The organism is Parvularcula bermudensis HTCC2503 (assembly GCF_000152825.2).
Taxonomy (GTDB): domain Bacteria; phylum Pseudomonadota; class Alphaproteobacteria; order Caulobacterales; family Parvularculaceae; genus Parvularcula; species Parvularcula bermudensis.
In genome coordinates, this window is record NC_014414.1 from 457,019 (window position 1) to 1,364,329 (window position 907,311).

The 907,311-nt window shown below is 60.3% G+C and carries 839 protein-coding genes, 10 tRNA genes, 2 other RNA genes, 8 pseudogenes and 2 riboswitches (2 of these 861 only partly in view); of the genes and pseudogenes, 441 read left to right on the plus strand and 418 right to left on the minus strand.

Going from position 1 to position 907,311, the window contains the following annotated elements; translation table 11 throughout:
• The 3 genes in view from mtgA to PB2503_RS02175 are tightly spaced (at most 3 nt apart) and all read right to left on the minus strand, a layout consistent with a single transcriptional unit that may run on beyond the window.
• Positions 1-552: the 5' portion of a monofunctional biosynthetic peptidoglycan transglycosylase gene (gene mtgA, locus PB2503_RS02165; protein ID WP_013299577.1), read on the minus strand. The gene continues 162 nt to the left of window position 1, outside the view; 552 of the gene's 714 nt are visible here — the first part of the coding sequence; the start codon lies at positions 550-552; the stop codon falls past the left edge of the window.
• Between the two features lie 3 nt (positions 553-555).
• Positions 556-1,461 (minus strand): glycine--tRNA ligase subunit alpha, encoded by a 906-nt coding sequence (locus PB2503_RS02170; RefSeq protein ID WP_013299578.1) that lies wholly within the window; start codon positions 1,459-1,461, stop codon positions 556-558.
• Positions 1,419-2,108 (minus strand): hypothetical protein, encoded by a 690-nt coding sequence (locus PB2503_RS02175; RefSeq protein WP_148235161.1) that lies wholly within the window; start codon positions 2,106-2,108, stop codon positions 1,419-1,421. Before PB2503_RS02175 ends, PB2503_RS02170 begins: the two co-directional genes overlap by 43 nt.
• 217 nt (positions 2,109-2,325) lie before the next feature.
• Here PB2503_RS02175 and PB2503_RS02180 point away from each other — a divergent pair, with 217 nt between their 5' ends.
• The 6 genes from PB2503_RS02180 to ybgC are packed head-to-tail and all read left to right on the plus strand — an operon-like array spanning position 2,326 to position 6,763.
• Positions 2,326-3,186, plus strand: coding sequence for a TIGR01459 family HAD-type hydrolase (locus tag PB2503_RS02180; RefSeq protein ID WP_013299580.1), 861 nt, complete (start codon positions 2,326-2,328; stop codon positions 3,184-3,186).
• 19 nt (positions 3,187-3,205) lie between these two features.
• A complete protein-coding gene (locus tag PB2503_RS02185) occupies positions 3,206-4,150 on the plus strand; it encodes a bifunctional riboflavin kinase/FAD synthetase (RefSeq protein WP_013299581.1) in 945 nt (314 codons plus the stop codon).
• A 51-nt stretch (positions 4,151-4,201) separates the two neighbouring features.
• Positions 4,202-4,714, plus strand: a complete 513-nt coding sequence (gene ruvC, locus PB2503_RS02190) for a crossover junction endodeoxyribonuclease RuvC (RefSeq protein ID WP_013299582.1) — start codon at positions 4,202-4,204, stop codon at positions 4,712-4,714.
• The gene (gene ruvA, locus PB2503_RS02195) at positions 4,711-5,319 is read left to right on the plus strand and encodes a Holliday junction branch migration protein RuvA (protein ID WP_013299583.1); all 609 of its coding nucleotides are present in this window, start codon (positions 4,711-4,713) and stop codon (positions 5,317-5,319) included. The genes ruvC and ruvA overlap by 4 nt, the downstream gene beginning before the upstream one ends.
• Positions 5,316-6,338 (plus strand): Holliday junction branch migration DNA helicase RuvB, encoded by a 1,023-nt coding sequence (ruvB, locus tag PB2503_RS02200; RefSeq protein WP_013299584.1) that lies wholly within the window; start codon positions 5,316-5,318, stop codon positions 6,336-6,338. The genes ruvA and ruvB overlap by 4 nt, the downstream gene beginning before the upstream one ends.
• On the plus strand, positions 6,335-6,763 hold the full coding sequence (gene ybgC / locus PB2503_RS02205; RefSeq protein ID WP_013299585.1) for a tol-pal system-associated acyl-CoA thioesterase: 429 nt from the start codon (positions 6,335-6,337) through the stop codon (positions 6,761-6,763). Before ruvB ends, ybgC begins: the two co-directional genes overlap by 4 nt.
• Here the strand turns inward: ybgC and folE are convergent.
• The 14 genes from folE to tkt form a co-directional block, all read right to left on the minus strand.
• Entirely contained in the window at positions 6,749-7,327 is a 579-nt protein-coding gene (folE, locus tag PB2503_RS02210) for a GTP cyclohydrolase I FolE (protein WP_013299586.1), read from the minus strand. The genes ybgC and folE overlap by 15 nt on opposite strands.
• Positions 7,314-7,802, minus strand: coding sequence for a 6,7-dimethyl-8-ribityllumazine synthase (ribH, locus tag PB2503_RS02215; protein WP_013299587.1), 489 nt, complete (start codon positions 7,800-7,802; stop codon positions 7,314-7,316). Before ribH ends, folE begins: the two co-directional genes overlap by 14 nt.
• Positions 7,802-8,431: a 3,4-dihydroxy-2-butanone-4-phosphate synthase gene (ribB, locus tag PB2503_RS02220; protein WP_013299588.1), complete on the minus strand. Its 630-nt coding sequence runs from the start codon at positions 8,429-8,431 to the stop codon at positions 7,802-7,804. Before ribB ends, ribH begins: the two co-directional genes overlap by 1 nt.
• Positions 8,432-8,433: 2 nt before the next feature.
• Positions 8,434-9,027: a riboflavin synthase gene (gene ribE / locus PB2503_RS02225; RefSeq protein WP_013299589.1), complete on the minus strand. Its 594-nt coding sequence runs from the start codon at positions 9,025-9,027 to the stop codon at positions 8,434-8,436.
• Positions 9,027-10,127, minus strand: coding sequence for a bifunctional diaminohydroxyphosphoribosylaminopyrimidine deaminase/5-amino-6-(5-phosphoribosylamino)uracil reductase RibD (gene ribD, locus PB2503_RS02230; RefSeq protein WP_013299590.1), 1,101 nt, complete (start codon positions 10,125-10,127; stop codon positions 9,027-9,029). Before ribD ends, ribE begins: the two co-directional genes overlap by 1 nt.
• A 112-nt stretch (positions 10,128-10,239) precedes the next feature.
• Positions 10,240-10,384: riboswitch (FMN riboswitch) on the minus strand.
• 52 nt (positions 10,385-10,436) lie between these two features.
• Complete coding sequence (locus PB2503_RS02235; protein WP_013299591.1) at positions 10,437-10,991, minus strand: DUF3035 domain-containing protein; 555 nt, start codon at positions 10,989-10,991, stop codon at positions 10,437-10,439.
• Position 10,992: 1 nt separating this feature from the next.
• Complete coding sequence (gene lspA / locus PB2503_RS02240; RefSeq protein WP_013299592.1) at positions 10,993-11,649, minus strand: signal peptidase II; 657 nt, start codon at positions 11,647-11,649, stop codon at positions 10,993-10,995.
• A complete protein-coding gene (ileS, locus tag PB2503_RS02245) occupies positions 11,616-14,504 on the minus strand; it encodes an isoleucine--tRNA ligase (protein WP_013299593.1) in 2,889 nt (962 codons plus the stop codon). Before ileS ends, lspA begins: the two co-directional genes overlap by 34 nt.
• 170 nt (positions 14,505-14,674) lie before the next feature.
• Positions 14,675-15,910, minus strand: coding sequence for a tetratricopeptide repeat protein (locus tag PB2503_RS02250; RefSeq protein ID WP_013299594.1), 1,236 nt, complete (start codon positions 15,908-15,910; stop codon positions 14,675-14,677).
• Positions 15,911-15,969: 59 nt separating this feature from the next.
• Complete coding sequence (gene thiE, locus PB2503_RS02255; RefSeq protein ID WP_013299595.1) at positions 15,970-16,611, minus strand: thiamine phosphate synthase; 642 nt, start codon at positions 16,609-16,611, stop codon at positions 15,970-15,972.
• 79 nt (positions 16,612-16,690) lie between these two features.
• The gene (locus PB2503_RS02260; protein WP_013299596.1) at positions 16,691-17,584 is read right to left on the minus strand and encodes a fructose bisphosphate aldolase; all 894 of its coding nucleotides are present in this window, start codon (positions 17,582-17,584) and stop codon (positions 16,691-16,693) included.
• Between the two features lie 22 nt (positions 17,585-17,606).
• Entirely contained in the window at positions 17,607-18,818 is a 1,212-nt protein-coding gene (locus PB2503_RS02265) for a phosphoglycerate kinase (RefSeq protein WP_013299597.1), read from the minus strand.
• A 71-nt stretch (positions 18,819-18,889) separates the two neighbouring features.
• Positions 18,890-19,897, minus strand: coding sequence for a type I glyceraldehyde-3-phosphate dehydrogenase (gap, locus tag PB2503_RS02270; protein WP_013299598.1), 1,008 nt, complete (start codon positions 19,895-19,897; stop codon positions 18,890-18,892).
• Positions 19,894-21,861 (minus strand): transketolase, encoded by a 1,968-nt coding sequence (tkt, locus tag PB2503_RS02275; RefSeq protein WP_013299599.1) that lies wholly within the window; start codon positions 21,859-21,861, stop codon positions 19,894-19,896. The genes gap and tkt overlap by 4 nt, the downstream gene beginning before the upstream one ends.
• Before the next feature lie 170 nt (positions 21,862-22,031).
• Here tkt and PB2503_RS02280 point away from each other — a divergent pair, with 170 nt between their 5' ends.
• From PB2503_RS02280 to PB2503_RS14235, 4 genes are all read left to right on the plus strand, one after another.
• Entirely contained in the window at positions 22,032-22,271 is a 240-nt protein-coding gene (locus PB2503_RS02280; RefSeq protein ID WP_013299600.1) for a hypothetical protein, read from the plus strand.
• Positions 22,264-22,569, plus strand: a complete 306-nt coding sequence (locus PB2503_RS02285; protein ID WP_013299601.1) for a cell division protein ZapA — start codon at positions 22,264-22,266, stop codon at positions 22,567-22,569. Before PB2503_RS02280 ends, PB2503_RS02285 begins: the two co-directional genes overlap by 8 nt.
• A gap of 79 nt (positions 22,570-22,648) precedes the next feature.
• A non-coding RNA gene (ssrS, locus tag PB2503_RS14230) (6S RNA) lies at positions 22,649-22,805 on the plus strand.
• Between the two features lie 119 nt (positions 22,806-22,924).
• Positions 22,925-23,506 (plus strand): 5-formyltetrahydrofolate cyclo-ligase, encoded by a 582-nt coding sequence (locus tag PB2503_RS14235; RefSeq protein WP_238525815.1) that lies wholly within the window; start codon positions 22,925-22,927, stop codon positions 23,504-23,506.
• On the opposite strand, the gene PB2503_RS02300 is transcribed toward PB2503_RS14235, so the two are convergent.
• Both PB2503_RS02300 and PB2503_RS02305 read right to left on the minus strand, forming a co-directional pair.
• On the minus strand, positions 23,412-25,319 hold the full coding sequence (locus PB2503_RS02300; protein ID WP_041534862.1) for a DUF885 family protein: 1,908 nt from the start codon (positions 25,317-25,319) through the stop codon (positions 23,412-23,414). The two genes, PB2503_RS14235 and PB2503_RS02300, sit on opposite strands and share 95 nt — an antisense overlap.
• Positions 25,320-25,405: 86 nt before the next feature.
• On the minus strand, positions 25,406-25,693 hold the full coding sequence (locus PB2503_RS02305) for a hypothetical protein (RefSeq protein ID WP_013299605.1): 288 nt from the start codon (positions 25,691-25,693) through the stop codon (positions 25,406-25,408).
• A gap of 224 nt (positions 25,694-25,917) precedes the next feature.
• Between PB2503_RS02305 and radA the strand changes: the two genes are divergently transcribed.
• The 5 genes from radA (at position 25,918) to PB2503_RS13690 (ending at position 31,773) form a co-directional block, all read left to right on the plus strand.
• Complete coding sequence (gene radA / locus PB2503_RS02310; RefSeq protein WP_013299606.1) at positions 25,918-27,279, plus strand: DNA repair protein RadA; 1,362 nt, start codon at positions 25,918-25,920, stop codon at positions 27,277-27,279.
• A 71-nt stretch (positions 27,280-27,350) separates the two neighbouring features.
• Complete coding sequence (locus PB2503_RS02315; RefSeq protein ID WP_013299607.1) at positions 27,351-27,851, plus strand: CvpA family protein; 501 nt, start codon at positions 27,351-27,353, stop codon at positions 27,849-27,851.
• Between the two features lie 42 nt (positions 27,852-27,893).
• Positions 27,894-29,429, plus strand: coding sequence for an amidophosphoribosyltransferase (gene purF / locus PB2503_RS02320; protein WP_013299608.1), 1,536 nt, complete (start codon positions 27,894-27,896; stop codon positions 29,427-29,429).
• 85 nt (positions 29,430-29,514) lie between these two features.
• Entirely contained in the window at positions 29,515-30,099 is a 585-nt protein-coding gene (locus PB2503_RS02325; protein ID WP_013299609.1) for a YdcF family protein, read from the plus strand.
• Positions 30,100-30,108: 9 nt separating this feature from the next.
• Entirely contained in the window at positions 30,109-31,773 is a 1,665-nt protein-coding gene (locus PB2503_RS13690) for a DUF2125 domain-containing protein (protein ID WP_013299610.1), read from the plus strand.
• Between the two features lie 16 nt (positions 31,774-31,789).
• Here the strand turns inward: PB2503_RS13690 and PB2503_RS02335 are convergent, their stop codons facing one another.
• Together PB2503_RS02335 and PB2503_RS02340 are read right to left on the minus strand one after the other, a co-directional pair.
• Positions 31,790-32,902, minus strand: a complete 1,113-nt coding sequence (locus PB2503_RS02335; protein WP_013299611.1) for a pyridoxal phosphate-dependent aminotransferase — start codon at positions 32,900-32,902, stop codon at positions 31,790-31,792.
• A gap of 33 nt (positions 32,903-32,935) precedes the next feature.
• On the minus strand, positions 32,936-33,709 hold the full coding sequence (locus PB2503_RS02340; RefSeq protein WP_013299612.1) for a class I SAM-dependent methyltransferase: 774 nt from the start codon (positions 33,707-33,709) through the stop codon (positions 32,936-32,938).
• 45 nt (positions 33,710-33,754) lie between these two features.
• On the opposite strand from PB2503_RS02340, the gene gloB reads away from it, so the two are divergent.
• Both gloB and PB2503_RS13695 read left to right on the plus strand, forming a co-directional pair.
• The gene (gene gloB / locus PB2503_RS02345; RefSeq protein WP_013299613.1) at positions 33,755-34,537 is read left to right on the plus strand and encodes a hydroxyacylglutathione hydrolase; all 783 of its coding nucleotides are present in this window, start codon (positions 33,755-33,757) and stop codon (positions 34,535-34,537) included.
• A 151-nt stretch (positions 34,538-34,688) separates the two neighbouring features.
• Positions 34,689-35,156, plus strand: coding sequence for a DUF3429 domain-containing protein (locus PB2503_RS13695; RefSeq protein ID WP_013299614.1), 468 nt, complete (start codon positions 34,689-34,691; stop codon positions 35,154-35,156).
• On the opposite strand, the gene pdeM is transcribed toward PB2503_RS13695, so the two are convergent.
• The 5 genes from pdeM to ykgO form a co-directional block, all read right to left on the minus strand.
• Entirely contained in the window at positions 35,134-35,874 is a 741-nt protein-coding gene (gene pdeM, locus PB2503_RS02355) for a ligase-associated DNA damage response endonuclease PdeM (RefSeq protein WP_013299615.1), read from the minus strand. The genes PB2503_RS13695 and pdeM overlap by 23 nt on opposite strands.
• Before the next feature lie 60 nt (positions 35,875-35,934).
• Positions 35,935-37,041: a 2'-deoxycytidine 5'-triphosphate deaminase gene (locus tag PB2503_RS02360; protein WP_013299616.1), complete on the minus strand. Its 1,107-nt coding sequence runs from the start codon at positions 37,039-37,041 to the stop codon at positions 35,935-35,937.
• A gap of 25 nt (positions 37,042-37,066) precedes the next feature.
• Positions 37,067-37,564, minus strand: coding sequence for a TerB family tellurite resistance protein (locus tag PB2503_RS02365; RefSeq protein WP_013299617.1), 498 nt, complete (start codon positions 37,562-37,564; stop codon positions 37,067-37,069).
• A complete protein-coding gene (locus PB2503_RS02370) occupies positions 37,564-38,061 on the minus strand; it encodes a tetratricopeptide repeat protein (RefSeq protein ID WP_041534863.1) in 498 nt (165 codons plus the stop codon). The genes PB2503_RS02365 and PB2503_RS02370 overlap by 1 nt, the downstream gene beginning before the upstream one ends.
• A 126-nt stretch (positions 38,062-38,187) precedes the next feature.
• Positions 38,188-38,313: a type B 50S ribosomal protein L36 gene (ykgO, locus tag PB2503_RS02375; RefSeq protein ID WP_013299619.1), complete on the minus strand. Its 126-nt coding sequence runs from the start codon at positions 38,311-38,313 to the stop codon at positions 38,188-38,190.
• A gap of 301 nt (positions 38,314-38,614) precedes the next feature.
• Here ykgO and PB2503_RS02380 point away from each other — a divergent pair, with 301 nt between their 5' ends.
• Together PB2503_RS02380 and PB2503_RS02385 are read left to right on the plus strand one after the other, a co-directional pair.
• A complete protein-coding gene (locus tag PB2503_RS02380) occupies positions 38,615-39,430 on the plus strand; it encodes a hypothetical protein (protein ID WP_013299620.1) in 816 nt (271 codons plus the stop codon).
• Between the two features lie 198 nt (positions 39,431-39,628).
• Positions 39,629-41,404, plus strand: a complete 1,776-nt coding sequence (locus PB2503_RS02385) for an acyl-CoA dehydrogenase family protein (RefSeq protein WP_013299621.1) — start codon at positions 39,629-39,631, stop codon at positions 41,402-41,404.
• A gap of 117 nt (positions 41,405-41,521) precedes the next feature.
• On the opposite strand, the gene xseA is transcribed toward PB2503_RS02385, so the two are convergent.
• The 3 genes from xseA to mutS are packed head-to-tail and all read right to left on the minus strand — an operon-like array spanning position 41,522 to position 48,431.
• Complete coding sequence (gene xseA, locus PB2503_RS02390) at positions 41,522-43,174, minus strand: exodeoxyribonuclease VII large subunit (RefSeq protein ID WP_013299622.1); 1,653 nt, start codon at positions 43,172-43,174, stop codon at positions 41,522-41,524.
• A gap of 20 nt (positions 43,175-43,194) precedes the next feature.
• The gene (locus PB2503_RS02395; RefSeq protein WP_013299623.1) at positions 43,195-45,813 is read right to left on the minus strand and encodes a [protein-PII] uridylyltransferase family protein; all 2,619 of its coding nucleotides are present in this window, start codon (positions 45,811-45,813) and stop codon (positions 43,195-43,197) included.
• Complete coding sequence (mutS, locus tag PB2503_RS02400; RefSeq protein ID WP_013299624.1) at positions 45,810-48,431, minus strand: DNA mismatch repair protein MutS; 2,622 nt, start codon at positions 48,429-48,431, stop codon at positions 45,810-45,812. The genes PB2503_RS02395 and mutS overlap by 4 nt, the downstream gene beginning before the upstream one ends.
• A 169-nt stretch (positions 48,432-48,600) precedes the next feature.
• On the opposite strand from mutS, the gene PB2503_RS13700 reads away from it, so the two are divergent.
• Positions 48,601-49,362, plus strand: a complete 762-nt coding sequence (locus PB2503_RS13700) for a M48 family metallopeptidase (RefSeq protein WP_013299625.1) — start codon at positions 48,601-48,603, stop codon at positions 49,360-49,362.
• Here the strand turns inward: PB2503_RS13700 and PB2503_RS02410 are convergent.
• Positions 49,337-51,172 (minus strand): transglycosylase domain-containing protein, encoded by a 1,836-nt coding sequence (locus tag PB2503_RS02410; protein ID WP_158305814.1) that lies wholly within the window; start codon positions 51,170-51,172, stop codon positions 49,337-49,339. The two genes, PB2503_RS13700 and PB2503_RS02410, sit on opposite strands and share 26 nt — an antisense overlap.
• Before the next feature lie 31 nt (positions 51,173-51,203).
• Here PB2503_RS02410 and PB2503_RS14645 point away from each other — a divergent pair, with 31 nt between their 5' ends.
• The gene (locus tag PB2503_RS14645; protein WP_013299627.1) at positions 51,204-51,491 is read left to right on the plus strand and encodes a hypothetical protein; all 288 of its coding nucleotides are present in this window, start codon (positions 51,204-51,206) and stop codon (positions 51,489-51,491) included.
• A 249-nt stretch (positions 51,492-51,740) separates the two neighbouring features.
• Here PB2503_RS14645 and PB2503_RS02420 read toward each other — a convergent pair whose 3' ends face one another.
• Both PB2503_RS02420 and PB2503_RS02425 read right to left on the minus strand, forming a co-directional pair.
• The gene (locus PB2503_RS02420; RefSeq protein ID WP_013299628.1) at positions 51,741-52,934 is read right to left on the minus strand and encodes an OmpA family protein; all 1,194 of its coding nucleotides are present in this window, start codon (positions 52,932-52,934) and stop codon (positions 51,741-51,743) included.
• A gap of 301 nt (positions 52,935-53,235) precedes the next feature.
• Positions 53,236-54,087, minus strand: a complete 852-nt coding sequence (locus PB2503_RS02425) for an RNA polymerase factor sigma-32 (RefSeq protein WP_013299630.1) — start codon at positions 54,085-54,087, stop codon at positions 53,236-53,238.
• Positions 54,088-54,304: 217 nt separating this feature from the next.
• Here PB2503_RS02425 and PB2503_RS02430 point away from each other — a divergent pair, with 217 nt between their 5' ends.
• The 7 genes from PB2503_RS02430 to PB2503_RS02460 all read left to right on the plus strand — a co-directional run bounded on the left by PB2503_RS02430 (position 54,305) and on the right by PB2503_RS02460 (position 63,508).
• Positions 54,305-54,925, plus strand: a complete 621-nt coding sequence (locus PB2503_RS02430; protein ID WP_148235165.1) for a hypothetical protein — start codon at positions 54,305-54,307, stop codon at positions 54,923-54,925.
• Between the two features lie 337 nt (positions 54,926-55,262).
• Positions 55,263-55,937, plus strand: coding sequence for a ribulose-phosphate 3-epimerase (gene rpe / locus PB2503_RS02435; RefSeq protein ID WP_041535169.1), 675 nt, complete (start codon positions 55,263-55,265; stop codon positions 55,935-55,937).
• A complete protein-coding gene (locus PB2503_RS02440) occupies positions 55,930-57,405 on the plus strand; it encodes a heparinase II/III domain-containing protein (protein ID WP_041534865.1) in 1,476 nt (491 codons plus the stop codon). Before rpe ends, PB2503_RS02440 begins: the two co-directional genes overlap by 8 nt.
• A 39-nt stretch (positions 57,406-57,444) precedes the next feature.
• Entirely contained in the window at positions 57,445-59,091 is a 1,647-nt protein-coding gene (gene purH / locus PB2503_RS02445; RefSeq protein ID WP_013299634.1) for a bifunctional phosphoribosylaminoimidazolecarboxamide formyltransferase/IMP cyclohydrolase, read from the plus strand.
• 132 nt (positions 59,092-59,223) lie between these two features.
• A complete protein-coding gene (locus tag PB2503_RS02450) occupies positions 59,224-60,645 on the plus strand; it encodes a Glu/Leu/Phe/Val family dehydrogenase (protein ID WP_013299635.1) in 1,422 nt (473 codons plus the stop codon).
• A 255-nt stretch (positions 60,646-60,900) separates the two neighbouring features.
• Positions 60,901-62,619, plus strand: coding sequence for a L,D-transpeptidase family protein (locus tag PB2503_RS02455; RefSeq protein ID WP_013299636.1), 1,719 nt, complete (start codon positions 60,901-60,903; stop codon positions 62,617-62,619).
• Positions 62,620-62,695: 76 nt separating this feature from the next.
• Positions 62,696-63,508, plus strand: a complete 813-nt coding sequence (locus PB2503_RS02460; RefSeq protein ID WP_202944398.1) for a D-Ala-D-Ala carboxypeptidase family metallohydrolase — start codon at positions 62,696-62,698, stop codon at positions 63,506-63,508.
• 29 nt (positions 63,509-63,537) lie between these two features.
• Here PB2503_RS02460 and PB2503_RS13705 read toward each other — a convergent pair whose 3' ends face one another.
• Positions 63,538-64,917, minus strand: a complete 1,380-nt coding sequence (locus tag PB2503_RS13705) for a penicillin-binding protein activator (RefSeq protein WP_083810946.1) — start codon at positions 64,915-64,917, stop codon at positions 63,538-63,540.
• A 195-nt stretch (positions 64,918-65,112) separates the two neighbouring features.
• Here PB2503_RS13705 and rsmI point away from each other — a divergent pair, with 195 nt between their 5' ends.
• From rsmI to PB2503_RS02495, 5 genes are all read left to right on the plus strand, one after another.
• The gene (gene rsmI / locus PB2503_RS02475; protein ID WP_013299639.1) at positions 65,113-65,991 is read left to right on the plus strand and encodes a 16S rRNA (cytidine(1402)-2'-O)-methyltransferase; all 879 of its coding nucleotides are present in this window, start codon (positions 65,113-65,115) and stop codon (positions 65,989-65,991) included.
• Positions 65,988-66,413: a YraN family protein gene (locus tag PB2503_RS02480; protein WP_083810947.1), complete on the plus strand. Its 426-nt coding sequence runs from the start codon at positions 65,988-65,990 to the stop codon at positions 66,411-66,413. Before rsmI ends, PB2503_RS02480 begins: the two co-directional genes overlap by 4 nt.
• 92 nt (positions 66,414-66,505) lie before the next feature.
• Positions 66,506-67,057, plus strand: coding sequence for a BON domain-containing protein (locus PB2503_RS02485; RefSeq protein WP_013299641.1), 552 nt, complete (start codon positions 66,506-66,508; stop codon positions 67,055-67,057).
• 83 nt (positions 67,058-67,140) lie between these two features.
• Complete coding sequence (locus tag PB2503_RS02490; protein ID WP_013299642.1) at positions 67,141-68,700, plus strand: YifB family Mg chelatase-like AAA ATPase; 1,560 nt, start codon at positions 67,141-67,143, stop codon at positions 68,698-68,700.
• Positions 68,701-68,796: 96 nt separating this feature from the next.
• Complete coding sequence (locus PB2503_RS02495; protein WP_013299643.1) at positions 68,797-70,752, plus strand: response regulator; 1,956 nt, start codon at positions 68,797-68,799, stop codon at positions 70,750-70,752.
• Here PB2503_RS02495 and hemW read toward each other — a convergent pair.
• Complete coding sequence (gene hemW / locus PB2503_RS02500) at positions 70,747-71,877, minus strand: radical SAM family heme chaperone HemW (protein ID WP_013299644.1); 1,131 nt, start codon at positions 71,875-71,877, stop codon at positions 70,747-70,749. The two genes, PB2503_RS02495 and hemW, sit on opposite strands and share 6 nt — an antisense overlap.
• Complete coding sequence (gene rdgB, locus PB2503_RS02505) at positions 71,874-72,494, minus strand: RdgB/HAM1 family non-canonical purine NTP pyrophosphatase (RefSeq protein WP_013299645.1); 621 nt, start codon at positions 72,492-72,494, stop codon at positions 71,874-71,876. Before rdgB ends, hemW begins: the two co-directional genes overlap by 4 nt.
• Positions 72,495-72,644: 150 nt before the next feature.
• Here rdgB and rlmN point away from each other — a divergent pair, with 150 nt between their 5' ends.
• The 3 genes from rlmN (at position 72,645) to PB2503_RS02520 (ending at position 75,295) form a co-directional block, all read left to right on the plus strand.
• A complete protein-coding gene (rlmN, locus tag PB2503_RS02510) occupies positions 72,645-73,793 on the plus strand; it encodes a dual-specificity RNA methyltransferase RlmN (RefSeq protein WP_013299646.1) in 1,149 nt (382 codons plus the stop codon).
• A gap of 111 nt (positions 73,794-73,904) precedes the next feature.
• Positions 73,905-74,291 (plus strand): hypothetical protein, encoded by a 387-nt coding sequence (locus PB2503_RS02515; protein WP_013299647.1) that lies wholly within the window; start codon positions 73,905-73,907, stop codon positions 74,289-74,291.
• A gap of 287 nt (positions 74,292-74,578) precedes the next feature.
• The gene (locus tag PB2503_RS02520) at positions 74,579-75,295 is read left to right on the plus strand and encodes a hypothetical protein (protein WP_148235167.1); all 717 of its coding nucleotides are present in this window, start codon (positions 74,579-74,581) and stop codon (positions 75,293-75,295) included.
• A 32-nt stretch (positions 75,296-75,327) separates the two neighbouring features.
• On the opposite strand, the pseudogene PB2503_RS14240 reads toward PB2503_RS02520, so the two are convergent.
• The 3 genes and pseudogenes from PB2503_RS14240 to tsaD all read right to left on the minus strand — a co-directional run bounded on the left by PB2503_RS14240 (position 75,328) and on the right by tsaD (position 78,417).
• Positions 75,328-76,224 (minus strand): annotated as a pseudogene (locus PB2503_RS14240) (IS1595 family transposase).
• 49 nt (positions 76,225-76,273) lie between these two features.
• Positions 76,274-77,308, minus strand: coding sequence for an NAD(P)H-dependent glycerol-3-phosphate dehydrogenase (locus PB2503_RS02535; RefSeq protein ID WP_013299651.1), 1,035 nt, complete (start codon positions 77,306-77,308; stop codon positions 76,274-76,276).
• Positions 77,305-78,417, minus strand: a complete 1,113-nt coding sequence (tsaD, locus tag PB2503_RS02540; protein ID WP_013299652.1) for a tRNA (adenosine(37)-N6)-threonylcarbamoyltransferase complex transferase subunit TsaD — start codon at positions 78,415-78,417, stop codon at positions 77,305-77,307. Before tsaD ends, PB2503_RS02535 begins: the two co-directional genes overlap by 4 nt.
• Positions 78,418-78,442: 25 nt before the next feature.
• Between tsaD and hemC the strand changes: the two genes are divergently transcribed.
• The 4 genes from hemC to PB2503_RS13715 all read left to right on the plus strand — a co-directional run bounded on the left by hemC (position 78,443) and on the right by PB2503_RS13715 (position 83,655).
• The gene (gene hemC / locus PB2503_RS02545; protein WP_013299653.1) at positions 78,443-79,417 is read left to right on the plus strand and encodes a hydroxymethylbilane synthase; all 975 of its coding nucleotides are present in this window, start codon (positions 78,443-78,445) and stop codon (positions 79,415-79,417) included.
• The gene (locus tag PB2503_RS02550; RefSeq protein ID WP_013299654.1) at positions 79,414-80,127 is read left to right on the plus strand and encodes a uroporphyrinogen-III synthase; all 714 of its coding nucleotides are present in this window, start codon (positions 79,414-79,416) and stop codon (positions 80,125-80,127) included. The genes hemC and PB2503_RS02550 overlap by 4 nt, the downstream gene beginning before the upstream one ends.
• A 72-nt stretch (positions 80,128-80,199) precedes the next feature.
• Positions 80,200-82,068, plus strand: a complete 1,869-nt coding sequence (locus tag PB2503_RS13710; protein WP_013299655.1) for a COG4223 family protein — start codon at positions 80,200-80,202, stop codon at positions 82,066-82,068.
• Between the two features lie 48 nt (positions 82,069-82,116).
• On the plus strand, positions 82,117-83,655 hold the full coding sequence (locus PB2503_RS13715) for a heme biosynthesis protein HemY (RefSeq protein WP_013299656.1): 1,539 nt from the start codon (positions 82,117-82,119) through the stop codon (positions 83,653-83,655).
• A 287-nt stretch (positions 83,656-83,942) separates the two neighbouring features.
• Here the strand turns inward: PB2503_RS13715 and trxA are convergent, their stop codons facing one another.
• The 6 genes from trxA to tsaE all read right to left on the minus strand — a co-directional run bounded on the left by trxA (position 83,943) and on the right by tsaE (position 93,107).
• A complete protein-coding gene (gene trxA, locus PB2503_RS02565; RefSeq protein WP_013299657.1) occupies positions 83,943-84,272 on the minus strand; it encodes a thioredoxin in 330 nt (109 codons plus the stop codon).
• Between the two features lie 89 nt (positions 84,273-84,361).
• Positions 84,362-87,820 carry a double-strand break repair helicase AddA gene (addA, locus tag PB2503_RS02570; RefSeq protein WP_158305815.1) on the minus strand — a complete coding sequence of 1,153 codons (3,459 nt, stop codon included), beginning with the start codon at positions 87,818-87,820 and terminating at the stop codon, positions 84,362-84,364.
• Positions 87,817-90,864 (minus strand): double-strand break repair protein AddB, encoded by a 3,048-nt coding sequence (addB, locus tag PB2503_RS02575; protein WP_013299659.1) that lies wholly within the window; start codon positions 90,862-90,864, stop codon positions 87,817-87,819. Before addB ends, addA begins: the two co-directional genes overlap by 4 nt.
• Entirely contained in the window at positions 90,861-91,568 is a 708-nt protein-coding gene (locus PB2503_RS02580; RefSeq protein WP_013299660.1) for a nucleotidyltransferase family protein, read from the minus strand. The genes addB and PB2503_RS02580 overlap by 4 nt, the downstream gene beginning before the upstream one ends.
• Positions 91,565-92,656: an aminoglycoside phosphotransferase family protein gene (locus tag PB2503_RS02585; RefSeq protein WP_013299661.1), complete on the minus strand. Its 1,092-nt coding sequence runs from the start codon at positions 92,654-92,656 to the stop codon at positions 91,565-91,567. Before PB2503_RS02585 ends, PB2503_RS02580 begins: the two co-directional genes overlap by 4 nt.
• Positions 92,640-93,107: a tRNA (adenosine(37)-N6)-threonylcarbamoyltransferase complex ATPase subunit type 1 TsaE gene (gene tsaE, locus PB2503_RS02590; protein WP_013299662.1), complete on the minus strand. Its 468-nt coding sequence runs from the start codon at positions 93,105-93,107 to the stop codon at positions 92,640-92,642. The genes PB2503_RS02585 and tsaE overlap by 17 nt, the downstream gene beginning before the upstream one ends.
• A 107-nt stretch (positions 93,108-93,214) precedes the next feature.
• Here tsaE and PB2503_RS02595 point away from each other — a divergent pair, with 107 nt between their 5' ends.
• Positions 93,215-93,535, plus strand: coding sequence for a 2Fe-2S iron-sulfur cluster-binding protein (locus PB2503_RS02595; RefSeq protein WP_041535185.1), 321 nt, complete (start codon positions 93,215-93,217; stop codon positions 93,533-93,535).
• 50 nt (positions 93,536-93,585) lie between these two features.
• The gene (locus PB2503_RS02600; RefSeq protein ID WP_238525801.1) at positions 93,586-94,116 is read left to right on the plus strand and encodes an MmcB family DNA repair protein; all 531 of its coding nucleotides are present in this window, start codon (positions 93,586-93,588) and stop codon (positions 94,114-94,116) included.
• A gap of 240 nt (positions 94,117-94,356) precedes the next feature.
• Here PB2503_RS02600 and PB2503_RS02605 read toward each other — a convergent pair whose 3' ends face one another.
• Positions 94,357-95,052 carry an HAD family hydrolase gene (locus PB2503_RS02605; protein WP_013299665.1) on the minus strand — a complete coding sequence of 232 codons (696 nt, stop codon included), beginning with the start codon at positions 95,050-95,052 and terminating at the stop codon, positions 94,357-94,359.
• Positions 95,053-95,181: 129 nt separating this feature from the next.
• Positions 95,182-97,899 (minus strand): TonB-dependent receptor plug domain-containing protein, encoded by a 2,718-nt coding sequence (locus tag PB2503_RS02610; RefSeq protein WP_013299666.1) that lies wholly within the window; start codon positions 97,897-97,899, stop codon positions 95,182-95,184.
• Positions 97,900-98,310: 411 nt separating this feature from the next.
• Here PB2503_RS02610 and PB2503_RS02615 point away from each other — a divergent pair, with 411 nt between their 5' ends.
• Positions 98,311-98,904 (plus strand): EipA family protein, encoded by a 594-nt coding sequence (locus PB2503_RS02615; RefSeq protein WP_013299667.1) that lies wholly within the window; start codon positions 98,311-98,313, stop codon positions 98,902-98,904.
• Positions 98,905-98,978: 74 nt separating this feature from the next.
• Here the strand turns inward: PB2503_RS02615 and ppa are convergent, their stop codons facing one another.
• Complete coding sequence (gene ppa / locus PB2503_RS02620; RefSeq protein WP_013299668.1) at positions 98,979-99,509, minus strand: inorganic diphosphatase; 531 nt, start codon at positions 99,507-99,509, stop codon at positions 98,979-98,981.
• Between the two features lie 64 nt (positions 99,510-99,573).
• Between ppa and PB2503_RS02625 the strand changes: the two genes are divergently transcribed.
• The gene (locus PB2503_RS02625) at positions 99,574-101,217 is read left to right on the plus strand and encodes an alpha-amylase family glycosyl hydrolase (RefSeq protein WP_202944399.1); all 1,644 of its coding nucleotides are present in this window, start codon (positions 99,574-99,576) and stop codon (positions 101,215-101,217) included.
• Here the strand turns inward: PB2503_RS02625 and PB2503_RS02630 are convergent.
• The 5 genes from PB2503_RS02630 to PB2503_RS02650 form a co-directional block, all read right to left on the minus strand.
• Positions 101,208-102,344, minus strand: a complete 1,137-nt coding sequence (locus tag PB2503_RS02630; protein WP_013299670.1) for a patatin-like phospholipase family protein — start codon at positions 102,342-102,344, stop codon at positions 101,208-101,210. The genes PB2503_RS02625 and PB2503_RS02630 overlap by 10 nt on opposite strands.
• 64 nt (positions 102,345-102,408) lie before the next feature.
• Positions 102,409-103,320 (minus strand): methylisocitrate lyase, encoded by a 912-nt coding sequence (gene prpB / locus PB2503_RS02635; protein ID WP_013299671.1) that lies wholly within the window; start codon positions 103,318-103,320, stop codon positions 102,409-102,411.
• Positions 103,321-103,502: 182 nt separating this feature from the next.
• Positions 103,503-105,044 (minus strand): MmgE/PrpD family protein, encoded by a 1,542-nt coding sequence (locus PB2503_RS02640; RefSeq protein WP_013299672.1) that lies wholly within the window; start codon positions 105,042-105,044, stop codon positions 103,503-103,505.
• A gap of 188 nt (positions 105,045-105,232) precedes the next feature.
• Complete coding sequence (locus tag PB2503_RS02645) at positions 105,233-108,457, minus strand: efflux RND transporter permease subunit (RefSeq protein ID WP_013299673.1); 3,225 nt, start codon at positions 108,455-108,457, stop codon at positions 105,233-105,235.
• Positions 108,454-109,767: an efflux RND transporter periplasmic adaptor subunit gene (locus PB2503_RS02650; RefSeq protein ID WP_013299674.1), complete on the minus strand. Its 1,314-nt coding sequence runs from the start codon at positions 109,765-109,767 to the stop codon at positions 108,454-108,456. The genes PB2503_RS02645 and PB2503_RS02650 overlap by 4 nt, the downstream gene beginning before the upstream one ends.
• 66 nt (positions 109,768-109,833) lie before the next feature.
• Between PB2503_RS02650 and PB2503_RS02655 the strand changes: the two genes are divergently transcribed.
• Positions 109,834-111,051 (plus strand): TolC family protein, encoded by a 1,218-nt coding sequence (locus PB2503_RS02655; protein ID WP_013299675.1) that lies wholly within the window; start codon positions 109,834-109,836, stop codon positions 111,049-111,051.
• Positions 111,048-111,239, plus strand: coding sequence for a hypothetical protein (locus PB2503_RS02660; RefSeq protein ID WP_148235168.1), 192 nt, complete (start codon positions 111,048-111,050; stop codon positions 111,237-111,239). The genes PB2503_RS02655 and PB2503_RS02660 overlap by 4 nt, the downstream gene beginning before the upstream one ends.
• 141 nt (positions 111,240-111,380) lie before the next feature.
• Here PB2503_RS02660 and PB2503_RS02665 read toward each other — a convergent pair whose 3' ends face one another.
• Complete coding sequence (locus PB2503_RS02665) at positions 111,381-112,133, minus strand: EF-hand domain-containing protein (RefSeq protein ID WP_013299677.1); 753 nt, start codon at positions 112,131-112,133, stop codon at positions 111,381-111,383.
• 248 nt (positions 112,134-112,381) lie between these two features.
• Between PB2503_RS02665 and PB2503_RS02670 the strand changes: the two genes are divergently transcribed.
• The 4 genes from PB2503_RS02670 (at position 112,382) to PB2503_RS02685 (ending at position 115,705) form a co-directional block, all read left to right on the plus strand.
• Positions 112,382-112,458 (plus strand) — tRNA-Met (locus PB2503_RS02670).
• A gap of 152 nt (positions 112,459-112,610) precedes the next feature.
• Positions 112,611-113,306, plus strand: a complete 696-nt coding sequence (locus PB2503_RS02675; RefSeq protein WP_013299678.1) for an NAD(P)-dependent oxidoreductase — start codon at positions 112,611-112,613, stop codon at positions 113,304-113,306.
• A gap of 106 nt (positions 113,307-113,412) precedes the next feature.
• Entirely contained in the window at positions 113,413-115,260 is a 1,848-nt protein-coding gene (locus tag PB2503_RS02680; protein ID WP_013299679.1) for an ABCB family ABC transporter ATP-binding protein/permease, read from the plus strand.
• 31 nt (positions 115,261-115,291) lie between these two features.
• Entirely contained in the window at positions 115,292-115,705 is a 414-nt protein-coding gene (locus PB2503_RS02685) for a SufE family protein (protein WP_013299680.1), read from the plus strand.
• A 90-nt stretch (positions 115,706-115,795) separates the two neighbouring features.
• On the opposite strand, the gene PB2503_RS02690 is transcribed toward PB2503_RS02685, so the two are convergent.
• The 5 genes from PB2503_RS02690 to PB2503_RS13720 all read right to left on the minus strand — a co-directional run bounded on the left by PB2503_RS02690 (position 115,796) and on the right by PB2503_RS13720 (position 120,393).
• Positions 115,796-116,380, minus strand: coding sequence for a cytochrome c oxidase assembly protein (locus PB2503_RS02690; protein WP_013299681.1), 585 nt, complete (start codon positions 116,378-116,380; stop codon positions 115,796-115,798).
• The gene (locus PB2503_RS02695) at positions 116,377-116,577 is read right to left on the minus strand and encodes a hypothetical protein (protein ID WP_013299682.1); all 201 of its coding nucleotides are present in this window, start codon (positions 116,575-116,577) and stop codon (positions 116,377-116,379) included. Before PB2503_RS02695 ends, PB2503_RS02690 begins: the two co-directional genes overlap by 4 nt.
• Positions 116,570-117,439 carry a heme o synthase gene (locus PB2503_RS02700; protein ID WP_049782025.1) on the minus strand — a complete coding sequence of 290 codons (870 nt, stop codon included), beginning with the start codon at positions 117,437-117,439 and terminating at the stop codon, positions 116,570-116,572. The genes PB2503_RS02695 and PB2503_RS02700 overlap by 8 nt, the downstream gene beginning before the upstream one ends.
• Before the next feature lie 89 nt (positions 117,440-117,528).
• Entirely contained in the window at positions 117,529-119,205 is a 1,677-nt protein-coding gene (ctaD, locus tag PB2503_RS02705) for a cytochrome c oxidase subunit I (protein ID WP_013299684.1), read from the minus strand.
• A gap of 9 nt (positions 119,206-119,214) precedes the next feature.
• Positions 119,215-120,393: a cytochrome c oxidase subunit II gene (locus tag PB2503_RS13720; RefSeq protein WP_013299685.1), complete on the minus strand. Its 1,179-nt coding sequence runs from the start codon at positions 120,391-120,393 to the stop codon at positions 119,215-119,217.
• A gap of 231 nt (positions 120,394-120,624) precedes the next feature.
• Between PB2503_RS13720 and tldD the strand changes: the two genes are divergently transcribed.
• On the plus strand, positions 120,625-122,040 hold the full coding sequence (gene tldD / locus PB2503_RS02720) for a metalloprotease TldD (protein ID WP_013299686.1): 1,416 nt from the start codon (positions 120,625-120,627) through the stop codon (positions 122,038-122,040).
• Positions 122,041-122,054: 14 nt separating this feature from the next.
• Here the strand turns inward: tldD and PB2503_RS02725 are convergent, their stop codons facing one another.
• Positions 122,055-122,528 (minus strand): J domain-containing protein, encoded by a 474-nt coding sequence (locus PB2503_RS02725; protein WP_013299687.1) that lies wholly within the window; start codon positions 122,526-122,528, stop codon positions 122,055-122,057.
• A gap of 48 nt (positions 122,529-122,576) precedes the next feature.
• On the opposite strand from PB2503_RS02725, the gene gluQRS reads away from it, so the two are divergent.
• Positions 122,577-123,557, plus strand: coding sequence for a tRNA glutamyl-Q(34) synthetase GluQRS (gene gluQRS / locus PB2503_RS02730; RefSeq protein ID WP_202944401.1), 981 nt, complete (start codon positions 122,577-122,579; stop codon positions 123,555-123,557).
• Here gluQRS and PB2503_RS02735 read toward each other — a convergent pair.
• The 12 genes from PB2503_RS02735 to PB2503_RS02790 all read right to left on the minus strand — a co-directional run bounded on the left by PB2503_RS02735 (position 123,533) and on the right by PB2503_RS02790 (position 133,733).
• On the minus strand, positions 123,533-123,934 hold the full coding sequence (locus tag PB2503_RS02735) for a helix-turn-helix domain-containing protein (protein WP_013299689.1): 402 nt from the start codon (positions 123,932-123,934) through the stop codon (positions 123,533-123,535). The genes gluQRS and PB2503_RS02735 overlap by 25 nt on opposite strands.
• Before the next feature lie 157 nt (positions 123,935-124,091).
• Positions 124,092-125,855, minus strand: coding sequence for a Na(+)/H(+) antiporter subunit D (locus PB2503_RS02740; RefSeq protein WP_013299690.1), 1,764 nt, complete (start codon positions 125,853-125,855; stop codon positions 124,092-124,094).
• Positions 125,852-126,223, minus strand: coding sequence for a hypothetical protein (locus tag PB2503_RS02745; RefSeq protein WP_013299691.1), 372 nt, complete (start codon positions 126,221-126,223; stop codon positions 125,852-125,854). The genes PB2503_RS02740 and PB2503_RS02745 overlap by 4 nt, the downstream gene beginning before the upstream one ends.
• On the minus strand, positions 126,220-127,707 hold the full coding sequence (locus PB2503_RS02750; protein ID WP_013299692.1) for a proton-conducting transporter transmembrane domain-containing protein: 1,488 nt from the start codon (positions 127,705-127,707) through the stop codon (positions 126,220-126,222). Before PB2503_RS02750 ends, PB2503_RS02745 begins: the two co-directional genes overlap by 4 nt.
• Complete coding sequence (locus tag PB2503_RS02755; RefSeq protein ID WP_013299693.1) at positions 127,704-129,209, minus strand: monovalent cation/H+ antiporter subunit D family protein; 1,506 nt, start codon at positions 129,207-129,209, stop codon at positions 127,704-127,706. The genes PB2503_RS02750 and PB2503_RS02755 overlap by 4 nt, the downstream gene beginning before the upstream one ends.
• Positions 129,206-130,018 (minus strand): sodium:proton antiporter, encoded by an 813-nt coding sequence (locus tag PB2503_RS14245; RefSeq protein ID WP_013299694.1) that lies wholly within the window; start codon positions 130,016-130,018, stop codon positions 129,206-129,208. Before PB2503_RS14245 ends, PB2503_RS02755 begins: the two co-directional genes overlap by 4 nt.
• Before the next feature lie 3 nt (positions 130,019-130,021).
• Positions 130,022-130,462, minus strand: a complete 441-nt coding sequence (locus PB2503_RS02765) for a Na(+)/H(+) antiporter subunit B (protein WP_013299695.1) — start codon at positions 130,460-130,462, stop codon at positions 130,022-130,024.
• Positions 130,463-131,140, minus strand: a complete 678-nt coding sequence (locus PB2503_RS02770) for a DUF4040 domain-containing protein (protein WP_013299696.1) — start codon at positions 131,138-131,140, stop codon at positions 130,463-130,465. It lies immediately after the preceding gene.
• The gene (gene mnhG / locus PB2503_RS02775; protein WP_013299697.1) at positions 131,137-131,505 is read right to left on the minus strand and encodes a monovalent cation/H(+) antiporter subunit G; all 369 of its coding nucleotides are present in this window, start codon (positions 131,503-131,505) and stop codon (positions 131,137-131,139) included. Before mnhG ends, PB2503_RS02770 begins: the two co-directional genes overlap by 4 nt.
• Positions 131,502-131,828 carry an MrpF/PhaF family protein gene (locus tag PB2503_RS02780; protein WP_013299698.1) on the minus strand — a complete coding sequence of 109 codons (327 nt, stop codon included), beginning with the start codon at positions 131,826-131,828 and terminating at the stop codon, positions 131,502-131,504. The genes mnhG and PB2503_RS02780 overlap by 4 nt, the downstream gene beginning before the upstream one ends.
• Position 131,829: 1 nt before the next feature.
• Positions 131,830-132,384, minus strand: a complete 555-nt coding sequence (locus tag PB2503_RS02785; RefSeq protein WP_013299699.1) for a Na+/H+ antiporter subunit E — start codon at positions 132,382-132,384, stop codon at positions 131,830-131,832.
• A 188-nt stretch (positions 132,385-132,572) separates the two neighbouring features.
• Positions 132,573-133,733 carry a DUF2336 domain-containing protein gene (locus tag PB2503_RS02790; RefSeq protein WP_013299700.1) on the minus strand — a complete coding sequence of 387 codons (1,161 nt, stop codon included), beginning with the start codon at positions 133,731-133,733 and terminating at the stop codon, positions 132,573-132,575.
• A gap of 98 nt (positions 133,734-133,831) precedes the next feature.
• Here PB2503_RS02790 and PB2503_RS02795 point away from each other — a divergent pair, with 98 nt between their 5' ends.
• Positions 133,832-134,128 (plus strand): hypothetical protein, encoded by a 297-nt coding sequence (locus PB2503_RS02795; protein WP_013299701.1) that lies wholly within the window; start codon positions 133,832-133,834, stop codon positions 134,126-134,128.
• A gap of 218 nt (positions 134,129-134,346) precedes the next feature.
• On the opposite strand, the gene rpmF is transcribed toward PB2503_RS02795, so the two are convergent.
• Complete coding sequence (rpmF, locus tag PB2503_RS02800) at positions 134,347-134,529, minus strand: 50S ribosomal protein L32 (protein ID WP_013301840.1); 183 nt, start codon at positions 134,527-134,529, stop codon at positions 134,347-134,349.
• A 263-nt stretch (positions 134,530-134,792) separates the two neighbouring features.
• Between rpmF and PB2503_RS14480 the strand changes: the two genes are divergently transcribed.
• Entirely contained in the window at positions 134,793-135,167 is a 375-nt protein-coding gene (locus tag PB2503_RS14480) for a hypothetical protein (protein ID WP_148235169.1), read from the plus strand.
• 125 nt (positions 135,168-135,292) lie between these two features.
• On the opposite strand, the gene PB2503_RS02815 is transcribed toward PB2503_RS14480, so the two are convergent.
• Positions 135,293-136,372, minus strand: a complete 1,080-nt coding sequence (locus PB2503_RS02815) for a 5-(carboxyamino)imidazole ribonucleotide synthase (protein ID WP_013299704.1) — start codon at positions 136,370-136,372, stop codon at positions 135,293-135,295.
• Complete coding sequence (gene purE, locus PB2503_RS02820; RefSeq protein WP_013299705.1) at positions 136,369-136,884, minus strand: 5-(carboxyamino)imidazole ribonucleotide mutase; 516 nt, start codon at positions 136,882-136,884, stop codon at positions 136,369-136,371. Before purE ends, PB2503_RS02815 begins: the two co-directional genes overlap by 4 nt.
• A gap of 209 nt (positions 136,885-137,093) precedes the next feature.
• On the opposite strand from purE, the gene PB2503_RS02825 reads away from it, so the two are divergent.
• Complete coding sequence (locus PB2503_RS02825; protein ID WP_013299706.1) at positions 137,094-137,663, plus strand: hypothetical protein; 570 nt, start codon at positions 137,094-137,096, stop codon at positions 137,661-137,663.
• Here the strand turns inward: PB2503_RS02825 and pgi are convergent.
• From pgi to PB2503_RS02845, 4 genes are read right to left on the minus strand one after another with little or no spacing between them, the layout of a single operon-like run.
• A complete protein-coding gene (gene pgi / locus PB2503_RS02830) occupies positions 137,660-139,321 on the minus strand; it encodes a glucose-6-phosphate isomerase (protein WP_013299707.1) in 1,662 nt (553 codons plus the stop codon). The two genes, PB2503_RS02825 and pgi, sit on opposite strands and share 4 nt — an antisense overlap.
• On the minus strand, positions 139,311-139,904 hold the full coding sequence (locus PB2503_RS02835) for a redoxin domain-containing protein (RefSeq protein ID WP_013299708.1): 594 nt from the start codon (positions 139,902-139,904) through the stop codon (positions 139,311-139,313). The genes pgi and PB2503_RS02835 overlap by 11 nt, the downstream gene beginning before the upstream one ends.
• 21 nt (positions 139,905-139,925) lie before the next feature.
• Positions 139,926-142,145, minus strand: a complete 2,220-nt coding sequence (locus PB2503_RS02840; RefSeq protein ID WP_013299709.1) for a protein-disulfide reductase DsbD family protein — start codon at positions 142,143-142,145, stop codon at positions 139,926-139,928.
• A gap of 47 nt (positions 142,146-142,192) precedes the next feature.
• Positions 142,193-143,206 (minus strand): SDH family Clp fold serine proteinase, encoded by a 1,014-nt coding sequence (locus tag PB2503_RS02845; protein WP_083811101.1) that lies wholly within the window; start codon positions 143,204-143,206, stop codon positions 142,193-142,195.
• 121 nt (positions 143,207-143,327) lie between these two features.
• Between PB2503_RS02845 and PB2503_RS02850 the strand changes: the two genes are divergently transcribed.
• The 5 genes from PB2503_RS02850 (at position 143,328) to PB2503_RS02870 (ending at position 146,612) form a co-directional block, all read left to right on the plus strand.
• Positions 143,328-144,458: a M14 family metallopeptidase gene (locus tag PB2503_RS02850; RefSeq protein WP_013299711.1), complete on the plus strand. Its 1,131-nt coding sequence runs from the start codon at positions 143,328-143,330 to the stop codon at positions 144,456-144,458.
• Between the two features lie 56 nt (positions 144,459-144,514).
• The gene (map, locus tag PB2503_RS02855; RefSeq protein ID WP_013299712.1) at positions 144,515-145,372 is read left to right on the plus strand and encodes a type I methionyl aminopeptidase; all 858 of its coding nucleotides are present in this window, start codon (positions 144,515-144,517) and stop codon (positions 145,370-145,372) included.
• A complete protein-coding gene (gene radC, locus PB2503_RS02860) occupies positions 145,359-146,096 on the plus strand; it encodes a RadC family protein (RefSeq protein ID WP_013299713.1) in 738 nt (245 codons plus the stop codon). Before map ends, radC begins: the two co-directional genes overlap by 14 nt.
• A gap of 73 nt (positions 146,097-146,169) precedes the next feature.
• Positions 146,170-146,391, plus strand: coding sequence for a hypothetical protein (locus PB2503_RS02865; RefSeq protein WP_013299714.1), 222 nt, complete (start codon positions 146,170-146,172; stop codon positions 146,389-146,391).
• Positions 146,373-146,612 carry a ribbon-helix-helix domain-containing protein gene (locus tag PB2503_RS02870; RefSeq protein WP_013299715.1) on the plus strand — a complete coding sequence of 80 codons (240 nt, stop codon included), beginning with the start codon at positions 146,373-146,375 and terminating at the stop codon, positions 146,610-146,612. Before PB2503_RS02865 ends, PB2503_RS02870 begins: the two co-directional genes overlap by 19 nt.
• A 122-nt stretch (positions 146,613-146,734) precedes the next feature.
• On the opposite strand, the gene pal is transcribed toward PB2503_RS02870, so the two are convergent.
• The 5 genes from pal to tolQ form a co-directional block, all read right to left on the minus strand.
• Entirely contained in the window at positions 146,735-147,262 is a 528-nt protein-coding gene (pal, locus tag PB2503_RS02875; protein ID WP_013299716.1) for a peptidoglycan-associated lipoprotein Pal, read from the minus strand.
• Between the two features lie 162 nt (positions 147,263-147,424).
• On the minus strand, positions 147,425-148,753 hold the full coding sequence (gene tolB, locus PB2503_RS02880) for a Tol-Pal system beta propeller repeat protein TolB (protein WP_013299717.1): 1,329 nt from the start codon (positions 148,751-148,753) through the stop codon (positions 147,425-147,427).
• A gap of 109 nt (positions 148,754-148,862) precedes the next feature.
• Entirely contained in the window at positions 148,863-149,747 is an 885-nt protein-coding gene (locus PB2503_RS14820) for a hypothetical protein (RefSeq protein ID WP_013299718.1), read from the minus strand.
• A 13-nt stretch (positions 149,748-149,760) separates the two neighbouring features.
• Positions 149,761-150,174 (minus strand): protein TolR, encoded by a 414-nt coding sequence (tolR, locus tag PB2503_RS02890; RefSeq protein ID WP_013299719.1) that lies wholly within the window; start codon positions 150,172-150,174, stop codon positions 149,761-149,763.
• Positions 150,175-150,177: 3 nt separating this feature from the next.
• The gene (gene tolQ, locus PB2503_RS02895; RefSeq protein ID WP_013299720.1) at positions 150,178-150,873 is read right to left on the minus strand and encodes a protein TolQ; all 696 of its coding nucleotides are present in this window, start codon (positions 150,871-150,873) and stop codon (positions 150,178-150,180) included.
• A gap of 228 nt (positions 150,874-151,101) precedes the next feature.
• On the opposite strand from tolQ, the gene PB2503_RS02900 reads away from it, so the two are divergent.
• From PB2503_RS02900 to rarD, 5 genes are all read left to right on the plus strand, one after another.
• Positions 151,102-152,133 carry an aspartate-semialdehyde dehydrogenase gene (locus PB2503_RS02900; RefSeq protein ID WP_041534867.1) on the plus strand — a complete coding sequence of 344 codons (1,032 nt, stop codon included), beginning with the start codon at positions 151,102-151,104 and terminating at the stop codon, positions 152,131-152,133.
• Positions 152,134-152,163: 30 nt separating this feature from the next.
• Positions 152,164-152,727 (plus strand): hypoxanthine phosphoribosyltransferase, encoded by a 564-nt coding sequence (gene hpt, locus PB2503_RS02905; RefSeq protein ID WP_041535202.1) that lies wholly within the window; start codon positions 152,164-152,166, stop codon positions 152,725-152,727.
• A gap of 70 nt (positions 152,728-152,797) precedes the next feature.
• A complete protein-coding gene (locus tag PB2503_RS14255) occupies positions 152,798-152,956 on the plus strand; it encodes a YqaE/Pmp3 family membrane protein (protein ID WP_013299723.1) in 159 nt (52 codons plus the stop codon).
• Between the two features lie 17 nt (positions 152,957-152,973).
• A complete protein-coding gene (locus PB2503_RS02915) occupies positions 152,974-153,417 on the plus strand; it encodes a DUF4112 domain-containing protein (RefSeq protein ID WP_013299724.1) in 444 nt (147 codons plus the stop codon).
• Between the two features lie 126 nt (positions 153,418-153,543).
• Positions 153,544-154,485: an EamA family transporter RarD gene (gene rarD, locus PB2503_RS02920; protein ID WP_013299725.1), complete on the plus strand. Its 942-nt coding sequence runs from the start codon at positions 153,544-153,546 to the stop codon at positions 154,483-154,485.
• Here rarD and PB2503_RS02925 read toward each other — a convergent pair.
• Entirely contained in the window at positions 154,428-154,811 is a 384-nt protein-coding gene (locus PB2503_RS02925) for a hypothetical protein (RefSeq protein ID WP_013299726.1), read from the minus strand. The genes rarD and PB2503_RS02925 overlap by 58 nt on opposite strands.
• Positions 154,812-154,857: 46 nt before the next feature.
• On the opposite strand from PB2503_RS02925, the gene PB2503_RS02930 reads away from it, so the two are divergent.
• Both PB2503_RS02930 and rpoH read left to right on the plus strand, forming a co-directional pair.
• A complete protein-coding gene (locus PB2503_RS02930) occupies positions 154,858-155,874 on the plus strand; it encodes an RluA family pseudouridine synthase (RefSeq protein ID WP_013299727.1) in 1,017 nt (338 codons plus the stop codon).
• A gap of 231 nt (positions 155,875-156,105) precedes the next feature.
• On the plus strand, positions 156,106-157,020 hold the full coding sequence (gene rpoH / locus PB2503_RS02935; RefSeq protein ID WP_013299728.1) for an RNA polymerase sigma factor RpoH: 915 nt from the start codon (positions 156,106-156,108) through the stop codon (positions 157,018-157,020).
• 78 nt (positions 157,021-157,098) lie between these two features.
• Here the strand turns inward: rpoH and PB2503_RS02940 are convergent, their stop codons facing one another.
• The 10 genes from PB2503_RS02940 to PB2503_RS02985 form a co-directional block, all read right to left on the minus strand.
• Positions 157,099-157,554 carry a protein tyrosine phosphatase family protein gene (locus PB2503_RS02940; protein ID WP_013299729.1) on the minus strand — a complete coding sequence of 152 codons (456 nt, stop codon included), beginning with the start codon at positions 157,552-157,554 and terminating at the stop codon, positions 157,099-157,101.
• Between the two features lie 275 nt (positions 157,555-157,829).
• A complete protein-coding gene (locus PB2503_RS02945; RefSeq protein WP_013299730.1) occupies positions 157,830-159,599 on the minus strand; it encodes a SulP family inorganic anion transporter in 1,770 nt (589 codons plus the stop codon).
• Positions 159,600-159,624: 25 nt separating this feature from the next.
• Positions 159,625-160,542: an MBL fold metallo-hydrolase gene (locus PB2503_RS02950; RefSeq protein WP_013299731.1), complete on the minus strand. Its 918-nt coding sequence runs from the start codon at positions 160,540-160,542 to the stop codon at positions 159,625-159,627.
• A 44-nt stretch (positions 160,543-160,586) separates the two neighbouring features.
• Positions 160,587-160,976 carry an ArsR/SmtB family transcription factor gene (locus tag PB2503_RS02955; protein ID WP_148235171.1) on the minus strand — a complete coding sequence of 130 codons (390 nt, stop codon included), beginning with the start codon at positions 160,974-160,976 and terminating at the stop codon, positions 160,587-160,589.
• The gene (locus PB2503_RS02960) at positions 160,973-161,626 is read right to left on the minus strand and encodes a peroxiredoxin (protein ID WP_013299733.1); all 654 of its coding nucleotides are present in this window, start codon (positions 161,624-161,626) and stop codon (positions 160,973-160,975) included. The genes PB2503_RS02955 and PB2503_RS02960 overlap by 4 nt, the downstream gene beginning before the upstream one ends.
• A gap of 344 nt (positions 161,627-161,970) precedes the next feature.
• Positions 161,971-164,067 carry a TonB-dependent receptor domain-containing protein gene (locus tag PB2503_RS02965; protein WP_013299734.1) on the minus strand — a complete coding sequence of 699 codons (2,097 nt, stop codon included), beginning with the start codon at positions 164,065-164,067 and terminating at the stop codon, positions 161,971-161,973.
• An 87-nt stretch (positions 164,068-164,154) separates the two neighbouring features.
• Positions 164,155-164,553, minus strand: a complete 399-nt coding sequence (locus tag PB2503_RS02970; RefSeq protein ID WP_013299735.1) for a DUF2946 domain-containing protein — start codon at positions 164,551-164,553, stop codon at positions 164,155-164,157.
• 466 nt (positions 164,554-165,019) lie between these two features.
• Positions 165,020-165,586 (minus strand): hypothetical protein, encoded by a 567-nt coding sequence (locus tag PB2503_RS14485; protein ID WP_148235172.1) that lies wholly within the window; start codon positions 165,584-165,586, stop codon positions 165,020-165,022.
• Positions 165,587-165,884: 298 nt separating this feature from the next.
• The gene (locus PB2503_RS02980) at positions 165,885-166,283 is read right to left on the minus strand and encodes an MAPEG family protein (RefSeq protein WP_013299737.1); all 399 of its coding nucleotides are present in this window, start codon (positions 166,281-166,283) and stop codon (positions 165,885-165,887) included.
• A 15-nt stretch (positions 166,284-166,298) separates the two neighbouring features.
• Positions 166,299-166,649: a nuclear transport factor 2 family protein gene (locus tag PB2503_RS02985; RefSeq protein ID WP_013299738.1), complete on the minus strand. Its 351-nt coding sequence runs from the start codon at positions 166,647-166,649 to the stop codon at positions 166,299-166,301.
• Between the two features lie 103 nt (positions 166,650-166,752).
• Between PB2503_RS02985 and PB2503_RS02990 the strand changes: the two genes are divergently transcribed.
• The 3 genes from PB2503_RS02990 (at position 166,753) to PB2503_RS03000 (ending at position 168,921) form a co-directional block, all read left to right on the plus strand.
• Positions 166,753-167,196 (plus strand): winged helix-turn-helix transcriptional regulator, encoded by a 444-nt coding sequence (locus PB2503_RS02990; protein WP_013299739.1) that lies wholly within the window; start codon positions 166,753-166,755, stop codon positions 167,194-167,196.
• Between the two features lie 130 nt (positions 167,197-167,326).
• A complete protein-coding gene (locus PB2503_RS02995; protein WP_013299740.1) occupies positions 167,327-167,674 on the plus strand; it encodes a YciI family protein in 348 nt (115 codons plus the stop codon).
• Positions 167,671-168,921, plus strand: coding sequence for an RNA polymerase sigma factor (locus tag PB2503_RS03000; RefSeq protein ID WP_013299741.1), 1,251 nt, complete (start codon positions 167,671-167,673; stop codon positions 168,919-168,921). The genes PB2503_RS02995 and PB2503_RS03000 overlap by 4 nt, the downstream gene beginning before the upstream one ends.
• Positions 168,922-169,219: 298 nt before the next feature.
• On the opposite strand, the gene PB2503_RS03005 is transcribed toward PB2503_RS03000, so the two are convergent.
• Together PB2503_RS03005 and PB2503_RS03010 are read right to left on the minus strand one after the other, a co-directional pair.
• Positions 169,220-171,091, minus strand: coding sequence for a DEAD/DEAH box helicase (locus PB2503_RS03005; protein WP_013299742.1), 1,872 nt, complete (start codon positions 171,089-171,091; stop codon positions 169,220-169,222).
• Positions 171,092-171,504: 413 nt separating this feature from the next.
• Entirely contained in the window at positions 171,505-171,762 is a 258-nt protein-coding gene (locus PB2503_RS03010) for a hypothetical protein (RefSeq protein WP_041534868.1), read from the minus strand.
• A gap of 533 nt (positions 171,763-172,295) precedes the next feature.
• Here PB2503_RS03010 and PB2503_RS14490 point away from each other — a divergent pair.
• The 6 genes from PB2503_RS14490 (at position 172,296) to PB2503_RS14495 (ending at position 176,729) form a co-directional block, all read left to right on the plus strand.
• Positions 172,296-172,718, plus strand: a complete 423-nt coding sequence (locus PB2503_RS14490) for a hypothetical protein (RefSeq protein WP_148235173.1) — start codon at positions 172,296-172,298, stop codon at positions 172,716-172,718.
• Positions 172,715-173,206 carry a PIN domain-containing protein gene (locus PB2503_RS03020; RefSeq protein ID WP_013299744.1) on the plus strand — a complete coding sequence of 164 codons (492 nt, stop codon included), beginning with the start codon at positions 172,715-172,717 and terminating at the stop codon, positions 173,204-173,206. The genes PB2503_RS14490 and PB2503_RS03020 overlap by 4 nt, the downstream gene beginning before the upstream one ends.
• A gap of 1 nt (position 173,207) precedes the next feature.
• Complete coding sequence (locus PB2503_RS14260; protein ID WP_083810953.1) at positions 173,208-174,215, plus strand: CBASS cGAMP-activated phospholipase; 1,008 nt, start codon at positions 173,208-173,210, stop codon at positions 174,213-174,215.
• Positions 174,216-174,289: 74 nt separating this feature from the next.
• On the plus strand, positions 174,290-175,003 hold the full coding sequence (locus tag PB2503_RS03030; protein ID WP_013299746.1) for a hypothetical protein: 714 nt from the start codon (positions 174,290-174,292) through the stop codon (positions 175,001-175,003).
• A 267-nt stretch (positions 175,004-175,270) separates the two neighbouring features.
• Positions 175,271-176,026, plus strand: coding sequence for a hypothetical protein (locus tag PB2503_RS03035; RefSeq protein ID WP_148235174.1), 756 nt, complete (start codon positions 175,271-175,273; stop codon positions 176,024-176,026).
• A complete protein-coding gene (locus PB2503_RS14495) occupies positions 176,016-176,729 on the plus strand; it encodes a hypothetical protein (protein WP_148235175.1) in 714 nt (237 codons plus the stop codon). Before PB2503_RS03035 ends, PB2503_RS14495 begins: the two co-directional genes overlap by 11 nt.
• Before the next feature lie 77 nt (positions 176,730-176,806).
• Here PB2503_RS14495 and PB2503_RS14650 read toward each other — a convergent pair whose 3' ends face one another.
• Together PB2503_RS14650 and PB2503_RS03045 are read right to left on the minus strand one after the other, a co-directional pair.
• Complete coding sequence (locus PB2503_RS14650) at positions 176,807-177,061, minus strand: hypothetical protein (RefSeq protein WP_013299748.1); 255 nt, start codon at positions 177,059-177,061, stop codon at positions 176,807-176,809.
• Positions 177,058-178,314, minus strand: a complete 1,257-nt coding sequence (locus PB2503_RS03045) for a Y-family DNA polymerase (protein ID WP_013299749.1) — start codon at positions 178,312-178,314, stop codon at positions 177,058-177,060. Before PB2503_RS03045 ends, PB2503_RS14650 begins: the two co-directional genes overlap by 4 nt.
• 158 nt (positions 178,315-178,472) lie before the next feature.
• Here PB2503_RS03045 and PB2503_RS15080 point away from each other — a divergent pair.
• Positions 178,473-179,129: pseudogene (locus tag PB2503_RS15080) on the plus strand (SOS response-associated peptidase).
• Here PB2503_RS15080 and PB2503_RS03055 read toward each other — a convergent pair.
• Positions 179,126-180,226 carry a hypothetical protein gene (locus PB2503_RS03055; protein WP_148235178.1) on the minus strand — a complete coding sequence of 367 codons (1,101 nt, stop codon included), beginning with the start codon at positions 180,224-180,226 and terminating at the stop codon, positions 179,126-179,128. The pseudogene PB2503_RS15080 and the gene PB2503_RS03055 sit on opposite strands and share 4 nt — an antisense overlap.
• A gap of 341 nt (positions 180,227-180,567) precedes the next feature.
• Between PB2503_RS03055 and PB2503_RS03060 the strand changes: the two genes are divergently transcribed.
• On the plus strand, positions 180,568-180,942 hold the full coding sequence (locus tag PB2503_RS03060; protein WP_013299753.1) for a hypothetical protein: 375 nt from the start codon (positions 180,568-180,570) through the stop codon (positions 180,940-180,942).
• A gap of 361 nt (positions 180,943-181,303) precedes the next feature.
• Here PB2503_RS03060 and PB2503_RS03065 read toward each other — a convergent pair whose 3' ends face one another.
• The 18 genes from PB2503_RS03065 to PB2503_RS03155 form a co-directional block, all read right to left on the minus strand.
• On the minus strand, positions 181,304-182,734 hold the full coding sequence (locus PB2503_RS03065; RefSeq protein ID WP_013299754.1) for an argonaute/piwi family protein: 1,431 nt from the start codon (positions 182,732-182,734) through the stop codon (positions 181,304-181,306).
• Positions 182,731-184,515 (minus strand): SIR2 family NAD-dependent protein deacylase, encoded by a 1,785-nt coding sequence (locus PB2503_RS03070; protein WP_013299755.1) that lies wholly within the window; start codon positions 184,513-184,515, stop codon positions 182,731-182,733. The genes PB2503_RS03065 and PB2503_RS03070 overlap by 4 nt, the downstream gene beginning before the upstream one ends.
• Positions 184,502-185,224, minus strand: coding sequence for an Abi family protein (locus PB2503_RS03075; RefSeq protein ID WP_013299756.1), 723 nt, complete (start codon positions 185,222-185,224; stop codon positions 184,502-184,504). Before PB2503_RS03075 ends, PB2503_RS03070 begins: the two co-directional genes overlap by 14 nt.
• Positions 185,225-185,302: 78 nt before the next feature.
• Complete coding sequence (locus tag PB2503_RS03080) at positions 185,303-185,839, minus strand: helix-turn-helix domain-containing protein (protein WP_013299757.1); 537 nt, start codon at positions 185,837-185,839, stop codon at positions 185,303-185,305.
• Between the two features lie 267 nt (positions 185,840-186,106).
• Positions 186,107-187,177: a hypothetical protein gene (locus PB2503_RS03085; RefSeq protein WP_013299758.1), complete on the minus strand. Its 1,071-nt coding sequence runs from the start codon at positions 187,175-187,177 to the stop codon at positions 186,107-186,109.
• A 405-nt stretch (positions 187,178-187,582) separates the two neighbouring features.
• Positions 187,583-187,900: a DUF736 domain-containing protein gene (locus tag PB2503_RS03095; RefSeq protein ID WP_013299760.1), complete on the minus strand. Its 318-nt coding sequence runs from the start codon at positions 187,898-187,900 to the stop codon at positions 187,583-187,585.
• Between the two features lie 17 nt (positions 187,901-187,917).
• Entirely contained in the window at positions 187,918-188,163 is a 246-nt protein-coding gene (locus PB2503_RS03100) for a DUF2274 domain-containing protein (RefSeq protein WP_013299761.1), read from the minus strand.
• A 4-nt stretch (positions 188,164-188,167) separates the two neighbouring features.
• Positions 188,168-189,382 (minus strand): TraB/TrbI/VirB10 family type IV secretion system protein, encoded by a 1,215-nt coding sequence (locus PB2503_RS03105; protein WP_013299762.1) that lies wholly within the window; start codon positions 189,380-189,382, stop codon positions 188,168-188,170.
• Positions 189,379-190,377 carry a P-type conjugative transfer protein TrbG gene (gene trbG, locus PB2503_RS03110; RefSeq protein ID WP_013299763.1) on the minus strand — a complete coding sequence of 333 codons (999 nt, stop codon included), beginning with the start codon at positions 190,375-190,377 and terminating at the stop codon, positions 189,379-189,381. The genes PB2503_RS03105 and trbG (PB2503_RS03110) overlap by 4 nt, the downstream gene beginning before the upstream one ends.
• Positions 190,374-191,072: a conjugal transfer protein TrbF gene (gene trbF / locus PB2503_RS03115; protein ID WP_013299764.1), complete on the minus strand. Its 699-nt coding sequence runs from the start codon at positions 191,070-191,072 to the stop codon at positions 190,374-190,376. Before trbF (PB2503_RS03115) ends, trbG (PB2503_RS03110) begins: the two co-directional genes overlap by 4 nt.
• A 3-nt stretch (positions 191,073-191,075) precedes the next feature.
• Positions 191,076-192,413 (minus strand): P-type conjugative transfer protein TrbL, encoded by a 1,338-nt coding sequence (gene trbL, locus PB2503_RS03120; protein ID WP_013299765.1) that lies wholly within the window; start codon positions 192,411-192,413, stop codon positions 191,076-191,078.
• A gap of 12 nt (positions 192,414-192,425) precedes the next feature.
• Complete coding sequence (trbJ, locus tag PB2503_RS03125; RefSeq protein WP_013299766.1) at positions 192,426-193,145, minus strand: P-type conjugative transfer protein TrbJ; 720 nt, start codon at positions 193,143-193,145, stop codon at positions 192,426-192,428.
• Positions 193,130-195,568, minus strand: a complete 2,439-nt coding sequence (gene trbE, locus PB2503_RS03130) for a conjugal transfer protein TrbE (protein ID WP_013299767.1) — start codon at positions 195,566-195,568, stop codon at positions 193,130-193,132. The genes trbJ (PB2503_RS03125) and trbE (PB2503_RS03130) overlap by 16 nt, the downstream gene beginning before the upstream one ends.
• Positions 195,565-195,816, minus strand: coding sequence for a VirB3 family type IV secretion system protein (locus PB2503_RS03135; RefSeq protein ID WP_013299768.1), 252 nt, complete (start codon positions 195,814-195,816; stop codon positions 195,565-195,567). The genes trbE (PB2503_RS03130) and PB2503_RS03135 overlap by 4 nt, the downstream gene beginning before the upstream one ends.
• Positions 195,816-196,133 carry a TrbC/VirB2 family type IV secretion system protein gene (locus PB2503_RS03140; RefSeq protein WP_013299769.1) on the minus strand — a complete coding sequence of 106 codons (318 nt, stop codon included), beginning with the start codon at positions 196,131-196,133 and terminating at the stop codon, positions 195,816-195,818. The genes PB2503_RS03135 and PB2503_RS03140 overlap by 1 nt, the downstream gene beginning before the upstream one ends.
• Complete coding sequence (gene trbB, locus PB2503_RS03145; protein WP_013299770.1) at positions 196,130-197,128, minus strand: P-type conjugative transfer ATPase TrbB; 999 nt, start codon at positions 197,126-197,128, stop codon at positions 196,130-196,132. The genes PB2503_RS03140 and trbB (PB2503_RS03145) overlap by 4 nt, the downstream gene beginning before the upstream one ends.
• Complete coding sequence (locus PB2503_RS03150; protein ID WP_013299771.1) at positions 197,115-197,606, minus strand: hypothetical protein; 492 nt, start codon at positions 197,604-197,606, stop codon at positions 197,115-197,117. Before PB2503_RS03150 ends, trbB (PB2503_RS03145) begins: the two co-directional genes overlap by 14 nt.
• 3 nt (positions 197,607-197,609) lie before the next feature.
• Positions 197,610-199,637, minus strand: a complete 2,028-nt coding sequence (locus PB2503_RS03155) for a conjugal transfer protein TraG (RefSeq protein ID WP_041534869.1) — start codon at positions 199,635-199,637, stop codon at positions 197,610-197,612.
• Positions 199,638-200,193: 556 nt separating this feature from the next.
• Here PB2503_RS03155 and PB2503_RS03160 point away from each other — a divergent pair.
• Positions 200,194-201,279 (plus strand): ATP-binding protein, encoded by a 1,086-nt coding sequence (locus PB2503_RS03160; protein WP_202944404.1) that lies wholly within the window; start codon positions 200,194-200,196, stop codon positions 201,277-201,279.
• 31 nt (positions 201,280-201,310) lie between these two features.
• Here PB2503_RS03160 and PB2503_RS03165 read toward each other — a convergent pair whose 3' ends face one another.
• The 7 genes from PB2503_RS03165 to PB2503_RS03195 all read right to left on the minus strand — a co-directional run bounded on the left by PB2503_RS03165 (position 201,311) and on the right by PB2503_RS03195 (position 206,734).
• Positions 201,311-203,227, minus strand: a complete 1,917-nt coding sequence (locus tag PB2503_RS03165; RefSeq protein WP_013299774.1) for a DUF3363 domain-containing protein — start codon at positions 203,225-203,227, stop codon at positions 201,311-201,313.
• Positions 203,228-203,408: 181 nt separating this feature from the next.
• Positions 203,409-203,972 carry a S26 family signal peptidase gene (locus PB2503_RS03170; RefSeq protein ID WP_013299775.1) on the minus strand — a complete coding sequence of 188 codons (564 nt, stop codon included), beginning with the start codon at positions 203,970-203,972 and terminating at the stop codon, positions 203,409-203,411.
• On the minus strand, positions 203,957-204,412 hold the full coding sequence (locus PB2503_RS03175; protein WP_013299776.1) for a DUF2840 domain-containing protein: 456 nt from the start codon (positions 204,410-204,412) through the stop codon (positions 203,957-203,959). The genes PB2503_RS03170 and PB2503_RS03175 overlap by 16 nt, the downstream gene beginning before the upstream one ends.
• Positions 204,399-204,653 (minus strand): helix-turn-helix domain-containing protein, encoded by a 255-nt coding sequence (locus PB2503_RS03180; protein ID WP_013299777.1) that lies wholly within the window; start codon positions 204,651-204,653, stop codon positions 204,399-204,401. The genes PB2503_RS03175 and PB2503_RS03180 overlap by 14 nt, the downstream gene beginning before the upstream one ends.
• A gap of 138 nt (positions 204,654-204,791) precedes the next feature.
• A complete protein-coding gene (locus PB2503_RS03185; RefSeq protein WP_013299778.1) occupies positions 204,792-205,643 on the minus strand; it encodes a DNA -binding domain-containing protein in 852 nt (283 codons plus the stop codon).
• 131 nt (positions 205,644-205,774) lie between these two features.
• Positions 205,775-206,113: a DUF736 domain-containing protein gene (locus PB2503_RS03190; RefSeq protein WP_013299779.1), complete on the minus strand. Its 339-nt coding sequence runs from the start codon at positions 206,111-206,113 to the stop codon at positions 205,775-205,777.
• 381 nt (positions 206,114-206,494) lie between these two features.
• The gene (locus PB2503_RS03195; RefSeq protein ID WP_013299780.1) at positions 206,495-206,734 is read right to left on the minus strand and encodes a helix-turn-helix domain-containing protein; all 240 of its coding nucleotides are present in this window, start codon (positions 206,732-206,734) and stop codon (positions 206,495-206,497) included.
• A gap of 98 nt (positions 206,735-206,832) precedes the next feature.
• Here PB2503_RS03195 and PB2503_RS03200 point away from each other — a divergent pair, with 98 nt between their 5' ends.
• On the plus strand, positions 206,833-207,117 hold the full coding sequence (locus tag PB2503_RS03200) for a hypothetical protein (RefSeq protein WP_013299781.1): 285 nt from the start codon (positions 206,833-206,835) through the stop codon (positions 207,115-207,117).
• Positions 207,118-207,120: 3 nt separating this feature from the next.
• Here the strand turns inward: PB2503_RS03200 and PB2503_RS03205 are convergent, their stop codons facing one another.
• The 3 genes from PB2503_RS03205 to PB2503_RS03220 form a co-directional block, all read right to left on the minus strand.
• Positions 207,121-208,848 (minus strand): ParB/RepB/Spo0J family partition protein, encoded by a 1,728-nt coding sequence (locus PB2503_RS03205; protein WP_013299782.1) that lies wholly within the window; start codon positions 208,846-208,848, stop codon positions 207,121-207,123.
• Between the two features lie 38 nt (positions 208,849-208,886).
• Positions 208,887-209,366, minus strand: coding sequence for a hypothetical protein (locus tag PB2503_RS03210; protein ID WP_013299783.1), 480 nt, complete (start codon positions 209,364-209,366; stop codon positions 208,887-208,889).
• Positions 209,367-209,572: 206 nt separating this feature from the next.
• Positions 209,573-210,151: an antirestriction protein ArdA gene (locus PB2503_RS03220; protein ID WP_013299785.1), complete on the minus strand. Its 579-nt coding sequence runs from the start codon at positions 210,149-210,151 to the stop codon at positions 209,573-209,575.
• 421 nt (positions 210,152-210,572) lie between these two features.
• Between PB2503_RS03220 and PB2503_RS03225 the strand changes: the two genes are divergently transcribed.
• The gene (locus PB2503_RS03225) at positions 210,573-211,409 is read left to right on the plus strand and encodes a pPIWI-associating nuclease domain-containing protein (RefSeq protein ID WP_148235179.1); all 837 of its coding nucleotides are present in this window, start codon (positions 210,573-210,575) and stop codon (positions 211,407-211,409) included.
• Between the two features lie 234 nt (positions 211,410-211,643).
• Here the strand turns inward: PB2503_RS03225 and PB2503_RS03230 are convergent, their stop codons facing one another.
• Positions 211,644-212,210, minus strand: a complete 567-nt coding sequence (locus PB2503_RS03230; RefSeq protein ID WP_013299789.1) for a DUF1993 domain-containing protein — start codon at positions 212,208-212,210, stop codon at positions 211,644-211,646.
• 172 nt (positions 212,211-212,382) lie between these two features.
• Positions 212,383-212,832: a hypothetical protein gene (locus PB2503_RS14505; RefSeq protein WP_148235180.1), complete on the minus strand. Its 450-nt coding sequence runs from the start codon at positions 212,830-212,832 to the stop codon at positions 212,383-212,385.
• A gap of 374 nt (positions 212,833-213,206) precedes the next feature.
• Between PB2503_RS14505 and PB2503_RS03235 the strand changes: the two genes are divergently transcribed.
• From PB2503_RS03235 to PB2503_RS03255, 5 genes are all read left to right on the plus strand, one after another.
• Positions 213,207-213,668, plus strand: coding sequence for an RrF2 family transcriptional regulator (locus PB2503_RS03235; protein WP_041535214.1), 462 nt, complete (start codon positions 213,207-213,209; stop codon positions 213,666-213,668).
• A gap of 75 nt (positions 213,669-213,743) precedes the next feature.
• Positions 213,744-215,477: an SLC13 family permease gene (locus tag PB2503_RS03240; RefSeq protein WP_013299792.1), complete on the plus strand. Its 1,734-nt coding sequence runs from the start codon at positions 213,744-213,746 to the stop codon at positions 215,475-215,477.
• A gap of 141 nt (positions 215,478-215,618) precedes the next feature.
• On the plus strand, positions 215,619-215,810 hold the full coding sequence (locus tag PB2503_RS03245) for a YezD family protein (RefSeq protein ID WP_013299793.1): 192 nt from the start codon (positions 215,619-215,621) through the stop codon (positions 215,808-215,810).
• Between the two features lie 74 nt (positions 215,811-215,884).
• Positions 215,885-218,236, plus strand: coding sequence for a TonB-dependent receptor (locus PB2503_RS03250; protein ID WP_013299794.1), 2,352 nt, complete (start codon positions 215,885-215,887; stop codon positions 218,234-218,236).
• 161 nt (positions 218,237-218,397) lie between these two features.
• Positions 218,398-220,218 carry an SLC13 family permease gene (locus PB2503_RS03255; RefSeq protein WP_174558023.1) on the plus strand — a complete coding sequence of 607 codons (1,821 nt, stop codon included), beginning with the start codon at positions 218,398-218,400 and terminating at the stop codon, positions 220,216-220,218.
• A gap of 102 nt (positions 220,219-220,320) precedes the next feature.
• Here the strand turns inward: PB2503_RS03255 and PB2503_RS03260 are convergent, their stop codons facing one another.
• Positions 220,321-221,718: an integrase gene (locus tag PB2503_RS03260; RefSeq protein ID WP_013299796.1), complete on the minus strand. Its 1,398-nt coding sequence runs from the start codon at positions 221,716-221,718 to the stop codon at positions 220,321-220,323.
• 125 nt (positions 221,719-221,843) lie between these two features.
• Positions 221,844-221,918 (minus strand) — tRNA-Gly (locus tag PB2503_RS03265).
• 198 nt (positions 221,919-222,116) lie between these two features.
• On the opposite strand from PB2503_RS03265, the gene PB2503_RS03270 reads away from it, so the two are divergent.
• The 7 genes from PB2503_RS03270 to fabB all read left to right on the plus strand — a co-directional run bounded on the left by PB2503_RS03270 (position 222,117) and on the right by fabB (position 227,171).
• Complete coding sequence (locus PB2503_RS03270) at positions 222,117-222,623, plus strand: prolyl-tRNA synthetase associated domain-containing protein (protein ID WP_013299797.1); 507 nt, start codon at positions 222,117-222,119, stop codon at positions 222,621-222,623.
• Between the two features lie 51 nt (positions 222,624-222,674).
• Positions 222,675-223,616, plus strand: a complete 942-nt coding sequence (locus tag PB2503_RS03275; RefSeq protein ID WP_013299798.1) for a tetratricopeptide repeat protein — start codon at positions 222,675-222,677, stop codon at positions 223,614-223,616.
• Positions 223,617-223,671: 55 nt separating this feature from the next.
• Complete coding sequence (locus PB2503_RS03280) at positions 223,672-224,331, plus strand: LON peptidase substrate-binding domain-containing protein (RefSeq protein ID WP_013299799.1); 660 nt, start codon at positions 223,672-223,674, stop codon at positions 224,329-224,331.
• Positions 224,328-224,519 (plus strand): Trm112 family protein, encoded by a 192-nt coding sequence (locus PB2503_RS03285; protein ID WP_013299800.1) that lies wholly within the window; start codon positions 224,328-224,330, stop codon positions 224,517-224,519. Before PB2503_RS03280 ends, PB2503_RS03285 begins: the two co-directional genes overlap by 4 nt.
• A gap of 87 nt (positions 224,520-224,606) precedes the next feature.
• Positions 224,607-225,146 carry an SH3 domain-containing protein gene (locus PB2503_RS03290; protein WP_013299801.1) on the plus strand — a complete coding sequence of 180 codons (540 nt, stop codon included), beginning with the start codon at positions 224,607-224,609 and terminating at the stop codon, positions 225,144-225,146.
• Between the two features lie 174 nt (positions 225,147-225,320).
• Entirely contained in the window at positions 225,321-225,869 is a 549-nt protein-coding gene (gene fabA, locus PB2503_RS03295; RefSeq protein WP_013299802.1) for a bifunctional 3-hydroxydecanoyl-ACP dehydratase/trans-2-decenoyl-ACP isomerase, read from the plus strand.
• A gap of 81 nt (positions 225,870-225,950) precedes the next feature.
• On the plus strand, positions 225,951-227,171 hold the full coding sequence (gene fabB, locus PB2503_RS03300; RefSeq protein WP_013299803.1) for a beta-ketoacyl-ACP synthase I: 1,221 nt from the start codon (positions 225,951-225,953) through the stop codon (positions 227,169-227,171).
• A 153-nt stretch (positions 227,172-227,324) separates the two neighbouring features.
• Here the strand turns inward: fabB and PB2503_RS03305 are convergent, their stop codons facing one another.
• A complete protein-coding gene (locus PB2503_RS03305) occupies positions 227,325-228,515 on the minus strand; it encodes an FAD-dependent oxidoreductase (protein WP_202944406.1) in 1,191 nt (396 codons plus the stop codon).
• Positions 228,516-228,661: 146 nt separating this feature from the next.
• Here PB2503_RS03305 and PB2503_RS03310 point away from each other — a divergent pair, with 146 nt between their 5' ends.
• From PB2503_RS03310 to PB2503_RS03320, 3 genes are all read left to right on the plus strand, one after another.
• On the plus strand, positions 228,662-229,483 hold the full coding sequence (locus PB2503_RS03310) for an enoyl-ACP reductase FabI (protein WP_013299805.1): 822 nt from the start codon (positions 228,662-228,664) through the stop codon (positions 229,481-229,483).
• A 189-nt stretch (positions 229,484-229,672) separates the two neighbouring features.
• Positions 229,673-230,380: an outer membrane beta-barrel protein gene (locus PB2503_RS03315; RefSeq protein WP_013299806.1), complete on the plus strand. Its 708-nt coding sequence runs from the start codon at positions 229,673-229,675 to the stop codon at positions 230,378-230,380.
• 135 nt (positions 230,381-230,515) lie between these two features.
• Positions 230,516-231,721, plus strand: coding sequence for a dipeptidase (locus PB2503_RS03320; protein ID WP_013299807.1), 1,206 nt, complete (start codon positions 230,516-230,518; stop codon positions 231,719-231,721).
• 8 nt (positions 231,722-231,729) lie between these two features.
• Here the strand turns inward: PB2503_RS03320 and PB2503_RS03325 are convergent, their stop codons facing one another.
• The 4 genes from PB2503_RS03325 to proB form a co-directional block, all read right to left on the minus strand.
• Positions 231,730-232,497: an SDR family NAD(P)-dependent oxidoreductase gene (locus PB2503_RS03325; protein WP_013299808.1), complete on the minus strand. Its 768-nt coding sequence runs from the start codon at positions 232,495-232,497 to the stop codon at positions 231,730-231,732.
• Positions 232,498-232,576: 79 nt separating this feature from the next.
• Positions 232,577-232,999 carry an EVE domain-containing protein gene (locus PB2503_RS03330; RefSeq protein ID WP_013299809.1) on the minus strand — a complete coding sequence of 141 codons (423 nt, stop codon included), beginning with the start codon at positions 232,997-232,999 and terminating at the stop codon, positions 232,577-232,579.
• Between the two features lie 66 nt (positions 233,000-233,065).
• Complete coding sequence (locus PB2503_RS03335) at positions 233,066-234,340, minus strand: glutamate-5-semialdehyde dehydrogenase (RefSeq protein WP_013299810.1); 1,275 nt, start codon at positions 234,338-234,340, stop codon at positions 233,066-233,068.
• Positions 234,321-235,409, minus strand: a complete 1,089-nt coding sequence (gene proB, locus PB2503_RS03340; protein WP_013299811.1) for a glutamate 5-kinase — start codon at positions 235,407-235,409, stop codon at positions 234,321-234,323. Before proB ends, PB2503_RS03335 begins: the two co-directional genes overlap by 20 nt.
• A 172-nt stretch (positions 235,410-235,581) precedes the next feature.
• On the opposite strand from proB, the gene PB2503_RS03345 reads away from it, so the two are divergent.
• Positions 235,582-236,259: an SDR family oxidoreductase gene (locus PB2503_RS03345; RefSeq protein ID WP_041534870.1), complete on the plus strand. Its 678-nt coding sequence runs from the start codon at positions 235,582-235,584 to the stop codon at positions 236,257-236,259.
• Positions 236,256-236,570 (plus strand): GFA family protein, encoded by a 315-nt coding sequence (locus PB2503_RS03350; RefSeq protein WP_013299813.1) that lies wholly within the window; start codon positions 236,256-236,258, stop codon positions 236,568-236,570. Before PB2503_RS03345 ends, PB2503_RS03350 begins: the two co-directional genes overlap by 4 nt.
• An 8-nt stretch (positions 236,571-236,578) precedes the next feature.
• Here PB2503_RS03350 and PB2503_RS03355 read toward each other — a convergent pair whose 3' ends face one another.
• A complete protein-coding gene (locus PB2503_RS03355; RefSeq protein ID WP_013299814.1) occupies positions 236,579-237,682 on the minus strand; it encodes a PAS domain-containing protein in 1,104 nt (367 codons plus the stop codon).
• 213 nt (positions 237,683-237,895) lie between these two features.
• On the opposite strand from PB2503_RS03355, the gene recR reads away from it, so the two are divergent.
• The 10 genes from recR to PB2503_RS03405 all read left to right on the plus strand — a co-directional run bounded on the left by recR (position 237,896) and on the right by PB2503_RS03405 (position 245,163).
• Positions 237,896-238,504: a recombination mediator RecR gene (gene recR, locus PB2503_RS03360; protein ID WP_013299815.1), complete on the plus strand. Its 609-nt coding sequence runs from the start codon at positions 237,896-237,898 to the stop codon at positions 238,502-238,504.
• A gap of 71 nt (positions 238,505-238,575) precedes the next feature.
• Positions 238,576-239,682: an S-(hydroxymethyl)glutathione dehydrogenase/class III alcohol dehydrogenase gene (locus PB2503_RS03365; protein ID WP_013299816.1), complete on the plus strand. Its 1,107-nt coding sequence runs from the start codon at positions 238,576-238,578 to the stop codon at positions 239,680-239,682.
• Positions 239,683-239,705: 23 nt separating this feature from the next.
• A complete protein-coding gene (locus PB2503_RS03370; protein ID WP_013299817.1) occupies positions 239,706-240,095 on the plus strand; it encodes a VOC family protein in 390 nt (129 codons plus the stop codon).
• 3 nt (positions 240,096-240,098) lie between these two features.
• A complete protein-coding gene (gene fghA / locus PB2503_RS03375; protein WP_013299818.1) occupies positions 240,099-240,929 on the plus strand; it encodes an S-formylglutathione hydrolase in 831 nt (276 codons plus the stop codon).
• Between the two features lie 48 nt (positions 240,930-240,977).
• Positions 240,978-241,205 carry a FitA-like ribbon-helix-helix domain-containing protein gene (locus PB2503_RS03380; protein WP_013299819.1) on the plus strand — a complete coding sequence of 76 codons (228 nt, stop codon included), beginning with the start codon at positions 240,978-240,980 and terminating at the stop codon, positions 241,203-241,205.
• A complete protein-coding gene (locus tag PB2503_RS03385; protein ID WP_013299820.1) occupies positions 241,202-241,693 on the plus strand; it encodes a type II toxin-antitoxin system VapC family toxin in 492 nt (163 codons plus the stop codon). Before PB2503_RS03380 ends, PB2503_RS03385 begins: the two co-directional genes overlap by 4 nt.
• Positions 241,694-241,853: 160 nt before the next feature.
• Positions 241,854-242,438, plus strand: a complete 585-nt coding sequence (locus PB2503_RS03390; protein WP_013299821.1) for a DUF3011 domain-containing protein — start codon at positions 241,854-241,856, stop codon at positions 242,436-242,438.
• A 49-nt stretch (positions 242,439-242,487) separates the two neighbouring features.
• Entirely contained in the window at positions 242,488-244,311 is a 1,824-nt protein-coding gene (locus PB2503_RS03395) for a DNA polymerase III subunit gamma/tau (RefSeq protein WP_013299822.1), read from the plus strand.
• Complete coding sequence (locus tag PB2503_RS03400; RefSeq protein ID WP_013299823.1) at positions 244,308-244,823, plus strand: DinB family protein; 516 nt, start codon at positions 244,308-244,310, stop codon at positions 244,821-244,823. Before PB2503_RS03395 ends, PB2503_RS03400 begins: the two co-directional genes overlap by 4 nt.
• A 16-nt stretch (positions 244,824-244,839) precedes the next feature.
• On the plus strand, positions 244,840-245,163 hold the full coding sequence (locus PB2503_RS03405) for a YbaB/EbfC family nucleoid-associated protein (protein WP_041535226.1): 324 nt from the start codon (positions 244,840-244,842) through the stop codon (positions 245,161-245,163).
• Positions 245,164-245,193: 30 nt separating this feature from the next.
• Here PB2503_RS03405 and PB2503_RS03410 read toward each other — a convergent pair whose 3' ends face one another.
• Positions 245,194-247,410, minus strand: coding sequence for a primosomal protein N' (locus PB2503_RS03410; protein ID WP_013299825.1), 2,217 nt, complete (start codon positions 247,408-247,410; stop codon positions 245,194-245,196).
• Positions 247,411-247,503: 93 nt separating this feature from the next.
• Here PB2503_RS03410 and PB2503_RS03415 point away from each other — a divergent pair, with 93 nt between their 5' ends.
• The 6 genes from PB2503_RS03415 (at position 247,504) to PB2503_RS13750 (ending at position 255,577) form a co-directional block, all read left to right on the plus strand.
• The gene (locus PB2503_RS03415; RefSeq protein ID WP_013299826.1) at positions 247,504-247,986 is read left to right on the plus strand and encodes a low molecular weight protein-tyrosine-phosphatase; all 483 of its coding nucleotides are present in this window, start codon (positions 247,504-247,506) and stop codon (positions 247,984-247,986) included.
• A complete protein-coding gene (locus PB2503_RS03420; RefSeq protein ID WP_013299827.1) occupies positions 247,979-248,854 on the plus strand; it encodes an NAD-dependent epimerase/dehydratase family protein in 876 nt (291 codons plus the stop codon). The genes PB2503_RS03415 and PB2503_RS03420 overlap by 8 nt, the downstream gene beginning before the upstream one ends.
• 140 nt (positions 248,855-248,994) lie before the next feature.
• Positions 248,995-250,773 carry an ATP-binding protein gene (locus PB2503_RS03425; protein ID WP_083810956.1) on the plus strand — a complete coding sequence of 593 codons (1,779 nt, stop codon included), beginning with the start codon at positions 248,995-248,997 and terminating at the stop codon, positions 250,771-250,773.
• 68 nt (positions 250,774-250,841) lie between these two features.
• Complete coding sequence (gene ahcY / locus PB2503_RS03430; RefSeq protein ID WP_013299829.1) at positions 250,842-252,242, plus strand: adenosylhomocysteinase; 1,401 nt, start codon at positions 250,842-250,844, stop codon at positions 252,240-252,242.
• Positions 252,243-252,366: 124 nt separating this feature from the next.
• Positions 252,367-253,443 (plus strand): glycosyltransferase family 4 protein, encoded by a 1,077-nt coding sequence (locus PB2503_RS13745; RefSeq protein ID WP_013299830.1) that lies wholly within the window; start codon positions 252,367-252,369, stop codon positions 253,441-253,443.
• Positions 253,444-253,570: 127 nt separating this feature from the next.
• Complete coding sequence (locus PB2503_RS13750) at positions 253,571-255,577, plus strand: potassium/proton antiporter (RefSeq protein WP_013299831.1); 2,007 nt, start codon at positions 253,571-253,573, stop codon at positions 255,575-255,577.
• A 7-nt stretch (positions 255,578-255,584) separates the two neighbouring features.
• On the opposite strand, the gene ffs is transcribed toward PB2503_RS13750, so the two are convergent.
• An RNA gene (gene ffs / locus PB2503_RS14270) (signal recognition particle sRNA small type) lies at positions 255,585-255,680 on the minus strand.
• Positions 255,681-255,849: 169 nt separating this feature from the next.
• Between ffs and PB2503_RS03445 the strand changes: the two genes are divergently transcribed.
• Both PB2503_RS03445 and nudC read left to right on the plus strand, forming a co-directional pair.
• Entirely contained in the window at positions 255,850-256,425 is a 576-nt protein-coding gene (locus tag PB2503_RS03445; protein ID WP_013299832.1) for a lipocalin family protein, read from the plus strand.
• Between the two features lie 112 nt (positions 256,426-256,537).
• Positions 256,538-257,446: an NAD(+) diphosphatase gene (gene nudC / locus PB2503_RS03450; protein ID WP_013299833.1), complete on the plus strand. Its 909-nt coding sequence runs from the start codon at positions 256,538-256,540 to the stop codon at positions 257,444-257,446.
• On the opposite strand, the gene PB2503_RS03455 is transcribed toward nudC, so the two are convergent.
• Positions 257,416-258,273: a prephenate dehydratase gene (locus tag PB2503_RS03455; protein WP_013299834.1), complete on the minus strand. Its 858-nt coding sequence runs from the start codon at positions 258,271-258,273 to the stop codon at positions 257,416-257,418. The genes nudC and PB2503_RS03455 overlap by 31 nt on opposite strands.
• Before the next feature lie 121 nt (positions 258,274-258,394).
• On the opposite strand from PB2503_RS03455, the gene PB2503_RS03460 reads away from it, so the two are divergent.
• The gene (locus PB2503_RS03460) at positions 258,395-259,078 is read left to right on the plus strand and encodes a c-type cytochrome (protein ID WP_013299835.1); all 684 of its coding nucleotides are present in this window, start codon (positions 258,395-258,397) and stop codon (positions 259,076-259,078) included.
• 21 nt (positions 259,079-259,099) lie between these two features.
• Positions 259,100-259,336, plus strand: coding sequence for a DUF4169 family protein (locus tag PB2503_RS03465; protein WP_013299836.1), 237 nt, complete (start codon positions 259,100-259,102; stop codon positions 259,334-259,336).
• Here PB2503_RS03465 and PB2503_RS03470 read toward each other — a convergent pair.
• The 6 genes from PB2503_RS03470 to PB2503_RS03495 form a co-directional block, all read right to left on the minus strand.
• Complete coding sequence (locus PB2503_RS03470) at positions 259,325-260,101, minus strand: C40 family peptidase (protein WP_013299837.1); 777 nt, start codon at positions 260,099-260,101, stop codon at positions 259,325-259,327. The two genes, PB2503_RS03465 and PB2503_RS03470, sit on opposite strands and share 12 nt — an antisense overlap.
• A complete protein-coding gene (locus PB2503_RS03475) occupies positions 260,098-261,030 on the minus strand; it encodes an LD-carboxypeptidase (protein WP_013299838.1) in 933 nt (310 codons plus the stop codon). Before PB2503_RS03475 ends, PB2503_RS03470 begins: the two co-directional genes overlap by 4 nt.
• Entirely contained in the window at positions 261,023-261,376 is a 354-nt protein-coding gene (locus PB2503_RS03480) for a MarR family winged helix-turn-helix transcriptional regulator (RefSeq protein WP_013299839.1), read from the minus strand. Before PB2503_RS03480 ends, PB2503_RS03475 begins: the two co-directional genes overlap by 8 nt.
• 66 nt (positions 261,377-261,442) lie before the next feature.
• Positions 261,443-262,279, minus strand: a complete 837-nt coding sequence (dapD, locus tag PB2503_RS03485) for a 2,3,4,5-tetrahydropyridine-2,6-dicarboxylate N-succinyltransferase (RefSeq protein WP_013299840.1) — start codon at positions 262,277-262,279, stop codon at positions 261,443-261,445.
• The gene (locus tag PB2503_RS03490; protein WP_013299841.1) at positions 262,279-263,001 is read right to left on the minus strand and encodes a pyrimidine 5'-nucleotidase; all 723 of its coding nucleotides are present in this window, start codon (positions 262,999-263,001) and stop codon (positions 262,279-262,281) included. The genes dapD and PB2503_RS03490 overlap by 1 nt, the downstream gene beginning before the upstream one ends.
• A gap of 11 nt (positions 263,002-263,012) precedes the next feature.
• Positions 263,013-264,089: a DUF1036 domain-containing protein gene (locus tag PB2503_RS03495; RefSeq protein WP_013299842.1), complete on the minus strand. Its 1,077-nt coding sequence runs from the start codon at positions 264,087-264,089 to the stop codon at positions 263,013-263,015.
• A gap of 98 nt (positions 264,090-264,187) precedes the next feature.
• Between PB2503_RS03495 and PB2503_RS03500 the strand changes: the two genes are divergently transcribed.
• The 9 genes from PB2503_RS03500 to PB2503_RS13760 all read left to right on the plus strand — a co-directional run bounded on the left by PB2503_RS03500 (position 264,188) and on the right by PB2503_RS13760 (position 270,091).
• Positions 264,188-264,907, plus strand: coding sequence for an NAD-dependent deacylase (locus PB2503_RS03500; RefSeq protein ID WP_013299843.1), 720 nt, complete (start codon positions 264,188-264,190; stop codon positions 264,905-264,907).
• 3 nt (positions 264,908-264,910) lie between these two features.
• Complete coding sequence (locus tag PB2503_RS03505; RefSeq protein ID WP_013299844.1) at positions 264,911-265,198, plus strand: 4a-hydroxytetrahydrobiopterin dehydratase; 288 nt, start codon at positions 264,911-264,913, stop codon at positions 265,196-265,198.
• Between the two features lie 162 nt (positions 265,199-265,360).
• On the plus strand, positions 265,361-266,059 hold the full coding sequence (locus tag PB2503_RS03510; protein WP_013299845.1) for a response regulator transcription factor: 699 nt from the start codon (positions 265,361-265,363) through the stop codon (positions 266,057-266,059).
• A 19-nt stretch (positions 266,060-266,078) separates the two neighbouring features.
• Entirely contained in the window at positions 266,079-267,836 is a 1,758-nt protein-coding gene (locus tag PB2503_RS03515) for an ATP-binding protein (protein ID WP_013299846.1), read from the plus strand.
• On the plus strand, positions 267,833-268,321 hold the full coding sequence (locus tag PB2503_RS13755) for an HPr kinase/phosphorylase (RefSeq protein ID WP_158305816.1): 489 nt from the start codon (positions 267,833-267,835) through the stop codon (positions 268,319-268,321). The genes PB2503_RS03515 and PB2503_RS13755 overlap by 4 nt, the downstream gene beginning before the upstream one ends.
• 27 nt (positions 268,322-268,348) lie before the next feature.
• Positions 268,349-268,768 (plus strand): PTS sugar transporter subunit IIA, encoded by a 420-nt coding sequence (locus tag PB2503_RS03525; RefSeq protein ID WP_013299848.1) that lies wholly within the window; start codon positions 268,349-268,351, stop codon positions 268,766-268,768.
• Positions 268,765-269,043 carry an HPr family phosphocarrier protein gene (locus tag PB2503_RS03530; RefSeq protein ID WP_013299849.1) on the plus strand — a complete coding sequence of 93 codons (279 nt, stop codon included), beginning with the start codon at positions 268,765-268,767 and terminating at the stop codon, positions 269,041-269,043. Before PB2503_RS03525 ends, PB2503_RS03530 begins: the two co-directional genes overlap by 4 nt.
• Entirely contained in the window at positions 269,040-269,519 is a 480-nt protein-coding gene (locus PB2503_RS03535) for an acyl-CoA thioesterase (protein WP_013299850.1), read from the plus strand. The genes PB2503_RS03530 and PB2503_RS03535 overlap by 4 nt, the downstream gene beginning before the upstream one ends.
• Before the next feature lie 140 nt (positions 269,520-269,659).
• Positions 269,660-270,091: a TadE/TadG family type IV pilus assembly protein gene (locus tag PB2503_RS13760; protein WP_013299851.1), complete on the plus strand. Its 432-nt coding sequence runs from the start codon at positions 269,660-269,662 to the stop codon at positions 270,089-270,091.
• 57 nt (positions 270,092-270,148) lie between these two features.
• On the opposite strand, the gene PB2503_RS03545 is transcribed toward PB2503_RS13760, so the two are convergent.
• Both PB2503_RS03545 and lepA read right to left on the minus strand, forming a co-directional pair.
• Entirely contained in the window at positions 270,149-272,179 is a 2,031-nt protein-coding gene (locus PB2503_RS03545; RefSeq protein WP_013299852.1) for a M36 family metallopeptidase, read from the minus strand.
• Positions 272,180-272,444: 265 nt separating this feature from the next.
• On the minus strand, positions 272,445-274,244 hold the full coding sequence (gene lepA, locus PB2503_RS03550) for a translation elongation factor 4 (protein ID WP_013299853.1): 1,800 nt from the start codon (positions 274,242-274,244) through the stop codon (positions 272,445-272,447).
• Positions 274,245-274,396: 152 nt separating this feature from the next.
• Here lepA and PB2503_RS03555 point away from each other — a divergent pair, with 152 nt between their 5' ends.
• A complete protein-coding gene (locus PB2503_RS03555; protein WP_013299854.1) occupies positions 274,397-275,104 on the plus strand; it encodes a hypothetical protein in 708 nt (235 codons plus the stop codon).
• Positions 275,105-275,518: 414 nt separating this feature from the next.
• Here PB2503_RS03555 and acnA read toward each other — a convergent pair whose 3' ends face one another.
• Positions 275,519-278,206, minus strand: coding sequence for an aconitate hydratase AcnA (gene acnA / locus PB2503_RS03560; protein WP_013299855.1), 2,688 nt, complete (start codon positions 278,204-278,206; stop codon positions 275,519-275,521).
• A gap of 190 nt (positions 278,207-278,396) precedes the next feature.
• Here acnA and ccmA point away from each other — a divergent pair, with 190 nt between their 5' ends.
• The 10 genes from ccmA (at position 278,397) to ftsY (ending at position 287,275) form a co-directional block, all read left to right on the plus strand.
• The gene (gene ccmA / locus PB2503_RS03565; protein WP_013299856.1) at positions 278,397-279,053 is read left to right on the plus strand and encodes a heme ABC exporter ATP-binding protein CcmA; all 657 of its coding nucleotides are present in this window, start codon (positions 278,397-278,399) and stop codon (positions 279,051-279,053) included.
• Entirely contained in the window at positions 279,050-279,694 is a 645-nt protein-coding gene (locus PB2503_RS03570; protein ID WP_013299857.1) for a heme exporter protein CcmB, read from the plus strand. The genes ccmA and PB2503_RS03570 overlap by 4 nt, the downstream gene beginning before the upstream one ends.
• Positions 279,695-279,771: 77 nt before the next feature.
• Positions 279,772-280,260 (plus strand): invasion associated locus B family protein, encoded by a 489-nt coding sequence (locus tag PB2503_RS03575; RefSeq protein ID WP_041534873.1) that lies wholly within the window; start codon positions 279,772-279,774, stop codon positions 280,258-280,260.
• A 136-nt stretch (positions 280,261-280,396) separates the two neighbouring features.
• Complete coding sequence (locus tag PB2503_RS03580; RefSeq protein WP_013299859.1) at positions 280,397-281,161, plus strand: hypothetical protein; 765 nt, start codon at positions 280,397-280,399, stop codon at positions 281,159-281,161.
• Entirely contained in the window at positions 281,158-281,289 is a 132-nt protein-coding gene (locus tag PB2503_RS15025; protein ID WP_274377716.1) for a hypothetical protein, read from the plus strand. The genes PB2503_RS03580 and PB2503_RS15025 overlap by 4 nt, the downstream gene beginning before the upstream one ends.
• Positions 281,286-282,809: a glycosyltransferase family 2 protein gene (locus tag PB2503_RS03585; RefSeq protein ID WP_049781976.1), complete on the plus strand. Its 1,524-nt coding sequence runs from the start codon at positions 281,286-281,288 to the stop codon at positions 282,807-282,809. The genes PB2503_RS15025 and PB2503_RS03585 overlap by 4 nt, the downstream gene beginning before the upstream one ends.
• On the plus strand, positions 282,785-283,759 hold the full coding sequence (locus tag PB2503_RS03590; protein ID WP_148235184.1) for a hypothetical protein: 975 nt from the start codon (positions 282,785-282,787) through the stop codon (positions 283,757-283,759). The genes PB2503_RS03585 and PB2503_RS03590 overlap by 25 nt, the downstream gene beginning before the upstream one ends.
• Before the next feature lie 10 nt (positions 283,760-283,769).
• A complete protein-coding gene (gene dapF, locus PB2503_RS03595; protein ID WP_013299862.1) occupies positions 283,770-284,618 on the plus strand; it encodes a diaminopimelate epimerase in 849 nt (282 codons plus the stop codon).
• Between the two features lie 61 nt (positions 284,619-284,679).
• Positions 284,680-285,903 carry a MiaB/RimO family radical SAM methylthiotransferase gene (locus PB2503_RS03600; protein ID WP_041534874.1) on the plus strand — a complete coding sequence of 408 codons (1,224 nt, stop codon included), beginning with the start codon at positions 284,680-284,682 and terminating at the stop codon, positions 285,901-285,903.
• Entirely contained in the window at positions 285,896-287,275 is a 1,380-nt protein-coding gene (ftsY, locus tag PB2503_RS03605; protein ID WP_013299864.1) for a signal recognition particle-docking protein FtsY, read from the plus strand. The genes PB2503_RS03600 and ftsY overlap by 8 nt, the downstream gene beginning before the upstream one ends.
• Here ftsY and PB2503_RS03610 read toward each other — a convergent pair.
• Complete coding sequence (locus PB2503_RS03610) at positions 287,229-287,507, minus strand: CBU_0592 family membrane protein (RefSeq protein ID WP_013299865.1); 279 nt, start codon at positions 287,505-287,507, stop codon at positions 287,229-287,231. The genes ftsY and PB2503_RS03610 overlap by 47 nt on opposite strands.
• Before the next feature lie 85 nt (positions 287,508-287,592).
• Between PB2503_RS03610 and PB2503_RS13765 the strand changes: the two genes are divergently transcribed.
• Complete coding sequence (locus tag PB2503_RS13765) at positions 287,593-288,288, plus strand: inner membrane-spanning protein YciB (protein WP_013299866.1); 696 nt, start codon at positions 287,593-287,595, stop codon at positions 288,286-288,288.
• Between the two features lie 48 nt (positions 288,289-288,336).
• Here PB2503_RS13765 and PB2503_RS03620 read toward each other — a convergent pair whose 3' ends face one another.
• Positions 288,337-288,876, minus strand: a complete 540-nt coding sequence (locus tag PB2503_RS03620; RefSeq protein WP_013299867.1) for an NUDIX hydrolase — start codon at positions 288,874-288,876, stop codon at positions 288,337-288,339.
• Between the two features lie 244 nt (positions 288,877-289,120).
• Here PB2503_RS03620 and PB2503_RS03625 point away from each other — a divergent pair, with 244 nt between their 5' ends.
• The gene (locus PB2503_RS03625; protein ID WP_013299868.1) at positions 289,121-289,729 is read left to right on the plus strand and encodes a MarR family winged helix-turn-helix transcriptional regulator; all 609 of its coding nucleotides are present in this window, start codon (positions 289,121-289,123) and stop codon (positions 289,727-289,729) included.
• A gap of 95 nt (positions 289,730-289,824) precedes the next feature.
• On the opposite strand, the gene xth is transcribed toward PB2503_RS03625, so the two are convergent.
• Both xth and PB2503_RS03635 read right to left on the minus strand, forming a co-directional pair.
• Entirely contained in the window at positions 289,825-290,619 is a 795-nt protein-coding gene (gene xth, locus PB2503_RS03630; protein ID WP_013299869.1) for an exodeoxyribonuclease III, read from the minus strand.
• A gap of 180 nt (positions 290,620-290,799) precedes the next feature.
• Positions 290,800-291,975, minus strand: a complete 1,176-nt coding sequence (locus tag PB2503_RS03635) for a hypothetical protein (RefSeq protein WP_148235185.1) — start codon at positions 291,973-291,975, stop codon at positions 290,800-290,802.
• A gap of 155 nt (positions 291,976-292,130) precedes the next feature.
• On the opposite strand from PB2503_RS03635, the gene PB2503_RS03640 reads away from it, so the two are divergent.
• The gene (locus PB2503_RS03640; RefSeq protein WP_013299871.1) at positions 292,131-292,892 is read left to right on the plus strand and encodes a sulfite exporter TauE/SafE family protein; all 762 of its coding nucleotides are present in this window, start codon (positions 292,131-292,133) and stop codon (positions 292,890-292,892) included.
• Here the strand turns inward: PB2503_RS03640 and PB2503_RS03645 are convergent, their stop codons facing one another.
• Together PB2503_RS03645 and PB2503_RS13770 are read right to left on the minus strand one after the other, a co-directional pair.
• Entirely contained in the window at positions 292,893-293,513 is a 621-nt protein-coding gene (locus PB2503_RS03645) for a hypothetical protein (protein WP_013299872.1), read from the minus strand.
• A 189-nt stretch (positions 293,514-293,702) separates the two neighbouring features.
• Entirely contained in the window at positions 293,703-294,557 is an 855-nt protein-coding gene (locus PB2503_RS13770) for a LolA family protein (protein ID WP_013299873.1), read from the minus strand.
• 197 nt (positions 294,558-294,754) lie between these two features.
• Here PB2503_RS13770 and PB2503_RS03655 point away from each other — a divergent pair, with 197 nt between their 5' ends.
• Positions 294,755-295,063, plus strand: coding sequence for a hypothetical protein (locus tag PB2503_RS03655; protein ID WP_013299874.1), 309 nt, complete (start codon positions 294,755-294,757; stop codon positions 295,061-295,063).
• Between the two features lie 28 nt (positions 295,064-295,091).
• On the opposite strand, the gene PB2503_RS03660 is transcribed toward PB2503_RS03655, so the two are convergent.
• Complete coding sequence (locus tag PB2503_RS03660) at positions 295,092-297,578, minus strand: FtsK/SpoIIIE family DNA translocase (protein WP_013299875.1); 2,487 nt, start codon at positions 297,576-297,578, stop codon at positions 295,092-295,094.
• A 103-nt stretch (positions 297,579-297,681) separates the two neighbouring features.
• Positions 297,682-298,008: a hypothetical protein gene (locus tag PB2503_RS03665; protein ID WP_013299876.1), complete on the minus strand. Its 327-nt coding sequence runs from the start codon at positions 298,006-298,008 to the stop codon at positions 297,682-297,684.
• Positions 298,009-298,162: 154 nt separating this feature from the next.
• On the opposite strand from PB2503_RS03665, the gene PB2503_RS03670 reads away from it, so the two are divergent.
• On the plus strand, positions 298,163-299,407 hold the full coding sequence (locus PB2503_RS03670; RefSeq protein ID WP_041534875.1) for an FAD-dependent monooxygenase: 1,245 nt from the start codon (positions 298,163-298,165) through the stop codon (positions 299,405-299,407).
• A 98-nt stretch (positions 299,408-299,505) separates the two neighbouring features.
• On the opposite strand, the gene PB2503_RS03675 is transcribed toward PB2503_RS03670, so the two are convergent.
• From PB2503_RS03675 to dnaK, 4 genes are all read right to left on the minus strand, one after another.
• On the minus strand, positions 299,506-300,030 hold the full coding sequence (locus PB2503_RS03675; RefSeq protein WP_013299878.1) for a retropepsin-like aspartic protease family protein: 525 nt from the start codon (positions 300,028-300,030) through the stop codon (positions 299,506-299,508).
• Positions 300,030-300,740: a 4-hydroxy-tetrahydrodipicolinate reductase gene (gene dapB, locus PB2503_RS03680; RefSeq protein ID WP_013299879.1), complete on the minus strand. Its 711-nt coding sequence runs from the start codon at positions 300,738-300,740 to the stop codon at positions 300,030-300,032. The genes PB2503_RS03675 and dapB overlap by 1 nt, the downstream gene beginning before the upstream one ends.
• Before the next feature lie 60 nt (positions 300,741-300,800).
• Positions 300,801-301,958, minus strand: coding sequence for a molecular chaperone DnaJ (gene dnaJ / locus PB2503_RS03685; protein ID WP_013299880.1), 1,158 nt, complete (start codon positions 301,956-301,958; stop codon positions 300,801-300,803).
• Between the two features lie 374 nt (positions 301,959-302,332).
• Positions 302,333-304,255: a molecular chaperone DnaK gene (gene dnaK, locus PB2503_RS03690; RefSeq protein ID WP_013299881.1), complete on the minus strand. Its 1,923-nt coding sequence runs from the start codon at positions 304,253-304,255 to the stop codon at positions 302,333-302,335.
• A 242-nt stretch (positions 304,256-304,497) separates the two neighbouring features.
• Between dnaK and PB2503_RS14510 the strand changes: the two genes are divergently transcribed.
• The gene (locus tag PB2503_RS14510; protein WP_013299882.1) at positions 304,498-306,045 is read left to right on the plus strand and encodes a transferrin-binding protein-like solute binding protein; all 1,548 of its coding nucleotides are present in this window, start codon (positions 304,498-304,500) and stop codon (positions 306,043-306,045) included.
• A 55-nt stretch (positions 306,046-306,100) separates the two neighbouring features.
• Here PB2503_RS14510 and PB2503_RS03700 read toward each other — a convergent pair whose 3' ends face one another.
• Positions 306,101-307,543, minus strand: coding sequence for a surface lipoprotein assembly modifier (locus PB2503_RS03700; protein WP_148235187.1), 1,443 nt, complete (start codon positions 307,541-307,543; stop codon positions 306,101-306,103).
• 21 nt (positions 307,544-307,564) lie between these two features.
• Positions 307,565-308,194: a nucleotide exchange factor GrpE gene (locus PB2503_RS03705; protein ID WP_013299884.1), complete on the minus strand. Its 630-nt coding sequence runs from the start codon at positions 308,192-308,194 to the stop codon at positions 307,565-307,567.
• Positions 308,195-308,245: 51 nt separating this feature from the next.
• Between PB2503_RS03705 and cutA the strand changes: the two genes are divergently transcribed.
• The gene (cutA, locus tag PB2503_RS03710) at positions 308,246-308,599 is read left to right on the plus strand and encodes a divalent-cation tolerance protein CutA (protein WP_013299885.1); all 354 of its coding nucleotides are present in this window, start codon (positions 308,246-308,248) and stop codon (positions 308,597-308,599) included.
• 54 nt (positions 308,600-308,653) lie between these two features.
• On the opposite strand, the gene hrcA is transcribed toward cutA, so the two are convergent.
• Positions 308,654-309,700: a heat-inducible transcriptional repressor HrcA gene (hrcA, locus tag PB2503_RS03715; RefSeq protein ID WP_013299886.1), complete on the minus strand. Its 1,047-nt coding sequence runs from the start codon at positions 309,698-309,700 to the stop codon at positions 308,654-308,656.
• Positions 309,701-309,796: 96 nt separating this feature from the next.
• Here hrcA and rph point away from each other — a divergent pair, with 96 nt between their 5' ends.
• Together rph and PB2503_RS03725 are read left to right on the plus strand one after the other, a co-directional pair.
• On the plus strand, positions 309,797-310,501 hold the full coding sequence (gene rph, locus PB2503_RS03720) for a ribonuclease PH (RefSeq protein ID WP_013299887.1): 705 nt from the start codon (positions 309,797-309,799) through the stop codon (positions 310,499-310,501).
• A gap of 3 nt (positions 310,502-310,504) precedes the next feature.
• Positions 310,505-311,530, plus strand: a complete 1,026-nt coding sequence (locus PB2503_RS03725) for a lysophospholipid acyltransferase family protein (RefSeq protein ID WP_013299888.1) — start codon at positions 310,505-310,507, stop codon at positions 311,528-311,530.
• Positions 311,531-311,533: 3 nt separating this feature from the next.
• On the opposite strand, the gene PB2503_RS03730 is transcribed toward PB2503_RS03725, so the two are convergent.
• The 8 genes from PB2503_RS03730 to PB2503_RS03765 all read right to left on the minus strand — a co-directional run bounded on the left by PB2503_RS03730 (position 311,534) and on the right by PB2503_RS03765 (position 318,919).
• The gene (locus PB2503_RS03730) at positions 311,534-311,839 is read right to left on the minus strand and encodes a hypothetical protein (RefSeq protein WP_013299889.1); all 306 of its coding nucleotides are present in this window, start codon (positions 311,837-311,839) and stop codon (positions 311,534-311,536) included.
• Positions 311,833-312,036, minus strand: a complete 204-nt coding sequence (locus tag PB2503_RS03735) for a hypothetical protein (protein WP_013299890.1) — start codon at positions 312,034-312,036, stop codon at positions 311,833-311,835. Before PB2503_RS03735 ends, PB2503_RS03730 begins: the two co-directional genes overlap by 7 nt.
• Entirely contained in the window at positions 312,033-314,648 is a 2,616-nt protein-coding gene (locus PB2503_RS03740) for a M1 family metallopeptidase (RefSeq protein WP_013299891.1), read from the minus strand. The genes PB2503_RS03735 and PB2503_RS03740 overlap by 4 nt, the downstream gene beginning before the upstream one ends.
• A 173-nt stretch (positions 314,649-314,821) precedes the next feature.
• Positions 314,822-315,511 (minus strand): orotidine-5'-phosphate decarboxylase, encoded by a 690-nt coding sequence (pyrF, locus tag PB2503_RS03745; RefSeq protein ID WP_013299892.1) that lies wholly within the window; start codon positions 315,509-315,511, stop codon positions 314,822-314,824.
• Positions 315,508-316,173, minus strand: coding sequence for an endonuclease III (gene nth, locus PB2503_RS03750; RefSeq protein WP_013299893.1), 666 nt, complete (start codon positions 316,171-316,173; stop codon positions 315,508-315,510). Before nth ends, pyrF begins: the two co-directional genes overlap by 4 nt.
• A 36-nt stretch (positions 316,174-316,209) precedes the next feature.
• Positions 316,210-316,548, minus strand: coding sequence for a DUF2853 family protein (locus tag PB2503_RS03755; protein ID WP_013299894.1), 339 nt, complete (start codon positions 316,546-316,548; stop codon positions 316,210-316,212).
• Positions 316,549-316,623: 75 nt separating this feature from the next.
• Complete coding sequence (locus PB2503_RS13775) at positions 316,624-317,283, minus strand: histidine phosphatase family protein (protein WP_013299895.1); 660 nt, start codon at positions 317,281-317,283, stop codon at positions 316,624-316,626.
• Positions 317,284-317,347: 64 nt separating this feature from the next.
• Entirely contained in the window at positions 317,348-318,919 is a 1,572-nt protein-coding gene (locus PB2503_RS03765; protein WP_013299896.1) for a mechanosensitive ion channel family protein, read from the minus strand.
• A gap of 133 nt (positions 318,920-319,052) precedes the next feature.
• On the opposite strand from PB2503_RS03765, the gene miaB reads away from it, so the two are divergent.
• The 8 genes from miaB (at position 319,053) to trmB (ending at position 326,967) form a co-directional block, all read left to right on the plus strand.
• On the plus strand, positions 319,053-320,411 hold the full coding sequence (gene miaB / locus PB2503_RS03770) for a tRNA (N6-isopentenyl adenosine(37)-C2)-methylthiotransferase MiaB (protein WP_041534878.1): 1,359 nt from the start codon (positions 319,053-319,055) through the stop codon (positions 320,409-320,411).
• Positions 320,408-321,400 (plus strand): PhoH family protein, encoded by a 993-nt coding sequence (locus PB2503_RS03775; RefSeq protein WP_013299898.1) that lies wholly within the window; start codon positions 320,408-320,410, stop codon positions 321,398-321,400. Before miaB ends, PB2503_RS03775 begins: the two co-directional genes overlap by 4 nt.
• Positions 321,397-321,873: an rRNA maturation RNase YbeY gene (gene ybeY, locus PB2503_RS03780; RefSeq protein ID WP_013299899.1), complete on the plus strand. Its 477-nt coding sequence runs from the start codon at positions 321,397-321,399 to the stop codon at positions 321,871-321,873. The genes PB2503_RS03775 and ybeY overlap by 4 nt, the downstream gene beginning before the upstream one ends.
• A gap of 11 nt (positions 321,874-321,884) precedes the next feature.
• On the plus strand, positions 321,885-322,862 hold the full coding sequence (locus PB2503_RS03785; protein ID WP_013299900.1) for a hemolysin family protein: 978 nt from the start codon (positions 321,885-321,887) through the stop codon (positions 322,860-322,862).
• 33 nt (positions 322,863-322,895) lie between these two features.
• A complete protein-coding gene (gene lnt / locus PB2503_RS03790) occupies positions 322,896-324,494 on the plus strand; it encodes an apolipoprotein N-acyltransferase (protein ID WP_013299901.1) in 1,599 nt (532 codons plus the stop codon).
• A gap of 140 nt (positions 324,495-324,634) precedes the next feature.
• Positions 324,635-325,003, plus strand: a complete 369-nt coding sequence (locus PB2503_RS03795) for a helix-turn-helix domain-containing protein (RefSeq protein WP_013299902.1) — start codon at positions 324,635-324,637, stop codon at positions 325,001-325,003.
• 73 nt (positions 325,004-325,076) lie between these two features.
• Positions 325,077-326,243, plus strand: coding sequence for a methionine adenosyltransferase (metK, locus tag PB2503_RS03800; protein WP_013299903.1), 1,167 nt, complete (start codon positions 325,077-325,079; stop codon positions 326,241-326,243).
• Entirely contained in the window at positions 326,236-326,967 is a 732-nt protein-coding gene (trmB, locus tag PB2503_RS03805) for a tRNA (guanosine(46)-N7)-methyltransferase TrmB (RefSeq protein WP_041534880.1), read from the plus strand. Before metK ends, trmB begins: the two co-directional genes overlap by 8 nt.
• On the opposite strand, the gene PB2503_RS03810 is transcribed toward trmB, so the two are convergent.
• Positions 326,930-327,826, minus strand: a complete 897-nt coding sequence (locus PB2503_RS03810) for a sulfotransferase (protein WP_013299905.1) — start codon at positions 327,824-327,826, stop codon at positions 326,930-326,932. The genes trmB and PB2503_RS03810 overlap by 38 nt on opposite strands.
• A 69-nt stretch (positions 327,827-327,895) precedes the next feature.
• The gene (locus PB2503_RS03815) at positions 327,896-328,573 is read right to left on the minus strand and encodes a DJ-1/PfpI family protein (RefSeq protein WP_013299906.1); all 678 of its coding nucleotides are present in this window, start codon (positions 328,571-328,573) and stop codon (positions 327,896-327,898) included.
• Positions 328,574-328,753: 180 nt separating this feature from the next.
• Here PB2503_RS03815 and rimP point away from each other — a divergent pair, with 180 nt between their 5' ends.
• From rimP to infB, 4 genes are all read left to right on the plus strand, one after another.
• Positions 328,754-329,278: a ribosome maturation factor RimP gene (gene rimP, locus PB2503_RS03820; RefSeq protein ID WP_013299907.1), complete on the plus strand. Its 525-nt coding sequence runs from the start codon at positions 328,754-328,756 to the stop codon at positions 329,276-329,278.
• Positions 329,279-329,341: 63 nt separating this feature from the next.
• Positions 329,342-330,919 (plus strand): transcription termination factor NusA, encoded by a 1,578-nt coding sequence (gene nusA / locus PB2503_RS03825; RefSeq protein WP_013299908.1) that lies wholly within the window; start codon positions 329,342-329,344, stop codon positions 330,917-330,919.
• A gap of 14 nt (positions 330,920-330,933) precedes the next feature.
• Entirely contained in the window at positions 330,934-331,554 is a 621-nt protein-coding gene (locus tag PB2503_RS03830; RefSeq protein WP_013299909.1) for a DUF448 domain-containing protein, read from the plus strand.
• A 167-nt stretch (positions 331,555-331,721) separates the two neighbouring features.
• The gene (gene infB, locus PB2503_RS03835) at positions 331,722-334,349 is read left to right on the plus strand and encodes a translation initiation factor IF-2 (protein ID WP_013299910.1); all 2,628 of its coding nucleotides are present in this window, start codon (positions 331,722-331,724) and stop codon (positions 334,347-334,349) included.
• 130 nt (positions 334,350-334,479) lie between these two features.
• Here infB and PB2503_RS14655 read toward each other — a convergent pair whose 3' ends face one another.
• Entirely contained in the window at positions 334,480-334,620 is a 141-nt protein-coding gene (locus tag PB2503_RS14655; RefSeq protein ID WP_158305817.1) for a hypothetical protein, read from the minus strand.
• Positions 334,621-334,626: 6 nt separating this feature from the next.
• On the opposite strand from PB2503_RS14655, the gene PB2503_RS03840 reads away from it, so the two are divergent.
• From PB2503_RS03840 to PB2503_RS03850, 3 genes are all read left to right on the plus strand, one after another.
• Positions 334,627-334,702 (plus strand) — tRNA-Thr (locus tag PB2503_RS03840).
• Between the two features lie 212 nt (positions 334,703-334,914).
• A complete protein-coding gene (locus PB2503_RS03845) occupies positions 334,915-335,412 on the plus strand; it encodes a DUF4760 domain-containing protein (protein WP_013299911.1) in 498 nt (165 codons plus the stop codon).
• A gap of 42 nt (positions 335,413-335,454) precedes the next feature.
• The gene (locus PB2503_RS03850) at positions 335,455-336,543 is read left to right on the plus strand and encodes a zinc-binding metallopeptidase family protein (protein WP_013299912.1); all 1,089 of its coding nucleotides are present in this window, start codon (positions 335,455-335,457) and stop codon (positions 336,541-336,543) included.
• Between the two features lie 15 nt (positions 336,544-336,558).
• Here the strand turns inward: PB2503_RS03850 and PB2503_RS03855 are convergent, their stop codons facing one another.
• The gene (locus PB2503_RS03855; protein ID WP_041534882.1) at positions 336,559-337,128 is read right to left on the minus strand and encodes an ActR/PrrA/RegA family redox response regulator transcription factor; all 570 of its coding nucleotides are present in this window, start codon (positions 337,126-337,128) and stop codon (positions 336,559-336,561) included.
• Positions 337,125-338,501 carry an ActS/PrrB/RegB family redox-sensitive histidine kinase gene (locus PB2503_RS03860; RefSeq protein WP_158305818.1) on the minus strand — a complete coding sequence of 459 codons (1,377 nt, stop codon included), beginning with the start codon at positions 338,499-338,501 and terminating at the stop codon, positions 337,125-337,127. Before PB2503_RS03860 ends, PB2503_RS03855 begins: the two co-directional genes overlap by 4 nt.
• Between PB2503_RS03860 and PB2503_RS03865 the strand changes: the two genes are divergently transcribed.
• The 4 genes from PB2503_RS03865 (at position 338,500) to PB2503_RS13780 (ending at position 344,103) form a co-directional block, all read left to right on the plus strand.
• The gene (locus PB2503_RS03865; RefSeq protein WP_013299915.1) at positions 338,500-339,081 is read left to right on the plus strand and encodes an SCO family protein; all 582 of its coding nucleotides are present in this window, start codon (positions 338,500-338,502) and stop codon (positions 339,079-339,081) included. The two genes, PB2503_RS03860 and PB2503_RS03865, sit on opposite strands and share 2 nt — an antisense overlap.
• 81 nt (positions 339,082-339,162) lie before the next feature.
• On the plus strand, positions 339,163-340,464 hold the full coding sequence (locus PB2503_RS03870) for a polyhydroxyalkanoate depolymerase (RefSeq protein WP_013299916.1): 1,302 nt from the start codon (positions 339,163-339,165) through the stop codon (positions 340,462-340,464).
• A 77-nt stretch (positions 340,465-340,541) separates the two neighbouring features.
• Positions 340,542-343,364, plus strand: coding sequence for a DNA polymerase I (gene polA / locus PB2503_RS03875; protein ID WP_013299917.1), 2,823 nt, complete (start codon positions 340,542-340,544; stop codon positions 343,362-343,364).
• Between the two features lie 127 nt (positions 343,365-343,491).
• A complete protein-coding gene (locus tag PB2503_RS13780; protein ID WP_013299918.1) occupies positions 343,492-344,103 on the plus strand; it encodes a DUF4282 domain-containing protein in 612 nt (203 codons plus the stop codon).
• Between the two features lie 45 nt (positions 344,104-344,148).
• Here PB2503_RS13780 and htpX read toward each other — a convergent pair whose 3' ends face one another.
• Positions 344,149-345,075, minus strand: a complete 927-nt coding sequence (htpX, locus tag PB2503_RS03885; protein WP_013299919.1) for a zinc metalloprotease HtpX — start codon at positions 345,073-345,075, stop codon at positions 344,149-344,151.
• Positions 345,076-345,139: 64 nt separating this feature from the next.
• On the opposite strand from htpX, the gene PB2503_RS03890 reads away from it, so the two are divergent.
• Together PB2503_RS03890 and PB2503_RS03895 are read left to right on the plus strand one after the other, a co-directional pair.
• Entirely contained in the window at positions 345,140-345,400 is a 261-nt protein-coding gene (locus PB2503_RS03890; protein ID WP_013299920.1) for a DUF1674 domain-containing protein, read from the plus strand.
• Entirely contained in the window at positions 345,400-347,598 is a 2,199-nt protein-coding gene (locus PB2503_RS03895) for a tetratricopeptide repeat protein (protein WP_013299921.1), read from the plus strand. Before PB2503_RS03890 ends, PB2503_RS03895 begins: the two co-directional genes overlap by 1 nt.
• Here the strand turns inward: PB2503_RS03895 and dnaQ are convergent.
• The 5 genes from dnaQ to PB2503_RS03920 are packed head-to-tail and all read right to left on the minus strand — an operon-like array spanning position 347,573 to position 351,201.
• Positions 347,573-348,310, minus strand: coding sequence for a DNA polymerase III subunit epsilon (gene dnaQ, locus PB2503_RS03900; protein ID WP_013299922.1), 738 nt, complete (start codon positions 348,308-348,310; stop codon positions 347,573-347,575). The genes PB2503_RS03895 and dnaQ overlap by 26 nt on opposite strands.
• An 8-nt stretch (positions 348,311-348,318) precedes the next feature.
• Positions 348,319-348,930: a dephospho-CoA kinase gene (coaE, locus tag PB2503_RS03905; protein ID WP_013299923.1), complete on the minus strand. Its 612-nt coding sequence runs from the start codon at positions 348,928-348,930 to the stop codon at positions 348,319-348,321.
• Entirely contained in the window at positions 348,927-349,748 is an 822-nt protein-coding gene (locus PB2503_RS03910; RefSeq protein WP_013299924.1) for a shikimate dehydrogenase family protein, read from the minus strand. The genes coaE and PB2503_RS03910 overlap by 4 nt, the downstream gene beginning before the upstream one ends.
• On the minus strand, positions 349,742-350,335 hold the full coding sequence (locus tag PB2503_RS03915) for a Maf family protein (RefSeq protein ID WP_013299925.1): 594 nt from the start codon (positions 350,333-350,335) through the stop codon (positions 349,742-349,744). Before PB2503_RS03915 ends, PB2503_RS03910 begins: the two co-directional genes overlap by 7 nt.
• Positions 350,332-351,201, minus strand: coding sequence for a pyruvate, water dikinase regulatory protein (locus PB2503_RS03920; protein WP_013299926.1), 870 nt, complete (start codon positions 351,199-351,201; stop codon positions 350,332-350,334). Before PB2503_RS03920 ends, PB2503_RS03915 begins: the two co-directional genes overlap by 4 nt.
• A 352-nt stretch (positions 351,202-351,553) precedes the next feature.
• On the opposite strand from PB2503_RS03920, the gene hemE reads away from it, so the two are divergent.
• The 4 genes from hemE to PB2503_RS03940 all read left to right on the plus strand — a co-directional run bounded on the left by hemE (position 351,554) and on the right by PB2503_RS03940 (position 356,035).
• A complete protein-coding gene (gene hemE, locus PB2503_RS03925; RefSeq protein ID WP_013299927.1) occupies positions 351,554-352,576 on the plus strand; it encodes a uroporphyrinogen decarboxylase in 1,023 nt (340 codons plus the stop codon).
• A 9-nt stretch (positions 352,577-352,585) separates the two neighbouring features.
• Complete coding sequence (hemJ, locus tag PB2503_RS03930; protein ID WP_013299928.1) at positions 352,586-353,026, plus strand: protoporphyrinogen oxidase HemJ; 441 nt, start codon at positions 352,586-352,588, stop codon at positions 353,024-353,026.
• A 154-nt stretch (positions 353,027-353,180) separates the two neighbouring features.
• The gene (gene rho, locus PB2503_RS03935) at positions 353,181-354,500 is read left to right on the plus strand and encodes a transcription termination factor Rho (RefSeq protein WP_013299929.1); all 1,320 of its coding nucleotides are present in this window, start codon (positions 353,181-353,183) and stop codon (positions 354,498-354,500) included.
• A gap of 224 nt (positions 354,501-354,724) precedes the next feature.
• Positions 354,725-356,035 (plus strand): DUF1254 domain-containing protein, encoded by a 1,311-nt coding sequence (locus PB2503_RS03940; RefSeq protein ID WP_158305819.1) that lies wholly within the window; start codon positions 354,725-354,727, stop codon positions 356,033-356,035.
• A 116-nt stretch (positions 356,036-356,151) separates the two neighbouring features.
• On the opposite strand, the gene PB2503_RS13785 is transcribed toward PB2503_RS03940, so the two are convergent.
• A complete protein-coding gene (locus tag PB2503_RS13785; RefSeq protein ID WP_083810963.1) occupies positions 356,152-356,796 on the minus strand; it encodes a TetR family transcriptional regulator in 645 nt (214 codons plus the stop codon).
• 11 nt (positions 356,797-356,807) lie between these two features.
• Positions 356,808-357,755: a glycerophosphodiester phosphodiesterase family protein gene (locus PB2503_RS03950; RefSeq protein ID WP_013299932.1), complete on the minus strand. Its 948-nt coding sequence runs from the start codon at positions 357,753-357,755 to the stop codon at positions 356,808-356,810.
• Positions 357,756-357,806: 51 nt separating this feature from the next.
• Between PB2503_RS03950 and PB2503_RS03955 the strand changes: the two genes are divergently transcribed.
• Genes PB2503_RS03955 through PB2503_RS03985 form a run of 7 tightly spaced genes read left to right on the plus strand, consistent with a single transcriptional unit; the run spans position 357,807 to position 364,672 of the window.
• The gene (locus tag PB2503_RS03955; protein ID WP_013299933.1) at positions 357,807-358,067 is read left to right on the plus strand and encodes a DUF6489 family protein; all 261 of its coding nucleotides are present in this window, start codon (positions 357,807-357,809) and stop codon (positions 358,065-358,067) included.
• Positions 358,064-359,362, plus strand: a complete 1,299-nt coding sequence (gene mnmE / locus PB2503_RS03960; protein WP_041534883.1) for a tRNA uridine-5-carboxymethylaminomethyl(34) synthesis GTPase MnmE — start codon at positions 358,064-358,066, stop codon at positions 359,360-359,362. The genes PB2503_RS03955 and mnmE overlap by 4 nt, the downstream gene beginning before the upstream one ends.
• 52 nt (positions 359,363-359,414) lie before the next feature.
• Entirely contained in the window at positions 359,415-361,286 is a 1,872-nt protein-coding gene (gene mnmG / locus PB2503_RS03965; protein ID WP_013299935.1) for a tRNA uridine-5-carboxymethylaminomethyl(34) synthesis enzyme MnmG, read from the plus strand.
• Positions 361,279-361,926 carry a 16S rRNA (guanine(527)-N(7))-methyltransferase RsmG gene (gene rsmG / locus PB2503_RS03970; protein WP_013299936.1) on the plus strand — a complete coding sequence of 216 codons (648 nt, stop codon included), beginning with the start codon at positions 361,279-361,281 and terminating at the stop codon, positions 361,924-361,926. Before mnmG ends, rsmG begins: the two co-directional genes overlap by 8 nt.
• Positions 361,923-362,714: a ParA family protein gene (locus tag PB2503_RS03975; protein ID WP_041534884.1), complete on the plus strand. Its 792-nt coding sequence runs from the start codon at positions 361,923-361,925 to the stop codon at positions 362,712-362,714. The genes rsmG and PB2503_RS03975 overlap by 4 nt, the downstream gene beginning before the upstream one ends.
• Positions 362,714-363,613: a ParB/RepB/Spo0J family partition protein gene (locus PB2503_RS03980; RefSeq protein WP_013299938.1), complete on the plus strand. Its 900-nt coding sequence runs from the start codon at positions 362,714-362,716 to the stop codon at positions 363,611-363,613. The genes PB2503_RS03975 and PB2503_RS03980 overlap by 1 nt, the downstream gene beginning before the upstream one ends.
• Before the next feature lie 6 nt (positions 363,614-363,619).
• A complete protein-coding gene (locus PB2503_RS03985; protein WP_013299939.1) occupies positions 363,620-364,672 on the plus strand; it encodes a threonine aldolase family protein in 1,053 nt (350 codons plus the stop codon).
• Here PB2503_RS03985 and PB2503_RS03990 read toward each other — a convergent pair.
• Positions 364,669-365,568 (minus strand): histone deacetylase family protein, encoded by a 900-nt coding sequence (locus PB2503_RS03990; protein WP_013299940.1) that lies wholly within the window; start codon positions 365,566-365,568, stop codon positions 364,669-364,671. The two genes, PB2503_RS03985 and PB2503_RS03990, sit on opposite strands and share 4 nt — an antisense overlap.
• 1 nt (position 365,569) lies before the next feature.
• Complete coding sequence (gene hemH / locus PB2503_RS03995) at positions 365,570-366,610, minus strand: ferrochelatase (RefSeq protein ID WP_041534885.1); 1,041 nt, start codon at positions 366,608-366,610, stop codon at positions 365,570-365,572.
• Between the two features lie 103 nt (positions 366,611-366,713).
• On the opposite strand from hemH, the gene PB2503_RS04000 reads away from it, so the two are divergent.
• The 9 genes from PB2503_RS04000 (at position 366,714) to PB2503_RS04040 (ending at position 374,682) form a co-directional block, all read left to right on the plus strand.
• Positions 366,714-367,250, plus strand: coding sequence for a CC0125/CC1285 family lipoprotein (locus PB2503_RS04000; RefSeq protein WP_041535261.1), 537 nt, complete (start codon positions 366,714-366,716; stop codon positions 367,248-367,250).
• Positions 367,247-369,397, plus strand: a complete 2,151-nt coding sequence (locus PB2503_RS04005; RefSeq protein ID WP_013299943.1) for a prolyl oligopeptidase family serine peptidase — start codon at positions 367,247-367,249, stop codon at positions 369,395-369,397. The genes PB2503_RS04000 and PB2503_RS04005 overlap by 4 nt, the downstream gene beginning before the upstream one ends.
• A gap of 23 nt (positions 369,398-369,420) precedes the next feature.
• Complete coding sequence (locus tag PB2503_RS04010; RefSeq protein ID WP_013299944.1) at positions 369,421-370,818, plus strand: dicarboxylate/amino acid:cation symporter; 1,398 nt, start codon at positions 369,421-369,423, stop codon at positions 370,816-370,818.
• Positions 370,819-370,893: 75 nt separating this feature from the next.
• On the plus strand, positions 370,894-371,355 hold the full coding sequence (locus PB2503_RS04015; protein WP_013299945.1) for a methyltransferase family protein: 462 nt from the start codon (positions 370,894-370,896) through the stop codon (positions 371,353-371,355).
• A gap of 205 nt (positions 371,356-371,560) precedes the next feature.
• Positions 371,561-373,051, plus strand: a complete 1,491-nt coding sequence (gene ffh, locus PB2503_RS04020) for a signal recognition particle protein (RefSeq protein WP_013299946.1) — start codon at positions 371,561-371,563, stop codon at positions 373,049-373,051.
• Complete coding sequence (locus PB2503_RS04025; RefSeq protein ID WP_013299947.1) at positions 373,048-373,473, plus strand: hypothetical protein; 426 nt, start codon at positions 373,048-373,050, stop codon at positions 373,471-373,473. The genes ffh and PB2503_RS04025 overlap by 4 nt, the downstream gene beginning before the upstream one ends.
• Before the next feature lie 10 nt (positions 373,474-373,483).
• Positions 373,484-373,903: a 30S ribosomal protein S16 gene (rpsP, locus tag PB2503_RS15120; protein ID WP_013299948.1), complete on the plus strand. Its 420-nt coding sequence runs from the start codon at positions 373,484-373,486 to the stop codon at positions 373,901-373,903.
• Between the two features lie 15 nt (positions 373,904-373,918).
• Positions 373,919-374,482: a ribosome maturation factor RimM gene (gene rimM, locus PB2503_RS04035; protein WP_013299949.1), complete on the plus strand. Its 564-nt coding sequence runs from the start codon at positions 373,919-373,921 to the stop codon at positions 374,480-374,482.
• Positions 374,482-374,682, plus strand: coding sequence for a hypothetical protein (locus PB2503_RS04040; protein ID WP_013299950.1), 201 nt, complete (start codon positions 374,482-374,484; stop codon positions 374,680-374,682). Before rimM ends, PB2503_RS04040 begins: the two co-directional genes overlap by 1 nt.
• A 15-nt stretch (positions 374,683-374,697) precedes the next feature.
• On the opposite strand, the gene pheT is transcribed toward PB2503_RS04040, so the two are convergent.
• From pheT to PB2503_RS13790, 8 genes are all read right to left on the minus strand, one after another.
• Positions 374,698-377,073 carry a phenylalanine--tRNA ligase subunit beta gene (gene pheT, locus PB2503_RS04045; RefSeq protein ID WP_013299951.1) on the minus strand — a complete coding sequence of 792 codons (2,376 nt, stop codon included), beginning with the start codon at positions 377,071-377,073 and terminating at the stop codon, positions 374,698-374,700.
• A gap of 9 nt (positions 377,074-377,082) precedes the next feature.
• Complete coding sequence (pheS, locus tag PB2503_RS04050; RefSeq protein WP_013299952.1) at positions 377,083-378,150, minus strand: phenylalanine--tRNA ligase subunit alpha; 1,068 nt, start codon at positions 378,148-378,150, stop codon at positions 377,083-377,085.
• 165 nt (positions 378,151-378,315) lie between these two features.
• Positions 378,316-378,675, minus strand: coding sequence for a 50S ribosomal protein L20 (gene rplT, locus PB2503_RS04055; protein WP_013299953.1), 360 nt, complete (start codon positions 378,673-378,675; stop codon positions 378,316-378,318).
• A gap of 19 nt (positions 378,676-378,694) precedes the next feature.
• A complete protein-coding gene (rpmI, locus tag PB2503_RS04060) occupies positions 378,695-378,895 on the minus strand; it encodes a 50S ribosomal protein L35 (RefSeq protein ID WP_013299954.1) in 201 nt (66 codons plus the stop codon).
• Positions 378,896-379,023: 128 nt separating this feature from the next.
• Complete coding sequence (locus PB2503_RS04065) at positions 379,024-380,415, minus strand: hypothetical protein (protein WP_013299955.1); 1,392 nt, start codon at positions 380,413-380,415, stop codon at positions 379,024-379,026.
• Positions 380,416-380,450: 35 nt separating this feature from the next.
• Entirely contained in the window at positions 380,451-381,068 is a 618-nt protein-coding gene (locus PB2503_RS04070; RefSeq protein ID WP_013299956.1) for a Smr/MutS family protein, read from the minus strand.
• Positions 381,052-382,311: a murein transglycosylase A gene (mltA, locus tag PB2503_RS04075; RefSeq protein WP_013299957.1), complete on the minus strand. Its 1,260-nt coding sequence runs from the start codon at positions 382,309-382,311 to the stop codon at positions 381,052-381,054. Before mltA ends, PB2503_RS04070 begins: the two co-directional genes overlap by 17 nt.
• Positions 382,312-382,365: 54 nt before the next feature.
• Positions 382,366-383,034 (minus strand): Tim44/TimA family putative adaptor protein, encoded by a 669-nt coding sequence (locus PB2503_RS13790; RefSeq protein WP_013299958.1) that lies wholly within the window; start codon positions 383,032-383,034, stop codon positions 382,366-382,368.
• A 137-nt stretch (positions 383,035-383,171) separates the two neighbouring features.
• Between PB2503_RS13790 and PB2503_RS04085 the strand changes: the two genes are divergently transcribed.
• The 3 genes from PB2503_RS04085 (at position 383,172) to PB2503_RS04095 (ending at position 385,029) form a co-directional block, all read left to right on the plus strand.
• The gene (locus PB2503_RS04085) at positions 383,172-383,564 is read left to right on the plus strand and encodes an FxsA family protein (protein ID WP_013299959.1); all 393 of its coding nucleotides are present in this window, start codon (positions 383,172-383,174) and stop codon (positions 383,562-383,564) included.
• 68 nt (positions 383,565-383,632) lie between these two features.
• Positions 383,633-384,130: a protein-export chaperone SecB gene (gene secB, locus PB2503_RS04090; protein ID WP_013299960.1), complete on the plus strand. Its 498-nt coding sequence runs from the start codon at positions 383,633-383,635 to the stop codon at positions 384,128-384,130.
• Positions 384,131-384,234: 104 nt separating this feature from the next.
• The gene (locus tag PB2503_RS04095; RefSeq protein ID WP_013299961.1) at positions 384,235-385,029 is read left to right on the plus strand and encodes a response regulator; all 795 of its coding nucleotides are present in this window, start codon (positions 384,235-384,237) and stop codon (positions 385,027-385,029) included.
• Between the two features lie 2 nt (positions 385,030-385,031).
• On the opposite strand, the gene PB2503_RS04100 is transcribed toward PB2503_RS04095, so the two are convergent.
• The 10 genes from PB2503_RS04100 to PB2503_RS04145 all read right to left on the minus strand — a co-directional run bounded on the left by PB2503_RS04100 (position 385,032) and on the right by PB2503_RS04145 (position 392,400).
• Complete coding sequence (locus PB2503_RS04100; protein ID WP_013299962.1) at positions 385,032-385,790, minus strand: HesA/MoeB/ThiF family protein; 759 nt, start codon at positions 385,788-385,790, stop codon at positions 385,032-385,034.
• Positions 385,787-386,248 carry a dUTP diphosphatase gene (dut, locus tag PB2503_RS04105; protein ID WP_013299963.1) on the minus strand — a complete coding sequence of 154 codons (462 nt, stop codon included), beginning with the start codon at positions 386,246-386,248 and terminating at the stop codon, positions 385,787-385,789. Before dut ends, PB2503_RS04100 begins: the two co-directional genes overlap by 4 nt.
• A complete protein-coding gene (locus tag PB2503_RS04110; protein WP_013299964.1) occupies positions 386,245-387,576 on the minus strand; it encodes a bifunctional folylpolyglutamate synthase/dihydrofolate synthase in 1,332 nt (443 codons plus the stop codon). Before PB2503_RS04110 ends, dut begins: the two co-directional genes overlap by 4 nt.
• A complete protein-coding gene (accD, locus tag PB2503_RS04115; RefSeq protein WP_013299965.1) occupies positions 387,576-388,556 on the minus strand; it encodes an acetyl-CoA carboxylase, carboxyltransferase subunit beta in 981 nt (326 codons plus the stop codon). Before accD ends, PB2503_RS04110 begins: the two co-directional genes overlap by 1 nt.
• Positions 388,553-389,380: a tryptophan synthase subunit alpha gene (trpA, locus tag PB2503_RS04120; RefSeq protein WP_013299966.1), complete on the minus strand. Its 828-nt coding sequence runs from the start codon at positions 389,378-389,380 to the stop codon at positions 388,553-388,555. The genes accD and trpA overlap by 4 nt, the downstream gene beginning before the upstream one ends.
• A gap of 50 nt (positions 389,381-389,430) precedes the next feature.
• Entirely contained in the window at positions 389,431-389,610 is a 180-nt protein-coding gene (locus PB2503_RS04125; RefSeq protein WP_013299967.1) for a hypothetical protein, read from the minus strand.
• Positions 389,611-389,744: 134 nt separating this feature from the next.
• Positions 389,745-391,007, minus strand: coding sequence for a tryptophan synthase subunit beta (gene trpB / locus PB2503_RS04130; RefSeq protein WP_013299968.1), 1,263 nt, complete (start codon positions 391,005-391,007; stop codon positions 389,745-389,747).
• 15 nt (positions 391,008-391,022) lie between these two features.
• On the minus strand, positions 391,023-391,739 hold the full coding sequence (locus tag PB2503_RS04135) for a phosphoribosylanthranilate isomerase (protein WP_013299969.1): 717 nt from the start codon (positions 391,737-391,739) through the stop codon (positions 391,023-391,025).
• Positions 391,708-392,049 carry a LapA family protein gene (locus tag PB2503_RS04140; RefSeq protein WP_013299970.1) on the minus strand — a complete coding sequence of 114 codons (342 nt, stop codon included), beginning with the start codon at positions 392,047-392,049 and terminating at the stop codon, positions 391,708-391,710. The genes PB2503_RS04135 and PB2503_RS04140 overlap by 32 nt, the downstream gene beginning before the upstream one ends.
• A 9-nt stretch (positions 392,050-392,058) precedes the next feature.
• Positions 392,059-392,400 carry an integration host factor subunit beta gene (locus PB2503_RS04145; RefSeq protein WP_013299971.1) on the minus strand — a complete coding sequence of 114 codons (342 nt, stop codon included), beginning with the start codon at positions 392,398-392,400 and terminating at the stop codon, positions 392,059-392,061.
• Positions 392,401-392,587: 187 nt separating this feature from the next.
• Here PB2503_RS04145 and PB2503_RS04150 point away from each other — a divergent pair, with 187 nt between their 5' ends.
• Genes PB2503_RS04150 through PB2503_RS04160 form a run of 3 tightly spaced genes read left to right on the plus strand, consistent with a single transcriptional unit; the run spans position 392,588 to position 396,163 of the window.
• Positions 392,588-393,370 (plus strand): class I SAM-dependent methyltransferase, encoded by a 783-nt coding sequence (locus PB2503_RS04150; protein ID WP_013299972.1) that lies wholly within the window; start codon positions 392,588-392,590, stop codon positions 393,368-393,370.
• Between the two features lie 28 nt (positions 393,371-393,398).
• Positions 393,399-394,892, plus strand: a complete 1,494-nt coding sequence (gene ubiB, locus PB2503_RS04155; protein ID WP_148235188.1) for a 2-polyprenylphenol 6-hydroxylase — start codon at positions 393,399-393,401, stop codon at positions 394,890-394,892.
• The gene (locus PB2503_RS04160) at positions 394,889-396,163 is read left to right on the plus strand and encodes a bifunctional phosphopantothenoylcysteine decarboxylase/phosphopantothenate synthase (protein WP_013299974.1); all 1,275 of its coding nucleotides are present in this window, start codon (positions 394,889-394,891) and stop codon (positions 396,161-396,163) included. Before ubiB ends, PB2503_RS04160 begins: the two co-directional genes overlap by 4 nt.
• 104 nt (positions 396,164-396,267) lie before the next feature.
• On the opposite strand, the gene PB2503_RS04165 is transcribed toward PB2503_RS04160, so the two are convergent.
• The gene (locus PB2503_RS04165) at positions 396,268-397,188 is read right to left on the minus strand and encodes a TraB/GumN family protein (RefSeq protein ID WP_013299975.1); all 921 of its coding nucleotides are present in this window, start codon (positions 397,186-397,188) and stop codon (positions 396,268-396,270) included.
• Between the two features lie 113 nt (positions 397,189-397,301).
• On the minus strand, positions 397,302-398,288 hold the full coding sequence (locus tag PB2503_RS04170; protein WP_013299976.1) for an ABC transporter ATP-binding protein: 987 nt from the start codon (positions 398,286-398,288) through the stop codon (positions 397,302-397,304).
• A gap of 305 nt (positions 398,289-398,593) precedes the next feature.
• Between PB2503_RS04170 and PB2503_RS14515 the strand changes: the two genes are divergently transcribed.
• Together PB2503_RS14515 and PB2503_RS14280 are read left to right on the plus strand one after the other, a co-directional pair.
• Positions 398,594-398,818: a hypothetical protein gene (locus PB2503_RS14515; protein WP_148235189.1), complete on the plus strand. Its 225-nt coding sequence runs from the start codon at positions 398,594-398,596 to the stop codon at positions 398,816-398,818.
• Between the two features lie 81 nt (positions 398,819-398,899).
• Positions 398,900-399,250: a zinc-finger domain-containing protein gene (locus tag PB2503_RS14280; protein WP_013299978.1), complete on the plus strand. Its 351-nt coding sequence runs from the start codon at positions 398,900-398,902 to the stop codon at positions 399,248-399,250.
• On the opposite strand, the gene PB2503_RS14520 is transcribed toward PB2503_RS14280, so the two are convergent.
• The 7 genes from PB2503_RS14520 to trmD all read right to left on the minus strand — a co-directional run bounded on the left by PB2503_RS14520 (position 399,156) and on the right by trmD (position 405,116).
• The gene (locus PB2503_RS14520; RefSeq protein WP_013299979.1) at positions 399,156-399,725 is read right to left on the minus strand and encodes a hypothetical protein; all 570 of its coding nucleotides are present in this window, start codon (positions 399,723-399,725) and stop codon (positions 399,156-399,158) included. The two genes, PB2503_RS14280 and PB2503_RS14520, sit on opposite strands and share 95 nt — an antisense overlap.
• A gap of 42 nt (positions 399,726-399,767) precedes the next feature.
• Positions 399,768-400,316 (minus strand): DUF2244 domain-containing protein, encoded by a 549-nt coding sequence (locus PB2503_RS04185; protein ID WP_013299980.1) that lies wholly within the window; start codon positions 400,314-400,316, stop codon positions 399,768-399,770.
• Positions 400,317-400,373: 57 nt separating this feature from the next.
• Positions 400,374-402,062, minus strand: a complete 1,689-nt coding sequence (locus tag PB2503_RS04190; protein ID WP_049781984.1) for an ArnT family glycosyltransferase — start codon at positions 402,060-402,062, stop codon at positions 400,374-400,376.
• A gap of 4 nt (positions 402,063-402,066) precedes the next feature.
• Entirely contained in the window at positions 402,067-402,843 is a 777-nt protein-coding gene (locus PB2503_RS04195; protein WP_013299982.1) for a glycosyltransferase family 2 protein, read from the minus strand.
• A 36-nt stretch (positions 402,844-402,879) separates the two neighbouring features.
• Positions 402,880-403,851: a prephenate/arogenate dehydrogenase family protein gene (locus PB2503_RS04200; protein WP_013299983.1), complete on the minus strand. Its 972-nt coding sequence runs from the start codon at positions 403,849-403,851 to the stop codon at positions 402,880-402,882.
• Positions 403,852-403,982: 131 nt separating this feature from the next.
• Positions 403,983-404,399: a 50S ribosomal protein L19 gene (gene rplS / locus PB2503_RS04205; RefSeq protein WP_013299984.1), complete on the minus strand. Its 417-nt coding sequence runs from the start codon at positions 404,397-404,399 to the stop codon at positions 403,983-403,985.
• A gap of 6 nt (positions 404,400-404,405) precedes the next feature.
• The gene (trmD, locus tag PB2503_RS04210) at positions 404,406-405,116 is read right to left on the minus strand and encodes a tRNA (guanosine(37)-N1)-methyltransferase TrmD (protein WP_013299985.1); all 711 of its coding nucleotides are present in this window, start codon (positions 405,114-405,116) and stop codon (positions 404,406-404,408) included.
• Positions 405,117-405,268: 152 nt separating this feature from the next.
• Between trmD and PB2503_RS04215 the strand changes: the two genes are divergently transcribed.
• Entirely contained in the window at positions 405,269-408,196 is a 2,928-nt protein-coding gene (locus PB2503_RS04215) for a M16 family metallopeptidase (RefSeq protein ID WP_013299986.1), read from the plus strand.
• 98 nt (positions 408,197-408,294) lie between these two features.
• Here the strand turns inward: PB2503_RS04215 and holA are convergent, their stop codons facing one another.
• From holA to leuS, 3 genes are read right to left on the minus strand one after another with little or no spacing between them, the layout of a single operon-like run.
• The gene (holA, locus tag PB2503_RS04220) at positions 408,295-409,350 is read right to left on the minus strand and encodes a DNA polymerase III subunit delta (RefSeq protein ID WP_013299987.1); all 1,056 of its coding nucleotides are present in this window, start codon (positions 409,348-409,350) and stop codon (positions 408,295-408,297) included.
• Entirely contained in the window at positions 409,350-409,952 is a 603-nt protein-coding gene (gene lptE, locus PB2503_RS04225; RefSeq protein ID WP_013299988.1) for an LPS assembly lipoprotein LptE, read from the minus strand. The genes holA and lptE overlap by 1 nt, the downstream gene beginning before the upstream one ends.
• The gene (gene leuS / locus PB2503_RS04230) at positions 409,949-412,543 is read right to left on the minus strand and encodes a leucine--tRNA ligase (RefSeq protein WP_013299989.1); all 2,595 of its coding nucleotides are present in this window, start codon (positions 412,541-412,543) and stop codon (positions 409,949-409,951) included. Before leuS ends, lptE begins: the two co-directional genes overlap by 4 nt.
• Positions 412,544-412,644: 101 nt before the next feature.
• Between leuS and pxpA the strand changes: the two genes are divergently transcribed.
• From pxpA to PB2503_RS04245, 3 genes are read left to right on the plus strand one after another with little or no spacing between them, the layout of a single operon-like run.
• Positions 412,645-413,391 carry a 5-oxoprolinase subunit PxpA gene (gene pxpA, locus PB2503_RS04235; protein WP_041535280.1) on the plus strand — a complete coding sequence of 249 codons (747 nt, stop codon included), beginning with the start codon at positions 412,645-412,647 and terminating at the stop codon, positions 413,389-413,391.
• Entirely contained in the window at positions 413,385-414,005 is a 621-nt protein-coding gene (locus PB2503_RS04240; RefSeq protein WP_013299991.1) for a 5-oxoprolinase subunit B family protein, read from the plus strand. The genes pxpA and PB2503_RS04240 overlap by 7 nt, the downstream gene beginning before the upstream one ends.
• Positions 414,002-414,946, plus strand: a complete 945-nt coding sequence (locus PB2503_RS04245) for a 5-oxoprolinase subunit C family protein (protein WP_013299992.1) — start codon at positions 414,002-414,004, stop codon at positions 414,944-414,946. Before PB2503_RS04240 ends, PB2503_RS04245 begins: the two co-directional genes overlap by 4 nt.
• A gap of 39 nt (positions 414,947-414,985) precedes the next feature.
• Here PB2503_RS04245 and PB2503_RS04250 read toward each other — a convergent pair whose 3' ends face one another.
• The gene (locus PB2503_RS04250; protein WP_013299993.1) at positions 414,986-415,444 is read right to left on the minus strand and encodes a DUF3576 domain-containing protein; all 459 of its coding nucleotides are present in this window, start codon (positions 415,442-415,444) and stop codon (positions 414,986-414,988) included.
• 199 nt (positions 415,445-415,643) lie between these two features.
• Between PB2503_RS04250 and PB2503_RS04255 the strand changes: the two genes are divergently transcribed.
• Complete coding sequence (locus PB2503_RS04255) at positions 415,644-416,891, plus strand: porin (RefSeq protein ID WP_013299994.1); 1,248 nt, start codon at positions 415,644-415,646, stop codon at positions 416,889-416,891.
• Here PB2503_RS04255 and PB2503_RS13795 read toward each other — a convergent pair.
• The gene (locus tag PB2503_RS13795; protein WP_013299995.1) at positions 416,853-417,512 is read right to left on the minus strand and encodes a thiamine phosphate synthase; all 660 of its coding nucleotides are present in this window, start codon (positions 417,510-417,512) and stop codon (positions 416,853-416,855) included. The two genes, PB2503_RS04255 and PB2503_RS13795, sit on opposite strands and share 39 nt — an antisense overlap.
• A 9-nt stretch (positions 417,513-417,521) precedes the next feature.
• Here PB2503_RS13795 and PB2503_RS04265 point away from each other — a divergent pair, with 9 nt between their 5' ends.
• Positions 417,522-418,202: a YggS family pyridoxal phosphate-dependent enzyme gene (locus PB2503_RS04265; protein ID WP_013299996.1), complete on the plus strand. Its 681-nt coding sequence runs from the start codon at positions 417,522-417,524 to the stop codon at positions 418,200-418,202.
• The gene (locus PB2503_RS04270; RefSeq protein WP_013299997.1) at positions 418,199-418,903 is read left to right on the plus strand and encodes a winged helix-turn-helix transcriptional regulator; all 705 of its coding nucleotides are present in this window, start codon (positions 418,199-418,201) and stop codon (positions 418,901-418,903) included. The genes PB2503_RS04265 and PB2503_RS04270 overlap by 4 nt, the downstream gene beginning before the upstream one ends.
• Before the next feature lie 4 nt (positions 418,904-418,907).
• Here the strand turns inward: PB2503_RS04270 and PB2503_RS04275 are convergent, their stop codons facing one another.
• Positions 418,908-420,164: an alkaline phosphatase D family protein gene (locus PB2503_RS04275; protein WP_013299998.1), complete on the minus strand. Its 1,257-nt coding sequence runs from the start codon at positions 420,162-420,164 to the stop codon at positions 418,908-418,910.
• Between the two features lie 47 nt (positions 420,165-420,211).
• Positions 420,212-421,366, minus strand: a complete 1,155-nt coding sequence (locus PB2503_RS04280; protein WP_013299999.1) for a glycosyltransferase family 4 protein — start codon at positions 421,364-421,366, stop codon at positions 420,212-420,214.
• A gap of 422 nt (positions 421,367-421,788) precedes the next feature.
• On the opposite strand from PB2503_RS04280, the gene PB2503_RS04285 reads away from it, so the two are divergent.
• On the plus strand, positions 421,789-423,171 hold the full coding sequence (locus PB2503_RS04285) for an NAD-dependent succinate-semialdehyde dehydrogenase (RefSeq protein WP_013300000.1): 1,383 nt from the start codon (positions 421,789-421,791) through the stop codon (positions 423,169-423,171).
• 46 nt (positions 423,172-423,217) lie between these two features.
• On the opposite strand, the gene PB2503_RS04290 is transcribed toward PB2503_RS04285, so the two are convergent.
• Positions 423,218-424,831, minus strand: a complete 1,614-nt coding sequence (locus PB2503_RS04290) for an alanine/glycine:cation symporter family protein (protein ID WP_202944407.1) — start codon at positions 424,829-424,831, stop codon at positions 423,218-423,220.
• A 249-nt stretch (positions 424,832-425,080) separates the two neighbouring features.
• Here PB2503_RS04290 and PB2503_RS04295 point away from each other — a divergent pair, with 249 nt between their 5' ends.
• Positions 425,081-426,505 carry a dihydrolipoyl dehydrogenase gene (locus PB2503_RS04295; protein WP_041535287.1) on the plus strand — a complete coding sequence of 475 codons (1,425 nt, stop codon included), beginning with the start codon at positions 425,081-425,083 and terminating at the stop codon, positions 426,503-426,505.
• Between the two features lie 86 nt (positions 426,506-426,591).
• Entirely contained in the window at positions 426,592-429,681 is a 3,090-nt protein-coding gene (gene putA / locus PB2503_RS04300; RefSeq protein WP_049781985.1) for a bifunctional proline dehydrogenase/L-glutamate gamma-semialdehyde dehydrogenase PutA, read from the plus strand.
• Positions 429,682-429,703: 22 nt separating this feature from the next.
• On the opposite strand, the gene zapE is transcribed toward putA, so the two are convergent.
• Positions 429,704-430,828, minus strand: a complete 1,125-nt coding sequence (zapE, locus tag PB2503_RS04305; RefSeq protein WP_013300004.1) for a cell division protein ZapE — start codon at positions 430,826-430,828, stop codon at positions 429,704-429,706.
• Positions 430,829-430,869: 41 nt separating this feature from the next.
• On the opposite strand from zapE, the gene PB2503_RS04310 reads away from it, so the two are divergent.
• Entirely contained in the window at positions 430,870-431,856 is a 987-nt protein-coding gene (locus tag PB2503_RS04310) for a threonine ammonia-lyase (protein ID WP_013300005.1), read from the plus strand.
• A 106-nt stretch (positions 431,857-431,962) separates the two neighbouring features.
• Here the strand turns inward: PB2503_RS04310 and PB2503_RS04315 are convergent, their stop codons facing one another.
• The 4 genes from PB2503_RS04315 to PB2503_RS04330 form a co-directional block, all read right to left on the minus strand.
• A complete protein-coding gene (locus PB2503_RS04315) occupies positions 431,963-432,640 on the minus strand; it encodes an aquaporin (protein WP_013300006.1) in 678 nt (225 codons plus the stop codon).
• 87 nt (positions 432,641-432,727) lie between these two features.
• On the minus strand, positions 432,728-433,072 hold the full coding sequence (locus PB2503_RS14285) for an ArsR/SmtB family transcription factor (RefSeq protein ID WP_041534886.1): 345 nt from the start codon (positions 433,070-433,072) through the stop codon (positions 432,728-432,730).
• Positions 433,073-433,174: 102 nt separating this feature from the next.
• The gene (locus PB2503_RS04325) at positions 433,175-434,299 is read right to left on the minus strand and encodes a hypothetical protein (RefSeq protein WP_013300008.1); all 1,125 of its coding nucleotides are present in this window, start codon (positions 434,297-434,299) and stop codon (positions 433,175-433,177) included.
• 39 nt (positions 434,300-434,338) lie between these two features.
• Complete coding sequence (locus PB2503_RS04330) at positions 434,339-435,136, minus strand: succinate dehydrogenase iron-sulfur subunit (RefSeq protein ID WP_013300009.1); 798 nt, start codon at positions 435,134-435,136, stop codon at positions 434,339-434,341.
• 293 nt (positions 435,137-435,429) lie between these two features.
• On the opposite strand from PB2503_RS04330, the gene PB2503_RS04335 reads away from it, so the two are divergent.
• The gene (locus PB2503_RS04335) at positions 435,430-437,328 is read left to right on the plus strand and encodes a PhoX family protein (RefSeq protein WP_013300011.1); all 1,899 of its coding nucleotides are present in this window, start codon (positions 435,430-435,432) and stop codon (positions 437,326-437,328) included.
• A gap of 171 nt (positions 437,329-437,499) precedes the next feature.
• On the opposite strand, the gene sdhA is transcribed toward PB2503_RS04335, so the two are convergent.
• Genes sdhA through sdhC form a run of 3 tightly spaced genes read right to left on the minus strand, consistent with a single transcriptional unit; the run spans position 437,500 to position 440,082 of the window.
• On the minus strand, positions 437,500-439,302 hold the full coding sequence (sdhA, locus tag PB2503_RS04340; RefSeq protein WP_041534887.1) for a succinate dehydrogenase flavoprotein subunit: 1,803 nt from the start codon (positions 439,300-439,302) through the stop codon (positions 437,500-437,502).
• Between the two features lie 9 nt (positions 439,303-439,311).
• Entirely contained in the window at positions 439,312-439,650 is a 339-nt protein-coding gene (gene sdhD / locus PB2503_RS04345) for a succinate dehydrogenase, hydrophobic membrane anchor protein (protein ID WP_013300013.1), read from the minus strand.
• A gap of 3 nt (positions 439,651-439,653) precedes the next feature.
• Entirely contained in the window at positions 439,654-440,082 is a 429-nt protein-coding gene (sdhC, locus tag PB2503_RS04350; protein WP_013300014.1) for a succinate dehydrogenase, cytochrome b556 subunit, read from the minus strand.
• A gap of 145 nt (positions 440,083-440,227) precedes the next feature.
• Here sdhC and PB2503_RS04355 point away from each other — a divergent pair, with 145 nt between their 5' ends.
• From PB2503_RS04355 to ypfJ, 3 genes are all read left to right on the plus strand, one after another.
• Positions 440,228-440,737, plus strand: coding sequence for a YbjN domain-containing protein (locus PB2503_RS04355; RefSeq protein WP_013300015.1), 510 nt, complete (start codon positions 440,228-440,230; stop codon positions 440,735-440,737).
• Between the two features lie 156 nt (positions 440,738-440,893).
• A complete protein-coding gene (locus tag PB2503_RS04360) occupies positions 440,894-441,352 on the plus strand; it encodes a DUF2852 domain-containing protein (RefSeq protein ID WP_274377717.1) in 459 nt (152 codons plus the stop codon).
• 468 nt (positions 441,353-441,820) lie between these two features.
• Positions 441,821-442,696 carry a KPN_02809 family neutral zinc metallopeptidase gene (gene ypfJ / locus PB2503_RS04370; RefSeq protein ID WP_013300018.1) on the plus strand — a complete coding sequence of 292 codons (876 nt, stop codon included), beginning with the start codon at positions 441,821-441,823 and terminating at the stop codon, positions 442,694-442,696.
• 98 nt (positions 442,697-442,794) lie between these two features.
• Here the strand turns inward: ypfJ and PB2503_RS04375 are convergent, their stop codons facing one another.
• Both PB2503_RS04375 and PB2503_RS13800 read right to left on the minus strand, forming a co-directional pair.
• Positions 442,795-445,146, minus strand: coding sequence for an NADP-dependent malic enzyme (locus tag PB2503_RS04375; protein ID WP_013300019.1), 2,352 nt, complete (start codon positions 445,144-445,146; stop codon positions 442,795-442,797).
• 227 nt (positions 445,147-445,373) lie between these two features.
• Positions 445,374-447,491 (minus strand): alpha/beta hydrolase, encoded by a 2,118-nt coding sequence (locus tag PB2503_RS13800; protein WP_013300020.1) that lies wholly within the window; start codon positions 447,489-447,491, stop codon positions 445,374-445,376.
• A gap of 449 nt (positions 447,492-447,940) precedes the next feature.
• Between PB2503_RS13800 and PB2503_RS15085 the strand changes: the two genes are divergently transcribed.
• The 5 genes from PB2503_RS15085 to PB2503_RS04405 are packed head-to-tail and all read left to right on the plus strand — an operon-like array spanning position 447,941 to position 450,758.
• A complete protein-coding gene (locus PB2503_RS15085) occupies positions 447,941-448,519 on the plus strand; it encodes a NifU N-terminal domain-containing protein (RefSeq protein WP_041534889.1) in 579 nt (192 codons plus the stop codon).
• Between the two features lie 30 nt (positions 448,520-448,549).
• A complete protein-coding gene (tsaB, locus tag PB2503_RS13805; protein ID WP_083810965.1) occupies positions 448,550-449,185 on the plus strand; it encodes a tRNA (adenosine(37)-N6)-threonylcarbamoyltransferase complex dimerization subunit type 1 TsaB in 636 nt (211 codons plus the stop codon).
• Entirely contained in the window at positions 449,182-449,640 is a 459-nt protein-coding gene (locus PB2503_RS04395) for a GNAT family N-acetyltransferase (RefSeq protein ID WP_013300023.1), read from the plus strand. The genes tsaB and PB2503_RS04395 overlap by 4 nt, the downstream gene beginning before the upstream one ends.
• Positions 449,641-449,656: 16 nt before the next feature.
• Positions 449,657-450,085, plus strand: coding sequence for a Fur family transcriptional regulator (locus tag PB2503_RS04400; protein ID WP_013300024.1), 429 nt, complete (start codon positions 449,657-449,659; stop codon positions 450,083-450,085).
• Between the two features lie 40 nt (positions 450,086-450,125).
• Positions 450,126-450,758: a 2OG-Fe(II) oxygenase gene (locus tag PB2503_RS04405; RefSeq protein ID WP_013300025.1), complete on the plus strand. Its 633-nt coding sequence runs from the start codon at positions 450,126-450,128 to the stop codon at positions 450,756-450,758.
• 54 nt (positions 450,759-450,812) lie between these two features.
• Here PB2503_RS04405 and PB2503_RS04410 read toward each other — a convergent pair whose 3' ends face one another.
• The 3 genes from PB2503_RS04410 to PB2503_RS04420 form a co-directional block, all read right to left on the minus strand.
• On the minus strand, positions 450,813-451,658 hold the full coding sequence (locus PB2503_RS04410) for a carbon-nitrogen hydrolase (protein WP_013300026.1): 846 nt from the start codon (positions 451,656-451,658) through the stop codon (positions 450,813-450,815).
• Between the two features lie 7 nt (positions 451,659-451,665).
• Entirely contained in the window at positions 451,666-452,661 is a 996-nt protein-coding gene (locus tag PB2503_RS04415) for an agmatine deiminase family protein (protein ID WP_013300027.1), read from the minus strand.
• A 97-nt stretch (positions 452,662-452,758) separates the two neighbouring features.
• Entirely contained in the window at positions 452,759-454,147 is a 1,389-nt protein-coding gene (locus PB2503_RS04420; protein WP_013300028.1) for a helix-turn-helix domain-containing protein, read from the minus strand.
• Between the two features lie 212 nt (positions 454,148-454,359).
• Here PB2503_RS04420 and PB2503_RS04425 point away from each other — a divergent pair, with 212 nt between their 5' ends.
• Positions 454,360-455,961 carry an isocitrate lyase gene (locus PB2503_RS04425; RefSeq protein ID WP_013300029.1) on the plus strand — a complete coding sequence of 534 codons (1,602 nt, stop codon included), beginning with the start codon at positions 454,360-454,362 and terminating at the stop codon, positions 455,959-455,961.
• Positions 455,962-456,102: 141 nt separating this feature from the next.
• Positions 456,103-456,399: a hypothetical protein gene (locus PB2503_RS04430; RefSeq protein WP_013300030.1), complete on the plus strand. Its 297-nt coding sequence runs from the start codon at positions 456,103-456,105 to the stop codon at positions 456,397-456,399.
• Positions 456,400-456,523: 124 nt separating this feature from the next.
• Here the strand turns inward: PB2503_RS04430 and mdoH are convergent, their stop codons facing one another.
• The gene (gene mdoH, locus PB2503_RS04435; RefSeq protein WP_013300031.1) at positions 456,524-458,605 is read right to left on the minus strand and encodes a glucans biosynthesis glucosyltransferase MdoH; all 2,082 of its coding nucleotides are present in this window, start codon (positions 458,603-458,605) and stop codon (positions 456,524-456,526) included.
• Positions 458,606-458,607: 2 nt separating this feature from the next.
• Positions 458,608-460,287: a glucan biosynthesis protein G gene (locus tag PB2503_RS04440; protein ID WP_013300032.1), complete on the minus strand. Its 1,680-nt coding sequence runs from the start codon at positions 460,285-460,287 to the stop codon at positions 458,608-458,610.
• A gap of 61 nt (positions 460,288-460,348) precedes the next feature.
• Here PB2503_RS04440 and PB2503_RS04445 point away from each other — a divergent pair, with 61 nt between their 5' ends.
• Positions 460,349-460,936, plus strand: coding sequence for a hemerythrin domain-containing protein (locus tag PB2503_RS04445; RefSeq protein ID WP_013300033.1), 588 nt, complete (start codon positions 460,349-460,351; stop codon positions 460,934-460,936).
• A 194-nt stretch (positions 460,937-461,130) separates the two neighbouring features.
• Positions 461,131-461,442, plus strand: a complete 312-nt coding sequence (locus PB2503_RS04450) for a hypothetical protein (protein ID WP_013300034.1) — start codon at positions 461,131-461,133, stop codon at positions 461,440-461,442.
• Positions 461,443-461,493: 51 nt separating this feature from the next.
• Here the strand turns inward: PB2503_RS04450 and PB2503_RS04455 are convergent, their stop codons facing one another.
• A complete protein-coding gene (locus PB2503_RS04455; RefSeq protein WP_013300035.1) occupies positions 461,494-461,922 on the minus strand; it encodes an OsmC family protein in 429 nt (142 codons plus the stop codon).
• Between the two features lie 100 nt (positions 461,923-462,022).
• Here PB2503_RS04455 and PB2503_RS04460 point away from each other — a divergent pair, with 100 nt between their 5' ends.
• From PB2503_RS04460 to arsC, 4 genes are all read left to right on the plus strand, one after another.
• Positions 462,023-464,305, plus strand: a complete 2,283-nt coding sequence (locus tag PB2503_RS04460) for a S9 family peptidase (protein ID WP_202944408.1) — start codon at positions 462,023-462,025, stop codon at positions 464,303-464,305.
• A gap of 67 nt (positions 464,306-464,372) precedes the next feature.
• Positions 464,373-465,533, plus strand: coding sequence for a PQQ-dependent sugar dehydrogenase (locus PB2503_RS04465; RefSeq protein ID WP_013300037.1), 1,161 nt, complete (start codon positions 464,373-464,375; stop codon positions 465,531-465,533).
• Positions 465,534-465,549: 16 nt separating this feature from the next.
• Positions 465,550-466,056 (plus strand): CreA family protein, encoded by a 507-nt coding sequence (locus PB2503_RS04470; RefSeq protein ID WP_013300038.1) that lies wholly within the window; start codon positions 465,550-465,552, stop codon positions 466,054-466,056.
• Between the two features lie 21 nt (positions 466,057-466,077).
• Positions 466,078-466,503, plus strand: a complete 426-nt coding sequence (gene arsC, locus PB2503_RS04475; protein WP_013300039.1) for an arsenate reductase (glutaredoxin) — start codon at positions 466,078-466,080, stop codon at positions 466,501-466,503.
• A gap of 3 nt (positions 466,504-466,506) precedes the next feature.
• Here arsC and gcvA read toward each other — a convergent pair whose 3' ends face one another.
• Positions 466,507-467,397: a transcriptional regulator GcvA gene (gene gcvA, locus PB2503_RS04480; RefSeq protein ID WP_013300040.1), complete on the minus strand. Its 891-nt coding sequence runs from the start codon at positions 467,395-467,397 to the stop codon at positions 466,507-466,509.
• Between the two features lie 120 nt (positions 467,398-467,517).
• On the opposite strand from gcvA, the gene cysG reads away from it, so the two are divergent.
• The 8 genes from cysG to truB all read left to right on the plus strand — a co-directional run bounded on the left by cysG (position 467,518) and on the right by truB (position 474,188).
• Positions 467,518-468,924, plus strand: a complete 1,407-nt coding sequence (gene cysG / locus PB2503_RS04485) for a siroheme synthase CysG (RefSeq protein ID WP_013300041.1) — start codon at positions 467,518-467,520, stop codon at positions 468,922-468,924.
• Positions 468,925-468,972: 48 nt separating this feature from the next.
• Positions 468,973-469,350, plus strand: coding sequence for a DUF2849 domain-containing protein (locus tag PB2503_RS04490; RefSeq protein WP_013300042.1), 378 nt, complete (start codon positions 468,973-468,975; stop codon positions 469,348-469,350).
• Entirely contained in the window at positions 469,350-471,020 is a 1,671-nt protein-coding gene (locus PB2503_RS04495) for a nitrite/sulfite reductase (RefSeq protein WP_013300043.1), read from the plus strand. Before PB2503_RS04490 ends, PB2503_RS04495 begins: the two co-directional genes overlap by 1 nt.
• Positions 471,007-471,399 (plus strand): DUF934 domain-containing protein, encoded by a 393-nt coding sequence (locus tag PB2503_RS13810; protein ID WP_013300044.1) that lies wholly within the window; start codon positions 471,007-471,009, stop codon positions 471,397-471,399. Before PB2503_RS04495 ends, PB2503_RS13810 begins: the two co-directional genes overlap by 14 nt.
• Positions 471,400-471,413: 14 nt before the next feature.
• Complete coding sequence (locus tag PB2503_RS04505) at positions 471,414-472,130, plus strand: phosphoadenylyl-sulfate reductase (protein WP_013300045.1); 717 nt, start codon at positions 471,414-471,416, stop codon at positions 472,128-472,130.
• Between the two features lie 38 nt (positions 472,131-472,168).
• On the plus strand, positions 472,169-472,552 hold the full coding sequence (gene rbfA / locus PB2503_RS04510; protein WP_041534890.1) for a 30S ribosome-binding factor RbfA: 384 nt from the start codon (positions 472,169-472,171) through the stop codon (positions 472,550-472,552).
• A gap of 75 nt (positions 472,553-472,627) precedes the next feature.
• Positions 472,628-473,110: a hypothetical protein gene (locus PB2503_RS04515; protein WP_013300047.1), complete on the plus strand. Its 483-nt coding sequence runs from the start codon at positions 472,628-472,630 to the stop codon at positions 473,108-473,110.
• Positions 473,111-473,225: 115 nt separating this feature from the next.
• Complete coding sequence (gene truB / locus PB2503_RS04520; protein ID WP_013300048.1) at positions 473,226-474,188, plus strand: tRNA pseudouridine(55) synthase TruB; 963 nt, start codon at positions 473,226-473,228, stop codon at positions 474,186-474,188.
• Between the two features lie 7 nt (positions 474,189-474,195).
• Here truB and PB2503_RS14660 read toward each other — a convergent pair whose 3' ends face one another.
• The gene (locus PB2503_RS14660; RefSeq protein ID WP_013300049.1) at positions 474,196-474,360 is read right to left on the minus strand and encodes a hypothetical protein; all 165 of its coding nucleotides are present in this window, start codon (positions 474,358-474,360) and stop codon (positions 474,196-474,198) included.
• Positions 474,361-474,576: 216 nt separating this feature from the next.
• Between PB2503_RS14660 and PB2503_RS04525 the strand changes: the two genes are divergently transcribed.
• Positions 474,577-475,029 carry a hypothetical protein gene (locus PB2503_RS04525; RefSeq protein WP_013300050.1) on the plus strand — a complete coding sequence of 151 codons (453 nt, stop codon included), beginning with the start codon at positions 474,577-474,579 and terminating at the stop codon, positions 475,027-475,029.
• Here PB2503_RS04525 and truA read toward each other — a convergent pair.
• Genes truA through def form a run of 3 tightly spaced genes read right to left on the minus strand, consistent with a single transcriptional unit; the run spans position 475,022 to position 477,254 of the window.
• Positions 475,022-475,783 carry a tRNA pseudouridine(38-40) synthase TruA gene (gene truA, locus PB2503_RS04530; RefSeq protein WP_013300051.1) on the minus strand — a complete coding sequence of 254 codons (762 nt, stop codon included), beginning with the start codon at positions 475,781-475,783 and terminating at the stop codon, positions 475,022-475,024. The genes PB2503_RS04525 and truA overlap by 8 nt on opposite strands.
• Positions 475,780-476,739 carry a methionyl-tRNA formyltransferase gene (gene fmt / locus PB2503_RS04535; RefSeq protein WP_013300052.1) on the minus strand — a complete coding sequence of 320 codons (960 nt, stop codon included), beginning with the start codon at positions 476,737-476,739 and terminating at the stop codon, positions 475,780-475,782. The genes truA and fmt overlap by 4 nt, the downstream gene beginning before the upstream one ends.
• Before the next feature lie 2 nt (positions 476,740-476,741).
• On the minus strand, positions 476,742-477,254 hold the full coding sequence (gene def, locus PB2503_RS04540; protein ID WP_013300053.1) for a peptide deformylase: 513 nt from the start codon (positions 477,252-477,254) through the stop codon (positions 476,742-476,744).
• 213 nt (positions 477,255-477,467) lie between these two features.
• Here def and rmuC point away from each other — a divergent pair, with 213 nt between their 5' ends.
• From rmuC to PB2503_RS04570, 6 genes are all read left to right on the plus strand, one after another.
• A complete protein-coding gene (rmuC, locus tag PB2503_RS04545) occupies positions 477,468-479,699 on the plus strand; it encodes a DNA recombination protein RmuC (RefSeq protein WP_158305821.1) in 2,232 nt (743 codons plus the stop codon).
• Positions 479,700-479,916: 217 nt separating this feature from the next.
• Positions 479,917-481,185, plus strand: a complete 1,269-nt coding sequence (gene hemA, locus PB2503_RS04550; RefSeq protein ID WP_013300055.1) for a 5-aminolevulinate synthase — start codon at positions 479,917-479,919, stop codon at positions 481,183-481,185.
• A 257-nt stretch (positions 481,186-481,442) separates the two neighbouring features.
• Positions 481,443-483,203 (plus strand): AMP-binding protein, encoded by a 1,761-nt coding sequence (locus PB2503_RS04555; RefSeq protein WP_013300056.1) that lies wholly within the window; start codon positions 481,443-481,445, stop codon positions 483,201-483,203.
• Between the two features lie 229 nt (positions 483,204-483,432).
• Positions 483,433-484,587 carry an efflux RND transporter periplasmic adaptor subunit gene (locus PB2503_RS04560; RefSeq protein ID WP_148235191.1) on the plus strand — a complete coding sequence of 385 codons (1,155 nt, stop codon included), beginning with the start codon at positions 483,433-483,435 and terminating at the stop codon, positions 484,585-484,587.
• Positions 484,584-487,688: an efflux RND transporter permease subunit gene (locus tag PB2503_RS04565; RefSeq protein ID WP_013300058.1), complete on the plus strand. Its 3,105-nt coding sequence runs from the start codon at positions 484,584-484,586 to the stop codon at positions 487,686-487,688. The genes PB2503_RS04560 and PB2503_RS04565 overlap by 4 nt, the downstream gene beginning before the upstream one ends.
• Positions 487,675-488,937, plus strand: a complete 1,263-nt coding sequence (locus PB2503_RS04570; protein WP_148235192.1) for a TolC family protein — start codon at positions 487,675-487,677, stop codon at positions 488,935-488,937. The genes PB2503_RS04565 and PB2503_RS04570 overlap by 14 nt, the downstream gene beginning before the upstream one ends.
• Before the next feature lie 40 nt (positions 488,938-488,977).
• Here the strand turns inward: PB2503_RS04570 and PB2503_RS13815 are convergent, their stop codons facing one another.
• Entirely contained in the window at positions 488,978-489,724 is a 747-nt protein-coding gene (locus tag PB2503_RS13815; RefSeq protein ID WP_013300060.1) for a methyltransferase, read from the minus strand.
• A gap of 192 nt (positions 489,725-489,916) precedes the next feature.
• On the opposite strand from PB2503_RS13815, the gene PB2503_RS04580 reads away from it, so the two are divergent.
• Positions 489,917-491,329, plus strand: a complete 1,413-nt coding sequence (locus tag PB2503_RS04580; protein WP_013300061.1) for an aminotransferase class I/II-fold pyridoxal phosphate-dependent enzyme — start codon at positions 489,917-489,919, stop codon at positions 491,327-491,329.
• 330 nt (positions 491,330-491,659) lie between these two features.
• Here PB2503_RS04580 and PB2503_RS04585 read toward each other — a convergent pair whose 3' ends face one another.
• From PB2503_RS04585 to PB2503_RS04595, 3 genes are all read right to left on the minus strand, one after another.
• The gene (locus tag PB2503_RS04585; protein WP_083810967.1) at positions 491,660-492,193 is read right to left on the minus strand and encodes a YfiR family protein; all 534 of its coding nucleotides are present in this window, start codon (positions 492,191-492,193) and stop codon (positions 491,660-491,662) included.
• 11 nt (positions 492,194-492,204) lie between these two features.
• Entirely contained in the window at positions 492,205-494,256 is a 2,052-nt protein-coding gene (locus tag PB2503_RS04590; RefSeq protein ID WP_013300063.1) for a TonB-dependent receptor plug domain-containing protein, read from the minus strand.
• A gap of 423 nt (positions 494,257-494,679) precedes the next feature.
• A tRNA-Ser gene (locus PB2503_RS04595) sits at positions 494,680-494,769 on the minus strand.
• A 114-nt stretch (positions 494,770-494,883) separates the two neighbouring features.
• On the opposite strand from PB2503_RS04595, the gene PB2503_RS04600 reads away from it, so the two are divergent.
• The gene (locus PB2503_RS04600) at positions 494,884-495,150 is read left to right on the plus strand and encodes a hypothetical protein (protein WP_013300064.1); all 267 of its coding nucleotides are present in this window, start codon (positions 494,884-494,886) and stop codon (positions 495,148-495,150) included.
• 33 nt (positions 495,151-495,183) lie between these two features.
• On the opposite strand, the gene PB2503_RS04605 is transcribed toward PB2503_RS04600, so the two are convergent.
• Positions 495,184-496,893 (minus strand): AMP-binding protein, encoded by a 1,710-nt coding sequence (locus PB2503_RS04605; protein ID WP_013300065.1) that lies wholly within the window; start codon positions 496,891-496,893, stop codon positions 495,184-495,186.
• Positions 496,894-497,024: 131 nt separating this feature from the next.
• Between PB2503_RS04605 and PB2503_RS13820 the strand changes: the two genes are divergently transcribed.
• Entirely contained in the window at positions 497,025-498,191 is a 1,167-nt protein-coding gene (locus tag PB2503_RS13820; RefSeq protein WP_013300066.1) for a divergent polysaccharide deacetylase family protein, read from the plus strand.
• On the plus strand, positions 498,188-498,712 hold the full coding sequence (locus PB2503_RS04615; RefSeq protein WP_013300067.1) for an RNA pyrophosphohydrolase: 525 nt from the start codon (positions 498,188-498,190) through the stop codon (positions 498,710-498,712). The genes PB2503_RS13820 and PB2503_RS04615 overlap by 4 nt, the downstream gene beginning before the upstream one ends.
• Here PB2503_RS04615 and PB2503_RS04620 read toward each other — a convergent pair whose 3' ends face one another.
• On the minus strand, positions 498,713-500,416 hold the full coding sequence (locus tag PB2503_RS04620) for a hypothetical protein (protein ID WP_013300068.1): 1,704 nt from the start codon (positions 500,414-500,416) through the stop codon (positions 498,713-498,715).
• Positions 500,417-500,500: 84 nt separating this feature from the next.
• A complete protein-coding gene (locus PB2503_RS04625) occupies positions 500,501-501,037 on the minus strand; it encodes a hypothetical protein (RefSeq protein ID WP_013300069.1) in 537 nt (178 codons plus the stop codon).
• Between the two features lie 219 nt (positions 501,038-501,256).
• Between PB2503_RS04625 and lysA the strand changes: the two genes are divergently transcribed.
• Complete coding sequence (gene lysA, locus PB2503_RS04630; RefSeq protein WP_013300070.1) at positions 501,257-502,516, plus strand: diaminopimelate decarboxylase; 1,260 nt, start codon at positions 501,257-501,259, stop codon at positions 502,514-502,516.
• A gap of 215 nt (positions 502,517-502,731) precedes the next feature.
• Positions 502,732-503,679 (plus strand): calcium-binding protein, encoded by a 948-nt coding sequence (locus PB2503_RS04635; RefSeq protein ID WP_013300071.1) that lies wholly within the window; start codon positions 502,732-502,734, stop codon positions 503,677-503,679.
• A gap of 127 nt (positions 503,680-503,806) precedes the next feature.
• On the opposite strand, the gene PB2503_RS04640 is transcribed toward PB2503_RS04635, so the two are convergent.
• Positions 503,807-504,508 carry a YceI family protein gene (locus PB2503_RS04640; protein WP_013300072.1) on the minus strand — a complete coding sequence of 234 codons (702 nt, stop codon included), beginning with the start codon at positions 504,506-504,508 and terminating at the stop codon, positions 503,807-503,809.
• 154 nt (positions 504,509-504,662) lie between these two features.
• On the opposite strand from PB2503_RS04640, the gene PB2503_RS04645 reads away from it, so the two are divergent.
• Both PB2503_RS04645 and folD read left to right on the plus strand, forming a co-directional pair.
• Positions 504,663-504,965, plus strand: a complete 303-nt coding sequence (locus PB2503_RS04645; protein WP_013300073.1) for a YggT family protein — start codon at positions 504,663-504,665, stop codon at positions 504,963-504,965.
• A 2-nt stretch (positions 504,966-504,967) separates the two neighbouring features.
• Positions 504,968-505,855 (plus strand): bifunctional methylenetetrahydrofolate dehydrogenase/methenyltetrahydrofolate cyclohydrolase FolD, encoded by an 888-nt coding sequence (folD, locus tag PB2503_RS04650; protein ID WP_013300074.1) that lies wholly within the window; start codon positions 504,968-504,970, stop codon positions 505,853-505,855.
• 121 nt (positions 505,856-505,976) lie between these two features.
• On the opposite strand, the gene egtD is transcribed toward folD, so the two are convergent.
• Together egtD and egtB are read right to left on the minus strand one after the other, a co-directional pair.
• On the minus strand, positions 505,977-506,897 hold the full coding sequence (gene egtD, locus PB2503_RS04655) for an L-histidine N(alpha)-methyltransferase (protein WP_013300075.1): 921 nt from the start codon (positions 506,895-506,897) through the stop codon (positions 505,977-505,979).
• A 10-nt stretch (positions 506,898-506,907) separates the two neighbouring features.
• Positions 506,908-508,167: an ergothioneine biosynthesis protein EgtB gene (egtB, locus tag PB2503_RS04660; protein WP_013300076.1), complete on the minus strand. Its 1,260-nt coding sequence runs from the start codon at positions 508,165-508,167 to the stop codon at positions 506,908-506,910.
• Between the two features lie 195 nt (positions 508,168-508,362).
• Here egtB and PB2503_RS04665 point away from each other — a divergent pair, with 195 nt between their 5' ends.
• From PB2503_RS04665 to PB2503_RS04685, 5 genes are all read left to right on the plus strand, one after another.
• Positions 508,363-508,995 (plus strand): nicotinate-nucleotide adenylyltransferase, encoded by a 633-nt coding sequence (locus PB2503_RS04665; protein ID WP_013300077.1) that lies wholly within the window; start codon positions 508,363-508,365, stop codon positions 508,993-508,995.
• A 159-nt stretch (positions 508,996-509,154) separates the two neighbouring features.
• Positions 509,155-509,544: a ribosome silencing factor gene (gene rsfS / locus PB2503_RS13825; RefSeq protein WP_169310303.1), complete on the plus strand. Its 390-nt coding sequence runs from the start codon at positions 509,155-509,157 to the stop codon at positions 509,542-509,544.
• Between the two features lie 9 nt (positions 509,545-509,553).
• The gene (locus PB2503_RS04675; protein ID WP_013300079.1) at positions 509,554-510,051 is read left to right on the plus strand and encodes a 23S rRNA (pseudouridine(1915)-N(3))-methyltransferase RlmH; all 498 of its coding nucleotides are present in this window, start codon (positions 509,554-509,556) and stop codon (positions 510,049-510,051) included.
• Between the two features lie 19 nt (positions 510,052-510,070).
• Positions 510,071-511,279: a murein hydrolase activator EnvC family protein gene (locus tag PB2503_RS04680; RefSeq protein ID WP_013300080.1), complete on the plus strand. Its 1,209-nt coding sequence runs from the start codon at positions 510,071-510,073 to the stop codon at positions 511,277-511,279.
• A gap of 236 nt (positions 511,280-511,515) precedes the next feature.
• Positions 511,516-512,871, plus strand: a complete 1,356-nt coding sequence (locus tag PB2503_RS04685; RefSeq protein WP_013300081.1) for a S41 family peptidase — start codon at positions 511,516-511,518, stop codon at positions 512,869-512,871.
• 85 nt (positions 512,872-512,956) lie between these two features.
• Here the strand turns inward: PB2503_RS04685 and PB2503_RS04690 are convergent, their stop codons facing one another.
• Entirely contained in the window at positions 512,957-513,838 is an 882-nt protein-coding gene (locus PB2503_RS04690; RefSeq protein WP_013300082.1) for a TerC family protein, read from the minus strand.
• Between the two features lie 183 nt (positions 513,839-514,021).
• Between PB2503_RS04690 and PB2503_RS04695 the strand changes: the two genes are divergently transcribed.
• Positions 514,022-515,800, plus strand: coding sequence for a hypothetical protein (locus PB2503_RS04695; RefSeq protein WP_013300083.1), 1,779 nt, complete (start codon positions 514,022-514,024; stop codon positions 515,798-515,800).
• Positions 515,801-515,871: 71 nt separating this feature from the next.
• Here the strand turns inward: PB2503_RS04695 and PB2503_RS04700 are convergent, their stop codons facing one another.
• Positions 515,872-518,139 carry a hypothetical protein gene (locus PB2503_RS04700; RefSeq protein ID WP_148235193.1) on the minus strand — a complete coding sequence of 756 codons (2,268 nt, stop codon included), beginning with the start codon at positions 518,137-518,139 and terminating at the stop codon, positions 515,872-515,874.
• Between the two features lie 606 nt (positions 518,140-518,745).
• Here PB2503_RS04700 and PB2503_RS04705 point away from each other — a divergent pair.
• The 9 genes from PB2503_RS04705 to PB2503_RS04745 all read left to right on the plus strand — a co-directional run bounded on the left by PB2503_RS04705 (position 518,746) and on the right by PB2503_RS04745 (position 526,704).
• Positions 518,746-519,294, plus strand: a complete 549-nt coding sequence (locus PB2503_RS04705) for a F0F1 ATP synthase subunit delta (protein WP_013300086.1) — start codon at positions 518,746-518,748, stop codon at positions 519,292-519,294.
• Between the two features lie 2 nt (positions 519,295-519,296).
• The gene (gene atpA, locus PB2503_RS04710) at positions 519,297-520,829 is read left to right on the plus strand and encodes a F0F1 ATP synthase subunit alpha (RefSeq protein ID WP_013300087.1); all 1,533 of its coding nucleotides are present in this window, start codon (positions 519,297-519,299) and stop codon (positions 520,827-520,829) included.
• A gap of 237 nt (positions 520,830-521,066) precedes the next feature.
• Complete coding sequence (locus PB2503_RS04715) at positions 521,067-521,915, plus strand: hypothetical protein (protein ID WP_013300088.1); 849 nt, start codon at positions 521,067-521,069, stop codon at positions 521,913-521,915.
• Between the two features lie 75 nt (positions 521,916-521,990).
• Positions 521,991-522,869 carry a F0F1 ATP synthase subunit gamma gene (locus tag PB2503_RS04720; protein WP_013300089.1) on the plus strand — a complete coding sequence of 293 codons (879 nt, stop codon included), beginning with the start codon at positions 521,991-521,993 and terminating at the stop codon, positions 522,867-522,869.
• Positions 522,870-522,931: 62 nt separating this feature from the next.
• Positions 522,932-524,356, plus strand: coding sequence for a F0F1 ATP synthase subunit beta (gene atpD / locus PB2503_RS04725; protein ID WP_013300090.1), 1,425 nt, complete (start codon positions 522,932-522,934; stop codon positions 524,354-524,356).
• A 212-nt stretch (positions 524,357-524,568) separates the two neighbouring features.
• Entirely contained in the window at positions 524,569-525,462 is an 894-nt protein-coding gene (locus tag PB2503_RS04730) for an alpha/beta hydrolase (RefSeq protein WP_013300091.1), read from the plus strand.
• 31 nt (positions 525,463-525,493) lie between these two features.
• The gene (locus PB2503_RS04735; RefSeq protein WP_013300092.1) at positions 525,494-525,703 is read left to right on the plus strand and encodes a hypothetical protein; all 210 of its coding nucleotides are present in this window, start codon (positions 525,494-525,496) and stop codon (positions 525,701-525,703) included.
• The gene (locus tag PB2503_RS04740; protein WP_013300093.1) at positions 525,703-526,293 is read left to right on the plus strand and encodes a GNAT family N-acetyltransferase; all 591 of its coding nucleotides are present in this window, start codon (positions 525,703-525,705) and stop codon (positions 526,291-526,293) included. The genes PB2503_RS04735 and PB2503_RS04740 overlap by 1 nt, the downstream gene beginning before the upstream one ends.
• A gap of 30 nt (positions 526,294-526,323) precedes the next feature.
• Positions 526,324-526,704 carry an ATP synthase F1 subunit epsilon gene (locus PB2503_RS04745; RefSeq protein WP_013300094.1) on the plus strand — a complete coding sequence of 127 codons (381 nt, stop codon included), beginning with the start codon at positions 526,324-526,326 and terminating at the stop codon, positions 526,702-526,704.
• Here the strand turns inward: PB2503_RS04745 and ccmI are convergent.
• The gene (gene ccmI, locus PB2503_RS04750; protein ID WP_013300095.1) at positions 526,698-527,630 is read right to left on the minus strand and encodes a c-type cytochrome biogenesis protein CcmI; all 933 of its coding nucleotides are present in this window, start codon (positions 527,628-527,630) and stop codon (positions 526,698-526,700) included. The genes PB2503_RS04745 and ccmI overlap by 7 nt on opposite strands.
• A gap of 141 nt (positions 527,631-527,771) precedes the next feature.
• Here ccmI and PB2503_RS04755 point away from each other — a divergent pair, with 141 nt between their 5' ends.
• Together PB2503_RS04755 and PB2503_RS04760 are read left to right on the plus strand one after the other, a co-directional pair.
• Positions 527,772-529,784, plus strand: coding sequence for a heme lyase CcmF/NrfE family subunit (locus PB2503_RS04755; protein WP_013300096.1), 2,013 nt, complete (start codon positions 527,772-527,774; stop codon positions 529,782-529,784).
• Positions 529,781-530,287: a cytochrome c-type biogenesis protein gene (locus tag PB2503_RS04760; protein ID WP_013300097.1), complete on the plus strand. Its 507-nt coding sequence runs from the start codon at positions 529,781-529,783 to the stop codon at positions 530,285-530,287. The genes PB2503_RS04755 and PB2503_RS04760 overlap by 4 nt, the downstream gene beginning before the upstream one ends.
• Before the next feature lie 40 nt (positions 530,288-530,327).
• On the opposite strand, the gene PB2503_RS04765 is transcribed toward PB2503_RS04760, so the two are convergent.
• Positions 530,328-531,206 carry a 3-hydroxybutyryl-CoA dehydrogenase gene (locus PB2503_RS04765; RefSeq protein WP_013300098.1) on the minus strand — a complete coding sequence of 293 codons (879 nt, stop codon included), beginning with the start codon at positions 531,204-531,206 and terminating at the stop codon, positions 530,328-530,330.
• A 115-nt stretch (positions 531,207-531,321) separates the two neighbouring features.
• Here PB2503_RS04765 and PB2503_RS04770 point away from each other — a divergent pair, with 115 nt between their 5' ends.
• On the plus strand, positions 531,322-532,941 hold the full coding sequence (locus PB2503_RS04770) for an MFS transporter (protein ID WP_013300099.1): 1,620 nt from the start codon (positions 531,322-531,324) through the stop codon (positions 532,939-532,941).
• A gap of 23 nt (positions 532,942-532,964) precedes the next feature.
• On the opposite strand, the gene PB2503_RS04775 is transcribed toward PB2503_RS04770, so the two are convergent.
• The gene (locus tag PB2503_RS04775; RefSeq protein WP_083810968.1) at positions 532,965-533,903 is read right to left on the minus strand and encodes an AEC family transporter; all 939 of its coding nucleotides are present in this window, start codon (positions 533,901-533,903) and stop codon (positions 532,965-532,967) included.
• A 263-nt stretch (positions 533,904-534,166) separates the two neighbouring features.
• On the opposite strand from PB2503_RS04775, the gene PB2503_RS04780 reads away from it, so the two are divergent.
• Entirely contained in the window at positions 534,167-535,222 is a 1,056-nt protein-coding gene (locus PB2503_RS04780) for a bifunctional transcriptional activator/DNA repair enzyme AdaA (RefSeq protein WP_013300101.1), read from the plus strand.
• A 45-nt stretch (positions 535,223-535,267) separates the two neighbouring features.
• A complete protein-coding gene (locus PB2503_RS04785) occupies positions 535,268-535,600 on the plus strand; it encodes a DUF2794 domain-containing protein (protein ID WP_013300102.1) in 333 nt (110 codons plus the stop codon).
• A 107-nt stretch (positions 535,601-535,707) separates the two neighbouring features.
• Here PB2503_RS04785 and PB2503_RS04790 read toward each other — a convergent pair whose 3' ends face one another.
• The 3 genes from PB2503_RS04790 to PB2503_RS04800 form a co-directional block, all read right to left on the minus strand.
• Positions 535,708-536,427 carry a Bax inhibitor-1/YccA family protein gene (locus tag PB2503_RS04790; RefSeq protein ID WP_013300103.1) on the minus strand — a complete coding sequence of 240 codons (720 nt, stop codon included), beginning with the start codon at positions 536,425-536,427 and terminating at the stop codon, positions 535,708-535,710.
• A gap of 293 nt (positions 536,428-536,720) precedes the next feature.
• Entirely contained in the window at positions 536,721-540,119 is a 3,399-nt protein-coding gene (locus PB2503_RS04795) for an autotransporter family protein (RefSeq protein ID WP_013300104.1), read from the minus strand.
• Positions 540,120-540,255: 136 nt separating this feature from the next.
• Positions 540,256-540,732, minus strand: coding sequence for a CC0125/CC1285 family lipoprotein (locus tag PB2503_RS04800; protein WP_013300105.1), 477 nt, complete (start codon positions 540,730-540,732; stop codon positions 540,256-540,258).
• 195 nt (positions 540,733-540,927) lie between these two features.
• Between PB2503_RS04800 and PB2503_RS04805 the strand changes: the two genes are divergently transcribed.
• Positions 540,928-541,017 (plus strand) — tRNA-Ser (locus PB2503_RS04805).
• Between the two features lie 153 nt (positions 541,018-541,170).
• On the opposite strand, the gene PB2503_RS04810 is transcribed toward PB2503_RS04805, so the two are convergent.
• Together PB2503_RS04810 and PB2503_RS15125 are read right to left on the minus strand one after the other, a co-directional pair.
• Positions 541,171-542,124 carry a hypothetical protein gene (locus PB2503_RS04810; protein WP_158305822.1) on the minus strand — a complete coding sequence of 318 codons (954 nt, stop codon included), beginning with the start codon at positions 542,122-542,124 and terminating at the stop codon, positions 541,171-541,173.
• Entirely contained in the window at positions 542,094-542,225 is a 132-nt protein-coding gene (locus tag PB2503_RS15125) for a DUF6471 domain-containing protein (RefSeq protein WP_013300107.1), read from the minus strand. The genes PB2503_RS04810 and PB2503_RS15125 overlap by 31 nt, the downstream gene beginning before the upstream one ends.
• A 229-nt stretch (positions 542,226-542,454) precedes the next feature.
• Here PB2503_RS15125 and PB2503_RS04815 point away from each other — a divergent pair, with 229 nt between their 5' ends.
• Both PB2503_RS04815 and PB2503_RS13830 read left to right on the plus strand, forming a co-directional pair.
• A complete protein-coding gene (locus PB2503_RS04815; RefSeq protein WP_013300108.1) occupies positions 542,455-543,471 on the plus strand; it encodes a lipid A deacylase LpxR family protein in 1,017 nt (338 codons plus the stop codon).
• Between the two features lie 117 nt (positions 543,472-543,588).
• A complete protein-coding gene (locus PB2503_RS13830; protein WP_013300109.1) occupies positions 543,589-548,004 on the plus strand; it encodes an ExeM/NucH family extracellular endonuclease in 4,416 nt (1,471 codons plus the stop codon).
• Positions 548,005-548,202: 198 nt separating this feature from the next.
• Here PB2503_RS13830 and PB2503_RS04825 read toward each other — a convergent pair whose 3' ends face one another.
• On the minus strand, positions 548,203-548,622 hold the full coding sequence (locus PB2503_RS04825; protein WP_013300110.1) for a hypothetical protein: 420 nt from the start codon (positions 548,620-548,622) through the stop codon (positions 548,203-548,205).
• Between the two features lie 277 nt (positions 548,623-548,899).
• Here PB2503_RS04825 and rplU point away from each other — a divergent pair, with 277 nt between their 5' ends.
• The 4 genes from rplU to obgE all read left to right on the plus strand — a co-directional run bounded on the left by rplU (position 548,900) and on the right by obgE (position 551,296).
• Positions 548,900-549,361: a 50S ribosomal protein L21 gene (gene rplU, locus PB2503_RS04830; RefSeq protein ID WP_083811106.1), complete on the plus strand. Its 462-nt coding sequence runs from the start codon at positions 548,900-548,902 to the stop codon at positions 549,359-549,361.
• A gap of 2 nt (positions 549,362-549,363) precedes the next feature.
• Complete coding sequence (gene rpmA, locus PB2503_RS04835) at positions 549,364-549,630, plus strand: 50S ribosomal protein L27 (protein ID WP_013300112.1); 267 nt, start codon at positions 549,364-549,366, stop codon at positions 549,628-549,630.
• An 80-nt stretch (positions 549,631-549,710) separates the two neighbouring features.
• Positions 549,711-550,241, plus strand: a complete 531-nt coding sequence (locus PB2503_RS04840) for a GNAT family N-acetyltransferase (protein ID WP_013300113.1) — start codon at positions 549,711-549,713, stop codon at positions 550,239-550,241.
• Entirely contained in the window at positions 550,238-551,296 is a 1,059-nt protein-coding gene (obgE, locus tag PB2503_RS04845) for a GTPase ObgE (protein WP_013300114.1), read from the plus strand. The genes PB2503_RS04840 and obgE overlap by 4 nt, the downstream gene beginning before the upstream one ends.
• A gap of 21 nt (positions 551,297-551,317) precedes the next feature.
• On the opposite strand, the gene PB2503_RS04850 is transcribed toward obgE, so the two are convergent.
• Positions 551,318-552,292 carry a complex I NDUFA9 subunit family protein gene (locus tag PB2503_RS04850; protein ID WP_013300115.1) on the minus strand — a complete coding sequence of 325 codons (975 nt, stop codon included), beginning with the start codon at positions 552,290-552,292 and terminating at the stop codon, positions 551,318-551,320.
• A 271-nt stretch (positions 552,293-552,563) separates the two neighbouring features.
• Here PB2503_RS04850 and PB2503_RS04855 point away from each other — a divergent pair, with 271 nt between their 5' ends.
• Complete coding sequence (locus PB2503_RS04855; RefSeq protein ID WP_013300116.1) at positions 552,564-553,736, plus strand: acyl-CoA synthetase family protein; 1,173 nt, start codon at positions 552,564-552,566, stop codon at positions 553,734-553,736.
• 107 nt (positions 553,737-553,843) lie between these two features.
• Here the strand turns inward: PB2503_RS04855 and PB2503_RS04860 are convergent, their stop codons facing one another.
• The gene (locus PB2503_RS04860) at positions 553,844-554,380 is read right to left on the minus strand and encodes a pilus assembly protein N-terminal domain-containing protein (RefSeq protein WP_013300117.1); all 537 of its coding nucleotides are present in this window, start codon (positions 554,378-554,380) and stop codon (positions 553,844-553,846) included.
• A gap of 142 nt (positions 554,381-554,522) precedes the next feature.
• On the opposite strand from PB2503_RS04860, the gene PB2503_RS04865 reads away from it, so the two are divergent.
• From PB2503_RS04865 to PB2503_RS04910, 10 genes are all read left to right on the plus strand, one after another.
• Positions 554,523-555,239, plus strand: a complete 717-nt coding sequence (locus tag PB2503_RS04865) for a Crp/Fnr family transcriptional regulator (RefSeq protein ID WP_013300118.1) — start codon at positions 554,523-554,525, stop codon at positions 555,237-555,239.
• A 130-nt stretch (positions 555,240-555,369) separates the two neighbouring features.
• On the plus strand, positions 555,370-555,552 hold the full coding sequence (locus PB2503_RS04870) for a Flp family type IVb pilin (protein ID WP_013300119.1): 183 nt from the start codon (positions 555,370-555,372) through the stop codon (positions 555,550-555,552).
• Between the two features lie 212 nt (positions 555,553-555,764).
• Complete coding sequence (locus PB2503_RS04875) at positions 555,765-556,259, plus strand: A24 family peptidase (RefSeq protein ID WP_013300120.1); 495 nt, start codon at positions 555,765-555,767, stop codon at positions 556,257-556,259.
• Positions 556,260-556,354: 95 nt separating this feature from the next.
• Complete coding sequence (gene cpaB, locus PB2503_RS13835) at positions 556,355-557,116, plus strand: Flp pilus assembly protein CpaB (RefSeq protein WP_013300121.1); 762 nt, start codon at positions 556,355-556,357, stop codon at positions 557,114-557,116.
• A gap of 8 nt (positions 557,117-557,124) precedes the next feature.
• Complete coding sequence (locus PB2503_RS04885; protein WP_041535323.1) at positions 557,125-558,597, plus strand: type II and III secretion system protein family protein; 1,473 nt, start codon at positions 557,125-557,127, stop codon at positions 558,595-558,597.
• Between the two features lie 22 nt (positions 558,598-558,619).
• A complete protein-coding gene (locus PB2503_RS04890; RefSeq protein WP_013300123.1) occupies positions 558,620-559,258 on the plus strand; it encodes a CpaD family pilus assembly protein in 639 nt (212 codons plus the stop codon).
• Positions 559,259-559,303: 45 nt separating this feature from the next.
• Entirely contained in the window at positions 559,304-560,965 is a 1,662-nt protein-coding gene (locus PB2503_RS04895) for a CpaE/TadZ family protein (RefSeq protein ID WP_013300124.1), read from the plus strand.
• 9 nt (positions 560,966-560,974) lie between these two features.
• Entirely contained in the window at positions 560,975-562,438 is a 1,464-nt protein-coding gene (locus PB2503_RS04900; RefSeq protein WP_013300125.1) for a TadA family conjugal transfer-associated ATPase, read from the plus strand.
• Positions 562,439-562,449: 11 nt separating this feature from the next.
• Positions 562,450-563,442: a type II secretion system F family protein gene (locus tag PB2503_RS04905; protein WP_013300126.1), complete on the plus strand. Its 993-nt coding sequence runs from the start codon at positions 562,450-562,452 to the stop codon at positions 563,440-563,442.
• A 4-nt stretch (positions 563,443-563,446) separates the two neighbouring features.
• Complete coding sequence (locus tag PB2503_RS04910) at positions 563,447-564,463, plus strand: type II secretion system F family protein (protein WP_013300127.1); 1,017 nt, start codon at positions 563,447-563,449, stop codon at positions 564,461-564,463.
• Between the two features lie 206 nt (positions 564,464-564,669).
• Here the strand turns inward: PB2503_RS04910 and PB2503_RS13840 are convergent, their stop codons facing one another.
• On the minus strand, positions 564,670-565,791 hold the full coding sequence (locus tag PB2503_RS13840) for a tetratricopeptide repeat protein (RefSeq protein WP_013300128.1): 1,122 nt from the start codon (positions 565,789-565,791) through the stop codon (positions 564,670-564,672).
• Between the two features lie 93 nt (positions 565,792-565,884).
• Here PB2503_RS13840 and PB2503_RS04920 point away from each other — a divergent pair, with 93 nt between their 5' ends.
• The 3 genes from PB2503_RS04920 to PB2503_RS04930 all read left to right on the plus strand — a co-directional run bounded on the left by PB2503_RS04920 (position 565,885) and on the right by PB2503_RS04930 (position 570,965).
• Positions 565,885-567,273, plus strand: a complete 1,389-nt coding sequence (locus PB2503_RS04920) for a leucyl aminopeptidase family protein (RefSeq protein ID WP_013300129.1) — start codon at positions 565,885-565,887, stop codon at positions 567,271-567,273.
• Positions 567,274-567,515: 242 nt separating this feature from the next.
• Positions 567,516-570,212 (plus strand): sensor histidine kinase, encoded by a 2,697-nt coding sequence (locus tag PB2503_RS04925; protein WP_158305823.1) that lies wholly within the window; start codon positions 567,516-567,518, stop codon positions 570,210-570,212.
• Positions 570,213-570,329: 117 nt separating this feature from the next.
• Positions 570,330-570,965 (plus strand): tetratricopeptide repeat protein, encoded by a 636-nt coding sequence (locus tag PB2503_RS04930; RefSeq protein ID WP_013300131.1) that lies wholly within the window; start codon positions 570,330-570,332, stop codon positions 570,963-570,965.
• Positions 570,966-570,984: 19 nt separating this feature from the next.
• Here the strand turns inward: PB2503_RS04930 and PB2503_RS04935 are convergent, their stop codons facing one another.
• Positions 570,985-571,443 carry a GcrA family cell cycle regulator gene (locus tag PB2503_RS04935; RefSeq protein WP_013300132.1) on the minus strand — a complete coding sequence of 153 codons (459 nt, stop codon included), beginning with the start codon at positions 571,441-571,443 and terminating at the stop codon, positions 570,985-570,987.
• A gap of 290 nt (positions 571,444-571,733) precedes the next feature.
• Between PB2503_RS04935 and PB2503_RS04940 the strand changes: the two genes are divergently transcribed.
• Entirely contained in the window at positions 571,734-572,576 is an 843-nt protein-coding gene (locus PB2503_RS04940; RefSeq protein ID WP_013300133.1) for an ABC transporter permease, read from the plus strand.
• Between the two features lie 6 nt (positions 572,577-572,582).
• Positions 572,583-573,545 carry an Hsp33 family molecular chaperone gene (locus tag PB2503_RS04945; protein WP_013300134.1) on the plus strand — a complete coding sequence of 321 codons (963 nt, stop codon included), beginning with the start codon at positions 572,583-572,585 and terminating at the stop codon, positions 573,543-573,545.
• Between the two features lie 56 nt (positions 573,546-573,601).
• On the opposite strand, the gene PB2503_RS04950 is transcribed toward PB2503_RS04945, so the two are convergent.
• From PB2503_RS04950 to pnp, 5 genes are all read right to left on the minus strand, one after another.
• Positions 573,602-574,189, minus strand: a complete 588-nt coding sequence (locus tag PB2503_RS04950; protein WP_013300135.1) for a GNAT family N-acetyltransferase — start codon at positions 574,187-574,189, stop codon at positions 573,602-573,604.
• Between the two features lie 109 nt (positions 574,190-574,298).
• Entirely contained in the window at positions 574,299-575,780 is a 1,482-nt protein-coding gene (locus PB2503_RS13845; protein ID WP_013300136.1) for a sulfotransferase, read from the minus strand.
• Between the two features lie 4 nt (positions 575,781-575,784).
• The gene (locus PB2503_RS04960) at positions 575,785-576,003 is read right to left on the minus strand and encodes a hypothetical protein (RefSeq protein ID WP_013300137.1); all 219 of its coding nucleotides are present in this window, start codon (positions 576,001-576,003) and stop codon (positions 575,785-575,787) included.
• Positions 576,000-577,412, minus strand: coding sequence for an arylsulfotransferase family protein (locus tag PB2503_RS04965; protein WP_013300138.1), 1,413 nt, complete (start codon positions 577,410-577,412; stop codon positions 576,000-576,002). Before PB2503_RS04965 ends, PB2503_RS04960 begins: the two co-directional genes overlap by 4 nt.
• A 221-nt stretch (positions 577,413-577,633) precedes the next feature.
• On the minus strand, positions 577,634-579,760 hold the full coding sequence (pnp, locus tag PB2503_RS04970; protein WP_013300139.1) for a polyribonucleotide nucleotidyltransferase: 2,127 nt from the start codon (positions 579,758-579,760) through the stop codon (positions 577,634-577,636).
• Between the two features lie 277 nt (positions 579,761-580,037).
• Between pnp and PB2503_RS13850 the strand changes: the two genes are divergently transcribed.
• Positions 580,038-580,760, plus strand: coding sequence for an O-methyltransferase (locus tag PB2503_RS13850; RefSeq protein ID WP_013300140.1), 723 nt, complete (start codon positions 580,038-580,040; stop codon positions 580,758-580,760).
• A gap of 80 nt (positions 580,761-580,840) precedes the next feature.
• Positions 580,841-581,536 carry a PAQR family membrane homeostasis protein TrhA gene (trhA, locus tag PB2503_RS04980; RefSeq protein WP_013300141.1) on the plus strand — a complete coding sequence of 232 codons (696 nt, stop codon included), beginning with the start codon at positions 580,841-580,843 and terminating at the stop codon, positions 581,534-581,536.
• Between the two features lie 55 nt (positions 581,537-581,591).
• Here trhA and PB2503_RS04985 read toward each other — a convergent pair whose 3' ends face one another.
• Entirely contained in the window at positions 581,592-583,196 is a 1,605-nt protein-coding gene (locus PB2503_RS04985) for a glutathione synthetase (RefSeq protein WP_013300142.1), read from the minus strand.
• Between the two features lie 68 nt (positions 583,197-583,264).
• Between PB2503_RS04985 and gshB the strand changes: the two genes are divergently transcribed.
• Complete coding sequence (gene gshB, locus PB2503_RS04990; protein ID WP_013300143.1) at positions 583,265-584,218, plus strand: glutathione synthase; 954 nt, start codon at positions 583,265-583,267, stop codon at positions 584,216-584,218.
• Here gshB and PB2503_RS04995 read toward each other — a convergent pair whose 3' ends face one another.
• The 5 genes from PB2503_RS04995 to PB2503_RS05015 all read right to left on the minus strand — a co-directional run bounded on the left by PB2503_RS04995 (position 584,219) and on the right by PB2503_RS05015 (position 587,447).
• Entirely contained in the window at positions 584,219-584,548 is a 330-nt protein-coding gene (locus tag PB2503_RS04995; RefSeq protein WP_013300144.1) for a phosphoribosyl-ATP diphosphatase, read from the minus strand.
• Positions 584,545-585,309, minus strand: a complete 765-nt coding sequence (gene hisF / locus PB2503_RS05000) for an imidazole glycerol phosphate synthase subunit HisF (protein WP_013300145.1) — start codon at positions 585,307-585,309, stop codon at positions 584,545-584,547. Before hisF ends, PB2503_RS04995 begins: the two co-directional genes overlap by 4 nt.
• A complete protein-coding gene (hisA, locus tag PB2503_RS05005; protein WP_041534895.1) occupies positions 585,306-586,043 on the minus strand; it encodes a 1-(5-phosphoribosyl)-5-[(5-phosphoribosylamino)methylideneamino]imidazole-4-carboxamide isomerase in 738 nt (245 codons plus the stop codon). The genes hisF and hisA overlap by 4 nt, the downstream gene beginning before the upstream one ends.
• Complete coding sequence (gene hisH, locus PB2503_RS05010; protein ID WP_013300146.1) at positions 586,040-586,672, minus strand: imidazole glycerol phosphate synthase subunit HisH; 633 nt, start codon at positions 586,670-586,672, stop codon at positions 586,040-586,042. Before hisH ends, hisA begins: the two co-directional genes overlap by 4 nt.
• 76 nt (positions 586,673-586,748) lie before the next feature.
• Complete coding sequence (locus tag PB2503_RS05015) at positions 586,749-587,447, minus strand: ZIP family metal transporter (protein ID WP_013300147.1); 699 nt, start codon at positions 587,445-587,447, stop codon at positions 586,749-586,751.
• 396 nt (positions 587,448-587,843) lie between these two features.
• On the opposite strand from PB2503_RS05015, the gene PB2503_RS05020 reads away from it, so the two are divergent.
• From PB2503_RS05020 to PB2503_RS15135, 3 genes and pseudogenes are all read left to right on the plus strand, one after another.
• A complete protein-coding gene (locus tag PB2503_RS05020; protein WP_013300148.1) occupies positions 587,844-589,421 on the plus strand; it encodes a flavin monoamine oxidase family protein in 1,578 nt (525 codons plus the stop codon).
• A gap of 218 nt (positions 589,422-589,639) precedes the next feature.
• Positions 589,640-589,921: pseudogene (locus PB2503_RS15130) on the plus strand (c-type cytochrome); the annotation flags it as partial.
• A gap of 378 nt (positions 589,922-590,299) precedes the next feature.
• Positions 590,300-590,761: a RidA family protein gene (locus PB2503_RS15135; RefSeq protein WP_041535333.1), complete on the plus strand. Its 462-nt coding sequence runs from the start codon at positions 590,300-590,302 to the stop codon at positions 590,759-590,761.
• 315 nt (positions 590,762-591,076) lie between these two features.
• On the opposite strand, the gene hisB is transcribed toward PB2503_RS15135, so the two are convergent.
• Positions 591,077-591,694: an imidazoleglycerol-phosphate dehydratase HisB gene (gene hisB / locus PB2503_RS05030; protein WP_013300150.1), complete on the minus strand. Its 618-nt coding sequence runs from the start codon at positions 591,692-591,694 to the stop codon at positions 591,077-591,079.
• 83 nt (positions 591,695-591,777) lie between these two features.
• On the opposite strand from hisB, the gene PB2503_RS05035 reads away from it, so the two are divergent.
• The 4 genes from PB2503_RS05035 to hslU are packed head-to-tail and all read left to right on the plus strand — an operon-like array spanning position 591,778 to position 594,618.
• Positions 591,778-592,116, plus strand: coding sequence for a hypothetical protein (locus PB2503_RS05035; protein ID WP_013300151.1), 339 nt, complete (start codon positions 591,778-591,780; stop codon positions 592,114-592,116).
• On the plus strand, positions 592,103-592,699 hold the full coding sequence (locus PB2503_RS05040) for a YiiX/YebB-like N1pC/P60 family cysteine hydrolase (RefSeq protein WP_013300152.1): 597 nt from the start codon (positions 592,103-592,105) through the stop codon (positions 592,697-592,699). Before PB2503_RS05035 ends, PB2503_RS05040 begins: the two co-directional genes overlap by 14 nt.
• A gap of 56 nt (positions 592,700-592,755) precedes the next feature.
• Complete coding sequence (gene hslV / locus PB2503_RS05045) at positions 592,756-593,298, plus strand: ATP-dependent protease subunit HslV (RefSeq protein WP_013300153.1); 543 nt, start codon at positions 592,756-592,758, stop codon at positions 593,296-593,298.
• Between the two features lie 12 nt (positions 593,299-593,310).
• Positions 593,311-594,618, plus strand: a complete 1,308-nt coding sequence (hslU, locus tag PB2503_RS05050) for an ATP-dependent protease ATPase subunit HslU (protein ID WP_013300154.1) — start codon at positions 593,311-593,313, stop codon at positions 594,616-594,618.
• A 21-nt stretch (positions 594,619-594,639) separates the two neighbouring features.
• Here the strand turns inward: hslU and PB2503_RS05055 are convergent, their stop codons facing one another.
• Positions 594,640-595,638, minus strand: coding sequence for an adenosine kinase (locus PB2503_RS05055; protein WP_013300155.1), 999 nt, complete (start codon positions 595,636-595,638; stop codon positions 594,640-594,642).
• 118 nt (positions 595,639-595,756) lie between these two features.
• Between PB2503_RS05055 and PB2503_RS05060 the strand changes: the two genes are divergently transcribed.
• Positions 595,757-596,113, plus strand: coding sequence for a hypothetical protein (locus PB2503_RS05060; protein WP_013300156.1), 357 nt, complete (start codon positions 595,757-595,759; stop codon positions 596,111-596,113).
• Positions 596,114-596,211: 98 nt separating this feature from the next.
• Here PB2503_RS05060 and PB2503_RS05065 read toward each other — a convergent pair whose 3' ends face one another.
• Together PB2503_RS05065 and rpsO are read right to left on the minus strand one after the other, a co-directional pair.
• Entirely contained in the window at positions 596,212-597,561 is a 1,350-nt protein-coding gene (locus PB2503_RS05065; protein ID WP_013300157.1) for an AmpG family muropeptide MFS transporter, read from the minus strand.
• 67 nt (positions 597,562-597,628) lie between these two features.
• A complete protein-coding gene (rpsO, locus tag PB2503_RS05070) occupies positions 597,629-597,898 on the minus strand; it encodes a 30S ribosomal protein S15 (protein ID WP_013300158.1) in 270 nt (89 codons plus the stop codon).
• Between the two features lie 125 nt (positions 597,899-598,023).
• Between rpsO and PB2503_RS05075 the strand changes: the two genes are divergently transcribed.
• Together PB2503_RS05075 and PB2503_RS05080 are read left to right on the plus strand one after the other, a co-directional pair.
• Positions 598,024-599,583 (plus strand): sensor histidine kinase, encoded by a 1,560-nt coding sequence (locus tag PB2503_RS05075; RefSeq protein ID WP_013300159.1) that lies wholly within the window; start codon positions 598,024-598,026, stop codon positions 599,581-599,583.
• A 55-nt stretch (positions 599,584-599,638) separates the two neighbouring features.
• Positions 599,639-600,058 (plus strand): response regulator, encoded by a 420-nt coding sequence (locus PB2503_RS05080; protein WP_013300160.1) that lies wholly within the window; start codon positions 599,639-599,641, stop codon positions 600,056-600,058.
• Here the strand turns inward: PB2503_RS05080 and PB2503_RS05085 are convergent.
• Positions 600,042-601,391 carry an RsmB/NOP family class I SAM-dependent RNA methyltransferase gene (locus PB2503_RS05085; RefSeq protein WP_049781988.1) on the minus strand — a complete coding sequence of 450 codons (1,350 nt, stop codon included), beginning with the start codon at positions 601,389-601,391 and terminating at the stop codon, positions 600,042-600,044. The genes PB2503_RS05080 and PB2503_RS05085 overlap by 17 nt on opposite strands.
• A 129-nt stretch (positions 601,392-601,520) precedes the next feature.
• Between PB2503_RS05085 and PB2503_RS05090 the strand changes: the two genes are divergently transcribed.
• The 11 genes from PB2503_RS05090 (at position 601,521) to PB2503_RS05150 (ending at position 611,506) form a co-directional block, all read left to right on the plus strand.
• Positions 601,521-602,255, plus strand: coding sequence for a type III secretion system chaperone family protein (locus PB2503_RS05090; RefSeq protein WP_158305824.1), 735 nt, complete (start codon positions 601,521-601,523; stop codon positions 602,253-602,255).
• A gap of 527 nt (positions 602,256-602,782) precedes the next feature.
• Positions 602,783-602,859, plus strand: a tRNA-Arg gene (locus PB2503_RS05095).
• Positions 602,860-603,714: 855 nt separating this feature from the next.
• Positions 603,715-604,281 carry an antirestriction protein ArdA gene (locus PB2503_RS05105; protein WP_083810975.1) on the plus strand — a complete coding sequence of 189 codons (567 nt, stop codon included), beginning with the start codon at positions 603,715-603,717 and terminating at the stop codon, positions 604,279-604,281.
• Between the two features lie 14 nt (positions 604,282-604,295).
• On the plus strand, positions 604,296-604,508 hold the full coding sequence (locus PB2503_RS05110; protein WP_013300165.1) for a hypothetical protein: 213 nt from the start codon (positions 604,296-604,298) through the stop codon (positions 604,506-604,508).
• A complete protein-coding gene (locus PB2503_RS05115) occupies positions 604,505-604,981 on the plus strand; it encodes a hypothetical protein (protein ID WP_013300166.1) in 477 nt (158 codons plus the stop codon). The genes PB2503_RS05110 and PB2503_RS05115 overlap by 4 nt, the downstream gene beginning before the upstream one ends.
• A 48-nt stretch (positions 604,982-605,029) precedes the next feature.
• Complete coding sequence (locus tag PB2503_RS05120; protein WP_013300167.1) at positions 605,030-606,802, plus strand: ParB/RepB/Spo0J family partition protein; 1,773 nt, start codon at positions 605,030-605,032, stop codon at positions 606,800-606,802.
• Between the two features lie 453 nt (positions 606,803-607,255).
• Positions 607,256-607,579: a DUF736 domain-containing protein gene (locus tag PB2503_RS05130; protein WP_013300169.1), complete on the plus strand. Its 324-nt coding sequence runs from the start codon at positions 607,256-607,258 to the stop codon at positions 607,577-607,579.
• Positions 607,580-607,727: 148 nt separating this feature from the next.
• Positions 607,728-608,567 (plus strand): DUF2285 domain-containing protein, encoded by an 840-nt coding sequence (locus PB2503_RS05135; protein ID WP_148235198.1) that lies wholly within the window; start codon positions 607,728-607,730, stop codon positions 608,565-608,567.
• Positions 608,568-608,641: 74 nt separating this feature from the next.
• A complete protein-coding gene (locus PB2503_RS05140; protein ID WP_013300171.1) occupies positions 608,642-608,869 on the plus strand; it encodes a helix-turn-helix transcriptional regulator in 228 nt (75 codons plus the stop codon).
• A complete protein-coding gene (locus tag PB2503_RS05145; protein WP_013300172.1) occupies positions 608,866-609,366 on the plus strand; it encodes a S26 family signal peptidase in 501 nt (166 codons plus the stop codon). Before PB2503_RS05140 ends, PB2503_RS05145 begins: the two co-directional genes overlap by 4 nt.
• 208 nt (positions 609,367-609,574) lie before the next feature.
• Positions 609,575-611,506 carry a DUF3363 domain-containing protein gene (locus tag PB2503_RS05150; protein WP_013300173.1) on the plus strand — a complete coding sequence of 644 codons (1,932 nt, stop codon included), beginning with the start codon at positions 609,575-609,577 and terminating at the stop codon, positions 611,504-611,506.
• 33 nt (positions 611,507-611,539) lie between these two features.
• Here the strand turns inward: PB2503_RS05150 and brxL are convergent, their stop codons facing one another.
• The 7 genes from brxL to PB2503_RS05185 are packed head-to-tail and all read right to left on the minus strand — an operon-like array spanning position 611,540 to position 625,236.
• The gene (gene brxL, locus PB2503_RS05155) at positions 611,540-613,633 is read right to left on the minus strand and encodes a BREX system Lon protease-like protein BrxL (protein WP_013300174.1); all 2,094 of its coding nucleotides are present in this window, start codon (positions 613,631-613,633) and stop codon (positions 611,540-611,542) included.
• An 11-nt stretch (positions 613,634-613,644) separates the two neighbouring features.
• The gene (pglZ, locus tag PB2503_RS05160; protein WP_013300175.1) at positions 613,645-616,143 is read right to left on the minus strand and encodes a BREX-1 system phosphatase PglZ type A; all 2,499 of its coding nucleotides are present in this window, start codon (positions 616,141-616,143) and stop codon (positions 613,645-613,647) included.
• Positions 616,143-619,637 (minus strand): BREX-1 system adenine-specific DNA-methyltransferase PglX, encoded by a 3,495-nt coding sequence (pglX, locus tag PB2503_RS05165; protein WP_013300176.1) that lies wholly within the window; start codon positions 619,635-619,637, stop codon positions 616,143-616,145. The genes pglZ and pglX overlap by 1 nt, the downstream gene beginning before the upstream one ends.
• A complete protein-coding gene (gene brxC / locus PB2503_RS05170; RefSeq protein WP_013300177.1) occupies positions 619,637-623,152 on the minus strand; it encodes a BREX system P-loop protein BrxC in 3,516 nt (1,171 codons plus the stop codon). The genes pglX and brxC overlap by 1 nt, the downstream gene beginning before the upstream one ends.
• A gap of 4 nt (positions 623,153-623,156) precedes the next feature.
• On the minus strand, positions 623,157-623,759 hold the full coding sequence (locus tag PB2503_RS05175; protein WP_013300178.1) for a DUF1788 domain-containing protein: 603 nt from the start codon (positions 623,757-623,759) through the stop codon (positions 623,157-623,159).
• On the minus strand, positions 623,756-624,373 hold the full coding sequence (locus PB2503_RS05180; protein WP_013300179.1) for a DUF1819 family protein: 618 nt from the start codon (positions 624,371-624,373) through the stop codon (positions 623,756-623,758). Before PB2503_RS05180 ends, PB2503_RS05175 begins: the two co-directional genes overlap by 4 nt.
• Positions 624,370-625,236, minus strand: coding sequence for a helix-turn-helix transcriptional regulator (locus PB2503_RS05185; protein ID WP_013300180.1), 867 nt, complete (start codon positions 625,234-625,236; stop codon positions 624,370-624,372). Before PB2503_RS05185 ends, PB2503_RS05180 begins: the two co-directional genes overlap by 4 nt.
• Before the next feature lie 231 nt (positions 625,237-625,467).
• On the opposite strand from PB2503_RS05185, the gene PB2503_RS05190 reads away from it, so the two are divergent.
• The 15 genes from PB2503_RS05190 (at position 625,468) to PB2503_RS05265 (ending at position 641,850) form a co-directional block, all read left to right on the plus strand.
• Positions 625,468-627,429: a conjugal transfer protein TraG gene (locus PB2503_RS05190; RefSeq protein ID WP_013300181.1), complete on the plus strand. Its 1,962-nt coding sequence runs from the start codon at positions 625,468-625,470 to the stop codon at positions 627,427-627,429.
• A 3-nt stretch (positions 627,430-627,432) separates the two neighbouring features.
• Positions 627,433-627,849, plus strand: coding sequence for a ribbon-helix-helix domain-containing protein (locus PB2503_RS05195; protein WP_013300182.1), 417 nt, complete (start codon positions 627,433-627,435; stop codon positions 627,847-627,849).
• An 83-nt stretch (positions 627,850-627,932) separates the two neighbouring features.
• A complete protein-coding gene (locus PB2503_RS05200) occupies positions 627,933-630,644 on the plus strand; it encodes an ATP-binding domain-containing protein (protein ID WP_013300183.1) in 2,712 nt (903 codons plus the stop codon).
• A 325-nt stretch (positions 630,645-630,969) separates the two neighbouring features.
• A protein-coding gene (locus PB2503_RS05210) for an IS3 family transposase (protein WP_148235142.1) occupies positions 630,970-632,111 on the plus strand; the annotation gives its coding sequence in 2 pieces (ribosomal slippage) (positions 630,970-631,234 and positions 631,234-632,111; 1,143 coding nt in all).
• Between the two features lie 100 nt (positions 632,112-632,211).
• Entirely contained in the window at positions 632,212-633,207 is a 996-nt protein-coding gene (trbB, locus tag PB2503_RS05215; protein WP_013300185.1) for a P-type conjugative transfer ATPase TrbB, read from the plus strand.
• Positions 633,204-633,539 carry a TrbC/VirB2 family type IV secretion system protein gene (locus PB2503_RS05220; RefSeq protein WP_013300186.1) on the plus strand — a complete coding sequence of 112 codons (336 nt, stop codon included), beginning with the start codon at positions 633,204-633,206 and terminating at the stop codon, positions 633,537-633,539. The genes trbB (PB2503_RS05215) and PB2503_RS05220 overlap by 4 nt, the downstream gene beginning before the upstream one ends.
• On the plus strand, positions 633,539-633,793 hold the full coding sequence (locus PB2503_RS05225; protein WP_013300187.1) for a VirB3 family type IV secretion system protein: 255 nt from the start codon (positions 633,539-633,541) through the stop codon (positions 633,791-633,793). The genes PB2503_RS05220 and PB2503_RS05225 overlap by 1 nt, the downstream gene beginning before the upstream one ends.
• A complete protein-coding gene (trbE, locus tag PB2503_RS05230) occupies positions 633,787-636,258 on the plus strand; it encodes a conjugal transfer protein TrbE (RefSeq protein WP_013300188.1) in 2,472 nt (823 codons plus the stop codon). The genes PB2503_RS05225 and trbE (PB2503_RS05230) overlap by 7 nt, the downstream gene beginning before the upstream one ends.
• Positions 636,259-636,267: 9 nt before the next feature.
• Positions 636,268-636,966: a P-type conjugative transfer protein TrbJ gene (gene trbJ / locus PB2503_RS05235; protein WP_013300189.1), complete on the plus strand. Its 699-nt coding sequence runs from the start codon at positions 636,268-636,270 to the stop codon at positions 636,964-636,966.
• Between the two features lie 6 nt (positions 636,967-636,972).
• Entirely contained in the window at positions 636,973-638,289 is a 1,317-nt protein-coding gene (gene trbL, locus PB2503_RS05240) for a P-type conjugative transfer protein TrbL (RefSeq protein ID WP_013300190.1), read from the plus strand.
• A gap of 3 nt (positions 638,290-638,292) precedes the next feature.
• Positions 638,293-638,985 (plus strand): conjugal transfer protein TrbF, encoded by a 693-nt coding sequence (gene trbF / locus PB2503_RS05245; protein WP_013300191.1) that lies wholly within the window; start codon positions 638,293-638,295, stop codon positions 638,983-638,985.
• A 5-nt stretch (positions 638,986-638,990) separates the two neighbouring features.
• Entirely contained in the window at positions 638,991-640,028 is a 1,038-nt protein-coding gene (trbG, locus tag PB2503_RS05250) for a P-type conjugative transfer protein TrbG (RefSeq protein ID WP_013300192.1), read from the plus strand.
• A 4-nt stretch (positions 640,029-640,032) separates the two neighbouring features.
• Complete coding sequence (locus tag PB2503_RS05255; RefSeq protein WP_013300193.1) at positions 640,033-641,310, plus strand: TraB/TrbI/VirB10 family type IV secretion system protein; 1,278 nt, start codon at positions 640,033-640,035, stop codon at positions 641,308-641,310.
• On the plus strand, positions 641,307-641,543 hold the full coding sequence (locus PB2503_RS05260; RefSeq protein WP_013300194.1) for a DUF2274 domain-containing protein: 237 nt from the start codon (positions 641,307-641,309) through the stop codon (positions 641,541-641,543). The genes PB2503_RS05255 and PB2503_RS05260 overlap by 4 nt, the downstream gene beginning before the upstream one ends.
• Positions 641,544-641,547: 4 nt before the next feature.
• Positions 641,548-641,850, plus strand: coding sequence for a DUF736 domain-containing protein (locus PB2503_RS05265; RefSeq protein ID WP_013300195.1), 303 nt, complete (start codon positions 641,548-641,550; stop codon positions 641,848-641,850).
• Positions 641,851-641,852: 2 nt separating this feature from the next.
• On the opposite strand, the gene PB2503_RS13855 is transcribed toward PB2503_RS05265, so the two are convergent.
• The 5 genes from PB2503_RS13855 to PB2503_RS05290 form a co-directional block, all read right to left on the minus strand.
• A complete protein-coding gene (locus PB2503_RS13855) occupies positions 641,853-643,016 on the minus strand; it encodes a PD-(D/E)XK nuclease domain-containing protein (RefSeq protein WP_013300196.1) in 1,164 nt (387 codons plus the stop codon).
• Complete coding sequence (locus PB2503_RS05275; RefSeq protein ID WP_013300197.1) at positions 643,016-645,316, minus strand: argonaute/piwi family protein; 2,301 nt, start codon at positions 645,314-645,316, stop codon at positions 643,016-643,018. Before PB2503_RS05275 ends, PB2503_RS13855 begins: the two co-directional genes overlap by 1 nt.
• Before the next feature lie 212 nt (positions 645,317-645,528).
• A complete protein-coding gene (locus tag PB2503_RS05280) occupies positions 645,529-646,443 on the minus strand; it encodes a nucleotidyl transferase AbiEii/AbiGii toxin family protein (RefSeq protein ID WP_013300198.1) in 915 nt (304 codons plus the stop codon).
• A complete protein-coding gene (locus PB2503_RS05285) occupies positions 646,433-647,368 on the minus strand; it encodes a type IV toxin-antitoxin system AbiEi family antitoxin domain-containing protein (protein ID WP_013300199.1) in 936 nt (311 codons plus the stop codon). Before PB2503_RS05285 ends, PB2503_RS05280 begins: the two co-directional genes overlap by 11 nt.
• The gene (locus tag PB2503_RS05290) at positions 647,368-648,633 is read right to left on the minus strand and encodes a site-specific integrase (protein ID WP_013300200.1); all 1,266 of its coding nucleotides are present in this window, start codon (positions 648,631-648,633) and stop codon (positions 647,368-647,370) included. The genes PB2503_RS05285 and PB2503_RS05290 overlap by 1 nt, the downstream gene beginning before the upstream one ends.
• Positions 648,634-649,065: 432 nt before the next feature.
• On the opposite strand from PB2503_RS05290, the gene PB2503_RS05295 reads away from it, so the two are divergent.
• A tRNA-Arg gene (locus PB2503_RS05295) sits at positions 649,066-649,142 on the plus strand.
• Positions 649,143-649,635: 493 nt separating this feature from the next.
• Here PB2503_RS05295 and PB2503_RS14930 read toward each other — a convergent pair.
• From PB2503_RS14930 to PB2503_RS05325, 5 genes and pseudogenes are all read right to left on the minus strand, one after another.
• A pseudogene (locus PB2503_RS14930) lies at positions 649,636-650,679 on the minus strand (recombinase family protein); the annotation flags it as partial.
• Positions 650,676-651,056, minus strand: a complete 381-nt coding sequence (locus PB2503_RS05310) for a hypothetical protein (RefSeq protein WP_013300201.1) — start codon at positions 651,054-651,056, stop codon at positions 650,676-650,678. The gene PB2503_RS05310 and the pseudogene PB2503_RS14930, both read right to left, overlap by 4 nt.
• 142 nt (positions 651,057-651,198) lie before the next feature.
• Entirely contained in the window at positions 651,199-651,534 is a 336-nt protein-coding gene (locus PB2503_RS13860; RefSeq protein ID WP_013300202.1) for a hypothetical protein, read from the minus strand.
• A gap of 487 nt (positions 651,535-652,021) precedes the next feature.
• Positions 652,022-652,288, minus strand: a complete 267-nt coding sequence (locus tag PB2503_RS05320; RefSeq protein WP_013300203.1) for a hypothetical protein — start codon at positions 652,286-652,288, stop codon at positions 652,022-652,024.
• 30 nt (positions 652,289-652,318) lie between these two features.
• On the minus strand, positions 652,319-654,157 hold the full coding sequence (locus PB2503_RS05325; protein ID WP_013300204.1) for a type IV secretory system conjugative DNA transfer family protein: 1,839 nt from the start codon (positions 654,155-654,157) through the stop codon (positions 652,319-652,321).
• A 170-nt stretch (positions 654,158-654,327) separates the two neighbouring features.
• Here PB2503_RS05325 and PB2503_RS05330 point away from each other — a divergent pair, with 170 nt between their 5' ends.
• Together PB2503_RS05330 and PB2503_RS05335 are read left to right on the plus strand one after the other, a co-directional pair.
• Positions 654,328-655,476 carry a hypothetical protein gene (locus PB2503_RS05330; protein WP_148235200.1) on the plus strand — a complete coding sequence of 383 codons (1,149 nt, stop codon included), beginning with the start codon at positions 654,328-654,330 and terminating at the stop codon, positions 655,474-655,476.
• A complete protein-coding gene (locus tag PB2503_RS05335) occupies positions 655,476-655,856 on the plus strand; it encodes a hypothetical protein (protein ID WP_148235201.1) in 381 nt (126 codons plus the stop codon). Before PB2503_RS05330 ends, PB2503_RS05335 begins: the two co-directional genes overlap by 1 nt.
• Before the next feature lie 513 nt (positions 655,857-656,369).
• Here PB2503_RS05335 and PB2503_RS05340 read toward each other — a convergent pair.
• The 8 genes from PB2503_RS05340 to PB2503_RS05380 all read right to left on the minus strand — a co-directional run bounded on the left by PB2503_RS05340 (position 656,370) and on the right by PB2503_RS05380 (position 666,699).
• A complete protein-coding gene (locus PB2503_RS05340) occupies positions 656,370-657,095 on the minus strand; it encodes a M48 family metallopeptidase (RefSeq protein WP_013300207.1) in 726 nt (241 codons plus the stop codon).
• Entirely contained in the window at positions 657,095-660,370 is a 3,276-nt protein-coding gene (locus tag PB2503_RS05345; protein ID WP_041534901.1) for a type I restriction endonuclease subunit R, read from the minus strand. Before PB2503_RS05345 ends, PB2503_RS05340 begins: the two co-directional genes overlap by 1 nt.
• A complete protein-coding gene (locus tag PB2503_RS05350; protein WP_013300208.1) occupies positions 660,367-661,203 on the minus strand; it encodes an HAD family hydrolase in 837 nt (278 codons plus the stop codon). The genes PB2503_RS05345 and PB2503_RS05350 overlap by 4 nt, the downstream gene beginning before the upstream one ends.
• A complete protein-coding gene (locus tag PB2503_RS05355; RefSeq protein ID WP_013300209.1) occupies positions 661,200-662,873 on the minus strand; it encodes a TIGR04141 family sporadically distributed protein in 1,674 nt (557 codons plus the stop codon). The genes PB2503_RS05350 and PB2503_RS05355 overlap by 4 nt, the downstream gene beginning before the upstream one ends.
• The gene (locus PB2503_RS13865; RefSeq protein ID WP_013300210.1) at positions 662,870-664,069 is read right to left on the minus strand and encodes a restriction endonuclease subunit S; all 1,200 of its coding nucleotides are present in this window, start codon (positions 664,067-664,069) and stop codon (positions 662,870-662,872) included. Before PB2503_RS13865 ends, PB2503_RS05355 begins: the two co-directional genes overlap by 4 nt.
• Positions 664,059-665,573, minus strand: coding sequence for a type I restriction-modification system subunit M (locus tag PB2503_RS05370; RefSeq protein ID WP_013300211.1), 1,515 nt, complete (start codon positions 665,571-665,573; stop codon positions 664,059-664,061). The genes PB2503_RS13865 and PB2503_RS05370 overlap by 11 nt, the downstream gene beginning before the upstream one ends.
• Positions 665,570-666,184 carry a restriction endonuclease subunit S gene (locus tag PB2503_RS05375; protein ID WP_013300212.1) on the minus strand — a complete coding sequence of 205 codons (615 nt, stop codon included), beginning with the start codon at positions 666,182-666,184 and terminating at the stop codon, positions 665,570-665,572. Before PB2503_RS05375 ends, PB2503_RS05370 begins: the two co-directional genes overlap by 4 nt.
• 104 nt (positions 666,185-666,288) lie before the next feature.
• The gene (locus PB2503_RS05380) at positions 666,289-666,699 is read right to left on the minus strand and encodes a hypothetical protein (RefSeq protein WP_013300213.1); all 411 of its coding nucleotides are present in this window, start codon (positions 666,697-666,699) and stop codon (positions 666,289-666,291) included.
• 319 nt (positions 666,700-667,018) lie between these two features.
• Here PB2503_RS05380 and PB2503_RS05385 point away from each other — a divergent pair, with 319 nt between their 5' ends.
• From PB2503_RS05385 to PB2503_RS14670, 3 genes are read left to right on the plus strand one after another with little or no spacing between them, the layout of a single operon-like run.
• Positions 667,019-667,537, plus strand: coding sequence for an antirestriction protein ArdA (locus PB2503_RS05385; protein WP_013300214.1), 519 nt, complete (start codon positions 667,019-667,021; stop codon positions 667,535-667,537).
• 3 nt (positions 667,538-667,540) lie between these two features.
• Positions 667,541-667,699 carry a hypothetical protein gene (locus tag PB2503_RS14665; RefSeq protein WP_013300215.1) on the plus strand — a complete coding sequence of 53 codons (159 nt, stop codon included), beginning with the start codon at positions 667,541-667,543 and terminating at the stop codon, positions 667,697-667,699.
• 36 nt (positions 667,700-667,735) lie between these two features.
• Positions 667,736-667,873, plus strand: a complete 138-nt coding sequence (locus PB2503_RS14670; protein WP_013300216.1) for a hypothetical protein — start codon at positions 667,736-667,738, stop codon at positions 667,871-667,873.
• 123 nt (positions 667,874-667,996) lie between these two features.
• Here the strand turns inward: PB2503_RS14670 and PB2503_RS05390 are convergent, their stop codons facing one another.
• The 3 genes from PB2503_RS05390 to PB2503_RS05400 form a co-directional block, all read right to left on the minus strand.
• Complete coding sequence (locus PB2503_RS05390) at positions 667,997-669,298, minus strand: relaxase/mobilization nuclease domain-containing protein (RefSeq protein WP_013300217.1); 1,302 nt, start codon at positions 669,296-669,298, stop codon at positions 667,997-667,999.
• Positions 669,295-669,735: a MobC domain-containing protein gene (locus PB2503_RS05395; RefSeq protein WP_013300218.1), complete on the minus strand. Its 441-nt coding sequence runs from the start codon at positions 669,733-669,735 to the stop codon at positions 669,295-669,297. The genes PB2503_RS05390 and PB2503_RS05395 overlap by 4 nt, the downstream gene beginning before the upstream one ends.
• Positions 669,736-669,959: 224 nt before the next feature.
• Positions 669,960-670,871 carry a LysR family transcriptional regulator gene (locus tag PB2503_RS05400; protein WP_041534902.1) on the minus strand — a complete coding sequence of 304 codons (912 nt, stop codon included), beginning with the start codon at positions 670,869-670,871 and terminating at the stop codon, positions 669,960-669,962.
• A 144-nt stretch (positions 670,872-671,015) separates the two neighbouring features.
• Here PB2503_RS05400 and PB2503_RS05405 point away from each other — a divergent pair, with 144 nt between their 5' ends.
• Positions 671,016-671,930, plus strand: coding sequence for a DMT family transporter (locus tag PB2503_RS05405; protein WP_013300221.1), 915 nt, complete (start codon positions 671,016-671,018; stop codon positions 671,928-671,930).
• A 47-nt stretch (positions 671,931-671,977) separates the two neighbouring features.
• Positions 671,978-672,940 (plus strand): LysR family transcriptional regulator, encoded by a 963-nt coding sequence (locus PB2503_RS15140; RefSeq protein WP_420798261.1) that lies wholly within the window; start codon positions 671,978-671,980, stop codon positions 672,938-672,940.
• Here PB2503_RS15140 and PB2503_RS05410 read toward each other — a convergent pair.
• The 4 genes and pseudogenes from PB2503_RS05410 to PB2503_RS05425 form a co-directional block, all read right to left on the minus strand.
• Positions 672,882-673,139: a DUF2274 domain-containing protein gene (locus PB2503_RS05410; protein ID WP_013300222.1), complete on the minus strand. Its 258-nt coding sequence runs from the start codon at positions 673,137-673,139 to the stop codon at positions 672,882-672,884. The two genes, PB2503_RS15140 and PB2503_RS05410, sit on opposite strands and share 59 nt — an antisense overlap.
• 3 nt (positions 673,140-673,142) lie before the next feature.
• A pseudogene (locus PB2503_RS05415) lies at positions 673,143-673,799 on the minus strand (TraB/TrbI/VirB10 family type IV secretion system protein); the annotation flags it as partial.
• Entirely contained in the window at positions 673,757-675,733 is a 1,977-nt protein-coding gene (locus PB2503_RS05420; RefSeq protein ID WP_013300224.1) for a ParB/RepB/Spo0J family partition protein, read from the minus strand. The gene PB2503_RS05420 and the pseudogene PB2503_RS05415, both read right to left, overlap by 43 nt.
• A 125-nt stretch (positions 675,734-675,858) precedes the next feature.
• Positions 675,859-677,055: a hypothetical protein gene (locus PB2503_RS05425; RefSeq protein ID WP_013300225.1), complete on the minus strand. Its 1,197-nt coding sequence runs from the start codon at positions 677,053-677,055 to the stop codon at positions 675,859-675,861.
• Positions 677,056-677,538: 483 nt separating this feature from the next.
• Here PB2503_RS05425 and PB2503_RS05430 point away from each other — a divergent pair, with 483 nt between their 5' ends.
• From PB2503_RS05430 to PB2503_RS05445, 4 genes are all read left to right on the plus strand, one after another.
• A complete protein-coding gene (locus PB2503_RS05430) occupies positions 677,539-678,192 on the plus strand; it encodes a DUF6088 family protein (RefSeq protein WP_013300226.1) in 654 nt (217 codons plus the stop codon).
• Positions 678,192-679,286, plus strand: coding sequence for a nucleotidyl transferase AbiEii/AbiGii toxin family protein (locus PB2503_RS05435; protein WP_041535344.1), 1,095 nt, complete (start codon positions 678,192-678,194; stop codon positions 679,284-679,286). Before PB2503_RS05430 ends, PB2503_RS05435 begins: the two co-directional genes overlap by 1 nt.
• Positions 679,267-683,217, plus strand: a complete 3,951-nt coding sequence (locus PB2503_RS05440; RefSeq protein ID WP_238525811.1) for a hypothetical protein — start codon at positions 679,267-679,269, stop codon at positions 683,215-683,217. Before PB2503_RS05435 ends, PB2503_RS05440 begins: the two co-directional genes overlap by 20 nt.
• 121 nt (positions 683,218-683,338) lie before the next feature.
• Complete coding sequence (locus tag PB2503_RS05445; protein WP_013300229.1) at positions 683,339-687,583, plus strand: NACHT domain-containing protein; 4,245 nt, start codon at positions 683,339-683,341, stop codon at positions 687,581-687,583.
• Between the two features lie 121 nt (positions 687,584-687,704).
• Here the strand turns inward: PB2503_RS05445 and PB2503_RS05450 are convergent, their stop codons facing one another.
• The 10 genes from PB2503_RS05450 to PB2503_RS05485 form a co-directional block, all read right to left on the minus strand.
• A complete protein-coding gene (locus PB2503_RS05450) occupies positions 687,705-689,027 on the minus strand; it encodes a tyrosine-type recombinase/integrase (protein ID WP_013300230.1) in 1,323 nt (440 codons plus the stop codon).
• Positions 689,028-689,154: 127 nt separating this feature from the next.
• Positions 689,155-690,780 carry a recombinase family protein gene (locus tag PB2503_RS05455; RefSeq protein ID WP_013300231.1) on the minus strand — a complete coding sequence of 542 codons (1,626 nt, stop codon included), beginning with the start codon at positions 690,778-690,780 and terminating at the stop codon, positions 689,155-689,157.
• Positions 690,777-691,037: a hypothetical protein gene (locus PB2503_RS05460; protein ID WP_041534904.1), complete on the minus strand. Its 261-nt coding sequence runs from the start codon at positions 691,035-691,037 to the stop codon at positions 690,777-690,779. The genes PB2503_RS05455 and PB2503_RS05460 overlap by 4 nt, the downstream gene beginning before the upstream one ends.
• 530 nt (positions 691,038-691,567) lie before the next feature.
• Positions 691,568-691,903, minus strand: coding sequence for a hypothetical protein (locus PB2503_RS13870; protein WP_013300233.1), 336 nt, complete (start codon positions 691,901-691,903; stop codon positions 691,568-691,570).
• Between the two features lie 10 nt (positions 691,904-691,913).
• Positions 691,914-693,521 (minus strand): type IV secretory system conjugative DNA transfer family protein, encoded by a 1,608-nt coding sequence (locus tag PB2503_RS05470; RefSeq protein ID WP_013300234.1) that lies wholly within the window; start codon positions 693,519-693,521, stop codon positions 691,914-691,916.
• Between the two features lie 2 nt (positions 693,522-693,523).
• Positions 693,524-693,808, minus strand: a complete 285-nt coding sequence (locus PB2503_RS05475) for a hypothetical protein (protein ID WP_013300235.1) — start codon at positions 693,806-693,808, stop codon at positions 693,524-693,526.
• Positions 693,809-693,826: 18 nt separating this feature from the next.
• Positions 693,827-693,961: a hypothetical protein gene (locus PB2503_RS15030; protein WP_013300236.1), complete on the minus strand. Its 135-nt coding sequence runs from the start codon at positions 693,959-693,961 to the stop codon at positions 693,827-693,829.
• Positions 693,962-694,026: 65 nt separating this feature from the next.
• The gene (locus PB2503_RS15035; protein WP_013300237.1) at positions 694,027-694,149 is read right to left on the minus strand and encodes a hypothetical protein; all 123 of its coding nucleotides are present in this window, start codon (positions 694,147-694,149) and stop codon (positions 694,027-694,029) included.
• Positions 694,150-694,169: 20 nt separating this feature from the next.
• Entirely contained in the window at positions 694,170-694,457 is a 288-nt protein-coding gene (locus tag PB2503_RS05480) for a hypothetical protein (RefSeq protein ID WP_148235203.1), read from the minus strand.
• A 124-nt stretch (positions 694,458-694,581) separates the two neighbouring features.
• Positions 694,582-695,022 carry a hypothetical protein gene (locus PB2503_RS05485; RefSeq protein ID WP_013300239.1) on the minus strand — a complete coding sequence of 147 codons (441 nt, stop codon included), beginning with the start codon at positions 695,020-695,022 and terminating at the stop codon, positions 694,582-694,584.
• Positions 695,023-695,141: 119 nt separating this feature from the next.
• Between PB2503_RS05485 and PB2503_RS05490 the strand changes: the two genes are divergently transcribed.
• Complete coding sequence (locus tag PB2503_RS05490) at positions 695,142-696,278, plus strand: hypothetical protein (protein ID WP_013300240.1); 1,137 nt, start codon at positions 695,142-695,144, stop codon at positions 696,276-696,278.
• Positions 696,279-696,291: 13 nt separating this feature from the next.
• Positions 696,292-696,624 (plus strand): ankyrin repeat domain-containing protein, encoded by a 333-nt coding sequence (locus PB2503_RS15145; RefSeq protein WP_013300241.1) that lies wholly within the window; start codon positions 696,292-696,294, stop codon positions 696,622-696,624.
• Positions 696,625-697,169: 545 nt separating this feature from the next.
• On the opposite strand, the gene PB2503_RS05500 is transcribed toward PB2503_RS15145, so the two are convergent.
• From PB2503_RS05500 to PB2503_RS05520, 5 genes are all read right to left on the minus strand, one after another.
• Complete coding sequence (locus PB2503_RS05500) at positions 697,170-700,478, minus strand: DUF499 domain-containing protein (protein WP_041534905.1); 3,309 nt, start codon at positions 700,476-700,478, stop codon at positions 697,170-697,172.
• A 10-nt stretch (positions 700,479-700,488) separates the two neighbouring features.
• Positions 700,489-703,338, minus strand: coding sequence for a DUF1156 domain-containing protein (locus PB2503_RS05505; protein WP_041534906.1), 2,850 nt, complete (start codon positions 703,336-703,338; stop codon positions 700,489-700,491).
• Complete coding sequence (locus PB2503_RS05510) at positions 703,322-707,578, minus strand: sacsin N-terminal ATP-binding-like domain-containing protein (protein WP_013300244.1); 4,257 nt, start codon at positions 707,576-707,578, stop codon at positions 703,322-703,324. Before PB2503_RS05510 ends, PB2503_RS05505 begins: the two co-directional genes overlap by 17 nt.
• A complete protein-coding gene (locus PB2503_RS05515; RefSeq protein WP_013300245.1) occupies positions 707,575-711,096 on the minus strand; it encodes a protein NO VEIN domain-containing protein in 3,522 nt (1,173 codons plus the stop codon). The genes PB2503_RS05510 and PB2503_RS05515 overlap by 4 nt, the downstream gene beginning before the upstream one ends.
• 125 nt (positions 711,097-711,221) lie before the next feature.
• Positions 711,222-712,148, minus strand: a complete 927-nt coding sequence (locus tag PB2503_RS05520; RefSeq protein WP_049782034.1) for a BrxR family helix-turn-helix transcriptional regulator — start codon at positions 712,146-712,148, stop codon at positions 711,222-711,224.
• Between the two features lie 110 nt (positions 712,149-712,258).
• Between PB2503_RS05520 and PB2503_RS15150 the strand changes: the two genes are divergently transcribed.
• The 5 genes from PB2503_RS15150 to PB2503_RS05540 all read left to right on the plus strand — a co-directional run bounded on the left by PB2503_RS15150 (position 712,259) and on the right by PB2503_RS05540 (position 718,138).
• Positions 712,259-712,495, plus strand: a complete 237-nt coding sequence (locus PB2503_RS15150; RefSeq protein WP_083810980.1) for a DUF2188 domain-containing protein — start codon at positions 712,259-712,261, stop codon at positions 712,493-712,495.
• A 125-nt stretch (positions 712,496-712,620) separates the two neighbouring features.
• Positions 712,621-714,069 carry an SMEK domain-containing protein gene (locus PB2503_RS05525; RefSeq protein WP_041534907.1) on the plus strand — a complete coding sequence of 483 codons (1,449 nt, stop codon included), beginning with the start codon at positions 712,621-712,623 and terminating at the stop codon, positions 714,067-714,069.
• Positions 714,066-715,484 (plus strand): argonaute/piwi family protein, encoded by a 1,419-nt coding sequence (locus PB2503_RS05530; protein WP_013300248.1) that lies wholly within the window; start codon positions 714,066-714,068, stop codon positions 715,482-715,484. The genes PB2503_RS05525 and PB2503_RS05530 overlap by 4 nt, the downstream gene beginning before the upstream one ends.
• 5 nt (positions 715,485-715,489) lie before the next feature.
• A complete protein-coding gene (locus tag PB2503_RS05535; RefSeq protein ID WP_013300249.1) occupies positions 715,490-716,905 on the plus strand; it encodes a DUF2779 domain-containing protein in 1,416 nt (471 codons plus the stop codon).
• A 333-nt stretch (positions 716,906-717,238) separates the two neighbouring features.
• Positions 717,239-718,138, plus strand: a complete 900-nt coding sequence (locus PB2503_RS05540) for an ArdC family protein (RefSeq protein WP_013300250.1) — start codon at positions 717,239-717,241, stop codon at positions 718,136-718,138.
• 50 nt (positions 718,139-718,188) lie between these two features.
• Here the strand turns inward: PB2503_RS05540 and PB2503_RS05545 are convergent, their stop codons facing one another.
• On the minus strand, positions 718,189-718,368 hold the full coding sequence (locus PB2503_RS05545; RefSeq protein WP_008891788.1) for a hypothetical protein: 180 nt from the start codon (positions 718,366-718,368) through the stop codon (positions 718,189-718,191).
• A 370-nt stretch (positions 718,369-718,738) separates the two neighbouring features.
• On the opposite strand from PB2503_RS05545, the gene PB2503_RS05550 reads away from it, so the two are divergent.
• Both PB2503_RS05550 and PB2503_RS05555 read left to right on the plus strand, forming a co-directional pair.
• Entirely contained in the window at positions 718,739-718,987 is a 249-nt protein-coding gene (locus tag PB2503_RS05550; protein WP_013300252.1) for a hypothetical protein, read from the plus strand.
• The gene (locus PB2503_RS05555; protein WP_013300253.1) at positions 718,984-719,271 is read left to right on the plus strand and encodes a hypothetical protein; all 288 of its coding nucleotides are present in this window, start codon (positions 718,984-718,986) and stop codon (positions 719,269-719,271) included. The genes PB2503_RS05550 and PB2503_RS05555 overlap by 4 nt, the downstream gene beginning before the upstream one ends.
• 6 nt (positions 719,272-719,277) lie before the next feature.
• Here PB2503_RS05555 and PB2503_RS05560 read toward each other — a convergent pair whose 3' ends face one another.
• From PB2503_RS05560 to PB2503_RS05575, 4 genes are all read right to left on the minus strand, one after another.
• Positions 719,278-720,705: a relaxase/mobilization nuclease domain-containing protein gene (locus tag PB2503_RS05560; RefSeq protein ID WP_013300254.1), complete on the minus strand. Its 1,428-nt coding sequence runs from the start codon at positions 720,703-720,705 to the stop codon at positions 719,278-719,280.
• The gene (gene mobC, locus PB2503_RS05565; RefSeq protein ID WP_041534908.1) at positions 720,702-721,085 is read right to left on the minus strand and encodes a plasmid mobilization relaxosome protein MobC; all 384 of its coding nucleotides are present in this window, start codon (positions 721,083-721,085) and stop codon (positions 720,702-720,704) included. The genes PB2503_RS05560 and mobC overlap by 4 nt, the downstream gene beginning before the upstream one ends.
• Before the next feature lie 303 nt (positions 721,086-721,388).
• The gene (locus tag PB2503_RS13875) at positions 721,389-722,252 is read right to left on the minus strand and encodes an alpha/beta fold hydrolase (protein ID WP_013300256.1); all 864 of its coding nucleotides are present in this window, start codon (positions 722,250-722,252) and stop codon (positions 721,389-721,391) included.
• A 25-nt stretch (positions 722,253-722,277) separates the two neighbouring features.
• A complete protein-coding gene (locus PB2503_RS05575) occupies positions 722,278-723,105 on the minus strand; it encodes an alpha/beta fold hydrolase (RefSeq protein WP_013300257.1) in 828 nt (275 codons plus the stop codon).
• 107 nt (positions 723,106-723,212) lie between these two features.
• On the opposite strand from PB2503_RS05575, the gene PB2503_RS05580 reads away from it, so the two are divergent.
• Positions 723,213-724,115 (plus strand): LysR family transcriptional regulator, encoded by a 903-nt coding sequence (locus tag PB2503_RS05580; protein WP_013300258.1) that lies wholly within the window; start codon positions 723,213-723,215, stop codon positions 724,113-724,115.
• Positions 724,116-724,305: 190 nt separating this feature from the next.
• On the opposite strand, the gene PB2503_RS05585 is transcribed toward PB2503_RS05580, so the two are convergent.
• Both PB2503_RS05585 and PB2503_RS05590 read right to left on the minus strand, forming a co-directional pair.
• The gene (locus PB2503_RS05585) at positions 724,306-724,767 is read right to left on the minus strand and encodes an NUDIX hydrolase (protein ID WP_013300259.1); all 462 of its coding nucleotides are present in this window, start codon (positions 724,765-724,767) and stop codon (positions 724,306-724,308) included.
• 169 nt (positions 724,768-724,936) lie between these two features.
• Entirely contained in the window at positions 724,937-725,725 is a 789-nt protein-coding gene (locus PB2503_RS05590) for a crotonase/enoyl-CoA hydratase family protein (RefSeq protein WP_013300260.1), read from the minus strand.
• Between the two features lie 370 nt (positions 725,726-726,095).
• Between PB2503_RS05590 and PB2503_RS15230 the strand changes: the two are divergent.
• The 4 genes and pseudogenes from PB2503_RS15230 (at position 726,096) to PB2503_RS05605 (ending at position 729,600) form a co-directional block, all read left to right on the plus strand.
• A pseudogene (locus PB2503_RS15230) lies at positions 726,096-726,509 on the plus strand (GFA family protein).
• Positions 726,506-727,426, plus strand: a complete 921-nt coding sequence (locus tag PB2503_RS05595; protein WP_013300261.1) for an alpha/beta hydrolase family protein — start codon at positions 726,506-726,508, stop codon at positions 727,424-727,426. The pseudogene PB2503_RS15230 and the gene PB2503_RS05595 overlap by 4 nt, the downstream one beginning before the upstream one ends.
• 360 nt (positions 727,427-727,786) lie before the next feature.
• Positions 727,787-728,710, plus strand: a complete 924-nt coding sequence (locus tag PB2503_RS05600) for a LysR substrate-binding domain-containing protein (protein ID WP_013300262.1) — start codon at positions 727,787-727,789, stop codon at positions 728,708-728,710.
• A gap of 293 nt (positions 728,711-729,003) precedes the next feature.
• The gene (locus PB2503_RS05605; RefSeq protein ID WP_013300263.1) at positions 729,004-729,600 is read left to right on the plus strand and encodes a LysE/ArgO family amino acid transporter; all 597 of its coding nucleotides are present in this window, start codon (positions 729,004-729,006) and stop codon (positions 729,598-729,600) included.
• Positions 729,601-729,606: 6 nt separating this feature from the next.
• On the opposite strand, the gene PB2503_RS05610 is transcribed toward PB2503_RS05605, so the two are convergent.
• Positions 729,607-730,748, minus strand: a protein-coding gene (locus PB2503_RS05610) for an IS3 family transposase (protein ID WP_148235142.1) whose coding sequence is annotated in 2 segments (ribosomal slippage) — positions 729,607-730,484 and positions 730,484-730,748 — 1,143 coding nt in all. Because the reading frame shifts where the segments join, the coding sequence is not laid out codon by codon here.
• A gap of 321 nt (positions 730,749-731,069) precedes the next feature.
• Here PB2503_RS05610 and PB2503_RS14525 point away from each other — a divergent pair.
• From PB2503_RS14525 to PB2503_RS05640, 4 genes and pseudogenes are all read left to right on the plus strand, one after another.
• On the plus strand, positions 731,070-731,285 hold the full coding sequence (locus tag PB2503_RS14525) for a hypothetical protein (protein ID WP_148235206.1): 216 nt from the start codon (positions 731,070-731,072) through the stop codon (positions 731,283-731,285).
• Between the two features lie 942 nt (positions 731,286-732,227).
• On the plus strand, positions 732,228-733,031 hold the full coding sequence (locus PB2503_RS05625; protein ID WP_013300266.1) for a PD-(D/E)XK nuclease family protein: 804 nt from the start codon (positions 732,228-732,230) through the stop codon (positions 733,029-733,031).
• An 89-nt stretch (positions 733,032-733,120) separates the two neighbouring features.
• On the plus strand, positions 733,121-733,267 hold the full coding sequence (locus PB2503_RS14675) for a hypothetical protein (protein ID WP_013300267.1): 147 nt from the start codon (positions 733,121-733,123) through the stop codon (positions 733,265-733,267).
• A 449-nt stretch (positions 733,268-733,716) separates the two neighbouring features.
• Positions 733,717-734,857: pseudogene (locus PB2503_RS05640) on the plus strand (IS3 family transposase).
• A gap of 121 nt (positions 734,858-734,978) precedes the next feature.
• Here the strand turns inward: PB2503_RS05640 and PB2503_RS05645 are convergent.
• The 3 genes from PB2503_RS05645 to PB2503_RS05655 all read right to left on the minus strand — a co-directional run bounded on the left by PB2503_RS05645 (position 734,979) and on the right by PB2503_RS05655 (position 736,741).
• Positions 734,979-735,788: an MBL fold metallo-hydrolase gene (locus PB2503_RS05645; RefSeq protein WP_013300269.1), complete on the minus strand. Its 810-nt coding sequence runs from the start codon at positions 735,786-735,788 to the stop codon at positions 734,979-734,981.
• A 69-nt stretch (positions 735,789-735,857) separates the two neighbouring features.
• Entirely contained in the window at positions 735,858-736,340 is a 483-nt protein-coding gene (locus PB2503_RS05650) for a MarR family winged helix-turn-helix transcriptional regulator (protein WP_013300270.1), read from the minus strand.
• A 62-nt stretch (positions 736,341-736,402) separates the two neighbouring features.
• Positions 736,403-736,741 carry a cupin domain-containing protein gene (locus tag PB2503_RS05655; protein WP_013300271.1) on the minus strand — a complete coding sequence of 113 codons (339 nt, stop codon included), beginning with the start codon at positions 736,739-736,741 and terminating at the stop codon, positions 736,403-736,405.
• A 63-nt stretch (positions 736,742-736,804) separates the two neighbouring features.
• Here PB2503_RS05655 and PB2503_RS05660 point away from each other — a divergent pair, with 63 nt between their 5' ends.
• Complete coding sequence (locus tag PB2503_RS05660) at positions 736,805-737,281, plus strand: MarR family winged helix-turn-helix transcriptional regulator (protein ID WP_013300273.1); 477 nt, start codon at positions 736,805-736,807, stop codon at positions 737,279-737,281.
• A 175-nt stretch (positions 737,282-737,456) separates the two neighbouring features.
• Here the strand turns inward: PB2503_RS05660 and PB2503_RS05665 are convergent, their stop codons facing one another.
• Positions 737,457-737,876 (minus strand): hypothetical protein, encoded by a 420-nt coding sequence (locus PB2503_RS05665; protein ID WP_013300274.1) that lies wholly within the window; start codon positions 737,874-737,876, stop codon positions 737,457-737,459.
• Positions 737,877-737,973: 97 nt separating this feature from the next.
• Here PB2503_RS05665 and PB2503_RS05670 point away from each other — a divergent pair, with 97 nt between their 5' ends.
• The gene (locus tag PB2503_RS05670) at positions 737,974-738,804 is read left to right on the plus strand and encodes a LysR family transcriptional regulator (protein ID WP_013300275.1); all 831 of its coding nucleotides are present in this window, start codon (positions 737,974-737,976) and stop codon (positions 738,802-738,804) included.
• Between the two features lie 247 nt (positions 738,805-739,051).
• On the opposite strand, the gene PB2503_RS14535 is transcribed toward PB2503_RS05670, so the two are convergent.
• A complete protein-coding gene (locus PB2503_RS14535; RefSeq protein ID WP_148235208.1) occupies positions 739,052-740,047 on the minus strand; it encodes an esterase/lipase family protein in 996 nt (331 codons plus the stop codon).
• Between the two features lie 469 nt (positions 740,048-740,516).
• Here PB2503_RS14535 and PB2503_RS05675 point away from each other — a divergent pair, with 469 nt between their 5' ends.
• Entirely contained in the window at positions 740,517-741,143 is a 627-nt protein-coding gene (locus tag PB2503_RS05675; RefSeq protein ID WP_013300277.1) for a tyrosine-type recombinase/integrase, read from the plus strand.
• 422 nt (positions 741,144-741,565) lie between these two features.
• Here PB2503_RS05675 and PB2503_RS14680 read toward each other — a convergent pair whose 3' ends face one another.
• Complete coding sequence (locus PB2503_RS14680) at positions 741,566-742,210, minus strand: hypothetical protein (RefSeq protein ID WP_013300278.1); 645 nt, start codon at positions 742,208-742,210, stop codon at positions 741,566-741,568.
• 155 nt (positions 742,211-742,365) lie between these two features.
• The gene (locus tag PB2503_RS05685; RefSeq protein ID WP_013300279.1) at positions 742,366-743,070 is read right to left on the minus strand and encodes an IS6 family transposase; all 705 of its coding nucleotides are present in this window, start codon (positions 743,068-743,070) and stop codon (positions 742,366-742,368) included.
• A gap of 265 nt (positions 743,071-743,335) precedes the next feature.
• Here PB2503_RS05685 and PB2503_RS05690 point away from each other — a divergent pair, with 265 nt between their 5' ends.
• Positions 743,336-744,610, plus strand: a complete 1,275-nt coding sequence (locus PB2503_RS05690) for a SulP family inorganic anion transporter (RefSeq protein WP_013300280.1) — start codon at positions 743,336-743,338, stop codon at positions 744,608-744,610.
• Positions 744,611-745,008: 398 nt separating this feature from the next.
• Positions 745,009-746,016: a UDP-glucose 4-epimerase GalE gene (gene galE / locus PB2503_RS05695; RefSeq protein WP_041534910.1), complete on the plus strand. Its 1,008-nt coding sequence runs from the start codon at positions 745,009-745,011 to the stop codon at positions 746,014-746,016.
• 60 nt (positions 746,017-746,076) lie between these two features.
• Here the strand turns inward: galE and PB2503_RS05700 are convergent, their stop codons facing one another.
• From PB2503_RS05700 to PB2503_RS05725, 6 genes are all read right to left on the minus strand, one after another.
• The gene (locus PB2503_RS05700) at positions 746,077-747,159 is read right to left on the minus strand and encodes a FliG C-terminal domain-containing protein (protein ID WP_013300282.1); all 1,083 of its coding nucleotides are present in this window, start codon (positions 747,157-747,159) and stop codon (positions 746,077-746,079) included.
• A gap of 134 nt (positions 747,160-747,293) precedes the next feature.
• Positions 747,294-748,952, minus strand: coding sequence for a pentapeptide repeat-containing protein (locus PB2503_RS05705; protein WP_013300283.1), 1,659 nt, complete (start codon positions 748,950-748,952; stop codon positions 747,294-747,296).
• A gap of 63 nt (positions 748,953-749,015) precedes the next feature.
• A complete protein-coding gene (locus PB2503_RS05710) occupies positions 749,016-749,684 on the minus strand; it encodes an alpha-ketoglutarate-dependent dioxygenase AlkB (protein ID WP_013300284.1) in 669 nt (222 codons plus the stop codon).
• A gap of 3 nt (positions 749,685-749,687) precedes the next feature.
• Positions 749,688-751,340 carry an acetolactate synthase large subunit gene (locus PB2503_RS05715; protein ID WP_013300285.1) on the minus strand — a complete coding sequence of 551 codons (1,653 nt, stop codon included), beginning with the start codon at positions 751,338-751,340 and terminating at the stop codon, positions 749,688-749,690.
• An 81-nt stretch (positions 751,341-751,421) separates the two neighbouring features.
• Positions 751,422-752,240, minus strand: a complete 819-nt coding sequence (locus PB2503_RS05720) for an inositol monophosphatase family protein (RefSeq protein WP_013300286.1) — start codon at positions 752,238-752,240, stop codon at positions 751,422-751,424.
• Positions 752,241-752,284: 44 nt separating this feature from the next.
• On the minus strand, positions 752,285-752,548 hold the full coding sequence (locus PB2503_RS05725; protein WP_013300287.1) for a hypothetical protein: 264 nt from the start codon (positions 752,546-752,548) through the stop codon (positions 752,285-752,287).
• Positions 752,549-752,712: 164 nt separating this feature from the next.
• Between PB2503_RS05725 and PB2503_RS05730 the strand changes: the two genes are divergently transcribed.
• Positions 752,713-754,431, plus strand: a complete 1,719-nt coding sequence (locus PB2503_RS05730; protein ID WP_158305826.1) for a class I adenylate-forming enzyme family protein — start codon at positions 752,713-752,715, stop codon at positions 754,429-754,431.
• Positions 754,432-754,463: 32 nt separating this feature from the next.
• Here PB2503_RS05730 and murJ read toward each other — a convergent pair whose 3' ends face one another.
• The gene (gene murJ / locus PB2503_RS05735; protein ID WP_013300289.1) at positions 754,464-756,062 is read right to left on the minus strand and encodes a murein biosynthesis integral membrane protein MurJ; all 1,599 of its coding nucleotides are present in this window, start codon (positions 756,060-756,062) and stop codon (positions 754,464-754,466) included.
• A gap of 125 nt (positions 756,063-756,187) precedes the next feature.
• Here murJ and PB2503_RS05740 point away from each other — a divergent pair, with 125 nt between their 5' ends.
• Complete coding sequence (locus PB2503_RS05740) at positions 756,188-757,450, plus strand: O-antigen ligase family protein (RefSeq protein ID WP_013300290.1); 1,263 nt, start codon at positions 756,188-756,190, stop codon at positions 757,448-757,450.
• A 40-nt stretch (positions 757,451-757,490) separates the two neighbouring features.
• Here PB2503_RS05740 and ahpD read toward each other — a convergent pair whose 3' ends face one another.
• Positions 757,491-758,021: an alkylhydroperoxidase, AhpD family gene (gene ahpD, locus PB2503_RS05745; RefSeq protein ID WP_013300291.1), complete on the minus strand. Its 531-nt coding sequence runs from the start codon at positions 758,019-758,021 to the stop codon at positions 757,491-757,493.
• Positions 758,022-758,195: 174 nt separating this feature from the next.
• On the minus strand, positions 758,196-758,741 hold the full coding sequence (locus PB2503_RS05750) for a peroxiredoxin (RefSeq protein ID WP_013300292.1): 546 nt from the start codon (positions 758,739-758,741) through the stop codon (positions 758,196-758,198).
• Positions 758,742-758,871: 130 nt separating this feature from the next.
• Here PB2503_RS05750 and PB2503_RS05755 point away from each other — a divergent pair, with 130 nt between their 5' ends.
• Positions 758,872-759,780 (plus strand): hydrogen peroxide-inducible genes activator, encoded by a 909-nt coding sequence (locus PB2503_RS05755; RefSeq protein ID WP_013300293.1) that lies wholly within the window; start codon positions 758,872-758,874, stop codon positions 759,778-759,780.
• On the opposite strand, the gene PB2503_RS13880 is transcribed toward PB2503_RS05755, so the two are convergent.
• On the minus strand, positions 759,777-760,964 hold the full coding sequence (locus tag PB2503_RS13880) for an AI-2E family transporter (protein WP_013300294.1): 1,188 nt from the start codon (positions 760,962-760,964) through the stop codon (positions 759,777-759,779). The genes PB2503_RS05755 and PB2503_RS13880 overlap by 4 nt on opposite strands.
• A 270-nt stretch (positions 760,965-761,234) precedes the next feature.
• On the opposite strand from PB2503_RS13880, the gene PB2503_RS05770 reads away from it, so the two are divergent.
• From PB2503_RS05770 to PB2503_RS05780, 3 genes are all read left to right on the plus strand, one after another.
• Positions 761,235-761,321: transfer RNA gene (locus PB2503_RS05770), tRNA-Leu, on the plus strand.
• A gap of 450 nt (positions 761,322-761,771) precedes the next feature.
• Entirely contained in the window at positions 761,772-762,869 is a 1,098-nt protein-coding gene (locus tag PB2503_RS05775) for an aminotransferase class I/II-fold pyridoxal phosphate-dependent enzyme (protein WP_049782035.1), read from the plus strand.
• A 125-nt stretch (positions 762,870-762,994) separates the two neighbouring features.
• Positions 762,995-763,924: an SMP-30/gluconolactonase/LRE family protein gene (locus PB2503_RS05780; protein WP_041534912.1), complete on the plus strand. Its 930-nt coding sequence runs from the start codon at positions 762,995-762,997 to the stop codon at positions 763,922-763,924.
• 76 nt (positions 763,925-764,000) lie between these two features.
• On the opposite strand, the gene leuB is transcribed toward PB2503_RS05780, so the two are convergent.
• The 9 genes from leuB to ilvD form a co-directional block, all read right to left on the minus strand.
• Positions 764,001-765,062, minus strand: coding sequence for a 3-isopropylmalate dehydrogenase (leuB, locus tag PB2503_RS05785; RefSeq protein WP_013300298.1), 1,062 nt, complete (start codon positions 765,060-765,062; stop codon positions 764,001-764,003).
• Positions 765,059-765,637, minus strand: coding sequence for a 3-isopropylmalate dehydratase small subunit (gene leuD / locus PB2503_RS05790; protein ID WP_013300299.1), 579 nt, complete (start codon positions 765,635-765,637; stop codon positions 765,059-765,061). Before leuD ends, leuB begins: the two co-directional genes overlap by 4 nt.
• Positions 765,634-767,037, minus strand: a complete 1,404-nt coding sequence (gene leuC, locus PB2503_RS05795; RefSeq protein ID WP_013300300.1) for a 3-isopropylmalate dehydratase large subunit — start codon at positions 767,035-767,037, stop codon at positions 765,634-765,636. Before leuC ends, leuD begins: the two co-directional genes overlap by 4 nt.
• Positions 767,034-768,218, minus strand: coding sequence for a 2-isopropylmalate synthase (locus PB2503_RS05800; RefSeq protein ID WP_013300301.1), 1,185 nt, complete (start codon positions 768,216-768,218; stop codon positions 767,034-767,036). The genes leuC and PB2503_RS05800 overlap by 4 nt, the downstream gene beginning before the upstream one ends.
• A 123-nt stretch (positions 768,219-768,341) precedes the next feature.
• The gene (locus tag PB2503_RS05805) at positions 768,342-769,628 is read right to left on the minus strand and encodes a threonine ammonia-lyase (RefSeq protein WP_013300302.1); all 1,287 of its coding nucleotides are present in this window, start codon (positions 769,626-769,628) and stop codon (positions 768,342-768,344) included.
• Entirely contained in the window at positions 769,612-769,926 is a 315-nt protein-coding gene (locus PB2503_RS05810) for an ACT domain-containing protein (RefSeq protein ID WP_013300303.1), read from the minus strand. The genes PB2503_RS05805 and PB2503_RS05810 overlap by 17 nt, the downstream gene beginning before the upstream one ends.
• Positions 769,927-771,630 carry an acetolactate synthase 2 catalytic subunit gene (gene ilvG, locus PB2503_RS05815; protein ID WP_013300304.1) on the minus strand — a complete coding sequence of 568 codons (1,704 nt, stop codon included), beginning with the start codon at positions 771,628-771,630 and terminating at the stop codon, positions 769,927-769,929.
• 18 nt (positions 771,631-771,648) lie between these two features.
• Positions 771,649-772,671: a ketol-acid reductoisomerase gene (gene ilvC / locus PB2503_RS05820; RefSeq protein ID WP_013300305.1), complete on the minus strand. Its 1,023-nt coding sequence runs from the start codon at positions 772,669-772,671 to the stop codon at positions 771,649-771,651.
• A 6-nt stretch (positions 772,672-772,677) separates the two neighbouring features.
• On the minus strand, positions 772,678-774,339 hold the full coding sequence (ilvD, locus tag PB2503_RS05825; protein WP_013300306.1) for a dihydroxy-acid dehydratase: 1,662 nt from the start codon (positions 774,337-774,339) through the stop codon (positions 772,678-772,680).
• Between the two features lie 460 nt (positions 774,340-774,799).
• On the opposite strand from ilvD, the gene PB2503_RS05830 reads away from it, so the two are divergent.
• The 8 genes from PB2503_RS05830 to PB2503_RS05865 all read left to right on the plus strand — a co-directional run bounded on the left by PB2503_RS05830 (position 774,800) and on the right by PB2503_RS05865 (position 780,909).
• Positions 774,800-775,258 carry a response regulator gene (locus PB2503_RS05830; protein ID WP_013300307.1) on the plus strand — a complete coding sequence of 153 codons (459 nt, stop codon included), beginning with the start codon at positions 774,800-774,802 and terminating at the stop codon, positions 775,256-775,258.
• A 107-nt stretch (positions 775,259-775,365) separates the two neighbouring features.
• Positions 775,366-775,980: a ribonuclease D gene (locus tag PB2503_RS05835; protein WP_013300308.1), complete on the plus strand. Its 615-nt coding sequence runs from the start codon at positions 775,366-775,368 to the stop codon at positions 775,978-775,980.
• Positions 775,981-776,077: 97 nt separating this feature from the next.
• Positions 776,078-776,797, plus strand: a complete 720-nt coding sequence (lptC, locus tag PB2503_RS05840) for an LPS export ABC transporter periplasmic protein LptC (protein ID WP_013300309.1) — start codon at positions 776,078-776,080, stop codon at positions 776,795-776,797.
• A 43-nt stretch (positions 776,798-776,840) separates the two neighbouring features.
• Positions 776,841-777,320: an LptA/OstA family protein gene (locus tag PB2503_RS05845; RefSeq protein ID WP_013300310.1), complete on the plus strand. Its 480-nt coding sequence runs from the start codon at positions 776,841-776,843 to the stop codon at positions 777,318-777,320.
• Positions 777,320-778,105, plus strand: coding sequence for an LPS export ABC transporter ATP-binding protein (gene lptB / locus PB2503_RS05850; RefSeq protein ID WP_013300311.1), 786 nt, complete (start codon positions 777,320-777,322; stop codon positions 778,103-778,105). Before PB2503_RS05845 ends, lptB begins: the two co-directional genes overlap by 1 nt.
• A gap of 57 nt (positions 778,106-778,162) precedes the next feature.
• Positions 778,163-779,608 (plus strand): RNA polymerase factor sigma-54, encoded by a 1,446-nt coding sequence (gene rpoN / locus PB2503_RS05855; protein WP_013300312.1) that lies wholly within the window; start codon positions 778,163-778,165, stop codon positions 779,606-779,608.
• 108 nt (positions 779,609-779,716) lie between these two features.
• Positions 779,717-780,310, plus strand: coding sequence for a ribosome hibernation-promoting factor, HPF/YfiA family (hpf, locus tag PB2503_RS05860; protein ID WP_013300313.1), 594 nt, complete (start codon positions 779,717-779,719; stop codon positions 780,308-780,310).
• Between the two features lie 131 nt (positions 780,311-780,441).
• The gene (locus PB2503_RS05865) at positions 780,442-780,909 is read left to right on the plus strand and encodes a PTS sugar transporter subunit IIA (protein WP_013300314.1); all 468 of its coding nucleotides are present in this window, start codon (positions 780,442-780,444) and stop codon (positions 780,907-780,909) included.
• A gap of 109 nt (positions 780,910-781,018) precedes the next feature.
• Here PB2503_RS05865 and PB2503_RS05870 read toward each other — a convergent pair whose 3' ends face one another.
• Both PB2503_RS05870 and PB2503_RS05875 read right to left on the minus strand, forming a co-directional pair.
• A complete protein-coding gene (locus tag PB2503_RS05870; RefSeq protein ID WP_013300315.1) occupies positions 781,019-781,264 on the minus strand; it encodes a DUF1150 domain-containing protein in 246 nt (81 codons plus the stop codon).
• A gap of 212 nt (positions 781,265-781,476) precedes the next feature.
• Positions 781,477-782,271 carry an undecaprenyl-diphosphate phosphatase gene (locus tag PB2503_RS05875; RefSeq protein WP_013300316.1) on the minus strand — a complete coding sequence of 265 codons (795 nt, stop codon included), beginning with the start codon at positions 782,269-782,271 and terminating at the stop codon, positions 781,477-781,479.
• Positions 782,272-782,461: 190 nt separating this feature from the next.
• Between PB2503_RS05875 and PB2503_RS05880 the strand changes: the two genes are divergently transcribed.
• The 9 genes from PB2503_RS05880 (at position 782,462) to phoB (ending at position 792,303) form a co-directional block, all read left to right on the plus strand.
• Positions 782,462-783,034 (plus strand): polysaccharide biosynthesis/export family protein, encoded by a 573-nt coding sequence (locus PB2503_RS05880; protein WP_013300317.1) that lies wholly within the window; start codon positions 782,462-782,464, stop codon positions 783,032-783,034.
• Between the two features lie 150 nt (positions 783,035-783,184).
• On the plus strand, positions 783,185-784,567 hold the full coding sequence (locus tag PB2503_RS05885) for an outer membrane beta-barrel protein (protein ID WP_013300318.1): 1,383 nt from the start codon (positions 783,185-783,187) through the stop codon (positions 784,565-784,567).
• 94 nt (positions 784,568-784,661) lie between these two features.
• Positions 784,662-786,869 carry a GumC family protein gene (locus tag PB2503_RS05890; RefSeq protein ID WP_013300319.1) on the plus strand — a complete coding sequence of 736 codons (2,208 nt, stop codon included), beginning with the start codon at positions 784,662-784,664 and terminating at the stop codon, positions 786,867-786,869.
• Positions 786,870-786,891: 22 nt separating this feature from the next.
• Entirely contained in the window at positions 786,892-787,320 is a 429-nt protein-coding gene (locus PB2503_RS05895; protein WP_013300320.1) for a M23 family metallopeptidase, read from the plus strand.
• A 56-nt stretch (positions 787,321-787,376) separates the two neighbouring features.
• Entirely contained in the window at positions 787,377-788,300 is a 924-nt protein-coding gene (locus PB2503_RS05900; RefSeq protein WP_013300321.1) for an alpha/beta hydrolase, read from the plus strand.
• On the plus strand, positions 788,297-789,310 hold the full coding sequence (gene trpS / locus PB2503_RS05905; RefSeq protein WP_041534914.1) for a tryptophan--tRNA ligase: 1,014 nt from the start codon (positions 788,297-788,299) through the stop codon (positions 789,308-789,310). The genes PB2503_RS05900 and trpS overlap by 4 nt, the downstream gene beginning before the upstream one ends.
• 63 nt (positions 789,311-789,373) lie before the next feature.
• Positions 789,374-790,777, plus strand: coding sequence for an ATP-binding protein (locus PB2503_RS05910; protein WP_013300323.1), 1,404 nt, complete (start codon positions 789,374-789,376; stop codon positions 790,775-790,777).
• 75 nt (positions 790,778-790,852) lie between these two features.
• A complete protein-coding gene (gene phoU, locus PB2503_RS05915; RefSeq protein ID WP_013300324.1) occupies positions 790,853-791,596 on the plus strand; it encodes a phosphate signaling complex protein PhoU in 744 nt (247 codons plus the stop codon).
• Between the two features lie 14 nt (positions 791,597-791,610).
• On the plus strand, positions 791,611-792,303 hold the full coding sequence (gene phoB / locus PB2503_RS05920; RefSeq protein ID WP_013300325.1) for a phosphate regulon transcriptional regulator PhoB: 693 nt from the start codon (positions 791,611-791,613) through the stop codon (positions 792,301-792,303).
• Positions 792,304-792,414: 111 nt separating this feature from the next.
• Here the strand turns inward: phoB and PB2503_RS05925 are convergent, their stop codons facing one another.
• The 5 genes from PB2503_RS05925 to PB2503_RS05945 form a co-directional block, all read right to left on the minus strand.
• Positions 792,415-793,878, minus strand: a complete 1,464-nt coding sequence (locus tag PB2503_RS05925; protein WP_013300326.1) for a TrkH family potassium uptake protein — start codon at positions 793,876-793,878, stop codon at positions 792,415-792,417.
• 57 nt (positions 793,879-793,935) lie between these two features.
• Positions 793,936-794,349: a Co2+/Mg2+ efflux protein ApaG gene (apaG, locus tag PB2503_RS05930; RefSeq protein ID WP_013300327.1), complete on the minus strand. Its 414-nt coding sequence runs from the start codon at positions 794,347-794,349 to the stop codon at positions 793,936-793,938.
• Positions 794,350-794,515: 166 nt separating this feature from the next.
• Positions 794,516-795,409: an MBL fold metallo-hydrolase gene (locus tag PB2503_RS05935; protein WP_013300328.1), complete on the minus strand. Its 894-nt coding sequence runs from the start codon at positions 795,407-795,409 to the stop codon at positions 794,516-794,518.
• Positions 795,409-795,885, minus strand: coding sequence for a protein tyrosine phosphatase family protein (locus tag PB2503_RS14315; RefSeq protein WP_013300329.1), 477 nt, complete (start codon positions 795,883-795,885; stop codon positions 795,409-795,411). The genes PB2503_RS05935 and PB2503_RS14315 overlap by 1 nt, the downstream gene beginning before the upstream one ends.
• Before the next feature lie 18 nt (positions 795,886-795,903).
• Positions 795,904-795,980, minus strand: a tRNA-Pro gene (locus PB2503_RS05945).
• Between the two features lie 211 nt (positions 795,981-796,191).
• Here PB2503_RS05945 and PB2503_RS05950 point away from each other — a divergent pair.
• From PB2503_RS05950 to PB2503_RS05985, 8 genes are all read left to right on the plus strand, one after another.
• A tRNA-Gln gene (locus PB2503_RS05950) sits at positions 796,192-796,266 on the plus strand.
• A gap of 390 nt (positions 796,267-796,656) precedes the next feature.
• Positions 796,657-797,520 (plus strand): DUF3450 domain-containing protein, encoded by an 864-nt coding sequence (locus PB2503_RS05955; protein WP_013300330.1) that lies wholly within the window; start codon positions 796,657-796,659, stop codon positions 797,518-797,520.
• 27 nt (positions 797,521-797,547) lie between these two features.
• Positions 797,548-798,927: a MotA/TolQ/ExbB proton channel family protein gene (locus PB2503_RS05960; protein ID WP_013300331.1), complete on the plus strand. Its 1,380-nt coding sequence runs from the start codon at positions 797,548-797,550 to the stop codon at positions 798,925-798,927.
• Positions 798,928-798,954: 27 nt separating this feature from the next.
• On the plus strand, positions 798,955-799,491 hold the full coding sequence (locus tag PB2503_RS05965) for a MotA/TolQ/ExbB proton channel family protein (protein ID WP_013300332.1): 537 nt from the start codon (positions 798,955-798,957) through the stop codon (positions 799,489-799,491).
• Between the two features lie 3 nt (positions 799,492-799,494).
• Positions 799,495-799,923 (plus strand): ExbD/TolR family protein, encoded by a 429-nt coding sequence (locus tag PB2503_RS05970; RefSeq protein WP_013300333.1) that lies wholly within the window; start codon positions 799,495-799,497, stop codon positions 799,921-799,923.
• An 85-nt stretch (positions 799,924-800,008) separates the two neighbouring features.
• Positions 800,009-800,416, plus strand: coding sequence for an ExbD/TolR family protein (locus tag PB2503_RS05975; RefSeq protein ID WP_013300334.1), 408 nt, complete (start codon positions 800,009-800,011; stop codon positions 800,414-800,416).
• 20 nt (positions 800,417-800,436) lie between these two features.
• Positions 800,437-801,045 carry an energy transducer TonB gene (locus tag PB2503_RS05980; protein ID WP_013300335.1) on the plus strand — a complete coding sequence of 203 codons (609 nt, stop codon included), beginning with the start codon at positions 800,437-800,439 and terminating at the stop codon, positions 801,043-801,045.
• Positions 801,046-801,139: 94 nt separating this feature from the next.
• Complete coding sequence (locus tag PB2503_RS05985; RefSeq protein ID WP_158305827.1) at positions 801,140-802,774, plus strand: tetratricopeptide repeat protein; 1,635 nt, start codon at positions 801,140-801,142, stop codon at positions 802,772-802,774.
• Between the two features lie 76 nt (positions 802,775-802,850).
• Here PB2503_RS05985 and mnmC2 read toward each other — a convergent pair whose 3' ends face one another.
• Both mnmC2 and PB2503_RS05995 read right to left on the minus strand, forming a co-directional pair.
• Complete coding sequence (mnmC2, locus tag PB2503_RS05990) at positions 802,851-804,686, minus strand: tRNA (5-methylaminomethyl-2-thiouridine)(34)-methyltransferase MnmC2 (RefSeq protein ID WP_013300337.1); 1,836 nt, start codon at positions 804,684-804,686, stop codon at positions 802,851-802,853.
• On the minus strand, positions 804,686-805,900 hold the full coding sequence (locus PB2503_RS05995) for a lytic murein transglycosylase (RefSeq protein WP_148235212.1): 1,215 nt from the start codon (positions 805,898-805,900) through the stop codon (positions 804,686-804,688). Before PB2503_RS05995 ends, mnmC2 begins: the two co-directional genes overlap by 1 nt.
• A gap of 104 nt (positions 805,901-806,004) precedes the next feature.
• Between PB2503_RS05995 and PB2503_RS13885 the strand changes: the two genes are divergently transcribed.
• Entirely contained in the window at positions 806,005-806,769 is a 765-nt protein-coding gene (locus tag PB2503_RS13885; protein WP_013300339.1) for a glycosyltransferase, read from the plus strand.
• Here the strand turns inward: PB2503_RS13885 and PB2503_RS06005 are convergent.
• From PB2503_RS06005 to PB2503_RS06015, 3 genes are read right to left on the minus strand one after another with little or no spacing between them, the layout of a single operon-like run.
• Positions 806,766-807,470, minus strand: a complete 705-nt coding sequence (locus PB2503_RS06005) for a hypothetical protein (protein ID WP_013300340.1) — start codon at positions 807,468-807,470, stop codon at positions 806,766-806,768. The two genes, PB2503_RS13885 and PB2503_RS06005, sit on opposite strands and share 4 nt — an antisense overlap.
• On the minus strand, positions 807,467-808,582 hold the full coding sequence (locus PB2503_RS06010) for a serine hydrolase domain-containing protein (protein ID WP_013300341.1): 1,116 nt from the start codon (positions 808,580-808,582) through the stop codon (positions 807,467-807,469). The genes PB2503_RS06005 and PB2503_RS06010 overlap by 4 nt, the downstream gene beginning before the upstream one ends.
• The gene (locus tag PB2503_RS06015; protein ID WP_013300342.1) at positions 808,579-808,887 is read right to left on the minus strand and encodes a hypothetical protein; all 309 of its coding nucleotides are present in this window, start codon (positions 808,885-808,887) and stop codon (positions 808,579-808,581) included. The genes PB2503_RS06010 and PB2503_RS06015 overlap by 4 nt, the downstream gene beginning before the upstream one ends.
• Positions 808,888-809,141: 254 nt before the next feature.
• Between PB2503_RS06015 and PB2503_RS06020 the strand changes: the two genes are divergently transcribed.
• Both PB2503_RS06020 and PB2503_RS06025 read left to right on the plus strand, forming a co-directional pair.
• On the plus strand, positions 809,142-809,654 hold the full coding sequence (locus PB2503_RS06020) for a methanogen output domain 1-containing protein (protein ID WP_013300343.1): 513 nt from the start codon (positions 809,142-809,144) through the stop codon (positions 809,652-809,654).
• On the plus strand, positions 809,632-810,864 hold the full coding sequence (locus PB2503_RS06025) for a sensor histidine kinase (RefSeq protein ID WP_013300344.1): 1,233 nt from the start codon (positions 809,632-809,634) through the stop codon (positions 810,862-810,864). The genes PB2503_RS06020 and PB2503_RS06025 overlap by 23 nt, the downstream gene beginning before the upstream one ends.
• A gap of 9 nt (positions 810,865-810,873) precedes the next feature.
• Here PB2503_RS06025 and PB2503_RS06030 read toward each other — a convergent pair whose 3' ends face one another.
• Positions 810,874-811,092, minus strand: a complete 219-nt coding sequence (locus PB2503_RS06030) for a hypothetical protein (RefSeq protein WP_041534916.1) — start codon at positions 811,090-811,092, stop codon at positions 810,874-810,876.
• A gap of 178 nt (positions 811,093-811,270) precedes the next feature.
• Here PB2503_RS06030 and PB2503_RS06035 point away from each other — a divergent pair, with 178 nt between their 5' ends.
• Entirely contained in the window at positions 811,271-813,259 is a 1,989-nt protein-coding gene (locus PB2503_RS06035) for a hypothetical protein (protein ID WP_041534917.1), read from the plus strand.
• 31 nt (positions 813,260-813,290) lie between these two features.
• On the opposite strand, the pseudogene PB2503_RS06040 reads toward PB2503_RS06035, so the two are convergent.
• A pseudogene (locus PB2503_RS06040) lies at positions 813,291-814,337 on the minus strand (homocysteine S-methyltransferase family protein); the annotation flags it as partial.
• A 153-nt stretch (positions 814,338-814,490) separates the two neighbouring features.
• Between PB2503_RS06040 and PB2503_RS06045 the strand changes: the two are divergent.
• Positions 814,491-814,796: a hypothetical protein gene (locus PB2503_RS06045; protein WP_013300348.1), complete on the plus strand. Its 306-nt coding sequence runs from the start codon at positions 814,491-814,493 to the stop codon at positions 814,794-814,796.
• 90 nt (positions 814,797-814,886) lie between these two features.
• The gene (locus PB2503_RS06050) at positions 814,887-815,495 is read left to right on the plus strand and encodes a superoxide dismutase (protein ID WP_013300349.1); all 609 of its coding nucleotides are present in this window, start codon (positions 814,887-814,889) and stop codon (positions 815,493-815,495) included.
• Positions 815,496-815,556: 61 nt separating this feature from the next.
• Here the strand turns inward: PB2503_RS06050 and PB2503_RS06055 are convergent, their stop codons facing one another.
• The 4 genes from PB2503_RS06055 to PB2503_RS14850 form a co-directional block, all read right to left on the minus strand.
• Positions 815,557-816,309, minus strand: coding sequence for an enoyl-CoA hydratase/isomerase family protein (locus tag PB2503_RS06055; protein WP_013300350.1), 753 nt, complete (start codon positions 816,307-816,309; stop codon positions 815,557-815,559).
• Between the two features lie 89 nt (positions 816,310-816,398).
• A complete protein-coding gene (locus tag PB2503_RS06060) occupies positions 816,399-817,442 on the minus strand; it encodes an alpha/beta hydrolase (RefSeq protein ID WP_013300351.1) in 1,044 nt (347 codons plus the stop codon).
• Positions 817,439-818,551 (minus strand): alpha/beta hydrolase, encoded by a 1,113-nt coding sequence (locus PB2503_RS06065; protein ID WP_013300352.1) that lies wholly within the window; start codon positions 818,549-818,551, stop codon positions 817,439-817,441. Before PB2503_RS06065 ends, PB2503_RS06060 begins: the two co-directional genes overlap by 4 nt.
• Before the next feature lie 162 nt (positions 818,552-818,713).
• The gene (locus PB2503_RS14850) at positions 818,714-819,814 is read right to left on the minus strand and encodes a BamJ family beta-barrel-assembly machinery protein (RefSeq protein WP_013300353.1); all 1,101 of its coding nucleotides are present in this window, start codon (positions 819,812-819,814) and stop codon (positions 818,714-818,716) included.
• A 292-nt stretch (positions 819,815-820,106) separates the two neighbouring features.
• On the opposite strand from PB2503_RS14850, the gene PB2503_RS06075 reads away from it, so the two are divergent.
• Positions 820,107-821,951 carry a ribonucleoside-diphosphate reductase subunit alpha gene (locus tag PB2503_RS06075; RefSeq protein WP_049782037.1) on the plus strand — a complete coding sequence of 615 codons (1,845 nt, stop codon included), beginning with the start codon at positions 820,107-820,109 and terminating at the stop codon, positions 821,949-821,951.
• 34 nt (positions 821,952-821,985) lie between these two features.
• On the opposite strand, the gene PB2503_RS06080 is transcribed toward PB2503_RS06075, so the two are convergent.
• The 3 genes from PB2503_RS06080 to ftsE form a co-directional block, all read right to left on the minus strand.
• The gene (locus PB2503_RS06080; RefSeq protein ID WP_013300355.1) at positions 821,986-822,942 is read right to left on the minus strand and encodes a YihY/virulence factor BrkB family protein; all 957 of its coding nucleotides are present in this window, start codon (positions 822,940-822,942) and stop codon (positions 821,986-821,988) included.
• Between the two features lie 109 nt (positions 822,943-823,051).
• Positions 823,052-823,996: a cell division protein FtsX gene (locus tag PB2503_RS06085; protein ID WP_013300356.1), complete on the minus strand. Its 945-nt coding sequence runs from the start codon at positions 823,994-823,996 to the stop codon at positions 823,052-823,054.
• Complete coding sequence (gene ftsE, locus PB2503_RS06090; protein WP_013300357.1) at positions 823,993-824,715, minus strand: cell division ATP-binding protein FtsE; 723 nt, start codon at positions 824,713-824,715, stop codon at positions 823,993-823,995. Before ftsE ends, PB2503_RS06085 begins: the two co-directional genes overlap by 4 nt.
• Before the next feature lie 38 nt (positions 824,716-824,753).
• On the opposite strand from ftsE, the gene PB2503_RS06095 reads away from it, so the two are divergent.
• Entirely contained in the window at positions 824,754-825,974 is a 1,221-nt protein-coding gene (locus tag PB2503_RS06095) for a zinc-ribbon domain-containing protein (RefSeq protein ID WP_013300358.1), read from the plus strand.
• A 107-nt stretch (positions 825,975-826,081) separates the two neighbouring features.
• Here PB2503_RS06095 and PB2503_RS06100 read toward each other — a convergent pair whose 3' ends face one another.
• From PB2503_RS06100 to PB2503_RS06120, 5 genes are all read right to left on the minus strand, one after another.
• The gene (locus PB2503_RS06100) at positions 826,082-828,580 is read right to left on the minus strand and encodes a DUF4175 domain-containing protein (protein WP_013300359.1); all 2,499 of its coding nucleotides are present in this window, start codon (positions 828,578-828,580) and stop codon (positions 826,082-826,084) included.
• A 54-nt stretch (positions 828,581-828,634) separates the two neighbouring features.
• A complete protein-coding gene (locus PB2503_RS06105; RefSeq protein ID WP_158305828.1) occupies positions 828,635-830,029 on the minus strand; it encodes a DNA recombination protein RmuC in 1,395 nt (464 codons plus the stop codon).
• An 88-nt stretch (positions 830,030-830,117) separates the two neighbouring features.
• Positions 830,118-830,912, minus strand: coding sequence for a glutaminyl-peptide cyclotransferase (locus PB2503_RS06110; RefSeq protein ID WP_013300361.1), 795 nt, complete (start codon positions 830,910-830,912; stop codon positions 830,118-830,120).
• Positions 830,913-830,946: 34 nt separating this feature from the next.
• On the minus strand, positions 830,947-832,068 hold the full coding sequence (locus tag PB2503_RS06115) for a Rieske 2Fe-2S domain-containing protein (RefSeq protein WP_013300362.1): 1,122 nt from the start codon (positions 832,066-832,068) through the stop codon (positions 830,947-830,949).
• Positions 832,065-832,874, minus strand: coding sequence for an alpha/beta hydrolase (locus PB2503_RS06120; RefSeq protein WP_049781992.1), 810 nt, complete (start codon positions 832,872-832,874; stop codon positions 832,065-832,067). Before PB2503_RS06120 ends, PB2503_RS06115 begins: the two co-directional genes overlap by 4 nt.
• A 43-nt stretch (positions 832,875-832,917) precedes the next feature.
• Here PB2503_RS06120 and PB2503_RS06125 point away from each other — a divergent pair, with 43 nt between their 5' ends.
• The 3 genes from PB2503_RS06125 (at position 832,918) to infC (ending at position 835,790) form a co-directional block, all read left to right on the plus strand.
• Complete coding sequence (locus tag PB2503_RS06125; RefSeq protein ID WP_013300364.1) at positions 832,918-834,075, plus strand: glycosyltransferase family 4 protein; 1,158 nt, start codon at positions 832,918-832,920, stop codon at positions 834,073-834,075.
• An 8-nt stretch (positions 834,076-834,083) separates the two neighbouring features.
• Complete coding sequence (locus PB2503_RS06130) at positions 834,084-835,103, plus strand: glycosyltransferase family 9 protein (RefSeq protein ID WP_013300365.1); 1,020 nt, start codon at positions 834,084-834,086, stop codon at positions 835,101-835,103.
• A gap of 162 nt (positions 835,104-835,265) precedes the next feature.
• Positions 835,266-835,790, plus strand: a complete 525-nt coding sequence (gene infC / locus PB2503_RS06135) for a translation initiation factor IF-3 (RefSeq protein ID WP_013300366.1) — start codon at positions 835,266-835,268, stop codon at positions 835,788-835,790.
• 221 nt (positions 835,791-836,011) lie between these two features.
• Here the strand turns inward: infC and PB2503_RS13895 are convergent, their stop codons facing one another.
• From PB2503_RS13895 to cysQ, 3 genes are read right to left on the minus strand one after another with little or no spacing between them, the layout of a single operon-like run.
• Positions 836,012-836,443, minus strand: coding sequence for a gamma-glutamylcyclotransferase family protein (locus tag PB2503_RS13895; RefSeq protein WP_013300367.1), 432 nt, complete (start codon positions 836,441-836,443; stop codon positions 836,012-836,014).
• A gap of 12 nt (positions 836,444-836,455) precedes the next feature.
• On the minus strand, positions 836,456-837,649 hold the full coding sequence (gene queG, locus PB2503_RS06145; RefSeq protein ID WP_013300368.1) for a tRNA epoxyqueuosine(34) reductase QueG: 1,194 nt from the start codon (positions 837,647-837,649) through the stop codon (positions 836,456-836,458).
• Complete coding sequence (gene cysQ, locus PB2503_RS06150) at positions 837,594-838,439, minus strand: 3'(2'),5'-bisphosphate nucleotidase CysQ (RefSeq protein WP_013300369.1); 846 nt, start codon at positions 838,437-838,439, stop codon at positions 837,594-837,596. Before cysQ ends, queG begins: the two co-directional genes overlap by 56 nt.
• A gap of 221 nt (positions 838,440-838,660) precedes the next feature.
• Here cysQ and PB2503_RS06155 point away from each other — a divergent pair, with 221 nt between their 5' ends.
• Positions 838,661-839,845, plus strand: coding sequence for an NAD-dependent epimerase/dehydratase family protein (locus PB2503_RS06155; protein WP_041534918.1), 1,185 nt, complete (start codon positions 838,661-838,663; stop codon positions 839,843-839,845).
• 55 nt (positions 839,846-839,900) lie between these two features.
• Here PB2503_RS06155 and PB2503_RS06160 read toward each other — a convergent pair whose 3' ends face one another.
• The 6 genes from PB2503_RS06160 to PB2503_RS06185 all read right to left on the minus strand — a co-directional run bounded on the left by PB2503_RS06160 (position 839,901) and on the right by PB2503_RS06185 (position 844,900).
• The gene (locus tag PB2503_RS06160) at positions 839,901-841,250 is read right to left on the minus strand and encodes an MFS transporter (RefSeq protein WP_013300371.1); all 1,350 of its coding nucleotides are present in this window, start codon (positions 841,248-841,250) and stop codon (positions 839,901-839,903) included.
• A gap of 58 nt (positions 841,251-841,308) precedes the next feature.
• A complete protein-coding gene (gene ccmE / locus PB2503_RS06165; RefSeq protein WP_013300372.1) occupies positions 841,309-841,785 on the minus strand; it encodes a cytochrome c maturation protein CcmE in 477 nt (158 codons plus the stop codon).
• A gap of 112 nt (positions 841,786-841,897) precedes the next feature.
• Positions 841,898-842,650 carry a heme ABC transporter permease gene (locus tag PB2503_RS06170; protein ID WP_013300374.1) on the minus strand — a complete coding sequence of 251 codons (753 nt, stop codon included), beginning with the start codon at positions 842,648-842,650 and terminating at the stop codon, positions 841,898-841,900.
• A 74-nt stretch (positions 842,651-842,724) separates the two neighbouring features.
• Entirely contained in the window at positions 842,725-843,048 is a 324-nt protein-coding gene (locus PB2503_RS06175; RefSeq protein ID WP_148235214.1) for a hypothetical protein, read from the minus strand.
• Between the two features lie 14 nt (positions 843,049-843,062).
• Positions 843,063-844,463 carry an MATE family efflux transporter gene (locus tag PB2503_RS06180; protein ID WP_013300376.1) on the minus strand — a complete coding sequence of 467 codons (1,401 nt, stop codon included), beginning with the start codon at positions 844,461-844,463 and terminating at the stop codon, positions 843,063-843,065.
• Complete coding sequence (locus PB2503_RS06185; protein ID WP_013300377.1) at positions 844,460-844,900, minus strand: ABA4-like family protein; 441 nt, start codon at positions 844,898-844,900, stop codon at positions 844,460-844,462. The genes PB2503_RS06180 and PB2503_RS06185 overlap by 4 nt, the downstream gene beginning before the upstream one ends.
• 130 nt (positions 844,901-845,030) lie before the next feature.
• Here PB2503_RS06185 and PB2503_RS06190 point away from each other — a divergent pair, with 130 nt between their 5' ends.
• Positions 845,031-845,648, plus strand: a complete 618-nt coding sequence (locus tag PB2503_RS06190) for a TetR/AcrR family transcriptional regulator (protein WP_013300378.1) — start codon at positions 845,031-845,033, stop codon at positions 845,646-845,648.
• A gap of 139 nt (positions 845,649-845,787) precedes the next feature.
• Here PB2503_RS06190 and rpmE read toward each other — a convergent pair whose 3' ends face one another.
• The gene (gene rpmE, locus PB2503_RS06195) at positions 845,788-846,006 is read right to left on the minus strand and encodes a 50S ribosomal protein L31 (RefSeq protein ID WP_013300379.1); all 219 of its coding nucleotides are present in this window, start codon (positions 846,004-846,006) and stop codon (positions 845,788-845,790) included.
• 187 nt (positions 846,007-846,193) lie between these two features.
• Between rpmE and PB2503_RS06200 the strand changes: the two genes are divergently transcribed.
• The 3 genes from PB2503_RS06200 to PB2503_RS13900 all read left to right on the plus strand — a co-directional run bounded on the left by PB2503_RS06200 (position 846,194) and on the right by PB2503_RS13900 (position 851,262).
• Positions 846,194-847,240 (plus strand): SMP-30/gluconolactonase/LRE family protein, encoded by a 1,047-nt coding sequence (locus tag PB2503_RS06200; protein ID WP_158305829.1) that lies wholly within the window; start codon positions 846,194-846,196, stop codon positions 847,238-847,240.
• Complete coding sequence (gene thrC, locus PB2503_RS06205; protein ID WP_013300381.1) at positions 847,233-848,624, plus strand: threonine synthase; 1,392 nt, start codon at positions 847,233-847,235, stop codon at positions 848,622-848,624. Before PB2503_RS06200 ends, thrC begins: the two co-directional genes overlap by 8 nt.
• Positions 848,625-848,724: 100 nt before the next feature.
• A complete protein-coding gene (locus tag PB2503_RS13900) occupies positions 848,725-851,262 on the plus strand; it encodes an EAL domain-containing protein (protein ID WP_013300382.1) in 2,538 nt (845 codons plus the stop codon).
• Between the two features lie 181 nt (positions 851,263-851,443).
• Here the strand turns inward: PB2503_RS13900 and PB2503_RS06215 are convergent, their stop codons facing one another.
• A complete protein-coding gene (locus PB2503_RS06215) occupies positions 851,444-852,067 on the minus strand; it encodes a YqgE/AlgH family protein (protein WP_013300383.1) in 624 nt (207 codons plus the stop codon).
• A gap of 165 nt (positions 852,068-852,232) precedes the next feature.
• Between PB2503_RS06215 and PB2503_RS06220 the strand changes: the two genes are divergently transcribed.
• On the plus strand, positions 852,233-852,457 hold the full coding sequence (locus PB2503_RS06220; RefSeq protein ID WP_013300384.1) for a hypothetical protein: 225 nt from the start codon (positions 852,233-852,235) through the stop codon (positions 852,455-852,457).
• A 217-nt stretch (positions 852,458-852,674) separates the two neighbouring features.
• Here PB2503_RS06220 and PB2503_RS06225 read toward each other — a convergent pair whose 3' ends face one another.
• A complete protein-coding gene (locus PB2503_RS06225) occupies positions 852,675-852,926 on the minus strand; it encodes a DUF4170 domain-containing protein (RefSeq protein ID WP_013300385.1) in 252 nt (83 codons plus the stop codon).
• 55 nt (positions 852,927-852,981) lie between these two features.
• Positions 852,982-854,322 (minus strand): TldD/PmbA family protein, encoded by a 1,341-nt coding sequence (locus tag PB2503_RS06230; protein ID WP_013300386.1) that lies wholly within the window; start codon positions 854,320-854,322, stop codon positions 852,982-852,984.
• An 81-nt stretch (positions 854,323-854,403) separates the two neighbouring features.
• Positions 854,404-854,507, plus strand: a riboswitch (glycine riboswitch).
• A gap of 151 nt (positions 854,508-854,658) precedes the next feature.
• Between PB2503_RS06230 and gcvT the strand changes: the two genes are divergently transcribed.
• Genes gcvT through gcvPB form a run of 4 tightly spaced genes read left to right on the plus strand, consistent with a single transcriptional unit; the run spans position 854,659 to position 859,156 of the window.
• The gene (gcvT, locus tag PB2503_RS06235) at positions 854,659-855,822 is read left to right on the plus strand and encodes a glycine cleavage system aminomethyltransferase GcvT (RefSeq protein WP_013300387.1); all 1,164 of its coding nucleotides are present in this window, start codon (positions 854,659-854,661) and stop codon (positions 855,820-855,822) included.
• A 3-nt stretch (positions 855,823-855,825) separates the two neighbouring features.
• Positions 855,826-856,197: a glycine cleavage system protein GcvH gene (gene gcvH, locus PB2503_RS06240; protein ID WP_041534919.1), complete on the plus strand. Its 372-nt coding sequence runs from the start codon at positions 855,826-855,828 to the stop codon at positions 856,195-856,197.
• Between the two features lie 32 nt (positions 856,198-856,229).
• Positions 856,230-857,585: an aminomethyl-transferring glycine dehydrogenase subunit GcvPA gene (gcvPA, locus tag PB2503_RS06245; RefSeq protein ID WP_013300389.1), complete on the plus strand. Its 1,356-nt coding sequence runs from the start codon at positions 856,230-856,232 to the stop codon at positions 857,583-857,585.
• Positions 857,579-859,156 carry an aminomethyl-transferring glycine dehydrogenase subunit GcvPB gene (gene gcvPB, locus PB2503_RS06250; protein WP_013300390.1) on the plus strand — a complete coding sequence of 526 codons (1,578 nt, stop codon included), beginning with the start codon at positions 857,579-857,581 and terminating at the stop codon, positions 859,154-859,156. Before gcvPA ends, gcvPB begins: the two co-directional genes overlap by 7 nt.
• Before the next feature lie 94 nt (positions 859,157-859,250).
• Here gcvPB and PB2503_RS06255 read toward each other — a convergent pair whose 3' ends face one another.
• Positions 859,251-860,330, minus strand: coding sequence for an acyltransferase family protein (locus PB2503_RS06255; RefSeq protein WP_013300391.1), 1,080 nt, complete (start codon positions 860,328-860,330; stop codon positions 859,251-859,253).
• Between the two features lie 187 nt (positions 860,331-860,517).
• Here PB2503_RS06255 and PB2503_RS06260 point away from each other — a divergent pair, with 187 nt between their 5' ends.
• The 10 genes from PB2503_RS06260 (at position 860,518) to PB2503_RS06305 (ending at position 876,869) form a co-directional block, all read left to right on the plus strand.
• Positions 860,518-861,690, plus strand: a complete 1,173-nt coding sequence (locus PB2503_RS06260; RefSeq protein WP_013300392.1) for a glycosyltransferase family 4 protein — start codon at positions 860,518-860,520, stop codon at positions 861,688-861,690.
• Positions 861,691-862,229: 539 nt separating this feature from the next.
• Positions 862,230-864,164 carry a heparin lyase I family protein gene (locus PB2503_RS06265; protein WP_013300393.1) on the plus strand — a complete coding sequence of 645 codons (1,935 nt, stop codon included), beginning with the start codon at positions 862,230-862,232 and terminating at the stop codon, positions 864,162-864,164.
• A gap of 861 nt (positions 864,165-865,025) precedes the next feature.
• Entirely contained in the window at positions 865,026-868,310 is a 3,285-nt protein-coding gene (locus tag PB2503_RS06270; protein WP_158305830.1) for a glycoside hydrolase family 113, read from the plus strand.
• Positions 868,311-868,620: 310 nt separating this feature from the next.
• Complete coding sequence (locus PB2503_RS06275; RefSeq protein ID WP_013300395.1) at positions 868,621-869,730, plus strand: glycosyltransferase family 4 protein; 1,110 nt, start codon at positions 868,621-868,623, stop codon at positions 869,728-869,730.
• 87 nt (positions 869,731-869,817) lie between these two features.
• A complete protein-coding gene (locus PB2503_RS06280; RefSeq protein ID WP_013300396.1) occupies positions 869,818-870,963 on the plus strand; it encodes an acyltransferase family protein in 1,146 nt (381 codons plus the stop codon).
• Positions 870,960-872,333: an O-antigen ligase family protein gene (locus PB2503_RS06285; RefSeq protein ID WP_013300397.1), complete on the plus strand. Its 1,374-nt coding sequence runs from the start codon at positions 870,960-870,962 to the stop codon at positions 872,331-872,333. Before PB2503_RS06280 ends, PB2503_RS06285 begins: the two co-directional genes overlap by 4 nt.
• The gene (locus PB2503_RS06290; protein ID WP_013300398.1) at positions 872,326-873,660 is read left to right on the plus strand and encodes an MATE family efflux transporter; all 1,335 of its coding nucleotides are present in this window, start codon (positions 872,326-872,328) and stop codon (positions 873,658-873,660) included. Before PB2503_RS06285 ends, PB2503_RS06290 begins: the two co-directional genes overlap by 8 nt.
• 7 nt (positions 873,661-873,667) lie before the next feature.
• Entirely contained in the window at positions 873,668-874,660 is a 993-nt protein-coding gene (locus PB2503_RS06295; protein WP_013300399.1) for a glycosyltransferase family 2 protein, read from the plus strand.
• 151 nt (positions 874,661-874,811) lie between these two features.
• Positions 874,812-875,780: a sulfotransferase family protein gene (locus tag PB2503_RS06300; protein ID WP_013300400.1), complete on the plus strand. Its 969-nt coding sequence runs from the start codon at positions 874,812-874,814 to the stop codon at positions 875,778-875,780.
• A 75-nt stretch (positions 875,781-875,855) separates the two neighbouring features.
• Entirely contained in the window at positions 875,856-876,869 is a 1,014-nt protein-coding gene (locus PB2503_RS06305) for an acyltransferase (RefSeq protein WP_013300401.1), read from the plus strand.
• 16 nt (positions 876,870-876,885) lie between these two features.
• On the opposite strand, the gene PB2503_RS06310 is transcribed toward PB2503_RS06305, so the two are convergent.
• The 4 genes from PB2503_RS06310 to PB2503_RS06325 all read right to left on the minus strand — a co-directional run bounded on the left by PB2503_RS06310 (position 876,886) and on the right by PB2503_RS06325 (position 882,852).
• The gene (locus tag PB2503_RS06310) at positions 876,886-877,809 is read right to left on the minus strand and encodes a glycosyltransferase family 2 protein (protein WP_013300402.1); all 924 of its coding nucleotides are present in this window, start codon (positions 877,807-877,809) and stop codon (positions 876,886-876,888) included.
• Positions 877,810-877,839: 30 nt separating this feature from the next.
• Entirely contained in the window at positions 877,840-879,216 is a 1,377-nt protein-coding gene (locus PB2503_RS06315; protein WP_013300403.1) for an O-antigen ligase family protein, read from the minus strand.
• A 231-nt stretch (positions 879,217-879,447) separates the two neighbouring features.
• Entirely contained in the window at positions 879,448-880,548 is a 1,101-nt protein-coding gene (locus PB2503_RS06320; protein ID WP_013300404.1) for a hypothetical protein, read from the minus strand.
• A gap of 111 nt (positions 880,549-880,659) precedes the next feature.
• A complete protein-coding gene (locus PB2503_RS06325; RefSeq protein ID WP_013300405.1) occupies positions 880,660-882,852 on the minus strand; it encodes a GumC family protein in 2,193 nt (730 codons plus the stop codon).
• Positions 882,853-883,453: 601 nt separating this feature from the next.
• Between PB2503_RS06325 and PB2503_RS06335 the strand changes: the two genes are divergently transcribed.
• From PB2503_RS06335 to PB2503_RS06365, 6 genes are all read left to right on the plus strand, one after another.
• Positions 883,454-884,179 (plus strand): sugar transferase, encoded by a 726-nt coding sequence (locus tag PB2503_RS06335; RefSeq protein WP_148235216.1) that lies wholly within the window; start codon positions 883,454-883,456, stop codon positions 884,177-884,179.
• A 356-nt stretch (positions 884,180-884,535) separates the two neighbouring features.
• Positions 884,536-885,096 (plus strand): polysaccharide biosynthesis/export family protein, encoded by a 561-nt coding sequence (locus PB2503_RS06340; RefSeq protein ID WP_013300408.1) that lies wholly within the window; start codon positions 884,536-884,538, stop codon positions 885,094-885,096.
• 402 nt (positions 885,097-885,498) lie between these two features.
• Entirely contained in the window at positions 885,499-886,794 is a 1,296-nt protein-coding gene (locus tag PB2503_RS06350; RefSeq protein ID WP_083810995.1) for an outer membrane beta-barrel protein, read from the plus strand.
• Positions 886,795-886,832: 38 nt separating this feature from the next.
• Positions 886,833-889,121, plus strand: a complete 2,289-nt coding sequence (locus PB2503_RS06355) for a GumC family protein (protein WP_013300411.1) — start codon at positions 886,833-886,835, stop codon at positions 889,119-889,121.
• Positions 889,122-889,136: 15 nt separating this feature from the next.
• Complete coding sequence (locus PB2503_RS06360; protein WP_013300412.1) at positions 889,137-889,607, plus strand: glycosyltransferase family protein; 471 nt, start codon at positions 889,137-889,139, stop codon at positions 889,605-889,607.
• A complete protein-coding gene (locus PB2503_RS06365) occupies positions 889,604-890,083 on the plus strand; it encodes a glycosyltransferase (RefSeq protein ID WP_013300413.1) in 480 nt (159 codons plus the stop codon). Before PB2503_RS06360 ends, PB2503_RS06365 begins: the two co-directional genes overlap by 4 nt.
• 134 nt (positions 890,084-890,217) lie before the next feature.
• Here PB2503_RS06365 and PB2503_RS06370 read toward each other — a convergent pair whose 3' ends face one another.
• The gene (locus PB2503_RS06370) at positions 890,218-890,859 is read right to left on the minus strand and encodes a hypothetical protein (RefSeq protein WP_013300414.1); all 642 of its coding nucleotides are present in this window, start codon (positions 890,857-890,859) and stop codon (positions 890,218-890,220) included.
• 239 nt (positions 890,860-891,098) lie between these two features.
• On the opposite strand from PB2503_RS06370, the gene PB2503_RS06375 reads away from it, so the two are divergent.
• Positions 891,099-891,707, plus strand: a complete 609-nt coding sequence (locus PB2503_RS06375) for a hypothetical protein (RefSeq protein ID WP_041534920.1) — start codon at positions 891,099-891,101, stop codon at positions 891,705-891,707.
• Between the two features lie 69 nt (positions 891,708-891,776).
• Here PB2503_RS06375 and PB2503_RS06380 read toward each other — a convergent pair whose 3' ends face one another.
• From PB2503_RS06380 to PB2503_RS06395, 4 genes are all read right to left on the minus strand, one after another.
• Positions 891,777-892,622 carry an AAA family ATPase gene (locus PB2503_RS06380; protein WP_013300416.1) on the minus strand — a complete coding sequence of 282 codons (846 nt, stop codon included), beginning with the start codon at positions 892,620-892,622 and terminating at the stop codon, positions 891,777-891,779.
• A 174-nt stretch (positions 892,623-892,796) separates the two neighbouring features.
• The gene (locus PB2503_RS06385; protein ID WP_013300417.1) at positions 892,797-893,399 is read right to left on the minus strand and encodes an SDR family oxidoreductase; all 603 of its coding nucleotides are present in this window, start codon (positions 893,397-893,399) and stop codon (positions 892,797-892,799) included.
• Positions 893,400-893,455: 56 nt separating this feature from the next.
• Complete coding sequence (locus tag PB2503_RS06390) at positions 893,456-895,072, minus strand: carbon-nitrogen hydrolase family protein (protein ID WP_013300418.1); 1,617 nt, start codon at positions 895,070-895,072, stop codon at positions 893,456-893,458.
• Between the two features lie 60 nt (positions 895,073-895,132).
• Positions 895,133-896,035: an isopenicillin N synthase family dioxygenase gene (locus tag PB2503_RS06395; protein WP_013300419.1), complete on the minus strand. Its 903-nt coding sequence runs from the start codon at positions 896,033-896,035 to the stop codon at positions 895,133-895,135.
• A gap of 296 nt (positions 896,036-896,331) precedes the next feature.
• Here PB2503_RS06395 and PB2503_RS13905 point away from each other — a divergent pair, with 296 nt between their 5' ends.
• The gene (locus tag PB2503_RS13905) at positions 896,332-897,174 is read left to right on the plus strand and encodes a calcium-binding protein (RefSeq protein WP_013300420.1); all 843 of its coding nucleotides are present in this window, start codon (positions 896,332-896,334) and stop codon (positions 897,172-897,174) included.
• 137 nt (positions 897,175-897,311) lie between these two features.
• Here the strand turns inward: PB2503_RS13905 and PB2503_RS06405 are convergent, their stop codons facing one another.
• Entirely contained in the window at positions 897,312-898,148 is an 837-nt protein-coding gene (locus tag PB2503_RS06405; RefSeq protein WP_013300421.1) for an aldo/keto reductase, read from the minus strand.
• 93 nt (positions 898,149-898,241) lie between these two features.
• Positions 898,242-899,162, minus strand: a complete 921-nt coding sequence (locus tag PB2503_RS06410; protein WP_013300422.1) for a haloalkane dehalogenase — start codon at positions 899,160-899,162, stop codon at positions 898,242-898,244.
• 187 nt (positions 899,163-899,349) lie between these two features.
• On the opposite strand from PB2503_RS06410, the gene gabT reads away from it, so the two are divergent.
• The 3 genes from gabT to PB2503_RS06425 all read left to right on the plus strand — a co-directional run bounded on the left by gabT (position 899,350) and on the right by PB2503_RS06425 (position 902,289).
• Positions 899,350-900,675: a 4-aminobutyrate--2-oxoglutarate transaminase gene (gabT, locus tag PB2503_RS06415; RefSeq protein ID WP_013300423.1), complete on the plus strand. Its 1,326-nt coding sequence runs from the start codon at positions 899,350-899,352 to the stop codon at positions 900,673-900,675.
• Positions 900,676-900,809: 134 nt separating this feature from the next.
• Positions 900,810-901,433, plus strand: coding sequence for a tetratricopeptide repeat protein (locus tag PB2503_RS13910; protein WP_013300424.1), 624 nt, complete (start codon positions 900,810-900,812; stop codon positions 901,431-901,433).
• Between the two features lie 154 nt (positions 901,434-901,587).
• Positions 901,588-902,289, plus strand: a complete 702-nt coding sequence (locus tag PB2503_RS06425; RefSeq protein ID WP_013300425.1) for a fumarylacetoacetate hydrolase family protein — start codon at positions 901,588-901,590, stop codon at positions 902,287-902,289.
• Here the strand turns inward: PB2503_RS06425 and PB2503_RS13915 are convergent.
• Entirely contained in the window at positions 902,270-902,917 is a 648-nt protein-coding gene (locus PB2503_RS13915) for a PH domain-containing protein (protein ID WP_013300426.1), read from the minus strand. The genes PB2503_RS06425 and PB2503_RS13915 overlap by 20 nt on opposite strands.
• 134 nt (positions 902,918-903,051) lie before the next feature.
• Here PB2503_RS13915 and PB2503_RS06435 point away from each other — a divergent pair, with 134 nt between their 5' ends.
• The 4 genes from PB2503_RS06435 (at position 903,052) to ettA (ending at position 906,815) form a co-directional block, all read left to right on the plus strand.
• A complete protein-coding gene (locus PB2503_RS06435) occupies positions 903,052-903,495 on the plus strand; it encodes a VOC family protein (protein WP_013300427.1) in 444 nt (147 codons plus the stop codon).
• Between the two features lie 70 nt (positions 903,496-903,565).
• Entirely contained in the window at positions 903,566-904,498 is a 933-nt protein-coding gene (locus PB2503_RS06440) for a hypothetical protein (protein ID WP_013300428.1), read from the plus strand.
• A gap of 56 nt (positions 904,499-904,554) precedes the next feature.
• A complete protein-coding gene (locus tag PB2503_RS06445) occupies positions 904,555-905,037 on the plus strand; it encodes a GAF domain-containing protein (RefSeq protein ID WP_013300429.1) in 483 nt (160 codons plus the stop codon).
• A 113-nt stretch (positions 905,038-905,150) separates the two neighbouring features.
• On the plus strand, positions 905,151-906,815 hold the full coding sequence (gene ettA, locus PB2503_RS06450) for an energy-dependent translational throttle protein EttA (RefSeq protein WP_013300430.1): 1,665 nt from the start codon (positions 905,151-905,153) through the stop codon (positions 906,813-906,815).
• A gap of 55 nt (positions 906,816-906,870) precedes the next feature.
• On the opposite strand, the gene PB2503_RS06455 is transcribed toward ettA, so the two are convergent.
• Positions 906,871-907,311, minus strand: the 3' portion of a protein-coding gene (locus PB2503_RS06455; protein WP_013300431.1) for a DUF4760 domain-containing protein. The gene runs 186 nt beyond the window's last position; only the last 441 of its 627 coding nucleotides appear in the window; the start codon falls outside the window, past its right edge; the stop codon is at positions 906,871-906,873.

The following is a 907,311-nucleotide window of genomic DNA, read 5'->3' on the forward strand; positions in this document are numbered from 1 at the left end:
CCTCCTTGTCAGATCACGGGCGGATTTACCGAAGCGTGCCTGCGCCGCAGCTTCCGCACCGAACAGACCGTCGCCCCATTCGGCGACATTCAGATAGGCGGTCAGGATGCGGTCTTTTGGCCAGAGAAATTCGATCAGGACGGTGAAATAGGCCTCCGCTCCCTTCCTTACCCAGTCCCGCCCAGCCCACAGAAAAACATTCTTGGCCGTCTGCTGACTGATCGTCGAGGCGCCCCTTAACCCCTTCCCCTCACGAGCGTCGGCGAGGGCCTGGCGGAGTTGCTCGACATCAAAACCATGGTGGGTACAGAACTTCGTATCTTCCGCGGCGATCACCGCAAGAACGAGTTGGTCTGACACCGCCGATAACGGCACAGTGGCTTGCCGGATCTCCTCGCCACTCAGCGATCGCCAGCTCATCAAAAAACTGTGGGAGGGGATGACCACGCGGAAAAACCCCACCCAGATCACCGTCACGGCCACGAAAACGAGGCCGAGGCGCAGAACCGCGATCATCAATTTGCCGAGTTTCCCCCGATCCCGTCGTGCCATGCCTCAGACCTTTTCGACGAGACCCGCTCCCTCGGTCCGCCCCTGGGGGCTCGCCAGCCAGGCTTCGCAGCAGGCTTTCGCCAAACGGCGGACACGGAGGATATAGGATTGACGCTCCGTCACAGAAATCACCCCGCGGGCATCCAGCAAATTAAACAGATGGCTGGCCTTGATGCATTGGTCATAGGCCGGGAGCGCCAGCCCCTTGTCGAGAATAGCCGAACAGGCCGCCTCTGCTTCGCGGAATTGGTCGAACAGGACCTCGGTATTCGCCAACTCGAAATTATAGGCGGAGAACTCCCGTTCCTGCTGGTGGAAGACATCGCCATAGGTGACCCCAGCGCCGTTGAAATCGAGGTCATAGCCATTGTCGACGCCCTGAACATACATCGCCAGTCGTTCAAGGCCGTAGGTCAACTCGCCGGTAACGGGCCGGCAATCGACACCGCCGACCTGTTGGAAATAGGTGAATTGGGTCACCTCCATCCCGTCACACCAGACCTCCCAGCCAAGGCCCCAGGCCCCCAGGGTGGGACTTTCCCAATCATCCTCAACAAAGCGGATGTCGTGCTTTGCCGCGTCGATCCCCATGGCCTTGAGGGACCCCAGATAGAGCTCTTGAATGTCGGTCGGGGAGGGTTTGAGCACGACCTGGAATTGGTAATAATGTTGGAACCTGTTGGGATTGGCGCCATAGCGGCCATCGCCGGGGCGGCGGCACGGTTGGACATAGGCGGCCCGCCATGGTTTTGGCCCCAGAGCCCGCAGGGTCGTTGCCGGATGGAAGGTCCCCGCCCCCATTTCAAGGTCATAAGGTTGCAGGAGAACGCATCCTCGTTCCGCCCAATAGGTCTGGAGGATGAGGATCAGGTCCTGAAAGGACGGCGGCGCGCTGTCGGTTTTCTGCATCCTCCGCCGATAGACCGGGGACGCGAACTTGGCAACGCGCCAAGCCGACGGGCGCGGGTTCGGCCGATCACCGCCTTGACCGCCGCAAAGGTCAGCGGCCTGTCGGAGGGCAAATCATGCGGCGTCTCGACGCGGCGGGGGGCGCAATCGGTTCTGACCGGCAGGCGACCCACCGTCCAGGCTTCTTCGGCCAGACGCCGATCCGCCGCTTCACAGCTCAGATCCCGTTGGGCGGTCGCCAGTAATACACGACGCTTGGCGCGCTTCATTCCTGAGAGATCTCTTTCGATCGCCGTGAGGGAATCCGTATTCGCCGGGGCTTCGGCGGTTTCAAAGTCAAAACACAGTTTATCTGACCCGCACCTTGTGACGACGACCCCGCGGGGGGCCCGTGTCAAGTCGACGGACATCACACTGCCCCGACGCTCCATTGCAAAGGTAACCTGGCGGACAATGGCGCTCGCATCGCTGGTCGGCACGACAAAATCCGCCGCTACACCGGTCAGGAAAAAACGGGTGTCACCGTAGAGCTCGGCACCGCACGTCCCGCCGCAGGTCACGACAAGCCGCGCCTCGCTCTGCACATCACCGACCTCGAGGTCGGCTAGGGGCGTGAGCGCCAGAGCAATGAGAGCAGGAACGAACAAGACAAAGCACCGAAGAATAAAACGATGCCAAATAGAACACATATTTATGAGAAAACTGGAAATACATGATTTCGAAAAGATTAAGAGTTTCTTTGGTTTCGTAATAGATTTATCAACCTTTACTTTGCTTGACGATTAGCTAACGGGATAGGGCTCGCCATTGGAGGGGCGCGTCGTATAGGGCAAGACTGCGTATCCGCCGCCGAGGAACATCGTCATGCCATCCCCCCGCCTCTTGTCTGGACTTTCCGAGATCGCCAGCCAGTATGATGCCCTTCTGTGCGATGCCTGGGGGGTGATCCACAATGGGCGCGAAGTATTCGACGGGGTGGCTGAAGCGCTGATCCGGTTTCGCCAAGAGCGTGGCCCCGTCATCATTCTGACCAATGCCCCGCGCCTGTCTTCGGTGATCCCAGCACAGCTCGATCGACTGGGCCTGCCGCGAGAGGCCTATGACGGTGTTGTTACCTCCGGCGACGCCACCCGGCAGTCCGTGATCGATCACGGACATCTCGATTTCTATAAAATCGGGCCCGCCAAGGATGATACGTTCTTTCAGTCAACGGATGTTCGGCTGGTGCCCTTTGCCGAGGCGGGCGCCATCCTGTGTACGGGGCCCGAGGATGACGAGAGAGAAACCCCCGAGGATTACCGAGGATTGCTGGAGGAGGCCGCAGCACGTGAATTGCCGATGATCTGCGCCAATCCCGACAAGGTCGTCCGGTTCGGAGACCGCCTGATTTATTGCGCCGGGGCGATCGCCGATCTCTACGAAACCCTTGGGGGGCAAGTGGTCATGTCAGGCAAGCCCCACCCGCCCATCTATGCCGTGGCCCGCGACGCCTTGCGGCAGGCTGCGGGCAGAGAGGCCGCCCGCCTGCTGGCGGTTGGCGATGGACTTCACACCGATATTCTCGGTGCCAATCGGGAGGGGATCGATGTGATCTTCAATGTCGGCGGCGTCTCCCTCGAAGAGGGGCGCGGACCGACGGGGGATCTCGATGCTGGACGACTTCGCAGACGCCTCGACGAAGAAGGGCTTGTTGCGCAATATGCCACGGATAGCCTGAAATGGTAGCGAAGGCCGGCCCCGCCCTATGACGATAGCAGAGGTACTGCACGCGCCCCTCGAATGCGATGTGGCCGCTCCCTATCGCGGGGCCGTCTCGGTCATCGGGAATCTCGACGGCGTTCATCGCGGGCACCAAGCCCTCATCGGGAGGGCGAAAGAGCGGGCCGAGGCGGCAAGTCGCCCTCTCGCCGTAACGGTATTTGATCCCCACCCGCGGCGGGTATTCTCGCCCGAGGGACCGCCCTTTCTCCTCACCAAATTAGAGACCAAGGCCGAGATCCTGGGATCGCTGGGGGTCGATTACGTCTTCGTTCTCCCCTTTAACGACTATCTGCGGACCCAAACGCCCGAGACCTTCGTTCGCCACACTCTCGCAGAGCGCCTTGGCCTTCATACGATCATCACAGGGACGGATTTCCGCTTTGGGGCCGGTCGGTCGGGGGATTGTACCGCTTTGGCGCGGCATGCGGCGGCAAGCGGCATGCAGGCTGAGGCGATTTCTCCCGTCCTGGCGCCGGGAACGGAGAAATACTCCTCCTCCGGGATTAGAGCCGCCCTCCAGGCGGGGGATCCGCAAAAGGCGGCGCGATGGCTGGGGCGTCCCTGGTCGATCTTGGGAACGGTGGAGCAAGGGCGACAATTGGCAAGGACCCTTGATTTTCCCACCGCGAATATATCCCTTGGACCCTATGTCCGTCCCAAATTCGGCGTCTATGCGACCAGCACGCTGATCGACGGGGAGCGAGTGCCCGGGGTTGCCAATATCGGCGTCCGGCCCACCGTGGATGGGACGGCCGAATGGCTGGAGGTTCACCTCTTTGATGTCGCGGCCGATCTCTATGGGCGCGCCTTGGACACCCAGTTCCTCGCTTTCTTGCGGCCAGAGCAGAAATTTGACGGGATCGACGCCCTTAAGGCGCAGATTGCCACGGACGGCGCCTTGGCCCGCAATATCCACGCCCAATCTTAAGCCACCGTTCGGGTCTTGTTCACCCTGTCCGGCTCATCCTAAAGATCGATCATGGAGCGATGCGTCAGAATCATCGGGATCGATCCCGGTCTCCGCGCCACCGGCTGGGGCGTGATCGAGACGGAGGGAACCCGCCTGCGCTTCGTCGCGAGCGGGTTCATTCGGCCCGCGACAAAGACGGATTTGGCGCAACGCCTGTACCGATTAAGTTGTGAATTGGCCGCCGTTCTGGATAGCCACCGGCCGGATGAAGCCGCGGTCGAAGAGACCTTTGTGAACGCCGATCCACGATCCGCCCTCAAGCTCGGCCAGGCCCGGGGCATCTGCCTTGCAGGTCCAGCGGCCCTTGGTTGTCCGGTGGCGGAATATGCGCCGAACACCATAAAAAAGGCCGTGGTCGGGGTCGGGCATGCTGACAAGCGGCAGGTGGCCGCCATGGTCGCCCGTCTGTTGCCAAAGGCGGGCACCCCGGCGAACGATGAGGCCGACGCCCTGGCGATCGCGATATGCCATGCAAGCCACCGGGGCAGCTTCCAGGGCTGTGGCCAGCGGGTTGCCGTATGATCGCCGCTCTTCACGGTACGGTCAGCGTCTTGAGCGGCGAGAACGCCATCATCGATGTCAACGGTGTCGGCTATGAGGTGGCAGCGACCCCTCGGCTTCTCTCCTCCCTCGCCCAGGGACAGGAAGTGCGCTTGATCACCGAAACGCTTGTGGCCGAGACCTATATCCGACTGGTGGCCTTCCAAACGATTGAGGAGCGCCTCACCTTCCGCTTGCTGCAAACGGTTCAGGGCGTCGGCGCCAAGGCCGCCCTGGCGATCCTCTCCGCGCTGACCCCTGCTGATCTATTCGATGCGGTGGAGGCCGGGGACAAAGCCATGGTGGCGAGAGCCCAAGGGGTGGGCCCCAAACTCGCCCTACGGATCGTCACGGAACTAAAAGGGAAATGCGGCGGCATTGTCGGCGCCTTTCCCGCCGTCGCCTCACCAAGGGCGACGAGCGCGGCCGCCGTCGACAGTCCGGCAGAGGATGCCGTGGCCGCTCTTGTCGCCCTCGGTTTCGACCACGGCGCCGCGCGGCGAACCATCTCGACCCTTCCTGATCTCGAAACGTCCCGCACCGAGGATCTCATCACCGCCGGGCTGAAAACCCTTGCCGCCTCATGACGGAAGCCCGCTTAACCGACCCACAGCCGCAAGAGGACGACCAGGACCGCGCCCTGCGCCCGACGCGGCTCGCCGATTTTCAAGGGCAAGCACAGGTCAAGGCCAACCTGTCGATCTTCGTCAATGCTGCGCGTCAGCGGGGGGAGGCGATGGATCACGTCCTTCTCCACGGGCCGCCTGGCCTTGGAAAGACAACCCTTGCCCGCATCGTTGCCGAGGAATTGGGGGTCGGTTTTCGATCGACATCGGGGCCGGTCATTTCAAAGGCCGGCGATTTGGCGGCGATCCTGACCGGTCTTGACCCTCATGATGTCCTCTTTATCGACGAGATTCATCGATTGACCCCGACGGTTGAGGAAATTCTGTACCCGGCGATGGAAGATTTCCGGCTCGACATTTTGATCGGTGAAGGCCCCTCTGCACGATCGGTCACGATCGATCTGCCGCCCTTCACCCTGATTGGCGCCACCACCCGTTCCGGCCTGTTGGCAAAGCCGCTTCTCGATCGTTTCGGTATTCCTTTACGTCTTCAATTCTACACGGAAGAAGAATTGAAGGGCATTATTTTAAGGGGAGCCGATCGGCTCTCCACCCCCCTAACGACAGAGGGCGCGGGCGAGATCGCGCGACGATCACGCGGCACCCCGCGCGTCGCAGGCCGTCTTTTACGCCGTGTACGGGATGTTGCCACGGTGGAAGGGACGCTTCCCATCACTGAGGAGGTGGCAACTAAGGCGCTTCGTCGTCTCGATGTCGATCAGCTTGGCCTTGAAATGCTTGACCGACGCTATCTGGAAATCATCGTGACGCATTTCGGCGGCGGGCCGGTCGGGGTCGACACCCTTGCCGCCAGCCTTGCCGAAGCGCGAGACGCCGTTGAGGATGTGATCGAGCCCTTCCTTCTCCAGCAAGGGCTGATACAACGAACACCCCGCGGCCGAAAGGTGACCGACCGAGCCTATCGCCATCTTGGGCTCCCCCCACCCAGCGCCAAGGAGACGGACCCCGTCCTGATATGACCGATACCGGCAACAATTCGCTCAGTATTCGCATTTATTATGAGGACACCGATGCCGGCGGCATCGTCTATCACGCGAATTACCTGAAGTATTTCGAGCGCGGGCGCACTGAGGCTTTGCGCCGCGTTCACGGTGATATTTCCAATTTGGCCAGCGACCCCGCTTCGCCGATCCTGTTCGTCGTGGCGTCGATACAGGTTGACTTTAAGCGCCCTGGTCATCTCGATGATATAATCAGGATAAAAACCGATCTCGTCCACGCGAAAGGGGCTCGCTTGATCTTTGACCAGCGGGCCTATCGCGGGGATACCCTGCTGGTTCGCGCTGACGTCGTGGTCGCCGCCACCGACGGGACGGGGCGACCCTGTCGCCTCCCCGCCTCCCTCGCCGCTGCACTCCTGCCCAATGGATCAGCCGCCAATTAGGCGATAGAAGCGATCCTCCATCCGTGGGTCGGCCTTAAAGTCGCCGGTAAAGCTCCGCGTCACGCAGGAAATGTCATCCTTGTGAATTCCGCGGGTACTGATGCATTGATGTTCGGCATCAATAATCACCGCAACGCCCCTCGGCTGGAGGACACGATCAAGAGCGCCGGCAATCTGATTCGTCAACGTCTCCTGGCTTTGAAGACGCTTGCTATAGGCATCGACCACGCGCGCAATCTTTGACAGGCCAACAACCCGGTCACTAGGCAGATATCCAACATGGGCAGTGCCGATGATCGGTGCGACATGGTGCTCGCAATGGCTCTCCACCCGAATATTTCGTAAAAGGACAATGTCGTCATAGCCTTCGACTTCCTCGAACGTACGGGACAGAAACTCCTCGGGATCCTCACTGTAGCCTTTGAACCAATCGTCATAGGCGCCGATGAAACGCTTGGGCGTGTCGATCAATCCCTCTCGCTGCGGGTCCTCTCCGATATAGGAAAGAATGGTGCGCACAGCTTCTTCAGCATCGGCGCGGCTTGGTCGGTTAGCTTTCGTCACGGCGCATTCCTTTCAGTGCGGCAAGGGTGCCGATCATCTCAATGGCAACGCTGGCCGCCTCTGCCCCTTTATTGCCAAGTTTCGTTCCTGCCCGTTCGATGGCCTGGTCAATCGTATCGGTCGTCAGGACACCGAACGCGACGGGCACCCCCGTATCGGCCATCACGGACGCCACTCCCTTTGCGGCTTCGCCGGCGACAAACTCAAAATGCGGCGTCGCGCCTCTAATCACACAGCCCAAAGCGACAATGGCGTCGACGGCGCCGGTCTCGGCTAATTGCCGTACGGCGATGGGAAGTTCAAAAGCCCCAGGGACGGTGACGTGCAGGATATGATCATCGGCCACCCCTTGACGCTTCAAGGTCTCAATGGCGCCTTCCGTCAAATTACGGACAATGAAATCGTTCCAGGCCGTATCGACGATCGCGACGCGTCGATCCGTGCCCGTTGCGAGGGGATGAATACGCTTCACCATCACGCTGCCTCCACTTTCTTTGCCTTGCGATACGCCTTGATCGCTTCGACCGTCACCATGGGAATATCGTGCTTCGCGGCCACCTTCATCAAATCGTCGCGGCGCGCCATGGTACCGTCCTCGTTCATGACCTCGCAGATCACGCCGGCGGGGCGGCACCCGGCGATACGCGCCAGATCGACGCTCGCCTCTGTTTGACCGCCCCGGCCTAGCGTACCTTCAGGATGGGCGCGCAGGGGGAACATATGACCGGGACTGACGAGATCCTCAGGCGTAGATTTAGGGTCGCACAAAACCTCAATCGTCCGTGCACGGTCGGCAGCGGAAATGCCGGTCGTCACCCCTTCTCTCGCCTCCACCGACACGGTGAAAGCAGTGCCAAAGCCAGAGCGATTGTCCTTTTGCGGCACCATTAATTGAAGACCTAGACGATCGGCTATCGCCGGCTCGACGGCACAACAGATGAGACCCCGGCCGTGAATCGTACAGAAATTCACCGCATCGGCGTCGGCAAATTCGGCCGCGATCATCAGATCCCCTTCGTTTTCCCGTCCTTCATCGTCGCAGATGATGACGAAACGACCGGCCGCAACGGCCTTGGCAGCTTCTTCAACGGAGACAAAGCTCATGGTTATTTTCCTCCTTGCAGGAATTTTTCGGCATATTTTCCAAGAATATCCGTCTCGAGATTTACCGGATCGCCTTCACGCTTTTTGCCCAAGGTAACGAGGGGCTGGGTATGCGCGATCAGGGTCAGGGTGAAGCCGGCATCATCGACATCGATCACCGTCAGACTGGTGCCATCGACGGCAATATATCCTTTCGGTACGATATATTTGAGAAGCTCGGGGCCGCAGTCGATACGGATGAGAAGCGCGTCGCCGTCGGCCTTGACCGTGTGGATGCGCCCCGTCCCATCCACATGTCCTTGGACGTAGTGTCCCCCCATGCGCGAAACAGGCGTGAGCGATCGTTCAAGATTGAGCGGCGCCCCGAACGACAGCGCGCCCAGCGTCGTGCGCGAGAGGGTTTCCGGTGCAAGCCCAACCGTAAATTGACTTGGCGTAAAGGACGTAACGGACAGACACACCCCTTCGACGGCAATGGAGTCACCAAAGGCAACGCCCTCAAGGACTTTTGCCGCCTCAATGGTCAAGGTGGCGCCGCCCTCCGTCATCGATCTGTCGAGCAGCGTCCCCATTTCTTCGATCAGTCCCGTGAACATCAGCTTTCGCTCCCTCTCGGCACTCGGCCACGAATCAGAAAATCGGGTCCGGCCATCTCGATACTGACATCGGTCAGCGCCATCGCCTCGCCGATCCTGGAAGGCCCGTGGCCATCGACAGCGCATTGCCCACCCCCGAGAATTTTTGGCGCAAGAAAAGCCCACACTTCGTCAATCAGACCCGCATCTGCAAAGCTGCCTAGGAGGCGCCCCCCGCCCTCAACCATGATCGACAAGCAGCCAAAATCAGCGCGCAAGCAATGAAGGGCACTTCGGAGACACAGACCCTCATTTTCCCTCTGCACACTGATGATATGTGCGCCGCTTTCCTTTAGTGCAGACTTTGCCGCCCCCGGCGCGTCCTCCGCCGTGATCAATAAAACCGGACCGGGAGAGCTGAGACATGCCGCATGGGGAGGGGTTCGAGCCTGACTGTCGAAAATAACCTTGAGTGTCTCGGCAGCCGCTCGTCCCTCAGGTCGGGGGTTCAGGGCTGGATTATCCGCCAATACGGTTCCCACTCCAACGACAATGGCCCCGCTTCTCTGGCGCAGATCATGACTTCGTGCCCGCGCGGCGGGCCCGGTGATCCATTGACTGTCCCCGCCCCTGGTCGCCACCCGCCCGTCAAGGGTCGCGGCGAATTTCGCCGCCACCCAAGGGCGATCGGCGGTCAGGCTAAAGCGCCAGGCATCGGTCAGGCGGCTTGCCGCCAAGGTGGGATGGGCGCGGACAGCTATGCCGGCGGCTTGCAGCGTTTCCCGCCCGCCGGACGCGAGGGGGTTTGGGTCAGCAACGGCGTAGACGACCTCGGCCACCCCCGCCTCGATAAGGGCTTTGGTGCAGGGGGGGGTCGCGCCATAATGGTTGCAGGGCTCTAACGTGACATAGGCGACCGCCCCGCGGGCCTCGGCGCCGGCCGCCTTGAGCGCGGCAATTTCGGCATGATCTGCGCCGGGGCGCGGATGGTATCCCTCGCCCACGATCTGACCGCCTTTGACGAGAACACACCCGACCATCGGATTGGGCGCCGTAAAGCCGGCCCCCAATTCACCGAGGGCGGCAGCCCGGTCCATGCATATATCGTCCGTGAGCGTCATCAAGGTCCCGTACCATCAAGCCGACAGAGATCCCCCGGGACAAAGGGATGGCAATAGGGTCAGCGTACCGCCACGGGCACGCCCCCGCCCGCTCGTCAATGAGCGAGACCAATCACGCTTTCTCTCATCCGGACTATCACCGTCGGCTCTGGACTCTCACCAGATCATGCCGCCCCCTAAAGAAGGAAGCCGCTCGCGGGCTCAGGCCAAGGGCCAATACCGCCGGTGGGGACTTTCACCCCGCCCCGAAAGCTCTGTTGAAAACTATCTAAGGTGAGGGAGGCAGGCTGGCAAGCGCCCCCCCGTCCTTCAGCGAACGCCGGGCAGGTTGAGGATCCGGCGGTCCCGCGAAATGACGACGGGGTCGCCGCCGGTCACGGACTCAATCGCTTCTGCCCGCTCCTGCTTCCAGGCCTCGGCATCCTCGACCCGCAACGGCGCATCGGTATCGTCGATCTCGCCCCCGGCAAAGTCCCAAAAAATAAGCTGATTGGCCAGGCTGGCATTCTTCTCAGCCCGCCCGCCATTCTCGGCGTCCAAAATCTCCCGGATATTGGAGTCCGCCTCGACCGCGCCAGCACTCTCCAAAAGCGCCAGTTCACCATTCGATGGCGGGGCCGCATTTACATCGCCGATCAACAATTGCCGTGTCCGTTCGGAGGTGGAGAGGGCCTCAGGCCGGGTTTCGCCCGGTTTCGGGGGGCGCAGGGCGAAATCAGGCGGCACCGTCAACGGGGCCTTGGTGACGATCGCAAACTCGTCCGGAGAGGATTTCCCTCCCCCCAACACCCCCCGATTGCTGCCGCAGGCGGCAAGGGCGAGGGCGGCCCCCGATAAGAGGACGAGGTGAGACAAGCGTACCATATTAGCGATCCTCAGCAGTCTGCGCATGGTCATCATCAGGCTGTTTAGGGAGATGATCCTCCCCAGGAAACCCTGTTTGAACTTTCCGTTCGGTAGGGTTTGGAGCAGCCGTCCTGTCCCGGTTCGGGACAATGAAGAAGGCATCATAGGCAAGCGCCGCCACACCCAAATTGATCGACGTATCGGCGATATTGAATTTCCACGGAAATCCAATAGCCGAGAAATCGAGAAAATCGACCACATAGCCGTAGAAGGTTCGATCGATCGCATTTCCGACGGCCCCGCCGACAATCAGCCCCGCGCCGAGGGCGGCGATCCGCCGGTCAAGGCGCCCCGCCCAATGAACAAACCCCGCGGCCACGCCGAGGGCCAGGACGGTCAGTAAAATGCGAGACGTCATCCCCCCTGCGAAAAACCCGAAACTCACCCCTCGGTTCTCCACATAGGTCAGATCGAAAAAGGGCGTCAGATCGAGATGCCCAAAGCGCCGCCCCGGCAAATCGATGAGGTGCAGGATGGCCATTTTGGTCATCTGATCGAGCAGGATCGTCACCGCGGCCACCCCGCAGGTCAGGGCGAAAACCGGATTCCCCCGCGCCGCCGTGAGCCATTCCTTGATCGCCGTCATGCCGAGACCACGGCGGCGCAGCGGCGACACAGGCCGGTTTCATCGGCAACCTCGTCGAGGACACGCCAGCAGCGTGCGCATTTCTTCCCGGACGCCAGGTCCACGACGACCGCGACGCCAGGAATTTCAGGGAGACGGTAAGCTGCGTCCGGCGCCGCCCCCTCGGCCAATTCAGCGCTCGAGGTAATTGCGACTTCCGCCCAATCGACATCCGCCACGGCCCCCCGGAGATCGGGATCCTCAATGAAGACGAGCGGTTTTGCCTCAAGCGACGCCCCAAGCCGATCATCGCGTCGCGCCGCTTCGATACTCCCCGTAATAACCCGGCGGACTCTCCTGATCTTCGCCCACCGGTCGAGTAGCGGCATGTCCGCCCATTGCGCGTCAGGCTCGGTGAACATGCCCAAATGGATCGATCCATCAACCGCAGGATACCGGCTGTGGAAAGCCTCCTCCGTGGTGAAGGGCATGATCGGCGCCATCCATTTGAGAAGATAGTCGAGCACGATCGACATGACGGTCCGAACACCGCGCCGTTTCACAAGGCTTGGGTCGTCGCAGTAAAGACAATCTTTGCGGATATCGAAATAGAAAGCCGAGAGGTCCATACTGGCGAATTCGGTCACAGCCCGCCATGCGGCATTGAAGTCGAACGCCGAATAGCCCGCGACGACCTCGGCATGAACTTCGCTGACCCGCGCCAGAATATAACGCTCCAGCTCATCTAAGTCAGCATAAGGTGTTTTCTCAGCGGCTTCGAAACCCTTAAGGGCCGCAAGAGCGTAGCGGAGGGTGTTACGTAGCTTCCGATAGGCATCGACGGCGGACCCGATAATCTCGTCACCAATTCGCACATCCTCGCTGTAGTCGGAACTGGCCACCCAGATACGGAGAATATCGGCCCCATACTTCTTGACGATATCTTCAGGCGCCACCGTATTCCCAAGCGACTTTGACATCTTATAGCCCTTGGCATCGAGGACAAAGCCATGGGTAAGAATGCCGTCGAAGGGCGCGCGCTCCCTCAACCCGCACCCGATCAACAGGCTGGATTGAAACCACCCCCGATGTTGATCTGAGCCTTCGAGATAGAGATCCGCCGGCCAGCGGAGGTCTTCCCGCGCCTCGAGCACTGTTGCATGGGTCGACCCTGAATCGAACCAGACATCGAGAATATCCGTGACCTTCTCAAAATCCTCAGGACGATAGTCTGTCCCCAAAAAGGTCTCGTCCGGGGTATCGAACCACGCATCGGCCCCGCGCTCACGGATAGCGGAAAGGATCCGTTCGTTCACGGCCTTATCGACCAGCGGTTCCCCAGTCTCCTTGTGAACATAAAGTGTAAGAGGATTGCCCCAGTTGCGCTGGCGGGAAATCAGCCAATCGGGACGCCCACGAACCATCGCGCCGATCCGGCGCCGACCCGCTTCGGGGTAGAAGGCCGTCTCCTCGATCGCCTTCAAGGCGAGGTCACGGAGTCCCCCCTCGCCTTCGCCCCCCATCCTGATGAACCATTGCGGGGTATTCCGATAAATCACCGGCGCTTTGGACCGCCAGCTATGGGGATAGGAGTGCTGGAGGCGCGCACGGCCAAACAGCTTTCCATGCTCCATGAGCGCCGAAATGACCTTGGCATTGGCGCCGCCATCCTTCCCCTTTTTCTTTCCCTCGGTCACCAGGACTTTTTCGCCCTCAAAACCCGGCGCCTCATTCGTGTAGGCACCGTCGGGACCAACCGTGTAGGGAATATCGTCAAGGGAATAACCGTGGCCGAGCCAGGCGAAATAATCCTCTTGGCCATGTCCCGGCGCCGTGTGGACAAACCCCGTGCCTGCCTCATCGGTCACATGATCCCCCGACAGGAGCGGCACGTCGAACGAATAGCCGCCCGCATAACCGTCGAGGGGGTGGCGCAAAAACCGTCCCTCAAGGCTCTTAGAGGGAATATCTGCGATCCGTGTCCATTGCTCGATAAACCCGGCATCGCGCACCGTCTCGGACAGATTGTCCGCAAGGCAATAAACCTCGCCCGCCTTGGTCCACGGGGTAAAGTCGAGATCGTCGCGAACCTTATCGACGCGATAGGCGCCATAGGACAGCGATGGACCATAGCAGACCGCGCGGTTCGCCGGGATCGTCCAGGGGGTGGTTGTCCAGATCAGAACCGATGCGTCCTCAAGCCCTTCGGGCGCCTGACCGGGCTTGAACGAAAACCGCACCCAAATCATCGTAGATTGATGATCGTGATATTCGATCTCGGCCTCGGCAAGCGCCGTCTGCTCAACAGGAGACCACATCACCGGTTTTGAGCCCCGATAGACGAGCCCCCGCTCCACGAAGTCGAGGAACTGCGAAATCGTTCCCGCCTCGGTCGCGTAATTCATGGTGAGATAAGGATCGTCCCAATCACCCTCAATCCCGAGGCGCCGGAACTCAGCCCGCTGAACGCTTAGCCATCGCTCGGCAAAAGCGCGACAGGCCTTACGAAACTCTGTTGGCGGAACGTCTTTCTTTTTTCGGCCCTTGGCGGCGAAATCTTCTTCGACCTTCCATTCGATCGGAAGGCCATGACAGTCCCATCCCGGAACATAATTAGCGTCATAGCCCAACATCTGGCGGGATCGAACGACAAAGTCCTTCAGCACCTTGTTGAAGGCCGTTCCCATATGGATATGGCCATTCGCATAAGGGGGACCGTCATGCAGGACAAAGGGTGGACGGCCAGCCGACTCCTGACGGATCTGCCGGTAGAGATCCTTTACCGCCCAATCCTCGATGGTTTTCGGCTCACGCTTCGGCAAGCCCGCCCGCATGGGAAAGTCCGTTTCCGGCAGGAAAAGTGTCGATCGGTAATCCGGGCCGTCAGGGGCCTTGTCATCTGCCATGATATCGGTCGCGTCTCATTGCAAAGGAAGGGAACCCCGCCCACCGGCCAGCCCCCTGCTCATCATCGTCCCCCAAGCGCCCGAACGGCGTCGATCTCGTTCGCTTGGATGACGCGCTTAGCCCGCAGGCCCCCTCGACGGCAAGCGTTGCCGCCGCTCTGCCCCATCGCTCAAAATCGGAGGCCGCGCTTGGGTTCTTCGGCGGGGGGCGTCGGGTCGGGGGTCGGCGTAGAGACAGGGCGCTGGCCGGGGCGATAGGGCACCGGGCTTGGCGTCCCTCCCCGGTCGTTTGAGGCAAGAACCGGCGGCTTGGGCACTTGTCGTTGGGGACGGGCCGGCGGCGTCACACCGGGACGCCAGGGCACGACGACCGATCGGTTCGCCATTACCGCCTGGCGGCGGCGCTCCTCGACGGCTTCGGTCTCCGCGATGACCTTGCGCAGCGTATCCCGTAAAGCCACCCGCTCGATCTGGGCCTGCCGCGGCTCATCGGTCGATGCCTCGACGGCGCGGGTGGCCCAGCGGAGCGCCTCATCGAGCTGAGGGTCACCCGCCAGCCCTTCGGTCAGCCCCACCGCGTAGAGAAACATCCCCTCAGGACTCCCCTCATTGGCGGACTCACGAAACCATTTCAGCGCCTCTTGGTCGGAGCGCTCCATGCCGCGACCGTTAAAGGCGAGAAGCCCCATGGAGACCTTGGCCGGCAGGACCCCCGCCTCGGCGGCGCGGCGCATCCAAACCACCGCCTCGGACAGATCAGCCCCGCCAACGCGCCCCGACTCCAATAGGAGGGCATAATTATACATGCTTTCGGCGTCGCCCTGATCCGCCGCCGCCCTGAACCATTTCGCCGCCAGTCGGTAGTTCGTGGGCAGCCCTTCACCCTCAAGGTAAAGACGCCCCAAGCGGAACTGCGCCGTAGGGTTCCCCTCCTCCGCTGCGGCCTCAAGCAATTGTGCGGCACGCTGCGGATCCTGCGGCACCGAGAGCCCCTCGGCATACATGATCCCCAGTCGGGTCTTGGCGAGCGTATGCCCCGCCGACGCGGCAAGATTGAACCATTCGGCGGCACGGGTCAGGTCTTTCTCAACCCCCTGGCCGTCGAAGGCGAGATCGCCGAGAGCGTATTGGGCATTGACCTGACCATTCGACGCCGCCCGCACATAAAGGCCGATGCCTTTTTGCAGATCCTGCGCGACCCCTTGGCCGTTAGTATAAAGAGCGCCCAGAATATAGTCGATCTCAGGAATACCCCGCTCAGCGAGCGGGGAGGCAGCGGCGTAAGCGGCCGCATATTGCTCCTGACGAAAAGCCGAGACCGCCTGCGCCAGGAGGTCCTCCTCGGCCTGCACAGCGGCAAGCGCCGTCGGCACGGCCCCGCCGCCGGTCAGTAGGCTGAATGCCACTACAATGCTAGACAACGGACGACGCAACGGCATCTCCACCCTATATTCTTTTAGCCGCCTTACGCGTGACCGAAAAGCGGCGCAAATTTCCGTATGCCCGCCGCCGCGCCTTCGGGATGCGCAAAAACTGCGCCACAAACAGCGAGGTAATCGGCCCCCGCCGCCAGAACCGGTGCACTATTTTCAGCCGTAAGACCGCCGATCGCCACACAGGGCATGGTGGTCATCAACGTCCAATCCTCAACCAATGAGAGCTCAGCCCGATATTGGCTATCCTTCGTTTCGCTGGGATAGAACGCCCCGAATGCCACATAATCGGCGCCCTCCTCCGCGGCGATCATCGCCAGGTGTCGGCTCGCATGGCAAGTGACACCGATGTCAGCTTCCTCCCCTAAAAGGCGCCGAGCCTCACCGATATCGCCGTCCTGCTGGCCAAGATGCACCCCATCCGCGCTAAGGCGCGCGGCCAGATCGGCGCGGTCATTGACGAGAAACGCCACCCCATGGGCCGCCGTGACCTCGCGCACCGCGGTGGCGGCCGCGAGGATGACCTCATCGGACTTCTCTTTGAGCCGCAATTGCACGCAGGCAACGGGAATATCGTCCTTCGCGGCGGCCCTCAGGGCGGCATCCAGCTCGGAACAAAACGCCGCGCTGTCACTGAAATTCGGCGTAATGAGGTAAAGCGCGCGATCGGCCATAACGCCTTTCTATCGAAGCGGTTTCGCCGACCCAAGGGAAAGAATGAGGCGCCAATAAGGAGCGCCTCATCTGACTGACTTATCCAGCTTTCGACGCCTCGTAGATGCTGTCGATCGTCTTCGCCAGGGTCGCGTCGAACGCCGCATCGTCCTGCTGGGCCGAGAGCCCCTCGGTCAGCGCCCGGGAGAAGCTCGCGATCACGCCTGTGTTCTCCGCCAGTTTCGCATTCGCTTCTTCGCGAGAATAGCCGCCGGAAAGGGCGACGACCCGTAGGACCAAAGGATGATCGACAAGCGACTTATAGTGATTGGCCTTGCTGGGCAGGGAGAGTTTCAGCATCACCTGCTGACCCTTTTCCAACGTGTCGAGATGCTTGGTGATCGCTTTGAGAAGGAGGTCTTCAGCCGCCGCTTTATCGGCGATGGTGATCGTCACTTCAGGCTCGATGATCGGCATCAGACCATGGCCGAGGATTTGTTTCGCCACCTCAAATTGCTGAGCAACGATCGCTTCGATCCCGGTCTCGTCCGCCGCATCGATCACAGACCGCATTTTGGTGCCGAAAATCCCCTTCGCCACAGCCCGCTCCAGCAGGGCGTCGAGGTCAGGCATCGGCTTCATCAGCTTCACGCCATTTTCCGGCTCGGCCAATCCTTTATCGACCTTGAGGAACGGAACGACACCGCGGCTCTTCCACAGATATTCCGCTGTTGGCGTCCCATCGATCTCGCCATCCATCGTGCGCTCGAACAGGATGGCCCCCATCACCTTGTCGCCATTGAAGGCGGGAGATTTGATAATCCGGGCCCGCATCTCATGGATGAGGCCGAACATCTCCTCATCATTGGCGTAGGCCCCCTCATCGATCCCGTAGAGCTTCAGCGCCTTGGGTGTCGAACCGCCGGATTGGTCGAGGGCGGCGATGAAACCATCCTTTTCAGCGGCCTGGGTTTTCATTTCGGTGTCAGTCATAGCAATAAATCCCCTCAATCGGTCATGCCGATGATGCCGCGCTCGTTTCGAGAGCGGCAACGCCCGGCAATGTCTTACCTTCGATAAATTCAAGGAACGCGCCGCCCGCCGTCGACACATAGGTAAAATCTTCAGCCGCCTGCGCCACATTGAGGGCCGCCACAGTGTCCCCGCCGCCGGCAATCGACGTCAAGGCGCCCGCAACGCTCAGCTTGGCACCGAATTTCGCGAGCTCCACCGTCGCCGTGTGGAAAGGCGGTGTTTCGAACGCCCCCAAGGGCCCATTCCAGAGGAGCGTGGCGCAGCCTTCGAGCTCGGCGGCGTACTGATCCACACTCTCCGGCCCGACATCGAGGATCATTTCATCCGCCGCCACATCGTCCGGTGCGCAGACCCGAGTGTCGGGATTGGGGGCGAATTCCTTCGCCACCACCACATCCTTTGGCAGCAGGAGGGCACATCCCTGCGCCGCCGCCTTGTCGGCGATCGACCGGGCCGTCGCCGCAAGATCCGGCTCGGCCAAGGATTTGCCAATGTCCATCCCCTTGGCGAGCAGAAAGGTGTTCGCCATCCCGCCGCCGACCACCAGCTTGTCGGCTTTCTCGATCAAGTTTTCGAGGACATCGAGTTTGGTCGAGACTTTTGCCCCGCCGACCACAGCCATGACAGGGCGTTTGGGCGCGGCAAGGGCCAAAGCGAGATAGTCGAGTTCGCGCTGCATGGACCGCCCCGCCGCGCTGGGCAGGCGTTGGGCGATGCCCTCAGTCGACGCGTGAGCGCGGTGCGCCGCAGAAAAGGCATCATTCACGTAAAAATCGCCGAGCTTGGCCAGATCGTCAGCGTAATCGGCCGCGTTCTTTTCTTCGCCCGCTTCAAATCGCGTATTTTCAAGCAAGAGGACATCGCCATCGGCGAGCCCCGCCACCGCCCGTTCGGCAATTTCTCCGCGGCTCTCCTCCACAAAGCTCACCGGACGCCCCAGCACCCCGGCGAAAGCGTCGGCGACGGGACGCAGGCTCATCTCAGGCACCCGCGCGCCCTTCGGCCGTCCAAAATGCGACAGCAGGATCACCCGCGCCTTGCGATCAACAAGCTCCCGGACGGTCGGCACGGCCCGCTCCAGCCGTGTCGTATCGCTGACCCGATCTCCATCCATAGGGACATTGAAATCGACGCGCACCAGAACGCGTTTTCCGCCGACATCGAGATCATCCAAGGTCTTGAACGCCGCCATGCGCCCTCCTTACCGCCACTAATCCGCAAGCTTGAGACATAGAAACGGGGGCCGCAGCCCCCGTAGTCAGTTTAGATGAATTTCGCCATGGCGAGAGCGGTGTCGGCCATGCGGGTGGAGAAGCCCCACTCATTGTCGTACCAGCTCAGCACCGAGACCAATGAGCCGTCCATGACCTTGGTCTGATCCATGTGGAAGATCGACGAATGACTGTCATGGTTGAAGTCGGTGGAGACATTCTTGACCAAGGTATATCCAAGAATGCCCTTCATCGGCCCGTCAGCCGCCTCACGAATGGCGGCGTTGATTTCCTCCACCGAGGTGTCGCGCGCGGCGATGAATTTAAGGTCGACCACAGACACATTGGGCGTCGGCACCCGCATCGCAAAGCCATCGAGCTTGCCGTTCAGTTCCGGCAGCACGAGCCCCACCGCCTTGGCCGCGCCGGTCGAGGTGGGGATCATCGACATCGCCGCCGCCCGGGCCCGATAAAGATCCTTGTGCATCGTATCGAGCGTCGGCTGATCGCCGGTGTAGGAGTGGATGGTGGTCATCATCCCCTTTTCGATCCCGATCGCATCATTAAGCACCTTGGCAACCGGCGACAGACAATTGGTGGTGCAGGACGCGTTGGAGACGACATGGTCGTCGGCGGTCAGGACATCGTGGTTAACGCCGTACACGATGGTCTTGTCGGCATCCTTGCCCGGCGCAGAGATCAGGACCCGTTTCGCCCCGGCCGCCAAATGCTGCGCCGCTTTGTCGCGATCGGTGAAAATGCCCGTGCATTCCATCACCACGTCGACCCCGTGATCCCCCCAAGGCAACGCCTTGGGATCACGCTCGGCGAATACCGCGATGGACTTCCCGTCGACGGTGAGTTTGCCGTCGCCGGTGGACACCGTCATCGGCAACCGCCCATGAACACTGTCATATTGAAGGAGGTGCGCGTTCGTCTCGACAGGACCGAGATCGTTGATCGCCACGACTTCGATATCTGTGCGTCCGTGCTCCAACATCGACCGGAGCGCCAAGCGTCCGATCCTACCGAAACCATTGATACCGACTTTTACCGTCATGCGTCTTCCCTCTTCACAAGGGCGCGGACCGTTTCCGCCACCCGTTCGGCCGTCAGGCCGAAATGTTGATACAAGTCCTTATAGGGGCCACTGGCCCCAAAGCTATCCATCCCCACAAACGCCCCCCGGCCACCAAAGGCGAAGAGCCAGCGATCCCAGCCCTGGGCAACGCCCGCCTCCACCGCGACGCGGGGCGCCGTCCCGAGGACCTGCTGCTGATAAGTTTCATCTTGCGATGCAAAAAGGTCAACGGACGGCATGGAGACTATGCGAATGGCGTGCCCCTCCGCCTCAAGCTGCTTGGCGGCGTCGACGGCGATCTCAACTTCGGAACCGGTGGCGATGATCGTCGCTGCGGCGCCCGCCGCCTCGGCCAGCACATATCCACCCCTGGCCGTGCGGTTCTCGCCCCCCGCCTCCCCACGCAGGAGCGGCAAATTCTGCCGGGTCAGCGCAAGCGCCGTGGGCCCCGTTCGGTGACCAAGCGCCACGGCCCACGCCTCGGCGGTTTCCACCGCATCGGCGGGCCGCAGGACCGTCATATTCGGCATCGCCCGGAGACTCGCCAGATGCTCGACGGGCTGGTGGGTCGGGCCGTCTTCCCCAAGGCCAATGGAATCGTGAGTCAGGACATAAATGACCTGGATCCCCATCAAGGCCGACAGCCGCATGGCCCCGCGCATATAATCGGAAAAGACCAGAAAGGTGCCGCCATAGGGGAGGACCCCGCCATGCAGCGCCATGCCGTTCATGGCGGCGGCCATGGCGTGCTCTCGAATGCCATAATGCAGGTATCGGCCCGCCGGACTATCGGCGGTGAAAGGCGAGGTCGCCCCGGTCTTTGTGTTGTTCGACCCGGTCAGGTCGGCCGAGCCGCCCATGGTGAGGGTGGTCGTCTCATTGATCACCTCAAGGACGTTTTGGGAGGCCTTACGGGTCGCCACGGGCTTTGCGTCTTCCGTCGTCAACCGAGCGGCGTAGTCGAGAACCGCGGCCTGGGCCGATGACGTGTCGCCGGAAAACAGCGCCGTCAGCGCCTCTTTCTGTCCATTCGCCTCGAGCCGCGCTTCCCATTCGCTACGGGCCGCCCGCCCCTTCGTACCCGCCGCGCGCCAGGCCCCGACAATATCGTCCGGCACCACAAAAGGATCGTCCTCCCAAGAGAGCGCCTTGCGCAGCCCCGCCAACTCATCCGCCCCCAGAGGAGCGCCGTGGATCCCGGCGGTCCCAGCTTTTTGTGGGGCCCCGCGACCGATGGTCGTCTTACACGCAATCAACACGGGGGCGTCGAGGCTCTTGGCCTCGGTCAGGGCCGCATCGATCGCGTCCGGGTCATGACCGTCACAGGACAGGGTCGCCCAGCCCGATGCCTTGAACCGCGCCAATTGATCGGTGCGATCGGCCACCGAGACTTTCCCATCGATCGTGATCCCATTGTCGTCCCATAGAACGATCAGCTTGTTGAGCCGCAAATGCCCCGCAAGGCTCAACGCTTCCTGAGAGATCCCTTCCATCAAGCAGCCATCGCCGGCAATAACATACGTATAATGATTGACCAGATCGGCGCCGAAGCGGGCCGCCAGATGCGCCTCGGCAATCGCCATGCCGACGGCATTGGCAAGCCCCTGGCCAAGCGGGCCCGTGGTGGTTTCGATGCCCTTGGCGTGACCATATTCAGGGTGACCGGCGGTCTTGGCCCCGATCTGACGGAACTGCTTTATCTCTTCGAGGGTCATGTCCTCATAGCCAAGCAGATGGAGCAGCCCGTAAAGCAGCATCGATCCGTGACCGGCCGAGAGGACAAATCTGTCCCGGTCCGGCCAATCCGGCGCGCCGGCATCGAAGACCATATGTTTTGTGAATAACACCGTCGCCACGTCGGCCATACCCATCGGCATGCCGGGGTGACCGGACTTTGCCGCCTCGACCGCGTCGGCGGCAAGCACCGACAAGGCCGCCGCCATGCGATCATGGGACACCGATGAAGGGGAATGGGACACGCGCACCTACCCGGGCTAAGCCGTCAAGATTGCGGGCGTGTCTGCCCTTAGTATCGGGGAAGATCAAGACGCTCGCCCGATCCGGCTGCCGTCCGTTCTGGACAGAGCGGAAAAACTTCCCTTAGGCTCCCCTCATGTCATCATTGATCGAGCTGCGCCGTGCGTCCTCCCGCTTGGACCGTGCCCTCGTTCGTTTGGACAGCTCTCTTAAGCAATCGAGCGCCTCGCGCCTCAAAGAGGTCAGCTTACACCTTGAATTACGGCGGATCGAAGACTGGCTGGCGGAAGTCGAAACAGCCTTGAGCGCGGTGATTTCTCCCGAAGAATCAGGCACGGTCGATCCGCCTCCGAAAGAGGGAAGCGACCGTGCCTGACGTTCGAATCACAATCAACGGCCAGGGATATACCCTTGGCTGCGGACCAGGTGAGGAAGAGCGCGTCAGAGCGCTCGCGGCCTATTTCAACGACCATGTTGAAGTCTTAGCGAAAGAGATTGGGCGCACGGCGGAAAAACGCCTCCTCATTCTCGCCGGGCTGCGCGTGTGCGAAGAATTATTCGACCGGCGCGATGAAAAAACCGAGGCGGCGATTACCGAAGCGGTGGCGGTGCTGGATCGCGCCGCCGACGAAATCGAGGCGTTGGCGGCGACCCTGGATCTCCCCGACCCCTAAAATCTCGGCCTGTTCCCCTCACCTCCACGGAAGGGGCGACCCCTCGCCTCTTGCGCTCCCCTCCGAGCACTCTACCTTTGAAAAGCTGCCCGGCCCGTTAGGATCACGTCCCCGGGGCCTTACATTCAAGTTCGGGAACTGCCTCTGGCGGAGATCGTGGTCTCCATCACGCGGTGCCCACCTGGTCCTTCGGGTCCAGGGCGACAATACCGTCCGACGGCCGGTGCGGCGATTTTGGGGGAAGAGCCTGCCCCCCCGGGGGACACCCCTCGATGAGGGGCCCCAACGAGGCATGAGAAACGAGGCATGAGAGTCGGAGGACCGGTCCCTGGACGCTGAAACCGCCATTGTATCGATTGATTGGAAGGGGCTTTTCCGCAAACGCGCCCTTAAGGCCCGTCACGAGGCGGCCCAAAGCGCGTCCTCCTCAGCCCCCGACGCGGCGGCCTCTCATTTCATGAAGGATTTCGCACCGGACCAGCCCTCGGCCATCGCTCTTTACGCCCCCAAGGGACAGGAACTCGACACCGCCCCCCTTGCCAAACGGCTCTCCGAACGCGGTCACGCCATTCTCTTGCCGGTGGTGACGGCGCAGGACGCGCCGCTTGAGTTTCGCTTGTGGGAGATCGACCGCCCGCTGGTCGAGGGCCGTTTCGGTATCCCCGTGCCGCCAGCGGACAGCCCCAAACGCTTGCCGCAAATTATCGTCACGCCCCTCTTGGCGGTCCGCCCCGACGGGGCCCGCCTTGGCCATGGGGGGGGCTATTACGACCGCACATTGTCGGCCCTCAGAACTGAGGGGCCGGGGGCGCTGGCCATTGGCTATGGATATGAGGGACAGGTCATGGACCGGTTTCCAGTCGAGACCCACGACCAATTCCTCGACGGGTTTGCCAGCGAGGTTCAGAGTCGGATATTTCCTCAGCGTCCGGCGTAAATGGCCGGTCCGGCCTCGCTTCTGGAATGGGCGGCCTGCCGCCCTCAAGACGCCAGGCCGTAAGGGCACGAGACAGCACCGACATCGGTAGAGGACCCAGCGCAAAGATCTGCTGATGAAAAGCCGCCTCATCGAAGGCCGGCCCCAAGGCCGCCGCCGCCGCCGCGCGTTCCTCGCGCAGCCGCCGGGCGCCCAACACAGGGGCCGCCGCACGTCCGGGACGGGCGACAATATCGGCCACCATCGCCATCGCCCTTTCGCGGGAAAGGCCGTTGACATCCATCAGATAGTCGCGGGCGCGGTCGGGGGTCCATCCATCGATGTGGAGACCCAGATCCACCACCATTTGCGAGACCAGCAGTAACTCATGGCTGACGCTACTGATCTGTGTGCGTCCAGCGTTGTCGAGGTCAAAGGCCGCCCCGAGCCCTGTGGCATAGAGCCCCCAGCCCTCAAAAAAGGCCGGCTGGTCGACGATAAAGCTTTGGCCGCCGTGCCCGGCGAGAACCGCGGTGTAGGCGAAGTGCTGACCCGGAGCGGCATTATGGAAAATCAGGGCGGGAATATCCTCTCGCACCCATGGCTGATCATTATTCGCCGCCAGCCAAAGAACTGCCGGCCGTCTCCCATCCGGCGAAGCAGGGCTGTAGACGGCGAGCCGCCCCGCCGCCGGAACCCCCGGCGCCATCGGCCCAATACCGAGACGCGCCTCCGGCAGGGCAAGGAACTCGCGGCTGAGGGCGGGCGTGATGGCGGAGAGAAGGGCGATCGCCGAGTCGAGCGGAAAGCCATCCGCCGCCAAACGATCCCGACCGGCCTGATAGGCCGGCAGGCTCCCATAGCCAAGCGGCAGGACCCGGGCCGTAAGGTCGGCACGCAGATCGCCGATCCGCGCAAGTCCCCAGCCATAAGCCTCCGCCGGAGAGATGGGCGCCCCATAGGCGTCACCGAGGCGCCCCTGATAGGCGGCAAGATCGAGGCCCGCCAGCCGCAGATCCTCCCCCGGCTGACAGGTCGGCGTGATCGTGGTTTCGACATAGCGACGAAATTCGGCCAGGGCGGGGCCGACATCCTGCGCGATAATCGCGGCGGCCTCCGCCCGTAATTGCGCGGCCTGCCGTTCACCGAGGGCCGGTGCGGGCGGCGTAAATGGACGCATAAGGATGGTTTCGATTTGCTCAAGCTCGCTGAACGTCGCAAGCCTGGCCTCGACCCCATAGAGCGACAGACAGGGCTGGGCGGTCACCGCCTGGCGACGGGCGTCCAGACGACCCTGGGCCTCCCGCAGAAAGCGAGGCGTGTCGCGAAGCAAGGCAAAATAGACCCGATAGTCTGCCGCACTGGTAAACGGCAACAGGTCCGGCAATTGAGTCACGACCAGATCCGGGCCGCTCGTTGGGCCTAATATCAAAAAAGAAGGGGTTGTGAGGAGGCGATCGCCCCGACGATCGAGTTCGACGAGCAAAGCTTCGCGCTTCCACTGCGCCTCTTTGGTTAAAAGCGGCGGCGGAAGATCGCGGATCTGTCCCCGAAGGCGTGCCAGGCGTTCTGACCGACGGGTCAGGGCGTTATCATCGAGGGCCGGCAGGCGCGGCGAATAAGGAAGAGGGGCGGCGATTGAAAACGGATCGGTTTCCGCCACGAGTCGCCGAAATTCGAGGACCAGCGGATCGATCTCGCCGGACACCCCAGGGGCGGAAGGTCGGTCCCCCGCAGGAAGCGAGGTCGGTTGCGTTTCGCGCGGCGGCGTAGAGCAGGCCGAAACCAGACCTACCGCGCAAACAATCATCGATAATAGATGGGAGATCTTCACCGCACAGCCCTCCCCCCCTTAACGGGCGGTTGAGGTTGGGGCTTAGACCAGACCGGCCGGATTGACCATAAACCGGCCGCCGCGTCTTAGGCGGCGGTCATTGCCGCACGACGGGAAGCGAGCCATTCGCGCGCTTTACGCTGCGCTTCGGCAATTTGGCGGCCGGACATTTCCAGGGTCAATTGCTGACGGTATTCCTTCGCCACCTGATTGCCGGACATGGCCGCCAGGTTGAACCATTTATGCGCCGTCACAAGATCGGTCTGGCGATCTTCGCCGGGGGTCGAGGCCGCAATGCCAAGACGATACATTTCCTCGGGTGACACGATCTTTTCAGCGTCGCCGATCATTCCATGATCAAACTCAACAGACATTATTTACATCCCTTACCAGTAAATTGACACGGCAAACGCCGATTAACCTTCGGTCGACATCACCATTTCCCTATAAATATCAGGTAAAAGGCAATTTATTCTGTTGTTTACTATGATCTCCACGATCTTCACTTTTGAGCGCGGTAAAGACAGGGTCGCGGCGCCATGGGGGGGCTTCGCGCCGCGGCGAAACAGCGCCATGAAGAGGCGGTGAGGAGACGATGATGGCGCGCTCGACAGAATCTTATGTCTGCCAATCCTGCGGGGCGGTTTATGCCAAATGGGCAGGCCGTTGCGATGCCTGCGGATCATGGAACACGATTGACATCGAACTCAGCGATGCCCCTCCGGGAAGTGTGGGGGCCAAGAGCGGAGGGACAAAAGGCCGTGCCCTGACGGTTGAGGGCATGATCGGCGAGGCCGCCCCCCTCCCCCGGCTCTCGACAAAGAACGCCGAATTCGACCGGGCGGTCGGGGGCGGGCTGGTCCCCGGGGCCGCATTGCTTATCGGGGGCGACCCCGGCGTCGGGAAGTCCACGCTCCTGTTGCAATTGGCGGCCGGGCTCGCAGCGCAGGGCACCGACACCCTCTACATCTCCGGCGAAGAGGCATCAGGACAAATCCGTATGCGGGCAGAACGCCTCGGCCTTCAACAGACCGCAGCACGCCTCGCCACCGGCACGGCCCTCAGAGACATCCTCCAAACCCTGAAGGATGAAACCCCCGGCGCCGTCATTATCGATTCCATACAGACGCTATGGACAGACACCCTGCCCGCGGCGCCGGGTACCGTTACGCAGGTGAGAGCCTGTGCCCAGGAACTCGTCCGCCACGCCAAGCAGCGGAACATGATCCTGATCCTTGTGGGACACGTGACCAAGGACGGCCAGCTCGCCGGTCCCCGAGTGGTCGAACATCTTGTCGACACGGTTCTTTATTTCGAAGCCGAGAAAGGCCGTGCCTTTCGTTTGGTGCGCGCTGTGAAGAACCGTTTCGGCGCGGCGCACGAGATTGGCGTTTTCGAAATGACCGCCCGCGGCCTCGAAGAGGTCTCGAACCCCTCGGCCTTGTTTCTTGGTGAGGGCGGGGACCCGGTCGCAGGGTCCGTTGTGTTTGCGGGAATAGAAGGGACCCGGCCGCTTCTTTGTGAAGTGCAGGCCCTGGTCAGCCCCTCAAGTCTAGGCGCCCCCCGTCGTGCCGTTGTGGGATGGGAGGCGAGCCGCCTGTCGATGATCCTTGCCGTTCTCGATACCCGCGCCGGTCTCGATTTCGCCCGCCATGACGTCTTTTTGAATGTCGCCGGAGGGTTGCGGATCAGCGAACCTGCGGCGGATCTCGCGGCGGCCACCGCCCTTCTGTCCTCTCGCCTCGATATTGCCCTTCCCCCCCAAATGGTTGCCTTTGGGGAGATCGGGCTGTCCGGCGCGATCCGCTCCGTGCCGCAAGCCGAAACCCGTATCGGCGAGGCTGAAAAGCTCGGCTTCACCGCCGCCCTCGTTCCCCAGGGCCTCGACCTTAAAACCACTCTGACCCTGGAGGAGGTGGGGGACGTCACAGCCCTGCTCACGGCGATGAAAAAGCACTAGGACTTGCGCCGAGATGGTTGTCGGTCGCCCCGTCAGACTCTACACGCCAAGGAAAAGAGGACATCCGCTCCATGACCTTGTTCGATCTTGCGATTATTCTGGTCATCGGGTTGTCCACCCTGTTTGCCTATTTGCGCGGCCTCTTGCGGGAATTCATCACCCTCATTGCCTTGGGGGTGGGAACGCTGTGCACCCTTTATTTTGGCGATACGCTGGCGCGCCTGTTCGGCGAGGGGACCCTCGCGCTGCTTCTCGGCTATGGGCTATCGGGGCTGATCGGCTTTATCGCCGCGACCATCGGGCTGGAAATTCTCATCGCCCGTCTATCGGGCACGACCCCGCACAAATGGGATCAGGTAGGGGGCGCTATCTTCGGCATTTTGCGCGGCTGGGTCTTGATGGGACTCGTATATTTTTCGGTGATCAATTACATACCAGAGGATAATCCGCCGCGCTGGGTTGCAAATTCTGCCCTTCGCGGCATCGCGGCCAGCGCCGCCGGGGTGTTGGAAAGCTTGGGGCTCGACGCGGAATTGACCTCCCCCGCTCGCACCGATGGCGATACGGCCTGATCATCCGTCTCGGGATCGCCCGCTGAGACGAGAGGAGTGACGATGTCTTCGCACCGAGGTGCCGACCCTCGTACGGCCGCCGCCCTCCGCTTCGCTCGACGCGCGGCGAGCGGCCCTCGCGCCCCCCTCCCCCGCGCCCTCAACGAAGAATGCGGCGTTTTCGGGCTGATCGGAAATGATGGGCCTGCGGCCTCCCGGGTCGCCATGGGGCTACACGCCCTACAGCACCGTGGACAGGAAGCCGCCGGAATCTGCACCTTCGATGGCGAGCAATTCTACGCCGAGCGCAATTTAGGCCTCGTCATCCCGCACTTTACCCAAGCCCATGTTCTTGAGCAGCTCGAAGGCCAGGCCGGCATCGGGCACACGCGCTATTCCACCACGGGCGCCCCCAATCGCCGCAACGTGCAACCGTTCTATGCCGACCTCGATATTGGCGGGGTCGCCCTTGCGCATAATGGCAATCTCACCAATGCGCGGGTCCTGCGCCAACGGCTGATCCAACAGGGACGGATCTTTCACACAACCTCCGACTCTGAGCTGTTCTTGAAATTGATCGCCCAAAGCCGCGCGCCGCAAATCACTGATCGGGTGAGAGAGGCGCTCGGCGTGGTCGAAGGGGCCTATGGTCTCTTGGTGCTCAGCCAGGATTGTCTGATCGGTGTCCGAGATCCCGTGGGCATCCGCCCCCTTGTCCTTGGCCGCCTCAACGGCGCCCCGGTCCTCGCATCGGAAACCTGCGCCTTCGACTTGATCGGCGCTGAGTTCGAGCGCGACATCGAGCCGGGGGAGATGGTGATTTGCTCTGCCGATGGGACGGTGAAAAGCGTGAGGATTTTTCCCGCACCGGCGCATCCCCGCCCGTGTATTTTCGAGCTGATCTATTTCGCTCGCCCCAATAGCTTTATTGATGGCCAGAGCGTCTATGCCCTCCGCAAGCGATTGGGCCAGCGTCTGGCCATGGAGTCCCCGGTGGAGGCGGATCTGGTCGCCCCAATCCCCGATTCAGGGATTGCCGCGGCCATCGGCTATGCCGCCCAGGCGCGGCTTGATTACGATATGGCGCTGATCCGCGGCCATTATGCCGGGCGGACCTTTATCGAACCCACCCAAGAGATGCGGGAATTAGGGGTTGCTCGTAAATTGTCGGCGAATAAGGGGGTCGTTGACGGCAAGCGGATAACGCTGATCGACGACAGCTTGGTGCGCGGTACCACCTCCAAGAAAATCACCGCCATGTTGCGCGAAGCGGGCGCACGGGAGGTTCATTTCCGTATCGCCTGCCCCCCGATTGTCTGGCCTGACTATTACGGTATCGACACCCCCGACCGCGACGAATTGATGGCCGCCACCCACACAATCGATCAAATGCGGGACGCCATCGGCGCCGATAGTCTCGCCTTTTTGTCTCTGGACGGCATTTATGATGCCCTGGACAAAGGCCCCCGCGGCGAGGCGCCGGCTTTTACCGACCATTGCTTCACCGGCGACTACCCCACCTCCCTCGCCGACCAGGATAGTGGGGCGGATTGCCGACCTTCCGGTACGCTCAGCTATCTGAAGGAACGGACTGCGTGATCGCAGCAGGATCGATCGTCTTTGGGCGCCATTGCCATCGCGCGCCGGCAAGGATCCGCTGTGGGAACAAAGATGACGGGACGTCATGCGGTTTGTTCTGAAGATTGCGGCGTTGATGGGCCTATTATGTGCCGCAGGGTTTTTTGTGTTCGTTGCCGCCTTGCCGCGGTCGTCAAATGAGCAGGCCGCCCTACGAAGCCTATCGGCCGATGCCCGCACGGGCATGGTTATCCTGACCGGGGGGGCGGGACGCCGGATCCAGCACGGCCTCGATCTCTTCGCCCAGGGCTATGGGGATCGCGTCCTGATCTCCGGCACCCATCCCCTTGTCGATAAGGAGGACCTCGAAGGGCTGGGGGTCCGTGACAGTCTTCACTGCTGTGTCGATTTGGGCCCGCGCGCCCGGACGACCATCGGCAACGCCTTGGAGGCCAGAGACTGGGCCCGCCGACGCGGCTACGACACGATCCTGCTTGTCACCTCGGATTTCCATTTGCCGAGGGCGCTTCTAGAATTGGAAGCGGTCGCCCCGGAATTGACGGTGATCGGTATTGCCGTCGACACGCGCTCTGCGCCCTCCGCCAATTGGATGCGGTCCCCGTCGGCCTGGCGGGTGCTGGCCGAGGAATACATCAAGTATATTCTGGCCTGGACGCGACACCGGGCTTAGGGGCCTCAAATGGCCTATCTACGCGGACTGTTCTTCACCTTATTCATGATTGTCGTGACTCTTGTCATGGGGATCATCTTCCTACCGGCCTTGGTTCGGCCATCCTGGACCTGGGCGATCGCGAAATTGTGGGCGCGCACGCTGCTGGCCGGTCTCCACGGGATTTGCGGCATCGGCGATCGGATATCGGGCAAGGACAGACTGATCGCCCCCGCCATCGTCGCAGCCAACCATCAGTCCATGTGGGAAACCCTCCGCCTCACGCTTTTGCTGCCCCGGCCGGTTTTCGTCCTGAAAAAAGAGCTGCGATCGATCCCCATTTTCGGTCAATGGACGGCGTCGCTGGGGTTCATCTTCATCGATCGCGCCGCCGGCGCGAATGCGCTGCGCCAAATGCTGGCTGACGCCGTCACCGCGATTGAGAAGGGGGCGAGCCACATCGTCATTTTCCCCGAGGGGACCCGCGCCGCGCCGGGGGAGGATGTGCCCTTTCAGCCGGGGGTCGCGGCCCTGGCGCGTCAGCTCGACCTGCCGGTGATCCCCATGGTCCATAATTCCGGTCATTATTGGCTGACCCCTGGCCCGCGTAAGGAGCCGGGCCACATCCACCTTTCTATTCTTCCGTTGCTCTCCGCCGAGCTGAAACGTGCCGAGTTGCAGCGGCGCTTGAAGACCACGATCAGCACCGAAAAGGAGCGCCTCTTCGCCATGACCAAGAGCCCCCCCTCGTCCGAGGCCGCGCCGCGGGCGCAGCGCCGTTTTCTGATTATACCGCTCATCGTCGCGGGGCTGTTGCTGGGGGGGTATTCGTTCCTCTGGTTCCGCGGGGCGGAAATGATGAAGCGGGAACTCGCCTCCTTTGTTGCCACCCAACAGGCCATGGGCAGAGAGATCACCTATGACGACCTGTCCATCAGGGGCTTCCCCCTCTCCCTCAGGGCTCAGGTGGATCGGTTTTCCTGGCGCGCGCCGGAGGCGTGGCGGTGGTCGGGGGACCGCCTGCACACCATCGCCATGCCCTGGGAACTCGACCGTCTCATCCTTGCCCCTCGGGGCCTGCAGACGATCGAATATCGAGGGGTCAAAGCGCAGGTCACACCGGGCACCCTTCGGCTCGGGATCGCGGCCCACGCGTTCAGCGCCGAAGCGCGGGATCTGTCCGCCGCCCTCCCCGAGGGCACGCTCAAGGTGGAGCAAGTCAGCACGAATGCTCAAACGACGGAGGATCACAGAACCGTCCTTGTCGTGACGGCCGCCGGCCTTCGCTTTACCGATCCGACCGGCGCCAGCGCGATCCTCAATGGGCTCAATATCGCCGCCGAGATCACCCCCTCCGGCGGGGTGATGCTTGACCTTGGCGAAATGGCCATTGCGGGCACCGCAGATAAGGGCGGCGTTACCTATCTGCGTCTGGAGGGCGAGGTGACGAGCCTAGATCCCGCCACCGCGTCGGGACGCCTCACCCTCACCTATCGTGACCCGCGCGCCCTCATCGACACTCTTCGGCGGTTCGATCTTGCACCCGACGAGACTCTCAATCAGGCAGAGGTGGCCCTCAACACCTTCCGCGCCGGCCAAACCCAGGCGAGCGTCCCGCTACGGCTTGAGGAGGGCGTGGTCTTTCTCGACATACTCGACGGCCTGCCGCTCCTGCGCCTCCCCCCCAACAGGTAAGGCGAGCTGCGCGCCCTCACCTGGTGGCGGCAGCCATCGCGGCAAGGAAATCATCATTGGCCTCGGCCGGGCCGATCGTCACCCTGAGATAGCCGATCAGCCCGCTCGATTTGGGGCTCCGAACAAGAACGCCCTCGGTCTCCAGGTGATCGATCAGTCTTTGGGCTTCGCGATCGCGGTCTTCTTGGGTGGCGCCCGGCGCCTCGAACAGGACGAAATTGGTGGCGGTCTCCCGCACCTTATAGCCAAGAGCGCCAAGTCCCTTGGCCACCCGGCGACGCTCTTTATCCGTAAACGCCTTATTTTCAGCAACGAAGGCTTGGTCCCGCACCGCCGCTTCTGCGGCCTTCAGGGAAGGTCCACCGACATTGAAGGGCGGCCGAAGTCGATTGAGCGTATCGGTCGCCGATAGGGGAGCATAGGCCCACCCGACGCGCAAACCGCCAAGGCCATAGATCTTGGAGAATGTCCTGATCATGATGACATTATCCGCACCCGCCGCCTCTGCTTCCGTCACAAGATCGGCGCCGTCCGAGTATGCATGGTCATCTATATATTCCGCATAGGCGCCATCGAGAACGAGCATAACATCGGATCTGAGGCCCGACCGTAATCGCCGAACCTCCACCGATGAGAGCCACGTCCCTGTGGGATTATTGGGGTTGGCGATGAACACGACCTTCACCGCAGGATCATTCGCCGCCTCGATCATGGCCTCGACATCGATCGTCAGATCGGCTTCCCGCGCATCGAGCCGCCCCACCAGCGCCGCCGCCGCCGCCACTGGATAGTAGGAAAATCCGTGACGGCTATAGAGGACCTTATCTGTCCCATCCGCATACGCCCTGATGATCAGGCTGATCAATTCGTCTGATCCTGATCCGATTGTCAGCCTGTCTTTGCGTAAGCCATGCACCTCGGCAATTGCCGCCTTCAGGTCAGCAGCATCCCCGTCAGGGTAGAGATGGATTGACTTGGCCGCATCGATGAACGCCGCCGCCGCCAGGGGGCTGGCGCCGAGGGCACTTTCATTGGCCGACAGCTTCCAGACGCCCTTATGCGTGCTTCCTTTACCGGGAACATAGGGGGCGATCTCTGCGATTCCGGGGAGAGGGCGAGGCGTTTTCATAAAGGGGTGATTGCGCGTCGCGTCACGTTCCGGTCAAGAACCATCTTCGTCGCGACGCGCCACAGCGCCGCTGGGATCCAATCGGCCGCCAGGCGCAAACAACCCCGGCCGGAGAACCTCCGCCCGGGCGCTACCGATGGGCAGGGAGGTGGTCTTGCGCGCCTCGACCAAATTGACCCCCGCTATATTCGGCAACAGGCGACCGATCGACAGCGCATCCAGACTATCCCCCAGCCGATCCCAAAGGGGGGCCAGCCGCAACAAGCCGCGATTGGGGATCGGCGGAAAGTGCAGCGCGGCGGCATAGGCGGTGGGGGCAAACATCGCTGCCTTGAGGGCGAGATCCAATTGCCGCCGGGAGAAAGGGCGCCCCGCCGCGAAGGGACTCGTTTCCACAAGGCTCCAGGGACCCCGTCGGTTTGCCACCGCAAAAATCACCAGACCGTCATCGGTCAAGACCCGCCAGACCTCGCGCAATAATCGCCGCGTGTCTGTCGCCTCTTCAAGGCCGTGAACGATCAAGAGCCGGTCGATGGAGGCATCGGGCAGCGGCCAGGCATAATCATCGACCAGGACGGCCGGCACAGGCCCGCCCGCCCGCACCCCGGACCCCGCCGGACAAAGGGCGGCCAGCCGCTCGGCTTTGGTGAATAGACGCAAATAGGGCTGGGCATAGCCGTAACCGGCAATGCGCAGCCGGTCGCCCTGCCCCCAGGCCTCATAGAACTTTGCGGTTAAACTCCGCTCAACCGCCGGCCCCAGGGGCCCTGCGTAAAACCGTTCAAGCTCAGAAACGGCTAACCGCATCGTTCCTCCATTGTATATTTGGGAAAGATATCACACCTTCCGGTTATGGAATGCCGATTTTCGTCCCTGATCGTCGATCAATTTCCCTGCCTTTCGGATAATTACGGGTTCTTGCTCCACGATACCCGAACCGGGCTGACCGCCACGGTCGATACCCCGCAACACACCGCTATTACCGAGCGCTTGACCGAGCGCGGATGGTCCCTCGACATCATTCTCAACACCCACTGGCATTTCGACCATACGGGCGGCAATCTCGCGCTCAAAAAGCACTTCGGGTGTGAGATTATCGGGCCTGAGGCAGAAGGGGACCGCATCCCTGGGCGCGATCGAGCCATCAAGGATGGCGACCGCTTGACGTTTGGAGAAAGCCCGGTGGAGGTGATCGGCACCCCTGGGCACACCAAGGGGCATGTGATCTTCTATTTCCCCGAAGAAGGGATCGCCTTTGTCGGCGACACCCTTTTCAGTCTTGGCTGTGGGCGCCTTTTCGAAGGCGATCCTGCCCAGATGTGGCAATCCCTCAGCCGCTTGCGGGCATTGCCGGAGGACACGGTTCTGTTCTGCGCCCACGAATATTCAGCGGCGAATGCCCGGTTCGCCCTGTCCCTTGGCTTGGACAATTCCGCCCTTACCGCTCGGGCGGCGGCCATTTTCGCCGCACGGGACCGTGACGAGCCGACCGTGCCCATCAAGCTGGGGGACGAGAAAGCCGCCAATCCCTTCCTTCGGGCGGATGACCCCGCCCTCGCCGCGGCAATCGGGTGCCCGAACGCGGCCCCCGCGGAGGTGTTCGGCGAGGTGAGAGCCCGCAAGGACCGCTTCTAAAGCCTATCCCCTCTCCCCCCCCCTCTCCCCATCGACTTTCTCGTAAACAAGCCCCCCAAAACCTGCCCCAGCGCCCGTCAATGGCCCTCGCCAGTTAGCGGTTTGCCGCTATACTCGGATGAGAAAAGAACGATGGCTGGGGAGATGACCGATGGATGACGATGATCTGACCGCCGCCAAGACCGTGCGGTTTGCCACGTTTCTTGGCGCGCTTGGGGTCATCTCCTTCGCGGTGGGTGCCCTCGCCGCTTGGGTTCCTCTTTTTGGGGAAGCCAGCGGCGCACTCCTCTCCTGGATATTGGTCTACGGCGCCGTCATTCTGTCGTTCATGGCAGGTACCATATGGGGCGTCGCGATTAAGGAAAGTCGCGCCGGGCGCCTGGTCTGGGCTGTGATCCCGGCATTGGTCGGCTGGGCGGCAACCCTCCCCCCCTATCTTCTGCCTGGAGACGGCGGCTCGGATGTCTGGCGCTTGGCGACACTTATCGTCGCCTTTGGCGCCCTTTTGATCAGTGAATTGATCGATCGGGACTGGGACAGTTGGTACCTGACATTGCGCGTGCGCCTGTCGCTCGCCGTGATGACATTCCTCTTGATTACGATGCTGAGGCTCGTCTGAGCTGCGCGGTCGGCGCCTGACGAATATCGGAGCGTAAAGCATGGGGCGGCACCCGATAGGTTCGGTCCCGACTGCAAAGCACCGTGGCCATGTCCACGGGAAAGACCGACCTCACGGCGGGGGAGAGGACGTTCAGCCCACCGGCGAACGCGCCCATGGCGGGCAGGATCATCCGCTCCCCATCGTGCACGAAGCATGGCCGACGCACCCGCCGCCCCTCACGTTCCACCACGGCACAAGGATGCAGGTGCCCCGCGACACTCCCCGGCCTTGGGTCCGGCTCGTGCACGAAATGCAAGGGCCCCACAGTGACCTCGTCATGGGCGGCGCCTTTAAACAGGGCCGGCGGCAAAGGATCGTGATTGCCCAGCACGAACACCCACTCACATCCTTCGCACAGGGAGCGGAGGGAGGCGACATCCTCAGCCAACATTCGATGTTCCGCCTGCGGATCGTGAAACAGGTCGCCGAGGGAAAGGATCGTTGCCGGACCATAGGTCGAAACGACCGCCGCCACGCGCCGCAACGTCTTGGCCGTATCATAGGGGGGGAGAAATTGCCCCCGCGCCGCGAAATGAGAGCCCTTTTCGAGATGCAGGTCGGACACCACCACCAGGCTTTCGCCGGGAACGACCAAAGCCCCCGCGGGATCGAGCCAGACCTCGACCCCGCAAAGGGTCAGGCGGGTGACACCGGCAGGGGGAGAGAGAAGACGCATAAGACGGCTTTATGCGAGAACGCGCCGAGGCTGAAGGGTGAATTATCCCCGCCCCGCTGATCAGGGTGCGGCGAAATGCTTCGACAGGCGCAACCCCTGGCCATGGTAGTGGGACTTCAGTGCTTCGCCATAGCGCCGCGAGACCGGGCGGGTCAGCCGCTCGAAGGTGAGGCGGGCCATGGTCTGCCCATGACGGATCAAAAAAGGCGCGTCATAGCCCCGGACCTCCAGCACCGCCCGGCTGGGCGCCTCAAGGCCGAAGCCTGGGTCGAAAAAGCCCGCATAGTGGACGCGAAATGCGCCGAGATCAGCATCGATCGGCGCCATTTCCGCCGCCAGATCATCGGGAAGTCGTAACTCCTCCTGACTCGCCAAAATATAAAACTCCCCCGGGTCGAGGATCAGAAATTGATCCTGCATGACAGGAAGGGGGTCGAAATAGGCCTCAGGGCGCAGGGCGGCCACGCGGTCCACATCGATCAGACCGGTGTGCTTCTTGGCGCGCCATGCCGCCACCGGACCGAGATCGCCCGAGAGGTCGACTGACACGCAGAGCCCCTGATGAATGTGCCCATGATGGCGGGGACCTGTGAGATCTTCACGCCGGGCCCGCTCGCCCAGGGCCTCATCGGACAGGCGCGTCTCCCCATGGCGTATCCGAAGCTGGTTCAGGCTCGACCCTGGCCTTACGACGATCGAAAAAGTGCGGGGACTGACCTCAGCATAGAGCGGGCCGGTATAGCCGGCCGGCACCTCATCATAGGCGGTGCCATCGTCAGTCACGAGGCGGACGAAAACATCAATCCGGCCCGTCGAGCTTTTCGGGTTGGCCCGAGCCGAGAGAGTGGGAGGCAGCGCCAGCCCCTCTCGCAATTCCACGAGATAGACACACCCCGTCTCCAACACCGCCCCATCCGTGAGGTCGAGCACATGCAGCCCAAGCCCCTCGTCAAGACACGACTTCACCGAGCGCGCGGGGCCGGGGAGAAAAGCCGCCCGAATGCGCCAGGCACGCTGTCCCAACGTCAGATCGAAACTCGCCGGTTGGATCTGGCACTCACCGCATTGCGCAGAAAGCGTAATCGTCTCCGCCGCGACGAGGGCAGCCAGGTCGTCTTCGGCAAAAACACCTAAGGGATGGGGCGTGTCCAGCGATCGTCTCCTCACAGCGTACCCTTGGCGGGAACGAGCCTTATGGCCCTTCGACCACCACGCTGTCGAGGTGGAGGCGCTTACGGGTCTTGGTAATCAGAGTCTGGGCCGTTTCGTCCCGCTCCGCCTCTTCGCCCGCCACATCCTCCATCATTTGGACCAGGTCCTTCATCTCCTCGAGGGTGAGCCGCCCCTGTATCGGTTTGAGAAGACGGGGGACCGACCCTTCGATGTCGTCGATTTGACTGACCGCCATGCGGCCGAAGGAATAAAGGCCCTCCGCCTCATCATCAGTAATGGCGAAGTTTGTCGTCATTAACGCCTCGATGGTGTGTTTTTGCTCGACCGTGACCTGCCCGTCTTCACCGGCGGCGACCTTCACGAGCAATATCGCCGCGGCCTCCCGCGGGTCGCTCAAGGTCTCAACCAAGCGTCCGGGCCTACGGGCGGTCCCTTGCCTGTGGCGGTACATCCGGCCCCATTCCCAAAACGCAAAAAGGATAGCCGCGAGACCGAGGAGGACAGCGAAGAGGACCATCAGATCTCCCGACCGTAGGCATCTCGCTCAATATCGTCGAGGCGCGCTTTCAGGCCGGGGAGATAGGGATGGATCCGCAAAGCATCTTGGAAGTGCCCGAGCGCCTCGGTGGTCTGGCCCTGGCTGCGCGCCAACTCCCCCAATTTGACCATCGCGCGATAATCCCGCGGCTCGGCCCTGAGCGCCTGCGTGAACGCCGTCCGCGCCGGACCGAAATGACCTTGCCGTTGCAGGACATCGCCGTAGAGCACCCACCCCTCATTAAAGGACGGGGCCAATTGCGTCACATTCGCCAATAGGACGGCCGCAAGATCGAACCGCTCCTGATCAATCGCGGCCACAGCGCGATTCTTCAGAATATCGATCCCAGTTTCATCAGCCGTACGCCAGGCGTCTTCGATCTCACTCTGCGCCTCCGCCGCACTGGCGGGATCGTGGTGAAGCGCGGCAAACGCCTGTTCGAGCGACGGTCTTGGGGCGAACGCGCATAGGAGCATCGCCAATAACGAGAAACAGATGAGCCTCATCCGCTCAGGGTAACGCGGCTTTCCTGTCACGCCAAGGACACAATTGGCCCAGCGCGGGAAAGGGCGGACACCAGAGATGGTCGAACGACCAGGGGCTTAGCCCTGCCGCGCTTTGAACCGCCGTTGGGTCTTGTTGATGACATAGACCCGGCCTTTACGGCGAACGACCTGGCAATCCGCGTGGCGTTTCTTCAGCGATTTGAGTGAGCTGCGGACTTTCATGTCACGATCCCAAGCGAATGAATGAAAAGAAAGCGGCGCATTACAGAGCTGAGGCAGCACGGTCAAGTGACGCCTGTCCCAACGGCGGTGCGCCCTGCGAAATCACCGATGCAGGGGATGGGGGGGTAGGCGCGACCGGCACGAGCAACAGCGATGGCCATAGGCGCTCTCCGTGGTGAGAGCGAGGAGGTGGGCCTTCTAAAGCCAAAATTTTTCTGGCATCCACAGTGCCGGTCTTGCACCGGGCTGGGTGAGAAATTCAGCCGGCGCTAAAGATCAGTGGGTTTTTCTTGGAGGCTCGATGTTCATTTCTGATCGCCTTGTGTTTATCGAGTTGCACAAGACCGGCTGTACCCACATCCGCAAGGTCCTCAGTGAGGTGATCGAGGGGGTAATTTCCGGCAAGCATAATCAGGCAACGCCGGACCTTTTTACCGAAGGTCGCCTATTCGTCGGATCGATACGTAACCCTTGGGATTGGTATGTTTCGCTGTGGGGCTTTGGCTGCGACGGCAATGGCGGGCTCAGACAAAGAGTAGCAATGCCGTCCTCCGGCATTCGCGGCCTCAAATGGCGCACCGCTCCTGCAAGTTCACTGATCCGGGTACTGAAGCGCCCTAAGAATGAGCGAGCGTGGCAGTCGGTCTATCGCAATTCTGACGATCCCGGTGCTTTTCGTGATTGGCTCCATATGATGCACGACCAAGCCTACATAGGGGATATCGGCGAGGGGTATAGCGACTGCGCCCTACGGCACGTCGCGGGATTGTTGACCTATCGCTATCTCAAACTTTTCTCGACAAGGGGGGGCGAAGAGGAGCGGCTGAACGATCTCTCGACAAAGCCGCAGATCGACGAGTGGGATGCTGCGCAAACTTTCGTTGAGGCCTTTATCCGAATGGAGAGCCTTGAGGCGGATATGTTCCGTATACTCGACGATCATGCCTTTGATTTCACAGAAGAGCATCAATCACGCATCAGATCTCTCCCGAAAACGAACGCCTCGTCTCGACAGCGAAAATTGAGCCATTACTACGATCCGGACACGGTCGCATTGGTCGCTGAAAGAGAGCAGCTGATCATCAATAAATTCAGCTATACTCCCCCGGATCTTTAAGGCGATCAAATGAGTCGCGACGCCCGATACAGATGACCTCAAGCCGTGACTATCAGCAATTGATCATGCGCCAGCCAGACCGCCAAAGCACTTTTTAGGAGAAGCAACCGCTGCTTCGCTTTGCATGCCGTTATGCCTTAGACAAAGGATCTACCGACCGGCAAAATCCGCGCAAAGCGACCGCAAGAGGAGCAGTCTATGTATGATCGTCAGGATCTGACCTTTCAATTATTCGACGTTGCGAAACTGGACCATCTCCTTGCCCATCCGCGCTTTGACGCCCTCGATCGAAGCGCCATTGAAGGGTTTTTGGACGCGGCGGATCATATCGCCGAGACCGCCGAGCCCCTGGCCGCGCGCCTCGACGAAACGCCGCCCACCTATCGCGATGGAAAGGTCGATATGCTGCCGGAGGCGCAATCAGCCTTTGACGCCCTGCGCGAGGCGGGGTTGATCGGCGGTCCCCTTCCCGAAACCTATGGGGGGCTTGGGCTGCCGGAAACCGTGCACCAGGCCCTCGCCTTTGTGCTGTCGGCGGCGAATATCGGGCTGACCGCCCATGGGATGCTGACCCTGGGGGCCGCGCGGCTGATCGAGAGCTTCGGCACCACCGCGCAAAAGGAGAAATACCTCCCGCCCCTGGCCGAGGGCCGCTTTACAGGAACGATGTGCCTGTCCGAGCCCCATGCCGGCTCCTCCCTCGCCGATATTACCACCAAGGCCATTCCGCAGGAGGATGGATCGTACAAGATCATTGGGCGGAAGATGTGGATATCCGGCGGCGATCACGAATTATCGGAGAATATCATCCACCTTTTATTGGCGAAAATCCCCGGCGGGCCTGAAGGCATCAAGGGGATTTCCCTATTCATCGTCCCCAAAAAGCGCGTCGATGACGAGGGGGGTGTCGGTGAGCGAAACGATGTCGCGCTGGCCGGGCTCAATCATAAGATGGGCTATAAGGGCATCACCAATTGCGCCCTCAATTTCGGTGAGAACGAGGCGTGTATTGGCGAATTGGTGGGAGAGCCCCATAACGGCCTGCGTTATATGTTCCAGATGATGAACGAGGCGCGCGTCGCGGTTGGCCTCGGCGCCGCCGCCTTGGGACAGTCGGGATATCAAGCCTCCCTCGCCTACGCCAAGGAACGGCCGCAGGGTCGTCATCCCGACGAAAAAACCCCCGGAAGCGGACAGATCCCGATTATTGAGCATGCCGACATTCGCCGCCTTCTCCTTGCGCAAAAGGCGGCGGTCGAACCGGCGCTTGCCCTTGGCCTGTTCTGCGCGATACTGCTTGACCGGATCGAACTGGGCGAAGAGACGGCGGAAACCGATGCCCTATTGCTCGATTTTCTGACCCCCATCGCCAAATCCTGGCCCTCTGAATTTTGTCTTGAGGCGAACAAACATGCCATTCAGGTCCTGGGCGGGGCGGGATACACCAAAGATTATCCCGTCGAAAGACTGTACCGCGACAATCGCCTCAACCCTATTCACGAGGGCACGCACGGTATTCAAGGGCAAGACCTTTTAGGGCGTAAGGTGACGATAAAGGGCGGCGCTGCGGCCCAGGCCTTTGTAGCGGCCGTTACCGCGGATCTAAAGCGCCCTACGGACGATAAGGATATCGCGGCATTTCAAGAAAGTCTCAAGCAGGCCCTGGACCGCTTTGGCCAAACCACAATGGCGATCCTCGGAAAGACGCAAGAGGTCGGGGTCCGCCGCATGCTGTCCAATGCCACGCTTTATCTCGATTTCACCGGCCATCTCGTCATGGCCTGGATGTGGTTGCGCATCTGTCTGGCAGCCGAAGAGGTGCGCCGGAATGAGGGGGATAGCGATTTTCTGAAGGGTAAGGTTCAGGCCGCTCGCTATTTCTTCAATCGAGAATTGCCGCGAACAAAGGGGTGGGCCGAAACCCTCTCCAGCCTCGAGGATAGTGCTTTCGCCATGCAGGCCGACTGGTTCTGAGAGGGAAGACCAAGCTCCCTAAAGCCTCTTCAGGCGAAGCAAGACCCGGTTCGCATAAAGACAATACGACAAACAAAGACCTGGATACATTTCACGCCTCAAGTTGCCGACACGGCTCTAGGTCTCATCGCCGAACAGGCTGGCTTGCGGCGGCAATGATCCGCCGTCAGAGGAGGAAGGCTCGCCCCTTTGCGAGCCGTCGGATTTGCGGGATGTCTTGGCCTGGGGCGTCTTTCTCGCAGCTGACGACGCTGCCGCAGGTCCCTTCGTCTCCCCTTCGATCAGATGACGGACAGGCACCTCTCCCTCCGCAAATCGCAGATGGTATGTTTCCCCGGCCCTCATCTGGCGAGGCGACCGGATCACCCCTTGGCTCTCATCGAGGACGAGGGCAAAGCCCCGCGCCAGGACCCCCTGATAGGATAGCGAGTGCAAAAGTCGCGCTTGATCGTCGAGGCGCGCTGATTTGCGATCAACATTTTCGCGGGTCAGGCGCCCTAAGCGGCCGCCGATTTTTTTGACCTCCTCCCCCCCTCTGTCGAGGGAGCGCCGCACCAGGTGAGGCGAGAGGCGTGCACTGATCACCTTCGACCGTGCCTGCTCCCAGCGTCTTGGCGGCGCTGTTATCAGACGTTGGCTCATTCCCTTCAGGGTCTCTGCCTTCATCGCCACCGCCGCCGTCACCAGGGCCGCGCTGAGCCCCCCCGCCGCACGTTCCATCCGTTGGGTTGCCCTCTCTACCCGTACCTTCAGCGACTGGGTAAGGTGCGAGACCGCCCTATCGAAGCGCTGTTCGGCCGGCTCGATCAGGCTTTCCTTACGGCCAAGCCCCCGCGCCGCGGACTGCAGGGCAAGAGATTGGGCCTCGAGATGATGGCCAATCCGTTGGGTGAGCCGCACATTCAATGCATCGAGGCGACCGCTCAAGTCCATTCGTACAGGAACGGCCATCTCGGCCGCCGCGGTGGGCGTCGGCGCACGACGATCGGCCACATAATCGATAAGGGTGACGTCCGTCTCATGCCCGATCGCGGAGATGACCGGAATTGACGACGCCGCGACCGCTCGCGCCACGGCTTCGTCATTGAACCCCCACAAATCCTCGAGGGACCCTCCCCCCCGTGCGACGATCAGGACATCCGGCCGCGGAACGGGGCCGTCAGTGGGGAGAGCATTAAACCCCTCTACGCCTGCGACGACGGATTTCGGACATTGCTCCCCCTGCACGACAGCTGGCCAGACAAGGACATGTACGGGAAACCGGTCCCTCAACCGGTGCAGGATATCGCGGATGACGGCCCCGGTCGGCGAGGTCACGACTCCGATCACTTGGGGCATGGGCGGCAGGGGCCGTTTGCGCTCCGCAGCGAACAATCCCTCCGCCTCCAGCGCTTTCTTGCGGGCCTCGAACAGCGCCATGAGGGCACCCGCTCCAGCGGGCTCCAAGGTATCGATGACAAGCTGATAGCGACTTTGCCCGGCAAAGGTCGTCATGCGGCCGGTGGCGATGACCTCCATCCCCTGCTCTGGCTTGACCTTGAGCCGCGACCAGCCCCCCTTCCAGATCACGGACGACAGAACGGCCCGCTCATCCTTGAGGTCGAGATAGCAATGACCATTACCCGATCGAGAGACCCGACCCAATTCTCCCCGTACCCGGACATAGCCGAAGCCGTCCTCGATCGTTCGTTTAACGGCGCCGGAGAGTTCGCTGACGCTGTATTCTTTCAGATTGCCCGATCCGCCGTCGGCTGGTTCCGCGGTCGCCATGGATCCCTCCCACTCCGTCGCTAATCGTCAAGGGCGCGAAGCAATCCGCGCTTGATCGCCTCGATGCGCCGGGGGTCCTCGATTTTGTAGCCCGGGGCGTCCTGGAGGTAAAAGGTGTCGACCGCACGGTGGCCATAGGTCGCCACCAACGCAAATTCGATGTCGACACCGATCTCGGCGAGGCTTACCGCCAGAAGATGCAGCAAACCGGGGCGGTCTCGGGTCTCCACCTCGACCACCAACGCCTTGCTGGAGGCGGTGTCATCGATACGGACCTGCGTTTCCACGTCGAAGACATGACGACGATCATCGATAGACGGCGAGGGCAAGGCGATGTCGGGGCAGCGATCTTCGGCAATAGCGGAGAACAATTCCTCGATCCTTGCCTTTTCCTCTGGCCCCGGCACAAATTCCAGGGAAAGATTCCCTACCCGTTGAAGCTGAAGAAGAATGACGGCCACGCGTCGCCCTGCAAGGTCGACCGAGAACCCGCATGCCGAAAAGACAGATCCACCGATCACAGACGCGGCCCCCGTGCACTCGGCAAAGAGAGTGGGTCGGTCGGTAGAGACGACCACAATATCGAGCAGCCCCTCCGTCCCCGGATCGATGTGAAGCCCCACATGCTCTTTTCCTGAAATGATCCCTGCAAAAAGAGTTGCAAGGTCGGCAATCGCCGGCACATCGGCATAGACCCAGAGGCTAGCCCCCACAGCCTCAATGAGGTGATCGAGCGCGGCGGCACCATCCGCATCGATCAATCGCTGCACTCGACCTCTTAGCTTTTCCGAGTAGCGATTGAGATAGCGCTCAACCTCTCCCTCTCCCCCTTCGATCTGAAGTCGGACAAGGTCGATGAGGACACCGATGTCTCGACGCGCAAAATCCTCCCACGACCCCAACCCGACCACACGTTGCCGACAAAACGTCACTAGACTGAGGATCATCAGGCGCTGTAGAGTACCGACCTGGTGAGAGAGGCGTTCGATCACCTCGATATCCATGATATTCCGGCGGCGCGCAGATCGGATCAGCATCATCCGATTGACGACGCAAAAGGCAACATCCTCGCCGGTTTGCGAATCGTGGGTAAAGAGCCCAACACGGCGGGTAAGACGTTGACGCAACGCCTCGACCCCCAGGCCCGGCATCGCCGCCTCTGCCTCTTGAAGCAAGAGCGCCATACATATCTCAACCCGAAGTTCACGGGCTTTGTCCGCAAACGGCATGGTTTCGACGCCCTTCAGGGTCCCCTCGATCAATTCGTCCAGGGCATAAATCGATCGAAGCACGTGGTCGTCGAGCGTAAAACGGCGATAAAGGCCGTACTCGACCTTACCGATCACACCCCCGAACCCCGGCATCATCAACCCCAACAGACCGCACTCCGCCATTTGGGACAATAGAGGACCGAGGCGCTTTGCCGATCTGATAATGGCCACGAAACGGTCCGCGAGGGTTTCCTCCACGGTTTCTGCGAAAGTAATCGATCTGACCGTTCGGGAAAGGAGTTGGAGCGCCCGCGGATGGATCGTGCAGCCGGTTTCGGCCGCCAGTGCAAACAGCAACAGGCCGTCCGCAACACTCGGCACGGTTCCCTCCGCGAAGTCGAGCCGCTTATGGCTCCAGACGATCGGCTCTGGAACGGTCCGTCTTGGTCTGATCGGCCGGCGACGGCGGTCCACGGTTTCTGCCAGACGGTCAATCGCATAGCCCGTCAATGAGGCCACCGCCCGCGTCGCCAAAAAATAGCTCCGCATAAAGCGTTCTGTCGCCAGCAACTCGGTACGTGCCGTAAATCCCAATCGGTCGGCGATGAGGGGTTGATGGGAAAAAGTCAGCCGATCATCCGCTCGCCGACAGATTTGATGAAGGTGAACCCGCACGGACCACAAAAAGCGATCAGCCCGATCGAGCCGTGCTTGTTCCTTATCATCGAATAGCTCCGCCAAACATGCTTCCCGATCCAGCGCCTTGCAGAACCATCGCAGGGTATCGAGGTCGCGCAACCCGCCTCTCCCCTGCTTGATATCCGGCTCGACAGTATAAAGAGAGCTGTTATTAGCTGCATACCGCTCATCTCGTTCCTGCATCTTCGCCGCGATCAAGGCGCGGCTACGACGGCGGGTTTGGGCCTTGAGTTTGTCCAGAAACTGCGCAGCCAGCTTATTCGCCGGGCTAAGGGGCCGGGCATCGAGGAGCGCTGTGTGAAAGACGGGGTCCTCTTTCAGGCTCTCGATAGCACTCCTCACCGTGTGGACACTTTGAGAAATCGTCAGTCCACTGTCCCAAAGGGGATAGAGAAGCTGGGAAATGGAGACGTCGTCAGACCCGGTGATGATCAACAGATCAATATCCGAATGGGGCGCCAGCCGACCTCGGCCATATCCCCCGACGGCGAAGACGGCACAATCGGTCACGGCCGCGGCCTCGATCATCGCCTGAAGAATCCAGTCCGTACCTGCACTGATCGAACGGGCGATATCGACCCCATCGCCGCCCCCGGCGAAAGCCGTGTCCACGATCCGTCGACGCTCATTCGCCAGATAGCGGCCAAGCTCGGAGGAGGAGGCGCCGTCGGCGATGGTCCGCCGCAATTCGTCCGCAAGACGAAGTTGGATATCGGCGCCGTCCATCATCCCCATCGCTCCTTCAACTCATAGAGCCGCTCCAAGGCCTGTTTTGGCGTTAAACTATCGGGATCGAGCTGTGAAAGCGTATCTTGGAACTCGGCTATCTCAGACCCCTCCCTTTCATTGGTGTCCGATTGCGCAAAGAGCGGCAGATCCTCGATCGTGGGGATCGGCCCCCGGCCCTCTTCAAGCTGAGCGAGGAGGCTTTCGGCCCGCCGCACCACCCGCCGCGGCAGGCCGGCCAATTTTGCCACCGCCAAGCCGTAGGATCGATCGGCCGCGCCCTCTCGCACCTCGTGCAAGAACACAACTTCCCCCTTCCACTCTTTGACCGCCATCGACAAGTTGCGCATTCGGCCGAGCTTGTCAGAAAGCGCCGTCAATTCGTGATAATGGGTCGCGAACAGCGCTCGGCACCCGATCCCGTCATGCAGTTCTTCGAGGGTGGCCCACGCAATCGCCATACCGTCATAGGTGGCGGTCCCCCGCCCCACTTCATCGAGAATCACCAGACTGCGGACCGTGGCTTGGTTCAGGATGGCGGCCGTTTCCAACATTTCCACCATGAACGTCGACCGCCCCTGAGCCAGATTGTCAGAGGCGCCGACCCTGGAGAACAACCGGTCCACGATCCCTATTTTCACCCGCGCGGCGGGCACAAAGGAGCCGCATTGGGCAAGGATGGCGATCAGGGCGTTCTGGCGCAAAAAGGTCGATTTCCCCGCCATATTGGGGCCTGTCACAACGGCCAATGACGGCGCCTCCCCCTCGGACAAAAGACAAGGATTGGGCACGAAACCGCTGGCCCCGGCCGGCAGCGCGGCCTCGACCACTGGATGTCGGCCCGCCTCGACCTGAAAGCCCAAGCCGTCATCGATCTGGGGACGGACATATCGGCGATCATCGGCCAGGTCGGCGAGGGCCGTGAAGACGTCAATTTCCGCAAGTGCGGACGCCGTCGACTGGATGGCACCATGGGCCGCGAGGATCTCGGCCCGCCTCTCTTCGAATAGCGCCGTCTCTCGCATCAGCGTCGTTTCACCGGCCGCGGCGATCTGCCCATCGAGGTGATCGAGGGTCTCGGTGGAAAACCGGACCGCATTCGCCAAGGTTTGACGGTGCCGAAAGGGATCATCGACCTCCAACGATCGCAAATGATCGGCATTGGCTGCCGTCACTTCGATAAAATAGCCCAGAATCCGCGAATGCTTGATCTTGAGGGAGCGCACCCCGGTCACCTCTCGATACCGCCCCTCCCACTCGGCAATGACTTGACGACTGTCTTTGGTCAGTCGCCGTGCCGCATCCAGCTCGGCATCGATACCGTCGACGAAGATGCCGCCATCCCGCACCAGGTGCGGTGGGTCCTCAACGAGCGCCGCCGCCAAAGGCTCAGCCAGCGGCGCCCAAACCGCCGCGCGCTCCTTAAGGGTCGACAGGAGATCGCGCAGCAATGGGGGCAGCGCAAAGCGCGACGGGGCGTCCTCCATCACCGCCATGATGGCGCGCGCGGAGATGAGCCCCGTGGCGATGGCTTTAAGATCCCGTGGGCCGCCGCGCCCCACCCCCAACCGCGTCAGGGCCCGTGACAGGTCGGGGACGCCCTTGAGAAGATCGCGCATTCCCTCCCGCCTCTGACGATCGTCGACGAACGCCGCCACCGCATCGAGGCGATCGCCAATCGCCCGAGGGTCGGTGAGGGGGGCTGTCAAAAGCGCTTCGAGCCGCCGGGCGCCCGGCCCTGTGAGGGTCCGGTCAATTGTCGCAAGCAGCGATCCTTCCCGCTGCCCATCGGCGGTGCGCGTTACTTCGAGGCTCCGCCGAGTGGCGGCATCGATGGACAGATACGCCGAAGAAATCGCGCGTTTAGGGGGGGATAGCGGCGGCAAGTGCCCTTTCTGGGTAAGGTCGAGATAGGCGAGAAGCGCCCCGAGGGCCCCCGCTTCAAGCTCAGTCAACTCCCCAAAGGCATCGAGGGACTGCACCCCAAAGATCGTCTGTGCCCATTCCCGACCGACCACTGAGCGGAAATCTCGGGCGGGATGACGCGTCGGCGCCGGGAGATCAACGGGCAGTGGCGGCAATGCCTGGCGGTCAGAGAGCAGCCATTCGGCCGGCGACAGGGCGCTCAGCCGATCGCCCAAGCTCTCCCCCTTCCCCGCCTCAAGACCGATTTCCCCGGTCGAAAGATCCACGGTCGCCAGTCCAAATTCTGTGTCATCCAGCGCCACGGCCACCAACCGATTGGCCGCGCGCGGCGACAGCAAAGCCTCCTCGGTCAAAGTCCCAGGCGTGACGATGCGGACGATTTCCCGGGCAACGACGGCTTTGCTGCCGCGTTTCTTGGCCTCTTTGGGGTCCTCGGTCTGCTCGCATATGGCGACGCGGAAGCCCTTTCGGATCAGCCGGGCCAGATAGGTTTCGGCAGCGTGGACCGGCACACCGCACATCGGTATCGCCTCGCCCTCCTGCTTTCCCCGGTGCGTGAGCGTGATATCGAGGGCCGCCGAGGCCTTGATGGCATCGTCGAAGAACAATTCGTAGAAGTCGCCCATGCGATAGAAGAGAAGAGCCTCACCTGCGTCTTCCCGAATCGCGTGATATTGCGCCATCATGGGCGTCATGACGTGACCTGCGTTGTCAATTGAAGGGATGGTCCCACGGGACCTATCCAGAAGCCCTTGAGTTGCCACACATATTTCACGCGAAGTGGAGACAGGATCATGTCCATTGTGGTACCATCATGACTCATATCAACAGGAGTGGTCATCTGCGGATTGAGCGACAATAAGCATGGCCAGGGTCTTCGACATCTCGCCCTTGAAAATCAACGGCCAGACCGTGCCTATGGCGGTCCGCGTCGACGCGCGGGCAAAACGCCTGATCTTGCGGATGGACAATCACGGCAAGTTGACCGTCACCTGTCCCGGTGATCGCTATGTCGATGCGGCGATCCAAATGGCCCGGTCCCGGACTGGGTGGATCGCCGACCGCTTAGCCGAATTGCCTGAGCCCGCCCATCTTCGCCCCGGCGTTGCGGTGCCCGTTCTTGGCAAAGAGCGGATGATCACCTTTAGCCCCTCTATTCAGACAGGTGTCGTGACACCCGATTCCGTGTCCGTCCCGGCCGCCGTCGACAATGTCGGCGATGTTGTGGTCAGCACCCTGGCCAAGGAACTGAAGAGATATTGCCGCAATTGCGCCGATCATTGGCAGGACAGCCTCGGGGTTCAATATTCCCGGGTCAGAGTGCGAGATATGAAGACGCGCTGGGGGTCCTGCACGGCCAGGGGCGACCTCACCTTTAATACGCGCCTCGTCTTCGCGCCGCCGCAAGTGCTTGATTACGTGATCTTGCACGAAATGTGTCACTTGCGATTTCTCGACCATTCGCCCGAGTTCTGGTCACTGGTAGAAAATCATTGCCAAGATTATCTAGTTCAAGAGGCATGGCTGAAGTCAGAGGGCCGGTCTCTCTTTCGTTATGGCGCCGTTGGAGACGTTTCCTTGCCGCCCAAAAGAACCTCCGTTACCGAGCTTCCTCCGCCCGGTTAATCAGTGCACTGATGCCATCCCGTCGGCGGGGCAGATCCTCCTCCCGACCGGCAAGAATCCGTGTCAGATGATCAAAAAGCCGCATGCCATCGGTTTCCGGGACCCATGGTGTCGGCTGACGCGGGGGCACCCCCCGAAGGGCGGCGGTCATCATTTCCCCCCATAGCTTAGCCGGCGGCCCCCCGCCGGTCAGCGCCCGCCCTCCGCCCCGAACGGGGCGGTCATCGTCTCGCCCGATCCAGACCACCCCGACCCGGCCACTGGCATAGCCGGCAAACCACCCATCGCGATTGTCTTGGCTGGTCCCCGTCTTCCCCGCCGCATAATGACCTGGAACAGCCGCCGCGCGTCCGGTCCCCCGCTCGACAACCGCTCGCATCATATGGTCGAAGGCGACGAGATCATCCTTATCGACCACCGCCGCCATGGGGCGCGGCGGACGACGGCGATAGATGAGCTGATCCTCCGCCCCCGTTGCTTTCGTCACCATGAAGGGGACCGCCCGCTGCCCTCCCGCCGAAAGGGGGAGATAGGCCGAGGCAATATCGAGCGGGGCCGCCTGAAGGGTGCCAAGGGCCAGTGAGGGGCCGACATCCCGGGCGGGAAGGCCGAGCCGCTGGGCAGTCTCGACAACCCTTTCGCGGCCGATCTGCTCCTGCAACCGGACCGTTGCCACATTGAGAGAGCGACGCATCGCCTCTTCAATCGTGACGATCCCGGAATAGCGCCGGGAATAGTTCGTCGGCGCATATCCGTCGACGGTGAACGGCGTATCGGCGATCTTGTCGTCCGGTCGCCAACCCTGTTCGAGCGCCGTAAGATAAACGACCGGCTTGAAAACCGACCCTGGCTGTCGATTGGCACGGGTGGCCCTGTTATAGGCCGAAGACCGATAGCTCCGCCCCCCGATCATCACGCGAATGGCGCCGTTCTCGTCGAGGATGAGCGCCGCCAGTTCCACATCATCGGTCAACAGCGAATCCGTCGCCCAGAGCCGCTCCTGCGCAGCGGCAGTACGGCGGGAAAGCTCACTGTCGATCGTAGTGTGGATCGTCAGGTCCCGTCCTTTTGCCTCGTCGACCAGACCGTATAGCTCGGCAATGGCGGCATCGGCGGCCCATGCCGTGGGTGAGTCGGCTTGCTCGATCGACGCGACCCCCTCGAACGAGTAGGTCGCGGCGTCGTCGGAATCGATCGCGCCGGTCTCCACCATGGCATTGATGACGACCTTGGCCCGCTGGATTGCGCGATCCTTGTCTGCGGTCGGTGCGTAGCGCGAAGGCGCCTTGAGAAGTCCCGCCAGCAGCGCCGCCTCCGGCACGCTCAACGATGCGGGGGCCTTTTGGAAATAGCGCCGCGCGGCGGCTTCGATACCGTAGGCGCCATTCCCGAAATAAACCGCATTGAGATAAAATGAGAGGATCTCGTCCTTGGTGTAGGCAGCCTCAATACGCAGGGCCAGGATCATCTCCTGGACCTTTCGTTTCATACTGCGCTCTGGGGTCAGCAACAGGTTCTTGACCAATTGCTGGGTGATGGTCGACCCCCCCTGCTGCACCGTCCCAGCGCGCATATTGACAACAATGGCGCGCGTGATCGCCACCGGGTTAATGCCAATATGGTGGTAGAAATTACGGTCCTCGGTGGCCAAAAAGGCTGCCTTTACATGATCGGGCAGCGTCGCGGCATCAATTGGTTCACCACGATCCTGCCCCCTGATCCCGATGACGTCCCCCCGACGATCGAGCACCACGATCCGCGGCTGCTTTCGCGCAGTTTCGAGGCCATCGATGGGCGGCAACTCTCCCAAGAAGATGACGCTCGCCCCTAATAGGACCGCGATGAGCGGGAGCAGAAGACTCGACGCCCGGAGGGCCATTCGCCTGAAGGGTCGGCTTGAGGGCGAGGACCGTTTGCCCCTGCGGCGCGGTGTGCGCGCCGCGGATTTCGGACTGCGTCGACCTGACGTCCCCGCAGCGGTTTTTTTTGTCGCCGGTTTCTTCGGGGAGGAGATCACGCGCTTTGAGGCAGCCCTTCGGGTTGAGCCGCTCCGCCCCTTTTTACGCCGCGCTGAGGATGGCGATGATCCGCCTTTGGCCGATGCCATGCTATCGTCCGTGCCCGGTTAAGGGTGAAGGGCCCGTTAATATCGAGGGGCAGAGGAAGTGGAAAGTTCGCTTCGCAAGCGTCACGGAGAATTTAGAATAGACGAAGAGGGAGGGCCGGAAAACGCCAATACGCACCCGCCTTGCGGCATCCCCCCTCAAGCACAATGAGAGGTGGAGCGAGCAGAGCGCGGCGATCGCCGTCACCGCGCCGCGAGCACAAAAAAACGGGCGCCCGAGGGACGCCCGTTTTCTCATTTCGTTGAGCTCAGCTTAGAAGCCGAAGGTCACTTCGGTCCGACGGTTCAGCGGCTCACGCACGCCGTCGCCGGTCGGTTTCGCTGGGTTCGATTCGCCGAGAGCCTCGACGGTGATCGCACTTTGGTCGACCCCATTGGCCACGAGCGCATCGCTGACCACTTTCGCACGACGGGCCGACAGAGCTTGGTTGTAGGACGCCGAACCGGCGGTGTCCGTGTTCCCTTGCACCGTCACGCTGGCAACATCGGCGTCGATCGCTTCTTCGGCCCGCGCCGCGATGAGGGTGTTCGCCGCATCGGTCAGGTTGGACTTGTCGTAGTCGAAGTAGACGACCAGCGGCTCAAGCTCGGTCACTTCCGGTGCGGTGTCAACCGGACGCGGCGGGCAGGTCTGCGTCACCGGAATACGGCTGCCGTCAAAGCAGGTTTTATACTGGACCGGAGCCGGAGCAGCCGGCGCCGCCGCGACGGGCGCAAAGTCCCAACGCAGACCAGCGGTGATTTCGTGCGCGTCGTATTCGTAAGCGAGGGCGGCACCGCCATCGTTCACAAAGCCGTCGAATTCCCCTTCACTCAACCACAGATAGCGGTAGCGAAGGTCGACATTGAGCTGCTCGGTAAAGGCCAGGGTCAGACCGGCGAGACCTTGCACTGCGGGGACATAATCTTCGTCATCCACGGAAACGCTGTTCGGCTCGGACGGCACGGCCGGCAGGGAACCGATTGTGTTCTCGATGTTGGCTTCCACATAGGCAGCACCGACACCGACACCGACGAACGGACGAAGGCGACCCGCGGCATCAATCGGGAAATCCTTGTACAGGTTCGCCATCAGCGTGGTCACGGTGATGTCGCCGAGATCGTCGCCCGAATTCGGGAAGCCCGCAAAGACACCCGCTTGGCCGGGGACCAGAGCAACATCCTGGGTGCGGGTCGAGAGCTCGAGCTCACCACGGAAGGCATAGGGGAAGTATTTGCCGATCGCGCCGTAAATATTCACGGCATCTTCGATCTCAGCATCCGTTTCGAATTCGAACGGGGTCAAACCAGCGCGGACGGCGCCATCGGTGGAGACCGTTGTCTCTTCGTTTTCGAACGTATAACCAGCGCCGAGAGCCCCGTAATAACCGGTCTCTTCTTGCGCGAAAGCCGCGATGTTGAGCGCCGCTGCGCCCGTGGCGGCCAACATAGCCAATTTGAGTTTCATCAACCCCTCCTAAAGGTACGAATTCGATACCAGCGAGGAGACGTTCCCCGCCAGCATAACACCCCTGCAGGCCTCATAGCGTCCAGCAAGAAGCTTGGAAACAGCTACTTAAGCGATTTTTCACGTTAATACTGAGTTTCACAAAAATCACACACGACCAACAGGCTTTGTTCACTTATCTGGTTGAGCAAATTTAGGTCCAGATTGCGGCAAAGTTAGTATTGAAACGCCGTAATTCGAAAAATGTGCCTATCTTTGGCGAAAAGATCGGCGAACGTTACCAAAAGGCAACACACACCCATCAAATTGCTTCTTCCGACGCTTCAGCGGCCAGGCACGCTTTCAGCTTGCCCATAGCCTGCTTCTCGATTTGACGGACCCGTTCCTTGGAGAGACTGAGATCGTCGCCGAGGCGGGACAAGGTCATTTTCTCCTCGGTGAAAAAACGGTGTTCGATGATCATGCGCTCGCGATTGGACAAGGTCTTGAGCGCCTTGCCGATCCAGCTCTTGCGGCGGGCCTGGTCCAATGTTCCTTCGGCCAATGAGTCCGGCCCCTCCCGCTCATCGGGGATCAGGTCTTGGCGCTCGATGTCGCCATCGTCGGTCAGCATCGCATTGAGTGACTGATCCCGGCGCCCCAGGCGAGAGGTCATAAATTCAATGTCGGATTCCGACACATTGAAGCGCTCGGCCGCTTTGATCCGGGCGGTCCGTGGGGCCGTGTCGGCGTCCTCGATCATCGATCTAATTCGCGAGAGGTTGAAGAAGATCGTCTTATGGGCACTTTTCGACCCCACTCGAACAATCGACCAGTTCCGCAGGATATAATCTTGCATCGACGCGCGGATCCACCAGCCGGCATAGGTGCAGAACCGCACCTCGCGATCCGGGTCAAAGCGCTTGGCCGCCTCGAGGAGACCGATCGCGCCTTCTTGGATGAGATCCGCGAGCGGCAGGCCATAGCCGCGGAATTTGATGGCCGTCGACACCGCCATCCGCATATGCGCGCGAGTCAGCTTTCCGAGGGCGCGTTCGTCTTGATCATCGACCCAACGCCGCATCAAGGAACGCTCTTCCTCGATGGACAGGAGCGGGGCAGACATGGCTTGGCGGATCGTCGCTTTGAGATACTCGTCGTTATCAATGACCATTTCGGATTTCCTCGAGGCTCATGCGAGCGCCCCAGATCGGGCCACCCACTCACTCGCCACAACAGGGTAATGGTCAGTTAAGTTCCCTTAAGAGACGCCATTCCTCATGTACAAAATGTCGCAGGGGGAGGATCCGAAGGCGATGATGGGCGTTGATCCGCGCGTCCCTAGCCCCCATTTTCATCGATATACCTTCGTTACAATAAAGGTGGGCGCGATGACAGGGCGGACAAAGAAACTCTTCGGCGGTGCAGGCATCAGCCTTGTGGCGTTGACGGCCGCCATGGCCTTGTCCGATCGATCAGACGCGACGATGACCACGGCCCCCACCCTGGACCGTGGGGAAGTGATTGTGGTGGATCCGCAAGCCACCGCGTCGGTCATGACCCCCGCTGCCATCGATGAGCTGAGCGCCCCCGCCCTTACCGACCGCCCCGCCCTTCTTCCCTCTGACCGCCATATGAGGTGGGCACTGGGCGCCGCCTTCGGCGCCCTTCTCGGCACCGCTTTCGCCGCCTTTGGCGCCCACCGTTTATTGCGGTGGATAACAGAAGGTCGCCAGACGGTTGGACAGCTGACCCAAACCGCCGCCCGGCACTCTCGGGCCATTGCGAAATCAGCGTCTCAAACCCTCGGCCGCAGCCTCAAAACCCCGGCCCGTCGGCTCGCCAAAGGGTCAGGGTATCTCACCCTTGCCGCGGTCACCCTGCTATTGCTCGACCTATCGTGGAAGGCGAGCCTTACCGTGGGGATCGGCACCCTCGGCGTCGCGGCGATCGACCGGTGGTCACTGCAACATCGAAAGCGCGTTCATGGAAAAGAAACTGGAGCGACCTAAACCTTAAAGAGAAGGTTCATCATCTCCAGAAAATCAGTGCTATTTGTTTAACTGTGTTTCAGAAAAATTGATGAAAATACGGCACTTGCCACATTTCCGTCTATTTCTGTATTTATTGAGCTCTCAAGTGAGAGGAAAACACCTTTCGCGAACCTCGCCTGTATAATTGCACTCTGACACTTGCCCCCTTCGCCGCCCTCGCGGAGGGGGCAAGGTCATTCTGGGCGCCACCCAGCGGTCGCAAGAACTGTGGCCGCAAAAGGGGCAGCGCCCCTTGAGGGGGAAAGGGGAAGAAGAGGGCGTTGTTCTTCGTCGCTCGGCGCCCTATTCGATGGACATGCCTACGCCACTCATCTCCCCCTCGATCCTGTCCGCCGATTTCGCGCAGCTCGGTCAAGAGGTCCGCGCCATCACCGAAGCGGGGGCCGATATGATCCACGTCGATGTGATGGACGGTCACTTTGTGCCGAATATCACCATCGGGCCTAGCGTCGTCAAAGCCTTGCGGCCGCATTCATCCCTGCCCTTTGACGTGCATCTGATGATTGCGCCGGTCGACCCGTATCTTGAAGCCTTCGCCAAAGCGGGCGCATCGATATTATCGATCCACCCTGAAGCGGGACCGCATCTTCACAGGAGTCTGCAAACCATTCGGCAGCTCGGCGTTAAACCAGGGCTCGCCCTCAACCCCGCCACCCCTCTCGAAACGGTGACCCCGGTCCTCGACGAGATCGACTTGATCTTGGTGATGAGCGTCAATCCAGGCTTTGGCGGCCAGAAATTCATCGACGGTCAACTGGCCCGGATTGAACGGCTGCGCCGGATGGTGGACGCGACCGGGCGGGATATCACGATCGAGGTCGATGGCGGCATCACGCCGGAAACCGCCCGCCGCGTCCTGGATGCAGGGGCGACGGCGCTGGTTGCGGGGACCGCTGTCTTCAAAGATGGGCCGGACAGCTATCGCGCGAACATCGCCGCCCTGAAAGCGGCAGGGGACGTCCTTGCCTAACCTTCCCCCACAGCCAAAGCGCAGTGGACGAGCCCGCTTCTACCACGAAGTTCAACTAAGAGGCCCTGTCCCGCAATCCCTTCTGTTCTCCCCATCGGCCCACACCGGCCCCTATCCCGCCCTGGCCGGTGAAGCGGCGAAATGGGCGGCGTCCGGCAGTGCAATCCCCCCCGCCGAGGATTCAGTCACGCTGCTGCACGGGTTTGACTGGCTTGGGCCGTTGGTCACGGCGGCCAAGGCGGGGGAAGATCACCTGGCGGCGACGGTGGGACAATGGTTTCATTATTACGGCACCTATGAGCAGACCGCCTGGCACCCCTATCTGGTGGCGCGACGGTCTATCGCCCTGTTGCGCCATATAGAGGATCTGTTCGTCCGCATGGACAATCCGGGCCGTGCAGCGGTGCTCGATCATCTGGCGCGGTCGGCGCGCCACCTCGCCAGACGCACAGGCTATGCGCGCGGCCGACGGCGCAATGTCACGATTGCCTCTGCCCGGACACTGCTCAGCCTCTGCCTTCCCCCCGAGCGGCTAATCGGCCAGCCCGGAGAGACCGGTTTGGCCGAAGCCCTCAAGCCCCTCACTGAGGGAACGCTGCCCTTTGGCTGGCGGTCCCATACGTCCCTGCTCGACACCGGCTACACATTGCTGACGGTAAAGGAGAGCTTCAGAGGTCGACGACTAAGCCCTCCCGGCGCCCTCGACGATAGCCTCAAAACCATTCGATTGCTCGCCGGGGCCCTCCTCGAAACCACAGGAGGCCTGCGACTTCCGGGGCAAAGCGCCCCCTCTCCCTCGCTGCTCTCCGCCCTGTCTCCCTCCGATCACAGCGCGGCGGACCGACTCCTGACGGATCTGGGCATGGGGCGGGTGACGGCGGGAACGGTGAAAGTCCTGCTCGACGGCGGCAACCACGAGGATGAGGAAACGGCGATTCCCGGCGCCTTATCGATCAGCGCCGACGGCCAACCGCTGATTGTCAATTGCGGCGCGCCGAGCCCCATTGCGGCCGCCTTTGCCCGGCGCCTGCGCCCTTGGCGGGAGGCGCTTCTCGCCCAGGCCGCGGGCTCGACCCTGTCGGACCTGCCGATCGAGGGCACCCCCAGCCTGATCCGTCCAGACCCCCTGACCCTGCTCTTCGACCATAAGGGGCGGACGGCTCGCCACGCCCGACGGATCGTTCTGTCCCCAGACGGCCATGACATTTCAGGGGATGACGCCATCGAAGCCCCCGCCTCCGGGACCTTGCGCTTTCACCTTGCCCCCGAAGCGCGGGTCGACCGCGAAGAAGACAGCCTCCTCATTCGGATCGGCCGCGAACGATGGCGCTTTTCGGGACCGTCAACGATCGAAATCGAGGAGAGCGTTTCTGCCTGGATCGATGGGACCATCGTCGACAGCAAGCAAATCGTGGTGCCCCTGTTTCCCGGCCATCCCGTGCAATGGACGCTGGGCAGGGATCGGTAGGCGGGATCGAGAACTGGCGCGCGTCGAGGCTTGCACTCCATGACCGCCCGCCCGATACACGCGTTCCTTTTGCCGGAGATTGCCCCCGTGACTGCCCCCCATGATCGTCGTCCCTTTACCCGGGCCCTGATCTCAGTATCCGATAAAACCGGGCTGGTGCCCATCGCCGAAAAACTCGTGGCCGCCGGGATCGCCCTCCTCTCCACTGGCGGGACCGCCCGTGCCCTGCGCGAGGCAGGCCTTGACGTCACCGATGTGGCGGAGGTCACCGGTTTCCCGGAGATTATGGGGGGCCGGGTCAAAACCCTCCATCCGCGTATTCACGGGGGGTTGCTCGGTGACCGCGCGATCCCCTCCCACCGTGAGGCGATGGACGCCCACGGCATAGCGGATATCGACCTGCTGATCGTCAATCTCTACCCCTTCGAAGCGGCCCTTGAGGCCGGCAAGGAGCCGGATGCCCTTGTCGAAGAGATCGATATTGGCGGCCCCGCGATGATTCGCGCCGCCTCGAAGAACCATGCCCATCTGACGGTCATTACCGACACGGAGGATTATGTCCTCCTTGAGAAAGCCCTCACGGCTGGCGGCACAACGCTTGCGGAGCGTCGATCCCTCGCCGCCACGGCCTTTGCCCGGACCGCCGCCTATGACGCGGCGATTGCCGGCTGGCTTGAGGGGGAGGCCCATCCCGCCGACGCGGCGCCCCTGCCGCGCCGTGTCTCCGTCGCGGGGACCCAGATCCTGCCCCTCAGATATGGGGAGAACCCCCACCAACGCGCCGCCCTCTATCGCACCGCCCCGCCCCATAGGCCGGGGATCGTCACGGCCCGGCAGCATCAGGGCAAAGCCCTCAGTTACAATAATATCAATGACGGCGATGCGGCGATCGAACTCGTCGCCGAATTCGAGGAACCGGCGGTCGCGATCATCAAACACGCCAATCCCTGCGGCGTGGCCACGGGACCCAGTGTGACCGCGGCCTATGAGCGCGCGCTCGCCTGTGATCCGGTTTCTGCCTTTGGCGGGATCGTTGCGCTCAACCGCCCACTGGATCGCCCAACGGCGGAACGGATCACGGAGATCTTCACCGAGATCGTCATCGCCCCCGGTCTTGAGGAGGGGGTGGAAGCCGTCTTTGCCAAAAAGAAGAACCTTCGGCTTCTAACCCTCGATGCCATGCCCGACCCTACCGCGCCGCGCTTCCTCATGAAGCCTGTGGCCGGCGGCTTTCTCTTCGGTGATGCCGATCTTCGCCGTGAAGATCCCGCGCTAATCAGGACGGTTACGGAGAAATCCCCTAGCCCCCAGGAGATGCGGGACCTGCTCTTTGCCTTCACCGTTGCCAAGCATGTGAAATCGAACGCGATTGTCTATGCCAAAGGGGGGGCGAGCGTCGCTATCGGCGCAGGCCAGATGAGCCGGCTGGATTCGACCCGAATCGCGGTGCGAAAATCTCAGGACGCCGCCGAAGCCATGGGCGCCAGCACCCCACTGGTCGAGGGCAGCGTGGTTGCCTCCGATGCTTTCTTCCCCTTTGCCGACGGACTGATCGCCGCCGCCGAAGCGGGGGCGACGGCTGTCATTCAGCCCGGGGGCTCAATCAGAGATGAAGAGGTCATCGCGGCCGCCAATGCGCGGGGGCTCGCAATGGTTTTCACAGGACAACGGCATTTCCGTCACTGATCGAAGATCTTGCCCCTCTCTCAGGACCGCAGAGCCCGCCGTCTCGGGAATTAACCAAATCTGTCACCTTCGCCGGTAGATCCACATCGTCGCCAAGACTAATCGACCGATAACAAAGCGGAGGACAGCGCGATGACCGAAGAAATGACCCGTGAACTGACCTTCCGACAGAACGTCAACATGATGTTCGATCGAGCCACCACCTATCTCGATATAGACGAGGGGCTCAAACACAAGATCAAGATCTGTAATTCGGTCTATACGGTGCGATTCGGCGTCAAACTCCGCGGCTCGATCCACACCTTCACAGGCTATCGCGCCGTCCATTCCGAACACATGGAACCGGTGAAGGGGGGCATCCGCTACGCCCTCAGCGTCAATCAGGACGAAGTCGAAGCCCTGGCCGCCCTGATGACCTATAAATGCGCCCTCGTGCGCGTCCCCTTTGGGGGCTCGAAGGGGGGGCTATGCATCGATCCCACCCAGTGGGATGCGGACGAGTTAGAGCGGATCACCCGTCGCTTCACCTATGAACTTGCAAAGCGCGACCTCATTCATCCCTCCCAAAACGTTCCCGCGCCTGACATGGGGACCGGCGAGCGCGAAATGGCGTGGATGGCGGATGCCTATAAACGCATGCACCCCACCGACATCGATGCCATGGCCTGCGTGACGGGCAAGCCGCCCCATGCGGGCGGGATCCGCGGGCGGGTCGAAGCGACCGGACGGGGCTGTCAGTATGCCCTGCAATCCTTTTTCTCCTTTCCCGAGGACGTGGCGGCCTGTGGTCTGGACGGCGGCATTGAGGGCAAGCGGGTCATCGTCCAAGGCCTCGGCAATGTCGGCTATCATGCGGCGAAATTCCTCTCCGAAGAGGATGGGGCAAAGATCGTCGGGGTCATCGAACGCGACGGCGCCATACTGCATGATGACGGCATCGATATTGAGGAGATCAAGCATTTCCTGACCCGAAACGGCGGGATCAAAGGCTATCCCCATGGCAAATATATCGAGGATGGGCTCTCGGCCCTGACGGCCGACTGCGACATTCTGGTTCCGGCGGCCATTGAAGGGGTCATCAACGGCGCCAATGCGGCGGATATCAAAGCACGGATCATCCTCGAGGCGGCAAATGGTCCCGTTACGGCGAATGCCGACACCATCTTGCGGGAAAAACGGGTGGAGGTGATCCCCGACCTTTATACCAATGCCGGCGGGGTGACCGTGTCCTATTTCGAATGGGTCAAGAACCTATCCCATATGCGGTTCGGCCGGATGCAACGCCGGGCCGAGGAAAAGCGGGCCATGGCGCTTATCACCGAGCTGGAGCGGGCGACAGGTCAGCCCTTGAATGATCAGTTCAAAGCGCGGTTCGCCCAAGGGGATCAAGAGATCGATCTCGTCAGGTCCGGGCTCGACGATACGATGCGTACGGCCTATGCCCGGATGCGCCAAACCCGGGTCACCACCAAGGGCATCGAAGATATGCGGACCGCGGCCTATGCGACAGCCCTGACCGATATCGCCAAGAGTTATGAGAGCCTCGGCCTCTAGGCCATTTCAGGTCAATCGGAGACGTAAGCCGTCTCCGGGTCATTGTTTCATGGCATTTCTTCACGCGGCCCCGTTTCCCTTCGCGTGGAAATGCCCTTGTCCTCTCGCCCCTTATGCGCCGGGCGCCCCGCGATACGATCTTTCGCAAGGGGCGTCAGCGCCATGGTGGCTGAAGGCAATTTGTTCCCAAGCTTTTGCGCGGAACGGGTAAGGAGGCGTGACGTTATCACTGGCAGACAACGAAAAGAATTTGCCGTGATTACTCGCTATCTCCTTTCTGCTGCCCTTTTGTGCTACCCCGCCGCGCAGGCGGAGGAAGCCATCCAACGCTCTTCGACAGGCGTCGTCTTGCCCGCGGCTGTTTCAGCACAAGCCACGCTTGCGACGGAAAACGCGCTGGCCGGCGCCATTGAGACCATCGTTACCGATGACACATTTCGCCAGGCCCTTGACGATGCGTGGGAAGCCGGGGCGGGAGAAGCCGTGGGGCTTGCCTATGCGGAACAACTCTATCGTCCCATCTGGACCCCCTCAGGCGCCCGCCAATTCGAAGCGATGTTCGACGACATGGCGAGCCACGGCATCGCCGCCCGCGCCAGCGATCGCCGCGATCTCCAACAATTGGTTGAACAGCGGTTTTCCGGTACCAGCCCGAAAAGGCAGGCAATTGCGGATGTCGATCTGACCATCGCCTGGGTCGATTTGTTAAGCCATGTCAGTGCGGGCTTGGGAGATGAGGGGCAAATGGCCTCCTCGGCAACCGATCGCCCTGTCCATTCGCAATTAGTGAAATCCGTCCGTGACGCGGGACAAGGCAAAATCGAGCGGAGCATTTCTCCCTTTATTCCGTCTAACCCGCAATATGAGCGCCTTCAAGAGACGCTGAAGACCTATCGCCAGATCGAAGAAGACGGCGGCTGGGAAGCCCTCGATGTCGGCCCCATCGTCAAGCCGGGAGATCGCCATGCCGTCATTTCCCCCTTGCGGACGAGACTTGCAAAAGAGGGGTTTCTCGATCGTCAGCATGACAATGGATCGCCGCTCCTCGACAGGCCGTTACGGTCGGCCTTGATCGCCGCCCAGGCACAGCATGGCATCGATGAAGACGGTGTCTTCGGTCCTGAGACGGCACGCGCCCTGAATGAGCCTGTCGAAAGCAAGATCGCGCGCCTTGCCGACAGCCTTTATCGCTGGCGTGAACTGGGGGATTTGGGCGACAAATATGTATGGGCGAACATCCCGTCTTTCCGCGCCGAGGGATGGAAGAACAGACGAAAAGAAATCAGCATGAGGGCGATAATGGGTCAGCCCGATCGTCCGACCCCGACTTTTAGCGACAAAGTCGATTACATTGTGGCCAATCCAAAATGGTATGTGCCCAGTAGTATCATGCAGCGTGACAAGTTGCCGAAATTGCAACGCGACCCAGGCTATGCCGCCCGCGGTGAATACACTGTTATCGACAAAACGACTGGCGAAGCGGTATCTCCTTACGAGGTCGATTGGTTCGCCGATGATGTCACGGCGCGTTATCGACTGGTTCAGGGGGCCGGTAAGGGGAATGCTCTTGGGCGCATCAAGATCATCTTTCCCAATCAATATTCCGTCTATCTACACGACACCCCCACCAAGAGCTTGTTCGATCACGCGACGCGCGCCTTCAGTTCAGGGTGCGTCCGTCTCGAACACCCCCAGGAGATGGCGGAGTGGATCGCGAGAACCAATGGCCAGGAAAAGGTCGACCAGATCGAAATGGCCTTGCGCGACAAAGAGACTGAGCGCGTTGAGTTGAGCGCCGAATTGCCTGTCCATATCACCTATATGACCGTCACCGTTGACGAGGCGGGGACGCCCACCTTCTGGCGTGATATTTATAATAAAGGCCAGGACGAACAACTTGTCGCCATGGAGGCACCGTTTTTTGAGCTTTCCACAGGAAAGGTGGCAAAAATCTCGACACAGAAAAAGGGGTGAGGGATACACGATCGATATGCTCAGTATGGTTTTGCCCTCACTATTGATTCTCATTGGAGCCACCGGGAGAACCGATATGACCACCGTTGGCCCTTTGACCATTGACGGTGATGTCATCCCCTATGAAACTTGGCACCATACGGCCATGCCCGGCGAACGGGTTGCCATCGGCGGTACACATACGGTAATCAATATGGACGGAGAACGCGTTGCCTCCTCCTTTGACGCGCCGACCACGCCGGGACATTATGCCGTCACGATTTCGCGCGCCGACGCCCCCCCTGTCGACCTCTCCTTGTTCGTCCTTCAGCCCACCGACAATATGGATTCGCGGCAATTCCTCAATGGGTATCGCATCGGCACCTATCCCCAGACCCCACCCGAAGGCTTTATTGAGGTGTCTGCTGAGGATTACGACATCGCCGTGTCCCCGCGATTCAAGTTGGGTCAGTTTCTATGCAAACAGCAGCCGGAGCATTTTCCGAAATATGTTCTGCTCAGTCAGCCAAACCTCGTTCGGCTAGAAACGTTGCTGACCGCATTGCAAGAAGATGGTCTGACCGACACCGAGAGCTTTGTGGTCATGAGTGGGTTCCGTACGCCGTTTTACAACACCGCCATCGGATCGGCGCGGCTCAGCCGCCATATGTATGGTGATGCGAGTGACATCTATATCGATGTGGCGCCGGCCGATGGGGTGATGGATGACCTCAATCGCGACGGCCAATTGACAAAGGCCGATGCGAATTTCCTCTATGATTATGCGGCCGATCTATTCGCGAACAGCAACGTCGATGCCGGAGGGATTGGCGCCTATGGCACGAACGCGGTGCACGGCCCTTTCGTCCATATTGACGGTCGTGGCCGCCCCGCCCGCTGGGGCAGATAAATCACCCCCTGGCGGAATATGCCCCCCGATCAGTAGCCGACAGGCGAGGTCATCACAAAGCTTTGCGGCGCATCGTCGATGACGATAATGCCGGAGGGGCGAATTTCCAGCACGGCAAGACCGCGCTCGACCATTCCATCGGGACGTAAGCGGAACAATCCGTCTGCCCCCAGATATCCATTGGGATTAGCGATCGTCTCCACCGTAAACCGCTCCTCCACCGGCAAAACCGACAAGCGGGACGTCAGAAGCGCGGCATCATAGGCAAGCGAGGCAAGCCGCGGCGGTTGTTCGCCATAGGCTCGCTCATAACGGCGCTTGAACCCCTCGGCGAGCGCCGGATCGGGCGCGGCGAACCAGCCGCCATTTAAGGCCGGCTCCCGCGTCAGGAGGGGGTTGTTCCACCCGCTGACGCCCAGCAGCTTCACCTCACGGATGTTCACATTGTAATAGGGAAAGAGCGGCGCCAGCGCGCGCAGCAATCGTCCCTGCTCCGGCAGGAGGACCGCCTGGTACTGCCCCCCACTGCCCCCAGAAACGATCGGCGCCATCCCGGTGCTGGGCTCATTGAGCTGACCCCGCATCATCGATTCGGCACCGGAGACGAAACGCGCTTGCCCCGTCACTGCCCGCGGTTCGGGATAGCTGGGGACGAAATTCTTTGCGGCATATTGCGCCATGCGCTTCGCTGGCGCGATCATCGCATCGGCGGACCGCTCATAGCGCTCCGTATGCACAATATCTCCGCCAAGCGCATAGACATCTGCGGAGAAGGCCTTTGCGACCCGATCACCGAATTCTGAATAGGGGGCCATCAAGCCAAAGCGCGCATAGCCCTTGGACATGGCATAACTGGCAACACGGTCAATCTCCGCTTCGGGCGGGAAGCTCAGTAAGTATACCCCCTGCCCGGCAACCTCACTGTCGGAGGAAAAGGCAATGACCGGCACGCCCGCCGGGCGCGCAATGTCGGCGGTGGCCGCAACGCTCTCGGAGAAAAGCGGCCCAAGGATGATATCCGCCCCGGCAGCGATCGCCTCTTCGGTCATTTCCGCCGCGCCCGCAGCGGTGCCGCGGGTATCCTTTGGGATCAGGACATAGCGATCATCGTCACTCTCAAAGGCCACCATCTGAGCGGCCTTCAGCATCGCAGCCGCGATCGTCTCGATATTTTGAGACTCATTCGAAAAGGGCAGAAGCACGGCCACGCGCACCAAATCGTCCTGGGGCGCCTCGGGCAGGCTGATCTCCGCCTCGGGCTCGGGAACAGGCTGCGGCATCGGTGGCGGCGTCCGGTCAGGAGACGGCCTCGGCATTGTCGGCGGCGGCGTTTCGCATCCGGTCACCAGCAGTCCCGCGACAGCCCATAATAAGACCTGCCTACGGAAAATTGAGAACAACGAAGGCATGGCCGTCCCTCCACCGTGATATTGGGCTCGTTCAACTCCCCCCTCTAAGGGAGGCCGGGGGCGGCCACAATGACGAGTTTGCGGCAGTTGTGTGACGCGAAGCCTTGCCGCTAATGATCAGCGGTCGCTCATCGGCGCGGGATGATCGCCGCCCCCGGTGCCGGAATGGACGCAAGTGGAAAGGTCCTGTCGCGAATGGCTTCCTCCCCCCCGGATCGACCGCCCCCCCGCGCCGCGACCGCGCGCCTCCTCGCCCCGGGCCTTTATGTTGCCGCCACCCCTATCGGTCATTTAGGCGATATTTCCCAGCGCCTGCGCGAGACCCTGGCGTCGGCGGATCTCATCTTGTGCGAGGACACACGGGTCGCCGGCCGCCTGCTCCAGGCCATGGCGATCGATGGCGTCCCCTTGCGGCGATACGATGATCACACCGGCGAGCAGGTCCGGCCCCTCGTGCTGTCCCGGTTGGCGGCGGGGGAAGCCTTGGTATTGATCAGTGATGCGGGCACGCCCTTAATTTCCGATCCAGGCTACAAATTGGTCCGCGCGGCCCGCGACGCGGGGGCGGCGGTGATGACCGTGCCCGGGCCCTGTGCCGCCATCGCCGCCCTGTCGATTGCCGGTGTGCCGACGGATAGTTTCACCTTTCGCGGCTTCCCGCCGGCCAAGGCAGGTGCGCGCCAGCGCTTGATCGACCGGCTGGCTGCGACGGAGGAAACCCAAATCTTCTATGAGACGGGGCCGAGACTGGCTGGATTTCTCACAGAAATCGCCGCGCGGCTTGGGGATGATTGCCCGGTGGTCATCGCCCGCGAACTGACCAAACGCTACGAAGAGGTCGTCGACGGGGCCGCCGCCGCCCTTGCCAAACGCTATGCCGACGCGCCCCCCAAGGGCGAAATCGTCGTTATCCTTCCGCCGCAGCCCCCGATCGAGATCACGGAGGAAGAGGTCGAGGCGCGAATGGCGAAGGCCCTCCAATCCCTTTCCCTTAAGGATGCCGCCGCAGAAGTCGCCGCCGCCACCGGGCGCAAACGCCGTGACCTTTACCAGGCGTGGCGGGATCGGACGTGAGCGCCCGCCAATCAGCCAAGCGCCAATCAGCCGAGTACCTGGCAGCCGAGCGCCTGGGACGGCGGGCCGAACGCAGGGCCGCCCTCTTTCTCCAGCTCAAAGGCTATGCGATCCGTGACCGGCGCGTCCGCACCCCCCGCGGCGAAATCGATCTGATCGTCACAAAAGGGTCGACCCTCGCCTTTATCGAGGTCAAGGCACGAACTAGCGCCGATGCCCTTCAGGACCCGGCGACCCTCGTCCCGCCACAGAATTGGGCGCGCATCGCGGCGGCATCGGCGATCTGGCGCGCGCGGGCATCGCTCATGCCGAAAATCGTCCGGTTCGACCTCATCCTGGTTCGCCGCGGCATTCCTTGTCATGTGAAGGACGCCTATCGGCCCGACGCGCCGACCGGTCGCGATGGCGCCGGCCTTTTCTGACAACTGCCGCGCTTTCCTATTCCGTCTGCCGGCGACCCAGTCTATCCCATCCTCGGACTTCCCGCCCTGACTGTTCGAAGGAGACCGTCCCGATGCCGACCCGCTTGTTGATCCTTGTCGCCCTCCTCTCGGCCCTCGTCGCCGGCTGTGAAACGAACCGGACCCTGGGGACCAGCATCGACGACACCGGTATCGATCTCCAGCTGAAGCGCGCCCTTCTTGCGGACCGCACCTATGACACCTCGGATATCGACATCTCCGTGTTTGAGGGGCGGGTCATGCTGACCGGGACCGTCAGAACCGCTGAGGCGCGGCGGGAATTGGGGCTCAAGACGCGCTCCCTGCCCGGCGTGATCGAAGTCCTGAACGAGGTTCGGGTCGGCGCCCCGACCACGGCGGGCCAAGGGCTAAGAGATGCAGTGATGGACGAAAAACTCGGGGCCGCCATGCGGGCCGATAACGCGATTTACCGCACAAATTATCAAATCGCCGTCAGTCAGGGCACGATCTATCTTCTCGGTGTTGCCCAGGGGCCGGTGGAACTCGAACGGGTGACGGGCCACGCCCAAACGATCGACGGCGCCAATGAGATTATCAGCCATGTGATCTTTGTGGGGGATCCGAGACGGCCCGGTGTTCGCTAAGGCGGCCTGGCGTGTGCCTGCTTTTTGTTCTTGAATTGTTCTGATTGTCGGCGCACTCTCTCCCTGAACGGGGAGAGAGCGATATGGTCACGGAAGTCACAAGCTTTGCCTTTGACGGCATCGAGGCGCGCCCAGTCACCGTGCAGGCCCAGATCACCGGCGGCAATCCAAAATTCTTCATCGTCGGCATGGCCGAAAAATCCGTGTCCGAGGCGCGGGAACGCATTTGGGCCGCTTTTTCCGCTATTGGCCTTGGGGTGCCGCCCAAACGGATCACGATCAATCTGGCGCCGGCCGATCTCCGCAAGGAGGGCAGCCATTTCGACCTGCCGATCGCCCTCGCCCTCATGGCGGAGATGGGGGCCATTGCCCGGGACGCGCTGGTCGGCTGGGCGGTGACGGGGGAGTTAGGGCTCGATGGCAGCCTTGCGCCGATAACCGGGGCCCTTCCCGCCGCCATGGCCGCCAATGCGCGTGAGTTGGGGTTGATCTGCCCGGCCGCCTCCGGTGCCGAAGCGGCCTGGGCCGGCGAAGAAACGGGGATCCTCGCGCCCGCGACCCTGTTGGAGCTCGCCAATCACTTCAAAGGGACAGCTGTCCTTGATCGGCCGCGCCCCGGCGCCTTGCGGGAGCCTGAGGACGCGCCGGACCTTAAGGACGTGAAAGGGCAGGAAACGGGCAAGCGCGCCCTCGAAATCGCCGCGGCGGGGGGACATAATCTCTTGATGGTGGGCCCACCGGGTTCGGGAAAATCGATGCTGGCCGCCCGCCTCCCAGGCATCTTACCGCCCCTGTCGGCACGAGAGATGCTGGATATTTCCATGATCCACTCGGTCGCGGGCATGATCGAGAACGGGACCTTAACGCGGGAACGGCCCTTCAGGGCGCCTCATCATTCCGCCTCGATGGCGGCCATGGTGGGGGGCGGGACCCGGGCCAAACCGGGGGAGGCGTCCCTCGCCCATCACGGGGTTCTGTTTCTCGACGAACTGCCCGAATTTTCAGCCCCTGTCCTCGATAGCCTTCGCCAGCCCCTCGAAACCGGCGATGTGCGGATTGCCAGGGCAAATGCCCATGTTCGCTATCCCGCCGCATTCCAGCTGGTGGCCGCGATGAACCCCTGTCGATGCGGTTATGGTCGGGCGAGCGGCCGGGCCTGTGGCCGCGGGCCCCATTGCGAAACGACCTATCAGGCCCGCATTTCCGGCCCTTTTCTCGATCGGATGGATTTGACGATCGAAACCCAGCCGGTATCGGCCCTTGATCTGACCCGTCCTGGGGATGGCGACCCGAGTGCCGTTGTCGCGCAGCGGGTGGCGGCGGCTCGCGCCGCTCAGGCGGCGCGTCAGCCGGAGGGCCCCTTCCTCCTCAATGCCCGGTTGTCGCCAGCGGCGCTCGACCGTGTCGCCACCCCAGATGCGGCAGGTCAGGCCCTTTTGACCCGCGCCTGTGAAAGCCTTGGATTATCGGCGCGGGCCTATGGCCGTTTGTTACGGGTCGCCCGCACGCTGGCCGACCTTGACGGCAAGGAGGCGGTGAGCCGGCCTCATATCGCCGAGGCGTTAAGCCTGCGAGGCCGCCAGGCCATGCAGGCCATGGGACCGCCCCCCCTGCGAGAGGCTGTGTCCCACCAGGAATCGTGAGAGAGGAGGTCGGGAGAAAGGTTTCATCCACCATTTCTTCAGCGTTTCGCTGGAAACAGCGAGGAGGCTGTCACAGTTGTCCGGAGCGTCGCTTTCATGCGGTCTGCCTTAGCCGTCCTCGATCGGATCACGCTCTTTGCGGTCCTCACCGACCGGAACGGCGTTATTCGTTTTCGCAACAAGGTCAGCGCCGGGATCGGGGGCTTACGCACCGGACAAATCTTCACCGAAGAGCAATTGCCCCCCACCATCAGATGCATTCGAACGACCGATCAGGACCGGTTCACCACATCCGTCATCGTCAATAACGATAACCGGCTGATTGAGTGGAACCCCTCACGCTTCACCGATGGCGAGACCCTCTATCTGGGCACCGATGTCACGCGCGACCGGAAGAATTATGCCGTGATGAGAGAGCTCGCCCGGACCGCGCGGGCCGTCAGCGAAGAAAAAATGCGCTATCTGGCGACCATGAGCCACGAAATGCGGACCCCCTTGAACGGGATACTCGGCATGAACGGCTTGCTGCTGGACAGTCCCCTCGACGTCAATCAACGCGCCTATGCCGAAGCGGTGCAGCAGGCTGGAACCGCGCTCCTCACGCTTATCAACGATGTCCTCGATTATTCGAAGATCCAGGCCGGCCATCTCGACCTTGAGGAAAAGCCGTTCTCCCCCGGCGCCCTCCTCAAGGAGGTCGCTGAGATCCTGGCCATCCGCGCCGATGAGAAGGGGATCGACATCGCCCTCCTTCTCCACCCCGACATTCCCGAGGAATTGGTGGGTGATCCCGCAAGGCTGCGCCAGGTGCTGGTGAATTTGGCCACCAATGGCGTGAAATTCACGACCGAGGGCGGGGTCAGCCTCGAAATCCTGCCCGGTACGGGATCCACCGATGATGACCTCATCGACCACCGCCGTTATTCCTTCCGCGTACGCGACACCGGCAAAGGCATCGCAGCGGACAATCTCGACCGTCTATTCGAAGAGTTCGATCAGGGCTCAGATCCATCCGCCGAAGAAGGGACGGGCCTTGGACTGACAATTGCGCGCCAATTGGTGAACGCCATGGGGGGCAATATCGATGTCACGAGCGCCCTTGGAAAAGGGTCCACCTTCGAATTCGATATCGCGCTCAAAGGTCAGGCACCAACAGCCGTCCAGATTGTCGAGAACCCTGCAAGAACCGTCGTCGTGGCCAGCCCTTCCGCTTTCCTCCGTGCCGCCCTGACAACGACCCTTCAATATTTGGGGATCAACCGCCTCCACACCGCCCAGGACGAGCGGGAGGCGATTTCTCTTCTGTCCGATCACCCCGATGCGATCCTGCTCTGTGACCTGCCCCTGGCGGAAAGCTCAGGATCGATCCTGACCAAAGGCACCCAGCACGCCATCGTCCTGCTGTCACAGAGGACTCGCGGACGGTTCGATAGCTTCGCGAAAAACGGGTTTGCGGATTTTCTCGTCAAGCCCGTATTCCCCGCCCAGCTCCGTCGGCGTCTTGAGACCATAGGCCGGCCGGCGATATCGGCGGCGGAGGAGCCCGTGGCCTCGGCATCGGCATCTGGGGAAGGGGTCAATGGGGACGACCAGCCCCCCAGCGAGGCCGCTCCCTCTTCTGCGCCGGCGAGCTCTGCCTCCCAAAAGCCTCTCAATATTCTGCTGGCGGAGGATAATTCCATCAATGCCGTTCTGGCCGAAACGATCCTCCGCCGCGATGGACATCAGGTGGATCTTGTCCGTAACGGGAAAGAGGCGGTCGAGGCAGTTGACTTGTCCGTCTACGATTTGATTTTGATGGACATGCGTATGCCGGTGATGGACGGAATCGAAGCAACGGTTCGCATTCGTCAAATGCCGACCGGCGAAGTCTTGCCGATCATCGCCCTTACGGCGAATGCGACCACCGCGGACCGCCAGGCCTGCCTTGAGGCAGGCATGAACGATTTTCTCTCAAAGCCTTTTGAGCCCAAAAGCCTGAGCGATATTGTTAATCGCTGGCGGTCGCCACCGCCCTCCCCTTCAAAGACCGCGACGGCGGGCCGGTCATAAATCCTCCATCGCGTCGCATAGCCGCGCGATGAGACCATCGGCGAGGATCCAATGAGTCCGGGGAATGGTCATGCGATCTGCCCTGGGGATCAGCCATCCCTCCCGCAGGAAGTCCTCAAGCCGTTCGGGCGGAAGGAAAGAAAGGTCGGATGTCGCCACCCCGTCAAGGGTCCTGAGGCCGCCGGCGAGCCGTTCAACACGCATTTCCGACGGCGTCAGGGGGGCCCGTTCGACCCTGTCGGCGGGGGGGGTCGAGCAATAAGCACGAATAGGGACCCTTGGGGCGGTGGCGATCCGTTGTCCTTGATGGGTTATCCGACCATGCGCGCCAGGCCCGATCCCAATCCAGTCCCCCTCCATCCAGTAAAGGCGATTGTGCACGGCCTCATGGCCGGGTCTGGCATGGCTCGAAATCTCGTAAGCGGGCATCCCGGCCGCCATGGTTTCCTCCAGGGTCGCCTGATAAAGATCCGCCGCCATGGCGTCGGAGGCCGGGGTCCACCGCCCTTTATCGACCTGGAGCCCAAAGGCCGTCCCCTGCTCAATCGTCAATTGATACAGCGACAGATGCGAGACCGGCAAAGACAGGATCGCCCTAAGGCGGCGCGTCCAGTCCTCAATTGTTTCTCCGGGCAAGGCATAGATGAAATCCGCCGTCACCCGATCGAACAGCGCGGCGGCCTGGTCGATCACCCCGCGGGCCGTCCCCCCATCGTGATTACGCCCAAGGAACCGAAGATGTTCATCGTCGAAACTCTGTACACCAATCGACACACGATTGATACCAAGCGCGCGATAGGCCCGCAGACGTTGCGCCTCAAGGGCGGTCGGATTGACCTCGATCGTGACTTCCGCGCTGGAAGCTAAATCGTACCGGTCGGCAATCCCCCCAAGCAACCGGTTGAGGCCATGCGGCGACAAGAGCGAAGGGGTCCCGCCGCCGAAATAGACGCTCACGATCTGACGGCGTCCCCATCGGGCGGCGCTGTCGTCAAGATCTGCGAGAAAGGCCGAGATCCAGGCCTTTTCATCGACATCCCGTCCTCGGGCGACCACGAAATCACAATACGGACAAATTCGATCGCAAAAGGGCCAGTGAAGATATAGGCCGGTCGGTGGGGTCACGGCGCCGGCACATTGATCACCTGCGCAAGGTTCGTCATGGCGCGGGCCCTATGGGAGAACTGCGCTTTCTCCGCCATCGTCATTTCAGCAAAAGTCCGCGCCTCCCCCTCCGGCCTGAAGATGGGGTCATAGCCAAATCCCGCCGCCCCTCTGGGCGACGCCGTCAGGGTGCCCTCGACCTGACCTTCGGCGACCAGGGGCGTGTCCCCCGGTAAGGTCAAAACCAGGACGCAGACAAAGGCCGCCGCGGCGCCCTCCATCGCTTGGGCACCGCCCAATTCGGCGGCGATCCGGTCAAAGGCCCGCTGATAATCGCGGTCCGGCCCCGCCCATCGAGCGGAATAGAGCCCGGGCGCGCCGCCAAGGGCCGCGACGGCGAGCCCTGAATCGTCGGCGAGGGCAGGCAGCCCCGTCGCCGCCATGGCCGCTTCGGCTTTGAGAGTCGCATTGCCGAGAAAATCGGTTGCTGTCTCCTCAGGTTCTGGAAGGTCGTGGTCGGCGGCCGATGATATCGAAATGGCATAGGGGGCCAGCCAAGCCGAAAACTCGCGCACCTTTCCTTGATTATGGGTCGCAAGGAGGAGGCCGCGCGCGCGGAGGACATTAATAACCGTCATCACAGCGCTCTACCACGGTCTCGCAATGGTGAGGAGGGAGGCGCGCCCGCCACCCATTCTGAGGAGAGAGCCCTTAAGATTGAGCGGCCCCCGACTTTCGCTTGTCACCCCTTTTCTGTAGGGGCAGCGATCGCGATAATTGATGTTAACATGACAACCCTGATTTCCACTCTTCCCGAGGCGGCCGCCCCTCAACGGCGTCGCTTGTTCGGCCTTTCCCGCGCGGCGCTGCAATCGCTGTTTGCGGCCGACCTCGGCCTTGCGCCGAAGGCGGCCAAGATGCGGGCGAGCCAGGTTTGGCAATGGATCTATTCCCACGGCGTCCGAGAGTTCGATCAGATGACGAATATCGGGAAGGCGCTAAGGGCGCAGATGGACGCGCTTTACGACCTCTCCCGCCCAGAAGTCGCCGAACGCCAGGTCTCCCAAGACGGGACCCGTAAATATCTCATCCGGTTTGCCCCGGGCATTGAGGCCGAAGCGGTATTCATTCCCGGTGTGGGGCGGGCCGGAGCCCTTTGTGTTTCAAGCCAGGTGGGGTGCACGCTGAATTGTACCTTTTGCCATACCGGCACCCAGGCCCTTGTCCGCAATCTGACAGCCGAAGAGATCATCGCCCAAATCATTGTCTGCAAGGACGATCTCGGGGAATGGCCGAGCAGCCGCGATGACCGCCAGCTCTCCAACATCGTGTTTATGGGCATGGGGGAGCCGTTATATAATCTCGATGCGGTGGCCCAGGCGATCGATATTATTGCCGATGGCGAAGGGATCTCCATTTCCCGTCGGCGGATCACCGTCTCGACATCGGGGGTGGTCAGCCAGATGCGCGCCCTTGGTGAGCGCACAGAGGCGATGCTGGCCATTTCCCTCCACGCGACCCATGACGCCTTGCGCAACGAATTGGTGCCGATCAACAAGAAATGGCCCCTCGATGCGCTTTTAGCGGCGTGTCGAGACTATCCAGGGACCTCGAACGCCAAGCGGATCACCTTTGAATATGTCATGCTCAAGGGGATCAATGACAGCGATGCCGAAGCGCGGGAATTGGTGCGTCTCCTCCGCGGTATCCCGGCAAAGATCAATCTGATCCCTTTCAATCCCTGGCCAGACAGCCCCTATGAATGCTCATCCTGGGATCGCATTGAACGCTTTGCCGATATTGTGAACCAGGCAGGCTATGCCTCACCGATCCGCACGCCTCGGGGTCGGGATATCTCGGCGGCGTGCGGCCAGTTAAAATCCGAAAGCGTGAAAGAAAGGGCCAGCGCCCGGCGGCGGACCGAAACGGTGTCCTAAGCCGCCTGACGACAGCGGACGACTGCCCCCATAGGGGCGAGAGTTCCCTGCTTACCACGTGGACATTCGGCGCCGTTGCGATAAGGTAAAGGGGCAAAAGGGGTGGCGGCTATGATGGGTCGGACGGAAAGCGTTTTCGCCGTTTTCTTTATTTTGGTTGTGGGCGCCCTCGTCGCCGTCGCCTTGGTTCGAAACGGCGATGCGCGGGAGATGGCCAGCTACCGCCCGCTGGGGGCGGACACAGCCACGACGACTTTCGGCACGGGGGGGATCCAATTCTCCGGCAATGTCGAGCGGGATTTGTGCACCTGTTACCGCCAAGCCTACGCCTATGGGTCGGCCTATCAAGGCAGCAAGGGGCTCGAACGGATCGAATATCAGGGGGGCTTCCGCTATTGCAGCACCGAACTCGGGGCTGAGGGCGGTGAGTTTTGGAGCCAGGGCTGGTTCAAAGGTGTCAGCGGCGAACGTCCAGACCGTAGCTGCCGCTCCCTGTAGATCCGCGGCCCACAGGCGCGGCCCACATGGGCGGCCCAAAGGATCGACTTGTCCCGCTCCCTCTCATGTAGCACTCGACCCTAGAGCCCTATGATCAACCGGATTTGCGGTAAGTCTCTAAGTCTTTGTTTTATATCACTATTTCACGCGAGCCGGGGTCCACTTCGGTTGAAAATGCTCTAGGTTGGACATTATCCCCTTAAAACATGTATCGCGATTGGCGCAGCCCTTTTCAATGATTGCTAAAGCCGCGACGTGAATCAGTGGCTATATGGCGGGATGTCAAAGTGCCGCGCGACTATCCTATGAAGTTCTCTCCGCTAAGGATCGGGATAGCTATATTTGGTGCGGTAGCTTTTTTCGCGATGGAAAATGATCCGCAAGAGGTGAGTTCCAACCTCTGTAAATGGACCATAGAGCTTGCAGCTGTGGAGCAATGCCCTGCGTGGATGAACAACCCGGACTGGTTGCTCCTATTCAGGTGTGCGTTGGGCATCGTCGGACTGTGCCTGATCTGGCCACTGATACCTCGTGGGCTTGCGCAACTATACGATGCGTGGCTTTTTCTTACGAGGGGACTTTTCGCCATTCGAAAGGGAGCACGACGAGTGGTCGTGGCTACTATGGAGAAGATTAAAGATGAGCCCGTCTTGGTAGATGAAAATCGAGCGGTGAAAATAATAGAGAGAAGTCAATGGGCTCGCTACAGAAATGACATGGGTAAGAAGCCAAAGTCAGTTGCAGATTTCTTTGCAGATGAGTACGCGTTCAGCCGCGTAGACAACCCGAGGTCGAATGCTGAGCACAGTATATTTTGGAGTTGGTGCGAGAGGGTGCTCAAAGAGAGCTTCACCCGTGCCGCCACTGACGAACATGATGATAATTACCGCGGTGGGATGGTAACAACTGATGAAGGCGAAAAGCTGTTTTCCGAGCGCATATTATTAAAGTGGCTGGACGACAAATGGACGGCAGAGATGCTTGACAGATTCGGAAAGATATGAAAATGGTTCTAAATTCGACCGCTTACTGAAGGTTAGGCTGTCCGGCAAACCGGCGCAGCAAGCCCTTGCACCAGGCTCTCGAAAAGAGATGCGGGCCGTTTCCGCAGGTTCCAACTATACTCAAACTTGCCAAAGTATAGGGGAAGACACTTCCTCGACACATGGACATACATACGTACCCCGGTAAGCGGCCTTGAACAGGTTCCAGAACCCTTCAAGCTCGTTCGTAGTCGCGCCACACTTGGCGACATATTCGCCGCCAGAATGGTTCACTGACTTGTGGATGTAGTTGGGATTGTCGCGGAGCGCGATATAAGCGCGAAGCTCGTCCGTATGGATCGTAGAGCCGGTTTTGATTTTGTCTTCGATGGCATCAAAGAGCTTGTCCTGTTTGCGATCTTCCAAGACGCGAGTGACCACGTTGCCGCCTTTTTCTGCCATGACCATGACAACTGTTTTGCATTTACCGCCGGGCGCGCTGCGCTTTTAGCCGCCCACGAAGGTTTCATCGACCTGCACAGACTTCCCGTCACCACCGATTGAATCGTCACCGTCCACTGCGGTCATATAGGCAAGAATGAGCTTACACATGCACCATGCTGTCTTGTAGGTCACGCCAATCTGCCTCTCGACTTCCTTGGCGCTCACGCCGTTCCGTGAAGCGGAGAACAGGTGCATAACAAAAAAAACTAGTCTTGAAGGTTGGTCCGGGTGTTTTCGAATGGTATTCCGGCCATTGGATAGACCTGAAAGCCGCAATGCTCACACTCGTATGAGCGGCGCTTCTTGATCCGGTAATAGCGCGCATATTTTCCGCACAACTGGAACTCGTGGCGGTCGCCATATCGTGTGCGAATCAGGTGTTCGAGACACGCCGCGTCATCGGGAAAGCGTCGGTAGAACTGACAGACTGTCTGTTGTTTTGCCATAAACAGAACATAGCAAATCAATCTACATGCTTCAGGGGGATAATGTCGTCTAGGTTTTGTCGCGCAGAAGGGGCGATTCAGGTCGCAACGGCCGACTGAGCAGGGAATCCACGACATCATCAACCTCAATGTCGCCGGCAACCAAGGCCGCTACGGCCTCGGCGACGGGCATCTCGACTCCATGCTCCCTGGCCAGGGCGGTCAGGACCGGCGCGGTCTTGGCCCCCTCCGCCACGGTATGTCGCTTGCTGAGGATGTCGGCCGCCGTCTCCCCCTGACCGAGGGCGACGCCTAGGCTGTAATTACGGGATTGGGGCGACACACAGGTCAGGATCATATCGCCGAGCCCCGACAGCCCCCTCAGGGTCTCGACCTTCGCGCCCAGCGCCACCGCAAAGCGTGCCGCTTCGGCAAAGCCGCGGGCCATCAGGGCGGCGCGGGCGCTCTCCCCCAATCCTTGCCCCTCGACGACTCCGCAGGCCACGGCCAGGACGTTTTTGACGGCCCCGCCAATGGCGACACCGGTCAAATCCGCCGACCAATAGGGCCGGAAGGTCAGCGTCCCGAGGGTGGCCAGCCAGCGCTCCCCCCGGTCTCTGTCCGCATCGGCGAGGGTGACCGCCGTCGGCAACCCCTTGGCGACATCGGCGGCAAAGCTGGGGCCAGATAACATGGCCGGCGCCGCCTCGGGCCAAGCCGCCTTCAGAACCTCTGGCATCAGGCGTCGGGTCTCCGCCTCAATCCCCTTCGAGCACAGCGCCACCGGCAGCGCCGCCGCGCCGCTCGCTTCACGCAGGGCCGCGAGTTCGCCGCCCGCGAATTGAGCGGGCACGACGGACAGGACGGCATCACACCCCGCGATGGCGCCGCGATCGGCGGTGATCGTCAGGGCGGGCGGCAGGGAAACGCCGGGCAGATAGCGCTGATTTTCCCGATCGCCGCGCATCGCCGCCGCATGGTCTTCTCGCCGCGTCCAAAGAACGACCTCAGCGCCGGTCTGAAGCCCGAGCAGGGCAAGGGCCGTCCCCCAAGAGCCCGCCCCTTGCACGAAAAGGCGGCGAAACGGATCTGCGTTGGTCATCATACTTTCCGTCCTCGTTTGCCCGTTCCCACCACAGGCCCGGTGGCGGCCATATCGAGGGGCCAGCGGGATCGGGGCACGCTGGTCAGCGTGTCGTCGATCATCCCCGCGCCGACCGCCTCCAGCTGATACGCCCCGGCAAGGGCGATCATCGCAGCATTGTCAGTGCAATAGCGTAGACTGGGCACGACGAGCGTCCAGCCCTCTTGCTCAGCCACCCCCTCCAAGGCGCGGCGCAGCGCTTGGTTTGCCGCGACCCCGCCCGCCGCCACGAGATGGGTGACCTCAGGCGCGAGCGCCCGCGCCGCCAGGAGCCCCCGGTGGGTCCGCTTGGTCAAGTGGCCGACCGCCGCCGCCTGGAACGCCGCGGCAAGGTCCGCCCGCTGGGTCTCCGTCAACTCTCCGGCCGCCACCACGCATTGGCGAATGGCCGTCTTCAGACCCGAAAACGAAAAATCGCAGCCCGGTCGCCCGGCGAGGGGCTGGGGCAGCGCATAGGCCCCAGGATCGCCGCCCCGCGCCGCCGCCTCGACGGCGGGCCCGCCCATCCCCGGCAGGCCGAGCAATTTGGCGGTTTTGTCAAAGGCTTCTCCGGCGGCGTCGTCGATCGTGGTCCCAAGGCGCAGAAAATCCGCCGCCCCCCGCACCAGCAGGATTTGGCTGTGCCCCCCCGACACAAGCAGCAGCAAATAAGGGAACGCGATGGGGTGTTCGAGGGCGACCGAGACCGCATGGCCCGCCAGATGATTGACCGGGACCAGCGGAACCCCAGTGGCCAGCGCCAGCCCCTTGGCAAAGGTCAGGCCGGAGACCACCCCGCCGATCAATCCCGGCCCGGCGGTCGCCGCGATGAGGTCGAGCTCGCCCAGCTCCACCCGCGCCTCCCGAAGGGCGGTCGCCACCACTGAGGGCAGCTTGGCGGCATGGGCTCGGGCGGCGATTTCCGGCACCACACCGCCATAGGGGGCATGAGCCTTTTCCTGGCCGACGACGATCGAAGAGAGGATCTCGACCTGCCCCGGCGGACCCGCCCGCACCACCGCAGCGGCCGTGTCGTCGCAACTGCTTTCGATTCCGAGGACGAGCGGCCCCGATGCCGCTTGCATGGTCATATTAGGGGCATTAGGGCCGCATCCCATGTCCTTCAAGCCATTGCGGATCGCCTCCCGACGCTCCCCCCTTGCGGTGGCCCAGGCGCTGTGGGTGCGGGATCGCCTAGCCGAGGCGCTCGGCATTGACGAGGTCGACCGCGACGCGGCCTTTCCCCACGAGACCTTTGTGACCACGGGCGACAGAATGCTCAATCCGACCCTGGCCGATATCGGCGGCAAGGGCCTCTTCACGAAGGAAATCGAGATCGCGCTCCTCGACGGGCAAGCGGATATCGCGGTTCATTCGATGAAGGACATGCCCGCGCAGATGCCGCCGGGCCTGGTCTTGGCGGCGGTGCCGGTGCGGGAGGATCCGCGCGACGCCTTTGTGACCCTCGATGGGCGCCCCCTCGACCAGATGCCGGCCGGGGCCCGGATTGGGACCAGTTCGACCCGGCGCCGCGCGCAATTGGCCCGATTGCGGCCAGACCTCGCGCTGGTCCCCATGCGCGGCAATGTCGGCACCCGACTGCAAAAGCTCGCAGCCGGCGAAGCCGAAGGGACCTTTCTCGCCGAAGCGGGGCTCCGACGCCTCGGCATGACCGATGTCAAGCGCGAAGCCCTCTCCCCCGCCCGCATGTTGCCCGCCCTCGGCCAGGGTGCCTTGTGCGTTCAGGCCCGATCGGGGGACCACGAGACGCTGTCGGCCTGTGCCCACATCAATAACCGCCCCACCGCCCTGGCGGCCGCGGCGGAACGGGCGCTGATCTCGGGGCTCGACGGATCGTGCAAGACCCCGATCGGCGGTCTCGCCCGGCAAACCGGCGACAGTCTGATCCTTGAGGGTCAGATCCTCACCCCCGATGGGCGGCGCGTGCTGCGCGGTGAGCGGACCGTCGCCATTGGCGGGATGACATGGGAAGCGGTGCTCGACAGCGCCCGGGCGGCGGGGGCGGATCTTGCCGCTTATATGCGGGCCGAAGCGGGGGCGGATTTGGCGGCTATGCTCGGCGACCAATGACTGTCTTCGTCACTCGACCCGAGCCCGATGCCACACGAACCGTTGCGGCCCTCGCGTCGGCGGAGCTCAAGGCGATCCCCACCCCCCTTCTCGATATCGTCATCGCGGATGCCGCCGCCCCGCCGCTCGCCAAGGGCGAAGCCCTGGTCTTCACGTCGCGCAATGGGGTCCGCGCCTGGTCGGCTACCGGCGGCGCTCTGACAGCGCCGGCCTACGCCGTGGGGACCGCAACCGCTGAGGCCGCTTCTGAGATCGGTCTGACGGTGGCCGATATCGGCGGCGGCGATGTCGACACCCTTCTCCCCGTCCTTATGGCGGCGCCCGCCACAGGATTTTTGCACATTCGCGGCCGTCACAGCCGGGGACAGCTTGTCGAGCGATTAGCGGCCACCGGCCGCCCGGCGCGCGGCATCCCCCTCTACGAGGCGAAGGCCGCAACGGTCCTCCCCGCCCCGCTTCTCGACGCCTTGCGCGCCGGTGAGACGCCCCACGGCCCTTGCCGCATCGCGCTTTTCTCCCCCCGAACGGCGACCATTCTTCTCCGCCTTCTCGACGACTGCCTTGGACGGATTTCGGTGCCCGCCCAAATCTTTTGCCTCAGTCCAGCTGTCGCCGCCGCATTGGATAAGGATCGTTTCGCCCAAGTCGTCATCGCGTCTGAACCAACGCTACCTGCTTTCATTGACAGCCTTCGCAGCGGGAGCACATAGGGAGGCAAGTGTGCTTAACCCGCTCGCTGGCTCCCGCGAGCCGTCCATGCCGTCGCATCTGTGAGAAAGTAAATGTCCTCGACCAATCCGCCTTCTGACAATAACGATCCCAATAAGCCGGAAGAGCCTAAGAAACCGGAAGAGAGTGTCGACGCATCGTCCGCCGAGACCCCGAAGACCGACGAGGCGATTGATGCGGAAATCGTCGACGAAACTGCACGAGTAGAAGAGCGCGCATCGGGCGAGGCAACGACTGAAGAAGCAGAAGTTCTCGACGATGGAGAAGCCGCAGGCGAGACGAGTGCCGAGGCGCCGGTCGAGGACGGCACGAGCCGCGCGGGCACCTTTGGCATCCTTGTCGGGGCCATCGTCGTGGTGGCGGGCCTTGTCTATTTCTTGAACCGCGATGGCGGCGGCACACCGACCCAAGCTGAGGGGGAGCAGACCCTGTTCGCCGAAGGCGCGGGCGAGATCGCCAGCCCCATTGTCCGTGACCCTGTGGGCCGCGACAATGTCGGCGACGAGAACGATGCCGAATCCGCCGCCCCTGAAACGGCGATGACCGAGGCGGAAAACACCGCTGACACCGCGCCCGCCCCAGAGCAAGACGCGGCCGAAGAAACGGCGAGCGCGGCTGAGGAAGCGCCGTCCGAGGACCCAGCGGCCGCTTCGGCGACGGAATCTGAGGCAACCACCGAGGACGAAGGGGCGGAAGCGGTTACGGCTGAGGCCGATAGCGGCGCTGACGAGACCCCCACCGAGACGGACGCGGTGGCGGACGACCAGGACATGGCACAACAGACGCCCGCGGAGGAAGAAAGCCCCGCCGCCGCCGCCCCCGAGGGTGACGATGCGCGTCAGAGCAGCCTTGTCGCCTTGGCGGCGGAGCGCAATCGCGCCCGCCGGGAGGCCATGGAAGAGGAGGCTGGCGCCGAGGATGAGGCCCCTGCCACCGAAATGGCGGCGGCTGAAGACGAAGCCGCCGAAATGGCGGCGACCGAGGACGCAGCAACCGACGCGGCGGCTGAGGCCGCAGCCGAAGCTGACGCTGACGCTGACCAGGCCGAGCCGTCAGCCGAGACAGAAGCGCAATCCGTTCAGGCGCCCGCAACCGAGGCACCGAGCGCCGAGAATACGGCACAGGAGACGACCCAGGAGATGGCGGCTGAGGATCAGTCGACCAATCAGCCGCAATCCGCGGCGCCGACTGAGGCTCCTGCCCAACCGCAACTCGCCGAACGGGCCCCCGGCGGCCCCAATCTCGAAGACATCAAATCCGATGTTCTGGCCCAAACCGAACAGGTCATCGATCGCAAACTGGCGCGGACCGAGCAGGAAGTCCGTCAGCTTCGGGAAGAGCAACAGCAGTCGAACGAACGGCTCGCGGAGCTGAACGACCGGATCGAGACGATCACCTCCACCGATCTCACCGCCGCGCGTCAAAGCACGCTCCTGCTCGCGCTGTCGGACCTCGATGACGGGATCAATAGCGGCGAGACCTTTGTCCGCCAGTTAGAGACGATCAACCAGATCGCGCCGGACATGAATTTCCCGCGTGAACTGTCGGATTTCGCCGCCACCGGTCTGCCGACACAAGCCGAGCTGATGGCCAGCTATCAGTTGGCCGCTCGTCAGGCCCTGTCCGGCGTCAAGCGAGAAGAAGCCGACGGGCCCATCGCCCGGTTCAGCGCGAACCTGTCGAGCCTGTTCACGGTGCGTAAGGTCGGCGATATCCCCGGCGACACGCCCTCAGCGATCATCGCCCGCGCCGAATCCCGCCTTGAGGCCAATGATCTGGACGCCGCGATCGATGAACTGGACGCCCTTGAGGGCGAAGCCGCTGAGGCATTCGACTCATGGATCGACGCCGCTGAGGCGAAGGCCGCCGCCCGTCAGGAAATCCGCGCTATGCAGCAACGAATCGCGTCGCAGGCCGGCTGAGGAAACGGTGCTGTTGCACCCTTTCCCCAGTCGGGGCAGTGATCACCTATGATCAGAATCCTCGTCTTCCTCACCATTATCGCCGTGCTGGCTGCGGCGATCACCGGCCTTGCCTCCGTCGAGGGGTTCGCCGTCATCCGTTTCGGCGATACCAATATCACCGCCCGCTCTTCGGTGCTGTTCGGCGCGGCGTTGATCGGCGCCGTTCTGCTGATCTGCGCGACCCTCATCCTGTCAGGGATCGTCAGGCTTCCCAGTTCGATCCGCCGACAACGGGCCGAGCGGCGGCGGGAGCGGGGGCTGATTGCCCTCACCCGCGGTCTGGAAGCTGTGGCGGCAGGGGACGCCAGCGATGCCCAACGGCTCGCGCGGACGGCGCAGAAACAATTGGGCCAGCAAGGCAACGAAGCTGGCCTGAGCCGTCTGCTGACGGCCCAGGCGGCCCAATTGGCCGGGGACGAAGAGACGGCGCAGCAAAGTTTTGCCGCCATGCTGCAAGCGCCGGAAACGGAATTTCTCGGCCTACGCGGCCTCTACCTTCAGGCCATGGCCTCCGGCGACCGGAAAGAAGCCCGGCAATATGCCGAGCGCGCATTCAAATTGCGGCCAGGCGCCAGTTGGGCTTTTCAGTCCGTCTATGCCCTGCAATTGGAGCGAGGCGCCTGGGGCGAGGCCCGCGATGCCCTGCTCAAGGCACAACAGCACGGGCTTGAAAAAGGAGAGCCGTCCCGTCGTCGCGAGGCCGCTCTCCTTACAGCGATGGCCTATGGTGCCGAAGCGGCGGAGGATACGGATACCGCGATCAAAGAGGCCGAAGAAGCGCTTCGCAAGGCGCCGGGCTTTGCCCCCGCCGCCGTGCTCGCCGCCGAGCTGGAAACCAAAGCCGGTCGCCGCTCCCGCGCCGGGAAACTGCTCGACGAGGCCTGGGCCATCAGCCCCCATCCGGCCCTCGCCAAGACCATGGACGAGATCTATGCCAAGGAGAAACTCGAGCGCCGCACCGATCGCTTGATCGCCCTCGCCAATAAGCGGCCGGAAGCAGACGAAAGCCAATTGCTGATCGCTGAACAGGAAAACCGGCTGGGTAAGTTTACTGAGGCAAAGGCCCGCCTCGAACCCCTCCTGACCCGAAATCCGCGCGCCCGCACGTTTTCTGCCATGGCGGCAGCGGTTCGAGGGCTCTACGGGTCCGAGGCCGCACAGATATGGCTCGATCGCGCGGCCAATGCCCCCCTCGATCCTGTCCCCGGCGCAGATGGCAGCTTCGTCTTCACCACCGATGGCTGGCAGCGGCTGATCCGGGAATTCGGCGACCATGGGCGTCTCGCGCCGCCGCCCCTGGATGTCATCCGCACGAGCCTGACCCTCGAAGAGGTCAAGCTCCTTTCCGCCCCGGCCTCGCTCGATACCGTGCAAGAGGTCGCGGCCGACGAGACGGCGACCTCGGCCCCCAGCACGCCCGCGACGGGTGAAGGCCTGATGGACCAATTGTCGAAGGATAAAGGCCTGGCGCCGGAGGGACAGCCCGAAGAGCCGAGCAATGACAAGCCGGGTCAGCGCAAGACAGACGATCCGGCCAAGGCTTGAGCGATCGGTGCATGCTAGGGCCTTTTAAAGGCGAAGCGGGCGCCGGTTTGCGTCAAGAGAACACGGCAAAACAACGACCTAGAGACGTTCTACCACTCAAGTTTACTTAAGACGGCTCTAGCGCGCCTTGCGCTGTCGGCCATGCCGCCCGTCCCCCCATCCGGCAAGGCACAATATAATAGGGGGCGCGCCCCCCTGGCCGCGCCCCCTTCATTAAGGTTTGTGGGGGGCGCGGCCTCGGCCCTGCCCCCTGCATAGAGAGCCCCCTCATGATCGGGGGCGCAAGATTAGGCCGCGCTCGCGGTTTCCTTGACCCAAGCCAGAATGGCCCCCTTCGCATCGGCCCCCACTTTGGTGGAGACGAGCTGGCCTTCCTTGAACAACATCAATGTCGGCACCCCCCGAACGCCATATTGCATCATGGTCGTCGGGTTTTCATCGATATCGAGCTTAGCGACGGTGAGGTCATCCCCCATCTCATCGGCAATTTCTTCGAGGGCCGGGGCAATTTGCCGGCAGGGGCCACACCAGGTCGCCCAGAAATCGACCAGCACAAGGCCGGTGCCTTTCAGGACATCCTGCTCGAAGCTGGCATCGGTGACGGTTTTCGTCGCCATGGCATTCTTCCTTACATTGTAACGGCCCCAAGGAGCCATTCTCTAACTCGACCCCATCTAAGGGTTCGCCGACGCATCGCAAGCGGACCTTAGAGCGCCTTTTCTAATGCCGACAAGAGAACCGCTTCGGGCAACGGCATCAGCTGCGCGGTGTAAGTCCAGAGGAGGGCCCCAGTGACGCGGCGACCTGGAAAGCGTTGCCGCAAGAGCATGTGGTAAAGCGCCATCTGACTGAGGGTCGCGGACTCAACATCCTCCACCCGGCGAGGGGGGGGACGATGGGTTTTGAAGTCAACGAAAACGACCTCCTCCTCGCGAAGAACGAGACGATCAATCTGCCCACTGATGCGCCTATTTCCGAGGCGCCCGGCGATCGCCATTTCTGTTTTCGCCGCCGGCGAAAAGACCTCGGCGAAGGCCTCATTCTCCAAGATCCCCAGGACCTCCTCCAGCCAGCGCGCCCTTTCCTCCGCGGGGATATCGCCGCCATGGCAGGCCAGATAGCGGGCGCCGAGGGGGCGGCGCTGGGCCGGCGCGAGGGGGGGCAGACGTTCGAATAGTCCGTGTAGCAAGATGCCGCGCCGCCGCGCCCCCTGCCCCTCCACCATCGCCAAGGGACCGATTGTGGAGATCGATCGCCCCTGGTCCTGGTCCACCGCATGGGAGGGGGCGAGCGTTCGCTCCTCCACCTCTCGATCGGCGGCGCGGAAGAGCCAGTTAGGTATTGCCGACGCTGCCGATTGGCGGGCCTTGTCCGGCTGAACGCGCCGGTCCCGCGATGAAGCCACCGACAAGACGCGCAAGGGGGCCTCCCCCGGGGACGATTGTCTCTCAACCCGCTCACCAAGCCGCGTCATGGCCTGGGCCACAAGACCGTACCAACTCGCCTCTGCGGGGGGCTTTGCCTCCGCCACGGCTTCAGGGTCGTCCTTGCTCGTTCCAGCCGTCCCTGTAATGACCAATCGCTGTTCGGCACGGGTCATACCGACATAGAGGCGCCGCCGATATTCTTCCCGCTCCCGCGCTTTTGCCTTTTCCTTGGCCAGATCAAGCAAGGGATGGCTGACGCCGCTCGGCGGACAGATCAATTTTCCGCCGTCCCCTTTGATAAAGTCCGCCTTGAGCTCGGAGGGTTTATTCGCATCGATCAAATAGACCGTATGGGCCTCCCGCCCCTTCGCCCCGTGGACCGTCATGACCCGCACGACATCCTCGGTGTCTTCTGAATCTCGTTTGATGATCCGCCCATCTGAGAGACTGCGTTCGAGATAGTGCACAAAGCCGACCAGGGATCGGGGCTCGGCTTGTTCAAAGGCAATGGCGTCGGTCAATAATTCCTCAAGCGCCAGATCCACGCCGAGCCCTAAGCGTCGGTGGAATCTCAGCCACCCCGAGGGCTGTCCCCCATCGAGATAGGACGACAACAGAGCGAATGGGCCCGATGCGTGACCTGTGCCCTCAGCCTCCTCAATCATCGCGACCGCCGCCGCCAGGCGATCATCCGATCCGGCCGCCTCCCGAACCCGGGACCAGAGTGTCACGCCTTGATCCCGACCATGGGCCAAAGCGAATAGAAGGTCGTCGTCGATCCCGACCAACGGTGATTTCAGCAGTTCCGCGAGACTGAGATCATCCTCATGATTGACGGCAAATCGTAAGGCCGACAATAGATCGCGTACGGCAATATCTTCCATCAAAGGCAAGCGATCCGCCCCAGCGGTGGGGATCGCCGCCTCGCTGAGAGCGCGCAAGACCTCGTGGAATATCGGCCCCCTTGTCTGACAGAGAAGCAAAATATCGCGATAGGCGAGCGGACGCTTGTCGCCGTTTTTGAGGATACAATCATCACGCCCCACGCGCTTTTTGATATCGGCGGCAAGGCGTTTGGCCAGTTTCCGTGTCGGATGCTCAGGCCGCACCGCATCCACCGGTGCGCTCCACGGATCCTCCGTCAGCGTTTCATCGCGTCGCTCAAGGGGCCATAACTCGACCTTTCCCGGCAAATCGGGCTTGGCGGCAACATGGCGAATGGGCGCGTCGTCCGATAGCCCGCGCCGGGCCTCCTCAGGGGTGAAGCTCTCATCGACGACATCGAGTATTGCCTGCGACGATCGGAAGGAGAGAAATAATTGCCGACTGACGAAGTGATCGCGCGACGCGAGTGTCTCCGTCTCCGCCCGCTCCCTCTCGAACAAATCAGCATCCGCCCCTTGGAAGGCGTATATCGATTGCTTCCGGTCCCCAACGAAGAAGACCGTTTTCGGCACCTCCCCATTATGCGCCAACAGCGCCTGGCGAAGGGGGTTGAGAACGGACCATTGAGATGGCCCCGTATCCTGGGTTTCGTCGACCAACAGATGATGCAGACCATGGGAGAGCTTGAACTGAAGCCATGCATGATCGGTCCGGGTCAGGAGCGATGCCGCCGAAGCGACCAAATCGTCGTAATCGAGCAGACCGCGCCGGGCTTTCTCCGCTCGACAAAAATCGGTCGTACGGCGAAGCAGGCGCTCGGTCGCCGCGTGGGTTCTGATGATCGCGCATGCCGTGATCCGGTGACGCGCCGCCTCCAAAGCCGTGGCGAGTTCGGCCCACTCTGCCGCGACGGAAGGAAGGATGCCGCGGATATCCTTATTCCCTGCCATCGTCTTGTCAGCGGGTCGCTGGCCGTCGGCTTTTAAAAAAGCGCTACAAAGATGGTCGAAAGCCGACGGGTCATCCGCCTCCCACGCGGACAAGGCTTCACGGGCACGGAATGTTCTTTCCTTTGCCCCCTTTGCGATATCTGGAGCGATACGGGAAAATTGCCTGACAAACTCACGATCGAGGGTCTGAAGGCAATGCCGTTTGATGTCATCGACATCGCTGTCGCCCCCTTCGCCCAGCTGTTCAATCAGGTCCTCCGTGGGCATAAGATCCGAGGCCTCAATGCCGGCAAGAGCCTTCATGACAGCCGATTCCTGGCTAAATTTTTCCTGGACCGTCAAATGATCACCGGCAAACCCCTCCGCCTGGAGAGCGCGCAGCGCCTGCCATCGGCAGCGATGGATAAGCGCGGCATATTCGGCGTCATCAAGGACGGAAAAACCGGGCATCACCCCCGCTTCAAGCGGGAATTGCCGCAGCAAGGACTCACAAAAGGCGTGGATCGTCTGGACACGAAGCCCCCCGGGGGTATCAAGCGCCCGCGCGAACAAACGCCGGGTTCGCATCAATGACGGGGCGGCGGGGGATCGACCGAAACGCGTCGTGAGAGCGTCGGATAGGGCTTCGTCCGAGAGCAATGACCATTCGCCGAGAATGTCGAACAAACGGTTCTTCATCTCCGCCGCCGCCGCATTCGTGAAGGTGAGGCAGAGGATCGAAGAGGGATCAATCTCCCGCCCCCCATCGGCCAAATCCGTCAATAGGCGGATGACCCGACCGATCAATACATGGGTTTTACCGGATCCCGCATTCGCCGACAACCAAGCCGATCGCCGCGGATCGGAGACGGTCTGTTGGATGGCGGTGGTTTCGGCGAGGGGGTCGAGGGCGCTGTTTGTCATGCCTCCCCCCCGCCATCCGCCGACCCATCCATCCCGGCCCATTCGCGTCGGCGGGCGAGGTGATCGTAATCACCTTCGCTATTGGACTTGAAAGGACGTAATTGAGAATGAAAGACGAACTGTCCCGAAACAAACTCTGTCATCATCCTATTCAAATTTTGCGCTGTCTCGAGAAGGTGTGCCTTGAGGTCTTCTCCCGCCACCATCCACGGCACCTTTTCTTCGGTAAACGGAACAGACCATGCCTCCTTTCGGAGCATGGGCGTATAGGCAAGGCGCCGAACCTGTCCACGCCGCAGATCCTTAAATCCGCCAGCCGCCGCCATCATCGCCAGAACCGATAATTGAGGTTCAAAAGACGCATCCTGTTTGAAGGTCGGCGCGCTGCCCCCCTTATAATCAATAATCGTGTAGGTCCCATCCGGATAAAGATCGATACGGTCGGCACGTCCGTAGAGATCGATAGACCGCCCCCCCGCCATCACGGTCAATTCCCCTTCTATTTCCGCGAAGGTCGCCGTGGCCCCGTCACGGCGCTGGGTTTGACTGATCACCGAAAAGGCCTTCCCCGCCCGTTGCCCCATCATCGCGTAAAGGTCGTGGCATTCAGACGGATAAAGACAGTCGTCGATTGTCTCAGCGAGGGCGTGGGCGAACACCTCCTGCGTGACCCGATCGGGGGCGACCTTTGCCAGCCGCTCATAAACCGCATGAAAAAGCGTTCCGCGCTCCCGCTCCGCCGGCTCTTGGGCCAGCGGATCAAGGGGGAAGAGCCGGAGAAGGCGCCGGGCATAAACGCTGTAGGGGTCGCGAATGAGCTGGCCGATATCCGAAACGGACAGACGCGCGGGCAGAAGCGCCGCTGCGGGTCTTGGCATTGGGGGCAAGGCCGGATCAACGCTGGCCGGATGGCGCAGCGCCCCTACCCACCCTCTAAGGCGCCCGGTGATGTCCGTCGCTTCAGTCTGCTTCGCCGCCTCGATCAGGTTATAAAGCCGGGTCAGCCACCGTGAAGGAAGGGCGGGTCCGCGGTCGGATTTTTCCGACCGTATAAGGATGACCTCCTCCCCCAACGCATGGTCGACAAAGTCGAGGGCCGACCGACCGACTTCGGCATCATGGGTCGGCAGACCGAGGGCAAGACGAACATTATGGGGAAGAAAGGGATCGGCTGTCGTCAATTTCGGCCAGGTCCCTTCCGTCAACCCTGCGAGGATGACCCGGTCGGCGGATTGCAGGCGGGCCTCGACCAGTCCCAGAACGGTCAGACGGGGATGGGTGCCATAGGTACGAATGACAGCGCTCCCCAATAGGGCCTCAAACAGGGAGGCAAAGGCCGCCGGGGGACAGTCGGGGAGGAAGGCCGTCTGCATCATCGCCGATAGCTGCGCGGCAAGGGCTTCGCCGTCTTGATCCTGCCACAGCAATTGATCGCCGTCGGCGGAGCGAGCGAACCGGTCAGCGATCTCGATAAGGGCTCTCAATCGCTCATGCTGGGTTGTCGCCGCCTGAAATGCCCGCAGCGCCGCGTCTAGGTCCTGCAACAATTCCGTCTCAAGAGGAGACGGCCCCTCCCCCGCCAGGCGCCGTTGGGTGTCTTGCCAGTCCCGCGGCCGCATGCCGCGCAATCGGCGATCCACCCGCCGGGCCAGTCGCTCTTTGTCACTGCGGGTGAGCCCCCTTAGAAAAAGGCCGTGGGCGACCAATGCCGCCAGGGCAACAGGATCATCCGGGGCACCAAGCCAATGCGCCCACTGACGAATATAGGTCCCTCGATAAGCCCCATAGAGCGGCGTCCCCCCCGAATCGTCGAGGCGAATATCCCATTGACGCAATTTCGCACATACCCGGCGCGCCAAATCGCGGTCCGGCGTGACGAGCAACGCGGTTTTGCCCTCTGTCTCCAGAACTTCACGGAGGAGGAGGGCGACGAAATCCGCCTCCTCATTCGGCGTCCCGGCCGTGGCGAAGGAAAGGGGCGCCAACGCCTCATCGAGGGAATAGGCGTCACGAAAGTCGGCAAATCGCCGGTGCCAGTCACCGGTTTCTTCGGCCGGCGTCAGCGCCAGGGATAAGAAGGCCCGGGTCGCCTGTTTCCGGTCCGTCATCCGCTCGTCCCATGGGGAAAGGTCAACGCTCGCCCCTCCTCCAACCCGCCGAAGCCAGCGTTGAAAGGCCGCCTGCGGATGAGAAGGCGGCAGCAGGGTCGATTGATCCGCCGCCATCGGCATCGCCCCGGGGAGGATGACGGCGCCGCGCGGACTTTTGGCCACACTCTCCATCAGATGGGCGGTCGCTTCAGTCGCGCCGAGAGCCCCGGCGATGAGGATCGGCGGCCCGTCCGGCGTGGCCGATAGGTGGTCGGCAAGCGCCGTCATCAGTCGTGTTTGGCGATCCGATAGCTCTATACATCCTTGCTTAGACAAAATCGCCGGCCAGGCTTCCGCCAAGATGGAAAGAAAGCGCAGATGCTCGTGCCAATGATCCGCCGCACGTCCGGCCAGGTCTTCGGGCGTCATCGACAAGAGTGCCGAGAGGGGCAGCGCTTCGCGATGAAAGCTATCGAGCACCGAGGCCAACGCATCGGCCCCGGCAAGGAGACTTGGCCAATCCGGCGATGCCGCCGCCGACATCCGTGCCGGGGCCGCAGTATCGCCTTCCGCAGCTTTACGCTGGGCTAGCAGGTGAGCGAGGATCAGACGACGATCCATGGGATCGACAGCAAGCGGGACCTCCTCATCCGCAACCATATCGGGCGCGGAGAACATCAAATCATCCTCGGTGATATCACCGAGGACCCGCAATTGGGGCAAAATGACCGTCCCCGTTGGCGCCGAGGCGGCAAGGTGATCGATCAACCGCCGAGCCGCCCGCCGGTTCGGCAGATATATCGTAAGATCCGCTAAGCCAGCAGGATCGCCTTCGAATGCCCGCATTAATGGCGCGACGAGCGCTTCGAGGAAAGGCACCCCTTGGGGAATTGTGAAGATTGCCGGATCGGCACGCAGCCTGTGGGTGAGCCAAGTGTCCGACTTGGCGGTCACGCGGCGTGTCCCTCTAATTCCTCCACCGCCCTATCGAAGCCGGGGCGGTCGCCGATATGCATCCAGCGGCCGTCATAGACGAGACCACAAAGGCGGCCGGCCGCCATCGCCTGGTTCCAGAAGACGGTCGTCGACTGCGCCTCGGGCCGCAGGCCGGACCAAAGACGCGGATGAATGATCTGGAGCCCCGAATAGACAAACCGCTCTCCCGGCCCTGACCAGGAAAGCCGTCCATCAGTATCCAGCGTAAAATCGCCAGATCCCTTATAGCCGGAGGTTTGCCCAAGGGGGATCAATAATAAGAGCGCATCCATGCGCTCGTCATGCCAGGCGGATCGCAGAGCCTCGACCGGCCTCCCCCCCTCGAAGGGCATGATGGCATCCGTATTCGTACAAAAGACCGGCCCCTCGCCCAACAGGGGGGTCGCCTTCATCAATCCCCCGCCCGTCTCCATCAAGGCGGTCGTCTCGTCGGAGATGTCCACCTTCGGAACCTCAATGCCCTGCAAATGGGCGCGCATCATCTCCGGTTGATAATGGATATTCACCACCGCCCGTTTGACCCCGCCATCGTCGAGCATTGCCAAGACCCAATCGAGCAATGGCCGTCCCGCCACCGGCACCAGCGGTTTGGGCCGGTCCCCCGCCACTTCGCGGAAACGAGTCCCAAGGCCGGCGGCAAGAACCATGGCGGTATCGATCATGTCTCTGCTCCCGAAGGCGTCAACAGGGCGGGCATATAGATTTCAGCCCAACGCCGTAAGGGGGCGACGGCATCCCGCCTCAGATCTTTGGCAAAGTGCGCCTCGACCCGCGGGAAAAATTGACGATACTGAGCCTTTCCATCACGGCGGATGAGCCGTGCGAAAATGCCCAAGATCTTTGCATTCCGTTGAGTGGTCAAAATAGCGTAGTCGGACAAAAAGACGTCCGGCGTCTCGATATGTCGCGCCTCTTCGGCGAGGAGTTCTGCCCCAAGACCTGGGTCAAGGTCGCGCCGGGCGTCTTCGATTAAGGAGGCCACATCGTAGGCCGCGTGACCGATCAAGGCATCCTGGAAATCGATCACCGCCAGGCGACCATCCTCAGGCACCAAGACATTCTCTGCATGAAAATCTCGCAGCACCAATTTCTTCGGAGGGCTGAGCCCCGCGAGAAGATCCGCAATCGCCTCATCCCATGCGGCGAGCGCGTCACGGGAGAGTTCCACCCCACGATAGTCTGCATACCACTCAGGAAGCAACCGCGCTTCGGTCGCCATCGCCAAGGCGTCATAGGTCTGAAGCGGCCAAGTCCCGACCTGACAGGGGGCAAGGTCGACCTGCCGCAGGGGCCGCAGCGTCGATAAGGCCGCCCGATAGAGGCGCGCCTCGGCAACCGAATCGGTGGCGGCATGAACAAGCAGCGTATCGCCGAAATCTTCGACGATGGCCGCGCCCAGATCGGGGTCGGCGGCAAACACTTGCGGCGCCCGAACCCCGTGAGCGTTGAGATAGGCCGCAATTGATGTGAAGGCCTCAAGTCGGGGTCCAGCGAGCCGTGCAAGGGCATTATACCCAAGGGCCCGTCGGTCCGCCTCACTCGCTGAGGGGGGGCAAGCGGGCGCCTCCGCCCTTGGCGGCGCATCCATCAACAAGGCCGGCGCGGCCCCGCCGGTCAGGCGAATGTACCGACGGGTCGACGCATCGGCCCTGAGGGGAGCGGTGACATCTCCCTGCCAGCCGGCGCCTTCGACAAAGGCCGCCAATTGGGCGGACCGATCAATGCCGGTCTCTTTACGAACAAGGCTCATCGATACCTCTTCCGGTCAAACGTTCTTGCCACTCTCTGTCCCCTGACAGAGCGATCATCCGCCCCTCCGGCACGAGGTGAATGCCGACCTCGAGATATCCCGGCGGCAGAAATGCAGCCCCCTTCTCCGCCCATTCGACGAGCACGATTGCCGCGTCGTCGTCGAACAAGCCCAATTCCAATATCTCGTCAGGTTCGGCCAGACGGTAAAGGTCGGCGTGCTTGACGGGGGGGGAGCCGGGATAGTCATGAATGATGGTGAAAGTAGGGCTTGAGACGTCAATATCCTCTCCCATCAGGGAGCGGACGACCCCCGCGGCCAGAACCGTTTTGCCCGCCCCCATCTCTGCGGCCAGCGACACCACATCGCCCGGTCTCAGCACCTGGCCCAATCTGCGTCCAAAAGTCTCCGTCGCTTTGGGGCAGGAAGACAGGAAGGAAAGAAACGCCATATGCTTGTCTAGCGAGAAGTAGACCAAACGGGGAGTCGCTGCGGTCTTGTCTTTTTCCCAGAGACACGCTTAGGCGACACTCTTTCGAAAGAGCGATGGCGAAGCACATGGTCAAAGTCACCTATATTGAACACGACGGTAAAGAACACGAAATCGACGGAGATGATGGGCTCACCGTGATGGAGGTCGCCGTGAAGAACTCCGTTCCGGGCATCGATGCCGATTGTGGCGGCGCCTGCGCCTGCGCCACCTGTCATGTTTATGTGGACCCGTCCTTCAGTGAAAAAGTTGGCGCCCCCAATGACATGGAAGATTCGATGCTGGATTTTGCGTCGGACCGTCGCGAAAATTCCCGTCTAAGTTGTCAAATCAAGCTCGACGCCGAGCTCGAAGGCCTCGTCGTTCGCCTGCCGAAGTTTCAAGGCTAAAGGGTCTCGACAGCGGCGCCTCTATTGAGGGGTGAACGCCAGGGCACGACTTGACAGCGCCGAGATGTTTCGGTTTTGTTCTCGTCATGGTTGCCGCCCCTTCTCCTACCGCGCCGTCCTGCCCCGAAGACGAGGGGGGCTCTCCGCTGGCCGCTTTACGGCCACAGGTGACCGAAGATGTCACCCGCGGGGCCGCCCGGGTGATGATGGAGGGCGGGTACGCCATTCTGACCGAGATGCGCCTGCCCAATGGCTTACGTGCGGACCTGATGGCGATCGGGCCACGGGGAGAGATCGCGATCATTGAGGTCAAATCCTGCCAAGCCGATTTCGATGCCGACAGTAAATGGCAGGGATATCGGGACTATGCCGACCTGTTCTATTTCGCTGTGCCTGAAGACTTCCCGCAAGACCTCCTCTTGCCGTCGGCGGAAGGGCTTATCGTGGCGGACCGGTTTGGCGGGGCGATTCTGCGCCCGCCGATCAAGCGAAAGCTTGCCGCCGCCCGACGCAAGGCGTTGACCCTTTCCTTTGCGCGGCGCGCCGCCCTTCGCCAATGGCCGGATGTCCCGTCCCCTTGAGGGCAGTGGTGTTCAGATCCATTTTGAGACGCGAGGGGGAGTTTTGGACCATGAAGGTCGGAAAGCACGTCACACTCTGGATACTGAACACCACTGAGCCGAACCTGGAGGTCGGCCGGTAGAAAGGCTGGGCAAATTCTTTCTACCTCCGGGGATGATGGGCATCTCCCCTTAAGGTTGCAGTACCCAATTCGCTTACACGTCGTAAGAACTAGTTTTCCACAAAAACGATTAGTCGGCTCAGGAAAGCTCTCTTAGTTGCGTCGCCAGATCATCGTGGTCGGCGACAATCCGGCTGGCGCCGCTTTCGGTGAGCTGTTGTGCATGGTCCGCCGCGCAATGCCCGCCGCCGACAAAGCCCCAGACCTCAGCGCCTGCGCGCCGTGCTGCCAGCACACCGTTCACACTGTCCTCGATAATCAGCGTCGTCGCGGGGGCTACACCCAGCGCCGCTGCGGCATGCAGGAAAATATCGGGATAGGGCTTCCCCCTTTCGACATCGTCGGCCGAATAAATATGGGGCCCGAAATGACCGGCCAGACCAAAACGGGACATTTTATCCGCAAGCTGTGCTTTGCCCGAGGATGAGGCCACGGCGATGCGACCGGCAAAGACCTCTCCTGCGGTCCTCACGGCCATCGTCGCCCCCGCGACCAGCGTCATGGTGTGGAGCTGCGCCCGCCGGGTTTCCAGCAATCCTGAGACCAGATCGGCCAGTTCGGCCTCATCCGGCGATCGGCCGAGAATAGCGGCATAGCTCTCCCGCAGATTGGCGACGAACAGATCCGACCGCATGCCGGTGAAGCGGGTGATCACCTCTTGGGCGCTCCAGGAGAAGCCGCGGGACTGCAAGAACATTGCCGCGTCGGCGAGACCAACGATTTCGGAATCGACGAGAACGCCATCGCAGTCGAATAAAAGGGCCGATAACGGCATTGGCGATACGGCGTCCTTGGCGCCATTGCCCAAAGACCCTACGCCCCCGCTGGGAAGAAGTCGCCCTCTTGCCCAAGAAAAAGGCGGCCCCGATGGCCCGCCTAACCCCTCTATCCTAACCTTTGAGGATTAGAATTCATGGTCGACGGCGAGATACAGCATCCGCCCCCGTGGATCATGCACCTTGCTGTCATACCCGCCATTGGTGAACACTTGAGGCGGCTCCTCGTCCAACAGGTTGCGCACACCAGCGGTAAAGCGGGTCATCTTCGCGCGCTCCATCAGCTCACCGAGTTGCAGGCTGTACTGAATATCGACCCGCGTCTGGGAGTCGATATCGCGCAAGACCGGCGTATCGGCGAATTCATCTTCGTCATCGACATACTCATCGATATACCGCGCAAAGACATTCGCCGCATGGGGACCGCTTTCCCACAATAATCCGGCATTGAACCGAATCTCCGGCGCCGAAGTGCCGAAATTGTTGAAATTGCGGCGACCGGCACCGTCAATAGTGCCGCTTCCCCCCGGCAATGTCGGATCTTCAAGCTCATATTCGAGAAGATAGGTCCCGGTAAAAGTGGGGGTCAGCGTGCCCTCGCGGATATCGATCGGATAACTCGCCGATACATCGACGCCCGATGTCTTGAGCGAGGAGGCATTCACAAAATCCGTGAAGATCTGCTGCACATTCCCGCCGGGTCCGCGAATGATCGCTGGATCCAATGGGTCGTTCAGCAGTAGAGATTGCGGATTTTCCTGCACGATGACGTCAGTAAAGTCGAAATTGAAATAGTCGACATCGAGCTCGAGCCCCGAAGCTGGCCTGAGCGAGAAGCCGATATTGAACGCATCGGACTCCTCGGGCTTGAGGTCTTCATTGCCGAGGGTGCGGACTGCGGCAAAGGCCGTCGCGCCCCCATTGGCGGGATCGCTGACCTGCTCAAGACTGGTGGACTGACCTTGCAACTGGAACGTCGACGGTGCCCGGAACGAGGTCGAGTAGGACGCCCTTAAGGACAGCCAATCATTGGGCCGGAACAGCGCCGCCACCTTGGGGTCCGTCGTCGATCCGATATCCTCATAATCCTCGAACCGCAGCGCGAATTGCAGGTCCAGCATATCGGTTACGGGGACGGACAATTCCCCAAAAACGGCGAGGATGTTCTGCGTGCCGCTATAAGGTTGCTCCCCGATCAAGAAGCCGAACCCGTCATTCAGGCTGATCTCGTCGAAATTGCCTTCCAACTCCTCTTTCCGATACTGGGTGCCGATGGCGATCGAGACTGGCCCCGCCGCCAATTCCGCCAGATCAGTCGACACCAGCGCATTGATGACGTTCAGCTCCGACTTGGTTTCGCGCACCTGAGTGCCGATCAGGAAATCGACCAACTCGTCGCTATTGGGCGCGACGGTAAAGCTTGTGGCGAAGGGGTTGAAGGTCTCCCCCGCCACCCCGGCCGCCGCCGCATCCGTCGCCACGGCCCCACAGGAAGTGATGCCGTAAAGCGCAGCTGTCGTCGCATCAAATCCGAACAAAGAACACTGGAACCGGTCGGCAATGACATCGGGGGTCATCAGGACATGTTCGTTCTGCCCATAGACATAGGACATCTCCCAATAGCCGTTGCGGAAAGCATCACCGGTCAAGGTCAGTGAGGTCCTGAAGGTTTCGCTATCGAACCCATTCGTCGCCGCCTCGCCGCCATTACCGAGGACCCGACCAATGAAAACCGCGTCTTGCGCGAAGACATTGAACGGATTGGAAGCCGGCACGATCGGCGTCAACAGATAGGGGAAGGTCGGCGAATTATTCCGTGTCGCTTCATTGTCGGCATAGCCGACTTCTGCCTGGAAATGGATGGTGTCGGTAACGTCGAATTCCGCCTTGCCGAAGAAGAGCAGCTTTTCTTCCTCAGGGACGAGAGAATAATAATCACCGAAGTCGAAACCGCAAAAGCCGATCCCGGAAGACGGCGGCGGCGCTGTCGGGCTCGCCGGGAGCGGCACGCCGCCAACTTCCGCACAGCCCGTCGGATCGATCACGGGCGCCCCCGCCGGCGCAGCCCCCAGAGGATCGGTGGGGGGCGCGGCCAGGAACGCACCGGGATTACCGATGACGGACACATCGTCCATGCCCACGCGGCTCAACCGCCGCTCTTCGGTCGTCAACGCGTTGCGACGCGTATAGCTCACCGCGCCCAGCACAGAGGCGGTGTCGAAGGTCTTGCCGAAGAGCCCCTGCACCAGGGTTTCGTCGTAGCTGCCGCCTTGCGGATGGGCGAGATAGTTCACCGACCCGAGGACGCCGTCATAGTTTTCGCGCGTGATGAAATTGACCACGCCGGCCACAGCGTCCGAGCCGTAAAGGGCAGAAGCACCATCCTTGAGGATCTCAATGCGCTCAATTGCAATGAGCGGCACCAGGGAAGCGGTGTCGACAAAGCTCACCCCATCATTGCTTTGGGCGGCGGTCGTGACCTGGCGATGACCGTCGAGCAGAACGAGGGTCGAGGCGAGTCCGAGCCCGCGCAAATTGATGCTCGACGTGCCGGTGGTCTGGTTCTGGGTAAAGGCGTCCGGATTATTTTCGGCGCCGGTATTGATCGTCAGGGTTTCGGTGATGTCCGAAACATTGACGGCGCCGACATCTTCGATATCGCCGGCGCCCACGCTCTCCAACGGGGAGGGAAGGTTTGATTGGTCCTGGCGGCGAATGAAGGTCCCGGTGACCACGACCACGTCATCGGCCTGTTGGGCGACCGCAATCGCATTCGGCGACGCGCCCAAACCGGAAGCGAGGCAAGCCGTCAATACTGTCGAGGCTCTCCGTTTACTGAAAATCATTATTCCTCCTAGCGGCATTCGCGTAATATTATGTTTTGCAAATAATAGAGACTTTCTCACGAAAATAAAATCCAGAACCTCAACAGACCCTTAAAAAATAAGGATTATATCGAACGATAGATTGTTTATTTGCACCGCCTAGTGCGGGGAGCTTTTTGCTCCGCTCAATGACGCAACGCACAATGACAAAAGCGACGGGGGCGGCAAGTCACTGCTTCTCCGGGCCAATCGGCCAGTGTGCACTGCACGCCAGTCACCGTTTCTGCGCCCCTCAGATGCACAAAAAAGGTGTTCGGCGCTGACGGCCAGCCCAAAAAGGAGAAACCGGAGAGGCGATTTTGGACTGCGACAAAATGGAACCTTCGCGGCGGAAGGGGGTTATAGTCTCGTTGTTTTCTAAGGATTTTGGTGATGCTTCCTCGTCTCCTCCTCGCGGCGGTTGCCCCGCTCGCTCTCGTCGCCTGCCAGACAGCGCCCACCAATGATGTTGAGCGCGTCGAAACCAAGCGGGATCTGCAATATCCGACCTATGCGCGCGGGACGGTCGTGTCAGAGGCGGAGAATTTCTTCGGACAAAGCTCTGCGGAATTGGCCGAACTCCTTGCCGATATTTTCGAAGATGAGGGTCAACCTCAAGCGTATATCGCCGGAGAAGAGATCGGCGGCGCCGTGGGGGTTGGGGTTACTTATGGCCGGGGTCAACTCTACCGACCGGGCCAGCCGCCCCTCCCCATCTATTGGCGCGGCCCAAGCCTTGGGTTCGATCTGGGGGCTGATGCCTCAAAAGTATTCACCTTGGTCTATGACCTCGGTCCCACGGCCAATTTGTTCCAGCGGTTTCCCGGCGGTGAGGGCGCAGCCTATTTCATCGGGGGAATCGGGGCCGAGGCCCTGACCGATGGGACGACCACCATCGTCCCGATCCGTACCGGGATCGGCGCCCGTACCGGCGTCAATATCGGCTATATGCACTTCTCGAACAAACGAAGCTGGATCCCGCTCTAAGAGCGGCCCTTCCCCGTGGCGCGGCGGCGCCACGGGATTTTCCCGGCCAGAGGGGGGAGGGAGAGCGTCTACGCTCAGCCCTTTTTCGCGTTTTCGAGCCCCTGGGAGATAAGCTGCTCCGCCATCTCCTTGGATTGCCATTCGCGCACTTTCACGAATTTGTTCGGCTCCAAATCTTTGTAATGCTCGAAGAAGTGCCAGATGCGCTCAAGCAGGATCGGCTGCACATCTTCGTAGGTTTCGATATTGTCGTAAAACCGCGTAAGTTTTTGATGCGGCGCCGCCAGGATCTTCTCATCGACCCCCGCCTCATCTTCCATCAGGAGCACCCCGATGGGGCGCGCCCGCAGGACAGCACCGGGCACCAGGGGACGCTGGCCAAGGCACATCACGTCGACGGGATCGCCATCGCCCGACAAAGTGTGCGGCACGAAGCCGTAATTACAAGGGTAACGCATCGAGGTGTAGAGGAAACGGTCGACCATCATGGCCCCAGAATCCTTGTCGATCTCATATTTGATCGGCTCGCCCCCCAGGGGCACCTCGATAATGACGTTGATATCTTTCGGCACGTCTTTTCCGGCGGCAATTTTCGTGATGTCCATAACGACCCCATTGCTATGAGAGGCATCTAGCCCTCAACGGCAGTGACCAGCAAGATAGAGGCCGATGGGAGGGACGCTTATGGCAGCGGTGGCGGAAAATTGGTGGCGCGGGGGGGTCATCTACCACATCTACCCCCGCAGTTTCCTCGATACGAATGGCGATGGCATCGGCGATCTTCCCGGGATCCTCCGCCGTCTCGACTATGTCGCGAGCCTCGGCGTCGATGCCGTCTGGCTATCGCCGTTCTTCACCTCCCCCATGCGTGATTTTGGCTACGACGTCTCGAACTATCGGGATGTCGACCCAATGTTCGGGACGCTTGAGGATTTCATCGCCCTGCTCGAGGCGGCCCATGAGCGGGACCTCAAAATCATCATCGATCAGGTATATTCCCACACCTCGGAAGATCATCCCTGGTTTCGCGAGAGCCGCGTCAATCGCGTCAATCCGAGAGCGGACTGGTATGTGTGGGCCGATGCCAAGCCCGACGGGACGCCGCCCACCAATTGGCAGTCCGTGTTCGGCGGCCCGTCTTGGCAATGGGAAGGCCGCCGCAAACAATACTACATGCACAATTTTCTTTCCTCGCAGCCGGACCTCAATCTGCACAATCCGGAGGTGCAGGATGCCCTGTTGGAGGTCGCACGGTTCTGGCTCGAGCTGGGGGTCGATGGCTTTCGCCTCGACGCCATCAATTTCGCGATGCACGACCTGGAGCTGAAGGACAATCCGCCATCGGAATGGCCCCCTGAATGGGTGACTCGCCCTTTTGACATGCAGATCCACCGCTATAATCGATCGGATGCGGCCATTCCGCAATTTCTGGAACGGTTGAGATCGGTACTCGACGCGTATGACGCCCGCTTTTCGGTCGCCGAAGTTTTCGGCCCGACCCCACTCGTCGAGATGCAAACCTTCACGAGCCCGGGCCGAATCCATTCGGCCTATAATTTTGATTTTCTCTATGCGGAAAAACTGACCGGAGACCATGTTCGGCAGTGCATCGAAGCGTGGGCGGGCGACCAGGTCGAAAGCTGGCCGTCCTGGGCATTTTCCAACCACGACGCCCCACGATCCGCCAGCCGATGGGCCCGGAGTGCCGAGCCCGCCGACCTTAAACGTCAAGCAAAGCTCAATCTCCTGCTGCTTTTGGCGTTAAGGGGCAGCCTTTTTCTCTATCAGGGGGAGGAGCTGGGCCTGCCGCAATCGGATGTTCCCTTCGAGGCGTTGCAAGACCCCGAAGCCATCGCCAATTGGCCCCATACCCTTGGCCGGGATGGCGCACGAACCCCTTTTCCCTGGACGGAAGATAGAGATGCGGGCTTCTCCACCGTCCCGCCCTGGCTGCCCGTCGATCACCGCCACCCGCAACTCTCCGTCACCTCCCAGGAGACCGACCCAAAGAGCGTCCTGAATTTCCTTCGCCGCGCATTGGCCCTAAGGCGCGCCATGCCGGCTCTACAGGATGGGGGGATGACGTTCATCGAGGGCGCGGCCGATGAAGACCTGCTCGTTTTTCTCCGCGGCACAGCGCCCGATGAAACTCTGTGCACCTATAATTTTGGAGACCATGCCATCACGTGGCAGCCTGAGGACCCAGAAGCCTGGGAAATCGTCCTCGCCACGGGAAGCCGAGCCCATGGCCCCCCAGGGTCGACGATCCCTCCACGGAGTGGCTATTGGGCGGTTCGGCGCCGCTATATTTGAGACGCCGGGCACGCCACCTCTCCAAGAAGAAGCTCCTTATTGAGAGCCCGGTAACCGTCAGCCTCCCCCAAATCCATCAGGGTTTGGATGTAGCCCGGCTCGAAGAGTAGATAGCTGGGGAGAATATAGGGTGCCTTCAAGCCCCCAATCGTACGCAACATCAGGCGGGCGGAGCCAGGCATTTCATGGAGAAAGTCCCCCGCGATCGGACGAATATCGATGCTTGGATCGATGGGAAGAATATCGATAGGGCGGATAGAGGATTGGGCCTTACGATGCGCCGGCAATGACCTGTAAGATCTATTGAAGCGTTCCGCGATTTCGACATCCGCCTCCAGATTATCGTTGAACAGGATGTCGAGCATTTGGCCGGCGAGATATCCTACCGAAGGCTCGGTCATCGCCCCTTCCTCGGCGTCGGTCTTTTTGTCTCGGGCGCCGATCACGACCAAGCGATCCGCCCCAAGACGAATGGCGGGGGAAAGCGGAAAGCTGTTGCGTAAGGCACCGTCACCGAAATACCGCTCCCCCACAGCGACTGAGGGAAAGATCAGCGGCAATGCGGCAGAGGCCAGGACGTGTTCAGGGCCAAAGCGGGTCCTGACCCCCATGCGACGGGCCCGAGACCAGTCGGCATAGGAAGGGCGGCCGGCGAAAAAGGTCACCGCCCGACCCGAACGATAGGAGGACGCCGTGACCGCCAGGGCATCGAGCCCCCCCTCCCCCGCGCCAATCTCGTTGATCGTGTCGAAATCGGCGTGACGCCGTACCAGATCCCATAATGGCGAGTTATCGAGGAGCGACGCGGGCGCCGTCGCCTTTCCGATACCCGGCAATGCCGCACGCATCCATTCAAAGATGCGTCCACGAACAAGTGAATTGTCGGTGACGAAGACATCGTCGGAGTGGAGCTGACGCCAAACGCTCTCCAACCGGGCGACGCCCTCACGAAAATCATGGGGGGCACTTCCCAACATCACCGCCGCGAGCGCCCCAACCGACACACCGCTGATCACCGAAAAGGGCATCGTCCCCTTCGGCACAGCACTCGCCAACGCCTTGAGGACGCCCACCTGATAGGCGCCCCGTGCGCCGCCCCCCGACAGGATCAGCGCGGTTTTGGTCATCGCATACCGGCCTTTCTAGAGCCCGCAAAGAACGCGTTGACCAGGAGGGTGAGGCGTGCCCCGATCATTTGGTGGGCGTGTCACCGACCTCGAAATTGAACAAATCCTGATCAAAACGATTATACTCTTCATACCGAAGATATTGATACAAAACCTTACGGTGCTGCATCCGATCGAGGATCTCCGATTGATCACCAGCGGCCAAAATATGGTCGAGCCCCCGTTCCACCTCGCCCATTGCCAGACGGAATGTCGTGACGGGATAGATGACGATATTGAAGCCGAGATCCTCAAGCTCCTTACGGGTAAGCAACCGTGATTTTCCGAACTCGGTCATATTGGCGAGGATCGGCACATCGATTGCCTTGCGTACGGCTTCGAACTCGGCCTCGTCCTTCATCGCCTCGGGAAAGATCATATCCGCCCCGGCATCGACATAGGCCTTCATGCGGTCAATCGCCTTATCCAGACCTTCAATAGCACGGGAATCGGACCGCGCGATGACGCAGAAATTGGGATCCCGCTTGGCATCGACCGCGGCGCGAACCCGCTGGATCATCACCTCCGTATCGACGATCTCTTTGCCGTCCAGATGGCCGCATCTTTTCGGCATGACCTGATCTTCGATATGGCAGCCGGCGAGCCCCTTTTCTTCGAGCATACGGACGGTTCTGGCCGCACTCATCGGTTCACCGAACCCGGTATCGACATCGATAAAGGCAGGAAGGTCCGTCACCCGCGCGATCTGCTCACCGCGATCGGCAAACTCCGACAAGGTCGCAAGACCGATATCCGGCAAACACAGATCGGCGGTCAGCATGGCCCCGCCGATATAAACCGCCTCATAGCCCTTATCTTCGATCATCCTCGCCACATAGGGAGAGAACGCCCCCGGCACTTGATGCAATTTGCCGTCATCCAACATGTGACGGAAGGCCAGGCGCTTTTGTTGAGGGGTTTTCGATGTGAACAGCATGGGGGCGCCTCCTGTTGAATGGGCTATCGGTCAGATCGCTATCATCTAGCGAAAAGTTTACCGGCTCCCAAACGGCGGCAACATGACCGTGAAACGACAAAGGGCGCCCCATCAAGAGCGCCCTTTGGGCTTTGGCCCCGCACCGCATGTGGCGCAGGGCAGGTTTTACGGCACGACGCGCCTTAGAAAATGCCGGTGGCGAGATTTTCTTCAAGATACCCGGCCGGGGCCACGGGGTTCAGAGCCAGGATCTCTTCCGGTCCCAGTTCGGGCAGACGCTGCACAAGATCGAGGAAGCGTGCCGATTCCGCCGCATCCAGAATATCGCCGGTCAAGGTTTTGAATTTCTGGATATAGTGCTCGCGCTTGAACGGCCGTTCCCCCAGCGGGTGCGCGTTCGCGACGGCCTTCTCATCCTCGAGCACCGTGCCGTCCTCCATCGTCACCACCACGCGGGCACCGAAGGCTTTTTCGCTCGGATCGTGGCTGTGATAGCGGCGGGTCCACTCGGGATCCTCCGTCGTCGAAATTTTGTGCCACAGGCGCACCGTATCCTCACGCTGGGCCCGCTCGGGCGCATAGGAGCGAACATGGTGCCATTCCCCGTCCTGCAAGGCGACGGCGAAGATATACATGATCGAGTGGTCCAGCGTCTCGCGCGAGGCCTTGGGGTCCATCTTTTGCGGATCGCCCGACCCGGTCCCAATGACATAATGGGTATGGTGAGAGGTATGCAGAACGATGGACTTCACCTTGTCGAAACCGCCCTTGGCTTCGATTTCGCGGCCCATTTTGAAGGCCAGGTCGATCAAGGCCTGGGACTGATATTCGGCTGAATGTTCTTTCGTATACGTGTCCAGAATCGCGCGCTTGGCCTCCCCCGCTCCGGGGAGCGGGACCACATAGGTCGGCTCATAGGGGCTCTTGCCCTGGTCGCGGGCCGTCCGCCCGTTGAGGATGAAGGAGATCACCGAATCTTCGCCCTCATAAATCGGTGAGGGCGCCCCTTCGCCACGCATACAGCGATCCACCGCCTCAATGGCGGTCTTGCCCGCATAGGCGGGGGCGAACGCCTTCCACGAGGAGATCTCGCCCTTGCGGGATTGCCGTGTGGTGACAGTACAGTGAAGCCCTTGCTGGATCGACTGGTAGATCGTTTCCTTATCGAGCTCGAGAAGGGTCCCGATCGCTGCCGAGGCCGAGGGGCCGATATGGGCGATGTGGTCGATTTTGTGTTCGTGCAGGCAGATCCCCTTCACAAGATTGACCTGGATTTCATAGCCAGTGGCAATACCGCGAATGAGGTCTTTTCCGCCCCGGCCGGTTTGCTGGGCCACGGCCAGAACAGGCGGAATATTATCCCCGGGGTGGGAGTAATCGGCGGCCAGGAACGTATCGTGGAAATCGAGTTCCCGAACGGCGGTGCCATTCGCCCACGCCGCCCATTCGGCGCCGACGCGCAGATCGCCGCCGACCCCAAAGAGGGTCGCGCCCCCACTCAGCCGATGGGCCACGGCCTGGGCCCGGGCGGTTTTGATGGGACCGCGATTGAGGGAGGCAATTGCCACGGAGGCATTGTCGATGATCCTGTTGATGATCATCTCGGTGACTTCTTCTTCGACCTCCACCGGGTCTGCTGCAACCTCCGCCATTTTCCAGGCGAGTTGCTTCTCGCGGGGCAAGTCATCTTTGGACGGATGAGCGTGAACTGAATGGTCTATCATTCCTAATCCTCATTCTATTGCGGTCGGCCGACGGCGATCGTCGGCGAGAAGTCGTGACCGAAAAGCGCGTATCGTCGCCCCCAGGCGAGGGGGCGCAGGAGCGACGGCAACGGCGCATCAGCCGATCGGAAAGGGGTTCGAGGATGGGCGCCAATCCGTCAAGTGGGCGTCGTCGCGCGGCTGCCCGGCTACCGTAAACGAGACAGATCCGTCTTCTCTTTCCCCCGCACCTTATGGACGGTCCGCCTTACCGCCTCTCCCCCCTTCGTCTTGAGCCACCGCGCATTATCGTGGGCAATGCCGTGGAGGCTGGCGGCGGCGGGCACCACCAACATCAGGATGAAGGTCCCAAACAGGATCCCAAAGCCCAGGGATACCGCGGTGGGGACAAGGAAAGCGGCCTGGACGCTTTGCTCGCTGATAATCGGGGTGACACCGAGAAAAGTGGTCACGGAGGTCAAAATAATCGGGCGGAACCGGCCAACAGCCGAGTCGACGATGGCCTTGCCCCGCTCCACCCCTTTTTCGAGCGCCTCATTGATATAATCGACCATCAGCAGCGCATCGTTGATGATCACCCCCGACAGGCCGATAATCCCGAATAGCGAGAGAAGAGTGAGGTTGATTCCCAATAGCGCATGCCCCCACAACGCGCCGATCAAGCCGAAGGGGATCAGCACCAGCACGATTAATGGCTGGGTGTAGGAGCCGAAACTTAAGGCCAAAAGGGTATAAATCGCGAACATCGCAATCAAGAAGTTCCGCCCCAGGGCGGACATGCTGCGCGCCTCTTCCTCTTGGTCCCCGCCATATCCGATGGACACATTGGGATAGTCTTCCTGGATTTCGGGCCAAATGCGCTGAAAGACGGCACTGGTGATCGCCCCGCCGGTCGAAATGTTGAGATCGACATCGGCGCGCAGCGTATAAACCCGGGCCCCGTTTTCGCGATTGATGACCGATGGCGCCTCGCCGACTTCGACAGTGGCCACCTGGCTCAACGGGACATAGCCATCCGCCACGCGAATGCGTTGATTGCGGATGGTTTCGACAGTTTGACGCTCCGCCTCACTATAGCGGACCCGCACCTCCACCTCTTCGCGATCGCGCTGAACCCTTACCGCTTCGGCCCCGAAATAGGCCGCCCGAACCTGGCTTGCGACATCGGCATTGGTGAGACCGAGGGAGCGACCTGTGGGCAAGAGCCGGATCTGGAATTCCTCGGTCGTGCGGAATCGGTCATCTCGCACCGCATAGGTACCGGGGAGTTTCACCACCTCCTCCCGCAACCGACCGAGGGCTGCACGGACGTTTTCTTCGTTGGGGCCTGTCAGTTCCAAGGTCACATCGGCCCCGCCGCCAACGAGGTCGGAAGAGAATGTCAGCTCCTGCGCCCCCGGCAGATCCCCCGTGGCCTCCCGCCAGGCCTGCTCGAAATCAACCGCCTTGAATTTCCGAACAGCGGCATCCTGAATTTTGACGATCGCATAGCCCGCATTGGCGGCCGGACCGCCCGAAGCGGCGACAGCCCCCGGGGCCTCGTCGCCAACGGCCTGTCCGATGCTCCACAACGTCCCCTCGACAATATCCTCCGGGTCCGTCTTGAGCGGCCCCGCGATCTTTTCACTGGCCGCCGCCACAGCATCGACGATCTGGCGTGTCGCGCGCCGGGTTTCGGCATCGGACGCACTTTCCGCCAGTACCACGGTGGCGGTCACGTAATTTCCCTCAACCTCAGGGAAGAAATCGAATTTCACGATACTGGTCGACATCAAGGTAAAGGTTGCGAACAAGGCACCGAAGGCAATCATCAGTGTCGTGAGGGGAAATTTGACGCACCAGGTAATGGCTGGGCCCAGGCGTTCGGTACTGAAACGGTCCAGGCGTTTGGTCGTCCAATCCTTAAGCGGATCGGTAAAGCGGCGCACCGAGATGCGCGGCGGCGGCGATCCATCGATATGCGAAACATGCTGCGGCAAGATGAAGAAACTCTCCGTCAGCGAGAGCAGCAGAACGAAGATCACCACCGCAGCAATGGCCCCGAGAAACTGGCCGAATTGTCCGGGCAAGAACAATAGAGGCAGAAACGCGCAGATCGTGGTTGAGATGGCAAACAGGACCGGGCGCGCCACCCGATACGCCCCGACCAGTGCAGCGCGGGCGCCTTTATGCTCCCCTTCTTCGAGGGTCGTATAGATATTCTCCCCCACGACAATGGCATCATCCACCACGATGCCGATGGCGAGAATAAACCCAAACAGGGTGAGCTGGTTGATGGAAATGCCGAATAGCGCCATCAAGATCAACGAGCCGGCGAAACTGATCCCCACACCGACCGCCACCCAAAAAGCGATGCGGACATCCAGGAACAAAAGCAGGATCGCGGTGACAAGGATCAGCCCGATGATCGCATTACGGACCAAAAGGTCGATCCGGCTTTGCAGGTCAAGGCTCTGATCCCGCCAGATGACCGTCTCGACGGCGGGGGGCAGGTCGGGCTGTAGCCGCTCGACTTCCTCTCGAACCGCTTCGATGAGGGAGAACACCTTTTCCGCCCCGACGCGATAGACATTGACCACCACAGCCGGTCGTTCGTCGTAATTGGTCTCTAAGGGCGAATCGGCAAGACCGTCATTGATGTCGGCGATGGCGCCAAGACGGATAGGACTGCCCGCCGCCGTGCTCGCCACAACGACCTCGCGAAACTCCTCGCCGATCTCGTTTTCCCCAAGGGTCCGCACGAGCGTTCGTCGATTAAGCCCTTCGATTTCACCGCCGGATAGGTCGAGGCTCTCTCTACCGATAGTATCGGCAAGTTGCGGGAGAGACAGACCAAGGGCCTGCATTCGCGGTTCACTGACTTCGATCTCAATAAGGTATTCGGGCACGCCCACGACATCGACCCGGCTGACCCCTTCGCGGCCGGCAATACGGTTACGGAGCGTTTGGGCTGTTTTCTTCAAGGTCACGGTATCGACCGGACCGCTGAGCACGACCTGGGCAATCAACTCCGACGATTCGAGCTCGCCTATCTGCGGCTCCTCGGCTTCCTCGGGGAACACCGTTATCTGACTGACCTCGGTTCGGATATCGTTGGTCAGTTCATTGACGTCTTCACTCTCGTAAAGCTCGACAACGATATTCGCGACGTTCTCCGCCGCGACGGCGCTATATTTTCGAACCCCTTCAAGGCCCGAAATCCGTTCTTCGATCGGTTCGACGATCGCTTCTTCCACCTCCTCGGGCGTCGCACCGGGATAGGGCACCGTGATATTGACCGAATACAGATTGATATCCGGAAACAAACGCACCACCAGCGTTGTACTGGCGAAATAGCCCACCAAGACCAGAAAGATCGCCAGCATGTTCGCGGCGACCCGATTGTTGATGAAAAAGGCAATGAGGCTCCTCACGGACGCACCGCCTCACCGGGTCCCATTCTCACCCCACGCTCGCTCGGCACTATTTCGGCGACGCGATAAGCCTCGCCGGTGGGGCGTTGATTGAGCCACGCCGTGGGATCCCCGCCTTGCGGCGCCTCATTCTTGATCCGCACCTCCATCCCTTCGGCCTCCTCGGTCAGGGCGGTCGTCAGCACAGGAACGCCTCCAAGATTTTCGTCCGACGCAAAGATCACCCGGTCCGCAGCGATGGAGACAGGTCGAACGGCCACCCGGTGCAGGCGTTGGTCATCATTGATCCGCCAAATGTAACTCTGCCGCCTCAGGGCGGCACTCGGCGCCGAATAGAGCGGGTCAGGAGAGCGGGCGGGCAAGGCCACGGCGACAAAGTCCCGCGCGAAGACTTGCCCCTGCCGAGCGGCGGAAAAGGCATCCGGCACCATGACCACGACATCGACGGTTCGGGTTTGCGGATCGATCGACGTGCCGACTTCCAGCACCCGCCCCGTCAAACGATCTTGCAGGGCGCTTCCCTGCGCCGGCTGAACCCTCGCTTCAAGGCGCCCCCCGCTATGGGTATAGGCGCGAGCCACCGCTGCGGCATCGTCGGGAGAGATCCCGACGAGAATTTCAGCCTCTCCACTGCTGATCAATTGGGCGAGCACCGTTTGCGGCGACACATATTGGCCAATTGAGACCTGTTCCCGGGAGACCACCGCATCGAAGGGAGCCCTCAACTCAGTATCCGCCAGGTTTTCCCGCGCCACCCGCAGGCCTGCGCGCGCCTGGCTGACTGCCGCCTCAGCGGAAAGGGCGCTGGCCCTGACCTGTTCGAGTTGGGCCTGGGCGGAGGCCCCGATGCTCGACAATTCCTTTTGCCGGGTCAGCTCGGCCGTCGCCTGTGCCGCATTCGCCCGGGCACTGGCCAGATTCGCCTCCGCCCGTTCGACCTCTGCGGCGTAGATTTCATCCTGAATCCGCAGCAATACCTCGCCCTCGGCAAAGCGGCCGCCCACGGCGAGCTTCTCGCTGACATAGACGATCTTGCCGGAGACCTCGGCTACCAGATCGACTTCCATCGCCGGCTGTAGGAATCCTTCCTCCGTCACCGTGAAGGTCCGGTCCTCCGCCTCGGCCCGGACGACCTCGACCAAGGGCGGCGGAGGCGTTTCCCCCGCCGTTTCGTCGCGGCCCAATAGAGCGGGAACAACGGATACCGAGAGATAGCCAACGGCAAGAACGGCGACGCCAATGAGAAAAATCCGCCAGCGAATAGGGGCGCCGGGATTTTTGGACTCGGCTGTAAGAACTTCTTGGTTCATGACAGATACTAACCCCGTTACAATGTCACTAGCGGAAGGGCCCTCGTTAATTAGGTGTTAACACACATGAAGAAACTCGGCGCGATCATTTTTCTGTTCCTCCCGGCATGCGCGAGCGTCGGACCCGACCTGTCCACCGCCCCCGCCGAGAGCTGGCAGGGTGAATTCTACTACGGCGATGATTCCGCCTATACATCCGACGCACCAGCAAAGATCGCGCCATGGTGGCAGGCGGCTTTCGACGACGATCGTCTTAATCGTCTTGTGGTGCTCGCCGATAATAATAACCGGGATATCGGCGCCGCCCTTTACCGCGTCGAAGAGGCGGAGGCTCGGCTGAGCCGGGCCCGGCGGGCACTCCTCCCCCAAGGGAGCGGCTCTGAATCCTATTCTCGCACGAATGAGTTCATGCAAGGGCAGGGCGGCCAACGCCAGGAAACGGACGTCTATACCCTGAGTGCCGACTTGCAGTGGGAGCTCGATGTCTTTGGCCGGATCCGCCGTCAGCGGGATATCGCCAGGGCTGGAGCCGCCGAGCGATTGGCCCTCTATGAAGATGTCATGCGCGTTGTGCATGCCGGTACCGCGCAGGCTTATTTCAACTGGCTGGAGGCGGATCGCCGTCGGGCCGTGGCGCAACAAAATCTCGGTCTTCAGGAGGAGGCGCTGCGCCTGACGCAGGAACTCGTCAATCTGGGGGCGAGCCCGCGCTTCGACTATGACCGACAATTGACCCAAGCGCGACTGACCGAGGCCGCGCTTGTCCAATTGACCGCCGCCCGGGCCGACGCCCTCTCTGCCCTGGCGCTGCTCTGCGGCGTCACAGTACCTGAATTGGTCGGGCTATTCCCTGAATTCTCCGGTGACTCCGGCACTATTGATGTGCCCGACATGACCCCGACCCTCGGCATCCCCAATCCTGCCGTCGTCATTCGCCAGCGGCCCGACATCGCCAGCGCAGAGGCGCAATACGCCCAAGCGCTCTACCAGATCGGCGTGGCCCAAGCCGAGTTGTTCCCGCAACTGACCTTCAGCGGCAGCGTCAGCCAGACCGCCTTTGAGCCCGAGGCCCTTTATGACCAAGAGAGCTTTGGCTTTAGCTATGGTCCCCGGCTGAACTGGAATGTCTTTTCCTTCCCGCAATTGCTCGCCGAGGTCGATGCCACCGGCAAGGCGGCGGGCGCGGCGAAAATGGCGTATGAAAACACCGTTCTGAACGCCCTTACCGAAACCGATTCCGCCCTTGCCCAATTGCTGCCGCCCTCAAACGGGAGGCTGTGTTGAGCGAAGCCGAGGAGGCCGCCAATCGCAGCCTCTCCCTCGCCGAGGCGCGCTATCGCGCGGGGGCGGACAGCCTGCTCAGCTTTATCGACAGTCAGCGCACCGCCCTCGACACGGCGGACCAGGCCGTCTCAGCCCAACTGGCCGCGCGCCGGGCGCGGGTCGATGTCCACCGCGCCCTCGCGCAATAGGTGTCATCCCCCCAAAGTCCCATGCGCCGCCTCCACTCATGCGTCCTCGCTCAAGCGGCGTTGAGGGGAGGCGATAAGAAAAGGGCGGCCCTTACTTAAAAGGGACCGCCCAACCATCGTTTACAAGAAGGACCTCAGCCCTCAGCCACGGCGCTGCATAGAGGCGGCGCGACGCTCATCGGGGGAGATCACGCCATCGCTATTCGCGTCATGGCGATCGAACCGTTCAAGGCCAGTGGTTTTGAACTCCTCAAGGGAAATCCGGCCATCTCCATCAGTATCGCCCTGGTCAAACGCGTCCTCGGCGCGGTCGACCATCATGTCGCGACGGGCGGCCATTTGCTCCTTTGTAGCGGCCCGCGCCTCCGTCAGCTCGGCTTCCGTCAAGGTCCCGTTCTGGTCGGCATCGAGGGTCTGAAATCGCGCTTCGGCTAGGGCGACGACATCCTCACGGCTGGCCCCGTCGGCCATGGCCGCCTGCCCGCGCTGCATCCCGCCTTTTTGCGGACGCTCCTCCTCATCGATGACGCCGTTCCCGTTCCGGTCCAGACGATCGAAGGAGGCAAGCGCCGGCGCCGCGAATTCAGTCGGTGTGACGACCTGATTGTCGTTGGTATCGAGGGCCTCGAAACTCATCGCCTCGCGGCCTTTGGCCATTCTCTTTTTCATCCCGGCATACCGGTCCCGCGCGGGGGCCGCCGCTTCGCTGGCTTCGAGGTAACCGTCGCTGTTCTGATCCAGATCGGCGAACCGTTCTTCGAGGCGGGTTTCGACATCGGCGCGCGCCATCGGCGCCATGCCGCCTCGCTCCATAGGCGGTTGAGCACTGGCGAAGGCGGCGGCGAAGGCCGTGACAGCAATCGTCCCGGCAAGGGAAACTTTCAACGTGGTCATGATCCTATCCTTTCATTGGCCGCGAACGGGACGCCGTCAGGGAAGACAGGGGGGGGTGGCGCCCCGTCGCGACATTGATGACGTAGGATCCTCATGTCGCTACGCTATGGCCTCCGCGTCGTGTTATGTCTCGGAATGTAACGCGAGAGAGGCCTTTCAATGGCCCCTCCCCCGGTGCCTCTGAGCGCCTCTGGGCCCTTGACGACGATTGACAGAGGGGCCCTCTATTCGGCATGAGCGGCGGCTGTGGCGGAGTAGCTCAGTTGGTGAGAGCGCAGGATTCATAACCCTGAGGTCGGCGGTTCAAATCCGCCCTCCGCTACCATCCCCCCCCTCTGCCCCCCCTCTGTGCCTCGCCAAGGGATCAATGGGTCGCCCCGGCCCGGCAATTCCAGCCCTCTTATCCCCATGGCCGCTCGACGCCCCCCTTCCCGAGCCCATATTAAAAGAACGAGTGTGAAGCGGAGAGCGGACCCTATGACCACGATCACGGTTTTCGGCGCCGCCGGCGCCACCGGCACCCAAGTCGTCAAAGAAGCGGTCACGCGGGGCTATACCGTCCGCGCGGTGGAGCGGGCGTGGCCTGCCCGCGCGCCGTCATTGACCGGCGTCACCACTTTTACCGCCGACGTTCTTTCAGACCCCCTCGACCCCGCCATTGACGGCAGTGACGCGATCATCTCCTGCCTTGGCCTCGCTTTCAGCCCACAGACGGCCATCGCGCCTCCCCCCCTCTATACAGAGGGGACATTGCGGATCATCGAAGCCATGAGGCAGCGGGAACAGCGGCGGCTGGTGGTCATCAGCGCCGCCTTTGTCGATCCGCATACCGAGATGCCGACCTGGTTCCGGCACTCGGCCTATCGCGCGCTGCGCCCCATCTTTTCGCAAATGGCCGATATGGAACGGGTGCTGAGAGCAAGTGAGGGGATCGACTGGTGTGCCGTTCGTCCCGGCTGGCTGCTCAATGAGCCGGCAACGGGGGATTTCCGGGTCTTTGACAAGGCACTGCCCAAGGGGGTTTTCCGCACCCGCCATGCCGATTTGGCCGCGTTCCTCATCGACAATGCCCTCAACGATCGGTGGTTGCGGTCGACCCCGGCCATCGGCCGCAAGGAAAGCGTCCGTTTCACAACGCCTCCCGCCCTGCTAAAAGAAGTCTTGAAGCTGTAGAGAGTGGGGCCGCCCGCAATAAGACTTTGCCGTCCGGCAAAGGGCCGTCGCGATGATCGCCGCAGCGTATCGAAACGGTGTTTTCGCTCCCGCCTAGGTCGTTCCTATGTCCCCACGTTTGAGTAATAGCGCCGAGGCGCCCCACGCTGAGTCCAGTCTGCGGGAGCAATTAGGGTCCATCGCGACCTTGTTTCCCTATCTGTGGCGAAAGGACCGGCCCGGTTTCCGCCCCCGCATTATTGGCGCCGTGATCGTCATTTTGACGGGACAGATGATCACAGTGGCCGCGCCTCTCTTGCTCGCCATGGGGATCAACCGTCTGGCCGAACAAGACGAAGCCTTAGGGCTGACAGCGGCCATAGGCGGCTTTATTCTCGGCTATGGGATCTTTCGCCTGCTGTCGGCGGCCTTGCCGCAAATGCGGGAATTCCTTTTCTCGGTTGTCAGCCAAACCGCCCAGCGTGAAGTGGCGGTCACGGTCTTCGATCACCTCCACTCGCTGTCCTTACGCTTCCACCTTGAGCGCCGTACCGGCGGATTGAGCCGGGTGATCGAGCGGGGCATCCGATCGATCGATTTCCTGTTCCGATTTCTTCTCTTCAATATCGGCCCCACCCTTGTTCAATTGCTGATCGTCAGTATCGCCTTCGGCCTTCGCTATAGCTGGTCCTTGGTGATCATCGTGGTGGTGACCGTCGTCCTTTATTTCTATTTTACGGCAACCTCCACCGAATGGCGTCTCAAATTCCGTCGTCAGATGAACGAAAAGGATCAGCTGGCCAACACCCGCGCCGTCGACGCTCTCCTGAATTACGAGACCGTGAAGTACTTCACCGCCGAGCGGTATGAGAGCGGTCGGTACGATGAGGCGCTGACGGATTATCAGGATGCGGCCGTCAAATCACAGAATTCTCTGGCTGTGGTGAATATCGGTCAGGCACTGATCATCAATCTGGGGCTTGTCTCGGCGGTTTTCGTCATCGCGCGCGGCGTTGCCAACGGAATCTACGGCATTGGGGAAATCACGGGTGTCAGCCTGATCATGATGCAGCTGTATCAACCGCTGAACATCCTCGGCTTTGCCTATCGGGAGATCAAACAAGCCCTGATCGATATGGAGCGCATGTTCGGCCTCCTCAAACTGCGCCCTGAAATCGATGACGCCCCGACCGCCCAGCCCCTCGTCGTGACGGGCGGGACATTGGTCTTCGACAATGTCCACTTCGCCTATGATCGCGAGAGGGAGGTCCTCAAAGGCGTCGATCTGACAGTAGAGGCAGGCAAGAAGGTTGCGGTTGTTGGTCCGTCAGGGGCGGGAAAATCGACGCTCGCGCGGCTCCTTTATCGCTTCTATGAGGCAACAGATGGCGAGATCAGGATCGACGACCAGCCCATTACGATGGTGACGCAAACCTCGCTGCGGCACTCCATCGGTGTCGTTCCGCAAGATACGGTCTTATTTAATGATACGATCGGATATAATATCGCCTACGGACGACCGAACGCCAGCCACGAAGATATCGAGGAAGCCGCCCGCCTGGCGCAAATCCACGACTTCATCATCGGGCTGCCCAAGGGGTACCAAACCATGGTGGGGGAGCGGGGCCTCAAACTCTCCGGTGGTGAAAAGCAGCGCGTCGCGATCGCGCGGACAATCCTGAAGAACCCGCCTATCCTCATTCTCGATGAGGCCACCTCCGCCCTCGATTCAGCAACGGAGCAGAGTATTCTCGGGGCCTTGAAGCGGATCGAACACAATCGGACCACCCTGGTCATCGCCCATCGCTTGTCGACCATTATCGACGCCGACCTGATCGTCGTGCTGAAAGAGGGGGCGATCGTCGAGACGGGAACCCATGACAGCCTGCTTGAACAGGCAGGCCTTTATGCGGAGCTGTGGCAGCGGCAACTCGACGGGTACACGGCGGGCGCCGACATCCAAGCTGCCCAGTAGCGAGACAGCAAAAAGGGCTTACGTCAGTAGCATGTCAGACTTACCGGATTTCGAGGCGATCAAAGATGACATGGCGTTCCTTGAGGATTGGGACGAGCGCTATCGCTACATCATCGATCTTGGTCGACAATTGCCCCCGCTGGCCGAGGAGGAGCGGTCGGAAGACACGCGCGTTCGCGGTTGTGCCAGCCAAGTATGGCTGGTCTTCGATACCGGAGAAGCGGGCCACCTGCGCATCCGGGGGGACAGTGATGCAGCCATTGTCAAAGGGCTGATCGCCATCCTTTTGAGCCTTTATAAGGGAAAGAGCGCGGCGGACATCGCAGCGATCGACCCAAAAGCCGCCCTGGGTGAACTGGACCTCGAGGCCCATATTACCTCGCAAAGGTCCAATGGCCTTGCCAGCATGATCGCTCGTATCAGAACGGTCGCATCGGCGGGCTGACTCGGCGGCCAGACATCGGTCGATCAGACATCGCCCCTAGGTGATACGGAGAGAGCAACTCTCTCACTGCCGATCAGACGAGGCTCTCCCTCAATAGACGGCGGCGGTCTCTGACGGTGCTGTGGCTTGGGTCATTTTCTCTTCGGCCCGTTCATTCCGATAAAAGATATAACTCAGCGTGATCTCGCGCACATCGTCCATGCTCGGATCGTCCGCTATCGACGGATCTACGAAAAAGGTCACCGGCATTTTGACCGTCTCATGGGGCTGAAGGAGCTGCTCGGTGAAGCAGAAGCAAGCGACTTTCATGAAATAGGGGCCAGCCTTTGCAGGCTGAACATTATAGCTCGCGGTCCCAATGACGGGATAATCCGCTGTGTTGGCGGCCTCATAATAGGCAAGACCGGTCTCTCCGACATGCAGCGTCTGAGGCCCTTGCGCAGGGGTAAAGCGCCATGGCAGGCCTTTGGCCGTCGTGGCGTCGAACCGAATGGTGATGGTGCGGTCCAGCACTTCGCCCGCCGCCGTATCGGCCCGCTGTGTGGTGCCCCCCCAGCCTGTCACCTGGCAAAAAGTCCGGTAAAGCTGTGGAGAGACCGCCACCAGCGTGGTCATCGCGCCGATCGCCCCCAGCGTTATCATCACGGTCCGGCGTTTCGGGTCAGTCATCATCATACGCCCCCTGTATTTTGCGCCAAGCGGAGAACCGTCGTAGCGAAAACGATTACGATGAAGGCCACGACGCCGAACGCGATCGATTTATTCCGTCGCGACCGCGCTACGGCCTCCTCTTCACTCAGCGGCTGCAGCTCCCCCGTGGGAACCCCCTCTCGGGCTTCGATCTCCGGGGCCTGTTGCGGATGGTCAGACATTAGTAGCCCCCCCTCCTTCGATGATCAGGGCAAGGAATAAGGCAAAGAGGTAGAAAATCGAAAAACCGAAGAGCCGCCAGGCAGGCTTCGCGCGCTCATCCCGTTGGATGTTTACCGCCAGCGCAACAAAGACAACTCCTCCCAAGACCGCCACACTGCCGTAAAGCCAGCCCGCCATCTCAAAGGCCACCGGCAAAACCCCCAAGGGCGCAAGCAGGACGGAATACCATAGGATCAACCGTCTAGTATGCGCATCGCCCCGGACATTCGGCATCATCGGGATCGCCGCGGCCCTGTAATCGTCCTGCTTCACAAGCGCGAGGGCCCAGAAATGCGGCGGCGTCCAGACAAAGATAATGGAGAACAATACCCAAGCGGCCAGGGGCGCATCACCGGTAATCGCGGCCCAGCCAACAACCGGCGGCAGCGCACCGGCAGCCCCGCCGATGACGATATTCTGTGGGGTGCGCCGCTTAAGGATCATAGAATAGACGAGCACGTAGAAAAGGATGGTCCCGGCCAAGAGAGCCGCGGCGAGATAGGTGCCGCTCAAGGCTAAGAGCCATACGGCCAAAAGCGATAGCAGCCCACCGAAGATCAGCGCCTCATCACGCGGCACAGCGCCGCGGGGAATAGGGCGGTCTTTCGTCCGTTGCATGACGGCATCGATATCCGCATCCCACCACATGTTGAGCGCGCCTGAGGCCCCCGCGCCGAGCGCGATCGCCAGGAGGGAAATCAAAGCGAGGGGCCAATTCGTCACCTCGCCCGGCGCCGCGATCATCCCCGCAAAGGCGGTAAAGATCGACAGGCTCATCACCCGCGGTTTCAGGAGTTGCAAATAATCTCGCGGACCGGACAGACGAGAATTCGGCTGCCCCGAAGCGGGTCCGCCGCCCCGATGGGGCGGCGGATCGGCCAATTGGCTAGGATGAGGGTCGACCACACTCGTCACTTAATCACCGGCAGCTCATTGAACTGGTGATAAGGTGGCGGCGAGGGCAGCGTCCATTCGAGCGTCGTTGCGCCTTCTCCCCACGGATTGTCACGGGCGACACGGCTCGATTTTTTCCGCATGAGGAACGCTTCGATCTCGACCACAACCCAAATCAACATGGCAACCAGGGTAATGGCATATCCAATCGATGAGACCTTATTCCAAAGGGCAAACCCCTCAGGATAGTCGATATAGCGGCGCGGCATCCCCTGCATTCCAAGGAAGTGTTGCGGGAAGAAGATCAAGTTCACACCGACGAACATCACGAAAAAGTGCAGATTGCCCAACAGTTCGTTATACCGCACACCGAACATCTTCTCGTGCCAGTAATACCAGGCCGCAAAGATCCCGAACACAGCGCCGAGCGACAACACATAGTGGAAGTGCGCCACGACATAATACGTATCGTGCATGTAGGTATCGATACCGGCATTTGCGAGGAGAACCCCCGTCACCCCACCGACGGTGAACAGGAAGATGAACCCAATCGCCCAGATCATAGGCGTCTTGAACTCGATCGACCCTCCCCACATGGTCGCGATCCAGCTGAAGATCTTGATACCCGTCGGCACCGCAATAATCATCGTGGCGGCCACGAAGTAAGCCTTCATGTTCACCGACAGGCCCACCGTATACATATGGTGAGCCCACACGATAAATCCGACAAAGCCGATCGACACCATCGCATAGGCCATGCCGAGATACCCGAAAATCGGCTTTTTCGAGAAGGTCGAGACAATGTGGCTGATGATCCCGAAAGCAGGGAGGATGAGGATATACACCTCTGGGTGTCCGAAGAACCAGAAGAGGTGCTGATAGAGCACCGGATCCCCGCCTCGTGCCGCATCGAAAAACGCGGTGTCGAACAGGCGATCGGTCAGAAGCATAGTGATCGCCCCGGCGAGCACCGGCAGGGACAGCACCAGCAAGAACGCCGTGACGAGGACCCCCCAGGCGAAGAGCGGCATCTTATGCAGCGTCATCCCCGGCGCCCGCATGTTGAAGATCGTGGTGATGAAGTTAATGGCGCCAAGGATCGAACTGACCCCCGCCAAGTGGAGGGACACGATCAACAAATCCATCGCCGGACCGGAGGTTGACGTGGAGAGCGGAGGATAGAGCACCCACCCGCCGCCATAGCCAAGCTCGGCACCATAACTGGGCGCGAAAAGCGAGAGGGTCAGGAGGACCCCCGACGCGCAATAGAGCCAGAAGGAGATGTTATTCATGCGCGGGAACGCCATGTCGGGAGAGCCGATCATGATGGGAATGAAATAGTTCCCGAACCCCCCAATCAGGGCCGGCATGACCAGGAAGAAGATCATGATCAGGCCGTGATAGGTAATCAGGACGTTGTAGAAGTTCTTGGCCGAGGTTTCCTGCTCAGCCAGCGTCTTCGCATCCGAGGTGAATTGGGTCAGCACTTGAATGCCGGGCTCGGCAAGCTCCCACCGGATCAGGCCGGACATGGCGCCGCCGACAATCCCCGCTCCGATCGCGAAGATCAGATAAAGAATGCCAATATCTTTGTGGTTCGTCGAAAAGAACCACCGCACGAAGAAGGAAGGCTTGTGGTCATGATCGGCGCCGTGATGGGCGTCGCCTGACTGGACGGCTGTCTGTTCTGTCATCACACCCTCTTAATTGGCCGCGGCCGGTGCCGGCGCTGCGGCAAGTTGTTCATTGGGCAAGTCGAAAAACGGGTCGAGGCCATTGAGTTCGGCCTGTTCGTTCACCCAGGCCTCGAACTCAGGGCGAGAAACAACGCGTACCGAAATCGGCATGAAGGCGTGGTCGAGGCCGCACATTTCGGAACATTGTCCATAATAGGTGCCTTCATTTTCGGTGTAGAACCACGTTTCGTTATAGCGGCCAGGGATCGCATCGATTTTGATTCCAAAGGCGGGCATCGCCCAGGAATGGATCACGTCACGCCCAACCGTCGCGATCCGAATGGTCTCCCCGGCCGGGACCACCACATCGTTGGTTGTCGCCAGGCGGTAGAGGTTCGAAGGGACACTATCCTTAGGCGCCATCAGAGCGTCGAATTCAAAATCACCGAAATCGGGATAGACATAGGACCACCCCCACTGGAACCCGATCGCCTTGATGGTCACTGACGGCGCCGGAATCACTTGCGACTCGTCCTCACCAAAGAGGCCCAAAAACGGCTTCCGCCCCGCCCGGCTGCGCCCACCGGTCACCCGCAACAATTGCCCATTGGGGACGGGATCGGCGAGCGCGATAACCAGCTCTTCCTCGCCATAGCCTTGAACGTCGTATTGCTCAGGCGAGAGGAGCTGTTTTTGGCGAGAGCGTTTGTCCACCAACGCAACCTCCAAGTGCCGCTCTTGGGTCACGCGGCGACTTGCCACCTCGGCATTCGGGATGCGGGCCCGCTGGGTCCCCTCATCATATTCATAGACCTGCGCATCCGGCACGCGATCCTGAAGATAGAGGAGATCGAAGGAGAACAGCGCGATGAACACCAGTATGAGGACGGGCACGACTGTCCACACCACCTCGACCAGCGTGTTGTGGCTGAAGGTATTAGGGACCGGGTTCGCTTTCGCATTGTAGCGAAGCACCACCCAGATCAGGAGCGCCAGAACGAACAGGGAGATCCCCACCATCACCGGCAGAATAACAAAATCGTGAAAGAAGTGGATTTCTTCGGCGACCGGGGTCGCCGCCTCTCGCAACGCGATCACGGAATTATGCGGGACATCTTCGAAGCCGGGCTCCCCCAAGGACTGCGCGGCGACGGCCATCGGCGCGAGGGCGAGGGAGGATAAGAATGCCGGAAGGGCGAGTTTCATGGGCCAATCACTCACGGACGAATTTTTCTAATAGGGTGCTTATGACCAAACCGCCCCCGCCATTCAAGCGCGCGGTTAGCCGCACGCCCCCTTTTCCTCTCACGCCGGTTCGGCTCGACAGCATGACCGCTGTTCATCTTGCCCTTAGGGGCCGAGGCGGCGAGGGCTTTGAGGGAAAAGACGCGGATCGCGCCTAGGATCCCCGGCAAAGTCCTCTTATCTTACCCTCCTATGACATTCTCATTCTTCGACCGGACCGACCTCCACCAAGATCGCACCCAACGCCTCCTCGACGACACGCTGACAGGATGTGACGATGGCGAGCTTTTCTTGCAGTTCAGCCAATCTGAAGCGTTCGTTTATGATGATGGGCACTTAAAGACAGCCAGTTATGACACGGCCCAGGGGTATGGGCTGCGGGCGGTGCTCGATGAGACCACCGCGTATGCGCACAGCTCCGACTTCTCCGAGGAAGGCCTGAAGCGCGCGGCCCAATCGGTGTCGGCCATCAAATCCGGCCATGGCGGCAGCATTGCGGACGGTCCCGTGCGCACCAATCGGCACCTTTACAGCGACGAGAGCCCGCTGGCCGGTCTTGCCTTCGATCGCAAGGTTGGGCTCCTCTCCGAAATCGATGCTTATGCCCGAGCAAAGGATCCACGGGTCCGACAGGTCTCGGCTTCCCTGACCGGCGAGTGGCGCGTCGTCGAAATCGTCCGGCCCGGCGGCCATATCGTGCGCGATATCCGACCATTGGTCCGCCTGAACGTCAGTGTCACGGCCGGCGAGGGGGATCGCCAGGAAAGCGGCTCCACGGGGGCCGGTGGCCGCGAGGGCTACAGCCGATTGATCGCGCCCGATTTCTGGCAATCCCAGGTCGACGAAGCGCTCCGCCGCGCCCTCGTTAACCTCGAAGCGGTCCCCGCCCCTGCCGGGGAAATGCCGGTTGTCCTTGGCCCGGGGTGGACCGGCGTCCTGCTGCACGAGGCGGTGGGCCACGGGCTTGAGGGCGATTTCAATCGAAAGAAAACCTCCGCTTTCGCAGGTCTTTTGGGCGAAAGGGTCGCAGCGCCGGGAGTTACCGTCATCGATGATGGCACCCTTGAGGGGCGGCGGGGCTCTCTGACCGTCGATGATGAAGGCACGCCCACCGAAAAAACCGTGCTGATCGAGGACGGTATTCTCAAAGGCTTCATGCAGGATCGCCTGAATGCCCGCCTCAGCGGCGTGGCCCCCACCGGGAACGGTCGTCGAGAGAGTTTCGAATATGCACCGATGCCGCGGATGACCAACACCTATATGCTCGGGGGCGCCTATGATCAGGGCGACCTGATCGAGAGCGTCAAGGACGGTATTTTCGCCGTGAATTTTTCCGGCGGCCAGGTCGACATCACATCGGGTAAGTTCGTCTTTAACTGCACCGAAGCCTATAAGATCGAGAACGGCCGCCTTGGCGCGCCACTCAAGAATGTCGCCCTGATCGGGGATGGCCCCACCGTGATGCGCCAGGCATCGATGATTGGGAACGATTTCTCGCTCGACCCTGGGGTCGGGGTCTGCGGCAAGGCGGGTCAGGGCGTGCCGGTGGGGGTCGGCCAGCCCAGCCTGAAGATCGATCGTTTGACCGTCGGGGGCGCCGCCGCTTAAGGCCCGATCGCCGATTAAGCCGCGCTGGCGCGCAGTTTCCGTTCGGCCATCACCTCGTCATAGGCGGCATTGATCCGCGCACTTACGACCCTTGCGGCGGCGATAATCTCCTTGTCGAGATCGAGAGACGCCAAGCGATCAGGATGGGACGCCTTGAGACGTTTCATCCAAGCGGCCCGCAATTCTTCATCACTTGCGGAGGGATCGACGCGGAGCAGCGTGTAGGGGTCGGTCTTGGGGGTTCCCGTACCACTGGACTCCGCGTCGTCCGCATGGGCCGGGACGACGGCGGCGATTTGCCCCTTCGCCACGACTTCCACGCCTGCATGGGTTTCGATGGGGACAAATTGGCGCGTATCGTTCAAGAGATCGGAGATGCGCTCTCCACCGGCGACGAACAACGCGCCTTCGATCGTCCGGCCAGAGGCCAGCGTGATAATGACCGGAACTTCGGTCCGTTTCCGTCGAATTTCTGTTTTCTCGAACATATCCGCCTTCCCGCAGGGCCGATGCACGAAAAAGAGGCTGCAAGGAGAATGCCAGAGCCGGGTGACGCCCCTAGGGTGAGCCCTGCCCAGCTTGAGGCCTCGACATCGCAGCCCAAGGGCGAAAAAACCGTCACGAAGATGAGAACACGCTTTGCCCCTTCGCCCACTGGATATCTCCACTTGGGCCATGCCTTTTCCGCCCTGTTGGCCCATCGGACGGCATTGTCCCTCGGCGGGACCTGTCTTTTGCGAATCGAAGACATCGACCACACACGCTGTCGTCCCGTCTTTGAAAGCGCCATTTTCGAGGACCTGGCCTGGCTGGGGATGACCTGGCCCCAACCGGTGGTGCGCCAATCCTCAAGGCTTGCCCACTATGACGAGGCCCTCGCAGGGCTCCTCGACCGGGGGCTCGTCTATCGCTGCTTTCGCTCTCGCGCCGATCTTGCCGAGGCCGCGTCGGCTCCCCACGGGCCCATCGGCCCGGTTCTGAGGGCCGGCCCCCTCCCCCCGCGACAGGAGCGGGCGCTTCTGGACGCGAAGGAGCCTTTTGCCTGGCGGCTCTGGAGCGATGAGGTGCGCGCCTATCTTGGGGCTGAGCTCTCGCATCTCAGCGCGACGGCGTGGACTCCTGCAGGCATGCACCATATCCCCGTCGACCTCGCGGCCGTCGGCGATGTCGTCCTGGGCCGGAAAGATCTGGGCACAAGCTATCACCTCGCCTCAGTCATCGACGATATCGACCAGACCGTGAGCCATGTGATCCGGGGGGAGGACCTGGCACCGATCGCCGGCCTCCATCGGCTTCTCTATCGCCTGTTCGAGGCGGCGGCACCCGTCTATTACCACCATCCCCTCATCCTAGGACCTCAGGGCAAAAGGCTGGCGAAACGAGATCAGGCCGAAACCCTGCGGGCCTATCGTGAGCGTGGCGTTACCCCAGACCGGCTTAAGGCCCGGCTGGGCCTCGACACGACCGTCCTGCCCTTCTCGAACGGCCTATCTCAGACCCGCCCACAGGACCGTTGATCGATAAGGACAGCGAGGCAACCGCATCGATCGACCTTGCGACCGATCCGTAGACGGTTCAACTGGTCGAGCCTTTCTTCTAGCTTGGTGATGCGTGCGTCGAACGCGTAATCATCCCGCCTGTCCTCGACCACCGCACAGGCATGGGCAACGGTCGTCCGTTCCCGGCCGAACGCCTCCGCAACTTCATTGTATGTGAGCTGATAGACAACATGGGCTAGATACATCGCCACCTGCCGCGCAAAGGCGATAGGGGCCTTTGCCCTACTCGCGCCCATCATCTCATCCTCAGATACTCCAAACTCTCCCGCGACGAGCCGACGCGCCGTAAAGGCGTGCCAGTTCACTTCGTCGCCTGTCGCACTGCCCTGCGTCATGGCCGACTCCTAGTGTCTGCAAAAGCCGAACAAATCTCCGGCTGCATGAATATAGTCTACACAACCGAGGCGAGGATAAGTTTAAGAGCAAATATTTTTCTTGGGGCGAATTGTCTTCATTCGGTTAAAGACTTCGACAACTAATCTTTCGATTTCGTCAGCGCGCAAAGTAAACCGAGAAGAGCACGACACCGAGGACTATTGCCGTCGTCAAGGCAGTGTACCCCACCGGCCAGGTTCGTGCCATGCGACCTTCAGGGCCGTGGGAATAATAAAGGCGGGATACCATCGCTTGGACCCCCTGGCTGATCACGCCCCAAACCGCATGCCATAGAGATGCTGTCACGCTGACACTCAGCAAGAGGAGCGACTTCCCCGGAACTCGCCAGAGCCAATCGACATCGACCACTGGCGTGCGACGCGCCACCGGATAGACACCCAGTCGATAGAGAACCGCAAAGGTCAGGACGGCGCCGAGAACGAGCTGTAATTGAGCGGTCACATGTCCCCAGCTGAAGGCGTGATAGTCAGTCTCGTAGGGGAGTATCGCCTCCAGCAGATCGGGACGGACACCGATCAAAATCGACAGCCCCGCGGCCATCCCCATGGCGATCATCATCGGCGCGGGCGCCTCCTCAGGGCGCCGCTGACCGGTGCGGGAAGGCGCAAAGCGGTCGGTGGCGAAAAAGGCAAAGAAAGGCACGCGGATCCCTGAATTCTCCACAACCCCCGCACTGGCGATCAACAAAAGGGTATAGACCCAGATAAGATGCGCCTCCGAGGCGGCCCCGGTAATCATGCTCTTGGTGATAAAGCCCGAGAAGAGCGGCACCGCCGACGTCGCAAAGGCCGCCACCAGGCAAAAACCCGCCGTCCAGGGCATCGATTTGTGCAGCCCCCCAAGCTCACTCGCTCGGGTCGTCCCCGTACGAAGTAATACGGCTCCCATGCTCATAAAGAGAAGCGCCTTGTAAAGGATATGGATGAAGGCATGGGCAGCGGCGCCATTGATCGCGAGCGGCGTCCCGATTCCCACCGCGCAAACCAAAAAGCCAAGTTGGACATTGAGGGCATGGGCCAGAACCTTCCGCAGATCATCCTCGAGTAAGGCAAAGAGGAGCGGGAAAAGCGCCATGGCAACGCCTATTCCGATCAGGAGGTCGAGTCCGGCGAAACTGCGCGCCAGGGCATAGATCGCCAATTTCGTCGTGAAGGCGGAGAGGATAACGGCGCCAACGGCCGATGCCTTGGGATAGGTGTCCGGTAGCCATGTATGGACAAGGGGGAAGGCCGCCTTGATCGCGAAGCTGGCAAGGATCAGCAGCGCGGCGAGATTGAGGGCCCCGGCCTCATCCCAGAGCGACAAGGCGCCGAAGGTGAGATCTCCGCCCTGCCCCCAGACAAGCACCACCCCTGTGAGCAGAAGAAGGCCGGAGAAAACATGCAAGACCAGGTAACGGACCCCGGCAAAGGTCGCCTCCTTGGTGCCCGCCTGCCAGATGATGAAAACAGACGATAGCGCCGCCGCTTCCCAAAAGAAGAAGAGGGTCAAGAGGTCGCCGGCAAGGGCGCCACCAATCGCTGACCCCGCATAGATCAGCCCCGTTGAGGCCTCCACACGCGTGGCATGGCGCCAGCCGTAAATGACGTTCAGGAACCCGGCAATCGTAAAAATCAGGGCAAAGACGAAGCTGAGGCGGTCCACCCTGACCGTGGTCATCTCAAAGTCGAGGATCGACCATGCGCCGTAAAGTCTCTGCCCCCCGATCTCCGGCACGCCATAGGCCAAGAGATGGAGGAGACCTGCGCCCATGGCGACAAGGCCGATGAGGTTCCGTCCCGCTCTGGGGAGGAAAAGGGCCAATAGCCCAAGGGCCATAACAATCGCCGCCGGAGACCAATCGAGGGGGAAGGGAGTCATGCGCGCCCTCCCCTGTCGCCTTCGTCCGACACCGCTTTATCCGCCTTAGGGCCATAAGGCTCAGAGGCGCCCGAGAGGAGGGGGGCCAGCACACGGCCGACCGCAACGAGAAGAAGGAAGCCAAGGATCCCCAGACTGGCGTAGAACGCCGGAAAGTGATCCGCCGCGGCGCCAAGAAGCCCGGCAAAGCCGGTCTTGCCGTCGAAATGCGGCTTATAGACCATAAGCCCATTCATGCCGAGAATGACGCCGGCCCCAAGGGTCAAAATGAAGCCGCCGACAAGCCCCCCCCCTACCAGTCGCCGGGTGAAGGGGCGGTCCAAGAGCGATTGCTCATCGGATGGCAGGCTGGGTTGGCGATCGCTCATTGTCCACCTCCTCCAACAAGGGGGGCAAGATAATCGAGAAGACCGTCCATCGCGAAGAAGAGGACGATCGTCCCCACCCCAGTGAGTGTCAGAGGGATAAGACAAAAGATCGGCGCCTCCCGAACCCCTGGCTTCATCCCTGGGGGCGGCGGGTCGGTGAACGCTCTGATCGCCGGGGTCAACAGATAGACGATATTCATCAATGAAGAGAGGATCAGTACCGCAAAGACCAATTGGTGCCCCGCATCCATCGCACCGACCATCAGCAGAAATTTCGGCCACGTCCCGGCCAGCGGCGGCAAGCCAATGATTGAGCAGGCGCCGACAATATACATCGTCCAAGTCAACGGCATGGCGCGGCCCGTGCCCCGCATATCCGAGATCAAAGACAGATGCGCCGCCGTGTAGATCGCCCCAGCGCACATGAAGAGGGTCATCTTACCGAGCGCATGGGCCGCAATCTGGCTGGCGCCGCCCAAAACCCCGTATTGCGTCGCGAGCAATGCCCCAAGGGTGACATAGGAGAGCTGGCTGACCGTGGAATACGCAAGGCGTGCCTTGAGATTGTCCTGGGTCATGGCGATGGCCGAGGCGGCGAGAATCGAAAACGCCGCAATCACGATAAAAATATCGGTAAGGTCAGCCTCTCTCAGGACATCCATGCCGAAGACATAAAGAGCAATCTTCAGGACACCGAACACCCCCGCCTTCACGACCGCAACGGCGTGAAGAAACGCCGACACCGGGGTCGGGGCCACCATGGCGTTGGGCAGCCAAGGATGGACGGGCATGAGGGCAGCCTTACCGATCCCGAAAAGATAAAGCCCCAACAGCACAGCCGGCAGCAATCCCCTGAAATCCGGGCTCCCCGCCAAAACGCCGCCGGGCACGAAATCGGTTGTCCCGGTCAATACCCATGTCCAGATGATCGCGGGCAATAACAGGCCGATCGACGTGCCGATCAAAATGCCAAGATAGATGGCCCCGCCGCGCTTGGCCGCCTGGTTCTCCTTGTGCGTCACAAGGGGAAAGGTCGAGAGGGTCAGGATCTCGTAAAAGGTAAAGAAGGTCAGGAGATTGCCGGCAAAGGCAATACCGATAGCCGCGGCGATCGCGATGGCGAAGCAGCCGTAAAAGCGTGTTTGGTGCGCCTCCCCGTTTCCTCGCATATAGCCGATAGAGTAAAGCGAGTTGACGATATAAAGCCCCGAGGCAATCACCGCGAACATTGCGCCCAAGGGCTCCGCCTGAAAGCTCAGGGACAGGCCGGGCAGGATTTCGAACAGGGTCACCGTTGGACGCGCGCCCTGACCGACGGCGCCGGCAACATTCAGCACAAAGAGAAACGTAACCGCCGCGAAGCCCAAAATGACGGTTTCCCGCAGGTTCGGCGCGCGATCGGCCAGAAGGATACCGAAAAAAGAGATCAGGGGCAGGAACAATGCATAAAGAATGCTGTGCTCGGGCGTAATGGGAAGGATCATCGGCCAAGCCCCTCCCGTGTAAGAATGTCCGCTGCGTGATCAGCCAGTGCGATCAACCCTTCGGCATCAAACCCGACATAGAGATTGGCGAAGGTCATCAACCCCATGGGGATCAACATGCCAAGGGGCACGGAGGATCTGATCTTCACCTGATTTTCAGGTGGGGGATCGAGCAGGATCGCATAGGCCACCCGCCCGACATAGGCGACGGCGATCAGCGACGATACGACCACAAATCCCACCAGCAGAAGTGAGGGGACCGGCAAGGTTGCCGCCAAGGCCGCCTCGATCAGGACATATTTTGAGACGAACCCAGCCGTGAACGGCACGCCGATCAGGCTTAGCCCCGCCGAGATAAAACAGCAGGCGGTGAATGGCATCGTCTTGAAGAGGCCCCGATAGGCGGCGATCCTGTGCGACCCCACGGCATAGAACACCGCCCCCACCGCCATGAACAGCGCCGCCTTCATCAGGGCATGATTGAAAACGTGCACAATGGACGCCGAAACGCCATCACTGGTGGCAATGGAAATGCCAAGCAGCATGTAGCCGACCTGGGCAACCGAACTGAACGCCAGGATTTGCTTCACATCGTCCCGGAACACCGCAATCAACGAGGCGATCACCATCCCCGCAAGACCGAAAGCCATCAGAAGGAAGAGGGCGGTTTCGAGAAACGGGAAAGTAAAGCCGAATACGGTGAACAAGAATCGCATCAGCGCGTAAATCGCCGCCTTGGTCGAGGTCGCGGCCAGGATCGCCGTGACGACGGACGGCGCGAAGGTATAGGCGTCGGGCAACCAACGGTGCATGGGGAACATGGCAAGCTTGAGGGCCAGCCCCGTCACGACAAAAGCGAACCCGGCACGGACGACCCGATCGTCCTGCCCGCTCAAGCGCTCATGAAGGTCAATCATATTAAGGGTGCCGGTCGCCTGATAGAGAAGGCCGATCCCGATGACGAAGAATGTCGCGCCGATGGTGCCGAGCACCAGATAGGTGAAGGCCGCGGTCAAGGCGCGCCGGTCCTGACGCGCCCCCATCGCCACCAGCGTATAGGTAGAGAGCGAGCTGATTTCGAGGAAAACGAACAGGTTGAAGGCATCCCCCGTCGCAACAACCCCAAGAAGCCCCGCCACGGAGACCAAAATCATCCCATAAATATGAGAGGATTGGACAGCCGATGTCTCCCGCGCCAAGCTCTGCCGCGCGAAGGGAAGAACCGCCGCCGCAATCCCGCTGATCAGGGCCATGACCAAAGCCCCGAGGACATCGATACGATAGACGATGCCCAGGGGGGCGGGCCAACCGCCCAGGGCATAGTCGACGACATCGACCGAGCGCACCTGCACCAGGAGCGCCGCCGCCGCCCAAAAGGAGAGCCAGGCGATCAACGTGGCGAAGGCCCAGGGGAGATTGCCCCGGGGCAACAGCACGCAAATCGGCGCCGCCAGAAGCGGCAGGAGCACGGGAAGGACGGCAAGATGGTCGGCCAAGGTCACGCCGTTCCCCCTTCGCCGAAGGGCGACCCCGTCGCCGCTTCGTTATCCATACGCTCCAACTCGTCCTCTTCGATCGTGCCGTAGGCCTCACGGATCCTCACCGCCAAGGCGAGCCCCACCGCTGTCGTTGCCACCCCAACGACGATCGCGGTCAGGATCAGCACATGCGGCAGAGGATTGGAATAGACCGCATCAAGACTTTCCGCGGGGATCGGCGAAGGATCAAGGGCGGGAACGGTGGCGGGAACGGTGGCGGCGCTGTCGGCACCATGGGCAAGGGTCGCCTCCCCCGGGTGCTCCCCAACGGACAGGACAATCTCCTCCCCCCCCGATGGCGGAGACAAGCGACCAGGTCTAAGCTCCGCCGATAAGGCGTTACTCGGCAGATCGGGCGCATCGTGGAGGCTGTCCCCCAGGACGGCCGAGCCTGCGCCCTCTGGCTGATCCGCCGCCCCCAGACTGTTGACCCGCGCACCACTCGCATAGGCCGCGGCCTCGTCCTGGCTCAAGGCCGGGACGCCGCCATGGTCACTGTCTCCGTGCTGTCCCTCACCCATGGGGGCGTGATGGGGCTCATCATAGGGGGCGCCATGCCCGTTCGACTTCTCCTTTGAGGAGACCAAAATAGGCGCTGTCCCGCCGAACACCTTTCCTATCGTAATGTAAAAGATGAAAACCGAGGTCTGGAACACATTCAAGCCAATGACCGTCTTCACCAAATTTCCCCGGGCGAAGACGATATAAAGGCCCGTCATCATCAATATAATGACGATCCAATAATTATAACGCGCAAGGATAAACTCAACCATGCCCTACCACTCTTCGTCCCGCGGCTCGGGCTCCCGCCCTGAGAACGCGTAAAAAATTTGCAGCATGGTGGCGGCCACGGCCAGCCCCACGCCAAGCTCGACGAAGAAGATCCCCATATGCTGTCCGGCATGGTGATGGCTGTCAGGCTGCAAAACGTCGTAGTCGAGATAGTTTCCGCCGAGGAGCAAGGTGAGAACACCCGTTCCGCCGTAAAGAAGAACCCCCATCGCCATCGCCCAGGGCAAGAGCGCAGGCGGCACGACCTTCTTGGTTGCCACAAGGCCGAAGCCCAAAGCGTGGAGAATGAACGCCACAGCGAGGACGACCCCCGCCTGGAAACCGCCGCCCGGCCCATAGTCGCCGTGGAATTGGACATAAAAGGCAAAAAGGATTATCGGCGCGAACAATAATTTAATGGTGATGCGGAGGATTAGGTGGCCCATCTACCGTTCCTCCTTCACGCCGGTCTCTTCAACGACCATCTGCAACGGCTCGCCCTCGGGCGCTGCCAGATGCTGGGGCCGCTGGTCCGAGACATTCCGCCCCCCGCGCATCGACCCTGGGCCCAATAGCATCAAGCAGGCAAGCCCCGCCGTAAAGACGACCACCACCTCGCCAAAGGTATCGAACCCCCGATAACTCGCAAGAATCGCCGTGACGATGTTCGGCACGTCGATATCCTGTGGACTGTTTTCGAGATAAAGCCGCCCGACATGGGCGTTGGCCGGACTATTGGGGTCGCCGAAATGCGGCATATCAATGGTCGAATAGACGAGCCCCACCCCGACCACCCCCACAATAAGGAGGGGGAGGAACGCTCTTGTCCTCGACACTTTCTTCTCACGCCGCGATGCCAGCATCATGCCCGAAAGGACGAGCACAGTGGAGACCCCCGCCCCGACCGCCGCCTCGGTAAAGGCCACGTCGACGGCGTCCATCAGCACGAAAAAGACAGCCGACAAAAGCGAGTAAATGCCAGACAGCATCGCCACGGCGAACAGCCGCCTTTGCACCACCATGGCAAAGGCGCACACCACCAATAAGGAGAGCAAAAAGACGTCGAGAGCGACAGTGGGGGAGAGCGGCGTATCAAAACCGCTTTCGATCGGCGTCGGCATCATGCCTCCCTCTCTTCATCAATGGCTTCCATGGCATGATGGCTCTGGGCCGGTATCAATTTCGGCCCAAGCAAGGCGCGCTGTCCGCCAACGAAGGCGGCATGGGCGGCGGCGTGGGTGGACACCGGACTTGTCAGCACCAGGAAGACAAAAATCATGAAGAGTTTAATGGCGGTAATTAAATCCGGCGCCTGAAGCGCCATGGCCAGGAGGACCAGATCCGCGCCGAACGTGTCGGTAATCCCGGCGGCGTGAAGCCGTGTGTAGAAATCGGGGAAGCGCAAAATCCCCAATGAGCCGATGATGACCAGGGCGCCGCCGGCCAGCAACAGGACCCAGGAAAGGATGTCGAGCACGATCTCGATCATGGCTCGGCCTTCTCCTCGGCGCTTTCGTCCATGGGAAAGCGGGCCATACCGCGCCCCCCCGACATCGCCGGCGTCAAATTCTGGTAGCTGAAAAATTTCAGAACGGCGATCGTCGTGACGAAGTTCAGGAGGGCATAAAGAAGAGCGATATCGAGAAAGGCCGGACGATTAGTCAAAAAACCGATGACCCCCAACAACAAAACCGTCTTGGTACCGACACTATTCACCGCCAGCACCCGGTCGTACAGGGTCGGCCCGGCAATCGCGCGGATCATCACGAGGCAAAGGGCAACGGCAATGGCGGCGGCAATGGCGACAAACATTTCAGCTCCGCTCCTCCGCTAGCGCCCGTTGCGCGGCCCATTCGCGCCCCTCAGGCCCATCGAAGGCGCAGACACGCGCGCCCATATCCTCGATCGCGCCCAAATCCTCAGCGAAATCGTCACTGAGCGCATGGACCAAGACCTCACCGGTTGAGGTCAGATCGACCGTCACTGTCCCGGGGGTGAGCGTAATGGAATTGCCGAATATCGTCTTGCCAAGGTCGCTGGTCTGATGCGCTTTCACCCGGATCATCCGCGGTGAGAGGCGCATTTTGGGGCGCACCACCTCACGCGCAACGGCCAGGTTGGCCTTACCGATTTCCAGGGTCAGCCATAGCATATAGCTGACGATGCCGGGAAACACCCGGGTCGGCACCCCTTCGCCGTCCATCACGCCGGAGCGTAAGCAGAGCCAGACCGTAATCAGAACGCTGAACGCCCCCAGCATCACAAGGGTCGCTTTGTCGAAATATCCCGACAGGGCGAACCAGAGAAGGAAAAGGGCGCCGAGAAGCGCAAAAATCCGTCCGGCGATGCCTGTTAGGAACGACAGCATGCAACCCTCACAGATCCCCGGGTCGGGACCAGTACCAGCTTACCCTCGGCAGCCCTTGCGGTGCCAGCGGGCAAGATCGCAACATTTTGCCGAAACGCAAGGGAGCACGCGCGACTTTCCGCGTGATGAGCTGGTTATGTCGCTATCTACCGCGGCGACATATGCCCCCTCCCCCTCGGGATTACGGCCTAAGGGGCGACATCCTCGCGCGTGATCCGCATGCGCCAATCCCAATAGCGGAGGATGGTACGCGCATAGTCACGGGCCATGGAGTCGAACACGGCCACAGACTCTTCGATGCTTAGATCGGTGATGCTCGCCCTGCTCCCATCGGTCGATTGAGCCAATTGCGCCTTCTCTAAAATCTGTCGGAAGGCGCCCCGGCTCACCCCAACCGATTTTGCCATAACGGCAAAGGGTTCGGGGCCTTCGTCCATCATCACCCGGTGGGCCGTGGTGGCCTCGACGCCGGCAAGCAGGCCCGTCGCCTGGACCAACTCGGGGCGCGGATGGGCACGGGCCCGAACCAGCATCTTCTCGACGACGTCGATCGAGACCGCCTCCCCATTCTTCCCGCGCGGGCGATGGCGGCGGTCACACAAGACCAGGATCCGCTTGACGACCAGATCCGGCTCAGGATCCGGAAAAACCTCGCAGAACAATTTCTTCAAGGCGTCCTGGACGACGGTCCGTTCGATGGAAAAACGGGCGAGAATCTTCTGCCGATCCTCACTGCATAACCACCAGAACATCGTAAAGCCGTGCCGCGGCTGTAATTCCAGTCGCTGCATAAGCGGGCCGCAAATGGCCGGTTCGCTCATCGAGCGAGACACAAGTTCGTCGATCCGATATTCGGCGATCACCAATTCCTCACGCTGGAGCAGCTGGACAACCAGCGACACATCGCCCTCTTCGAAGATAACATCCGCCACCACATCGGAAATCGAGATCCGCTGGGCGATGGCCCTTCGATGGGCCTCGCTCCGCCGGGCAGCCTCGATCAGCATGCCCTCCGGAATGGAGCGATACGCTTTGAGGAGGGGGCCTGCCACTTCGATCGGTTCAAGGAGAAGGCGCCGTAATAGCATGGCCGGCGGCGGCAGTACCTGGGCCAGCCGTTCGGCCACTTCGACACGGATCGCCAAGGTCACATCATGCAGCAGCTCATTGAGCATGTCGGCGGTGAAAGCCCGCTCATGGTCATTTACCTGCCCCGAAGGCAGCGCAAGAACGTCGGTCAGGCGCCGTGCCAATTCGGTCCGCTGCGCAATATTGCCTGCGCCGCCGGACGCTTGGCCCGGCGCCTCCGGGGCGGAGGGCTGCAAATTATAAGCAGGTGCGGTGGTCATCACCCCTTAGCTCTAGAAGCCAAGGCTTAAGAGCGCGTTTCCTCTGGCCAGGGCGGCAGGACCAAGCTACGCAAGGCAAACAGGAAAGGGGTCAGCTTATGCGCCGCGCACTATTGATCGCGATGGGAGGCGGATTGGCCCTGGCCGGATGCATGTCGACGCCGGTCGATACGGACGGCCCTTTCTATCCCTCAGGATTTTCTGATGGGTGCCGAACGGCCCAAGCGATCGATTCGAGTTTTGCGGTCGAGGATTATCGCGATAAAACCCTATTTGACAGCGAACCGAGCTACCGGACGGGCTATCGGGCCGGACTGGTTCAATGCGGTGACGCGACCGCCCCCGGATCCTTCCGGAATTTGGACGGCGATTTGGGCAATTGGAATAGTCTCTGATCCCCGTCATCCGCGCCGATGAGGTGGGGGCCTCGCGCCCTCGTTTTGCGCGGTGGTCTTCGCAGCTTTTTTTGAGAAAATTTTTCGCCTGGGCGGGCCGCATTAACCCCGCCGCCTTAACCCCATTGCGCGGCACCCCCTTACCGCTGCCCTGACCCCCGCGCCAGTCAAGGGCGCCAGGGCCCGGCCGGCATCGGCGGGGCGCTCTCGCGAGGGCCTTAGTCGTCCTGGGGCGGCAGGACCTGGCGGCCGCGATAGGTGCCGGCCTTCAGGTCGATATGGTGGTTGCGGCGCAGATTGCCGCTCTCCCGGTCCTCAATGAAGGACGGGGCGCCCAGCGCATCATGGGCCCGGCGCATGCCGCGTTTGGCGCGGGTGACCTTACTCTTGGGGACAGCCATGGCGAGGCTCCTTCTCCTGGGTTCTGACCGAGGACGACCGACGCGGCGCCGCCGCCCCAGCCATCGGGGGTCGAAAAGACGCTGCCAATACGCGCCGCCCCGACAAAAGACAAGGCCCCGATGCGGCGGGCCCCTCCCCCCTCATCCCCCCTCATCAGCGTAAAGAAAGACCCCGTTAAGCTTACTGAAAACCGATAAAAGACAATCCCTTAAAGTGACGGCTTTGAGACATCTGAAAGGGTAATCCTTGGGCAAGTTTCAAGGTGCTCTCATGTCCCTTCGCGTTGCGTTCCCCCTCGCCGCTTTCCGCCGCCCTTTCCTGCTTGGGGGGCTCATCATCGCCGGAATGCTCGCCATCGCCCCCCCCCAAGGCCAGCGCCGCCGAGCCCATCGCCACGGTGCAGGACCTCGCCCGCGCCTCCTGGCCGATCCTGTCCCCGGCCCAGAAACGGCTCGTCGACCTCCTCGCCGAGGCCGCCTTCGAAGAAGAGCTCTCCCCCACCCAGCGGGCGCGCATCGGCGGCACCCCCAGCGCCCGCTTCACCAGCCTGCCCGAATGGCGCAAAACCGCCTTCCGCGGCATGGCCATCAAACAATTGGGGTTCGCCGCCCCAGACGCCCTCAGACAAGCCATCTAGCGGCATTCTCTCGCGAAACAGGAACCGGTTCCTGCAAAGAAATGACGACAAAACAAGGCCCTAGAGACGCTTCACGACCAAGGGTGACCCGAAATAGCTCTAAGGGTTGACGCCGCAGTGACGCGCTATCCGCGCTTCGGCGACAGGCGGACCGTATGCCCCATTTTGCGCCCTGGCCGCTGGTCCGCCTTGCCGTACAGCGTCACCGCCAGACCGGGCGTACCAGCTAGGCGCGCCCAGTCGTCGACCTCTGCGCCGAGGATATTTTCCATCACCGCATCGCTATGACGATCCGTCAGCCCCAAAGGCCACCCCGCGACCGCCCGAATATGCTGTTCGAATTGCGAGGTGAGACAGGCCTCGTGGGTCCAATGCCCTGAATTGTGGACCCGCGGCGCCATTTCGTTGGCGATCAAGCCCGTTTCTTCCCCCCAAAAAAATTCAACCGCGAGAACGCCCACATAATCGAGGCTCATGAGGCAATTGCGCACCGCCGCTTGGGCAGCCGCCAGTGGCGCCGGCGGCAAGGATGCGGGCACGGTGGATCGCCGCAAAATCCCTCCCGCATGATCGTTCCGGGAGGGCTCGTAGAAGGCGACATCCCCCGCCTCCCCTCGCGCCCCGATCACGGAAAATTCGGCGGTGAAGGGCACCTTTTGTTCAAGCACGCACGGTTGGGTCAGCAGGTCGTCCACCGCGCCGAGCGGGGTGTCGGCCGACAACCGCTTCTGCCCTTTCCCGTCATAACCGAAGCGACGGGTCTTCAGGATCGCGTCAGGCCCAAGGCGCGCCAGGGCGGCCTCAAGATCCGATCGGCCGTCGACCTGTGCATGGGGCGCGGGCACGATCCCTTGCGCCTCAAGAAAGGCTTTTTCGGCGAGCCGGTCCTGACAGACCGCAAGGACTTTATCGTCTGGCCGCACCGGAACCCCGCGGTCGCGAAGAAAACTGACGGTTTGGGGGGGGATGTTTTCGAACTCGAAGGTCGCCGCATCGACCCCTTCCGCAAAAGCCGCCAGGGCATCTTCGTCATCATAGGCAGCGGGAACATGGTGAGCTGCCACCTGCGCCGCGGGCGGGGACGTTTCGGGCGAAAAGGTGTGCACTCGGAAGCCAAGACGCGCAGCAGCGGTCGCCAACATGCGGCCCAGCTGGCCCGCCCCCAAAATGCCGATTGTCGCCCCGGGGCTGAGCGCGCCGTTCATGGGTGCAATGGCTCCTGCGGCGGCATGTCGACAACACTCTCGGTCTGCGCCGCGCGCCAAGCCCCAAGACGGGCCGCAAGATCGGCATCCCCCAAGGCGAGGATTTGCGCCGCCAGGAGACCCGCGTTCTTCGCGCCCGCCGCCCCGATGGCGAGGGTACCGACCGGAACGCCGCCGGGCATTTGCACGATGGAAAGGAGGCTATCGAGGCCGGACAGCGAGGAACTTTTCACCGGCACACCCAACACCGGCAAAGGCGTCAGGGCCGCAACCATTCCTGGCAAATGGGCCGCGCCGCCGGCACCGGCGATAATCACCTTCGTGCCGCGTGACGCCGCCTCTTTTGCAAAGCCGAAGAGACGATCGGGCGTACGATGGGCGGAAACGATGAGGTCGTCGTGAGCAACGGCAAGGTCATCGAGGATGGCCGCAGCTTCGCCCATTGTCGGCCAATCGCTCGTTGAGCCCATGACGATGGCCACAGGGGCGGCATCGGGGGAAGAGACGACCATCCGTAAAATCCTTGGTCCACGCGCGAAAAACGGGGTCTATACCGAGAGCCGTCGACCTTGTGGAGAGGCAATCTCAGCCGGACAGGATCGGCAAGGCGGCGATCCCCGGGAATTCGTAAGATTTGAGCTAAATCGCCATCGCGCGCCCAACCGCGGCGCAAGGTCTTTATGGCAGATCACCGCCTGACTACGCACGAGGAGGCGAGGCCATGAACGAGCACATGATCGCAGCGATCCGTCGACAATTCCCAGCGACCGAAACGGCGAGCTCTTCTCTCGACAAGCTCCTCACCGAACGCCGCCCCGTCGGTCAGGAGTCCCTCATCGAGAAATTGGCGCGGCTTGAGCAAGAACGCCTACGCATTCAGGGCGCCGAGGGGCTGCCCCGTCTGCGGATACTCGGCAAGGAGCCTTTTTTGCGCCTCATGGCGGGGTTGAGCGGAACGCCGCGGGCCAATGGGTGCCTCGCCCGCATCGAACTGACCGGCCTTGCCCCGATAAGTGCGGCGCATGGCGACGAGGCCGCGGCGGAATTGACCGATTTCCTCGGTCAATGGATGCGTGCCTATTTGCGGGAAAGCGATGTGCTGGGCCGGATCGGCCCTCAGAGCTATGCGGCCTTTCTCCCCCAGGCCAGAAAGGGGGGCACAGAAACAAAGCTCGCCCAGCTCGCCTGGCGGCTTGGGCGTACCCCCTGCACACAGGGTCTTGGCAACCTGGGCCTTGACCTCGTCTCACAGGTGGTGCCGGTCGGGCCCCATGCCCAACTGACCCTCTAAGCCACGCCTCCCTCACGCCGGAGGCGCTTAATCCGCCTTATCAGGTCCGCCGTAGACGGATCGTGCGACGCGACATCGACTTCCCCCTCAAGCTCAGCCAGGATTGTCTTGGCCAATCCCTTACCGAGTTCGACCCCCCATTGATCGAAGGCGTTGATATCCCAGAGGATCGACTGAACGAAAATTCGGTGCTCGTAGAGCGCAAGGAGCGCCCCCAGCGCCTCAGGCGTGAGCCTTTCAACCAATAGGCTGATTGTGGGCCGATCCCCCGGAAAGCTTCGATGGATCGCCAGACGATCTGCCGTCTCCGGATTTTTTCCCGTGGCCAAGGCCTCCGACCTCGCTGCCTCGACCGAACGCCCCGCCATCAACGCTTCGGGTTGGGCCAGGAAATTAGCAAGCAGCTTCTCGTGGTGGTCGCCGACCTCGACCTGACCGCAGGCCGCAGCAATAAAATCGCAAGGGATGACATCCGTTCCCTGATGCAACAATTGATAAAATGCGTGCTGACCATTCGTGCCTGGCTCACCGAAGACAATGGCACCTGTCGGATAATCGACGACCTGGCCAGACCGGTCGATTCGCTTTCCGAGGCTCTCCATATCCGCCTGCTGAAGATAGGCGGGGAGGCGGGCAAGACTTTGATCGTAAGGGAGAACGGCGCGCGCCGAATAGCCAAGGAATGACCGGTGCCATACATCGATCAAAGCCAGGCTTGCCGGCAAATTTCCTTCGAGAGGCATCGTTTCGAAATGACGGTCCATCCCCCGTGCCCCGGAGAGAAGATCTTCAAAACCGGACCAACCGATCTGAAGCGCAATGGAAAGGCCGATTGCGGACCATAGGGAATAGCGCCCGCCGACCCAGTCCCAAAAGGCAAACATATTCTCTGGATCAATGCCAAAATCGGTAACCGCCGCTTCATTCGTCGAGAGGGCGACGAAATGCTTGGCGATCGCCGCTTCGTTACCGCCGCTGGACAAGAACCAGTTCCGCGCCGTTTCGGCATTCGTCATCGTTTCCTGGGTGGTAAAGGTCTTGGACGCAATGAGAAACAATGTCCGCTCAGGATCGATCTGCCGCAGGACCGAGGCAATGTCCGCCCCATCGACATTCGACACATAAAAAGTTCGTCGCCCGTCAACAGTGTACGGATCGAGAGCCCGCGAAACCATGGCGGGACCCAAATCCGATCCGCCGATCCCGATATTTACCACAGTATCGAGAGGCGCACCGCCATAGCCGTCATGGCGACCGTCATGAACCTTCTCGACGAAGGCCTTCATACGGTCCTTTACCGCATGGATGTCGGTTGTCACATTCTGTCCGTCGACCGTGTAAATCCGGTCAGAGGTATCGCGAAGCGCGACGTGCAGCACCGCCCGCTCCTCGGTTTCGTTGATCCGCTGCCCCCCAAACATCGCGTCGCGCCGTGCCTCGAAATCGCAGGCCCTTGCCAAGCCATAAAGGGCATCGAGAATGGTCTGGTTGACAGGCGTTTTGGAGTAGTCCGCATACACCCCTGCCGCCTCAAGGGAGAAATGCGCGACACGCCCCGGATTGTGATCGAACAAATCAGACAGAGGAGGGGGCCCCTCCGCCGCGAGAGCTGTGAGCTTCTTCCAGGAAAAGGCGCGGGCCGAGGGATCAGTCACCATATTTCACCGAACATCCGTAGGGTTTGGTTTGGGGGACGACGATCTGGCGATCGTTATCGAGACTGCGCATGGCCTGCTCGACGTAATTATCCGCCCGGGCCAGGTCGTTCTTGTCCGCCGACGGAATGCTATCGATCGCCCCTGCATAGCGAAGGGCTTGCTGCTCACCGGCGGCGATGACGAACATATGCGGCGTTGTCTTCGCTTCATAGAGGCGGCCGATATCGCCCTCGGAATCGAGGATGACATAGCTCGGATTTGCGCCGCGACTTTTGGTCAAAGCGTTCGCCTCCTCAGCGGTGACAAAGCCTTGTTTCCCTGGTGCCGAAGAAACAACCGTGATCCACACCGTGTCGTCGGCCCGCGACCGTTTTTGTAAGGTCTGCATATTGCCGCTCGAATAATGTTTCTGGACGAACGGACACAGATGATTTGACCATTCGAGGATCACGCGTTTGTCGCTGAGATCGGACAGGGTAATGGTTTCGCCAGTGGTCGTACGGGCGGTGAAATCCGGGGCCGTCTCTCCGATCCGCGGCCCGGCCAGAAGGGCAAGAGCGCTAAGAGCAAAAGCTGTGAGCATAGAGGTAACCTCCAAAAAGGGTCAGGTGCCCGGGGCCGCCACCGTGGCGACAACGAGATCGACGGAAAGGATCTGAGGCAGCATCCGGCTCTCCCCCCGCTGATCGTAATATAGATAAACCGGGATCCCACCGAGACCCAATCGCTCCAATTCCGCTGTGATTTGCGGATCGGCCCGGGTCCAATCGGCAACGACATAGGCCACATTCGCCGCTGCAAAGGCTGATTTCACCCGCGCCGTATCGAGCACCGTGAGCTTGTTCACTTGGCAGGTAATGCACCATGCGGCGGTAAAGTCGACAAACACCGGTCGGCCTTCGGCGATGAGGCCCGCGACGGTGTCAGGGGACCAAGGGATGGCCGTCATCGTCTCCGCCCCCCCCGATGCGGGGGCGGCACTGACCGCAGGGATCCGCGCGAGGGGCACGACAGCCAGAAGGGCACTGAAAGCGGCAAGGGCGCGCCATCTCGACCCTGCATGCGTCTGGGACTGGGACAGCCCGAAGAGATAGGCCGCAAGACCGCTTGCCAACAGCGCAAGACCGAGCAGCAAGACCCCGGTGGGCCCGGTCTGCACGCTCAACAGCCAGATCAGCCAAACCAATGCCGCAAAGAGTGCAAAGGAGAAGAGCTGGCGCAGAATGACCATCCAGGGGCCCGGTCGTGGCAAGACCCGCACCGCTTTGGGGACAAAGCTCAACCCGAGATAGGGAAGCGCCAGACCAAGACCGATGCTGAGGAAGATCACAAGACCGATAACCGGATCGGCGGCCAAGGCCAGGCCCGTCGCCCCGCCGAGAAAAGGGCCGATACAGGGCGCGGCCACCGCGACCGCCAGAACCCCCGTGAAGAACGCACCGGCCGCCCCCGGCTTCTTCGTCAATTGGTCCCCTGTGCCTTGGACCGAGGTCCCCATCTCGTAGACACCGAGCAGATTGAGCGCCACGAGGAACAGGATGACGGCGAAAATCCCCACCGCAAGGGGGGATTGCAAGTGAAAGCCCCAGCCAAGGCCCTCCCCTGCGGCGCGAAGACCGAACAGCAGCGCCGCCAGCCCGCCAAACGTGGTCAGCACCCCTGCGGTATAAAGAAGCCCGTGGCGCCTGATCGTCGGGCGCTCCTCCCGCGATAGCGCCGCAAAGCCGAGGGCTTTGAGAAAAACGATAGGGAACACGCACGGCATCAAATTCAGCACCACCCCGCCGAGCAGTCCGAGCACCATGCCGGCCAGAAGGCTCGGTCGACCGGGCGCATCGGCCAGCGACGGCGCTGCGGAAACCATCTGGTCAGACGTGTCTCCCGCCTGTCCCCCTTCCGAAAGGGTGGTGTGCGGCGGGGTCAGCCGTGGCGGATCTTCGGGGGGGGCCAGTTGCGTGGCGCTGATGCGGTAACCGCGGCGCCCGTTTTCCCCCTCGATCACGACCACCCCGCTCAAGCTTTCCGGCAGCCGCGCGCGATAGGCAAAGCCCGCCTCGAAACCGTAATAGTCTCGACCGTTCCGGCTGGCGCGATAGACCTCCCCGGCGGGCTCGATCAGCGACGGGGCATAGGGGAAAAAGGTCGCTTGCCCCATGGGCGCCCCCTCCATCACCAAGACCGGCCCCCGGTCGCCATCATAATAGGCGGCGTCGAAGGGCGCAGGCTGCGGCAATGCGCGACGGGCCCGCTCGATCGTCACCGCCGCCTCGACGCCCCCCGTCGACATCGCGGCGATGGGCAGCGGCAGGGTCAGGGTCGCGGTTTCCGGGACGCATTGGATCTTACAGATCAAAAAGTCCGCTTTCACGGTGATATCAACCGTCGTCCCGGGGATCGCCGCTTCAGGGATACGAAACGGAATGAGAAAGACGACCCGGCCCTCATGGCCATAATTGACCAAAGGCGGCACAGGGAGGCGTTGGGGAAGGGGATAGGCGGGCTCGCCCGCAACGAACCCGTCGGGCACCTGCCAGGTCAGCCGCAGGGGCAAGCCGGAATCACCGGGATTACGCCAATAGACGTGCCAATGCGCGTCGAGATCCTGGATCAGGGCGAGGGTCATGGTCTCCCCCGGCACCCCCGCCGTCTGCCCCGCCACGAGGCGGGAGGCGGCATGACCCGACCTCACCGTCTCTGAGCTCTGGGCGAGCGCCCCACTCGCAAGACCCGCCCAAAGAAAAATCAGGCCGACCGCCCCCAACAAACGGCGGAGGATCAGGACGGGCACCAACGGGAAAAGGGCGGAAAGGTGGAGGGTGAACATAGGCTCATCAGCGGCTCTGCCTTCCCTAAGCCTCCGATGAGGTCCGATCAACGGCGCCCGTCTTGCCGCGGGGCGGAGGGCCGAACCTCTCCCCGCCCGGGACCGAGATTGAGATCCCGAGGGTTCCACGGGCCATAGGAGAAGCTGCGCGCCCCGGGGCCGGGGGCAAATCCGTGGAAGGGGATGCGCATGCCTTCGGGGGCCGGAGGGGGCGGCAACGCCTGGGGGGGGCGACGCCGACCGAATAGGCGGGTCAGCAAGGTGGGCTCCTGGGTATAACTCACCGATTGCTTGGACAGCTTGTCGGGGAACAATTCCATCAACGCGGCGATCTCCTCGGGCATCTCGGTGGAGGTGTGAAGGCCGATCTCCCGTGCCTCGGCGGCGTCAATGGGATAATCATGGGTCCAGCGGCCGCTCGACAATTCCTCGGCAATGGCATGGGCCGCATTGGGGGAGACCGTCCCCGACAAGAGATCCTTCGCCGCGCGCTCTAATTGCTGCTGCGCTTTACGGGCGACATCGGCCAGGACCCAGGTGAAATCCTCAATGGTGTCAGGGCTTTTCGTCTCGGTCACATGGGCGATCGACGCCGCCGGAAGCCCGCCGATCTGCGGATCGATCGGCCCCAGAACCGCATGGTCATTGAGGATGATATTGTCCGCGGCAAGGGCGATCAATGTGCCGCCCGACATGGCGTAATGCGGCACGAACACCGTTTTTGGCCCTGCATGCGCCTTGATGGCCCTGGCGATCTGAAGCGCCGGAAGGACCAACCCGCCAGGCGTATGCAGAATGATTTCGAGGGGCGTTCCGGCGGGGGTGGACCGGATGGCATTCAACACATCCTCGGCATCGTTGAGATCGATATAGCGAAGCTGCGGAATGCCAAGGAGGCCCATAGGTTCCTGCCGATGGACGATGGCGATGATCCGACTTTTCCGCGCCCGCTGGGTGCGTGCGAAAACGGTTTCGATGGCCGCCCGGCGCTGTCGCCGCGCCAAGATCGGCAGGACGAACAGGACAACAAAGAACAAGCCCCAGATGAAAATGCTTTCCATGTCCTCCCCCGGATACCCCGCTTTCCCACCGCAAGCTTCCCCCAAGACCATCGGTCTGGCGAGTCAAAAGCACCCCGCAAGGGGCCTTTTCCCGACCTCGTAGCCGGATTAGACCCCGAATGTGACCGATCTCATGATTACCGCCCCCGCCGACAGCGGCAATATCGCCGTCCTCGATGCCAAAAACCCCAAGGCCGTTCGTCTGGCGATCGTCCCCGATGGAAAGGCAGCCTTCCACCAATGGTTCTATTTCCGTGTCGCGGGCGGTGAAGGGGTCCCCGTCACCTACCATATCGAGAATGCGGGGCAGGCCTCCTACGCCTTTGGGTGGCCGGACTACCGGGTATGCGTGTCCACCGATCTTGAGGAATGGACCCGGATCGATACACAGTACAAAGATGGCTGTCTGAGCTTTTCCCATAGAGCCGAGCAGAATGCCGTCTACTTCGCCTATTTCGCCGCCTATCCCCTAGAGCGATATCGGCAACTCGCCGCAGAACTCGTCGCGGCGGCGGTCCCCTGCGACCCGCTTGGCCCCTCAGTCGACGGTGAGCCGATTGATGTGTTTCGGTTCGGCGACCCCGGCAAAGATAAAAAACCGCTTTGGGTCATCGCCCGCCAGCACCCCGGAGAGAGCATGGGGTCCTGGTGGATGGAGGGCTTTCTTGAGCGCCTGACCGACCCCGGCGACGCCACGGCGAGAGCGCTCAGGGATCGGGTGACACTCTATGTTGTGCCGCTGGTGAATGTCGACGGCGTTCGCCGCGGCCATCTGCGCACCAATGCGGCGGGAACCGATCTCAACCGCGCCTGGGCGGACCCTTCTGAGGACACCTCTCCCGAAGTCTTCTCCATCCGTCAGCGGATGGATGAAACGGGGTGCGATTTCTTTCTCGACGTGCATGGCGATGAAGCGATCGCCAATAATTTCATTGCCGGCGCAGAAGGCGTGCCGGGGTGGACCCCCCGTCAGCAGGACCGCCTCGATGGATTTCGGGACGCCCTCAGCGCCCTCTCCCCCGCCTTTCAGACCGTCGAAGGCTATCCCGTCGATCCGCCGGGGCGCGCCAATCTCAGCATTGCCGCGAACCAGATTGCCCATCGCTTCGACTGTTTGTCCATGACACTGGAAATGCCGTTCAAGGACGCCAAGGTCCTGCCGGACCCGGAGGTGGGCTGGTCGCCAGAGCGGTGTCGGGCGTTGGGGCGCACCTGTTTGAGCGCGCTTTGGACAACGCTTCCTCTCCTCTAACGCTGCGTCGGACTTTTCTGCCTGTCCCAAGAGCGTAATTCCTCTATGTTGGTGCTATGAGCCGTCTGTCGCCCTCACCGCAAACGCCGCCCTGGCCCCTCCATAATGAGGAGGATTTCGAGGGGATGCGTCGGGCCGGGCAATTGGCCGCGTCCTGCCTCGACATGTTGACGAGAGAAGTCGTGCCCGGGGTCGACACCCTCACCCTGGACCGACTGGCACGGGAATTTGTGCTCGACCATGGCGCGGTATCGGCCACGATCGGCTATCGCGGCTATCGCCATGCCCTGTGCATTTCCCCCAACCACGTCATTTGTCACGGTATTCCGGGGCAAAAACCGATCAACGGCAAGCCGCTGCGTGAGGGGGATATTGCCAATATCGATGTCACCGTCGTATTGGACGGCTGGCACGGTGACACCAGTCGTATGTATACGCTCGATCCGATCAGCGTGAAGGCGCAGCGATTGGTCGACGTCACCTTTGAATGCCTGTGGAAGGGCATCGACACGGTTCGGCCCGGGGCCACCTTGCGCGATATCGGCCAGGCTATTCAGTCCCATGCAGAATCCGCCGGCTTCTCTGTGGTGCGGGATTTTTGCGGCCACGGACTGGGACGCGCGTTTCATAATGCGCCGAATGTCGTGCACTATGGGGAGGTCAAGGACCATTTAGGCCGGACCCAGACCACCCCCGACACCCCGTTGACCGAAGGCATGTTCTTCACCATTGAGCCAATGATCAATGCGGGCAAACCCGATGTGCGTATGCTGAAGGACGGGTGGACGGCGGTCACGCGCGATCGGTCGCTGACCGCCCAGTTCGAACATTCCCTTGGCGTCACGGCCGATGGCGTTGACGTCTTCACCCGCTCCCCCGAAGGCCTCGACCGGCCCCCCTATGGCGCCTCCTGATCGGTCTTCACCGACATCGGTGGCCGCTCCCGGGCCAACCGGGCACCGCCAGCGGCTGAAAAGTCGGTTTCGTCAGGCCGGCGTCGACGGCATTCATGACTATGAATTACTTGAGCTCATCCTGTTTGCCGCTATCCCGCGGAAAGATGTCAAGCCGCTGGCAAAGGCCCTTCTGTCTCGGTTTGGGACGGTGGCGGATGTGCTGTCCGCCCCGCGGACCCGCCTCCTTGAGGTTAAAGTTGATCTTGGCAGCGGGAAAACTTTGGCGATGACCGATGCCTCGGTGGACCAATTCCATCTGATCAAGGCTGCAGCCCTCCGTCTCTCCCAACAAAATCTGCTTGAGCGACCGGTCCTCTCATCCTGGGACAAATTACTCGCCTATGTCAGGGCGCAGATTGCGTACGAAACGGTGGAGCAGTTTCGAGTTCTTTATTTGAACGCCAAGAATGTTCTGATCGCCGACGAAGTGCACGGCTCGGGGACCGTCAATCAAACCCCGGTTTATCCAAGGGAAGTGGTCAAGCGGGCGCTGCATCTCGACGCCAGTGCCCTGATCTTGATCCACAATCATCCCTCGGGCGATCCCACCCCCTCCACAGCCGATATAAAGGTCACCGCCCAATTGGTGGCCGCCGCCGCCACTGTTGGGGTGACCGTTCATGATCACCTTGTGATTGGGCGAGAGGGGCATGCCAGCTTTAAATCATTAGGCTTATTGTGAGTGATAGGCACGGGGCTTGCAGGCTCGTGCGGGGAACAACCCATAACATGTTCAGGGATGAGGAGAGCCGACCATGAGCGAGAAACTGACCGACAGCCGCATGCGTATTCAGCTAGCGCAGTTCTGCTTTGCCAATTCGATTGCCGTTGATGAGCTTTACGCGGCTCTTGGCGTCGATATGAGCACCGCCGATGCCGAGGTCTTGGCCCATATGGCGGGGATTATTGACGGGATGACCGTGGCCGCCAATCGCATTCGGCAGCACGGCCTCGATAATTGGGCGTCGCAGAACTGATCAAGCGATCGGTCACCCTCCGCGGTCACCGGACCTCGGTCGCCCTGGAGGCGGCCTTTTGGGCGGCGCTCGACGAATGGGCGGTCCGACGGGGTGTTCCCGTCGCCCAGCTCATCCTCGACGCCGATTTGAAACGCGGATCGCAGGGGCTTGCCTCAACTCTCCGGGTGGAGCTGCTGGCCGCCGCCCGTCGTGGCGAGCTTTCCCCTCACAAGCCTTGAAGACCCAAGCACGGCCCCCTCTTTAGGGTCATCGGTGCCCCCCTGGCGGGGTCAAGAAAAACCCCTCGAACCACAGGGGCCGAGGGGGATCATTCTTACCAACCGATCGGTCGGCCAGGCTTTTACGAGCCGACAGTCGTCAACAGGACCGTTGTCGCGTTACGGTTCCGTGCCCAGGCCTCAGGCGTGGACCGCGGATCGATGGGCCGCTCCTTGCCGTAGGACACAGTGGTAATCCGCGACGGATCGATACCCAGATCCACGAGATAGGACTTCGCCGCGCTGGCCCGGCGGGCGCCCAAAGCGAGGTTATATTCACGGGTGCCGCGCTCGTCGGCATGGCCTTCGAGGCGGATGCGCGCTTCGGGATATTCCTTCATCCACGCCGCCTGACGCCGCAGGGTCGCAATCGATTCCTGGCCGAGGGCATATTCGTTGTACTCGAAGAACACCCGGTTACCGACATTCTGTTCAAGGTCGGCGGCCGATCCCGGAATGGGTCCCTCAGGCGCCTGATCGACCCGTGCACTGCGCTCCGGGACAACGGCATCCACCGGCGCCGATGCCTCCGGCTCGGGGGTCGACGCACAGGCGGCCAAGGTCGCCAAGGCGATGAGGGCCGTTCCACGACCATAAAAACTATTCAACATAATCACCCCTAATGATTCGCCCCCTCAAATAAGCCGGCCGCAACCGAACTCTCTCCGGGCAATGTCTGTTCCGAACCCGTCGACGGTGCGCATTGCACAATCCGCCACATATTAACTCTACGGGTGCTTTGCGACACTTTCAACAAATCCCGCACAGCTTCACTAATCGAGCAAAGGCGACCACGCAGGATCGGACGCTTCGGTCGAGGTCTCGACCCGGCGGAGGTTTCTGCCGGTCAAATCAATGGAGTAGAGATTAACCGGGCCCCCCGGACGATTTTCGCGGAAGAACATGATGACCCGACCATTCGGCGACCAGGTCGGCCCCTCGTCCAGATAACTTTCTGTTAACAAACGCTCGCCCGTCCCATCCGGCTTGACGACACCGATATAGAATCGTCCCCGATAGAGGCGCGTAAAGGCAATCAGATCTCCACGGGGCGACCAGACCGGTGTCCCATAGGTGCCGTTGCCGAAGGTAATGCGTCGCTGATCGGATCCGTCCGCATTCATCACATAAATCTGCTGGCTGCCGCCGCGATCGCTGGCAAAGGTAATGTGCCGGCCATCGGGAGACATTGAGGGCGAGGTATCGATGGCCGGATTCCGCGTCAGCCGTTCGATCCGACGGGTAATCAGATCCATGCGGGCAATATCCGTGTTCCCGGCCTCCTCGATGGACAAGAGGACGCCGCGCCCATCGGTGCTGAACCGCGGGGCGAAGGTCATGCCGCGCCACGAGCCCAAGGCCTCCATCTCGGTGGTCTCGATGTCATAAAGATAGACTTGGCTTGGCCGGTCATCGAACATGGCGAGGAAAATGATCTGCTGTTGGGTCGGTGAGAACCGCGGGGTCAGGGCATCGAAATTCAGCCCATCGGTGAGGATTGAGGGATTGGCACCGTCTTGGTCCATGATCATCAGCCGCTTGCGGCGATCCGTTTTCGGGCCGGACTCAGCGACATAAACGATCTTGGTGTCGAAATAGCCCGGCTCACCGGTCAATTGCTCATACACGAAATCAGCGATTTCATGCCCCGCCTTCCGAACATTGGTCGCCGGGGTTTTGAAGGCGATCGTGCCCAATTGTTTCGAGGCCCCGACATCCCAGAGCCGGGCAGCGACCTGAATGCGTCCGCCGGAGAGAGCCGTCACCTCGCCAACCAACAGCACCCTCGCGTCGATCGCCCGCCAATCGGCAAACCGCGGCGGGGTGTTCACGGACTGAAGCTGTTGGATGAACGCCGCCGGATCAATGGGCGCGAACAAGCTTGAGCTTGCCAGATCGTCTCGGATCACCTCGCTCAGATCGGCGCTGACCCGCTCGGCCCCCTCGCCCGTCGCAATGAAGGCCGGCAGAGCCACGGGCATCGGATCGGTCCGACCGCCCACAATATCGATCAGCGGCTCATCCTGCGCCACAGCCCCAAGGGGCAGGGCCAGCGTAAAGGCGACAAACAGAGCGCTCAGAACGCGAACGATCAGGACCATGCAAGTTCCTCGTGACATTGGCTCATTCCTCAATGGTCTAGCGGCGTCGCCCCCGGAACACGAGGCCTTTGCGATAACTTCACTTAAGGCGCCCGACGGCTTTGCCGCCTCAAGACGTCCCCGGCCGGAACCGGAAATTGATCACGCGCCATTGCTGATATCGGGCCGGGTCGAGGGCGTCGAGGGGAAGGCAGGCCCTTACCGCCGCCACCGCATTTCTCGCCGCCGCCTGATAAGCGGGGTTGCCGGAACGGTTGATCGCAGCCTGGTTGGTGATCTCGATCGGCGCCGCCAGCGTTTGGTCGATATTGAGGACGATCCGCAACTCGACCACGAATTGATCGGCGTCCCGCGCGGAGAGGTCGATCACTCTATTGGCGCGGACACAGGCCTGGAGCGCGGCCTCCTCGGTGATACTCAATTGACCGCCCGGACCGATTTGCGGCTGGTCGCGTTCCCCTCCCTCTCCGGTGTCCCCCACAACCCGCGGCGCAGTACGCGGGCGATCCGGCGTGAGATCGACCAATCCGTCGCTCAGCGAGTCAAAATCGAGGTCCTCCACGGGATCGGGCTCGGGCGCAGATGTCGGCGGCGCAGGCTCTGGGTCGGGCTCAGGCAATTGAGGCTCAGGCTCAGCTTCCGGTTGAGGCTCAGGCTCGGGGGCAGGTTCCGGCGCCGGTTGAGGCTCGGGCTCAGGCTCGGGCGCAGGTTCAGGCTCAGGTTCTGGCTCTGGCGTCGGATCGGGCTCAGGCTGGGGCGCGGGTTCAGGCGCCGGCTCGGGAAGCGGCGCCGGTTCTTCCCGCTCGGCGGGCTCTTCGGTTGCCGATTCCGCGGGGATCGACACCAAATCGTCGAACTCGGCCCGGCTCAGCACATCGACCGGTACGGGAGGAATATAGATCGGATCGTCGGCCAGGCGCGGCACGGTCACCACGAGACCGCCGATCACCGCCCCATGGAGGAGGAGCGAGAGCGAGAGAGCGGGAAATCGCACGCCCCTCGCCCGCCTACTCCGTAACCAGGCCGATGCGAGTGAACCCCGCACCGTTAAGAGCCCCCAAGACCTGTGCCACAGCGTCATAGGAAGCGGCCCGGTCGCCCTGAACGTAAATCCGCTGATCATAGCCCGCCTGGCGAACCGCAGTCAGATGGGGCGCGAGATTGTCGAGGGCAATTTCTGTGTCCTGGACGAAAATACGCCCCTCCGAGGTGACCGAAACGGTGATCGGCTCACCGCTATCGGTCATGGCTTGCGCGTCCGTGTCCGGCTTGTCGACTTCGATTCCCACCGTCAGCAACGGCGCCGCCACCATGAAAATGATCAGCAAAACGAGCATCACATCGACCATGGGGGTGACGTTGATTTCCGCCATCGGCGTGAACCGACCGCGCCCCCCGGGCTGTCTGATCCCACCGGCCATGGGCTACGCCCCCTCGCCAAGGCGTCGGGACAGGATCGCCACGAATTCCGTGGCAAAGCCCTCAAGTCGGACGGCATAGGAGTTAACCCCCGCCGCGTATCGGTTGTAACCAATGACCGCCGGTATCGCGGCGACAAGGCCAAGCGCCGTGGCGAACAGCGCCTCGGCGATACCCGGCGCCACCACGGCCAGATTGGCGTCGCCAGTGGCGCCAATGCCGCGAAAGGCGTTCATGATCCCCCACACCGTGCCGAACAGACCGATAAAGGGGGCCGCCGACCCAATCGTCGCCAGCACCGAAAGCTGGCTTTGAATCTTCTCAAGCTCCCGATTGACGTGGACCCGCGCCACGCTTTCCAACCGCGAGGCCGCCGCAGGATCCCCATGGCCGCGATCTTGAGTGAATTCATCCATCAGGGTCATGAAGATGCGGGCCATGGGATGGTCGGGCTTGTCCTTGACCTTCCGCCCCAGCTCATCAAGGGGGCGCCCCGACCAGAATTGGTCTTCGAACTTCTTGGCCTTGGATTTGATGGCGCCGAGGGTCATCGATTTGTCGAACATGATCGTCCAGGACCAAACGCTCATGCCCGCCAAAACAAGCATCACGAATTGCACGACGATATCGGCCTGAAGAATGAGGCCCCAGATAGAAAAATCGGTCCCCAATTCGGAGGTGACCGTCACCGCTTCGTCCATCAATCCGCTCCCGACGAGGCATCCGCCCGTTTACCATGCGTAATGATGTAACACGGTTTTTGTGACGGTTGCGAGGCGCCCTCGCCGAGCTTCCGTCAAATTTGTGCCCCAAGACTTTTGGTGGCCCGAGCGCCGGCACGCCCTACCGCCCCGATCTTGCCCCTAGATCTTGCACTTCGCGCATAGCTCGTTCACCACCCCCTTTTTTATCGAGAAGGACGGGAACCCGTGTCTCTTACCGTAGCGGTCGTCGGGGCCACCGGCATGGTCGGCCACGAAGTCTTGAGTATCCTCGCCGAGCGTCTTTTTCCGGCGGACGAGGTGATTGCCCTTGCCTCCCGCAACTCCCTCGGTCGGGAGGTGTCCTACGGCGACAAAACCCTCAAATGCCGTGACCTCGATCAATTCGATTTTGCGGGAACCGATCTTGCGATCTTTGCCGCGGGCGGCGACATCTCCGAGAAATACGCCCCCCTCGCCGCCAAGGCCGGGTGCATCGTCATCGATAATTCATCGAAGTTTCGTCTCGATCCGGATGTCCCGCTGATCATTCCTGAGGTGAACGCCGCGGCGGTCGACGGCTATGCCAAGCGGAATATCATCGCAAACCCCAATTGCTCCACGGCGCAATTGCTGGTGGTGCTCAAACCGCTGCACGATCGGGCAAAAATCAAGCGCGTCGTCGTGGCCACCTATCAATCCGTCTCCGGCGCCGGCAAAGAGGCCGCCGACGAATTATTCACCCAAACCAAGGGCATTTTCGTCAATGACGAGCCCTCACCGGAAAAGTTTACCAAGCAGATCGCCTTTAACGTGATCCCGCATATCGATGTCTTTCTCGACGATGGCTCCACGAAAGAGGAGTTCAAGATGGTGGCGGAAACCAAAAAGATCCTCGACCCGACGATCAAGCTCACCGCCACCGCTGTCAGGGTGCCGGTTTTCGTCGGCCATGCGGAAGCGGTGAATATCGAGTTCGAAGAGCCCCTCGACGACGAAGAGGCGCGGGCAATCCTGCGGGAGGCTCCAGGCTGTCTCGTCGTCGATAAGCGAGAGGATGGCGGTTATGTCACCCCGGTCGAATGCGTCGGCGATTTTGCGACCTTTATCAGCCGCATAAGGACAGATTCCACGGTGGAGAACGGTCTGAATTTGTGGGTGGTCTCGGACAATCTGCGCAAAGGGGCAGCCTTGAACGCCGTGCAGATTGCGGAGTTGCTGGTCAATCGCGGACATGTCAAAGCAGGCGACAGCGCCTGATCCTTCCTCGCCTCTTCGCTGGAGCCAATGATGATCACAGTCCGTGGAAAGACCATCGAGCCCCTCTTCTCCGCGGACCAGATTGCCGAGCGCAATATCGCCCTGGCCGAACAAATTGCTGAGGGGCCGACGACGGACCTTTTGGTGATCGCGGTTCTCAAAGGCTCCTTCATTTTCGCGGCGGATCTCTTGCGGGCCCTGCACGCCGTCGGCCTCGCCCCGGAGGTCGAGTTCATCACCCTCTCAAGCTACGGCAAGGGGACCGTGTCGCAGGGGGTGAGGATCATCAAGGATATCGACAGCGAAGTGGCAGGACGGGACATTTTGCTGATCGACGACATCCTGGAATCAGGACGGACACTGAGATTTGCGCGCGATCTGATGTTCGAGCGGGGGGCCAATCATGTGTCGATTGCCGTCCTGCTCGATAAGACGAGCAAGCGCACCGAGGGTACAGTCGAGGCTGACTATGTCGGCTTTGAATGTCCTGATCATTTCGTTGTCGGCTATGGTATGGACGTTGCCTATGCGTTCCGCGAACTCCCCTTTGTGGGGATCGTCACCGGCGACAGTGAAGGGGCGGCCCCTCGCTGATCCTGCAACCGGAACCTCTGTCCTCGGGCCCCGTTATCGGGGTGTGACATCTTAACCGAGGACAAATCCCATGGACCTGATCCGCATCATCTTCTCGATTCTTCTGCCGCCCCTTGGCGTTGCCCTTCAGGTGGGGCTCGGCGCTCAATTCTGGCTCAATGTCCTTCTTACGCTGCTTGGCTACATTCCCGGGGTGATCCACGCGGTCTACATTATCGGCAAGCGGTAAGGCGCCTTTTTTGATCAATGACCACGATGGCCGAACGGAACAGTCCCACGATTGACCCGTCTCCCGAGCCTCGGGGCCCTGAGTCCCTGGGACACGCAACGCAGGTCCGGCGCCTGCGGCGCTTGTCGAAACTTGCCCGCCTCCTCGATGCACGGTTCGGGGTGCCCGGGTTTCGCTTCGGTCTCGACGGGATCATCGGCTTGGTGCCCGGTGTCGGCGATGCCATCATGGCGGCCATTTCCATCGGGATCGTCGTCGAGGCGGCGCGGATGGGCGCGCGCACCACGACCCTGATTAGGATGGTGTTCAACATCGTCATCGACAGTTTAGCAGGGGCCGTCCCCCTTCTCGGCGACATCTTCGACATCTTCTATAAAGCGAACCTGCGGAACATCGATCTGTTGCGACGTGAGTTCCCCGATGCCGCCGCCGAGGTGGACAGCGTCGCCAAGGACCGCTGATCGGTGACATGATGCCGGGGCGCGCCCCCCGATTTCGGGGGGACCTTAAGGGCCGAGCCCAAAAGGGCCGAGCCGTGCCGAAGATCCGCCCTAGCCAAAGGGCAGGACGGCTTCTAGGCGGCACTGATGTCCGGTCCTTCCTCCTTGCGTACTGGCCTTTTGGCGGGAACCCTAGCCTATACGCTATGGGGGTTTTTGCCCTTTTATTTTATCGTCCTGCGGGGCATCTCGCCGATTGAAATCTTCACCGATCGGATCTTGTTCGCCGTGCCCTTCGGGCTGCTGGTGATCCTGGCGCGTTCGCAATGGGGCGAAGTCGTAAAGGGGCTCCGGTCCCCGAAAGTGGTGCTCTGGCTTCTCGCCTCTGCCCTGGCGATTGCCGGGAATTGGATCCTCTATATCGTCGCCGTTCAAGAAGGCCGCGTCTTCGAGGTCAGCCTTGGCTACTACATCAATCCATTGGTGTACGTCCTGGTGGGTGTCGTGGTGATGGGCGAACGCCTTCGCCGTCTCCAGATCCTGGCCGTCCTGCTGGCCGGTATTGGCGTGACCATTCTGACGGTCTATGGCGGACGGTTCCCGCTCTTCGGGCTGATCCTCGCGGTGACCTTCACCTTTTACGGCTACTCGCGAAAGCGGGTGGCGATCGGCGCGATGCCCGGGCTCTTTATCGAGACTTTATTGCTCAGCCCCCTGGCCCTCGGCCTCCTGATATGGCTGGTCGCTTCGACCGATACCGGCCTTGAGGCAGGCTTGTCCGGCGATTTTGGCCTTTTGACGCTCCTGATGCTCGCCGGACCGATTACCGTGACGCCGCTTCTGTTTTTTGCCATTGCCGCCCGGCGCCTAACCCTCTCGACCATTGGGTTCTTGCAGTTTATCGGCCCCACGCTTGCCTTCGGCATTGGCCTTCTTGACGGCGAACCGTTCACCCCCGCCTATCAAATTTGCTTTGCCTTCATTTGGCTGGGGGTCGCGCTCTTTATTGGCGATGCGCTTCAGCACCGCGCTCAGCGGCCATCGCCGGTCCCGCGGGCGGTCGCCGCCTCGCTGTCGACCGATCCGTAGCGAATATCGCTGGCGGCAATGTCGCCTCCGGCGAGGTCGATCAGGAGGAGGCGCTGGGTGCCGTCAGGCTGATCGACGGTCAGGAAGAGCCGATCTCCCTCCAGGGTCGCGTGGCCAATTCGCTCCCCCTCTTCCAATGTGACGACGGGCAAGGTGGTCTCGCCCTCGCCCTCCGTCGGGCCCTTAACGATCAAGGCCGCGACGAGACCGAAGCCCAAGAGCAAGATCAGCCCCAGTCCCCACACAACCCCCTTCAAGATCGCAAGGGAAGGGCCGCCCTCGGCAAGGGCGGTATTATCATCGGGGGAGGGGGCTGCGTCATTCATCGGCGCGGGTTTGACAACGAAACGCTTTCAAGGTCACCCCTTTTCGATGAGCGATACAGAGCCCCTCTCCTTCACGGTCGCCGAGGCCGATGTCGGCGCCCGCCTCGATAAGTGGATTGCCGATCAGACCGACGCCTATAGCCGGGCGCGGATCAAAGCGCTGATCGAGGGCGGGGCACTGACGAAGGACGCAGCGCCCTTCACAGATCCAAAGTGGAAGCTGCGCCAAGGGGAGGTATTCACCCTGGTCCCCCCACCCCCCGAAGACCCAACGCCAAAGCCCGAAGACATCCCCCTGACAGTGCTGTTCGAAGACGGGGATTTGATTGTCATCAACAAACCGGCGGGGCTGGTCGTGCACCCCGCTGCCGGAAATTGGACCGGCACTTTGGTGAATGCCCTCCTCCACCATTGCGGCGATACGCTCTCCGGCATTGGCGGCGTCATCAGGCCGGGGATCGTGCATCGCCTGGATAAGGATACGTCGGGTGTCATGGTGATCGCGAAGAACGACCACGCCCATCAGGGTCTCTCGGCGCTCTTTGCCGCGCATGATATCGACCGTGCCTATCTTGCCCTTTGCGAAGGGAGCCCGCGACCGACCAGCGGCACGATCACCTGGCCCCTCGCCCGCTCTTCGGGGGACCGGAAGAAGATGACGGTGGTGGGGGTCGACCGGCCCGAGGGCAAGGAAGCCATCACCCATTTTGCGCGGCTCGACGCCTATGGCATCGGCCGGGCGAAATTGCCGGGGGACGCCCTCGCCTCCCTTGTGGAATGTCGGCTGGAAACAGGCCGTACCCACCAAATCAGGGTGCATATGAGCCATATCGGCCACCCCCTGCTCGGGGATCCGGTCTACGGTCGATCGGGCCTTGCGGGATTGAAACCGGGGGATCCGGCCGCCGACCATGCCCTTGGCCTCCTCCGACGGTTCCGGCGCCAGGCTCTTCACGCGGTAGAGCTTGGTTTCGATCACCCGGTGACGGGCGAGGCCCTTCATTTCCGTCAGCCGCCGCCCCATGATTTCTCGACGCTTGTCGAGGCCTTCAAGGTCCTGTGAGCCCTGCTCCCCGTCCCCGTTAAGGGCGGCCGCATTGGCCCAATCGATGAGGCTTATCGGCTTGGTGAGTGGCGAAATAACAGCGCCCCCCTTAGAAGCGGGGGAGATGTACCTATTTTCAATCTTTGACCGGTGGTCTGTGCGCTATTGTCCGACAACCGCGAGGCGATGCGCACGTTGAATGTGATGAGAGCTTTTTGACATCGCATTTGGGGAGAAAAGAGAGACGATATGGCCAATGCACTGACAACGACCAGCGGCGCCGCCCTGAGCCCCGAAGGCGGGCTCAATCGCTATTTGGCCGAGATCCGCAAATTCCCGCTCCTCGAACGGGATGAGGAGTATATGCTGGCCAAGCGGTTTAAGGAGCACGAAGATCCTGACGCGGCGCAGCGCCTGATCACCTCACATCTCCGTCTCGTGGCGAAAATCGCCATGGGCTATCGCGGCTACGGCCTCCCCACCGGCGAGGTCATCTCAGAGGGCAATGTCGGCCTGATGCAGGCGGTCAAGAAATTCGACCCCGACAAAGGGTTCCGGCTGTCGACCTATGCGATGTGGTGGATCCGCGCCTCGATCCAAGAATATATCCTGCGGTCGTGGTCATTGGTGAAAATCGGCACCACGGCAGCGCAGAAAAAGTTGTTCTTCAATCTTCGCAAACTCAAAGGTCAAATCGACGCCGTCGACGAAGGGGATATGCGGCCCGAGGAGGTCGAGCTGATTGCCACCCGTCTCGGCGTGACCGAAGACGAAGTCATCTCCATGAACCGGCGTATGGCGGGGTCTGACAATTCCCTCAACTCCCCCATGCGGAGCGACGGCGATGGCGGAGCCGAATGGCAAGACTGGCTGGTCGACGAGAATGCGGTGAATGCCGAAAGCCAACTCGTCAAAGACGACGAGTTCGAAACGCGGATGGAGCTACTGCAGGAAGCCATGGTCGACCTCAACGACCGTGAGCGGCATATTCTGACCGAGCGGCGATTGACCGAAAATCCCAAGACCCTCGAAGAACTTTCGGGCGAATATGGCGTGAGCCGTGAGCGCATTCGTCAGATCGAAGTCCGGGCCTTTGAGAAATTGCAAAAGGCCATGAAGCGTCTGGATAAGGAGATGCGCGCCGAGACCCTTCGCCTCGGGTAAGCTCACGCCTCACCGTTGCGGGTGAGGCGCATGACGACGAGCAGTGAACCGAAAAGGCCGAAAAGGTCCAGGGGATCGTCAGCCGTGTAAAGCGCCCTGCCCCGTGCCAGCCACGGCAGGGGACATCGCGTCGAGACGCGGACGTAGCCCTTCGAGATCATAGCCCGCCTGCTTTGCAGTGCTGAGGATCGCGTCGGTCGACAGATGTCCCGCTTGGCTGAGCGCCCACAGCATCGCCGAGCGGGTCCCGGTCCGACAATAGGCAAGGATCGGCCCGGGAAGATTGAGGGCAACCTCCTGAAAGGCGGCCAGCTCGCTGTCAGTGATCTCCCCGCAGTTTACCGGCACGTAGCGTACGTTGAGCCCATGGCGGCGCCCGGCCTCGCTCATCTCGGCGGCGCCCGGCTGGTCCCCCTCCCCATCAGGACGGTTGATGATGATCGTTCGATAGCCCTGACGGGCGGCCACACCGAGATCGGCAGGCTCTAGCTGAGGAGAGACGCTAAAATCTGGGGTAAGACTGCGATCATCCATGACGGCCCTCCGGCACTCTCATTTTCCTATTTTTACTCTTATTAATTGGCAATAGTCAATAAGTCATTGCGGTCGGCGCAGGTGCCTTTTATCGCCATATCCGAAGGGCCGACCTCCAGAGGGGCTATTGTTTTCAGATCTTTTGAAGAGAAGAGGACAGACAATCCTCTCCCCGCCCTGCCGGATTTCTCCCCTATCGCTGGGAAAGATCATTATTCGATTTCCTATTTTGACATCTATTGGCCGCGCTTATCCGCCCTCGTCACGCCGGCCCCTCAGCGCGCCGCCGCCTGCGGGTGCGCGCCATCGCGCGCCCCATCGACTAGGGCGGGGGTGAGCGTCGACAGGGCGGCAAATTGGCTTAGGAAAACCTCCCCCGTGAGGTCCGCAAGCAGGTGGGATCGCTTGAGGCGATCCATGACCGGGCCCTTCACCTCGGACAGGTGAAAGGTAACGCCCGAATCCTTCAGCCGCGCGTTCATCGCCTCAAGACTTTCAAGGGCGCTCGCATCGATAGAATTCACCGCCGGACACATCAGGACGAAATGCTCCAGGGTCGGATTGTCGGCCACAAGATCGTAAACAATATCCTCAAGGCCCCGCGCATTGGCGAAGTAGAGGCTTTCATCGACGCGGAGCGTTATCACCTTGTCGTCCGTGACGACATCGTGGCGATCGACATTCCGAAAATGCTCCGTTCCCGGAACCAAACCGACAATAGCCATATGGGGCCGCGATGTCTTCAGCAGATAGAGGGATAAGGACAACAGGACCCCCGCAACCACCCCCGTCTCTATCCCAAATCCCAAGGTGAAAATGATCGTCGCCAGCATCGACGCGCCATCAGCCTTTGAGTATCGCATCGTCTCGCCAACCGCCCTGATATCCACGAGGGAGAGGACGGCCACGATGATGGTGGCCGCCAGGGTTGCCTTGGGCAGGAATGTTAAGAGCGGCGTCAGGTAGAGGGCGGCCAGGGAAATGCCGAGGGCGGTATAGGCGCCGGCTGCGGGCGTTTCGGCCCCGGCATCGAAATTCACGGCGGAGCGGGCGAAACCGCCAGTGACAGGATAGCCCGAGGACAAGCCGCTGGCGATATTCGCGGCCCCAAGGGCGATCAATTCTTGGTCAGGATCGATCCGCTGACGTCGTTTGGCGGCAAGAGTCTGAGCGACCGAGATCGATTCCACAAAGCCGATGATGGAAATCAATATCGCCGGCCCGACCAGCGATCGAAGAAGGTTGAGATCAACGGAAGGCACCGCGACTGGCGGAAGGCTCCCCTCGATATCGCCGACAATAGCAACCCCCTGCTGATCGAGTCTGAAAATCGCGGTGAGCGCAATCGTCACGACGATGGCAAGAACCGGCCCCGCCTTGGCGAGCATGCTTGCCGTCGTCGCCTTCATCCCGACCTTTTTAAGGCAAGGCGCAAGCCCCCGCCGCACCCAAAAGAGAAAGGCTATGGCCATGACGCCTATCATCAGGGTCGGGATGTTCGTGTCGGCAAGCTGGTGGAATAGCGCCGATACGAGCCGGAAAAGGGTCTCGCCGTGGGCCTCAACCCCCAAAATATGTTTCACCTGGCTTGCGGCAATAATCAGCCCCGAGGCGGTGATGAACCCCGAAATAACAGGGTGGCTGAGGAAATTGGCCACGAAGCCAAGACGGAACAAGCCCATGGCCGTCAGAAACGCACCGGATAACAGGGCGAGGAGGATCGCGGCGGCAAGATATCCGGCAGTCCCCTGCTCGGCGACTTGCCCAACCGCGGTGGCGGTCAAGAGGGAGACAACGGCAACCGGCCCTACCGCCAAGCTACGGGACGTTCCGAATACGGCATAGGCGACGAGGGGAAGGATGGACGCATAGAGCCCCACCTGGGGCGGTAATCCCGCCAGAAGGGCATAGGCCAAGGATTGTGGGATCAGCATGATGGTCACAATGACCGCGGCCAGGGCGTCCTTCGCGAACGTGTCGCCACGATAGCCACCGATCCAGGAAAGGATCGGCAGATATTGCCGTCTTCGCGCCCTGCTGACCATCACACCCCTCGGCCTTATATCCCGCCTAGAGGGCGTTCAGCGGAATTTTTAGGTATTGCTGTCCATTATCCTCAGGCACCGGAAGATTGCCGGCATTCATGTTCACCTGAATAGAGGGCAAAATCAGAGTGGGCATCGACAAGGTCGCGTCGCGTTCATTCCGCATCTTGACGAACGCCTCCTCCGAGACGCTGTCTTTTACGTGAATGTTCTCACGCCTCTCTTCGCCGACAGTCGTTTCCCAAGCATAGTGATCACGAGTCTCTGATTTGTAATCATGGCAGAGGAACATACGCGTTTCATCGGGAAGCTGAAATAAGCGCCTGATAGACCGATAAAGGGTCACGGCGTCCCCACCCGGAAAATCACATCGCGCCGTACCGTAATCGGGCATAAAGATCGTATCACCGACGAATAACGCATCGCCGATAAGATAGCTCATGCAGGCTGGGGTATGACCCGGCGTGTGCATTGCAACCCCCTGGAACCGCCCAATCTTGAATATGTCTTCATCCTCGAAAAGAACATCGAACTGAGATCCGTCGCGCTGAAAGGCCGTACCGGCATTGAACACTTTGCCGAACACATACTGGACCGTCTTGATTTCCGATCCGATCGCAATCCGTCCACCGACGTTTTTCTTAACATAGGGGGCAGCCGATAGGTGATCAGCATGCACATGGGTCTCAAGGATCAGATCGATCTTCAGCCCTTTTTCCCGGACAAAGTCCAGGACCCTATCGGCACTTTCGGTCGTAATGCGACCAGCCTTATTGTCGAAGTCGAGGAGACTATCGATAACCGCCGCCTCCTTCGTCTCCGGATCATACAGAACATACGATACGGTGTTGGTGGCCTCATCGAAAAAAGCCTCGACAGCGGGCGCGTCGAAACGATGGTCGCTCACAGCCACGGGGAGAGGTGGGATCTGGCTCGCTGACATGACATCCTCCTTGGATTACATCCCCATCAACTTATTCAACTTGGTCAGAACGGCTTCTGAACAATCCGGGCAAAGACACTTCCACGCTCTGAGACAGGCGAAGGACGCGGATGAGCTGCTGTCGGCGCAACTTCACGACCGCAGAGCGACGCAATGATACCCGGAACCCGTTCGTCGATAAGGCGATAGAAAACCGCCTTGGATTCACGCCGCCCCTCGATCACGCCGGCCTCCCGCAGCTTGCCCAGCTCCTTTGAAAGCGCCGGCTGACGAATACCCGTAAGCTCCTCAAGCTCACCAACGCCGCGCTCGCCCGCCATCAGCTCGCACACAAGGCGTAGTCGCTGGGGGTTTGCCATCGCCCGCAACAGCGTCGCACTTCTGTCGGCTTGAGCCTCCATCTCCTTCGGGGTGAGGAGTGCTGCGGGACTCATTTCGTGCCCCCGGCATACCAAAGCGAATTGTTGAGCCCCGACAGGTCGTCGCTGGTGCGTGGCGCCGGGTCGAGAAGTGGCTCACCGGACTCCCACCCTTCGGGCGCGACGCCGCCACCGCCATCGGTTACCTGGAGGGCTTCAACGAGGCGCAATAATTCGCTCACCGACCGCCCAACGGACATCGGATAGGTGGAGCTGGCCCGAACGATCCCAGCCGGATCAATGACGAACACCGATCGAACCACCGTGGTCGAGGACGCGCCGGGATGGATCATCCCATAAGCCCTGGCGATGGCGAGGGAAGGATCTTCGATCAAGGGGAAGGTCGGACGGACACCAAAGTCGGCCTCGATACGCTCGACCCAAGCAAGATGGGCGTATACGCTATCGATCGATAGACCGATCAGCGCACACCCTAAGCGGTCGAAGGAGGCCTGCGCGCGGGCGAGCGCAACGAATTCCGACGTGCAGACGGGGGTGAAATCCGCCGGATGGGCGAACAACATCACCCATTGCCCCCGATAATCCGCGAGCCTGACGAGCCCCGCCGTCGATTGCGCCTCGAACAAAGGGGCCGCCTCGTCGATCCGCGCCCCCGTTCCCTCAGCGATATTGAGATCATCAATCACCCGCGGCATACCTCCCATCACACCCCCCCATTAATTGACGATATACACAAATGTCAAGTAACGATGTCGTGAGATCCTCATGCCTGCCGATTATTGATCGCTTTTCCCCTAGATTCGGGGCATTAGCGCCGACGACGCCCCGACTCTCTCCGTCATCGCCAATTGAAAATTCCTTCTTCCGGTGTTTGGAAACTGATTGGTCGAATTGCCCCCGTCGCTCGCTTCCACGCCCCTGGGGGAATGGCCGGCGGAAGGTGATTATGCGCCACGGCACCGGAGAAAGCTCTCTGTCGATGTTTCCTCCGTGGACCCAATGTGATAGTCCGGCCCCGTCAGAAAAGGAGCCGGACCGAGTTCCATCGTTAATATGACATGTTCAGACGGACGAACATGCCGCGTCCAGCCCCTGGAAGGCGGTCGCCAACCGGCACATCGCCAAAGCCGTTGCGATTGTAGCCTGCCAGATGGTCCTGATAGACCTCATCGAGCAGGTTCTCGACGCCCGCCGACAGGGTCACCCCATCATACAGATCCCACTCGCCATAGGCGCTGAGGACAACATAGCCGTCCGTCGCCTCCTCGCTATTGGTCAAGGACACCTCCTCCTGATCGGCGACGGCGCGCGTTTCAACCGTGGCGGACCAGACATCTGCTTCCCAGGTGAGCCCGAGCGTCAGATTCAGCGGCGCAACGCGATAAAGATTGTCGTCAATGTCGCGACGCTCGCCGCGCACATAACTAAAGACCCCGTCGAGACGGAGCGGTCCGTCGAAATCGTAACCGCCATCCATATCGAGCCCATAAAGCCGCGCCTCGACATTCGCCCAGCGCAGCGGCGTCGGATCGCCATTCATGGTCGCGATCATCTCGACCGGGCTGTCGGCAACCCCCACAGTTCCGTCAAAGGGCACCCCCTGAATATAGTCATCAATCTGACGAATAAATACAGTCGGACGCAGATAGGCCCGCGCGCTGGCATAGTCGTAGCCCGCCTCGGCGATCCACGCGGTCTCCGGCTCAAGCGCCAGATCGCCAACATAGATATTGCCATCGGCAAGCCCGCCGCTGGCATTGATCGGCAGCCAGCCAAAGCGCTGGATATAGCCCGGCACCTGCTGCTTGTGCGCCAGCGTTACACGCCACGAAAGGCCACCGCGCTCAGTCGTCCAGAGGCGCGCCACCGCATCGACTGTTGTGTCTTCGCCTGAACGGTCCGCATCATTGAACGCCGTGGCCAGCATGCGCGGCCCCATGGGAAGGGCTGAGCCGAGCGAGGCCTCGCCGGCGTCATAGCCATTCCGGTCGGCCCTGAGACCCAGTTGCGCATTGATCGCGCCAAGAGCACCGGACCATTCCGCGAACCCGCCGAACCGCTGCATCTCCACGCGCGGAAATGGCGTGACGAAGAAATCCGTATTGGTCGGATTGGTGATGGTCACGTCATGCTCGACCTGCTCGCCATCGAGCCCAAGCGCCAGATCCCCCCCAAAAGCCGGAAAGCTGATCGACCCTTCACCGCCCTGTGTCGAGGCGTCGGCAAAGGTCGCGCGTTGCCTGCCTGGCATCGGCGCGGGACGCAGGGAGAAATTGTCCATCAAATGGACGATGTCCGTGGCGTGAACGCTGGCCGTAAAATGAAGGTCGCCGAACGCCTTCGCATAACCGAGCCGGGCGAAATCCGTATCAAAATACTGGATATCCATCGGGAACGGTGGGGTGCCGGACGGGCCGGTATTCTGGCGGCGCAGATCAAGCGTGAACTCACCAAGAGCCGTACGCGCCCCAGCGGACAGGCCATAAACGCCGCGCTCAAACGCCGTGCCGCCAATCTCTCCGTCGCCGAATTCGGTATCGTCACCTTTCTCCCATGCGCCCAGCAGATTGACGCGCCAGGCATCGCTGGCGAGGCCGACCACACCGCCTGTCGACAGGCTGTCATTGACGCTTCGCGCCCCGACCGTGAGGTCATAGCCGAACCGGGCCTCGTCCCCTTGCGCATAATCCACGCGCTTAAAGACCGCATCGGCGCCGCCAGCCAGGCCAGGCCCGGCCGACACCGGGCTCACGCCGCGATCGATGACAATGGCGGCGACCAGGGGCGCAGGGGCGTAATGGAAGACCGGGTCCATCAAATTGGGGCCGCCGGACGCAAAGCGCTGGCCATCGACGCGCAGGTTCAACCGTTCGCCGAACAGACCGCGATACTGCATCTGGCCGGACAGCTCGCCATTGCCGAGGCGCGCCCCGCCGGGGGTGCGGGCCGTCAGATAGGTGATATCGCCGCCTTGCAGCGGCGCCGCGTCCGGGGTGATACCGGTTTCGGTTGCCGGGTCGATCCGCGTTCCGGTGACAATAATGACGTCCTGAAGGGCCGGTTCCGCGTCCTGAGCGAAGGCGGGCGCACCAAGGGCGAGGACCGCCGCGCCGGACAGGAGGCGAGCATGAAGTTTCGATCGCATGTTGAAAGTCTCACAAACTGAAGAAAGCACGCGGGTCACACGCGCGAAGAGACGGTCCCGCACAGGAACCGCGGGGTAAGGACTGGTTCAGATGTGAGAGGGGGGACCACGCGAGCCGACGGGCGGTCCCTGCGCTTCTCGGACGAGACCCGGCTCGAACCGCACAAAAATCTGCTCAAGGGGAAACGCCCTCGGCGCCGCCACGACAAGAGGCGCCGGCGCCAGCACGCTATGAGCGAGTGTGCAGAGCGGACAATGGGCGTCAAAGGGCTGATCCGCCGGCACGTCCTCGCCAAGCAATCTGGCGATCTGTTCTGCGGCAGCCCGCGAGTCCGGCGATAATTGGCCGGAGGGCGAACACATGAAACGTGAGACGTCGACGCCCTTCGCTTCGGCAACAGCCATCGACCCCGGCAGGAAAGCCTGGAGAACAATCGCCAGCATCGCCAAGAGGCGAGCCACAGTGAGGCCGGTCGCGCGCTTCATGGACGCCCTGTTAGCAACTCCCCTCTGGCAGCACAGCCCCCCCTTTGTCGCCGCAACGCTCTTTCCGCGCCGACAGTCTTTATCTGTCAGTGAAGCCAAAGTTGAATAGATGACCCCTCAAACGCGCCGCGCGCCCGTGCCGGTAACGATCACACCATTCATTCCATACAAGGAGGCCTAGGCAGGCGCGGCGCCGTCCAGCATGTTCTGTCGACTGCGCCGAGCATCACTCATGATCGCGTCCTGCGCGGGAAAAATTTACGCGGAGGTCCACCTCTTGGCCGGGGAGAGGGAAACAGACGGCTCCATGGCCTGAAAGGTCCTAAAGGCGCGGCGCAAGAAATTTGCAGACAAACGTTCCTGCATTAAAAAGATGAATCTTCTCATCACAGAACATTTCCGGCAACAACGCAGGCCTTCAAAGAAGATGGGACCGCGGTGGAACGCCGAGAGCTGTCATGGCTAGCTAAATCGTTTTTTCTGCTTCCACAGGGCAAGCAAGAAAAGACGCGATCCGAGCTTGAAGTTGATGAATTTTTGCCGTCTGTCGGCGGGGTATCTCGGAAAATCTTGCCGGCGAAAAGTGCACGCGGTCCCCGCATTTGGTCTCAAGCGCCAGGCGCCAGATCTCATCACCATAACCATCTTGATCGAGATGAGGAGATACACGGACTATTTCGCTAAACGGTATTGTCCAGCCAAAACGAACTCCCGATATCTGACATTGATATCTCACCTCGTTCGACGCCCGATCTGCTGACAGGCGCTCACGCCGCCTCAGAAAGTGGAAAGTCATCAAAAGCCCGACAAAAGATAGAGATAGGCAAAAGCCATGCGCAAATACATAGTCTCCAGTCATCGGCAGTGGTCTAACCGCAACAATGTAAATCAGCACCAGCGCAGCCGAAATGGCGCCCGAAAGGGTCGCACTAAAAATACGCCCGCCGACTAATACCAATGCTTCGGAAGTGAGACTTGCAAAATGAAGATCGTATTCATGGTTGGCCGGGAAGCCAGTCGATAATTGTTCCATTTTTTAGTCTCGTTGTTGAAAGCATGTACACCAGGCAGGAACGCCCAAAACAACATGTTCGAACTCAATATTAGTAACGGTAGATGCCGACTTTTTGCTGAATTTGATAGATTTATTCTGACCTAGGCACTGGAGAGCAATCTCTCTGGCCTGACCTTCAAGGAGTCAGAGGAAGGCGCCGCCCTTCACCTGCCGCATGAGCACATTGTCAAGGAAAGCGGTCGCCTTGGCGCGGCGAAGGGTGGAGTGGCAGCTCCGCCAAGCTGAAAGAATTGCTCGAAGTCAGCGCAGCGTCGCGTCAAAAAGTCCCAGAAAGATTGAAGTAAATCAACAACCCACCGCTCATCAAAAATACCGCGATCGTGCCGAGCATGGAAATCTGACGCGTGACCGCGAGCGGGCTGACGATCAGCGTGAAGTAATGCATGACCCGCGAGACGAGAAAAAGAACGCCGAGCCCGTGAAGGATGAGACCGGAAGCGCCGGTCAGTTCCAGCAGAGCGATCAACAAGAGGCCGAAGGGGACATATTCCAGAAAGTTTGCATGCCCCCTTATGCGTCTTGTCAGGGTTTCGTCGCCACCATCACCGGCGTAGACCTTTATCTTGTCACGATAGAGGCCCACCCGAATGGTCAGGGGGATCAGTATCAGCGCAAACAAAGCTGCATAGAGGCCGGTGACCGGTACGATGTTCATCGATGACCCCGTCTATCACGCCGCCGGATTTGGAAAGAGTTTGGTGTCGAAGAAAAGCTTCGACGAGGTGATCTTGCCCTCGTGTACCGACAGCACTTCGCACATCGGGATCGGGGCCGTCTCGTTTCCGTCAATGACGACCTCATGCAAGTGCGCCACCCGATCGCTATCGGCGACGAAGTCCGAATTCCGGATCGTGAAGTTCGTTGGCATCGCCGCCATAGCTTGCAGAAACTGATCGGCGGAATGCGCCTCCATCATCGGTCCCTTGAACTGAAAGTCATCCGCAAGAGATGCCCGCAGGCTTTGGCCGTCGCCGGCGCATGCAGCCTTCACATAATCTTTCACCACACTAAGCGCATCCATTCTGTCTCTCCCTTTCATGCGTACATCAATGAATTTACTTGCAATACGCAATCAATATCGGCTTCACTTGTGAAGTGCAAGCGAAAAGTGCATTGTCGGATGAATGAAAGACTCCGCGCAAAAACCTCACCGATCCGGGTGCCCAATCAGTATTGCTCTGGAGATTTTTGGCGACAGGTGGTCGCTGTTGATTCTTCGTGACATGATCTTCGGGGGGAAGAGCACTTACCGTCAGTTCCTCGATTCCGAAGAAGCGATCGCGACGAATATCCTGTCGGATCGCCTCAGGTCGTTGGAGGCGAACGGGCTTATCAAGAAACAAGGCTCGCCGACGGATCGGCGAGTGAAGCTTTTCTCGGTGACCGAAAAAGGCTTCGCCCTGGCGCCCATGCTCATCGAAATGATTCTCTGGTCCGCGGCGCATGAGGACACCGCGGCGCCCCAAGAGGTCCTCGATCTCATGGTGAACGACCGGGATGGGTTCATTGAGAGTCTGCGTAAGAAGGTTGCATTGGACGATGCTGAAACCGCGGATCGTCAGGCGTGACCCGTCCCAATTTATCAGGGGGCGCCTCGCCGCTGAATTATTTTAGGCCGTTCTGTCCAGTTTCGGCCCGTCCGATCATCTCTTCCATGTCGGCGGAGCGCGCTGACGAAGAAACAGGAAGGTAAACCCTATGACCGAAAAACTCTATCTTTGCATCCAACGCAGCCAACCCCGGCCTGAGGGAGAACGCGCAGCACCATCGCCGGCGCAAATGGAGGCCATGTACGCCCGGTTCAATGAATGGAAGGAAAAGTTCAAAGACAATATCGTTGACATGGGCGGTCAGCTTCTCGGCGGCAAGGTGGTCACAAGTGACAACGTAACCGACGGCCCCTTTGTCGAAGCAAAAGACGTCGTCGGAGGCTACATGATCGTGTCGGCGGCCTCACTAGACGAAGCTGTCGAGGTGGCGCAGCAAAGCCCCGGCGTTGGTGCGGATGGCGCCAGTGTTGAGGTCAGGGAGATCAGCAAGCCTTGAGTGGTCGGGATGACGTCGAACTCGCCTTTCGGCGTCATTATGCTGAGCAAGTCTCCGCGCTGTCCCGCAGGATTGGCCTGCGTCATCTTGAACTGGCCGAAGACGCCGTTCAGTCGGCGCTATTAAAGGCGCTCGATGTCTGGTCACGCAACGGGCCGCCGGAAAATCCGGCGGCCTGGATCAACAAAGTCGCCAGAAATCACGCGCTTGAGCGGCTTCGAACCGGCGATCGCCGGGGCGTGCTCCTCGCGCAAAACGCCGAGTTCGTCGACACCGGGCCCAACCTTCAGCCGGAAGCGACATATTCGGGCGAGATCGCCGATGATCTTCTGCGCATGATTTTTGTGTGTTGTGACGAGAGCCTTCCTCAGTCCTCTCAATTGGTTCTCGGGCTCAAGATTCTTTGCGGATTAAGCGTTCGCGAGATCGCTTTCCTGTTGTTCACCGAAGCCGAGACCGTCCAAAAACGCTTGCAGCGCGCCCGGGCCAAACTGGGCAGCAAGCCGGATGATTTCATGGAAAATGTTATCGCGCCAGATCCGGCGCGCTTGTCCAGCGTGCGTCGCACTCTTTATCTTCTGTTTACGGAAGGCTATCATTCCAACAGCCCGGAGGCATGTATCCGGGAAGATTTATGCAATGAAGCGATCCGTCTAACGACTATACTAGCGGGGCATGCCGTAAGCGACGATCCGGAAACGCGCGCGCTACTTGCGCTAATGCACCTTCATCACGCACGCTTGCCGGGAAGAACGGCGGGAAACGGCGATCTGTTACTCCTCGAAGAACAAGATCGATCCGCCTGGGACCGCTCGCATATCGCCGAAGGCCTGCGCTGGCTCGAAGGCTCGGCCACGGGCGACAAGTTCTCGCGCTACCATGCCGAAGCCGGCATTGCCGCCGAACATTGCTTGGCGCCATCCTTCGCCGAAACGAACTGGGAGCGGATCGCAGACCTCTACGCGCTGCTCGAAAGCCAGTCCCCATCGATGATTCATCGACTAAACCGCGCTGTCGCAACCGTCGAATATGCAGGCCCCGACGCCGGTCTCGCTCTTCTCGAAGGTCTGGAACCCCCGACATGGCTTGAAGGATCTTACCTCTGGTGTGCTGTGCTCGCAGACATCCATCGCCGCTGCGGGAACAGCACGGAAGCGCAAGAGTATCGCCTCCGCGCCGCTCACCTTGCGCCTAACGTTCACACGAGAATGATGATCGAGCGGCGACTTAGAGGCCGACCCCATTAACTCTGGCGAATGCGCCGAGAGCCGAGCGGCAACTTCTCGTAAGAAGTGGTCCTATCCGGCTGAGCCGCCGACGTCTTGATTGGCGGCAATCTGCCTATCGGCGGCAATCTGTACGCGGGGGATTTCACCTTGATCGGCGGCGCGCAGGCCGTGGAGCCGTCTGGTAGGCGCGCCATGGCGAACCGACGGCGCAACGGTGAAGACCGGGAGGGGTGGCAAGTGCAGGCCGCAGCGCCCGTCCCCATCGCCTCCTGCACTCCGCCTTCACCAGCGCAAACGACGCCGGACAGCCCCCGTGTTAACTGCTGCGCTTCTTCGGCCGCTTAAGCGGCTTACCGCCACCGGGGCCGGTCTGGCGCGGCTTGGGCCCGCCGGGCTTTCCGCTGCCCTCACTGGGTTTGCCCTTCGCCCTCGACTTCCGCTTGAAGCGCGGCGAGTCGCCCGTTTCTTGGCCGGGAGTGGGCGCAAGCGGATCAAAGCTCTCCGTTGACCGGGATTGGCCATCGCGCTGGGTACGGCCTTTTCGGGGGCGCGTCACCGGGACGGCCGCCTCGCGCGGGCCTTCTTTGTCTGGGGGGCCGTCCGTGCGCCGCACTTCAATGCCATCTTCGAGGTAACCGACAGTGCCAAGGCTATTCAAAAAGTCGGCCGCCCCCTCCTTGTCGAGTTGCACATAGGTCTCGGTCTCCCGTACACGGATCGCGCCAATGGACCCCTTCGGCACCGGCGCGGACTTGCACAGCATCGGCAGCAACCAGCGTGGCTCGGCGCGATGCGCCCGCCCCACGGACAGCATCACCCATGCCCCGTCGGTGGTCTCGGTCCGGCCCTTCTTAACCCCCGGGGGGACGACGGCCAGTTCACTGATTTCCTCAGGCGCGGAGCGGTTTTGCCGGTGCAGGCGGATGAAGGCGCCAGCGAGATGCTCTGCGGAATACGCCTCCGCCAGGGTCTGGGCGAGCGAGTCGGCTTCCCCCCCTTCGTTCAAGATGGGGTCGGACAACAGACGCGCATCATCCCGCGCCAGCACGGCTTCGGCGCTGGGCGGGGCGATCCAGTCCGCATCCACCTTGGCGTCTCGGAACAGCTGTTCGACCCGCCGGCGCGCCCTTGGCGGCACAACGAGTACGGATGTTCCCTTCCGGCCCGCTCGTCCCGTCCGGCCCGACCGGTGCAATAGCCCTTCGCGGTCCTTCGGCAGGTCGGCATGGATGACGAGTTCAAGGCCCGGCAGGTCGATGCCCCGCGCGGCGACATCGGTCGCAACGCACACCCGGGCGCGGCCATCACGCATGGCCTGCAGGGCGTTGGTCCGCTCCTGCTGGCTCAGCTCCCCGGACAGGGAAACCACCGAGAAGCCGCGATTGGCGAGGCGACTGGTCAGCCGTGCCACCGCCGCCCGCGTCCCGCAAAAGACGATCGCGTTCTCCGCCTCATGAAATCTCAGCGTATTGATGATCGCCTTTTCTGCATCGTGCTGGGACGTGACCATGGCCTTGTAGGCGATGTCGTCATGGGACCGCGCCGGACCACTGGCCGAGATCCGCAGCGCGTCGCGCTGGTACTGCGCGGCAAGCTTGCCGATGCCGCCGCCCACCGTAGCCGAAAACATCAGCGTACGGCGATCTTCGGCGCAGGCGTCCAGAATGGCCTCCAGCTCCTGGCGAAAGCCGAGCTTCAGCATCTCGTCCGCCTCATCGAGGATCGCGACCCGCAAGGCCGACAGGTCCAGCGCATCACGGCTGATATGGTCGACAAGTCGACCCGGCGTGCCCACCACGATATGCGCGCCACGGTCGAGGGCCTGCCGCTCGCGCCGAAGGTCCATGCCGCCGACGCAGGTGGCGACGGTGGCCCCCGTCTCGGCATAGAGCCAGGTGATCTCGCGGGCGACCTGCATGGCCAGCTCCCGCGTGGGGGCAACGACAAGGGCCAGCGGCACCCCGCCGCGGGGCAGGCGTGCCTGTCCGCGCATCAGGTCGGGGCCCATGGCGAGGCCGAAGGCGACGGTCTTGCCGGACCCGGTCTGGGCAGAGACCAAGAGGTCGCGGCCCGACACCCCCTCGTCAAGCATGGCCGACTGCACTTCCGTCAGGCTGTCATAGCCTTTGGCGGTGAGGGCGCGGGACAGGGGGGCGGGGAGGCCCGATGTATCGGTCGGCAACGTCATGAAGGGTCCAGAACTTTCGTGGATAAAGCGGCGGCAATGGCAGCCAGCCCGCAGTCGCACCTCAAGGGCGCGATGCGTTAAAAGAGCTTATGTAGCCGATAGCCAGCACCGTGGCGAGGGGAACGGTTATCCTGATCCATGCCCAATCGCTTTGTCGGAACAAGAGAAGGGAAATTTCGGGGGATCGTCAGGCATTGAGCTTCAGCCCGCACCTTAACGGGTTGATTTGTTTGGTTTTATGAAAAATCAAATGGAGCGGGCGATGCGCTCAAAATGCGCCTAATTTCCCTTTGTTTTCAACTACTTATAAAAATACAATTCGGCAATTCTGTATCAAAAATCGGGAAATTTCTGTAGCAAAAAGAGCGTGCATATCCGCTGTCTCTCACCATAGCCCAGAGGGTCCGATTCGCCTACATGAACAGGCGGACCGGATAAGGATGCGGCTGCAAATCCGGCATCCGTTTGACGATCTGGGCGAGCCTTCCCGCATAGTTCAGCGTGACCGGCATGCCGTCATAGGGGCCGTCATTGTTCCAATCCATCTTGGTCAAACCGAGCGTGTCGCTGCACACATCGCCGAAATCGCCACGCCCCGCGTGCCGAGTGATGAGGAGCGGTTCGGGCGTGCCTTTCCCTTCCTTGAAATAGTGCGCGCCGCGCAGCGCCACATCAGGGAGGTCGTCGCGGCTCCACAGGAGCGCTTCATGGGGCTCGAACTGATATTATTTCCAATTTAATATCAGTATGTTATGTCTGTCTTTATACTGACTATAACTACCAATATGTACGTGTTTTGTATCCCACTTCGCGCGCATCTTGCCTGCCCCGTCCCGCACCAATCCCCGGCAAGATGGACGCAAGAAGTGGTCACCGTCAGTCTTCAAAAACTTCGCAAGGCACATCATTCGCCTCGGGCGCATTTCTACAAATTCCTCGCATACCCATATTCGGGATCAATGAGGTCAGATGCGCCGTCGGGAATAAAAGTCGGCTTTTTCCTCGATGGTACTGTCACGAAGCCCTCCTTCTCGGTCAGTCTTCGGCCCGATATCAGGCTATCGGCACGAGATGCCCCATCGAGGCCTACAAAGCCATAAAAGGTTCCTAATGGGGCACAAAGCCCCCCTAAGGGCCCATAAGCCACAATAATCTATGTGGCCATTTTGATGCTATATGTGGCCACGTAATAGGAGGTCTGACCATGAAAGCAGAGCTAGAGCGCTGGCGAGGAGAAATACTATCGTTTTTCTGCCTCCACTTTGTAAAGCCCGGCGTATTTGCTGGGGACGCAGCAGCAAGTCCTGTCTATCGCGTTCGTGAGGCCAAAAATCAGTTCTCCAAACTTTGCTACGATGCGACCGTGATGCCTCAATTCATTGATCCACAGGGAGCCGATAAGGAGCCCTTGTCGCTCATCGCGACAGATGATCTTGCGCGTCTCGTTGAACTGGCCCGCCGTGGGTTGGGCCGCAAAGGCAAGCCTGCGGATCGCGTTCTGGCTCGCCTAAGTGAGGTCGGCGGCCCCTCAAACGCGCCCCTGCCCAAACGCCGAAGATCGAGGACGAAAAGTCGCCGTCTAACGGATTTCCCGGCTATGCAGGGAACAACTGATTCCGACCTGTGACTTATTTGCTAGGCGTCGACGAGTTCATCGAACTCGTCGACGGTAATCCGGATCACCCTACTCTTCAGTTCATCGCTTCTAATAACAATCCCGACATCATCGCTTCCGCGATCGCCTACGGCGCCGCGATCGAAATGGTCCGTTGTGATGAAGAAATGGAGGACGAGACTCGGCGCCTCTGGGCCTCAAAACTGGATGTCGTCGGCGAAGCCTTCCGGGATGAGGACATTAATTCCCTCTTTGCGATCAATTCACCCGACTTAGCTGGTTTGGATCTACTGCCGTTCACCGAACGCGAAGCTGCCGTTTGGGCAGAATTGAAGAGCCAGCCGCTTGAAGGTGAAGTGGACGATTTGGATCTTATGATCGCCGCAACCGCGATAACACGCGGCTACACTTTGCTCGCGCGTCCGCGTCCCTGGCATGACAGTGTCCAACCTATCGCCGGGCTAGGCCGCGTTGTCTTGAAAATTGTGAACCCCTCCTAGGATGTCGGCCACCTCCAACGCAAATCCGAACCTCTCCCATGTGCGCATACTGGCTCTCACAGGGGGTGGATATCCGGGACTTTTCTCTGCGCATGTCCTCGAATTGCTGGAGAAAATCCAAAACAGAAATCAAACAGCCCCGCTGAAATCGTCTTTCGAAATTCTCGCCGGAACATCGATTGGCGCCGTCATTGCCGCCGCGATCGCTCACGGCGTACCCGCCGAAACAATACGCAAATCCTTCGAGGAAAAGGGAGAACTGGTATTCCCACGACGTCGAACGCTACGGCCCTGGGTAGGCGGGGCAAAACACTCCCCTGACGGTTTAAGAGAAGTTATCCTAGAACATATTGGGGAAGATATGCGTCTTGGCGACATCGATAAGTGGCTCGTAATACCTGCTATCGACGAGACCAACGGTGAACCCGTCCTGTATCGAAGTTATAGTCCGTCTCAGGAGGATATACGGGTAGTCGATGCTGTGCTTGCATCAGCGGCGGCCCCAACATTCCTACCGCTACACACTATGCCCAGCATAAGCGGCGGCAATATACGTCTTACAGATGGAGGATTGATCGCCAACGCCCCTGACCTCGTCGCTGCCCTAGACGCCAGAAATGCTCTTGGTTGCCCCTACGAAAACATGCGCATGATCTCAATCGCCCCTCCATCCCACGGACGATCCCCCTACCCGCCATCCGCAGGCGTTGATTGGGGTGTTCTAAAATGGATGAGACGCGGCCCAAGATTGATACAGGCCTCTATTTCCGCCCAAATGAAGCTCACTCGTTATGTAACCGAACGGCTTGGTCTTTGTGAATATCACCTCATCGAAGGCGATTCGACAGCCTCCGAAGACAAAATCCTTAAGGTGGACTCAGCCTCGCCAGAAGCAATAAAGACGATCGCCTCAATCGCTGAACGCTACCGAATCAAGATCGGTGGTGACGAAGTAACCAAAAGGAATCTGTCCAGGATCCTGTCAAAGAACGCGTTAAAGCGGATTTGAACGTCCGTTAACCCTTTCCAATCGGAAGAATGGTACAAAAGGGTATAAAACCCACCAAAAGGGCCCTTTTGTTGATGAAGATTCAAGTTCCCCATCAGGCAGGGTTTTTCCTTGATCCGGAGATCAAGGACATGATGCCGATCGCCTGGCAGGAGGAATTCGCACAATATCGATTTTTCTACGCCCCCGCTTATCGCGATACGGCGCGCCAACTTCTGGGTGACCTAACGGTAAATAGTTACGTGGGCGAGGCCTCTTCGTACCGCCGTCAGCTCGCGGAATTTGTTCCAACCCAACTCAAATCAGAAGTCCCGAAAGTCCAATACCATGATTGGGAGACCCTCGGCAGCGACCAGATCCGATCTGCCATGAAAGAGACCAATCTAGGATTTTCGAAGCTCGTGCTCGCGATGATCCTCCTTCAACTCATGACGGAGAAACGAAATGATCTCCGAAATACTCCGGACACGACAAATGTCTTTGATAAGGTCAAAATTCACCCCGCCCTTTTCATCTTTCAAGATTTTGATGCCGACAAATTCAGAGAGATAGTAATTCACGACTCCCATATGTTCCGTGAACTGCAACAAGCGACCCAGCAACGAAATACGTTCTTTGAAGACATTGCTGAAGGCCGACCCGCTACATATCACACACTCGAGGCCATTCGTAATTGGCTTATCGGCAAGCATACGGATATAGCCGTCGGCGACATTGTCCCCATAACCGAACGTGGACAGCTGAAGCCAGCCCAAAAGGAAAGAGTCAGGTCTAATCAATCCGTATAGCTGTACAATCTGCGCGCGCCTTGCCGTAAACATGGTATGAATAGGCGCCAAACGAAATAACCGCGATCTTCCAAGAAACGCCATGAGCGAAAACTCAAGACTTGCTGAAAGCAGAATATTCTGGGACGCTACTATGGCGTGTTGATCGTTGGTACCGCTGGCTTCAGTAAATCGATTTGTAGGGAGCGCTAGCGCGACCGGCCTGCTTTATTCATTGTTACAAGTAAAGACGAGAAGTCCCAATTGGCATCGAATACGAGGTTTTCATTGACATCCATTCTAGAGATAAAGCCTCCAAACACACTCGGATTTTTGACCGAACGTCAAAAAGAGAAGCGCATACTACATGTTGACATCGATGCAGATTTTAATTCCTCACAAACAATTTCTTACACAATCGACGTTGTCTTCGACCCCTCACCTTTTTCAACAGGGATTTTTGAAAAGGTCGACTTCTACGTCGGATCGACAGGCGTGAATATCACCATCGATTTTTTCGACGGAGAAGTTCACGGATTTACCGAAGAAATCAGCATCTCCGTTGAATATACCAACGATAGACTGATTGAGAGGTACGCTGATCTTACGATCTCTCCCAAAATTGAGCTATCGTCCGGTAAAGCTTCAATGAAGACCGAAGTTGGCTCGATTCACCGCAAAAAAGGGGAGCGATACACTCAATCATCCGCATTTCAGTGCCGAGAGGCAGTGCTCACCCCAATCGATCTCGGCTCCGGGGTTCGCTGGCTGCTTCAACAACCGAGATCCGACAAGGCTATTCGAGATTTCTTGGCGGGCAACCTTCATCTTGCCGCATCACATACTCCCGGATCGGCTACCTCCCGGGGAACAGTGACCGCACGACTCTCAGATATACGAATTTTTGATGGAGAACGACGACCGGTAAGCGCGCGGAAGTCGCTCCTTATGTTGTTCAAATTGTTTGAGGCTGGGATGTGGTTAACCGACTCAAAATCGGTTTCATTCGAATTCGAATTACAAAGAGCTGACAGTGAAGAATAGCTTGAACATAAGCCTCGAGCTCGCCGCCGAATTGGAATCAATTGCATCCAGCGATGCGAGTTTCGCAGACATCTGCGTCAAGCACGATATTAGACCGGATGCATTTCGCAGTTTCATCGAGCAATTGGCACTAGATGACGATAGCGATGCAATAGCTTTACTCGCTGCATCGGAACGGGCGTTCTCATCGGAAACACCAGTATCTCTCGAAACCACACGAAGATTGAGGGAGTTAGAACGAACAAGCCAAGCAATCGAAAACGTTGCTGGCGCTGGGAAACGTGTACGTGTAAGCGGCACTCGGAGTTCTTTCGCAAGCGAATACGCTGGCTCAAAATATGGTGGCTTGAATTGGGTTGAGAATCCGCAACAGCATACTATTTCTCACTATCTTTTACACTCCGACAGAACTGTCGAAGTGGACGTTTCCTATGCGCCAAATCAGGAAATATGTTTTGGAGTCCGCTGGTCAGGCAGCCCGATTGGAGACGCAGTCGCCGTCCAGGCCGCACTGCTAAATGCCGACAGTAAAATCGCATCACTGACGAGAAAAGTGACGTTCAAGGATGACGGCTCGGTGATTGGCCCAAGCCGTATTCAAGGACAAGTCCGCTTACGTCGTTCACAGTTTGAGTTGCGGCAGGCAAGACAAATACAGTTTTCGATACTATCGATTGCTCCACACGGCGGGCAGCATATTTAGGCGGCCGCAACGCCAAGTTTGCCAGCCCCCCGGTATCGGTAGCGCCTATCAAGCACACGGGGTGCTGAATCGGGTCACTAAGGCAGCCCGCCGACGAAACCGCCTGAGTCCTCGTTGCGGATCAGCGCGATGCGCATACCGACATGGGTGCAGTGCGGGCGTTTGCAGGCGAGATTGTCCTTCACTTCGCGCAGCGTGACGTCGCGATGGATCACCTTGAGAAGCAATTGCGTCGGGTTCTCGAGCCATGTGTGACCGCATTTAAGGCAGGTCGCCTCGATGAGAGAGGCCTCATCAAGATCGCGTAGCTGCAGGTCATCGAGCCAGCTCACCAGAAATCCTCCGCTGACGGAATGCGCGTATAGGCGATCTTGCCGCCGGCATAGCCGCCGGGTGGCGGCGTCAGCGGTCCGAGCGACAGAACCCGCTTGCCGAATTTGCGGTTGAGCCCATCCATATCGGCGGTGAGCCGCTCCCATTTCTGCCGGTCCTCGTCGTCGGCGTGGAAGAGGTCGCGCTTGCGGGCGTTCGCTGGCGTCAGATCCGACAGCGTGACCCCGACCCGGACGATTTCGATCTTATGCCGCGCAAGGTCGTCCCGGGCTTTCTCCCAGAGGATATCGAGCGCCGAGAGAATGGCTTTGTCGTCATGGGCGCTGGGAATGTCCCGGCACTGCACCCAAGCGCCCTTTCTCAGATCGAGCCAGACCCAGAGCCGGTTCGTATAGAAACGGTCGCGGCGCATGCGCCGCGCCGCCTTGATGAGAAGCAGCCGCGCACAGTCATACGCCTTGTCGAGATTGCGCCACTCGGGCGGCAGCACACGGCCATGACCATACATGCCTCGACCTGTCGGTTCCGCCTTGAGAGCATAGCCATGCAGCGCATACCAGAGCCGTTCCCCCGTCACATTGCCCCAAAGGGCGCGCGCCTGTTTTGGCTGAAGGTCGAGCAGACCCTCCATTTGATTAACACCCGCGGCGGCGAGGCGCTTCTCCATACGGCCGCCAATGCCGGGGACCTCCGTGAGCGGAAGGTCCTGCAACGGCCTTGGCATATCTTCCGGGCGCCAGATGGTGACCCCGTTCGGCTTGTCCATCTTGCACGCCATCTTGGCGAGCAGGCGGTTCGCCGCGTAACCTATGGAACAGGTGATATGCGGGCCGATATTTTCGGCGATGAACGATTTGAGACGGCGGGCCAATCCTTGCGGGTCGCCGATATCGGACTTCGTCAGCGTGCAGCACAGCTCGTCGATCGATTTGACCGTTTCGATCGGGATCTCGCAGGAAATCTCATTGAGAAGCGCGCCATGCGCCCAACGAAAAAGATCTGGGCGTTGCATGACCAACACGATGTCGGGGCAGATCGCGCGCGCCTCAGGCACCCGCATGACATTTTGGACGCCGCGCGCCTTCGCCTCCTTCGAGCAGGCGATGACCGTCGTATATTGCGCAGAGGCAGTATCGAAGGGAATGACGCCCACAGGCTTGCCGCGCAGGTGCGGCATGGCCTGCTGCATCACGGACGCAAAAAAGCCGTCGAAGTCGAGATAGAGTGTTTCGATGGTTTCAGGCTTGCGCATCCTTTTTCGGCCCAGACAGAACGTAGAACAAAGAAAGAACGCGGGACGCCGGGAGTCAAATGGATTCTGGGCGGAGCGGGCGACTCACTTTCCCCATTCCGAGCGGAGAAGGCTGAAAAATCCTTGCGGATCAAGGTGCGCCGGGCTTTTCTGAGGGGATGTGCAATCGCTATGCGAACAGAGCCTCGATCGCTGAGATGCGCCGCTTGATGGCGGCCTTGAAGCGCATTCTGGAGACCACGTCCGAGACTGGTAACTTCGGCGGCGAGGATGTCTATCCGGATCGCAACGGCGTCGTCTTGCGGCCCTTGGGCGAGGACAGGATAGAACTCGCGGCTCTGAGGTGGGGCTTTCCGGAAACCAAGGCGGGGTCGCGGCCGATCACGAATATCCGCAACCTAAAAAGCGCGTGGTGGCGGAACGTAAATGGCGAGTATCTTCTAAAACCCGAACATCGCTGCCTTGTGCCTTTCACCGCCTTTGCCGAGCCGCCGCGATCGCCGATCTGGTTCGGCCTGCCGGATCAGGAGGTAGCCTTCTTCGCCGGTATCTGGCGCCCGTAGCGTGGCGAAAGGCTGGATGTCGTCGAAGGCAAGAGCCGACGCGCCCGGGTTGAGAAGTCCTGGGAGCTCTACGCTTTCCTGACGACGGAAGCGAACGACGTCGTGCGGCCGGTGCATGAAAAGGCAATGCCGGTGATCCTGACCGAACCCGAAGAATGGAAGGCTTGGCTCGCCGGCGGCGAAGACAGTCTCAAGCTGCAGCATCCGCTCGATAACGACCGGCTCGCCATCGTGGGCGATCCGTTTTACTAATCAGAACCTGAATCGCTCTCGGCGTGATCGACCTGATCGGCGTCTTCCTCAGAGGGAATTGCTGAGCTTTCCTTTCCGAGAGGGATGAGGTTATCCGGTTTGCCCGCAAGTTCCCGAGCGACCCTCTCCATGCTCAGATAAAACATGACAATCGACGGCCGTGGTTCAAACTTCACCCCTTCCGGGTCATGCGGATTGTCGGCATTCAGAAAGGTTCGAATCGTCTTGATGGGTTCTTGGGCGGGATCGAGATCGCCGCACCTCTCAGAAAGCTTTCTAACTTCGTCGTCGTTCAGGTGATCCGTATACACATGTAAATCGTCCTGTCGAACCATGAACGTCCGATAACTTGCCAGATATTTGTTGTCGCCGTCCGACACACGCCCCCGCAATCCATAGAGGTAGTTGTCTCCACCTTCGGATGCACGGAAAAGTGTCATCGTGTTCACCTGCAAACCGCCACCCTCATCTCTGGTCACCCTGGCCGTCATGGACTGCATGGAGAGCCAGAGACGCCCTTTCCAAGGGTTGCCACTCGGCCCCAACATCACTAACTGTAGCCCGTCGGATTCGTCTGAACGTCGTATAATGACTATCGTCCGTCGAACGCGTTCCTGTTTGACGTGGTCCCTGTAACAGTAATAGACGCCTCCAAAACGCGCCAGCGTGGCGGTCTCATCGGCATCGAGCACTGCGTGCTTCGATCGACCATGGGTCGCTTCGGGCACGGGTAGCGCGTCACGCCACTTCATGAAGTCGGCCTTTCTAACGCCTACCTTCTTGATCAAATCATCCAAGTCATCTGTCAGGTCGCCTTCCGACAACGTGTTCTTGTTTTTGAAGATCGCGTTGAGGATCGTGACAAGCGCACTGATATTTTTCAGGCTAACATTTTCTCCCTTGAACCAACGTGAAAGCGAGACGTTGCTAAATGGCGGATGTCCGCCAAAGGCGTGTTGCTTGAGCTCATCTCTGACTTTCCGGATTTCGGCATAAAGGCTTGGCTGGCGGCCCGAACGCACGGGTCCGCTATTGCGAGAATAGGCCAGCACCAGAAGATGCGACCTAATTTCATAGCCTTGCCTTGATGCCGCCAAATCCCTTTCCCCCCGGGCGCATTTACCGAATCACGCTCATGTTCGCTCATGACGTCGCCATGTTGCTTCACGATGCTTCATGAAGTTAACGTTATGACGCATGTATGGCGAAATGAAAACACCCAGCCAACCATGAAGTGCGCAGCATCATTCGGAAGATGTGCATGCTTTTATGGGTCTTGGAACGACGCGCGTTCCTGAAGAAGAGGGCTGACCAACATGGCGAGTCGTCCCCTATCCTCACCCTCATTTGTTGGTGAATGAGGAATTGCCCCTATTCGTTAATGCGCTCGAAAGTCCCGCCATGTCGGCATTTTTCCGACGGGCAAAGGTAGGGTGATATGATGAAATCTCTCACGATTGCAGCGCTGATCGTCGCTGCGGGTATCGGAATCTTCTGGGCGAAACCGAACTGGAAGGAAGAAGCGGCTGCAACGCTGGCCGTGCAACTCGACAAAGCGGCGACGTACTTCGCCTCGAACAGCGGGGATGCTCTGAACTCTCACGAAGCGCCGACGGCGCTCCCTCGGCTGGCTGCGACGAGCCACACTTATGAAGTCCGGCTTTTGGTGGTTTCACTGAGCTGCGAACAGGGGCGGAGCTGCACCGAGTTCCTGACTCAATCCACCAAGGTCGTCTCCGGAGCAGCATTTACCTCTGAAACGCGCATTCCCGTTTCAAAGGCCGGCATTGAGACCGATCTCGAAGAATGGTGACTGCGCCACAGGTCCTTGGGGCTCCAATAGGTCGAGACAGAATCAGATGAACATTGGGATGTCAGGAAACTGGCCTCCCGGTGTTTATATTTGCGCACGTTATCTATTAGTATCTTTATACTGATTTTCTTTTTACTGATAGATAGGGCTGAAATATCACGATCTTCACAGCAGAACTCGGCTGGCAGTCATGATTGGTTACGCACCTATACAGCTAGGCTCTCATGAAAGGAGACGTCGGCCTATGAACGGGGGCCTTGTCGTTTCAGACGTTGGAGCAAGAGGAAAACGGGCATTTCTTCTTAAGGCGGCTCAGCGTCGAACGCCCCCGACGACCGCCCAAAGTGTCCATCCGACTCGTCTACATAAACAAGCGCACCGGATAAGGGTGCGGCTGCAGATCCGGCATCCGTTTGACGATCTGGGCGAGCCTTCCCGCATAGTTCAGCGTGACCGGCATGCCGTCATAGGGGCCGTCATTGTTCCAATCCATCTTGGTCAAACCGAGCGTATCGCTGCACACATCGCCGAAATCGCCACGCCCCGCGTGCCGAGTGATGAGGAGCGGTTCGGGCGTGCCTTTCCCTTCCTTGAAATAGTGCGCGCCGCGCAGCGCCACATCAGGGAGGTCGCCGCGACTCCACAGGAGCGCTTCATGAGCGCCTATCGGCATCAGGCTCCCGCGTTCGACTGGATAGCCCGCCACTTTCTGGGCGGCGTCGACGCGATAGCCGCGCCATCCCGTGTCCTGTTGCACCTGGATCAGCTCGACAGCGTCCACCGATGAAAGGGCGTTGAGGCATCCATCGACTTCTTCATCCCGAAAGGGCGTGTTCTTGTGGATCACGACCCGTTTGGGCAGATCGCCATAATGCTTCCTCTGATAGATGGTGAGGCTGCGGGCGATGATCTTCAGCATCTGCGCGTGATTGAGATAAGGATTATCCCCGTAGACGCTGACGCCGTCCGCTTTGTAGGCGATGAATTCCAGTCCTGAGCCTTCTGCGTCGAACACCTGCGCACAGCAGATCGCGAAGCGGGGACCATCGTCCTGCACCCGACGCATGGCGTAATCGATGCCAATAAAGGCTGTCTGCGGGTGGATGTCCTCAAGCACCCAGGGAACGCCCCCCGCCTTGGTGTAGAGAGCGATCGAGAGCCGCCACATGACGCTGGCGCGGCAATGATAATCGAGCGCCTTGTCGCTCCGAATAAGCTGCACGCTGACGCCCATGCTGGCGCCCACGGCTTTGAGATAATCGTGTAGATCGAAGTCTTCCTCATCACGCTCCACGAAGGCCGGCTCCCAGGCCGCATCGATGCCGATGAACACCACGTCGAAATCATTCCGCGTCGCCTTCAACTGCGTGATGGCGCGCTGCAAGGCTTCGGCAAGCACAACATACGGCTTTCTGGCGCGCCGGACGTCATCGGTTAGCGTGTCCGGCAAGATGATTTCACTCGCCGACCCGGCTCCGACGGGCCTGACGCCGAACGTCTTCGACATGCCCTGATAGTCAGGCCGGTAGGCGGCAGCGTCGCGCGGGCGGAGGGTCGCCTCCAGCTCGCTGACAAGGCCCCGCATCTTTCCGATCATGCCCTGCTGACCGATCATGGCGATCCGGATCTGATCCGGAACGCCCGCGATCCAGTTGCGGCTATAGGGGCCATAGCGCAGGAGGCCGCGCAGCGGATGCACGTCCACGTCATTGTCGGCCGTCGAGCCGAATCGCAGAAGCGGCTCGCGCAACCGTTCATGCGCTGTCAGGCCGAAGGGCCGCTTGTCGCTCATTGGCTCCTCCCGCTGAAACCGCTGACGGTGTTGATGGTGAAGCTGGCGCCGATCCCCTTTGTGAACGGTCCCGCAGTCAGCGCGACCTCCCCTTTATCGGCGCCCAGAAGGATCGTTCGCCAGCTTTCAAGGAGATCATTCGACTGCGAATTGTACCGTCGCGCCATGCGTTCGCGTACAAAGTCCTTCGCCTTGTTCTTGTCTTCCGGGCTCGCCTCATCGTTCCAAACGAGGTGCGTTCGCGGATTGAGCAGCAGCCAGAGACGATCGTCCCGATAATCGAGCCGAAGGCCGCAAACCTCGATCCAGTCGATCCTGGTCCCGGCGACAACGCCTTTGACGACGTTCGGATTTCCCAATCCCCGGAAGCGACCGGCGGGCGTTACGCTCGGTTCAGCAAGCACGAGCGTTTCGCCGCGTCGATATTTTAGCTCAAGTCGGGACGCGGTCGAGATCGCCGTAAAGAGCGCATCGCGCAGCAGTCGACGTTCGCCCGATTCCCGGACGAGACGGCTGTCCAGGATCGGATGCGTATTCCACTCCTTGATGTCGTTGTCTGAATAGGCGGCGCGCAGATCATCATCGTCGCCAAAAGCGATGACGCCGTCGCGGATGCGTGTTGCAACGCCCTTGTGTCCTGACGTCTCCAGAACTTCGCGTACTTCCTTCGCGTTGCCGATCTCGCACCCGATCAGGCGGGCGATCTGGGGATAGGCCGTCACCGGAAACCCATTGGTGCGAATGACAGGAAATTTCTTACCGCGCTTTCCGGTTTGGATCGCCGCACGACGACCCGCGCGTTCCGTACGGAAATTGGCGGCGACTCCGTCCAGCTCCGGGAGGAAGGTCGCGATCTCCGACATCGCTTCATCGAAACCCTGAGCCTCGACGAGATGGGCGTCTATACCCTTCGCTCGCGCTTTCCGGATCAAATCGCTCACCGCCGGAAAAACCTCTCCATCGCCGCGATGAAACCAGTAAAGGCCCTGGGACAGACCGCCTTCATCGATAGCGTGGGTCAGCGCCTCCATGACCGAACCGTCGCGGCCGCTATAACCCACGATCGCGAGGCCGCGCGTCCGGCACGCGTCGACTAGCGCCCGGCGCAGCGTTTCATCCTGAGACTGAAGTTCCGAAGCCGTGTTCTTCAGACTCCGGCTCTGAAAATCGCCATGCAGCTTTCCGTAAACCGGCCACCGGCTTTCCGAAATCGCCTCAACGACGGTCGATGGATTGTTGAGGTCGCCGTCGGTCAATCGGCCGGTCGTCTCAAACTTTGCGGCGGCAGCGTCTTCGACGAGCCGGTCGAAATTCGTGGTCCAGACGATGTCGCAAAGATTTTTATCCATAAGCGCGACAAGCACTCTGTGGCCATGCGTCGGCCGCGCCGACGAGACGGCCTCCTCGATATAACGGCGTCGGTCGTTTTCCGCATGATATGCCGCCTCGAAATACGCCGCATATTCTGTAGGATCGTCGGAGAGCGGATAGTCGCCCGTCTCATCGAAATAACGCTGAATGAGACGCCGCGCGCGTATATCGGTATTGTCCGGCAGCGCCGAGTCGCGCACCCCTTTCTGAGATCGGTAGATCGAGCGCTTGAAGTCCCAGATCATGTCCCAGCCGGTCTTGATGCCGGCGGCGCGCGAAGCGCCCGCGCCCAAAAGCCACATGATCGACCGTCCCCGGCGCTGAAACAGCCGGAGGAAGGATGGCAAATCGAGGGTCAGATCCGCATCGGCACTAGTTGGACTTTGATCGTTCATCTCAGAATTTGACATGCTCCGAGTCTTTGAATTGTGCGAGCAGGTCAGGAATTCTCGATGACGCCTCGACCCAAGCGCGCGCTTCGGGCGACATCCACTCCAGAACCTTCAGAATACTCTCATAGTCCTTGTCGAGGCGCCGGGCGTGAACGGGCTCATGATGGGCGATCCGGTTCCGCAGCAGACGCATATGCTCGAATGGACTGTGCGCCGCCTTGCGGTTCAGTTTGGGCGCGCCGGGAAAGGCGCGCCGCAGTGCCGGCCGCCAGAGGGTCATTTCGTAATTCGCCTTCGGCGCCGGCGACTGCCGGCGACCGCCAGCGCCAAGCAGCGACACCCAAAAGCCGAAGGACAGATTCGCCACCATATGCGGGGCGTCGATAGGATGACCTTCTTTCGCCAGGCCGCGCTTCGATTCGTCGATTTTCTTTAGCGCATGGGCGTCGAGACCCGGACCGGCCGCATCATACCAGGTCGCGCCATACCGGGCCGACAGCGAGGCGTTCAGGGCGTTGCGAAGGGTCACTTCGAGGGTCTGCAACGGACCGTAAAAGGCCGCGCTGATTGCGGTATTCCAGCCGTAAAGACGGAAGGCCGCCTTGCGGTTCCCGCCGCAGGCGTCTACATATTTCGCGAATCGGTCAGTTGAGAGCGCGGTCTCGATGGCGTCGAGCGTTGGCCCATCCCACTGGTCGATCTTGACTTCTCCTTCGTCTTTCGACATATTGTTACCGTAAGCCCCGGACCCGCCTCTGCTTCGCATGCGCCCGGGGCGAAGCTTTTTTAGGTCCTCTTTTTCCCATCATGCCGTTTTCTTGATCCCGGCCGCGCGGCGATGCGCCCGGCGGCGCACGGCCTTCCGGGTTTCCCTCGCTTTCTCGTCGGCTTCACGAAATTCCGGTTCGAGCTTTTTCAGCTTCGCCACCAGACCGGAGAGATCGTAAATATTGCTCAGCTTGCCGCCGTGCCCTGCATGATGCCGCTCAATCCGCGTCACCAAACCGGCCTGTTCGAGATCCGCGATGTAACGCTGCAATTGCCGCTTTGATAGCCCGAGTCGTTCCGAAAGCGTCTCTTTACTTGGATAAGGCTTACGCGCGTCATCCCACCAGAAATCGCAGAGCTGCATGAGAACCGCGAGCTGGGTCGGGTTCAGTCCGAGACGGTTCTGCGCCCGCAATAGCAGGGACGGCACGATGCAGAAGCCGAGATCCATGACCGGCTTGCCCCATTTGCGTTCCGATGCTTTCGAGGCTTTCGCCGGGCGAAGCTGGACGACTTTGCCGTCCCCTTCATTGTCATTTTCTGCGTCCGCCGCAGAGCTTGTCTTCATACTCATTGTCGATTACTCCAAGTTCGCTGTTGAAGCCCATATTCGCTTGAATTTGCGGAGTTTCAAGATTGATGCCGTAGTCAAATATGACATCGGGGCCTGGTCAGCAACGACAAGGGCGCCCAGGTCGGGAATGTCCACTAAAGTAGGACCATTCACGCAGCACTCCGGGTAGTCAGATAAACGAGCATGTATAACCCCTGGTCGGATCTGACCGTGGGGGTCGCTGAAAAAACTTCATTTTGTCTGTAATGACGCCAACGCGGACGCGCGTCAGGCGATCATCCAGATGAATGTCGTGCCGTCCAAACGCAGCGGTATGTCGCGAGGCGGCGCAGTTTTCGTCTCCGCCTTCCGAAAGGCGGGGCCGGCGAGGGCGGCGCGCTGTCCGGCGGGAACGCGTTCCAAAAGATCGCTCACCGAATCCAGCACCGCCCGTCCGAGCGACGTCGCCACCTCGGCGGCGTATTCCTTCTTCGCCCGTTCCGCGACGCGCCGTCGAAGCGTCTGACCAGCAAGGCCCGGATCGGCCCGGGCCACGTCGACAGCGGCGGACACTATGGCGACGCCAACCGAGAGAAGATCGTTCCGGCGCGCCAGGAAGGGAATGACCGCCTTTTCCTGCGCTTCGTCGTTAAAAGGCGAGAGCAGCATCAACAGCTCACGGACATCTCCCTCCCAGACCCCCGCATTCAAAAAATCGCCTTCTTCTGAAAACGACTTCCAGAGGTCATCGCCCAAGGCTGTTTCTCCGGACTCGTAGCGTGGGTGGCCGACGAGCAGCGGCTTCACCTGGTCCCAGGCCGACATCGGCAAATGAAAAGTGCTGATCGGCGATGTGCCAAGCCAGTGATCGCTGGGCAAGAAGAGCCCGAATTCCGTTTCACCGCCCGTATAGTGATCCCAGAAGCCGACATAGACCACCGAACTGAGGTCCTGCTCGAATATCGCATCCACCGTTGCAAGGCCGAGCCCGGCAATGTCTTGCAACGCGGCGACAGCGCCTGAAAGCGTTTCCATGCATCGACGCCATTTCAGCTCCGTGTCCGGATCATGTTTGGACGTGTTGTAAAGCTCGCGCAGATGATGAAGGGCCTCCAGTGTCGTCGATTGCGCGCCAAGGGGCGCGAGATCGTCGATGAGCGTGTTCAGGGTCGTTCTCCGGCTCGCGCCCGGAAAAACGACAGCTTTCAGGAAATACTCGATCCGGGACGTAAAAGGCTCGATGAGCCCCGATAGGTCAGATCGTGTGAACGTCTCCTGCGCCAAAGCCTTCACGCCTTTCAAGACTGCCTCAGCGTCCTGGATGATCGCGTCTCCCCGCGTCTGCATCTTTACGGTCATTGTCTCACGCCTCTATTTCCGACACCCCACGCATGAAGATTTAACGGAATTCTCTTGCCGTCTGGATGAATAGTTTATTTCGTTTTTTGATGGCGTTTAGTCTCTCATAGAAATTCATGGACACTTTGATTTAATACTCCCAGCAAAAAATAGAGGCACCTGAATACGCGCAATCACTGAGACAGTATATCGACATTTTGGATCTGATATTGTTCGCGATTCAACCGAGACTTTACACGAGCGGATCTCGACCTGCGTTGTTCCAATTCCCTTTCCAGCCGCTCGAAGACTGGCCAATAGACGTCTCCATATCTGTCGATCAATCGTGCGACGACATTCAGGCCGTCTTCGATCTCCTCTTCAGATATGGTGCGACGCGAAGGCATGATTGGCCGTCTCGATTGACTAACTCGCTGTCGGTCGCGGACGCGACCAGACGAGATCCGCCTTGCCGTCCTGCTCGAACAGGGCCGCCCAGATCGGTTCGACAAAGCTTGGATCGTCCAGAAAGACTTTTAGATAGGGGCGCGGGCTCTGGCCTTCGGACATCTTCCGATGCGCAAAGCCGAGGTCGCATTGTCCGGTCTTCACAAAGAAGTCCGGGGAGTTTTCATTCTTCTTGTTGCCGTTCGGAACGATGCGAACCTTGCGCGCCATGCTCAAGGTCGAGATGGTGCCTTCATATCCTTCGTGGGTGAGACGAAACTGACCGATGGTCGCCATGAGTGTGTACTCCTCTGCTACTTTGATGAGTTGGGATGAGGGCCGCGCGCCTTGCGGGCTTTCTTGAAACCACTGTCGCTCGCAAGGAACGCTTCGAGCATGGACGGTATCAGCGCCGCCACGGATGCTTTTTCCTTGTACGTCTCTTCGTAAATCTGCGCGTACAGCTCCAGATCCGCGTTGACGTCAGGATCGACGGCAATGGTCAGCTTGACGGGCGTCGTGTCGGGCAAGGGTCCGATCTTGAGAGTGGTGGCGCTCATACGTTCAATCTCCGTAGGGCTTCAATACGATGTCTTTGTTGACGATCACGCGCAGCCGGTAGCCGGGCCGCACCGTGATTGTTGGTTGGACGTTCAATTGCTTGGTGATGATTTGCAGGCCCGCCTGATTGATCGTGCGCTGGCCGCCGTCGCGGAGGGCTTCGAGAATTTCGTCGTCATTGCTGTCGCGGCCGAGTTCGGCACTGACGGAAAGAACCGATGACAGGATGGCGGCCTGGAATAGGCGCCATGTGTGATAGTCGACCCGGTCTTCGAGGCCGGCGTAACCCGCCATGTCGACGCCCGGCAGATTGTCGATCACGATGGAAGAGCCGTCCGGCATGATGATGCGCGACCAGACGACGAGCGCGCGTGACTGGCCATAGGCGATGACGCTGTCATACCGGCCTATCAGTCGCGAGCCTTGGGGGATGAGCAGGTGTGCGCCCGTCGGCGTGTCGTAAACATTCTCCGTGACCTGCGCGATGACCTGACCGGGAAGATCGGAGTTGAGCCCCGTCACCAGGCTAGCGGGAATGATCGTTCCGGCCATGACCTGATAGGGCGAGATCGGCGCTTGCAGGCGATGCGGGTTGTAGATCCCGTCATCGGCCTCGGCGCCGAGAAAGCCTTCCTTGCGCTGCTGGAAATTCGGATCGGGCGCGTCGGCGAATCCCGTCGAAGCTGTCCTGTCCTCGACGCCCGGACTGATGACGGACGCAAGCTGGTCCAGCCTTGTGGGCGCGCCGCCGTCGCTTGCGGCCAAAACCCGTTCGCCCTGTGCGCTGTTGTTGATGAAGAAGAGGTCAGACGTCCGCGCGTCATCTGCGGCGCTGGGGCTCCCGCTTGCTGGTCCCGTGCTCGCCACGCGCGCCGGTTGGTATCTGAAGGGGTTTTCCGGCGCGTCTTCGATCCGCGGCGCGCCGATCATGGCGGCGCCAAGATCACCCGGCAGCGGTGGGCCAAGCCTTGACGGCATGTCGCCATAACTTTCAGGCAAGGACGCAAAGGCGTCGGGCATGGGTTTGTGCCGCGTATTGTAGAGTTCCGTGTGCGCCTCTTGCGCGCGATTCGGCGTGCGCAACGCCATGGCGGCGGCGCCAAGGATCAGGAGGGCGGCGACCGACGACACCCCGATCAGCACACGCTTGTTAAAGCGCTTGACCGGCCGGGGCTTGGCGCGGATCGCCAGGCTGTCGTCTTGTTCAACCGCGCTCATAGACCCGCCATCCAATTTCTGGGAGCGGCGGTGCGTTCGATCCGAACCACCTCCTGATCGTCTTCACCGAGGCGCAGTTCGGCGACCGCAAACAGGCGGTCGACTATGTAGTAGGCGCCATTGATCCTGTAATTGACGAGTTGGCTGTCGCCATTGCGCCCGACGACGAAGAGCGGCGGCGCTTCGCCCTGATCGAGACGGGACGGAAACTGAATATAGACTTTCCGGCCGTCATCGAAAGCGCGCAATGGACGCCAGTGGGGTTCGTCACCTTTGATCTCATAACGGAAATTGATGCGATCAAGGCTGAGGCCGCGATCAATGACAGTGCGCCCCTGCGCCTGCCGGCGGGCGGCGTCGCCGCGCGCCGTGACCAGTTCTTCATGCGGATAACGCCAGGACACCGCCGCCATATAGGTTTCGCGGTAGGACGTCATTTCGATGTGGTAGGTTCGTTTGGAGGTCGTGATGATGAGGTTGGTCTTGAGACCGGAGGCGATTGGCTTCACCAGAATGTGCGTCTGACTGGCGTCGCCAGAGCCTGAGACCGTATCGCCCAGGACCCAGCGCACGGTGTCGCCGGCGGAAACCGACATCAGCTCCTCGCCGGGTTGGAGCGCTATGTCTGTCACCTGCTCCGGGGCAGTGTAGACCTGATAGAGCGCGCCAATCGTATAGGGATAAATCTGGATGGCGTTGATGAAGCTTGTCGCGTCGGGTTCAACGGCGGCGCTCCGGTTCGCCTCGTCGATGGCTTCATAGGGTTTCAACTCCGGGACCGCCGCTATTGGCGATTCCGTCAGCGGTTTAAGTTGTCCGGCCATCGCGAGCGGCTCGATCCTCTCGATGATGAGGGGTTCCCCGTTCGGATCGTCCGCCAGATAGACAGCCTCCATGAACTCGGCGTCATCGAGAACGAAGTTGTCGTGGGGATTGGTGGAAGCGCAGGCGCCCAATGAGACGAGCGCGCCGATTATTACGAGAGTGCGGATCATTGATGGCCTCCTTGAGCGAGATCTTTTGACCAGTTGATGCCGTGGACGTAGAGCCCGAGCGGATTGCGATGAAGGGTTTCTTCGTCACGAGGCGGATCGAAGACGATAGCGAGAACGCCGGTATAAGTCGCCGATGACACCTGAACGCCCGACCGAAATGTCGTTTCGCGCCAGCGCAGATCGAAACTGTCTTGAGAAGACCGCACGATGCTTTGGATTTCGACAGACACTGAGCGTTTGCCGACCTCGGCGAATGGATCGTTCTCGCGGGCGTAATCATTCAGGGTGAGCGCCGCCTGATCGGTCGTGAAGGCGTAGGCTTTCAACCAGTTCTCGCGCACAACGATTGGGTCGATCGACACCGACCGGACCTGTTTGACAAATTCCGCAAGTTGGTACGCGATCTGAGCGTCGGTCGGCTTATAGTCGGCGACTGCCGATTGAACGGTGCGGACGCGGCCGTCTGTTTCGAGTTCGACGACATATGGCGTGATGATGCTTTGCGTGGACCGCCAGATGAATGCGGCTGACATGACGAAGGCGAGCGCCAAAGCGACAAGCGCGGTCAGGCGCCAGTTTTCCGCCTGCACGCGCGCCGATCCGATCCGGTCGTCCCAGACCTGTGCGGCGCGCTGGTAAGGCGTGACGGCTTCCGGCGTGGTTCCATATTTTTGCTGTTGTCTTTTCCAGAACATCGATCAGTCCTCATCCTGTTTGAGACGCGGACCGTCGCCCGACCCGCCCCCAGAACCGTTATTGGCGCCGTCACGCAAGGCCGATGCGGCTGCGAGGCTTGCGTCTCTCTGCAATTGCTGACGTTGAACCTGCCTCGCCCAATTCGGCGCTCCGCCCGTGGCGGCCGGGGCGGCGGCGACGTCACCCAGCGTTCCGCCTGTGGCGCTGAAAGCTGTGCGGCCTCCGCTTTCGAAGCTCCGCTTCACAGGCGCAACGGCCCGCGACGCTGCCGAGCGAGCGCCGCTTGCGAAACTCCTCGCGCCAGCCTCCGCCATCGCGCCGACGCCGGCGGCGGTTGCACGCCATCCGTTTGCGCCGGAAGCGGCCTTGCCGAGGGAAAAGGAAGTCGCGGCGCCGCCGCTAAGAGATGCGCCCGCTTTGATGGCGCCGCCTGTTGCTGCTGCGCCTGCGCGCAATGCGCCGCCCGCGAGCGCGCCTCCGGCGATAGCGCCCGCTCCAACGCCTGCGGCGGTTCCGACGACGGCGCCGGCGCCGAGTTGCGGGGCGCCGGAAACAAGGCCGGCGGCGATGCCAGGACCGAAGATTCCAAGCGCGACGAGGGCGAGCGACGCCAGAATGACGGTGGCGGCGTCTTCCAGGGTCACGTCTCCGGGCGTGATTTCCGCCGTGACAGATCCGAAGAGAGTGGAGCCGATGCCGACAATCACCGCCAGCACCATGAGTTTGATGCCGGATGAGATGACATTCCCGAGAACGCGCTCAGCCAGGAACGAGGTCTTGTTCCAAAGTGCAAAGGGAATGAGGACGAAGCCAGCAAGCGTCGTCAGCTTGAACTCGATCACCGTGACGAAAAGCTGGATCGCCAGAAAGAAGAACGCGAAGAGCGTGATGAGCCAGGCGAGAAACAGAATGGCGATGGTGACGAAGTTGACGAAGAAACCGACCGGGCCTGTCAGATCGCCGATCTCTTCAAGCAAGGGGTGCCCGGCGGTGAAGCCGGTATCGGCGACGAAACCGGGGCGCAGCAGATCGGCGGCCGTGATGGTCGAGCCGGACGCATTCAGACCGAGCTGCGCGAAGCTCTCGAAGATGACATTGGCGAGAAAGGCGAAATTGTTGAGGATGAGGGCGAAGAAGCCGACATAGAGAACCTTCTTGACGAAGGTTCCGATGATGTTGTTTTCCGGCCCCATCGCCCAGAAGACCCCGGCGAGGACGACATCGATGCCGATCAGGAACGCCGTCAGATAGGCGACGTCGGGACCAAGCAACCCGAAACCTGAATCGATATAGGTCGAAAAGGTCGCCAGAAACCGATCGATGATGCCGAGGTCTTCCATCGCTTTCCCCTGTCAGCGCGTGTAGGCGCTGGCTCCCCCAACAAAACGGGCGAGCTTTTCGCGGCCCTCTCGCTCGATCTGAAGATCGCGGGCGCGCGCCAGCGCGTCGGCGCGATATTGCGCTGCCATCATTTCCTGCATCTGCATGGTCTGTTTGACGCCGAGCGCGGCGATCTGATTACCGGTCTGCGAAACCGAAAGATTACCTTCAGCCATCGCCGTTTCCGCCAGCATTGCGTCGAGGGATGACGTGTCCGCCTTAAGCGTTTGAACGATCTGGGACTGAACCAGGAGCGTGTCGTTAAACGCCGAACGGGCGGACACCCATTGCATTTCCGCAGCGGTCGCCATCTGTGTGCGCGACCATGTGGAATAGTCTTCGGGGAAGTTTTCCTGAAAGAGCCGGTCGGTTTCGCTGACGACGTAGGAGATCGATCGCGCCCGGTCCATCAGAACCGAAATCTCGTTGAGGAGCCGATTTATCTCCACCTGCGGATTGTATCCGGTACGAACGAGATTGGTCGCCTGGTTGATGAGCATGTCAGCCTCGTTCTGAAGCTGCTTCACCTGATTGTTGATCTGCTCCAGCGTGTTCGCTGCTGTTAGGATGTTCTGAGCGAGATTGGAGGGATCGATCACGATGTCTCCGATCCCGAAAATAGCGTGGGCGGGTGGCGCAATGGTCATTGGCGCGGCCGCCAGTAAGAGAGCGGCAATTATTCTGCGGCGCATGGAACATCTCCTTGTGTTGCGGGGGTGGCGGTTATGAGGTCAGCCGCCCAGGCCAGGTCGCGGGCGTGCAGCCAGTGGACGGCGAATTCTTTCGGGTGTGCGCCCTCAACGTCATCAATTAGCTTGTGATCCGCTTTGGATGACGCGGCGCAGAAGGCGAGACTGACGGGTCCAAGATCGAGATCGAACAGACGGTTTCCCGAGCGCGACTGGAAATAATAGTCCTGCCGCGGACTCGCCCCCGCGATGATTTCGATCTGACGGTCGTTCAATCCGAACGCGCGATAGGTGTCCTGCTGCTGGGGTTCGAGCGCACGGTCATTCGGCAGGAAGATGCGCGAGGGGCAGCTCTCGATAATCGCAGGCGCGATGGTGCTGCCGGAGATGTCCGATAAGGACTGCGTTGCGAAAATGACCGAGACATTCCGTTTCCGGAGCACTTTGAGCCATTCGCGAATGCGCTCGGAGAAGAGCGGGTTGTCGAGAAACACCCAGGCTTCATCCAGAATGAGCAAGGTCGGCCTGCCGTCGAAGCGTGCCTCCAGCCGATGAAAGAGGTAGGTCAGCACAGGCGGCACGAGCGAGGGCCGGTGCATCAGCTCCTCCATCTCGAAGCATTGCCAATCGTTTTGCCCGAGTGTTTCGTCATCGGCGTCGAGCAAGGCGCCATGGGCGCCCGCGAGCGTGTATGGCGCAAGCGCCTGTTTGAGCCGGTTGGATTGCAGAAGCACCGACAGGCCGGTCATCGTCCGCTCTGCTTTCGGCGCCGCGCTCAACGAGGTCAGCGCCGTCCAGACGGCGTCTTTGACATCGGGATCGATGGCGACGCCTTCATGGGCGAGAAGGCCGGAGATCCATTCGAGCGCCCAAGACCGCTCTGCATCTGCATCGATACGGGCGAGCGGCTGAAAACAAAGCCCCCTGTCTTCACCGAGCGCGTAATGTTCGCCTCCCATGCCGGCGGTGATGGCGCGGGCCGATCCGCCTTTGTCAAACAAGAAGACTTGAGCCCCGGCGTAGCGCCGGAACTGAGCTGCAATCAACGCGAGCAGCACCGACTTGCCGGCGCCCGTCGGACCGACAACCAGCATGTGTCCGACATCGTTCTGGTGGGGCACGAGCCGGAATGGGGTGTTCGAGTTCGCGGTTGCGTAGAGAAGCGGCGGGCCGTTCAAATGAGCATTCTCGACAGGGCCTGCCCATACGGCCGAAAGCGGCATCATATGAACGAGATTAAGCGTGTGGATGATCGGCTGACGCACATTCGCGTAGGCGTGACCGGGCAAGCCGCCGAGCCATGCGTCGACGGCGTTGACCGTTTCGTTCATCGCAACGAAACCCCGTCCGTTGATGATCCGCTCCACCTCACGGATCATCTCGTCGGCGGAGGCCGCGTCCTCATCCATGACCGCGACCGATGTCGTCACATAGCCATAGCTGACATGATCCTCTCCGAGCGCCTGAAGCGCCGCATCGGCGTCTGCCGCCTTATTGTCCGCATCCGGATCGACGAGTGCAGAAGCTTCATTCGTCATGACCTCTTTGATGATGGCCGAAAGAGATTTTCGTTTGGCGAACCACTGACGCCGGTATCGGCCGAGAACCTTTGTCGCCTCCGATTTGTCCATCGGCAGGAAACGGGTCATCCAGCGATACGGAAAGCCGAGGCGATTCAGATCGTCGAAAAGGCCCGGCTCGGTTGCGTTCGGGAAGCCCTGCAGGGAGAGGACGCGCAGATGGTCGCCGCCGAGCATCGGTTCCAAGCCGCCAACAAGATCGACGCCTCCCAAAATTGCATCGAGATAGGCGGGCGTTTCAGGAGCGCAAACCGGATGGCGTTTGGAAGATAGGCTCGACTGGAGGTAAGTCAGCGTCTCGTCGTCTGTCAGAAAACGCGCTTCGGGCACCACAGAGGCGATAAGATCGAGACTGCGGTCGGTTTCAGCGATGAACCGGGCGAGATGATCGAAAGCGGCGAGCCCGGCTTCTTCCGCCGGTTTTTCAACAAACGCATCCTCGATGCGATTGACGCTGTCGGCAGGCGGCAGAAAGGCAAAGGTCAGCGTGTAGCGGCTTTCGAACAGAGCGCCGGCTTCGGTGAAGCGTCCCCTGCGCTCCTCGTCGATCAACCAGCCCACTGGATCGCGCCACTGGCTTTCCGGATAGTCCGTCGCCGCTTCGCGAGCCGCTTCGAAGTAGAGCGCCCAACCGGAACCGAAACGCTTCAAGGCGTTGTTGATGCGTGAACAGACAGAAACGAGGCTCGCCGCTGTCGCGCTCTCCAGATCCGGCCCGCGAAACATCGCTGAGCGCTGGAAGCTCCCATCCTTGTTCAGGACGACGCCAGGCGCAATCAGACAGGCCCAGGGCAGAAAGTCTGCAAGCCTCTTATTTGACTGCCGATATTCTTTGAGATTCATCATGCGAGATACCCCTCATGGCGGATGTGGCGCAGAACCACGTCCATGAATTTCGGGTCCCGTTTCGCCATGAAGACGCAGGCGCCATGTGCGATGATCCAGTAGAGGATGCCGGTGCCCCATACCTGAAGCCCCAGGCCCAGCGCGGCCGCGATCGTGCCGTTGAGGATGGCGGCGTTGCGGGGCGCGCCGCCCATCAGGATCGGCTCGGTCAAGGAGCGGTGCACGGGTATGGCGAAACCTTCGGTCATCAGATCGTCGCGCCGCCGCCGAACGAGAAGAAGGACAGGAAGAAGCTCGTCGCTGTGAACGCGATGGAGAGCCCGAACACGATCTGGATGAGTTTGCGGAAGCCGCCGCCCGTATCGCCGAAGGCCAGCGTCAGGCCGGTGATGATGATGGCGAGCGTGCCGACGATCTTGGCCACCGGCCCCTCGATCGACTGGAGGATGGAATCGAGGGGCGCTTCCCAGGGCATGCCGGACCCGGCCGCATGGGCGGGACCAACAAGGACGATGAGACCGAACGTAATTGCGAGCGCGCGGCAGGTGTGTTTCGTCAGGGTCATGATGAGCTTCCTTTCAGTTTGACGATTTGGCTGACGGGTGAGGAAAATGGCTCCAGGCGGTAGTCGCCGGCCTCGCGGCCAAGCACCCGGCTGATTGTCCGTATCCGGCGTTCCGGTCCGCGCCCTGCGATGAACACGATGAGATCGATGGCTTCGGCGATCAGGGCGTGCGGAGTCTGCGCCGTCACTTCCGACACAAGCTGTTCAAGCCGTTGGAGACCGCCGCCAGCGGAGTTGGCGTGAATGGTGGCGATTCCACCCGGATGGCCCGTGTTCCAGGCTTTGAGCATGTCGAGGGCTTCGCCGCCGCGAACTTCGCCGACGATAATCCGGTCGGGTCGCAGCCGAAGCGTCGAGCGAACGAGATCGGCCATGGCGACAGCGCCGGCCTGAGTCCGCAGATTGACCTTGTCCCTGGCCTCGCATTGCAGCTCGCGCGTGTCTTCGAGGATCACCACGCGATCGCCGCTCAATGCGACCTCTGCAAGCAAGGCGTTTGCGAGGGTGGTTTTGCCCGACCCTGTGCCGCCGACAATCAGGATGTTCATGGCGTCTCGGACGGCGGCCCTGAGCGCGTCGGCGTCTTCTGCACTTGTCACGCCAGTCTCGACATAATCGTCGAGCGTGAAGACGCGGGCGGCGGGCTTCCGAATGGAAAAGCACGGCGCCGTGGTCACTGGCGGGATGACGCCCTCAAAGCGTTCTCCCCCGCCCGGCAGCTCGGCGCTGACAATGGGGTGGAGCCTGTCCACTTCCTGACCAATATGACTGCCGACGACGCGAATGACCCGTTCGGCTTCCGCAGCGGGCATGACGGTCCCGGTCTCCATGCGGCCGTCGCCATGGGCGTCGATCCAGATCTTGCCATCGGGATTGACCATCACTTCAACAATGGCGGGATCATCCAGCGCCTCGACGACAGCCGGTCCCATGGCGGTTTTCAGCATGGTCTCGGTTCGAAGGTAGGTTTGGGAGCGCGCGTCAGGTATCGGCATGCTCCCGCTCCGGCGCCGGATCGTGCAGGCGCATCAATTCGTCCTTGGTGAAGAAGGCGCTCTCGTCGGACATGACATCCTGGAGCGCGGCGAAGATGACGGTTTCGCCGTCCGCGAGGACGGTTTGCAGGCTCTCAATGAAGCGCTCGAAGCGCGCAGCGCCTTGCGCCTGGGCTGCGCGCTTGTCTGCATCCGGCACGGGGGGAATGACGGTCAGGAAATAGCGAACGAACAGTGCGAAGGCTTCGGCGGTTATGACCTGACTGCGATTGAGGCTTTCGGCCTGCCGGGTCATGCGGTCCAGACGCCGGATCAGCGCGGCGTCCCGTTTGACTTCGTGTTCGCCCATGAAAAACGCGGTGAGGGCGTCGTTGACGATCTGGGATTCATTCGATCCCGGGCGTTTCGCCAGCGCCTTCAATCGCGCGTGATTGATGGGGTCGATATAGGACCAGATGCGGGGTTTGGTGGAGGGCATCGTTCAAAAATCCATCAGGTCAATCTTGGGGGTTCCCTTGTCGACGCCGTAAGCACGGCGCGCGGTGTCGGTCGCACGGGCGAGGTCCGCCGCGCGTTTGATCGCAACCTCATCGCTATCGCTGACAGGCGTATCGCTGCGATCCTGTTCGGCGGCGTCGATGTCCGGTTGCGCAGGCGCGTCGATTTCCGGCTTGAGGTCCTTGCCGCCATCATCCGCATCATGACCGTTCCCGAATGAGGACCGGACGAGGCGTTCATCGACCGCGCGGCGCCGGGTTCCCCAGTCTTCTGTGCGAGATGGCGGCCGGTCCGCATAAGGCGTTCCGCGATCGCTGGTCGACGCCGGAGAACCTACGCGGCCAGTGAAATTGGCGTCCTCGAAATACCTGAGTTTCTTTGCGCGGATTGGCGGCAGGCCGGAAACAAGCACGACCTCGTCATCGGCAGGAAGCTGCATCACTTCGCCGGGGGTCAAGAGCTGGCGCGCCGTCTCCTGCCGCGAAACCATGACATGGGCGAGCCAGGGCGCCAGACGGTGTCCGGCATAGTTGCGCATGGCGCGCATCTCGGTCTTGGTGCCGAGGGCGTCGGATATTCTCTTCGCCGTGCGCTCGTCATTGGTCGCGAAGGCGACACGGACATGGCAATTGTCGAGGATCGAGTTGTTCGGCCCATAGGCTTTTTCGATTTGATTGAGAGACTGGGCGATCAGAAATGCGCGCAAGCCGTAACCCGCCATGAAGGCCAAGGCGCTCTCGAAGAAGTCGAGCCGGCCGAGCGCAGGAAACTCGTCGAGCATCAACAAGACTTGTCGCCGGCGATCGCCATCGATCTGGCCGTCCAGTTTCTCGGTCAACCGGCGGCCGATCTGGTTGAGAATGAGCCGGACGAGCGGCTTGGTGCGTGAAATGTCTGAAGGCGGAACAACGAGGTAAAGCGAGACCGGCTTTTGCGCATCGATCAGGTCCGCGATGCGCCAGTCGCAAGCAGATGTCACCTCCGCCACGGTTGGGTCGCGATAGAGACCTAAGAAGCTCATTGCCGTGGACAGAACGCCGGACCGCTCATTCTCTGACTTATTCAGAAGCTCGCGGGCGGCTTGCGCGACCACGGGATGCGGCCGCGCTTCTCCATCGTCGCCCAAATGGTTCGTGGACATCATGACCCAGAGGGTCTTCTCGAAGGGGCGGTCGGGATCGGACAGAAAGCGCGCGACCTGCGCGAGCGTCTTTTCTTTCTCGGCGTAGAGAACATGCAGGATGGCGCCGACCAACAGAGCGTGGCCGGTCTTCTCCCAATGGGTGCGCCGCTCCAGGGCGCCTTCAGGATCGACCAGAATGTCCGCAATGTTCTGGACGTCGCGAACCTCGTTCGCGCCTTTGCGGACCTCCAGTAGCGGGTTGTATTTGGCGCTGCCGGCGTTGGTCGGATCGAACAGAAGGCAATGAGAAAACTTCGATCGCCACCCTGACGTGAGTTGCCAGTTCTCACCCTTGATGTCGTGAATGACGGCGCTTTGAGTCCAACTCAGTAGGGTTGGAACGACAAGCCCGACGCCCTTGCCGGATCGCGTCGGGGCGAACGCCATGACATGTTCAGGACCGTCATGACGGAGATAGTCGTCATTAAAGCGTCCAAGAAATACGCCGGAAGGCTTGAGCATGCCGGATGTCTGCAAGTCCTTGCGGGCGGCCCAGCGTGACGATCCGTATGTCGTGAGATTCTTGGCCTGCCTTCCGCGCCAGACCGAGCCTATGGCGGCGACGAACGCACCGAGAAATCCGCTGCCGGCTGCAATGGCGCCGCCTCTGGCGAATACGCCGGGCGCGTAAGCGTCGAAGGCGTACCACCATTCAAAGAGGCGCCACGGATAGTAGACGGGGGTCTCGCCAACATAGAACCACGCCGGTCCGAGATAGGCGTCATAGGAAAACTGCGCAGCGACCCATTGCGTTGACAGCCAGACACCGCAAACAATCGTGGCGAGCACGATAATAATCTGTCCAATGAGTATTGATTGCGGTGACACGTAACGTCCTCATGAAATCTGATGAGGACAGCTTCGCGCTTGGAGCAAGGACTCGTCTACTCCGGAAAGAGTATAGAAATTTTCATAGAATCAGGCTGTTGAGAGGGAAATTCGGTTTTGTTCAACGTTGCGCGGCCTATGGTTCGAAAATTTCTAGCTGGCGCGCTACTCCTTCGGCCACCATTCGGAATGGCTAGGGAAATTTGAGGTTTTCGAGCTTTCAGTTAAAGCGGGCAAGCCGACAACTGGCGATTTGCTTTGTGCGGTCGGAATGGTTGCACGATGTCTTTGTGCTTGCCATCCTGTACAGCGCTTTCTGACGGTTGGATCGCCTCTTATAGTGAGTTTAGGGCGCTTGCCGCTAAACTCACCAACCTGACAAATTTCATCTTTTGCCGGACTGGCGCACGCTCACCCTCTAGGCTCACAGCCCAACACGACTCCTCCCTGTAGCCATGTGTAGCCATTCATGGCTATAAGTGGCTACAGGAGGATTCGCATGCCAAAATCTGAATGGCACTACCCGCGGGAGGCATTCGCTCAGCAGATCTATGATTTGCTGATCGATAGCCCCGCCTCTGCGATAAGCATTTTTGGTCCGAGGCGCACCGGGAAAACAGAATTTCTCGAAGATGACCTTGCGCCTCTTGCGCATGGCAAAAAGCACCGCGTCGTCTACGCCAGCATGTGGCAAACGCTCGACGCACCTCTTGCAAGCTTGCTCTACGCCTTCGATACGACGTTGCGCGGCGGGAAGCTCACAGACCGTCTCGCGGCGGCGGCACGTGACTTGGCGCCGAAACTGAAACTCAAACCGCCGGGTTCTGGCGCAGAAATTGAAATCGATGTCGGGGCCTTGCGAGGAAAGCCGCAAGACAATCACCTGTTGTTGCTTGACCAGTATTGCGAGCGACTGGCCAATGACAAGCGGCCAACCTTTCTCCTGTTTGATGAATTCCAGGAGTTGGCGCGCACCGAAATTTCGGCTCCGATCATCGCAGCGCTGCGGACAAGTCTCGATATCCGCCAAAAGGGACTGGTTTCGATCTTTACCGGGTCGTCACAGGACGGGTTAAGAAAAGTGTTCAGCGCCAAGGATGCGCCATTCTATCGGTACGCCACCCAAATGACGCTGCCGACCTTAGATGAAGCGTTCGTCGATCATCAGCTCAAGGTATACAAATCAAAGGCGAAGCGAGCGATCGAACGGACGGAGGCGCTTCGGGTTTTCGACAAGGTCGAACGGAATCCGTTATTCTTCCAGCAGTGGCTCATCGCAATGATGGCGCATGCATCGCTAACGCCGAAAACGGCTTTGACGCATGTCCTCGACGGCTTTGGCGAGCAGTTTGGTTTTGCGGACACATGGAACGATCTCAAACCATTGCAGCGAGCGACCATGCGCCTTCTGGCAGACCACGTGGACCAGATCTATGCCGATGCATCTACGACCAAGTTGGCGCGGATGACTGGGGAAGATGCGCCGACAAGAAGCAAAGTGCTTAGTGCCGTCCGCCGGCTATCGCGCCTTGGCGTTGCGGAAAAGCTTGAAGACCGGTGGAGCTTGAACGATCCGCTGCTGGAAGTGTGGGTGCGCGCGCGACCTGACACCGACTTTATCGAGGCCGGTAGCCAGACGTAGCCATAGATGGCTACAAGGCGCCCTCGCTCAATCATCCAATCCCCCTTCCGCGCGTCAGCGTCCAACTGATTCCGCCGTCCCGGATGAGGCCGCTCACCGACTTGCCGAGATTTCGGTCCATCACGTCCCGCCAAGGAACGAGCGTGAAATCGCGCGTCCGTTCGATGACGGCGTACCTGCCGCTCGGCCGCTCGATCGCCTGCGTGTAGATCCCTCTGACGCGCCCGGCCGCCGGCGCCGGGGCATAGGGTTTGCCAAGCGTTTCGGCGAGAGCGTCGCCGGCGTCCTTTAGGTCATGAGCTTCGAGCCTGTCGAGCACCGACTGAGGAAGGCGGCCATGCTCACGATTGATGAGACCCTGCTGCATCAGAAATTGCCGCCGCGCGATCCGCGCCGCCTCGACCTCGCCAGCGAAGCCGTGAACGGCGCCAGCGTCATCGAAGTCCCGCAAATGCTCATCGAGCCAGGTCGCGCCCATCGCCGACTGCATCTGCGCCAGCCGCAAAGAGGAATGGACTCTGATCTCGACGGGACGCCTTAACGCTGCGGCTTTCTCATAATCGCCTGCGCGGTCCAGATAGTCTTCGGGCACGCGCCAGCTTCCATCCGATGCGCGTGTTGCATGACCCGCACGCCGGAGCGCTTCGAGCCGCCTGATATGGGCGGCCACGAATTCTGGCCGGGCGCTCTTATCGTGCGCCATGTGGAGCGCGCTGGAATAGCGTCCCTCATTGGCGGCGGCGATCTCGGCGATGACATGATCGGCCCGGCGCGGGTCCCGGTTCGGCGGTGCGACGGTAACGATGCGACCTGTCTCAAGAGAGGCAAGCCGATCCTCGCCGCCGACGACGACATGGACAGGCCGGCCCCGATGCCCGTCAACGACGATGAAGGCGCGGTCGTTGACGTCGTCGGCGACGCCCTTGTCGAGAATGACGCCCGTGACAGGCCGCGCCCCCTCGGATGCGGGATCGAAAATCGCGCCAGCATCGAGCGTGCGCGCGACGCCTTTGTCCCGCATGGCCCGGTGCATGGCCTTGATGATGTCGCCGCGCTCGCCCATACGTCGCAGATCCGTTTCGGCATGGTCCACCAATCGCCAGCGTCCCTTTCCCAACGGTTCGGCGAGGGCCATCCCCTGCAATTTCCCAAGACGCATGCGCTCAATCTGTCGGCGCCATCCGTCGCCGGGACGATGCGGCTCGGACAGATCGACGACACTCTCGCGTGCGCGCCGGAACAGGGCCCGGTCGATTTCGGTGAAACGCGCCTGTCCGACCATGCGGGCCATGCGCGCGCGGCCGTCGGTTTCCGGAACGGGTCCGAGTTCAAGCTCGACAAGCGCCTGCGCGCGTTCGCGCAGGCCACGCGAAATGTAATCGCGGGGGATGACGAGATCGTGCCCGTCGTCGCGTTTGCCCGAGACGATGAGATGCGTGTGAGGTTGGCCGGTGTCGTAGTGATCGACCGCGACCCAGTCGAGCCTGGTCCCAAGATCGCGCTCCATCTGCGATGTCAGATCCCGTGTGAACTCGGTGAGGCTGGAAAGCTCGCCCGCATCCTCCGGAGACAGAATGATCCGGAACTGGTGGCGGTCCTCCGCCCCGCGCTCCAGGAACGCCTGTTTGTCGGCGTCCGGGCCATGCCGGTCATAGAGGCGCGAGGGCTCGCCGTCCGGGCCGGTTCCGTCGCGCTCGACATAGTTGAGGTGAAGCTTCTGCGCGAGGCGGCCTTTCGGGTCCATGCGAATGACACGCACCTTGACCAGAACGCGCCGATAAAACTGTGTGCGCGCAGCGCTGCGTTGCGAGCGCCCGCGTCCGCCGCCGCGCCCGAGTTTTCGGGCGCCCTTCGAGACCTTGCGGAAGAAGCCCTCGACCTTGCGTGCGCCTGACGGCGACCGCATGCGGCGGAGGCGCACCTCGAACCTGTCGCCGTCGCCCGTCATGACGCCCACGTCCCATCAGTCGATTTCCGGAGATCACCCCCGAATACGTCAGTCATGACGGGAGCAACCCCGCAATCGGGGGTGCTCCCCACACGAATAATATCACTCCCAAAAATGATGTGCAGACAAGGGATAAGCGCCCAGGGGGCGCCCCTGTCTTTTATCTTGCCTTCCGCGCCCCTCACTGACGTTCGTCCCGCGCCCGGCCGGTTTGCGCGCCGGGCGCACCCGATCGATCCGGTTCCGGACCAACGAAATCGACCGTGCCGAGCACGTTTTTGACCGGGACCGGTCCGAAATACCGGCTGTCAAAAGAGGTCTGCACATCGGCAGAGACGAGAAAAATCTCGTCTGAACGAAGGATAATACAGCCTGTCCAGACCGGCATCTCCCGCCCCGAACCGTCCTGCGCCAGAGCGTATATATCAGGACGGTTCGGGGCGCGGATGACGCCTCCTTCGGAACAGATTTCTTCTCCCGCCACCGCCCAGACAGTCTTGATGAGCGGAATATGGGACGGCAGATAACCCCGTTCATGGGCGAGCAGGCGCGCCTCATCCGGCGCATATGCAGCGACCATCGCGCCGCGTTTGACGGTTCCGTCAGCGTCGATCCTGTACCATCCGACCGGTGCGCTTTCGCTTGGATTATAGAGCACAAGCGGGTTCGGCGGCGCCGCAATTTGCACCACTGCGGCGGCGCACACGATAGCTGCGGCGGTTCCTGCAATCAGACGCGCGGCCATGATGGATTTCTCCCGTCGCTCAATGTGGATGGGCGTGTTTGGAGCGCGTTGTACAGCGCGCGCCAGCGATGCGGCGCCAGGTCTTCAAGGCTTTCGCCCTCCCGCCTGAGCGCGTCGAGGGCGACGAAGGCGCGCTTCACTTTCGTTTTTCCGCGCGCTTCGAGCAGCAGGACGGCCCCCGGCAGCACGCCCGGAATCTTCGTCAGCGACCCCTGCGATGACGTGCGGCACACGAACAATCGCCAGTCCCGCGTGCCGTGTTCTCCGGCCTGCCAGCGCTCATAACCGAAGGTCGCGTCCGGCGCGAACGCTGCGAGTCTTCGCCGCCATCCCCGGCGCACAACGAAGCGCGCCGTCCCGAATACGAGCCGATGATTGAGCCTGTTCTTGCGATACTGAAGGATGACGACGGTGAGGCGACCCTCTTCAGGATCGCGCATCGTCACCGCTCATGTCGCCGTTGGATGCGTTTCGCACGGCCGGATCGGAATCGCGCAGGCGCGACCATCTGTCGAGCGCGTCTCTATGATAAACGACCTTGCCGCCATGCTTACGCCAGTTCGGTCCTTCCTTTCGCCAGCGCATGGCGTTGAGGGTTGACTCTTCAAGCCTGAGATAAGCGGCCGCCTCGGCGGCGGTGAAATACGGACTTTCGACAGGCGGTTTTTTCGCGTGTTCCATGATGTCCCCACTACGCAACAACAGTGTCGGGGCCGATCGAATTCTCGGCTCCTAGAGGAAATCATGACGGATTTTGAGGGGGGCTGAAGCGGCGAATTCGCGACGTTGCGTTTTCGCTGCGAGGATCTTCAATCTGCGTTAAAGGGTCTTTTTGCTGAGAAGGCCCAGATAGCCTTCATTAACCATGAAGCGGGCGCGGGCGACAAGACGTCTTGCCCAATCTTCATAGTAGTGGGACGGCCCGCCCCAGCGTTCTGCCACTTTGTCAGCGCCGTAAATCGCTTCGGCGACATCGCGATGCGACCCGCCTGCATTCACAATATCGATGGCGATAAGCCCCTGTGCGAGACGTGTCGAGTCCCTGCTGCGACCGATCAGAGAAATTTTTCCGCCTGCTGAATGATAGAGCGACAGGAGCTGGCTGGCTGTATCAAGCTTGCGCTGATAGTGCAGGGTCGAATTGATTTTGACCTCGATGGCGCAGCGCTCGCCGATTGACGCCGGGCTATCGCAGACGAGCTGCACCCAGAACCGGCGACCACACAAGGCAATGTGGCGCGCCCCATCTACGGTGTCGAGAATGACGCGCCGCGTTTGAAGTCGGCGAAGTTCGATCTCGTCATGACGTTCGCTGGCGGCATGGCTGTCAGTGTTTCCAAGCCTGATAAGTTGTATGGGCAAGGCGCCAGCGAGCAGGTCCGGCCGCCAGAAAATGTTGGCGTCATCGCAGGATCGTTCCGGGTCTGCGAAACACAAAAGTCCCCATCTCTCGGCGTCTCGCCATCGCCGCCTTTTGCGGATCAATACCGCGCCGGTATTGAGTGGAATGGGTCGTGCGCGCCCTGCAAGGGATGATCGATAATCGCGCGCATAGTCCCTGTTTCGCCTCAGATACTCCCATGCCCAGGCCGCGTAGGGCAGTCGCAAGTGCCTCGCCGGCGGATCGCCGGCGCGGTTCGATTGTATGCCGCTATCCGCCTGCTCATTCATTCGAACTCCTATCCGTCCATGATCGCAAATGGCGGTTAGGATTCGTTAAAATTTTAATTGAAAATTACAAACCAGAGATTGAAACGCGCTGAGATCGACGCGCGGGATGTCACCCGCGCGCCGAATTCTGTTCAGGCGGCATTCCAGAGAAGTGCGAACTCGCCGTCCTGTCCGCCCGAAGCCGGGCCGAGATTGGCGTAAACCCGGCGCGTCGAGATCATCGGATGCGCCAGTGTCAGCGATACATATTCACGTCCCGAGGTCTTTCCGGTGCGGGTCCAGCCGCCGCCAAGTTCCCCGAATTGCGGGCTGAAGATGCGGAAGTCGGGCTGTTTTGAGCCCGGCTCTTTCGCCGCGTTCCGGGCGATCCTGATGCGGGCGTTGACGCCCATCGCGAGGGTGCCTTCGTATTCGCCGTTTTCGGTTTGCGTTACATATCCAAGTGCTTGAGCCATGATTTTCGTCTCCATGTTGTCGCGCCTGTCTCCGGGGCCAATCCCCTTGGCGCGCCCCCATGAAGGCCGGGGCGGCGACGGTCCGAACCGGCTCTGCGGAGCCGGGCGGAACGCATGTGGAGCACCCGAAGCCGCGCGCTTTTTTGGTTCGCGATGAACCCGCGCAGCGGGGAGGAAAAAAGCTCGCGGCGCAGGGTTTCAGGGCCGGCGGCGTTTCGGCCCATGGGTCAGGGCTCGCTCAGGGGAAGTGGCCGAGACGCGGCGCCTGCGCTATGAGAGATGGTGATGGCGCAAGCGACTGGATGCAGGCTCAACCCGTTTCGGCGACGCAAGACGCGCCCGCCGAGTTGCCGAGACCAGTCCGTGATGCTGGTTCCCGAAGAGGCGAGACCGGGCTCAATTCGCCGATCCGTGCTCCACGCCAGTCCAATCGGGATCGACAAGGTCGCGCAGGGATACGCCCAGCACTTCGGCGATGTCTGCGAGCATGTCGATGGAAACCGAGGTCTCGCTGCGCTCGATCATGCCGATATAGTTGCCGGACGAGTCAGCGCGCGCGCCGACTTCGTCCTGGCTGAGGCCCAGTTCGGCGCGTCTTTTCCTGACATTCCGTGCGACTATATCCCTTGCGTTCATCCGCCCCAAGTGGACAAGGGGCGCGATTCTTCGCTACCAAATATATTTGGGATTCGTCATTCGCGGCTGACGGCGGGCATTTGAGAAAGGCGTTTGAAGTGAAGCATCCGGTAGATATCGAACGCCTGCGCATTTTCATGACCCAATCAGGATTTGTCGCGCTTGATTGCGAGAATTTGTCCGCTGAGGAGAATGCGCGCCTGTTCGGTGATGATGGCGTGTGCGAGCCGGTAGCCCTTCACGCATTGGTCAGGGAATTGCTTGCAGTGCAGGCCGCCGCATCCGGCGAAGCGGATGCGGCGGCTATGTCGCGACTCGCTGATAGTCTTCAGTGCTGCCTCGATGACGTAGGCGCCGCACTGGCGAGCCAGCGCGGCGCTTGATCGTTACGCTACCGCTTTCTTCCCTTCTGAAATCGCCGAGCGCGCCTTTTCCGCCGCCGCGACAGGCGGACAGCCATTTGCGGCGAGATAGGCTGTGGGAACGTCCGTCATCCAGCGGGGGCGCCAGTCGGGCGAGGCTTTGCATCTTTTGCCATCGATGCGGTTACGGAGGATCTGCTTTTGCGCCTTGCCGGTTTCCGTGAGGCAGGCTTTCGCCGCTGCTTCACCTGCGATGTCGGCGACCATCGCATTGATGACGCGCTTGTCTCGCAACAGGTCGAAGAAGGCTTCGTCCGGAGTCCAGAGCGCCGCGAGGTCGGGTTCGATGGTCTGCGCCAAAGCTTCGACCATTGGCGATCCTGCTTCCAGACTTTCGGCCATTGCGAGGGCTAGTATTCGGAGCACATCGCTGTCGCTCATTTCCAGCAGCCGTGCGAACACCTTGGCGGTCGTCCAGCCATCGCCGCTCTGTCGCACGATCCCGCGCTCGGGATTTTCAAAGCCCAGCATGGCGCAGACATGGGCGGCTTCTTCCCGTACTAGGCGTTCGCCCTCGCTGTCGGCGAGGCTGTCGGCTGTCGCCTGCTTGCGGGTTCGCTGCGGGTCGGCGTCGATGCGCCAGAGCGCCGAGCCGATCAGCAGATGGGCGACGGCGATACGGAGTGCGACGCCCGGATGACCGGGCAAGCGCGCCCGGATCGCGGCGTGGCGGTGAAGGGTGACATATTCCCCCAAGGGGCCGGACATTTCCGGTTTTTCAGGCGCCGCTGCGTCCTTCTCCCCTTTCGTCGCCCCTTCAAGCCGCTGCGCTTCTTTCTGGCTGACATAGCCTTCATGGAATGCCACGGTCCCGTCATGGCGGGTTTCGACATAGATGCATCCGCCTTTGGTCTTGGGACGTTTCACATACTCCCATGAAGACCAGAACGCGCCGCGTTCCAGAATCTCGACCGCTCGCCAACCCGCCGCCTTATAGGCGTCGATCCGTTCGGCGATGGCCGCGTTCTGACAGGACCAAAACAGGTCTGGGTCGGCGAAGATGGCGCTGTCGCCGAACAGGTCGGTCAGGATATGCCCGTCATAGGCTGCAAGATCGAACAGCGCTGCCTTGGTGAAAATGCGCGCGCCGCCCGTCAGCCATGCTTTAAGGCGCTCGCCGCGCGGGGCGTGTTCGTTCGGATCAGCGACGAGTTTCAGCCAGCTTTCCTGCTGGTCCGGTGTGGCGAGGGTCAGCGCCCGCAACGTGCCCGCATCGACTTCATCGTCTTCATAGAGCCGCTTGATGTCCGGCAAGAGGTTCGCCAACGCCAGCACGCGGCGCACTTTAAGTTCCGTGATGCCGAAGGTCGCGGCGATGTCTTCAGCGGACTTTCCCGCCTGAACGAGCCGGGCGAAGGCGTCATATTGCTGGAATTCGCCGGGCGGCAACCGGGCGATGTTTTCCAGAAGCGAGTCTTCAATCGCCTCGGCGTCGTCTCCCGGCCCAAGAACGCCGCACGGCGCAGTGAGGGATTTTCCTGTTTCCTTCGCAACCTGTTTGAGGGCGAACAGGCGACGGCGACCGGCGACAACGCCGTAGTGCTGGCCTTCCTTGCGAACAAGCAGCGCCTGGCGGACGCCGCGTTCGCGGATCGATGGCAGGATGTCCGAAATATCGGGCTTCCTGCGCTCATGCCGCATATTCAGCTTGCTGACCTTTAGTTGCTCGACAGGGATATGTTGGAGTTTCATGAGATTGAGTCCTTGATGGGTTGGGGTTGGGAATTTCGTCAGCAGGTGGCGGTGTCTTGATTGCAAAGGGTGGCGCAAAGTCGCGCCTGCTCGGCCCGCGCGGCGTCGAGCGCTTCGGCCAGAAGTTCGTTTGCAGTTTCGGTCAGATAGGAATTGTCTGTATCGGGATAATTCGCCTCGACGCCCCAGAGGCTGGCGGCGTGGTCAAGCAAGTGTATCTTAGCGAAACTCACTGACAGGACGACGCCGCAGTAGAACCAGTCGTCCTTGCGCCACGCCTCCATAATGTGTTCCGCGCGCGCTTGGGCGTCATCGAAGCGTTGACGAAAGTTCTTTCCGGGTCCGATAAAGCCGGGCGCGTCCTTGTAGAGCGAGGGCCAGAAACCGTCCTGGCGCTCGTCCGGCGCGTCGGGGCAGTCATCGCGGACGATGCGCGCGGTGACGTGATACCCATCTTTCTCGCAGTGGATCGCATCGCCTTCGCACACGAAGCCGCCAAAGGTTTCGGTGAAGGTCATGGCACCCTCCGCAGGTCAAAGCCTTCGCGGGCGCAAATCTGCGTCAGGGCGCGGGTTTCGTCCGGGTTTAGATCATCGCCTATCTGGCGGTAGATCGAGCCAAGGCGAAACCCTTTGCGTGAACGGACCACATGCGCCCATCTGTAAGGGCCTTTGCCGTCCTCTCTTGGTTTGGCTTGAAAGCGGGCCATCGTTCTCGCCCCCTCTCAACGCGACCAGAAGACGTGGATTTCTTCAAATCCCGTCTCAATGGTGAAGACATCGCCCGACAGTTCCATGTCGCGGCCCATCGCCTCCCAATCGATATAATATTCGTAGCGTTTCGGAATGACGGGGCCGCATTCCAGATTCAAATCCTCGGCGAAGTGGGCGAGGCTCTTATGTTCGCCCGCATAGTCCTCGAAGGCGGCGCGCGCGGCCTCCAGAGCGTTGCCAAAATGGCTGTAGAGTTCCGCGCCTAACCGGCCATGCTCGCCGATAAACTCAGCCAGCGCCACAACGGTTTCAAAGCTGGAATATTCTTCAAGGCTCGCACCCTCGAAGCCTTCATAGTCGTGAATCGCCCATTCCTCCGCATTCGGAATAGGTGAAGCCGCCAGCATGGCGCGTGTCTCATCCCAGATATGGGCTTCACCGCTGGCGGCGTCGATCCAGCGCCCGTGCAGAATGCCGTTATTGTAAGCCGCGAGGCAGGCCACATAGATGCGGCAATCATCCCGCTGGGGTGTTTCGCAGCTTCGCCCGGCAGGTGTTCCAAGGGGTGCGGTGTTCGCAGGTGTGGTCATGGCGTCAGCCTCCTTCTCCGCCCTGTCACACATTTCCCCGGAAGGCGGGGGTGTTCGGCGAGAGGCCGTCACGCGCCGGGCACAAGGGAGCGGGCGCAAGGGCGTTGGTAGGAGAATAAAAACGACCTGGACGGATCAAGATCCAAGGCCCTTGCGGTCGGGACCGCCCGGCGCCATACGCGCCGACCGCCCACCCCCGTCTTCAGGGGAAACACCAAAAAAAAGCCGGGGCGCGTCCCGCGCCCCGTCCGCTGGTTAAAACGATCCAGATGCGCCAGCGATCAACGCCCGAAGGGTGGAGACGCCCATTCAGGCGGCTCCATTCACGCGAGCGCGGTCCGGCGCAGCCGGAGGCGCCCAGGTCGAGTCCCAAGAAAAGTAACCAGGATATTAACCTCGTGCGGTCATGATGATTCTCATCATGGATGAGGAAAGACGCCGACACCTCGAACAGGAGCTACCGGACGGGTTTTCACGAGACCTGTTGGACGGAGCGCTTCGCGTTCTGGCCGATCAGGACAATCCGATGCGGGCGCATTTGTTCGCGGTCGGGCTGAGGGAGCTGTTCACGTATCTCCTGCACAACGCCGCGCCGGACGATGAGGTCCGAGCCTGCGACTGGTTCCGACAGGCGCCGGACACGCCAGGCGTCACGCGACGCCAACGCGCTGTCTATGCAAGTCAGGGAGGACTGTCGGATGAATATGTAGCGAACCTCGGCGTCGATGTCGCGGACTTGCACAGACAGGCCATCACCGCCATCGATGCGCTGAACCGGGCAACCCATGTTCGCCCCGGCCGTGTTCTGGCGGACGCCGAAGAAATCGTGGCCTTTGTCGAAGCCGCGGTGAGCGCGCTGGAAGGATTGCTGGAGGCGTTCAAGACCTGCCGGGAGACAGTGAAGGAGGTCCTTGAGAGCGAAGTTTACAATCAGATGATGGCGGCCTTCGTCGAACGGACCTTCGGCGATATCGACCTCGTCGCTTCTCATGGTTACGAGGTCGATCCTTTCATCGCCATCGACTCGATTGACATTGCGGGCATCACAGCCAGTGAAATCCTCATTGTCGTGGTCGGCGAGGCCCCGGTGACGCTCCATTATGGTCGGGGGGATGACGCGACAGAAATCGCCCACGACTTTCCCTTTACAATGCAGTTGACCGCGCCAACCGATGCGCCTGGCGACGTCGCCTTCTCCGACTGCGAGATCGATGACAGCGGTTGGTATGGGGATGGCGACGACGATGACGACGAATAAAGCCGCACGCCAGACGTCCTTGCTGGCGATGAAGCAGGACATCATTCGCGAGCTGTTCGTGAAGACGGCCAGAGAAAACGCCAGGTGATGGCCATCCGCTATTATGACGAGTTCGCCCGCGTGGAGGGCACCTGGTACTTTGCGAACCGCACACTGATAATTGACTGGAGCGAGATCGAAGTCTCTGCCGCCTGAGGCTTATATCAAAGGGAGGATTAGGGTTCCTGCAGGGAGCTAAGCGGGCTTGCTCCGTAGCGTTCCTTCGTAATCGCCCTTTCCGATTGGCATGCCCTGCGCGCGCAGGATGTTGTAGGCGGTCACGACGTGAAAATAGAAATTCGGGAGCGAGTAAGTAAGGAGATAGGTTTCAGGCGTGAAAGCCAAACGCTGCGGCCCCCATTTCGAAGTCGACGCGTTTGCCGGGTCAAGCGGTCGAAAGACGTCAATTTCTAGATCCTTGCCTGACCAGCTATTGACCTCATCAGGAGTGAGCGCCTCCAGATCGGCAATTGCCTGACGAACAATCGCCTGCAAGTCACTGAAAGGCATGGGTCCCACCAAGGGCGGTGGCGTGAACGCACCGGTCTTAACGGTTTTGAGCCCCCAGACGGAGTGATTCTTCAGCGCCTCAATCTGAAAATGGAAGGGCGCCATGTCATCGAAGAGGCGGACTTCAACAAAATCGTCAGGGTTGGCACCAGCTTCTCCGCAATACTGAACAGCCCGGTCAAGCACATTTCCGATGGCCCTGGACGTTTGCAGGAACGTCGGGACACTGAGATCATAAAGCGATATCGTCATTGGATATTCCATTTGAATACGCCGCTACAGACGGTGATCAATTGGGGCAAATGCGAGTGCCGGTAGGTGTACTAAAAAAACAGGGCGTAGTCTGCCATGGCATTGGTGGCGTAACGATTGGCTGTTGTATTGGCGTAAGAAACTATAGCAGCGAAAGGTTGTGAGGCGGGTTCTAAACTCCCGACACCAAACGGCACTCGTCGGCAAACTGCTCAAATTCAAGAACAACAGCTCCTATCATTTCCAGACGAGAGACTGCGCTGCGCGGTGCGGCATCAAGGCCATGGCAGACCACAAACGTGTCGTATCCGGTTTCGAGCGCCAGTGAAGCCAATCCAGTGGCGAACGCTGAAAGATCATCAATAACTATCACCAACTGGCGTTGTTGAAGCCGGCTAAGAATGGAAACAACATCAGAGGTTTGCCAGGGAGGGTGTTGAAGTTGGACGACGACCTGACTTTCAAGTGAAGGAGCCAATTCCGCTAAACCTCGGAGATCTAATTGAGCCTTCTCGTCGGAAGAATTTGAGGCAACCCGAACGAGGAAGGCATCAGACAAATCGATCCAGCTTCGCGGAGGCGGCAATTCTGAAGAATGAGGGGATGGATCGTTTTGAGACATGAGAATCTCGTTTCGTGCGCTTCAACAAGATGCCCAACATCTTACGCCACATCATCGCTACGCTTGTTTTCACCGTGCTGGTGTGAATTAGTCTATTACTCTATCGAAATAGTCGTGAAAGTCAATATCAAGGTGTGAGTTTTGCATCGCTAGGTTGCCTTTTGCCGAACATTTGGGAGTCCTAAAACGCGGGCGGAAAAGCGCCGGTGTGGAACCGCATTCAGAATTCCTATCCAGTTACGCTACCAAACCTATAGACTTTCTTCCAAAAATCCTGGATAGATCATGTTGGAAAATAGCAAAGCAGGCGCGTGTCGAGCACGGATTCCAAAGACGAAGCGCTGACGGTGGAACATTACAAGCGGAAGCAGCCGATGATCTCCCAAAAAGCAAAGTATGCCCTTCGGGCGATGGTGCTGCTGGCGCGTGCGCATGCTGAAGACGAAGCTTTGATCATCGCCGATATTTCCGAACGCCAGAACATCCCGAAAAAATTCCTCGAACAGATCCTTCTCGATCTGAAACGCCATGGGCTTCTTGACAGTCGCCGAGGAAAGAACGGCGGCTATATGCTGTTGCGCCCGGCCGATCAGATCACATTCGGCGAGGTGTTGCGCATCATCGAGGGGCCCATCGCCCCCCTGCCTTGTTTGAGCAAGATGGCGTATCGCAAATGCGAGGATTGCGATGGAGAAAAATCTTGCGAGATTCGGCGCGTGTTTGCGGAAGTCGCCGATGCGACGCGCGCGGTGCTCGATAAAACAACGATAGCCGACGCCATCGCTGACGAACGTCTTGCGCCCGCAAACCTGCGCGGCAAAGCGCGACGGCGCTGACGAACGCTCGGTCCGTGACGCGACGGTTTCGATACAGCGGAGCGAAAAAGGCGACACTCGGAAACGAGGGCCGCGATGACGGTTGATCAACTCTGGATCATACTTATCCTCGCGGGCGCAATGGCGGCCTTCGCGCTTAATCGTTGGCGAACCGAAGTTGTAGCGGTCGCCGCACTTTCCGCCGCCGTGCTGGCCGGGCTAGTCAACTTTTCGTCCGTATTCGCTGGTTTCTCGAACTCAGCGGTTATCACCGTCGTCGAAATCCTGATGCTGACGCAATTGCTTGCGCGGTCGGGGCTTGTCGACCGCGTCGCGCGGCCAATCCTGTCGCGCCTGGCATCAGAACGCCAGTTGATCCTCTTTCTCGCGTGCGGGGGCGCCGGCCTGTCGGTCTTCATGAATAACATTGGCGCGCTCGCAATCATGCTGCCTCTCGCCTATGCAGGCTGCCGTCGGCTCGGTGTTGCTCCGCAGACAGTGCTAATGCCGCTTTCTTTCGCGACCCTGCTTGGCGGTATGTGCTCGTTGATTGGGACGCCCGCGAATCTTGTCGTCAGCGGCGCGAGAGAGGAAAACCTTGGGGCTCCCATGGGGTTTTTCGTCTTCGCAGTCGTCGGCCTTCCGGCGGTATTGGCGGGCCTCTTGTGGCTCGGCTTATTCCATGGCGAACGAGGCGCGCGCGGGAGCGGAGGCGGCGAACACCCAAGGGAAGAAGACGAAGCGGTAGAACGCATCGTGTTTGAATGGCCTGTGTCAAAGGATGCAGCCTGGGTGGGCAAATCTCTTGAAGAGATTGAACGAGAAGAGAGCATCGAGATCCTCAATGTTGTGCGCAGAGAGGAATTCGTTTTCGCCCGCAGGGACGACATCCGGTTACAGGCAGGCGATATCATCGTTCTGGCGGCGCCGCATCGCCTGTTCGATCGTCTGTGGAAGGGCGATGAAAATTCAGTCGGCGATCATCGTGCCTGGCCGATAAGGGAGGCGGTCGTCACACCGTCGAGCGTCGTGCTTGGAAGCACTGTCGGCTCAATCGCGCCATTTGATACCCATAGTGTCGAAGTGATCGGCGTTCGCGGCGCCAATCTGAGAGTCGATGGCCGGTTTGCTGATATCAAGATTTCTATCGGTGACGTGCTTCTTCTCCAGGGCGACGATGACGCATTCGCCGGCGCGCTTGAGCAAGCCGGATGTCTGGCGCTCGCTGGCCGATCCGATACGCCGCCAGGGCGGATCACACCGTTCGCGGCAATTGCGCTCGGCTGCGGAATTCTCCTTTCCGCGACTCAGATAACGCCGCCTGAAATCGCTTTCGGTTTGTCCCTCGCCGGGATGGCTATCGCCGGCGCGGCGTCGTTACCCGAGCTGTTGAGGCGGATAGACTGGCGTGTGGTGATCATGCTCGCAGCGTTAATCCCGCTTGCCCATGCCTTCGAGACGACGGGCGCGGCCGCCGCCATGGCGGGGCCGATCCTGCAACTTGCGCTGTCAGACAAAGTCATGTTGGCGCTAGCGCTGTGGGCTGTCGCCACGCTGATTACGCCCTTTCTCAACAATGTCGCGACCGCCGCCATCCTGGCGCCAATCGCCCTTGCGGCCGCAGAAGCGTCAAATGCTTCACCAGATATGCTCCTGTTGGCCGTGGCGGCGGGCGCGTCGACCGATTTTCTGACGCCTTTCGGTCATCACAACAATACAGTCGTGATGGGGGCTGCGGGCTATGAATTGAGGGACTTCTTGAGGCGCGGAGCCCCCCTGACAGTCATTACTGGCGTGGTGACGGTTCTTTCGCTGGCGATTTTTTACTGATTCCGCGACGTCCGAAGCGTTCTGAGAAGCAAGGTGATTGACAAAGACGACTAAATCGATAGAGATAATGGATATGTGGCGATGGATCGAAAGGTTCGCGCCGGAACCAGACCCTCACGCATCTCTCGAAGGGACAGGAACATGACGGACCGACGGAAGACTTTGACAGACGAGCGATGTTCAACCGAAACACCTAACCCTGCGCCGAACCAGAACGTGATCGAGCGCATTTCGGCAGCGCTCGATTGCCTCGAATATGGCGCGGTGACCGTTACCGTTCACGCCTCAAAAGTCGTTCAGATCGACGTTACTGAACGCCTACGTTTCACCTGACCACCCGAAATTTCAATCAATAAGCCGACCGGACAACCGGAGGCGTTGCGATCCCAATACTCAAGGAGGGACTTATGATCGCGCGTTTCCTATTATCCGTCAGCATTCTTCCTATTGTGGCCGGCGCCGCCGCCGCCCAAACGATAGAGAATGACGAATTCAAATCCGAGACCGGACCGGCCGTCCAAGACGTTGTTCTGGTGACCGCCAGGCGCGTAGAGGAAGATATCCAGAGCGTCCCAATACCTGTCACCGCTTTGGCGGGCGAGTTTGTGACGAACTCTGGCGCGTCAAATATCGGCGGGATCGACCTGCTCGTCCCTTCGGTCCAGTTCTACACGACCAATCCGCGCAACTCCGCCGTCAACATCAGGGGGATCGGCGCGCCGTTCGGTTTGACGAATGACGGCATCGAGCAAGGCGTCGGTCTTTATGTGGACGGCGTCTATTTCGCCCGCCCAGCGTCAGCCACGCTGGATTTTCTCGACGTTGAACAGATCGAAGTTCTTCGAGGCCCTCAAGGGACGCTCTATGGCAAGAACACCACCGCCGGAGCGATCAACGTCACCACCCGCAAGCCACAGTTTGAGCCGAACGCGCGTGTAGAGCTCAGCTATGGTAATTACGGATACTTGCAGGCTCGGGGCGCCTTGACCGGTCCGTTGACGGATACCATCGCCGCCAGCATCGCATTTTCCGGAACGCAACGCGATGGCGTCCTCTACAACACCGCAACGCAGGACGATCTCAACGACATCAACAATATCGGCGTGCGTGGCGCGATCCTGTTTGCACCGAGTGATTCCCTGTCCATCACCTTGTCCGGCGATGTAACCAGGCAGCGTCCTGAAGGGTATGCGCAGGTCTTCGCTGGCGTCATTCCCACACTCCGGCCGGAGGCCCGACAATATGCGGCCCAGGCCGCCTATTTCGACTACGCGCCACCCAGTCTCGATCCCTTCGATCGCGTCACGGATCTCGATTCTCCGCACAGGTCCTATCAAGACCTTGGCGGAGCATCGCTCACAGTGGATTGGGAAACGGCAATCGGAGACTTCACCTCGATCACCGCATGGCGATATTGGGATTGGGGACCTTCGAACGACCGGGACTTTTTGGGCTTGCCGATCGTCACTGTTTCTCAGAACCCGTCGAAACAATTTCAATGGTCCCAGGAATTTCGCCTTGCAGGGGACATCACGGATAGCCTGGATTTCGTGGTCGGCGCTTTTGCGTTCAATCAGGTGGTCAAAACTTATGGCCAGCAAGAAAACGGGGCGGCCGCTTTCCGGTTTCTGCTGAATCCCTCAACGCCCGGTTACGATACGCCGGGTCTGCTCGACGGTTATGGGTTCACGTCCGACATTCGGTCGGAACATTCGAGCGCCGCCCTGTTCGGACAGATCGAATGGCATGCGACGGACAGGTTGAGAATCATCCCTGGACTGAGGCTGAACTATGATGAGAAGGACGGGCACTATCGGACAACCCTTTATGGCGGGCTTGATACAAGCGATGATCCAGCGCTCAGGGCGCTTCAGCGCGGCGTTCTATCCGCACAGGATTACGCCTCATCCGGGGACGATACGAATGTGTCGGGGCAATTGACCGTGGCATATGCCGTTGCCGACAACATCAACGCCTATGCGACCTATGCGACGGCTTTCAAGACGTTCGGCCTTAACAACAATGGTCTGCCCACAAGTGATGGTCAGCCATTGGTGGAACTCGCGACGATTGAACCGGAGGATGTCCGGCATATCGAAATCGGCTTGAAAACCCAGCCATTTCCGGGCGTCACCGCCAATCTCACGGCTTATGAGACTACTATAAATGACTATCAGGTGAATGTGGTGAACGGGCAGTCGGGCGTGTTGCGAGGCTACCTCGCCAACGCAGAGGAAGTCCGCGTCAGGGGTGTTGAATTTGACGCGAATGCACGCCTTGCGGATTGGCTTTCGCTTTACGGTTCGCTGGCGTGGGCTGATGGCGAATTCGTTTCCTTTGAGAACGCGCCGCCGCCGCTCGAACAGGCGGGCGGATCGATCGCTGTGGTCGATGCGTCCGGCACACGTTTGCCCGGTTTATCGGAGTGGACCATCTCTGTCGGCGGAGAACTCAGCCAGCGCGGCGACCTGCTCGGCCGCTCCGGTGAATTCTATCTGGCGGCCGACGCCTATTACAGATCAGAATTCTCTTCCTCACCGACGGAGTCCGCCTACCTCAATGTGGATGGGTACACGTTGCTCAACCCGCGCGTCGGCTTCAGGGGCGATGACGGCTGGGAAGTATTCGCGTGGAGCCGCAACGCGCTCGAGACCGAGTATTTCGAGTCGCTTGCGGCAGGCCAGTCAAGCTCCGGCTACTACGCCGGCGCTTTAGGCGATCCGAGAACCTGGGGCGTGACGATACGCGGCGAGTTCTAGTTCGTTATCGGCGCCGGGAAGCGCAGCATATGTCGCTACGCTTCCCGGTCTGGCTGATCCCAATGAATCAAATTGACAAAAACGACTAATCCTGTCGAGAATATGGGGTTATGGGGAGTTCCGACATCCGGGCGCTTCCAACGATTGGGAGGCGCGGCCTGATGGATAGTCTCGCAACACATTCAGCGATGGAAATTGGTTTCGTCCTGTTTCTGGTCGTCATCGTATTTTTCGGTTTTGTCCGCGAACGGTTTCCTGCTGACATCGTGGCGCTTCTGGCAATGGGCGCCCTCCTTCTCACTGGCATCTTGTCGACGAAAGAGGTGCTGGCGATCTTTTCAAACTCGGCGCCGATCACCATTGCGGCGATGTTTGTTTTGTCGGCGGCGCTGGAGCGAACCGGCGTCATTGACGAGGGCGGGCGACTGGTCGCACGCCTTGCAAAGAACGCATCACCGATGATCGCGATTATCGCGATGATGGCGGGCGTCATAATTTTGTCGGCCTTCATCAATAACACGCCGGTTGTCGTCATCCTCATTCCGGTGGCGATAAGTCTTGCGAAGTCAATTGGCGTCGCGCCGTCGAAATTGCTCATTCCGTTGTCGTTCGCCTCGATCTTCGGCGGCACGATGACGCTGATCGGGACTTCGACAAATATCCTGGTGGACGGCGTCGCGCAGTCGGGCGACCTCGCCCCGTTCGGCATGTTCGAGATTACAGGCGCCGGAGCGTGTCTCGCGCTTGCGGGCGCAGCCTATGTTGCACTTGTCGGACGGTTTCTACTTCCGGAGCGGGAGACGCTGGCGGCTATCCTGCCAGACATCAAGAATCGCCGCTTTCTGGCGGAAATCTTTATCCCGATCGACTCACCGCTTGTCGGAAAATCGATAAGGGAAACCGGCTTTTCCGCTGAGAAAGGCTTCTCGGTTATTGATGTGTTCCGGTCCGGACAGTCTCTTCGTTCGCGTCTTGATGAATTGGCTCTGGAAGGCGGAGACCGCATAGTCTTGCGTTCGCCAGTTTCGGAGATGTTGACCTTGCGAGAGGCGGGCAGCGTCGCCGTTGGCGCCGAGGCCAATACGCGACCGAGCTTTGAGCCCGTGCGCACCAGCGAGACGGTGCTCATGGAGGGCGTAATCGGCGCACAATCCCGTCTTGTCGGGCGGCCCCTCACCGGAGGCGGTCTCGCACGCCTCTACGGGGTCTATGTGCTCGCGATCCATAGGCGCGGAGAAAACATTGGACTCCAACGTGACAAAATCCGGTTTGATGTTGGCGACACAGTGCTTCTCGAAGGACCGCCCAAAGGAATGCGCCAGCTTTTCGATGAAGGCGACTTCAACAATCTGACCGAGACGTCTGAACGCGCAATCAAGCGCGGCCAGGCGCCGATCGCCATTGCAGCCGTTCTGCTTGTGATGGGGCTCGCCGCTTTTGAAATCCTACCGATCGCCGCGCTGGCCATTATTGCTGCGACTATTGTCGTTGCGGTTGGATGTCTCGATCACCAGGAAGCCTATAAGGCAATACACTGGGACATATTGATGTTGATCTTCGGCATGCTGGCGCTCGGCCTCGCCATGGAAAAGACCGGAGCGGCGGCGCTGATCGTCAACAATCTCGCCAGTTTGGTTGGCGGCCTCGGACCGGTCGCCATTCTCGCCGCGCTTTATCTCTTCACATCAGTCATGACTGAAATCATCAGCAACAATGCGGCCGCCATCCTGCTCACCCCTATCGCCATCGGTCTCGGCCATCAGCTCGGTATCGATCCGCGACCGTTTGTTGTCGCGGTCATGTTTGCGGCGAGCGCCAGTTTTGCAACACCGATCGGCTATCAGACCAATACGCTCGTCTACACCGCAGGAGGATATCGGTTCACCGATTTCCTGAAGATCGGCTTGCCCCTGAACATCGTCATGCTGGTCGTCGCCGTACTGGTCATTCCGATTTTCTGGCCGTTAACGGCACTTAACTAAGCTCCCGGTCGACCCAGGCATCAACGGTCATCAGAAAAACGCTGCTCTGCTCTTGAACTTGTAAAATCTTTTCTGAATTAGCGTGTCCAGGCCCAAAGTGCGCTATTTGGAACGGATAGATTCTTTCAATCGATCCGAGACGGGATGAGCGATCTTCAATATTTGGTCGCGTCGATACGCCATCGAGCCGCCATCGCCATAGGCAGGGCGCGAGTTGCGATGGCCCATAATCATGCAGCGAAAACCATAGTCGAGTTCTGCTTCCTGCATTCGCTTTTCGAATGAATGTCTGAAGGAATAGACTTTATGATCCGGGGTCGGAAACATGTTCCGGGACTTCATCGCCGTCATCAGATTCGCCGACAAAAGATCCGGCTTGTCACGATAATGGGGGAAGCCGTTTGGCGCTTGCCGCATGGCTTCAAGGGATACGCCAACCAACGGAATTTGACGGATGGACGACGCTGTCTTGATCTCCCGATCGCTCTTTGGCCGGATGGAAATGTACGGCGCATCGCCATCGAGATTGATGTCCTCGGCGAGGAGGTTGGCGATTTCACCAGGCCGACATCCCGTTTCGATCAGGGCGTAAAGGATCAAATCGGCGTCGCCCCGTAAGCCCTTGAGGGCACCGGGAACCAGGATTTTTTCTCGCACCCACTGATCTTCAAAGGGCGGCACGTCTGCGGATTTTTTGTCTTTGAATGAGAGGTTTCGGAACGGATTCGGCCTGTCTTCCTCCCCGATATATTTGAAATATTCGCCGTAGAGTTTGCGCATATTGCCAAGATCGCGGTTGGCGGTCTTGGTGCTAAGCGCCTTTTTTCCCGGCTTCGGGACGACGCGATCTTTCCACCAATTGTAGTATTGCTGCGCGTCCTGCCGCGTGATTTCCCGCATGGATTTGTCGCCAACCACGTCGATGAAATACTGGACGCCGCGGTTCTTGGTCTTCTTCCACGCCGCCTTTTGGGCCTCGGATTTGCCGATCAATTCGTCTGCGGCGATTTCGTCACAATAGAGTTCAAACGCGGAGCTGACCGTTGCAGGCGGTGATGAAACCGTACCCAAAAGCGCCTCGGCTTCGGCCTCTTCCGACTGGCTTGGCGCACCCTTATCGGCGCTTTTGATGACTTTAATTCGGTCGAGAATATCACCGAGATCAGGCGTCTCGGCGAGCTGATCGATGGGTGTGTAGACGAAGCCGCGCGCCAACGCCCGGACGGCTGCAGCGTTGTAGCGTCTCTCGGCGACCTGCCGCTTTCTGGCTTGCGCTTCGCCCGTTTCCGTCTCGCCATCCATCCCGGCGAGAGACGCCCAGAACAGGTTGTCGGACTCTTCCATCGCGTCGCGCCGCAACCGTGCGATCTCGATCGATTTCGTGCGAAGCGAACACTCCACGACGCCACGATCATCGATGCTCTCATAGCGCTTCGGGACGCGGCGTTGATAGTGCCAGTACGCGCGCTTGCGCTTGAGATGACGGTTATCCTGATCCACGGCCCAATCGCTTTGTAGGAACAATAGTAGGGAAATTTGTAGGGAGAAATTGGGCAAACGTCAAGCGACGGGCTTGCGCCCACGCTTTATCGTGCTGATTCAATTGATGTTTTTGAGAAAGTGTTTGGAGCGGGCGATGCGATTCGAACGCACGACCCTCACCTTGGCAAGGTGATGCTCTACCCCTGAGCTACGCCCGCTCATGCCGCCCCGGGTGCCGGGCGACGGCGAGTTCGCCTTATGACGAAAGGGCCGATGGGGTGCAAGCGAATTTTCTCCTCTCCCCCCTCGCCTCAGGGCGGTTGGCTCTCGTGCGCGGCTCCGCTCAAACGGCCCCCCCATCTTTTGTGAGGCGTTGGGCTTTGATGGCCCCCACCGGTTTGGCGTAGGGGCAGAGAATGCCCCCCTCGCCCCAGACCGATCCCGCCGTGCAATGGCTAACGTCCCAAGCCTATGCGGTGGAATGGGTGGAGCATGCGGCGACCCCACGGGTGGCGAATGCCCTCGCCCAAGGGCGAGCGCCTGGCCCTGGGCATTCAAAGAGCCTGCTTTTGACCGATAAATCAGGGGCGCTCATCCTCGTCACCGTTCCCGCCATGGTCCGGGCCAATTTGCGGGGACTCAGCGAGGCGCTCGGGACGGGCCGGTTGAGCTTTGCCGCCCCCGACACCATGGAGCAAAGCCTTGGCGTCAGCCCGGGCAGTCTCACCCCCCTGGCCCTCATCAATGACGATGAGCGGCGTATAGACAGGGTCGTTTTGGCGACAGAATTGATCTCATCCCCGACGATTTGGTGCCATCCTTTGCGAAATACCGCGTCGGTTGGCCTCTCCCCTGAGGCGCTGATCGCCTTTGTGACGGCGTTCAGCCGCCAGCCGCCCCTTTCGCTGCCCGTCACCACCTGACTTGCGGGGAGCGACCGGATCGCCCATCTGCGGTGCGCAGAGGAGGCCCCTATGACCGACCCCATCGCCCCGGCGGCACAAAATAATGCCCTGATTAAGGATGCAACCATCGAGACATTTCAGGCGGACGTCCTCCAGGCCTCGATGTCCGTGCCTGTGGTCGTCGATTTTTGGGCGAGCTGGTGCGGCCCCTGTCGCCAATTGGGGCCGTTGCTTGAGGCGCAGATCACGGCGCGCGGCGGCAAAATCCTCATGGTCAAGGTGGACACGGACCAGAACCAACTGCTGGCCCAGCAATTACGTATCCAATCCCTCCCCACCGTCATGGCATTTGTCGGCGGCCAGCCGGTGGACGGCTTCCAGGGGGCGTTGCCGGATAGCCAAATCGGGCAATTCCTCGACCGCGTGGAACAGATCGCCGCCCAGGCAGGCCTCGGCGGCGGTCAGGGGGAAACGGACCCAGAGGCGATGCTCGACGACGCAGAAGCCCTCCTCGATCAAGGCGATGTCGCCACCGCCATGCAGATCTTCGCCGGCGTTGCGGATGCGACCGAAGCGGGGAGTGATGCGCAAGCTCGCGCCCTCGCGGGCCTTGCCCGCTGCGCCCTATCGGCGGGCAATAAAGACCAAGCCTCAGACATGTTGAAGGCTATTCCGGAGGAGAAACAATCCCTCCCCGCGGTTTCGCGGGCCCAAGCCCTGCTGGAGCTGGGCGGCAATGCGCCCGATAGCGCAGCGCTTACGGCCGCCCGCGACCGGGCACAGCAATCCCCCGAGGATCCAGCCGCCCTATTCGCTCTCGGAGAGGCAGAAATCGATAATGGATCGGTGGACGCGGGGATGGACGCGCTACTTAAGTCTATAGCGCTGGACAAAGACTGGGATGAGGGCGCGGCGCGGCAAAAGTTATTGAAATTGTTCGATGCTTTGCCTCCGACCCATCCATCGGTGAAAACCGGGCGACGGCGATTGTCGTCCCTCCTCTTTGCCTGATTCGGCGCCCGCCCCGTTATTCGCGAGGCGGCCACCATGGATCGAAGGGCTCATTATGCCAAAGCGATATGAAGGGCGGTTGCCCGAAACGATCGCCTTATTTCCTCTCCGCAGCGCGGTGCTGCTGCCGCGGGCCCGATTGCCTCTCAATATTTTCGAGCCGCGCTATTTGGCGATGACGGATTACGCCCTCGGTCATCAGCGCTTGGTCGGGATGATCAGGCCCCGGTTCGACGATGACGTCTCGCCGCCCCTTTATTCGGTGGGATGCGCGGGACGTATTATCTCGTTCTCGGAGACAGGCGATGGCCGCTATCTCATCGAATTAACCGGGGTCAGCCGGTTTCGCTTGATTGAGGACGCCCAAGACGACCGCGGCTTTCGCAAAGGGGTGGTCGACTGGCAGCCCTTCGTGGCCGATCGCCACGATCCACAAGAAGAGGATCCTGCCCTCAGGGAGCGCGTGCTGGAACTGCTCGTGCGATTTCTCGACGGGGTCGGCCTCAGCGCCGATTGGGATACGATCGAGGGCGCGTCGGCGGAAACCATCGTGAATTCGGTGTCGATGACCTGCCCCTTTGAGCCTGATGAAAAGCAGGCTTTGCTGGAAGCAGAAGGATTGCGACAACGGGCCGAGACTCTCATCGCGCTGATGGAAATGGCGGTGGCCGACACACCGCAGAAAGAATCAGGACACGGAGGACAATTACAATGACGACTGTCGATGCCCCAGACCCGAAACTCTTGACCCTCTTAGTGTGTCCCGTCAGCCGCGGACCACTGTCCTATGACAAGGAAATGGGGGAGCTCGTCTCGGCAAAGGCGCGTCTTGCCTATCCAATCCGCAACGGCATCCCGATCATGCTGGAGGCGGAGGCCCGCCGCCTAGACGATCCGGCCTGACGCCGCGCCGATGCTCTAATCCCCCCTTTTACAATGGCTTAACGCTCGGCGGCTTAACCTCTCATTCAGCAAGATGGAGAGGTCCTGATGAAGCCCATTTCGTTTCTTCAATTCTGCCTTCCCGTCGTTGTGGGATGCGCCGCGATAAGTTTCGGTCTGCCGCAAGCAAGCGAAGCCGCCTCAGCCTCGACGCCCGCCTTCACGACGTCGACCACCAGCGCCTCGGGACTGCCGATCCCCCGTTTTGTGGGACTACGGAAGGATAGGGTGCGGGCGAGATTTGGGCCGTCCTTCGATTACCCCGTGTCCTACGAATTCTCTATGAAGGGGCTCCCGCTCAAGGTGATCGGTGAAGATCGCGACAATATCTGGCGCCGGGTCGAAGACCGCGATGGCCAGCGCATGTGGATCCATCGTTCCATGCTCAGCGCCAATTCCCATGCCGTGGTGCAAGCCCCCGAGGCGATCTTGAGGACGGGACCGGGGGCGACGAATGCGGCCCGCGCCCGGTTGGCGAACGGGGTCTTCCTCAAGCTTGAGACCTGCGAAGCGGGCTGGTGCCGCGTCCATGCGGGGGAATATCGCGGCTGGCTACCGGCGACCAGCCTGTGGGGCGCGGACAGCTAAGCCGCCGGTCCCCACCTCGAGCCAGGCCTTGGACAAGATCCGGACAGCCTCGACGCTGTCCGGTCTATTTTTTTTTGCGTCAATGGGCCGCCGACGCAGGCCCCCGTTGCATTGACCATTTCCGATATCCGCCGTTACAAGGTGCGCTATTAATTAAGGGCAGACCCACATTTCATGAGCGAAACGACCCCGACGTCCGAACGGCGACACTCCTACGATAAGGAAGCCTTGATCGAGTGCGGCATGCACGGTCTGCGCGGTCCGGGAACGGCCCAATTGCCTGTCCCCCCGATGCTGATGTTCGACCGGATCCTCTCGATCACTGAGGATGGCGGCAAGCATGGTAAAGGCCAGGTCATCGCCGAGCTCGATATCACCCCTGACCTCTGGTTCTTTGAATGCCATTTCCCGGGCGACCCCGTCATGCCCGGGTGCCTCGGCCTCGATGCCCTGTGGCAGCTTGTGGGCTTCTTCCTGACCTGGGGGGGCAGCCCAGGTCACGGGCGGGCCCTGGGGGCGGGGCAGATCAAATTTTCCGGTCAGGTCCAACCCTCTGTCAGCCTGGTTCGCTACGAGATCGATATACGTCGCGCAATGCGCGGTCGTCTCATCCTCGGAATCGCAGACGGGGTGATGTTTGCGGATGACGTGCCTATCTACAAGGCATCGGATTTGCGGGTTGGCCTGTTTAGTCAGGACCAATTGTCGGCAACCGGCCTTTAGGCTTTCCGTTGTCAACGCCTCGAGGCTTTCGGGGCGATCATAGCACGCCACTTGGCCGTTTTCGGCCCCGAAAGGACTATTATGCGTCGAGTTGTCGTCACGGGCGTCGGGATTGTTTCTTCGATTGGCAGCACTGTGAGCGAGGTGCTGGACTCACTCCGCAACGGAAAATCGGGCCTCAGCTTTGCGCCGGAAATGGCGGAGCACGGGTTTAAAAGCCAGGTTCATGGCCGCCCCCAGATTGATGTGAACGACCTTCTTGGACGGAAAACCCGTCGCTTCATGGGCGAAGGGGCTGCGTGGAACTATATCGCCATGCGCGATGCCATCGAGGATTCAGGCCTTCGCCCCGAAGAGGTCAGCCACGAGATGACGGGGATCGTGATGGGGTCCGGTGGCCCTTCAACAAAAACGATCGTTTCGGCAGCGAACACGACTCTGGAAACAGGCAGCCCCCGGAAGATCGGTCCCTTTGCGGTCCCCAGCGCCATGAGCTCGACCAATTCGGCGACGCTCGCCGTCCCCTTCGAGATCAAGGGCCTCAACTATTCAATCAGCTCGGCCTGCGCCACCAGCGTTCATTGCGTCGGGCACGCCTATGAGCAGGTTGCGATGGGCAAGCAGGACGTTGTCTTTGCCGGCGGGGGCGAGGATCTCGACTGGACCCTGTCCAACATGTTCGACGCCATGGGCGCCATGTCGAGCAAGTTCAACGACGTGCCGGAAATGGCCTCCCGCGCCTATGATGCGGCCCGCGATGGGTTCGTGATCGCCGGTGGCGCGGCGACCCTGGTGGTGGAGGCGCTGGACCGCGCCCTCGCCCGCGGCGCCAAAATTTGGGGTGAGATCACCGGCTACGCCGCAAATTCCGACGGCGTCGATATGGTCATGCCCTCCGGTGAGGGGGCAAGCCGCTGTATCGCCAAGGCCATTTCGACGGTGAAACAACGCATCGGCTATATCAATACCCATGGCACCGCCACCAAGATCGGGGACAGTCGCGAGGTCGGCGCGATCAAGGACGTGTTCGGCGACGACATTCCCCCTTTCGGATCCACAAAATCCCTGACCGGCCATTCCCTCGGCGCCGTCGGCGCGCAGGAATTGATCTACGGCCTCATCATGATGAAAAATCGATTCCTGGCCGCCTCAGCGGCGATCGAAACTCTCGATCCAGAGTTTGAGGGTCTGCCGATCCTTCGCGAACGTCAGGACAATGTCGATTTGCGCGCGTTCTTATCCAATAGCTTTGGCTTTGGCGGCACCAATGCGTGCCTCGCGATTGAGCGCTTCGACGGCTAGAGCCGATTGAGTTCGATAGGAGCCGCGAAACGCCCCTAGGCCGTTGCTTTCGCGGCTTTTCTTGACGCGAAACGGTTCCCCGTTCGCCCTATAAGGCGCGCGCCGAGGACACCACCGCCATCGCAGGGGCGCGGGCGCCCCTTCGATGGGAGCCTATCCCCGCCAATTCTCGAACAGCGGGGCGATGGTGGCAATCGCGCGGTCGAATTCCTCCCGGTCCGGGGCCTCATTGTCGATTTGATAGCCCCACGCCTCGGTGTCCCCATGCACCTGCAAGATGACCCCGTCCCGCCGTGACAGCACACCCACGCCATTATAGTAGGCCCCGTAGAGCGCATTGGGTTGCGGGGCGAGCCAGCCAATTTGCCCCCTTACCGGTATCAGACTGTCATCCCCCCACAATTGTCGCGCGCCATACCCCGTGCAATTGACAATAGTCGTTTCGTCGAGGGCCAGGACGTCATCCGGCGAGCCGAAATCGGCCCGCTCGATCCTCCCCCCAAAGGCGAGGTAATCCGCGAGCAATCGCCGGGAATACTCCGACACATTGAAGGTCATACTGATCCGCCGCCGGGCCCGCACCACGGGAAAGGAATGAGCCGACCGGGGCAGATCCTCCGCCGGGGGGGTCATATCGTCGAGGCGATCGTCGTAATCGGCGAAATGCGGCCCCGCTCCACTATGGCTCTGCGGCGTCGGCTCGGCGCTGTCGGAGAGGTAGTACCGGTAGCTGAACTCCACGGGATGGCCAGTCATCCCGACATAGTACTGGTGCGTGGCAAAGGATTTGCGCGCCAGGCGCTCCCACATGGCGGGGAAATCCGGGCCCGTCTCCCCCTTCAATGCGATCCGGCTGTCCGGCGACCATGTCCCGGTGGCCCGGGCCGACCGTGTCTCCGCCGGGAATTCTTTTGCGTAAATGGTCGTTGGGATGCCGAGCTTTGCGAGATAGGTCGCCGTCGTCAGACCGATGGCGCCTGCGCCAACGACCGCCACCCGAGAAGGCCGCTCCTCCATCACCAATTTGGTGGCCTCATGCGCTGACCCCCAGGCCAGTGACCACCCCGATCCGCCATGGCCATAATTATGGATGACCGTCGTCTCGCCAAAGCGCTGCGCCTCTAGCCGCGGACCTGCCGCCCGAAAGGGCCGGGTGCATACCGTGATCCGCATCCGCCGATGGGGGGCCACGATGAGAGGCTGGGTGGCACCGCCCCGCCCGAGGAGGGCTGACTGTTGAGCGCCCGGCGCCGTCGTACAGGCGGCCATACCGAGACTTGCCCCCCCCGCCATCAAAAGGTTGCGACGGGAAATAGCGGCGGCGGGAGGATTTTGAGCACTCATGACCAAACCATACCGCAACGCAACGAAAGCTCAATTACGATCTTACCGCGCCGGTCGAAGCGAGGGGGGCCGGCCTCTCGCCCCTTTTCCTCCTCTTCGCCGACGCCTAGGGAGAGAGAGGTGGCACCAACAAAAAGGACTTACCCATGGCATCTATGGACCAGTTTCCAAGCGGGACCCTCCTTGAGGGCAAACGCGGTCTCATCATGGGGGTCGCCAACAAGAACTCGATCGCCTGGGCCATCGCCCAGCAATTGAAGGCACAAGGGGCTGAGCTGTGCTTTTCCTATATCGAAGCCATGGAGTCGCGGGTTCGCCCTCTGGCCGATGAGATCGGCGTCGACTTCCTCGTGCCCTGTGACGTCACCCAGGACGACTCGATGGCCGCCTGTTTTGGTGCCATCGAAGAGAAATGGGGAAAGATGGATTTTCTCGTCCACTCCATCGCTTTTTCCGACAAGGAAGAATTGAAGGGCTCCTTTGTCGAGAACACGACGCGGGAAAATTTCAAACAGAGCCTCGATATCTCCGCCTTCAGTTTCGTCGATGCGGCCAAGCGGGCCTCGAAATTGATGCCTGACGGCGGCTCAATGATTACGCTCACTTATCTCGGCTCCGAAAGGGTTATTCCCTCCTATAATGTTATGGGGGTTGCCAAGGCGGCGCTTGAGGCGGCGACCCGCTATATTGCGCGGGATTTGGGTCCCCAGGGGATCCGGGTGAACGCCATCTCCGCTGGGGCCATTAAGACGCTGTCTCTGGGCGGCATTTCAGGCGGCCGGTCACTGATCGCCGAAGGTCGGACCTGGGCACCGCTGAGGGAGGACACCGACCCCATCGGTGTTGCGGGCGCGGCTCTCTATCTGCTCTCGGATCTCGGCAAAAGCTGCACCGGAGAGGTGCACCATGTCGATGCCGGCTTCCACATTGTGGGCATGCCCGACCCCGAGGCGCTCAAAGGCGACTAAGCCCCCTTGGGCGGGCCTCGGTCACGCGCTGCCCGACAGCGGCGCGCGGCGGCCAGGCCCTAAATGTTGCAAGAATAGCACACTCATCATCCACCTGCGACCGACCTCTTTTTTCTCTCCCATTTCGCGGAACGGCGAGCGCGTCTTCTCGTTTCGGCTGGAGACTGGGGGATCTTAGAAAGGGTTCACATGATGAAAAAGACAATGTTGACGATCGGCGCCGCAGGCCTCGCTTTGGGGACCTCCGCGTCGTTCGCGCAGGTTCAGGGCAACAGCTCCTACGCTACCGTGCCGTCCACCTCGTCGGTCAGCACGACCACGAACTATGCCCAACCGAGCTATAGCGGCGGAGCAGCCAAGGAATACGGCGCGTATTTGGGTCTCGGCTACACCTTCCTTGACCTCGAAACCAACGACGATATTGGCGATAGCACAAGCGCGGTCACCGCGCGGTTCGGCTATGCCCTGAACCGCGAACTGTCCCTCGAGGTTGAGGGGTCGTTCGGTGTCGATTCCGGCTCCTTCGATTTTGAAGAAGACGAAGAGGATTTCGAGATCGACGACAATGATGACGGTGACCTCGATGATGTCCTGATCGCAGACGGCGATCTGGGTCTCGACTATCTGTTTGCCGCGTTTGTCCGCTACGGCGTGCCCGTCAGCGACGCGCTGAAAGTGTCCGGCCGGGTCGGCTATGCCTTTGCCGAGATCGATTCCACCGTTGAACTGGCCAGTACCGAAATTGAATTCGGCGGCTCTGAAGACGGGCTCGCCTTTGGTGCCGGGCTTGAATATACATTCACGCCAAGCTCGACCCTGCTGCTCGACTATACACGTTATGAGTTCACCGACTCGAACGGCGATGCCGTGACGGCGATGTATCAGTATAAGTTCTAAGGTCTTTTCGCGATCTATCGCGAGACCGGCCCCCACCCTACCCGGGTGGGGGCTTTTTTTCTGAGAGCCCTTCTATTGCGCACCGCCCCCCAAAGGGGCAGTTTATCGCTGTTAACCGTAACCAAAGGGCTTTCTATGCTCAGCCGTCTCCTGCTTGCCAGCGTTGCCGTGATCGGCCTTTCCCCTCTGACCGCCGCCGCCCAGGACAGCGCCCCCTCAGAGAAAGCGGTTCGCTTGGCCAAAGAGACGGTGATCCTCGACGGTCACGTAGACATCCCTTTCCGACTATTCTTACGGCCCGAGGATATCAGCGTAGAAACCGAGGGCGGGGATTTTGACTATGTCCGCGCGATGGAGGGGGGGCTCAATGCGCCCTTCATGTCGATCTACGTTCCCGCGCGCCTACAGGACACGCCGGGCGCGGCAAAGGCACATGCGGACGAACTGATCGCTCTGGTTGAAGCGCTGGAGACGGACCATCCCGATAAGTTCGAGGTCGCCACGTCGGTCGCCGATGTAAAACGCATCACCAAAGCTGGCAAAATTGCGCTGCCAATGGGCATGGAGAACGGGGCCCCCATCGAAACGGATCTGTCCCGTCTTGATGAATATTACGAGAAGGGCATTCGCTACATTACCCTCGCCCATTCAAAGCCCAATGCCATTTCGGATTCGAGTTACGATATCAATCGTCCGAATGGCGGCCTCAGCCCCTTTGGCAAAGAAGTTGTGACACGGATGAATGAGCTGGGGATCATCGTCGATGTCAGTCATATCTCTGACGCCGCCTTTTGGGATGTGATGGAGCTGACCGATGTGCCCGTCATGGCCAGCCACTCTTCCGCCCGCGCCTTTACCCCCGGCTTCGAGCGCAATATGGACGACAACATGATCAAGCGCGTCGGCGAAGAAAATGGCGTCATCATGATCAATTTCGGTTCTGCCTTCCTCAAAGGGGCGTTCACGGACTGGCAACAAAAGAAGGGCGCCGCCTTTGCACGCTATTTGAAGGCCGAAGGCATTGATGAGCCCGATATGGCCGTCCGTTTTGCCTTCGATGCTGGATACGCCGCGGCAGAGCCCAAGCCCTATGCCACTGTGGATGATGTGCTCGACCACATCGATCATGTTGTGGAGCTTGCGGGGGTGGAAAGTGTCGGCCTTGGCTCCGATTTCGACGGGGTTGGCGACAGCCTGCCCGTCGGTCTCAAGGATGCGAGCGATATGCCCAATCTTGTACAGGGGCTGATGGATCGCGGCTATTCCGACAAAGAGATCAAAATGATGCTATCCGAAAACGCCTTTCGCGTATGGACGGCGGTTGAGATGGCGGCAAAGTAAGACGTTACTCAGCCACGATTGACGGGAAACGCGCCGAACGCCTGATCAACGGGCATGATCTCAATGCGATTGACGTTGATATGGGGCGGATAGCTGAGAATATCCGCCATGATCTTCGCAATATCCTCCGCCGTCAGAGGGGTCGTGTCCCGGTACACATCAGCCGCCTTGGCGGTGTCGCCGGAGAAGCGCACGGTTGAGAATTCCGTCTCCGTCATCCCCGGCTCGATCGACGTGACACGGACTTGGCTGCCCAAAAGATCCGCCCGCAGATTGAGTGAGAATTGGGTGACGAACGCTTTCGTCCCTCCATAGGTATTGCCCCCAGGATAGGGATAAGTGCCGGCGACCGACGAAACATTCATGATGTCGGCGCGCGGCTGTTGTTTCAGTAGAGGGAGCATCGCACGGGTCAGGTGGATGAGGCCGAGGATATTCGTTTCCACCATCTCATCCCATTGGTTGAGGTCGGCCTGGTCGGCACCCCCCAGTCCCAAGGCCAATCCGGCATTGTTCACCAATATATCGGGGACGACGCCTGCGGGAAATCGATCTTCGATACTGGCCAGGGCGGCGCGATCCCGCATATCGAGGACCAGCCCATGAAACGCCTCGCCCAGCGCCGTTCCAAGGGCCGACAATCGATCCCCTCGACGCCCCGTGCCGATGACATGCGCCCCGCGCCCAGTCATTTCGGTCGCAAGGGCTCGTCCGATACCGGAGGTGACACCGGTGATAAGGGCTGTTCGCCCCGACAAATGCTGCGCATCCGACATATCGCCCCTATCCCTTCACGGCCATTCGATCATGCCGCCTCAAGCCAGCCGGGAAGCCCATCTTTTCGCGCCTCGAAACTCAGGCTCCTGCCTGCCCCATTTTACAAATCAGGGCCCATTGGTCCGACGTCACCGGCTGCACCGACAGCCGAGAATTCTTGACAAGAACCATTTCCGCGAGGTCAGGCGTATCCTTAATCTGTGCGAGGGTGACGGGCGCGTCCAATGTTTCCCGCGCCGCGATGGTGACGCATTCCCACGGACTGTCGGGGGCGGCGGTGGGGTCCGGCATCGCCTCCTCGATGATCTCAACAATGCCGACAATCTCCCGGTCTTTCTGGGAGTGATAAAAAAAGGCCAGATCGCCCTTTTTCATCTCTTGCATATAGTTTTTGGCCTGATGATTTCGGACACCGTCCCAGGGCTCTCCCGCCTCCCCCTTCGCCAGCTGGTCTTGCCACGACCAGGTGGACGGCTCTGACTTCATCAACCAATAGGCCATTTTTGCTCTCCGTCAGTCGGAGGGGGGCATTGCCCCTCCCCGAGCCGCACCACTATCCGTCAATGCTTAGGGCCGGGTCTGGCCATCCCCGCGAACGACATATTTGAAGGTCGTGAGCTGTTCACACCCCACAGGTCCACGGGCATGGATCCGGCCGGTGGAAATCCCGATCTCCGCCCCCATGCCAAATTCGCCGCCATCGGCGAATTGGGTCGAGGCATTGTGAATGATGATGGCGCTGTCCACCTCGCGCAAAAACGCTTCTGCGGTGTCCTCATCCTCCGTAAGGATACTCTCCGTATGCCCCGTGGCATAGTGGGAGATATGATCGATGGCGCCACGGACGCCGTCAACCACACGCATCGAGACAATGGGAGCCAGATATTCCGTTGACCAATCCTCTTCCGTGGCGGGAACGATTCCGTCATGGCGTGCCTGGGCCGTCTCATCGCCCCGAACCTCGCACCCCGCATCGATCAAAGCGCCGGCAATCTCCGGCACCAATTCATCCGCCCTCGCCTTATCGATAAGGATCGTTTCCGCCGCGCCGCAAACACCCGTCCGGCGCAGTTTCGCGTTCACAACGATGGCTTTCGCCTTTTCGAGATCCGCCCCTTTGTCGACATAGACATGGCAAATCCCCTCAAGGTGACCGATGACCGGCACCCGCGCCTCTTGAGAGACGCGTTCGACCAGGGACCGTCCCCCGCGGGGAACGATCACATCGAGATTCCCCTCAAGGCCGGACAACAAATGCCCAACCGCGGCACGATCGGTCGTCGGCACCATGAAGACCGCCCCCTCGGGAAGGCCTGCTTCTTTCAGGCCCGCGCGCACGCACTCAACAAGCCGGCGGGAGGTGTGAAAACTATCCGAGCCCGGACGCAACATCACCGCATTGCCCGATTTGAGGCACAGAACGCTGGCATCCACGGTGACGTTCGGTCGGCTCTCGTAAATGACGCCGATCACGCCAAGGGGCACCCGTATGCGGGACATTTTGAGGCCATTGGGCCGCTCCCACTCGGCGAGCACATCGCCCACCGGATCGTCGAGAGCCGCGACATCGCGCACCCCCTGGATAATTCCCCCAAGGCGCTCATCATCGAGACGCAGGCGATCGACCATCGGCGCGTCGAGGCCGTTATCTTCAGCCGCGTCGAGATCTTTTTTGTTTTCTGAAAGGATGTCGTCCTTGGCGGCCTCGAGGTGACGCGCAATCGCTTCCAGCGCTTCGACTCGTTTCTCGGCCGAGAGGGTTCCCATGGTTCGACTGGCAGCGCGGGCAGCCTTAGCGCCCTCGAGCATCACCTGGGGAAGATCATTGATCGTTTCTGTCATGGTCGTGCTCCGTTAAAATGAGGTCGTCACGGCGAAGGACGATCGTCGACCCCTCGGCGGACCCGATGCTCGCCGAATCGCACGCCGCAAGGCCGAAACCGACGACCTGGTTGTCGTGACGAATGTCGATCACGTCCCCCTTCAAAAAGGGCTCGGCAACCTGAACGACACCGCAAGCCAGTAAGCTTGCTTCTGCTTTCAAGGCCTTGAGCGCCCCCGCATCGATATCCATCGAGCCGGAACGCTCATGCACCCCTGAGAGCCAGCGGCGCCGAGCGGATATTTTGTCCCCCGCCTCGAAAATAGTACAACGCGCTTCCCCCGTGACGAGATCCCTCAAAGGATGGGGGCGGCGCCCCGACGCGATGATCGTGGTCACGCCCCAATCGATGGCGATCCGCGCGGCAGCCAGTTTCGAGCGCATGCCCCCGGTCCCAACGCCGCCGGACTTTGTATCCTCCGCGGCCTCGAAATATCGGCTCGCCTCGCCATAGGGCACATAGGAAACGTGCTTGGCATCAGGGTCCTTGCTGGGATTGGAGGTGTAGAGCCCGTCGACATCGGACAGGATGATCAACAGATCCGCGCCAATCAGCCCTGCGGTCTTCGCGGCCAGGCGATCATTGTCGCCATAGCGGAAGTCCCGCGTGGTCACCGCATCATTCTCATTGACGATGGGGATCACGCCATTATCGAACAGCGCCCTCAGCGCCGCCCGGGCGTTCAAATAGCGGCTTCGGTCATCCGTCACGTCGGGGGTGAGCAAAACCTGGGCAGCCACTTTGTTATAGGCATCGAAAGCGGACTGCCACATCGTGATCAAGGTCGCCTGCCCGATAGCCGACAGGGCATGGCGATCTTCGGTCTGCTTGGGATCGAGGGTCGGCACCCGCTCGTTCCCCACGGCGACCGCCCCGGAGGAGACGAGGACGGCATGCCAGGGACGTTCTTTAATATCCCCGGCGAGGCCCCCCATGGTGAAGTGATCGGTATCGGTGATCAGCGCTGAGCCGACTTTAACGACGGCGAGCTTGGCACTCTCGATCAAGTCTGGTGCCGTTACGGTCATGGACTGGCCTTTTCGGTGACGCGAGCTTGACGTTATTCTCCACTATGTTGGGCCTTTTGCGGTCAGTCAAAGGGGCGAACCATGGATCGCGGGAATAGCGCCCCGCTTTCCTCCTGGCCAGACCAGAACATATCGTCTCGGCCAGAGGCGCAAAAACCGAGGAAAGGATCACATGCCGCACGTACTTATTACGGGAGCCAATCGAGGAATAGGGTTGGCCCTCGCCGCATTCTACACAAAGCAAGGATGGACCGTCACCGGGACCGCCCGGCAACCGGAACAGGCCACTGCCCTCAAGGAATTGGCAGGGGCGGTCCATCAGCTGGACGTGCGGGACCGGGAGGCGATTTCCCGCCTGGCGACGCAGATCGAGGCGCCCATCGACATCCTGATTTCAAATGCCGGAGTCAGCGGCCCGGCGCGAGAGAGACAGGTCTTCGGCGCCCTCGACTATGAGGGCTGGATGGACACCTTGCTGGTCAACACAATTGGCAGCGTGGCGGTGTGCGAGGCCTTCACCCCCCATGTCGCCGCAAGTAACCTTAAGAAGATGGCGGTCATCACCTCCCGCATGGGATCGATCGACGACACCTCCTGCGATGTCATCGCCTATCGGACCTCAAAGACCGCTCTCAATATGGCGATGGTCGCTGCCTCAAAGCCCCTCAAGGAGCGGGGCATCGCCGTCGGCGTGCTTCATCCGGGCTGGGTCGACACCCGCATGGGGGGCGGCAATGCACCCCTGTCGACCGAAAAAAGCGCCCAGGGCCTCGCCGAGCAGATCGACGGCTTGGCGCCGACGGAGAAAGCCCCGTTTCTCGCCTATGACGGTCGGGTACTCCCTTGGTGAGCGGGACGGACGTGACCGGACATTGCCTGTGCGGAGATGTGCAGTTTCGGATCGAGGGGCCGGTGGCCCCCGCCTCCCCGATCTCTGCCGAGGATGCCCTCAGATGGGGCGGTCGCCATATGACCCATGTGCGTCAGGACAAATTGATCCTGCAAAATGGGGAGCTGAGCCTCTCCTGGTATGGCCGGGAGGGCGTGGAGTATGGCTTCTGCGTGATTTGCGGCACCTCCCTTTTCACCCGGCCGGAGGAGGAGAGCGCGATGGTGGTGGCCGTCAATCACGGAACGCTGGTGGATCAGGATGAGGGATAGACGCGCCCTTAGGTGAGGCGCTGGGTATTGCTGTCCTGAATCTCTCGGCGTTGGCCGGTTTGATCGAGGGTCGTATCGGTGGCGTTATAGAAATCGACCGTCACGATCGACCCGGCCTCGGAGGTCGCGACGTTCAAATTGCCGTCGATTTGACCGATCAGCGCCTTGCAGATTCGCGACCCCAGACTGGTGCCGTTCGGCCAATCCGCCGCCCCCATGCCGACGCCGTCATCCGCTACGGTCAGCCGCACCTGATCGCCGCCGAGTTCCTTGAGGCGCACCTCCACCACCCCTTCACTGCGGTCGGGAAAAGCGTGTTGCAGCGCGTTGGTGATTAACTCGGACACGATCAGGCCCAATTGCGCGGCGCGCTCCGTCTCGATGTAAATGGGGTCGACATCGACATTCATCCGAATCGTCCGTCGCATATCGAGGGAGGCAATGAGGGTTGCCACCCGGCTGACATAGGCGCCGCCGGACACAATATCGAAGCGCAGCGAGTCATCCTTGAGCCCGCCTTTAACGAAGAACTCGTCATAAAGAAGCCCCAAGGCCTCAACCCGCTTGGCGAGGATTTCGAACGCCCCGTCGGGACTTTCCTGAGACCGCAACCGAATCATCGACGAAATCAACTGCAAATGATTGCGTACGCGATGTTGCGTCTCCGAAATGACCGTTTTCAGTTCTTCGACTTGTTTATTCTCGGCGGTGATTTCGGTTTGAATCCCGACAAAGGCGTAGAGGTCGTTATTGCTGTCATAAATCGGCGAGACGGAGAGGCGATTGGTAAATGCTGAGCCGTCAAAGCGATAATTGGTGATATCGACCTGCACCGGCTCCCGTTTGTCGATGGCCGCGCGGAGGCGTTTCGTTGCCTCCTCTTCGGCGCCGTCCCGCTGCAAAAAGCGGCAATTCCGACCGAGAACATAACTGAGGGAATAGCCCGTCATCACCTCGAACGCCCGATTGACGTAAATGATCGGATTGTCTGCCCGATGGGGGTCGGTGAGCACCAAGGACATGGGCGCCTGCGCCACCGCATAGCGAGAGGCGCGCCCCGGAACCTTCCCAAGGACATCCGTTATCCCCCCGACACCATTCGGCTTGTTCATGCTCGCTGCCTCTGTCCAGGGATCCGCATGGATCACCGCGCCCCCATGGACACCTTTGTCCTACGCGTCCAACTGTGGCTACATTATTCGACAAGGCCAAGTTGTCGACGGCAGATCAACACCGACGACCTTCTACGCTAAAGGGTAGTTCATCATTTTGACCATGCAGCCCCGTTGGCCCTCCTTCATCTCTTTCAATCCAGATGATCATTTATGAGCACATTGCCCGTCGGCCCGGAAATAGAGCAGCTTCTGACGATCATTTCACGTCTGCCGGGTTTTGGTCCCCGCTCCGCCCGGCGTATCGCCCTTCACCTTTTGCGTCGGCGTGAGGGGGTGATGGTGCCCTTGGCCGAGGCCCTGGCCACCGCCGCCGCCACTGTCGCCCCGTGCGAGATTTGCGGGAATTGGGACAGTCAATCGCCCTGCCGCCTCTGCGAGGACGAAGAGCGGGACGGCAGCGTACTCTGCGTGGTCGAAGATGTCGGGGATGTCTGGGCCCTGGAGCGATCCGGCGCCTTCAAAGGTCGCTACCACATTCTCGGCGGCTTGATTTCGCCCCTCGATGGCATCGGACCCGACGACCTCAATTTCGGTCCCCTCTCCCAACGGGCGAGCGCCGGCACCGTGAGGGAAGTGATTTTGGCGCTGTCGGCCACGGTCGATGGCCAGACGACGGCAGGCTACGTTGCCGATCGCCTTGAAGGCCTGGGCCTGACGGTGACCCGACTGAGCCATGGGGTGCCGATCGGCGGGGAGCTTGGCCATCTCGACGAGGGGACCCTCGCCGCCGCGCTGCAAAGCCGGCGGGATTTCTCCTAAGCCCTGCCCACCGGGGTTGGCAGCGACGGGCGAGAGTCGCCATGGGGACAGCGGTATGAGAGGAGCCCCCCATGAAAACACGTGCCGCCGTCGCCTTCGAACCCAAAAAGCCGCTGGAAATCGTCGACCTCGACCTTGAGGGGCCAAAGGCGGGAGAGGTGCTGATCGAGCTCAAGGCGACGGGCATTTGCCACACTGACGCCTATACCCTCGATGGCCTCGATTCGGAGGGGCTGTTCCCCTCGATACTGGGCCATGAAGGATGCGGCATCGTCCGTGAGGTGGGGCCAGGCGTCACCACGCTCAAACCGGACGATCACGTCATTCCTCTTTACACCCCCGAATGCCGCGAATGCAAATCCTGCCTCAACCCGAAGACCAATCTTTGCACGGCCATTCGGTCAACCCAGGGCCAGGGATTGATGCCCGACGGCACCTCGCGATTCTCCTATAAGGGCGAGCGGATCTACCATTATATGGGGTGTTCGACCTTTTCGAATTATACCGTCATGCCGGAAATCGCCGTGGCGAAAATCCGTAAAGACGCCCCCTTCGAAACGACATGTTATGTCGGGTGCGGCGTGACCACGGGGGTTGGGGCGGTCACCAACACCGCCAAGGTTGAGCCTGGATCAACGGTCGTGGTGTTCGGCCTTGGCGGGATCGGCCTCAACGTCATTCAAGGGGCAAAAATGGTGGGGGCCAGCCAGATTGTCGGCGTCGACCTCAACCCGGAAAAGGCCGAATGGGGACGAAAATTCGGCATGACTGATTTCGTCAATCCAAAAGATGTCGACAACCTCGTTGCGCATCTTGTCGCCCTGACCGATGGCGGCGCGGATTATAGCTTTGATTGTACCGGCAATACGGAGGTTATGCGCCAGGCCCTCGAATGCTGCCACCGGGGATGGGGCGAGAGTATTGTCATCGGCGTAGCCGAGGCCGGCAAGGAAATCTCTACCCGTCCTTTTCAGCTTGTGACGGGGCGGGTCTGGAAAGGAACGGCCTTTGGCGGGGCCCGAGGCCGGACAGACGTCCCGACCATTGTCGACTGGTATATGAGCGGACAAATTCAGATCGACCCCATGATCACCCACCGATTTGCCCTAGATGAGATCAACAAGGCGTTCGACCTCATGCATCAGGGGCAATCCATTCGTAGTGTCGTCGTTTACTGATCGATTATTCGAAAGGCGAAACCATGCTGTTCACCCACGCCATCGTTGGCAGCAGCGATCTCGATCGCTCCAAAACCTTCTACGATGCCGCCCTCGGCGCGCTAGGGCTCGATCCGGTCCTCGCGGGGGACCGCGTGGTCTATGTCCGGGATAATGTCGCCTTTGGCTTTGGCCCGCCCCGCAATGGCGAGGCCCCCAATCCAGGCAATGGGCTGACCATCAGTTTCGCCGCCCCCTCGAAGGAGGCCGTGGACGCCTTCCACGAAGCGGGACAATCAGCTGGGGGGACGGATGAAGGCGCACCGGGCCTGAGGCCAAATGCCCCCGGCCGCGCCTATGGCGCCTATTTGCGGGACCCTGACGGCAACAAGATCTGCGCCTTCGCCCAATTGGGTGATGACGAAGAGGGGTGAGGGATGGAGACCGTTTCTGAGGTTCGAAGCCATGGCGGCCTTCAAGGGGTCTACCGCCACGCCTCCACCGCCACGGCGACCGAGATGACCTTTTCGGTGTTCGTGCCCGACCATCCCAAGGGCGCCTCTCTACCGGTGGTCTGGTACCTCTCGGGGCTCACCTGCACCCACGCCAATGTCACCGAAAAAGGCGAGTTTCGTCGCGCCTGTAAGGAGCGTGGCTTGGTCTTCGTCGCCCCTGACACCAGCCCGAGGGGGCCCGGGGTCGCGGATGACGACAGCTATGATCTCGGCCAGGGGGCTGGGTTCTATCTTAACGCCACCGAGGCGCCGTGGGCCCCGCACTTTCACATGCGACGCTACATCGAAGAGGAGCTGCCCTCGCTCATCGCGGCGTCATTCCCTGTTGATCTCTCCCGCCAAAGTCTCATGGGCCATTCGATGGGCGGGCACGGCGCCCTAACGATTGGGCTCCGAAACGAGGACCGTTTCAAAAGCGTTTCGGCCTTTGCGCCGATTGTCGCCTCCAGCAAGGTTCCCTGGGGGGAGCGCGCCTTTACGGCCTATTTGGGCCCCGATCGCACGGCGTGGGCGCCCTATGATGCCTGTGCCCTCATCGCGGCGGGGCGTCGCCTCCCCGCGCTCCTGGTCGATCAGGGGACGGCAGACACCTTCCTCGAACGAGAATTGCAGCCCCAGCGCCTGGAGGCCGCCTGCGCCGCAGCGGGACAGCCCCTCACCCTGCGACGGCAGGACGGATACGATCATTCCTACTACTTCATCTCCACCTTCATGGCGGACCATCTCCATTGGCACGCCGATCACCTCGGATGAGGTGATCCAGGCATTTCCTCCTCGCACGCATCACCCTACACTCTCGCCATGGCTCAAGTGCTGGTCCGAAAACTCGAAGAAGGCGTCGTTTCATCCCTCAAACGACTGGCGGCTGAAAAAGGCGTTTCCCTTGAGCAATATCTCCGTGACGTCTTGACGGAAACGGCCGAGGCCCCATCGGCGGCGTTTGATCGTCTGGCGGCCGATTTGCGGGCTGCGACGGCGCAAACCGCCTTCGACCCCGCCATCATCGTCAGAGAAGCCCGCGAGCGATGAGCCGCGCCGTGTTCGATGCGCCCGTGGTTGCCGCCTGGATGGTCGCAAGCCCGGTCACCCAAAACGCCCTTGCGCTCAAATCGGCCCATGCGCCCCTCGCCCCGAGCTATATCATGGTCGAGCTGGCCAATGTCCTCTGGCGCTACGACCGGGTGAGCGGCCTTCCCGGTGACAGCGCCGCGGCTATTCTCCCGCTCTTGCGCACTGAATTGGCGCTGACACCCGATGAGGCGCTCATCGACCGCGCCTTCGCCCTGGCCCGACGGATCGGCGAGCCGGTCTTTGATTGCCTCTATGTGGCCCTGGCCATGCGAGAGGGGGTGCCCCTTGTGACCCTGAACCGCCGCCTGATCGCCGCGGTCGAGGAGGCGGCCCTGGCGCCCATCATCAAGCTCCGGCTCGACGGTCGCGGTGAGGTGTCGCCGACCCAATGCGACGGGCCCAAGCCGGGGAGCCCTGGGGGGCCGGACCTTGGCTCTCGGCCGTAGGTCAGGGAAAGCGCCCGAAGGACAGCCGCCCTCCCCTTCGCCCCACAGCTCGCCGTGAAATCGCCTTGTATCGGCCCGTTTCCCAGCCGCCGCCGCCGCATTGCCGCCGCGGTCGTCTGTCTGACTTCTCCTTACACATACCAACAAAGGAGAAACGCTCATGCTGTCCCCATCCCTTATCATCGGCGCGGTGGCCCTGTCCCTGGGAGCCGCCGGAGATCCCCCGACCACCGATCTCGATGCCTTCCTTGAGGGCGGGCGGCACGGCGTGAAACCCTCGGCCGGCTATAGTACAGGGCGTCCCGCCGAGGGCGGGGACAGGCGCCATCAGACCGTCCGCCGGGTCACCTGCGCAGCGGCCGGCGCCTATCGGGAGTGCCCCGCGCCCGGACATATCAGCCAGATCCGCCTTGATGGCGGCCCCTGCCGTCTCGGTCTCGACTGGGGCGTCGGACGGCGCATGGTGTGGGTCGATCGTCATTGCCGCGCGCGGTTCACGGTCACCGGCGGCCAATCCTGGGCGCCATCGCCCCCCCCGCCGCCCCAGGACTTATCCTCAGTAAGTTGCAGTAGTGAGGACTGGCGCTATCGCGAATGCGCCATCCCCACCGCCTTTTCCGACATCAGGGTGCAGACGAGATGGTCCGATGCCCCCTGTCGGCGAAATCGCGAATGGGGCCTCACCAAGGGAGGGATCTGGGTCGACAATGGCTGCCGGGCGCGGTTCAGCTATCGCCAGCTCTAGACCGCACGCACCGCTTTGCAGCGCCAGGACGACAGGCTAGAGCCGGGGGGTGACCGACGACCTTTCCCCGCCCCCGACCTCTCCAGGCTATCGCGTCCTGGCGCGCAAATATCGCCCCCAGAGCTTCGATGACCTTCTTGGGCATGAGGCCATGGTCAGAACGCTGCGCAACGCCTTTGCCGCCGACCGGATTGCCCATGCTTTCATCCTCACCGGGGTCCGGGGGGTGGGCAAGACCACGACGGCAAGAATCATCGCCAGAGCCCTTAATTACGAAACCGAAACGATCGATCGCCCCACCGTCGATATGCCTGTTGAGGGTCGGCATTGTCGGGCCATCGCCGAAAGCCGTCACCCGGATGTCTATGAGATGGACGCCGCCTCCCGCACCGGGGTCGGCGACATTCGGGAACTGATCGAAGGCGTCCGATACGCGCCGATCGAAGGACGCTACAAGGTCTACATCATCGACGAAGTCCATATGCTGTCGACCAATGCGTTCAACGCGCTGCTCAAGACCCTCGAAGAACCCCCGGCCCACGTCAAATTCATCTTTGCGACCACGGAGATCCGCAAGGTCCCGGTGACGGTCCTGTCCCGATGCCAGCGCTTCGACCTACGGCGCTTTGATATCACTTCGCTATCAGCTCATTTGGCAGGCATTGCCGAGAAGGAAGAGGCGGCGATCAGCAAAGAAGCCCTCGACATGATCGCCCAGGCTGCTGAGGGGTCGGTGAGAGATGCGCTGTCCCTCTTGGACCAGGCCTTGGTCCAAAAGGCGGGGGAGGCGATTGGCGCCGCTGATATCCGCGACATGCTGGGCCTTGTGGACCGCACCCAGACCTGGGACCTTCTGGGGGCCGCAATGGCGGGCGATGCCAAGACTGCCCTTCGGCTGTTTCGGGAGCAATATGACGGCGGCGCCGATGCCGGGCAGGTCATGCGTGACCTTCTGTCCCTCACCCACCTGCTGACCAGGACCCTTGTGGCCGGGGACGAGGCCGCGGCCCACGGACAGGCGGGCGAGGCCGATACCGAGCGCGCGCAGGCCATGGCTCATGGGGTCCCGCTCCCCGCCCTGACCCGCTCCTGGTCCTTGCTCATGAAGGCCCTTGAGGAGGTGCAAAATGCGCCGGACGCCGCCGCAGCCGCGGAGATTGGCTTGATCCGCGTCGCCTATGCCGCCGGGCAACCGACGCCGGAGGAGGCGCTCAAGGCGCTCGGCCAGGCTGCTCCCCAGGCCGCCGCCCAAGCCGCGCCCCAGGCCGCGCCCCAGGCCGCGCCCCAGGCCGCGCCCCAGGCCGCACCATCGGCGGAGCGCGCCCCAACCGGCGCCGCGACGGGGCCCCAAGGCAGCTGGTCGCCCACGGGCGGGCAAGTGGCGGTCGCGGTGAACGCCGCCCCGGACGCGGGGCCCCATACCGCCCCAGACCCTGCTCAACCGTCGCCTGAACGTCCGGCACGCCCGATGCTCACCGCCCCTTCCCCCGCGCCGTCTCCGACAATCGAAACCCTCGATGATATCGCAGCGCTAGCGGGCGTTAAGCGCGATGCCCGCCTGCGCGAAGAAATAGAGACATGCCTGATCCCTGTGCATTTGGAGACCGGGCGTCTTGATGTGGCGGTGACGGAGGCCGCGCCGAAGGATCTCACTGGACGTCTTGGTCAGGCGCTCAAGGCATGGACCGGCCGGCCATGGATCGTGTCGATCGTCGCCGACCCTGGGGAGGTGCCGACCATCAGGGGGCGACGAAACCAGGCCATCAAGGCCAATCCAGTGGTGAATGCGGCCCTTTCCGCGTTTCCCAAGGCGCGTATCGCGGCGGTGCGGCCCCTGTCGTCGCCAACGGCGCCGGGGGAGGACAGCGCATGATCACCCCTTCCTATGCCCGGATGATGGCGGCCTATACACGCTGGCAAAACCAAAGCCTGATGATCGCCGCCGACACCCTCAGCGATGGGGACAGGGCCGCGGATCAAGGGGCCTTCTTCGGCTCCATCGACGCCACCTTCGCCCATCTCCTCTGGGGTGATAGCATATGGCTATCGAGGTTCGGGGCGGCCCCCGCGCCGCAGGCGACCTCGATCGCGGACGGCACAGCACCCCTGCCCTGGGGGGCGTTTTGCGCGCGACGCCGGGATGTCGACGCGCTCATCATCCGGTGGGCGGAAAGCCTCGACCCCCAAGACCTCGAAGGGGACCTCAGCTGGTTTTCCGGCGCCACGGGACGGCAAATGTCCCGGCCCCGCCGACAGCTTATCGTCCATTTTTTCAATCACGGGACCCATCACCGCGGACAGATCCACGCCATGCTGACACGGCTTGGCACCACGCCTTGGGATACCGACCTACCGTTCATGCCCGAAACGGCGCCTCACCTCTGACAGGAGACCGACCATGATGAAGAATTTCAGCGACATGATGAAACAGGCGGCGGGCCTGCAAAAGAAGATGGAAGAGATCCAGACGCAAATGGCGGGACTTGAGGCCAGCGGCAGCGCCGGGGCGGGGTTGGTCAGCGTCACCCTCAACGGCAAAGGCTATGCGTCGAAAGTGTCGATCGATCCCAAACTCTTTGCCGAAGACGAAAAAGAAGTCCTGGAAGACTTGGTCACCGCCGCCATCAATGATGCAAAGGCAAAACTCGAAGAGAAATCCGCCGAGCAGATGAAATCGCTCACCGAAGGCTTCCCCCTGCCGCCCGGCATGAAGCTGCCATTCTAAAATTTCCTCTTATGACGGGGATAGCGCCGTTCAAGTGAAGCTATAGGGGTCGATATCAACGGTCCGTCGAATGCCGCTCGGCAATTTGATCGGCCCCAGCCAGCTTTTCAGCACAGCCTGGATCGAGACCCGCCGACCGGTTTTGACTAAGAACCGCTGCCGATAGATGCCTTTCAACCGATAGAGGGGGGCGGGCGCCGGGCCCCAGATCTCGACCCCCTCGGCATGGGGGACGGCGAGGGCGAGGTCGTGGGCGAACCGCGTCAGCCGCGCTTCATTATCGCCGGACAGGATCACCGCGGCGAGCCGACCAAAGGGAGGAAAGCCAAGTTGGGCCCGACCCTCCAGTTCCGCCTCGGTGAAGCCCTCCCGATCCCCCGCCGCCAGGGCACAGATCACCGGGCTCTCCGGTTGGTAGCTCTGCAGTAGGACCCGCCCTGGCCGCTCTGCCCGGCCTGCCCGGCCGGAAACCTGGGCCAGGGTCTGGTAGGTTCGCTCGGCCGCCCGCAGATCCCCCCCCGCCAGACCAAGATCGGCATCGACCGCCACGACGAGGGTCAATCCCGGGAAATTGTGCCCCTTGGCCGCCGCCTGGGTGGCCACCAGGATGTCAATCTCGCCTGCGGTCATCCGCTCTAAGGTTTGTCGCATCGCGCCGGGCGCGGTCATGGTGTCGGAGGAAAGGATGGCCAGGCGGGCGTCCGGCCAGCGGGCCGCCGCCTCCTCGGCGATGCGCTCCACGCCGGGACCGCAGGGGGTCAGACTGTCGGGCGCCCCGCAATGGGGGCAATGGTCCGGCTTTGGGATAGAATAGCCCGTATGGTGGCAGACAAGCCGCCCCGAATACCGATGCTCCACCAGCCAGGTATCGCTGCCGGGAGCCGTCATCCGTTCCCCGCAAGTTCGGCAGAGGGTGACAGGAGCGTATCCGCGCCGGTTCAGATAGAGCAACACCTGCTCCCCCGCCGCGAGGCAAGTCGTCACCGCGTCGATGGCGATCGGGGAGAGCCACTGGCCCCGCTCGGGCGGATCGGCGCGCATATCGACGATGGCCGTTTCCGGCAATCGCGCAGGGCCGTACCGCACCGCAAGGGCTACCCGGTCATACCGGCCCTCCTCCACATTGGCGAGGGTTTCGAGGGACGGGGTGGCGGAGACGAGGAGGACGGGAAACCCATCCTGCGCCGCCCGGGCCACCGCCATGTCCCGCGCCTGATAGAGGACCCCGTCATGCTGTTTGTAAGCAGGCTCATGTTCCTCGTCGACGACGATCAAGGCGAGGCGGCGAAACGGCAGAAACAGCGCGGAGCGCGCCCCGACAACCACCTTTGCCGAGCCGTCGGCCACCCCGCGCCACACACGCCGGCGGGTGCCTTGGGACAAATCGGAATGCCAATGCGCCGGGGCCGTGCCGAAGCGGCGATGGATCCGTTCGAGAAAAGGCAGGGTCAGGCCGATCTCGGGCAGAAGGATGCAAATTTGGGCGTCGGGGTCTTTCTTGAGCGCCGCCGCCGCCGCCTCCAGATAAACCTCGGTTTTCCCCGAGCCTGTCACCCCGTCGAGGAGGAAGGCGCGATAGCCTCCGGCATGGACCGCCGCCGAAAGACTCTCGGCAGCCGCGGCCTGATGCTCCGACAGCGCCCGCCCGGGAAGGTGGGGGTCGGGTCGACCGAACGGGGCATCCCGCGCAACCTCCTCTGGGATCAGCCCCTCCGCCGCGGCGAGCCCTTTCAACACCCCCGGTGTCACATCGGCGTCCTTGGCGAGGTCGGCCGCCACCAATGGCCCCCCGCCCTGACGGCGCAAGATCTCGATGACCCGCGCCCTTGCCTCTGTCATGCGCAAGCCCGGCGGAACGGGGTCGGGCAGGCGATAGGCCAAGCGAGCCTTGGGGGGCGTCAATTGCTGACCGGCGCGCATCACCAATCGCAGGACCGTTCCGCGGGGGGATAAGGTGTACCCCGCGACCCAATCGACAAAGCGCCGGGTCGCCTCGGCCAGGGGGGGCGTGTCGTATTGAGCCGTAATGGGCTTGAGCTTGTCGTCGGCGACCTCTCCTGCCGGATCGAGCGCCCAGACAACGCCGGCGACCTGGCGAGGGCCGAGAGGAACACGGACGAACGCCCCCGGCACGAGGCGCATGCCCGCCGGCACGGTGTAGTCATAGCCATCTCCCACCGGCAGCGGCAGCAGGACACGGACGCGGCGTTTCGGTGAGCTGGTGGGGAAGAGCGAGGCATCGGCCATAGGCAGAGCGCCTTACCCCATGCGGCGGGGCGCGCGAAGACCGTCCCGGCTGTCAGCTTGCTCTCCGCTGCTGGGGCGACCAAAGTCTCACCGATGGAGCGCCGCGCCCTTCTTTTTGTCTGTCTTGGCAACATTTGCCGCTCACCGGTGGCGGAGGCCGCGGCGCGTCAATGGGCGCGGACCCATGGCCTGAACCTGGGCCTGAACCTGGGCCTGAACCTGGGCCTGAACCTGGCCGTAGGCAGCCGTGGGACCGGCCCCTGGCACCAGGGGCGCCCCGCCGATGCCGCGATGGGCCAGGCGGCGGCTGCCATCGGGCTTGATCTATCGGCCCACCGGGCGCGGCAACTCGACCTCGCCGATTTCTACGAAGTCGACCATATCCTGACGATGGATGGACGAAATTACGAAGACGTGCTGGACCTCGCACCCCCGAATAGGCGCGCACAGATCGCCCGCTTCGCCCCCTTCGATATCCCTGACCCCTATGGCGGGACGGCGGACAGGTTCCATGAGGTGGCGACAATGATCGCCGCCCGGATGAATGACCTCTTGCCGGAGATCCTGGGTGAGTAAGGTACTTCTCCTTGGGGCGGGCTATTCAGCCCGGGTCTTCGCCGACCAAGCCCTCGCTGAGGGGTGGCTCGTTTCGGGAACGACAAGAGACACCCATAAGGCAAAAGCCCTAAGCCAAGCCGGGATCGAGCCGTATCTGTGGGAGGCTGGCACGCCCCTCCCGCGCGCGGCGATATCAACGGCGGATCTGATCGTGGTGTCCATCTCGCCTCAGGGCGACGGGTGTCCAGCGGCGGCAGCCCTTGCCGAGGCGTGCCCCTCGCCGTCGACCCGCGTGATCTACCTCTCCTCTTCGGGGGTCTATGGCGACCATGGCGGCGCGTGGATCGACGAGACGACGCCCCCCAGCCCGAGCGGTGAGCGCGGTCGGCGGCGATTGGCGGCCGAGGCGGCCTGGCAGGATCTGGCGGCGGCGTTTGGGCTCGACCTTGTCCTCTGTCGTCTCGCGGGGATCTACGGCCCCGGCCGCAACGCGCTGAACAGCTTGATGACGGACAGCCAGGGCGCAAAGTCAGGGCTGTCGCAACGGGTGATCAAGGAAGGGCAAGTCTTCAATCGGATCCATGTGGAGGATATTGCCCGTCTCCTCCTCGCCCTGGCCGAAGCCGAGACGTGGCCGGCAATCGTTAACGGCGCAGACGACCTTCCAAGCCCCCCGCAGGATGTAATCCTTTACGCGGCCGCCCTCCTCGGCAAGGAGCCGCCCCCCGCCGTCGCCTTCGAAGCCGCCGCCCTGTCACCGATGGCGCGAAGCTTCTATGTCGACAATAAACGCCTGAAAAATCAGAGACTTCACACTCTTTTGCCAACAGGCCTCAGATATCCTTCCTATCGCGAAGGATTACGCGCGCTCCTCAGTAAACCCTGATTAATCGAACTCTGATAGGTCGATAAAAAAAGGATACTTCAGGAGGCGTCCCGATTGACCGTTCCGGTGACACTCATCCCCCCATTCAACGATGTCGGGAGCGCTCCCCCAGGGGCGCACACCTCATTGATGGCGTTCCTATGACTTCGTTCTTTGCTGAGATAAGTTGGCGCATCATTGCCGAAAAGCGCATGCGTGAGCTGCCGACGCGTCTGTTCGTCATCACTGTTGGCGTCAGCGCCGTCAGTGCCACGGGCCGCCTAGATCACCTCCTCTGCGTCGCGATCTATCTCCTCATCCTGGGAAGCCAATTGACCGATGCCATTGTGTGGTATCGACTGTCTCGCTGCACGGAATCGGCCTTGCCCTGGCACTGCCGCTTCGGTGTGCTGAGCGCGTTTCAGGCCAGTATGTGTTACGGCCTCTTCCCGGTCTATGTCTGGATCAGTGACATCCCGGCCGGCCAGGCGATCGCCTACACGATGTTATCCGGGAATCTTCTGCATACAGCTCTTCACCAGAACACTCGTATACTTGTGATGATCTCCGCCGCGATCCCGCCCCTTGTCTATATGGCAGGTTTGCCGATCTATCAGATGGCAGTAGATCCCTCTTTCTATCTCCGCGATTGCGCTGCCCTCCTGACGATTGAAATGTTGGTGATCCTTGCCCTGCTGAGCGGCGCGAAGGCGATCCGGACGGTCACGCAGCAGCGTGAGGAAGAACGGGCAGCGGCCGAACAGGCAAGTCGCGCCAAGAGCGTGTTCCTGGCCACGATGAGCCATGAAATCCGCACGCCCCTCAACGGTATTTTAGGCATGGCCGAGGCCCTGGCCGCGTCCGCCCTGCCTGAGGATAGCCGGTCGAAGGCCGAGACCATTCGCGATTCCGGTGCCCTCCTCCTTCAAATGCTGAACAACAGCCTCGATTTGTCGAAGATCGAAGCCGGCAAGCTGGAGATCGACAAAGCGCCCTTCCGACTCGATCGCGCGATTGAGCGGGTCCATGCGCTTTTTGCCCAACAGGCGCGAAATGCCGGTCTGACCTTCACGACCGACATCGATCGCAGCCTGCCGATGCTGCGCGAGGGGGACGAACAACGCCTGACACAGATCCTCACCAACCTCATCGGAAATGCCCTGAAATTCACCCAATCGGGGGGAGTCACCATCGGACTTCACCGCGGAAAAGGGGCAACCGACATTGTGCTGTCCGTCAAAGATACCGGGATCGGGATGAGTGACGAGCAGCAGGCAAAGATCTTCATGCCCTTCACCCAAGCCGAAGGCGCAACCACGACCCGACGGTTCGGCGGCACCGGTCTTGGTCTGTCGATCGTCAAAGCCCTGACGGCCCAAATGGGCGGCGAAGTGATCTTGAAATCGGTCGCTGGCGTCGGATCGGAATTCAGCGTCTGCTTGCCCCTGCCCGAAGCCGCGACGAAATCCCTCCCCGAGAGGCACATGAATGGCCGCAGGGATCTTGAGACCATTTCTGGGCTTCGTCTGTTGGTCATCGACGACAATCGCGTCAATCTGACCGTCATCGACGCCCTCCTCCGCCCCCTTGGCGCCCAGCTAACGACATGCCTAAGCGGCGAAGAGGGGGTGGCCCTAGCCACCAGCGCGGACGTGTTCGACGTCATCCTGGTGGATATCAGTATGGAGGGCATGGACGGTCCTGAAACACTCCGCGTTCTCCGAGAGCGCCTGGGTGGGGCCTGCCCGCCGGTCCTTGCCGTGTCGGCCCATGCCTTTTCGGACGACATTACCCGCTTCATCGCCCTTGGCTTCGAAGGCTATGTGACAAAGCCCGTTAATCGGGAGCGCCTGGTGAAGGCCATCGCCGATGCGCGGCTTTCTCATGCCGCAACGAGCGCCATGGAGACCCATTACCTAACGCCAAGTCACGCTATATAAAGATCCCTTTATATATTGGATTGGCGCTGATAAACTTCAGTTCAGATCATCACCGGAAGGATGCCTCCGTGGCCAACGACTACGAGATTGCCGATATCGGCCTTGCCGACTTTGGAAATAAGGAAATCAAGATCGCCGAGCATGAGATGCCTGGCCTGATGCAAACCCGGGCCGAATTTGGCGGGTCCCAGCCCCTCAAGGGCGCGCGGATCGCCGGATCGTTGCATATGACGATCCAGACCGCTGTGCTGATTCAAACGCTCGAAGCTCTGGGTGCCACGGTCCGCTGGGCCTCCTGCAACATCTATTCGACCCAGGATCACGCCGCGGCCGCCATTGCCGCGAACGGGACGCCTGTCTTCGCGAAGAAGGGCGAGACCCTCGAAGAATATTGGGCCTATGCGGATCGCCTGTGGGAATGGCCCGATGGTGAAATCGCCAATATGATCCTCGACGATGGCGGCGATGCCACCATGCTTATCCTCTTGGGGTCAGAAGCGGAAACCGATCCATCCGTCCTCGACAATCCGGGCAATGAGGAAGAGCGGATCGTATTCGAGACGATCAAACGCCGGCTCGCCCGCGATCCAGGGTTCTACTCCCGCGTCAAAGCCTCGATCAAAGGGGTGACCGAGGAGACGACGACTGGGGTTCTTCGCCTTTATCAACGCGAAAAGAAGGGGACCCTCCCCTTCCCCGCGATCAATGTGAACGACAGCGTCACCAAGTCGAAATTCGACAATAAATATGGCTGTAAAGAGAGCCTTGTGGATGCAATCCGTCGGGGGACGGATGTGATGATGGCCGGCAAGAAGGCCCTGGTCGCCGGTTATGGTGATGTCGGCAAGGGCTCGGCCCAGTCCCTGCGCGGCGCCGGATGCCGCGTCATGGTCACCGAAGTCGACCCCATTTGCGCCCTGCAAGCGGCGATGGACGGCTTTGAGGTGGTGACGATGGCCGACGGCGCGGCCCAAGCCGACATCGTCGTCACCGCCACGGGAAATAAGGACATTGTGACCATCGACGACATGCGCCGCATGAAAGACATGGCGATCGTCTGCAATATCGGCCATTTCGACAATGAGATTCAGGTTGAGGCCACCCGCAACTGGGAATGGGACAACATCAAGCCCCAGGTCGATATGATCACCAAACCCGACGGTAAGCGGATGATCCTCTTGTCGGAGGGGCGGTTGGTCAATCTGGGCAATGCCACGGGCCATCCCAGTTTTGTCATGTCGGCGAGCTTCACGAACCAGACCCTCGCGCAGATCGAGCTGTTCGCGAATAACGAAGACGGCAAGTACGAGAACCGCGTTTACGTCTTGCCGAAGCATCTCGACGAGAAGGTCGCCGCCCTTCACCTCGCTCATGTCGGCGCTCACCTCAGTGAGCTGACGGAAGAACAAGCGGCCTATATCGGCGTCGGCCAAAAAGGCCCGTTCAAGCCTGAGGGCTATCGGTACTAATCCGCGAGGGGCATCCGGCCCTTAAGAGGAGATTTCGTCACGGTGCCCCGGTGCCGTGACGATCCCCCCTCGCCACCGGGCGGAGACCCGCCGATGCGTTCACCGTTACGCAATGGGAACTGCCATGCGCATCGCCATCGTTCTGGCGCCAAATACCACTTATTCCCCTGATGGGGCCTCTGCCGTCGTTCTTTGTGCCCACGATGCAGGCCTATATTCCCGCCACAGGGACGACATTACTGTCATTGCGCCCCAAACCAACACCCCTTTTTCCGATCTTTCTTATCGACCAGTGCCGACCGACGGCGGTCTTCATGCCTATACCAAGCGGGTCAAACGACTTCTCAAAGATCAGCCCCCGGATTTTGTCGAAGTTCATCAACAGGTGAAATGCGCCTCTCACATTGCCAGACAGATCGCCCCCCTGCCGGTCATGTTGGTGAAGCATAGCCAAATCAAAGCGCCCAAAGGGCCAGTGTCCCGAATACGCCTGTCGAGGCGGATCGCGCCCTTGACCCAAATCGCCTTCGTTTCGCAATTCGCTTGCGATCATTTCACCGCCGCCTATCCCCGTTTCGTCGACCGCGCGGCGGTGGCGTGGAACGGTCTTGACACGGACCTCTACCCTTACGCTCCACAAGCGAAACGGAAGACGATCCTCTTTGCCGGGCGGATCATCGCCAATAAAGGCGCCCTCGATTTTGCCAAGGCCATGCGGCGAACCCTGCCGCATTATCCGGACTGGAACGCGGTGATGATCGGACAGCCGGACCGGGGAGAGGAGGCCTATGGCGAGGCCGTCAGGGCGGAGATTGCTGCCCTTGGGCCCCAGGGCGAATGGCTCGGCTATCGGCCGTATCCTGACGTGATGGCGCACTTTCAGGCGGCCGAGATCGTCGTCGTTCCCTCAAAATGGGACGAGACCTTTGGCCGTGTTGCCCTTGAGGCGATGGTGACGGGGGCGGCCCTTATTGCGTCCCGCCGCGGCGGCCTGCCGGAAGTTGGCGGAGAGGCAGCCACCTATCTCGACGCCGTCACGCCTGACCATATCTCGTCAGCCGTCCGCGCCCTCATCGAGAATACCCCCCTGCGCCGGACCCAACAGGAAGCAGGCCGCCGGCGCGCCGTCGAAAAGTTCGATATCAGACGAACCGTCGCCTGTATCGACGATCTTCGCGAAGCGATCGTCGATCGGACGTAACGCACCTTAGGGAAAAGGGGCCGGGGGGGATGCGGCCCTTTCCCTCCTCCCTTTATTTCAGTCCCAGGGACCGCCCGATCCGACTTTACGCTGGACGGCAGCGGCGGCGAGCCGTCAAAGCCCCTTAATGGATATAGGGATCGTCATACTCGGCATTTCGGCCCTCTCCGTTGGGGCCATTCTCGCAGGCGCGGCCGGTCAAAAGATTGATGCGCCCATTCTCCTCATCTTCCTTCTCGTGGGAATGCTCGCGGGGCGGGAGGGGCCGGGCGGGGTGTCCCTGGACGCCAGCCAGACGGTCCTGGTCTGGGGGTCGGCGGCGCTCGCCTCGATCCTGTTCGAAGGCGGCCTCAGAACCGAGGCGCGCACCTTCTCCATTGGGGTATGGCCTGGTTTGACCCTCGCCCTACTCGGCACCATCCTGACGGCGGTGGTATTGGCGCCAATCGCCCATATCGCCTTCGGCCTCGGCTGGACCGAGGCCTTGCTGCTGGGCGCCATCGTCAGCTCCACCGATGCCGCCGCCGTCTTCGCCCTTGCCGCCACCGGCCTTAGGATGCCGATCAAAGTGCGGGCGGTCCTCGAAGTCGAATCCGGCCTCAATGATCCGATCGCGATTTTTCTGGTGATTGGGCTCGCCTCGTCTTTGGCCCTCGACCCGATGAGTGCCACCGATTGGGCGGGGAGTTTTATCGCGAAATTGAGCCTGGGAACGATCGTCGGCATCGGGATGGGGCACCTGGTGCCCAGGCTGTTGACCGACATGACCCTCCCCCAAGGCCTCCTCACGATCCTTGTCGCGGGCTTTGGCTTCATGGCCTTCGGCCTTGCCGAAACGGTGGGGGGCAGCGGCTTTTTGGCGATTTACCTCACGGGGCTCACCATGGCACGCACGGCCCCCGATTTCACCCAGCGCGCCGCGGGGGTGATGGACGGGCTAGCCTGGCTGGCGCAAACTGGCCTTTTTCTGGTGCTGGGTCTTCTCGTCACGCCCTCGCTTCTGGCGGATGTCGCCCTGCCCGCCTTCCTGCTCAGCCTTGCCTTGATCTTACTTGCCCGCCCCATCGGGGTCGTCGCCTCTCTTCTCCCCTTCCGCTTCCGAAGCCGAGACATGGCCTTTGTCTCCTGGGCGGGACTGCGCGGCGCCACGCCCGTCTTTCTTGGTCTCATCCCCGCGGCGATAGGCGTCGAGAACGGCAGCTTTTTCGTCAGTGCCGCGACGGTCGTGGTCCTGCTTTCCCTGGTCATTCAGGGGTGGACCGCCCCGCTGGTGGGCCGCGCCCTCAAAGTCACCATGGCCGAAGACGGCACGAGCCTTGATCGGGGCGCGATGTGGGCACGGCTCGGCGCGGTGGGGGCGTCGATCGTCGTTGGCGCCTGGTTTGCCAGCGTCCTGGCGCCGCCCCCCGGAGACGACCCGGATCTGATGGCGCCCGAAACCATGGCGGAGCTGCGCGACGGTCTTGAGGACGCCGCCCTCATCCCCACCCGCTTTCCCACCGGCTTTTCCAGCCTCCCCCTCGATGAGCGTCGCCCCCTTTTCATTGCGACCCTTGCCCAAGTGGTGGAGGCGACCAATCAGCGGATCGAGACCGATCGCGTCCGGCTTAAGGAGCTGGCGGCGGAGCGACGACGACGGGGGCGTCTCAGCCTCGAAGAAGAAGCCGAGGCGGCCCAGATCGCGCGCCGCTATGGCCTAAGGCTGACCACTCCCCGCGCGCTGCTCGACCGAATTGATGTGATCCCCCCTCGCCTGGCCATCGCCCAGGCCGCGCTGGCCACAGGATGGGGCAGCGCCGGCGCGGCGGTGGAGGCCAATGCGGTTTACGGGCGCCGGCGCGATGAAGGCTTTTCTAGCCTGATCACCGCCACACAGGATCTGGCGAGCCTCTATGCGGCCCATGAGGATTTTGGGCGATTGCGGGCCGCCCGGGTGGCCGCACGCCGAGCGGAGCGCGTGCCGACGGCCGAAGAGTTGGCCCCCTTGATCGGCGCTTATGCGCGAGAGGCCGACATCTATCTGGCCCAGATCGCGGAGCTGTTGCGGACCGACAGTCTGGCCCAGCCGCTTCCGCAGCCGGGGCCCCCCGCCGATGAGGGGGAAACGCCGACCGAGGATAGCAACGGCGAGTGAAAAAGGGGGTGGAGAGCCAACGCGACCCGGGACGGAAACTCGTTACGGCTGCTTCCTTCCGGACCTGACCGGGTTGGCGAGGCGCCCGTCCGCGCGACCCTCCGACAGGCGACGTGGCGAAGACAGCCCGCAATTGCAAGGCCCGCAATCGAAAAGGAGGGATGCTGCGCGAGGCGCTCGCCCCTCGGCATGGTCCTCGAAAAGCGCGACCCTAAATCCCGATCAGAAGTCGACAGGGCCCCGAAGAAAGGGCGCCCCGCAGGGAGATCTCAATGAACCGGAAATTTTATGCCCTCGCGGCACTCAGCATGGCTGTGGCGGCGTGCAAGATGCCGCCGGACAATCGTCCCGCGACCTATCCCCCCGACACCGTCAGCATGGTGGATATCTCTAAATATGTCGGTCTGTGGTACGAAATCGCCCGCTATCCGAATTTTTTCGAAGACACGAACCGATATACCTGTGTCGGCGTCACCGCGTTCTACGAAGTGCAGACATCTGAGGAGATCAGTGTCGAGAACACATGCTACAAGGACACGCTGGACGGCGAGGTTCAGGTGGCCAAGGGCGTGGGACGCATCGTCGACCCCTCCAATGCCAAACTGAAAGTGCGGTTTGCCCCCGCCTGGGTCTCCTTTGCCGACGGCGATTACTGGATCCTCGCCTTGACGGACGATTATGGCGCCGTCCTGGTGGGCGAGCCGGAAGGGCGGTTCTTGTGGGTCCTCTCTCGTACCCCGCAACTCGATGACGAGATCTATCAATCCCTTATCGACGTGGCGGAGAGCCAAGGCTTCGACACGCGCCCGCTGCAACGTACGCCGCAACCAGGGGACCCCGCGCCCTAAGGCTGCGGCGCTTGGCCGCCATTGCCCCCGCCCCATTGCCCCCGGCCCATAGCCCTGGCCCATTGCCCCGGCCCCATTGCCTCGGTCCAAGAGAACGCGCAGATCCGTCGGCATGCAGCCAACGAACCCTAACGCCTTTTCTCTCGACCCCCTCGACCGTGCCGGTAACGAGCGGCGGGACCCTGAATGGGTCAAAGCCCAGCAGGAGCGAGAGGATGCCCGGCTTCTGCTGCTCAGCCGCGGCAACCCGCTGACAAAGCGTGTCGGTCCCGAAACGTCTCTCGTGTGGCTGCCCCTTTCGGTGCTGGACAGCGCCGAGGGGGATCCGGGTCTCATTCTGCTCGGCCTCGAAAAGGGCGCCCCGCGCTTCGCCGCCGATATCCGCGACCATACCGCGCCGTTCACCGTCGATGGCGCGACCTTTTCCTCGCTGCGCGATTCCGGCTGGACCCTATCGCCCACCGAACTGGCGATTGCCGGCCAGGCCACCTGGCTGACCGGGTGGCACGCCAAGCACCGCTATTGCGCCCGTGACGGGGGCGAAACGGTCATGGCGGAGGGGGGCTTTAAGCGCATCAATCCGGTGAGCGGCGCCCAGCATTTCCCCCGTACCGATCCGGTCGCCATCATGCTGCCCCTGCATCAGGGCGATGTGTGCCTTGGCCGGAGCCCCCGTTTCCCCGAAGGCATGTACTCCGCCTTCGCCGGCTATCTCGAGCCCTGCGAGACCCTTGAATCCTGCGTCATCCGAGAACTCAAAGAAGAGGCGGGCCTGACGGTCACGTCCACCCATTATCGGTTCAGCCAGCCCTGGCCGTTTTCGAGCTCCCTGATGGTGGGCTATTTCGCCAATGTCGCGGCAAAGACCCTGACCCTCGACCCCGAGGAAATCGCCGATGCGCGCTGGTTCAACCGCGAGGAGATCCTGGCCCTCCTCGACAATAATGGCGAGCCGGGGGTGTTCGTCCCGCCCCCCTTCACCATCGCCCATCAGCTCCTACGCGACTGGGCCGAGCGATAGGGATCGGCCGGGAACACGCCCAACAGGCGGAGGTCTGAGGAGAACCACCCTAATTCTTCAAGCGCCCGCCGCACCGGCGGCTCGTCCGGATGCCCCTCAAACTCAGCCTGAAAGCGGGTGGCGGTGAAGCTCGCATCCTCTTGATAGCTTTCGAGCTTGAAAAGGTTCACCCCATTGGTCGCAAACCCGCCCAGGGCCTTGTATAGAGCCGCCGGGATATTTCGCACGCGAAAGACGATGCTGGTAAGCACCGGCCCCGACAATAAGTCAGGCCAGACAGCATCTGTTTCGGCACCAATACGCAGAAACCGGGTGACGTTCTTGTCCGCGTCCTGGACATTTCGCTCGATGATCTCAAGGTCATAGAGGGCCGCTGCGGCTTCCGGGGCAATCACCGCCACCCCCTCCTCCCGGGTTGCGGCGAGCGCTTTGGCGGCGCCGGCGGTATCCATCGCCACCTCCGCCTTCAGCCCTCGTCGGGCGATCATTTGGGCGCATTGGCCGAGGGCCATGGGGTGACTGCGCACGATCCGGAGATCGTTTTCATCGCGCCCAGGGATCGTCATCAATTGCATATGCACGGGCAGGAAATGCTCGGCGTAGATGACAAAGGGCATATCGGGCAGCAAGCGGTAGACATCGTCGACCCGGCCGGCGATCGCATTCTCCACCGGGACCAGCGCCTCAAGGGCCGCCCCCTCCTCCACGGCCCGAAAGACCTCGGCAAAACTCGAGCAAGGAAGGGGATCGTATTGGGAAAGGAATTTTCGCGCCGCTTCCTCAGAAAACGCCCCAGGCTCCCCTTGAAACGCGATTTTTTCTTTCATTCCGACGCTCCTTCGCCTCCCATCGCTATTTGTCCCGTTGCAGAGGCAGGATGAGGCGGTTACACGCCTGCAATAGCTTTTCCGGCCGCTCCGCGTGGCCCCGAAATGTGAGGCATACGAGATGAAAGATCCCCTCTACGGGAACAAGGTCGCCGCGGCCATCCTGACAACGCTTCTTCTGGCTTTCGGATTGCCGATCACCATCTCGACATTGACCAAAGTGTTTTCTCACCATGGCCATCATGAGGCCGATGAGGAGAATCCCTTCGGCCTTGCCTATATTCCAGCGGAGATCGAGCTTGGGCCGACCGCCGCGGGTGAGGAGGAGGAAGAGATCGACCTTGGCACGCTGATGGCCAATGCGTCGGTGGAGCGAGGGCAGCGGGCCGCTGGCCTTTGTGGTTCCTGCCACACCTTCCAAGAGGGGGAGCCCAACGGCATTGGCCCTAATCTCTGGGGTATTGTCGGGCGCGATATCGCTAGCCATGGCGGATTTAGCTATTCGAGTGCCCTTCAGGGTCTGGAAGGCGACTGGACCTATGAGCGTCTCGACCCCTATCTCGAAAATAGCCAGGCCTATGTCCCGGGCACCCAAATGGCGCAAATGGTCCGGAAGGAAGAAAAGCGGGCCGACCTCCTGGCCTATCTTGGCTCTTTGTCGAACGATCCCGTTCCCTACCCCGCGCCCGCCCCTGCGCCGGAGGAGACCGCCGAGGCCGAGGGAGACGCCGATAGTGGCGAAGAGAGCGGCGCCGGTGAGTCTAGATCGGAATCCGACATGCCGGAGCAGGCCGGGTTCCACTAAACCCCGGTTGACCCCTTCCTCATGAGCGGTGATCTCATCAATCTTCGGCTGGCACGCAAGCGCAAGGCACGGGCCGAAAAGGAGCGTCAGGCCGCGGCCAATCGGGCGACCCATGGGCGCTCAAAAGCCGATCGGCAATTTGGCGCGGCGGACCGCGAGAAACAATCCCAACGCCATGAGGGGCATCGCCTCACCGACCCAGAGGTGCGCCCCTCCCCTGTTGGGATCGACGGGAAAGAGCCTCGGTCAGACGACTGACTGGGGGGCTCGGACGGGCCGCCGTATCGTCGCTTCGTCGAAGCGAAATCCCCGCTCCGCCAAGATCGTTTCGATATCCTGTTCATGGACATATCCGGCGAGACCATCGGCATGGACCGCCGTCAAGGGACCGGTCAGGATCGCGACATGGCCCGGCATATAGAGGATATCGTCCCGCTGGAGATGATCGCGCGCCGTCCCTTCCAGCAGATGGCCAAAGCTCTCCACCTGGTCCCCCGTATCCCGCAGGCAATGATGCCCCTTGGCCAGGGCCGTGACCTGGACGAGCCCCGAGCAATCGATCCCCCCTCCATGGCGGCCGCCCCAGACATAGGGCACCCCGAGGAATAAGAGGGCGAGGTCGGCGAACCCCTCCGGCAACGGCTCGGCCGTCAGGTCCTGATCCCGAAACCACCGGCCATGACCATCACGGATCCAGCCGCCCCTCGCTTCGGCCACGGGGATGGGAGAGGCGAAACCGATATCCTGAAGGGCCACTCTGCCCGCCGGCGCTTTATAGGCTGTCGCCAACCGCGTCCGCACACGGCGCACTGGCTCCATCGGCTCGGGGGGGAGGGGGGCCAAGGCCGCCTGAGGGATCCACCCCTCATAGGCGTCGTCTCGATTGCGAACGCGCACCCAGTCCGCCGTCTCTTCAAGGACACTCTGCCGCTCACCATAGAGCAGATCGGTCACAGCCTCGGCAGTCGGATTAGGCGCCTCCCGCGCAATGATATGCGGAACGATGACGATGTTTTCGGTCATGGGGCTAGCGGCAGCGGCGTGTCAGCAATGGTAAGGTGGGCGGCCTCGCCCTCGACCACCAATTGGGCGGCGGCGCCGAGGGCAAAGGGGGAATTTTCGAGACCGTGGCCGACGGGGAAGCCGTGCGCGATCGGCAAATCGGGGAAATGCCGATGGGCCATGGCCGCCACCCCCTCCCCCCAGGGCACCGGATTGTCTTCAAGATCAGTGAAATCACCAAGGACGATCCCGGCAAGCGCCTTGCCAAACCGGGACTGCGCCAACTGCACGAGGGCACGGTCGAGGGCATAATGATACTCGCCACAATCCTCGATGGCGAGGAGGACCGGCTCGCGCGGCTGCGGCTCGTAGGGGGTGCCGAGGAGGGACAGTAAAACGGTCAGATTGCCGACGATGAGACGTCCCCGCCCCTGGCCGGCGCGCACGCCCCCCCCACGCCAGTCGCATCCCGGCCAGCGGCCAGTGTCCCTCGCCGTTCGGGCCATGTCGATCGCCGCGACAAGACGCGCCGCCCCCTCCGGTTTGAGGAGGTCAACGGGCATGGGACCATGGACGGCGAGGAAGGGCGCCCGCGGACCATCGGCGCCGGTGCCCACAAACAGGGCCGTCATGTCGGAATAGCCGATGACGATTTTCCCAGTCGCCAAGGCCTTGTGCACATAAGGCAAAAGGCGCGCCGAACCATAACCGCCCCGGACGCACCAGAGAATATCCGCCTCAGGATCGTCGAAGGCCGCGATCAGCGCGGCGGCCCGCTCCTCATCGGTGCCGCATAGCTGATGATCCCGCAATGACAGCGCGGCGGGGGTCAGCACCCTCCCCCCCTGCGCCGCGGCCAGTGCGATGAAGTCGTCGAGGACCTCAGGTTCCAGCCACCGTGCCGGGGCGACGGCCCGCACGGTCAAAGGCCGAGCGCGCGCTTCAGCCATAATAGGCGCCGAGATCCGACTGACGCTCGCGCTCCTCAACGACACCGGCGAATTGGTCGATGAACATCGCCCCTTCCTCGGTCTTCTGCACCAGGACAATGCGGCGATCGTCGGGGTCGCGGGCACGCTTGATATATCCGTGGATCGACAGGGCATCGAGCGCGCGGCTGATCGCCGGCTTCGGCACCTTCAATTCCTCCGACAGGCGCCGAACCGTATGGGGTCCCGGCGTCAGATACACCGTCAGCAGCAAGGCCCATTGGCGCATCGAGAGATCGGGGCGGTCAAGTCGGACCGTATCGACCATCACATCGCGCCAGGGGTGGAGATGGGAGTGCTGGGACACACCACGACTCGCTTTCAAAAAGTTTCGACGACGAAACCATAGTTATAGGACAAGCGACATCTCTCCTCAATAGCGGAGCAGCTCATTGATTCCTGTTTTCGCGCGCGTGCGCTCATCCACCCGCTTCACGATCACCGCGCAGGACAGCGCGGGCCGGTCGGCACCGCCGCCCATCGTCCCCGGCACCACCACGGCATAGGGCGGAACCTCGCCCCGCGTGACCTCCCCCGTCTCCCGATCGACGATCTTGGTCGAGGCCCCCAGGAAGACGCCCATGGACAGCACCGCGCCCTCCCGGACGATCACGCCTTCGGCCACTTCGGACCGGGCGCCGATAAAACAATTATCCTCGATAATGACGGGGGCGGCCTGGATCGGCTCCAGCACCCCGCCTATGCCAACACCGCCGGAAATATGGCAATTCTCGCCAATCTGCGCGCAGGAGCCGATCGTCACCCAGGTGTCCACCATGGTCCCCGACCCAACATAAGCGCCGATATTGACATAGCTCGGCATCAAGACGGCGCCCTTGGCGACATGGGCGCCGTAACGCACGGCACAGGGCGGCACCGCCCGAAAACCCGCTTGCGCGAAATCGGCCTCGGTCCAGCCGATGAATTTAGGCGGGACCTTGTCGTACCAATCGCTGCCGCCGGGGCCGCCGGCGATGGAGACGTTGGCCGAGAGACGGAACGAAAGCAAAACAGCTTTCTTCAGCCATTCATTGACGGTCCACCCGCCTTTGCCGTCCGGCTCGGCGACGCGCAGGGTCCCGCTGTCGAGCCCCTCAAGGGCGCTGGCCACCGCCTCTTCGAGGTCGGCGGTCCGGTTGGCCGGATCGGACAGCCCGTCGCGATTTTCCCACGCCGTTTCGATCAGGGTCGCCATCGCCGTCATATCCATCATCCACCTTCTTTCCCATTTGAACCGAATGTCGATAGGCGTCCGACAAAGTCAGTCAAGTCCGACGTCGTATGATCGACATGCGGCGGGTGGTCCCCGGGTATGGCCGGACGCTTCCCCTGTGGCTCATCCTCGAACCATGTCGCGTCGGACTGCACGAGGATCGTGACCATCCCCAATGCAGCCGGGACTGTCAGATTAGGCGCCATATCCTCGAAAAAGGCCGCTGAGCGCGGGCACCGGCCGAACCGAGCGGAAAAGGCGTGATAGGCCGCCTCTTGCGGCTTGGGAATGAAATCCCCCGTCTCGATCCCGAAAACGCCGTCAAAGGCATGGGAGACCCCGAGGTGATCGGACACCCGTTCGGCGTGACCCTCGGAGCCATTGGTGAAAATATATTTCCGCCCCGGTAGGGCCGCAATGGCCATACCCAGCCGCTCATTCGGGGGGACAGCCGATAAATCGATGTCGTGGACGTAATCGAGAAAATCGTCGGGCGGCAGGTTATGCTCGGCCATCAGCCCGGCAAGGGTTGTCCCGTATCGGCGGTAATAATCCTTCTGAAGGTGGCGGGCCTTTGCCCGATCGCAGCGCAGAAAGCCCTCGATGAACCCGGTCATCCGCTCGTCGATCTGTGCGAAGAGATGGCAGTCGGCAGGATAGAGAGTGTTATCAAGGTCGAAAATCCAGGTCTCGACATGATCGAACGCTGCCAAGGCCATTCCTCTCCGCCTCAATTCGTCGAGCCGCTTCGCGGCGCCAGGGCGGGATTGAAGAGCTCCGGCGTGAATTGGAAGGTCCACGCCTTGCTGTTTGTCGCTTCGACCCGGCGGAAATTCGCGGTTTCGTAGCCCAGCTCCTCACAGGGCGCATCGCCGGGCGCCTCGAACTGGACGGTCGAAATACAAAAGGAGGTATCCCCCCCCGCGAGGGGCACAGAGCGGCCATCGGCCTCCATCACCCCGTAGACATAGAAATTCTCATTCTCGACACTGCCGCGCCGGACCTTGGCACAATCCTGACTCTCAAGGCGCCACCAGCCCGAGGACGTATATTCCTCCGACTGACTGTCCGGTTGGGCAAAGGCCGCCCATACAGGCAGCATCGTGGCGTTGCAGAACACAAAACCGCGATTGGAATCCGTCGAATTCGCCTCGGCCATGAGCGCGTCGATCACCGTCTCGTTAATGGCACCGGCATTGCCCAGCCCCTTTTGCCGCACGAACCGGGTCAACGCCCCCTTGGTTTCGCCGCCGAAAGAGCCGTCGATCAGCCCCTCATACAAGCCGATATCCTTTAGCAGTCGCTGGACGCCCGCCACCTCGGCGGAAAAGGCGGTGAAATTGCTTTCCTCGACGAATTCCGTGGTCTTGGTGCCGTCGGTGGACTCATCGACATCGACAGGGAGGAACCGCCGCTGACGGCGCGGGTCGCTGGTACAGGAATTTTGGTCGCGGAGGGTAAAAAGGCTGTCGTTCTGCACACAGAGCGGGGTTTCCCCCGACCAGGTGCGCAATTCGCCCCGATGCCCGGGAATAGCCTCGGCATAGACGAAATACCGCCCCGGCTGCACGCGATCCGAAAGCACCCGTTTGCACTGGCCCGACCTCAGACGCCACCAGCCCCGCGTCACCAGATCCTCATCGTCGACATAGCCGATCGCTGCGGACAGGGCATAGCTCGTTTTGTTACAGAAACTATACTGGGCGTGAGCGGAACTCACCAGAAAGGGAGCGCAGAGGAGAAAGCCGACGAGACCCGCAATAAGGGGCGGTCGACATCCACGAAACGACAGCGAACGGGCGACCATGGATCGACGATAGTCCTCCTGATTGGTATCTTGGTGTTCCCTAAGCCTCTCGCACATGCAAGCCTTGACGCGCGATCGCAACACGACAGTTTCGACAGATGCGACTGGTGATCCTGACGGGCGCGGGGATAAGCGCCGATAGTGGCGTGGACACGTTCCGCGATGAGGGGGGCGTGTGGTCCCAGGTTCGGCTGGAGGATGTGGCGACCCCTGAGGCCTTTTTGCACACCCCTGACCGGGTGCACGCATTCTACAATCGTCGCCGTGCCCAACTGCCGAACGTGGCCCCCAACGCCGCTCACCTGGCGCTCGCCGCGCTTGAGCGTCGTCTTCGGGAAGATCGCCACGAATTCGTGCTGATCACGCAGAATGTCGACAATCTTCATCAGCGGGCGGGGAGCGACTCGGTTTTCCCGATGCATGGGCAATTGGACCGTGCCCTCTGTGTCCACTGCGGGGGCGTTGTCGCCTTGACCGAAGATTTGTCCACCAAGACCGCCTGCCCCCAATGTCAGCGTCAAGGCGGTATGCGGCCGAACATCGTTTGGTTCGGCGAGATCCCTCACTTTCTCGACGACATCGCCGCGGCCATTGAGGGGGCGGATCACTTCGTTGCGATCGGCACCTCAGGGACAGTCTATCCAGCGGCGGGCCTTGTGGAGGGCGCCCGGCAAGCGGGGGCGGTCACCACCTTAATCAACCGTGACCCAGCGGAAAATGACACCATGTTCGATCATATCATCGCCGGCCGCGCCGCCGAAGCGGTACCCGCCTGGGCGGACCGGCTCGTCGACTCGCTGACCGAAAGAAAGGCCTGACCCATGGACAAACTCAGTGCAGAGGACCGCAAACGGTTTCTTGCCGACCACCCCAATTGGACACTGGTCGACGGACGCGATGCGATGTCAGCGTCATTTCGCTTTGAAAACTTTATCGACGCCTTCGGGTTCATGACCCAAATCGCGTTGCGGGCGGAGAAAATGGATCACCATCCTGAATGGTCCAACGTCTACAACAAGGTTGAGATCACCCTGACCACCCACGATGTCGATGGCCTCTCTCCGCGGGATACCGAGCTCGCCGCGTTTATCGATAAGCTCGCCCCCTAAGGCCGCGCCCCCTAAGGCCGAGGGCGCCGCTTGGGTCCTCGGACATCGGCAAGCCCCCCCGCGCCCGCCATCGGGGACATCGCTGCCCCAGGACCGCCCCCCGCCTGCCACAATTCGACAACATGGTGTCGGCAAGAGCAAAAACCGGATAAGGAAGGTTCCATGGCGCAAATCGTATTGGTCGACGATGATCAGAATATTCTGACCTCCGTGTCGATCGCCCTCGAATCGGACGGTCACGACGTCACCACCTATGAGGATGGGGCGGAGGCCCTTGAGGGGATCGCCGCCAAGGAGCCGGAACTCGTGATTTCCGATATCAAGATGCCGCGCCTCAATGGCATCGATCTTTTGAAGAAACTTAGGGAAAAATCCGATGTCCCTTTGATTTTTCTCACCTCGAAGGACGAAGAAATCGACGAAGTCCTCGGCCTGACCCTGGGCGCCGACGATTATGTGAAAAAACCCTTTTCTCAGCGGCTTTTTCTCGAACGGGTGAAGGCCGTCCTACGGCGACAAAAGGAACGTCATCGGGCCCCCACCCCTGAAGAAACGGCACAGATCATCCATCGCGGCGATCTGACCCTCGACCCCCTCCGCCATGCCTGTAGCTGGAAGGGTGCGCCCGTCACCCTGACCGTGACGGAATTCCTGATCCTTCAGGCACTTGCCCAGCGGCCCGGCTTCGTCAAATCCCGCGACGCCCTGATGGATGCGGCCTATGACGACCAGGTCTATGTCGATGATCGTACCATCGACAGCCATATCAAACGGGTGCGCAAGAAATTCAGGGTCGTTGACCGCGAATTCGATCAGATCGAAACCCTCTACGGTGTTGGATACAAATATAAAGAAGACTGAGGCCGGAGAAGAGGATCAGATGTCCCCTCCCACGCGCCCCGCGGTGGCCCCCGCCCCGCGACGGCGCTCGTTCGGTTTTCGAGACGACACAGGTCGCTTGCCGATTTCGCGGCTGACGGTCACCATCCTCCTCACCCAGCTTTTTGGCCTGACTATCCTGATGATGGGGTCCTTTCGGGTGACCCAATATCGCGATGGCCTGATCGACGCCAAGCTCGAAGCGGTCAGGGCCCAGGCCCAGGTGATCGCCTCGATCATGGCGACCGTGGCGGCCGAAGATGCCGATTGCGACATCGTCACCGCCGACCAGGATGTCGCCCCTTGCGAAGTCAGCCTGGATCGGGAGAGCGTCAACGCCATTTTCACCCGCGTCTGGCCGAGCTTTGAAGGCCGCGTACGGATTTTCGAGACGCCGGAAGATTACGATGGGGGGCCGATTTCCGATCCCCGCGCCATCTTGCTTGAAGATCAGGTGCTGCGTGCTGGGGCGATCGAGGCCGTGGAGCTGCCCGATCTCACACAAGGACCGGCCGATCGCCTTCGAACCCGTCTTCGTCAAGCCCGAGGGCTCTTCCTCGATATTTTTGTCGATCCGGGCCTGCGGTCGACAGCACAGCAGCGGCGCCTCGAGGACGAACTGACTCGCGCCTTCCGCAGCACAGGGATCAACGCCCAACGCGGCGCCGCCTCATTACGCTATAACGAAGACAATGAGCTGGTGGCTAGCGTTTCGGTTCCGATACGGAAAGTTCAGGCGATTTACGGCGTTGTCACGGCGGAAATCGGTGGCATTGACGAAGTCTTGAGTTCGGCCCGCGCTGCCCTCCTTAGCTTTTCTCTTGTCGCCTTGATCGTGGCGGTGATCCTCTCAATCCTCCTGACCATGAATATCGCCACACCGATCAGGCGATTAGCGCGCGCAGCGGACAGCGTGCGGGTGGGCCTTCGGGGTTCATCACGCCGACGCATTCCTGAGTTTCCTAATCGTCGGGACGATATTGGCGAATTGGCGCGAAGCCTCAAATCCATGACCGCTGCCCTTTACGACCGCATCGAAGCTATCGAGCATTTCGCCGCCGATGTGAGCCACGAGCTCAAAAATCCTTTGACGTCGATCCGCAGCGCGATTGAAACCCTCGACATCGCCAAGACCGAACAGGCGCGCGCCCGCCTCTTGGCCGTGATCAAGCAAGATGTCGCCCGGATGGATCGTCTGATTACTGATATTTCAAATGCCTCCCGGCTGGACGCGGAATTGGCGCGGGAGAAGCGGGATATCGTCGACCTGCGACAATTGCTCCGTGATGTTGTGGCGACCTACACGTCGCGCGATGATCAGGGCGATCGCCCAAAGATCCATATTGAGAAAGAACCAGCGGATCCGGCCTATCTGATCGGCTCCCCAGGAACGCTCGGCCAGGTGCTTCGTAATTTGATGGACAACGCCTTGTCGTTCAGCCCGGAGGGAGGCGCCGTCCGGATCAGCCTGGTCGTGGAAGCGCGTGAGGGGGGGCAGTTGGCGATATTGTCCGTGGAGGACGAAGGGCCGGGGATCCCCGAGGAGAATCTCGAAAGCATTTTTGAGCGTTTTTATACCAAGCGGCCCGAGGGCGCGCAGTTCGGCAATAATTCAGGCCTCGGATTGGCGATCAGTCGTCAGATCGTCGAGAGCCATGACGGGAATATCTGGGCCGAAAACCGGCGAGGCGACGGGGCCGGCCCCCCACGGGGCGCACGCTTTACCGTCCTTCTCCCCCTGTTGAGCACCGACCGGTGAGCGACAGGCCCTGCATTGTCGCCGGGACAGCACTGGCCGTGGCGATCTCAGCGGGCGCACCGCTCGTCGGTGTCATCCTATTGGGCCCGAGCGGGATCGGCAAAACAGAGACCGCGCTTCGTTGGATCGAAGCTTGCCCTTTCGGCAGAAGCGCCCTGATCAGTGATGATCAGGTGACGCTGCGTGCGTCGGCGCAGGGCCTCTCTGCCTCGCCTCCCCCCTCCCTCGCGGGGCGCGCGGAAATTCGGGGGACGAGCATCGTCTCCCTCCCCTACCGACAGAATATGCCGCTGCATCTGGCGTTGCGCCTCGTCACCACGGTGGAGCGGCGCCTGCCTGATCCGGCCAGGTGGCAGCCTTTGGGACCAATGGCGCCCGACCTGCCGCTCTTTCCCTGGCGCGTCGGCGCCGCGGGTTTGCGCCTTTTCCTCGGTTCGGAAATACGCAAAGGGCTGGACAATCCCGCCGGTCATCGGTCGAAATAGGCGGATTGGAAAAATAAGGGCGTTGCCATGATCGGAATCGTGATCGTCAGCCACGGTCAATTTGCCAAGGAATTGGTGGCGGCCGCGGAGCACGTGATCGGACCGCAGCCTGGGATCGAAACGGTCTGTATCGACCCTGACGACGATATGGAGCAGCGGCGCGAAGACATCCGAAACGCCATGCAGACGGCCGGCGGCGAGAACGGCGCCATCGTGCTCACCGACATGTTCGGCGGCACCCCGTCAAATCTTGCTATTGCGGTTGCGGGGCGTCACCTGGGCGAGGTGATTGCAGGGGTCAATCTGCCGATGCTCATCAAGCTCGCGCCCGCCTCCTTCCGCACCAAAACCTCGATCGAGGATGCCGTCGAGGCCGCCTATGAGGCCGGTCGGAAATATATTCGGGTGGCCTCATGGGAACTGACCGGCAAAAAAACAGAGACGTGACCCAGACACTCAGCAAAGTTGTTCGTGTCCAGAATATGCGCGGCCTTCATGCGAGAGCCGCCGCTCGATTCTGCGAGAGGGCGGCCCGTCACACGGCCACCATCGAGGTCACCTATAATCATCATACGGTGGGCGGCTGTTCTCTGATGGCCCTCCTCATGCTCGGCGCGGCAAGGGGCGCGGAGATTACCATCGAGGCAAAGGGCCAGGACGCAGCGGCCGCCCTTGACGACCTTGAGGATCTGATCATGACAAATTTCGGGGAGGCGGAGTGACCAACCGCCCCGACCCTGATCCGACTGCGGTCCTTCGCGGGGCCATAAGCGATCAAACGGCGGTCATCAGCCACCGGCGGCCCGAGCCGGCAGATATCGACGCTCTGGGACATGTGAACAACGCCGTCTATGTGCGCTGGATCCAGGACGCCGCGGTTGCCCATTGGCTCGGCATTGCCGATGCGGAGATGTCTCGCCGATATGTATGGATCTGTCTGCGCCACGAAGTCGACTATCGGGAGCCTGTGCTGCCCGATCAGGAGGTTGAGATTAGAACCTGGCTCGGCGCGCTAAAAGGGCCGCGGTTCAAGCGCCATACCGAGATCAAGGTCAACGGGTCCGCTCGTTGGTCGGTCCGCGCTGAAACCATATGGGTGCTGCTGAATGCCGAAACGCGCCGCCCGGAACGCCGTGTGCCGAAGACCATTCTCGATGCGTTCGGCTTGAACGAGGCCGCGCTGCCGGTCTTTCCCTGATCCTTGGCGATCCGTCGGAAGCCTAAACACTCCCCTAAAGCCCCCATTGGTCGCACGCGCCTCATTAAGGTTACCGCTCCCCAGCTACACAACTTGCAAAGGAAGTTCTCCTATATCGGTCAAGATAGTGGGGCATCGAGATGCGGGCACGACGACATTCGAAGCGATCCTTTTCCTTTTTCGGTAATCAGCGCGGCAGCGCGGCGGTCGAATTCGCCCTCGTTTGCCCGGTCTTTATCCTGTTGATGACCGGCGTTTTCAGCGGGGGCATGGTCTTCCATGTTCGAGAAACGAATTATCTCTACGCCCGCGAGGCGGCCCGTGGCCTGGCCCTCGGCTATTTTAACGAGACCGAAGCGAAAGATTATGCCGAAGATCAGGCTGAGGATGCCTTAGGGATCGACGTGACCGTTTCGGTCGACCCCGCGACGGTTGGCGATCCCACCGATCAGAATGTTGTGGTCAGCATCAGCGTCACGAAAAACGAACTCGAAAAGCTCGCCCCCTTCGGTGGGATTCTGCCCGATGGCATGACGGCAACCGTCACCATGCGGAACACCATCACCTCGTGACCATAGAGGCCAAGGCGGGGACGCCCGCCTTGGCGCTGCCCGTTCGTCCTCTGCGCCTTAAGGCCGAGAAACTGACGCCGTCAGAACGTCGCCCGCGACCGGCTGCCGGTCCAGGGATTGGACGGTGAAATCAACACTGGGGACCCAGCGGAAGAAATTCGCCACGATCGTGCATTGCCCGGCGAGATCGGTCCGGCAGGACGATGTCTTGCCGCGCCAATCCCCCACGACCAGCACATCTTCAAGGGGGACCCCCTCTGGGTCTTCGACCGTGACCGCCGCTTCAGCCTGCCACACCCAATTGTTGAGGAAGACCGAGTCCACGGTAATGTCCGTCACGCGGGGTAGGTCCTCGCCGCCCCCGCAGGCAACCGGCAAATCGAAGCTTTCCTCGATATTGACGCTGAAGAAGGTGCTCTCGAAGATAGCCCCATCGCCCATCCCATATTGCGCGAACGCTTCCCAGACCAGGCAATCCTGCGCTTCGGGCGCTGCGTCCAAAAGGCCATCCCGCATGTCGAGATAGGTCGGCCCCGGCGCCGTGAAATTCATCCCCTCGACAATCGTGTCGAGAAGCGTATCGACGCTGAGCCCGTCGTCCTCGAACAGACCCTTCAGGGCCCAGATCGTCGCGGCGTAGATCTCCCCATCGAAATGAACTGATCTGCCGCTGAAATCGCCGATAGTCCGGGGATAGTTTGTATAGGCCGCCGACCGGATGCCGCGAGCATCGTTCACGGAGTACTCACCGACCACATCATTGTCATTGATAAGAATGGAGAGAACGTCGGACATCCCCTCACCAATCGCGCCGGAGACCGACCCGGACATACTGCCGATCATCCGCCAGGTCAGGCCATGGCCATATTCATGCCAGATAATGTCGGAGTCGAGATCGCCGTCCCGCCACGGTGACGACCGGTTCCACAAATACATTTGCATCCGTGGATTGAAGCCATCCCCAGGGGTCGCAAAATTTGCATTGTTGACCCCGCCGCCATCCTGCGCCTCGGCGTTGACGGAGTCGGACCCCGCCCCCCCAAGGCCGAAATTGTCTTCCTGGAAGTTCGCTGCGCCCTCGACAAACCCGTGGCGGTAGAGCCGATCGTGAATCACATTGTTGAAATAGAACAGGTTCTGAACGGCGACGGCTTGGTTGACCGCATCGGTCGGATCAAGCGTCAGATCGGCCCCGGCGACAAAATCGCCCGTCGTGATTTCCGTGCCGCCCGCATCGGGGGAGTTCGAATTATCCCGGTCGAGATAGGCGTGAACATTATTCCCCTGAATGCTGTATTCGAACTGTGACACCGGGCCGAGCCATCCATTGGGCGACTCGACATTGCCAGTGCCGGGGCCGGAAACCACCGTCTGCGGACTGACCCCGGGATGATCGGCAAAAATCGCGTAGGTATCGTTCGCGGTCCGATCTTCGATATTCAGGATTCGCCCCGCAGGCCCCACCAAGGTCTTGTAGAGCTCATTCGTGTCCGCACTCCACACCGTGACCTCAAATCCGGAGACAAGACGGGCACCGCGAGAGATCAACACCTCTTCCACGCTCGGCGGCGTGTAGAAGAACGGCGCCTCGGAGAACATCGTTACGGTGCCCTCGCTTCCAGTGGGGGAGACCGTCGGCGCGTTGGGGAAATGCCGCGCCACCACAATTGCCAAGGCCTCCTCGGCGGTAATGGCCGGCTTGTCCAACGTCTGTCCCTTACGGGCCTGAACGCGCCGGAACAGTTTCAGGAGGGTCGATGTCTCATCGAAATTGGCTTTGACCACAGCCCCGTAGACACGCCGCCCTTCAATCCTTTGCTGAAAGATCTGATGGAGGCGACCGAATTTCGACGTATGGCTGGTGACCAATTCAAGGTCCGTCGCCGCATCGATTTCACCCCGGGCGGCCAGATAGGCCTTGATCCGCTCCGCCGGCGTCGAGGCCGATCGGGCAAAGGACGCAGGGGCATCGTCCAATGATCGTGTAACGACGGCTTCAGGCCAGACGCTCTCCGAAGACTGAGCGAAAGCGGTCCCTGCCGCAACGGCGCTGCTCGCTGCGGCGGCCAGCAAAATCGACTTTAACATTGAGAATCTCCCTACTCACGGGCGGGAACACTAACCAATCTACATGATTGTTAATAAAGGTGTCCTCTGGATAACCCGTCTACTCAGCATAGCGCAACTAAGGGTCGAAGTCATGGCCGAAATGTCAGGTCGACTGTCATTGAGCTGCGCCAAAACAGGTCAGTTCAGGCCTGTGGGGCGGTAGGACCGGCGGGACGACGGGGGGAGGCCGAGGCGTTTTTTCCCAACAGACAAGAGGCTGTCCCTGTTTCGATCGACGCGGATCCTAACTGTCCATCTTCAGCGCATTGATGAAAGCATCTTGCGGAATCTCGACGCGCCCGAATTGCCGCATCTTCTTCTTCCCAGCTTTTTGCTTTTCCAACAATTTGCGCTTGCGCGTCGCATCGCCCCCATAGCACTTCGCCGTGACATCCTTGCGCATCGCGCCGATCGTTTCCCTGGCGATTACCCGCCCCCCAATCGCGGCCTGGATCGGGATTTTGAACAGATGGCGGGGAATAAGCTCCTTCAGCTTTTCGCACATCACCCGCCCCCGCGCCTCGGCCTTTGAGCGGTGGACGATGATGGCCAGAGCGTCCACCGGCTCTTCATTCACCAGGATCTGCATACGCACCAAGTCATCCTGGCGGTAGCCGATGATCTGATAGTCAAAGCTCGCATAGCCTTTGGTAATGGATTTCAGCCTGTCGTAAAAGTCGAACACCACCTCGTTCAGGGGGAGTTCATAGACCACCATGGCGCGGTTCCCCGCATAGGTGAGATCCTGCTGAATGCCCCGCCGTTCTTCGCACAATTTCAGGACGGCACCGAGATAATCGTCTGGCACCAGAATGGTCGCCTTGATCCACGGCTCCTCAATATGATCGATATGAACCGGGTCCGGCATATCAGCGGGATTATGCAGCTCCTCCATCTCGCCGTCCGTCCGATACATATGATAGACCACGGAAGGAGCGGTGGTGATGAGGTCGATATTGAATTCTCGCTCTAACCGCTCACGGATGATCTCAAGGTGCAAGAGCCCGAGGAAACCACACCGGAAACCGAAGCCAAGCGCCGCGGATGTTTCCATTTCGAATTCGAAACTGGCATCGTTCAGCCTAAGCTTTCCTATGGCATCTCGCAGATCTTCGAACTCCGCCGAATCCACCGGAAAGAGGCCGCAAAAGACCACGGGCTGGGAGGGACGGAAGCCGGGCAGCGCGGTCTCGGCCGGCCGCTTTTCGTCGGTGATCGTATCGCCGACATTGGTGTCCGCCACTTCTTTGATTGAGGCGGTGATGAAGCCGATTTCCCCAGGGCCCAGGGTTTCGACCATTTGCCGATGCGGCGTGAATTTTCCAACATTGTCGACGGTGTACGTCGCCTTGGCGGCCATCATTCTGATCCGCTGACCCTTTTTGAGGCTACCATCGACCACCCTGACCAGCACGACGACCCCCAAATAGGGGTCGTACCAACTGTCCACCAACATCGCTTTGAGGGCGGCCTCCCTGTCCCCCTCGGGCGGGGGCAGACGATTGACGATCGCCTCAAGGACATCTTCGATGCCAAGACCGGTCTTGGCGGAGATCAGCACCGCCTCGGAGGCATCGAGGCCAATCACATCCTCGATCTGTTCCTTGATGCGTTCGGGCTCGGCGGCGGGCAGATCGATCTTGTTGAGGACAGGTACGATCTCATGATCGACCTCGATCGCTTGGTAAACATTGGCGAGGGTCTGCGCCTCGACCCCCTGGCTTGCATCCACGACCAGCAAGGACCCCTCGACGGCGGCAAGGCTGCGATTGACCTCATAGGCGAAGTCGACATGCCCGGGCGTATCGATCAAATTGAGCTGATAGGTTTTGCCGTTCCGCGCAGTATAGCTGAGAGACACCGTCTGCGCCTTGATCGTGATCCCGCGCTCCCGCTCAAGCTCCATATTGTCGAGCACCTGCTCTTTCATCTCTCTGTCACTCAGCCCCCCGGTCACCTGGATAAGGCGATCGGCGAGGGTCGATTTGCCATGGTCGATATGCGCGACGATCGAGAAATTGCGGATGTGGGAGAGGTCGGTCATCGCTGCGATCTACGGCTCCTCTGCCCGCGCCGCAATGCGGCGATGGGGGTGGCCGTAAAATAGGGACGGTCATTTGAGGTGCGCCTCGCCCTTGCCGACTCTTGAGGGTTCCCCGAAGGAAAGACGATCGCTCTTTGAGGGGGACACGAGTGATGAGCATCTTCATGACACTGGCGGCCGTACTGGGTATGGCGCCACCGCCGTCAATTCCAGAGGTTGAGTTTCCGGCCCTCGACCCCACGATCGAGAAACGGATCATGCCGCTCGGTATGACCAAGGATTACCGCCTGACGACCGCGCGCGCCTATCGCATGACCATCGACCGGGTGGCCCTTCGCACTTTTGAGGACGTGGCCACAGAGGCCCGGAAAGGCGCCCGGCTGCTCGACCAGGCCGAGCGCTTCAATCACTATCTCGATGAGCTGAATATTCAGTTCGACGTCGCCAGCCTGACGTCGGGCCCAGGCACTTCCTACTCACCAGGGGGCGGTATCGGTCTTTCCCTCCCCGGCGAGAAGGTTGTCCTGTTCGGCAAAACCTTTCCGATTGACGGGGACACCTATTTTTCGGGGGGATCTCCCGGAATCAGCTTTGTGGGCGAGCAAACGTTGTCGATCCCCTTCGCGGAGATGGACGGCCTCACCTACACGCTGAAAAAGGTCACGTATTTCCTGATCTTCAGCCCTGGGGGGACACAAGCGCCCAAGACGGTGGCCGATGCGAAGAATGCCATCTTCCAAACCCCGGCCGGCACGGGCATGCCCGGGGGCGCGCTCAATCTTGAGCTTGAAGTCACCGGCCCCGGCCTTGCGCAGCCAGTCAGTCGGCTCCTGCAAGTCGATTACGTCAGCGCGCCCTGAATCGGGGCAGCGCCTGGCCTCACCGGCCCTGTTGCGTCCGTTCACCCAGCGGTGAGGAAAGGCCCCCATCTCCGCTTCCCGCGTCTCCGCTTCCCCCGCTGTCGGCGAGGAGCGTTATGGGGGCGGCCGCTCGCGGCAAATCTGTCGGCTGATGACAGCCCGCGAGCGTGAGCGCAATAATAACCCATGTTATGAGAACCATCCCCAGATAACGAGGCGTGGCGCGATTGGTTCCCCCCTGTTGAAGAACGCCGCTCCCCCCACGATCGGCGGGAGGCAGAGAGCTCAACGCCCCCTTCGCCGCAGCCCCCTCAACACCATCACGCCCATGAAAAAAGGGGCACCCGAAGGTGCCCCTTTGATCGGTCTTGAAGGAGGCGCCGCCGAAAGCGGGCTCCCCCCACCCCTGCCCAGTTAGGCGGCCAGTTTCCGGATAACGTAATGGAGGATGCCGCCATTACGATAATAGTCGAGCTCATCCTGCGTATCGATCCGAGCCAGCACCGTCACCTCTTTGGTATCGCCATTGGCGAAGGTGATCGTCACCGTCATGTCTTCGCGGGGCGAGAGGCTCTCGACCCCATGGATGGTCACTTGCTCGTCCCCGGTCAGGCCGAGAGCCTCCCAACTGTCCCCCTCTTTGAATTGAAGGGGGAGGACGCCCATCCCGATGAGGTTCGAGCGGTGAATCCGCTCAAAGCTTTGGGCGATGACGGCTTTGACACCGAGGAGGATCGTCCCCTTCGCCGCCCAGTCACGGGACGACCCCGTGCCATATTGCTCACCGCCAAAAACGACCAATGGGGATTTCTCCGCCTTATATTTCATGGCCGCGTCGTAGATCGCCATTTTCGAGTCGGTGGGGACATATTTCGTATACCCCCCTTCAATGCCGTCGAGCATTTTATTCTTGATGCGGATATTGGCGAAGGTGCCCCGCATCATCACCTCGTGATTTCCGCGACGCGAGCCATAGGAGTTAAACTCCCGCGGCGGCACCTGGTGGCTCTCAAGATAAGCGCCGGCAGGGCTTTCCTCGGCGATCGCCCCCGCAGGAGAGATGTGGTCCGTGGTCACCGAATCCCCAAGCAGGGCGAGGATCCGAGCGCCCTCGATCGGCTCAGGGTCGCTGGGCCGCGACGACATGCCCTGGAAGTAAGGGGGATTGGCGATATAGGTTGAGGATGGCCAGGAATAGGTATCGGACGACGAGGTCTCGATATTCTGCCAATGGGCATCGCCTTTGAAAACGTCCGCATAGCGCTCGATGAACATTTCGCGCGTCACACATTTGGACACGACCTCGGCGATTTCGGCACTGGTCGGCCAGATATCCTTGAGGAACACATCCTTCCCGTCCGCTGTCTGAGCAATCGGGTCCTTGGTCAGGTTGATGTTCATCGACCCCGCCAGGGCATAGGCCACGACCAGCGGCGGCGAGGCGAGGAAGTTCGCCCGGATGTCCTGACTGATCCGGCCCTCGAAGTTACGGTTCCCCGAGAGAACCGACGCCACGGCAAGATCGTTGTCCTGGATCGCCTTGGAAATTTGCTCGGGCAAGGGCCCCGAATTCCCAATACAGGTCGTGCAGCCATACCCCACGAGATTGAAGCCAAGACCGTCGAGCTCGTCCTGTAGGCCGGACCGTTCAAGATAATCCGTCACCACCTGCGAACCGGGGGCGAGGGATGTCTTCACCCAGGGTTTGCGCGTCAGCCCCAACTCGCGCGCTTTTTTGGCGACGAGACCGGCAGCGATCAACACAGAGGGGTTGGACGTGTTCGTGCACGACGTAATCGCCGCGATGCAGACATCGCCATGGCCGAGCGTGTAATCCTCGCCCTCCACCGCAACCTGCTTCCCCTTCTCGTCGAGCTTGCCGTATTCTTTGTCGAGGGCCACGTCGAACGCCTCTGGCGCTTCGGTGAGAAGGATTTTGTCCTGCGGCCGCTTCGGCCCCGAAATGACCGGCACCACCGTCGACAGATCGAGCTCAAGGGTGTCGGTGAAGACAGGCTCCACCCGATTTTCGGCTTTCGAGAAGCGCCACAGCCCCTGGGCCCGGGCATAGGCCTCGACCAGGGCGATGCGGTCCTCATCACGACCGGTTTTACGGAGATAATCGATGGTCTGCTCGTCCACCGGGAAGAAGGCGCAAGTCGACCCGAATTCCGGCGACATATTCCCGATGGTGGCGCGATCCTCAAGGGTGAGGTTGTCGAGACCCGACCCGTAGAATTCAACGAATTTACCGACAACACCCTTATCGCGCAGCATTTTGGTGACGGTCAGCACGAGATCGGTGGCGGTGGCGCCTTCGGGCATCTTGCCGGTGACCTTGAACCCGACGACCTCGGGGATCAGCATGGACACGGGCTGGCCGAGCATGGCGGCCTCCGCCTCGATCCCGCCAACGCCCCAACCGAGAATCGCCAAGCCGTTCACCATGGTGGTGTGGCTGTCCGTGCCGACCAGCGTGTCGGGATAGGCAAACTCCTCGCCCCCATGGCCCGCGGTCCAAACGGTCTGACCAAGATATTCCAGATTGACCTGGTGGCAGATCCCGGTGCCCGGCGGCACGACGCGGAAATTGGCAAAGGCGCCCTGCCCCCATTTCAGGAACTCATAGCGCTCCTTATTGCGCTCATATTCCCGATCGACGTTCTTTTCAAAAGCCTGTTCGGTTCCGAAATAGTCGACCATCACGGAGTGGTCGATGACGAGGTCCACCGGCGCCAGCGGGTTGATCTTTTCGGGGTCCTCCCCGAGCGCCTTCATGGCGTCGCGCATCGCGGCCAGATCGACCACCGCCGGTACCCCGGTAAAGTCCTGCATCAGCACCCGCGCCGGACGGTAGGCGATTTCGTAGGCGTTCTTCCCCCCGTTCTTCAGCCAGTCGCCGAAGGCATCGACCATGCCGAGGTCGACGGTGCGGCCATCCTCAAAACGGAGCATGTTCTCGAGAAGATATTTGAGGGACACAGGCAGCTTGCCGACATCCCCGAGGCGGTCACCGACCTTGTTCAGGTCGTAATAGCTGTATTTCTTGTTGCCGACTTCCAATGTCGACTTCGTCTTCAACGAATCATGTCCGGGGATCATGGGGACTCCTTTCGAAAAGGGGCAAGACACGGACCGCCATCGGCCCGGCGCGTAAAGCTTCCGCATATGGGACTTAGGCGCGGGACGCAATTTCCCAACGCCGCTCGGCACGATTTTGACACAAATAGGCGGGCGAGGGACGCTGAAGATGGCCTGTTGACGGACCTTAGGGGCGCGGTCATTCGATCCTATGGCAAAAATCCCCGCCTATGCCCTGTCCGTTCATGTGGACGACGCCCAAGTGACGCGAGGCGATGTCGTATTGGCCGAGGGGGTCAGCTTCACCCTAAAGCCAGGGCAGGCGCTCTCTATCGAGGGGCCGAATGGCGTGGGGAAAACATCGCTTCTCCGCATGATCGCCGGCCTTTCGGGGCAGGAGGGCGCGGTCAGCTTTCACGACGGGAGCCAACCCGTGGATGCGTCTGCCCTCAGGGCGCGCGGCCTCCATTATGTCGGCGGCGGCGACGGGCTCTCTCCCCTACTTACCTTGGGTGAAACCCTCGATTTCTGGGCCGCTCTTTTTGCCGCCCCTCCCCCCCTTGTTCCCGACCCGCTGCACAGGCTCGGTCTCGCCGCTTATCGTGCCGAGCCCGTGGCGCGGCTGTCGACAGGCCAGCGACGCCGGCTTGCCTTGGCCCGGCTGGTCATCGCGCCGCGTCCGTGTTGGCTGCTCGACGAGCCCTTTTCAGGACTCGATCAAGCAGGACAAATTCTTTTGCTCGAAATCATCGCGCAGCACCGGGCGCGGGGGGGGATCGTTATGATGGCGACCCATGAATCGCCTCTGCCGGACGCGGCGCGCCTCACCCTCGCCCCGGCTCTAGGCCAAGCTGAGGCGACCCTGTGATTGGCGCGCTGTGGGCGATTGCCCTTCGGGAGATGCGGCTCAAGGCCCGCCGCGGCGGATGGGCCGCCGCCCTGGGGCTGTTCCTCACCGCGGGCAGCCTCTCCGCCCTTTCCCTCGGTCGAGATGCCGATCTCCTGGCCAGCGCGGGGCCGGGGGTTTTGTGGCTGACGACGCTGCTTTGTCTTCTCGTCGGTCTCGATGGGGTGCACGAAGACGATCAGAACAGCGACACCTTTCTGCTGTACCGCATCACCTCCGTCCCCTTATCAATCGTAATGATCGTCAAGGCGCTGATCGCCTGGGCGCTGACCTGTTTGCCGATCACGCTGATCTCTCCATTGCTTTTGGCGAGCCTCGGCGCGCCCAACATTGTGGGCGGCGCGATCGGCTTTCTTCTCGGCACCCCGGCGGTCTCGCTGTTCGCCACGGCGCTCGGCGCGGTCGCCGCCAAGATGAGGCGAGGCGCCGCCCTCGTCCTGTTCTTGGCGCTGCCGCTTCTAACCCCCGTCCTGATCCTCGGCCCGGCAAGCGCAACGGGACCGGCAACGATCCCGCTTCTTCTGATGGCGGCGTATTCGCTGCAAGCGCTGGCCATTTGTCCGTTCATCGCCGCGTCGGCGATCCGTACACAAATGGCTTAAGGCTCTGTTTCGCCGAAGTGGCTTCTCCGTCGACGCGGGATCTGGCATAGAAGCGGCGGACAGTTTGGAGGCTAAAGATGACTTTCCTTCCGCTTATGACCGGTCTTCTTGTGGCGGCGGCCCAAGCCAATCCCAGCCAAGTCGCCACCTATCGCGATTGGATCGTCTATACGGCGCCCGCTGGCGACGACACGATATGCTATGCTGTCAGTGAGCCCACGCAACGGGATCCCGAATCCGTCGATCATGGCGATGTCTTTTTTGCCGTAGCCACATGGAAAAGCGGCAAAGCGTCAGATCAGCCGAGTTTCCTCGCCGGCTATGATTTGCGGGAGGGATCAGAGCCCAGTGTCCGTGTCGGCGCCAACAGATACACAATGTTTGCCGATGGCGACGAAGGCTTTGTCGAGAGTGACCAGAACGAAGCCCGGCTCGTCAATGCCATGAAGGCGGGCGCCGAGATGCGCGTCTCCGCGTTGTCACAGCGGGGCACGGCCACGGAATACACCTTTTCACTGCTCGGCATCACCAACGCCCTGGAGCGGGCGGCACGCGCTTGCGAATAAGGCCAAGTATTCAGCCCAAATACTCAAGGTTGTGCGTTCTGTTTTATAAACCTTACGGAGTATAGTCCCCCCCCGCCTTTGACAATCTCCGCGTGCTCGGACACCTTTATTATGGGTTGTTCTGAGAGAGGGATATGTGGAGTCTCGCGTCTTAATTGTGGGCGGGCTGAGCGTCTGTTTCTGGGCCGGTCCAGGCACCGCAGGGGCCTCGCCTTGGCCGCGCTCCCCCGGTGAATTGTTCTCTATCACCCGCCTTGAGACCGTTGCCTCAGCCGAAAGCGGCGAGGAATTGGAGAAAGAGCGGATCGAGACCTATACCGAGTTCGGTCTGGTCGGCGGCTTCATGCTCGTGGCGAAGTCGGCGAGCGTGCGGGAGACCGTGATCTCCGCCGAGACCTATGACGAACGGATGGGCATGTCGGATATCGATCTGGCGGTCCAATGGTCGGGCGGCCCCGAGGCATCCCCGGCGGCACTGCGGGTGACCTATGCGCCGAAAACCGAAACCAGATCCCTCGTCTTCAACGACAAGGCGCGCGGCGCGGACGCCGCCATCGCCCTCGCCGCGGCCAGGGGATGGTCGCGGCCCACCGGATTTCTGAGCCTGGACGCCGAATGGCGCCTTAGTCTTGGAGAAGATGCGGATTTTCTCCGGGGCGAAATCGTTTGGGGGCGGCGGGGTCCGCTCGATGTTTTCGTTCTTCTCAAGCTACAGGGCACCGCAGCGCTTAGCGAAGCGGGTCCGCAAGGCATCTCCTACGACGTTTTAAGGGCGGAGGCGTCCGCGCTACTCCCGCTTCCCAAGCTTCCCGATCTGCAAATCGGTGCCCAACAGGACCTCGCCGTCCGTGGATACGCCCCCCAATCAGGGGTCTTCGCCGCGCTGTGGTGGGGACGATGATGCCAACCCTTTCCGCCGTCGCCGCCGGGACGCTTCTCCTGATCGGAACGACATTAGGCTTGGGGGCGCTTGATTGCTCCTTACTCCTCTTGCCCCTTGCCGGCATTGCGTGGCGACGACGGCGGTGAGCCCGGTTGAAGAGACGCTGAGGCATCTACATGAGGATGCGTCCATCCGTACCCGGTCCGCCGCCGATCTTGAGCGGTTACGGCGCAGGGCCGGCGGTGCCCTTGCCGACGCCGCCAGAGACTTTTTGTGGCAAAAAGACCCGACGGCCTCTGCGCGCTTGGGGATCACGCCGTCTCAACGGAACAGCTTCGTCCTCTTGGCCGCCCTGCTCTTTGTCGCCGCTATTATTGGGCCGCTGCAAAAGCTGATCGCCCTCAATCTGGGGGTCACCCTGTTCTACCTCTTCCAGGCGGGGCTGCGATCGGCGGTCTTGTCCTTGTCCCTGGCCCAGCCGCGCCGCTTGACCCTGCCCCCGCCGCCGATCGCCCCCGAAGAGCGCCTGCCGCCCTTCACCATCCTATGCCCTGTCTATGACGAGGCGGAGAGCCTGCCCCACCTCGTTGGCTCTCTTCTGCTCTTGGATTACCCGCGTGAAAGGCTCGACATCAAAATCATTCTCGAGGCGGATGATCGCGCGACAATCGCGGCGGCACGGACCCATTGTCGTGCCCCCATGTTCGACCTCGTCCTTGTGCCGCCCTCAGCCCCGCGCACGAAGCCCAAGGCCCTGAACCACGCCCTTTGGACCGCAAAAGGAGACTATATCGTCATCTATGACGCCGAGGATCGGCCTGCCCCGGATCAACTGACCCTGGCGGCGCGGACCTTTGCCGCCCTCCCCGATCACATCGCCTGTCTCCAATGCCGCCTCAATTATTATAACCGCGATACCACGATCCTTACCCGCCTCTTCGCCCTCGAATATGCGCTGTTGTTCGACATGACCCTGCCCGGTCTTGCCGCGCTAAGCGCCCCGGTGCCGCTGGGCGGGACATCGAATATTCTTCGCACAGATATTTTGATGGCGGTCGGGGGGTGGGATCCCTTCAACGTGACCGAAGACGCCGATTTAGGGCTGAGGCTGCACCGCGCCGGATATGAAACCCGTCTCCTCAACTCCACCACCCTCGAAGAAGCGACCGATGAGACCGGCGCATGGCTGCGACAACGGACCCGATGGATGAAAGGGTTCATGCAGACCTGGCTGGTCCACAGTCGTCGAGCACCGCGCACAGGGCGCTTTGGCCATTTCCTGACCGTCCACGGCGTGGTCGGCGGTACCGTCCTGGCGGCATTGATCAACCCGGTGGCCTGGGCAATCTATGGCGCTTGGATATTGGGCGTCGACGGCATTGCCCGTCTATTCCCTACGCCCCTCAACGTTCTGGCCCTGACCGCGTTCCTTGGGGGTAATCTTCTCCACCTTTACATGATGATGATCGCCCCCCTGCGCCGCCGATGGCATGACCTTGTCCCCTATGCCGTTCTCTCTCCGCTCTATTGGATCTTGCAAAGCGTCGCCGCCTACCGCGCCTTGTGGCAATTGATCCGGCGTCCCTCCTATTGGGAGAAGACCAAGCATGGCCGGGGACTGTCCCCTGAGGAGACCCTGCGGTGGCACAGCACGCTACGGCAATGACAAGGGCGGCGGAGGGGATTGATCGCCGCATGGCTGCGGCGCTGTGGGCGGGGGGCCTGATCTGTGTCGCGGTCACGCCGAACCTTCATCAGCCTCTGGCGGCGCGCGCGGCCGCGATGACCGCCGCCCCCGGAACAGATTTATCCCTATGGGTGGGGGGCCTCATCGCCGGCTTCCCCGGACTTGGCGCAGAAGCGGGCTTACTGCTCGGCGGCCTGTTATGCCTGACGGCCCTCGTCGCCGCGGCGATGGGCGGGGTCTTTGGCGCCGGTTTCCGGGGACCAAGGGGGCTGATATTGGCCTGCCATCCGCTGATCCTCGCGCCCGCGCTCACCGGATATGGCGCAGTGCCGCTGCTCTTCTTCGCCCTCTGGCGCAGCATCGCCTTGTTGCCGATCCGCGCCCCCGACCAATCCCTGCCCCTACTGGGACTGACCCTTGCTGCGATCACGGTGGGGGGTCCTGGGGGGAGCCACTGGCTCCTCCCCCTCCTCGCCGTCTTGTTTCTTGCCGCGCCGCGCCATCTGATCCGCCGACATATGAGAGTGTTCTACGGACTGATCCTGACCCCCGCGGCGATGATCGGCGCCGTTCTTCTCTATCTTGAGGCGGTGGGAATGGCGCCGCGGCAAGACCCTCTCCCCCCCGTCATCGAAGGACCCGGTGGCCTTTGGGGGCTGGTCGGCGCCGTCTGTGTGATCCTCCTGACCGCCCCTAGTCTTCTGCGGCCGAAAGCCGGCCGCTTTCGCGGGCCCCAATTGGTGGCGGTGCTGGCGATCGTCTTTGTCAGTGGGCACCCCAGCCTTGACCCCATCCCCCTCGTCATTGGCGCAGCAATGGCCGGTCACGGCCTCGATCCACGCGGGGGGCGCCTCGACCTCTGGCAAGCCGCCGGGGTCCTTGGTAGTGCCCTTGTTCTTTGGGTCGGCATGGCGACCGGTTGGCGGTGAGGAGGCATTGATGGAAGACGCACTATCCGCTGACCTTGAGGGGTGCCGCTATTGGCTGATGGATGGCATCGGGAATGCCTTCATCATTGTGGATTTGCGCGGCGGCGGCACCCTTGGTGAAGACGCGGCGCGGGGGCTCGCCGAAGCGGCCGAGGGGGTCCGCATCGATCAGGTGATCGGCCTTGTCGCTGAGGGCGAGGGCGCCGCCATGACGATTTTCAACCGGGACGGCTCTGTCGCGGGTGCTTGCGGGAATGCGGCCCGCTGTATCGCCTGGCGCTTGATGGAGGAGCAGGGAACGGATGAGGTGATCTTCGGCACGCCCGCCGGATCGGTCACGGCCACAAGAGCCGGCGACCATCGCGTGACGGTGGATATGGGCGCCCCCCGCCTTGGCTGGCAGGACATCCCCCTTGCCGAGGCGTGCGAGGATACGCGGTTCCTCGATATCAAGGTGGGACCGATCGACAATCCCGTCCTTTGGGGCCCCTCCGCCGTCAGTATGGGCAATCCCCATTGCGTCTTTTTCGTTGAGGATGTCGCCGCCCAGCGCCTCGACCGGTTCGGCCCCCTGATTGAGAACCACCCCCTGTTCCCCGAAGGAGCGAACGTGTCCGTCGCCGAGGTCCCCGATCCCCACCATATAAGACTTCGGACCTGGGAACGCGGGGCGGGACTGACCCAAGCCTGCGGCACCGCCGCCTGCGCGGCCCTTGTCTCCGCCGTGCGGCGGCGGCGCACCGGACGGCGCGCCGACGTCACCCTCCCCGGCGGGACCCTCGACATCAGCTGGCGGGAGGCGGACGACCACGTCCTGATGACCGGCGATATCCGCGCCTTGAGGACCGGCCGCCTGTAAGAGAGGATCATTTCGGCGCCGAGCCCTTGCCGCGCTCTCCCCCGCTCGTCACATAGCGACGATGAACGCACATTCCGCCGCCACACAAGTCAGTCTTGGGTGCCGTCTCAATGCCTATGAGACGGATCGCATGGCCGAGCTTGCCGGCACGGAAGGCACCGCCGTCGTCGTGATCAATACCTGCGCCGTCACCAATGAGGCCGTTCGTCAGAGCCGCCAGGCCATCCGCCGCGCCCGTAAGGATCACCCCGAGGCCAAGCTGATCGTGTCGGGATGCGCCGTTGAGACCGACCGCGACCGCCTTGCCGCGATGCCGGAGATCGATCACCTCATCCCCAATGCCGACAAGCTGAAGCCGGAGAGCTATGCCGGCGCAACCGCGCCCCTCTCCCGCTCCCCGCAGCCGGTCCGCGCGCCCCTCGCCATTCAAAATGGCTGCGACCATAGCTGTACCTTTTGCATCATCCCCCAGGGCCGGGGCCGGGCCCAATCCCGCCCGATTGCCGAGGCGGTGGCGGAAGCCCATGCCCTTGTGGCGGCCGGTGCTCGGGAAATTGTCCTGACCGGGGTCGATCTCACCTCCTATGGGGATGACCTCGAAGGCGGGGTGACCCTGGCCGATCCCATCGAAGTGCTCCTCACCTCGCTTCCCGCCGCGATCACGCTTCGTCTTTCCTCCCTCGACGGCGCCGAAGTCGATGACCGACTGTTCCGCCTATTGACGGAGGAGGATCGGGTGGCGCCCTATGCCCATCTGTCGCTTCAGGCGGGGCACGATTTGACGCTCAAACGGATGAAGCGGCGGCATCTGACCGCCGATGCGATCGACCTGACGGACCGGCTGCGGACCGCGCGACCTGACTTTGCCTTCGGGGCCGATCTGATCGCAGGCTTTCCGACGGAGACGGAGGAGATGTTCGCCGCCAGTCTCGACCATGCGGCCCGATGCGGCCTCGCCTTCCTGCATGTGTTTCCCTTCTCTCCCAGGGTCGGTACCCCCGCCGCAAGGATGCCGCAGATCGACCGCGCTGTGGTCAAGGACCGCGCCAAGCGCTTGCGCGCCCTCGGGGATGACTTGCTGGCGGCCCATCTCGATCGACTGATCGGGCAGCGTGTAGCGGTCCTGATCGAGCAGACCTCGGGCACACATCTCATCGGGCGGTTACCGAACTTCACCGAGATCGAGGTCGAGGCCGAGGGCCAGGCGGGGGAGCGGATCATGGCCCATGTGACCGGCCATACGGGCCGACGCCTCATGGGAAGGAAGGACGCGGACCATGGCTGAGAAGCGCGGATTGTTCGGCAAGCTGTTCGGTCGCAAAGACAAAACGCCGGCGGAGGCGGGACCGCCGCATGAGGAACCCGATGCACGTGAAGAGGCGGCGCGTGACGAGAATGAGGCGGAAGCGCGCGCAGTAGCCGCCGATGAACTTGCCGATAACGTCTTTGCCGAGACGGCCCCCCTAGAAGATGAGGCAGAGCTGCGCACCCCCCACCGGCCCGCTCCGCCCCCTGAGGACGATGCCGTGCCCCAGGATGACCAGGGGGAGATGACGGCCCCGGCGGCGCCAGAGCCAGAGCCCGCCGCCCCGCCCGCCGACGCGAGCAGCGCGGACCCGCTGGAGGAAGCCTCAGAGGCGCCCGTGACGGACCCGCCCGCCCCCGCGCCGACCACTCCTACGGACCGCCCCACGGATACGCCCGCAGAGAAGCCCACGGATCAGCCCACAGACAAGCCCAAAGGCTTTTTCGGCCGCCTAAGGAGTGGTCTTGCCAAGACCTCCGCCAAATTAAGCGGCGGGATCGGCACGATCTTCACCAAGAAACGTCTCGATGACGACACCCTCGAAGAGCTCGAGGATTTGTTGATTATGGCTGATATCGGGGTCCCCACAACGACACGGATCATCACCCAGCTCGCCAAGGACAAATTCGACCAAGAAGTATCGGGAGAGGACATCAGAGCCATCCTGTCCCGGGAGATCGAAACCACGCTGGCCCCCCTGGAGGCCCAACTGGCCCCCGACGGCACCCATGGGCCCCATGTCATCCTGATGACCGGCGTCAATGGGGCGGGCAAAACCACGACCATCGGCAAACTGGCCCAGCAATTCACCGCCGAGGGAAAATCCGTGCTGCTCGCCGCCTGCGATACGTTTCGCGCCGCGGCCATCGAGCAATTGACCGTATGGGGAGAGCGTGTCGGTGTGCCCGTCATCAGTCGGGAACAGGGCGCCGATCCAGCGGCCCTCGCCTATGACGCCGTCGCCAAAGCGCAGGCCGAGGGGATCGATATCGTCCTTATCGATACCGCCGGTCGACTGCAAAATCGCCGAGAGCTGATGGATGAACTGGGAAAGATCGTGCGGGTCGTCAAAAAGCTCGACGACAGCGCCCCCCACGACGCCGTTCTCGTCCTCGATGCGACCGTGGGGCAAAACGCCCTCTCTCAAACCGAGGCGTTTCTCGAAACGGCGAAGATCACGGGCCTCATCATGACTAAACTGGACGGGACGGCCAGGGGCGGCGTTCTTGTGGCACTGGGGGACAAGTTCGGCCTGCCGATCCACGCGATCGGGGTGGGGGAAACCGTCGAAGACCTTCAGCCGTTCAGGGCGAGCGCCTTTGCCGCGGCGCTGACGGCCGCCGCCGAGTGAGGAGGCGTCGGGCGATGCCAAAGAGGCTGATCCCGATCCACGCCAATTCGATCAGAAACGAGGCGAAATTGAAGTGAAACAGGAGCGAGACCAAGATCGCACTCGCCCCACCCAGATTGAGGCACAGATACCCCCAACCCTGGGGATCGAAACGGCCTGCCTGCAAACCGAAAAACGCAGAGAGAACGAAGGCCACGCCGAGAGTGCCCACTATATCGGGAAATGACAGCATGCACCTCATCCCTACCTTATGCCGATCTTCTTGAGGGAGCGGCCCTGGCGCCCCCCTCTGACCCTTTGCTTACGGAAGGCTTCTCATGACCGAAACCGATCCTACCTCGATGGCTCCCGCCCGCCTCGACGGCAAGGCCAAATTGGCCGTCGAAATGGGACCGCTGATCGCCTTTGGCATTGGCTATCTCGCCCATGGCCGCCTCGCCGGGCCGGTGGACGCTGCGTTGAATACGTCATTTTTCGTCGGAGAAGGGCGGGAACTCTACCTTGCCGTTCTGTTTTCCCTGCCGACCTTTGCGGCCGCCTTCGCCTATTCAGTGTGGAAGACCAAGAACATCGCGCCCATGTTGCTTATCAGCGGTGTCCTCGTGGCCGTCTTGGGCACGCTGACCTTTATCTTCGACTCAAAAACATTCGTCTACATGAAGCCGACCATCGTCTACGGCATGGCCGCAGCTGTCCTGGCCGGCGGATTGGTGACCGGTCGGATCTTTTTAAAATCATTGTTCGACGGGGCCCTGACCCTTCCCGATCCCGCATGGCGTACGCTGACCTGGCGCTTTGTGGCGTTTAATGCGGCGGCGGCGGCGGCGAATGAAGTCCTCTGGCGCTGGCTGACCGCGGATTGTGTCGCGGGCGTGGAATGCGGCGGCGAGGCAACCTGGGTCGGCATCAAGATATTCGGCTTCACCTTTGCGTATTTCGTGTTTATCGCCCTCAATGTCCCGTTTCTGATGAAGCACATGCCGTCCTCTGACGGATCTGAGGAGGCCTCCTGACGCGTGGATCGCGCGGCGGCGAGGCTGTCCGGCGCCTATAAAGCGGCTCTAAAGCCCGCCTTGGGGATTGGTGTAGGGCGCAAAAGCCGCCTCTTCTTTGCTCTCATTCCACGCATTGAGCGCCCATACGACAGAGGGAAAGGCCAGTTCCGGCCAAGGAATGTCCCTCCACGGGACAAGTTTCAGGTCCGCACTCTCAGGACCCGGCGAAATCTTGTCTTTATTGAGCAGCTCGGCTCGGTAGAGGAGCTGGACCTGACTGATCCGCGGAATGGAGTAGATCGCCAGTAGACGATCAATCTTGAGTTCCGCATTCGCCTCTTCTCTCGCTTCCCTCATCGCCCCCTCTTCCGGGGCCTCACCGGTTTCCAAATAGCCCGCCGGTAATGTCCAAAAGCCCTTTCGCGGCTCGATTGCTCGCTTGCAGAGCAAAAGCCGCCCGTCCCCGGCGACCACAACGCTGCCAACGACAATCCGGGGATTTTGATAGTCGATGAACCCACAATGCCGGCATACAGAGCGCTCTCGATCGTCGCCATCGGGGATTTTCCGTGAAAAAGACGGGGTCATATCTTCCGAGGTCACCATCTCTTGCCTCCATTATTGCTGCGGAATCGCCCTATTCAGTCGTTTCGAGGTCAAAAATTCTTGCATCCGTACGCGAATGGCATCAGTTTGCAAGCGTTCCTTAATAGATCAATGTCAAGTAAATTCTGGTTCCGGAATTCTTGAACAAGGCACAAGGAACATCCGGGGGCTGTTCTTACGGCCCCCATACACACCACAAGGCGGCACAACTGACACGCCGCCAGAAAAACAGAGAGCGACCCCGATGGCTACTTTCAACCTGCAGGATTCGCCCGGTCATCTTCTTCGCCGGGCTCAACAATACGCTGACGACCTCTATAAAGGAGAAGTCGGCGGCGACGGCCCGACCCCGCGTCAATTCGCCGTGCTCCACACCGTCTCCAAGGACGAGGGGCTCAGCCAGACCGATCTGGTCCGTCGCACCGGGATCGACCGGTCGACCCTGGCCGATATGATTGCCCGGCTGACCAAAAAAGGTCTTTTGGCGCGTCAACGGACCAAAACCGATGCTCGTGCCAATGCAGTCAAGCTGACCGCCGCCGGCAAGAAGATGCTGAGCAGCGCTGAAAACAAGGTTCTTAAGGCCGAGGATCAAGCCCTCTCCATGCTGCCCAAGACGCAGCAGGCCCAGTTCCTCAAAGCGCTCAAATCCTATGCCGAGGCCCTCGACAAGATCGAGGCCGAGCAAATGGCACCGCGCCGCCAACCGGCCGCAGCCACCAAAAAGGCCGCAACGAAAAAAGCACCGGCCAAAAAGCGGGTAACGAAAAAAGCGCCGGCCAAGAAGGTCGCCGCGAAAAAGGCACCCGCCAAAAAAGCGCCGGCGAAAAAGCGCGCGACGAAAAAGCGCTAAGCTGAGGTTTTGAACGGTCCCGTCATAGGGGCCGTTCATGGGCGAGAAAGCCGGTCCGTCAGGACCGGCTTTTTTCATTGCACCGCCCCGAATGCTTAAAGGTCGAGGGTCACCGGCGCATGGTCGGAGGGCCGATCCCAGCCGCGGACATCATCGTGGACCGTGAAAGCCCGGCGCCCTTTCGCCAGCGCCCGATCCTTCAACGCAGGCGAGACCCAGATATGGTCCAGCCTGCGTCCGCGATTGGATTTGCGCCAATCCTTCGAACGGTAGGACCACCATGTATAGAGTTTTTGCTCATCCGCGGTCAGCTCGCGCATCACATCGATAAACGGCGCCGCCTCCATCAAGGCCGCCAGGCGTTCCGTCTCCGGCGGGGTGTGGGAAACGACCTTCAATAATTGCTTATGCGACCACACATCGTTCTCATGGGGCGCGATATTCAGATCCCCGACGAGAATGTGTGGCTGGTCGCCCAGCCCCGTGAAGACCTCCCGCATCTCATCCACAAAGCGGAGTTTGTGATCGAACTTCTCATTCTGTTCGGGATCGGGAATGTCCCCGCCGGCGGGGACATAGAAATTATGAATGACGATCCCCTCTTCCAAGGTGACGGCGATATGCCGTGCATCGTCTTTGCCGCAATATTGACGCCGTGTGATCTCATGCAAGGGCAGGCGGGAGAGCGTCGCCACCCCATGGTAGCCGCGCTGACCGTGAATGGCCTGGTGCGGATAGCCCGCATTGGCGAAGGCCTTGGCGGGGAATTGATCGTTCTGACACTTGGTTTCTTGCAGACACAAAATATCGGGCTTCACGGTCTCGAGAAATCGCTCGACCAAGCCAAGCCGTAGACGGACGGAATTGATGTTCCATGTGGTTATGCGCATCGGCGGGCCCTAGAGCATTTTCACGCGAAGGGGAAACCGGTTCGCGTAAAGAAAATGCAGCGAAACAAAGGTCTAGAGGCGTTGATGTCTCCGATAGACCTCATACGGCCCTCACGGCCCTCGTCGATCAATCCGCGCATGCGGAGGGCGCGAGTCATGAAGGCCCTCAAGGCTGGGATATCAGCGGAGCTGATGGTTCGGACACGCCTCTTCGGTAAAGAGGTGACGAAGAGGCTGGAAGTGCCGCAAATCCACATAGGCCGTGCGGCCCGACCCATTGCTCCCCAGGAACAAATCGACGAGCATTTTAAGATCCGCCGACTGACCAGGGGCGACAGCCTCGTAGATCACACCGTAAAGAACCGGTTGCGGCGGTTTGAACGCCGTGGGGGACGGCAAATTCTGGGAAAAGACCTTCATCGGCGCGGTCGCTGTGTCCTCCGCGACACCGAAAACCCCGCGCCCGACTGAATATTGGCCAATCGATCCGGCGTAAACATCCGCCTTGTGGGTACAATCCCGCTCCCCCGTCTCGGCCCGAAGCTCATCAAGGACGAAACGCCCAAGCCCCAAACTCCGGGTGGCGGCCCGACGTTGCGCCACGGTGGTGTCGACATCAAAGCCTGAAAGACCAAGCGCCACAAAGGCGTCGAAATCATCCCGGCTCGCCCCTGCGGGAAGGATCAGATCGATCTCCTCCCAATCGAGGGGATAAAGATGTTCGGCCACCGTCTTATTCTCGGACGTCAGGAGCGGCCCCTCCCCCGCCTGCCATATAGGGGGGTCGATGATCTGTTGATCGCGCTCAAAGGCGAGGGGATAGAAGGCGGCGAGCACGCTGCCACTGCAAACCCGCCAGCCCACGAGCTGGCTGGCATCCCCCGTCTGAATGGTCCGCGGCTGCCCCTCCGCCGTCATCGGGCCACGACCAATGGTGATGGGGCCTTCGCTGGCACAGGACACACCGCTGCCCCGAACGGTCGGCGGTTGCGGCTCCTCGACCTCGGCGATGGGGCCGGGCGGCGTAACCGGCCCTGTGGTCACGACCGGCTGCCCCGATAACAGCACCCGCGCGGCAATGATGAAGCCGAAGAACGCCAACACCACCAGAATGAGGATCCGCACAGTGGGGGTGACAGGGGCCGGTGCGGCAGCGGAGGCTGTCTCGGCCTTCCCCCCCTCGAAAAGCGCTTGGTCAAGCATGGGCGGGCGGGCCGTGTTGACCGTAAGACGCCGCGCCTGATCGCCGCTTTGCGCGTCGCCCTCTCGCTCCCAAAACGCCCACAGCAAGAGGCCAGCAATGGCCGCCACCGCCAGGGTGAGGAGCCCAAGGCCAAGGGGGGTCAGAAAAACCATGACAATTTCTTGCACCAGCGCTTCTCCCACCCGGCAGGCCCCCTTACGCGGGACGCGCACTGCCGCTAACGCATCGTTAACCCCTATCACAGGGCTGGCATCCCGCCAACAACGCCTGCGGGCCCGCCGGAACGCTTTCGAAAAAGAGCTGCCCCATGCCGTCGTTTTTCCCCCTTCCCGAAGGGATCAGCCCGCTGATTGCGACAATCGTCGTTCTGACGACCTTTTTTTCCGCCGCGATCACCGCGGCGTTTGCCGTTGGCGGCGGCCTCTTGCTGATCGCGGTGATGAGCACGCTCCTCCCCGCCCCTGCGGTGGTGCCGGTCCATGGCTTGATCATGACGGGGGTGAATGGCGGCAGGGCCATTGTCTTTCGAGACAGCATCGACAGGCGAACGGTGATGTATTTTCTCGGCGGCGCGGTGATCGGCGCAAGCCTTGGATCCACCATCGCAACGGATTTGCCGGCCACCGCCCTGCAATTATTGGTGGCCGGCTTTATCCTTGCCACGCAATGGGGTCCCCCGTGGCGCTTGCCCTTCGGCAGCCGCTCCTTCGTCGTGGCGGGGGCGTTCTCCACCGTCCTGACTTTGTTCGTCGGCGCCTCGGGCCCCTTTATCACGACCCTTATCGCGCAACTGCCACGATTTGGCCGACGCATGGTCACGGCCACGGCTGCCGCCTGCATGGTGGCCCAGCATGGTCTTAAATCCGTTGTCTTCGCCCTGGCGGGGTTTCTTTACGCCCCCTGGCTCCCACTCATCGTCCTCGCCGTCACGGCTTCCTATGGCGGCACATTGGTGGGTGAGCGATTGCTGCGCCGCCTCGACGAGGGAAAATTCCGCCGCGGCCTCAAATGGATCCTGACCGGCCTTGCGGTCATCCTCATTCTCCGCGCGCTGTGGGGCGGTCGATAATCAGAAGACGGAGAGGGAGGACCCGATCAAGGCGACGGGCCAGCGGCCCCGTTCGAACAAGCGCAATTTGCAGATGAACGGATGATCCTCCGTCGGCTCCCCCCCATCCGCCGCGGCCACGAGGGCGAGGGCGGCGCCATTGATCGCCTGCACCAGACTGCCCACGGCCAGATTGACCGCCGCCTCGTCCGCCATATCCCAAAGCGCCGCCTGTTCCTCCACCCGCTCCTTGGCCGCCGTCGCCGCATATTGCGCGATAAGCTTTAGCCCGACCTCCAAGGCCTCTTCTGATACCACGGTCAGCGCCCTGGCGGTCAGATCAGCCCTGAGCAATTCCTCAGCCTCCCAGGCGGGGGAGGACCAATCGAGTGTCTCCGCCGCCGCGGCGGCATCGTCGAAATCCGCGAGGATCGCGAGGTCGGCCTCGGGAAAGCCCAACCGATCGGCATAATGCGCCGCGGCCTCGCGCACGGCCCGGCTTGGGGGCTCGCCCAAATGCGCGAACCAATTGATCCGATCAAGGCCCAGGGCGAACTGCCGAAGGCGCGCCAGTACCGGTGCATCCTGCTCCAGCATGGAAAAGACGGCGGGGTCGATCGCCATTTCATCGTCGAGACTCATGGACCGCCGTCTATCTACTCAAAAAGCGTGAGAAAAGGTGGCGGACCGGGCGACCCATTAGCGGGGGGGTAAGGGGGGTCGCCCGGAAATTCCGCCACCCCCCTCCTATCGTATCCGCCGCGCGCCCCTAGTTACGCCTCCGTAAATATGCAGCTCAGCCAATAGCTGAGCTGGAGCTAAACGGGTCGGTCAGTCCCGGTTGAGGAAGGTGCCCCCCGATTGCGGGATGCGGAACAACCGATTTGCCAGGCGCTGGGGCGCGGTCACATTGCTGAGATCGACGACCGTCCGGCTCCCATCGGTTTCCGTAACGATCCAGCTGCGCAGCGCCATGTCAGGGGCGGTGAAGATCAAGGTCAAATCCCCCGTCACGGCATCGTCCGTCGACCGCACGGTCACGGCCACACGGTCCTCATATCGCTGAACGCCCCGCAAGACTGCCGATTGCGTGTCAATCCGCTCTGACAGCAAGAGGCTCAACGGCGTCTCGCCCACCGGATAGCTATCCGTCGTCTTCAGGTCTTCATCGTGGACATAGACAAGACCGCCCGTTGCGACGATCAATTGGGGGCTTGGATCGTCGTACTCAAAGCGCAACTTGCCGGGGCGGTCGAGATAGAGGGTCCCGCTATACACCCCCCCCGAGGGAGAACGCTGAGCGAACGCGGCCTGCAGACGATCGATACTTTCGAGGCTCACCACGGCCTTGTCGAAAATCTCGGCGTTGGACAGGGACGCAAAGGCCGCAGATGACGACGCCACCGATTGGGTCTGTGTCGGGGTCTCGTCAGGGGAGGTCGGTGCCGCGGCGTCACCAGTCAATTCGGGAAGGTCGGCGGCATCGTCCACGGTGAGGGCGGGGGCTGGCGCCGCATAGCCGGGCCGACCCTCACCAGGGGCATCGGTGGAAAGGTCCACCGTCGCCTCGCCGATCGATTGAGAGGCCCCGAGTTCCGTTTGCGGCGCCTCACTTGCGGGGTCTTGGCCTACTGCCGCTTGGCCCGCCCCAGCGAGCCATAGGGCAGATAGAATCGAGAAGATCATTGGTGCCTCTTTTTCATCGATTCAATCGATTTAGGGCCTGAAGGTCAGGCCGCAAATGCTTGTCCGCCTTACGATTCCGTCGGCCTGACTTTCGCCCCCTTCGTGCCACAATAAAACAGGGGAAAAGGGCCTCATTTCGATATCATAACGAAATATTCGTATCTCCCCGCGACTCTACTGGGGAAAGCCAAGCGATTATGGACCTGACCGCGTCCTCTCCGCCGCCCGGCAAGGGCGGCCGGCCTAAGGGCCCCACCTCCACCCGGCGCATCAATCCCGCCAGGGAGGCAGCGAGCACCTGCGCCGAACCGGTCCAGCACCCCACAGCGCAAGACGAGACCGTCGCCGACCAGCACCGGCCACAAGATCAGGCGGCAACCCCTTCAGGCTCTGTCCCCGCCGCCAAACGCCGCCCCCCCTTGCCCCCGACAAAAGCCGGGATTGACGCCAGGGCCCTGGCGGCGGCGCGATTATTCCGCTTGGCCGGATCGGTGTTCCGCGATTGAGCGAAGGGTGCCGCCGTCAGCAAGGCCGTTAGGCCGCCTCCTCACCCACCAGTATCTCCCGTTTGCCGGCATGGTTCGCCGGGCCGACAATGCCCTCTTCTTCAAGCTGCTCCATCAGCGACGCGGCGCGGTTATAGCCGATCTGCAAGCGCCGCTGGATATAGCTCGTCGACGCCTTTCGGTCGCGCGCGATGATCGCCACCGCCTGGTCGAACAAAGCATCCCCCGATGAGGTATTGCCGCCGACGCTGAGGCCGAGCGAAGCGGCCCCCTCATCATCATCCCCTTCGGTCACTTCCTGCACGTAGGAGGGCTTACCCTGCTTTTTCAGATGCCCGACGATCGCCTCGACCTCATCGTCTGAGACGAAGGCGCCGTGGATCCGGGTGACACGACCGCCCCCGGCCATATAAAGCATATCCCCCTGACCGAGGAGCTGTTCGGCCCCCTGTTCCCCCAAAATCGTCCGTGAGTCGATTTTCGATGTGACCTGGAAACTGATCCGAGTCGGGAAATTTGCCTTGATCGTCCCGGTGATGACATCGACCGAGGGTCGCTGGGTCGCCATGATAAGGTGGATGCCGGCCGCCCGCGCCATCTGCGCCAGACGCTGGACCATACCCTCGATATCCTTACCCGCCACCATCATCAGGTCGGCGACTTCATCGATCACCACGACGATATAAGGCATCCGCTCAAAATCGAGCACCTCTTCTTCGTAGATTGGGTCGCCGGTCTCAGGATCATAGCCCGCATGGTCGCGGCGCGTCAGCTCTTCGCCCCTTTCCTCGGCCCGATCGATGCGCTCATTAAAGCCATGGATGTTCCGCACCCCAAGCTTTGACATGTTATGGTAGCGCTGCTCCATCTCCTTGACCGTCCATTTCAGCGCGACAACCGCTTTTCGCGGATCGGTCACGACCGGCGCCAAAAGATGCGGAATGCCCTCATAGACTGAGAGTTCGAGCATTTTGGGGTCGACCATGATCAGCTTGCACTGATCAGGCGGCAGACGATAAAGCAGCGAAAGGATCATCGTATTGATCCCCACTGATTTCCCGGACCCCGTGGTCCCGGCGATCAGGAGGTGGGGCATCTTGGTGAGGTCCGCATATTGCGGCTCCCCGCCGATATCCTTGCCAAGGGCGAGGGTCAGCCCCTTGCCCCGATGAAATCCCTCCGCCGTCAGCATTTCCTGATAGAGGACGATTTCGCGATTATCATTGGGCAGTTCGATCCCAATCGCATTCCGCCCCGGGACCACGGCCACCCGACACGCGATCGCCGACATCGATCGGGCGATATCGTCCGCAAGACCGATAACGCGGGAGGATTTGACCCCCGCGGCCGGTTCCAGCTCGTACAAGGTGACGACCGGTCCGGGCCGCACATTGATGATCTCGCCATTCACCTTGAAGTCGGCGAGCACCCCCTCAAGCAGCCGGGCACGACGGTTCAATTCCGCCTCCGAAATGGTTTGATGATCGTCAGGGTTCGGGGCTTTCAGGAAACTGATGGAGGGGAAAGCAAAATCGCCATGGTGGAACAGTTCAGGCTGGCTCACCGGACGGCGGGGCGGGACTTTTTTGACCTCGCGCACAATGCGGCGGCGTCCCGACGCGGCGTCCTCCTCAGGCGCATCATACGCGTCGTCATCGCGCTCCTCATCATACGCGGTGTCGGTTTCCGCCCAGTCTTCTTCCGCCCAGTCCTCCTCCGCGCCAGTCTCTTCAGCCGTGGGATCGACGCCAAGCTTCTCAAGAGTCTCGGCAGCAAGGTCGGCCTCTTTCGCCCCGCTCAGGGAGGGGATGAACCGCGCCAAGGGGGACCAGCGTCCGTCATCCATTCGCTCTTTCAGCCAATCCCACCGGGCCAGGGTCCAGTCCCTGACGGCATCATAGCAATAAAAGAAGGCGTCCAGTCCGGCTTCCACATGGTCCCGGCGCCAGCCCGCCGCGAAAAAGGACAGCACCGTCGCAAGGCTGAGCGCGATCATCGCGACGAAAACGGTCGCCAGCGGGAGAGACAAAAGGGGACCGACGACGCCGCGCAGTCCACTGCCCAACAATCCCCCCATAGAGGTCGTGAAAGGCCAATCGGCCGCCCGCGGCAAAAGCGCGGCAAAGGCGCTCATCGCCATCGTGCCGCCGGCCCAGGCCGCCCCTTTCAGCCATGCGGAGATCGGCGTCGGTCGCGGAATGCCAAAGCGCAACGCCTCCCATCCCCAGACCGCGGGCACCACCGGCAACAATAAAGAGGCCCCGCCAAAGAGCTGGAGCAGAACGACGGCGACATTCGCGCCCGCCGCACCGCCCCAATTGGCGATCTCCTGCCGTGCCGTCGCATTGGCCCAGCTAGGGTCAGAGACAGCGAAACTCGCAACGCTGATCCACACAAACCCGGCCAACACGAGCAAGGCCAAGGCGCCGCACCTGACAAGCAAGGCCCTTAGCCCGAACGCGGCCCGGGCCATCGCGGTTTCGGCGATATCATCGTTACTCTTTCGGACAGGCATGGGGATGCGAGTCCACCTCCTTAAAAGTACGCGGTAACGAACCTTTGACCTAAGGAGGGTTAAGCGATCTTTACGGCAATGGTAGATGCCCCGTTTGCCTTCCTTATTCCTCGCTCGCTTCCCCGGCCTCCTCCTCCGCGGGCGGCGCGGGAACGGGTTTGAGCGGCGTCGTCCATGCGCGGATCTCCTTCATGACGCGGGCGCTGCTGACGTAACGGCCGCCCGCCCCCTGCTCAAAGGCACCGGACAATTTGTCTTTCAGCTCACTTTCCTCGACCGAAACGTCGGCCTCGGCGAGGCTCGCAAGCGCCGACGCGACATGGTTATCGATCTTTTGCGGAACCGAAACGGCCTTTTCCTTGCCGTAGGTTTGGCGACTATTTTTGACGAGCGCTTTGAGGGCTGAGCGATCGGTGAGATCAAGAGCCATGAGATCATTCCCTATAATGTAAACGCCGCCGCCCTAACGCCTGAAAGGGGGCGTGACCATAGCGGGCACGCACGGCGCGGGACCAAAGCCGTCCGGGGCAATGTGGCACTCCGCGCCCGTGACTTTCCGGTGTGAGGCGCCTAGCTCACAAGCCATGAGCATGCCCCTTTATGACGTTGCCATTGCCGGCGCCGGCCTGACCGGGCGCCTGGCAGCTCTCGCCCTTGCCCATCACGGTCTCTCCGTTGCGTTGATCGACCCTGTCGCTCTCGAAACGCCAAAGCCGGACAGTCGAACAACGGCCATCGCCTATGCGAATGCGCGCATCCTCAAGCGGCTCGGCCTATGGCCAGGGCTCTCGGCCAAGGCGGGGGCCATCACCGATATTCTCGTGACCAATGGCCGCCCAGCCTCCCGCTTTCGCCGGGGCGGGGCAGAGGGCAGCGCGCTGCATTTCCCCGCTCCCCTCCTGCCCGGTGATCGGCTGGACCCGACAGCGCCGGCGCTTGGATACATTCTCACCAATACAGATCTCCTGGCCGTCTTCGGCGCCGCCCTTCAGGCTACGGCTGGGGTGACCTTCTTCAAGGGCGCCATCGAAGACGTAACGGAAGGTCCCGCGCGGGTGCATGTCGCCGTCAGCGGCGGGGAGGCGGTTGAGGCGGCAATGCTGCTGGTCTGCGATGGGAAACGGTCGACGCTCCGGGCAAAACTTGGCTTCAGGACATTGAGCCATGCCTATGATCAAGAAGCGCTGACCTTTTGTCTGTCCCATTCAACGCCGCACCAGGGCGTCGCGCACGAGATGTTCTATCCCGATGGGCCCTTCGCCATCCTCCCCATGGCCGGGGATGAGGTCTCGATCGTTTGGACAGAGAAAGGGTCAAGGGCCAGGGCCTATCACGCCCTTGACGAAGCCGCTTTTCTGAGGGCCGTCACCGACCGGATCGGCCCCCTTTTGGGGGATATTGCCATTAGCCGTCCGGCGGTGCGCTTCCCCCTCAGCTTTTCCTATGCCGACCAGCCGGTGAAAGGGCGGGTCGTCCTGATGGGCGATGCGTATCGGGGGGTCCACCCTATTGCCGGACAGGGCTTCAACCTGGCGATGAAGGACATTGCCGTTCTCGCAGATGTCCTGCGGGATGCCGAACAAGTGGGGCTCGACCCCGGCAGCCCGCAAAGCCTCGACGCCTATGCCCGCTGGCGCCGCTTTGACAGCGCCGCCTTGGCGTTCGGGACCGATGCCCTGACCCGGCTCTTCTCCAACGATATCGCCCCGATCCGATGGGCGCGGAGTTTTGGACTGGGACGCGTGGCCCAAATGGACGGCCTGCGCCTCTTCTTCATGCGGGAGGCGGGGGCCGATTCAGGGGAGCTTCCCTCCCTGATGGCGGCCTAGAGCCGTTCCACATCAGCCTCAGGGGCAAAACGTCTCTAAGGCTTTGTTTTATAGCGCTTTCCTTGCGCGAACCGGGGCCCATTTCGCTTCGGATCGCTCTAATTCACGTCAATGATCAGTCCGCGGTCCGAGAAACTGAACGCCTGGAAGCGGTTCAGCACATTCATGCCCAGCAGGCTGATACCCAACCGATCATCGGCAAGGACATAGACCGTCACATCGTCGAGGCGGGTCGGGCCCAGCTGGACGGAGACCGGCCCTGCCTGCCGCGCCGTCACCGTTCCGTTGGCTGTGCGAAATTCACGGCGCGGCGCGGCGGACGGCGGATTGATCCCGGCTCGGATTGCATCGCTCTCGCGAAGGGTGAAATAGCTGGCGCCGGTATCGACCATCACCTCAATCGGCGTGCCGCTGATCGTCACCTCGGTGAGATAGCTGCCGCTAAAATGCTGAGGGATAAGGAGTTGTCCGATCGCGCCGTCGCCGGTGACCACAACAGGGGGCCGCGCATCGAACGCCCCGCCAATGACGACCCGACCTTGGCTGTCGACACTTCGCGAGACGATCAGGGCAATGACCCCCCCAACGACGAGAAGCGCGATAAAACCGGCATGCCGTTCCATTAGACGGCCGGAGAAAAACCGAGGACGTCGCGCATCGTATAGAGGCCAGATGGCTTGCCGATGACCCACCCCGCCGCGCGCAGCGCGCCTTCGGCAAACAAGGATCGATCGAGGGCGGTATGACCGAGGGTGACGGTTTCGGTTTCGGCCAGAAACTTGACGGCATGCTCTCCCCTGACCCCACCGCCACGGGTCACGGCAAAGCCGATCTCCCCGTGATTTCTGGGGCCTACCTGGCCATACCGCTCAAAAACGGCGCGTTCGGAGAGGCTGACGCCCTGCCCCCTTGCGGCGGCCTCCCCCAGCATCAGGGCGGTGCCGGAGGGGGCGTCGATCTTCCGGCGGTGGTGGGTTTCAAGAATCTCGACATCAAACCCGTCGAGTTGCTTTCCGGCGATTTCGACAAGATGCAGCAGGACGTTGATGCCCACGGACATGTTCCCCGATTGCACGATGGGGATGTCCTCGGCCGCTTGCTTGATAGCCGCCTGTTCCTCGTCCGTGAGGCCGGTCGTCCCGGTCACGAGGGGCGCTTTCACCTGACGGCAGGCGTCCGCGGCGGCCACCGCCCCACGGCCCGAGGAAAAATCGATCACGACATCGATGCCGGACTCCACACCACCGGAGGGCTCAAGGGACACCACATCCTGCGCCAAAGCCTTGATGGCCCGGCCCATCTGTCCACCGCTGCCCATCAATGCGATTTTCATCAGGTCACCGTCCCTCTGCCCAACATAGTCCCGACGTCAAAGGCCCAAGCCCGCTCACCGCTAGCTCGCATCGCGAATATTGTCCCAGAACTCCTTGGCCCGGTCGAAGAAATTGTTCGATTGGGGGCAGTCATTTCCGCCGCCCTCTTCACAAAATTCGCGCAGCAATTCCTTTTGGCGCGATGTCAGATTGGTGGGGGTCTCAACCATCAGCTCGACAAACATGTCGCCGCGCACCGGGCGCCGTAATTGGTTCATACCCATCGATCGCAGCCGGAATTTACGCCCGCTTTGTGACCCTTCGGGAATCTTGATCTTCACCCGGCCCCCATCGATGGTCGGCGCCTCGATTTCTCCGCCCAAGGCGGCGGTCACCATGGGCACATGCACATGACAATAAAGGTCCGCCCCATCGCGCTCGAACAATTGATGATCGCGCACGCGGACAAAGAGATAGAGGTCTCCGAAGGGCGCGCCGCGCAGGCCCGCTTCCCCCTGGCCGGTCAAGCGGATGCGGGTGCCGTCCTCGACGCCCGCAGGGATCTCCACCGCTAAGGTGCGGTTCTTTCGAACCCGCCCCTGACCGCCGCAATTCGAGCAGGGGGTCTCAATCGTTTCGCCCTGCCCCTGGCAGGTGGGACAGGCCCTTTCGACAGCGAAAAAGCCCTGCTGCATCCGAACTCTTCCCGCGCCGCCACAGGTGGAGCAAGTCGTTGGGCTGGTCCCCGGCTCAGCGCCGGAGCCTTCGCAGACATCACATGCCTCGGAGGAGGGAACCGAGATTTCCTTTTCGATCCCGGCAAAGGCTTCGCCGAGTTCGACCGTCACCTCGAATTTCAGATCCGCGCCGCGCCCGGATTGGCGTCGACCGCGCCCCCGGCCACCGCCGCCGCCCATGAATTCGCCGAAGATATCCTCGAACACATCGGAAAAGGCCCCCGAAGCGAACCCGCCGCCGAATCCAGCGCCCCCAGGACCGCCCGGCCCGCCGCCATTCTGAAACGCTGCATGGCCAAACCGGTCATAGGCCGCGCGTTTCTGATCATCGGACAGCACTTCATAGGCCTCGCCGATTTCCTTGAACTTCTTCTCAGCGGCTTCGTCCCCGGGGTTACGGTCAGGGTGATATTTCATCGCCAGCTTGCGGAAGGCCGATTTGATCGCCGCCCCGTCCGCGCTGCGCTCAACCCCGAGAAGATCATAGTAGTCTTGCGCCATCTACGTCCCTGTTATCGACTTCGTTCGACACGGCATCGCGGCCGCAGCGCCGCGACGATTCCGAGCGGTTATCCAGACTGTCCTAGCAAGTGGCGATAAGGGCCGCATTTGTGAAGGCTTAGCACGATGTTGGAGCAGGATTTCCCGACATCCGCGGCTGGAGAGCGCCATCTGTTGGCCAAATCACTGGTCATGGGAGCGGAATTTAGAGGGTCCCGTCCCCCCTGCCCTTCACCAGCCAAAGGCTTATGTGACGGCGTTAAATCCCTCTCACCTCTTATCGCCCTCAAGGGCTGTCAAAAAAAAATACGCGCCCAAAAAAAGGGCCCGAGCATGGTCGGGCCCTTCGTGAGGGTGATATCACAGGCTGCGCGTTACTTCTTCTCTTCGCCGTCGACCTCTTCATAGTCGGCATCGACGATTTCTGCGTCCTGGGCCGCATCAGCCGCCGCATCGGCCGCCGCCTGCGCCTCGGCATCGGAATCGCCGCCCTGACCGTAGATCGCTTCGCCAAGCTTCATCGACGCACTGGCCAGTGCCTGAACCTTGGCGCTGATGTCCTCGGCAGTCGCGTCGTCTTTCTCGAGCGTGGTTCGCGCGTCGGCGATGGCCTCTTCGATGGCTTTCTTTTCGTCCGCCCCGATCTTGTCGCCATGCTCCTTGAGGGAGGCCTCGGTGGAGTGAACGAGACCTTCGGCCTGGTTGCGCGCTTCGACGGTTTCGCGCCGCGCCTTGTCGGCCTCCGCGTTCGCCTCGGCGTCTTTGACCATTTGCTCGATATCGGCGTCGGAGAGACCCCCTGAGGCCTGGATGCGGATCGATTGCTCCTTGCCCGTCGCCTTGTCCTTCGCCGAGACATTGACGATGCCGTTGGCGTCGATGTCGAAGGTCACCTCGATTTGCGGGACGCCGCGCGGCGCGGGCGGAATGCCCACAAGGTCGAACTGGCCGAGCATCTTATTGTCCGCCGCCATTTCCCGCTCCCCCTGGAAGACGCGAATGGTCACCGCAGACTGATTATCTTCAGCCGTTGAGAAGACCTGCGATTTCTTGGTGGGGATCGTCGTGTTCCGGTCGATCAAGCGCGTGAAGACCCCGCCGAGGGTTTCGATCCCAAGGCTGAGGGGGGTGACGTCGAGCAGCAGCACGTCTTTGACATCGCCCTGCAACACACCGGCTTGGATCGCCGCGCCCTTGGCCACAACTTCGTCAGGGTTCACCCCCTTATGGGGCTCCTTGCCAAAGAAGCTTTTCACGGTCTCCTGGATCTTCGGCATACGGGTCATCCCGCCCACCAGCACGACCTCGTCAATGTCACTGGGGGAGATGCCAGCGTCCTTAAGGGCGGCCTTGCAGGGATCGATGGTCCGCTTGACCAGATCCTCAACGAGGCTCTCGAACTTCGCCCGCGTCAGTTTGAGGTTGAGGTGCTTCGGCCCCGACGCATCGGCCGTGATGTAGGGCAGGTTGACCTCATATTGGGCGGCGGAGGACAGTTCCTTCTTCGCCTTTTCCGCCTCTTCCCGCAGCCGCTGAAGCGCAAGCTTGTCTTGACGCAGATCGATGCCGTTCTCTTTTTTGAATTCATCGGCCAGGTGATCGACGATCCGCAGGTCGAAATCTTCCCCGCCAAGGAAGGTGTCCCCATTGGTCGCCTTCACTTCGAAAACGCCGTCCCCAATCTCGAGGACCGAAATATCGAAGGTCCCGCCGCCAAGGTCATAAACGGCAATCGTTTTGCCGTCTTGTTTATCGAGGCCATAGGCGAGAGCCGCGGCTGTCGGCTCGTTGATGATCCGCAGAACCTCAAGGCCCGCAATCTTGCCCGCATCCTTGGTGGCCTGGCGCTGGGCGTCGTTAAAGTAGGCCGGCACCGTGATGACGGCTTGGGTCACGGTTTCGCCGAGATAGGCTTCCGCCGTTTCCTTCATCTTCTGAAGCACGAAGGCCGAAATCTGGCTCGGAGCGTATTTCTCCCCCTGCGCTTCGACCCATGCATCGCCATTGTCCCCTTTGACGATGGCATAGGGAACCATGCCCTGGTCTTTCTTGACCGTCGGGTCATCGAACTGGCGACCGATCAATCGCTTGATGGCGTAAAAGGTATTGCTCGGATTCGTGACCGCCTGACGGACAGCCGGCTGGCCAATCAGCCGCTCGCCACTGTCGTTGAACGCAACGACGGATGGGGTCGTCCGATTGCCCTCGGCGTTTTCGATCACCTTGGCATCCGCCCCTTCCATGACCGCCACGCACGAGTTGGTGGTCCCAAGGTCGATCCCAATCACTTTTGCCATAGTCTTCAATTCTCCTGTTGAGCGAACGGCTGTGCGCGAGCTTGGTTCTCAAAGCCTCCCACGGCGCCGCCCCTTGATGTGTCAAATGAGCGAATTGCCCGAACGAGAGCGACATAAGCACCGCCGATACGGCTTTCAACGGCGCTGAGACTCCTTGCGGCTGCTCAGTCATCGATTCACCTGTGTTTTACCATGACCGAGTAGCGAGGGGAGGCTGATACGCGTTTCAAGGACCAATGGTCATGCGTCTTTCCACCGGCCTATTTGCCGCTTCGTCTCTGATTGCCCTCGCGGCATGTAGCTCAACCGGCGGCACCCCCGACCCTATTTTGGGGGAGGACGGACAGCCCGCACCGCCGCGCAACCTTGTCACTAACGCCTTGAGCTATCGCGCCGAAAACCACGGGTCGGCAGTCAGCGAGACCTATGATCTGGCCGTGACGGCCATGCGGACACGCTATCAAACCAACGGGGCGGCGGTCTTTGTCGGGATCGAACACGACGCGGTGGGCGAGAGCGAGACGACAGAGTTTAGATATGATGCCGCCGCGGACACCTTCACCATTGATATCGATTTGCCGAATGCGGACGATGCCCCGATCCTGGTGAACGAAACATGGGGGCCGCTCCTATTATTGACCCCGAAGGATCTCTTCGGCCTCAATAACGGGGTGTCGGCAGTCTATCTGGCCAAGCAACCCGACTTCTACGGCTTCGTCGACGAGACCTTGATCGGGGGGAACGAATTTACCGCCGACGCCTATATCGATGCCCTTGGCGCCGTCGATGCGACGGGCAGCGGCAGCGGCTATCTGGCGCTGTGGGTGACGATCGCCAATGACCTTGGGTTTGAAGGATCGGAACGGGATGTCGGCTCCCTGCCGATTTATATCGCGAACGATCCGGCAACCTTCGGCGCGCCGGGCTCCCTCGCCGGGGATATCGAGGCCGCCACTGCGTATGTCGAAGATCTCAGCCCCGCCGCCTTCAGCGACGCCCAGGCCGCCGCCCCCGTCCCCAGCAGCGCCTTCGACCCGATCATGAGCGAGCTCCTTGCCACCGCCCCCGAAAGTTTCGGCGTCAATGTTGAGGGACAGATTTCCGACAATGATGCAAGCTTCATCATTGCCGTGATGGACGATGTCGGCGGCACAGCGGTCGAGGATTACATCACCGCGATCACGATCATTACCGACGACATCGAAGCGGCGCCCAATTATCTCTACCAAGCCAACGGCGTCACCTATTATCAGTATAAAACCGAAGGGGATGTCGTCGATACCCGCTTCGTTGCCGCCGGGGAATGGCAGAAGACCGAAGCCAGCGGCGAGACCATTTTCGGTCATTTCGTCTACGGTCAATTGACCGATCCCGATGAGATGCCGACCTCCGGCACCGCCAGCTACACAGGCACGGTTTACGGCTCCATCCTGCGGCAAAACCGGGTCGACAGCCTGCGCGGCGGGCTCAACCTGAACACCGATTTTCAGACCGGCGCCCTCGACATGACCTTCAACGCCGATATCGCTTACCGCGACGATGAGGGGATAACCCAATTTATCGACTATGCCGACTTCACCGGCACCGGCCGGATCGACGATGCCAATTTCGATGGCACCATGCAGGGGGTGACCTCGATCGATACCTCTGAAACCGACAGCCCCCTTGTGGTGGACGGGTCCTTCGAAGGCCATTTCTATGGCCCCACCGCCCAAGAGGCCGGGGGCACCTTCGAATTCTCGAACACCGAGGCCGCGGCGACCGGATCCTTCGTCGCTGTCAGGGATTAAGCGAGAGACCCAACGCGCCTCTCATGAGCCCCCCCGGGGGGCATCGCCCTTGAGGTTAGAAATCGCGCGAGAAGCCAAGATCGACCCGATGCCGATCGTAACTATAGAACGCGATCGTCGAGTCGTTATCCGTATAATGATAGCCAAGTTGGGGCTTTAGCGTCGCTATCGCGCTTGGCCCCCCCGACAGGGTAACGGATACCGACCGGGTAATATCCTCACGCCGTCCGCCGAAGAACTCCGACCCTTCGTCGGCCTCCCGCACGGCGACGCTCGGCGAAACGGTAACGAACAGCTTCGCGGGAAGGGCGCCGGACACATAGGTAGCAAAATGAGTGCGCCAATAGCTTAAAGTGGGGTCATCTGCTGTCTGACGGTCAATACTCAGACTGCCGCCGGTACGGATCTGATCGGTGAGGCGGCGATGCGCGCCAAGGCCAAGGGCGACGCGGGCGCCATCCTGGCGATCGTCCTGCTGAAAATCCAAGGCCTGAACCGAGAGACTTGCCGAGAGCGATACCCGCCGGGTGAGAGCCGAAAGGAGTTGCGCTTCGAGCCCCGCCGCCTCGGCATAGGGCGCACCGCCATAGGACTGCGCACTGACCAGGGCCGATAAACTCCCCCTCAATCGGCGGCCGCGCCATTCGGGCCCCGCGCGGAGGCCGTAAGTGGCGAAGTCAAAATCGACCCCCTCCTGATCGATCAGACGGCCCATAGCCGTTACGCGTGCGAAAAGATCCCCTCTGACAGATCGCTTTGCACTGATTGAGAGATCGGAGGTGACCCCGACCCCCGACCGCCGGAGCGCGCCGTCATCGTTCAGCCGTTGTTCGACCCCGCCGGCGATGATTGTTGACTGGGCGGTTGCGGTATTGACGTTCGTATCGGGAACGATGGAGGCCCCGGCCTCGATCTCAATCACCTTTCGGCGGTCGATCGCCGCCATTTGCTGGCCGATGCGGCGCTGGACGTCGACGCTTGGCCCCTGCGCGGAGGCGAGGCGCAATTGCCGCTCAGCCTGGCGGTAATGACCCTTCGCCATATAGGCCGTCGCCAGTTCGAGCCTGGCACCGACAAGCGTGCCATCGTAAGCGAGAAGATGCTCGAACAGCGCAGTGGCCTCGTCGACCTTCTCCTGGCGGAGGGCGATCATGCCCGCCAGAAAATCGATATGGGTACGATCTATGTCCGGGCTCAGATCCTCCTGGGCCAAGGCCAACACGATCGCTTCGGCCGCGCCAAGCCGTCCTTCCGACAGAAATCGTTCCGCAAGCGAAATAGCCTCGGCCCCGCTAAGCTCATAGGTGCGGGACGCATCCTCGACAGCCCCCGCCGTGCCAATGACGAGCAACGCGGCACCGGTGGCCGCCGCCAAATGCCGATAAATGCCTGTCGCTTTGCCCATAGCCAGCTTGTGCCGACCCGGCTTTAAGGATTCGTTTCCCATAAAGGAGACGACCAGACACCCCGTCGCCCCCCCCTCAATGCGCGGCGACACGCATTAGAGCTCTGTCGCCGGTCAGTCGGCGTTGGCGCCGGTGGAGACCGTCACCATGGCCGCCCGGATCACCCGTTCGCCGATGATGAAGCCCGGTGCTGCGACATCGACCACATGGTCCTTGGGTTCGCCGTTCCCCGGCACTTGCGCGATCGCTTGGTGCTGATTCGGATCGAACCGCTCCCCCTTGGGATCGATACGGCTAATCCCGTTCCGCTCGAAAACGGTGAGCAATTCCTTCTCCGTCATCCGAATGCCATTGATCAATCCGCTGATCTGGTCGGGGCTGGCGAGGGAGGGGTCGCTCGGCGCCAGTTCGAGGGCGCGAGAGAAATTATCCGCCACGGACAACAGATCGCCGGCAAATTTCGTAATGCCGTATTTCGCGGCGTCCTGCCGCTCCCGCTCGGCCCGGCGTCGTGTGTTCTCAAGTTCGGCCGCCACGCGCAAAAGCTGCTCTTTCTGCGCGTCGATTTCGGCCTGCATCTCGGCGATGCGGGCCTCGGCCAGCGACTTGATATGGGCGCCGTCAAGCGCCTCGTCCGTCAAATGGGAGGGGATATCTTCACCGCCCCGGGGTGAAGCTTCGCCCTCTCTTTGGCTCTCCCTGCCTGGGGTCTCGTCCTCGGGTCGGCCTGGTGATTCGGTCATGACTTAGGCTCGCACTTCTCCGTCAAGGCAGGGGGATGTATCTATCCGCGCATGGCACATCAAGAACGAGCTTCGTCCTCCTGTGTTTTCATTGTCGAGACCACAGTGGACAGCGAGGAAGCGGCCCAAACCCTGGCGCAGCGGATCATCGCGGAGCGGCTCGCCGCCTGCGCACAGATCACGGCAATCGAGAGCGTCTATCGCTGGGAGGGGTCAATGGCCTGTGAGGGCGAATATCGCGTCAGTTTCAAGACCTCGGCGGGGCGTCTCGTCCCCTTGCGCACGGCCCTCCTGGCCGCTCATCCCTATGATTTGCCGCAACTCCTCACGATCGAGGCGGAAGCCACCGACGCCTATGCCGCGTGGGTGAAGGCCGAATGTGCAGCACCGGCCCCATCGGTATGACCAGCGGCCCTACTCGCCCTCCCACACATCCCTGGCCCCTCATTCCTTGCCCTCTCATCCCTGAGATGACTGGGCAAGGCGACTGACAATTTCCGCCGTGTAGTCCACCAGCGGGATGACCCGGGCATAGTTGAGGCGGGTCGGCCCCACGACCCCCACGACCCCCACAATATTACGGTCGGCATCGCGGTAGGGCGCGGTGACCACCGCACTCCCCGAGAGGCTGAACAGAGGATTTTCCGAGCCGATGAAGATACGCACCCCGTCCCCTTCCTTGGCGGCGGTGAGGAGATCGACAATCCCCTGCTGGCGCTCCAATTCCTCGAACAATTGCTGGACCCGGTCGAGATCCTCGGCGGCGTCGGTCAGCAAATTGGCCTGGCCCTTCACGATCAGCTGGGGGCCACCGCCCATGCCGGTCGAGAGGTCGGCCACCCCGCGTTGCACCAATTCGCGGGTGAGATCATCGAGTTCCCCCCGCGCCTCCTCGATCGCCTTGGCGACTTCGGACCGCGCCTCCGCCAGCGTTCGGCCGGACATACTGGCATTGAGGAAATTGGCGGCCTGCACCAATGCATTGGCGGGCAGTCCCGCCGGCAAATGCATCAGCCGATTTTCAACATCCCCCGCCTTGTTCACCAGCACCATCAAGGCGCGATCCGCCTCAAGCGGAACGAAGCTGACCTGCCGGAGGGGCTGGTCGTTGGTGCCGGTCAGGACCAGGCTCGCGGTCTTTGTCAGGCCGGAAAGCTGTACCGCCGCCCGATCGAGCAGAGACCGCGCCTCCCCCTCTCCTCCCGCTTCGGCCTCAAGCGCCCGGCGATCCTCCGGCGAGGGGGCCCCGATTTCCATCAACCCGTCGACAAAAAGACGAAGCCCCTTTTCGGTGGGCAAGCGCCCGGCGGACGCATGGGGCGCTTCAAGCAAGCCCGCCGATGTCAGATCGGACATCACGTTCCGAATTGTCGCGGGCGACAGCCCAAGATCGGGCTCCCGCGACAGGGTTCGCGATCCGACGGGTTGACCCGTTTGTAGATAAGTATCCACAAGGGATTTAAAAATCTGCCGGGATCGGCTGTCTATATCCGCCAGAAAAACCATAGGTTAGACATTCCGATCTCATGAACGGTCTTCAGGGGGAAGAAGCCCGTCATCCTTGTCGATTATCGTCACCCCCCAGCATTGAGAAGGAATTTTATGCGCCCTTCAGGCCGTGCATTCAATGAGATGAGAGATGTCACCTTCGAATTGGGGGTGAATCGCTATGCCGAGGGGTCCTGTCTGGTCCGGTTCGGTAACACCCATGTTCTGTGCACCGCCAGCTTCGAAGAGAACGTGCCCCCATGGCTCAAGAACCAGCGTCGCGGTTGGGTGACGGCTGAATATTCGATGTTGCCCCGGGCGACCCATACCCGTGGCCGACGGGAGCGGGATAAAGGACCCAGTGGCAGGACCCAGGAAATCCAACGGCTGATCGGCCGGTCTCTCCGGGCGGTGGTCGATCTCAACGCCTTGGGCGAGCGCCAGATTCAAGTGGATTGTGACGTTCTTCAGGCCGATGGCGGCACACGAACGGCCTCGATCACCGGGGGCTATGTCGCCCTCAAGCAGGCCATCGATTGGGCGCTGTCCGCGGGGGTCCTGACGACTTCGCCCCTTACCGACAGTGTCGCCGCGATCAGTTGCGGGCTCTATAATCGGGCGCCGGTCGTTGATCTCGATTATGATGAGGACTCCACCGCCCAGGCGGATGCCAATTTCGTCTTTACCGGGACAGGCGGGATCGTCGAAATTCAGGCGACGGCGGAGGGCGACCCCTTTGCCGATGACGAATTTGCAGCCCTTGTCTCCCTCGCCAAAGCCGCTTGCCAAGAGCTGAGCGAGAAGCAGAAGAGTTTGTAGTCCGTGGCCGAAACACTCCCCGACCAGCCCGAGCCGACGGTTGTCTACGGCCCCGACGCAAAGCCCCTGCACCCGGAGACCTCACCTGCCGACCGGGCGATCGCCACTTGGCAGGCCGAAAGCGCCTATTTTGTGCCGTCCAAAGACGAAAAGCATCGTCATATCGTCGATGAGCTGCTGAAGGAGCGAGCGGTCAAGCTTTCGCAATCGACGCTTTGGCCGCTCTATCGCATGGTTTTGAACGCGGTCCTGAATTATCGGATGGCAAAGCGCATGGTCGATACGGCCGGGCGTCTGTCAGCCGAACGGGCCTTTGCCCATGCCTCCGAGACCATCAAGATGAAACTTGATGTTTCGGGCACAGAGCATATCCCGAAGGAAGGCGCCTGCATCCTTGCCGCCAACCATCCCACAGGCATTGCCGATGGCCTTGCCATTCACGACTCGGCGGCCCCCATACGGGACGACACCATCATTTTCGTCAATGGCGACGCGCTGCGCCTCAACCCGCTGATGACGGCGAAGTTAATTCCGGTTGAATGGAATGATGCGCGCAAGACCCGAGCCAAATCGCGAGAGACACTGAAAGCGTCGAATGACGCGTTCCAACAGAGGCGACTGGTCGTTTTGTTTCCCTCAGGGCGTTTGGCGTTCATGGACAGCAAAAAGGTACAGTACGAACGGGTATGGATGAGCTCCGTCGCGGCGATGGCCAAGAGGTATAGCTGCCCCATCGTTCCTGCCCGGATCAAAAGCCGAAATAGCTGGCTTTATTATTGGCTTTCCAATGTCAATGAGGAGCTGCGGGACATGACGCTCTTCCACGAGCTTTTGAACAAAAAGGGGCAGACCTTCCACATTACCTATGCCCCGGTGATTGCCCACACTGAATTGCCGGAAGACAACGAAGAAGCGGCGGCGATCCTCCGCTCTTATGTCCTTGACGGGATCGAAAAGGGCCAAACCTTTGCCGAGTGGCGCGCAGCAGGCGGCACGGCGACCACAGTCCCCATCCCGCCAACAGGCTGATTGTCAGTTCTGGGGCGAGAAACCGTTCGGATATTGACGGGTAAACACCAAAGAGCGTGACGCGCTTGACCCGTCCCCTCGAAAGCTGACCCAGTTCGACCACCCCGAGGCGACATCGGAGAGGATGTCGGCACGCTTGACCACGAGCTCGGCCCCGCCCAAATGATAGACGAAGAGATAATTGCCTTCGATCTCTGTACCGACGGAAATAAGCTGCCCGCTGGTCTTAAGATGCGCCGCCACATAAGATGTGAGAGCATCGCGCGCCGCCGCCGTCTCAAGGGAGGAGGCATTTTCACCCGTCACCATGCTGACGATATGAAGCGCGTCATACGCGTGGTGAGGGTCGTCGCCTCATTCCCGCCAACCATCGCCTTCTCGATCTCAATCATGACTTCAGGCTGACGGTGGGCATGGGCCGCAACGATGGCCAGGGGCGACAGGCCCATGCCAAGAACCACCAGGATGAGCGCTCTTAACCTCGACCGATATCCATACCGCCTCATTCGTCAGCCTCCTCGCGTTGACCGCCTTCCTCCGCCTTGTCGCCCTCGCTCTCGGATGGGCCTTCGGCGGTGGGCTCGGCTTCAGCGTCATTTGGTGGGGCGTCCCCGGCACCGGCCGACAGGGGCACGTCCGGGCCCTGCTCTCCAGCGGTCTCCCCCTTATCGTCTCCCTCAAGCTCGACAAGGGCATCGGCCATCTGGTTCGTTGACGACCGTTGGGAGAGATAAAGCTCTAACCGCGATGTCACTGGCTTTTGCGGGAAGGCATTATTGGTCGGGTCCGCGTCGGCGATCTCGTGATCCACATCGATCTCCACCGAAATAATCGGTGTCTCTGTCAGGAACATTTTCGTCACCCGCTCGGCGTCCCGTCGCCAAATCTCGGCTGGGATCATCATCGTTTCAACATCCCCCCCCTCATAGGTAAGGGTGAGAGGGATCGGCATGACGAGACCGCCGACATTCTCGAAATCGACAAAGGTGACATAGGGTTGCCGCTCCTGTGCCCGTTCAAAGATGGCACGGTCGGCATCGCTCAACTCGTCCAAAAAGCGCTGATAGTCATTGCGCTGTTTATTGGTGGGAACGAATTGGTCGTTTTCCGTATAGAAATCTTCCAATGCTTCGCCACGGCGCTCAAGACGGGTTTCCCGTCCCTCCTCGCGGTTCCGCCGCTGGATCAAGGGCTCAGGCTCCCGCTGCGAGGCTTCGCGGCGTTGATATGACGCTTCCTGGTCGGGGTCCTGGCTCGAGATTGTATATTGCCGCATACCTGTGACGGCTAAATCCACATGGTCGGTTGTGTACCACCAGCCGCGGAAGAACCAGTCGAGATCTACGCCCGACACCTCTTCCATCGTACGGAAAAAATCGGCCGGTGTCGGACGTTTGAACTTCCACCGACGGGCATATTCCCTAAACGCGGGATCGAACAGCTCCCGCCCCAAAACGGTTTCACGAAGAATTGTCAGCCCGGCAGCAGGCTTGGAATAGGCATTCGGCCCGAATTGGAGAATTGAATCCGACTGCGTCATGATCGGCACCTGATTGGCGCTGGTCATATAACTGGTGATATAATCCAGAATATTGGTCTTGCCACGGAACGCCGGATAATTCTCCTCCCACTCGATCTCCGCAACATATTCGAGAAAGGTGTTGAGCCCCTCATCCATCCAGGTCCATTGCCGCTCGTCGGAATTGACCGTCATCGGAAAATAAATATGGCCGATTTCGTGAATGATCACCCCGATCAGGCCGTATTTAATGCCGCGGGTATAGGTCACCTCGCCATTCGGCGCATCCTCCGCGTTCGGCCGATAACCGTTGAAGGTGATCATTGGATATTCCATCCCGCCGCGCTCCCACGCATTGACGGAAATGGCGTAGGGATAGGGATAATTGAAGGAGAAGCGATTATAGACGTCCATTGTATGGACCACCGCTTCCGTGGAATATTGCGACCAGATCGGCTCCGCCTCATTCGGATAGAATGACATTGCCATGACGACGGGATTCTCATCGTCGTCCTGCCGATAGCCCATGGCGTCCCAAATGAATTTCCGGGAGGAAGCAAAGGCAAAATCGCGCACATTCTCCGCCTCAAAGCGCCAGGTCTGACGCTCGCTCGTCCCCTCCTGCTCGTTCTCCTTTGCCTCCTCAGGGGTCACGATCATCACGGGCCGATCGCTTTCCTTCGCCCTGGCAAGGCGCTGACGCTGTTGCGGGGTGAGAACCTCCCCTGGGTTCGTAAGTTCCCCCGTGGCCGTGACGATATGATCCGCAGGCGCGGTAATCGAAACGACATAGTCGCCGAATTCGAGCGTAAACTCGCCACGCCCCAAAAAGGCCTTGTTGTGCCACCCCTCATAATCGGTAAAAGCTGCCATGCGAGGAAACCACTGGGCAAGGAAAAAGATACAATCCTTGTCCTGATTTTCGGGGCGCGCATCGACCGGAAAACATTTGTAGCCCCCGCGCCCGCCAACGACGCTTTCGTCGATAATCTGCTGGTGCCAATCGATGTCGAGTTCAAAGGTCTGACCAGGGGCCAGTGGCGATGGCAGATCCACCCGCATCATCGTATCAACAACCGTATAGGGAAGGTTTTTGCCATTCCGATCCTGCACAGCCTCGATCTTGAAACCGTGATCGACATCGGCCAGGGCCATTTGCCGGGCCAGCGCGCCGTAGGAGAGCCGGTCCTGCGCACTGCCCGCCTCCCGGCGGGAGCCGCTGGTTGCCGCCGTTTCGGACATCCTTGCCAAGGATCCATCGGCGAACCGGTTCTGGTCGAGCTGCACCCACAGATACCGCAAGGTGTGGGGAGAATTATTCGTATAGAGAATCGTTTCGGCGCCGGTCAGTCGCTTTTTGTCCTCGTCAATCGCCACATCGATGACGTAATCGGCTCGCTGCTGCCAGTAACGCGGGCCCGGCTCGCCCGTCGCGGCACGATAGACATTGGGCGTCGGCAGCTTGTCGGCATCGAGCTGTTGGAACGCCCGGGCGCCGGATCCAATTCCGGTAAAGCTCTGGGCCGCGGCCCCGTCCGGCACGCCGGTGCCCGCCAAGGCGAGGGCCGACACGACAACTCCCAACCGACATCCTTGCATTTTTCCGCTCCTCGTCACTTTACCGCTACCGACTAGCCTAGCGGGCGAGAGCCGAAAGGGAAGGTGGCCGCCGGGGCATTTTCAACCGGGGCGAAAACTGGTTTGCGTAAAGAAAAATACGACAAAACAAAGACCTAGAGACGTTTCACGGCACCGATTGAACGGACCCGGCTCTAGCCAATATCGCGCAAAAGGGCGCGAACCGCCGCCACCGGATCCGCCGCCGCGGTAATGGGACGCCCGATCACCAACCGATCGGCGCCCGCCTCTAAAGCGGCCTGCGGCGTGACGACCCGCTTTTGATCGTCCCTTGCCCCCCCCTTTGGCCGAATGCCGGGGGTCACGATGGAGAGACGGTCGCCGAACCGCTCTCTGATCGCCCTCGCTTCAGCCGCACTGGCGATCACGCCGTCCGCCCCATTTTCGGCGGCCATCTCCGCCCGGCGAAGCACCAGGTCAAGCACGCCCCCCCCAATTTGGTGGGCCTTGAGACTCTCGGCATTCCAAGAGGTGAGAACCGTCACGGCATGGACGGCAAGGCGCGCATCGTCTCGCCCCTGGAGCGCGCCGGCAATCGTATCGGGATCCGCATGAACCGTGAGGAGACGCGCCCCCACGCCGCGAAGACTACGTACCCCGCGCTCCACCGTACTGCCGATATCGAACAGCTTGAGGTCGAGAAAGACGTTCTTCTGCGCCGTCGCCAACCGTCGGGCAAAGTCATACCCCCCAAGGGGAAACAGCTGATAGCCAATCTTATACCAATCGACCGCGTCGCCTAATTGGCGGGTCAACTGCTCCGCCGCCTCAAGGCTGGGCAGATCGAGGGCGGCAATCAGGCGGTCACGCGGGGCCAGGGTCATCTAGCAGGCTTAGGCGCGGGGGTCTTTTGGGGAAAGTGGCAACACCCCTCTCGCAGGACACAAGCCCCGCAAGCAGGCGTGCGCGCCTTGCAGACGTAACGCCCATGCAAGATCAGCCAATGATGGGCGCCCTTGCGGTAGGCGGGCGGGGTCACCTTCAACAACCGATCCCCCACCGCATCCGGGGTCTTCCCAATGGCGAGACCTGTTCGGTTTGAGACCCGAAATATATGAGTATCGACGGCGATCGTTTCTGCGTCGAAGATCTCGTTCATCACGACATCGGCGGTCTTTCGCCCCACGCCAGGCAATTGTTGAAGCGCCCCGCGGTCGGCGGGCACCTCGCCGCCATAATCGTCGAGCAGTTTTTGGCTCAGACCGATCACATTCTTGGCCTTGGTCCGCCAAAGGCCGATCGTCTTGATATACGATGCCAGCCGATCTTCGCCTAACGCCACCATCGCCTCGGGCGTTGAGGCCACCGCAAAAAGCGGCCCCGTCGCCTTGTTGACGGACACGTCCGTCGCCTGGGCGGACAGGGCGACGGCAACCAACAGCGTATAAGCCGAGTCGTAATTGAGTTCCGTCTTCGGTGTCGGCCGATCCTCGGCCAAACGGCGGTATAGCTCAGCGATTTGCGCGCGGGTCAGCGGCCTTGGCATGGGATCTCCACTCGACCGACCGCCCCGCGCTGCGACTTAAACCTTGTCGAGGGTATTGGTCCCCTTGGCGAGGAGGTAATAGAAGGGCACCCGGTGCTTATTGCCTTTATCCCCGGCCATTTGCACGCAGACCTCGTTGATCTTTTCCATGATTTCGTCATCGGAATGATCGGCATCGAGGCCCAAGGTCTTTTTCGCAAAGCCGTCCCGCACCCGCTCAAGCTCGCTCTTATCCGAGCAGGATACCAGCGAGCTGTCCCGGTTGCGCAAGGCGATGCCGAGCTTATTGGCAATCTTGCGCACAATCGCGGGATCGGCATCGGCGTCGTATTGTTGAACTTTTTCCAGGTATTCAGCGTGCTTATCGTCAGACATCGACAACTCCCCTTGGCTTTTCGTTTCTGTTCTGAGCGCCTGTAGGAAGACTTTTTCGCCATAAGCGGTCAAGCCTCAAGAGACGGGAATTGTCATTCCCCGTTCTCCTGGAAGACCCGTGAGCGGTCCCCGCAATCCGGCGAAATGATGGACGATGGGTCGGTCTGCCGTAAACGACAAACGAATGATGCGATCGTTCTTCTGTCGAATCGCCATGATCTCGGCACGGCTGAGATCGAGAAGAACCCCGGCAATGGCCCGGTTCATCAGCCCGTGACCAATCAACGCGACCCTGCCGGTGAGACGGTCTTGCCATTCCCCCCAAAAGGCTTCGGCACGGGCCCGCAGGTCTTCCATGTTCTCCCCTCCGGGGGGGCGGACCCCATATCGATCACCGAGCCAGGCGGCGTGCTCCTTCGGCCAGAGCCGCGACAAATCACTATAGAGGATGCCGGCCCAGTCGCCGCAGCTCCACTCCATCAATCGGTCGTCAAAATCCGGCGTAACCACCAGGCGACGGGAAATAACCGCCGCGGTCTCGCGCACCCGCCCTAAGGGTGACGCGATAATCCTGTCGACCTCGTGCCGTGCCAGGAGGTCTGCGTGAGTCTCCGCCTGGGCCCGGCCAAGCTTCGTCAGGGGGCTATCGGCCTGACCCTGCATCCGCCGCTCACGGTTCCAGACGGTTTCCCCATGGCGCACGAGATAGAGGGTGAGGCCGGACGAGGATTTCATCGGGGGAAATTGACCTCCTCCCGCCGAGGGGACAAGACCGGAAAGCAAAAGACTTTTCCGCGCGCTAGGATCCGGCCTGCTGATCTCCTTGGCGATCCCCCTGGCGATCCCGATGATCGCTGAGCATTGCCGACAGGTCGATATCGCTGGAGCGGATATGGAGATCCCGCTGCGGGAATGGGATCTCGATATCGTGGTCGTGCAGGGTATCCCACAATTTCATCATCACCGCAGAACGGACATTCGCGATGCCGCTGGGCGGGTCGTTAATCCAGAATCGCAGATCGAAATTGACGGAATTATCGCCGAACTCGGTCATCAGACAAACCGGTGCCGGCGCGTCAAGAACCCGGTCGGTCGATTTGGCGCATTCAATGGCGAGACGCTGCACTAGGCTCATATCGCGCTGATTATAGGTGACGCCAAAGGGCGCATGAATGCGCACCGCCCGGTCATTATGGGACCAATTGACCACGCCATCATCGATGAAGGTGGAGTTCGGAATCAGATGAGAATGACCGTCTCGTGTCCGAACCGACACATAACGGCTCTTCATTTCGGTGATCCAGCCATAGACATCCCCCACTTGGATCACATCCCCCGGCTTGATCGACTTGTCCGCCAAGAGGGTGAAGCCGGCGAGGAAATTCGAGATGATCTTTTGCAGGCCAAGGCCAATCCCCAACCCGACCGCGCCGGAAAAGACCGCAAGAGAGGCCAGGTTGAAACCGATCATCTGCAACGCCAGGACGAGCGCGATGATCGGCATCACGAAGTTCAGAACCTTTTCGAGAAGGGCTTTGAACGAGGGGTTGAGCTCATCGACGTGCTGGAGTTGACGATTGATCAGCGAGGAGGCGAGAGACGCGATCCAGAAAAAGATCGCAAAAATGATCCCTGCCCGCACGATATCGAGCATGGACAGCGTGACGGCGGCGCGGTCGCCTTCCGCCGGGGCCAGGGTGATCGAGGCGGCGGCCAGTTGATCGACCACATTATCGAGGAGCCCAAAGGCATCGAGGGCGGCGATCGGCCATGCGACATAAAAGGCAACCTTCGACCAAAAGGCCGATCTGATCACCAAGGTCACGAGACGGATGACGATGGCCGCGGTCAGGAGGCTCCGGGCGGCGGACAGGATCGCAGCGCCGCCGACAACGGGACCGAACCGGTCTGGGCCAAGAAGCAGGGCGACCAAGCTCTCGATCGGACCGACCAGCAATCCGAAGATCCCCAAGGTGATCCAGAGCGCGATCATCGTCCCGACAGTGCCGAGGGCATCGACCGCCCGGCGCAGGAATCCCGCAGGGACCCGTGGCTTGATCTGCCGTTCGATCAGGCGTCGTAGCCGCGGGCCGAAAATTACCGCCGGCACGATTGCGACGACCAACAAGACCAGCTGGATCAGCACATTGAGCGTCAGCACATTGGCGAGGATCCATTCCCAAAGCTCAAGGCCGGTGTCTCTGAGATTTTCCACCGCCAGGACCTCGGCGATCGCGGACCCGTCATCACCGCTGCCCGCAGGCGGTGCCTGCACGTCACCCAACTCGGTCGTCTCGGGCGTCTGGGGCGCTGGCGTTGCCGCTTCGATGGGGTCATTTTGGGGGGCGGCGGGGTCCGCGCTATCCTGCATGAGCACTCCTTAAGGGCTTTGATGTGCCCGTACCGATCTAGAATTGATGATCCCAGCGGCCAGCTTTTGCGGGAGTGTGACCGATTTCGCTAGGGGGCTCCCCTCAAACCCGACTTTCCGCTAGGGGCACGCGATGACGACTCCACCCGATCAATCGGCATCCAAAAAGGTTCATGTGAAGACCTGGGGGTGCCAGATGAATGTGTACGATTCAGAGCGGATGACCGGCCTGTTACGCCCCCTCGGCTACAGCCCGACGGCAAATCCTGATGAGGCTGATCTGGTCATTTTGAACACCTGCCACATCCGTGAAAAGGCCGCGGAAAAGGTGTATTCCGAGCTTGGGCGCCTCACCGAGGTCAAGGCGCGGGGCGGCAAAATCGCCGTCGCCGGGTGTGTCGCGCAGGCTGAGGGAAAAGAGATCAAGGCGCGGGCGCCGCAGGTCGACCTCGTTTTCGGCCCGCAGAGCTATCATCATCTTCCTGAACTCATCGCCAAGAGTGCGCGAGAAGCGGGACTGGCCCTCGAAACGGATTTCGCGGCGGTCGAGAAGTTCGACGCGCTGGCGGAGGGGCGGCAGGCCGATGGCTATGCCGCCTTCGTAACGATCCAGGAGGGGTGCGACAAATTCTGCACGTTCTGTGTGGTGCCCTATACCCGCGGGGCCGAAGTCTCGCGCGGGACCGATGCGATCGCCGCCGAGGTCCGCGACTTAGCGGCGCAAGGGGTCGTGGAAATCACGCTGCTCGGCCAAAACGTCAATGCCTGGCGCGGGGCGGCCCCCGCGGGGGCCACGCAAGACAGCCTGGGACTTGGCGGCTTGTGCCGTCACCTGGCCCAAATCGACGGGATCGAGCGGATCAGGTTCACCACCTCCCACCCCGCCGACATGGATGACGAGTTGATCGCTGCCTTTGCGGACGAGCCAAAATTGATGCCCTATCTGCATCTGCCCGTCCAATCCGGCGCCGATCGCATTTTGAAAGCCATGAACAGGCGGCATACGGCCGACACCTATATCCGGATGATCGAGCGTATTCGTCAGGCGCGGCCGGACATCGCGATTTCTGGGGATATGATTGTCGGCTTCCCGGGGGAGGATGAGGGCGCCTTCGAAGAGACCCTGGCCCTGGTGGAGGCGGTCGAATACGCCTCCTGCTTCTCCTTCAAATATTCCCGCCGACCGGGCACCCCGGGGGCGACCCTGCCAAAGCAGGTGGCCGAGGACATCAAGGCCGAGCGCCTTCAGCGCCTTCAGGCCCTTCTCGAACGTCAAAAGCAGCACTTTAACGCCCAGCAGGTCGGCAAAATCTTGCCGGTGCTGTTCGAAAAACCGGGGCGCGAAGCGGGGCAGCTCGTGGGGCGGAGCCCGTATCTGCAAGCGGTATTCGCCCCCCTTCCCGACCATGCCCTTGGGCAGATTGTTCCTGTCCGTATCCTGTCGACCCGCCCAAACAGTCTTGAGGCGGCGGCCTTGGATGTGGCCGCATGAGCAGCGCGACCGTCAGGCTTGAGTCCAATCGAGTCGCCTCCGATCTTTCCGGGCCCCATGACATCAATCTGTTGTTGCTGGAGAATAAACTGGACGTGACCTTGCTGGCGCGGGGCAACACGATCCTCGTCAAAGGCGAAGAGGGCCAAGTCCTCCAAGCCCAGACTGTTCTCAACGCCCTTGCGGACCGCCTGAAATCTGGGCTGCCCGTTACGCCGGCGGATATCGACACCGCCCTGCGCATGGGCCCCCTCAACATCAGTCATCCAGGCGATGCTGGCGTTCCGTCGACCGGCGACAATGGCGGGACCGGGCGGGTTCTGACCCTACCCCGACGGACGCTGAGCCCTCGTACCCCGGCACAGGCCACCTATCTTGAAACTCTTGCCACCAAAGAGCTGACCTTTGGCGTCGGTCCGGCGGGGACCGGCAAGACCTATCTCGCGGTCGCCTTCGCCGCCCTGTCCCTTATCCAGGGCCGGGTCGAACGGATCATCCTATCGCGCCCGGCCGTCGAGGCGGGGGAGCGGATTGGCTTCCTGCCGGGGGACATGAAGGAAAAGATCGATCCCTATTTGCGGCCCCTCTACGATGCCCTTTACGATGTGCTGCACGCCGATTTCGTCGATCGCCGGATCGCCGCCGGGGAAATCGAGATTGCCCCGTTAGCCTTCATGCGGGGGCGCACACTTTCCCGTGCCGTGGTGCTTCTCGACGAAGCGCAGAACACGACGGCAGGCCAAATGAAGATGTTCCTGACCCGCCTCGGCGAAGGCTCCCGGATGATCGTGACCGGCGATCCCAGTCAGACCGATCTGGCGCCGAGCCATGTTTCCGGCCTGGCGGACGCGCTGTCCCTGCTTCAGGGGATCGACGAAGTCGGGATCGCGCGGTTCACCGGCGAGGATGTGGTTCGCCACGACCTCGTTCGGAAGATCCTGTCGGCCTACGATACGCAGGCCGTGAGCCAACGTCCCGCCGCCCCGTGATTACGGTTGAACTTCAAACAGTCTGCCCTGACTGGCCGCAGGATCAGGGACACCCCCTGGCCGAGCGATGCGCCGCCATCCTCGGCGCGGAGATGCCGGAGGTGTCGGGGGTGATCGCCCTGCGGCTGACCGACGATACCGAGCTTCAGGCCCTCAACAAATCGTTTCGAGGAAAAGACACCCCCACGAACGTCTTGTCCTTCCCCGCCGATCCCTTCTCAACGCCGCCGGGAGAGGATCTCTTCCTTGGGGATATCGCCATTGCCTATGGGGTCTGTGCCCGCGAAGCGGAGGCGCGCGCCTTCCCCCTCGATCGGCATCTTGCCCATCTGATACTGCATGGATTTTTACACTTGCTTGGCTATGACCATCAGTCCGATGCTGATGCGGCGGTGATGGAAGACTTAGAAGCGACATTGATGGATCGCCTTGGCTACGGAAACCCCTATGCAGGGGATGAGGCGTCATCATGAAGGAGAGAGCGATGCCTGACGGCGAAGGGCCGTCTAGTGAGCCTGCTGGTCAACCGGCAGGCCATGTGACCGGAGAAGAGACGAATCCGAACCGCCGCCTGCGCCGATGGGTGGAGCGCCTGACCGGGCGCCGCGGCGCCAGCGCCGCGCCCCTGGTGATGGCCCAGCAATCGGGCTCTGGCGATGAGGCCGTTGCCGATCGGGAAATGGTCGAGCGGATTGTCGCCTTCAATCAAAAGCGGGTCGATGACGTGGCAATCCCCCGCGCCGATATTGTCGCTGTCGATATCGAAACGAATCTCAGCGACCTGTTGCAGACCTTCTCCTCAGCCAATCACTCTCGTTTGCCTGTTTATCGCGGGGATCTCGATGATCCCTTGGGCATGATCCACATCAAGGATTTCATTGGTCTTTTAGCGAGTAACGGCCTTAAAGACATTGAGGGCGAGGAAGGACGCCATGTCGTCCAGAGTATTCTCCGCAAATTGCTCTACGTTCCCCCATCGATGCCGGTGACCGAGTTGCTGCTGCGGATGCAGGCAAGCCGGGTCCACATGGCGCTCGTGATCGATGAATTCGGCGGGACGGACGGTCTCCTGACGATCGAAGATCTCATTGAGCTGATCGTCGGAGATATTCGCGATGAGCACGACGAAGGCGATACCCATGCGATCCACAAGATCGCCGATTATCGGTGGGAGGCCGACAGTCGCGTCCCCCTCGAGGAATTAGAAGACGTGATCGGAGCGGCCTTCGCGCTCGACGACCATGACGCGGATACGATGGGGGGGCTTGTCTTTTCTCTTGCCGGTCGCGTCCCCCTTCGCGGCGAAGTTATCACCCATCCCAATGGCGCGGAGTTTGAGATCATTGATGCCGATCACCGCCGAATCCGGCGGGTGCGTATTACCGAAGCGGCGCATACGGGTCTGGACGGCGAGCCACAAGCCGGTAGGGCAGCAAACGAGACGGCAGCCGCGGTGAACTAGTCCTCGGTCGGCGCCGGGAGGGGTCGATCGGTTATGACGCGCGCACACACTGACATTCTCACTCGTCTTCGCGCCCTCAAAGGGGGCCGTCGGTTAGCTGTCGCTTTCGGGGCGGGGGCCCTGACCGCCCTTGCGCAGGCGCCCCTCTATTTGCTCCCCCTACTGCCCATCGGCTTCGGCTTGTTGTCGGTGCTGGTCTATTCGGGCCGGGCCGAAGGTGGGACCGCCTTCGCGGCCTTTCGGCTGGGATGGGCTTTCGGTTTCGGCTATTTCCTGATCGGGCTGCATTGGCTCGCCTTTGCCTTTCTTGTTCAGGCGGACCAGTTCGCCTGGCTCATTCCCTTTGCGATACCGCTCTTCACCGGCTTTCTGGGGCTCTTTTATGGGGCAGCGACAGCTCTTGCCGGTCTCGGTAGGCCGTCCTCCCCCCTCAATTTCAGCTTACGTCTCGCGGCAAGCTTTGCGGTCTTTGAAGTCATTCGCGGTCATGTCCTGACGGGCTTTCCCTGGAACTTGCCGGCCCAAGCCTTCGCCGGCACCCCTCTCCTCGCGCAGACCGCCGCGATCTGGGGCCCCTATGGTCTGTCGCTTGTTGTCCTGCTCTTGGCGATTATCCCCGCCTCCGGACTGCTCGCTCCACGCCTTTCCATGAGGCCCGCGCTTATTTGCCTCGCGGGGATGATCCTGCTCTGTGCGTATGGCGGATTGAGGTTGACGAACAATCAGATACCTGAAGATTTTTCATCGCCACTTGAACTTATTGTCGCCCAGCCCAGCGTCAATCAACGCGATCGTCTAGACGCGCAACTACGTGACCAAGCGCTTCTCCGCCTATTGGCGATGACCGCAGCGCAAACGCCAGATACGCAGAATAGCCTGATTGTCTGGCCTGAGAATACGTATCCCCATCTGGGGTCCTTGCCGATAATTCCTGCTTTATTGGCCAGGGAATTGCCTGAGAAAGCGGCGCTCTTTTCGGGGACCGTGCGGGCCTATCAAGGGTCCGATGGCGATACTCTCTATGGGAACAGCGGTGTCTTGTTTGGACCTACTATTGGTGAGGGAGAGCAGAAGCAAAAACCTTTCCTCGCGATTTATGACAAGCACCACCTCGTTCCTTTCGGTGAGTACTTACCTTTCAAGTCTCTGTTGAACGCAATCGGTCTCTCACAACTTGCCCCTGTGGAAGATGGCTTTACCCCCGGGACAGGGCCGGCCACCCTGACTGTTCACGGACGTCGGTTCTCACCGCTCATCTGTTACGAGGATGTGTTTCCCCGTGCCCTCTATCCGGAGGGAGATCGACCGGACTTTTTGGTCGTTGTCACAAATGACGCATGGTTCGGCGACAATGCCGGTCCGCTTCAGCATCTAGCAATCTCGCGTTTACGGACGATCGAGACTGGCCTGCCGATGGCGCGTGCTGCGAACACCGGGATGTCAACGATCCTAAATGCTTATGGTGAAATGAGGGGATCAATTGAGATTTACGAAGAAGGTGTGCTAGTGGCACCATTACCGCCATCACTGGTAACGACAACCTATGATCGTTATGGTGAAGTATTGTTCTTTTCTCTACTACTAGTTGTTTTTTTGGCTTCTTTCCGAGGAGCTATTGCGTCTTTAGTGTGAACAACTATAGACCAATTTCTCTCAAAATATCTTCGATCCCGAAACGCTCGGCCAGGAATGTAAGTGCAGTGAATAAAGAGAATAAGCGGGCGCCTCACCCTATCGATATTCATGTAGGCAGCCGAGTCAGACTACGGCGCATGATGCAGGGTATCAGTCAGGAAAAGCTGGGCGAAGATCTTGGGCTAACTTTTCAGCAAGTTCAAAAATATGAAAAAGGCGTAAACAGAATAGGTGCGGGTCGATTGTTTGAGATCGCACAAATTCTCGATGTTCCGGTCCAGTTCTTTTACGATGATTTCCAATCCGACGAAGACGATTCAACCCTGTCCGAAGAAACAACTGGATACGAAGCTGAGCGTACTGATCTTTTCGCTAGCCTTGCGACGTCCGATGGCATGCAGCTCGCCCAGGCTTTCCTGAGGATCAATGATGTGACGATTCGTCGACGGATTGTCGACCTGGTCAAGGCAATCGCCGAGCCCGACTCCGCCGACACAAAAGACTGAGACTTGGCCCTTGCCGCCGAGAGGCGTTTGAGGAATATAACGTTTTCCTTATATAGACTGGAAAGCGTCACCCATGCCTGCTGATCACTATCTCTTCACCTCGGAGTCGGTCTCCGAAGGGCATCCCGACAAGGTCGCCGACCGGATTTCCGACGCCATCGTCGATCTTTATCTTGGTCGCGACCCCGAGGCGCGCGTGGCTCTCGAAACCTTGACCACCACCAATCGCGTGGTCCTGGCGGGCGAAACACGGTCCGCCACCCCGGTGAGCGCCGATGAAATGATCGAAACGGCCCGGGGCGCGATCAAGGCCATTGGATATGAGCAGGACGGCTTCCATTGGGAAAAAACCGATATCGACTGCTATGTGCATGAACAGGCGAAAGAAATCGCGCAGGGCGTCGATGCTGGCGAGGGCAAGGAAGAAGGCGCGGGTGACCAGGGCCTGATGTTCGGTTTTGCGAGCGACGAGACCCCCGAATTGATGCCCGCGCCCATCGCCTATAGCCACCGCATCGTGAAAGCCCTCGCTGAGGCGCGTCACAGCGGGGCGCGCCCTGAATTCGAGCCCGACGCGAAAAGTCAGGTGACCCTGGCCTATGAAGGCGGGCGGCCGGTCAGGGCAACATCGGTCGTTGTTTCGACGCAGCATCAGGACGGCTTGAGCCAAGACGATGTCCGCGAGCTGGTTCGCCCCTTTGTCGAAGAGGCCCTGCCAGAGGGCTGGATGTGTCCGGAAGAGGCGTTTTACGTGAACCCCACCGGCAGTTTTGTCATCGGTGGCCCGGACGGGGATTGCGGTCTCACCGGCCGAAAGATCATTGTCGATACCTATGGCGGCGCAGCCCCCCATGGCGGCGGCGCCTTTTCGGGAAAAGACCCCACCAAGGTCGACCGCTCGGCGGCTTATGCGAGCCGATATCTTGCAAAGAATGTCGTGGCTGCGGGTCTTGCGCGGAAATGCTTGATCCAAGTCGCTTATGCGATCGGGATCGCCCATCCCCTCTCGGTTTATGTCGACCTTACCGACAGTCAGGTGGATCCGGCGAAACTCGAAGCCACCTTGAGGGAGCTGATGGATCTCAGCCCCAAGGGAATCCGCACGCATTTACAGCTGAACAAGCCGATATACGAACCCACCGCGGCCTATGGTCATTTCGGTCGAGAGGCGGGCAGTGACGGCACGTTTAGTTGGGAGCGCACCGACCTTGTCGATGAGCTGCGGCGGGCCTTTGGCTGACGAGTCCTCGTCCAGCGCCTTCCCCTGGCCGGATGGCCGCCTCTATGGCCGACGGCAGGCCAAACCGCTGCGGCCGAGGCCGCAGCGCCTGGTGACGGACCTTCTCCCCACGCTCGCCGTCACGCCCGATCATGTGGGCGCGCTGATCGCCGCGTGGGAGGGCCGCGTATGGCTGGAGGTCGGCTTTGGCGGCGGCGAGCATCTCGCCTGGCAAGCCGCCCGTCATCCCGACACATTAATGCTCGGCGCCGAACCCTTTCTGAACGGCGTCGGCAAACTCCTCGGCTTGATTGAGGACCAGGGGCTGACCAATATCCGCATCCTTCACGGCGATGTCCGCCCGCTGATGGCCGCCCTCCCCGATCAATCGGTGGATCGGCTCTTTGTGCTTCACCCTGATCCCTGGCCGAAGAAGAAACATCATAAACGGCGCATGATCTCTCCCGCCTTCCTCGATCAGGCCGCTCGGATCTTGCCGCCCGGCGGGCATTTGCGCGTCAGTTCGGACATCCCTGACTATGTCCGGTGGACCTTGATGCATATTCAGCGACACAATCGGCGAGAGATGACCTTTCGGTGGACCGCGCGCCGGCGCCGCGATTGGACGGTGAGGCCGGAGGATTGGCCGCAAACCCGCTATGAGGCCAAGGCGCTGCGGGAGGGTCGATCCCCCGCCTATTTGGATTTCATTCGTCAGCCGGACGGCCATCCCGCGCGGGGATAGGGCCTTGCCCCACCAGGGTCGGCGGCGCGGCGATCATCTCCGCGCGAAAGGTGTCAAAGCTCAAAGTCCTACCGGTCATACCGCCAAGCCGGGCCAAATCGGGCGCAATGCGCGCCTTGAGATAGGCCTCGGTCGCCTCGGAGAACCGGTCCGGGATGTCCAACCCGCGCCGCCGGCGGAGGGATGCCCGCCAGGATTTCGGCACCAGACGCCGTCGCAGGGCGGTCGCGGCCGCATTGTCAACGAGGAAACGCTGACCAGGTAAGGGGCGATAGGCGTCATGCCGCCCATGCAACCGGGCACGGTCGGCGGACCATTTTCCATCGCATCCCAGGAAAGTGAGCGCCCGGGCAAACTCATCCTCCGGCATGGCGGCGAGGCGATCGCTCGACATGAGAAGGACCCGTTCGGGGGGGAGGACCGCCAACCAGCGGTCGAGTTGCGCGGCGTAGCAGCTCACCTGCCATATCAGATCAAGGTCCCGGGCGACCGCGTCGGGCGGCCCAAGATGGCGCCCCTTCTTCATTTCGTGAATGGCGTGGGAGAAGGCGCGGTCCAGCGGATCGCGGAGCAGATAGATGATCTTCACCCCCGGCGCCCAGCGCAGCAGCCGGGCGGGCGCCTCCGGATAGGCCGGCCATTTCGCGTAATCGGTGCTGGCCTCGCCCTTCAGGTCCGTCGCAGCCGCTCCCTTCCACTGGACGTCATACCAATCGGCGGACCGGCCCCATTCCTTGGCAAAGAAGGACGGCTCTTTCTCCCGCGAAAGCGCTATGCCCGGCTGGGCATCCAATTGGGCGGCGAGGGTGGTGGTCGCCGCCTTCATGGCACCGACAATGACGAAATCCGGCACGGCCACGGCGCAACTCCTTTCGGATGGGGACAATGTGCCAGAAAGCGACCGGGGTGAAGAACCTCTATGGCCGCGTCATCCTCCGGCGAGGGCTGTTTCGAGGCGGGCGGCGGTCTGAGAGAGCATCGATCGGTAGCGCTCGGCAACACGGGACCCGATGGCGTCGGGCTGACCCTCAAGCGTCCCGGGGCCAAAGGGAGGGGCGGGGTCATACTCGATGGACAAGGCGATCTCCCGTGCCGCCTCGTCGCCGCAGAGCGTTGCCGCCAGGGTCAAACCGAAATCGATTCCCGCCGTCACGCCGCCGCCGGTAATGATGCGGCCATCCTGAACCACCCGCGCCTGCGTTGGCCGCGCGCCGGTCCTCTCTAGAAGGGGGTGAAACGCCCAATGGGTCGTTGCCCGAACGCCCCGAAGAAGACCCGCCGCCCCCAAGACCAGCGCGCCGGTGCAGACCGCCGTTACGGCCTGTGCCCCCGCGGCCTGATCCTTCACAAACGCCATACTTTCCGGATCGATCATGACGTCGTCGATCCCAAAGCCCCCGGGGATACACAAAATATCGCCGCGCCCCACGGTCGCGTAGGTCGCGGTCGGCAAAATCCCAAAACCGCTGCTCGTCAACACAGGATCGAGGGTCTTCGCGACGAAGGACAACCGTGCGCCAGGCACGCGGCTCAGCACTTCTGCCGGGCCCGTGAGATCCAATTGTGTCATCCGGGGGAAGAGGAGAAATACGACATGGGGGCTCATCCCTCCGAACTACAGGAGGGGGTCTGAGCACGCCATCGGTTTCGCTCATTGCCGTGGCCGACACGCCGGGGTGACAGGCCCCCTTCGCATTGTTATATAAGCTCTAGCATTTCGTAATTTTCGAAAGCGGCCCCGTAAGAGGCCGCTTTTTTGTTGGCAAAGCTGAGGGCCACGCATTCGATGACCGCCTCGATCGCCGCTCTGACGGATCTTCTGCTTCCGATTATCGAGACGGAGGGCTATGAGCTTATCCGTCTGCGACTGACAGGGGCGAAGCAACAGACACTTCAGATCATGGCCGAACGCCCAGATGGGACCATGACGGCCGAGGATTGTGCCCGTCTGTCCCGCGCTGTTTCAGCCGTGCTTGAGGAGGCCGATCCGATCTCCGGAGAATATGTCCTTGAGGTTTCCTCCCCCGGGATCGACCGGCCGCTGACCCGCCTCAAAGATTACGCGCGCTGGGAAGGGTTTGTCGCAAAGATCGAGTTGAGCCAGCCGGTCGAGGGGCAAAAGCGCTATCGCGGCACCCTCGCCGGTGTCGAAAATGACGATGTCTGCATTGACCTCGATGGCGAAGAGGAAACGGCACTTATCCCTTTTTCGATCATTGCGGGAGGAAAATTGGTGATGACCGACGAGCTGATCGCCGAGAGTCTCCGCCGCGCAAAACATGACGAGAAACATCGGGCGGAGGATCCCTAAGGCCCCGCCCCCATCCCATCGCCCTTTTTCCACGGCGCACCGCGCCTTTTCGGAGATCCCCCAATGACCGTTACCGCAAATAAAATCGAACTGATCCAGATTGCCCGGGCCGTCGCCCAGGAGAAAATGATCGACCCCTCAATCGTCATCGAGGCGATGGAGGATGCTCTCTCTCGCGCAGCCCGCTCCCGTTATGGGGCGGAGACAAATGTCCGCGCGGAAATTGATCCGCGGACAGGGGAGACGCGCCTCTGGCGGCTGATGGAAGTTGTTGAAAGCGTCGAAAACGATGCCGTCGAGGTCAGCCTGAAAGCGGCGCAGAAACAGAACCCCGAGGCCGAGATCGGTGATTTTATTTCAGACCCCCTGCCGCCGATCGATTTCGGCCGCGTCGCCGCCCTGGGCGCCAAGCAGGTGATCAACCAAAAGGTCCGGGATGCCGAACGGGACAATCAATACAATGAATATAAAGACCGGGTCGGCGAGATTATTTCCGGACTGATCAAGCGGATCGAATATGGCCATGTGATTGTCGATCTTGGCAAGGGCGAGGCGATCATTCGCCGCGACCAGCAAATCCCGCGGGAGCCCCTGCGCCAAGGGGATCGGGTCCGGGCCTATATCGCCGATGTGCGTCGGGAACCTCGCGGACCGCAAATCTTTCTGTCGCGAAACCACCCTCAATTCATGGCCCGTTTGTTCGAGCAGGAGGTGCCCGAGGTCTATGACGGCGTGATTGAAATCAAGGCCGTGGCGCGCGACCCCGGCAGCCGGGCAAAGATCGGGGTCTACTCCAATGACAGCTCCATCGACCCCGTCGGGGCCTGCGTTGGGATGCGTGGCTCGCGGGTTCAGGCCGTGGTCGGCGAACTCGGCGGCGAAAAAATCGATATCGTCCCCTGGTCCGAGGACACAGCAACCTTTGTCGTCAACGCCCTCGCTCCAGCGGAGGTCGCAAAGGTCGTCCTCGATGAGGAGCTTGAACGCATCGAGGTTGTCGTGCCCGACGAACAGCTCTCGCTCGCCATTGGTCGCCGCGGCCAGAATGTCCGCCTCGCCAGCCAGCTCACCGGCTATGAGATCGACATTATGACGGAGGAGGAAGAGAGCGCGAAACGTCAAAAAGAATACCAGGAGCGCTCCGAGATCTTCATGAAGGTGCTCGATGTCGATGACATGATCGCCAATCTCCTCGTCGCCGAAGGGTTCGCCCGGATCGAGGAAATCGCCTATGTCGAGGTTGAGGAAATCGCCGAGATCGAAGGGTTCGACGACGAAACCGCCCAGGAATTGCAGGCGCGTGCCCTCGAATGGCTTGAGCGGGAGCAGGCTGAACTCGATGCACGGCGGCGGGAGCTCGGGGTCGAGGATGCGCTGCTCGAGATCGAGGGCATGACGCTCAAATGGTCGGTCGCCCTCGCCGAGGAAGGGGTTTTGACCGTGGAGGATTTTGCCGGCTGTGTGGCGGATGACCTCACCGGATGGACCGAGCGCGTCGACGGCGAGAAAAAACACTATGAGGGGATGCTGGAGAAATTCCGCGTCAAACCCGACCTCGCCGAGCAGATGATCGCCGAAGCCCGTCGGCAAGTGGGCTGGGATGCCGATGAGGAGGAAGAGGATACCGAGGCGGAGGCCTGACGAGTCGGATCCCCATGCCCTCCATGACGGCGGCGCGACATAATGATCGGCGGTGCGTGGCGACGGGGGCCCCCTTGGCCCCCGACCAGCCGGCCTTACGCTTCGTCAGATCGCCGGATGGTGATCTCACCTTCGATGCGGCTGCGGGGCTGCCCGGCCGCGGGGCGTGGATCACCGCGGACAGCGACCTCCTGATCAAGGCATTGAAGCGCAAAGCCTTTGCGCGGAGCTTCAAACAGGCAACCCCTTTGCGCCCGGGCCTGACCGAGGAGGCGTATTGCGCTGAAATCTTCGATGTCCTCCGGGTCAGATGCTTCAATCGGCTTGGTCTGGCCCGCAAGGCTGGGCAATGTCTGACCGGATATGAACAGGTCAAAGCCGCCGCGCCGCGCCTCCTTGCCTATCTGTCGCCGCGTGATGCGGCACCGGATGGCGTGGAGCGGATCGCCCGAACGCTTGCGGCGGCGGGCCAGGGTTCCCATATCCGTCTTCCTGTCGAGGCGAGTGAGCTTGCGGCCTCGATTGGGCTTGAGGGGGTCGTCCATCTAGGATTGACTCCCGGGCCAGTCGCCACCCCCGCAGTGGGGGAGGCAAAACGTTTTGCCGCCTTTGCGGGTGATCGGTTTCCGATCTGATGAGGAATTTGGGGGGCACAGGTAGACCCAAGCCCAACCCTTGCGTATGTGAGCGTCCTCACGGCGGTTCGGATGTGGTAAACTATGTTGGTCGCGGCCGATCGGCGTAGGCAATCGTCTATAGCGGCCGCAGATGAGAATTGGGCCCCTGGGGCCTACGGAGTTGTATGAGCGAAGAGACGCAGGAAAAATCCGGTGGTGGTCGTCGGCCGCTGACATTGCGGAAGACGGAAACGGGAGCGGTGAAGCAGAGCTTCTCCCACGGCCGTACGAAAACGGTCGTGGTCGAGAAAAAGCGCCGCGTTCGTTCCCCCGCGGATGGTGCCGCCAAGGCGGCCCCGCCCCCGGAAGAAGACGCGCCCGCAAAGCCGAAGGCCCCCGCAAAGGCGGCCCCCACCGCCAAAAATACCGGCGGCGGCCAGCAATCGCGCGGCAAGCCGAAGGTCCTGCGCCAGCTGTCGCCCGAGGAAAAGAAAAAGCGGGCCGTTGCCTTGGCTCAGGCCAAGAAGCAACAGGAAGAGAAAGAGAAGCGCGAAGCCGCCGAACGGGCGGCCCTCGAGAAGCGCGAGGCCGAAGAACGGGCTCGCCTCGAAGAAGCGCGCAAAAAGGCCGAAGAAGAAGAGACAAAGCGCAAGGTCGAAGCTGAAGCCCGCAAAAAGGCCGAAGAAGAAGCCCGCATCGCCCTCGAGAAAGAGGAGGCAGAGCGGCGCTCCAAACAAGAAACCAAAGCGCGCACAGCGCCCACCGACGGCAAGGTCGAAGCCCCTGAAGCGGAAAAGGGCGACCGGCGGTTTACCAATGAAGAAGATAATCCGCTGTCAGCCCTTGGGGGCCGCATCAAGCAAAAGCGGAATTTCGCGGCCACCGAAAGCAAGCCCAAAGAGGGATCGAAGCGGCGCACCGGCCGGCTTACCATTGCGAAAGCCCTTGAGGATGATGAGCGGCAACGCTCCCTCGCCTCAGTACGTCGGGCCCGCGAAAAGGAAAAAGCCGCGCGGGCAAAACGCTCGAACCAGGCCGATCGCAAGGTGCGAGAGGTGGTTATTCCCGACCTCATCACCGTGCAGGAATTGGCCCAGCGGATGGCGATGCGGTCGACGGATCTGATCCGAGAGCTGATGAAGCAGGGGCAAATGGTGCAAGCCAATGCCACGCTCGACGCCGATACCGCGCAGTTGATCGTTGAGGATCTCGGGCACAGCGTGAAGCGGGTGTCTGAATCCGACGTCGAAGAAGGCTTGATCGATAAGCCGTCCGCCGACGCCAATTTGGTGCCGCGACCCCCGGTCGTGACCATTATGGGCCATGTCGACCACGGCAAGACATCGCTGCTCGATGCATTGCGCCAGACCGATGTCGTCGCCGGTGAGGCGGGGGGCATTACCCAACATATCGGCGCCTATCAGATCAAAGGCCCGAACGGCGATCCGATTACCTTCCTCGATACGCCCGGCCACGCGGCGTTCACGGCCATGCGCGCCCGCGGTGCGAATGTGACGGACATCGTCGTCATTGTGGTGGCCGCCGATGATGGGGTGATGCCGCAGACGATTGAGTCCATTAACCACGCCCGTGCGGCGGGTGTCCCGATCATCGTGGCGATCAACAAGATCGACAAACCGGGTGTCGATTCGACTCGCGTCAAGACCGACCTCTTGCAGCACGAGGTTCAGGTCGAAAGCATGGGCGGTGAGATCCAGGACATCGAAGTGTCGGCTCTCAAGCGGCTCAATCTCGATGGCCTGCTCGAGGCGATCCAGCTCCAGGCTGAATTGCTTGAGCTGAAGGCCGATGACAAGCGCCAGTCCTTCGGCACCGTGGTCGAGGCCAAGCTCGATAAGGGCCGTGGGCCGGTCACCACCTTGCTGGTCCAAGAAGGGGAGCTCCAGCGCGGCGATATCGTTGTCGTCGGCGCCGAATGGGGCAAGGTCCGCGCTTTGCTGAACGACCAAGGCGATCAGGTCAAAGTTGCCGGCCCGTCTCTGCCCGTAGAGATCCTCGGCCTGAACGGCGTGCCCGAGCCTGGCGATCAATTCGCCGTGGTCGCCCACGAGGCCCGGGCCCGCGAGGTTGCCGAATATCGTCAGCGTAAGAAGCGGGAGAAAGCCAATGCGGCGACCGCTGGGACGTCGCTTGAGCAGATGATGGCGCAGCTTCAGGATGCGGAGATCAAGGACCTGCCCATCGTCATCAAGGGCGATGTGCAGGGCTCGGTCGAAGCCATTGTCGGCGCCCTTCAGAAGATGTCCAATTCCGAGGTCCGCGTGCGGATCCTCCACACCGGTGTCGGCGCGATTTCGGAGAGTGACGTCATCCTTGCGGAGGCCAGCCAGGCACCGGTCATTGGCTTTAATGTTCGCGCCAACAAACAAGCCCGTGATGAGGCGCAACGGTCGGGCACGGAGATCCGATATTATTCGGTGATCTATGACCTGATCGACGATATCAAAGGCACGCTCACCGGGATGCTCGATCCCGAATTGCGGGAAACGTTCCTCGGGAATGCCGAGATTCTGGAGGTGTTCAACATCTCCAAGGTCGGGCGGGTGGCTGGCTGTCGCGTGACCGAGGGTCAGGTGAAGCGCGGCTCCTCCGTCAGGTTGCTGCGGGACAATGTGGTCATCCACGAAGGTCAGCTGAGCCAGCTCAAGCGCTTTAAGGATGACGTCAATGAGGTGCCCGCCGGCCAGGAATGCGGCATGAGCTTCGCCAATTACGACGATTTGAAAGTCGGTGATGTCATTGAGTGCTTCGATGTCGAACGCGTCGAGCGAAGCCTCGACAGCGTTGCCTGATCGGCGCTGATCCTGTCGCCTAATGAAGATCAAAAATGGGGATGACCATTGCGTCAGTCCCCATTTTTGCCGCCCGTCTTGGCAGTGATCGACCAGGACAATGGCATATAGGAATGGCGGTCAACGGCCATCAGAGGCCGTCAGGATCGCTTATCCCATACCAGATGTTCACGATGACCTGCCGATGCGGCCCGATCCGGCAAGGGGAAATGCGCTCCAACGCCTCGCCGTAATCGTTGCGCCCCACCGCTCTTTCGGCTAGCCCTGTCATTCGAGCGCCGCATTAGCTCAGTTGGTAGAGCAACGCATTCGTAATGCGTAGGTCGCCTGTTCGAGTCAGGCATGCGGCACCATTCCCCACGCTGTCGATTGCCACTATCGGCGTCCGGCAGTGAAGGTTCCTCCCCGTTTCTCCGCCTCACGCCCAAGCGCATCCAATGGGCACCCCAGACCCTCAAATCTGGCGGACGGCGACCGAGCGCCCGGCGCGCCTCTCTCCCTGGCGCTTCCTCCCCCCCGGCGGCTGTGCCATTGTTCCTTGGGTGTTGGCGTCGGGGGGCCTGTCATGGAGTTTTTGCTCAGCCATATTGAGGGGATCGTCACGGGTGCCTCGATCCTTGTTGCAACCGTGACGGCGTTTTTCCAATCACAGCGCCTCAAACGGATGAAGCAGGAGGAATTCACCCTCCAGACCCTGTCCTTCCTCATCACGGCCGAAGGGCTGCGTCAGGCTTTCATCAGGGTCAATCGCGACTCCTTCCGCGGGGAAGACCCCCTCCTTGCGATCGATGATGAGGATATCTTCGCCGCCTATTCGACTCTTCTTGATTTCTATACGGATCTTGCCATATCAGTTAAGAACGGGCTTCTCGTTGAGGAAATCGTTCTCAATAATATGGGCTCGGCGATGCTTCGCCATTTTGATTACCTGGCGCCGTATATCCAGGAAATGCGCACACGATATGATTTCCCGCGATATGTGGGGACCTATGAAGAATTCGTCGAGAATCGGTTGCGACGGGTGAAGAAGCGATTTTCGCAAGGGCCGCGCGTCAAAAAATAACGGTCGTCCTCATTGCCCTCTCACACGGAACGGGGCGGTCCGGTGACCGTTTTGAGAGAAGTGTTTGAGGTCATTATGCACCGTTACCATTGCCCGCAATGCCGTCAGGAAGTCTATTTCCGCTCCTTCTCCTGCGTGTCCTGCCAACGAAATCTTGGATACGCCCCCTTCACGGATCGGATGATTGCGGCGGATGAAAGCGGCCATTTCTCCGATGGAGCAGCGGGAAATTACCTGCCCTGCCAGAATCGGGCGAACAATGTCTGCAATTGGCTGGTGAGCGAGAGTACAGGTCCGCAGCTCTGCGATTGCTGTCAGCATAATTCAACGATCCCCGACTTGACGATCCCTGGGAATATCGACCGATGGCGGACGATCGAGGAAGCAAAACGGCATCTCTTCTATTCGCTGATCCGCTGGGCCCTGCCCCGGCCGACCGAGGCGAGTGGCGCCCCAGAACCCCTGGTCTTTGAGTTCCTCGCCGATGAACAGCGGTCCGATGGCTCCATCGCGCCGATCTTTACCGGCCACGAGCATGGCTTGATCACCCTTGATATTGCCGAAGGCGACGACGCCGAGCGGGAGAAACGTCGACAAGCCATGGGGGAGCCCTATCGGACCCTTATCGGCCATTTTCGGCATGAAGTCGGCCATTATTACTGGGACCTCCTCGTGCGGGATGCCGGAAAATTGGCCGCCTTTCGAAATATTTTCGGTGACGAGACCCAAGATTACGCCGCGGCCCTAAAGGCCCACTACGAACAGGGCCCGCCCCCCAATTGGTCGCAGCGCTATATATCCAGCTATGCCACCTCTCACCCTTGGGAGGATTTTGCGGAAACCTGGGCGCATTACACCCACATCGCCGATTCCCTGGAGACGGCCGATGCCTACTCCCTCGCCGTGGAAAACCCCATTTCCGATCACAGTCAGTCGAAGGTCACCTTGACCTTCGACCCCTATCGGGCACCGTCCACAAACGATTTGATCAAGGCGTGGGTACCGGTCACCATCGCCATCAACGCCATCAACCGGTCCATGGGACAGCCTGATCTCTATCCCTTTGTGATCTCAGAAGAGATTCAGGCGAAGCTCGCCTTTATCCATGACCTCATCCATGGCCCGCGCTAAGGGCCGGGATCGCGCTTACATGGGCGCCCGCTTGGCGAGGATCCGCTGCAAGGTCCGCCGATGCATCCCCAGCCGCCGCGCTGTCTCCGACACATTGTGGTTACACAGCTCATAAACCCGCTGGATGTGCTCCCACCGTACCCGATCGGCAGACATGGGGTTTTCCGGCGGCTCCGGCATCTCGCCCGGGGGGGCAAGAAGGGATTTCTGCACATCGTCCGCATCGGCGGGCTTGGCGAGATAATCGATCGCGCCCGCTTTGACCGCAGCGACGGCCGTCGTGATATTGCCATAGCCGGTCAGGATGATCGCGCGCGCATCCGGTCGCTTTTCGTGCAGCTTGTTGACGATTTCGATGCCATCGCCGTCCTCCAGCCGTAGATCCACGACGGCGTAGGAGGGGGCGTGCTCATTGATCAACGCCACCGCCTCCGCCACGCTTTCGGCCAGGATAGGATCGAAGCCACGCTTCTCCATCGCGCGCCCCAGGCGGGTCCGAAAGGGTTGATCGTCATCGACGATTAGGCACGACTTATCGTGCGGCAATCTGTCGGGCATGGCTGCCCTATGTGCGGTTTCGCTCATAAAGACATTGGCTCCCCGTGAGTGCTTTCCATGTAAATAGGGTTTTCGTGCAGTCTGACGAGAGGCCATCGCACCTCAACCCAAGCCCCAGAAAGTCGCAGGCGATTTCCGAAGGTCAGGCTGGCGCCCGAGCGCTCAAGCAATGTCTTCGCGATGAAGAAGCCAAGGCCAAGGCCCTGCTTACCATTCAGCGCGCGATAGCTGTCGGTCCGCGGGAAGGGTTCACCCAATCGCGACAGGACGTCATGCGGAAAGCCATGGCCATCGTCTTCAATGGTCACGAACAACGAATTACTGTCCCATGAGGCGGTGACCCTAACCGTCTCCCGCGCGAATTTGACCCCGTTTTCGATAAGCGTTCGTAGGCCGTAGATCATCGCCGGATTTCTCACGAGCTGATCGGGGGGCGCACTGTCCGACCGAGGGTCGAAGACGAAACTCACCTTTGGTCCTTTGGGGGTGAGGAAGGGTTTGGCCGCCTCCCGCAAGAGCTCTTCGAGGGCGATTTGCGCATGGCGGGCATCGCCGCTCTCCCCCACTTCGGACAGCCGGGTGAGGATGCGCTGGCATCGTTGCGTTTGCGAAATGAGGAGCTGAGCATCTTCCTTTAGCGGGCCGTCGGGCAATTCCCGCTCCATCTCCCGGGCGGTGACCTGGATCGTTGCGAGCGGGGTGCCGAGCTCATGGGCCGCCGCCGCCGCCAGCCCGCCGACGGCGGTCAATCGCTCTTCCCTCGCCAAGACACCATGGGCGGCGTCGAGGGCCGTTGACAGTCGCCTTTGAGAAATCGCCACCTGGCGCGCATAGGCCGCCGTAAAGACGACCCCCAATAACAACGCTGCCCAAGAGCCCAGCTCGATCAGCGGGGAGGCCTGCTCCGGCCCCGGCAAGGGAGAGTGCCAAAGGGCGATCAGAGTCAGAACAAGCACGATCCCCACAATCACCACCCCCGCCCGTCGGATATCAAGGGCAAATGCCGCCAACATCGAGGGAAGAATGAGCCAGACAGCAAACGGATTCCCGATGCCCCCTGTCAGGAACAGGATCCCGCCGATCTGTAGGACATCGAAGAGAAGGTGACCGGCCAATTCATTTCCGGCCACCGCCTTGTTAGGTCTCTTTTGTTGCCAGACGAAATAATTGACAGCGGCGCCGATGGCGATGACAGACAGGATCGGTCCAAGCGGCAGGGGGTAGCCCATGCCGAACCGCACCAGAAGGGTGACCGTCAACTGTCCGATCACCGCAAACCAGCGCAAATTCGTGATCGTTCTGATCCGGAGGAGTTCCATGGGACGATTGCCGGAGATAGCGGACGACTTATTCATGTCCCTAGATAGCGTCGCATCATTCTCAAAGAGAGGTGACATCATGATCCGCCCCATTGCTCTCGTTCTGACCTTGACCTTGATGGCCTGCGGGCAAGCACCGAACGATCGCCCAATGCCGGGGGCCATCACCCTCAATGAAGCATTCGACGCCGATTTCGACCTCATCGACGATCAGGGGGAACCCGCGACGGACGAACGTTTTGAGGGCAAACCGATGTTTATATATTTTGGGTTTACCGCCTGTCCGGATATCTGTCCGGCGGCGCTTGGCATCATGACCCAAACCCTCGACAGGTTGGGCGCGCAGAGCAAAGCCATTCAGCCCCTGTTCATTTCCGTCGACCCGGCGCGAGATGACCCAGAGCGGCTTCGGAACCACCTTGCCTATGATGGTCGGATCCTTGGCCTCACCGGATCGCAAGCGGCGATCGACGACGCGCGGCTGGCCCTCAATTATTATGCCGCCCGGCGTGAGCTGCCGGACAGTGCTCTGGGCTATACGATTGATCACCAAAGGATATTTTTCCTAACCGACGCGGCGGGGACGCCTGTCTTGGCCTTTCCTGACAGCACCGATCCCGCGCTCCTCGCGAAAGCGATCCGTAGGATTTTAAGCGAATAGCTGGGGGGACGGCTGTTTCATCAACCAAATGGCGCTACACTCTACTGCAACGCACCATTTTGGTCAGCAGGTCACACCATCATGCTCTACACCGCCTACGAACTCGGTCATCAGCTCCTCGCCCCCTATAACGCCGCCGCGCGAACCGTTGCACAGACGCTTGAGTCCCTGTTGCCGGAGGATGCGCCCTCGATTGCGGCCCGGCCCGGTCTCGCCAGCCTCAAGGTTTTTGACAGCCTGACCCGGCGATATGGCAAACCGGATTGGCAGCTGCCCGAAACCTATATCGATGGCCACGCGGTTCCCGTGAAGATCGAGACGGTCATGGAAAAGCCCTTTGGCAGCCTTCGTCGTTTCGTTCGCGATCCCGATGCCCGCCGCACCGCAGGACGATCGGGTCCCGACCCGCGTGTGTTAATCGTGGCACCAATGTCCGGCCATTATGCCACCCTGCTCCGGGGGACGGTGGCGGCGATGCTGCCCGACCACGAGGTCTTCATCACCGATTGGGTGGATGCGCGCACGGTCCCGGTCTTTTTCGGCCGCTTCAATCTCAATGACTACATCGACTATCTGATCGAGTTTCTCCAAGCGATCGGCCCCGGCGCCCATACGATTGCCGTATGTCAGCCCGGCCCGCCGCTCCTTGCGGCAACGGCCGTGATGGCCGCCGCGGACGATCCTGCGACCCCTCGCTCAATGTCGATTATGGGCAGTCCCATCGATGCGCGGCGCAGCCCGACGGTCACCAATCTCTTGGCGGAGCAACGCGCCTTTGAGTGGTTTGAACAGAATATGATCCAAACCGTCCCCGCGCCGAATGCGGGGGTCTCGCGGCGCGTCTATCCAGGGTTTCTCCAGCTCTACAGCTTCATGTCGATGAATGCCGAACGTCACAGTTCCGCCTTCTGGGATTACTTCGAAAATATCATGCAAGGAGACAACGCCTCCGTCGCCAAGCATGAAAAATTCTACGACGAATATTTCTCCGTCTGCGATATGACGGCTGAATTCTACCTTCAGACGATACGCGACGTTTTTCAGGAATATCTTCTTCCCCGGGGCCTGTTCTTCCATCGGGGCGACAAGGTCGATTGTTCCAAGATCACGAAAACCGGCCTTTTGACCATCGAGGGTGAACTCGACGATATTTCGGGTATCGGCCAAACCCAGGCCGCCCACGATCTATGCACGTCCCTGAGTGCCAGCGACAAGCAGGATTATGTTCAGGAGGGCGCTGGTCACTACGGGGTGTTCAGCGGCTCGAAATGGCGCGAAGTGATCCAACCGCGCCTTGCCGCCTTCATTCGCGAGCGCTTTGATGAGGCTGAAGAGCGGAAATTCCTTGCCGAGGCGGCGCCGCTTCGGGCGATCAGCGCGTAACAGGCAGCGAGCAGAATTTGCGAAAGAAGCGGCGCGGCACGCTTTGCCCCGCGTCCTTCCTCGCTTAAGCGGTCTTGATGGCACAGACCCTTCCCCTCGGGCCGGACAGCCGTCTCTATCTTGTCGACGGCTCCGCCTATATTTTCCGCGCGTTCCATGTCCTCGACCGCCATGCCGGCGGCTCTGAGCGGTTTCAAAAGAAAGACGGAACGCCGACCAGCGCTGTATTCGGCTTCTGCAACATGCTCTGGAAGTTGGTCAGTGATGCCCACGACGCGGCGCAGGAGGAAATCGGCCAACCCACCCATTTCGCCGTTGTCTTCGACCATTCAGGCGAGTCTTTTCGCAACGCGCTTTACGATGAGTACAAGGCCAACCGATCGGCCCCGCCCGAAGATCTCGTCCCTCAATTCCCCCTCGTCCGGGACGCCACCCGCGCCTTCGGTCTGCCATGCCTCGAAATGGCAGGCTACGAAGCCGACGATATCATCGCCACACACGCTCGACTGGCCGAGGAAAAAGGCGCGGAGACCGTTATCGTCTCATCGGATAAGGACTTGATGCAATTGATCACGGATCGGACGGTCATGTTCGATCCCATGAAGAACCGCATTATCGATCGACAAGCCGTGATCGAAAAATTCGGCGCCGGGCCGGAGCGGATGATCGATATGCAAGCGCTGATGGGAGATTCCACCGATAATGTCCCGGGCGTCCCGGGAATTGGCCCAAAGACCGCGGCGCAATTGCTGGAGGATTACGGGTCGCTCGACGCGCTTCTCGACCGGGCAGACGAGATCAAACAGAAAAAGCGCCGAGAGATGCTGATCGCGCACCGGGAGGATGCCCTCCTCTCCCGCCAATTGGTGACGCTTGACCGGCATGTCCCGGTAGAAGAGGCGCCCGAAGATCTGGGCTTGTCCCCCTTCGATCACGCAGCGCTCGTCCGCTTCCTCGAAGACGAGATGGAGTTCAATACGCTGCCGAAACGCATACGCGAGGCGGGGGGACTTGAGGTCCCCACGACCGAGGCGTCGCCTGCGGCGGTTCCCATCGACCAGAATGGCTATGAGATCATCTTCGACCCCAAGATCCTTCGCGCGCTAATGGCGGAGGCGGAGGAACATGGCATCATTGCGATCGATACGGAGACGGATAACCTCGAAGGGATGAAGGCGAATTTATGCGGCATTTCCTTCTCGATCGTTCCGGGTAAGGCGTACTATGTGCCTGTCGGCCACGGGCAGACAGATCTCTCCCTCGACGATCCTGAACACTCTCAACAAATGAGTGAGGCGACCGCGCTTGACATCCTCAAGCCCGTTCTCCTCGACCCCTCGATCCTGAAGGTCGGTCAGAACCTCAAATACGATTTGTTGATCCTTCGTGAGCGAGATATCGATGTCGTCGGGTATGACGATACAATGCTGCTGAGCTACGCCGCCGATTGCGGTTTCGCCAGTTTGCACGGCATGGATGAGCTGTCCAAGCGTCACCTTGGTCATGAGCCCATTCCGTATAAAGAAATTGTGGGCACCGGGAAGAAACAAAAGACGTTCGGGGATGTGCCTATAAAGGACGCCTATATCTACGCGGCGGAAGATGCGGATGTCACCCTCAGGCTCCATACCATCCTGAAATCACGCGCGATTGAGAGCCAGGTCTACACCGTCTACGAAACCATGGATCGCCCGCTTGTCTCGGTCATCACCGATATGGAGCGTGCTGGCATCAAGGTGGACCGTGACCGCTTGTCCGCCTTGTCGGGGGAGTTCGCCCAGCGCATGGCCGCCCATGAGGCCGCCGTCCACGACATTGCCGGTGAGCGCTTTAATCTCGCCAGCCCCAAGCAAATCGGCGATATCTTGTTCGGCAAGCTGGGACTGCCCGGTGGCAAGAAAACCAAGACCGGCGCCTGGTCAACGGCCGCCGATACCCTTGAAACACTCGCCGCCGATGGGGCCGAAATCGCCCAAGAAATCCTCTCCCACAGGGGATTGGCAAAGTTAAAAGGGACGTATACGGATGCCCTGTCGGAGAGCATTCATCCCAAAACCGGCCGCGTCCACACCTCATTCTCTCTCGCCTCAACGACGACAGGGCGGTTGTCCTCGAACGATCCGAATTTACAAAACATCCCGATACGGACTGAGGATGGTCGCAAAATTCGGGAGGCCTTCATTCCCGAGGATGGAAATGTTCTGATCTCGGCCGATTATAGCCAGATCGAGCTTCGCCTGTTGGCGCATATCGCTGAGATCGGTCCCCTGATCGAGGCCTTCCACCAGGGCCTCGACATCCATGCCATGACGGCGGCGGAGGTGTTCGGCGTCCCGCTTGAGGGGATGGATCCCAGTATCAGGCGGCAAGCTAAGGCGATCAATTTCGGCATCATCTATGGGATTTCAGCCTTTGGCCTGGCTCGAAATCTGGGAATTGGCCGGGATGAGGCCAGCCTCTTCATCAAACGATATTTCGAGCGGTTTCCGGGGATCAAAGCCTATATGGACGAGACGATCGAAGGCGCGCGGGTCCATGGCTATGTCGAAACGCTCTTTGGTCGTCGCTCCCACACCCCCAATATCAAGGCCAAGCAGCCCAATATCCGCATGGGCGCCGAGCGTCAGGCGATTAACGCCCCCATCCAAGGGTCCGCCGCTGACATCGTGAAACGCGCCATGATTCGCGTGCCCGCGGCGTTGGCCGCGCATCGCCTCTCCGCCAAGATGCTGCTCCAGGTTCATGACGAATTGGTCGTGGAATGCCCGGCCGATCAGGCGGACGAAACCGCCGCCGTTCTCAAGGACGTGATGGAAGGGGCGGCCGGCCCGGCCCTCTCCCTCAGCGTTCCCCTCGTCGTCGAGGCGGGACAAGGGGCCAGCTGGGAACAAGCCCACTGAGATCGGACGACCGCTGGGCGCGTCATTTTGCGCTGACCTTGACACACCGGGGCCTTGCGGACCGTCCGCGAACGGGGTTCGCTAGCCTGATGCTCGTTCCTGCCACCCGCACCCAAAGGAGACCCGCATGTCCGATTTGATCGGCCGCTTCCTCAGCTTCGAAGATCATCTCGGGCGAGGATTGGTCAGGGTTCTATACTACGTCGCCCTCTTCTACGTCGTGGTCATCACCCTCTATGAAACCGCAAATCATGTGTTCGATCTCGATATCGGACTGCTTCTTCTCGTCCCGTTCAAATTCATTCTCACGGTTCTGGTGTTGCGCGTGGCATCGGAGGTCCTGATCGCCATCCTGTCGATCGATGATCATCTCAAGGGACAAGCCGTGACGGGCGGCGGGTTTGAGGCGGGGCTGACGACCTCCGACCCGGCGCAAGCCAGCACAAGAGATTTAACCGAGGCGGCGGATGAGCCCGACGACCTTCCCGCGCAAGGGGGGGAAGAGCCCGCGGTCAGCACAGGCCCTCAGTCCAGTGCGACGATGAAGCGCGCGGCCACCAAGACCGCGACAAAGAAAACCGCCACGAAAAAAGCGGCAAAAAAGGCGACGAAGAAAGCCACCAAGAAAACCGCCGCCAAAAGCACAACCAATGGGTCCGCGCCCAGCCCCACAACCGATGAGGGCGACAGCGCTGCTGCACCGGATGGCGCGTCCCCGGAGCCAGACAAGGAGATGTAAGCCCCGCGCTTACGTGCAAGCGCGGGAAGCTCCCTCTGTTGGGGATTAGCCCCAGGGCCCGCGCACGCCCCCCTCGGCTTTGGCGACCTCGCCGCCCCATGGTCCTGGGGAGGCAGGAGATCCGCCCCCGTTCATCGCCACCAGCCGATCGATGCGGTTTTGCGTTGCCGGGTGCGTGGAAAAGAGATTGTCCGCCCCCTGGCCGTTCAAGGGATTGATGATCATCATCTGCCCCGATGCCGGGTTTCGTTCCGCCGTGGCATTTGGGATTCGCGCAACACCATTGGAAATTTTCGCCAGGGCCGACGCCAGCCATAGCGGATTGCCGCAGATCTCAGCGCCGATCTTGTCGGCCTCATATTCCCTTGTCCGGCTGATCGCCATTTGAACCAAGCTCGCCGCCAAGGGGGCCAGGATCATGATCGCCAAGGTCTGGAGTGCGCCGCCCGCATTTTGACGATTGCCGGAGAAGAAGAACGCGAAATTCGCCAGGGCTGTAATGGCCCCTGCCAATGTCGCCGTAATCGTCATGGTCAGGGTATCGCGGTTTCGGACATGCGCCAGCTCGTGCGCCATGACCCCAAGCACTTCTTCTTCGGTCAGAAGATTGAGAAGGCCGCTGGTGGCGGCCACGGCGGCATTTTCGGGGTTTCGTCCGGTCGCAAAGGCGTTTGGCTGAGCGTTGTCGATGACATAGACCTTTGGCGGCGGCATACCGGCCCTGCCCGCCAATCCGATCACCCCCTCGGCATAACGCCGAAGTCGAGGATTGGGGGTATCCGGGGACACCTCCTCGGCTTTGTACATGCGCAGGACGATCTTATCCGCGTTCCAATAACTAAAGAAATTCATCACGGCGGCAAAACCAAGCGCAATGACCATGCCTTTTGGTCCGCCAATCAGAAGGCCGATCAGGCCGAAAAGCGCGGTAATCGCCGCAATCAGCATGAAGGTGCGCAACGTCGCATTCATGGAAGTCTGTGCCCTTTTCACCTAAATACCCCTCAGAAATAGGAAGCGCTTGGGAGCACCGCCAGTGACCGACAATGCCGGAAAAGACGACGCCCCCGACCAAGGACAAGCCCCGGTCCCAACGACCGATGATGGCATTCCCCTGATCGTCAACGGCCGCCGGCTGTCCGAAACGGAGATCACGGCGCTTCGGGAAGCGAGAGATCGCCGAGACGCGATCGCCCGTGAAGATCAGGCCCGAGAAGTGGGCGGCGCGGCGCGGGACACCAATCCCACCCGGTACGGTGACTGGGAAAAAGCCGGTCGCGCCATCGATTTCAGTTGATGGGAGACAGGTCACGGGCGATCGGACTTCTGTGCCTCTTGGGCTGTGTCCTCGGTCTTCTCTCCGCATGCGAGAACGCAGCGGAGCGGGCGGAGAAGTTCACAGAGCTCGGCAATGCGTATCTCCAAGAAGGCGATACGTTCCGTGCCCGCATCCAATTCGATAACGCCCTTCGCGCCGATACCAAGCATGAGGGGGCGTTGCGCGGTGCGCTTGAGGTGGCCGATATCGAGGACGCCCCGACGGGCAGAACGATCCCCCTTTTGGAGAAATTGGTGGCCGTCTCCCCCACCGATATCGTCCTGCAATCCCGCCTTGCGGATACGCTCATTGCCGGCGGTACCCCGTTCGCGGCCCTGGCCCCGGCGGAAGCCAGCCTAGCCCTGGCCCCGCAATCGGCCGATGCCGCCCGGCGAGTGGCCCTGGTGCTCGCCTTGACCGGGAATGACCCCCGCGCCTCTCCTGCTGCGGACCTTTTGGGGCCCGACGATCCGGTGGGACGACTTGGGGTTGCCCTCAAGGGCGGGTCGGAAGGCACAGCGCAGGAAATCCTCACACAGCTTCGTCAGTCAGACCCGGAAAATGCGAGCCTCGGCCTGGCCCTGGCCGATAGCCTAATATGGCAAGGTCGAGATCCCGACCGCGCCGATCGCCTGCTGGCGGCGGTTGAGCCCTTGTTGATCGATCCCAACGCCGCGTCCCTCAAACGGGCGGAATTGGCCCTTGCCCGCGGTGATCTTGCCCGAGCCCGATCATTTCTCCGCGGCGGATCGATGGATAGTCTCAATGCCAGGGCCCAGCTTCTCTGCCGCCAAGCGGGTCAATGTGCCGTCGCCGTCAAGGAAGTCCGGGCCCCCTCCGCCGCCTTGCTCACCGCTGCCGCACGGGAGGCGCTTGGGGCCGGACGCTATACCGAGGCGGAGGAGTATCTCCAGCGGCTGCCCGGCACCGCGGCCGCCGAGCGCTCGGTCCTCGATATCCAATTGGCGTTGGCTCGGGGACAGACCCAAGCGGCGGTGACCGCCCTCGCCGCTGTGCGGGGGGACAGCCCGGACCTTGCCGCCTTGCGCATCCTCGCCGCGGAAGGGGCCGATGCCGAGAAACGCGCGGCCCTCCGCCGTATTGTGGATCGGTCGGCGGAGGCCACCATCGCGGTCGAATATCTTGTCGCCGAAGCCCTCGCCGCGGGGGACGCCGATCAGGCAGCCGCGCTTCTCCATCGCATGGCCCGACGGTTTCCCTCCCGCATCGACCTTACCCTGGCGGCGGCCGAAGCGTACCGCCGAAGCGGAGATTTCGCCCAAGCCAAAGCGTTGGCGGCGCGGGTCCGGCGGCTCAATCCCGCCGCCCCCGGCGCGTTGAGGTTCCTGGCGAGCCTTGCCATGGAAGAGGGGAAGCTTTCCGCCGCCCGGCGACTGACCGAGGCGCTGATCGAGGTCGATACCCATGATCCGGCGCGTCAATTGCGGATCGAGGCCCTCAAGCGAAGCGGTCAATCAGACCGCCTCACCGCCTTGCTTGAGGCATGGCGCGCGGAGGGGGTGTCACGCCCTTACCTTTATCGCGAACTGGCAGAGATTTATGGACGCACGGGGAAGTCCGAGCGGCAACTCAGCGTCCTCCAGGCGGGGCGGAGTGCTTTTCCATCCCTCCCCTATTTCGTGATCGAAACAGCAACTTTACAATCTCAATTGGGCCGAACCGGCGCTGCGGAGACGACATGGCGAAACGGGCTCGCCGCTTTCGAGAATTCCCAAGCTATCCGTATCGGTCTCGCCAATCTTCTCATGGCCCAGGAACGACGCAGCGAAGCCTTAAGATTTGTGCTTGAAACGCCCGTGGGCGAGCTATTGAAGGCCCCCTCTTCGCCACAGCTCGTGGAGAGGATCGACCGGGCCCTTCCCTCCCATCCCGTCCTTTCCGCGGCGATTTGGCGGGGCCTTGCCCGGCAACAGATGGATCGCGGTGAGACGTCAGCCGCCGCGCAGCTCATCGCCCGATCCCTCCAGCTCATGCCGAATGATCCAGATACGCTTTATTGGGCAGGTCAGATTCAGGCCGCCAGGAATGAATGGGGAGAGGCCGAGGAGAGCTGGCGTCAAGCGCTAGCGCTTTTGCCCGACACCGGCGCGACGGTAACCGAAGGCGAGATCCGGGCGCGCCTCGACCGGGTCACCCCCCCCGCGACCGATCCGTAACAGCGTCAGCCGTATAGCGCGCCCAGAGCGGGTCCTTCATCTCGCCGATAAGGGCGGCATGGGCCGCATGTTCCTCGTCGGTGAGCAATTGGGGACGGGGTCCTGGACGCTGACGGGCGGGCTCCCCCCTAGCTTTGCGTCGTCCCCCAACGGATTGATCGGGGTCGAAGATCAGCCCGCCCTGCCGACCGCCGGTCAGTTCGATATAGACCTCGGCCAATAAGCGCGAATCGAGCAGCGCGCCGTGTCCTTGCGCTTCGCGTTCGGTCAGATCGATGCCGAAGCGTTGACACAGCGCATCGAGGGAGGATGGCGAACCGGGAAAGCGTTTCCGCGCGATTTGCAACGTATCGACGATATCGCCGGGTTCGCCCCATGCCCATGGAAGGCCGATCTCGTCCAAATGATGCTGCATGAATTTGCAGTCAAAGCTGGCATTATGCGCGACCAGAACGGCGCCTTCGCAAAATTGATAGAAAGCCTGCCCAATCGCGGGGTCTTTGAAAATCGGCTTGTCGGCCAGAAATTGCGATGACAATTTATGAACGCGATAGGCGGCCTCCGGCATATCCCGTTCGGGGTTCACATAGACGTGGAATGTGCGCCCGGTCAGCGCCCCATTCACCATTTCCACAGCCCCGATTTCGACGACCCGGTGGCCGTCAAGCGGATCTAATCCGGTCGTTTCGGTATCGAATACAATCTGACGCATAAGGGGTGTTACCGTGATTCGTCAGCCGCGCGGGCGCGCAGGCGGGACACGATCGTGTCGACCACCGCCCGTGCCGCGTCGAGCCCCTCCCCCGTTGGGACAATCACCTCCGCGAGGGCGCGCTTTTCGGCCTCCGGCGTTTGACGCGCAACGATGCTCTCATATTTTTCCACGGTCATGCCGGGGCGCGCCAGGACCCGCGTCCGCCGGACCTCCTCCGGCGCTGAGCACACCACGACCATGTCGAACGCGTCTTGAACGCCATTCTCGAACAGTAAGGGGATATCGAAGACGACGGCCTCGTGACCTTCGGCCTCGGCACGGTCAGCAAAGCGCTGGCGGTCCATCGCGACAAGCGGGTGAACAATCGCCTCAAGCTGCGCAAGCTTCTCGCGATCGCCGAGGACAAATTGGGACAGACGCTGGCGATCGACACCCGTTGCCGATGATCCGGCCTCCGGAAAGGCCTCAAGCACCGGGTCCACCGCCGCACCGCCTGGGGCATAGAGCCGGTGCACTGCCGCATCGGCATCCCAGACAGGAAGACCCGCGGCCTTAAACATATCGGCGGTGGTGCTCTTCCCCATGCCGATCCCCCCGGTCAGGCCGATCCGTTTCACGCGCCCGTCCTCTCTTCGAGATAGGCCAGCGCCTCTTCGGCATCGTCAGGTCGGGGTCCGAACCATGCGGCGAAGGCCGGGATGGCCTGATGAACCAGCATTGAGAGCCCATTGGCGACGGGTAGGCCTCGCGCCTCTGCCGCGCGTAACAAGGGGGTTCTCGCCGGCGTGGTCACGATGTCGATGACCGTGGCTGTTTTGGGCAGACTGTCGACCTCGATATCGAGGGGCGGTTGCCCCTTCATGCCCGCAGCCGTGCTATTCACCAGAAGATCGACCGCCTCCAGCGAGGAGCGCGCTGCCCAATCGATTATTTCTATATCGAACCGATCTGCAATAAGTCGGGCCTTCTCCGGGGATCTATTTGTGATCTCCACCCGCTTATAGCCGAGGCTCTTGAGCGCCCATACTATAGCGGGCGCCGCCCCTCCCGCGCCGATCACGCGGGCACATTGCCGGCTTGTCCCAAGCGGCAGTGCCGCAGCGGCGGCGGCAAACCCAACCCCATCGGTGTTATCCGCAAGCAAGCCCGTCGGCGTCCGGACAAGAAGGTTCGCAGCCCCGATGGCCATCGCCGCCTCACTCCGTCGATCGGCAATGGCCAGGGCCTCTCCCTTGAAGGGGATCGTCACCGAACAGCCGACAAAGTCATGATCGGCCATACCGGCAACCCATGCCCGAAACCCCTCAGGGGACTGGCCATCCACAGCCTCGAACGTTGCCTCGATCCCATAATTGGCGATCCACCGTCGATGAAGACGCGGCGACAGACTTTGCTGGATCGGATGGCCGATGACCGCGGCCCGCAGCGTCACCATGGCAGGATCTCCCGCTCTCTCAGAAAGGCCATCAGAGGAAAGAGCGACAGCCCCAGGATGGTGAAGTAATCCCCCTCGACACTGTCAAATAGACGGACGCCTTCGGCCTCTAATTCATAGCCGCCAACGGTGTTGAGGATACGCGGACCGACACAGTCGAGATAGGCCTCCACCCCCGCCACGGTCACGGGGCGCATGGTGAGCCGGGCGACATCGCGGTACCGCCAGATGATGCCCCCCCCCTGCGCGACCACCAAACCACTGCGCAGATAATGGGTGTGACCGGCCATCCTTAATAGGCGGGCCTTCGCCTCCGGCATATCCACCGGTTTATCGTATAAATGCCCTTCAAATTCGAGCACCTGATCGCAGCCGATGACGATCTTTTGTTCCGGCACGGACAGGGCCAACGCCTTAGCTTCGGCGAGGATCAGCGCAATCTCCCCCGGGCTTTGCCCTGCCGCCCGTTCACGCGACTTGATCGCCCCCTCATCGACATCGCTGGGCTGAGCAATGAACGGGATACCGGCGCCCCGAAGGATCGCTTGGCGGGAGGCACTTTTGGACGCAAGGATAAGGTCGGTCATCCTTGTGTTACATCGCCCCCGCGGCGGGCAGACAAGAGGGTAAGAACCTTGGCCGCGGTTTCTTCGACGGACCGTCGCGTCACGTCGATGATCGGCCATCCCTGTTTGGCGAACATGCGCTTTGCCTTGGTGATCTCGTCCCGCACTCGATCCTCTTCGTAATAGGCATCCGCCGATTCTTCAGCCGTCAGATTATTGAGCCGGGTCTTGCGGATCTGGGACAATCGCAAGGGACTGGCGGTCAGCCCGACGATCAAGGGCTTGCGCAGCGTAAACAATTCCGGCGGCGGATCGCTTGTCGGCACAAGCGGGATATTCGCCGCCTTTACCCCGCGATGGGCGAGATACATGCAGGTCGGCGTTTTCGAGGTTCGACTGACCCCCACCAGGACGACATCGGCATTATCAAGGTCCCATGTCGATTGGCCGTCATCATGGGCGAGGGTGTAGTCCATCGCCGCAATACGCCGAAAATAATCGGCATCCAAACGGTGTTGAGCGCCGGTTTCCGTGGTCTGCTTGAGGTCGAGATAGTCTGTGAATGCGTTAAGGAGGGGGTCGAGCACCGGAATGGCCGGCACCTGCAATTCAGCACATTTCACTTCGAGCCGGCGTCGCAATTGACGATCAACGATCGTGTACATGACGAGGCCCGGCGCCTGTTCGATCCGGGTGAGAACCTTATCCAATTGGGCATTACTCCGCACCAGGGCGGCTACATGCTCCAGTGGTCGCGCGGTTTCGAACTGGGCCGATGTCGACTTCAGAAGCGTGCTGAGGGTTTCGCCGGTGGAGTCGGAGACAAGGTGGACGTGAAACCACGTTGTGGTGGGGTGGGGGAGGACGGGGTCAGGCCGCGCAGTCATACCCTGCTCCGTTGGTCAAGCCGCAATCGGCCATGAGTGAATAACACGTCCGCCCTCGCCATTGAGGGCGACGCTATAAACACATCCCCCCTTTTTTGCCAGCACGAGGCCGGTAATACCGCTGAGATTGCGATGTTCTGGAAAACCGGGAATCTCTTGCTGTGACGACTTTCGGCAGCGCCTGGTATGGCTGGCCGTCAAGGTTAACAAAAGATGAACGGGAAAAATTCTCAGATGTTGAAAAGAGGGCCGAAAAAGGCGGGGGAAACCCGCTTTTCCCCATATCCCCCATGCCTATGACTCCCTATCCCTTAATAGACTCTACGCATAATTATGAACGGGGAGCTGCAGGATGACCTTACTGACATCGGTTTTGCGAGGAACGGTTCAGGAGATTCCGCCCATCTGGTTCATGCGCCAGGCAGGCCGTTATCTTCCGGAATATCGTGACCTCAGGGCCAATGCCGGAGGGTTCCTCGATCTTTGTTATACGCCTGAAAAGGCGGCCAGGGTGACGCTTCAGCCGATTGATCGGTACGACCTCGATGCAGCCATTCTTTTCGCGGATATATTGTTGGTTCCGCAAGCCCTTGGGATGGACCTGTGGTTTGAACCGGGGGAGGGGCCGCGTCTGGCGCCAGCCCTTGCCGAAGGCGATGCCGCAGTTTTGTTCGAGCAACGCGATATTCACGACCGTCTTGGGCCGATCTATGAAACGGTCTCCCGCGTGCGGGCAGCCTTACCTCAGGAAAAAGCGCTCATCGGCTTTGCTGGCGCGCCCTGGACCGTGGCAACCTATATGCTGGCGGGGGGAAGTGTGAAAGATCCCGCCGGATTGAGAGCGGTCGTTTATGACGACAGAGAGCGATTTGCGGCGATCATCGATGTGCTGACCGACGCAACCATCGACTATCTGAAAAAGCAGGTCGATGCCGGCGCTGAGGTCATCCAACTCTTCGACAGCTGGGCCGGGGGTCTGCCTGAGGCGCTGTTCGATCAGTTTTGCGTGGCACCGGTGGCGCGTATTGCGGCGGCGTTGCGCGCACATGCCGATATCCCTGTCATTGGCTTTCCCCGCGGCAGTGGCCCACTCTACCGTAAGATTGCAGCCCTTCCCGACATTGCGGCGGTGTCGATTGATACCGGTATGCCTGCGGATTGGGCGGCGGAGGCCCTCTCACCCCTTGCCGTCGTGCAGGGGGGGCTTGATCCCCTGCTGATCGTCAAGGGCGGGACGGAGATGCTAAAAGCGGCCGATCAGTTAAGAGCGTCTTTTGAGGGACGGCCTTTCGTGTTCAATGTCGGTCATGGGCTTGTGCCGCAGACACCGCCTGAAAATGTGGCGGCGCTGGTCAACCATGTCCGCGGCCGCTAGCGGGGGCTTATGACCTCGTCCCTCTATCTGTGGATCAAAGTCCTCCACATTCTGAGCGTCGTCGCCTGGATGGCGGCCATGCTCTATCTGCCTCGTTTGTTCGTCTATCATCACCAAGCCGAAGCTGGGGGAGAGGCAGAGGGGTTTTTCGTCACGATGGAGCGTCGCCTTCTGAAAGGCATCATGACGCCGGCCATGATCGCCACCTGGCTTTTCGGCCTGGCGCTGATTGCCCTCGTGCCGTCCCTTGCCGCCACTGTTTGGTTCACGATCAAATTCATCGCGGTGCTGGCGATGTCGGGCCTTCATGGCTTCTACAGTGTCAGTCAGAGGGCATTTGAGGGCGGGCAGCGGCCCCGGTCGGAACGGTTCTGGCGGATCATCAACGAAGTGCCCTTTGCCCTGCTGGCGGTTATTGTGATCATGGTCATCGTCAAACCTTTTTTATGAGGAGTGGGGGAGGCGCCTTGTCTTGCCGGATTGACGCGAGGGCAAAGAAAAGGGCATAATATTAGGACGGCGTTTCTGCCGACCCCTTCCTTTCCCCCTTTGCGGTGTACGGTGGCCTTGGTTTCCGTATCGGTCCGCTTCCCACGGGTTCTCTATGCTGCCAGATCAAATCACCCTTGATGAAATCAAGGAAAAATCCCCTCAGGATCTTGTTTCCTTTGCTGAAGAGGTCGGCGTGGAGAATGCCTCCGCCCTCCGAAAGCAAGACCTCCTCTTTGCGATTCTCAAGGAATTGGCTGATGAGGATGTCGAAATCATCGGTTCTGGCGTGCTCGAAATCCTTGCCGATGGATTTGGCTTTCTGCGCTCCGCCGATGCCAATTATCTTGCTGGCCCGGATGACATTTATTGTTCCCCGCAGCAGATCCGCAAATTCACCCTTAAGACCGGGGATACGGTGACGGGGGAGATCCGAAGCCCAAAGGATGGTGAGCGGTATTTTGCACTGACTAAGGTCAACACGGTCAATTTCGAAACGCCGGAAAAAGCCCGGCATAAGGTCCATTTCGACAACCTTACACCGCTTTATCCCGAAGAGCGGCTGAAGATGGAGGTTGTGACCGATGAAGAACCCGGATCCCGTGGGCCGAATGGCCGCCTGAAAAAAGGGGAGAGTGGTCGAGATCTCTCCACCCGGGTGATCGATATCGTCGCGCCGCTCGGCAAGGGACAACGGGCCTTGATCGTTGCGCCGCCGCGTACCGGGAAGACCGTTCTTCTACAGAACATTGCCCATGCGATTACCTCTAATCATCCTGAATGTTATCTGATCGTCTTGCTTATCGACGAACGCCCAGAAGAGGTGACGGACATGCAGCGGTCGGTGAAGGGGGAGGTCGTCTCATCGACTTTCGATGAGCCTGCGTCACGCCATGTGGCCGTATCCGAAATGGTGATCGAAAAGGCCAAGCGGCTGGTGGAGCATGGACGGGATGTGGTGATCCTGCTCGATTCGATCACGCGCCTTGGCCGCGCCTATAATACCGTTGTTCCCAGTTCCGGCAAAGTGCTGACCGGCGGGGTCGATGCGAACGCCTTGCAACGACCCAAGCGATTTTTTGGTGCCGCGCGGAATATCGAAGAAGGCGGATCCCTGACGATCATTGCCACCGCCCTCATCGACACTGGCTCCCGCATGGACGAGGTGGTGTTCGAAGAATTCAAGGGCACAGGGAACAGTGAGATCGTGCTCGATCGCAAGGTCGCCGATAAACGTGTCTTCCCGGCCATCGATGTCGCCAAATCGGGGACACGGAAGGAAGATCTTCTGATTGAGAAAGGCGAGCTGGCCAAAATCTTTGTGCTGCGCCGCATTCTGTCGCCCATGAATGCAATGGATTCGATTGAGTTCCTGTTGGAGAAACTCCGGCAGGTGAAATCGAATCAGGATTTCTTCGATTCGATGAATACTTAACTGGACGACGGAAAAATCTGTCATGGCAAGCCATAGAGGCGCAGCACTCTTCGTGTGCGCTTTCTGACTTGTTTTGGCTAGATCCTTGCTGTACCCATTATCGAAATAAATGTCGGCAAAAAGTCGGCTAGATAAAGGGGAGTCCCATGCGTCTTTATATTCAATCTATAGGTGTGGCTGCAGCTTTCTTGACAGCGCAAGCCTGTGCGACCGGGGAGCCTCCGGTGCTGCCCGTCAAGACGAAGATTATCGGCGCAGGAGGATACATATATGGTTTCCCTGGCCTATTGATGGAAGAGACGGCGGTCAGAGCGACGACGGCGCCTTATCCTTGCGGCCTCGGCGCACCGATGAATACTTTCAAACAACTTTATGACCGTCCTGGCCCGGACTTCAGAGCTGTGGTTCGGCCGAATGTGGACACACTCTATTCCTCCGCCTTCCTTGATCTGTCCGAAGGGCCGGTCGTGCTTGACATCCCCAAGATCAAGGATCGCTTTTACCTCTTTGCGATGCTGGATGCCTGGTCGAATAATTTCGCAGGACCGGGCTCGGCAAGCACAGGCGGTAAAGCGGCGAAATACGTCATTGTCGGTCCGGATTGGGAGGGCGAGCTTCCAGCTAGAATGGAGCCGGTCTATGCCCCCACCAACCTTGTTTGGATCATCGGGCGGACGGAAGTCCGGGGCGGAAACGACATCAAAAAGGTCAATGCCCTGCAGCGGCGCTATCGGTTGACGCCCCTTACTGGGCATAAGTCACACGAGGATATTGGGGAATGTCAGCCGATTGAAGGGCAAACGTCCCCAGAAGACGTGATTAGGTCGCTCGATGCGACCACGTTTTTCAGCCGACTTGACAAGTATATTGAAGAGAATCCTCCGCAGACCGACGACGAAGATCGGTTGAAGAGTTTGATGCGGTTGGGCGTAGGAGATGGCGACGGCGCGCTTCATCCCAATTTGCGTCGGCGAGACCTAAAGGCTCTGAATGCGGGGATGGATCAAGCACAAGACTTCTTGGATTTCTCGTTCAAACTGCTCGGACGGACGAGCGTGTGGTCACCTGATCCGACAATGGTTAGCCTCGGCGAGTACGATACCAATTATCTCGTTCGCGCCGTGGTTTCACAGATCGGCTTTGGGGCCAACAAGAACATCTACGCGCTTTATCAAAATGCTCAGCGGGATGATGATGGCGATCCCTTGTCTGGCGACACATCGTATAAAATGGTGTACGAGAACGGGAATACCCCACCGGTGGAGGCATTCTGGTCCCTGACGGTTTATAACGACCAGGGGTTCCTGGTTGAGAATCCGCTGAATAAATATGCTGTTGGCAGCAATACAGGACTGGTCGCGGACGAAAATGGCACGATCACGGTCCATTTTGCAACGAAACAGCCTGAGGGCGTGCCGGAAGCGAATTGGCTCCCCGTTCCGGATGGACCGTTCGAAGTGACATTGAGAATGTATGAGCCCGATCAAGAGATCATAGATGCGGAGTGGACCGCTCCGCCGATCGTCAAAGAGTGATGATAAAGCGACGGCTAGAGACGTTCCAGGTCAATCAGCACCGTGGAACGTCCCTAGGTCTTTGTCTTATCGGATATTCTTTTCGCGAGGCCGGACTTACTTCGCGTGAAACTCCACTAAGATTTCATCCGTGAACTGAAATATTGGTCGATGAGCATTTCATGCAACCATCGGCCAATATCGAACGCAGGATCATCCTCGAACAATTGATTCTCGATCGGATTGAGCAGCCCGTTGCCGATCGCAGTGGCGAGCAATAGATGGATGCCGCGGCGCGCGAGAATGGTGGCCTCCTTCTCGTCATAGTCAAAGGCGACAATCTGAGAAGAGATGAGCTCTATAGTCCGGGCAAGTTGATTGCGAAGCGTTGCCGTCGGAATCGTCCTGTTCGACAAGATCGCCCAAGCAAATAGCTTTGAATACTGGCCCTCAGCGTAAAGAGAAAAGAGCTTTTTTGTCACCGAGTCCTGGTGCGGTCGGGGAAAGCTCTGATTCACGAGGGAGGCCACTTCATCGGTCAGCTTTTCGGCAATGTGGACGATCAGTGCCTCGTGCAGCGCATCGACCGTATTGAAGTGATGGAGAACGCTCGAATGTCCCATGCCGGCAGCTTTTGCGATCTCGACAAGCTTAAGAGCGTGGACACCGCGCTCTTTTAACAGGGATGTCGCGGAATCGAGAATTATCTCCCGTGCTTCTGCCGCAGGGAGGCGCCGACGCTTTTGCGGAGAGCTGGAGGGTTGAGACATAACTATTGACATTACTGTTGCTGTTACGGGCCCGAAACAGAATACCTACAGGGATGGGACGTTCCTGCAAGCCCTGCTGAAGTGAGAATTTCAAAGGCGGCTTCTGGCCTGTCAGTGGCAAGCAATTCAATGCCGCCTTCGGCCAATTCGGCGTATTTGTGATCGCTGCCAGATGCTGCCCATTGTCGGTCTAGAGATTGAGATCCCCCCAATGTGCCGAACACGGTTTCTATGCCACGATCGGCGAGGGCAGCATCGAGCGCGAATTGCGGCTCTTCTGTTCCCAGCCATATAAGGGTCCGATCTGGTCGGATCCCGGCAGTATGGACCTCATCTAATTCTTGTACGGAGGAAACAGGAACGGATATAACGCTGTTGGGAAGGCGTTGCGACATGGCCGCAGCAGCGTTGAGTGAATAGGCGATAAGGATGATCCTCTCTTCCGCATCGGCGTCTTTGACCACTCGCGCTACATCGTCATAGTCCGTACTTCTTTTTATATCGAGTTCCAGAACGGTTTTTCCCTCGGCCCATGCGAGGGCGTCGGTAAGCTTCACTAAGCCATGCGCAGTGACACCGCCCGAAGGGTCCTTGGTCGATAGGGTGCGAAGAGTGGACCAGGGTGTCTGTGCAGCAATACCGCGTCCCGTTGTCGTCCGTTCGAGCCGGTCATCATGGTGGAGAAATAGAACCCCATCTTCGCTAGTCGCAATATCGACTTCGAGAAAGGCGCCAGTCTTGTCATAGCTGTGCTGCATGGCGGCGAGCGTGTTTTCGGGACGGCCCGGGCCTGGCCCCGCGCGATGGGCGGCGAGATGCATGCGTCCTTCGGTTCTTAGACAATCGAGATAGGCAGGCAGGGAGAGCGGGGCGGCGGTGTGCTGGTCTTCCTCAACAAAAGTCTGCGGCGTTCTTTCTTCAGCATTACACGCAAAAAGGGCAAAAAGCCCGAGAAAAGCCAGAATGCGCATTGGAGTCCCCCCTTGGTCCTGTGATAGAGCGTTACAGGAGAAGGATTTATCATGAAACTGACGATCAATGTCGATTGCACGCCGGAGGAGGCGAGGACCTTTTTTGGTCTCCCCGATGTGGCGCCGGTGAATGAGATGATCGTCACCGCGATGCTGGAGCGAACCCAGGACAATATCGATACGCTGAGTGACCCTAAAATATTTTGGGAGCGGGCGATGGCGGCCAGCGGTTCAAGCGTCGAAGCGTTTCAGAAGCTCTTTGCGGCTGGGCTTGCAGCGGCGAATCAGACCGGCGGATCCAATAAGGGGTGAGCGAGACCATCTTCGCCCTCTCATCGGGTATGGGGAAAGCGGGGATTGCTGTTTGGCGGCTTTCGGGTCCGGCAAGTGGTGAGATCCTGGATCGGCTCTCAGGGGGAAGGCCACGTCCTCAAGCGCGGCGTGCAACCCATCGCTATCTTGTGACCCCGGAGGGAGCGCTGTTGGATGATGGACTGGTCCTGTGGTTTCCGGGTCCAGCATCAGCCACTGGCGAGGATATGGTTGAGCTGCATTTGCATGGCAGTCTCGCCGTCGCCCGCGCCCTGCCACCTATATTGTCGAATTTGGGTGCGCGTGCGGCCATGCCCGGCGAATTCACGCTTCGGGGATTTCACCATGGAAAAATGAGCTTGTTGGCGGTCGAGGGTCTGGCGGCCCTGCTGGATAGCGAGACGGAAGCGCAACGGCGGCAAGCGATGCGCACCCTTTCCGGTGAAGGGAGCGCTCAGGTGGCGCGCTGGCGGGCACATTTGCTACGCGCGCGGGCTGTCCTCGAATCGGCGATCGATTTCCCGGACGAGGAGGATATTCCAGCGCAAATTGCCGAGGAGGTGCGACCCGCCTTGGTCGCCCTATATGGGGAATTGCAGACGGCCCTTGCTGAGGCGAAGGATGCTCGGCGGCTGCGCGAAGGAATCGAAGTGGCCATTATCGGTCCGCCAAATGCCGGGAAATCGACTCTCCTGAACGCGCTGTTGAAGGAAGACCGGGCGTTGGTCTCTTCTCTGCCGGGAACCACCCGTGACATTGTCTCTGCGCGGCTAGAGATTGGGGGGCGTGTTGTCGAGATTCTCGATACGGCGGGGATCAGGGAGGCAACGACCGACGACATCGAACGCGCGGGGGTAGAGCGCAGTCGAGACGCGGCCGCGCGGGCGGATTTGGTGATTGCGTGTTCGCCGGCGGGCGCACCGCCTCCAGCCATCGATACAGACGCACAAATCCTGGCCGTCGCCACAAAAGCGGACGAGGGCCGCGCGGCTTCAGATCCTCGCCTTGCCATTTCCGTGCATAGCGGGGCCAATTGGGATCGCTTTTTGACGGCATTTACGGAGGCTGTTCTCGCCTTGGGGGGAGGGGGTCTCTTCGCCTATGAGCGGCAGCGCCTTCTTATCGGGGAGGCGGCGACCGCCGTTGAGCGCATCTTGGCGGCTGACCTCGCTGACCCGGAACTCCTGGCCGAACAGGTTCGGGCTATAGGGCACACGCTGGATGCCTTGACGGGGAAGATCGGCACCGAAGACATTTTGGGCGAGATTTTTTCCGCCTTCTGCATCGGTAAATAGTTCCACGTGAAACAGGGATAGCAAAGCGCTGCTTTTTCGCTATCTGAGGCCCATGAAATCCTGCGTAGATTATGACGTCATCGTCGTTGGCGGCGGCCATGCCGGCACGGAAGCGGCCGCAGCCGCGGCGCGCTCTGGCGCCCAAACAGCGCTCATCACCCATAAGGCCGCCTCGATTGGCGAGATGTCCTGCAATCCCGCCATAGGCGGTCTTGGGAAAGGCCATTTGGTGCGGGAGATCGACGCCCTCGATGGGCTTATGGGCCGGGCGGCGGACCGGGGGGGCATTCAGTTTCGCATGCTCAATCGGTCGAAGGGTCCAGCGGTTCGTGGACCCCGCACCCAAGCGGATCGGTTTCATTATCGTACCGCGGTGCAAGACCTGCTGGCTGAACTTGAGGACATCTCCCTCATTGAGGCTGAAGTGGCCGACCTTATCGTGTCGAATGGGCACGTCATGGGGGTGGTGCTGAGCGACGGTCGGGAGGTCAGCGCGACCAGCGTTGTCTTGACCACGGGCACGTTCTTGCGGGGCGTTATTCATCGGGGGACCGAGCGTATTCCGGCGGGGCGATACGGCGATCAGGCGGCAACGGCCCTGGGTGAACGACTTGAGGCACTGGCGCTGCCCCTCGGCCGGTTGAAGACGGGGACGCCGGCGCGCCTGGTCAAAACCTCAATCGACTGGTCAAGGCTTGAGACGCAAGAGGCCGATGAGGCCCCTGTCCCCTTTTCCTTTCTGACGGAGACGCTCCCCCTGCCGCAGATTGCGTGTGGGATCACCGCGACTACAGCGGAAACACACCGGATCATTGCCGATAATCTGCACCAATCGGCGGTCTATAGCGGGGCGATTGGATCGAAGGGGCCACGATATTGCCCCTCGATCGAAGACAAGATTGTCCGCTTTCCCGATCGATCGAGCCATCAGATCTTTTTGGAACCCGAAGGTCTGGACGAGCCATGGGTGTATCCGAATGGCATTTCGACCTCTCTCCCCGACCAGGTGCAGGAGGCGCTGATCAGGAGCATCCCTGGCCTTGAGGGGGCGGAGATCGCCCGTTACGGCTATGCCATTGAATATGATTATGTCGACCCGCGGGCTCTTTCCCATTCCCTCGAACTTCGGGCGCTTCCTGGTCTCTTTCTGGCTGGGCAAATTAACGGCACGACCGGCTATGAAGAGGCGGGGGCTCAAGGGTTGATCGCGGGGCTCAATGCGAGTCGGCGGGCGCGGGGATTGTCGCCGGTCTGGCTGGAGCGTCGGGAGGCCTATATCGGTGTCCTGATCGACGATCTTGTGACGCATGGGGTGACCGAACCCTATCGGATGTTTACCTCGCGGGCTGAATATCGCTTGAGTTTGCGGGCCGATAACGCCGATCTGCGTCTGACACCTCGGGGGCAGACTTGGGATCTTGTCGGCCCAGCGCGTCGTGAGATGTTTCACATGAAACAGGAGCGGGTCGCCAGGGCGCGCTCAATCCTGACGGAGACGAGCGTCACGCCCCAGGAAGCCGAAGAAGCGGGCATTTCGGTCAATAAAGATGGACGCCGACGTCGTCTCCTGGATCTATTGGCGCTGCCAATTGTTGAGTTTGAACAGCTCTCGTCTCTTCACCCCGATATTCCGTCGATTGGCGCCGACCTCAGGCCCATTTTGGAAGCTGACGCGCTTTATTCCGGCTATCTCGATCGACAGGAAGCGGAGATTGTAGCGCTCAAAAAGGAAGAGGACACGGTGATCCCCGCCGATTTCCGCTATGACCTCGTGCCTGGGCTGTCAGCAGAATTACGGGAAAAGCTCGACCGGATCCGGCCGCATCATCTTGGTCAAGCCGCGCGCATTGAGGGGGTCACCCCCGCGGCGCTCGCGCTCTTATTGGTCACTCTCAAGGGGCGTCCCGCCACGCGCTATGGATAAACCGCTCCTCTGTCCGGCGGGGCTTGAGGACCTCGTCGACGCCTTTGATCTCGATGACGCGACGGCGGCGCTGATTGCCGCGTATGATTCGCATCTTCTTGAAGTCTCCGCGCATACGAATTTGCTCGCCAGAAGCTCCCTCGCCGATCGATGGGCGCGGCATTATGCGGACTCGCTGCAATTGGCGCGGTTCATCCCGGATCATGCGTCGAGCTATCTCGATCTTGGCAGTGGTGCAGGGTTCCCAGGGCTCCTCCTCGCCATTGTGCATCGTCACCGCCCATGCCGGGTGACCTTGTGCGACAGCGTCGGCAAAAAAGCGCGATTTCTGAAAGAAACCGCGGAGGCGCTTGGCCTTGATATCACCGTTGAGGCGCGCCGCGCGGAAGCCCTAGCGGCGGCAGGCGACCGATTTGAGGTCATTACCGCCCGGGCCGTGACCGCCCTTGATAAGCTATTGGGCCTATGCGCGCCGCTTCTCCCCAAAGACGGAATTTTGATTGCTCCAAAGGGCGAACGCGCCGAAAAGGAGCGTGATGAAGCAGAGAAGCGTTGGACGTTTTCTGCTGATCTCCACGCCAGCCAAACCCACCCTGGCGCTCGGATTTTTGTTATTCGCCAAGTAAGGCCGCGCCCGTGACACGACGTGCTCCCCGTATTCTCGCCATTGCCAATCAAAAGGGTGGGGTGGGAAAAACGACGACGACCATCAATCTGGGAACCGCCCTGGCGGCTGTCGGAGAGAAGGTCTTGCTCATCGATCTTGACCCCCAGGGGAACGCCTCCACGGGGCTCGGGATTGGGCCGGCGCTGCGCGAGCAGACCACCTATGATGTGCTGATGGAGCGGGTGGACCTCGCACAGATCGCGCATAAGAGCATTGTGCCCAATCTCACCGTTGCTCCGGCGGGTATGGATCTTGCCGGCGCTGAGGTCGAGCTGATCGAAACGCCGCGTCGCCATTATCGGCTGGCGAATGCGATCGAGAAGGCCGTAGAGCAAGATCCCGCCCTCACTTACATCCTGGTGGATTGCCCCCCGTCCCTAGGCCTGTTGACGGTGAACGCGATGGCGGCCGCCCATGCCGTGATGATCCCGCTTCAATGTGAGTTCTTCGCGCTTGAGGGCTTGGCGCAGATCATGCGGACTATCAGCCAGGTGCGGACCCGCCTCAATCCGCACCTTGAGCTGCAAGGGGTGATCCTGACCATGTATGACAAGCGCAACAATCTCTCTCGCGAGGTTGAGGCGAATGTGCGCGAAAATCTGGGAGAGAAAGTCTACAAGACCGCGATTCCCCGGAATGTCCGGATTTCCGAGGCGCCGTCCCACGGCAAGCCCGCCCTTCTCTACGATCTCAAATGCCCTGGCAGTCAGGCCTATGTTCGCCTGGCGACCGAAGTGATCCACCGCGAAAGGGCCGCATAATGGCACGTAAAGGACTGGGCCGTGGCCTTGAAACCATTCTTGGTGATGAGCGGCAAGAGTCTACGGGTCCGGGTGAGGGCGGGGTCGCCCTGATCCCAGTCACCGATATTGCGCCTGACCCCTATCAGCCGCGAAAGCGCTTCGATGACGAGGCGCTAGAGGAATTGGCCGCGTCGATCCGAACGCGCGGTGTCCTCCAACCCATCCTCGTTCGGCCGACACCGGGGGAGAAGGGCTATACCCTCATTGCGGGGGAACGTCGTTGGCGGGCCGCAGGGCGCGCGGGGCTCCATGAGATCCCGGCGCTCATCCGGGAACCGGCAGAGGGCGATGTCGCCGAGATGGCGCTGATCGAGAATGTTCAGCGGCAGGATTTGAACCCCATCGAAGAAGCCGATGCCTATGCCCGCTTGCGTGACAGCTATGGGCGAACGGCCAAGGATATTGCCGAGTCGATCGGGAAGAGCCGTCCTCATGTCGCCAATATGCTGCGCCTTACGGGCCTGCCCGACGATATAAAGGGGCTGGTCAGCGCAGGAGAGCTGACCATGGGGCACGCACGCGCGCTCCTATCGGCGGCGGCCCCGGCTGAGTTGGCAAAGCAGATCATCGAAGAGGGGTTGAGCGTGCGGGAGGCGGAGCGCCGTGCCGCAGGCAAGACGGCGTCGGGCGCGTCGTCCCACGCTCAACGCGGTGAGGGCGAGAATGGAAAAAAGGCGGCAAAGGCCTCGGGGCGGAAAGACGCGGACACGCGTTCCCTCGAAGAGGACCTGGCCGCAACGCTCGGGCTTGAGGTTTCGATCGACCACCACGGAAAAGGGGGTACACTGACGGTTAGCTACGGCGATCTCGACCAGCTCGATGATTTGTGCCGTCGACTTACCGGCAGTCGTGTCTAATCCGCCATGCTGTTCACATCGGACAATTGGTCTGCCGTCCATCCGCGAGTCATGGAAGCACTGGTCAAGGAGAACCGGGGGCCTGCCCCGGCCGGCGGCGCGGACGCTACCTCTCTTAGGCTAAAGCAAAAGTGGAAAGAGGTTTTTGGTCCGCAAGCTGAGGGCTTCCTCGTCACGTCCGGCACCGCCGCCAACGGCCTTGCACTGTCTGCCGTGACGCCGCCATGGGGGGGAATTTTTGCCCATCATGCGAGCCATATTCACCTTGATGAATGTGCGGGCCCTGAGTTTTTCACCGGCGGGGCAAAGATCATCCCGGTAGAGGGCGAGGCAGGTAAGATCACACCGCAGACATTGAACGAGGCCTACGCCTTTTATGGCCAGGATATTCTGAACCGAGTCCCCCCTGCGGTATTGTCCCTGACCCAGGGAACGGAATCGGGCACCTATTACCGAGCCGATGAGGTCCGGGCGCTGACGGATGAAGCAAAGCGCCTTGGGTTGAAGGTTCATATGGACGGCTCGCGCCTTGCCAATGTTCTTGCGGCGACGGGTCAGACGCCGCTGGAAGCGACAACCGCGCTGGGGGTCGATATCCTTGCCCTTGGCGGCACCAAGACCGGGGGGATGATGGCGGACGCGATCATTGCGTTGACCGAGGAGTCGGCGGGATCGCTTCACCGGCGGATAAAGCGCGCCGGTCACCAGTTCGCCAAGCAGCGATATCTTGCGGTGCAATGGCTGGCGCTGCTCGAAGGAGATTTGTGGTGCAAGACGGCGGCCCATGCCAATCGGATGGCGGTGCGCCTGGCCGACGGCTTGCGTGCTCGTTTGATCGATCTGCCCTGGCCGTGTGAGATCAACGAGGTTTTCCCGCTACTCCCCGACGATCTTTCCGAAACCTTGCTGAAACGCGGCGCGCAATTTTATCCCTGGGTCCTGCCGAACGATCCGTATGCAGGGAAAATGAAACGCTTTGTGACGAGCTTTGAAACGCAACCGGCGGAGGTCGATCGTCTTTTAGCGTTGATCGATGATACCCGGCTGGGTCGCGCTTAAAATCCGTAGATGTCTTTCGCCACTTTATAGGTATTGGCATAGGCTCTTACGGAATCGCCAATCGGATCGGCATAGCCGCCGCCGATGGCCATCGAGACGGGGATGCCGCGTTGCCACGCCCCGCCAAGCACCATTCGATCACGGTCCATGAGCCCGGCAAAGGAGATATCGAGCCGCCCCAATTTGTCGGAGGCCAGGGGATCGACCCCCGCTTGATAGAGCAGGAGGTCCGGTTCGAAGGCCCAGACCTGGGGCAGGTGCGCCTCAATCGCTGCAAGAAAGGCCCCGTCCTCGGTCCGATCCGGCAAGGGCACATCGAGGGTCGCTGGCACCTTTCGGAAGGGGAAGTTCTTCTCACCGAAGACATCGAGGATATAGACACCGGGATGATCGGTCAGCATCGCCGCATTGCCATCCCCCTGATGGACGTCAAGATCGACGATGGCGATACGATCGACGACCCCTTCATTCAGCAATGTGCGGGCGACGACGGCAAAGTCGTTGTAAATGCAATAGCCCGACCCCGCCTCTGCATGGGCATGATGGGTTCCCCCCGCCAATTGGCCGCTCAGCCCCTCTTTAAGGGCGCGGCGGGCGGCGGCGAGGGCTCCCCCCACGGTGCGCTGTCCGCGACGATGAATATGCGGTGACCAGGGAAAGCCAATTCTGCGCATCGCACGCGGATCGATGGTTCCCTCTCTCAGGCTGGCAATATAGCTCTCGGTGTGCGCGACCTTAATCTCTCCCTCCCTCGCGGCGGGGGAAGGGGCCAAGCGCTCCGCCGGGAGCAGCCGCTCTTCGATCAAAGCGGTTTTCAGCAATTGGTATTTGATGGCGGGAAAACGGTGGCCCGCCGGCAGCGCGATCGTGAAGTCACTCGAATAATAAGCGTACATATCAAGACGTGGCGGCGGGTTCCCAGCCGCCTAGCTCACGCTCAATCATTTGGGCGAGGCTGTCGAGGAATTGAGGGTCGTCATTCAGGCACGGAATCGCGGTCAGGACCTCCCCGCCGTGCTCCTCGAAGGTTTCGGCCAACCCGATCGCCACCTCTTCTAAGGTTTCAAGACAATCGGAGACAAAGGCCGGCGCGATGACCGCCAGACGTTTGATCCCGTCCTTGGCGGCGCGGATGACGAGGCTCTCGGTGGAGGGGTCGAGCCATTTCTCCGGCCCGAATTTCGATTGAAAACCGATCGGCGCGAAATTGGGGGACCAGCCCATCCGCTCCCGCAGCAGACGAGAGGTCTTCTGGCAATGACAGTGATAGGGGTCGCCTTGGGCGAAATATCGTTCTGGAATTCCGTGATAGGAGAGAATGATCCGTTCAGCCCCCTCCGGTAGGGCACGGCGGACTGACCCTTCTAACGCATCGAGATAGCTGGGGTCGTCGTAGAATGGCGGCAAAGAGCGCAGGGCCGGCTGCCAGGCCATTTCGCTCATGCACGCACTGACTTTGTCCATGACGGTCGCCGTCGTGGTTGCGGAATATTGCGGATAAAGGGGAACGATCAGGATCCGGTCGCACCCCTCGGCGGTCATTTCTCTTAACCGGTCATCGATCGAGGGGGAGCCGTAGCGCATGGCGTGGCGCACGATCAGCGCCGGGCTCAACCGGGCTTTCACCCCTTCCGCCTGCCGTTCGGTGAAATAGGCGAGGGGGCTCTTGCCGCTCTCCCGGTGCCAAATCTTGGCATAGAGGGCCGCGGTCTTTCTGGGGCGCACATTCAGAATAATCCCATGCAGGACCGGTAACCAGACAAGGCGGGGGTAATCCACCACGCGCTTGTCGGAGAGGAACTCCCGCAAATAGCGTTTCACGGCCTTCGCCTCTGGGGCATCGGGTGTTCCCAGATTGACGAGCATCACGCCGACCTTGCCGAACGCGGTCGCTGGGTGATCAGATGGGGCTGAGGCATCTAGAGTTGGGTGTATCATTCCGCCGGACGCAAATGGCTGCTAAGGATGATGTAGCGCTGTATGGCCCGATGCCGACGGTCCTGAAAGAGTTGTAGTGCCGCAAGCGGCGAAGGAGACCCCCATGACCCGATCCACTTTGCTTTTTATGGGGCTGATGGCCGTGATCCTCGGCGCATGCGCCACGTCCACGCCTTACTCACCGGCCGCGAGCGAGGGGGAGTACGGCTTCTCCGATCAGCAAATTGAGGAGAACCGGTTTCGGATCACGTTCCGCGGCAATTCCCTGACCGATCGGACGACGGTTGAGGATTATCTGCTCTATCGCGCCGCCGAACTGACCCTTGAGAAAGGGTATGACCATTTCGTGGTGGTGAAGGACGCGACAGAGGAGGAGACCCGGTACATCCAAACGAGTCCCCGCGCGGAATTATACTATTATTACGGCTATGGTCGCCCCTTCCCCTATTACGGCTCTGGGTATCCATGGGCCGTTGCCGGTCCTGACTATACGCTCCAGGAAAGAAGCCGGTACACGGCGATCGCCTACATCCTGCTTGGGAAAGGACCCAAGCCGGCGTCCGAGCCCACGGCCTATGACGCCCGATCGGTGATCGACAATCTTGGCCCCACCATTGTCAGACCGGAGCCGGTTTCTTGATCGGGCCCCTCGGCAATTCCTCGATCAGGCCCCTCTCTCTTCTTCTGGTGATCGCGGGCCTGTCCCTTGGGGCCTGTGGCGGCCGCAGCGACACCCCGGAAGACAATGATAGTGACCAGATGAGGCAAGCCATGGCGGACGGCACCGACCCCAATCTTTGGCTCGAAGAGGTCGAGGGCGAGCGGGCCCTTGACTGGGTGCGAGCCGAAAACGCCCGAAGCCTTGAAGAGCTTCAATCCCATGCGGCCTATGCGCCCATGCTGGCGGAGGCGCGGGAAATCCTCACCTCCCAGGACCGAATCCCTGAGGTCAGCCTCCGAGACGGGTTCGCCTATAATTTCTGGCAGGATGACACCCATGTCCGGGGGCTTTGGCGGCGAATGCCCACGGCTGCCTATGTGACGGGCGGAACAGAGTGGGAGACGCTGCTCGATATCGATGCCTTGGCGGAAGCCGAAGGCGAGAATTGGGTCTTCGAAGGGGCGCTGTGCGTGGCGCCGGACTATCGCCGTTGCATGGTGACGCTGTCGCGCGGCGGATCGGACGCGGCGGTAAAGCGAGAATACGACATTGCCGAGAAGGCTTTCGTCGAAGACGGGTTCTTTCTTGATGAGGCGAAAAGCGGGGTGGCCTGGGCAGGCGAAGATACGCTCCTCATCGCTACCGATTTTGGGGACAATAGCCTGACCGAGAGTGGCTATCCGCGGATCGTCAAACGCTGGCAGCGCGGAACAGCTTTCGCCGAGGCGGAAACCCTCTTTGAGGGAGAAGCTGAGGATGTCGGGGTCTGGCCGTTTTCGAGTTGGACGGGGGATGCCTATCAGGCAGGGGTCGTCCGGGCCGAGACCTTTTATGACAGCGTCCATTATCTCATCACGGATAAGGGTCTGTCGGCCTTGCCGTTTCCGCCGAAGACGGACCTCGCTGGCATCACCCAGGGGCTCGCCATCGCAAGCCTCAACCAAGACTGGACCTATGAGGGGGTCGATTATCCCCTCGGCGCGGTAATCGGTCTCGATCTGGCCGACGGGGGCATTCAGACGATCTATGCGCCGGCCGATCGGACGGCGGTGCAAGCGGTCGTGCCCTTTAAGGGCGGCCTCTATCTCACCCTCCTCGACAATATTCGCGGTCGGCTCTTAATGGCGCAGCCGCGCAGTCTCGGGTGGCAGACCAATACGATCGATCTGCCGGATAATGGGGTCGTGTCCATCGGCGCGGTCGACGAGATGACCGGTGACCTTCTCGTCTCCTATGAAAATCCCAGCCAGCCCGAGACGCTGTATTATCAAAAGGCCGGGGGCGTCCCCACGGCCATTAAATCCCAGCCGGTTTTCTATGCCGCCGAGGGGGTCGTCACTCGCCAGTTCGAGGCGATCAGCCGCGACGGCACCGTCATTCCCTATTTTGTGACGGCGAAGGAGAGCGTTCTTGAGGCCGGGCCGGCGCCGACCATCCAATATGGCTATGGGGGGTTTCAGGTTTCGATCCTGCCGACTTATTCCGGCACCACAGGTCGGCTTTGGCTGGAGCGAGGCGGCGTCTATGTCATCGCCAATATAAGGGGCGGTGGCGAGTTCGGGCCGGCCTGGCACCAAGCGGGCCTGAAGACCGAGCGGCAGAAGATTTACGACGATTTCTTCGCGGTCTCGGAAAGCCTGATCGAAAAAGGCATAACGACGCCCGCGCAATTGGGCATTTTAGGCGGCTCGAACGGGGGGCTGCTGATGGGGGTTTCCTTGACCCAGCGCCCCGACCTTTATGGTGCTGTGGGCATTGGCGTGCCGTTGCTCGACATGTTGCGCTTCGACCAGCTTTTGGCCGGTGCGTCCTGGGTGGGGGAGTATGGGAGCCCAGACATTGCCGAGGAGCGTGCGTTCCTTGAGACGATCAGCCCCTATCACAACCTCGATCCCGAGGCGGACTATCCGCGTCCTTACTTCTTCACCTCCACCAAGGACGATCGCGTGCATCCTGGTCACGCCCGCAAGATGGCGCGGCTGATGCAGGCCTATGGCCACCCTTTCCTCTATTATGAAAATATCGAGGGCGGGCATGGCGCCGCCGCGAATCTCGATCAACAAGCGATCCGTCTCGCTCTCCAATTTACCTATTTCGGCGCAGAGCTCGGCCTGTTGGCCGACTGATCGAACAGCTTGAGGACATAAAGATGAGCGGTCAATTGTCTGCCCTCGGACCCATTGCCTTTTACGGGCTGTCGCTTGGCGCCTTTGTGTTTCTCTATGCGCTGGGCAAAACCGGCCTGCCTTTGTGGGTCAGGGTCTTAATCGGCCTTGGGCTTGGGGGGCTCGCCGGGTTTTTCTTTGGGGAGATTGCGGCGGGGATCAAGCCCATCGGCGATGGGTTCATCCGGCTGATCCGCATGCTTATCGTGCCATTGGTGTTCACGACGATTGTCGCGGGTGTCATTGCAATGGGCGACCCAAAGCGCCTCGGCACCCTTGGTATTCGAACCATCCTTCTTTATCTTGGTACGACCTTATTTGCCGTAACCATCGGTCTTGTCAGCGGCACGATTTTCAAGCCGGGCGTTGGGGTCGATTACCGAAACGGGGCGATGGAGTCCCAGGCCAGTGTCGTTGATCGCCTCGAGGCTGCGGCCGGGGCCGAGCGCAGCGTTGTCGACCAGATCCTTGAGATCATCCCCGAGAACATTTTCCAGTCCATGGTCGACGGGGATATCCTGCCCATCATCTTTTTCTCACTTGTCTTCGGCGTTGCCATCATTGCCGCGGGGCAGGGGGCCGGCGCCCTGGGGCGCGGGATGGAAAGTGCCGCCGAAGCGATCCTTAAGCTGACGGCGTTCATCATGGATCTGGCGCCCTATGGCGTTTACGCCCTGATGGCTTGGGTGTTGGGCACCCAAGGCCTCGATATTCTCGGCAGCCTCGCGAAATTGGCGCTCGCCCTCTATGTGGCGTGCTTTGTCCATATGATCATCATCTACGGCGGTCTTATCCGCTTTGTCGTGGGCTTGCCGGTCCGCCAATTTTTCGGCGGTATCCTTGACGCGATGAGTACGTCCTATTCCACCGCCAGCTCTTCGGCCACATTGCCGGTGACCATTGCCAACGTCACTCAGAATTTAGGCGTTGAGCGGTCCGTGGCGGGATCGGTTCTTCCCCTTGGCGCCACAATCAATATGGATGGGACATCGATCTATCTTGGCTTGGTTGCCCTCTTCGGCGCGCAGGCCGTAGGGGTCGATCTGACCATCGTTCAGATGGTCTCGGTGGCCGTCACCGCCACGGCGTTGAGTGTCGGGACCGCCGGTATTCCCTCCGCCTCACTTTTCCTCGCTATCTCCCTTTTGACGGGCATCACTGCTGGGGGGCAAAGTCTCATCAACCAGGAAACCGCGATCCTGATCATCGCGCTGATCTTTCCCTTTGATCGGGTCCTCGACATGATGCGAACCATGACCAATGTGACGGGGGATGCCGCCGTGGCGACGACGGTCGCCCATTGGGAAGGGGCTCTTAACCGATCGGCTTTTAAGAAACCTGGGCATCATACCGAGGTGAAGCCCGATCCGGTACCGCACTAGACGCATTGGCCGTGAGGTTCCTTATTCGATGCATATCGGCGTCTGTCGCGAGGAGACGCATGAAGGAGAACGATCATGGAGGCTCTCGAACGGCGCTTACCCCCGCCGATATGGTTCTTGGTGATGTTTGGGCTGATGACCGTGACGGCGCTTGCGCCGCCGGACTGGGTCCTTGATTGGCCGGGCCAGCGGGTGATCGCCATCGTGATCGCCGGTTTTGCTATCGCGGTGGGGGCCGCGGGACTGGTCGAGATTTATCGACACAAGACGACCACCAGTCCAACGGATATCGAAGATGTCAGCCAATTGGTCGTGACGGGTATTTATCGGTTTACCCGCAATCCGATGTATTTGGGCCTTGCCCTGTTGCTGGTCGCCTATGCCGTTGCGCTTGGGGATATTTGGACGATCCTGTTCGTGCCGGTCTTTGTCGTGATCATCACCTATGGCCAGATCAAGCCTGAGGAGAGGGTGCTGGCTGAGCGGTTCGGCGGCGCCTATCGCGACTATACCGAAAAGGTCCGTCGCTGGGTGTGATCGCTGCCCTTGCGGCTCAGTTGACCCTTCCCCCTCGATCGCTTAAGCGTCCGACCTTATTTTCGGTCAAGCGTCACGCATGACGCGTCTACCGTCACGATCCCTCCCCGCCATTGCGCGGACGGAGGATGGGGCCGGGGATGTCCCGCCGCCGGGGTAACGCCCTCGCGGCGGCGTTTGGCGTTTGAGCGACGGGATTGGAACGATGTTCGACACACTCAGTGATCGCCTTTCGGGGGTATTTGAGAAGCTTCGCGGCCGCGGCGCGCTGACTGAAAAGGATGTGTCGGAGGCGCTGAGAGAGGTCCGGGTCGCGCTTCTTGAGGCGGATGTCGCCCTGCCGGTCGCTCGCGACTTTGTCGGCAAGGTGAAAGAGCGGGCGATCGGACAAGAGGTCCTGCGCTCTGTGACCCCTGGTCAGCAAGTGGTGAAGATCGTTCACGATGTGCTGGTCGATACCCTTGGCGGCGGGGACAATGCCCACGAACTCGACCTGACCAAGGCACCGCCCTCGGCGATCTTGATGGTGGGCCTCCAGGGCTCAGGGAAGACCACCACCTCTGCGAAACTTGCCAAACGCCTCAAGGAAAAAGACCGTAAGCGGGTCCTGATGGCGTCCCTCGACACGCGACGCCCCGCGGCGATGGAACAGCTGAAGGTGCTGGGGGAGCAAGCCGATGTGCCGACCCTGCCCATCGTCCCCGGCCAAAGTGCCGTGCAGATCGCCGGGCGCGCCATGGAAGCGGCGCGGCTCGGCGGTCACGATATCGTCATCCTCGATACGGCGGGCCGGCTGTCCATCGATGAAGAGCTGATGGCCGAGGTCAAGCAGATCCACACCAAGACCAGTCCTGTTGAAACCCTGCTCGTTCTCGACAGCTTGACCGGTCAGGATGCTGTGCAGACCGCAGAGAGGTTCAAGGCCCGTGTGCCGGTCAGCGGTGTCGTTCTGACGCGCCTTGATGGTGACGGTCGCGGTGGTGCAGCCCTCTCCATGCGGAGCGTTACGGGCGCGCCGATAAAATTCGCTGGGGTCGGAGAAAAGCTCGACGCGCTCGATGTTTTCGATCCAGAACGAATGGCTGGCCGGATCCTCGGCATGGGGGATATCGTTTCCCTGGTCGAAAAGGCGAGTCAGGACTTTGACGAGGCCAAGGCAAAGCAAACCGCCCAAAAATTAGCCAAGGGTGAATTCGACCTCGACGATCTGCGCGAACAGCTCGCGCAGATGCGGAAAATGGGCGGCATGGGAACGATCCTTGGGCTTATGCCCGGAATGGGAAAGATCAAGGACGCGGAGTCTGCTGCCGGTGGTTTCGACGATGGCGAAATCAAGCGTCAGGAGGCGATCATCAGCTCCATGACGAAAAAGGAACGACGTAAGCCCGATCTGATGAATGCCTCACGCAAGCGGCGCGTAGCGAAGGGGGCCGGCGTTCAGGTACAAGATGTCAATAAGCTGCTCAAAGCGCATCGCGGCATGGCCGATATGATGAAAAAGATGGGCAAAGGCGGAAAGCGCGGTATGGCCGGCCAGATGGCAAAAATGCTCGGCGGCGGCATGCCAGGCGGCGGCATGCCTCCTGGGCTCACGGGACCAGGGGCGGGGGGATTGCCCGGTCTTGGGGGCGGAATGCCGCCGGACCTTTCTCAACTTCCCGGTCTGCCCGGGACGGCGGGAAAGAAGAAGAAATGACACGTTATATCATCAGTGCCATGATAGGGGCGCTTAGCGCTGGATGTATGAGCGGATCGGACCGGGTCGTCAGCTCAATGAATTTTCTCCAGGCACCTGTCGACCCTTCCTGCGCTCTCGCGGCCCTTCGCGATGAGGAGGGCTTTGCCGTTCTCACCCCTTATTATCGTGATCAGGGCGCTTATCGTATCGACGCCCGTTTTAACGAGGACCTTCCCGTCACGGTTCTCATTCGCCGTTATGACGACGGCTCGGCCGAGGTTAGCAGCTTTTCGAAATTGCCTGCCGACGCCACCCCTCTGACAGAGCGCAAGGCTGGTTTTGCCATCCGCGCTGCCGATGAGGTTATTTATCGTCAGTGTACAGCTGACGGACAAATCGAACCCGGCGGCGCTGCCGTCGTCATTGATCCTCAAGAATGAAAGAAAAGCTATGTCCTTGAAAATTCGTCTCGCCCGTGGTGGCGCAAAGAAACGTCCCTACTACTTTATCGTTGTCGCCGATGCGCGGATGCCGCGTGACGGCCGCTTCATCGAAAAGATCGGCGCCTATAATCCGCTCCTCGCCAAGGATAATGAAATGCGCGTGCAGGTCGATGCCGAGCGGGCGCAATATTGGCTTGAAAAAGGCGCTCAGCCCACAGAGCGTGTCGCGCGTTTCCTGTCAGCCCTCGATCTCGTGAAATGGCAGCCGAGTAACAATCCTCAAAAGGCACAGCCCGGCAAAAAAGCGCAAGAGCGCAAAGAGGAGCGCAAGGCCAAGGAAGAGGCAGCACGCGAAGCCGCTGCGGCGGCTGAGGCGGAACCCGCTGCCGAAGCCGAGGCTCCGGCCGAAGAAGAGGCCGAGGCGTAAGCCACGGAGGGGGGCATGGGCAAATCGCCTCAGGATCGGATGGTGGTCGTGGGGCAATTTGCGGGTCCCCACGGTGTTCGCGGTGAGTTCAAGTTGCGCAGCTTCACTGAGCGAGCTGAGGATATCGTCGCCTATGGCCCTCTTTATACGGAGGAAGGGCGAATCCTCACCGCATCTCTCCTGCGGGAGGTGAAGCCCGGCCTTTTTTTGGCAAGAGCCCCCGAGGTCAAGACACCCGAAGAGGCGGCTGCGTTCAAGGGCGCAAAGCTCAGTGTGCCGCGGCGAGCGCTGCCTGCGCCCGACGAGGATGAGTATTACATCGAGGATCTGATCGGCCTTACCGCGCTCACCCCCTCCGGTGAGGTGGTCGGCCGGGTTCGCCAGGTGGCGGATTACGGGGCGGGGCCGATCATTGAATTGGCCCCGGTCAGCGGAAAGGGCGCGCTTTTGCTCCCTTTTGATCGCACCCACGTTCCTACTGTCGACTTCGGCGCGTCTCGACTGATTGTTGATCCGCCGGTTGACGAAGGGACCGAGCGAGAAGACGATCTTGATCGAAATAAGTCGGGAGATACCTGATGGGCAGTGTGGGCTTTCTCCTGGTGATCGCCATCTATGCCGTGGTTTTCGGCTGGTATGCGTGGTCGGTTGAAATGGGGCAGACCGGAACGGGCGGCGTCCTTGGTCTCGATCTTTCCGATGACGAGACACGGGAGCCGCGCGATGCGCGCCCGACCGCCGAGACCGCCCTTGATCGGGTCAGGGCGAGAAGCCGCTGATTGCACCGAAGAGCGTTAGCCGCGCAAGGTCGCGCCGACCGCCTTTTCAGCCTGCGCAACGATTTTTGCGCTGAGGGCGTTGATCGCTGCCTCGTCGAGAGACGCCTCTTTCGGCTGGATCGTCACGGTCACGGCGAGGGATTTTCGATCGGCCGGTAGTCCGTCCCCCTCATAGATATCGAAGAGATGAACTTCGCTGATCAAGGCTTTGTCCGCCCCCCGCACAGCTTTCAACAAGGTATCGGCGGCGATGGCCTTATCGACGACAAAGGCGAAATCACGCCGTAAGGGCATAAGCTTTGAGGTTTGCCGTGCAGGTCGGCTCGGCCCCTTTGCTTTCGACGGGGGCAGGGCGTGGGGATAGAGTTCGACGGCGATGACCGGACCGCTCACATCCAGCGCCTTCAATACCGTCGGATGCAGCTCGCCGAAATGGGCGAGAGTCGTTTTGGGCCCGAGGGACAATCGCCCCTTGCGTCCGGGGTGATAATGGGGGGGACCCTCGGCAAAGGTCATCAGATTGTCGACGGGGGCGCCAAGCCGTCCGAGGATCTCAAGGGCAAGGGCTTTTGCGTCGAAGACGGACGGCTCGCGGGGGGGGCGCTGCCAGGTCTTGGCCCCTGCGCCCCATTGTACCGCCGCAGCGATCAGCATCTGATCCTCCGGCGCATCGCCAGGATAACCCGCCCCGACCTCGAACAGACGAACTTCCCTTGCGCCATAGGCCGCGTTGCGTTGCACCGCGGCAAGCAGACCGGGCAATGGACTGGGGCGCATCCGGCCTAGATCGCTGGAGATGGGATTGCTGAGCTTTGGGGCGGTCTCGCCGCCGAACAGGCGCGCGGCTTGGTCCTCACAGAACGCCCAACTGATGGTCTCCAGATAGCCAGCCTCGGCAAAGCCTGCGCGCGCCATAGTCTCAAGCCACCGCGGGCGGTCAAGCTGTCTCTTGCTGGGCATCGGGGGCAGCGGCAGGGTGGGCAGATCGTCAAAGCCGTGGATCCGGGCAATCTCCTCGACAAGATCGGCCTTTCCCATGATATCGGGCCGCCAGGTCGGCGGGGTCACTTCCCAGGTGCCGCCCCGCGACACCTCGAACCCAAGGGCGAGAAGAATGTCTTCCTTCTCCCCCTCGGTCACATCGAGGCCGGTCAGGCGCTCAACCTCATTGGGCGGAAAGGTGATGGCTTCGCGCGCTGTCTCCAAACTTCCGGCCAATAGGGGGTCACTGACCTCGCCGCCGCATATCTCAAGGATCATCTGGACCGCCAGATCCATCCCGCTTTCGACCCCGGCGGGATCGACACCCCGCTCGAACCGGTAACGCGCATCCGAGACGATGCCTGTCCGACGCCCTGTTCGGGCCGTGATCAGCGGATCGAACAGCGCGCTTTCGATCAGGACAGAGGTCGTCTCCTCAGTGCAGCCGCTCGCCTCGCCCCCCATCACGCCGCCAAGACCCAAGACCTTTTCGTCATCGGCAATGACGGTCATATCGGCATCAACCGAATAGGTCTTGCCATCCAGCGCGAGGAAGCTTTCTCCCTCTCGTCCGCGTCGGGCACGGACGGTCCCCATGAGTGCCGAGGTGTCATAAACATGGAGCGGTCGGGCCCGATCGTAGGACAGAAAATTCGTCACATCGACAAGGGCATTGATGGGCCGAAGTCCAATCGCTTTCAGTTGCGCCTGCAACCAGGCGGGAGAGGGCCCGTTTTTCACATTACGGATGACCCGCCCAAGAAAGGCCGGGCACGCCTCTTCATCATCGATCTCGATGGCGATGGGACAGGGGAAGTGTCCATCCGTGGGCACAGGGGTGGGGGTGATCAGTTTTCCAAGCCCCGCCGCGGCCAGATCCCGCGCAACCCCGTCAACACCATTCGTGTCCGGACGGTTTGGCGTCACTTCGAAATCAATGACTGGATCGTCGATGTCCAAGAGATCGGCCAGGGGGGTGCCGACAGCCGCCGCCGCCGGTAGCTCCATGATCCCCGCATGCTCGTCGCTGATCTCAAGCTCCGATGCAGAGCACAGCATCCCAAAGCTTTCCACGCCGCGGATCTTCGCCTTGGTAAGGGTCACATCGATCCCAGGCACATAGGCGCCAACGGGGGCATAGGCGACCTTGAGATCAGCGCGCGCATTCGGGGCGCCGCAGACGATCTGTTTCTCGCCATCCTTTGTCGCCACGGTACACACTTGGAGCTTATCCGCATCGGGATGACGCTCGGCGCGAAGGATATGACCAACGGACATGGCCGAAAGGGCGTCGGCCGGATTGGAGATATCCTCCACCTCAAGCCCTATACGGACCATCATGTCGGCAATCTCGTCAATCGAGGCGTCGGTTTCGAGATGGCGCTTGAGCCAGGAGAGCGTGAACTTCATGACCCCTCCTCAGAATGAGCCGGTGCCCGCATCGGGGGCGAAGCCGTAATGGTTGAGCCAGTCAGTGTCCCCGGCGAAAAATTCCCTAAGATCGGGGATGCCGTATTTTAACATGGCGAGCCGATCGACCCCCATGCCGAAGGCAAAGCCCTGATAGATGTCCGGATCGATGCCGCAATTGCGTAACACATTGGGGTGAACCATGCCGCAGCCCAATATTTCCATCCATTTGTCGCCTTTGCCAAAGGTGATTTTCCCGCCCTGCCGTTCATAGGCGACATCCATTTCGGCTGAAGGCTCAGTAAACGGAAAGAAATGCGGTCGGAACCGCGTTGCCACATCGTCAATCTCAAAGAAAGCCCGAACAAAGGCTTCGAGTGTCCCTTTCAGGTGGCCAAGGTGGGTTTCCTTGTCGATGACCAGCCCCTCCACCTGATGGAACATCGGTGTATGCGTCTGATCTGAATCGCATCGAAAGGTTCGACCCGGGGCAATGATACGGATGGGCGGGGTTTCCGTCATCATCGTGCGCACTTGTACCGGAGAGGTGTGGGTGCGCAGAACCTTTTGCTCCCCCGTCTCATTCGCTTCGAGGAAGAAGGTGTCGTGCATTTCCCTCGCGGGGTGTCCTTGCGGAAAATTGAGGGCGGTGAAATTGTGAAAATCATCCTCGATGTCGGGTCCGGTTCGGACCGTGAACCCCATCTCCGCAAAGATCGCCTCGATCTCCGCAAAGACATGGGAGACGGGGTGGATCTTTCCGACCGGGCGCTGGGTGACCGGCAAGGTGACGTCCACCGTCTCCTGGCTTAGCCGTGCTTCGAGGGCGGCGTGCTCCAGAATCTCCTTGCGCGCCGCGATGGCGACCGAGAGTCGTTCCTTAAGCTGATTGAGGAGGGGGCCCGCCAGTTTTCGCTCGTCGGGGGTCATCTTGCCCAGGGTTTTGAGACGGTCGGACACCGCGCCCTTTTTGCCGAGGGCCGCTACTCTGACTGCTTCGAGGGCGGCTTCGTCAGGGGCGGCATCAATGTCCGCCATCAGGCGGTGTTCAAGGGCATCGAGATCGTCGGAGGGCATAGGATCGGCTCGGCTATCGCGAGGCGTCTCAATGCCTCAGGGGATCTCCCCTCGCAAGTCTCCCCCGGTCGCCGCCAATAAAAAGCGCCCCGCGATCATGATCGGGGGCGCCTATGGGGGAAGAGGGATGCGCACCGGGCTACGCCCAGGGGGCAACGCACCTATTTAGGCGGCGAGAGCGCCTTTGGCCTTTTCGACGATGGCGGCAAAGCTCTCAGGCTCGCGCGCCGCAAGGTCGGCCAGCATCTTGCGGTCGACTTCGATCCCGGCCTTGGCGAGGCCGTTCATGAAGACCGAATAGGTCAGCCCGTGTTCACGGACCGCCGCGTTGATCCGCTGGATCCACAGACGGCGGAACTCCCGCTTGCGCGCCTTGCGGTCGCGATAGGCATACTGGCCGGCTTTTTCGACGGCCTGGTTGGCGGTACGGAACAGGCGATGGCGGGCCCCGTAATAGCCCTTTGCCTGGCCGATAATTTTCTTATGGCGAGCTTTCCGGACGGTGCCGGTCTTAACGCGTGACATGGCTTAATTCCTCCAGCGCTCAGCGATCGTAGGGCATGTATTTTTTAGCGATCCGCTGATCCGGTTCGGACAGCGGTTCCATGCCGCGCTTTTGGCGAATTTGCTTGGGGGTCCGTTTGATCATGCCATGGCGCTTGCCTGTGCTAAGCGCCATGATTTTCCCGGTTCCCGTCACCTTAAAGCGCTTTTTCGCGCCGGATTTGGTCTTCATTTTCGGCATTTGGGTCTCCATCAGATCGGCGGGAGGGGTCCCGCTGAGCCGTCGCCGAGGCATGCCTGTCGCCAGACGACGTCAAAACAGACGAGGCGCTTAGCGGAAAGGGCGCTCTATGCAAGCCCCTTGGGCGCTTATCCGAGCATTGCCGCCAATTGGGTGACGGTAAGGAAGCCGGAAACACCCACCGCGATCAGCATGACGACGGAGGCGGCAATGCGCTTGCCGCGATATTCAGGGTGCTCCTCCGGCTTGGAGAAGGCGAACCAAATGATGGGGATCAGCAAGCCATTGGCAGCAATCACCGAATAGAGCCCGGCGGGGGAGAGCAGCTGATCGAAGGCGTATTGCTGGCCGGCGAAACTCGCGGCAATCCAGGGGAGGCCGAGGGCGAGATCGACGGAGATCACGATCCCGATAAAGGCCTTGGCGACGTCTTCGCCGGTGTCGACCAGGGCTTCGACGAAATTGGTCGCACTGTGCACAAGGGCGAAGCCATATTCCCGTCCCGCAATCAGGCCAAGGAACACCCAGGTGGTGGACATCGGAATGTCGCTCAGCTCCTTGAAGAAGAAGAGGAGCGTTGCGTAGATGAAGTCGATGATACTGGCCGAGCGAATGTCCGTGACATTCGACTTGGTCCGCAAGATCCGCTGCACCGGTCCCCCGGCATTGGCAAAGGTCACCGCCAGCAAGACGATAATGACCATCATCGCGGTAAAGCCCTGCACAGCGGTCAGCTCCCGCGGGAGGAAGACGAAGATGTTCGCGAAATCCTGGATGAGCCAAACCGACCACAAATAGCCGGTGGAGACCCATTGCATGGTCACCCAGTAGAGGGCCTTGTTCCGACCGGCGAGGATGTTGGCGAGGACCTCGATCACAAGCACCAAGCCGATCAAACTGACGAGAACGGTGTTGTCCGTGAAAAGGCCAATCAAGATTTCCGCTGCGGGGGCGCCGTCCGACGCCTGGAGAGCGAGGAGGAATTGCGAAATGGTCAGATAGAGCGTGCCGACAATCGCGATCAGGCCCCGAGGCACAAAGCTGTCGAGGCTCGACCGTTCAAACCAGCGTTCGATCGTTGGTGTGATCAGGACATAGATCCCCGCGCCGACGAAAAAGGCGAGACCATAGCCGATCAACGACTTTTCGATCATCGAGGTGAGCCCGCCGAGCGTGGCGAAGATCGTCAGCACCATGAACGACGTCGAGACCGGGATCCCAAGGCGGGTAATCAACAACAGCACCGCCGGGGGCAGCGCGTGATACCACTGGATGTCGATAACGGGATATTTGGCCTCGTTCGCGAGGCGGCCATAGGAGGGGTCGCCATCATTCATGACCCACCCGAAGGTGAAGGTGAGCACCAAGATCGCGGCGGCAAACAGGAAGAGTATGGTCCAGTGAACGCCGCGGTTTGAGTTGATGAATGTGCCTAGGGTCTGAAGGGCGTCATTGCCGACCACGGCATAAGCGGCGAGGGCGAAGCCGAGAGCTGCCCAAAGTTCGACCCCGAAAAACATAACCGCCCCCTACTGCCTAGGCTTCGGCTACATTCTTAACGCGACGGTTTCGTGACAGCCCCGCCTCGCGGGCTCCCTAAGGGACGAAGAAAGAGATAAAAGGCGCCGCCGCCGCCGTGCTTTTGGTGGGCGGGCTCAACGGCACTGAGATGTTCGCGAAGGCCGCGTTGATCGATCCACTCCAAAAATCGGCGTCGCAGGATCCCCCGAACGGCGAAGGGACCTTCCTCCGGTTTCGAAAGGGAGGAGGGCCGCCCCTTTCCCGTAATGATCAGGACCACCCTGTCTCCCCTGTGCCGGCGCGTGTGAATGAACCGATGCAGCGCGGCTTCTGCTTCCTCTTGGCGGAGGCCGTGAAGATCTAAGGTGGCATCGATCGTCAATCTTCCTCGGCTGACCCGCCGCACCATGCCTTTGTCGCCCCGGCCAAGGACGGAAGGGGGCGATAGGGGACCGCGCGAGGGGCCGCTGAGCGTTGGCGGCGCGGGGGGGCGTGTTGCCCGTGTCGGGGATTCGCGCGTCAGGCCAGATGGTGAGGGATCGGGCCGTGACGGCCGGGGGGTCCCCGGCAGGGGGGTCACGGTATCCGCCACCCGGGCCCACAAGGCGGCCTCCCCCGGCTGAAGGCGGCGGGATTTACGGGATTTGGGCATGGCCCGCCTCCTCTGAGGGGATCTCGGACGCCAAGGCTGGCACGGACGGTAAGGGGGCCGGCAGGGGGACAGGGAGCAGCGCGATCAATCGCAAGGGCGCATTGAGGGGACCGGCCTCCTCGGCCGCCGCGTCCCCCGATCCGGTATAAAGATCTGCGCGTTGGGCGCCGCGGATCGCCCCGCCGGTATCCTGCGCGACGGCGAGGCGATGAAGAGGCGCGTCTGCGGTCTCTGCCTCAAGCCAGAAGGGCAGACCATAGCCATAGATCTCGTCGTCCACGGCGATCGAATGGGCAGCCGTCAGCTGCACGCCCTGGGCGCCGATCGGTCCCGCCCCATCGTCGAGATCGGTCAACGGGCGGAAGAAGATATAGGAGCGGTTGAGCTGCCGCAGCGCTATGGCGGCGTCGGCCGGGGCCGCGTTCAGCCAGGTGCGGATCGCCTGCATCGACATGCGCTCCCGGGGTATCTCTCCCCGTTCGATCAATTGCCGGCCGATGGCATAATAGGGTCGACCATTCTGCCCCGCATAGCCCAGGCGAAGACTCTCGCCGGAGGGAAATTGAATGCGGCCCGATCCTTGGATCTGCATGAAGAACAGGTCGGTGGGATGCATATAGGCATGGATCGTGGCATCCGGCGGCAGGGTTGTTTCGATCTCTGCCCGGTCTGGATAGGGCACGAATGTCCCCCGCTCGACGCGGCCGCGAATGCTGCGGCCCGCCAGATCGGGCGCAAACGCGCCAAGATCAAGGACCTTCAGATCAGAGGGCAGGCCGAGGGCGGGGGCGGTGAAGGGCGGCGCGGCAGCGAGGCGCGCGGGGTAGACGGGCTCGAAATACCCTGTGAGCCGACCTTCCTCCCCCGGGACCTGTACCAAAGTCGGGGCCAGCAGAAATTCGAGGGTGAACCGAAGGGGGGCAGGACGCCAGGGCGCGGTCGTCTGGTTCTGCGCCCACTGGCAGAGGGCCCGATAGGTTGTCAGCGCCGCCGGGGGGAGCGGATCGGCAAGCAGCCCCTCAGGCGGTCTCTTAACGGCGCAGGAGCGATTGAGGGCGGCAAGCGCGGGAAGCGGGTCGGTGTCCTGCCATCCAGCCAGTCGGCTGAAAGGGAGCTGCGTGCGGCTCTGTAACGCCACAGCGTCGGAGCCCTCTGCCCCGACAGGGGGGGAATGAGGGCGCAGATTAAAAAGCGCCAAGCCGGTCAGTAGGATCGCAACGATAAAAGCGGACCGCATCGACATCGGACATCGCCTCTTTCGGGGGCTCCCCCAGGGGTGGGTTGGCCAATGGCGCCTTTAGGCAGCGCCGGGGGGCTCTGCCTCGGTGGCTGTGAGGGTCCAGTTTGGATCGGTGGACGACAAGGGCCGGGAGAATGTCCAGCGGTCGATGACCAGATCTATCCGGTTGGGATCGCCCTCGATGACGTCACCCTCGGCGTTACGGGTCACTCTGATTTGATCGGAGCGGAATTTCACGGTGACATCGAGATGCGCGGACTGGCGCTTGGCCTCCACAACTTCGGCCCGCTCGATCCCGACCAAGGTGACCTCCATCGTCTGTTGGGCGTTGTCGCGGCCCCGAACGGCGATTTCGAAGGTCCGCATCACATCGGGGTCGACATAGGCGCGCACGTCATCGAGCCGACCATTGGCAAAGGCCTCGATGATCATTTCGTAAGCCGCCTTGGCACCGGTGACGAATTCATCCGGATCAAAGTCCGCATAATCGGCCCTGACCGTCTCTGCCCAGGCGGGGAGCGGCTTGGCATCGGATCGTGGGGCGACGACGGCCTCGTCTTCCTGCGTCCCCTGTCCATCGCGCTCTGGTCGGCCGGTGGGCAGGCCGATCCGCTCGCGTTCAGCGTCGGTGGGCTCGTGCCCGCCCTTGGAGCCCAAAAGGGTATAGAGCCGATAGCTCAGAAACGCGGCGATCACGACGAAGAATATGAGGACTGGATCATTCATAAAATCACTATCGTTGCTAACGGCATGAGCGCGGGGAGGCAATCACGTTCCACTCTCCCATATAGGACGGGTCTAACCTTTTCCTAACGCTCCCCGACGCCCATGGGCTGACGGGAGGGGGGAGTTACGGAGCCATTGTGATTATTGTCTTATTCCTCCTTCTCTTGTCGATGCCAATTATCGAGATCGTACTTTTCGTTCAGATTGCCCAAGGCATTGGCTGGTTGAGCGTGATCGCCTTGGCGTTTCTGACCGCGATCATCGGCACCGCTATTATCCGCGTGCAGGGATTCCGAGCCCTCGGTCAGTTCCGCGACTCGATGCGCCACGGCGATGTGCCTGTGGAACCGGCGGTGGATGGGGTCTTCTTGCTGATCGCTGCGCCGCTTCTGATGACCCCGGGGTTTGTGACGGACGGCTTGGGTTTTGCGCTGCTGGTCCCCCCGGTCCGCCATATGCTCGCCCGGATCGCCTTGAAACGCTTAAAGCGGGCGATCGATAGCGGCGCCATCCAGGTACGGCGATATTAGTGCACCCGCTTGCTCAGATCTATTTCCCCGTGATAGCGCCCGGACCTCGTTAACAATGCGTGGAATCTATGTCCGAGACGCCTCCCAACCCCGCTTCCCCCGACGCTGCCGCCGATCAGCCAATGATGCGGGTCCTCAGCCAGTATCTGAAAGATCTGTCCTTCGAAAATCCCGGCTCCCCAACCTCCCTTCGGGCCGATCTCGCCGCGCCGTCGCTTGAGGTTTCGGTGGATGTCAACGCCAAGCGCCTTGGCGAGGGCCAGTTCGAAGTCGAATTGGCGTGTCGCGGGACGGCGACGCGGGAGTCAGAGACGGTCTTTGTGGTCGAGTGCAATTATGCCGGTCTGTTCCTTTTGCAGAATATCCCCGAGGGCCAGATCGAGGCGGTGTTATTGGTCGAGGCGCCGCGTCTTCTCTTCCCGTTTGCGCGGCAGATCGTGGCCGGCGCGACCCGCGATGGCGGCTTCCCCCCCCTCACTCTCGAACCCTTGGATTTCGCCTCTATGTACCGCGCCCAGGCGGAGCGCCGCGCCGCGGCGGGGAGCGATACGGTCGGTACCGCCTGAAGCGGCCTGATCGCGCGTCGCCACGCGCCGCGGGAACGATTGGGGCGATAGCGGTGTTGGGGCCATTATGGGAGCGGAGATATAATGGGCCGAGGGAGGCGAAGGTGACGATATCGCAAACGCCAAGCGATGAGAAGGAGCGCGAGAGTCTCGGCCTCCGGAACCTGACCATGGTTCGCGCTTTTCTGAGGGCGGCGACCGGCGATCAGATTGTCGGCGACATGATTGCCTCTGCGGTTTCTCGAACCATTGATCTGGCCGACCATGATCTGAAAGACATCCTCGCGCGTACGATTGCCGAAACGCGGAAGATCACCCAAACCCCTGCGCCGCCGTTCAGCGCGACGGCGGTGGTGAGTGTCCTTAGCGATCACGAGGTTTGCCTCCGTAAAGCCGGCATCCTTTTCGATATTTTCGGGTTCGATCAGACCGACATTGCTGAAATCCTCGGCGTTGATCTAGAGACCGCTGGCCAGCGTATTCAGGATGCCAAGGCCCTTGTTGAGAATGCGCTGTCCGGTCCGGTTCTGATCGTAGAGGATGATGCCCTGATTGCGGCCAGCCTGCAGGAGGTTGCCAGAGCGGCCGGCGCAAGCTCTGTCGTCATTACCCGCTCCTATGACGAGGCGATCGCAGCCGCCGCGCAATATAATCCCGTTTTGGCGGTTGCGGACTACGATCTTGGCAAAGGCCAAAAGACCGGGATCGACGTGGTCCGAACGCTGTCGGCGGAATTCGGTATCCTCAGCATTTTTGTCACGGCGTTCCCTCGCATGGTTCTCACCGGGTCGGAGGATGAGCCGGTTTTCGTGCTCGCAAAGCCCTATCGCCGGGAACAAATCATCGCCGCGCTTCGCTTCGCCGTCAGCGCGCGGCGACCAGAGGTTCTCGCCGCGTAAGGTCAGCTGATGGCCGGGGCCCCGCAATCGGGGCAGGCGGGGTCCGCGCGCAATCGCGCCCGGCGCGTCACGCCCCCTAATGTATCAAGGATGAGAAGCTCATCGATCAGCTCCCCCCTCAGGGAGAGCAGGTGCTTGATCGCTTCAAGGGCGGTCAGCGTGCCGACCACGCCCGCCGTTACCCCTAGCACCCCTTGGGTCTCGCAGAGCGCTTCATCCTCCGGGGGTCGAGGAACGAGACAGCGGTAGCAGGGCCCCTCAGGAGCGGATCGCAGGGAGAGGATCTGCCCGTCGAACCGGCCAAGGGCGGCGGAGAGAAGGGGGATGCGCGCGCGGCGGGCGGCCCGGTTGACGAGATAGCGCGGGGCAAAGCGGTCGAGCCCTTCAATGATGAGATCACTTTGCGACAGGAGGCGATCGGCGGTCGCCTCGGTCAGCATAATCGGATGCGGCTCGATGGAGATCTCTGGGTTCAGCGCGCGCAGACGGCGTGCCGCCGCGTCGACCTTTAACTGCCCTAAGTCACCGATCTCGAAGAGGATTTGTCGTTGAAGATTGGACAGTTCAACGTGATCACCATCGATCAGGCGGAGGGTCCCCACCCCGGCGGCGGCAAGATAGGCGAGGATCGGACAGCCGAGCCCTCCAACGCCCACCATGGTGACCCGGGCAGCCTTCAGTTTCTGTTGTCCCTGGCCGCCGATTTCAGGCAGCAAAAGGTGCCGCTTATATCGCTCCCGTTCCTCGGCGCTAAAGCTCACCGCCCGGTCGATCCAAACCCGCCGGTGCCCCGCGCGCTGTCCGGCAAATCGCTGTCAACAAGATGAAAGGCGCCGCGGGTCACAGGGGCGATCACCAATTGCGCAATGCGCTCCCCCCGCTGAACGGTAAAAGGGGCGTCGCCGTGATTGATCAGCAAGACCTTGATCTCGCCGCGATAATCGCTGTCGATCGTGCCGGGGGCGTTGAGGCATGTTACCCCGAACTTTGCCGCTAGGCCGGAGCGGGGCCGCACCTGGGCCTCATATCCGTTCGGGAGAGCCATGCTAAGGCCGGTGGGAATCAACGCCCGCGCCCCGGGGGCCAGTTCGATCGCGGCGTCGTCGGCGACCGCCGCCCGCAGATCGGCCCCCGCGGCCTCTTCGGTCTCGTAGCGCGGAAGCGGCAGCCCTTCGGCATGGGGCAGGTGGCGGAGGGCGATTTCAATCGTTTCGCTCATGAATTTTCCTCGAGAACATGTCCGGCAAGATAGAGGCTGCCGCAGATCAGAATACGGGGCATTCCCTCGCCCGAGCGGCCTGTCTCCTCGACCGCCTGGTCGATGCCCGCCGCGATGTTCTCGACGGGGACGGCGGGCAATCCGGCCTTTTGCGCCATTTCCGCGAGGCGGGATTTCACCACCGGTGTGCCGCTCTTCGCTTCGACGGTAAAGACAGCCGATGCCAAGCCTTCAAAGGCGGCAAAGAACCCCTCTGCATCCTTATTCTCTTGCATCCCGACAATCAAAATCACCGGCCTTGGGGTGTGGTCGTCAAGATCGGCGAGGGCACGGGCCAGGGCGCGGGCGGCATGGGGGTTGTGCCCCCCATCGAGCCATAATTCAGCGTGCTCGCCGGCATGGCGCTGGGCGCGGTCGACCAATGGTCCCCGGGTCAGGCGCTGGAGCCGGGCCGGCCAGAACGCCGTTTCGATGCCATAAGATGCGGTTTGGTCATCGGGCAACAGCCCCCCCGCCTTGAGGGCCGCAACGGCGAGCGCCGCGTTCTCCACTTGATGACTGCCCGCCAGCCGGGGCAATCCGAGGTCGCGAAGGCCGTCTTCGTCTTCATAGACGAGACGCCCGGCTTCTTGCCGAAAGCTCCAATCCTCTCCGTAGACATGGGGGTGAGCCCCGATGGCAAGAGCCCGTGATTTGAGGACAGGCAACGCCTCGTGGCGCTGGGCGCCGGTCACGAAGGCGGCGCCCGCTTTAAGAATCCCCGCCTTTTCAAAGGCGATATCGGCGAGTTCGGTGCCCAGGAAACGCTGATGGTCGAGGGCAATGGGCGTAATGATTGCGGCCCTGGGATGATCGATCACATTTGTGGCATCGAGCCGTCCCCCAAGCCCGGTTTCGAGGATGACCACATCGCCGGCGGTCTCGGCAAAGGCCAAAAAGGCCGAGGCGGTGACCGCTTCGAAATAGCTGAGCGGCAGATCGCCGGCGGCGGCTTCGCAGCGGCCGAGAGTCGCGGCGAGAAGGTCGTCGGATATTGGCTCCCCCGCCAGCGTGATACGCTCGTTGAACCGGACCAAATGGGGCGAGGTGAAGATATGGACCTTGAGGCCGGCAGCCTTAAGGATGCTCCCCAGAAACGCACAGGTCGAGCCTTTGCCGTTCGTTCCCGCGACATGGAGGACGGGGGGAAGGCGATGATGGGGATTGCCCAGCCGGGCCAGGGCTTCTTCGATCCGATCCAGGCCAAGGGTGATCTCAGCGAGGCTACGGGCGGCGAAGCCGTCCAGGATCGCATTGATCTCGGCTTGGGCCGCAGTTTGTGGGATCATTACTCCGCCGCTTTCGGCAGCTCTTCCGTGGGTTGCGCGTCGCTATTGGCGGCATTGTCAATCGCTGGCGGCGCATCGGGGGCGGGCAGCAATTCAGTGGCCGGGGCCTGGGTATGGGATCGCCCGCCGCGCTTCATCAGCACATGGAGGAGTGAGGACAGGCTGTCCCGCATCTCGTGGCGATGCACCACCTGATCCACCATCCCTTTTTCATGGAGATATTCGGAGCGCTGAAAGCCCTCGGGGAGTTTTTCCCGAATGGTCTGTTCGATCACCCGCGGACCGGCAAAGCCGATCAACGCGCCGGGCTCGGCGAAGTGAACATCCCCCAGCATGGCAAAGGAGGCGGTGACCCCGCCCGTGGTCGGATGGGTCAGGACCACGATGTAGGGCAGGCCGGCATCGCGCAGCATTTGCACGGCGATCGTTGACCGGGGCATTTGCATGAGGGACAGAATCCCTTCTTGCATCCTGGCGCCGCCGGACGCGGTGAAAAGGATAAGCGGGGCTTTGGCGACCAGCGCTTCTTCGGCCGCTTTCACGAGACCCTCGCCCAGGGCCATGCCCATGGAGCCCCCCATAAAGGCGAAATTCTGGACCCCGGCTATGGTCGGCAGACCGTGCAGGCTGCCCTTGCCGACGATCAGCGCATCGGGCTCGCCCGTCTTGCGGCGGCTATCGCGCAAGCGATCGGCGTAGCGTTTGGTATCCTTGAAGCGGAGCGGATCGTCGGTGACGCCCGGCAGCTTCACTTTTTCCCATTTCCCGTTGTCGAACAGGCTTTCCAGACGCGCGGCCGGGGAGATCCGGCCGTGGTGGTTACAATTGGGACAGACCTGGAGGGCAGCCTCGAGATCTTTGTTAAACGTCATCTCGCCGCAGGACGGACAGCTCGACCACAGCGAGGCGTTTCCGTCGTCCTCGCGATGACGGAAGATCTTCTTGATACCGGGAGGGGTAATGTCGGACAGCCAGTTCATCGGGATACCCTTTCAGACCGCGCGGTCTTAATAGAGTCGGCGAGACGCCGGGTAAATGCAATCGTTTCGTCCATAACACGGCAAGGATCATGCCGATGGGCTTCGATGATCTCCACCAGGGCGGAGCCCACCACGACGGCGTCGGCGGTTTGGGCGATGGTCGCGGCGCGTTCGGGGGTCCTTACCCCAAATCCTACGGCGACAGGCAGACCTGAGCGCGCTTTAAGGCGGCTCACCGCCCTCTCGACACTCGCTTCTTCCCCCGTCTTGCCGCCCGTAACCCCGGCGACGGACACATAATAGACAAAGCCCGATGCGTGGGAGAGGACGGCGGGTAAGCGCGCATCGTCGGTGGTCGGGGTCGCCAACCGTATGAAGTCGAGACCGGCTTCTTTCGCCGGCTTGCAGAACTCTTCATCTTCTTCGGGGGGCAGATCGACGATGATCAGACCGTCGACCCCCGCTTCGGTCGCCGCGGTGAGAAAGCGATCGATTCCGAAGCGATAAAAGGGATTGTAATACCCCATCAACACCAAGGGGGTCCGATCATCCTTCAGGCGAAACGACCTTACTAATTCAAGGGTCTTGCTGAGAGTCTGGCCGCCGGCAAGGGCGCGTTGACCGGCCCGTTGGATCGCCGGTCCGTCCGCCATCGGGTCCGTGAAGGGGACGCCGATCTCGATGATATCGGCCCCCGCTGCGGGCAGGGCGTCGAGCAATTGTCGACAGGTATCAAAATCGGGGTCTCCCCCCATGATGAAGGGGATGAAAGCGGCCCGACCCTCGCGGGAGAGCGCATCGAACGTGTCGGACAAACGAGACATCGCCGCTGTTTGGCGTTTCGGCGAAAGCGGTTCAACAGGATTCGTTGTGATCAGCGCTTCGCGCGCTTTGAGGCCAGGGTCAGAAGCTCGGTAAATTCGTCGGGGACGGGCATCTGGTCGACCTCGCCCAAATCTCCCCGCAACCGCCCACCGATCGACTCGCGAAGCCGACGATCCGCCCGGCGATCCCGCGGGGCGTCATTCCTCGTTTGGCCGTTATGAGCTTTCATCAAAATTGCATCCAACCTTTCAGCTCTACAACGCCGTCACGCCTGAGGCGGTTGCATAGCTGCCCCAGAACATAGAGCGCGAATGCAAAAGTCTCCTTAACCCGGCGGGGTCAGAGAGGCATGTCGATGGGACCCTAGTGACCGGGGGGGTCGATATCGACCCCCAGATGGGCCGCCACGGAGAAGATATCCTTGTCGCCGCGCCCACAGAGATTGAGCAATAGCAGCGCCGATTGGGGCAATTGGGCCGCTTTATCAACGGCACGAGCGAGGGCGTGCGCAGGCTCCAGCGCAGGGATAATGCCCTCAAGGCGCGAGAGCAGGGCGAACATGTCGAGGGCCTCCCTGTCGGTGGCATTCTGATAGGTCACCCGTCCGGTGGTGTGGAGCCAGGCATGTTCAGGCCCAATTCCTGGATAATCGAGCCCCGCAGAAATCGAATGGCCTTCGGCAATCTGCCCGTCCTCATCCTGGAGGAGGAAGGTACGGTTGCCGTGCAGCACCCCCGGCGCTCCCCCGGCGAGTGATGCGGCGTGATCGCTCGTTTCCAGCCCGCGCCCCGCCGCCTCGACCCCGATGATCTCAACATCTTGGTCGTCGAGAAAGGGGTGGAAGAGGCCGATCGCGTTCGACCCGCCGCCGATACAGGCCATAATCGTATCCGGCAGCCGCCCCTCCCGCTCAAGGATCTGGGCCCGCGCCTCCCGGCCGATCACCGATTGAAAGTCGCGGACCATGGCGGGGTAGGGGTGGGGGCCGGCTGCGGTGCCGATCACGTAGAAGGTGTTGTCGACATTCGTCACCCAGTCGCGCAACGCCTCGTTCATCGCATCTTTTAGGGTGCCGCGCCCGCTCGTCACCGGCACAATCTCCGCGCCGAGCAACTTCATCCTGAAGACATTCGGCTTTTGCCGTTCGACATCCGTCGCGCCCATAAACACGGTGCAGGGAAGCCCAAAAAGGGCGCAGACGGTGGCGGTGGCCACCCCATGCTGGCCCGCCCCGGTTTCCGCGATGATGCGCGTTTTGCCCATGCGATGGGCAAGCAAGACCTGGCCGAGGCAATTATTGATCTTGTGAGCGCCCGTGTGGTTCAGCTCATCGCGCTTGAAGAAAATGCGCGCGCCCTTTCCCGTCGGGGCTGTTTCACGGACATGGGCCGTCAGGCGCTCCGCTTCGAAGAGTGGGGAGGGGCGACCAACATAGTCGCGGGCATAGCGATCGATCGTGGCTTGAAAATCGGGATCGGCCTTTGCCTCTTCATAGGCGCGCTCCACCGAAAGGATGAGAGGCATCAAGGTTTCCGCTACGAAACGACCTCCGAAAATACCGAACCTTCCCCGCTGATCGGGGCCGTTGCGGAAGCTGTTCGGGGGCAGGGTGTCGGTGGCGGTCATGAAGAGCTCATGGGGTCAGAGAGGGCGAGCATCGCGCATAGCAGCGCGGGCGCGTTCGACAAAGGCGACAATCTTTGCCGGGTCCTTCTGCCCTTTCTCGGCTTCGACCCCACTCGAAACGTCGACCCCTGCAAATTGGGGGTGGCTCGCCGCCACCCTAATTGCCTGAGTGACATTCTCGGGGGTCAAGCCGCCGGCCAGCAGAAAGGGGAGGCTCCCTCGATAGGCGGCCAGGACCGACCAGTCGAAGGGCGTGCCATGCCCCCCCTGATATCGCGCGCCCTCCGGCGGTTTGGCATCGAATAGCAGACCGTCGGCGCGGGGCAGGACGTCATCGCCAATATCCCTAGCGGTGCTGACGGCGCGGGCCGCCAGGATCGGGATGTGGACGGCGGCGCCGATGGCCTCGACCAGGGCGGGCTCCTCCGCGCCATGGAGCTGCAGGGCATCGAGGGGCAGGGCTTGTGCGAGGGACGCGAGGGCGTCAGGGCCTTGCCCAGCGACGAGGGCGACGGCTCGAAGGCCCAGGGCCTTTGCCGCATCGACCAGTGGCTTGGCCTCAGCAAGGCTGCCGACATAGCGAGGTGACGCGGGGACGAAGACAAAGCCCGCAAGGCTGGCCCCCGCTTGCGCTGCGGTTTCGATCATGTCGATCGAGCGAAGCCCGCAAATCTTGATCTCGCCGGAAAGGACGAGCCGATTAGGATCGGAGGGCGGGGAGCTTTGAGCCACGGGCGCCGATGGGAGAATTGGTTGCGAGCTGCAATTCCTGCTCGAGCCGCTTGATCTCTTTTTTGCGTTTCTGTGCCTTATCCCTGACCCCGCGGCTTGAGAGCCACATGCCGAAAGCACCGAGGCAAAAGCCAATCACGAGGGTGAACATAAGGGCGGCCCAAAGCGGCATAGGCCCAAGGAAAAAGGCGGGGTCATCCGTGCTGATGGGATCCATGCTGATCAGTACGGGACGACGATTGGCGACAAGGAACAGCAATAACGCAAGCCCCAAGACCAAAAACAGAGCGTAGGAAATATAACGGCGCATGGGCGCCGATTACCGACTTTCTGCGTGGCGCGCCACATCTTGCTGCGCCATCATTGGCGCGACGAGGTCGGTTTTTTTATTCAGCCGCTCCCGCATCTCTTTACCGGCCTTGAAAAACGGTACCCATTTCTCCTCGACCTCGACACTCTCGCCGGTGCGGGGATTCCGACCGGTCCGTGCCTCCCGATATTTGACGGAGAATGTACCAAAGCCGCGCAGTTCGACCCGGTCCCCCTGCTCCAACGCGGTCGAGATATGGTCGAATATCGCCGAGACGAGTTTTTCCACATCCTTCATGAAGAGATGCGGGTTCTCCGCCGCGAGCTGCTGAACCAATTCCGATTTGATCATTAAAGGCGTCCTTCTCCCCAGCCGACTGTACGCCAACCCCCTCGTTGAACTCCCCGGAGGGGGAAATGCCGATCATGAACCTATGTTATAGAGATAGGTCGCAAGCCATGACAATCCTGTGAGAACACGGGTTTGCCACTCGCGCTGCGAAAAGCCATGTATGAGGCGTAAAAAAGGGCTGCCTCCCATGAACACCGTCAGTTTCGGTCGCCGTCAGGTTGAAGAGCAAGAAAAAGAACACCTTGTTCGGGCGGTATTCGACTCCGTCGCGCCGCAATATGATTTGATGAATGACCTGATGTCCGCCGGCATTCACCGAATCTGGAAATCGGTGCTTCTCGACCGGCTTGCCCCCCAGCCTGGCCAGACCCTCCTCGATGTGGCGGGCGGTACGGGGGACATTGCCGAGGGGTTCCTGGCCCGTGCGGCGGCCCGCAACCCCCGCGGGCGTTCGCCGGCGACAGCCATCGTGATGGACATCAATCACAGCATGTTGGTGGCGGGGGCCGAACGCACCAAGCGTCCCGAGGACAAGACGCTGGTGGCCGAGGACGGCTCCCCCCTCCTGCGGGTCTGCGGGAATGCCGAAGAGCTTCCCTTTCCGGATCGTTCCGTCGATAAAGTGACGATTGCGTTCGGTATTCGCAATGTTACGCGCCGCGCCGCGGCGCTTGCGGAGTTCCATCGGGTACTGAAGACCGGCGGGCAGTTCATCTGCCTTGAGTTTTCCCGCCCTATCACCGCGACAATGGAAAAGCTCTACTATCTGTATGCAGAGAACATGATCCCCCGTCTGGGGGCGTGGGTGGCCAAGGACCGAGACAGCTACGATTATCTCGTCGAAAGCATTAAGCGCTTTCCGCCGCAGGACGCCTTTGCCCTTGAGGTGCAGGGGGCGGGCTTCCAGCGGGTCAAGGTCGAGAACATGTCCGCAGGGGTCGCCTCGCTTCATTCGGGGTGGAAATACTAACGTGGTGCTGCGCCGGATAGCGGATCTTATGCGGCTGGCGAGGGCCGGGTGGGTATTGTCCCGCCACGATGCGCTGGTGCCGAAGGAATACGCCGATCAGGTGCCGATGCCTGTCCGCCTATTTGGCAGCCTCTCCCGTATTGGGGCAGAGGGCCGTGGTCTGCGTCCCGGTCAGCGTCTTGCCAAGGCGCTGGCGGGTCAAGGCCCTGCTTATGTAAAGCTCGGACAACTCCTTGCGACGCGCCCCGACATTGTCGGGTTTGAGGTCGCCAACGATCTCACGGCCCTTCAGGACCGGATGGAGGCCGTGCCCCACGCCGTTGCGATCGCCGAAGTCGAAAAAGCGCTCGGCGCGCCGATCGACACCTTGTTTTCGACGTTCTCGGAGGCCGTCGCGGCGGCCTCCGTGGCCCAGGTTCACAAAGCGCGCCTTCCCTCCGGCGAGGAGGTTGCCGTCAAATTGCTCCGTCCCGGTATCGAGAAACGGGCCGCGCAGGATTTTCGCGCCTTTTTGATGGGGGCCAAGATTGTCCAGCGTCTGGTTCCCCCCGCCCGGCGGATGGAGCCGGTCAAGTTTGTCCGGACCCTGCAAAGTGCGGCTGAGATTGAACTCGATTTGCGGATCGAGGCAGGGGCAGCCTCTGAATTGAAGGAAAACCTACAGGAGACTGAAGGTGTCCGTATCCCCGATATTGTCTGGGATCGGACGGCTCGCCGTGTACTCACCCTTGAGTGGGTAGAGGGGGTCTCCGTCAGCAATCAAGAGGCGATCATGGCGCGCGGCGTCGATCCATCGGCCCTGGCGCGCCTCGTGATGCGGTGTTTCCTGACCCAGGCCCTCAATTTCGGGTTTTTTCACGCCGACATGCACCAGGGCAATATGTTCGTCGACGAACAAGGGCGTCTGGTATTGATCGATTTCGGCATTATGGGTCGTCTCGACGAAGAGGCGCGATCGGTGTTTGCCGAAATCCTCTACGGCTTCATCCGACGAGACTATCGCGCGGCGGCCCAAGCGCATTTCGATGCGGGCTATGTCCCCTCACACTACAGCGTAGCGGCTTTTTCGACGGCTCTTCGGTCCGTGGGCGAGCCGATTTTTGGCCGCAATGCGGAGGCCGTCGACATGTCGCGCGTCCTTCAGCAATTGTTCGATGTGACCGAAGTTTTTGACATGCACCTTAGGCCAGAACTCGTCCTATTGCAGCGAACGATGGTGGTGGTTGAAGGTGTGGCGCGGATTATCGACCCACGGATCAATCTTTGGGAAACGGCAGAGCCCGTGGTGAGAGACTATGTGGCCGAACGTGTGGGCCCGCGCTCTTTGTTGAAAAGTGCCAAGCGGAATGGCGAGGCTGCCCGCCGTCTTTTTGAGGCGTTCCCCGATTTTGCCGCGGCGGCGGAGCGTGCGGCGGAACAAATCCTCGATAGTGGGGTCGAGTTGTCCGACGATACCGTCGATCGTCTGGCCGCTGCCTTAAAAGGCCGAAAACGGACGAAAAGAGAGGTGAATGCCGCATGACAGCCGACATGACGGGGAAACGAATTCTATTGATTATTGGTGGGGGCATTGCGGCCTATAAGGCTCTCTATCTGATTCGGCTGCTCAAATCGCGCGGCGCGGCCGTTACGGGGGTTCTGACCCAAGGCGGAGAGGCGTTTGTCACGCCCCTTTCCGTGGGGGGGCTGACCGGAAAAATATGCTATACGGACTTGTTCGATTTGACCGCAGAAGCTGAGATGGGGCACATCGAACTCAGTCGCGCGGCGGATCTCATCGTTGTTGCGCCGGCCACCGCGGATCTGCTCGCGAAAGCGGCGCATGGCCATGCCAGCGACCTTGCCTCGACGATCATGTCGGCGACCGACAAACCCATTCTTTTCGCGCCTGCGATGAATGTCCGAATGTGGACGAATGCCGCAACCCAGCGAAATGTCTCACTGCTTTCAGGCGATGGTGCCTTTTTCGTCGGTCCCGAAGAAGGAGATATGGCGTGCGGTGAATATGGTCCCGGCCGCATGGCCGAGCCGGAGGACATCGCGGCGGCGATTGAGGGACTTCTTGGGGGCGGCGATCAGGCGCCGGATACGCGCCGCGCCCTCACAGCGCCCGACGGCCACGCGCACCTGCCGGGGGGGGACCTGTCCGGACGGACGATCCTCATCACTGCGGGGCCAACCCATGAACCCCTCGATCCGGTGCGCTATCTCGCCAATCGGTCCTCGGGTAAACAGGGCTACGCGCTAGCCTGTGCGTGTCGCGATGCCGGTGCGCGCGTCACCCTCGTAAGCGGGCCCACAGCCTTATCTCCCCCGAGCGGTGTCCGGTTCATCGGGGTCGAGACGGCCCGTGAGATGGAGGCGGCATGCCTTGAGGCCCTGCCCGTCGATGTCGGTATTTTTTGTGCCGCCGTTGCGGATTATCGGCCTGAGATCGAGACGGCCCATAAGATCAAGAAAGAGCGTGGCGGTTTGAGTAGCATTCCGTTGACGGAGAACCCCGATATTCTCAAATCCGTGTCAAGAATGTCTGGGGAGCATCGGCCGACCTTGGTTATCGGCTTTGCGGCTGAAACCGATGATGTGATCGGTCATGCCGAAGCCAAGCGCCTGCGTAAGGGCTGTGACTGGATTGTGGCAAATGATGTCAGTCCCGGGACCGATACAATGGGGGGCGACAACAATACCATCACGATCCTTACGGATAATGGGGAAGAGACCCTGCCGCAAATGTCAAAGGACGACGTGGCGCGCGCGCTGGTGAGCCGGATCGTTGCTGCGTTCGATGACTGACGCCATGGCTTGGCAGGCCGGTGGGGGCGCTCGCCCTCGCCCATAGATATCGAGATGCCGGTGTGCGGGTCCGGCATTTTTGCGCGTCCAGCATTAGGGGCGGGTCAGTTCGGCACCCGTTCGACGGCATAGCCTTCTGCCTCCAGCACCTCTTGGAGAGAGCCCTCCCCCCCCAAATGCCCAGCGCCGACCGCAACGAGAAAGACCCCTTCCTCCTCCTCGATCAATTGCGAAAGCGTCTCGGCCCAGGCAATATTTCGGTCATCGAGCAGGCGCTCTTTTAGAATAGGTGTCGCCTCCCACGCTTCCGTCATGACTGCGCCTAGTGCTTCGGCATCGCCAGACCACCATAGGCCTACGAGTTCGGCGAAATAATGCTCTGTGTCTTGAAGTTCATCGATCCCTTCAATCATGGAGTCGGCCCAGGCTTCGTCGGGAATGCCGATCAACACCTCCAATTGCTCGGGGAGAGTTTCGAAATATCGCCGCTCTTTTCCCTCTGCCTTGGCCCGCTCGATCAGCATCATGTCGACCCCAGCCGTCGGGTCGCCGCCTAGATTCATCAGGGCACGCTGTGCAATCTGGATGCTGGCCAACCAGGGCCGGATATTGGCAAAGACCGATAAGGTCAGGCCCAACTCGTCCAAGGCATCGTTGAGGGAGGCTTTCTCCGCCGATGAAAAGAAGCTTGAGAGGGTCCGCCCATCGGTGAGAATACCCTCACGCATCACGATGGCAGAGGCTGCCTGGCTGGCCTCGGGGGAGGTCACGTCGGCTTCGAAATAAACGGCATCCGCCGAGCCCCATGCCCGCTGAAAGGCGGGGGTTTCCCAGTCGAGGCCCGGCTGGAGGATGTGCACCGTGCCCATCATGTAGATCGTGGTGTCTTCGTCCCCGGTCTGAAAGATGGCGATAGACGATGGTCCGGCAGTCGCGGCCTCAAGGGTATTGCTCGGCTCAGAGAGGCTAGGCAAGGCCTGGAGGGCAACCAAGGACGCAGAGAGGGAAAGGACAAAGGGCAGCATAGAAAAGCTTCTTTCAAACTATTGGGGGAGGGATCGCCCCCCCGAATCGTACCCTATCATTCTACCATAACTCAGATCGCAGTTGGGATTACCGTTAGGTGGGTTCACCGATCTCAGGCGCCGACAGGCCGCTTGTCGCTGTGATAGGTCATTTCCAGAAACACGTCTTCGAGATCGGCTTCGAGGACGGACAGATCCTTCACCTGGACATCGGCGGCATTGAGACCGGACAGGATATCGGCGATACGCACGCGACTCGGCGCGTAATGGATATAGATCGCGCCGGCGCGCAGCTCGACATCACAGGCGCCACCTAGGGCCGGCGCGGTCTCGACCGGGCGTTCAGGGACGACCATCAGGGTCTTGCGATCGAGGCTTGCGATCAGTTCGGTCTTCGGCTTGACGGTCTTGACTTCGCCCTCGTGGATAATGCCGATCGTGTCGCACAATTCCTGGGCTTCCTCCAGATAATGCGTGGTCAGAATGATGGTCACACCCCGGGCGTGCATCTCTTGAACCTGGTCCCATAATTGTTTGCGCAGTTCGATATCGACCCCAGCGGTGGGTTCGTCGAGGATGAGGACAGGGGGGTTGTGCACGATGGCTTTTCCGACAAGGAGCCGGCGTTTCATCCCTCCAGAGAGCATCCGGACATAGGCATCGGCCTTGTCCTCAAGGCCAAGGGCGCGAAGGATCTCCATCGTGCGGCGTTCCGATTTCGGGACGCCGTAGAGCCCGGCTTGAATTTCAAGCCCTTCCTTAGGGGTGAAAAAAACGTCGGTCGCGATTTCTTGCGGGACGACACCGATCGAGGCCCGGGATTGCCGCGGATTCTTGTCGATATCGAAGCCCCAGATCGACACGTCCCCACTGGTTTTCGTGACGAGCCCCGCGAGAATGTTGATGAAGGTCGATTTGCCAGCACCGTTCGGCCCGAGCAGGCCAAAGATAGACCCCCGGGGAATAGCGAGGTCGATGCCTTTCAACGCCTCCTTCGGGGGGGATTTTTTCGTTCCCGCATAAACCTTCCTGAGACCCCTTGCCACGATCGCAGCGGGCAGGTCGGGGCGTAGGGGGGGAGGGCGGTGATCGTCGGCCATAGGCTGGGGTCTCCTCTCCCCAGCCCCCCTCGTCAAGCAGCGGCGCGCCCATGGGATCGACTTCTGCGGACAGATGAAAATTGTCCTTACTTTTCTTAGGGTTTCTCAAGCTGCCTCTCATAAAAGGCCTATTGGGGGGAGGAGCGTAGGGCATCATGGGTGCGGTGGAGACGAGGGCGGATGAACAACGGACGGCATTAGGGCTGTCACCGCGTCAGCTGTTTCTTTGGGGCGGCTTACTTCTGCTCTTAGGATTTCAGGCAGGACGGGCACAGATTTCGCCGTCACATTTAATGATGCCTGTTGTGCTCTTTCTTATCCACGTGGCGCTGTCGCTTCGTCACCTTGATCGGGACCGGCGGCGCGAGGAACCGATCCAGCGCCTCAAACTTACCCGGCACCTTGCGCGACGCCTGACGGCGGAGGAGCAAAAGTGCTTTCTGTCTCTCTCCGTGGAGCGGCAGCGGACGGTTATGAAATGGCCACCGAAAAAGCTGAAGGCGTATCTGGCCGCTCGCCGAGAGGAGTGACGCGCCACCGCGAAACCCCCTTGCCCCGCGGGGACGAAAACAGCAGGACGGTTCGCGACGTTTTTCCTCGAGGACCTCGCCATGACCGACTCGATTGCCGACCAGATCACCGTTCCTCTCGACCGGATACTCGACAAAGTGGCCCACCGGCCCGAGAGCCTAGAAGTGGTTTTCACCGATCAACGCCGCGTGGTGTGCGATGGGCCCGGCGGCGGGCTTGGACATCCGCGTGTCTTCTACACGATCGGGACTGCGGGCTATGCCGAGTGTGGCTATTGCGACCGGGTCTTTGTTTTCGATCCCAGCCGGAAGGGCGAACGGCTCGAAGGGCGCGCGGCTATTCCGGCGTCGCATCCACAGGCGGGGCTGTCCGAGCGCGCCGTACCGCCGCCCGGAGAGATCCTGAAGACCGGCGGTGATAGCGACGCATAAGAAGAGCCGAAAGCGCGATCCAATAGGCCAAGAGGCCGAAGAAATAATAAAAGCCCGACCATCCCTGGACGATATATGCGAGGGTGTCGGGGCTGAACCGCCGAACCAGGGACGCCCCTTGGGCGTTCAGGTGAAGGTCCATCGCGACATCCCCCGGCTGGGGCACCATGCCCGTCGCGGCGGCAAGGGCCGCAAGGCCGGCGAGGGTACCAAGCACGAGAGGACTCCCCAGCACGAACAATACCGTGATGGCGAGAATGTACCCCGGCAGACGTGGCTCCAGCGCATGACAATAGATATCGGCGAACCGGGCCTCTGTGATGCCGGACAAAAAGTCCGGCTCGCTCGACAAATAGCGCTGATAGGTGCTGGCAGCGCCTATCTCCAACTCCCGGTGGACGCGCCGCCGCCACCACCGATAGGCGGCGAAGGCCAATCCGAGCAGCAGCACGGCCGTGGCGAAAACTCCGATCATCCCTCCCCTCTGCCTCAAGGGCTGAAGGCCCGGCAAGGGGATTTACGCAAGCCGACGGGGGGCGAGGACGCGCTCCAGGGCCTCGGCCACTTCACCGCGTTCCTTGGGGGCAAGGAAGCTGCCGATCACAAGGGTCTTGCCGCATTCCCTCAGACAGAGCTGACTGTCATGCTCGATGGGGCGCGCGATATCGATGCGGACGAAAGCCGGGGTCAACTTCCATCGAGTCTCATGGCCCGAGGGAAGGACACGGATCACCCACAGCGCGTCATCGGTCAGGATGAGCCGTTCATGCCGCCGACCCTGTGCGTAGGACAGGCGAAAGGCCAGCCAGACGATCACGATATCGATGCCGCAGAAAATCACGACAGGCCAGGCGCCCACCACGAAATAAATCAACGCATTGATGAGATTAACGGAAATCACGATGGCCATGACGGTGCGAAACCCTGCCCCGCTCAAGGAGCGATTGGGGACCAACAGCGCGTTGAAGGCCAGATCCTCATCCGCCGTCACCGGCGATAAGGGGGCGGATTGATGTCGACCGGCAAGGGTCGGGGGCATGGTCTCAAGGCTGCGGGAATGGGCCATGAGCTAAGGATAGAGCCAGCGTGGGAACGGGAAAAGGGCAGTGATCGTCGCGGGGCCCTAGCGCTGGGCGAGTGCACTGTCGGCGGAGATATAGATCTCCAACAGCAATTGGTCGCCCTTGGCCATATTCAGGCCGGTGACGGTGCCAACCTTTTCCACGGCGAGGTCACTGTCGGCGAGGGCAGTAAAGAACCCGACCTGTTCGGTAATATCGATGATGGCGAGACTGCATTCCGGCGCTGCCACGAGAGCGGCGGCCGCCTGTTCTCCCGTATTGGCCAACAGGGTCTCCGTGCCGAGATGGAAGACGGTCGACGGTTCACGATAGCCGGCGGTGATCGCGCGGCGGGTGGGGCATCCCTCCAGTGAATTAACGATCTTTGCCACTTGAGCAGATGGCCAGAGGGGATCGAGACGCGGAAGTACCCCGCCAAACACCGTGCCATAGAGGCCGATGGCGCCAAGGATGACCGCGGGCAGGGCGCGCCCCCCCATGTCTCCCCGCCGCATGGCGACAAGCCCCCCCGCAACGATCACGGCAAAGACGAGGGCGAGCCCAGTGAACCCCAGGAGGATGTCCGTCCCGACCATTTTTGCGATGATGACCGGCAGGCTGGCGATCACCCCGGTGGCGAGAAGCGCCAGGATCAAGGCGGCACTGTGCAAAATCCGCCCCGCGCGGCCGGCCGCATAGGCGACGCCGTCGCGGGCGCCGAGGGCCGCGAGGAGGGCAAGGGCTGGAAAGGCGGGGAAGATGTAATGGGGCAGCTTGGTGGCGATCAGCTCGAATAACAGCAGCGTCGGGACAAACCACGAGATGAGGAATTGGTGCGCCCGGTCGTCTCGATTCTGCCAGGCTGCGACCCCGGCCAGTCCAAGAAGGGCCGTCCCCGGCCAAAAGGTCAGGGCGAGGAGCAGGGTATGGTAGCCGGGGGGGCCGGCATGGCTGTCATCGCTTTCTGCCACCTTGCCCAAAAGGGCGTGCCCCACCGACTCCATGAAAAAGCCGCCGTCAGTCTGGACGTTGATCGCGACCAACCAGGGGGCGGCAATCGCGACAGCAAGCGCCAGCCCCGGCAAGGGGCGTAATTTCGGCACGACCCGCCAGCCGTCCTTGGTCCACAAGGCAAAGGTCAAAAGGGTGAAGAGGGTTACGAGGCTGACGATCGGTCCCTTGATCATCAAGGCGGCACCGGTGGCCGCCCAGAACAAAGCTGGCCAGCCCCAAAATCGGGGACGGACGGGGCCTGCGGGCACGATCAATCGGAACAGCGCGATCTGCGCCGCCGTGCCCGCCGCCAGCAGCATGGCATCGGTTTTGGCGGTACGCGCCTCGACGGCGGCCATCAGGGTGAGGCCCAGCAGAAGCCCGGCAATGATCCCCGTCATGGCCCCCCCCATGCGGGCGCCGAGCCAGGCGGTCATCGCTGCGGCCGCCAGCACGCCGAGGAGAGAGGGGAGACGGAAGGCCCATATGGGGGCGTCGGGACCGCCAAAGGGCGTCGCGGTCGCCACCTGCATCCAGTAAATCCCGGCGGGCTTGACCCATCTTGGTTGATCCTGAAACCGGATATCGACGTAATCCCCGGTTTCCATCATCTGGATAGAGGCTTGGCTGTAGCGCGCCTCGTCCCGATCGGTGGGGGGGAGGGTGAAAAACCCCGGCAAGAGCGCGACCAGCAGGGTGCCGATCAGCATGAACCAATGGCGCGGGGTCATCGGGTCGTCGGCGGGGGAAGGCCTCACGGTCTTAAATCTTCTCGCTGACGGCGGTAGGGGGGGCCGGTTGATCGGGGCGCTGGAGCTGGGCCACCGACGGGAAGTGGGTCCGGCGCATGAGCCAAAGGACCCCCATCAGATCGCCGATCCCCGCGGCGGCGCGCCCCAGATTGGTGTATTTCGACTCGCCGTGTTGGCGCGGCCGATTGGTCACCGGCACATAGACGGCCTGCTTCTCATAATGCCGGGTAAAGGCCGGCAGATAGCGGTGGAGGGCGTCGAAGAAAGGGAAGGCCAAGAAAAGATCCCGCGGGATGACCTTCAATCCACAGGCCGTATCCGGGCAATCGTCTTTCAAGAGGCGTCGTCGCAGGCCATTGGCGAATTTCGAGGCGTATTTTCGGTCGTCGCCATCGGTCCGCTGCTGCCGGACGCCGCCGACAAGGCCGATGGGCCCGATGGTGCCGAGGTCGATCTCCGCAGCCATCCGCAACAGGTCCTTTGGGTCATCCTGGCCGTCACCGTCCATCGTGCCGATCCACAGGCCCCGGGCTGCCAGGGCACCGGTTCTGAGGGCGGCGCTTTTGCCGCTGCGCCTTGCGTGATGGATGACCCGCAGGGCCTCATGCCGCGCGGCGAGCGTATCGAGCACCGCCTGGGTGCCATCGGTGGAGCCGTCGTCTATCACGATCAGGTCGAGGGGCACCTGTGAGGGGGCCACGTCCAGCACTTCTTCGATCACCGGTCCGATATTCTCCCGCTCGTTGAAGACCGGGATCAGGATGGAAAAAGGAGGCTGCTTGACCATGGGTCCCCCAGAAGCACGAAATCCGCCGCAGCGAAACTAGAACTTCGAGTCATCGGCGCGGCTTGGTGGGCGACGGCCGAAATCGGCGGCGGCGGCATCCTGACCGGCCTCGATAATTTCTCGACGAATCGCGCGGGTTCGCGAGAACAAGTCGTGGAGGGTGGCGCCGTCCCCGTCGCGGATCGCGCGCTGGAGGACGGAGAGATCCTCGGAAAAGCGCCCGAGCATTTCCAGCACGGCGTCCTTGTTCGAAAGAAAGATGTCGCGCCACATGTCGGGATCCGAGGCAGCAATGCGCGTGAAGTCGCGGAAGCCCCCGGCGGAGAATTTGATCACCTCGCTCTTGGTGACGGTTTCGAGGTCGGCGGCGGTGCCGACAATATTATAGGCGATGAGGTGCGGAATATGGCTGGTAATTGCGAGAACGAGATCATGATGCGCCGCGGTCATGATCTCGACGGTCGCGCCGAGCTGCTCCCAAAAGGCCGTCAGGCGGGAGAGCGCGTCGGGGTCGCTGCCCTCGGGCGGGGTCAGGATCGACCAGCGCCCGTCGAACAAGCTGGCAAAGCCGGCCTCCGGCCCTGAATTTTCCGTCCCCGCCACCGGGTGGGCGGGCAGCAGGTGTATATGGGCCGGCAGATGCGGGGTCAGCACGTCAAGCGCGACCCCTTTGACCGAGCCGACATCGGAGACGATGGCCCCAGGGCTGAGATGCGGCCCAATCGCCTTCCCGATGGCGTCAAAGGCCCCGACGGGGGTTGCGAGAATAACGAGATCGGCGCCCGTAACGGCGGTCTCCAGATCGGGGGCCAGCGTGTCGATGAACCCGATTTCGAGCGCCTTTTGCCCATTCGGTTGATGACGGTCGACGCCGATGATTTCCCGGGCAGCCCCGGCACGGCGGGTGGCATGGCCGAGGGACGATCCGATGAGCCCAAGGCCGATCAGGCACAGCCGCTCAAAAGGGACGAATGAGGGGGGAGAAAAGGAAGGATCATCGGTCGTCATTGATCACATACTCCCGCCGGTTTCACCGCGCAGATCGCGGTGTCGGACCGTAAAGGGCGGCGGCGGGGTCGCCAAGCCGCCCGGCCCACGCCCTGGCCTCCATCATCGATGGAGGCGCGTAGTGGAGAGGATCAGGCCTTGGACGCTTTGCCCTTGGCTTTGCCTTTGCCCTTTTTGCCCTCGGCTTTGGCGCGGTGATCGACCTTTTCGGTGATCCGCGCAGATTTACCGCGGCGGGAGCGGAGATAGTACAGCTTCGCCCGGCGCACCTTACCGCGGCGGACCACCTCGATCGCCTCGACCAGGGGGGAATAGACGGGGAAAACCCGCTCGACCCCTTCTCCGAAGGAAATCTTCCGAACCGTGAAGCTCTCATTGAGGCCCCGGCCATTCCGCGCGATGCAGACGCCTTCATAGGCCTGCAACCGCTCACGGGTCCCTTCGCGGACACGGACCTGAACGCGGACGGTGTCGCCGGGGGCGAAGGCGGGAATTTCGGCTTTCAACTCGGCAGCGTGCTCGGCTTCGAGCTGCTCAATGATGTTCATGGCGGTCTAGCCCTTGTCATTATCGCCGGATTGGACCCCGCCAAGCAGCAAGTCGGGTCGTCGCGTGCGCGTCAATTTCAGCGATTGATCCCGCCGCCATTCCGCAACCTTTTTGTGGTTGCCCGAAAGCAAAATCTCAGGGATCGACCGCCCTTCAAAGTCCCGTGGCCGTGTATACTGGGGATATTCGAGCAAACCCCGCTCGAAACTCTCCTCGGCCTTGGACGAAGGCGCGCCCAATACACCGGGGACAAGCCGGACGCAAGCCTCGATCATGGCTTGCGCCGCCACTTCGCCGCCGGCGAGCACGAAGTCGCCAAGAGAGATTTCCTCAAGGTCGCGGGCCTCGATGAGGCGCTCGTCGACCCCTTCGAACCGGCCGCAGAGGAACACGGCGCCGGGCCCGCCCGCCAAATGGTGGGCGCGGGCTTGCGTAAACGGTGCCCCCCGGGGGGAGAGGAGAAAGCGCGGCCGAGGATCGTTGGTCCCAAGGCTGTCGAGGGCACGGGCGAGAATGTCGGCACGCATGACCAGCCCCGGCCCTCCCCCCGCCGGGGTGTCGTCCACCGTGTGGTGTTTGTCCGTGGCGAAATCGCGGGGGTTTGCGACATCGAGGGTCCAATGGCCGTCCCGCAGCCCGCGTCCGAGGACGCCGACCCCAAGGACGCCCGGAAAGGCATCGGGATAAAGAGAGATGACGCTTGCGTGCCAGGCCATGGCCCCTTCTGACCTGACCTTACGGCTTCGACAATATCGGTGCTGACGCGCGGTGCGGATCGGGGGCCGCATTGAACGCCCTGCAAAGGGGGCGTAGCCTGTGGCCTGATCGGCGTGCCGACGATCGCGGCGCGTCTCTGAAAGGATTGACCATGGCCCCTCATCGTCTTGGACCCGCTATTTTGTTGATGCTCCTTGCCCTTACGGGGTGCGCAGCGACGGATGGCGGACAAGGGGGGATCGCGTCGGCCTTTGCGCCCTTTGCGCAAAAGGGGGCGGCGGAAGCCGGTCCGATCACTTTGCCAGACGGCGTTGAATGGGTTGAGACCGTCACGGACACCCAAAAGGGGATCGTCATCCCCTACAGCAAATATCGCCTCGATAACGGCTTAACGATCATTCTTCATGAGGATCATTCCGACCCCCTGGTCCATGTCGATGTGACGTATCATGTCGGCTCCGCGCGGGAGCGGCCGGGCCGCTCGGGCTTCGCCCACTTTTTCGAGCATATGATGTTCCAGGGGTCGGTGAACGTCGCCGATGAGGAACACTTCAAGATCGTGTCCGAAGCCGGGGGGACCTTGAACGGTACCACCAATGCCGACCGGACGAATTACTATCAGACGGTGCCGGCCAATCAGCTAGAGAAGATGTTATGGCTTGAATCCGACCGCATGGGCTATCTCCTCCCGGCGGTGACGCGGCAAAAGTTCGAGGTCCAGCGCGCGACGGTCAAGAACGAGCGGGCGCAGCGCTATGACAATGCGCCCTATGGCCTTGTCGGAGAACGGGTGGGCGAGGCCTTCTATCCGGCGGATCATCCCTATCATTGGCCCGTGATCGGGTATACGGAGGATTTGAATGAGGCAACTCTCGCGGATCTTCAGCATTTCTTTCTGCGGTGGTATGGGCCGAATAATGCCGTCCTGACCATTGGCGGCGATCTTGACCCGGAACAGACCCTCGCTTGGGTCAAGAAATATTTCGGCGGCATCCCAAGAGGACCTAAGGTGCAGACGGTCGCCCCTGAGCCGATTGCCTTGGATCAAGACCGCTACATTACGCTGGACGACGATGTCGCCTTGCCGCTGATTTATATCGCAATGCCCACGGTGCATGCGCGCCATCCCGATGAGCCGGCGCTTGATGTGCTGGCGTCTATCCTTGGCGATGGTCGAACGTCACTTTTCTACAAGAACCTCGTTCGCGACGGTCTCGCGGTCCAAGCGGAGACGGGCCATCCGTGCCGAGAGCTTGCGTGCCAATTTACCCTTTATGCGCTCCCCAATCCTGCCGCGGGCGTCAGTCTGGCGGACCTTGAGCAGCGCATCCGAGCGAGCTTCGATGAATTCGAAGAACGCGGCGTCTTGCCGGACGATTTGGCCAGGGTGAAGGCGCAGATCAGGTCGCGGTTGATCTTTGGTCTGGAGAGTGTTTCCGGCAAGGTCAGCCAACTCGCTTTCTTCGAGACCTTTGCGGGCACCCCGAATTATATCGCGCAGGAATTGGCGCGGTATGAGGCCGTCACGGAAGAGGACGTCATGGCCGCCTATCGTCGCTATCTGAAAGATCAGTCAGCGGTTATTTTGTCCGTCCTGCCGGAGGGGCAGGACATTGCCCCCGCCTCCGCCGCAAATTGGCAACGCCCAGCGCCACCGCAGGCGTCAGCACCGACGGCCAGCCTCGATTATCGGGCGCCGGTGGATGACTTTGATCGTCGCAAGGCTCCTCCCGCCAGCCAGTCCGTATCCGTTATTCCGCCCATGATCTGGCGGGATAGTTTGGACAACGGTATTCCGGTTATCGGTGCGATCAATGACGAAGTGCCGACCACGGCCCTGACCCTGCGCCTGAATGTCGGTCAACTTGACGAGCCCCTGACCAAGCTGGGCTTGGCTGCGTTGACCGCCTCAATGCTGAATGAGTCGACCGAAGGATCGAGTAACGAAGCATTGTCCAATCGGCTCGATAAGCTGGGGTCGCAGATTTCGGTATCCTCCGGTAATCGCTATTCAAGCTTGACGGTCAGGAGTCTGACGGAAAATTTGGATGAGACCTTGGACATTGCATGGGAGCGTTTGTTCACCCCCGGCTTTGACGAGGCGGATTTTGAGCGGGTGAAGTCCCAGACCATTGAGGGTATCCGCGCCGCGAAAAAAGACCCAAGCAGCGTTGCCGATCAGGTCTTCAGCCTCACCCTTTACGGGCAGGACAACGCCTTTTCCTGGTCGGATGCGGGGCTGGAGGAGACAGTGGCGTCCCTGACGCTCGACGATGTGAGGGCGTTCTACGCTGAATTTTATCGCGCAGGGGCGGCCAGTGTGGCGGTCGTCTCCGATCTTCCGCGGGGGGAGGTGATGGCGTTGCTTTCCCCGCTTGAGGATTGGCAGGGCGATCGTCCGCCCCCCACCCCAATGGCGGCATTTCCGCGTCTCGAAACCGGCAAGATCTATCTCGTCGACAAGCCGGGGGCGACGCAGTCGGAAATCAGGATCGGGCGACGGGCCATGCCCTTTGACGCGACGGGGAGATATTATCGGGCGGGTCTTGTAAACTATCCTCTCGGGGGCGCATTTAACAGTCGGATCAATCTCAATCTGCGTGAGGATAAAGGGTACACTTACGGTGCGCGGACCGGTTTTTCCGGCGAGCGAGAGTTCGGCCGGTTTGTGGCGCGCGCTGGTGTCAGGACGGATGTCACGGGCCCCTCGATCCGTGAGTTTTTGGATGAAATCCATCTCTATGCCGATCAGGGTCCGACCGCTGAAGAAGTCTCGTTCACAAGGCAGGCCATTGGTCAGTCGACGGCGCGAGATTACGAGACTCCTCGACAAAAACTCGGGTTTCTTTCTTTGCTTCAAACCTACGACCTCAAGCCCAGCTTCGTTGAGGCGCAGAAACGTATTCTCGACACCCTTACGGAGGCGGAGGCCGATCAATTAGCCACGGATCTTTTCTCCGAAGAGGTGACGATTGTCGTCGTCGGGGATCGGGAGGCGATCGCCGATCAACTCTCCGTGTTCGAGCGGGAGATCGTGCTGCTCGACGAGAATGGGCGCCGCGTGGACGAAGGGTCCTAAAGCCTTTTCAAGCGAAGGCGGCACCGGCTCGCCTAAAGAAAATGCGATGACCAAAGATGTGAGAGGCGCTTCACGACTGAGGTCGACCTGAAACGGCCCTAGCCTGGCCGCTGGGCCAGGCGGGCGAGACGAAAGAGGGTGCGCTCGATGACTTCCGTCGCGGGCACCCCTGTCTGTTTTGCCGCCAGATCCGCCTCAAGCAATGTCATCGCCGCACGCTCCAGGTCGCGTAAGGACCATTTCTCCAAGAGGGCGGTAAAGGCGCGTTGCTCGCCATAGAAAATAGGGGGGCGGACGGATTTCATCGCGTCTGCGCGGGGGCGGCCCGCCGCTTCGGCTTCCTTGACCGTCATCAGGCGGGCAAGGCGCCCCTGAAGAATGCGCAAAACCCCTAGCAACGATACGCCAGCGCCGCGGGCGCGGAACAACGCCTCCGACAGGGTGGGGCTATCCCCGCGCAAGGTCAGATCGGCGATTTCAAAGGTGGCGTCCGCTGTGCTCTGCGCCAGGGCCTGGGCGATATCGGTTTCCGTTACCTCCGCCGTTCCCGCCCTGAGGCTCTGAGGGCCCATATAGAGGATCAGTTTTTCGAGTTCGCTGGACAGGACGCCATGATCGTCCCCCATCAAGGTGACGAGGCGCAGGAGGGCGGCATCGTCGATTGACAAGGATTCCTGTTTCAGGCGGGTACGGATCGTTTCGGCAAGATCCTTTCCCTCCTGCGGGTAACAGCCGATCGCCGCCGCAAAGCGACTCTTCTCGCAGGCTTTTCTGAGGGCGCTGGTTTTCTTGAGATCCCCGGCCTCAATGACCACAAGGGCATTCGGGGCCGCCCCTGCTTCGATACGGGTAAGGAGGTGTGTCACCCCCTTTGCCGCCTTTTCCCCCGGCGTCCTGAGACGGATCAGCCGTTCTCCCCCCATGAAGGACAATGCCATCGCCTCATCCGCGAGTTGACCGACACTTTCGATATCGCCTTCACTCAACGAGATCGCGTTGAAGGGGTCGTTCACATCCTCGACAATGTAGTGGCTCAACCGTCGGGCTCTCTCCTGAACAAGGCCCCCATCGGGGCCGTAGAACAATGCCACGGCAACGCCCTTGGGGCGGGCGGTCAACCAGGAACCAATCTCGCCGGTCTTGATCGCGACCATTAGTTCTCGCCAGTCTCGCGGTTGAGTTCATCGGAAAGATTTCCCGGCAGACCACGATCTTGGTCGATCAGATCGGGGACGGGCACGCCCCTCGGCGCTGCGGGTCGACCGGCGAAATATAAGGCCAAGTCACGCTCGATCTTCCCCGCCATCTCCACCGCGGTTCGCCGGACGGCGTCTTCCCTCGCGACATAGGAGGCATACTGACTGGCAACAACGCCATAACTGCTGCGCGCCTGAATAGCGTTCTCATAGACCATCTCGCCGCTGGTCGTGTCGACGAGGCGATAGCGCGCGGTCAAAAGGTAGTCGAAGCGTGTTGTGGCGGCGGCCCGGCTGGTCGCCACGGCGCGCCGACGATCCTCAACGGCGAGGGATAGCTGATAATTTGTGGCGGCCATATCGGAGGGGGGGAGGGTCCGGCCGAGTTCGTCGCGCAAAAGACGGGTGACGTCCGGCGCGCCGTCGATCGAGGCAAGGGAAACGGAGCGTAGGCCGATGGCGCTGCTGCCCTCCCCGTATAGGGGTTTGAAGCCACAGGCCGAGGCGAGGAGCGTAAGGCCAAGGGTCAGGATCAGGGGAAGAGGGGATCGGCGCATCATCCGACCACCACATTGACGATTTTCTTTGGCACAACGATGATCTTCCGTACGGTCTTGCCCGCGGTGAATTTTTCAACTTCGGGCATGCTGAGCGCGGCGGTCTCGATCGTTGATTTTTCGGCATCGAGGGGGACCGTCAGTTCTCCCCGTTTTTTGCCATTGACCTGCACCATCAGCGTTTGTTGGTCGTCGACCAGTAAGCCTCTATCGGCCTCCGGCCAGGGGGCCAGGGCGACAAGCCCCTCGCCGCCGATCAACGACCAGCATTCCTCCGCCAGATGCGGCATGAAGGGGGCCAATAGCCGGCTAAAGACGGAGAGGGCTTCCGCCGCCGTGGCGAGATTTTCCGGCGAGGCCGCCGTGAGGGATTTGAGTGCGCCAAGCAGCTCGTAAAGCCGGGCGATCGCCTTATTGAAGCGGAAATGATCGATATCGTCACTCACGCCGACAATGGCGCTATGGACGGCGCGGCGGAGGGGCGCCTCCCCCGCCGAAGGCTGTTCGGTCGCCCTTAGGAGGACACCCTCATAGCGGCTTGCCAGATCGTAGACGCGCCCGGCAAAGCGGGCCGCGCCCTCAACACCGGATTCGGTCCATTCGACATCCCGCTCGGGGGGGGAGTCACTCAGGACAAAGAACTTTGTGGCATCCGCGCCGTAGGAATCGGCCATGCCCATCGGGTCCACGACATTCTTTTTGGACTTCGACATTTTTTCGATGGAGCCGATCGTAATCGGCTCACCGGTTTTGCGATGCCGCGCCATGTCCCCCTGTTTATCGACATCCTCCGGCGCGACCCAGCCGCCATCGACATCTCGATAGGTTTCATGGGTGACCATGCCCTGGGTGAAGAGGTTCCGAAACGGCTCATCCGTATCAAGATAGCCAAGGTCCTTCATATTACGCGCAAAATAACGGGCGTAGAGGAGGTGGAGAATCGCGTGCTCAATGCCGCCAATATAGTGATCGACAGGCAGCCATGCCGCCGCCTCTTCGGGGGCGACGGGCCGGTCATCCGGTTGCGAGGCAAATCGCGCGAAATACCAGGACGAATCGACGAAAGTGTCCATCGTATCCGTTTCCCGCTGCGCCGCCGTGCCGCATTCGGGGCAGGCGACTTCTCGCCATTCAGCGCAGACATCCTTGTCGAGAGGATTGCCAGGTTCGGCAAATATCGCCGCCGGAACGTCCGGCAGGCGAACCGGTAATTGCGCTTTGGGGACGGGCACGAGGCCGCAGCTGGGGCAGTGGATGACCGGGATTGGACATCCCCAATATCGTTGACGGGACAGTCCCCAATTGCGCAGGCGGTAGACGATGGTGCCTTTGCCCCATCCCATCTCTTCGAGGCGGTCGATGACCTCGCGTCGCGCCGCCTCGATGGTCTTGCCGTCGAGGAAGTCTGAATTGATCAGTGTCCCCGGTCCCGTATAGGCCTCTTGCCGTCCGTCATCCCCTGTCGGGGCATGATCGCGATCGGGGGCGATGACCGGACGGACCGGCAGATCGTATTTACGGGCAAAGTCGAGATCGCGCTGGTCATGGGCCGGACAGGCGAAAATGGCCCCTGTCCCATATTGCATGAGGATGAAATTCGCGACGAAGACAGGGAGTTCCCGGCCGTCAAAGGGGTGCTTGCCGGTAATCGGCAGGCGATAACCCCGCTTTTCGGCGGTCTCGATTGCCTCCTCCGAGGTGCCTGCGGCCTGGCATTCTGCAATGAAGGCGGCAAGGGCGCCGTCGGTTTCGGCAAAATGCGCCGCTAGGGGATGATCCGGCGCAACACCCAGAAAGCTGGCCCCGAACAGCGTGTCCGGCCGCGTCGTATAGACGGTCAGCCCGGCAAAGGGCATATCGTCGTCCCCGCCGGCCGGGGGGCTCAACGGGAAGGTCATTTCCAGCCCTTCCGACCGACCGATCCAGTTCCGCTGCATTTCCTTGACATGGGCGGGCCAGCCATCGAGCCGTCCGTCATCAAGGGCCTCAAGCAGGTCGTCGGCACGGTGGGTGATCTTGAAGACCCACTGGTTCAGCGTCCGGCGTTCCACCGGCGCCCCCGACCGCCACCCCTTACCATCGATGACCTGTTCGTTCGCCAGGACGGTCTGATCGACCGGGTCCCAGTTCACCTGCGCCTCCTGCCGATCGAGGAACCCCGCCGCCAAAAATTCCAGAAACAGCTGCTGTTGATGGCCGTAATAATCGACATCGCAGGTGGCGAAGGAGCGATCCCAATCGAGGCCAAGCCCCATTCGCTTCAATTGATCCGTCATCACCGCGATGTTGGCATAGGTCCATTCGGCCGGATGCTTGCCGGTGGCCATGGCGGCATTTTCCGCCGGCATGCCAAAGGCGTCAAAGCCCATCGGGTGAAGGACGTCATAGCCTTTGGCCCGCTTGTACCGGGCAAGGACATCCCCCATGGCATAGTTCCGTACATGGCCGATATGGATTTTCCCCGAAGGATAGGGGAACATTTCGAGGATATAGCTCTTGGGGCGATCCCCGCTTAGTGAGGCGGCAAATACATTGCTCTTGGCCCACGCGGCCTGCCATTTCGCTTCGATCGTGCGTGGGTCATACTGCGCCATCGTGGGAGTGCCTCCATTCATTCGCGCGGTTGTGGCCTCCTTGGCCCGCCTCGGCAAGGCGCCCGTTGGCCGGGTCGCCCCGACGCCCTATGATCTGTTGGATGAGACCAACGATCGATTTGAATGCCGATGTGGGGGAGGGAATGGGCGATGACCGCGCGCTGATCCCCCTCGTTTCCAGCGTCAATATCGCCTGTGGCGGCCATGCGGGCACACCGGAGACGATGCGGCGGGCGGTCGATCTGGCCGACCGCTCTGGGGTGGGGATCGGGGCGCATCCGGCCTATCCCGATCGTGAGGGATTTGGCCGCAGATCCATGGATCTTTCACCGACGGCGCTCCGCGAGGCGCTGATCTCGCAGATCGAGGCGCTCGTCGATGTCACGACACGGGAGGCTGTCGGTCACGTCAAGCCGCATGGCGCCCTCTATAATGATGCGCATAAGGACAAAGCGCTCGCCGCTCTTATGGTCGATGTCCTACGCATGACGCTTCCCTCGGCGCGGCTCGTGGGGCCGCCGGGGGGCGAATTGGAAGCCGCCGCCATGGCTGTGGGCCTTGTGTTCACCGCCGAAGGATTTGTGGACCGGGCCTATGCCGAAGACGGCTCCCTCATCCCGCGAAGTGAAGAAGGAGCCGTTCTTGTTTCGGAAGCGGATCGGCTTCGTCAAGCGATTTCCCTCGGGCTGAGGCATGAGGTCGAAACCCTGTCGGGCGAAACCATCGGGCTTCGGGTGCAGACCCTCTGCCTGCATGGCGACAGTGACGGTGCGGTCGCCAGCGCCCGCGCGGTAAGAGCCGCCCTGTTGGCGGCGGGCCTCGACATCGAAAGGCCTGGCTTATGCTAACGCTGCATCCTCTGGGGGATGATGCCTATGAGGTGTCTCTCCCCCCCGGTGTCTCACGCGGGCGGCTGGCTGAACGCCTTCGCCGACTGGATCTCTTTGTCGATGTGGTCCCCGGCCTCGACAAATTGGCGGTGAGTTTCGATCCCCTGTCGACGGATCGCCGCCGATTAGAGCGCGCTCTGGTCAATGCCCTCAAGGATCTTCCCTTGGAAGAAGAGGAGCATGGGCCGCCGCTCGTTCTTCCCGTCAGATATGGCGGAGAGGAGGGGCCGGATCTTGAAGCCGTCGCGGCGAGTGGGGGCATGGAGACGGCGGCGTTCATCGCCTGCCATACCGCCCGGTCCTACCCTGTGGCCCTAATGGGCTTTACCCCCGGATTTGCCTATCTGACGGGGCTTGATGAGCGGATTGAGTGCACCCGCCTCGCCACCCCGCGGGTGCGGGTCGCGGCGGGAAGTGTCGGGGTGATCGCCGGTCATACCGGCATTTATTCCCTCGATGGCCCGGGCGGCTGGCCGATTGTCGGCCGCGTCCTTGAGGACTTGTTCTCCCCGAAGGCGACGGACCCTTTCACCTTGGCGCTAGGCCAGACCGTGCGATTTGAGGCGGCGTGAGCGCGGCGTTGACCATCCTCTTCGGCGGTCTTCAGGCGAGCGTCCAGGCGGGACCGCGTCGCGGCCTCAGGCATAAGGGGGTACCGTCCGCGGGGGCCGCCGATCTGCTTTCCCTTTCCCTCGCCAATATTGCCGTGGGAAATGAGGCGATGACGGCGGGGATCGAGATCACGATGGGCGGTTTTGAGGCGCGCTTTCTTACCGAGGCGGTGATCGCCCTGACCGGCGCGCCGGGGGCCGCGCATCTTGACGGAACGCAGGTCCCCTATGGTGAGCCTGTCCGGACCCAAGCAGGCCAGGTCCTCACCATTGCGCCGCCCGGTCGGGGGATGCGGACCTATCTCGCCTTAAGAGGCGGGGTCGACGTGCCCGCCATCTTGGGGAGTCCCTCGACCTATCTTCCCGGTCGGTTCGGCGGTTATCACGGACGCGCTCTTAAGACGGACGACACGCTCAACATTGGACGGGGATCGCGTCGGCGTCCGCGATCCCTTCCCGCCGCCCTGACGCCTTATCTCGAAGCACGCTGGACCTTGCGGGCTGTCGCCGGGCCGGAGCTGTCCTGGTTAAGCCGGGAGGGGATCGGGCGCCTCTTTGGGGGGCCCTTCGGCATCTCTGCGCAAAGCGACCGCATGGGGCTGAGGCTGACCGAAAGCCGCGTCGATGTGGCGGAAACCCGTGCCCTCGCCAGTGCGCCGGTCTTTGGGGGAACCGTTCAATGCCCTGCCGATGGCCACCCCATCGTCCTTCTCGCCGATGGCCAGACCACGGGAGGATATCCTCGTATTGCCCATGTGATCCGCGCCGACCGGCACCGCCTCGGCCAGATCAGGCCGGGGGATACCCTCCGTTTTGAGCGTGTATCGCACAGCCAAGCGCTGGAGATCTTCCGCGCGAAATCGGCCGCCTTGAGGACTCTGATCCCCGCCATCGATTTTTGAGGCAGTCATCACCGCCCGATGGAGGGGCAAAGCCCCAGATTAACTGTCGAGGCTGTTGAGGCGCAGTTCCCGAGCGCGCGAAAGGATCGCGTTTTCAATCTCGCGGGAGGTGGCGGGATTGATCGGCGCATCGACCCATCCCTGCTCGGTCAGCATTTGACGGAACACCGACACGCGCAGGGCATCGGCCCGGAGGGCGGTGTCGAGAATGTACACATTGGTCTTGAACCGCTCAGTCGGCGTCTGGGGATTGCCGTACCAGTCGGTGGTGATGATCCCCGCCATGGGGTCGGCATTCGCCAAGGGCATGAAATCAATGGTGTCGAGAGAGGCCCGCCACAAATAGCGATTGACGCTCGCCGCCACGTCGCCGCTATCGGCGCCGGCAATGAGCGGCATGTCCCGGTTGGCGGAATTCGTGTTCGCACAGGCGGCGAGGACCGCCGCCGCCCCTGCCATGCCGAAAATCTTGATCAAGCGAAGCCGTTCCGGTGACATGCGCGCTAACACCTCTGTTCAACCCCATCACACCTAAAGCGCAGAATCTCTAGGTCAATATTCTTACACGCCGGTCAACGTGACTTCTGCGACACGTTACTCAGTAACTTTATGCTTTCCCACATGATTTTTTCTTGAGGCGGCGGTCGCTTGTGGCAAAGGGCGCCATATAGACCAGGTAGGCAAGGAACAGGGCAGAATGATGATCGCGGTCAAAAGTGCCGTATCGACGGTTCTCGCCGTGAGCTTCATCGCCGTAGGGTCTGCGCTGGCGCAGGCCGATGTCGATGTCGACATCACCGGCAGTGCGACCCTGGTCGTCGGCATCGTTGACGGTGAGGCGGACGCCGACGCGGATATGCGGCTTGGTCTGTCCGGGTCCACCATTCTGGACAACGGGTTGGAACTTGGGCTGTCGGGGAATGTGCGCGCCGATGGGCAACAGGCGCCGACCGCCGTGGCCGGGGGACGCTATTCCTCGCTAACCAATGGGGGCACCCGGGGCCTTGGCGATGACGACCAGGATTTGTTCCTCGAAGGCGCCTATCTCTTTGCGCGGGGCAGCTTTGGCAGCGTGCATCTCGGCCTTGATGACGGCATTGCCTCCCGCCTTGCCGTGACCGCGCCGACCCTGTTCCAATCGGCGCGGATAAATGATTGGCGGACTGACCTTTCGGGGCTCAATGATGTTCATACGATCAGTGACTTTTCCGGTCATGCGCCAAAGATCACCTATATGCCGCCGGCGGGATTTCTGGGGGGGCTGATCGGCCAGGTACAGCTCGGTGTGTCTTATGCGCCGAAATTGGCGGCCTGTGACGCGGATCTCTGCGCCCCTGTCGATGGATTTGCGACGTCGGCCGACGCGGCGGTCCTGGGAGAGGATCGGCGGTGGAAGGATGTTGTCGAAGCGGCCCTCTATTATCAAAAAGCCCTCTCATCGGGCGCGGACCCCTTGCGCCTCGGTGTCAGTGCAAGCTGGTTGAGTGCCGATGAGGAGGGGGAGCCTGGGGGCACGATTTCCTCCGCCCTGCTCGGCGATTATCACGCCTATTCCCTCGGGGTTAATCTCGCCTACGGACAGATGGTTTTGGGCGGGTCGATGAAATCGACCAATGCGTCGTTGAATAATGATCGGGACGAAGACTATCTCGCCTTCGACGCGGGGGTGACCTATGGGTTGGGGGAGTGGAATTTCATGCTCGGCTACGGCAATGCGAATGCCGACCGAGATGCGGCTTTGCTCCTTGGTCCCCCTCCCCCAGCCGTCTTGACCGGCCGTGTCGATCGGGAAACCCAAACAGCTCAGGCCGGTGTCTCCTATGTGTTTGACCATGGGGTCACCCTCGGGGCGTCGGCGCAACTCATTGAGAGCCGGAAGAACGACCAATTGGGCGGGAAAGAAGACTCAGCCGCCTTTTTGTTCGAAAGCGCTATCCGGTTCTGACGATCTGTCCCGGCGCGGCGCGGTTAAGGCCCCGATCACCCCGATCCCCCAAAAGGGCAGCCCGACAAGGCGACGTCCCGTCTCAAGATCAATGCCTCCAAGGGCAAAGCAGGGATAGGGCAGCGCCGCGGCAATTCTTGCCCCCCTCAAGGGCCCGAGGGGGGCCCTGTCGGGATGGCTGGCGGTGGGGAATATCGGAGAGACATAGCCAAGATCGGAATAGGCAAGCCGCCCCTGATGCCCCTGCCGCAAATCATGCACCGGCCAGCTTGTGCGGTGCCGCCCATGGGTTGCGTGGCGATTGGGCCAGGGGGGGCCGCCGCGCCCTGCGCAGAACAGCAAATGTCCCCTGCTCTCAAGGATAGGGATCAGACGACAGAACAGCCCTCGCCGCGTCGGATCGTCGAGGCCGTAATGGCGGAATATCACGGCCACCGGCCCCTTTAATGCCCGGGCGGAGGGCAAGCGCGACATCACCTGGCAAAGATCGCCCTGTCGTCTGTCGTCGGTGAAAAGCGCAAGGGCGAAGGGGGGAAGGGCCCCCCGGCGCGGCGGTGCCGCGTTCCGCAGGCGCCAGGCTAATTGGGACAGGTGCCTGACATTATGCGCAATATCGGCCATGCAGTCGACATGACAGAAGACGATGTGATCGCAAACTACGAACAGGTTCAATCGCGGATCCGCCGCGCCGCGCAGGAGGCGGCACGGTCCCCCGACGCTGTCGAGTTGACGGTGGTTTCAAAGACCTGGCCGACCGAGAAGATCAGCCCCCTTCTCGCCCATGGTCATCGGCGGTTCGGTGAAAATCGGGTCCAGGAGGCGCAAGCGAAATGGCCCGCGCTAAAGTCAGCCTATCCCGATTGTTGCGTGCACCTGATCGGCGCCCTCCAATCCAATAAGGCGGCGGATACGATCGGTCTATTCGATGTGGTCGAGAGCCTTGATCGCGAGAAGCTCGTCCATGCGTTTCGCCGGCTTGCCGATGACGGTGCCCGCCTGCCCGCCTTTTTCGTGCAGGTGAATACAGGGGAAGAGGCCCAGAAAAGTGGCGTCCTGCCTGCCGATGCGGTGGCGTTCGTCGATTGGTGCCGGAATGACCAGCACCTCGATATTCTCGGCCTCATGGCTATTCCGCCTCAGGACGATCCCCCTGCGCCGCATTTCGCCCTGCTTCATGAACTCGCCGCCGAGGCCGGCGTGTCGGCGCTGTCGATGGGGATGTCAGGTGACTATGAGACGGCGGTCCATCTTGGCGCGACGATGGTTCGGGTTGGATCGGCGATATTCGGGCCGCGGGGAACGCCGCAGTGAGCGGGATAATTCGCCTCCATCTCGACGGCGCTGCCCCCGATTGGCGCGCGGCATTGGTTGAACCCTTTGAGTCGATCGACGACATTGCGTGCCTTGAGGCGGGGTTGAGCGAGACCGATATCCTCGAACAAGCCGATGCGATCCTGGTCGATGGCCGGCATGAGGGAGCGTCCGTCGCTTGGCGAGAGGCGGGGTTTTCAGGGCCGATCCTCTGTCTTGGCGGCGCCCCCAATGCGGAGGGGGAGGCCATCTTATCCCTCTCCCTGCCGCTGCGGGTCGTCGAATTGGCCGCGCGTATCAGAGCCGCGGTGAGAAATCATCAGCGATCGGACGGGGCGGCCTTTGCCTTTGGGCCCTACCATTGTCGTCCGGCGGAGCGTGCCCTGGTCAGGGAAGGGGAAGAGCCGATCCGTCTTACGGATCTCGAAGCGGGCATCCTCGATCATTTGCACAGGGCCGATGGTCGGCTGATGAACCGCGATGAGTTATTGGCTCGGGTGTGGGGATACAAGACCGGGGTGACGACCCACACGCTGGAGACCCACATTTACCGATTGCGCCAAAAGATCGGTCGCATTTCCGGTGTGTCCGGCGGCATTGTGACCGAGGAGGGGGGCTATCGCCTACTCGACGCCAGAGACATTGGCGGTGCCCCCGGCCCGGAAGACGAACAAGGGGCGCCTCCCGGACACAGCGAATAGGCTGTCAGTCAGAAATTTGCAGCTCCGCAAACGACACCTTGATCGCCTGGGCGGGCGCCCCCGTCGCATCGGCGAGGGACAGCGTCACCATCCGGCGCGACCAGTCGATGTCGATCAGACCGAAATTCGCCTCATACATCATCGGGCCAAGGCGGTTCGGTCCGGCCTCCATCCGGGTTTCGCCGCTTTGCGCGCGCCAGACCGAGGCTGGGGCATTGAGGGACGAAGAGGTGATTTCGTAAAGCGGATAGGGCAGGGCACGATGGGTTTTATAAAGCCCGCCGGCGTGGCGGTCGCCTGACAACAGGATGACATGCTCCGCCCCCGATGCGCCGATCGTATCATACAGGCGCTGGCGTTCCGCCGGCAGCGTGTTCCACGCCTCCCAGCCATGGCCTTCGGCGATGACCTGGATGGAGGACACAATGATGCGGAGATCGGCGGGCTTCTGGAGTTCCTTCACCAGCCAGGCATATTGCGCCTCGCCGAGCATCGTCTTGGACCGGTCGGGATCGGGGAGATATCGCTCCTTCCCCGGCGCATTTCGCTGATCGGTGGGCAGCAGGTCGTCCCTGAAAAAGCGGGTGTCCAGCAGGATGATCTGCACACGCTCCCCCGACGGGCCGACGATGTCGCTTGTATAAACGCCGTCCCGCGCGCGGCGTGGATCGTCCGCAGGCAGGGCCCAGGCCTCTTCGAACAGGGCTTCGGTCCCATATTTCAACGCAAAGGTGCCGCCCGCATCGTTGAGGCCGTAATCATGGTCGTCCCATACCGCCATGACCGGCACATTTGCCCGAAGGGAGGCAAAGGGTGTGCTCTTGGCGAGGGTATTATAGGCGGAGCGGAGCTCGGGCATCGCCGGGTCACCTGAATAGATATCGCCGTAGACATTGTCGCCGATAAACAGGAACAGATCGGGGTCGCTCGCTTCGACCGTCTGCCAGATCGACTGATCGTCTTCTTGTTTGAGGCAGGAGCCGAAAGCGATCCGGGTCAGCCGTGTCTCCGGCGGGAGCGGCTTTGACAGCATCGGAATGATCGGGGTGAGGGTGAGCGAAGGGCCGGACGCGCTGGCCTGCCCCGGCCTTAAATCCGTGGGGCCTGTGTCGGCATCGCCCGGCTCGGCAGATGTCGTGCTTCCGGTGTTGGCGGTTTCACCTGCCATGGGATCGGTCGGCCCCACCGGGGCGGTGGTTTCGCAAGCGGCGAGAGCGAGGACGGCGAGGCTGATACCGAGTGTGCGGGCAATCACGGACATGGAACTCCCTCCCAAATGACGATGTCCTACCGTCCCGCGATGACGCTTCAGTGACAATCCCCGCTGAGCATTGTTTCGGCAAGCGCGATCACCCGCTTCGCATTCCCCGTCCAGGTCAGATCGCGGTCCACGATCCGCTTTCGGGCTGCGGTGCCCAGGCGATGTCGTCGATCTTTGTCCCGGATGAGGGAGGCAAGTGCTAGATGGAAGGCCGTCTCGTCATCGGGGGGGATGAGAACGGCCACTTCTTCATCGGCCACCTCACGGATATTGGGTTGGTCGGGGGCCAGCACCGAAAGACCCTGCGCCATATATTCCTGGAGCTTGAGGGGGGAGGCATAGGGCGTCACCGCCGGCTGGAGCGCAATGTCCATCGCGGCCAACAAGGCGGGGATCTCTGTCCACGGTTTGGCCCCGATCAAATGGACGCGATCCTCAAGCCCCAGATCGACAGCCAGTTGCCTTAACGAGGGGAGGGCGGGACCATCCCCCACAAGGAGAAGCGCGGTCCCAGCCCCGTCCGGGCTGCTCATAAAGGAGAGGACCCGATCCATGCGGTGCCATTCCCGAACGAAGCCGGTAAAGCCGAGGACGACAGATTGCTGAAGGCCAAGACGCGCACGCCAGTCGGCGCCATCCTGCGGTTCGAGAAATTCGGGGCGCACGCCATTGCCAATGGGGTGGATGCGGTCTTCGGCCACCCCTTGATCGGCAATCATCCGTCCCAGGACGGACGTGACGGGAAGGACCGCATCGGCGCTTTGCCAGATCCGCCTTTCCGAGCGCGCGGCCAGGGGGGGGAAATGCAGCGCGTCGGTGGCGCGCCGTTCAGCGACCAGCGGCGCATTCACTTCCAGCAGAAAAGGGCAGCCATAGGTGCGGGCCACCCGTCCCCCCGCCGGATAATAAAGGTTGTAGCGCTCGTAGAGGACATCCGGCTGGAACCGTTTTGCGACCCGCCGCAGGCGGGCCTCGCCTATCACCGCATAGGCGATCTCGGCCGCTTCATAGAGGGGGCCGGGCAAGACCTGGGTGACATGGGTGGAGGTGAGGGGGCGGGGCGCGGTGCCCGGTTCGCTTTCCCCTCCCGGACCGACGATGAGCACTTCATGACCAAGGGCGCTGAGCGCGTCGGTTAGTCCATCAATATGGATGCGCTGGCCATCGTCGGATTTCGTGCGATGGGAGTAGAGAATACGCATTGGGGGAGCCGCTCCAGGAACCTCCGCATGACCCTAGACGGGCGAATAATGAATATTTTGTCGGGTCCATTGTAAAAAAAGCAAAAACAACGAGATACCACTTTGCTACGCAGAGTGATTGCTGTAGCGCGCAGTCCCAGATTTCTAGAAGCCTCGATGTATGGGGCGCGTTCAACACAGCTATTTGGTTACAAGACGTCGGCGCTTTCCTTCGGGGATTGAGGGCGGATTTTTCCGCTTTCGTCATTGGGCTCTCGTCTTCCCATATCCGGCCGCGCATCCTCTCTCTCCCCCCTTAGGGGCGCGGACCGGTCAGGGGCCGTTGCTTTAGGCGACGGCCCCGCTCTTTCTTTCCGTCCAGGGGGAGGGGATGCAGTTCGCGCCGTACGGCCTATGCTCCTGTCAGGTCGAAGGAGATGACGATGGCCATTCAAACCCTCAATCCCGCCACCGAGGAGGTCGAAAAAGTCTTCGATGCTCTCTCTGATGACGCTGTGGACAAGGCGCTGGACCGTGCCCTGCACGGCCAGTCGCAGCTCGCCGATTTAGGCGTGGAGAAACGCGCGAGCCTTCTTGCCGAGGCAGCAAAAGTCTTGGATGCGAACAAGCTGGCCTATGGCCGCATCATGACGACGGAAATGGGCAAGCCGCTGAAACAAGCGATTGCAGAGGTCGAAAAGTGCGCCTGGGCGTGTCGATATTATGCCGAGCACGGACCCCGCTTTATGCGTGACGAGCGCTTCGAGGTCGACGGCATGACCGCCTATGTTCGTCACCTCGCCCTGGGGCCGATCCTGGCGGTGATGCCGTGGAACTTCCCCCTGTGGCAGGTCTTTCGCTTTGCGGCCCCCTCGATGATCGGCGGCAATCCGGGTCTGCTCAAACACGCCTCGAACGTCCCGCAATCGGCCTTGGTGATCGAAGATGTACTGCGCGAGGCGGGCTTTCCCGAGGGCGCTTTTCAAACCCTCCTGATCGGCTCGGGCAAGGTTGAGGCCATTTTGCGGGACCGCCGGGTACGCGGCGCGACCGTCACGGGCTCCAACCCCGCCGGCAGCGCGGTGGCGAAGGTCTGTGGGGAGATGATCAAGCCTACGGTCTTGGAACTTGGGGGCTCAGACGCCTATATCGTTCAGCCTTCGGCGGACCTTGACAATGCGGTGACCCAGCTTGTCCTTGGACGGACACAAAATAACGGTCAGTCTTGTATCGCTGCCAAACGGTTTTTGATCCACGACGATATCTACGACACTTTCCGCGAGAAATTAGCGGCGAAATTTGCGGCCCTGACCATTGGTGATCCGATGGAAGAAGCAACCGATATCGGCCCCCTGGCCCAGAAACAAGGGCTGAGCGATATCGTCAAGCAGGTCGAGGAGAGCCTCAAAGCCGGTGCGGCGCGGGTTGTGGGGGCCGAAGCGGTCGAGGGGCCGAACGGCGGTAAAGGCTATTGGTTCGCTCCCGGATTGATCGAGGCGATCCCGCAGGGCTCCCCCGCCTATGAGGAAGAAATTTTCGGTCCCGTGGGCCTCATGTTCCGAACGACAAGCCTCAATCATGCGCTGGCACTCGCCAATGCGAATAATTTCGGATTGGGCTCGGCCATCTTCACCACCGATAAGGGCGATATCGAGACCGCGGTCGAGAAACTTGAGGCGGGGGCGACGGCGGTGAACCGCATCGTGGCCTCCAATCCGCACCTGCCCTTTGGCGGGGTGAAGGAGTCCGGCTATGGGCGGGAGCTGTCTCGCGATGGATTGATGGCTTTTGTCAATCGCAAGACCGTGACCGTGAGCGGGCTCTAACCCCTCCTCCATGGGTGGCCGATCCTCCAACGGCCCCCCGCAGCCGTCAGCGGGAGTCCGGGTCTGGGACGGGGGTCGCCCCTTCGGGGCTTGGCGCCTCGTCCACCCCGGAGGGCGCAATGACCCCCTTCTGGAAATATTGCCGTGTCAGCCGGAAGATCAGGGGGCTGAGCACGATGAGCGCAACGAGATTCGGCGCCGCCATCAGACCGGTGAGGGTATCGGCGACGAGCCAAAACAAATTCACGATATTCGATAGATCTGTCGGCGCTTCGATGACCGCGCCATTGACGGTGACGACGCCATTCATGAGGACGAGATCACCGGGGGGCAGGGTGACGACTTCACCGCCGCTGAGGGCGGGCGCGTTGTCGATCAACAGGATTTCCCCCTGCCGGGCGATGGTCTGATCCGGCGATACTTTGATCGGCGCGTCCTCCAGGGCGAGGGTGGCGGCGCCGCCGAAGACGACCAGGATCCAGCTGATCTTGAAGGGCAGGATTGCGCGTTCGCTGAAGAGAAAGGCGGCACATCGCTCTCCGTAGTAGGACCAGCCGAGAATGGTGGTGAAGGCGAATACTGAGAGACTGATTGCGACGATGTGTTTCCCCACCCCTGTCAGGGTCGCATCGAAGGCAGCGGCGGTTAGCGGGGCGGCGGTATCGCACCCGGCAGGCTGGCCGCTCGCCAGAAAGACATCGAGATTGAGCGTCGTCGGCAGGCATTCCTGGGCAATCACGCCAGAGGTGAGGATGACCAGGGCGGTGATCGTGCAGACAATCAAGGTGTCGATGACCGTGCCCAGCATCGCAATAATGCCCTGATTGACGGGGTCCTCATTTTTAGCGGCCGCATGGGCGATCGGCGCGGACCCCTGTCCAGCCTCATTGGAGAAGATCCCTCGGGCGACGCCAAAGCGCATGGCGTGAAGCAGAAGGCCGATGGTAATGCCTGTCCCTGCGGCATCGATCCCAAAGGCGCCTTCGAAGATGCGGCTGAACGCTTCGGGGACGTGGCTGACATTGAGCCCGATCACAAGAAGCCCGGCGCCCAAATACGCGATCGCCATGAGCGGCACGAGGCGCGAGGCGACGGAGGCGATCCGGGTCACCCCGCCCAAAATCACGGCACCCGCGCCAAGGGCGAGGACGATCCCTGAGATAATCGGCGGGATCGAATAGGTGGAGTTCAAGGCATCGGCGACGGAATTGGACTGGATCGACGCGCCTGTGCCCCAACTCGCCAGAACGCCGAAAAGGGCGAAGAGCACGGCAAGCCAAATCCATGACTTTCCCATGCCGTTCTTAATGTAATACATCGGGCCGCCGACGTGATTGCCATTGGCGTCGATCTCGCGGAACCGGACCGCCAGAACCCCTTCGCTGTATTTGGTCGCCATGCCGACGATCGCCGTAACCCACATCCAGAACACGGCGCCCGGTCCCCCAATGGCAATGGCGGCGGCCACACCGGCAATATTCCCTGTGCCAATCGTCGAAGAGAGGGCCGTCATCAATGCACTGAAAGGGCTGATATCGCCTTCGCGGTCCTCGGGCCGAGGGCGGAATAATTGTCCCACGGCATAGGGCAGCTTTCGGATCGTCATCAATCTGAGGCCGACGGTGAGGAGAAGCCCCGTTCCGAGCAGTAGCGAGAGCATGGGAACGCCCCAAACAATTCCGTTTACGAAACGAATGGCATCTTCCATATTGTTGGGCCCCGCGCTGTCACAAAAGCGTCAGCATATGGCGGCGACAGCGCCGGTGTCCAGCGCCAGGCGATAAGGGCCCCTGAGGCGGGGAACGGCCCGCCGCGAACCGAGAGGTTCGGAAAGAGAATAGCAGGGGCGGCGTTGACGCCTCGTCATCCCGTCTATGTCCTTGATGGAAATCATTTTGCCGGGAGGATTATGGGCCCCGACCTTCATTGCGACGTTGCGATTATCGGGGCTGGGACGGCCGGTATCAGCGCAGAACGCAGCGCGCGGCGCCAGGGCGCCCAAACCCTCCTCATCGACCCCCATTTCGCGGGGACAGTCTGCGCGCGCATTGGGTGTATGCCGTCCAAATTGCTGATCGCGGCAGCGCAGGCGGCGCATGGGGCCCGGACGGCCGGCCCCTTCGGCATCAGGGGGGGAGAGGTTCGGGTCGACGGCGCGGCGGTGATGCGGCGGGTTCGCGCCCTGAGGGATGAGTTCGTCGCCGGGGTGAAGGACAGTTTTGAGGCATTGCCAGACGGCACAACGGTCAAGGCAGCGGCCCACTTTACCGGTCCGAACTACATGACCCTCGACGATGGGCGCCGCCTCTCGGCCCGCGCTTTTGTTCTCGCCACCGGCAGTCATCCGGCGGTGCCGGATGCTTTCGCCGCGCTTGGAGATCGACTGGAGACCAACCAAACGATCTTCGAACGGGAAACCCTGCCGGAGAGCCTTGCCGTGGTCGGGGGCGGGCCCCTTGGCCTCGAATTGGCGCAGGCGATGGCCCGACTTGGGGTCGAGGTCACCGTGCTTGAGGCCTCGGATCGTCTTGCGGGGATCGCGGACCGGCAGTTGGCGACCAATTTTTACGACCGTCTTTCAACGGAGATGACGATCCACCTGAAGGCGGAGGTGACCCCCCGACGTGTCGATGACGGCGTCGTGCTCGAATGGGCGGGTGGTTCCCTCAAGGCCGAACGGGTTCTCCTGGCGATCGGTCGCCCCCCGAGCCTTGAGGGGCTTCATCTGGCGGCGGCAGGCCTGACCCTCAAGGAGAATGGCGTGCCCGACTACGACCCCCGGACATTGAGATGTGGCAAGTCAGCCATCTTCATTGCGGGGGACATGACCGGGGAGCGGCCGCTCTTGCACGAAGCCTCGGCTGAGGGGACGATTGCCGGCGCCAATGCCGCCGATCCTGACCATACGGCGCCCTCGCACCGGCTCGTCCCTTTTTCGATGGCTTTCACCCATCCAGGGGTGGTGTCGATCGGAGAGGTGGCGGATCGCGCCGACGCGCGCACTGTGGTCGGCTATGCCGATTTCGGCACACAAGGGCGGGCACGCGTAGAAAACCTAAATGTCGGCGGGGCCCTTCTCTACGCCGAGCCGCAAACCGGACGTCTCATCGGTGCCCTGCTGGTGGCCCCCATGGCCGAGCATCTCGGACATCTCCTCGCCTGGGCCATCGAGGCGGGGGAGACGGCCCCCACGCTGCTGGACAGACCCTTCTATCATCCCACCTATGAAGAGGGATTGAAATCTGCGCTGCGTGACATCTGTCAGGCCTTGGAGAACGGGGTGCCGAAAGACCGGGACGATTGGGATCGGCCGGGGGACCATTCGGACGGATAGAGCAACGCGGTGCGCTGCCTTGCGTGTGGGGGGAATGTCCCCCACGCCGGGGCATTGAAAAACGACGATGATTGGAGGCGACGAAAATGTCCTTGCCGGTGTTCAATGCTGACTATGCCCCCGACGATTTCGCTTTCGCCCGGTCGTTATTGGCCCGTAATGCCATCCCCGACCCCCAGAAGGCAAAGATCAAGAAGCGTGCCCTCCGCTATGTCGAAGCGATCCGCCATGCGCCCAAGGGCGCGGGGCTTGAAGACTTCATGCAGGAATATTCGCTGTCGACCAAAGAAGGCCTCGCCCTCATGGTTCTTGCCGAGGCGCTGTTGCGGATTCCTGACGAGGAAACCCAGGACAAGCTGATTGCCGATAAATTGGGGACCGGCGATTGGGAGGCGCCCGACGGCGATGAGAGTTGGCTGTTGATGGCGGCCAGCTGGGGCATTGGGCTGTCCGCGCGTATCGTCCGTCCGGGCGATACGCCCGGCGGCGTGATCCAAGGACTGATCCGACGGGTCGGGGGTCCGGCGGTCCGGGTCGGTACCCGTCAGGCCATGAATTATCTTGGCCGCAACTTCGTCCTGGGACAGACGATTGAGGACGCCCTCGATCGCGCCCGAAAGCAGGAAAAGAAGGGCTATCGCTATTCCTACGATATGCTGGGCGAGGCGGCACGGACATATGACGATGCCGAGCGCTATAGGGAGTCCTATGCCGGGGCGATAGCCGCCATCGGTCAGCGGGCCAAGGCGAATATGCCCCCCGCCGACCGGCCGGGGATCTCCGTCAAGCTTTCGGCGCTAACGCCGCGATACTTCCTCAAGAATAGCGAGGAGCTCTACGAAAAGCTCCTGCCGATGGTCCTTGCGCTCGCCGAACAGGCCAAGGCGGAGGACCTGAACTTCACCATGGATGCCGAAGAAGCCGATCGGCTGGAGGTATCCCTCGATATCTTCCGTGCCCTTACCGAAGCGCCGTCTTTGGCCGGGTGGGACGGCCTCGGGCTCGCCGTGCAGGCCTATCAGAAGCGGGCGCCTGAGGTGATCCAATATGTCGACACCCTGGCGAAAGAGAGCGGACGACGGTTCACCGTTCGTCTGGTCAAGGGCGCCTATTGGGATACTGAAATCAAGCGCGCCCAAGAGCGGGGGATTGAGAATTTCCCAGTCTTTACACGGAAAACCGTGACGGATCTGTGTTATTTGGATTGCGCTCGTCTGTTGCTCGATGCGCGGCCCCGTCTGTTCCCGCAATTCGCGACCCATAACGCCGTGACCATGGCGGCCATCGTGGAGATGGGGGGGAACGATGGATATGAATTCCAGCGCCTCCATGGCATGGGCGAGGTTCTCTACGATGCCCAGGTCCACGATGACGGTATCCCCGTCCGTATTTACGCGCCGGTGGGGGGGTATAAGGACCTTCTCGCCTATCTAGTGCGGCGGATGCTTGAAAATGCCGCCAATTCCTCCTTCGTGGCGCAGATTTCCGACGAGCGGATATCGAACGACGATCTCCTCGAATTGCCGCAGGATGAGTTGCGGGAATCCGTCGATCTCGGCGAGGCGCCGATCCATCCGTTAATCCGCCTGCCCCACAAACTCTATCCATTACGTCCCAACAGCGCGGGGCGGGAGCTTGGGCATCGTCCCCACCTGGCCGAGCTGTCAGAGGCGATCGAGCAATTCCGTGGGCCCTATGAGCCGCTGCCGGCGTTGATCAACGCGGAGGCGTATCGGCACGAAGGGGCGCTCCACCCGATTAGAAACCCGGCGTCGACGGAAAAACCGATTGGAGAATGGCGGGTTTCCGGCACGGCGGTGGTCGATCATGCCATGTCGGTGGCGCATGACGCCTTCCCCAAATGGAATGCCCGACCCGTGGAGGAGCGGGGCCAATTGCTGCGCGATTTTGCCGACCGGATGGAGGCGCAGCTTCCCTATCTTGTCTCGATCATCGCCCATGAGGCCGGTCGCACCGTGGATGACGGGATCGCCGAAGTACGGGAAGCCGTCGATTTCTGCCGCTATTATGCACAGCGTGCCGAAGAATTGATGGTCGACCAGGAAATGCCCGGTCCGGTGGGTGAGCTCAATATGTACCATCTTGAGGGGCGGGGCGTCTGGGCCGCCATCTCGCCCTGGAATTTTCCCCTTGCGATCTTTGTCGGCCAAATTGCCGCCGCTGTGGCGACGGGGAATACCGTGGTGGCCAAACCCGCGCCGCAGACCCCCTATATCGCCTGGCGTGTGATTGAGATGTGGCACGAAGTCGGCTTGCCGGCCGGCGTGGTCAATCTCGTCCTTGGGGCCGGCGAGACCGGTCAAGCCATGATCAATCACCCCGCCCTTGCGGGGGTGGTCTTCACCGGCTCCGTTCCGACGGCCAAAGCGATCAACCGTGCGCTCGCCGAGCGGGAGGGGCCGATCGTTCCCCTGATCGCTGAAACCGGCGGTATCAATGCCATGATCGTCGACTCAACGGCTCTCCCCGAACAGGTCGCTGACGATGTGGTCGGCTCGGCTTTTCGGTCGGCCGGACAGCGCTGTTCGGCTTTGCGTATTCTGTATGTGCAGGAAGATGTGGCCGACCATATGCTGGAGATGATCCAGGGGGCAGCGGAGGCGCTGAAGATTGGTCCCCCTAAAGACCTTTCGGTGGATATGGGACCGGTGATCGACACCGATGCCGTCGAACGTCTCGATGCCCATTGGAATGAGATCTCGGCCAAGGGAAAAGTCCGGTATAAAGGCCAAGCCCCCGAGGGCGGGACGTTCTTTGCCCCCCGTATTGTAGAACTTGAGAATTTCCGAGATCTTCAAAGCGAAGCATTCGGTCCCATTCTCCATGTCTGCCGGTGGAAGCCCTCGCAACTCGATGAGGTCATCGCCTCAATTCACGAGACGGGCTTTGGGCTCACCTTCGGCATCCACTCTCGTCTCGAGAGCCGCCAACGCCAATTGGCGGCGGCCGCGCCGACAGGAAATGTCTATATCAATCGGAATATGGTGGGGGCGATCGTCGGGGTTCAGCCGTTCGGTGGCCGCGGCCTTTCTGGGACGGGACCGAAAGCCGGGGGCCCCCTTTATCTCACCCGGTTCTGCGAAGAAAAGCATGTGTGTGAGAACACCACAGCGGCGGGGGGCAATGCGTCGCTGATCGCGCTCAGCGACGAATAAAGGCCCCCTACCTTTATAGCGTTCAGTCGGCAGCGATATAGTCGGTTGAGCGCATTTCATGAAGGCGGCTGGCGGTGCGTTCGAATTCAAAGGCCCCATGGCCTGTGGGGTACAGCGCATCGGGCTCGGCGGCGGCCGAGCAGATCAGTTTGACCTTAGCTTCGTAGAGAGCATCGATAAGGGTCGTGAATCTCTTGGCTTCGTTGCGATCTTCGGGGCTGAGGACTGGGATGTCGTCGATGAAGAAAACCGTAAAGCTCGCGGCGAGTTCGAGATAGTCTTTCGGTCCAAATTGATCACTGCACCAATGATCGAACGATCCTCTCGCCACCCCATTGCCTGCCATGGGGATGGTCAAGACCCGCTGGCCGGATTGCATCGTTCGGCGGTTTGCGGGGGCGCCCCCGGTCACCTCGGCAAAGGCCTCGTCCATCGCCTTGGTGGCTGCAGGGCCGAGGGGGGTGAAGTAAACCCCCGCCCCCGCCAGTCGTCCGAGCCGATAGTCTCGTTCGGCATCGACCTGTAAGACCTCCATATAGGATTGAAACGTGTCGATCGCGGGGAGGAAGAGATCGCGATTGAGGCCATCTTTATAAAGATCGGTTGGGTGGCGGTTCGAGGTCATGACGGTCACCCCCCCCGCCTCGTACAAATAGGTGAAGAGCCGACCGATGAGCATCGCGTCCGTGATGTCGGTAACCTGGACTTCGTCCAGACAGATAAGAAAGGCTTCGGAAAAAAGCCTGTGCGCGGCGTGGGGGATGGGGTCGTCGAGGGGCGCCTTCGGCTTTCGCGCAGGATGCGCCCGACGCTGTTTGTCATTGAGGCCGCGCCATTCGGCGATGAATTTGTGCGTGTCTTGCATCAACTCTTGGAAATGGCGGCGAATTTTGCCTTCCGTCGCCACATTCTCGAAAAACAGGTCCATCAACAGGCTTTTTCCGGCGCCCACTCCCCCCCATAGATAAAGACCTGTTGGGGCCGTCGCGGGGCGTCGTTTCAAGAGGCGGCGACGGCCATAGGGGTTGTAGCGTTCCAATCGGCGCGCCAAAGCATTGAGGGCCGATGCCGCGGCCTCTTGCGCGGGATCATGCGCGAGTTGCCCGCTGTCAATCCGGGCCCGATACGCGTCGAGTGGGGTGGTCATAGGGCGCCTCGTCACTCTCGCCGCTATAGAGGAGTTGCTTGGTGAAGGAACTGCCAACGACACCCGTGCCGCTTGACGCGCTCCGTCATGCGTCGGAGCGGCTTGCCCCCTATATCGTCAGGACCCCATTGCTTCGGTCGCCACGCCTCGACGCTGTGATGGGCGGTCTTGCTTTTCTCAAAGCGGAGAACACCCAACTCACCGGCTCGTTCAAATTTCGCGGGGCTCTCTCTCACCTTCTCGCGCATACCCCAGCGGAAAGGGCGAAGGGGGTGGTGGCGTTTTCCTCCGGCAATCACGCGCAAGGGGTCGCGCTGGCGGCGAAGGTTTTGGACCTTCCCGCGACTATCGTCATGCCGGACGATGCACCGGCGGTAAAACGTCAGCGTACGGAGGCGCTGGGGGCGCAGATCGTTCCCTATTCTCGCCTGACCGAGGATCGTGAGGCCATCGCGCAGGATTTGGCGCAAAAGACGGGTGCCCTTCTCGTCCCGCCCTTTGAGCATGAGTGGGTGATCGCCGGGCAGGGGACGGCAGGGCTTGAGATTGTCGAAGACCTCCGCCGCTACGGCCATGTCCCCGATATCCTTTATTGCTGCTGTTCGGGGGGAGGGTTGAGCGCTGGGATCGGCTTGGCGGTCAAGGGCGCGTTTCCCGATTGCCGTATCGTGACGGTGGAGCCCGAGGGCTATGACGATATGAAAAAGTCCCTTGAGACGGGGGCGCGGGTCCACATTCATCCCCAAGCGCCATCGATCTGCGATGCGCTTCTGGTGCCGACACCGGGCGTTCTGCCTTTTCGGGTCCTTCGTGATCTTGGCGCTGTCGGGGTTACGGTCAGCGATAGGGAGGTACGCGCCGCCATGCGCTTTGCCGCCGATGAGCTGGGCCAGATCCTCGAGCCCGGGGGCGCTGTGGCTCTTGCCGCGCTCCTCTCCGGCGGGGCCGAGAGGCGAGGGCGGCGGGCGGTGGCCATTTTGTCCGGCGGGAATATCGACCCCGCCTTACGCCACGACATACTCGGCTAGCGCCGTTTCGGGTCAGGCCTCATCCTGAAACGTCTTTAGATGTTTGCTCTTTCGAAGTTCCTTACGCGAACCGGTTCCCGCTTCACTTGACCATGCGCTGAGCGGTTCATTGATCGACGATCGGCGGTCCCTTCGGCGCGAGGGCGGTATGCATCAAGAAAGCGGCGGCCGTCCCAAGCCCCTGACCAAGAATAAAGAAGGGAGCCGAGCCGGGGGCAATGCCGGCAAAGGTGTCGGACCACACCCGGGCGATAGTGACCGCGGGGTTGGCGAAACTGGTGGAAGAGGTGAACCAATAGCCCGCCGTGATGATCAGTCCCACGGCGTAGGGCACCGCGTCAGGCCGATGGCGGACAAGCTGTAGAATGGTCAGAACGAGCGCGAAGGTCGCCACAGCCTCACCGGAGATTTGCCCAATACCGTCCCGGCCTTTGATCGAGACCTGCATGATCGGCAGGTCGAACATCAAATGGGCGATCCATACCCCAATCAGCGCGCCGACGATCTGCACAACAACATAGGCAAGGGCAAGGCGAGTGGAGATATCCCCCTTCGCCCAAAAGGCGGCGGTGACGGCGGGATTGAAATGGGCCCCCGAGATCACCCCGAACATCATGATAAGGACGACAAGACCGGCCCCTGTCGAAAGCGTATTCCCCAAGAGCGCCACCCCATCATCGGGGGAGAGGCGATCTCCCATCACGCCTGACCCGATCACGATGGCCAATAGAAGCGCCGTTCCGACCGCTTCCGCCCCCAATTTTTGCGCCCAGCTGAATTCCATGCCGGCCGCCGTAGCGATCAGCCAGGGGGGAGGCCAGATATTTCGTCAATGGCCGTTGATCTTTTGGGACGGGCTGGCGGCCCCCCACTAACCGATAGCACGGGCGTCCGCTCCAGACCGTTCCGGCCCTTTATGGACGATCATCGGTTTTTGCTGGAAACAATTCTCGGCAAAGAAATCGAGCAATTGCTGCAGGCCCTCATGATCGGGACGATAGATCATTTGTCGCCCGTTTCGCTGAGAAGAAATCAATCCCGCCGCCACCAACTCTTTCAAATGGAAGGAAAGTGTCGAAGGAGGGACATTAGCTTCTTTGGCAATAGCTCCAGCTACCACGCCTTCTTCTCCGGACTGGATAAGAAAACGGATAACATTGAAACGAGTCTCCTGAGCCAATGCTGCGAAACAGCAGGTGGCGCGCGGTAGGTCCATTATTCAATCTTTATCAAACTTTGCGCCTCCGAACAATGAAGACGACCTCTCTCTACCCTCGCCAGTTACAATGAGCAGGTTGTATAATCTAGAGATTAATGCCTATTCGGCGACATTTTTTTCCCAACGCATTGCTGCAAAGGCCGGTGCTTTAGAGGAATCGGTCGCTGACGCAGGTCGCCAGACCAGGCCGGCGCCATGTGATAAGGCCATAAGCGTCAATGTGTTAAGGCGGAGGAGGTCCGAATGGGACGCCGCAATATCGACAAGATCGACATGCTCGCTCTCCCCTGAGCTACGACTTTCGAGCAGGCTCACACTATCCTTAAGGTAGAAACGCTCAACCCGCCCGGTCTCTACCGCTTGGGCGATGACCGCCTCATCGTCGGTTCCTTCAGGAAGATCGATTGCGGGAAGGACGTGCTCTGACAGTCTCGTGGCAATGCCTTCGGCCGTTTGCGCATCGCCCGCCCCCTCAAGGCTGTTGAGCTCGAAATCCGTGCTCGGAAATTGCTCGATGAACCGTCCCACTGTCTTGGGATCGCCCATGACAAGGAGGTGATCGGTCTGGGGAGGAAGCGCGGCCAGCACCGCTTTTGCTGTTGCCAGATAGAACTGATCATCCGTCTTTTCCCGCTCAAGGCCGACGCCGGATCCGAGGGCATGAAAGACCGACGCGGCGGTGGCGCTCGGCGCCCCGCCCCTGCGACCGGCGTGAAAGAACACGTCATCCTGGACATGGCGCCGCTGTTCGATGTCGTCGTAGGAGGGGCCGTCAAGACGATCGCTGAGATCGACCGCTTCTCCGTTGGCATAAAAGAAGAGCTTCGGCGCATCCTTATTGAGCGCAAGCACCCATTCACTGGACCGCCGGGCCGTATCGGCCAGGACCGGCAAGAGAAAAGGATGCTCTCCACGATACATCGCCGCGCGTGGCCGTCGATTGAGCTGAAGACTGCGCATCCCCTCAGGTCCCACAAAAAGCGCGATACCCTGCCCGGCGAAATCCTTGAGACTGAGTTGAGCAATAAAATCCGCGGCGCGGTCCTCAAGCTGACCCCGGCCACGCAGGGTCTGCTCATAGGTTTTGGCCAGAATTCGCCATTTCTCGCCGAAGGTCGCGACCGACGGACAGGGGATGAGGAGGGAGAGGATCGGCGAGCCGATCGCCTCTAGCTCGTGGCGAATGACATCATGGGTGGAAGCGGTGGATTCATAGCGTTGCATACCAACTCAACGCGACCACCCCATTGCCTGTTCCGCCGCCTATCCGCGGTCGATTTGCATACGTTTGATTTCGTTGATGGCCTCTGCCGGATTGAGATTTTTCGGGCAGACATTCACGCAATTCATGATCGTATGGCAGCGATAGAGCTTGAACGTATCATCGAGGGCCGCCAGACGCTCGGCCGTCTTGTCGTCGCGGCTATCCTTGATCCACCGATGCGCCTGAAGCAGCGCGGCGGGCCCGAGATATTCGTGCTCGCCATCCTTATTGCCGTTCCACCAATAGGAGGGGCAGGAGGTCGAGCAGCAGGCGCAGAGAATGCACTCATAAAGCCCGTCGAGTTGCTCGCGATCCTCCTGTGACTGAAGGTGCTCTTTCTCCGGCTCGTTATTGGACTGAAGATAGGGCTGCACCTCGGCGTGCTGCTCGTAGAACTTTGAGAGGTCGGTCACGAGGTCCTTCACCACCGGCTGGTGGGGCAGGGGGTGGATCGTGATGTCGCCGCTGCCCAGTTCATCGAGGCCGGTAATGCAGGCAAGGCCGTTCTTGCCATTGATATTGAACGCACAAGAGCCGCAAACCCCTTCGCGGCACGAGCGGCGGAACGACAATGTCGGATCCAATTGATCTTTGATCTTGATGAGGAGATCGAGAACCATCGAGATCCCGGCCACATCGAGGATGTAGGTGTCGAGACGCGGATTTTCGTCCTTATCAGGGTCGAAACGATAGACTTTGACGGTCCGCATTTGGGCGTCACTGCCCGACGGCTCTCCCTTAAAAGTTTTCCCGCGGCTGTTGACCTTGGAATTCCGGGGCAATGTCAGTTCGACCATAGCGTCACAATCCTTTCGCTTTCCAGATACCTATCTCCCCCAATGTTGCAAAGCGGCAAATCGTGACAGCCCGGTCCAAAACGGTGCCCCACTCAGGATTGATAATCATTCGCAAATAAAGAGAGGGGGTGGGAGACCGTTCTGCCCCTCCCTTTTGTTTGCCAAGAGCAGGGATCGGGACCAGTTCCCTCCCGCCCGCTGCCAGTTTGTCCTGAAAAGGCACAATCGTCATTTGTTTGTGAACTCACTGTCACATTTCTGCCGTACCCGGCTTTTGTCTTGATGAGGAGGACATGATGACACGGATCAATGATGAGAGCCCAATCGCAGATCTTCACGATGAAACGTCGGAAGATCGGTCGAGCAATCTTTCCGGTAACCGCCCGTTTGCTGAAATTGTGAAATCGGCCCTTTCCCGCCGTACCGTGTTGCAAGGATCCGTTGCCGGCGCGGCCGCAGGCTTCTTGGCCCCGCGTGCAGCTCTCGCTGACCCCGCCGAAGAGACCGGCCCCCTGCGCCGCGGACGCCTGGTTCGCTTTAAGGGCGTAAGCGTCGAGCAAGCTACCGTCGACCAGACGCTGCCGACCATCTCCGATGACTATACCTATCAGGCCTTTATTCCCTGGGGGACACCGATCGAGCCGGGGGCGACCCGTCCTTATAATGGTGAGCCTGATCGTCGTCCGACCCCTGAGGAAGCCTCCAAGCAGGTCGGCCTCGGCCATGACGGGATGTGGTTCTTCCCCGAGGCGCCGGAGTTTCTCGATGGCCCCCAACGCTACGCCCTTGGGTCCAACCGTCGGGGCATGTTGTGCGTCAATCATGAATACGGCACCAATCCGCATGCTCTGGGTAAGTCGTTCCCTGAGAGCCTGACGGATGTGCGCCTGTCCCAAAACATTCACGGTGTCTCCGTTCTCGCCATCGAGAAGAGCTTCCGGGGGTGGGATGTTGTGGCGAGCCCGAACAGCCGCCGGATTACCGTCAATTCGCGCGTCGCCTTTTCCGGCCCGGCGGCAGACTCCCCGCTGTTGCAAAACCCGGCCGGCAACGTGCCCCTCGGCACCGTCAACAATTGCGGATCGGGCTACACGCCCTGGGGCACCTATCTGACCTGCGAAGAGAACTTTAACGGCTATTTCGGGGCCAACGGCGCGTTCGACCCGTCGGCGCGTCAAGCGCGTTATGGTCTTAGCGCCAATGGCTTCGGCTATGGTTGGCACGTTTTCGACAAGCGCTTCGATCTGACCGATCCCGCCTATGTGAACGAAAACAATCGTTTCGGCTGGATCGTCGAGATCAACCCGTTCGATGGCACGGAGCTGCCCACCAAGCGGACAGCCCTTGGCCGCTTCAAGCACGAAGCGATCGCCATCGCCGAAACCCCCGACGGTCGGGTCGCCGCCTATATGGGTGACGATCAGTCCAACGATTACTGCTACAAGTTCCTGTCGGCTCTGCCATGGCGGGAGGCGATCGCCCAAGGCGTCAGCCCCCTTGATGAAGGCACGCTCTACGTGGCGCGCTTCAACGATGATGGGACCGGCGACTGGCTTCCCCTCACCATCGACAACCCGCTTCTGGCGGCGGAATTCGCCGATCAGGCCGAAATCCTGATCTTCGCGCGGGCGGCGGCCGACATTCTCGGGGCCACCCCGATGGCGCGCCCGGAATGGACGACGATCGCCAAGGACGGGTCGACCTATTGGACGATGACCGATGGCGACGGCGTCTTTGAAGGCGGCGGTGCCGGCTACATCCTGAACACCGTCGACGCCAATGGCAGCGCCGGGGATAGCTTCATCTGGACGATCTTCTATCTTTGCTCGGACAGCGCGGGCGATCCCGATCTGGCGTTCGACGACTGCGACGCCGCCTATGCCGACCCCGATGGGCGTCTCTTCATCGGCACGGATGGCGGACAGCTTTACGGCCTTCAGGATCAGGTCGTCGTCTTCGATACGACAGCGGAAGATCCGCAGCCCGTGCGGCTCCTCGTCGGGGTGACGAGCGATGAGATCACGGGGTGGACCCACACGCCCGATCAACGGACGGCCTTCACCAACATTCAGCACCCGGGGAACGGTAATCCGGCGCTGACCAACTTCCCGCTGCCCTATGACGGTGTGACCATCCCTCGCGATGCCACGCTGATCATCGAGAAAAAAGGGCCGGGCAAAGTCGGGTCCTAAGCGGCGGCGATTATCGCTCGACGACCTTTCTCAACGCGAAGGCCGCCCCTCATCGGGGCGGCCTTTTTTTGTGGCGCTGCTGTTCGACCTCATCTCTTCCCAGGTACAAGGCCAAAAAAAAGGCAGCCCTCAGGGCTGCCTTTCTGGGTGAGATAAAGATCGGATAGGCGGTCAGTATACCCGCTTTTTCGGCTCGATATAGCTAATCTCGTTCGACATGGTCCAGGTGTGGACCTGACGATAGTCGAGGGTCGTGTCACCGTCCGCATACCACGCGATCGTATGCTTCATCCATTCATCGTCATTCCGATCGGAGAAGTCTTCCCGTGCATGGGCCCCCCGGCTCTCTTCGCGGTTTGCCGCTGAATCCATGGTCACCATGGCCTGGGCGATCAGATTATCGAACTCCAGCGTTTCCACGAGATCGGTATTCCAGACCAATGACCGGTCACTGACCGAAACATCGTTGATGCCTTTTTGAACCTCGCGGATTTTCCCCTGACCTTCTTTCAGAACGTCACCGGTTCGGAAGACCGCGCAGTTTTCCTGCATCACCTTTTGCATCCGGCCCCGCAACTCGGCGGTGGGGGTGCCGCCATCGGCGTAGCGGAAATGATCGAGCCGTTCGAGGGCGGCGTCACCGGCGCCATTCTTGAAGTCCGGCGTCGGCGCGTCCTTGTCGAGAATCTCCGCACATCTGAGGCCGGCTGCTCGCCCGAAGACCACAAGGTCGATGAGGGAGTTGGAGCCCAGACGGTTCGCGCCATGCACGGATACGCAGCCCGCTTCGCCAATGGCCATCAGCCCTGGCACGACGACATCGTCGCGGCCGTCTTTCTTGGTCAGCACCTCACCGTGATAATTGGTCGGGATCCCCCCCATATTATAATGGACGGTGGGAAGAACCGGGATCGGCCCTTTCGTGACATCCACGCCCGAGAAGATCTTGGCCGTCTCAGAGATGCCTGGCAGCCGTTCATGGAGGGTCTCGGCGGGAATGTGATTGAGGTTGAGGTGGATGTGGTCGCCATTCGGCCCGACGCCGCGCCCTTCGCGAATCTCAATCGTCATCGCCCGACTGACCACATCGCGTGAGGCAAGATCCTTCGCGGAAGGCGCATAGCGCTCCATGAACCGTTCGCCCTCAGAATTGGTCAGATAGCCGCCTTCGCCGCGCGCGCCTTCTGTGATCAGGCACCCGGCCCCGTAAATGCCGGTGGGGTGGAACTGCACGAATTCCATGTCCTGCAGCGGCAGACCCGCGCGCAGCACCATGGCATTGCCATCCCCCGTGCAGGTATGGGCCGAGGTACAGGAGAAATAGGCCCGGCCATAGCCGCCGGTGGCGAGGACCACCATTTTCGCCCGGAAGCGATGGATTTCACCGGTATCCAGCTCGAGGGCCATAATGCCCCGGCACTCCCCATCCTCCATGATCAGATCCAGCGCGAAATACTCGATGAAGAATTCCGCCTGCTGGCGCACAGCTTGACCATAGAGGGTGTGGAGGATGGCGTGTCCTGTCCTGTCGGCGGCCGCACAGGTGCGCTGCACCTGTCCTTCTCCGAAATTCTTGGTCATGCCGCCAAAGGCGCGCTGATAGATTTTCCCGTCTTCGGTCCGGGAGAACGGGACGCCCCAATGTTCAAGCTCGTACACCGCGGCGGGGGCGTTTTTGCAGAGATATTCGATGGCGTCCTGGTCGCCCAGCCAATCCGACCCCTTTACGGTGTCGTACATGTGCCAGCGCCAGTCATCCTCGCCCATATTCCCAAGGGAAGCGGAAATCCCCCCCTGGGCGGCAACGGTGTGGGAGCGTGTGGGGAAGACCTTGGTGACGCATGCCGTCTTAAGACCCGCCTGGGCTGCCCCCAACGTCGCGCGAAGCCCGGCCCCGCCGGCGCCGACGACCACAACGTCGTAAACATGGTCGGTAATGCTGTAAGCTTTAGAAGACGGATGCGTAGCGCTCATGGTCGGACCTCATGCAATGAAGGTAATCGCGGCAACGGCAAAGACCGCAAGGACCGCAAGGACTAGGGCGACAAGCTGGTTCACTCGATTGAGAAGTGATCGGCTCGACGGTTTGTGAATGTAGTCGTCAACGACTTCTCCCATGCCCAGATGCATGTGGAAGAAGACGCTGAGAATGAAGATAATCATCAGCGAGGCGGTCAGGGGTTCAGACAGCCAGACCCGAAACTGATCCTGCGTGTCGCCCGCATGGCCGATCACGCCGAAGACAAGCCAGATGACAAGCGGAATCTGGATCAGCGCGGTGAAGCGTTGGGCGATGTAATGTTTGGTTGGTTTCGATGACATGCTTCAGCCCCCCACACTCAAAGCCACCAGCCACACAAGGGCGGTGAGGACGAAACTGGCAATAAGGACACCCCACGCGGTCTTCTTGGCGACCTCACGCTGCAAAAGGCGACCTGAATCCCAGATCAGATATTTGATGCCATTTGAAAGGTGGAACATTTGCGCCCAGGTGAACCCGACCAGGATCAAGATCCCGAAGGGCGAGCCCAGAAAGCCGGTCACCCCATCATAGAACCCTTCGGTCAAGGCGCCGCCGAGCAACCACAGAACAAGCAGGACCGACCCGGCATAAAGGGCGATCCCCGTCGCCCGATGCAAGATCGACGTGGCCATGGTCACAGACCACCGCCAGATCTGAAGATGGGGCGATAGGGGCCGGTCGCCGGTAGGCGGGGCGTATCGCGGCCGGGTGTCGATAGACTGCTCTGACATAATACTCCTCAATTGATGATCTCGCCTCAAACGACAAGAGTGTTGCCCTGTGTCATGGAAGCGCGGTTGCCAGCGTCAGGCGCCGTGGACAAGAGTGCCTTGGTGCGCCAGTCTTGGCGAGACGACAATATCTTGGGGGCATTGGATGGGTCATCGTCACATCATGGCTTTGTTTGCGGGGCTTCTCCTTTGTGCGGGTAGCGCGGCGGCGGAGAAGAGGGAAGTTCATGATACCATCAGCGCTGAGGAGTTAGCGGCCGCCCTGACCGCGGCGGGCCTGGCGCCCACCGTTTTGACCGACCGGGCAACGGGCGCGCCGGTGGTGACGGGGATAAGTGACGGCCTTGTCTTTGTCGTCCGCGCCCTTGAATGTTCTGGATTGCCGGCGCGGTGCGAGCAATTGGTCCTGTTCGCGAATTTCGATCTGGGGCGGGCCGTGACCGACGCCGATTTCCGCGTCGTCAATGGATTCAATGACAGCTCTGTACATGGCCGGGCCTATGTCCTCGAAAATCGACGTCAGATTGGGGTCGACTTCACAATTGATATGGTCGGCGGTGTCACAAGCGACCATGTCGATGAGCGATTAAAGCGGTGGCCTGAACTGATCCGGACCTTCCGCGATCAAATGCGGAATGCCCAAACGGGCAGTTAACGGCGCCCCCCATCGCCTGCGGGCCGACACCCGGTCTTCATCTGCTGACAGTTGAGGAAGGCCGAACCATCAACATCAGTCTTGAACAGACCCTGGATTGTCCCCATCTTATCGGTGTGGCGTTATTTCTGATTGACAAAGCTGAGGATTGATCTGGTGAAAGAAAGAGCAGGTTGCAAAGAGGGGGGGCTGTCATCGCAGCTGCGCCCTGAATGGACGGGGGTGAATGTGGCGATAATGGTATTTTTCTTTGTGACTGGTCTTTGGTTTCTTGGCCTCGCCATGATCGGATACATGATTTGGGGCCGTTCTATGGGACTCGACTTCTCCCGCCTGGGACAAGGGCGACACTGTGCAGGGGGCTTTCGGGATTTCTCACCGCGGTCTTCCGGCAATTCAGCCTTCGATGAATGGCGTGAGGCCGAATTGCGTCGTTTGGACGAAGAGCGTCGTCGCCTCGACGAAGAACGGGCGGAGTTCGCCGATTACATGAAGGAATTGCGGCGCGCCAAAGATCGCGACGAATTTGAGGCCTATCGCCGGGCGCGGCGGTCCCAGCAGAGTGACGACGATATCGTCGAAGGCCATGCCTCTGAGCGCCCTTCGCCCGCCTGAGCGGGAGACCCCGGAAGCTCCCGGAAGTCTATCGACCCAGAACCGCCTTGCGCGCCAGCGAGGCGGTTTTTTTGTGGCCAATGGCCTTGATCGATCAACGCGAAGGCCGGGTCTTCGGGATGATCCGACCCGCTCGCTCGGCCCGCTGCCTGGCTGCGCCCCGCATGCCCCCCGAAGGGTCACGCTTCTTCCTGCGCCCCTTCCGGTGGATCTTGGTGCGATACCGCTCTGTGGGCGGACACTCCCTGGGGGGTGACTTGGGAGAGGGGCAAGCGGTTGGCGGCGAATAACGGTCCCCTGACCAACAGGCTATGGATCGCGACAAGCGGGGTGAATACCCCCTGTCGATTCTTCCCAAATACGTCCATGAGAACGACTGACGCTGGGCCTCCGGCGCGCGGAACGACCCAAGAGCAGGTGAGGCGCAGCGGGGGGTGGTTGAGGCCATCAAACTGAGGGAGACGGCTAATGGCCCGATGGGATAATCGCCGGCGAAGCGATAATGTGGAGCGGGTTGGGGGCCGGACCATCGGCGTCGGGCTGATCGTCGGGATCCTTCGGCTGATCTTCAGTCGCTTCGGGTTTGCGGGGATTCTCGTGGCTGCCGCCGGCTATTTTGCCCTCAGCGCCTTGGGACACGATCCGCTCAAGCTGGTGGCTGGGCTTTCCTCGGGGACAGAGACCCAAGGGAGCGCCCAGCCGAGCCCCTATGATGACCGGGTTGCCGCCGTGGTCGGCAGTACCGAGGATGTGTGGTCGGCAATATTTTCGGAACAGGGGTTTGGCGAGTATCCCGAACCGAAGGTCACCCTCTATCGGCAGGGGGTAAGGACCGGGTGCGGCTACGGGACTTCAGCCATCGGCCCGTTCTATTGTCCTCAGGACCAGCGCATTTATCTCGACACAGACTTTTTCGATGCCCTTAAGAAGCGGTTCGGTGTCGCCGGGGACTTCCCCGCCGATTATGTGATCGCCCATGAGGTCGGCCACCATGTTCAAAATGCCCTCGGCATCTTGGACCAGACGAAGGAATTCCAGGATTTGGTGAGCCGGTGGGAAGCCAATCAGCTACAGGTACGGATCGAACTTCAGGCCGATTGTCTGGCGGGCCTTTGGGCCAGCCGAGAGCGCCAGGCCGTTGAGCCAGGCGACATCGAAGAGGCGCAAGATGCCGCCGAGGCCATTGGTGACGATCGACTGCAAGAACAATCCGGCGGGGTGATCAATCCAGACAGTTTCACCCACGGGACGTCAGCACAACGGATGCGTTGGTTTATGCGCGGATTTCAATCAGGGCAGTTCGCCGACTGCGATACCTTCAGGATCGAATACGACGATCTATGAGGCGGGTCCCCTTCGCCCAGTAGAGGAAGGAGGGGAGCTTCGCGTCGCGGCCAAAGGCGCGCCAGGGCCTTATCGGCCCCAGCGGGACCCGGGGGCGTTTAGAGCGGGAGGAGACGGCTCGTCTTGCGTAATTGGTCGGCGCCGGAGGACCCCTCGGCCCAGACCCGGTGGTCGCGGTCGAGCTCGTAAGCGGCAATCGCCGCCATGGTGACAATGTCTCCCGATTGGGCGCCGGTCTGGAGGATCTGCACTGGGCGAGACAGACCGATCAGCAGGGGGCCAAGGACCGTCGCCCCGCCGATTTCGGCCATGAGCTTGCTGGCGATTCCGCCGGAATGAAGGCCCGGGCAGATGAGCAAGTTTGCCGGCCCGGTCAGGCGCGCAAAGGGATAGAGCGCTTTTAAGCGATTGTGGTCGAGGGCCATGCGCGGCGTCATCTCCCCCTCATATTCGAAATCCGCCATCTGGTCGGATTCGTCGAGAAGACGGACAGCGGCGGCGATCCGGTTCACCCCTTCGGTATTGGGGTTGCCGAAATTCGAGTGGCTGACGAATGCGACCCGCGGCGTGAACCCCATCTGCCGGACGGCGTGGGCCGACTGGATGGCGATATCCGCCAGCTCTTCCGGCTGGGGAAGGTCCGCAATCGTCGTATCCGCCATAAAGACGGTCCGCCCTCTGGCCAACAGAACCGACATCCCAATCACCCGCTCGCTTGGACGGGAATCGAGCGCAAGTTGCACATTATTGAGGGCGGCGCTGTAATGCCGGGTGATCCCGGTCACCATCCCGTCGGCATGGCCGAGGGCCAGCATACAGGCAGCAAAGACATTTCTGTCCTGATTGACCAGGCGGCGGCAATCTCGCTCAAGATACCCATCGCGCTGCAGGCGATTGTACAGATACTGCGTATAGGCGGGACCGTTGGCGGAATGCCGTGCGTTCCAAATCTCGATATTGTGCGTCTGGGAGAGGCCGAGCCTGTTGAACTCGCGATTGACGAGGTCATCCCGGCCGATAAGGATCGCCTGGCCGAGCCCTTGTTGCTGAAAAGCGTAGGCGGCGCGGATGATCACTTCTTCTTCGCCCTCGGCGAAAACGATCCGCTTTGGCGTCTCCGAGGCTTTGACATTGGCGTGGATCTTTTGAAGGAAGCTCGCCGAAGGATCGAGGCGGGTCGCCAGCCGCCCCTCATAGGCGGCGACATCGTCGAGGGGACGACGGGCGACACCGGTCTCGCAGGCGGCTTTTGCCACCGCCGGCGGAATTTTCGACAAAAGACGGGGGTCGAACGGGGTGGGGATGATATATCCCGGCCCGAATTGTAGGCGCTTACCATAAGCGAGGGCGACCTCGTCCGGCACATCCTCTCGCGCCAATTCAGCCAAGGCCTTCGCGCAGGCGATCTTCATTTCTTCGTTGATCGTCCGGGCCCGGACATCGAGAGCGCCGCGGAAAATATAAGGGAAGCCGAGGACGTTGTTGACCTGATTGGGATAGTCCGATCGCCCGGTGGCCATGATGGCGTCGCCTCGGACCTCCGCCACCTCCTCTGGGGTGATCTCAGGCGTGGGGTTCGCCATGGCGAAAATGATGGGATTCTTGGCCATGGACTTCACCATTTCCTTGGTGAAGGCGCCGCCTGCGGACAGGCCGATGGCCACGTCCGCGCCGTCCATGACCTCGGCCAGCGTGCGTTTGTCCGTGGGCACGGCATGGGCGGACCGCCATTGGTCCATGCGTTCCGTCCGTCCCTCGTAAAGGGTGCCCTGCCGGTCGCAAAGGATGACGTTTTCGTGTTTGATGCCCATCGCCTTGATCAGGCCAACGACGGACAAGGCGGACGACCCCGCCCCGGAAACGGCGACCTTCACCTCGTCAATCCGCTTGCCGACAATATCGAGGGCGTTGATGAGCCCCGCAGCGGAGATGATGGCCGTCCCGTGCTGATCGTCGTGGAAGACCGGGATGTCCATCAATTCCTTCAACCGCTGCTCAATATAGAAGCTCTCGGGCGCGGAAATATCCTCAAGATTGATGCCGCCGAAGGACGGTCCCAGATATTTCACGGCATTGATGAATTCTTCGGGGTCCTCCGTGTCGATCTCGAGGTCGACCGAGTCGATATCGGCAAAGCGTTTGAAGAGAACCGACTTGCCTTCCATCACGGGTTTGGAGGCGAGGGCCCCAAGATTGCCGAGGCCAAGGATCGCCGTCCCGTTGGAAATCACCGCGACCATGTTTCCTTTGGTGGTCAGGTCATAGGCGCTTTCGGGATCTTCGGCGATTTTTTTGACCGGCACGGCGACGCCGGGCGAATAGGCCAGCGAGAGGTCACGCTGGGTAGCCATCGGCTTGGTCGGCATGATTTCTAACTTGCCCGGCTTCCCCCGTGAGTGGAAATCGAGGGCTTCGGCGTCGGTGAACTTGGTCGTTGTATCGTCGGTCATGCCTTGCGCTTAGCCCGCCGCGCCGCGCCGCGCCAGAGAAACGGTGGTGCTTAACTTGACAAAATAGGGGAAGAGACCATCGCCCCCCCACCCCTTCCATTTTGTGAGGAGAGAAGGCCCGATGGGACCCCACGCTCTCTGCGGCAGGGGTCAGTCGGTCTCTCCCCCATAGCGTGTTTCCTGCGCCCTCGCGGCCAGGTCCTGGGGGTGGGGAAGCGGGACGGGGATCACCGGCCCAGCGGTCTGTGCGCGAGGGCGGCGTTTCGCCCAAGGGCGAATATCGCAGCTTGCGCCGCCCTGGGCTGGTGATGCACGGCGAGACCGGTGACCGCGCCAAAGGGCGTGGCGGCGTCTTTTCCTTTAAGGTCTATGGCCTCGATCGAAAACACGGTCTCAGTCGGGTGCGCATGGCGCGATAGGAGATAGCCCGTCGATGGGGAGCCGTCAGGATCGGCGCTCATAGTGCTGGCCGCGTCGCCAAGGGTGAAGGAGAGGCCGAATACGACCTCTTCTTGCTCCGTTTGCTGATTTAAGGTGGCGGCCCTTTCCAGGGAGGCGTGGAGCACCGCCAACCCTTGATCGGTCAGGGCAAGATCGCGCAGGTCGGTCTCGACGGTCACGCGTCCCCGCTCAAGATCGGCGGAGAGGACCGCATTGTGCAGGCCGAAGACGAGGGCAGGTTGACCCTTCGCAGTGCCGCAATGAAGCGCCCCGAGGGTCTCCATGCCGCGCCAGGGGAAGCCTGCGCGGCGAGCCAGTTGCCGAACCGCCGGATCGACTCGGAGATTGCTCAGAACCGTCCATTGCGGTCGCGGCCCATCGATCCGCCGGTAAAGGGCATTGGCGGAGCCGGCGAAGAAATGGCCGCCGCATGTGGCGAAGCCAGTAATATCCTCCAAGGGCCGACCGGTGAATTCCGGCTGGTCGCTCCAAACCAGGCGCCGGTGATCCTGGGGGGCGACCCCGGCTGCATAGATACCGGCACTGGCCGGGCTCGCGGCGGCGAAAACAAGATCCGCCCCGGTCACGCTATCGCGATGCTGGCCGAAGGCGGTGATCGACACATCGATCGGGCGTTTAATCGGTGTCCCAAGTTCGATGGCCTCTGGGGCCGTCATGTCGCTCGGGGTGAGCGTATAAAGGCGCGGGGCACGGGACGCGAGGGGGCGGCTTTCCTGGCTGGTCCCGATCAGGAGGAAAGGGGTGGCCGCGATGGGGGCCCCGCGTCTGTCGGTCTCAACCGTTGCTGTGAACAGGGCGGAACCCGGTCGATCGTCATCTGAGAATATTAAGCCGTCTGTCCACTGATTTTGAGCGGGGTCGTAGAAATCAAGGCGCGTCAGGCCGTCTTCACCGCTTCGCGTTACCGCAAATCCCTCTTGCCAAGGGGCGAGGAGCGAGTCGGCGGTCCCAAGGGGCCGGGGCGCCGCGCTCGTCCCTTTCATGACCGAGGGGGCCAGGGACCAGGTATCCTCGCGCTTTGACGCTTGCCGACGGGCAAACACGTCTTCCATAAAGGCGATGGCTGTCTTTGTGGTGGGATCGTTCTCGCGCCCGAACCGCTGGAACAGACCGACATGGGACCGGCGCTCGGCCCGGTAAAAATCGGACTGAACCCCTGCGCCAAACAGGCGGCTCAGAAAGGGGCGGACTTGGGTTCTAAGGTCGCTCTCCGGACGGTCGGCGGCCGCGACCACCAAGAAGGCCGGGTGGTTTTCTCCGTCCACAACCCTTCTCAGGGGAGAGACGTCGCGCCATTCGTCGAGGCTGTTGCCGAACAGCGCGGAGTCTCCGCCGCCAAAGGGGGAAAAGCTCACCCCTTCGAGGGAGGTTTCGATGTCATATCGACCGGTATCGAGGGAGACGATGGCGGCAAGGTCGTCGAAGCTCAGTCCCGCTGCCTCCAGATATCGCTCATTCGTTCCCAACACCGAGACCAAATGCGCCCCAGCGGAATGGCCGATCATCACGATGCGATCCTCGTCGATGCCGAATTGATCGGCCCCGTCAATCAGCTGGGACAGGGCTGCGGCGATATCCTCGACCATGCCTTGGGCGGTCACATCCGGCCAAAAGCGATAATTGAGGGAGGCCACCGCAAAGCCCCGGTCAAGAAATAGCCTTCGCTTGGTCCATGCCTGACGTTTGTCCCCCGACTGCCAGCTGCCGCCATGGACAAAGACGATTAACGGACGTTTCTCGCCGCTGACCTCATCGGGAAGGTAGAGGTCGAATTGTTGCCGGACATCCTCTCCATAGGGCTGGTTCTTCAGTCTGACCTCTTCGGCCTGGGCAAGGGTGAGAGAGCTGACGGCACAGGTCAGGGCCAAGGTGGATCGCAGCATGGGCGCCTCCAAACGCAACAAGGGAGGAAAGGGACGACTAGTCCCGGGTCGGATTAACAAGTAAGACCAAAGATTAAACGAAGGGTGGGCGTAGAACGTCCCTGGGTAAGAATTCGCTTACCCCTGCGGCGCCGATTTGAATGAAAAGCGCGGTACCCCAAAACGTTACCTTTCGGTGCCCGTTGGGGTAAACCTGACCCTGGGGCTCGACCCTGGGGGAGCGCGCCTTTGGCATCAGCGTTGCCAGCGCTGTCGCCGCCCCTCCCTGTTGAGAATGTTCTCGTCGACATCATATCTAGGGTATCGCGGCGGATGACAGTAAACCCACGATGTCGAAACAAGAATGGCTTGAGGCCCGGGTAAAATTATTGCCTGTGTTTCCACCGCCAGCCTGAATAAATAAGGCGATTGGGGTGCCAATTGTGGACCGTATATAAGGATAGGCGCAAATGTTTATTGATACTTATGACACACCCAACCCCCACTCTTTAAAGGTTGTGCTGGGACAGGCTGTTTTAGGGGGAGGGTCGATGGGGATGGACTTTCCCACCCTTGAATCGGCGAAAGTCTCGCCCCTCGCCTCGGCCTTGTTCGATATTGACGGGGTCGTCGAGGTTTATCTGGGGGCGGATTTTTTGACTGTGACCAAGGACCCCAGTGTGGAATGGCAGCATCTCAAACCCGCCGTCCTGGGCACGGTCGCCGACTATCTTGCCGCGGGAATCCCTGTCGTGGATCAGGGCGCCGCTGCGGATAGCGCCGATACGCCCGACGATTACGAGGGCGAGACCAAGGAAATCGTTGAGCAAATTATCGACCTGATCGAAACGCGGGTGCGCCCGGCGGTTGCGCAGGATGGCGGGGATATCGTCTTTCACCGCTTCGTCCCCGGCGATGGGATCGTCTTTTTGAGTATGCGCGGCGCCTGTTCGGGCTGTCCCTCCTCGACCATGACGCTCAAGAGCGGAATTGAAAATTTGCTCAAACACTACGTACCAGAGGTGACCGCCGTCGAAGCCGTGGGGTAAAGACGGGCTATGTGAACGGGAGTTGCCCTTATCGCCGTCCTTGCCCTCGATACCTGTTTGCCGACCCTCAGTGTGGCGCTGGCGACCCAAGCGTCCTGCGCCGTCTTTCAGGAAAGGATCGGGACCGGTCATGCCGAGCGATTGGCGCCTGTCGTACGTGACATGCTGGCGGCGAACGGCGTCGCGGTCGGCGACCTGACCGATCTGATCGTCACGGTGGGACCGGGAAGTTTTATGGGGGTACGTGTGGGGATTAGCTTTGCCGGCGGGCTGCTCGCCGCCGGGGGGATCACGTCGCGCCCCGTCACCCTGCCCCGTGCCTTAAGGGCCAGTGCGCCGTCCCAGCAGCAGGGCGTCTGTTTGATTGATATTCGTCGCGGCCAAGTCAGCGCCACTGTCTTTGAGGGAGAGGCGATCGGCGCGGCCGAGCTGATCGATCTTGAAACCGCGCGGCAGCGTTGGCCCAATCCCGATACGGCGGGGGTGATCGGGGATGGGCAGAGGGCGATATGGCCCGATCGGCCGCCGACGGGGCCGCTCGTGCCGGATATTGCCCAGCTCGCGAGGACGCCGGGCAAATGGGCCCCAGGGCCGTTCGTCCCCGTTTATAGCCGCCCCCCTGATGCCCGGCCGCCGGCGCCCCTTGTCCCCATAGGGGCCCAATGAGCGTGCGCCGCGCCCGCGCGGAGGAGGCGGCTCGCCTTGGGGCTCTCCACAGCGATATCTTTGCGACCAGTGCCTGGGGGGAATCCTTCTGGTCACAGACGATTGATCATGCCGACCATATCGTGGCCGTTTTCTGCGATGCTGACGACGTTCCGGTCGGCTTGGGCGCCACGCGTCATATTGGGGAGGAGGCGGAAATCCTGACCTTCGGCGTGGCGGAGAGCCATCGCCGGCATGGTGGCGGTCGAGCGCTCTTGCACTATCTTGTCGCTGAGACGGAAAAGGCGGGAGTATGCCGCATCTTCCTTGAGGTGGCTGAGGAGAACCACGCTGCGCTCAAGCTCTACACCGGCGCCGCCTTCCATGAGGTAGGACGGCGGCATGGCTATTATTCGGATGGGCGACATGCCCGAATACTCCAGCGTCGCACCGATCTTGCGGCGGTTCGGCACTAGCGCTTAGGACATATCCATGGATCGCTTGGAAAATCTTTGTATCGAAAAAGGTCTTCGGATGACCGACCAAAGACGGGTCATCACCCGCGTGATTTCCTCCGCGGAGGATCATCCGGATGTCGAAGAAATTCACCGGCGGGCAACTGAGATCGACGACCGCATTTCGATTGCGACCGTCTACCGGACTCTTCGTCTGCTCGAAGATTATGATGTCGTGCAGAGCCATGACTTCCAGGACGGGCGGGCGCGATACGAAGAAGTGACCGGAGAGCACCACGACCATCTCATCGATATCCGCACCCGCGAGGTCATCGAGTTCGTGAATGAGGAGATCGAGGCCCTGCAGGAAAAGATCGCAAGGCAACTCGGCTATCGATTGATCGATCACCGGCTGGAGCTTTATGCCGTGCCCTTGGACGAAAGCGATACTGACACGACGGGCTAGCCACGAGGTCTGTTCGGCGCGTCAGGGCTGAGGAAGGGCGATGTTGAACTTTGCCGCATTGAGGGCCGCCGAGACCCGGCATGACCCGTTCACCTATATCGTTGCTGAGGGGACGTTGAGCCGGGAGGAGGCTGCGGCGATCCGGGCGGACTATCCGGCCATTGAGAAGACCGGCTATCTTCCTCTTTCCAAACTTGAGGCGCGGGGGCGTTTTGCCGATCTGATCGCCGATCTCCAGTCGGCGGCGCTGGCTGACACGCTCTCCGAAAAGCTCGGGCTTGAGCTTCGCGATAAGCCCCGGATGATCACCGTGCGGCGCCTCTCCAAGGCCGGGGACGGGCGCATCCATAATGATAGCGTATCGAAGATCTGTACCATGCTCGTCTATCTCAACGACGATTGGGATGCCGAGGAGGGCGGCGCCATCCGGGCGCTGAATGGTGCCGACGATATGGAGGATTTCGCCGAAGAAGTGGCGCCGCTGGCCGGGAATGTCTTCGCCTTTGCGCGGTCGGACACCAGTTGGCACGGTCATCCCCCTTATGAGGGGGAGAGGTATGTGGTGCAGACCACGTTCCTCACCAGCCAAGAGGAGTTGGACCGCAAGGAAAACCGCGGCGGTCTGCAATATTTTCTGAAGAAGCTCAATCCGTTCGAAGGGAAGCGCGGCTGATGAGGCCGTTGACGCTGGCCGGAGGTCGGCTTGAAGGACGCGGAGCTTAAGCCCTCACGCCTCGCATAAAGCGTGATAGAGGTCAGGGCGCCGGTCGCGGAAAAAGCCCCAGGCCGCGCGTTCCTCGGCCAGGGCATCGAGATCGAAGCTGGCGCTGATGACGCCTTCCTCTTCCCGGCCAAGCTCGGCCACGATGTCCCCTGACTGATCGCAGATAAAACTCGTCCCATAAAAGCGCTGCCCCTCCTCGTCGCCTATCCGATTGACGGCGACCACGGGCATGGCATTCGCCACGGCATGGCCTTGCATGGCCCGGCGCCACCTCATGGCCGTGTCGAGGGTTGGGTCCTGGGGCTCCGCCCCTATGGCCGTCGGGTAAAGCAAGAATTCCGCGCCCTGAAGGGCCATGGCGCGCGCCGCCTCCGGGAACCACTGATCCCAACAAATCCCCACACCGAAGGAAGCGTCTTCCACCGCCCATGTCCGAAATCCGGTGTTCCCAGGACGGAAATAATATTTCTCCTGATAGCCTGGGCCGTCGGGAATGTGGCTTTTTCGATAATGGCCCTTTTGTTGCCCATCGGGGCCGATCACGACGACCGTGTTATAGTGATGTGGCCCTTCCCTCTCAAACAGGGAAAGCGGCAGGGTCACATTCAACGCCTTCGCCAGCGGGGCGAGACGCGCGAGGACAGGATGCGCCGTCAGGGGATGGGCCGTCCGAAAATGCGGCTCCTCCTGGGTCTTGCAGAAATAAGGTCCGGCAAAGAGTTCCGGCAGCAGAATGAGGCGAGCGCCGCTTTCGGCGGCTCTCCTTATCCAGGCTTCGGCCGCGCCGAGCGGATCGGCGGCCAGACCGGGGGCATACTGAACGGCGGCAAGGGTGAAGCGGCGGGTCATATCTGTCCTAGGTGTCTTTGGAGGCGGGAATGGGGCAGGTCATGCAGTGAAAACTTCCCCCCCCATGAAGCAGGAAGGAGGAGGGCAGCACCACAACGCGGCGATCGGGAAACACCGCCTCAAGGCCCTCTCGTGCCGCGGATTGAGAGGGCGTGCCAAATCCGGGCATGACGACAATCCCATTGGTGATGACGAAATTGAGATGGCTGGCCGGCAGCGGGCCCCCATCGGGACCGAGGACCCGCCCCGGCGCCGGAATCGTCGACAGATCGACCCCAATCGCCTCACAGCGCGTCTTGATCTGTTGAAGGCGTTCGGCCTGCGGATCATCAGTGCCGAATGGGTCCTGGCACAGGATATGACCGGGACCGACATAACGGGCAGCATTGTCGATGTGCCCGTCGGTATGGTCGTGGGCGAGACCCTGGGGAAGCCAGTGAATGCGCGCAACACCCAAGCGCTCGCGAAGGCGCTTCTCGATATCGATTTGGCCGAGGGAGGGATTGCGATTGGGATTGAGAAGGCACTCCCGCGTGGTCAGGAGATCGCCCAGCCCGTCCCCTTCGATTGACCCCCCTTCGAGGACAAAGGCATCGCGTGTCTGGGGGATGAGTTCGGCCTCGGCAATGGCGACCGCCGTTTCCTTGTCCCCCGGCATCTCAAACTTGCCGCCCCAGCCGTTGAAGGCAAAGGTTCGCGCGACCCGTCGGCCGTCCTCGTAAACCACGATGGGGCCGGTATCGCGTAGCCAGATATCGCCGGTGGGGACCTGGACGAGATCGGCGAGCTTATCGAGGCCATGGGCCTCGGCCGCGGTCGCGGCGGCATCGCTGCCGATCGCGATTCGTACCGGCACATGGGGGGACACGGTCTCGACAAAGCCGGCGATCTCCGCCCGCGCCTTGTCGAGGGCACCTCCCCATTCCTCGGGCAGATGCGGCCAGCCGACCCACAGCGCGGCATGGGGGGCCCATTCGGGGGGTAATGTCAGATCCTCGGCCATGCTCGTCCTTTGATAATGCTCCCCCCCAAATGGCGGTGCCGCAGGGCAACGGCAACGCCGCCCACGCGGCTCTTTCTCCCGGTCCCGCGCCTTGTGCTTAGCGGTCGGCAAAGGCGAAGGGCGCCACGAGCCGTCGGTAATCGTCCGGCAGCAGGGAGCGGCCGATTGGCGGTTCTGCGCGGGCGGCGCACCCAGCCCGTTGGCAGAGGCGGCAGGTCACACCGATCGGGGTTGCCGGTAGGGCGGAGAGGTCCTTTTCTGAAGCATAGACCAAGCGTCCTGCGTCTTCGATGGGGCAACAGAGGGCCACAGCTCGCGTCACCTTTGTCGCGCCATAGGCGCCGCCGCCGGCGGTGACCGTTCGCGCGATGGAGAAGAAGCGCTCTCCTTCGGGCAATTCCAGCACCTCCGTTCGGACTTCTCGCGGGGTACGGAAACTGTCGTGCAGCGACCATAGGGGGCAGGAGCCGGCGTGGCGGGCAAAGGGAAAGCCGCCGCCATCGAGGCGTTTTGAGACGTTCCCCGCCTTGTCCACGCGGATGAAGAAAAACGGCACCCCCTCGGCACCGGGTTTGCGCAGGGTGGTCAGCCGGTGCGCGGCCTGTTCGAAGCTGACCCCGAAATGACGCGCCAGCGCCTCGACATCGTATCCCGACTTCTCGGCATGCCTGAACATCTCCGTATAGGGCATGAGGATCGCCGCAGCGCCATAATTGGCAAGGGCGCGACGCGCTAATCGCCTGGCGGCTTCGGCTCTCATCTGGCCCTCGTCCAGCGCGGCCTCGATGGGCGCATCGAGGTCTCGATAAGCAAGGGTGAGGGCGACCTGAAAGCTGCGTGTGGCCACATCCAGGGTATCTGACAGGGCAAGCTCACCGCGATGGGGGTCGAGGCGTCGTAACGCTTGCCCCATCACATCGCCGGGGAGGCTGCGCACTTTGATCCCATAGGCACTCGCCAAATATCCGGCGAGCCCGCCTGCCTCACTTGCCGCCCGGGCCAGGCGCTCCGCCCGCTCATCCAGAACGGGGAAGTAATTGCGTCGCGCGGAGAGAAAGGCGCGCGCATCGTCAACGGGATTCTCGCTCCCCTCGGCCTTGCGGTCGGCCAGTGCCAATTGCCCTTCGCGATAAGCGGTGAAAAGCCGCAGCATCGCTTCGGCCATGGCGGGGTTCCCGGCGGCCAGGTCGGCCTGATCCCCTGGCGTGACATCGAGATCGGCGAGCAGAGGGTCGCGAAAGGCATCGTGCAGGCGGGCGGTCATTTCTTCGCCGCCATCACCGGCAAAGGTTTTGAGATCCACATCGAAGGTTTCCGCAAGCCGCAACAGGAGATCCGCCGTCAACGGCCGTTGGTTCCGTTCGATCAAGGCCACATAGGAGGCCGAAATCCCCAGATCTTCCGCCATCTCCGACTGTGTTCGCCCAAGGTCACGACGCAGACGGCGGAGCCGTGGGCCGATGAATCGGGATTTGGATCTGGCCATGGTGACCGTGCCTTTTGTAAAGTTTTGACAGACTTACATCGAAACTTATGTAAATCCAAACATCGATACCCTTTGCACCTCTGCCGCGGCCCGGGAATATGACAGGGGAGCGCCAGGTTTGGGGAATGTCCCCGTCCCGATGGCCCTAATGTCCAGGTGAATCTGTTGCCCTATGGGCAAGACGAGCCTGGCCCAGCACGAGGAGAATTTCGATGACAGCTTTTTCCGAAGATGTCTCTCAGGTGAGTTCGCTGATCAAATCCTACGACGGTACGTGGGATGGTATTTCCGCGGAAAGCGTCGCGCGGATGCGGGCGCAAAACCGGTTCCAAACCGGCCTCGACATCGCGCGCTATTGCGCGAAGATCATGCGCGAGGATATGGCCGCCTACGATAAAGACCCGGCCAATTACACCCAGTCGCTTGGCTGCTGGCACGGTTTTATCGGTCAGCAAAAAATGATTTCGATCAAGAAACATTTTGGGTCGACCAAAGGCCGCTATCTTTATCTCTCCGGGTGGATGGTCGCCGCGCTTCGGTCCGAATTCGGTCCGCTGCCTGACCAATCCATGCACGAGAAAACCTCTGTGCCCGCCCTGGTGGAAGAGCTTTATACCTTCCTTCGCCAGGCCGATGCGCGGGAACTCGGCATGATGTTCCGTGAAATCGACGCGGCGAAGGAGGCTGGCGACGAAGCGAAAGCCAAGGCGATCCAGGAGCAGGTGGACAATTACGAAACCCACGTTGTGCCGATTATCGCCGATATCGATGCCGGCTTCGGGAATGCCGAAGCGACCTATCTCTTGGCGAAAAAGATGATCGAAGCCGGGGCCTGCGCGCTGCAGATCGAGAACCAGGTTTCCGATGAAAAGCAGTGTGGCCACCAGGACGGCAAAGTCACCGTTCCGCACGAAGATTTCATCGCGAAGGTGCGGGCGTGCCGCTATGCCTTCCTGGAGCTGGGCGTTGAGGACGGCATTATCGTCACGCGGACGGACTCCCTCGGGGCCGGCCTCACCAAGCAGATCGCGATCAGTCACGAACCGGGCGATATCGGCGATCAGTACAACTCCTTCCTGGACTGCGAAGAAGTCAGCGCGGAGGATTGCACGAGTTCGGACGTTCTCATCAAGCGGGACGGCAAATTGCTGCGTCCGAAGCGTCTTCCGTCCAACCTCTACCAGTTCAAGCCGGGGACAGGCGCGGACCGTTGCGTGATGGACTGCATCTACTCGCTGCAAAACGGTGCCGACCTTCTATGGATCGAGACCGAAAAGCCGGACGTCGATCAGATCGGGTCGATGGTCGATCGTATCCGCGAAGTCATGCCGAACGCGAAGCTGGTCTATAACAACTCGCCGTCGTTCAACTGGACGCTGAAATTCCGTCAGCAAGTCTACGATATGTGGGCTGAAGAAGGAAAAGATGTCTCCAGCTATGATCGTGACCGTCTGATGTCGGTCGATTACGATGACAGCGAGCTGTCGGTGAAGGCCGATGAATTGATCCAGGCGTTCCAACGGGAAGGCGCGGCCAAGGCGGGGATCTTCCACCACCTCATCACCCTGCCGACCTATCACACGGCGGCGCTGTCCACGGACAATCTCGCCAAGCGGTATTTCGGTGACGAAGCCATGCTGGGCTATGTCAAAAACGTTCAGCGCGAAGAAATTCGTCAGTCGATCGCGTGCGTCAAGCACCAGAACATGGCCGGATCGGACATGGGCGACGATCACAAAGAGTATTTTGCCGGCGATGCCGCTCTTAAGGCTGGCGGTAAAGACAACACGATGAACCAGTTCAACAACGTTTGAGCCGGTTCCATCGCGAATGTGCGCAGGCATCTGCGAGGGAAAGGGCGGCCTTTGGGTCGCCTTTTTTCTTTGGGGGCGTGATCGTTTCGGCGGCTGGCGCGTTTATTGTGGCGTAGAGGTAATTGACTGATGAGGTGACCCATGCGCCGCCCCCTTTCCCGCCATACGCCCTTGGTCCTTGGGGCCGGATTGATGGCCCTCGGGCTTGGGGTCAGACAATGGCGACCCACCGCCCTCGAACTGCCCAAGCGTCCTCGGCGGCAAAGTCACGACAGAGGCGCCCGCAAGGCCGCGCGGGTCACGCGGGATGGCCTGGCGCGCTTTCTGCCAAAGAATATGAATGAGTCGATCGGGAATTCTCTGATGGTGATGGGCGTGGGACTGATTGCCGTCCGGCTGCTCGACGATTGGGTCGAGGACAGTGAACGCCTCTTCTAGAATTGTTGCGGTTCGTCATGGGGCGTGAAATCGTCTCTGTGTCTTTCTTTTATCGCCTTTTTTTCGCGCGTACCGGTTCTCCGTCGCTTGAAGACGCGCTTGGGGCGGCTGACCGATCGTGCCTTTAGAGGTTGGAGCCACACCAGCGGGCCGTGGCGACCTCCAGCGCGGTCACATCATTGAGCAGCGCCATGATTTCCGTGTCATCGAGCAGATCGTCGAGGGGGGTTTCGCTGTCCTTCAGCCACTCGGCCTTGGCGATCGCCGTCGCCAGGGGCACATGGACAGTGCGCGGCGGCAGGATCCATAGCGAATCGACAAGGCCGGCGCGCTGGTCACGGCTATACCGGTCGGCCATCAACCCATTGAGATCAGGCGCGGTGAGGACGGCATAAGAGGGCTCCCGTGCCGTGACGGCGGCGACCGAGGCGGGCACGTCGCGCTCATAGGGGGTGATGAGAATCCCGGCACGCTGGGCCGCGCCGCCCAGCGCGGAGGACCCCGTCAGTTTCGAGAGAAGGGGGGCGAGCATCATGCCGATCGACGCTGGCGCCAACCAGGCCGCAAAGATCGGGGAAATGGCAAAGGCCGCGGTGGTCAAGAGCGCCCCAAGGAGCACGGTGCGCCCATGGCGGCGCAGGATCGTCCCCCAGGCATAGCCGCCGCGTCGATGCTGGGGCGACCAGCCCGAATCCTGCCCCGTGAGGATGGCGAGAACTGAGGCGCTCTGGGCAACGAGGAGAATGGGCGCGATCAGTACCGAGATCACGGTTTCCGCGAGAACCCCCGCCGTCAAGCGAAGGGGCCCCACCGTATTTCGCCAAAGCGGCGTCCATAGCCCATAGATCAGCCCATAGAGTTTCGGGGCAAAGAGGATCGCCATGGTGATGCCGAAAAGACTGAGGGCTCTTGCGCTGTCGATAATCGGCCATCGGGGAAAGAGACTGATATCATTGCCGAAATATTCGGGCCGCAGGAATTGAGCCTGGAGTGAGAGCGCCATCCCGACACCGATCAATAACATCCATAAGGGGGCGGCGAGATAGGACATGATCCCGATCATCAGATGCAACCGATTGGTCCAGGCCATGCTGCGTGTTCTGAAGAGCACCGAAAGATGCTGAAGATTACCCTGACACCACCGGCGATCCCTGATCGTCAAATCGATGATCGACGGCGGTCCCTCTTCGTAAGAGCCCCCAAGATCCCTGGCGATCAGCACTTTCCAGCCTGCCTTGCGGAGCAGGGCCGCTTCGATGAAGTCATGGCTAAGAATGGGTCCGCCAAAAGGCGGCGTTCCGGGAAAGGCGGGGAGGCCAGCACTTTCGGCGAAGGCCGATAGGCGGATGATGGCATTATGCCCCCAATAATTGCCCTCATTTCCCGCCCACCAGGCGACCCCCGCCCCAAGGATGGGGCCATAGAGTGCTGCTGCGAATTGCTGAGAGCGGGCAAATACCGTCCGGCCCCCAACGAGTTGGGGGATCGTTTGGATGAGGCCGACATCCGGCGCTGCCTCCATCCGCCGGACGAGCTCTAATAGGGTATCGGTCTCCATATAGCTGTCGGCATCGAAGACGATCATATGGTCGAAGGCGGCGCCCCAACGGCGGACGAAATCTTCGATATTGCCCGATTTCCGCTCGTGGTTGAGGGTCCGTCGCCGATAGTAGATCGGGCAGCCCGTCGGCTCCCCCGCCTTAAGGGCGAGGAGCGCCGCCTCCTCCCGAAGGGCGGCGCCGGGACGATTGGTATCGGCAAGGACGAAGCACGCAAACGCGCCCGGCGCGCTGGTGGACAGGGCATGGGCAACGGCTTCGACGGTCGCACAGATATGCGCCGGGTCCTCGTTATAGACCGGGAAGAGGATGGCGGTTTTGGTCCGTGGTCGCCATTGGGCGGGCGGTGATGGCCGAGGCCGATCGGTCAAAACGAGGACCAGGCCGATCGTTGCAGAGACGAAACCGAAGGTGATCCAGGCCAGATTGATCGAAAACAGAGAGAGGAGCGCCCATTCGAGGGGGATCATCTCCGCCACGGCGAGCACCAGATACATCTCCCTGGTGGCAAAGGCGGTGATGCCAATAGCGCCAAGGCCGACCGCGGCCTTCCGCCATCGCAAGGATCGGGGGGGCGTTCGGTGGCGAGGCGCGGCGTCGCCGAGCCGCTGCTTTGGCATGGCCAAGGGCGCCTCCGGTGGGCGCATGGTCAAAGATCCGTCCACCGAAATAGCCACGTTTCGCTGACCTGACGATTGCCTGATTGAATGACGCCGCGCAGTTCCGCAGGTCGGGGATCGTCTTTGTCGAGCAGAAAGCTGATCCGGTATAGTCCCTCTTCGGGGATCAGCCGGTGCGTCAGTCCGACGATCGACCCGTTGGAGGTCGTCACCATGGGGTTGGCGTTGGCCCACAGCGCGGGGTCCCCGGCCTCAAAATCGACAATGATCAAGGGTCTGTCTCCCCCGATTTCCTGTCCGATCCGCGTTTTCGCCACGGTGGCGATGGCGGGTTGAGGACCCAATGCCTCCCCCCAATGCAGACGATAGGCGATATCGATCCGTTCGCCCTTCTTCCATGGGGTCTTGGGGCGCCAGAACGCCACGATATTGTCGTTGAACTCATTCGGTGTGGGGATCTCAACCAGCATCAAACGGCCTGACCCCCAATCGCCCTTGGGCGTAATCGTCACCGAAGGCCGCGTCTCATAGGCCGCTTCGTCATCGGCAAAGGCGCTGAAGGTCCGCTCACGCTGCTCAAGACCGAAAGAGAGCGGCGTCTTCTCCGCGAAGCTGGAAATCTCGACATTCTGCGGATTCACCAGTGGCCGCCAGACCCTCTCGCCATTCGCCAAGCGGATCGCCAGCCCATCCGCGTCATGGACGTTCGGGCGATAGTCGCGCTTGCGGAGCAAAGGGTCCTGGCTGCCGAACTCGAACATCGAGGACAGCGGCGCAATTCCCACATTTTCGAGGTCGCGGCGCGGAAAAAAGACCGCTTGGACATCCATAATAGTCGCAAATCCGGGGGCGACGTCAAAGGCGAAGGCCCCGGTCACGCTTGGGCTGTCGAGCAAGGCGTAGACGGTCAGCTGCGTGGCGTCCTGGGCGGGGACTTCGAGCCAGAAGCGGTGAAAATGGGGAAATTCCTCCCCTTCCGGGGACGCGGTTCTGATCGCCAGCCCCCTCGCCGAGGTGCCGTAGGTGTCGCCCGCGCCGATGGCTCTGAAATAACTGGCCCCAAGAAAACTCAAGACCTCGTCGAACTTTCCGGGGGCGTTGATGGGCGACAATAGTCGAAAGCCCGCAAAATCGAGATCGGCTTTTTCCTCTTCGGATAGGGGCAAATCATAGAAGTTGAAGTCCTTGGGGTCATAGGGCCGTTCCGACACCGTCCCGTCGCTGACGAAATAGATGTCCACCGCGCGACTGAATAACGACCCGCGCGGGGCGTATTGGACACGAAAGCTCTCGCTCGATTGCAGATCGGCGCGGCGTTCCTGAAAGCGAATCCGGCGATAGGCGTCGTAGTCCAGGGCCTTGGCCGCGGCCGGCGGATCAGGGGGCGCCTGATAGGAACGCGCGGAAAGGGCCTTGGCTTCGGCGATCACCGTTTCGAAGGAGAAGGGAGGATCGGCGGGCGCGTCCGGCTCCGTATCCTCCTGCGCTGCGGCGATCTCCTGCTCGTCCTCGTCTGAGGCCTTGGCGGCGGGGCGATCCTTGACCTCGGGGTCTGTCTGAGTGCCCGCCTGATCGGGCATCAGATCCGCCTTTGTGGCGATGGGCTCGGGCACCACGACCGGCAATGTGGCAAGCTGTCCAAAGACCCAACCGATCACGCCCGCAACGGCGGCTGGCTTCAGAACCAGGAATGGGAATGATGGTACCATTACTTCTCACCCTCAAAAGCAGGGCCTTTCGCGCCTGCAACATAGAGCTAGACCGCCCAGTGTGAAAGGAGAGGGCGACAGGCAGGCGAATTCGGGGCGATTTCAAGGCGGCGCGGCGCGCTTGGGCGGGCCGGAAGGGGGCTGGAAGACGGGCTTTGCCGGGGCGGCGGCCTATGTCCCAAGAGTGATTTCTCAGGAGACGCCCATGTCGATTTTTACCCGCCTCAAGCAGGACCATGACCGCCAACGCGAATTGATTGCCCAGCTCTGCGAAACCGAGGGCGATAGTGAAGGGCGCCGGGACCTCTGGCCGCAATTGTTCAAGGAATTAGAGGCCCACGCCCTGGCGGAGGAGCAGATCTTCTACGCCGCGCTGATGGAAAAGCCCGATGGCACGGAGAAAGCCCGCCATAGCGTCGCCGAGCACAAGGAAATGTCGGATATTGCCGAGGAATTGTCCGAAATGGCGTTCAGTTCGAGTGGCTGGCTGACCCGCTTTAAAACGCTGGCGCACAAGGTGATCCACCATGTCGACGAGGAAGAGGAGGAGGTCTTTCCCAAGGCCGAAGACCTGTTCGATGAAGCGAAAGCCGATACCCTCGAAGGCGCGTTCGACGTGCGTAAGGAAAAAGAACTGGCCGCCCTTTGAGGGGCCGGCGGCGGGGCGCGAGGCAGCGCCGCCCCCTCTCCCTATCGTCCGCCCTTCCTTATCGGCAGAGCGCCCTTTGGTCCTTGACGGTTTTGCGGTAAGGCCTGGCGCGTCAGGGTAAGGGGCGAGAAGCGTTACCCCTGTCCATCGGCTAAGGTCACCTAAGATCAGCTCCGCGGGGGAGGGGGCGCGCCATGTTTATCTTTCGGATATTGCTCTTCATTGTCGCCTATGTGGTGGTTCTTGCCGAGGTGGCCGTGGGTAGCGCTGCCACGACGCTGACCGACGGCGCGGTTTGGATTGTGCCGGGCGCGCTGGTCCTGGCGCTTCTCCTCGCGATTTCCACATTTCTGCTTGCCAATTTGGATTTGCCGACCGAGTCCCGCCACTATCCCAATGCCATCGAATGGGCGGTGCTCGTCGCGTCTGGATTTTTCATCGCCGGGACGGCTTTTTACTTCCCCAATTATATCGCCGTCTGGCTCGGCGCGTCGGTTGGCGGCTGACCTGCGCGCAGGCGAGGCGCGCCCTCGGGGGGCGCCGCCCGACCTATGGCCTTAGACTTCGTAGGTGGCGTCCATCGTGATGTCGGCCTTCAGGAGTTTTGAGATCGGGCAATTGACCTTTGCGCTTTCCGTCGCCTCCTGCATTTTGGCTTTATCCGCGCCGGGCGCTTTGACGGTCACATTGAGGTGGGAGCGGGTCACGGCAAAGCCGCCATCCACTTCGTCGAGAAAAACAGTCGATGTCGTGTGGATGCTGTCAGCGGTTACTCCCCTCTCCCCCAGTTCAAGGGACAGGGCCATTGAGAAACATCCCGCATGGGCCGCGCCGATCACCTCTTCGGGGTTTGACCCCTCGCCACCGGTGAAGCGGGAATTGAAGCCATAACGCGCATTACTCAACGCCCCGGATTCGGTATTCATCATGCCGGTCCCGGTTTTAAGATCGCCGTTCCACACAGCACTGCCTTGGCTCTTGGACATAGGATATTTCTCCATCATCTTTGTGAGCATACGCCGAAGTGGGGGGGAGGTTCCGATGGAGAGGCGAGGGACCCCAGCGCAGCCAATGCAGGAGATGACGATGGGATCGAATACCAAAGCGTGGACGACATTGTTCTGGAGCCTGGGGCTTGCCCTCCTGTCGGGCTGTGGCCCATGGGCGCCGGACAACACCGTTACTGAGACAGAGAATGCTGAGGCGATCTCCCCTCAAGAGGCCGCCGCCCGTCGAGAGGACATCCCTATGGTAATCCGCCGCAGTGCCGACCTGACCCCCCCCGTCGCCGAAAAGCGACCGATGACGATCGACCAGCACGGGATCGAGCGAACAGACTCCTATGGCTGGCTGCGCGATGAGAACTGGCAAGAGGTGCTGCGCGACCCGTCGACGCTCAATGCCGATATTCGTCGCCACCTTGAGGCGGAGGTCGCGTATTACCAGGAGGCGACGGCGCATCTGAGCGATCTGCGCGCGACCCTGGTGTCGGAGATGCGGGGAAGGATCAAAGAGGACGAAAGCGCCGTCCCCATGCCCGATGGGCCTTATGCCTATTACGTTCGGTATCGTGAGGGCGGCGATTATCCGGTGTATGCCCGGCGCCCGCGGGACGGCGGTGACGAAGACGTGATCTATGACGGCGATGCCGAACGCGGTGACGCCTCGTTCTTCGATATTGGCGGGGTCGATGTGTCCCCCGACCATCGCCTGCTCGCTTATAGTATTGATCGGCTGGGGTCTGAGTATTTCGACATGAAGATCCGGCAGCTCGATACCGGCAAGGAATATGACGAAGTCATTCCGTCAACGGATGGAGATGCGGTGTGGGCCGCCGATTCCCAAAGCTTTTTCTATGTAGAGCGGGACGACAATCAGCGTCCTAAGCGGGTGAAGCACCATATCCTCGGCACCCCACCGACGGAGGATCGGCTCGTTTATGAGGAGCCAGACGACGCAATGTTCCTTGGCATCGACGAGACCTCGTCGGAGGCCTTTCTCATAATCGGCGTGGGGAACGGTGTGACCTCTGAGGCACGGGTCATTCCCCTCGACGACCCGATGGCGGATCCTGTGTTGATTGCCCCGCGGATCAAAAACCAGCTCTACGACGTCGATCATCGTGGCGACCATTTCTATATTCGAACCAATGCCGATGAGGCGGTGAACTTCAAAATCGTTCGCGCGCCTGTCGAGGCTCCGGGGCGAGAAAATTGGGAAGATTTCATCCCCCATCGTTCTGCCGTTTTCTTGTCCGGTTTCGTCCCGTTCAAAGACTATATTGTTCGGGGCGAACGTGAGAATGCGTTGCCGCGCTTGATCGTTGGCGACTATGACGGAAATGAGCATTCGATCGCGTTTGACGAGGCGGCCTATGCCCTGGGCCTTGATGGCTGGGGGGAGTTCGATACCGAACTCGTCAGATTTTCCTATGAGAGCCCGACGACACCTGAACAGATCTTCGATTATAATATGCGTACGCGGGAGCGGACCCTCAGGAAGACCCAGACCGTCCCCTCCGGCCACGACCCGTCTCTTTACACCCTCGATAATTTGCACCTGCCCGCGCAGGACGGAGAGACCATCCCGGTCACCGTTCTGAGACTGAAGACCATCCCCCTCGATGGCAGCGCGCCGCTATTGCTCTATGGGTATGGGGCATACGGCGCCTATATACCGGACAGCTTTTCGACGAGTGTCCTCAGCCTCGTGGACCGGGGGGTGGTCTATGCGCTGGCGCATATCAGGGGCGGCTCAGCCAAGGGGCGACAATGGTATCTCGACGGGAAGCTCGACAAGAAACAAAACTCGTTCAGTGATTTCAACGATGCGGCCAGAGCGCTCATCGATCGGGGGTACACGGAGAAAGGCCGGATCGTCGCCTATGGCGGTTCCGCCGGCGGCCTATTGGTGGGGGCTGCCGTGAATAGGGCACCGGACCTTTATGGCGGGATCCTCGCCGCGGTTCCCTTTGTCGACGTGCTCACGACGATTTCCGATGCCGAGCTTCCCCTGACCCCGCCGGAGTGGGACGAATGGGGAAATCCGATCACCGAGCGAGAACAATATGATTGGATTGCGGCCTATTCACCCTACGACAATATCAAGGCGGGGGCGGCCTATCCACCGATCCTCGCCACCGGCGGACTAACCGATTATCGGGTAACCTATTGGGAGCCCGCCAAGTGGATCGCACGGTTGAGAGAAGAGGCGACGGGCGGGCCGTTCCTGTTACGGATGAATATGGAGGCGGGGCATGGGGGATCCGCGGCGCGTTTTGAGCGGCTCGAAGAGCGGGCCCATCTCTATGCGTTCGCTCTTGATCTGTTGGGCAAGGGGGAAACCACGCCGGTCTCTCATCAGCGGTGAGCCGGCCTAGGCTCGACGGGGGAGTGGCTTCACCTAGGTGGTAATTGGAAACAGCTGGAGTCTCGCCATGCGATCTGCGATCCACATTGTTGGACTGAGCGTCCTCATGTCACTGCCTGCCTGCTCAGAAGAGCCGCCTTCGGCCCAAGGACCGGCAGAGGGGCCGTTCGATGTCGAGGTCGTTGCGCAGTTCACCCAGCCCTGGGCCATGACCTTTCTGCCGGACGGGCGCTTCTTGGTGACGGAAAAGCCCGGATCCCTCAAATGGGGTACTCAAGAAGGCTTCGTATCGGACCCGATCGAGGGGGTGCCCTCCGTCGATTACGGCGGGCAGGGCGGTCTCGGTGATGTGATCGTCCACCCCGATTTTGCCGATAACGGGCTTGTCTATCTGTCCTTTGTCGAGGCGGGAGAAGACAATACCCGCGGCGCCGCCGTCATGCGGGCGCGCCTCTCCTTGACCGAGAAGGGCGGCGCTCTCAGTGACGAGACAATAATTTGGCGCCAGACCCCTAAGGTGACGGGGCGCGGCCATTATAGCCATCGGCTGTTGTTCTCCCCTGATGGCGACTATCTGTTCATCACCAGTGGCGACCGCCAGGAACAGGCCCCGGCGCAGGACCTCTCCAATACGCTTGGCGCGGTTATTCGCCTGACGCCGGAGGGCGAGGTGCCCGAGGACAATCCATTCGCCGATAAGGGCGGGGTGACCGCGCAGATCTGGTCCTACGGCCATCGGAATATGTTGGGGATCGCGTTCGATGCCGACGGCGTGCTGTGGGAGCATGAAATGGGACCCAGGGGCGGCGACGAATTCCAACGGATCGATCGCGGAGCAAATTACGGCTGGCCGGAAGTATCCTACGGCGATAATTACAACGGGGTGCCGATCCCCCCGCATGAGCCGCGGGACCCAACCTATCGCCACCCCGATGAATGGTGGAATCCAGTGATTTCTCCTTCAGGAATGGTCATTTACCAGGGCGAGGCCTTCCCCACCTGGCAAGGCAGCGCGCTGATCGGGGGGCTGTCATCGGAGAGCCTCATACGCGTGAGTTTCGATTGTGAGCTGTCCGGTCGGGAGATTTGCGAGGCGGAGCGATTTAATATGGGGCAACGCATCAGGGAGGTCGAAGAGGGCACCGACGGGACGGTTTTCTTGCTTGAGGACCAGCGTAGTCGCGGCGGCGCGGGGGGACGGCTTCTCAAACTCACCCCGGCGGGATAGACAAGACGCCATGCGCATGACCCTGCTTCTCCCCGTCCTTATCGCCGCGTTCCTTTCGGGGTGCGGCAATGACAATGAGGTTGGGGAATTCAAAAATGATTTCTACGGGAACGAAATCAAGGTGCAAGCCTTGACCGATCCAAAGGTGGAGGGCGTGACCTGTCACCTCACCTATTTCGATCGTGGGGTGCTCGACCGGATGGCCAAGGGCAATTGGTTCGAAGATCCCTCCAACTCGTCCATTGCCTGTCGGCAGACCGGGCCGTTGCGGATCGACGATATCGATCTGTCCAAGGACGGAGAGATGGTGTTCTCTCAACGCCAAAGCCTTGTCTTCAAGTCGATTGGTGTCAGGCGGGTCTTCGACAGTGATAATCAAACGCTGATGTATATCGTCTATTCGCGCAAACCCATCGACGGGTCGGCCAAAATGGCGCTGTCGACCGTGGCGCTTTACGGTCAGGATGTGGAATGGATCAACGGCGCCCCGACCTCTACCCCGACCCCGGCCAGCGGGCTTTAAGGCCGGTCTTGCAAAGGAGGGATGGCCATGATTGTCATTTATCATAATTCCCGGTGCGGAACGTCACGGGTCACTCTTTCCCTTATTAAATCGACCGGTGCCGACCCTGTGATCGTCGACTATTTGAAGGCGGGCTGGACAGAGGGCCATTTGCTGGGACTGTTCGCGGCGGCGGGCCTCACACCGAGGGAGGCCTTGCGCGCGAAGGAAGCGAAAGCCAAGGAGCTTGGCCTGCACGAGGAGGGCGTTCCGGCGGCGGATATTCTGGCGGCGATGGTCGCCCATCCCGTTCTCGTCAACAGACCGTTTGTGTGCACGAAAAAGGGAGTGCGTCTCTGCCGCCCATCCGAAACGGTCCTCACGCTGCTTGACGGTCCCTTCAAGGGCCCGGTTACCCGCGAGAATGGGGAGATGTTGATCGATGGTGACGGCCGTCCGGTGGTGTGACGACTACCCGGTCGCTTCCTCGACGATCCATGATTTGAAGGCTTTGACCTCGGGCAGGGCGGCCTTCGCATGGGGATGGACCAGCCAATAGGCGAAATCTGTCGGACTGGTCAGGTCGAAGGGGATGACCAGGCGCGCCGCTTCGAGGTCGGCCTCGGCAAGGGCATATTTCGCCAGCGCGACGCCGCGTCCGGCCACCGCCGCCTCGATGACGAGGGAGGATTGATTGAATCTCGGCCCGCGGGTGCCATCGACCCGTGCCCCCGCCGCCTTCAGCCACATCGGCCAGGTCGCAATCTCGTGATCATTCCCATTGTCATGTAGAAGCGTGTGGTGCGCGAGATCTCCGATCTTCTTAAGGGGCGGCTCGGCAGTCAGGAGCTTGGGGGCGCAAACCGGCACGATCTTTTCGTTCATCAACCGCTGAACATCGAGATCAGGATAGGTGCCTTGGCCGTAACGGATGGCAACATCGACATCGTCCATGCTGAAATCGATCAAGTCCATGTCGGCGTGGACATAGACATCGATATCGGGGTGTCGTTCCTGAAAACGATCGAGCCGCGGGACGAGCCATTTGGAGGCGAAACTCGGGGCGACCGAGACCGCCAGCCGGCCCGAGCCGCGCTGTTGGCCCATGAGGCGGACCCCCGCATCGAGGCGGTCAAAGCCATCCCTCAACGAGGGAAGGGCGGCAATCCCCCCTTCGGTCAAGACAAGACCCTTGGCCCCGCGGTGGAAGAGCGACACCCCCACGGTCTCCTCTAGTAATTTGACCTGCTGGCTCACGGCGCCGGGGGTGACGTTCAGCTCTTCGGCGGCTTTCGTGAACGAGAGATGCCGTGCAGCGGCCTCAAAAGCCCTGAGAGAGTTAAGGGGCGGCAATTTTCGCATAAGTCTGTCCCTTTCGCGGTGCTTATAGAATTACTGAAGCTTTCGCTGCAATGATTCGTTTGCCTCGGTTGGCTTCACGACCCAAATCTCGACTATTGCGACGATGGTTTAGAGATTCTGATGCGATATTTTCCTGCCTTTTTTGATCTCCGGGGGCGCGCGGTGATTGTCGTTGGCGGCGGCGAATTGGCGGTGCGCAAGCTAAGGCTGTTGATGAAGGCCGACCCCTTTGTGACGGTTGTGTCCGCTGAGGATAACAGCGCCGTTGCGGCGGCCTTTGGCGATCGGGTTCGCCGGGTCGCGCGTCCGCTATTGCCCGCTGATTTGACGCCGCGACCGGCGCTTATCGTCATCGCCACTGAGGATGAGGCGGCGGCAAGGGTCGCCCTCGATCTTGCTCACCAGGCGGGAATCCCCGTCAATGCCGTCGATCGTCCCGCGCAGTGTGACGTCGTCATTCCCTCGATCGTGGAGCGGGGAGAGATGGCGATCGGCATTTCCACCGGGGGGGCGGCCCCTGTGCTGGGACGGCGGGTGAGGGAGCGGCTCGAGGCCCTGCTGCCGGCGCGCCTCGGTGACCTCATTGCCTTTGCGGCCGAGCGGCGGGACGCCGTGGCCCATGCTGTGCCCGCTTCCCGGCGGCGCGGGTTCTGGGAGCGGCTGTTCGACGGGCCCGCCGCCGAAGCGGTCCTTGCCGGCGACCAGGCGGCGGCGGAGACTGCCTTCACCCAGGCGCTTTCTTCGGTCGACGAGGGCCAGCAACAGGGGCATGTGGCGATCATCGGTGCCGGGCCGGGGGATCCGGAGCTGCTGACGCTCAAGGCCCTCAGATATCTGCAAGAGGCCGATGTCGTTCTCTACGATAATCTGGTTTCCGACGCGGTCCTTGAGCTGATCCGGCGGGATGCGGCGCGTCACTATGTGGGGAAGAAGCGGGCTGATCATGCGCTGCCGCAGGAAGAGATCGCGACGCTGATGATCGCCCATGCCCGTCAAGGCGCGCGGGTCGTCCGATTGAAGGGCGGGGATCCGTTCATCTTCGGTCGCGGTGGGGAAGAGCTTGAGGCGCTGCGGGCCGCAGGGGTCGCCGCCACCATCGTGCCGGGCATTACGGCGGCGGCGGGCTGTGCGGCCGCCACCGGCATTCCCTTGACCCATCGCGGTCTGTCCCAGGCCGTTACCTTTGTCACGGCAGAGGCGGGGAAGGGGGGCGCGCCCGATATCAATTGGTCAGCGCTTGCCGCCCTTCGGCATACTGTGGCCGTCTATATGGGGGTACGCCGCGCCGGACAGGTGGCCAATGCGCTGATCGCGGCGGGTCGCGGTGGGGCAACCCCCGTTGCTGTTATCGAGCGGGGGACACTGCCCGAGCAGCGCATCATCCGTACGCATCTATCGGCCCTCTGTGCCGGGGTTGCCCATCATGAGATCAAGGGGCCGGCCTTGTTGATCATCGGCGAGGTTGCCGCCTTGGCCGATGATGGCGCGCTCAGGGAGATCGTGGCCCAAGGGGGGCTTGCGGCATGACCTACAGGACTAAGGGGTATCTGACCTCCCCTCAAAAGGAGACGGACAATGAGTGCTGAAACAGGTGGACCCCGCGATGCCCCGGCGGCGAAGATCAGTGCCGGCGGTGTCAAGAAAGGGAAGAATGTCGGCGCCAAGGTGGTGACGGCCAATGACCTCATGACCGGGGCCGTGATCTATCTTAAGGACGATGCGGGGTGGACGGAGGATCTTCGCCAGGCCGTGGTCGCCGAGGGGGACGAGGCGCTTTCTCTGCTCGACCAGGCGCTCGCCGATGAGGCCCATGCCGTCGGCCCCTATTTGATGGATGTCGCCGAGGAGGAGGGGGTGGCCCCGACGGGACGCGCTCTTCTGCGGGAGCAGATTCGCGACACCGGACCGACGATCCATCCCGAATTTCGCCGCCATTTTCCGGAGGCTCGATAATGTATCAATACGACAAAATCGATCGCCAGGTCGTTCAGGCCCGTGTCGACGAATTCCGTGACCAGGTGGCCCGGCGCATAGACGGTCAGCTTACTGAGGACCAATTCAAGCCATTGAGGCTGATGAATGGCCTCTATTTGCAATTGCATGCTTATATGCTGCGGGTCGCCATCCCCTACGGCACATTGTCGTCGGACCAATTGCGGGCGCTCGGCCGATTGGCGCGGGAATATGACCGGGGATATGGTCATGTAACGACCCGCCAGAATATGCAGTTCAATTGGATCCGACTGGCGGATATGCCGGATATCCTTCAATTGCTGGCCGATCACGATATGCATGGCATACAGACGAGCGGGAATTGCATTCGGAACACGACCTGCGACCCCTTTGCGGGCGCGACCTCGGACGAGATCGAGGACCCGAGGGTATGGTGTGAGATCATCAGGCAATGGTCGACCTTTCATCCGGAGTTTTCGTTTCTCCCCCGGAAGTTCAAGATCGCCGTGTCGGCGGCCTCATCGGACCGGGCGGCCGTTCAGGTGCATGATATCGGTCTTTATCTTCACCGCAACGAGGCGGGAGAATCTGGGTTTCGCGTTTTGGCCGGCGGCGGTCTTGGGCGCACGCCCTATATCGGGTCGGTTATCCGGGATTTTCTGCCCAAAGAGCAATTGCTTGGTTATCTTGAGGCGATCCTGCGGGTCTACAATCTGCATGGACGGCGGGACAATATTTATAAGGCCCGGATCAAGATTCTCGTCAATGCGCTGGGGGAGGACGAATTTCGACGCCAGGTCGAGGAGGAATGGACGGCTCTTCTCGCCGAGGGGCCCGGCGGCTCCGTCGATTTGCCGGAGGCTGAACGGGCGCGGATTGCGGCCTTCTTCACCGGTCCGTCTTTGGTACCCGATCCGGACGGTCAGGCGCATCTCGATGCCGCCAGCGCCGAGGACGGTGTTCTGAAGCGTTTCGTCCGTAATAATCTTTCAGCTCACAAGGTTGAGGGCTACGGCATCGTCACGGTCTCTCTCAAACCTGTGGGGAGCCCGCCTGGCGACATCACGTCGGCGCAAATGTCCGCGCTGGCCGACCTCGCCGATGAATACGGGTGCGGAGAAATCCGCACCACCCATGAGCAAAATCTGGTTCTGCCCTATATCCGGCTGCGTGACGTGCCCAGCCTGCATGGCGCTTTGGTGGATATCGGGCTCGGGACGGCGAATGCCGGGCAGATCACCGACATCATTGCGTGCCCTGGCCTTGATTATTGCAATCTCGCCAATACCCGGTCGATTCCGCTTGCGAACCGTATTCAGGAGCGGTTCGCCGACCCCGAGAGGGGGGAAATAATTGGGGGGCTGAAAATTAAAATCTCAGGCTGTATCAATGCCTGCGGCCACCACCATGTCGGCCATATCGGTATTCTCGGCGTCGATAAAAAAGGCGAGGAGTTCTATCAGGTGACCTTGGGCGGCACCGCCGACGAACAAGCGGCGATCGGTTCGATTGTCGGAAAAGGGTTGAGTGCGGACGAAGTCGTCGATGCTGTCGACCGGGTGGTCGAAACCTATCTCTCAATCCGGTCGGCGGCGGAGGAGAGCTTTATCGATGTTTATCGCCGGGTCGGCGACACGCCGTTTAAGGAGGCGCTTTATGCTGAGGCTTAAGGTCGAGGAGGGGGCATTGGTGCTGCGGACGCCGGCGGCGGCGGAGACGATTTTGTCTCTGGCGCCCGACGAGGAGGTCGCCGACCGGGCCGATGAGGTGAACGCGGCCGAGGTGATCGAGCTGTGCTTTTCCACTTTCAAGGATGGTCGCCCTTTCAGCCAGGCTCGGCACTTGCGCCGTATGGGGGTTCGCGGCGATGTTCGGGCCAGGGGGGCGCTATTGCCCGATCAGATCCGCTTTGCCATCGGTGTCGGCTTTACCAGCTTTGACCTCGAAACGACGGACGATGTCGATCTGGTACGGTCGCTGATTCAGCGTTTCCCTGTGAGTTATCAACCTCGTCCTGGGGCGAGGGCGGCGTGGAGCCAGAGAGTATGACGAGAGCTAGTCAAATGGCGCAGATCGAACCGACATCGCCGAGCGCCGAAGAAGTGCGGGCAAAAGCCCTGGCCGACCGGTATCGCGGCGCGGACGCGGTGACGGTCTTACGGGCGGCGATCGAGGAGGAATTCCCCGGCGATATCGCGCTTGTCTCCTCCTTCGGCGCTGAATCCGCTGTTCTATTGCATCTTGTGGCCCAGGTGGCGCCGGATCTGCCGGTCCTGTTCATCGACACCGGAAAGCATTTCGCGCAAACGCCGATCTATCGACGGAATTTGGCGAAGAAGCTGGGGCTCACCAATGTGCGTGATCTTCATCCGGCGGCGGACGAGGTGGCCGTAGAGGACCCGGACGGCGATTTGTGGCGGCGCGATCCAGACGCCTGCTGTACCCTCAGAAAGGTGCGACCCCTCGATAGTGCCCTTCGGGATTTCGGGACCTGGATTACCGGGCGCAAACAGTTTCATGGCGGACAGCGTGTCGATCTGCCGACCTTCGAGCACAAGGGCGATCATTTTAAGGTCAATCCCATCGTGTCCTGGGGCCCCGATGAGGTTGAGGCTTATTTTGCGGCTCACGATTTGCCCCGGCACCCCCTTGTCGATCAGGGGTTTCCGTCGATCGGATGCTGGCCCTGCACCCATCCCGTGGCGACGGGCGACGATAACCGGGCGGGCCGCTGGCGCGGATCGGCAAAGACGGAATGTGGGATCCACACTCGCCTTTGATGATTGAAGCGCCATGCTGATGCCCTTAGGTCCTCAGCATGGCTTTACGACACGATCACCACACAGGCGCGCGGTCTCAAAGGCAAAGGCGGGCGGGCGAATTGATCCGCCACGCCCTCGCCGAAATGTTTCAGCGCGAGGAAATCCACGAAGAGGCGTTCCCGACAACGCCGGTCACAATTACCGAGGTCAGGGTTTCCCCCGACCTGAAATCGGCGACCGTCTTCTGCTCGGCGCTCGGTAAGGATGTGTTCGATGAGGAGGTCGCGCAGCTGAACGCGATTTCCGGCGCGATCAGGCAGGTGCTGGGGCGCAAGATCACGATGAAATACACGCCGTCCCTGAAATTTTTGCCCGACGAGACGTTCGAAGAGGCGGCCCGCATCAATGCGCTGCTGAAAGAAACCCGCCGCGTCGACTAGGAAATCTCGGTCTTTAGCGTTAATATCCAAGGCATGGTTTTTGGTGATCGGTGACGGCCATAGGGGGGCTTGACCATGTTTTTTAGGCGGAAACATCGGACTGCGGCGGATGCGCCGCCGGCGCTCTCTCCAAAGGCGGTTCAACCTCGGACGGCGCACGCGCCTGAGCCGGAGGCGACAAGCCTTGAGGGCTCCACCCCCCAGGTTGAAGAGGCAGTCGAAGAGGCACGGGACGAGGCGCCCGCCGCCGCGGCGATCGCGGTGCTGTCGGATGACAAGCCGGCGGTGCTGGTCGAGGCGGGTGAGGGCGGCGGCGAGGTCGACACCGCCGATGAGGGGGCCATTCGCCTTTTCCCCGGCTTTGAGCGCGACGATTTTGAGGTCGGCTATCGCGCGGACGGACCGACACTGGTTCTCCGCTGGAAGGACGGCGGCGACTGGTTTGACGTACCGTCATTGTTCAATCGGGGGATCCTTGCCGCTATGGATGAGCGGGAAAGCGCCTCTGACCTCAATCGGCTATTGCGGAATTACGGCTACGACGTCGACGCCGCCTGATCCGTCGCTTTCGGCGGCGCCATCGGGGAAAATGGCGGGCCTGAGAAGGGGGGTCGCCAAACCCTCTGGCGGCGGCTAAGGGCGCGTCCTTTTTGCAGCGAAAAGGCGAAATGCGATGGCGCGTCGTCGGCGGGGTCAGCCCCTTCATGGCTGGCTCGTTCTCGATAAAGCATATGATTATGGATCGACCGAAGCCGTCTCGAAATTGCGGTGGTTGTTCGATGCCCAAAAGGCGGGACACGCCGGAACCCTCGATCCCTTGGCGACCGGGGTGTTGCCCGTCGCTTTTGGGGAGGCGACGAAAACGGTCCCCTACATCCAGGATGGGAAAAAGACCTATCGCTTTACGGCGAAATGGGGCGAGGCGCGCAGTACGGATGATCGTGAGGGAGAGGTCATCGCCACCAGTGCCCATCGGCCTGAACGGTCTGAGATAGAGGCCCGTCTCTGCGATTTCGAAGGGAATATCGAACAGATCCCCCCCGCCTTTTCGGCCGTGAAAATCGACGGCGAGCGGGCCTATGATTTAGCGCGGGAGGGGGTCGCGGTGACGCCGCCATCGCGCATGGTGTGCATCGATCGATTGAGCTTGCTTGATTGTCCGAGCGAAGATGAAGCTGTGTTCGAGGCGGTGACGGGAAAAGGCACCTATATCCGCGCATTGGTTCGCGACTTGGCAAAGGCCCTGGGAACCGTCGGACATGTTGCCGCCTTGCGCCGTACCGCTGTGGGGCCCTTTTCGGAAGAGATGGCGGTGACGATGGAGGAATTGACGGGCCGTCCGTCGACGGATCGACTGACTGTCGACGATCGTCCGGCTGAGCCGGCGCAATTTTTATTGCCGGTGGAGGCAGCGCTGGCGGAGCATCTGTCGGCGACGGTGGACCGGGCCCAGGCGGCGCGGCTGCTCAATGGCGGTGACGCCATCCTCGCCGCCCCGTCGATGACCGGTCTGCGCGCTGGCCGCGCCGGTGATATCGAACCCGTGATGGCGATGGAAGGCGACAAGCCCGTCGCGATCTGTCGCCTCGAAGGGATGAAGCTGCGCCCGGTCAAGGTTTTTGCTTTCCGCGAGTAATGGCCCTTCAGCCCTTGGGGGGCGTGGTCGCTTCGTCGACGACATCGCTCTGCTCTGCGATCTCCTTGGCATCGTCTTCGGTCACATGGCCCTGATGATGTTGCTGCTCGTCCGTCGCTTCATCGCGCAGCCGATCCATGCTGCCATTGTCGGTCATGGGAAGTTCACGCATCTCAAATCCTTTCGTCAGCTGACGATCGCGCCCTCGGGAGTGAGGGACGCATCGTGGGTGGGTGGAAAGGGAACGAGAGAGTGAGGGGAGGGTTCCGCCGCGCCCGCCTCTCGCCCTCGGAACTTTTCGGGTCGCGACCGTGTTGTCATCTAATGGGGACAGCTGGCATTGCAGGGCCAAGCCACATAAGCCTGACATGACATTCGGAGGTGGGGCATGAACACATTATTGGTTTCCGTCGCGGCCCTCGCGGCCTGGCAGGGCAAGCCGATGTTTTCCGTAGACGACGCGGCCTATTGCGCCGCGGTCTATGCCTTTACGCTGGATGCGATGTCGCGGGCGGAGAACGTCCCGGTCGCAAAGCAGCGCGAGACGACCGAGGGCTTGGCAAAGTGGGAATATGAACTTTCCGCCGCCGGAGAAGACCTCGCCACAGCAGCGTTGCAGGGGCGTGCGGACCGGGCCGTCGCTGAAGTGCGGCAGCAAATGCCGAATGGTGTCGGGGCCGAGGCTGCCGCGGCGCGGGGGACATTTCTTCTCGAAAGCTCCGCCCAGTGCGATGCGCAGCTGACGGCGGCCTATGGGGTGTCAGAGCATCCCATCGTGCCGTTTTTGAGGAAGGCCCAGGTTGAAGTGGCCCCCGGCACCGAAGGGCGCGGCCTCAGATAGCCGTGGGGGGATAGTCCGCTTTAACGAAATAAAGGCCGTGGGCCGGGGCAACCGGGCCGCAAGCGCGGCGGTCACAGGCCTGCAACGCGTCATAGGGCTGCGACAGCGCGGCGCGGCCCAAGCCCACTTGAACAAGGGTCCCAACCAGCGATCGGACTTGATTGTGCAAAAAGGACGGGGCCGACAAGGCGCAATGGACCTCTTGCCCGACCCGCGTGACCTCAAATTGGGACAGTGTTTTCAGCGGGCTTTCCGCTTGGCAATGGGCTGACCGGTATGTGGTGAAATCGTGCTGCCCGATAAGGGGGTGCGCCGCCTTTGCCATGGCGTCCACATCGAGGGGAGCGATGACGTGCCAGACCCGATCACGCATGAGGACCGGGGGGCTCCGCCGGTCGAGAAGCCGATAAAGGTAATGCCGTCGATGGCATTGAAACCGGGCGTGAAAGTCGGGGGATACCGGTTGCGCCAACAGGATGCTGACGGGGGCCGGCCTGAGATAGGCGTTGAGCCCGTCACGAACATTATCTGGCGGCAAGGCCTTCGCCAAATCGAGATGGGCGGTCATGGCGATTGCGTGGACACCTGAATCGGTGCGGCCGGCCCCATAGCACGCCCCGGGGGCCTGGGTCAGGCGCGCCGCTGCCTCCTCGATGGCCCCTTGCACCGACGGGCCATTGTCCTGTCGTTGCCAGCCGACAAAAGGCGTTCCGTCGAATTCGACCTCAATGCGGTATCGGTGTTGCGCGCTCACGCTAGGCGGTCGCCCGGGGCAAGGGCAAAGCCTCGGCGAAACGCGGCTGCGTCCTGCGGGGCTTTTCCTGGGCGCTGAAGGAGCAGGAGGTCCAAGGCCCCCTGACCCGTTGCGACCCTGACGCGATCCTCGGGAGCCGGCAGGATCGTTCCCGGCGCCGCACCGACCGCCCCCCCATCCGCTCCCTCGCCCTCGACTAAACGGCTATCGAGAAGCTTGAGACGGATCGGCTCGCCCCCCCGGTGCACCATGACCCAGGCCCCGGGAAAGGGGGACAGGCCGCGGATATGGCGATCGAGGACCCTGGCGCTTCCCGACCAGTCGACCGCCGCTTCCGCCGCACTGATTTTCTCGGCATAGGTCACACCGCTTTTTGATTGGGGGGTCGCCTGTAGCCCCCCCCGGTCGAGGGCTGCGAGGGCGCGGGGCAACAATTCAGCCCCGGTCTGGGCGAGGATATCGGTCAATTGTCCTGCTGTTTGATCGGCACCGATCGGCACGGTTTCAGATAACAGGATGGGGCCGGTATCGAGCCCTTTTTCCATCTGCATCACTTGCACCCCCGTCATCGCGTCCCCCGCCATGATGGCCCTTTGAACGGGCGCGGCGCCCCGCCAGCGCGGTAGGAGGGAGGCGTGGAGGTTGAGGCAACCATGGCGCGGGGCCTCAAGAAAGGCCGTGGGAAGGATCAGTCCATAGGCAACGACGATGCCCAGATCGGCATTGAGATCGACAAAACGCTGGGTCTCCGTTGGACCTTTCAGTCGGTCAGGGGTCCGCACTTCAATCCCATGCGGCTCGGCGAACTGGTGGACGGGGGTTTTTTGGACCCGGTGACCGCGGCCGCTCTTTCGCGGCGGCTGGCTATAGACCGCGATGACCTCGTGCCCGGCGGCGAGCAAGCTCGCCAGGGCGGGAACGGCGAATGCCGGCGTGCCCATGAACACGATGCGCATTGCTAGGCCGCCGCGGATCGGTCGCGTTTCAGCTTCTTCAGGATCCGCTCCCGCTTCAGTCGGGAAAGATGATCGATGAACAAAACGCCTTCTAGGTGATCCATCTCGTGTTGAATGCAGGTGGCGAGCAGTCCCTCCGCCTCAAGGGTCCGCGGGGTGCCGTCATAATCAAGATAGTCGACGGTGCAGGTGGCCGGGCGTTCGATTTCTTCGTAATAATCGGGGACCGACAAGCAGCCCTCTTGATAGGGGGCAAGATCCGTCGCCGGGTTCCTGATGACCGGATTGACGAAATATCGCGGGGCAGGGGGCTCACCTTCTCCGGCCAGATCCATGACAATCACCCGCTTGGGGACGCCAATCTGGATGGCGGCCAGACCGATCCCCGGCGCCGCATACATGGTCTCGAGCATATCATCCATCAGCGCCCTCAGCTCATCGTCGACGCCGTCGACCGGGGTCGAAATCTCCCTCAGTCGCGGATCGGGCGCGGTCACAATCGGTCGAATAGTCATCAAGAGCAGGTATGATCCCGATCGTATCCGGTCAATCCATCGAGCCTGCCCGTATTTCGGTCCACCCGCGTGATATCTTCACTCATCGGGGGAAACTGGCATGATGCTCGCATTTTCGCCTTTCGTGGCTTAGTCTCATGTATTTATGGTGGTCGAGCGCTGGTGCAGCGCAAGAGAGTTTGGTGTGGGCCTTTGAGAATGTTTCTCGTCCCCATGACAGCACAATTTCCTAGCGTGCCATTCGAAGAGGAAATGGCGCGGGCAGAGGAGGCGTTGGCGATGCTGCAGGATGATCCCTCCTTCTGGGGGCAGAATATGGGGTGGATAATCGGCGTGGGGGCCATCATCCTTGTCGTTGTGGCGATGCTGGCCATCCTGGTCGGACGCCAAAGGCGCTCCGCCGACGCCTCCTATCGCGCGCAAGGCACGCCATTATTCGACGACCGTGATGATGGCTATGCCGATGACATGCCTTTTGCAGAGGTCATCATCGAACGGGACTCTGCCGAGGACGAGATGGCTGAGATGCCTGACGAGGAGACAGCTGTGTCCGAAGGGAACGATTTCACTGACGCGCGCGGGGACGAGACGGTCGAGGCGGAAAAAGCGCGCCCCGCTCCCCGTTCGGCCCCCGCCCGCGACTTCCGCCAGTGGCAGCAACGCCGCCGCGCGACCGATACGGCAGAAGAACAAGACCCCGCGAAAGTGGTCCCCTTAAGAAGTGTCGAAACGGCGCAAGCGGCCCCCGCCGCCTTTGCCGATCTCGATGAAGGCGAAGGATCCCGCGACGCCGCGGCGGAGGAGGGCGGGCCGACCCCCTTGCGCTATGCCTATGGGGGGCGGACGACATCGCGGCAGGACGGTCCAACGGTCCACGGGCAAGCGGGCGGGCAAGCGGGTCTGCAATCCGGTGCCCCTGCGGCCCCGTCGTCTTCCGGCGCTTTCGCCTCCCGATCGCGCGGTGAGGCCGATGAGAGCCTGTCCTCGGGCGAGCGTCCCTATATTGCGCCCTTTATCAGAGAGGACATTGAGCGCTCCGAACGTCGTCAGGGGCAGCGGATCGACGATCTGAAATCGGATATCGCCAGCCGGTTCGATCGCTTGCAGCGGGAGCAATTGGCGCGTCTCGACCGGCTGGTCACGACAATTGATCACCGTTTGGAGGCTCATGGGGAGCGTCCGGAAGACCCCACCGAAGCCCTGCGGGATATCGACCATGCCATAGGGTCCCTTCGCCGGGATCTCGACCGCGTGAGCCTGTCTCTTGACGAACAGGGCCGTGTCGCCCGCGACATGGGCGATCGCATCGATGACCGGCTTCAGGATCTGCCGCGTCTCAAAACCGCACTTGAAGATCTGGTCGATCGGGTATCCGACGATAAGGACGAGGAAGAGGCGGCCGGCCTCTTGCGCGCCCTCGACCGGACCCTCGATGGTTTACGGGACAGCTTCCGCGATCTCGCCGATCAAGTGGCGGCGCTTCAGGAGACGAGCGCTCGGCAGGCGCATGCGCAAAGTCGGCCGATGGCCTCGGCGTCATTATCCGATGTCGTGCGCATGGCGCTGCCCGACCACGAAGTGGCGTTCGGTGTGACCTTGCGGACGGGGTATGTTGTGGACTGTGCGATCGAACTCGATGGGCACAGGGGGCTTGTGTCCATCGATACGGGCTTCCCGACGGAAGTCTTCGACGACCTCGCCTCGGACTTGGCCGCTATCCAGTTGAATGAGCAGGCCATACGCTACGAAATTCGGGAATTGATCCGCGATGCGGAGGAGCGGGCGATCTCGCCGGGGGAAACGATTGAGGGATGCCTTCTCTACATCCCCTCCGAGCACGCCTTCACCTTGCTGAACGAGCGGTTTCCCGAATTGGTGCGTGAAGCGCGGCGCCGGCATGTCTGGTTTGCCTCTCCGGCCAGCCTGACCACACTGCTCGGCTTGATCGATGCGCTCCACCCCAGTGAGATGGCTGGCCCGTCGGGGGGGGGCGCGGCCGCGCCTGGGGACCAGGCGGCGGATCGCCCCTCTTTCCCTGACAGCTGGGGGATGGATGCGGCGCGTCCCCCCTTGACCCATCGTTCCGAGCCAGAGCCAATGCCCGAAACGCAGATGCAGCGTCTCCAGCGGGAAAATGACGATTTGCGGCAACGCGCCGATAGCACACAGGCCGAACTCATGCGTCTGCGTACCGCTCTCTCCGGCGTTATTGGGGCCGACGCTTCCGCCTCTCACGATATGGCGTTGTCTTCGTCCCCCGCCGACGCGGAGTCCCGCCTCGATCTCCCCGAGCCCCGGACAGGGGCCAGGACTGGCGGGACGGGGGCCAGGACTGCTGCCAGGACAGTTGATTGGCTCAGCGGCGCCTCTGCGTCCGATTGGCTCGGGGGCACGACGGACACGGCGTCCCTATTTACGGGCCCCAAAGGCCCCCTATCTCGGTAAAGAGTTTGAGAGGGTTCTCAAGGCGTAACCGTCCACTACCGGACATAGTCATGCCGTTCAGATGCGCGTAATCTTATTGCGCTAACCCTGACATCATTGAGGCGCCTCAAATTTTGGCGTCTGCAATGCCGCAATAGTCGATTCAGTCTCGACAAAGGGCGGTGAGTGGCGTCAGAGCACACAATGGCGATATCGTAAGGAGCTGACGAGCAGCACCATGAAATTTTCCGCCCATTTCGACGCTGCCCTGGCACAGCTCCGTCGTGAGAACCGCTACCGTACCTTCGCTGACCTCGAACGCTTGGTCGGTCGTTTTCCAGTGGCGCGGTATCACGGACCGGATGGCGTGCGAGAGGTCGTCGTTTGGTGCTCCAATGATTATCTCGGCATGGGCCAGGCGCCCTTTGTCCTCGAAGCCATGACCGAAGCCGCGTCGCGCACGGGCGTTGGCGCGGGCGGAACCCGTAACATTTCCGGGACCTCCCATCCCCTTGTCACCCTCGAAAAGGAACTCGCCGATCTCCACGGCAAGGAAGCGGCGATCGTCTTTACAAGCGGTTTTGTGTCGAATGATGCGACCCTTTCCACCCTCGGAAAGTTGCTGCCCGGCTGTGTGATGATCTCGGACGAGATGAATCACGCCTCAATGATTGAGGGGATCCGTCGATCTGGCTGTGAAAAGAAGATCTTTCGGCACAATGACACGGCCCATCTCGAAGAGATTTTGCAGCGATTGCCGCATGACCAGCCAAAGGTGATCGCCTTTGAGAGCGTCTATTCCATGGACGGCGACATCGCGCCCATCGAGACGATTTGTGACTTGGCCGATCGGTATAATGCCCTGACCTATATTGATGAGGTCCATGCCGTGGGCATGTATGGCGCGCATGGCGGCGGCATCACCGACCGTGAGGGCTTGGCTGATCGGATCGATCTGATCGAAGGAACGCTGGCCAAAGCCTTTGGTACGCTGGGCGGCTATGTGGCGTCTTCCAAATCGGTGATCGATGCCATCCGCTCATTCGCGCCGGGCTTCATCTTCACCACGGCATTGCCCCCAGCCATCGCGGCGGCGGCAACGGCCTCGATCCGGCATCTCAAGACGAGTGCGACGGAACGTCACCTCCACCAAGAGCGTGTGGCGGCGACCAAATCGGCAATCGAAGACGTCGGCCTCGTGGTGATGCCGAGCCAGACGCATATCGTCCCTCTCTTCGTGGGGGACCCGACCCTGTGTAAAGCGGCGGCCGATCGTCTGCTATCGGTGCACGGGATTTATATCCAGCCGATCAATTACCCCACCGTCCCCCGGGGTACTGAGCGGTTGCGGATTACGCCAACGCCCTTGCACGATGAGCATTATATTGCCGCGCTGGCGGGGGCGTTGTCGGAAACCTGGGACGCCCTCGATATTCCCCGGCGGCGGGTCGCGGGGGAGGAGACGATCCCCGCCCCGCGCATCGCGCTCCACCGCGCCGGCGGGTAACGCCCGCACATCTGCGTTCCCCCGCCCTTTATGATTGACGATGCGCCCGCTCTGCTCGGGTTACGCAGACATAGTCTGGTGTCGCGTGCGTTGATCGGCTAAAGCACGACCAATTCTGCGCGAGGATGATCGATCATCCCTAGCCGTATGGGTGGATGTGTGTAATCAACACTATAGTTGAAGCACAAATATCCACTGCGGTGATCCCTGGGGATACGAGAAGGCCTCAAATTGGCCCGGTTTGTAAGGAGGAGTATATGGACGAAAGCGATACAACGGTTGAACCTGAGGTCAATGCCGATGCCGGTACTCCTGCCTCGGCGGTTATGCCTTCTCCTGAGGTGTGGACCAAGAGTTATCCGGCGGGTGTCCCCGCAACGGTAACATTGGGGGAGGATGAGACCTTTACCGGTCTGCTGACCGAAAGCGTGAAGAAGTACGGGGATAAGGTCGCGATCCGCTGCATGGAGACCGACTGGACCTATCGTCGTCTTGACGAAGATTCCCGCGCCTTTGCCTCGTATTTGCGATCAAAAGGGATCAATCCCGGCGATCGTGTGGCGATCATGATGCCGACCGTCCCGCAATATGTGGTATGCCTTCTTGGCGCTCTCCGGGCTGGGTGCGTCATGGTCGGCGTCAACCCGCTCTACACCGCGCGCGAGCTTTGTCATCAGCTTGAGGATAGCGGCGCCGTCGCGATCATTATCTTCGACCAATTCGCCTCGATTTTCGCGACGATCCGCGAAAAGACCCCGGTGAAAGAGGTGATCGTCACAAAGGCTGGCGATATTTTCGGCGGCCCCAAGGGCGCGATCGCCAATCTGGTCGTCAAATATGTCCAGAAGAAAGTCGACTCCTACAGCATCCCCGGGCACACCAAATACACCGATGCCATCAAAAAGGGTCGATCGCTGCCGAATGCCGATATCAAGCGGTCCCCGGACGAGATCGCCGCTCTCCAATATACCGGCGGGACGACGGGGGTGGCGAAGGGCGCCGTTCTGAAGGAGCGCAACCTGCTCGCAGCCGCTAAAATCGGCGATGTCTGGACCAAGCCCGGTCGGGAGCGGGAGCCGGTTTTAGAGGAGCAAAAGGCGCTCATTCCCCTGCCGCTCTATCACGTCTTCACCCTTTATGTGGTGGCGAGCAGCCTGGGGATTGGGGCCACTTGTATCTTCGTGCCTGATCCGCGCGATGGGAAATTGCTGGTCAAGACCATGGCGCGAAACCCGTTCAATCTGATGATTGGGGTCAATCGCCTCTATCAGGGCCTAGCGGAGGCTGAGGTCGATGGCGAGCCGGTTCTCAAGAAGTTTGTGGACTTCTCGAACACGCGCGCTTGCATTTCTGGCGGAACGCCGACCATGCGGTCGGTCGCTGAGTCCTGGCATAAACAAACGGGTCTGTGGATCATGGAAGGCTGGGGCATGACCGAAACGGTCGGCGCCGGGACGTGTAATCCTGACGGGCTCGATGGCTTCAATGGCACTGTTGGCTTGCCGATGCCGTCCACGCGTATCGAAATTCGCGACGATGACGGAAAGGCCTTGCCGATTGGGGAACGCGGCGAAATTTGGCTTTCCGGACCGCAAGTGATGGCCGGCTATTGGAAGCGGCCCGACGAGACCGCCAAAGTCATGGATGGCAAGGGCTTCATGGCCACCGGCGATATCGGCATCATGGACGAAAACGGGTTCATTGAGATTGTCGACCGGAAGAAGGATATGATCCTCGTCTCCGGCTTTAACGTCTATCCGAGCGAGATTGAGGATGTTGTCGATACGATCGAGGGCGTCAGCGAAGTGGCCGCGGTCGGTATCCCCAGCGAGCGAACCGGTGAAGCCGTCAAATTGTTCGTGGCGAAGTCGGATCCCAATTTGACCGAGGCGGATATCATGGCCGTCTGCAAACGGGAGCTGACCAATTACAAGCGGCCGAGCAAGATTGTGTTCATGGACGAGCTTCCGAAGTCGGCCGTCGGGAAGATCTTGAAGAAAGAGCTGAAGGACGTCTGACCTTCAGTCTCTCTGCCGTCGGCGCGTCCTTTTCCCAAAATCAACAGCGGCGGTGTGCGCCGCTGTTTTCAGGGTGATCGGTTCCTCCCCCGCCGATAGGGGGGCGAGGCCCCGCATACCTGCCGTCAACTCCATTCTAACCTTGTTCTGGCACACCTATTCCCGACGAAGCGCGCCTTAAGCGCGCAAGCCAAGTCCGTCCGCCAGGCCGGACGGGGATAGGGTGTTGGTGCGTATATTCTGGTCGATCCTTGCAATGGCATTGTGTCTGGGGATGGGGATTGCCTATTTCACCAGCTCCCAGGACTCGGCAGTGATCGAAGTCGAGCCTCTCCCCGTCGCGGTTTTCCCCGTTCACTATCAGGAGACCTATCAACAGCGGCGGCTTTATTCCGGGCGGGTATTGCCTGCCCAGCGCACTGATTTGGCGTTTCGGATCGGGGGGCGGATTGATCGGGTGACGGTCGATGTTGGCGATCGGGTGGGGCGGGGCGATGTACTTGCTCGGGTGGACACCTCGCCATTCCTGACCGCGACCCGGGCCCTTGAGGCGCAGCTGCACGAAGCGCAGGCTGAAGCGACCCGGGCAACGCGATTTTTCGACCGGACCAAGACCTTAGAAGCACGTGGTTTTGCCACGACCCAAGAAGTCGACAATGCCCTGGCCGGGCGTGATGCCTCATTGCAGCGGGTGGAAAGTCTCGCGCGACAGGTGGAGGCGGCCCAAGAGGATCTCGCCGATGCAAGTCTCCTCGCCCCGTTCGACGGCACGATTGTCGAGCGCTATGTCGATGAGGGGACCGTCATTGATGCCGGCCGTCCGATCGTTCGGGTAAGTGGCGAGGGACGGCTTGAGGCCGAAATCGATCTGCCCAGTGCCCAAGCCAGCCGTCTTTTCCGGGGCCAGGACCTCGTCCTTGTCCATGATGGGGTGCCGCTGGACGGGACGGTGACCGGGATTTCTCGCGACATCGATCCGCTGACCCGGAGTCAGACTGTTCGTATCGGCCTTCAGGATCATATGGGCCTTCTTCCCGGCGCGCTTGTCCGTCTTGAGCTGTTCGAGACCCGCGCCGCTCGCGGCTTTTGGGTACCGCTTGGCGCATTGCAGGAAAGCTATCGCGGTCTGTGGTCGCTCTATGCCGTCGACCGTAAAGGTGAGGGGGCGGAGGGACGTATTGCGCGCTATGACGTCGAAATTCTGTCGATTACGGAGGATCGGGCTTATGTCACGGGCACGCCAACGGATGGACAGTCGATTGTATCGGACGCTCCCTTCCGATTTGTGCCAGGCCAATCCGTCAAGATTGTCCGAGAGGAGACGGCTCCCACGCGGCCGACCCTCCTATCAGGATTAGCGGATCGCGGATTGCGACGGCCATGAAGACCGTATTGTTCGATCATCCGCGCGCCTTGATCCTCGTCATCTTGGTCATTCTCGTCGGCGGGATTGCGTCGCTGTTGACCATGCCGCAAGCGGAGGACCCAAAGGTTCGTGATCGAATTGGAACCATTCTCACGGCCTATCCTGGCGCGTCGGCTCTCAGGCTTGAGCGACTTATCACCGAGCCACTGGAACAACGATTGCTCGAAGTGCCAGAGATTGACACGCTTAATTCCGTGTCTTCCGGCGGTATGTCGTCAATCTGGTTTGAATTCCACGATCACGTGAATGATACGGACCAAGTTTTTGGGAAGATCCGTGACATTATTGAAGAAGTGACCCCGGATTTGCCGGTGGAAGCCGGACCGCCGCGTCTGCGTCATAATCATGTCTACGCCTATACTCTTCTGGCTGCCTTGATCTGGGAGGGGGAGGACGCGCCCAACCCGCTTATTTTGAAAAGGACGGCAGAGGAGCTTCGTAGCCAGCTTCGTCGGGTGCCGGGGACAGAATACACAGACATTCACGGCATCGGACCAGAGCAAATTGCGGTTCTTCTCAATGCGGATCGTGCCCAAGCTCATGGACTGTCCGAGCGGCAAGTGGCTGCCGCCCTTTCCCAGGCGGATACAAAGATCGCAGCAGGCCGTCTCTATGGGGATTATACCGAGTTTACTCTCGAAGTCGCGGGCGAGCTAGATACGCTCGATCGGATCCGGCAGGTGCCTATCCGTCAGGGGCCAGGAGGCGGCAGTCTTCGGATCGGAGATGTCGCCGATGTTTCTCGTGGCCTCGCCACCCCCGAATCAGAGGCGGTATTCATCAATGGACACCGCGCGGTTATTGTCGGCACCCGCCTAGAGGATGGCTTGCGTGTCGGTGCGTGGGCAAAAACCGTCAGACAAACATTGACCGCATTCGAGAACGACCTTTCCGGCGGTGTCGATCTAAAGGTCATCTTCGATCAGTCCGCTTACACGGATCAACGCTTTGGCGCTTTGGTATCGAATCTGGCTTGTGGGCTCGCTTTGGTGGTCGTGGTCCTGTTCTTTACCATGGGATGGCGGCCAGCCCTTATCGTGACGGCGGCTATTCCGTTGACGGTCCTTGCCTCGTTCATTTTCCTCGATCAGTTCGGTATTCCGATCCATCAAATGACTGTGGTCGGATTGATCGTCGCCCTTGGGCTGCTGGTCGATGCGGCCATCGTGATGTGCGATTCAGTTGGTCAGGCGCTTGATGAAGGCCAACCGGCGCGAACCGCCGTCGCAGCGAGCGTTGAGCGCCTTTGGCGTCCTTTGCTGAGCTCCACCTTGACCACTGCCCTCGCTTTCTTGCCGATCACCTTGCTGAACGGTTCAGCCGGGGAATTTGTGGGGCCGATTGCCGATAGTGTGATCATCGCGGTATTGGCCTCGTTAATCTTGGCATTGACGGTGGTGGCGGCGCTGGCAGGCCTGTTTCTAAAGCCGAGCCGGACGACCAATCATGTGCGGAAAAGTCCGTTCTCGCCACTTGCCCGGGGGTTCGACCGTCTTCTCGCCATGAGCCTGTCGGCTCCACGACTTTCACTTGCCGCCTCATTGATCGTGCCGGTTCTCGGTTTCTACGGTATAACAACGCTGCCGATACAGTTCTTCCCGCCGGCGGATCGGAATCAGTTCCACGTGCAATTACAGCTTCCGCCCCAGGCCAGCCTCTTGGCCACACAAGAGGCTGCCATGGAAGCCGATCGGGTCTTGCGGGAGATCGACCGTGTTCAGTCCATCGAATGGACCATTGGGAACTCTGTGCCCGCCTTTTATTATAACCTCAAAATGAACCGGGACGGGGCGCAGCATTTCGCGGAGGCCATTGTCACTCTCGATCGTCTCGATGACATGATGGGGGTCATCAACCGAACGCAAAGACGTCTTAGTGAGGCTCTCCCCTCGGTTCAGGTCAATGCCATGCCGTTGATGCAAGGCGCGCCGAGCGATGCGCCCTTTGAGGTTCGCTTGACGGGGCCGGATTTGCAGACCCTACAACGGCTGGGGGAGGATGTACGCCTCCTCCTTTCTCAGGTGCCTGGAGTGACGGTGACAACGGCCTCTCTGGCGGGTGGGGTTCCTAAGCTGTGGCTCGCGGCCGATGAAGACCGGGTCCAGGCGGCGGGCCTTACGCTATCGCAACTCAATGGCGATTTGGGCGACAAGCTCTTCGGGGTTGCGGCGGGGGCGGTGATTGAGGGGGAAACGTCGCTGCCGGTTGTCGTCCGACTTGACGACACCGCCCGGCGGTCAATGGATCAAATTCGTACACTGTCGATTAGCAATTCAAGCTCTCAAGGAATCGGAATCCCCCTTTCTGCACTGACTGAATTTGAGCTTCGTCCCAGTCCGGCGCAAATAACCCACTATGCAGGAGAGAGGGTAAACACGATCTACGCCTTTGTTCATGCGGGAAGTTTGCCAGGGGCTGCAGTGTCGGCATTTACCGAGGCGGTTGCCGAGGGTGAGCTGTCTTTCCCCCCAGGATATGGATTTGAGATGGGGGGAGACGCGGAGGCGCGCGCCAAAGCCGTCACCTCATTGATGTCGTCGGTCGGGTTGATCGTTGTCGCGGCGATCGCGACCGTCGTTTTATCCTTCAATAGCTTTCGTCTAGCCGCGATTGTCTTTGCCGTCGCGGCTCTCTCGATTGGCCTTGGCATGTTCAGTCTGGCAATGGGCGGCTTCCCCTTCGGTTTCGTGGTCATCATCGCCTTGATGGGGTTGGTGGGGGTGGCGATCAATGCCTCGATCATCATCCTATCGACCTTACAGAATGATCCGCCCTCAGCGGCCGGGGATCCCGATGCGATCAGGCGGGCCGTCTACGGTACGGCGCGACACATCACCTCGACGACATTGACCACATCGATTGGCTTTGTGCCTTTGCTTCTTTCGACAGGCGGGTTGTGGCCGCCCTTCTCTGCCACGATCGCCGGGGGCATTCTGCTGTCGACGATCGTCTCCTTCTTCTTTGTTCCTGCCTGTTTCCTCCTTTTACGGCGGAAAACTTCGGAAAAACCCATATCCCTCCCTCCACGACCGAAAGGATTGATCCGTGCTGACCTGTAGCGCAATCCTCGCGATCATGGCGAGTATGTCCGGTAGCTATGAGGAGACGAACGCGCTTCTGTATCGTCTGCTCGACACCCATCCGCAACTTTCCGCGGCCGAGACGGCCAGAGCCTCCGAAGCTGCTGCGCTCCGGGCGACGCAACGGCGACGGCTGCCGTCAGTCGCCCTGACCGTGGGGGCTGGGACGACGGAAGAGACCGTCAGGATAGATGGTCTCGATGGGGCGTTAACAGATAGCCGAGAGCCGGTAGGGGGAAGGCTGACCGTCTCCCAGCCCTTGTTCACCAGCGGGGTGATCGGTGGCGCCATTGGTGCGGCGAAGGCGCGTTTAGGCAAGGCGGACTTGACCCTTGATGCAACGCGTCAGGATCTTCTTTTCGCTGGGGCCGAGGCGATGGCTACTATCGTCAGGGACCGGACGGTGCTCGAGGCACGCCTGCGCAATGAAGACGTCCTGGCACAGCGTCTGGAGGAGAGTTGGGCCCGTCAGGACGTTGGGCTGGCGACCGTGACGGATGTGCAGCAATCGAGGTCGCGAAGCGCCCAGGCGACGGCAAACCGGGTCGCGGCCGAAGGGGCATTGGCCGTATCGGAGGCCCGCTTTGAACGAATTTTTGGATTTCCAGCGCCGGCGTCGTTGCAGATGCCCGTTCTTCCCGAAGCGCTACCGGAAAGCCTTGATGACGCTATTGGAACCGCTCTGGAGATCAGCCCGGACTATGCCCGTGCGGGGGAGGAGGTGAAGGCAGCACGGGCCACATTGAGGGCGCGTCGTGGGCAGCTCTTGCCTCAGCTCGCCCTAACCGCCGAAGCGGCGTATCAGGACGATCAACGGCTGGGGCTGCAAGTCGCCGAAGCCGAGAGCTATAGCATTATGGTCGAGGGGCGCTGGGACATCTTCGATGGCGGGGCCGGTTATGCGCGGGCCGCGGCCGCGCAGCAGGATGTCGGCACGGCGATGTTTCAGGAGGACGACAGCCGTCGCGCTTTGCAGGAGCAGGTGGCCGCCGCGTTTCATCGCCATCGTGTCGCGACCGCGTCTTTGCTTGCGCGCCGGGCGCAGCGCGATGCCGCCAGCAGCGCCGCCGAAGGGGTTGCTGAGGAATATCTCGAAGGACGACGGACACGCCTCGATGTGCTCGATGCGGACCGAGAGCTGAGTGACGCCGAAGTTGCCGTTATTGCGGCGGAGGCCGAGGAGGTCACCGCCGGTTTCGCGCTGCTCCGGGCGATGGGCGCTCTTTAGACCCCAAAAGCGTGCCGCGCCGACGGGGACGGAGAATGCCTTAGGCCGGTACGGCGGTGGTCACGCGGTCGGTCTTGTCTGAGGCGTCGGCCGCAGCGGGAAGGGGGACTGCACGCTCGAACAAGAAGAACGACGAGCGAAAGCCCACCTGAAGATAGATGAGACTGAGAAGACGTAGTCGCCAGGGTTTCGGCGGCATCCGTTTCTTCTCGACCAGCCGGAAGCCATAGGCTTCGGCCAGCGCTGTGAGACGGTGGGCGAACCAGGCTGGATACTGCACCAAGACACGTCCCCCCGGCGCCAAATGCTGGTCTAGGGCCGTAAAGAGCCGAGGCAGATAGCGCGTGGAAGTCGCGAATTGCTTTTCGGGCTCATCAAAGGAAAGGTTGAGATAGGGAGGGTTCGCCAGGATCAGATCGAACCGCCCCTGAATATTGTCAAACATATCGCTGTGACGAAACTCGACATTTGTGACGCCAAAGCGCCGGCAATTCTCCGCGGCATTGGCGAGGGCCGTAGCGCTGACATCGCTGGCGACGATCTGATCGGCTTTTTCCGAGCAAAAATAGGCCCCGACCCCGCAGCCGGTACCCAGGTCAAGAACGCGATCGCCATGATTGCAATAGGCCGCACAGCTCTGTTCATTTTCGAGCGGCTTGTAGACCCCTTTGTAAACGACGAATTCCTTTCCCCCAAGACGAACGCTGGGCATTCTTTGGGTCAGCTGCGCCACATGCCAGTACCAAAACCGCATAATCGGCGTGCTGATCGTGTCGAGAAGTGCCATGAATCACCAACTAAAATACAAAATAGTTGGGCTAAGTTTCTGCGAAAATTATTGATATAAAAACAATGAAAATATCCGATAACGATCGAATAACCTTAATCAGATGTGAGTTTATCAGGTCTCGCTTATTTCACGATATTATAAACGTTTGGAGGATAGAAGGGCTTTGGGTAATGGGTTGAGGTTCTTCCAATGGGCACAGATGATATCCGTTCGGCACTGTCGCGGACTTCTTTCGACTTTCGTCGTCCAAATGGCGTGGATCTGATTGAAAGAACGCAAGGCTTCCACGACTGGCTTGAGACCTGCTTCGATTACGGGATCTGGAGTTACGGGCGTGCGACCGATCAGGGGCCGAGGCGCCATGTTGCAATCCTCAATGACCGGGGTGAGCGGACGGAAGGCGTGAACTTTGCCTCTCAGGACTATTTGTCCCTAGCTGCGCATCCTGAAATTAACGCGGCCGCCCATGAGGCAATCGACACCTATGGCGTTCACAGCGCCGGCTCCCCCGCTTTGGTCGGCAATACCTCAAGCTCGCTGAGCCTCGAAGAGAAGATCGCTGATTTTGTCAAAGCCGATTACGTTAGCCTGTTCCCCACGGGATGGGCGGCAGGGTTTGGGACCATCACAGGGTTGGTCCGTCCCTTCGACCACATTGTTATCGATGCGCTGGCCCATGCCTGCTTGCATTCGGGGGCCCAGGCCGCAACCAAGAATATTAGTCTATTTCGCCATAATCAGGTGGAGGACGCGCGAAAGAAGCTTGCGAAAATTCGCGCCAAGGATACCGAGAATGGAATCCTTCTGATTACTGAGGGCTTGTTCTCAATGGACTCCGATTCGCCCGACCTTGCTGCAATGCAAGAGCTGGCGGATGAATATCAAGCGACCTTGTTTGTCGATGTCGCCCATGATCTGGGCTCCATGGGTCCGACCGGGCGCGGCGTACTCGAGAAGCAAAATATGCTCGGCAAGGTCGACATCGTTATGGGAAGCTTCTCAAAGACCTTCGCCTCGAATGGCGGGTTCGTTGCGACCCGCAAATGCGGTGTGAGAGAGTATCTTCGTTTTTACAGCTCACCCAATACCTTTTCCAATGCCCTGTCCCCGATCCAGACGGCGGTGGTCTCAAAGGCATTTGACATTGTCGCTTCCGACGAAGGCCGGACGTTGAGGGATCGGAATGCCCGAAACGGTATCGAGCTCCGTAGCTTTCTGAAGATGGCTGGCTTTGATGTGTACGGTACATTATCCCCTATCGTCTGTGCCCATATCGGTGAAGAGGATCTGGGCCGGGTTATGGGGCGTAAAATCGCCGAGCTCGGCCTTATCGCTAATCTGGTGGAGTATCCTGCGGTCTCCCGTAAACAAGCGCGCTTCCGTTTTCAGGTGATGGCCAATCATACGAGCCATGACACGATAGCGGCGTCTCGGATCCTAGCCAATGCCCGGAGCGAGGTCACCGACGAGAAGGGGAGACTGAAACCCCTGGATGAGCTCAGCTGGGGACCGGCCGCGCAAAGCCCGCTGACGGCAATGGCAAAAGTCAAAGAGATAGGGGGCACGGATGAACAAGCCCCCTCTATCGCCGCGACCGGATAACTATCGCTCTAGTCTCTCAATCGGGAAGGCCCCCTCATGCGGGCCTTTCTTCGCTTATTTCCAACTGAAGGAGGAGCAAGGGGGCCTGCCCTTGCCTCAGCATAAAACTATCAGTGTAGATGGTTTTTCGAGGCAATTGACACAAAGCCTCGCTGCCCCTTCCGCAATTGCATCATCGCGTCGCCCCTTACCCTCGCCCCCACCACGAGCGGCAAAGAAGACAAATGGGCCAAGGGTCAAAGATCGCTTACCCCTGTGACGATGGCGGGCCGGCCTACCCTCGGGAAAGTCAATTTCTTCTCACGATCCGAAAGGAGCGCGGAGGCAGCCTCAGTAGACCTTGACCGCAAGATCGACCAGGGAAGCGCGAAGACTAATCCCTTGCTTTCGGGCTGCGGTCAAATTCACGATGAACCGGGTCTGTCTGCCGATCGTGATCAGGATTAAGCTCGTATGCTCGCTTGCCACCTCTTCGCCGAGGGCAACGACAAGCGTGCCTTTATCCATATGCGCCGGCAGCGTCGGAAAGGCATCCGAGAGGACGGCAATGTGACAGCCCATGGGCTGGTCCGAATTGTGATCGAAATAGCGCACGCTCACTATGCGGTCCTTCACCCTTTTCCCAGTCAGCTTGTGCACGGAGGTGAGTTCCTCGTCGCCTTGCGGCACGCAGACTTTGAGTTCGTTGCTGGTCAGGGCTTGGTCAGGCCAGGTCGTAAACCGTGCGAAGTTGATCAGGATCGCCGCCGTCAGGTCATTATCGTTTGTCTGAGCGGTCGAAACGGACAGGCTAGCGGCAGCGGCTGCGGCATAGGCGAGCCCCGTTCTCAGCCAGCGGTACGAGAAAATGCGCTTCTTCATCATGGACTTATCCACTAAAAGCGCACGGAAAGGGAAGTCGAAAGACGACGTTCCACATATCCGGTTGGGACGGGATAGATGAGGGGCGTAAACTCGGTCCGCAGCGGTTCAAGAAGGTTGTCGCCCTCTATGCTGAACTCAAATTGCGAGTTGACGCGATAGGCAAGTCGGAGGTCGAGGTCGGTGTAAGAGGGCGTTGGATTCTCTTCCAATGGCCCCACTTGCCGCAATGCGAGGTGACCAAAGAACTGGTCGGTGAAATGATAATTTGACTGGAGCGTCGCTTGATAATGTGGCGTGAAGCCCTGGAAGAACTGCGGCAATTGAGCATCGTTGATCGGGCCGTCCTTGACCGAGGTGTCTTTGACGTCACCGGTGAGTTTGAGGTCCCAATCAGCGCTGAGTTGCAGTTCAAGACTGGCTTCCGCCCCAAAGATTTCGAGTTTCCGCGCGTTTTCAACATCCACCGGCTGTATGATCTGATAGGGGACGATCATCCCTCCTGGACCGAAGGGGCCGAACAGGATTTCCGGCGCCTGAATCGGTCCGATCAGAAACAGGTCATCATAGTCGAAATAGTAGCCGGTGAGGTCGATCGAGTGGCCGTTACCCCAGCTCTTGCGCCATCCGATTTCGTAGGCGATCAGCGTTTCTGCATCGAGGTCTTCGTTCCCAAAGACGGGATAGCTCGCGGGTAAGGGCACATCGCCGGCGGGGGGGTAGACACCGGTCGTGTATATGGCGGATGTCTCGTAGCGTGAGGGTGTTCTGACGGCCCGTGAGATCGCCCCCCAGAGGCTCCACTGATTGTCGCTCACCCAAATGCCGCGAAAGCTCGGCTGATACTCGAACCCTGTAAAATCATTATGCTCGAGTTTAGTGCCGAGGGAGAAATGCAGCTTCTTGTTCGCGAAAAAGGCCTCTTGCTGAACGAAGGCACTGACAATATCCGTCGTGCGCGAATTATCGGCAAAGTCGACCGATCCGCCGTCCGTGCTGTCGTCGCTGTAAACACGATAGCCAAGACCCCAAACGGTTTCCCAACGCTTTCCTGTCGAGAAATAGTGGGACATGTCAAAGTCCACGGTCGTCTGTTCGAATTCTCCACCGAATTCCGACCGCGAAAGATAATCGACATAGGACTGAAAAGTTAGCTTGCTGTCGGGGGACAGGGTCCGGCTCCAGCGGGCGAGGATATTCGCTTTCTCAGCGATCTCACCCGTTGTCCGTGGGCGGAAGCTACTGACCCCAAAGACATTGTCGTAATCGAGAGTCGAGTCGAAATCGGTGTAATTATAGTCCCCTTGGACTGTGATGGCATCGATCTCAGTCGGTTCGTAGTCGAAGCGAAAACCAACCTGCAGGGCGAGGTCTTCGTCATCGATGACCTCGCCTTCTTTCGTGCTGAGCGCGGGCGTGTTGTGCCCTGTCGCATAAAGCCTCAGCGCGCCGTCTTCGCCGACCCGCATGCCGTGACGGACCGTCATGGTCGAGAGCACTTGGTCCGATGGGCCGGTGACCCCCGCGGTCCCGCTGACCGACGTTCCCAGCATTTGCGCGGCGTGCTTGGTGACAATATTAATCACGCCGTTCATGGCATTGGCGCCGAAAAGGGTGGCGCCGGGTCCACGGACGACCTCGATACGTTGGATATCCTCGACCGGCAGCCGTTCAAGGTCCCACTGCACGCCGGGAAGGATCGAGGTGTAGATCGTACGTCCATCGATCAATACAAGGAGTTTTGTCGAAAAGCGGAAATTCGACCCCCGTGCCGAGATTGCTGTCGAGTGGTTTTCGACCTCCGCAACCTCAACCCCTGGGACATAGCGTAATAGTTCAGGGAGCGTCTTGGCGCCGGATTGACGGATTTCTTTCTGAGTAATGACGAAAATCGCGGCGGCGGACTCGTTGGCGGGCTGTGGTCGCTTTGCGACAGAGGTGACTTGAATCGCAAGAAGGTCTTCGAGCGACAGCTCTGTCAGATCTGTCAATTCATCGGCCGACGCTGTAGCTAAGGACAGCGAAGAACACGCACTGGCCAATAAGGTCAGATAGAATTTCGACACAGAACCAAGCCCTTTTTTCTAAAACTATGGCAAGAAGCTAAATAAATTCTGAAGTGACACGCCTGTCGGCAGATGCTGGTGAGGTTAAAAGAGAGGGGCCTTCTTATTGAGGCAACGGCATCGCGATCCGTGGCACTGGGCGCTGTGCGTTCAACAATCGCTGAGAGTGAGGGAGAAGATTTGGGCGCGAATGCGCAAAGCCGCCTCAAGTAGCCGAAGGCGGTAGGCCGGATAAAAATGGCGGAGAGAGAGAAAGTTCGAACTCCAGTACCCAAGGACGCGACCGCGTCCCGGCCGGTCAGGCCGCCCCCGCGGAGCGCCTTCGGCGCGTGAGCGAAAAAGTGCTGGCGGAGAGTGAGGGACGAAGTTCGAACTCGGAGCCATGCGCTCAAGTAGGCGAAGCCGGTAGCGCAAGATGGAAAGTGGCGGACAGAGAGGGATTCGAACCCTCGAGACGGTTACCCGCCTACACGCGTTCCAGGCGTGCGCCTTCGACCACTCGGCCACCTGTCCAGAGCGCCTCTCTCTGCCGCTCTTGATCGGGAATTTCAAGCGTCCCGGTCGTTCTTGTCGCCGCTGCCGGTCTCCCCTAAACCAGTCAGGGCGAACCTCAGGGGTGACGGGCGCATGTTGTCGTTTTTCAGGTATTTATCCTGGGCCTTGGTGGGGCTTGCATTGTTGTTGCTCGGCGCGGACGGCGTATCGACCCTAGAGACCGGTCAACCGGTCATTCGCACCACCCAGGAAATTTTCGCTCTTCTGGGCCTGTCGGTGCCGCTTATGGCCGATGGCCCGGTCTCCGGTGTCGTCAATTTTCTTCTGACCGCGCCACTTTGGGCGGTGGTCGGCCTGCCCGGGATCATTTTGACCCTGATTTTCCGTCCCTTGGACTGAGGGACCGCCGTCACCACTGGTCGCGGTGAATGGCTATTCAGCGGCGGTTTTCTGGGCCTCGGCCTGGGCGATCAATTCCTCCGCCTGTCGGTTGAGGCTGACATAATCGACCTTGCCCGTGCCGAGAACGGGGATGTCATCGACATGCAGGACCTGCTTGGGCATGGCGATTTCCGGCACCCCGTGACTGCGGGCCCAATCGCGAAGATGTTCTGGGCGGGGGTGTGGCTCTTCGGTCAGCAGGATGATTTGTTCGCCCTTGCGCGGGTCGGGAACGATAATCGCCGCATTCAGATTGTCAGGCCATACAGCGCTGGCGCAATTCTCGACCACCGCCAGAGACACCATCTCCCCCCCAATTTTGGCAAAGCGCTTTTGTCGGCCCTTGATCGACATATAGCCGCCGCCATCGATGTGAACGATGTCGCCGGTGTCGTGCCAGCCGTCTTGGGGCTTGAGGAGCGATTCTGGCGCGTCGGGGTCAATATAGCCGAGCATGACATTCGGTCCCCGGACATAGAGGCGCCCCCCCTCATCGAGGCCTTCGACCGGCTCGATCCGGGTTTCGATACCGGGGAGCAGCTTACCGACGGTGCCGGGGCGGATATCCCCCGGCTGGTTGACCGCGATCACCGGGGCGCATTCGGTTGCGCCATAGCCTTCGAGGACGCAGAAGCCGAAGCGGTTCCGCGCCAGCCGCCGCGTTTCATCCCGCACCTTTTCCGCCCCACAAACTGCATAGCGGAGGCTGACCAGCGCCCCATCCTTGGCGTTTTGAAGGTAGCGACTGAGAAAGGTGTCGGTGGCCAGCATGATGGTGGCCTCATATTCCCTCACCACCTCGGGCACGATCTTGATGTGCAGGGGCGAGGGATAGGGCACGGAGGGGTGACCGGCGAACATCGGGAACAGGGCCCCCGCCGTCAGACCGTAGGAGTGGAACACCGGCAGCGGATTGATGAACACCTCTCGGGGCTCAAGCTGCACATGATCGATCACCTGGAACACATTGGCGACGAGGTTTTGGTGGGAAAGGACAACGCCCTTGGGCTTACCTTCCGTCCCTGAGGTGAAGAGCACTACGGCCGGGCTGTCCGGCGAGAGAGAGCGGCGCGCGAGGGCGGGGAATTTCTCCCCCAACAGGGCACGCATCTTATCGAAAACGGAGAGATTTTCCTTGATGTCTTCGAGATAAACGATCTCGACCTTGGTCGAGAGGAAATCAATGAGATCCTGATAGCCCCCCACATCGACGAACTTCCGCGAACTCAAAACTGTCTTGACCTGCGCGGTCTCAAGAGCGGCCTCGAGCGCATTCTTGCCCGCGGTAAAGTTCAGCATCGCCGGGACGCGCCCATCGACATGCAGCGCAAGGATCGTGATAATCGCGCCGGGGCTGGTCGGCAAAAGAACGCCGACATTCTCGCCACGCTTGGTGCGCCGGCTCAGCGCATTGCCAAGGGCGAAGGCGCCGCGGATCATCTCCTTGAACGTTATTTTCTTCCCATCGGCTGGGTCGATAAAGGCGAGCGCGTTGCCCCCGACCTTTGCCTTGGTCTCAATCGCTTTCGCGATAACGGTAGATCGAGATTTTGACCAAACCTTCTTGCGCTGCCGCCGCGCCGCTTTTTGGCGAATATCCTCGGCGACTTGGCGTTCCCGCTCTTCGACGCGTTTGGCCAACTCGCTTTCGCTCAGCTCACTGCCATCTTTCTTATGGTGCGCATCTTTCCATTTGGACATTGTCGCTTCGCTCCCGAACGTCGTCTAGGCCGTCTTTCATTGCGGCGCAGAAACAGTATACGCCAAACGCTGTTGATTCAACTTGGTCCGGCGCAGCGCCGGGTAAAGGGGCTTGCGGAAAGAGGCACGGTATGGGGCGCGCTGGGGTCTCCTATCTACGAGTGGCGTGGGGCGTTCTGGCGGCCGTCATGGTGATCGCGGCGGGGGCCGTTCTATGGGCGCCGGACCCTGATGCACCGCAGCCGATGGTTCTCGACCTGCCGGGGGAGGCCGATCGCTATGCCGGGGCCGAGACGGGGCCGGGGACGGAGATTGAGGCGGGCGCCGAGGCGTCGGCGCTGGCCGACGGGGCGGAGACAGCAGGCGTCCGGATCATTAGGGGGGAGGCTGAGCTGCCTTCACCAGAGGTTGCGGCGGCCGGAAGCGGGGACGGCGACGGGCTGGCGACAGCGACGGAGTCCCGCGGCGACGGGAGTGTGCGCATCACAATTGTCGGCGGGGGTGACAAGGCGGCGGCCCGGGTCCCTGAACCGCGGCACCTTGATACCTCCCTCACCGTTAAGACCGCCGCGGGGCTTCGTCCGGCACGTAATGCGCGCGGGGCCACGCCGTTCGCCGCCTATCGCCAAGCGATGCCGGCCAAAACGGCCCCCGCCCTCGCCGTCATGGTGAGTGGCCTTGGTCTCGATCCGGTGACGACCGACCGGGCGCTGTTGGCCTTGCCCGCTGAGATTGGGGTGAGCTTTTCGGCCTATGCCCGCAATGTCGACGCTCGGTTGTCGGCGGCCTTAGCGGCGGGGCGAGAGGCGGCCCTTGAGATTCCCATGGCGACGAGAGGGCTGAGCGAAGCGGTCCTTGGCCCTGCGGCGTTGTCCCCCGACCGGGCGGCGGAGGGCAATGCAACCCGTCTTGATTGGGTGCTTTCCCGGGCGCCCGCCTATCCTTACGTCACGAATTTCGAAGGCGACTTATTCGCCTCGAATGCCGAGGCGATGCAGGCCTTTCTCAATGCGCTCGATCGGGCGGGGCTTGGGTATCTCGACGATACCGGCAAGGGCGGGGCGATCGCCCGCGCGCTGAACCTTCCCTATGGGGAGGTCGATCTGGTGCTGGAGCCGAACGACCCCGAGGCGGCGGACAGATTAAGGGCGGTCAGTCGACGAGCCCTATCCGCAGAGCGTCCGTTGATCGTCAAGGTCTATGCCAGCGATGGCAATTTGGACGCGGTGATGGCATGGGTCGACACCCTTCAATCGGGCGAGGTCGGCCTCGTCCCGCCGAGCGCTGCGATGCGATGAAAGAACTGCCAGATCTTGCCGATTACCGCCCGAATGTCGGGATCTGCGTCCTGAACAAGCAAGGGCTTGTCTGGATTGGTGAGCGTATCGCCCATACGCCGGAAGAAGCGGCGCGTCCGTTTCGATGGCAAATGCCCCAGGGCGGGGTCGATGAGGGGGAAAGCCCGAAAGACGCCGCCTTTCGGGAATTATACGAAGAAACCGGTCTGACCACGGTGCGCCTGTTGGCGATGACCCCCGGCTGGCTCGTCTATGATTTTCCGCCTGACTACAAGGCGAAGAAGCAGGAGCGCTGGGCGGGGCAACGCCAAAAATGGGTGGTGATGTTGTTCGAAGGGCAGGATGACGAGGTCAATCTGGAGGCCCATGATCCCACCGAGTTTTCCGCTTGGCGCTGGGCCCCTCTCGCCGATATCGAAGGGCTTGTCGTACCGTTCAAACGGGGGATCTATCGCGCCTTGGCGGAGTCGTTCTCCCCCCTGGCGGCGCATGTCGCCGGGTCGAAACCCGGCGATTGCTAATCACTCGGCGGCCTCTCGTTCCACCGTCAAATTATAGGTCTCAAGCAGGGTTGCCGGCGCGGGCGGGGTTTGCCCGCCAAGGGCCGACAGCGGCACCGGCGCCTCAGGCCGCATGGCGATCGACAGGGTGCCGCCTTCCGCCAAAAAGGTAGACAGGGCTTGGGCGTAGGTCTGGATCCGCGGCGACACCTGAGCCCCCTGGACCGCCACAAGGGCCAGTAGGCCCGAGGCCTGCCGTCTCAACGCATCGGGCTCCTGTTGGGTGACATTGGCGCCGATGAGGGCCATGAGGTCGAGTAAGTGCTCGTCTTTGATCTCGACGGCGAGTTCCTTGAGGGCCGAGTCCAACACTGCGCTCTTTTGCACATCGCCCTCTGTCCCGAAAATTTGCCGATGGTCGAAATCGGTCATCTCCAGGGCAATGTCGACGGCATAGATCCCGTCGATGGCGGCCGTGGTGTCAAGCCGCAGACGACGCTGGTCGGGCATGTAGCTGAAGGCCATCCGATTCTCGGTGGGCACGGCGGAGAGCTCGTTGTCTTCCAAAAAGGTGGCCATCTCTGTGCCCGGTTCCGCATAGGCCGTCAGATAGGTCATGCCCCCCTCGGTTTCGAAGGCGATCTTCTTCGGCATCAGATGGACGAAGTCGATGGGCTCGACCACGACCCGATCCACCGAATAGGCTTTTTGCCCTTCGACAAATCCTTCGATGCCCCAGCCGCGAAGACCGCCCACCGACAAGAGATCTGTCTCGCTGGCGGGGGGATCTTCATTGCGCTTCAGATAGGGCAGGAGGTTGTCCGCGGAGAGGCCATCCCATTCAAGCAGCTCGACCGTCGTCATTTGCTCGCCAGGAAGGAAAAGTCGCCGGAGGAACGGGTCCTCGAAGAACCGGCCGACAATGCCTGCGGACTGAAGGCTGGTCTGTACGGCGGCCTGATCCTGCTTCAGCGAATAGGACATACCGATGAAGGACATCCCCCCAAACGCGCCGCCACGATAGCTGCCGATGCGACCGTCGGGGATCGTCATAGTGAAGGCAAAATCGTCGGGCTTTGAAGTCATCTCAATCGCCGCCTCTTTCACATAGAGGCCGTCGAGTTCGAAGGCATACTCGGCCTGTTCCCCCGTTGCCGTGGTCTCCGCCGCCGGCCCCACCGTGACTTGTCCGAGTTCGAGGGCATCCATCGTGAGGGTCAGGCTATTGGCCAGCGCCGCGGGGTCGTCGGCCTCGTCTGAGGACGTGTCCTCGCCGCCATAGAGGGGCGCGCCGTAGGTTTGGTGGCTTTCGATATCGAAGGCTCTCACCTTGCTGAAAAGCTCACGGGTCTCGTCGACCGGTTCGCCCGCTTCGATCCGGGCAAATAATTCCGGATCGAGGCCGTAGACTTCCATACGCCCGATGACGAACTGCACGAACTCAGAGTCAGTGACGGGGCGATAATTGGTGACGACCATCGCGCCGATCTCTTGGTCAAAGGTCACCTCGTCATAGGCGATGCCCTCGGCACTGTTCAGCAGCGCCGCGAGGTCGATCGGCTCGGCATCCTCAAGGACGAAAGGGCTATCGAGGGGGGAGGGACCAAGGGCCTCGATCGCCGCACCTGCCGCGCCGGTGTCGGAGGAAGGATCGTCCTTGCCGCAGGCGGCGAGGGCGAGGCCCGATACGGCGATGAGAAGGCCGATCCGGGGCGAAACTGACATAGGGAACTCCCGCTGCAATGATGATTGCCGTCTTTGACCACGATCCCCGACCTAGGCCCAGAGGGCTTCGTGCAATAGGGGCGATTAGGGGGCCGGTGCGGCCTGTCTTATCCCCTCAAGTAACGCTGTTGCCGCTTGGGTGTCCCAATCGGGCGCGCGGCCCCGCGCGATCTCTCGGCCGCCTTCGTAGAGCACAATGAGCGGCTCGCTTGGCTCCTCCCCGAGGGGTAGGGAGGCGATCGGAACAATGCGCACATCCCCCTCCTCCGGTCGGGTCCAGGCGTCGGGGGCGGCGATAACGATCTGGCGGCCATCGAGGAGCGGCGGCAGGAGGTCACCCGCCGCGCAGCTGCGACATCTTGGCGGCACCACAAGGACGAGGATCGGCCCGCCGTTTTGCAGCGCCGGACGCAAGCTGGCGGGCGTCGGGGGCGGCAGGAGGGAGAGAGTCACGCCATCTATTCGGGCGGCCAGATCCTCAAGGCTGGCGCCGCCGCTGCCGGGCCGCTGGGCGGCGGATACCAGCACGAACAGGACGAAAACCGCGCCGACCGCGATCAATCCACGTATCGCCCATCTGAGGGGATAGGCATTTGGGCGGGTTGGGGACGGCTCTGCCATGATACGCACTTGACCGCCGCCGCGCTGGCTTTCAACACCCCGGATCTATGCTGAATGTTCAAAGATGTCGCGCGCTGCGCGCCGCCGCACTGCTGGGCCTTGGGTGCCTTGCCCTGGGGCTGATCGGATGCGGCCGAAAGGCGCCCCTGGAGCGGCCGCCCGCGCCCTTGGCCGAGGGCGCAGCGGCGCCCTCACTCAGTGAAAGCCGGTAGTCGCGGTATGGATCATTTCAGCTCTCGCCATGACGGCCTTTACGCTGAGGACGTGCCATTGCGGCGGATCGCGGACGCGGTCGGAACGCCCCTCTACATCTATTCCGCCGCGACCTTGCGGCGCCATTACGACATTCTTGCGGATGAGTTCAAAAATCGCGACGCGCTGATCGCCTTCGCCGTCAAGGCGTTGTCGAATATCGCTGTCTTGGCGCTGCTCGGACGGCGGGGCGCGGGGGCCGACATCGTTTCGGGCGGCGAGCTTTATCGGGCGCTCAAGGCGGGTATTCCCGCCGAGCGTGTGGTGTTTTCCGGCGTGGCGAAGTCTCGGGGGGAGATGGAGGCGGCGCTCAATGCCGGGATCCTGCAATTCAACGTCGAAAGCGAGGCGGAGTTAGCGCATCTCTCGGCGGTCGCCAGCGCGCTCGGCAAGACCGCGCCGGTGGCGCTCAGGGTCAATCCCGATGTGGACGCCGGGACGGATACCCGCATTTCCACAGGGCGAAAGGATGACAAATTCGGGGTCCCCTTTGCCGATGCCGGGCGTCTTTATCGTCTTGCTGCGGCGCTGCCCGGGCTCAGACCGCAGGGCCTAACCGTCCATATTGGGTCTCAAATTACCTCTGTGGCGCCTTTCGAGCGAGCGGCGGCACGTGTTGGGGGGCTTGTGACATCCTTGCGGGCCGAGGGGCATGAGGTCACCCATCTCGACCTGGGCGGAGGCTTGGGCATTCCCTATGAGCGCGCGGCGGCGGCCCCGCCGCTCCCCGTCGACTACGCCGCGACCCTCAACCGGGCCACGGCAGATCTCAATGTGCGGCTGATCCTCGAACCGGGGCGGTTGATCGCGGGGAATGCCGGCCTATTCGTGACTCGCATCGTCCTGACAAAGAACCAGGAAGGCACCCATTATGCGCTGGTCGACGGCGCGATGAACGATCTGATCCGCCCGGCTCTTTACGGGGCGCGACATGAGGTCATGGAGGACACGCCGCCGACAGGCGTGCCGGTCCATCACCATATTGCCGGGCCGGTTTGCGAAAGTACCGATCTTTTTGCCAAGGACGTGCCGCTCCATGAGGTGTCGGCGGGCGCCCTTCTCGCCTTTCGGACGGCAGGGGCATATGGCGCCGTCCAGGCCTCTCAATACAATACGCGTCCTCTGGTCCCCGAAGTCCTCGTCGATGGCGATCGTTTCACCGTCATTCGCCGCCGCCCAACCTATGAGGAAATGCTGAGCCTTGAGGTCATCCCCGACGATTTTTGACCCCTTAAAGGCATTCACGGCGCGGACGCCGGGGAAGGTCCGCTCTTTGCTGTGTTAAACGGATGACACTTGACGGTTAAAGCAGTGAAAATTCGGCCATTTATTGAGATATCCATAGAACTACCCTGGCTTAATCCTGTATTAAGGAATGCAATAAGCCGGATGAGTGGCCCAGTTAATGGGGGACCTGGCATAAGATTTAAAGGAAACAGTCGATGAGTGACGACGTACTGAATGGCACAACTGATCGCGAGCGCCTCTATGGGCGCACGGGAGCGGATGAGATCTTCACTAATGCCGGAGATGACGGCGCCTTCGGCGGTCGAGGGGACGATACGGTCTACGGCGATGCCGGGGACGACAATCTGTTCGGCGGAAAGAACAACGACACGATCTTTGGCGGTGACGGTGACGACTTCATCCAGGCCGGCAGCAAGAACGATCTGATTTACGGCTTTGACGGGAATGACCGGATCTTCGCGGGTCTTGGAAATGACATCGTCTATGGCAGTGACGGCGACGACGAGATTTCCGGCGGCTGGGGCGATGATGAAATCTTCTCCGGTGAAGGAAATGACATCAGTGCCGGTAATCTCGGCAATGACCGCCTGTTCGGGGGTCTGGGCGACGACCAATTGTTCGGGAATGCCGGGGCCGACTATCTCAATGGCGGCGCTGACAATGACAGCCTGTTCGGCGGCAGCGGCGATGACGAAGTCTATGGCGATGCTGGCAATGACCTGATTGAGGGGGGCAGCGGAAATGACTCTCTCTATGGGGACAAGGGCAATGATGTCGTGATCGGCGGCGCGGGCGATGATTTCGTCGCGGGCGGCCTTGGCGATGATGAATTGTTTGGCGACGGCGGCAGTGATTTCCTCTTTGCTGGCGCGGGCATCGATTTCCTCACCGGCGGCGCCGGCGCGGATACTTTCTTCTTCGATGCGGAGTTCAACTCGGTTGCCGGGAATACCGATACGATCACTGACTTCGGCAATGGCAACGACACTATCTATATCGGCAATGGCGGCGTGGCCCCTGTGCCGACCGTCATCCAGGACGGTGACGATGTGGCGATCAATTTTGGCGCCGTGACCGGCATCATTGTTGAGGATGCCGCCGTCGAGGATGTGGTCGCCGCGATTGTCGGGGTCGTCCTGTAAGTCTCCATAACGGAGGAGACGGTCTTCGCTTTGGTGTGGGGCGGTCTCAATCAACTAAAAAGGCCGGACAATTGTCCGGCCTTTTCGTCTTTTTGGGGGGGGTCAGGGACGTATCCTGACTACTCCCTTATTCAGGGCGATTGAACTCGGTCTCGATGATCAATTCGACCTCGTTCCCGACAGCGGGGGTGGCATAGCCGAGATTCCACTCATCACGCATCAGCGTGCCGCGGGCGGAAATACCGAAATGATCTAACTCAGACCGCGGATGAACGCCCGCCCCATTGAGCGTCACATCGAGGGTGACCGGTTTTGTGACCCCCTTCATCGTCAGATCGCCGGTCAGCGTCCCGGTGGTGGGGGTATCAAGCTCGATAGAGGTCGAGGTGAATGAGATCTCGGGATAGGTTTCGACGTCGAACATATCCGCACTGACCAGGTGTTCATCGAAATCCTCGACGCCTGAATCGATCGATGCGGGATCGATTGTCACCGTGAGGCTGGAATTCGTCGGGGTCTCTTTGTCGAGTTCGACCGTCGCATCGAAATCGGTAAAGCCAATCACGGGCCGCGAATAGCCGAGGTGATCGTATTGGAACACGACATAGGCGTGGGTCGGCTCCAGGACATAGGTGCCGCTTGAGACCGCCGCAAAGGGGTCGGTGTCGCCGGTGGCGCCTTCGTCCTCCATGGTGTCTTGGGCGGCCGCAGAGGTCGTCATTGCAGCTTCGGCATCGGCTTCGGCGGCATCCGCGCTCGACTTGCCGCCGCCGCAAGCCACGACAGCCAAGGTACTCACGCCCATCAGGGCCAACCAATAAGGTTTCATCGCTCGTCTCCATTACCTCTTGAGAGCTAACGGCGATGTAGGATGCCCTAAGGCGCAAACAAGCAAGCGCCGCAGTTAACGAGGCCGGAAGCGACCTTGAGACGGGGCGCAATGCCCTCTAAAGGCGCAATTCGCTGAGAGCAGGATTTTGTCGATGGTGGTGATCGAATATATCGTGAATGCGGTGATTGGGTTCTGGATCCTGATCCTTTTCGTCACCGTGATCGCCAGCTGGCTTATCGCCTTCGGCATCGTCAACCAGCATAACCAGTTCGTCGATATGATCCTGCGTACCTGTTATGCGATTACCGAGCCGGTGCTTCGCCCAATCCGGCGCGTCTTGCCCAGCCTTGGGGGGATCGACCTCTCCCCACTGGTCGCCTTTATCGGGGCGCGGGCCATACAACTTGGCCTTAACACCTATGTCTTCGGTCCTGCGACACGCGCCGGATTTTAACCATGGGCGCGCGCCTTATCGACGGAAAGGCGCAGGCCGCCATCGTGCGGGCAAAGGTGAAGGTGGCCGCTGGAGAGCTGGCGGCGCGTCTTGGTCGGCCGCCATGCCTCGCCGTGGTCCTGGTGGGTGCCGATCCGGCCAGCGAAGTCTATGTCCGAAACAAGGTCAAACTGACCAAGGCGGTGGGCATGACCAGTATCGAGCGGCGGCTGCCTGAGACGATCGACCAAGCCACCCTCGATGCCACGCTCACGGATCTCAACGAGAATGAGGAAGTGGACGGTATCCTCTTGCAGATGCCGATCCCGGCCCATCTCGATACGGATAGGGCCCTTTCCCTTATCGATCCGGCGAAGGATGTCGACGGGCTGACGCCTATCAGCGCCGGGGCCTTGGTTCTCGGGCGCGCGGGGCTTGTACCGTGTACGCCGCAGGGGGCGATGATCCTGATCCAATCGGTCTTGGGCCCCGACCTCTCGGGCCGAACCGCCATCGTGCTCGGGCGCTCGATCCTGGTGGGCAAACCCCTCAGTCTCCTCCTGCAATCGGCCAATGCCACGGTGACCATGGCCCATTCACGCTCCCCCGATTTACCGGCCTTGTGCCGCAGCGCCGATATTCTTTGCGCCGCTGTGGGCCGGCCGGAACTTGTACGCGGGGACTGGATCAAGCCGGGGGCGGTGGTGATCGATGTCGGCATCAATCGCGTGATCGAGGAGGGGCGGCCCCGCTTGATCGGTGATGTGGCTTTCGGCGAAGCGGAAAGCGTGGCCGACGCCGTCACACCGGTGCCGGGCGGGGTGGGGCCGATGACCATTGCCTGTCTTCTGCGCAACACGGTCCTCGCCGCCGCCCGCCAGGCCGGAGAAGCCATCCCCCACGATCTTTGATCCTCGCGCCTCTTCAAGCGAAGAGGGAACCGGTTCGCGGTAAGGAATGGGAGGAACAAAGACCAAGAAGTGTCTCACGACTCCGGTTGACCTGAAACAGCTCTTGGGGCGCTCGGCTTGTTCAGGCCGTCAGCAAAAAGACCCCGAAATAATCGTCTTTGTCCGTCCAGAATTTATCGAGAGCCCAACCGCTCTTGCGTGCCAGTGTTTCAAAGCGGTCGACATCGAATTTATAGGAGCTCTCGGTGTGGATGTATTCGCCCTCGGCGAAGGGATAGTCATCCGTCCCGATCGTCACCGTCTGGTCGCGCAAAGACACAAGATGCATCTCCACCCGCCTCGCAGTCTCGTTCCAATGGGAGCGGTGGGTGAATGCCGAGAGGTCGAAATTCGCCCCCAATTCGCGGTTCATCCGCTCAAGGAGATTAAGGTTGAAGGCGGCTGTAACGCCACTTGCATCATCATACGCGGCCTCAAGAATAGCCTCATCCTTGATCAGATCCGCTGACACCAGAAAAGCCGACCCCTCGCCAAGGCTCTGCTGGGCTGAGGACAAAAAGCTCACCGCCCCGTCCGGCTCGAAATTGCCGATTGTCGAGCCCGGGAAAAAGCCAAGTCGCTGATGGCCCTGGGCAAGGCGTGACGGCAGGACGAGCGGTTGCGTAAAATCGCCGGCCACCGGCAGAATTTCGACATGCGGATGGCGCTCAGCCAGCGTGTTCGCCGCATCGCGCAGGAACTCTTCGGAAATGTCGATGGGCACGCACTGCGTTGCGGAGACCGCTTCGAGTAATTTGTCGGTCTTCTTGCTCGATCCGCTGCCATACTCGACGATGGCGGCGATATCGGGTCGGCGGGCCTTCAGTTCAGGGAAGACGTCTTCGAATATCCGCGCTTCGGTCCGTGTCGGATAATATTCATCGACCTCGGTGATGTCCTCAAATAATTCCGAGCCCCGATGATCGTAAAGCCATTTCGGGTTCAGCGCCTTTTGCGGGCGTGAGAGACCCTCTTGGACCTCCTTGAGGAAAGCGGATGTCATGGGAAGCCTCTCAGGAGTCGCGCGCTAATCTGAGCCCAGAAAATTGCCAACGCTTCTGGGGGTGGAAGAAATTTCGGTAGGTCGTACGGATATGGTGTTCCGGTGTGACGCAAGAGCCGCCGCGAAGGACCATCTGACCGGACATGAACTTGCCATTATATTCACCAATGGCCCCGCCTTCCGCTTTAAAGCCCGGATAGGGAAGAAAGGCGCTTGCCGTCCATTCCCAGACATCGCCGAATAGGCCGGAAATTCCTTCGCCGCGTTGAACGGCCGGGCGCAGACGATCCGTTCCCATATCATTGCCCGGTACGGCGTGGAGGGTGGCTGCGACCTCCCACTCCGCTTCGGTGGGCAGGCGGGCCCCGGCCCAGGTCGCATAGGCATCCGCTTCGTAATAGGAGATATGAGCGACCGGGGCATCGGGGTCGATCGGCTGTTCCCCCCGCAGGGTCATGGTAACCCACCCCTCCTCGGTCCACCGCCAATAGAGGGGGGCGGTCCATTGCGCGCCTTGCGCTGCTTCCCATCCATCGGACAGCCAAAGGAGGGGGGTTTGATAGCCGCCATCCTCGATAAAGCGCGCCCATTCGCCGCAAGTGACGGCTCCCTTTGCAAGACAAAAGGACGGGACGATCTGACGGTGACGAGGGGTCTCGCAGTCAAAGACTGTTTTGCCTTTCTCGCCGGAGGGGGCGCCGATCACGGCCTCCCCGCCCGCATAGGACATCCATCCTTGCGCTCTTGGCGCGGACCCCACCGGCATCGGGGCGGGGGACCGATAGGCAGGTCGAAGGGGGTTCTGAGAAAAGGCGTGCAGGATATCGGTCAGGAGGAGTTCCTGATGCTGCTCTTCATGGGCGATGCCGAGGGAGACAAGATCGAGATCGAGCAGGCCCCGCATTTTGGCCCGGTCCAGCGCCTCGTCGACATAAGCCCGGTAAGCCAGAACATCGTCAAGGCGCGGCCGAGACAGCATTCCCCGTTTGGGGCGCGCGTGCCGCGGACCAACGCTTTCATAGTAGGAATTAAATAAATAATCGTAGGACGGATCGAAAACCTTATAGCCCGGTACGGAGGGAATGAGGAGAAAGGTCTCGAAGAACCATGTTGTATGGCCCAAATGCCATTTGGCCGGTGACGCATCCGGCATGGATTGGAGGGTTGCATCGGCATCGGAGAGAGGGGCGGCCAATTCGGCGGTCCGTGAGCGGACCGATTGGAGGCGACCGATCAAATGATCGGCGAAGGGAGCGGCGGGATGGGACATCAATGCCCTCCGTCTTTCTTTGCGGCGCGTCTGCCAGTTTTGCCGCGTCGATGCAATTTCGAAACGCGGTGACAGGCATTACAGATAGGTGCAATTCCTGTCCGGTCCAGCGAGGGGCCCTGAGGCCGACCAGTAGGGCTTGTTGTGTTGTCTTGCCGCTGGTCGGCGCGCATGCGGGGGAGGAGGAACGGGATTATGGATGAGATGACCTCGCGCCCGCCGCGCCGCAAAGTGACCGCCGCCCTTGAAGGCGGATTGTCGATCGGCCTTTTGGGGGGATCCTTCAATCCGGCGCATACAGGCCATCTTGAAGTGACCGTATCGGTGAGGGAGCAGCTACGGCTTGACCGTTGCTGGTGGCTTGTCACGCCGGGCAATCCGCTGAAACCGCAAGGGGAATATGCGTCCCTCGACAGGCGGGTTGCCGACGCTAATCGCTTCGCCATCGGACGGCCTTGGCTCACCGTCACGGATATTGAGAGCCATCTTGGGACACGATATACGGTCGACACCCTTACGGCGTTGTGCCGCCGATTTCCCAAAACGCGCTTTGTGTGGATCATGGGGGCCGACAATTTGTTCACTTTCCATCATTGGCGCGGATGGCGACAGATCGCCTCTCTTCTCCCTATCGCTGTCATGAGCCGCCCCGGTTACACCCTTGCGGCAACGCGGTCGGTCGCGGGCCAGGCGCTCCGTGCCTATCGCGTGAAGGAGCGATCGGTGGCCGCCCTTCCGTTCAGTGAGCCGCCGGCCTGGGCGCTCCTGCCGACGGTGCATAATCCGATCAGTTCAACGGCGATTAGGGCTAATGTCGCGGGGACTTAAAAAAGCGCCCAAGCGGTGATATCTTTAGATCGGTTCCGCATTGACGGAATGTTTCTGGAGGAGGCTGGCCTGGTAGCTCAGTCTTATGCGGGGGCCCCTCGGCGCGCCGCGAATCAGCAAGATGACGAGGCGAGCGCGCCGAATGGCGAAGAGCCCGACATGGCCGTATTGGCAATCGTTCAATCGCAACTGGACGACGATCAAGCACAAGATGTTGTGACCATCGATCTAGAAGGGAAATCCGACGTTGCGGATGCGATGATCATCGCGTCCGGGCGCTCTCAGCGGCATGTCGCGTCGATTGCCGACAAGATGATGCGCGCCCTCAAGGAGGCGGGCTACGGCCAGGTATCGGTCGAGGGCATGCCCGCTTGCGATTGGGTGCTTGTGGATGCGGGGGATGTGATCGTCCATCTGTTCCGCCCTGAGGTTCGGCAGTTCTACAATCTCGAACGGATTTGGGCGCCAGAGCTGTTCGAGGAGGTGGCCCAGTCCAATCCTTTCGCGCCGAAGATCGATGCCCTTGAGGTCGCGGAAGGCGAAGAATAGAGGGGCGGCATGCTCCGCCTTGAAATTTCCGCCATTGGACGGGATCGGCGCAGCCCCCTTGCCGAGATCACCTCGGCCTATCTTGAGCGTGCGGGGCATTTGTCCCGACATCTTGGGATCGAGGGTCCCTCTCTGCAGGTCTATGAGACCCCTAAAGCGCCAGGGGAAAAAGCCGTGCAAGCCCGGGAGTGGCGCTTGCTGGCCGGTGATCACCCGCGGGGCCAGGAAATCATCCTGCTGGATGAAGGGGGGCGGGATATGAAGAGCGCCGACTTTGCGGCGCTGATCGCGCAGCGTCGCGATCAGGGGGAGGGGGCGCTGCGTTTCTTGATCGGAGGGGCGTCGGGATTTCCGGCCTCGGTGAAGGCCGACAAGGCGCGTTTTCCCCATCGTCTCGCCTTCGGCCGGGCCACATGGCCGCATTTGATGATCCGCGCGATGCTGGCGGAGCAGCTTTACCGGGCCTTAACGATAATGAGCGGCCATCCCTATCACCGTGAAGGATGATGTCGGCTAGGACCGCAAGATGATCAAGAATATCCCTCCATTCAGTCTTCGGATTTGCAGCATCGCTCTTTGCGTTGCGGTCGGCGTGGGGGGGCCGTCATTTGGGGTCGCGGCCCAACAATCGCAGAGCGAGGCCGAGCGGTTACGGGAAATCGAGGCGCGGCATCGCGAGAACGAGGCCGCGGCGGCGGCCCTGCGTGATCGCGCGGCGGCGGTGGCGGCTGAGCGCGATGCCCTTGAGCGGCAATTGATCGAGGCGGCGGACGGGGCGCAAGCGGCGGAAACCCGGCTGACGGCGATCGAGACGCGACTGTCGCAATTGGCGGACGAAGAAGTCGAGGCGCGGGCGCAATTGCTTGAGAGCCAAACCGTGATGAGCGATGTGCTGTCCGCATTGTTATCGTTGGAGCGGTCGCGGCCACCCGCCCTCGCGGTCTCCCCCGATGATGCCACCATGGCGGCCCGCGCGGCGATTGCGCTGGCGGCAATCACCCCTGAGTTACAGGCGGAGGTGCGGGAATATCAGACCGCGCTGGAACGGGTGAACCGGCTCAAAAGCGAGCAAGAGGCGCAGCGGCGGACCGCCTCCCAGGCCGAAACCTCCCTCGCCGAGAGGCGGCGATTGCTCGCCGACCTTTTGGTGCGGAAAGAAGAGGCCTATGCGGCGGAAAATGAGCGGATTTCCGCGCTCGAAGCGGAAAATGCCCGCCTGGCACGGGAAGCGCGCAACCTGCGCGAACTGATCGCCCGGGTGGAGGAACGCCGCCGCCGACCCGATCCGGTGCCCACGCCCACCGCCGTGCCCTCGCTATCCTCGCTGCCACAACGCTTTTCGGCCGCCCGCTCTCGGCTGGCGCTGCCGGTGGCCGGGCGCGTCGTGTCTCGGTTCGGCGAGTTGCCCCCCGATGGCGGCAATGATGAGGGGCTGGCGATACAGACCCGGCCCGGGGCCGTCGTCACCTCGCCCTTCCACGGGAGAGTGGATTTTGCGGAGAATTTCGGCACTCTTGGCAATGTCTTGATCATCGATGTGGGGGAGCAATATCGCCTTGTCCTGATCGGGCTTGGGCGCCTTGATGTGCGCTCTGGGCAAAGGGTGCGCGCCGGCCAGCCGATCGGCGCCATGGCCGACGGCACAAGGGGGCTCCTGAAGCTTCAGGTAAGAGAGCACAACGCATCGATTGATCCCGCGCCTTGGGTCGTGCCAGCCTTGTTGGCCAGTGGATAGAGTGAGGATTGGGGCTGAGGCATGGTCTTTCGCGTGGTGCTGTGACACGATCTTCACGTTTGCGGCCGATCGGGATCTAGGCGAATGGTCCGGCAAGTGGCATCTTAAGACGAAATTCAGGATTTAGCGGACATTTACGGGCTCTGATTATGCCGACTAAGCGACCTTCTCCCCTTCGTTCTCCCCGCAAGACGTCGGTATCGGCCCTAGCGGCGTCCGCCCTTGCGGGGGGCGCGGTGGCGACTGCGCTGCTAACGGCGGGATTTGCGCGATCAGGCTTCGACGCCAATACGTTCCGCCAGCTCGACCTGTTCGGCGAAGTGTTTGAGCAGGTGCACGAGAATTATGTCAGCGACCCCGACGACAAGGATTTGATCGAGGGCGCGATCGACGGGATGCTTCTCTCGCTCGATCCGCATTCGAGTTATCTGTCCGGCGACGATTACGAGCGGATGCAGGAGCAAACCCGCGGGAGCTTTGCCGGGCTCGGTATTCAGGTGACCCAGGAGACGGAGGGCGCGGGCCGTGGTTTGGTCAAGGTGATCTCTCCGATCGACGACACCCCGGCCGCTCGGGCGGGGTTCGAGCCTGGGGATCTGATTTACGAGATCGATGGGCAAAGCGTCTTCGGCATGACCCTCGAAGAGGCGATCGGCCTGATGAAGGGGCCGAAAGGGACTTCGGTCGAGATCAGCCTTATTCGCGAGGACGTGCCCGAACCCCTCGATTTCACGATTGTGCGCGATATCGTGACCGTCAGTCCGGTCTCCTCCCGACTGGAGGAGAACGATATCGGATATATTCGGTTGACCGGCTTTACCTCACAGACTGAGCGGAAAATGCGCGAGGCCATCCGTGAGCTGGACCGGGAAGCCGGGGGCCTACGGGGCCTTGTCCTCGATTTGCGGAACAATCCCGGCGGACTTCTCGATCAAGCCGTTGGCGTGTCCGATGCGTTTCTCGACGGCGGCGAGATTGTCTCGACCCGGGGACGGCGGTCGAAGGATTCCATGCGCGAAGTCGGCGATCCTGGTCAGATGATCGCGGGCGTGCCGATTGTCGTCTTGGTGAATGGCGGCTCCGCCTCCGCGTCCGAAATCGTTGCCGGGGCTCTACAGGATCGTAACAGAGCGCTTCTTTTGGGCACCAAGACCTTCGGCAAAGGATCTGTCCAAACGGTGCTGCCGCTGCAAAACGGGGCCAATGGCGCCCTGCGGCTGACCACGGCACGCTATTACACCCCCTCGGGCCGGTCGATCCAGGCACAAGGGATCGTGCCCGATATCGTCATGCCGATTACGCATCCCGGCGAAGAGGAGCCCGAGAAACGTCGACGGGAAGCCGACTTGCCCGGTGCCCTGGATGTGCCGGAGGGCGATGAGCCAACCACGGCGCAGCAAATCCTTCTTGAGGGGCAGGAATCGATCGAAGAACAAGAGCGCGACGAGGAGAATGCGAGCGCGTTGTTTGTCGAACCGACCGAATGTCCGGCGGAAAAGGATTGCCAGCTCGACCGAGCGTTAGAGCTATTGCGTGACCGCCCCTCCTATGCGGCCCTGTTGGCCGATGCCGGGGCCATCGAGCGCCAATAGGCCTCTTCGGCGGCGAGGCGCGCTTCGCAATCCCTTAGGGACCGAGGCGCCTCTCTCCTCTTGCGGTGATCGTCCGACCTCCTCTTTACGAGGTCGGGCCGCCGTCTTTTGCTTCCGTGCCGACAGTCGATAACAGCATGCCATCCGGTTCGGTCGTAGGCGTGCCCTGGGCAATGGCGTGTTGCCGCGCCTCCATCAGCCTGTTGCGATAGGTCGATTGGACCACGGAAACGGCCGCCATGACGAAAATAACGAAGTAGAAACTCGCCTTGGACATGGCGTGCACTTCGTAACCGAAGAGCTGCATCTCGGCGAGGTGACCGCCATCGGTGACAAGCAGGACGCCCACCACAAGCAAGATAAAGAGGCCCAGAACCTCATAGGCACGGTTCTTTTGCAAAAAGGCGGCAACGTGGTCGGACAGCCAGATCATGAGTCCCGCGCCCACCACGATGGCGGCGGCGACGATGTAGAACACCTCGGAGAGGGCGACGGCGGACAGAAGGCTGTCAAAGCTGAAGACCAAGTTCATCACCACGATGAGGGTGAGGGCGCCGGCAACGCTTTTCTTGCTCGTCGTCTCATCGTGCTCAAGATGATCGACCGAGAGCAGGTGGAAAATCTCCTTCATGGCCGTCCAGATGATAAAGCCGCCGCCGAACATCGTGATCAGTGCCCGAAGAGTAAAATCGCCTGTCAGGGGCAGCGTCTCGATCTGGAAGAGCGGTTGGGTGATGGCGCTGAACACGAACAGGATGACGACCAGCAAGATGAGCCGGAAAATCAGCGCGATTCCGATACCCATTCGGCGCACGAACGCCTGCTTGGCCGGGGCAACCCGGCGGCTCTCAATGGTGATATAAAGAAGATTGTCGAAGCCGAGCACAGCCTGAAGCAGAACGAGCATCAAAAAGGTGAAAAGGTTGGAGAGGGTGAACAGCCCCTCCACACTGAAAGCATTTTCCACGTCGCGGTCCTCACGGTCGGTTGCCCGGCATTGGCCAATTGAAGGGGTGTGCCTTGGTTAGGGGCGAAGAGCCACCCCCACCGCGAGGGGGGCGAGCGGCCGGGCGATCGCCTCGACGGGAGAGGATCGTTAAGGTAAACAAATCGTGACTGACGGGGCGCTATCCGGGGGGATGACCGCACGATGCTTCGAGATATCGAGTTGAAGGCGGCGGAGCGTCAGGCCCTCAAATCCTTGACCCGCGCCGTGATGATCCGCCTGTTGCCGCAATCCCCTGAGTTCCAGGGCACCCTAAATCGGGGCGAGAATCGGATGATCCGCGTTCTGGCCCTGCTCCCCGGTCTGCTGGCCGCCATCCTGTGCTATGTCCTCGTCGATCTCGGCGGTGACCGATTGGCTGAGAGCACCGGACTGGGCGTCATCGCCGACGACCGCGCCCCCCTTGTCAGTGCGGCGGTGGCGCTGCTGCTCCTGTCGATCTTCAACCCGCTGGCCCAGTGGCTCGATGAGCATTTGATGGAGCTGTGGAGTACGTTTTTCCTGTTCAGGCATAAATGGCCACAAGGAAAAGTCGCGGCGAGCCTGCTGGCGGCGACGGAGAATATCATCCGCACGCGGCCCGATAAGGTGATCTTGGCCACCGGGCAGGTTGCCGAACGAGGGGCTGACCCCATTCTTCCCCAGGCGGTTCGGCGCGCGCTTGAGGATTTCCCCGGTCCGAATGGGCCGCGCTTGATCATCCTCCGGCAGTTCATGGAACGGCGGTTGAAAGGGGATTATGTGCGCGATGGTTTGCGCAGTCCGGTCTGGGACGAGACGCTCTACGAGAACAAATATTTTCTGCGGGCGCGGTCGGTGCGGAACGCGATCAGGACCCAGATCCTGTTCAACGAGCTGGGGGCGGTGCTGCGGGCCGAGATCCCCTCACAAGAAACATGGCAGCGTTTCTATCACAGCGATCCGACAGCCCAGGAAACGACCTTGTTCGATTCCCACGATCTTCATCAGCGGTTTCGGACCGCCGCGCCTCATTATCGCTGGCCCGTGTCGACGGCGACCGATCCGGTGGGGGAAACGGCCACCTTTCGGATCGTCGCGGCGATCGAAAACCCGATGCGCCAGCCGATCTACGCGATCACGGTGGCGGGAATCATCGACCGGTTTCCAGAAGTGGTGCGGGATTTCTTTGCGGAGGAGCAGGACGCCATCCCGAGTGAGGCGCAGGTCGCAGAGCGGGTGGAGGCCTATCTGCAGGCGCTCCGAACTGTCGATGTCCAGATGTTCGGGAAATACGATCCGATTACGCTGCGCCCTCGCTCCAGCATCTTCGTCACGCCCCAGCCCGTTCTCCGAAATCTGGCGGGGGATGGGGCGCCGGCCGACTGGGCCTTAAGATATGATCCCAATCGTGTGGTGTGGGAGGGCTTTGACGAAAGCGACGGGAATATCCGGCGGGCTTTTGCGGTCCTCGCCGAAGCCATCCAGCGTGAGGGCGATGCGGCAGATCCGATCGTTCTCACCCGGGGGGACGCCATGCTGATCGACAACCAACGCTGCCTGATCGCCCGGCGGGAACCCAATACGGCAACTCAACCGCCGCTCAAGCGGCGACTTCTCTATCCAAACTCCTGGTGGCTTCGCGGATATTATGGGTTTCGAGAGCCAAGATCTCGTTCGCTCCTGTCGCCGTCCCCAGGCAATGCCGCCCCTCCTCCCCCAGAGATGACCGATGCGCCGGTGCCCATGGACGGCGCGGTGAGGGACGAGGGGCCGCCCACCCAGGCCGTGCCGCGCGCTCCCGGAGCCTTGCATTTCTCGCCCCCCCCTCCGCCGAACGGCTGCCGCCGCGCCTCGCCGCGCGCTTCGCGCTCCGCCCGGTCAAGGGCCCGCCCTCGATCCGCCGGGCGCTCAAGGCGAAGGGACGGAGGCGTAATTGGATCTGGTCCTAGGGGGTCAGTTTAAAAATCTGCTGCACCTTGACTGCGTGCGCCGGACTTCTGAATTGGATGCCCAATCGCACCCAAGAATAACCATTATGCTACCTGCCGCACATCAGTAATGATAAAGTCAATGTCTTGATCATCGGTCATTGCTTGGACATCGAACTTGGTCGCCACTTTGTCCAAGACAATTGTCTCTGTGTATTGACCGACGGTTGAGCGTGTGGTGCCGACATGATCTCCGTCCTCGTCTCGGAACTTGATTCGGATCGTGTCGGCGGGGTCGGCATTACGCAAAATTTCCCAATCGACTTCAATCGTTCCTGGTCCAATCGGAGCCGTGAAAAAAGCAGGGTCCTGGGCGAGAGGAGCGAGCGCCGGGGCGCCTTTGACCTGACAATATCCGTCGTGCAGATAAAAGCGTTCCGAGCCCTGCGCCCATACATTGGCGAGAGACCGAACGAAATATCCATTTGAGATCAGGCCTGTGTCGAAATCGACCTCTACCGAGGCAGCCCCGCGCACGAATTGCGGCAGATCCAATTGTTTGCGGAACTCAGGGCCAAAGGATATCCCATGGAAAAATTCGCTCCCGGTTAATTCACCCTGAGTGACGAGCCATTGCAAATAGGCAGCAAAGTCAAAGTTGAGAGACTTTCGCGGATTTCCGTCGTCTGGAATTGCAATTGTATAATCAATGGTTCCGCCAAAACCTTTATTGCGCGCTGAGCGAACAACCCAATCTAGCAAATTATCAGTAAACGTGCCGATGGCGTCAGTGGCAATGTTATTGTGATAATAAATACCGTCCGTATCCAGCGCGGCCCAGACTGCAGCCTCATAGACTTTCGTGCTTGTCGCGTCCGCTGTCTGGGTGAGAAACGCTTCGAGCAGAACGACCAGATTGGAGACCGGCGCCTCTTCGGCCAAGTCCCAATCAATGGACACCTGGCACGATTTTAGTCTCGACACAGGGACCGCCGGTAAGGTCGATCCCAGATCAGTTGGATAATTTCCGAACACAAACGCTTGCGCGTAGCCAATAATTTCTACGCTGCTGGACGACGACCATACCGCATCGATTGTCACTGGGCCTGTCAAGAAATTATCTGGGTAAAATGACGCGGCCAAAGAAAAATCATCCGTTTGCGGATCGGAATTCCATGCTGACATATAGCTGCCGTGATTGGCGTCATACCGGAAAGGCGCAGCATCAGAATCATAAACGCTTGGATCAGCCGTTCGAGACGAGAACTCCACCGGAAAATGGACAAAATTTGTGATCGGCGTTACACCATCCTCTTTTGCATAAACTCCGGCCTGAAGATAAGTTTCACGCTCCAATCCGTAGCCGAACTGCCCAGTATCGTCATCGACAACCAATTGCCCATCAATCCATGCTTTCAAGAAACCAGCTCGGTCGCTAACACGATACTCAAAGGTCAGCTCAAATTCGTCGCCCACACTATAAGGGAGTGCAAGCTGATAGCCGCCGGGGGCGGAGGCATTGCCGGCCGTGGTTCCAATTGCGGCGCCTGATGCATCTTCGATAATCTTTTGTTTGCGCCACAGCAGATAGACACTACCTTCGAGCCATTCGATCATGAGTTTCCCAGGGCCTGATCCTTCGGCTTCTCCGGGATGGGCAGGATTTTTGGCGCCGTGAATTTCAAAGAGGTTTCGCCAGTAATCATCCGTGCCCTGGGGTACCATCCCATCGCCAAGACGAAACCGTACTCGCCCTTCTCGAATCTGCGTATGGTCGGAGGGATAGCGTCCGTCCGACTCATTGGCATCCCAACGCGCGCGCCGCACATCACCGTCGCCGGGCTTTTTGTCGCCTGGCTCGGTAGCGAAGCGCCACCATAATAGGCCACCCATGACCACGGGTTGACAAATGCGAGACCTGTCCGCGTCTAGGCCCGAGACATGATCCGTGCGCGTAAACGTTACTTCGCCTTGCGGCAATTTGTTGAAAAGCTCTGTGGGGGGGCGCACCAGATTTAAAGACAAAAAAGGTACGCGGACTACTTGCGATAGCTCAACTTGAACATCGATCTCTAACGCTTCAGCTGCTGAAATGGCTGCTTTTAAGGCATCTACGGAAGCCGTCAGCGTATTGTTCAGGCCCAAAGCAAAATTATCGTCTGGTTCATCCGCTGCCGGAAGATAGCTTACGGCAAGCGTGCTTTGCGTCGCTTGGAATAAAAAGTCTACTTCACCTAACCAGTCCTGAGGATCGTCGAGTTCGGTTAGGTGGACCCTATACGCCTGTGAGGCTGACAAAAGATCAGCGTTTAACTGGTCGGTCGCTATTTTAACTGCGCTCGCAGCGGCCTGGAAATCTTCAATCGTTGGCATGGGACACGCCGTGCCGGGCTAGAAAAGGGAATGATCGCCAAAAGGAGCGGGGTCGAAACGGCAATTCCGGTCTGGGCAAACCAGGCTCTCTGCCTGTCTCCCCTAGCGCGCCGACCAAAGATGTGGGATCAACCAGAAGCCTCCCGACGCAGGAAAGGCGATCATCATCCCGGCTGTCGGGTTGCTTAAGGCGCGTGCTCTTTGGCCACATAAAACTCGACCGAGTTGCTAATTTCCAAACGCTACAGCGCGTCGCAAGCTAGACAACAGCCTTGTACAGTTGCGCTGAGATAAGCGAGCGCCGCCGTCCCGTGCAAATCCGGCCGCCAGATCTCCGATGCGGGCAAGGAACAAACAATAGACGAGGATGACTGGATAGCGCACACCTGCCAATAGGCAGGCATATCAGCGCGCCGCTTGGGCCGTCATCGGCACGCACAGCAATGGGGGGCATGAAACTCACTCATTGGATAGATCCGCGTTATTGCACCGGCGAAATCTGCGTGCTAACCGCCCGCGAACTTCACGCGACCGGCTGCCGCTGGAGCGCGGATTTCCAGATCACCCGCGTCGCGCCCAGACGCCCTGACCGTTGAGGACGAAACGATGGCGCCTAGCTCTTCGGAAGTTGCCGAACGCTATTCCGAGGCCCTGTTCGATTTGGCCCTGGAAAACGGTGAACTCGACGCCGTGGAACGGGACCTTCTTTCCCTCGAAAAGGCCCTGGCCAATAGTGAAGATCTGCGCCGATTGATAAAGTCGCCCGTCTTCGACAACGACACCAAACAAGCCGGTCTCGTCGCGGTGCTTGAGCGGGCTGCCGCCAGTCGGACTGTGCTTAATTTCGCGCGGTTGCTGTCCGCCAATGGGCGTGCCTCGGCATTGCCGGGGATTATCGCCGCCTTCAATCGCCGTCTCGCCAAGCATCGTGGCCGCGTCGCCGCCGAAGCCATTTCCGCCAAGCCCCTCACCGATGAGCAAGAGCGCGATCTGCGCAGCCGGCTCGAAGCGGCGGTGGGCAAGACCGTTGAGCTGTCGACCCAGGTCGACCCCAGTCTCCTTGGCGGTCTTATCGTCAAAGTGGGAAGTCGAATGATCGACTCGTCCCTTCGCACCAAACTCAACCGACTACAGCAGACCCTGAAAGAGGCCTGACCATGGAACTCAATGCGAGTGAGATCAGCTCGATTCTGAAGCAGCAGATCAAGGATTTCGGCAAGGATGCCGAAGTGTCCGAGATCGGTCAGGTATTGTCCGTGGGCGACGGGATCGCCCGGGTCTTTGGTCTGGACAATGTTCAGGCCGGGGAGATGGTGGATTTCGACGGCGGGATTAAGGGGATGGCCCTTAACCTCGAAGCCGACAATGTGGGGGTCGTGATCTTCGGTGACGATACCGGGATCAAAGAGGGCGACACCGTGCGCCGCTCCAATGCCATTGTGGATGTCCCCGTGGGCAAGGGTCTGCTTGGCCGCGTCGTCGATCCCCTTGGCAATCCGATCGATGGCAAGGGACCCATTGAGGCCACCGAACGGCGCGTCGTCGACGTTAAGGCGCCGGGGATCCTGCCGCGGAAGTCGGTGCATGAGCCCGTGCAGACCGGCATCAAGGCCATTGACGCGATGATCCCCGTTGGTCGCGGGCAGCGGGAATTGGTGATCGGTGACCGCCAGACCGGTAAGACCGCCATTTGTATCGACGCCATGCTCAACCAAAAGCAGGTGAACGACGCCGCGACCGACGATTCCGACAAGCTGTTCTGTATCTATGTGGCGATCGGGCAGAAGCGCTCCACCGTCGCGCAGATCGTCAAAACGCTCGAGGATCGTGGCGCGCTCGATTATACGATCGTTGTCGCCGCCACGGCGTCCGAGCCCGCGCCGTTGCAATTCTTGGCGCCCTTTGCGGGCTGCGCCATGGGGGAATATTTCCGCGATAACGGCATGCATGCGGTGATCGTGTATGATGATCTGTCCAAGCAGGCCGTGGCGTATCGTCAAATGTCGTTGCTGCTGCGTCGTCCGCCGGGGCGGGAAGCCTATCCTGGCGACGTCTTCTATCTTCACTCTCGGCTTCTTGAGCGGGCGGCGAAGCTGAACGAAGATTTCGGATTGGGGAGCCTGACGGCCCTGCCGATCATCGAGACCCAGGCGAACGACGTTTCGGCGTATATTCCCACCAATGTGATCTCGATCACCGATGGTCAGATTTTCCTCGAAACCGACCTTTTCTATCAGGGCATTCGGCCGGCGGTGAATGTTGGTCTGTCGGTCAGCCGGGTGGGCTCGGCTGCGCAGATCAAGGCGATGAAGCAGGTGGCGGGCAAGATTAAGGGCGAGCTGGCCCAGTATCGCGAGCTGGCGGCGTTCGCGCAGTTCGGCTCCGACCTCGACGCGGCCACCCAGGCGACCCTCAACCGTGGGGCACGCCTCACCGAACTGTTGAAGCAACCGCAATACTCCCCCCTTCAGGTGGAAGAGCAAGTGGCGGTGATCTTCGCCGGAACCCGTGGGTATCTCGATAAAGTCAGCGTCTCCAAGGTGACGGATTTCGAGGCGGAATTCCTGCGCCACATGCGGAATAATCACGGTGGGCTGCTCGCCAAGATCCGTGATGAAAAGAAAATGAGTGACGAGATCGAGAAGGAATTGGCGGGGATCCTCGACAAATTCGTTCAGAATTTCGCCTAATCGGACGGGCCTCCGCTGATGATGCCGACCCACCCCCCGCTCCCGCCGAGCGGGGGGTGTTTTCGTATCAAGCGGGGAGGGGGCAGGGGCGTTCTGGCCGCCCCCCTTCCGGCTCAATTGAGGGGCTGTCCAGGCGTGGCGCGGGTCGGTCCCAAGTTCTCAAAAAGACACAAGGGCGGACGCTTGTTCTTCAGGAGGCAATCCGCGAAACTTCGAAAAAAGGTCGGGAGTTAGGCCATGCGGGTGGGGCTGATGATTGCGGGGGTGAGTGTCGTGGTGTCGGGGTGCGCCCTGCCGCCCGGGACCTATGATCTCCGGCCTGCTTATCGGGCGGCCGTCCCCGATGGGATCGCGCGCCTGACCGATTGTGAGGGCGTGACAGAAGAAATCTGCGATTGTCGTAGCGGGGGCCTGAAGGCCGAGCTGCCCACCCCCTCGATCGGGCAATTTGACCGTGGATATGACGTGCTGGCCGACCGCCTCCAGGCGGGGGATACCTTGCCGGTGGCCGAGCGCACAGCGATTGAGGCGGTCTTCACGAATATCGCGGCGGAGGTCGAGCGGACCTGTCAGTTCTTCGATCCCGACGGGAATCCCTTTGCCCTTGATGCGCCGCGCCTCGATGCCGATGGCGCCGCGCAAGGGGCGGACGACGCTGAGATGGCGTCGGGAAAGGATGTGGCGGCCCCGCCATTGGCGCGCCCTGTCGCGGTTCCGCCGCCGGCCAATGAGGCGCCTGCCGCCCCGCGCCCGGTTCTACAGGATCAACCCCGCCAGCCGTCGGCCGAAACAGCGCCGCAGCCCCCCGCCGGGGTGCCCGCCGTCACCGCCGATCGCCCGGACGATGGTCGGATCGAGGCGCGTGAGAGGCCCACGTCGACATCGCCGCAGACGGCCGTGCCCGTGCCCTCCACCCCGCCCTCACGCCCCGCTGGCCCCCCTGATGCCCCGCCCGCCGGGGTGCCCGCGGTGACGGCGGATCGACCGGCGCCCGTTCCTCCAACGCCCCCCTCGGATTCCGAAGATCCGATAATTCCTGAAGAACCCGAGGATCCGAACCTTGAACGACGCGGCCTCAGGCTCTAGAGCCTCGCGAGTTTTCCCTTTCAGATCGTCGGCTGACCAGTCACCGGCGGTTCTCAGCACATACGGGCTTAGCGCATGCCGTCTCTTAAGGATCTCAAGAACCGGATCGGTTCGGTCAAATCGACTCAGAAGATCACCAAGGCCAAGCAAATGGTCGCCGCGGCGAAGTTGCGCCGCGCTGAAGAGGCGGCAAAGGCCGCCCGCCCCTATGCCGATAAGATCGAATCCGTCCTGACCAATCTGGCGGCGGGGATGACGCCGGGGGCGCCCGGGCCAAAGCTTTTGACCGGGACGGGCAAGGACGATGTCCATCTTCTGGTGGTGGCGACCGCCGATAAGGGTCTTTGCGGCGCCTTCAATTCGAACATCGTCCGCCGCGCGCGGGAAGAGATCGTCCGCCTCCAGGGCAAGGGCAAGAAGGTCAAGCTCTTCACCGTCGGCAGCAAGGGCTACGATCAGCTCAAACGGATTTACGGCGATCTGATCGTCGAGCGGGTGGATTTCAAAGATGTGCGGCAGGTGGGCTTTGACGAGGCCAAGTCGATCGCCGACACGCTTCTGGCCCAGTACGAAGCCGGCGCCTTCGATGTCGCCACCGTTTTTTACGGCCAGTTCAAATCGGTCATTTCCCAGGTCCCGACCGCCAATCAGATCATTCCGGCCCAACCGCCGGGCAAAGCCGCCGACGAGGCCTCTTCGGCGCCCTATGAATATGAGCCCGATGAAGAGGCAATCCTCCGCACCTTGCTGCCGCGCTATGTGGCCGTGCAGGTGTTCCGGGCCTTGCTTGAGAACGCCGCCTCCGAGCAGGCCGCCTCGATGACCGCCATGGACAACGCGACCCGCAATGCCGGGGATCTCATCGATAAGTTGAACCTCCAGTATAACCGTGCCCGTCAGGCTCAGATCACGACCGAACTGATCGAGATCATCGCCGGTGCCGAGGCCGTGTAAGGCTGGAAACTCTTTATTCGTGGGGCTAGAGGGCCCGCCGTAGACAAAGGACGAGACGCAAGATGAACCAAGGTCGAATTTCACAGGTGATCGGCGCCGTCGTTGACGTCGAGTTCGACGATCAACTGCCCGCTATCATGAACGCCCTTCACACCGACAATAACGGCTCCCGGCTGGTCCTCGAAGTGGCCCAGCATCTTGGACAAAAAACGGTGCGCGCTATCGCCATGGACTCGACTGAGGGCCTGGTGCGCGGTCACCTCGTCACCGACACCGGTGAGCCAATCATGGTGCCCGTGGGCGAGGCGACCTTGGGTCGGATCATGAACGTGATCGGTGAGCCGATCGACGAGGCCGGACCGATCGAGGCTGAGGGGACCCGCGCGATCCACCAGGCCGCTCCTCCCTTCGTCGAGCAGTCGACCGAAGCCGAAGTCCTGGTCACCGGCATCAAAGTCGTTGATCTCCTCTGCCCCTATCCCCGCGGCGGGAAGATTGGCCTGTTCGGCGGCGCCGGGGTGGGCAAGACCGTGCTCATCCAAGAGCTGATCAACAACATTGCGAAGGTGCATGGCGGCTATTCAGTGTTTGCCGGGGTCGGTGAACGGACCCGTGAGGGCAATGACCTCTATTGGGAGATGATCGAGTCCAATGTGAACGTCGATCCCCAGAAAAATGGCTCGGCCGCGGGCTCGAAAGCGTCCCTCGTTTACGGCCAGATGAACGAACCTCCGGGGGCCCGCGCACGGGTGGCCCTGACCGGCCTCACCGTGGCGGAGCATTTCCGCGACCAAGGCCAGGACGTGCTGTTCTTCGTGGACAACATCTTCCGGTTCACCCAGGCGGGGGCCGAGGTGTCGGCGCTGCTCGGTCGGATCCCGTCGGCGGTGGGGTATCAGCCTACCCTGGCCACCGATATGGGCGCGCTGCAGGAACGGATCACCACGACGACGAAGGGCTCGATTACGTCGATCCAGGCCGTTTACGTGCCCGCCGACGACCTGACCGACCCTGCGCCGGCGACATCCTTTGCCCACCTCGACGCGACGACGACCCTCAACCGGTCGATCGCTGAAAAGGGCATCTATCCGGCGGTCGACCCCCTCGATTCGACCTCGCGGATTTTGGACCCGCGGATCGTCGGTGAAGAACATTATGAGGTGGCGCGCGGCGTGCAGAATATTCTGCAGCGATATAAATCCCTTCAGGATATCATCGCGATTCTCGGCATGGACGAGCTGTCCGAGGAAGATAAGCTGACTGTGGCGCGGGCGCGGAAAGTGGAGCGCTTCTTGTCCCAGCCCTTCGACGTGGCCGAGGTCTTCACCGGTTCGCCGGGGGTTCAGGTGCCGCTCGAGGAAACGGTACGGTCCTTCAAGGGCCTCATTGCTGGTGAATATGACCACCTGCCGGAGCAAGCCTTCTATATGTGCGGGGGCATCGATGATGCGATCGCCAAAGCCGAAAAGATGGCTGAAGCCGCCTAATCTTTGTTGCTTTTCCCTGATGGGCCGTCCTCGAGACCTCTCGAGGGCGGCTTTTTTCTTCGGACTTGCGGCAGGGACGCCATGACATCCTGCATGGTCCATATTGCAGGGAAGGAAACGGTACCGAAGACTCCGATGTCTTCCCGAGCTTTCCTCATCGTACGATCATCGCCAAAGGAGCGGCAGGCAGGTTTGTGAGAGAGGCGTGCGAGATGCAGCGACAGGACATCACCTTCAACTCGGGCGGAGATCAATGCGCCGCGTGGCTCTATCTCCCTGATGGAGCGGGGGAGGCGCCGCCGCCGGTCATTGTCATGGCGCATGGGCTTGGGGGGGTGCGCTCCATGCGCCTTGATGCCTTCGCCGAGCGCTATTGCGCCGCTGGCTATGCGTGTTTCGTCTTCGACTATCGCTATTTCGGTGACAGCGACGGGGCACCCCGGCAATTGCTGCGGGTCTCTCACCAACTTGAAGACTGGGAGAATGCAGTCGCCGCGGCAAGAGCCTGTCATGGGGTGGATCCGGAGCGGGTCGTGCTGTGGGGGACGTCGTTCAGTGGTGGCCATGTCCTTGCCCTCGGGGCCCGGCTTAAGGGGATAGCGGCGGTCATGTCGCAATGTCCGTTTACGGATGGTATTTCGTCGAGTTTGGCCCTGCCGCCGCTCAGCAGCCTTGGGGTGAGCCTTGCGGTGATCAAGGATTTCCTCGTCCGGCCGTTCGGACACCGAGGATATGTCAGCCTTGTGGGGCTCCCCGGCTCAGCGGCGTTGATTGCTGCCCCAGGGGCTCTTGCGGGGTATGAAGCGCTAAAGCCCGAAGGCGCGGAGATCGAGACCAGGGTGGCCGCTGAGATCGGATTGATGATCGGGGTCTATCGGCCCCGGCGCTATATGGCCAAAATCCCTTACCCGACACTTGTTGTGGTCTGTCTCGAAGATCAGCTCGCCCCTGCCGGTCCGACCCTTGCGGGGGCCAAATCTCTCCCAAAGGGCGAGGTGGTGACGTTCGAGACCGATCACTTCGATATCTATATCGGTGAATGGTTTGAGCGAACGGTGGCGGTCCAACTGGACTTTTTGGCCCGCCACGTACCTCTCGGCGGATGACGCTGCGGGCAGCTCGGCCTAAAGTGACAGGATGAGTGACGATCCCCAGCATCCCGAAGCAACGCGGCTGCGGCCACTTTCTGTAAAGGCCGAGCTCGCCGAGGCGGTCGAGGCCCTTGGCATCGATCCCGCCCAGATTGCTGAGCGCGCCCTGCGGCGGACAGTGGATGTGGCTCGTGCGGCGTCTGGTCCCGGCAAGGAGGAGGATAAGCACCCCGCCGCCTGGATGCGGTTCGACTGATGGCGATGGTCTGCCGCATTGCGTGCCAAGACGACATTCCCGCCATGGCGACGCTGATCGGCCGGTCGGCGCGCCAGCTCTGCCGCGCCGATTACACCGAGGATCAGGTCGAGGCGGCGCTGCGGGGGGCCTGGGGCGTCGATACGCAGCTGGTCCGGGACGGCACCTACCTTGTGGTCGAAGAGGCGGGGGCGATGCTTGGCTGCGGCGGGTGGAGTTTCCGACGCACTCTGTTCGGTGGCGATGCCTATGCCGATCGGGTGCCTGAGCGTCTCGATCCCGCTCGCGATCGCGCCAAAGTGCGGGCGTTCTTCGTCGATCCCAAGCAGGGGGGCCGTGGGGTGGGACGGCTTATTCTCACCACGGCGGAAGCGGCGGCGAGGGCGGCCGGTTTCACGTCCTTTGAGCTGATGGCGACATTGACCGGCGTCCCGTTCTATCGCCGATGCGGCTATGAGGGGGAGGCGCAGGTCCGGATTCCCCTTGAGCCGGGGATCGATATCGATTTCGTGCCGATGACGAAGGGAATTGTGCGCGACCAGGCGATCGCCGGTGAGGGGAGCCTTGCGCAGCCTGCCGCGCCTCGATAGGAAGCGCGGCCGAAGAATGTGAGTGCGCCCGTGGCCGATTTAGCTTTCTCTCTCGTCTCCCCCGAACGCGAACTTTTCAGCGGTGAGGCTGCGGCTGTGACCGTGCCCGGGACCGAAGGCGACTTTCAGGTCATGGCGGGGCATGCGCCCCTGATGTCGACCCTTTCCCCTGGTCTGTTGCAGATCTCGACGAATGGGGAGGCCAAGCGCTTCTATGTCCGCGGCGGCTTCGCTGATGTAACGGCCCAGGGACTGACAATCCTTGCCGAAATCGCGATCCCCGAAGGCGAGTTGAAAGGCGATAAGCTCGGCGAAGAAAAACAATTGGCGCAGGCGCTGCAAGCCGAAGAGAACAGCCCTGAGGATCAATTGGCCGGCCACCGGGCTTTGGCTGTCCTGAGCGCCTATTGATCGCTTGGCCCCGTGGTGGGGGCGTTGCGTCCCGCCGGCGGCGTTGTCGGGTCGTCCGCCGCCAGATCGGCCTCAATCGCCCGAACCAGCGTGTCCACCCGCGGCAACCAAGGGGCATCCACAGGGGCGGTCGCCACGAGCGGCTTCAATCGCGTCAGGGCTTTATCGAGCGCCCCGCTTTGGGCATCGCCCAATGCCAGATAATAGACCGCCCGCGGATCGCGCGGCGCTAGATCCAGCGCCCGTTCCAGCAATTGACGTTCCCGCGGTCCGACGAACCCATCACCCTGGCGGATCATACTGGCCGCCATCTCGCCGAGCAGGCTTGGGTCTCCGGCCTCGGTCAGGCGATTGACGATGGCGTAGTGGGGGATCGCGGCGTCGTCATCACCAAAGCGGACATAGGCGCGGGCAAGGGCGACGTGGCTCTCTAGGTCCTCAGACGCCGAGGCGACCCGTTCCTCGAGCTCGGCGATCTGGGCTGAGAGGTCGTCATTGGTCGGCGGGGTCAGCCCGATCGCCATGGCATCGGCGGAGAGGGTGGCCCAATCGGCCACGCCCGGCCCCGTCGGGGCGGTGATCCATCCAAACAATCCCCATGCGCAGAGGGGGATGGCCGCAATGCCCCCGATCGCCGTAAGGCGGGCGGTCCGGCTGATCCTCCCCGCCGGAATTGTCGCCTGCCGGCGATAGGCGACCAGCAACCGCCGCTCGATCTCTGTGCGGGCGGCCTTTGCCTCACTATCCGTCATCACGCCCCTCAAGCGATCGCGGTCAAGCTCGGCAAGCTGATCTTCGTAGAGGGCGATCTCGCGCCCCTCCCCATGCTGGGGCCGTGACGGCCGCAGCAAAGGCAGCGCAATCGCCCCCATCACAGTCAATGTGATCAGACCGGCAAAAAGGGTGAAGGGAAGGCCATCAATCATGGATTTTCGTCTCTAGAGCATTCTCAGGCGAAGTGGGAACCGGCTTTCGCTTTCGCTCCATCGCGCGCCTAGCCGCTAGGCGGTCGCCCTCTTCGATCTCGCCGCATTCCCGCCGAGCGGGGGATGAGCTAAGGCCGCTCTATGACGTCAGACATTGGACAAGTAAGCCTTATTCTCGCGCTGCTCACAGCTCTTGTGCAAACAGGGCTTGGGCTTTGGGGGGGGCATCGTGGCGATACCGCGTTGATGAGCGGCGCAAGTCGCGCAGCGCTTTGCCAAGCGGGGTTGGTCGTCCTTGCCTTTGCGGCGTTGACCGTGGCGTTTATCCGGTCCGATTTCGCAATTCTGACGGTGTTTCAGAATTCTCATACGGCCAAGCCGCTGATCTATAAAATCGCCGGAGTCTGGGGCAATCACGAAGGATCACTGCTTCTTTGGGTCATGATTCTGGCGGGTCTTGGCGCGGCAATCGCCGGGTTTGGACAGCGCTTGCCCGAGACGTTGAAGGCGCGCACGCTGGGCATACAGGGCCTGATCGGGGCGGCCTTTTTGGCGTTCGCGCTCCTCACCTCGAACCCCTTCGCGACGCTCACCCCCGCCCCGGTGGAGGGGATGGATCTCAATCCGCTGCTGCAGGACCCGGGCTTGGCGTTCCATCCGCCCTTTCTCTACCTCGGATATGTCGGGTTTTCGGTCGCGTTTTCCTTTGCCCTTGCCGCCCTTCTCGAGGGACGGGTCGATCCGGCATGGGCGAGATGGGTGCGGCCCTGGACCTTGCTCGCCTGGACGGCCCTGACGATCGGTATCGGCCTTGGCGCCTTGTGGGCGTATATGGAGCTTGGCTGGGGCGGCTATTGGTTCTGGGACCCGGTCGAGAATGCCTCCCTGATGCCCTGGCTGGCGGGGACGGCCCTCTTGCACAGCGCGATTGTGGTCGAGAAGAGAAATACGCTGAAGCTGTGGACCGTGTTGATGGCCATCACGGCCTTTTCCGCGTCGCTGCTCGGCGCGTTTGTGGTGCGCTCGGGGGTCCTGACCTCGGTCCACGCCTTTGCCAACGACCCCGATCGCGGGGCCGTCCTTCTGCTGATTTTCGTGGTCCTGACGGGGGGCGCCCTCGTGCTATTCGCCTGGCGCGGCGGGGCGATGCAGGCCGAGGGGCGGTTTGCGGCGGTCAGCCGTGAAAGCGCGCTGATCCTCAACAATGTGGTCCTGGCGGTGGTGACCTTCACGGTCCTGATCGGCACCTTCTGGCCTCTTTTCCGCGAGGTCACGACCGGTGAGCGGATTACGGTGGGGCCCCCCTATTATTCAGCGGTCACAACCCCGCTTGTGGTCGTCCTCGCCCTTGTCATGGCGGCGGGGGTTATGCTGCCCTGGAAGCGGGGCTATCTGCGGGATCTCCCCCGTCGTCTCGCCGCCGCCCTCGGCATTACGGGCCTCTCAGTCCTCATCCTTGCCGTGACCGGGGGGCGCGGCGGGGTGATGGCCTTTGCCGGTTTGGCGACCGGGTGTTTCATCATCCTGCTGACAGTTTCCGATCTCGTGTCGCGGACCAAGCTTTTCTCGGCTGGTCCCGTGGCGGCTCTTCGCCGGGCGAAAGGGTTCCCCCGCGCCTATTGGGGCGGCTCCCTCGCCCATGCCGGGGTGGGGATCGCCATCCTGGGTATGGTCGGGACAAGCCTTTGGGTGACCGAACGGCGGGTTGTTCTCTCCCCCGGCGAGATGACGAGCCTCGCCGGTTTCGAGGTGCGATATGAGGCGATACGGACGATCGCTGAGGCTAATTATACCACGGAGCGATCCACTTTTGCCCTTGAACGCAATGGAAAGGTCGTTGCACGCCTGATGCCTGAGCGGCGGTGGTATCCCGCGGCCGAGCAGCAAACGGTCGAAGCCGCCGTACTGCCTCGGTGGGCGAACGACATCTATATTGCGGTGGGCGAGCCGAGGGGCGTTGAGGATGAAGCGCGGGTCGTCCGCCTTTACCACCACCCGCTCGCCCTTTGGCTATGGGGCGGTGGTCTCCTGATGGCGGCTGGCGGCGCCCTGTCCCTGACCGATCGCCGCTATCGTATCGGGGCCCCCGCAAAAAAGACCAAGCCGTCGGCGGGCGTGACGGCGGTGGGGGCTGCGCCGGGGCTCGCCGAATGACCGGGCGAGGAAGTCTGCTCGCCCTGCTCTTGGGCTTCATGGGCGCAATGCCGAGCGTAGCGGCGCAGGCCCAGGAGGCGCAGGATAGGGGGGGGGCGCCTCTTTCGCCCGAACTCATCGACCGCCGCACCCAGGCGGTGGCGGAGACCCTCCGTTGTGTGGTGTGTCAGAACCAATCCGTCGCCGACAGCGAGTCGCAGCTCGCGCAGGACATGGTGAAGCTCATTCGTGAGGAGATCGCCGCGGGAAAATCCGAGACCGAAGTCCGCGCCTATTTCGCTGAGAGATATGGAGAGGTCGTTCTATTGCAGCCCCGCTTTGACACGCGGAACTGGGGCCTGTGGCTGGGACCGGGGATCGCCCTGGTGATCGGTCTCGGCGGGGCGATCTATTTTATCTCGACACGGTCAACGACCCGAGAGGAGAAGGTCACTGACCTGTCTCCGGCGGATCGGGTCGAGCTGGCGGCGCTTCGATCGGAGGAGGGGGAGGGGGAGGCGTAAGCCGTCCTCGCCCCCAAAAGCCGACCACAAGGGCGGCGTGTTAACGGGTGGCGACGGGTTCGTCGCCGGAATAGTCGTAGAAGCCCCGTCCGGTCTTTTTGCCGAGCCAGCCCGCCTCGACATATTTCACGAGTAGTGGGCAGGGACGATATTTGGAATCCGCGAGCCCTTCGTAAAGCACCTGCATGATCGCCAGGCAGGTATCGAGCCCGATAAAATCCGCCAATCTGAGAGGACCCATCGGATGGTTCGCGCCGAGCCGCATCCCGTTGTCGATGGCCTCGACCGTACCGACCCCCTCATAGAGCGTATATATCGCCTCGTTAATCATCGGCATGAGAATCCGGTTGACGATAAATCCCGGAAAATCTTCCGACACCGCCATTTTCTTTTCGAGGCGCTCGATCAGTTTGCGGCAATGCTCGAAGGTGGCGTTGCTGGTGGCGATCCCGCGGATCACTTCGACCAATTTCATCACCGGCACCGGGTTCATGAAATGCAGCCCGACGAATTTCTCCGGCCGATCGGTCACTGCCGCCAGGGCGGTGATCGAAATCGAGGAGGTGTTGGTGGCAATCAGAGAGTCAGGTTTCAAAATAGCGGAGAGCTTGCGGAACAGCTCTTTCTTCACCTCGATATTCTCCGTCGCCGCTTCGATCACGAGGTCGCAATCCTTGAGGCTTTCGAGGGTTGGTGCGGCGGTGATGGCGTCCATCGCCCGGGTTTTTTCGTCCTCTGTGATGTGCCCCCGGCTGATCTGGCGCTCCATATTGCCGTCGATATCATCGATCCCGGCCTGGATGCGTCCCTCGTCAACATCGTGAAGGCAAATCTTGAAGCCCGCCAGGGCGAAGACATGGGCGATGCCATTCCCCATTTGCCCGGCGCCGATGACCCCTACCGTTGTGATTTCTTCCATTGATCGTTTGATCTTTCCGTCGTGGCCCAAAGCTCTAAGCCTAAGGGCGTAATTGTTGCGGCGCAACAACGCATTAGGCTGACGTCCCCGACGGAACCGCCTAAGGCGGCCACCAATGGCAGGGGCGCGTGTTGAGATGAGTGAAGGGGAGATGTCCGGCCCTGCGGCCGCATCGGAACCGACGGTGCGGCAATTGGCAGCGGTGCTGACCGCGTCGATCCTCGGCTCGTCAATGGCCTTCATCAATGGCACCGCGGTGACCCTTGCCCTCGACCCGATCCAGGCCGGCCTGCGCGCCAGTCTCAGCGAGATGTTGTGGGTGGCGAGCATCTATATGCTCTTCATGTCGGCGCTGATGCTGATCGGTGGGGCGATCGGGGATTTTTATGGGCGACGGGCGACATTCATCGCTGGAGTCGTGCTGTTTACGCTGGCGAGCGTCGGCTGTGCCCTCGCGCCCGATGCAGAGCTCTTGATTGCGGCGCGCGGCGTCCAGGGGATCGGCGCGGCGCTGTTGACCCCGATGTCGCTGACCCTCCTCTCCGACCATTTCCCGAAGGAACGCCGCGGCATGGCCATCGGGATCTGGTCCGCCGTGTCGGCGGTGATGACGGCGATCGGCCCCCCGGTCGGGGGATGGCTGGCCGAATTTGCCAGTTGGCGGAGCATTTTCTTTCTGCCGCTCCCCTTCGGCCTGTTGGCAATCGTGGTGGCTGGGTTTCTGGTGCCGAAAAAGCCCCCGCCGCGGGTGCCGGAGAGCATCGACTGGGCGGGGGCACTCCTGACGATTATCGGGTTTTCCGGGCTCGCCTATGGCCTCATCACCCTTTCCGACGAGAACGGGATCCAATCGGCGCTGTCCTGGTCGGTGCCGATGGGGGTTGGTGTCGTGGCCCTCGGCCTCTTGGTACTGGTCGAACTGAACGCCAAATCGCCGATGACGCCCCCTGCGCTGTTCACCCTCGGCACGTTCAATGCGATCAATGCCATCACCCTCCTGCTTTATGGGGCAATGGGCGGCATTTTCGTTTTCTATCCGATCGTTCTGACGGACGCCTATGGCTTCAGAATGAACGAGATCGGCACGGCCTTTCTTGGATTTGCCCTGCCGGTCGTGTTGCTGACGCCCTTCTCTTCAACCTTATCCCGGCGGTTCGGCATCCGCCTGATGCTGGCGGCGGGGTCCGCGGTGGGCATCGTCGCCTTTGCCCTGATGGGTCTATCGCCCTATTCGGGCACCTTATGGGGGGTGTTTCTGTCGATTGCGGTATTCGGTGCCGGGATCGCCCTTGTGGTGCCAAGCATGCACGCGGCCTTGTTCAATGCGACCCCGGATGAGGCCCATGGGGTCGCCTCGGGGATCAATAATGCTTTCGCCCGTGCCGCGACGCTTTTTGCCATTGCCGGCTATGGCGCTGCCGCCAGTGTGGCCTTTTCCGCGGCCGCTGGACCCGCTGCGCGCGCGGCGGGCTATGGCGCGGGGGAAATGCTGTCAGGCGCCGATCTGCTGAATTATCAAGAAGCCATGATTGCGAGTTTCCACGTCCTGACTTGGATCTCCATTGGCCTTTGCATCATGGGGCTGTTCGTGGCGCTGATTTTCATCGATCCGTCGATCGAACGACACGATCAGGACGGTGACGATCTCGACGAGGTCCCGGGGGCCGGCGTTCGTCACATCCTCGGCGCGGCTGCCGGCGCCGATATCAATGACGAGCTTGCCGAGGACGAATAATCGGGCGGCGCGGATGCCGGTCATTAGGACGGCAGGACCACGCCGAGAAACGCGGTGAGGGTGATGAGCCCCGTCAGCGTCGAGAAGGCCAAGAGAGCTGCGGCCTCTTCCTCTCCGGCGCCATAGGTCGCAGCGTAAATCAGGGTCGATACGGCGGGGGGCAATCCTGTGAAGAGGGCCGTCGCCTGGGTCAAGGCTGCCTCTGAGGTGAGGAGCCAAACCACGCTCGCGCTGATGGCGGGGAAGACGCCGAGCTTTAACGACACAAACACAATCGCCGCATCGAGGGGCAGGGTGATCCGCCTCCTTATCAAAATAATGAGGTAGAGACCGAGAACGATCAACCCAAGGGGCGCGGCGATCGCGCCGACAAAACCAAAGGGGGCAACCAAGATCGGCGGCGGTACGGCGCCAATGGCCAGCAAGAAAAACCCGCCAATGGTCACCCCGATAAGGGGGTTCTTCAAGGCCCGGAGCAACGCGCCGGAGATCAACGCGAAAGAAGGCCCGCCGCTCACGCCCGGTGGCCAGGAGAGAAGGATTGTCCCCAGGCCATAGGCGACGACGCCTTCGCACACCAACAGGAGAAGATAAGGACTGCCCCAGCTCGGCACGGAAAGGGCAATCGGCAGCCCCAGAAAGATGCTGTTGCCGCACACGGCGCTGAAGGTGAGGGCCCCGGCCCGGCGCACATCGTATCCCTTGGCACGGGCAAATAAGAACGCGGCCAGGGCGACGGGAAGGAAGCCCGCAAAATAGCCGACAATGACCGCTCGGTGTGCGGGGTCGAGCCTAACCTCTGTGAGGATAAAGGCGAGAACCGCCAAGGGCATGGCGATCATGAAGACAAATCGCGCAAACACCTTTGCCTCCGCCTCACCAAAAAGCCGGAAGGTGCCTGCAATGGCGCCGATAGCGATCGCGCCAAAGAGAGGGGTAAGGATGGCGGCCAATGACATCATGCTCCCCTGTGACGTGGGTCACAGGACGGCGCAATCCGACGATCAGGGAAAAAAGGTCGGTCGAGGAACCTCAATTCGGGGCTGGGGGGCAAGGTTTCCGAAAAGGAGGACTACGCCCTCGACCGACGCCTCTGAAGATGGGCAGGAAAAGCGGCGCGGGGAGGGACAGATTGGGGCCTTTTTGTGACCCGAGGAGCGGGCAGAAAATAGCTGCCCGTTTCCCGGCGGACAGCACGCTTGGGGCTGGTTATAAGACCCCTATGATGGAGACAGACCCCGATACGCTATACGATGCGCTGCTCGCCCGGGACCACGGGTATGAGGGGCGCGCCTGGGTGGGGGTGCAGACAACCGGCATTTTCTGTCGCTTTGACTGCCCGGCGCGCAAACCGAAGCGGGAAAACGTCACTTTTTTCGACAGTGTCGCGGCGTGCCTCGATGCGGGATTTCGCCCCTGCAAGCGGTGTTGTCCCCTCGAGCCGTCCACGGTGCAGGACCCGGTCGTGCAAACCCTGCTCGCGGCCTTGCAGGCCGATCCCCTGCATCGCTGGACCGAGGACGATCTGCGGGCGCGGGGGATCGACCCCTCGACCGCCCGGCGGGCGTTTCGGCGCGCCTTCGGCGCCACCTTTCTCGAAATTGCCCGGTTGAGGCGGTTGCGGGCTGGGGTGGAGGCGCGGGCGCAAGGCGCGCGCGTGATTGATGCGCAGCTCGAAGCCGGCTTTGAAAGTGCCAGCGGATTTCGCGAGGCCTTTTCCCGCCTAATGGGGAGGGCGCCGGGAACCCTGTCGGGGGCAGAGCGCCTGAAGGCGGATTTCATCGACACCCCCTTAGGCCCGATGATCGTGGTGGCGGACGAGGCACAGGTCTGGCTTCTCGAATTCGCCGGTCGCAAGGCCCTGGCGACCGAGCTGAAAGCTGTTCAGCGGGAGGCAAAGGATCCGATCGGCCTGGGGCGGACCCAAGCCACGGCGCATCTGGCCGAGGACCTGGCTCGCTATTTCGAAGGGGGCTCCCCCTCTTTCACGGTGCCGACGGCCCCCTATGGGTCGGCGTTCTCAAATGCCGTCTGGGCAGCGCTTCGGCAGATCCCCCCCGGGACGACCTGTAGTTATAAGGATCTCGCAAAGGCGATCGACCGCCCTGAGGCCGTGCGGGCCGTTGCGCGCGCCAATGGGGCCAATCGGCTGGCCCTGATCGTCCCTTGCCATCGTGTGATCGGGGCCGATGGCGGGCTTGGCGGGTATGGCGGCGGGGTTTGGCGCAAGCGATGGTTGATCGCCCATGAGCGGGAGGCCGGGCGCGGTGTCGCCGCCTAGGGCGGCCCACTTGGCGGGAAGGATCGGTCGGCATAGACTCCTCCCATGACAGCGAGTCCTGCACCCCATCGGCCCCGCCCCTCCGTCGTCTATTTTGATCGCCGAGAACTCGACCTCCTGCTCAATCTCTACGGGATTTTTGTCGCCGCGGGGGAATGGAAGGATTACGCGATCGATGGTCTGAGCGATCGGGCGGAGTTCGCGGTCTTTCGGCGAACATCCGAAGCCCCGCTTTATCGGGTGGTGAAACAGCCCAAGCTGCGCGGAAAACAGGGGCTTTATTCTGTCGTGTCGATCGGCGGGCAGATCCTCAAGCGGGGCGGCGATCTGCGCCAGGTGCTGTCGGTTTTCGATCGGCAAAAGCTCAAGCTCGTTTGATCACCACGCGCCACTGGATGGTGAGGTCAGCCCCATAAAAATGCCCCGCGGGCGACCCGCGGGGCATTGTCGTGATGGGGCGTCAGTCGACGGCTAGTCGAGGGGGGCTAGTCGCGGGTCATCCCCAGGAGATTGAGGATGTGGATGAACAGCGTCACAAAGGACCCATAAAGGGCAAAGGCGCCGAAAATGGAGGCCCGCTGATTAGCTTCGCCCGCCCCCGCAACATAGAGGTTGCGGACCATCTGGGTCTCATACGCGGTGATGGCCGAGACGAGCAGCACCACGCCCATGGAGATGAGATAGCTAAACATTTCGGACTGCAGGAAGAAGTTCACGACGATCGCGACCAGAAAACCGATCGAGGCCATGAACAGGAACTTCCCCCAAGGGGCCAAATCCTTTTTCGTCGTGTAGCCATAGATGCTCGTGGCGGCGAAGATCGACACCGTAATGAAAAAGGCCTTGACGATTTCAAGCCCGAGCCCGGCCCCGGCATAGGCAGCAACGACCGGCCCGATCAACAAGCCCCACAGCCCAACATAGGCCCAATAGGCGCCATGGGCCATGGCGGTCGATCCGTTGAAAATCATTTTGGGGGCGAAAAAGCCCAGGGCCAAAACCCCGATGAAGGGGATGAAGGACAGGCCGCTGGCGAATTCGAAGGCTGCCCTATTGGTCATGAAGAACAGGCCGACCAGCGCGGTGACGGCAACCCCCATGGACATATAATTGTACACGCCGAGCATGTAGCGGCGCAGCCCTTCGTCGAAGGCGACATCGGTCGTCCCTTGATTTCGGCGATAAAGGCGTTCTGTTTCAGACATTGCGTTCTCCACTACGCGGCCCGCTGACCGCATTCCTCGTGAAATGTAGCGATGCCCGCCCGGTGTTCAATAGACCCATGCGGACCCTTCCCGCTATTCATCCACTCTTGCGCAACATCCCTTGAGAGTGACCTAATATGTGGTGTCGAATGTGGCCAATATGGCGATAGGTCACGGATGGGGGCGGATGATGCCCCGGGGGCGTCATCGACATCGCCTCTTCGCGGAGGGGCGAGATGAGCGCTCTCCCCCTCAATTAGGGGCGGGGCCCATCACGGGCCGCCGCGAGGTCACTACCATTTAAGCCCGATCGCGGCGCGCAGCTGATACGTCTCACTGACCTCACCGAAGGTGCCCGAGCCGCCGAAATGCACCGTCGCATAGTCATTCTCATAGGAGATATCGGCGCCGACGATGGCCGCGCTCGATTCCGTTTCGGTGCTGAGCGTAAAGGGGTCGCCGGTGGGGAACTGATAGCGACTTTCGAGGTCGTCGGTGATCAGCTCCTGGCTCCAGGCCGCGAGCAGGCGGGGGCGGAAGGTCCCCGGGCGGTTGAACTCGTACCGGCCCTGATCAAGGACGAAGGAACGGCTCAGCTCGACCCCGACATTCGCGCGCAGCGATTCAGCCTCCCGGTCGTCGACGGCGAGGCGCAGGACGTCATCGCCTTTTTCGAGATAGCTGTCCTCTTTGAGGCGCAGATAGTCCATGGCCAGGAACGGCGTGACTCGAGCCCGTTCGGTATCGATATCGTACCGCACCCGCGCGTTGGAGCTGAGCTGGGTGCCGTCCCATTCCCCTTCGAACTGACGGAGATTGGTATCGATCAGGATATTGCGTTCTGAGTCGCTGTTCGAAAGGGCAAAGCCCGAGCGGTAATCCATCTGAAGATTGCCGACGCGTTTCGATCCGTACACGTCAAACCCGTAGGAGAGCCGGTCGACCGGGAAATCCTGCCCTTCCTGCTCGTCGAACCGGGCCGAGGCAAAATGGGCGGCTATACCGAAAATGTCGAACCCGCCGAAGGGCATGTCGGCGCCGCCCGCGATCACAAAGCCGCCGCCGTCGAAACCATTTGAGTCCGCAGTGCTCTCGCGGTTGACGAAATAGGTGCCTTCCTGAAGCCAGAAATGCGGTTTCCCATCCCCATAGGAGACATAGCGATCGGTCCGCTGATTGATGATCGACGTAATCGAATTGTTCTGTGCCCGGGCATAGGTGAGCGCACCGTCGAGCGGCACCGGCAGGAATTGACGGAAACTCTGGTCAAAGACGCGTTGGCTTCGCGCGTTGAAGAGGAGGAGGCCGGCATCGGGGTCGCCACTGTCGGAGGCGGTCACGACTGCCGCGATGATCGGTTCGTAGGCAGGCGCGAAGCCATCCGAGAGGCCCAACTCGTCCGCCGTTTTCCGGCGGAGGGTCAGGTCGAGGTCGGTTCCTCCATCGCTCAACGCCAGGGAGGGCGAGAACAAGAAGGGCGTTGTCCCTTCATTATCGACCACGAGGGCGGAAAGATCGGCGGTCAGTCCATCGGTGGCGATGATCGTGGCACTGACATCGCCCGCAAAGGCCCCGGTGAAGAGGGTACTGATGCCCGTGCCATCGGCCAGGGTGGCGGCGCCGGCGGTGATCGAGGAGATGGCGGTACCGTCCTCATTGACGGTGAAGATCAAGGAACTATCGGCCGTCGTTGTCAGGCTGCCAAGTGTCGCCGTCTGAGCGGTCGGGATCGTCAGGGTTGCTTCCGCCAGGCTGGCATCAACGCCGCTGCCGCCAATAATGCCGCCAATCAAGGCCGCCCCATTGACGAGGGACAGGCTGCCGCCCCCGCTGCCGAAATCGACATTGCCGGTGAGGGTCGCATCATCGAGGCTTGCGCTGTCGGTGCCGGTGCCGAAGCGGACATCGCCCGTCAGGGTCGCCCCCCCGCTGAGCGCGAGGGTATTGTCCCCGTCGCCAAGATCCACATCCCCAATCGTGCGACCGGCACTCGCCAGATAGCTGTCGCCGCCGCTACCCGTAACGATCCGGCCAATGACGACCCCGAAATTCGCGCGGCTATCGGTTTCCTCGTCGAAGAGGGGCCCGGTGGTGTTCTCGATGGTCACCCCGGTCGTATTCGCGCTGAGGTCGATGGCCGTTGCGACCCCTGTGGTTTCAGCCACATTTTCAGGCACGGCCGTGGCGGCGATGGTCCCACTATTGGTGATACGTGTAAGGCTGCCGCCCGCGTCGAGGATCGCGGTGCCGGAGCCGTCATCGCTGAGGGTGGCGGCTTCGATCAGGCCGGTATTGGTGAGCTCGGACAGGCTGCCGCCGGCCTCGACCACGATGGCCTCGCTGCTCGCGCCGTCCCCACGGCCCACTACGGTCACCGTACCCCGGTTATAAAGCACGGGAACCGTCGCCCCGCCGCCAAGGCGAAGGCCGGTGGCCGCCGCATCAAGGGCGAGGGAATCGATGACGCCATCGTTCCGTATGCCGCCCTCGATCGTCGCATCGTCCACGAAGACGGCCTGTGCCGGGACGCCGGGGCGGGTGGCGATGACCACCGGCTCCCCATCGGCATCGAACTGCACATTGCCTTCGGTATCCGTGGCGTAGTCAACGGTTTCTCCGAAAATCCCTCTCGCGACGATCTGACCTCGATTGATGAAGCCATAGGCGCCATAGGGGTTGGCCTCGGCATCCTCGATCCCCGTCGCATCGACGGGGCCAAGGGTGATCGGCGATCCCTCACCGTCGATCCGCACGCCGTTGCCATTGCCGAGCATCGAGACGGTCGCGGAACTGGTCGCCTGTCCCTCGACCGCCGAAAATTCAGACGGCAGGGGGCCATCGAGCAGAACGCCGCCGGCGACATCCCCGCCGATGAAAAGGGCATCCCCGGCCTGGAAGCCGGCCTGGTCGAAATTGTCGTTATCCTCAGGGGAGTCCACCGTCGGCGCGGCGGCGGTGCTGGCCCGCTGATAGCCGCTGGATTGCACGCTGCCGCCAAAGGTCACCGCGCCGCCCACCGGGCCGGTCACCGCGATCCCCGTCGACGATTCGCCATTGGCCACCACTGCGGCTTCGCTGGAGAAGGTGACGTCGCCGGTGACGCCGGAGACCTGGACCCCGGTGCTGTTGGCGCCGGTCATGACGACGCCGGCGCCGCTGGAGAAATTGCCGTCGAGATTGCCGTTGAGAATGATCCCGCCGGAGGCATCCCCGATCACCGTCACCTGAGAGCCATCCTCAAAGGTCACATCGCCGGTATAGGCCCCCGCTGAGAGGAGAAAACCGAAGCGATCGTCGGCATAGGGCGGCGGCAGGTCGTCATCGTTCGGATCGTCGTCGTTGAGGGTGATCCGCCCGGAGCTGCCTTGCGTATAGGAAAACGTCCCGGCCCCGGGGGTGACGAACACGCCTCGGCTGCCATCGGCTGCCGTTTCCGCCGGATAAAGGATGGTGCCGTTATTGACGACCGTGGCATCGCTATCGACGGTGATCGCGGTCCCGTCATCGAGCTCGAACGCCCCGTCCTCATCAATCGTCAAATCCCCGGTGACCGAGGTTAAGACCCCTTCGGTACGGGTGTCTGAGATCACCTCTTGGGCGGCCACATGGGGGGCGAGGGCCGCGAGGAGGGAAAGGGTCGCAGCGCTCCCCAACAGAAGGGGGGACGAACGTCCGACGGTCAGCGTACTCATCTAAATTCCACTCCAGCGATCCTTGCGCCCATAATAGGGGGCCACGTCCACCTGTTGCTTAACGCGATCCTCTTTTCAACACCCGTAAAGGCGTTCGGGGCCCCGCGTCGATGGGCTGTCACTGAATAGGGCAGCCCTACCACGCGTTGATACGGGTGAGGATTTGATCGGCGTCATAGGTCTGGGGGTCAGAGGGCGGGGCGCCGGTGCCGGTGAGGATTTCGAGCCGTACGGTCACATCCGGGTTCGGCGGTGTCCCAAGAGGCAGGGTGACGCCCACCCCCACGCCGACCGAGCCGCCGCGTGTGCTGCTGCCAAGGCCGATGGAGGAGCCGCCGCGGGCCCGTCGCCCTTCGTCGATATCGCGAGAGACCACCCGGAACCAGTCCTGCCCGCGCATCCGCGTCAGCTCCGCCGCGCGGCGCAGCGCGCCATTGTCCGCTTCGGCCAAGCCCCGCCCAGTATAGAGGATTCGATAGCGCTGATCCTCAAGGCGCTGATCTTCATAGCCATAGGGCGACCCGACCGCCGGGCCGTAGCCTGTGGGGGCGGCGCATCCGGCCAGCAGGATCGCAGCGAGGAGGGGCGCAATGGGGCGAAGCCGTGTTCTCATCCCCCTTCATTATCGGCGCGCTGCGCGGGGGCCAATCCCCGCTTTCTGACAAGGCGGTAGGGTCTTTCCCGGTATTGGGCGGCGGGCGCATGCGGGGCGCACCCCCGCAGGAGAGTGAAGCTGCGCCCTCGCCCCGTTGAGCGCCGCATTCTATCTTGCATCCGCGCCCCGCTTTCCCTAGGCCGTCGCCTCCCCGGAGAGGTGCCGGAGTGGTCGAACGGGGCGGTCTCGAAAACCGTTGAGCGCGCAAGCGTTCCGAGGGTTCGAATCCCTCTCTCTCCGCCATTTTTGATCTCACGGCGCGCGGCGCCTCCGATGGGGCGGGCTGACCGCCCGAGCCGCCGTCGCGGCTTTGGCCGTCCGAGCTCGAAGGTCATCCTTCTCTCTCCGCCATGTTTGTGTTGCCTATCGTCTTTCGGCCTGGGAATCAGCGGTTTTTCAAATCACATATGTTTGAGCATCAGTGGGCTCCATGAGGCGGTGATTAAAACCGGTTCTTTGGAATTGCCCGAGCGGACCGAAGGCGCTGTACCGGCAAACATAGTGGAAGGTGTGGCCGCGAATGACGCCGAACATATCTCGCCAAATAACGGCACCCCCTATTGACAGCCAGGTTGGATCCTCATCCTGGTAGAAACCTTTGTACTGGGTATTAAATTCGACCCACCTTCTCCAGTGTTCTCCCGGCTCAACAACATCGTCAGCCAAAAAAAAGCATCTGATTGTAGGCTTTTGCCTGAGTTGTTCGAGGTTGCGGAAAAGCATGAAATCTTGAGAAATTCTGATCTGGGTAGCCGAAGTCCGGCCAATATTCTCGAATTGTATTTCAAAGGACCTACGCCCTAACTGATGACACTCGCTTATTCCTCTCGGTACAAGGAAAGCAGCTTCAGTGGCCCGAGCTACTTCAATCTGGCGATCCGCCACTTTCAGCGATACCCGTGCTTGTTCTTCGGTTGCGTTTTGTGTCACGCGGACAGCTTCCCAAGCGGCCTCGGTTCCTTCCTTGGCTTGAGAGAGAGTATGCTCGCTAGTTCGTAGAGTTCTAGCAATCAGATATACACCCGCAGTCGTTACGATCAGCATCGCGACCGCAGACTTCGTCATGTCTTGCTGAGCCTTCAAATCAGCCTGAGCGGTGGACGTATCATATTTGGCGTTGCGCGCCTCGCTCATGCACAACGCCTGCATGGGGAGGTCGCTCGATTTCAGGCAATCACGAATGGCGGCTTTGCGCTCGTAATGAGCTGCACTTGCGCGTTCATCACGGTGGCGTTCATCAAGTTTTATCCATGAAAACGTTGTAGAAGACAGAGTGAGAGCAACAACGATAATTAGCTCCCAAGGTAGAGCCCTCTTGCCTATAGCTCCATTAGACATTGAACCAAACACACCGCAGTAAACTTGCCTCTTGCGAGCTTGTTACGGATGTTCGGTTCCGTCTCGCTCACACTAATTTCAGCGAGCTTATCCAATAGTTGCGCGTAGGTCATGCCACACTTCTTGAGTTCCGGCTTTAAGCCAGCCTTTGACCTGATTTTCTCAATCAGATTGGTCTTTCGTGCGCCATAGCGGAGGTCTATTCCTGCGCGCCCATCGGGTGGCCCAGTGACCTCGTCTTTCCTCCCGGCAGCGGAAGGCTATATAAATGTAAACTTCGGTATCAGCCCCCACCTTGGCGGATGCCTCCCCCGAACACTTGCTCGCGTTGAGGTCAGAGGCATGACGATTTCCCCCACCCCTTCCCTGTTCACCCTTGGGGCGGTCGCCGCGCTGACCCTTGCAAGCGGGATCACGCCCGCCGCTGCGCAAGAGGCGCGGGCCGTTTGGTCGGCGGTGCATGAGAATGATTATTTCGCCGGGACAGATCAAAACTATACGAGCGGGGTGCGCTTTGCCCGCTTCATCGAGGTCGAGCCGGGGGGCTTTCAATTCGGGATCGCCGAGCGGTTGTTCGGGGCCAGGGGCGATCGTGATGAGGTCATTTACGGTCTTGGCCTTGGCCAAAGCCTCTATACCCCCACCGATACCGACGCGGAGGCGCCGCTCTTCGATCAGCGCCCCTATGCGGCGTGGCTTTACAGTGAATACAGCCTGATCCGCCTGGGGGGCGGCACTGCCGATCAACTGACCGTTGAATTCGGGACGGTGGGCCCGGACGCCTTGGGCGAAGAAGTCCAGAACAATTATCACACCCTGATCGGCGGTGAGGAGGCCGAGGGGTGGGATAATCAGATCCGAAACGAACTTGGCGTTGTCGTCAGCTACGAACGAAAATTACGGGCTCAATTCTCTCGCGAGATCGGAAATGTCGGAGTTGGGGTCGACGTGACCCCCTATGCCGGGGGTTCGGTGGGCAACATCCGCAGCGACGTGCGGGCGGGGGCTATTCTCCGTCTCGGGGCAGGGCTCGATGACGATTTCGGGCCGCCACGGATCAATCCCGCCTCCGCCGGGGTGGGGTATTTCAGCCCCACCCAATCCAATGCCTTATATGCCTATATCGGCGGACAGGGGCGATATGTGTTCAACGACATCACCCTCGAAGGGTCCTTGTTCGACGATGACGATCCGGTGACGGTCGACATCGAAGAGACGGTCGGCGAAATCCAAGGCGGCATCGTGTGGCGGATTGCGGACTGGCAGTTGGCCTATAGCCAGGTCTGGCGCACCAAGCAGTTCGAAGCCCAAGCCGACAATCAACGCTTTGGCGCGGTGAGTATCGCCCGGCGGTTCTGATCTGAATGATCGGTCGCTGTGGGTTGAGGGCGGATCGTCGTCATCCTGTCATGTAACAATGGTTAACGTCCCCTCGCTGAGGCGATTCGCGTCGCGAATTTGAGAGGGATACTGACCATGCTGCCAACTGCCGATCTGGGGCTGACCGAAACGGCTTCGCTGCGCCTTTCTGCAACGGGGACGGAGGGGGCCGACGAACGCCTGACCGCCGCCCTTCTCAGTCCGTCGGGCCAGGACGCGTTGGCATTGTCCTGGTTGGCGGGGCCAGTGGACAATTCGCTGGTCGGGTCGGCTTTCACGGCGTCGGCTCTCCCCGGCCCTTTGATTGCCGAGTTCCAGTCGAATCCGCCGGGCACCGACCCGGCGACCCAGACGATTGAACTGTCGGGGGAGGCGGGGACCAGCTTTACCGGCGTTCTTTTGTCCATCGAAAGCGATGCGGGATCGTCGGCGGGGACCGTTGACCGGCTTGAAACCGTTTCGGGGACCTTCGATGCGAATGGGCTGCTGACGGTTGAGATTGCGGATCTCGAAAATCCCTCCTTCACCCTGGTGCTGCTCGACAGCTTCACCGGTGCCGTTGGGACCGATATCGACACGGATGATGATGGGACGGCGGACGATCTGTCGACCTTCGGTACGGTCCTCGACGCGATCGGGGTGCCCGACACGGCGGGGGATGAAGCCTTTGTCTATGGCGCAGAACTTGGCGGGACGGATTTCGCCTATACCGGGGCGGAGCCCGAATTGATCTTCCGTGACGGTAGCGTTGGCGATCTTTACGCGGTCAATTTCCTGGGCAGTTCGACGGACATCGTCGCCGCGGACGGCACCGTCCTCTCCCCATCCGATTTCGATACCGACCCCACCCTTGCCCCGACCTTCGGCGCCCTTAACCCGACCCTCGGCAGCCAGGCGGCGCCTGTCTTGATTGCTGAGTTCCAGTCGAATCCGCCGGGCACCGATCCGGCGACCCAGACGATTGAACTGTCGGGGGAGGCGGGGACCAGCTTTACCGGCGTTCTTTTGTCCATCGAAAGCGATGCGGGATCGTCGGCGGGGACCGTTGACCGGCTTGAAACCGTTTCGGGGACCTTCGATGCGAATGGGCTGCTGACGGTTGAGATTGCGGATCTCGAAAATCCCTCCTTCACCCTGGTGCTGCTCGACAGCTTCACCGGTGCCGTTGGGACCGATATCGACACGGATGATGATGGGACGGCGGACGATCTGTCGACCTTCGGCACTGTCCTCGACGCAATCGGGGTGCCCGACACGGCGGGGGATGAAGCCTTTGTCTATGGCGCAGAACTTGGCGGGACGGATTTCGCCTATACCGGGGCGGAGCCCGAGCTGATCTTCCGTGACGGTAGCGTTGGCGATCTTTACGCGGTCAATTTCCTGGGCAGTTCGACGGACATCGTCGCCGCGGACGGCACCGTCCTCTCCCCATCCGATTTCGATACCGACCCCACCCTTGCCCCGACCTTCGGCGCCCTTAACCCGACCCTCATGGCAGACCCTGAGCCCATTACCCTGATCAGCGATGTTCAAGGCACCGGCGCGGTCAGCCCCCTTGCCGGCGGCACCGTGACCGTCCGCGCTGTGGTCGTTGGCGACTTTCAAGACGGTGGTCTTGGCGAGAACGGCGACTTCAACGGCTTCTACCTCCAGGAGGAGGATGCCGACGCGGACGGCGATGCTCAGTCTTCTGAAGGAATTTTCGTCTTCGACGGTTCGAGTCCTGCCATCGATGTCGCTGTCGGTGACCTTGTCGAAGTGACAGGGACCGTGACGGAGTTCTTCGGCGAGACCCAGATCAGCCTGTCGTCGATCGAGATCATCAGTGCGGATAATACCTTGCCCACGGCCGCGACGATCACGTTCCCGGTGGCCGATGTCGTGAGCACCGACGATGGCACCTTGATTGCGGATCTCGAAGCCTATGAGGGGATGCTGGTCACGGTGCCGAACAGCCAGCAGCTGACCGTCACAGACCTTTTCACCTATGGCCGGTTCGGCGATATCGGCCTGACCGCGGGGGATCGTTTGCCGATCTTTACGCAGGATAACGCCCCCGATGCCGTGGGCTATGCGGCGTTCCTTGAAGAGGCGGCGAAGTCGACCCTGGTGATCGATGACGGCTCATCCGTTCAGAACCCGACAAGTCTTCCTTATCCGGACGGGTTTTTCGACGGCGATGAGGGCTTGCGTGCCGGAGACAGTGTGCAGGATCTTGTGGGCGTTGTGCGCTACAGTCGCGGCTCAGGCGGATTTGGCGACGAGAATTTCCGGATCAATCCGGTCGAGGCGCCGACCTTCGTCAACGATAATCCGCGCCCGACCGAGGCCCCGGATGTCGGCGGCGACTTGACGGTGGCCACCTTCAACGTCCTTAATTTCTTCACGACCCTCGATCAGAACGGGAACACTTCCGGCCCGAGCAATCTTGAGCCCCGGGGGGCGGATAATCAGGCAGAGTTCGACCGCCAATTGGACAAGCTGGTCCAGGCGATCGGGCAGAGTGGCGCCGATATTCTGAGCCTTGTCGAGCTGGAGAACGAATTCGCCGACACCAATGGCGATGGGCAATTCGCGATTGGCACATTGGTCGACGCGCTGAATACGGCCTTCCCGACGGAGACCTATGCCTATGTCGATCCTGGCCAGTCCTTTGTGGATGTCAGCGACGCGATTTCGGTCGGCTTCATCTATAAGACGGACAAGGTGCAATTGGCCGAGGGCACCACGGTCGAGATCTTGAGTGACGCCGATCTGCCGGGGCTTGGCCTGTCCTTCGGGCAGCCGGTCTTTGACGGGGTCAGCACCAACCGGGCTGCCCTTGCCGCAACCTTCGAAGAGATCGACGGCGGCGGTCAAGTCACTCTCGTTGCGAACCACTTCAAGTCCAAGGGCGGCAGCGGCAGTGGCGGCGACGCCGATCAAGGCGACGGCGCCGGCGCCTTCAATCAGACCCGGCTCAACGCCGCGATCGCCCTCGATGCGTGGCTGGCCACCGATCCGACCTCTTCGGGCGATGCCGACGTGATGATCCTCGGCGACCTCAATGCCTACGCCATGGAAGATCCCATCGCCTATCTGAAAAATGCAGGGTTCACGGATCTGGTCGATAGTCTGGCCGACACGGATTATACCTATGGGTTCCCCGTGGATCTCGGGATTGTGCCGCAGGCCCAGGGCTATGGCACCCTCGATTATGCCTTCGCCAATGCGTCCTTGCTCTCCCAGGTCGTCGATGCGGCGGTTTGGCATATCAATGCGGATGAGCCGCCGGTGATCGATTACGATCTCGACTTCAAGCCGACTGAGCAAGAAGCCTATTTCGATCCGTCGACCCCGTTCCGGTCCTCCGACCACGATCCTGTTCTGATCGGGCTTAACCTGACCAGCAGCAATGTGGCCCCGACCGCCTTCGACGATGACGCCCTCGTCACAGCGGGCCAGAGCGTTGAGGTCGATCTGTTGGTGAATGATGTCGACGAGGATAATGATCCGCTGACGGTTGTGGACCTGGATGTCGCGGGACTTGAGGGCAGCGTCCTCGACAATGGCGACGGGACCGTGACCTATTCGACGGAGGGTCGCTTTGCCTATCTGGCCGAGGGTGAAACCGCCCTGACCAGCTTTGGCTACACCATCAGCGATGGCGAGGAGCAAAGTTCCGCCACCGTTTTGGTAACGGTCGAAGGGCCAGTGGAGGTCGCCAATAGTGGGACCGCCTTCAGCCTGCTGACCTTTACCAATGGCGGGCTCAACCTGTTCACCTTCGACGGCGATGCCTTCCGCGCCTATGGCCAAGGGGCCGATGCCGGCGTGAGCTACGATGAGGTTGAGGCGTTCCTGGCAGAGGCGGCCGCGCTCTATGGCGGCGTTGTCAGTATCGAGGCGACCATCGACGATGCGGTGCTCGCCGACGGCGAGGCTGCCCTGTCGATCGAGGCAACGGCCGAGGGCCTCGTGACCCTCGCCGGGGATGCGATCGATGGCACGCTGACCTTTGCCTTTGCTACCCAGCGGGCGGCGGAGAATTTCGAGGCCTTCCTGTTCGATCTCACGGACGAGATCGCCGCGAACGGGGCGGTGGCCAACGATCCGACCGATTTCCGGTTCGATCTGGGCGGTCTGCGGGTCTTCTACGATCAGATTGGCGATCAGTTCGGGTTCACCGCCGATGGCGGGGCGACCCAATCGCGGTTCGACGCTCTTGATCCCTTCGTCGAGGCGATTGCGACGGTGTTCGGCGCGACGGCCTTGCGCGATGGGGCGATTGACGGCCTCGCCGCGGCTGAGGGTGAGAGCCTGACAGTGCTGCGAGCGGGCACCTTCGCCCTCCTCACCGGGGGCGCGATCGAGGGGACCGAACTCTACCGCTTTGCCGATGAGGCAACGGCGGTGACGGTCGCCACGGGCCTTAACGACCTGTTCGATCTGATCGACGAGACCGCGGCCGTTGCGGCAGAGGACGCAAGCCCCGCCCCGGCGCTCATCGACGCGGCGGACCTGTTCGCTTAAGGAGCGCGTCGAGCCCTAGGGGCTCGTCCCATCCCCACCCGTCGGGCCGCTTTTCTCTATAAAAGCGGCCCTTGCCGTCTCTGCGCCCTTAGGGGGCGGGACCTTAGAGAAAAGCGGGGAAAAGAGCTGGCCGGGCCGCTCTTCTGCCTAAAGGAAAGGGCTGTTCTCTTCGCTCAGAAATAGGGTCGCCGGGGACGCTTAGTCCGGGCTGACCGCCTCATCGTCGTCGTCGCCGTCATCATCGTCTTGCACCGCGTCGATCCCGGCGATGATGGCGCCCGCCACGAGGCCCGATGCAATATATTTGCCCGGCCCAATCCGTAAGGACCGCTTGGCCGAATGCGCGCCGGCAACGTCGCACAGATCGGTGGTCACCGTCGTGATGGTATTTGCGGGCATGGTGACCGCACAGCCATAGGCCTCGACCCTGGCGGCGCTATTGGGGCCCACCACCACGCGATCCTCAGGCAACAGGACGAGGGCCTCCTCAACGGGTAGACTGGTCGTCCCGCGAAGGACGGTCACGCGCCCCTCCGTCCCCATTTCGGCGCGCACGGCACCGACCCCAGGATCGGCCTGAAGCGCCAGAAGGCCGGTGGCAATCAAGGACAAAACCATTACCCATTCCCTTATCGGTGCGTCCGCAACAATAGAGGGCTAGCACGCAGGGGCCGATGTCGAAAGCAGGGAGAGGGCGGGCGGTGCTTAGGCTTGCCGGCGCTTCTTGGGTTTGCCTAAGGGCCTCGCCGATGCGGGCTCTTGCCGCGCCGCCGCGACAATCATCTTGACGCGGGCTCCCCTGCGTCGTACGCGCGCGACCTTACTCGATCGCCAAGAAGTCGGGACGGAAAAAGGCATGCCGGGGCTTCTCTCCGGCCAGCGAAAGGCAGATTCTATGTACGCAGTCGTGAAAACCGGCGGCAAACAATTCCGCGTCACCCCCGACGATGTCATCAAGGTGGAAAAACTTGATGGTCAGGCGGGGGACATTATCCAGCTCGAGACGGTCTTGATGCTCGGCGGTGAAGGGGAGGCGGAAATCGGCGCCCCCACCGTGTCCGGCGCCTCCATCGCCGCTGAGATTCTTGAGCAGGGGCGCGATAAGAAGATCACGGTCTTCAAGAAACGCCGCCGTCAGAATTATCGCCGGAAAAAAGGGCATCGCCAGCCGATGACCGTTCTGCGGGTCCGTGAGATCCTGACCGGCGGCGCAAGTCCTTCGGTAACGGCCTCCACGCCGAAGGCCAAAGACCCGATCGACCCGGCGGCAACCCCGCCCCGCGGCGCCACGGATAATCCCGTTGGCGCCTTCACCGAAGACAATGTTGCTGAAGCGACGGAAACGAAGGACGATTAAGCATGGCACATAAAAAGGCGGGCGGCTCGTCACGGAACGGTCGCGATTCAGAAAGTAAGCGCCTCGGCGTGAAAAAGTTCGGGGGCGAGCACGTCGTCCCGGGGAACATCATCATCCGCCAACGCGGCACACGGTATTTTGCCGGTGACAATGTCGGGCTCGGCAAGGACCATACGATTTTCGCTAAGGCAGAAGGTCAGGTCACGTTCCGGACGACAAAGGATGATCGCAAGATCGTCAGCGTTACCCCGGTAGAGGATGGGGCCTGAGGCGGCATCCTCGATTCAGCGGCGGGATCGTCGCTCAAGGGGCCCCTCGGGCCCCTTTTTTGTTGAGAGGACAAGGAGACATGCCCCATAGCCTTCGAACCGAGCGACTGGTCCTGCGGCGCTCCGTGCTGCGGGACGCCGATGATTTGACGGTCGTCTTTGGCGATCGCGATGTCGCTGTTTCGACGAAAACTTGGGGACATCCGCTCACTAGGGAGGAGACGCTGTTCCGTCTGCGGCAATGGCGCACCTCCGACCCCCGAGAAACCTTCGGTCTTGTGATGGTCCAGAACGGCAGGGTGATCGGCAGCATCGGTCTCAGCCAGAGGCTCGGGCGGCGCTGGTCGATCGGTTATAGCGTAAGGAAAGACCTATGGGGGCAGGGGCTGACCACCGAAGCGGTGCGGGCCCTGTGCGCTCACGCCTTTCGCGCCTTGCCGGTCAATGCGATCGAGGCGGATATTTTCACCGATAATGTGGCGTCCCAGCGCGTGGCGCTCAAGGTCGGTTTTCGCCCCTTGGGCGATATCGGCCCAGGGTGGTCAATGACGCGGCGCGACAATTTTCCCCGACTGGGCTTTCGCCTCACGCGGCAGGACCTAAAACCATGAAGTTTCTCGATCGTACAAAGATTTATATCATGTCAGGCGGCGGAGGGAATGGATGTGTCTCCTTTCGCCGGGAGAAGTTCATCGAATTCGGCGGACCGGACGGGGGCGATGGCGGCCGCGGCGGCCATGTCATTGCCGAGGCGGTCGATAACCTCAATACGCTGATCGATTTTCGCTATCAGCAGCATTACAAAGCGAATCGTGGCGAGAACGGCGCAGGGCGGAATCGCACTGGGGCGGGGGCGGACGACCTCATCATCAAGGTGCCCACCGGCACGGAGATCTATGAGGAGGACGAAGAGACCCTCATCGCGGATCTGAAAAACACAGGTGACCGGGTTCTCCTCGCCAAGGGCGGCAATGGTGGCTTTGGGAATACGCATTTTAAGACGAGCACGAACCAAGCGCCCCGCCACGCGAATAAGGGGCAACTCCCCGAGGAGCGGACTTTATGGCTAAGGCTGAAGCTGATTGCCGATATCGGCCTTGTCGGCCTGCCGAATGCGGGGAAGTCGACTTTTCTTGCGGCGGTGTCCGCGGCAAAGCCGAAGATCGCTGATTATCCCTTCACGACCCTTCATCCTCAATTGGGGGTGGTTCGGCTCGGCCCCAATCGCAGCTTCACGCTCGCCGATATTCCCGGTCTGATCGAAGGGGCCCATGAGGGCGCGGGGATCGGCCACCGTTTTTTGGGGCATGTCGAACGATGCGCAGGTCTCCTCCATCTGATCGACGGGACGGAGGGCGACATTGTTGGTGCCTATCGAACCATTCGCGAAGAATTGTCGGCCTATTCGGCGGATCTTGCCGCGCGTCCGGAGATCCTGGCCCTCAACAAGATCGACGCGCTGGACGAAGATGTGCGGGAGGAAAAGCGGGCCGCCCTGGCACAGGTCACCGGCACGACGCCTTTCCTCGTCTCGGGGGCCACGGGGGAGGGGCTGTCTCCTCTCCTTGAGGCGATGGGCGCCCTCACAGCGCAACGTCGGGCGGCGGCACAAGAACGGGAGCGCCTGCGCGACGCCGCCCCCGATGAGGAGGGATGGCGGCCCTGAGGTGCGGGCGATGCGACAGGGTCAGACCGGGACCTCGGGGCTGAATTGCCCCTGCTTGCGATAGCGGACGAGATAGGTCGGCAGGATGGCCTCCAGGGTCTCGGGGGAGATGCCGAAATCTTCGATGGTGCCGAGGGTCTCATCCTTGGTCAGGCCGACCACATTATCCCGGCGGAGGAGTTTCACCTGATCGCTGGTCAAGGGCGGGGTGACAAAAGGCAAGGAGCCGACGACGTCCCCGACATTGCCGATGAGAGAGGCCACCGGCAAGGGGGTCGGCAGTAGGATCCGGCGACGACCGATGATCTTCAGCATCAGCTGCATCAATTCCTTGAATGTCATGATTTCAGGCCCCCCCAGCTCATAGGTCCGGCCCCTGAGGTCGAGGTCGTCCAGGGCGGCGGCGACACAATCGGCGACATTGTCGACATAGATCGGCTGGAATCGCGTTTGGCCGCTGATCAGCGGCAATACCGGCGACATCTGCGCCATGCTGGCAAATCGATTGAAGAAGTCATCCTGGGGGCCGAAGACGATCGACGGTCGCAGGATCGCGGCCCCCGGAATGGCCTCTTTGACCGCCGCTTCGCCCGCCGCCTTGGTCCGCGCATAGACGCTGTCGCTCGCCGGGTCGGCGCCGATCGCCGAGACATGCACCACATTCGTGATGTCCGCGCGCGCAGCCATTTCGGCGACATTGCGGGCGCCCTGAACCTGCACGCTCTCAAAGGTTTGCTGTCCTTCGGGCGCAAGAATGCCCACGAGGTTGACGACGGCATTGGCGCCCTCCACCGCCTCCGCCACCGACATCCGTTCGCGTATATTGGCCTGAACGATATCGATTTGGCCCAGCTTGCCTAAGGGCTTGAGGAAATGGGCGTTGTTCGGTCGCCGTACAGCGGCACGGATACGCCACCCGTGATTGGCCAGCTCTCTGACGACATGACGGCCCAAAAAGCCTGAAGCGCCGAGAACGGTCACGATTTTGGCAGCCATGAGTGGTGTCTCCTTTGGCGGGTAATGTCGAATGCTGGACCTAGTCGACCCCGCACGGTTTGGGTAGGTCTCGATCCTCAAACGCGTCTAATGTCTCGACCGGTTTGAGAGGAGACCGCAGCTAAGGTTTTCGCTGTGACGCTTTTCGACCCTTGGGCGGAATGGGCGCGGGGTCGGCGCCGGCTCCCCCCGTGGCGGGCGGCGCAGCGGGGGACAGAACAAGGGGCGACAGAACAAAGGGTGACAGGGACGGGGAGGTCCGGCAACGCGTATGGATAGCTTCACAATTAAAGAACCCGACCTCGTCAAGATCAGCGCCTCGCTGACGGCGGACGAATTAGCGCGCCGATTTGGGCAATATACCGAGACACTGACCCTTTCGCGTTGGGATGCCGACACCCCCCTTGGCGCGGGGGGTGTCGAAGCGACCCCTGAGCAAAGGCGGGCCTGCGGCCTGCGGTTCACCCAGTTCTTCGATCTCGAAGCCGAGGCGTTGGAAACCAATGCCGAGGACCGCTTCGGCCAATGGGCGGCGCGTCTGTTCCCCCTGATCCGGCGACGGCTGACGTCGTTTCGGTTCTATCCGGCGACCCCTGCGGGCTATGTCGATACGCGCCATAATGCGGACGACATCTATCAGGACGCGGCGGCCGTTGCGAGTTTGATTCAGGGGCGTCGCCGGGTTTTCAGTTTGGTGCAGGCGGACAATCTGATGGGGCTTGTCAGTTCGGTTCTCGCCCCCTCGCTTCTCCGGCTTGAGGTAGTCGATGGGCGCGGACTTGGTCCTGACGAACTCGCCGAAGCGGTCCAGTTCGGTGACCTGATTATCGCCACGCCGACCTTGTGGCGATATCTCGCAGAAACGCTGCCGGATCTTCCTGACAATGTGATGGGACTGACCTTCGGGGAGCGGTTCAGTCCGGAGCTTGCGCGGCAATTGCGCTCCCGCGGTGTGGGGGCGATGCGAGAACTCTACGGATCGACCGAAACCGGCGTTGTGGGGTGGCGCGACAGCCCCCCGGACCCCTTCTCGCTTTTCCGCCATTGGAGCCGAGGGGAGGGCAGCGCCATCATCAGATCCAGCGCCAATGGGCGACCCTATAAAATGCTCCCGATGGACGATTTGTCCTGGACCGGGCCGTCGCAATTTGACCTTGGCGCCCGGCGGGACGGGGCCATTCAGATCGGCGGGGTCAATGTGTTTCCGACTGCGATCGCAGCGACAATCGCCGAGCACCCAATGGTCAGCCAATGTAGTGTGAGAGTATCGCAGCGGCCGGGCGCCCTCGATCGATTGATTACCGATATCGTTCTCGCCGATGATATCGACCCGGACGAAAAGATGGCGTGGTCGATCGACGAATGGTGTCGCCGGCGATTAAGACCCACAGAGCGTCCGCGAATATATAATTTCGCCGACCAGCTGCCCGAAGACAACCATTAGAGCCGTATCGCTCAATCGGGGCTGGGAAACGTCTCTAGCTCTTTGCTTCCCCGCATTTTCTCTACGCGAACCGGTTCCCGCTTCGCTCGAAAATGCCCCAGGGGCGCTCATGAATCGTTGCCGTTAGAGGGGGTGACCGCCTCGCCCACCGAAACAAGCCCTTCGAGGCTTTCGACGACGGAGTTCGACGGGTTGTCCCCGGCCGAGGCGCGGGTCACGGCCTGCTGCGCCTGTTCGGCGACACTGGCCAATTCGGCGCGACTCTCATTCGACCCATCGCCGATGGCCGGGATCTGTTCGCATACGGTGGTGCAGGAAAAGGTGTACCGGTTCTCGCCGGCCTGCAGGGTCACCACATTATTGCTGGCATTCCGAACCTTTAGCGCAAGACGGTCGATTACCTCTCCACGCGCGTCGAAAAGGGTAATTGTCGTGGCGCCGGGCATTTTGCCAAACAGAATGATATTCGTTTTCGTCCGAACCGTGACATCGGCAATCGCCGGGTTCCCGACGACAATACTGCTGATGGGCTTTGCGGTCTCGTGAAACCGAGCATCGTTCAGTGTCAGCCACATCTCTCCTGCCTGTGCGGTGGGGGCGAGGGCAGTCGCGGCGATCACGGCCAATCCGGTAAACAGTTTCATGACGGTCGTCCCATGAGAGATACGCAACACTCTTTTAGCCATCTAAGTCTCAACAACACTTTAAATCCGTGGGGGGGAGCTTTACGCAATCTCAGTGTTCCTCTGTTAGTCATCGCATCCTGCCTAGAGACAAGGTGCGTAAATGGCCGCTGCGATCGATCCCTCCCATGCCATGCCGATTGAGCGGGAGCGACTTTCCCTTCTCCAGGCTTTCCCTTGGCTGGTCGGCGTCTCCGTTCCGACACTTGTGGCGATCAATGCGATTTCGGATCATGTGGCCTATGCCGAGGGCGACAGTATTGTCATTGACGGACAATTCGACGGGACAACATTGTTCGCCCTGGCCAAAGGACATGCGCGGCTTGTCAAGGCGACGTCGCGTGCGGGGGAATTCGATGTCGATGAATTGACGTCTGGTCAGACAGTCGGACTGACGGGGCTGTTGGCCGATGAAACCTTGGGCTCTTTACCCTTAAGCTTGATGGCCACTGCCCCGTCCGATTTCTTTTTGATCGACTGCGGTGCTTTTCGGGAATGTATTGATACCCATGACGACCTCGCCAAGGCTTTGCTCCGTCATGCCGCACGACAATGGCAGCAGGCCGTGGCCCCCCAAGACGGTCGGATCGATGGCGAGCGGAGAATTCATCGTCTGCTGATCGACCTCGTTGTTCGGCGCAACGGTAATCATGTGATTGACCCGATGCCACGCCATTCAACGATGGCCGAGCAATGCGGTGTGGCGGATCGGGAGGTTGCGGCAGTGGTCGCGCGCCTCATCGATAGTGGGATCGTTAAGCGAGACTATCCAGGGCTTGTCGTTGAAGATCTTTCGCGCCTCAGAAGTCTAGCATATTGAATACTTATTAGTAGCGAAAAATTTACCAATATACTTTCCAGCGTTCGTCATTTTTTTAACTTCATGCCATAGGACAAATTACATCTGGAGAGTGCAAAAACCAGATTTCTTTGGGTAACAGGAGAGAACCATGAACAATCTTTTTAATCGCTTCGTGAAAGACGAAGACGGCGCCACCGCTATTGAGTACGGTCTGATTGCCGCCCTGATCGCGGTTGCGATCATCTCGGCCGTCAGCTCGCTCGGCACCCGGATTCAGGGCGCGTTCGACGACGTGAACACCACGCTCGAAAACAACGGCGTCACCACCTGATCCGTTTACGGGTTTCGCTGGCCCCTCTTTCCTAGCCGCTGCGTGATACGGTTAGAAGATGGGCTGGCGAGCATAAATAGGCCGGCTTCGCGACAGCGAGGCCGGCTTTTTTGTTTCGAACCTCACCAAAACGCTCAGGATTCCATTGCCTAACTTGTTGGCAAGGAAATCCTTACCTCGTCAGCCTACACCACACTCAAAGGGTCGAGAACATGTTTTCATCCGTCATTAGTCTCGTCTATCCGGCGCTGCTCAGCGTTGCGGCAGTCTATGATTTGACAAGTTTCAAGATCCCCAATCGGGTTACGGCGGCCTTGGCGGTTGCGTGGCCGTTATGTGCTCTTGCTGTCGGCATTCCCTTTACAATGGCCCTGTCGAGTGTTGCCTTTGCCTTTGGTATTCTGGCCGCCGGCTTTGCCCTCTTCGCCATCGGAAAGTTAGGGGGCGGCGATGTCAAACTCTTGGCGGCAACGACCCTTTGGGTCGGGCCGGCACTGGCCCTCGAATTCGTTCTGTGGACGATGATTTTTGGCGGAGGGCTCGCTTTTGCGCTGCTGTCGTTTCGGCGCCTCCCCCTGCCGGTGAATGTCATGTCGACGGGGTGGCTGTTCGATTTGTATAATCGAAAGAAAGACATGCCCTATGGGGTCGCCATCGCGGCATCTGGCCTGATGTTATGGTCAAAAACTCCCTTCTCCCTCTTCTAGAGAAAACCCGTGAGGAAAGGGCGTATTAACATTGTTTTGAAGGTTAGCATTCAGGTTACCGTAATACGGGGCTGTCGGAGTCCAAGGGTGAGAGCATGAAAGCCGCACGTTTGCTTATATTGTTAGTTGCCATCGCCGCAGGCGGGGCAGCGTTCTTCATGCTTGCCGGTAATGATGAGCCCGCGGTGACGACCGCTGTTCCGACCGCGCCCATTCAACCCCGCATGGCGATGGCTGAAGTAATGTTCAGTGCAAAGGATATTCCCCAGGGCGCTATTTTATCCGAGGGCATGGTCAAATGGGTGAAGTGGCCGTCCGCCAATGTACCAGAATTCTTCATCACCAAGGATGATCAGGATTTCATCGACAATCTCGGTCTGCGTCGTGCGCGGCTGCGGATCGATGCGAACCAACCTATCTATGGCGTCAATACGGTTGCCCATGGTGACCGGGGGATGCTGGCATCGATCCTGACGCCGGGCATGCGTGCGGTCACGGCGCGTATGGGCCTTGAGGAGACCTCAGGCGGGTTTATTCTTCCTGGGGATCGAGTTGACATCTTCGCAACCGGGATCGGCGACGACGGGCAGATGGAAACCTCCGCCATTCTCCGGAATATTCGCGTGTTGGCGATCGATCAGGTCACCAATGTAACGGACGAGCAAACCGCGCTCAATGGATCGACCGTTACATTTGAGCTCTCACCAGCCCAGGTCCCCAGCTTTATCGGCGCCAGAGACAATAAGCAGCTCACTCTCGTATTGAGGAGTGTCTACGACCTTTCGCCTGAAACAGGCATGCCGATCGTCGACACCTCACCCGAAGAGGTGGTCGTCATTCGGTTCGGCCAAGGATGATAATCGATATGCGTAAGATTTTGTCAGTGATGGCTGGACTTGCGGGGGCGGTCCTTATCGGGACGGGTCCATCAATGGCGCAGCCGGGGGGGAGTACCCCCCTCGAATTCGAGACCACCTACGATGCCGGCGGTAATGGTCTTGCCAGCCGCGAGGTTCTCCTCCCCCTCGGCAAAGCGGCGATCATCGAATTGCCCCGTCCCGCCACGGATATCATCGTCTCCGACCCCGATATCGTCGAAGCCGTGATCCGTACCCCTCAACGTGTCTTCCTGATGGGGCGTGAGGCCGGACAGGCGAACGCGTTCTTTTTCGACCGCGCCAACAACCAGATCCTCAATCTTGAAATCCGGGTCGAACAAGACGCCGACACGATACGGGAATTAATGACCAAGCTCGTGCCGAACGCTCGGATTTCAGTGGAGAGCCTTAACGGGAATGTGATCATCCACGGTACGGTGGATAATGCATCGGACGCTCAGCGGGCGGGGGAAATTGCTTCGCGCTTCGCGGGTGAGGATAACTTCGTGAACATGCTGAAAGTTCGCGAGCCCTCACAGGTTCTACTGAAGATCAAGATCGTCGAGATGCAGCGTCGTCTTGTGCGGCAATTGGGCATCGATTTGAACGGCGTCGCCCAGGTCGATCGGTCCGCCATCGAATTTGCCGTGCAGAACTCCTTTGCCATTTCCGGTCAATCCTTGGGGGGGATCAATGCCAATCTTTCCACTCCTGGATTTGGTGATATCACTAATCTTGATTTCGCCTTCGACATTTTCGAACAGAATGGTCTTGTGAAGACGCTCGCCGAACCGAGCATCGTCGCGTTGAGCGGACGCAACGCCTCCTTCCTGGCGGGGGGGGAATTTCCCGTCCCCGAAGCGAGTGCGAACGGGACGCCGTCCGTCACCTTCAAACCATTCGGTGTGCAGCTTGAATTCCAACCTGTGGTCTATTCGAAAAACCGTATTCAGTTGACCCTCGCCACGGAAGTCTCGGACGTCTCGAACGTGAATGGTCTCTCCATTGCCGGTGCGACCCAGGCGGAGGAGGACCCCGATACCGGCGAGATCATCGAGCAAACCTTTGAAGGGTTTATCGTGCCGGGGACAGTCAGCCGCTCGGCGGCGACAACGGTCGAATTGCCGTCGGGGGGCTCCCTCGCTCTTGCGGGCTTGTTGCAAGAGGACATCAACGAGGTCATCGACGGCGTTCCGGGTCTTAAAGAGACCCCTGTCCTGGGCGCCTTGTTCCGTAGTCAGGAATTCCAGAGCCAACAGACCGAGTTGGTGATCATCGCCACCCCTTATCTGGTGGAGCCCACCGACCTCGCCGCTCTAACCGATCCGGCCCAGGGCTATGCGCCGCCAAGCCCGGTTCAGTCCGTCATCTTGGGTCAATTGGAAAGCGCCTATGGCGTCCGCGGACGTAAGGCCCGTGACGCACAACTCTCAGGGCCGATCGGGTTCATTCTCGACTAAGTCGAAAGGAAGAATATTCAAGATGCGTAAGATTGCTGTTCTTCTGCCCCTTCTAGTGGTCAGTGCGGCCTGTACCTCCCCCTTTAACAGCGAGGTCCATTCGCTATCCGCGGCAGAACGCCATCCGATCACGGTGGATCAACAAGCCGTGACCCTGACGATCCCGATCGACTCGACCCGAAGCGGCTTATCGCGCGGGGACCTCCAACAGCTTGACCGCTTCGTCAGCGCCTATCGCACAAAGGGCTATGGCCCGATCACTGTAACGGCCCCGGCGGGAACCGGACGGGATCTTGAGGCGAACGAAACCGCGGCGGCCGTCCGCGCGGCGCTGAATGACAGCGGTGTGGCCTATGCTGATATTCAGGGGGCCTCTGTGACCTCTTCAACGGCAAAAGAAGTGATGGTGTCCTTCGTGCGTTATGTGGCGCAGGGGCCCCAATGCGGTGTGTTCGACAATGAGCGGGCCGCTCGTTTCCGAAACCTATCGCACCCGAATTTCGGCTGTTCCAGCCAGCACAATTTGGCGGCGATGATCGCCGACCCCCGCGATCTGACGAGAGCTCAATCCACCACTACACGGGACGGGCATCTCGCCAGTAAACCGATCAATACTCAGAATACTGTCGTGATCGAAGCTGTAGAAGTGGAGCTCGATTGATCGTCCTCCCGTCGGGGGCGATGCGTCGAATTTGAGGAGATGACCATGGCAGGAGTTTCGGGCGAAGCCAAAGGGGACGGTGAATTCGAGTTCGATCTCGATCTCGACGATCTCGACGACGAAACATTGCAGAAACTTCTCGATGAGGACCCTAATCTCGAGGAGGAGTTGCGCGCGCTCGAGGCGGCGGAACGTCAGCATGACGAAGCGGCGGACGAGGAGGTGTCATCTCCTCCGGTGACGGATGATCTTCCCCCGGCGGTCACACCGGACGATCAACCCCCGGCGTCTGTTGAGGACGATCGGGTCGATGCCCTGGACGATTTCGACTTTGCCTCCTCAGCCGCCATGCAGTCCGGTCCGCCGCCTGCCGTCAGGGAGCAGGAGGAAGGCAATATCGCGCCAGAACCGACATCAACGGCGTCCCCCCCAGCGCCCATGGGCGATAGTTTTATGCAAGGGGTGCCTCCCGGTCCGTTGCCGGAGGAAACCGACACGACCGCGCTCAATATCGCTCCCATTCCGCGGATTAACGTTCACGTCTTTACCCAGAACGAAGCAACCACGCTGATTGTCGAGAAGGCAGCGGCGGATCGTCGAATGTCAAAGACCCATGTGACGATCTCTGCGGGGGATGCCGCAAGTGCCGCCCAGATCTATGCTGAGGAAGCCAGCCCGAACCTAATCTTGATTGAGGCCAGCGAGTCCCCGACGAGCCTACTGGCGGGGCTCGATCAGCTTGCCGAGGTCTGCGACCCGAGCAGCCATGTCATGATTATCGGGCATCTGAACGATATTCAGCTCTATCGCTCTTTGATCGATCGCGGGGTCAGCGATTATATCGTGGCGCCGCGGTCACCACTCCAAATCATCGAAGCCATCGGGAAAATCTATACCGATCCGGCGGTCAGCACGATTGGGCGATCCTTTGTCTTTGTGGGGGCACGCGGGGGCGTCGGCTCCTCGACAATCTGCCATAATGTGGCGTGGGCTCTGGCAGAGGAATATGCATCGGACACTGTGCTTCTCGATCTTGACCTGCCCTTTGGGACGGCCAGTCTCGATTTTGAGCGCGATCCCAGTCAGGGGTTGGCCGAGGCGCTTTCCTCCCCCGAACGCTTGGACAGTGTTCTGCTCGATCGTCTGTTGCAGGAGGTGACGAAGCGCCTCTCCATCTTCAGCGCACCCAATATGCTTGAGCGAACCTATGAATTGTCGCCCGAGAATTTTGAGATCGTGATCGATCTTGTGCGTCAGGCAGCGCCTTCGGTGGTTGTGGACCTGCCGCATATCTGGTCACCTTGGTCGCAACACGTCCTTCACGGCGCTGACGAAATCGTGATTACGGCGACACCTGACCTGTCGTCTTTCAGGAATGCCAAAAATCTGGTCGAAGTCATCAAGGCCCACCGGGCGAACGATGCACCGCCGATTTTATTGCTCAATCAGATGGGTGTGCCGAAACGGCCGGAGGTGCCGGTCGAGCAATTCGAAGAGGCCCTCGATCTTGAGGCGCTCTCTGTGTTTCCATGGGACCCTGCCGCCTTCGGTCAAGCCTCCACAAATGCGGAAACCCTGATCGAACTTAATCCGAAGTCGAAATGTGCCGTCGCCCTAAGGACAGTATCCGAAAGGCTGCTCGGTCAAACACAGTCCGCAAAGAAGCAAAGGCTCAGTCTTAAATCTCTCTTTTCCTTAGGCCGGTAGACCAACCCCATGTTTGGTAAGAAATCTCTTTCAGACGGTCCGGGCCAAAGCCCGGCGGCGTCCCCCCGACCGGAGCAGCTCCCCGCGCGTATGACGGAGCCGCCCAAGGCCAAGTCGTCGGCGCGTCCGGCGGGAAAGCCCGCGGCCCCTGTCCCTGACACGCCGCCCCAGGCTGAGGTCAAGAAGCCGATCGTCGATGAAAAGTCTGAAGGTTATTATCAGACCAAGATGGTCATCTTCAATGCACTGATCGATACGATCGATCTTTCTCAGCTTGCCCAGCTCGATATGGAGGCGGCGGCTGAGGAAATTCGGGACATCGTCAACGAGATCATCTCGATCAAAGGGTTGCAGATGTCGATCGCGGAGCAGGAAGCCCTGCTCCAAGATATTTGTAACGACGTGCTCGGTTACGGTCCGCTCGAACCGCTGCTGGCGCGGGACGATATCGCCGACATCATGGTCAATGGGGCCAACCGGACCTTTATTGAGGTCGATGGGAAGATCCAGGAAACGCCCGTCCGGTTCCGCGACAATGCTCAGCTGATGAACATCTGTCAGCGGATCGTCAGTCAGGTGGGCCGACGGGTCGATGAGTCGAGCCCGATCTGTGACGCGCGCCTGCCCGATGGCAGCCGAGTCAATGTCATTGCCCCGCCCTTGTCGATCGATGGACCGGCCCTGACGATTCGGAAGTTTAAAAAAGACAAGCTGACGATCGACGATCTCGTCCGCTTCGGATCGATTTCCGAAGCGGGGGCGAAGGTCTTGGGCATTATCGGTGCCTGCCGGATCAATACGCTGATCTCCGGCGGTACGGGCTCGGGGAAAACGACTCTGCTCAACTGTATGACATCCTTCATCGATCTCGATGAGCGGGTCATCACCTGTGAAGATGCGGCGGAACTGCAATTGCAGCAGCCCCATGTGGTCCGGCTTGAGACCCGTCCCCCGAACCTTGAAGGGCAGGGGCAGGTGACGATGCGCGACCTCGTTAAGAACTGTCTCCGGATGCGTCCTGAACGGATCGTTGTGGGGGAGGTTCGGGGAGCAGAGGCCTTCGACCTCTTGCAGGCGATGAATACCGGTCACGACGGTTCCATGGGAACCCTGCACGCGAACTCTCCGCGGGAGGCACTGTCCCGCTTGGAATCCATGATCACCATGGGAGGGTTGGGCCTCCCGTCTAAAACGATCCGGGAGATGATCGTCGGCTCTGTTGACGTTGTGATTCAGGCGGCACGCCTTCGCGATGGCTCTCGGCGAATCACCCACATCACTGAGGTCCTGGGGACCGAGGGCGACACCATCATCACGCAGGACCTGTTCGTCTATAATATGGACGGTGAAGACGCTGACGGAAAAATTATCGGGGCCCACAGATCCACAGGGATCGCCCGACCGGCCTTCTGGGATCGTGCCCGGTACTATGGACGCCACCATGAACTCGCCGAGGCCCTGGACGCGGCGTAAGGACATTTGCCATGACCCTCGATCAGAACAGCTTGATCGCTCTTGGTATCGGTCTTGTGGCCATTGTCGGTCTGGCCTTCGCGCTGCTTGGATTCGATGGCGGCGGCGCGACGAATAAGCGGGTTCAGTCGCTTTCGGGCAATGCCAAGCAGGCCAAGCGGAAAACCTCGGCAAAGGAACAAACGCGCGATCGTCGCAAGACGATTTCAGACAGCCTCAAAAAGATCGAAGATAAGCAAAAAGAGGCCAATCAGAAGAAGAAGGTCTCTCTCGATAAGCTGATCGAACAGGCCGGATTCGATTTCTCCGTTCGCGATTTTTGGACGGCCTCCGCGATCGTTGCTGTGGTGATGATCGGCATAGGATATGTTTCGGGGCAGAATGCACTTGTTATCCTCGCCATGGGGATTGTCGGTGGTCTGGGGATTCCTCGCTGGTTCCTCTATCAAACCCGCCGCAAGCGTCAGAAAAAGTTCGAAAATGAGTTCTCGAACGCGATTGATGTGATCGTTCGTGGGGTGAAATCCGGCCTGCCGGTCAATGAATGCCTGAAGATTATCTCCCGCGATGCGCAAAGCCCCGTCAAAGAGGAGTTCCAGCTCCTCGTCGAAGGGCAGCGGATCGGCCTGACCCTGGAGCAGAGCCTTGAGCGCCTGTATAATCGGATGCCGATCAGCGACGTGAATTTCTTCGCCATCGTCCTTGTCATCCAGCAGCAGACGGGGGGCAACCTGGCCGACGCGCTTGGGAATTTGTCGACGGTGCTGCGCAGCCGCAAGACCATGCTCGGCAAGATCGCGGCTCTCTCGATGGAGGCCAAGGCTTCTGCGGCTATTCTTGCGGCGATGCCATTCTTCGTGTCGGGCCTCGTCTACCTGGCCGCCCCTGACTATATCGCGCCATTGTTCTCCACACAGACGGGTCAGTTCATGTTGATGGGGGCCGGTATGTGGATGCTGATCGGCATCGTCGTCATGAAGAACATGATCTCCATTAAGGTGTAGGCGGATGCAGGAATTCATCGAAGCGGCCGTCGACCGGCAAAACCAAATCGCCATGTTGGCCGCGGTGGGGGTCTTTTTAACGATCGTCACCTTGGTGATGCCGCTCTTCGCTGATAACGGGCTCGATAAACGGGTCAAAAAGGTCGCCGACTATAAGGAGCGGCTGCGCCAGCAATCGCGCGCCGAATTGGCGGGCTCCCGCAAGCCGGGATCGCTGCGAAACGCCACGGCCGGCGGCATGGGCAAACGGCTGGTCGAACAACTCAAATTGTTCGAGATCTTCGATGCCGCCGCGGCTCGCAAGCAATTGATGATGGCGGGGCTCCGCGGTGAGCGGCCGGTTTTCACCTATATGCTGGCACGGGTCATCACCCCGGTCGCGGCACTTTTGGTGGCGATCTTTTATCTCTATGTGCTCGAAGTGGTCGAGGTCGCGAGTTTCATGCGCCTCATTCTCTGCATTGGGGCCTTGGCGCTCGGCTATTATCTGCCGAATATATATGTCCATAACCTGGTGACAAAGCGGAAGCAGAAAATCCAACTGTCCTTTCCGGACAGCCTCGACCTGTTGTTGATCTGTGTAGAGAGTGGAATGTCGATCGAGGCCGCCTTGCAAAAGGTCACCGAGGAGGTGGCTGCCTCCTGCCCCGAGCTTGCCGAGGAGTATGGGTTGACCACGGCGGAATTGTCTTATCTGCAAGACCGCAAAGTGGCTTACCATAATCTTGGGGAACGGACGGGCCTTGAGGGGGTCAAGTCGGTGACCACCGCACTGATCCAATCGGAAGTCTATGGGACGGCACTCGGCGCCTCCTTGCGTGTGATGGCGGCGGAGAACCGCGAAATCCGGATGCAGAACGCCGAGAAGAAGGCTGCCGCTCTGCCGCCAAAACTCACCGTACCGATGATTTTGTTTTTCCTGCCTGTGTTGTTTGTCGTCATTCTCGGCCCCGGGGTTCTCAAGGCAACCTCCACCGCGACCGAGGAAGTATCGGACGAACCGCTACAGAACGAGCGCTAGAGCCGTTTTAGGTCAGCCCTGGTCAGGGGAAATGTCTCTAGGCATTTGCTTTGTCCTGGCTTTTTGCGCGAGCCGGTTCCCCTGTCGCTTGAATAGGCTCTAAGCCTGATCCGTGGGCAGAGCTGTCGGCTATTCTGCGTAGTTTGATGACAAAAAGGGGGCGCCCCGCGGGACGCCCCCTGTCTTCTGGTGTCTTGATCGACGACTTACAATGAAGGGGGGTTTATCCCCATATCCGAGGCCTCCGCCACCGGGCGGTCATCCGCCGGGGTTTCCTCCTGGCGAGGGGCCTCTTCATCAATCAGGCCGGGCAGCGGGGCGCGTTCGAGTTTTTGCGGCGCCTCGGTGGCGACGGGGCGCCGTTGCGGCACGCGAATGTCCGGCGCGGTTTGTTGGCGCTCGCTGTCCCCCTCAAGGTCCGCCGCCTCGGCGGCGCTGCCCCGGATCAACGCCCCTGCATAGGCGGGGAGGCGATTGGGGTCGTTCGGGACGGCGCGGGTCGTCATCGACACAGTGTCGGGGTCTTCGCCAAAATCGGGCAACTCGACATCGGCTTGCCGCAGATCGCCCCAATGGGCGGGCTGGGCAACCAATTCCCGGAAATAGCGGACATTCTGGTCGGCCATGGCGGGCGGTAAATCCGATCGCGCGAGGCGTTCCGCCTGCGTTGTCCGGCCCGCAAGGGCAAGGATCAGCGCATAGTTCTGGCGAATCTGCGCGGTGCCGCCATTATTGGCGGTCGCTTCTTGGAATGTCAGCTCGGCCCGGTCGGGCGCCCCTGAAAGGGCATAGCTCAATCCCTTATTGTTCAGGATCTGGCGTTTCTCCGGGGCCAGGGCGAGGGCGCGGTCATATTGCGTCCGGGCGGCGCGGTGCTGGCCGGTCAGGTCAAGCGCGACACCATAGGCCGAAAAGGCCGACCAATCGTCGCTTTTCCCCATGGCGATGGCGCGTTCGATGGGGCGCACCGCTTCGTGCGGCCGCTCATTGGCGATAAAGGCTTTGCCGAGCTCCAGGAGAACATCGGGCTGGTCGCCCGCACGCGCCTGGGTCTGCTGCATGACCTTCAGCGCCTCCGACGCGTTCCCCATGGTACGGAGGGCGGAGGAAAAAGCGACGGCAACCGTCGCATCTCCCGGATTGCGATCATAGCGCGTCCCCCAATAGGCCGCCGTGGCAATTGGATCCATATGATTGGCGGCCGTATCCTGCGAAGGCACAACAGTGGCCTCAGGTGCCTTGCGGAGCGGCGCCACTGTGGAGCAGGCGCTGAGTCCGACGCAAAGGGCGATGGCGGCCGCGCCAGCGCGAAAGGAATGGGAAACCATGTTCAGTACCTCAGTCTACCCGGCCGAAAACCGGCTATACGGGACGGACACTGGCTCAATAGCGCGAACAAAGTCTTAAAGGGGGCTTACAGCATGGATGTTTCGGAGGTGCCGATGACGCGGTGGCAAGACGCCTTTGAGGAGCCAGATGAAACACCCGATGCCCCCTGTCCGATTTGGCTCGTCCCATCGGCGGGGGCTGCTGCCTGGGTTGAAAGCGAGCTGCCCGGCGCCGCCGATATGGCCCTTCGTATGGGATTCTCAGGAGAGCTTGGCCAGACGCTGATGACCTCCGATGGACTGTTATGCGGGGTCGGGGAGGGGCGTGACCCTCTCGCCCTCGGGGCCGCCGCGTCGGCGGTGGCGAAGGGGAGTTATCAGCTTGCCTCACCGCTCAAGGGCCAGGCCCTGCACCTCGCGACCCTTGGCTGGGCCCTCGGCGCCTATCGGTTCCGGCGCTATCTCAAGGCATCGGAGGGGGTGCGGCTGGTCTGGCCCGAGGGGGTGGACCGGGCCCGGCTCGAACGGGAGGCGGCCGCGACCTATCTTGCGCGGGATTTGGTCAATATACCGGCCGAAGATATGGGGCCGAGCGACCTCGCTGCGGCGACCAGCGCGATAGCCGATCGGACGGGCGCGCGCTTGTCGATCGTTGAGGGCGCAGCTTTGGCTGAGGGGTTCCCTTTGATCCAGGCGGTGGGACGGGCCGCTGCGACTCCGTCCAAATTGATCGATCTGACCTGGGGAAAGGACGATGCGCCAAAGATAACACTGGTGGGAAAGGGCGTCTGTTTCGACTCAGGGGGCCTCAATCTCAAGGGGGGGCGGAGTATGGGGCTGATGAAAAAGGATATGGGCGGCGCAGCGAACGCCCTGGCTTTGGCGTCGATGATGATCGCAGCGGAACTCCCCGTGCGGTTGCGCCTGCTCATCCCGGCTGTGGAAAACGCGGTTGCCGGGAATGCCTTTCGGCCGGGCGATGTTTTCCGTGCCCGGAACGGTGATACGGTGGAGATTTCCAATACCGACGCCGAAGGGCGCCTTGTCTTGGCCGATGCGCTGTGCCTCGCGGCGGAGGAGCGCCCAGATCACATCATCTCCCTGGCAACCCTGACCGGCGCGGCGCGGGTCGCTCTTGGTCCGGATCTTCCGCCGATCTACTCGACCGATGAGACCTTTGCCCAATGCGCCCACAAAGAGGGGGAGGCGCTTGCCGACCCGCTTTGGCCAATGCCTCTATGGAGCCGCTATGACGACTTTCTCCGATCGAGCATTGCGGACGTCAATCATGCCTCCGCCAACGGGTTCGCCGGATCGATCGTGGCGGCGCTGTTTCTAAGGCGTTTTGTCCCCTCGACGATCGCCTACACCCATCTCGACCTTTACGCCTGGACCCCCGCGGCCAGGCCGGGGCGTCCCATGGGGGGAGAGGCGATGGGAATAAGGGCATTATTCGCAGCGCTTGACCAGAGAGTCCGTTGAGAAACTTTTTGTCTGCTGACAGCTTTTGGGGGTTCCCCCAAGAGACGACGATTCGTAAACTTTTTGGGAATAGCGGTTAACGATTTCTTGACCGTTCGCGGTCTTCGTTTGGGCCTAAGAACGAAGAACCGATGGTTGCGAAGGGGCGTGTGCGGCTCGCCATGTATGGGCGCCGGCGGTCTTTTGGCGAAACGGCGATGCACGACGGGACGGATTGCATGGGGATAAGGCGCGCTCTAGCCATGGGTGGTGCAGCTTCGGCGGCATTGATGTCCCGTGCGGCCGCGCAAGGGGTTGAGGCCACAGGTGGTGTCGACGCCACTTTGCTTGTCACCGGCGGCGCTGTGGCCTTTGGGCTTGGGGCGACGGTCTGGGCCATCAAGGTGGCCATGGCCGGTCGAACCGCCACCCTTGATTGGTCGCGGCGACTGGCCGCGATGGAGGCGACCCTCGATTCCTCCGAGAGCATTCTGGCAAGCCATCCCGGGCTCGTGCTGGTTTGGGACGATACCGAGGACGAGCTTGAGGCCGGGTGGGGGGATCCTCGCATTCTCGGCGGTCCAGCCGCCCTTGCCACGCTTTTGACCTATACCGACCATAGCGATGAGAGGGGGGATAACCCCGCATCGGGGTTGCTTGAGGCGCTTGGCGATCTGCCCCTTGAGGGGGATCAGAACCGCTCGGCGGCGCCCACCTTGCGGGAAAAGGTGGCGACCCTCAGGACTCATGGAATCGTGTTTTCCGGGGCGGTCATCACCGATGAGGGGCGGCCGATCGAATGCGACGGCCGGGTTGCCGGCAATCAGGTCACCCTGTGGTTGACCGATCCCGTGGTGCGTCTCGCCGAGGAAGCCGGCGTCGTGGGCCAGGCCAGGGACCGCGCGGCGGATCTCCACGGGGCGCTCAATCAACTCGACCGGGCGCCGATCGTGGCTTGGCGTCGGGGGTCGAACCTCGCCCTCGAATGGGTCAACCAGGCCTATGTCGAAATGGTCGAGGCGATCAATTTCGCCGAAGTCATCGATAATCAGATCGAGATCGACCCGGCGTTCCGCCCCATCGCCGAGCGCGCCAAGGAAGAGGCGGAGCGGTCGGGGCGCCGGGGCACGGACGGGGTGGTTGCGGTCAATGTGAAGGGACAGCGGCGGCTTTTGCGCGTGATCGAGGTGCCGATGCATGGCTCCGTCGGGGCGAGCTTTGGCGGGATGGCCATCGACATCACCCGGCAAGAGCGGGCGCAATTGGACCTGAAGCGTCAGCAACGCGCCCACAAAATGACCCTGGACCAGCTGTCCACCGCGGTTGCGGTGTTCGATGCGGCCCAGTCCCTCGAATATTCGAACCAGGCCTTCCTTGATCTTTGGGGCCTTGATGTCTCGATCCTCAGGACCCGCCCCAGTCATGGGGAATTGCTCGACCTTTTGAGGCATGCCGGGAAACTGCCGGCCAAGGAAGATTTCAACGCCTGGAAAACCAATGAGCTGCGTCTTTATACCGAGGTGCAGGGGGAGGATCGCTCCGCCAATGAAGGGGCGGCGCCGGACGAGATTTGGGACCTGCCGGAGGGCAAGACGTTGCGGGTCCGGCACCAGCGACACGGCCTTGGCGGGGTGTCGGTGGTTTTCGAAGACATCACCGAGACCCTGAGGCTGCAAAGCCGGTTCCAGACCCAGATTTCGGTGCAGCGCGCGACCCTCAATACCCTGGCGCAGGGCGTTGCGGTGTTCGGGGTCGACGGCCGCCTGGCCCTCCATAACCGATCCTTCGAAACCCTTTGGTCCTTTTCCCGCGATCAACTCGACGATCGTCCGCACTGGGATTCTCTCAGTGAACCGATGGCCGAGCGGGGCCGGGACGTGGATGAGGGTCTTGCCCGCCTGAAGGACCGGATCGTCTCCCTCGCCCATGAGGATCGTGTGTCCCGGGTGGGCGAGGAACTGACTCTCAAGGATGGGCGGATCCTGTTGCCCGCCACCTCACCGCTGCCGGACGGGGCAACCCTCGTCACGTTCCTCGACATCACCGATGCGCGGGAACGAGAGAAGGATCTGGAGATTCGTAACCAGATCCTCGAAGACGCCGACCGTATCAAGACGCGGTTTGTCGACCATATTTCCTATCAGCTCCGCAATCCGCTCAATACGATCATCGGCTTTGCGGAAATGATGGAAAGCGAAATGGTCGGTCCCTTGAACGACCGGCAAAAGGATTATGCGGCGACAATTCTCACCGCGTCGAACCACCTCCTCGATCTCGTCAATGATATCATCGATCTTGCCGCTATCGATGCCGGGCGCCTCGGGCTTGAGTTACAGGAGGTCGATGTGCGCGACCTGCTCGAAAGTGCGGCGATGTTCGCCGCCCTCAAGGCCGAAGACAGCGAAATTTCCCTGAAGGTCGACTGCCCCAAGGATATTGGCACGCTGAAGGCCGATGAACGTCGCTTGAAGCAGGTCCTGTTCAACCTTCTCGCCAATGGTTTCAGCTTCACCCAAGCGGGCGGGCAGGTGGTCCTTGGGGCCCGCCGGGACGGCGATGCGATCCGCATCTGGGTCGAGGATACCGGCCGGGGCGTGTCGCCCCAGGATCAGGCGACCGTGTTCGATCGGTTTGAAAGCGCGGGCCCCGGGGCGGGCGCCGGGCTCGGTCTCGCGCTCGTCAATAGTTTCGTGGAACTGCATGGCGGCTTTGTCCGTCTGGCCAGCCAGGAGGGCGCGGGGACTGTCGTCACCTGCCATCTGCCTGTGGACGGCCCGGACACGCTTGTCATCGACGAAGCGGATGAGGGCCCTGACCCCGAGGGGCTGTTGGCCGATGACACCGGCGGCCCGTCGGAAGACCAGGCGGTGCCGGACGCTGCTGCGGATGACGGCGACGACCTCAAGGGCGAAAGTGACGTGCCCGCCAAGCGACCGGCCGAGGCGGCGCCGAGGGCGTAGAGCCTCCCGGGGCGATCGCTCGCAAACTTCCAAAGGGCCCGCGAGCTTCCCAAAGGGCCTATGAACTTCCCAAAGAGTAAGGAGGACCGCCCGCGCGCTGCGTGATAGGAGGCGGCTATGTTCGTCCCGCTTCTGATATCTCTCAGCGTTTTGGGAAGTGCGGCGCCCCGCAGCCACGAGGCCTGTACGGCACTGTCCATCTCCTCCCCTCAGGCTGCCCTTGATTACGCGGAGGCGTGGCTGGCCGAGCGCGGGGGGCGTCCCGCCGAACATTGCCTGGCCCTTGCCCATCTCGCCAATGGACGTGACCGTCAGGCCGCGGACCGTTTGAAGTCCCTCGCCGACAGGGAGCGGGAGGATCCTGGTATTGCCGCTCGTCTCTATATCCAGGCGGCCGAGGCTTATATGAGTGGCGGCGCGCGGTCCGAGGCCTTCGAAATGCTCCGGTCCGCCTATGGGCTCGCCGGCGATGCTCCCTCCCTGCACATGGCGGCGGCAGGCATCTACGCGACCGGTCAGCAATGGGAGGGCGTCATTCTCTCGCTGTCCGCTCTATCCCGGCATGCCGCCTTGTCGGCGGATGCCCTCAGCCTCAGGGCCCGTGCCTATCTTGAGGAAGGGCAGATCCAGCGCGCCGCGGAGGACGTTCAGGCGGCGCTGGCCATCGATCCCTATCTTGTCGATGCCCTGGTCTTGCGCGGTGACTTAATCCAGCGTGGCGTCTCTATGCCGACGCCAACGCTGACGGAATAATCGGTTTTCCTGTCCGCTTTCAGCCGACCTGCTTGACCTTCGGCAATTGCCGTTGGCGCGTCTGGGAATCATCGCGACGGCCAGTGCTGGGTTGGAAGGCGAGTTGGCTGTGATACGCGCAATAGGATTTTCCATGGCCGGCGGACTGGCCGCAAAAATGGAAATCATCGGTCGTCGGATCGCCGATGGGCCATTTGCATTGGTTGCCGCCAATCGAGGAAATCGTTGGCTTATCGATTCCGGGGCAGAGCTGATCCAGACCGTAAAGGGGCGCGATCCTGGTCTCTTCCGTCTGGTGTCGTACGACCCGCGGTTTGGGCGCGGCGGGGGTTGCGCGACCTGCGAGCCCCAGTCGGTGGACCTTTCCAATCACGGCATTGCGCGTCACGCCACCCATTTTGCTGGCGATTTGGCTCGCCGAAAGCCCCTCGCCCCACAATTGCTTGAGTTGTTCTACACGTTCTTCCGTCCACGCCATATCTCGCCTCCTAAGGCTTCGGCCAGCGTTTACTCCCCGGCACGATATTTAGAGCGGCGACTATTCGCCTCCCAAGATATGGTGAACAAAATCTTAAGGACCCACAAGATGGGGGGATCGGGTATTATTCCCCAACCACATTTAGTGGTTGGGTTTTTTTCCACAGATAAAGAAGCCCAAGGTCACAGCCGATCGCGCCCGGCGATTGCCGCGACCGTCAGCTATCGCTAATGCCCGTGCTGTGATTTGCAGGACCCCCGCAAGAAAAAAATTGAGTGAGGCGTCATTTTATGACCGATACGACGAGAACGGATTTCGGTGAGCGCCGGTTCGGTCGCATGAACTGGATTGGTCTTTGGACCCTTTATCGCAAAGAGGTGCGGCGATTTTTGAAAGTCGCCTTTCAGACGGTCGCAGCCCCGATCATCACGACAGTCCTTTACCTGACGGTTTTCCTTGTCGCTTTTTCTGGAGGCGGACGGGATCCGATGATCGATGGTGTGCTCGTCCCCTATGCCGCTTTTCTGCCGCCGGGGCTCATCATGATGGCAATTCTCTCAAACGCCTTTCAGAACGCCTCCTCTTCGCTGATTATCGCCAAGGTCCAGGGGTCGGTGGTGGATATTCTGATGCCGCCCCTCTCGGCGGCGGAGCTGACCATCGCCTTTGTCGCCGGAGCGGCGACGCGTGGGTTGCTGGTGGGGGCGGTGACGTGGGTGACGATCCTCGTCTTCATGGCGATCAGTGGCGCTCCCCTCGGCATGCCGCATCCCTTGGCTGTGCTCTATTTCGCGCTCACCGCCTCGATCATGCTGGGGGCGGTGGGGGCCATCGCCGGCATGTGGGCGGAGAAATTCGATCAATTGGCGCTGATCGCGAATTTCGTGATCACGCCGCTGACCTTTCTTTCGGGCACCTTTTTCTCGGTCAACAAGCCGACCCTGCCCGGATGGGTGGCCGATGTCAGCGCGGTCAACCCGCTCTTCTACTTGATCGACGGGTTCCGCTTCGGCTTCATCGGCGTTGCCGACGGGGCCCTATGGACGGGAGTCATTGTGTCCGGGGGGCTTTCCATTGTGCTGTGCGGTCTTACCTATCGACTCTTTCGCAGCGGATATAAGCTGAAAGCATAGAGATTTATGGCGAACGCCTCTCCTTTGACTGAGCCGACCGAGGGCGCTGACGATCGCGTCATTCCCTTCAAGGTGGGAGAGGCGGCGGTGCGCGGGCGTATTGTCCGTCTCGGCGCGGCGGTCGACGATATCCTGCAACGCCATGATTTTCCCCTTCCGGTCAGTAATCTGGTGGGAGAGGCGGCGGCCTTGGTGGCGATGCTGGGCTCGGCGTTGAAATTCGACGGCAAGTTGATTTTGCAGACCCAAGGGGACGGCCCCTTGTCGACGCTGGTTGCGGATTATTCCGCCGGCGGGGGGCTGCGCTCGACGGCGATGATCCGCCCCGGGGCAGAGGAGACCGCCGCGGCGGCCGAGGGGGCGGAACTCCACTACCTCCTGCGTAAGGGGCATATGGTCATGACCATCGACCAAGGACCCGACATGGAACGCTATCAGGGGGTGGTCCCCCTTGAGGGCAAGGATCTGGCGACGGCGACGGTGAATTATTTCAGCCAGTCAGAGCAGATCCCCACAGCGATACGCCTCGCGGTTGGCCGTGTGCAGGGGCCCGATGGGGAGGAGCGATGGCGCGCCGGCGGGATCATGGTGCAATTCGTCCCCGGGGAGGGGGGCGACCGTGAGCGCGGCGAGGCCTCGCTCATGGCTGACGATGACAGCGATGCCTGGAACCGCGCTGCGACCCTTTTGGACACAACGCAGGCTGATGAGCTGCTCGACCCCACCCTTGCCCCGGAACGGCTCCTTTACCGTCTCTTCCGCGAGGACGGGGTACGGATTTTCGATCCCGTGACGGCCCGCGCCGAATGTCCGTGCTCGAAATCACGCATTGCGCAGGTGTTGGCGCAGTATGATCGCGAGACCCTGGGGGAAATGATCGAGGACGGCGCTATCGAGGTTTCCTGCGACTTTTGCCGGACGGTTTACCGTTTTGCGCTCGATGCGGACGGACAGACCTTCAAGGAGTGATCGTTGCGCGGGACCCTGCGCTTTTCAGGCCCCGTCCACATTAGGCCCCGTCTAAATTAGGCTAAGGGTTTCAGCCAATATTGGAGGGATTTTGTCGTCTCTTCCGTCTCGCCTACATCCTTCCAGGCAAAATCCGCGGTCAGTCCCTCTATCGGACGATATCCCCGCTTACGCCAAAAGCCATCGAGGGGACGATAATCTGCGGGGCGGGCCGGATGGTCGGGGTCACGGATGACGGCGCAGAACGCGCAATGGGCATAATCCTGCCGTCGGGCATGGGCTTCTCGCTCATCGAAAAAGCGATGCCCCCACCCTTTGCCGCGATAAGGGGGCAGCAAGACACTCTCGGCACAATAAAAGACCGTCAACGGATCGTAGCCATAATCGGCAAAGGGGGCCGAAAAGCCGTCATGGTGACCGGTCAGGGCCGCGCCGGTTGAGGCGCCGACGATCTCCTCTCCGGCTCCACGGAGAAGGATGAGAAGGGAATGGCTCGCCGTGGCGAAATCCTTCAGATAGTCCTCTTCGTAGGCCCGGTCGCCTTCGTAGAGATAGGGCCACTCCCTAAACACACGAATTCTGAGGTCCGCCAAATCGGACAGATAGGGAGTGATAGCCTCCCCCTCATAGGTGGTCAGGGTCATGGGAAGGATTTAGCGCCTTTTTGCGCGAAGGGGGAAGGTTCGCGGAAAGAAAAGGCGATCAACCAAAGACCTGAGAGAGGGGTCACACCGCCGACAGGTCTGAAAAGGCCTAGCGCGCCGATGAAGAAAGCCGAGGGTAAGCGGTGTTCCGAACCGTCCCTTTGGGCCCTTCAGGGCTGTTCTCGGTACGGAGCTCAAAACGCTCATGGGAAAGCGCCCGGAGGCTTCCATAAAGGCTGTCTGCGAGGGAGAGCAGCGCCGGGGAGAAGCGAGGCAGGCGCCGGTCCGGCCGCCGGGTCAGTTCGGTGAAGTCCAGGGCGACCCCGCATGTCTTCGACAAGGCCGGACGGAGGGGAGAGGCCGGATCGCACAGATCTTCGTAGGCCAGGGGGAACAGGGGCGTTCCCGGTGTGGTCACCTGTAGATAGATCGCCTGATGGATCGCGATCCAATAGGCCAACCAATAATCCGTCCTATGAGGGTCATAAGGAAGCGGTGTCCCTTCACCGAACCGAAAGGGACGGTGGGTCGTGCCGAATTCATAATGACCCAGCCACCGCATATAATCGGCGATAAAAGGATCTGTTCGGTCGGAGAACCGTCGATGCTGACGCCAGAGAGAGGCCGCATGATCCGCAGGCTGCCGAAGGGGAATCAAGAATAGCGCTTTGGGGAATTGCCGCCTTAGGGCAGGAAGGCGCAGCAATCCATTATTGGACTTGCTCAGATATCGCTCGTGGCCGGCACGGTGACAGACCTGGTCGATATAGGTGCGGTACCGTTCGGTCAGTGCCACGCTGGGGCAATGGGGGCGTAAGGACGTGGTCCCGACATAGTCACGCTCGCAATAGGCACGCCAGAAGGGCTCGTCTAGGGCTTCGGGGCTGTCCTGGTCGATCAGGATGCCATCGCCGTGGGCCCGCTCCTTGAGGGGGCCGCCGCTTCCGCCCAGCCGTGTGACCCAGGACCAAAGGCGGGGCATCATCACCCCGGGCATGTCCCGATAGGTGAGGCTAGCAAAGGCGCCGCTTGCGTAAAGGGCGCGCATCAGGCTGGTGGTCCCGGCCCGTGCGAGCCCTGAAACAAAGACATGATCCTGTCTCGCCGTGCGCGGGGCGGGGGCGACCAATCGTTCAATGGCGAACAGGCCGCGCAATGTGGCGGGCCGCGCCAGGAAGAGACGGTGCAGCGTACGGGCCGCAGGGGAATAGCCGCTGCGTTGCTTCGACGGTTTGATCCGGTGTCTGAGGGTCAAATAGAGTGGCGTGACGAGCGTCGGGATGACAAGGCTCAGAAGGCCCCCATGCGGCGCAGGGTCGAAGACGGCGAGAAACATCGCCCCTTCGATCAGCGGACAAAGGCCAAAAAGTATTATCCCCGTCAGTTTGAGGGTTCGCCATAGGGTTTGCCCGGCATAGGCCGGCACCGCCATATCCTTCCAATGGGGGGAGATGGTCTGAGAAAAGACGACCTCCCGCGCTTTCAGACAGACCTCGATCAGCGCTTCGGCGGCCGACAGGATCGGCAGTCGGCGGATGAGCTCAACCGTCGCAATCGTCGTCAAGGTCAGGGTCAGAAGCGCAATCAGCATATTGTCAGCTATCAGATGGGTCCATCGCCGTATGCCGGTTCCTGCGACGCAGGGCGCGTCGGATCGGATAATAGACAAAGGCGATAACGGCCAGAAGAAACGCAAAGCCGAGACCGAGAATGGTGATCGCCGCCCCGGCGCCGAGGCCCGGCCCGATATAGGCGTGGGCGGTGCCGGTCAGCAGGGTGAAGGTGCTCATCAAAAGAGCGGGCAGGGCTTTCATCCTGTTGTCCTTTCGTTTGTGCATTGAGCGTTGAGCTGTTCAACCGTTTCAACGTCCAGGCGGGAGGCATCGCGTAAGGTCAGCCATTGATAGCGATCACTCCGCTTCAGCCGGTTCTCGAACACGAAATCGAGCTGGCCGTCCATTGTGCCGCTCAACACCCGACCCTTGGTATCAACGGTCAGTAGGCGGTTTCCTGTTCGCTCGAAATTCCCGGCCCAGGGCATGTCCATGTCCCATTGCGAGAAATCAAAAAGTTCCTCGGCTGTCTGATGGTCGGGGTCGAGGCGAACCAGTCGGGGTCTTGGGGGCTCGGCCCCCACATTATTGTCGAAGACCTCGATCCCCTGGTCCGTGAAGGTGGGGTCGTGTTGACGCATCGTCAGACCATATCGCCACCAGACAATCCTCTCTTCTGCCGGGCGGATGACAAAGACGAGATTTAACTCTCGGGCACTGATCAAGAGATCGCCGACCTCAAAGTCGGGGTGGGCGGCCGCTTCGTCCTCCTCAAGATAATCCACTTTGTTGAAGTGGAAGGGGTCGAAGATGAACCGCTCGGCCAGGTTTGTCTGGGTGATCGCCTCAACATCGCGACGGCGACTATCGAGCAGGTGAAGTCCTTGGCGGCGGCCCCACGCCATCACATCGGTGACGGGGATCTCGTCGATGATCGCCCCTGTGGAGATATCGACGCCCATGATTGTCGTCCCGCGAAAGGTCCAAAACCGCCCACCGCCAACGCTGATATCGTGGTGCCAATCATGGCCATCCACCGCATCATGGGGACGGGGGGGGCCGTCGGTGGGGCGCGGACGATCCGCTTGCCACAAGGGGGCGCCGCACCAGGATTTGGCCATCAGGACCCCATGGGCATTGGTCGCCACGGTGCCGTCGGGGGCGAGGGCGAGCCCGATATGGCCACCGTGAAAGTCATAGCTGTCGGGCTCGAAGGCCCAGCCTCTGGCAAGCTGACCCTGATCGTCGATGAGGATCGTGCCCCAATTCGCCTTCTGCTCGGCAAACCAAAAGCTGCCATAGACAAGGTAATGATCGGTGCTGCCCGGCGCGCGATACGTCAAATTGCCGTCGATCCGCGGGACGTCGCCGGCAGCGTCCGGGGCGAGGCGCATAGGTGAGAGGTCCGCTAGGGGCAAAAAGGTCGACTCCGCTTCGCCTGGATAGCGGAAGGGGGCAAAGGTTAAGGTGTTCATCCGCAGCATCAGGTCGCGATCATCCGTGGAAACGCCGACAATCACCGCCCTCAACTCCCCGACCGCGGGGCCGGGAAACCATCCCCACCGGGAGGCGCCGATCCCCCACAGGGCGCCAAGGACAAGGGCACTAAGCCCGCAAAGCCCCACGGCCCACCCTTCGACCCGGCCAAACATGATCTTGTCGAGCGCCATGGTGCGCTGAGACCTCCCTCAACTGCTTTTCCTTGTCTCCGAAAGGGATTGAGAAACCATGACGCCGGTGAGTGGTCCGGGCCGCCGACGCGCCCCCAGCGGTTAGCCGATGGGGGCAACAGAGGGGCGTCGGCATAAAAAAAGCGCCCCCGCAGGGGCGCTTTCGTCATGTCAAAGGAGGGGGCGGCGCGGTCCGTACCGGTCGCCCCTTCGGAAGATCTCTATTCTGCCGCTCCGGCTTGTTCGAGATCCTTGCCGGTTTCCTGGTCGACAACCTTCATGGAGAGACGCACTTTTCCGCGATCGTCGAAGCCCAGCAGCTTCACGAACACTTCATCGCCTTCCTTGACCACATCGGTGGTTTTTTCGGGCCGGCCGTCATTGAGCTGACTGATGTGAACAAGCCCGTCTCTCGCGCCGAAGAAATTGACGAAGGCGCCGAAATCGACGGTCTTCACGACTTTGCCCTTATAGACCTCACCGACCTCGGGCTCGTCCGTCAGGCCACGGATCCACTTCACCGCCGCATCGATCTGGCTATGTTCGGACGAGGCGATCTTGATCGTCCCATCGTCTTCGACGTTGATCTTGGCGCCGGTCTTCTCGACGATCTCTCGGATCACCTTGCCGCCCGAGCCGATGACATCGCGGATTTTGTCCACGGGGATCTTCATCGTCTCAATGCGCGGGGCAAATTCGCCCAGCTCCCCACGGGAGGCCGACAGCGCCTTGTTCATTTCCCCAAGGATATGCATCCGCCCGTCCTTGGCCTGGCCAAGGGCGGTTTGCATGATCTCTTCGGTAATGCCGGCGACCTTAATGTCCATCTGGAGAGAGGTGACCCCCTCGGACGTGCCGGCCACCTTGAAGTCCATATCCCCAAGGTGGTCCTCATCACCAAGAATGTCTGAGAGCACGGCAAATTGCTCGCCTTCAAGGATCAGGCCCATGGCGATGCCCGCCACCGCGCGCTTCAGCGGTACGCCGGCATCCATCATGGCAAGGGACGACCCGCAAACGGTGGCCATGGAGGACGAGCCGTTCGATTCGGTGATCTCAGATACGAGGCGGATGACGTAAGGGAATTCTTCCTGGCTCGGCAGAACGGCCCTGACCGCCCGCCAGGCCAGCTTGCCGTGGCCGATTTCACGCCGTCCCGGGCTGCCCATGCGACCTGTTTCCCCCACTGAATAGGGCGGGAAATTATAGTGCAGGAGAAAGTTTTCCTTATACGTGCCTTCGAGGGCGTCGATGAACTGCTCATCGTCCGCCGTGCCGAGGGTCGCCACCACGATGGCTTGGGTCTCGCCCCGGGTGAAGAGCGCCGAGCCATGGGTTCGCGGCAGAATACCGACTTCGGACTCGATGGGACGAACCGTCTTGGTGTCGCGGCCGTCGATCCGTGGGCGTCCCTCGATGATCGCGTTGCGCACGATCTCGCTCTCAATTTGCTTGAGCAGCGTCGCGACCACCGCCGGATCCATTGGGTCCGCAGCATCATCGCCGGTCAGGGCGTCATAGGCGGCCTGTTTGGCCTCGCCGATGGCGGCAACCCGCTGGGTCTTGTCGGTCTGTTGATAGGCGGCGGCAAGGCCGCTCCGGGCTGCTTCTTCGACCCTCGGTTTTTGGTCGGAAAAGTCCGGGGGCTGGTAATCCCAGGGCTCTTTCGCACATTGCTCCGCGAAGGAAATGATGTGGTCGATCATCTCCTTGGCGGCGGCGTGGCCCTTGATCACCGCACCGAGCATGATGTCCTCGGACAATTCATCGGCTTCGGATTCGACCATCATCACGGCATCGGCCGTGCCGGCCATGACGAGGTCGAGGCGGCTTCCCTCGAGATCGGCGCCAGTTGGATTGACGAGATATTCGCCGTCTTTATAGGCGACGCGAGCCGCCCCGATGGGGCCCATAAACGGGATCCCCGAAATCGTCAGTGCCGCAGAGGCGGCGATCATGGCAACGACATCGGGATCGTTTTCAAGATCGTGGCTCATCACCGTGCAGACGACTTGCACTTCATTTTTGAAGCCCGGTGCAAAGAGCGGACGGATCGGTCGGTCGATCAATCGCGAGGTGAGGGTCTCTTTCTCGCTGGGGCGTCCCTCACGCTTGAAAAACCCGCCGGGAATGCGGCCGGCGGCATAGGTTTTCTCTTGGTAATTGACGGTCAGGGGGAAAAAGTCCTGACCGGGTTTTGCTTCTTTTTGACCGACAACGGTCGCCAGAACGGTGGTTTCGCCATAGGTCGCCAGAACCGCGCCATCGGCTTGTCGGGCGATCCGCCCGGTTTCGAGGGTGAGGGGGCGTCCGGCCCACTCGGTCGTCTTCTTCGTAATCGTGAACATCGATAATCTTTCGTGCACGCCGCCAGCCGAATTGCCGTGCGGCCTTCTCGTTTCTCTTCTGTGGTAAACGATTGGGCGCCTTCTGGGCCAGTCAGCTTCGAGACGCAACTGACAAGGGCTTTGGGTCTGCGGGGGGGGCGATGATCGTCGCCCGGTCAGCGTTCTTCGTCCCTTAAGCTTATCCGCCGGCAGGGCGGCAGGGCGGCAGGGCAGCACGGGCCGGGCGGGCATACGCTTTCTTGGTGTCTGGGGGCTAAACAGGGGCATGAGGTGATCCATGCTGAACCCTACGCTGACCATGATTTACGACCGGGGGGAGGTGACCACGGCGGATGGCCGCGTCATCAATCCCTTCCCCACAGCGACCCCGCGTCCGGTCGCCGAGGGGCTCTATCGTCTTGTAAAGGAAGCCGATGCCCGTCGAACCTTAGAGGTCGGCATGGCTTACGGGCTGTCGACCCTCGCCATCTGTCAGGCCCATGCCGAACGGGGGGAGGGGGCCCATATCGCCATCGATCCCGTTCAGCGCAGCAGTTTCGGGGCGACGGCCCTCTCCAATATCGACCGTGCCGGATACGGCCCGCATTTCGTGGCCCATGAAGCGGGGTCCGAGACGGTGCTGCCCCGACTTCTGGCTGAAGGCACGGAGCTCGATTTCGCCTTTATCGACGGCTCGCACCTGTTTGACTTCGTGTTCGTCGATTTCTTCTACCTCGACCGGATGCTGCGGCGGGGCGGGCTGATCGTGTTTGACGATGTCTGGATGCCCGCCGTTCGGCGGGTGATCAGCTTTGCGCGTCATCACCGTCATTATCGGCTGGTGCCCTCGTCGGTCCGCTCCCGGGGCCTGGGGCATCGCCTCCTCCGGCGCGGTCGGCGGCTGGTGAACGGCTTGGGGACGCAGGATCGGAGCGGCTTGCGTTTTGATGATGCGCCGATTGCGGTCCTGCAAAAGACGGCGGACGATACCCGCAAATGGGATGATTGGCGGCCGTTCTAGACGGCATGGAACCTGAAGGGGTCAGAAGACTTTCAAAAGAAACACTTTTGTTGCAACTGCGAAGGAGCTACATTGTAACGATGGCTATATTGCCGAACCGACCAGCCGAATTGCACGATGTGCATACCCCCTTTGAGGAGGTCCTGCACGCCGCGACCCATGGTGTGGGGGTGCTGCTGGCAATTGCGGCATTGATCGTTCTGATCCTGAGGGCGGTGGATGTCGGCCTCGGAGCGGGGGGCCTTACCGCCATCAGCGTTTATGGCGCCTGTGCCATCGCCCTTTACCTGGCGTCGACCGTCTACCACGCGATGTTCAACTTTCCGATCCAGCACAAATTGGCGTCGGTGGATCACGCCGCGATCTACCTTAAGATTGCAGGCTCCTACACGCCCTTCGCCCTGGTCCTACCGGAGCTGACGGCGAAACTCCTGTTGATTGTGATCTGGAGCTTCGCCCTGCTGGGCATCGGGGCGAAAGTCGTGTTCCACTACATGAAGTCGCTGCGGAAATATGATTGGATTTCGCTCGCCAGCTATATCGGCATGGGATGGGTCGCCCTCTTTATCGGCAAGCAATTGTATGAAGGCTTACAGTTTGGTGGCTTTGCTTGGCTGCTTGCGGGCGGGCTCTGCTTTACAGTCGGGGCGGGCTTCTATGCGTGGAAATCGCGCGCCTATACGCACACGATCTTTCATTGCTTTGTGCTCGCCGGCAGCATTTGCCATTTCGTGGCGATCTACGCCTATGTCTTGAAGGCGCCCGCTGCGGCGTAAGCCCGCCGCCTCTCAAGGAGGGGCAGGGACGGGAAGGGCGGAATGGGGCGGCCCGTCAGGTCAACCCGGCAAAGAGGCCATAGCCGGCGACAACGGCCACGATCAGCAATGACGCGGCGATCGCCATCGTCTGGCGGCGCTCATTCGTAGGTTTCGCAGGGCGAATGGCGGCGGCGACCATTGGGCGAACGGCGGGAAACGCCCCCAATTTGCTGACCCGCGACATCTTCAGGATTTCCTTCAGAACGGGCTCCATGGCGCGCCAATGGCTCTTTGGCACATCGATCGCGACCACCATCGGATGCCCCGGACGATTGTCGAGAGTCGTGGTCATATACGAGAAATGGTTCTCGGCCAGGGCCTTTAGAACCGGCGATATATCCGCCACTTTCTCCCCCACCGTATCGAAAGCATAAAGAACGCGGAGGAGTGAGGGCCCCCCCTTGGCCCCCCCCGATCGGCTTGCCCCGCCGGCGCCGTCATCGACGCCGGGCAGCGGATAAAGGGCGCGATGATCCGTCGGGGCCTTGCCTCCGCCGCTCTTTCCCGCCGCGGGGGAGGGCGGCGCAAACACTTTACCGAAGCTTGCCATCTCCGTCGCCAGGGGAGACTTTTTCGGGCCCTTCGGCTTTTTGCCGCCCGGCGCCGGATCGGGCCGACGGGTCAAGGCCAGGAATGACGTTCGGATCCTATCCGCCCCCGCCATTTCCGCCTCCAGCACAGCGTAATCCTGATCGTGGGGAAACGCCCCCGCCGATTGCGCCCGGTCGGCGGATAAGAGGACGGCGATCAGCGGCTTATTATGGTTGGCGCCGATGCTCTTGCTGACCCGCACATGTTCATTCTGCGAAAATTTTGTCTCAACCTTGCGTCGGGGGTCGAGCAATTCCGCCCCAAGGCGCAAGCCCTCGCGATAGGTGTCGACCCCGTCGGGGATCTGCTGAATGTCGATCCCCCGAGCCCTGAACCCGTCAAGCGCGGCGGCGCACTGGCGCATCGCCTCGGCCGACGCATAGATCGTCGTGACTTTGCGCAGATAGCGCTGTTGCTTTTCCGCGTTCCAGGCGAACTGGCTTCCATCACCGGTTTTGGCGAAACTGTTGGTGAAGCCGGATTGCTCGATTTCATGGATCAGATCGGTGGGCGCTGCGAGGACGTAATTACTCTCCGCCACATATTCCCTGAGGATCTGTGTGCCGGGAAAATCCATCAAGGCTTCGAGGGTTTCCCGCGCAAAGCTCTGATCATGATCATAGAACGGGACGATCCCGACCTGGGCCTGGCGCCCGACCACCGCAGCGACGGTCTGGTCAGCCGAGCTGCGCGGAGAGGTCCAGGTGCGGTAGGCGTGATCGAGTTGCCGGGCCGGGGCGGCGGGGGACGCATCGGCGCCGAAACTGGCCGACGGGCGCGCATTACCGCCGGCGGTCAATCGCATGCCATAGGTCTCGGCGGTGAAGGCGGGCATCCCCGCCGCATCGACCTGGACGCCCTCGCCGCCGGGCGCCTCTGCGACCGCCGTCGTCGGCAGGGGGTTGCGGAACAGGTCGGCGGCCACCTGTTCGGCCACCCAGGCCGCGAGGCCATGCCGTTCATCCTGATAGGCGACAAACTGGTTTGCCATGACGATATGCCCCCAAGCGTTTGAAGACTTTACCATGGCGCCGCATTAAGGAAAGTGGCTGTGCCCACCCTTCCCTCATCCGGCGTCAAAAGGAGCTGATTGCCATGCCCGCCTTACGTTGCGCCATCCAGATGGACCCGCTCGAAGATGTCGCCGTCGAGGCCGATACGAGCTTTGCGCTGGCCGAGGCGGCATTGGCCAAGGGGCATGAGATCTTCACCTATGCGGCGGCGGATTTGCGGTTGGAGGGGGGGACGCTTTCCGTGGCGGCCCGCCCTGTAACGGCGCTCAGCCGCGTGCAGGGGCGTCACGTTCAGTTCGGTGAGGGGCGGGTCCTCGACCTTGCGACGGATGTCGATGTGGTGCTGGTGCGGCAGGATCCCCCCTATGACATGAGTTACATCACGGCGTGTCACCTGCTGGAAAAGATTGTCGACCGCACCTTAGTCCTCAACGACCCGGCGGAAATTCGGAATGCGCCGGAGAAAATCTTCGTGATGGATTTTCCCGACCTGATGCCGCCGACCTTGATTACCGCGGATGAGGGCGCTCTGGCGGAGTTCCGGCGAAAGCACGGTGATATCATCGTCAAGCCGCTTTACGGGAATGGCGGTGCGGGGGTCTTTCGCCTCACCAATGACGATCAGAACTTTGCCTCACTACTGGAAATGATGCTCGATCCCAGGCGGCCCGTGCCCCTGATTGCGCAGGGCTATCTGCCCAAGGTGCGGGAAGGCGATAAGCGCATCTTGCTCCTTGATGGAGAGCCGGTGGGGGCGATCAATCGGGTTCCTGCGGCGGGGGAGGCTCGCTCGAACATGCATGTCGGCGGGCGCGCAGAGAAGGTCGAGTTGACCGACCGCGACAGGGAGATTTGTGCGCGGATCGGCCCGGCCCTCAAGGCTCGCCGTCTCGTCCTGACCGGGATCGATGTGATTGGGGGGCTGATGACGGAGATCAATGTCACGTCCCCCACCGGGGTGCAGGAGGTCAAGCGGTTCGGCGGGGCCGATATTCCCGCCCTATTCTGGCAATGGGTTGAGGATGCGCGCGGCTGATCAGTCCGGCGACCGTGCCGCTTTTTCCTGATGTCCCGAAACGCCCTCTCTCTTGGTGAGAGCGGCGGAGATGTCCGACCAATCGAGCTCGTTCGCGGCGAGGAGGACGGCGAGGTGATAGAGGACATCCGCGGTCTCGGCGACGAGGTCCTCGCGCTGGCCGAGGGCCCCGGCCAGGGCCGCTTCGACCGCTTCCTCGCCGAATTTCTTCGCGCATCGCACCGGGCCCTTGCGGAGCAGGGAGGCGGTATAGGAATCGCCGGCATCGGCGCCCTTCCGCCCCTCGATGGTGGTCATCAGCCGCTCAAGGGTGGCGCCGATATCGCTCATAGGATCCTCATCGGCAGGCCTTCACCGGCCATATGCGCCTTGGCTTCGGCAATCGTGTGCTCGCCGAAATGGAAGATCGACGCCGCCAGTACCGCCGAGGCGCGGCCGTAGATCACCCCCTCGGCCAGGTGGTCGAGGGTGCCGACGCCGCCCGACGCAATCACCGGCACCGGGACCGCGTCACTGACAGCCTGGGTCAGGGCCAGGTCGAACCCCGTCTTCACCCCGTCCCGATCCATCGAGGTAAGAAGGATTTCTCCAGCTCCCCTGGCGGCAACATCCATGGCATGGGCCACCGCATCGACCCCCGTCGGTTTGCGACCGCCATGGGTGAAAATCTCCCACCGGCCCGTGTCTACTTGCTTGGCGTCGATCGCGACGACGATGCATTGCTTGCCCGCTGCCTCGGCGGCGGCATTGACCAGGGCGGGGTCGCGGACGGCGGCGGAATTGATCGCCACCTTATCGGCCCCGGCCTGTAACAGCGCATGCACATCTTCGACCGACCTGACGCCGCCGCCGACCGTCAAGGGGCAAAAGGCCTGCTCGGCGGTGCGGGTGACCATATCAAGAAGGGTGCCCCGCTCCTCATGGCTGGCGGTGATGTCGAGAAAACAGATCTCATCGGCCCCCTGATCGGAATAGGCCTTGGCCGCCTCCACCGGGTCCCCCGCATCGCGCAACCCGACGAAATTGACGCCTTTCACGACCCGGCCGTCCTTGACATCGAGGCAGGGGATCAAGCGAACTTTCAAGGTCATGGGGCCCCCTCCGCGGCATTGAGGGCGGCGGTCGGGTCGAGGGTCCCCTCATAAAGGGAGCGGCCGAGGATGGCCCCGGCGATCCCGTCCCCTTGGCGGGCGACCAGTCCCTCGATATCGGTCAGGTCCTTAATGCCCCCCGAGGCAAGGACCGGCACGCCGGCGGTGCGGGCAAGGGCCGCTGTCGCTTCGAGATTGACCCCGCTGAGAGCGCCGTCACGGTCAATATCGGTATAGACCACGGCGGCGATGGCCGCGCGGTCGTAACGGTCCAGAACCTCCTCGGCGGAGATCGACGAGGCCTCGCCCCATCCTTCCGTCGCCACCTGTCCCTGGCGGGCATCGAGCCCAAGCACGATCCGGCTTGGGAAGGCGGTAAGAGCGGCCGTCGTCATATCGGGATCTTTGACGGCGATCGTGCCAAGGATGATCCGGGCGACCCCCAGGGACAACCAGCGCTCGATCGTGTCGAGGGAGCGGATACCGCCGCCGAGCTCAACCTCCGCATCGGTCTCTTTAAGGATCGCCTCCACCGCCGCCGCATTGGCGGGCTTGCCCGCAAAGGCACCATCGAGGTCGACGACATGGAGCTTGTCGAACCCTGCGTCCCGCCACCGTCGGGCCATCGCCGCGGGATCCTTTCCATAGGTCCGGGCACTGTCCATCTCCCCTTTGAGGAGGCGGACGCATTCCCCTTCCTTCAAGTCGATGGCAGGCCAAAGGTCGAAGCTCATTCCGGCTCCCATTCCATAAAACGGCCGAGGAGGGCGAGGCCGAAGGCCTGGCTTTTTTCGGGGTGGAATTGCGTGCCCGCCACATTCCCCTTCGCCAGAGCGGCGGGGAAGGCGCAGCCATAATGAGCGGACCCGATCACGGTCGTGGGGTCTGCGGCATCGAAATAATAGGAGTGAACGAAATACGCATCGCCGGTTTGCGGGATCAGCTTATGCCCCACGGCGATCACATCATTCCATCCGATATGCGGAAGCTTTTGGCCGGGGGAAACGCTCAATTGCCGGACCGTCCCCGGGATCAATCCCAATCCTGCGTGTGGGCCGTATTCGAGGCCGGTATCGGCCAATAATTGGAGGCCCACGCAAATGCCGAGAAACGGGCGCTGGCGCTCACTCACGGCTTCTCGCAAGGCGTCAACGAGACCGGGTCGGGCATAGAGCGCCCGCCGACAGCCACCAAAAGAGCCAACGCCGGGCAGGACGATCCGATCCGCCGCCGCAATCACAGCCGGGTCGTCGGTGACCGTGATCGTGCGATTGAGATCGGCTTCCGTCGCCGCGCGCACGAGCGCTTTTTCGGCGGAATGGAGATTGCCAGAGCCGTAATCGATGAGGGCGACCGTCTGCATAGAGGAGCCGGTTAGGCGTCGTGTCCATCCGCGGCAAGTCGGCTGTGCGCACTCTCCCCGCAAGGACCCGCGTCCGCTATGCTCCAAGGTGGTGGAGGCCGGCGGCGGCGATGAGGCCGATCGTCGTGGCAATACCCGCCAGATGATGATCTTCGCGAAACGCGGTGGGAAAGACCTCGGTCGCGAGGGAGGCAACCACCGCGCCGCCGGCGAAACACCTCAAGGCATCGAGGATTTTGTCCGGCGCCCCCGACAGTCCCACATGCCCAAGAACCGCCGCGGCCGCGAGCAGACCGGCGGTGGCACACCATATTCCGAGTACGGCCATCTTCGAGCGGTCTCCTTGTTCCGCCATGGCCTTGGCCCCGCCGGCCGCCTCGGGGAGGTTGGAAAGAACGATCGACCCGGCCAGCACCACCATCTCGGCCGAGCCGCTGCCGATGATCGCCACGCCGAGGGCCACATTTTCGGGAATCCCATCGAGGGTCACGGCCGCCAACAGCCCAAGCCCCGACCCGTCCTGCCAATGTTCATCGATCAAATAATCAACGCTGGAGAAGACAATCGCGCCTGCCCCCACGCTGAGGACGGAGAGCGTCAGCCCCGACCGGGCGATAGACGGCTCGACCAATTCAAGCACGACCGCCAGGATGAGCGCGCCGCCGGCCATCGCAACGATAAATCCCGACACCACCCGATTGAGGGGGCCGTAAAGGCCCCAAACCGCGCCGAGAATTAAGGCGGCGGAAACGCACAACACAGCCAGCACGAGCATGAAAGATCCTTTCCTGGCCCCTGTTTCTTGGCCGCTTTTTGGTGGCCCCTGTTTCTCGGCTGTTATCGGAAAGAAGGCGGAATTTTGGGGAAACGAACGCCTAAGGTCCCGGTTCCCATTTGGGCGTCTGCGCCGCCGCCGCGTATGACACAGCCTTTAGCGGTGAAAGAGGTGAAATAACAACCAAATAGCGGAATGACGCGAGAAGTCGCTTTATCATGGGTATTTGGCGCAATTTTGCGCCTCGCTTTTGTGCACCGCTTCCCAAACGGCCGAAGTCGTGATTATGTCACCGCGCTACCCCTCAGGGCGGGGGACGTGGGATGAGGCGCTTAGGTGTCCGCCCAAGTTGAGAAATATCGGGCCAATCTGGCCAGGGAAGTGAGATCAAGACCGATGGGAACACCGACACGCCGAGATTTGTTGACCATGATCGGGGCGACCGCAGGGAGCGCTGCGATGTATCAGGCCATGACGGCGCTGGGGCATGCGGCACCGTCGACATTTTCGGGCCCCGTTTCGCTTGAGGGCGATCCGGGGGGGGCCAGTGTCTTGGTTCTCGGCGCCGGGGTGGCGGGCATGACCGCCGCGCTCGAGCTTCGTGATGCGGGATACAACGTCAAGATTCTCGAATACCGAGAAAAGGCCGGGGGCCGGTGTTGGACCCTGCGCGGGGGCGATCGCTACGAAGAGCTTGGGGGAGCTGTACAGAATGTCGGGTTCGCCGAAGGAAACTATATCAACCCCGGCCCCTGGCGCTTGCCGCATGACCACCATGCCGTCCTGCATTATTGCAAGCGTTTTGGGGTTCAACTCGAACCCTTTATCGAGAAGAACCACAACGCCTACCTGCACAATACGGAGGCCTTTGGCGGCAAACCCCAGCGCTATCGTGAGGTGGCGTCGGACTATCGCGGCCATATTTCGGAGCTCTTGGCCAAGTCCCTCAAAGCCGGGAATTTGAACGACCAGGTCACCGCAGAGGATCGGGAGGTCCTGCTTGAATCGTTGCGCAATGTCGGGGCGCTGAACGAGAATTACGAATATCGGTCGAGCCTAAAGACCAGTCGGTTCCGTGGATATGACCGTGACCCCGGGGCGGGGGTGGATGGCGCGCCGCTGCCCTCAACCCCCCTCGATCCGTCTCAGATCCTCAATTCCAATTTGTGGCGGCGATTCGCCATCACCGAGGAAATGGAGTTCCAGACCCCCATGTTCCAGCCGGTCGGCGGGATGGATATGATCGCCCAGGCCTTCGCGCGAGAGGTTGGCGACCTTATCACCTACAATGCCAGGGTCACATCGCTCCTGCAGGAGGACGGCCAGGTGCGCGTGGTCTATGAGGATACCGCCGCCGGCAATGCCCAGCGGACGGAAACGGCGGATTACTGTGTCTGTACGATCCCCTTCTCGATCCTCGGCCAGATCGAGCACAATCTGTCCGCTGATCTCTCCAAGGCCATCGACAATATGTACTATCTGGGCTCGGCGAAATGGGGGCTCGAATTCAAGCGCCGCTTCTGGGAGCAGGATGAGGATATTTACGGCGGGATCTCCTATACCAATTTGCCAATCGAACTGATCAGCTATCCCTCGACAGGCTTTTTCTCCGACGGCCCGGCGGTCGTGCTCGGCGGCTATAGCTGGAGCCCCGAAGAAACCTATGAGTTCAACGCCATGTCACCGAAGGAGCGCGTGCGCTGGGCGGTTGAGTTCGGTTCTCAGATTCATCCTCAGTACAAGGATGAGTACAAGTCCGGTGTGTCGGTGGTCTGGCACAAGGTGCCATGGGTTCTTGGATGCTTCGGCATTTGGCGGGATAAGGACACCGATTATCAAAAGGCGATCAAACTCGACAATCGTGTGATTTGTGCCGGCGAGCATCTCTCCTATCGAGGAGCGTGGTTGGAGGGGGGCATCCTGTCCGGTCTCAACGCCATCCAAACGCTCCATGAAAGGGTCATTCAAGCGTGAACGGAAATATGACAGTATCTCTTTTAGTAAGAACGTCTCTCCCCCTCGCTCTGCTGGCTATGGCGGCCGCGTGTTCGGGTGGGGATGAGGATCAATCCACCTCTGCAACGAGCGCTGGAGCCGAGGCGCCCATCTCGGAGCCCCTCTCGGGGCCCATGACCGCGGGGCGGACCTCGGCCCCGGCCACGACGGCCTCAGCGTCGTTAAATAGCGGCGCGATGGGCAGCTATCAGGAACTGGCGCAGGTCGCCCTCGACCGCAGAACGTTTGACGATCGCGGTTTTGAGGCGGCCGATGGCAAGGCCATCTACGCGGCGGTCTGCGCGGGGTGTCACATGCCGGACGGCAGCGGCGCCGTCGGCGGCGCCGCCTATCCTGCGCTGAAAGACAACGGCAATCTATCCTTCCCGCAATACCCGATCTCCATGACCCTGAATGGGCGGAAAGGGATGCCGCCGATCGGGCCTTATCTCTCCGACGAACAGGTCGTGGCGCTGGTGAATTATCTTCAGGCCGACATGAATGACTTCGACGCGGCGGCGACGGTGGAGATGGTGGCGTCCATGCGGACCCCGCAAAACCGCTATGTCCGCGGCGAACCGGACGAAACGCCGGGGATCGTCCTCGTTGCCGATATGGCCTCGACCGGTGACCAACGCACCGCTCCCCCCGCGTCGGCGCCAAAGCCGGACGCGCCCGCCCCGCAACCCTCTGCCCCCCAAGCTGAGACGTCATCGGCAAACGCGGCGCAAGCCGCGACGTCTTCTGAACAGTCAGCGCCGTCTGCCTCCGAGACGTCTCCGTCGGCCCCTGCCGACAGCGCCCCTTCTGCTTCCTCGACCTCGCGTCCATCCGGGGGGCCCCGGGCGGCGCTCGGCATGTCCGATGCAGAATTCGACCGGATGATGCGCGACAATCTCGTGGTGCGGCACAAGATCCCGAATTCCGATTTCCCGATCCTCTTGGCGGTCGAGGTGCGGCCCACGGCCTCCTTGGTCTATCTCAGCGGGACGGTGCCGCAGGTGATCAATGAAGAGGCGCCGCGGGGGTCCCCCGAGGCCTATGGCGACACGACCGACCAGACGGTGTCGACCTTGCAATCGATCGAGACGAAACTCGAAGGGCTTGGCCTCACCATGTCCGACGTCATCAAGATGCAGGTCTTTTTGGTGAAGCCCGAGGGCGCGGCAACGATGGATTTCGGCGGCTTCATGGAGGGCTATACCCAGTTCTTCGGGACCGAGGAGCAGCCCAATCTGCCCACGCGTTCGGTTCTCGAAGTGGCGGGCCTCGCCAATCCGTCCTGGTTGGTGGAAATCGAAGTGGTGGCGGTGCGCTAAGGTCGCGCCTCCGTCCTCTGCTTAAAGCTCCCCCGCCCTTGGCGGCGGGAGCTTTTTGTCGGGCGTATCGCGATGTCGCGAAATGGCTCTAGGAGCCTTTTCAAGCGAAGTGGGCACCGGTTCGCGTGAAGAAAAGGCGACCAGCAAAGGCTCACAGCCTTTTCAAGCGAAGTGGGCACCGGTTCGCGTGAAGAAAAGGCGACCCAGCAAAGGCTCACAGCCTTTTCAAGCGAAGTGGGCACCGGTTCGCGTGAGAAAAGGCGACGAAACAAAAGCCTAAAGACGTTCCCGCGGCACCGCTGATCTGAAACGGCTCTAGGACCCAAGGCTTCCCTTGGTTGACGGACTTGCCCCCGCCCGCCGCTCGTCGAGCCGGATCGCCATGTCGAACGCCTTCGCCAGGGCCTTGAAACAACTCTCGGCGATATGGTGGTTGTTCGTCCCGTAGAGATTTTCGACATGCAGGCAGAGCCCGGCATTGGTCGCAAAGGCGTGGAACCACTCCTTGAACAGCTCGGTGTCCATTTCGCCGATTTTATCTCGGCTGAACGCGACCTTCCAAATCAGATATGGCCGTTTTGACACATCGAGGGCCGCCCGGGTCAAGGTTTCGTCCATCGGGACATATGCGTGGCCGAAGCGGTGAATGCCCCCTGCATCGCCCAGCGCTTTCGCCGCGGCCAGCCCCATGACGATCCCCACATCCTCAGTGGTGTGGTGCATGTCGATATGCAGATCGCCCTTCGCCTCGACTTCCAGATCGATCAAGGAGTGCTTCGCAAATCCTTCGAGCATATGGTCGAGAAAGCCGATCCCCGTCGACACATCCGATCGGCCGGTGCCGTCAAGATCCATCCTGACCCGGATATCGGTCTCTTTGGTCTTTCGGCTGTGTTCCGCGACACGGCCCGAAGTGGGGAAGTCGAGGGGCATGGCAGTGTCATTCCTTAAAGAACTTGTTGCGTTACGCCGGAAACGGTCAAAGTCCAAGAGCCGGTCCTAGCGGAGGAGCCTTTATGCGTCGTTTCGCCATTCTGATCTCTTTTGTCTGTCTCGCCTCATGTGGGGGGCCTCAGGGGCAATTCGAGAGGGGATGCCAGACCCTCGTTAAACGAGACCGTGATGCCACGGCGGCGCAGCGGGATGCCTTTTGCACCTGTTTGCGGGAGGAGACCGCCAGCCTGACCCCGGCGGAAAAACGCGCCTATGGCCGGCTCATGGCTGAGGCCGAAACCGGCCAGATCCTCCGGGAACGATTGGGGGAAATGAGTGAGGAGGGGGAGCTGACGGCCAGTGGGGTCAAGACGTTCCTTTCAGCCGCAAAGTCGTGCACTTTGTCCTTTGCCCTTCGTTAAGCTGGTCTTTCTGTTCACCGGCCTGGTCTTTTCAGGGGCCGGGACGGGGGCCGTCTCTGCCCCAGACCGGGCGCTCTTCGCGGCGGTCGAGGCGGGGGATGTCCTTTTTCTAGAGGCTGACGGGCTGTGGGGGGATCTTGCCCGCAGCTTTTCCGATCCCGGCAGTCCTTATGGCCATGTCATCGTCGTGGTGTCTGTCGCGGCTCGGCGGATCGAGGTGATCGATGCGGGCGGCCCCCTGCCGGCGCAGGGCGCGGGGGTCGGGCGGCGGTCCCTCGATCGCGCGCTCAAAGGGGGACGGGCGGTGACGGTTTATCGCCCCGACCTTACCCCTCAGGAGAGGCAAAGATTTTTGGCGGCCCTTCTGGCGAAGGAAGGGCTCCCGTTTGACCGCGCGTTTTCCCTGGAAACCGAGGGGGCGCTTTATTGTACGGAATTGGTGTGGCGCGCTCTTTCAGAGGCCCTCGGCGCCGATGCGGTCCCCGATAAGACCGATTTCGCCGGAGAGATCGCGATCACGCTGTCCGACCTCGCCGAGGCGCCGGTCCTGCAGAAAGGCGTCCGCTACGCCCTCTCCCCTTGAAGGGGGGCGCTGAGGCCCCACCTCCAAAGACACTTTGATGAGATGAAGGATCCGATATGACCACAATTCTCGCCGTACAACGGGGTCGGGAGGTTGCCGTGGGCGGCGATGGCCAAGTGACCCTTGGGGAGAGAGTGGTCTCAAAGGGAGATGCGAAAAAGGTGCGGCGATTGGCCGACGGGGCTGTCCTCTCCGGGTTCGCCGGGGGGACGGCGGACGCTTTCACCTTGCTTGAGCGCCTTGAGGGCAAGCTCGAACAATATCGGGGTCAATTGCTGCGCTCAGCGGTCGAATTGGCAAAAGATTGGCGCACTGACCGATACCTTCGGCGGCTCGAGGCGATGTTGATCGTCGCTGACGCTTCCCAAATGCTCATGGTCTCAGGGCTTGGGGATGTGATCGAGCCTGAAAAGACCGGAGATGTCGGCATCCTCGCGATCGGATCGGGGGGCAGTTATGCCCAAGCTGCGGCCACTGCCCTTGCACAGAATACGGATCTCTCCGCTCGGGAGATCGTCGAGAAATCGTTGATCATCGCCAGTGGTCTGGATGTCTTCACCAATGATCGGTTAATCGTCGAAACCCTGACATCGGCGTAAGGAGTAGGGACTATGTCCAGTTATACCCCGAGAGAAATCGTCTCGGAACTCGATCGCTTTATCGTGGGACAGACCGAAGCGAAGCGTGCCGTGGCTGTGGCCTTGCGGAACAGATGGCGGCGTCAACAGCTTCCTGATCATTTGCGGGACGAGGTCACGCCGAAGAATATTCTGATGATTGGACCGACGGGGGTCGGCAAGACCGAAATCTCCCGACGACTGGCAAAGCTGGTCGGCGCGCCCTTTTTGAAAGTCGAGGCGACGAAATTCACCGAGGTCGGATATGTCGGCCGCGATGTCGACCAGATCATCCGTGATCTTACCGAAGTCTCGATGCAATTGATTCGTGAGCGTAGACGGGAGCAAGTCAAATCCCGAGCCCACGACGCGGCGGAAGAACGGGTGCTCAGCGCCCTTGTGGGAGAGAATGCGAGCGAGGCGACCCGCGCTAGCTTTCGCAAGAAGCTGCACGCCGGTGAGCTCGACGATGCGGAGATCGAGATCGATCTTCAAGACAGCGGAAAAGGGGCGCCAATGTTCGACATTCCGGGAATGCCCGGGGCCCAGATGGGCATGATCAATTTGTCGGATATCATGGGAAAAGCCCTCGGGGGACAGACGAAAACCCGCAAGATGAAGGTCAAGGACGTCTACGAACCGTTGATTGCGGAGGAGAGCGACAAGCTGCTTGATGATGACCAGGTGGCGCAGGAAGCACTTGCCGCCGTCGAAAATGACGGGATCGTGTTTCTCGATGAGATCGACAAGGTCGCAAAGTCGTCGGACCGGGGCGGGGCCGATGTCAGCCGGGAAGGGGTGCAACGTGACCTCCTTCCCCTGATCGAAGGCTCCGTGGTGTCGACAAAGTACGGGCCGGTGAAGACCGATCACATTCTCTTCATCGCTTCGGGGGCGTTCCATGTCGCCAAGCCCTCGGACCTCTTGCCGGAACTTCAGGGGCGCCTTCCGATCCGCGTCGAATTGTCAGCACTGACCGTCGATGATTTTGTCTCGATCCTCACCGATACAGAAGCCAGTCTCCCAAAACAGTATACGGCCCTTCTCGAGACGGAGGGGTTGACCGTCACCTTTACGGATGACGGCATCGTTCGGCTGGCGGAAAAGGCGGCGGAGGTGAACGCGAATGTCGAAAATATCGGCGCCCGCCGTCTCTCGACGATTCTCGAGCGCGTCCTGGAAGAGGTCAGCTTCGACGCCGCCGAACGCGCGGGCGAGACGGTGACGATCGACGCAGCCTTTGTCGACACGCGCTTGGAGGGGTTGGCGGGGAATGCCGACCTCTCAAAATATATTCTGTAACCTTCCCTTACGATCGCGCCGTCAAAGGAGGTCGCGATCCGCGGCCATTTGGCGAATATCCGCCACCGGCCGCGGCCCCATATGGGAAATCACCTCCGAGGCAATGACTGACCCAAGCGTTGCGCAGCTCGGCAGCGGCTTGCCCCTGGTAAATCCATAAAAGAAGCCGCCGGCATAGGCATCGCCTGCGCCGGTCGTGTCCACCAACTGTACCGGAGCGACGGCAGGAACCGTCGTGGCGTCCTGGTCGGGGCCATAGACAATCGATCCGCGCTCAGAACAGGTAATCGCGCCGAAGGGGACAAGTTTGGCCATCTCAGCGGCCAGCTCGGCTGGGGTTTCGTGGTGGCCGAACAGCGCCCGGGCTTCGTCTTCATTCGCGAAGATAAGATCGACATGCTTCTCCAGAATGCGGATCAACTCGTCACGATTGCGCTCGACGACGCCGACGTCCGAAAGGGTGAGGGCGGCCCGCTTCCCTGCCTTGTGGGCAATGGCGGCCGCTTTCTCGAACGCGCTGCGGGGCAGTTCCCCGTCAAAGAGGTAGCCTTCGAAGAAAACCATCTCGGCACGGCGGATCATGTCGTCGTCGATATCGGCCTCGGAGACTTCGCCGGCCGCGCCGAGATAGGTCGCCATTGACCGCTCAGCATCCGCGGTGACGGCGATATGACAGCGCCCGGTCGGCGGCCCTTGGTCCAGGGGGGCGGCAATGAACTGGACCCCCGCCTCCTCCATTGAGCGGCGATAGGCATCCCCCAGCTCATCATTGGCGACCTTGCCGACAAAGCCGCCCGCCCCGCCGAGCCGGGAAAGGCAAACCATGGAATTGCCGGCCGATCCGCCCGCCACCTGTTCGCTCCCCGGCATTGCTCGGGTCATGGCGGCGGCTTTTTCGCTGTCGATCAGAACCATGCCGCCCCGCGGCACGTCATGCGCCTCTGGAAAGCCGTCGGGGACATGGGCCAAAAGATCGACGATTGCATTTCCGATCGCGATCACGTCAAATTGAGGGGCCATGTCGGTTCTCCATTTCTCATTCAGCGCTCGCCCTAGCGGTGGGCTGGCCGCTGCCGCAATAGGCGCGATTTGCCTGGGTCTAGGGCCGGTCGGGTGTGCCACGAAATCGGTGGACCCGATGCCGACCCCCGAAACTGTCGAGGCGCCCGCCCCTGATCCGCTGGGCGAGCTGGTGGCCAAGCAGTCGGCCCTGGCCGATGAGCGTCGACCACAGCCCCTCGATCCCAATCGGTTTCTGGGGGCGCCTGTCGCGGCCCTGGAAGGGCAGATCGGGCCGCCGAGTTTTGTCCGGCGGGAGGGGGCAAATGAGTTCCGGCGGTATCGCGCGCCGTCTTGCCAGCTCTATGCGGTGGTGGCGCCCGCCGGTGGGCGGGTCACCACGCTGTCTGCCGGCCCCCTGACCCTCGGTGAGCCGGGGCCGGACCTTTCGGTTTGCCTGACATCTGCCCGGAAAGACGGAACCGCCGGGGTCTAGAGCCCTATCGATCAATCGTCGTCGTGAAGTGTCTCTAGACCTTTGTATTGTCGCCTTTTCTTCCCGCAAGCCGGTTCCCGCTTCGCATTCGAAAGGTTCTAGGTGTCGTCACTGACAACGCTGCCTCGCCTTTTTTGCATCCGCATCAGGACGATAACGAGCAAGCCGGCGGGAATCGCGTAGCTGGAGGTGATGAGAAAGAACCAGACATATCCCACCGTATCGACCATCAGCCCGGAAAATCCGGCCACGAACTTATTCACAAAGGCATAGAGAGACGAGAACAGAGCGTATTGTGTGGCCGCGTTGGCGGGGTCAACGAGGCCGGACAGATAGGCGATAAAGACGGTCGTCACAAAGCCCCCCGCAATATTGTCGGCACAGATCGCGGCGGTCAGCGCCAGGAGATTAGAGCCATCCGTCGGCGCAACGGCCGCGAACCAAGCATAGGCCCCATTGGTGACGAGGGTTAATATCGCGCCCACGATCAGAGAGGGCAAAACCCCGATCCAATTGGCGATGGCCCCGCCAAGAAACAGACCGATAAAGATCGCCAAGACGCCGGGACCCGTCTGAATCGCGCCGATGACTTCTGTGGCATAGCCAAGGTCGATATAAAGCGGTCCAGCCATCACCCCCATGGTGAAGTCACTGGTCCTATAAATCAGGACCAAGAGCACGATGGGGATCAAGAGCGTGCCATAGCGTTTGGCGACTTGAGAAAAAGGCTCCGCGAAGAGGCGATAGGCGCGCTTTGCGAAGGAATCCGTCGAGGCCAAGGTGGCCCCCGCCGGTCGGGGCGGCTCTTTCATCTTGAGGACCAGCGCTGCGCAAATGGCCATCGCCGCCGCCATGGTCAGAAACGAAATGCCCCAACTAGTCGTGCCGGCGATGACGAGGCCGAAATTCGATGTGATCAGGGCACCGCGATAGCCGAGGGAATAGGCGGCGGCCATATTGGCCTGCTGATCGGTGGGCGCGCTTTCGATGCGCCAGGCATCGATGGAGACATCGAGGGTGGCGCCTGAAAAGGCGACCAACCCCGCGCCGATCAACACCATGCCGAGACCCGATGTCGGATCCGCCCCGGATAATAGGATCAAGCCGAGTACCGTGCCGGTGATCGACACGATCATCCACGACCGGCGATGCCCCACGGCGTTGGTGAGGTTGGGGACACGGACTTTATCGATAATCGGTGCCCAAATCCATTTGAGGGTATAGGCGAGGCCGATCCAGTAGAAAAAGCCGATCGTCGACCGTTCGATCCCCATCTCTCGAAGCCAGATCGATGTTTTCGAATAAAAAAGATAGAGGGGGAGGCCGGAGGCGAAGCCGAGGACCAGCATCGCCACCATTTCAGGTCGCCGATAGGGGGAAAGGAATCGGGCGATCGCGCCGGGTTTCCCCTCTGCCTCTGCCGAGGCGGTCATTTCTGGCTGGGCCATGGCAGCCTCCTCCTATCGAGGGGGAAGGCTAGCCCGGTTCTTGCCGAAATCGAGGGGAAAAGCGCGATTAGCGACGCAGCGACAACCGCTCGATCAAAGACTGGTAGCGATCTTCGCTTTTGGCTTTGACGTAGTCGAGCAAGCGACGTCGCTGAGACACCATTTTCAGGAGGCCACGGCGGGAGTGGTTGTCTTTCTTATGTTCCTTGAAATGCTCGGTCAGATTGTTGATCCGCTCGGTCAAAATCGCGACTTGCACTTCGGGGGAGCCGGTATCGCCTTCTTCATTGGCGTATTCGGCAATCAGATCGGCTTTACGCGCCGGGGAAATCGACATCGTTCTTCTTCTCCGCGGTGCCAAAGGGATGGTCGCTCGCCAGGGCACCGTCCAGCGAAGTGCTGCCCTTAGTTGATTGACCCGCGATCCGCAAGCACAAGCAAGACGCTGTAGAGGATGTCGCCATGCTGATTGCGGAATTGCTTGCTCGCCTGCCCGAAGACGAAATCACCTTCCTGCGGCAGAACCTCGACAAATTGGTGCGTTTCGGATGCGACCTCTTCAATTCAGAGATCGGTCTCTGCGTTCTGGAGCTCCGCCAACGGGTGTGGATTGTCGCGCAGAATGGCCTCCTGCCGCAGGAGGGGGGCGCTGAATTTCTGCCCCTTAACGACCAAGTGCGACGCTTTCTCACCGATGAGGGAGGGGCCTACGAACGCAAAGGGATCCCCGAGAATTGTGACCTAAGGGACACCCAGAATCGATCGGCGACTCGCTTGCTCATTGCCCCTCTAAAGCAGGGGGGGGAGGTCGTTGGTCATCTGATCTTCGCCACGACTCGCGAGGACGCGCCCTCCTACGCTGATGTTGTCGACTGGGCGGAACTGATGGCGATAGGGGTTTCAAGTCGCCTTGATCTTTCCCGAACCCGGGATGTTCTGCACCAGCAGGATGTCTTTATTCGTCGGATCCTCGACCTTGTCCCTACACAACTCTCTCGGCGGACGGAGGAAGGGACTATTCTGTGGGCCAATCGGGCTAGTGCCAAAGCCTTTGGCCACGATAGGGGCGAAGACCTTGAGGGGCGGTCATTGGAGGAGTTGGTCCCAGAGCTCGCCCCCCTTTATCGGGATGACGACTGTTCCGCTATCGCACTGGGTGAGCCAAGCCTCAACCGAATCGAGCCGTACAGGGCGGCAAACGGCCATGCAGGCTGGATGAAGACGGATCGCGTTCCCCTGCCGGAGCCTGAAGAAAATAAATCCGTTCTCGTTGTATCCACCGACATTACCGAACTCAAGAATCGCGAAGAACAACTCAAAACACTGAATAATAGCCTTACATCCTTTGCGTCTCTCGCCTCTCATGATTTGAGGGCGCCCTTGCGCCAAGCGGGGATGTTTCTCGATATCCTAAAGGATGATTTGAGGGCCAAGTCGTTCGATATCGAAGGCGATACGCTCGAAGCCCTTTCCGGTCTTGAGGCCGGGCTGACGCGGATGCGACTGATGGTCTCAGCACTGTTCAAGCTGGCCCGACTGGATACGGTTGATTTTCATCCGCGTGCGGTGGATTTAAATATTGTGGTGGCAAATACTATCGCCCAAATGAAGTGCACTGTCGATCAAGATGCGGTAAATATCGATGTGGGTCAGTTGCCGATAATTCAGGGGGAGGAGACATTATTGATATCCCTTTTCCAAAACTTGATCGACAATGCGTGTCGGTATGCGAATCAATCGGGGACTAATATTAGGATATATTATCGACGCGATATTCGCCAATTGCAGCATATCATTGTGGTTGAGGACGATGGTCCGGGTATTCCAGAACACGCAATGGAAAGCGTTTTCGAGCCATTGCGGCGACTAACCCCAAGGGCGAATGGCGCGGAGGAGGGCATGGGAATTGGCCTCGCGCTGTGTCGCCGTATTGTTAATGTCCATAAAGGTAGGATATCCTTGGATCCAGAATACTCTTCGGGTGCGCGCTTCTTGATCGCTCTACCCATGCAAGCGGGCTGATCACCGGGTGGTCTCTCTCCCGAAGGTGGTTGGGCACATTTGGGAAATAGGTCGTATGGTTACTATTCTCGTCGTGGACGATGATCCAATCGACCAGCGGTTTATTGCCCGCGCTCTTGATCAGCTCGATGATACTGTCAGGCTCGAGATTGCCTCCTCCGGCGATGAAGCGCTCCATGCGCTCGACCGACCCGAACCGCCTGATCTCATCGTTCTTGATTTGATGATGCCCGGCATCGACGGCCGACGGTTGTTGTTGCAACTCGAAGGGCATGACGATTGGAGTGAGATACCCGTAGTTGTGCTCAGTACCGCAAACGATCCGGAGGAGGAGCGGTTCTGTCTTGCCCATCGGGCTCGCGCCTATCTGGTCAAACCCGATTCACGGCGCGGCTATGCGCAAATTGCCTCACGCTTGCGGCAGGAATGGCGGCGCGACGATCGCCGCGGATCGACCTCTAATCCTGCCGCGTGAAGCGGGCCGCATAAAATCCATCCATGCCCCCCGCATCCGCGATCAGATCCGGGCGTGTCCGCAGGTGACCGTCCTTCGCCGCATTGAGCGGGCCAAGGCGCTCCTTTTCGTCATCGCTGAGCGGTTCTGCCGTGAACTGGCTGTGACGGGAGAGAAAGGCGCGGCTACGGTCCTCACCTTCCTCCGCCAGGAGCGAGCAGGTGATAAACATCAGTCGTCCGCCGGGCCGGACAAGTCGTGCCGCATGGTGGAGCATCTGGTCCTGAAGGGCTGACAGCTCCGCCACATCCTCTTCTTTCTTCGACCACAAGAGATCGGGATGTCGCCGAACGGTGCCGGTGGCGGTGCAGGGGGCGTCGAGAACGACAAGATCTGCGGGCTCGTCAGGGGAAAAGCCCAGGACGTCGCCGACGAATGTATCCGCACGAAGACCCAGACGGGCGAGATTGTCTTCAAGCCGACGCAGTCGCTTGGCTGAAATATCGACAGCGGTCACATGCGCCCCGGCGGCGGCAAGTTGCGCGGTCTTGCCCCCGGGGGCCGCGCACAGGTCATATACACGCTGGCCCGTCAAATCGCCCAGCAAGCTGATAGGCAGCGCAGCCGCGAGGTCCTGGATCCACCAGTCCCCCTCGGTGTATCCGGGCAAGTCCTCAATCCGTCCCCCGGCAGTACGGCGCAAACTGACAGGACCTAGCGGGTGGGCCTCAAGCGCGGTGGCGAGGCGTTCTCGCTCCTTTGGATCTTTGGGCGTGAGATCGAGCGCCGGCTCCTGAACAAAGGCGGCCGCCAGGCGGCGGGCGGTCTTGGCCCCATAATGGCGTTCAAGTCGGCGCCACAGCCATCCCGGCACATCAGTCCGCGGAGGATAATCCTCGATGAGGGAGGGTCCCTTCTCGACCATACGGCGGCAAAGGGCGTTCAGTAATTTCGCAAAGCCCGCACTGTCCCGCCGTTCCTTGGCGAGGTCGACCGTGGTTGCGGTCGCGGCGTGGGGGGGAACGCCCAGCAAAAGGATTTGCGCCGCGGCGAGCCGTAAAAGGGTGATGACTGTGCCTTGAGTGGATTTGAGAGGCCGATCCAGAAAGGTGCCATAGGCCTCGTCGAGGGTATTCTGTCGGCGCAAGACCGCCATGATCAGCGTGCGCGCAAAGCCCCGGTCAGCCCCTTCAAGATCCTCGAAGGCTTCGCTCTCCGCCATGGCCATGTCGAGGGCCTGGCCCCGGCGGATGGCAAGAAGGATGTCGAGGGCCGCCCGCCGCGCGGGCAGGCCGGGCTCGTCAGACGGCGCCGGCGTCAGTGTCGATGAGCGGGTGAAACGATGAGGGGGCACGGGAAAACTCCGGGGCATGGGGGATTGAGAGGGGTGGCTTTGGGACCTACACACTTCATCAACAATAGGTTACTGTTCAAAGGGTGGCTGAGAGGCCAAGGTGGCATGGGTCAAATGGGGGATCGACGAATGGTAAAGACGAAATTTTCGGCATTGGCGCTGGCGGCCTTGATGCCGATGACGGCGGCGGCACAGAGCAATGCCTTGACGGCGCCTGACTCACTTGTGTCAAACCCAACATCGATCGTGCCCAGCCTTCACGCCGAAGCACTTCTTCCCATTCTCGATGAGCTCGGTCTCGATTATCAGGGCGCAACATTGCCCGATGGCCGTCGGATCATTCTTGCCGCCGCGCCGAATGGGCTCAAATTCCAACTGACCCCCACGGCGTGTGAGAACAATAATAAGCGCTGTCGCGGCCTGCATCTTCTTTCCTTGTTCGAGACCAACGCGCCCTCCCGCACGGTGGCGGCGTTCAATTATCGCTATGCTTTCGTCTCCACCGGGGTGGACGATAGCGGCGTCGCCTATGTCAGTCGCTATGACATCGCCGATTACGGGACGCCAAAGGGCAATATCGCTGTGTCGATCGCCAATTATCTGCATATGGCGTCGACCTTCGATCGCCATCTGTTCGAGGCGACCCAGACCGTTCAAAAAGAGGCGTTGGACACCGATCTGGCCGCTAATGGGCTGAATATGCAAGGCATTCTGGCCGATGGCGATCTTGCGGCACAGATCGGTCTTTCGCCGTCTTCCCACCAGGTTAGCTTTGAGGCGATGACCGATGTGGTCGATACGTTCATCAAGGCCGACGGGTTGGCCCCAGGCCGTATCGTGAATGCCGTTACCGGCAAGCGATAAGCGATGGGGGCATTGGCCCCAACGCTGTTGGCATTCTATTTCCCGCATTGACGTCTGGGGCAGCGGGCCTTGCTTGGCTGACCCCTTTCGCCTTCCCCGGGCGTTCGTCGCTGGTGGGGGGCTCTTGCGGTCAGGCAGTCGCGAGAGCTGCGCGGGGCTGACGTCTCTACTCTTCAGCGGCCCCTATCGAGCGCCACAATGGCCGAAAAGATATGGGGGCATCCCCCTGATGCTTGAGCTCTGTTGACCGGGATGTCGCAGTTTCCCTTGCTCCTATTCCGTCCATCATGTAGCTACCATGCCTCAAGCACCCGTAGCTCAGCTGGATAGAGCGCTGCCCTCCGAAGGACGCAACCTTTATCTTTTTGAGCTAAAAATATGAAAGAATTACAAGGAGTTACTTAAGGTCATACATTTTGATCCGCTTTCGATTCAGCACCATGTCAGCACGGTTTCCCGCAAGGTCTTGCAAGCTGTGTGATTAGAAACTGGCCGCAAATCGGATTTGGCCTTAAACGAGAGTCAAAGGTCCCATAGCTCAGCTGGATAGAGCGCTACCCTCCGAAGGTAGAGGTCACAGGTTCGAATCCTGTTGGGACCGCCATCTCGTTTGATTCTTCAATATCGTTTGTAGCCCCGTCCGCGCTCATCGCGCGGCGCACTTCGCCCGGCGGATTTTGCCGCCAAAGAGCACCTTGGCGGTCCGGCCGGATCGCCGACCTTGCGTCCGGCGCTCTGACCGGAGCCGCAGGAACCGTCTTGCGCCGACCGACCCGGCGAGGCTCAGTTCAGGGACGTCCCCAGTCTTATCCGACTGGTCGCTGGGACTCGCCGGCGGGGCCGACGCTGCGCTTCCCCCTGGCTGTTGCCAGTAGGGTCGCAGCTTTGATCTCAGGCTTTCACCAGCGACAGACTCTTTGCGCGGCGGTTCAAAGACCCAAGCATCACAATAAGCGGAAACACGTCGTGGAGACGCCCCTCCACAAAGGCGGTGCCGCAATCGTCGCAGTTCATCAGAGCATCAAACTCAATGTCAGGATCATGAGGCGGCCTATGCTTCACTCGCGAACGTTCCGCGTCTCTCAGGTCTCTGACGTGTGAACTCATACACATCTCATTCGGACAGCACATGATCTGGCTCCTTTCCCCGGCTTGTCGTCGGCTCAACTGAAGCGCGAGCAAGTTTCGGGCCACTCCCCCGATAGGATCAGTGGTCACATCCAGCCACCTCAGCCTCTCTCCGCCTCAATATCTCTTCCCATCAGTCAGGTGGGCGGACGGTGCGTCTACCAGAGCGCGGTCGCCGCGCAAGGGGGCGGGGCCTTATCATCTCTGATCGTCTTTAGGCGTCATACCTACAGCTTCCCCTTGCGCAGCGCCCTGATGCGCTCCGGCTGAGCACCTCCTCGCCGCCCACCCGACTGTCGGGAAAAGAACGCGGGCGGGGAAGGAGACTGACATGACTGACCAACTCGCAACCACTGCAACTGTTGCAGCCAGCGCTGCACCCGCGCGACCTGATAGACCCCGCATCTACGTGGCCTGCCTTGCGGCCTACAATTCCGGCTGCCTGCATGGCCGATGGATCGACGCGACCACCCCAGACGAGATTTGGGAACAGGTGCGCGCCATGCTGGCGGCATCGCCCGAACCGGACGCCGAGGAATGGGCGATCCATGATTATGAAGGCTTTGAGGGAGCGAACCTGTCCGAATACGCCTCATTCGAGACCGTGTGTGAGCTTGCCGATTTCATCGAGGAGCATGGCGAGCTTGGCGCGAAACTCATGAGCCATTTCGGCGACGACCTCGCCGAGGCGCGCGCCGCCTTCGAGGACTATGCGGGCGAATATCGCAGCGCCGCAGACTTTGCCGAAAGCCTGCACGAAGACACCGGCACGGAAATACCGGAATCGCTTCGCTACTACATCGACTGGCAGGCCCTTGCCCGCGACATGGCGCTGAACGGCGAGATCATGGTGTTCCAGACGGGCTTTGATGAAGTTCACATCTTCTGGTCACGGTAAGGGAGGGCTTGGATATGACCCCCGAAACCACCCGCTATCGTTTCACCGTGGAAGAATTGCAGCAGGCCGACGACTGGTCGGAAGGCTTCTGCCTTGCCTGCCGCGCACCGCGCGAGTGCTGCGAACCCGATGCCAGCGCCTATCCATGCGATGAATGCGGAGCGCATGCCGTCTACGGCCCGCACTGGATTGCGATTGCCGGACTCTTCAAGGAGGGCGCGGCATGACGTTCACGGAACGCTTCGACACGTTCGTTTGTGAGGGCGACAGCATCACCTGCGAGGCCCAAGGCTTCGAGATCATCGCACGGATTGTGCGCGACGATAGCGGAGATGCGCCCGATCAGCGCCAGGACGGATTCTGGCCTTCGCTCTACAAGGACGCGCCGGGGTTTATCGGCCCGGGGCCTTATCATGGCCAGCGCTTCGCCAAGGCGCAGGCCAAGGCCGAAGCCGTCATGGCCGCATGGCGCAAGGATGAATGGTTCTATTGCGGGATCGTTCTGTCCGTCGCGCTTGAGGGCGTCACGCTCGACGCCCATGCCGCGAGCCTTTGGGGCATCGAGGCGAACTATCCCGATAGCGACAACGCCTATCTGACCGAGGTCGCGCAGGAACTTCTGCCCGAAGCCTTGGACGCAGGGTTCGCCGCCGCCCGCCGCCTTTGCGCAGCCTTTGACCCCAGCGGGGCGCGCGCCTGACGGCGCGCCCCCAATCCACAAGCCAATCAATCAAAAAGGAGCCAGATCATGGCCCAGCCCATTCTCAAAACCATCCCCCTGTCCGAGCTTCGGATTTCAAAACTCAACATGCGCCACAGCCGGAAGAAGCCGGACGTGTCCGATATATTGCCGTCGATTCGCGAAAGCGGCATCCGGCAGACGCTTCTGGTCCGAAAGGAAGGCGATCACTATGGTGTCGTCGCCGGACGGCGGCGCTATTTTGCTTTGAAAGAGATCGAGAAGGAGTCGGGCGAGACGCCCGATGTCCCATGCGCGATCATGACCGAGGAAGACGCGGCCAGCGCCATTGCTGCGTCGGTCATCGAGAATGTCGGACGCCTGCCAGCGTCGGAAATGGAGCAGTACACGGCCTTCAAACGCCTGCACGATGAACGGCGCAGCGTGGACGAGATCGCCGCCTTCTTTGGGGTGACTGAATTGCTCGTTCGCCGCGTTCTGGCGCTCGCCTCGCTTAGTGAACCCATCCGCAAACTCTACGCCGAGGACGAGATCGACCGCGAGACGATCCGCGCCCTGACGCTCGCGACGGACGACCAGCAGGCCGAATGGCTGCGGCTCTATGAAAGCGAGGAGGAACGCGCACCACGTGGCCGGAACTGCAAGGCATGGATCACCGGCGGGGCGATCATCACCACCGACAAGGCGCTGTTCGACATCGCCGACTATGACGGCCAGATTACAGCCGACCTGTTCGGCGAGCATGGCGTGTTCGCCGCCCCCGACGCCTTCTGGAAGGCGCAGTCCGCCGCAGTGGCGCAGCGCGTAGAAGCCTATATCGCCGATGGCTGGAAGGACGTGGTCTGCCTTGAACGCGGGGCATTCTTCCATCGCTGGGATCATCAGACGCGCACGAAGAAACAGGGCGGTAAGGTCTATGTCGAGCTACGCCATGACGGCACCGTGGCCTTCCATGAGGGTTACATTTCACAGGCCGAGGCGCGGCGGCAGGAGAAGGCGAAAGCCGGAAAGGACGATGTCCCTGCCGCGCCCGTCAAACCGGAAATGTCTGGCCCGCTTGCTGAATACATTCTCCTGCACCGCCATGGCGCGGCGCAGGCCAGCCTTGCTGCGCAGCCTGCCATCGCGCTGCGCTTAACGGTGGCCCATGCCATGACTGGCAGCGCCTTGTGGCAGGTTCGCGCCCATGAGTGCCGAACCCGCAAGGAGGACACACGCACCAGTCTTGAGGCCTCAAAAGCCGTGGCGGAACTGGAAGAAAGGCGCACCCGCATTGCCTCCCTGTACAAGGCGCTGGGCGTGAACGGCGAGGCGCGGCGCAATTCTGACGCCTACCGGCTTTGCGAAATCTTCGCCGCGCTTCTCGCCATGTCTGACGCGGAAGTCATGGAGGTGCTGGCCTTCACCATGGCGGAAATGCTCGAGGCAGGCGGGCCGGTTGTTGAGGCCGTGCTGCATGTCTGCGAAACGGATTTGCCTGCGTACTGGAAGCCTGACTCCGCCTTCTTCGACCTCCTGCGAGACAAGCGGGCGATCAATGCCATGGTCGCCGACATCGGATCGAAATCGCTGGCCGAAAGCTGCGCCAGCGACACCGCCAAGGTGCAGAAACAGATCATCGGCAACCGGATCATGGGCCATGGCTGCGAGCCCCATCCCGACTGGCGTCCTGCATGGATGCAGACCCCGCCAGCCCGCCTTGTCGAGGGCGCGGGCTCACCGCCCGCCGATGCATGGGCGCGGATTGCAGGGCTGTTCGAGGGGCGTGAGGACACTGGCGCGCCCATTGCCGAAACTTTCAATCAACCAGATGCCGCCTGACCTTTCAGTCTCCTGTTCAGGCGGATGACGGAGCCGCCCGGTGATAGTCGCCGGGCGGTTTTCCGCATGCGAATTGATGCAGCCTCGGCGCAGGGAAAGGGTTCATTGATTGAACCGCGCCAAAAAAAATCGCCCCGTCTTTGGGTCTCGCTTGGCTTTCCGAAATGTCGGCCAGCGTCGGTTCATCCGTTTCCACCTGATGCGCTCCGAACCCCTTGTTCCCGTCTCATGCCGTGTGACCTGGACGACGCCTGTCGGGCCTTGAAACCGGCCATTCAAGAAAACTTCCCCGCCGCTTTGCGGCTCCTCGCGGAGCAAGTTTTCTTGCCAGTCCGGTGCTGCACTGCGTTTCGCCCGCGAGCGGTTCAGGCCCGCCCCGCGCCGTCCTTTCGGTCCGGCGTCGACGGGGACAAGGGGTCCCTCAGGCGACATGGAAACGAAAGGAACCACACCATGGCCAACGCACTCGGATATGTCAGCGAAACCAAAACCGGCTTCGAAGGCGCTCTCGCAATGATGAACCTGACAGCCGCGATCCGCATCGAGAAGAACGCGGAGAAAGCCGCCGACGGACAGCCCGACTACCGCATCTTCGCCGGCGAAACCTCGACCGAAATCGGCGGCGGATGGCTTCGCAAAGCCAAAGCATCAGGGCGCGAATATGTCTCGATCACCCTCGCAGACCCGCAGATCGGCCCGCGCAAAATCTACGCGAACCTCGCCCCCGTGAAAGGCAAGAAAGGCCGCCACGTCATCCTCTGGAACCCGCGGGACTAGGGGGCGCATCCATCGCAATCGAGCCGCTCGGGAGACCCTCTCCTGAGCGGTTTTTGCGTTGGCTTTCGTGCCATTCGCGTCGCTCGCGCGACGCGTGCTGGCACGCATTTTGCTCTTGTGGATTGAAAAGGTTGGGGATTTTCAGCGTTTGAATGCAGACGACTACGCCTATCTCAAGAACGTAACGCTGGGCAGCTGGGCCTGGGAATTCGCCCGCCGCTGGCCCCAATATGCAGACGCGCATGCCGACCATCGAGATGGTGCCCTGACGCGGACCAAACAGTCCTGCGGCATGGAAATCCTGGAGCTGTCGAGGCCCGAGCCGGATGCGGCGCGGTTCGGTCTCTCCTTCTTCGTTAGCCCGCGTCGCACCTGTCTCGATGCGCCGATCTTCTGGACGGAAGAGGCCAATCACCGTGTCACCACGGTGGATGTTCGTGCGGTTGAGCGAAGCCTTACGGACCGGTGTCTTGAAGGTCTGTTCAATCTCTCGCGGCTGACCTGTCGCAGGTCCCTGTTCATCGATCATGATGGCGCGCAGCACCTTCGGATCGTCTATTGCAAACGCTCGATCCAACTGCGCTGCGAGGGCGACAGCCTGCTTCTGGGCGATGTTGATTTACGCTTCATGCTGCGGTTTTTCGGGCCGGTTGATGCAAAGATCGAGACACTACGCAGACTGAAAATGGTCTATGACGGCTTCCTTCCCGAGCAGCCTGCGGGCCCGCAATGGACCAGCACCGCGCTTGGCTTGCGCGATGCGCTGATCGCCCTCGATGTTCATCTTGAAGGCGGCTCACACCGCGATGCTGCGATCGTCATCTATGGCGAAACAGACGGAATTGAGCGATACAAATCGCCGGACGAGAGCGTGAGAAACCGAATGCGCAGACTGCGCAAGAAAGGCCTCGCCCTGATGCAAGGCGGCTATCTTGATCTGATGAATCCGACACGATCGGGAGGGGGATCGCTCATCCCTGCAGGCTAAACGATCCCCCTGAATTCTAGCGATTTGTGCTGACCTTGCCCCGGTCCCGAAACGACCGGAAAGGACAGATCACAATGACAAACACGCATGAAAATGGCGGACGCAAGAGCCCGTTTCTGAGAGCGCAGGAAGCCGCCGACTATCTCGGGCTGACCCGATCCACCCTTGAACATTATCGCTGGATCGGGGGCGGCCCCAGCTACCGCAAACATGGCGGCCTCGTCTTCTATCACATCGATGATCTCATCGAATGGTCCGAGCGCAGGAAGTTCAAGGACAGCGCGACACGGGTGCGTCCGTGAAGCGAAGAACAGCTCTCATTCTATCAGGTATTGCCATAGGCCTGATCGGCGCAGCGAGCGTGATTTCCGATCAGAACCGACTGATCTGGAACCGGACACAGAGCGCGCCTATCGGCTTCTACTGGCGGAGCGACGGCCCTCTCACCCTGAACGGGTGGGCCGTCGTCTCTGCCAGTTCAGAGGCTGCAAACTGGGCTTCGGCGCACGGGTTTACAGGGGCTGACTGGCCCCTGATCAAGCGTATCAGAGCGCTTCCCGGCGATGAAATCTGCCGCGAAAATGAGAGGATTCTCATCAATCAAAACCTCGTTGCCGAGGCCCTCACACAGGCGTCCAGCGGCCTCGATCTCCCCTGCTGGCAAGGTTGCCATGTCCTTCAGGAAGGCGAGATATTTCTCCTGAATGATCATCCGCAATCCCTCGATGGGCGGTATTTCGGGGTGATGAAGGAAAGCGATCTTGATGGCGTGGCGATCCTCTTATGGAGTTCGCGATGACCGGCGATCTCGCAAGCGCTCGCAAGGGCTGGCAAGGATTTGGAAAGCGGACCCGAAGGGCAAGATTAAAGGGTTGGCGCCCTCGGCCCCTTAACCCCTTGTCTGCACATCACTTTTTTGGCGCCTCTTGCAAGACCGTGTGGCGCCCTCTTTCTAAGAATTCGTATTGGAAACAGGGACGTAGGAGGGCGCCAGCGGCGTCTACCTTATGAGCGGGGAGGATGAGTTCACCCCGCGACTTGGCAGGCCGCGCGATGTCGGCGCTGCGGGCGGCAGGCGATTCAAGTCTCAGCTCACCCGCGCCGCAAAACGCCTCTCTTCCAGCACGGGGAAGACGGTGTTCAGCGGGGCGCAGATCGCCCGTGGCAGCGGTGCGGGACGGGCGAGCCAGTTTCGTCAGTCGCCGTACCCGAAGTTCCGCATGCGACGCGTCGTGGTGAAGGTGCATATCGCGCGCGCCACACGTGGCCTTGGCCCCGCCGCGTTCCGGGCGCATCTTCGATACATCCAGCGGGATGGTGTCGACCGCGACGGCGAAGGCGGTGAACTCTATGGCAGAGACGCCGACCGAATTGACGGCTCGCTCTTTGAGCAGCGCAGCGCTACTGACCGTCACCAGTCCCGCTTCATCGTCTCGCCCGAGGACGCCTCCGAACTTGGGGACATGAAGGAGACGGTGCGGGCCCTTATGGCCCAGGCCGAAAAGGATCTCGGCACAAGGCTCGACTGGGTCGCCGTCGATCACCACAATACTGGCCATCCCCACACCCATATCGTCGTGCGCGGCAAGGATCAGCTGGGACGCGATCTGATCATCGCCCGGGACTATCTGACCAAGGGCATCCGCGAGCGTGCCAGCGCGATTGTGACCGATGAACTGGGGCCCCGACGCGACCTTGAGATTGCCAGGGCCCAAGAGCGCGATGTGACAGCGGGCCGGATGACGCGGCTCGATGCGAAACTCGAACAGCTGGCGCGCGACGGCGACCTGACACGGCCGGGCGGGATGTCAAAACTGAGCCGGTTTGACCGCACGCTGATCCAGAGGCGGCTGGAACACTTGCGAGGGATGGGACTTGCGTCCGCGCGTGGCGATGGAGCGTGGGCGCTTGAAGAGGGCTGGAAGGAGCGACTGCAAACCATTGGCCGCGAAGGCGACCGCATTCGTGAAATCGCCGCCGCCTTCAAGACAGGCGATGGCCTTTCCGGCAGGGTCTATGATCCGACCCATGAGAATGTACCTGCGATCGTCGGTCGGGTCGTGACCGACGGCCCCGAAGAAGAACTCCGCAATCGCCGCTATCTCATCCTCGAAGCCCTCGACGGTGAGCGCTGGCATGTCGGTCTTGGTGAAACCCTGCCGGGCGCGGTGCCGCCGAAAGATGCGGTGGTGGAAATTTCGCCTGCGGCCAGAAGCCCGCGCGCGTCAGATAAAACCATTGCCCGTATAGCCGCTTTGAATGGTGGACTTTACTCAGACAGCCTGCACAAGGCCTTCGACCCCGCTTCACGCGCCGACTATCGCCTGGCTCATATTCGCCGTCTCGAAGCGCTTCGGCGGGCAGGCTTTGTCACCCGTGACAGCGACGGGCGCTTTGCCATCGGTGCGGACTATCTGGCCAAGGCTGCACGGTTCGAAACGGCCCGCACAGGTGGTGTGCGGGTTGAGGTGAAATCCTGGCTATCTGTCGAGGCGCAGATCACGCGGCGCGCACCTGTCTGGATGGACGACGTTGATCGAGAGAGTTTGACGGGCAAAGGGTTTGGCCAGGACACCGCATCAGCGCTGAGTGCAAGGCGCGCCTTCCTGGAGCGAGAAGGCTGGCTCGGAGAGGATGGCCGATTGAAGCCCGGCATGAGGGACCAACTCGCCGCCGAGGAGCTGAAATCTGCCGCCGATAGAATTGAAGGCAAAGGCGCATTCCTGAAACTGGAAGACGGCATGTCGATCAGCGGGGTCTATGAGCGCCCGGTGGACCTCGCCCAGGGCCGGTTCGCGCTTGTGACACGATCAAAGGAGTTTACGCTCGTCCCGTGGCGGCCCGAACTGGAACGCTATCGCGGCGCAGAAATCAGCGTCAAAGCGCGCACAGGCGGCATCGACTGGAGCGTGGGAAGAAGCAAAGGGATTGGGCGGTGATCTCGATCGGAAAATAGTTTAGCTAAAGACAGCTTACCGCGCCGCCTGATCTTCGCGAACATAGGTCACATAGAAGTTCTTCAGCATGCGATGTTCTTGAAGTCGATCTCCCAACGCGAAACCATCCGTTTTGATTGGGGCCTGGAAAATGTCGAGGCCGCGATCCAGAACGATCTTCCAGCCGGTATCTATCAAAATGTCCCTCGCATGTGCTGTGCCGCTCTCGTCAAAGGCCCAACTGAACTCGACACCGGTTCCCGTACAAGCGGTTGAGATTGAATCTAACAGTTCTCTTTGGCGACTGATATTTCCGTCATCAGGACCAGTCACAAGATGGATGGAAACCTGGTCTTCCGGCGGCTTCCTGCGAATGACCATTTCGACGAATTCCATCATGTTTCGGATCTGATAGAAAAAGCGGATATAAGGATCGGTTACGACAATTCGCTGCGCGCCGGAGATGTATGGTCCAAAGAGCTTGTCATAGCTGACGCCTTTTCGGTTCTCCGCATAAACATGGTGACCTTCCTCCAGGGCCACCCCGCCAATCACCGAATGTTGCCCTTCCGAAGGAGGGGCCGTCTGTTCTCCGCTAGTGCGCTGCTTTTCCCCTTGTGCTGTGGAAGGGTCGCCCTCGCCATCATGCTCACTTCGCGATCCCTTGTAATAGAACTGGGGATACTCCTCTTCTTCCACTGTTGTGACCGCATGTTTTTCACCATCTGATCCGACAAAATAGAAATCCACTTCGGGATAGGTGCTGTCGATCCGAGCAAGCTGGTCTTTCACGCGTTTGCGGCTCTCCATTGCGAGCCGGAGCAATTCTTCAACCTCAGCTTCAGTTTGGTCGCCAGCCGGAAAAACCAGCTTCAGAAAGCCGGACATGGTCTTGTAGATAGCATCCCGGTCGCGCGTCGAGACCTTAGGACTGATGCTAAAAAACTCGTCGGGACGATTTGAAAAATCTTCAGACCGAAGATGCCGCAATATCTCAGCTAAGTAGTCGACGATGAAACCATAACCGCTGGTGAACATCTCACTGCGTATCACGTCGACTTCCCAGCCGGGCAGATAGGCATGCAAACGATCAATGAATGCCGAGTCATGGAATTGCGCGGGCAACGCCTCAAAGAGATCGGTATTCTTAAGCATGTAGGGAACATTGTGGTCAGTGTTGCCCACAAAGGCGAAACTGGCTTCAGCGCCCATTGGCGTGATCCCGCGCGAAAAGCTCTTGTTCGCCATATAGTTTTTCATAATGTCGACCAGCGCTTTGTTGGCCGTCTTTTCCCGACCCGCAAATTCGTCGAATGCGACAACGTCCCAATAACCAACCAATCCGATCCGGCCATTGGCATTGTTGACGAAGAGTTTCGGAACAGTAACCTCACCACCAGAGATCAGTTGTCCGTGCGGTGAGAATTCTGAATAAATGTGGGATTTGCCCGTTCCCTTCGGTCCAAGTTCAATAATGTTGTAGTTGCGCTCAACAAAGGGGATCAGGCGCATCAGCTGGAGCAGCTTGCTTCTCCGACCAAACGCCTCCGGATTGAAACCGATACTCTGCATCAGCAAGTCAATCCACTCATCGGTCGTGAATTCGCCGCGCAACGCTCTGTACTGATCGTAGTCTACTTTCGCGATCTGGATTGGCTTGATGGATTCCAATATCCATGGTGAAATACGTGCATCCTCGTTAAACTCGTACTGAACATCAGCAATGCACCAGACGCCCGTCACGAGCAGCTTTGGGTGGGCCTTTACCGTGCCGCTATCGACGGCAACTTTCTTGATCCCCAGATTTTCAAACACAGCTTCGTAATTGTCGGTCTTTTCGTTGAGCGCGACGCTGACCTGATCGATGACCTTGTATCGGCCCTTTTCGCGGATAGTCGACTGGATCAGTCGGGATTCGCTCCGATGCACATAGTGCATCCGGAGAATGTCTTTGACCGTTTCGATGCCGGTGGCGATCGAGGCTTCATCATCCGTGGCGCAATACTGACCGAGCAGATATTCGAGCACATAGGTCGGGACAATGGCGTTGCCCTTGACGGCTTTCACGAGATCCTTACGCACGACGAAGCCCGCGAAATGCTCGTTGATCTTGTTATCCAGTGCCGTCATGGAGCGCCTCTTCAAAAATCGAAATCTGTTGTAATACCGCGCCGCAGCTGGAGCCTGTGGGTTGCGTAGTCTTGATAATGGGACGTCTTGCCAACGCGCTCACGCAGCTTCAGCACGACTTCCTGATTGTTGTACTTGTCCGCCTCCCGTGACAGCAAAAGCTTCAATGGAAGCTCACGCTCGCGGGCATTGTTCGAGGTGAAATCAAAGGAAAGCTGATGCTCATCGGAGATGAGCGTATCATCGAGAGCGTAAATGCCGGCGAGGAGAGAACGCGGCTGAACCTTCTCTGATACGGCTTGGGCTTGATACAGGGTGACAGCAATCTGACCCGACGTGATCTGGCTCTTGCCCGAAAGGATGATCTGCACTTCCACCTGCGCCAAATCAGCCTCGCGCCGTTTGCCAACCCGAAGGACGGGCACAACGATCTCTTGCAGGCTTGCACCGCCGTGCACGAAGCGAGCGCCAGCGCCTTGCCGACGCAAGCGGTTCACGGAATTGGAGATGAGCACGTCCATATCACCGGTCAGGCCCAACTGCTCTGCCGTGAATTTTGTCATACCAGGCGTTTCTTTGAGGCCTCGGCCAATCACAAAGCGGCGGTTACGGACAATGATCTCATCGCCCTGTGGATCAGCGATTGAATAGCTCGTCTCATCAAGGGCGCGGTGTTGATACAAAAATCCATGGTCGGCGGTGATCAGGATATTTGAGAAATTCGCCGACGTCAGTTTACGGACCAGTGTTACGAGATCTTCGATCGCTTTCTGCGCCGCTTCCGGCAGGCGATCCTCCGTCGCAGCCTTATCCCCAATCGCGTCAATATGATTGTGGTAGACGTAGACGATATCGTGTTCCCGGAAGAGGTCTTTGCCTTCGTCGGACCGCATGTTCATCATCTCTTCGAAAGAGATGACTTTACTCCGGTCGCCTTCACGCCCCTTCGCAAGCAACTTCCCGCGCGCAGCAAGACCACTGGTTTCCTCGCCATCGGCAAGCACCAGCGCACCATCGCCTTTGAACGACAGGGACTGATGCGGGAGCAGTGCCGCCATGCCGAGCTGGGTATAACTGGGCAGTGCACCGATAATCGCGCTCAATTCAGCATCGAACCGGTTGAGCTTTCGAATTTCGCGCAGCGTTTCCTCAGCAATCTCGTAGCGCAGAGCGTCCGAGATAATGACGACAACTTTCTGGTCCTTGCGCCGGTAGGACGCTGCGTGCTTGCGATAGAAATCCAGCTGACGCTCATAGCCAGGAATATCCCACCATTCGAGGCGAGCGACCTGATCCTGCCAGGCATCGTTGATGGCGAGCACGAACGAATTCGCGTAGCGGTTCTCGACTGCGTCAAACAGTTCTGAGAGCAGGGATGACTGCCCGCTTCTCTGAAGGTGATAGAGGAACTTACGGTAAAGCTGGTCGAGGCGGTACCAGCTCGCTACGTAGCGACGAACGCCCTCTACAGGAGAGGTCATGCGCAGATCGGCTTCGGCCAGCGCCTGCTGGAATTCCGTCGCGAAGGAAATCGCCTGATAAATGTCCTGATACGTCTCATACCAGTGGCTCTGGCGGCGGGCGCGTACCCAGCCGAGCACGTCTGCCGCACTGACGGTCTGGGTTGACATCGCATGGACGAGCGAGCGGATGATATGCCGGTCAATCTCCTCGAAATGGTCAGCGGTGACGAGGTCGCGGAAATCACGCGCCCGAACATCCTCCTCGATGCGCAAGACATCCTGATAACGCGCAGAGAGCGCCGCGAACGCGTCGAGCGAGGTGCGGTTATTCTTCCAGCGAGAAAACAGGAGCGCGGCTTCGGTGTTGAGTTTGCCACCCTCCTGCAGCGCGCGCGCATAGGCGGACTGAAACAGCGTGATCGCGAAGTCCTCGAAATCCGGTTCATCGCTTTCGTAGCCATAGACCTGCCGGACCTGATCCCAGAAAAACTTGGTCAGGCCCGACCGCTCAATCAGGCGCACGCCCTCATCCCGCTCATTGGCGAGGTCCCCGAGCAGGCCCTCGATGACCGTGTCGAGGCCGCCCTCAGCGCCTGCACAGACCGCGAGCAGGCGGAGGCGGAGGCGGATGGGGGTGTCATGTGTATCGGCGATTTTCTTCAGCGACTCGACGCGGGACTTGGCGCGGAAGAATTCGAGATGCTCGCGCACCACGCTTTCAAACTTTGGCGGCAGGCCAAGCTCGGCGAGCCAGATCGCGGCCTGATCGGCTTTGAACACGGCCGTTGCGAGCTGCACATCGAGCAGCCAGTTCTCTGAATGCGGTGGCTCAGGGCCGTCCTTATAGAGAAGGAACCGGGTCTTCGGCTCCTGCCGCAGCATGCGATACTTCAGGCCGAACTCATTTTTCGCGATCTCGACCTTCTCAACGCCGTCCAGCGCGAATGCGTCAAAGGCCTCGCGCATGTCCCGGTCCCGGTCATACCAGAAGACGATACGCTCGGTCTCGAACAGGCGCGCAAGGCTGGCGTGGAGGCGATCATGCATCAGCTGAGCCCCGTCACTTTTTTCAGAGCACTGCCGAATTTCGGATAGTTCGCCTTCACGCCGTCATCGAGGTCGATCTCGATCTTTTGCTGCGCCAGCGGGAAGATGACATCGCGCTCCCAGTCACTCAGCTCGGTGATCTGCGCCGCCACCTTCGCCGCGTCTTTCTGCGCTTTTGTGCGTTCGCCCTGAGTCGCGTCCGGATCATCGGAAAGCTGTTCGAGGCGTTTACGCTCCCCTTCCAGCTTGATGATGAAGGCGCGCAGATAGTCATTGAGCAGAATGGAGACCGTGTCGGCGCGGTAGCGGTGCATGTAGATCAGCGCGTTAAACGTCCCCTTGGGGCTGGAGAACATCCAGTAGATCGGGCGCTTCTTATACCGTTTCACGTGGTCGGCATAGAAATCCTTGGTGAAATACTTGCGGATGTCCTTGCCGAGCGCCTCCTCGATATAGCGAAGGTTCTCGCGGAAATGCGCCTCGCCGAAGGTCACGCGCAGGAACAGGCGGAAGCGTTCGGTGATGTCGTCGGAGAACCAGTCACCGTCCAGCACGGGGATGACGTTGTCTTCGTCCGGCATGAAGCTGGGGTCTGGGATGCGGGCGAGGTAGTCCTCCAGCCGCTCGCCCTGATTGGCGAGGATCAGGCCCGGCGCGTCGAGGCTGTAGCGGCCGAACATGCAGCCCACGGCATAGCTGAGGAACTCGGCCATGGTGTCGGCGCGCAGGCGGATTTCGCGGTCTTCCTCGGTGCCCTTCACGCCATAGCGATAGGCGGGGTTGCAGGTGAGGGTGATCTCCTCGATTGGGACCTCGGGGGTCAGTTCATCCTGCAAACCATAGGCATCGATGAAGATGCGGTTGTTCTCTTCCTCGAGGGCCTGCATCTCGTCCGTCATCGACTGCCAGTGGGTGCGCAGTGTGGCATAGCTGTCCGCCAGCGACTCGCCACGATGCTCGGGTGAGAGCAGCGGGAGCGTGGTGAAATCCCAGGAGGTTTCGTAGGCGTCCCAGTCGGATTTCACCCAATCTGCCAATTGATCTGCAGTTTGAGAAACACTGGGGCCAAAATCTGACACAAGGGGTAGGTTTAGGACGTGCCCAAGCTTAAAATCCATCGTAGGAGCGAGCATTTTAAGAAGGTGATCCGCGACACGGCTATTCAGAAACGCTGTAAGGTCAGCAGTTGTGGATGTTCCTGTCGGGAAGCCCATTGGCCCCTTTGCATCGAACATAAATCCTTCAGGGACATGTCTTACGGAGAAACTACCACTCGACATCCCCGACCAAGTGAACCCTCCGCGAAAACCATAGTCACCATTGTAATTGTGTGACCGAATTCGCCCAGTCTTAGGATCAGCAAACTTCCTAAGTTCCTGTCCATCATCATACCAATTTACGAAGTGCTCAAAGTTTCCGGACCAACGCCGATACTCCCCGCCTTTCACATACGGGAACCAACGATAATCTGTGGCAGAAGCCTCTTCCGTCGAGGTGATCCCTATACCTGCTTTGCCAAAAGATACTTCGTGCCATTCACGAAGGAAAAGATCATTGCTACCTGTTGTTAAGCCTTCTCTGGTTTCAGAAAACTCGGAGACCGCGGGGGTTTCTGTAAAGAGTGCTTTTACCTGACCAGAGCACCAATACACGACGGGAGTTCCCGGTAGACTTTCAAAATCTGCCGTTGTGGTAGCTGAGGTCCTTTCATTCTCCATTGGAAATGAATTCGGAACACCTCTCTCGTCGCATTCATAGTAGCGTATGCACTGGTAGTTCCCGGGATAATTCTCTTTCCGGGATTTCTCTGCAACAAACGCAGTGGTCCCGAAATTGATTCCCATGCTGGTTCCACCTTTGCCAAGGTAAGGCATGTGAACCATCGATTGGATCGCTGATCGATCGAAAAAGCTGGTTCTAAATTTCTCATACCGTGAGATAAACATCCAGCTTTCCATTGTAACCAACGCGCTGAATGCCTTTCCCATGTTGAGTGCTTGGCACCGCTCAATGAAGGCGGCAAACAGATCGTACTTCGAGTTTGAATATTCAGCCTTTAGCATTTCACTAAGGACGTCATTCATGCCTTTCCCGCCCATATACGGCGGGTTTGCCACGACCACATGATACTTCGGCGACAGCGCCTCGGCCATGCGCAGCACGGCGATAACGCGCTCTTGCACCTCTTTCAGCAGCAGGTCGCCGCCAAAATCCCACGCCTCGACCACCCGCAGGGTCTCTGCCGGGTCGCGCAGTTTCGGCACGATCAGCGAGCCGAAGTTTTTGGCCTGCTCGAACTGCAACAGCGTCTCGCGCAACTCATCGGTGAACAGATCCTTGCCCACTACGGCGGCCACGTCCTGCATCTCGGCCTCGGTAAAGGCCACGTCCTGCAACACGCAGATGTCGGGCTTTGCCTCCATTCGCAGAAACCGCCGCCGCCCCAGCTTTCCCGCCGCCTTCATCGCCAGCGCAAAGGCCGCCAGTGCCCCCGCGCGGTCGTCGATCTCCACCCCGGTCAGGTTGTGCCTCAGGATCAGCGCGGGGATCTCGGTCGCGTCATATCCTTGTTCCTCGTAGATGGCGTAGAGCAGGTCAAAGGCATAGGTCAGCATGTGCCCCGAGCCTGCGGCGGGATCGCAGATGCGGATCTCTTCCGGTTTGGTGATTTTCAGGAAGTCCGTCTCGGGCTCTTCGGGGGCGATGTAATAGTCCATCTTGGCCGCCAGCCCGCTGTGCGGATTGTTCAGCAGCCAGAGCCGTCCCAGAGAGTTCTCGACCAGATAGCGGACGATCCAGTGCGGGGTGAAGAGCTGCGTCGCGGCCGGGATGTTCTCAGCCGTGATCTTCTGGTTCTTTTTGAGGCCCGCGAAGACCTGATCCTTCTTCTCCGAGATGTAGAACTGGTAAAGCCAGCCGATGATCTCGACGTCCCTACAGGCGTCCTCGGTCATGACTTTGCGCAGTTCAGCAAGGATCGAGGATTGCGACAGCAGATCCTCGGGCATCAGCAGTTCGGTGTAGTCGTCGATCTTCTCGAACAGGAACGGCATGTGCTTGTGCCAGCCGTTGCAGGCGTGGACGAGCAGGAGGCGGTAGGCCTCGCCCTGCGGATCGTTCGACGGCGTGCGCCCATCGAGGAGGGTTTGGATTGTGGCAGGCGCGCCGTCCGGCAGGTTACCCGCCATCGCCTCTGAAAGAAGCTCAGGCCGCGTCTGTCCCTCCGCCGGAGAGACGACACGCACCTGATTGTATCCGTTCACGTCCATGAAGCGCAGCGCGGTGAAGCGGTTGAACCAGGTATAAGCCACCTGTTCGATGATCTGGCGTTTCGAGGTGCGTTTGATCGCCGCCTCAAGCTCCTGCACGGCTTTCGGGGCCTCACGTCGCGCCGCACTTGCCGGATCGAGGACGAGGTCCAGTTTCGCGGTGACCTGATCGATCAGAAGGGTCCGCGCTGCCGGGGCGAATTTCTTGAGGGCGTTTGTCTCCATCACACGATCACCTTCTTGCCCGAACGGATTTCGGCCAGCAGGCGTTCGCGCATCGTGTCGATATAGGCATCGACGTCGCTCTCATCGGTGAGATAGGGCTTGGCGAAAGTGATCTTCACCTGTGTGACGTCGATCATTGGATTGGCATTGCTGTTTGGGCCCTCCCAGTCGGTCGCCGGTTTCTCACCCATCCCCTTCGGCGCGCGCATGCGGTCGATTTCGGACAGCAGCTCCGGCAGGAGCGTTTTGCGCACGCTCGCGCCAAGATCACGCAGCACCGGGATGAGCGGCGTGTTGTCGATCCGCGCTGCCATCCGCTCTATCCGGGCGCTGATGGTTTGGCGCTGTCCATCCGACAGGCTGGCATAGTCCTCCAGCGCTTCAATTTTCGACCGGCAATCCTCAATGGCTGCGCTTGCGCTTTTGCGCTCGTCGAGGCGTTGCAGCTCAACGGCTTCCTTCAGCTGGTAGAGGTCCGTTTTCAGGCTCTGGATCGCGGCGCCTTTGTAGCAGTCCGGCGCGTCGAGAACCTCACGGATTTCGGTGACGCTCGCCGGGTCGGCATAGCCAAGATTGCCCTCCTGATCTCGCAAGAAGGCGCGGGCCTCGTCATAGATGTCCTTCTGCGCCCCGGACATGAAGCTGCGAACCTTGTCGAGGATGTCTTCCTTGGCGTTGAGGAGGTCGTCTTCCTGTTTGGCCGGTTCGGTTACGTACCAGCCCGCAGGCTTGTCCCGCATGGCGTCGACTTTGGCTGCGAGTGGCGTCAGCGCGGTGAGGAACGGATAGTCGTGCTGCCGGTTGATGAGCCGATCAAGTTCATTCGAAAGTTCGCGAACGGCCTCGGCCCATTCCGCGCCCAGTCGCCTCGCGTCCGCGCCCTCAGCCGGCTTTCCAAACAGCTCCCGGTAGAGGTCTTTCGCTTGGCGCAGTTGGGCAGCGGTATACTCAGCCTGTGGCGTCAGAAGGATGTTCGCCAGCATGTGTGAATTGCGCAGAGCCTTGGCGAGGTCATCGCGCTCCAGCACCGTGCCGTCCGACCGGGCCTCGATCTTGCCTTTCCCGGACAGACCCGCCGCCAGACACAGCGTCGCCGTTGCTGGCCAGCCATAGGGTTTCTCGGCGAACCTTTCGACGAGATATTTGACAGAGACTTTGATCCCGTTGCGCGCCTGGGATTGAACATAGTTGAGGACTTCGAGTTCGGCCTCGGACATGCCGCCGCCATCGTCATCACCCAAGAGCGCACTGTCAGGGCTGGCCGCTTTGGCGATATCCGCCTCAGTGTAGGAGACCCCGCGCAGCATGGGCAGGTTCACGTAGACCTTGTCCACCAGGGTCTGGAACGCTTTGACCACCCGCTCTTGCGCATCCTCACCGCCAACATCGATCTCGTCGCCGCGAACAAAGAACCGCGCATCTGAGAAGTGCTTTCGCAAGCGCAGCTCAAGGTCTCTCAGTCTGCGTGCATTTTGCTCGCCCTTTTCCGCGATGATCCGATCCCGGCTTGGCTGTGACGTTCCGCCCCGCGCCTGGCGAATGAATTTGTCGGTCTGCTTGTAAAGCGTCAGGTCGCGGATAAACCGGACATCCGGTTTGAGAAGGACGGACAACTCTTCGCGGCTGAGGCTTCGCATCCTGACAGCCTCTGGCGACTCGATATCATCACCGAAGGGGGAGACGATATTGATTGAGAGTTCGTACTCTCGACCGAGAAGATGATCGTCGAGTTTTCGGCTGAAAGAGTACTCATTGTTTGTTGCAAGATGGCGGATCTTGCGGTGCTTGATAACACCGTCGAATGCGAGCGTTTCCAATTCTTTGGTGAGCTCGGTCGGGTCGACGTCCAGTGATTTGATTTCGGCTTCTACATCTTTTTCCTCGTTCGTGAGAAACTCGTAGAGTTCACCGTTTCGTTGAATGAGCGTGTTGCGTTCTAGAAGGGCCAGAGCCTCCTCGACCTTGCGGCGCAATTCGGTCTGATCGGCCTCAAACTCGGGCAACATCAGAATACTGACGTTGCGAACGGTCGGCTTGAACTCCTTGACGTATTTCACGAGAAACAGCGCCTTGAGAACGCGCACCGCGAACGGATCATCCAGATTGCGTTCCGCTATCTGGATGGATTGCTGAACGGCTGATTTGAGAGCAGTCCGAATCCCCTCGAACATCAGATCGAAGGTTGCGAGATCGCCAAGCTCATGCTTCGCGAGCGACTTGGCCACCTCTTGAAAAACGCCGAGCATCGAGCGCTCGCCTACGGAACTGTGCTTGCCCTCGAAGGCGTTGTGTTGGGAAAGCCCTGTAATCGCGCGCTGAAACAGGTCGTACTGATATGATGGAAAAGGATAGCTCGCGATGAAATGTTCCCGGCCTGAAAAAGGTTTGAACCGAAACGATCCATCGGAAAACTCAAATAGCGTTTTGAGATTGTTTTCTTCACGGGCAAACAGGGTCCCAAGGCGCACTTGCGCATCCTCCGACTTCGCAAGCAGGCGGCGTTGGATAACTTCAGCTACGTCCGCCGAGTTGAGCGGCATGCGGTTTCGGAACCGCGCCTGAATTTTCGAGAAGTCGTGCTCCTGCTGCACGCTCATGTCGCCAACGACTTCCGTAATCGCCTGCTGGGCGGTGACAATGATCCAGGCTTGCCCCTTGCACTTCGTGTTCAGACTTTCAGCGATCGTTTGGAGGTTTGTCATCAGCTTGACGTTGTCGGCGATATACTGGCCGACTTCGTCAACAAAGAAGTTCAATCGGAAGCCTGGCCCCTGCTTGTCGATCCAGGTTTTGACTGAATTGGCGAAGTCCTCGATCGAGACACGAGTATCCTTCCGGTACTGAGACAATATATCTTTTGCAGCCTCAGCGCTTCCGCCGGTCGCATCAGCAAATGCAACAGCGATATTTGGAGCTTCGAGGAGTGCTTGCTCGCGCCCGCGCTCCCAGGAACGGCCGCTATGTTTCTCAAACGCTGATTTGAAGGCGTCGAACACTCCGCGACTATCGAGGTCGCGTTCAAACTGAGCGATATGCGGTTGCTTGCCATAATAGCCGCACATTTCGTCGAAAACTTTCTGGAATACCGACAGGAGCGCGTCGACGTCCGCCTTTGAGATGACGTCAGCTTTCTGATCGATATTGAACAAGATGGATCGCGAGGGGATCGATACCGCTTTCCTGAGCGCGCCAGCGAGCATGGGGTCTTCGCGCAGTTGCTCGACGAAGATGTCGAAAGCGGGGATGTTCTCGACCACCCGGTTTTCGAGAAGCAGCGCCAGCATCTTCAGTAGATGCGATTTGCCCGAGCCGAAAAAGCCAGAGATCCAAACGCCATTAGCCGTATCATAATTGTTGTAGGCATCGAGGAAGTGACCGACGCGCTGGGCTATTTCACCCGTGATCACATATTCTTCGAGTTCGGTCCGCAGACTCGCCTCATCATCTGCTTTGATGACGCCATCAATGGGCCGGTCGACCGGCTTCAGGAAAATGTCTCGTAGCATGACGGCCATCGGCTCAGACCTCGTAGTTCATAATGTTGAAGGCTCGATAATATTTATCGTCGTGGAGCAGGCCGAATAGATCCAGCGATGCGCCCGTTGCCAATCCATGTGTATATTCTCCAGGAAAGAACATAACGGTTGGCTTGTCTTTGGCTGTGCTTTGCAGATTGTTGAGCACGTTATGCGATCGGATGTAGGGATAGACCTCGCCAACACCGGAAATAAAAATGACGTCGTGCGCTTGAGAGGCGATCGCTTCACCAATTCGAGGGATCAAGTGCGCCTGCGGATCAAGCACGCCCTGGAGGAGCTCTCGGAGCTCATCCTTTTCCGCGTTCGATTCAATCGCAAGGACTTCTTCCAGGACACGTCTTTCGGCAAGGATCTCTAGCGACAGATCGTAAAGGCTTAGATCCAGTACCCGGACTCCTGCGTGAATTACACGTTTGGCGAGGCCCTCGCGGTCACGATGCATCGTTAGCCCTTCCCGAGCAGGATATGGGCAAATGAAGAATGGCACCTCATTTCCGAGGCCCTGCTTGGACAAAAACCGTTCGCTGGTCACCACACTGAAGAGGTGATCGATGCGCTCTTTCTGGTTCATCTTGGCTGTCATGCGCTTGCCTCCTGTTCCAGGCCTGGAAACAGTTCGATTTCACGTGGCTTATTTTGAGCGATTAGCGACCTCAGACGCGCAGAGAGGAGTGCTTTTTGTATCCGATTTTCAACGGTAATGATCCCTGCGTCTCGCATAATACGAAACAGCACCTGACGTAATTTTTTGCGGGTTGACGAACTAATTTTCGTCAGCTCCTCGTGCCATTCGGCTTTTGCATCAAAGAATACATCAAAGCTCTCAAGGGGGAGTTCGAGACGGTAGGAGAGATATCGATCTCGAATGACCTCACAAGCAAACTCCTCAACGAACCGATACGCCCGGCAGGTCGCCAACCACAGCAATGCTTGCTGCTCATTTCGATCTGGCGTGACGGACAGAAGCTCAATTTCAGGCGGACAAAGCGTGCAGAGCCTATTGGCGATCTCGCGAAGCGTTCGCCGTCTGGATGCTATTTTCGGCGATGAGATAATGCCCGACTGGATTGCACGAGAAATAGTCTCCGCCCATCGCTCTGAAGGATCCCGCAGCTTTGCGACCTCAACGCTCTCGTTGATGAATAGTCCGCCAACAGCGAAGGACATTTTGTAGGGAGACTGGTCATCCGTTTTCATCTCGGAGTATCTCCCTCGAGAAAGCGAGATGTACCGCCTTTCAAAAGAACAATCTGCTGGTCCTTCGGTGCGCGTGCTGAAGGATCGGTGTCGAGGCCGAGACGCCGCAATGTGTAGTAGAGCATCGCACTCCTGACCGAGAGGGTGGTGCGGCCATTCTTCATTGCGTAATCGAGAGCGACAGCGGCCTGCTGCGCATCCGACAGGTCAGGGTGTGGCGCGACAACCAGATCGACCTTCTTGTGCCAGTCGCTATCCGTTTGCGGATCAATGTCTGACGGTTTGCGCGCGCGGTCCTTCAGGATCCGCGAGAGCAGAAAGTCCTTGAAGGATTCGTCCTTGAAGCACCAAGCGCGGGCGTGCCAGCGGAACCCGTCAAATCCGAGCGCGTGGGGCGCGATCCAGCGCCAGGCCGGTTCAGGCTGCGACATGGATTGGTAGCGAACCTCGATCGCCTCCCGGTTCTCAATCGCCCTCAGAACAGAACGGAGGATCGGCGCATCGACACCGCGCGCAGGGGTTGGCGAGGCTTCGAATTCCGGAAGACTGCCGAGCCAGGCGTCGGACCGCTCCACGATCCCCTGATCCAGCAGACGGAGCTGGGAGAGATATCGTCCCGCATCGGGCTCCAAAAACTTCGGCGCGAAACCATCGGCACGGACATAGGTCCGCTCGCTCTTGTCATAGGCCATGTTGCCCGGCGCGAGCTCGAGATAGCGGTTAAGATCGGTGGAGGCCTGGTTCACCGAGACGCCAAAAACTTCCATTAGATCGCCGCGGTTCACGTGCCCCTCCCAATACAGCCGGAACTCGATGAATTCGAGACGCCGCTCGACGCCCCAGCGAAGCTCCGACTTGTTCATTACGCCCATGTCCTCCTGCCGACATGATTGATCCAGTAACTTTGCCCACACAGAAACTGGGTACACGTGCACGTTAAGCGGGATTAACGATTCCTGCAATCCGGAAAATGACGCGCTCGAGTTGAAAAGCGCAACGTCGAGGACTTGCGAACTTTTGCGCCTTTCCCAACTGGGCGGCGGCCTGGTCTAGCCGGATGCTGGAGCGCTCCTCTTGTCTGTTCGGAGCGGATCATGACCGGCACCAAAGTTCTTATCGGCACCTTCTGTCTGGTCTGCCTGATCATTCTGTTCTCGACCTGGGGGGCGACGCAGTGGGCGGCGCATGAACTGGGCTATCAGCCTGGACTAGGTCGGCCTTGGTTCATGCTGGGCGATACGCCCATTTATCGTCCCTGGCGCCTGTTCCAGTGGTGGTATGCCTATGAAGCCTATGCGCCGGGCGTGTTTGCACGGGCCGGTTTCATGGCGGCGGGCGGCGGGTTTCTGGGCGCTGTTGTTGCGGTGATTGGATCGCTGCTGCGCGCGCGATCAAAGAAGCACCTGACCACCTATGGGTCCGCCCGTTGGGCCAGTGCGCGCGATGTCCGCAAGGCGGGCCTTCTGGTCGAGGATGGCGTGTTCCTCGGGCGGTGGCAAAATGCGTATCTCCGCCATGACGGGCCGGAACACGTGATGGCCTTCGCACCGACCCGCTCCGGCAAGGGTGTCGGCCTTGTCGTGCCGACCCTTCTCGGCTGGACCGGCAGCGCGGTCATACACGACATCAAGGGAGAGAACTGGGAGCTGACCTCGGGCTGGCGATCGCGCTTCTCCCATTGTCTGCGCTTCGAACCAACCCATGCCGATTCCGTGAGGTTTAATCCCCTGAGCGAAGTGCGGCGCGGCGACAATGAAGTGCGCGACGTCCAGAACATCGCCGATATCCTCGTCGATCCCGAAGGGTCTCTGGAGCGCCGGAACCATTGGGAAAAGACAGGACATGCCTTGCTTGTGGGCGTCATCCTGCACGTGCTCTATGCTGAAGAAGACAAGACACTGGCCGGTTGCGCACGGTTTCTGTCTGACCCGGAGCGCAGCTTCGAGGCGACCCTGTCCGCCATGATGACAACCCCGCATTTGGGGACGTCAGCACATCCCGTTGTCGCCCAGGCGGCGCGCGAGCTTTTGAACAAGTCAGAGAATGAACGCTCCGGCGTGCTCTCCACCGCCATGAGCTTTCTGGGGCTCTATCGCGACCCGGTCATCGCGCGCGCGACCAGTTCCAGCGACTGGAGGATCGCGGACCTGATTGAGGGCGGGCACCCATGCTCGCTCTATCTGGTCATCCCGCCCTCAGACATATCCCGAACCAAGCCGCTCGTGCGCCTGATCCTCAATCAAATCGGACGCAGGCTGACGGAAGAACTGCCCAAGAAGGACATCCGACGCCATAAACTCCTGATGATGCTGGATGAGTTTCCCGCACTCGGGCGGCTTGATTTCTTCGAAAGCGCGCTTGCCTTCATGGCGGGCTATGGCATGCGCGCCTACCTTATCGCCCAGTCCCTGAACCAGATCGAAAAGGCCTATGGGCCGAACAATGCCATTCTCGACAATTGTCATGTCCGCATCGCCTTTGCGACCAATGATGAGCGAACGGCCAAGCGGATTTCCGACGCCCTCGGAACAACCACGCAGCAACGCGCCCAGCGCAACTATGCCGGACACCGCCTCGCGCCCTGGCTCTCACACGTCATGGTCTCGGCTCAGGAAACGCAGCGCCCCCTCCTGACACCGGGCGAGGTGATGCAACTGCCTCCCGACGAAGAACTCGTGATGGTCTCGGGCGCGCGCCCGCTGAAAGCGAAGAAGCTTCGCTATTTTGAAGACCAGAACTTCACCGCGAGGGTTCTGCCGCCGCCATCCGATCCGCTTCTCCCGGAGAGGCGGGGTGATGACTGGGACGGCGTATTGGCCAGCGCGGAGCCTGTTCCGCAAACTGAAAGCCCGACCGGGTCAGACCAAGGCGGTCTGCAACACAGCCAGACACCCAGCCTCGATCCACCGGAAAAGGAAGCGCCCGCGTGCGAGGAGGCATCCGATCTGACTCTTGAGGAGGGCGATCTTGGTGATCTCGCGGTGAAGACCCTCAAACCCGCCCAGCGCGCTCTTGGCATGGACCGCGCGGACGGCGATTTCTTTCCGAAATTCTGATCCATGAAGCCACGCGTCAACATTCGCCTGTCCCATGAGATGCACCGCCAGCTCGAAGAGATGGTCCTCGCGCCCGGCGCGACGAAATCCGCTATCATGGAAGATGCGCTGAGAGCCTATCTCGATCCGCAACGCACAGCGGCGAGGGATGATATCCTTGTTCAGCGCCTCGACAGAATCGAGGAGCGGCAGAACGCCATGGAGCGCGACCTCGCTCTGTGCCTCGAAACCCTTGGCCAGTTCGTCCTTTACTGGCTGACCCGGACAGACCCGATACCCGAAGCTGAACGCGATGCCGCCCAGCTCCTCGGCCAGCGCCGGTTCGAGTTCTTCATCGATCAGGTTGCGAGACGCGTGGCCTCCGATGAGCCGCTATCGAAGCGGGCGCTGTCGTCGGGCGCAGAAATCTCTAGCGATTGAGTTCTGACACATCTTCGATATTGGCAACTCGTCAGTCCAGCGTTTACTTGTGGAGGAAAATTCATTTTGAGGCCGAAGATTGCATGGACACAGTTGAGAAACGCCTAGCCGACATCGCGAGTAATTCGCTTAATTGTATCGAGACGGTAGCGGCCGATGCTGAGGAGGCCAAACGAACAAAAAAACGAAGTGGTGCTGCGTCGCTTGCAACGGTCCATATTCTTAATAGACCACAACCGGCGAATAGTATCGGAAGTATTTCAGATGCTGAAATGGACGTTCTTGCTGCGCTAATCAAACAGCCTGTTATCGCTCGCGTCCAATTCATCGATGAAAACGATGAAGAAGATACCATATTCATCACTCGAACCACTCCCCGTTCAATCCCGGGCTTCAAGATTGCGAGCTACAGGTCACCGCTCGGTCGCATCGCCTCACTCGCAGCTGGCGACGAAAGCACATTTCGCTACGGCAGCACCAAGCGAGAGCTTCTAATCGATAGCTCTGCACGCCTAAAACCACAGCGGGAGCAAGGGCAGTGGGACGCTAGGGACACCGAGATCGACGTACGGGACCTTGGTCGGTTCACCGTTGGGTCGCTGCGTGAGCTACTGGAACCGAGCACCGGCATAGAACTGGGCGACCTCGACGCGCTTTGGGACGACGACGGTGATGGAAACATCGTAGAGGGCGTGCGCCGCGCGATCCTCACGCAAATGGGCCTGCGTGATCAGCCGATTCTTGATCGGCACCAGGACGAAATCTTTCGGATGCCCATCGACAGTCGCTGCTTCCTCTCTGGACCGCCAGGAACAGGGAAAACCACAACACTCATCCGACGCCTCGGCCAGAAGACCGATCGGCAGGCCCTTGAAGACTCCGGGGAAGAGATGCGACGCATCCGACAAGTGGAGGAAGAAACAAACAGGCCGCATGAGAGCAGCTGGATTCTGTTCTCTCCAACCGAGCTGCTTCGGCAGTACGTAAAAGAAGCGTTCAACAAGGAAGGTTTGGCCGCAAGTGACGAGCACATCCGAACTTGGGATGAGTTCCGTCGCGAGCTAGCGCGCGAAGAGCTTGGCTTGCTTCGAACGAGCGCGGGAACTGGTCCGTTCGTCGAGCGACGTACTCAGGATTACCTCAAACCCGAAGTTCTGGATGAGGCTCAATGGTATGATGCGTTTCGCGAGTATGTCGATGTCTCTGTTGCTAACGAACTCCGCGCAGATGCAGACCATTTGGCCAAAAGTGACGCACCGGATCTGAGTAAAATCGGGCGACTTTTGCAGGAGGCCTTCAAAAAACCTGGGCGTAGTTTTTATGCGCACACCATACGGAGCGTCACTGGACTTATTCCCGAAATTCGGGAGGCTATTTCCTCGAGAACCGAAGCGATTAACCGCATTCTTACGCGAGCGCGCAACGCGCTCACACATGCCGATAACAACTTTCCCGACCTCCTTCGCCAAGAAATCTCCCAGCAGCTGTCTGCGAATCCGCAAGACTTGGACGAGGTTGACGAACTCGAAGCCGCGCTGGAGGACGAAGAGGAACAACCCGTTGCGCCGCAAGCCGGTCGCTCGGTCAGTCGGCAGCAAGCCTTGGTTCGCTTTGAACGTGCCCTGAAGTCTTTGGCAAAGGCCCGGCGGGCGCGACGTCGCGTCTCGGAGAAATCTCAAGATGGCTTGCTTCTCGAGTGGCTGGGGCCGGACCGCATCCCAGCCGATTCCGAGATTTCCGAGCTTGGCGAGCTATTGGTCGAACAATCACGACTGAAGAGGTTCGAGCGCCTTGAACGGCTTTTCCTTCGTGGGATCCCGACAAGATACAAGCGCTTTCGCAGCGAAATGGCGAAGGCAGAGCGTTGGTACGAGGAGACACCCGCTAAAGCGTCGGATATCCACTGGCAAGAGCTCGACCTTGTAATCTTGGCAACGCTCCAGATCGCCAATGAGCTGTTGAGCAACTACCGGAGCCGAGCCGAGCTGGAACTTCCGGCAGTAGGGCCTCTCGCATCCATACGATACATTCAAAGGGCACAGGTTCTTGTAGATGAAGCGACCGACTTTTCTCGGGTGCAGCTGGCCTGCTTGAACGAGCTTGCGCATCCGTCGATCGGATCGCTTTTCCTTTGCGGAGATATAAACCAGCGGCTGACTTCTTGGGGCCTCAAATCGAATGAGGCGCTGGACTGGATCGGCGAGAAAATCGAACGCAAGTTTATTACGGTTTCATACCGCCAAAGCCAACGCCTGGTAGATCTCGCAAAGCAAATTGCCGCAATCGGCGGCTCGCAGGCAGATGACATCATCCTGCCCGATCGCTTGGATGCTGAAGGATTGCCCCCTGTTTGGCGAGCAAACCTAAGCGACAACACTTCAGTCGCAGAATGGCTAACCGAGCGGATTCACGAAATCGATCGTATGGTTGGGAAGGCGACGACGATAGCCGTGTTGGTGAATGAGGAGGAGCAAGTAGAACCACTCGCTTTGGAACTCAATGATCGGCTCGAAGAGATCAATCTTTCTGCTGTTGCCTGCAAAGATGGAAAGGTCGTCGGCAACGACAGGGACGTTCGGGTGTTCAATATCCAGCACATTAAAGGCTTGGAGTTTGAGGCAGTCTTCTTCGTCGACCTAGATCGAACGGTCTCTAAGCATCCTGATCTGTTCTCAAAATACCTCTATGTGGGGGCAACCCGGGCTGCAACCTATCTTGGGGTAACGTTTACAGGCCAAGTCCCAGAGCAAATTCTACCGCTACTGCATCACTTCGGCGAAGAGTGGCCGAGTTGACTCTTGATCGATAGGTCGCGAAGCGCGTTAGCTCCGATGATTGAGTTCAGAAGTGAACTTTGTCGGCGTCGGCTGACGATGACTTTAGCGATTGAGTTTTGACGCATACTGCGCATGTTCCGGGGTGCTTGAGTGAAATCTGACGCATTAGCGCTGCATCATTTCGTAGCCGTTGGACGGCGCGATCTTGCAAGACCCCTCGATACGTTCCGACCGTTTGCGACTTTCCCAACTATCAGAAATTAGAGCGAAATCAGAGTGGTCTGCCTCCCGAAAAGTGGTCCGGTTGATGTGTTAGACTTGGCTCCATGGAAGGAGCTGAGGAATGGGACGGAAGAGACGAACGGCCGAGGAGATCATCGGTCATTTGCGAGAGGTCGAGGTGCGCCTGGCGAAGGGCGAGACCATCGGGATTGCCTGCCGGGCGATCGGTGTGACCGAGCAGACGTACTATAGGTGGCGACGGGAGTATGGCGGTCTGAAGGTCGATCAGGCGAAGCGGCTTAAAGAGCTTGAGAAAGAGAACCAACGCCTACGGAAGGCTGTGTCGGATCTCACGCTGGACAAGCTCATTCTTTCTGAGGCCGCAAAGGGAAACTTCTGAGCCCCGACCGCCGTCGGAAATGCGTCGATCACGTCACGAAGGAGCATGGCGTCTCAGAGCGCCGTGCCTGCGAGGTGGTGGGTCAGCACCGTTCGACCCAGAGGAAGCGTCCTTCGGGCCGTCCTGGCGAGAAGGCGCTGACCGGTGCCATCATTCAGCTAGCTGAGCAGTATGGCCGCTATGGCTATCGCCGGGTGACTGCATTGCTCCGGCGCGACGGATGGCACGTGAACCAGAAGCGGGTCTATCGCATCTGGCGGCGGGAGGGGCTTAAAGTACCGCAGAAACAACCGAAACGCGGGCGCCTATGGCTGAACGATGGGTCGTGCGTGCGGCTTCGGCCGGAGCGCCCGAACCACGTCTGGAGCTACGACTTCGTCCAGGACCGGACCCATGATGGAAGGGTCTATCGGATGCTCTGCATCATCGACGAGTTCACGAGAGAGTGCCTCTCGATTCGCGTCGAGCGAAGGCTCAACTCGCAAAACGTGCTCGAAGAGCTCTCTCAGCTGTTCCTCATCCACGGGCCACCGGAGAACATTCGCTCCGACAACGGACCAGAGTTCATCGCTACGGCTGTCCGGGGATGGCTCGGCAGGCTGGGCGTGACGACACTGTATATCGAGCCTGGCTCACCATGGGAGAACGGCTATTGCGAGAGCTTCAACTCGAAACTCAGGGACGAGTTCCTGGACCGGGAAATCGTCTATACACTGAAGGAAGCGAAGGCCCTCATCGAGTGGTGGAGGCGCCACTACAATCAGCTGCGGCCACACTCATCGCTGGGGTACAACCCGCCCGCACCGAAGACCATCTTGCCCGCGGGGCTCCCGCCGCCTTACTATGAAGGTGCGGCGGCATGAGCCCCGCTAACCTGCCAGGTCTAACGCTACCGTTGGACCACCTCGTGGGGTCAGGCCAAGAGGATTGGACCTGTCAGCAACGACAGGAGCCTCTCCCCCGATGTCCGCACCCGCCCGAACGCTTGAGACCGACCAACGACGCGTATCCATGCTGCGGTCTGCCTGCGAAGGCGCGGTGCGGGCAGCGCTGGAAGCTGACGACGTCATCGAAATTCTCGCCAACCCAGACGGCTCGATCTGGATCGAGCGGGCGGGGCGAGAGGTCGAGGTCAGTCCCGACATCATTTCAGCGGCAGCGCGCGAGCGGATCATCCGCCTTGTCGCGAGCAGCATAGGCGAGGCCTGCGATCGATCCGCACCCATTGTCTCTGCCGAACTCCCCGGCAGCGGCGAGCGATTTGAAGGGCTTCTCCCGCCTGTTTCGACGAGCCCATGCTTTTCGATCCGCAAGCCTGCGACGACGCCGTTTGAACTCGGCGACTATGTCGATCAGGGCGCGCTGGCGCCTGCGCTGGCAACCGCACTCAAAGACGCCATTGCAACGCATGCAAACATCCTGATCGCGGGCGGGACATCCTCCGGCAAGACGACCTTTACAAACGCGCTGCTCGCAGAGGCATCCTTGCATGATGACCGCATCGTCATCCTCGAAGACACGCGCGAGCTGCGCTGTGCCGCGCCCAATGTTGTGCAGCTCAGAACCCATCGTGGCAGCACCAGCCTGCAGGACCTTGTCCGCTCCACGCTGCGCCTGCGTCCCGACCGAATCATTGTCGGCGAGGTGCGCGGGGCTGAAGCGCTTGACCTCCTGAAGGCCTGGAACACCGGCCATCCCGGCGGGATCACGACGCTGCATGCCAACTCCGCCCACGGCGCGCTCACCCGGCTTGAACAGCTGACACTCGAAGCCACACCGCGCGCGCCCTTCGATCTCATCGCAGAGGCGATTGACGTGGTCGTGTTCATGAGCCGCGCAGGCGGTCAGCGCCGCATTGAAGAGGCGCTGCGCGTCACCGGCTTCAATGGCGAGGGCTACCAGACCGTCCCGCTTGTCTCCCGTTCTTTGTCCCTCGTCCAACATGGAGAAACCCAATGACACTCTACAATCATCTTCAGACCGTGAACCGAACGGTTCAGGTCGCAGCCTGTATCGGCCTCGGATTGCTAATCGCAGGGCCAGCCCATGCGGCAGGCTCAGGCATGCCCTGGGAAGGCCCGCTCGATCAGATCCTGACTTCGATTGAAGGCCCGGTCGCACGCATCGTAGCGGTGATCATCATTACGATTACGGGGCTCACGCTGGCTTTTGGTGAAACCTCCGGCGGCATGCGCAAGCTGATCCAGATCGTGTTTGGGCTTTCCATCGCGTTCGCAGCGACTTCTTTCTTCCTAACCTTCTTCTCGTTCGGCGGCGGAGCACTGATCTGATGGCCGAGGGTTATGAAATCCCACTGCATCGCTCGCTCACCGAGCCGATCCTGATGGGAGGCGCGCCGCGCACGGCCGCCATCGCCATCGGGACACTGGCTGCCGCCGTCGGCCTTGGCCTCCAGCTCTGGATTCCCGGTCTCGTGCTCTGGGCAGTAGGTCATTCCGCAGCCGTGTTCATGGCGCGGAGCGACCCGGATTTCATGGCCGTCGCCAGCCGAAGCATGAGGCACAAGGAGCATTTGACATGCTGAATCTCAAAGAATATGCCGATACCCCAAAACTGCTCGCGGACTATCTCCCATGGGCCTGCATCGTCGCGCCGGGTGTTGTTCTCAACAAGGACGGATCGTTTCAGACGACATTCCGCTATCGCGGCCCGGACCTCGAAAGCTCCACGGAAGAAGAACTTGTATCCGTCATGGCGCGGGTGAACAATGTGTTGCGCAGGTTCGGCTCCGGCTGGGCGCTCTTCTTCGAGGCGCAGCGCCATGAAGTGCATGACTATCCCGAAAGCGATTTCCCGGATGCGCTGACCTGGCTGATCGATCAGGAACGCGGGTTACAGGCAGAGGAAAGCGGTGCCCGCTTTGAAAGTGCCTACTATCTGACACTGCTCTGGCTGCCGCCTGCAGACGCGACGGGCCGCGCCGAGAAGGCCCTCATCCAACGCGCCGAGACAGAAGATGCCGCCACCTGGCGACACCGGCTGGAGACCTTCCAGCAACACGCCGACCGCGTCTTCGACCTCCTCGCGACCTGCCTCTCAGAAATCGCTAAGCTCTCCGACGACGAGACGCTGACCTATCTCCACTCAACGATTTCGACCAAGCGCCATCCGGTGGTGACACCAGAACTGCCGGTCTTTCTCGATGCGGTGCTCGCTGATGAGCCTTTCGCGGGCGGGCTGGAGCCCATGATCGGTGACGCGCATCTCAGAACGTTGACCATTCTCGGATTTCCGTCCTCAACGCTCCCCGGCATTCTCGATGAGCTGAACCGTCAGGGCTTTGCCTATCGCTGGGCGACCCGGTTCATCGCGATGGACAAATCAGAAGCCGAAAAAGTGCTCGGCAAAAAGCGCCGTTACTGGTTTGCCAAGCGCAAATCCATCGGTGCGGTCCTGCGCGAGACCATGTTCAATGAACAGGCAGCCCTCGTCGACAACGACGCAGACAACAAGGCGGCCGATGCCGATGCGGCCCTGCAGGAGCTCGGAAGCGATCTCGTTTCCTACGGTTACGTTACAACTACGATCACCGTCGCCGATCCCGACCGCCGCACCGTGGATGAGCATATCCGGATCGCCGAGCGCATCGTAAATGGCCGTGGCTTTACAGCGATCAAGGAAACCCTCAACGCCGTCGATGCCTGGCTCGGAAGCCTTCCCGGTCATCCTTATGCCAATGTCCGCCAGCCCATCCTGCATACGCTGAACCTTGCCCATATGGTTCCGCTCTCGGCGGTCTGGGCGGGTGAAGAGACGAACCGGCACTTGCAAGCCCCCGCGCTTATTCAGGCGCAGACCGATGGGACGACCCCGTTCCGGCTGAACCTGCATATTGGCGATGTTGGCCACACGCTCGTCGTCGGGCCGACGGGTGCTGGCAAGTCCGTGCTCCTGTCGCTGCTCGCGCTGCAATGGAAACGCTATGAGGGCGCGCAGGTTTTTATCTTCGACAAGGGGCGGTCAGCTCGCGCGGCAACGCTCGCCATGGGCGGCGCGCATGTCGATCTTGGCAGTTCAAACGCCCCGAGCCTCCAGCCGCTGAAAGACATCGACACCGAACACGGCGCGAGCTTTGCCGCAGACTGGCTGGCTGGTCTTTGCACAAATGAAGGCGTCGCCATGACGCCGGACCTCAAGGCAAGGCTATGGGAAGCGATTCAGTCGCTTGCCAGCGCGCCGGAAGCCGAGCGTACCCTAACCGGTCTCACGCTGATGCTGCAGGACGAGACACTCAAATCGGCGTTGCACCCGTTCACGCTGGAAGGCCCGCATGGACGGCTCCTCGATGCCGACTCCGAAAGCCTGACCCTCGCCGACACCGTCTGTTTTGAGATGGAAGAGCTGATGCACGCCAAGGGTGCGGTGGCCCCAGTCATCACCTATCTCTTCCAACGGCTGGAGGAACGGTTCGATGGCAGACCGACACTCCTCATCCTGGATGAAGCCTGGCTGTTCCTTGATGATCCCATGTTCGCAGCCCGCATTCGCGAGTGGCTGAAAACCCTACGCAAGAAAAACGTGTCCGTCGTGTTCGCCACGCAGAGCCTGGCCGACATCGCGAACTCAAGCATCGCCCCCGCACTGGTCGAGAGCTGCCCCACACGCATCTTTCTGCCGAATGAACGCGCGCAGGAACCGCAGTCCAAAGAGATCTATCAGCGCTTCGGCCTCAACGCTCGCCAGATCGAGCTGATCAGCCGGGCCACACCGAAGCGCGACTATTACTACCAGTCGCCCCTCGGCGCGCGCGTCTTCGATCTCGGCCTCGGCCCGATCGCGCTATCAGTCTGCGGTGCCTCCTCCCCCGAAGATCAGGCCCGCATGGATCGCATCTGGGCGGAGACGGAAGGTGACGGGTTCGCCGCCTGCTGGCTGATCGAGAAAGGCCTGCCCTGGGCGGCCGACCTGCTCATCCGCTGGCCCGGCCATGCGGCGGAGCCCGAAGCGCACGCGCCCTTCAATCCTTCCCACATCCTCGCCGCCGAATAGGAGCCTTCGATGAAACGCCTTTTCATTTCAGCCGCCCTTTGCGCCTTGCCCCTGTCTGTGATCACCGCACCGCCCGCTGCAGCCCAATGGACGGTCTATGACCCGGCCAATCACATCCAGAACATCTATCAGGCGGTGCGCGCGCTGCAGGAGATCAACAATCAGATCCAGCAGCTCACCCATGAAATCGAAATGCTGGAGAATATGGCGCGCGATCTCGAAGCGCTGCCGGACAGCATCGCCGACGACATTTTGCGCCGTATGCGGCGCATTGAGGAGCTGATGCGCGAGGCCGAAGGGATCGGATACCGCGTCGAGGAAATCGAGCGCGAGTATGAAGAGGTGTACCCGGAAGACTATGGAGCCGAGCCGCCGCGTCAGGCCGTGCTCGTCGAAGAGGCCCGCGCCCGCTGGCGTCAGTCCCGCACGGCTTATCGCGAAAGCCTTGAGGTCACGGCCTCCGTCGTTTCATCGGCACGGGAAGACTCTGAAAGTCTCGACCGGCTGATCGCCGACAGCCAGTCCGCCGTTGGCAATCTCCAGGTGGCTCAAGCGGGCAACCAGATCGAGGCGTTGCAGACCGAGCAGCTCATGCAGATGGAAGCCATGATGGCCGCCCATTACCGCGCCGAAGCACTGGAGCGCGCCCGGCAGCTCGCCGAAGCCGAACGCGGCCGCGCCCGCACACGGGCCTTCCTCGGAGAGTAGCGGGCCATGGACGTGATCGACACCTTCCTTGCGACCTTTATCGCATACATTGACAGCGGGTTCGGCCTGCTGGCGGGCGATGTCGCTTATCTGTCGACCACGCTCATCGCCATCGATATAACGCTGGCGGGCCTGTTCTGGGCGCTTTCGCAGAACACGGACGTTATCGCCGGGCTCCTGAAGAAAGTGCTCTATGTCGGCTTCTTCGCTTTCATCATCGGCAACTTCTCGCTGCTGGCAGGCATCGTCTTTGACAGCTTTGCCGAGCTTGGCGTGACCGCGGGCGGCGGCACGATGACCGCCGATGACCTCCTGCGCCCCGGCTTTATTGCGCGCGTCGGCCTCGAAGCCGGTCAGCCGCTGCTCGAAGAAATCAGCGACATGCTGGGGCCGATCTTCTTCTTCCATAACTTCATCATGATAGCGGTCATGTTCGTGGCCTGGGCGATCATCATGGTGGCCTTCTTCGTGCTGGCCGTGCAGCTCTTTATCACCATTCTGGAGTTCAAGCTGACCACGCTGGCCGGATTTGTGCTCGTGCCGTTCGCGCTCTGGAACAAGACGACGTTTCTGGCGGAGCGCGTCCTTGGCAATGTCATCACTTCGGGCATCAAGCTCATGGTGCTCGCCGTCATCATCGGCATCGGCTCGACGCTCTTCTCCTCCGTCACAGACGCGTTCCGCACCGGCGATGATGTCACGCTGGCCCAAGTCATGGGGACAGTGCTGGCTGCGATTGTCTTCTTTTGGATGGGCATCTTCGCGCCGGGCATTGCGAGCGGCCTCATTACCGGCGCGCCGCAACTTGGCGCTGGCTCAGCCGCAGGCGCTGCCGCCGGTGTCGCTGCCGGAACCTATGTCGCCGGGATGGGCGGGCGTGCCGCTGTCGGCGCGGTCGCGGGCGGCGCATCCTCCGCCGTCAAGGCAGGCGCCTCCATGGCAGGCGCGGCACGCACCTCCTACACGCTCGGTTCGGTCGCCTCCGGGGCATCGGGCGCATCCGGTGTGGCCGCAGGTCTTGCCGGTGTCGCACGCGCTGGCGGCGACGCCATGCGCCGCACAGCCTCACGCCCGGCCCAAGCTCTCAGAGATGCCTACCGTCGTGGCAGCCAGGGCGCCTGGCGCGCGACCGGCGGCTCTGAGACTGCCACCATGCAAAGCTCTGCGTCCGGATCCTCCTCATCGCAAAGCCCCGGTTGGGCGCGGCGCATGCAGACCAGTCAGCGCATGGGCCAGGCCGGACAGATGGCCGCCCACTCGGTCCGCGACGGGGATCGCGGTGCCTCCGGCGCCAACCCGACCCTCAAAGACAAGGACGACTAGACGATGGCCTTCAAACGATCTTCCTCAAGCTATGGGCAAAGCCCGTTCCCCGAGACGCCATATCAGAAGGCCGGTCAAATCTGGGACGACCGCATTGGCTCAGCCCGCGTCCAGGCCAAGAACTGGCGGCTGATGGCGCTCGGCTGCCTCGGGCTCTGCTTCGTCACCTCCGGCGCGCTGGTCTGGCGCTCGATGCAGTCCACCGTCACACCCTATGTGGTCGAGGTCGATGAGACGGGCGCGGCGCGCGCCGTTGCGCCGGCGACGGAACGCTACACCCCGACCGATGCGCAGATCGCGCATCACCTCGCCAACTTCATCACCCATGTGCGGGGCCTCAGCGTCGATCCCGTTGTCGTGCGCGAGAACTGGCTGCGGGCCTATGACTTCGTGACAGATCGCGCGGCTACGACCCTCAACGAATATGCATCCGCCAATGATCCTTTCGCCGATGTCGGGCGCAAGTCGCGCACTGTGGATGTCGTCAGCGTCGTGCGCGTCTCGGACGACAGCTTCCAGGCCCGCTGGATCGAGAAGACCTATGAGAATGGCGCGCTGGTACGCGCGCAAAGGTTCACCGGCAATTTCACCCTCATCACCCAGCCGCCGACCGACGCAGAGACCCTGCGCGCGAATCCCCTCGGCCTTTATGTCCACGCCCTGAACTGGGGTCAGGACCTTGTCACAGGAGAATGATCCCTATGCTTCGCTTTATCCTCGCCACATGTGCACTCGCGCTCACCACGGCCTGCGCCACGACGGAACTTGAACCCATCGATGCCAGCGCCTTCGTCGCGGCAACGCCGGTCGAAGACGAGCCCGACTATCCGGTGGAGATTGTCGAGACCGCCGTGGCGCTTCCGCTGCCCGGCCAGATGATGCCCATAGGCGCACGCGTCGCGACGAATCCCGATGGCAGTGTGACACGAACCTACACACGCACGGCCTCACGGCCTTCAGTCTCTCCGGCGGAAGCGATCCGACAAGGCCGCACCAGCGCGCTCATTGAGCCTTCGGTCGATGGCTATGTGAACGCGATCCAGGTCTATCCTTATACCGAAGGCGCGCTCTACCGGCTCTATGCGAGCCCGGGACAGGTCAGTGACATAGCGCTGCAGCCAGGCGAAGAACTGGTCTCTGTCTCTGCTGGCGATACAGTCCGCTGGGTGGTCGGCGATACGATCTCAGGCTCCGGCAACACGGCCCGCGCGCATGTGCTGGTCAAGCCGATCTCCTCCGGCATTCGCACAAACCTGATGATCGCCACCGACCGGCGCACCTATCACCTCGAACTGGAAAGCACTGAGGGCGGCTACATGGCCGCGCTCTCCTGGCGCTACCCGGCCGATGAACTGGCAGGCCTGACCGCCCGGAATGAACGCGCCATTGCGAGGGATGCAGGCAGGATTGAGCGCGGCCTGACCCTTGAGGGCCTCAACTTCGATTACCGGCTCTCCGGTGACAGTCCGGACTGGAAGCCGGTGCGCGTCTTCGATGATGGCCGTCAGGTGTTCATCCAGATGCCAGAGGACATCGCGACCACCGACATGCCGCCGCTGTTCGTGCTGGGCGCTGACGGTGACGCGGAACTCGTCAACTATCGCGTGCGCGGCAATTACTATGTCGTCGACCGGCTGTTCCGTGCGGCCGAGCTGCGCCTGGGCGAGCGCAACCAGACCGTTGTGCGCATCTCCCGCAACGAGCGTCGTTCGCCTCTTGCCGCGATCTTCGGGGGCTAGGAAAATGTCCGAGCCAATTCCCTTCGACGAGCATGCCGAGCGGCTGAAGATCCGCTCCAGCCCGAAGCCGGTCACGCGGATCAACCGCAAGGTCCTGATGGTCGGCGCAGGTCTCGGCGTGCTCGGCCTGTTCGCGGCCATGAGCATCGCCCTCAAACCGCCGACCGCCGTCGATCCGGACGCGAGGCGCGAGCTTTACAACACGACGAATACGCGCAAGCCAGAAGGCCTTTCGTCACTGCCGACCAGCTACAGCGACATCGCGCCGGTAGAAGACCGCATCACACGGCTAGGCCCACCGCTCTCAGGTGATCTTGGCGCGACCATGCTGCGTGCCGAACGCGAGCTCGGCATCGAGCCGGAGTATGTGCACTCCTTCGAGGACGATTTCCGCCCGAACCCGGCCGATGAGGCCGAACGCGCAAGGCGCATGCGCGAAGCGGCCCTTGCCGATGAAGCCGCCCGCGCCCCGGTCTTCTTCCAACTCCAATCAGAGACAGGCGGCCAGACCGTTGCAGAAACGCGGCCCGCCTATCGTGATCCCGCACTTGATCTGGGTTCAGAGCTTATGGCGTTAGCCGCCTTGCCGCAGGGTGCGCCCTCAGCATTCGGGCAGGCTTCCGATTCCAACCTCCAGTACCGCAAGCTCGCCTTTGCGAGCGAAGGCGCAAGCAGCGACATCTACAACCCTCATGGCGTCGAAGACCCGGCATCGCCCTATCAGGTCATGGCGGGCACGCTGATCCCGGCCAGCCTCGTGACAGGCATCAACTCTGACCTGCCCGGCACCATTGTCGCGCAGGTGACGCAGCCCGTCTACGACACCGTGACCGGGCAATATCTCCTGATCCCGCAGGGCTCGCGGCTGATCGGACGATACCAGTCCGAAGTCTCATTCGGGCAGGACCGGGCGCTGGTGACTTGGGACCGGATCATCTTCCTTGACGGGTCCTCGATTGTCATCTCTGCACCCGGCGCCGACGCGCAAGGCTTTGCAGGCCTCTCTGACCGGACCGATCACCATTGGGACCGCGTGTTTATTGCGGCAGGCCTCGCCACAATTCTTGGTGTCGGCGCAGAGCTCGGTGCAGACGGAGACGGCGATCTCGAGCGCGCGATCCGGCGGGGCACAACCGACACGATCAATCAGGCCGGCCAGCGCGTCGTCGAACGCAATCTCGGCATCCAGCCGACGATACGCGTTCGCCCTGGCTGGCCAGTGCGCGTGATCGTGACCCGCGATCTCATACTTAGACCCCATCCACAAGGAGCCATCCGATGACCCTTCGCCTTGACCGTCTTCCCGACCGCACCCCGGTGCGCATGAGCCTCTCGGTCGACCCAGACCTCGCCAGCGCGCTGTCGGACTATGCCGAAATCTACCGCCAGACTTATGGCGCGGAGGAGAAGCCCGAAGTGCTGATCCCGGCCATGCTCGAAAGCTTTCTCGCCGGCGATGCCGGGTTCAAACGGGCGCGGCGCGCCCTTCATTCCAACGCCAGCAAGGAGACCTAAACCCATGGCACAGATCGGCACCTTTACCCTGAAGGATGGCGCCTACACCGGCACCATCCGCACCATGACTATCAACGTCAAAGCCCAGCTTGTTCCCAATGCGGACAAGGCAAGCGACGGCGCACCCGACTTCCGGCTCTATGCCGGCGGAGCCGAACTCGGCGCGGCCTGGCGTCAGGAGAGCAAGCAAGGCGAAACCCCGTACCTCGCCGTCAAGCTCGATGATCCGAGCTTTGCCAGCCCCATGCGCGCGGCCTTCTTCGAGAATCAAGCTGAAGGTACCGGCGTCATGGTGTGGAAGCGATAGAACTACTTTTTCTTGTCTCTTTCCATTTTTGCCGGACGAGGAACGATGATGACGCGCTCGAGTCCACTGAGGTTTTCCAGACCAGATTGGAGCGTCTGATACTCTTCGGTCTGGCGCTGTTCATCCCAAATGAATGCAATCATGCGTGCAAACCCTGTTCCCTCCCGCAGATACAGGGAATGATCCGCCGCAATTTCATCTGTGATGGCTTTGAGCGCAGATTGACCTCGCCTTCGCACATACTTCACTTCAATGATCGTGCTGAGACTCGGGATGCCAAGATCGTATCGTGGAGAAGTGTGACCCAGTTTCTTCAGCGTTTCTTCATCGACGAGATCAGGAAAGATGGGGCGCAAGATTGTCCAGAGCAGATTTTGGACGTGATATTCATGGTCAATCTCCCACTTCTGGGGCAGAACATTTCGAACTTTAGGCTTTTCCTCGTAGGTCCAGTGTCCCATCGAACGCGAAACGCCTTCCAGAATCTCAATGAGTTCAGACACGCCGGCTCCGTGAAGCGGGAGGCGCGCCAGCGCAGAAGCGCATGATTCAAATGTACCCTGCAGTGCGGCACGACGTGTCGGTTCTGGTTCGTCGATGTTTTCGAGAAGGAGGCACCACGCCGCTCCACGTAGCTCTTCCTCAATCACGTCCCCTTTGCGTTCAGCTACAGCGACGCGCAACACAGGATCGATATCGGACTTGTCGATGGACACTCCCAACGTGGCTTGCGCCGACTTCGCAAGACTATATTGCCAGGGGTCGTTTTGAAGTGCGGCGACCGACTGTACGAGACAAACCCGCAACCAGCCATCATCCATGGTTGAGGGAGTAAGCGCGTTGTATCCGATGGCAAGGCCAAGCAACGCCACACCGTCAACCTCGACTGTTGGCGCGCGTCCAAGCGTGAAATAAACACGGCCTGCGAGTTGCTGCGTCCCTTCAACGAAAGCCTTTTGCAGTGTTTCAGACTGCCGATTTTGAGCGAGTGCAAACCCTATGGCCGCAATGCGTCGGTAGGAACCGTCACTTTCCAACCCCTGTATCTCACATGACGGCTTCGTCCACGGGCTCAGAAACCGGCAACAAGCGTCGATATGAACCGGCAGTTTGTCGGCCTGAACACTTGGCTGGCGTATGGCTTGTTTAATGCTTGCAATATCCATCACAGGAACCAAGGCGCCTTGCCGATATTGCGAAACCGGACAGCATCATCATCCCATGTCTCTATTTGTTTGAGGCCCGCAAGACGTTCCGCGATAAGGTCGGAATACTTGATTGTGATCGGAAACGGTTCTGGCGTCATAACGCGCCAAGAATGGGCGGTGAAGTCGAACGCTTGGCGCGCGAGATAAGTCATATCGCGGAAGGTTGAATTGCGATGCAGTTTTAGAAGGCAGGCCCTCGGCATCCCGTGGGCCGCTTGCTTAAGTTCACTTGCACCCGCAAACACAACCAACGACTCAGAATCAGCCAATTTGATGTGCACACCGCGGGATGGCCCCAATACGCCTTTTCGTTTAGATCGGTCTTTCTCCCAATGCGGCAATCCCTCTTGGTTCTGATCGAAGATCAAAAAGGGGTGCTGCTCGGCAATGTGAACGAACGCGAAAATCACGTTCTCCAGGTCAAGAGCTTCGACCGCCTGCTTGATGGCTTCAGCTTCAATGTCCTTGATTTGCTTGAACGCATGGAAAACTAGTCGCACTCGGTCGGTATTCTTCCAGTTATCTTCCCGGCGAACCCGTTCGATTGTTCGCGTGAGTGTGTCGGTTAGTTCCGTTGCATAATCCTCAAATAGAACGACGCCCGTTCGCTCACTAAGATGATAACCGCCATCGCTGGAAAACACCGTTGTAATGCCGACGTACCGAACGCTCTGATCAAATCGAGATTTTTGTTCTGTGTGCGACCCGAGTCCAATGACGAGTTCATGGGCAACCGATTGCTGCGCTGCCAGAAGCCACGGACGACCGCCCAACTTCGCGTAGCAGGCAAGACTCACCTGATTCATTGTGTAAACGAGACTTTTATCCGGCTCGCTCATCGTCTCGATGCGTACATTCTGTACCGCTACATTATTGCGAAGTAACATCGCTTTCGTCGCATAATAAGGGTTCTGAGGCCCAGGCAACGCCTTGAAGTCCTCTTCAATCTGCACAATCGCCAAGTCCCAGCCAAAGCCATTGTCAGCGGCATGTTTCAGTGCGTCTTCGCAAGCTGCTTCATATGCTGCGCGTGACGCTGAGTTTGCGCGAAATGTCTGAACATTGGCTCTTTCGAGACGAAATCTGCTAAGGAAACCGTCGTCATACGGCTTGCGCCCATTTCGAAGTTGAAAGTCGGGAATGCCATCGAGAAATTTTCCCATGAAACGATCGACTTGACCTTCGAACCGGCCTTGGCAAATGACTGCGATGTTGAGCTGCTTTGGTGTAAACGTGCGTTGATCGTGCGGTCCGTTGTCTTTGATGCCGCGCTCGTTCCACGTGTCGTTCGGCCGGCCCGAAGGGTGAAATACGAGCGTCGGTCGATCGATCGTTTCCGTCATGGGGAAGCGGGCGTCCGTGCTCGACATCCACTCGCCGATTTCGAAAGCGACGCCTGGAACAGCTTCAAGATTAGCGGTCCTCAAATACTCGGCTGTTTGGTTGATCATTTTCAGGCGGCCCGGCCCCTGATTCAATGCGCTCATGGCGTCCCGCGCCCTCGACAGGGTAGCTTGCCCTTGTCCCTGCAAAAGCGCATTGACGCACCAGTCGAAGTCACCGCGATTGCCGGTTAACCTCGCATCAGATGCTTTTACCCGTTCATAGCCTTCGCGATGGTCTTCCAAAATGAGTGTCTCACCGTCAATCGATGATACTTTGCCCACCGTGAAGCCGCGCGGCGCCAATCGAGAGTCTCCTTGCGGCTGATCGATTTGAACATAACGTCCGATCGGAGAAATGCCCCGCTCGATAAGATGATCGCAAGGCGCCAAAATCTGGTGACGAGTCCGCGCATTGCAGACCAGTCCAAACTGCGCACCTGACTTCCCGCCAAACAATGTGCGAGACTCAAATTCCAGTAGCGGCAAGATCCTTACCCAATCAGGTAGGTCAGCATGCGAAATGAAATTGTTCTTCGGACTACCCAAAACGCTGACAGGATAATCGCTTGTAATTTCTCTGGACCCAGAAAACAGCCGCAGAAGAGCGGCATTGAGAAGTGGTTTCCAAAGCCACCATGCTTCGGCGAGATCTTCTTCAGTCGATTTGTCGGCGAGCGGTTCAGCACCGGAGATTACCGGAATCTCCGTTATCGTGTTTTCTTTATAGTCACGCTTAAAAACGTGACTTTCACCGAATTCCCCTCGCAGTTCCCGCAATACGTCTTCGTTATAAGGGCGATATCCAACGCGAATTCGCGTATCGCCGGAGAGCGATACGGGCAAAAAGTTCAAGAGAAGAGATGTGGGCGCCATGAAAACTCTGAAATTGAACTAAACTTGGGAGATTAAAAACGATTCTCGAAAACGCAGAAGGCTATTGAAGACGTTGCGGAAGCACCCGATCGAAGCCGAATGTTCAGATTCTCCCCGTTCGGGAATTTTCTTCGCCTCAGATGGGCGGTCCAGCTGAATCTTCCCGATCGAGTTGTATTCGGCGATTCCCGTCGATGATGTCAAAAGGCGTTTCAGCTGAGCAACGATTCGAGGCTCTCGCACTGAACCGCGTGCTTTTCCGGGTTCGTGTCTCGCAGTTTCCGGATGTTCTGCAGCTTCCACTGGACGGCGGGCAGGTTTGCTGCGGAGGGCAGCCCGATCGCGTCGAAGTCTGGTTCGCCACCGACCAGTGTTCGCAAGAATTGCGCGGCATTTCCGGTCAAACGGGACTGGGCGTCCTCGATGAGTCTGTTCCGCACTTGCTCAAGATCGGTGACGGCGACCGTATCAACGGTCATGCCGGAGAACTCCGCTTCGAAAACGTTTGCCAGCGGAATGAGGTTCGGGTTCAGCAATTCATGTGGCGGTCGGCTGGAGCTTGCGACGTAGACGAGGAAGGCCCGGAAGAGATCCTCCGTAACGCCCTCATTTTCGTAGAGCAACTTCACGTCGAACAGATCGCGCGGATGCTGTCGGTCTAACGCCGCATGGAGCTTACCGGCATAGAGGTCCTCGAACGCGACCAGTCTTGTCTCCGCGAACCCGAATTCGTCCTCGACCGCTGGCGACACGCGTTTGATTTCGGGCTCGAAGACCACGCCGCGCGTGACCGGTGAGGTTTCGACCTTCACGGTCGCGGTGCCGCGTTGAAACAGGACACGCGTTGCGCCGCCGCCACCGCCCGCGATCCTGCTGGAGGTCACCCCGCGCACCTTTGAGCCCGCCACGGCGATACGGTCCATGGCGGCGTCGATGTCCGCGAGGGACTGAGGGCGTTCCCGGATCGGCAGGAAGGTCAGATCGATGTCGACCGACAGACGCGGAAGGTCACGATAGAACAGGTTGATCGCCGTGCCGCCTTTCAGGGCGAAGTCTTCCTCTGCCGCTACGGCGGGCAGAATATCGACCAGCAGCCGGACCTGATCCACATATCGCTCACGCGCCATGGCGCGCCTCACTTTGCGGCATCAATTCAGGCGGAACGGAGATGGCGTACCGTGGATGGAAGTGGCCGTTCTCAAAGAGGGCGCGCGGCCCGGAACCCAGGTCGAACCGCTCAGGTGAGAGATGTCGCCGCCACGCGTGGCCGTGCTTGTCGGCAAAGACGAAGAAGAGCCGCTTCACCTTGATACTGTTGCAGGACGCCAGCAGCTTCTCCAGTCTGCGGGGGCGCGCGGAGGCGAGGCCTTCGAAGACCGTATCGACGATATGAGCGCTCTCATGTTTGGGCAGTTCACCCAGCAGTTCGAGGATGGCGCGTTCCGGCGTTGAACACTTTAGCAGACCAACGGAAGAGTCGACCTTTGTCGTCTCCTCATCAGCGCTCATGTCGAATAGTTTAGTGCTGTGCAGCTTGTAACGGGCCGCATCATCCAGCCGCTTGAGCCAGGTCGGATGCGCATCGCCATAAAGGTGGACCTCTTGATCACCGCCTATAGGCACGTAGTGGACGAACCCTTGCAGATCCAACGCGGTCCGTCCGCCGACGACCGATGAATAGTCCATGACGTGCTGCAATGAGCGAACGACGAGTTGCCACTCGGCGCTGTTTGAGGCCGTCCCTGGCCGTCGGTAGAGGCCGCGCACAACAGGTTCGAGCCAGCCGCTGTCTATGTATTTGTGGGCGAGCATGCGCGTGATGCCGTGACGCTCCAGCGTCGGCGTATCGACTAGCCGCCCGGGCAGGACGGCTTCCAGCAGCCACTTTAACTTTGTCTCGTTTTGTCGCCTCATGGGATACAAAATAGCGTACTTTCGAAATTTTTCAAGCAGCGAATTTTGAGTATGCCTCACTTGGTACACCCAGGGGATACGAAAGTTGCTGAGATCGAAATAAGTAGAGTGGAATGAAGACGCTTGCTGACAGGCCATCACTCACGGCCTTCGAGCGCGTTCATGACGGCGAGGCCGACGCTCTTGGCGGCCTCCATCGCATGCCGATCCGACAAATGGGCATAGCGCTGCGTGGTCTCAGGACGGCTATGACCGAGCAGTGTGCCGATGACCGGAAGCGACAGGCCATTGGCCAGCGCGAAACTCGCAAAGCTGTGCCGGAGATCGTGCTTCCGGACATCCGGCAGGCCAGCTTCCTCGCGCACCAGTCTCCAGACCGCCTGCGTCCCGCAATAAGGGCCTGTTCCCGCATTGTTGAGAAAGACCCAGGTTGGGTGCAGTCGCGGCAAGCCTTTGAGAATATCCAGGACTTGCGGCGAGATCGGCCGGATCGACCGGCCTGACTTGGTTTCTTCAAACCGGAAGAAGGAGCGGTCGAAATCAATCTCTGACCATTTCAGCTCTTCGATCTCCTTAGTTCGCGCACCCGTCATCAGCAGGAGACGGATAATTGTGATGCCAGTCATACGCCGATCCATTTGCTCCCACTCATCGAGGCATTTGCCGAGACGGTGGGCCTCGGCCACAGAGAGGTAGCGTTCCTTCTTGCCATCCGGCGCGAGCCTGAGATTGGCTGCAACATTCTGGTCCACAAAACCGATATCCTTCATGTAGGCGAGAACACTCTTGAAGCTGACCATTGTCCGCTTCGCTGTCCCTGTGCCGCCCGTGGCTCGGCGCACCCCATGCTTCTTGGTCTTCTGAACGACAGCGGTCCGGCCCGCGGTGATATCGTCACGCAGCAATTCGACATCCCGGCGTGTCAGTTCACGAAGCTTCTTGTTGCCGATTGCAGGGATGAGGTGCGCATCCATCCGGCTCATCTCATTCCGTATGTTACGCGGGTCTCTGGCCTTGCCTGTTCGCCGGTTGCGGTGCGCCGCTTCGGCGTGCCAGATCTCGATGGCTTTTGCGACGGTGATGTCTGCTTTAGCTTTAGCGGCCGCATCAATCTCTTCCCGGCGATCCTCGCCGAGGCGGGCATTGGCAAGATAGACCTGAGCCTCCTTGCGCGCCATTTCACACGTCATCGTATTGGAAGCGGCAATGCTCACCCGTCTCTGTTTCGCGCCGCGCCCGACGCCCACCCGATAGGACACGATGTAGGCCTTGCGCCCATTCGCGGCGACCCTGAGACCAAAGCCGGGAAGCTCCTTGTCCCAGATAATGTAAGGCGACTTTTTCGGGTCGGCCAAATCGACAACGCGCTTCGTGATCTTGACCTTTTTTCCTGTTTTTGACATCCAATCCTCCGGTTTGTCCGGTGGCGACTGGGTTTCCTGACTTTTGAGTCAGCACGGAGTCGGACAAATAAATCCAAAAACTCCAGCAACTGCGGGCCATTGGGCCCGAATTTGAGTCAGCACCATGTCAGCACCGCGAGCCGTAAACGGCTCCAATTTCTCGCAAGGTCTCGCAAAACCGCGACCCTCAAAAGTCATCATAAACCGCGCTAAGTGCTTGTCGTAGAATGTTTTTTCGCAAGAACTCGCAAGGCGTTGCTGACTCTCGCAAACATGGTAGGGTCAAACTCCGAAGGCGGATGTCAACAGGGCGCGTGAAAACGAGGAGACGAAAAAGGACTACAGGAACAAGGATTTGCGAGGCCTACGTTCCGAACTTTCAACTCGCTAGAATTTCACGTAAGCGCTGCGTAAGCAGTTGCGACCCGTTATGCACCCGTAGCTCAGCTGGATAGAGCGTCGCCCTCCGAAGGCGAAGGCCACAGGTTCGAATCCTGTCGGGTGCGCCATTTCATTTTGTCCCCCGCCAAAGGCACTCAAAGCCCTGAACGGCAACGAAAATTCGGGGTTCGAAAACCCTGCTTTTCGGCAGTAGGCCAATCGGTCTGAAAACGTCAAACGAAGCACGGTTCTCTTGTGTTCAAGGCGGTCAGATTCCCAAAGTTTGCAAGGGTTTGAGAGGAAGTTCATCGCGAGTTCGAACATTTCCTCGAAGGTGTGCTTAGGTTTGCCCGCATCGCGGCGTTGTTCTTCCAACGCCAGCTTTTCATTTTCGAGCGCAGCGAGGCGCTTCTCATACGCGGAGATCACCTTCGGATTCGAAGCCTCAACGATCCGGTCGAGCAGACCATCAATCTGCTTTTCAATTTTTCCGACGTTCTGCTTGATGCCCGCGCGCACCTGATCAACCTGGCTTAGGCGCTGATCCCAGCCATCTTGGAGCATTGCGCGGACCAGAGAGAACAGCGCTGGTGCTGGCCGGAGGGTTTTCAGGAGTGCTGAGAACGCACCCTCAATGTCATCGCGCCGGATCGATTTACGATAGCTCTCACAGCCTTTGTTGAAGCACATGTAGTAGGGATGTTTCGCGCCGGTCTTGCTCTTCGACCAGCAGGACGTAAGCGGCTTTTCGCAGTCAGCGCATTTAACGAAGCCGCGCAACGGGAAGTCGTCACTCAAATCCTTGCGTGACGGCGCATAGGCGACTTCCTTCAGCCGGTCTTGAATCCTGTTGTATGCAGAAAACGAGATCAGACTCTCATGCCGCGCTTCGCGAATACCGATGTTCCAGTTCGGCGCATGAAGATAACCGGCGTAGAGCGGCTGGGTTAGAAAATCTTCGACCCGCTGATGACGGATTTCGCCATTCGGCAGACACTTGGGAAAGTGAGGCTGCGATTCCAAAAACCGCTTCACTTCAACCTTGGTCTGGAAACGTCCCGAAGCGAAGCCCTCAAGCGCTTCTTGCATGATGGAGGCGAGCGGTTCATCGCGCACCAGCACCTTGCCTTCCCCCTTCGATTTCTCATAGCGGTAACCGACAGGCTTCCAGAACACCCAATAGCCATTCAGCAAGCGCGAGCGCATGCGGTTGAGAGTCTGTTCCGCATTCTTGCGGCGCTGGTGTTGGGAGACCGTCGCAAGGATATATTCTTGCAACTCGCTATCGGCGTCATCGCCGAATTCGAGCGTCGGGGATTCCAGAACGCCACCGGCCATGCTGATCGCGGCCCGCAATTCGATATGGGCCTTAACGCCGCGCGCCAACCGCGAAATATCATCGATCAAAACTGCATGTGGATCGTTACGATGCTTCTTCAGGAACGCGAGCATGGACTTCATGCCAGGGCGATCGATCAGGCTGCCGGATAGATCATCGCTGAAAACCTCCACAACGTCGTAGCCTCGATAACCGGCGAACTCGCGGCAGCGCGTTTCTTGCGATCCTAGACCGTCCCCGCGTTTGGTTTGCGCTGCGCTGGAAACGCGACAGTAGATGACAGCCTTCTTAGGCTTTAAGTCTGATTCAATGGCCAGGTTTCTCACGATGACTCTCCCGCCATCGTTTCAATTTCACGCTCGGCGGCCTCCTCAAAATTTTCGATCAATACAGTACGCGGACATTTTACCTGATCTGCCGCTGGTTTTGCTGAAAGCGGGAGATTTTCTGGAAGTTGTCCACATGGGCTTCGCGCCTGTTGCGCAGGATGCACTCCGAATCCGAGGTCAATAAACCCAACGATGATATTCCAGAGCGTTTCGAGAAATTCTCGCTTCTGAGCCTCGCTCAGGTCTGCCTCGTCGAGGTATGCAGCATACCGGTCATAATCTACTTCGATTATCGGGCGCTCGGCTTTTCCATCCGTTTGCGTCCCGCGCCTTTGTCGAGTTCCGCCTTTCTTTGCTTCTTTCTTATACCTCACCCTTTCACTTCCTTTCGACTTAGGTGTTGTCCATCTAGCTATCCTTTCCTCATCTTCGATGCTTAGAACAAAAGAAGAACATTACTCTTCTTTTTACTCAGTAGCAAGAAGATTCTACTGGTTTGCGGCCCGCTCTGCGGACCTACCGTTCTCGGCCATGCTCGCGGGTCCTAGACCGTCGACGAGTGCGCGATCGGTCTTCCTCAAGCGTCTTTTCGGATCGCTCGTCGCGCACTCGATCAGCTTGCTGATCATGAAGCAGAGCGCGCGTTTGTTGATATGCTTCTTGGGCAAGTGCGGAGACCTTGAGCAGGTCGGACCCCGTGAAGCTGTTGGTGTCCTTGAACTCACCGGATTTCTCGTCTCGGTAGGTGCGGCTGATGCTAGTCGTGAAGAAGTCTCCGCCGGTTCCCGAGTTGCGCCAGATCGCTGCTTTGATTGCACCGTCGCGCAGAGTCAATTCGGGTTTTTCGGTCATCAGGGTTTCCTTTCGATCATGAGTAGGCCCTTCACAAAGGAGGGGCGCGGAGGCTCCGTGGCCTTGGGCTCTGGTCGGGGAGTGATTTGCGGAGCGAGGAGCGCGGGTCTTGGACGATCCGCTTCCGTGACCTCGTAATCGCTCAAAGTGCCTAGCGAATGGATAGAGGCGTTGTTGCCGCAAGAGGTTGTGCATCGCCACGTGTTGCGGGTCGTTGCGCCCAAGCAGCCATACCGGCCGCACCGGCCACAGCGAACGAACAGGAGGTTATGTTGAACGTGGCAATGGGGACAGACCAAGCCCGCAAAGTCGATGTGCTCGGGGCGGACCGTTAAGTTGCGTGACCTCGCCGATCCGTTGGTTGTCGCTCCGACTTTGCTTACGCTTGAAACGCGGTATGTCGGTCCCAACGGATCACGAGCGAGTAAGGCGACGAAGCCTTCGTCGTATAGCGTGCAGACGAATGATTGATGCGCGGTTGGGTTGGTCATAGCGGCGTACCTTTGAATACATGGTCAAGTGTGACGAAGACCGCTGTTTGCTCTTCGGTTGAAAACACCGCGCTTCTCCTGTCGGGATGGAATTCCTTCGCGAGGTAGCTGCGGACGCTGCGCAGCTTACGTCCGTCAGTTTCTTCGAACGCAATCCGAATGCGATCGAAAACCGCCGCGCGTAGGTAGCTGGGCAATCCAGGTCGATCGGTCGAGTTTGGTCCGAAGAGGGCTTCAAACCGTTCTTTAGGCGATGTGCTCATGGGGTCTCCTTTCTGTCTGAGTACAAAGGGTCAAAGCCGCGCCATCAGTATGCGCCGCGCGCTTGCAACGATTTCAGGCGCAAACCTGTCGCGCAGAAGTTGCGAGCGTTGGTCGAGATCGCTTGGCGTGTAGTGTCCGGTAATTCCGAACAGTGCCCGCGCGTCGGCTTCACTCATGCGCCGACTGAATACCGGCCCCGAGAAGCGCGGAACCGCGAAATGTTGCCCCCGTAGCCACGAGCGGAATTGCGCCCGAGGTGTTTCCTCGCGATGTTCGGGGTCGGGCTCATAGAGCCAGACGGGCAGCTCTTTGTAGTAAGGCATGAGCCGCGCTCTGATCGGACGTTCGCCAAAGCGCGTAACGATCATGTTGCCGCGTTTCGGGTTGAGAAACCGACGCACCTGGTCGGGCGTCATCACCTCTCGCTCATTGACGAATTGGTGCTTGTTTTTTCCCCGTCCGGTTTTTTCTTTTCGCGTCGCTTTGCCGAGTTGTTGAGAAAGGAAATCCGCAGTCGACGGATGGTTCACTCCCATCCAAAACACAGCGTCAGCATTGCCGATGAACGAAGCCCAACTCGTTGGGTAAGCCTGCTTCAGGTTGCCGATGTCCTGCGCCACACCGAGAAAGCGCACGCCATAGCCTCGCATCACTGCAAGAGCGGCCTCGACATCGGGCATGTTTCCCAATGACGGCATCTCATCGATCGCGAAAAGCGACGGATTCTCGAGCCCGCCTGGGATCATCTCGAAACCGTAGAGAGCGCTCATCGTGAGGAGACGGAACCACGGTCGAAGAGCGCCTCGAATCTCTGTCGTCGGCGCGACACAGACCACCCAATCGGCACCACCCTTGAGATCGCAGAGGTTGAACGTGCTGTTCCGCGAAATCGCTCGAACCTGAGGGTGATCGAGAAACTTGGTTGCCGCGCGCAGCGTCGCCAAAACGTCATCAGCGCCGTTAGCGGATGCACCGAGCATGAAGGCTCCGCCCTTTGCGACGTGTCCTGAGAAAGCCGGATTGTCGCGCATGGCGATCCAGAGGAAATCGAGAGCCTCTTGAGGATCATCTGAGAGTTCGCGGTAGCCAACGCTGACGAGTTCGCGGGCGCGCACGATGTTGCGCCTCTCAGATGGCTCAGTCGTCAGGACGTGACCGAGGATTGACGACCAAATTAGTCGAGCGCTCTCAGGCCAGAAAGGTTTCTCGCTGGGATGCTTCTCAACACAGGCTTCAGCGATCTTGTCGAGATAAAGGGTAGAGACATCTTCGCCGATGCGGGCGTTGAGAGCGACAAGTTCGTGCAAGGGATCCCACGACGCGGACTGCTGCTTCGTGATGCGCAACGGATCGAGGACGTGCGCAGTGCGTCCATTCCTGACCTGAGACGGAAGGATGGTTGTTGCCAGCGTCCCCTTCGGATCAATCGCAAAGGCTGACGTTGAGCTGTTCAGGACGGCAAGTTGTGATGCGAGGAACACGGACTTCCCGCTACCCGTTCCCGCAATCATCATCATGTGGCGTTGCGGCTTCATGCCCATCGGTTGAACCCAACCGCCAAGCCAATGTCGCACACGACCGAGAAGGACGTCGCCGTCTTTAAACTGAAGGCATAAGCTCGAAGCCACTGACAACCAGCCAGCAGTCTGTTTGCCGCCCATTGAGAAGACTTCTTCAAACCAATCGAGAAGTTGCGCCCATGCGCGCCAGATTGGCCGCCACGGAAGGCGCGGCCAGAACCAGTCATGGGTTGGATGCCAGAATCCGTAGCGCCGCGCGATGAGCGCCCAAGCGCAGCGAAGCGCAAAAAGTATTAGTCCAATTGCGGCTGTCAGGCGAAGGGTGGCCTGAATGTCTTCCAACGGCATCTAAGCTTGCTCCAAACCAGAACCTCAAAGTTCTGTTTGGCAAGGCAAGCAGAGCGGCGTCCAAGGCACCTGCAACCGACCTGCAACTTTAGGAAATAAACGGGCTATGCGGCTTGCTGGCCTGCAGGCGTCGTGAAATTCTTGCTGTCTGTTGAAAGCGATGAGACAGCGTGACAAGATTTTTAGATCAACCGAGCGCTTCCAAGGAGCCTCAGAGATACATCGTATATGAGAAGTACTCTCATCTTCTCATGCGGAGAATTTGGCAGTACCTGCGCTCGGACTTCCTGTCCTCTGGACTTGGCCGAGAACGCTTCTGTCGACGGCTGGTTGATACTGTCTCAGGTATTATTGAAGCGGGACATTTTGTAAGAAACGAGTTCGCTGAAAATGTCCCCATAGACCCGACCGACATTAGCGATTTCGGGTTGAACAAATTCATAAACAGCGCACCGCCACTCAAGCGTACAAAAATTTTGCTGCTGGCGCACCTATACTGTCAGCGGACTTTTAAAGATGTCAGTTTTGTAGACGGTGAAGAGCGCTTCGTTGCCCAAAGGGCCCGCGCACTCATCGAGCACACACTCGACCTCTTTCCCAGAAGGGATTTGGTTTTAGCCAACCGCATCGCGGAGCAGTTTTCCGGCAACGTGTGCATTCATGATGATGGTTCTAAGAGCATCCGCGTCGGAAACTTCCGACCTGTCTCCGAGGTGCACGGCTGTGTATTCGGCCACACTCATGCTTGGAGAACTGGTTATCCTGTCCTCGGGGACCTGATCAGGAACAGGTTTGACTACCCCAAGAATGGAAACGTCTTTCGGATCGGCATCACAAGCCGCGACAGAAAAATGGGCATAACCTGGAAAGAGCGAAAATCCATCGACAAGGAGACCGGCTTTGTGATGTTTTTTCCCTACTATGTTGCTGGTTACAGAGAAACCACCCGCGATGCGCGGTTGCTCGATCTATCGGTCGTGCACTGCGCAAAGCTGGCGACTGCCAACGAAATTCCAGTAGTCGCGTTGCGTTATGACGTTGATTTTTTTACCGGCGATTGCCAGCCAAGATCGGTCGACAATTTGTTGTTTGACCAGACGACAGGGACCGTCCTGAAGACAATAAATCGGATTCCGAATGGAGGGTTGGGCGTGGATGCAAGCGTGCCTCCCCCTGACTTGAGGTCCGATTTGGAAACGGCCCAACCAGCTTACGATGACCCAATGGGATTAGTTTTTCCTAGGTACTGGAGAATGATCCCCAACGACTGTGAAGCTATTTCCAATATCTTTGATTTGTATGGCTGGAGTATGCGATAATGTCCGTACAAGGAGCAACCAACAGAAAAGGAAGTTTATTGGAAGGCCAAAGGAGTTTGTTGAGAGCCATACGGCTGGAAGACTTAGATCAGGCTCAGAGTATTCTAGGCGAAAACCCCGACTCGGTTCTGGAAATTGACCCTACGACCAGAGAGACGGGTTTGCACGTATCTGCGAAAAACGCTCTTGGCGAATTCGTCGACGCGATTCTCGAAAGTCCTAGCGTTGACTTCTCACTGCAAGATGCACGGGGGTATGACGTTCTGCAATCGGCGATGGAATCGCTCGACCAAACCATCGTCCAGAAAATTCATTCCGCGATGAGTGAGCGAGCTCCGCATCTGTTGAATAACCCTCCGCATTTGACCGCTGACCAGTAAGTCACGTTCTTTGTCCCTCAGGACGCGCATTTCTTCCCTGCATAACCTTCGACGTACTCCGCATTCCGAAATTGCTTCGAAAGATTCTGTAGTACAGAAAAGGGGAGCCCCATGTATTTTCGTTTTAGCTTTCGCGCTACGCGCAAGATGTGCGTGTAGTACACGCAATCTTGGCAAGGGAAACCCGCTGCGCGTTTCCCGTTGCATCCCTTCCGGCCGTGGCGCATCTCCGGCATTGAGCCTTCGCTGCGCCATAAGAACGTGTCGCCGTTCAATCACTCGCAGGCGTTTGGCCGCTGCACCACCAGTCAGGAGAGCCTTCAAGCTCCCCCGACACCCCCATGACGAATTCATCGAGACCAAGGGAGACTTCGCTCTCCCCTGGACCCCATCGACCAGCTTCTTCTCAGCTGGACCGAGACCAAGGCGTCTGCCGCCCGTGGACCCCGCACCAAGGTTTCGCCCTTGGAGACGACTAAAGCGCATCTGCACGGTAGCCGTCGTTCGCGGTTCTCATTCCGAAAGAAGCAATTCAGCCATGCCGTCGAGACGGGTCTTGGTATGTCGCCACCCAGGCAATTGTCGATCCAGCAGGCTGTAAAAGCGCTTGCTGTGATTGTGTTCTTTCAGGTGACAAAGCTCGTGGACGATCACGTAGTCGATGCATTCACGCGGCGCTCTTACCAGCCAAGGGTTTAGATGAATTGCGCCGGAAGGTGAGCAGCTACCCCACTGTTTCCTCATAGGGAGCAGCTTCAGATCAGGCTCGTCTCTAACCCACGCCACGCTCGATGCGATCTCTCCGAGCCGCTTCGCGAAGTAGTCCGCTGCCTTGGTTCGATACCACTGATTCAGTCTACGTTTTATCGCTGCAGGGTCGCGATAGGGCAGCGTGACCCTAATTTGCCCGCCTTTTAGCAAGACGGAGGATGGCTCTACAGCCGACTGGATGATCTTTAGCGGGTATCGCTTGCCAAGATAAAAGTGTGTTTCCCCGCTCACAAATTCTCGTGGCAAGGCGTGAGCTCTAGCCTCGGCGACCTCTCGAAGTTGCGCGGTAATCCATCTGGCACGTTTTCGCAGCGCGATCTTTATTTCTGCAGGAGGGGCGTCGGATGGAGCTTCGGCCTCGATTAGGCCGTTGGGATGAACGTGTATGCGTACTTTGGTCGATAAGTTCGGGTTGCGGGCTACCGTGTACCTGAGCGTTTCGTCGCCGTAGTGGAGTACACATTCCATCAGAAGTCGCCCCGAGATAGGCCCAGCTTGGTAACCTCTACGATCCGCTCGCAGACTTCCTTGGCTCGCTCTAACCCGATCGGCTTGAAGAGAAGCGGGAGCACTTTCTTGCGAATAGCCGCTTCGATATTCTGCGGGTTCAGCGAGTTCTCGGCCACGGAGTCAACGACGATGTTGTCGATTTGCAGGCTAACCTCAGCGAGCCTTGAGACGTCTTCGCGCTCGAACTCGTTGCCAAGGACGATCTTGAAAATCCCGAAGTACGCCGCTGCGTGCTTGTTCTCCCCGAGCGACGGCGGAATGCCGTCGACTCTGCGTTCATTCACTTCTGCCTCGAAGTCCTTGAAGAGAGCGTATTGCTTGAATGGGTGCTCAAAAAGCGCATCCGCATCTTCAATGGCTTGCCTCAGCAACTCGGAAAAATAAGCCTGTGCGTAAGGATCGTCCGCAAGGTCCTGTTCAATGGTACGCTTCACCCGCGAACGGATGATGTCCGTTTCGTTCTTCAGCTTCTCCGGCGTCCATTCTTCAGCACGATCCTTTTGACCTAGATTGTTGACAACATAAACGCCGTCCGCCTCCTGGATTTCCTCGCCCAGCACATAGCGATCAACAAGCCGCCTGATCTGATCCTCATAGGCACTGAAATCGACAGTCTCTTGAGCGTCGCGCTTGGCGATACGACGTAACTCGCTGAAGAACTTGAGATCGCGCTTGTAGGTCTGAATTTGTTGTTCGGAGACGGAAGCGTCGTCGAAGAACGAGCGTGAACCGAGTGCGATCTTCAGGCAGATACCGAATTCGGTCAGCGCCTCGTAAAAGTCCTCTCTAACCTTCTGGTTGTCATCGACAGCATCTCCATTCTCGTCCTGTTCGTATTTGGGGATGAGCACCCGTCGGTATTGCTCTAGATCGGCGCGGTTTTTAACGCCCGAGAACACGGACAGAAGTTTTTCATGAAGAGCGGGGAGCCGCTTGTACTCCGTTGAGACATCGGAATAGAGGCCTTGCAGGTCGTCTAAATCAAATCCGGCCTGCGTTCTCTCCGCGAGGTCCTGGTAGCCGTCGATGGCCGTATCTAGCTCTTTGAGGATTCCTCGGTAGTCGATCAGGAGACCATATTTTTTCTGTTCATGCAGGCGGTTCACGCGAGCGATGGCCTGAATGATATTGTGGTGCTTGAGAGGTTTGTCGATGTAGAGGACTGCATTTCTTGGTTCGTCGAAACCAGTCAGCAGTTTGTCGACGACAATCAGGATGTCTGGTGCGCCTGGCTCCGAGAATGCCTCAATGATGTCCCGCTCATAGTCCTCAGGATCGCATTTGACGTTGTCCTTCCACCATTGCTGAACCTCCGGCAGTTCAGCCTCGTCAACATCCTCATGCCCCTCGCGAGTGTCTGGTGGTGAAATGACGACGGCGCTCGTTACTAGCCCCGTGGCGTCCAGCGCCTTCTTGTATCGAATTGCCGACAGCTTGCTATCCGTCGCGAGCTGCCCCTTTAGGTCTTTGCCCAGCGCTTTGAAATTCTCATTGAAATGGACTGCGATATCCCAAGCGATGAGATCAATTCGGTTCGCTGACCCGTAGAGCTGGCCTTTCTTGCCGTACTTTTCTTTGAGGTCGCTCTTCTGTTGGTCGGTCAATGCCACAGTGATCTTGTCGAACCAGTTGTCGATCGCCTTCTCGTTGATGTCGAGGACAGGTCGGCGCTCTTCGTACAGGAGTGGTGTTACAGTGCCGTCCTCGACGGCGCGCTGCATCGTGTACGCATGGACGATGGGGCCGAATTTGTTGGTCGTCTTATCGTCTTTCAGGAGCGGGGTGCCCGTGAACGCGACATAGGACGCGTTAGGCAGGGCTTTGCGCATCCTCTCATGGTTCTCTCCGCTCTGGCTGCGGTGACCTTCATCGATCAAGACGATGATGTTCTCGCTGGGATTGTAGCACTCAGGCAGCTTCGACGCGGTTCCGAATTTGTTGATGATCGAAAAGATGATCCGCTCGTTGCCTTTGCCGATGCGTTTTGCGAGGTCTCTGCCCGTCGAGGCCTTAGCGCGGCTCTCTTCTTTCTTGCCGGCGCTTGTGTTTCCCAAAGCGCCACCTGTCAGGAAGGTTCGGGCAAGCTGCTTTTCCAGATCGACCCTGTCCGTGACCACGACCACGCGGCATTCAGTCAGGTTTTGGTGCAGGAGCAACGCCTTGCACAAAAAGACCATCGTAAAGCTCTTACCAGAGCCCGTGGTATGCCAGATAACGCCGCCTTCGCGTCCTCCGTCAGGGCGTATGTGAGAAATGCGGTCTATCAGCGCCTTGATCCCGAAGACCTGCTGGTAACGGGCGGCGATCTTTCCAACTTTCTTATCGAACAGGATGAAGAAGCGGACGAACTCCAGGAATCGATCTTTGGACAGCAGGCTGACCAACATACGGTCTTGGTCGGTAACGAATTGCTCGCCAGTCCACAGGCTACGAAAATGCTCCTGAACGGACTTCGGTTTATCGAAGAGCAGAGCATCACGGGCTTCGAGTGACAGAGGTTTGTTTTTCACTTCTTTGAAGTGCGCTTCCGACAGCTCTTCTTCTCTCCAGCCCGCCCAAAACTTCTTGGGTGTCTTCGTGGTGGCGTACCGCCCTTCAAGACCGCTGATCGACATCAGCAATTGTGAGTAGGCAAAAAGCTCGGGAATTTCGTCAGGCTTCTGATTGCGGATGTTCTGGCTTATGCCCTCGTCGATCATCGACTTGTTGGGATTGCCGGAATCGGGGCGTTTCGCCTCGATCACGACGAGAGGAATTCCGTTCACGAAACAGACGATGTCTGGGCGACGGGTGCGCGTACCATCGGTGGCAAGCACCTCAAATTCCTCTGTGACCGTGAAGTCATTGTTGGAAGGGTCAAGCCAGTCGATCACTGGTATCGTTGGAGAGTGCTTCTTACCGTCGACGAATTCGGTCACTGTGATGCCGAGCGTCAGGGCATTGTAAAGGCGTTCGTTTGCCGTCAGCAGGCCTTCTTGTAAGTGCGGCGAAGTTAGATCGCGTACGATCTGATCGATCGCATTTGTCGACAGCGGATAAGATTGCCCTTTGTATTCGAAACGCCGCTTTTTGAGCTGCTCGACGAGAATTCCCTTCAGGACGACAGCCTTGTTGCCTTCACGTCGTTTCAGGCACTCGACGGTCGGCATGAATCTCCAGCCGAGGGAAATAAGCGTCTGCAGAGCGGGGACGTGTGCGGAATATTGCTCGGCGGTGTTCGGCGTATAACTCATGACGGTCTATACCCTTCCGCTCGGGCAATGCGTCCGAGTATCCCCTTCAGCAAGATGTCTAGATGCGCATTTTCGGAGTAGTCGGCTGGGGCGACGAAATTAACTCGACCGTCAGAAATCAATCGATGGATTTTCTCTAGGGCGCGAGAATCTCTTTTAGGGTCGTACGCCGCTATAGATTGCCCTCCGTAGTGAGAGGTCATCTTCATGGCGGGTATATCGGTGTCGCCGTCACCGATGAAGATCATTCTAGAAAACGGAATTGGGCGCTCAGCTTCAGGCATGAACGCGTTGATGGCATCGTTGTCCCAGACGCTGTCGATCCCCTTGTTGATCCTAAAGAGAAACTGGGTCTTCGTAGTGTAGTTGATGGCGAGACTGGGCCACTCTGCTTCGCCATTTTCGTTGTAGATGTATCGGGAGGCAAATATCCCCTTGAAGTCGCCCGCTATGGGTGATCCTTCGATCATCTCCTGTGTTCCAGACGAGACGATGTAGTGCTCAACCTGCAAGCCGCGCTCTGACGCAAACGCGTTTATCCGCTCGAACCAGCTATGATCTGCCAGGCCATCAAACAGCTCCGATGAGCCGCCGTGGGATTTCAGTTTGTCCCTAGTGACTCTCAATCCTTTGCGCTGGGCTTCCCGCAGCATCAGTTGCATGTAGACGAGGATTTCGTCCGCATCATGCTCTCTCGTGAGGCGCTTGACTTCCTTCCAGAATTCTTCGCGGGTTAGGTCGATCGCTGGCAGGAATGAGTTCTCCTGAATGTTTCCACGCGCGAGAGTGCCGTCATAGTCATAGATGATAGCTGTGCGCTTGAGGTCGCTCATGCCGCCTCCGCTTCGTCGTTATCGTTTCCGGCATCAGCTTCGTCGGTTTTCGACTTCCGCTTTTTCTTCTTCCCTTCCGAAGTTGGCGTTGCATCCTTGATGAAGGCGAACTCCGCTTCGATCCCCATGCGACGCAGGTCCTTCAGCGCACGCATGAGACTGATGCGGGAGAACAGCGGGAAGTTGAGCGCTTTCGCATCCGCGTCCTTATGGGTGACGATCTGGAATACGACCTTGAATTTGTCTTCGTCGATAGGTGCGGTGAACGCTTCCTGCGCATTTGCAGGTGCGCCATCGGACACCAGCGCTTTTAGCTTGTCCCGCGCTTCTTTATCGTCGCGCAGAAGGTGGATTGAGTTAGTTCCCTGATTGAACAGGTGGCTGAGTTGCGCGGACAGCGTGGAAATCTTTACGTGGTGCAGTACCGCTTTGCCGCCCTGGACTTCATAGACATCGCAGGGCTCGACGGCCTTCTGCCCCGTCGGGGTAATGCTCGATTTGTCGAGGCAGATAAGTCCTGCGCCCGCTGCTGCAACAGCCTCGTTGAACTCGCCTTCATTCTCGTGCGTGAAGTCGGGGAAGCTGCTCGCGGTACAGAAGGGGTCGAGAAAAGTCGATAGCTGGGAGACGAAATCGGTATCAACCAGATACCAGTTGCCGTCACACAGATGATAGGTCTCACCTGACTCAGGAAGAGTCGTGTCAAAGATCAGGCACTTGTAGACCGAATGGCGCTCGCCACGCGGCTGGCCATCTTCATCTGTCAGGTTGAGGCAATGCTTTCGCAGCGCCTCGATATCGATTGTGTTTAGGGAAACGCCGCGAAGCTGCAGATAGTCGTAGTAACGCCCAATGAACACGTCGTCATAGATCAAGCCGCCCCCAGCGCCCGAAAAGGTCGCCCAGAGTCCATCATGGTAGTTTAGGATTTCAGGGACGCTCAGCGAAAGGCTGTCGCTCTTGTTGATCACGGCGTCCAACAACAGGCCGTCCAGCGTGGCAAGCACCGAAGGATCACGCACAGGCGAGATGTTCTGCAGGCCAGGGAAAGTGGTCTTGTAGGCGTCGTCCTCATAGAGCGTGAGCAATTTCTCACAGAGTTCGGGAAGCCCGTCTGGAGTGACATCCGAGCTGACGCGGATATTGCTCGCCCCCGTCGCGTGTTTGAAAAGATTTTTGTGCTCGTCTTTCACCTTGCCGGTCAGGCTCTTCAGAATGGTCGTGTCCTGATCGAAGTCGAAGTAGGTAAGATCGGAATCCGTCGGCATCTGCGTGCGCTGACGCTTTGCGCCGCTGGGCTCAAGGATGTCGGTGCTTTTCAACTTGTCAGGATCGAGACAGTTGAGCGTCACGCGCAGCCCGAAGTCGTACTCGTAGCTCGTGTCGAGCAGGTTGTGGTAGACGTGCCCGAACGTGATCGCGAATACGCGATCATCGACGGGAAGAAAGACGACTGCACCCTTGAGAGCTTGCCTCAAGTCTTTCTGAATACCGAAGTATCCCTTCCACCAAGGCGGGGTCGGCGCGTTATCAAGCACAAACAGCGTTGAGCCTTCAGGAAGCGCTTCGCCCGCGACTGCGTCATCGAGCGCATGGTCATCTTTCAGCGCATTGGAGGCATCAAAGCCTTCCTTGAGCAGATAGATTGAAAAGGAACGGGACTTACTCATGCCGCTGCCTCCTTTTCTACTTTCACACGGCGCTTACCGGTGAGGAGTTGCTGCATGAGAGCGGCTCTTTCGATTTGGAGATTCTGAAGCTCGATTTCGAGCTGGCGGATGTCCCGCCTCGCCGTGTCCAGAATGTCAGCGATGGCCTCTTGCTCTTCGAGAGAAGGGAGCATGAGCGTGATCTGAGAAAGGTTGCGGGCATTGATATGAACGACGGAATTTCCCTGCCCGAACCGCGTCTTCTGCCGCACTACCTCGGACGAGTTGAGAGCGTATCCAAGAAAGTGTGCACACTGACCATGTTCGCGAAACAGGATAATATCGCCGCCTGCGAATGATCGATCATTCCCGAGGTAGGCGACACACTTCCCGATTTCGTCCGCCGTTTCCCCAGAACACGTGAAGAGAATATCGCCATTGTTCAGCGGAACGCTTTGAGCGGCTGCTTCTTCAGAGATAAAGGAGGCAAAGGTCTCAACGATGAAATGGTGCGTGGTGTAAATTTCGCCGTAGCGAATTGCAGGCAATCCCGTTTCGACCACTTCGTCTCGCGGGATGCCCTTACCTTTTATGAAATCGCCCAGCTCTCCCAGTTGAACCTCGCGCCAGACATCTGAAAAACGCGGAAGACGCTTCTTGCCTGTAAGCAGCTGCTGCATCAGTGATTTCTTCTGGGCTTGGCTGTTCGCGATCAATTTCTCCGTCGTCTTAATCGCCCGATCCCAGCTGGTAAGGATATCAGCAATTTCGTCCTGAACATGTTTCGGTGGAATCGGAAGTTTGACCGACTTCAACGCATTCAGCGACAACACCACTTGCGAACTTCCAACCGCATATCCAGCGAACCGCTTTCTCCAAAAATTCAAAGCCGCCAAAAAGAAGTCGCTGTTGCCCTTGGGAAAGTCGAAGACGGGATAGAAGTGACTGATGATTCCAGTTTGGCCTGTGTCGTTTCGATTGAAGAAGAAAAGACCGTCATCGCTCCGAGAGCGATACGTGAAGAATTGAGGCGGAATTACATGAAAACCCACGTTGTCGCGCGAGGTAATACGGCTCTCACCATAGTACTCGCTTTGCGGGATCAACCCCTCTCTGGAAGAGGTCAGCACTGGGTACTGATCCTTTTCGACAGATTTTTCCCGATACGCCTCGATCCAGTTTCCGAGGCTTTCCATCTTCCAACCCTCAGGAACCATAGCCCAGCTCCTTCAGGTAGCCGTCCATCTGCGCTTCTAGGTCAGTGAGTTCGGCCTTCAGCTTCTCGCGCTCGGCCCGCACGGCCATCAGGTCGATTTCTTCTTCTTCTTCAAACGTGTCGACGTAGCGGGGGATGTTCAGGTTGTAATCGTTCTCAGCCATCTCCTCGGGCGTCGCGAAGTAGGCGTACTTATCGACGCTCTTGCGCGCCTGGTAGGTCTCCACGATCTTCGCGATGTGATTGTTGGAGAGTTGGTTTTGGTTTTTGCCGGAGATGAACTCGCGGCTTGCGTCAATGAACAGGACGTTTCTGTCGCTCTTCTTCTTGCGGAGTATGAGGATCGTGGCGGGGATGCCGGTTCCGTAAAAGAGCTTTTCCGGCAGACCGATTACGGCGTCCAGCAGGTTTTCTTCAACCAGCTTTTGGCGGATTTTCCCTTCGGTCGAACCACGGAAGAGAACGCCGTGAGGGGCAACGACAGCCATGCGCCCGCTCTTGGGTTTCATGGTCTCGACCATGTGCAGAATGAATGCGTAGTCGCCCTTGGTCTTCGGCGGAATGCCACGACGGAATCGACTGAACTTGTCGCCTTCCGCTGTGCCGTGACCCCACTTCTCAAGCGAGAAGGGCGGGTTGGCGACAACCACATCGAAGTGCTTGAGGCTGTCTTCGCCATCCAGCAGTTTCGGGTTGCGGATCGTATCGCCCCATTCGATGCGGTGATTATCTTCACCGTGCAGGAACATGTTCATTTTGGCGAGCGCCCAAGTGCTGCCGATCGCCTCCTGTCCGTACAGGGCGTATTTCTTGGACCCCTTGTTTTCGATTTGCACGCGCTTGCCACACTTCATGAGTAGCGAGCCCGAACCGCATGTCGGATCGCAAATCTCATCGCCTTCTTTGGGCGCGACCAGTTCGGCCATCAGCTCGGAGACTTCGGGCGGCGTATAGAATTCACCCGCCTTGCGGCCCGAGTCGGCGGCGAATTGTTTGATCAGGAACTCATACGCGTTGCCGATGATGTCGAGTTTGCCGATGCGGCTGGGACGGAGGTTGAGCTTGTCTTTCGCAAAGTCCTCAAGCAGCTCCTTGAGCAACTCGTTCTTGTGCGCTTCTTCGCCGAGCTTGTTTGAGTTGAAGCTGATGTCCTGGAATACGTCGCGCAGCTTGGCGATGTTCGCCTCTTCGATCGCGTGCAGCGCCTTGTCGATGCGTTCGCCGTTTCCGGCTTCGTGACGGCGCTTATAGAGCGCATAGAAGTTGGCGCTCTCCGGCAGAACGAAGCGCTCGTTCTTCATCATCTCGTTGATGAGTTCGGGCTCGTCGCCATACTCCTTCTTGTATTCCTCATAATGATCGTTCCACACGTCACTGAGGTATTTCAGGAAGAGCATCGTCAGGACGTAGTCCTTATAGACTCCGGCATCGACGGTGCCGCGGAAGGTGTCGCACGCTTCCCATACGGCCTTGTTGATCTCGTCCTGTTTGACTTGTGCGTTCATTGTTGCGCCCCCCTTAGGCGTGTGTGCAGGAGCCCGACAGCGAGCGCGTCGAGTTGCTGGTTTCGGTTTTGAATGAGCTGGTTGAGTACGGCGCGCTCGCGCTGGGCTGCGCGCCAGAATTCGACAATGACCTGCTGCTCGTGGACCGGCGGAATGGCGAGCGGGAGGTTTTCAAGCGCTTTGCGGCGTATGTTCTGGATGTATGAGCCAGTGGCCGTGCGCGAGAAATAGTCTTGGGCAGGCTTCTGATTGATCTGCCAAGCAAGAAAGGCGGGCAGCAGCTTCTCTGGGCGTTTCACCTTAATGACGTAGAACTGCGGAGCGCATACGGCGCGCGCAGGCGGATCGTTGATGGGGTAAGCCAGAGTTCGTGTGCCCCGCGCGGAAAAAATCACATCGTCTCCGCTGAGCCAGTCGGGCGTGCGCTTCGAGGGCAGCTCGACCGTCGGGACGTGTGCCCAGTCGATATCCGCATCGAGGCTCACATCCTTGAGCGCCAAGAAGTGCACGTCGCCCGCCTTCAGGGCCTCGGCTGAGCCGCGCAGCGGGTAGCCCGCCGAGATTTCAGCGGCGCGTCCAAGGCTCTCGAAAATGATTGCGTCATCCGTCATGATGCGTTTCTACCGTGATCGGTAGCGCCGAGTCAAGAATTTATTTTTGCATGAAGTCGAATGACGCAATTCATTCCGTTGTCGTTTGACAGCTGTTCCCGCGCTCAGCGCCGCATTGCGTCGATAGAGACGAGCTTTCCCGAAGACGGATCGCGATACTTCCAATTGCCGTTCCAGACGTTTTCAGGTCCGGCGGCGATCGACTCGTTGAGCTGATTGAGGGTCGGAAATCGCTCATTCGTATCGGAGCGCAGCCATGCCCCCTGGGTCGCAACCGCCCGATATTCCTGTCGGCGGTAAGTGCGAATGATTTCGAATCCTTCAGGGAAATGAACGTCGTTGCGGGCATCGTGCACGCCACCCGTATCGGACCGGGCGCTCGCGCCGTTGACAGCCTTGCTGGGCGCGCAGCCGAGTATTCGCCCGAGAATGGCGCTCTCTGTTTCCTCCCCTGCCTGACGGCTGGCCCAGATTTTGGCGTAGACGTCAGTACTCACTTGAATCGTTCGGCTCACGGCGTTGCTCCTTTCTATTATTTTCTAGATAATAGAGAATAGTGCTATATTGAGTCAAGAAGATTCTTGCTGGCGCGCCCGTGCGGGTCGGGCTCGCGTGAACCGAGCCCGCCTAGGCGGTCTCGGCCATGCGGCTTTGATCCCTCGCGCGTAGGCTTAGGGGCCAGCCCCTCAGCGCACTTCAGAAAAAATAGATCGGTCTCCCGAGGCTCGGCTGCGCCTGCGCCCGCCGCCGATTTTTTCTTCCGTTTGCACACCCCGTTCTCGGCGAAAGCCAGGGTTGCATGAGCAACCCATACCCAACGAAAGGGGTGAACAGATGAAACACGAGGAGTCCGAAATCAGAATCTATGTCGCGTGCCTTGCCGCGTACAACAACGGCATCCTGCATGGGCGTTGGGTCGATGCGACATTGGGGGCAGATCATATCCGCGAGCGCATCGCCGAAATGCTTGCCTCCTCACCAATTCCTGATGCTGAGGAATATGCCATTCACGACTACGAAGGCTTCGAGGGGGCGAGGATTGAAGAATACTCCGGCGTTGATCACGTGGCTGAAATCGCCGCCTTCATCGATGAGCATGGAGAAATAGCAGGCAAGCTGATGGAGTACTTCTGCGACCTTGAAGACGCGCGGGAGGCGATCGAAGATCGCTATTGCGGCTCATACATTTCGCTTGCCGACTATGCGCAGGAGATCACTGAGCAGACCATGGAAGTTCCACAGAGTCTGCAATTCTACATCGACTATGAAGCGATGGGTCGCGACCTCGAAATCAACGACGTGTTGGCTATCGAAACGGGCTTTGAAGTAGTCCATATCTTCTGGAGGGCATGAGCGATGCGCGCCCTCACACGACAAGACAAAAAGCAGGCCTTCATCAAGGCGACCCGCCACTTCCCCGAGCGATATGCCGAGCAGATCGCCAACGGCTTAGATGACAACGAGTTGGCGGCTTTGCTGAAGCGCTATCTCGGGATCGCGGGCGGCTCAGGTTAACGCGATCAGATCAGCATCGCCTATGAAGGGTGTGGCTTGAAAATCTGGGCATCATGGGGAACGCCGAACGCGGTTCTGGACGCCCCGATATTTGCGGGGTCGGAGACCATCCGCATGGCGCGGATGGTCTATCAGATTTCCGATCCGACAGACGATCAACTGCGCATGTTCTAGGTTCAGACAGAGCGTCGCAGGATCAGGAAAGCGGCGCAACTCGCGCCGATCCCGAACCAGAAGCCTTGGGTTTGAATGAGTGTTGCGATGTCCGCTATCACAGGTTTTCCTTTCTTTTATTCATTAGAGATCAAGCGACCGGCCCTCGCGACGGGCGCGCGACCTCTGTAGTTGCTCGCGTTTTTCCGCGAGTTCCTCGCGCCGCGCTTCGTTCAGGTCCTTCTGAGGCGATTGCTGGCGAATATCGGTACGCAGTTCGCGCATGACCTCGGTTTGACGTTCACGTTCGACAGTTCGCCTCTGATCGAGCGCCTTGCGCTCATCGAGGTGGCGGAAAATCAGAGCGTCTTTCTCGTGACGATCTCGCAGCAGGGCGTCGTATGCCTCAGCGCGATTTTGTTCGGCTACGCGTTTACGTTCACCTGTGATCCGATCAAACAGGCCTCGCAGGCCTTTGCTGAAGCGTTCTTGACGCTGAGTATTCTCCATTGCCGCTCGAGCCTGTTGCTGCTCCTCGAGAAATCTTCTCTCGGCGCGCTGCGCAGCGATAAGTGAGCGCTTCTCGGCAGCAAGGCGAAGGCGTTCGGCCTCCGATCGCGCATCCTGCTCCCGCTTCAACTCGTTGAGGCGACGGTTCACTTCATTGGCGTGTTCGGCATGGCGTTCCGTAACGCTGGGCAGCGTATCTGGCTCGCCCAGGCGGGCGCGAACATCTCGCGCTTTAACGCCGACCCACTTGGAAACCGCATAGGCTTCGCCATCGCGATTGACCCCGACGAAGCCGCGTCGATCGCCCTTGGCGAGTTTGAAGCCTCTCGTCTCCAAAGCGCTGGCGAAGGCCTGCCGCGAATCCGAGATCGCCCAACTATCCTGAAACGCGGACTTGATGGCGGCCACATCGCGTCCCGCGCGTTTGGCCTGTTGCCATTCTTCCAGCGTGAAATTCTTCGGATCGCGCTCATGCGTTTCGGCCAGCCCTCGCGGCATTTGCCAGCCATGCTCAAGGAATAGCTCGCGGGAAACCGCGTTGAGCTTGCGATGGTCGAACGAAAGCTGGACGGCTTTCATCCGCTGCGCATCGATACGCGACCAGACCGCATGGGCATGGCGTCGGCCTTCCTTCTCGTGGAAGACGATCGCTCGCGGTTGGCCGCTCAGTCCAAGACGCTCTTCGGCCATGTTGATCGCGGCCTCGAAGTCCCGCGTCGAAACATGTTCGGAAGGCGGGGGATTGAGGGATAGCGAGTAGAGAAACTTCGCGCAGCGCGTTCCTCGGCTTTGCGCGTACGCTTCGTTGAGCGCGCCCACGAGGTTTTCGGAAGCGAACCCGCGCAGCTCGTGTAGCTCAACGTGGTCGTTCTCGTCTTTCATCAGATGTAACGCCAGATCGCGCGCGCCGCCGCGTTGACTGCCTTTCAGGATCATGAGCCGTCCTCCGGCTTCACGCCCAGAGCAGCGACCAGATCGCGGCGCATTTCCTGAACGGCTTCGCAGGCCTCCTTCAACTCGCGCTCAACCTCGGGGCTGAGTGGAAGCGTCCCCGTATTGGCAGCCTTCGCGAGCTGATTGAGATTTGAGGCAAGACGGGATTGGCCGAGCCCGCCGAGCATATGGCTGAGCACAGCAAGCTCCGCAGAGGGCTGCCGTCGCCGCTTGGTCGAGCGCCGCGATCTCGGCATATCGTCATCAAAGAGCTTGAGGCGAATGTAGGCAGCTAGAGAAAGCGCTCCAGCGGCTCGATCGAGCCTTGAGCGTTCCTCATCGGTAAAGCGGATGGAAAAAGGCGGTGAAGCCTTCGGTCGGCTGTTTCTGTAGCCGTGGGAGGCCGTGTTGAAGGTCTGCACGTTCGTGGAGCTGGTCATAGGCTCAGCTCCTCAAAATCCGGAATTTCGTGCTTTAGCTGGTGCTCCCAGTCCTCTAGCGCTTCAAAGAGAGAGTTTAAACTTTCTCTCTCGGGGCGCGCCATTTTCTCCTTATAGTTCAGGTTGTTGAGCCGACCTCAGTCGAGCATGGCAGTACTACACCGCCGCGTTGCGCGATCACTTACTCCTGTAGGTTAATGACGGCAGTAAACACACGCGCCACTTCAGAACCTGTCCCACTCTGGGTGATCCGTCCCTAGATGCTCGACAATGAAATCGGTGAACGCACGGACTTTGACGGGCAGGTAGCGCCGCTCGGGGTAGATGACGCTGAGCGGTTGGCTTGGCATTTCGAAATCGCTCAAGAGGTGGTGGAGTTGCCCTTGCGCAATTGCAGGTCCCGCGATGAACGTCGGCAGACGTGCTATTCCGAGGCCGCCGAGGACGGCATCCATCAGCGCTTCGCTATTACTGGTCTGATAAGATCCGCGCGTCTCAACCCGAACGGTGGGCTCACCCGGTTTACGGAACGACCAGTGGTGTGCGTCTGATGCGTGGGCGAAGTGCAGGCAATTATGCTTGTCGAGGTCAGCAGGAGCGCGCGGCGGCGCGTGCGAAGCCAGATATTCCGGCGAAGCGCAAAGCACACTGTGAAGGTCTGTAAGTTTTCGGGTGATCAAGGTAGGGGAGTGCAATTGGCCCGCCCGGACAGCCACGTCAAATCCCTGCTCAACAAGATCCAGATGTCTGTCGTCTAGAGCGAGATCGGCCTCGATATCTGGAAACTCCAACAAGAAACCCGCCATCAGCGGCGCGATGTGCAGTCTGCCGAAGGACATGGGTGCCAGTATCTGGAGCCGACCGGCTGGACTGTCCTGAAGCGCTGTCGCAGCGTCTTCGGCTTGCTTGCCCGCCTCCAGTGCAAGGGCCGCGTGGGCGCGATACCTCTCCCCAGCTTCGGTGAGTGTCATGGCGCGGGTCGAACGGGTGAACAGCTTGACGCCGAGCTGCGCCTCGAGCTGTCCAATCCGCTTGCTTACCGCTGATTTGGTGACACCCAGCTTGCGGCCAGCCCCGGCAAAACTCCCGGCTTCGGCGACGGCGACAAACACTGGAATCGCGTCAAAATCTCTCATGGCCTATATATAGGTGAGAAAATCTCCACATGAAGTAGAATGGAGATACGGTTGTATATTTTTGGGATACGCCACCATTATGTGGGTATGTTACAGCCCGACAGTTCTACTTCGCGCCAATCATCCTCTCCTCGAACCACGAGCATGGCGCCATCGCTCACGATCATGTCCATCGGCCTGATCGTCGGAGTCAGTTTCGCGCTGACAAAGATCGCGGCGCTCGCAGGTATTTCCGCCATCGCCGCCCTGTTCTGGTCGTTGGCGCTTGCAGGAATCATCCTCCTCGGCGTTTTGGCCGTTCGGGGCGAAAGGCTGAACCATGACTGGGCGCATCTGCGCTACTACCTCTTCGCCGGGCTGTTGGGCGTAACAGGCCCTAACTTCATCGCCTTCACTGTGCTCGCGCATGTTCCAGCAGGGCTTTTCACCGCCCTGGTGATGCTTTCCCCGCTTGCGACGGTCGCTGTCTCCGCAGTGCTCGACCGGGCATTACCGGATGGCCGCCGCAGCCTTGGCATCTTGACAGGTCTCGCCGGATTGATGCTGACAATTCTCGTGGGCGCCGAGATCGGAGACTTCGATGCGAGATGGCTGATCATTGCTTTGGCCGCGCCATTATTACTGGCTTGCGGAAACATTTACCGAAACCGGGCGTATCCGGCGGGCTCAAAGCCGATCGGGCTGGCTGCCGGCATGTTGGTGTCCCAGGCAATAATCTGGTGGGGCTTGGTACTGGCCACGGGCGAAACCTATTCCCCTATCGGCCTCTCCGGGCCTGAAGACCGTGCACTCTTCGCGATAGGTGCGTTGTCTGCGGTCAGTTACATTTTGACGTTTGCAGTTCAGCGGCGCACGGATGGCGTTGGGTTCAGCCAGGTCGGCTATTTCGCGACTCTTTCGGGCATCGCCTGCGGTGCCATTCTCTTCGGGGAGACCTTGAGCTGGTCGCTCGCCGTGTCTCTCGCTCTGATCCTTCTGGGTCTCGGTATCACGAACGGACACCTGAGATTTCCGGGAAGACGTGCCGGTGGGAACAGGCCGGGATCAGGCATGCAGTGACGCTAGTTGGCGATTCTTTGCTGCGTGGAAGGATACCGGTGCGTGATGTGACAAACTCCGATGTCGTAAGAAATGCTCCGCTCGTACCCGAGACGTGCAAAAGCCTAACGATACGGGACCTGCAAACCATTCTCCTGGTATCCCAAGCCGGTAGCATTCGCAGAGCGAGTGCAAGCATGGGAGTTGGTCAGCCAGCGGTGACGAGACGAATTCAGAGATTGGAAGACGCTCTCGGCGTATCAATTTTTGAAAGGAGCCAAACTGGCGTAAGGTTAACAACGGCAGGTTGGGCCTTAAGCGCGCAAGCGCGGCGACTGGTCGGGGATTTTGGTTTGGCTGTTGAGGCAGCACGTGCGGCTGGCGAAGGGCAAAGTGGTCATTTGCAACTTGGCCTGATCGCTTCGCTGTCACAGGGCACTCTGCGAGACACTATCTCGAAGTTTATCGATCTTCATCCCTGTGTCGATTTGACTTTTCTTGAGGCAGATAGAGGAGAACTGATGACGCTCCTAAGTCATCGGGCATTGGATGTCGTATTTGCGTCAGGTGGAATGGACTTGGCCGGTGGGGATGCTCTGCTGCTCACTCACGAGCAGATTTATCTTGCTGTTGCACGAGACCACCCACTAGCAGGAAAGACATTGACGCGCTGGACAGACATTGAAGACGCTACCTTCGTTGTGAGTGCGAATGAACCGGGACCAGAGATTTCCGATTATGTTCGTAGAAGAGTAAGCGATCTTGGTCGGCAGGTAGTCATACGTCGGCATGGGCTTGATCGCGAAGGAATTATGAACCTTGTCGGACTAGGGGTCGGCATGAGCCTAGTGTGTAACCATTGGCGTGGGATCAGTTATCCAAACGTAGCGTTTGTACCGCTGGTGTGGGACGGAGTTGGTGAATCGATTCCATTCAGTCTGGTTTGGCGCCCCGAGAACGACAACCCTGCGCTTAGGCGGTTTCTGAGTTTGGCTCGGAACGAGGCGAAGCGGAACGGTGTTCTTTCCTGAGCTTTGCAAATCCCCTGTCCGTGGCCATAAAGCGCGCCAGCATGGGCGCGATGAGCTTTGCAGGTTCATTCTTCTGTCCGGCCTCGCGCGCCAGCACATCCGCATAGGCGACAAGATCGCGATGGACATTGGCGGGCAGCTCGATGTTCAGTTTAACCGGTGTATCGTCGGGAATGGCGCTCAATTTCAGCTTGGTCATGGATCAACTCCGATAGGGTTCGAGGACGAGGTCGTGCGTGACCATGACGCGCACCGGAAAACCGGGGCGGATGGTCAGGGTCGGCGAGATCGAAAGCTGACGCCGGACGATCTCATCGCCCGCGCGGCCGATCGTGTCCTGCGTTCCCTCGCGAATGGCGCGGGCGATCTCGTCGTCGTCATCGGCGCCAAATTCCGCGCCGATATTCAGGACGGTGGCGAGACCGGCGGCCATGAACAGCTTGCCCCAGTGGTTGTTGACGCCGTCTTCGAGTCCGGCATAGCCGGCTTGGTCTGCGCCGGGCTGGCGTTCGAGAACGATGGAACGGCCATTGGGCAGGATCAGCCGTGTCCAGGCTAGTAGCACGCGGCTCTGCCCAAAGGCGACACGGCTGTCGTACTCACCGATCAGACGCGAGCCTTGGGGGATCAGAAGGAACCGTCCAATCGGGCTGTCATAGACATTGGACGTCACCTGCGCGGTGACCTGTCCGGGAAGGTCCGAGCGCAGACCCGTGACCAACGCGGCCGGAATGATCGCACCGGCCTGGACCACATAGGGGCTTGGCGGGTCAGTCAGCCTGTCGACGCTCGTCGTGCGTCGATCAACCGGCTTGTTCAGGAATGCCTCTCGCCTGTCCGTCGCATCTGGTGCGGCGCCAGTTGCGGTCGCCGGACTTCGGGCAGCCAACCGGTTCCTTCGAGAAGCTCTTCGGCCGCCGCGACCATATCCTGTTTCTTGAGACCGGCGATGCGGTCGGCTGCATTCTCGCCCTTCGCTTCGCGCACGGCCTCCAGAATGCGGGCCTTGGTGACGCGAGCGAGATAGATCTCGCCCGTCGGCGCCCAGCCCGCCGCCGCCATGTCGAGCCCGAGCGCCGCCGCCAGCACATCGGCATGGGCGAGCGCCCGCGGACGGCGGTTGTACGGCTCATGGACGGCGTTGACGGTCATGGCGATGCAATGCGCGAACAGCGCCTCGCGGCTATCGTTGTCGAACCCGACCAGCGCCCCCCACAGATCCTCAGGCGCTTTCGGCAGCACCCCTAGCCAGCTCGTCGTGCGAGCGTCGATGCTGAGCGCGTAAGCCGTGTCGCCAAGGTCCGGCGCCTGGGCGCCGAAACCGGCGCTGTGCGGCGTGATCTCGACGCAGCTATCCAGCGGATAGTGATAGAAGAGCCGGAGGGTCACCGCGTGCAGGGCGGCGAGGAACGCCGTCTGCGGATCGTTGCCGAGCGCGTCGCGAAGGGCGAGCGTGCGATGCGCCGTCAACTCCATGATGAGGCGGTCGGAGAGCGGCTTCAGGCCATCGTCTTCCTCTTCCGCCTCTTCGCTGGCGTCGGGGGGCGGAACGTCGTCGTCCTCCTCGGCAGACGCGTCGATCCCGTCGACCTCGTCCTGTCCGTCGGATTGGACGGAAGGTTCATCCTCGGGACGGACATAGCCGCGTTCGACACGCAGACGGCCGTCATGGCCGATGCTGACGAAGACGCCGGCCACGGCGATTTCGTCCGGCTCGAAGCGGACGGGCCGCTCCTGCAAGGCTTCCATCGCCGTTTCGATCTCGCCGAGCCGGGTGTCGATATCTTCCGGGAACTCCTCGGCGTCGGCGTACTCGTCTTCGAGCTTGTCGTATTCGGCTTTCAGTGCGTGGAAGCTCGCGATCTCGTCCTCGCTCATCGGCTCGGTCTCGCCGATGATCCGGCGCAGACCGTAGGTGTGGCCGTAGGGAAAGTCCGTGCCGATCTCGATCCATTTCCAGCCCTCAGAGCGGATTGCTTCCGCATCGGTTTCAAGCTTTTCGTCGACGAGTTTCGCAAGCAGGCCAGCGTCCTGCAGCCATCCGCCATCGTCGGACTGGAACAGATCGCGAAGGATGGCGCCGCCGGCCGCCTCATAGGCGCCCAGCCCGACGAACTGCGCCCGCCGGTCGGAGGCGCGCACGGCGCCTTCGGTCAGCATGCGGCGGATCTCATAGGGCTGTTTCGCGTAAGTCCGTTTGATCGACTCCCAGACCTGTTCCTGACGCTCATGGTCGGGATTGACCGTGAAGGCCATGAGTTGGTCGAGGGTCAGTTCCTCCTCGGCATAGGCGTCGAGGAGCGATGGCGCGATAGCGGCGAGCTTGAGCCGCTGTTTGACAACATTCGCCGAGACGAAGAAGGCCGCTGCGATTTCTTCCTCGCTCTTGCCTTTCTCGCGCATGGCCTGGAAGGCGCGGAACTGGTCGAGCGGATGAAGCGGCGCACGCTGAACATTCTCGGCGAGACTGTCTTCTTCGGCGAGGCCGTCCGTGCGCACGATACAGGGCACGGGCGCTGTGCGGTTCAGCCGCTTCTGCTTGACCAGAAGTTCGAGCGCCCGGTAGCGGCGTCCGCCGGCCGGGATCTCGAACATGCCGGTTTCTGCGCCGGCCTCATCCAGCACCGGCCGTACTGTGATCGAGGACAAAAGCGTGCGTCGTGCGATGTCCTCGGCGAGCTCCTCGATCGAGACGCCAGCCTTAACGCGGCGGACATTGGACTGGCTCAGCACCAGCTTGTTGAAAGGGATGTCGCGCGAGGCGCTGAGGGTGATTTTCTGAGACTTGGTCATGTCAGTTCTCCGCGACGGGCTGGCCGAAAGCCTCTCTCTCGACCTCCAAACCCGTCACGAAAAACACGGCCCGCCTCTTCCTCTTGAGGAAGCGACGGACCGGAGAGGTGGAGCGCTGGCCGCAGCTACGCTGCGCGCTCCAGGAGCTTCTTCGCCTTGCCCTCCATATCGAGCCGGGCGTCCTGCTGCGGTTTCGACCGGGCGACGGCGGTGATGCCCTGGACGAAGTCGAACACAGACTCGGGCGATCGGCCTTCTTCGGCGAGGACTGTTTCGACGATTCTGGCCGTCTCCGCCTTGGAGAAACCCCGCTTGCGGAGGAAGTCGGTGCGATCGTCATCACTGCGCGCGACGATCCGCTCGCGCGCGGCACGGATGCCTTCGACGAAGGGTCGTGGCGAGGAATCTGCGAAGCGGGTCAGAGCCGGCGCCGCCTCGTGTGCGAAGCGATTGGCGGCGTATTTGGAATGCCGGATGCTGATTTCCTGGAAGTCCTCGGCGCCCCAGAGATTGCGGTTCTGGCAGACGGCGCGCAGATAGAAGCTGGCGATGCCGAGCGTCTTCGCGCCGACTTCCGAGTTCCAGCAATAGAAGCCCCGGAAATAGAGATCGGGAGATCCGTCGGGCAGCTTGCCCGCCTCGATCGGGTTCATGTCGTCGACCAGGAAGAGGAAGACGTCTCGGTCGGAGGCGTAGAGCGTGGTCGTGTCCTTGGTAATGTCGACCATCGGGTTGTAAACGCCGCTCGACCAGTCGAGCGTGCCGGGCACTTTCCAGCGCGTATCGCCAGTTCCGTTCCCCGCGATCTTCCGCACGGCGGCGATGAGCTCATGATCGTAGATGCGGCCATAGTCAGGTCCGGTGACGGCGCGTAATTCCGTGCGCCCGTCTTCGGTTTCCAGCGTCTTGATCTGCTCGGCGCGGTGCGAGGTGAGCCCGTATTGCAGGTTGATGCCCGCAAGCGGCGCCGGGAGCTGGCGCAGATAGGCAGCCGGCGCGCTGACCAGGCTGGCGAGCTGTCCGAAGCTCCAATGGGTCGGCGCGACCGGCGCGTCGGCTTCGGGCAGGATGAGCGCCAGGTTTTCCGGATCGTCGCGATGGGCTTCGACGCGGATCGCCGCGCTCTCGACCGTCCGCGTGCGGCTGCGCTCGGCGCGGCCCTTCACCGAGGTGTAAAGCTCCGACAGGGACAGATAGCGCTCGTCATCCGGCCGCGAAAACCATTCCGAGGAGACGCGGCCGATCCGCTCTCCGCGCGAGATATCAACTTTGTAGCCGCCGCTCGCGTCGCGCCGGCCATCCTGGGTTTCAAGGTTCGTCATGGGTCAATCTCCGTGGGCGGGCCGGCCGAGAGCCTCTCTCTCGACCTCCAAACCCGTCACGGCGAAAGCCGCCGAACTCTTACTCTCTGGGGGCGCCCACGGCGTCTCCCCGCAGAAGGGGTAGGCCGAGACCTGGGCTCGGACGCAGGGGAAGGCTTTCCCCAGGCAGACTTCCAACCAGCGGTCAACGAGATGCCAATTAGCGGAACATTGACTCCGAATCAGCCGAAGCGGGGCTTCCGCTCCGGCGGCAGCCCGGCCTGGAGGGCGACGTCGTCCCTTCTCCTGGCGCCCTGGTCCAAAGGCCGATGGTTAACTGGGAGGCTGCCCTGATCTACATCGCGTTAATGATACAAAACCTCACGCTATGGGCTCCAAAGTGTGGGGATACCTATCAGCTGCCCAGGCGCTGTCCGAAATTTGCATACAGATTTCGGACGTCACACTTGCGAGCTGTCCGAAATACCACTACATATTTCGGACATGACAGACACTGCATCAGATTTGAAAACCGCGATCCTGAAGCGCATCGAGAAGGGTGCGACAAGAGGGGTTTGGACGCCGCGAGACTTCCTCGATCTTGGCGCGCGGGACGCCGTGGACAAGACACTGCAGCGGCTGACACGCGCTGGAAGTTTGCGGCGGGTGGATCGAGGGCTTTACGACAAGCCGTCATTCAACAGTCTGACACAGAAAAGCAATCCTCCCGACCCAAGACAGGTTATCGAGGCCATCGCTCGGCGGGACCAGATCCGCGTACTCGTCGATGGCATGACTGCCGCCAATGATCTCGGACTTACGAATGCGGTTCCTGCAAAAATCGTCGTGCACGCGGATGCGCGCCTCAAATCGGTCTCGCTTGGCCAACTCGGAATCACGTTCAAGCCTACCGCTGCGAGCAAGCTGTACTGGGCCGGCCGGCCGGCCATGCGCATCGTCCAGGCATTGCATTGGCTACGGGACACCATGGGCCAGGTCGATGACGACGCGATTCTTAAGCGTCGTCTGAACGCAATTCTTCATGATCCGAAAGATGGGCCAGCGCTCCGGGCGGACCTGATGTCGGGCCTGTCGACGCTGCCGAGCTGGATGCAGAGCCTGTTGCGGCCGATGTTGAAAGAACAGGCTGGCACATGATGAACCCCGCATTCGAACAGGTCATCGCAGCAGACGATGAGACAAGGTTGGGTCTTTATACGACGACGGCCCAGCGCCTCGGCACAACACCCCAGAATGTTGAAAAAGACTTCTGGGTCTGTTGGACCCTTGATGCGCTCTTCAATGGATTGGCAGACCGGCCACGCTTGCTGTTCAAGGGCGGCACATCGCTCTCCAAAGGGTTTGGCCTGATCAAGCGCTTCTCGGAAGATATCGATGTCACTGTCTTCCGTGACGATCTGGGAGAAGCAGTCTCTATCACGGAACTGGAAGCTCTCAGTGGTAAGAAGCGCGGCAAAGCTCTCGATGCGATCAAAGCGGCGTGTGAGGCTTACATAAATGGCCCGTGCCTAGCGGGGCTGTCCGCGATCACAGGCGAAACGGCCAAACGCAATGGGTTGAGCACGGAACAGCTCCGCATTGAGCCTGACCCCGAAGACAGTCAGGCGCTCTATGTGCGTTATCCGACGGCAACACCCGAAGATGCCCCCGAAGATGCCTATGTCGGCAAGGCTGTAAAGATCGAGTCCGGCGCGAAGTCGGCTCTCGATCCAAATTCGGATCGCGTCATCCGGCCGTATCTGGAAAACGATATCCCAGATATCGACTTGGGTGTCGGTAACGTCACAACGGTCGATCCGGAACGGACCTTTTGGGACAAGGTCGTGATCCTGCATGGGCTGCGGCGCTGGTTCGACAATCGCGGAGAACTCAAAGGAAACGGCCAGCGGGTCTCGCGCCACTACTACGATCTACACCAACTGTTGGCTTCAGATACCGGACAAAGGGCGTTGAAAGATCGCGAACTGGGCGCCGACTGCGTGGCCCATGCCCGCATGTTCTTCAATCGCCCAGCCTTCGATCTCGCGACGGCAACGCCCCCCACATTCTCTCTTCGCCCCGAGGGCAAGATGCTCGACGACCTTAGCCGCGACTATCGCGCCATGTCGGGCATGATCTTCGGAGAAGCTCCGGCCTTTGAAGAGATTATCGACGATATCATTGAACTTGAGACGGCTCTGAATGCTCCGACGGAAGGGGCTGAAGAAAGCGATGGCCAGGAACATGGCTAAAAAGACAAAAGGCCCGAAGCCGCGCCGAAATCCAAAGCCATCGTCCAAACCGGCCAAGGCTGCATCCAGGGCCGGATCCAATGCAGGCCGGGGTTTTCGTTACCAGGATGCCGTGTCCGCTTGGTTGGCGGTAGAAATATGGGCTGGTCAGCGAGCGCCTGCCATCGTGATCCCGGAAGGTGGTGACGACATTGAGCTGCGTGGCGAAGAAGGGAGCTTTGTCCAGGTCAAGAGCCGGCGGGAACACCTTGGGGACTATACGGAAGGCGAGACGGTTGGACACATTGAGGACCTGTGGAATCGGTCGCTTGGCTCCGCACCGCAGCCGCAGCTACTGGAGCTCGTTCTTGAGCGGGAGGTGGCGGGCCTCAGTCCCCTCGACGACCACCCTGCCGCTCGTTTGATCGAAGGTCCGATCAGCACCAGACTTGCAAAACTCAGTGGCGCCTCCGATCTTCTCCCAAGAACATCGATCATCGTGACGACCTCACCGCAGGAATGGGCGATCAGCCTGATCGTAGATCGATTGAACTGCGCCCCAATTGCAGCCCAGATGTGCTTTGCCGATCTGCTGGTCCGCGTGGGTGCCCTGGCAGACGCCAATGGCCGGTTGGCGCCGGAGAACTATCGTGGCGTTTCGATCTCCGACACCGAAACGTCAATCCGCGATGTCTTGGCCGCTATCGACATTGACGCGATCGAACGCGCCCTCAGGGATGGCGTCTGCGAACCGGTAGATTTCCTTACGCCTCTCGACGACCCAAACTTCTATCTCGGGGTCGATGTAGAACCCGGTCACATCGCGGCAGGTTTGGTGGCCGAACGCCCCCGAAGCAGGTCGGCTTTGGTGGATGGTATTGAACAACGCCGTGCCGCGTTGATCGTCGGACCGTCAGGGGCCGGAAAATCCGCTTTAATGTGGGAAGTCGCCAACACGTTGCGCCATACGGTGCGGTGGTTTCGTATCCGTCGTCTGAGCGCGGAGGATATTCCATCTCTGCGCCAGTTGATCCGGACGTTTCGCGCTTCAGAAGACAGTCCCCTGGGCTTTGTCATGGATGATGTTGGCCGGAATGGGCCGGAAAGCTGGGGCGCCTTGCTCAAAGAAGCGATGTCTGTGCCCGGCGTCGTCCTACTCGGTTCGGTCCGGGAAGAAGATGTCACGCTGATTGCCGAGCGCGCCCGTGCAGCTGAAATACGCGCCGATCCCGACGATGAACTCGCAGAACGACTCTGGCGAGAACTGCGCGAAGTCGAAAAGACGGACTGGGTAGGTTGGCGCGAGCCGTGGAAGATGAGCGACGGCCTTCTTCTAGAATATGTCCATATCCTGACGCGCGGACAGAGGATGCACGAACTCCTCGCCGATCAAGTCGCGGCCAGGATTTCAGATCCGAAGCGTTCCCTCGAACTTGATATTTTGCGATCGGGCGCCTGGGCAGGCGCAGCGAATGCTGAAGTTGATGCATCGCGATTGGCGGGCGCTCTCTCGGTCAGTGAGGCCGATCTTTCATGCGCCTTACAGCGCCTCATCCAGGAACATCTGGTTCGTTCACCTGCTCCGGGCGCGGTCACCGGCCTACACCAGCTTCGATCCGAAGAATTGCTGCAGCTCACGCACCAGACAACATTGCCGACCCTCGAAACGAGTTTCGAACGGACGATCGTAAGTGTGCCAGCCGCCGATCTCGAGCCGTTGGTCGCGGACACGCTATCTGCGCGGCGCTTGCCTGTCCCGGCCGTGCTCAATGGCTTGATTACCCGCGTGGAGGGCGAACAGGACGCGCGGGCGTTGGCGTCAGCGCTCCGGGGGTTGGGCTCGGGCCGGGTTTCTTCGGGCGTTGACGAATGGCTGGACACGCCTGAAGCGCGTGCGCTGCCGCGAACGCAAGTCGGAAGCGCCGCAATGTTCGGGATCGCGGGTATTGATCTGAGTAGTCTCAGCATCATCCCGGAGGTCCAGGCCGCGGCGGATCGACTCTCGCAGATCAAAGGTTCGCCGGAAGATGACCCTCGCCGCCTGTTGATGGAGCGTATGTCACCCTCTGTCTTATCTGCCCTGATCGAGACGGCGGATTTGGCGAGCTTAGATGAGATTCTCGCAGCGTTGGTCGGAATGCCATTGCCAGCCGCGGTGCGGACCAGTCTCATGCAGGCTCCCGAAGGCCTCTTGAATGCCAATCTCGATCTCTTGGGGTCTCTGATGGGCACCTTGTCCGCCCTGGATCGTGAGATCGCCAGTGATTGGGTCGCCGAGGTCGGGCAAGAGGCGCTGTTCGCACGGGTTCAGGCAGAGACAGCTTGGGCCGGGCCTGTAACAATCGAAGATGCCGATGATGGAATGATCGTCCGTTGCGATCTTTGGTACGTTGCCGGCTCTGTACAGAAAAATCCGCACGACGCGGTTGTAAGTTTGTGTGAGCGGATATTGGCACTGTGTCCGCCGGCTGACATTGCGGTGTCCAACGCTATTACTGCAAGTGGCGAATTGGCAGGCCTTGCCCAGTTGCCGCTCGCAACAAAGCGGATTCCCCGAGAAAATCTTCCCCCACCGTCAGTTCCTCAGTGGAATCGGCGGTGGGGTCATCTGATTTCCCGCCGCGTCGCCGCTCCGAGCTATAGCGACTATCTTGCCAGAGGCGTGGCAATTCTCGATGCCCTTGTGCCGACGTTGGAGAAGGTCTTCGACGCGCATTTTCGAGGAAAGGATGCACTCGGCAACCTCGCCGACAAGCTGAATTCACTCAATGCGGATACTGAAGAACTGACGCCTCCCGCTGTTTCATCATTGGAAGCGTCAGGCGCGGGGCGCGGAGAGGCTAACACCGCCGTCACCAAGTTCCAGAACCTCCTGCACAGCGCAAGCGTCAATCTCGTCAAGAGGTTCGCAATACTGCCCGACCAAGCTGGTGCATACATTGCCTGGTTGAGCGATCTCATCGCCGATGTCGACATTGCAATTGCCGAAGAGCCTTGGCATCTCGTCGCCGACGGTCCTCCACCGATGCTTACCCGACTTAAGACGCTATTGGAGACGTTGCGAGTTCTGGCCGGAGAAGCCCATGAAAGGAAGCAAGCGCCAGCGGTAACTTGGGCGGCACGAGGCAAAGGCGCGCGAGTAGGCAACTCCGTTCGGCTCGTATCCCTCTCTGCCAAAGCTGCCGGGGAAACACGACTAGCTCAGCGAAAGGCAGAAATTGAGCGCCTGGCAGAGGAAGCCGGGACCGTCGCACAGTTCCACCTTCGTGTTAACGCCAAGGGTATTCTACCGTGGCCGCCAGCAGACGTTCTCGCGCTGTTGCCCGTGCCCGACATTGCAGATGCGGTGGTCACGCTCGCTGAACAAGCCGAACTCGTGCGGTCATTGGTGGATTCGTCGATCCACCTGACGATCATGCCTAACATTGAGGGTGTCGCGTTCCCGGCGCTCGCAAAGTCTGGTTACCAGACCCTCCTTCCGGACGTGGAAGGTGCTGCCTTCTGGGCTGAACAACTCGGATTGCCACAAGCCCCATCTGTTATGGCAAGCATGTTTGGGGAGGTGCTGAGCCTTGCCAGCGAACTTGGAGCAATGGATCAAAAACGGCTCGGCAATGAGCCTCGTCCCGAAGAAGAGGTTGCTGCCCGTCGGAGCTTGGAGGCCACCTTCGCAAGAAAGTACGAAGAACTGACCCGACGGCTCAATGCTTTTGACCAAGCCCTGCAATCGGATGTGTCCGAATTGATCGAGCATCTGCGAACTGGGGACGTTGATTTCGCCGCAGAAGCGCAGGCTGCGATTGGCGGGACTTCAAGCAATATCGCCGAGGCGGCGGGATATGTGTCTCTGCTCTTGATGTCAGCCGAGATCGGCGAAATGCCCATCGATGGGCAAACTATCAAACGTGTTCACACGACCGAATCCGAGCAAATCGTCGATGACCAAGAGTAACAATAGGGACGACTTCAGTCAGGCGACCAAGAATCGCCTCGCGAAGCAAGCCCGGTATCATTGTAGCAATCCTAGTTGCAGGAAGCTGACGTCAGCGCCGACCAGCGATGGCTCAAAGGAAATGAATATTGGAGTTGCCGCTCATATCTGCGCTGCAGCCCCTGGAGTTGGTGCGCGCCGCTATCGCGCCGATATGACGCCCGACCAACGGAAATCGCATGAGAACGGGATTTGGCTTTGCCAAGACTGTGCAAAGGCAATTGATTCAGACGATCCCATTTTCACCGAGGCATTTCTGCTCTCTTGGAAGCAGAAGCACTCTGAGGACATGTGGCGCAGCGTTATCGACAAGCTTCCCTTCGGCCCGACCATGCCGCCGACCGTTTCGGAAATCAGTGCACGCTTTCAAAAAGCTGCCGCTGCGGACTTGGCTGTGTTCCGTCGAACACCCAAATGGCCGGGCACGAACGTGGCGCTCACGCTGACGTTAAAGGTGAAGCATGTGAACGAGGCGCTTAGTACGCGCGCGCTTGCTGACGCGGTGACCACACTGGATGACCTCATCCTTGTCGCGGCGCCCGGAATGGGAAAGACGACAACTCTCTTTCAGGTCGCCGACGGTCTGTTGGAAATCGGCAATGGCACGCCGCTTATCGTGCCGTTGGGAGATTGGGCCACCGAAGGCGACGCATTGCTCGTATCCATCCTGAAACGCCCCGCATTCAACGGAATTTCCGAGCAGGATTTCCGCGCCGTCGCGGCGAACCCCGGCGTCGTGCTGCTTCTTGACGGCTGGAACGAACTGGATGCCGCCGCACGCGAACGCGCGCGCGTGCAAATCACTGCTCTCAAGGCTGAATTGCCGGAGCTCGGTCTTGTCATTTCCACACGCAAGCAGGCGCTCGACATTCCGTTCGGCGGGACGCGGGTCGACTTACTGCCACTTGATGACGATCAGCAAATGGAGATCGCGCACGGCATGCGGGGCGACGCTGGCGCACAGCTCGTCGATCAGGCGTGGCGGACAGCGGGTGTCCAGGATCTTGTGACCATCCCACTCTACCTCACGGCACTTCTTTCGCTGCCAGAGGGCGCGCCTTTTCCGACAACAAAGGAAGAAGTGCTACGGCGCTTCATTGCCGCACACGAGCAGGAAGCCCGCCGTGCGGCGGCGCTTCATGCCGTGGCTCTCGGCTTCCAGCAGGATTATTTGGATGACCTCGCCGTGTTTGCTACGACAACGGCCAACACGGCGATCACGGACAGCAACGCGCGCAAATCGGTCGCCAACACCGCGCGGGTTCTGGTGGACGACGGACAAATCACCATCTCCACACAGCCCGACACGTTGCTCGACACGCTTGTTAGCAATCACGTTCTGACGCGCTCCGGCGACACGCCGGGCTACTCGTTCCAGCACCAGCAATTTCAGGAATGGTACGCCTCGCACTACGTCGAACGACTGATGCTACAGGCCGTCAGCGATCCGGCAGCACGCGAGAAACTGAAGGTCGACGTGCTCGATCAGCGTCCGTGGGAAGAAGCAGTTCTGTTCGCAGTCGAACGGAGCGCACGCGGAGACGCCATATATAAGACCGCATGCAGCGCCGCCATCCGCGCAGCTTTTGAAGTCGATCCTGTCCTCGCGGGCGAGATGATCTTCCGCGCCACCGACGAGGTATGGGCACCGATCGGCACCGAAATGCGGAGCCTCGCCGAGCAGTGGCACGCGCCAGGCAAGGTGGATCGCGCGGTGCGTTTCATGATCACGGCCGGCAGGCCGGAATTCGCCGATTTTCTTTGGCCGCTTATTTCGCACGCAAACACCCAAGTGCACCTGCCCGCCCTCCGGGCGGCGAAGCGATTTCGCTCATCCGTGCTTGGGAACGACGCGCCGGCGCGCATCGCAGCGCTGCCACCGGAAATCCGCAAGAACGTACTGCATGAAATCGCATCGCATGGCGGGATCGACGGCCTCGACCTTGCGACCGCAATCGCGAAAACTGACAGCGATCCGGACGTGAAGGCGACAGTGGTTGATGCGCTCTCATTTCGACGGGCGGATCGCCACGTCGCCGACTTGCTCGCTGACGCGGGCGACGCGACCTACGATATCCTCGCCGAAAAGGGTCACCTCGACGACATTGCAGTCGATGCCGTCCAGCAGGAACTTCGGCGAGCGCGCGAACGGCGCAAGGTTGCTGGAATTTCGCACTTTCAGCGCCTGCGCACGCTCGTTCACGCGCCGGTCGAAGATGACCACGATACCGAGATTACTGAGATTGTTGCCGAAATGGAGATCGACCGGAAACGCGATCGCGAAATGCACTTGTTGTATGAAGCGCGAAAGCGATATCCGGAGGCTATCGCTGAGGGGCTACTGCGCCGCGTGCGCGAGCACCGCGAACTCTTCTACGGCGCGGACGATATTCTTGCGGCCGCCGGGTTTGTCCATGAGGACGACGCGCTGCTCGGGATCGCCCTCGAAGAAACAAGCCGGCACGACGACCGCGCCGAGGCCGCCGCTTCAGTGCTGGGACCAAACGCTGTTGGCCGGCTGATCGACGCGTATCTTGCAGCTGGGAAAGTCCTACGCGACGCCAGCGGGAAGTACAACCAGGCGGCAGGTGATCGCTATCACGATCTGCGCGCCCGTATCGGCCACACGCCGGGCGCAAGTTTGGTGGCCGCCGTTCAGGCGCGGGCGGTAAGCGCTGACAATGAGGAAATCGTCCAACTGGCCGAGCTGTTTTCCCGTGAGACCTACGGCGACGAAGAGCGGGCGCGACCCTTCAATGTGGAAGGCTTGGCCGCAATCGGAGTGCTGGCGCGCGAATGGGCAGCGCGCATGCTCGCCGCTGGGGATGAGAAGCGTTCGCGAGTGGCTACCATTGCAACGATGATGAGCCACGCACCGTCCGTCGCGCATCTTCCACTCTTGAAGAGAATGCTTGACGACAATTTACGTCGCTATCGGGCTTTCCGCGAGAAAGCTACCGCGAGCGGCTGGAAGGATCGCGACGCTGTGCACGAAGCGCAGCATCCACACATGCATGAGTACCAACGTGCGTTCTTGGCGATCAATGCGCCGGTGACCGCTACGCTGATGCGTGAATACCTGACGGATGAGCATTTTGGCGAGCTGGCTGCGCGTGTGCTGGCCTTCCAGTGGTTCGAGGCCAACGAACCCAAGGACGACAAGAAATTCCGGAGCGGCGAAGATTTCTCGCGCGTGGAAGAGCGCCGCGAAGCCCGCGCCGTCGATCCCGCCGCGACATCAGCCGAGGCGGAGGCGATCTTCGACGCAATCGACACGTTGATTGTCGATGGTTCGACGGATGCGCAGATGAAGCTGGGGGTTGCGCTCGGCGTTGTCGGATCGCGGCTCCCCCACGGCCAGCGTGACGTGACGATCCAGAAGCTCATTTCTCTCGCGCCGAGGCAGGCGCGCGCAGCCTTGCTGTTGTCGCTGATCCTCTCTGGCGAGGACATCGACATCAAGCTCGTGGCCGACGGCATAGCTGAGACCTTTGAGGCGGCCAAGAAGGAGACCTGGATTCTGACTCAGAGCGACGCGTATCAGCTACGTGCTTGGTTGCGCCTTTTGCCGTTCGCCACGCCTGTCACCGATCTGCCCGCCATCGTGCGCGGCATGCCGGACGCGCAGCGCGACCCACGAATGCTCGAAGAGATGGTCGGCGGACTCAACAGTTCGTGCTCGGACGACGCAGAAGGCGTGACTTTCACGCTCGCAGAAGAAGACCCGCGTCTCTACCAGAACCATCAGTGGCGCGCGACCGCGTTGAGGTTCGGCACCGTATCCGCCGCACGCCGCCTTATTGACTTGACGATCAGCGGCGCGCTCGACGGCAAGTCATACGACGGATGGCATTGGCAACGCGAATTGGGTGGATTGATTTCGGAGTTCTCCGAGGTCCGCGCCTATGTCTACGACCTCCTGAAGGATGGGCCGGCAACGAAGCAGCTTGCCTTGCTAGCTAGCGCGGTTGCTGAAGACCCTGGCACGGACGGCGTACTGATGCTGATCGATTTTGAGATGAAAGCCGGACGTTCGTTCATGACGTGGCAGTCGATCCAAAGCGCTGTCACGGAGCACGTCCCGGCAGAGAACTGGGAGGGTGCTTACAATGTCGTGCCCGTCCCGGCGGCCGAACTGCGCCGGAAGCTGCTGGCGATGACGAGCAGCGGCGGCAAGGATGACCCCGCCGCCCGCTGTCTCAACCTTATAGACAAACTCCGGGACGAATACGGTGCTCCAGAATCGGAACCACGCCATCCCAATCTTGCGTCGGGGCGCCCCTGGCCGATCTTGGTCCCTGATCCCGATGCAGAGGACGGGAATTGATACGGCGAGCAAACGGAGTGATCAAATGCAGGGTCCTAACTGTCATATATGACAGATAAATTCGGTTTGGCTGTCAGATATGTCAGTTAGCAGACTGACGAGACGTGATCGAAAGCATCCTTTAGGTGCACGGCCGTGCCTCGATCAGCATGTCGTCGATAGCATTCCGCCGTGTCTGCCGGTCGAGCGTGTACGTGTTTCGACTGAATTCGATCCCATCGAGAAGCGCCTTCACGTAACCCGATACGGTGTCGGCGGCCATGATCAGCGTCGAATCCAGCGTGTGAACGTATTTGCTCGTGACCGAGCCCTTTGCGTGCCCGATAAGCGCGGCGATGGTGATTTCGGTAAAGCCGAGATCGTTGGCAATGCTGGCGAAGCTGTGCCGCAGGACATGCGGCGTGACATCCCAGAGCGGTGTATCGGCGAAGAGCTTCTTCCAGCTCTGCGGGAAGTTTCCGACCGCGTTGTCCTCTCCTTGGCCGGGGAAGACGAACGTACCGTTTCGCTTCGAGCGTGCGGCCTCCAGATAGTCAATGACCGGCAGGCCGACCGGACGCACGGAAGCACCTTCCTTGCTATCTTTCAGGCGTAGACAGCTGCCCTCGATATCGACTTCGCTCCACCTTAGTCCGATGATCTCGCCACGCCTGCAGCCAGTCAGGGCGATGAGGCGCAGGATCTCGGCGTGGATGCCGTAGTGGCTGTCATCCTGGACCTCCTTAAGAATGTGACCCAACGTCCGATACTCGGCTTCACTCAGACGTCGGTCACGGACCCTGTATCTCGGCTTCTTGAGGCCGTGCGTTGGGTTCTGGTCGATGATCCCGGCTTCGATCGCGTAGGAAAAGATGCCGCCGAGAAGGCCCATAGTGCGGATGGCGGTGCCGCGGCCGCCGCGCACGATCGCCTTGCCGCGCAGCTTCTCTGTCTTCATCACGACGCGCGTCTTCCCGGCGATGATGTCCTTCATCAGGTTGTTCATGTCCGGTTTGGTGATGTCCTTGATCCTCCGTGTACCAAGCAAAGGGATGATGTGGCGGCGGATGCGGCCGACGTCGGTCGCGACCGTGGTGGCCTTCTTGGGGCGACCGCCTTTCCCAAGAACGAGGCCCGCCTCCATGTCGGCGATGTATTGCTCGCAGAGCTCGCGAACGGTCACCGCGCGACGCTCTTCCTCCCGCTCTGCTGCGGGGTCATCGCCCTGGGCGACGTCACCCAAACGGATCTTTGCCTCGCGCCGGGCAGTTTCCGGGGTCCACACCCCGTGCAAGCCGATCGAGTAGCGGCGTGACCGCCCGCGCGCTCGATACTGAATGAGGTAGCTGCGCTTGCCGGACGGGAAGACGCGCAGCCCGAAGCCAGGCAGTTCATCGTCCCAGATGATGTAATCCTTGGTCTGCGCTTCAGCGCTGTCTACGGTTCGTTTCGTGATCTTTGCCATCGTCCCGGTCCCAGTCGGACCCGGATTTCGCGTAAGCACCACGTAAGCACTTGGGAGCAAATTCCGGGGTTGTCGCGGGATAGAGTCTTCGGATCGCGATTTTGGAAAGTCTATTGGAAACAGTACTTTATCGTGCTCTGGCGTACTCTGTCGCGCAATTCGGAAAGGCCATTAGGCCAGCTCCGAAGGCAGAGGCCAGAGGTTCGAATCCTCTCGGGTGCGCCATCTCCAAATTCCCACTGCAAATATCCTCTAACATCTTGAATGGTAAGGATATTTCTGGTGTTCGAAAACCACTTTCACGGTCATACGCCAGTTGGTCCGCAAACGCGAGTTTCAGCACTGTTTGACGATGCTCAATGCTGCCATTTTCCCAAATTTTCCAAGGGTTTGCCAGAAACGTCATCGAGTGTTCGAACGTCTCCTCATAGGTAGCCAGCGGTGTGCCGCATTTTTCGATCCGCTCGCGGATAATCATGCGATCCGTTTCTAGATCACCGATGCGCTTCTCATAGGCTCGAATAACGGATTCGCTGTCAGCTTCCATAAGCCGATCCATAAGCTGAGCGATCTTGCGCTCGATCTGCGAAAGCTCGGCCTTCACCGACTTGCCTTGCTCTTTCATCGTCTTGGCACGCTGCTCCCACAGGTCACGGAACAAAGACGAAGCCCACTCGAAAAGCTCTGCTGATGGCCTCAGCGCCTTTAGAAGCGCTTCAAACTCTTCTTCAACAAGCTCGCGGCGGATCGACTTGCCTTTCGCTGCACAGTCCTTCTGGCGGCAGAGATAGTAAGGGTAGTGAGCGGCCTTCCCCTTTGACCAGTTCGCAGTAAGGGGCGTACCGCAGCAGCCGCATAGGACGAAACCGCGAAGCGGAAAATCTTGGCTTATGTCTTTGCGCGCGGGTACGCGGGCGGTCCCGTTCAAACGGTTCTGAATGGTCTTGAAAGTTTCAAGACTGATAAGCCCCTCGTGCTTTGCAGGACGGAATGAGACATCCCATTTCGGAAGCTCCAAGTATCCCGCATAGAGCGGCTGCGTCAGAAAATCATTGACCCGTTGGTTCGTGACCTCGCCGCGCGGTGTCTTTGGAAACTCGGGTTGCGCTTCGAGGAAACGTTTCACCTCAGCCTGCGTCGAGAAACGCTCGCAGGCGTAACCCTCCAAAGCCTCTCTCAGGATCGATGCGCAAGGCTCGTCGGGAAGCAGAACCTTCCCTTGTCCACTGACACGCTCGTACTTGTATCCAACGGGGGCATGGAAGACCCAGTAACCGTTGAGCGCCCGCGCTCGCATGCGGTTGAGAGTTTGTTCGCCGTTCTTCTGGCGCTGGTGCTGTGAAACGCTTGCGAGGAGGTTTTCAATGAGCTGGCTGTCACTGTCTTCGCCGAATTCGAGCGTCGGGGATTCAAGGATGCCGCCCGCTTTGCTGATCGCTGCACGAAGTTCGAGATGAGCTTGGATGCCACGGGCTAGGCGGCTGATATCGTCGATGATCACAACATGCGGCTGGCGACGGTTCTGACGGAGGAAAGACAGCATAGCTTGCATGCCTGGGCGATTGATCAGCCCGCCGGATGCGTCATCGGCAAATACCTGAACGACGTCATGGCCACGGAAGGAGGCGTACTCTCGGCATCGTGTTTCCTGAGAGTGTAAGCCAGTGCCGCGCGTGGTCTGTTTGGTGTCTGACACACGGCAATAAATTACGGCTTTGCTGCTTCCATTCTTGCCTTTCATCGAATCCATCATCCTTCCGTCAGCGGCGCTGCGGTTTCTTCTTCGCCACGTTGTTTTTGCTTTGTTCTCAGCTTATCACACTGAGCCTTTGGGAGAAGGACTTTCTTACCTTCTGTTTTCGTTCCTAACTGGGCAGGATGGACTCCCCAAGCGGCATCTATGAATGCATTCATGATCGCCGATACTCTGTGGATAACGTCTTCGGCTTGATCTTTGGAGTAACCAAGCTTCGTCACAGCGTCGCGATGCTTATCAATTAAGTCTTTCATGAGGGCAAACTCCCCTCCCTTCAGCAATGCGCTGCATGCTGATCAGTTTCATTTCCTTTTCGGACAATAAATTAGCTCTTCACCCCATTAGGGGTGATTAGCGCAGATATTTCTGCGCGAGCTGAATATATACTTTAATTGTACCTTACCTGTGTCCTGAAACGCAAACTCAGCAAGGGTTTCGGGCAAAAGAAGGCCCGATCCTGTTACTAGGGATCGGGCCATATCAAAGAGTAATCTTCTTTCCTAATTCCGCTATCGTTCGTTCTTAAATCGCGCTTTCGCGTATCCGCTGAGCCGTGCAAACGTGTGCTGAGCTTCCAGCCTACTCTGAGCGCTGGCGAGTGCGTTTCGCAGCCTTGCTATGCGAGAGTGCCTCTCTTCATTGCCTTGTCGTCTCACCTCATTTCCAAGGTGGCCGTCGAGATCAAGGGTAGCGGCGCACGCGGGCTTGCTGCTCTCGCGCAATCGCCTCAACAGCTCCTGCTTGGTGCAGATCGATGAATGAACATCTCTCGACGACATCCGTGCTATCGCTCCCGATTGTCGCGGCTTCTTTTACGGTTTCCGGTCCGCACTTCCGCCAGCCTGTCGCCGTTGCTTTGTTCGTTACGCCTTTGCGCAAGGCGCTCTTCTTGGCGAAGCGCCCGCGACTGCTGATAGGCCTCCTGTGCCAGGGCGCCGACTTTCAGAAGGTCGGCCCCTGAAAACGCGTTCGTATCACGCAGAACGCCCGACTTCTCGTCGCGGTAGGTGCGGCTGAAAGACGTGGTGAAGTAGTCACCGTTCTCGCCAGCGTTCCGCCATGTCGTTGCTTTGACCGACCCATCGCGGATCGTAAATTCAGGTTTGTCGCTCACAATCATTCTCCTTTCTCTATGAAGGGCGAAAGCCTTCAACGTAGGACCACATGCCGTTCGAATATTGCGGGTAGTCCGAGAATTGCTGCGGCACGCGCTCATGGATGACCCTCGCACGACGGCGACCCCATCTTGAGGGGATAGACACGGAATCGTGGGGCGGATGAAACGGATTGGGCAGGAAGCGCCCAGCAAAGTCTGACCGTTCGTAGTACGGATGCTTTTCGGCGAAGATGGGCTTGAGGTTCTTGCCCGAAATGAAGAGCAGTTGCCTGTCCTCAGGCATCGATAGGATTTCTTCTGGCATCATCAGTGCACGCGCCTGTTTGGTGCGATGCTCTTCGCCATAGGCGTGATACTTCATGTCGGCGTAGGCCGAGAAGGGATCGCTGCCGTTCATGATGCTCATAGCGGCGTTCATCTTTTGGCGCTTGGCGTCCGCCTGTCTCAGGCTGTCGTCATATTCGAGCGTCTCGGTGCCCAGCATTGAGGACACCATCTGAGCTGTCTGATAGTCGCGCACACCGAAGAACTGGCGTAACGCGGATGAACCCATGAAGCCCTGAAGGGCAGGTGCGCCGAAGTTTCTGACGATCTGGCCGACATCCTGAAACAGCGCCCAGACCTGAACGCCAGCGCCGCGACCAAAGGTGAAGGCGCGTAGCAGGGCTTCAAAATTTCCGAGCTGGCCCGCCTCATCGATGATCATCGTGACGCGTGGCGCGGAAGGCGCTCGCGACTTGTAGAGCATCTGCACGGTGAACATTGTGCGCAGGATCGGAGACCATAGACCTACGTATTCTATCGGTACATTGATCGCCCAGTTCGTCGGCTGGCTCGAATTGCAGGTATCGGCCAGCGAAGCATCGGCCCCCTCAAGCGCGGCCTGAAGCATCGGATCATCGAGGAAGTTCAGGTGCGCGTAGATTTCGCCGAGAATGCTTCCGAACTCTTTCTCGCTTTCCTGTTGCTTTGCCAGCATCTCGCCAGCAGTTCGTCTGACGCTGTCCATCGAGGAGCCGAGCATGGCTTCGAGACAGTCTGCCCAGGCATTGGAGTCAGCTTCGATCCAGTTGATAACGCGGTAGAGTGCGGGGAAGCTGACCTTGCCGTCTCGCTCGACCAGCATCTTGATGATGTTCTCGATCCACTCGCGGGCACGCAGCTCGAAGTAACGACCGTTCGACGCGCCGCTTGTCGGGATCAGGCTTTCGGCGATGAACTTGCAGTCCGCATGGAAGTGCGGATCGTCCAGGCGAAGGATATCGAGCGGGTTCATGCGATGCTGCGGGAGGCCACGCATCCCCGTCGGGTTCCAGCAATAAAGGTAGCTCCGATTGAGAGCGAAGTTCACCATCGTAACAGCGGCGATCTCGCCGCGTGGATCGAGGATGAAATTTCGGTTGCTTGCGTTGCGGGCCACTACAAGCGCGAGAAGATCGCGCATTTTGCCTGAGCCTGCGCCTGCGACCGTGATAATCGGCGCGTCGGTTTCGAGGCAGATCGGCTTGTTCGCGCTATAGCCGATCTGAAGGCCGCGAGCGCCTAGCAGTCCGGCCCGCCTGAGTTTGCTCTCGTCAGACCAAGATGCTGATCCGAACCGATACTCTTCATTGCTCATCATGACTACTTTCCTTTAAAAATACGGTCATGTGTCGCCATGACTTTTGTTTTTTCGGGAGTGGTGAGGACGTGCGTGCCCGCATCGGGATGGAAGCACTTGATGAAGTGCGAGCGGATTTCATGGGGCTTTACGGTCGGATGAAATGCGTTGATCATCCGTATCCAGACGCACACCTTCACGTCTGAGGGAATGTCTGATTTGACCGAGCTAGGCGCGAATATGAGTTTGAAGCGATCAAATATTGGCTTCATCTCGGGTTCGGTGAAAGAAATTTGGATATTGTCCATCTGAATTCTTCTCGACACTTAGTCCCAACCAAAAATCGCACTTAGGACCAGCAAACCGATGAAAAGGAATGGTCCATAACGTTCCTTGTAGTCCTCAATCCGCTGCGCAAGTTCCTCGCGCGCTTCTAGGAATTTCCCATAGAGGTCTTCCATGCTTGCCTCCCGAGAACCTGAGCTCTGTCCTCAGAGCTCAGGTCAGTTTGGGTTAAGGGCCTTGCCTAGCCGCCTAGCGATCCCAGGATCGCTAGGCCGACGAAGACCCAGAAAATGACCGCAGCGACTGCGCCCCAGTCAGTTTCTTTCTTGTAGATGCCGCCGACGCGGCGATGCTTCGTGAACATTGTCGAACTCCTTTCGTGGTTCACAGAAAGCGGGTCGCGAGTGCGAGCCCGCCCATCACCAGCGCCGTCGATATCGATGCGCGGGAGATGAAGAAGACCAGGGCGGCACAGACACCGCCCCAGACGAGGGCCGTCACATCTTCGAAGCCGTAGCCATAGTGACGAACCGCAAAGGCCTGCACCCAGCCGATCGAATTGCTGTAGAGAGGCGGCGCGCCCAAAAAGGTAACGAGCAGCGCCAATGTGTTTGCGAGGCCTTGGATGGACGACATGAAGATCGACCGGCCCGCATCTTGATGCTTCTTCATAAATGACATTCGTAGACCTTGATGTTGCCGTCGAACTTGATTGCCGACGATTGCATCCTGCCAAAGTCCGAACGCTGATCAGGGGGAGTAAATCGATTTTCTTGTATAGTTCATCAGCACGCCCTCAGTTCTGAGCCGACGGAGGTCTATTGTCGTTTGCCGCCCGCACTCCCCACAACTCTGCTTCGAATGCGAACTGTGTTGAGAGGATCGTTCCCAGGAGTCTGATGCGTTCGCGACTTTCTTCTCGCAGTCTGGGACGAACTCCGTCAGGCACGGGTGTACATGCCCAGTCGCGAAACCATTCGCGTATGCTGTCCGTCTCGAACTCTTCGGTGTTCAGAAACACCTCGTTGCCGTTCGAGACGATCCGCCCTCTATAGTCCCTGTACAGGTTCAACAAATAGTCGTGGAAGTGGTCAGCGCTGATCTCCAAACTCGCAGCAAAGTTGCGCAGGTCGCGTAGGTATTCTGGGTTTTCCAGTTGCGCATCACGAACAAGCTGGCGTGTGCTGTTCTTGCAGTAGCCCAAGGTAAGGCAATGCACGCAAAGGGAATACTTCATGATCTTCGCTCCTGTCACTTCGGCCCGCGTGGTCACCGCTGCGTTCGATTGACGACGGGACGGGTTCCGCCGAGACTGTCGAAAGGCAGAATTCAAACGAACCCTCCGGCAGACGCGGTATGTGTGACGATAGTGAAGCGAAAGATCAGAACTTGCAGGGCAATGTGTTGCCGCTGTTTTCAAGAGATGCGTTCAAAAATGGCGGCAAGGAATTTGCCGCAAATAGTAAGTCCGAACCTGATAGTAGTTTCGAGATGCGCACTGTTCGGTATTATCCTGATGCCCAGAAGGAGTATTCCCGCAATCTGCTCCGACGCTTGATGTCAGAGAAGGAGCTTTCTCCACAGGCTCTGCGCGATGAAATTATGGAGCGCGAAGATGCCGCGTTGATTGAGGCTTCAGGCTGGAAGCCGCAACGAAAGAACGCCGCGCCCCCACGCGAGGATCGTTTGCTTTCTCGTGCCGACCTCAAGAATTGGCTTGGGGAAAACGCAACGCACCAGATAGGCGATGATAAGTTCTACTTTGTAGATCGGTTCATTGAGACCAAAATTCCTGTTGAGCAGCGTCAGGCGCTCGACGCTTCAATCAGGGACTCGAAACGCCAATATCAGCTTCAAGCATTTCGTGACTTCGGCAGCCACAGCCAAAATACCGATACCGCATGGCAGCGGGCCGAAATTTCAAACTCAGTATGGCTTTGCATCCGAGACGGTTTTCACACCAGCCAGGATGACCCAACTCTAGGCTACCATTTCCTTCTCCTGATCGAAGAATTCAGGCAGGGCGTTGCACCCGTCACGCTCGCCTTTGGCAGTAGGACTTACGCTGATCAAATCATAAATCATGAGCGTGCCAGTGATGAAGCCATGCCTGCGGAATTTTTGAAGCGATATGATTGGCAAAGCGATAAGCTGAGCACGTTTGTCACTGGGTATGCATTCCAAACATCCTGTTTCATCGAAGATGTCGATGACGAACTGGATACGATGAAATGGTCATTCAGCATCGTTGCTCGGCGAGATCATCGTACCGTCCGCGAGTCCTTACCGCTCGTCTTCAATGAGCCCTTGAAGGGCATCTATCTTATCCTTTGGTCTCAGAATTTTCGGGACGGCGAGACGCCGAGGATGTCCCATGGCGAAATTGGTATGTTCAACCATCATCAAATCCAAAACGAAGAGCACTCGATAATACGCACAGATATCGACCCCTCGGAGATCGCAAAGTTTGTAAGGGGATACAGTTTTGGGTAAAATAAAAGATGTAATGCCGAACGATAGATCGGGCACAGAACATGTGCCGCCAGATATATTTCGTGCTGCTGAAAACAATGATCTAGAGGAGTTGGCGTTTGCTCTGCAAAGCGGACAACGATTAGACCATCAGCGAGAGCCAGATAAGATGACGCCCGTGCACGTGGCGGCGGCGTTGGGTCACGCTGACTTCGTTCGGGTATCCATGGAGATACATCCCCAAGTCGCATGGATTCGAGATGAGATGGACCGACGACCCATCGAACACGCGAATGCCCGAAATGATCACGTTATCGCAGGGTATCTGAAGGAGGCGATGTTTCAGCCCCCAGAGAACGCCCTCTGAGCAACAGCCCCAAGCACGCCACAAAATCACTCCTTCCGCATCGACCACATCGAAACACCTTTTTTCCCAACTTTATCAATAAGTCCGACCCGCAAGATGTGCGGTGTACTACACCGCAATCTTGGCAAGGGAGCCCGCTGCGCGCTCCCGTTGCATCCCTCCGGCCTTGGCTCTTCCTGGGTATTGAACCCATCCAGAGCCATCAGAACGTTTCGCCGTTCCATCACTCGCGGGAGACTTCGCTCTCCCTGCACCCATCGATCAAAGGGGCTATCGCGCCCCTTGTGAAATCCACTCATCAGGGTAATAGCCCCCGACACCTGCCAATCAGGGAGGCGTTCCTGCTCCCACCGATACCCCCATGACCATTTCATGGAGACGCTTTCAGCGGGACCAACCCTGCGCGGTTTGGATGCCGATCAGGTCTGTCGCGACCCGATACCTACGACCAAGAGCCTCCCCGTGCTCTTTGGAAACATGGGCCAACCTTGCGCAGGTTGGATGCGCGCCATTTTCGCCTGCATGGATCATGCCTCACAGGACGATTATTTTACCAGCTTGTCGATAAATCCCAATGTTGTGGCATTCTCCAGGAGCGTCCGAACTTTGGCTCTATCAAGTCCTTGAGAAACTTCTGCGTCGATCTCAAGCTTGAGAGCCACCTCGCTGCCTGGGATCGTGGTAAGCTGCTCAACTATTGCCTCGACAATCTGGTGAATATCGCGAGCGGGTCGATCGGCGGATATCATCACCGTTCCCATAAACCGCGTCGGTTTAGGCTCTTGCTGCTCTTTGCTTGCATCTTCGCTGAACCCATCAGCTTGGCGCGCGTCGGTTGCCTGGTCCGATGGATGGGCAGAAGTCTGCAATGATGCCATGTCTGCTTGTTCCGCGATTGGAGCAGGTCTGTGAGCTTCAGCAACATCCGGCTTTAGGATAACGCTTTCACTGCTGACAATGACATGCGGCTCATGCGCTTTCTCAATCAGGAGGCCCGCATATTTGTCTGAAGCTTCATCCCAACTCTCTGCATAGGCGAACGGACCTGCAACGATTCCAGTCACTGCGGCTTGGATTGCCTTCACCAGAACCTGCTGGTTCTTTACCCTCGGCAGATACAGATATCTGTTTAGGTAGTCCCAGAGGTCTTTGAGGTGCAAGTGCGGCTTTCCATTCCAAATATACTTCTGGAGGTCTCTATCCAACCGCGTGGGTCCAAGCTCAGGCAGTAGCGCTTCATCGCTTACAAGCTTTCGGCTAGCGCGAGACAGCAGCCCATCCTGTGCTGGGATTTTCCCAGAAGACCAATCAAAATCTGCGTGAGCATTGTCTTGATGGGGGTAGAGCAAGTAGCTCCAACACTCCTGCAATCGGGTGCGCATAGTATCTTTGGATTCGTCTCGCTTTGCTTTTGCCAGTGCGCTGTCGCTTTGCGTCAGGTTTAATCTTTCGATATCTCGAACGATCTGTTCCCAACCTAGAGCGGCGCGTACCGCTTCCTTCAAGCTTTCGAGATGTCGGGCTTCAGCGGCAATGAAAACCAACGTATTCCGATAAACGCGAGGAACAGTGCCCCTTTGCAACAGAATTTCTCTCGCAGCCTTCTGAGCTTCTGATCCATCACGGCCATTGTGGGGATGCGCGACGCCGAGAATAACCGCCCGAACGCCGCCAGCCTCGTCAGGAACATCTGCTGAGCTGGCTGGTGCTACCTGAATTGCATCAAAATGTCCACGATCAGTAATGCCGTTGATGTACTTGTTGAGCTCTTGGTCGATTGTAACCAATACAAGTGCTTCTTCGAGTTGCGCCGCTTTGTCCGCTGCGAGGCGATTCAAGCTCGGAGACATAGAATACCAGTATCGACCCAGATCGCTATGCATGTACTTCGCTTGGTTAGTCAGGCGTCTTAGGGCATCTCCAAAGATCGCAGGGCGCTCACCAGGCTGAACAACGCCAAGATTGATTTGCTTATCGTCAAGACCTTTGTTCTTCTGGGCATGCGTCGGCGCGGAACCCATAAAGATCGCTCGTGCCACCCGCCGTGTTGCAGAATATCGGTTTAGATTGGGTGCGGATTGGTCGATCTTGTATGGTGTGGATGCGGTTCCATCTACGTCGCCAGCAATGATCGATTGCCAGTTCACATCAAGATAGTGAAGCAGTTCCGGTTCTACTCTCGCAGAGCTTATGGCAACGCTCCCAGGCATGATCATGATCGATGGATCGTTGCTCATCCAAAGCTCGTGAATGACCTGCGCCATTAGGCGCAACACGCCACGCGTCCGCTGAAATTTCTCCAATGAACCCCAGCTCGTATACAGCTGATCAAAAAGCTCCGGATGTATCGGATAGGCTTTTTCTAGTTTCCGACGGTAGTCTTCATCTGCGCAACCCTGTGGAAAGTCATTGCTGTTTTCGCGATACAACTTTCCAAACTGCTTTAGCGCGTTGTCCTTGTGATGGTGCTTATCGCCGGGAATGGATTTGAAAAGCCTGCGGCGAACAATCTCGTAGCTTTCTTCTTGAGAAGCTGGTCGCCACGAAGACTCAACACGAGAAAAGGTCTGCTTCAGTCGCGACAGTGCTTCCTGACCACCTTCACCTCCGACCTCAATTTGAGATGCGGGGAGAGATGCAACGAGCAGAGTTCCAGGGCTAGCCTTGACCGCCTCGGTCAGCGACTGGACGAAGGAAAGGTTCGCATCGAAAGAGCCTGAAGGCAGTCCATCGACCTTGTAGATTTGTCGCAGGTAGGCGACCCACTCATCGATAAGAATAAGACATGGTGCATACTTCTTGAAAATTTCTTCCAGGAGATTGGAGCCAGGCGCGATACCCTTTTCATCATTCTCGGCAAGCATTTTGTAGGCTTCTGCTCCGCCAAGCTGCCAAGCCAATTCACCCCACGTCGTCCTGATCTTAAGGCCATCTTCGGTATTGAGCACATCTTGAGGGCCGCGCGAGGTGCCGACCAGTACTGCGCGATTGACCTTGGATGGCACAGCCAAACCATGCTCTTTGAGAAGCTGGTCCAATCCGGGCAAATCTTGAGCGGGTGTTCCGCCCACCATGTGGTAAAGCCCGAGCATGGAGTGCGTTTTGCCGCCTCCAAAATTGGTCTGGAGCTCAACGACTGGATCGCCGCCTGTATCAGAAAGACGTTTGGCGGCTCCAACCAATAAGTTGCTGAGCCCGTCGGTTAGGTACGTTCTGCTGTAGAACTCTTTTGGATCGCGGTATTCAGATGGCGCACTGCCCGAATGCACTTTACCGAGATCGGCGGCAAACTCGGCCTGTTTGAATTCACCCGTAGCTACGTCATTGTGAGGCTCGATGACTTCTCGCCAAGGCAATAGTCCTGCGACCGTTTCCACGGAAATCGAGAGCTTTTGAGACTTTCTGCGCTCTTCGTTGCGCTGTAGTTCCGTATACTTCGTTCGCAGAATAGTGTCGCGCATCTTTCCGATGCGCTCTGCAACATCGCCCGCACTAATAGACTCCATCAGACGCCGCATCGAGTCTAAAGCGCGCTCAGCATCGTCATAGGTAAAAGTCTCATTGTGCGACAGGCGATTTCTCACATCCAAAAGCTCTGACACATATGATCGTTCGGGATGACCTAACACCGTCGAGAAGGCTTCCTTCCAGAAAGCCATCATTGTTTTTAACAACGCTTGCTGGTCCCAATTGATGTTTCCACCATTGGCTTTTATGCCAGCGACTCGCTCCACAACTTCGACTTGCCAGTGCCCGCTTATCGAGCTGTCCAGTCGCTTTTCTACAAACGGCGTAAGCGCCTCCGGCAGAAGCTCCATTCCTTCAAAAACATAATGTCGTGTACTCTTCGCCATCGTCCACCCCCTAGATATTCATTGCCGTTTGGCGGTCGCCTGTAATCTCGTAATCCGAGATTGTTGCCGCCTGACGCGTTAGTTCAGTCCAAACCGCGATCAGCGCGTTGTAGGAGGTCGCCTCCTTCGCATCCTTCCGCTTGTTCGAGCAGATGTCGTAGAGGCTGTAGGCCAGGTCTTTGACGGCCTCGGCCTTGTCCGCGCCCATCTTCTTCAAAAGCGTTGCCGCTGCGTGTTCCCCCTCATTCTCCAAAGCTCGAATCAAGTACTGGCAGCACTCCCATACAGTAAGGTGCGGATCAGTGTTTGGGTCCCAATCGTCTAAGAGCTCTTCACGCTTTAGAATTCGAACTTTTCCAGCTGCACTCTCCGCCACACCTGCATGCTTAACGCTCTCCACAGAGATTCCGCGTGCGCGCGCCAGGTTGTCGGCATCCCCAAAAGCTCCGCTCTCATAGCCATTTTGTGCAAACCAATGCAGTGCAAACCTTGTGTCCGCATCAAACTCGCCTTCCTGTTCGGAAAGGAATTCATCCAGTTGTTGGTTAATTATCTGAAGGGCGCTCTTGACCGTCATTTGACTGTCATCGCTTTCCAGAACCGACTCATACCTACTAAAGATTCCAATACCTGGGCCAATTGATGCTTGAGGAATATCGACTGGAGCAATGTTTGCCCTCTGCATCTCCTTCATGGCGGTAGGAAGCTCGCGCTTCAATGCGCGCATGAATTCTGATCGGGTCACAACTTCGGCAGACTCAGAACGCTTGCGACATGACAGCACAACAGATGTCGCTAGTGCATTGCGGTTCTTCTTTAGGTTTCCAACTAGTTCAGTTCGCACAGGCCAGGTCGCATCAACCTGATATCCGGCTGTGATTACCGATTGAAGAAATGTGGCCCATCCTTTCGAAGAGGTGCCGCCTTCATCAACTTCTCCCTGTCTGAATGCATAGTAGATTGCTGCAGGAACATCTTTCCGCCCTTGCTCCGCCATGTGGCGCATCACATTCGTCATGCCATCCAGGAAAAAACCGTCGGCGGGATCGCGTCCTTTGTGCCGTTGGTGATCAGCCACGAGTTCTTCCGCCTTCGGAACAAGAACCGTCTGAAATAGGTCTGGATAATGATCTTTCAACGCGCGGCGCAGCCAGACATAGAAGAAGTCTGATAGGTCAGCATAGGGGACATTGTCGTAATAAGGAGGGTCGGTCGAAATGACGAAATTGTTAAAATCTACAGTTTGAGCATCCTTATGAACTTCTTTTCCACCAGGCTGCTGCGAAGGTAGCGTCCCAATGGCCTTCGCCAAATAATCTATTTGACCGATAAAGTTGCCGGAGGAATTGGAGAAGGGATTGCCCTCAGCAGTATCCCATCGCATTGGGAGGGCCTGCATCGCGAACACTTGCTGGACTTTCTCTGATCCATTGTCCCAAAATGTACTCGTTGACTGACGATTTGCTAGCCGACTTACCCCTAATGCAAGGTACGTTGCGATTGCTTCCTTATATTCTTCACTAGCATCAATCTGTTCTATGACTTCAGGGATACAATTTGAGAATGCGTTGAGTGCAATAGTCTGACGATCCATGAAGAGGTCCGATACATTTTTCGGGCCGTAATTTGTCACACTCATGTACTGAGGGTGTTGAGACAGAGGGTACTCTGGTCGCCAATCTGGTATTTCACTGAAGGCCGTTTTGATGTGTTGTGGATCTGGTGACACGTAACGTCGTCCACCCTTGCCCTCGGCTACGATGCCGAGCAGTTGCCACCCCATTCGACCGGCCATACCTTCTTTTTTGACGTAGTCCGCGGGCACCGCATCCCCGGTAAGAAGGCACGTGAAATTCGCGCCCCTTCCAACCTTTGTCCCAGCGGCCACGGCGTTAGGGTCTCTCGGTTCGCCGTAGTTGACATCGAATGTAATTCTAGTGCCTTCAACGTTTGGAACAATCCAAACTTTCTTTTTGGGTTTTCGGCATAACCAGTAAGTGGAAACGAGAGGAATATGTGCCCCTCCAACAGCTGGGTTTGGGCTTGCTACGGTCCTAGCCCAAAGCCAAGCTAAAACGGTTGCCTCGCCACCCCCATCGCGTTGTGAGAGGGTGATTTTTGGGTAGAGGTGACCAATTTTTTCCCACGCTTTATCGCGCAGAAGCTTCGAGTAATAGCGAATGTCCTCAGCCAGCCCTTCAGCTCCGCGATAAGAAAGGTTCTCTTTTGTGCCAGGGTGCATCGGTGGTTGATTGGCAAATTTTGGCGGTATCTCGATCATTGCCTTGCCGATCATTACCGCGACAGGGTTCAGGTCAGAGCCATAGGCGGGAAGACCGAGTCGCTGTGCTTCTAAGGGAATAGAACCACCGCCTGAGAAAGGGTCGTAAACTGGTGGGAGTTCATCACCGCAACACCGTCGGATTTCTGCACGGGCGCGCTCAAGCACTTCTTCGTTGGTGCTGTTTTCCCACCTAACGAGTTCTTCGATGATCTTGAAGAGACGCGTTCGTTCGAGCTCAATGGCAATGTTTTCGAGGCTCAGCGGCTTTTCATCTGCCGGGATCGTCTTGCCATCAACCTTGTCCTGCTCACGCTTTTTCTTCCGTGCTTCAAGCTCCGCCTTTGCAGCCTTCAGTGTTTTTTCATCTGCCAGCAGCTCATCAACATACTCGGACGGATCATCGACCAGTTGACAGAATAGTATGGCGCGGCATGCGGCTAGCGGGCGGCGTGCCCACCAGAGATGCAGCGTCGAGGGGTGTCCGCTATGAATGTGTTTTTCGTGCGCCGAGGCGGCGTTAATGGCTTCAAGCGGAATAGCCACTTCAATGAGTTTTTTCTTATAGTTGTTTTTCATGTTCGATCACCAGTCGGTACGTTGAGGGATGCAGCGCCAACACGCCGCGCTCCCGAAGTTCACTGAGCATCCGGCCGGACGCTTCAACAGGATTGTCATCAGTGTCAGCGAGGATCAGAGAGTAAATGTCTGGTTCACGTTCCAGGATGCCCCAGATGTCCGCTCCAAGTTGAAGGGGTTCGCGCTCCAGACAGTGTTCCTTGGGCAGCAGGCGTTTCGTCACGTCTCCCGTCGCATTTCGCATTTCCCATGGGAAAAGGGAGCCTTGTGTCTTCGCAATTGTGTGGCCGTTGTCAGCAAAGAAATGACCGTCCTCATCTTTCTTGAAGCCTTTGGCGACGGCAAAACGCTCAATAAGCTGAGGCTTTGAATGCCTTGGCTTTACAGGACGGTATACGATCTCTTCTTCGGCATCATTGTCGTCGTCATTGTTCATAGACTGTTCGTCTTCGCCGTCATTTTCCTCTAAATCGGCTTCACACGTCACATCTGTCTGTGCGACCGCGTCCAAAGCGTCATTTTCTTCCTCGGTGGCAGTTGAAGTTTCTTCGTCCTCATGGTCGGAGACTGTTTCTGAATTGACTGGTCCATCAGTATCCCCTGACGGCTTTTCAATGTCGGCGCTATCTGGCTGGATTTGATCGCTAACTTCGCTTTCGTCGCAAAGTTCAAAGTTCTCTTCCATGTAAGAGCGTACAAATGCAGGTTCGCGATCAAAGCAGAGCTTGATGGCGTCGCCGATGTCCTGCCGTCTGAAAGCCTTACCCAGCTCTTGAGCTACTGCCTTCGCCAGTTTTGCGAGTGGCTTGTCCTCGGCATAAAGTGTATCGCCGAGCCAAAGGGCATCGGCCTGCCGCGCTGTGCCAGCGGGCTTTCCGTCGATATACGGTACGATCTGGATACGAGGGCTGGTGAGCCACAGTGTGTTGGAAAGAGCGACCCCCAGTTCACGTATGCGAGACGCCTCTTGCTCATCGTCTAAATCGATGCGCTGCAGCAGCAGGCCAAGTTCCTTTAACCAGGCGCGCTGTGCTCCAGCTCCGCTTGGTTTTTCATGTTGATCAAAGCGCTCTTCGATCTGTGAAGATAAGGGGGTCAGGGTGCTGAACGGCTCAGCCTCGTTTGTCTCAGCCGAAAGCATCTGAAGGTCTGCTGTCTTTTCCCGGACCCATTGATGCAGATGGCTCCAACGCGTGAGCGTCTGCATGGAAAGAGCATAGGCGAAGCTACCTGTCGGAACCCACTCACCCGCAAGGTTTAACCAGTGTCCGCATTCTTCCCACGCACTTATGGGGTAGCGCGCGACAAGCGTTTTGACACGACGCATCTCATCCGGTTGAACCACCTTCCCGGAAGGAAGGGATTTAAGCCATTCAAGTGCGAGTTCGGCAGTAGGTCTATCGCCGACACCAATCTTGCGCCAAAGTGTGAGCTCGCGCACGCCAGCGCGTACGAGCGGAATATCCGGAATGTCTTCTTCGCCAGTTGAAAGGAAAGCACCTAAAGAGTTCTCCCAACTGTTTCTTTCTGTAAGAATAAGACGCTCTCGCTCGAAAGACGTCCGAATTTTCCGAAAGTCTTCCGTGGAACAACTATCAATCAATTGATCCAGGCGGCGATACCATTTTTCAACTTCATGCGCTGGTGGCGTTTGTGCCTGGGACAGGCCTCTTAGCCGTTGCAGAATTTTTTCCGGACCTGTTGGCGTGTCGGATACCCCTAGCTGCTTGAGCACAGGCTTGGTTGCTTCATTATCGAGTAAGCCGTGTACAAACGCCTCGACATCCATCAACGCTTCGGTGTCATGCGTTCGCATCAACAATTCAGAGGGCTTGCGAAGCACCCCGTTTGTGTCGGGGAGACAGGGCCTTTCTCTTAGCGCAGCGAGCCATTTCGGAGGCAGACCGTCCCGGATGATCCGTCTCTCATGACCGTTTGAGGCAACCTCTGATACTGTTGCAGATAGGAAGTTCGTCCATTGTGATGGTGTCGCCAGCACAAACTCTGCAACGCGCGACCATACCGCGGGAAGTTCCTCTTCAAGTGCTTCCCAATGCTCCCAAAACTCGGCATCGAAATCCCAGTCGCTGATCAGGAATGACGGGTTCGAATAGCGTGTATTGTAGCTGCCCGCGTAGTGACGTTCCTTAAGTGTTTTCTGAAGTGACATCTCACTCCAATGACGCGATTGATCACGCTCCAAAGGAACAAAACTGTTCAGCCCTGATCGCCCGCTACTGATCCACGCGACCCATTCATCTTTTGAGCATGACCAAAACGCTTTCGTGTACTCCGGGTGCAATAGGTGCTGTTCTGCCCATTCATTGGGAAGTAGAAGCTCCAAAGCGCCATCTTGATCGTAGATGACGGTCATACGGATTGGACGCAGTTTCTTGTCCTGGCACACAAACCTGAAGTGTTCCCCAATCTGTGCGCCGAGCTTTGCAGCTATGTGAGCAAGCCTAACAGCGTCCCTGAGCTGCACTTGTTGCTCAGCAAAGAATGCTTCCGCGACCTGATCAATAACTTTGCCTGTATCGCTCGTATCGCCAAGGCCAACCGCGTCCAAAACGCCTTCGGCGCGGTCAACGAGACTATCGAGCTTTTTGTCTTTGTGGTTCTCAGCATTCCTGCGCTGTTCGGTTAAGAAACGCATCCAGTTTTGGTTCAAGACTGACAGACGATCGCCCAAAAACGCCCAGTCATCGTCCGATGGGACCATCCGCTTTTCTCCAAGACGTACAACATCCGATGCCGCCAGAAGAATATCCTTGCCTTGCACAGGCACGATGCGAAGTTCGTCCTCGGAACAGTAATACTCGTAGCTTTGAAGAAGTTTATCGATATAGGCCCAGAGGCTTAAAAGCTGACGCCATGTGGAAGGCTTTGGAAAGTGTTTGCTCTGGAGAACATCCAGCACGTCCTGATTGCTGATCTCATCTACGGCATTCCAGTTCTTCAGCTTCGCAACGTTCTTACCAGAGATGTGCTTAGAGAGGGGCAGCCTACCGTGTTCATCAAATAGAGCAGTCGCTTGCGCTTTCGGCCATACCTCAAAGACCTCTTTGGGCAAGACAACAGCGTGTTCCTTATCCGCTAATTGCCCATCGTCCGTGAGCAGCAAGTCTCTGTCTTGAATAGCTGCTTCGAAGGACTTTTCGACAATCGCACCGCAAACGCCTTCCAGGGCATTATTGCTGCGATCAACATCTGGCATCATATCATAGGCGGCAGCTCGTTCTTCGGGATGAATATTGGTATTGCCTAACCAATCAAGCATGACTTCGGCAGCAAGCCGTCCTGCCCGTTCCAAGAGCCAACGGTTGGTCGGTGACGTTTCGGGGTCTTTGATCTTCAGTCGTGCAGGGTCTTGGATAAACGGGGCATTGCAGGCGAATGGCAACTGTGTGTTCACACCAGTTGGCAAGACCACAAACAAGCGTCCTTCTACGCCGACTACTATTTCAACATGACACGGCGGAAGTGCCATATTCTGCTCAGCGCCAACCATACGTTCTTGGCGAATTTCCCTAAGGGCATCTTCAGGGAAATCTTCAGGAGCAGAACGAGCGAGAAGAAATTGCTTATCCGGGTTCTCCTGCAAAGCCAGCCATTCCGTTCCGTCTACAGGACCGTCGCCAAAGCTGCCCCAGTGGACTTCTTTGCCGCCGATCGTGATACGTCGAATGTTGCGGAAGAACAGTAGGGAGACCGGGCTCTTCAGCCACTCCTCTAGGTTCTTTCTGACTTCAGTCTCGCGGTGTTCATCAGAAATAGACACTCGAACGGTCGTTCGATCTCTGTTTACCGAGCCATTGTTCATCCAAAAGGGCTCGGTAAAGCGCTTCTGGTCAAAGCCTACAGAGAGAGTGGGTGTGTAAAGTTCAACGCGCTCGCCGAGGCTGAACGTGCTTTTGAAGCCGATACCTCGAAAGCCTATCGTATGGAGCGCTCGTTTGTTCGAATACCCAAACTTACACAGCGAAGCGAAATGTTCTTCAGTGAAATCCTCACCATTGTGTGAGAACAGGAAGCTGCCGTCCTGGATATCCACCGATGCCTCAGTCGCATGTGCATCATCCGCATTCTGCAATAGTTCCGAGATGATATGGCGAGGACTCTGCACCTGCTTGAAGAGTTGATGCCATGGCGCAGCTAGCTCGGGATTACCGTCCAACTGCTCCCACATGTTTGCGGAATGCTCTCGGATCGACTCGAAGTATGCAGGCTTTGAATTCATCGCGGTGGCTCCGCGCTGTCCAGCAGGTGCTTCAGATCAAATTGCTGAGCAGTCACGCCAAAGGCGGGCTCTACGTCAAATGGTCGCCAGACATACTTTGGGCTATGGACGAAGCCTTCAGCGACATGGACAACAGCTAGAATGTAATCTTCGGGCTTATTCAGACAGGTAATGATTTCGTTTCGTGTCACCATGATCGAGTTGGCTCCCTCGATCCGCCCCTTGACCTCGATGAAGCGTTGTTTTTTTGCTTTTGGATCGAAGGAAAGAATGTCGTAGCCGACTTTGCCTGCAGAGACATCGATCGGCTCATTGCCAAGTTCCGTCTCGGCCTCCATTACGGCTTGCATAGCGCGCAGTTCGATTTTTTTCCTGGCTTCCGAATCCTCGGCGAAGCCTTTCGGCATACCTGCACCGTCTGATTTGGCGAGAAGTAGTCCTTTCGGAATGACGACCAGGCCTCCGCGAACAGCAGGCGGCGCGGCCTTGATGGTTTTCTCTTCGCTAAGTTGTAGCATGCGTTTCTGTAGCCGATCCGAAAGGTCTTCTGCGCGGCGCACCGCGTTCTCCCAATTCAGTCTGGTCTTCTTTCCGGCTTTCTCTTGTTCTTTCAGTTCGAAAGCTCGTGAGTCCCAGTAGTTGATCTCTTTCTTGAGACGCGCCTGAACTTCGCGTTCTGTCTTTTCAATTTCCGGGATGCGTCGTGCCTTCACCTCCTTCAAATGCTCTTGTGCGAGTTCGATAATGGCGAAGCCTTTCACTTTCTCTTCCAAGTTGCCCGACAGCCAAGGTTTTCCGAGGTCTTCCGCAACGAGTTCTAGTTCTTCTTGTGTTGCAGGACGCAGGTCGAGGTGAGGCGCGATACCCGCGCTCGAAACCGATCCGCTTTCGTTGATCGCCGCGAACTGAAGGCGTTGAGAAACAGTCTGAGGTACGCCTTTACTTGTGCGACGTCCGTCTTCGATGCTGTGCTCCAATAGGAATACCGCGCTGACATCATCAGCAAGGTCAGCGTCATCAACCATGACAGCACCTTGCTTTAGCAAGTGACCATATTGTTCCCGCACAAGGCTGATCACGGCTTCGAGAAGCGGATGCCCAGGACAGACAAATTCTGCGACTGGTTGTTGGTTGATGTATTTCTTGTCGAAGCAAATGCGTTCGTATCGTTTTTGGATCGGTGCTCCGGTCCCGATCAAACGGTCGCGCTCACGAATGCGCACAGGCACATGAGTGATCTCGAAGCGACCTTCTTCTCGCGCTTTCAACTTCCCACCAAGGTGTTCAAAAGCTTCTAGGAAGAAACTCTGGATATGGTGCGGCTGCAAACGTTCGGCTTCTGCCCGTTCCATCTTAAGGCGGACTTCTTCGACGGTAGCTTCTGGCATCATATCGTTCGTGAGCTTGCGTTTGCTGATCAGCTCTTCGATGTGATTATAGTCTACTGCCCCATCAATCTGCTGGAACAACCTGGCTTTCACATCTTCGCGGTCGCCGTATTGGATCGCCTGCCACAGCAAATCCTTCAGCGACGTCTCCTCGAACATCTCTCCCAACACATCATACACTCGCCCCTTGAGCGCGCTCCGGGCGGTCTCAAGCTTCTCTAACAAGCGACCGTAGACCTGACCCTCTCGGGTATTCGCCGCAACGAGATTCCAAAGATGACAAACCTCGGTCTGACCAATTCTATGAATTCGACCGAAACGCTGCTCGATTTTGTTCGGATTCCAGGGCAAATCATAGTTCACCATGAGATGCCCTCGCTGAAGGTTCACGCCTTCGCCTGCCGCGTCGTTCGCCACCAACACCATGAGTTCACGGTCCTGCATGAACCGGCTAATGACTTTTCGTCGTTCTTCACGGCTGACGCCACCATGGATCACGTCCACTGCGTCAGCTTTGCCGAGACGTCCGATGATTTTATCCGCAAGGTACTGAAGCGTGTCCTTTGCTTCGGTAAAAATGATAAGTTTCCGGCGCACACCGTCACCATCAATCATCAACTCGTCATCAAGTATCTTGTCGAGCTGCGTCCACTTAGTGTCTTTACCGGACTTTAGGACATTTAGCGCTTGAAGCTCTAAGCTTTTGAGAGTTTCAACTTCGATTTCGAGCTGCTCGATTGACTCCGCAGAGGTTGCGCTGGTCGAAATCGTTTCCTCAAAAACTTCAATATCCTCTTCGCTGTACTCGTCGATATTGGAAAGAACTTCATCGCCGAGCATTTCATTACGGGATGAAAGATCGTGCTTCTTCCCTCGCGCAATCAACCGAGCTTCATCGAGCTCGTTTTCAAGACGCTCACGGCGACGTTTCAAAGACTGATAGATTGCGGCGGGAGATGAAGCCAAGCGACGTTGAAGGATTTGCAGCGCGAAGCCGACGTTGTTTTTCTTCTTGCCATCTTCTTCGGAAAACCTCTGTACTCGGTTCATCTCTTCGCGAACGTATTCGGTCACGGCAGCGTACAGAGAGGCCTCTTCGTCGGAGAGTTCGTAGTGAACTGTGTAGGCTCGCCGCTCAGGAAAGAGCGGAGTTCCATCAAACTTTAAGAGCTCTTCCTTTGTGAGACGCCTCATCATGTCCTCGGTGTCAGCGTAGTGAACACCGTCCCGGAAACGTCCTTCAAAGCGATCGCCATCCAACAATGCCATAAAGAGCTGAAAGTCTGCTTCTTTGCCGTTGTGTGGAGTTGCTGACATGAGAAGCAAGTGTCGGCAGATTTGCCCTAGCTTCTCTCCTAATTGATATCGCTTGGTCCTTTTGACTTCGTTCCCAAAGTAGCTCGCTGACATCCTGTGAGCCTCGTCGGAAATGATAAGGTCCCACTCCGTGGATCGAATAAGCTTTTCTTGAAGTTCATCGTTGCGCGCGAGAACGTCCAAGCGCGCTATAAGGTGGTTCTTGTCATTAAAAGGATTGCCGGATCGAGAGTGCTCGATCATGTCGCGCGTAAGTATATCGAATTCGAGGTTGAACTTCTCACCGAGTTCGTCTTGCCACTGCTCCACCAAGCTTCCTGGAGCCACCACAAGGCAGCGCTCCAAATCACCGCGCGCAACCAATTCCTTGATGAGAAGCCCCGCCATAATAGTCTTTCCTGCACCGGGGTCGTCGGCCAATAGGAAGCGGAGCGGCTGCCGAGGAAGCATCTCGCCGTACACGGCTGTAATCTGGTGCGGGAGCGGCTGAACTAGACTTGTGTGGATAGCAAGGTAAGGATCGAAGTGGTGGGCGAGCTTGATCCTGTGTGCCTCAGTCACCAGCCTAAGCAACTCCCCATTCGCATCAAACGAGAATGCGGAACCTGTGTTCGCGACCCGGAGAGTATGCTCTTCGTCACGGTAAACGATACGATCTTGCACACCACCGTTCGGATCTTCGTAAACGACTTTTACAGCTTGGTCACCGAACCATTCGACGTTGACAATCTTGGCGTTTCCCGAGGTGGAAAGGCCCTCGATCAATGCACCGGATTTGAGGTCCTCAAGTCGTGCCTTTTGTGCTTCTGACATAGATTAACCTTTCCAAATCTGGCTCGGACGCCAAAAATTAATAGGAGCCCTCAATTCATCTTGGTGGAATCCGTCCAACATGAACGCGCACGCGGTTTCTCGCTCATGATTTCGGAGAAAGCTCTTCATTGCGCTACGACCCCAACGGAGGGCATTAGCGGGCCTAGTTCGCTGGGCGGCGCAGATGCTTTTGCGAGGGCATTGTGCAATTCATCAGGATGGGCAGCAACGATATGCTGTCTTCGAGGGTCTTCTTTCTCTGGATAACCGAGAAGGCCCAGACGTTTTAATGCGTAGAACAGCATCGCCATTCTTACGGTAATGACGCCTTTGCCGCCGACAAAACCGTAGTCTTTGCCTACCACAAGCTTTTGGCTTTCAGTTAGTCCAGGATGAGCAATGATCTGGATGTCGAAGTGCTCGTGCCAAAGACCGTCGTCCGTGCCGAGAGCTCCAGGCGCAGCCATCTCTCCTACAGATAAAATTCTGGGAAGCAGGAAGTCTTTGAACTGACCTTGCAAATGACAATAAGCCCGCACGTGCCAGCGGAAGCCATCATAGCCGAACGCATGCGGAGTGACCCGACGCCAAAGCGGGTCTGGCCGATCAGGACTCATCGACTGATACTCTATGTCGATGGACTTCCTTTCCCGTACAGACTGAAGGACCGCTCTGAGAGCGGAAAAATCGATGTCCCTTCTTGGTGTGACGGCAATATCCGCTGCGGGCATAATGCCAATCCAAGAGTCATCTGCGAGACCGGAGTCTTCAGTTACCGATCGCAGCCTCGATAAATACACGTAAGGGTCCGGCTCAAGGTATCGCAAAGTAAAATCAGATTGCGCCACATACCGTTTGGCACGCGTGTCATACTCCATGTTCCCGGGCGCGCGCTCTTGATACAGGCTCAGGTCCTTCGATGCCTGCGGCACCGACACCCCGAACGTCTCAATGATGTCGCCCCGATTGATCGAGCCCTCCCAAAAGAGGCGGAACTCGATGAACTCCAATCGCTGCTCGACGCCCCACCTTAAGCCACCTGCCTTCTTCATATCCTCGCTCAATGCGCCCCCATGTGTATAGAAACTATATTGACCATTGTGGTCATTGCGTATATAAACTATACCCATCACCTATCAACGTCAAGCCGAAAGGAAAATCGATGGCCGACAGATACGTAACGAAACACCCGAAGGGTTGGGCGGTCAAAGCGCCTGGGGGAGAACGCGCCAGCAGCGTTCACGGCACACAGCGCGAGGCCGAGACGGCTGCAAAACGCACAGTACACAACCTTGGCGGAGGCGAAGTGAGAATCCAGGGGCGCGATGGTCGCTGGCGGGATTCGGACACCGTGGCGCCCGGACGTGATCCAAATCCGCCTCGCGACAAGAAACATTAATAGCTGAGCGAATCGTATGATGGCCCAAACTGGAGACAGAGCAGACCTATGTTCACCCTTCCAAACGGTGGACGTGCTCGTCTGGAATGTGTGGGCTCATGTAACTGCAGCGACCGGAGGCTCTTTTGAAACACATTGAACTACTCAATCAGTTCCGAGAGGAGGTTTCAAAGCTCGCACTGGAGATCGAAAGCTCTACAGCGATGGGCCATTTCGATATTAACAAGATTTGTGAAGACCTTGTTTGCGGCCTCATTCGAGAACTTTATGGGTTTGACGGCCTGCGGAACCTTAATGCGGAAGAAAAACAAAACTTCCCAGGAATTGATCTTGCGGACGACAGAGCGCGTGTCGCGATTCAGGTTACGTCCGATAGGTCTTTGGATAAGATAAAGGATACGCTGGCGAAGTGCGTCAAGTATAAGCACTACGAAAAATACGACCGTATAATCGTTTACATTCTGACAAAGAAACAAGCTTCATATTCTAGCGATCCCATTGATGCCATTTGCGCAGACAGGTTCGACTTCAGTACTCGAAATGACATACTGGATTCGCGAGATATCTCTACGAAGGCTGCGACTGCCGAACCTAACAGGCTCAAAGCAGCCTACGAGTTGCTTTTGGCGTATACACGCGGCAGCGATGTCGGGTTAGCTGACCAAGATTTTGATCCCCCACAGGAGCCAGAAGAAGTACTTAGCACGAACCTGGTTGAACTGTATTTTCCGCCTACGCTCTTTATCGCCGAAATCCGCCCAGAACTTCTTGAGAGTGCCAAAGGCCGGAAGCTCAAAAACCACCGTAAGGCGATCAAGGATTATTGTAGAAAAAACGGTATCGGCACCCCGTCTGATTTTGAAGCAAGCAGCGGGAGGTTGATCACTTTTCATGATCTCGAGGCCGATGATTGTCCATTCAGGCATTTAATAGATGAGGGCACAATCGAGCCTCTCGCCCCGAGCGATTACTATGCGATCGATGAACCGCACGAACGTATTTTCAAGTCACTTTTGCGGTTTGTGCTCCAGCAAAAGCTCTATCGGCACGGCGTTCTTTGGCAGCACAATGAGGGAAAGTTCATTTTCCTTCCGCACAAGCCCCATCAGAATAAACGAACAGAAGCTTGGGTTGGCCAGAAAGCATCTTCGAGGATGGTTTTTGAGCGGAAGTTCAAGACCGCAAAGAAGGGCGATGTTCTGTCCACGCGCCATCTTGCCTTTAGTGTGGACTTCCTGCTTCTGGACGCTGAGTGGTTTGTGTCTCTGACGCCTGACTGGTTCTTCAGCTACGGTGATGATTACCGACGCTCCATATACGGAGACAAGCCTTTGGCAGGTTTGAAGCGTATGGAAAAGAACCGTTCAGTCTATGATCAATTCCGATTTCTTGCCTCATGGCTGGAGAGCATCGACAGAGAGGACCTGTTCTCAGATGACTCTGAGTCATCTCCTTCCCTCAGCTTTTCGTCCCCACTGAAGATTAAGGGAGGACGGTCTCTGGATGAACAGCTTTGGGAGCCATTGCACGTTCCTGCCGAAGATGTGGGTCAAGAGAGGCTTGGTGCGTTTTGAAACTCGACTTTCTACCAGAGCCACGCCTCATTTTTGCCAATGGTGAGCACATATGTCCGCGACGAGGCATTGCCACCTATGGGGTCTTTGATCAGACCCAGGATACGCGCCGTAGCGAGGTACATGTTGGAGGCGTCGGTTCCTCCGAATGCATGGAGATGCTTGGAGATTGGCTAGAGCGTTGCAAAGCGGGTATTGAGGCACCGAAAGATGCCAAACAGGAACGGCTGAAACTTCCGTTTTGTGGCTTTAACAAGAATGCGGGTTTTGGCGCCGATCTAAAGTATTCTGAAAGTCTGACACGTTCTATTAGAAATTCAGATATTGCGGAGATTGTCGCTATTGCATCTCGGACTGAACGTGTGAAAGCGGCAGTCGATCTCTATCTGGAAAACATTAAGTTCCTCGCGCAGAACCGGCACGTTGATGTGATCATCTGCGTCATTCCTGAGAAGCTATACAAAGTCATCTCGACCGAAGGAGGGGGCGCGGAGGATACACTGGAAGATGCCGACCAGAGTGAGGAGCTGAATTTTCGTCGCTCGTTGAAGGCTCGCGCGATGCCCTTGGGAAAACCCCTTCAACTCATAAGGCAAGTAAACATCGATAAGACAAAGTCGGCAGGTCAGCAGGATGATGCCACTAAGGCGTGGAACTTTTGTACGGCATTATACTACAAGTCGGGACCGACAATTCCCTGGAAGCTTGAACAGGAGTCATCTCGCGGGACTTCGTGTGCCGTTGGTATAGCATTCTATCGCAGTCGCGACAGGCAAACGCTTTGCACCAGTCTTGCGCAAATATTTGACGAACTCGGGAATGGGCTGATCCTGCGCGGCACACCCGTCGATATCGATAAAGACGATCTTTCCCCACGCCTGTCCACTCAACAGGCCTATGATCTGATCAAAGCTGCTTTGACAGAGTACCGGGTGGCGATGCGGAATTTTCCGGCGAGGTTGGTCATTCACAAGTCGTCCAACTTCACCGCCGAAGAGTTGGACGGCATCGAGTCGGCGGCTCGCGATCTACACATAGACGCGGTCGATTTTGTCACGATCCTTGACTCGCGGTTGAGGCTGTTCCGTGACGGCAATTACCCACCTTTCAGAGGTACGCTTGCACGCGTCGAGGACAATAGGCTCCTTCTCTATTCGCGAGGTTCAGTTTGGTATTATCAGACCTATCCTGGAATGTATGTGCCACAGCCAATTGAATTGAGGGTCGTCAAATCTGAAGAGTCTCCGCTGCTCATTGCCCGAGAGATTCTGGGGCTAACCAAGATGAATTGGAACAACACGCAGTTTGACGGCAAATACCCTGTTACCTTGGGCTGTGCCCGAAAGGTCGGCGAGATCATGAAATATTTGTCCGAGGCCGATGTCCCGCAAATCCGCTATGGGTACTACATGTAGGCGGCATGATGAGACTCACTAAATCGGATTTCATTAGCTTCCTTCAATGTCCCAAATCGTTTTGGTTGCTTAAGCGTCACCCTGATGATTATCCGCATGGTGAATTCTCGGCCTTCCTCCAAAAGATCACCCGCGAAGGATATGAAGTAGAGCGCTACGTACGGGAATTCTTAGGGACTGATGCCGGTAGAGCCATCAGCTTCCAGCGTGTTTTTGAAACTGAAGATGGGCTTTTTGCGCGCGCAGACGCATTCGAGGAGACTGCGGATGGGCGGTTCATCCTCTACGAAATCAAGTCATCGACCAGTGTGAAGACGGATGCTGCTCACAACCATTTCAAAGATGCCTGCTTTCAGAAGATTTGTGCACAGAGGGCAGGCCAGCAGATCGATGCAGTGTTCATCGTTCATCTCAATGGAGAGTATGTTCGGGACGGAGATATCGATCCTGCTTTGATGCTCACATTCGTCGATGAGACTGACCGTGTGGCAGCGATTGAAGATGAAACAGCAGCAGAGATCGACCAAGCCTTGGCCTTGTTGGCTCAAGAAGAACTGGATCAGGCGGGCTGTCTATGCCTCTATAAGTCTCGCACGCATCATTGCGATACGTTCGCTTTGTTCAATCCGGATATCCCGAAGCCATCAATCTACAGTCTTCCTCGCCTTAGCGAGAAGAAGCGAACAGAGCTCGTCAACGAAGGGGTCTTCGATGTGCTCGATATTGGGGCGAGTTTTCAACTAACACCTAACCAATCCGTTGTCGTTACAGCAGCACAGGAGGGCACACCTGTTGTTGATGTAGGGGCCATCCGCGCATTCTTGTCCGAATGGCAGTTTCCTCTCTATTTTTTCGATTATGAAACGTATGCGTCAGCCGTCCCTATGATCGACCGCACAAGCCCGCATAAGCATTTTCCCGTGCAGTATTCACTGCACGTTCTTCGTGAGGACGGCACACTTGAGCATCATGAGTATCTCGAGCGGGAAGCCCGCCTACCTGACCGTCTACTGGCAAAGCTATCTGGCGAGATTGGTCCAGAGGGCAGCATCGTTTCCTGGCACGCTTCGTTCGAGAAAACGCGCAACAGAGAAATGGCAGAGCTACTTCCCGCGTTTGCCGACTTTCTCATCGATGTGAACGAACGCACCGTAGACCTCGAAGACGCTTTCAAGACATCGTATGTCGATGCCCGCTTTGACGGGTCTACTTCGATAAAAAAAGTCCTTCCCGTCCTTTGCCCAGAACTCAGCTACGAAGGTATGGGCGTTCAGGACGGCGCATCAGCTATGGATGCATGGGAGAAGATGATCCGCGCTGAGGGAGAGGAAGCCGACCAGATTGCGAAGTCGCTTCTCTCTTACTGTGAGTTGGATACGCTTGCGATGGTGGAAATCTACAAGTTTCTTGCTGCGCTCTAGGCTGTTCTGAATTGGACGCATCCTGACGGATCGGGCTCTCGTGAACCAAGCCAGCAAGCTGTCTCGGCCATTCGGCTTCGATCCCTTGCGCATCATCTGACAGCCCTCGCGGGCTGACTTCTTCCTTTTCGTTTCGAGGGCCTGCGGCCCCGTCCTCCGTCAAGACCAAGCCCTTCGCTTTGGCTTCGGGCGAAAGCCATGGCCCGTGGCTCGGCTGCGCCTGCGCCCGCACCTCTTCCATGGCTTTCGGTCTGGACGGCCGTCCCCCCGCTCATCGGCGCGGGCCTAGTCCGGTTGCATGCGCAACCGACTACCCAAGAAAGGGGGACACAGATGAAAAGCGACATTTATGAAAGGGTTACCAACAAGATCATTGCCGACCTTGAGCAAGGCGAGCTGACATGGCTGAAGCCGTGGAGCGCAGGCAATATGGAAGGCAAAATCACCAAGCCGCTACGCCATAACGGCGTGCCCTATAGCGGCATCAATATCTTGATGCTTTGGGGAGCCAGCATCGAGGCGGGCTTTCTGTCTCCGTACTGGATGACCTTCAAACAGGCGAAAGAACTAGGCGCGCATGTTCGCAAAGGCGAGCGCGGCAATCTGGTCGTCTATGCGAACACGATCACCAAGACCGAGGAACAGGACGACGGCAGCGAAGAGGAACGCAAAATCCCCTTCATGAAGGGATACAGCGTTTTCAATGTCGAGCAGATCGAGGGCTTGCCCGAGCACTACTACACCAAGCCGAAAGCGATCATCGACCCCGCGCGCCGCATTCTGCATGCGGAGGAATTCTTTACAAGCACGGGCGCAGACATCCGCCACGGCGGCAACTCAGCCCACTACAGCGGCGGCAGTGACCATGTGCAAATGCCGTACTTCGAGACCTTCAGGAGTCCCGAAGCCTACTATGCAACCTTGGCGCATGAGCTGACCCACTGGACCAAGCATCCCAAGCGCCTTGACCGCGGATTTGGCCGCAAGCGTTGGGGCGATGAAGGCTATGCCCGCGAAGAGCTTGTGGCCGAACTTGGTGCAGCATTTCTATGCGCTGACCTTGAACTCGCGCCCGAACCGCGCGCCGATCATGCGGCGTATATCCAGAGCTGGCTTAAGGTCCTGCAAAACGACAAGCGCGCGATCTTCAGCGCTGCCGCCCATGCCCAGCGTGCCGCCGATTTCCTGCATGGGCTTCAGCCTGTCATCGAAGAAGTAAGCAACGTCGCGTGACAATCAGGCAAAATTTGCGGCTGGCCTGAAGGCCAGCCGCGTTGATGGCCTCATAGACCTGGCGGGCGGACCGCCAGTTCGGCCTCGATATTGTGCAGCGATGCAAGAGCATTGCTGCGTTCAATCGATCCGCGAGGAGCGGAAGCAAAGGCGTTGAAAGCCTCGCGTAAGAGGGCATGCAGTTCGGCTGTGCTGCGCGATGCTGCATCGAAGCGTGTGATGAGTCTCATCGTCACCTCCTGTTGATTGTCAGGAGGCCCCGAACCGTTCAGGGCCTTTCGGCCCTCGCACACATCATCCATGGCCCAGTGAAGGCGCTGATGGGTCGGGGTAACGCACTCGAAATCTACTGGAAGGTGTCGCTGAAAAACGCGTGAACAGGCATTCGGTGTCGGCAGTTGGCGCAGCATGAATGGACCTTTGCCCGCGCATGGCTTGCAGCAATTCGCCTTTCCCCTGACCGAACGCGGATCGCGCATCAATATCCTGCCCGCACCAGTTCGGCGAAGGCCTCACCCGTGTTGGACATGACGCGGCGATCCTTTGCCTTCGGTCTCATCGGGGGCGTTAGCAAGCCAACCCGAACAAAGGAGATCAATCATGGCACGCAACAACACCCAAACCGCGCAAGAGCGCACACGCGAGTTCCGCGCACCGGAGTATCTGGCGTGGCACGTCACCCAGAAAGGCGACAAATCCTTCTGGAACAAAGTCGGCGCAGCCTGGATGCACAAGGACGCCAAAGGCTACACGCTTCAGCTCGAATCCCTGCCTGTCGGCGGTCGCATCGTCTTGCGAGAGCCGCTGGAAGACACGGCTTCACCCGCAAACGACGCGGGGCGCTCATGAGCGCCCCCGTCACCAGTCAGATCGACTGGCGCGGTGTCGCGATAAGCATCACCTATCACAAGCGTCGTTGGAACTCGAACTTCGATCACATCGAGGTTCAAGTGATCGGTAGCGGAGAGATACCCATCACCGAGACTGGCTATCGGTCGCTCTTTGTGCAGACGTTATATGTTGCAGAATTCGGCGGACCTCAAGCATACGTGCACGCGTGGCTTGAGCACGAAGCGCAGACTCCGCAATGGAAGAAGCGCGAAGAAGCCGCGCGTCAGCTTTCATTGTTCTAGCGATTTCTATCGGTCGAGATCAGGACCGTCATAGGACGGTCCTTCTCTTTTTTGCTCGCGCAGTTTGCGCAAGCGATCCTGTGCCAACGTAGTGGAACGGGCCGGACGCTCGGGCTTACGCTCCTTGAGCTTGTCGAAGCGTGGACGCTCGGGCTGCTTTTTCGGTTCGGCTCGCAGCGTATCCAAACGCTCGAAGACTGTCTTCGCCTTCGGCTCTTCACCACGGCGCATCAGGCGATAGTTGGCAGCATCGTGATGCAGGGTGCGCAAGGCTTGCGCATGTTTGGTGCGCGCAGCATTGATTTCTTTTTGCAGCTCACCGCGCTCGCGCAGTTGCGCGTTGATCGTCATTTGTCGCTGATCCTGATCGCGGCGCAGCGCCCACATCACTTCAAGCTGGTTCTGTTTTTCAAGCTGAGCCCGCTTGCCTGTCAGACGATCCCACAGGCCCATCATGCCTTTGCGAAAGCGATCCGCTCTTGTGCGCGCTTCAGCTTCAAACCGCGCCTTCTGGCCTGCGTCCAGCTTGGCGCGTTCCACGGCATGCGCCTTCGCCATCTCCACGCGGCGCGCATTCAGTTGATCGAGTTCGGCACGGGCGGACGCGCGCGCTTCCTCTACATGCGATTTGATGCGCGGAAGTATATCTTCAGCAATGCGCTTGCGGGTTTCCTCAACGCTGTTCAATGCGTCCGGCTTTCCAAGACGAGCGTGCAGCTCTTTCGCTTTCTTGCCCGTCGCCCGTGAGATCGAAATGACTTCACCTTCGAAGGTGACAGCCACATGACCGCGCCGATCCCCGCGCGCCAGATAGAAGCCGCGTTCTTCGAGAGCGTGCGCGAAAGTGCGAGCTGAGTCCGAAGTCGCCCAGGCTTCCTGAATCAGTTCTTTCAATTCGCCCGCATGACGTCCGATCCGCTTGGCCTGCTGCCATTCATCAAGCGAGAAGTTGCGGGGGTCGCGGTCCTTTGGGTCGATCAGGCCGCGCGGCATCTGCCAGCCGTTCTCAAGATAGAGTTGGCGCGAGACCTCCCGCAGCTTGTTCTTGTAGAACGACATTGGCTTGGCGGTCATCGTCTCAGGATCGATCCGGCTCCAGACGGCATGACAGTGCCGCCGTCCTTCCTTCTCGTGTAAAACGACAACGCGTGGCTGGCCCGTCAAACCGTTTTTCTCTTCGATGGCTTCCAGCGCTTTTTCGAAGGTTCGAACGTGGACACGCTCGTTCTCGGGCGGGTTCAAAGACACCGAAAACATGAACTGTCGGCACTTTGTGCCCTTTGCGATGGCTTCGGCTTCGCGGAGCGCGCCGACGACATCATCGGACATGAAGCCGCGAATATCGTGCAGCTCGACATGCTCGTTTTCTTCGGTCTTGAGGAGATGCAGCCCGAGCTGCTTTGCGCCGCTTCGTTGTGATCCTTTCAGGATCATGACGGCTCCACATCGGTACGATGGCCGAGCGCGCGAAGTAGCTCCCGCCGCATCAGCGCCACGTCGACGCATGCGCGCCGAATATCGCGTTCCGTATCGGGGAGAACAGGGAGCGTGCCGAGATTGGCCATCTTGGCGAGCTGGTTCAGATTATTGGCGATCCTCGATTGCCCTAGCATGGCGAGAACCTGCGCCAGCTTCTGTTCATCCTTGATCGGGCGACGGGACCGCGCCCGTGCGCGTTTCTTCTTGAGCCCCTGACCGTCAAAGACCTTGCGGCGGATATACGCTCCAAGCGGCATGTCGCCAGCGAGTTCTTCAAGTCTAGCGCGCTCTTCAAAAGTCAGTCTGAGGGAGAAGGGAGGTGTCTTTGCCGTCATCGCGCCACCCCGCAAATGTCCCGTTCGGGGGCATTTGCAGGGATTTGGATTGCGCTAAGCACCTGATTCCATTGAGCGAGAATATCGAACAAGGTGTTCGAACTTTCTCCTCCTAGGTGCGCCATTTTCCAAATATAAATAAGTAATTTGAGTTGGGACGACCTTCAGTAGCACCTTGCTCAATAGTGGTGATCAGTTGGTCAGAAAACAGAGACCGCCGCATAGGATTGTGTTGGGCTCGGTACGACGTTCCAGACAGGCGCATACGATTTAGCTCGGATCGCGCGCGACTGCTAACCAATTTCACGCGTCGATATCAGCCAAGAAACCGAGAAGGTCGTCGTGAAAACGTTCCGGAACCTCAAGGTGAGGCCAATGTCCGACACCATCGTAAGTGACGACGCGTTGATCTGGCTGGGCGTCACCTAGAAAGGTATCGAACATTCGCTTGCGGCTGGATGGTTCGTCATCACCCAGGATCGCGAGTGAAGGGACTCGCACCTTGCTCCCGCATTCTGGTGGCAGCGGACGCCCAAGGCGGGCATGCCGATAATGGGCAACTGCCGCCGCGGCCCGATTTGTAGGGCTAAGGGCAGACTTAACGCGCTCCATATGTGCTTCTGGCACATGCCAGTTCGGGCTCCACTTCCGGTAGCATGACTCTACAAAGGCAAGGTTCCGGCGGCGCAGCCACCAGCGGGCAATCGGCCCCCACGCAAGATACAGATTGTGCGGGCGCGCCAGCAGCTCACGAAGACTTGCGTGCACATAACGTGAAGGAGCAATCGCCAGCGCAACAACGAATGCAACTCGTTCCGACCAGAGCGCCGCTGCCGCCCACGCTACAGATGCTCCCCAATCATGACCGATGATGCCGAAGCGCCCCAAACCAAGTGCATCAGCGAGCGCTGCGACGTCCTCCGCAATCGTCGCGACAGAATAGTCGCCATCGGCGGCAAGGCTGCTCGGTCGATAGCCACGCAAATGAAGGGCGATGGCGCGAAAGCCGGCATCGGCCAATACAGGCAAAGTATCGTCCCAGGTTTCAGCGGTATCGGGAAATCCATGTAGAAGCAGCACTGGCAGCCCGTCGCCGCATTCCCTAACAGCCAGGGATTGGTTGCCCACGGTGAATGTTCGCGTCGTGATGAAGTAAGGTTCTTCCACTGAGTCTCGCCTCTATAGAATTTGTTCAACTCGCAGCATCGACATGCGCCGCGATTCGAGTGGCGATGGTGCCAGGGATGTCTTCCATGGAAAAATGGCCGGCGTCAGGAAGAAGCTCGAAGGTCGCGTCCGGAATCATGTCGGCAAGTCGGGTTCCTACGTCCGGGGCTACCCATCGGTCGTGTTCACCCCACAAGCATTGCGTTGGTATCCTGATTGTGGGGTAGAGGGTCTCTAGACGCTCAGTGAACGCGAAATCGAAATCCCTAAACGTCTTCACGTAGTGCTCTTGGCCTTCGGTACCGGCCCATTGTTGCAGATAGACGTTGTATGCGTCCGGCGCGAGTTTGTGGAAAGTTGCCGTATCGAGATGCGCGCCTACCATGGCCAAATGCACGTATTCAGGCAGTTCCTGAAAGACATCAGGGTTGTCACGCACCAAATGGGCATAGGGTGTGCCCCACGGGTTAAGAGACACGGCGTCCAGAATCGTGAGGCTCTTGGCGGCAACTCCTTCGATGAGATGCGCACCCAGCACTGTGGCGCCGCCGAAGTCGTGTCCAACGAGATGGGGGTGCCTTATGTCGCAATGCTGGCAAAGTGCCGATAGCGTGGCCGCATGACTCCGCAGCCTCTTATCCTGCTCAGGATTACCCTGTGATTGCCCGTAGCCGACAAGGTCATAGACGAGGACATTGAAACGCTCGGCGAGACGGTGCGCCACGTGCCGCCAGATGTAAGACGTACTGGGAGTCCCGTGCACGAGAACCACAGGCTCCCCTTTGCCAGCGGACCCGTAGGAGATTGTTCCCTGCTCAGTTTCATACCGCTTGTCGAGAATTATCCCGCTCATTTCGTCCTCCAGCGTCTTCGGTTATCGCCGAAGAGAGTAGATTGAAGTAGAGACGAGAACGATAAGTAATAGTTTTCTATACTGTTTGCATTTGCTAAAGTGTCTGCGTGCTTGAAAATATCCCATCGCTTCAGGCTTTGCGGGCCTTCGTTTCCGTCGCCGAACTGGGCGGCGTTCGTTCAGCGGCGCGGGAGTTGCATGTCAGCGAGGCCGCGCTGAGTCAGCATCTGCGACGGCTTGAAGAGCGGTTGGGCAAACGCTTGTTCGAGAAAACCGGTCGTGGATTACGCTTGACGGAACTCGGTAGGCGATATCTTCAAATGCTGTCTGAACCGCTTGCCGAAATCAGTCGAGCGACTGAGCTGGTCTCAGATTCCCGGAGCGTGAAACCCATTTCCGTCACGCTGGCACCGACATTGGCGACTTTGTGGCTGATCCCACAGCTTGCCCAACTCGAAGCCGATCTCCCCGGTGTTGACATCAAGATAATCTCGTCGACAGCATTACTTGATCTTGGGCGACACGACATTGACATCGCCATCCGTCAACTTCCCAACCATGCGCTCACACCAGATACGGAGGTTCTCTTTCCGGAAGCGGCCTTCCCTGTTTGTACGCCGGCGCTTTTGGACCGGGTAGAATGCTCGGATGGATCTGCCGAGTTGGTTCAAAAAGCGCGACTTTTGCACAACGCCAGCCACCCGAAAGAGTGGGCAGATTGGTCTGCGGCCATTGGCGGGATAGATAAGCTGTCCAGCAACCATCACTGGATGGAGGATTCGGCGATGGTACTTGAAGCTGCTGCACATTCTTACGGAGTTGCAATCGGACGCCGCCCCCTTGTCGACAACTATCTTGCAACTAAGCGTCTGATCGCGCCGTTTGGAACTGACTACCCGACTAATTGGTCCTATGTACTCATTCGGGGGCAAGCCGGCGCGAAACCGGACAGGACCGATAGATTGATTGTCTGGTTTCGACGACAAGTAAAAACTAGAAATAGCCAATAGAATTATTAGCCCTTGTTTGGTATCTCTGCTGTACCGGATATTCGTATAATCACTGCGTAAAGCGTTGAGACTGAACTCTGCTTCGTTTTCGGTAGGGCTTCAGAGAAAGTCCTAAAAACCAATTTTAGGCGGTTATTTTCTCTGACACGCCTTGTCGTATACGGCGTTTAGTGTGTCTCATTAAGCGGACTTAACAGCTCTCGGACATTTGCTCGCTTGAGGGATATTTGATGCTAGCCGCCTGCCTTGCGATCTCAGGGACGTCCAAACTTAGCGCAAGCTTTGCGTCGTTCAGCTCTTCCATGCCGAACCATCTGGCTTCGAGCGCGTCGTCGCCTGCAACCGGATCGCCCGAAACCCACCGGCATAGCACTGCTATCAGGACGAAATGCTGGCGCAGTCTGCCATCCTCGTCATAATCGAAGGCATCGACGGCGGTGAAAGCCTGCAATGCTTCACCTTCAATAGCGGTCTCCTCGTGGAGTTCGCGGACGGTTGCCTGTGTCAGTGTTTCGCCTGACTCGATCTTACCACCTGGGAAGCCCCAGCGCCCGGCATCAGGTGGATTAGCTCTGCGGACTAGAAGGATGCAGCCTTCACGAATTACGACAGCAATGGTGGCTGCGACGGGGCGCTCAGGTCGTGTGTTCATTGGGCCGTCCATTTCGCCAAGTACTGATCAAATATGAGCATTGTTAGTCCTGCACGATGGGCCGGACAGTCCACGCCGCAGAGCTGCGCAGAGATATACTCCCACAGTTGAGGCAGTCTGCGAATTAGTTCGGCTCATCTTTCCAGGCTAAGACACCTCATAGATCTTGCTAACTCAGCGTGCCGGTGCTTCGGCAGGTTATCCAGGCATCTAGTTCCTTACACGTGTCATTACTTCCGGCGATACGAGCGAACTGCTGGACTTCGATCTCGAGCGCTTCAGCGATCGGTAAATTGATGCCTCTGGTCACGGCATGCAGTATCGCAGAGATCACCGTCGATGAATGGCGCAGTATGTGTTCCGCCATCTCGAAAGCGCTCTCGAGGACGGCCTCAGGTGGAACGACCCGGTTTATCAGGCCGATTTCGCAGGCCCGTTCGGCCGTGAACGGATCTCCAGTAAGTAGAAATTCGAGCGCGCGTTTCCGGCCCGCTAACCGCGACAATCTCTGGGTGCCTCCAAATGTTGGCGTGATGCCTATGCTAATTTCCGGCTTTGCAAACAGAGCGTCTTCTGAAGCGACAGCTAGGTGGACGGACTCCGTAATCTCGCACCCGCCGCCGAACGCCAACCCATTGACGGCGGCGATCACCGGCTTCGGAAAATTTTCAAACCGGGACGTCATCGCCTGTCCCCGCCGGACGAAATCCTTGATGGCGACATTCGTCCCGGCACGAATGCTGTCCGAGAATTCGTGTATATCCGCGCCAGCTGAGAAAGCGCGATCACCCGCACCAGTTACAATAACAGCACGAATCTCTGGGTCATCTTCAATTTCGTTCAAGAGCTCGAGTAGGCGATCGTTGGTTTCGTAGTTTAAGGCATTGAGTTTCTCGGGCCGATTTAGAGTCAATAGCGCAATGCCGTGTCGATCCTTCCTGATTACGCAATCGGTCATGGCACCACCTTGTTTGTTTTGAATTTACCGACTCTTTTTTTGCCAGGCGTACTACGATTGAAATCAATACAAGCGGACTCAACGCGGCAAGTCTGGCGATATAGCCCTTTGCGAGCGTTGTTGAGACTCAATGAATACAACCTCAACCTCTCGAAACGAATTCATACTTTTTGATGGAGGCGGCCAAAGTTATTGCATGGATTGTTGGGGGGGCGACGACTAAAAACCCTCTCAAATTATGGACTTGCTGCTTCATCCGACCGTCGGCGGTTTTCGCCATCGGCTATTGTCCGGGTTTTTATTGAGAAGGCTGCAAACAGCAATCTGTCTGTAGCTTGGGCAGCACAGCGCAAACCCTTTGGGCCGAGAAATGGAAAATACGCCGACCATAGATCAAATAATAGGTTCCTGCCTCTGCGGTGCCTCTCGGTACATAACCTTCGCGGCGCCGATCAATATTCGAGCCTGTCACTGTCATATCTGTCAGAAAGCAACTGGCGCGCCGTACTACGCCCGTATCCTTGTGCCATAGTCTTCAGTTGAGATATCGGGGCCGGTCACCTGGTATCCGTCATCCGAAGATCTGCGCCGCGGCTTTTGTGCTCTATGTGGGACAACGATGTTCAGTGAGCGCCGCAGTCAAAATGTAATAGGACTGACGCACGGAAGCTTAGACAAGCCGGACAAATATCCCCCTGCAGAACATATTTGGACGTCGAGCAAGCAGGCGTGGGTTCCGATCGACGATAAACTGACACAATACTCGGAAGGAGCGCCTTCGTGAAATTGAATAGCGCCAAGGCAATTTTGGCAGGCGGTCTCGCGATGGGGCTGGCGTCAGGGTGCGCCGCCTCGTCGCACGAGAACGCCTCAGGATATGACGCCGTCAGCCAGGACATTGTGTCAGTGGACCAACTCTATCCGCCTTCGATTGTTGAGTTGAGTTTCGACAGTCATGGATCTCGCTTGAACGGGCATATCTACCTTGCGAATGGTCCGGGGCCACATCCAACAGCCATACTGCTTCACGGGTATCCTGGCACCGAGAGAAATCTCGATATCGCTCAGGCTTTGCGTCGCGCTGGGATCAATGTTCTGTTTTTCCATTATCGTGGCACATGGGGCAGTGAGGGTGAGTTCTCAGTTATCCAGGTGGTCGAGGACGTGGCGACCGCGCTCGATGTGCTACGTACGCGCACTCAGGAGTATCGTGTTGACCCAGAACGCTTGGCACTGATCGGCCATTCCATGGGCGGCTTCGCCGCGCTTCAAGGCGCGGCGCAAGATAACGCCGTCCGTTGTGTAGTAGGTATCGCAGCCGCTGACTTTGGCTCGGATGAGGGTGTTTTCAACGCAGAAAGCGAAGCCGGACGTGCCCTTGATACTTATTCGGATAACCTTCAAATGTTGCAAGGCTGGTCCAGTGACAAATTTCGCGCCGAAATAAGTAAAAATCGTGAGTCGTTCAGTCTACCCGGATTAGCACCAAGGCTTGCGGGGAAATCCGTCCTGTTGATTGCCGGTAAGAATGATCAAGCCGTTCCGCCGCCCTTGTTTCATGATCGTTTGGTCGCAGCCTATAGCGAGCAGAAGCATATCGATATGACGGAAATAACTATTCCTGGCGATCATGCATTTTCGTGGTCACGGGTACTTCTCACGCAGACTGTCGTCGACTGGACTAAGCAATGCGTCGATTGACGGAAAACAAACCTCACTGCACTGAAACCCACGACGCCCTTAAAATCTGCTATCGACCGGCACGCTAAATTGCAGAATTGCGTACGTCTAGAATGTGTTTCGGGGACAGATATTACTCCGTCATACGGTCACTCTCGTCTCGGTTTATTTCAGCCACACCATTCAGAGCTAGCTCTGAGGTGACACAGGCCGAAGCGACTTTGCGTAATCCTAATCGTGAGTGGGTTCACGGACTCTCTTCAAAAAGTCTGATCACGTTCATCACAAAGGTTGAAGGAGAGCTGGCGCTTCGGCGCTTTTGCTTTTTGGACTGGCAGAGTATCAATGACGTTGAATGTTACAGCGTCAGTGTCAATAAACATGAACAGAAATGCTCCCATCCGGGATCTCGATCCCTCGCTTCTTCGGGCGTTTGTGTCGATTGTCGACGCCGGTACGTTTGCGCGGGCGGCCGCCCGTCTAAATCGAACTCAGTCGGCTCTCAGCATGCAGGTGAAACGGCTTGAAGACGTTGTTGATGCGACGCTCTTTGATCGAAACAACCGTCCGCCGACGCTGACAATCGCCGGCGAGAAGCTGCTTGCCTACGCTAGGGAGATCGTTGCCGTCAACGACGCCGCACTGGAAAGTCTGCGTTCGGACAAGCTGTCAGGGCGGGTGAGGCTGGGTTTGATGGAGGACTTCGCCACCTTTCACCTGCCCCCCATGCTTTCCAAGTTCAGAAGGCTGTTTCCCGATGTTCTGATTGAAGTCGAAACCGGGCTGACGTCGGAGCTCAAGGAGATGGTCGGTGCGCGGTTCGACGCCGTGATCGTCATGACGCCCGAAAACGGCACAGAGGGCGAATTCCTCTATCGGGGAAAACCGCTTTGGGGCGGCGCACCCGGTGTCGATCCGGTCACGCATGAAGTCCTGCCTCTCGCCCTCTACTGGCCCGGCTGCTTCTTTCGCAAATGGGCGACCGAGGCGCTCGATAGAGCAGAAAGGCGCTGGCATGCTCAACTCATCGCGAACAGCATCGGCGCCGTCGCCGCCGAGGTGCGCGAAGGCGGGTGTGTTTCTGTTTTCAAAGACCTGACCTGGCCGGAAGGGCTTTGCAGGCTTGGGTGCGCTGATGGATTGCCGGATCTTCCAAATTATGAGCTAAGGCTCCTCCGCGCGCCTTCCGCAGACAGAGGTGCCGCGAAAGCGTTCGCAGATTTCCTTGGCGAGGAAGTTCGGAGCCTGCATTCCGATCTGGATCAGCGACCGGCGTTAACGGTTGTCAAATCCGAAAGGTGCTGAGTGCATATGCACGAATACCTGAAATCATAAATCTTCTATGCCAGCCCCTTCGAAATACGGGGGCTATATCACATATTGATGAATCCGGATTCTTGATGCGAAGTGCTGAGGTGGTCAGCCAGAAGTATTGAACGAACACTTCGGTATTATTGATTTTAATCTGAATTCTATCGTATGGACTAGTATTGTTAGAACCTGCACAACATTCACATCTTAAGAGTTGGTGTGGATGATCACTGGCGCGCAGTTCTGCTGCCTCATCCGCCGACAGCTTGTCACAAGGTCGATGTGTTATGACGGCGGCGCTGACGGGGTTTTCCCTATTTTTGAGCTTGATTTTCGCAGTCGGCCCGCAAAACGCATTTGTCTTACAGCAAGGTATACGCCGCGAACATGTTTTAGCAACGGTTCTCGCCTGCGCTGTGTCGGACACTATTTTGATTTTCGCTGGAATCGCCAGCTTTGGCGTTATCGTAACTCAGGCGCCTTTGGTTGAGCCTTTGCTACGCTATGGCGGTGCAACTTTTCTTATTTACTACGGCTGGACGAAGGCATGGTCTGCGTTGTTTCGACGTGAGGTATTGTCATTGTCCGAGACGGCGCCTCAACCGCTGGGTCAGACATTGCTCACCTGCCTTACCATCACGTGGCTCAATCCTTCTGCTTATTTGGAGACTGTGGTCTTGCTCGGTGCCGCCGCCCCACAAACGGACAGCAGTCTGATGTTCGGTGTCGGCGCAACTGCCGCGTCGTTCATATTCTTTTTCTTCTTGGGCTTCGGCGCTCGATTGCTGACGCAGTTGTTTCGAAACCCCAATACGTGGCGATTTCTCGATGCTGGCCTGACCCCACGAGGTGGTCCAACGGTAGCGTTAGACCTGGCAGGTTAGCGGGGCTCATGCCGCCGCACCTTCATAGTAAGGCGGCGGGAGCCCCGCGGGCAAGATGGTCTTCGGTGCGGGCGGGTTGTACCCCAGCGATGAGTGTGGCCGCAGCTGATTGTAGTGGCGCCTCCACCACTCGATGAGGGCCTTCGCTTCCTTCAGTGTATAGACGATTTCCCGGTCCAGGAACTCGTCCCTGAGTTTCGAGTTGAAGCTCTCGCAATAGCCGTTCTCCCATGGTGAGCCAGGCTCGATATACAGTGTCGTCACGCCCAGCCTGCCGAGCCATCCCCGGACAGCCGTAGCGATGAACTCTGGTCCGTTGTCGGAGCGAATGTTCTCCGGTGGCCCGTGGATGAGGAACAGCTGAGAGAGCTCTTCGAGCACGTTTTGCGAGTTGAGCCTTCGCTCGACGCGAATCGAGAGGCACTCTCTCGTGAACTCGTCGATGATGCAGAGCATCCGATAGACCCTTCCATCATGGGTCCGGTCCTGGACGAAGTCGTAGCTCCAGACGTGGTTCGGGCGCTCCGGCCGAAGCCGCACGCACGACCCATCGTTCAGCCATAGGCGCCCGCGTTTCGGTTGTTTCTGCGGTACTTTAAGCCCCTCCCGCCGCCAGATGCGATAGACCCGCTTCTGGTTCACGTGCCATCCGTCGCGCCGGAGCAATGCAGTCACCCGGCGATAGCCATAGCGGCCATACTGCTCAGCTAGCTGAATGATGGCACCGGTCAGCGCCTTCTCGCCAGGACGGCCCGAAGGACGCTTCCTCTGGGTCGAACGGTGCTGACCCACCACCTCGCAGGCACGGCGCTCTGAGACGCCATGCTCCTTCGTGACGTGATCGACGCATTTCCGACGGCGGTCGGGGCTCAGAAGTTTCCCTTTGCGGCCTCAGAAAGAATGAGCTTGTCCAGCGTGAGATCCGACACAGCCTTCCGTAGGCGTTGGTTCTCTTTCTCAAGCTCTTTAAGCCGCTTCGCCTGATCGACCTTCAGACCGCCATACTCCCGTCGCCACCTATAGTACGTCTGCTCGGTCACACCGATCGCCCGGCAGGCAATCCCGATGGTCTCGCCCTTCGCCAGGCGCACCTCGACCTCTCGCAAATGACCGATGATCTCCTCGGCCGTTCGTCTCTTCCGTCCCATTCCTCAGCTCCTTCCATGGAGCCAAGTCTAACACATCAACCGGACCACTTTTCGGGAGGCAGACCAATGCCGTTATCGCCGTCGTCATGTGGGTTATTGCGGCTAAATTGATCCTCTAGCGCACTGATCATGAGCGTTACGGACGATCTGGCAGATATGAGCGTGGAAGGGCGATGCTTTGTTTTGGGTTGAGAGCATGGAGGCATTTTGTGCGGAGAATTTTTTATCAATGGAGAGTTGCTGACTTTCTCCCCGTAATCCGGGCCAGTTGGAGCTGGAATCTCTTCCCGTTAGGCTGAAAAGGCGGCGATTCAGGAGCGATTGCAAAAATTGAAAGACCGAGAAACCGCCTTGACCATTTCAGCAGGAAAACGCCGTCGAGTTGCATTGACCGCAGTTTCAGATGAAGGTGCAAAAATACTAAGGGATGATTTTGAGCGCCAAGAAGAGTTCAGAAATGCAGAGAACCTCAAAGTAGATTTTGTAGACGATGCCATTATTGTTGATGGAAAAAATGAATTTTGCGGAGAGCAGTAATGTTTTCCTAAAGAATTCTGCGGTCCTAGCAATTCTATTGGCGGCCTTGAAAGACGACAAGTTCTTCCATACGAGATTTGTGTTATTTGACAATGTAGAAGACAAGGGAACGGAATCGAAAAGAAGCCATTTGTTCCAAAAACTTATTGTTGAAAAAACTACTGAAGTGGAAAAGCCATTTCAGGTTATTTTTACGACATCAATGATGAACCCCGAGCTGGATATGGAAGACTACGTGATAGGTCCGCATTATACGCATTCCAAGCGAACACTTGACTTCGATGCTTAGTGCTTAGGGGCGTCGCCCCTCGCGCGGGCAAGGCATCCAAACGTATCCACCCCTTGCGGGCGGAGCCTCGTTTGGAGCCTCCTTGCCCGCGGCTCACCCTATTCTTCGCCAGAAAGGCAGAGGGTTGCAGGGCAACCTCATCGACGAGAAAGGGACGGGCCGCGCGGCCTGTGCCTCGTCGGGCCATCGCGCTTAGCCTCTGTACGGCGGGCAAGGAACTCTGCCCGGCGATCTAGCTTCTCGCCGATCATGTCCCTCGGTGAGAGCGTTTCCCGTTGCCGGGTCTGCTCAGGCGATGGCGGTTCGCGGCCTTCTTTCCGATAGCGCACTAACTCGCGGTGAATATCCATCTTCTCTCTGTTGTGCCGCTTGGGGATCCAATCACACATCAAACACGAGGTTCCAGAGGCGCTGCCATTTGTGGCTACTTGGAATTCGGTGGAGTAACTGGTGGCTTTTACTGTTCTCGATACTCTGAGAAGATATCACTCACTGCAAAGGGATTCGTAATTTTATGGAAGTCGAAAACAATGCGCTTGCCAACGTGCCTCGAAAAAGATCGCAAGAATACGAGCTAGACCTTATTTTTGCAGAAGAATTCTGCGTGTGATTCGCGCTTTTTGCACGAGGTGTGTTGTAGAGTATTCGGAAATTTGAATGGACTTAAATTTGACGATGTTATCATCCACCCTAAGCTAAAAAGCGGCGGATATGCCGACCTTCTCGTTCATGCCAGCGGAGATGGCCTCAAGTACGCTTTGCTGATCGAGCATAAAATCGGCGCTGGTCCCGCGACGCGTCAGGCAAAACGGTACGCTGATCACGCAGAGTATCTTCGATCAAAGGGCGTCAAAGCTGCAACACTTCTAATCGCTCCACAGAATTATGTAGGCGAAAAAGATGATTACGATAAAAGTTTTTCGCTTGAAGAAATGATCGAGATTATGTCTTCGAAAGACAATCTGCGTTTGAAATATCGGCGAAAGCGTATCAAGGCTGCGATCAAGAAACAAGCATCGTCAGGCGTCCAGATTCCTGATATTGCAGTGAAAGAACTTCACATTCGTTACAAGGAGGTCGCAGAAGAATGGTGCCGTAGAGAAAGTGTCAGCTTCCAATTCCCTCCGATAAAGGAAGAATACTATGACGAAGATAGCTGGATAGAACGCATCAAACATCCGCGTTTGCCAAGCCACATCACATTGCGTCATAGGCTCTGGATGTCGGTTGGTCACGAATTGGGATCGGTCGACCTTTTTTTGAAAACGCCGAACGAGGCGGAAATATCGCGAATCATGAACGACCGGCCGGTGGGCAGCAAACCCTATAATCCGAAGGAAAACCCGCAGGTCAGCTTCGAGGTATCTGCCTTGAAGCCGCATAAAAAATTCTCACAGGAAACCGTAGAACACGCCTGCGAGAGAATGGTTGAACTCGTTGATTGGTACACGAAATGATCTGGCAACGCGCTCACCGCTCTGCCTACGGGCGGGTTCAGCGAGAGAGAATAGAGGAATTGCTGGCAGCGCGTGCCGCGTGAGATCGCGTGCGCTTCATTGAACGCCCCGTGCATATCATCCGCCGCAAAGCCGGAAATCTCATGCACATGCACATGCACATGCACGTGCTCATTCTCAGGCGAGAGAAGATGGCGGGCGAGATTGCTCGCGCCGCCGCGTTGATTGCCGACTAAGATCATGGGGATTGGTCTTTAAGCCCCAACGCCTCCACCAAGGCCGAGCGCATGGCTCGAATGTCCGCGCAGGCCGAGGCCAGCTCCTCGCTCAGTTCCGGCGTGACCGAGAGCGTGCCGAGGTTTGCGGCCTTGGCGATCTGGTTCATGTTCGACGACAGCCGAGACTGACCAAGCGCCGCGAGCGCTTTGCCAATGGCGGCATCATGAGGCCGGGGCTTGCGATAGGTTCGCCGGGGCGAAGCTGCATCGCAGAACACCCTCTCGCGGATATAGGCGTTGATCTAGCGGGAGCTCGCCGCACGCTTCAGGAAGTCTCGCTCTTCTTCGGTGACGCGCAGGGACAGCGGTGCGGCGCGTCTCTTCGTTGGTTTTGCGGCGACTGGTCTGCCTCCCGAAAAGTGGTCCGGTTGATGTGTTAGACTTGGCTCCATGGAAGGAGCTGAGGAATGGGACGGAAGAGACGAACGGCCGAGGAGATCATCGGTCATTTGCGAGAGGTCGAGGTGCGCCTGGCGAAGGGCGAGACCATCGGGATTGCCTGCCGGGCGATCGGTGTGACCGAGCAGACGTACTATAGGTGGCGACGGGAGTATGGCGGTCTGAAGGTCGATCAGGCGAAGCGGCTTAAAGAGCTTGAGAAAGAGAACCAACGCCTACGGAAGGCTGTGTCGGATCTCACGCTGGACAAGCTCATTCTTTCTGAGGCCGCAAAGGGAAACTTCTGAGCCCCGACCGCCGTCGGAAATGCGTCGATCACGTCACGAAGAGCATGGCGTCTCAGAGCGCCGTGCCTGCGAGGTGGTGGGTCAGCACCGTTCGACCCAGAGGAAGCGTCCTTCGGGCCGTCCTGGCGAGAAGGCGCTGACCGGTGCCATCATTCAGCTAGCTGAGCAGTATGGCCGCTATGGCTATCGCCGGGTGACTGCATTGCTCCGGCGCGACGGATGGCACGTGAACCAGAAGCGGGTCTATCGCATCTGGCGGCGGGAGGGGCTTAAAGTACCGCAGAAACAACCGAAACGCGGGCGCCTATGGCTGAACGATGGGTCGTGCGTGCGGCTTCGGCCGGAGCGCCCGAACCACGTCTGGAGCTACGACTTCGTCCAGGACCGGACCCATGATGGAAGGGTCTATCGGATGCTCTGCATCATCGACGAGTTCACGAGAGAGTGCCTCTCGATTCGCGTCGAGCGAAGGCTCAACTCGCAAAACGTGCTCGAAGAGCTCTCTCAGCTGTTCCTCATCCACGGGCCACCGGAGAACATTCGCTCCGACAACGGACCAGAGTTCATCGCTACGGCTGTCCGGGGATGGCTCGGCAGGCTGGGCGTGACGACACTGTATATCGAGCCTGGCTCACCATGGGAGAACGGCTATTGCGAGAGCTTCAACTCGAAACTCAGGGACGAGTTCCTGGACCGGGAAATCGTCTATACACTGAAGGAAGCGAAGGCCCTCATCGAGTGGTGGAGGCGCCACTACAATCAGCTGCGGCCACACTCATCGCTGGGGTACAACCCGCCCGCACCGAAGACCATCTTGCCCGCGGGGCTCCCGCCGCCTTACTATGAAGGTGCGGCGGCATGAGCCCCGCTAACCTGCCAGGTCTAACGCTACCGTTGGACCACCTCGTGGGGTCAGGCCATGGGCACTGACGGACTGACGGGCGTCGCGATGACCGCGGCAGTGAGCAGGAGGGAGTGCAGGATCAGGGGTCAGTTTTTTCGGGATGCGCGAAGCGGTTGAGCGCGGAAAGTCGGAAGCCGTCAAAATGACTGGGAAAGACGCGGGTTCCGTGCGGAAACGCACCGAGCAGCGCGGCCATGTCGGCGTCGTTGTCATCAAGGTCGCACATGAAGAAGTGGCGGACCGGGCCATGGCCGAGCATCCGTCCCCGCACCAGATCGCCAACGAAAAGCGCGTCGCCGACGGAGATGACAATCGACCCTTTCGTGTGTCCCGGCAGGGTCAAAATGCGTCCTGGAATGTCAGACATTTCACTCAGATCGACAGCGCTCGCCACCACTCGGTCGGGCGCGACGGACCAGTCTTCCTTCGTGGTGACCGTTACGCGAACGAGGTGTGCGAAAGGGCTCGTCGGACACAGATCGTCCGGCTTGGCGGTCATGAGAAGATCCTCGTCGCCAGCACCCAAGACGATCGGCGCGCCGGTCAGTTTGTGGAGGCGCTTTGCCCCGCCGGCGTGGTCGATATGGGCATGGGTGAGGATGATCGCGTCGAGATCCTCAAGTGCCACACCCGCCGCGCGAATGTCCGCCGCAAGACGATCGGCGCGCTGCGGAAGGCCGGCATCAATGAGAAGCGCAGTGGCCGGATCGTCGCGGCGGTAGAGTAGGAACGCGCTCGCATAGCGGTGCCGGAGTTCAAACAGCGCAATGCCGGGCGCAGGATCCGCATGGGCGATCGTGCGCGAGGCGGCGAGGCCGAAGGCCAAGGCGGCCCAGGTGGAGAGCCCTGCGAGGATCAGCACAACGGCGGCGGCGATGCCCCGCCCCATGCGCTGTCCCACTCTTCTGTTCGATTCGTTTTTCATTACGACCAGAGAATAATACGCCGATCGTATTATTCAAGCGGTTTCGTCAGTCTTGAGACCCTTGGCGATGAGTTCAAGGGCCTCGACGAAGGCCTCGCGTCGGTCCCGCGGCAAAGCGGCGAGCATGCGTTTGGCGGTCTCCTGCTCCTCCTGGACGATCGCGGCGCGGGCCGCCGTCCCCTCATCGGTCAGGAAAAGCGCCACGGAACGGCGATTCTCCACGGGTCGCTCCCGACGGACGAGCCCTGCCGTCTCCAGCCGGTCGAGAAGGCTCGACACAGTGGTCGGCGCGACGCCCAGAAACTGCACCAGTGCCTTGCCCTGCGCGCCGGGATTCTCACCAATGAAATGCAGCGCGGCGATATCGCTGGGGTGCGTCTTGAAGCGGTCATGGGCCGTGGGCACCGACGGCTCCATGATCTTGAGAATGCGTAGGACCGTCGCCGCCGCCCGGCGTGCCCGTTCATATTGAGAAGACATCGCGGGAGAATAGAAGGACACGCCGCGCAAGGCCAAGGGCTCTTCGTCCTTCCATCTCGCATCTTACGCCTACCGCACACGATGGCGCCGAGTGAGATTTAGGAAGCTTCGAATTCGCCCATGGGGCCTAAACGCACAGTCAAAAGCTCGACGGCATCCAAAGCAACATGGGGGCCCTGTCGAACACCGGCGGGGACTCTCCAGAAGGTACCAGCCTGACAGGGGCGACCACCCGTTTCCAATTTACCCGACAGCACGAGGACAAACTCATCAGCAGGATGGGTATGGGCGGGAATGGTCGTGCCTGCCGCCAGTCGAGCACGATGGATAGAGCCGCCTCCGACCGGCTCGGCGAGTGGTAGAAGCGAGACCCCCGGCAGCGCATCCAGTACGGCCCAGTCGACGGTGCCTGGGTCTATGAAGCTCTGTTCGCTCATTGTGCTCTTCCACCTAATATTGGTAAACCAAGGTTCCAATTAAAAGAAACCATAGGTTACTAAATGATGCAAGGCAACGAAGGCGCCGTCGATCTCGTGGCGCTCGAAACCGAGCGAGGCCGCAACCTGCGCCAATTGCTGCTCGCCGCCGCCCGGCATGTTGGCCGCGACGTTGTCGATGGTCTGCATGCGCGCGGACACGATGCGCTCGGATCAACCCACACGACTCTCCTGTCGAATATGGATCTCGCGGGCGGCACGATCACGGAGACGGCCGAACGCGCGGGCATTACCAAACAAGCAATGGGCCGACTCGCTTCCGACTTGCATGCCGCCGGCTATCTCGAAATTTCTGTCGGCGAGCATGACGCCCGTGCACGGACGCTAACACTTACGGCAGAGGGCCAGCGACTGATGCTTGACAGTCTCGAAGTGATGAACACCCTAGAACGTCAATATACGAACATGATTGGCAAGGAGCGGTTCGCCGCGCTGGTCGAGGCGCTCCAGGCGCTGGTGTCTGATTTACAAGAACGCTGATTATGCGACGCGGAAACTATCGCCGGATGCGCTGCGCGCCCATAGTCACCCCGCGCGTTCCAGCAGCGCCTTGTTGCGCGTCTCCATTTCGAGTCGGGCGTTCTGCTGCGGCATCGACCGTCCGCGTGCGGCTGCGCGCGGCGCGACATGTGTCGATGACGGACCATCGGCTCGCCTAAGCAGCTTTGGGCAGATCAACGATGTTGGTCACGTTCTCGCGAAAATAGTCCAGCTGACCGTCTGCCTCATGCGACACGATGTAGGTGAGACTTGTGACATCCTCCTGCCGCACACCGTAAAAGAAACGCTGGTTGAAACACGTCAGATGCCAGCCGCCGCCAAGCGCAAGACAGTCGATCGCAAGTACTTCGGTCCCTTTCGGAAACACCTCTTGCCCCAGGCGGCCGATCACCTGGGCCAGACTGTTCCGATTGTCCGCTATCTGCCAGCTTGTGTTGGTTTCATCGCGGAAATGATCGATGCGAAAATCGATGTCGTCGGCAATCAGCTCAAAGAGCGACGGATCTCCGGCCGCGAATTTTATCAGCACTTGTCCGATTACGGTGTTTTCGGTTTTTACAGGTTTCAGATTCATTAGCTTGGGTCTCCATGTGGTTGATCCATGAATCTTTGACAGCACGAGCGGATGAAGGAAATTGCGCCATGAACTATTTTTGATATAGTAATTAGCTATGATAGATCTGAACACGCTGCGCTATTTCACCAGCGCTTTCGAGACCGGTACATTCAGCCAGGCCGCTCAAGTGAACGGTGTCAGCCAGCCGACCGTTTCGGCTGCAATTCAGAAACTGGAAGATCGGCTTGGGACACTCTTGTTCAAACGGTCAAAGACAGGCCTGAAACCCTATCCGTTTGCCGCGCGGCTCTATCACGACGTGATTGATTCCGTGACCCACCTTGCCGCGTTGGAAGCGCGCCTGCTTGAGGAACCGTCGCAAACGGTTCGGATATATTGCGCGCCGGATATGCTGATGAGCCATATTGCGCCGGACCTGAAGAGCTTGCGCCGCCGGTTCCAAGGCCTGCAGTTCGCTTTTGCCGATGAGGCGCGGGCGAGTGACCTGGCTTATGTTTCAGACGCCTGCATACCTGAGACGCATGCCTTCATCCCCTTGGCTGACGACCCATTCAAAATCGCTGTCGCCCGGCACCATCCGCTGGCGGCTTCCCGGGAGATACGGATCGAGGACCTGCGCGCAGAGCCGTTCATCCACCGCCCCTATTGCCCACAGGCAGACCGGATGGAGCTTGCACCATCTATGGTCGCTTCGGTGGCTCAGGCTGTAAATGATCAGCAATTGCTTGATTTGATCGCGGCAGGCTTGGGCGTCGCCTTTGTGCCCGCATCACATGGCGAGGCACGAGAAGATATCGTCGTCTTGACTCTGACCGGGGCCGATGCAGGAGCACGTAGAACCGGAATATCGCATCGCAAAACCGCCAACGCGACAGAACTTGCGAAGCTGCTGACGAAGCAGAAGCGCCTTACGTACCCATCGTGACACGGAACATCTTGCCGCGTTCCAGAACATTTCCCGGGTGAGTTCGCACGACGGTCCAGTGCAAGCAGACATACGGAGCTTTCGCAGAACATGACGTGTTGGGCGCAGGAGCGGAAATACGCAAACGGCTGAAATTATCCGTTTTGCGACATTATCTCAGATATCGACGCATATCGGGAACCTGGAAGTGTTGGCCATACCCTTTAGCCAGTGTCAAACTGAATTTTGATCAACGAAATATAAAAATTCAATCATTTCCTATATTGACCTCGGAAATAAACCTGGAAAGAGTTTCTACGATTTCATCATTCGGAGATTTAGGCTTTACTATACTAACGTGATCAACATTTTGAATGGGCACGGCTTCTGGATCGTCTCCTACGGCAGAAGCCGTATCAACTATTGTATCGTTTTGTGAGTATAAGGAGCGCACACGGACCACTGAGCCTCCTTTTTTTCGCCACGCATTCCATTGATTGATGACATGAGTCAAATAAGGAGAATTAGGATCTAGATCAGCTACTTGCGATTGCACACCGCTTGGTAGCTTTTTACCAAGCTTCGCAAGCCAAGCTCCGTTTAATGGTGAAGCAATGAAACATGCTAATCCAATATCTGAATCTAAAGGCACCTGTCTTTGAAGCTGCTGCCCAAGAAGATCTCGCAGTATAACACCGCCCATGCTGTGTCCGATTAATATAATCTTAGAGTATCCGCCTTTATTATTTCGTATAAAATTATCAAGATTTCGCGAAACATAAAAAATTGGCTCTGATTTTCTCAGGCGTTTCGATGGGTACTCATATAGCATAGTTTCGCAATCGACTTTCTGAGCAATGTAAGTAGGCATATTGCCAAAAGAACCAGAGCTTCCTGTAAGCCCATGAACGAATATAGCAAGATTACCTTTACTTACTTTTCGCCCTCCTTGATCCTTCTTTTTAGAAGTGCAGTATTTAAAATCATATTTACTGAAGAATTCTGCGAACTCAGCAACCTCTCGCGCATCAAATTGTTCGTTCTTAAATTTATTTACTAACTCTATTAAGCGAGCCGCAGCCGCATCATCAATATCAGCTTCAATTAGTACGCAACCATAGCTTACTTTTATATTGGTTATTGTATCGGGCTCTGCCCCTAATATTTCAGCGAGCTCATCAATAAAAGTATCTAACAAATTATACTTGAAGTGCTCGAAATAATTGCGGTCACCATGCAATGTTATCGAAATGCGCCTTGTCATTTATTTTCCATATTCTCTATGCATTCAGCATGGACTATTTATATGATCTATGAACCAGCGCTCTGGTGACCGTGACGTCTCTCTGTGAGTCTGTTAAGGCTGAAGGGCAGAATTAGCGCCCGAAGTTTTATATCAAGCAAAGATAGGCCGTACAACGGTCGTTCACAAAAGTAAGCTGAATATCCGCTTCTGGCGAATTTCGACCGTTCGTTAGCCCATAGCTCAGATGGCGCAGTAGCTGACTTGGGCCATTAGTTTAAGCCATTTTGATGCAGAGTCTCGGGTACAGGTGGGCGCATGCCGAAGGCCGGATGCAATTTTGAGATGAACTGAAGTTCGATCTTTAAGATCGATGATGAATTCATTGGTCGAACGTCCGCTTTTGGATAGCTGTGGTCGAGCAGAGATCGTGCGCCCGGCTGCTGCGACGGTGGCCTGCATTTTGCTCTCCGGTTCATGGGAGAGGTCGATGGAACGAGTAGAGAAAGCGGCACGGGCTGCCGAACCTTGGAACAAGGGCAGGCTCGTCGGCCAAAAGTCCCCGCTGAAGGCGCAAGAGGTCTGGGAAATCCGCGTCCGCCTGACTATGGCGGAAAAGGTGCGAGATCTTGCGCTCTTCAATCTCGCTCTCGATAGTAAGCTCCGAGGATGCGACCTAGTGAGCCTGAGGGTTTCCGACGTCTGCAGAGGCGTCGAGCCTCTTGCACGGGCGAAAGTCGTCCAATCGAAGACGGCGAGCCCGGTGCAATTCGAGCTGACAGAACCGACCCGAAAAGCGATCTCGAACTGGATCGAGCGCAAGAATCTCGGGACGCAGGACTGGTTGTTTCCAAGTCGCAAGACCGTCGGCACACACCTGACCACGCGTCAGTACGCAAGGCTCGTTCAAGAATGGACCCAAGCGATCGGCCTTCCGTCATCCGCGTACGCAACTCATTCCTTGCGACGGACGAAGGCAACCCTCCTTTACCGGAAGACCGGAAACCTGAGAGCGATCCAGCTCCTACTCGGTCATGCAAAGATCGACAGTACGGTCAGATACCTCGGCGTTGAAGTCGAGGACGCCCTCGCTCTGTCCGAAGGGCTCGAACTGTAGCTGCCTGGGCGCATAAGTGGATGTAACGGTGTCTAAGGTTATCGCATCGTGCCTCGCCATGGCCACAGCGCTGCTGGATACGTCGAACGCTCCCAGATTCCTTCTTGTAAAGTGGTCTCCAGGAGAGATCATTGGAGCAGTCACGTACCATCGTTGATGAGCGACAGCCTTGGAACAAGGGCAAACTCATCGATCGGAAGTAGCCATTGAAGGCGTAGGAGGTCTGGGAAATCCGCGTTGGATCACTCGGATGGGTCAGGCCAAGGTCGCACGCACACGATACGCCGTCCTGACGGATAGAAAAGATACCCCGCTGCAACACTGAGGAAAAAATGCAGTGCTCTGCTTGGCCATCCCGCCGCCGGTGAAAAACCCCCGGCGCGGTTGCGCCGGGGGTTTGAGGATGCGTCAGGCCGGGCCATTCAATTCAAAAGTCCGGGAATATCAAAACTCCGGGAATACCTTTTATATGTACCCCGGATGAAACTGAGGTCAGGAATACGCTCGCCATTGGCGGGTTGGATCGCCTCGCCAAGGCGCAGGGTGCACGATTTGAGGCCTGAGAACCGATCGAGGTGGATGTTCGCCATCACGATATCGCCCTTTTTCGTCGTGTACGGCCTGTCGGCAGAAACCTCCACCTTACGCATCGGTGGGTCGCCACCTTCGTAGACCTGGACGTTGCGATCCGTGACGACCACCGCCGTGCTGCCCTCACCGAGCGGCAGCGAGCACGGCTCGACCAATTGGACCTGGCTCAGGTCAAGCCGGGTCCCCCCGACCTGGTCGGTGATCGAGAGCACCAGGCCAGGACCGGGGGCGAAGCGATCTGGTGGGTCGATATCCCCCGCCAGAACCCCGACACCTAAGTCGCCGGATCCCCAGTCCGCGTCGGTAAGCGCCGCTTGTTGAGGCCTTCCCGACATGTCCCAGCCCGGTGACTTTTGGGGCAGATACGAGTCGACAATGTAGCCAAAAATGTAGCCACCACACCCGGGGAGGATAGCTGCGATCATAGCGGCCACCCCGACCCATATAGCTTGTTTCGATCCAGTGATCCTCGTCATCGTCAGTTTCCTCCGCAGGGCACGCCTGCTTGCTGGGTGCTGCAGTCACTCGGTTTCGTCTTAGGCTTGCGGTAATAGGCCATCGCTGGGGCCTGTTGCGTTGATTGCTGATCGCCGTAGGCCTTCCGTGAGTCATGTCATATCGAGCGTGCTTGTTATGCAGCTTTTGGCAAAATCTCTTCGATGAAGCGGATTTCGCCTATGGGGCCGGGCGATTTTCTCACGACATGGCCTTTCTTGATCATTCTCACGGCTTCAATCCCAGCCAATGCCGCTTTCGCTGATGAAAGGGTTTTGAAACCCCGCATAGGATTGAGCCTCTGCTTCAGCGCTGCATGATCACTCTCAATGCGGTTATTCTGCCATTTTTGATCGATATGCATGATAGCTTCATTGGGAAGCATCTGAGCGTTGATATTTTTCATCACCTTGGCATAGGTAGGCGCCTTGTTCGTCACGATGCTGAGAGGCGGATAGAGCCGTGCCTTGTCTCGGGCTTGCCGGATGAACGCCTTCGCCGCCGCCGTATTTCGTCTAGCGGTGACCCTGAAGTCGATGAGTCGGCCTCGCTGATCAACCGCACGCCAGACATAACACCATCGCCCACCGACCCGCAGATACGTCTCATCAACATGCCAACCTAAACCGCGCCAGCCGCGATGTTTTTGACTGCGTTTGGCAATCTCAGGGCCGAACTTGCGGACCCAGCGATATACTGTCGACGCGTCAACGGTGATCCCTCGTTCTGCCAATAGATCTCGGACATCACGATAGGAGAGCCCATATCGACAATACCAGCGAACGGCACAGAGAATGACGTCCTGCGGAAATCGAGGCCCACGAAAAGGGTTTCTCGCCATCCCACACTCCGTTGAAAAGTCATCGCATCCTCACGCGGCGAGATCCCCAACGCAAAAGACCCCAATGCGATGCGTCTCGAGATTAACCGACAAATCTAGATGCGTGCATCCGCACGAGAAAACTTGTGCCTGAATGGTGATGAGGAAGCAGTAGCGTTATTCAATATCGATACCTCCTCCTGGCCTGACCCATCGAGGTGCGGCGACTGTAGAGTTAGATCGCGCTTGCATGAAGCGCTTGGGGCAGAGGCAACGGAATGAGTATATGAAACCCAAACTCCTGACGACACTGCCGACGACAACCCGTGCCTCGCTGACCGCTGACATTCTTGCGGGGATCACAGTTGCGCTCGTGGCGCTGCCTCTTTCTATCGCTATCGCCATCGCGTCGGGAGCGGCGCCTGAAACCGGCCTGGTCACGGCGATTGTCGCGGGTTTTTTGATCTCGGCGCTGGGCGGCAGCCGCGTGCAGATCGGCGGGCCAACAGGGGCGTTTATCGTGGTCGTGGCCGGTGTCATCGCCGTGCATGGCTATGACGGCCTCGTCCTCGCAACCTTCATGGCGGGGGGCATTCTGCTGATCGCAAGCGTCCTTCGTATTGGAAGTCTCGTAGAATGGGTGCCCGAGCCCGTCGTCGACGGATTTACGGTCGGGATCGCTATTATCATCGCCACCAGTCAGCTTGTGGACGCGCTGGGGCTCACAATCCAGCATGTGCCGGCAGAGTTTCTTGCCAAGCTGCCGGTCATTTGGGCGGCGCGTGAGACACTCTCTCTGCCGGCTTTGAGCATCACTTTGTTGACGAGTGTCCTCATCATCTCGTTGCGTCGCCTCGCCCCGCGCCTGCCAGGGCTGATCATCGCCGTCGCCCTCGCGAGCATCGTCGCGGGGGGGATGAACGGGATTGTGCAAACGCCGGTGGAGACAATTGTCTCTCGTTTCGGGGCATTGGCCTCTGGCCTGCCTGCCCCTCACTTGCCCTCCTTCTCGATGGAGCGCGTACGGGAAATGCTGCCCTCGGCGCTGGTCATCGCCTTTCTTGCAGGCATTGAATCGCTATTGTCGGCCGTGGTGGCCGACCGGATGATTGGCGGCAAGCATCGCCCGAATGCCGAAATTCTCGCGCAAGGCGCGGCCAATCTTGGGTCGGCCCTTTTTGGGGGCTTGCCCGCAACCGGTGCTATTGCACGCACGGCGACGAATGTGCGCTCAGGTGGACGCACGCCGATCGCCGGCATAACCCATGCCGTAATATTGCTCTTGATCGCCCTGTTCGCGGCCCCGATTGTCGGCCGTCTAGCCATGCCAGCGCTTGCCGCTCTGCTCATCCTGACGGCATGGAATATGAGTGAACCGCATCGCTGGCCGGCGCGCTTGTCAAAATCGCGGTCGGATTTTGCGCTATTTGCCCTCACGCTTGCGCTTACTGTTCTCACGGATCTGACGGTCGCGATTGCCGTGGGAACCGGTGTCGGGCTTGCGTTACGACTTCGACGGCGCAACGTCTCTCCGACGGATTGGCCGACGCCTAAGCGATGAGGCGCGGCACAGAACGACCGTGCAAAGGCAATGGATATCCGCCGTGTTGGGACCACCGGGGCGCAGGCCAAAGACGTCATGACACTGACGATGGTACACCCCTCCTCATAAAGGGGGGTGGTTAAACCTGAATAGTCAGGGGGGGAGGGGGGAGGGGGCGCTCCCTCCTCGCGCAGAATAGCCAAGACGTGATCTACCCTCCGATGGATCCCGCCTAGACGAAGGCGTCGTCGAGAATTGGTCCTGGACTACACTTTCCCTTAACCACTGATCTCCTCGCGCATTTTAGCGGAGCTTTAAGTCTGATAAGCATAAGGTGACGGGGTGATGTTCGACACAGCAGTGATGTTGGACAAAATGGTGGTCGGCGCCTCACGGCGCCCTCGGGGGGTAGTAGGGTGGTAGTGCTCGTCACCGGTGGGGCCGGCTTTATCGGCTCGCATATGGTCCTCGCTCTTTTGGATCGAGGAGAAAAGGTCGTCGTTGTGGACGATCTGAGCACCGGTTCGCGTCAATTAGTGCCCATCGCCGCGCCGCTCGTCAGGGCGACGATCGCCGATATCGGGGCTATGCGACAGGTGATCCGCGATTACGGTGTCACCGATGTTATCCACTTTGCCGGGTCGATTTCCGTTCCTGAGAGTATTCGGGACCCCTTGGATTATTACGCCAACAATACGGTAGGGACGCAGCGCCTGGCCGGCATTTGCCGGGAAATGGGGGTGGCGCGCCTTATCTTTTCTTCCACCGCGGCCGTCTATGCGGCGGCGGCCTGTGATCGGGGCGCGCCCGTCGCGGAAACCGCCGCAACCGATCCGGCCTCGCCCTATGGCCGCTCGAAACTCATGGCGGAGGATATTTTGCGAGACAGCGCCAGCGCCTATGGCCTGTCTGTGGCGGTGTTGCGCTATTTCAATGTGGCGGGGGCTGACCCCCATGCGCGTGCCGGACAAATCAATCCGAACGGAACCCATTTGCTGAAAGTTGCACTCGATGCCGCCTTGGGGCGTCGTGGTAGTGTGTCAATTTATGGCACTGATTATCCGACAGCGGATGGAACGGGGGTCAGGGACTATATCCATGTCAGTGATCTGATCGAGGCGCATTTGCTGATGCTCGACCACCTCCGTCGCCATGACGGGGTCCATCTTTATAATTGTGGCTATGGCCAGGGCGTGACAGTGCGTCAGTTGATCGAGGCGGTGGAGATGGTGGTCGGTCGCCCCGTGCCCAAGATCGATGCCCCGCGACGGGAGGGGGACCTTGCGCAGGTGGTCGCCGATGCCAGTCGTCTCGTCGCCGACCTTGGGTGGCGTCCCCGCTATGATCGGGTGGAGCACATCGTCGCCCATGCTCTACAGTGGGAGATGGCGCAAGAGCGCGCCCACCGCACCGGCTGGTCCTAATAAGGGGCCATCCTTCGCTTTTTTGGCCTCAGCTTTCTTTGGCCTCAGCTTTCTTTGGCCTCAGCTTTCTTTGGCCTCAGCTGGAGAAATGAGGGTGATGGTCCCGAGGGTGACCCGATCGAGGATCCCGCACACGACCTTGGTCTGCGCCGCCTCCCCGTCCTCGGGATTGATCGAAGGAAGCGCTGTCACTTTTTCTCGGATCTGGTCGGCCAGACGCTGCGAGATGTTCGATAACAACCACTCGGCCGCACCGCTGCCTTGATCCTGGGCAAAGCGGAGAGCCGTGAGGACGGTCTTTTCGTCGAATTCGCGGAAGACCACCGGCACGGCGCTGCGGGGCAGGCGGTCCGGGAGCGCATCGAAGGAGAGCAATTGTTCCTTCATCAGATCGACGCTGGGGGCTGGAAGCTCGGCCTCAAGCGCTTTGATGATTTCCTCCCGTCGATTCCCCGCCAAGCGGTTGAGGATCTCCGTCACAGGCAGGATCGCCTCGGCGTCCGGCCCCCCGGCGAGCCCCGCCTTTTCGAGCTCTTCTCTCAGATAGTCCTCCACGGCCTGTTCGGCGGCGGCGGCGGAGATCGTCGTTTTGGCGAGATGCAGCATCGTCTCATTGGCCCGCTTCTCTTCAAGACGGCGCAGGACTTCGCTGCCGAACTCGGGCTGCACATGCTGTAGGATGACACTGACGATGGCGGGGGAAGCCTCGGCCAGCATCCCGGCGAGGCGATCAGGTTTCTCGTCCGCCAACTCGTCCCAAATGGTCGGATCGCTGTCCCCAAAGGGGTCGAAGGCGAGCTGCATCGTCGGGAAGTCGTCCATCGGGTCGCCATCCTCGAACAGGATGGAGGCGAGCCTGTCCGCCACCCTTGTTCCGCCGCGAAGCGGACCTTCGCCCCGGACTTCGGCGGTAAACTCGCGTAAGACGGCTTCCTGCTCGGACGGGCCGACCCGCCGCAATGTCTCCGCCACCTCGATCAACCGCTCCCGATGGATATCGGGGAACCGGCCTTTGAGCTTTTCGAGGCTTTTTTCCGTCACCAACGCCAGAACGATGGCCGCCTTTTCAGCCGGCCTGAGAGATGGCGGGTGGCGATCCGGCATTGAGGTCGTGTCTGACGAGGAAGGGGCGGGGTCGGCCACGCGATTGCTCCTTGGGCGTAGTGTCGACGAACTTAGCGTGATCCGGTCGCCGGGCAAAGAACTTGTACCGAAAGGGCGAGCGACCGGAACGGTGGGGCGCGGGGGCGCCAGCCTTCTCGTTTCCCGAGCAACCGTTAATTTCGCGTATGCGGATGCCGCCGAAGGAAGGAGGCCTGTACGACCGCCAGGAACAAGCCGAGGACAGCGTAGCCGGCGAGGGCATTGGCGGATACGAGCAGGGTGCCAAGAGTGGTCTTGGGTTCAACCAGATCGACGATACCAAGGGTCGCAAAGCCGATTGTTGCGACATACCACGGATAAATCTGCAACCCGCTCGCGTCAGCGCTCCCGATCGTTATGGGCGCGCAGCGCCCGCCATTGGGGACGATGTCCGAGGATTGGACGTAGCAAAGGTCGTCCGGCGCCCTCCAGGCATAAAGAACGCCAATAACCCCGATGACCACCATGGCAAGGACCAGCACACGATCCCAGTCTCGCCCGTAATCGAGCAGACGCCAGATTCGAAAGCCGACGGTCCGCCCGCGGCGAGAGGAGGCGAGGGCGAGGAAAAGAGCGGTCAGGAAGATGGGGATCAGAGACCCCCAGGAAAAGACGGCGCGGGGAGAAAAATCCGCCAAAAATATGGCCAGCAAAGCGCCCCACAGGGCCCCCCAGGCAATTCCGTTGAGGCTGAGATAATTGCCTACCGGGCGCCATTCCTTTTTGACGAAGCGTGAAATGCGTCGGGGCAGGGGAACGCGCCCCTGCCGCGTTGGGGCCGCCCCCTCATGGTCTTCATTTCGTCGCTTCCGCAGAAAGGCCTCCCGCCGCTCATCCCGGTCGTCGAATTCCCGATCGTCGAAATAGACCTGATTGATGATATCTTCGCGGCAATCGGGGTCACCTTCGATCTTTTCGACGTTCTCGACGTCGCGAAAATGGCCGTGGAGTTCCCGGCGCACATAGATCGTCTTGAAGAAGCTTGAGCCCCCCAGATCGCTCCCTGTAAAATCCGTGCGCCGCATAAAAGCGTCGTTAAAGGAGGCATTGAGCCGACATCTCGTGAATGCCGTTCGATCGAGATTGCAGAAGTCGAATTGCGGTCGACGTTCCGGCTCGTCCTGGGGGGGCAGGATCTTGGACTCGTCCCAAACCGTGTCTTCCATATTCGCGTTAAAGAAAGTGACAGCGCGGATTTCAGTTCCTTGGATCTTCATGTCCACCATATCGGCGCCGATGAAATCGCACTTTTCGAGCACACAGCTTGTAAAAGCGGCCCCGGCAAACCATCCGTTGTCAAACCAACAATTTTCAGCCGTCACCTCAAGCCAGCGCGTATTGCGGAAATTGCACCGCATCCGCCATACAAATCCGCTGAAGTTCGTTCTTCTGAAGGCGAGGCCGGCAAAGTTCGCGCCATCGAGATCGATATTGGTGAAGTCATAGGCGCCGACAATGGGACGTTTGCCGAAGAACGAGCCTTTATCTGTCCCCCGTGGAAAGGGAAACTTTGTGAAGTCGACATTTGATAAATTGATGACCTCGAAGTCGGTTTCTTTTCGAAACGCGTCCCATCTTTCGACGGCGTCGGGTTTATCTGCCGCGTCAAAGAGCGCGATCGCGCGGGCCTTGAGATCGAGATCTGATGGCGGGGGCCCTGGCTCCGGTTCGGCGGAGCTATAGAGGTGCCGAGCCTCCAAAGGATCTCCGGCAAGCGCGATCTCATTGATCCGCTGGCGCGTCTGTTCGGAAAGCTGAAGGCCCGCAGCCTTGCGCCTTTTCCAGATCCCCATCCGTTGTCCCTCACCCCAAGACGTTTACCGGTTCTTAAGGTTTAAGGCAGGGGAGGCACCACCTCAAGAAGAAAGCTTTTCTGACGTGCCCTCGCTTGTTGAGGGGGTGACGCGACGCAAGGTGAGGCTCAAGCGATGAGGGTCTTCTGCGAAGAGAGGGGATGGCAGGAGAATGCGATCGATCCCGTGATAGAAATGGCGGGAGGGGCCCGCCAGGATCAAGACGTCTCCATGGCCCAGGACAATACTCCGGGTCGATCCCTTTCGTGTCGCGCCGCCCAGCCGGAACCGGCCCGGTGCACCGAAGGAGACGGAAAGAATGGGGACGTCTTTGGCGGCTTCGTCCGCATCGCGGTGGAGGCCCATTTTCGCGGTCGGACCGTAAAGATTGACGAGCCCGGCCTCCGGCGACGGCGCCTCCGGCAGAAGATCATTCCAGATCCTGATAAGGGCGGGCGGCATTTCCGGCCAAGCCGCGCCGTCCACGGGATGTCGCGGCTCATAGCGATAGCCGCGCCGATCGGTGACCCACCCCAAGGGGCCAAGGTTCATCTGTCTGGCCGACATGGTCTGCCCTCCAGGGGTCACCGGTACAATCCAACGATCCTGACACAGATGGATAAGGTGTTGCTGAAGATCCGAGGCTGCTTTTGCGGGCAAATAGCCGGGCAAATGACACGCGCCCTCGCCAAGGTCGACGACCTCCCTCACCGGTTGGGGGGCACTGGGCATGATCTAGAGCTGGACTTCGATTTCGCCGAGGCGCTCGGTCAATTTTCGATTCTCCCGATAGTCGATCGGAAGCGCTACAAAGGACGGCCCCTGATGATTGAGAGCGGCCATTAGCGCAGCCTTCAGGTCCTCGGGGCGTTCGACCCATTGGCCGTGCCAGTCGAACGCTTCGGCGAGTTTCATCCAGTCGGGGTTGCCGAAGCTAAGGTCTGTGTGCTTGTGAAACTCATTTTCCTGTTTCCAAGCGATCAGTCCGTACCCGTCATCCACCCAGACCATCAGATTGATGTCCGCATTCAGGCGTCGCGCGGTTTCGAGTTCCTGGACATTCATCATGAAATCCCCGTCGCCGACGACGCCGAAGATCTTCCGCTCAGGGGGCAGGCTTAACCGCGCGCCCACCGCCCCGGGCAGGGGTTGGCCCATGGAACAAAAGCCATTGGGGATGAGGCAAGTATTGGGCTCATCGCATTGATAATACCGCGCCGTCCACATTTTATGGGCCCCGACCCCGGACAGCACAACATCCTCCGGCCCCATCACTTCTCGTAAGTCCCAAAGGGCCTTTTGCGGCCTTATCGGCCCTTCGCCTACATCGTCTTTATGGGCCTCGAAGTCGGCAATCATGCGCTGTCTGACATTTGCCTGATAGCCAAGATCGTAGGTCGGTAGCCCGCGGGTTTTTATTCTTTCGTTGAGGGCCCAGAGAGTATGGGCAATGTCGCCGACGCATTCGAGACACGGGGCATAGAAACGGTCGACTTCCGCCGGGATGAAATCGATATGGACGACTTTTTTATCCGCCCACGGATTCCATAGTTTAGGGTGATACTCAACCATGTCATAGCCGATGACGAGGACCAAGTCTGCCCCGTCGATTGCATCCGCAACGAAGTCTCGGCTCCCTAAGCCGAGGGTGAAGAGGGAATAGGGGGCATGGCGGTCCACGGCCCCTTTCGCCATAAAGGTGGAAAGGCAGCCAATGCCGGTCGCTTCGCAAAATTGCCGTAACTGTTTGGAGGCTCGCCGTCTGATGGCCCCATTACCGGCCAGAATGACCGGCCGCTTCGCTTTGATGAGCTCATCATACAGATAATCTGCGGTCTTGTCGTCGATCGAGGGGCGACGAACGCGGATGACGTTGAGGGGGGCGGTGGTCGCGTCCCGCTTGGCGACATCCTCGGGTAATTCGATCAGGACGGCGCCGGGTTTTTCTTCTTTGGCGAGACGAAAGGCCTTGCGAACGATTTCTGGAATGGTGTCGGCATCGACAATCTGGTGGGCCCATTTCGTCACCGGATCGAACATCCGCACGACGTCCATCACCTGGTGGCTTTCCTTATGTTGCCGCCCGGTCGCGCCTTGTCCCGTCAGAACGATCATCGGGGCACGATCCATATTGCTGTCGGCCACACCGGTGATGAGGTTGGTAGCCCCTGGCCCGAGGGTCGAGAGGCAGCCTGCCGGTTCGCCGGTCAATCGACCATAGGCTTCGGCCATAAAGGCCGCGCCCTGCTCATGCCGGGTCATCACAAAGGTGATCGACGACCCCTCCAGGGAAATCATAAAATCGGCATTTTCCTCCCCCGGAACGCCGAAAATATATTTCAGTCCCTCATTCTCGAGGCATTTGACCAAAAGGTCCGAGGCTTTCATGGCGCAACCCGCTTAACTAGTGACCTCTACCATGTTGGCGGATTTCGGCCCTTGCCAAGGGCGGCCGTGCCGGGAAGGGCATCATGCTTGGCGCTCGCCGAGCAGGGTCTTTCGCAGGTCGCGGTGCAAATGGTGGTTACTTGCAAGGATCGACCCCGACAGGTGCGCCCGCTCGCCCTTATCCTCGATGGTCGAGACCTCTCCCCCGGCTTCGCGGCAGATGACGATGCCGGCGGCAACGTCCCACGGGGCAAGGCCGCGCTCCCAATAGCCATCGAGCTTGCCGGCGGCCGTCATGCATAAATCGTAAGAGGCGGCGCCGAACCGCCTGATCCCGGCGGTTTCGCTCAGCACGCGATCGGTCTCGATGAGCGCTTGCTCCCGCCCTGGTTTGCCCTTGAAGGGGAGGCCAGTTCCAACCAAGGCTTCGGTCAGGTCATCCCTGCCCGACACCCGCAAACGACGATCGTTCAGATAAGCGCCAAAGCCCCGTTCCGCATAATAGAGCTCATCGAGAATGGGGCAGAACACGACCCCGGCAAAGGGCTCTCGATCCCGCTCCAGGGCAATAGAAATGGCGAATTGCGGGAGGCCATGGAGGAAATTCGTGGTCCCATCGAGGGGATCGATAATGAAGCGGTTGGAATTATCTTCCCCCTCGCGATCCTCCCCTTCTTCGCGCACGATGCCGTATTTCGGTCGGGCCTTCTCCAGCGCGTCGACGATGATTTCCTCAGCGGCGATATCGGCCTTGGTGACGAAGTCCGAGGCCCCCTTCCGGCGTACTTGCAGGGCCTCGACCTCGTAATAGTCGCGCCTCAGGCTCCGGGCTGCCGCGCGGGCAGCACCGATCATAATGGTCAGAAGAGGAGAAATATTCGGCATAGCGGTCAAATTCATCAAAGGATCAAGCGCCGGGCGTTACCTCTCCCGTCGCCCATTGGCTAGGTCTGTTTCGGATCCGTTCGCTCTTCGACAGGGTCGCTGACCTCATCGGGCATGATTTGTTCGGCGTCCTTGAGTCTTTCATCGAATTCTGGGTGATGCTCGCGGCGTCGCCTGACGAAGCGCGCCACCCGATCGCTTGCAATCACGAGAAGAGCAAGCCCGGGGAGAATAAGGGCAAACCCCATCGGGAGAGGGGACACGAACAAGACGAGCCCCCCTCCGGTGATCAGCAGGCCAAGGGCGATCAATAACCAATCCATCGACGGGACATTGCCCTATTCTTCTTTGTGACAAGATGGTGCCTGCGGTGTGACAAGAGGACACCCGCTGCGCCCGGCCCCGCCTGGTCGGTTATCTGCGCGGCAGGAGGATATTGGCGAACCCGAAGGGACCGTCCATGATCACGCAAAAAGGGAAGTCGTCCATGGCGTATCCTCAGCCCCTCAGCCAAGATGAGATCGACAGCATGTCGGCGACACTGTTTGCCGAAGGCGGGATATTCGCCGTGCGGCCAATGACGGTGGGCGGCGTGGCCTATGAGCGTGTTTTCGAAAAATCGGCCGCCTCGATCCGTGATTTGCTGGCGGCGAAATCAGCCGAATTTTCGGACCGTCCCTTTTTGGTTTATGGCGATGAGCGGACCAGCTTTGGCGAGGTGTGGGCCCGCAGCATGCGGTTCGCCCACCATCTGCAAACGCGCTATGGGATCGGGCCCGGCCAACGCGTGGCCATCGCCATGCGTAACTATCCCGAATGGGCGATGGCCTATTTCGGCATCGTCGCCAGCGGGGCGACGGTGGTGCCCCTCAATGCCTGGTGGGGCGGCGATGAAATGCGCGATGGCCTTATTCGCTGCGGGGCGCGGCTTGTGGTGGCCGACGAGAAGCGGGCGGCGGCCCTGGCCCCCGCAAAGGCGGCCCTTGATCTCACCCTTATCGGGGTGAGGGGGGAGGTGCCCCAGGCGGAGGAGCGCCTCGAGGACATTCTCAACGACCACACCCTCCCGGGCAGCCCGCCGCCGGTCGCCATCGCCCCCGATGACGATTTTTGCCTGCTCTTTACATCGGGGTCGACGGGCCAGCCCAAGGGCGTTCTCCTCACCCATCGTAGTGCGGCGAACGCGGTCTTGAGCTGGCACTTCATGGCCAATTTGGCGCAACGCCTGAGGCCCGATTTCACGTTCATGCCGGAGGAGCCCGCATCGCTGCTGGCCCTGCCCCTTTTCCACGTCACCGCCTCCCATTCGATCCTGATGTTATCCTTCCTCACGGGGCGGAAAATTGTCTTCATGCACAAATGGGACGCGCGGGAGGCGGGGCGTCTCATTCGAGAGGAGCGCGTGACGAATTTCCTCGGTGTCCCGACAATGGCGCATGATTTGACGCGCAATGCGGCGCCCGGCGATCTTGAGACGCTGATCGATATGACGACAGGCGGCGCAAAGCGACCCGAGATCCAGATGAAAGAACAAGCGGCCCGCTTTCCCGAAAAGGCGATCGCGTCCGGCTATGGTTTGACCGAAACGAATGGGCTTGGCTGCCATATCACGATGCAGGACTTCCTCGATCGTCCGTCCTCGACCGGGCGAGCGATCCCGCCGGTAACGACGCTTGAGGCCTTTGACGAGGACGGGCGTCAGCTTCGCCGCGGCGAGGTGGGGGAAATCTGTGTGAAAAGTCCCGCGACCTTTCGGGCCTATCTCGATGACGAACAGGCAACGACCGCCGCCTATTTCGAGGGCGGATGGTTTCGGACCGGCGACCTTGGTTATGTCGATGAGGCGGGCTACCTCTTCATCGTCGATCGTAAAAAGGATCTGATCATCAGGGGGGGAGAGAACATCGCTTGCCTTGAGGTCGAGAACGCGCTGCTTAGCTTTCCCGATGTGTTCGAGGCGAGCGTCTTTGCGGTTCCCGATGCCACCTATGGAGAAACCGTCGGTGCACTGATTTACGGCGTGGATGGTGAGCTTGTGAGTTTGCGCCAGCTTGAGGCGTTCATGCGAGCCAAACTCGCGCCCTTCAAGGTCCCAAGCCATTATTGGCAATCCGCCGAGCCGCTGCCGCGGGGGACCACCGGCAAGATTGATAAGCGCGCTATTCGAGACTGGGCGCGGGGGCGGGAAGCGGATCTGTCTGTCTAAGGTTTCTCCGCTTTCCTCAAGGGGCCGCTCGTTTATTTCGTACCGGACCGTCGGGAGCCGATCCAGTCGGCGGGCTTCACCGCCCCGATCACGATCGCTATCCCGCCATAGGCGAGCATGGCCGTTGCCACCAGCAGCGCCAGATAGAGCCATAATTGCCCAAAGAGGAGAGCGACGAGATCGGCGCGTACCGCCTCGGCGGCGAGCAGGGTCGCCGCCAGCGCGCCAACCGCCACAAGGATTTTGATGAGTGTGGAGACAAAATGCTTATTCGGCTTGAGATAGCCGCGATGCCGAAGGCGGCTCGCCAAAAGGCTCACCTCGGTCCAGGAGGCGCAGATCGTCCCCAAGGGCACGGATAAAAAGCCAATCACAGGGAACAGGGAAATCGACAGCGCCGCATTGATGGCAATTGCCACCAGCGCAAATGTCATGGGCGTCCGCGTGTCTTCCCGGGCGAAGAAAGCGGCGGCGAAAATCTTCTGAAGGACAAAGGCGGGAAGGCCCCAGCCGAAGATCATCAGGGCGACACCCGTCCGGTCGACATCTGTATCGCCAAAGGCCGATCCGCCGGCCCCGATCGCCCGCGTAGCGAGGCCCGCAAGGTCTTGAAAAAGAGCGGCACAGATCAAGTCCGGAATGACGATCAGGGCCGCGGCGGCGGGGAGAGAGAGGAAGAGCGCAATCTCCATCCCCCTATTCAAGGACCGCATGGCCCCTTTCTGGTCGTCCGCTTTGACGGCTCGACTGATCGTCGGCATCAGGACGATCCCCAAGGCAATGCCAATCATCGATAGCGGTAATTGATAGAGTTGATCGGCAAAGGCGAGCCAGGAGTTCGCCCCATCTTGGCGAGAGGCGACATTGGTCCCCACAATGCCGTTGATTTGCAGGGCCCCCGCCCCAATAAAGCCTGGCGCCCCAAGGACCACCAGGCGGCGAACATGCTTGTTAAACCGCGGCAACCGCAAGCGCAAAAGTAAGGATGACCGTTGGGCGGCAAAGATGAGGGCGGCTAATTGCAATAGGCCGCCAACCAGAACGGCCCAGGCGGCGGCTTGCCCCGTGACCGCCACGGGTTGATCCGCGTAAAGAAGGATGCCGCCGATCAGGGCAAGGTTGAGGAGGAGAGGGGCCGCCGCGGCCGCGGCAAATCGCTGTAAGGCGTTGAGCATTCCGGCATAGATGCCGACGAGCGACATACACGCCAGGTAAGGGAACATGATCCGGGTATAAAGAACCGTGAGGTTCAGTCGTTCTGGGTCGTCGAGGAAGCCAGTGGCGATCACGCCCACGAAGATTGGGGTAAAGATCATCACCGCCGCCGTCAGGCCGGTGAGGATGATGATCTGCCACGCCAGGATGTCCTCCGCGAAACGCCGAGCTGCCTCGTGCCCTTCTTTCACTTCCTTGCCTTGGAACAGGGGCACGAAGGCGGCGTGGAACGCCCCCTCGGCCAGCAGACGGCGAAACATATTGGGCAAGCGGAACGCAACCCAGAAGGCATCAGCCACGGGATTCCCCGCGCCGATCACCGCCGCTAACAGCATTTGTCGCGCAAAGCCGAGGACCCGGCTGGCCATTGTGAGCCCCGAGACCGTTGCCAGTGATTTCAGAATGCTACGCGCCACAGGCCCTCTCATTGGACGGATAACGGTCGCTCTAGCCTGTTTGCGGCGAAAGAGGAGTCGTCTTCAGCGCCGGACGCCGCTTGATGTTCACCAAGACGAAGGGCGGTTTGGGTAGGACAGCGGGTATGCTCCCCATCCGCGCTTCTTTATCGGCTCTTTTCTTTCTCGTCTTGATCGGGGCGAGCCTGCTGGTGGGGGCTGACGCCGCTGTGCCAAAGCTCGCTTTATCATCGGGGCTCCTGCTGATTGGCGGGGTCATTGTGGGGCGGGGGCCGTTTCAGATGTCACCGCGCCTTTTGGCGTTCGGGGGGGCTGGCGGCCTCGCCATCGTCCTCAGCCAGGGGGGTGGGGGGCATTTGGTCGGCGCCTTGCCGGATCTTTTCGCGCTCTGCGCCGCGGCGGCCCTCGTCTTGGGATTTGCCAGTCTTGGGGCCGAGACGCGTCGGCTCAGAAACCAGGCTCTTAATGGGATCGGGTGGTCGCTCCTCCTCGTGATCCTGATTGGAGTCTTTGGGTATTTGATCGATCCGGGGCGCGTCTTAGGTGCGGAGAAGAGCTTTCATCTGTCCCGCCTGACCGGCACCTATTTGTCCGCTAACAGTGCGGCCACTCTTTATGGGATGGCGGCCTGTCTCGCGGTCGCGGGGCTTGGCCGCGCGCTATCCAGCGACCAGCCCTGGCCCGAACGGATGGCGCGCGCCGGGCCTCTCCCCTATCTGCTGCTGCTTGCGGCGGTGTCAGCCTTGATGATGACCGGCTCGCGGGCAGGCATTGTGGCGAGCACGGTTGGGGTCGTGGCGACGCTGGTGGGATTGCGCCGTCGGTTTCCCTGGCGTGCCACTTCGGGCGTGATGCTGGGCGCGCTTCTCTTTGGCTCTCTCATCGCCGCCCTGTTGGGCGGTGACAGCGCCCCGGACCGGGTCGTCGGCCTTGGTGCCACCGATTCCGGCCGCGGCCTCCTGTGGTCGGCCTGCCTTCAGGCCATCAGGGAGGCCCCGCTTTTCGGCCATGGCATGGGCGCCTTCCAAACCGCATTGTCGCCACATATCACCCTGGAAACAGCTCCCTTGTTGAGCCAACAGGGCGCGGCCCACCAATGGCTTCTTCAATGGCTCGTTCAAGCGGGTATCGTGGGGACCTTGGGCGGCGTTGCCGTTCTCCTCACCGGGATCGTGGCGGGCCTTGCGGGTCTGCGGGATCAACCGGCCCCCACGGCGAGTGCCGCTGCGCTCGGGGCCAGTACTGTGCTGCTCCTGCATGGGCTTGTGGATTACGGCGCGGAGATCCCGGCCAATCTCTGGTGGTGGGCCGCGATTCTCGGCCTTGGGGCCGGGGCGGCTCGCAGGCCGGCGACCCCAAAAGCGCCGCTGGGAGACAGCGGCGCCTGAGGAGGGGGCTCCGGATAGCGGGGCGGCGGCACAGGCGATGTCAGCTTAAGGCCGCTTCACCGTCGAGGGTTGCAGCGGCGGCATGCACGACGGACGCAATCCGCACGGCGGTTTGCACTTGTTCGGTCGTGATCCCGCTTTTGCGGACAACGGCATCGTGGCTGTCGATGCACATGCCGCACCCATTGATGGCGGAGACGGCAAGGCACCAGAGCTCGAAATCGATCTTGTCGACACCGGGTTTGCCGATGACCGTCATCCGCAGATTGGCGGGCATGGTGCTGTAGGTCTTTTCGGAAACGAGGTGCACGAAGCGATAATAGACATTGTTCATGCCCATGATCGTCGCCGCCGCCTTCGCGGCGGTCATCGCTTCTTCACTCAATTTCCCTTCCGCTTCGGCGACAATCGCTTTGATCGTGCCTTCGTGACGGGAGGCGAGGGCCGAGGCGACGAAGGTTCCCCATTTTTGCTGGTCGTTTAACGGCCCATCAGCGGCGAGAGAGCCGAGATTGAGACGAATGTCCTTGGCGTAATCGGGTAACTGGTCGCGAAGAGCTTCAATCGACATGACAAACTCCTATCGTAAAGCCGCCAAAAGGGGGCGATGGGGTCGGATAATGATGGAGGGGAGGAAGGAGAAGCGCCGCCGACCTCTAAGGGCAGGGGAGTGAGGCCAGCGGTGCTTCTCCGATGACAGGGGCCAAGTCGGGTAGGGAGGTTGGCGCCCCGCACTACAGATTTTTTAGAGCGTGTCGCCGCCGAGTGGGCGGTTGCAGGGACAGAGCTCGTCGGTCTGTAGAGCATCCAGAACACGCAATGTGTCCTGAGGGTTCCGCCCGACACTTAGATTGTTCACATAAACGTGCTGGATAACGTTATGTGGGTCGACGATGAATGTCGCACGCAGGGCGACGCCCTCGTCGGACCGAATGCCAAGACCGTCGACAAGATGGCCCAGCGTATCGGCGAATTGCCAGGCGGGGTGCTTGTCGAGATCAGGGTGATCACGGCGCCATGCGAGTTTGCAGAATTCGTTATCGGTGGAGCCGCCGAGCACCACGGCGTCGCGATCTTCGAATTCTTTCGCCAGACGACCGAATTCGGCGATCTCGGTCGGGCACACGAAGGTAAAGTCTTTCGGATAGAAATAGATGACTTTCCATTTCCCCGAGAAGCTATCTTGCGTGAGGTCTTCGAAGGCGCTCTCGCCGCCTTCTTCGATATTGTTGAAGCCTGGCTTGACGCCGACGACTTTGAACTCAGGAAGCTTATCGCCAATTCCGAGCATAAAAAATCTCCGTAGCAGCTTTTTCGTGCAGGGCGATGACTGCCATCGCCTGCACCATTAAATATGGGCTCTGGAATTTGCTAGCAAATTGATTATGCGGTGAACATCAATCGAGTGGATCGATAAGGCTATGTTACCAACGCTGAGGCAACTGCAATTCTTTCAGAGCCTGGTGCGCAACCGGTCTTTCGGTCGTGCAGCGGTGGATTGCGCCGTGTCCCAATCCACGCTTTCCGCCGGGATCAAGGAGCTTGAGACGATCCTCGGTGCTCAATTGGTCGACCGGTCGTCACGGCAATTCCAGCTCACCCCCCTGGGGGAGACCGTTGCCGATCGCGGGGAGGAGATCCTGAATCTCGCCCAAGACCTGATGCGGGTCGCCGAGGCACGACCGCTCTTGTCGGGGGATTTGCGGCTCGGCTTGATCCCGACGATCGGTCCCTATCTGCTGACCGATATGCTGCCGCCCTTAAAGCGGGACTATCCGGCACTGCGGCTCTTTCTGCGTGAGGATCTGACGGAAGGTCTGCTCTCCTCGCTGAAGGCGGGGGACATCGATATTGCGGTCCTCGCCATGCCCGTGGAGGTGGAGGGGTTCGATACGCTGATCTTTGCCGAAGACCCCTTTTTGTTCGCCTGTGCCCAGGATCACCCGCTTGCCGGGCGAAAGACCCTCAGTCCGCAAGAGTTGAGTGATCAGCGGCTTCTCCTGCTTGAGGACGGGCATTGTCTAAGGGACCATGCCCTCGATGCCTGCGAACTGCGCTCGCGGGACACCGTCGATACCTTTGGGGCAACGAGCCTGTTCACGCTGACCCAGATGGTTGCAGGCGGTCTTGGCACGACGCTTCTGCCGAAGATTGCCGTCGATCACGGCCTCGCCGCCTTCAGTGGCCTTGCCGCCGTTCCGATTGTCGAGGCGGCCGGGACGGTTCCCTCACGGGATCTCGGCTTAGCCTGGCGCCGGAACTCAGGCCGCGAGGCCGATGCGCGGGCATTGGCCGATATGATGGCCGAGCTCTTGCCCATGCGCGGCTAACGATCGGTGCGGATCGGCGCCACCTCGCCATTGTCGGAGAGGAGGATCGCCAGCGGCCGGGTTGCCTGGAACTGGCTTGAGACGATCAGGGCGACGACCGTCAGGGGGACGGAGAGGAGCATGCCCACAAGCCCCCAGATCGATCCCCAAACCGCGAGGGAGATCAAAATGACCAGGGGCGAGAGGTTGAGATTGCGGCCCATGACCCGCGGCTCGACAAAGCTACTGATCATCTGCTCCGTCCCGGTCAGCATGATAAGGGTCAAGACGGCCTTGCTGAGGGACCCGTCCGGCTGGATCAGCGCCAGAAGCGTCGGTGCCATCACGGCGATCACCGCCCCGATAATCGGAATGAACCCGAAGACGAAGATCAAGAGGGCCCAGAACCCGGCGAAATCAATGCCGATGATACTCATGATCACGAAAGAGATGGTGGCGACGGAGAGATTGATGACCGATTTCGTCGCGATATAGGTGCGCACCAACCGGCTGATATCGCTAATCACGGCATCCAGTTCGTGCCGACGGGAGGGCGCCCCCGCCAGGGCCGTCAATTTGCGCGAAAACCGCCCTCGCTCGACCAGCAAAAAAGCGGTGTACAGAAAAACCGTGACAATCGAGCCTAAAAGATTGCTGGCGGTGCCGGTGGCGGTCCGCACGATGGACTGCGCCGCCCGAAAGGCACTTCGCCGCAGCGTGTCGCCGGTGGTTCCCGGTGTGGGGTCCGAAACGCTCGAGGGGACGATGCCGTTGCGGAACCCATCGATGATCTCTTCAATCATCCCCACGGCATCGCTGGGCAGATAGGGGACCTTTCCGGCCCAGGTCACAAAGTTGGTTAAAATCACTGTGAGCCGCGTTTGATATTCCGGGGCTTTGGAAATCACCGCTTGGACATTCTCACGAATGATCAGGGCCATGATCAAGAGGATGATGGCAATGACGGCGAAGGCGAGGATGAAAGACGCTGTGTCGGGAAGCAGCCGGCCGATCGCCGGCAGCCTCTCGATGAAATTCTTTGTCGAGACGATCAAGAACGACAGGAGGATCGCCATGATAAAGGGCAGGATGACCCCCTTCGCCACCCAAAAGATGAAAAAGATGATGACCCCAACCCCCAGGCCATAAAACGCCGTGGCCATCTCGTTCACGGGCGGCGTGCCGGGGGGGCGATGGTCTGTCATGGCAATTCCTTCTGAAAAGCGGCGAGCCCTCGCTGTCGATAGGCGTCCCCTAGGCGCCTGCCAAGGAGAAGGGGCCAAGGAGAAGGGGACAAGGCGCAGGGAAGAGGCCGGGCGCGCCAGCCGCCGCGTCTACGCTGGGGAGATGGGCTGGGGATATGGGATGACATCGCCCAAGCCGCTTCGCCGTCTCGGTGGGAAGGCCTTTGGGCGGCTCATTCCCAAGCAATCATTTGACAGACCGGTTGCCGAAATCTAAGCGACCTCTCCGCTGCCCAGATGGCGGAATTGGTAGACGCGCCAGCTTCAGGTGCTGGTGCCCGTACGGGCGTGGAGGTTCGAGTCCTCTTCTGGGCACCATTTTCCTTGCGCTACCGCCTTCGGCTGCTTGAGCGCCGGTGCGGTTCGGTCAGTCCTCTCACCTGCACCATTCTTGATCTCACGGCGCAGGGCGCCTCCGAGGGGGCGGCCTCCGGCCGGAACGCGGTCGCGTCCTTAGGCGCTTCGTTCAAGGTTAATCTTCTGGGCACCATTTCCTTGCGCACCCGCCTTCGGCTGCTTGAGCGCCGGTGCGGTTCGGGATCAGTCCCCTCGGCCGCATGATTCCTGGGCTTGCACCCCGAAGCGCCGTCGCTTGAGCCTGCATCCGCCTTGCCGCCCCCGTGAAGACTTTCGCTCCCCTATGCTTTCTGCCAAAGGATCGTCTTTTCGCGATTAGAAAGGCCGGTACTTCCCGTGCGTAAACGCTCCCTCGACGATTTCCATCAAACCCGTCGCCTGCCCCCATACGTCTTCGCGCAAGTCGCTGAGATGGTGAAGGCAGCCCGCGCCGCCGGGCGGGATATCATCGATTTGTCGATGGGAAGCCCGGACATGCAGGCCGCGCCGCAAGTCATCGAGACCCTACGGGAACGCGTCTATGACGAGGACGCCTCACGCTATTCGGACAGCCGGGGAATCCTGCCCCTGCGCCAGGCCTGCGCCGATTATTACGACCAACGGTTCGGCGTGGCCTTGAACCCAGACACCCAGGTCGTGGCGACCCTTGGCTCGAAGAACGCGTTTGCCAACCTTGCCTTTGCGATCACGGCGCCGGGCGATTTGATCTGTTGTCCGAACCCATCCTACCCTATCCACATGTTCGGCTTCGTCATGGCGGGCGGTTCGGTCCGCCACTTGCCCGCCGAGCCGAGCGAGGAAGTCTTCCGGGCGGCAGAGCGCACCATCCGCTTCAGCGTGCCAAAGCCCATCGCCCTCATCCTCAACTATCCGTCCAACCCCACCACCATCACGGCGGAGATTGGCTTTTACGAAGAGGCCGTCCGCTTTGCGAAAAAGCATGACCTCTTCCTCCTCTCCGACCTTGCCTATGCCGAGGTCTATGAGGGGACCCCCCCGCCGTCCCTGTTACAGGTCGAGGGGGCGATGGACATTTCGGTGGAGTTCACCTCAGCGTCGAAGAGTTTCAACATGGCGGGCTGGCGGATGGGCTTTGCCGTGGGAAATGAGGATTTGATCGCGGCATTGACCCGGGTGAAGTCCTATCTCGATTATGGCTCCTTCGGGCCGATCCAGCAGGCATGCACCGTGGCGCTGCAGGATTGGCAATCGATCACCGACGATGTGCGGGCGCATTATCGGTCGCGCCGTCGGGCGCTGCACAAGGCGGCGGAAGAAGCCGGGTGGCATATCCCGCGATCGGAAACGACCATGTTCGCCTGGACTCCCTTGCCCAAGGGGGAGACCGATAGCCTCGCCTTTTGCCGCCGCATGGTCGCCGAGGCGGGCGTCGCGTTGAGCCCGGGGGTTGGCTTTGGCGAAGGGGGCGAGGGGCATGTGCGGATTGCCCTTGTCGCCGATGAAGCGCGGCTGGCCGAAGCGGCCCAACGGGTGGGCCGAGCCCTTTAAGTAAGGCAAGGGGGCCTCCCCTGAGCAGACCGTCTCTCGCTTTTGCCCGGCTGATCTTTGCGGTTCTTCGCAGGGGCTGCTACCGCAGTGAAAAGGCGGTTTGAGCTGCTTTCGGGGAGGTCTCTATGCCGACGCCAATGCCGCCAATCGAGCGTATTCCCCTCCCTTTGCCGGCCCCTGAAGATGTGGTGGTGGCCGAAGGGGGGCAGGTCTATACCGCCCTTCGCGATGATGGCGTTCTGGTCGAGTTGCCCTCGGGGGGAAGCTCAGCCCGGGTTTGTGCCGAAATCGGCGGGCGGGGGCTCGGTGTTGAGCTCTATGGCGATGGGCGCCTCCTCGTCTGTAACGCGACAATGGGGCTTCAAGCCGTCGATCCGGTCACCGGCCGGGTCGAAAGTCTTCTCTCCCAGATCGATGGCCGCCCCATCGGCGTCTGCAACAATGCCAGCGTGGGTCGGGATGGGACGGTCTATTTCTCTGAATCCTCGCGGGTTCACCCTCTCGATCATTACCGCCGAGATTTGATCGAGAATACGCGATCGGGCCAATTGCTGCGGTGGCGTCCCGGCACTGCGCCGGAGCCCTTGCTGTCGGGTATCGCCTTTGCCAATGGCGTGGTGCTCAGTCCGGAGGAAGACTTTGTTCTCCTCGCCGAAACCGGTCTTTGTCAGATTCACCGCTATTGGCTCTCGGGGCCCAGGGCGGGGCAAGCCGACCTCTTTGCGGCGCTGCCGGGCTTTCCAGATAATTTGTCTTTGGGAACGGATGGATTGTTCTGGGCGGCCATCGCGGCGCCCCGGGTGGCGACCGCCGAGGCGATCCATAAACTTCCCCGCCCCTTACGAGCCCTGATCGCCCGCCTGCCAGAATCCCTCGGTCCGCAGGCGGAGAAAACCTGCGAGGTGATGGCCTTCGACGGCGAGGGGCAGGTTGTTCATCACCTGCGCGGGGATGCGTCCCGGTTCCATCAGGTCTCCGGGGTGAGGGAGCACAATGGCGTGCTTTGGCTCGGGAGCATCGAAGAAGAGGCGCTCGGGCGCGTTGTGCTTCGCTAGAGCCTTTTCAAGCAAACCGGTTCCCAGCCAGGTCGCTTGAAATGGCTCGGAAGTCCTCAGTGGCAGGACGGAGGGATCAAAGGGCCGCGAGAATCGCCGAGGTCGCCGCCGCCGTATCGGCATCGCCGCCGAGATCCTTCGTCCGTAGACCTTGCTTCAAGACGGTCGACACCGCCGTCTCGATACGCTCCGCCGCGGCATCCGCCTTCAGCCCATGGCGCAGCAACATGGCCGCAGACAGGATCGTTCCGATGGGATTGGCGATCCCCTGACCGGCAATGTCGGGGGCCGACCCGTGAATGGGCTCGAACAGACCCGGCGTGTCAGGGGTCCCAAGACTGGCTGACGGCGCAAGGCCGATCGATCCGACGATGGCGGACAATTCATCGGACAGGATGTCCCCAAACAGATTTTCCGTCACCACCACGTCAAAGCTTGCCGGTTTGGTGACGAGGTGCATGGCCATGGCGTCCACCAGTACATGGTCGACCGTGACGGTCGGATAGTCCTTGGCAACGTCGTCGACAACGGCTCGCCACAAACGTGAGGTGGCAAGGACATTTGCTTTGTCCACAGAGGTCAGGCGCCCGTTACGGCCCTTGGCCGCCTCGAAGGCAACGCGGGCCACTCGGTCAACCTCTTCACGGCTATAGGGCATGATATCGCTGGCGACATCGGTCCCTTCGCGGTGGTCGCCGAAATAGACCCCGCCGGTCAGCTCCCTGACGATAAGAATATCTGTGTCCGCAACGATATCCCTCCTCAATGGAGAGGCGGCCTCAAGACCTTCGAACAATTTCGAGGGCCGAAGATTGGCAAACAACTCCAGCTCCTTACGAAGGCCCAACAGGCCCTGTTCGGGCCGCGGGGCGCCTTGATGCCGCGCTGCCTCGTCGTATTTCGGGCCGCCCACGGCCCCCAGCAATATCGCGTCAGCCGACACGCAGGATTTGAGCGTTTGCTCAGGGAGCGGATTGCCCGTCGCATCGATTCCTGCGCCGCCAAAGGGGCATCGGTCGATGGCGAGCGAAAGACCCGCATCGGGGGCAACCGCCGTCAGGACACTGATTGCTGCGTCGGTCACTTCGGGCCCAATCCCGTCGCCGGGTAGGATTGTCAACCGCACGGTACGGCTCATCGATGCTTCTCCCGTTCGAACTCTTCGATCGCCGGCAGGGCCAGGAGGAGGGCGCCGAGCGGATCTGTTCCCTCTAACAAACATTGCCGGGCGAATGGCTCGGTCTCGAACGGAATGACGTGATTGCCGAACCGCAATTCGGCGGCTTCGAGGTCAATCGTCACCTCGCCGCCTTCATCCTCAAGGAGTCGGGCGAGAATGGCCTCGTCCACCTCAACGGGGAGAAGGCCGTTCTTCGTGGCATTTGACTTGAAAATATCGCCGAAGGACGTCGAGATGACAGCTCGGACGCCATAGGCGGTCAGAGCCCAGGCGGCATGCTCGCGGGAGCTTCCGCAACCGAAATTATCCCCGGCCACGATGATCTTGTGGGTTTCCCGGTCGACCGTATTCAGAACATGATCGGTCGGCTCATCCTTGTCGGTGAAGCGCCAATCGCGGAACGCGGCCTCGCCCAGCCCATCGCGATCCGTGGTGGTGAGGAACCGGGCGGGGATGATCTGGTCGGTGTCGATATTGGTCGTCGGCAAGCCAATGGTCCGGCTTGTGACGACACGAAAGGGGGCAAAACTCATGCGGCGCGTCCTTCCAGCATGCTGGCATCGGCGATCATGCCTTTGACCGCCGATGCGGCGGCGGTCGCGGGGCTGGCCAGAACCGTCCGTACCCCCTCGCCCTGACGCCCTCGGAAATTCCGATTCGAGGTGGAGACAACAATCTCGCCAGGGTTACCGCGATCACCGTTCATCGCAATACACATGGAGCACCCCGGCTCTCGCCATTCGGCCCCGGCGGTCATGAAGACCTGATCGAGCCCCTCGGCTTCGGCGGCGCGTTTGACGGCTTCGGACCCAGGCACCACCAACATCGTCACATGATCGGCAATCCGCCGTCCCTTGAGGATATTGGCCGCTGCGCGCAGATCCTCAAGGCGACCGTTCGTGCACGACCCCACGAAGACTCGATCCACCTTTCGCGCCGCGAGAGGGTCGCCTGGTTGGAAGCCCATATAGTCAAGCGCGGTCCGAGCGGCGTCATTGGCGGGTGCCGGCACGTCGCCCGTGGCGGGCAATGCTTCATGCGGACTGACGCCATAGGTCACCATGGGCCGGATGGCGGCGGCATCGACGACGATTTCCTTATCGAATTCCGCACCATCATCGGTGTGGAGGTCCCGCCACGCGGTCACGGCCCCCTCCCAATCGGTCGGGGCCCCGGGACGCCCGGTCAAATAGGCAAAGGTGGTCTCGTCGGGGGCCACCATTCCCGCGCGCGCGCCCGCCTCAATCGACAGGTTACACAGGGTCATCCGCCCTTCCATCGATAGGGCCCGCACGGCCTCGCCGGCATATTCGATGACATGTCCCGTGCCGCCATCCATGCCCAGATGGGCGATCACTGTCAGCGCCATATCCTTGGCCGTCACGCCCTCCGCACAGGTCCCTTCGAACATGACGCGCAGGGTTCGCGGCTTACGCTGCAACAGACACTGGGTCGCCAGAACATGACCAACCTCCGTGGTGCCGATGCCAAAGGCCAATGCCCCGAACGCGCCATGGGTGGAGGTGTGACTGTCACCACAGACGACGACTGCCCCCGGATGGGTCCGACCGAGTTCGGGACCCACCATATGAACGATGCCGCGGCGGTCATCGCCGAGGTCGAGGAGGGTGATGCCGTGGCGGGCACAATTCCGCCGCAAGGCGGCCACCTGTTTCTCGGCGGCCGCGGTGGCGTAGGGCAGGCGCCCCTCGGCGTCCGCCGGCAGGGTGGGGACGGAATGGTCGATGGTTGCCAAGGTGCGGTCGGGGCGCCGGACCTTCAGATCCCGCTGGTCGAGCACGGTAAAGGCCTGCGGGCTCGTCACCTCATGGACGAGGTGCAACCCGACATGCAGGATCGCCGGGCTGTCGACCGTCTCGGGGCGGACCAAATTCCGCTCCCACACCTTTTGGAACAGGGTCTTGGCGGTCACAGCGCGGGCACCACCCGGTTCGACGCTCCGGCGACCAGGGTCCGCAGCATATCGTCCGTCACCTCATGGTGCTCATCCGCCAACAGCTTGAAGGCGGCAAAGACGGCATCGCGGGAATCCACCGGCACTTCGTGGCCCAGCTCTTCAAGCCGGGCGAACAGGGCGTGTTTCCCCGAATGCTTGCCGAGCACCAGGCTCGACACCGGGGCGCCGATATCCTCGGGGCTCATGATTTCATAGGTTTGCCGGTTGGACAGCATGCCGTGCTGATGGATCCCGGCTTCGTGGGCAAAGGCGTTGCGCCCCACAACCGCCTTGTTCCGCTGCACCTTTTGGCCGGTAATATCCTCAAGGGTGCGAGAGGCATCGTAGAATTTCGTCGTATCGAGGGTCGTCTCCACCCCATAGGTGTCCCGGCGGGTGCGCAGCGCCATAACAGCCTCTTCCATGGCGCAATTCCCCGCCCGCTCGCCGATGCCGTTGATCGTGCATTCGATCTGTCGCACCCCGGCGCGCACGGCGGCCAGACTGTTGGCGACGGCCATGCCCAAATCGTCGTGGCAGTGGGTGGAGAAAACGACCCCCTCTTCGGGCTCCACCGCATCGATCAGATAGCTGAAGACCTGAAAGGTTTCTTCGGGGGTGAAATAGCCCACTGTGTCGGGCACGTTGAGGGTGCGGGCGCCGGCCTCCATCGCCGTGCGCAGGGCTTCGGCCAAAAAGGTCTTTTCGGTCCGCATCGCGTCTTCGGCGGAGAATTCGACATCCTCGAACCGCTCACGCGCGTAGCGTACCCCATGGTCGATGGCGTCGAGGATCTCCCCTTTCCGCATTTTCAGCTTGTGGCGTCGATGGGTCGGGCTAGTGCCGATAAAGACATGGGCCCGCTTCCTCTTGGCGTCTTTCAAGGCTTCGGCGGCGGCATCGATGTCCCGCTCGGTCACCCGTGCGAGGGAGCAGACGATGGGGCCATCGGCTTCGGCGGCGATGGCGCGTACGGCTTCGGCATCGCCGGGGCTTGCCGCGGCAAAGCCGGCCTCGATCACATCGACTTTAAGGGCGGACAAGGCCCGCGCCATGCGCAGCTTGCCCTTCATGGTCATGGAAAAACCGGGGCTCTGTTCGCCGTCGCGCAAGGTGGTATCGAAAATACGAACGGTCTCGGGGGGCGTATAGGTCATGGGTCACTCTCTGGATCACGGTAAGACTTGGGAGATTTCGGCGCAAAAAGGGAGGGGCCGCGGAGAACACAAATTATTGCGGTCTCCGCCTCCTAAGTCGCTGATCCAGAAAACGTCTAAACATCAGTAATTTGCCACTTCCGGCTCCAGGCCTTCGGCCCGCAGCGCTTCGACGATACGATCCATATGCGCAGGGCCCGTCGCCTCGACCGAAATATCGAGATGGGTCTGCTTCGCTGGAAGATCGTTGAACACCTTATGATAGCTCACATCAATAACGTTTCCGCCCGCCGCGCCGATCGCCGCGGACACCCGGGTCAATTGGCCCGGGACATCCATCAGCGGCACCCGAAGGCGGGCAAGGCGTCGTTGCCTGGCCAGATCCCGCATGAGGATCGACGACAACAGCCGCGGGTCGATATTACCGCCACAGACAATCGTGCCGACCGCGTGACCTTCGAAGAGATGCGGATGGGCCAGCAGGGCTGCAAGACCCGCCGCCCCCGCGCCTTCGGCCAAGGTTTTTTGGGTCATCAATAAAAGCGATAGCGACCGCTCCAATGCCCGCTCATCGACGGTGACAATCTCGTCGACAAGGCGCGCGACGACCTCACGGGTAAACCGCCCCGGATCGCAGACGGCGATGCCCTCGGCCAAAGTCATGCCGCCGCAGGGCGCGCTTTCGTTGCGAACCGCATTGGCCATGCCGGGATAGAGCGCGGCTTGCACGCCGATGATGCGGATGTCTGGACGCATTTCCTTCGCGACGGCGGCCATGCCGGCAATCAGCCCCCCCCCGCCAATGGGGATCACCAAGGTATCGATCTCCGGGGCCTCGCACAGCATTTCCTTGGCGATGGTCCCTTGCCCGGCGGCGACATAGGGGTCATCGAACGGGTGGACGAGGGTTTTGCCCTCCTCCTCGACCTGTCGGATGGCCTCGGCATGGGCGGCTTCGAAATCCGTCCCGTGAAGAATCACTTCGGCCCCAAAGCGCTTGGTTTCCTCGACTTTCACGGAGGGCGTTTGCGCGGGCATCACAATGGTCGCGCGAATACCGAGCAGTTCGGCGTGACGGGCGAGGCCTTGGGCGTGATTGCCCGCTGACGCGGCCACGACCCCTGATTGGCGTTCGGCATCGCTCAATGACAGTAATTTCGCCAAAGCGCCCCGTTCCTTAAAGGCGCCGATATATTGCAGATTCTCGTATTTCAGCCAAAGACGGCAATTCGTCAGGGCCCCGAGCTTTCGGCTCGGCAAGCAGGGCGTTTCGCGGATTTCCTGCCACGCCGGATCGGTCTTATCGACGATGGCCCGCCATTCCTGGTCGCTGAGCGAGAAGGCCGCGCGAGGAGAGGGCGCGGCCGCCTCGCCGCGTACAGCGGGCTCAGGATCAGATGACAGTGGCATGGGGGATCTCCTGCCACCGGCTGGGCTTCTCCCGACTACGCCGCTCAAGGCGCACCGACCGGACATTGTAGAGCCGTTCGATCTGTAGGCGCAGCGTCTCAACCGACCGGTGCTTGCCGTATGGGCTCACTTGCACACGGGTTTCGACCCCACCCTCGACTTCTTCGACCAAGAGAGAGCGCACCGACCAGCCGCGCTGTTCGATGACCGTCCAAATCCGCCTCAGGGTTCCGTTCACATCGTCGCTCTCGATCGTCATGGTCTCGATCGTGCCGCGTTGGTTGAAGGTTTCCACCATTTAGCCCTCCAGCATCTGTTCGTTGGAGGCGCCCTGAGGAACGAGGGGCCAGACATTTTCCGCCGGATCGATGATGACATGCATCAAAATCGGCCCGTCTGCGGATAAGAACCGTTCGATCGCGGGGGTCACCTCGTCGCGTTTGCTGATCGTGAACCCCTCGATCCCGAATGCTTTTGCAATCTCGGCGAAATCCGGATTGTCCGACAGATCGACTTCGGAATAATTCTTCTCAAAGAAGAGTTCTTGCCACTGACGGACCATGCCGAGGCGGTAATTGTTGATGACCATCACTTTGAGCGGAATGTTGTACCGCCGCAGGGTCGCAAGCTCCTGAATGTTCATCATGAACCCGCCATCCCCAGAGATCGAGACCACGATCGCGTCGGGGTCCGCCAGTTGGGCGCCAATGGCGGTGGGTAAGCTGTAGCCCATGGACCCAAGTCCGCCGGAGGTCAGATGCGCCTCGGGGCGGGAAAACCGGCAATGTTGCGCGACCCACATTTGGTGCTGCCCAACATCTGGAATGGCGACAAAGCGGTCCCCGGCGGTCTCCGACAGGGCTTTCAGAAGGGAGGGCGCAAAGATCCCCTCCCCCGGCGCATCGTAGCGCGCCTGGAACGTGTCCCGCCGCTCGGCATTCAGGGTCGTCCAGGCACTGATATCCCCCGGCTCCGGGCGGAAGCTTTGCAGGGCGGGTCGCAGATCACCGCCTACGCCGACCTCGGCATAGCGCAGCTTGCTGATTTCACTGGGGTCCCGATCGAAATGGATGACCCGCGCCTTTGGCGCAAAGCCGTCGAGGCGCCCGGTCGCCCGGTCGTCGAACCGCCCCCCGATATTGATCAACAGATCGCATTCCTGGACAGCCAGATTGGCGGCGCGGGCGCCGTGCATCCCCAGCATACCGAGTAATTGAGGGTGACCCGTGGGCAGGATCCCATTGCCGTGCAGGGTACAGACAGCGGGAATCGTCGGGGACCGGGCGATCAGGTTCCGAACATCCTCAACCGCGCCGGCGCGCGTGATTCCGCCGCCGAGATAGAACAGCGGCCGGTCGGCATCGCGCACGGCCGCTTCGGCCTGCCGCAGCCCTTCCTCGTCAAGCGCCAATTCGAGATCGGGACGACGGGGAAGGGGCTCTGACGACGCCGGGGCCTGCTGAATGTCCTTTGGGATGTCGATGAGCACCGGCCCCGGCCGGCCACTCTCGGCAATCTCAAAGGCCTCGGCGAAGATTTCCGGAATTTGATCCGGGTCCCGCACAATGTAGGAATGTTTGACCACCGGCATGGTGATGCCGAAGGTGTCGATCTCCTGGAACGCATCGGTCCCCATGACGGGCTGGGCCACCTGCCCGGTCACGGCCACCATCGGCACCGAATCCATATAGGCATCGGCGATTCCCGTCACCAGATTGGTCGCCCCCGGCCCGGAGGTGGCAAAGCATACGCCCGCCCGGCCTGTCAGACGCCCAAACCCTGCCGCGGAGAACGCCGCGCCCTGCTCGTGCCGACACAGAATGTGGCGCAGACCAGAATTGGGGAGGGCGTCATAGACGGGCATGATCGCACCGCCCGGATAGCCGAAGACAAGATCGACCCCCTGGGCAAGCAGGGATTCGACGACCAGGCGCGCACCCGTGCGCGTGCCCGGAACGGCGGTCGGTGTTGTCTTCGGGGGACCGGAGGCGGCTTGGGTCACGGTGAGCAGTCCTTTGGTTCAGCCTTGGTCGGCATTATTGGCGCCGGCTTTCAGCCAGCTCATCTTGCTGCGCAGATCGCGCCCGACCTCTTCGATGGGGTGGTCGAGGTCCCGCTGCAGCATGGCATTGTAAGCGGGTTTCCCCGCCTTGTTTTCGAGGATCCAGTTACGGGCGAAGGTCCCGGTCTGAATGTCGCGGAGGACCGCCCGCATCCGTTCCCGCGCCGTGTCATCGATGACGCGCGGGCCCGACACCAGATCGCCGTAAATCGCGGTCTCGGAGATGAATTCGTGCATTTTGGCCAGCCCGCCCTCATTCAGCAGATCCACGATCAGCTTCAGCTCGTGCAAGCACTCATAATAGGCCAATTCCGGCGGATATCCCGCCTCGACCAGCGTTTCAAAGCCCATCACGACCAGTTCCGTCGCGCCGCCGCAGAGCACGGCCTGCTCGCCGAACAGGTCGGTTTCGGTCTCGTCCTGGAAGGTGGTTTCGAACACCGCCGCGGCGGTCCCGCCGATCGCATCGGCATAATGGAGCGCTTTGGCGGTGGCGTCGCCGGTGGCGTCCTGGTGGACGGCAAACAGGCAGGGGACGCCGCGTCCGCGCTCATATTCGCGGCGCACCAGATCGCCGGGCCCCTTGGGCGCGACCAGGATCACATCGACATCTTTGGGCGGGGTGACTTGGCCGTAAATCACCGAGAAGCCGTGGGCGAACATCAGGGTATCCCCCGCCTTCAGATTGGGGGCGATCGCCTCCTCGAAGATTTGGGCGTGGGCCATGTCAGGGGCGGTCAGGGCGATATAGCCGGCCTCGGCCGCGGCCTCCGCAGGGCTCATCACGCGGAAGCCATCCTCGCTTGCCTTTTTGTCCGACGGGCCCCCGGGGCGGGCGCCGATAATCACGTCGAGGCCTGAATCCTTCATGTTCAGCGCGTGGGCACGGCCCTGGCTGCCATAGCCGATGACCGCAACGGTCGTGCCCTTAAGGGCGGGGGTGACATCGTCTTTCGTAAAGGCGCGAAGATTGGTCGCCATGGTGTCTTATCCTTCCTGGAGAGTTGTGGCGCCGCGGCTCGCCGAGCCGACCAACGCGCGATATTTGTCGAAATAGCCGCCCTGGGGCGCCTTTGGGGTTGGGGTATAATTCTCTTTGCGGGCCTGCCAGTCGATGGCGGCATCGATACGCCGCCCTTCGGCGTCGATCGAAATCCGGTCGCCCTCCTGCAACAGGCCGATGGGGCCGCCCACCGCCGCCTCGGGGGAGATGTGACCGATAACGAAGCCATGACTGGCGCCTGAAAATCGGCCGTCGGTCAACAAGGCGACCTTTCCTGCAAGGCCCTGTCCGGCGAGGGCCGCTGTGACGCCGAGCATCTCTCGCATCCCCGGGCCGCCTTTGGGGCCTTCATTGCGGATCACGACGACATCGCCCTCGGCAATGGTGCCGGCCTGAACCGCCGCGAAGCAATCCTCCTCACATTCGAAGATCCGCGCCGGCCCCTCAAAGGCGCCGTCGCCATAGCCGGCGGTTTTCAGCACGGCGCCGTCGGGCGCCACGTCGCCATAGAGGATGCGCAGCCCGCCGGTGGGCTTGAGCGGCGCGTCCACAGGGCGCAGCACGTCGGTGTCATCGCTCGGCGGCGCCTCGGCCAACTCGGCAAAGAGAGAGCGTCCGCTCGTCGTGGGAATATCTTTCAGCGCGCCCGCTTCCATCAGCATTTTGCCGAACCGGCGATTGCCCCCGACGGCGAACAGATCCTGCGCCAGGTAACGCCCCCCCGGTTTGAGGTTCGCGATCACCGGCGTGGTCCTCGAAAGCTGGTCGAACAGATCGATCGAGAAGGGGACCTTCGCCTCCGCGGCGATAGCGGCGAGGTGCAGCACCGCATTGGTGGAGCCGCCGGAGGCGACAACGGCACAGACGGCATTGTGGAGGCTCTCGGGCGAGACATAGGTGCGGGCGGTGGTGCCAAGGGCATTCTCGGCCACCAATTGGCCACAGCGCCGAGCCTCGATCGTTTTGTCCGGATGGAGGGCCGGGGGGTCGCCGGCGCCCATGGGGGCAAGGCCGAGAAACGCCATGGCCATCGCCATAGTGTTCGCCGTGAACTGGCCACCGCACGCCCCGGCACCAGGGCAAGCCGCGCGTTCCACCGCCGACAATTCGTCGCCATCGATCCGGCCAAGGCCATAGGCGCCGACAGCTTCGAAGGCATCCTGAATGCTGATATCCTGGCCTTTGTGACAGCCGGGGGCGATCGTGCCGCCGTAGAAAACGATCCCGGGGATATCGAGTCGTGCCAGGGCCATCGCTGCGGCCGGAATGGTCTTGTCGCATCCCACCAGCACGATGGCCGCATCGAGCGCGTGGCCGCGCACGGCTAGTTCGATGGAGTCGGCGATCACCTCCCTCGACATCAGGCTGGCCCGCATCCCTTCGTGGCCCATCGTAATGCCGTCGGAGACGACGATGGTCCCGAACTCGACCGGCCAGCCGCCCCCCTCAACGACACCGGCGCGGACGTCTTCGCCCAGGGCGCGCAAATGCATATTGCAGGGAGTGACCGAGGCGTAGGTGTTGATGATCCCCACCATCGGCTTGTCGAAATCGGCGTCCGACATGCCCGTCGCGCGGAGCATGGCGCGGGCAGCGGCCCGGGCCGGTCCCTTGGTGATGGCGTCGCTTCGTTTGTTTTGGGTCATGATCGCTGATTTTCAGATAACGGAGATTTTGCTTGAGATAATAAAAAAGCTCCCTTTCGGGAGCTCGCCGGGGCCGCGTTTGGCCGTCCGAAGTCGCTCCCCTACGGGCTTTCGCTAATAACGAGTACGAGGACGACAGGAAGGACCGCCGCATTGTGCGTTCCCTTGGATCCATCAATGAACAACGTGTCGGTCATCGCTCACAGCTCTTAAGTTGTCGGTTCTTAAGTCGTCGGTCCATTACCGCAACGCCCCTTCGGGCGATGCTGCGTGATGGGCGTATCACTCTCGGCGCGCTCAAGGCAACAGAAATTGCGGCTCCCGCCGTGCCATTGCCTTTATATGGTCTCAGAGGCGCGGTAGGGATGGCCGAAGTGACTGATGAAAAGCACTTATTTTGCGCCCTAGGGAACTACCGTCGGGATCCTCCTGTTCGGCAGGTTCGTAGACAGGAACTCCCATGACGTTTGAGCCGAAAAAGTCGTCCATCGACCGGTCAATGGGCCCCGCCGTTGGCCGAAGGGCGGAGGGGGGAGGCGGCGTGCCCACCTCCAATTCGGCGGCGGACTACACTGTCTTGATTGCTGAGGACGAAGCCGTCGTGGCCATGGATCTCGATCTGTTGGCCCAGGAATCGGGGGCAACAACCGTCATCGTGGCCCCAACCGTCGCCGAAGCGGGCATCGCGGTGCGGGCCAATGCGATCGATTTTGCGATCCTGGATATTTCCCTGACCGATGGGGATATTTATGAGGTCGCCGATGAGTTGAGGGACCGGGGCGTCCCCATGGCCTTCCATTCGGCCCATGCGAACCCCGATGAGCTGTCCAGCCGATATCCCTCGGCGCATATCTGCGGCAAACCGTCCAGTCCGCATATTCTCCAGGATCTTTTACGTCTCGCGATCCACCGCGTTTGAGACCGCCGGGGTCTGAGGGGCTGGGGGCCTTGGGGCCGCGCGCCTTCTCCCTTTGCGCGGGATGACCGGTCCTGCTAGCCCACGGGCTTTGCTTGAGACGAGGACTTATGGCCATCCATCTCCATCGCAATGACCTGCCGGCGGATATTCGCTTCGATGGCGCCGTGGCGGTCGATAGCGAGACCTTGGGGTTAAATCCGTTACGGGATCGATTGTGCGTGGTGCAATTGTCCGCTGGGGACGGCGATGCGCATCTCGTCACCTTTGACGCGGGCGCCTATGATGCCCCCCATCTCAAGGCCGTTCTGTCCGATCCTCAGCTGTTGAAGATTTTTCACTTCGCGCGCTTCGACGTTGCCGTCTTCAAGCACTGGCTTGGGGTGGATACGACCCCGATCTATTGCACCAAGATCGCCTCGAAGCTGGCGCGGACCTATACTGATCGCCATGGGCTGAAGGATGTCGTTCGAGAGATGACAGGCGTTGAACTGTCGAAACAGCAGCAATCATCCGACTGGGCCGCCGCCGAATTGACCGAGGCCCAGCGGGCTTACGCCGCAAGCGATGTGCTGCACCTTCACGCCGTTCGGGAAGGGCTCGATCGGATGATCGACCGCGAAGGGCGTCGCGCGCTTCTTACCGCGGCTTTTGCGTTCCTGCCGACCCGGGCCGCGCTTGATCTCGCCGGATGGTCGGAGACCGATATTTTTGCCCATAGCTAAGGCATGGGAGGAGGATGTCCCCTCTTAAGAAGTTGAGAGATAATCGGGCTTCCGTCACGGCTCGCCGCAGAACATATACGAAAGAGGAGGAGACAGGATGGAGGTCGACGCAATGTCGCGTGACGTTCCGAATGGGGGGGCAAGCAATAGCGATCCCCTGTCCTCTGTGGGGCGGAAAAGCCGCCGGCGGATTTCTCCCCGGGCGGCGGCGCGCCATAGCTTGTGGGTTCGTCGCCTGCGCCTCATCGTGCCGGCGCTCGGCGTGGGCGTCCTGATCGCCTATGCCGTCAGCGCCACCCCGCCGACCATCGACCGCGCCTTCGTTGAAGAATTCCGTAATATCGATCCGCAATCCCCCAATCTTCGCCTCAATCGCCCGCGCCATGTCGGCTATGACCTTGAGGGCAATCAGGTCGAAATCGGTGCTGAGGCGGCTGAACGTCTCGGCCCAGACAGCAATTTGATCACTTTCGATCGCCCCGAAGCGCTGCGGCGGGCAGGGGAAGGGGAGGACCGGGTGCGGGCCCGTACCGGGCTCTTTGACTCAGAACGCAATGTCCTCGACCTCAGTGACCAGGTGGAGGTCGATTATCGATGGGGACGGGACACGATCGTTCTGTCCACCCCCGCCGCGTCAGTGGATCTCAATGCGCAAACCGTGACATCCTCCAATGGCGTATCCGGGGGCGGTGAGCGTGGCCAGATTGCCGCGGATCGGGTCACCGCCTATCAGGATGAGGGGCGTCTTCTTCTCGAAGGAAATGTCCGCTTGCGCCTCGATGGCGACGCCGACGACGTGGGAGAGCCCCACCCTTGACCGTAGGCTCACATGACGGGGCCGATCGAAACGAGACCAGAGTATGATCGCATTTTATGTCTCTCTTCTTGCCCTCGGCGCCGCAATATCCGCTGCCCAACCTGTGGCGGTGGCGCCCGCCGCCGACGCGCCGATCGACCTGTCCGCGGATGGCGCCTGCGAAGTGATCGACAATGGCGCGATCGTTCGCTGTAGCGGCGGGGTGCGGATTGTTCAGGGCGCGGCGATCCTCGCCAGCGATCGGATGACGGTTTACGGCATTGATCCTGACGGCGGCTTTGACCGGATCGAAGCCGTCGGAGACGTCCGCTATTCCAATGGCGAGAATGCGATTTCCGGCGCCCGGGGAACCTATAGCGCCCTCAGTACCGAACTGACGGTTACCGGTGACGTCGTCGTGATCCAGGGCGATCAGGTGCTGACCGGCGGTGAGCTGGTTTACAATACCGAGACCGGCGCGAGCCGCTTTAGCCCGCCGCCGGGCGGGCGGGTGCGGGGCCTGTTCTATCGGCGGCCAGGCTGATGGACGGGGCGACGCTTTCCTCCGATCCCAAGGCCGCAGGGCGCCCGGGGGATACCCACGCCGCCGGCGGCCTTGTGGTTGAAAATCTGCAAAAGCGGTTTCGCCGTCGCCAGGTGGTCAACCATGTCAGCTTTCATGTCTCCCGTGGTGAGGCGGTCGGCCTTTTAGGGCCCAATGGCGCGGGCAAGACGACATGCTTCTATATGGTCACCGGGCTTTTGCCCGCAGACGGGGGGACGATTACCCTCGATGGCCACGATGTCACCCATCTGCCGATGTATCAGCGGGCAAAGCTCGGTATCGGCTATTTGCCGCAAGAGGCGTCTATTTTCCGGGGGCTGACGGTTGAGCAAAATCTCCTGGCCGTTGTCGAACTGGCCCATAAGGGGCGGGCAACCCAGAGAGAAGTGACCCACTCCCTGTTGGAGGAATTCGGGATCGCCCATGTCCGTGATTCCGCAGCAACGGCCTTGTCGGGGGGCGAGCGTCGGCGCCTCGAAATTGCCCGAGCGGTCGCCACCGGCCCCGATTACATGCTGCTCGACGAGCCTTTTGCGGGGATCGATCCCCTGGCTATCGCCGATATTCGCGAACTGGTGGCGCATCTGACGGCCCGGGGTCTTGGGGTGCTGATCACCGATCACAATGTCCGTGAGACCCTCGATATCATCGACCGCGCCTATATCATCCATCGCGGTGAGGTGTTGAGCGAAGGGACGCCCCAAGACCTTGTGGTTAACGAGGATGTGCGGCGCGTTTATCTGGGGGAAACCTTCAGAATGTAGAAGATCCTTCCAAGTGCTCTCCGGTTTGGGGGAGGGAGCACAGTCTGGGAGGTTCAGGTGAAGCAGAGCCCGAAACTGGAGATCCGTCAGGGCCAGCAACTCATCATGACGCCGCAATTGCAGCAGGCGATCAAGCTTCTGCAATTGACCAATCTCGAACTCGCCGAATTTGTTGAAGAACAATTGGAGGAAAACCCGTTCCTTGAACGGGACGAGCGGGCCGATATCGGCGATGCCGACCGCGAACCCTCAGCCTCGCGCGATGAAGAAATGGCGCGGGCTACGGATCATTTCGAGGCCCCGACACAGGCCGACGACACCCCGGGTGAGGCGGGCGCGGGGGACTGGTCGGGGGTTTCCGGCCGAAGCGGAATCGCTGATGGTGAATTCGATGCGGTGCAGAACGCCGAGGTTCAGATCGGTCTGCATGACCACCTCACCCATCAGCTTCACTTATCGACGACCGACGAAGTCACTCTTTTGGTGGGGGCCCATCTGATCGATTTAATCGACGATGGGGGCTATCTCCGCGAAGAGACCGAGGTCATCGCCCTGCGCCTCGGCATCGACCGCCCTTTCGTCGAGAAAACGCTGTCCCTCATCCAGACCTTCGATCCATCCGGGGTCGGCGCCCGTTCCCTGCAGGAATGCTTGCGGCTGCAATTGCGCGACCTTGGGGAATTGGATGAGCGCATTTCGTTGTTCATTGACAATCTCGACCTCCTTGCTGCGCACAAACTGCCCGCTTTGCGCCGTGCCGTGAGGATCAACGAAGAAGAACTGAAGGCGTTGATCGCCACGATCCGGAAACTCGATCCAAAGCCGGGTCTGGCTTTTGGCGGGGAAGCCGTTCAACTGGTCATCCCCGATGTGCATGTGACCGAGGCCAGCGATGGGGGCTGGAAAGTCGAGCTCAACGCAGAGACTCTGCCCAAGGTGATTGCCAATGAGCGGTATTTCTCGCGTCTGTCCTCGGCGGATAATGGCGCGGAGACCCGGAGCTTTCTGAACGAGCATATGGCGACCGCCAATTGGTTGGTGAAGAGCCTCGATCAGCGGGCACGGACGATTTTGCGGGTCGCGACGGAAATCGTTAAATATCAGGACGAGTTTCTTGTGCGGGGGATACGCTATCTTCGTCCGCTCAATCTCAAGACGATCGCCGAGAAAATAGAAATGCACGAATCAACGGTATCTCGGGTGACCTCGAATAAATATATATCGACGCCGCGCGGCACGTTCGAGATGAAATACTTCTTTACGCCGAGTATTTCCTCGAAAGACGGTGATGTCGCCTATTCCGCTGAAAGCGTTCGTCATCGAATAAGGGAGTTGATCGAGGCGGAGGATCCGACCAATCCGCTTTCTGATGATCGTCTCGTGACCTTGCTCGCAGGCGAAGATTTCGACATCGCAAGGCGCACGGTCGCGAAATATCGGGAGGCGCTGGGCCTGCCCTCATCCGTCAAGCGACGACGCCTTGCCCAATCGGTCCTCCGCTGAGGAGTTGGGAACAGGCGATCGGCGGACGGACTTGCCCTTTCTCAGCAGCCTCGCTCTTGGCAGAAGCGGGCACAAAGCGTCATAAAAACATTATCAAAGGAGCGCTTCATGGATGTTCAAATCACCGGCCAAGGCATCGATCTTGGGAGGGCGTTGCAAGACCATGTGACCGAAACGCTGTCGGCGGGGGTGGAGAAGTATTTCGACCGCTCGGCCGAGGGGCAGGTGACGTTTCAAAAAGAGGGATCGGGCAACGCCGTCGAGATTACGTTGCACCTGGCCTCGGGGGTCTTCCTCGCCTCGCACGGCAAAGGTCAGGATGCCTATGGGGCCTTCGACACGGCCCTGCAAAAGCTCGAAAAACGGCTGCGGCGGTATAAGCGTCGGTTGAAGGATCATCATACCTCCAATCGCTCTCCGCTCCCGGCGGAGGAGGCTTCCTCCTACATTCTCCAGGGATCGATAGAGGCCGTTGACGAAAGTGACGAGGCGGAGGCCCCCGAGGGCGAGGATGGCCCCCTTGTGATCGCGGAGCGCGCCACGATATTGCGTGAGATGACGGTATCGGATGCTGTTTTGCAGCTTGAGGTGGCCGACGATCCCGTTGTCATCTTCCGCAACGCGAAACATGGCGATCTCAACGTCGTCTATCGTCGCGATGACGGCAATGTCGGTTGGATCGACGGGGGCCGCAGAGGCTGATCGTCGCCGATTGGGGAAACGCCGCTCAACCATGACTAAAATTTTGATTTGCTTTGGTTTTGTCTGTGGCTACCAGTCCGTGATAGAACAACGATGCCAATGGTTGTTTCCCCATTGGCGAGGGGTTGATTATGGCAAACGATCTCAGCGCTTTTTTGGCGAAAGAGGACATCATTCTTGGGCTGAACGCCCGGTGCAAGCGCGGGGCGCTTAAGGCGCTTGCCGACCATGCGGCCCGCCGCCTCGACCTTGATGCCGATAAGGTGTTTGAGGCGTTGATGTCCCGTGAGCAATTGGGCTCCACCGGGATTGGGCGAGGGATTGCGATTCCCCATGCGAAAATCGCCCTTGATCGGTTGCATATGACCTTTGCGCGGGTCGCCAAGCCCATCGATTTCGACGCCGTCGACGATGAGCCGGTGGATTTGCTCTTTCTCCTCCTGGCCCCTGAAGAGGCCACGACGGATCACCTGAAGGCCTTGGCCCGGGTCGCCCGCTTGGTGCGGCCGGTGGAGGCGCAGAAATCCCTGCGCGGAGCTGGCTCCGAGGAGGGGGTTTACGGCCTGCTCACAGGTTTTTTGAACGTTAGGGCGGCCTGATTGACGCCCTGACACCCTTCGATTGAGGGGCAATGGGAGTTGAGGGCGCGCGAGTGCGGCCCCACCGATCACAGATGCCGCCGATTGGGCACTAAGAGCGCTGTGCGCGTTAGTGCACGCTGAGCGGTGTCATCTCATGTTGGCGAGCGGCGGCGAAGGCGATGTCTCGATCGCTCATCAGCGCAATGCGGACCCCATCTTCGCCGTGGAGGGCGTAAAGGATACTGTCATCCGGAAAGGCGCTGCTGGCTTCGCTCGCTTCACGTTCGATTTCGTCCCGCACATCCCGCGCCATAACCGGACGAATATAGCAGAGCCGTTTATTGGCCAGGGGGGTATTCGACAAATTTGACATATGACCGAAGCCCCTTCTGCTAAGGACAGACCCCCAGTGAGCAGCGCGTTCGCCCACTCCCCATGGTGTTCACCCAACGGCTATTCGGCTTAGCTCGATCCTCTTGAAGAAGAGTGAAGCGCTTGACCGCGAACACTTATCTCCGACCAAGACACAGCCGAAACCATGCTGATACAGGATAATGTAACGCCTTGGACCAATCTGCCAAGGACTCAGCTGAAGATGATTAAAAGAACTACCCCAAGAGCAATTCGGTAAAGAACGAAGACTGTGAAGTCGACGCGCTTGAGCATGGCCAAAAATGCGCCAATCGCGAGATAGGCTGCCCCAAAACTGAACAGGGCGACGGTAAGAACAGGCATGATCGCCGCCGAACTTTCTTCCTTGAGAAGGTCAAGAGTTTCGTAGGCGCCCGAGGCTAAAATCGCCGGGATCGCCAGCAACATCGAAAACCGCGCGGCGCTGTCGCGGTCAAAGCCTAAAAACCGCGCCGCTGTGATCGTAATGCCCGAGCGACTGGTGCCGGGGATGGCGGCCAGCGCTTGGGCCGCGCCGATGGTCAGCACTTTCCCCCACCCCGTCGGCAGCTCGTGACGGGTCGTTGCGGCCCGGTCGGCGAAATAGAGGACGACACCGAAGATAATACTCGACCAGGCAATGACGATGGGGTTGCGCATCTGATCGGCTAGGCCCGACGCCGCGAGCCCCACCCCAACGATGAGCAGGGGGATCGTCGCCATGGCGAGGCTGAGAAAGAGGTGACGGTCGGGGGTGGCTTTCCACCGCAGCACATCGGTACCGCCGCGCACCAGCATGCCGGTTTCGTGGCGGAAATAAAGAAGCACCGCCGCCAGACTGCCGACATGGGCGGCCACATCGATGGCGCGGCCCTGATCTTCCCATCCAAGGACGAAGGGGGCGAGGATGAGGTGAGCCGAGGAGCTGACAGGGATAAACTCGGTCAAACCTTGGACCACGGCCAGGATGATCAGGTGAAATATCGGCACGTTCAGTCCTCCGCGAGCCCCAAGACCCCTTCGCAATAAGTGTGCTGGCGGTGGACGCAAGCGGAATGTCGTCATTGTCACCGAGGCGTCTCTTGTGACCCTCCGGCGAGGTGCCCATAAGGAAGGAGAAAAGTTAGGGAATTTACCCTACGCTTTCCCCGATCCGTTCATCTGATGTGAAGGACCGTCTATGCGCCTCGCCGTCCTCCTCATAAGTTTGCTGATGGTTGGCCTTTCAGGCTGCGGCACCATGCCCGCCCCAACGGAGACAGCGTCGCTGGAGGCGCGGGAGCCGTTTGAGGCGGCGGACTATCAATTGGCGTCGGGGGACCGTTTGCGGCTCGTCATTTATGACGAAAACGATCTCTCGGGGGATTATGTGGTCGACGGTGAGGGACATGTCTCCCTGCCCTTGGTGGGGGAGATTCGGGCGGGCGGTCTGACGGTGTCCGATTTCCGGCAGTCGGTGCGCGATCGCTTGATGGCGGGGTATCTCAAGGACCCCCGGGTGTCGATTGAGGTCCTACAATATCGGCCGTTCTTTATCCTGGGGGAGGTGAGCCGACCGGGGACCTATCCCTATCAGGCGGGGCTCACGGTCCTCAACGCGGTGGCAACGGCGGAAGGGTTTACCTACCGGGCCAATGAGCGGGTGGTCTATATCCGCCGCGAAGGGGAAGAGGCCGAGAAACGCTACCCGCTGACCTCCACCACTCCTGTCCGGCCGGGGGACACAATCCGCATTGGCGAGCGATTCTTCTAAGTTAGTCGCCTTTCCGCCCAATATTCGCTTTCCTTGTCAAGCGTTAAGGCTGTGGAAAAGCTGGTCAGCTATAAAGGGTGTCTGTATCCTCTCCACAGACGGGGGGGGGGCAGCACCGGGGCAGTGGGTGATCGCTCCAGGAGAAGCGGCGTGAAGAAGTTGAGTATATCCAAGGTAGCCACGGCGGGTGCTTGCGTCTCGCTGGCGGGGGCGTTGGCCCTTCAGCAGGCGGCCGCCCAATCTCTTTTCGTAAGGGATCGAAATGTCAGTGTCGCTGAACGGGACCGTCCCGGCTACGAAGCCCCCGGCGTGCCTGTGGGCGCGTATGTGCTGAAGCCGCGCCTCGATCTCGGTGTCGGCTATTCGTCGAATGTTTTCGCCCTCTCCGATGTCGACGACGAAGACGCGCAAAGCTTCGAGGATGAAGGCGATGCCTTTACCTTCGTCAGGGCCAGCGCCGAAGCGGAAAGCATCTGGAGTCGCCACTATGTCGCCCTGGGCGGCTATGTCGAAGCCTCGCAATTCTTCGAATTCGACGATCGCAGCACTGTCGATGCTGGGGTGTATTCCCGCGGCCAGCTCGATATCGCCGAGACGTTGGCGCTTTATGCTGGGTTGTCCTTCGACAAGCTGAATGAAAGCCGTCGGAACAATACCGGCTCGGCTTTATTCGAAGAGCCGGTGGAATATACGCAGTCCGAGGGCGTTGTCGGCGCGCGTTGGGAGACGGGGCGGCTGGCCTCCCGTTTGCGGTTCAGTGCCGTTGAGTACGATTTTGACGATGCCCAACTGATTATTGCCGAGCTGCCCGCCAGTAGTACCGACTTCGATCAGGATTTCCGGGACCGCCTGCGGACCGCCGTCCTGGGGGAAGCGGCCTACGCCCTTAGCCCCGATTTGGCGGCTTATGTCTCCATTGAGGCCAATCAGGTCGATTTTGATCGGACCGTGGACGGCGTCACCCGCGATTCTGCGGGGATTGAGGTCAATGCCGGGGTCGATTTCGACCTCACCGACCTGTTACGCGGCCGTATCGGTGCCGGCTATTTCGAGCAGGATTTTGACAGCGAGCGCTTTGCCGATTTGAGCGGGGCGAGTGTCAATGCGGCGCTTGAATGGTTCCCCAGTCAATTGACCACCGTGACCTTGGCGGCCAGCCGGGGGGCGGATGAGTCGGCCGTTTCCACGGCCGGCGGGTTTGTCCGTACCGAAGCGGTTCTGCGTGTCGATCATGAACTGCGACGGAATGTGCTTCTCAACGCTTTCGTCGGGGTCGGTGAAGATACCTATGAGGACAATCTCGTCGACTTCAGCGGCGATCCGGTCCTCGACGAGAACGGCCAGCCGATCGAGCAAAGCTTTGACAGGCTGGCTGCGGGGTTTGGGGCGGAGGTGTTCTTCACCCGCTACGTCTCTTCGGCCCTCGACTATTCCTATGAGAGCCAGTCGGTCGATGTTGACGTGTTTTCCGGTGGCTTCGACACCGACTACGATATTCACCAGGTGCTGTGGACGGTCTCGTTACAACGTTGAACCGGAATCTTAACCTTGTCTGGTCGCGAGATGGTGACGGTTTGTCCGGTAAGCGGGGGCCGGCAAAGCGCAGCATGACAGGAAAGAGGGCCCCATGACCGCCTATTCGTCAATTCCCCTTTCCCTGCGGGTGAACGAGAATGACCCAAGGGCCGGGATCGATGTGCCCGGCCTCTGGCGGATTTTGCGCCGTCGCCTGCGGCTCTTTGCGGCCGCGGCGGTTCTCACCCTCGCTGTGGTCATGGCGATTACCTTTCAGTTGACCCCGATCTATGCCAGCGAGGCCCGGGTCGTCCTCAATGCGCGGGAGACCCAAGCCCTCGATGTGTCCGCCATTATTGCCGGCATCTCTCCCGATGCGGCGACGGTGGATACAGAGGTGCAGTTGATCGCCAGCCGATCCTTGGCCCGGAAGGTTGCCGACGACCTCAACCTCTATGCCGATCCGGAATTCAACCCCACGCTGACAGAAGAAGAGGGGTGGTTGAGCCGTCTGTTGCCTGAGCAATTGCGGCGTGACGAACAGATCAGCGAAACGGTGATGCGTGAACGCACGCTCAATCGGCTGATGGAGGCGGTGGATGTCCAGCGGGCCGGGATCACCTATGCCATCAAGATTACCGCCGAGAGCCGAGATCCTGAGATGGCGGCGCGGCTGGCAAATGCCTTCGCCGAGAGTTATGTCGTCGACACCCTCGACCAGAAATTCGACACCTATGAACTGATTAGCAATCACCTCGACGAGGCGGTTGCCGAACATCAAGAAAAGCTGAGAATCGCGGAGAACGCGGTCGAGCGGTATCGTGCCGATAACGGCCTTCTGTCGGCCAAGGGTTCGTTGCTGGCCGAGCAGCAGATTTCCGATTTGCAGGCGGAACTGATTATTCAGGAGGCTGAGCTTTCTGAGCGGCAGGCCAAGCTCTTCGGGGTCAATCGACGGCTCTCCCTTGGGGCCAATCTCGACGGCATTTCCGATGTCCTGGCCTCGCCCGTGATCGGCAGCCTGCGGGCGCAGCAGGCGGAACTATCCCGCCGTCGCGCGGATCTCGAAAATCGGTATGGGCCGCTTCACCCCTCCCTCGATAAACTCCAGTCCGAAGAAGTCGAACTCTCCGCCAAGATCGACGCGGAAATAGAGCGTATCGTCGGGTCGCTGCGAAACGATGTCGATGTGGCGCGCCAGCGGGTCACAACCCTCAAACAATCGATTGCCGACCTACGAAATTCGCTGACCGACGATAATCAAGCCCTCGTTCGATTGAGGGAGCTGGAGCGGATCGCCGATGTGAACCGGCGGAATTACGAGCAGCTCCTGCAGCGCTCCCAACAGGCCGATCTGTTCGAAAATCTCGCAGAGGCAGATGCCCGCATCGCGGACGAGGCTTTCGTGCCGACCACGCCTGTCTTCCCCAATACGAAGATCAATCTGGCTCTCGGGCTTTTGCTCGGCGGGGCGATGGGCGCCTTCATGATCGTCCTGGCAGAGATCTTCGATTCAGGGCTCAGGACAGAAGAGGATATTGAGCGACAGCTTGGCACGAAGCTCATCGCGGCCGTGCCGCTGCTTTCCGCCGCGCGGCTGAAAAAGGCCGGCAGCCAAGCCGAAACCTATGTCCTCGACAAACCCTTGTCTCCGTTCGCTGAGAGCTATCGAACGCTAAGGAGCGCCCTTGTCCTCGGGTCGGGCAAAGCCGAGAGGGGGCAGGTCGTGGCGATCACCTCGGCGGTATCCGGCGAAGGCAAAACCGTCTCCGCGCTGGCCCTCGGCCGGATTGCGGCGATGAGCGGCGACCGGGTTCTTCTTGTCGATTGCGATATTCGCCGCCGTGTCCTCTCAAGCCAGTTTTCGTCCGACGATGTGACGATCGGTCTTGCGGAGATTATCGGTGGGGAGGCCCTGTTGGACGAGGCCTTGGTGGACGATGATCGCAGCGACATGACGGTGTTGCCGGTGCGTGAGGATCGGTCCGGCCAAGGCGATTTGTTCAGTGGACGGGGGTTTGCTGCGTTCTTGGAGCAAGTGCGCCAGAGCTATGATCTCATCATTCTTGATACCGCTCCCCTCAGTGCGGTTGCCGATAGCCGGGCTGTGGCGAGCGCCGCGGACCGTGTGGTGCACTGCGTTCGGTGGAAGCAAACGCCGGTGGTTGTGGCGAAGAACGCGCGCAAAATTCTGGGCGAGATCGATACCGTCCTGATGGGAACCCTACTGACCCAAGTCGATGTCAAAGCTCAGTCCGGCTACGGCTATCAGGGAAGCGAACGCTATTATGGGCAAAATGGTCGGTACTACGCAGATTAAAAGCGGTGCGCTTTTTGCTCTTATGCTGATCGTTTCGGGATGTGCCAGCCAGCGCGGGGTCGAGGGGGCCTTTGCTGCGCCTGTGCCGCAGCTTTCCGTGAATTCTCCTTTCGGCATGCGGGCGCCGGGCCGCCCGCACTATGGCGTCGATCTGCGTGCGCCGAGCGGGACGCCAATTGCGTCAGCTGAGGACGGGAGGGTCATTTTCGCCGGGTGGATGGGGGGCTTCGGCCGGCTCGTGAAGGTGCGCCACAAGGGAGAGGTCGAAACCTGGTATGCGCACCTCTCCAAATTCACCGTGCAGCCGGGATCAAGGGTCTACCGTGGACAGACGATCGGGTTTGCGGGGGCAAGCGGTAATGCCACGGGGGCCCATCTGCATTTTGAGATTAGACATAGGGGAAAACCCGTCGATCCGCTCCTCTATCTCAACACGCGGCCGCGGGGCTGACTATTTCCAAAAAAAGAGGCAAAACCACCTCCTGACTTCGGATCGGGAGGATAAAAATGCCGAGCTTACAGGCGAAATTACTCAATCAAGGCACACGGTTTACGCTTCAGCAATTTTTGGGGGAGAATGCGAACGTCAACACCCTTCGCAAGATCGTTCCCCCCTCTCCGGGGCTGATCTTGCCCTCGGATGTGACGATTGAGCGGACGACGGCGCCTGCAGGCGAGTGGCTGAGCCCGAAAAAAGAGGGGCCGGCTGCCGATAAGACCATCCTCTATCTGCACGGCGGCGGCTATGTCTTCTGCACGCCAAAGACCCACCGCGCCCTGACGACCCGGCTCGCAAAGCAGACCGGCGCCAAGGTCTTCTCTGTGGATTACCGTCTGGCGCCAGAGCACCCCTATCCCGCGGCGTTGGAGGATGCCCTGGCGGCGTGGGATTACCTGATGGGCAAAGGGATCGACCCGAAATCCGTCTATGTCGGTGGTGATTCTGCGGGGGGCGGACTGACCCTCGCCCTCATCATCGCGCTGAAGGAGCGGGGGAGCGCGGTGCCCGGCGGCGCCTTTCTCTACTCTCCCTGGGCCGATCTTAGTCATGGCAGCGAGAGCGTCGTCGAGAATGAGCCCACCGAGCGGATGTTGACCCCTGCCGGTGCGCGCAAGGCAGCCGACATGTATCGCGGATCGGTGGACGCCACCGATCCGAAGATCTCGCCGGTCTTCGCTGATTTTGCCGGTTTCCCGCCGCTGCTTGTCTTTGTGAGCACCACCGAAATGCTGCGGGATGATGGGCGTCGGGTCGCCAGCCGGGCGAAAGAGGCCGGGGTCCCCGTTGAGCTTGTCAGCAAAGAGGGCCTTGTGCACGCATGGCCGCTCTTGGCGCCGCTCTACCCTGAGGCCAACACGACGATCGGCCACACCGCGCGGTGGATTGTCTTGACTTCGGAGGCGTCCAGGGGCACCGCAACGGCTGCGTGACACAGCTAAGCGAGCATCGCGTCCTGTCGGGGGTTCAGCCGACAGGACATCTCCATTTGGGGAATTACCTCGGCGCGATCCGCAAGTTCGTGGACTTGCAGGCGCGCTTCGAGGCGCTCTATTGTATTGTCGATTTGCATGCGATCACCGTACCGCAGGATCCGGCAGCGCTTGCCGATCAGACGCGGGAGGTGGCGGCGGCCTATCTGGCGGCGGGGATCGACCCCGAGCAAGCCGTCATTTTCAATCAATCGGCTGTCCCCGAACATACTGAGCTCAATTGGCTTTTGACCTGTGTTGCCCGCATGGGCTGGCTGAACCGGATGACCCAGTTCAAGGACAAGGCGGGGAAGGACAAGGAGCGCGCGTCCGTGGGCCTCTTTGTCTATCCGATCCTGATGGCCTCTGACATTCTGGTGTATCGGGCCACCCATGTGCCGGTGGGCGAGGATCAAAAGCAGCATCTGGAATTGGCTCGGGACATCGCCGCCAAAATCAACGGTGATTTCGATGCTGAGCATTTCTTCCCCTTGCCCGAACCGCTGATCCAGGGCCCCGGCGCGCGCATTATGTCGCTGCGGGACGGTACCCAGAAGATGTCGAAATCCGACCCTTCCGATCTTTCCCGGATCGGCATGATGGATACGCCCGACGAATTGGTGCGGAAAATCAAGAAAGCGAAAACCGATCCTGAGCCCTTGCCGGAGACCGTCGAGGGGCTTGAGGGGCGGCCGGAGGCCAAGAACCTTGTCGGCATTTTCGGGGCGCTGTCTGGCCAGACCCACGAAGAAGTGTTGGCGACCTATGGGGGGCAGGGCTTTGGGCATTTCAAACCTGCCCTTGCGGACCTTGCCGTGGCCACCTTGGCGCCGATCTCAAGCGAGATGATCCGTCTCAAGCAGAATCCAGATCATATCGACGCGGTATTACGGGCGGGGGCGGAGCGGGCACGGTCCATTGCGGCCCCTGTCGTTCAGGAGACCAAAAAGCTCTTTGGCTTTCTCACCTGATCCGCCCCTTCGCCCCGCTGAGGTGACATGCTCGTGGCTGCGCCAGGAAGGCCGGTGGGGGACATGATAAAGCGATTTCGTAAGCTCGCGCTGTTTCCTGGTCGGCATCGTGAGACGGGGCACTTTCTTTATTGTGCCGGTTTCGGGCTCGGTGTCCTGATCTTGGCCTTGATGGCGGAGGAGCCGGGGCTTGCCCATGGGGTCCTCCTCGGCAGCCTTTTCCTGTCAGCCATCGGCCTGCGCTTTCTTGCGCCCCACAGCGTCAGCCGCGGCCCTTCCTTTCGGCAGGAAATCGCTGACTATCGTCAGGAACTTCATCGCCTTTCCTCGGTATTCGACTCGCTTCCTCAACCGGTCCTACTGCTCGACCCTCGCGGGGGGGTCGAAGCGGCCAATTCGGCGTCGACAGCCTATTTCGGCATGAATTGCGAGGGGCGGCATATTTCCAGTGTCGTGCGCAATCCAAAGGCGTTGGACCTCATCCGCGAGGCCAAATCCAGCGAGGAGCCAATCGAAACCGAGATCACCCTGCTTGGCCCGATGGAGCGGACCGCGCTTTTCTATGCCGTACGGCTGCGCGCGCCTTCCGGCGAGACCGAGGATCTGACCCTCCTCATGCTGAGAGACCGGACCGAGCAGAAGAAACTTGAGCAGATGCGGACGGATTTCGTTGCCAATGCGAGCCATGAATTACGGACGCCCCTGACCTCGATGGGCGGCTATGTCGAAACGCTGCAAGGGCATGCGCGCGACGATCCGGAGGCTCAGGCGCGGTTTTTGAAGATTATGGCCGGACAGATCGACCGAATGCTCCGTCTCGTCGAAGATCTCATCGGCCTGTCTGCCATCGAGTTGAAAGAGAACCGGCCTCCGTCCGATGAGGTGGCGCTCGGGTCGCTGGCCCAATCGGTAGTGGAGTCACTGCAACCTCTCCTCGAACGGGAACAGGGGCACGTCATTCTCGATCTGCCGAGCGAGCGGGTGGTCGCCATCGGGGAGCGCGACGAACTCTTTCGGGTGATGGCCAATCTGGTGGAGAATGCCGTTAAATACGGTCGCCCCTCCGAAGAGGAGCCGGCCGTGGTGACGATCACCGCCGGGCGCGGTGTGCCCCCCTTTCGCGATCACGCCCATGCGACGGGGGACAGTCCCGTCCAAATCGCCGTTAGGATCGGAATCCCCTTGGAGGAACTGGTCTTCGTTCGGATCTCGGACCGCGGCAACGGGATCGATCCCAATGATTTGCCCCGACTGACGGAACGGTTTTATCGTGTAAATCCGCAGCTTAGTCGGTCGAAGGGGGGCACTGGGCTTGGCCTGGCGATCGTCAAGCACATTCTTTACCGCCATCGGGGGGGGATGCGGATTGAGAGTGTTCCCGGGGAGGGGGCGAGCTTTTGCTTCTTTCTTCCATCGAGCCGGAAGACGGCGGTGACAGCTTCGCGTGAGAAAGAGGGAGCAACCTAAGGTGGAAGCGTTCGGAGACAAGAATATGTCACAAGAATCCGCCATTTTCCGGGCGTTGAGTGGGATTATGCCATTATGCCCTTCAGGCTCCTCAAGACCATGACAGGCCGTCTGGATAAAATCGAGATCACTCTCGCGACCATGGGGGGAGCGGTCGAGGAGCAGGTGGCCCAGTCGATCATTGCCTTTGAACGGCGGGATCTCCTGCTGGCGGAGGAGATCCGTCACCGGGACGTCGAAATCGACGACTATGAGCAATCGATTGAGCGTCAGGTCGTGGCGTTGTTGGAAGCGCGTCGCCCCTCGGGGAGCCCGCTGCGACGGGCGATGACCGCCATCAAGATTGCCGCGGAGATGGAGCGGATCGGCGATTTGGCGAAGAATGTTGCCAAACGCACGACGGTGGTTGGCGACCTTGATCCGAGCGAGGCGGCGAGCGACGTCATGCCGGTGGTCGCGCGGATGGGGCGCCGGGCTTTGACGCAATTTGGGGAGAGCCTCGATTCGCTCTTCCGCGGTAATGCCGAGGCGGCGATCGCGGTCCGCCAGGCGGACGATCAGATCGACGACCTTTATAATTCGATCTTCCGCGACATCCTGGTGAGCATGAGCCAATCGGCCGCCGGTGTCGTGCTTGGCACGCATCTTGTGTTCATTGCGAAGAATTTCGAACGCATTGGCGACCATGCCACGAATATCGCCGAGCGGGTGCATTATACCCTGACAGGTGAAGAGCTGACCGACGAGCGGCCGAAAAAAGACAACACAAGCTTGACCGGCTATCCGCTGAAGAGGGATACCCCAGGTCGCACCGGCTGAGAGGATTTGGGGCCATGACGGCAACCAGAATTCTGATCGTAGAAGACGAAGAGACAATTGCGGGTCTTCTTGAGTACAATCTCTCCCGCGAAGGGTATGAGACGCTTATCGCCGAAGACGGTGAAGAAGCACTGATTCAAATCGAAGAAAGCAAACCCGACTTGATCGTCCTTGATTGGATGCTCCCAAAGGTCTCAGGCATTGAGGTCTGTCGGCGGTTGCGGATGAAGCCTGAGACCGAGGGCATTCCGATCATCCTCCTGACCGCGCGGGCCGAAGAGGGCGACCGGGTGCGCGGACTCGATACGGGGGCGGACGATTACGTGGTCAAGCCGTTTTCGGTCTCCGAGTTGAGCTCTCGTATCAAAGCGGTGCTTCGGCGCGCGCGACCTAGTTTGATTGCTGAGGCGGTTACCTGCGGCGATATCCAAATTGATCGCGCGGCCCATCGCGTGCGCCGCGGAGAAAAAGAAGTGCATTTGGGGCCGACGGAATTTCGTCTGCTCGACCATCTCATCCAAAATCCAGGCCGAGTCTTCAGTCGCGAGCAATTATTGAACGCGGTCTGGGGGTCCGATGTGTTCGTTGAGGCGCGTACGGTTGATGTCCATATTGGACGGTTGAGAAAGGCGCTGAACGCCCACGGCCACCAGAACCCGATCCGCACCGTCCGGTCCGCCGGATATGCTCTCGAAATCGGGGGCTAGAGCTTTTCAAGCGAAGTGGGAACCGGTTCGCCTCAAATAATACGACAAAACAAATTGCGAGAGACGTTTTACGACTCCGATTGACTGAAACAGCCTTCAGTCCCGAAACGATCAGCGGCTCCAGAAGCTGGGCGTAAGCATGACAAGGATCGTCAGGAGTTCGAGGCGGCCAAGCAGCATGGTCAGGCTCAGCGTCCATTTGACCGCAATGGGCAGACTGCTGAAATTGCCCGCAGGCCCCACGATCTCCCCCAGCCCCGGCCCGACATTGGCAATCGCCGTGCCCGCCGCCGACAGCGCGGTGACCGTGTCGAGGCCATAGAGGGAGAGAAACACCGCCGATGTCGCGAAGGTCGCGAAATAGATAAAGAAGAAGCTGAGAACCGATAAGAAAACTTCGTCCGTCAACGGGCGGCCATTATACCGGGCGACGGTGACCCTGTGGGGATGGGTAAGACGGCGAATATAGAGAAACAGCGCCGCCACGGCGACTTGCAGTCGGAAAATCTTGAGACCACAGGAAGTCGATCCGGCACACCCCCCAACGAACATGATGCAAAAGAAGAACCCCACCGCAAAGGGGCCCCATTGGGAATAATCCGTCGACGCATAGCCTGTTCCCGTCATGATCGAGACGGCATTGAAGGAGGCGAGGCGGAAGCCGGTCACGATATCAAAGTCGAAAAGAACGATAATCCGTAAGCCAATCACGAGGCTGAACAGAAACGCGGCGGCGAGGAAAAACCGTGTCTGGCTGTCACTCAACGACCGGCTGAGATTGCCGCGCAGGGCCAGCATGTAGATGCCAAAGGGCAGCGCCCCGATCAGCATAAACACCGTTGCGACCACATCGACGGGGCCGGTATTGCTTTCAGGCGTCAAGAAATAGCCGAAGGAGGCGTCCTTTGTGGAAAAGCCGCCGGTCGCGATGGTGGTCATGGCGTGGTTGATGGCATCAAATCCCGACATGCCCATCGCCCAATAGATAACGAAGCACGTTGCGGTAAAAGTGACATAGATCCAGATGATCCATGTGGCGATCTGCGATGCCCCCGGGAGGAGTTTTTCCGAGGGATCGGAACTTTCCAATCGGAAGAGCTGCATCCCGCCGACTGAGAGAAATGGCAGGATCGCGATGGCCATGATGACGATCCCAACACCGCCGATCCATTGCAGCATGGATCGCCAAAGCAGAAACCCAGGGGGGGAGGTGTCAAGGCCGGTGACGACCGTCGCCCCCGTGGTGGTCAGGCCCGACATCGCTTCGAAAAAGGCATCGGTAAAGCTCAGTCCACGGACGCCGAGCATCAAGGGGATGGCTGCAGCGGTGACGATGGCGAGCCAACTGGCACCGGTCAGCAAAAAACCCTGCCGCGTCGTGATCGTGTCAACGCGCCCCCAATTGCTGGCCGCCATGGCGGCGCCGACACTGCCACTGATCAGCGCGGCCCCGGCAAAAGCGCGCCAGTCCCGATGGTTTGCCAGCAAATCGGCGACCATGGGGATCAACATCAGGGCAGCGGTGGCCATGACAAATATCCCAACGATCAGCATCACCGGCCGTAGATCGATCATGCCGCTGCCTTGCTACACCGGGGGGGGATCTGCGGGACTGTCGCTCTTCTGAGGTGATTAGTTGAGGCGCGGACGATCATGGGGACTGTCGAGAGAAAAGGCGGGGATGTGGGCCTTGAAGGACTCACCGCTGGCGGTCTCCATGCCATAGCTCCCTACCATCAATCCTGAAGGCGTTCGAAGCGGGCAGCCGGAGGTGTACTCATAGGCCTCACCCGGGTGCAGGACCGGTTGCTCTCCGACGACTCCATCGCCGGTGACGGTGACCGTCCGTCCATTGGCATCGGTGATGTACCAGGTTCGGTCTCTCAATTGGACGACCACATCCGAGGCGTTATCGATGCGCACGGTATAGGACCAGACGTAATGATCATCATGGGGCTCTGACTCCTCTTCGAGGAAGTCCGGCTCGACGGTGATTTTGATCCCGCGGGTGACTTCTTCATAGGCGTGGGGAGGGGAGGCAGGCACGCTGATGATCTTTCTCTGACTGGCCATTGACTCGCAGGGACATACCACTGGGGCGCGATGGAAGGGACACATAGACCGCGCAACGCCCAATGTCTTTCCCTACTCTGTTCTTTCCCCCGCCTTCTGGTCTTTCCCCCGTTCGTTACGGCTAAATGTCGCCGCTACCTTAGAGGCGGCAATAGCCGCCGTCTGTGGCCAGAACGAGCCCCGCTTTTTCCTGCCGGGCAAGGTGCGCGGTGACATTCAAGGTGGCGGCCATCAACAGTCCCTGGGGGATATCCGTATAGACCGCCGCCGCAATGTCGCGCGCCCTGACAGGGGGGTCGCCCTGGAGGGGGACCGCAGCGAGGATCGCCGCATCCCGCGCCAAGCGGTGCGCCTTGATGGCTTCGACAAACCCTTTGGGATTATCGGCGATGGGCGCGCCATGGGTTGGATAGTAAACCCGATCCTCCCGCGCCAGCAGGCGGTCGAGACTGTCGAGATAGGCTTCCATGTCCCCGTCGGGCGGGGCGATCACCGTGGTGGCCCACCCCATGATGTGATCCCCAGTGAAGAGCGCGCCCTCGGCCTCAAGGCTAAAGCACAGATGGTTGGCGCAGTGACCTGGGGTGTGAATGGCGGTGAGCCGGCAAGCGGGCAAGGCAATGTCATCGCCATCCGCCAGGAAGCTGTCGAAGGGCAATGACCAGTCCGCGCCTTCGTCGAGGGCGGGGGGGGCCTTGTCTGGGCTCACCGCGTGGGGCGCAAAGCCGATGACGGGCGCGCCCGTTTCCGCGGCGAGGGCCGCCGCGCCGCCGGAATGATCGAGATGCGTATGGGTGACCAATATCACCGTGATCGGGCCCGGAGCCGCCGCCAGAAGGGCGGCCCGGTGGGCATCGTTCTGGGGGCCGGGGTCGATCACCGCGACCCCTTCGCGATCCCCCACGAGATAGGTTCCACTGCCGGTGAAGGTAAAGGGGCCGGGATTCTTCGCCACTACGCGGGTGACGAGGGGAGAAAGCGGCACCGCTTCGCCGTATTCCGGGTCGAACGCTTTGATAAAGGGGATAGCCATTACAAGGCCCCGTCGGTCTCTTTGTCGGCGGCTTTTGCCCGCGCCTGGGCATCGGCGGCAAAGCCTTCGAGCACGGAGCGATAGGGCGTGAGATCGTAGCCCGCCCCGGCGGCCATTTTGATGATGGCCTCGGCCGATTGTCCAAGGCTTGCCGCGGCCAGGCCCCAAATGACCGAAGATCGGCGACCACTTGTACAATAGAGCAGCAAAGGCTCAGCGGCGCTCAGCCGGTTCGCCACCTGATCGATGAGAGATTGATCGATCCCTTGTCCGCCAATGGGGAGGTAGTCGAAGGCGATCCCCATGGCGGCCAGGGCGCTCTTAACATCCTCGGCTCGGGGCTGATCGGCGGCTTCACCGTCGGGACGATTACAAATCACCCGGACAATGCCTGCTTCCTTTAACGGAGTCGCCTCGTGAGGGCGGATCTGCGGACCGAGAAAGACCAGGTCACTGAGGGGGAAAACTGTCACCATGAAGACACCGGCCCAAAATGGTCGGAGTGGCGAGATTCGAACTCACGGCCCCTGCCTCCCGAAGACAGTGCTCTACCAGGCTGAGCTACACTCCGAAGCCGTGGCCATAATCCGCCAAGGGGCGGTGCGCAATGCCCAAGGGCGTCCTGCCTAAAAGAAACCGATGCTGTCCAGGCTGGGTAAGCGGAGAGGGGAGCGGCAAAAAAGGCGCGACGATGGGGCGCCGGACTGCCGCCGGACTACCGATGAGTTTTGCGCGGAAAGAGTTGCGCCGGCGCGGCGGGCTCGATATATGCGCGCCTCTCTTGGGGTGTAGCCAAGTGGTAAGGCAACGGTTTTTGGTACCGCGTACCGCAGGTTCGAATCCTGCCACCCCAGCCATTTTCTGCTCGCGCAGATGCATTGGGCGCCGTTCTTCGCCCAGGAAATATGGCAGTTTTGCGATCTTTTTGCAGTGCGAAGCTTGTTCATATTGACGCGCCGCCGTTCTTAATGTGATACCATATCATGTGAGCGAAGGGGTGCGTGCGGGGCTGGCCTGAATTGGCGAGAGACAATCTCCCCTTGTCGAGTGACCTGGTGAATGGGGCTCGGCGGGGGCGATCTTCGGATGTGAGGATCACTGAGAGTGTGTCTGTCGGATTTGGTCGAGGATCGTGCTAGCATCAAACGAAGTGTTGAATGTGCGCCGCGTCAGGTTAGGCTGACGTGGATGAGAGCAAGGGGGCGACTTTGTTGGTCCCCAGATGGAAGCATCCGGTAGGTGAGCAGATGATGAAAAGTTTGGCTTTGATGGGGTCTGCGGCCCTTTGTTCTTTAGCGCTGATGACGCCGGCTTCGGCGCAGTTTCGGGCCGCGCTGAACGAGAGCAAGGCTGCGGTGGACGAGGGCGCGCGCTCGCAGCAGCGGGTTGAGGAGCTTGATCAGCAGGCGACCGAGTTGCTTGGCGATTATCGCGCGGCTCAAAAGCAGGCCGAATTGTTGCGGCGCTTCAATGCCAGCCGTCGTCGGGAAGTCGAGAACCAGCTTCGGGAGATCGAGGGGCTGGAGCAGGACGTCGAGAATATCGAAGGTCTGCAGCAGGCGACCCTGCCGTTGCTTGAAGATATGATGAATACCTTGGCTGCCTTCGTCGAGGCGGACACGCCCTTCCTTCAGACTGAGCGGATGGAGCGGATTGAGCGCCTTCGCGAAGTGATGGCCGACAGTACCCAGACGGCCGCTTCTCGCTACAATCTGATCGTCGAAGCCTATCAGATCGAAAACGAATATGGTCGCACCCTCGACAGTTATAAGGGGGTCGTCACGACCGATGCGGGGGAGGAGCTTCAGGTCGAGTTCCTGCGGATTGGTCGCCTCGCGCTGATCTACAAGACGGCCGATAACAGCCTGCTGCGGATATACGATCCAAAGGTGGGCAGTTTCGTCGATCTCGACCGGTCCTTCATGGAAGATGTCGTTCGCGGGATCCGGATCGCCAATGAACAATTGCCGCCCGATCTGATGACGATCCCGGTGAGTGCGCCGATTTCAGGCGACAGCGATGCGGCGGCACCGGTGGTGACCGCCCCCGCAGAAGAGATGGTCGAAGAGGCTGATCAGGAAGCCACCACGGATGAAGAGGCCGCGCAGTAAGCGCCGGTGCGTAGAGGATTGAGGACTATGAGCTTTTTCAAGACCTTGAGGGCTGGCGCTGCGGCGGTTGCTGCCATCGTTTCGGCCGGTATTGTGGTCGGTCACGCCCAGGAATCGGAAATTTCCTTGAACGATGTGCTGCGGGAGGCGCGGGAATCGCGCCAGCAGGCCCGTCAAGAGAGTGAGCAGCGGATCGCCGAGTTCCTCCGCGAGCGGAATCGTCAGCAGGAGCGGCTGGCGACAATTCGCCGGGAAGTGGCCGCTGCCGAAGCTGAGTCGGACCAGATCGAAGCTCAGTTCCGCGCGAATGATGAGCGCATTCAGGAGCTTCAGAGCGAGCTGGAACGTCAGCAGGGCGAGTTCGGTGAACTGTTCGGGGCGGCACGGTCCGCGGCGGCGGATCTTTCTGCGCAATTGCGGAATTCCGTGATCTCCGCGCAATATCCGGGCCGGGCGGCGGCGCTGCATGAAATCGCGCAATCTCGCACCTTGCCGACCGTTGAAGAGCTGGAGAGCATCTATCTCACCCATCTTCAGGAGATGGTCGGGCAGTCGAATGTGGTGACCTTCGACGCGACCGTCGTCACTAAGGATGGGGAGACCGCTGCCGAGGAAGTGACTCGGATTGGTCCTTATGCGGCGTTCGCGAGTGGCAATTACTACACGATGGAAGCGGCCGAAGGCTCACCGCGTCCGCGCCTGACCGAGCTTGAGCGTCAGCCTCAAACGGCCAATGCGGTGTCCAATGCCCGGCGCGTCGAGAATTATAGTGGTGACGGCTATGTGGCGGGGACGATCGACCCCACCACCGGCACCCTGCTTGAGCTGGTGGTGACGAGTCCCAGCCTGAAAGAGCGTTTTGATCAGGGCGGTACCGTCGGCTACGCCATTGCGATCGTGTTCGTGATCGGGATGATAATCGGCGTCTACAAACTGGTCCGTCTGTTCACGATCAATATGGCCGTGAAGGGTCAGGTTCGGAAATCGACCCCGTCTCGGGGCAACCCGCTTGGCCGTGTGATGATGGCCTATGACAGCAACACCCAGGCCGATATTGAAACCCTTCAGCTGAAACTGGATGATGCGATCTTGCGGGAGCTGCCGAAGCTTGAGGGGGGTCTCAATCTCGTCAAAGTGCTCGCCGCCATCGCGCCGCTGATGGGCCTTTTGGGGACCGTCGTCGGGATGATCGTGACCTTCCAGCAGATCACGCTGTTCGGGACCGGTGACCCGCAGATCATGGCGGGCGGGATCTCCCAGGCGCTTGTTACCACAGTGCTCGGACTGATCGCCTCGATCCCGCTTCTTCTGCTCCACGCCTTTGCGTCGGGTTCCGCTAAGTCGGTGGCCCAAACGCTGGAAGAGCAGGCTGCCGGAATGATCGCGGAACACGCGGAAAGCCGTTGATCGGCGGAACGGGAAGGAGACCAGATCGTGGGAGCTGATATCTTCAATCCTGCCAATGCTCTGGAGAATCTTCAGGCATTCCTGGTCGCCGGCGGCAACGTCCTTGTGGCCATCATGATCGTCACATTCATCATGTGGCTGTTGATCCTCGAACGGGTCCTCTTCTTTTCGGTGGCGGGCAGTCGCCGCCGTAAGGAAGCGGAGCAGGACTGGGAGGAGCGGGGGGACCACAATTCATGGTACGCCTTCGCGATCCGGGACCGCGCGATTTCTGAGGTCATGCAAACGACGACCGCCAACTTTACGGTCATCCGCGTTCTGATTGCCATCCTCCCTCTTTTGGGGCTGTTGGGAACCGTGACCGGCATGGTCGAGGTCTTCGATGTCATGGCCTCTACCGGGTCGTCCAATGCGCGTCTGATGGCGGGCGGTATTACCCGGGCGACAATTCCCACCATGGCGGGGCTGGTCGCTTCGTTGTCGGGAATCTTGTTGATGAATTTCATCGAGCGTCAGGCAGCCTACCAGGTGCGGATGGCGCAACAGAATCTTGTGGTGGGGTAAGGCATGGCAATTCGCAGACGCGCCAGCAGTGACGAAGCGGCCGATGTCAACGTCACCCCTCTGCTCGACATCGTCTTCATCATGCTGATTTTCTTCATCGTGACGGCGACGTTCGTTTACGAAGATGGGATCACGCCGACTCTTCCGGATCCTTCACCGGAAGATCAGGACACTCAGCCACCGCCGACATTGTTATTGTCGGTGCAGTCCAACGGTTTCGTTCGCGTAGACAATATTCGCGAAGTCGACCCGCGGTCCGTAAGCTCGGTGGTCGAGCAATTCTTCGCGCGAGAGAATGACAAAGCCGTGGTGATCATCAGTGCCGCGGGTGAGGCGTCGACCGGAGATACGATCACGACCTTGGACGAGGCGCGGATCGCCGCCGGCCCAGCACGTTACGGTCGGATCACGGTGACGGCGCAGGACGAATAGGATGATTGGGCGATCCTTCCGAGGATGGCAGGGATATGGGTTAGCGGCCCCCTCCAATTAGGCGGGCAACGGAGCGAGCAGGAAGATGGCAAGACGGGTCAGTCGCACCGCGACAGCGCAACAGGACGATGATGTCAACGTCACGCCCCTGTTGGATATTGTCTTTATCATGCTGATTTTCTTCATCGTGACATCGACCTTTATCAAGGAGCCGGGCATCGATCCGACTCGCCCCCTTGTCGTGACGCAGGAAGAACAAAACCCGGCGATCTTGGTGGCGATTTCTGAGAACGACGAGATCTTCGTGAATAACGAGCAGGTCGAATTGTCAGAGCTTGGATTTCATGTGCGCGAGCTGCGTAAAGAGACTCCGAAGGGGGGCGCTGTTTTGCAAGCGGATACCAATAGCCGTTCACGGACGATGCTCGATGTGCTCCGCGAGATTGAAGACGCCGGTGTCGACGATATCGCCGTTTCGACCGAACTCTTGTAACCGAGAAGGACGCAATTCCCATGGCTTCTTTGCTTCGCGGCTTTGTCGGACTTCCTCTGGCTGCCATCGTCACCGTCTTCCTCTTCCTTTTTATGTGGGGCCTCATTCGGGTTAACGAATTGCCGCCCGCGGAAGATCGGCAGCAGGCGAATATTAGCTTTACGCGTCAGATTCAGGACACTGAGATTCGGAACCAGAAAGTTTTCGAACGGCCCTCTCTCGATCAGCCGCCGCCCCCGCCGCCGGCCATCAACAATGCGACATTTCAGCCGTCGGTTGAGGGGGTTCGCGCCCAAGCGCCGAGCTTTGATGCCGATGTCGATATCGGGTCCGGGTTCAATCCGGACCGTGATGCTCAGCCCATTGTGCGGATTCCCCCCACGAATTGGGAACGGTGCATCGATGATCGCCAGGCCGGAACGACACAGCGGGTGAGCCTTGAATTCGACGTGACCCCCGAGGGGCAGGTGACGAACGTGAATGTGCTCGACTCCACTGATCGCTGTTACGAACGCTACGCGACCCGCGCTGCCGAACGGTGGAAGTACAATCCGAAGATTGTCGATGGGGAAGCGCAGCCACGGTTTGGCGTGCGGACGGTCATCGAGTTCCAGATCGGAAGCGAATAATCGCGACGCGAAGAGGGCGTAGTCGATGGCTGGGCAGAGGATTTATTCGCGGGCGCCAGAGAGGCAGCCGCTAAAGATGAAGAGATTGGACATCATGCGTAATCATCTCTCAGCACTAGCGATGTCGGCGAGCGTCGGGGCCGTCTGTCTCCTGGGCGGAGCGCCGAGCGCGAGTGCTAGCGCCGCTCCTGTCATGGTCACGGCCAGCACGGTCACGGCCAATGCGTCCGTTCTGCTTCAGCAAACCGAGGAAGAGGCCCGCCGCCGTGCTCGGCTTAGCCTTGGGACCCGCACGGCCCAGGTGCTCGGTGAAGCCCTGAATGAGATCAATGCGGAACCCGCTCAATACCAAGCGGCGCTCAACCGGTTGAATGGGCTCCTCAATAGAAATGATCTCAGCGACTTCGACCGCTCCACCGCCTTGGAAATTCGGGGGGCGGTGTATGCGGGGATGGAAAATTATTCCGCCGCCCTTCAAGATTTCGTCCGTGTCCTGGAGATTGATGAGCTTCCGTTCGATCGACTGACACAAATTCGGTATAACGTTGCCCAGCTCTACTTCCAGGAAGAGAACTACGCGCAGACCATCCGGTTCATGAGGGATTACCTGAACCAGGAAGGGAATATCGAAGATTCCAATGCGTGGTTCATTCTCGCCGCGGCTTATGCCAGCCAGGATAATTTCCAGGCGGCTCGGCGGCCTGCCGAGCAAGCGCTTCAATATGACGACAAGAAGGAAGAAAAGACCTATGGTCTTCTCAACCTGATCTATGCCGAACTGAACCTGAATGCCGAGCGGGCACGGCTGCTCGAAGAAATGGTCGAGCGGTTCCCGAACAATGAGAGCTATTGGTCGCAACTCTCCGGGGCGTATTATCAGGCTGGCGACAATAAGAACGCCTTCGCGACGTTGGAGGCGGCTTATAATGCGGGACTGATTACGGATGCCGACAAGATCGTCAGCCTTGCCCAGTTTTATTCGGACCTCGACAACCCGTTCCGCGGTGGACAATTGCTTCAGCGTGAGATGGAGGCGGGGACCGTCGAACGCAATCTGAAGAACCTGACCCTCCTGTCCCAGCTATGGTCCATGGCCCGTGAGCAGGACCGCGCGATTGAAGCGTTGCAGGCGGCGGCGCAGATTTCTCCCAGCGGAGAACTCTATTATCGCCTCGGCCAGAGCTACATGGCGAGCGAGCAATACCGAGAAGGAATCGACGCGCTTGAGAGTGCGCTCCAAAGAGGTGGGCTTAGCGAACGTGACCGCGGTGACATTTACGTCCTTCTGGGCTCGGCCTATTTCAATATTGACAGTGAAACCCGTGCAGGTCGGTTGGCAGCGCGGCGGCAGTTTCAGCGCGCGCTGCAATACTCCAATTCGCGGCGCACCGCCCAGGGCTGGATCAACTATATCGACGCGATCGAGGATACCATCCGTCGTCAGAATGAAGTTGAGCGACTTCAGCGGCAAGAACAGCGCGAGCGGGAATATGAGCGCTGCGAGAGCCTGATCGACGTGGCCGAAATCGGCGGCTCGGTCGATGCCGGCGATCTGGCGGATTGCCGGGCACTGGTCGATCGCCTCGATATCGACGGCAACGGATCGGTCAGTGACGATGAGCTTAACGCCTATGTCACTGGTGAGCCCCTGGCGGAAGAAGAAGCCACCGAGGATGAGGCCGAAGACACGGAAGACACTGGCGAGGCAGCCGAAGAGGGCGAGGAATAAGGCGTTCTTCCTTCCCTCGACTGAATGACGCGAGACTCGTCTTGCCCAGCAGAAGGCGTGAGGACCAAAGGCTTGATCAACTGGGCTTATGCCCCGCCCGCCGATCCCGACGTTCGGCAAATCGATGGGGCGAGAGGAGGCGCAGGCTTTGCCGTTCTATCGGCTGCACCCCTCCGGTTAGAGTGGCAATGAGCGAAGCTGCCATCAGGGGGGCGGTGACGAGGCCACGGGAGCCGAGGCCGGTTATCACCCCAAGAATGGCGGTATTTATCGGATCGTCTGCCTGCCTCCTCGTCGATCCGAGGACACCAAGCATTGGATGCCGATCCGTTGTGACGGCACGCAGGGCGGCACGCTGATCGAAGGGCGGATCGAGTCGCTGCGTCATCAGGGCCTCCGCCATTCGGCGATTGATCTCGCTTGACGCCTTGGTCGGACGGGGGTCGTGGTCCAGCGGCACATCGTCATAGGTGGCGCCGGCGGCAATGCCGCCTTTCTGGGCCGCACCTGCATAGGGGGCGACATAGCCATCGGCTGTCAGGATGGAGCGGGGGGGCTCAGATGTCGCAAAAAGGTCGATCTGGCCGCGGCTGGCGCTCAAATCCGTGATCAGGGGACTGATCAGCGCGGATCCGGGGCCAGCGGTGAGGATCATGTGATCCGCCTCCACCCTTTGTTGGGGGCCGTTGGTCAGGGTGCAGGTCAAGCCGTTGTCCGATGGGAAGATATCAATCACCTCACCCCTGATCACTTCCACCTCCTCGATCAGGGTGGTGACGGCGTCGCGCGGGCGCAGGAGGGTGGCATGGGGACTGTGCAAAGTGACCCCGTCGATGACGGCAAAATCCTCATCCGCCCAAAGGCCTGTGGCGCAGATTTTCTTATACCGCGTGCCATCGCAGGCCAGCGTTCCCCCAAGGGGAGAGAGGGCCTCAGGCGTATGGTCCCAGTAGAAGCGTAGGGCATAAAAAAAGGCGTCACGATAGAACCGCGCGGCTGGATTGTCGGCGGCTTCGAGGCGCGGCATGAGAAGTCCGACCGGATTGCCGGAGGCCCCATTCCCGGCCTCTCCGCGATCGATCAGTATAGGACGGAAGCCGGCCTGATGTGCCCCATGGGCGAAGGCGGCGCCGGCGATACCGGCGCCAATAATGGCGATGCTTTTCACCGCGCCCGTCCCGGACTGGATCGAGGGCTGAGCTTGGCCAAGCCGTCCGGTCAGCATTTCCCGTTTTTTTCCGTATCCGGCGCGTCGGGCGAGGGAGAACCCTGCCGCCTCCATCCCGCGCCGGACTGCGCCCGCGACGGTAAAGGTCGCAAAAGTCCCGCCCGGACGTGTGTGATCGGCGACGGCCCTGAGGACGGAGGGAGACCACATGGCGGGATTTCGCGAGGGCGCGAAGCCATCGAGAAACCAGGCATCCGCCGCAAAGGAAGACCTCTCAAGGAGGTCGTCCACATCGCCAAAGGCAAGGGTCAAGGTCAGCCGGGGCGACAGGTCCAGTCGCGCCAAACCAGGGCGGGGCACCGGATAGAGATGGGAGAGCCGGGCGGCGAGATCGGCAAGCGCCGGCGTCCGCTGGCCATGATCCTTAGCGATGGAGGTAAAATCGAGAGGAGAGAAGGGATAGCCCTCGACCGACCACAGCTCCAATCGTCCTTCCCTTGGGGCACGGTCCAGGAACATCTTCATGGCGGTCAGACAATTAAGGCCAGTGCCGAACCCCAACTCTCCGATCACAAAGGGGCGTTGGAGATCCATCGCCGCAAAGCGTTCGGGAAGATCGTTCCCTTCCAGAAAGACATGGCTGCTTTCTGCGGTCCCGTCCTCTGGCTGGAAATAGATATCGTCGAATTCTACGGATCGCAGGCCCTTTCCCGCCTGCTCCGTCAACGGTGGACGAAGACCCATTAATTCATGCTGAGGACGGATAATGTTCTGGCAGAGGCATAGCCGTCGGCGGGTAACCCTTGGTCGCGCTGCCATGCCCGAAGGGCCGCCTTGGTGCCTGCCCCAATGATCCCATCGACCGGACCGGGATCATATCCCCGTTCCTTGAGGGTCTGTTGAAGGCTCTTTCGCTCTGTCAGCGAAAGGGAGCGATCGTCCCGCGGCCATTGGGTGGAAAGGGCGCTTTGTCGGCCCGCAATCGCATCCGAGAGAAGACCAATCCCCAAAGCATAGGCGGTGGAATTATTATAGCGCATGATGGCGCGGAAATTGTCGAAGACCATGAAGGCAGGTCCCGCGGCGCCGGCGGGAACGATGATCGAGGCGGTCGTATTGAGATCGACAGTTTTCCCCAGGCGGGCGGCGGGGGCTTCGACCCCTCGGCTAAGCCATTCACCTACGGATCGTTTGGTCTGGAGATTAGCGGTCGCATAGTCGAAATCCTGCGGTAGGCGGACTTCAAACCCCCATGGCGCATTCACTTCGTAGCCTGACCGGGACAGATAATTCGCCGTCGAAGCGAAGACGTCCCCATAGCTCCCCCAGAGATCACGTTTACCGTCGCCATCCTCATCGACGGCGTAGGACAGATAGGTTGTGGGGATGAATTGGGTCTGTCCCATCGCCCCGGCCCACGACCCTTTTAATTGGGAACGATCAGCATAGCCATTTTGCAGGATTTTAAGGGCGCCGATCAATTGGGAGCGGCCGTAGGATTGACGTCGGCCTTGATAGGCGAGGGTCGCGGTGGCCGAGATAATGTCGTAATCGCCGAGAATGGCGCCGTAGGAACTTTCCAAGCCCCAGATCGCGCCGATGATTTCCTTGTCGACACCATATTCGGCTTCGATCGCATCGAGTTGAGCCGCCTGGCGTTGGGTGGCGGCGATGCCATTGGCAATTCGGGTGTCGGAAACAGCGCTGTCGAGATAGGCCCAAATCGGCCGACTGAATTCCGGTTGGTTGCTGTTTCGCTCCAGGACCACGGCGAGCGGCGTGGCGGCGCGCATTTCGCGGTCATAGACGGCGGGATCGATTCCCTGGCCAATGGCCTCCTGCCGAAACTCGCTCCGGAAATCGTCGAAATTCTCCGTCGACTGGGCAGCGCTGCCAGCCGCCGCGGCATTTCCTGTGAGAATGGTGGCCAAAAGCGCGGTCGCGAAACTGATCATCATGGACTCCTTCGGGAAAATGACGCTAGCGCGAATCGGTGCGCCGGAACAATGAGAACGCGGTGAGACTTCTTGCGTGGCGGTAGGCGGTAGGGGAGGGCGTTTGGATGTCCCGGTCAGAGCTTCCGGTTATTGCCTGTGTTACCGCCTATAACGAGGAGTCGACGATCGGCGCTGTCATTTCAGCGCTCAAGGCCTGTCCGCTCGTGGATCGGGTGCAGGTGGTCGATGATGGGTCGGAGGATGCGACGGCGGCAATTGCCGAGGCCCTGGGCGCCCGCACCCTCAGATTACCCCGCCGTGTGCCGGTGGGGGAGGCGATTATGCATCATCTCGACGATGAGGAGGGGGAGGTCATCCTTCTGTGGTGCGATGCCGATCTTGTCGGCCTCCGTCCAGACCATGTCGGTACGCTGATCGATCGATTTCGGATGGGGCAGATGATGCAGGTGACCAGTTCCCGGGGGGTGCCGCCCACCTGGCCAGGCTGGGCCCGCAACCGGGTAATCAAGGCATTATGGGCGTGGCTGTTTGGCCCGATTAGCGGCGAGCGTGCGATCCTCAAGAGCGACTTTTGCGCGGCCAAGGCTCTTGCCGCTTCTCTTCAGTGGTCGGAGATGATGCGCGGCTACGGCATCGTGCTGTTCCTGAACTGGTACGCTTCGCGGTTCGGGGGGGGCAGCGTCACCTGCTATTTCGACGATCTGACCCAGCGGCAAAAATACCAAAAATGGAAGACCGATCACCCGGTCCGCCAGATGGTGGCGCAGTGGGGGCAATTTGCCGCCGTCTGGGGGAAAATCCGTCTGAACAGAGGGCGGATCGAAGCCCTGGCCGTCGAGCAGGCGCCCTTGCCCTCATCGCGGTTCTAATCGATGGCGGTGAACGCCGAGAATGTGGCGGTGAACTCGATATCGACAGGACGGAAAAAGCGGTCGCCCTTCTGGCGCGAGTAGAGCTCACGCAGGACGACCGGGCCGTCTTCGCCGAGAGGAGCGAAGCGTTGGGTGACCACGAATTCTTCCATTTTGGTCGCAGGATTCGGTTTGAAGGGGCGCAAGCCCCGTACTTCGTAGAGTGTGAGGTGAGGCGTGTCCTTGGTCACGATCAGTCGAGTGCGAAGGATGTCCTGCTCAGGTTCGCGCGCGGCGGCATCGCCAATCTGAGTCGGGACAAAGCTGTACAGAAAGTGCGTCTCAGTTTCCTCAATCAGGGCGATGTCGGCCAAATAGGGGCGGAAATCGCCGTAAAGTAGCCCCCCTGGGCGCGACTCCGAGCGCTGAACATTTTGGAACTTTTCACGGGCCGGGGCGGGCAGGTCCTCAGGATCCCCCGCTAGGAGTTGCCATTGCGATGTCGTCGCGTCGAACCGGGCGGTGACGGGGGAGGCCCCTGGCCAGTCAAAACGCATCGTGTAGGATATTTTAAGCGCGCCTCGGTCCTCTGCGTCGCGCAGAACGTCATTGAGCGGGGCGGGGATCTCCTCCTCGGCGCGGACCGGTGGGCCGGCCATCAGGATAAGAAGGGGGAGCCCGACGAGCGAAAGGGGTCTGATCCATGAAACAAGGCTCATACCAGCTCCAATTCTTCGTACACAAGCTGAATGAGAGATGTCGCGCGTTGGCCCCCAATCAAGATCGGTTCCATCTTGTTGGGGACAAAGGCGATCGACAGCCCATGGGCAGGGTCGGCGAGGACGAAGGAGCCGCCAAAGCCGTAATGACCGACGGCAGTTTCCGAAGGGCCGAGGGCCCCGATCGTGTTCCGCATCAAGCCGGCTGCCCAGGAAAGATCGAAGGGCAGCACCTTGTCCGGCCCTTCGATCCGGGGGGCGAGGGCCGCGGCACGCGCCTGGTCGGAAGCAACCTCCCGACCGTCGAGTTGTCCTGTGGCAAAGACCTGCATCAAATGCGCAAGACCAGTGGATGTGGCGTGCATGTTGGAGGCCGGAATCTCCGCCGCCATCCACGCTTGACGGTCGACCCCCCCCGCCTGCGCCCAGGGTGTCATGAACGCGATCATGGCCTCGTCCCGCCGATCGCCAAAATCGGGCAGTCCTGTGGGCTTCACCATCGGACCCGCCCGCTCCGTTATCGCGCCTGTCATCCCGCAGTGAATATCGAGGCCGAGGGCCGCGACCTGCGCGCCGACGGTGCGATCATGAACGCGCCTGAGGCATTCACCGACGATAAAGCCGACCGTTTGGGGGTGATAGCCCGAGGCCGTGCCCGGCGGCCACATGGGGGTCTCCGCGGCGATGACCGCGCAAATCCCCTCCCAGTCAGTCCACAGACTGGGACTGATCTCGGTCCGAATGCCCGGTATCCCGGCCTGATGGCTCAGCGCTTGCGCGAGGGTCACCGATTCTTTGCCGTTCTGACCGAAGGCGTCCCATATCGCCGCGACAGGCGCGTCATAATCGAGGACACCCTGCTCTATGGCCGCCAAGGTTAAGGCCGCAAGGACGGCCTTTCCGCAGGAATAGACAGGCAGCAAAGTTTGGTCGAGGGGGGTTGTCTGCTTGCGATCGCGCCAACCGGCCCGCAGATCGAGAAGCGGGGCGCCATGTCGAAGGACGGTTACGCCGACGCCGAGATCCTCGCCGCGGTCGATTCGTGCTACGGCATGATCGACAACGCGCTTCAGTGGCCCATCGAGCGCCGACCCGCTGAGGGGAATGCTCATTGTCCGAAGGCGCACGCAATGCTCGACCGCAGAACGGCGGACGCGATTTGCGGATTAGAAATTTTACGCAGCTCGCTCACCACGCCCTTGGCGGTATCTGACCGACTGACCTGCACGGTGAACCGGGCGAACTCCGCCAATTGCTCATCGTCAAGACGGTCATCGAGTTCACGGGCCATGCAGACACTGTTCTCACGGCTCAAGCCCGCCGCTTCGAGGCGGTTGGCGATGGTGACTTTTGAGGCCGTGGCACATGCGGACGCGCCCATTGCCAGCAATCCGAAAACCCAAATGGCGCGCTTCATGTCTTTCTCTCCAGATCAGATCGCTTACAATTATTAACATAGCCGCAGAGAGCCGCCTGTCGACCGTCGCGGGCGCGGCAGCCGCTTTGCTTTATGCTGAGGAATTGTCTGGGGCTTGGGAGGTTCTTCACGAAGGATTGAAGCGCAAAACAACCATAGGTTGGTAATTTTTTCCCACTTCACCGATGGGTAATAAAATCAAGATCGAATGATCGACAGCAATTGAGTGCCATCAGTCTCTGCGGAGTTGACCTATGACCGCCTTGCCAGACGTTTCGGATATCCCGCTCGTAAAGGGACGAGACCGTGATCAATTCCTTCGTGAGCTTCTGCGGGAATTGTCGGGGGTTTTGGAAGATACAGTCGGTCTCGAAGCTGCAGAAGGGTTCGTCACATTAGTCGGTACGCGAATGGCGGAACGAATGAATGATGAATATCTCAAGGCATTCAACGTCAAGAAAATGAATGCAAGACAAGTGGCCGAGGCGCTCGTCGACTTGAAACAGAACATCCAAGGGGGATTTCATATCGAGCATCTGGATGAGGACAAGATGATCCTCGTCAATTCCCGGTGCCCCTTTTCCGCTCAAGTCGTGAACCGCCCTTCGCTCTGTGCCATGACGATGAATGTCTTCGGGTCGATTTCGGCAAAAAATCTGGGGTATTCCCGCTTGGAACTGCCCGAAACGATTGCGTCCGGGGCGCCAAGCTGCCGCGTGATCATACACTTCCAGGAGGGAGAAGGTGGAAGAGAATTCTTCGGCTGACCGATCGCTCTCCGAGGTTATCCAACGCTGCTATTTCGAACAAAACCCCATAGCCACGATCGTTGTCGGTAAGAGCGGCGAGATCGTCCTCGCGAACCGGCAGCTGGAAAGGCTGCTTCGAATAGACAGAGGCGACTTGGCCTCCGTTTCACCCCTCTCACTTTCTCTCCTCTTCTCAGGAGATCCCCGTCAGATGATCGGCGAGATGATTTCGGTCGCAGGACGCGGACGTGTCTATCTCGAGCCAAAGACTGAAGGGTGGAAAAAGGCTGATCGCATCGCCTTCGACGTAACGCCCCTCACGCTAAGTGACCGAAAAAAAGTTGATTACGTCCTTCTTTCGCATTGTCAGTACGATCAATACACAGCCAAAATGGCGAAATTGACAACGCGCCAGGCTGCCCTGCGGTGGGAAACCGCCCGCGAAAAAAATATCCGTGACCAGTTGGAAAGGGAGTATGTCGAGCTGGAGGAATTCAGCCGCATGGCCGCCCATGACCTGAAGGCGCCCTTGCGACACCTTTTCACTCTGATGAATACTCTCCAGTCCGACTACGGAGAGGTGTTTCCCGATGAAGCGGCGACGCTTCTCAATTTCGCGGAGAAGTCAGCTCGCCGCCTTCACAGCTTGGTGTCGGATCTTCTCGGACATGCGCGTTGCGGCAAGCAAAGCCTCTCACTCGACACGGTCTCAGTCGAACAGGCGGTCCATTGGGTTGAGCGGGATCTGATTGAGGAGATCGACAAATATGCAGGGACGATCCTCACGCCGACGGTCGATGCGTGCATCCGGGCGGACCGCTCACTCTTGCACCAATTGCTCCAGAATTTGATTGGCAACGCACTTAAATATCGATCGCCTGAGCGGGCGCCGGTCATCCATATCCAGCTTGACCCCGAAGAGGGGCGGCTGACCGTCGGGGACAATGGGGTTGGCTTCGACAATTCGCAGAAAGAGAAGATTTTCGGCGCCTTTCAACGCTTGCCCTCCACCTCCCATATCGAAGGCAGCGGAGTCGGTCTCGCCACCTGCCAGCGTATTTGCCAACGACATGGATGGAAGATCACTGCGGAGGGGGAGCCCGATAAAGGCGCCTTGTTCACCGTCACCGGGATCGAGATGGCGGAAGAAGAGGTGAAGCCCCCAACGGAGACGGACTGCGGCTCACCGATTTATCTCGTCAGTGGCGCACGGGCCGAAACCGCTTAGAGGTCGGTTTCACTCTGCTTCTTTTTTGCGGAACGTCACTGCGAATAACGGCTTGCCGTCGAACAAGTCCTGCGGACCGCCATCGCCTTCGATCATTTGGAACTGGCGTGGGGTGATCGACCCCTCCAGCACATACCCTTTTTCCGCCATTTTCCCGCGGTGAAATTCGAGAGCGGCGGCGGAAAATTCGTGGGCGAGGATGGTGATGCGTTCGGGGGCTTGGTCCATTGATTGGTTATCCTTCTCGCCTAAGGGGGAGGGTAGGGGCTTACCTATGTCATAGGGTTGAAAGCAGGTTCGTCCCGGATTTTCAATCGTCCCTGCGGCATCATCGTGGCGCAACATGGGCAAAGCACCTTTGGAGGACCGTGGAAGCGCGCGCCTCCTTGCGGGAGGAGTAGGGGTCATGGGGCTTGCCGGAAGGTGCTGCCGCCTCAGTACGGTGGCAGGAATAAGTCTCCTCACGGCGGCCCTCGCCCCCCCCATAGCGGCTGAAATGCGCCCGGCCCCCACAGCCTCGGGCGAAGAGGTGGCTTGCCTGACGCTCTATCCGGGGGACCGCTCGGCGAGGGGGGCAGGGATAACCCGCCTTGGGATCGTTTTCGCGCCCGGCATGGTGGTGGCGACGGATTCCCTGATCGCAAAGATCGGCGATGACCAGCGCCGAGCCTATCTGACGCCCCTGGCGACATATCAAGACGGCTCGGTCAAGCACGGCGCCCTTGTTGTGGAGACGGCCGGTCTGCCCCCGCGGCTTCTGAGCGGCGCGCTGCGCCGGCTTGAGGGAACGGCCGAGGCCCCCCCCCTCCAGATTGATCTGGCGGACGCTTTTGCCGGGGTACGGGTTGAGGCCACCGGCACCCTTGGCGGCGGCGATCATCAAGCGACGCTCTTATTGGCGGAGCTGATCGCTAACGCAGAGACGCAAACCGTCACCCCGCTTTCGCAAGATGTACGGGTCCGGGTCGCGCTCTCTCCTTTGCTCTCCTTGGTCATCGATGCGCGGATTTTCGTCGATGGCAGGCGGGAATTGCGACTGACCTTCGAGAATCAGAGGACGTTTTCCGCCTATCCGCGGGAGCTCCATTATGAAGTGGCCATTGAGGGGTGGACGGAGGAGCCTGTCCGGCAGCGGGTCGCCCTTCACCCCCGTAATAGTGCTTGGACCTGGGCCCTTGAGGACGCCCCCCGGCGGGCCGCCGCGCAATGTCCCACGGATCTCATGGCCCGCGCCGCTTTTCCCGCCCTGGCGCCGCACCGCAACCCCCCTCCGATCCTCGGGTCTGAGCTCCCCTCACCGGTCTTGCCGGGCGAGACCGGTTCTCTTCAGCCCTCCATGGGGGCGGGGGGGGCGCGCCCCGATATTGGTCCGGTTACCCATTGGACGGCGGCCTGGCTGCGCGATGGGCAAAGGCGAGCGCCGGAATGGGTGATCGGGCTTGCCGATCTATCCCTCACCATCCCCTGGCATTTCGACGACGATCCCCCGGGGGCGCCCGTCAATCCACAGGAAAACCCGACCTTCTGGGCCGACGCGCGCGGCAGTGGACAGGGGGAGGCGAAGTTCCCGCCGATCCTGTTCGCCGGGTCGTCGGGCCCGTGGGACCCCGATCTCGCCCATAAGCCTAGCCTCGCCTACCCCGCCTATGTTCTCACCGCAGAGCCGATTTATGCCGATGCCCTCGCCGATGAGGCGGCTTACGCCCTCAATGGCCTTTGGCCCGAATTTCGGGCGCCAACCGGCCTTAGTGTCGCCAGAAGCCTGCAATTGCGGACGACCGCCTGGGGGCTGAGGAGCCTTGCCAATGCGGCCTTCATTCTGCCTGACACCGACCCCCTGAAACCGGTCTTTGCGCAGGCGCGGGACACCACCCTCGCGGAGCTGAAGGCGAGGCAGGTCCGGCGCGGCATTCTGTCGGGTATCGTGTCGACCCCCTCTGCGCCCGAGCCGTCGGCCATTTCACCTTGGCAGCATGATTTCCTGGCCCTGGTGCTTGCCCTCGAAACACGGAGAGGCAGTTCTCTTGCCCGGCAATTGCTGACGGACATGGCGCCATTCCTGTTGGCCCGCGCGGCGGCGGCGCCCGAAACCTTGCCCCTCCGCGCGGGGCTCCGCCTGGCGACGGGCCCGAGGGAGGGAGAGATTTTCACGGATTGGGCCGAGGCCGATCGGGAGACGGCGCGCCGCTTCCCCCGTCAGACGGTCTATCCAGAGAATGGCGGCGGCCAGCTTTCCGTGCTTCGGGCGGCCCTTATCGCCCTAGGGCAGGTGACGGACGATGAGCGCGCCACCCAAGCGGCGGTGCCGCTGGGACGGGTGGCCGGTACCCGGCGTTTATCCGACCCCGATTTCCCCGAGGGGCGGGCGGGGATGGGCCAATTCACTTATGACTGACGCTTACCTCGCTGGCTGACGCTCACCCGGCGATCGAGACCGGCTCGAGACCGGAGAGACGCATGACGACTGGCCGAGCGGGACGCTGACGCGGCGGGACCCCCGACACGCGCGCGGCGAAGGCGCGGATGTGATCCGGGGTCGTCCCGCAGCAGCCGCCAATGATGTTGAGAAAGCCACTCTCCGCCCATTCGCCGATATGGGCTGCCATCCCCTCCGGGGTTTCGTCATATTCCCCGAAGGCGTTCGGCAGTCCGGCATTGGGATAGGCGGAAACATAGGTCTCAGCGATCCGCGACAATTCCATGATATAGGGGCGCATAAGATCAGGGCCGAGGGCACAATTGATCCCGACGCTGAGGGGCTCGGCGTGGCGAACACTATTCCAGAACCCTTCGGTGGTTTGCCCCGAAAGCGTGCGGCCTGACTGGTCCGTAATCGTCACTGACAGCATGAGCGGCACTTTTTCGCCAAGTTCGCCGAAGAGTTGATCGATACCGAACAGGGCCGCCTTCGCATTCAGCGTGTCGAAGATCGTTTCGATCAGCAATAAATCCGCCCCCCCCTCGAGGAGCCCCCGGGCGGCCTCGGCATAGGCGGCGGCGAGACTGTCGAAGTCGGTGTTGCGCGCGCCGGGGTCGTTGACATCGGGGCTGATCGAGGCGGTGCGGTTGGTCGGCCCGATGGCCCCCGCCACAAAGCGCGGCTTGTCGCGGGTGGCGGCCGCGTCCGCCGCCTGCCGCGCAATGCGGGCGCCCTCGACATTCAGCTCATAGGCGAGGGACTGCATGTCGTAATCGGCCTGGGCGATGGTGGTGGAGCTGAATGTGTTGGTTTCGATGATGTCGGCACCGGCCGCGAGATACTCATCATGGATCGACCTGATCAGATCAGGTTTTGTCAGCGTGAGGAGATCGTTATTGCCACCGAGGTCTTTCGGCCAGTCGGCGAAACGCTCGCCCCGGTAATCCTCCTCGGTGGGCTTGGCCCGTTGGATCATCGTCCCCCCCGCCCCGTCGAGGATCAAAATCCGCTCTTCCAGGGCTGAGATCAGGCTGTCTCGTCGACTAGAGGTCATCGTGGCGCATCCATTCGTCCATCTTTCCCTCCTAATATATAAAGCTTTCTTTATGTCTTAAAGGCGGGGCTGCCGCTTTTTCTTCCCCCATCTGCACGAATTGCGGTATGGGCGACGACTTTCCGGCGGCAGGGCCGATAGGATACAACACCCATGGATCAAACATTTCTCAGCTATGCGTTGACGGATATAAGGTTTTCGTTTGCCAGCATGACGGCCATCGCTTTGCGACTTTGCGTGCCGCTCGCGGCGACGATCGCCTTTCTGGTGGCCGTCGATGCCCAAGCGGGCGGCTTGCTTGCCGCCCTCGGCGCCACCTTGCTGTGGCTGCTGGCCGAATGGTCGGTCCTATTGTGCCGCATGGCTCGCCGGCTCGCCCTTGGCCAAGAATGGCCCGAGCGACTTCTGGCGATGAATCTCTTTGCCATGATCCGGCATTTGTTGCGCGCTTATTATTGAGCAAGCGTCCCCGCACGCCGTTGGGCCGTTGACGGGTCGGACAGGGTGGTTACTTCATGGGAGAGTTTCACTTCCAATAGGAGACGACCCATGGCCATTTCATTGATGGACTTACCCTACGAGAAAACGGCGCTGGCGCCGCATATTTCTGAGGACACGCTCAACTATCACCACGGCAAGCACCACCAGGCCTATGTGACCAAGACCAATGACGCGATCAAAGGGACGGCCCTCGACGATGCCGATCTCGAAGCGATTGTGAAGGAAGCGAAAAAGACCGCCAATCAGGGGCTGTTCAACAATTCAGCACAGGTCTGGAACCACAATATCTATTGGCAATCCATGAGCCCCAATGGCGGCGGCGCGCCGAAGGCGGGAAGCAAGATCGCCGAAGCCATCGATAAGAGCTTTGGATCGTACGATGAGTTCAAAGCGAAATTCAAAGATGCGGGTGGGACGCAATTTGGATCCGGCTGGGCCTGGCTCGTGGCGAAAAAGGACGGCAGCCTGGAGATCCTGAAAACGCTGAACGCCGATTGTCCCCTCACCGATGAGAGTGTGACGACGCTTCTCACCATGGATGTGTGGGAGCACGCCTATTATCTCGATTATCAAAATGCGCGTCCTGACTATATGACGCATTTCCTCGACAATCTGGTGAATTGGGATTTCGCGGAAGAGCGCCTTGCCGCGGCCTGACGCATTAAACGTCTGATGAGGGGGGCGGAGAGACCATCTCTCCGCCCTTTTTTATTGGCGACTACTTTTTGCCAAAGCCCGCAAGCCGGTCTGCGGAATCCGTAATCTGAGGATACTCACGTGACAATTCTTCGGCGAGGGCGTCCTCAAGGGGACGATTCTCCGCCGCCAGGGCGAACAAATCCTTATAGGCACCGATCGCGCCGGGGGAATTGGCGGCGATCCGCTTGGTGATGTCATCGAGCGCGGCGTCAAGCTCCGCCTCCGACGCAAAGGCAGCATTGGCGAGCCCCCAACGGGCCGCCTCGTCGCCGGAAAATGTCTTTGCGGTGAAGGACAATTCGCGCGCGCGGCGCAGGCCGACGGCCTGCACCAGGGTCTGGCTCATCCCCCATGTGGGGCGGAGGCCGAATTTGGCGTGGGTGTCACCGAATTTCGTGTCCAGGGTGGTCAGGATGAAGTCGCAGTGAAGAGCCAGCTCAAGGGCACCGGTGAAACAGGCCCCATGAACCCTGGCGATCACGGGGACCTTGCTGGCGCGAATAGCTTTGGCCGTCTCACCGGCCGGCCCGTCAAAGGCCTCCCCCACCTTGCCATGGGTAAGAGTTGATTGCTGCAAGATCTTGAGGTCGACGCCCGCGGAAAAGGCCCGGCCAGCGCCGCGCAACACAATAGCCTTGGCGGTGGCGCTGGCCTCCTGGACCGCTTCTTTCAACGCGCCGAGAAGCTCGGCGGTGAAGGCGTTCATCGCATCGGGGCGGTTCAGGGTGAGGGTGGTGACCCCGTCTTGGGTCTCGGTAAGCAGTTCGGTCATGGGCGTCCTCCTATCACTGCGGACGCTACCTTTGTAGGACGCCAAAGGCAAAAAATTGCCGTGGGGCCGCCCGTATCTCCTGCCCCAGATCAGGGCGAAAAGGTCGAGGCCACAATATCCGCAAATTGCAAAATCTGACGGTCGGCTGCAAGCCGGGTGGCTTCTGGTTCCGTGTAGAAACAATGGCCGGTGTCTTTGAACCGGACCAGTCGACACTGGGGCAGCTGGTCGCCGCAAATCTCGATTGTCCGATCATTGAAGATCACGCGATCATTTTCCGCGATCAGGGCCAGTACCGGGATATCGACATGCGACAGGTCCGCTTCCTCCGCCAGCCTTTTCCCCGATCGGTCCATTCCCGCCACCCATTCGGCGGTCGGGGCACTCACCCGGAACGCCGGATTGGTGATGTAATAGGCCCGCTGAAGCGCGGAGCGTTGATCGTTATAGGTACAAGGATTATCGCCGGAAAGCATGTCCCGGTCGATCCGATAGATCTGACCGCCGGGGACGAGGGCGCCGCCGAGCCCGATCCGCTCTTGAACGCCAAGAATCGCTAGGGTTGGCCCTTCGGGCACGATCCGCGACCTGACCCGGAAACTTGGCATATGCAGGATCAGCGCATCCGCATCGAGGGTGCCGTCAGCCTGCGCCAGAAAGGCGATATGCCCACCGAAACTATGCCCTGAGGCAATCAAAGGTCGCGGTTGATCGGGCAGGGCCGCCGCGGCGAAGGTACTGACGATCCGGGAATAATCCTCCATATCCCCCGACCAGGGCCGATCGGGGTGGTCGGCCCGCCCGTCGGATCCGCCCTGTCCGGGCAGATCGAGCCCGATAACGGTGTAGCCGTTCTCATGCCAACGGGTCAGGGCACCGGCATAATACTCAATGAAGGTCGTGAAGCCGGGCATGAATAAGATGGTGCCCTTGGCATTCTCGGCTTCGGCGATCCCCCAACGCAATTCGCCCGCTTCGAAGGGAAAGGTACGCCATTCCCATGCCGTGGGAAGGGGGGGCGCATGGCGGTCGATTTCCGCTTCGGCCCAGGCTAGGCGATCCTGGGCGCCGGGGGTCGCACAGGCCGCGACCATCCCTATCAGGACAAGGGCGGCCAGTGATTGACAGGTCATTGGTTCGTCTCCGGCGCGCTCTCGGCGGACGCTGTGTCCTGTTGGGTGAGGGTATCTGCAAAGCGGATCACCCGGTCAGCGACGATCTGAATATGAGAGTCAGGTTCGGTATAGGTGCAGTGACCGGCCTCCGAAAATTCGATCAGGGTACAGTTGGAGAGCTTGGAGCTGCAAATTGTGCGGGTCCGACTATTATCGATCAGGGCATCCTTGCCGGCGATCAAGGTCAGGATCGGCACCGACACCTCTTCGAGTGCCGACGTGTTGGCAAAGCTGTAGCCCGAGCGCTCAAGACCATTCACCCAAGCAATAGTGGGGGGACTGACCTGGTATTCGGGCCGGGTAAGGAAATAGGCGTTGGTCAGATAGGATCGGTCCGGCCGAAAGCGGCAGACCGGCGTCGCGGAAAAAAGCTCTGTATCAAGACGAAATTCCTGGCTGGTGGGCACCAGCGCTTCGCCGAAGCCAAGGCCGTCCGCGACCGCCAGAAAGGGAAAGGCCGGGAATTCGGGCCAGGGACCGGTCCGAACCCGAAAGGCCGGCATCATCAGCACCACGGCATCGGCGGTCAGCGTCTCTTCGGTAATGGCATGCAGGACGGCATTACCGGCAAAGCTGTAGGCGATGGGAATAAAGGGACGCGGAAGATCGGCGAGATTGCCTGCCGCAAAGGCGGCGATCACATCGCCATAGGCACTCATATCCCCCGACCAGGGAAGGGTGGGATAATCCTGCCGCCCGTCGGACTGTCCTTGGCCGGGCAAGTCGAGCGCGACGACCGTATAGCCGGCGGCATGCCATTTCGTGAGGAGGTCCGCCTCAAGCTCAATGAACTGGCTGAAGCCGGGCAGGAATAACAAGGTGCCCTTAGGCTCCTCAGCGGTCGCGATCCCCCAACGGAGGGTGCCGTCGTCAAAGGGGGCTTCTCGCCATTCCCAGGTTTCGGGCAGCGGTGGGCTGTAGGTCGCAATGATTGTGGCAGCCTCAGCCTTTTCATAAGGGGTCGCCGAGATATCGGTTGCGGTACACGCCGACAGGGTGATCAGGCCGATCGTGGGCAGGGCCCAGCGCATGACAAACGACCTATTCCGCGCAAGGGTCTTCCCCATACTCTCCTCCCGCCCCATTCTTTGCCCCGGCCAGTCTGGGCGAGGCTATTATGAATTATTGGGGCTATTTACTGCCCGTTAGGTAATAATTCACCGATCAAACGGGGAAGTCGAGAGGCCAACGGGAAAGGGTTAATTCTTTTCCGCTGGCCCCGCTGCGGGTCACCCGCCTTGTTGGCCTGGCTCTTCGAAGTCGATCAGCTCGATTTCGAAGACGAGGGCCTGTTCGGGGCCGATCGGGCCGCCGGGGGTGCCTTGCTCGCCATAGGCAAGCGACGCCGGGATATAGAATTTGTACTTGTCGCCCACATCCATCAACGCCACGCCTTCGGTCCAGCCGGAAATCACCCTGTCGAGGGGGAAGCTGGTGGGTTCTCCCCGTGCATAGGAGCTATCGAACTCCTGACCGTCCGGCAGGGTGCCGCGGTAATGTACCGTGACCACATCGGTCGCCTCGGGGCTTTCTGAATTCCCGCTATCCTCGATGACCTCGTAAAGAAGACCACTCGCGGTCGATTGGATTCCCTCGCGGCTCCGTACTTCCGACAAAAAGGCGGTCGAGGCTTCGCGATTGGCTGCCGCCGCTTGGGCCAAGGCCTCCTGCGCGGCGGCTTGGGCGGCTTCCTGCTCGGCACGCAGACGGTCAATCAATTCTTGTTGCTGGGCTTCGACCTCGGCGAGACGCGCCGTATTCCCCTCCTCGACGACCTCAACGAGTTCGATGTCGAAGATCAGGGCCGTTCCTTCGGGGAAGGGGGTCCGTTGCCCCTCGGGGGAAACGATCTCTGGGGGGATGACCGCGCGGACACGGCTTCCTTCTTCCATTTCGGCGAGCGCCAAGGGCAGGCCGGGAATGGGAAGGTCGGCCCAGGATTCGATTTGCGGCACCAGGGGGGAGGGCACCGCCAGCGGCTCCCCGCCGGCGCGGCTGTCCTGGATCACCGTGCCGTCGAGAAGCTGACCGCTAAAATGAAACCGGACCAGATCCTCGCGATCCGGCCTGGCGCCGTCGCCTGGCTCGATGACTTCGAGCTGAAGGCCGCTATCCAACACGCGGACCTCGTCTCGTTCGGCATTCTGTTGCAGAAATTCCTGGGCCATCTGCACATTGCGCTCACCGACGGGATTAGGGGCGGCGGGAATGTCGAGGCTTTCGCCCTCGGTCGTCGCGGTGGTTGTCTCCGCCGCCTCTTCCGGCGCGTCGCCCCCGCATCCAGTTGCCAACAGGATGGCGGAAAGGGCGGCTAGGGACACATGTCGCATGGTGCTTCTCCGATCACTTCTACTCGGTCATCGATAGGCGGGTTCACCGCCCATTTCACGGGGTTTCTGCGTCGACTGCAGTTAGGGATCGACGCGCCTTGATCGCAAATTTAGGTCGAAATTAAGGTCGTCTTAACCCGAAAACCCCGACTCAGAATAAGTGTGCATAACCATATCTTGACCGTGGGCATCCAAAGGCATCTAGATATGGTCATAGACTGGGTCATTTGAGAACAAGGGGGCAACATTTATGCGCGACATTTCCGCAACCGAAACGACAACTCCTCAGACCATGATCGCCCCTCAGACCGAGGAGGGAACCAAGCAGCGCCCCGCCCTCAAACTGGTGCGCGAGGTCGTTGTCGACCGGTCGCGGGATGCGCTGTTGACCGATTTCGGCAAGACCACGATGGACGATCGTTATCTGCTTGAGGGCGAGTCTTATCAGGATATGTTCGCGCGGGTCGCCACGGCCTATGGCGATGATGCTGACCATGCCCAGCGGATCTACGATTATATCTCCAAATTGTGGTTCATGCCCGCGACGCCCGTTCTGTCCAATGGCGGCGCCAGTCGGGGGCTGCCCATCTCCTGCTTTCTGAATGCCGTCGACGACAGTCTCGACGGTATTGTCGGTACCTGGAACGAAAATGTCTGGCTGGCGTCGAATGGCGGCGGTATCGGCACCTATTGGGGCGGGGTCCGGTCGATCGGCGAGAGCGTGAAGGGCCACGGCCAGACCAGCGGCATCATTCCTTTCATCCGGGTGATGGACAGTTTGACCTTGGCGATCAGCCAGGGCTCCCTCCGTCGGGGATCGGCGGCCTGTTATCTCGACATCCACCATCCGGAGATCGAGGAGTTTCTCGAAATCCGCAAAGCCTCCGGTGATTTCAATCGGAAATCCTTGAACCTCCACCACGGCATCAACATCACCGATGCGTTTATGGAGGCGGTGGCTCGTGACGAGGAGTTCGGGCTTCTCTCCCCGAAAACCGGCGAGGTCCTGCGCACGGTCAACGCACGGAAATTGTGGCAGAAAATTCTTGAGATCCGTCTGCAGACCGGCGAACCCTATCTTGTCTTTGCGGATACGGTGAACCGGTCGATGGCCAAGCACCAGCGAGACCTTGGCCTAAAGGTGTCGACGTCCAATCTGTGTGCGGAAATCATGCTGCACACGGGCGAGGATCACCTTGGCCAGGAACGGACGGCAGTGTGCTGCCTCTCCTCCGTCAATGCGGAGAAATATTTCGAGTGGAAGGATGAACCCACTTTCATCGAAGACGTGATGCGGTTCCTCGACAATGTCCTTGAGGATTTCATCAACCGCGCACCGCCGGAAATGGCCAAGGCGGTTTATTCCGCCCGGCGTGAGCGGTCCGTCGGACTGGGCTTGATGGGGTTCCACTCCTTCCTCCAGCAAATGGGGGTCCCCTTTGAAAGCGCGATGGCCAAGAGCTGGAACATCAAGCTCTTCAAGCATATTCGGATGGGGGCTGATGCGGCGAGCGTGACCCTGGCCGAGGAGCGCGGGGCCTGTCTCGATGCAGCGGAGCGGGGGATCAAGCAGCGCTTCAGCCATAAAATGGCGATCGCCCCCACGGCGTCGATCTCCATTATTTGTGGCGGGGCGAGCCCTTGCATCGAGCCGATCCCGGCGAACGTCTATACCCACAAGACCCTGTCGGGCAGCTTCACCGTCAAGAACCGCGCCCTCGAGGAGATGCTCGAGGAAAAGGGCTGCAATGACGACGATACCTGGGCCTCCATCCTCGAAAATGAGGGGTCGGTGCAGCATCTTGACTGTCTGACGGACGAAGAAAAGGCGGTGTTCAAGACGGCCTTCGAGATCGATCAGCGGTGGGTGGTCGACCTTGCGGCGGATCGGGCGCCGTTTATCTGTCAGTCCCAGTCGGTGAATGTCTTCCTGCCCGGCGACATCAATAAATGGGACCTCCACATGCTGCATTGGACAGCCTGGGAGAAGGGCGTGAAATCCCTTTATTATTGCCGCTCGAAATCGGTTCAGCGGACGCAATTCGCCGGGGGAAGAGGGGCGGCTGAGATCGACGCGGCCTCTGCTGCGGCCCTGGCGGAACGGACTGACTACGACGAGTGCCTGGCCTGTCAGTAACGCGGGTGGCCGCAAGGTATTACGGCCACCTTTCCTAAGACGGAGGGATGGTGTCGGCGGGGACGGCATCTCTTTTGCCTGGGCGTTGAACGCCGCCGACGGTCGAATCACCGAGAGCTTGCCGCTCCAGGGCGGCGTTCAGCTCACCGCCGATCAGGAAAACGAAGGCGGACAGATAGGACCACAACATGACGACGGTGACGGTGGCGAGAGAGCCGTAGGTGGCGCTGAAATTGTTCACATGACGGACGTAATACGAAAACAAAAGTGACGTTCCGACCCAGAGAATGGTGCCGAGCAAGGCGCCGGGCCAGGACCAGCGCCAGGTCGGCGCGCGGCGATCCGGGGCCCATTTGAGAACCACGGTCGCCAGCGCGACGATCAGGACGAATAGGAATATCCACTGGGCGATGCTGATCAGCCGCTCAGCGCCATTCGGTAATCCAAGAAATTGGAGGCCGATTGGGATGATCGCGACGACCGATAATGCGGCGATGGCGCCGAACAGCATGATCGCCGTCAAGGCCAGAGAGATGACATTGATGACGACAATGTTGCGGCTGGTGGTCTCGTCGTGAACGATCGTCAGGGCAAAGGCGAAGTTCTTGACGCCCCGATTGGCACTCCAAAGGGCAATGCTGAGGCTGAAGAGGGTCGTAACGAGCAATCCCTCCCCCCGTCCTTCGGCGATCCGGCTCAATTCAGTCTGAATGAGGTCGAGGGCGTTCGGGGGAAGAACGGGGGCGAGAACCGCGATCCCGTCGACGATGTCAACGGGGTCGGCGATCAGGCCAACAAGTCCAACAAGGGCGACCAGGGCGGGGAACACGGAGAGAAAGGCAAAAAAGGCAACCCCGGCGGCGACCAGGCTGAGATTGTCCTGACCAATTCGGCCTAAGAGGGAAAAGACGGCTTTCCGCCACCGTTTGAGCGGCAGGTGGAGCGGCCCCTTGGCTCGGAAGGCTCCCTCATGGGGCTGTCTGTCGTTCATGCCGCGGTTCTCTCTCCTCTCCGCCGGCGCTCCGCCGATCAATTTGACCTTCGTGACGTAGAGCGGATTAGCGCGGTGAAAGGGGGCAATGGCCGCTTTATTGAGCGCTTTAACTGATGTCCTGAGTCAGGATCTGTCGCACGGTGATGCGGGCGGCGATGGAGGCGGTGGCGCATAACAGCAGCGGCACCACGGAAAGCCACATCAAGAGAGTTGGGGCGGCGACCAGATTGGGCAGGAACAGGGCGCCGCTACTTTCTTCGCTTGTCTGCGCCATGGCGAGCAACACCAGGGTGGCGACCCCTGCGCCGGCGACGCCGCCTCGTAAGGAGAGGGTTAGATACCGGCGCTGCACCTGATCGGCAATGAACTGGTCCGTGGCCCCCATTAAATGCATCACCTCAACCGTCGACTGGTTCGCCGCCAGCCCCGCCCTCGTGGCAAAGACGATCACGCTGACGGTTGCGGTGAAGATGGTCAAAAAGATCACAATGGCGAAGTTGGCGGCCTTCCGCGCTGCCGAAAGGAGCCGATCGTTCCACACATGATGATCGTCGAGGACGGCTGTCGGTGCCGTCTCCGCCAGACGCTCCACGAGCGGGCTGAGATTCGCTCTCAGGGTTGGGGTAATTTCAGCAGTGATCAGAATAGGGATCGGTAGATCCGGTCCAAGACTGTCCGTGCCCAGCCAGGGCGACAGGAGTTCTTCGGTCTCTTGCCGGTTCAGCCGGTCGAGATTGAGGACACCGATCGTATCTTGAAGAACCCCCTCGGCCGCGTCGGCATTTCGCCTGATCTCGGCAATGGAGGTCCCCCTGACTTGGATGGTGATCGCCCCGGTTAACTCGCCCGTCCAGTCCGAGGTCGATCGCGCGACCATCAAGGTGCCGGCGAGGGCGATACTGGCGATGAAGGCAAGAACGGCGAGGACGACGGTCAAGGGGGTGCCGGCGGCCCCCGCCTCGGGGAGCAAGGCCGACTGCCGAGGCGGCAATTTCTCGCTTCCTCCCTCTTCAGGGGGGGGATCGTCCGGCGCCGAAGGGCTGTCGATCATGGCGTCCCCGTCAGTTCGGAGAGAGGGCCGTGCAAGGTGACATGGCCATCTTTCAGCCTCAAGATTTTTTCGGGAATCCGTCTGACCAGGTGGAAATCATGGGTGGCGACAATCACCGCCGTGCCAAGGCGGTTCAGCTCAAGGAGAAGTTGCATGATTTTCGCCCCCATGGCCGGGTCGACATTTCCCGTCGGTTCATCGGCGAGGATCAGATCCGGCTTTGATACCAAAGCCCGCGCCAGGGCGACCCGCTGTTTTTGACCGCCTGAGAGAACCTGAGGTTTCGCCGTCAGTCGGTCGGCAAGCCCGACCCAACTTAAGAGTTCAATAACGTCGTCCCGATACTCACTTTCCTTAATGCCCATGACACGCATGGGCAACGCCACGTTTTCATAGGCGGTGAGATGGTCGAGCAGCCTGAACTCCTGAAAAACAATGCCGATGCGTCGCCGAATATGGTACCGCGCGTCGGTTTTCAGATCCCCGACATCTTCGCCGAAAATTCGTATACGCCCGGCGCTGGGGCGCAGCGCGAGATAGATCAATTTCAACAGCGTCGTCTTGCCGGCGCCGGAGGGGCCGGTCAGGAAGCGGAAATCACCTTCACGCAGGATCAGATCTGCGTGTCTAAGCACTTCGCGTGTGTCATCATAGGCGAGCGCAACGTCCTGCAGCTCGACGATCGGCGGGGTCGTGGCGGTGTACCGGGTCTCGGACATGTCTTTTGGGGTTACAGCCCAGTCCGAGGGGGTGTGCAATGATGATCTCATGCCCGGCCTGTCCGAAGGTCTATCGGATTCCCGCTGCCGCCATTCCGGATTCCGGACGAGAGGTACGGTGTTCCGGCTGCGGTACGGTGTGGATCGAGCGCGGCATCGTCGCCGACCTAATCGATATGATCGACCTTGAAGAGGCGCTGCGCCCCTATGGGGCGTACCAACAGGTCGAGGCGCCAGCAGAAGATCTGGCGCTTGCCGTCGAGGACTTCGCTGCGGACGACGACGCCTTTACCGTGAGCGGCCCCGATGCCGGGCATTTTCCGGCACCGGTCGCGTATCGGGGAGAGGATGGCGGCGGTACGGGCGAGGTGGTGCTGCCCGGCCCGTCAGCATCGTCGGCGCAGGCCGAGCGGGCCGCCCCTTCTTCGGCGCCATATGACGGGCCGCGACAGGGCGATCACCAGGCTGGCCGGCTCCATGTGGACGCACCCCTTTGGAGCTGGACGCCTGCGTTGACGGTTTCGAGCGGTGCGCTCAGCCTTGGGAACGGGGTGCCGACGCCCGTCCTTGAGATGGAAGAGCCCGCGCCTGCGCCTCTATCGGCCGCCGCGTCCCTGGGGCCGGTGGAGGCCGGACGGCGGTGGCTCAAGAAGCGATTGACCTCCCGTCGTCGCCAACTCGATCCCGGCGCCCGGGCGGCGCGGCGATGGCGGGCCCGTTTTCGTACCAAGATCCGTAATCGCTTGACCCCCGCCCGGGCGGTCGGATGGTCGGCCTGGGCCGTCATCGTCATTGTCGCGACATTGGTGGTGACTGATCGCACGCTGACCGAACGTCTTTGGCCTCGCACCCACCGCCTATATGCGGCCTTGGCGGATGAGCCTCGCCTTCCGCCGGTGCGGCTTGAGGGGGTCGTTCGCCGGGTGGCCAATTCGACCGAGGGGCCCGTCCTTGAGGTGCGGGGGCGTCTTGTGAACATGTCAGGCGACGCGATTGCCCCGCAACTGGTTCTCCAATTGAATGGGGACAAACGGTTGAGCCACGCGGCATCGATCAGCGATGTGCCCTTGGTGAGCGGCGGCGAGCGGCCATTCGTTATCAGAGCGCGGTTGCCCGAGCAGGTGGAACGGATCGAGTTGACGCCGTCGATCGGGGCTGTGGCCGGCTCGCTGGCTCCGTCGCCGAGCTTCAGGATGCAGCAAATTGGCAGCGGCTGGAAACAATCCGCGATCGCCGATCAAGCGCCCCTTATTCGGTAACCGTGGGGCGCGTTCATGCGCCAAGGAGCGAGGCGCCATTGAGAGCCGCCATTGAGGAGCCGTCGTGGCCCCCCCGTGGCGGGCGCGACAACCCTCCCATCGGGGTGTCAGAACCGTTCAAGCAGACGTTCGTAATAGCGCCGTTCCTGTTGCGGCAGGGAGGGATCGGACAGTCGAAGCCGAAGCTCATCGGTGAGCGCCCTGATCTGCGCGGGATCGCCAAGAGAGGGGATGGTGATGCCGGTGGCGCCATATCCGCCGAGAAGCCGTCCGAGGGGGTCGCGTCCCTGCCCCTCGCCATCGGTGCGTCCTCTTAACGCCTCGCCGGGCTCCCCATTTGGGCCTTCCCGCCCGGCTGCGGCGGCGAGGGCGGCGTCGGCCAGGGCATCGGCCCCTTCGCGCAACTCCCTTATCGCTTCTTCCTGGAGGAACTGGCTGGCGGATACTTCCCCGCGCCGCAGTGCCTCGGCGGCCCCCCGCATGGCCTGGGCGGCTTTTCCGAACGCGTCGGCGGCGTTGCCCTCGGCGGGGGGAGAGCCCCCCTTAAGGGCGTCGGACAGCGCTTGGGTGGCAGCGGTCAGACTGTCCTGGTCAGTGGCCAATCCCGAGGCGGGCCGCTCGCCTCGTCGGGCGGCGAACCCCTCATCGGCGAGGCGCCGTTGTCGATCGATCAGATCTCCCGCTTGATCGAGGGGGCTTGGCTCCCCCTTGCCCTGGCTGTCTCCGCCCGACCCTGCCGCCTGTTGACCTTGGCCGCTGGATTGTCCCGCGGCGCCCGACGATCCTCCGGCGCCGGATCCGCTGCGAGATAATTGCATGTTTTCCAGCATCGCCTCGAGCTCCGCCAGCCGGGCTTGCGCTGCGGCATTGTCCCCCTGGCGGCGCAGGGCGGCAATTTCATTCAGAATATCATCGAGGTCGCGCGGAGCCACTTGCTCGGCCGTGCCCTCCGCTTCGGCGAAGCTGTCCTCTGACCCGGCGAGGGCGGCGAGATAGGCATTCATCGCGTCCCGCACATCCTCTACCAGGCGGTCGATTTCATCCGGGGTCGCCCCGCGCGACAGGGCATCACGGAGTGCTTGCTTTGCCGTGTCGAGGCGTTCCTTTGCACTGGTGATCGAGCTGTCTTCGAGCGCGAGGGCTAGAGGCCAGAAACTCTCGACAATCTCGTCGAGATGCTCACCCTCGCTCCGGTCAAGATCGTGAAAGGCACTGCGCAGCAGGAGATATTCGCTGGTATCGTCCGCAAAATTCTCCGGGGCAAAGGTCAGGGCCGCGAATAATTGCCGGGTCCGCCGCCAATGGGACGGGGCCAGGGACAGGCTTTGCCGCGCTTCGACCACGGTCCGCGACAGGGGGTTGAAGAACAGCCGCGAGGGCAGCACCAGAGGCATGGTGTCGGTGGTCGCCGTCTGCTTGGCGCCATCGGTGATGCGAACGGCCATATCGACCGGCAATCCGGCCCAGGCATGATCGGTGAGGTCGATTTCCACCCGCCGGGCACCCGGCGGTCCGACCAAGCCCGGCAAGGGAATTGTTGCGGACGATGCCGCCGGCGCCGGAGAGGGCACATCGCGCCCCCTCACCAGCGCGGCGTCCTCGTCTCGTAAGGTGAGCATCAGGTCGGCGGCGGCGGCGCCGTACTCATCGTCGATGTCGACGGAGAGGAGCACGCGCCGTCCGCCAACTGTGTCGGGGGGGGAGCTAAAGCGAATGGCGGGGGGGCGATCGGGCAGAGCCTGCAAGGGAATAATAAGCTCCCGCCCGAACCCTTTCAACGCAACAGCCATGGGCGCGTCGGCCACAAGCTGGGACGTGCCGGGCTCTTCATCGTCCGAAGCGGTTTCCAAACGGCGAATACCCGCTTCGGAGGCAATGCGTACCGCGAGGGAGGCGGGCCGTCCATCGAGATGACTGGCTTTCACCGTCAATTGGCTGCCGGCGGGGACCGCCGCCACAGGAAGTGTGACATCGGCCAAGGGGTCGTCACGCAGGAGGAAACGGGGCGGAAGACCTGTATATTCGGGGGGGGTGATCCAGCTATTGAGGACGATCGGCGTGTCATTGGCCTGGCCGGGCCAAACGGCCCCTGTCAGACGGTTCATGCGGTCCGGCCCGGCGATCACGAGCCCGGTCGCAAGCAGCAGGGCAGCCATGAAGCGGAGATTGAAGGGATCGGTACGGTCAATGATCGCTTTCGGGCCGCCCGCTCTCGCCGCAGCGACTTTCGCCGTCAATCGCGCAAGATGGGCGGACCAGAGTGCCTGGCTTGCTTGGTCGCCGCCGCCGAGAGGTTCGTCGAGGAGATCGGCAACCGTTCCTCGGGGCATGCCGCTGTCTTCTTCGAGGCGGCGCGAAGCGGCCTCCCAGGAGGGCAGGCGCATAAGGGACCGTAATCGAGCCCATTGCCACAGGATCGCGGTGAGGGTCGCTGCGAGGGCGGCGCCGTGCGCCCACCAGGGAACGACCTCCCAAACGCCGTAAAGCGCAAGGCCCATGAAAGCGGCGAGGATCGCGAAGGGCGGGACAAGCGCCGCATAGAGGCGCTCAAAGGTCAGGCGGCGATGGGCGCGCGCCAATTCCCGAAAGGGGGAGGCGGAGGTCATGGCGTCATCCTACCCATGATGGCCATAACGTCACCTTGCCATCTGGAGAGACGATCATGATAGGCGCCCGCGTTGTGGCGACCCCGGCTCGTCACTCTCCGATTTGGCAATCCGCGGCTGAAGATCGAGGGAGGGAACCCCCTCGATAGCTTTGTCCGTGCCCGGCATTTCGTAGTCGGCGAAGCGCCGCGCTCGCGGCAGGACACGGCTCTCCATATTCCCCACCAAACTATCATAATGCTTCACGGTCTGCGCGACGCTTTTCCCCAGTTGAAGGAGATAGGTGCTGGTTCCGCGCAGGGAGTCATAAAGGTCCCGCGCCAAGGCGGCGACCTCCCGCGCATTGTCCCCGGCTTTTTGCTGGCGCCAGGATTGGGCGATCGATTTCAAAATGGCCACCAGCGTCGCGGGGGTCGCAATCACAATATTTTTCTCCACCGCCTCTTGGAAAAGGCTGGGACGGGCCCCGATGGCGGCCGTGAAGAAGCTTTCCGCTGGCACGAAAAGGATCACGAAATCGAGGGCGTCATCCTTTTTGAGGGCTGCGGCGTAATCCTTGCCTGCCAATTGTTGCACATGGGTCCAGAGTGCTTTGGCATGGGCGGCGTGCGCCGCGTCTCGGCGGTCTTCGTCGCCGCCGCTTTCCACCGCCGTAAACCATTCGGCCATGGGCGCTTTTGAATCGATGGCCACCATCCTCTCTCCGGGGAGCCGGACGACCATGTCGGGCTGTTTGCGGCGCCCATCCTCATCGACGACGCCGAATTGCTCGTCGAAATCGCAATAGGGGGACATACCTGTCATCTCCACGACATTGCGCAAGGTGGTCTCTCCCCATCGTCCGCGTGTTTTAGGGCCGGCCTTGAGGGCGGCGGAGAGGGTTCGTGCCTCGGCCTGAACGGCGCTTGTCTGTGCGGCGAGGGACTGAATTTCTCCGGACAAATGCCCGCGCGCCTTGACCTGGTCCTCGCGCAATTCCTTCAACCCCTGTTCGTAGCGCGACAAGGTTTCTCGCATGGGCTTGAGAAGGTCACCGACCGAGCGCGCATATCCCTCTGCCTCGGCTTTGGCGCGTAGCTGCTGTTGATCGAAATTGGCTTTGGCTTCGCGCAGGAGACCATCGCTCGCTTCACGGAGCAGACGTTGGGAGAGGGATCGAAACCGATCCTCAAACCCGTCGCGCTCCTGCTGGAATTGTCGCTCTCGCTCTTCCAGTCGGGCTTGAAGCACCGCCTCGCGCCGCTCCGCCTCCTCCCGGCGCGACCGCTCCCGATCCCGGTCATCGCGTGCCGACAGCAACTCATCGCGCTCTCGACTGCAGCGGTCATAGGCCTGCCGCAGGGCGTCGCGCTCGCGAAGGCCCCGCCGCACGGAGAGCCGGAAATAGACGGCCGCCGCAATGCCGATGGCGGCAAGGAGGAGGGCGAGGGGAAACCAGAAAGACGACATCAGATCCATCACTCTAGTCTGACATGCTTTGCATGTTCGCGCAATGTTCTATTTCCCCCCATCTCTCGGAGGCGGCCTTCTCGGCGCCTTAGTCGCTGGGGAGCACTTTGATCTCATAGAGGTGAGCCCAATTCTTGCCGGTCACCATCAGACGCCCATTCTCTTCGTCATAGGCAATTCCATTCAGGACATCGTCATTCGGGTCGCGGCGGTCCGGTTCGAGGCCCCGGAGGTCGACAAGTCCCGTCGCGATCCCGGTGGCCGGGTCTATGCGGGCGATGAAGTCGGTGAGCCATATATTGGCCCAGATTTCCCCCTCGACCCATTCGAGCTCGTTAAGGCGCGTCAATGGCCGGCCATTGAGGGTAACGGCCAAACTGCCGATCGGGGCAAAGGTGGTGGGATCGAGGAAGCGGAGCCTATCCGACCCATCCGACAGGATCAGACGATCGCCGTCATAGGTCAGCCCCCAGCCTTCGCCGTCGATGGGGAAGCGGGATTTCAGATCGAAACTCTCTCTATCATGGACAAAGCCGATGCCGCTGCGCCAGGTCAGGGAGACGATATGGTCGCCGACCGCCGTCGACCCTTCGCCGAACACGGTCTCCGGCAAGGGGTGACGCTTCGCCTCAACCTCTCCAAGGCCGTGGCGGATCAGCGCCGACTGACCAACCCGTCCGGTACTCTCGTAAAGGACCCCATCGGCGAAGAAGAGCCCTTGGGTGAAATCCCTCCGGCCGTGGGGATGAACGGCTACCACCTCCACCGTGCTGACAGTGGGGCGGACAGGGGGGGCCTCACCGGCTGCCAAGGCCCCCTCTGCGGACTGGGCTCCAGTAAAAAGAAAGGCGAGAAGACCGAAAAAGGCGGGAGCAGAGATCATGGTCGTGGGTCCGATAGGCAAGGGAGGGGGCGTATCAGGTTCGCCATCTGAGAACCGCCGGTTCGAGAGGGTTGATGAACGCCTCCCCCTGGTCCTTTTCGGCATAGGCCCGTTTGAGCTTGAGATACCACTGCGCCAACCGATCCGGCTCTCCAAGATAGAGCATCGGGACATCCTGGCGCTGCAGATTGTCATTTTGAAGGCGGAGGATCCGTCCATCCTGTGACAGGAACCGGCGAGCCAGGGGGAGGGTCAACGGCTTAAGAAGGCTGAGCAGCGGCATGTCCCAGAAGAACATCTGGGTAATCACCGCGGTCTCATGCTCAAGCGGCGTGATCGCCGTTAATCCGAGAATGGTGTAGCGGTCGTTCTTGATCAGCTCGAACCGCAATCCCGGTAAGCGGAACTCGATTTCCGTGGTGGCCGCCCCGCCGATCAAACGATAGGCCCGTCCATTGCGTGAAGGACGGTGCGGTTTCATTCGAAACCCCATGGCTGTCGGCTCGTAGTCTTTGATCTTTTCAGCCGCCTCACCGGGGTCGCGCCAAAACCATTGGCGGTGGACGAATGGGGTATGGGCAGGGTCGACCAACCCGATCACCGCCTCATCATAGGGGCCTTCGGCTTGGGCGGTGATGACCATTTTCGGCCGGGCTCCCGGAACGCCGGGGGGCAGGGCCGGCGGGGGCGGTAGGGCGTCGCCGCTGTGACGGCCCGCCGGGATGAATATCCATACAAGCCCCCTTTCTTCGTGGATGGGATAATCCGCGACCTTGATTCCGTCCGCGCGGGCGGGGTCCTCGGCGCTGAGGGCGGGAACCTTGCGGCATTGTCCGCTGCTGAGGGCAAAGCGCCACCCGTGATAGGGACATTCGAGACAGGCCGTGCCGTCCTCGTCGACAATTCGGCCCCCAGAGAGCGGCGCGGCGCGGTGGGCGCATCGATCCGCCAGCGCGAACAAGGCGCCGCCGGGGTCGCGGGCGAAGACGATAGGACGGCCCATCAGGACCATCCGCTGCGGCTGTTTTGCGCTAAAATGAGAGGACAGCCCGGCAAAATACCAGATATCCGTGAGGGGGGCGCGGCCCCGGGCCCTGGCGAGGGCCGAGGCGTCCGCTGAGGTCGCGTCGGGGGCGGACAATGGGGGCTGGTTCATGACGCAATCTCAGCCATCGCGGTCAGCAGCGTGGCGATATCGCTGTCGCGCGACAGGCGATGGTCGCCGCCTTTGATAAACCGCACGATCATGTCCTCCGCCTCCAGATGGTCCGCGAGACGGAGGACATGCCCCGGGGGCACCACATCGTCGGCGAGACCTGAGAGGATGCGCACGGGACACCCTGCTTGGAGGGGGGCGTTGAGCACCCGGTGCTGGGCCCCATCCTCGAATAAATACCGCGTATAGATCATCACAAAGCCCTCATCGCCCGGGATTTCGAGCCGGCCTTCGCGCTGAAGGCGGGCCCAATCCTCCTCGCTCCATTGCGTCGGCGTCAGCTCGGTGGCGAAATCCGGCGCCGGCGCGATCAGCACCAGACCGGCAATCGGCACCCGCCGCCCCCGCAGGAGGAGGAGGGCGATCCACGCCCCCATGGAGGAGCCCACAAGGATTTGCGGCCCCCGGGTCAGGGCCGCGATGGCCGCCGCCGCATCCTCGGTCCATCGTCCAACGGCGCCTGCCTCGAAATCGCCAGGGCTTTCGCCGCATCCAGAGTAATCAAAGCGCAGCGAGTCGCGCCCCCGGTCGGCCGCGAAGTGTGCCATAGCCGTCGCTTTGCCGCCCAGCATGTCCGAGCCATAGCCGGGCAGCCACACAAGGCCGGGGCCTGTGGGCGCCCCTCGGGGCTGTCGCCGCCGATAGGCGAGGGGCCCATGGGGACCGTCGAAAAAGGCGGGCGCATCGGTGATCTTGTCGTCCATCTCTTGGGTGTCTACCGCAAGTCCGATGCGAGACAATCCCACGCCCCCGGCCGCCGCCCTTCAAGGAGGGTCTGATCCTCACGGAATGCCCGATCTTCGTGGAGTCACTGTGCTTCAGGTCATCCCGACGCTGGAGACCGGCGGGGCCGAGCGGACCACGCTTGAGGTGGGGCGGGCGCTGATTACGGCTGGGGCCCGGTCGCTTGTGGTTTCTGAGGGGGGCCCCCTGGTCGAGAGCCTTGTCGCCGAGGGCACCGAGCATGTCTCCCTTCCGGTGGCCAGCAAGAACCCATTGCTCCTGGCGAGCAACGGGACGGCCTTGCGCCGGTTGATTGCGGCGGAGGGGGTCGATCTCATTCATGCGCGGTCCCGCGCCCCGGCCTGGTCGGCCTTGATGGCGGCGCGCGGGGCGAAGATCCCCTTTGTCACCACCTATCACGGCATTTATTCCGGGCGGACGGCGCCGAAGCGTCTCTACAATTCCGTGATGGCCCGTGGCGATGCTGTCATTGCCAATTCCGCCTATACCGCGGCGGCGGTCGCGCGCCTTTATGGGGCGAAGCCCTGGTTTCCCCCCGCGGCGCGCTTTGTCACCATCCCCAGGGGGGCGGATCTCTCCCTCTTCGACCCCGACCAGGTCACCGCCGCGCAACGCGCCGCGGCATTGGCGGCCTTTGGGGGAGAGGGGGCGTTTCGGGTGCTGATGCCGGGGCGGCTGACATCGTGGAAGGGGCAGGAGGATGTGGTCGAGGCCGTGGCGCAGTTACGCCCCGATGGGGAACCCCCTCTCCGGGTTGTGCTGATCGGCAGTGCCCAGGGGCGGGACGCCTATGAGGACAGCCTTGAGCGCAGGATTTCCGACCTCGGGATCAGCGATATCGTGCATATCCATGGCCATTGGGACGACATGCCCGCCGCCTATGATTGGGCCGATGTGACCCTTTCGGCCTCTCGTCGGCCCGAAGCTTTTGGCCGCGTCGCCGTCGAGGCACAGGCGATGGGCTGCCCGGTGATCGCCACGGCCCATGGCGGCAGCCTTGAAACCGTCGACCCGGCCCATGGCGGCACCCTTGTGCCCCCGTCTGCACCCGACGCGTTAAGCGCGGCGTTGGCGCAAATGCTGCAACGCCCCCCTGCCGATCGAGAGGCCATGGGGGCGGTGGCCCGCCGCCGGATTTTGAGGGAATTCTCGATCGAAGCGATGACGTCAGCGACCTTATCGGTGTATAGGGCAGTATTATAGGGGACAGGATGGCTCGGCAGATGGCGGGAACCCGTATTTTGGTCATCAAGCAGGAAGGTCTCCGCCAGTTCGTCGAGGCCGAGCCTGCCTTCAGTACGATTCGGAAAAACCATCCCGACGCGCCGATCGACCTGCTGACGAGTCCTCTTTTCGGTCAATTGTCAAAAGGGGCCCCTTATTTCGATCGGGTCCTGGCGGCGGGGTCCTTTGCCGACAAGCCAGCCCAGAAGGAGCTGGCGGCGCAGCTGAAACGCATCGGATACGCCCAGATCTATGACCTCGACGGGACCCGCGCGACCTTGGACCTCAAGGGCCTTTTGGCGTCGCGGCGCGGCCCGAAATGGGTTGGCCCCCGCCGGCCGATCCTGCGGGCGATGTCGCGTGAGGCCGGGGGGGTCGCCGGCGGCGTGATGCGAAAGCTGCTGGCCGATGCCGATCTTGAGGTGGACGATCGCCTGCCTGACCTGCGCTGGGCCCTCAACGGCCGTAAGGATGCCGCCACCATGCGGCCCGAATGGTTCGGCATCAGCGGGCCTTTCGCCCTTATTTTGCCGTCCGAGTCGCCGGCGAAGCACTGGTCCGCCGACGCCTATGCCGATATCGCCAAGGCCTTGCGGGAAGAGGGGCTGTCAAGCGTCGTTCTGGGGGGAGAGCATCTTGCCCCCTTGGCGGCGGCCATCGCCGACAAGGCGGCGGAAAAGGGCCGGACGGTTACCGCCGCCCCCGCGGTCATCGACCTTACGGGCAAGGCCGACCTGGCCCAAATGACGATGCTGGCCAATGAATGTGCGTTCTTTGTCGGCGAATTGTCCGACACGCTGCATCTCTGCCTTGCCGTGGGCGTCCCCGGCGTCGTTGTGATGAGCACGCAGGAGACCGGCGACGACGATGGACTGTTCGGTCGCAATGTCGTCAAGGTCACCGCCGATCATCTCGATCAGATACGGTCGGATACGGTCATTACCATGCTTCGAAATATGGGGCTGATCGAAAAATCCATCCCCCAACTGGCCAGCGGGGGCCGTTGAGGGCCTATTTCCGGGCGACCTTTCGCGTTCGCGGAATTGAAACCTCTCTCGTCAACAGTTATTTTATGATGTGAGGGGTGGCGTCCGGGCCATCAATCTGGCCTATGCGGCGCCTCTCAACTATTTCGCTGGAGAAGGAAAAAGACCATCGCGCGCAGACCCATGAACGTGACCCCGCCTAAACAAACGGGGCCGCGTGTGAACGAAAAGATCCGAGCCGCCAACGTTCTCCTCATCGATGAAGAGGGTGAAAAACGAGGGCCAATGCCCCTGGAGGAGGCCCTCGGTCTCGCTACGGAAGCCAAGCTTGACCTCGTTGAGGTGGCGTCAGGAAACGACACACCGGTCTGCAAGCTCATGGACTATGGGAAGTTCAAGTACCAGCAGCAGAAGAAAAAGGCCGAGGCGAAGAAAAAGCAAAAAGTCGTCGAGATCAAAGAGATCAAGATGCGGCCGAATATCGATAAGCACGATTACGAAGTGAAGACGAAGGCCATGCGGCGCTTCTTCGACGAGGGTGACAAAGTGAAAGTCACCTTGCGGTTCCGGGGGCGCGAGATGGCCCACCAGGAACGGGGCATGGAGCTTCTCAATCGCGTCCGAGAGGATTTCGAGGGCACGACAAAGGTCGAGGCGATGCCAAAACTCGAAGGGCGGCAGATGATGATGGTCCTGGCCCCCCGCTAGGACGGGCCCGCCGCCACTTTCCGGCGCTTGCGCCCTCCCAAGGGCATCGACCCGCATCCATCGCCATGAAAAAGAGCGCCTTGAGCGCTCTTTTTCGAAGGCCCGAAACCGCCCGAGGGCATTTTCAAACGAAGGGGGCGCCGGTTCGTGTAAAGAAAAGGCGCCCAACAAAGACCTCAAGACGGTTTGCGACGGCGATTGACCTGGAACGGTCCAGGACGTCAGTCGCGCCACGCCCGCTTGCCGCTCACCTTCAGCCAATAGGCAAAATCGCTGGTGAGGATCCTTCGCGCCCCCTTGGGCCTTTCGGGATAGATGTAAGCCGTCGCCGTCAGGGCATCGCCATCGGGGCCGATCAGGTCGATCACGGCCCGACGATATTCGGATTGGCCGGGGCGAGAGGGCACCACATTCTCGAATTTGTCGAGGCGGGCGAGGTCGCTGTCCTCCCACTGGGGCCCCTTGGCATAGAGTGACCCGTGAACTGTCCCCGTCGCCCCTGGAATGAGGGCGGGGTATGCACCGCTCGGCCCCTCAATGGCAAAGAGTGTCCCCTTCGTCATTGCAGCGCCGAGAGGGGTGAGCTTTCGGGCGACTAGACGGCTTGCCGCATTGGAAAAGCCCGGTTGCAGCAGACCGTAAAAAAAGAACATGGGCCTCCCTCCTCAGACTGTCGTGCTATCGATCTCGGCCAGGACCTCGGGATCTTGCTCATGGGCCATTGCCGTCCTCAGCACGGTGTCGTCGCCGTCGAGCTGTCGCCACGCCCAGACCGCCATGGCCCGCACTGGGGGAGAGGGGTCTGCGAGCCGGGGCCGAAGGGCCGATCGCAAGGCGGCGTTGCCACTGTTCCCAATCGCAATCATCACATTACGGACGAAGCGGTCTCGCCCGATTCGTTTGACCGGCGATTTTCGGAAAAGGGCGCGAAAACCCGCATCGTCAAGAGCGGAAAGGTCGGCAAGCTGGGGCGCGCGGAGAGCCGCCCGCGGCAGGAACGCAGGCTCTTCCGTCGCCTTTGCGAATTTATTCCAGGGACAAACGGCCAGACAATCATCACACCCATAGATGCGATTACCCATGGCGGAACGGAGCGGCATAGGGATGGTCCCCTTATGCTCAATCGTCAGATAGCTGATACAGCGGCGCGCATCGAGCTGATAGGGCGCGGGAAAGGCATCGGTCGGACAAATATCGAGGCATTGGCGACACTGACCGCAGTGATCGGTCTCAGCCGAATCGGGGGGAAGCTCGATCGCAAGATAGATGACCCCGAGAAAGAGCCACGATCCATATGACCGGCTGACGAGATTGGTATGTTTTCCCTGCCAGCCCAAGCCGGCCTGCGCGGCCAGGGGCTTTTCGGCGACCGGGGCTGTGTCCACAAAAACCTTCAGATCGGTGTCGTAGGTCTGGCCGATCCACCGCCCCAGACGCTTGAGCCGCTTTTTAATCAGGTCGTGGTAATCGTCGTTTTGGGCGTAGACGGAGATATTTCCGAGGGAGCGCTGGTCGAGGCGCGCCAGGGGATCATCGCTCGGTCCGTAATTGACGCCGAGGACGATGACCGAACGGACTTCCGGCCATAATCGGCGAGGGGCGCTGCGTTGCTCTTGCCGATCCGCCAGCCAGTCCATCTCGCCATGATATCCTGCCTCGACCATTGCAGTCAGACCCTCCCCCATTTGGGGCGGAAGGGTCGGCGCGGTAAAGCGGCACGCCTCGAACCCTAAGGTGTGGGCCTCGGCTCGGATGGCCTGCTTGATCGAGGCGGCGTCGTCCCGCAGGGCGGTGCCGTCGACGTCAGGCGCCCCAGGCGATGAAGTGGGGGTTGTCGTAGTCCCGTTCGACTTTGCCATAGGTGAGGGGCCCCTGCTCTTCGCCATTTGCAAAGACGTGAACCCGGCCGCCCGCCGCTTTCAACACCGCATGGCCTGCGGCGGTATCCCATTCCATGGTCCGGCCCAGCCGCGGATAGACGTCCGCTTCTCCCTCTGCGATGACGCAGAATTTCAGCGACGATCCTGCGGATCTGATATCGCCGGTCTTCAGCTTTTGGAGCGCTTCGTCGGTTTCGGGGCTGCGGTGACTACGACTGGCGATCGCGATTCGACCATCGGCGGGAACATCCCGCGCCCGGATGGGCTCAGGCTCCCCAACCAGGGCGAACGGGCTCCCGCTGGCCTTTTGACGGATCGCCCCGTCGGGATCGCCGGCCCACAAAATGCCCTTGGCGGGGGCGAAGACCACGCCCATCACGGGGAGGCCGTCAACCACCAGCGCGATATTGACGGTGAATTCGTCCCGTTTATTGATGAATTCCTTGGTCCCATCGAGGGGGTCGACGAGAAAGAAGCGCGACCCGGCCTCGGGGATCTTCCCCTCACTTGCCGCCTCTTCGGCGATGATCGGGATCGAGTTGTCGAGCGCATTAAGACCTGCGGTAATGACCTCCTCCGCCGCTTGGTCAGCGGCGGTGACGGCAGAGCCGTCGGCCTTTTCCTGAACCTCGAAGGCGCGGCTGCGCACCTCCATGATGACGTCCCCCGCGGCAAGCGACAGGCGGATGAGATCGTCGAGGCGGGCGGTACTGGGAAGCGTGCTCATATTGCCGAAACTGGCGGAGGATCGCAGCAAAGGGAAGACCAAAAAGGACCTCGACGCCCCCAGGGGTACCCGCCAAACCGTGACTGTTTTATCCCGCTGAAAAGAAAAACGCCGATTATGGGGAGACTTCTCTCGGCAAATCCGGCAACCGCAGGACTTCAAGCTTGAAAAGACAAGATAGTCGGCCCTTTAGAGCTTGGCTTCTGTGGCCAGGGTCGACAAATTAGAGTCGCACGACGGGTAGAGTGATAGGATTTAAGTCAATGAAGGTAATGGTTCTCGGTGGGGACGGATTTTGCGGTTGGCCGACGGCACTGCATCTTTCGGCCCAAGGCCATGACGTAATGGTGGTCGACAATCTGTCCCGTCGGAAAATTGATGTCGAACTCGAAGTCGATTCCCTAACGCCGATCGCCTCCTTCAGCGACCGTATTGCCGCTTGGGAGCGTGTGTCCAACCACCGGCTAGAGTCCGCTATACTCGATGTCGCGAATGATTATGCGGGTCTCTATCAGACGATCGAGCGCTACGCCCCCGATGCCATCGTCCATTTCGCCGAGCAGCGGGCCGCCCCCTACTCGATGAAGACCGCAGCCCATAAGCGCTATACCGTCGGTAATAATTTAGGGGCGACCCATAATTTGCTGGCGGCCGTCGTTGAGACCGGTCGCGATATTCACATCGTTCATTTGGGGACGATGGGGGTTTACGGCTACGGAACCGCCGGCATGACGATCCCCGAAGGGTATCTCAAGGTGAAAATCGACGCCGGTGAAAACGGCGAGGTCGAGCAGGATATTCTTTATCCGGCTGATCCGGGGTCAATCTACCATATGACGAAAACCCAGGATGCGTTGTTCTTCTACTACTACGCCAAGAACGACAAACTCCGGATCACGGATCTTCATCAGGGGATCGTGTGGGGCACGCAGACCGCAGAAACCCGTAGGGACGAGGAATTGATCAATCGCTTCGATTATGACGGCGATTACGGCACGGTTCTCAATCGCTTCTTGATGCAGGCGGCGATCGGTTATCCGCTCACGGTCCATGGCACTGGGGGGCAGACGCGCGCGTTTATCCATATTCAAGACACGGTCAAATGTGTCGAACTCGCCATCTCCAACCCCCCTCAGCGTGGGGACCGGGTCAAAATTTTGAACCAAATGACGGAAACCCGTCGCGTGCGCGATCTGGCGCAAATGATCAGTGACAAGACGGGTGTCGACATCGACCAGGTCAAAAATCCGCGCAACGAGGCGCCGGAAAACGAATTGCGGGTCGAAAATAAGCAGTTCCGTGAATTGGGCCTTAACCCCACCACCCTCGATGAGGGGTTGATGGAAGAGGTGACGGAAATCGCCAAGAAGTACGCCCATCGGTGCGACAAGCGCCGCATTCCTTGCGGATCCTACTGGACCCAAGGGGGGCGCGCCGAACGGCTCTAATCGGGGCCTTATCCCCCTGCCCAAATCGAGACCGTCTCGTTATCGACCGGCGGCCTTAGGCGCCATCTTCGAAATGCGGCGTGATGACCTCACCGCTGAAGGGGGGGCGCTCGCCGGCGGGTAAGCGTCGTCCGAGGAACACCATGATTCCGAGAACAATCGCCTGGGCGATGATCAGGACGAGGAACAGGTCCCGGGCATCGATCCCAGCGGCGAGAATCGGGATGACCATCACCCCGCCGAGGGTCGAAAAAGCGCCATAGGTCATATTCGCCGCCCCCATGATCTTTGCTCGCCGTCCGTCCGGGGCGCGGGACTGCACCGCCGCGAGGAGCGGGATCATGAAAAAGGCGTTGCCGACGGAGAAAAAGATCAAGGCCAACAGCAACACGGAATTGGACGGGGAGAGAAGACCCTCCGGCGGCATGTCAAAATCGGCTGTGACGATCCAAATCATCAGTGAGCATATAATCGTAATGAGAAGCCCCGCCGCTGAGAGAAGGAAGGGGCGCGTCATGCGGCCCGAGATGACCCCCGCCGCGATAGAGCCAAAACCGGCCCCGATGAGAGAGACGACCAGCGTTGTTGTGATCGCCGCCTCATCACCGCCCAGCGTATCGTTGACGAAATTGGGGAGGAAGGCGAGGGTCATGGCACCGACCAGCCAATACCAACCAACGCCGATCATCGGGAAAAGAACCCCATCGAGGCGTCTTACCTCCGCAAAAAGACGAATGGCCACGATAGGGATGTTAAAATCAATTTTTCGGTTCGCCGGCGCCGGAACCTTTGGACAGAACAGCGCGAGAAGGAGTCCGCTCAAGGCGGCGGCGACGAGAATACAAGAAACAATGGTTCGGCCCCCGTCCTGCCCAACGAAATATCCGCCAATGCCGATCCCGGCGATGATCGCCACAAACAGCGCAGCATTATAATAACCGTTCGCGCGGTGCAGGGCCCGGCCGGGATAATAGTCCGGCATCAAAGCATTCCGAACAGGACTGAAAAAGGCCGACTGGCTTCCCATCAGGAAGAGGCAAGAAATCAGGAACAGCCCATTGCCAAGCGCAAAGGCAAGAGCGGCCATGGCCATCAGGATCAGCTCAATCCCCTTCAGCAAACGGACCAATTGATGACGAGGGACGATGTCGGCGAGTTGGCCCGATAAAGGGGAGAACAAAAAGACCGGCAAGGTGAACATGACGGAGACAACACCGCCTGCGTAAATGCCAAGCCCACCAGGGAGGAGAAAAGCTTCGGCGTCCGCCCCGGCCAGGGCAGCGCTATAGACGGCGATAATGGTCGCCTGTCGCAGGGTGTTATCGGCAAACGCGCCAAAGGTTTGGGCCCCGAAGAGAGGCCAGAAGCGACGCGAAAAGGAGGCCGTCGAAGCAGTTGTCGTCATACGGGCATTACTTTCCTCCCCCCGCTGACGGATCGCACCTGGCAGCGCGCGACCCCCCTTATTGTCGGCGGCTTTCGATATATTTTTCGTATTCGCCAGTGGCTTTCAGGGCGTCGGCCACTTCAGGGGCCATATAATTTTCATCGTGGCGGGCCAACACCGTCTCGGCGATGAAGATACCCTGATCATTGAGGGTCCCCTGAGCGATCACCCCATCGCCTTCGGCGACGAGGGCGGGAAGGGATCCATCGAACTCTACCGGGACGGCCGCGACGCCGTCGCTGACGGTGAAAGACACGGTGGTCCCTTCGCCCCGTGAAAGAGACCCTTTCTCGACAAGCCCGCCAAGGCGAACTTCTCGATCACCGAGCATTTGCGGGCTGGGAAGGGCGGAGGGGCCATAGAAATAGACTTGCGTACGAGAAAGCGCGGTGAGGGCCAGAGCCGTGGCGCCGGCGAAAGCCGGTAAAACGATACCAAGGATCAGGAGACGCCGTTGACGTCGGCGAAAAGGGGATGGAGCAGAGCGTGTCATTCTTTGTCCCCTTGCGCTTCAAGCACTGCGTGAAGACAGAGCCCCCCGATGGTGAGGGCGGAAAGTAACCAGCTCGCCGCGATAAAGGGGGTTGGGTCAAGGGAGAGCGGCATTACGACGCTGCCTCCAACCGGACGGTGGCCGGACGCCGCGCGGGCGCCTCGCGCTGCCGCTGACGGCGAATGGCCGTCCTTGTGCGGAGAAGGGTATAGGCGGCGCTGATTGCCGCATATCCAAGCGTCATGGAGAGGAGGGGCCACAGCATTGAGGCAGGCATTGAGGGACCCCCTTCGCGAATGACGGCCGCTTTCTGGTGCAGGCTGTCCCACCAGTCGACGGAGAATTTGATAATCGGCAGATTGATGGCGCCCAACATGGCGACCAGCGCCGCCATGCGCGCCGCTTGGACCGGATCCTCAAACGCCATCCAGATGGCGATATATCCCGCATAAAGGAATAGGAGGATCAACATCGATGTCAGACGGGGATCCCAGTCCCAATAGACCCCCCAGGTCACCTTTCCCCAAAGGGCCCCGGTGACCAGCGCCAGTGCCGTGAAAGCCAAGCCGATAGGGGCCGCCACCCGGGCGGCAATATCGGCGATGCGATGGCGCCAGACATAGCCGACAAAGCTGGCCACCGCCATGAGCGCATAGGTCTGGAGGGCCAGCCACGCTGCGGGGACATGGACATACATCATCCGCACCGCCTCCCCCTGTCGGTGGTCAGGAGGCGAGAAGAAAAAGGCCATCATCGTGCCGATGCCAATGCCAATGACCCCCAGCGCCCAGGCTATGGGGACAATCGGTTTCGTCACCCGCATAAAAACGGCGGGATTGGCCAACAGCGATAGATGACGTGCCATGGCGGCTATTTAGCGACCGAGGGGGCAGAACGCCACCGGCCACGGCCACGCCATCGTATGGGCGAAGATGGGCGTTAGTCGGCGCCCTGTTTATTGAGGGCGCCATCGTCGACAGTGTAGCCCTCCTCAAGCTCTTCGGGATGCGCAAGGCGCCCCTTTGGATGGGCGTCGTCGCCGTCCGGCTCAGTCGACATGGGCCCTTTGTCCGCCTCATACGTCTCAGGCCAATTGGGGGCCCGGCCATCTTCTGGCGTCGTAACCAGCTCAGTGTCCTCTCGCAGAATACCCCGATCAGGGGTGGGGCCTGGCACATCCGCGGTCTTGCGAAAGCCCGGTTCAGTTTCACCTCGCTGATGGTTGCGGTCCTCGATTTCCTGCGGGTCGGTGCGATCAGTCATCCTCTGCTCCAAAATCATCTCCACCATAATAGTGCAAAGGGGCGATCGATGGTTCCGCCGGTCTCCTCTCTGACCAGGCGCGGCCAGAAGTAAAGAAGCCCCCCGGCCCGCGCCAAAAGGAACACACTAAAGGCCATCCACAGGCCGTGATTGCCCGCGAAAGGGCGGAGCAGCATGATCCCGATAACGTAGAGAAAGACGGCGAAGAGGACGGAATCCCGCAATTCCCGTCCGCGTGATGCCCCGACATAAAGGCCATCCAAATAAAAGGCGGGCGCCAGCCATATCGGGCTGAAAGCGACCCATCCATAATAGGCTGCGGCCGCGTGTCTCACCGGCTCGGCGCGTCCCGAGGGAAGGGTCAGATCGAGGAGGAGCTGTTCGCCGACAAGCAGGAGGACGACAAGGCCAAGGCTGGCCATCAGCGTGAGGCGGAGCGTGGCATTGACGGCCACCCCGAATGCCTCAGCGCCGCCGCGGCGACCGAGGGCAGTGCCGATCAGGCTTTCTGCGGCAATCGCGGGGCCGTCCAGCAACAATCCCGCGGTCAGCACGATCTGCATGAGGATTTGGTTTGCGGCGAGGACTGTGTCCCCGAACGCCGAGCCCGCCCTCACAAAATAAACGAAGGATGACGCCAGGATGAGGGTCCTCAGGAAGAGATTGCCGTTGAGGGCAAGAAATCGATCGATGCCTTCAAGGGGCGCTCTCCAGGGCCAGTGGGAAAGCGAGGCGCCGCGCTGGGCCAGGGTGAGGAGAACGGCGCCGCCGAATAGGAGGGCGCCGATGGTTTCGGCCAGAGCCGTTCCGACGGCGATCCCCGTTATTCCCCAATCGAGAACCAAGACGAAGAGGATGTCGAGCACGGCATTGAGGACGGTCATGGCCACGGTCACCGCCATCATCAGGCCGGTTCGTCCCTGGCCGGTGAGCCAGCCAATGGCGGCGTAGCTGGCAATCGCCGCGGGGGCGGCGATCAGACGGATCCCGAGATAGTCCACGGCGGCGGCGGTCGCCTGGGGAGAGATGGCGTCATCGGCGAGAAGGCCCGGGGCGAAGGCGGCGAGTAGCGGCCTGATGAGAAGGAATACCCCGCCAAGGACAGCGCCGAGCAGCACGCCTTGAATCAAATGGCGTTTCAGCCCCGCCTCATCGTCATCGCCATGACTGCGCGCCGCCAACCCCGCGAGGCTCATGCGTAAAAAGCCAAGGGGCCAATAGAAGAGTGATATCACCGCGCTAGCAAGCGCGACCCCGGCAATTTCCGCAGGACCCGCCGCCCGGGCCAGTACCGCCGAATCAATCAACCCAAGAAGCGGCGTGATCATGGCCGCAAGGCTCGCCGGCCAGGCAAGCGAGAATGCCTTGGGCAGGAGCGCCGATGGGGTGAGAGAGGGGCCGGCGGCCTTCGTCATGGACGGGGGACCCCACGGCTCCACAGGGTCCGGCCAATGAGATAGACAAGGAGGCCCAGGGGACCTGCCATAAAGGTGAGCAAGAGACTTGGCACGAGCAGCCAGCGGGGCAGACCGATCGCCCGGGAATCCCGCCCCTCCCATGCGCCGACGAACAGATCGAAAGCCAGATAGTGCAGCCATGCCGCGAGGGCGCCTGCACCCTGCGCTTGCCCAAATAGGGCCTCGACGGCCGCAAGGCTTGAAAAGCCCGCCTCCTCGGGGAGGCCCGACTGCACCACACTTGTGAGCAGCAGGACATAGGCCATCGCCAAAAGGCCGGGAATGATGACCCCCGCCAGGCGCTGCGTGACCCCCCATCCGGGGCGGAGGAGGAGGGCGATCCAGCCCACCAGCACAAAGGCATTGGCGAGGCCGAACAGAGTGTCGAGAGACATAAGGAAGCCTTTCTCGCGCGGGGCTATTCGGTCTATGAGAGGGGCGAAGGAGACGGACAGCTTTGGCCGATAGCGTCGCCAAGCTACCCGCCGATCTAGACATGGTCTAGTTTCACCGGCAAATAAGGGTATGTCCGACACGCTGCCCCCCCCAGACGCACGGCGATATCATCATGGCGATTTGCGGAATGCGGTGATCGATGCGGCGCTGGCCCTTCTTGAAGAGAAAGGCGTCGAAGGAGTGACCTTGCGCCAATGTGCGGCCCGTGCCGGGGTCAGTCATGGGGCACCGGGGCACCATTTCGGCGATTTACGCGGCGTGTTGACCGCCATTGCGATTATTGGGTTCGAGCGTCTCGTTGTCAGTATGGAGCAGTCGATGATGCGGGCGGCGGTGGAGGATCGCGTGTCGGCCCTTGGCGCCGGTTATGCGCGGTTTGCCCTCAATAATCAGGCCCATTTCTCGTTGATGTTTCAGCTCGACCGGATCCGCCCCGATGACCCAGAATTTCTCGAAGCGTCGGGGAAAGCGTGGCAATTGTTCGAGCGGGAAGTCATCCGCCGGTTTGGCCCCCGGTCCGACATCAAACGGGTCCGGGACATCCTTTGGGCTGCCACCCATGGGCGTGCCTCATTGATGATCAGCGGCCAAATGAAACGCCCCGAGAATCTCGAGGCGGACGCGAAATTGCTATTCGATACATTTGTGACAACGCCTCCGCCGAGCGAAGGGGAGTTTGGCGCCTGAGCCAGCCGCAGCGCTTGGCACTCTCGACCGTAATGGCGCCCCCGCCCGGAGGACGGACAGCACATCCGATGAGGCGCCGCCGCCGTAAAGCGGCGGGGATCGGTCACTGAGCCGCAGATCGTGCTGTGCAGAGTCCGATTTACAGGCCGAAATTGCCGAACTTGGACTTGAACTTGGAGACACGGCCCTTTTCGGTGATCCGCGCGGGGCCACCGGTCCAGGCAGGATGGCTGATCGGATCGATATCGAGATTGATCGTCGCGCCCGGCTCGGCATAGGTCGAGCGGGTTTGGAACGTCGTGCCGTCGGTCATCGTGACATTGATAATGTGATAGTCAGGATGGATATCTTTTTTCATCACGGGGGCTCCCAGAGGGGAAAACAAAGACGCGTCCCCTATGCGTCTAACGTGGAAATGACAAGCCCTTTTGCCGTGACCCGCTTTTAAATTCCTACAAGTCTTGCCCCCGTGCCACGCTTAGGGTTTTGTGATAGTCTAACTCCGGCCCCGGCTATCTTCCCTCATGCGGTTCTTGACCCCTTTGATGTTTGTGATCGCCATCATGGCGCTCGTCATGGTGGCGGCGGTCACCTATTTCGGCTGGAGTTTTCGGCAGTTCGAAGAAGTGACGGCGCAGACCCGTTTGCGGTGTACCCCTGTGGTCGGGATCCACGGGGCGCTCGATTTCGAACCGGTGCCCGACAGCGCGGCGGTCTATCTCTCCTCAATGGATCGACGGGGCGGGGCCAGCCGGGGGGCGATTATTCGCTTTGACACCGTCAATCCCTTGGATGACAGCTCCTGGCGTGACCGTACCGTGGGCTTGCCGATCGATTTCCAGCCCGGCGGCCTCGATATCTTCAGCGGTGTAACGGCGGGGGGGGAGCGTGTGCGACGTCTCTTCGTCGTGAATGGCGCGGGGCCGGAGGTCCTGCTCTACGATATCGACCCGGGCGGCAATTTGCTGCTGCGCCGCCGTTTCACCGATCCGCGCCTGACCTCGCCGCAGGACGTGATCGCGACCGGTCCAAGCAGCTTTTATGTGAGCAATGTGACCAGTGGTGCTCGCCTGACCTGGCGGAGCCGTTTGGATTTTCTCCTCGGCCTGAAAACGGGGCAGATCTTCCACTATGACGGCAATAGCTGGTCGGCGCCGATCGGCGATCTGGCCTTTCCCAGTGGGTTGGCGCTGAGCCGGGACGGCACGGCTCTTTACGTGGCGGAGATGCGGGCAAAGCGGGTACGGATGTTCGACCGCGATCCGGTGACGGATCGGTTGATGCCCTCCGGCGATGTGCGGCTCGAAGGATTTCCCGACAGTGTGACGGTCTCCGGCGATGGCCAGCTTCTCGTCACGGCTGTCCCGCAGCCGTTCAGTTTCGCCGCCTACACAAAAGGCATTGAGGAGAAGGCACCCTCCCGGCTATTGCGCCTCTCGCCACAGGGAGAGATCGATATTTTGTTTGAAGATCCAGGCGATATCCTGTCCGCAGCGACGGCCGGCGTCAGTCTCGGCGACAAGACCCTCATCGGCTCCACCGGCGCTGACCGGTTCTTGATGTGCGAAGGGGCGCCCGGTGCCGATGCCTGACATGCGCTATCGGTCAACCCGTGGCGGTGTGACGGGGCAAAGCTTCGCGGATGTGCTTCTGGCGGGGCTTGCGCCGGATGGCGGCCTGTTCGTTCCCGAGACCTATCCGTCCCTTTCCCCCGCGCGTCTTGAAGATCTCGCCGGCGCCTCCTTCGCGGACGCCGCCGCGGCGGTGCTTCCCTTATTCATCGGTCAGGATACGCCGCATTTTGCCGATACGGCCTGGGACCGTTTCGCCCACCCTGCGACGACGCCGCTAGTTCAAATGGGGGCTGACGATTTTTTGTTGGAACTCGTGCATGGACCGACGCTCGCCTTCAAAGATGTGGCGATGCAGTGGCTCGGCCCGATGTTTTCCGACGGCCTGGCCAAAGCCGGCCGGCAAATGACCATTGTCTGCGCCACATCGGGCGATACGGGGGGCGCCGCGGTCGAGGCCATGGCCGGACGCCAGGCGACGCGGCTTTGTGTGCTGCATCCTGAAAACCGTATTTCCGAGGTGCAGCGACGCTTCATGACCACCGTCGCGGCGGACAATGTGATGAATCTCGCTGTGCGCGGGACCTTCGACGATTGCCAGAGCCTGGTGAAGGCAATGTTCGCTGATGAGACATTTCGCCATCAGGTCGGCCTCGGGGCTGTCAACTCGATCAACTGGGCCCGGATCATTGCCCAGACAATTTACTATGTGACCTCCTCTCTCACCCTGTCTCGCCAAGGCGGGGTGGTGCATTATGCCGTGCCGACCGGCAATTTCGGCGACATCCTCGCAGGATGGGTGGCCAAGCGCCTTGGGGCGCCGGTGGGGCATCTCATCGTCGCCACGAATGAAAACGACATTCTGACCCGGTGCCTATCCACCGGCAGCTATCGCCCCGATCGGGTGGTTGAGACCCAGTCGCCGTCCATGGATATCCAGGTCTCCAGTAATTTTGAGCGGCTGCTGTTCGAAGCCTCCGGCGGGGATGCGGATCTGGTCCGCCATCTCATGCACCAGTTGAAGACGGAGGGGGGCTTTGACGTGCCCACCCAGGTCTTATCCACCATCACCGAGGAATTCAGCGCCTATCGGGTCGATGAAGAGGCGACCGCCGACAAAATGGCAACGGTGTTTGCCCAAAGCGGCCGACTGATCGACCCCCACACGGCCATTGGCCTCGCCGCCGCCGAGCGGGGGCGCCAGGCCGGACTTCAGGGGCCGATTGTCACCCTCTCCACCGCCCATGCGGCGAAGTTTCCAGCGGCGGTCGAGGCCGCCACGGGGGTGGCCCCGACCCTGCCGCCCCATGTCCGCGATCTGTTCGGTCGCCCGGAGCATATGATTTCGGTCGATGCCGAGCTGGAGGCCGTCAAGGGCCAGATTTTGCATAGCTTCGCCCTGTGAGGGGCCAGGGCACCGATTCGGCTTGAGGTCGGACGGACCCTGGGTCAGACTTAAGGGCGTTGGGGGGCCGAAAGGCGAAGTCGAAGGGGGCGGGTGCGGTATGATGGACATGATTCCGTCGATCGGTCTTGACCGATATCTCGAGGCTGTCGCCTGGATGCGCCAGGGGAGTGCAACCTCACAGCTGAGCCTGATCGAGGCGGTCGCGATTGGCGGGCTTGGCGGGTTGGCCCTCCTGTTTCTCTTCTACGGCTTGGTTCGACGCTCGGCGGTCGCGATTGTTGGCTTCAGCTTTCTGGCGCTGACGGCGCTCGTCATTGCCCAGATCTTCGGGCGGCTTTCCTTTGTGAGTGACGGCGCGCGGATGCTGATCCTTTGCCTGTTTTCCTGCGCCGTTCTGTTATTTGCGACGACGACGATTCGCAGTGCGCGAGAGAACCCGTTGGTCGGCCTTGTTATCTTGCTGATGATTGCCGCCTCTTTCTTTGCCGGTGTCGCGGGCTTTTTCAGTTTCGTTCGGGGGGAGGAGATCGCCGCCCTTTCCCTGTCCGCCACCGTACTCGTCATGGGTGTTCTGATCGTGGTTGAGTTTCTGCGCCGTGACATGGGGACCATCGCCGTGGCCCCCGGCTTGCTCGCCGCCATGGGCGCCCTGCCGGCGATTGCGATCGCCGGGCGTGAACCGGCCACGATGACGGTACTGACGGCAATGTTACCGGTGTTCCTGCTCTCTGGGGGCGTGGGGTTTTCGGCGCTTGTGGCCCTTTGGGTGGTCAAGCCGACGGCCGCGACGACCGACCAGGCGCCGCAAAAGCAGCGTGAGGTCGGCCCATCGCCCTTCGAACCGGCCGCCGAGCCGGTCCTTGCCGAGCTGTCCTCCGAGGGATCCTATGCCGAACGGCGCGAGGCGGCCGAGCGCTTGGGGAGGGCCCCCCGGCCCGGTGGTCGCGCCGAGCCCGAGGAGGAGGCGCCGGTTGCGGCCCCACCGCGGGCACGACGCGGATCCTATGACGAGGCGCCGATGGAGCCGGTCTCTGCCCTTTGGGGACGGGGCGAAGGGCCGTTCGATCCCGAGGACCGCCGCCCCGTTCGGGCGCTGGACATCGCCCCCGACAGTTATGTGTGGGACCAGTTCGCCGCACGGGAGGTGCGGATCGGACAGGATTTCGCGTCGGCATTCTTGGTCGATGCCGGGCGGCTTGCCACCCCGGATGTCCTGCGGGATGGGGTCGATGCCGATAGTCTTGATGCCTTCGACGATCACGTCCTTGGGGGGGCGGATCCGGTCACCGGCCCCTTCGATATCGACATTCTGTCCCGTCATGGTGACGCTTTCCGCCTGCATGGGCGGCGTGTCACCGACCATGAGGGGCTGCTCACCCGGATTGAAGCGCATTTGGCGGCGGCGGGCCCCGACCACCGCCTCGCGGCGCCTCCCCAAGACCAACAGCTCGCCGCCCGGGGGGGGCGGGAGGCCCCAGAAGATCTAAGGGCAGGGCGTCGGGGACCGACCGGCTATCCCTCCTTTGCGCCGCGATCCACAAAAGCGACATCCACGCCGTCGGCCGAGAAGGCCTTAGCCCCTCGACCGATGCAGCGGGCCGCCCGGAAAGCAGAGGCGGGCGATGAGACCGACCCCCTTGCGGCGCTTGAGGCTGGCGCTATTGGCCCCTGGTTCCAACCGATCGTCAGCCTCGATGATCGGCGGGTGGTGGGCCTTGAGGCCCTTGCCCGCTGGACCCTCCCCAATGGGGAGGTGCGAGAAGCTAATGGTTTCATCGACGCCATCCTGGCGGCGGATCGTGGCCTGGATCTTGTCCGCCGCATGGTCGATGAGGCGGCCCAGACCCTGAGGGACTGGATCGAGCGTGAGGGAAGTGCCGGGCAATTCGTCGCGGTCAATCTGGCGGCTGAAGATCTGGCAAAGGACGATGTGGCGCGCATCGTCAAAAAGGCCGTCGCCGACTACGCCCTTCCCGATGGTGCCTTGGTCATGGAGCTGAGCGAGGGGCAAGTGAAGGCCACCCCGTCCAAAGCCCTGGCCGCCGCCAAAGCCATCCGCAGAGCGGGCGCCAGCCTTGCGATCGACGATTTCGGTGTCGGATATTCGACGCTTTCGCGCCTGAGCAAGTTCAGGTTCGATATTATCAAACTGGATAAGAGCTTATTGGAGGGGCTGTCGGGCCCAAGAAACCGCCGGGCGCGCCAAGCCTTGCAGTCTATTCTCGCGACGGCCCGCAAATCCGGGGCGCCGGTGGTGGCCGAAGGGATCGAAGACGACGATACCGCCGAACTCTTGCGGGAACTGGGGTGCGAGTTCGGACAGGGCTTTCTCTTCGGCGAAGCCGCCCCTGCGGGGACGAGGCAGGCGTCGCCTCCCCCCTCCGCCGGGGCCCCTCGAGGGCGCCGCCCTTCAGGACCCGTTCCCCAGGCCACGCCATTGGTCCAGGAACGGCGGCCGCCGGTGCTGCATCCACCGCGGCGTCAGGATGAGGACAAGGCGGGCGGCGGTGGCCTTACCAGCCGACGGGCGCCCCGCATTGATCCCCCCTCAAGGGACGCGCCAGATCGCCGAGATCAAGCCTCTCCCTCAGATGACCGTCCGGCCCCTCGCCGCCGGGTAGCGGATCTGAGATAGAGGGCTCAGATAGAGGAAGCTTCGGGCCAGAGGCGGCCCCCTTCTTTGGGATGAAGGACCTTGCGCGGCACCATGGGCCGGCGCCTCAGCGCAGTTCCGAACGCAAGCCGGATCCGCGTAAAAAGCGCGACAAAACAATCACCTAGAGGTATTTCGTGACTCTGGGCAATCTGAAAAGGCGTTAGATCAGGGGGCGAGAGCCGGCACTCTTATCGGTGCCCAGGGCCGTGAGATTTTGAAACGGTATGCCGATTTCCGCCATCGCCCGGTCCCACATGGTCTCAGGGTCGCTGAACGCGAAGTCCGTCGAAGTCTCAAGATCAAGCCAGGTATGCCGACGCAGCTCATCGTCCAGTTGCCCCGGCCCCCATCCCGCATGACCCGTAAACAGCCGCGCCGACTGGGCGGGGAGGAGGGGGGTCCCAAGGGCGGCCAACGCCTCATTGGTCGTGCTGATGGCCAGTCCGGCGCCAATGGTCTCGGAGTCTTCCAGCACGAACTGATCGCTGTGCAAGATAATCCCGCGCCGCGGCTCACAAGGTCCGCCGAAGAAGAGGGGAAGGTCGATGTCCTTTTCCTCCATATCCGCCACCGCTTCCGTGGCGACGACCCCTTCGATCGGCTTATTCAGAATCAGGCCAAAGGCATGCTCGATATCGTGGGTGCAGATATATATGACCGATTGGGCGAAGGGCCCATCGTTCAATTGCGGCATGGATACGATCAGGCGGCCCGCCAAACCTGGGCCCTCAGTGGGGATCCCGTGGTGTGTGTGACCGATTGCGGTCTCTGTGATATTCGCCATGGTCTAAAGATAACCCTGCGCGCCCCAAGCGCAAATGTCTCAAGGGAAAGAATTGTCATAAACGTTGCCCGTCAACGTTTCCCGTTGGGGAGGTGCGACAACTGGTTATTGACCATGACAGTAATGTGGCTGTTCAAAAGCGCTAAAATGTGATCGTATAAAAGGATGCTTATTGACGGTGTCGAATTCGAACATGGGGATCACGAGGTTGAGAGCGCCTCTTTGATCTCAAGCCTATTATCCCTTGCCGTCCTCGTGGTCACCCTCGTGCTCATGGCTTTTGCGACCGTTTGCGCGGTGATTCTCCTGCCCCTCGGCCTTCTGGTGCAAGGAGTAATGGGGACCTCGCCCCGGCGCCTGCGCCGTGGTTGGCGGCCCGTGACCGCCTAGGTCCGCGCCTCCCAGCGATGTGACCCGCCCGGGGGCGATCGGCCTTCACCTCTCCATTGCGCGACTATTGCTCCATTGCCCCACTTTTATGAGAGTGAGCTGTGCAGTCCCCTCCACTGCGTGGAAAGATTTCCTCGTCAGAAAGAGGCGCGTCTTCTCGCCCAAAGGCTGGCCGCTGATCGGGTGCCCCTAATTTGGGGGCCGTGAGAGGGGCCGCCTAAAACAGGAACCCATCCCCATCGGGATCGAGAAATTCGTGCAGGTGGACGATGAAATAGCGCGTCGCGGCGCTGTCGACGGTTTCCTGCGCCTTGGCCCGCCAGGCCCGCTCCGCCGCGGCGAAGTCAGGAAAGATCCCGACGACGTCGAGGGCGCTGAGGTCACGGAACTCCGCCTTCCGCGTCGACACAAGCTCTCCACCGAAAACCAGATAGAGTGTTTGTCGGTCCGTCTCCGCTTGGGAAGCCATGGGAAGTCCTCTCAATCAATCAGCGCAAGGATACGACCGAGGGGTAACTCTCTGCCTAATTTCCCGCAATAGTCATTTCACCGACCCGCAGCGTTGGGGCATTCATGCCGCCGCGACGCTCGAAATCATTAGCGCGGCTGAGATTTCGCCACATCTCCAAAAGATTTCCGGCGATCGTAATCTCTGAGACGGGCGCGGTGATCTCGCCCTTTTCGATACGATAACCTGAACACCCTACGGAATAATCCCCGGTATTACTATTGATCTGCGGACCGAAGGTTTCGGTCACCAACAGCCCGTCCCCGGTTTCGTGATACAGCGCCTCAGGCGTGAGGGGGCCGGCGGGCAGGTCGAAATTGGTTGTCCCAGATCCCGGCGGCGCCCCCGTACCGCGTTTGGCTCGACCATTGGTCTCAAGACCCAATTGCCGCGCCTGACGGCAATTCAGGATCCACGCCGTCAATACGCCATCCTTGATCACGTCGAGCTTTTCCGGGGCGACCCCCTCACCGTCAAAGGGGCGGGAGCCGAAGCCGCGGCGGATAAACGGATCGTCCGTAATGGTGACATCGGCCGGGAACAGGGCCTCGCCCATCTTGTCCTTGAGAAAGGACGTTCCCCGGGCAATCGCCCCCCCATTGATGGCGCCCGCGAGAGGGCCGAGCAGACCCGCCGAAAGGCGTTGATCGAAGATTACCGGCAGACGCTGGCTCTTCATCTTCGTGGGATTGAGCCGCCGCACGGCCCGCTCACCAGCCCGCCGCCCAATCGCGCCGGGCGCGCGCATCATGTCCAGATGGGTTTTTGAATCATAGTCGTAATCCCGCTCCATCGCGGTGCCTTCGCCCGCCAGAACGGAGACCGAGAGGCTATGATGCCCCCCACTGCGGTCACCGAAAAATCCTGTGCTTGTGGCAATAAAGGTCCGGCCGTGCCCCACGCTCGCCCCCGCGCCGCTCGAATTCGTCACCCCCTTGATGGCGAGGGCCGCCTCTTCGCAGGCGAGGGCTCTTTCCTTGAGCGTATCCGAGATCGGCGACTGACCGTCCCAAAGGTCGAGATCGGGAAAGGGGCCCTGAGCAAGCAATGCCGACGGCGCGAGGCCGCAATAGGGATCCTCGGGGGCCTGTTTCGCCATGGCGACGGCCCGTTCGGCAAGATCGGTCAACCCCGATGGCGTAAAATCGTTCGTCGACACACAGGCCTGGCGCTGACCCACCAGAACCCGGAGGCCGAGATCCTGATTTTCCGACCGCTCAACCTCCTCAACCTTGCCAAGGCGCACAGAGACGGACTCACTTGTACTTTCATGCACCAGGGCATCCGCCGCGGTGGCGCCGGCGGCCTTGGCTTTATCGAGAAGAGAGGAGAGGAGAGAGGGGAAGGTATCGGCCATTTTTCCTCGATAGGCACCCGCCGATTGACTGGCAAGCGTCGCTGCCTCACCTTATGGATGGTTATGGGGATGCCCATGACCGCTCTCTCCGCGGGAGACACCGGTTCGGCCATATGGGGGTTGGATCGGGGCCGAAGGCGCAACCGCCCCGGAAACGCTCAGGCACCAGGGACCGCGGGAGAGGCAAGACAGGCTGGAAAAGGGGTTGGCCTTTCGCGGGTCCCCCTACCGAAGGAGCAAGCGGCGAGCATCGCTCGACGTCAATCTCTCAGGTCCATAGACAGCCGGGGCCGACTTTGCCCGCGCCCCTGTCGGGCGCCGATCGGAGCCCTGTCTATGTCGACGACCAAACGCTTACCCCTCGATGCGCTCCACCGTGAATTGGGCGCCAAGATGGTCCCCTTTGCCGGATATGAGATGCCGATCCAGTATAAGGAGGGCATCAAGGCGGAACATCTGCATGTTCGCGAAAAGGCAGGGCTGTTCGATGTCAGCCATATGGGTCAGGCCTATTTGACCAGCGACCGAGTAGGGTCGGAGGCCGATCATGCCAAGGTCGCCGCCGCCATCGAAACCCTCGTGCCGGGGGAGATTAGTCAGCTGAAGCGGGGACGGATCCGCTATACGGTGCTGTTGAACGAGGAGGGCGGCATCCTCGATGATTTGATGATTACCCGATTGCCCACCGCGGCGGATGATGGGCGTCTGTTCCTGGTCGTGAATGCCGCGGTCAAAAGCCGCGATTTCGATGTGATGGCCGATCGGCTGGCGGATCAGGCACGCCTCGATGTTCTGGATCAGCGCGCGCTATTAGCCCTACAGGGGCCGAAGGCGCATGAAGTCATGGCGTCACTCATTCCCCAAACGGAGGAAATGCCCTTCATGTCGGCCATGGATGCCGAACTCGATGGCCTGCCGATCCTCGTTTCGCGATGCGGCTATACCGGGGAGGATGGGTTTGAATTGTCGGTGCCCGCAGACCAGGCGCGCAGCGTCGCGGAGCGTTTGCTCGATCATGAAGCGGTCGAGCCGATCGGTCTTGGGGCCCGTGATTCCTTGCGGCTTGAGGCCGGCCTTTGTCTTTATGGTCACGATATGAACGAGACCATCAGCCCGGTCGCGGCGAGCCTTTCCTTTGCGATCGGCAAACGTCGGCGAATGGAGGGAGGCTTTCCGGGGGCGGAGCGGGTGATGGCGGAATTGACCCATGGATGTAGCCAAGTCCGCGTGGGCCTACGCCCGTTGGGCCGCGCCCCGGCACGGGAGGGGACTGAGATTCACCATAATGACGGGGCCTCTATCGGGATCGTCACCTCGGGAACCTTTGGTCCGACGGTCGACGGCCCCATCGCCATGGGATATGTCGATCGGGACTATTCTCAACCGGGGCAGGCCGTCTCGCTGATGATCCGGGGGAAGGCCCATCCGGCGGAAATTGTCCGCCTACCATTTATCGAGCCACGTTATTTCAGGGGGACCGCGAAAGGCGGGAAAGCATAAACTATGACGACTAAGTACACGGAAGATCACGAATGGGTTCGGATGGACGGCGATGTGGCGGTGATCGGCATTACCTCGCACGCTACAGAACAGCTTGGCGATGTCGTCTTTGTCGAGCTTCCGACCGTTGGCCAGAGCTTCTCGGCGCATGACGAGATGGCAGTCGTCGAAAGCGTCAAGGCTGCCTCCGATGTCTATGCGCCGATCGCGGGCGAGATTGTCGCGGTGAATGACGGAATTGTCGAAGCGCCGGAGAAGGTCAATGAGGATCCCGCCGGCGACGCCTGGTTCGTCAAGATGAAGCCAAGCGATCCCGCCGCGTTCGATAAATTGATGGATGAAGCGGCCTACACGGCCCATATTGCCGATGGTTGAAGGCGTCCGGAGATTAAAGAGAAGTCAGTGATATGAGATATCTCCCCTTAAGCGATCAGGACCGAGCCGAGATGCGGGCGCGGATTGGCGTCGATCGGATTGACGAGCTTTTCGTCGATGTTCCGGCTGACGCGCTTAACCCGCATCTGGATTTGCCCGATCATCAGGGGGAACTGGCGGTTGAGCGGTTTGTTTCTGGGCTGGCGGCAAAGAATCATGCCGCCGGAGACGGGCCGTTTTTCGCAGGGGCCGGTGCCTATCGTCATCATGTTCCTGCTACGGTTGATCATATCATTCAACGGTCGGAGTTTTTGACGGCGTATACGCCCTATCAGCCTGAGATAGCGCAGGGGACTTTGCAATATCTCTTTGAGTTTCAGACTCAGGTTGCGACCCTCACCGGGATGGAGGTGGCGAACGCCTCGATGTATGACGGCTCGACCGCCACCGCCGAAGCCGCCCTTATGGCCCGCCGAATCACAAAGCGGCGGAAGGTTGTCTGTTCGGGGGGGCTACACCCGCATTATGCGGCCGTCGTCCGCACAAATCTGGAATTGATCGACGATGAGGTCGTGGTGGCGCCGATCACCCCCAACGGGCTTGGAAAGATCCGCCAATTCATCGACGAGGAAACGTCCTGCGTCATCGTTCAGTCACCGGATGTCTTTGGGAATGTGCGGGATATTGCGGCGGTGGCGGAGGCGGCCCACAATGTCGGGGCCCTGTTAATCGTTGTTGTCACCGAAGCTATCTCCCTTGGCCTGTTGAAAGCCCCCGGTCTTCTTGGGGCTGATATTGTCGTGGGGGAGGGGCAGTCGATCGGGAATGCCCTTAATTTCGGTGGACCCTATGTCGGGTTATTCGCGGCCCGCAAGAAGCATGTTCGCCATATGCCCGGACGGTTGGCAGGTGAAACGGTGGATGCGGACGGCCGGCGCGGGTTCGTCCTGACCCTGTCTACCCGTGAGCAGCATATACGGCGGGACAAGGCGACCTCGAATATCTGCACGAATTCGGGTTTGTGCGCCCTTGCCTTCACGGTTCATCTTTCCTTGCTGGGGGGGGAGGGGCTTCGCCGATTGGCCCATCTTAACCACCAGGCGGCGGCGCGAACCGCCGACCGGTTGACTGCGATCGACGGGGTTGAATTGGTCACGCCGACTTTTTTCAATGAGTTCACAGTGCGCCTGCCGAGTAAAGCCGGACCGATCGTCGAAGCGCTTGCTTCCATGGGAATAATCGCCGGTGTGCCGGGCGATCGTCTGTGGCCTGAGCAGGAAGAATTTCACGACCTTCTCGTCGTTGCGGTGACAGAGACTGTCTCCGACGAAGATATTGACCAATTTGGGACGGCGCTGGCGCAGGAAATCGGGAGATCGTCATGGTGATGAATGCGAAAGGGCGCCCAACCCAGGCCGGCGACACCGCCCCGCAACAGATTGCGCCCCCTACCCATACCGGCAACAGGGCGCTGCTGATCGAGGAGCCCTTGATCTTTGAAAGCGGCGATTTCTCCGGGTCCGGCGTCGATCTTCCGGAGCCGGGCGACAGCCCCTTGCGCTTGGGCGGGTATGAGGCGGCCGCGGCCCCTGCTTTGCCCGGATTATCCGAACCCGAAGCGATGCGCCATTATGTCCGGCTCAGCCAAAAGAACTATGCCATCGATATGGGTATTTTCCCTCTCGGCTCCTGTACGATGAAGCATAATCCGCGGTTGAACGAGCGTATGGCGCGTCTGCCGGGGTTTGCCGATATCCACCCCCTTCAGCCGCAATCGACCGTTCAGGGGGCGTTGGAACTCATTGATCGTTTGGCCGGGTGGTTGAAGGAATTGACCGGTATGCCCGCCGTGGCGATGAGCCCAAAAGCCGGTGCCCACGGTGAATTTTGCGGCATGATGGCGATCCGTGCCGCCTTGGCGGCCAGGGGGGACATCGCCACGCGTCGTAGGGTGTTGGCGCCTGAATCCGCCCACGGCACTAATCCCGCTACGGCGGTTCAGTGTGGTTTTACCGTCGATGCCATTCCCGCCGATGACGGGGGCCGGGTCGACCTTGCCGCGTTAAAAGAGCGTCTTGGGACGGATGTGGCGGCGATCATGGTCACCAATCCGAATACTTGCGGGTTGTTCGAACGGGACATTCGCGCCATCGCCGACGCGGTGCATGAGGTCGGGGGCTTCTTTTATTGCGACGGTGCGAATTTCAACGCGATCATGGGGAAGGCGCGGCCGGGAGATCTCGGCATCGACGCCATGCATATCAATCTGCATAAAACCTTTTCGACCCCCCATGGCGGCGGCGGCCCCGGCTCCGGTCCTACGGTTCTCGCCGACAGTCTTGCGCCCTTTGCGCCGCTGCCCTCCCTCATCTCCGACGGAACCGGATTTCGCCTGATCGAGCATGAACGGGATAATAGCGCCGGCCAAGCGTTCGGACGGCTTGTGGCTTTTCATGGACAAATGGGTATGTTCGTCAGGGCGCTGACCTATATGCTAAGTCACGGCGCCGATGGTCTGAAACAAGCCGCGGAGGATGCCGTCCTCAATGCCAATTACGTGCTTGCTCGGCTCTCTGGGGTCATGACTCCCGCTTTTGAGGGCCATTGCATGCACGAGGCGCTCTTCGATGACCGGTTTTTGAAAGAGACAGGAATCGGGACGATTGATTTCGCTAAAGCTATGATCGACGAAGGGTTTCATCCGATGACGATGTATTTCCCCTTGGTGGTCTCCGGTGCACTGCTGATCGAGCCGACGGAGAGCGAATCCAAACAGGGACTCGATGTTTTTTGTGACGCGCTGATCGGTCTTGCGGGGGATGCCCAGTCGGGGCTGGTCGAGCGATTTAAGGCGGCCCCGGTCTACGCGCCCCGCCGCCGCCTCGACGAGACCAGGGCGGCGCGGCAACCGGTGCTGAGGTGGGAGCCTAAGGACCCGGCGGCGCTCGCGGCGGAATAGCCTCAAAAGGCGGGCTCTCCTTTGTGCGGCCGCCCTTAAAAGCGCGTCGCCCTTCACACGCGGAGGGCCGGGGCCCATTTCGCTTGGAAAGGCTTTAGGGCGTGCGAGATTTCGGCCGGAACCGGTTGAGATAGAGTGTGAGATTTCGCTCCAAGCCGTAATAGACGACAACCCCCGCGATGATCCCGCCAATCGTGGCGGTCAGAACGACCAGCATCGCCCAGCCGGGGGAAAGAAATTTTGCGGCCACGGCCCAAACGAACCCGACGGCGAACATGTGAAAGAGATACATGGAATAGCTCGCATCCCCGAGCACTGTCAGGACATTGGGTACGTTCCGGCTATATCTGTTGCCGCCAAAGGCGAGGAACGCCACCATCAGGGTACAAGTCGCAATCAGGACCATCCGCATCCCTAGATTGTCCCATATGCCTTGATGATTGAAGAGGAGCAGGATCCCCAGCCCGGCAAAGAGGCCGAGACTAACCCGGCTCAAGGGTTGAGAGATCTGCCCCTGACTGACCAGCGCAAAGATGCCCAGCCAAACGCCGGCGAGGAAGCCAAGCAGATCAGGCCGTGTGTAAAAGGTGGGAACCGCGCTGTCGAAGTCGACCAGGAATCCGATCAGCACCAAGATGCAGAAAAATAGGCTGATGACCACGGCTCGGTTCAAGGCATTCAGCCAAGACAACAGGGCAAAAACGAGGTAGAAAAACATCTCATAATTTAGTGTCCACCCCAATTTGACGAAGGGCTCGATCTTCTCCTTGCTCCCTGGTTCGAGGGTGGGAATGAAAAGGATCGAATAAAGAATATGTTTCAGATCGAAGGTGGTCGATTTGAAAAATTGGGGGGCCAGAATGACAAAGACTGCGACGATGGCTGTGGCGCAGTAATAGAGCGGAACGATGCGTAAGATCCGCTTTTGGACAAAGGCGCGCCCATCGAAGCGGTGTTCACCCGTGGTGACAACCATGATGTATCCGCTGATCACAAAGAACAGTGTGACGCCGACGCCCCCAAGGAACCGGGCGAACTCGGTTAATGGAGAATTACCGGGATGCGCGATGGCGTGCCCTACCACAACGGCGATCGCCGCGGTGGCTCGTCCCCACTGAAGTCCGATTTGCTTTTTCATGGTAATCTGCGCTTCATTAAGGGCTGAGAATGGCATAGCAAAGCCCCTTCTCGTTTGGAGAAATGGATGATCCACCTTATTTTCGTCCGATTTCGGAGATCTGTTGGTGGCGGGGCAAGGGATATGGTTCATGCACGCTCAGATCGGCTGGCGTCAGGGGCAAATGTCAGTCGAATAAGTGTTTTCGGTTGGATCAAGGGTGATCGGAGGATGAAACCTCATCATGGTTGAGACGGCTGACGTTGATCAAGTTTCCCATGCGAAAATTGCGCCGGTCCACGTCCTCATTGTCGCGCCTCAGGGGGTTGCCGGTCGCGGGGGGATCGGACGGATTATGTCTTATCTCGTTCGAGAGCTTGAGCAAACCTCAAATGGATTCAAGGTTTCAACCCAACAGTCCCGTTATAGTGAGGCGAAGATCCTCAAGCATCTGACCGTGCCTTTCGCCTTGGCGATATTTACGCTGCGGTTGATCTTCACCAAGGTTGATGTCGTCCATATCAATGTGGCGCCCCGGGGCTCCACCTGGCGGAAGCGTCTTTTTGCAATCGTGGCGCGTGGATTGGGGAAGCCGGTCGTCCTCCACCTACATGGCAGCGGTTATAATGAATTCTTTGCGCAGTGCAGTCCCGCACAGCAAAAACGAATCCAGGCCTTTTTCGAAAATGCCGACGCGGTGGTGGCGCTCAGCGCCTATTGGCGGAATTGGTTGGTGAGCGAGTTGTGCCTCGACAGTCGTACAGTGGTTGAGATTGCGAATGGTGTGCCTTCACCCAAAGTGCCGCGCACGCCTCCGGCTGTCCCGGCCGAAATTCCCGTCATCGTTTTTCTCGGGCTAGTCGGCCACCGCAAGGGGGTCGATGTGTTGCTTGAGGCTTTGGCCCAGCTCAAGGCCCAGGGGGTAGCCTTTGAAGCCCTCATTGGCGGCAATGGAGAGGTCGAACAGGCGCGGGACCGTGCGGCTCATCTTGGCCTCACCTCCACTGACGTGACCTTTCTTGGGTGGGTCGGTGAGGAGGAGGTGGCGCGTTTGCTGCAGAAAGCCGATATTTTCGTCCTTCCTTCAAGGGCTGAAAACCAGCCTGTCTCCATTCTCGAGGCGATGGCTCATGGCGTGCCCGTGGTTTCTACCACTGTAGGGGCCATTCCCGAGCAAGTCGATCATGAGACGACGGGGTTACTCGTTCCCCCCGGTGACAGTGACGCTCTGGCTGAGGCGATCACACGACTGCTCAATGAACCGGCACTGCGGCACGATATGGGCGAAGCGGGTAGGCGTCGGTTTTTCGACTTCTATTCGGTCAAGTCGTATGCTGAACGCTTTTCTACGCTTTATGGTCGATTGGGGCGCGGGGGGCGCGCGGCTGACCGTATCGAGGCCTCTTCAGGGTCGTAGAATTCGCTGCCACTACAAGCCTCTCCGCTGCAATGCGGGCCCAGACATCTTTCATCGCGCGATCGGCTCGCTCCGTAGAGCAATATCAAGCGAAATGGGCGCCGATTCGTATGAAAAAAGGGGACAAAACAAAGATCTGGGGACGCTCCCCTGCATCGATTGAACTGAGGTGGCTCTAGACTGTGACAGGAGAATCCGCGGCCCGTCCAGACGACGGATGATGTTTGTCGCGGCATCCCTACCATTCCGGGGGAGCCTATTGCATATCGCGCGATGCTCGTCCAAAAAGAACAAATGTCAGAAGGAGCGGACAGCAGGGTAAGGCTGAGCCTTCCTTGGCTCAAGGCTGTTTCTTTCTTGGCGCAATGTCGGCTAGGGGAGGGGCGGGCGTTGAATGTGGCGCCGTTCGGCAGGGACGGGTTCGCTGCCTGCAATAGCAATAAGATCCAGACGCTCAGACCAATGAGCGCCAATTACGCCGCAAGGGCATTTTGGTGCCTTTGTTTGTGATGAACTGACTTATTGGTGGCTAAGAACTGATGTTATTTCCGATTGCCCTTGCTTTTGTTTTTCAGTCAGTTGTTGACAAAGAATATGTTCTGCATACGGCCGAAGCACCCTGGAGTGCTGTTGAGACCTGGGATGGTCTTCGGTTCGAGCTGCGCCCTGGCGATACTTGGGCAAATGACGTGGGACGCGCCAACAAGACGGAGCGCGCCGAAGCGTATTTCAAGGACCGGTTCAAGATTGGCGAAACCTATACGGTTTCTTTCCGCTTCATGCTTGAGCCCGGTGCGCCAAATACGGCCGATTGGCTGATCTTGGCGCAAGTCCAATCGACTTTTGATGTCGGGGAGCGCGGTCATAGTCCCGGCATTGCTCTCGCTCTCAAGGGAGAGCGGATGCGCATCATCTCCCGCTATTCACGGGAAAAGCTCTCAACCCCCGAAAATACATTCTACCTTCGTCATTATGAGGATGAGAAAAATCTCGAACGGGGTCGGTGGTATGAGTTCGATATGACCTTCAGAATCGACCCGTTTGCGAATGGTCTGCTTCGGGTAGAACGTAATGGGGAGCTTTTGGTCGACTATCTGGGACCGATGGGGTTCAACGATATTCGCGGCCCCTATTTGAAGCTTGGGCTTTATCGCGATGCGGATAAATCAACCCTTGCTGCCCGATACAGCTTTCCGTTGCGGCAACATTACGGGTCACAATCGGCGATGTCGGTTGCCTTGGGCCCGTCTTCGCAATCGGCGAAAAACGTCGATGCTGTGTTGGTGGCGGCCGGTGGCAAGGGCGATATCTGGCCGGGGACGGCGAAGGGAAAGCTGATCGGCGGGCAAGGCTATGACACGGTCGATTTCTCTCAGATCGCAAAGGATGTTCGCGCTGCGCTGACGCCTTCGGACAAATCCCGGGTCACGCTTAATGGAGAAACGACCCTTTATATCGAGGGGATTGAGAATGCTATTGGAGGATCGGGCGCCGATATGTTCTCGGGGGGCGATGGCTCCAACATCCTGCTCGGCAATGGCGGCGACGATGAGTTGAAGGGCGGCCACGGGCCGGACAAGCTGGACGGCGGGGCGGGGGATGATACCGTCGATTACAGCTATACGGACAAGGCATTGATCTTGACGCTTGCCGAAGGGGCGTACACGGCCCCATTTGTCGGGAGCATTCAGGAAGATGTCCTTCGCGATCTTGAGAATGTGATTGGCGGGAATGGAGACGACATTGTGATCGGCGATGATCGACCCAACCGCTTCGATGCCGGTTCCGGCAACGATACGTTTCAAGGGGGTGGCGGGGTCGATGTCTTTGGCGGCAGCAGAGGGAACGATACCGCCAGCTACGCCGATCAGGTGCTGAGCGTGTCCGTCACCTTGGCGAGCTATGACAGCGCCCGCGTCTATATTGGCGGCGTGCCGGATGATATTTTGAAGAATGTCGAGAATCTGATCGGCGGATCGGGAGACGACTACCTTGCCGGTGACGAAAACGGCAATGCCATCCTGGGGGGACCCGGCGACGACCTCTTGATGGGGGAGGGCGGTAATGACCTCCTCGAAGGAGGGGAAGGATCGGATCGACTCATCGGGGGCGGCGGGAATGACGAGTTGATTGGTGGGCTGTCGAAGGACGTGATGATCGGCGGGCCTGGGTCTGATCGCATGATCTATTACAGCGCCGAGGACAGCCTTCCAGAAGATATGGATTGCCTGTGCGATTTTACGGCGGAAGACCGGGTCGATCTCTCGAATGTCGATGCCAATTATTGGACGTCGGGGCATCAGCGTTTTCGACTGACCCGCTATTTCACAGGTCGAGCCGGTGAGTTGTGGCTCTATTATGTCAATAATCACACGATCGCTTTCGGTGACATGACGGGCAATCGCAGACCCGATTTCGGGTTCGTGATCCCCGGCTATATCTCCTATGAAGACGCAGCGCAGTGGACATATTAGGAGATCCAGCGCACTCGGGACATGACATGCTGTGGCGGGCAATTTCGGGGGCGTTGCGCGTCCCTGCGTAGTCCGATCCGGCGATCGATATCCGCGCCTTGCTTGGATGCCTCAGCGGCCGAGGAAGAGGCGGCTGTTAACCATTTGGGCATCTGGCCTTATCACGCGTGTTGAGCCCGGCGCTATCGTTGGGGGACGCCCGAATTAGGGTGAGAGGCGCTTGGCTGTTCCTCTATTCTGCCCGTTGGACGCCAGGCGAAAGCGCCCGACAATCATCGGTGCGCCCCCGTCGCGCTAGGGGGCGCTTGGCCGGATGAGATCCCGGCGACGGTGCGCGAAAAAAAAGTCTTAATCCCCACCTTTTTTTGCCGAGCTACAATCATCATCAGGCCGATGGGTTTGGTGAATTTATTGTGAACGGGGCCGCGATTGCTTCGGAATTGTGAGGCGTTCTGGCCACGATGGGACAAAATAGGGATGGGATCGCCCCCGATTTGTCGGTTTCCGCGTTAGTCTTATCGGTGGGTAAGCCGAGAAGAGGTTTTGGGCCGTCGTCTCTCGAATACGCTGCTTTGTCAGGGATCAGGCCCCCACCCATGATCGGCATCGCCGGATTAGGAGACCGTTTATGGTAAATTTAGAGGTCTCTTTCGCGCGGCCCGCAGACGCATTTTTAACCTTGGCGCCAAAGAGCAATTTCGTGGGTTAATAATATGCAAAGAACATTTATAGATTTGACAAGTTTTCTTATACGGACTGTATAGTTTAATACATAAAATGATGCTAAAAGAAATTCTCATTTTATACGCGGCGATTACAGCCTTTCTGCATTTTGGCTTTATTCAAAGTCATGAGGCAGAAATGCAGGACACTGGCCAAAATTCGCTTCAATTTTTAACTGACGATACTGAAGACTATACCCAGCTAACCGCCGTTGAGGATGGGGATGCCGACATCACATCATCGCTCTTTCTCGCGGTCGAGGAAGAGGCGCCCAAGGCAATGGAGCCCTCCTCTGAGGCTGGGCCCACCTTTAATCGCACGTTCAATGGGGTGAGTTTTGACTCCTTTGGGGGGGAGCTTTGGCAGCGCGCGGGGGCGCAGCTCGGTCTGGACGAAGCGGTCGCCATGAACGCCAATTCAATCGCTCTGACCCCGCGGCTATGGCAGGACAGCGCGACCGCCAGCCATGTTTATAATTCAGAAGACCAGACTGAGAGCCTCGCCAGCGTCGATCTGATGATCAAGACGGCGCATGCCCGCGGCCTTCAGGTCATGCTGAAGCCCCATATCAATTCCCATGATCGCAGTTTTTCAGGAACCTGGGCGCCTGAGGATGCCGACGCGTGGTTTGACTCCTATACGGCTGAGCTTCTCAATTTCGCGCGGATCGCTGAGGCGAATAATGTCGAGATGTTCTCGATCGCCAACGAGTTGCAGACGATTACTAGCGGCGCGTATACAGAACATTGGCTCGAGCTTATCGCTGAGGTGCGGGAGGTTTATTCGGGACAGATCACGCTCGCCTCTCAATATTGGCGCCTGAACGAGATCGAGTTTCTCGATAAACTCGATTTTATCGGGGTCAATGCGTATTTCCCCCTTTCGGACAAAGACGTCCCTACAGCCGATGAGGTCTACGATGCGTGGACATCGCCTGGTGCCGCCTATGCCTCAAAGAACTTTGGCGGCCTGTCGGTGGTCGATTATACCAAGGCGTTGTCGGAGAAATACGACAAGCCGGTAATCATTACCGAAGTGGGCTTTCGGAGTATCGAAGGCGCGGCGACGGCGCCCGGCAATTATGCCATGGAGGGCGCGGCCAATGATGACGTGCAGACTGCTCTCTACGAAGGCTTCATGCGCGCTTGGGGCGAGCAGGGAGACTGGTTTCAGGGGACGTTCTTTTGGGGATGGAATATCGCCGAAGGGCATGAGGGCGATTATTCGGTTCAGGGAAATGACGCCTACGACCTTGTTGCGGACGCTTTTGGCGGCGGCACCCAAGAAGCGTCATTCGCCCTCGCTAGTCTGAGTGCCGAGAGCCCCTCAGAAGACACAGTGGATATTACCGTACGCGTCTCAGGCAAGTCGAATGATGTCGTTACCCCAACGATGCTTGTCGCTCTTGATGGCCAGACAGTCGGCCTCGTCACGGTCGAGCATAATGTGCGGAAGGGAGATTTCGGGGAGTATCACTTCACCGTCGCCGATGCCGATCCGTCGGTACTCAGTGTCTTCTTCGAAAACCCCGACAAAGGCACGGGTCTCTATGTCGATTATGTCGAGGTGGATGGCGTCCGGTATGAAGCCGAAGCCTTTGGGGTCGTGAACAATGCGATCCCCAACGATTATCAGACCTTCTCTTGGGCAGAAACATTGTGGACGGATGGTGCCCTGATCTTCGACCTGAAGAATGGTATTGCGAATGGTGAGTATATCACCAGCACCGTTTCAGGGTGGGGCGAAGATATTGAGGGTACGTCGGACAAAGACTATATCACCTTAAGCGGCGGCAATCACACGGTCGCCACCGGTGCGGGCGATGATATCGTTGATGCCAAAAAGGCGAAGGGCAACATTCTGGATACCGGCGCGGGGAATGACACGGTTCAGGGGGGCGCCGGCGCAGATCAGATCACGACCGGCGACGGCATCGACCACATCATCGTCGTTGAACACGGCGGTTTCGACACCGTTACCGATTTCGATGTGGCCCAAGACGTCCTTGATTTCCGGTACGCCAATACCTCCTCCACCGGTTTCGATATGAGCCATGAGGTGGTCGACGGCGTGGCGGGGACCTTGGTCACGTTCAGAGACACGAAGGTCTTTTTGGTCGGGGTCGATCCCTTGACCCTGCGGCCGACAAATTTCGCCTTTACCTACAGCAACACGCAAGGCGAAGAAGCTATCCCAGCCCCAGCGGTCGAGCTCCTCTTCTCGCATGACGGTGAGGCCCTCGACCTGGCGGTCGACGAGAATGAGACCGATGTGACGATCGTCGAGGCCACGCGGTCGGATGGGGGGGCGGTTCGCTATTCCCTCCTCGGTGGGGCTGATCAGGCCCTCTTTTCCATCGACGCTGTCACCGGCGCTCTACGGTTTAAGGAGGCGCCTGATTATGACACGCCGGCGCTGTTGGGCCGTGACACCCCGTTCGAAGTGATTGTTCGGGCGGCAACGCCAGAGGGGGTGACGGCGGATCAGACGGTTTTCGTGTCGGTCGATAACGTCAATGACAATGCCCCTATTTTTGACGAGGCGGCGGGCCAGAAGACGTTCCAGGTCGATGAGGGAACCACAGACATTGCGCGCCTGTCGACTCAAGATGCTGACGGATCCGAGGTCATCTACTCAATCGCCGGGGGGGCTGATGCCGATCTCTTCCGCATCGATACCGAGACGGGGGACCTCTCTTTCCTCGCGGCACCCGACTGGGAGCGTCCCGAGGATCAAGGAGGCGACAATATCTATGACGTGATTGTTCGTGCCACCGATGGAGAACATCACGTCGATAAATCCCTCTCGGTCAAAGTCGACAATTTGTCCGAAGCCATTCGTGATCAAATGGGCGAAAGCCGTAGCGACGTCACTGCCTATCGTTTCGATGCAAACTGGGCCGTCACAAGCGTAACGACCTCCACCACCGTTAAGATGACCACAGCGGATAAAACGGTCTACAAGGAATATGACGCCGACTGGAAGTTACAGTCCGTGACCGCCGTTCGCGTGAACGGCGACAAAGAATTCCACTTTCATTACAATGATAAATGGGAGTTTGTAGGCGCTGAGGTCCTGGAGATGGGCCATCAGACCACCATCTATCATTATGATGAGGATTGGACGGCGACGAAGCATGAAATCTTCCGTGTCGAGGACGGAAAGGCGAAGCTCTTCTCCCACGACTTGGTGAGCGGGGAGAAATCCTTTCAGATCGCGACAAGGGTTGACGATGGGCTGTCGATCCAATTCTTCGACGGCAACAGTCAGAGCCAGGGGGGTGAATATGTGAAAGTCGACGAGGGCAGCGTCCTGACGCAGACTTTCGCGGCGGATTGGAGCACAACAGGCGCAGAGATCGTCCAGACCGATCTCGCGGATATCGCCGCTGACGATGTAATCATGGATTGGTATTTGGGCTGACCTGAGCTATCAACCATGGCCAGGCAGCTGTGTCAGACAGCTGCTTTTCTTAGCAATTTGGTATTCATTAATTGCTATCCATTCCTCGACAGACTTATGACCATTAGCTAGGCTATGTCATCTTTGGCGGCTGGGAAGGGTTTGGGCTAAGAAATCTCCCTCTTCAAGAGGAGGGTGGGTTTTTATGGTTTCGGCGAAAGGGGGGGCGTTGTTGTGCGACCTTGTTGGCATCAGGCAGTTACCTGTACTCTCTCATCTCCGCTGACGATGTTCATGATTTTTGCTTCGCCCATAACGGACGTACGTGTCGATGAATTTTGTTTTTCTCGGGGGCTCCCCTAGACTGCTCGGGGGAGTCTATTTCTACATCTCTCGGGCGAAAGAGGCATTTTGTCAGTTCACCGAGCACAATATTCACGTCGTCCCTACCCACACTGGCTATCTTTCCCTATTGCGGTTGGGGCCCTTCCTTGGCAGCCTTTTTTCTTTGATCGGATATCGCTTTCGATCTATCGACGCGATATGGCTTAACTACGTCAATTTCCCTGATCTCTTTTTTCTCGTCTTCGCCAAAGCCTTGGGGTTTAAGGTCGTGGTCACGCCGCATCTGGGGGGCGCGTGGCGGTCCCAACAGAATCCAAGATTGCGGATCTGGAGCCGGCGGTTGCTCTCGCTCGCCGATCACATCGCCCTGATTTCCCGGACCCAGACCCTGGAGGTGGCGTTCCCTGAAAAGGTTGCAACGACAACGGTGCGGACCTTCCTGCCGCATCAAATTTTTAGTGCCGCGGCCGAAGACTTGCCCGCAAAGACTGGTCCTTTGCGCCTCATCCATGCGGCGAGGCTGTCGGTGAATAAGGGCAGTTTTGCCTTTCTCGATGTGTGTGACCACCTCCGTGCTGTCGGTGTGCCGTTTTCGGCCAAGATCGCCGGGGGGGCAGACGAGAAAACGATGGGAGCTTTGCGGGACAAAATCGAGCGGCTCGGGCTTCAAGAAGAGGTCGAATTGCTCGGCTCCCTCAAATTCGACGACCTCCTCACCGAGTTGCGGCGTGCCGATATTTTGTTGCATCTCTCGACGATTGATTCCTACCCTTTGATCGTCCTCGAAGCGCTTTCCTGCGGTGTCTTCCCCCTCTGCATCGGATTGGAAGGGGCGAAGGAGATGGTCAAAACCTATACGGGCAGCATTGTCAGTGCGGAGTCGCCCGTCGACGAAGCGGCACAATTCTTGACGGTAGCGGATGTCGAAGAGCTGAGGCAGCAGGCCGCCGCTGCGGCCCCGCAGGTCCAGGTGGATTACGGTTGGGAAATTGTCGTAGACGCCGTTGAGAAAGTGCTCCAGTCGGTCGCATACTCCCCATCGTCGGCGTCTCTGCCCTGGTCTATTGAGAGAAAACGCAAAGACGACACAGTGTGAGCTGTCGCTTCTGCCTCATTCCCTTGTCAGGCCGTGATTGTGGGTTGAAACAGGGCGAGGGATAGCGGGCAATGTCAGCGGGTGGGTATGAGTGCAACGACGCAAAGCCTGATCGGGAATTCCCCTGCAACGCCTCCCGCCCGGCAGACCCTTGCGAGCCTTCAAATCCTGCGCGGCATCGCAGCCGTTGCCGTCGCCTTCTATCACACGCATTTGATTGTGGCGCAGCCTGAATATGGCGGTGCCGTTCTGCTTGAGGGGATTGCGACCAAGGGCTGGATCGGCGTCAATTTCTTCTTTGCGCTCAGCGGCTTCATTATTTTTTACGCCCATGCGGCCGACTTTGGGCGTCCGGATAGGGCAGGACGATATTTGTGGCGTCGCTTCATCCGCGTCTATCCCGTCTACTGGGTTTATACCTCGGTGTTCGTCGCGGCCGCCGCAGTGGGGATCGGCCATCCCGATTTTTCATGGGAGCTGCCGAACATGGTGGCGAGCTACACGCTCCTGCCCGTTGCGGCGGACATTATCGCGCCGCTACAGGTGGCGTGGACCCTCTTTTACGAGGTTGGATTTTATCTGATTTTCCTGACGTTGATCCTGCACCAAAGGGTCGGCGCCATCGTCGTGTTGCTCTGGGCGGGGGCCATCACGGTCAACACCTTCCTCCTGCCCTTCAGTGAGCTTTATGTGTTCCACGCGTGGAATTATTATTTCCTCGTCGGCATGGGGGTTGCCGTGCTCGCAAAGCGGGTTCCGGCTTCCTATGGCGCAGGGATCACCGGCATTGCGGCGTTGGCTTTGGGCATTGCCCTTGTCAGCGGCGGTGTCGATGACCGTATCAAGCTTGCCATGGACGACCCCGTCAAATTGGTCCTTCTGGCGGTGATCTTCGCCGCCTTGATCCTGGGCGTCGTTCTTTGGGAGAAAGACAGGGTCAGTTGGACGCCGATGCGGGCCTTGCTGGTGATCGGGAACGCGTCTTACTCAATCTATCTGGTCCATTCGCCGGTCATTTCTGTCCTCGCTCAACTCAATATGGTCGCGGGGGGCCTTCTCCCGGCGCCCCTCCTCTTTGTTGTTGGATTTTGCGGATCGGTGTGTGCAGGCACGATAGCCTATTTCCTCGTGGAACGACCCTTGCTGACCCTCACCCGTGATCCGCAGCGGATTGGCGCGTTCCTTGGGATCGGCCAAGCTAAACGCGGTCAGGCCGAGGAGGGGCGACGATGAGCGAGGTGTCGAGGGCACGGCGCGGCGGTGGCGTATGGCACAGGGCAGGGGCCTGGGGCTCGCAGAGCGGCGCCCCCGCTTTAGCAGTCCGACACGCCGAGGGTGATCGTCCCCTCCTGCAGGCCGGTGCGAATGGCCTCCTTTTCAAAGTCCTCTTGATCGTCCTTATGGGGATGTCACTCCTGGCCCCCTTCATCAACAATACGATCAGTGCTGGGGGAGGCGAAGGCAGCGCGCTGCGGCAGATTACCTATCTCGGCGTGGTTGCCCTGACACTCCTGCTGACCGTCGATTTGACCAATCCGGTGAGGGTCTTCGTTCTGCCGGTGTCGGTGGTTCTGGCGCTTGCCTGGTGTTGGAGTTCCCTCATCTGGTCGATTGATCCCTCGACCTCGCTCCGTCGGGTGATATTGCTGACACTTGTGGTTTGGGGGGCGTTTGCCCTGGTCAAGGCTCTGCGCTACGAGGACACGATCAGCACGATTAGACTCGTCCTATTGGGAACGTTGGTGCTGAACTACATCGTCGTGATTTTTTTCCCCAGTCTGGGGATCCACCAGATTTGGGAGCCGAATAATCCAGGCATTGTCGGGAGTTGGCGGGGCGCTCTGATGCAGAAAAATTTCTGCGGGCCGATTTGTGTGATCACGATCCTTTTCTTCCTCTTCCACCGAGGAAATTATGCCTTGTGGATGCGGGTGGGGGTCATGCTTGCGGCTGCCTTCTTCCTCTATCAAACGAATTCTAAGACCTCGATGGGAATGGGGATCTTCTCTCTCCTGGTCGGGGTGATCGTATATTATTATGATACGCGATACCGGCTTTATCTGATCCCCCTCACATTTCTGTCCGTTGCGGTGTGCCTGCCGTTTTGGTCGACAGTGACTGATTTTATTCCCCAAATACTCGCCCAACGTGGGGCGTTCACGGGGCGGACTGATATTTGGCGGGTTCTCGTCGAGATCGCCAGTACCGACCCGTGGTTGGGTGTGGGGTACGGCGCTTTCTGGAATCTGCCGGGAGCGCAAAGTCCCATTTATGCCTATTCGGATGATTGGGTCATGTTACAGGGGAACGGGCATAATGGGTATCTAGATCTTGTCCTCTCGGTGGGGATCCCGGGCCTTCTCCTGACCGTGGCGGCGCTTATCGTCATGCCGCTCCTCAATCTTGCGGCCAGCAGCCGACCGCAGCGGGGCCAGCGCGCCCTTCTTGTCTCGCTGACCCTCTTTGTGGCCTTGCAGAACTCTATGGAAAGTACGATTTTCGACCGGGACATGGCCACCGGCTTGATCTTGGTGATAGCTGCCGCCTTGACGCACATTGTAACTTCGCGATCCCCATCACCCGGAGATGTGCGGCGTGCTTGATTCCTCCGGTCGTTTCGGAAAAATCACTATCAAGCTCTATCGCTATGGCCTCGCGGCCATCGGCCCCGTTGGCGCGGCGGCGACACAGTTCTATCTGCTCCTCGTTTTGCTCCGTCTATTGAGCAAAGATGAGTTCGGCAGTTTTTCCTTCCTGATCCTTTCCTCCCAATTCTGTTTCGGCATTTGGTCGGCCCTCTTCTGTGCACCGCTGGTGGTGATGATGAACCAAGAGACGCAGGAGATCGCCACGGAGCGAGTCCGGTCGATCCTTGGTGCGAATATCGTCCTGTCGATTGGCGTCGCTGTGCTGTTCTTTGGGCTAGGTATGTGGCTTTCCATCGGGACGGACGCCGCCCTGCTGTTCGGCCTTTTCGCAGGGACGGTGGTGGTCCGATGGGTGGCGCGGGCCCATGCCTATGCGGCCGGTAAGCAGATCCGCACCGCCTTATCGGATGGCGTTTACGCGCTCACCCTGTTTGTTGGGACGACGGTCATATTTGTCCAACAGATCGATTCTATCGTATGGGCTTCGGGGATGCTGTTGGCGAGCGTCATCGCCGGCTACATTCCTTTCGGAACGGCCTATTGGCGGCAACAGATCGGGGCGGTGCGACCCAAGGCTGTATTGTCCTACCATGCCGTCTGGAAGAAACATGCTGGGTGGTCCCTGCTCGGTGTTATCACGACAGAAGCGACGTCGAATTCCCACGCCTATATCGTTACAGCGCTTTACGGTCCCGCCGCCTTTGCCCCCATTGCTGCCGCAGCGTTGATCATCAGGCCTATCATGGTGATCGTCAAAGCCCTGTCGGAATTCGAGAGAGCGCAGATGGCCAAGACCATCGTGCAACGGAATTTCTCGGCACTGCGTCAATCTCTGTGGATGTTTAGGGGGATGCTGCTTCTGGTGTGGATCGGCTCGGTCGGCCTCGCCTTCCTGCTCTTTGCCTTCTTCCCGGCCCTGGTGTTCCCTGCCGAATATGATCTCAGAACCTTGCAGATCGTGGCCACTCTGTGGCTGTCAATTGCGGCTGTCCGCATTGTCCGCGTACCTGATAATATCTTTCTTCAATCCAGCGGCTATTTCAAAATGTTGGCCTTTGCTTCGATTTTTTCATCGGGCGTCTCGTTGTTCTTGGTTCCGGTGTTAACGGTCCTCAATGGTCCGGTATGGTCCGTCGTCGGTATTTTGGGGGGAGAGGTCGTGTTCGCCGCCGCCATTATACAACGCGCCCTGAAACGTCGCGCCACGATGCGGCAAGAGGTCCAGGACTCGGCGAGCGACCCCGGGGTGATGACCGCAGCACAAGCAACTAAAATCGAATGAGAGCCGCATGAAACTGACCATCGGTATCAAGGCGCTGAACGAAGAAGCGAAAATCGCCCAGGCTATCGAGAGTGCTCTCTCCTCCCTTGAGGGGATTGAGGGCGAGGTTGTGCTCGCGGATTCAGGGTCGACCGATCAAACCATCGCCATCGCACAAACCTATCCTATACGGATCGTTCAGCTGAAGAATACCGATGAACGATGTTGTGGGGCCGGGGCGCAATTGGCATTCCAAGCGGCGCGTGGGGAGTATTTTTATCTCCTCGACGGCGATATGGAATTGGCGCCTGGGTTTATCCAAGAAGCCCTCACTTTCCTAGAGAACCATCCCGATGTGGCAGGTGTCGGCGGCGCGGTTCGTGAAGTGAATACGGATGGCGAAGGGTTTCAGATCCGGGCCCAAGCGTGGGCAGCGGCGGCAGAGGCGGCGGAACGGGATGTCGACCGTCTCGATTGCGGCGGTCTTTACCGGCGGATTGCTGTCGAGGCGGCGGATTTTTTCGCTGATCGTAATCTTCATGCGTTCGAGGAGTTCGATCTGGCGGCACGGCTACGATGCCGGGGCTGGCGGCTCGTTCGCCTCGGCCGTCCAGGGGTCCTTCATTACGGCCATCAAGTCGGTGGTTATCGTTTGCTCCTTAGACGGCTAAAGAGCGGCTATGCTGGAGCGCCGGGGGAGGTTCTGCGGGGGGCCCTCGGCCGCCCGCATTTGGGGATCGTGTTGCGGCGACTTGGGCATATTCGGAACGCGCTTGTGGTCATGGCTTGGTGGGTGGCCATTGTTGTCAGTGCGGGCCTGCTTTCCCTCTGGGTCAGTCTTGGTCTGATCCTCGCGCCGATCGGCTTCCTGTGGTGGCGGCGGGGAAGCCTGTCCTTGGGCATTTATTCGCTCGCGGCGTGGAATGTTGCCGCCATCGGTTTGGTAACCGGTTTTTTTCGGCGGCGCGTGTCGCCCCAAAAATCCCTTGAGCTTATCGATTGCTCAACGGAACAACCCTGAATAGAGTTTCAGTCTCAGGGAGGGATGCGTGCTGCGATTACAGAAAAGAGTGAGTGATCACAGGCGTCCATGGCTCCTACAGGGCCGACTGGGCGGATGGCCCCGCCGTGTCGGCCCATTTTTTGCGTTCCCGAGGGTTGAGGGACACTCAATGCTTGATAGTGAACGATATTTCCATCTCAAGGTCTTCAAACCGCAATTCGTTCTGAACCGAGCTCTGCGCCGACCGACCTTCGATGGGCGCCGCTACCGGTCGACGGTGCTGTCCGATGCAGAGCGCACGCATTTACGCAATGTCGCCAGTTCTGCGCAGGTAAGCCCACCGAACAAGCGCATGATCTTTCTATACGGGGTGATGCCGCGCAGCGGGACGAACTATCTTTTCGAGCTTCTTTTGCGGCATCCGCAAATCGTGAAATCGGCCATACCCTTCGATGAGCTTCCGGTGCTCGCTGCACCGGAAGTCTATGACGAGCCGCGGCGAATGATCGGTCGTCTCCATTCCCCCAGCGCAGAAGCGTTCCAGCCGATGGAGTGGATGACCTTTAGTGTGTCGGGGCTTAGAAACCGACTGCTCGATCTGGCGCCTGACGACAGTGTGACTCTTATAAAGGAGCCGCATGCGTTCAATCTCGATCTTCTTTCCACGGTTTTCCCGTTGGATCAGTACATCCTGATAGCACGGGATGGACGGTACGTCGTCGACAGCTTCAAACGCACATTCGCGCAACAAATACTGGGGCGCACCTTCGAAGACATTTGTCTCGAATTCAAAGCCGCCGCGGAGAAGATGCTTGAAGTTCGCGCGGCCTTACCCGAAGAGAAAGTCAGATACGTCCAGTACGAACAGTGCGTAAGACATCCGAAGGATACGATCTCGTCGCTCACCGATTGGATCGGTGGTCTTGATCGTCCGCCTTCTGAGGAAGATCTTGCGTCAATCCCCGTCCTTGGGTCCTCTACCCATTCCAAACGAACAAAAGGTCAGGTAAGCTGGGAGCCGGTCGAGGCAGATGAGAGTTTCGATCCGACAAGCCGTAAGCTTGATTGGTCGGAGGAGTATACGTCGACTTTTGAGCGGATCTGCGGGGACGTTAATCGCCGTCTTGGCTATAGCTGACCCCGAGCGATATCGAGCTTGAATGAGCGCCGGTGGCGCTCATGACGTCTGTAAACGGTGCGAGGGGTGGGGGATATGACTTCCGGTCAAGGGGCGCACAGCGATCTGACAAGGCGCGAAGAGGGGGTCGATGCCGGACGTTTATTGGCCGCCATAGGAGTCATCGCGATTCATGTCGGCGCATATGATGAGCTTCCCTATGGCGCAGGCGAATTGATCCGAGCGTTTTGCCGGTGGTGCGTCCCCTTCTTCTTTATCGCCTCGGGATACTTCCTGGTCGGGCGGGATGGCGAGTTGAGAATTTCACTCAAAGGCCTTTCGCGACTGGTCCGAATATTCGCCCTGTCCTGTGTTCTCTTCCTCCCACTCCATTTCCTTAGATATGTAGAAACACCAATAGAAGGTGTGGGGGTGGAATTCCTCCTTTTAGGGACCAATTATCATCTCTGGTTTCTTTCAAGTCTCATTATGGCGCAGTTATTTCTTGCCGCCTATGACCGGGTCGAGGGGGGGCTCATTAGCGGTGTGGCAGTTCTCATCCTACTGGGATTTGTGATCGTCTCCTACTTGGCGATCGAGGCGCCGGAGTTCCGCAAGGCTGAAGTCATTATGCGACAACTCAGCGGGGTGAGCTTTGTGTGGATCGGCGTATTGATTGGGCGACGACGCGAGACTCTGCGCTTGGGCCGCTGGCTGCTCACCCTGACAGCCGCCCTCTTGGTTCTGACTGCGATTGAGAGTTGGGTACTCGGTCGGATGCATCCGCCCTTTGCGGATGCCGAACTCCTCGCCACATCGTGCCTATTGGCGCCGTGCCTCTTTCTCCTGGCTATCCGCTACGGGCATCGCACCCCCGAATGGCTATCCAAAATGGGGCGTGAGCAAAGTTTGTTGATCTATCTGCTCCACCCTATTGTGATTGTCATGGCATGGAAGGCGATCACTACTGGGATTATCCCGCGATCGAGCCTCCTCATCTATGGTATTACGGTTGTCGTCCTGATCCCCGCTATTGACATCATGCGGCGTAAGCTGGGCGTGATCTACCGCGCTTTGATGGGGGGGCCGATCCGTTCATTGGACGGGTGAGCCCTCAATTGTCGCGTTACCGAGAAAGAAGACGGGCTCTCATCCCCTGATAGAAGTCGCGCGGGACGAGGGTTCGCAGAAGGACAGTCAGGGCAAAGCGGGGGTGCAGTGCCCCCCTGAGTGTTGCATCGCAGATGGTCCAAAGGCCCCGGACTGGCTCTTTGCGGAGGAGCGACGGCCCGAGATACCGCGCCTCATAGCCGCGCAGCGCTTTTTGCGAGATCAGAGGCCGCGCAACATCCATAAAAGCGCGTCCGCTCTCCAGCGTTTTATCATTGCTCAGACGATTGGGGTTATATTCGTCGTGGTAGATCGTCAGGAGCTCGTCGATCAACAGATACGACCCTGCGGCGGTGGCCTCGATCGCAAAGAGGTGATCCTCACCGGCCCGGAGATCCTTCCAGCGAATCTGTGCGGCGAGATCGCGGGAGAGAAAGAACGAACTCGTCTGACAAAACCCCCCTCGCACAAAGATGAACTCATCGAGCGGCTCGGAGTCGGCTTTCAAGCGAGCGGGTTTGACGATCCATTTGTCCTCGTCAACGACCACCTTCGTGCGGGTCACGCAGAAAACACGGTTCGGGTGGGGGGCGGCTTCGACCGCTTGGACCTGCTTCGCTAATTTATCGGGATGCCATTCGTCATCGGCGTCGAGAAAGGCGACGAACCGACCCCTGGCCTCGCCTATACCGGTGTTACGCGCGGCCGCGGCCCCTTGATTGTGGGCATGGTGGACTAAGCGGATGCGCGGGTCGTCGGCAAAGGGCTTGATGGCTGACACGATATCGTCCGGGGAACAATCATCCACGATGATGGCTTCCCACGCGGTGAATGTCTGTTGCGTGACGGTCGCCAAGGTCTGGGGAAGGACATCTGCCGATTTGTAGGCCGGGATGATGACGCTGACCACAGGGGGGCCGCCGCCGGTCGATAGGTCCACAGCGGGGTCTCCTTTTTTCGAGGGGGCATATCAAGCGCGATCGGGCGAAATAGCACCGTTATCAGAGGGAACTGACGCGATGGTTTGGCTTCGCACCTGAAGAAACCGGAACCGCGGCTGAGCGAAGACGAGGGCAGACAGCGCCATCCAACCGATCGGGCCAACCGTCACCGCAGGGCGAAGATTGGATTCTGAACAATTTGCTAACAGCCAGGCAATCATTATCCCGCCAATGACCATCGCGGCTTGCCGTTCACTCTCGGAGCCTTCATGTAACCGCCGCGCGCTATTGCCTGCTGCGGCGACGATGAGGAGGAACGTCGCCAAGCCGACAAGGCCCGTGCCGAGGGCCATGTCGAGATAGCCATTATGGGCCCCGAAGACCCCCATCATTTGGATCAGATCATAGGTGAAGGTTCCAAAGGTCGGCGAAACGAACCCATAGCCGGTCACAGGTTCACGCGCGATATGGTCGATGGCGAGAGCCCAGATATCGGTTCGGCCAGTCAAGCTAGGGTCACGCCCGAGCAGGACCAAGAGCTGACCGGCGATGATCATGAGGATAAAGATCATCGGGATTGCGATAATCAGGGCCAGATATCGGTAGACCGACCGCAATTTGAAATAGGCGAGGGTCAGCACCGGAGCGGTGATCAGGACGAATATGCTGCTGGCGGAGTTACTCATCATGCAAATAACGCAAAAGGCGGCAATGGTCGCATAGCGGACCCATTGTCGAGGGAAGACCGCGCGCCCGGCGAAGAGAAGGCCTGTTCCGAAAATGGCCACCACCTGTCCCAAGTGGTTCTTGTGCTGATAGATCCCGCGCCACGACCCGGTATGCACCGATTGTGAACTATCCGAGTACTGGTGCACGCCCTCACTCGGGACGAGGAAAACCCACAGGAACGTGCAGATGGCGATCAGAACCGCCCCCCACAGAAAGACATTCGCGACCTGCTCGGGCTGCAGCCGGATCGCGATCACATAGATCGTCAGGATAATCATCATCAGAACGACAAATCCGATGGCGCTGGTGGAAAGGCTGTCGGTCCATGTCAGGGAGAGCGCCGTCCACACCACGAAGGGCAAAAAGGGCACAAATCGAGACAACCCGCCGGCGAGGCGACGCCAATCGGGAAGACACCAGAACAGCAGAATCGAGAGGAGAAATAATCGTCCGGAATAAACGATCATGTTCGATCCGCCGGAGATCCGCTTGAGGGTTGTCGGGTCACGAATGATGCCCTGGCTGGGGTCCATGCCGATCACCCGAAAAGTGAAGGGCGTTGTCATGAAAAAGACGGCGACAATACAAAGTCCAACAAAGATCGCTCGATACCAATCGACGGACTGCTTCGCCGCGTAATCGCCGAAAGGCGGGCTTGTCGGTGATAAAGTGCTCATCGCGAAACCATTACCCTTCAACGTTAAACCATCGGATGGCCGAAGCGGTCGTTTCTCCGGGCCAAGCGCGTTTAGCCCCTTGAGCCGAATAGCGGACTGCAGCGCCTATGCCATCTTTCGCGGTGCAGTATGAACCACATGGAAAGACGAACAAGGGGGCGAAACAACAACGATTGACCGCGTGTGATCCCTTGGCGGAAAGAGGGGCCGTTAAAGCGCTCCCCGAGCCGCCTACCGATCGATGCAAGGCGGCAGGCGATCGTCGAAATTGCCTGAGGCCCCGCGGCGGGTTTTGCCGAAGACCGTATTTCGGCTGACGGAGAAATGTCCAAGCTCCTCCCCCGCCGTCGAATTGAGCTGGAAATATAATTTCGACCGCGTCGCGTTTCGTTGAACGTAGGTCGTCTTGTAATCGTCCAAGACACCTATGGGCGCTGAACTGACCGTCCTTATGACATATCCCTTTTGCGGATCCCGCAAGGTCACATCGGCCTGAGTAGAGAGGTCATGTCGGCCCGGCTCGGCCACATCGACAATCGTGACCTCCTTGCCGTCATAAAGCAGCGCTTGGGTGAAATCGGCGCTGGCGATTTCCATGTGCGGGAAAATGCCGCTCGCAAACGCTTCGGTGGATGTGAAATCCGTCGCCTCGGAAAGAAAGGCCCCCTGGGAAACGGTCAGTGCAAAATTGACCCCGAGGAGTTGGTCAGGACCATATTCGACGGTTGAGCGGCGATCGATTTCGAGAGAGGCCCCGTAATGAGCCAGGGTGGGATCGACAGCCTCGCCATCGACTCGGACAGTCTCGGTCTCGATGGACTCGCCCCCATGATAGGATCCACCAAAGACATAGGATCCGTTGATCTGGAGAGCGTAATCCTGGGCGCCGAGGTCATTTGAAAACGTGAAGACCGGTTCATCCTCGTTCGGGACGAAATCGATGGATGCGAATTCAAACTCCCCTGTACGCCTCCAGGGTTCGTAAGGGGGGCCGATGTCGATCGGATCGGCCCCGCCCGCGTCGCGTTCAAAGCGGATGGCAAAGGCCCCCGGCTTGTCCCCCCGCCACGGCGCCGGCGAGGCCCACCAAAACTCCGTCTCGCTGACGGGAATAAGACGGCTCGCCGGGGTCGAGGGGGCAAAGTCTTGTGGATCGTTGCAGCGCGTCTGCGGTGTCGACGAACTCGGCGGCTCGAACGCCCCTGTGCGCCGCTCTGGTACGAGGGACGTGCCCACTGCCAAGGCGCCGTATAAGGGGCCGTACGTGCCCGCCAGGTGACGTTCGAAGCGAAAGCCGATGACCTCATCATTCTGGGCCCAGGGCGCGGTCATATTCCACCAAAACGCGCAGGGGCCGACAGCTAAGAGGGGTCCGCTGAGTAGCGCAGTGCCCAAGATGCTTGAAAAGAGTGACACTATTCCCTCCCATCAAGCGCGATAGGCTTAGCTCTTTGCGGACCGTTTCCCCTTGGCTGACTCCGTCATGTAGTAATCGTCGAAATAGCTCCAATAGGAGAGCGATCCCATGCCTTCGGCCCTGCGGTCGACGAAAGTATAGATGGCTCCTACCAGATTACTTTCATCTCGTTCGAGGGTTTCCGCGGCAAGGCGCATGGCCTGAAAAGGAGTCTTCGACCACCGAACCACTAGGACTACGGCGTCCGCCAGAGATGCAGTCACCCGTGAGTCCACCAGCCCAAGCGTTGGGGGAAGGTCGAGGATCACGGCCTCGTAATTGGTTCTCAAACTATCGAGGAGGCGGCTGAAGGCATCGCGATCAAGGATATCCTGACCACTGTAATTGCGTTTGCTGACCGGAAGAATATGGAGGCCGGTACGATCGCTCAGCAGAGCATCGGACAGATCGGCGCCATCATTCAGGACCTCTTCGATCCCAATGGAATGATTGTCGACCTTGAAGGACGAGGTCAGCCCCGCTTTTCGGAGGTCGCAGTCGATCAAGATGGTGCGGACCCCACTTTTCGCCAAACTGCGGCTGAGCCCCAAAGCCGTCGTGGTCTTGCCTTCATTAGGCAGGCTTGAGGTAATGGCAACGACCCGGGGGGGCTTGTTCCCGGCTCGTTTAAAGATGGAGGTTCGGGCATTGCGATACGCCTCGGCGACATCGGAGGCGGGGTCGCTGATCACCATATGCGACGGTGATTTTTTCTGTGGCGTGCGGCGGACGGCGGCCAAGACGGGATGACCGAGAAGTTGCTCCACATCGGCGAGGGTCCGAGGACCAGTGACAAGGAGTTCTTGGGTCAGCACCGTCCCCGAGCCAATGCCGATGGCGAAGAGCAAGCTTGCGAAGAGAAGGACTTTCTCGCTGGGGGTACTCGGATATTCCGGTATGCTGGCATATTCGATGATTTCGGCTTGGGCGATTGAGTTCTGAACCCCTTGGGTACTTTCCAGCGACATTTGCGCAATGCGCCGATAGGCCTCGTTGGCGGCTTCGGCTTCTCGTTCAAGACTGTCCGCAATCACCGCTGCCCGGCTGTTGCTTTCCTGTTCGTCTTCAAGGGAGGCGAGGGTCCGCCTGAGACTCTGTACCCTCGCGGAGGAAGCTTGGACATCGGATTCGAGGGCTTCGAGGATGCGGCGCGCCTCCGCCTCGATTTGAGCATTGATCGAACTGAGTTGTTCCCGCGCCTGGCGGGTCTGGACATGCGCCTCGCCATAGCGGCTTTCGACATCGGCCAGATTGCTTAGAATTTCCGTGCGTCGAGCGCGCATGCCTTCGATGACCGTGGCGCCGGTACGGGGGCTGATCGAATTAAGGCCATTGAGGCGGACCTGACGACGGGCCGCTTGAAGGGCCGACTGGGCGGTTGCCTGGGCCGCCTCGGCGTTAGCGAGTTGCGTCACCAGAGGGGCGACTTGTTCGTCGGTCAGGGTCCCGGTCCGTCCCCCCTCGGTAATCCCGGCCTCGGCGCGATATTGAGTCAAGCGCTCATTTGCCTCGCGGACATCCTCGCGCAATTCCTCCAGACGCTCCTCGAAAAAGGAGGCCTGTTGCTCGGCTCGCTGACGGCTCGAGGACACCTTCAAGTCGAGATAGGCCTCGGTAAACGCATTGGCGAGGCGTGCTGCCTCTATCGGGTTTTCGTGTTCATAACGGAGGAGAATGGCGTAACTCAGTCGATCCCGCCTCGGAGATACATTGGCGAGAAGCCGCTCGGCCAGGATAGACTGCTGTCGCGCCTCACTAAGCGTGCTTGCGTTTTCGGGAAGCAAGGACGCGTAGGCGGGCTCATCCAACAGACCGAGGTCGGCGACGACGGCCTCAGCCACCGGCAGGGAGCCCATGACCCCGATTTCCGTCTCAATCAATTCCGAGGTCAAGCTCGCCCGCGCCTCACCATAGCTCCCCGCCAGGGGATTCAGCGTGGGGTCGATGCGAATCTTGGTGGTGGCCTGGTAGGTTTGGGTAACGAGCATCAACGAGGCGGCAGCGCCAAGGGCAAATACAACGGCCGACACAAGGGTGAGGGTCAACCAGCGCCGCTTCAATAGGTTGAGGAAATACCCAACGGTTGAGCTCAGCGGATGGTTGTAGGAGGTCGTATCGACAGGAGAAAAATGAGCCTCTTCCGACCCGTCAGAACCATCCACCCGATGACTGCTGCTCATGGACACTGTTTTCGCCCCTTTATATTGGCTTTGTACGTTCGAAGGCTTGGCTTTCATGACTTTGTGAACGCTAGCCGAGAAGGCTCGCAATTGCGAAGAGCGTGCCAAGACATGCTCGGCCTATTCCTTGCCGCCAAACCCCATCCTATTTGCAGCGCAGCATAGCGAGATGTGACCGGCTGGCAATCGGCAAGTCTCTTATCCTTTTTATCCTTTTTTAGGAATTACGGCCGGTATCTCTCCAGATCCGGCACAGCTCTTGCTCACCCGCTTCCCGAGATACGGGCTGGGGGGCGATGAATGCTCCGGCCATCAGGGAGGGGGAGGCCGGACGCATGACGGGAACGAAACTGAGCATCACGAATTCGCAAAACTGGGTGACAGACGTGTCTTTTTTGCGCTTGCGAAGAAGTCGACCTTGGCCCATAAATATTGTAACATTTCTGAGGTCGAGATCATCGCGACATAAAATTGGCTCAATCTTGGCTAGAAGTGATGGAAGCAAAGCGCATCCTTACCGAGTAATCGCCCTGGCTCTGGGAGCCGTGGGTAGAAATTGCAAATGGATGATGGCGGGCTGTGAAAAACTGGGGTGCTGCTCATGAGTATTCTGCAGACGAAAGATTTAGTCGAGTTCGACCCTTCTGATCCGGAGTTTCATTCTCGGGTCTCGACAAGTCTCGCCGCGAAGGATGGGTTCATCAGTTTCGCGCCTGACGATTACACGATTTTGCGCCGTCCGCTGGGCGGGATTACAAAGCGCGCCTTCGATGTTGTGATGTCGGCGGGGGCCTTGCTGGTGCTGTCCCCTTTGTTGGTGTCGGCGTGGGTGCTGGTGCGGCTCGACTCGCCGGGGCCTGGATTTTTCCGGCAGGAGCGGGGCGGGTTTGGTGGCAAGCCATTCAAGATCTACAAATTTCGCTCCATGCGTCAGGACAATGTCAGCGTGCAGCAGGCGACGCGGACTGATCCGCGCGTGACGCGTATCGGTCGGTTTCTTCGCAAAACGTCGGTCGACGAATTGCCTCAGCTCATCAATGTCTTGAAGGGGGATATGTCCTTTGTGGGGCCGCGACCTCATGCGATTGAACATGATCGCGAATTCATGACGGTTGATGCACGCTATATTGAACGCTTCCGGGCTCGCCCCGGGATCACGGGATGGGCACAGGTGAGCGGGTCGCGCGGGCAAACAGAAACCCGGGAAAAGATCCAGCGGCGCATCGCGCTCGATTTGGATTATGTGTCTGATTGGTCGCTTCGTCGCGACATCGGGATCATTCTGAAGACAGCGGCGACCTTATTGAAAGATGAGAACGCCTTCTGAGGCCGCTATCGCGCTCCCTTCCATGGGGACGTGTTCCTTCCGTGTGGGATGTAACGAAAGGGGGCGGCACTGGGGGGCATTCCTGTCGAGTAAAGAGTTTTAAAGTACTTGTGTAGCCGAGATGGTTGGCGTTTCGATAACGTTCTCGGGGGGTGGGCATCGGTCAGAGGGGGGAGAATTGGCCCTCCGCCTTTGTTCGCGGACTCTGTGGATACGAGTTGTTAAGCAAGTTCTTCCAACGGTACCCTTATCCGGTCACAGGGGGCGGTAGGTCGGAGATTGCGGCAAGGACGCAGTGTTGTCGGCAGGTCCTCTAAGGTGACATGAAATCGCGAAGCGAGAGGAATGCGATAACTATGCGACTTCTGACCTTTCTGTTATCCCTTGTCTTTCTGGCTGGATGTGCCGCGACCACACCGCTTGAGTCTGGCGCGCAACCCGACTTCGTCAGCTCGGTCAACGACTATCACCTTCAGGCCGGCGATCGTATTGAGATTGCGGTGTATGGCGAGGAAGAAATCGGCGGAGAATACGTGATCTCGCCGGATGGGACGCTCGACTTGGCCCTGGCGGACGATATTCAAGCCATCGGCCTGACCGTCACTGAACTCGACGAGATTATCGTTCAAGCGCTCTCCAATGGATTTGTTCGGGATCCAAAGGTCAGTGTGCAGCTCGTCAATTGGCGCCCCTTCTATATCCTCGGCGAGGTCAATCAGCCGGGTCGCTACGATTTTGAGCCGGAGATGACGGTTCTGAAGGCCGTTGCCCTGGCCTCCGGTTTTACGCTCCGGGCGCAGGAGCAATATGTGTACATCACCCGCTCTGGGGAAACCGAAGAGCGGCGGGTCGCTGCCAGTTCAGCCACGGCTGTTCTGCCAGGGGATACGATCCGGGTCGTCGAACGGTATTTTTGATCCGTCATTATTACCCAGGGAAGACGATCAGATGAGGGCAATGATGGTGAGAAATCCACAAAGGCCGAGACTCACGCCGGCCAAGATCGCCACACCCGATCGCCGCCGTCGGTTGAAAAACTGGTGCGTAACCGAGCGCCAATCATCGGATGGAATGGGCGGCGTTGCCACGAACAGCGCGCTAGCGCTCCCACGCGGGGAGGCCGACGCCGGTTTTTTCGCGGGATCGTCATCGTCGGTAACATGGGGAGACGGTGCATTGTTTGCAGAACGTTTCGACACGCCAAAGGGCCTTCTTTGCGAGGGTTTGGGCGTCCGAACGACTTTCAACCCGCTGCCTGAGTGCGGACAACAGAGCAGGATTTTCTAAAATTGCGGTATTCAGAAGAGAAGAAGACAATAATGCCACACCGCGCATCTCAAACGATGCTCGTTCTGTCCCTGGTCTCGCTGGGCAGTGTCGTTGCCACCGGTGCTGCTGCCCAATATAACGGCATGGTCGTTCCGCCGGCAACGACTCCGCCTGTAGATGGGCGGGCGTTGATCGATATTGCTGGGACGCGGAAAAAGGATAAGACACCGATCGAACTTGGCCCTTTTGCGATCCAATCGGAGGCAAATGCGGGATTTGGGTTTGAGGATAATATCCGAGCGGCTGAAACCGATGAGTTGGAGGATTATTACGGCGAGTTGGGCGCCGAAGTGATTTCGCGGGCCACGGCGGGGGGCAATGAAATCACGACCTTTGCCAGTGGCTCTGTGCGCAAATACGACTCCGAGAGCGATCAGGATTTCGAGGAATGGGCCGTTGGCGGTCGGACATTGTCTAATGTCGGCGATGTCGTGAACCTTCAGGCGGGCCTGGATATGCGCCAACGCGTCATTTCGCGGGAAAATTCGCGCGTCGTCTCCCCCCCCGAGCGACCGGTGCAATTCCGCCAGACCACTGCCTTTGCCGGGATCGTGCATGATCCAGGGACCTTTCGCACGGTGGGGTCGGTGACATTCCGTAAGACGGATATTGAGGATGTCGTCGACCTCGAGACGTCGACCATTGAGCGGTTCGAAGATAGCGAAGAATACGTTGTCGATCTTCGGGTCGACTATCGCCGGACCGAGGGGCTGTCGCTATTCACCGCCGGGGAAGTCAAGGTGCGTACTATCGACGCCCTCGACCCCTCGACGGATTTCGACTCGACCGCCATCGAGCTGTTGGCGGGGGTTGCCTTCGAGCCCAACAGTTTTGTGCGCGGTGAGGTGAGCGTTGGATTCCTGTCCCGTGAATTCGAAAGCGATGCCTTTGACGAACAGACTGGCGGGGCGTTTGCGGCGGAGGTCATCTATCAGCCGTTACGGCGTTTGAGTTTTGCCCTCGAAGCGGGTCGGGGCCTCCAGGATAGTATCAATGCGGCCACGGCGGCGAGCGCAATCGAAACGTCTGTTTCGGGCTCGACTGTTTATGATGTTAACTCAAACCTTCAGGTGTTCCTTGAGAGCCGTTGGCGCCAAGAAGATTTTGATGAAGTCGATGTAAATATCGAACGCGGACAATTATCTGTGGGCAGTCGGATTGATATCAATCGGTCATTAGATGTCCAAACGCGGGTGAGCGCGTTTAGCCAGGATACCGATTCTGAGGTGCTGGGTCGTGATTTCGATGCTGCCAGGGCGTTCACGACCTTGTCGTATAAATTTTAGTCGGCGGGACGGCCATGAACAGTTTTAAGAATGGTACGATGGATAAGATGAACGATCGCAACGATCTCATCATTGATATCCAAGCTCTCTTTCTGATGGCGCGTCGGCGCGCGCTGCTGTTCCTGGTTGTGGCTGCCATTGTTCTTGCCGCCGTTGCCGCCCTCTATACGGCGATGGAGCCAAAATATACGGCGAGTGCGCGAATCCTTGTCGACACGAGAGAGCAGCGGGTCGTCACGGAAGATCTGGTCGTTCAGGACGATCGGGTTGATACCTACTCGGTCGATACCGAAGCGCGGGTCCTGTCCTCTCGATCCCTCGCCCGCCGGGTTGTCGAGAAACTCGATCTCGCCAATAATCCTGACTTCCTCACCAAGGATGACGATGAGTCAATGACCGATGTCGAGGCCGTGACCGCGGCCACAACGGCCTTGCAAGATGGGCTTTCTGTCTCTCGGTCCGGCCTTGCCTTTGTCATCGACGTGGCCTTCACCCATTCCTCGCCGGAGATGGCGACGACCGTGGTCAATACTCTGGTGACTGAATATGTGAACGCGCAGCTTGAATTAAAGCGGACGGCCACCCGTGAAGCGTCGAGTTTCCTTAAGAGCCGTCTTGATGAATTACGCCAGACTGCGCTGGCGGCCGATCAAAGGCTTGCCGAGTTTCGGACCGAAAATCCGATGTTGTCCTCCGAAGACGATCAGTCTGTGGTGCAGCGACAATTAGCGGATCTCAGCAATGAATTGGCAGAGGCCAGCGCCGCCTATGCCGAGGTCCAAGCGGCTCTTGAGGCTGCCCGGCAATTGGCCCAAAGTGGCGGTAGTGCCAGCGTCGGTAATACGCGGGTCAATACGTCGATTTCTGCCCTCAGGGCTCAGGAAGCCGAAGCGGTGCGCCAAGTGGCCGAGTTGTCCCGGCGCTACGGGCCGCGGCATCCGTCTCTTCTCATCGCGCAGGACGAATTGGTGGCGATTCGGGGACAGTTGACCGCCGATGTACAGCGAAATGTCGATGACCTTGAGGCCCAAGCCGCCGCCGCGCGAAGCCGGGTCACTTCGCTGCGCCGTAGTCTCGATGCCGTGTCGGCGACTTTGCAGGATACCAATAGTGCGAAGGCGACACTGAGCGTTTTAGAGCGAGAAGCCGCAACGGCCGGGGCAACCTATGAGGCATTCCTCAAGCGCTTCGGTGAGACTTCCACCCAAGAGGGCGTGCAGACAGCGGATTCGCGTATCCTCTCTCTGGCAGACACCCCCTCCGATCCTTCCTGGCCCGATCCCCTTTTGTTCGCCCTTATCGGCTTCGTGTGCGCCGCAGGGGCCGGCGGGGCGGCGGTCATCGCTCGAGAGTTGATGGAAAACGGGCTGCGGACACCCTCGGATGTGCGTGACACATTCTCAAAGCGACTACTGTCGATTGTCCCATCCTTCCAGTCGTCGCTGACACCGACGGAGCGGCGCCAATATAAGACCCTCGATGCCGGGTTCATGCTGGAGAAACCGAATTCCACCTTCGCGGAAAGTTTCCGTATTCTGCTCGCGTCGATGATGCAGCAGCGAGGCGATATCCCTGCTCAAGTCATCGCGGTGACCTCCGCTGTGGCAGGGGAGGGGAAGACCACCGTTTCCTTCGGTCTCGCCCGTGTGGTGTCCATGGCGGGGCAGTCGGTCGTGGTGGTTGAATGCGCTTCCGATGGGGCAATGGGACCGGGGATGGAGAATGCGGTGGGGTTGGTCGATGTGCTGGCCGGACGGGCCGACTTCGAAGACGCGATCTTGCGTGATGATCAAACCGGCGCCTATTTCCTGCCGCTCTTCGGCCAAACGCCCCTGGCCTCGCCGATCTTGGGGACGCCCCAATTCGACGAATTGCTCGCGGAACTGCGTAACCATTTCGATCGTGTGATTCTCGATACGCCGCCGGTGCTCTCGGTCGCCGATAGCCGGGTTCTCTGCGCTAAGGCGGATGCCGTAGCTTATGTGGTGAAGTGGGGCGACACGGCGAAGGGGATTGCGGTTGAGGGTTACAACCTTCTTTGGGAATGTGGCGCAATGATCAGTGGGATCGTTCTCAATAATGTCGATCTGAAAAAGCAGCGGGCATGGACGTCCGAGGGCCTTGGCGGCGGCGTGAGTGGCGGCGCACCGGGGGGGCGGACTCAGCGGCCGAGCTTGCTGAGCGATAATCGACGCCCCGCTGTCGGGAGCTTGCCGACCCGCACGCTGAAGCACGACAAACCGCAAGGGAAGACCGAAAAAGGGACAGCTCGCCCCGTATTTCACGTAGCCGGGCGGAACGTCCTCGGTGATCAGCCCAAAGCGTAAAAGGGGTTCCCCCCAATGACCAAGGCTGGTGTGACATCTTTCCGTCGGGTTATGGCGATCGCGTCTGGCGGTGGCCATTGGCATCAATTGATGATGATGCGTGATGCCTACGGCGATCAGCATGTTGATTATGTCACGACCTTGCCTGGTCTTGCAGAACAATATGACGCAACGCCGGTCACTATCGTCCCGGACTGCAACCGTAACGAAAAACTTAAAATCGTTCAGTGCACGCTCGCGCTTCTCGGGCTTTTGCTCCGTAAGCGGCCTGAGGTCATCATCACCACAGGGGCACTGCCCGGTGTGATCGCTTTGGCCATCGGAAAAACTCTGGGGAAGAAAACCATCTGGGTCGACTCCGTGGCGAATGCTGAGGAAATGTCCATGTCGGGCCGTTTGGCGCGTCGGTTCGCGGATCATTGGATGTCCCAATGGGAGCACGTCGCCGCGGCAGAGGGCGCTGATTTCGCAGGGCGGGTCCTATGATTTTTGTAACCGTTGGGACTCAGTTACCTTTTCCTCGGTTGATTCAGACAGTGGACGATCTGGCCGAGGGCTTGTCCGAAGACGTGGTGGCGCAGGTCGGACCAGATACAACGCCTAGGGCGCATCTTTCTGCCCGGCCTATGCTGACCCCTTCGGAATTTGACACTTTGTTCCGTCAGGCACGCGTCATCATCGGTCATGCCGGCATTGGCACCGTTCTGTCGGCTCGGCGGTTCGAGAAGCCGGTGATCCTGGTCCCGCGGCGCCACGATAAGGGCGAGCACCGCAACGACCATCAATTGGCCACGGTCAAAGCCCTTAAGGGGGCCCCTGGGATCTATATTGCCGAAAATGGCGAGGAGATCGCCGCGCTGCTATCCCAGGAGCTTTCGGCACCCTCGGCCGCAGCGGCCAAGACGGAAAGCCATGCGAGCCTGATTGCCGAGCTGCGGCGCCTCATCACAATGGACAGCTGAGACGACGGACAGCTGAGGCGGCGACCCTCAGGCCGATAAGACCCGGGCGTAGTTGCGAAGCGCGGGAAGGGCCGCCACTCCCCCCCGCTTGTAGAAGGGGCACAGCCGTGTCCTATGCGCCCCGCAGGGAGTCGTCAGTAGGCATATCGCTGCCGGAAGGGGAGGCCGATAATGGCGAAGATCAATCTGAACACCACCCAGAACAGAACAAATCCCCCCGCCGTGTAGATAATCCCCACCGCCGATGTTGGGACCGCCGCCTTGGTCATCACATAATCATCCGCCACGCGGCGGGCGATATCGCCGACGCAAATAGGTCCGGCGCTGCGGGAGTCTCGCAGGCGGGTGACCGCCTCTTCAACCCGCGCTGTGACGTCCTCCGCTTCTGCCGGCGATAAATTGGGCGTATCGACCACGGGCGTCTGACAGCTTTGGGTCACTAAGGCCTGGCCAAGCAGAATGGGTCGTTCCCACGGGGCGGCACCGTTCAGCCGCTCGTCTACCGAGGCCAGCATTTCGTAGCGGCTATAAATCAGCAAGTCCCGAAGGCAGGGGACGAGGGTCGACACATCGGCGGTGTAGCGCACACAATTCTCGCCCACAGTGTCGCGGGATAGATTATTCGCTTCCCAAGACTGCTCGATATCGAGCGCCAATCCTTCAAGCTCGACAAGACGTTCGTCGAGCCGCTCGCTGAACAGGGTTGTGAAATTCATTGCCTGGGACCCGATCGCCAAGCCGATCAACCCCAGAAGAAAGGCAAGAAGTTTCCCCATCTCGCAAGCGCCCCCTCAAGCGTGTCCGTAGTGTGGCGGGGGAAAGCCCGCAGGTCCAGCCGCATTTACGGGTTGTTAAGCAATTTTACCGGGGGAAATGAGGTCGTGAAAATGTCATCAGGCCCCCCATCCCATAGGATGACAACGGGGGCTGATCTGCTGGCCCCCCTTTTGCATTTAGGGTCGAAAAAGATACCCTACTGCGGCGCAGGGGGGCGGAGAGGAAATTGAGGGTTGGTATGTCGGAGTCGAGTGCAGCGAAAACACCGATGAGTGTCGAGGAAGCCACCACCGCCGTACAATTGGCGGTGGAGGAGCAAGAGCAGCTAACGCCGGATGATTACGATAAAGTCCTGGCGACACTGAGCAGCCATCATGATGACCCGGCGGCTCAATATTACCTCGGCGAATTGTTCATGCGGCTGTCCGCCGCCAAGATGTTCCATACGGCGATCACCTGCTATCGCCGGGCGAACCAATCACGGCACGACCCTGCGCTGGGACGGATCGGCCTCATTCAATCGGGTCTGATGGACGGAACGCCCGCCGACTTGGTGTCCGAAGGCGGCGCGCTGAGAGCGTTGCACGCGGCGGCGAGCGAAGGGGTGAGGGATGCGGCCGACGGCCTCATGAAACTCAGCCGTAAGCTGAGCGATGAGTACGATCACCTGTTTCTGGAGCTGCGTTTCGGTGAAGAATCCGGCAAAAGCAGTGAGGAGCTGGCGGCCATGCAAGAGCGCCTTGAGGATCTTGGTATCTTGCTCGAAGAGGACGGCGCCATGCGCCGCGAACGCAGCGCCCGCCGCCTGACAAATCCGGCCGATGAAGCGGTCAAGGAAACAGCCTAAGGCCCTGTCAGCGGCCCTATTGGCGCGCCTTCCAAAAAGGAACGCTTCATGCGCTACCGGGGTGGGGGCTTAGCCCCCGTCCCGACGGGCCATGAAGGCCAGTCTTTCGAACAAATGCACGTCCTGCTCATTCTTGAGGAGGGCGCCGTGGAGAGGCGGAATGGCCTTGCGGGGATCTTTTTCCCGCAGAACGGTGAGATCCACGTCCTCAACCATGAGCAATTTAAGCCAATCCAGCAATTCCGAGGTCGAGGGCTTTTTCTTCAACCCCGGCGTATCCCGCATTTGATAGAAGGTCTTAAGGGCGCTGCCGACCAATTCTTTTTTGAGATTGGGGAAATGCACCTCGACAATATCCTGCATCGTCTCGGCGTCGGGGAAGCGAATATAGTGAAAGAAGCACCGTCGCAAAAAGGCGTCGGGCAATTCCTTTTCGTTGTTCGAGGTGATGATCACCACAGGCCGCGTTTTCGCCGTGATGGTCTCATTCGTTTCGTAGACAAAGAACTCCATTCGATCGAGTTCTTGCAGCAAGTCATTGGGGAACTCGATATCCGCCTTGTCGATCTCGTCGATCAGCAGGACAGGGCGTTCGGCGGCCGTGAACGCCTCCCACAATTTGCCGCGCTTGATGTAGTTCGAGACATCGGACGCTTTGGCTTCGCCAAGTTGGCTGTCGCGTAGGCGGGCCACGGCATCATATTCATAAAGCCCTTGCTGCGCCTTGGTGGTGGATTTGACGTGCCATTCGATCAGCGACATGCCGAGGGCCTTGGCGACCTCCTTGGCGAGCACGGTCTTGCCCGTCCCCGGTTCCCCCTTGATCAGCAACGGGCGCTCTAACGCGACAGCCGCGTTGACCGCCATCTTCAGATCATCGGTCGCAACATAATTGTCTGTTCCGGTGAACTTCATCGGCGATGTCCTTCTCATCATTGGGCCAAACCTGAGAGTAGGCATGCACCGCAGCGCGTCAATGGACCCTCCCAATGGTGGCCCTCCCAATGGCGGATCTGCCATGCCCCTCTCGGGGGAGGAGGCGTGCGACGATCTCGCGCCGACGCCCTCCTGCGCCGGCGCTTCTCGCCCTCAAGCCGCCGATTGCATATCGAAGGTTTGATTGCAGAGTGTGTCGTCAGACAATGCCCTGAGCAGTATAGCGGCCACATCGCCGCGGGCGGCGCTTGCATCAGGATCGACATCCTGGCCCAGAATGACTGCTCGGCTGCCCTCTTCCTTTGTCAGGGACACCGGACGGACGATTGTATATTGAAGCCCTGATTGCTTGAGATGATCGTCCGCCGCGCGTTTCGCTTCCAGATAGGGGCGCATTGGGGCGGGCGCCTCTCCGGGATTGTCGGTGCCGATGGAACTGAGCATCACAAATCGCTCCACCCCTTGACGAACGGCCAGGTCGATCAAGGCGATAGCGCCATCGCGATCGACCTTTTCAGTCATCTCGGTGGACGTGTCACCTCCCGACCCGGCCGCGAAGACCACCGCATCAATCCCATCCAGAAGAGAGGCATCGATGGCGGTGAGGTCGCCCTCGCGAATGATCACGCCTTGGGGCAGATCTTCCCAGTCCGATCCTTTACGCACCATGGCAATGGGCGTGTGTTGAGCATCGAGAAGCTGTTGGGTCAGGCGCCGACCGGTCAGGCCAGTCGCGCCGGCAATCAATACGCGCATGGGAAACCTCCATTCTCCATATGAAGAACGGCCAAGAGGCAGGGCGGTTCCTCCGCTCACTCCGCCGCTTCGCGATGACCCGGCTGTCGTGCCGGGCCCGCGGCATTGTCGGTCCCATCATTGGAGCCCTTTGCGAACCTGACGGAATAAAGGTCGAAGCGACGGTCAGCGAGGTTTCTGACCGATCCTGACTGACGGCTGGTGAGGAGATCCCGCAAGGACAGGTCGGCAATGGCGATGGTCTCGGTATTCGCGGCGGTATCGGCGGCCACACCGTCGCGTGCGAACGGAAAATCCGAAGGGGTCAGTATGCAACTCTCTGCATAGTGAATATCCATCGTTTCGACATTCGGCAGATTTCCAACCACGCCGGACATTACGACATAGCACTGATTTTCCACAGCCCGGGCATGACAGCAATAGCGAACCCGTAAATAGCCCCGTCGCTCGTCCGTACAGAACGGAACGAACAAAATCATTGCCCCCTGATCGACCAAGGTTCTCGCTAGCTCGGGGAACTCAGAATCATAACAAATCATCACACCGATCGGACCGCAATCGGTGGGGATCATGGCCGAGCCCACACCGCCCTTGATGTTCCACCAACGCCGCTCCGACGGCGTCGGATGAAGCTTATCCTGGGAATAAACGGCTCCGTCCCTCAAGAAGACGTAAGAGACGTTACGGATATCGCCATTTTCCATCATCGTCGGGTGCGACCCGCCGATGATGTTGATGTTATAGCTCACGGCAAGTTGCTGCATGAACGTGCAAAAACGATCCTTGTACTTTGTAATCTTCTTGATGGCTTCGAGGGGGGCGAGGCGTTGTTCCTCGAGCGCTAGCAATTGCAGGGTAAAGAGCTCCGGAAAGGCGACGAAGTCAGCTTCGTAGTCCGAGGCCACGTCGACGAAATATTCAATGTTACTCTCAAATTCGCTGGTGTTCTCGATCCGTCGCATCTGGAACTGCACGGTGGCCACCCGCACACGCTGGGGCAGGCGATCATGGTGCCGCGTTGTGGAGACAGCCCGCTCGGCATCGTGGTGGAGGGGATTCCACCAGACCATATGGGTGGCATAACCACGGGACGGTGTGTCCGAGGGCATGTAGCCGGGCAGGACGCCGATCGGTTCGAAGCCTTGCGCCATCTGAAAGTTGATCACCTGATCGCGGATGTCTTTTTCAATTACCGCGTTGAGATAGGCCGCCCCCGTCGGATAATTCGCCAATTTTTTTCCGTATCCAGGCATGCGACCGCCAAAGACGATGCCCTTCAGTTCAAGATATTGGCAAAGTTCTCGCCGCACGCGGTAGAAGCGTTGGCCGATGCGCAGCCGTCGGAATGACGGGTCGACACAGACCTCCATGCCGTAGAGCATATTGCCGTCGGGGTTGTGCCGAGCCGCATAGCCGCCGCCGGTAATTTCCATCCAGGTATGCCGTCCAAGGGCAATGTCCTCATCGATGATGAAAGTGGCGCAATAGCCGACGATCTGACCTTCATATTCCGCAACGAATTGGCCTTCGGGAAAATTATTGATCTGCCCACGAATTTCGCTTGGCGAGTAGCTTTCAACATCGCCGTAGACCCGACGACTGAGCGACACGACAGCGGGGGCATCGGCCACCATGGCGTTGCGGACGATCAATTTCGGCTGCGTATCACTCATAGGGCCTCCGGCAGAGCAAGCTTCAGATTTATGTCCTCCCCCGGCGAAGGGAAGGGGCGGTCAAGTCAGGCCGATGGCCGCCAGGCGTTGGGCCAGAAAGTCGGCGGCGAGAATGGGGGGCGCTTCCGACCCGTCCCGAAATCCGTCGAGGCAGGCAAGCAGGGCGTCGGGCCTTGGGTGAAGGAAGTAGGGTAAGGAGTACCGTGAGCGATTGACCGTGCGCGGCCGAACGACACGATGGGTGGTGGCGGGCAGAAAGCCATTGGTCAATCGTGCGAGCATATCGCCGCTGTCGACGATCAGCGCATCTGGAGGCGCGTCAATGGCGCGCCATTCGCCATCGCGCGAGAGAAGCTCAAGCCCTTCGGCGGAGGCCGCGACGAGGAGGGTGATCAGATTGATGTCTTCATGGGCGGCGGCCCTTAAGCTGCCGGGCGGGGCTGTCGCCGTCACCGGGGGATAGTGGAGGAGGCGGAGCACCGAATTCCCGCCTTCGGCAAGACGGGTGAGGTCGCCCGCTCCAACGCCGAGCCCTTCCTCAAGGGCGGCAAGCAGCCCATGCCCCGTGGCGTCCAAGGCTTCGTAGAGCCAGGAGATTTCGGATCGGAAGGCCGGGGGGTGATCGGGCCAGACATTCGGCGCCACCGCCTCTCGCCCCACATGCCAAAATTCCTTCAGATCGGGGATGGCGGTGTCCTTGGCGCTTTCCCGCCCGAAGGGGGTGTATCCGCGCTGACCATCGCGCCCGACGATGAAGCGTGCCTTGTCGTCTTCCGCCTGGGCGAAAAAGGCGGCGACGGTCTCGTAGACGTCATTCAACCGGGTGAGATCGATGCCGTGATCGATAAGGATGACAAAGCCCGTGTCTTTGAGGCTTTGGACAAGCGCTGACGCAAAGGCTGCTCGATCGGCCCGGTCGCCCTCGAGAGCGTCGGCGAACGACAAGGTTTGAGGATCGGCCATGCACTTTTCCGGATCAAACAAAGGACGCCAAGGGGAACCGCTTGGGCCATAGGGGCGCCCTAGAAGCATCGCCTCGGCGATTCAATTCCCGCGGATGATCCCTTCTATCCGGCACCCTCGGCAGGTGAAGTTTTCTCAAGTATACATTTCGGGGTTGAAAGTTAACTCTGTTTTTTAACTTCATGGAGGCTCACCGATTTCTTGCATATACTATTGTTAAGGTCGGCCATGGCTCTCTTCCGTCTTCACCGGAGGAGAAGTCCAAAGGGAAGTCGACCAATTTGGGAGTATGGCAGATGAGCTTTTTTTCTTTTTGGTACACGCCGTCCTGGTATCAGCCTGAACCTGAGCGTGAATACGATCAAACGATCGAAGGGACCGACGACCGGGACGTTCTGTCCGGTACCCGCGCCGATGACGAAATCCTCGCCGGTGATGGCAATGATGTGGTCAATGGCGGGGCGGGAGACGATGGCCTTGAAGGCGGCGACGGCCTCGATTTGATTAATGGCGGGCCGGGGGACGACATCATCGATGGCGGTGACGGCCTGGACATCCTTAATGGGGGCCTTGGCGATGACCGCATCGACGGCGGTAAGGGCGCGGATGTCATCAGCGGCGGCTTCGGCGATGACTATCTTGTCGGCGACGACGGATGGGACCGCATTTCCGGCCGGGCCGGCAACGATACCCTGATCGGCAGTGACGGTCGTGACCTTCTCGAAGGCGGAGCCGGTAATGACAGGCTGATCGGCTGGGACGGTGTGGACACCCTGGTTGGCGGCGCGGGCAATGATGTCCTTGACGGCAATTCAGGCAATGACACGCTGATCTACAATATGTCGGACAATGTCGGCTCGTTCGACAAATATGACGGGGATTGGGGCATCGACACCCTGGTCTTTGAGCTGACCGCGGCGGAATGGGCGCGGGAGGATGTCCGTGAGGACATCGCCGACTTCATCGACCACGCCAAATATTTCAGCTGGTGGGACTATGAGTTCGACACGATGGGGCTTGAGGTCGAGGATGTGGAGAAGGTCCAGGTTCTTGTCGATGGCGTCGAAGTCGAAAATCCCGGCTCTGACCATTTCTCCTTTTTAGGCGATCTGGACCTCTTCGATATCTGGTCTTGCTGAGAATAGAGGGGGCGCACGCCGTCCCTCGGGGGAGCGGTTTCAGGTGAAGCGGATAACGGTTCACCTGAAACCGAAGAACGAAGACCTAAGAGACGTCCCATGATCCCGAATGATCGAGACGGCTCTAGGTCAGAGCCTTAGGCCGCAACGCCCGTGTCCCAATCCGGCGCCCAGTCGGGATCGACCATGCGGCCATCGGGCTTCATCAGTCCGTAGATTGTTTTCATATCGGTGGCACTCAGCTCGAAGTCGAAGATATCGAAGTTCTGCTCGATATGTGCCTTCGACGTTGCCTTGGGGATCGCTGCGACATTCGCTTGCTGAAGGTGCCAGCGCAGGATGATCTGCGCCGGTGTCTTGCCATGCTGTTCAGCGAGGCGCTCGATCGCGGGGTTGCTCATGGCTTCTCCGCGACCAAGCGGCGAATAGCTCGTGAACATCATGTCAAAGCCCCGGGCGGTCTTTAAGATGGGGTCTTGGTCGAGCATGGGGTGGTACTCGCACTGTATGGCGGCGAGGGGCTCCTCCGAGGCGCTCACGGCTTCGAGAAATTGCGCCTGATTGTAATTCGAAATACCGATTAGCTTGGCGCGGCCGGAGCGTTTTATCTCCGCCAACGGACCAACCTGGTCGGCGATCGGCATGTCATTGATCGGCCAATGCAGGAGGATAAGATTGACATAGTCGAGGCCGAGACGATCGAGGCTCTCGTCCACGGCCTCGCTATGCCGTCCCTTTTGGATATCCTCGTTCCAAATCTTGGTCGTGACGAACAGCTCGTCCCGGGGGATGCCGCTGTCTTTGATCCCTTCGCCAACCTTTTTTTCGTTTTTGTAGATCGCGGCGCCATCGATGTGGCGATAGCCTGTTTCGATGGCGGTCCTGGTGCTGGTCCGGGCATCCTCGCCTTCCAATTGCCAGGTGCCAAAGCCAAGCCGGGGAATGGGATGATCTTGGACGGTCAGATGTAGCATGGGGTGGCCTCTCCTGTCGGGTGCTCTTGTCACAAGACCTAGCGCCGCTTTGTTGGGCGGCGACGGCGAGGATCGCCGCGCGTCCCTGCCGTGTCAGGTCAATTTCATATGAGACAATGCAGCGGGCGCGATTTCGTTGCCCCATTCCTGCACGAAATGCCCGCCTTCAGGAATCTCGAGGGGTGTTGGGCAGCCTTTGATCAGCGCCGCAAGCCTGTGCATTTGCGCCGGACCCACAACGGGATCTTTCATGCCGATCGCCATGAAGCTGTCCCCGGCCCAATCCTCCCGCCAATAGCGGCGGGCCCTAAGGGCAATCTCCGCTCCTTCGGCCTGATCGGGGGTGAGGGGGGCGTCGCCGTCTCGCAGCATGACCAGTTCGGTAAAGCGGCGGACCCCGGCCTTGTATCGTTGATCGGGGAAGGGGGCGGCATAGGCTTCGGCCTCGGCCGCCGAGAGGATCGATGCGCCGCCCTTTACCAGTCGTGCCACATCGAGGTCGGGGGTAGCCCTATTGAGCGCCCGCCACGCGGCAAAGCCCTTCGGCGCCTCCTCTCCGGCGGGAAGGCCGGTATTCATGACGATCAGCCGGGTAAAGCGCTCCGGCATATCCAGGGGCAGGGTCAAACCGAGAATGCCGCCCCAATCCTGGCAAACAAGGCAGATATTCGAAAGATCGAGCCGCTCGATAAACCGCAAGAGGGCGTTGCGGTGGAAAGAAAAAGTATAGACCGCGTCCGCCACCGGTTTATCGGACCGTCCGAACCCGAACAGATCCGGCGCCACGACGCGATGTCCGGCATTGACGAAATGCGGGATCATCTTGCGGTACAGATAGCTCCAGGTTGGCTCCCCATGAAGGCAGAGGAAGGTCACAGGCCCCTGACCTTCATCGACGTAGTGGAGCCGAAGGCCCTCATACCCCGCCAAGTCCTCGCAATAGGTGGGGGCAAACGGGTAATCGGGCAGGTCGACAAAGCGATCATCTGGGGTACGCAGCGCATCGATGGACATGGCGGAAGCTCCTTTCGGCCGTCCCCTTGGCATTTGCGGGGACCTGCGAACATGATGAGCCGATGGCATGGCCAGGGCGCAAAAGAAAGGAGAGATGCCGCCAGCGGCGCGAGCCTCGATATTGCGTGAAGGGCAAGGGCGTGGCAACTCACCGCCTTTGGTATCACCCTTTCCGAAGGATCGCCCCATGACCGCCGCCGGCAGCAATGATTATCCCTCAACCGAGCTGTTGGTCGCCCGCCGAAACGACGCGTGCCCGATGGGCTTGCCCTCCAAATCAGGCCTCTACGCGGAGCGGGCCGAGGGGGCGGAAATCTGGGATGTCGACGGCAAACGCTATATCGATTTCATCGCCGGCATCGGGGTGTTAAATGTCGGGCACCGTCATCCCAAGGTCCAAGAAGCGATCAAGTCTCAGCTCGACAAGGTCGTGCACACCGCGTTCGGTGTCGCCCAATATGAGCCCTATATCGCGCTGGCCGAGCGGCTGAATGAGCTTGTCGCCAAGGCCGGGAACGGGGCCAGCGCCTATAAGACGATGTTCGTCAACACCGGCAGTGAAGCGACCGAACAGGTATGCAAATTCGCCCGTCGGATCACGGGGCGGCCAGGCCTTATCGCCTTTGAGGGGGCGTTTCACGGTCGGACCCTGCTGGCGACGGCCCTGACCGGGAAGGCGGAACCCTATAAGGCCGGGTTCGGACCATTCCCCCCTGATATCTACCACGCCCCTTATCCGAACCCTTATATGGGCATGAGTGTGGAAGGGGCGCTGAATTGCCTTCACCACATCGTTGGCACCTCCATCCGGGCGGAAGACGTGGCGGCGGTGATTATCGAACCGGTCCAGGGCGAGGGGGGGTTCATCCCCGCCCCGATCGACTATTTGCGCGGCCTCAAAGAATTTTGCGAGACCCACGGGATTTTATTGATCGCCGACGAGGTGCAGACCGGCTTTGCCCGAACCGGGCGGATGTTCGCCATTGAGCACGCTGGGGTGGAGCCGGACTTTTTAATCTGTGCCAAGTCCATTGCCGGCGGCCTGCCCTTGGGGGCAATCACCGGCAAGGCGAGCCTGTTCGATAAGATCGCGCCGGGGGGCATGGGGTCGACCTTTGGCGGCAATCCCGTCGCCTGCGCGGCGGCCCTCGCCGTTCTCGATGTGATCGAGCAGGAGGGCTTGATCGAGCGGGCCGAAGTGATCGGTCAACGGATCGAAGCGCGCTGGCGAGACTTGGCGGAGGGTCCAGCCAGGGGCATTTTTGGCGACATTCGCCGGGCCGGGGCCATGGCAGCCATTGAATGTGTCCGCGATGCCGACGCGCGGGAGCCAAATCCCGACTTCGCCGCGGCCTTGCAGAGCATGGCGCGGGACAAGGGCCTCATCTTCTTGACCGCCGGGCGCAAGGCCCATGTCATTCGTACCCATGTGCCGTTGACGATCGCCGACGATCTCCTTGAGGAGGGGCTCGACCTCTTTGCCGAGGCCACCCTAGCAACCTTGAAAGGGTGACTGGGCACAAGGGGGCGGCATCCGCTCCCATCCGCCCCCTGGCGTCCATGACCTGAGGGAAGGCCCCGCCTCCCGCTCTTGTGGGACGGGCGGGGAGAGGGTAGCGTTAACCTGATCGAACCGGGAGAGAGGCTATGGGGCTCAAGGTTTTCGCGATGGCGGCGGCGCTCACCGGCGCCGGCTTGTCAGGCGCGGTTGCGGCGGAGGCTTCGTCCACCGCTCCCCTTCTCCACACACAAGAAGTGATGGCCGCTGATGCGGCGGCCTATGCCCATGCCTGGTCGCAAAAGGCGGGTATTGTGGGTGAGCTCACGGGGCAGGCGATCGCTTCGATTGAGGCGGGCGGGCCTGTGAATGTCGCGCTGCTGCAACGGGAAGCGAGCTATGGCAATAGCGACGCCCAGGCCGCGCTCGGCCTCTACCACCTCACCGCCAAAGGGGCGGGCTTCGACCCGGCGGCGGCCTTTGCCTATAATGAGGTGGCGGCACGGCAGGGGATGCCGGTGGCGCAGACCAATCTCGGCTTGCAATATTTGAATGGGATCGGCACCCAAAAGAACGAGGCTCAAGCCGCCCATTGGTTCGAGACGGCGGCGATTCGTGGCCATGACGAGGCGGCCTATCGCACCGGGATGATGTATCTTGCGGGCCAAGGGGTGCAAAAGGACCCCGTGATGGCCCGGTATTGGCTCTTGAAAGCGCGGGAGGCGGGGGACCGCCGCGCCGCCCAGGTTCTTGAGACCTTCGCAAGCTTTTAAGATGGACCCCAGTGGCACCCCTGAGTTGGGGGGCTTTGGTGCCGGTGGGGGGGCGAAGCGCGTGACGGCCGGCGTTGCGCGAGGCCCCTTTCGCCTTCTGATGAGATGAAACGGGGCTCCCCCACCGCCTGCAAAGAGGATCAAAGATCGGTTGATGACGGATTTTCTGTTCGAGCCTCCTACACCACTCATCTTGCCCACAAGTGCCGGGGACTATTACCCTGTGCACCGCATTTTTTGTGTCGGGAAGAACTACGCTGCCCATGTGGCGGAACTTGGCTTTGATCCAGCGACTAGCGAGCCGATCTTTTTTTCGAAACCGACTGTGGGGGCCGTCTCGGCGCCCACCCTTCAGTCTGCGGAATCGGTCGTTGTGTCCTATCCCGCCGCGACCGATTTGTTGCATTACGAAGGCGAGTTGTTCATGGCCCTGACCGATGGTGGCTTTGACGTGGCTGAGGACGACGCGCTGGATCTTGTCGGCGGCATTGGCCTCGGATGCGATCTCACCCGTCGGGATTTGCAGATGGCGGCGAAGGAAGCGGGCAATCCTTGGGATCTCGGCAAAGGGTTTGACGGCAGTGCGGTGCTTGGTGGGATCGCCCTTGGGACATTTCCCGCTGATATAACCGGCTACACCTTATCACTCAACGATCAGGTCAAGCAGTCCGCTCGCCTCGAGGATATGATCTGGTCGCCGGCGGCGGTGATTTCCCGCCTCAGCCGCTATGGGGCTCTCCGCCCGGGGGATGTCATTTTCACCGGGACGCCGGAGGGGGTCGGCGCCTTGTCCCCTGGCGATCATGTCGTGATCGAGGCGGAAGGCGTGCCGTCGGTCAGTTTCCGGATGGCTTAGGCGCGTCCTTCCCCGCACGACGCATGGGCCGCCCCGTCGGGGACGCCGAGGGAGAGGCGGCTTTGTACGGTCGCCGCTTTGGCGGCTTCGCCCCCCGATGCGGATGTTGCGCGTGCAATTGCGCCTGAAGCGTCTCATCATCCTCCGACGCATTGCGTCCCAGCTCGATAGCCCGACGAAGCTCCAAAGGATTGTCGATATCCGGGAGATGGATCTGGCCAACGCCGGTCCCTTTGAGGGTGAGGCGACCGAACCCCATGAGACGACCGAGAAGCGATTGGTCGACATTGATTTCTTCAATCTTGTTGAGGCTGACCTCTTGGCTGTGCCGCCGCAGAAAGCCCCGTTTGTAGATGAAGCGGCTCGTCGTGACGGCCATTTCCGTCGTGTAAAGATAAACGATATGAGCGATCAGACGACCGGTCCCCGCCGCCGCAAGCAGAAGCGTCGCCAAGACCCAGAACCGGCCGTTCTCCAGTCCCCCCACCGCCCATTCATAAAGGGCATAGACCAGCGGCAGAAACGACAGCCCAAAAAGGCTGTAGGCCGGGAAGGAATAAGTCCAATTAAAGCGCCCCCTGGCGATCACGCGTTCATGGGGTGCCAGCATCTGGACGACATAACTCATGAATGACCTCCTTCGACCCTTTATCCGCTCCGCCTTGATGAGGGTATAGCGCCTGTCTGGAAATGACAGCTCAGGGGATGAATGGCGGCTTATGCCTGCTATTCTTTGGCGGACGGCCAAGGAAGGGGAGGGACATGATCGTTCCGAATTTGATGGTGTCGAACATTCGCCGCTCGCTTCTTTTTTATACCGAGATCGTTGGAATGCGGGAGATGATGGCCCTCGACCCGTCGAATATGATGGTCAGTTCGGCGACCGAGGGGCCGTTGTGCTTCGTCACGCTCGGCCTAGGGGAGGCGCAATTGATGCTGCAAACCGAGGCGCATTTCCGGGCGGCGCTTCCCTCTGAAGCGCCGCCTTCGGATCTATCCTTTTCCGGCAGCCTTTATTTTCGCGCGGCCGACCCCGAGGGGGTGGCATTGCGGGCGGCCTCTTCGACAATCGTCAAAGGGGTGGAAACTTCGTGGTACGGAATGAAAGAATTATGGATCCGCGATCCCGATGGCTATCTCCTCTGCCTTGCCCGGCCTGACGAGGCCGCGCGGCCTGCCACGGGGGAGGAAGAGGGTAGGCACTAACGGGCCTTCGTCCTAAGGTTGATGATAATGGGGACAAAGCGCGTAGGTCGCCAGCGCGCCGGGAGGGGACATGCTTGAGACTTGGCTGATCAGTGATGACTTTGCGATCAATATCATCGCGGGCCTTGCCGTCATGGTGGTTGAGATCGTGGTGATCTTTATCTTTATCAGGCGGGTCATCGATGGCCATGCGAAGAAGCAGGATCGTGCAAAATGGGCGCCGGTCCGGCTCGGCCTCAGAGGGAGTACCGCGCAACAACTCCGATTCTTCAGTTTGATGATCATCAATCTGTTCGACGATCTGCCCATTCGGGAGGCGGAGGCGGCGCGGGAGATTCTCACCGAAAAACCGATCGACGATTGGGCCATCGATCCGCAACGCCTGAGCTGGTACATCGAGGATATCGAACGCCTTGCCTCATTGATGGCGCAAGATCTGGCGCAATTCATTACAGCCCTGCCGCCCGAGGACATTGAGATTGTGGTGCGCATTTCCCGCGCCGCCCACATCGTCCAGCAAATGGCGTACGATATTCGTACATCACGCGCCTACGGACGATTGATCATGCTGGATCGTCTGACTCTCGACTATCTAACGTCCGAGTCCTTCCAAAAAGCATTCCACGGGCTCGACCGGCCATCGGATCTGCTGTCGGTGGGGGACACGCTCCTCCAACGATTGGTGGCGCTCATGGAACACAGTGTGAAGGTCATTACCCGGTCTCTCGGTTTGCTTGAAGCGCGCGGCGCGAAATGGCAGCATTTGCTGCAGGACCGGCCTAAATTGAGAGTGTTTCTGGAGAACGACGTTGCAGCGGCGCGCGAGGCGCTCATCGTGATCCAACATGTTGAGGCCTATTTGAGAGAAGCCGAGGGGAAGCGGAGTGGCGCCTCCCCCTTGCCGTTGAGTGGAACGATGATGACACGGGTCTTCTCAGCTGACCGCGATTTGCGCCCTCTCCTCGGTCGGGAGGCAGACCTGCCCCATCGCCCCGCCTTCTAGGGCGAGGGGGGGAGGAGCCCCCGGTCCAGTGGGCCGCGGCGCCGCCAGGAGAAGACATGATGAGCAACGAAATCCAAGCGGCGCGCGCCGCGATTTACGACCGGGCACGGAAAGAAATATTGGCTGTCCTGGAGGGGGAGACCAATCCGATTGCCAAGATGGCGACCGTTGCCTGCCTGCTCGCAGCGGCCTTTCCCGACAATATCTGGACGGGCTTTTATCTCGTCGATCCAAAGAAGACGGACGAATTGGTGGTGGGCCCCTATCAGGGCACGCTTGGATGCCTGCGCATCCCCTTCGGCCGGGGCGTTTGCGGTGTGGCCGCTGCTGAAGGCGTGACGCAGCTTGTCGAGGATGTGCACGCTTTTCCGGGGCATATCGCCTGCGACAACCGTTCACGGAGTGAAATCGTCGTCCCCGTCCGCGATAGCCATGGCACTCTGCTTGGTGTTCTTGATATCGACAATCCCCAAAGCGCGGCCTTTGGCGAGATCGACCGTCAGGCGCTGGAGACCCTCGTGAGGGAGGTTTTCTGCTAGAGCGCAATCGGCCGGCCGAGTCGTCGCCCAACCGTCTCTGTCAGTTGAGTGGCGCCGGCTTTTCCGGTAGCGCTTGTGTCCTTTCCCAACCCCCTTGACCGGAGTGTCGCGCAATGGCTCGCCAGTACATCTATCACATGAATGGCCTGACCAAGGCCTACGGCGCCAAGAAGATCCTCGATAACGTCCATCTGCAATTCTATCCCGATGCCAAGATCGGCGTTGTCGGCGTGAATGGCGCGGGGAAATCGACGCTGCTGCGGATTATGGCGGGGGTCGATCAGGAATTCTCCGGCGAGGCCTATGTCGCCGAGGGGGCAAAGGTTGGCTATCTCCCTCAAGAGCCCGAACTCGACCCCGAGAAGACCGTTTTTGAGAACGCCGCCGAAGGTCTCGCGGAGATCAAGGAGAAGGTGCAGGCGTTCAACGATGTCTCGATGCAGCTTGCCGAGGACTATTCCGATGAGCTGATGGAAAAGATGTCTGTCTTGCAGGAGGAGATCGATGCCCTCGATGCTTGGGATATCGACTCGAAGGTCGAGATGGCGATGGAGGCGCTGCGATGCCCCCCGGGGGACTGGCCGGTGACGGATCTTTCGGGTGGGGAGAAGCGCCGGGTGGCGCTAGCGAGATTGCTGCTTGCGAAACCCGACCTCCTTTTGCTCGATGAGCCGACGAACCATCTTGATGCGGAGAGTGTCCATTGGTTGGAAAATTACCTCGTTAATTTTCCCGGCGCCGTGGTGCTGATTACCCACGACCGATATTTCCTCGACAATGTGACCGGCTGGATCCTCGAACTCGACCGCGCGAAGGGGATTCCCTATCAGGGCAATTATTCCTCCTGGCTCGACCAAAAGGCGAAGCGGCTGGCGCAAGAACAGCGGGAGGAGGATAAGCGACAGCGGACATTGCAGCGCGAATTGCAGTGGATCAATCAGGGCCAAAAGGCCCGCCAGGCGAAGTCGAAGGCGCGTATCCAGTCCTATGAGGAATTGGCGAATAAAGCCGCCAGTGAAAGTGTCTCGACGGCGCAGATCCAGATTCCTCCCGGGCCTCGCCTGGGCGGCATCGCAATTGAGGCCGAGGGCCTGAAGAAAGCTTTCGGCGACAAGCTGCTCTATGAAGATCTCAGCTTCAAACTCCCGCCGGGCGGGATTGTGGGCATCATTGGGCCGAACGGGGCGGGGAAGACGACCCTGTTCAAGATGCTCACCGGTCAGGAGACGCCCGACGAAGGGGAGATCAAGATTGGGGAGACCGTTAAGCTTGGCTATATCGATCAGACCCGGGAGAATTTGACCGACAGCAATACCGTCTGGGAAGAGATTTCCGGGGGGCTCGATGTCGTCAAGCTGGGCGAGAAGCGCGAGGTCAATTCCCGGGCGTATTGCACCTGGTTCAACTTCAAGGGGGGCGACCAACAGAAGAAGGTCGGCGATCTGTCGGGGGGGGAACGAAATCGGGTACAACTGGCGAAGATGCTCAAGGAGGGGGCGAATCTTCTTCTTCTCGACGAACCGACCAACGACCTCGATGTCGATACCCTTCGTGAACTCGAAGTGGCGCTTGATGATTATCCCGGCTGTGCCGTTGTGATCAGCCACGACCGCTGGTTCCTCGATCGCATTGCCACCCATATCCTGGCGTTCGAAGGGGACAGCCATGTCGAGTGGTTCGAGGGAAATTTCGAGGACTATCTCGAGGATAAGCGGCGGCGCCTCGGGCCGGATGCAGAAGTGCCGCGTCGGGTAAAATACCGGAAGGTGGAACGCTGACGGTTTTGAAGCGTCACGCCGTCGTTTCCGACCTTCCCCCTAAACGCCGGTCTCCTCACCCACGGTTGGGGGGCGGCGGCGGGGTGTCGGCCTGCTGCCGATCGGGAATTTTATACTGGATGGTTTCGTGCCGTTCATCCGCCTGTTGGATGAAGCGGTTTGAAACTCTGATCAGGGCCTCGTAGTCCTTATCCTGATCTTCTTGGAGTAACGTGTTCAGGCGACGGAGAAGCACACGGCGGACACCAACGATCGTATTGCTCGACGACACGTAAATCAGCCGCTCATCAACCTGCTTGTCCTCGATCTCGCGGCAAACGCCTTCGAAGAAATTGAGGACGACGACATGGTCGTAAATCAGTTTCTGGGTGTCGCCGGTATAGGGATCGGCGGTGCCCGTTCCTTCGCTGTATTTACGGAATTCATACAAACGCTGCATCCGAGACATGATCTCGGGCGTTGTCGTCAATGACTTGATCAAATCGATCGTATTGCG

What these genes read in the sequence shown, in the direction of transcription:
- PB2503_RS04930 (WP_013300131.1), top strand. Translation starts at nt 570,330, where the DNA reads ATGTTCGTCCCGCTTCTGATATCTCTCAGCGTTTTGGGAAGTGCGGCG.
- PB2503_RS02930 (WP_013299727.1), top strand. Translation starts at nt 154,858, where the DNA reads ATGAGCGATACAGAGCCCCTCTCCTTCACGGTCGCCGAGGCCGATGTC.
- PB2503_RS02550 (WP_013299654.1), top strand. Translation starts at nt 79,414, where the DNA reads ATGACTGTCTTCGTCACTCGACCCGAGCCCGATGCCACACGAACCGTT.
- PB2503_RS04665 (WP_013300077.1), top strand. Translation starts at nt 508,363, where the DNA reads ATGGATGAGATGACCTCGCGCCCGCCGCGCCGCAAAGTGACCGCCGCC.
- PB2503_RS04420 (WP_013300028.1), bottom strand. Translation starts at nt 454,147, where the DNA reads ATGGCCAGATCCAAATCCCGATTCATCGGCCCACGGCTCCGCCGTCTG.
- PB2503_RS15085 (WP_041534889.1), top strand. Translation starts at nt 447,941, where the DNA reads ATGTTTATTGATACTTATGACACACCCAACCCCCACTCTTTAAAGGTT.
- PB2503_RS05590 (WP_013300260.1), bottom strand. Translation starts at nt 725,725, where the DNA reads ATGACCGATTGCGTAATCAGGAAGGATCGACACGGCATTGCGCTATTG.
- PB2503_RS13865 (WP_013300210.1), bottom strand. Translation starts at nt 664,069, where the DNA reads ATGGTTCCTGAGGGTTGGAAGATGGAAAGCCTCGGAAACTGGATCGAG.
- PB2503_RS05660 (WP_013300273.1), top strand. Translation starts at nt 736,805, where the DNA reads ATGATGCAAGGCAACGAAGGCGCCGTCGATCTCGTGGCGCTCGAAACC.
- PB2503_RS14520 (WP_013299979.1), bottom strand. Translation starts at nt 399,725, where the DNA reads ATGATCGGAGTTTTCGCCACGGCCGTGCTGCTGCTCGGATTGGCCTTC.
- hpf (WP_013300313.1), top strand. Translation starts at nt 779,717, where the DNA reads ATGGATGTTCAAATCACCGGCCAAGGCATCGATCTTGGGAGGGCGTTG.
- rpoH (WP_013299728.1), top strand. Translation starts at nt 156,106, where the DNA reads ATGGCCAATGCACTGACAACGACCAGCGGCGCCGCCCTGAGCCCCGAA.
- ppa (WP_013299668.1), bottom strand. Translation starts at nt 99,509, where the DNA reads ATGGACATCACGAAAATTGCCGCCGGAAAAGACGTGCCGAAAGATATC.
- PB2503_RS04110 (WP_013299964.1), bottom strand. Translation starts at nt 387,576, where the DNA reads ATGATCCCACAAACTGCGGCCCAAGCCGAGATCAATGCGATCCTGGAC.
- PB2503_RS02170 (WP_013299578.1), bottom strand. Translation starts at nt 1,461, where the DNA reads ATGCAGAAAACCGACAGCGCGCCGCCGTCCTTTCAGGACCTGATCCTC.
- PB2503_RS05265 (WP_013300195.1), top strand. Translation starts at nt 641,548, where the DNA reads ATGGCACAGATCGGCACCTTTACCCTGAAGGATGGCGCCTACACCGGC.
- PB2503_RS02340 (WP_013299612.1), bottom strand. Translation starts at nt 33,709, where the DNA reads ATGCGGTTAGCCGTTTCTGAGCTTGAACGGTTTTACGCAGGGCCCCTG.
- PB2503_RS03830 (WP_013299909.1), top strand. Translation starts at nt 330,934, where the DNA reads ATGCCCTCCATGACGGCGGCGCGACATAATGATCGGCGGTGCGTGGCG.
- PB2503_RS05075 (WP_013300159.1), top strand. Translation starts at nt 598,024, where the DNA reads ATGCTGATTGCGGAATTGCTTGCTCGCCTGCCCGAAGACGAAATCACC.
- PB2503_RS13700 (WP_013299625.1), top strand. Translation starts at nt 48,601, where the DNA reads ATGGCCAGGGTCTTCGACATCTCGCCCTTGAAAATCAACGGCCAGACC.
- PB2503_RS05190 (WP_013300181.1), top strand. Translation starts at nt 625,468, where the DNA reads ATGACCGGCACCAAAGTTCTTATCGGCACCTTCTGTCTGGTCTGCCTG.
- PB2503_RS04430 (WP_013300030.1), top strand. Translation starts at nt 456,103, where the DNA reads ATGCGCCGCCCCCTTTCCCGCCATACGCCCTTGGTCCTTGGGGCCGGA.
- rph (WP_013299887.1), top strand. Translation starts at nt 309,797, where the DNA reads ATGCGCCCTTCAGGCCGTGCATTCAATGAGATGAGAGATGTCACCTTC.
- PB2503_RS04730 (WP_013300091.1), top strand. Translation starts at nt 524,569, where the DNA reads ATGCAGCGACAGGACATCACCTTCAACTCGGGCGGAGATCAATGCGCC.
- PB2503_RS06225 (WP_013300385.1), bottom strand. Translation starts at nt 852,926, where the DNA reads ATGGCTTCCCAAGCGGAGACGGACCGACAAACACTCTATCTGGTTTTC.
- PB2503_RS02845 (WP_083811101.1), bottom strand. Translation starts at nt 143,206, where the DNA reads ATGGAAAGCATTTTCATCTGGGGCTTGTTCTTTGTTGTCCTGTTCGTC.
- PB2503_RS03470 (WP_013299837.1), bottom strand. Translation starts at nt 260,101, where the DNA reads ATGACCGAAAACATCGTCATCGTTCCGCATATCATTGCGCGGGAGGCG.
- PB2503_RS06380 (WP_013300416.1), bottom strand. Translation starts at nt 892,622, where the DNA reads ATGAAGTTCACCGGAACAGACAATTATGTTGCGACCGATGATCTGAAG.
- folD (WP_013300074.1), top strand. Translation starts at nt 504,968, where the DNA reads ATGGGCGCGCGCCTTATCGACGGAAAGGCGCAGGCCGCCATCGTGCGG.
- PB2503_RS06100 (WP_013300359.1), bottom strand. Translation starts at nt 828,580, where the DNA reads ATGACCTCCGCCTCCCCCTTTCGGGAATTGGCGCGCGCCCATCGCCGC.
- pglX (WP_013300176.1), bottom strand. Translation starts at nt 619,637, where the DNA reads ATGGAGACAAACGCCCTCAAGAAATTCGCCCCGGCAGCGCGGACCCTT.
- PB2503_RS06055 (WP_013300350.1), bottom strand. Translation starts at nt 816,309, where the DNA reads ATGACCGAACTGCTTACCGAGACCCAAGACGGGGTCACCACCCTCACC.
- PB2503_RS05185 (WP_013300180.1), bottom strand. Translation starts at nt 625,236, where the DNA reads ATGAACAAGTCGGAGCTTCGCTGGGGCGTCGAGCGGCGTCTCGAATTC.
- PB2503_RS04755 (WP_013300096.1), top strand. Translation starts at nt 527,772, where the DNA reads ATGACGTCAGACATTGGACAAGTAAGCCTTATTCTCGCGCTGCTCACA.
- PB2503_RS03250 (WP_013299794.1), top strand. Translation starts at nt 215,885, where the DNA reads ATGATCGCGCGTTTCCTATTATCCGTCAGCATTCTTCCTATTGTGGCC.
- rho (WP_013299929.1), top strand. Translation starts at nt 353,181, where the DNA reads ATGCTGCCAGATCAAATCACCCTTGATGAAATCAAGGAAAAATCCCCT.
- thrC (WP_013300381.1), top strand. Translation starts at nt 847,233, where the DNA reads ATGCCTGACATGCGCTATCGGTCAACCCGTGGCGGTGTGACGGGGCAA.
- dapF (WP_013299862.1), top strand. Translation starts at nt 283,770, where the DNA reads ATGGAAGACGCACTATCCGCTGACCTTGAGGGGTGCCGCTATTGGCTG.
- trbL (WP_013299765.1), bottom strand. Translation starts at nt 192,413, where the DNA reads ATGGAAGACCTCGGCATCATCGATCGGTTTCTGGCGACCTTTTCGACC.
- PB2503_RS13845 (WP_013300136.1), bottom strand. Translation starts at nt 575,780, where the DNA reads ATGCTGATTGCGCTTCTGACCCTGACCTTGACGACGATTGCGACGGTT.
- PB2503_RS03285 (WP_013299800.1), top strand. Translation starts at nt 224,328, where the DNA reads ATGACGACTGTCGATGCCCCAGACCCGAAACTCTTGACCCTCTTAGTG.
- PB2503_RS02450 (WP_013299635.1), top strand. Translation starts at nt 59,224, where the DNA reads ATGACCGAAGAAATGACCCGTGAACTGACCTTCCGACAGAACGTCAAC.
- PB2503_RS02925 (WP_013299726.1), bottom strand. Translation starts at nt 154,811, where the DNA reads ATGAATGACGCAGCCCCCTCCCCCGATGATAATACCGCCCTTGCCGAG.
- PB2503_RS05575 (WP_013300257.1), bottom strand. Translation starts at nt 723,105, where the DNA reads ATGAGCGGGATAATTCTCGACAAGCGGTATGAAACTGAGCAGGGAACA.
- PB2503_RS05865 (WP_013300314.1), top strand. Translation starts at nt 780,442, where the DNA reads ATGGCAAACGATCTCAGCGCTTTTTTGGCGAAAGAGGACATCATTCTT.
- PB2503_RS04775 (WP_083810968.1), bottom strand. Translation starts at nt 533,903, where the DNA reads ATGATGTCATTGGCCGCCATCCTTACCCCTCTCTTTGGCGCGATCGCT.
- PB2503_RS05800 (WP_013300301.1), bottom strand. Translation starts at nt 768,218, where the DNA reads ATGACCTATACGCCCCCCGAGACCGTTCGTATTTTCGATACCACCTTG.
- trbG (WP_013299763.1), bottom strand. Translation starts at nt 190,377, where the DNA reads ATGATCCGCACTCTCGTAATAATCGGCGCGCTCGTCTCATTGGGCGCC.
- PB2503_RS03575 (WP_041534873.1), top strand. Translation starts at nt 279,772, where the DNA reads ATGACTTTCCTTCCGCTTATGACCGGTCTTCTTGTGGCGGCGGCCCAA.
- mutS (WP_013299624.1), bottom strand. Translation starts at nt 48,431, where the DNA reads ATGACGCCCATGATGGCGCAATATCACGCGATTCGGGAAGACGCAGGT.
- PB2503_RS06325 (WP_013300405.1), bottom strand. Translation starts at nt 882,852, where the DNA reads ATGAGCAGCAGTCATCGGGTGGATGGTTCTGACGGGTCGGAAGAGGCT.
- PB2503_RS14510 (WP_013299882.1), top strand. Translation starts at nt 304,498, where the DNA reads ATGCGTCTTTCCACCGGCCTATTTGCCGCTTCGTCTCTGATTGCCCTC.
- PB2503_RS13765 (WP_013299866.1), top strand. Translation starts at nt 287,593, where the DNA reads ATGACCGAAACCGATCCTACCTCGATGGCTCCCGCCCGCCTCGACGGC.
- PB2503_RS03705 (WP_013299884.1), bottom strand. Translation starts at nt 308,194, where the DNA reads ATGACCGAATCACCAGGCCGACCCGAGGACGAGACCCCAGGCAGGGAG.
- PB2503_RS05065 (WP_013300157.1), bottom strand. Translation starts at nt 597,561, where the DNA reads ATGGCCCAGCCAGAAATGACCGCCTCGGCAGAGGCAGAGGGGAAACCC.
- ettA (WP_013300430.1), top strand. Translation starts at nt 905,151, where the DNA reads ATGGCTCGCCAGTACATCTATCACATGAATGGCCTGACCAAGGCCTAC.
- PB2503_RS04785 (WP_013300102.1), top strand. Translation starts at nt 535,268, where the DNA reads ATGACAGCGAGTCCTGCACCCCATCGGCCCCGCCCCTCCGTCGTCTAT.
- PB2503_RS06045 (WP_013300348.1), top strand. Translation starts at nt 814,491, where the DNA reads ATGGATCAAACATTTCTCAGCTATGCGTTGACGGATATAAGGTTTTCG.
- PB2503_RS02460 (WP_202944398.1), top strand. Translation starts at nt 62,696, where the DNA reads ATGACCACCGTTGGCCCTTTGACCATTGACGGTGATGTCATCCCCTAT.
- PB2503_RS02655 (WP_013299675.1), top strand. Translation starts at nt 109,834, where the DNA reads ATGAAGAAACTCGGCGCGATCATTTTTCTGTTCCTCCCGGCATGCGCG.
- PB2503_RS03950 (WP_013299932.1), bottom strand. Translation starts at nt 357,755, where the DNA reads ATGCGCATTCTGGCTTTTCTCGGGCTTTTTGCCCTTTTTGCGTGTAAT.
- PB2503_RS05535 (WP_013300249.1), top strand. Translation starts at nt 715,490, where the DNA reads ATGATGAGACTCACTAAATCGGATTTCATTAGCTTCCTTCAATGTCCC.
- PB2503_RS03510 (WP_013299845.1), top strand. Translation starts at nt 265,361, where the DNA reads ATGGCGCAAATCGTATTGGTCGACGATGATCAGAATATTCTGACCTCC.
- mnmC2 (WP_013300337.1), bottom strand. Translation starts at nt 804,686, where the DNA reads ATGGGTCTTCGTCCACCGTTGACGGAGCAGGCGGGAAAGGGCCTGCGA.
- rpe (WP_041535169.1), top strand. Translation starts at nt 55,263, where the DNA reads ATGCCTACGCCACTCATCTCCCCCTCGATCCTGTCCGCCGATTTCGCG.
- ribB (WP_013299588.1), bottom strand. Translation starts at nt 8,431, where the DNA reads ATGAGCTTTGTCTCCGTTGAAGAAGCTGCCAAGGCCGTTGCGGCCGGT.
- lysA (WP_013300070.1), top strand. Translation starts at nt 501,257, where the DNA reads ATGGATCATTTCAGCTCTCGCCATGACGGCCTTTACGCTGAGGACGTG.
- sdhC (WP_013300014.1), bottom strand. Translation starts at nt 440,082, where the DNA reads ATGTCAGAGCAGTCTATCGACACCCGGCCGCGATACGCCCCGCCTACC.
- lptB (WP_013300311.1), top strand. Translation starts at nt 777,320, where the DNA reads ATGGACGGGGCGACGCTTTCCTCCGATCCCAAGGCCGCAGGGCGCCCG.
- PB2503_RS05395 (WP_013300218.1), bottom strand. Translation starts at nt 669,735, where the DNA reads ATGACCAGCTCCACGAACGTGCAGACCTTCAACACGGCCTCCCACGGC.
- PB2503_RS03280 (WP_013299799.1), top strand. Translation starts at nt 223,672, where the DNA reads ATGCCAAAGCGATATGAAGGGCGGTTGCCCGAAACGATCGCCTTATTT.
- PB2503_RS05870 (WP_013300315.1), bottom strand. Translation starts at nt 781,264, where the DNA reads ATGTCAAATTTGTCGAATACCCCCCTGGCCAATAAACGGCTCTGCTAT.
- pdeM (WP_013299615.1), bottom strand. Translation starts at nt 35,874, where the DNA reads ATGCGTCTTCTCTCTCCCCCTGCCGGTGTCACCCGCCTGACCCTTTGC.
- metK (WP_013299903.1), top strand. Translation starts at nt 325,077, where the DNA reads ATGCCTGCTGATCACTATCTCTTCACCTCGGAGTCGGTCTCCGAAGGG.
- PB2503_RS06155 (WP_041534918.1), top strand. Translation starts at nt 838,661, where the DNA reads ATGAAGGTAATGGTTCTCGGTGGGGACGGATTTTGCGGTTGGCCGACG.
- PB2503_RS06405 (WP_013300421.1), bottom strand. Translation starts at nt 898,148, where the DNA reads ATGCTACATCTGACCGTCCAAGATCATCCCATTCCCCGGCTTGGCTTT.
- PB2503_RS03270 (WP_013299797.1), top strand. Translation starts at nt 222,117, where the DNA reads ATGCCCCCCTCGCCCCAGACCGATCCCGCCGTGCAATGGCTAACGTCC.
- PB2503_RS13785 (WP_083810963.1), bottom strand. Translation starts at nt 356,796, where the DNA reads ATGTCAATAGTTATGTCTCAACCCTCCAGCTCTCCGCAAAAGCGTCGG.
- PB2503_RS05515 (WP_013300245.1), bottom strand. Translation starts at nt 711,096, where the DNA reads ATGTCAGAAGCACAAAAGGCACGACTTGAGGACCTCAAATCCGGTGCA.
- PB2503_RS15150 (WP_083810980.1), top strand. Translation starts at nt 712,259, where the DNA reads ATGGCCGACAGATACGTAACGAAACACCCGAAGGGTTGGGCGGTCAAA.
- PB2503_RS04860 (WP_013300117.1), bottom strand. Translation starts at nt 554,380, where the DNA reads ATGAAACTGTTTACCGGATTGGCCGTGATCGCCGCGACTGCCCTCGCC.
- PB2503_RS04165 (WP_013299975.1), bottom strand. Translation starts at nt 397,188, where the DNA reads ATGCTGCCCTTTGTCCTTTCCCTCTCTGCGTCCTTGGTTGCCCTCCAG.
- PB2503_RS05440 (WP_238525811.1), top strand. Translation starts at nt 679,267, where the DNA reads ATGGCCAGGAACATGGCTAAAAAGACAAAAGGCCCGAAGCCGCGCCGA.
- PB2503_RS03365 (WP_013299816.1), top strand. Translation starts at nt 238,576, where the DNA reads ATGAAAACACGTGCCGCCGTCGCCTTCGAACCCAAAAAGCCGCTGGAA.
- PB2503_RS03755 (WP_013299894.1), bottom strand. Translation starts at nt 316,548, where the DNA reads ATGTCTGACGATAAGCACGCTGAATACCTGGAAAAAGTTCAACAATAC.
- PB2503_RS13690 (WP_013299610.1), top strand. Translation starts at nt 30,109, where the DNA reads ATGGCCTATCTACGCGGACTGTTCTTCACCTTATTCATGATTGTCGTG.
- PB2503_RS04200 (WP_013299983.1), bottom strand. Translation starts at nt 403,851, where the DNA reads ATGACGACCGATGATCCTTCCTTTTCTCCCCCCTCATTCGTCCCTTTT.
- PB2503_RS05470 (WP_013300234.1), bottom strand. Translation starts at nt 693,521, where the DNA reads ATGATGAGCAATGAAGAGTATCGGTTCGGATCAGCATCTTGGTCTGAC.
- PB2503_RS05890 (WP_013300319.1), top strand. Translation starts at nt 784,662, where the DNA reads ATGACCGCCTATTCGTCAATTCCCCTTTCCCTGCGGGTGAACGAGAAT.
- trbJ (WP_013300189.1), top strand. Translation starts at nt 636,268, where the DNA reads ATGAAACGCCTTTTCATTTCAGCCGCCCTTTGCGCCTTGCCCCTGTCT.
- PB2503_RS02865 (WP_013299714.1), top strand. Translation starts at nt 146,170, where the DNA reads ATGAGCGAGAAACTGACCGACAGCCGCATGCGTATTCAGCTAGCGCAG.
- ccmE (WP_013300372.1), bottom strand. Translation starts at nt 841,785, where the DNA reads ATGACACGCTCTGCTCCATCCCCTTTTCGCCGACGTCAACGGCGTCTC.
- PB2503_RS05895 (WP_013300320.1), top strand. Translation starts at nt 786,892, where the DNA reads ATGCTGATCGTTTCGGGATGTGCCAGCCAGCGCGGGGTCGAGGGGGCC.
- PB2503_RS03465 (WP_013299836.1), top strand. Translation starts at nt 259,100, where the DNA reads ATGAGCGGTGATCTCATCAATCTTCGGCTGGCACGCAAGCGCAAGGCA.
- PB2503_RS04995 (WP_013300144.1), bottom strand. Translation starts at nt 584,548, where the DNA reads ATGAGCGATATCGGCGCCACCCTTGAGCGGCTGATGACCACCATCGAG.
- PB2503_RS05350 (WP_013300208.1), bottom strand. Translation starts at nt 661,203, where the DNA reads ATGAGCGACCTCAAGCGCACAGCTATCATCTATGACTATGACGGCACT.
- pheT (WP_013299951.1), bottom strand. Translation starts at nt 377,073, where the DNA reads ATGAAGTTCACGCTCTCCTGGCTCAAGCGCCATCTCGAAACCGACGCC.
- PB2503_RS04600 (WP_013300064.1), top strand. Translation starts at nt 494,884, where the DNA reads ATGTTGTCGTTTTTCAGGTATTTATCCTGGGCCTTGGTGGGGCTTGCA.
- PB2503_RS15125 (WP_013300107.1), bottom strand. Translation starts at nt 542,225, where the DNA reads ATGACCTACGCGCAACTATTGGATAAGCTCGCTGAAATTAGTGTGAGC.
- PB2503_RS05390 (WP_013300217.1), bottom strand. Translation starts at nt 669,298, where the DNA reads ATGATCCTGAAAGGCAGTCAACGCGGCGGCGCGCGCGATCTGGCGTTA.
- PB2503_RS13770 (WP_013299873.1), bottom strand. Translation starts at nt 294,557, where the DNA reads ATGATCTTCTCGATTCTATCTGCCCTATGGCTCGCTGGGGCGGGCCAA.
- PB2503_RS03180 (WP_013299777.1), bottom strand. Translation starts at nt 204,653, where the DNA reads ATGGAACACGCGAAAAAACCGCCTGTCGAAAGTCCGTATTTCACCGCC.
- PB2503_RS03195 (WP_013299780.1), bottom strand. Translation starts at nt 206,734, where the DNA reads ATGAACGCAAGGGATATAGTCGCACGGAATGTCAGGAAAAGACGCGCC.
- PB2503_RS05055 (WP_013300155.1), bottom strand. Translation starts at nt 595,638, where the DNA reads ATGGCCCCTCAATTTGACGTGATCGCGATCGGAAATGCAATCGTCGAT.
- PB2503_RS03005 (WP_013299742.1), bottom strand. Translation starts at nt 171,091, where the DNA reads ATGACGTTGCCGACCGATACATCGGGCCTCCCCGCCCCCCTGTCCCGC.
- PB2503_RS03910 (WP_013299924.1), bottom strand. Translation starts at nt 349,748, where the DNA reads ATGGTGACGCTGCGGGCCGCGGTCATCGGCCATCCGATCCAGCAAAGT.
- PB2503_RS06085 (WP_013300356.1), bottom strand. Translation starts at nt 823,996, where the DNA reads ATGATCGACAGCCCTTCGGCGCCGGACGATCCCCCCCCTGAAGAGGGA.
- PB2503_RS06180 (WP_013300376.1), bottom strand. Translation starts at nt 844,463, where the DNA reads ATGACGAAGGCCGCCGGCCCCTCTCTCACCCCATCGGCGCTCCTGCCC.
- PB2503_RS05260 (WP_013300194.1), top strand. Translation starts at nt 641,307, where the DNA reads ATGACCCTTCGCCTTGACCGTCTTCCCGACCGCACCCCGGTGCGCATG.
- purH (WP_013299634.1), top strand. Translation starts at nt 57,445, where the DNA reads ATGACCGCCCGCCCGATACACGCGTTCCTTTTGCCGGAGATTGCCCCC.
- PB2503_RS02585 (WP_013299661.1), bottom strand. Translation starts at nt 92,656, where the DNA reads ATGAGCCTTGTTCGTAAAGAGACCGGCATTGATCGGTCCGCCCAATTG.
- PB2503_RS14315 (WP_013300329.1), bottom strand. Translation starts at nt 795,885, where the DNA reads ATGGTGACAGTTTTCCCCCTCAGTGACCTGGTCTTTCTCGGTCCGCAG.
- PB2503_RS04355 (WP_013300015.1), top strand. Translation starts at nt 440,228, where the DNA reads ATGGGTCATCGTCACATCATGGCTTTGTTTGCGGGGCTTCTCCTTTGT.
- PB2503_RS06440 (WP_013300428.1), top strand. Translation starts at nt 903,566, where the DNA reads ATGCTTGAGACTTGGCTGATCAGTGATGACTTTGCGATCAATATCATC.
- PB2503_RS02605 (WP_013299665.1), bottom strand. Translation starts at nt 95,052, where the DNA reads ATGCCGTTATCGGCCCTTTTATTCGACTGCGATGGCGTTCTCGTCGAT.
- PB2503_RS03080 (WP_013299757.1), bottom strand. Translation starts at nt 185,839, where the DNA reads ATGAGTATGAAGACAAGCTCTGCGGCGGACGCAGAAAATGACAATGAA.
- PB2503_RS03555 (WP_013299854.1), top strand. Translation starts at nt 274,397, where the DNA reads ATGAGCATCTTCATGACACTGGCGGCCGTACTGGGTATGGCGCCACCG.
- rlmN (WP_013299646.1), top strand. Translation starts at nt 72,645, where the DNA reads ATGACAACCCTGATTTCCACTCTTCCCGAGGCGGCCGCCCCTCAACGG.
- PB2503_RS02650 (WP_013299674.1), bottom strand. Translation starts at nt 109,767, where the DNA reads ATGAACCAAGAAGTTCTTACAGCCGAGTCCAAAAATCCCGGCGCCCCT.
- PB2503_RS02380 (WP_013299620.1), top strand. Translation starts at nt 38,615, where the DNA reads ATGTTCATTTCTGATCGCCTTGTGTTTATCGAGTTGCACAAGACCGGC.
- pyrF (WP_013299892.1), bottom strand. Translation starts at nt 315,511, where the DNA reads ATGACCCTGGCCCCGCGTGACCGCCTGATTGCCGCCCTCGATCTGCCC.
- PB2503_RS03490 (WP_013299841.1), bottom strand. Translation starts at nt 263,001, where the DNA reads ATGGCCTTGGCAGCGTTCGATCATGTCGAGACCTGGATTTTCGACCTT.
- PB2503_RS06375 (WP_041534920.1), top strand. Translation starts at nt 891,099, where the DNA reads ATGTCGGAGTCGAGTGCAGCGAAAACACCGATGAGTGTCGAGGAAGCC.
- brxC (WP_013300177.1), bottom strand. Translation starts at nt 623,152, where the DNA reads ATGGCCGTCATGCTACGAGACATTTTCCTGAAGCCGGTCGACCGGCCC.
- PB2503_RS02490 (WP_013299642.1), top strand. Translation starts at nt 67,141, where the DNA reads ATGGTCACGGAAGTCACAAGCTTTGCCTTTGACGGCATCGAGGCGCGC.
- arsC (WP_013300039.1), top strand. Translation starts at nt 466,078, where the DNA reads ATGGCCATGATTGTCATTTATCATAATTCCCGGTGCGGAACGTCACGG.
- PB2503_RS05375 (WP_013300212.1), bottom strand. Translation starts at nt 666,184, where the DNA reads ATGACGGATGACGCAATCATTTTCGAGAGCCTTGGACGCGCCGCTGAA.
- PB2503_RS02960 (WP_013299733.1), bottom strand. Translation starts at nt 161,626, where the DNA reads ATGGGAGGTATGCCGCGGGTGATTGATGATCTCAATATCGCTGAGGGA.
- mdoH (WP_013300031.1), bottom strand. Translation starts at nt 458,605, where the DNA reads ATGCGCCCACCGGAGGCGCCCTTGGCCATGCCAAAGCAGCGGCTCGGC.
- PB2503_RS03640 (WP_013299871.1), top strand. Translation starts at nt 292,131, where the DNA reads ATGCCGTCGTTTTTCCCCCTTCCCGAAGGGATCAGCCCGCTGATTGCG.
- PB2503_RS03275 (WP_013299798.1), top strand. Translation starts at nt 222,675, where the DNA reads ATGACCGACCCCATCGCCCCGGCGGCACAAAATAATGCCCTGATTAAG.
- sdhA (WP_041534887.1), bottom strand. Translation starts at nt 439,302, where the DNA reads ATGAGCGCTACGCATCCGTCTTCTAAAGCTTACAGCATTACCGACCAT.
- PB2503_RS14535 (WP_148235208.1), bottom strand. Translation starts at nt 740,047, where the DNA reads ATGACAAGGCGCATTTCGATAACATTGCATGGTGACCGCAATTATTTC.
- map (WP_013299712.1), top strand. Translation starts at nt 144,515, where the DNA reads ATGAGCCGTCTGTCGCCCTCACCGCAAACGCCGCCCTGGCCCCTCCAT.
- PB2503_RS05550 (WP_013300252.1), top strand. Translation starts at nt 718,739, where the DNA reads ATGGCACGCAACAACACCCAAACCGCGCAAGAGCGCACACGCGAGTTC.
- PB2503_RS03385 (WP_013299820.1), top strand. Translation starts at nt 241,202, where the DNA reads ATGAGCCGCGCCGTGTTCGATGCGCCCGTGGTTGCCGCCTGGATGGTC.
- tsaE (WP_013299662.1), bottom strand. Translation starts at nt 93,107, where the DNA reads ATGGCGTTTCTTTCCTTCCTGTCTTCCTGCCCCAAAGCGACGGAGACT.
- PB2503_RS04455 (WP_013300035.1), bottom strand. Translation starts at nt 461,922, where the DNA reads ATGTCCAAGAGCCAAGGCAGTGCTGTGTGGAACGGCGATCTTAAAACC.
- PB2503_RS13760 (WP_013299851.1), top strand. Translation starts at nt 269,660, where the DNA reads ATGCGGGCACGACGACATTCGAAGCGATCCTTTTCCTTTTTCGGTAAT.
- PB2503_RS13710 (WP_013299655.1), top strand. Translation starts at nt 80,200, where the DNA reads ATGTCCTCGACCAATCCGCCTTCTGACAATAACGATCCCAATAAGCCG.
- PB2503_RS04555 (WP_013300056.1), top strand. Translation starts at nt 481,443, where the DNA reads ATGGACGAAAGCGATACAACGGTTGAACCTGAGGTCAATGCCGATGCC.
- PB2503_RS03205 (WP_013299782.1), bottom strand. Translation starts at nt 208,848, where the DNA reads ATGAAACTCCAACATATCCCTGTCGAGCAACTAAAGGTCAGCAAGCTG.
- PB2503_RS06315 (WP_013300403.1), bottom strand. Translation starts at nt 879,216, where the DNA reads ATGAGCACTTTATCACCGACAAGCCCGCCTTTCGGCGATTACGCGGCG.
- PB2503_RS04625 (WP_013300069.1), bottom strand. Translation starts at nt 501,037, where the DNA reads ATGGCAGAGCCGTCCCCAACCCGCCCAAATGCCTATCCCCTCAGATGG.
- PB2503_RS05115 (WP_013300166.1), top strand. Translation starts at nt 604,505, where the DNA reads ATGACGTTCACGGAACGCTTCGACACGTTCGTTTGTGAGGGCGACAGC.
- PB2503_RS02785 (WP_013299699.1), bottom strand. Translation starts at nt 132,384, where the DNA reads ATGCTGTCGTTCCTAACAGGCATCGCCGGACGGATTTTTGCGCTTCTC.
- PB2503_RS04905 (WP_013300126.1), top strand. Translation starts at nt 562,450, where the DNA reads ATGACCCTCGATCAGAACAGCTTGATCGCTCTTGGTATCGGTCTTGTG.
- PB2503_RS03775 (WP_013299898.1), top strand. Translation starts at nt 320,408, where the DNA reads ATGAGCAGCGCGACCGTCAGGCTTGAGTCCAATCGAGTCGCCTCCGAT.
- PB2503_RS03060 (WP_013299753.1), top strand. Translation starts at nt 180,568, where the DNA reads ATGATGAAATCTCTCACGATTGCAGCGCTGATCGTCGCTGCGGGTATC.
- PB2503_RS02515 (WP_013299647.1), top strand. Translation starts at nt 73,905, where the DNA reads ATGATGGGTCGGACGGAAAGCGTTTTCGCCGTTTTCTTTATTTTGGTT.
- PB2503_RS02680 (WP_013299679.1), top strand. Translation starts at nt 113,413, where the DNA reads ATGTCCCCACGTTTGAGTAATAGCGCCGAGGCGCCCCACGCTGAGTCC.
- trmD (WP_013299985.1), bottom strand. Translation starts at nt 405,116, where the DNA reads ATGGCCTGGCACGCAAGCGTCATCTCTCTTTATCCCGATGCCTTTCCG.
- atpA (WP_013300087.1), top strand. Translation starts at nt 519,297, where the DNA reads ATGGAACTCAATGCGAGTGAGATCAGCTCGATTCTGAAGCAGCAGATC.
- PB2503_RS03070 (WP_013299755.1), bottom strand. Translation starts at nt 184,515, where the DNA reads ATGTCAAATTCTGAGATGAACGATCAAAGTCCAACTAGTGCCGATGCG.
- PB2503_RS04910 (WP_013300127.1), top strand. Translation starts at nt 563,447, where the DNA reads ATGCAGGAATTCATCGAAGCGGCCGTCGACCGGCAAAACCAAATCGCC.
- PB2503_RS06010 (WP_013300341.1), bottom strand. Translation starts at nt 808,582, where the DNA reads ATGAGCATTCCCCTCAGCGGGTCGGCGCTCGATGGGCCACTGAAGCGC.
- PB2503_RS04735 (WP_013300092.1), top strand. Translation starts at nt 525,494, where the DNA reads ATGAGTGACGATCCCCAGCATCCCGAAGCAACGCGGCTGCGGCCACTT.
- PB2503_RS03075 (WP_013299756.1), bottom strand. Translation starts at nt 185,224, where the DNA reads ATGTCGAAAGACGAAGGAGAAGTCAAGATCGACCAGTGGGATGGGCCA.
- PB2503_RS02430 (WP_148235165.1), top strand. Translation starts at nt 54,305, where the DNA reads ATGACAGGGCGGACAAAGAAACTCTTCGGCGGTGCAGGCATCAGCCTT.
- prpB (WP_013299671.1), bottom strand. Translation starts at nt 103,320, where the DNA reads ATGCTGTTCACATCGAAAACCCCTCAACAAAAGCGCCTGGCCTTCCGT.
- PB2503_RS03500 (WP_013299843.1), top strand. Translation starts at nt 264,188, where the DNA reads ATGCGACTGGTGATCCTGACGGGCGCGGGGATAAGCGCCGATAGTGGC.
- PB2503_RS04280 (WP_013299999.1), bottom strand. Translation starts at nt 421,366, where the DNA reads ATGCGTATTCTCTACTCCCATCGCACGAAATCCGACGATGGCCAGCGC.
- PB2503_RS04855 (WP_013300116.1), top strand. Translation starts at nt 552,564, where the DNA reads ATGGATAGCTTCACAATTAAAGAACCCGACCTCGTCAAGATCAGCGCC.
- rpsO (WP_013300158.1), bottom strand. Translation starts at nt 597,898, where the DNA reads ATGTCGATTTCCCCGGCGCGTAAAGCCGATCTGATTGCCGAATACGCC.
- PB2503_RS04125 (WP_013299967.1), bottom strand. Translation starts at nt 389,610, where the DNA reads ATGAAAGCTCATAACGGCCAAACGAGGAATGACGCCCCGCGGGATCGC.
- ypfJ (WP_013300018.1), top strand. Translation starts at nt 441,821, where the DNA reads ATGGCCCGATGGGATAATCGCCGGCGAAGCGATAATGTGGAGCGGGTT.
- PB2503_RS05685 (WP_013300279.1), bottom strand. Translation starts at nt 743,070, where the DNA reads ATGGCGAGAAACCCTTTTCGTGGGCCTCGATTTCCGCAGGACGTCATT.
- lptE (WP_013299988.1), bottom strand. Translation starts at nt 409,952, where the DNA reads ATGATGCGCCGATCCCCTCTTCCCCTGATCCTGACCCTTGGCCTTACG.
- PB2503_RS02325 (WP_013299609.1), top strand. Translation starts at nt 29,515, where the DNA reads ATGCGGTTTGTTCTGAAGATTGCGGCGTTGATGGGCCTATTATGTGCC.
- PB2503_RS06425 (WP_013300425.1), top strand. Translation starts at nt 901,588, where the DNA reads ATGACGGATTTTCTGTTCGAGCCTCCTACACCACTCATCTTGCCCACA.
- PB2503_RS05445 (WP_013300229.1), top strand. Translation starts at nt 683,339, where the DNA reads ATGAATATTGGAGTTGCCGCTCATATCTGCGCTGCAGCCCCTGGAGTT.
- PB2503_RS14285 (WP_041534886.1), bottom strand. Translation starts at nt 433,072, where the DNA reads ATGGACCTACCGCGCGCCACCTGCTGTTTCGCAGCATTGGCTCAGGAG.
- PB2503_RS06350 (WP_083810995.1), top strand. Translation starts at nt 885,499, where the DNA reads ATGCCACACCGCGCATCTCAAACGATGCTCGTTCTGTCCCTGGTCTCG.
- PB2503_RS03985 (WP_013299939.1), top strand. Translation starts at nt 363,620, where the DNA reads ATGCTGTTCACATCGGACAATTGGTCTGCCGTCCATCCGCGAGTCATG.
- hemE (WP_013299927.1), top strand. Translation starts at nt 351,554, where the DNA reads ATGACCTTACTGACATCGGTTTTGCGAGGAACGGTTCAGGAGATTCCG.
- PB2503_RS04615 (WP_013300067.1), top strand. Translation starts at nt 498,188, where the DNA reads ATGAAAGAACTGCCAGATCTTGCCGATTACCGCCCGAATGTCGGGATC.
- PB2503_RS05780 (WP_041534912.1), top strand. Translation starts at nt 762,995, where the DNA reads ATGCCGACGCCAATGCCGCCAATCGAGCGTATTCCCCTCCCTTTGCCG.
- PB2503_RS03235 (WP_041535214.1), top strand. Translation starts at nt 213,207, where the DNA reads ATGATCTCCCAAAAAGCAAAGTATGCCCTTCGGGCGATGGTGCTGCTG.
- PB2503_RS04010 (WP_013299944.1), top strand. Translation starts at nt 369,421, where the DNA reads ATGAGCGGTCAATTGTCTGCCCTCGGACCCATTGCCTTTTACGGGCTG.
- PB2503_RS06275 (WP_013300395.1), top strand. Translation starts at nt 868,621, where the DNA reads ATGAATTTTGTTTTTCTCGGGGGCTCCCCTAGACTGCTCGGGGGAGTC.
- PB2503_RS06260 (WP_013300392.1), top strand. Translation starts at nt 860,518, where the DNA reads ATGGTTGAGACGGCTGACGTTGATCAAGTTTCCCATGCGAAAATTGCG.
- PB2503_RS05835 (WP_013300308.1), top strand. Translation starts at nt 775,366, where the DNA reads ATGGCCATCCATCTCCATCGCAATGACCTGCCGGCGGATATTCGCTTC.
- pheS (WP_013299952.1), bottom strand. Translation starts at nt 378,150, where the DNA reads ATGCCCTCCGACGATCTCGATGCCCTTGAACACCGCCTGATGGCGGAC.
- PB2503_RS04965 (WP_013300138.1), bottom strand. Translation starts at nt 577,412, where the DNA reads ATGGCGCTCGACAAGATCATGTTTGGCCGGGTCGAAGGGTGGGCCGTG.
- PB2503_RS05485 (WP_013300239.1), bottom strand. Translation starts at nt 695,022, where the DNA reads ATGAAGTATTCCCTTTGCGTGCATTGCCTTACCTTGGGCTACTGCAAG.
- ccmI (WP_013300095.1), bottom strand. Translation starts at nt 527,630, where the DNA reads ATGATTGATGGCCTTCCCTTCACCCTTTTTGCCGGTCTGATCACATTG.
- PB2503_RS05140 (WP_013300171.1), top strand. Translation starts at nt 608,642, where the DNA reads ATGACAAACACGCATGAAAATGGCGGACGCAAGAGCCCGTTTCTGAGA.
- PB2503_RS13895 (WP_013300367.1), bottom strand. Translation starts at nt 836,443, where the DNA reads ATGTTCTTTTTTTACGGTCTGCTGCAACCGGGCTTTTCCAATGCGGCA.
- PB2503_RS02235 (WP_013299591.1), bottom strand. Translation starts at nt 10,991, where the DNA reads ATGGTACGCTTGTCTCACCTCGTCCTCTTATCGGGGGCCGCCCTCGCC.
- PB2503_RS05425 (WP_013300225.1), bottom strand. Translation starts at nt 677,055, where the DNA reads ATGACGAACCTTGAAACCCAGGATGGCCGGCGCGACGCGAGCGGCGGC.
- gcvPB (WP_013300390.1), top strand. Translation starts at nt 857,579, where the DNA reads ATGGTGATGAATGCGAAAGGGCGCCCAACCCAGGCCGGCGACACCGCC.
- PB2503_RS04795 (WP_013300104.1), bottom strand. Translation starts at nt 540,119, where the DNA reads ATGAGTACGCTGACCGTCGGACGTTCGTCCCCCCTTCTGTTGGGGAGC.
- PB2503_RS04825 (WP_013300110.1), bottom strand. Translation starts at nt 548,622, where the DNA reads ATGGTTTTGTCCTTGATTGCCACCGGCCTTCTGGCGCTTCAGGCCGAT.
- PB2503_RS05480 (WP_148235203.1), bottom strand. Translation starts at nt 694,457, where the DNA reads ATGAAGAAGCATCAAGATGCGGGCCGGTCGATCTTCATGTCGTCCATC.
- PB2503_RS02780 (WP_013299698.1), bottom strand. Translation starts at nt 131,828, where the DNA reads ATGTTTGTCGCCATTGCCGCCGCCATTGCCGTTGCCCTTTGCCTCGTG.
- PB2503_RS06030 (WP_041534916.1), bottom strand. Translation starts at nt 811,092, where the DNA reads ATGGACCAAGCCCCCGAACGCATCACCATCCTCGCCCACGAATTTTCC.
- PB2503_RS02980 (WP_013299737.1), bottom strand. Translation starts at nt 166,283, where the DNA reads ATGAACATCGTACCGGTCACCGGCCTCTATGCAGCTTTGTTTGCGCTG.
- PB2503_RS04255 (WP_013299994.1), top strand. Translation starts at nt 415,644, where the DNA reads ATGATGATCGCGGTCAAAAGTGCCGTATCGACGGTTCTCGCCGTGAGC.
- PB2503_RS06285 (WP_013300397.1), top strand. Translation starts at nt 870,960, where the DNA reads ATGAGCGAGGTGTCGAGGGCACGGCGCGGCGGTGGCGTATGGCACAGG.
- PB2503_RS13870 (WP_013300233.1), bottom strand. Translation starts at nt 691,903, where the DNA reads ATGATTGTGAGCGACAAACCTGAATTTACGATCCGCGATGGGTCGGTC.
- PB2503_RS03635 (WP_148235185.1), bottom strand. Translation starts at nt 291,975, where the DNA reads ATGGTTTTTCTGACCCCCCTTGGCCTTGGGCTCCTCACCCTGGCGGTG.
- PB2503_RS13900 (WP_013300382.1), top strand. Translation starts at nt 848,725, where the DNA reads ATGATGGACATGATTCCGTCGATCGGTCTTGACCGATATCTCGAGGCT.
- PB2503_RS03855 (WP_041534882.1), bottom strand. Translation starts at nt 337,128, where the DNA reads ATGAGCGAAACCGCACATAGGGCAGCCATGCCCGACAGATTGCCGCAC.
- sdhD (WP_013300013.1), bottom strand. Translation starts at nt 439,650, where the DNA reads ATGTCATCGAAACCAACCAAACATTACATCGCCCAACGCTTCACCGCG.
- dnaK (WP_013299881.1), bottom strand. Translation starts at nt 304,255, where the DNA reads ATGGCAAAAGTGATTGGGATCGACCTTGGGACCACCAACTCGTGCGTG.
- PB2503_RS03665 (WP_013299876.1), bottom strand. Translation starts at nt 298,008, where the DNA reads ATGGCTCTTGATCTCACCGATCGCTCAGCCCTCAAAGCGCTCGTCAAA.
- PB2503_RS05600 (WP_013300262.1), top strand. Translation starts at nt 727,787, where the DNA reads ATGAACAGAAATGCTCCCATCCGGGATCTCGATCCCTCGCTTCTTCGG.
- PB2503_RS14660 (WP_013300049.1), bottom strand. Translation starts at nt 474,360, where the DNA reads ATGCGTGAACTTCCCATGACCGACAATGGCAGCATGGATCGGCTGCGC.
- PB2503_RS04215 (WP_013299986.1), top strand. Translation starts at nt 405,269, where the DNA reads ATGGCCCCTCATCGTCTTGGACCCGCTATTTTGTTGATGCTCCTTGCC.
- PB2503_RS05510 (WP_013300244.1), bottom strand. Translation starts at nt 707,578, where the DNA reads ATGAATTCAAAGCCTGCATACTTCGAGTCGATCCGAGAGCATTCCGCA.
- gshB (WP_013300143.1), top strand. Translation starts at nt 583,265, where the DNA reads ATGCCCGCCTTACGTTGCGCCATCCAGATGGACCCGCTCGAAGATGTC.
- ftsY (WP_013299864.1), top strand. Translation starts at nt 285,896, where the DNA reads ATGGCTGAGAAGCGCGGATTGTTCGGCAAGCTGTTCGGTCGCAAAGAC.
- PB2503_RS05900 (WP_013300321.1), top strand. Translation starts at nt 787,377, where the DNA reads ATGCCGAGCTTACAGGCGAAATTACTCAATCAAGGCACACGGTTTACG.
- PB2503_RS04315 (WP_013300006.1), bottom strand. Translation starts at nt 432,640, where the DNA reads ATGGAATTCAGCTGGGCGCAAAAATTGGGGGCGGAAGCGGTCGGAACG.
- PB2503_RS04450 (WP_013300034.1), top strand. Translation starts at nt 461,131, where the DNA reads ATGTTTATCTTTCGGATATTGCTCTTCATTGTCGCCTATGTGGTGGTT.
- PB2503_RS13885 (WP_013300339.1), top strand. Translation starts at nt 806,005, where the DNA reads ATGTCCCGGTCAGAGCTTCCGGTTATTGCCTGTGTTACCGCCTATAAC.
- nudC (WP_013299833.1), top strand. Translation starts at nt 256,538, where the DNA reads ATGCAGCCAACGAACCCTAACGCCTTTTCTCTCGACCCCCTCGACCGT.
- gap (WP_013299598.1), bottom strand. Translation starts at nt 19,897, where the DNA reads ATGACGGTAAAAGTCGGTATCAATGGTTTCGGTAGGATCGGACGCTTG.
- PB2503_RS05935 (WP_013300328.1), bottom strand. Translation starts at nt 795,409, where the DNA reads ATGGCTATCCCCTTTATCAAAGCGTTCGACCCGGAATACGGCGAAGCG.
- PB2503_RS05200 (WP_013300183.1), top strand. Translation starts at nt 627,933, where the DNA reads ATGGACACAGTTGAGAAACGCCTAGCCGACATCGCGAGTAATTCGCTT.
- PB2503_RS02970 (WP_013299735.1), bottom strand. Translation starts at nt 164,553, where the DNA reads ATGAAGCGCGCGACCGGCCTCACTGTGGCTCGCCTCTTGGCGATGCTG.
- PB2503_RS02835 (WP_013299708.1), bottom strand. Translation starts at nt 139,904, where the DNA reads ATGCTCACAGCTTTTGCTCTTAGCGCTCTTGCCCTTCTGGCCGGGCCG.
- hisA (WP_041534895.1), bottom strand. Translation starts at nt 586,043, where the DNA reads ATGAGCTTCGACCTTTGGCCTGCCATCGACTTGAAGGAAGGGGAATGC.
- PB2503_RS05690 (WP_013300280.1), top strand. Translation starts at nt 743,336, where the DNA reads ATGAAACCCAAACTCCTGACGACACTGCCGACGACAACCCGTGCCTCG.
- PB2503_RS04285 (WP_013300000.1), top strand. Translation starts at nt 421,789, where the DNA reads ATGGCCATTCAAACCCTCAATCCCGCCACCGAGGAGGTCGAAAAAGTC.
- gluQRS (WP_202944401.1), top strand. Translation starts at nt 122,577, where the DNA reads ATGCCAGAGCCGGGTGACGCCCCTAGGGTGAGCCCTGCCCAGCTTGAG.
- PB2503_RS04490 (WP_013300042.1), top strand. Translation starts at nt 468,973, where the DNA reads ATGAGTGCTGAAACAGGTGGACCCCGCGATGCCCCGGCGGCGAAGATC.
- PB2503_RS04760 (WP_013300097.1), top strand. Translation starts at nt 529,781, where the DNA reads ATGACCGGGCGAGGAAGTCTGCTCGCCCTGCTCTTGGGCTTCATGGGC.
- hemJ (WP_013299928.1), top strand. Translation starts at nt 352,586, where the DNA reads ATGACCTCGTCCCTCTATCTGTGGATCAAAGTCCTCCACATTCTGAGC.
- PB2503_RS05435 (WP_041535344.1), top strand. Translation starts at nt 678,192, where the DNA reads ATGAACCCCGCATTCGAACAGGTCATCGCAGCAGACGATGAGACAAGG.
- miaB (WP_041534878.1), top strand. Translation starts at nt 319,053, where the DNA reads ATGACGACTCCACCCGATCAATCGGCATCCAAAAAGGTTCATGTGAAG.
- ruvB (WP_013299584.1), top strand. Translation starts at nt 5,316, where the DNA reads ATGACGGAAGCCCGCTTAACCGACCCACAGCCGCAAGAGGACGACCAG.
- ribH (WP_013299587.1), bottom strand. Translation starts at nt 7,802, where the DNA reads ATGGTGAAGCGTATTCATCCCCTCGCAACGGGCACGGATCGACGCGTC.
- PB2503_RS06160 (WP_013300371.1), bottom strand. Translation starts at nt 841,250, where the DNA reads ATGACGACAACTGCTTCGACGGCCTCCTTTTCGCGTCGCTTCTGGCCT.
- PB2503_RS06445 (WP_013300429.1), top strand. Translation starts at nt 904,555, where the DNA reads ATGATGAGCAACGAAATCCAAGCGGCGCGCGCCGCGATTTACGACCGG.
- PB2503_RS02495 (WP_013299643.1), top strand. Translation starts at nt 68,797, where the DNA reads ATGCGGTCTGCCTTAGCCGTCCTCGATCGGATCACGCTCTTTGCGGTC.
- PB2503_RS04275 (WP_013299998.1), bottom strand. Translation starts at nt 420,164, where the DNA reads ATGTCCGTGATTGCCCGCACACTCGGTATCAGCCTCGCCGTCCTCGCT.
- PB2503_RS05195 (WP_013300182.1), top strand. Translation starts at nt 627,433, where the DNA reads ATGAAGCCACGCGTCAACATTCGCCTGTCCCATGAGATGCACCGCCAG.
- PB2503_RS13855 (WP_013300196.1), bottom strand. Translation starts at nt 643,016, where the DNA reads ATGGATATTGCAAGCATTAAACAAGCCATACGCCAGCCAAGTGTTCAG.
- purF (WP_013299608.1), top strand. Translation starts at nt 27,894, where the DNA reads ATGTCTTCGCACCGAGGTGCCGACCCTCGTACGGCCGCCGCCCTCCGC.
- PB2503_RS05385 (WP_013300214.1), top strand. Translation starts at nt 667,019, where the DNA reads ATGAAACACGAGGAGTCCGAAATCAGAATCTATGTCGCGTGCCTTGCC.
- recR (WP_013299815.1), top strand. Translation starts at nt 237,896, where the DNA reads ATGAGCACATTGCCCGTCGGCCCGGAAATAGAGCAGCTTCTGACGATC.
- PB2503_RS04895 (WP_013300124.1), top strand. Translation starts at nt 559,304, where the DNA reads ATGGCAGGAGTTTCGGGCGAAGCCAAAGGGGACGGTGAATTCGAGTTC.
- PB2503_RS04145 (WP_013299971.1), bottom strand. Translation starts at nt 392,400, where the DNA reads ATGATCAAATCGGAATTGGTTCAGCAGCTCGCGGCGGAGAACCCGCAT.
- rpmI (WP_013299954.1), bottom strand. Translation starts at nt 378,895, where the DNA reads ATGCCGAAAATGAAGACCAAATCCGGCGCGAAAAAGCGCTTTAAGGTG.
- PB2503_RS13915 (WP_013300426.1), bottom strand. Translation starts at nt 902,917, where the DNA reads ATGAGTTATGTCGTCCAGATGCTGGCACCCCATGAACGCGTGATCGCC.
- PB2503_RS03955 (WP_013299933.1), top strand. Translation starts at nt 357,807, where the DNA reads ATGAAACTGACGATCAATGTCGATTGCACGCCGGAGGAGGCGAGGACC.
- PB2503_RS06370 (WP_013300414.1), bottom strand. Translation starts at nt 890,859, where the DNA reads ATGGGGAAACTTCTTGCCTTTCTTCTGGGGTTGATCGGCTTGGCGATC.
- mltA (WP_013299957.1), bottom strand. Translation starts at nt 382,311, where the DNA reads ATGTCGATGCGGTCCGCTTTTATCGTTGCGATCCTACTGACCGGCTTG.
- mnhG (WP_013299697.1), bottom strand. Translation starts at nt 131,505, where the DNA reads ATGATCGAGATCGTGCTCGACATCCTTTCCTGGGTCCTGTTGCTGGCC.
- mnmG (WP_013299935.1), top strand. Translation starts at nt 359,415, where the DNA reads ATGAAATCCTGCGTAGATTATGACGTCATCGTCGTTGGCGGCGGCCAT.
- PB2503_RS06105 (WP_158305828.1), bottom strand. Translation starts at nt 830,029, where the DNA reads ATGTCGTCTTTCTGGTTTCCCCTCGCCCTCCTCCTTGCCGCCATCGGC.
- htpX (WP_013299919.1), bottom strand. Translation starts at nt 345,075, where the DNA reads ATGAATGCGACGTTGCGCACCTTCATGCTGATTGCGGCGATTACCGCG.
- PB2503_RS03455 (WP_013299834.1), bottom strand. Translation starts at nt 258,273, where the DNA reads ATGAAAGAAAAAATCGCGTTTCAAGGGGAGCCTGGGGCGTTTTCTGAG.
- PB2503_RS02825 (WP_013299706.1), top strand. Translation starts at nt 137,094, where the DNA reads ATGAACGAGCACATGATCGCAGCGATCCGTCGACAATTCCCAGCGACC.
- PB2503_RS06175 (WP_148235214.1), bottom strand. Translation starts at nt 843,048, where the DNA reads ATGACTGATCGCACCGACCCGCAGGAAATCGAGGACCGCAACCATCAG.
- PB2503_RS06320 (WP_013300404.1), bottom strand. Translation starts at nt 880,548, where the DNA reads ATGACCGCGCCCTGGGCCCAGAATGATGAGGTCATCGGCTTTCGCTTC.
- rplT (WP_013299953.1), bottom strand. Translation starts at nt 378,675, where the DNA reads ATGTCACGCGTTAAGACCGGCACCGTCCGGAAAGCTCGCCATAAGAAA.
- PB2503_RS03150 (WP_013299771.1), bottom strand. Translation starts at nt 197,606, where the DNA reads ATGCCCTCCACCAAACCCCGCATCTGGTCCTATATCGACCCCATCAAT.
- PB2503_RS05725 (WP_013300287.1), bottom strand. Translation starts at nt 752,548, where the DNA reads ATGGATTGGTTATTGATCGCCCTTGGCCTGCTGATCACCGGAGGGGGG.
- PB2503_RS06220 (WP_013300384.1), top strand. Translation starts at nt 852,233, where the DNA reads ATGCTTATTGACGGTGTCGAATTCGAACATGGGGATCACGAGGTTGAG.
- ileS (WP_013299593.1), bottom strand. Translation starts at nt 14,504, where the DNA reads ATGGCAGATGACAAGGCCCCTGACGGCCCGGATTACCGATCGACACTT.
- PB2503_RS03730 (WP_013299889.1), bottom strand. Translation starts at nt 311,839, where the DNA reads ATGGTGACGGGTGAAAATGCCTCCTCCCTTGAGACGGCGGCGGCGCGC.
- fabB (WP_013299803.1), top strand. Translation starts at nt 225,951, where the DNA reads ATGCGTCGAGTTGTCGTCACGGGCGTCGGGATTGTTTCTTCGATTGGC.
- egtD (WP_013300075.1), bottom strand. Translation starts at nt 506,897, where the DNA reads ATGACATCCGCTTTCCTCAAGGAGGTCCAAGAGGGTCTCTCACGCCCG.
- PB2503_RS06065 (WP_013300352.1), bottom strand. Translation starts at nt 818,551, where the DNA reads ATGGGGAAGACCCTTGCGCGGAATAGGTCGTTTGTCATGCGCTGGGCC.
- rsfS (WP_169310303.1), top strand. Translation starts at nt 509,155, where the DNA reads ATGGCCGTATTGGCAATCGTTCAATCGCAACTGGACGACGATCAAGCA.
- PB2503_RS13790 (WP_013299958.1), bottom strand. Translation starts at nt 383,034, where the DNA reads ATGAATGATCCAGTCCTCATATTCTTCGTCGTGATCGCCGCGTTTCTG.
- PB2503_RS02335 (WP_013299611.1), bottom strand. Translation starts at nt 32,902, where the DNA reads ATGAAAACGCCTCGCCCTCTCCCCGGAATCGCAGAGATCGCCCCCTAT.
- PB2503_RS03625 (WP_013299868.1), top strand. Translation starts at nt 289,121, where the DNA reads ATGGCTACTTTCAACCTGCAGGATTCGCCCGGTCATCTTCTTCGCCGG.
- PB2503_RS02535 (WP_013299651.1), bottom strand. Translation starts at nt 77,308, where the DNA reads ATGATGACCAACGCAGATCCGTTTCGCCGCCTTTTCGTGCAAGGGGCG.
- tsaD (WP_013299652.1), bottom strand. Translation starts at nt 78,417, where the DNA reads ATGACCATGCAAGCGGCATCGGGGCCGCTCGTCCTCGGAATCGAAAGC.
- PB2503_RS03915 (WP_013299925.1), bottom strand. Translation starts at nt 350,335, where the DNA reads ATGACCGACCTTATCCTTGCGTCCAAAAGTGCCTCCCGCCAAGCGATC.
- PB2503_RS02735 (WP_013299689.1), bottom strand. Translation starts at nt 123,934, where the DNA reads ATGACGCAGGGCAGTGCGACAGGCGACGAAGTGAACTGGCACGCCTTT.
- PB2503_RS04250 (WP_013299993.1), bottom strand. Translation starts at nt 415,444, where the DNA reads ATGTCACCGGAACGGCTTCGCTTGATCAAGATTTTCGGCATGGCAGGG.
- hslV (WP_013300153.1), top strand. Translation starts at nt 592,756, where the DNA reads ATGACCACAATTCTCGCCGTACAACGGGGTCGGGAGGTTGCCGTGGGC.
- PB2503_RS02365 (WP_013299617.1), bottom strand. Translation starts at nt 37,564, where the DNA reads ATGGTCCTCTTCGCTGTCCTCCTCGGTCTCGCGGCTATCCTTTTTGCG.
- PB2503_RS06385 (WP_013300417.1), bottom strand. Translation starts at nt 893,399, where the DNA reads ATGCGCGTATTGATTGCCGGCGCGACTGGCCTGACCGGTCGGCGCCTG.
- rsmI (WP_013299639.1), top strand. Translation starts at nt 65,113, where the DNA reads ATGGCTTCCTCCCCCCCGGATCGACCGCCCCCCCGCGCCGCGACCGCG.
- trbL (WP_013300190.1), top strand. Translation starts at nt 636,973, where the DNA reads ATGGACGTGATCGACACCTTCCTTGCGACCTTTATCGCATACATTGAC.
- rbfA (WP_041534890.1), top strand. Translation starts at nt 472,169, where the DNA reads ATGGCTTTACGACACGATCACCACACAGGCGCGCGGTCTCAAAGGCAA.
- ftsE (WP_013300357.1), bottom strand. Translation starts at nt 824,715, where the DNA reads ATGTCCGAGACCCGGTACACCGCCACGACCCCGCCGATCGTCGAGCTG.
- rplU (WP_083811106.1), top strand. Translation starts at nt 548,900, where the DNA reads ATGTACGCAGTCGTGAAAACCGGCGGCAAACAATTCCGCGTCACCCCC.
- PB2503_RS03105 (WP_013299762.1), bottom strand. Translation starts at nt 189,382, where the DNA reads ATGAGCGCGGTTGAACAAGACGACAGCCTGGCGATCCGCGCCAAGCCC.
- PB2503_RS02725 (WP_013299687.1), bottom strand. Translation starts at nt 122,528, where the DNA reads ATGTTCGAGAAAACAGAAATTCGACGGAAACGGACCGAAGTTCCGGTC.
- PB2503_RS14280 (WP_013299978.1), top strand. Translation starts at nt 398,900, where the DNA reads ATGACCGACTCGATTGCCGACCAGATCACCGTTCCTCTCGACCGGATA.
- PB2503_RS05060 (WP_013300156.1), top strand. Translation starts at nt 595,757, where the DNA reads ATGCCGACCCCCGAAACTGTCGAGGCGCCCGCCCCTGATCCGCTGGGC.
- PB2503_RS03410 (WP_013299825.1), bottom strand. Translation starts at nt 247,410, where the DNA reads ATGGCCGATGCCTCGCTCTTCCCCACCAGCTCACCGAAACGCCGCGTC.
- PB2503_RS04465 (WP_013300037.1), top strand. Translation starts at nt 464,373, where the DNA reads ATGCGATCTGCGATCCACATTGTTGGACTGAGCGTCCTCATGTCACTG.
- PB2503_RS02305 (WP_013299605.1), bottom strand. Translation starts at nt 25,693, where the DNA reads ATGTCTGTTGAGTTTGATCATGGAATGATCGGCGACGCTGAAAAGATC.
- PB2503_RS04070 (WP_013299956.1), bottom strand. Translation starts at nt 381,068, where the DNA reads ATGCCCAAATCCCGTAAATCCCGCCGCCTTCAGCCGGGGGAGGCCGCC.
- pgi (WP_013299707.1), bottom strand. Translation starts at nt 139,321, where the DNA reads ATGGTGACTGATCCCTCGGCCCGCGCCTTTTCCTGGAAGAAGCTCACA.
- PB2503_RS14505 (WP_148235180.1), bottom strand. Translation starts at nt 212,832, where the DNA reads ATGTCTCAAAACGATCCATCCCCTCATTCTTCAGAATTGCCGCCTCCG.
- PB2503_RS04780 (WP_013300101.1), top strand. Translation starts at nt 534,167, where the DNA reads ATGGAGACAGACCCCGATACGCTATACGATGCGCTGCTCGCCCGGGAC.
- PB2503_RS04960 (WP_013300137.1), bottom strand. Translation starts at nt 576,003, where the DNA reads ATGAAAGCCCTGCCCGCTCTTTTGATGAGCACCTTCACCCTGCTGACC.
- PB2503_RS04840 (WP_013300113.1), top strand. Translation starts at nt 549,711, where the DNA reads ATGCCCCATAGCCTTCGAACCGAGCGACTGGTCCTGCGGCGCTCCGTG.
- PB2503_RS05290 (WP_013300200.1), bottom strand. Translation starts at nt 648,633, where the DNA reads ATGTCAAAAACAGGAAAAAAGGTCAAGATCACGAAGCGCGTTGTCGAT.
- PB2503_RS02180 (WP_013299580.1), top strand. Translation starts at nt 2,326, where the DNA reads ATGCCATCCCCCCGCCTCTTGTCTGGACTTTCCGAGATCGCCAGCCAG.
- PB2503_RS02765 (WP_013299695.1), bottom strand. Translation starts at nt 130,462, where the DNA reads ATGGGCCACCTAATCCTCCGCATCACCATTAAATTATTGTTCGCGCCG.
- PB2503_RS05845 (WP_013300310.1), top strand. Translation starts at nt 776,841, where the DNA reads ATGATCGCATTTTATGTCTCTCTTCTTGCCCTCGGCGCCGCAATATCC.
- PB2503_RS13720 (WP_013299685.1), bottom strand. Translation starts at nt 120,393, where the DNA reads ATGAAACTCGCCCTTCCGGCATTCTTATCCTCCCTCGCCCTCGCGCCG.
- PB2503_RS05710 (WP_013300284.1), bottom strand. Translation starts at nt 749,684, where the DNA reads ATGCCCAGTGCCCCCCAACCGGTGAGGGAGGTCGTCGACCTTGGCGAG.
- PB2503_RS02685 (WP_013299680.1), top strand. Translation starts at nt 115,292, where the DNA reads ATGTCAGACTTACCGGATTTCGAGGCGATCAAAGATGACATGGCGTTC.
- PB2503_RS06185 (WP_013300377.1), bottom strand. Translation starts at nt 844,900, where the DNA reads ATGTCTCTCGACACTCTGTTCGGCCTCGCCAATGCCTTTGTGCTGGTG.
- PB2503_RS02485 (WP_013299641.1), top strand. Translation starts at nt 66,506, where the DNA reads ATGCCGACCCGCTTGTTGATCCTTGTCGCCCTCCTCTCGGCCCTCGTC.
- PB2503_RS04290 (WP_202944407.1), bottom strand. Translation starts at nt 424,831, where the DNA reads ATGCTCTCGCTACTGCTCGGAACGGGGCTTCTCCTCACCGTCGGCCTC.
- PB2503_RS04920 (WP_013300129.1), top strand. Translation starts at nt 565,885, where the DNA reads ATGGATGTTTCGGAGGTGCCGATGACGCGGTGGCAAGACGCCTTTGAG.
- PB2503_RS04720 (WP_013300089.1), top strand. Translation starts at nt 521,991, where the DNA reads ATGCCGTCTCTTAAGGATCTCAAGAACCGGATCGGTTCGGTCAAATCG.
- fabA (WP_013299802.1), top strand. Translation starts at nt 225,321, where the DNA reads ATGAGCGAAACGACCCCGACGTCCGAACGGCGACACTCCTACGATAAG.
- PB2503_RS02425 (WP_013299630.1), bottom strand. Translation starts at nt 54,087, where the DNA reads ATGGTCATTGATAACGACGAGTATCTCAAAGCGACGATCCGCCAAGCC.
- PB2503_RS03290 (WP_013299801.1), top strand. Translation starts at nt 224,607, where the DNA reads ATGAAGCCCATTTCGTTTCTTCAATTCTGCCTTCCCGTCGTTGTGGGA.
- PB2503_RS02695 (WP_013299682.1), bottom strand. Translation starts at nt 116,577, where the DNA reads ATGTCTGACCATCCGCAACAGGCCCCGGAGATCGAAGCCCGAGAGGGG.
- PB2503_RS03785 (WP_013299900.1), top strand. Translation starts at nt 321,885, where the DNA reads ATGCCTGACGGCGAAGGGCCGTCTAGTGAGCCTGCTGGTCAACCGGCA.
- PB2503_RS03405 (WP_041535226.1), top strand. Translation starts at nt 244,840, where the DNA reads ATGAAGAATTTCAGCGACATGATGAAACAGGCGGCGGGCCTGCAAAAG.
- PB2503_RS03185 (WP_013299778.1), bottom strand. Translation starts at nt 205,643, where the DNA reads ATGAATGAGCAGGCGGATAGCGGCATACAATCGAACCGCGCCGGCGAT.
- PB2503_RS05345 (WP_041534901.1), bottom strand. Translation starts at nt 660,370, where the DNA reads ATGAGTTATACGCCGAACACCGCCGAGCAATATTCCGCACACGTCCCC.
- ilvD (WP_013300306.1), bottom strand. Translation starts at nt 774,339, where the DNA reads ATGACCCAAAACAAACGAAGCGACGCCATCACCAAGGGACCGGCCCGG.
- PB2503_RS13820 (WP_013300066.1), top strand. Translation starts at nt 497,025, where the DNA reads ATGGGGCGCGCTGGGGTCTCCTATCTACGAGTGGCGTGGGGCGTTCTG.
- PB2503_RS03230 (WP_013299789.1), bottom strand. Translation starts at nt 212,210, where the DNA reads ATGACGATATCGCTTTATGATCTCAGTGTCCCGACGTTCCTGCAAACG.
- PB2503_RS04640 (WP_013300072.1), bottom strand. Translation starts at nt 504,508, where the DNA reads ATGAAACCTTATTGGTTGGCCCTGATGGGCGTGAGTACCTTGGCTGTC.
- PB2503_RS06340 (WP_013300408.1), top strand. Translation starts at nt 884,536, where the DNA reads ATGCGACTTCTGACCTTTCTGTTATCCCTTGTCTTTCTGGCTGGATGT.
- PB2503_RS05370 (WP_013300211.1), bottom strand. Translation starts at nt 665,573, where the DNA reads ATGAACGCACAAGTCAAACAGGACGAGATCAACAAGGCCGTATGGGAA.
- trpB (WP_013299968.1), bottom strand. Translation starts at nt 391,007, where the DNA reads ATGACCGCCACCGACACCCTGCCCCCGAACAGCTTCCGCAACGGCCCC.
- PB2503_RS03445 (WP_013299832.1), top strand. Translation starts at nt 255,850, where the DNA reads ATGAACCGGAAATTTTATGCCCTCGCGGCACTCAGCATGGCTGTGGCG.
- PB2503_RS02955 (WP_148235171.1), bottom strand. Translation starts at nt 160,976, where the DNA reads ATGAGTCCCGCAGCACTCCTCACCCCGAAGGAGATGGAGGCTCAAGCC.
- PB2503_RS06200 (WP_158305829.1), top strand. Translation starts at nt 846,194, where the DNA reads ATGTTTGTGATCGCCATCATGGCGCTCGTCATGGTGGCGGCGGTCACC.
- PB2503_RS03545 (WP_013299852.1), bottom strand. Translation starts at nt 272,179, where the DNA reads ATGTTAAAGTCGATTTTGCTGGCCGCCGCAGCGAGCAGCGCCGTTGCG.
- PB2503_RS04740 (WP_013300093.1), top strand. Translation starts at nt 525,703, where the DNA reads ATGGCGATGGTCTGCCGCATTGCGTGCCAAGACGACATTCCCGCCATG.
- PB2503_RS02985 (WP_013299738.1), bottom strand. Translation starts at nt 166,649, where the DNA reads ATGGATGCGCTTAGTGTGGTGAAAGATTATGTGAAGGCTGCATGCGCC.
- radA (WP_013299606.1), top strand. Translation starts at nt 25,918, where the DNA reads ATGGCGCGCTCGACAGAATCTTATGTCTGCCAATCCTGCGGGGCGGTT.
- PB2503_RS02815 (WP_013299704.1), bottom strand. Translation starts at nt 136,372, where the DNA reads ATGAACGGCGCGCTCAGCCCCGGGGCGACAATCGGCATTTTGGGGGCG.
- PB2503_RS02260 (WP_013299596.1), bottom strand. Translation starts at nt 17,584, where the DNA reads ATGACTGACACCGAAATGAAAACCCAGGCCGCTGAAAAGGATGGTTTC.
- PB2503_RS03980 (WP_013299938.1), top strand. Translation starts at nt 362,714, where the DNA reads ATGGCACGTAAAGGACTGGGCCGTGGCCTTGAAACCATTCTTGGTGAT.
- PB2503_RS04585 (WP_083810967.1), bottom strand. Translation starts at nt 492,193, where the DNA reads ATGATGAAGAAGCGCATTTTCTCGTACCGCTGGCTGAGAACGGGGCTC.
- PB2503_RS05805 (WP_013300302.1), bottom strand. Translation starts at nt 769,628, where the DNA reads ATGCCACTGTCATCTGATCCTGAGCCCGCTGTACGCGGCGAGGCGGCC.
- PB2503_RS14490 (WP_148235173.1), top strand. Translation starts at nt 172,296, where the DNA reads ATGAAAGCAGAGCTAGAGCGCTGGCGAGGAGAAATACTATCGTTTTTC.
- PB2503_RS05755 (WP_013300293.1), top strand. Translation starts at nt 758,872, where the DNA reads ATGTTACCAACGCTGAGGCAACTGCAATTCTTTCAGAGCCTGGTGCGC.
- PB2503_RS06435 (WP_013300427.1), top strand. Translation starts at nt 903,052, where the DNA reads ATGATCGTTCCGAATTTGATGGTGTCGAACATTCGCCGCTCGCTTCTT.
- PB2503_RS05275 (WP_013300197.1), bottom strand. Translation starts at nt 645,316, where the DNA reads ATGGCGCCCACATCTCTTCTCTTGAACTTTTTGCCCGTATCGCTCTCC.
- PB2503_RS13815 (WP_013300060.1), bottom strand. Translation starts at nt 489,724, where the DNA reads ATGGCACTTCTCGACACGATCAGCACGCCGATTATGCGGTTTTGGTAC.
- PB2503_RS04870 (WP_013300119.1), top strand. Translation starts at nt 555,370, where the DNA reads ATGAACAATCTTTTTAATCGCTTCGTGAAAGACGAAGACGGCGCCACC.
- ubiB (WP_148235188.1), top strand. Translation starts at nt 393,399, where the DNA reads ATGCGGCTGGCGAGGGCCGGGTGGGTATTGTCCCGCCACGATGCGCTG.
- PB2503_RS04335 (WP_013300011.1), top strand. Translation starts at nt 435,430, where the DNA reads ATGATGACACGGATCAATGATGAGAGCCCAATCGCAGATCTTCACGAT.
- PB2503_RS04375 (WP_013300019.1), bottom strand. Translation starts at nt 445,146, where the DNA reads ATGACCGACGATACAACGACCAAGTTCACCGACGCCGAAGCCCTCGAT.
- PB2503_RS03380 (WP_013299819.1), top strand. Translation starts at nt 240,978, where the DNA reads ATGGCTCAAGTGCTGGTCCGAAAACTCGAAGAAGGCGTCGTTTCATCC.
- PB2503_RS02640 (WP_013299672.1), bottom strand. Translation starts at nt 105,044, where the DNA reads ATGATAGACCATTCAGTTCACGCTCATCCGTCCAAAGATGACTTGCCC.
- PB2503_RS03345 (WP_041534870.1), top strand. Translation starts at nt 235,582, where the DNA reads ATGCCGCACGTACTTATTACGGGAGCCAATCGAGGAATAGGGTTGGCC.
- PB2503_RS02385 (WP_013299621.1), top strand. Translation starts at nt 39,629, where the DNA reads ATGTATGATCGTCAGGATCTGACCTTTCAATTATTCGACGTTGCGAAA.
- PB2503_RS13775 (WP_013299895.1), bottom strand. Translation starts at nt 317,283, where the DNA reads ATGAAATCCTCGTCCGGCCTCACCCTCTATCTCGTGCGCCATGGGGAA.
- PB2503_RS03095 (WP_013299760.1), bottom strand. Translation starts at nt 187,900, where the DNA reads ATGGCGACCATCGGTCAGTTTCGTCTCACCCACGAAGGATATGAAGGC.
- fmt (WP_013300052.1), bottom strand. Translation starts at nt 476,739, where the DNA reads ATGCGCATCGTGTTCATGGGCACGCCGGCATTCGCCGTTCCCGCCCTG.
- PB2503_RS03210 (WP_013299783.1), bottom strand. Translation starts at nt 209,366, where the DNA reads ATGACCTTCACCGAAACCTTTGGCGGCTTCGTGTGCGAAGGCGATGCG.
- lptC (WP_013300309.1), top strand. Translation starts at nt 776,078, where the DNA reads ATGGAGGTCGACGCAATGTCGCGTGACGTTCCGAATGGGGGGGCAAGC.
- PB2503_RS04140 (WP_013299970.1), bottom strand. Translation starts at nt 392,049, where the DNA reads ATGCGCCGTTATATTTCCTACGCTCTGTTTTTGGTCTTGGGGCTTGCG.
- xth (WP_013299869.1), bottom strand. Translation starts at nt 290,619, where the DNA reads ATGCGCATAACCACATGGAACATCAATTCCGTCCGTCTACGGCTTGGC.
- ribD (WP_013299590.1), bottom strand. Translation starts at nt 10,127, where the DNA reads ATGACGCTCACGGACGATATATGCATGGACCGGGCTGCCGCCCTCGGT.
- PB2503_RS13910 (WP_013300424.1), top strand. Translation starts at nt 900,810, where the DNA reads ATGGGGCTCAAGGTTTTCGCGATGGCGGCGGCGCTCACCGGCGCCGGC.
- PB2503_RS04525 (WP_013300050.1), top strand. Translation starts at nt 474,577, where the DNA reads ATGAACACATTATTGGTTTCCGTCGCGGCCCTCGCGGCCTGGCAGGGC.
- PB2503_RS03660 (WP_013299875.1), bottom strand. Translation starts at nt 297,578, where the DNA reads ATGCCTGTCCGAAAGAGTAACGATGATATCGCCGAAACCGCGATGGCC.
- PB2503_RS03655 (WP_013299874.1), top strand. Translation starts at nt 294,755, where the DNA reads ATGGACCTGACCGCGTCCTCTCCGCCGCCCGGCAAGGGCGGCCGGCCT.
- PB2503_RS06060 (WP_013300351.1), bottom strand. Translation starts at nt 817,442, where the DNA reads ATGACCTGTCAATCACTGGCCGCCCTTGTCCTGATAGGGATGGTCGCG.
- gabT (WP_013300423.1), top strand. Translation starts at nt 899,350, where the DNA reads ATGACCGCCGCCGGCAGCAATGATTATCCCTCAACCGAGCTGTTGGTC.
- PB2503_RS02265 (WP_013299597.1), bottom strand. Translation starts at nt 18,818, where the DNA reads ATGGCGGCGTTCAAGACCTTGGATGATCTCGATGTCGGCGGAAAACGC.
- PB2503_RS04150 (WP_013299972.1), top strand. Translation starts at nt 392,588, where the DNA reads ATGAACACCGTCAGTTTCGGTCGCCGTCAGGTTGAAGAGCAAGAAAAA.
- PB2503_RS13780 (WP_013299918.1), top strand. Translation starts at nt 343,492, where the DNA reads ATGTCCGATTTGATCGGCCGCTTCCTCAGCTTCGAAGATCATCTCGGG.
- PB2503_RS06390 (WP_013300418.1), bottom strand. Translation starts at nt 895,072, where the DNA reads ATGAGTGATACGCAGCCGAAATTGATCGTCCGCAACGCCATGGTGGCC.
- PB2503_RS03515 (WP_013299846.1), top strand. Translation starts at nt 266,079, where the DNA reads ATGTCCCCTCCCACGCGCCCCGCGGTGGCCCCCGCCCCGCGACGGCGC.
- PB2503_RS05665 (WP_013300274.1), bottom strand. Translation starts at nt 737,876, where the DNA reads ATGAATCTGAAACCTGTAAAAACCGAAAACACCGTAATCGGACAAGTG.
- radC (WP_013299713.1), top strand. Translation starts at nt 145,359, where the DNA reads ATGGCGCCTCCTGATCGGTCTTCACCGACATCGGTGGCCGCTCCCGGG.
- PB2503_RS04295 (WP_041535287.1), top strand. Translation starts at nt 425,081, where the DNA reads ATGGGCCCCGACCTTCATTGCGACGTTGCGATTATCGGGGCTGGGACG.
- PB2503_RS03990 (WP_013299940.1), bottom strand. Translation starts at nt 365,568, where the DNA reads ATGTACGCTTATTATTCGAGTGACTTCACGATCGCGCTGCCGGCGGGC.
- pxpA (WP_041535280.1), top strand. Translation starts at nt 412,645, where the DNA reads ATGAGACCAACGATCGATTTGAATGCCGATGTGGGGGAGGGAATGGGC.
- PB2503_RS13860 (WP_013300202.1), bottom strand. Translation starts at nt 651,534, where the DNA reads ATGACCGAAAAACCCGAATTGACTCTGCGCGACGGTGCAATCAAAGCA.
- PB2503_RS03325 (WP_013299808.1), bottom strand. Translation starts at nt 232,497, where the DNA reads ATGTCGGATGCGCAGCATTTGTCGGGGCGAACAGCCCTTATCACCGGT.
- PB2503_RS05325 (WP_013300204.1), bottom strand. Translation starts at nt 654,157, where the DNA reads ATGCCGTTGGAAGACATTCAGGCCACCCTTCGCCTGACAGCCGCAATT.
- PB2503_RS03310 (WP_013299805.1), top strand. Translation starts at nt 228,662, where the DNA reads ATGGCATCTATGGACCAGTTTCCAAGCGGGACCCTCCTTGAGGGCAAA.
- PB2503_RS03030 (WP_013299746.1), top strand. Translation starts at nt 174,290, where the DNA reads ATGAAGATTCAAGTTCCCCATCAGGCAGGGTTTTTCCTTGATCCGGAG.
- PB2503_RS13705 (WP_083810946.1), bottom strand. Translation starts at nt 64,917, where the DNA reads ATGCCTTCGTTGTTCTCAATTTTCCGTAGGCAGGTCTTATTATGGGCT.
- PB2503_RS04505 (WP_013300045.1), top strand. Translation starts at nt 471,414, where the DNA reads ATGGCGCAGATCGAACCGACATCGCCGAGCGCCGAAGAAGTGCGGGCA.
- PB2503_RS04015 (WP_013299945.1), top strand. Translation starts at nt 370,894, where the DNA reads ATGGAGGCTCTCGAACGGCGCTTACCCCCGCCGATATGGTTCTTGGTG.
- PB2503_RS06215 (WP_013300383.1), bottom strand. Translation starts at nt 852,067, where the DNA reads ATGGCGAATATCACAGAGACCGCAATCGGTCACACACACCACGGGATC.
- PB2503_RS04565 (WP_013300058.1), top strand. Translation starts at nt 484,584, where the DNA reads ATGAAGACCGTATTGTTCGATCATCCGCGCGCCTTGATCCTCGTCATC.
- ccmA (WP_013299856.1), top strand. Translation starts at nt 278,397, where the DNA reads ATGGCAAAAATCCCCGCCTATGCCCTGTCCGTTCATGTGGACGACGCC.
- PB2503_RS04680 (WP_013300080.1), top strand. Translation starts at nt 510,071, where the DNA reads ATGATCAAGAATATCCCTCCATTCAGTCTTCGGATTTGCAGCATCGCT.
- ahpD (WP_013300291.1), bottom strand. Translation starts at nt 758,021, where the DNA reads ATGTCGATTGAAGCTCTTCGCGACCAGTTACCCGATTACGCCAAGGAC.
- PB2503_RS05090 (WP_158305824.1), top strand. Translation starts at nt 601,521, where the DNA reads ATGGTAAAGACGAAATTTTCGGCATTGGCGCTGGCGGCCTTGATGCCG.
- trbJ (WP_013299766.1), bottom strand. Translation starts at nt 193,145, where the DNA reads ATGCGCCGCAGAATAATTGCCGCTCTCTTACTGGCGGCCGCGCCAATG.
- rpsP (WP_013299948.1), top strand. Translation starts at nt 373,484, where the DNA reads ATGTCCTTGAAAATTCGTCTCGCCCGTGGTGGCGCAAAGAAACGTCCC.
- PB2503_RS05955 (WP_013300330.1), top strand. Translation starts at nt 796,657, where the DNA reads ATGATGAAAAGTTTGGCTTTGATGGGGTCTGCGGCCCTTTGTTCTTTA.
- PB2503_RS03305 (WP_202944406.1), bottom strand. Translation starts at nt 228,515, where the DNA reads ATGAGTGCTCAAAATCCTCCCGCCGCCGCTATTTCCCGTCGCAACCTT.
- PB2503_RS05405 (WP_013300221.1), top strand. Translation starts at nt 671,016, where the DNA reads ATGGCGCCATCGCTCACGATCATGTCCATCGGCCTGATCGTCGGAGTC.
- PB2503_RS02280 (WP_013299600.1), top strand. Translation starts at nt 22,032, where the DNA reads ATGTCATCATTGATCGAGCTGCGCCGTGCGTCCTCCCGCTTGGACCGT.
- PB2503_RS03085 (WP_013299758.1), bottom strand. Translation starts at nt 187,177, where the DNA reads ATGACCGTAAAGATGCAGACGCGGGGAGACGCGATCATCCAGGACGCT.
- PB2503_RS04865 (WP_013300118.1), top strand. Translation starts at nt 554,523, where the DNA reads ATGGCCGCTGCGATCGATCCCTCCCATGCCATGCCGATTGAGCGGGAG.
- rimP (WP_013299907.1), top strand. Translation starts at nt 328,754, where the DNA reads ATGACCGCCTCGATCGCCGCTCTGACGGATCTTCTGCTTCCGATTATC.
- PB2503_RS04400 (WP_013300024.1), top strand. Translation starts at nt 449,657, where the DNA reads ATGGATCGCTTGGAAAATCTTTGTATCGAAAAAGGTCTTCGGATGACC.
- gcvPA (WP_013300389.1), top strand. Translation starts at nt 856,230, where the DNA reads ATGAGATATCTCCCCTTAAGCGATCAGGACCGAGCCGAGATGCGGGCG.
- hisB (WP_013300150.1), bottom strand. Translation starts at nt 591,694, where the DNA reads ATGCCCCTCGACTTCCCCACTTCGGGCCGTGTCGCGGAACACAGCCGA.
- PB2503_RS02580 (WP_013299660.1), bottom strand. Translation starts at nt 91,568, where the DNA reads ATGATCGATACCGCCATGGTTCTTGCCGCCGGCCTTGGGACTCGTTTC.
- PB2503_RS05035 (WP_013300151.1), top strand. Translation starts at nt 591,778, where the DNA reads ATGCGTCGTTTCGCCATTCTGATCTCTTTTGTCTGTCTCGCCTCATGT.
- PB2503_RS02995 (WP_013299740.1), top strand. Translation starts at nt 167,327, where the DNA reads ATGACCGAAAAACTCTATCTTTGCATCCAACGCAGCCAACCCCGGCCT.
- PB2503_RS05180 (WP_013300179.1), bottom strand. Translation starts at nt 624,373, where the DNA reads ATGAAAACGGATGACCAGTCTCCCTACAAAATGTCCTTCGCTGTTGGC.
- PB2503_RS03425 (WP_083810956.1), top strand. Translation starts at nt 248,995, where the DNA reads ATGACTTCGTTCTTTGCTGAGATAAGTTGGCGCATCATTGCCGAAAAG.
- PB2503_RS05730 (WP_158305826.1), top strand. Translation starts at nt 752,713, where the DNA reads ATGGCGTATCCTCAGCCCCTCAGCCAAGATGAGATCGACAGCATGTCG.
- PB2503_RS14485 (WP_148235172.1), bottom strand. Translation starts at nt 165,586, where the DNA reads ATGGAACAATTATCGACTGGCTTCCCGGCCAACCATGAATACGATCTT.
- PB2503_RS02745 (WP_013299691.1), bottom strand. Translation starts at nt 126,223, where the DNA reads ATGAGCGATCGCCAACCCAGCCTGCCATCCGATGAGCAATCGCTCTTG.
- atpD (WP_013300090.1), top strand. Translation starts at nt 522,932, where the DNA reads ATGAACCAAGGTCGAATTTCACAGGTGATCGGCGCCGTCGTTGACGTC.
- PB2503_RS02675 (WP_013299678.1), top strand. Translation starts at nt 112,611, where the DNA reads ATGACCACGATCACGGTTTTCGGCGCCGCCGGCGCCACCGGCACCCAA.
- PB2503_RS14645 (WP_013299627.1), top strand. Translation starts at nt 51,204, where the DNA reads ATGAGCGGGAGCAGAAGACTCGACGCCCGGAGGGCCATTCGCCTGAAG.
- leuS (WP_013299989.1), bottom strand. Translation starts at nt 412,543, where the DNA reads ATGGCGCAGTATGACCCACGCACGATCGAAGCGAAATGGCAGGCCGCG.
- lepA (WP_013299853.1), bottom strand. Translation starts at nt 274,244, where the DNA reads ATGACCGACCTCTCCCACATCCGCAATTTCTCGATCGTCGCGCATATC.
- PB2503_RS03400 (WP_013299823.1), top strand. Translation starts at nt 244,308, where the DNA reads ATGATCACCCCTTCCTATGCCCGGATGATGGCGGCCTATACACGCTGG.
- ruvC (WP_013299582.1), top strand. Translation starts at nt 4,202, where the DNA reads ATGGAGCGATGCGTCAGAATCATCGGGATCGATCCCGGTCTCCGCGCC.
- PB2503_RS13830 (WP_013300109.1), top strand. Translation starts at nt 543,589, where the DNA reads ATGCTGCCAACTGCCGATCTGGGGCTGACCGAAACGGCTTCGCTGCGC.
- PB2503_RS02615 (WP_013299667.1), top strand. Translation starts at nt 98,311, where the DNA reads ATGCTTCCTCGTCTCCTCCTCGCGGCGGTTGCCCCGCTCGCTCTCGTC.
- PB2503_RS03895 (WP_013299921.1), top strand. Translation starts at nt 345,400, where the DNA reads ATGGGAGACAGGTCACGGGCGATCGGACTTCTGTGCCTCTTGGGCTGT.
- PB2503_RS03370 (WP_013299817.1), top strand. Translation starts at nt 239,706, where the DNA reads ATGCTGTTCACCCACGCCATCGTTGGCAGCAGCGATCTCGATCGCTCC.
- tolQ (WP_013299720.1), bottom strand. Translation starts at nt 150,873, where the DNA reads ATGGACGAAGCGGTGACGGTCACCTCCGAATTGGGGACCGATTTTTCT.
- PB2503_RS03740 (WP_013299891.1), bottom strand. Translation starts at nt 314,648, where the DNA reads ATGCAAGGATGTCGGTTGGGAGTTGTCGTGTCGGCCCTCGCCTTGGCG.
- PB2503_RS05080 (WP_013300160.1), top strand. Translation starts at nt 599,639, where the DNA reads ATGGTTACTATTCTCGTCGTGGACGATGATCCAATCGACCAGCGGTTT.
- PB2503_RS02740 (WP_013299690.1), bottom strand. Translation starts at nt 125,855, where the DNA reads ATGACTCCCTTCCCCCTCGATTGGTCTCCGGCGGCGATTGTTATGGCC.
- PB2503_RS04875 (WP_013300120.1), top strand. Translation starts at nt 555,765, where the DNA reads ATGTTTTCATCCGTCATTAGTCTCGTCTATCCGGCGCTGCTCAGCGTT.
- PB2503_RS03600 (WP_041534874.1), top strand. Translation starts at nt 284,680, where the DNA reads ATGAACGCACATTCCGCCGCCACACAAGTCAGTCTTGGGTGCCGTCTC.
- PB2503_RS03525 (WP_013299848.1), top strand. Translation starts at nt 268,349, where the DNA reads ATGATCGGAATCGTGATCGTCAGCCACGGTCAATTTGCCAAGGAATTG.
- PB2503_RS03415 (WP_013299826.1), top strand. Translation starts at nt 247,504, where the DNA reads ATGGAGCGCCGCGCCCTTCTTTTTGTCTGTCTTGGCAACATTTGCCGC.
- PB2503_RS05910 (WP_013300323.1), top strand. Translation starts at nt 789,374, where the DNA reads ATGATAAAGCGATTTCGTAAGCTCGCGCTGTTTCCTGGTCGGCATCGT.
- PB2503_RS06190 (WP_013300378.1), top strand. Translation starts at nt 845,031, where the DNA reads ATGTCCGACACGCTGCCCCCCCCAGACGCACGGCGATATCATCATGGC.
- tolR (WP_013299719.1), bottom strand. Translation starts at nt 150,174, where the DNA reads ATGGCCGGTGGGATCAGACAGCCCGGGGGGCGCGGTCGGTTCACGCCG.
- PB2503_RS06170 (WP_013300374.1), bottom strand. Translation starts at nt 842,650, where the DNA reads ATGGCACGTCATCTATCGCTGTTGGCCAATCCCGCCGTTTTTATGCGG.
- PB2503_RS03255 (WP_174558023.1), top strand. Translation starts at nt 218,398, where the DNA reads ATGGATAGTCTCGCAACACATTCAGCGATGGAAATTGGTTTCGTCCTG.
- tolB (WP_013299717.1), bottom strand. Translation starts at nt 148,753, where the DNA reads ATGGTCCTGATCGTTCGCGTTCTGAGCGCTCTGTTTGTCGCCTTTACG.
- PB2503_RS03865 (WP_013299915.1), top strand. Translation starts at nt 338,500, where the DNA reads ATGATCCGCCCCATTGCTCTCGTTCTGACCTTGACCTTGATGGCCTGC.
- PB2503_RS14255 (WP_013299723.1), top strand. Translation starts at nt 152,798, where the DNA reads ATGGACCTGATCCGCATCATCTTCTCGATTCTTCTGCCGCCCCTTGGC.
- PB2503_RS05175 (WP_013300178.1), bottom strand. Translation starts at nt 623,759, where the DNA reads ATGACAGCCAAGATGAACCAGAAAGAGCGCATCGATCACCTCTTCAGT.
- PB2503_RS04705 (WP_013300086.1), top strand. Translation starts at nt 518,746, where the DNA reads ATGGCGCCTAGCTCTTCGGAAGTTGCCGAACGCTATTCCGAGGCCCTG.
- PB2503_RS05740 (WP_013300290.1), top strand. Translation starts at nt 756,188, where the DNA reads ATGCTCCCCATCCGCGCTTCTTTATCGGCTCTTTTCTTTCTCGTCTTG.
- PB2503_RS05560 (WP_013300254.1), bottom strand. Translation starts at nt 720,705, where the DNA reads ATGATCCTGAAAGGATCACAACGAAGCGGCGCAAAGCAGCTCGGGCTG.
- PB2503_RS05400 (WP_041534902.1), bottom strand. Translation starts at nt 670,871, where the DNA reads ATGAGAGATTTTGACGCGATTCCAGTGTTTGTCGCCGTCGCCGAAGCC.
- ybgC (WP_013299585.1), top strand. Translation starts at nt 6,335, where the DNA reads ATGACCGATACCGGCAACAATTCGCTCAGTATTCGCATTTATTATGAG.
- PB2503_RS04925 (WP_158305823.1), top strand. Translation starts at nt 567,516, where the DNA reads ATGGGTGGTGCAGCTTCGGCGGCATTGATGTCCCGTGCGGCCGCGCAA.
- PB2503_RS03675 (WP_013299878.1), bottom strand. Translation starts at nt 300,030, where the DNA reads ATGGAACGGCATGCCGGTTTTATCGCGCTTCTCGTCGTTGGGGGGGTC.
- PB2503_RS03735 (WP_013299890.1), bottom strand. Translation starts at nt 312,036, where the DNA reads ATGAGGCGGTATGGATATCGGTCGAGGTTAAGAGCGCTCATCCTGGTG.
- cysG (WP_013300041.1), top strand. Translation starts at nt 467,518, where the DNA reads ATGCGATATTTTCCTGCCTTTTTTGATCTCCGGGGGCGCGCGGTGATT.
- phoU (WP_013300324.1), top strand. Translation starts at nt 790,853, where the DNA reads ATGCCCTTCAGGCTCCTCAAGACCATGACAGGCCGTCTGGATAAAATC.
- PB2503_RS02990 (WP_013299739.1), top strand. Translation starts at nt 166,753, where the DNA reads ATGAAAGACTCCGCGCAAAAACCTCACCGATCCGGGTGCCCAATCAGT.
- dapB (WP_013299879.1), bottom strand. Translation starts at nt 300,740, where the DNA reads ATGAAAATCGCATTGATGGGCAGCGGTGGACAGATGGGCCGGGCCATC.
- ffh (WP_013299946.1), top strand. Translation starts at nt 371,561, where the DNA reads ATGTTCGACACACTCAGTGATCGCCTTTCGGGGGTATTTGAGAAGCTT.
- trbG (WP_013300192.1), top strand. Translation starts at nt 638,991, where the DNA reads ATGCTTCGCTTTATCCTCGCCACATGTGCACTCGCGCTCACCACGGCC.
- PB2503_RS04770 (WP_013300099.1), top strand. Translation starts at nt 531,322, where the DNA reads ATGGCAGGGGCGCGTGTTGAGATGAGTGAAGGGGAGATGTCCGGCCCT.
- PB2503_RS04000 (WP_041535261.1), top strand. Translation starts at nt 366,714, where the DNA reads ATGACCCGATCCACTTTGCTTTTTATGGGGCTGATGGCCGTGATCCTC.
- PB2503_RS05015 (WP_013300147.1), bottom strand. Translation starts at nt 587,447, where the DNA reads ATGCTCGTGCTGGCTGTGTTGTGCGTTTCCGCCGCCTTAATTCTCGGC.
- PB2503_RS03795 (WP_013299902.1), top strand. Translation starts at nt 324,635, where the DNA reads ATGATGCAGGGTATCAGTCAGGAAAAGCTGGGCGAAGATCTTGGGCTA.
- PB2503_RS04415 (WP_013300027.1), bottom strand. Translation starts at nt 452,661, where the DNA reads ATGGCCGAGGATCTGACATTACCCCCCGAATGGGCCCCCCATGCCGCG.
- PB2503_RS02750 (WP_013299692.1), bottom strand. Translation starts at nt 127,707, where the DNA reads ATGATCCTTCCCATTACGCCCGAGCACAGCATTCTTTATGCATTGTTC.
- PB2503_RS05975 (WP_013300334.1), top strand. Translation starts at nt 800,009, where the DNA reads ATGGCAAGACGGGTCAGTCGCACCGCGACAGCGCAACAGGACGATGAT.
- PB2503_RS04440 (WP_013300032.1), bottom strand. Translation starts at nt 460,287, where the DNA reads ATGGTACCATCATTCCCATTCCTGGTTCTGAAGCCAGCCGCCGTTGCG.
- hemA (WP_013300055.1), top strand. Translation starts at nt 479,917, where the DNA reads ATGAAATTTTCCGCCCATTTCGACGCTGCCCTGGCACAGCTCCGTCGT.
- PB2503_RS06280 (WP_013300396.1), top strand. Translation starts at nt 869,818, where the DNA reads ATGAGTGCAACGACGCAAAGCCTGATCGGGAATTCCCCTGCAACGCCT.
- PB2503_RS03240 (WP_013299792.1), top strand. Translation starts at nt 213,744, where the DNA reads ATGACGGTTGATCAACTCTGGATCATACTTATCCTCGCGGGCGCAATG.
- accD (WP_013299965.1), bottom strand. Translation starts at nt 388,556, where the DNA reads ATGAACTGGCTGTCCGACATTACCCCTCCCGGTATCAAGAAGATCTTC.
- PB2503_RS04900 (WP_013300125.1), top strand. Translation starts at nt 560,975, where the DNA reads ATGTTTGGTAAGAAATCTCTTTCAGACGGTCCGGGCCAAAGCCCGGCG.
- PB2503_RS04890 (WP_013300123.1), top strand. Translation starts at nt 558,620, where the DNA reads ATGCGTAAGATTGCTGTTCTTCTGCCCCTTCTAGTGGTCAGTGCGGCC.
- PB2503_RS03165 (WP_013299774.1), bottom strand. Translation starts at nt 203,227, where the DNA reads ATGACGGGCGACGGCGACAGGTTCGAGGTGCGCCTCCGCCGCATGCGG.
- PB2503_RS03170 (WP_013299775.1), bottom strand. Translation starts at nt 203,972, where the DNA reads ATGGCCGCGCGTCTGATTGCAGGAACCGCCGCAGCTATCGTGTGCGCC.
- PB2503_RS03475 (WP_013299838.1), bottom strand. Translation starts at nt 261,030, where the DNA reads ATGGCTGAAGCGCGCGCTCGGCCTTTGACCGTGCGGGCCGTCGCCCCG.
- PB2503_RS14665 (WP_013300215.1), top strand. Translation starts at nt 667,541, where the DNA reads ATGCGCGCCCTCACACGACAAGACAAAAAGCAGGCCTTCATCAAGGCG.
- PB2503_RS05675 (WP_013300277.1), top strand. Translation starts at nt 740,517, where the DNA reads ATGGAACGAGTAGAGAAAGCGGCACGGGCTGCCGAACCTTGGAACAAG.
- PB2503_RS04470 (WP_013300038.1), top strand. Translation starts at nt 465,550, where the DNA reads ATGACCCTGCTTCTCCCCGTCCTTATCGCCGCGTTCCTTTCGGGGTGC.
- PB2503_RS06080 (WP_013300355.1), bottom strand. Translation starts at nt 822,942, where the DNA reads ATGAACGACAGACAGCCCCATGAGGGAGCCTTCCGAGCCAAGGGGCCG.
- thiE (WP_013299595.1), bottom strand. Translation starts at nt 16,611, where the DNA reads ATGGCCGATCGCGCGCTTTACCTCATTACGCCGAATTTCAGTGACAGC.
- PB2503_RS04635 (WP_013300071.1), top strand. Translation starts at nt 502,732, where the DNA reads ATGAGTGACGACGTACTGAATGGCACAACTGATCGCGAGCGCCTCTAT.
- PB2503_RS03390 (WP_013299821.1), top strand. Translation starts at nt 241,854, where the DNA reads ATGCTGTCCCCATCCCTTATCATCGGCGCGGTGGCCCTGTCCCTGGGA.
- PB2503_RS05490 (WP_013300240.1), top strand. Translation starts at nt 695,142, where the DNA reads ATGTGTGACGATAGTGAAGCGAAAGATCAGAACTTGCAGGGCAATGTG.
- PB2503_RS03245 (WP_013299793.1), top strand. Translation starts at nt 215,619, where the DNA reads ATGACGGACCGACGGAAGACTTTGACAGACGAGCGATGTTCAACCGAA.
- rpmF (WP_013301840.1), bottom strand. Translation starts at nt 134,529, where the DNA reads ATGGCTGTCCCCAAGAGTAAGGTCACCCGCGCCAAACGCGGCATGCGC.
- PB2503_RS13745 (WP_013299830.1), top strand. Translation starts at nt 252,367, where the DNA reads ATGCGCATCGCCATCGTTCTGGCGCCAAATACCACTTATTCCCCTGAT.
- gcvA (WP_013300040.1), bottom strand. Translation starts at nt 467,397, where the DNA reads ATGCGAAAATTGCCGCCCCTTAACTCTCTCAGGGCTTTTGAGGCCGCT.
- PB2503_RS06005 (WP_013300340.1), bottom strand. Translation starts at nt 807,470, where the DNA reads ATGAGCCTTGTTTCATGGATCAGACCCCTTTCGCTCGTCGGGCTCCCC.
- PB2503_RS05810 (WP_013300303.1), bottom strand. Translation starts at nt 769,926, where the DNA reads ATGGTGGAAACCTTCAACCAACGCGGCACGATCGAGACCATGACGATC.
- PB2503_RS15035 (WP_013300237.1), bottom strand. Translation starts at nt 694,149, where the DNA reads ATGTTCACGAAGCATCGCCGCGTCGGCGGCATCTACAAGAAAGAAACT.
- PB2503_RS05520 (WP_049782034.1), bottom strand. Translation starts at nt 712,148, where the DNA reads ATGAAGAAGGCAGGTGGCTTAAGGTGGGGCGTCGAGCAGCGATTGGAG.
- gloB (WP_013299613.1), top strand. Translation starts at nt 33,755, where the DNA reads ATGGAATGCCGATTTTCGTCCCTGATCGTCGATCAATTTCCCTGCCTT.
- PB2503_RS06130 (WP_013300365.1), top strand. Translation starts at nt 834,084, where the DNA reads ATGGCTCGGCAGATGGCGGGAACCCGTATTTTGGTCATCAAGCAGGAA.
- PB2503_RS05455 (WP_013300231.1), bottom strand. Translation starts at nt 690,780, where the DNA reads ATGATGGATTCGATGAAAGGCAAGAATGGAAGCAGCAAAGCCGTAATT.
- leuB (WP_013300298.1), bottom strand. Translation starts at nt 765,062, where the DNA reads ATGAGCCGTACCGTGCGGTTGACAATCCTACCCGGCGACGGGATTGGG.
- PB2503_RS02965 (WP_013299734.1), bottom strand. Translation starts at nt 164,067, where the DNA reads ATGCGATCGAAACTTCATGCTCGCCTCCTGTCCGGCGCGGCGGTCCTC.
- PB2503_RS04410 (WP_013300026.1), bottom strand. Translation starts at nt 451,658, where the DNA reads ATGACCCGCCGCTTCACCCTTGCCGCCGTTCAGTATGCCCCCGGTCTG.
- PB2503_RS04700 (WP_148235193.1), bottom strand. Translation starts at nt 518,139, where the DNA reads ATGCCAACGATTGAAGATTTCCAGGCCGCTGCGAGCGCAGTTAAAATA.
- PB2503_RS05980 (WP_013300335.1), top strand. Translation starts at nt 800,437, where the DNA reads ATGGCTTCTTTGCTTCGCGGCTTTGTCGGACTTCCTCTGGCTGCCATC.
- PB2503_RS04645 (WP_013300073.1), top strand. Translation starts at nt 504,663, where the DNA reads ATGGTGGTGATCGAATATATCGTGAATGCGGTGATTGGGTTCTGGATC.
- PB2503_RS02185 (WP_013299581.1), top strand. Translation starts at nt 3,206, where the DNA reads ATGACGATAGCAGAGGTACTGCACGCGCCCCTCGAATGCGATGTGGCC.
- rpmE (WP_013300379.1), bottom strand. Translation starts at nt 846,006, where the DNA reads ATGAAAAAAGATATCCATCCTGACTATCACATTATCAATGTCACGATG.
- PB2503_RS03220 (WP_013299785.1), bottom strand. Translation starts at nt 210,151, where the DNA reads ATGACCACACCTGCGAACACCGCACCCCTTGGAACACCTGCCGGGCGA.
- hemC (WP_013299653.1), top strand. Translation starts at nt 78,443, where the DNA reads ATGTCCTTCAAGCCATTGCGGATCGCCTCCCGACGCTCCCCCCTTGCG.
- PB2503_RS06355 (WP_013300411.1), top strand. Translation starts at nt 886,833, where the DNA reads ATGGATAAGATGAACGATCGCAACGATCTCATCATTGATATCCAAGCT.
- PB2503_RS03355 (WP_013299814.1), bottom strand. Translation starts at nt 237,682, where the DNA reads ATGAACAAGCCGAATGGTGTCGGGGGGATAACGGATGTCCTTGGGAAG.
- PB2503_RS14850 (WP_013300353.1), bottom strand. Translation starts at nt 819,814, where the DNA reads ATGCGACATGTGTCCCTAGCCGCCCTTTCCGCCATCCTGTTGGCAACT.
- PB2503_RS03845 (WP_013299911.1), top strand. Translation starts at nt 334,915, where the DNA reads ATGGAGTTTTTGCTCAGCCATATTGAGGGGATCGTCACGGGTGCCTCG.
- PB2503_RS05120 (WP_013300167.1), top strand. Translation starts at nt 605,030, where the DNA reads ATGGCCCAGCCCATTCTCAAAACCATCCCCCTGTCCGAGCTTCGGATT.
- PB2503_RS05225 (WP_013300187.1), top strand. Translation starts at nt 633,539, where the DNA reads ATGGCCGAGGGTTATGAAATCCCACTGCATCGCTCGCTCACCGAGCCG.
- PB2503_RS05150 (WP_013300173.1), top strand. Translation starts at nt 609,575, where the DNA reads ATGAGCGGGGAGGATGAGTTCACCCCGCGACTTGGCAGGCCGCGCGAT.
- PB2503_RS04325 (WP_013300008.1), bottom strand. Translation starts at nt 434,299, where the DNA reads ATGCAACGCTATGAATCCACCGCTTCCACCCATGATGTCATTCGCCAC.
- nusA (WP_013299908.1), top strand. Translation starts at nt 329,342, where the DNA reads ATGACCGTTACCGCAAATAAAATCGAACTGATCCAGATTGCCCGGGCC.
- infC (WP_013300366.1), top strand. Translation starts at nt 835,266, where the DNA reads ATGAACGTGACCCCGCCTAAACAAACGGGGCCGCGTGTGAACGAAAAG.
- PB2503_RS05750 (WP_013300292.1), bottom strand. Translation starts at nt 758,741, where the DNA reads ATGCTCGGAATTGGCGATAAGCTTCCTGAGTTCAAAGTCGTCGGCGTC.
- PB2503_RS15030 (WP_013300236.1), bottom strand. Translation starts at nt 693,961, where the DNA reads ATGGAAGACCTCTATGGGAAATTCCTAGAAGCGCGCGAGGAACTTGCG.
- secB (WP_013299960.1), top strand. Translation starts at nt 383,633, where the DNA reads ATGTCCGAGACGCCTCCCAACCCCGCTTCCCCCGACGCTGCCGCCGAT.
- PB2503_RS04945 (WP_013300134.1), top strand. Translation starts at nt 572,583, where the DNA reads ATGGCGAACGCCTCTCCTTTGACTGAGCCGACCGAGGGCGCTGACGAT.
- PB2503_RS04985 (WP_013300142.1), bottom strand. Translation starts at nt 583,196, where the DNA reads ATGGTAAAGTCTTCAAACGCTTGGGGGCATATCGTCATGGCAAACCAG.
- PB2503_RS06035 (WP_041534917.1), top strand. Translation starts at nt 811,271, where the DNA reads ATGGGGCTTGCCGGAAGGTGCTGCCGCCTCAGTACGGTGGCAGGAATA.
- PB2503_RS02790 (WP_013299700.1), bottom strand. Translation starts at nt 133,733, where the DNA reads ATGACCACCGCACCTGCTTATAATTTGCAGCCCTCCGCCCCGGAGGCG.
- PB2503_RS06015 (WP_013300342.1), bottom strand. Translation starts at nt 808,887, where the DNA reads ATGAAGCGCGCCATTTGGGTTTTCGGATTGCTGGCAATGGGCGCGTCC.
- PB2503_RS03670 (WP_041534875.1), top strand. Translation starts at nt 298,163, where the DNA reads ATGAGCATGCCCCTTTATGACGTTGCCATTGCCGGCGCCGGCCTGACC.
- PB2503_RS03495 (WP_013299842.1), bottom strand. Translation starts at nt 264,089, where the DNA reads ATGGTCGCCCGTTCGCTGTCGTTTCGTGGATGTCGACCGCCCCTTATT.
- PB2503_RS04675 (WP_013300079.1), top strand. Translation starts at nt 509,554, where the DNA reads ATGCTCCGCCTTGAAATTTCCGCCATTGGACGGGATCGGCGCAGCCCC.
- PB2503_RS06020 (WP_013300343.1), top strand. Translation starts at nt 809,142, where the DNA reads ATGACCGCCTTGCCAGACGTTTCGGATATCCCGCTCGTAAAGGGACGA.
- PB2503_RS14655 (WP_158305817.1), bottom strand. Translation starts at nt 334,620, where the DNA reads ATGACAGGGCTAGCCGAAAGAGCGGTGGGGCGCAACGATTACGGCGAG.
- PB2503_RS05545 (WP_008891788.1), bottom strand. Translation starts at nt 718,368, where the DNA reads ATGAGACTCATCACACGCTTCGATGCAGCATCGCGCAGCACAGCCGAA.
- PB2503_RS05505 (WP_041534906.1), bottom strand. Translation starts at nt 703,338, where the DNA reads ATGAAAAACAACTATAAGAAAAAACTCATTGAAGTGGCTATTCCGCTT.
- acnA (WP_013299855.1), bottom strand. Translation starts at nt 278,206, where the DNA reads ATGATCCCCGGACATGATTCGTTGAAGACGAAGTCGACATTGGAAGTC.
- PB2503_RS03135 (WP_013299768.1), bottom strand. Translation starts at nt 195,816, where the DNA reads ATGACCGAAGGTTTCGCCATACCCGTGCACCGCTCCTTGACCGAGCCG.
- PB2503_RS05880 (WP_013300317.1), top strand. Translation starts at nt 782,462, where the DNA reads ATGCGCCTCGCCGTCCTCCTCATAAGTTTGCTGATGGTTGGCCTTTCA.
- cpaB (WP_013300121.1), top strand. Translation starts at nt 556,355, where the DNA reads ATGAAAGCCGCACGTTTGCTTATATTGTTAGTTGCCATCGCCGCAGGC.
- PB2503_RS05340 (WP_013300207.1), bottom strand. Translation starts at nt 657,095, where the DNA reads ATGGAATGTGTACTCCACTACGGCGACGAAACGCTCAGGTACACGGTA.
- PB2503_RS06365 (WP_013300413.1), top strand. Translation starts at nt 889,604, where the DNA reads ATGATTTTTGTAACCGTTGGGACTCAGTTACCTTTTCCTCGGTTGATT.
- PB2503_RS06335 (WP_148235216.1), top strand. Translation starts at nt 883,454, where the DNA reads ATGAGTATTCTGCAGACGAAAGATTTAGTCGAGTTCGACCCTTCTGAT.
- PB2503_RS03045 (WP_013299749.1), bottom strand. Translation starts at nt 178,314, where the DNA reads ATGCGCAAGCCTGAAACCATCGAAACACTCTATCTCGACTTCGACGGC.
- PB2503_RS04495 (WP_013300043.1), top strand. Translation starts at nt 469,350, where the DNA reads ATGTATCAATACGACAAAATCGATCGCCAGGTCGTTCAGGCCCGTGTC.
- PB2503_RS05670 (WP_013300275.1), top strand. Translation starts at nt 737,974, where the DNA reads ATGATAGATCTGAACACGCTGCGCTATTTCACCAGCGCTTTCGAGACC.
- PB2503_RS05720 (WP_013300286.1), bottom strand. Translation starts at nt 752,240, where the DNA reads ATGAATTTGACCGCTATGCCGAATATTTCTCCTCTTCTGACCATTATG.
- PB2503_RS03765 (WP_013299896.1), bottom strand. Translation starts at nt 318,919, where the DNA reads ATGCAGGATAGCGCGGACCCCGCCGCCCCCCAAAATGACCCCATCGAA.
- PB2503_RS04240 (WP_013299991.1), top strand. Translation starts at nt 413,385, where the DNA reads ATGCTAACGCTGCATCCTCTGGGGGATGATGCCTATGAGGTGTCTCTC.
- PB2503_RS04885 (WP_041535323.1), top strand. Translation starts at nt 557,125, where the DNA reads ATGCGTAAGATTTTGTCAGTGATGGCTGGACTTGCGGGGGCGGTCCTT.
- PB2503_RS02370 (WP_041534863.1), bottom strand. Translation starts at nt 38,061, where the DNA reads ATGCTCCTATGCGCGTTCGCCCCAAGACCGTCGCTCGAACAGGCGTTT.
- PB2503_RS05645 (WP_013300269.1), bottom strand. Translation starts at nt 735,788, where the DNA reads ATGGGGCGGGGCATCGCCGCCGCCGTTGTGCTGATCCTCGCAGGGCTC.
- truB (WP_013300048.1), top strand. Translation starts at nt 473,226, where the DNA reads ATGGCGCGTCGTCGGCGGGGTCAGCCCCTTCATGGCTGGCTCGTTCTC.
- PB2503_RS03505 (WP_013299844.1), top strand. Translation starts at nt 264,911, where the DNA reads ATGGACAAACTCAGTGCAGAGGACCGCAAACGGTTTCTTGCCGACCAC.
- PB2503_RS02795 (WP_013299701.1), top strand. Translation starts at nt 133,832, where the DNA reads ATGCGCCGCGCACTATTGATCGCGATGGGAGGCGGATTGGCCCTGGCC.
- zapE (WP_013300004.1), bottom strand. Translation starts at nt 430,828, where the DNA reads ATGACCACCCCACTCGACGCGTATCGGGCCCGGATTGACAGCGGGCAA.
- ribE (WP_013299589.1), bottom strand. Translation starts at nt 9,027, where the DNA reads ATGTTCACGGGACTGATCGAAGAAATGGGGACGCTGCTCGACAGATCG.
- PB2503_RS04425 (WP_013300029.1), top strand. Translation starts at nt 454,360, where the DNA reads ATGACAGCTTTTTCCGAAGATGTCTCTCAGGTGAGTTCGCTGATCAAA.
- purE (WP_013299705.1), bottom strand. Translation starts at nt 136,884, where the DNA reads ATGGTCGTCTCTTCCCCCGATGCCGCCCCTGTGGCCATCGTCATGGGC.
- PB2503_RS04940 (WP_013300133.1), top strand. Translation starts at nt 571,734, where the DNA reads ATGACCGATACGACGAGAACGGATTTCGGTGAGCGCCGGTTCGGTCGC.
- PB2503_RS04850 (WP_013300115.1), bottom strand. Translation starts at nt 552,292, where the DNA reads ATGGCTGCCAAAATCGTGACCGTTCTCGGCGCTTCAGGCTTTTTGGGC.
- PB2503_RS03610 (WP_013299865.1), bottom strand. Translation starts at nt 287,507, where the DNA reads ATGCTGTCATTTCCCGATATAGTGGGCACTCTCGGCGTGGCCTTCGTT.
- PB2503_RS06110 (WP_013300361.1), bottom strand. Translation starts at nt 830,912, where the DNA reads ATGATCTCTGCTCCCGCCTTTTTCGGTCTTCTCGCCTTTCTTTTTACT.
- rmuC (WP_158305821.1), top strand. Translation starts at nt 477,468, where the DNA reads ATGACAGCACAATTTCCTAGCGTGCCATTCGAAGAGGAAATGGCGCGG.
- PB2503_RS04515 (WP_013300047.1), top strand. Translation starts at nt 472,628, where the DNA reads ATGTTTTTTAGGCGGAAACATCGGACTGCGGCGGATGCGCCGCCGGCG.
- pal (WP_013299716.1), bottom strand. Translation starts at nt 147,262, where the DNA reads ATGTTGAATAGTTTTTATGGTCGTGGAACGGCCCTCATCGCCTTGGCG.
- PB2503_RS04170 (WP_013299976.1), bottom strand. Translation starts at nt 398,288, where the DNA reads ATGGCCGACGATCACCGCCCTCCCCCCCTACGCCCCGACCTGCCCGCT.
- pnp (WP_013300139.1), bottom strand. Translation starts at nt 579,760, where the DNA reads ATGTTCACGATTACGAAGAAGACGACCGAGTGGGCCGGACGCCCCCTC.
- trbE (WP_013300188.1), top strand. Translation starts at nt 633,787, where the DNA reads ATGCTGAATCTCAAAGAATATGCCGATACCCCAAAACTGCTCGCGGAC.
- PB2503_RS06360 (WP_013300412.1), top strand. Translation starts at nt 889,137, where the DNA reads ATGACCAAGGCTGGTGTGACATCTTTCCGTCGGGTTATGGCGATCGCG.
- trbB (WP_013300185.1), top strand. Translation starts at nt 632,212, where the DNA reads ATGTCCGCACCCGCCCGAACGCTTGAGACCGACCAACGACGCGTATCC.
- mobC (WP_041534908.1), bottom strand. Translation starts at nt 721,085, where the DNA reads ATGACGGCAAAGACACCTCCCTTCTCCCTCAGACTGACTTTTGAAGAG.
- PB2503_RS05220 (WP_013300186.1), top strand. Translation starts at nt 633,204, where the DNA reads ATGACACTCTACAATCATCTTCAGACCGTGAACCGAACGGTTCAGGTC.
- PB2503_RS05420 (WP_013300224.1), bottom strand. Translation starts at nt 675,733, where the DNA reads ATGACCAAGTCTCAGAAAATCACCCTCAGCGCCTCGCGCGACATCCCT.
- gcvT (WP_013300387.1), top strand. Translation starts at nt 854,659, where the DNA reads ATGTCGACGACCAAACGCTTACCCCTCGATGCGCTCCACCGTGAATTG.
- PB2503_RS04330 (WP_013300009.1), bottom strand. Translation starts at nt 435,136, where the DNA reads ATGGTCGAACTGACATTGCCCCGGAATTCCAAGGTCAACAGCCGCGGG.
- PB2503_RS03645 (WP_013299872.1), bottom strand. Translation starts at nt 293,513, where the DNA reads ATGAGTCTCGACGATGAAATGGCGATCGACCCCGCCGTCTTTTCCATG.
- PB2503_RS04460 (WP_202944408.1), top strand. Translation starts at nt 462,023, where the DNA reads ATGGGATCGAATACCAAAGCGTGGACGACATTGTTCTGGAGCCTGGGG.
- ctaD (WP_013299684.1), bottom strand. Translation starts at nt 119,205, where the DNA reads ATGACAGAACAGACAGCCGTCCAGTCAGGCGACGCCCATCACGGCGCC.
- PB2503_RS03315 (WP_013299806.1), top strand. Translation starts at nt 229,673, where the DNA reads ATGATGAAAAAGACAATGTTGACGATCGGCGCCGCAGGCCTCGCTTTG.
- PB2503_RS06305 (WP_013300401.1), top strand. Translation starts at nt 875,856, where the DNA reads ATGACTTCCGGTCAAGGGGCGCACAGCGATCTGACAAGGCGCGAAGAG.
- rdgB (WP_013299645.1), bottom strand. Translation starts at nt 72,494, where the DNA reads ATGACGGTTATTAATGTCCTCCGCGCGCGCGGCCTCCTCCTTGCGACC.
- PB2503_RS04265 (WP_013299996.1), top strand. Translation starts at nt 417,522, where the DNA reads ATGACAGAAGACGATGTGATCGCAAACTACGAACAGGTTCAATCGCGG.
- PB2503_RS04605 (WP_013300065.1), bottom strand. Translation starts at nt 496,893, where the DNA reads ATGTCCAAATGGAAAGATGCGCACCATAAGAAAGATGGCAGTGAGCTG.
- ruvA (WP_013299583.1), top strand. Translation starts at nt 4,711, where the DNA reads ATGATCGCCGCTCTTCACGGTACGGTCAGCGTCTTGAGCGGCGAGAAC.
- trhA (WP_013300141.1), top strand. Translation starts at nt 580,841, where the DNA reads ATGGCTATATTGCCGAACCGACCAGCCGAATTGCACGATGTGCATACC.
- PB2503_RS02945 (WP_013299730.1), bottom strand. Translation starts at nt 159,599, where the DNA reads ATGGTCAGCAGGGCGCGAAGACGGCAATATCTGCCGATCCTTTCCTGG.
- PB2503_RS05475 (WP_013300235.1), bottom strand. Translation starts at nt 693,808, where the DNA reads ATGGACAATATCCAAATTTCTTTCACCGAACCCGAGATGAAGCCAATA.
- PB2503_RS04185 (WP_013299980.1), bottom strand. Translation starts at nt 400,316, where the DNA reads ATGGCCCATTCCCGCAGCCTTGAGACCATGCCCCCGACCCTTGCCGGT.
- hpt (WP_041535202.1), top strand. Translation starts at nt 152,164, where the DNA reads ATGATCACAGTCCGTGGAAAGACCATCGAGCCCCTCTTCTCCGCGGAC.
- lnt (WP_013299901.1), top strand. Translation starts at nt 322,896, where the DNA reads ATGACGCGCGCACACACTGACATTCTCACTCGTCTTCGCGCCCTCAAA.
- rplS (WP_013299984.1), bottom strand. Translation starts at nt 404,399, where the DNA reads ATGAACATCATTGAGCAGCTCGAAGCCGAGCACGCTGCCGAGTTGAAA.
- PB2503_RS04695 (WP_013300083.1), top strand. Translation starts at nt 514,022, where the DNA reads ATGCTTCGAGATATCGAGTTGAAGGCGGCGGAGCGTCAGGCCCTCAAA.
- polA (WP_013299917.1), top strand. Translation starts at nt 340,542, where the DNA reads ATGGCACAGACCCTTCCCCTCGGGCCGGACAGCCGTCTCTATCTTGTC.
- PB2503_RS02315 (WP_013299607.1), top strand. Translation starts at nt 27,351, where the DNA reads ATGACCTTGTTCGATCTTGCGATTATTCTGGTCATCGGGTTGTCCACC.
- PB2503_RS03065 (WP_013299754.1), bottom strand. Translation starts at nt 182,734, where the DNA reads ATGAGCGACAAGCGGCCCTTCGGCCTGACAGCGCATGAACGGTTGCGC.
- PB2503_RS05715 (WP_013300285.1), bottom strand. Translation starts at nt 751,340, where the DNA reads ATGAAAGCCTCGGACCTTTTGGTCAAATGCCTCGAGAATGAGGGACTG.
- ilvC (WP_013300305.1), bottom strand. Translation starts at nt 772,671, where the DNA reads ATGGCGACCAATCTTCGCGCCTTTACGAAAGACGATGTCACCCCCGCC.
- PB2503_RS14245 (WP_013299694.1), bottom strand. Translation starts at nt 130,018, where the DNA reads ATGGTTGAGTTTATCCTTGCGCGTTATAATTATTGGATCGTCATTATA.
- PB2503_RS03460 (WP_013299835.1), top strand. Translation starts at nt 258,395, where the DNA reads ATGAAAGATCCCCTCTACGGGAACAAGGTCGCCGCGGCCATCCTGACA.
- def (WP_013300053.1), bottom strand. Translation starts at nt 477,254, where the DNA reads ATGACTATTCGACCGATTGTGACCGCGCCCGATCCGCGACTGAGGGAG.
- PB2503_RS15145 (WP_013300241.1), top strand. Translation starts at nt 696,292, where the DNA reads ATGCCGAACGATAGATCGGGCACAGAACATGTGCCGCCAGATATATTT.
- PB2503_RS05970 (WP_013300333.1), top strand. Translation starts at nt 799,495, where the DNA reads ATGGCAATTCGCAGACGCGCCAGCAGTGACGAAGCGGCCGATGTCAAC.
- PB2503_RS13810 (WP_013300044.1), top strand. Translation starts at nt 471,007, where the DNA reads ATGCTGAGGCTTAAGGTCGAGGAGGGGGCATTGGTGCTGCGGACGCCG.
- rsmG (WP_013299936.1), top strand. Translation starts at nt 361,279, where the DNA reads ATGGATAAACCGCTCCTCTGTCCGGCGGGGCTTGAGGACCTCGTCGAC.
- PB2503_RS04195 (WP_013299982.1), bottom strand. Translation starts at nt 402,843, where the DNA reads ATGGTCAAGCAGCCTCCTTTTTCCATCCTGATCCCGGTCTTCAACGAG.
- PB2503_RS02950 (WP_013299731.1), bottom strand. Translation starts at nt 160,542, where the DNA reads ATGTCAGCGAGCCAGATCCCACCTCTCCCCGTGGCTGTGAGCGACCAT.
- dnaQ (WP_013299922.1), bottom strand. Translation starts at nt 348,310, where the DNA reads ATGCGTCAGATTGTATTCGATACCGAAACGACCGGATTAGATCCGCTT.
- PB2503_RS05960 (WP_013300331.1), top strand. Translation starts at nt 797,548, where the DNA reads ATGAGCTTTTTCAAGACCTTGAGGGCTGGCGCTGCGGCGGTTGCTGCC.
- fghA (WP_013299818.1), top strand. Translation starts at nt 240,099, where the DNA reads ATGGAGACCGTTTCTGAGGTTCGAAGCCATGGCGGCCTTCAAGGGGTC.
- PB2503_RS03330 (WP_013299809.1), bottom strand. Translation starts at nt 232,999, where the DNA reads ATGGCCTATTGGTTGATGAAGTCAGAGCCGTCCACCTGGTCGTGGCAA.
- PB2503_RS02630 (WP_013299670.1), bottom strand. Translation starts at nt 102,344, where the DNA reads ATGACCAAAACCGCGCTGATCCTGTCGGGGGGCGGCGCACGGGGCGCC.
- PB2503_RS06395 (WP_013300419.1), bottom strand. Translation starts at nt 896,035, where the DNA reads ATGGCCGATCCTCAAACCTTGTCGTTCGCCGACGCTCTCGAGGGCGAC.
- PB2503_RS04765 (WP_013300098.1), bottom strand. Translation starts at nt 531,206, where the DNA reads ATGGAAGAAATCACAACGGTAGGGGTCATCGGCGCCGGGCAAATGGGG.
- PB2503_RS05995 (WP_148235212.1), bottom strand. Translation starts at nt 805,900, where the DNA reads ATGATGATCAGTTTCGCGACCGCGCTTTTGGCCACCATTCTCACAGGA.
- PB2503_RS05555 (WP_013300253.1), top strand. Translation starts at nt 718,984, where the DNA reads ATGAGCGCCCCCGTCACCAGTCAGATCGACTGGCGCGGTGTCGCGATA.
- PB2503_RS13795 (WP_013299995.1), bottom strand. Translation starts at nt 417,512, where the DNA reads ATGGCCGATATTGCGCATAATGTCAGGCACCTGTCCCAATTAGCCTGG.
- PB2503_RS03140 (WP_013299769.1), bottom strand. Translation starts at nt 196,133, where the DNA reads ATGACCCTGACGAAACACACCTGCCGCGCGCTCGCAATTACGTTCGGT.
- PB2503_RS03920 (WP_013299926.1), bottom strand. Translation starts at nt 351,201, where the DNA reads ATGACTGCGCGGCCTGACCCCGTCCTCCCCCACCCCACCACAACGTGG.
- rarD (WP_013299725.1), top strand. Translation starts at nt 153,544, where the DNA reads ATGTCCGGTCCTTCCTCCTTGCGTACTGGCCTTTTGGCGGGAACCCTA.
- PB2503_RS05110 (WP_013300165.1), top strand. Translation starts at nt 604,296, where the DNA reads ATGACCCCCGAAACCACCCGCTATCGTTTCACCGTGGAAGAATTGCAG.
- PB2503_RS06270 (WP_158305830.1), top strand. Translation starts at nt 865,026, where the DNA reads ATGCAGGACACTGGCCAAAATTCGCTTCAATTTTTAACTGACGATACT.
- PB2503_RS05705 (WP_013300283.1), bottom strand. Translation starts at nt 748,952, where the DNA reads ATGGGGATCTGGAAAAGGCGCAAGGCTGCGGGCCTTCAGCTTTCCGAA.
- PB2503_RS04800 (WP_013300105.1), bottom strand. Translation starts at nt 540,732, where the DNA reads ATGAGAACACGGCTTCGCCCCATTGCGCCCCTCCTCGCTGCGATCCTG.
- PB2503_RS05130 (WP_013300169.1), top strand. Translation starts at nt 607,256, where the DNA reads ATGGCCAACGCACTCGGATATGTCAGCGAAACCAAAACCGGCTTCGAA.
- PB2503_RS05105 (WP_083810975.1), top strand. Translation starts at nt 603,715, where the DNA reads ATGACTGACCAACTCGCAACCACTGCAACTGTTGCAGCCAGCGCTGCA.
- PB2503_RS06300 (WP_013300400.1), top strand. Translation starts at nt 874,812, where the DNA reads ATGCTTGATAGTGAACGATATTTCCATCTCAAGGTCTTCAAACCGCAA.
- PB2503_RS02770 (WP_013299696.1), bottom strand. Translation starts at nt 131,140, where the DNA reads ATGATGCCGACGCCGATCGAAAGCGGTTTTGATACGCCGCTCTCCCCC.
- PB2503_RS05585 (WP_013300259.1), bottom strand. Translation starts at nt 724,767, where the DNA reads ATGAACACACGACCTGAGCGCCCCGTCGCAGCCACCATTGCTGTCGTA.
- PB2503_RS06050 (WP_013300349.1), top strand. Translation starts at nt 814,887, where the DNA reads ATGGCCATTTCATTGATGGACTTACCCTACGAGAAAACGGCGCTGGCG.
- hisF (WP_013300145.1), bottom strand. Translation starts at nt 585,309, where the DNA reads ATGACCTTGAAAGTTCGCTTGATCCCCTGCCTCGATGTCAAGGACGGC.
- PB2503_RS05320 (WP_013300203.1), bottom strand. Translation starts at nt 652,288, where the DNA reads ATGAGCACATCGCCTAAAGAACGGTTTGAAGCCCTCTTCGGACCAAAC.
- PB2503_RS05775 (WP_049782035.1), top strand. Translation starts at nt 761,772, where the DNA reads ATGGTGAAGGCAGCCCGCGCCGCCGGGCGGGATATCATCGATTTGTCG.
- trbB (WP_013299770.1), bottom strand. Translation starts at nt 197,128, where the DNA reads ATGCCGATACCTGACGCGCGCTCCCAAACCTACCTTCGAACCGAGACC.
- PB2503_RS13695 (WP_013299614.1), top strand. Translation starts at nt 34,689, where the DNA reads ATGGATGACGATGATCTGACCGCCGCCAAGACCGTGCGGTTTGCCACG.
- PB2503_RS06095 (WP_013300358.1), top strand. Translation starts at nt 824,754, where the DNA reads ATGATGATCTCATGCCCGGCCTGTCCGAAGGTCTATCGGATTCCCGCT.
- PB2503_RS03870 (WP_013299916.1), top strand. Translation starts at nt 339,163, where the DNA reads ATGCTCTACACCGCCTACGAACTCGGTCATCAGCTCCTCGCCCCCTAT.
- PB2503_RS13850 (WP_013300140.1), top strand. Translation starts at nt 580,038, where the DNA reads ATGCTGAACCCTACGCTGACCATGATTTACGACCGGGGGGAGGTGACC.
- PB2503_RS05410 (WP_013300222.1), bottom strand. Translation starts at nt 673,139, where the DNA reads ATGACCAAGCTGAAATTGAGCGCCATTCCCGACGATACACCGGTTAAA.
- trbE (WP_013299767.1), bottom strand. Translation starts at nt 195,568, where the DNA reads ATGATGAATCTCAAAGAATATCGGCAGTCAAATAAGAGGCTTGCAGAC.
- PB2503_RS14260 (WP_083810953.1), top strand. Translation starts at nt 173,208, where the DNA reads ATGTCGGCCACCTCCAACGCAAATCCGAACCTCTCCCATGTGCGCATA.
- PB2503_RS02625 (WP_202944399.1), top strand. Translation starts at nt 99,574, where the DNA reads ATGGGAGGGACGCTTATGGCAGCGGTGGCGGAAAATTGGTGGCGCGGG.
- PB2503_RS04815 (WP_013300108.1), top strand. Translation starts at nt 542,455, where the DNA reads ATGACGATTTCCCCCACCCCTTCCCTGTTCACCCTTGGGGCGGTCGCC.
- addA (WP_158305815.1), bottom strand. Translation starts at nt 87,820, where the DNA reads ATGACAAACAGCGCCCTCGACCCCCTCGCCGAAACCACCGCCATCCAA.
- PB2503_RS06125 (WP_013300364.1), top strand. Translation starts at nt 832,918, where the DNA reads ATGCCCGATCTTCGTGGAGTCACTGTGCTTCAGGTCATCCCGACGCTG.
- PB2503_RS04065 (WP_013299955.1), bottom strand. Translation starts at nt 380,415, where the DNA reads ATGTTTTTCGGGGTCGAACTTTGGGCAGCTCTCGGCTTCGCCCTCGCC.
- PB2503_RS06255 (WP_013300391.1), bottom strand. Translation starts at nt 860,330, where the DNA reads ATGCCATTCTCAGCCCTTAATGAAGCGCAGATTACCATGAAAAAGCAA.
- PB2503_RS02665 (WP_013299677.1), bottom strand. Translation starts at nt 112,133, where the DNA reads ATGACCACGTTGAAAGTTTCCCTTGCCGGGACGATTGCTGTCACGGCC.
- PB2503_RS04950 (WP_013300135.1), bottom strand. Translation starts at nt 574,189, where the DNA reads ATGACCCTGACCACCTATGAGGGGGAGGCTATCACTCCCTATCTGTCC.
- rpmA (WP_013300112.1), top strand. Translation starts at nt 549,364, where the DNA reads ATGGCACATAAAAAGGCGGGCGGCTCGTCACGGAACGGTCGCGATTCA.
- PB2503_RS05450 (WP_013300230.1), bottom strand. Translation starts at nt 689,027, where the DNA reads ATGGCAAAGATCACGAAACGAACCGTAGACAGCGCTGAAGCGCAGACC.
- PB2503_RS04405 (WP_013300025.1), top strand. Translation starts at nt 450,126, where the DNA reads ATGTTGAACTTTGCCGCATTGAGGGCCGCCGAGACCCGGCATGACCCG.
- PB2503_RS06295 (WP_013300399.1), top strand. Translation starts at nt 873,668, where the DNA reads ATGAAACTGACCATCGGTATCAAGGCGCTGAACGAAGAAGCGAAAATC.
- PB2503_RS04580 (WP_013300061.1), top strand. Translation starts at nt 489,917, where the DNA reads ATGGGCACAGATGATATCCGTTCGGCACTGTCGCGGACTTCTTTCGAC.
- PB2503_RS05540 (WP_013300250.1), top strand. Translation starts at nt 717,239, where the DNA reads ATGAAAAGCGACATTTATGAAAGGGTTACCAACAAGATCATTGCCGAC.
- trxA (WP_013299657.1), bottom strand. Translation starts at nt 84,272, where the DNA reads ATGGCGACGAAAACCGTCACCGATGCCAGCTTCGAGCAGGATGTCCTG.
- PB2503_RS06265 (WP_013300393.1), top strand. Translation starts at nt 862,230, where the DNA reads ATGTTATTTCCGATTGCCCTTGCTTTTGTTTTTCAGTCAGTTGTTGAC.
- PB2503_RS02595 (WP_041535185.1), top strand. Translation starts at nt 93,215, where the DNA reads ATGGTCAAAGTCACCTATATTGAACACGACGGTAAAGAACACGAAATC.
- hisH (WP_013300146.1), bottom strand. Translation starts at nt 586,672, where the DNA reads ATGCAGACGGTCGCCCTCATCGATTACGGCTCTGGCAATCTCCATTCC.
- PB2503_RS05925 (WP_013300326.1), bottom strand. Translation starts at nt 793,878, where the DNA reads ATGATCGATCTACGGCCGGTGATGCTGATCGTTGGGATATTTGTCATG.
- pglZ (WP_013300175.1), bottom strand. Translation starts at nt 616,143, where the DNA reads ATGCATGATCGCCTCCACGCCAGCCTTGCGCGCCTGTTCGAGACCGAG.
- hslU (WP_013300154.1), top strand. Translation starts at nt 593,311, where the DNA reads ATGTCCAGTTATACCCCGAGAGAAATCGTCTCGGAACTCGATCGCTTT.
- hrcA (WP_013299886.1), bottom strand. Translation starts at nt 309,700, where the DNA reads ATGGTTTTTCTGGCGGATATAGACAGCCGATCCCGGCAGATTTTTAAA.
- PB2503_RS14680 (WP_013300278.1), bottom strand. Translation starts at nt 742,210, where the DNA reads ATGACGAGGATCACTGGATCGAAACAAGCTATATGGGTCGGGGTGGCC.
- PB2503_RS05020 (WP_013300148.1), top strand. Translation starts at nt 587,844, where the DNA reads ATGGGAACACCGACACGCCGAGATTTGTTGACCATGATCGGGGCGACC.
- ykgO (WP_013299619.1), bottom strand. Translation starts at nt 38,313, where the DNA reads ATGAAAGTCCGCAGCTCACTCAAATCGCTGAAGAAACGCCACGCGGAT.
- PB2503_RS05655 (WP_013300271.1), bottom strand. Translation starts at nt 736,741, where the DNA reads ATGAGCGAACAGAGCTTCATAGACCCAGGCACCGTCGACTGGGCCGTA.
- infB (WP_013299910.1), top strand. Translation starts at nt 331,722, where the DNA reads ATGAGCGAAGAGACGCAGGAAAAATCCGGTGGTGGTCGTCGGCCGCTG.
- PB2503_RS02420 (WP_013299628.1), bottom strand. Translation starts at nt 52,934, where the DNA reads ATGAAACTCAAATTGGCTATGTTGGCCGCCACGGGCGCAGCGGCGCTC.
- PB2503_RS03190 (WP_013299779.1), bottom strand. Translation starts at nt 206,113, where the DNA reads ATGGAGACGAAAATCATGGCTCAAGCACTTGGATATGTAACGCAAACC.
- leuD (WP_013300299.1), bottom strand. Translation starts at nt 765,637, where the DNA reads ATGAGTTTTGCCCCCTTTCGTGTCGTCACAAGCCGGACCATTGGCTTG.
- gcvH (WP_041534919.1), top strand. Translation starts at nt 855,826, where the DNA reads ATGACGACTAAGTACACGGAAGATCACGAATGGGTTCGGATGGACGGC.
- PB2503_RS06230 (WP_013300386.1), bottom strand. Translation starts at nt 854,322, where the DNA reads ATGGCCGATACCTTCCCCTCTCTCCTCTCCTCTCTTCTCGATAAAGCC.
- xseA (WP_013299622.1), bottom strand. Translation starts at nt 43,174, where the DNA reads ATGGCGACCGCGGAACCAGCCGACGGCGGATCGGGCAATCTGAAAGAA.
- PB2503_RS15135 (WP_041535333.1), top strand. Translation starts at nt 590,300, where the DNA reads ATGTCCGATGCAGAATTCGACCGGATGATGCGCGACAATCTCGTGGTG.
- PB2503_RS06075 (WP_049782037.1), top strand. Translation starts at nt 820,107, where the DNA reads ATGATCGCCCCTCAGACCGAGGAGGGAACCAAGCAGCGCCCCGCCCTC.
- PB2503_RS05605 (WP_013300263.1), top strand. Translation starts at nt 729,004, where the DNA reads ATGACGGCGGCGCTGACGGGGTTTTCCCTATTTTTGAGCTTGATTTTC.
- PB2503_RS13905 (WP_013300420.1), top strand. Translation starts at nt 896,332, where the DNA reads ATGAGCTTTTTTTCTTTTTGGTACACGCCGTCCTGGTATCAGCCTGAA.
- PB2503_RS02940 (WP_013299729.1), bottom strand. Translation starts at nt 157,554, where the DNA reads ATGGATGATCGCAGTCTTACCCCAGATTTTAGCGTCTCTCCTCAGCTA.
- PB2503_RS13880 (WP_013300294.1), bottom strand. Translation starts at nt 760,964, where the DNA reads ATGACAGACCATCGCCCCCCCGGCACGCCGCCCGTGAACGAGATGGCC.
- dut (WP_013299963.1), bottom strand. Translation starts at nt 386,248, where the DNA reads ATGAGCGAAACGATTGAAATCGCCCTCCGCCACCTGCCCCATGCCGAA.
- PB2503_RS05335 (WP_148235201.1), top strand. Translation starts at nt 655,476, where the DNA reads ATGTCCGTACAAGGAGCAACCAACAGAAAAGGAAGTTTATTGGAAGGC.
- PB2503_RS03620 (WP_013299867.1), bottom strand. Translation starts at nt 288,876, where the DNA reads ATGGTGACCTCGGAAGATATGACCCCGTCTTTTTCACGGAAAATCCCC.
- PB2503_RS04040 (WP_013299950.1), top strand. Translation starts at nt 374,482, where the DNA reads ATGGGCAGTGTGGGCTTTCTCCTGGTGATCGCCATCTATGCCGTGGTT.
- PB2503_RS04395 (WP_013300023.1), top strand. Translation starts at nt 449,182, where the DNA reads ATGAGCGTGCGCCGCGCCCGCGCGGAGGAGGCGGCTCGCCTTGGGGCT.
- holA (WP_013299987.1), bottom strand. Translation starts at nt 409,350, where the DNA reads ATGGTCGCGATCAAGACCGGCGAGATTGGTTCCTGGTTGACCGCCCGC.
- PB2503_RS03815 (WP_013299906.1), bottom strand. Translation starts at nt 328,573, where the DNA reads ATGAGCCCCCATGTCGTATTTCTCCTCTTCCCCCGGATGACACAATTG.
- PB2503_RS05430 (WP_013300226.1), top strand. Translation starts at nt 677,539, where the DNA reads ATGACAGACACTGCATCAGATTTGAAAACCGCGATCCTGAAGCGCATC.
- PB2503_RS02690 (WP_013299681.1), bottom strand. Translation starts at nt 116,380, where the DNA reads ATGATGATGACTGACCCGAAACGCCGGACCGTGATGATAACGCTGGGG.
- PB2503_RS04715 (WP_013300088.1), top strand. Translation starts at nt 521,067, where the DNA reads ATGCGGGTGGGGCTGATGATTGCGGGGGTGAGTGTCGTGGTGTCGGGG.
- PB2503_RS03225 (WP_148235179.1), top strand. Translation starts at nt 210,573, where the DNA reads ATGGATGAGGAAAGACGCCGACACCTCGAACAGGAGCTACCGGACGGG.
- trpA (WP_013299966.1), bottom strand. Translation starts at nt 389,380, where the DNA reads ATGTCTCGTTTGTCCGACACGTTCGATGCGCTCTCCCGCGAGGGTCGG.
- PB2503_RS02395 (WP_013299623.1), bottom strand. Translation starts at nt 45,813, where the DNA reads ATGATGGACGGCGCCGATATCCAACTTCGTCTTGCGGACGAATTGCGG.
- PB2503_RS04025 (WP_013299947.1), top strand. Translation starts at nt 373,048, where the DNA reads ATGACACGTTATATCATCAGTGCCATGATAGGGGCGCTTAGCGCTGGA.
- dapD (WP_013299840.1), bottom strand. Translation starts at nt 262,279, where the DNA reads ATGGATATGACGGCGATGGCGACCCTGATCGAAACGGCGTGGGAAAAT.
- proB (WP_013299811.1), bottom strand. Translation starts at nt 235,409, where the DNA reads ATGACCGTAACGGCACCAGACTTGATCGAGAGTGCCAAGCTCGCCGTC.
- PB2503_RS15025 (WP_274377716.1), top strand. Translation starts at nt 281,158, where the DNA reads ATGATGCCAACCCTTTCCGCCGTCGCCGCCGGGACGCTTCTCCTGATC.
- PB2503_RS03335 (WP_013299810.1), bottom strand. Translation starts at nt 234,340, where the DNA reads ATGACAGAAACGATCAATGATCTTCCCCAGGTGATGCTCGAGGGCGCT.
- PB2503_RS05255 (WP_013300193.1), top strand. Translation starts at nt 640,033, where the DNA reads ATGTCCGAGCCAATTCCCTTCGACGAGCATGCCGAGCGGCTGAAGATC.
- PB2503_RS04790 (WP_013300103.1), bottom strand. Translation starts at nt 536,427, where the DNA reads ATGTCTGAAACAGAACGCCTTTATCGCCGAAATCAAGGGACGACCGAT.
- trbF (WP_013300191.1), top strand. Translation starts at nt 638,293, where the DNA reads ATGGCCTTCAAACGATCTTCCTCAAGCTATGGGCAAAGCCCGTTCCCC.
- PB2503_RS05355 (WP_013300209.1), bottom strand. Translation starts at nt 662,873, where the DNA reads ATGAGTAAGTCCCGTTCCTTTTCAATCTATCTGCTCAAGGAAGGCTTT.
- PB2503_RS13750 (WP_013299831.1), top strand. Translation starts at nt 253,571, where the DNA reads ATGGATATAGGGATCGTCATACTCGGCATTTCGGCCCTCTCCGTTGGG.
- PB2503_RS13840 (WP_013300128.1), bottom strand. Translation starts at nt 565,791, where the DNA reads ATGGTTTCCCATTCCTTTCGCGCTGGCGCGGCCGCCATCGCCCTTTGC.
- PB2503_RS06115 (WP_013300362.1), bottom strand. Translation starts at nt 832,068, where the DNA reads ATGAACCAGCCCCCATTGTCCGCCCCCGACGCGACCTCAGCGGACGCC.
- queG (WP_013300368.1), bottom strand. Translation starts at nt 837,649, where the DNA reads ATGGCAAAGTCGAACGGGACTACGACAACCCCCACTTCATCGCCTGGG.
- PB2503_RS03175 (WP_013299776.1), bottom strand. Translation starts at nt 204,412, where the DNA reads ATGCGCGATCCTGAAGAGGGTCGCCTCACCGTCGTCATCCTTCAGTAT.
- egtB (WP_013300076.1), bottom strand. Translation starts at nt 508,167, where the DNA reads ATGTCCCATCCCGCCGCTCCCTTCGCCGATCATTTGATCGGTCGCCTC.
- PB2503_RS03860 (WP_158305818.1), bottom strand. Translation starts at nt 338,501, where the DNA reads ATGATGTCACCTCTCTTTGAGAATGATGCGACGCTATCTAGGGACATG.
- hemH (WP_041534885.1), bottom strand. Translation starts at nt 366,610, where the DNA reads ATGATACACCCAACTCTAGATGCCTCAGCCCCATCTGATCACCCAGCG.
- PB2503_RS13800 (WP_013300020.1), bottom strand. Translation starts at nt 447,491, where the DNA reads ATGCTGCGATCCACCTTGGCCCTGACCTGTGCCGTCAGCTCTCTCACC.
- PB2503_RS02915 (WP_013299724.1), top strand. Translation starts at nt 152,974, where the DNA reads ATGACCACGATGGCCGAACGGAACAGTCCCACGATTGACCCGTCTCCC.
- tldD (WP_013299686.1), top strand. Translation starts at nt 120,625, where the DNA reads ATGACATTCTCATTCTTCGACCGGACCGACCTCCACCAAGATCGCACC.
- PB2503_RS04160 (WP_013299974.1), top strand. Translation starts at nt 394,889, where the DNA reads ATGACAGCCGACATGACGGGGAAACGAATTCTATTGATTATTGGTGGG.
- PB2503_RS05285 (WP_013300199.1), bottom strand. Translation starts at nt 647,368, where the DNA reads ATGGCCTGTCAGCAAGCGTCTTCATTCCACTCTACTTATTTCGATCTC.
- obgE (WP_013300114.1), top strand. Translation starts at nt 550,238, where the DNA reads ATGAAGTTTCTCGATCGTACAAAGATTTATATCATGTCAGGCGGCGGA.
- PB2503_RS05985 (WP_158305827.1), top strand. Translation starts at nt 801,140, where the DNA reads ATGCGTAATCATCTCTCAGCACTAGCGATGTCGGCGAGCGTCGGGGCC.
- PB2503_RS03320 (WP_013299807.1), top strand. Translation starts at nt 230,516, where the DNA reads ATGCTCAGCCGTCTCCTGCTTGCCAGCGTTGCCGTGATCGGCCTTTCC.
- PB2503_RS05460 (WP_041534904.1), bottom strand. Translation starts at nt 691,037, where the DNA reads ATGAAAGACTTAATTGATAAGCATCGCGACGCTGTGACGAAGCTTGGT.
- PB2503_RS02610 (WP_013299666.1), bottom strand. Translation starts at nt 97,899, where the DNA reads ATGATTTTCAGTAAACGGAGAGCCTCGACAGTATTGACGGCTTGCCTC.
- phoB (WP_013300325.1), top strand. Translation starts at nt 791,611, where the DNA reads ATGACGGCAACCAGAATTCTGATCGTAGAAGACGAAGAGACAATTGCG.
- trbF (WP_013299764.1), bottom strand. Translation starts at nt 191,072, where the DNA reads ATGTTCTGGAAAAGACAACAGCAAAAATATGGAACCACGCCGGAAGCC.
- tkt (WP_013299599.1), bottom strand. Translation starts at nt 21,861, where the DNA reads ATGGCGGCGGCCTTGTCGGTGCTTGCCGCCGACGCGGTCGAGGCGGCA.
- brxL (WP_013300174.1), bottom strand. Translation starts at nt 613,633, where the DNA reads ATGACGGCACTGGATAACAAGATCAACGAGCATTTCGCGGGCTTCGTC.
- PB2503_RS05280 (WP_013300198.1), bottom strand. Translation starts at nt 646,443, where the DNA reads ATGGCGCGTGAGCGATATGTGGATCAGGTCCGGCTGCTGGTCGATATT.
- PB2503_RS13715 (WP_013299656.1), top strand. Translation starts at nt 82,117, where the DNA reads ATGATCAGAATCCTCGTCTTCCTCACCATTATCGCCGTGCTGGCTGCG.
- PB2503_RS02840 (WP_013299709.1), bottom strand. Translation starts at nt 142,145, where the DNA reads ATGTTCACCCTCCACCTTTCCGCCCTTTTCCCGTTGGTGCCCGTCCTG.
- PB2503_RS06410 (WP_013300422.1), bottom strand. Translation starts at nt 899,162, where the DNA reads ATGTCCATCGATGCGCTGCGTACCCCAGATGATCGCTTTGTCGACCTG.
- PB2503_RS04935 (WP_013300132.1), bottom strand. Translation starts at nt 571,443, where the DNA reads ATGGCGTGGACGGAAGAACGTGTAGAACAACTCAAGCAATTGTGGGGC.
- PB2503_RS05500 (WP_041534905.1), bottom strand. Translation starts at nt 700,478, where the DNA reads ATGGCGAAGAGTACACGACATTATGTTTTTGAAGGAATGGAGCTTCTG.
- PB2503_RS05830 (WP_013300307.1), top strand. Translation starts at nt 774,800, where the DNA reads ATGACGTTTGAGCCGAAAAAGTCGTCCATCGACCGGTCAATGGGCCCC.
- PB2503_RS04620 (WP_013300068.1), bottom strand. Translation starts at nt 500,416, where the DNA reads ATGTCAGTTTCGCCCCGGATCGGCCTTCTCATCGCCGTATCGGGCCTC.
- PB2503_RS03100 (WP_013299761.1), bottom strand. Translation starts at nt 188,163, where the DNA reads ATGAGCGCCACCACTCTCAAGATCGGACCCTTGCCCGACACGACGCCC.
- cutA (WP_013299885.1), top strand. Translation starts at nt 308,246, where the DNA reads ATGGCACATCAAGAACGAGCTTCGTCCTCCTGTGTTTTCATTGTCGAG.
- nth (WP_013299893.1), bottom strand. Translation starts at nt 316,173, where the DNA reads ATGCCAAGGCCGCTGACCCGCGCGCAAATCGCTGAGCTATACCGCCGT.
- dnaJ (WP_013299880.1), bottom strand. Translation starts at nt 301,958, where the DNA reads ATGGCGCAAGACTACTATGATCTTCTCGGGGTTGAGCGCAGCGCGGAC.
- putA (WP_049781985.1), top strand. Translation starts at nt 426,592, where the DNA reads ATGTCCTTGCCGGTGTTCAATGCTGACTATGCCCCCGACGATTTCGCT.
- rimM (WP_013299949.1), top strand. Translation starts at nt 373,919, where the DNA reads ATGGGCAAATCGCCTCAGGATCGGATGGTGGTCGTGGGGCAATTTGCG.